Origin of the sequence: Anatilimnocola floriformis (genome assembly GCF_024256385.1) — a bacterium.
Classification (GTDB): domain Bacteria; phylum Planctomycetota; class Planctomycetia; order Pirellulales; family Pirellulaceae; genus Anatilimnocola; species Anatilimnocola floriformis.
Window position 1 is genome coordinate 3,168,341 of record NZ_JAMLFW010000001.1, and the last position, 922,746, is coordinate 4,091,086.

Annotated in this window: 682 protein-coding genes, 19 tRNA genes, 1 other RNA gene, 7 pseudogenes and 1 CRISPR repeat array (2 of these 710 only partly in view); of the genes and pseudogenes, 386 read left to right on the forward strand and 323 right to left on the reverse strand. The window is 57.9% G+C overall.

The annotated features are described in order from the left end of the window. Both M9Q49_RS12210 and M9Q49_RS12215 read left to right on the forward strand, forming a co-directional pair. On the forward strand, nucleotides 1–871 hold the 3' portion of the coding sequence (locus M9Q49_RS12210; RefSeq protein WP_254509025.1) for an NAD(P)H-binding protein. The gene continues 89 nt to the left of window position 1, outside the view; the window shows 871 of its 960 coding nt (coding positions 90–960); its start codon lies off the left edge, out of view; the stop codon is at nucleotides 869–871. Beyond that, nucleotides 868–1,089 carry a hypothetical protein gene (locus tag M9Q49_RS12215; RefSeq protein ID WP_254509026.1) on the forward strand — a complete coding sequence of 74 codons (222 nt, stop codon included), beginning with the start codon at nucleotides 868–870 and terminating at the stop codon, nucleotides 1,087–1,089. Before M9Q49_RS12210 ends, M9Q49_RS12215 begins: the two co-directional genes overlap by 4 nt. Nucleotides 1,090–1,314: 225 nt before the next feature. Here the strand turns inward: M9Q49_RS12215 and M9Q49_RS35995 are convergent, their stop codons facing one another. Further along, nucleotides 1,315–2,094, reverse strand: a complete 780-nt coding sequence (locus M9Q49_RS35995) for a helix-turn-helix domain-containing protein (RefSeq protein WP_390843883.1) — start codon at nucleotides 2,092–2,094, stop codon at nucleotides 1,315–1,317. 136 nt (nucleotides 2,095–2,230) lie between these two features. On the opposite strand from M9Q49_RS35995, the gene M9Q49_RS12225 reads away from it, so the two are divergent. The 6 genes from M9Q49_RS12225 (at nucleotide 2,231) to M9Q49_RS12260 (ending at nucleotide 15,221) form a co-directional block, all read left to right on the forward strand. Further along, the gene (locus M9Q49_RS12225) at nucleotides 2,231–4,459 is read left to right on the forward strand and encodes a hypothetical protein (RefSeq protein WP_254509028.1); all 2,229 of its coding nucleotides are present in this window, start codon (nucleotides 2,231–2,233) and stop codon (nucleotides 4,457–4,459) included. Nucleotide 4,460: 1 nt separating this feature from the next. Beyond that, a complete protein-coding gene (locus tag M9Q49_RS12230; protein ID WP_254509029.1) occupies nucleotides 4,461–5,921 on the forward strand; it encodes a sulfatase family protein in 1,461 nt (486 codons plus the stop codon). Between the two features lie 48 nt (nucleotides 5,922–5,969). Beyond that, the gene (locus M9Q49_RS35740; protein WP_315861171.1) at nucleotides 5,970–11,114 is read left to right on the forward strand and encodes a PVC-type heme-binding CxxCH protein; all 5,145 of its coding nucleotides are present in this window, start codon (nucleotides 5,970–5,972) and stop codon (nucleotides 11,112–11,114) included. 228 nt (nucleotides 11,115–11,342) lie between these two features. Beyond that, entirely contained in the window at nucleotides 11,343–12,392 is a 1,050-nt protein-coding gene (locus M9Q49_RS12250) for a glycoside hydrolase family protein (RefSeq protein ID WP_254509030.1), read from the forward strand. A gap of 236 nt (nucleotides 12,393–12,628) precedes the next feature. Next, entirely contained in the window at nucleotides 12,629–13,711 is a 1,083-nt protein-coding gene (locus tag M9Q49_RS12255; RefSeq protein ID WP_254509031.1) for a DUF1552 domain-containing protein, read from the forward strand. A gap of 13 nt (nucleotides 13,712–13,724) precedes the next feature. Further along, nucleotides 13,725–15,221: a DUF1501 domain-containing protein gene (locus tag M9Q49_RS12260; RefSeq protein ID WP_254509032.1), complete on the forward strand. Its 1,497-nt coding sequence runs from the start codon at nucleotides 13,725–13,727 to the stop codon at nucleotides 15,219–15,221. 125 nt (nucleotides 15,222–15,346) lie between these two features. On the opposite strand, the gene M9Q49_RS12265 is transcribed toward M9Q49_RS12260, so the two are convergent. The 4 genes from M9Q49_RS12265 to M9Q49_RS12280 all read right to left on the reverse strand — a co-directional run bounded on the left by M9Q49_RS12265 (nucleotide 15,347) and on the right by M9Q49_RS12280 (nucleotide 19,716). Beyond that, nucleotides 15,347–16,558, reverse strand: coding sequence for a hypothetical protein (locus tag M9Q49_RS12265; RefSeq protein WP_254509033.1), 1,212 nt, complete (start codon nucleotides 16,556–16,558; stop codon nucleotides 15,347–15,349). Nucleotides 16,559–16,996: 438 nt separating this feature from the next. After that, nucleotides 16,997–18,475, reverse strand: a complete 1,479-nt coding sequence (locus tag M9Q49_RS12270) for a hypothetical protein (protein ID WP_254509034.1) — start codon at nucleotides 18,473–18,475, stop codon at nucleotides 16,997–16,999. 49 nt (nucleotides 18,476–18,524) lie between these two features. After that, nucleotides 18,525–18,788 (reverse strand): helix-turn-helix domain-containing protein, encoded by a 264-nt coding sequence (locus tag M9Q49_RS12275; RefSeq protein WP_254509035.1) that lies wholly within the window; start codon nucleotides 18,786–18,788, stop codon nucleotides 18,525–18,527. A 163-nt stretch (nucleotides 18,789–18,951) separates the two neighbouring features. Next, complete coding sequence (locus M9Q49_RS12280; protein WP_254509036.1) at nucleotides 18,952–19,716, reverse strand: hypothetical protein; 765 nt, start codon at nucleotides 19,714–19,716, stop codon at nucleotides 18,952–18,954. A 347-nt stretch (nucleotides 19,717–20,063) separates the two neighbouring features. Here M9Q49_RS12280 and M9Q49_RS12285 point away from each other — a divergent pair, with 347 nt between their 5' ends. From M9Q49_RS12285 to M9Q49_RS12295, 3 genes are all read left to right on the forward strand, one after another. Then, nucleotides 20,064–20,522 (forward strand): hypothetical protein, encoded by a 459-nt coding sequence (locus M9Q49_RS12285; protein WP_254509037.1) that lies wholly within the window; start codon nucleotides 20,064–20,066, stop codon nucleotides 20,520–20,522. Between the two features lie 174 nt (nucleotides 20,523–20,696). Then, nucleotides 20,697–21,533 carry a DNA adenine methylase gene (locus M9Q49_RS12290; protein ID WP_261365050.1) on the forward strand — a complete coding sequence of 279 codons (837 nt, stop codon included), beginning with the start codon at nucleotides 20,697–20,699 and terminating at the stop codon, nucleotides 21,531–21,533. Between the two features lie 17 nt (nucleotides 21,534–21,550). Continuing rightward, entirely contained in the window at nucleotides 21,551–21,907 is a 357-nt protein-coding gene (locus tag M9Q49_RS12295; protein WP_254509039.1) for a hypothetical protein, read from the forward strand. Nucleotides 21,908–21,965: 58 nt separating this feature from the next. Here M9Q49_RS12295 and M9Q49_RS12300 read toward each other — a convergent pair whose 3' ends face one another. Continuing rightward, nucleotides 21,966–22,679, reverse strand: a complete 714-nt coding sequence (locus M9Q49_RS12300; protein WP_254509040.1) for a helix-turn-helix transcriptional regulator — start codon at nucleotides 22,677–22,679, stop codon at nucleotides 21,966–21,968. 21 nt (nucleotides 22,680–22,700) lie between these two features. Next, a complete protein-coding gene (locus M9Q49_RS36000) occupies nucleotides 22,701–23,120 on the reverse strand; it encodes a Holliday junction DNA helicase RuvB C-terminal domain-containing protein (RefSeq protein ID WP_390843890.1) in 420 nt (139 codons plus the stop codon). On the opposite strand from M9Q49_RS36000, the gene M9Q49_RS12305 reads away from it, so the two are divergent. Continuing rightward, nucleotides 23,113–23,490, forward strand: a complete 378-nt coding sequence (locus tag M9Q49_RS12305) for a hypothetical protein (protein WP_254509041.1) — start codon at nucleotides 23,113–23,115, stop codon at nucleotides 23,488–23,490. The genes M9Q49_RS36000 and M9Q49_RS12305 overlap by 8 nt on opposite strands. Before the next feature lie 351 nt (nucleotides 23,491–23,841). Here M9Q49_RS12305 and M9Q49_RS12310 read toward each other — a convergent pair whose 3' ends face one another. Next, entirely contained in the window at nucleotides 23,842–24,663 is an 822-nt protein-coding gene (locus tag M9Q49_RS12310) for a hypothetical protein (protein ID WP_254509042.1), read from the reverse strand. 142 nt (nucleotides 24,664–24,805) lie between these two features. Between M9Q49_RS12310 and M9Q49_RS12315 the strand changes: the two genes are divergently transcribed. From M9Q49_RS12315 to M9Q49_RS12330, 4 genes are all read left to right on the forward strand, one after another. Further along, nucleotides 24,806–25,087, forward strand: a complete 282-nt coding sequence (locus tag M9Q49_RS12315; protein ID WP_254509043.1) for a hypothetical protein — start codon at nucleotides 24,806–24,808, stop codon at nucleotides 25,085–25,087. A 79-nt stretch (nucleotides 25,088–25,166) separates the two neighbouring features. Next, complete coding sequence (locus M9Q49_RS12320) at nucleotides 25,167–25,538, forward strand: hypothetical protein (RefSeq protein ID WP_254509044.1); 372 nt, start codon at nucleotides 25,167–25,169, stop codon at nucleotides 25,536–25,538. A gap of 96 nt (nucleotides 25,539–25,634) precedes the next feature. Next, nucleotides 25,635–27,275, forward strand: a complete 1,641-nt coding sequence (locus M9Q49_RS12325) for a caspase family protein (protein ID WP_254509045.1) — start codon at nucleotides 25,635–25,637, stop codon at nucleotides 27,273–27,275. A gap of 36 nt (nucleotides 27,276–27,311) precedes the next feature. Further along, nucleotides 27,312–27,851, forward strand: a complete 540-nt coding sequence (locus M9Q49_RS12330; RefSeq protein WP_254509046.1) for a DUF6602 domain-containing protein — start codon at nucleotides 27,312–27,314, stop codon at nucleotides 27,849–27,851. Nucleotides 27,852–28,407: 556 nt separating this feature from the next. Here the strand turns inward: M9Q49_RS12330 and M9Q49_RS12335 are convergent. Further along, nucleotides 28,408–29,472 (reverse strand): integrase core domain-containing protein, encoded by a 1,065-nt coding sequence (locus M9Q49_RS12335; protein ID WP_254509047.1) that lies wholly within the window; start codon nucleotides 29,470–29,472, stop codon nucleotides 28,408–28,410. A gap of 721 nt (nucleotides 29,473–30,193) precedes the next feature. Between M9Q49_RS12335 and M9Q49_RS12340 the strand changes: the two genes are divergently transcribed. After that, complete coding sequence (locus M9Q49_RS12340) at nucleotides 30,194–31,369, forward strand: M14-type cytosolic carboxypeptidase (protein WP_254509048.1); 1,176 nt, start codon at nucleotides 30,194–30,196, stop codon at nucleotides 31,367–31,369. Between the two features lie 12 nt (nucleotides 31,370–31,381). Here the strand turns inward: M9Q49_RS12340 and M9Q49_RS12345 are convergent, their stop codons facing one another. Further along, nucleotides 31,382–31,927 carry a hypothetical protein gene (locus M9Q49_RS12345; RefSeq protein ID WP_254509049.1) on the reverse strand — a complete coding sequence of 182 codons (546 nt, stop codon included), beginning with the start codon at nucleotides 31,925–31,927 and terminating at the stop codon, nucleotides 31,382–31,384. Nucleotides 31,928–31,939: 12 nt separating this feature from the next. Here M9Q49_RS12345 and M9Q49_RS12350 point away from each other — a divergent pair, with 12 nt between their 5' ends. The 4 genes from M9Q49_RS12350 (at nucleotide 31,940) to M9Q49_RS12365 (ending at nucleotide 34,475) form a co-directional block, all read left to right on the forward strand. Continuing rightward, nucleotides 31,940–32,089: a hypothetical protein gene (locus M9Q49_RS12350; RefSeq protein ID WP_254509050.1), complete on the forward strand. Its 150-nt coding sequence runs from the start codon at nucleotides 31,940–31,942 to the stop codon at nucleotides 32,087–32,089. Between the two features lie 222 nt (nucleotides 32,090–32,311). Beyond that, entirely contained in the window at nucleotides 32,312–32,647 is a 336-nt protein-coding gene (locus tag M9Q49_RS12355; protein WP_254509051.1) for a hypothetical protein, read from the forward strand. Nucleotides 32,648–32,839: 192 nt separating this feature from the next. After that, nucleotides 32,840–33,226, forward strand: a complete 387-nt coding sequence (locus M9Q49_RS12360; protein WP_254509052.1) for a hypothetical protein — start codon at nucleotides 32,840–32,842, stop codon at nucleotides 33,224–33,226. 13 nt (nucleotides 33,227–33,239) lie between these two features. Next, nucleotides 33,240–34,475 carry a DUF6340 family protein gene (locus M9Q49_RS12365; RefSeq protein ID WP_254509053.1) on the forward strand — a complete coding sequence of 412 codons (1,236 nt, stop codon included), beginning with the start codon at nucleotides 33,240–33,242 and terminating at the stop codon, nucleotides 34,473–34,475. Here the strand turns inward: M9Q49_RS12365 and M9Q49_RS12370 are convergent, their stop codons facing one another. Together M9Q49_RS12370 and M9Q49_RS12375 are read right to left on the reverse strand one after the other, a co-directional pair. Beyond that, nucleotides 34,476–34,943 carry a nucleotidyl transferase AbiEii/AbiGii toxin family protein gene (locus M9Q49_RS12370; protein ID WP_254509054.1) on the reverse strand — a complete coding sequence of 156 codons (468 nt, stop codon included), beginning with the start codon at nucleotides 34,941–34,943 and terminating at the stop codon, nucleotides 34,476–34,478. Between the two features lie 203 nt (nucleotides 34,944–35,146). Continuing rightward, the gene (locus M9Q49_RS12375; RefSeq protein WP_254509055.1) at nucleotides 35,147–36,460 is read right to left on the reverse strand and encodes a replication-associated recombination protein A; all 1,314 of its coding nucleotides are present in this window, start codon (nucleotides 36,458–36,460) and stop codon (nucleotides 35,147–35,149) included. A 142-nt stretch (nucleotides 36,461–36,602) separates the two neighbouring features. On the opposite strand from M9Q49_RS12375, the gene M9Q49_RS12380 reads away from it, so the two are divergent. From M9Q49_RS12380 to M9Q49_RS12405, 5 genes are all read left to right on the forward strand, one after another. Then, the gene (locus tag M9Q49_RS12380) at nucleotides 36,603–37,322 is read left to right on the forward strand and encodes an ImuA family protein (protein WP_254509056.1); all 720 of its coding nucleotides are present in this window, start codon (nucleotides 36,603–36,605) and stop codon (nucleotides 37,320–37,322) included. Continuing rightward, nucleotides 37,282–38,685 carry a Y-family DNA polymerase gene (locus M9Q49_RS12385; protein WP_254509057.1) on the forward strand — a complete coding sequence of 468 codons (1,404 nt, stop codon included), beginning with the start codon at nucleotides 37,282–37,284 and terminating at the stop codon, nucleotides 38,683–38,685. The genes M9Q49_RS12380 and M9Q49_RS12385 overlap by 41 nt, the downstream gene beginning before the upstream one ends. Further along, nucleotides 38,685–41,786, forward strand: a complete 3,102-nt coding sequence (locus M9Q49_RS12390; protein WP_254509058.1) for an error-prone DNA polymerase — start codon at nucleotides 38,685–38,687, stop codon at nucleotides 41,784–41,786. Before M9Q49_RS12385 ends, M9Q49_RS12390 begins: the two co-directional genes overlap by 1 nt. Nucleotides 41,787–43,095: 1,309 nt before the next feature. Beyond that, nucleotides 43,096–52,185 (forward strand): choice-of-anchor Q domain-containing protein, encoded by a 9,090-nt coding sequence (locus M9Q49_RS12400; RefSeq protein ID WP_315861172.1) that lies wholly within the window; start codon nucleotides 43,096–43,098, stop codon nucleotides 52,183–52,185. Then, nucleotides 52,166–53,290 (forward strand): protein phosphatase 1 regulatory subunit 42, encoded by a 1,125-nt coding sequence (locus M9Q49_RS12405; RefSeq protein ID WP_254509059.1) that lies wholly within the window; start codon nucleotides 52,166–52,168, stop codon nucleotides 53,288–53,290. The genes M9Q49_RS12400 and M9Q49_RS12405 overlap by 20 nt, the downstream gene beginning before the upstream one ends. Before the next feature lie 485 nt (nucleotides 53,291–53,775). Here the strand turns inward: M9Q49_RS12405 and M9Q49_RS12410 are convergent, their stop codons facing one another. The 4 genes from M9Q49_RS12410 to M9Q49_RS12425 form a co-directional block, all read right to left on the reverse strand. Next, nucleotides 53,776–54,012: a hypothetical protein gene (locus M9Q49_RS12410; RefSeq protein WP_254509060.1), complete on the reverse strand. Its 237-nt coding sequence runs from the start codon at nucleotides 54,010–54,012 to the stop codon at nucleotides 53,776–53,778. Further along, a complete protein-coding gene (locus M9Q49_RS12415) occupies nucleotides 53,994–54,299 on the reverse strand; it encodes a hypothetical protein (RefSeq protein ID WP_254509061.1) in 306 nt (101 codons plus the stop codon). Before M9Q49_RS12415 ends, M9Q49_RS12410 begins: the two co-directional genes overlap by 19 nt. A gap of 1,366 nt (nucleotides 54,300–55,665) precedes the next feature. After that, nucleotides 55,666–56,154: a hypothetical protein gene (locus M9Q49_RS12420; protein ID WP_254509062.1), complete on the reverse strand. Its 489-nt coding sequence runs from the start codon at nucleotides 56,152–56,154 to the stop codon at nucleotides 55,666–55,668. Between the two features lie 504 nt (nucleotides 56,155–56,658). Continuing rightward, entirely contained in the window at nucleotides 56,659–58,884 is a 2,226-nt protein-coding gene (locus M9Q49_RS12425) for an RHS repeat domain-containing protein (protein WP_254509063.1), read from the reverse strand. Nucleotides 58,885–59,105: 221 nt separating this feature from the next. Here M9Q49_RS12425 and M9Q49_RS12430 point away from each other — a divergent pair, with 221 nt between their 5' ends. Further along, the gene (locus M9Q49_RS12430; RefSeq protein WP_254509064.1) at nucleotides 59,106–59,444 is read left to right on the forward strand and encodes a hypothetical protein; all 339 of its coding nucleotides are present in this window, start codon (nucleotides 59,106–59,108) and stop codon (nucleotides 59,442–59,444) included. Nucleotides 59,445–60,036: 592 nt separating this feature from the next. Here M9Q49_RS12430 and M9Q49_RS12435 read toward each other — a convergent pair. Both M9Q49_RS12435 and M9Q49_RS12440 read right to left on the reverse strand, forming a co-directional pair. Further along, on the reverse strand, nucleotides 60,037–60,762 hold the full coding sequence (locus tag M9Q49_RS12435; RefSeq protein ID WP_254509065.1) for a hypothetical protein: 726 nt from the start codon (nucleotides 60,760–60,762) through the stop codon (nucleotides 60,037–60,039). 47 nt (nucleotides 60,763–60,809) lie between these two features. Beyond that, complete coding sequence (locus tag M9Q49_RS12440) at nucleotides 60,810–61,421, reverse strand: hypothetical protein (protein WP_254509066.1); 612 nt, start codon at nucleotides 61,419–61,421, stop codon at nucleotides 60,810–60,812. A 227-nt stretch (nucleotides 61,422–61,648) separates the two neighbouring features. Between M9Q49_RS12440 and M9Q49_RS12445 the strand changes: the two genes are divergently transcribed. Then, nucleotides 61,649–61,900, forward strand: coding sequence for a hypothetical protein (locus M9Q49_RS12445; RefSeq protein WP_254509067.1), 252 nt, complete (start codon nucleotides 61,649–61,651; stop codon nucleotides 61,898–61,900). Nucleotides 61,901–62,499: 599 nt separating this feature from the next. Here the strand turns inward: M9Q49_RS12445 and M9Q49_RS12450 are convergent. Together M9Q49_RS12450 and M9Q49_RS12455 are read right to left on the reverse strand one after the other, a co-directional pair. Continuing rightward, nucleotides 62,500–63,384, reverse strand: a complete 885-nt coding sequence (locus M9Q49_RS12450) for a tyrosine-type recombinase/integrase (RefSeq protein ID WP_254509068.1) — start codon at nucleotides 63,382–63,384, stop codon at nucleotides 62,500–62,502. Between the two features lie 257 nt (nucleotides 63,385–63,641). After that, complete coding sequence (locus tag M9Q49_RS12455; protein ID WP_254509069.1) at nucleotides 63,642–64,823, reverse strand: tyrosine-type recombinase/integrase; 1,182 nt, start codon at nucleotides 64,821–64,823, stop codon at nucleotides 63,642–63,644. A 252-nt stretch (nucleotides 64,824–65,075) separates the two neighbouring features. On the opposite strand from M9Q49_RS12455, the gene M9Q49_RS12460 reads away from it, so the two are divergent. Then, nucleotides 65,076–66,440, forward strand: a complete 1,365-nt coding sequence (locus M9Q49_RS12460) for a sulfatase (RefSeq protein WP_254509070.1) — start codon at nucleotides 65,076–65,078, stop codon at nucleotides 66,438–66,440. A 182-nt stretch (nucleotides 66,441–66,622) separates the two neighbouring features. Next, nucleotides 66,623–67,771, forward strand: a complete 1,149-nt coding sequence (locus tag M9Q49_RS12465; protein ID WP_254509071.1) for a DUF1353 domain-containing protein — start codon at nucleotides 66,623–66,625, stop codon at nucleotides 67,769–67,771. Between the two features lie 255 nt (nucleotides 67,772–68,026). Here the strand turns inward: M9Q49_RS12465 and M9Q49_RS12470 are convergent, their stop codons facing one another. The 6 genes from M9Q49_RS12470 to M9Q49_RS12495 all read right to left on the reverse strand — a co-directional run bounded on the left by M9Q49_RS12470 (nucleotide 68,027) and on the right by M9Q49_RS12495 (nucleotide 75,025). Further along, on the reverse strand, nucleotides 68,027–68,956 hold the full coding sequence (locus M9Q49_RS12470; RefSeq protein WP_254509072.1) for a DUF1559 domain-containing protein: 930 nt from the start codon (nucleotides 68,954–68,956) through the stop codon (nucleotides 68,027–68,029). Nucleotides 68,957–69,021: 65 nt separating this feature from the next. Then, nucleotides 69,022–69,462 (reverse strand): carboxypeptidase-like regulatory domain-containing protein, encoded by a 441-nt coding sequence (locus M9Q49_RS12475; RefSeq protein ID WP_254509073.1) that lies wholly within the window; start codon nucleotides 69,460–69,462, stop codon nucleotides 69,022–69,024. Between the two features lie 5 nt (nucleotides 69,463–69,467). Next, entirely contained in the window at nucleotides 69,468–70,943 is a 1,476-nt protein-coding gene (locus M9Q49_RS12480) for a hypothetical protein (protein WP_254509074.1), read from the reverse strand. 171 nt (nucleotides 70,944–71,114) lie between these two features. Continuing rightward, nucleotides 71,115–73,862, reverse strand: coding sequence for a PA14 domain-containing protein (locus M9Q49_RS12485; protein ID WP_254509075.1), 2,748 nt, complete (start codon nucleotides 73,860–73,862; stop codon nucleotides 71,115–71,117). A gap of 156 nt (nucleotides 73,863–74,018) precedes the next feature. Then, entirely contained in the window at nucleotides 74,019–74,579 is a 561-nt protein-coding gene (locus M9Q49_RS12490; RefSeq protein WP_254509076.1) for a hypothetical protein, read from the reverse strand. 53 nt (nucleotides 74,580–74,632) lie between these two features. Beyond that, a complete protein-coding gene (locus M9Q49_RS12495; protein WP_254509077.1) occupies nucleotides 74,633–75,025 on the reverse strand; it encodes a hypothetical protein in 393 nt (130 codons plus the stop codon). A 533-nt stretch (nucleotides 75,026–75,558) separates the two neighbouring features. On the opposite strand from M9Q49_RS12495, the gene M9Q49_RS12500 reads away from it, so the two are divergent. The 3 genes from M9Q49_RS12500 (at nucleotide 75,559) to M9Q49_RS12510 (ending at nucleotide 78,438) form a co-directional block, all read left to right on the forward strand. Then, complete coding sequence (locus tag M9Q49_RS12500) at nucleotides 75,559–76,551, forward strand: dienelactone hydrolase family protein (protein WP_254509078.1); 993 nt, start codon at nucleotides 75,559–75,561, stop codon at nucleotides 76,549–76,551. A gap of 86 nt (nucleotides 76,552–76,637) precedes the next feature. Continuing rightward, a complete protein-coding gene (locus M9Q49_RS12505; RefSeq protein WP_254509079.1) occupies nucleotides 76,638–77,624 on the forward strand; it encodes a hypothetical protein in 987 nt (328 codons plus the stop codon). Between the two features lie 100 nt (nucleotides 77,625–77,724). Next, nucleotides 77,725–78,438 carry a YebC/PmpR family DNA-binding transcriptional regulator gene (locus M9Q49_RS12510; RefSeq protein WP_254509080.1) on the forward strand — a complete coding sequence of 238 codons (714 nt, stop codon included), beginning with the start codon at nucleotides 77,725–77,727 and terminating at the stop codon, nucleotides 78,436–78,438. Nucleotides 78,439–78,447: 9 nt separating this feature from the next. On the opposite strand, the gene purN is transcribed toward M9Q49_RS12510, so the two are convergent. Together purN and M9Q49_RS12520 are read right to left on the reverse strand one after the other, a co-directional pair. After that, on the reverse strand, nucleotides 78,448–79,080 hold the full coding sequence (gene purN, locus M9Q49_RS12515) for a phosphoribosylglycinamide formyltransferase (protein WP_254509081.1): 633 nt from the start codon (nucleotides 79,078–79,080) through the stop codon (nucleotides 78,448–78,450). A gap of 6 nt (nucleotides 79,081–79,086) precedes the next feature. Continuing rightward, complete coding sequence (locus M9Q49_RS12520) at nucleotides 79,087–79,644, reverse strand: inorganic diphosphatase (RefSeq protein ID WP_254509082.1); 558 nt, start codon at nucleotides 79,642–79,644, stop codon at nucleotides 79,087–79,089. 181 nt (nucleotides 79,645–79,825) lie between these two features. Here M9Q49_RS12520 and M9Q49_RS12525 point away from each other — a divergent pair, with 181 nt between their 5' ends. Further along, the gene (locus M9Q49_RS12525; protein ID WP_254509083.1) at nucleotides 79,826–81,139 is read left to right on the forward strand and encodes a nucleotide sugar dehydrogenase; all 1,314 of its coding nucleotides are present in this window, start codon (nucleotides 79,826–79,828) and stop codon (nucleotides 81,137–81,139) included. A gap of 28 nt (nucleotides 81,140–81,167) precedes the next feature. Here M9Q49_RS12525 and M9Q49_RS12530 read toward each other — a convergent pair whose 3' ends face one another. The 8 genes from M9Q49_RS12530 to M9Q49_RS12565 all read right to left on the reverse strand — a co-directional run bounded on the left by M9Q49_RS12530 (nucleotide 81,168) and on the right by M9Q49_RS12565 (nucleotide 94,418). Further along, a complete protein-coding gene (locus tag M9Q49_RS12530; RefSeq protein WP_254509084.1) occupies nucleotides 81,168–84,875 on the reverse strand; it encodes a beta strand repeat-containing protein in 3,708 nt (1,235 codons plus the stop codon). Then, the gene (locus M9Q49_RS12535; RefSeq protein WP_254509085.1) at nucleotides 84,866–87,112 is read right to left on the reverse strand and encodes a beta strand repeat-containing protein; all 2,247 of its coding nucleotides are present in this window, start codon (nucleotides 87,110–87,112) and stop codon (nucleotides 84,866–84,868) included. The genes M9Q49_RS12530 and M9Q49_RS12535 overlap by 10 nt, the downstream gene beginning before the upstream one ends. A gap of 392 nt (nucleotides 87,113–87,504) precedes the next feature. Next, complete coding sequence (locus M9Q49_RS12540) at nucleotides 87,505–87,990, reverse strand: hypothetical protein (RefSeq protein WP_254509086.1); 486 nt, start codon at nucleotides 87,988–87,990, stop codon at nucleotides 87,505–87,507. A 3-nt stretch (nucleotides 87,991–87,993) separates the two neighbouring features. Further along, nucleotides 87,994–89,010: a phosphatidate cytidylyltransferase gene (locus M9Q49_RS12545; RefSeq protein WP_254509087.1), complete on the reverse strand. Its 1,017-nt coding sequence runs from the start codon at nucleotides 89,008–89,010 to the stop codon at nucleotides 87,994–87,996. Next, nucleotides 89,007–89,678, reverse strand: a complete 672-nt coding sequence (locus M9Q49_RS12550; protein ID WP_254509088.1) for a CDP-alcohol phosphatidyltransferase family protein — start codon at nucleotides 89,676–89,678, stop codon at nucleotides 89,007–89,009. The genes M9Q49_RS12545 and M9Q49_RS12550 overlap by 4 nt, the downstream gene beginning before the upstream one ends. A gap of 107 nt (nucleotides 89,679–89,785) precedes the next feature. Continuing rightward, nucleotides 89,786–90,544: a PepSY-associated TM helix domain-containing protein gene (locus M9Q49_RS12555; protein WP_254509089.1), complete on the reverse strand. Its 759-nt coding sequence runs from the start codon at nucleotides 90,542–90,544 to the stop codon at nucleotides 89,786–89,788. Beyond that, nucleotides 90,483–92,039 carry a DUF2271 domain-containing protein gene (locus tag M9Q49_RS12560; protein WP_254509090.1) on the reverse strand — a complete coding sequence of 519 codons (1,557 nt, stop codon included), beginning with the start codon at nucleotides 92,037–92,039 and terminating at the stop codon, nucleotides 90,483–90,485. The genes M9Q49_RS12555 and M9Q49_RS12560 overlap by 62 nt, the downstream gene beginning before the upstream one ends. 42 nt (nucleotides 92,040–92,081) lie before the next feature. Further along, on the reverse strand, nucleotides 92,082–94,418 hold the full coding sequence (locus M9Q49_RS12565) for a Kelch repeat-containing protein (protein WP_254509091.1): 2,337 nt from the start codon (nucleotides 94,416–94,418) through the stop codon (nucleotides 92,082–92,084). Between the two features lie 556 nt (nucleotides 94,419–94,974). Here M9Q49_RS12565 and M9Q49_RS12570 point away from each other — a divergent pair. The 3 genes from M9Q49_RS12570 (at nucleotide 94,975) to M9Q49_RS12580 (ending at nucleotide 102,308) form a co-directional block, all read left to right on the forward strand. Beyond that, nucleotides 94,975–96,225 carry an SGNH/GDSL hydrolase family protein gene (locus M9Q49_RS12570; protein WP_254509092.1) on the forward strand — a complete coding sequence of 417 codons (1,251 nt, stop codon included), beginning with the start codon at nucleotides 94,975–94,977 and terminating at the stop codon, nucleotides 96,223–96,225. 134 nt (nucleotides 96,226–96,359) lie between these two features. Further along, entirely contained in the window at nucleotides 96,360–99,284 is a 2,925-nt protein-coding gene (locus M9Q49_RS12575) for an alpha/beta hydrolase (protein ID WP_254509093.1), read from the forward strand. An 816-nt stretch (nucleotides 99,285–100,100) separates the two neighbouring features. Beyond that, nucleotides 100,101–102,308, forward strand: a complete 2,208-nt coding sequence (locus M9Q49_RS12580; RefSeq protein WP_254509094.1) for a hypothetical protein — start codon at nucleotides 100,101–100,103, stop codon at nucleotides 102,306–102,308. A 128-nt stretch (nucleotides 102,309–102,436) separates the two neighbouring features. Here the strand turns inward: M9Q49_RS12580 and M9Q49_RS12585 are convergent, their stop codons facing one another. Further along, nucleotides 102,437–103,231, reverse strand: coding sequence for an SDR family NAD(P)-dependent oxidoreductase (locus M9Q49_RS12585; RefSeq protein ID WP_254509095.1), 795 nt, complete (start codon nucleotides 103,229–103,231; stop codon nucleotides 102,437–102,439). Between the two features lie 277 nt (nucleotides 103,232–103,508). Between M9Q49_RS12585 and M9Q49_RS12590 the strand changes: the two genes are divergently transcribed. Continuing rightward, complete coding sequence (locus M9Q49_RS12590; protein WP_254509096.1) at nucleotides 103,509–105,686, forward strand: Tex family protein; 2,178 nt, start codon at nucleotides 103,509–103,511, stop codon at nucleotides 105,684–105,686. A 47-nt stretch (nucleotides 105,687–105,733) separates the two neighbouring features. After that, on the forward strand, nucleotides 105,734–107,248 hold the full coding sequence (locus M9Q49_RS12595; protein ID WP_254509097.1) for an alpha/beta fold hydrolase: 1,515 nt from the start codon (nucleotides 105,734–105,736) through the stop codon (nucleotides 107,246–107,248). A 4-nt stretch (nucleotides 107,249–107,252) separates the two neighbouring features. Here M9Q49_RS12595 and M9Q49_RS12600 read toward each other — a convergent pair whose 3' ends face one another. Further along, a complete protein-coding gene (locus tag M9Q49_RS12600) occupies nucleotides 107,253–108,416 on the reverse strand; it encodes a serine hydrolase domain-containing protein (RefSeq protein WP_254509098.1) in 1,164 nt (387 codons plus the stop codon). A gap of 291 nt (nucleotides 108,417–108,707) precedes the next feature. Here M9Q49_RS12600 and M9Q49_RS12605 point away from each other — a divergent pair, with 291 nt between their 5' ends. From M9Q49_RS12605 to M9Q49_RS12615, 3 genes are all read left to right on the forward strand, one after another. Beyond that, nucleotides 108,708–109,832, forward strand: coding sequence for a hypothetical protein (locus tag M9Q49_RS12605; RefSeq protein WP_254509099.1), 1,125 nt, complete (start codon nucleotides 108,708–108,710; stop codon nucleotides 109,830–109,832). Nucleotides 109,833–109,912: 80 nt separating this feature from the next. After that, nucleotides 109,913–110,287: a YciI family protein gene (locus tag M9Q49_RS12610; protein ID WP_254509100.1), complete on the forward strand. Its 375-nt coding sequence runs from the start codon at nucleotides 109,913–109,915 to the stop codon at nucleotides 110,285–110,287. Nucleotides 110,288–110,342: 55 nt separating this feature from the next. Continuing rightward, nucleotides 110,343–110,804, forward strand: coding sequence for a GAF domain-containing protein (locus M9Q49_RS12615; protein ID WP_254509101.1), 462 nt, complete (start codon nucleotides 110,343–110,345; stop codon nucleotides 110,802–110,804). Here M9Q49_RS12615 and msrB read toward each other — a convergent pair. The 3 genes from msrB to M9Q49_RS12630 all read right to left on the reverse strand — a co-directional run bounded on the left by msrB (nucleotide 110,801) and on the right by M9Q49_RS12630 (nucleotide 114,947). Further along, on the reverse strand, nucleotides 110,801–111,286 hold the full coding sequence (gene msrB / locus M9Q49_RS12620; protein WP_254509102.1) for a peptide-methionine (R)-S-oxide reductase MsrB: 486 nt from the start codon (nucleotides 111,284–111,286) through the stop codon (nucleotides 110,801–110,803). The genes M9Q49_RS12615 and msrB overlap by 4 nt on opposite strands. A gap of 30 nt (nucleotides 111,287–111,316) precedes the next feature. After that, nucleotides 111,317–113,935, reverse strand: coding sequence for an alpha/beta hydrolase-fold protein (locus M9Q49_RS12625; protein WP_254509103.1), 2,619 nt, complete (start codon nucleotides 113,933–113,935; stop codon nucleotides 111,317–111,319). 139 nt (nucleotides 113,936–114,074) lie between these two features. Next, on the reverse strand, nucleotides 114,075–114,947 hold the full coding sequence (locus M9Q49_RS12630; RefSeq protein ID WP_254509104.1) for a ThuA domain-containing protein: 873 nt from the start codon (nucleotides 114,945–114,947) through the stop codon (nucleotides 114,075–114,077). 458 nt (nucleotides 114,948–115,405) lie between these two features. On the opposite strand from M9Q49_RS12630, the gene M9Q49_RS12635 reads away from it, so the two are divergent. Both M9Q49_RS12635 and M9Q49_RS12640 read left to right on the forward strand, forming a co-directional pair. Beyond that, on the forward strand, nucleotides 115,406–116,206 hold the full coding sequence (locus M9Q49_RS12635) for a PIG-L deacetylase family protein (protein ID WP_254509105.1): 801 nt from the start codon (nucleotides 115,406–115,408) through the stop codon (nucleotides 116,204–116,206). Continuing rightward, nucleotides 116,203–117,843, forward strand: coding sequence for an AAA family ATPase (locus M9Q49_RS12640; protein WP_254509106.1), 1,641 nt, complete (start codon nucleotides 116,203–116,205; stop codon nucleotides 117,841–117,843). Before M9Q49_RS12635 ends, M9Q49_RS12640 begins: the two co-directional genes overlap by 4 nt. Nucleotides 117,844–117,878: 35 nt before the next feature. On the opposite strand, the gene M9Q49_RS12645 is transcribed toward M9Q49_RS12640, so the two are convergent. Beyond that, the gene (locus M9Q49_RS12645) at nucleotides 117,879–118,142 is read right to left on the reverse strand and encodes a hypothetical protein (RefSeq protein WP_254509107.1); all 264 of its coding nucleotides are present in this window, start codon (nucleotides 118,140–118,142) and stop codon (nucleotides 117,879–117,881) included. A gap of 2 nt (nucleotides 118,143–118,144) precedes the next feature. Beyond that, nucleotides 118,145–119,863: a vWA domain-containing protein gene (locus M9Q49_RS12650; RefSeq protein ID WP_254509108.1), complete on the reverse strand. Its 1,719-nt coding sequence runs from the start codon at nucleotides 119,861–119,863 to the stop codon at nucleotides 118,145–118,147. A gap of 772 nt (nucleotides 119,864–120,635) precedes the next feature. Between M9Q49_RS12650 and flhA the strand changes: the two genes are divergently transcribed. The 5 genes from flhA (at nucleotide 120,636) to M9Q49_RS12675 (ending at nucleotide 126,281) form a co-directional block, all read left to right on the forward strand. Then, nucleotides 120,636–122,708, forward strand: a complete 2,073-nt coding sequence (gene flhA, locus M9Q49_RS12655) for a flagellar biosynthesis protein FlhA (RefSeq protein WP_254509109.1) — start codon at nucleotides 120,636–120,638, stop codon at nucleotides 122,706–122,708. Nucleotides 122,709–122,736: 28 nt separating this feature from the next. Beyond that, on the forward strand, nucleotides 122,737–123,933 hold the full coding sequence (gene flhF, locus M9Q49_RS12660; protein ID WP_254509110.1) for a flagellar biosynthesis protein FlhF: 1,197 nt from the start codon (nucleotides 122,737–122,739) through the stop codon (nucleotides 123,931–123,933). Between the two features lie 94 nt (nucleotides 123,934–124,027). Further along, on the forward strand, nucleotides 124,028–124,882 hold the full coding sequence (locus M9Q49_RS12665; protein WP_254509111.1) for a MinD/ParA family ATP-binding protein: 855 nt from the start codon (nucleotides 124,028–124,030) through the stop codon (nucleotides 124,880–124,882). A 175-nt stretch (nucleotides 124,883–125,057) separates the two neighbouring features. After that, nucleotides 125,058–125,303, forward strand: coding sequence for a hypothetical protein (locus M9Q49_RS12670; protein ID WP_254509112.1), 246 nt, complete (start codon nucleotides 125,058–125,060; stop codon nucleotides 125,301–125,303). 153 nt (nucleotides 125,304–125,456) lie between these two features. Continuing rightward, entirely contained in the window at nucleotides 125,457–126,281 is an 825-nt protein-coding gene (locus tag M9Q49_RS12675; RefSeq protein ID WP_254509113.1) for a FliA/WhiG family RNA polymerase sigma factor, read from the forward strand. 92 nt (nucleotides 126,282–126,373) lie between these two features. Here M9Q49_RS12675 and hisB read toward each other — a convergent pair whose 3' ends face one another. The 3 genes from hisB to hisD are packed head-to-tail and all read right to left on the reverse strand — an operon-like array spanning nucleotide 126,374 to nucleotide 129,472. Next, a complete protein-coding gene (gene hisB, locus M9Q49_RS12680) occupies nucleotides 126,374–126,961 on the reverse strand; it encodes an imidazoleglycerol-phosphate dehydratase HisB (protein WP_254509114.1) in 588 nt (195 codons plus the stop codon). A gap of 59 nt (nucleotides 126,962–127,020) precedes the next feature. After that, the gene (gene hisC / locus M9Q49_RS12685) at nucleotides 127,021–128,070 is read right to left on the reverse strand and encodes a histidinol-phosphate transaminase (RefSeq protein ID WP_254509115.1); all 1,050 of its coding nucleotides are present in this window, start codon (nucleotides 128,068–128,070) and stop codon (nucleotides 127,021–127,023) included. A 46-nt stretch (nucleotides 128,071–128,116) separates the two neighbouring features. Then, nucleotides 128,117–129,472, reverse strand: coding sequence for a histidinol dehydrogenase (gene hisD / locus M9Q49_RS12690; protein WP_254509116.1), 1,356 nt, complete (start codon nucleotides 129,470–129,472; stop codon nucleotides 128,117–128,119). Between the two features lie 199 nt (nucleotides 129,473–129,671). On the opposite strand from hisD, the gene tdh reads away from it, so the two are divergent. Then, nucleotides 129,672–130,778, forward strand: coding sequence for an L-threonine 3-dehydrogenase (gene tdh, locus M9Q49_RS12695; protein ID WP_254509117.1), 1,107 nt, complete (start codon nucleotides 129,672–129,674; stop codon nucleotides 130,776–130,778). Nucleotides 130,779–130,834: 56 nt separating this feature from the next. Next, complete coding sequence (locus tag M9Q49_RS12700; RefSeq protein WP_254509118.1) at nucleotides 130,835–131,902, forward strand: Gfo/Idh/MocA family protein; 1,068 nt, start codon at nucleotides 130,835–130,837, stop codon at nucleotides 131,900–131,902. Here M9Q49_RS12700 and M9Q49_RS12705 read toward each other — a convergent pair. The 5 genes from M9Q49_RS12705 to M9Q49_RS12725 form a co-directional block, all read right to left on the reverse strand. Then, nucleotides 131,899–133,479 (reverse strand): hypothetical protein, encoded by a 1,581-nt coding sequence (locus M9Q49_RS12705; protein ID WP_254509119.1) that lies wholly within the window; start codon nucleotides 133,477–133,479, stop codon nucleotides 131,899–131,901. The two genes, M9Q49_RS12700 and M9Q49_RS12705, sit on opposite strands and share 4 nt — an antisense overlap. Before the next feature lie 200 nt (nucleotides 133,480–133,679). Then, nucleotides 133,680–135,131, reverse strand: a complete 1,452-nt coding sequence (locus tag M9Q49_RS12710) for a sensor histidine kinase (protein WP_254509120.1) — start codon at nucleotides 135,129–135,131, stop codon at nucleotides 133,680–133,682. Beyond that, nucleotides 135,124–135,777: a response regulator transcription factor gene (locus tag M9Q49_RS12715; protein WP_254509121.1), complete on the reverse strand. Its 654-nt coding sequence runs from the start codon at nucleotides 135,775–135,777 to the stop codon at nucleotides 135,124–135,126. Before M9Q49_RS12715 ends, M9Q49_RS12710 begins: the two co-directional genes overlap by 8 nt. An 88-nt stretch (nucleotides 135,778–135,865) precedes the next feature. Beyond that, nucleotides 135,866–136,240, reverse strand: a complete 375-nt coding sequence (locus M9Q49_RS12720; RefSeq protein ID WP_254509122.1) for a DUF2237 family protein — start codon at nucleotides 136,238–136,240, stop codon at nucleotides 135,866–135,868. A gap of 96 nt (nucleotides 136,241–136,336) precedes the next feature. Further along, a complete protein-coding gene (locus tag M9Q49_RS12725; RefSeq protein WP_254509123.1) occupies nucleotides 136,337–137,707 on the reverse strand; it encodes a DUF1598 domain-containing protein in 1,371 nt (456 codons plus the stop codon). Between the two features lie 663 nt (nucleotides 137,708–138,370). Here M9Q49_RS12725 and M9Q49_RS12730 point away from each other — a divergent pair. The 4 genes from M9Q49_RS12730 to M9Q49_RS12745 all read left to right on the forward strand — a co-directional run bounded on the left by M9Q49_RS12730 (nucleotide 138,371) and on the right by M9Q49_RS12745 (nucleotide 142,297). After that, nucleotides 138,371–139,678: a DUF1552 domain-containing protein gene (locus M9Q49_RS12730; protein ID WP_254509124.1), complete on the forward strand. Its 1,308-nt coding sequence runs from the start codon at nucleotides 138,371–138,373 to the stop codon at nucleotides 139,676–139,678. 33 nt (nucleotides 139,679–139,711) lie between these two features. Further along, nucleotides 139,712–140,599 carry a hypothetical protein gene (locus tag M9Q49_RS12735; RefSeq protein ID WP_254509125.1) on the forward strand — a complete coding sequence of 296 codons (888 nt, stop codon included), beginning with the start codon at nucleotides 139,712–139,714 and terminating at the stop codon, nucleotides 140,597–140,599. Between the two features lie 535 nt (nucleotides 140,600–141,134). Then, nucleotides 141,135–141,566 carry an NUDIX hydrolase gene (locus tag M9Q49_RS12740; protein WP_254509126.1) on the forward strand — a complete coding sequence of 144 codons (432 nt, stop codon included), beginning with the start codon at nucleotides 141,135–141,137 and terminating at the stop codon, nucleotides 141,564–141,566. An 8-nt stretch (nucleotides 141,567–141,574) separates the two neighbouring features. Then, entirely contained in the window at nucleotides 141,575–142,297 is a 723-nt protein-coding gene (locus M9Q49_RS12745) for a 2-phosphosulfolactate phosphatase (RefSeq protein WP_254509127.1), read from the forward strand. A gap of 53 nt (nucleotides 142,298–142,350) precedes the next feature. Here M9Q49_RS12745 and M9Q49_RS12750 read toward each other — a convergent pair whose 3' ends face one another. The 3 genes from M9Q49_RS12750 to M9Q49_RS12760 form a co-directional block, all read right to left on the reverse strand. Then, nucleotides 142,351–142,575: a hypothetical protein gene (locus M9Q49_RS12750; RefSeq protein WP_254509128.1), complete on the reverse strand. Its 225-nt coding sequence runs from the start codon at nucleotides 142,573–142,575 to the stop codon at nucleotides 142,351–142,353. A gap of 143 nt (nucleotides 142,576–142,718) precedes the next feature. Then, complete coding sequence (locus tag M9Q49_RS12755; protein ID WP_254509129.1) at nucleotides 142,719–143,771, reverse strand: alpha/beta hydrolase; 1,053 nt, start codon at nucleotides 143,769–143,771, stop codon at nucleotides 142,719–142,721. A gap of 8 nt (nucleotides 143,772–143,779) precedes the next feature. After that, nucleotides 143,780–144,313, reverse strand: a complete 534-nt coding sequence (locus M9Q49_RS12760) for a MarR family winged helix-turn-helix transcriptional regulator (protein WP_254509130.1) — start codon at nucleotides 144,311–144,313, stop codon at nucleotides 143,780–143,782. Between the two features lie 173 nt (nucleotides 144,314–144,486). Between M9Q49_RS12760 and M9Q49_RS12765 the strand changes: the two genes are divergently transcribed. Then, nucleotides 144,487–145,533, forward strand: coding sequence for an ankyrin repeat domain-containing protein (locus tag M9Q49_RS12765; protein WP_254509131.1), 1,047 nt, complete (start codon nucleotides 144,487–144,489; stop codon nucleotides 145,531–145,533). 202 nt (nucleotides 145,534–145,735) lie between these two features. Here M9Q49_RS12765 and M9Q49_RS12770 read toward each other — a convergent pair whose 3' ends face one another. The 6 genes from M9Q49_RS12770 to M9Q49_RS12795 all read right to left on the reverse strand — a co-directional run bounded on the left by M9Q49_RS12770 (nucleotide 145,736) and on the right by M9Q49_RS12795 (nucleotide 165,763). Further along, entirely contained in the window at nucleotides 145,736–160,375 is a 14,640-nt protein-coding gene (locus M9Q49_RS12770; protein WP_254509132.1) for an autotransporter-associated beta strand repeat-containing protein, read from the reverse strand. A 261-nt stretch (nucleotides 160,376–160,636) separates the two neighbouring features. Continuing rightward, nucleotides 160,637–161,368: a UMP kinase gene (gene pyrH, locus M9Q49_RS12775; protein ID WP_254509133.1), complete on the reverse strand. Its 732-nt coding sequence runs from the start codon at nucleotides 161,366–161,368 to the stop codon at nucleotides 160,637–160,639. 109 nt (nucleotides 161,369–161,477) lie between these two features. Beyond that, nucleotides 161,478–161,870 (reverse strand): hypothetical protein, encoded by a 393-nt coding sequence (locus tag M9Q49_RS12780; protein WP_254509134.1) that lies wholly within the window; start codon nucleotides 161,868–161,870, stop codon nucleotides 161,478–161,480. Nucleotides 161,871–161,904: 34 nt separating this feature from the next. Continuing rightward, the gene (gene scpB / locus M9Q49_RS12785) at nucleotides 161,905–162,471 is read right to left on the reverse strand and encodes an SMC-Scp complex subunit ScpB (protein ID WP_254509135.1); all 567 of its coding nucleotides are present in this window, start codon (nucleotides 162,469–162,471) and stop codon (nucleotides 161,905–161,907) included. A 559-nt stretch (nucleotides 162,472–163,030) separates the two neighbouring features. After that, nucleotides 163,031–164,884 carry a hypothetical protein gene (locus tag M9Q49_RS12790; protein ID WP_254509136.1) on the reverse strand — a complete coding sequence of 618 codons (1,854 nt, stop codon included), beginning with the start codon at nucleotides 164,882–164,884 and terminating at the stop codon, nucleotides 163,031–163,033. Nucleotides 164,885–164,902: 18 nt separating this feature from the next. Continuing rightward, entirely contained in the window at nucleotides 164,903–165,763 is an 861-nt protein-coding gene (locus M9Q49_RS12795) for a sugar phosphate isomerase/epimerase family protein (protein ID WP_254509137.1), read from the reverse strand. 379 nt (nucleotides 165,764–166,142) lie between these two features. Here M9Q49_RS12795 and M9Q49_RS12800 point away from each other — a divergent pair, with 379 nt between their 5' ends. The 6 genes from M9Q49_RS12800 to M9Q49_RS12825 all read left to right on the forward strand — a co-directional run bounded on the left by M9Q49_RS12800 (nucleotide 166,143) and on the right by M9Q49_RS12825 (nucleotide 173,224). Continuing rightward, complete coding sequence (locus tag M9Q49_RS12800; protein WP_254509138.1) at nucleotides 166,143–167,426, forward strand: hypothetical protein; 1,284 nt, start codon at nucleotides 166,143–166,145, stop codon at nucleotides 167,424–167,426. 152 nt (nucleotides 167,427–167,578) lie between these two features. Then, nucleotides 167,579–168,745: a DNA polymerase IV gene (dinB, locus tag M9Q49_RS12805; RefSeq protein ID WP_254509139.1), complete on the forward strand. Its 1,167-nt coding sequence runs from the start codon at nucleotides 167,579–167,581 to the stop codon at nucleotides 168,743–168,745. Nucleotides 168,746–168,842: 97 nt separating this feature from the next. After that, a complete protein-coding gene (locus M9Q49_RS12810) occupies nucleotides 168,843–169,376 on the forward strand; it encodes a molybdopterin-dependent oxidoreductase (RefSeq protein WP_254509140.1) in 534 nt (177 codons plus the stop codon). 54 nt (nucleotides 169,377–169,430) lie between these two features. Next, entirely contained in the window at nucleotides 169,431–170,402 is a 972-nt protein-coding gene (locus M9Q49_RS12815; protein WP_254509141.1) for an aldo/keto reductase, read from the forward strand. Between the two features lie 63 nt (nucleotides 170,403–170,465). Further along, on the forward strand, nucleotides 170,466–171,938 hold the full coding sequence (locus M9Q49_RS12820) for a Gfo/Idh/MocA family protein (protein WP_254509142.1): 1,473 nt from the start codon (nucleotides 170,466–170,468) through the stop codon (nucleotides 171,936–171,938). A 23-nt stretch (nucleotides 171,939–171,961) separates the two neighbouring features. Continuing rightward, nucleotides 171,962–173,224, forward strand: a complete 1,263-nt coding sequence (locus M9Q49_RS12825) for an SMI1/KNR4 family protein (protein ID WP_254509143.1) — start codon at nucleotides 171,962–171,964, stop codon at nucleotides 173,222–173,224. A gap of 55 nt (nucleotides 173,225–173,279) precedes the next feature. Here the strand turns inward: M9Q49_RS12825 and M9Q49_RS12830 are convergent, their stop codons facing one another. Both M9Q49_RS12830 and M9Q49_RS12835 read right to left on the reverse strand, forming a co-directional pair. Further along, nucleotides 173,280–174,101, reverse strand: coding sequence for a ThuA domain-containing protein (locus M9Q49_RS12830; protein ID WP_254509144.1), 822 nt, complete (start codon nucleotides 174,099–174,101; stop codon nucleotides 173,280–173,282). 84 nt (nucleotides 174,102–174,185) lie between these two features. Beyond that, entirely contained in the window at nucleotides 174,186–174,986 is an 801-nt protein-coding gene (locus M9Q49_RS12835; RefSeq protein WP_254509145.1) for a BtpA/SgcQ family protein, read from the reverse strand. A gap of 250 nt (nucleotides 174,987–175,236) precedes the next feature. Here M9Q49_RS12835 and treY point away from each other — a divergent pair, with 250 nt between their 5' ends. From treY to treS, 3 genes are all read left to right on the forward strand, one after another. Continuing rightward, entirely contained in the window at nucleotides 175,237–178,365 is a 3,129-nt protein-coding gene (gene treY, locus M9Q49_RS12840) for a malto-oligosyltrehalose synthase (RefSeq protein WP_254509146.1), read from the forward strand. A gap of 25 nt (nucleotides 178,366–178,390) precedes the next feature. Beyond that, the gene (gene malQ / locus M9Q49_RS12845) at nucleotides 178,391–179,932 is read left to right on the forward strand and encodes a 4-alpha-glucanotransferase (protein ID WP_254509147.1); all 1,542 of its coding nucleotides are present in this window, start codon (nucleotides 178,391–178,393) and stop codon (nucleotides 179,930–179,932) included. A 181-nt stretch (nucleotides 179,933–180,113) separates the two neighbouring features. After that, on the forward strand, nucleotides 180,114–183,473 hold the full coding sequence (gene treS, locus M9Q49_RS12850) for a maltose alpha-D-glucosyltransferase (protein WP_254509148.1): 3,360 nt from the start codon (nucleotides 180,114–180,116) through the stop codon (nucleotides 183,471–183,473). 78 nt (nucleotides 183,474–183,551) lie between these two features. On the opposite strand, the gene M9Q49_RS12855 is transcribed toward treS, so the two are convergent. Continuing rightward, the gene (locus tag M9Q49_RS12855) at nucleotides 183,552–184,310 is read right to left on the reverse strand and encodes a hypothetical protein (protein ID WP_254509149.1); all 759 of its coding nucleotides are present in this window, start codon (nucleotides 184,308–184,310) and stop codon (nucleotides 183,552–183,554) included. Nucleotides 184,311–184,655: 345 nt separating this feature from the next. On the opposite strand from M9Q49_RS12855, the gene M9Q49_RS12860 reads away from it, so the two are divergent. Continuing rightward, nucleotides 184,656–186,194 carry an outer membrane protein assembly factor BamB family protein gene (locus tag M9Q49_RS12860; protein WP_254509150.1) on the forward strand — a complete coding sequence of 513 codons (1,539 nt, stop codon included), beginning with the start codon at nucleotides 184,656–184,658 and terminating at the stop codon, nucleotides 186,192–186,194. Between the two features lie 116 nt (nucleotides 186,195–186,310). On the opposite strand, the gene M9Q49_RS12865 is transcribed toward M9Q49_RS12860, so the two are convergent. Next, complete coding sequence (locus tag M9Q49_RS12865) at nucleotides 186,311–187,306, reverse strand: TIGR01212 family radical SAM protein (protein ID WP_254509151.1); 996 nt, start codon at nucleotides 187,304–187,306, stop codon at nucleotides 186,311–186,313. A 118-nt stretch (nucleotides 187,307–187,424) separates the two neighbouring features. Here M9Q49_RS12865 and M9Q49_RS12870 point away from each other — a divergent pair, with 118 nt between their 5' ends. The 5 genes from M9Q49_RS12870 (at nucleotide 187,425) to M9Q49_RS12890 (ending at nucleotide 194,046) form a co-directional block, all read left to right on the forward strand. Next, nucleotides 187,425–187,886 carry an FHA domain-containing protein gene (locus M9Q49_RS12870; RefSeq protein WP_254509152.1) on the forward strand — a complete coding sequence of 154 codons (462 nt, stop codon included), beginning with the start codon at nucleotides 187,425–187,427 and terminating at the stop codon, nucleotides 187,884–187,886. A gap of 224 nt (nucleotides 187,887–188,110) precedes the next feature. Then, complete coding sequence (locus M9Q49_RS12875; RefSeq protein WP_254509153.1) at nucleotides 188,111–189,133, forward strand: catalase family protein; 1,023 nt, start codon at nucleotides 188,111–188,113, stop codon at nucleotides 189,131–189,133. Between the two features lie 95 nt (nucleotides 189,134–189,228). Next, on the forward strand, nucleotides 189,229–190,239 hold the full coding sequence (locus tag M9Q49_RS12880) for a WD40 repeat domain-containing protein (protein WP_254509154.1): 1,011 nt from the start codon (nucleotides 189,229–189,231) through the stop codon (nucleotides 190,237–190,239). 132 nt (nucleotides 190,240–190,371) lie between these two features. Further along, nucleotides 190,372–192,555, forward strand: a complete 2,184-nt coding sequence (locus tag M9Q49_RS12885; RefSeq protein WP_254509155.1) for a PSD1 and planctomycete cytochrome C domain-containing protein — start codon at nucleotides 190,372–190,374, stop codon at nucleotides 192,553–192,555. 93 nt (nucleotides 192,556–192,648) lie between these two features. Next, complete coding sequence (locus M9Q49_RS12890; RefSeq protein ID WP_254509156.1) at nucleotides 192,649–194,046, forward strand: DUF1501 domain-containing protein; 1,398 nt, start codon at nucleotides 192,649–192,651, stop codon at nucleotides 194,044–194,046. A 36-nt stretch (nucleotides 194,047–194,082) separates the two neighbouring features. On the opposite strand, the gene M9Q49_RS12895 is transcribed toward M9Q49_RS12890, so the two are convergent. Beyond that, entirely contained in the window at nucleotides 194,083–195,624 is a 1,542-nt protein-coding gene (locus M9Q49_RS12895; RefSeq protein ID WP_254509157.1) for an MmgE/PrpD family protein, read from the reverse strand. A 110-nt stretch (nucleotides 195,625–195,734) separates the two neighbouring features. On the opposite strand from M9Q49_RS12895, the gene M9Q49_RS12900 reads away from it, so the two are divergent. The 3 genes from M9Q49_RS12900 (at nucleotide 195,735) to M9Q49_RS12910 (ending at nucleotide 200,821) form a co-directional block, all read left to right on the forward strand. Then, the gene (locus M9Q49_RS12900; RefSeq protein ID WP_254509158.1) at nucleotides 195,735–196,430 is read left to right on the forward strand and encodes an ABC transporter ATP-binding protein; all 696 of its coding nucleotides are present in this window, start codon (nucleotides 195,735–195,737) and stop codon (nucleotides 196,428–196,430) included. Then, a complete protein-coding gene (locus tag M9Q49_RS12905) occupies nucleotides 196,427–199,933 on the forward strand; it encodes an ABC transporter permease (RefSeq protein ID WP_254509159.1) in 3,507 nt (1,168 codons plus the stop codon). Before M9Q49_RS12900 ends, M9Q49_RS12905 begins: the two co-directional genes overlap by 4 nt. Nucleotides 199,934–200,170: 237 nt before the next feature. After that, nucleotides 200,171–200,821, forward strand: coding sequence for a Uma2 family endonuclease (locus tag M9Q49_RS12910; RefSeq protein ID WP_254509160.1), 651 nt, complete (start codon nucleotides 200,171–200,173; stop codon nucleotides 200,819–200,821). A 110-nt stretch (nucleotides 200,822–200,931) separates the two neighbouring features. On the opposite strand, the gene purD is transcribed toward M9Q49_RS12910, so the two are convergent. Continuing rightward, nucleotides 200,932–202,260 (reverse strand): phosphoribosylamine--glycine ligase, encoded by a 1,329-nt coding sequence (gene purD / locus M9Q49_RS12915; protein ID WP_254509161.1) that lies wholly within the window; start codon nucleotides 202,258–202,260, stop codon nucleotides 200,932–200,934. 192 nt (nucleotides 202,261–202,452) lie between these two features. Here purD and M9Q49_RS12920 point away from each other — a divergent pair, with 192 nt between their 5' ends. Both M9Q49_RS12920 and M9Q49_RS12925 read left to right on the forward strand, forming a co-directional pair. Beyond that, complete coding sequence (locus tag M9Q49_RS12920) at nucleotides 202,453–203,253, forward strand: PhzF family phenazine biosynthesis protein (protein ID WP_254509162.1); 801 nt, start codon at nucleotides 202,453–202,455, stop codon at nucleotides 203,251–203,253. Between the two features lie 98 nt (nucleotides 203,254–203,351). Next, complete coding sequence (locus tag M9Q49_RS12925) at nucleotides 203,352–204,440, forward strand: Gfo/Idh/MocA family protein (protein ID WP_254509163.1); 1,089 nt, start codon at nucleotides 203,352–203,354, stop codon at nucleotides 204,438–204,440. Here the strand turns inward: M9Q49_RS12925 and M9Q49_RS35745 are convergent, their stop codons facing one another. The 8 genes from M9Q49_RS35745 to deoC form a co-directional block, all read right to left on the reverse strand. After that, the gene (locus tag M9Q49_RS35745; protein WP_254509164.1) at nucleotides 204,441–206,636 is read right to left on the reverse strand and encodes an SMI1/KNR4 family protein; all 2,196 of its coding nucleotides are present in this window, start codon (nucleotides 206,634–206,636) and stop codon (nucleotides 204,441–204,443) included. It lies immediately after the preceding gene. A 198-nt stretch (nucleotides 206,637–206,834) separates the two neighbouring features. Beyond that, nucleotides 206,835–208,958 carry a HEAT repeat domain-containing protein gene (locus M9Q49_RS12935; protein ID WP_254509165.1) on the reverse strand — a complete coding sequence of 708 codons (2,124 nt, stop codon included), beginning with the start codon at nucleotides 208,956–208,958 and terminating at the stop codon, nucleotides 206,835–206,837. A 56-nt stretch (nucleotides 208,959–209,014) separates the two neighbouring features. Then, nucleotides 209,015–210,307, reverse strand: coding sequence for a Gfo/Idh/MocA family protein (locus M9Q49_RS12940; RefSeq protein WP_254509166.1), 1,293 nt, complete (start codon nucleotides 210,305–210,307; stop codon nucleotides 209,015–209,017). Between the two features lie 693 nt (nucleotides 210,308–211,000). Then, complete coding sequence (locus M9Q49_RS12945) at nucleotides 211,001–211,882, reverse strand: class I SAM-dependent methyltransferase (RefSeq protein ID WP_254509167.1); 882 nt, start codon at nucleotides 211,880–211,882, stop codon at nucleotides 211,001–211,003. Nucleotides 211,883–212,063: 181 nt separating this feature from the next. Further along, the gene (locus tag M9Q49_RS12950; protein ID WP_254509168.1) at nucleotides 212,064–213,029 is read right to left on the reverse strand and encodes an endonuclease/exonuclease/phosphatase family protein; all 966 of its coding nucleotides are present in this window, start codon (nucleotides 213,027–213,029) and stop codon (nucleotides 212,064–212,066) included. 12 nt (nucleotides 213,030–213,041) lie between these two features. Continuing rightward, a complete protein-coding gene (locus M9Q49_RS12955; RefSeq protein WP_254509169.1) occupies nucleotides 213,042–213,701 on the reverse strand; it encodes an HAD family hydrolase in 660 nt (219 codons plus the stop codon). Between the two features lie 26 nt (nucleotides 213,702–213,727). Next, on the reverse strand, nucleotides 213,728–214,210 hold the full coding sequence (locus M9Q49_RS12960) for a DinB family protein (protein WP_254509170.1): 483 nt from the start codon (nucleotides 214,208–214,210) through the stop codon (nucleotides 213,728–213,730). A 79-nt stretch (nucleotides 214,211–214,289) separates the two neighbouring features. After that, complete coding sequence (gene deoC / locus M9Q49_RS12965; RefSeq protein ID WP_254509171.1) at nucleotides 214,290–215,015, reverse strand: deoxyribose-phosphate aldolase; 726 nt, start codon at nucleotides 215,013–215,015, stop codon at nucleotides 214,290–214,292. A 107-nt stretch (nucleotides 215,016–215,122) separates the two neighbouring features. Here deoC and M9Q49_RS12970 point away from each other — a divergent pair, with 107 nt between their 5' ends. Next, nucleotides 215,123–215,638: an NUDIX hydrolase gene (locus M9Q49_RS12970; protein ID WP_254509172.1), complete on the forward strand. Its 516-nt coding sequence runs from the start codon at nucleotides 215,123–215,125 to the stop codon at nucleotides 215,636–215,638. Nucleotides 215,639–215,656: 18 nt separating this feature from the next. Here M9Q49_RS12970 and M9Q49_RS12975 read toward each other — a convergent pair whose 3' ends face one another. Next, the gene (locus M9Q49_RS12975) at nucleotides 215,657–216,835 is read right to left on the reverse strand and encodes a S1C family serine protease (protein WP_254509173.1); all 1,179 of its coding nucleotides are present in this window, start codon (nucleotides 216,833–216,835) and stop codon (nucleotides 215,657–215,659) included. Nucleotides 216,836–217,010: 175 nt separating this feature from the next. Then, complete coding sequence (locus M9Q49_RS12980; protein WP_254509174.1) at nucleotides 217,011–217,451, reverse strand: TraR/DksA family transcriptional regulator; 441 nt, start codon at nucleotides 217,449–217,451, stop codon at nucleotides 217,011–217,013. 713 nt (nucleotides 217,452–218,164) lie between these two features. On the opposite strand from M9Q49_RS12980, the gene M9Q49_RS12985 reads away from it, so the two are divergent. Next, entirely contained in the window at nucleotides 218,165–222,121 is a 3,957-nt protein-coding gene (locus M9Q49_RS12985; protein ID WP_254509175.1) for an FHA domain-containing protein, read from the forward strand. A gap of 103 nt (nucleotides 222,122–222,224) precedes the next feature. Beyond that, nucleotides 222,225–224,138, forward strand: coding sequence for a serine/threonine-protein kinase (locus M9Q49_RS12990; RefSeq protein ID WP_254509176.1), 1,914 nt, complete (start codon nucleotides 222,225–222,227; stop codon nucleotides 224,136–224,138). Nucleotides 224,139–224,151: 13 nt separating this feature from the next. Here M9Q49_RS12990 and M9Q49_RS12995 read toward each other — a convergent pair whose 3' ends face one another. The 4 genes from M9Q49_RS12995 to M9Q49_RS13010 form a co-directional block, all read right to left on the reverse strand. Continuing rightward, nucleotides 224,152–224,883, reverse strand: coding sequence for a sensor histidine kinase (locus M9Q49_RS12995; protein WP_254509177.1), 732 nt, complete (start codon nucleotides 224,881–224,883; stop codon nucleotides 224,152–224,154). Between the two features lie 137 nt (nucleotides 224,884–225,020). Further along, nucleotides 225,021–225,611: a putative molybdenum carrier protein gene (locus M9Q49_RS13000; protein ID WP_254509178.1), complete on the reverse strand. Its 591-nt coding sequence runs from the start codon at nucleotides 225,609–225,611 to the stop codon at nucleotides 225,021–225,023. A gap of 4 nt (nucleotides 225,612–225,615) precedes the next feature. Beyond that, entirely contained in the window at nucleotides 225,616–226,491 is an 876-nt protein-coding gene (gene rsmH / locus M9Q49_RS13005; RefSeq protein WP_254509179.1) for a 16S rRNA (cytosine(1402)-N(4))-methyltransferase RsmH, read from the reverse strand. A 521-nt stretch (nucleotides 226,492–227,012) separates the two neighbouring features. Next, on the reverse strand, nucleotides 227,013–228,137 hold the full coding sequence (locus M9Q49_RS13010) for a glycosyltransferase (RefSeq protein ID WP_254509180.1): 1,125 nt from the start codon (nucleotides 228,135–228,137) through the stop codon (nucleotides 227,013–227,015). A gap of 162 nt (nucleotides 228,138–228,299) precedes the next feature. Between M9Q49_RS13010 and queA the strand changes: the two genes are divergently transcribed. After that, nucleotides 228,300–229,346 carry a tRNA preQ1(34) S-adenosylmethionine ribosyltransferase-isomerase QueA gene (queA, locus tag M9Q49_RS13015; protein ID WP_254509181.1) on the forward strand — a complete coding sequence of 349 codons (1,047 nt, stop codon included), beginning with the start codon at nucleotides 228,300–228,302 and terminating at the stop codon, nucleotides 229,344–229,346. Here queA and M9Q49_RS13020 read toward each other — a convergent pair. From M9Q49_RS13020 to M9Q49_RS13030, 3 genes are all read right to left on the reverse strand, one after another. After that, the gene (locus M9Q49_RS13020) at nucleotides 229,343–230,458 is read right to left on the reverse strand and encodes a citrate/2-methylcitrate synthase (protein ID WP_254509182.1); all 1,116 of its coding nucleotides are present in this window, start codon (nucleotides 230,456–230,458) and stop codon (nucleotides 229,343–229,345) included. The genes queA and M9Q49_RS13020 overlap by 4 nt on opposite strands. 92 nt (nucleotides 230,459–230,550) lie before the next feature. Continuing rightward, nucleotides 230,551–231,495: a methylisocitrate lyase gene (prpB, locus tag M9Q49_RS13025; RefSeq protein WP_254509185.1), complete on the reverse strand. Its 945-nt coding sequence runs from the start codon at nucleotides 231,493–231,495 to the stop codon at nucleotides 230,551–230,553. A 62-nt stretch (nucleotides 231,496–231,557) separates the two neighbouring features. Continuing rightward, nucleotides 231,558–232,289 carry a 7-carboxy-7-deazaguanine synthase QueE gene (locus M9Q49_RS13030; RefSeq protein WP_254509186.1) on the reverse strand — a complete coding sequence of 244 codons (732 nt, stop codon included), beginning with the start codon at nucleotides 232,287–232,289 and terminating at the stop codon, nucleotides 231,558–231,560. A 285-nt stretch (nucleotides 232,290–232,574) separates the two neighbouring features. Here M9Q49_RS13030 and M9Q49_RS13035 point away from each other — a divergent pair, with 285 nt between their 5' ends. The 5 genes from M9Q49_RS13035 (at nucleotide 232,575) to M9Q49_RS13055 (ending at nucleotide 237,949) form a co-directional block, all read left to right on the forward strand. Beyond that, nucleotides 232,575–234,062, forward strand: coding sequence for a sensor histidine kinase (locus M9Q49_RS13035; RefSeq protein ID WP_254509187.1), 1,488 nt, complete (start codon nucleotides 232,575–232,577; stop codon nucleotides 234,060–234,062). Nucleotides 234,063–234,118: 56 nt separating this feature from the next. Then, complete coding sequence (locus M9Q49_RS13040) at nucleotides 234,119–234,559, forward strand: response regulator (RefSeq protein ID WP_254509188.1); 441 nt, start codon at nucleotides 234,119–234,121, stop codon at nucleotides 234,557–234,559. 66 nt (nucleotides 234,560–234,625) lie between these two features. Further along, nucleotides 234,626–234,955 (forward strand): STAS domain-containing protein, encoded by a 330-nt coding sequence (locus M9Q49_RS13045; protein WP_254509189.1) that lies wholly within the window; start codon nucleotides 234,626–234,628, stop codon nucleotides 234,953–234,955. A 20-nt stretch (nucleotides 234,956–234,975) separates the two neighbouring features. Further along, nucleotides 234,976–236,727, forward strand: coding sequence for a GspE/PulE family protein (locus tag M9Q49_RS13050; protein ID WP_254509190.1), 1,752 nt, complete (start codon nucleotides 234,976–234,978; stop codon nucleotides 236,725–236,727). Between the two features lie 13 nt (nucleotides 236,728–236,740). Then, entirely contained in the window at nucleotides 236,741–237,949 is a 1,209-nt protein-coding gene (locus tag M9Q49_RS13055; RefSeq protein ID WP_254509191.1) for a type II secretion system F family protein, read from the forward strand. A 4-nt stretch (nucleotides 237,950–237,953) separates the two neighbouring features. On the opposite strand, the gene M9Q49_RS13060 is transcribed toward M9Q49_RS13055, so the two are convergent. From M9Q49_RS13060 to M9Q49_RS13080, 5 genes are all read right to left on the reverse strand, one after another. Continuing rightward, on the reverse strand, nucleotides 237,954–238,352 hold the full coding sequence (locus tag M9Q49_RS13060; RefSeq protein ID WP_254509192.1) for a hypothetical protein: 399 nt from the start codon (nucleotides 238,350–238,352) through the stop codon (nucleotides 237,954–237,956). Nucleotides 238,353–238,463: 111 nt separating this feature from the next. Continuing rightward, on the reverse strand, nucleotides 238,464–239,510 hold the full coding sequence (locus tag M9Q49_RS13065) for a DUF1559 domain-containing protein (protein WP_315861173.1): 1,047 nt from the start codon (nucleotides 239,508–239,510) through the stop codon (nucleotides 238,464–238,466). A gap of 1,361 nt (nucleotides 239,511–240,871) precedes the next feature. After that, nucleotides 240,872–241,987 (reverse strand): hypothetical protein, encoded by a 1,116-nt coding sequence (locus M9Q49_RS13070; protein WP_254509194.1) that lies wholly within the window; start codon nucleotides 241,985–241,987, stop codon nucleotides 240,872–240,874. Between the two features lie 39 nt (nucleotides 241,988–242,026). After that, complete coding sequence (locus M9Q49_RS13075; RefSeq protein WP_254509195.1) at nucleotides 242,027–242,941, reverse strand: alpha-amylase family glycosyl hydrolase; 915 nt, start codon at nucleotides 242,939–242,941, stop codon at nucleotides 242,027–242,029. Nucleotides 242,942–243,011: 70 nt separating this feature from the next. Then, a complete protein-coding gene (locus M9Q49_RS13080; RefSeq protein WP_254509196.1) occupies nucleotides 243,012–244,265 on the reverse strand; it encodes a ThiF family adenylyltransferase in 1,254 nt (417 codons plus the stop codon). 61 nt (nucleotides 244,266–244,326) lie between these two features. On the opposite strand from M9Q49_RS13080, the gene M9Q49_RS13085 reads away from it, so the two are divergent. After that, entirely contained in the window at nucleotides 244,327–244,584 is a 258-nt protein-coding gene (locus M9Q49_RS13085) for a hypothetical protein (RefSeq protein WP_254509197.1), read from the forward strand. Between the two features lie 96 nt (nucleotides 244,585–244,680). Here the strand turns inward: M9Q49_RS13085 and M9Q49_RS13090 are convergent, their stop codons facing one another. Beyond that, nucleotides 244,681–246,402, reverse strand: coding sequence for an RNA polymerase sigma factor (locus M9Q49_RS13090; RefSeq protein ID WP_254509198.1), 1,722 nt, complete (start codon nucleotides 246,400–246,402; stop codon nucleotides 244,681–244,683). Between the two features lie 164 nt (nucleotides 246,403–246,566). On the opposite strand from M9Q49_RS13090, the gene M9Q49_RS13095 reads away from it, so the two are divergent. Next, nucleotides 246,567–253,553, forward strand: coding sequence for an NACHT domain-containing protein (locus M9Q49_RS13095; RefSeq protein WP_254509199.1), 6,987 nt, complete (start codon nucleotides 246,567–246,569; stop codon nucleotides 253,551–253,553). Between the two features lie 22 nt (nucleotides 253,554–253,575). Here M9Q49_RS13095 and M9Q49_RS13100 read toward each other — a convergent pair whose 3' ends face one another. The 3 genes from M9Q49_RS13100 to fae form a co-directional block, all read right to left on the reverse strand. Next, nucleotides 253,576–254,715 (reverse strand): type IV secretory system conjugative DNA transfer family protein, encoded by a 1,140-nt coding sequence (locus tag M9Q49_RS13100; RefSeq protein ID WP_254509200.1) that lies wholly within the window; start codon nucleotides 254,713–254,715, stop codon nucleotides 253,576–253,578. Nucleotides 254,716–254,917: 202 nt separating this feature from the next. Then, nucleotides 254,918–255,784, reverse strand: coding sequence for an NAD(P)-dependent methylenetetrahydromethanopterin dehydrogenase (locus tag M9Q49_RS13105; RefSeq protein WP_254509201.1), 867 nt, complete (start codon nucleotides 255,782–255,784; stop codon nucleotides 254,918–254,920). Nucleotides 255,785–255,885: 101 nt separating this feature from the next. Then, nucleotides 255,886–256,383 carry a formaldehyde-activating enzyme gene (gene fae, locus M9Q49_RS13110; RefSeq protein WP_254509202.1) on the reverse strand — a complete coding sequence of 166 codons (498 nt, stop codon included), beginning with the start codon at nucleotides 256,381–256,383 and terminating at the stop codon, nucleotides 255,886–255,888. A gap of 241 nt (nucleotides 256,384–256,624) precedes the next feature. Between fae and M9Q49_RS13115 the strand changes: the two genes are divergently transcribed. Beyond that, a tRNA-Pro gene (locus M9Q49_RS13115) sits at nucleotides 256,625–256,699 on the forward strand. On the opposite strand, the gene M9Q49_RS13120 is transcribed toward M9Q49_RS13115, so the two are convergent. Continuing rightward, nucleotides 256,681–258,771, reverse strand: coding sequence for a recombinase family protein (locus M9Q49_RS13120; protein WP_254509203.1), 2,091 nt, complete (start codon nucleotides 258,769–258,771; stop codon nucleotides 256,681–256,683). The two genes, M9Q49_RS13115 and M9Q49_RS13120, sit on opposite strands and share 19 nt — an antisense overlap. A 1,185-nt stretch (nucleotides 258,772–259,956) precedes the next feature. On the opposite strand from M9Q49_RS13120, the gene M9Q49_RS13125 reads away from it, so the two are divergent. Then, complete coding sequence (locus tag M9Q49_RS13125) at nucleotides 259,957–261,207, forward strand: hypothetical protein (RefSeq protein WP_254509204.1); 1,251 nt, start codon at nucleotides 259,957–259,959, stop codon at nucleotides 261,205–261,207. Between the two features lie 458 nt (nucleotides 261,208–261,665). On the opposite strand, the gene M9Q49_RS13130 is transcribed toward M9Q49_RS13125, so the two are convergent. The 3 genes from M9Q49_RS13130 to M9Q49_RS13140 form a co-directional block, all read right to left on the reverse strand. Next, nucleotides 261,666–262,247 (reverse strand): sensor histidine kinase, encoded by a 582-nt coding sequence (locus M9Q49_RS13130; protein ID WP_254509205.1) that lies wholly within the window; start codon nucleotides 262,245–262,247, stop codon nucleotides 261,666–261,668. Nucleotides 262,248–262,252: 5 nt separating this feature from the next. Next, nucleotides 262,253–262,849, reverse strand: a complete 597-nt coding sequence (locus M9Q49_RS13135; RefSeq protein ID WP_254509206.1) for an RsbRD N-terminal domain-containing protein — start codon at nucleotides 262,847–262,849, stop codon at nucleotides 262,253–262,255. Between the two features lie 512 nt (nucleotides 262,850–263,361). After that, the gene (locus M9Q49_RS13140) at nucleotides 263,362–264,603 is read right to left on the reverse strand and encodes an SDR family oxidoreductase (RefSeq protein ID WP_254509207.1); all 1,242 of its coding nucleotides are present in this window, start codon (nucleotides 264,601–264,603) and stop codon (nucleotides 263,362–263,364) included. Nucleotides 264,604–264,913: 310 nt separating this feature from the next. Between M9Q49_RS13140 and M9Q49_RS13145 the strand changes: the two genes are divergently transcribed. Next, nucleotides 264,914–265,489 (forward strand): PAS domain S-box protein, encoded by a 576-nt coding sequence (locus M9Q49_RS13145; RefSeq protein ID WP_254509208.1) that lies wholly within the window; start codon nucleotides 264,914–264,916, stop codon nucleotides 265,487–265,489. Between the two features lie 549 nt (nucleotides 265,490–266,038). On the opposite strand, the gene M9Q49_RS13150 is transcribed toward M9Q49_RS13145, so the two are convergent. The 3 genes from M9Q49_RS13150 to M9Q49_RS13160 all read right to left on the reverse strand — a co-directional run bounded on the left by M9Q49_RS13150 (nucleotide 266,039) and on the right by M9Q49_RS13160 (nucleotide 268,138). Further along, entirely contained in the window at nucleotides 266,039–266,428 is a 390-nt protein-coding gene (locus tag M9Q49_RS13150) for an Hsp20/alpha crystallin family protein (protein WP_254509209.1), read from the reverse strand. Between the two features lie 52 nt (nucleotides 266,429–266,480). Continuing rightward, entirely contained in the window at nucleotides 266,481–266,918 is a 438-nt protein-coding gene (locus M9Q49_RS13155; protein WP_254509210.1) for an Hsp20/alpha crystallin family protein, read from the reverse strand. A 311-nt stretch (nucleotides 266,919–267,229) separates the two neighbouring features. Next, nucleotides 267,230–268,138, reverse strand: a complete 909-nt coding sequence (locus M9Q49_RS13160; RefSeq protein ID WP_254509211.1) for a metallophosphoesterase — start codon at nucleotides 268,136–268,138, stop codon at nucleotides 267,230–267,232. 340 nt (nucleotides 268,139–268,478) lie between these two features. Between M9Q49_RS13160 and M9Q49_RS13165 the strand changes: the two genes are divergently transcribed. Beyond that, nucleotides 268,479–268,784, forward strand: a complete 306-nt coding sequence (locus tag M9Q49_RS13165) for a hypothetical protein (RefSeq protein ID WP_254509213.1) — start codon at nucleotides 268,479–268,481, stop codon at nucleotides 268,782–268,784. Between the two features lie 37 nt (nucleotides 268,785–268,821). Here the strand turns inward: M9Q49_RS13165 and M9Q49_RS13170 are convergent, their stop codons facing one another. After that, nucleotides 268,822–269,385, reverse strand: coding sequence for a flavodoxin family protein (locus M9Q49_RS13170; RefSeq protein WP_254509214.1), 564 nt, complete (start codon nucleotides 269,383–269,385; stop codon nucleotides 268,822–268,824). Between the two features lie 300 nt (nucleotides 269,386–269,685). On the opposite strand from M9Q49_RS13170, the gene M9Q49_RS13175 reads away from it, so the two are divergent. After that, nucleotides 269,686–270,228, forward strand: a complete 543-nt coding sequence (locus tag M9Q49_RS13175; protein WP_254509215.1) for a BLUF domain-containing protein — start codon at nucleotides 269,686–269,688, stop codon at nucleotides 270,226–270,228. Nucleotides 270,229–270,258: 30 nt separating this feature from the next. Here the strand turns inward: M9Q49_RS13175 and uvrA are convergent, their stop codons facing one another. The 8 genes from uvrA to M9Q49_RS13215 form a co-directional block, all read right to left on the reverse strand. Further along, nucleotides 270,259–272,430, reverse strand: coding sequence for an excinuclease ABC subunit UvrA (gene uvrA, locus M9Q49_RS13180; protein ID WP_254509216.1), 2,172 nt, complete (start codon nucleotides 272,428–272,430; stop codon nucleotides 270,259–270,261). Nucleotides 272,431–272,810: 380 nt separating this feature from the next. Further along, entirely contained in the window at nucleotides 272,811–273,986 is a 1,176-nt protein-coding gene (locus M9Q49_RS13185) for an NADH:flavin oxidoreductase/NADH oxidase (RefSeq protein ID WP_254509217.1), read from the reverse strand. Nucleotides 273,987–274,092: 106 nt separating this feature from the next. Continuing rightward, the gene (locus tag M9Q49_RS13190; RefSeq protein WP_254509218.1) at nucleotides 274,093–274,752 is read right to left on the reverse strand and encodes a TMEM175 family protein; all 660 of its coding nucleotides are present in this window, start codon (nucleotides 274,750–274,752) and stop codon (nucleotides 274,093–274,095) included. A gap of 112 nt (nucleotides 274,753–274,864) precedes the next feature. Continuing rightward, a complete protein-coding gene (locus tag M9Q49_RS13195; protein ID WP_254509219.1) occupies nucleotides 274,865–275,698 on the reverse strand; it encodes an aldo/keto reductase in 834 nt (277 codons plus the stop codon). A gap of 109 nt (nucleotides 275,699–275,807) precedes the next feature. Further along, nucleotides 275,808–277,154 (reverse strand): restriction endonuclease subunit S, encoded by a 1,347-nt coding sequence (locus M9Q49_RS13200; RefSeq protein WP_254509220.1) that lies wholly within the window; start codon nucleotides 277,152–277,154, stop codon nucleotides 275,808–275,810. Continuing rightward, nucleotides 277,105–277,671 (reverse strand): restriction endonuclease subunit S, encoded by a 567-nt coding sequence (locus M9Q49_RS13205; RefSeq protein ID WP_254509221.1) that lies wholly within the window; start codon nucleotides 277,669–277,671, stop codon nucleotides 277,105–277,107. Before M9Q49_RS13205 ends, M9Q49_RS13200 begins: the two co-directional genes overlap by 50 nt. Beyond that, a complete protein-coding gene (locus M9Q49_RS13210; RefSeq protein WP_390843960.1) occupies nucleotides 277,668–278,369 on the reverse strand; it encodes an HsdM family class I SAM-dependent methyltransferase in 702 nt (233 codons plus the stop codon). The genes M9Q49_RS13205 and M9Q49_RS13210 overlap by 4 nt, the downstream gene beginning before the upstream one ends. After that, complete coding sequence (locus M9Q49_RS13215) at nucleotides 278,366–279,175, reverse strand: N-6 DNA methylase (RefSeq protein WP_254509222.1); 810 nt, start codon at nucleotides 279,173–279,175, stop codon at nucleotides 278,366–278,368. The genes M9Q49_RS13210 and M9Q49_RS13215 overlap by 4 nt, the downstream gene beginning before the upstream one ends. 482 nt (nucleotides 279,176–279,657) lie before the next feature. On the opposite strand from M9Q49_RS13215, the gene M9Q49_RS13220 reads away from it, so the two are divergent. Beyond that, the gene (locus M9Q49_RS13220; RefSeq protein WP_254509223.1) at nucleotides 279,658–280,269 is read left to right on the forward strand and encodes a recombinase family protein; all 612 of its coding nucleotides are present in this window, start codon (nucleotides 279,658–279,660) and stop codon (nucleotides 280,267–280,269) included. Nucleotides 280,270–280,534: 265 nt separating this feature from the next. On the opposite strand, the gene M9Q49_RS13225 is transcribed toward M9Q49_RS13220, so the two are convergent. Continuing rightward, nucleotides 280,535–281,842: a PQQ-dependent sugar dehydrogenase gene (locus M9Q49_RS13225; protein ID WP_254509224.1), complete on the reverse strand. Its 1,308-nt coding sequence runs from the start codon at nucleotides 281,840–281,842 to the stop codon at nucleotides 280,535–280,537. 415 nt (nucleotides 281,843–282,257) lie between these two features. Here M9Q49_RS13225 and M9Q49_RS13230 point away from each other — a divergent pair, with 415 nt between their 5' ends. Beyond that, nucleotides 282,258–287,756: an Ig-like domain-containing protein gene (locus M9Q49_RS13230; protein ID WP_254509225.1), complete on the forward strand. Its 5,499-nt coding sequence runs from the start codon at nucleotides 282,258–282,260 to the stop codon at nucleotides 287,754–287,756. A 129-nt stretch (nucleotides 287,757–287,885) separates the two neighbouring features. Here the strand turns inward: M9Q49_RS13230 and M9Q49_RS13235 are convergent, their stop codons facing one another. After that, nucleotides 287,886–288,122, reverse strand: coding sequence for a hypothetical protein (locus M9Q49_RS13235; protein WP_254509226.1), 237 nt, complete (start codon nucleotides 288,120–288,122; stop codon nucleotides 287,886–287,888). 172 nt (nucleotides 288,123–288,294) lie between these two features. Here M9Q49_RS13235 and M9Q49_RS13240 point away from each other — a divergent pair, with 172 nt between their 5' ends. The 17 genes from M9Q49_RS13240 to M9Q49_RS13320 all read left to right on the forward strand — a co-directional run bounded on the left by M9Q49_RS13240 (nucleotide 288,295) and on the right by M9Q49_RS13320 (nucleotide 307,189). Beyond that, nucleotides 288,295–288,882, forward strand: coding sequence for a DUF1559 family PulG-like putative transporter (locus M9Q49_RS13240; RefSeq protein ID WP_315861174.1), 588 nt, complete (start codon nucleotides 288,295–288,297; stop codon nucleotides 288,880–288,882). A 207-nt stretch (nucleotides 288,883–289,089) separates the two neighbouring features. Continuing rightward, nucleotides 289,090–289,395, forward strand: coding sequence for a hypothetical protein (locus M9Q49_RS13245; protein WP_254509228.1), 306 nt, complete (start codon nucleotides 289,090–289,092; stop codon nucleotides 289,393–289,395). Between the two features lie 436 nt (nucleotides 289,396–289,831). After that, nucleotides 289,832–290,698: an SDR family oxidoreductase gene (locus M9Q49_RS13250; RefSeq protein WP_254509229.1), complete on the forward strand. Its 867-nt coding sequence runs from the start codon at nucleotides 289,832–289,834 to the stop codon at nucleotides 290,696–290,698. Between the two features lie 192 nt (nucleotides 290,699–290,890). Then, nucleotides 290,891–292,060 carry a zinc-dependent alcohol dehydrogenase gene (locus tag M9Q49_RS13255; protein ID WP_254509230.1) on the forward strand — a complete coding sequence of 390 codons (1,170 nt, stop codon included), beginning with the start codon at nucleotides 290,891–290,893 and terminating at the stop codon, nucleotides 292,058–292,060. 135 nt (nucleotides 292,061–292,195) lie between these two features. Further along, the gene (locus tag M9Q49_RS13260) at nucleotides 292,196–294,373 is read left to right on the forward strand and encodes a catalase (protein WP_254509231.1); all 2,178 of its coding nucleotides are present in this window, start codon (nucleotides 292,196–292,198) and stop codon (nucleotides 294,371–294,373) included. 438 nt (nucleotides 294,374–294,811) lie between these two features. Next, nucleotides 294,812–295,684 (forward strand): STAS domain-containing protein, encoded by an 873-nt coding sequence (locus M9Q49_RS13265; RefSeq protein WP_254509232.1) that lies wholly within the window; start codon nucleotides 294,812–294,814, stop codon nucleotides 295,682–295,684. A 1-nt stretch (nucleotide 295,685) separates the two neighbouring features. Then, on the forward strand, nucleotides 295,686–296,096 hold the full coding sequence (locus M9Q49_RS13270) for an STAS domain-containing protein (RefSeq protein WP_254509233.1): 411 nt from the start codon (nucleotides 295,686–295,688) through the stop codon (nucleotides 296,094–296,096). Further along, the gene (locus tag M9Q49_RS13275; protein ID WP_254509234.1) at nucleotides 296,077–296,481 is read left to right on the forward strand and encodes an anti-sigma regulatory factor; all 405 of its coding nucleotides are present in this window, start codon (nucleotides 296,077–296,079) and stop codon (nucleotides 296,479–296,481) included. Before M9Q49_RS13270 ends, M9Q49_RS13275 begins: the two co-directional genes overlap by 20 nt. Before the next feature lie 22 nt (nucleotides 296,482–296,503). Continuing rightward, nucleotides 296,504–297,535, forward strand: coding sequence for an ATP-binding SpoIIE family protein phosphatase (locus M9Q49_RS13280; protein ID WP_254509235.1), 1,032 nt, complete (start codon nucleotides 296,504–296,506; stop codon nucleotides 297,533–297,535). Next, entirely contained in the window at nucleotides 297,499–298,467 is a 969-nt protein-coding gene (locus M9Q49_RS13285) for a sensor histidine kinase (RefSeq protein ID WP_254509236.1), read from the forward strand. The genes M9Q49_RS13280 and M9Q49_RS13285 overlap by 37 nt, the downstream gene beginning before the upstream one ends. 2 nt (nucleotides 298,468–298,469) lie before the next feature. Next, nucleotides 298,470–300,065, forward strand: coding sequence for an ATP-binding response regulator (locus M9Q49_RS13290; protein WP_254509237.1), 1,596 nt, complete (start codon nucleotides 298,470–298,472; stop codon nucleotides 300,063–300,065). 264 nt (nucleotides 300,066–300,329) lie between these two features. Beyond that, entirely contained in the window at nucleotides 300,330–301,286 is a 957-nt protein-coding gene (locus tag M9Q49_RS13295; protein ID WP_254509238.1) for a 3-oxoacyl-ACP synthase III family protein, read from the forward strand. After that, nucleotides 301,280–303,190 (forward strand): NAD-dependent epimerase/dehydratase family protein, encoded by a 1,911-nt coding sequence (locus tag M9Q49_RS13300; RefSeq protein ID WP_254509239.1) that lies wholly within the window; start codon nucleotides 301,280–301,282, stop codon nucleotides 303,188–303,190. The genes M9Q49_RS13295 and M9Q49_RS13300 overlap by 7 nt, the downstream gene beginning before the upstream one ends. A gap of 146 nt (nucleotides 303,191–303,336) precedes the next feature. After that, on the forward strand, nucleotides 303,337–304,347 hold the full coding sequence (locus M9Q49_RS13305) for an ATP-grasp domain-containing protein (protein WP_254509240.1): 1,011 nt from the start codon (nucleotides 303,337–303,339) through the stop codon (nucleotides 304,345–304,347). Further along, nucleotides 304,347–305,489, forward strand: coding sequence for a GNAT family N-acetyltransferase (locus M9Q49_RS13310; RefSeq protein ID WP_254509241.1), 1,143 nt, complete (start codon nucleotides 304,347–304,349; stop codon nucleotides 305,487–305,489). The genes M9Q49_RS13305 and M9Q49_RS13310 overlap by 1 nt, the downstream gene beginning before the upstream one ends. Next, nucleotides 305,486–306,496 (forward strand): aromatic ring-hydroxylating oxygenase subunit alpha, encoded by a 1,011-nt coding sequence (locus M9Q49_RS13315; protein WP_254509242.1) that lies wholly within the window; start codon nucleotides 305,486–305,488, stop codon nucleotides 306,494–306,496. Before M9Q49_RS13310 ends, M9Q49_RS13315 begins: the two co-directional genes overlap by 4 nt. Nucleotides 306,497–306,550: 54 nt before the next feature. After that, on the forward strand, nucleotides 306,551–307,189 hold the full coding sequence (locus tag M9Q49_RS13320) for a YybH family protein (protein WP_254509243.1): 639 nt from the start codon (nucleotides 306,551–306,553) through the stop codon (nucleotides 307,187–307,189). A gap of 158 nt (nucleotides 307,190–307,347) precedes the next feature. Here the strand turns inward: M9Q49_RS13320 and M9Q49_RS13325 are convergent, their stop codons facing one another. From M9Q49_RS13325 to M9Q49_RS13345, 5 genes are all read right to left on the reverse strand, one after another. Further along, a complete protein-coding gene (locus tag M9Q49_RS13325; RefSeq protein ID WP_254509244.1) occupies nucleotides 307,348–312,786 on the reverse strand; it encodes a serine/threonine protein kinase in 5,439 nt (1,812 codons plus the stop codon). Beyond that, complete coding sequence (locus M9Q49_RS13330) at nucleotides 312,783–315,875, reverse strand: serine/threonine-protein kinase (protein ID WP_254509245.1); 3,093 nt, start codon at nucleotides 315,873–315,875, stop codon at nucleotides 312,783–312,785. The genes M9Q49_RS13325 and M9Q49_RS13330 overlap by 4 nt, the downstream gene beginning before the upstream one ends. Nucleotides 315,876–315,929: 54 nt before the next feature. After that, nucleotides 315,930–317,930: a protein kinase domain-containing protein gene (locus tag M9Q49_RS13335; RefSeq protein ID WP_254509246.1), complete on the reverse strand. Its 2,001-nt coding sequence runs from the start codon at nucleotides 317,928–317,930 to the stop codon at nucleotides 315,930–315,932. 9 nt (nucleotides 317,931–317,939) lie between these two features. After that, nucleotides 317,940–318,365, reverse strand: a complete 426-nt coding sequence (locus M9Q49_RS13340) for an FHA domain-containing protein (RefSeq protein WP_254509247.1) — start codon at nucleotides 318,363–318,365, stop codon at nucleotides 317,940–317,942. A gap of 163 nt (nucleotides 318,366–318,528) precedes the next feature. Further along, entirely contained in the window at nucleotides 318,529–319,131 is a 603-nt protein-coding gene (locus M9Q49_RS13345) for an ECF-type sigma factor (protein WP_254509248.1), read from the reverse strand. A 29-nt stretch (nucleotides 319,132–319,160) separates the two neighbouring features. Here M9Q49_RS13345 and M9Q49_RS13350 point away from each other — a divergent pair, with 29 nt between their 5' ends. Beyond that, the gene (locus tag M9Q49_RS13350; protein WP_254509250.1) at nucleotides 319,161–319,556 is read left to right on the forward strand and encodes a hypothetical protein; all 396 of its coding nucleotides are present in this window, start codon (nucleotides 319,161–319,163) and stop codon (nucleotides 319,554–319,556) included. 1 nt (nucleotide 319,557) lies between these two features. Here M9Q49_RS13350 and M9Q49_RS13355 read toward each other — a convergent pair whose 3' ends face one another. Genes M9Q49_RS13355 through M9Q49_RS13370 form a run of 4 tightly spaced genes read right to left on the reverse strand, consistent with a single transcriptional unit; the run spans nucleotide 319,558 to nucleotide 322,255 of the window. Beyond that, nucleotides 319,558–319,995, reverse strand: a complete 438-nt coding sequence (locus M9Q49_RS13355) for a hypothetical protein (protein WP_254509251.1) — start codon at nucleotides 319,993–319,995, stop codon at nucleotides 319,558–319,560. A gap of 3 nt (nucleotides 319,996–319,998) precedes the next feature. After that, nucleotides 319,999–320,577 carry a hypothetical protein gene (locus tag M9Q49_RS13360; protein ID WP_254509253.1) on the reverse strand — a complete coding sequence of 193 codons (579 nt, stop codon included), beginning with the start codon at nucleotides 320,575–320,577 and terminating at the stop codon, nucleotides 319,999–320,001. 5 nt (nucleotides 320,578–320,582) lie between these two features. Further along, nucleotides 320,583–321,233: an SOS response-associated peptidase gene (locus M9Q49_RS13365; RefSeq protein ID WP_254509254.1), complete on the reverse strand. Its 651-nt coding sequence runs from the start codon at nucleotides 321,231–321,233 to the stop codon at nucleotides 320,583–320,585. Nucleotides 321,234–321,268: 35 nt separating this feature from the next. Then, a complete protein-coding gene (locus tag M9Q49_RS13370) occupies nucleotides 321,269–322,255 on the reverse strand; it encodes an aldo/keto reductase family protein (RefSeq protein ID WP_254509255.1) in 987 nt (328 codons plus the stop codon). Between the two features lie 282 nt (nucleotides 322,256–322,537). On the opposite strand from M9Q49_RS13370, the gene M9Q49_RS13375 reads away from it, so the two are divergent. Continuing rightward, entirely contained in the window at nucleotides 322,538–325,519 is a 2,982-nt protein-coding gene (locus M9Q49_RS13375; RefSeq protein ID WP_254509256.1) for a right-handed parallel beta-helix repeat-containing protein, read from the forward strand. 161 nt (nucleotides 325,520–325,680) lie between these two features. On the opposite strand, the gene M9Q49_RS13380 is transcribed toward M9Q49_RS13375, so the two are convergent. Next, nucleotides 325,681–326,196 (reverse strand): hypothetical protein, encoded by a 516-nt coding sequence (locus tag M9Q49_RS13380; RefSeq protein WP_254509257.1) that lies wholly within the window; start codon nucleotides 326,194–326,196, stop codon nucleotides 325,681–325,683. Nucleotides 326,197–326,553: 357 nt separating this feature from the next. Between M9Q49_RS13380 and M9Q49_RS35440 the strand changes: the two genes are divergently transcribed. Beyond that, on the forward strand, nucleotides 326,554–326,682 hold the full coding sequence (locus M9Q49_RS35440) for a hypothetical protein (protein WP_261365056.1): 129 nt from the start codon (nucleotides 326,554–326,556) through the stop codon (nucleotides 326,680–326,682). A 72-nt stretch (nucleotides 326,683–326,754) separates the two neighbouring features. On the opposite strand, the gene M9Q49_RS13385 is transcribed toward M9Q49_RS35440, so the two are convergent. The 3 genes from M9Q49_RS13385 to M9Q49_RS13395 form a co-directional block, all read right to left on the reverse strand. Further along, nucleotides 326,755–327,813 (reverse strand): hypothetical protein, encoded by a 1,059-nt coding sequence (locus M9Q49_RS13385; RefSeq protein WP_254509258.1) that lies wholly within the window; start codon nucleotides 327,811–327,813, stop codon nucleotides 326,755–326,757. Between the two features lie 566 nt (nucleotides 327,814–328,379). After that, entirely contained in the window at nucleotides 328,380–329,087 is a 708-nt protein-coding gene (gene budA, locus M9Q49_RS13390) for an acetolactate decarboxylase (protein ID WP_254509259.1), read from the reverse strand. A 286-nt stretch (nucleotides 329,088–329,373) separates the two neighbouring features. Next, nucleotides 329,374–329,877 (reverse strand): hypothetical protein, encoded by a 504-nt coding sequence (locus M9Q49_RS13395; protein ID WP_254509260.1) that lies wholly within the window; start codon nucleotides 329,875–329,877, stop codon nucleotides 329,374–329,376. Nucleotides 329,878–330,130: 253 nt separating this feature from the next. On the opposite strand from M9Q49_RS13395, the gene M9Q49_RS13400 reads away from it, so the two are divergent. The 3 genes from M9Q49_RS13400 (at nucleotide 330,131) to M9Q49_RS13410 (ending at nucleotide 332,187) form a co-directional block, all read left to right on the forward strand. Further along, nucleotides 330,131–331,012 (forward strand): RNA polymerase sigma factor, encoded by an 882-nt coding sequence (locus M9Q49_RS13400; RefSeq protein ID WP_254509261.1) that lies wholly within the window; start codon nucleotides 330,131–330,133, stop codon nucleotides 331,010–331,012. 91 nt (nucleotides 331,013–331,103) lie between these two features. After that, nucleotides 331,104–331,859: an SDR family NAD(P)-dependent oxidoreductase gene (locus M9Q49_RS13405; protein ID WP_254509262.1), complete on the forward strand. Its 756-nt coding sequence runs from the start codon at nucleotides 331,104–331,106 to the stop codon at nucleotides 331,857–331,859. Nucleotides 331,860–331,899: 40 nt separating this feature from the next. Beyond that, nucleotides 331,900–332,187, forward strand: coding sequence for a DUF1330 domain-containing protein (locus M9Q49_RS13410; RefSeq protein WP_254509264.1), 288 nt, complete (start codon nucleotides 331,900–331,902; stop codon nucleotides 332,185–332,187). A gap of 215 nt (nucleotides 332,188–332,402) precedes the next feature. Here M9Q49_RS13410 and M9Q49_RS13415 read toward each other — a convergent pair whose 3' ends face one another. From M9Q49_RS13415 to M9Q49_RS13425, 3 genes are read right to left on the reverse strand one after another with little or no spacing between them, the layout of a single operon-like run. Further along, on the reverse strand, nucleotides 332,403–332,645 hold the full coding sequence (locus tag M9Q49_RS13415) for a hypothetical protein (protein ID WP_254509266.1): 243 nt from the start codon (nucleotides 332,643–332,645) through the stop codon (nucleotides 332,403–332,405). A gap of 14 nt (nucleotides 332,646–332,659) precedes the next feature. After that, nucleotides 332,660–333,202, reverse strand: coding sequence for a hypothetical protein (locus M9Q49_RS13420; protein WP_254509267.1), 543 nt, complete (start codon nucleotides 333,200–333,202; stop codon nucleotides 332,660–332,662). Then, nucleotides 333,192–333,566, reverse strand: a complete 375-nt coding sequence (locus M9Q49_RS13425) for a hypothetical protein (protein WP_254511890.1) — start codon at nucleotides 333,564–333,566, stop codon at nucleotides 333,192–333,194. Before M9Q49_RS13425 ends, M9Q49_RS13420 begins: the two co-directional genes overlap by 11 nt. Before the next feature lie 500 nt (nucleotides 333,567–334,066). On the opposite strand from M9Q49_RS13425, the gene M9Q49_RS13430 reads away from it, so the two are divergent. Both M9Q49_RS13430 and M9Q49_RS13435 read left to right on the forward strand, forming a co-directional pair. Next, a complete protein-coding gene (locus tag M9Q49_RS13430; RefSeq protein WP_254509268.1) occupies nucleotides 334,067–334,414 on the forward strand; it encodes a helix-turn-helix domain-containing protein in 348 nt (115 codons plus the stop codon). Continuing rightward, entirely contained in the window at nucleotides 334,375–335,007 is a 633-nt protein-coding gene (locus M9Q49_RS13435; protein WP_254509269.1) for an IS630 family transposase, read from the forward strand. Before M9Q49_RS13430 ends, M9Q49_RS13435 begins: the two co-directional genes overlap by 40 nt. 659 nt (nucleotides 335,008–335,666) lie before the next feature. Here M9Q49_RS13435 and M9Q49_RS13440 read toward each other — a convergent pair. Both M9Q49_RS13440 and M9Q49_RS13445 read right to left on the reverse strand, forming a co-directional pair. Next, the gene (locus M9Q49_RS13440; protein ID WP_254509270.1) at nucleotides 335,667–337,568 is read right to left on the reverse strand and encodes a TolC family protein; all 1,902 of its coding nucleotides are present in this window, start codon (nucleotides 337,566–337,568) and stop codon (nucleotides 335,667–335,669) included. A gap of 43 nt (nucleotides 337,569–337,611) precedes the next feature. Next, entirely contained in the window at nucleotides 337,612–338,370 is a 759-nt protein-coding gene (locus tag M9Q49_RS13445) for an ABC transporter ATP-binding protein (protein ID WP_254509271.1), read from the reverse strand. 105 nt (nucleotides 338,371–338,475) lie between these two features. Between M9Q49_RS13445 and M9Q49_RS13450 the strand changes: the two genes are divergently transcribed. Next, nucleotides 338,476–339,744 carry an efflux RND transporter periplasmic adaptor subunit gene (locus tag M9Q49_RS13450; RefSeq protein ID WP_254509272.1) on the forward strand — a complete coding sequence of 423 codons (1,269 nt, stop codon included), beginning with the start codon at nucleotides 338,476–338,478 and terminating at the stop codon, nucleotides 339,742–339,744. Then, nucleotides 339,745–340,992 (forward strand): ABC transporter permease, encoded by a 1,248-nt coding sequence (locus M9Q49_RS13455; RefSeq protein ID WP_254509273.1) that lies wholly within the window; start codon nucleotides 339,745–339,747, stop codon nucleotides 340,990–340,992. Nucleotides 340,993–341,313: 321 nt separating this feature from the next. Here the strand turns inward: M9Q49_RS13455 and M9Q49_RS13460 are convergent, their stop codons facing one another. After that, entirely contained in the window at nucleotides 341,314–342,408 is a 1,095-nt protein-coding gene (locus M9Q49_RS13460) for an alkene reductase (protein WP_254509274.1), read from the reverse strand. Between the two features lie 298 nt (nucleotides 342,409–342,706). Here M9Q49_RS13460 and M9Q49_RS13465 point away from each other — a divergent pair, with 298 nt between their 5' ends. The 4 genes from M9Q49_RS13465 (at nucleotide 342,707) to M9Q49_RS13480 (ending at nucleotide 345,958) form a co-directional block, all read left to right on the forward strand. Further along, nucleotides 342,707–343,720, forward strand: a complete 1,014-nt coding sequence (locus tag M9Q49_RS13465) for an aldo/keto reductase (protein ID WP_254509275.1) — start codon at nucleotides 342,707–342,709, stop codon at nucleotides 343,718–343,720. A 108-nt stretch (nucleotides 343,721–343,828) separates the two neighbouring features. Then, a complete protein-coding gene (locus M9Q49_RS13470) occupies nucleotides 343,829–344,263 on the forward strand; it encodes a GlcG/HbpS family heme-binding protein (protein WP_254509276.1) in 435 nt (144 codons plus the stop codon). 31 nt (nucleotides 344,264–344,294) lie between these two features. Beyond that, entirely contained in the window at nucleotides 344,295–344,714 is a 420-nt protein-coding gene (locus M9Q49_RS13475) for an SRPBCC family protein (RefSeq protein WP_254509277.1), read from the forward strand. A gap of 59 nt (nucleotides 344,715–344,773) precedes the next feature. Then, a complete protein-coding gene (locus tag M9Q49_RS13480) occupies nucleotides 344,774–345,958 on the forward strand; it encodes an NAD-dependent formate dehydrogenase (RefSeq protein WP_254509278.1) in 1,185 nt (394 codons plus the stop codon). Nucleotides 345,959–346,073: 115 nt separating this feature from the next. Here the strand turns inward: M9Q49_RS13480 and M9Q49_RS13485 are convergent, their stop codons facing one another. The 3 genes from M9Q49_RS13485 to M9Q49_RS13495 are packed head-to-tail and all read right to left on the reverse strand — an operon-like array spanning nucleotide 346,074 to nucleotide 350,896. Further along, entirely contained in the window at nucleotides 346,074–347,321 is a 1,248-nt protein-coding gene (locus M9Q49_RS13485) for a hypothetical protein (protein ID WP_254509279.1), read from the reverse strand. Nucleotides 347,322–347,331: 10 nt separating this feature from the next. After that, nucleotides 347,332–350,244 (reverse strand): serine/threonine-protein kinase, encoded by a 2,913-nt coding sequence (locus M9Q49_RS13490; protein WP_254509280.1) that lies wholly within the window; start codon nucleotides 350,242–350,244, stop codon nucleotides 347,332–347,334. 7 nt (nucleotides 350,245–350,251) lie between these two features. Continuing rightward, nucleotides 350,252–350,896 carry a sigma-70 family RNA polymerase sigma factor gene (locus M9Q49_RS13495; protein WP_254509281.1) on the reverse strand — a complete coding sequence of 215 codons (645 nt, stop codon included), beginning with the start codon at nucleotides 350,894–350,896 and terminating at the stop codon, nucleotides 350,252–350,254. A gap of 354 nt (nucleotides 350,897–351,250) precedes the next feature. Here M9Q49_RS13495 and M9Q49_RS13500 point away from each other — a divergent pair, with 354 nt between their 5' ends. After that, complete coding sequence (locus M9Q49_RS13500; protein ID WP_254509282.1) at nucleotides 351,251–352,618, forward strand: BBP7 family outer membrane beta-barrel protein; 1,368 nt, start codon at nucleotides 351,251–351,253, stop codon at nucleotides 352,616–352,618. A gap of 621 nt (nucleotides 352,619–353,239) precedes the next feature. Here the strand turns inward: M9Q49_RS13500 and M9Q49_RS13505 are convergent. Then, on the reverse strand, nucleotides 353,240–354,046 hold the full coding sequence (locus tag M9Q49_RS13505) for a cohesin domain-containing protein (protein ID WP_254509283.1): 807 nt from the start codon (nucleotides 354,044–354,046) through the stop codon (nucleotides 353,240–353,242). Nucleotides 354,047–354,185: 139 nt separating this feature from the next. Beyond that, a complete protein-coding gene (locus M9Q49_RS13510) occupies nucleotides 354,186–355,466 on the reverse strand; it encodes a cohesin domain-containing protein (RefSeq protein ID WP_254509284.1) in 1,281 nt (426 codons plus the stop codon). Between the two features lie 327 nt (nucleotides 355,467–355,793). On the opposite strand from M9Q49_RS13510, the gene M9Q49_RS13515 reads away from it, so the two are divergent. Next, a complete protein-coding gene (locus M9Q49_RS13515; RefSeq protein WP_254509285.1) occupies nucleotides 355,794–360,311 on the forward strand; it encodes a cadherin domain-containing protein in 4,518 nt (1,505 codons plus the stop codon). Between the two features lie 11 nt (nucleotides 360,312–360,322). After that, nucleotides 360,323–361,399 (forward strand): 2OG-Fe(II) oxygenase, encoded by a 1,077-nt coding sequence (locus M9Q49_RS13520; RefSeq protein ID WP_254509286.1) that lies wholly within the window; start codon nucleotides 360,323–360,325, stop codon nucleotides 361,397–361,399. 92 nt (nucleotides 361,400–361,491) lie between these two features. On the opposite strand, the gene M9Q49_RS13525 is transcribed toward M9Q49_RS13520, so the two are convergent. Continuing rightward, nucleotides 361,492–362,547: an NAD-dependent epimerase/dehydratase family protein gene (locus tag M9Q49_RS13525; RefSeq protein WP_254509287.1), complete on the reverse strand. Its 1,056-nt coding sequence runs from the start codon at nucleotides 362,545–362,547 to the stop codon at nucleotides 361,492–361,494. Between the two features lie 35 nt (nucleotides 362,548–362,582). Between M9Q49_RS13525 and M9Q49_RS13530 the strand changes: the two genes are divergently transcribed. After that, nucleotides 362,583–363,524 carry a prenyltransferase/squalene oxidase repeat-containing protein gene (locus M9Q49_RS13530; protein WP_254509288.1) on the forward strand — a complete coding sequence of 314 codons (942 nt, stop codon included), beginning with the start codon at nucleotides 362,583–362,585 and terminating at the stop codon, nucleotides 363,522–363,524. 46 nt (nucleotides 363,525–363,570) lie between these two features. Further along, nucleotides 363,571–364,764, forward strand: coding sequence for a leucine-rich repeat domain-containing protein (locus tag M9Q49_RS13535; protein ID WP_254509289.1), 1,194 nt, complete (start codon nucleotides 363,571–363,573; stop codon nucleotides 364,762–364,764). 136 nt (nucleotides 364,765–364,900) lie between these two features. Here the strand turns inward: M9Q49_RS13535 and M9Q49_RS35750 are convergent, their stop codons facing one another. Next, nucleotides 364,901–365,536 (reverse strand): BMC domain-containing protein, encoded by a 636-nt coding sequence (locus tag M9Q49_RS35750; protein WP_315861175.1) that lies wholly within the window; start codon nucleotides 365,534–365,536, stop codon nucleotides 364,901–364,903. A gap of 162 nt (nucleotides 365,537–365,698) precedes the next feature. Then, nucleotides 365,699–366,163, reverse strand: coding sequence for a hypothetical protein (locus tag M9Q49_RS13550; protein ID WP_254509290.1), 465 nt, complete (start codon nucleotides 366,161–366,163; stop codon nucleotides 365,699–365,701). Between the two features lie 129 nt (nucleotides 366,164–366,292). Here M9Q49_RS13550 and M9Q49_RS13555 point away from each other — a divergent pair, with 129 nt between their 5' ends. Beyond that, nucleotides 366,293–366,907, forward strand: coding sequence for a DUF502 domain-containing protein (locus tag M9Q49_RS13555; RefSeq protein ID WP_254509291.1), 615 nt, complete (start codon nucleotides 366,293–366,295; stop codon nucleotides 366,905–366,907). Here M9Q49_RS13555 and M9Q49_RS13560 read toward each other — a convergent pair. After that, on the reverse strand, nucleotides 366,890–368,851 hold the full coding sequence (locus M9Q49_RS13560) for an ABC transporter ATP-binding protein (RefSeq protein ID WP_254509292.1): 1,962 nt from the start codon (nucleotides 368,849–368,851) through the stop codon (nucleotides 366,890–366,892). The two genes, M9Q49_RS13555 and M9Q49_RS13560, sit on opposite strands and share 18 nt — an antisense overlap. A 311-nt stretch (nucleotides 368,852–369,162) precedes the next feature. Here M9Q49_RS13560 and M9Q49_RS13565 point away from each other — a divergent pair, with 311 nt between their 5' ends. From M9Q49_RS13565 to sigJ, 3 genes are all read left to right on the forward strand, one after another. Continuing rightward, nucleotides 369,163–369,414: a hypothetical protein gene (locus tag M9Q49_RS13565; protein ID WP_254509293.1), complete on the forward strand. Its 252-nt coding sequence runs from the start codon at nucleotides 369,163–369,165 to the stop codon at nucleotides 369,412–369,414. 506 nt (nucleotides 369,415–369,920) lie between these two features. After that, nucleotides 369,921–371,246 carry a phytoene desaturase family protein gene (locus M9Q49_RS13570; protein ID WP_254509294.1) on the forward strand — a complete coding sequence of 442 codons (1,326 nt, stop codon included), beginning with the start codon at nucleotides 369,921–369,923 and terminating at the stop codon, nucleotides 371,244–371,246. Continuing rightward, the gene (gene sigJ, locus M9Q49_RS13575) at nucleotides 371,239–372,114 is read left to right on the forward strand and encodes an RNA polymerase sigma factor SigJ (RefSeq protein ID WP_254509295.1); all 876 of its coding nucleotides are present in this window, start codon (nucleotides 371,239–371,241) and stop codon (nucleotides 372,112–372,114) included. The genes M9Q49_RS13570 and sigJ overlap by 8 nt, the downstream gene beginning before the upstream one ends. Nucleotides 372,115–372,380: 266 nt before the next feature. Here the strand turns inward: sigJ and guaA are convergent, their stop codons facing one another. Further along, on the reverse strand, nucleotides 372,381–373,967 hold the full coding sequence (gene guaA, locus M9Q49_RS13580; RefSeq protein WP_254509296.1) for a glutamine-hydrolyzing GMP synthase: 1,587 nt from the start codon (nucleotides 373,965–373,967) through the stop codon (nucleotides 372,381–372,383). Nucleotides 373,968–374,503: 536 nt separating this feature from the next. On the opposite strand from guaA, the gene M9Q49_RS13585 reads away from it, so the two are divergent. From M9Q49_RS13585 to M9Q49_RS13595, 3 genes are all read left to right on the forward strand, one after another. Next, a complete protein-coding gene (locus M9Q49_RS13585; RefSeq protein WP_254509297.1) occupies nucleotides 374,504–374,821 on the forward strand; it encodes a hypothetical protein in 318 nt (105 codons plus the stop codon). 108 nt (nucleotides 374,822–374,929) lie between these two features. Then, the gene (locus M9Q49_RS13590; protein ID WP_254509298.1) at nucleotides 374,930–375,370 is read left to right on the forward strand and encodes a RidA family protein; all 441 of its coding nucleotides are present in this window, start codon (nucleotides 374,930–374,932) and stop codon (nucleotides 375,368–375,370) included. A gap of 332 nt (nucleotides 375,371–375,702) precedes the next feature. Further along, entirely contained in the window at nucleotides 375,703–375,870 is a 168-nt protein-coding gene (locus M9Q49_RS13595; protein ID WP_254509299.1) for a hypothetical protein, read from the forward strand. A gap of 302 nt (nucleotides 375,871–376,172) precedes the next feature. On the opposite strand, the gene M9Q49_RS13600 is transcribed toward M9Q49_RS13595, so the two are convergent. Continuing rightward, nucleotides 376,173–376,820 carry a hypothetical protein gene (locus tag M9Q49_RS13600; protein WP_254509300.1) on the reverse strand — a complete coding sequence of 216 codons (648 nt, stop codon included), beginning with the start codon at nucleotides 376,818–376,820 and terminating at the stop codon, nucleotides 376,173–376,175. A 305-nt stretch (nucleotides 376,821–377,125) separates the two neighbouring features. Here M9Q49_RS13600 and M9Q49_RS13605 point away from each other — a divergent pair, with 305 nt between their 5' ends. Next, complete coding sequence (locus tag M9Q49_RS13605) at nucleotides 377,126–377,938, forward strand: protocatechuate 3,4-dioxygenase (protein WP_254509301.1); 813 nt, start codon at nucleotides 377,126–377,128, stop codon at nucleotides 377,936–377,938. Between the two features lie 183 nt (nucleotides 377,939–378,121). Further along, complete coding sequence (locus tag M9Q49_RS13610; RefSeq protein ID WP_254509302.1) at nucleotides 378,122–379,384, forward strand: beta-ketoacyl-[acyl-carrier-protein] synthase family protein; 1,263 nt, start codon at nucleotides 378,122–378,124, stop codon at nucleotides 379,382–379,384. A 6-nt stretch (nucleotides 379,385–379,390) separates the two neighbouring features. Here the strand turns inward: M9Q49_RS13610 and M9Q49_RS13615 are convergent, their stop codons facing one another. The 3 genes from M9Q49_RS13615 to M9Q49_RS13625 are packed head-to-tail and all read right to left on the reverse strand — an operon-like array spanning nucleotide 379,391 to nucleotide 382,125. Next, nucleotides 379,391–380,038 carry a response regulator gene (locus M9Q49_RS13615; RefSeq protein WP_254509303.1) on the reverse strand — a complete coding sequence of 216 codons (648 nt, stop codon included), beginning with the start codon at nucleotides 380,036–380,038 and terminating at the stop codon, nucleotides 379,391–379,393. 15 nt (nucleotides 380,039–380,053) lie between these two features. Next, complete coding sequence (locus M9Q49_RS35755; protein WP_254509304.1) at nucleotides 380,054–381,622, reverse strand: sensor histidine kinase; 1,569 nt, start codon at nucleotides 381,620–381,622, stop codon at nucleotides 380,054–380,056. Next, nucleotides 381,565–382,125 (reverse strand): hypothetical protein, encoded by a 561-nt coding sequence (locus M9Q49_RS13625; protein ID WP_254509305.1) that lies wholly within the window; start codon nucleotides 382,123–382,125, stop codon nucleotides 381,565–381,567. The genes M9Q49_RS35755 and M9Q49_RS13625 overlap by 58 nt, the downstream gene beginning before the upstream one ends. Before the next feature lie 222 nt (nucleotides 382,126–382,347). On the opposite strand from M9Q49_RS13625, the gene M9Q49_RS13630 reads away from it, so the two are divergent. Continuing rightward, nucleotides 382,348–383,235, forward strand: a complete 888-nt coding sequence (locus M9Q49_RS13630) for a DUF1559 domain-containing protein (RefSeq protein WP_254509306.1) — start codon at nucleotides 382,348–382,350, stop codon at nucleotides 383,233–383,235. A 34-nt stretch (nucleotides 383,236–383,269) separates the two neighbouring features. Then, a complete protein-coding gene (locus M9Q49_RS13635) occupies nucleotides 383,270–383,701 on the forward strand; it encodes a hypothetical protein (protein ID WP_254509307.1) in 432 nt (143 codons plus the stop codon). On the opposite strand, the gene M9Q49_RS13640 is transcribed toward M9Q49_RS13635, so the two are convergent. The 9 genes from M9Q49_RS13640 to M9Q49_RS13680 form a co-directional block, all read right to left on the reverse strand. After that, nucleotides 383,702–384,253 (reverse strand): endonuclease V, encoded by a 552-nt coding sequence (locus tag M9Q49_RS13640; protein WP_315861201.1) that lies wholly within the window; start codon nucleotides 384,251–384,253, stop codon nucleotides 383,702–383,704. After that, the gene (locus M9Q49_RS13645) at nucleotides 384,250–385,434 is read right to left on the reverse strand and encodes a M24 family metallopeptidase (protein WP_254509309.1); all 1,185 of its coding nucleotides are present in this window, start codon (nucleotides 385,432–385,434) and stop codon (nucleotides 384,250–384,252) included. The genes M9Q49_RS13640 and M9Q49_RS13645 overlap by 4 nt, the downstream gene beginning before the upstream one ends. Nucleotides 385,435–385,464: 30 nt before the next feature. Further along, nucleotides 385,465–387,189: a DUF4340 domain-containing protein gene (locus M9Q49_RS13650; protein ID WP_254509310.1), complete on the reverse strand. Its 1,725-nt coding sequence runs from the start codon at nucleotides 387,187–387,189 to the stop codon at nucleotides 385,465–385,467. A 60-nt stretch (nucleotides 387,190–387,249) separates the two neighbouring features. Continuing rightward, nucleotides 387,250–390,396: a DUF7088 domain-containing protein gene (locus tag M9Q49_RS13655; RefSeq protein WP_254509311.1), complete on the reverse strand. Its 3,147-nt coding sequence runs from the start codon at nucleotides 390,394–390,396 to the stop codon at nucleotides 387,250–387,252. An 89-nt stretch (nucleotides 390,397–390,485) separates the two neighbouring features. Beyond that, nucleotides 390,486–391,208: an ABC transporter ATP-binding protein gene (locus M9Q49_RS13660; RefSeq protein WP_390844814.1), complete on the reverse strand. Its 723-nt coding sequence runs from the start codon at nucleotides 391,206–391,208 to the stop codon at nucleotides 390,486–390,488. Nucleotides 391,209–391,565: 357 nt separating this feature from the next. Next, on the reverse strand, nucleotides 391,566–392,279 hold the full coding sequence (locus M9Q49_RS13665; protein WP_254509313.1) for a hypothetical protein: 714 nt from the start codon (nucleotides 392,277–392,279) through the stop codon (nucleotides 391,566–391,568). A gap of 38 nt (nucleotides 392,280–392,317) precedes the next feature. Continuing rightward, the gene (locus tag M9Q49_RS13670; RefSeq protein ID WP_254509314.1) at nucleotides 392,318–393,166 is read right to left on the reverse strand and encodes an LOG family protein; all 849 of its coding nucleotides are present in this window, start codon (nucleotides 393,164–393,166) and stop codon (nucleotides 392,318–392,320) included. Further along, nucleotides 393,163–394,374 carry a prepilin peptidase gene (locus M9Q49_RS13675; RefSeq protein ID WP_254509315.1) on the reverse strand — a complete coding sequence of 404 codons (1,212 nt, stop codon included), beginning with the start codon at nucleotides 394,372–394,374 and terminating at the stop codon, nucleotides 393,163–393,165. The genes M9Q49_RS13670 and M9Q49_RS13675 overlap by 4 nt, the downstream gene beginning before the upstream one ends. Nucleotides 394,375–394,545: 171 nt before the next feature. Continuing rightward, complete coding sequence (locus tag M9Q49_RS13680) at nucleotides 394,546–395,022, reverse strand: hypothetical protein (protein WP_254509316.1); 477 nt, start codon at nucleotides 395,020–395,022, stop codon at nucleotides 394,546–394,548. 168 nt (nucleotides 395,023–395,190) lie between these two features. On the opposite strand from M9Q49_RS13680, the gene bioD reads away from it, so the two are divergent. Next, complete coding sequence (gene bioD / locus M9Q49_RS13685) at nucleotides 395,191–395,979, forward strand: dethiobiotin synthase (protein WP_254509317.1); 789 nt, start codon at nucleotides 395,191–395,193, stop codon at nucleotides 395,977–395,979. 118 nt (nucleotides 395,980–396,097) lie between these two features. Then, entirely contained in the window at nucleotides 396,098–397,297 is a 1,200-nt protein-coding gene (locus M9Q49_RS13690; RefSeq protein ID WP_254509318.1) for a glycosyltransferase, read from the forward strand. Between the two features lie 92 nt (nucleotides 397,298–397,389). On the opposite strand, the gene M9Q49_RS13695 is transcribed toward M9Q49_RS13690, so the two are convergent. The 3 genes from M9Q49_RS13695 to M9Q49_RS13705 all read right to left on the reverse strand — a co-directional run bounded on the left by M9Q49_RS13695 (nucleotide 397,390) and on the right by M9Q49_RS13705 (nucleotide 402,122). Then, nucleotides 397,390–398,442 (reverse strand): glycosyltransferase family 9 protein, encoded by a 1,053-nt coding sequence (locus M9Q49_RS13695; RefSeq protein WP_254509319.1) that lies wholly within the window; start codon nucleotides 398,440–398,442, stop codon nucleotides 397,390–397,392. Between the two features lie 27 nt (nucleotides 398,443–398,469). After that, on the reverse strand, nucleotides 398,470–399,306 hold the full coding sequence (locus tag M9Q49_RS13700; RefSeq protein WP_254509320.1) for a DUF6655 family protein: 837 nt from the start codon (nucleotides 399,304–399,306) through the stop codon (nucleotides 398,470–398,472). A 200-nt stretch (nucleotides 399,307–399,506) separates the two neighbouring features. After that, nucleotides 399,507–402,122 carry a peptidase gene (locus tag M9Q49_RS13705; protein WP_254509321.1) on the reverse strand — a complete coding sequence of 872 codons (2,616 nt, stop codon included), beginning with the start codon at nucleotides 402,120–402,122 and terminating at the stop codon, nucleotides 399,507–399,509. Nucleotides 402,123–402,786: 664 nt separating this feature from the next. On the opposite strand from M9Q49_RS13705, the gene M9Q49_RS13710 reads away from it, so the two are divergent. The 8 genes from M9Q49_RS13710 (at nucleotide 402,787) to M9Q49_RS13745 (ending at nucleotide 411,842) form a co-directional block, all read left to right on the forward strand. Further along, nucleotides 402,787–403,209 (forward strand): archease, encoded by a 423-nt coding sequence (locus M9Q49_RS13710; protein WP_254509322.1) that lies wholly within the window; start codon nucleotides 402,787–402,789, stop codon nucleotides 403,207–403,209. A 123-nt stretch (nucleotides 403,210–403,332) separates the two neighbouring features. Then, nucleotides 403,333–404,796, forward strand: coding sequence for an RtcB family protein (locus M9Q49_RS13715; RefSeq protein WP_315861176.1), 1,464 nt, complete (start codon nucleotides 403,333–403,335; stop codon nucleotides 404,794–404,796). Nucleotides 404,797–404,864: 68 nt separating this feature from the next. Further along, nucleotides 404,865–405,812 (forward strand): hypothetical protein, encoded by a 948-nt coding sequence (locus M9Q49_RS13720; protein ID WP_254509323.1) that lies wholly within the window; start codon nucleotides 404,865–404,867, stop codon nucleotides 405,810–405,812. A 46-nt stretch (nucleotides 405,813–405,858) separates the two neighbouring features. Beyond that, complete coding sequence (locus M9Q49_RS13725; protein WP_254509324.1) at nucleotides 405,859–406,068, forward strand: hypothetical protein; 210 nt, start codon at nucleotides 405,859–405,861, stop codon at nucleotides 406,066–406,068. 532 nt (nucleotides 406,069–406,600) lie between these two features. Beyond that, complete coding sequence (locus M9Q49_RS13730; RefSeq protein WP_254509325.1) at nucleotides 406,601–408,649, forward strand: PrkA family serine protein kinase; 2,049 nt, start codon at nucleotides 406,601–406,603, stop codon at nucleotides 408,647–408,649. 23 nt (nucleotides 408,650–408,672) lie between these two features. Then, nucleotides 408,673–409,782 (forward strand): DUF444 family protein, encoded by a 1,110-nt coding sequence (locus tag M9Q49_RS13735; RefSeq protein WP_254509326.1) that lies wholly within the window; start codon nucleotides 408,673–408,675, stop codon nucleotides 409,780–409,782. A gap of 11 nt (nucleotides 409,783–409,793) precedes the next feature. Further along, the gene (locus M9Q49_RS13740; RefSeq protein ID WP_254509327.1) at nucleotides 409,794–411,326 is read left to right on the forward strand and encodes a SpoVR family protein; all 1,533 of its coding nucleotides are present in this window, start codon (nucleotides 409,794–409,796) and stop codon (nucleotides 411,324–411,326) included. Nucleotides 411,327–411,371: 45 nt separating this feature from the next. Beyond that, nucleotides 411,372–411,842 (forward strand): hypothetical protein, encoded by a 471-nt coding sequence (locus M9Q49_RS13745; protein ID WP_254509328.1) that lies wholly within the window; start codon nucleotides 411,372–411,374, stop codon nucleotides 411,840–411,842. Between the two features lie 6 nt (nucleotides 411,843–411,848). Here the strand turns inward: M9Q49_RS13745 and M9Q49_RS13750 are convergent, their stop codons facing one another. After that, nucleotides 411,849–412,604: a hypothetical protein gene (locus M9Q49_RS13750; protein WP_254509329.1), complete on the reverse strand. Its 756-nt coding sequence runs from the start codon at nucleotides 412,602–412,604 to the stop codon at nucleotides 411,849–411,851. A 117-nt stretch (nucleotides 412,605–412,721) separates the two neighbouring features. On the opposite strand from M9Q49_RS13750, the gene M9Q49_RS13755 reads away from it, so the two are divergent. From M9Q49_RS13755 to M9Q49_RS13765, 3 genes are all read left to right on the forward strand, one after another. Further along, nucleotides 412,722–414,140, forward strand: coding sequence for a DUF1501 domain-containing protein (locus M9Q49_RS13755; protein ID WP_254509330.1), 1,419 nt, complete (start codon nucleotides 412,722–412,724; stop codon nucleotides 414,138–414,140). A 94-nt stretch (nucleotides 414,141–414,234) separates the two neighbouring features. Continuing rightward, complete coding sequence (locus M9Q49_RS13760; protein ID WP_254509331.1) at nucleotides 414,235–414,435, forward strand: hypothetical protein; 201 nt, start codon at nucleotides 414,235–414,237, stop codon at nucleotides 414,433–414,435. After that, the gene (locus M9Q49_RS13765; RefSeq protein ID WP_254509332.1) at nucleotides 414,405–415,661 is read left to right on the forward strand and encodes a cation:proton antiporter; all 1,257 of its coding nucleotides are present in this window, start codon (nucleotides 414,405–414,407) and stop codon (nucleotides 415,659–415,661) included. Before M9Q49_RS13760 ends, M9Q49_RS13765 begins: the two co-directional genes overlap by 31 nt. Here M9Q49_RS13765 and M9Q49_RS13770 read toward each other — a convergent pair. Then, the gene (locus M9Q49_RS13770) at nucleotides 415,658–417,130 is read right to left on the reverse strand and encodes a UvrB/UvrC motif-containing protein (protein WP_254509333.1); all 1,473 of its coding nucleotides are present in this window, start codon (nucleotides 417,128–417,130) and stop codon (nucleotides 415,658–415,660) included. The genes M9Q49_RS13765 and M9Q49_RS13770 overlap by 4 nt on opposite strands. A gap of 218 nt (nucleotides 417,131–417,348) precedes the next feature. Between M9Q49_RS13770 and M9Q49_RS13775 the strand changes: the two genes are divergently transcribed. Together M9Q49_RS13775 and hpnH are read left to right on the forward strand one after the other, a co-directional pair. Next, on the forward strand, nucleotides 417,349–419,475 hold the full coding sequence (locus M9Q49_RS13775; protein ID WP_254509334.1) for a terpene cyclase/mutase family protein: 2,127 nt from the start codon (nucleotides 417,349–417,351) through the stop codon (nucleotides 419,473–419,475). A gap of 119 nt (nucleotides 419,476–419,594) precedes the next feature. Then, nucleotides 419,595–420,734 carry an adenosyl-hopene transferase HpnH gene (gene hpnH / locus M9Q49_RS13780; protein WP_254509335.1) on the forward strand — a complete coding sequence of 380 codons (1,140 nt, stop codon included), beginning with the start codon at nucleotides 419,595–419,597 and terminating at the stop codon, nucleotides 420,732–420,734. Between the two features lie 97 nt (nucleotides 420,735–420,831). Here the strand turns inward: hpnH and M9Q49_RS13785 are convergent, their stop codons facing one another. Then, nucleotides 420,832–422,436 (reverse strand): BBP7 family outer membrane beta-barrel protein, encoded by a 1,605-nt coding sequence (locus M9Q49_RS13785; RefSeq protein WP_254509336.1) that lies wholly within the window; start codon nucleotides 422,434–422,436, stop codon nucleotides 420,832–420,834. A gap of 320 nt (nucleotides 422,437–422,756) precedes the next feature. On the opposite strand from M9Q49_RS13785, the gene M9Q49_RS13790 reads away from it, so the two are divergent. Continuing rightward, a complete protein-coding gene (locus M9Q49_RS13790) occupies nucleotides 422,757–424,025 on the forward strand; it encodes a GGDEF domain-containing protein (protein ID WP_254509337.1) in 1,269 nt (422 codons plus the stop codon). Nucleotides 424,026–424,154: 129 nt separating this feature from the next. Here the strand turns inward: M9Q49_RS13790 and prmC are convergent, their stop codons facing one another. The 4 genes from prmC to M9Q49_RS13810 all read right to left on the reverse strand — a co-directional run bounded on the left by prmC (nucleotide 424,155) and on the right by M9Q49_RS13810 (nucleotide 428,236). Next, complete coding sequence (gene prmC / locus M9Q49_RS13795) at nucleotides 424,155–425,033, reverse strand: peptide chain release factor N(5)-glutamine methyltransferase (protein ID WP_254509338.1); 879 nt, start codon at nucleotides 425,031–425,033, stop codon at nucleotides 424,155–424,157. 110 nt (nucleotides 425,034–425,143) lie between these two features. Further along, nucleotides 425,144–426,217, reverse strand: a complete 1,074-nt coding sequence (prfA, locus tag M9Q49_RS13800) for a peptide chain release factor 1 (RefSeq protein WP_254509339.1) — start codon at nucleotides 426,215–426,217, stop codon at nucleotides 425,144–425,146. Between the two features lie 216 nt (nucleotides 426,218–426,433). Then, nucleotides 426,434–426,691: a 50S ribosomal protein L31 gene (rpmE, locus tag M9Q49_RS13805; protein WP_254509340.1), complete on the reverse strand. Its 258-nt coding sequence runs from the start codon at nucleotides 426,689–426,691 to the stop codon at nucleotides 426,434–426,436. Nucleotides 426,692–427,252: 561 nt separating this feature from the next. Next, nucleotides 427,253–428,236, reverse strand: a complete 984-nt coding sequence (locus M9Q49_RS13810; RefSeq protein WP_254509341.1) for an endonuclease/exonuclease/phosphatase family protein — start codon at nucleotides 428,234–428,236, stop codon at nucleotides 427,253–427,255. Between the two features lie 349 nt (nucleotides 428,237–428,585). On the opposite strand from M9Q49_RS13810, the gene M9Q49_RS13815 reads away from it, so the two are divergent. From M9Q49_RS13815 to M9Q49_RS13825, 3 genes are all read left to right on the forward strand, one after another. Beyond that, nucleotides 428,586–429,092, forward strand: a complete 507-nt coding sequence (locus M9Q49_RS13815; protein ID WP_254509342.1) for a hypothetical protein — start codon at nucleotides 428,586–428,588, stop codon at nucleotides 429,090–429,092. A 161-nt stretch (nucleotides 429,093–429,253) separates the two neighbouring features. Beyond that, the gene (locus tag M9Q49_RS13820; RefSeq protein ID WP_254509343.1) at nucleotides 429,254–430,375 is read left to right on the forward strand and encodes a GTP-binding protein; all 1,122 of its coding nucleotides are present in this window, start codon (nucleotides 429,254–429,256) and stop codon (nucleotides 430,373–430,375) included. A gap of 72 nt (nucleotides 430,376–430,447) precedes the next feature. Then, nucleotides 430,448–430,529: transfer RNA gene (locus M9Q49_RS13825), tRNA-Ser, on the forward strand. Nucleotides 430,530–430,640: 111 nt separating this feature from the next. Here the strand turns inward: M9Q49_RS13825 and M9Q49_RS13830 are convergent. From M9Q49_RS13830 to M9Q49_RS13840, 3 genes are all read right to left on the reverse strand, one after another. After that, nucleotides 430,641–431,897, reverse strand: coding sequence for a tyrosine-type recombinase/integrase (locus M9Q49_RS13830; RefSeq protein ID WP_254509344.1), 1,257 nt, complete (start codon nucleotides 431,895–431,897; stop codon nucleotides 430,641–430,643). After that, entirely contained in the window at nucleotides 431,897–432,196 is a 300-nt protein-coding gene (locus tag M9Q49_RS13835; protein ID WP_254509345.1) for a hypothetical protein, read from the reverse strand. Before M9Q49_RS13835 ends, M9Q49_RS13830 begins: the two co-directional genes overlap by 1 nt. A gap of 144 nt (nucleotides 432,197–432,340) precedes the next feature. Continuing rightward, nucleotides 432,341–433,558: a hypothetical protein gene (locus M9Q49_RS13840; RefSeq protein ID WP_254509346.1), complete on the reverse strand. Its 1,218-nt coding sequence runs from the start codon at nucleotides 433,556–433,558 to the stop codon at nucleotides 432,341–432,343. A 398-nt stretch (nucleotides 433,559–433,956) separates the two neighbouring features. On the opposite strand from M9Q49_RS13840, the gene M9Q49_RS13845 reads away from it, so the two are divergent. From M9Q49_RS13845 to cas1, 6 genes and pseudogenes are all read left to right on the forward strand, one after another. Beyond that, a complete protein-coding gene (locus M9Q49_RS13845; RefSeq protein WP_254509347.1) occupies nucleotides 433,957–436,260 on the forward strand; it encodes a CRISPR-associated endonuclease Cas3'' in 2,304 nt (767 codons plus the stop codon). A 99-nt stretch (nucleotides 436,261–436,359) separates the two neighbouring features. After that, nucleotides 436,360–437,067 carry a type I-C CRISPR-associated protein Cas5c gene (cas5c, locus tag M9Q49_RS13850; RefSeq protein WP_254509348.1) on the forward strand — a complete coding sequence of 236 codons (708 nt, stop codon included), beginning with the start codon at nucleotides 436,360–436,362 and terminating at the stop codon, nucleotides 437,065–437,067. Beyond that, nucleotides 437,064–438,845, forward strand: coding sequence for a type I-C CRISPR-associated protein Cas8c/Csd1 (gene cas8c, locus M9Q49_RS13855; RefSeq protein WP_254509349.1), 1,782 nt, complete (start codon nucleotides 437,064–437,066; stop codon nucleotides 438,843–438,845). Before cas5c ends, cas8c begins: the two co-directional genes overlap by 4 nt. Continuing rightward, on the forward strand, nucleotides 438,838–439,797 hold the full coding sequence (cas7c, locus tag M9Q49_RS13860) for a type I-C CRISPR-associated protein Cas7/Csd2 (RefSeq protein WP_254509350.1): 960 nt from the start codon (nucleotides 438,838–438,840) through the stop codon (nucleotides 439,795–439,797). Before cas8c ends, cas7c begins: the two co-directional genes overlap by 8 nt. A 21-nt stretch (nucleotides 439,798–439,818) precedes the next feature. Next, nucleotides 439,819–440,523: a CRISPR-associated protein Cas4 gene (gene cas4, locus M9Q49_RS36010; RefSeq protein WP_390844010.1), complete on the forward strand. Its 705-nt coding sequence runs from the start codon at nucleotides 439,819–439,821 to the stop codon at nucleotides 440,521–440,523. Nucleotides 440,524–440,538: 15 nt separating this feature from the next. Then, nucleotides 440,539–441,318, forward strand: a pseudogene (cas1, locus tag M9Q49_RS36015) (CRISPR-associated endonuclease Cas1); the annotation flags it as partial. A gap of 50 nt (nucleotides 441,319–441,368) precedes the next feature. After that, nucleotides 441,369–449,710: direct repeats of the CRISPR family, unit length 31 nt; unit sequence GTCGCCCGTTCACGCGGGCGCGGATTGAAAC. A gap of 42 nt (nucleotides 449,711–449,752) precedes the next feature. Here the strand turns inward: cas1 and M9Q49_RS36290 are convergent. Together M9Q49_RS36290 and M9Q49_RS13865 are read right to left on the reverse strand one after the other, a co-directional pair. Next, complete coding sequence (locus M9Q49_RS36290) at nucleotides 449,753–449,995, reverse strand: hypothetical protein (RefSeq protein ID WP_449224117.1); 243 nt, start codon at nucleotides 449,993–449,995, stop codon at nucleotides 449,753–449,755. Nucleotides 449,996–450,300: 305 nt separating this feature from the next. Continuing rightward, complete coding sequence (locus tag M9Q49_RS13865; RefSeq protein WP_254509351.1) at nucleotides 450,301–450,582, reverse strand: helix-turn-helix domain-containing protein; 282 nt, start codon at nucleotides 450,580–450,582, stop codon at nucleotides 450,301–450,303. Nucleotides 450,583–451,522: 940 nt separating this feature from the next. On the opposite strand from M9Q49_RS13865, the gene M9Q49_RS13870 reads away from it, so the two are divergent. From M9Q49_RS13870 to M9Q49_RS13880, 3 genes are all read left to right on the forward strand, one after another. Then, nucleotides 451,523–451,813: a DDE-type integrase/transposase/recombinase gene (locus tag M9Q49_RS13870; protein ID WP_254509352.1), complete on the forward strand. Its 291-nt coding sequence runs from the start codon at nucleotides 451,523–451,525 to the stop codon at nucleotides 451,811–451,813. A 120-nt stretch (nucleotides 451,814–451,933) separates the two neighbouring features. After that, nucleotides 451,934–452,119, forward strand: coding sequence for a hypothetical protein (locus tag M9Q49_RS13875; protein WP_254509353.1), 186 nt, complete (start codon nucleotides 451,934–451,936; stop codon nucleotides 452,117–452,119). A 66-nt stretch (nucleotides 452,120–452,185) separates the two neighbouring features. Further along, nucleotides 452,186–452,764, forward strand: coding sequence for a hypothetical protein (locus tag M9Q49_RS13880; protein ID WP_254509354.1), 579 nt, complete (start codon nucleotides 452,186–452,188; stop codon nucleotides 452,762–452,764). 42 nt (nucleotides 452,765–452,806) lie between these two features. Here the strand turns inward: M9Q49_RS13880 and M9Q49_RS13885 are convergent, their stop codons facing one another. The 4 genes from M9Q49_RS13885 to M9Q49_RS13900 all read right to left on the reverse strand — a co-directional run bounded on the left by M9Q49_RS13885 (nucleotide 452,807) and on the right by M9Q49_RS13900 (nucleotide 454,699). Further along, a complete protein-coding gene (locus tag M9Q49_RS13885) occupies nucleotides 452,807–453,337 on the reverse strand; it encodes a hypothetical protein (RefSeq protein WP_254509355.1) in 531 nt (176 codons plus the stop codon). 36 nt (nucleotides 453,338–453,373) lie between these two features. Continuing rightward, nucleotides 453,374–453,628, reverse strand: a complete 255-nt coding sequence (locus M9Q49_RS13890) for a hypothetical protein (protein ID WP_254509356.1) — start codon at nucleotides 453,626–453,628, stop codon at nucleotides 453,374–453,376. A 7-nt stretch (nucleotides 453,629–453,635) separates the two neighbouring features. After that, nucleotides 453,636–454,175: an OmpH family outer membrane protein gene (locus M9Q49_RS13895; RefSeq protein ID WP_254509357.1), complete on the reverse strand. Its 540-nt coding sequence runs from the start codon at nucleotides 454,173–454,175 to the stop codon at nucleotides 453,636–453,638. A 281-nt stretch (nucleotides 454,176–454,456) separates the two neighbouring features. After that, the gene (locus M9Q49_RS13900) at nucleotides 454,457–454,699 is read right to left on the reverse strand and encodes a hypothetical protein (protein ID WP_254509358.1); all 243 of its coding nucleotides are present in this window, start codon (nucleotides 454,697–454,699) and stop codon (nucleotides 454,457–454,459) included. Nucleotides 454,700–455,190: 491 nt separating this feature from the next. Between M9Q49_RS13900 and M9Q49_RS13905 the strand changes: the two genes are divergently transcribed. From M9Q49_RS13905 to M9Q49_RS13915, 3 genes are all read left to right on the forward strand, one after another. After that, on the forward strand, nucleotides 455,191–455,460 hold the full coding sequence (locus M9Q49_RS13905) for a hypothetical protein (RefSeq protein WP_254509359.1): 270 nt from the start codon (nucleotides 455,191–455,193) through the stop codon (nucleotides 455,458–455,460). 276 nt (nucleotides 455,461–455,736) lie between these two features. After that, a complete protein-coding gene (locus tag M9Q49_RS13910; protein WP_254509360.1) occupies nucleotides 455,737–455,997 on the forward strand; it encodes a hypothetical protein in 261 nt (86 codons plus the stop codon). Nucleotides 455,998–456,096: 99 nt separating this feature from the next. Beyond that, a complete protein-coding gene (locus M9Q49_RS13915) occupies nucleotides 456,097–456,249 on the forward strand; it encodes a hypothetical protein (protein WP_254509361.1) in 153 nt (50 codons plus the stop codon). Between the two features lie 240 nt (nucleotides 456,250–456,489). Here M9Q49_RS13915 and M9Q49_RS13920 read toward each other — a convergent pair whose 3' ends face one another. Both M9Q49_RS13920 and M9Q49_RS13925 read right to left on the reverse strand, forming a co-directional pair. Further along, nucleotides 456,490–457,011, reverse strand: a complete 522-nt coding sequence (locus M9Q49_RS13920) for a DUF1003 domain-containing protein (RefSeq protein ID WP_254509362.1) — start codon at nucleotides 457,009–457,011, stop codon at nucleotides 456,490–456,492. A gap of 220 nt (nucleotides 457,012–457,231) precedes the next feature. Then, a complete protein-coding gene (locus M9Q49_RS13925) occupies nucleotides 457,232–458,152 on the reverse strand; it encodes a DUF1559 family PulG-like putative transporter (protein ID WP_254509363.1) in 921 nt (306 codons plus the stop codon). A 295-nt stretch (nucleotides 458,153–458,447) separates the two neighbouring features. Between M9Q49_RS13925 and M9Q49_RS13930 the strand changes: the two are divergent. From M9Q49_RS13930 to M9Q49_RS13940, 3 genes and pseudogenes are all read left to right on the forward strand, one after another. After that, a pseudogene (locus tag M9Q49_RS13930) lies at nucleotides 458,448–459,103 on the forward strand (DUF1559 family PulG-like putative transporter); the annotation flags it as partial. Further along, nucleotides 459,077–459,253 (forward strand): H-X9-DG-CTERM domain-containing protein, encoded by a 177-nt coding sequence (locus M9Q49_RS35760; RefSeq protein ID WP_254511852.1) that lies wholly within the window; start codon nucleotides 459,077–459,079, stop codon nucleotides 459,251–459,253. The pseudogene M9Q49_RS13930 and the gene M9Q49_RS35760, both read left to right, overlap by 27 nt. A 32-nt stretch (nucleotides 459,254–459,285) precedes the next feature. Beyond that, a complete protein-coding gene (locus M9Q49_RS13940) occupies nucleotides 459,286–460,764 on the forward strand; it encodes a prenyltransferase/squalene oxidase repeat-containing protein (protein WP_254509364.1) in 1,479 nt (492 codons plus the stop codon). Between the two features lie 115 nt (nucleotides 460,765–460,879). Here the strand turns inward: M9Q49_RS13940 and M9Q49_RS13945 are convergent, their stop codons facing one another. From M9Q49_RS13945 to M9Q49_RS13960, 4 genes are all read right to left on the reverse strand, one after another. After that, nucleotides 460,880–461,821 carry an ankyrin repeat domain-containing protein gene (locus M9Q49_RS13945; RefSeq protein WP_254509365.1) on the reverse strand — a complete coding sequence of 314 codons (942 nt, stop codon included), beginning with the start codon at nucleotides 461,819–461,821 and terminating at the stop codon, nucleotides 460,880–460,882. Nucleotides 461,822–462,086: 265 nt separating this feature from the next. After that, nucleotides 462,087–462,704 (reverse strand): hypothetical protein, encoded by a 618-nt coding sequence (locus M9Q49_RS13950; RefSeq protein ID WP_254509366.1) that lies wholly within the window; start codon nucleotides 462,702–462,704, stop codon nucleotides 462,087–462,089. A gap of 63 nt (nucleotides 462,705–462,767) precedes the next feature. Next, entirely contained in the window at nucleotides 462,768–463,706 is a 939-nt protein-coding gene (locus M9Q49_RS13955; protein WP_254509367.1) for an ankyrin repeat domain-containing protein, read from the reverse strand. A 455-nt stretch (nucleotides 463,707–464,161) separates the two neighbouring features. Continuing rightward, nucleotides 464,162–464,314, reverse strand: a complete 153-nt coding sequence (locus tag M9Q49_RS13960) for a hypothetical protein (RefSeq protein ID WP_254509368.1) — start codon at nucleotides 464,312–464,314, stop codon at nucleotides 464,162–464,164. A gap of 361 nt (nucleotides 464,315–464,675) precedes the next feature. On the opposite strand from M9Q49_RS13960, the gene M9Q49_RS13965 reads away from it, so the two are divergent. The 3 genes from M9Q49_RS13965 to M9Q49_RS13975 all read left to right on the forward strand — a co-directional run bounded on the left by M9Q49_RS13965 (nucleotide 464,676) and on the right by M9Q49_RS13975 (nucleotide 471,395). Then, complete coding sequence (locus M9Q49_RS13965; RefSeq protein WP_254509369.1) at nucleotides 464,676–466,172, forward strand: sulfatase family protein; 1,497 nt, start codon at nucleotides 464,676–464,678, stop codon at nucleotides 466,170–466,172. 41 nt (nucleotides 466,173–466,213) lie between these two features. Further along, a complete protein-coding gene (locus M9Q49_RS13970; RefSeq protein WP_254509370.1) occupies nucleotides 466,214–469,147 on the forward strand; it encodes a carboxypeptidase regulatory-like domain-containing protein in 2,934 nt (977 codons plus the stop codon). A gap of 310 nt (nucleotides 469,148–469,457) precedes the next feature. Next, on the forward strand, nucleotides 469,458–471,395 hold the full coding sequence (locus M9Q49_RS13975; RefSeq protein ID WP_254509371.1) for an FAD/NAD(P)-binding protein: 1,938 nt from the start codon (nucleotides 469,458–469,460) through the stop codon (nucleotides 471,393–471,395). 23 nt (nucleotides 471,396–471,418) lie between these two features. Here the strand turns inward: M9Q49_RS13975 and M9Q49_RS13980 are convergent, their stop codons facing one another. Continuing rightward, nucleotides 471,419–471,553, reverse strand: a complete 135-nt coding sequence (locus M9Q49_RS13980; RefSeq protein WP_254509372.1) for a YezD family protein — start codon at nucleotides 471,551–471,553, stop codon at nucleotides 471,419–471,421. Nucleotides 471,554–472,044: 491 nt separating this feature from the next. Here M9Q49_RS13980 and M9Q49_RS13985 point away from each other — a divergent pair, with 491 nt between their 5' ends. Together M9Q49_RS13985 and M9Q49_RS13990 are read left to right on the forward strand one after the other, a co-directional pair. Further along, a complete protein-coding gene (locus M9Q49_RS13985) occupies nucleotides 472,045–472,977 on the forward strand; it encodes a DUF1559 domain-containing protein (protein ID WP_254509373.1) in 933 nt (310 codons plus the stop codon). Between the two features lie 740 nt (nucleotides 472,978–473,717). After that, on the forward strand, nucleotides 473,718–479,135 hold the full coding sequence (locus M9Q49_RS13990) for a tandem-95 repeat protein (RefSeq protein WP_254509374.1): 5,418 nt from the start codon (nucleotides 473,718–473,720) through the stop codon (nucleotides 479,133–479,135). A gap of 120 nt (nucleotides 479,136–479,255) precedes the next feature. Here the strand turns inward: M9Q49_RS13990 and M9Q49_RS13995 are convergent, their stop codons facing one another. Together M9Q49_RS13995 and M9Q49_RS14000 are read right to left on the reverse strand one after the other, a co-directional pair. Next, complete coding sequence (locus M9Q49_RS13995; protein WP_254509375.1) at nucleotides 479,256–479,438, reverse strand: hypothetical protein; 183 nt, start codon at nucleotides 479,436–479,438, stop codon at nucleotides 479,256–479,258. A 66-nt stretch (nucleotides 479,439–479,504) separates the two neighbouring features. Continuing rightward, nucleotides 479,505–479,960: a hypothetical protein gene (locus M9Q49_RS14000; RefSeq protein ID WP_254509376.1), complete on the reverse strand. Its 456-nt coding sequence runs from the start codon at nucleotides 479,958–479,960 to the stop codon at nucleotides 479,505–479,507. On the opposite strand from M9Q49_RS14000, the gene M9Q49_RS35765 reads away from it, so the two are divergent. Continuing rightward, on the forward strand, nucleotides 479,947–480,348 hold the full coding sequence (locus M9Q49_RS35765; protein WP_254509377.1) for a ribbon-helix-helix domain-containing protein: 402 nt from the start codon (nucleotides 479,947–479,949) through the stop codon (nucleotides 480,346–480,348). The two genes, M9Q49_RS14000 and M9Q49_RS35765, sit on opposite strands and share 14 nt — an antisense overlap. Nucleotides 480,349–480,508: 160 nt before the next feature. Here M9Q49_RS35765 and M9Q49_RS14010 read toward each other — a convergent pair whose 3' ends face one another. From M9Q49_RS14010 to M9Q49_RS14025, 4 genes are all read right to left on the reverse strand, one after another. Beyond that, nucleotides 480,509–481,279, reverse strand: a complete 771-nt coding sequence (locus M9Q49_RS14010; protein ID WP_254509378.1) for a DUF1828 domain-containing protein — start codon at nucleotides 481,277–481,279, stop codon at nucleotides 480,509–480,511. Beyond that, nucleotides 481,276–481,734: a DUF6978 family protein gene (locus M9Q49_RS14015; RefSeq protein ID WP_254509379.1), complete on the reverse strand. Its 459-nt coding sequence runs from the start codon at nucleotides 481,732–481,734 to the stop codon at nucleotides 481,276–481,278. Before M9Q49_RS14015 ends, M9Q49_RS14010 begins: the two co-directional genes overlap by 4 nt. Before the next feature lie 544 nt (nucleotides 481,735–482,278). Then, nucleotides 482,279–483,199 (reverse strand): DUF1559 domain-containing protein, encoded by a 921-nt coding sequence (locus M9Q49_RS14020; protein ID WP_254509380.1) that lies wholly within the window; start codon nucleotides 483,197–483,199, stop codon nucleotides 482,279–482,281. A 137-nt stretch (nucleotides 483,200–483,336) separates the two neighbouring features. After that, entirely contained in the window at nucleotides 483,337–484,455 is a 1,119-nt protein-coding gene (locus tag M9Q49_RS14025; RefSeq protein ID WP_254509381.1) for a sulfate ABC transporter substrate-binding protein, read from the reverse strand. Between the two features lie 727 nt (nucleotides 484,456–485,182). Between M9Q49_RS14025 and M9Q49_RS14030 the strand changes: the two genes are divergently transcribed. The 6 genes from M9Q49_RS14030 (at nucleotide 485,183) to M9Q49_RS14055 (ending at nucleotide 493,474) form a co-directional block, all read left to right on the forward strand. Continuing rightward, nucleotides 485,183–485,446, forward strand: a complete 264-nt coding sequence (locus M9Q49_RS14030; protein WP_254509382.1) for a hypothetical protein — start codon at nucleotides 485,183–485,185, stop codon at nucleotides 485,444–485,446. A 434-nt stretch (nucleotides 485,447–485,880) separates the two neighbouring features. After that, nucleotides 485,881–486,720 carry an acyl-CoA desaturase gene (locus M9Q49_RS14035; protein ID WP_254509383.1) on the forward strand — a complete coding sequence of 280 codons (840 nt, stop codon included), beginning with the start codon at nucleotides 485,881–485,883 and terminating at the stop codon, nucleotides 486,718–486,720. A 251-nt stretch (nucleotides 486,721–486,971) separates the two neighbouring features. Further along, nucleotides 486,972–487,529 (forward strand): ferritin-like domain-containing protein, encoded by a 558-nt coding sequence (locus M9Q49_RS14040; protein WP_254509384.1) that lies wholly within the window; start codon nucleotides 486,972–486,974, stop codon nucleotides 487,527–487,529. Nucleotides 487,530–487,860: 331 nt separating this feature from the next. Then, nucleotides 487,861–488,727: an SDR family oxidoreductase gene (locus M9Q49_RS14045; protein ID WP_254509385.1), complete on the forward strand. Its 867-nt coding sequence runs from the start codon at nucleotides 487,861–487,863 to the stop codon at nucleotides 488,725–488,727. 39 nt (nucleotides 488,728–488,766) lie between these two features. Further along, nucleotides 488,767–491,013 carry an efflux RND transporter permease subunit gene (locus M9Q49_RS14050; RefSeq protein WP_254509386.1) on the forward strand — a complete coding sequence of 749 codons (2,247 nt, stop codon included), beginning with the start codon at nucleotides 488,767–488,769 and terminating at the stop codon, nucleotides 491,011–491,013. A gap of 2,215 nt (nucleotides 491,014–493,228) precedes the next feature. Then, nucleotides 493,229–493,474, forward strand: coding sequence for a BON domain-containing protein (locus M9Q49_RS14055; RefSeq protein WP_254509387.1), 246 nt, complete (start codon nucleotides 493,229–493,231; stop codon nucleotides 493,472–493,474). Between the two features lie 44 nt (nucleotides 493,475–493,518). Here the strand turns inward: M9Q49_RS14055 and M9Q49_RS14060 are convergent, their stop codons facing one another. After that, nucleotides 493,519–494,166: a response regulator transcription factor gene (locus M9Q49_RS14060; protein ID WP_254509388.1), complete on the reverse strand. Its 648-nt coding sequence runs from the start codon at nucleotides 494,164–494,166 to the stop codon at nucleotides 493,519–493,521. 21 nt (nucleotides 494,167–494,187) lie between these two features. Then, nucleotides 494,188–497,976 (reverse strand): chemotaxis protein CheB, encoded by a 3,789-nt coding sequence (locus M9Q49_RS14065; protein WP_254509389.1) that lies wholly within the window; start codon nucleotides 497,974–497,976, stop codon nucleotides 494,188–494,190. Nucleotides 497,977–498,616: 640 nt separating this feature from the next. Between M9Q49_RS14065 and M9Q49_RS14070 the strand changes: the two genes are divergently transcribed. The 4 genes and pseudogenes from M9Q49_RS14070 (at nucleotide 498,617) to M9Q49_RS14085 (ending at nucleotide 504,012) form a co-directional block, all read left to right on the forward strand. Then, nucleotides 498,617–499,489 (forward strand): alpha/beta fold hydrolase, encoded by an 873-nt coding sequence (locus M9Q49_RS14070; RefSeq protein ID WP_254509390.1) that lies wholly within the window; start codon nucleotides 498,617–498,619, stop codon nucleotides 499,487–499,489. Between the two features lie 185 nt (nucleotides 499,490–499,674). Then, a pseudogene (locus M9Q49_RS14075) lies at nucleotides 499,675–500,908 on the forward strand (catalase). Between the two features lie 251 nt (nucleotides 500,909–501,159). Beyond that, nucleotides 501,160–501,753: a hypothetical protein gene (locus M9Q49_RS14080; RefSeq protein ID WP_254509391.1), complete on the forward strand. Its 594-nt coding sequence runs from the start codon at nucleotides 501,160–501,162 to the stop codon at nucleotides 501,751–501,753. A gap of 78 nt (nucleotides 501,754–501,831) precedes the next feature. After that, the gene (locus tag M9Q49_RS14085; protein WP_254509392.1) at nucleotides 501,832–504,012 is read left to right on the forward strand and encodes a hypothetical protein; all 2,181 of its coding nucleotides are present in this window, start codon (nucleotides 501,832–501,834) and stop codon (nucleotides 504,010–504,012) included. Between the two features lie 15 nt (nucleotides 504,013–504,027). Here M9Q49_RS14085 and xth read toward each other — a convergent pair whose 3' ends face one another. The 4 genes from xth to M9Q49_RS14105 all read right to left on the reverse strand — a co-directional run bounded on the left by xth (nucleotide 504,028) and on the right by M9Q49_RS14105 (nucleotide 507,286). Then, nucleotides 504,028–504,831, reverse strand: coding sequence for an exodeoxyribonuclease III (xth, locus tag M9Q49_RS14090; RefSeq protein ID WP_254509393.1), 804 nt, complete (start codon nucleotides 504,829–504,831; stop codon nucleotides 504,028–504,030). Nucleotides 504,832–504,866: 35 nt separating this feature from the next. Continuing rightward, the gene (locus M9Q49_RS14095; protein ID WP_254509394.1) at nucleotides 504,867–506,159 is read right to left on the reverse strand and encodes a flavin monoamine oxidase family protein; all 1,293 of its coding nucleotides are present in this window, start codon (nucleotides 506,157–506,159) and stop codon (nucleotides 504,867–504,869) included. Nucleotides 506,160–506,724: 565 nt separating this feature from the next. Continuing rightward, the gene (locus tag M9Q49_RS14100) at nucleotides 506,725–506,976 is read right to left on the reverse strand and encodes a hypothetical protein (protein WP_254509395.1); all 252 of its coding nucleotides are present in this window, start codon (nucleotides 506,974–506,976) and stop codon (nucleotides 506,725–506,727) included. A gap of 22 nt (nucleotides 506,977–506,998) precedes the next feature. Beyond that, nucleotides 506,999–507,286: a cold-shock protein gene (locus tag M9Q49_RS14105; protein WP_254509396.1), complete on the reverse strand. Its 288-nt coding sequence runs from the start codon at nucleotides 507,284–507,286 to the stop codon at nucleotides 506,999–507,001. A 1,166-nt stretch (nucleotides 507,287–508,452) separates the two neighbouring features. Between M9Q49_RS14105 and M9Q49_RS36020 the strand changes: the two genes are divergently transcribed. The 5 genes from M9Q49_RS36020 (at nucleotide 508,453) to trhA (ending at nucleotide 511,098) form a co-directional block, all read left to right on the forward strand. Beyond that, nucleotides 508,453–508,935 carry an FKBP-type peptidyl-prolyl cis-trans isomerase gene (locus M9Q49_RS36020; RefSeq protein WP_390844027.1) on the forward strand — a complete coding sequence of 161 codons (483 nt, stop codon included), beginning with the start codon at nucleotides 508,453–508,455 and terminating at the stop codon, nucleotides 508,933–508,935. Nucleotides 508,936–509,003: 68 nt separating this feature from the next. After that, a complete protein-coding gene (locus tag M9Q49_RS14110; RefSeq protein ID WP_254509397.1) occupies nucleotides 509,004–509,276 on the forward strand; it encodes a hypothetical protein in 273 nt (90 codons plus the stop codon). 67 nt (nucleotides 509,277–509,343) lie between these two features. Further along, nucleotides 509,344–510,051 carry a sensor histidine kinase gene (locus tag M9Q49_RS14115; RefSeq protein ID WP_254509398.1) on the forward strand — a complete coding sequence of 236 codons (708 nt, stop codon included), beginning with the start codon at nucleotides 509,344–509,346 and terminating at the stop codon, nucleotides 510,049–510,051. An 8-nt stretch (nucleotides 510,052–510,059) separates the two neighbouring features. After that, nucleotides 510,060–510,341: a hypothetical protein gene (locus tag M9Q49_RS14120; RefSeq protein ID WP_254509399.1), complete on the forward strand. Its 282-nt coding sequence runs from the start codon at nucleotides 510,060–510,062 to the stop codon at nucleotides 510,339–510,341. 112 nt (nucleotides 510,342–510,453) lie between these two features. Beyond that, on the forward strand, nucleotides 510,454–511,098 hold the full coding sequence (gene trhA / locus M9Q49_RS14125; RefSeq protein ID WP_254509400.1) for a PAQR family membrane homeostasis protein TrhA: 645 nt from the start codon (nucleotides 510,454–510,456) through the stop codon (nucleotides 511,096–511,098). Between the two features lie 212 nt (nucleotides 511,099–511,310). On the opposite strand, the gene M9Q49_RS36025 is transcribed toward trhA, so the two are convergent. From M9Q49_RS36025 to M9Q49_RS14140, 4 genes are all read right to left on the reverse strand, one after another. Further along, the gene (locus M9Q49_RS36025; RefSeq protein WP_390844030.1) at nucleotides 511,311–511,688 is read right to left on the reverse strand and encodes a ketopantoate reductase C-terminal domain-containing protein; all 378 of its coding nucleotides are present in this window, start codon (nucleotides 511,686–511,688) and stop codon (nucleotides 511,311–511,313) included. Then, nucleotides 511,685–512,422 carry a ketopantoate reductase family protein gene (locus M9Q49_RS14130; protein WP_254509401.1) on the reverse strand — a complete coding sequence of 246 codons (738 nt, stop codon included), beginning with the start codon at nucleotides 512,420–512,422 and terminating at the stop codon, nucleotides 511,685–511,687. The genes M9Q49_RS36025 and M9Q49_RS14130 overlap by 4 nt, the downstream gene beginning before the upstream one ends. Before the next feature lie 432 nt (nucleotides 512,423–512,854). Then, nucleotides 512,855–513,352: a hypothetical protein gene (locus M9Q49_RS14135; RefSeq protein ID WP_254509402.1), complete on the reverse strand. Its 498-nt coding sequence runs from the start codon at nucleotides 513,350–513,352 to the stop codon at nucleotides 512,855–512,857. Nucleotides 513,353–513,392: 40 nt separating this feature from the next. Then, the gene (locus M9Q49_RS14140; RefSeq protein ID WP_254509403.1) at nucleotides 513,393–514,106 is read right to left on the reverse strand and encodes a zinc ribbon domain-containing protein; all 714 of its coding nucleotides are present in this window, start codon (nucleotides 514,104–514,106) and stop codon (nucleotides 513,393–513,395) included. A gap of 276 nt (nucleotides 514,107–514,382) precedes the next feature. On the opposite strand from M9Q49_RS14140, the gene M9Q49_RS14145 reads away from it, so the two are divergent. Beyond that, nucleotides 514,383–514,487 carry a helix-turn-helix domain-containing protein gene (locus M9Q49_RS14145; protein ID WP_254509404.1) on the forward strand — a complete coding sequence of 35 codons (105 nt, stop codon included), beginning with the start codon at nucleotides 514,383–514,385 and terminating at the stop codon, nucleotides 514,485–514,487. A gap of 209 nt (nucleotides 514,488–514,696) precedes the next feature. Here M9Q49_RS14145 and M9Q49_RS14150 read toward each other — a convergent pair whose 3' ends face one another. From M9Q49_RS14150 to M9Q49_RS14190, 8 genes are all read right to left on the reverse strand, one after another. Beyond that, a complete protein-coding gene (locus M9Q49_RS14150) occupies nucleotides 514,697–514,888 on the reverse strand; it encodes a hypothetical protein (protein ID WP_254509405.1) in 192 nt (63 codons plus the stop codon). Nucleotides 514,889–515,244: 356 nt separating this feature from the next. Beyond that, complete coding sequence (locus M9Q49_RS14160) at nucleotides 515,245–516,804, reverse strand: AAA family ATPase (RefSeq protein ID WP_254509407.1); 1,560 nt, start codon at nucleotides 516,802–516,804, stop codon at nucleotides 515,245–515,247. Nucleotides 516,805–517,067: 263 nt separating this feature from the next. Continuing rightward, entirely contained in the window at nucleotides 517,068–517,265 is a 198-nt protein-coding gene (locus M9Q49_RS14165; protein ID WP_254509408.1) for a DUF2997 domain-containing protein, read from the reverse strand. After that, entirely contained in the window at nucleotides 517,262–517,546 is a 285-nt protein-coding gene (locus tag M9Q49_RS14170) for a DUF1257 domain-containing protein (protein WP_315861177.1), read from the reverse strand. Before M9Q49_RS14170 ends, M9Q49_RS14165 begins: the two co-directional genes overlap by 4 nt. Nucleotides 517,547–517,725: 179 nt before the next feature. After that, nucleotides 517,726–518,277, reverse strand: a complete 552-nt coding sequence (locus M9Q49_RS14175; protein ID WP_254509409.1) for a hypothetical protein — start codon at nucleotides 518,275–518,277, stop codon at nucleotides 517,726–517,728. A 213-nt stretch (nucleotides 518,278–518,490) separates the two neighbouring features. Further along, nucleotides 518,491–518,658: a hypothetical protein gene (locus tag M9Q49_RS14180; protein WP_254509410.1), complete on the reverse strand. Its 168-nt coding sequence runs from the start codon at nucleotides 518,656–518,658 to the stop codon at nucleotides 518,491–518,493. 95 nt (nucleotides 518,659–518,753) lie between these two features. Further along, the gene (locus M9Q49_RS14185) at nucleotides 518,754–520,694 is read right to left on the reverse strand and encodes a recombinase family protein (protein WP_254509411.1); all 1,941 of its coding nucleotides are present in this window, start codon (nucleotides 520,692–520,694) and stop codon (nucleotides 518,754–518,756) included. A gap of 403 nt (nucleotides 520,695–521,097) precedes the next feature. Continuing rightward, on the reverse strand, nucleotides 521,098–522,327 hold the full coding sequence (locus M9Q49_RS14190; RefSeq protein ID WP_254509412.1) for a hypothetical protein: 1,230 nt from the start codon (nucleotides 522,325–522,327) through the stop codon (nucleotides 521,098–521,100). Between the two features lie 103 nt (nucleotides 522,328–522,430). On the opposite strand from M9Q49_RS14190, the gene M9Q49_RS14195 reads away from it, so the two are divergent. Further along, nucleotides 522,431–523,123 carry a hypothetical protein gene (locus M9Q49_RS14195; RefSeq protein WP_254509413.1) on the forward strand — a complete coding sequence of 231 codons (693 nt, stop codon included), beginning with the start codon at nucleotides 522,431–522,433 and terminating at the stop codon, nucleotides 523,121–523,123. Between the two features lie 14 nt (nucleotides 523,124–523,137). On the opposite strand, the gene M9Q49_RS14200 is transcribed toward M9Q49_RS14195, so the two are convergent. Together M9Q49_RS14200 and M9Q49_RS14205 are read right to left on the reverse strand one after the other, a co-directional pair. Then, entirely contained in the window at nucleotides 523,138–528,375 is a 5,238-nt protein-coding gene (locus M9Q49_RS14200; RefSeq protein WP_254509414.1) for a hypothetical protein, read from the reverse strand. A 208-nt stretch (nucleotides 528,376–528,583) separates the two neighbouring features. Beyond that, the gene (locus tag M9Q49_RS14205; protein WP_254509415.1) at nucleotides 528,584–531,673 is read right to left on the reverse strand and encodes a tetratricopeptide repeat protein; all 3,090 of its coding nucleotides are present in this window, start codon (nucleotides 531,671–531,673) and stop codon (nucleotides 528,584–528,586) included. Nucleotides 531,674–531,982: 309 nt separating this feature from the next. Here M9Q49_RS14205 and M9Q49_RS14210 point away from each other — a divergent pair, with 309 nt between their 5' ends. Then, on the forward strand, nucleotides 531,983–532,969 hold the full coding sequence (locus tag M9Q49_RS14210; RefSeq protein ID WP_254509416.1) for an NAD-dependent epimerase/dehydratase family protein: 987 nt from the start codon (nucleotides 531,983–531,985) through the stop codon (nucleotides 532,967–532,969). Nucleotides 532,970–533,236: 267 nt separating this feature from the next. Continuing rightward, nucleotides 533,237–533,704 (forward strand): hypothetical protein, encoded by a 468-nt coding sequence (locus tag M9Q49_RS14215; RefSeq protein WP_254509417.1) that lies wholly within the window; start codon nucleotides 533,237–533,239, stop codon nucleotides 533,702–533,704. 247 nt (nucleotides 533,705–533,951) lie between these two features. Here M9Q49_RS14215 and M9Q49_RS14220 read toward each other — a convergent pair whose 3' ends face one another. Beyond that, on the reverse strand, nucleotides 533,952–536,354 hold the full coding sequence (locus M9Q49_RS14220; RefSeq protein ID WP_254509418.1) for a DEAD/DEAH box helicase: 2,403 nt from the start codon (nucleotides 536,352–536,354) through the stop codon (nucleotides 533,952–533,954). 164 nt (nucleotides 536,355–536,518) lie between these two features. Here M9Q49_RS14220 and M9Q49_RS14225 point away from each other — a divergent pair, with 164 nt between their 5' ends. Genes M9Q49_RS14225 through M9Q49_RS14235 form a run of 3 tightly spaced genes read left to right on the forward strand, consistent with a single transcriptional unit; the run spans nucleotide 536,519 to nucleotide 540,888 of the window. Then, nucleotides 536,519–537,928, forward strand: coding sequence for a hypothetical protein (locus tag M9Q49_RS14225; RefSeq protein WP_254509419.1), 1,410 nt, complete (start codon nucleotides 536,519–536,521; stop codon nucleotides 537,926–537,928). Nucleotides 537,929–537,984: 56 nt separating this feature from the next. After that, entirely contained in the window at nucleotides 537,985–538,740 is a 756-nt protein-coding gene (locus tag M9Q49_RS14230) for a response regulator transcription factor (RefSeq protein WP_254509420.1), read from the forward strand. 12 nt (nucleotides 538,741–538,752) lie between these two features. Then, the gene (locus M9Q49_RS14235; RefSeq protein ID WP_254509421.1) at nucleotides 538,753–540,888 is read left to right on the forward strand and encodes a sensor histidine kinase; all 2,136 of its coding nucleotides are present in this window, start codon (nucleotides 538,753–538,755) and stop codon (nucleotides 540,886–540,888) included. A gap of 10 nt (nucleotides 540,889–540,898) precedes the next feature. On the opposite strand, the gene M9Q49_RS14240 is transcribed toward M9Q49_RS14235, so the two are convergent. Beyond that, nucleotides 540,899–541,627, reverse strand: a complete 729-nt coding sequence (locus M9Q49_RS14240) for a hypothetical protein (RefSeq protein WP_254509422.1) — start codon at nucleotides 541,625–541,627, stop codon at nucleotides 540,899–540,901. Between the two features lie 1,033 nt (nucleotides 541,628–542,660). Between M9Q49_RS14240 and floA the strand changes: the two genes are divergently transcribed. From floA to M9Q49_RS14295, 11 genes are all read left to right on the forward strand, one after another. Further along, entirely contained in the window at nucleotides 542,661–543,671 is a 1,011-nt protein-coding gene (floA, locus tag M9Q49_RS14245; protein ID WP_390844040.1) for a flotillin-like protein FloA, read from the forward strand. An 81-nt stretch (nucleotides 543,672–543,752) separates the two neighbouring features. Next, nucleotides 543,753–545,447, forward strand: coding sequence for an SMP-30/gluconolactonase/LRE family protein (locus tag M9Q49_RS14250; protein ID WP_254509423.1), 1,695 nt, complete (start codon nucleotides 543,753–543,755; stop codon nucleotides 545,445–545,447). 51 nt (nucleotides 545,448–545,498) lie between these two features. Next, the gene (locus tag M9Q49_RS14255; RefSeq protein WP_254509424.1) at nucleotides 545,499–546,965 is read left to right on the forward strand and encodes a serine hydrolase domain-containing protein; all 1,467 of its coding nucleotides are present in this window, start codon (nucleotides 545,499–545,501) and stop codon (nucleotides 546,963–546,965) included. A gap of 127 nt (nucleotides 546,966–547,092) precedes the next feature. Next, nucleotides 547,093–549,372 carry a PPC domain-containing protein gene (locus M9Q49_RS14260; protein WP_254509425.1) on the forward strand — a complete coding sequence of 760 codons (2,280 nt, stop codon included), beginning with the start codon at nucleotides 547,093–547,095 and terminating at the stop codon, nucleotides 549,370–549,372. 12 nt (nucleotides 549,373–549,384) lie between these two features. Continuing rightward, a complete protein-coding gene (locus tag M9Q49_RS14265) occupies nucleotides 549,385–551,859 on the forward strand; it encodes a DUF1549 domain-containing protein (protein ID WP_254509426.1) in 2,475 nt (824 codons plus the stop codon). Between the two features lie 27 nt (nucleotides 551,860–551,886). Next, nucleotides 551,887–553,239, forward strand: coding sequence for a c-type cytochrome domain-containing protein (locus tag M9Q49_RS14270; protein WP_254509427.1), 1,353 nt, complete (start codon nucleotides 551,887–551,889; stop codon nucleotides 553,237–553,239). After that, nucleotides 553,240–556,575, forward strand: coding sequence for a DUF1592 domain-containing protein (locus tag M9Q49_RS14275; protein WP_254509428.1), 3,336 nt, complete (start codon nucleotides 553,240–553,242; stop codon nucleotides 556,573–556,575). It begins immediately after the preceding gene. After that, nucleotides 556,572–557,855, forward strand: a complete 1,284-nt coding sequence (locus M9Q49_RS14280) for a DUF1552 domain-containing protein (RefSeq protein ID WP_254509429.1) — start codon at nucleotides 556,572–556,574, stop codon at nucleotides 557,853–557,855. The genes M9Q49_RS14275 and M9Q49_RS14280 overlap by 4 nt, the downstream gene beginning before the upstream one ends. A gap of 56 nt (nucleotides 557,856–557,911) precedes the next feature. After that, complete coding sequence (locus M9Q49_RS14285; protein ID WP_254509430.1) at nucleotides 557,912–560,320, forward strand: DUF1592 domain-containing protein; 2,409 nt, start codon at nucleotides 557,912–557,914, stop codon at nucleotides 560,318–560,320. A gap of 19 nt (nucleotides 560,321–560,339) precedes the next feature. After that, nucleotides 560,340–561,608, forward strand: a complete 1,269-nt coding sequence (locus M9Q49_RS14290; protein ID WP_254509431.1) for a DUF1552 domain-containing protein — start codon at nucleotides 560,340–560,342, stop codon at nucleotides 561,606–561,608. Further along, nucleotides 561,608–562,921 carry an alpha/beta hydrolase gene (locus M9Q49_RS14295; RefSeq protein WP_254509432.1) on the forward strand — a complete coding sequence of 438 codons (1,314 nt, stop codon included), beginning with the start codon at nucleotides 561,608–561,610 and terminating at the stop codon, nucleotides 562,919–562,921. Before M9Q49_RS14290 ends, M9Q49_RS14295 begins: the two co-directional genes overlap by 1 nt. Nucleotide 562,922: 1 nt before the next feature. Here the strand turns inward: M9Q49_RS14295 and M9Q49_RS14300 are convergent, their stop codons facing one another. Next, nucleotides 562,923–564,626, reverse strand: coding sequence for a DNA methyltransferase (locus tag M9Q49_RS14300; protein ID WP_254509433.1), 1,704 nt, complete (start codon nucleotides 564,624–564,626; stop codon nucleotides 562,923–562,925). A gap of 264 nt (nucleotides 564,627–564,890) precedes the next feature. On the opposite strand from M9Q49_RS14300, the gene M9Q49_RS14305 reads away from it, so the two are divergent. The 13 genes from M9Q49_RS14305 to M9Q49_RS14365 all read left to right on the forward strand — a co-directional run bounded on the left by M9Q49_RS14305 (nucleotide 564,891) and on the right by M9Q49_RS14365 (nucleotide 577,604). Next, entirely contained in the window at nucleotides 564,891–565,580 is a 690-nt protein-coding gene (locus tag M9Q49_RS14305; RefSeq protein ID WP_254509434.1) for an NUDIX hydrolase, read from the forward strand. Nucleotides 565,581–565,591: 11 nt separating this feature from the next. Continuing rightward, nucleotides 565,592–566,050 (forward strand): nucleoside 2-deoxyribosyltransferase domain-containing protein, encoded by a 459-nt coding sequence (locus M9Q49_RS14310; RefSeq protein WP_254509435.1) that lies wholly within the window; start codon nucleotides 565,592–565,594, stop codon nucleotides 566,048–566,050. Continuing rightward, a complete protein-coding gene (pncA, locus tag M9Q49_RS14315; RefSeq protein WP_254509436.1) occupies nucleotides 566,047–566,643 on the forward strand; it encodes a bifunctional nicotinamidase/pyrazinamidase in 597 nt (198 codons plus the stop codon). Before M9Q49_RS14310 ends, pncA begins: the two co-directional genes overlap by 4 nt. Before the next feature lie 8 nt (nucleotides 566,644–566,651). Next, nucleotides 566,652–567,101 (forward strand): NADAR family protein, encoded by a 450-nt coding sequence (locus tag M9Q49_RS14320; protein ID WP_254509437.1) that lies wholly within the window; start codon nucleotides 566,652–566,654, stop codon nucleotides 567,099–567,101. A 4-nt stretch (nucleotides 567,102–567,105) separates the two neighbouring features. After that, nucleotides 567,106–567,954: a TIGR02452 family protein gene (locus M9Q49_RS14325; protein ID WP_254509438.1), complete on the forward strand. Its 849-nt coding sequence runs from the start codon at nucleotides 567,106–567,108 to the stop codon at nucleotides 567,952–567,954. A 95-nt stretch (nucleotides 567,955–568,049) separates the two neighbouring features. After that, nucleotides 568,050–568,580 (forward strand): NUDIX hydrolase, encoded by a 531-nt coding sequence (locus M9Q49_RS14330; RefSeq protein WP_254509439.1) that lies wholly within the window; start codon nucleotides 568,050–568,052, stop codon nucleotides 568,578–568,580. A 4-nt stretch (nucleotides 568,581–568,584) separates the two neighbouring features. Beyond that, nucleotides 568,585–569,136: an RNA 2'-phosphotransferase gene (locus tag M9Q49_RS14335; protein ID WP_254509440.1), complete on the forward strand. Its 552-nt coding sequence runs from the start codon at nucleotides 568,585–568,587 to the stop codon at nucleotides 569,134–569,136. Nucleotides 569,137–569,149: 13 nt separating this feature from the next. Then, nucleotides 569,150–570,937 (forward strand): sulfurtransferase, encoded by a 1,788-nt coding sequence (locus M9Q49_RS14340; protein WP_254509441.1) that lies wholly within the window; start codon nucleotides 569,150–569,152, stop codon nucleotides 570,935–570,937. A 135-nt stretch (nucleotides 570,938–571,072) separates the two neighbouring features. Then, entirely contained in the window at nucleotides 571,073–572,326 is a 1,254-nt protein-coding gene (gene glyA / locus M9Q49_RS14345) for a serine hydroxymethyltransferase (RefSeq protein ID WP_254509442.1), read from the forward strand. A 24-nt stretch (nucleotides 572,327–572,350) separates the two neighbouring features. Then, nucleotides 572,351–573,994, forward strand: a complete 1,644-nt coding sequence (locus M9Q49_RS14350; protein ID WP_254509443.1) for a phytoene desaturase family protein — start codon at nucleotides 572,351–572,353, stop codon at nucleotides 573,992–573,994. Nucleotides 573,995–574,009: 15 nt separating this feature from the next. After that, nucleotides 574,010–575,116 carry a M24 family metallopeptidase gene (locus tag M9Q49_RS14355; protein WP_254509444.1) on the forward strand — a complete coding sequence of 369 codons (1,107 nt, stop codon included), beginning with the start codon at nucleotides 574,010–574,012 and terminating at the stop codon, nucleotides 575,114–575,116. Between the two features lie 110 nt (nucleotides 575,117–575,226). After that, complete coding sequence (locus M9Q49_RS14360; protein ID WP_254509445.1) at nucleotides 575,227–575,616, forward strand: GxxExxY protein; 390 nt, start codon at nucleotides 575,227–575,229, stop codon at nucleotides 575,614–575,616. A gap of 5 nt (nucleotides 575,617–575,621) precedes the next feature. Beyond that, nucleotides 575,622–577,604: an ATP-dependent helicase gene (locus M9Q49_RS14365; protein WP_254509446.1), complete on the forward strand. Its 1,983-nt coding sequence runs from the start codon at nucleotides 575,622–575,624 to the stop codon at nucleotides 577,602–577,604. Here M9Q49_RS14365 and M9Q49_RS14370 read toward each other — a convergent pair. After that, nucleotides 577,601–578,527: an outer membrane protein assembly factor BamB family protein gene (locus tag M9Q49_RS14370; protein WP_254509447.1), complete on the reverse strand. Its 927-nt coding sequence runs from the start codon at nucleotides 578,525–578,527 to the stop codon at nucleotides 577,601–577,603. The genes M9Q49_RS14365 and M9Q49_RS14370 overlap by 4 nt on opposite strands. Before the next feature lie 132 nt (nucleotides 578,528–578,659). Between M9Q49_RS14370 and ricT the strand changes: the two genes are divergently transcribed. The 3 genes from ricT (at nucleotide 578,660) to M9Q49_RS14385 (ending at nucleotide 581,611) form a co-directional block, all read left to right on the forward strand. Then, entirely contained in the window at nucleotides 578,660–579,952 is a 1,293-nt protein-coding gene (gene ricT / locus M9Q49_RS14375; RefSeq protein WP_254509448.1) for a PSP1 domain-containing protein, read from the forward strand. A gap of 78 nt (nucleotides 579,953–580,030) precedes the next feature. Then, on the forward strand, nucleotides 580,031–580,468 hold the full coding sequence (locus tag M9Q49_RS14380; RefSeq protein ID WP_254509449.1) for a Minf_1886 family protein: 438 nt from the start codon (nucleotides 580,031–580,033) through the stop codon (nucleotides 580,466–580,468). Between the two features lie 102 nt (nucleotides 580,469–580,570). Continuing rightward, entirely contained in the window at nucleotides 580,571–581,611 is a 1,041-nt protein-coding gene (locus M9Q49_RS14385; RefSeq protein ID WP_254509450.1) for a transaldolase family protein, read from the forward strand. Nucleotides 581,612–581,617: 6 nt separating this feature from the next. On the opposite strand, the gene M9Q49_RS14390 is transcribed toward M9Q49_RS14385, so the two are convergent. Continuing rightward, nucleotides 581,618–582,193, reverse strand: a complete 576-nt coding sequence (locus M9Q49_RS14390) for a 2OG-Fe(II) oxygenase (protein WP_254509451.1) — start codon at nucleotides 582,191–582,193, stop codon at nucleotides 581,618–581,620. 383 nt (nucleotides 582,194–582,576) lie between these two features. Here M9Q49_RS14390 and M9Q49_RS14395 point away from each other — a divergent pair, with 383 nt between their 5' ends. Then, entirely contained in the window at nucleotides 582,577–590,580 is an 8,004-nt protein-coding gene (locus tag M9Q49_RS14395; protein ID WP_254509452.1) for a beta strand repeat-containing protein, read from the forward strand. 45 nt (nucleotides 590,581–590,625) lie between these two features. Here M9Q49_RS14395 and M9Q49_RS14400 read toward each other — a convergent pair whose 3' ends face one another. From M9Q49_RS14400 to M9Q49_RS14450, 11 genes are all read right to left on the reverse strand, one after another. After that, nucleotides 590,626–592,197: a response regulator gene (locus M9Q49_RS14400; protein ID WP_254509453.1), complete on the reverse strand. Its 1,572-nt coding sequence runs from the start codon at nucleotides 592,195–592,197 to the stop codon at nucleotides 590,626–590,628. Beyond that, entirely contained in the window at nucleotides 592,194–592,871 is a 678-nt protein-coding gene (locus M9Q49_RS14405) for a chemotaxis protein CheB (protein ID WP_254509454.1), read from the reverse strand. The genes M9Q49_RS14400 and M9Q49_RS14405 overlap by 4 nt, the downstream gene beginning before the upstream one ends. Beyond that, the gene (locus M9Q49_RS14410) at nucleotides 592,798–593,634 is read right to left on the reverse strand and encodes a CheR family methyltransferase (protein ID WP_254509455.1); all 837 of its coding nucleotides are present in this window, start codon (nucleotides 593,632–593,634) and stop codon (nucleotides 592,798–592,800) included. The genes M9Q49_RS14405 and M9Q49_RS14410 overlap by 74 nt, the downstream gene beginning before the upstream one ends. An 11-nt stretch (nucleotides 593,635–593,645) precedes the next feature. Continuing rightward, a complete protein-coding gene (locus M9Q49_RS14415) occupies nucleotides 593,646–597,095 on the reverse strand; it encodes a response regulator (protein WP_254509456.1) in 3,450 nt (1,149 codons plus the stop codon). 276 nt (nucleotides 597,096–597,371) lie between these two features. Continuing rightward, nucleotides 597,372–598,235: a transglutaminase family protein gene (locus M9Q49_RS14420; protein WP_254509457.1), complete on the reverse strand. Its 864-nt coding sequence runs from the start codon at nucleotides 598,233–598,235 to the stop codon at nucleotides 597,372–597,374. After that, complete coding sequence (locus M9Q49_RS14425) at nucleotides 598,216–599,088, reverse strand: transglutaminase-like domain-containing protein (protein ID WP_254509458.1); 873 nt, start codon at nucleotides 599,086–599,088, stop codon at nucleotides 598,216–598,218. Before M9Q49_RS14425 ends, M9Q49_RS14420 begins: the two co-directional genes overlap by 20 nt. 70 nt (nucleotides 599,089–599,158) lie before the next feature. Beyond that, complete coding sequence (locus M9Q49_RS14430) at nucleotides 599,159–600,268, reverse strand: zinc-binding metallopeptidase family protein (RefSeq protein WP_254509459.1); 1,110 nt, start codon at nucleotides 600,266–600,268, stop codon at nucleotides 599,159–599,161. Nucleotides 600,269–600,619: 351 nt separating this feature from the next. Next, entirely contained in the window at nucleotides 600,620–601,873 is a 1,254-nt protein-coding gene (locus M9Q49_RS14435; protein WP_254509460.1) for a hypothetical protein, read from the reverse strand. Beyond that, nucleotides 601,870–603,225 (reverse strand): DUF1552 domain-containing protein, encoded by a 1,356-nt coding sequence (locus M9Q49_RS14440; protein WP_254509461.1) that lies wholly within the window; start codon nucleotides 603,223–603,225, stop codon nucleotides 601,870–601,872. The genes M9Q49_RS14435 and M9Q49_RS14440 overlap by 4 nt, the downstream gene beginning before the upstream one ends. 108 nt (nucleotides 603,226–603,333) lie before the next feature. Continuing rightward, nucleotides 603,334–603,930: a hypothetical protein gene (locus M9Q49_RS14445; RefSeq protein WP_254509462.1), complete on the reverse strand. Its 597-nt coding sequence runs from the start codon at nucleotides 603,928–603,930 to the stop codon at nucleotides 603,334–603,336. Nucleotides 603,931–603,979: 49 nt separating this feature from the next. Next, nucleotides 603,980–606,493 carry a DUF1592 domain-containing protein gene (locus M9Q49_RS14450; RefSeq protein WP_254509463.1) on the reverse strand — a complete coding sequence of 838 codons (2,514 nt, stop codon included), beginning with the start codon at nucleotides 606,491–606,493 and terminating at the stop codon, nucleotides 603,980–603,982. 296 nt (nucleotides 606,494–606,789) lie between these two features. Here M9Q49_RS14450 and M9Q49_RS14455 point away from each other — a divergent pair, with 296 nt between their 5' ends. The 3 genes from M9Q49_RS14455 to M9Q49_RS14465 all read left to right on the forward strand — a co-directional run bounded on the left by M9Q49_RS14455 (nucleotide 606,790) and on the right by M9Q49_RS14465 (nucleotide 610,704). Then, nucleotides 606,790–608,316 (forward strand): sulfatase-like hydrolase/transferase, encoded by a 1,527-nt coding sequence (locus tag M9Q49_RS14455; RefSeq protein WP_254509464.1) that lies wholly within the window; start codon nucleotides 606,790–606,792, stop codon nucleotides 608,314–608,316. 98 nt (nucleotides 608,317–608,414) lie between these two features. After that, nucleotides 608,415–608,666, forward strand: coding sequence for a hypothetical protein (locus tag M9Q49_RS14460; protein WP_254509465.1), 252 nt, complete (start codon nucleotides 608,415–608,417; stop codon nucleotides 608,664–608,666). A 1,075-nt stretch (nucleotides 608,667–609,741) separates the two neighbouring features. Next, nucleotides 609,742–610,704 (forward strand): fatty acid desaturase family protein, encoded by a 963-nt coding sequence (locus M9Q49_RS14465; protein ID WP_254509466.1) that lies wholly within the window; start codon nucleotides 609,742–609,744, stop codon nucleotides 610,702–610,704. 157 nt (nucleotides 610,705–610,861) lie between these two features. Here M9Q49_RS14465 and M9Q49_RS14470 read toward each other — a convergent pair whose 3' ends face one another. The 3 genes from M9Q49_RS14470 to M9Q49_RS14480 all read right to left on the reverse strand — a co-directional run bounded on the left by M9Q49_RS14470 (nucleotide 610,862) and on the right by M9Q49_RS14480 (nucleotide 616,712). Then, nucleotides 610,862–611,434 carry a hypothetical protein gene (locus M9Q49_RS14470; RefSeq protein ID WP_254509467.1) on the reverse strand — a complete coding sequence of 191 codons (573 nt, stop codon included), beginning with the start codon at nucleotides 611,432–611,434 and terminating at the stop codon, nucleotides 610,862–610,864. 1,253 nt (nucleotides 611,435–612,687) lie between these two features. Next, nucleotides 612,688–614,241 carry a PAS domain-containing hybrid sensor histidine kinase/response regulator gene (locus tag M9Q49_RS14475; protein ID WP_254509468.1) on the reverse strand — a complete coding sequence of 518 codons (1,554 nt, stop codon included), beginning with the start codon at nucleotides 614,239–614,241 and terminating at the stop codon, nucleotides 612,688–612,690. A gap of 1,055 nt (nucleotides 614,242–615,296) precedes the next feature. Beyond that, complete coding sequence (locus tag M9Q49_RS14480) at nucleotides 615,297–616,712, reverse strand: right-handed parallel beta-helix repeat-containing protein (RefSeq protein ID WP_254509469.1); 1,416 nt, start codon at nucleotides 616,710–616,712, stop codon at nucleotides 615,297–615,299. A gap of 1,092 nt (nucleotides 616,713–617,804) precedes the next feature. On the opposite strand from M9Q49_RS14480, the gene M9Q49_RS14485 reads away from it, so the two are divergent. Together M9Q49_RS14485 and M9Q49_RS14490 are read left to right on the forward strand one after the other, a co-directional pair. Beyond that, on the forward strand, nucleotides 617,805–618,755 hold the full coding sequence (locus M9Q49_RS14485; RefSeq protein ID WP_254509470.1) for a YihY/virulence factor BrkB family protein: 951 nt from the start codon (nucleotides 617,805–617,807) through the stop codon (nucleotides 618,753–618,755). Nucleotides 618,756–618,850: 95 nt separating this feature from the next. Beyond that, the gene (locus M9Q49_RS14490; RefSeq protein WP_254509471.1) at nucleotides 618,851–620,203 is read left to right on the forward strand and encodes a putative sensor domain DACNV-containing protein; all 1,353 of its coding nucleotides are present in this window, start codon (nucleotides 618,851–618,853) and stop codon (nucleotides 620,201–620,203) included. A gap of 160 nt (nucleotides 620,204–620,363) precedes the next feature. Here M9Q49_RS14490 and M9Q49_RS14495 read toward each other — a convergent pair whose 3' ends face one another. Both M9Q49_RS14495 and katE read right to left on the reverse strand, forming a co-directional pair. Beyond that, entirely contained in the window at nucleotides 620,364–620,948 is a 585-nt protein-coding gene (locus M9Q49_RS14495; RefSeq protein ID WP_254509472.1) for an FAD/NAD(P)-binding protein, read from the reverse strand. Between the two features lie 88 nt (nucleotides 620,949–621,036). Next, nucleotides 621,037–622,233, reverse strand: a pseudogene (gene katE / locus M9Q49_RS14500) (catalase); the annotation flags it as partial. 553 nt (nucleotides 622,234–622,786) lie between these two features. On the opposite strand from katE, the gene M9Q49_RS14505 reads away from it, so the two are divergent. Both M9Q49_RS14505 and M9Q49_RS14510 read left to right on the forward strand, forming a co-directional pair. Next, nucleotides 622,787–623,107: a hypothetical protein gene (locus tag M9Q49_RS14505; protein WP_254509473.1), complete on the forward strand. Its 321-nt coding sequence runs from the start codon at nucleotides 622,787–622,789 to the stop codon at nucleotides 623,105–623,107. Nucleotides 623,108–624,176: 1,069 nt separating this feature from the next. Further along, nucleotides 624,177–625,205, forward strand: a complete 1,029-nt coding sequence (locus M9Q49_RS14510) for a hypothetical protein (RefSeq protein ID WP_254509474.1) — start codon at nucleotides 624,177–624,179, stop codon at nucleotides 625,203–625,205. A gap of 398 nt (nucleotides 625,206–625,603) precedes the next feature. Here the strand turns inward: M9Q49_RS14510 and M9Q49_RS14515 are convergent, their stop codons facing one another. The 3 genes from M9Q49_RS14515 to M9Q49_RS36030 all read right to left on the reverse strand — a co-directional run bounded on the left by M9Q49_RS14515 (nucleotide 625,604) and on the right by M9Q49_RS36030 (nucleotide 628,564). After that, nucleotides 625,604–625,837 carry a hypothetical protein gene (locus M9Q49_RS14515; protein WP_254509475.1) on the reverse strand — a complete coding sequence of 78 codons (234 nt, stop codon included), beginning with the start codon at nucleotides 625,835–625,837 and terminating at the stop codon, nucleotides 625,604–625,606. A 938-nt stretch (nucleotides 625,838–626,775) separates the two neighbouring features. After that, nucleotides 626,776–628,086 (reverse strand): sulfatase-like hydrolase/transferase, encoded by a 1,311-nt coding sequence (locus tag M9Q49_RS14520; protein ID WP_254509476.1) that lies wholly within the window; start codon nucleotides 628,084–628,086, stop codon nucleotides 626,776–626,778. 325 nt (nucleotides 628,087–628,411) lie between these two features. After that, a complete protein-coding gene (locus M9Q49_RS36030) occupies nucleotides 628,412–628,564 on the reverse strand; it encodes a hypothetical protein (protein WP_390844816.1) in 153 nt (50 codons plus the stop codon). Nucleotides 628,565–628,930: 366 nt separating this feature from the next. On the opposite strand from M9Q49_RS36030, the gene M9Q49_RS14525 reads away from it, so the two are divergent. After that, nucleotides 628,931–629,089: a hypothetical protein gene (locus tag M9Q49_RS14525; RefSeq protein ID WP_254509477.1), complete on the forward strand. Its 159-nt coding sequence runs from the start codon at nucleotides 628,931–628,933 to the stop codon at nucleotides 629,087–629,089. 395 nt (nucleotides 629,090–629,484) lie between these two features. Here the strand turns inward: M9Q49_RS14525 and M9Q49_RS14530 are convergent, their stop codons facing one another. From M9Q49_RS14530 to M9Q49_RS36035, 3 genes are all read right to left on the reverse strand, one after another. Next, complete coding sequence (locus tag M9Q49_RS14530) at nucleotides 629,485–629,832, reverse strand: hypothetical protein (RefSeq protein ID WP_254509478.1); 348 nt, start codon at nucleotides 629,830–629,832, stop codon at nucleotides 629,485–629,487. Nucleotides 629,833–629,889: 57 nt separating this feature from the next. Next, nucleotides 629,890–630,114, reverse strand: coding sequence for a hypothetical protein (locus M9Q49_RS14535; protein ID WP_254509479.1), 225 nt, complete (start codon nucleotides 630,112–630,114; stop codon nucleotides 629,890–629,892). A 117-nt stretch (nucleotides 630,115–630,231) separates the two neighbouring features. Beyond that, on the reverse strand, nucleotides 630,232–630,735 hold the full coding sequence (locus M9Q49_RS36035) for an FKBP-type peptidyl-prolyl cis-trans isomerase (RefSeq protein WP_390844818.1): 504 nt from the start codon (nucleotides 630,733–630,735) through the stop codon (nucleotides 630,232–630,234). Between M9Q49_RS36035 and M9Q49_RS36040 the strand changes: the two genes are divergently transcribed. Beyond that, the gene (locus M9Q49_RS36040; RefSeq protein ID WP_390844820.1) at nucleotides 630,672–631,292 is read left to right on the forward strand and encodes a class I SAM-dependent methyltransferase; all 621 of its coding nucleotides are present in this window, start codon (nucleotides 630,672–630,674) and stop codon (nucleotides 631,290–631,292) included. The two genes, M9Q49_RS36035 and M9Q49_RS36040, sit on opposite strands and share 64 nt — an antisense overlap. Nucleotides 631,293–631,297: 5 nt before the next feature. Here M9Q49_RS36040 and M9Q49_RS14540 read toward each other — a convergent pair whose 3' ends face one another. Continuing rightward, the gene (locus M9Q49_RS14540) at nucleotides 631,298–632,170 is read right to left on the reverse strand and encodes an SDR family oxidoreductase (protein WP_254509480.1); all 873 of its coding nucleotides are present in this window, start codon (nucleotides 632,168–632,170) and stop codon (nucleotides 631,298–631,300) included. A gap of 256 nt (nucleotides 632,171–632,426) precedes the next feature. Between M9Q49_RS14540 and M9Q49_RS14545 the strand changes: the two genes are divergently transcribed. The 3 genes from M9Q49_RS14545 to M9Q49_RS14555 all read left to right on the forward strand — a co-directional run bounded on the left by M9Q49_RS14545 (nucleotide 632,427) and on the right by M9Q49_RS14555 (nucleotide 633,218). Next, the gene (locus M9Q49_RS14545) at nucleotides 632,427–632,669 is read left to right on the forward strand and encodes a hypothetical protein (protein WP_254509481.1); all 243 of its coding nucleotides are present in this window, start codon (nucleotides 632,427–632,429) and stop codon (nucleotides 632,667–632,669) included. Beyond that, nucleotides 632,669–632,733: hammerhead ribozyme type II (locus M9Q49_RS14550), an RNA gene on the forward strand. Before M9Q49_RS14545 ends, M9Q49_RS14550 begins: the two co-directional genes overlap by 1 nt. A 23-nt stretch (nucleotides 632,734–632,756) precedes the next feature. Beyond that, entirely contained in the window at nucleotides 632,757–633,218 is a 462-nt protein-coding gene (locus M9Q49_RS14555; protein WP_254509482.1) for a winged helix-turn-helix domain-containing protein, read from the forward strand. A 1,106-nt stretch (nucleotides 633,219–634,324) separates the two neighbouring features. Here the strand turns inward: M9Q49_RS14555 and M9Q49_RS14560 are convergent. Continuing rightward, nucleotides 634,325–634,534: a PAS domain-containing protein gene (locus tag M9Q49_RS14560; protein WP_254509483.1), complete on the reverse strand. Its 210-nt coding sequence runs from the start codon at nucleotides 634,532–634,534 to the stop codon at nucleotides 634,325–634,327. Nucleotides 634,535–635,970: 1,436 nt separating this feature from the next. On the opposite strand from M9Q49_RS14560, the gene M9Q49_RS14565 reads away from it, so the two are divergent. Then, nucleotides 635,971–637,587 (forward strand): arylsulfatase, encoded by a 1,617-nt coding sequence (locus tag M9Q49_RS14565; protein ID WP_254509484.1) that lies wholly within the window; start codon nucleotides 635,971–635,973, stop codon nucleotides 637,585–637,587. 117 nt (nucleotides 637,588–637,704) lie between these two features. On the opposite strand, the gene M9Q49_RS14570 is transcribed toward M9Q49_RS14565, so the two are convergent. The 4 genes from M9Q49_RS14570 to M9Q49_RS14585 form a co-directional block, all read right to left on the reverse strand. Continuing rightward, entirely contained in the window at nucleotides 637,705–637,902 is a 198-nt protein-coding gene (locus M9Q49_RS14570) for a hypothetical protein (protein ID WP_254509485.1), read from the reverse strand. 176 nt (nucleotides 637,903–638,078) lie between these two features. Continuing rightward, nucleotides 638,079–638,561 carry an FKBP-type peptidyl-prolyl cis-trans isomerase gene (locus tag M9Q49_RS14575; RefSeq protein ID WP_254509486.1) on the reverse strand — a complete coding sequence of 161 codons (483 nt, stop codon included), beginning with the start codon at nucleotides 638,559–638,561 and terminating at the stop codon, nucleotides 638,079–638,081. 733 nt (nucleotides 638,562–639,294) lie between these two features. Next, nucleotides 639,295–640,374: a sialate O-acetylesterase gene (locus tag M9Q49_RS14580; protein ID WP_254509487.1), complete on the reverse strand. Its 1,080-nt coding sequence runs from the start codon at nucleotides 640,372–640,374 to the stop codon at nucleotides 639,295–639,297. Between the two features lie 1,441 nt (nucleotides 640,375–641,815). Continuing rightward, entirely contained in the window at nucleotides 641,816–642,685 is an 870-nt protein-coding gene (locus M9Q49_RS14585; RefSeq protein ID WP_254509488.1) for an alpha/beta fold hydrolase, read from the reverse strand. Nucleotides 642,686–643,142: 457 nt separating this feature from the next. Between M9Q49_RS14585 and M9Q49_RS14590 the strand changes: the two genes are divergently transcribed. Continuing rightward, nucleotides 643,143–643,292, forward strand: coding sequence for a hypothetical protein (locus M9Q49_RS14590; RefSeq protein ID WP_254509489.1), 150 nt, complete (start codon nucleotides 643,143–643,145; stop codon nucleotides 643,290–643,292). A gap of 114 nt (nucleotides 643,293–643,406) precedes the next feature. Here the strand turns inward: M9Q49_RS14590 and M9Q49_RS14595 are convergent, their stop codons facing one another. Further along, the gene (locus M9Q49_RS14595; protein ID WP_254509490.1) at nucleotides 643,407–643,853 is read right to left on the reverse strand and encodes a hypothetical protein; all 447 of its coding nucleotides are present in this window, start codon (nucleotides 643,851–643,853) and stop codon (nucleotides 643,407–643,409) included. A 242-nt stretch (nucleotides 643,854–644,095) separates the two neighbouring features. Here M9Q49_RS14595 and M9Q49_RS36045 point away from each other — a divergent pair, with 242 nt between their 5' ends. Beyond that, the gene (locus M9Q49_RS36045) at nucleotides 644,096–644,386 is read left to right on the forward strand and encodes a YgaP family membrane protein (protein WP_390844066.1); all 291 of its coding nucleotides are present in this window, start codon (nucleotides 644,096–644,098) and stop codon (nucleotides 644,384–644,386) included. On the opposite strand, the gene M9Q49_RS14600 is transcribed toward M9Q49_RS36045, so the two are convergent. Then, nucleotides 644,383–644,610 carry a hypothetical protein gene (locus M9Q49_RS14600; protein ID WP_254509491.1) on the reverse strand — a complete coding sequence of 76 codons (228 nt, stop codon included), beginning with the start codon at nucleotides 644,608–644,610 and terminating at the stop codon, nucleotides 644,383–644,385. The genes M9Q49_RS36045 and M9Q49_RS14600 overlap by 4 nt on opposite strands. Before the next feature lie 363 nt (nucleotides 644,611–644,973). Here M9Q49_RS14600 and M9Q49_RS14605 point away from each other — a divergent pair, with 363 nt between their 5' ends. After that, nucleotides 644,974–645,375, forward strand: a complete 402-nt coding sequence (locus M9Q49_RS14605; RefSeq protein WP_254509492.1) for a hypothetical protein — start codon at nucleotides 644,974–644,976, stop codon at nucleotides 645,373–645,375. A gap of 25 nt (nucleotides 645,376–645,400) precedes the next feature. Here M9Q49_RS14605 and M9Q49_RS36050 read toward each other — a convergent pair whose 3' ends face one another. From M9Q49_RS36050 to M9Q49_RS36055, 3 genes and pseudogenes are all read right to left on the reverse strand, one after another. Continuing rightward, nucleotides 645,401–645,709 (reverse strand): DUF899 family protein, encoded by a 309-nt coding sequence (locus M9Q49_RS36050; RefSeq protein WP_390844069.1) that lies wholly within the window; start codon nucleotides 645,707–645,709, stop codon nucleotides 645,401–645,403. Further along, complete coding sequence (locus M9Q49_RS35460; protein WP_261365058.1) at nucleotides 645,664–645,948, reverse strand: DUF899 domain-containing protein; 285 nt, start codon at nucleotides 645,946–645,948, stop codon at nucleotides 645,664–645,666. The genes M9Q49_RS36050 and M9Q49_RS35460 overlap by 46 nt, the downstream gene beginning before the upstream one ends. Beyond that, nucleotides 645,872–646,108 (reverse strand): annotated as a pseudogene (locus M9Q49_RS36055) (DUF899 family protein); the annotation flags it as partial. The gene M9Q49_RS35460 and the pseudogene M9Q49_RS36055, both read right to left, overlap by 77 nt. Before the next feature lie 310 nt (nucleotides 646,109–646,418). On the opposite strand from M9Q49_RS36055, the gene M9Q49_RS14615 reads away from it, so the two are divergent. Next, nucleotides 646,419–647,063 (forward strand): dihydrofolate reductase family protein, encoded by a 645-nt coding sequence (locus M9Q49_RS14615; RefSeq protein ID WP_254509494.1) that lies wholly within the window; start codon nucleotides 646,419–646,421, stop codon nucleotides 647,061–647,063. A gap of 31 nt (nucleotides 647,064–647,094) precedes the next feature. On the opposite strand, the gene M9Q49_RS14620 is transcribed toward M9Q49_RS14615, so the two are convergent. Further along, entirely contained in the window at nucleotides 647,095–647,787 is a 693-nt protein-coding gene (locus M9Q49_RS14620; protein WP_254509495.1) for a 1-acyl-sn-glycerol-3-phosphate acyltransferase, read from the reverse strand. A gap of 12 nt (nucleotides 647,788–647,799) precedes the next feature. Next, the gene (locus M9Q49_RS14625) at nucleotides 647,800–648,627 is read right to left on the reverse strand and encodes a hypothetical protein (RefSeq protein ID WP_254509496.1); all 828 of its coding nucleotides are present in this window, start codon (nucleotides 648,625–648,627) and stop codon (nucleotides 647,800–647,802) included. 655 nt (nucleotides 648,628–649,282) lie between these two features. On the opposite strand from M9Q49_RS14625, the gene M9Q49_RS14630 reads away from it, so the two are divergent. Then, on the forward strand, nucleotides 649,283–649,999 hold the full coding sequence (locus M9Q49_RS14630) for a hypothetical protein (protein WP_254509497.1): 717 nt from the start codon (nucleotides 649,283–649,285) through the stop codon (nucleotides 649,997–649,999). A gap of 242 nt (nucleotides 650,000–650,241) precedes the next feature. Here the strand turns inward: M9Q49_RS14630 and M9Q49_RS14635 are convergent, their stop codons facing one another. The 3 genes and pseudogenes from M9Q49_RS14635 to mads1 all read right to left on the reverse strand — a co-directional run bounded on the left by M9Q49_RS14635 (nucleotide 650,242) and on the right by mads1 (nucleotide 651,279). Then, nucleotides 650,242–650,736 (reverse strand): hypothetical protein, encoded by a 495-nt coding sequence (locus M9Q49_RS14635; RefSeq protein WP_254509498.1) that lies wholly within the window; start codon nucleotides 650,734–650,736, stop codon nucleotides 650,242–650,244. A gap of 77 nt (nucleotides 650,737–650,813) precedes the next feature. After that, nucleotides 650,814–651,032: pseudogene (locus tag M9Q49_RS36060) on the reverse strand (NERD domain-containing protein); the annotation flags it as partial. 34 nt (nucleotides 651,033–651,066) lie between these two features. After that, nucleotides 651,067–651,279, reverse strand: a complete 213-nt coding sequence (mads1, locus tag M9Q49_RS14640) for a methylation-associated defense system helix-turn-helix domain-containing protein MAD1 (RefSeq protein ID WP_254509499.1) — start codon at nucleotides 651,277–651,279, stop codon at nucleotides 651,067–651,069. Nucleotides 651,280–651,555: 276 nt separating this feature from the next. On the opposite strand from mads1, the gene M9Q49_RS14645 reads away from it, so the two are divergent. The 3 genes from M9Q49_RS14645 to M9Q49_RS14655 all read left to right on the forward strand — a co-directional run bounded on the left by M9Q49_RS14645 (nucleotide 651,556) and on the right by M9Q49_RS14655 (nucleotide 653,866). Then, entirely contained in the window at nucleotides 651,556–651,927 is a 372-nt protein-coding gene (locus M9Q49_RS14645; protein ID WP_254509500.1) for a DUF1257 domain-containing protein, read from the forward strand. Next, nucleotides 651,924–652,118 carry a DUF2997 domain-containing protein gene (locus M9Q49_RS14650; RefSeq protein WP_254509501.1) on the forward strand — a complete coding sequence of 65 codons (195 nt, stop codon included), beginning with the start codon at nucleotides 651,924–651,926 and terminating at the stop codon, nucleotides 652,116–652,118. The genes M9Q49_RS14645 and M9Q49_RS14650 overlap by 4 nt, the downstream gene beginning before the upstream one ends. A 257-nt stretch (nucleotides 652,119–652,375) precedes the next feature. Then, nucleotides 652,376–653,866: an AAA family ATPase gene (locus M9Q49_RS14655; protein ID WP_254509502.1), complete on the forward strand. Its 1,491-nt coding sequence runs from the start codon at nucleotides 652,376–652,378 to the stop codon at nucleotides 653,864–653,866. Here the strand turns inward: M9Q49_RS14655 and M9Q49_RS14660 are convergent. Next, nucleotides 653,863–654,036: a hypothetical protein gene (locus tag M9Q49_RS14660; RefSeq protein WP_254509503.1), complete on the reverse strand. Its 174-nt coding sequence runs from the start codon at nucleotides 654,034–654,036 to the stop codon at nucleotides 653,863–653,865. The genes M9Q49_RS14655 and M9Q49_RS14660 overlap by 4 nt on opposite strands. A gap of 256 nt (nucleotides 654,037–654,292) precedes the next feature. On the opposite strand from M9Q49_RS14660, the pseudogene M9Q49_RS14665 reads away from it, so the two are divergent. The 7 genes and pseudogenes from M9Q49_RS14665 to M9Q49_RS14695 all read left to right on the forward strand — a co-directional run bounded on the left by M9Q49_RS14665 (nucleotide 654,293) and on the right by M9Q49_RS14695 (nucleotide 658,836). Then, nucleotides 654,293–655,226: pseudogene (locus tag M9Q49_RS14665) on the forward strand (IS630 family transposase). A gap of 147 nt (nucleotides 655,227–655,373) precedes the next feature. Continuing rightward, entirely contained in the window at nucleotides 655,374–655,787 is a 414-nt protein-coding gene (locus M9Q49_RS14670) for a hypothetical protein (protein ID WP_315861178.1), read from the forward strand. A gap of 15 nt (nucleotides 655,788–655,802) precedes the next feature. Then, nucleotides 655,803–656,048: a hypothetical protein gene (locus tag M9Q49_RS14675; RefSeq protein ID WP_254509504.1), complete on the forward strand. Its 246-nt coding sequence runs from the start codon at nucleotides 655,803–655,805 to the stop codon at nucleotides 656,046–656,048. 93 nt (nucleotides 656,049–656,141) lie between these two features. Next, nucleotides 656,142–656,333: a hypothetical protein gene (locus tag M9Q49_RS14680; protein WP_254509505.1), complete on the forward strand. Its 192-nt coding sequence runs from the start codon at nucleotides 656,142–656,144 to the stop codon at nucleotides 656,331–656,333. 84 nt (nucleotides 656,334–656,417) lie between these two features. After that, on the forward strand, nucleotides 656,418–657,866 hold the full coding sequence (locus M9Q49_RS14685; RefSeq protein WP_254509506.1) for a hypothetical protein: 1,449 nt from the start codon (nucleotides 656,418–656,420) through the stop codon (nucleotides 657,864–657,866). 56 nt (nucleotides 657,867–657,922) lie between these two features. Next, complete coding sequence (locus M9Q49_RS14690; protein ID WP_254509507.1) at nucleotides 657,923–658,342, forward strand: hypothetical protein; 420 nt, start codon at nucleotides 657,923–657,925, stop codon at nucleotides 658,340–658,342. Nucleotides 658,343–658,653: 311 nt separating this feature from the next. Further along, entirely contained in the window at nucleotides 658,654–658,836 is a 183-nt protein-coding gene (locus M9Q49_RS14695) for a hypothetical protein (protein WP_254509508.1), read from the forward strand. Between the two features lie 933 nt (nucleotides 658,837–659,769). On the opposite strand, the gene M9Q49_RS14700 is transcribed toward M9Q49_RS14695, so the two are convergent. The 6 genes from M9Q49_RS14700 to M9Q49_RS14725 all read right to left on the reverse strand — a co-directional run bounded on the left by M9Q49_RS14700 (nucleotide 659,770) and on the right by M9Q49_RS14725 (nucleotide 667,129). Then, nucleotides 659,770–660,108 (reverse strand): helix-turn-helix domain-containing protein, encoded by a 339-nt coding sequence (locus M9Q49_RS14700; RefSeq protein ID WP_254509509.1) that lies wholly within the window; start codon nucleotides 660,106–660,108, stop codon nucleotides 659,770–659,772. Between the two features lie 274 nt (nucleotides 660,109–660,382). Further along, nucleotides 660,383–662,173: a hypothetical protein gene (locus M9Q49_RS14705; RefSeq protein ID WP_254509510.1), complete on the reverse strand. Its 1,791-nt coding sequence runs from the start codon at nucleotides 662,171–662,173 to the stop codon at nucleotides 660,383–660,385. A 26-nt stretch (nucleotides 662,174–662,199) separates the two neighbouring features. Continuing rightward, nucleotides 662,200–663,453, reverse strand: coding sequence for a tyrosine-type recombinase/integrase (locus tag M9Q49_RS14710; RefSeq protein ID WP_254509511.1), 1,254 nt, complete (start codon nucleotides 663,451–663,453; stop codon nucleotides 662,200–662,202). 485 nt (nucleotides 663,454–663,938) lie between these two features. Further along, nucleotides 663,939–664,916: a hypothetical protein gene (locus M9Q49_RS14715; RefSeq protein WP_254509512.1), complete on the reverse strand. Its 978-nt coding sequence runs from the start codon at nucleotides 664,914–664,916 to the stop codon at nucleotides 663,939–663,941. Next, nucleotides 664,909–665,709, reverse strand: coding sequence for a DUF4198 domain-containing protein (locus M9Q49_RS14720; protein ID WP_254509513.1), 801 nt, complete (start codon nucleotides 665,707–665,709; stop codon nucleotides 664,909–664,911). Before M9Q49_RS14720 ends, M9Q49_RS14715 begins: the two co-directional genes overlap by 8 nt. Nucleotides 665,710–665,785: 76 nt before the next feature. Beyond that, nucleotides 665,786–667,129, reverse strand: coding sequence for a hypothetical protein (locus M9Q49_RS14725; RefSeq protein ID WP_254509514.1), 1,344 nt, complete (start codon nucleotides 667,127–667,129; stop codon nucleotides 665,786–665,788). A gap of 1,553 nt (nucleotides 667,130–668,682) precedes the next feature. Between M9Q49_RS14725 and M9Q49_RS14730 the strand changes: the two genes are divergently transcribed. The 6 genes from M9Q49_RS14730 (at nucleotide 668,683) to M9Q49_RS14755 (ending at nucleotide 673,579) form a co-directional block, all read left to right on the forward strand. Further along, nucleotides 668,683–668,877 (forward strand): hypothetical protein, encoded by a 195-nt coding sequence (locus tag M9Q49_RS14730; protein ID WP_254509515.1) that lies wholly within the window; start codon nucleotides 668,683–668,685, stop codon nucleotides 668,875–668,877. 265 nt (nucleotides 668,878–669,142) lie between these two features. Continuing rightward, entirely contained in the window at nucleotides 669,143–670,231 is a 1,089-nt protein-coding gene (locus M9Q49_RS14735) for a DUF1559 domain-containing protein (RefSeq protein ID WP_254509516.1), read from the forward strand. Between the two features lie 290 nt (nucleotides 670,232–670,521). Continuing rightward, nucleotides 670,522–671,001, forward strand: coding sequence for a hypothetical protein (locus M9Q49_RS14740; protein ID WP_254509517.1), 480 nt, complete (start codon nucleotides 670,522–670,524; stop codon nucleotides 670,999–671,001). 30 nt (nucleotides 671,002–671,031) lie between these two features. Beyond that, on the forward strand, nucleotides 671,032–671,838 hold the full coding sequence (locus M9Q49_RS14745) for a redoxin domain-containing protein (protein ID WP_254509518.1): 807 nt from the start codon (nucleotides 671,032–671,034) through the stop codon (nucleotides 671,836–671,838). Next, nucleotides 671,831–673,072 carry an outer membrane protein assembly factor BamB family protein gene (locus tag M9Q49_RS14750; RefSeq protein ID WP_254509519.1) on the forward strand — a complete coding sequence of 414 codons (1,242 nt, stop codon included), beginning with the start codon at nucleotides 671,831–671,833 and terminating at the stop codon, nucleotides 673,070–673,072. The genes M9Q49_RS14745 and M9Q49_RS14750 overlap by 8 nt, the downstream gene beginning before the upstream one ends. Nucleotides 673,073–673,204: 132 nt before the next feature. Next, nucleotides 673,205–673,579 carry a hypothetical protein gene (locus M9Q49_RS14755; protein ID WP_254509520.1) on the forward strand — a complete coding sequence of 125 codons (375 nt, stop codon included), beginning with the start codon at nucleotides 673,205–673,207 and terminating at the stop codon, nucleotides 673,577–673,579. 101 nt (nucleotides 673,580–673,680) lie between these two features. On the opposite strand, the gene M9Q49_RS14760 is transcribed toward M9Q49_RS14755, so the two are convergent. Further along, nucleotides 673,681–674,724, reverse strand: coding sequence for a DUF3500 domain-containing protein (locus tag M9Q49_RS14760; RefSeq protein ID WP_254509521.1), 1,044 nt, complete (start codon nucleotides 674,722–674,724; stop codon nucleotides 673,681–673,683). 485 nt (nucleotides 674,725–675,209) lie between these two features. On the opposite strand from M9Q49_RS14760, the gene M9Q49_RS14765 reads away from it, so the two are divergent. Genes M9Q49_RS14765 through M9Q49_RS14775 form a run of 3 tightly spaced genes read left to right on the forward strand, consistent with a single transcriptional unit; the run spans nucleotide 675,210 to nucleotide 678,007 of the window. Next, the gene (locus M9Q49_RS14765) at nucleotides 675,210–677,084 is read left to right on the forward strand and encodes a TonB-dependent receptor (protein WP_315861202.1); all 1,875 of its coding nucleotides are present in this window, start codon (nucleotides 675,210–675,212) and stop codon (nucleotides 677,082–677,084) included. Between the two features lie 28 nt (nucleotides 677,085–677,112). Continuing rightward, nucleotides 677,113–677,400 (forward strand): hypothetical protein, encoded by a 288-nt coding sequence (locus tag M9Q49_RS14770; RefSeq protein ID WP_254509523.1) that lies wholly within the window; start codon nucleotides 677,113–677,115, stop codon nucleotides 677,398–677,400. 46 nt (nucleotides 677,401–677,446) lie between these two features. Next, nucleotides 677,447–678,007, forward strand: coding sequence for a HEPN domain-containing protein (locus tag M9Q49_RS14775; RefSeq protein WP_254509524.1), 561 nt, complete (start codon nucleotides 677,447–677,449; stop codon nucleotides 678,005–678,007). A 143-nt stretch (nucleotides 678,008–678,150) separates the two neighbouring features. Here the strand turns inward: M9Q49_RS14775 and M9Q49_RS14780 are convergent, their stop codons facing one another. Continuing rightward, nucleotides 678,151–679,071 (reverse strand): DUF1559 family PulG-like putative transporter, encoded by a 921-nt coding sequence (locus M9Q49_RS14780; RefSeq protein ID WP_254509525.1) that lies wholly within the window; start codon nucleotides 679,069–679,071, stop codon nucleotides 678,151–678,153. Nucleotides 679,072–679,083: 12 nt separating this feature from the next. Here M9Q49_RS14780 and M9Q49_RS14785 point away from each other — a divergent pair, with 12 nt between their 5' ends. Next, a complete protein-coding gene (locus M9Q49_RS14785) occupies nucleotides 679,084–679,302 on the forward strand; it encodes an H-X9-DG-CTERM domain-containing protein (protein ID WP_254509526.1) in 219 nt (72 codons plus the stop codon). Nucleotides 679,303–679,339: 37 nt separating this feature from the next. Next, the gene (locus M9Q49_RS14790) at nucleotides 679,340–680,818 is read left to right on the forward strand and encodes a prenyltransferase/squalene oxidase repeat-containing protein (RefSeq protein ID WP_254509527.1); all 1,479 of its coding nucleotides are present in this window, start codon (nucleotides 679,340–679,342) and stop codon (nucleotides 680,816–680,818) included. A 72-nt stretch (nucleotides 680,819–680,890) separates the two neighbouring features. On the opposite strand, the gene M9Q49_RS14795 is transcribed toward M9Q49_RS14790, so the two are convergent. From M9Q49_RS14795 to M9Q49_RS14840, 10 genes are all read right to left on the reverse strand, one after another. After that, nucleotides 680,891–681,184: a helix-turn-helix domain-containing protein gene (locus tag M9Q49_RS14795; RefSeq protein ID WP_254509528.1), complete on the reverse strand. Its 294-nt coding sequence runs from the start codon at nucleotides 681,182–681,184 to the stop codon at nucleotides 680,891–680,893. 210 nt (nucleotides 681,185–681,394) lie between these two features. Further along, entirely contained in the window at nucleotides 681,395–681,775 is a 381-nt protein-coding gene (locus tag M9Q49_RS14800; RefSeq protein ID WP_254509529.1) for a hypothetical protein, read from the reverse strand. A 10-nt stretch (nucleotides 681,776–681,785) separates the two neighbouring features. Beyond that, nucleotides 681,786–682,595, reverse strand: a complete 810-nt coding sequence (locus M9Q49_RS14805; RefSeq protein WP_254509530.1) for a ParB/RepB/Spo0J family partition protein — start codon at nucleotides 682,593–682,595, stop codon at nucleotides 681,786–681,788. Between the two features lie 40 nt (nucleotides 682,596–682,635). After that, nucleotides 682,636–682,926, reverse strand: a complete 291-nt coding sequence (locus tag M9Q49_RS14810; RefSeq protein ID WP_254509531.1) for a hypothetical protein — start codon at nucleotides 682,924–682,926, stop codon at nucleotides 682,636–682,638. A gap of 3 nt (nucleotides 682,927–682,929) precedes the next feature. Further along, nucleotides 682,930–684,777 carry a type IV secretory system conjugative DNA transfer family protein gene (locus tag M9Q49_RS14815; RefSeq protein WP_254509532.1) on the reverse strand — a complete coding sequence of 616 codons (1,848 nt, stop codon included), beginning with the start codon at nucleotides 684,775–684,777 and terminating at the stop codon, nucleotides 682,930–682,932. A 97-nt stretch (nucleotides 684,778–684,874) separates the two neighbouring features. Then, nucleotides 684,875–685,672, reverse strand: coding sequence for a hypothetical protein (locus tag M9Q49_RS14820; protein WP_254509533.1), 798 nt, complete (start codon nucleotides 685,670–685,672; stop codon nucleotides 684,875–684,877). Nucleotides 685,673–685,708: 36 nt separating this feature from the next. Beyond that, complete coding sequence (locus M9Q49_RS14825) at nucleotides 685,709–686,677, reverse strand: hypothetical protein (protein ID WP_254509534.1); 969 nt, start codon at nucleotides 686,675–686,677, stop codon at nucleotides 685,709–685,711. Between the two features lie 346 nt (nucleotides 686,678–687,023). Then, nucleotides 687,024–687,554, reverse strand: coding sequence for a hypothetical protein (locus tag M9Q49_RS14830; RefSeq protein WP_254509535.1), 531 nt, complete (start codon nucleotides 687,552–687,554; stop codon nucleotides 687,024–687,026). Between the two features lie 436 nt (nucleotides 687,555–687,990). Continuing rightward, entirely contained in the window at nucleotides 687,991–688,389 is a 399-nt protein-coding gene (locus M9Q49_RS14835) for a hypothetical protein (RefSeq protein ID WP_254509536.1), read from the reverse strand. Between the two features lie 46 nt (nucleotides 688,390–688,435). Next, nucleotides 688,436–688,987 (reverse strand): hypothetical protein, encoded by a 552-nt coding sequence (locus M9Q49_RS14840; RefSeq protein WP_254509537.1) that lies wholly within the window; start codon nucleotides 688,985–688,987, stop codon nucleotides 688,436–688,438. Nucleotides 688,988–689,103: 116 nt separating this feature from the next. On the opposite strand from M9Q49_RS14840, the gene M9Q49_RS14845 reads away from it, so the two are divergent. From M9Q49_RS14845 to M9Q49_RS14855, 3 genes are all read left to right on the forward strand, one after another. Then, nucleotides 689,104–689,985 carry a helix-turn-helix domain-containing protein gene (locus tag M9Q49_RS14845; RefSeq protein WP_254509538.1) on the forward strand — a complete coding sequence of 294 codons (882 nt, stop codon included), beginning with the start codon at nucleotides 689,104–689,106 and terminating at the stop codon, nucleotides 689,983–689,985. Nucleotides 689,986–690,094: 109 nt separating this feature from the next. After that, nucleotides 690,095–690,763 (forward strand): hypothetical protein, encoded by a 669-nt coding sequence (locus M9Q49_RS14850; protein ID WP_254509539.1) that lies wholly within the window; start codon nucleotides 690,095–690,097, stop codon nucleotides 690,761–690,763. Nucleotides 690,764–690,869: 106 nt separating this feature from the next. Beyond that, a complete protein-coding gene (locus tag M9Q49_RS14855; RefSeq protein ID WP_254509540.1) occupies nucleotides 690,870–691,832 on the forward strand; it encodes a tyrosine-type recombinase/integrase in 963 nt (320 codons plus the stop codon). On the opposite strand, the gene M9Q49_RS14860 is transcribed toward M9Q49_RS14855, so the two are convergent. From M9Q49_RS14860 to M9Q49_RS14870, 3 genes are all read right to left on the reverse strand, one after another. Further along, nucleotides 691,822–692,259 carry a hypothetical protein gene (locus M9Q49_RS14860; RefSeq protein ID WP_254509541.1) on the reverse strand — a complete coding sequence of 146 codons (438 nt, stop codon included), beginning with the start codon at nucleotides 692,257–692,259 and terminating at the stop codon, nucleotides 691,822–691,824. The two genes, M9Q49_RS14855 and M9Q49_RS14860, sit on opposite strands and share 11 nt — an antisense overlap. Then, a complete protein-coding gene (mobF, locus tag M9Q49_RS14865) occupies nucleotides 692,249–694,891 on the reverse strand; it encodes a MobF family relaxase (RefSeq protein WP_254509542.1) in 2,643 nt (880 codons plus the stop codon). The genes M9Q49_RS14860 and mobF overlap by 11 nt, the downstream gene beginning before the upstream one ends. Before the next feature lie 144 nt (nucleotides 694,892–695,035). Further along, nucleotides 695,036–695,911: a Shedu immune nuclease family protein gene (locus tag M9Q49_RS14870; RefSeq protein WP_254509543.1), complete on the reverse strand. Its 876-nt coding sequence runs from the start codon at nucleotides 695,909–695,911 to the stop codon at nucleotides 695,036–695,038. 540 nt (nucleotides 695,912–696,451) lie between these two features. On the opposite strand from M9Q49_RS14870, the gene M9Q49_RS14875 reads away from it, so the two are divergent. The 3 genes from M9Q49_RS14875 to M9Q49_RS14885 all read left to right on the forward strand — a co-directional run bounded on the left by M9Q49_RS14875 (nucleotide 696,452) and on the right by M9Q49_RS14885 (nucleotide 698,686). Further along, nucleotides 696,452–697,357 (forward strand): ArdC family protein, encoded by a 906-nt coding sequence (locus tag M9Q49_RS14875; RefSeq protein WP_254509544.1) that lies wholly within the window; start codon nucleotides 696,452–696,454, stop codon nucleotides 697,355–697,357. A 77-nt stretch (nucleotides 697,358–697,434) separates the two neighbouring features. Continuing rightward, nucleotides 697,435–697,794 carry a hypothetical protein gene (locus M9Q49_RS14880; RefSeq protein WP_254509545.1) on the forward strand — a complete coding sequence of 120 codons (360 nt, stop codon included), beginning with the start codon at nucleotides 697,435–697,437 and terminating at the stop codon, nucleotides 697,792–697,794. Nucleotides 697,795–697,999: 205 nt separating this feature from the next. Then, the gene (locus tag M9Q49_RS14885) at nucleotides 698,000–698,686 is read left to right on the forward strand and encodes an ankyrin repeat domain-containing protein (RefSeq protein WP_254509546.1); all 687 of its coding nucleotides are present in this window, start codon (nucleotides 698,000–698,002) and stop codon (nucleotides 698,684–698,686) included. 63 nt (nucleotides 698,687–698,749) lie between these two features. Here M9Q49_RS14885 and M9Q49_RS14890 read toward each other — a convergent pair whose 3' ends face one another. After that, nucleotides 698,750–699,034, reverse strand: a complete 285-nt coding sequence (locus M9Q49_RS14890) for a hypothetical protein (RefSeq protein ID WP_254509547.1) — start codon at nucleotides 699,032–699,034, stop codon at nucleotides 698,750–698,752. Between the two features lie 349 nt (nucleotides 699,035–699,383). Here M9Q49_RS14890 and M9Q49_RS14895 point away from each other — a divergent pair, with 349 nt between their 5' ends. The 6 genes from M9Q49_RS14895 (at nucleotide 699,384) to M9Q49_RS14920 (ending at nucleotide 702,100) form a co-directional block, all read left to right on the forward strand. Continuing rightward, nucleotides 699,384–699,590: a hypothetical protein gene (locus M9Q49_RS14895; RefSeq protein ID WP_254509548.1), complete on the forward strand. Its 207-nt coding sequence runs from the start codon at nucleotides 699,384–699,386 to the stop codon at nucleotides 699,588–699,590. 49 nt (nucleotides 699,591–699,639) lie between these two features. Further along, entirely contained in the window at nucleotides 699,640–699,903 is a 264-nt protein-coding gene (locus tag M9Q49_RS14900) for a hypothetical protein (protein ID WP_254509549.1), read from the forward strand. Nucleotides 699,904–699,981: 78 nt separating this feature from the next. Beyond that, on the forward strand, nucleotides 699,982–700,251 hold the full coding sequence (locus M9Q49_RS14905; protein ID WP_254509550.1) for a hypothetical protein: 270 nt from the start codon (nucleotides 699,982–699,984) through the stop codon (nucleotides 700,249–700,251). A 5-nt stretch (nucleotides 700,252–700,256) separates the two neighbouring features. After that, a complete protein-coding gene (locus tag M9Q49_RS14910) occupies nucleotides 700,257–700,676 on the forward strand; it encodes an HNH endonuclease (RefSeq protein WP_315861179.1) in 420 nt (139 codons plus the stop codon). Nucleotides 700,677–701,020: 344 nt separating this feature from the next. Further along, complete coding sequence (locus M9Q49_RS14915; protein WP_254509552.1) at nucleotides 701,021–701,779, forward strand: ParA family protein; 759 nt, start codon at nucleotides 701,021–701,023, stop codon at nucleotides 701,777–701,779. 12 nt (nucleotides 701,780–701,791) lie between these two features. Next, nucleotides 701,792–702,100, forward strand: a complete 309-nt coding sequence (locus tag M9Q49_RS14920) for a hypothetical protein (protein WP_254509553.1) — start codon at nucleotides 701,792–701,794, stop codon at nucleotides 702,098–702,100. A 16-nt stretch (nucleotides 702,101–702,116) separates the two neighbouring features. Here M9Q49_RS14920 and M9Q49_RS14925 read toward each other — a convergent pair whose 3' ends face one another. Beyond that, nucleotides 702,117–703,235, reverse strand: a complete 1,119-nt coding sequence (locus M9Q49_RS14925) for a replication initiator protein A (RefSeq protein WP_254509554.1) — start codon at nucleotides 703,233–703,235, stop codon at nucleotides 702,117–702,119. A 528-nt stretch (nucleotides 703,236–703,763) separates the two neighbouring features. Between M9Q49_RS14925 and M9Q49_RS14930 the strand changes: the two genes are divergently transcribed. The 4 genes from M9Q49_RS14930 to M9Q49_RS14945 all read left to right on the forward strand — a co-directional run bounded on the left by M9Q49_RS14930 (nucleotide 703,764) and on the right by M9Q49_RS14945 (nucleotide 709,024). Continuing rightward, nucleotides 703,764–704,954 carry a DNA cytosine methyltransferase gene (locus tag M9Q49_RS14930; protein WP_254509555.1) on the forward strand — a complete coding sequence of 397 codons (1,191 nt, stop codon included), beginning with the start codon at nucleotides 703,764–703,766 and terminating at the stop codon, nucleotides 704,952–704,954. Next, nucleotides 704,951–705,991, forward strand: coding sequence for a phosphoribosyltransferase-like protein (locus M9Q49_RS14935; RefSeq protein ID WP_254509557.1), 1,041 nt, complete (start codon nucleotides 704,951–704,953; stop codon nucleotides 705,989–705,991). Before M9Q49_RS14930 ends, M9Q49_RS14935 begins: the two co-directional genes overlap by 4 nt. After that, nucleotides 705,952–708,000 (forward strand): ORC-CDC6 family AAA ATPase, encoded by a 2,049-nt coding sequence (locus tag M9Q49_RS14940; RefSeq protein ID WP_254509559.1) that lies wholly within the window; start codon nucleotides 705,952–705,954, stop codon nucleotides 707,998–708,000. Before M9Q49_RS14935 ends, M9Q49_RS14940 begins: the two co-directional genes overlap by 40 nt. Nucleotides 708,001–708,169: 169 nt before the next feature. Further along, nucleotides 708,170–709,024: a hypothetical protein gene (locus tag M9Q49_RS14945; protein ID WP_254509560.1), complete on the forward strand. Its 855-nt coding sequence runs from the start codon at nucleotides 708,170–708,172 to the stop codon at nucleotides 709,022–709,024. A 4-nt stretch (nucleotides 709,025–709,028) separates the two neighbouring features. Here the strand turns inward: M9Q49_RS14945 and thyX are convergent, their stop codons facing one another. Continuing rightward, the gene (gene thyX, locus M9Q49_RS14950; protein ID WP_254509562.1) at nucleotides 709,029–709,931 is read right to left on the reverse strand and encodes an FAD-dependent thymidylate synthase; all 903 of its coding nucleotides are present in this window, start codon (nucleotides 709,929–709,931) and stop codon (nucleotides 709,029–709,031) included. A gap of 153 nt (nucleotides 709,932–710,084) precedes the next feature. Here thyX and M9Q49_RS14955 point away from each other — a divergent pair, with 153 nt between their 5' ends. Next, a complete protein-coding gene (locus M9Q49_RS14955; protein WP_254509563.1) occupies nucleotides 710,085–711,620 on the forward strand; it encodes a GNAT family N-acetyltransferase in 1,536 nt (511 codons plus the stop codon). A gap of 61 nt (nucleotides 711,621–711,681) precedes the next feature. On the opposite strand, the gene M9Q49_RS14960 is transcribed toward M9Q49_RS14955, so the two are convergent. Then, on the reverse strand, nucleotides 711,682–712,995 hold the full coding sequence (locus tag M9Q49_RS14960; RefSeq protein WP_254509564.1) for a tyrosine-type recombinase/integrase: 1,314 nt from the start codon (nucleotides 712,993–712,995) through the stop codon (nucleotides 711,682–711,684). A 163-nt stretch (nucleotides 712,996–713,158) separates the two neighbouring features. Further along, nucleotides 713,159–713,241, reverse strand: a tRNA-Leu gene (locus tag M9Q49_RS14965). Nucleotides 713,242–713,509: 268 nt separating this feature from the next. On the opposite strand from M9Q49_RS14965, the gene M9Q49_RS14970 reads away from it, so the two are divergent. Further along, nucleotides 713,510–715,210: a SpoIIE family protein phosphatase gene (locus M9Q49_RS14970; RefSeq protein ID WP_254509566.1), complete on the forward strand. Its 1,701-nt coding sequence runs from the start codon at nucleotides 713,510–713,512 to the stop codon at nucleotides 715,208–715,210. Between the two features lie 8 nt (nucleotides 715,211–715,218). Here M9Q49_RS14970 and M9Q49_RS14975 read toward each other — a convergent pair whose 3' ends face one another. The 4 genes from M9Q49_RS14975 to M9Q49_RS14990 all read right to left on the reverse strand — a co-directional run bounded on the left by M9Q49_RS14975 (nucleotide 715,219) and on the right by M9Q49_RS14990 (nucleotide 719,363). Continuing rightward, on the reverse strand, nucleotides 715,219–715,827 hold the full coding sequence (locus tag M9Q49_RS14975) for a hypothetical protein (protein WP_254509568.1): 609 nt from the start codon (nucleotides 715,825–715,827) through the stop codon (nucleotides 715,219–715,221). Then, nucleotides 715,824–716,846: a hydantoinase/oxoprolinase family protein gene (locus M9Q49_RS14980; protein ID WP_254509569.1), complete on the reverse strand. Its 1,023-nt coding sequence runs from the start codon at nucleotides 716,844–716,846 to the stop codon at nucleotides 715,824–715,826. Before M9Q49_RS14980 ends, M9Q49_RS14975 begins: the two co-directional genes overlap by 4 nt. A gap of 7 nt (nucleotides 716,847–716,853) precedes the next feature. Beyond that, nucleotides 716,854–717,888 carry an ATP-grasp domain-containing protein gene (locus tag M9Q49_RS14985; RefSeq protein ID WP_254509570.1) on the reverse strand — a complete coding sequence of 345 codons (1,035 nt, stop codon included), beginning with the start codon at nucleotides 717,886–717,888 and terminating at the stop codon, nucleotides 716,854–716,856. A 440-nt stretch (nucleotides 717,889–718,328) separates the two neighbouring features. Beyond that, entirely contained in the window at nucleotides 718,329–719,363 is a 1,035-nt protein-coding gene (locus M9Q49_RS14990) for a DUF459 domain-containing protein (protein ID WP_254509571.1), read from the reverse strand. Nucleotides 719,364–720,052: 689 nt separating this feature from the next. Between M9Q49_RS14990 and M9Q49_RS14995 the strand changes: the two genes are divergently transcribed. The 9 genes from M9Q49_RS14995 (at nucleotide 720,053) to M9Q49_RS15035 (ending at nucleotide 731,177) form a co-directional block, all read left to right on the forward strand. After that, nucleotides 720,053–720,388 carry a hypothetical protein gene (locus tag M9Q49_RS14995; protein WP_254509573.1) on the forward strand — a complete coding sequence of 112 codons (336 nt, stop codon included), beginning with the start codon at nucleotides 720,053–720,055 and terminating at the stop codon, nucleotides 720,386–720,388. Nucleotides 720,389–720,445: 57 nt separating this feature from the next. Further along, nucleotides 720,446–721,798, forward strand: a complete 1,353-nt coding sequence (locus M9Q49_RS15000; RefSeq protein ID WP_254509574.1) for a helix-turn-helix domain-containing protein — start codon at nucleotides 720,446–720,448, stop codon at nucleotides 721,796–721,798. Between the two features lie 40 nt (nucleotides 721,799–721,838). Beyond that, nucleotides 721,839–722,663, forward strand: a complete 825-nt coding sequence (locus tag M9Q49_RS15005; protein WP_254509576.1) for an OmpA family protein — start codon at nucleotides 721,839–721,841, stop codon at nucleotides 722,661–722,663. Between the two features lie 361 nt (nucleotides 722,664–723,024). Next, on the forward strand, nucleotides 723,025–723,597 hold the full coding sequence (locus tag M9Q49_RS15010) for a hypothetical protein (protein ID WP_254509577.1): 573 nt from the start codon (nucleotides 723,025–723,027) through the stop codon (nucleotides 723,595–723,597). Nucleotides 723,598–723,792: 195 nt separating this feature from the next. After that, nucleotides 723,793–724,419 carry a hypothetical protein gene (locus M9Q49_RS15015; protein ID WP_254509578.1) on the forward strand — a complete coding sequence of 209 codons (627 nt, stop codon included), beginning with the start codon at nucleotides 723,793–723,795 and terminating at the stop codon, nucleotides 724,417–724,419. 3 nt (nucleotides 724,420–724,422) lie between these two features. Further along, entirely contained in the window at nucleotides 724,423–725,133 is a 711-nt protein-coding gene (locus tag M9Q49_RS15020; protein WP_254509579.1) for a hypothetical protein, read from the forward strand. Nucleotides 725,134–725,324: 191 nt separating this feature from the next. Continuing rightward, entirely contained in the window at nucleotides 725,325–727,856 is a 2,532-nt protein-coding gene (locus M9Q49_RS15025; protein ID WP_254509580.1) for a PSD1 and planctomycete cytochrome C domain-containing protein, read from the forward strand. 9 nt (nucleotides 727,857–727,865) lie between these two features. Further along, nucleotides 727,866–729,329, forward strand: a complete 1,464-nt coding sequence (locus tag M9Q49_RS15030) for a DUF1501 domain-containing protein (RefSeq protein WP_254509581.1) — start codon at nucleotides 727,866–727,868, stop codon at nucleotides 729,327–729,329. 9 nt (nucleotides 729,330–729,338) lie between these two features. After that, a complete protein-coding gene (locus M9Q49_RS15035; protein ID WP_254509582.1) occupies nucleotides 729,339–731,177 on the forward strand; it encodes a glycerophosphodiester phosphodiesterase family protein in 1,839 nt (612 codons plus the stop codon). Between the two features lie 24 nt (nucleotides 731,178–731,201). Here the strand turns inward: M9Q49_RS15035 and smc are convergent, their stop codons facing one another. Beyond that, the gene (gene smc / locus M9Q49_RS15040) at nucleotides 731,202–734,915 is read right to left on the reverse strand and encodes a chromosome segregation protein SMC (protein WP_254509584.1); all 3,714 of its coding nucleotides are present in this window, start codon (nucleotides 734,913–734,915) and stop codon (nucleotides 731,202–731,204) included. Between the two features lie 36 nt (nucleotides 734,916–734,951). Then, nucleotides 734,952–736,838 carry a HEAT repeat domain-containing protein gene (locus M9Q49_RS15045; protein ID WP_254509586.1) on the reverse strand — a complete coding sequence of 629 codons (1,887 nt, stop codon included), beginning with the start codon at nucleotides 736,836–736,838 and terminating at the stop codon, nucleotides 734,952–734,954. 313 nt (nucleotides 736,839–737,151) lie between these two features. On the opposite strand from M9Q49_RS15045, the gene M9Q49_RS15050 reads away from it, so the two are divergent. Then, nucleotides 737,152–738,336 carry an LptF/LptG family permease gene (locus M9Q49_RS15050; protein ID WP_254509588.1) on the forward strand — a complete coding sequence of 395 codons (1,185 nt, stop codon included), beginning with the start codon at nucleotides 737,152–737,154 and terminating at the stop codon, nucleotides 738,334–738,336. Between the two features lie 3 nt (nucleotides 738,337–738,339). Here M9Q49_RS15050 and M9Q49_RS15055 read toward each other — a convergent pair whose 3' ends face one another. After that, on the reverse strand, nucleotides 738,340–746,193 hold the full coding sequence (locus M9Q49_RS15055; protein ID WP_254509590.1) for an autotransporter-associated beta strand repeat-containing protein: 7,854 nt from the start codon (nucleotides 746,191–746,193) through the stop codon (nucleotides 738,340–738,342). 430 nt (nucleotides 746,194–746,623) lie between these two features. Here M9Q49_RS15055 and M9Q49_RS15060 point away from each other — a divergent pair, with 430 nt between their 5' ends. The 9 genes from M9Q49_RS15060 (at nucleotide 746,624) to M9Q49_RS15100 (ending at nucleotide 757,240) form a co-directional block, all read left to right on the forward strand. Continuing rightward, nucleotides 746,624–747,646, forward strand: coding sequence for a L,D-transpeptidase family protein (locus M9Q49_RS15060; protein WP_254509591.1), 1,023 nt, complete (start codon nucleotides 746,624–746,626; stop codon nucleotides 747,644–747,646). 576 nt (nucleotides 747,647–748,222) lie between these two features. Beyond that, entirely contained in the window at nucleotides 748,223–748,672 is a 450-nt protein-coding gene (locus M9Q49_RS15065) for a hypothetical protein (RefSeq protein ID WP_254509593.1), read from the forward strand. 80 nt (nucleotides 748,673–748,752) lie between these two features. Then, nucleotides 748,753–749,058 (forward strand): Dabb family protein, encoded by a 306-nt coding sequence (locus M9Q49_RS15070; protein WP_254509595.1) that lies wholly within the window; start codon nucleotides 748,753–748,755, stop codon nucleotides 749,056–749,058. Between the two features lie 393 nt (nucleotides 749,059–749,451). After that, a complete protein-coding gene (gene rpe, locus M9Q49_RS15075; protein WP_254509596.1) occupies nucleotides 749,452–750,138 on the forward strand; it encodes a ribulose-phosphate 3-epimerase in 687 nt (228 codons plus the stop codon). A 20-nt stretch (nucleotides 750,139–750,158) separates the two neighbouring features. Next, a complete protein-coding gene (locus M9Q49_RS15080) occupies nucleotides 750,159–750,821 on the forward strand; it encodes a histidine phosphatase family protein (protein ID WP_254509597.1) in 663 nt (220 codons plus the stop codon). A 114-nt stretch (nucleotides 750,822–750,935) separates the two neighbouring features. Further along, nucleotides 750,936–751,826, forward strand: coding sequence for an acetyl-CoA carboxylase, carboxyltransferase subunit beta (gene accD / locus M9Q49_RS15085; protein ID WP_261365060.1), 891 nt, complete (start codon nucleotides 750,936–750,938; stop codon nucleotides 751,824–751,826). Between the two features lie 258 nt (nucleotides 751,827–752,084). After that, nucleotides 752,085–754,367, forward strand: coding sequence for an outer membrane protein assembly factor BamB family protein (locus M9Q49_RS15090; RefSeq protein WP_254509599.1), 2,283 nt, complete (start codon nucleotides 752,085–752,087; stop codon nucleotides 754,365–754,367). Between the two features lie 122 nt (nucleotides 754,368–754,489). Continuing rightward, nucleotides 754,490–756,838, forward strand: a complete 2,349-nt coding sequence (locus M9Q49_RS15095; protein ID WP_254509601.1) for an outer membrane protein assembly factor BamB family protein — start codon at nucleotides 754,490–754,492, stop codon at nucleotides 756,836–756,838. A 33-nt stretch (nucleotides 756,839–756,871) separates the two neighbouring features. Next, complete coding sequence (locus tag M9Q49_RS15100) at nucleotides 756,872–757,240, forward strand: response regulator (protein WP_254509603.1); 369 nt, start codon at nucleotides 756,872–756,874, stop codon at nucleotides 757,238–757,240. A 10-nt stretch (nucleotides 757,241–757,250) separates the two neighbouring features. Here the strand turns inward: M9Q49_RS15100 and M9Q49_RS15105 are convergent, their stop codons facing one another. Then, the gene (locus M9Q49_RS15105) at nucleotides 757,251–758,204 is read right to left on the reverse strand and encodes a transporter (protein WP_254509605.1); all 954 of its coding nucleotides are present in this window, start codon (nucleotides 758,202–758,204) and stop codon (nucleotides 757,251–757,253) included. A 174-nt stretch (nucleotides 758,205–758,378) separates the two neighbouring features. Between M9Q49_RS15105 and M9Q49_RS15110 the strand changes: the two genes are divergently transcribed. Together M9Q49_RS15110 and rsmA are read left to right on the forward strand one after the other, a co-directional pair. Next, nucleotides 758,379–758,975, forward strand: a complete 597-nt coding sequence (locus M9Q49_RS15110) for a riboflavin synthase (protein WP_254509607.1) — start codon at nucleotides 758,379–758,381, stop codon at nucleotides 758,973–758,975. Between the two features lie 63 nt (nucleotides 758,976–759,038). Continuing rightward, nucleotides 759,039–759,935, forward strand: coding sequence for a 16S rRNA (adenine(1518)-N(6)/adenine(1519)-N(6))-dimethyltransferase RsmA (rsmA, locus tag M9Q49_RS15115; protein WP_254509609.1), 897 nt, complete (start codon nucleotides 759,039–759,041; stop codon nucleotides 759,933–759,935). Here rsmA and M9Q49_RS15120 read toward each other — a convergent pair. From M9Q49_RS15120 to phoU, 3 genes are read right to left on the reverse strand one after another with little or no spacing between them, the layout of a single operon-like run. Beyond that, complete coding sequence (locus M9Q49_RS15120; RefSeq protein ID WP_254509611.1) at nucleotides 759,932–760,456, reverse strand: GNAT family N-acetyltransferase; 525 nt, start codon at nucleotides 760,454–760,456, stop codon at nucleotides 759,932–759,934. The genes rsmA and M9Q49_RS15120 overlap by 4 nt on opposite strands. Before the next feature lie 27 nt (nucleotides 760,457–760,483). Continuing rightward, the gene (locus tag M9Q49_RS15125) at nucleotides 760,484–761,209 is read right to left on the reverse strand and encodes a response regulator (protein ID WP_254509612.1); all 726 of its coding nucleotides are present in this window, start codon (nucleotides 761,207–761,209) and stop codon (nucleotides 760,484–760,486) included. A 42-nt stretch (nucleotides 761,210–761,251) separates the two neighbouring features. Beyond that, nucleotides 761,252–761,929 carry a phosphate signaling complex protein PhoU gene (phoU, locus tag M9Q49_RS15130; RefSeq protein WP_254509614.1) on the reverse strand — a complete coding sequence of 226 codons (678 nt, stop codon included), beginning with the start codon at nucleotides 761,927–761,929 and terminating at the stop codon, nucleotides 761,252–761,254. A gap of 224 nt (nucleotides 761,930–762,153) precedes the next feature. Between phoU and M9Q49_RS15135 the strand changes: the two genes are divergently transcribed. The 7 genes from M9Q49_RS15135 to M9Q49_RS15165 all read left to right on the forward strand — a co-directional run bounded on the left by M9Q49_RS15135 (nucleotide 762,154) and on the right by M9Q49_RS15165 (nucleotide 771,885). Further along, entirely contained in the window at nucleotides 762,154–762,675 is a 522-nt protein-coding gene (locus M9Q49_RS15135; RefSeq protein WP_254509616.1) for a hypothetical protein, read from the forward strand. A 105-nt stretch (nucleotides 762,676–762,780) separates the two neighbouring features. After that, on the forward strand, nucleotides 762,781–766,251 hold the full coding sequence (gene ileS / locus M9Q49_RS15140; protein WP_254509617.1) for an isoleucine--tRNA ligase: 3,471 nt from the start codon (nucleotides 762,781–762,783) through the stop codon (nucleotides 766,249–766,251). A gap of 7 nt (nucleotides 766,252–766,258) precedes the next feature. Beyond that, the gene (locus M9Q49_RS15145) at nucleotides 766,259–766,612 is read left to right on the forward strand and encodes a hypothetical protein (RefSeq protein WP_254509618.1); all 354 of its coding nucleotides are present in this window, start codon (nucleotides 766,259–766,261) and stop codon (nucleotides 766,610–766,612) included. A 115-nt stretch (nucleotides 766,613–766,727) separates the two neighbouring features. Beyond that, nucleotides 766,728–768,863, forward strand: a complete 2,136-nt coding sequence (locus M9Q49_RS15150) for a hypothetical protein (protein WP_254509619.1) — start codon at nucleotides 766,728–766,730, stop codon at nucleotides 768,861–768,863. Between the two features lie 62 nt (nucleotides 768,864–768,925). Further along, entirely contained in the window at nucleotides 768,926–769,585 is a 660-nt protein-coding gene (locus tag M9Q49_RS15155) for an HD domain-containing protein (protein ID WP_254509620.1), read from the forward strand. Nucleotides 769,586–769,677: 92 nt separating this feature from the next. Continuing rightward, nucleotides 769,678–770,805 (forward strand): ribosome small subunit-dependent GTPase A, encoded by a 1,128-nt coding sequence (gene rsgA, locus M9Q49_RS15160; RefSeq protein WP_254509621.1) that lies wholly within the window; start codon nucleotides 769,678–769,680, stop codon nucleotides 770,803–770,805. Between the two features lie 90 nt (nucleotides 770,806–770,895). Then, a complete protein-coding gene (locus M9Q49_RS15165; RefSeq protein ID WP_254509623.1) occupies nucleotides 770,896–771,885 on the forward strand; it encodes a hypothetical protein in 990 nt (329 codons plus the stop codon). Between the two features lie 15 nt (nucleotides 771,886–771,900). On the opposite strand, the gene M9Q49_RS15170 is transcribed toward M9Q49_RS15165, so the two are convergent. From M9Q49_RS15170 to M9Q49_RS15180, 3 genes are all read right to left on the reverse strand, one after another. Beyond that, nucleotides 771,901–785,433, reverse strand: a complete 13,533-nt coding sequence (locus tag M9Q49_RS15170) for a beta strand repeat-containing protein (protein WP_254509624.1) — start codon at nucleotides 785,431–785,433, stop codon at nucleotides 771,901–771,903. Between the two features lie 402 nt (nucleotides 785,434–785,835). Continuing rightward, nucleotides 785,836–787,173: a 6-phosphofructokinase gene (locus M9Q49_RS15175; RefSeq protein ID WP_254509625.1), complete on the reverse strand. Its 1,338-nt coding sequence runs from the start codon at nucleotides 787,171–787,173 to the stop codon at nucleotides 785,836–785,838. 289 nt (nucleotides 787,174–787,462) lie between these two features. Beyond that, on the reverse strand, nucleotides 787,463–789,541 hold the full coding sequence (locus M9Q49_RS15180) for a carboxy terminal-processing peptidase (RefSeq protein WP_254509626.1): 2,079 nt from the start codon (nucleotides 789,539–789,541) through the stop codon (nucleotides 787,463–787,465). Between the two features lie 203 nt (nucleotides 789,542–789,744). Between M9Q49_RS15180 and M9Q49_RS15185 the strand changes: the two genes are divergently transcribed. Beyond that, nucleotides 789,745–790,791 (forward strand): L-threonylcarbamoyladenylate synthase, encoded by a 1,047-nt coding sequence (locus M9Q49_RS15185; RefSeq protein ID WP_254509628.1) that lies wholly within the window; start codon nucleotides 789,745–789,747, stop codon nucleotides 790,789–790,791. Between the two features lie 133 nt (nucleotides 790,792–790,924). On the opposite strand, the gene M9Q49_RS15190 is transcribed toward M9Q49_RS15185, so the two are convergent. After that, nucleotides 790,925–791,818, reverse strand: a complete 894-nt coding sequence (locus M9Q49_RS15190) for a DUF58 domain-containing protein (RefSeq protein WP_254509630.1) — start codon at nucleotides 791,816–791,818, stop codon at nucleotides 790,925–790,927. 52 nt (nucleotides 791,819–791,870) lie between these two features. Between M9Q49_RS15190 and M9Q49_RS15195 the strand changes: the two genes are divergently transcribed. From M9Q49_RS15195 to M9Q49_RS15235, 9 genes are all read left to right on the forward strand, one after another. After that, nucleotides 791,871–792,365 (forward strand): hypothetical protein, encoded by a 495-nt coding sequence (locus M9Q49_RS15195; RefSeq protein ID WP_254509631.1) that lies wholly within the window; start codon nucleotides 791,871–791,873, stop codon nucleotides 792,363–792,365. Between the two features lie 468 nt (nucleotides 792,366–792,833). Next, a complete protein-coding gene (locus M9Q49_RS15200; RefSeq protein ID WP_254509632.1) occupies nucleotides 792,834–793,343 on the forward strand; it encodes a hypothetical protein in 510 nt (169 codons plus the stop codon). Nucleotides 793,344–793,371: 28 nt separating this feature from the next. Continuing rightward, nucleotides 793,372–793,776 carry a hypothetical protein gene (locus M9Q49_RS15205; protein WP_254509634.1) on the forward strand — a complete coding sequence of 135 codons (405 nt, stop codon included), beginning with the start codon at nucleotides 793,372–793,374 and terminating at the stop codon, nucleotides 793,774–793,776. Nucleotides 793,777–793,887: 111 nt separating this feature from the next. Further along, nucleotides 793,888–794,070, forward strand: a complete 183-nt coding sequence (locus M9Q49_RS15210; RefSeq protein ID WP_254509636.1) for a hypothetical protein — start codon at nucleotides 793,888–793,890, stop codon at nucleotides 794,068–794,070. Continuing rightward, a complete protein-coding gene (locus tag M9Q49_RS15215; protein WP_254509638.1) occupies nucleotides 794,067–794,411 on the forward strand; it encodes a hypothetical protein in 345 nt (114 codons plus the stop codon). Before M9Q49_RS15210 ends, M9Q49_RS15215 begins: the two co-directional genes overlap by 4 nt. A 70-nt stretch (nucleotides 794,412–794,481) precedes the next feature. Beyond that, entirely contained in the window at nucleotides 794,482–794,970 is a 489-nt protein-coding gene (locus M9Q49_RS15220; RefSeq protein WP_254509639.1) for a TspO/MBR family protein, read from the forward strand. A 7-nt stretch (nucleotides 794,971–794,977) separates the two neighbouring features. Further along, on the forward strand, nucleotides 794,978–795,367 hold the full coding sequence (locus tag M9Q49_RS15225; protein ID WP_254509640.1) for a hypothetical protein: 390 nt from the start codon (nucleotides 794,978–794,980) through the stop codon (nucleotides 795,365–795,367). A 50-nt stretch (nucleotides 795,368–795,417) separates the two neighbouring features. Then, the gene (locus tag M9Q49_RS15230) at nucleotides 795,418–795,921 is read left to right on the forward strand and encodes a hypothetical protein (RefSeq protein ID WP_254509642.1); all 504 of its coding nucleotides are present in this window, start codon (nucleotides 795,418–795,420) and stop codon (nucleotides 795,919–795,921) included. A gap of 142 nt (nucleotides 795,922–796,063) precedes the next feature. Next, nucleotides 796,064–797,146, forward strand: a complete 1,083-nt coding sequence (locus M9Q49_RS15235) for a peptidoglycan-binding domain-containing protein (protein WP_254509643.1) — start codon at nucleotides 796,064–796,066, stop codon at nucleotides 797,144–797,146. A gap of 562 nt (nucleotides 797,147–797,708) precedes the next feature. Here the strand turns inward: M9Q49_RS15235 and M9Q49_RS15240 are convergent. From M9Q49_RS15240 to M9Q49_RS15250, 3 genes are all read right to left on the reverse strand, one after another. Further along, nucleotides 797,709–798,698: an RluA family pseudouridine synthase gene (locus M9Q49_RS15240; protein ID WP_254509644.1), complete on the reverse strand. Its 990-nt coding sequence runs from the start codon at nucleotides 798,696–798,698 to the stop codon at nucleotides 797,709–797,711. Between the two features lie 90 nt (nucleotides 798,699–798,788). Continuing rightward, nucleotides 798,789–799,625 carry a hypothetical protein gene (locus M9Q49_RS15245; protein ID WP_254509645.1) on the reverse strand — a complete coding sequence of 279 codons (837 nt, stop codon included), beginning with the start codon at nucleotides 799,623–799,625 and terminating at the stop codon, nucleotides 798,789–798,791. Between the two features lie 121 nt (nucleotides 799,626–799,746). Further along, the gene (locus M9Q49_RS15250) at nucleotides 799,747–800,385 is read right to left on the reverse strand and encodes a hypothetical protein (protein ID WP_254509647.1); all 639 of its coding nucleotides are present in this window, start codon (nucleotides 800,383–800,385) and stop codon (nucleotides 799,747–799,749) included. 506 nt (nucleotides 800,386–800,891) lie between these two features. Here M9Q49_RS15250 and M9Q49_RS15255 point away from each other — a divergent pair. Next, nucleotides 800,892–802,436, forward strand: coding sequence for a 2-isopropylmalate synthase (locus M9Q49_RS15255; RefSeq protein WP_254509649.1), 1,545 nt, complete (start codon nucleotides 800,892–800,894; stop codon nucleotides 802,434–802,436). Nucleotides 802,437–802,561: 125 nt separating this feature from the next. After that, a complete protein-coding gene (locus M9Q49_RS15260) occupies nucleotides 802,562–803,545 on the forward strand; it encodes a 3-keto-disaccharide hydrolase (RefSeq protein WP_254509652.1) in 984 nt (327 codons plus the stop codon). 172 nt (nucleotides 803,546–803,717) lie between these two features. Here the strand turns inward: M9Q49_RS15260 and M9Q49_RS15265 are convergent, their stop codons facing one another. Continuing rightward, a complete protein-coding gene (locus tag M9Q49_RS15265; protein WP_254509654.1) occupies nucleotides 803,718–804,329 on the reverse strand; it encodes an NUDIX domain-containing protein in 612 nt (203 codons plus the stop codon). Between the two features lie 112 nt (nucleotides 804,330–804,441). Further along, complete coding sequence (locus M9Q49_RS15270) at nucleotides 804,442–804,603, reverse strand: hypothetical protein (protein ID WP_254509655.1); 162 nt, start codon at nucleotides 804,601–804,603, stop codon at nucleotides 804,442–804,444. A 351-nt stretch (nucleotides 804,604–804,954) separates the two neighbouring features. Between M9Q49_RS15270 and M9Q49_RS15275 the strand changes: the two genes are divergently transcribed. Then, complete coding sequence (locus M9Q49_RS15275; RefSeq protein WP_254509656.1) at nucleotides 804,955–805,689, forward strand: DUF4198 domain-containing protein; 735 nt, start codon at nucleotides 804,955–804,957, stop codon at nucleotides 805,687–805,689. A gap of 20 nt (nucleotides 805,690–805,709) precedes the next feature. Here the strand turns inward: M9Q49_RS15275 and M9Q49_RS15280 are convergent, their stop codons facing one another. The 4 genes from M9Q49_RS15280 to M9Q49_RS15295 form a co-directional block, all read right to left on the reverse strand. Beyond that, on the reverse strand, nucleotides 805,710–806,594 hold the full coding sequence (locus M9Q49_RS15280; RefSeq protein WP_254509657.1) for an ATP-grasp domain-containing protein: 885 nt from the start codon (nucleotides 806,592–806,594) through the stop codon (nucleotides 805,710–805,712). Nucleotides 806,595–806,627: 33 nt separating this feature from the next. Next, nucleotides 806,628–807,572: a methenyltetrahydromethanopterin cyclohydrolase gene (mch, locus tag M9Q49_RS15285; protein ID WP_254509658.1), complete on the reverse strand. Its 945-nt coding sequence runs from the start codon at nucleotides 807,570–807,572 to the stop codon at nucleotides 806,628–806,630. A gap of 84 nt (nucleotides 807,573–807,656) precedes the next feature. Further along, nucleotides 807,657–808,937 carry a DUF1501 domain-containing protein gene (locus M9Q49_RS15290; RefSeq protein ID WP_254509660.1) on the reverse strand — a complete coding sequence of 427 codons (1,281 nt, stop codon included), beginning with the start codon at nucleotides 808,935–808,937 and terminating at the stop codon, nucleotides 807,657–807,659. A gap of 114 nt (nucleotides 808,938–809,051) precedes the next feature. Further along, entirely contained in the window at nucleotides 809,052–810,716 is a 1,665-nt protein-coding gene (locus tag M9Q49_RS15295) for a DUF1549 domain-containing protein (RefSeq protein WP_254509661.1), read from the reverse strand. Nucleotides 810,717–811,911: 1,195 nt separating this feature from the next. On the opposite strand from M9Q49_RS15295, the gene M9Q49_RS15300 reads away from it, so the two are divergent. After that, complete coding sequence (locus tag M9Q49_RS15300) at nucleotides 811,912–814,209, forward strand: vWA domain-containing protein (RefSeq protein WP_254509663.1); 2,298 nt, start codon at nucleotides 811,912–811,914, stop codon at nucleotides 814,207–814,209. Between the two features lie 59 nt (nucleotides 814,210–814,268). Here M9Q49_RS15300 and csrA read toward each other — a convergent pair whose 3' ends face one another. Then, on the reverse strand, nucleotides 814,269–814,619 hold the full coding sequence (csrA, locus tag M9Q49_RS36065) for a carbon storage regulator CsrA (RefSeq protein ID WP_390844119.1): 351 nt from the start codon (nucleotides 814,617–814,619) through the stop codon (nucleotides 814,269–814,271). Between the two features lie 438 nt (nucleotides 814,620–815,057). Here csrA and M9Q49_RS15310 point away from each other — a divergent pair, with 438 nt between their 5' ends. The 5 genes from M9Q49_RS15310 (at nucleotide 815,058) to M9Q49_RS15330 (ending at nucleotide 822,105) form a co-directional block, all read left to right on the forward strand. Continuing rightward, nucleotides 815,058–816,515: an FAD-binding oxidoreductase gene (locus tag M9Q49_RS15310; RefSeq protein WP_254509665.1), complete on the forward strand. Its 1,458-nt coding sequence runs from the start codon at nucleotides 815,058–815,060 to the stop codon at nucleotides 816,513–816,515. A gap of 247 nt (nucleotides 816,516–816,762) precedes the next feature. Beyond that, a complete protein-coding gene (locus tag M9Q49_RS15315) occupies nucleotides 816,763–817,980 on the forward strand; it encodes an FAD-binding oxidoreductase (RefSeq protein ID WP_254509666.1) in 1,218 nt (405 codons plus the stop codon). A gap of 18 nt (nucleotides 817,981–817,998) precedes the next feature. Beyond that, nucleotides 817,999–819,396: a (Fe-S)-binding protein gene (locus M9Q49_RS15320; RefSeq protein ID WP_254509667.1), complete on the forward strand. Its 1,398-nt coding sequence runs from the start codon at nucleotides 817,999–818,001 to the stop codon at nucleotides 819,394–819,396. Between the two features lie 77 nt (nucleotides 819,397–819,473). Beyond that, nucleotides 819,474–820,364, forward strand: coding sequence for a hypothetical protein (locus M9Q49_RS15325; protein ID WP_254509669.1), 891 nt, complete (start codon nucleotides 819,474–819,476; stop codon nucleotides 820,362–820,364). Between the two features lie 238 nt (nucleotides 820,365–820,602). Beyond that, complete coding sequence (locus tag M9Q49_RS15330; protein ID WP_254509670.1) at nucleotides 820,603–822,105, forward strand: Mur ligase family protein; 1,503 nt, start codon at nucleotides 820,603–820,605, stop codon at nucleotides 822,103–822,105. A gap of 53 nt (nucleotides 822,106–822,158) precedes the next feature. Here M9Q49_RS15330 and epmA read toward each other — a convergent pair whose 3' ends face one another. Continuing rightward, on the reverse strand, nucleotides 822,159–823,151 hold the full coding sequence (epmA, locus tag M9Q49_RS15335) for an EF-P lysine aminoacylase EpmA (protein ID WP_254509671.1): 993 nt from the start codon (nucleotides 823,149–823,151) through the stop codon (nucleotides 822,159–822,161). Nucleotides 823,152–823,238: 87 nt separating this feature from the next. Between epmA and M9Q49_RS15340 the strand changes: the two genes are divergently transcribed. Further along, complete coding sequence (locus M9Q49_RS15340; protein ID WP_254509673.1) at nucleotides 823,239–823,859, forward strand: hypothetical protein; 621 nt, start codon at nucleotides 823,239–823,241, stop codon at nucleotides 823,857–823,859. 123 nt (nucleotides 823,860–823,982) lie between these two features. On the opposite strand, the gene efp is transcribed toward M9Q49_RS15340, so the two are convergent. Continuing rightward, nucleotides 823,983–824,552, reverse strand: a complete 570-nt coding sequence (gene efp, locus M9Q49_RS15345) for an elongation factor P (protein ID WP_254509674.1) — start codon at nucleotides 824,550–824,552, stop codon at nucleotides 823,983–823,985. 45 nt (nucleotides 824,553–824,597) lie between these two features. On the opposite strand from efp, the gene epmB reads away from it, so the two are divergent. Continuing rightward, nucleotides 824,598–825,650 (forward strand): EF-P beta-lysylation protein EpmB, encoded by a 1,053-nt coding sequence (epmB, locus tag M9Q49_RS15350; RefSeq protein WP_254509675.1) that lies wholly within the window; start codon nucleotides 824,598–824,600, stop codon nucleotides 825,648–825,650. Between the two features lie 24 nt (nucleotides 825,651–825,674). Here the strand turns inward: epmB and M9Q49_RS15355 are convergent, their stop codons facing one another. The 3 genes from M9Q49_RS15355 to M9Q49_RS15365 form a co-directional block, all read right to left on the reverse strand. After that, nucleotides 825,675–826,610, reverse strand: a complete 936-nt coding sequence (locus tag M9Q49_RS15355) for a tetratricopeptide repeat protein (protein ID WP_254509677.1) — start codon at nucleotides 826,608–826,610, stop codon at nucleotides 825,675–825,677. Between the two features lie 53 nt (nucleotides 826,611–826,663). Continuing rightward, entirely contained in the window at nucleotides 826,664–827,242 is a 579-nt protein-coding gene (locus tag M9Q49_RS15360) for a hypothetical protein (RefSeq protein WP_254509678.1), read from the reverse strand. A gap of 148 nt (nucleotides 827,243–827,390) precedes the next feature. Next, nucleotides 827,391–830,096, reverse strand: coding sequence for a type II and III secretion system protein family protein (locus M9Q49_RS15365; RefSeq protein WP_254509680.1), 2,706 nt, complete (start codon nucleotides 830,094–830,096; stop codon nucleotides 827,391–827,393). Nucleotides 830,097–830,747: 651 nt separating this feature from the next. On the opposite strand from M9Q49_RS15365, the gene M9Q49_RS15370 reads away from it, so the two are divergent. Together M9Q49_RS15370 and M9Q49_RS15375 are read left to right on the forward strand one after the other, a co-directional pair. Then, nucleotides 830,748–842,741, forward strand: a complete 11,994-nt coding sequence (locus tag M9Q49_RS15370) for a PA14 domain-containing protein (protein ID WP_254509681.1) — start codon at nucleotides 830,748–830,750, stop codon at nucleotides 842,739–842,741. 298 nt (nucleotides 842,742–843,039) lie between these two features. Next, nucleotides 843,040–843,267: a hypothetical protein gene (locus tag M9Q49_RS15375; RefSeq protein WP_254509682.1), complete on the forward strand. Its 228-nt coding sequence runs from the start codon at nucleotides 843,040–843,042 to the stop codon at nucleotides 843,265–843,267. Between the two features lie 382 nt (nucleotides 843,268–843,649). Here M9Q49_RS15375 and M9Q49_RS15380 read toward each other — a convergent pair whose 3' ends face one another. Beyond that, nucleotides 843,650–844,681 carry a hypothetical protein gene (locus M9Q49_RS15380; RefSeq protein ID WP_254509683.1) on the reverse strand — a complete coding sequence of 344 codons (1,032 nt, stop codon included), beginning with the start codon at nucleotides 844,679–844,681 and terminating at the stop codon, nucleotides 843,650–843,652. A 308-nt stretch (nucleotides 844,682–844,989) separates the two neighbouring features. On the opposite strand from M9Q49_RS15380, the gene M9Q49_RS15385 reads away from it, so the two are divergent. The 3 genes from M9Q49_RS15385 to M9Q49_RS15395 all read left to right on the forward strand — a co-directional run bounded on the left by M9Q49_RS15385 (nucleotide 844,990) and on the right by M9Q49_RS15395 (nucleotide 849,370). Next, nucleotides 844,990–845,328: a calmodulin-binding protein gene (locus M9Q49_RS15385; RefSeq protein ID WP_254509684.1), complete on the forward strand. Its 339-nt coding sequence runs from the start codon at nucleotides 844,990–844,992 to the stop codon at nucleotides 845,326–845,328. 308 nt (nucleotides 845,329–845,636) lie between these two features. Beyond that, nucleotides 845,637–847,919 carry a glutamine amidotransferase gene (locus M9Q49_RS15390; RefSeq protein ID WP_254509686.1) on the forward strand — a complete coding sequence of 761 codons (2,283 nt, stop codon included), beginning with the start codon at nucleotides 845,637–845,639 and terminating at the stop codon, nucleotides 847,917–847,919. Continuing rightward, the gene (locus M9Q49_RS15395; protein ID WP_254509688.1) at nucleotides 847,919–849,370 is read left to right on the forward strand and encodes an ArnT family glycosyltransferase; all 1,452 of its coding nucleotides are present in this window, start codon (nucleotides 847,919–847,921) and stop codon (nucleotides 849,368–849,370) included. The genes M9Q49_RS15390 and M9Q49_RS15395 overlap by 1 nt, the downstream gene beginning before the upstream one ends. On the opposite strand, the gene M9Q49_RS15400 is transcribed toward M9Q49_RS15395, so the two are convergent. The 3 genes from M9Q49_RS15400 to M9Q49_RS15410 are packed head-to-tail and all read right to left on the reverse strand — an operon-like array spanning nucleotide 849,305 to nucleotide 851,010. Next, complete coding sequence (locus M9Q49_RS15400) at nucleotides 849,305–849,925, reverse strand: hypothetical protein (RefSeq protein ID WP_254509690.1); 621 nt, start codon at nucleotides 849,923–849,925, stop codon at nucleotides 849,305–849,307. The two genes, M9Q49_RS15395 and M9Q49_RS15400, sit on opposite strands and share 66 nt — an antisense overlap. A 39-nt stretch (nucleotides 849,926–849,964) precedes the next feature. Then, on the reverse strand, nucleotides 849,965–850,339 hold the full coding sequence (locus M9Q49_RS15405) for a DUF2817 domain-containing protein (protein ID WP_254509692.1): 375 nt from the start codon (nucleotides 850,337–850,339) through the stop codon (nucleotides 849,965–849,967). Continuing rightward, entirely contained in the window at nucleotides 850,318–851,010 is a 693-nt protein-coding gene (locus M9Q49_RS15410; RefSeq protein ID WP_254509693.1) for a M14 family metallopeptidase, read from the reverse strand. Before M9Q49_RS15410 ends, M9Q49_RS15405 begins: the two co-directional genes overlap by 22 nt. 144 nt (nucleotides 851,011–851,154) lie before the next feature. On the opposite strand from M9Q49_RS15410, the gene M9Q49_RS15415 reads away from it, so the two are divergent. Further along, entirely contained in the window at nucleotides 851,155–852,099 is a 945-nt protein-coding gene (locus M9Q49_RS15415; RefSeq protein WP_254509695.1) for a hypothetical protein, read from the forward strand. Then, nucleotides 852,096–852,947: a hypothetical protein gene (locus M9Q49_RS15420; RefSeq protein ID WP_254509696.1), complete on the forward strand. Its 852-nt coding sequence runs from the start codon at nucleotides 852,096–852,098 to the stop codon at nucleotides 852,945–852,947. The genes M9Q49_RS15415 and M9Q49_RS15420 overlap by 4 nt, the downstream gene beginning before the upstream one ends. A gap of 83 nt (nucleotides 852,948–853,030) precedes the next feature. Here the strand turns inward: M9Q49_RS15420 and rplT are convergent, their stop codons facing one another. Next, a complete protein-coding gene (gene rplT / locus M9Q49_RS15425) occupies nucleotides 853,031–853,384 on the reverse strand; it encodes a 50S ribosomal protein L20 (RefSeq protein ID WP_254509698.1) in 354 nt (117 codons plus the stop codon). Between the two features lie 130 nt (nucleotides 853,385–853,514). Continuing rightward, nucleotides 853,515–853,718, reverse strand: coding sequence for a 50S ribosomal protein L35 (rpmI, locus tag M9Q49_RS15430; protein WP_254509699.1), 204 nt, complete (start codon nucleotides 853,716–853,718; stop codon nucleotides 853,515–853,517). 338 nt (nucleotides 853,719–854,056) lie between these two features. On the opposite strand from rpmI, the gene M9Q49_RS15435 reads away from it, so the two are divergent. Both M9Q49_RS15435 and M9Q49_RS15440 read left to right on the forward strand, forming a co-directional pair. Next, the gene (locus tag M9Q49_RS15435; RefSeq protein ID WP_254509701.1) at nucleotides 854,057–854,767 is read left to right on the forward strand and encodes a hypothetical protein; all 711 of its coding nucleotides are present in this window, start codon (nucleotides 854,057–854,059) and stop codon (nucleotides 854,765–854,767) included. A gap of 69 nt (nucleotides 854,768–854,836) precedes the next feature. Then, on the forward strand, nucleotides 854,837–855,949 hold the full coding sequence (locus M9Q49_RS15440; RefSeq protein WP_254509703.1) for a glycosyltransferase: 1,113 nt from the start codon (nucleotides 854,837–854,839) through the stop codon (nucleotides 855,947–855,949). Nucleotides 855,950–855,958: 9 nt separating this feature from the next. On the opposite strand, the gene M9Q49_RS15445 is transcribed toward M9Q49_RS15440, so the two are convergent. Together M9Q49_RS15445 and M9Q49_RS15450 are read right to left on the reverse strand one after the other, a co-directional pair. Further along, the gene (locus M9Q49_RS15445; RefSeq protein ID WP_254509704.1) at nucleotides 855,959–859,267 is read right to left on the reverse strand and encodes an AsmA-like C-terminal region-containing protein; all 3,309 of its coding nucleotides are present in this window, start codon (nucleotides 859,265–859,267) and stop codon (nucleotides 855,959–855,961) included. Next, a complete protein-coding gene (locus M9Q49_RS15450; RefSeq protein WP_254509706.1) occupies nucleotides 859,267–860,544 on the reverse strand; it encodes an ArnT family glycosyltransferase in 1,278 nt (425 codons plus the stop codon). Before M9Q49_RS15450 ends, M9Q49_RS15445 begins: the two co-directional genes overlap by 1 nt. A gap of 254 nt (nucleotides 860,545–860,798) precedes the next feature. Here M9Q49_RS15450 and M9Q49_RS15455 point away from each other — a divergent pair, with 254 nt between their 5' ends. From M9Q49_RS15455 to M9Q49_RS15470, 4 genes are all read left to right on the forward strand, one after another. Next, the gene (locus M9Q49_RS15455) at nucleotides 860,799–861,515 is read left to right on the forward strand and encodes a peptidylprolyl isomerase (RefSeq protein ID WP_254509707.1); all 717 of its coding nucleotides are present in this window, start codon (nucleotides 860,799–860,801) and stop codon (nucleotides 861,513–861,515) included. A 551-nt stretch (nucleotides 861,516–862,066) separates the two neighbouring features. Beyond that, on the forward strand, nucleotides 862,067–862,528 hold the full coding sequence (locus tag M9Q49_RS15460; protein WP_254509708.1) for a hypothetical protein: 462 nt from the start codon (nucleotides 862,067–862,069) through the stop codon (nucleotides 862,526–862,528). 24 nt (nucleotides 862,529–862,552) lie between these two features. Further along, nucleotides 862,553–863,185, forward strand: a complete 633-nt coding sequence (locus M9Q49_RS15465) for a hypothetical protein (RefSeq protein ID WP_254509709.1) — start codon at nucleotides 862,553–862,555, stop codon at nucleotides 863,183–863,185. 783 nt (nucleotides 863,186–863,968) lie between these two features. Beyond that, nucleotides 863,969–866,206 carry an APC family permease gene (locus tag M9Q49_RS15470; protein ID WP_254509710.1) on the forward strand — a complete coding sequence of 746 codons (2,238 nt, stop codon included), beginning with the start codon at nucleotides 863,969–863,971 and terminating at the stop codon, nucleotides 866,204–866,206. Nucleotides 866,207–866,228: 22 nt separating this feature from the next. Here the strand turns inward: M9Q49_RS15470 and M9Q49_RS15475 are convergent, their stop codons facing one another. Continuing rightward, the gene (locus M9Q49_RS15475; protein WP_254509711.1) at nucleotides 866,229–867,083 is read right to left on the reverse strand and encodes a hypothetical protein; all 855 of its coding nucleotides are present in this window, start codon (nucleotides 867,081–867,083) and stop codon (nucleotides 866,229–866,231) included. A 239-nt stretch (nucleotides 867,084–867,322) separates the two neighbouring features. Further along, nucleotides 867,323–867,721, reverse strand: a complete 399-nt coding sequence (locus tag M9Q49_RS15480; RefSeq protein ID WP_254509712.1) for a hypothetical protein — start codon at nucleotides 867,719–867,721, stop codon at nucleotides 867,323–867,325. A 143-nt stretch (nucleotides 867,722–867,864) separates the two neighbouring features. On the opposite strand from M9Q49_RS15480, the gene coaD reads away from it, so the two are divergent. The 20 genes from coaD to fhcD all read left to right on the forward strand — a co-directional run bounded on the left by coaD (nucleotide 867,865) and on the right by fhcD (nucleotide 877,637). Next, on the forward strand, nucleotides 867,865–868,362 hold the full coding sequence (gene coaD / locus M9Q49_RS15485; RefSeq protein ID WP_254509713.1) for a pantetheine-phosphate adenylyltransferase: 498 nt from the start codon (nucleotides 867,865–867,867) through the stop codon (nucleotides 868,360–868,362). A gap of 207 nt (nucleotides 868,363–868,569) precedes the next feature. Then, the gene (locus M9Q49_RS15490; RefSeq protein WP_254509714.1) at nucleotides 868,570–873,342 is read left to right on the forward strand and encodes a hypothetical protein; all 4,773 of its coding nucleotides are present in this window, start codon (nucleotides 868,570–868,572) and stop codon (nucleotides 873,340–873,342) included. Nucleotides 873,343–873,594: 252 nt separating this feature from the next. Further along, the gene (locus M9Q49_RS15495) at nucleotides 873,595–874,152 is read left to right on the forward strand and encodes a pyridoxamine 5'-phosphate oxidase family protein (protein ID WP_254509715.1); all 558 of its coding nucleotides are present in this window, start codon (nucleotides 873,595–873,597) and stop codon (nucleotides 874,150–874,152) included. A gap of 397 nt (nucleotides 874,153–874,549) precedes the next feature. Continuing rightward, nucleotides 874,550–874,621 (forward strand) — tRNA-Phe (locus tag M9Q49_RS15500). A gap of 18 nt (nucleotides 874,622–874,639) precedes the next feature. Further along, a tRNA-Glu gene (locus M9Q49_RS15505) sits at nucleotides 874,640–874,712 on the forward strand. 189 nt (nucleotides 874,713–874,901) lie between these two features. Beyond that, nucleotides 874,902–874,973, forward strand: a tRNA-Lys gene (locus M9Q49_RS15510). A 138-nt stretch (nucleotides 874,974–875,111) separates the two neighbouring features. Beyond that, nucleotides 875,112–875,184: transfer RNA gene (locus M9Q49_RS15515), tRNA-Ile, on the forward strand. Nucleotides 875,185–875,213: 29 nt separating this feature from the next. Continuing rightward, nucleotides 875,214–875,286 (forward strand) — tRNA-Lys (locus tag M9Q49_RS15520). A gap of 49 nt (nucleotides 875,287–875,335) precedes the next feature. Next, nucleotides 875,336–875,406, forward strand: a tRNA-Gly gene (locus tag M9Q49_RS15525). 18 nt (nucleotides 875,407–875,424) lie between these two features. Continuing rightward, nucleotides 875,425–875,498 (forward strand) — tRNA-Pro (locus M9Q49_RS15530). A gap of 17 nt (nucleotides 875,499–875,515) precedes the next feature. Further along, nucleotides 875,516–875,588: transfer RNA gene (locus tag M9Q49_RS15535), tRNA-Asn, on the forward strand. Between the two features lie 15 nt (nucleotides 875,589–875,603). After that, a tRNA-Gln gene (locus M9Q49_RS15540) sits at nucleotides 875,604–875,674 on the forward strand. A 13-nt stretch (nucleotides 875,675–875,687) separates the two neighbouring features. Next, a tRNA-Val gene (locus tag M9Q49_RS15545) sits at nucleotides 875,688–875,760 on the forward strand. A gap of 144 nt (nucleotides 875,761–875,904) precedes the next feature. Next, nucleotides 875,905–875,979, forward strand: a tRNA-Asp gene (locus tag M9Q49_RS15550). Between the two features lie 19 nt (nucleotides 875,980–875,998). Further along, a tRNA-Leu gene (locus tag M9Q49_RS15555) sits at nucleotides 875,999–876,074 on the forward strand. A 70-nt stretch (nucleotides 876,075–876,144) separates the two neighbouring features. After that, nucleotides 876,145–876,215 (forward strand) — tRNA-Glu (locus M9Q49_RS15560). A 78-nt stretch (nucleotides 876,216–876,293) separates the two neighbouring features. After that, nucleotides 876,294–876,376: transfer RNA gene (locus M9Q49_RS15565), tRNA-Leu, on the forward strand. Nucleotides 876,377–876,518: 142 nt separating this feature from the next. Beyond that, nucleotides 876,519–876,590: transfer RNA gene (locus tag M9Q49_RS15570), tRNA-Arg, on the forward strand. Nucleotides 876,591–876,615: 25 nt separating this feature from the next. Continuing rightward, a tRNA-His gene (locus M9Q49_RS15575) sits at nucleotides 876,616–876,691 on the forward strand. A gap of 58 nt (nucleotides 876,692–876,749) precedes the next feature. Then, entirely contained in the window at nucleotides 876,750–877,637 is an 888-nt protein-coding gene (fhcD, locus tag M9Q49_RS15580; RefSeq protein ID WP_254509716.1) for a formylmethanofuran--tetrahydromethanopterin N-formyltransferase, read from the forward strand. A gap of 11 nt (nucleotides 877,638–877,648) precedes the next feature. Here fhcD and M9Q49_RS15585 read toward each other — a convergent pair whose 3' ends face one another. Both M9Q49_RS15585 and rnc read right to left on the reverse strand, forming a co-directional pair. Next, entirely contained in the window at nucleotides 877,649–878,878 is a 1,230-nt protein-coding gene (locus tag M9Q49_RS15585; RefSeq protein WP_254509717.1) for a hypothetical protein, read from the reverse strand. 122 nt (nucleotides 878,879–879,000) lie between these two features. Then, entirely contained in the window at nucleotides 879,001–879,780 is a 780-nt protein-coding gene (gene rnc / locus M9Q49_RS15590) for a ribonuclease III (RefSeq protein WP_254509718.1), read from the reverse strand. Nucleotides 879,781–879,867: 87 nt separating this feature from the next. Between rnc and M9Q49_RS15595 the strand changes: the two genes are divergently transcribed. Beyond that, the gene (locus M9Q49_RS15595) at nucleotides 879,868–880,842 is read left to right on the forward strand and encodes a D-2-hydroxyacid dehydrogenase (RefSeq protein WP_254509719.1); all 975 of its coding nucleotides are present in this window, start codon (nucleotides 879,868–879,870) and stop codon (nucleotides 880,840–880,842) included. Nucleotides 880,843–880,860: 18 nt separating this feature from the next. Here M9Q49_RS15595 and nadB read toward each other — a convergent pair whose 3' ends face one another. Continuing rightward, nucleotides 880,861–882,504, reverse strand: a complete 1,644-nt coding sequence (gene nadB, locus M9Q49_RS15600) for an L-aspartate oxidase (protein WP_254509720.1) — start codon at nucleotides 882,502–882,504, stop codon at nucleotides 880,861–880,863. Between the two features lie 328 nt (nucleotides 882,505–882,832). Here nadB and M9Q49_RS15605 point away from each other — a divergent pair, with 328 nt between their 5' ends. Next, nucleotides 882,833–886,273, forward strand: coding sequence for a pyruvate carboxylase (locus tag M9Q49_RS15605; protein ID WP_254509722.1), 3,441 nt, complete (start codon nucleotides 882,833–882,835; stop codon nucleotides 886,271–886,273). 35 nt (nucleotides 886,274–886,308) lie between these two features. Then, on the forward strand, nucleotides 886,309–887,085 hold the full coding sequence (locus M9Q49_RS15610; RefSeq protein ID WP_254509723.1) for a biotin--[acetyl-CoA-carboxylase] ligase: 777 nt from the start codon (nucleotides 886,309–886,311) through the stop codon (nucleotides 887,083–887,085). A 290-nt stretch (nucleotides 887,086–887,375) separates the two neighbouring features. Here the strand turns inward: M9Q49_RS15610 and M9Q49_RS15615 are convergent, their stop codons facing one another. Continuing rightward, nucleotides 887,376–893,021 (reverse strand): serine/threonine-protein kinase, encoded by a 5,646-nt coding sequence (locus M9Q49_RS15615; protein WP_254509724.1) that lies wholly within the window; start codon nucleotides 893,019–893,021, stop codon nucleotides 887,376–887,378. Between the two features lie 411 nt (nucleotides 893,022–893,432). On the opposite strand from M9Q49_RS15615, the gene M9Q49_RS15620 reads away from it, so the two are divergent. The 4 genes from M9Q49_RS15620 (at nucleotide 893,433) to M9Q49_RS15635 (ending at nucleotide 902,616) form a co-directional block, all read left to right on the forward strand. Continuing rightward, nucleotides 893,433–899,171, forward strand: a complete 5,739-nt coding sequence (locus tag M9Q49_RS15620; protein ID WP_254509725.1) for a dockerin type I domain-containing protein — start codon at nucleotides 893,433–893,435, stop codon at nucleotides 899,169–899,171. Nucleotides 899,172–899,318: 147 nt separating this feature from the next. Further along, complete coding sequence (locus M9Q49_RS15625; protein WP_254509726.1) at nucleotides 899,319–899,906, forward strand: glutathione peroxidase; 588 nt, start codon at nucleotides 899,319–899,321, stop codon at nucleotides 899,904–899,906. 307 nt (nucleotides 899,907–900,213) lie between these two features. After that, nucleotides 900,214–901,458 (forward strand): hypothetical protein, encoded by a 1,245-nt coding sequence (locus M9Q49_RS15630; RefSeq protein WP_254509727.1) that lies wholly within the window; start codon nucleotides 900,214–900,216, stop codon nucleotides 901,456–901,458. A gap of 12 nt (nucleotides 901,459–901,470) precedes the next feature. Then, complete coding sequence (locus tag M9Q49_RS15635) at nucleotides 901,471–902,616, forward strand: DUF6268 family outer membrane beta-barrel protein (protein WP_254509728.1); 1,146 nt, start codon at nucleotides 901,471–901,473, stop codon at nucleotides 902,614–902,616. Between the two features lie 5 nt (nucleotides 902,617–902,621). On the opposite strand, the gene M9Q49_RS15640 is transcribed toward M9Q49_RS15635, so the two are convergent. From M9Q49_RS15640 to M9Q49_RS15655, 4 genes are all read right to left on the reverse strand, one after another. After that, the gene (locus M9Q49_RS15640; RefSeq protein WP_254509729.1) at nucleotides 902,622–903,650 is read right to left on the reverse strand and encodes a hypothetical protein; all 1,029 of its coding nucleotides are present in this window, start codon (nucleotides 903,648–903,650) and stop codon (nucleotides 902,622–902,624) included. 122 nt (nucleotides 903,651–903,772) lie between these two features. Next, nucleotides 903,773–904,366 carry a hypothetical protein gene (locus M9Q49_RS15645; protein ID WP_254509730.1) on the reverse strand — a complete coding sequence of 198 codons (594 nt, stop codon included), beginning with the start codon at nucleotides 904,364–904,366 and terminating at the stop codon, nucleotides 903,773–903,775. Between the two features lie 49 nt (nucleotides 904,367–904,415). Beyond that, the gene (locus tag M9Q49_RS15650; protein WP_254509732.1) at nucleotides 904,416–904,958 is read right to left on the reverse strand and encodes a hypothetical protein; all 543 of its coding nucleotides are present in this window, start codon (nucleotides 904,956–904,958) and stop codon (nucleotides 904,416–904,418) included. A gap of 89 nt (nucleotides 904,959–905,047) precedes the next feature. Then, entirely contained in the window at nucleotides 905,048–906,076 is a 1,029-nt protein-coding gene (locus tag M9Q49_RS15655) for a TlpA family protein disulfide reductase (protein ID WP_254509733.1), read from the reverse strand. 279 nt (nucleotides 906,077–906,355) lie between these two features. On the opposite strand from M9Q49_RS15655, the gene M9Q49_RS15660 reads away from it, so the two are divergent. Both M9Q49_RS15660 and M9Q49_RS15665 read left to right on the forward strand, forming a co-directional pair. Continuing rightward, nucleotides 906,356–906,727, forward strand: a complete 372-nt coding sequence (locus M9Q49_RS15660) for a hypothetical protein (RefSeq protein ID WP_254509734.1) — start codon at nucleotides 906,356–906,358, stop codon at nucleotides 906,725–906,727. 101 nt (nucleotides 906,728–906,828) lie between these two features. Continuing rightward, nucleotides 906,829–908,661: a phospho-sugar mutase gene (locus M9Q49_RS15665; RefSeq protein ID WP_254509735.1), complete on the forward strand. Its 1,833-nt coding sequence runs from the start codon at nucleotides 906,829–906,831 to the stop codon at nucleotides 908,659–908,661. Nucleotides 908,662–908,674: 13 nt separating this feature from the next. Here the strand turns inward: M9Q49_RS15665 and M9Q49_RS15670 are convergent, their stop codons facing one another. Continuing rightward, entirely contained in the window at nucleotides 908,675–908,854 is a 180-nt protein-coding gene (locus tag M9Q49_RS15670; RefSeq protein WP_254509736.1) for a hypothetical protein, read from the reverse strand. A 271-nt stretch (nucleotides 908,855–909,125) separates the two neighbouring features. On the opposite strand from M9Q49_RS15670, the gene drmD reads away from it, so the two are divergent. The 7 genes from drmD to drmB form a co-directional block, all read left to right on the forward strand. Beyond that, nucleotides 909,126–912,407: a DISARM system SNF2-like helicase DrmD gene (gene drmD / locus M9Q49_RS15675; RefSeq protein WP_254509737.1), complete on the forward strand. Its 3,282-nt coding sequence runs from the start codon at nucleotides 909,126–909,128 to the stop codon at nucleotides 912,405–912,407. Between the two features lie 35 nt (nucleotides 912,408–912,442). Beyond that, entirely contained in the window at nucleotides 912,443–914,773 is a 2,331-nt protein-coding gene (locus M9Q49_RS15680) for a type IIL restriction-modification enzyme MmeI (RefSeq protein WP_254509738.1), read from the forward strand. Then, entirely contained in the window at nucleotides 914,716–916,683 is a 1,968-nt protein-coding gene (locus M9Q49_RS15685) for a type IIL restriction-modification enzyme MmeI (protein ID WP_254509739.1), read from the forward strand. Before M9Q49_RS15680 ends, M9Q49_RS15685 begins: the two co-directional genes overlap by 58 nt. Further along, nucleotides 916,683–918,053, forward strand: a complete 1,371-nt coding sequence (locus M9Q49_RS15690; protein ID WP_254509740.1) for an HD domain-containing protein — start codon at nucleotides 916,683–916,685, stop codon at nucleotides 918,051–918,053. Before M9Q49_RS15685 ends, M9Q49_RS15690 begins: the two co-directional genes overlap by 1 nt. A 23-nt stretch (nucleotides 918,054–918,076) precedes the next feature. Continuing rightward, the gene (locus tag M9Q49_RS15695) at nucleotides 918,077–918,640 is read left to right on the forward strand and encodes a hypothetical protein (protein WP_254509741.1); all 564 of its coding nucleotides are present in this window, start codon (nucleotides 918,077–918,079) and stop codon (nucleotides 918,638–918,640) included. A gap of 102 nt (nucleotides 918,641–918,742) precedes the next feature. Then, a complete protein-coding gene (gene drmA, locus M9Q49_RS15700) occupies nucleotides 918,743–922,186 on the forward strand; it encodes a DISARM system helicase DrmA (RefSeq protein ID WP_254509742.1) in 3,444 nt (1,147 codons plus the stop codon). Continuing rightward, a protein-coding gene (gene drmB, locus M9Q49_RS15705; RefSeq protein WP_254509743.1) for a DUF1998 domain-containing protein crosses the window boundary here: on the forward strand, nucleotides 922,183–922,746 show its beginning. 1,257 nt of this gene lie beyond the right edge of the window; the window shows 564 of its 1,821 coding nt (coding positions 1–564); the start codon lies at nucleotides 922,183–922,185; the stop codon falls past the right edge of the window. Before drmA ends, drmB begins: the two co-directional genes overlap by 4 nt.

Sequence of the window (922,746 nt, forward strand, 5' to 3'; positions counted from 1 at the left end):
GATTCCTCTGATCGAACAACAGCAAGTGATCCTTCGGTGTTTGGCCCGCAACCCCGACAAACTGCGACCCCTCGTGAAGGAGGCGACACAGATCGTCCAGGGGGATGTGCTTGACCCACCCTCGCTGGATGTAGCGTTGCAGGGCGTCGAGACGGCCTATTACCTCGTGCATTTGATGTCTGGCTCGAAGAACTTCGAGAGAGAGGATCGGCAGGCGGCGGAGAACTTCGCCGAGGCTGCCAAGAAGGCTGGGGTGAAACGCATCATTTATCTCGGTGGCCTGGGAGACGATTCCGATCCAAAACTGTCGCCGCACCTGCGCAGCCGACATGAAGTGGGCGAAATTCTGCGGCAGTCGGGAGTGGAGACCATCGAGTTCCGAGCCGGGATGGTTATCGGAGCAGGCAGTCTTTCGTTTCAGCTAATGAAGTCGTTGACGGACCGACTGCCGGTGATGATCTGCCCTCGCTGGCTCTCGACACCGACACAGCCCATCGCCATCAACGATGTGCTGGCGTATCTCCTGGCGGCGAAAGACTTGCCTGTTGGCGTGAGCCGAACCTTCGAGATTGGCAGCCCGGATGTCGTGACCTACGGCGACTTGATTCGAGAATACGCTCGGCAGCGAGGGCTGCGGCGGTTGCTGATTTTCGTCCCTGTCTTGACGCCCTACCTTTCTGGATTGTGGCTGGCGCTCGTGACGCCCGCCACCTACGAGGTCGGTCGTCACTTGATCGAGGGCTTGAAGAATCCGACCGTCGTTCAAGACCACACGGCCAGCAAGGTGTTTGCAGTGCGACCGATGGGCGTGAAAGAGGCGATTCAGCAGGCTCTCGCAAAGCACGACTCCACGGTAAAGTTGACCCCATGAACATGACCCATCAACCAACGCTCCGCAAACCAGACGAGGGCCGCACCATCGCCGTCGTGGGTGACGTCTACCGTTTCCTCGCAACCGGCGAGGAGACGGACGGCAAGTACGCAATGTTCGAGGCCATCGTGCCTCCAGGCGGCAGCCCTCCTCCGCACGTTCACAGCCGGGAGGAAGAATCGTTTCTCACCCCGGCAATGTCTCGCGACGCGGGTTGAAAGCAAGCAACCTCCACTATTCAGTAAATGCCATTGATTTGCTTCCAGTCGCTGCCCAGTGCGCGGCCAGAATGCGGTCATCATTCGCGGATCCGAGTCGGCGTGTCGGACCGATGCAGCTGAGAATGCCAACGGCATTTGACAAAAAGTTGCCTGCCCGCTATTCGGTGTGTTCCAGTTAAGTGGCAGCAGCCAAACTCCGACGATGGCGATTAACTGGAATCCTCAGGATTTGGTCTGCGAGGACTGAGACCGAGTGCTGTTTTGCCGAGGATTTTGCCTTTCGCGAAATTCCGAAGGGGTCATGCTCATTGCCCGCTTAAAATACCGGGCGAAGTAGTTCTGGTCGTCGAAGCCGCACTGATACGCAATGTCGCCGATCGAGTCCGAGTTGGCCGATAACCTCAGGCACGCTTCGTGGAGTCGCAGGCGGAGAATGAACTGCAGCGGCGTCATCCGAAAGAGCTTCTCAAACTCACGTCGAAACGTGGCCTCGGTAAGCTGGCACGCGTCGGCGAGCGTCTGAACGCAGATTTGCTGCGAGAAGTTTTTCTGAATGTGGTCGAGGGCTGCAGATAGCAGTTCAAAATTTCCCATGCGATGGTCAGCGGATTCCAAGCGGCGGCTGATTCCCACGAGCCCAACGATCTTGCCGTGGCGATCACGGGCAGGCACCTTGGTGGTGCAGAACCAACTCAGCGCGCCGGCGGAAGTGATGTTCAGCTCGCACTGTTCCAGAATCGAGTCGCCATGCTGAATCACGCGTTGATCATCCTCCGCAAAGGAATTTGCAAGCGCGTTCGGGAAGAAATCGTGGTTCGCCTTTCCGTAGAGATCATCGGCGTTTCCATAGCGAAAGATCCCGCGACGGTGAACTTCGTTGCAATGGATCAGACGTCCGGCTTTGTCCTTGATGAAAAAACAGACGTCGGGAAGCAGTTCAAAGAGCTGGCGCGTCGACGCATCCAGGCGAATCTGATCTAAGGCCGGCGTAGCGATGGGCATGACGTGCCTGCAGAAATGCAAGGTTTGTGCTAACCACTGGTCGTTTTCGTGCGAGCAGGTTTAATAATGCAGCGATAAACTGCAGAAAATCGTAGCAGATCCTCGAAGCCCTTGCTGAAAACTGCCGAAGGCCAGCGTGAAAACAATGCTAGTAAGTGAATCCTCGCATCAACGATTCGTCGTGCTGTTGGTCCTCTGCATGGCCGGCGCGATCACAAGTTCATCTGCGGCGGAATTGCGACTGGAGAATCAGTTTCTGGCCAGAACCGTCATCGTCGAGAACGGACGGCTGAGATCCACGCGCCTGGCTAACAAGTTGGACCGCAAGGAATTGAAACCCACGGGCGCGGAGGAATTTCGACTGCGGCTCTCGGCAGACGTGAACGACACGCAGCCAGACGTCATGCTGACCGCGGCAGATTTTGAGGTTACCACCAGCGACGCAACGGCGGACGCAATTCGCATTGAGTTGCGCAACAAAACTCACGGCGTGAGCGTTGCGGTGTGTTACACGCTGCAACCCGGGAAGCGTTACGGCCACAAGCACCTGGAGATCGTCTCGGATGAGGCAAGAACACTGGAATTGGTCGACATCGAATCACTGGACATTGCAGACGCATTTTCGCCTTACAAAGCGAAAGAGTTGATGCGGGCCTATGGCCGCTTTCTGCCCGCACTGGGGCAGCCTCTCTATACGAACGAGACGGCGACGTTCTGGGGTGTCGAATTCCCTGCGGCATGGAATCGTCTGGAAGGTGAGACCCTGCGCTGCGGCGTTCAATACGGAGAGAGGTTGCAGCCGGGGCGGAAATTTACGACGCATCGCGCGGTCTTTGGTGTTGGCGATGATCCCGAGTTTGTCCAAGACGCCTTTCTGGAATACATCGACGAGATTCGCGCTTCGCCGGCAAAGTTAAGCGTGCAATACAACTCTTGGTTTGACTTTGGTGGTGGAATCACGCAGAAGAAACTGCAGCAGTCGCTGGACGCGCTGCATCAAGAGCTTGTGGAAAAACGCGGCTGCCGCCCGTTGGACGTGTATGTAATCGACGATGGCTGGCAAAACTCGCGGCCGCCGCGGTCCCCATTGGCGGATTGGAGCAAAGGTCTCTATCCGGTCAACGAAGTGAACTTTGACGCCGATCTGCGGTCGGCACGCGCGGCGATTGAAGCTAAAGGTTCGCACCTGGGACTGTGGGCCAGTCCGGCCTGCCTCTTTGGTGCGACCGCGAATCTTGAGGTCTTGGAGCAGAACGGATTCGAAGTTCTCGTCGGCGAGAAACATCCTAAGAGCGGGCGTGCCAAGAAAGCGATGTCGATGGCGGGGCCGAAGTATTTATCGTTACTCGAAAAGCGACTGCTGGAGATGGTGGACATGGGTTCGGTCTACTTCAAGCTGGATGGCATCTTTGGAGATATGCAAAGCCGGCTATTTGAAACCGTTCCTGATCGCGGCACTCCGGTTATGACGTCGCTGCTTCCTCCGGATGGCATGTCGGCGAACGATCCGCGGATCGACGATCCCAAGTTCGACGAAATGAAGCGCTATTACATCACCGTTGCGACGCAGCGTTTGGCCGCCATCTTTGACAAAATGCACGCGAAGAACCCGCACGTTCGCATTCTGTGCCACAACGGCGCGACGATCAGCCCTTGGTGGCTGATGCACCTCGACGTCTTGAGCCTGGTGAACTGCAATGACGGGGCCCCTGGCGACCGCACGCTGCAGATGTGCTACCGGGATGGCTTGTATTACCAATTGACGCGGCGCGATGGCAACCAGGTGCCGCTGAATAGCTTCTTCAATCACGAGCCTGCGAAGGACGGAAATCGTTTCGATGACGCAAGTCCCGAGGCGTTCAAGAACTACTTCTTTCTGGCCCTTTCCCGCGGCACGCTGACCGTCGAACTGTATTTCGTCGTGAATTCGCTCGATGCCAAGGATTTCGACGTTGTGGCCGACGGCCTCAAGTGGCTGCATCAAGCCGCGCCGGCCTTCAAGCGTGCGCGGATGCACGGCGGCAGTCCGGTCGGAGCGACTTCGGTCGACGAAGGGCAACTCAGCCTGAAGCGATTTCAACCGGCCGTCGACGCCAGCGTGTACGGCTACACCGGTTGGACCCAAACCCAGGGATATGTCTCGATCCACAATCCCAGTCAGACGGGAAAGCCCTACTCGTTCACGCTTGATCGCCGCTTTGGCCTGCTGCCGAACAGCGGCCCGTTTCAACTATCGGTCACCCATGGCGAGAGTGGGAAAGAATTGAAAAAGGAATGGAAGTTTGGCGAGACGGTAACGCTGAACGTGCAACCGCAGCAAGTCATCGTTCTGGATTTTCAGAGGAGTGAACCGCGTGAGAAATAATATGCGCATCAAGCTCGCCGTTCTGCACTTGGTGGTTGTTGCCCTGGCTGTTGCTCAAGCGACGACGACAGCTGCTGCGGAAGGGTCGTCGAAGAAACGTCCTAATATTCTGCTGATCCTCGCCGACAATTGGCGCTGGCCTAACGCTGGGATTCTTGGTGATCCGCTAGCGAAGACGCCAACGTTCGATCGCATTGCTCGCGAGGGAGTCCTGTTCACGCACACGTTCAATCCTGTCCCCTCGTGTTCGCCCACCCGAGCTTGCCTGCTGACAGGCAAATACGCGCATCAGCTGGGCGAACGAGCGAGTCTCTGGAGCGCGTTCCCCCAAGACACCCCCGTGGTCACGGACCTACTGCGACAGGCAGGCTACCAGACAGGTTTTGCTGGTAAAGGCTGGGGCCCTGGAAACTTTGAAGTCTCAGGTTGGAAGGAAAACCCCGTAGGAGCTAAGTTCGAGAACTTCGCCAACTTCGCGCAACAGCTCGACAAGTCCAAGCCCTTCTTCTTCTGGCTGGGCAACACAGATACGGCGACCCGTGGCGGGCGACATCCTTATCTTGAAACCGCACTGGCCAAGCTGGATGCCAACAAACTAGCCGTCCCCAAGGAATTGCCTGATTGCCCCGAAGTTCGCCGCGATTTGCTCAACTATTACGGCGGAATCATAAAACTTGACGAACAGGCAGCCGAGGCCGTTCATCTGCTGGAAAAAGCCGGTGAGTTGGACAACACCGTCGTGGTTTTTGCCAGTGACAATGGCTGGCAATTGCCGCGAGGATTGGCCAATTGCTACGACGCCGGTTCGCGAGTCCCGCTGGCGATTCGTTGGGGGCGCAATCTTCGCCCCGGCCACCGCGTCGATGACTTCATCAACGTCGCCGATCTAGGGCCGACATTCTTGCAAATCGCCGGCATCACGCCACCCAAGGAGATGAGCATGCGAGGCTTCCGCGAACTGCTCTTGGGAGAGAAAGACCCTTACTCGCGCGAATATGTCTTTCTCGAACGAGAACGCCACGCTGATGTTCGCCGCGAACATCAAAGCTACCCCATCAGGGCCGTGAGAACTCGCAACTTTCTTTACATCCGTAATTTACGCCCCGATCGTTGGCCCGCTGGTGATCCCGATGTGTACTTTTTGCACGACCGGCCGTATGGTGATGTCGACACGACTGCAGTAAAAGATGTCCTTCTCGCACATCAAAACGACCCGGCATTCCAGAAGTACGTCTCGCTGATTTTTGCGAAGCGTGCAGCGGAAGAACTCTATGACCTGCACAAGGATCCAGACCAACTTTCGAATGTCGCCGGAGATCCCAGCAATGCCGAGCGATTAGCAGTGCTCCGCTCCTTGGTCCAGGAGTGGATGAAGTCCACTGACGATCCTCGCATTGATCCTGATTTCGAGGGGTTCGATGCGTTCCGCTACTACGGCACTCCGCCAAAATCTCGCCCCTGATCACCCACCTGTCGCCCTTCCAATTCTCCTTGCTTCGAAAGTCCTCCTATGCAACGTCAATATACACGCTGTCTGAGCATTGCTTTGTCATTCACTTTGCTGTGCGCAGCGGGAGTAGCGATCGCTCAGAACTTGTCCGGCCAATCCGCAATGGCCGGTACGCTCGTGTTTGCAGGAACTGCGGGCCCGGGGCAAGGCAAGCACATTGTCTTTCTCGCCGGGGACCACGAGTATCGGTCCGAAGAATCGTTGCCGGCGCTCGCGCGGATTCTCGCCAAACATCACGGCTTCAAGTGCACGGTGCTGTTCAATATCGACAAGGACAGTGGCGAGATCGTGGCCGGCAACTCGAACATGCCGGGGATGGAGGCGCTCGACACTGCCGACCTCGCAGTCGTCTTTCTGCGGTTTCAGCACTTTCCGCCGGAGCAGATGAAGCACTTCGACGCCTACCTGAACCGGGGCGGACCCGTTGTCGGGTTGCGGACAGCGACACATGCCTTCCAAATCAAAGGCCAGGACCCGTTCGCGAAGTATTCGTCCAGTTACAAGGGGGCTGAATACGATCGGGGCTTCGGTCACCAGGTGCTCGGTCAAACCTGGATCGGACATTACGGGACGAATCATCGGCAAAGCACCCGAATCACGCTCGTTGCCGACAAGCAGACCCATCCGATATTGCGCGGAGTCAAGGATGTCTGGGTGCAGGCCGGCGGATATGTCGGCAAGCCGGTGGATGGCGAGATCCTGACCATGGCTCAGCCACTCAACGGAATGACTCCCGAATCGCCCGCCGACGAAACCAAGCCGCCAATGCCCTCCGAGTGGACGCGGAGTTACAAGTCCCCGTCGGGCAAGGTCGGTCGCGTCTTCACGTCGCTGTACGGCACCTCCGAAGACGTGCTCAATGCCGGTTATCGCCGGCTGCTCGTAAATGGCTGCTTCTGGGCCCTGGGGCTGGAAGACGCCATCAAGCCGGATGCCAAGATCGACTTCGTGGGTCCGTTTAAGCCAAACACGTTTGGCGGCGGCGCGTATGCCCGCGGCATCAAACCGGAAGCATACGCCGGTTTCGAGAGTCCGATTCCCGCCAACAATAACACGAAGAATCCACCTGCTCCACCAGCGGCCAAGGATGTCCCCGTTATCACCGCGCCGGCTGCGGCGCTCGTCACCGGCAAGCCGGCTCGATTCGTTCGCATTGAGTTGCCCGGCGACAAACGCATCCTGACGCTGGCCGAAGTGGAAGTGTTCAGCGCCGGCCGCAATATCGCTGCCGGCGGCAAGGCGACGCAGTCAAGCACGCATGGCGGCGCCGCCGCGTCGCGGGCTATCGACGGCAACAAGCATCCTGACTGGGGCAAAAACGGTCAGACGCACACTGCCAACTCAGGTGAGAAGAATCCTTGGTGGGAACTTGATCTGGGTGAAGCGAAAGACATCGACAAGGTCGGCGTGTGGAATCGCAGTGGGTTCGAGAACCGGCTCGAAGGCTTCACGCTCACCCTGCTCGATGTGGATCGCAAAGAAGTCTTTTCCGTGAAGGGTGTCGCGGCGCCGCAGGGACTCGAAGTTGACGTCAAGAAGGACGGCAAACTGCAGTATCTCGCGTACGATGGCAAGCCCGGCCAACCAGTCGGCGGAAAAGTTCAGCTGGCCGGTGGTGACCAAGGCGCGAAGCCGCATGAACCCGCGCTGGCCGAGGTGCCGGCCGACTATCGCGACCCAGCCCCCTTCAAGTTTCAGAAGGAGGACGTCGTTGCCATTTTGGGTAACGGTCTCGCCGATCGGATGCAGCACGACGGCTGGCTGGAAACGGTCCTGCAGAGTGAGTTGCCAGGCCAGCAAGTGCGGTTTCGCAATCTGAGCGCGAGTGGCGACCGGCCGAATTCGTATCCACGGAGCGGCGGCGCGACTTCGATGACCGAATATCTGCGGCACGTGAAAGCCGACGTCGTGCTGGCCTTTTTCGGTTACAACGAGTCGTTCGACGGCAAGCCGGAGGAGTACAAAGCTCAGCTGCTCGAATTCGTGAAGCGGACGCGCGGCGCGAAACCGAATGGCCAGAGCCTGCCGCGGATCGTGCTGTTCAGCCCCATCGCGCACGAAGACACCCGCAATCCGAATGTGCCGGACGGCAAAGCGCACAACGTGCAGCTGGAAGCCTACACAAAAGCAACGGAAGCAGCTGCGAGAGAAGCAGGGGTTGGCTACGTCGATCTGTTTAATCCCACCCGAAAACTGTTCGAGAGTGCGAACATGCCCCTCACGATCAACGGGGTGCATCTGTCGGACCAAGGCAACCGCCGCCTGGCGGAAATCATCTCGCAAGGCTTGCTAGGCAAGACGGTGAACGCCTCAGCGTCGCTGCAACCGCTGCGGCAGGCTGTGTTGGACAAGGATTTGATTTGGAACAATCGCTACCGAGCACGGGATGGCAACGATATCTGGGGCGGGCGCTCCAAGTTGGCCTTCACCAATGAGCAGACGAATGCCGCGGTGCTGCAGCATGAACTGTCGATGCTCGACGTGATGGCTGCCAATCGTGACGCTCGGGTGTGGGCCGTGGCCAGCGGCAAGGATGCGCCGGTCGACGACAGCAAGGTTCCGCAGCCCGTCGAAGTCATTTCGAACGTCGGCGGCAAGAGCAAGAGTTCGAGCGCCGTGAAGGAAGGGACGCTGAGCTATGTCGGCGGCGAAGAAGCCATCCAGTACATGGCCGTCGCCAAGGGTTTTGAGGTGCGCCTGTTCGCTGATGAGGCGATGTTCCCGCAGCTGGCGAATCCCGTGCAAATGCAGTTCGACACCAAGGGGCGGCTGTGGGTCGCGGTCTGGCCGACCTATCCGAACTGGGAGCCGCTCAAGCCGATGACCGATGCGCTGCTCATCGTGCACGATGACAATAGCGACGGTCGGGCTGATCGCGTGACGGAGTTTGCCAAGGTTCAGAATCCGTTGGGTTTCGAGTTCTGGAATGGCGGCGTCATTGTCACGAGCGCTCCGGAGATTTTGTTTCTCAAGGATACGAATGGCGACGATGTCGCCGACGTGCGCATCGTGATGTTGCAGGGCGTCGATTCATCCGACACGCACCACGGCGCCAACAACCTGGTCTATGGCCCGGATGGCGGTATCTATTGGCAGAGCGGCGTCTTCATGGTGCACAACCATGAGCATCCCTGGGGGCCCTCGTTGCAGTCGTCCGCCAGCGCCATGTATCGCTTCGATCCGCGGCGTTTCACCATTGCCTTACATGCAAACAACTCGCCGAATCCGCACGGCATTGCGTTCGATAACTGGGGATACCATTACGCTACCGACGGCACCGGTGGCCGGGCTTTTCAGGTCCGCCCGGACAAGAACGGCTTCAAAATGCAGGATCTCTTGAAGAAAGAAGTCCGCCCCGTAACGGCCAGCGAAGTCGTCAGCAGTGCGCATTTCCCTGAGTCGATGCAGGGGGATTTCCTGATCTGCAACGTGATTGGCTTCCTAGGGATTAAGCACTATCACCTGGAGCGCAATCCCGAGACCGGCAATGTCTGGGGCGAGCCGGCCGGTGATGAACTGGTCGCCGTCCGGTCGAATCCCGACGGTACGAAGTCGGAGGAAAAGTCGCGCGGTTTGCTGATGAGTGCTGACAAGAACTTTCGCCCCTCGGATGCGATCTTCGCGCCCGATGGATCGCTGTACATCAGCGACTGGCACAATATGATCATCGGCCACATGCAACACAACATCCGCGATCCCAATCGCGATCACACGCACGGCCGAATCTACCGGATGACCGCCAAGGGGCGTCCCTTTCAGCAACCGGTCGCCATTCATGGCCAGCCGATCCCGGCGTTGCTCGATAATCTGAAATCGCCCGTCGACGGAATCCGTCATCGCACGCGAGTCGAATTGAGTGGCCGCGACACCAAGGAGGTCATGGCGGAGACCAAGAAATGGATCAAGCAGTTTGACCCGACGAAGGCAGAGGACGCGCATCATCTGCTGGAAGCGCTTTGGCTGCACCAGCAGCACAATGTCAAGAATCAGGGATTGCTCAACCAGGTGCTGCTGCAATCGCCCGTGCCTCACGCGCGGATCGCGGCGGCCACCGTGAAGCACTTCTGGGAGAATGTAGACAAGACCATCCACGGCGGCGTGATTAACGAAACTCTGGCGACAACGGGGAAAAAGTCGGGCATCCTCAGCGACACCCCCGAGCTCACGACCATCCGCATCGGCACCATCCCCGAGAAGATGATGTATGACGTGAAAGAGCTGACCGTGAAGCCGGGCAAGAAAGTCCGGCTCACGTTTGCCAATGCCGATTTCATGCCGCACAACATCCTGCTCGTGAACCCGGGCAAGGCCGATGAAGTCGGGCTGCAGGCGATCGCACTGGGTGCCGGCGGCTTTGAGGTGGGTTTCGTGCCGAAGAGCAAGGACATTCTGTGGTCGATCAAGTTGGTGGACTACGGGCAGGAGGAGTCAATCGACTTCACGGCTCCGACTGCCGAAGGGGCGTACCCGTATATCTGCTCTTTCCCGGGGCACCACCAGTTGATGCGCGGGACCCTGTTTGTGACGAATAATCTCCAGGAGTTCCTGGCGAAGAACCCTCAGCAGGTGAAGAAAATCACGGAATGGAAGCTCGACGACCTGACAGCGGACCTGAAACGCGTGGGAGAGCAACGGAACCACGCCCAGGGCAAGATGCTGTTCAACACTCTGGCGTGCGTCCAGTGCCACAAATTGGGCGCGAAGGACTTTTCACTTACTGCAGGTCACTCCGGCGGTGATCATCTCGGTCACCACGGGATGGCGCCGACGCGGGCAATCGGTCCGAATCTCGAAGACGTCGTCAAAAAGTACAAGGGGGATGCGAAAGCCGTGCTGCACGAGATTCTGGAGCCCTCGCACAATATCGAGGAGAAGTATCGCACGATTTCGCTGGCCCTCGATGACGGGACAATAGTGACCGGCAACGTCGTTTCTGAGGACAAGAAAACGATTGTGCTGTATTCCCCGACGCCTGTCCCGAAGGAACATACGATTGCGAAAGAGTCGATTGATTCGCGCTTGCCGTCAGCCCTGTCGATCATGCCTGCTGGCCAGTTGAATACGCTGGACAAGGAACAAATCCTGGACTTGCTCGCATTTCTGCTGGCGACAGGAGATTCCGAGCACGCCGCGTTCAAAAAGTAGCTCAGTTTCCGCTCGACGAAGTTAATCGCCATGTTCAATTCCTTGACTCCCTCGCGCGCACTGATTTCGCTGTGCGACTTGTGTTTTCCAAGCCTGGCTACAGCGCAGCAAACCGAGCCCCTGACATTTTTGAAACAGCATGAACCTAGCCCATTGAAGTTCATCCGAATTTCGAGCCCGGTCCGGTTAGCGTCACGGCTCGCACTCCCAATGATCTTATGTAGTCTCGTGTTATTGCTCGTCGTTTCCGTTGCCGGTGCCGGCGAGCTTGATCTGGGCGCGATGGTGAAACCCGCGCCGGTGACGGCCAAGCTCTTCGATCCGGATTACAACATCTGGTGCGGTGCGCCGATCAAAGGGGTTGACGGCAAGTATCACGTGTTCTACTCGCGCTGGCCGCGAAAGCTGGGGCACCAGGCGTGGGTGACGAATTCCGAGATCGCTCACGCCGTGGGCGATTCGCCGCTGGGTCCGTGGAAACATCATGACGTGGCGCTGCCGGCCCGCGGGGCGAAATTCTGGGATGGTTCTTGCACGCACAACCCGAACATCGCGCAAATCGGCGGCAAGTATTGCCTATTCTACGTGGGCAATTATGGTGACGGTGAGATCGGCAAGGGATTGAACTGGACGCACCGCAATCACCAGCGCATCGGCGTGGCGATCGCCGACTCCCTCAACGGCCCATGGCAGCGGCTTGATCAGCCGATCGTGACCATTAGCGATGACAAGACCGCGTTCGATTCACTCTGCGTGACAAACCCGGCCGGCTGCGAGCGCGCCGATGGCGGGGTGCTGCTGGTCTACAAGGCCGTCGAGTACGTCGAGGGGAAGATTGGCGGCGGCAAGGTTCGCTACGGCGCCGCGATGGCCGACAAACCCGAAGGCCCATACACGAAGAAACCCGGGCGCATCTTCGAATCGGACGATGCCGACGCCGGCAAGCACTGGATGCTGGCAGAGGATCCGTACATCTGGTTCAGCAAACAGTATGGCAACCGGTACTACGCCGTGGCGCGGGACGTGGTGGGCAAGTTCACCGGCGCCTCCGGCGGCATCGTGCTGTTCCAGTCGGAGGATGGGTTGAACTGGAAGCCGGCGAGCCACCCGAAGGTCCTGGGCAACCGCTACCAATGGGCCGATGGCACGACGAGTTTCAGCACGATCGAGCGGCCGGCGCTGCTGTTCGACGGCGAGACGCCCATCGTCCTCTTCGGCGCCGCCAGCGACAACAAGAACCGCGACGGCACGTTCAACGTGCAGATCCTGCTGAAGTGAGCGGGAATTTGCACGAATCGAATGTTGTGGAAAGAAAAAAAGCCGCTGGCAGGCCCCAGCAAAAGCTAGGAGAAGCCATGGGCCAGACAGATGGTGGTTAACGCCGCATTCCGTCTGCTATTGGGATGTGTGTCATGCCCATTCTTGGCCTTGAAGGTTGCCAATCGCAAACTCATTCGCGCGATGTAGTCCGCCGCGGGTTGAATTGTGACCTTGGATCTGCGCGAGATCGAGTCGTGGAGCACATCAGCAATCTGCTCCACATTCAAGGCCGCATTAGCGGCCACGAGCACCCGTACAACTGGCTCACCGGCACGAACATCAAGCAAACGCCCGGCACGATCACCAATACGATCTCGATGGATCAGGTGACGGCCGCGCACGTCGGGCCAACGTACGTTTCCTCGCTCGCACTTTCGTTTGAAGATGGCGCCGGCACCCGCACGCTTTCGCGAAACGCCATGGGCGCGGACATTCCCGCGATCGGCAACTATCGGACAGTCTTCGAGCGATTGTTTCCGCCCGCGGATGCCGGCCAACTGAAGCAAGCGCAAGCTCGCCTCGACCTGGATAAGAGCATTCTCGATACCGCCCTCGAAGAGACGGGTGATCTCCGCCGACAACTCGGATCGGCTGACCGGCAGCGGCTGGATCAATACCTGGAATCCATTCGTGCAGTTGAATTGCGAATGAAAGACAACAAAGAAATCCTGGAACGCGGCCGGCCGAAGTTCGACGAAGCGGCGGTCCGCTTGCAGCCGCAGGGCAAGAACCGGATGCAGGAGCACATCGAACTGATGATGGACCTGATCGCGCTCGCGTTTCAAACCGATATGACGCGCGTCGTGACCCACAGTTTGGGCGGCGAAGGAGGCCCGAACTACGACGACTATCGCGACTGGGCTCAGGCCGCCGGCGCCCCCGTCCGCGGCGCCCACGATGTGCATCACAAGGGCTCCGGCAACCGCGGTGAGGACAATGCCGATGTGAAAGTGCTCGGCCTGCGTGATGAGATGTTCTGCGCTTGCCTAGCCCGATTGATGAACAAGCTGAAAGAAATCGAAGCCAACGACGGCACGCTACTTGATCACACCATGCTGCTCTTAGGCGGTTCGCAGATTAGCAGCCATTCGGGCGGCAACTTCCCCATGCTGCTTGCGGGTGGACGAAAGCTGGGCTTCAAGCATGGCCAACACGTCAAGTTTAAGGGGGGCACGAAACCGGCTTCGGATTTGTATCTAACGATCCTGCAGCAGATGCGCTGCCCAGTGAAGTCGTTTAAGGAAAGCACCGGCCCCATTTCGGAACTGTTGGCTTAAGAAAGAGACTCGGATGCTCAAGATTGATTGCGGTCCAAACTTGCGTATGTGCGATGGCCTTACCCGGCGATCGTTCATTCAGGCCGGCGCGCTCGGCGTGGGCGGGCTGTCGCTGGCGGATTTGTTCGCCGCTCCTCAGAGCAACAACTACGTCAAAGACAAAGCTGTCGTGCTGCTGTTTTTGGGCGGCGGGCCGAGTCAGCATGAGACTTGGGATCCCAAGCCGGATGGACCGGGAACATCCACCAGCATCGCGGGGCATATTCCCACGATTTTGCCGGGCGTGCGGTTCGCTTCTTATTTTCCGCAGATGGCTGAACTGGCGGACAGGCTGACCATCGTTCGCTCGTTCCACACACACCACGCGGAACACAACGGCGCTCACAAGCAGATTATGACCGCCGACATCACCATTCCCGATGGCAAGCCGATCAAGCATCCGGGAATGGGAGCCGTGTATGCCCGTGTCGCCGGCGCGGCCCATTCGCAAACGGGCATGCCCCGGCACGTGCTCATTCCGCCGACGCTCGATCATACGGGCGATCGCGCCGGCTTCGCGGGTTCGTTTGAATCGGTCGTCGAAGGCTGTCAGCCCGCTTACCTGGGCGCTTCATTCTCGCCTTTTGAGTTCCAGGTGCCGATGGCCGAAGGAATAGCGAAAGACGGCAAGAAGAAACGGAAGAACGACGAGGCGTCCGAAAATCCGCTCATCGGCGATCTGCAACCGCAGATCGCGGCGAGTCGTCTGAACTCGCGATTGGAGCTGCTCAAGCAGTTCGATCAGCTCAACCGGCGATTAGACAGCAGCGAAGCGATGCAGGCCGTCAATGCTAACACCGCTCGCGCCCTCGAAGTGCTGCGGGGCGGAGAAGTGCGCGACGCGTTGGATTTAGCCAAAGAGAATCCTCGCATCCTCGCCGCGTACGATACCGAACGCTTCCGCAATTATCGCTGCAACGATCAGTCGAAGTTCGAACGGAGCGGACCGTCGATCGGCATCTCGCTCGGCCGACAACTCCTGATGGCACGCCGGCTCTGCGAAGCGGGCTGTGGCTTTGTAACGGTGATTCATTCCAACTGGGATTTTCACGCCCGCAAAGGCATTCCAAACATACCGGAAGGTATGAGCATCCTCGCGCCGCCCCTCGATCATGCGGTAGGGGCGTTTTTGCGAGATGTTCACGATCGCGGTCTGGACGACAAGATCCTGCTCGTGATTACAGGCGAATTCGGCCGCACTCCGTCCCTGGACGAAAATCTCGGCCGCCATCACTGGCCGCGGTTATGCCCTTTGGTGTTCGCCGGCGGCGGGCTGAAGCATGGTCAGGTGGTCGGCGAATCGGACCGACGCGGTGGCGAACCCGCTGACAATCCCTATTCGATCGACGATTTGCATTCGACAATCATGCACGCGATGTTCGACGTTGGCAAACTTCGACTCGACACCGGACTGCCGAAGATTGTGATGGAACGCGCCAGCCGCGGTCGACAAATTGCTGAAATGTTCTGAAGAAGTTAATCTCGGGTCACTCGGTTATCGCAAATCCAGAGTGGCCTCCCACCGCGGTTGCAGTATTTCTCACCGGCGCGTTTGTCGGTGTGCCGTCCAGTGCGGCCGACTCAGCGTGGCCCGCGTCATTTTATCTCCGCGGCTGTAGAAACAACAATCGTATGCGGACGGGAGGATCGTGTCGCGTCAGTTCCGATGGCTTTGAAAATGATCGAGTGAATGCCCGGCGTTAGCGGACCGACTTCCACCTCCCACGGCTCTTCGGTAATCGTGGCCAGGTGGACGTCGCCATTCCAGACTTCGATCTTGGTCGGCTTGTCCCCGGCGATCTTGCCGACAAACTTTAGCCGCCGATCGGCTGGTTGGATCGCGAACTTCTGCCCGTCTCCCAGCCCGGCGGGCTCGGTAATCTGCACTTCGCGGCTGGCGGAGACGAACGCCTGCCAGACCGCGGCCGCGCGGCCCGAGGGGAGCCACACCGCCGAAGAACGGTCGCCCGTAAACCGGTCGTAAGGCGCAGCCGCTGGGGCCGTCGATACTGGCTTGTTCTTGACCCATTCGATGGGCCCGCTCAACCAGCCACTGACAAGGGGGAATGGTTTGAGCACGGCCCCTTCCCCCGGGTGCGCGTCGACCGGCAGACGGGTGCGGATCACGTCATCGAAGAACACGAACGACAAGTTGTTGGCCTGACCGAACTCGTGCCCGCGGCCCCACTGGACCGCGATCGCCCACCGTGCCTCTTCACTCCGCTCGCCTGGCAGTTTCTGCAACAGCTTCTCCAGCTGCGTGCCATCCTTGTCGCCAAACACAGTGAGCACGGGAATCTGCCGCGTCGCCGGCGATGTGGGCCCGACCTCCAGGCAAACAGGCGAGCTGGCAATCGTTCTGGCAGGCATCAATTCTGCCAGCTGCATGCTCATACCGCCACCGCGAGACATTCCCAGAAAACACAGCGGCATCGACGCGAGTTCACTGTGGCCTGTTTCAGTTGCAGCGTGCTTCAGTCCCTTTTCCAGCAGAAGGTACTCATCCTTCTTCACGGCGTCGAAATCGGCCTGCACGTAGGCGAAACCCCAGTGGCGGCAGGCCGCCTGCCAGTGCGGGCTGACCTCTTCCATCTTCGCGAACGGGTTACAGATGGCGCCGCGCACCGTTTTGACTCCAGCAGGAACCCAGACGGTAAACTCAGCCTTATCCTGCGGACCGCCCAGCACCGACACCCGCGATCGCGGCGTCTTAAGCGGCAGCTCTATCTTAATCTGCCGATCGTCGGCCTGAGCCGCCGGCAAGAGCGTGCCAATCAACAGCACCCATGAGCAAATCCGTTTCAGCATCGTGCGGTCCTCAGCCCCGGGACTTTCAGCGCTGCTCGTCTGCAGCGGACGCCCCATGATTGACTTGGCGAGATGCAATTGCAACTTATGCGAATCACCAGCGCATCAAAAATATGGAGCAATCGGCTCGCCGCACAGTGAACGCTTTTCATCAATTGAAATTCCAAACATAGGACCGTACGGAGGAATACGGACGAATCAGCTCGAATACTACTTTTCCTCGCAAATCTCGCTTCGCTTCGCAACGCCTTGCAAAACAGCAGATTCTCTCTAAGATCAAACTCAGCAAGGACGTGAGATCATTCGGCGGCTGGACTAGTCCCGTCTACGGAACCGAAGGTTGGAGGTTCGAGCCCTCCTGGGTGTACTTTTAAGTCCTGATATGCAAAGGACTTGCGATGCGTTTCTGAAAAGCAGTTCGGCGGGCGAATCCGGCGTTCAGATATTTTCAGAAACGCCGCCCTCTCCAGCAGCCTTCAAAGGCTTTTTTTCACCGTTTGTCGGCTGCAAAATCTGGCCCAGTTCTGCCGCCAGTTTGCCCACTAAGGACCAATCCTCTGCAACACTGGCTGCGGATAGCCGGCGCTTCAAGTCGTCCTCCGTGCTTTCGGGACGATAACCGTAACGAATGGCCACATTTTGCGGCAGACTTAGAACAATTCGGTGATACGCTCGGTTGCTCGCCTGACGTAACTGTTCTTCTTCCACCGATGTGTAATGAGCTGTCATGACCGCCTCGGTCAATTTTGCATCCTTCGCAACCAAGCGGCTTACGTCTTCACCTCGCAGTGCATGCTGGAGTGAGGTCTTTCGGAGCGCATGTGTGGTTGCTTCTTGGCGATTCGTCTCTTTCGCCCATTGAGTGATTCGTTCGTGGAACCAACTTGCGAACGCTGAGGGCGAGAACTCGCCATTAACTTGGGCAGCAATTCGTTTCTGGTCCGCTTGCAGGTAATACGAGCGCAACTGATCACTATACGAGGCGAAGACAAACGGGCTGGCAGTCCTTATCGCCTGAAGTTCTTCAATTAACCCAAGAGGCAACCTCGCCCACTTGACCATTCCCCATTTTCCCACAATCCGAAAATGCCATTCCTGTCCAATTGGCCGAGAATCATCCCAAGACAAATTGGTGAACTCGGAAAGCCGGGTCCAACTCCAAAGGCATGTTTTCACGGCTGCGGCGGCGACTGCTATCCCAGCCCATTCACCTTCGAGAAAATCAATAATCGAAAGCAGTTCTTCGTTGCTCAGGTGCCGTTTTGGCTTCTCCGCTGCGACAATCGGATTGTACTTCCGCCACGGATTGGATTGCAGTAGCTTTTCAGTCGGCACGACGCCTCTGACGCATTTCCTTCCGCCGTTGATGTTGGCTCTCTCAAACGCTGCAGCGAGTGCAGTTGACCACTTGGCCACGGTGTTCGAGCTGAGGTTGGCTACCCCATCCTTCTTCGCCTTCGGATAGGATAATCGCCAGCTTTTAGGCAACTTTAGTGCGGCCTTTTCAAACCGTGAGCAATCATCCGGGGTAGCGAGACTGACTGCCGGAAGTTTGGAGATACGCTTAAAGGCGTCGATTGCCTCTAGGCAACTCTTTAGTGACTTGGCAGATCGTAGTGCGCTACTCTTTGACTGTTTTAGGCTGAAATGATGACGCTGAATCTCTTGGAATTCTTCATCCGAAAGAATACCTTCCGCTGGCATTGGCCGCTCACCTCCATTTCGCAGCATTGTTTCAGCCACGGCCACCGCCGCCGTAAGTTCACGTTCGCCGGTACTTTTGCTGTTACCGAGTCCGGCCCAATAGACGTACCACGCCTTCATCCGCCCGCTGGGCGGATGAAGGGTTACTGAGATTGGCGACCCATCAATGACGACGGTGATTCGTTTCGGTTCGATCTTCGGCTTTCGTGGCATCGGTATTCCTCCTTTGGTTCGACAGCTAGACGCCCGTCGGACAAAAAAATCAGCGCTGTTCGATCCACCGGTCGATGCGATCACGAAAGAACTTCCACGGTTTGCCTGTCCCGGTGCCGGGAACAAGGCAGTGATGAGGAATTGCGCCTTCCCGAACCATGACAGCCACGTAGTCGGTCGTGCAGCCCAGACGCTCCGCAACGTAGGGAGTTCCGACCTTATCCGGCGGCGGCGGATCAAAATGATCGGCGATGCGAGCGAGATTCGCAGCGATGTCAGCAAAAACTGAACTTAGTTCGTCGGACTTCTTCATGGCTATCTGACCGCAAGGACTGGTGAAACAGTTGTCTCGCCCAATTCATAGCGATCAGTTCCGCACGATAGAAGTTGAAACAGGCATAGTTGTGCAATAGTGTGCAGAACTGTGCATCACAGGCCGTCGCTGAGTTCCAAGTGCGATCCGCAGAAGCTTTTCGTCACCTCTTGTGCAAACGATCTGACGGCACTTGGTAGAGGCTGCCCAGCTTTCTGTTCGGTATCTTCTGTTTCTTCAGATAATCTCGCATTGTATTCCGGTGAACGCCAATTCGATTGGCCAATTGTTCGACCGTCATGGCCTGACTCCATTCGATATCCGGCGATTCTGGGGTCATTTGACCACATGCCTCGAACGCTTTTGGCATTGGGCCACGCACCAGTTGGAATTGACCTCCTCTGTGCCTCACCCAAGACCAGCCTGACTCGCTAACAAACTCGGCGATGCGATCTGGAGACTGCGAGAGCGCAACGCAAATCAGCAAGTCGCCGTCGAGCGCACCCAGATACTCTCCAAGCAAGTTCAGTTGGTGAATCACATCAGGTGACTCGTCGATCCGCCTCGAAAACGTCCCCAGTTCTTGCCGAGGGTTGAAGAAAAAGTCCGCATCCTGAATCGATGCGACGAACTGACATCTCGATTGCACGCCACAGTAAGCCTCGACGGCATCTACAAAGTGCGCCGCTGAAACGGCTTCCACACCGAGGCGATCAGAGTAGATCGCCTCCGCCCTTTCTGAGACGAATTTTCCTGAATCGCCGAGTGCAACTGCATTTTTCCGGTCGAAAACGATGATTCTGGAATCGCTATCCTCTGCGAGCTTGGCCAGCAGTTTCAACACGTCACTCCGAAGGCCATCGAACGCTTGGCCGACGCCTTCCGGTTGGTACATCACTTCTGGCGCTGTAGTGACAAGGACGATCACGATCTACTCCGGTACGCATTGTTTGGGCTTGCCTTTCAGCAACGATTTCGTCGCTGCACAACGATGCACATTGTTGCACAACGAGTAGGAAATTGCGTAGTCGGCCACCCGTGAAACTCACACAATGCCAAGGCAAGATCGAGGCCGCTTCATCATGGCGGTACGCTCGCTTTTCCGACTTTCCGACTTTCCGCCGAAGGGGACTTGAAACCATGCCCAACGAAGCCATCCTCTAACAGATCGCCAGACGAACAGCGGTTGTCCGTGAAAGCGTGCGTGCCGTGTCGCAAGGGTATTGCCCAGCCTTCTTTCTTCACGGCCCAGCCGGACACGGAAAAAGCCATGCTGTGATCGCCCAACTTGACGATGATCCCGGCCCCAAGAAGTGGATTCACCACAACAGCCATGTCACAGCAGCGGCCCTTTGCGATGCGCTCTACTATGGCTCAGACCGAGTTCATCTATTTGAAGACTGCGAGCATCTGTACAAGGATAAGATCGCCGCCGGGTTGCTACGCAGTGCCTGCGCCGCAACATGTGGCAAGATTCGGCTTGTGACCTATGAAACGAAACGCAAACTTTACCGCTTCGCATTCGACGGCGGCATCATCATCGTAAGCAACGAGTCATTAGCAATCCAGGTCGAACGCAGGGACGAGCGACTCGACCGAGAGCGACTAATTGCAAGACAGTGCTTCGACAGCGGAAATGACACTATTGAACGACTCGCCAAATGGAACGCCGCAACCGGCAAAGGCAAACAGGCATTCTACGACCGCCTAAAAGAGATTAACGCCGATGCCTAACACCTCACTGGCAAAAGCGGAAAGCCGGAATTTCAATTTTTACTTGTAAAACATTTTATGCCATCGCACTACCGCACATGCTACTAGCAGTAATCGATATTTTGTATTGCGCCGCAATCTATTAGAACTACACTCGTCACGACGCAACATAACACACATTCGGGATTACCATAAATGACACCACAAACCTCACAAGTACGACAATTATTTCCGTGGGTAGGATCGAAATGGCGAATGATGCCACGACTCGTTCCGCTGATGCCGTATCATGTCCGGTACGTTTCACTTTTCGGCGGATCTGCAGCGGACGTCCTTCGCAAGCCTCGTTCAAAGGAAGAGGTCTACAATGACCTCGACAAGGATGTAGTAAACATTTTCTCCGTATTACAGGAACCGACGAAACGCAAGCAACTCTCTTGTCGCCTCGAATACACGCCCTATAGTCGGTTTCAGTTCGCCCAATGTATTGACATGGTTCACTCAAATGAGTCCGACCAGATCAAGCGAGCCTGGGCATTTATGGTGTGCGCCATATTCGGGTTCACCGGCAAGGCTCCGTCACTTGCGACGGCAGGTGGCTTCGCCGTCAACTTGCAGATGCCTTCCTCACACCGCTGGAGCCATATCTCCGCAAATGTAGCGGCCGTCGCCCGCCGGTTTCGTAGCATCCTGATCGAGAATCGACCTTGGGAGCAGGTGCTAAAGCGCCATGATGGCCCCGACACGTTCATCTACGCTGATCCGCCTTACGTAAGCAGCACCCGTGTTAACAAAAAGATGTATTCGTCAGAGTTCAGCGACAAAGATCATCAGGCGCTGCTGCAAGCCTTGAACCGGACAGAAGCAAAAGTGATGATTTCTGGTTATCCACACCCACTTTACGACGAACTGCTTGGCGGTTGGCGGCGGCATGACTTTGAAGTGCGCTGCACGATCTCCCCGAAACGAAAGAAGCCACGACGAACGGAAGTCGTGTGGCTCAATTATGACCAGCACGGACGCCGCCTTTAATCCCCGGAGCAATCAAAATGTTGATCAACGAAAGCGAAGTCCCTGCGGACAACTGGACACTCGACCAACTCGGAGCATACTGCGTCAGCCGCCAACCACCACGCCGTCGTCGCCCGCACTCGCAACCACGACGACGGAACAACAAGGTGATTGAACTGCCGAGGAGAAAGGCGATTGCATTTGCATTTATCATCCGTAGGATAATTTCCCCAAAGGTTTATGACAGATTTAAGAGGAAGACTTATTATCAGCAAAAGCCGTCACTCAATGCAGTTTACCGTGCAAAACCCGGCACTCGATTTGCAAAACCCGACACTCCCGCAATTGTGCGGATGACGACTTTGGAATCGTTGGTCGGCAATCGAACTTATTAATCGCAAGTCGACGCACCCATTACATTATTACCTGCAAAAGCCAGCACTCCCGCCTCGCTCACACGCAGGCGGTCATGGATTCGTAACCCGCCATTTGATCCGCCCAGCGCCGACTAGCCGCCTTCTTCTTGTTAACAACCTTTTGCAGGTTGCTTAGCAGCAGATGTCCCGAGTGCTTAACATGGGCAAATCTGCCCTCATTCCGGTTCCTCAAATGGTCTTCCTGAGCCGCCGAGAAATTCGCCAGGAAGATTGCAAAGGTCTCATCGACGCCAAGTTTGTCCGTAAGCCCCAGAACCCTTCCGATCATTTCGGACGGATAGCCGTGATTCGTCATCATCCGCTTCATGCGCTGACTATCGAAGCGGATGCCCGCCGGAAACAATTTGGCGACGACCACACCGACCTGTTGATCGGTGACGCCGACGAGGCCAAGACCTCTCATTGCATCGACGATGCCGGTATATTTGTTTTTCACTTTCTCTTGCGGCTTGGACTCCCGTCGTTTCGTCGGCATCGTGGGCGCTCCGCCTCGCCGGGAATAGAACAGGATCGGTTTGCCATCGACGCCGCAGTTTCGACGGCGCACTTCAAGACAGACCTTTTGCGCATCCTCAACATAAAATGGACGGTCGGTTTCAGGGTCACGATCCGGCGTTGGGAATGCCGACCCGATCAATTGGTAAAACCTCGCACGAGACAATCCGACCATGCGAGCCATCTCGGCAACGGTCACGATTGCCTTGGTTTGAGTTGAAATCTGGGCGCTCATTCGACATTCCTCCTGCAAAAGTTAGACGGATTGCTGACACGATTGAGACAGAAACTCACGGCCATCGGCGGTCAGTTCTCGAAGCCCGCTTTTTTCCTTCGTGACCAGTCCAGATCGAATCAAGAACGGCTCGATCACGGCACTGACGGTGCGAGTTGGAAGACTGAGAATCGATGCGACCACGTTCAGGCGTGTCGGCCCTGATGACAGGATTTGCAGATACTTTTGCTCGTTCGGCCCCAAGCCAAGGTCGTCGATTTCTTCAAGTTCACACGCACGATGAAGATGCGCCGCCGTGATTGTCGAGTCGCCGACAGACCGTGCAACACGGTGACACGATTGAAGCAATCGAAGTGCGAGCCGAGGGGTTCCACGAGACCGATATGCGATCCGGGCGGCGCTAAAGCCATTCACGGAGACCGACGATCCCGATGTGATCATCGAATCCCACAGCCACTGGGCTGTCGGCCACGTCAGCGGCTTCAGCGTGCGGGTGTTCAAGCGGGGTCGAGTTACCAAAGCGTTTCGGACTTACCACGAACTGGCCGAGCGCATGGCCGACTACCCGATTCTCGATGAGATGGATTACTCGAATCGGGAGTGCGAAGCCACGTTCGAGAACATCGAACACGCCGCTTGGCGACTGAAGCGGGAATATGACCTGCCAGAGAATTGGCAGGATGAGACGTACTCGTGGCTGTCTGACAATCGCCCCAACTCATTAGAGAACACGGACGATCAGGGCGGATGGCCGGATGACGATGACCTGACGGCGGCATTCGAGGCGCTGGGATATGAGCGGGTGGAGTGAGGTGGTGTAGATTCTGCGGGACGCCCAATACGTAGCGGACGACGGGCGTCACAAAAGCGTGGCCATCGAATGTGAACCCGTTGTTGGACGGCCGGCCGATGCCTGGGATGGGGCGAAGCGAAACGCAACTTTGCTTGGAGTGGTGAGGATGGAAAAAACGCTGCATCGGCGACGGGTGTCACAAAACAGAAGCAGCGGATGAGTCTGGCAGTCGCCCTCGTTCACCGTTTCATTTTTCGACTCCGATTAAATAATCCCGATTTCCCAATCGCTCAAATGTGACCGGGGACTCCTGGCTAGCCGCCTTCGGTCGCTTTCGCTTCTTAGCCGACGAGCGATTACCAGCAATCGTCAGTCGAAATACACTTGTTCTGCTGCGGTTCGTTCATGCAGCAAATTGGGAGTTGTCCAAATTGACTTGGTTGTTCTGTCTGAAACTGGATCACTTTCGTTGATCGAATGCACTCCGATGTGCGGTTGCAGAATCCAAAGTCGTTTCAATGTGAGTTTGCCAAGTCGATACTCCGTCTCTTCAATGATCGCTGCATCAGTGGGCTGATCGGTCAGATAATCGTCCCACTCCTTGTACTCCGAGTAGGAGTAGTTGCGCCGAAGTCCTCTTGCTTCGTAAGTCCATCTGTCTCCGGGCTTCGCTCCAATCTTAATCGGCCTGTACGTCTCACCATTCTCGTCGGTAATTATTACGTAGCCATCTTGTACCTTGCGTTTGATTTCGCCGAAAACGCCCGGCGTTGCCTTCTTCTGCAAGAACCAACTTTCACCGGTACGTTTCCGATATGCCTCAGTCCCTTCTTTCCATTCCTCGGGATTTCGTATTTGACAAGTGTTGCTATCCTTGAAGACATACGATGACCGGTATTGCGTATATTCCTCGCCAGACCACCGAACATCGACTTCAGCGCCCGGTTTGAAAGGGAGGAAATCAGCGGTCAAGGTGGGGCCGGGGGCGTATTTGCCCTTGGAGTTTGATCTTCTACCCGTATTGGCTCCGTTCCCGGTACCTCCTCCGCCATTGCCATCCCCATCAACAATTGCGGCCAACAGGCCGCACATACACGGCAGAAGTACAACGCAGATTGCAACTCCGCCAAGAATCAACGGCAACGAAGTGCCTTTCTTCGGTTGATCGCTCACCGTTTCAGAAATCGTCACCCATTAAATAATCCCGAATTCCCAAATAGGAAAAAACGCTCTGGGACTCCGAGCTAACCGCTCTCTGCCGCTTTCGCTTTCGTTCCGACGGGTGTCGCCAAACTGTTGGTTTCAACGGTCAACCCGCCTCGGAGAAAGTCGCATGTTCAGTCTTGGTCAAACCCTCGCAACGCCCGGCGCACTGGCTGCCTTGGAACAAGCCGGGCAAGGCCCGGCGCAGTTCCTGGCCCGTCACCAATCGAGGGACTGGGGAGAAGTTTGCGACGAAGACAAGTTGGCTAACGACGAATCCCTGAAAGACGGCAGCCGACTACTCTCGGCGTACCGGACGAAGCTCGGGACCAAGATTTGGATCATCACCGAGGCTGCCGATGATCAGGGCCGGCGAGAGGCGACGACGATTCTATTGCCGGAGGAGTACTAGGGTTTGGTTGTCGTATCAGGAGTCAGCAACTAGCATTAAGAATTGGTTTACCGGAAGCATCATTGGAGTTTTGCAGCACATGGCTAAGAAGAAATCCGCCAACAAAGTCAACAAGTCCGAACTCATTCGTGCGTATATCGCTGAGTTCCCCGACAAGTCACCGAAAGAGGTTGCGGACTTTATCACCGCTCAAGGCTATCCCGTCTCGCCGCAGTTCGTTTCCACCACGAAGTCGAACGCTAAGAAGAAGGCGGGGAAGAAACCGGGCAAGCGTGGTCCCAAGCCGAAATTGGCGAGCATCGCACCACTCGGCGGAAGCATCGTTGATAATGGTCTCGTGGCAATCGAATCAGCGGGATCGCTGTTAACGGCCTGTGGCTCGTTAGAAGCGGCCCGGAAGACGCTGGAAGCCATTGCGAAGATCATGGGGCAGCGGACGGGGAACGGGTAACAAAATCCATGCAAATGCGGTTGTTGTCGCTGGCGTCTTGAGACAGTAGATTGCGGTCATTGCGTTTCCAACTGTCGCTGCTGCCCAGGCAACTCGATGACCGAGCCTTCTCCCACGAACGTCGCAATCTTAATTTCGGTTAGCGACTACCAACATCAAAAGCCTCTCCCAGGATGCAAGAATGACCTCGCAGTAATGCGGCAGATCATCGAGCGCTCTGGGAAGTTTCATCAAACCGTGTTCATCGAATCGGATGCAACTGGTTCGAGCGTAAAGAACCGGCTGGCGAGCTTCATCTCATCGCTAAGCGGCGTTCCCATCGGCGAGTTGTTCTTCTATTACACAGGACATGGGATGACGGAAGGTGATGACTTTTACTTCCTGTTCGCTGACTACACTAACGCAAAGCTCAATCAAACAACGCTATCACACACCGACCTAGACTCGCAGTTGCGATCTCTGAAGCCAAAGCTCGCCGTCAAGGTCATAGATGCCTGTCATTCAGCAGTGTCGTACATCAAGAATGACGAAATTGTGAGCAAGTCATTTGAGGCGACGAAGCAGCGGTTTGAGCAACTGTATTTTATGTTTTCCTCACGTAGCGAGGAGTCTTCGTGGGCTGACCATCACATAAGTTACTTCACCCGCTCATTCGGCGAGGCTGTGGAAAAACATCCTCAGCAGTCAATCTTGTACAAGCATGTCGTCGACTACATCTCGGACGCATTCCGGGCGAGTTCACCAAAGCAGACCCCGATGTTCGTCAATCAGGCGAACTTCACGCATGTGTTCTGCGACATTTCTCCTGATCTGCGAATTACGATTGGGCAATTGCTGAATCCGCCCCCACTGACTTCTGCCGGAAATTCTGGCAAGATCGAAGCGGAGTCGTTGGTGGTCCCGATTAGGCCAACGCACAACGTAGCAGCCCCCCCAGACTGGACCGAAGATCAGAAGGCGGACTACATCGAGGCGCTTGTGAAAAAAGACTCTGAACGATACTGCAATCAGGAAGAGGCCGTTGCGGCGGTTAAGCAGTTTTGGTCGATGTTCAACAAGGGCCTGCTTGTTCCTGCGACTCAGAAGCTCTTCAATTTTAGCATGAGTCACCATGTAACATTTACTTACATACCGAATATGCAGGCAGTTGCGAAATGGCTCGACGAGTTCAATGACTTCCTTATCGACGTAAAGTACTCGAAGGAGGCATATCAGGAGACGGTTTGGGTTCCGAAGGAAGATGATGATGATGAGCCGGTCGGTCTTTTTACGGTTCATTCAAGAGTAATGAGAGCAGTTACGTCCGCTCTCCATCCTTCGAGTGAGACGCATGAGAAGAAGGTCGTAACCCGCCACAAGGATATTCCAATCGGCTATACGCTGACACTGGAGGACTTACAGTGCGGTGCCACGCTTAACCTGGAAAACAAGTACGAGAACATTCCTTGGTTTAGTTGCCACATTGCTATTGCCTTTACAAAATCCGATCTGCAAGTGTTTTATTCGACTGTCAGAATGAAAGAACGGACCTGGAACGAGCGTATACCGGATAGCACAACTCGCTGGAAAACATTTACTGTGGGACTAAAGGATCAGGAAGAGCAGGAAGATGCAATCGCTGATTTGATGCGTGAGTTCGAGAACGTCGCCCTGGCGGCAGTACATGAAATAGTCGGAGCAAGGGTTCAACTGCCGGAGCAAACGATCACTGTGGATGTCGAAGAACTCGAAGCCTGATCGAGGCAATCGTTCGCCGAAACGGAGTCCGCCGCAATGGCTAAAAGGAAGGCCACGAAGATCATAGACCCAGCAGAGGGAATCAGTGCTTTCTTCGATTCGCAAGCTCGGGTGATGTTGGCGCAATTTAACGACATCAATCACTTACTCGGCACCGATACCGATTGGACCCATCCCGGCACGCTCTGCGAAAACCTAATCAAGCAATCGCTGCGGAATCTCCTTCCGCAGCGATTTGCGATTGATAAGGGGTACGTGTTTGGTCATTCGCCACGCACGAAGTCGCACTGCCCGGAAATTGACTTGCTCATTCACGATTGCATTGACTACAGCCCGATCTATCGGATGCAAGACTTCGTGATTGAGCAGCCAACAATATCGATGCGCACCTCGGTATTGACTGGCTTTTTGCCGCCGTTGTTGCGATGGCCGGAACGCTTCCCAGGAAGTCGTTTCCGAATCGCATTCACAAGTACTTTCGGGAATACAGGAGCTACACGCCGAGCGGCGACCAAAATCACGGCTTATTCTCGATGCCGACGTTTGTTGGCTCGATCTCGGGGAACTTCGCATTGAGAAATGGCCGAAGTGTATTCGGCAAGTACGAAGAGACACCGCCGACAAGTACTGAGCAACGGGATTACATGGCGAACGAGATTGACGTGTGGCAGTCGCAGTCAAAAGGATCGCACAATGCTGCACTCGCTCACTTTCTTGCGACCGCAGTTGAGAGAGTCGAGCGGAAGAACCCAATGAGATTCTTTCGACCACACGGCGAGCCGCTTTACACTTTCAATTTTGAGACGGAACAAGTGAAGGCGTGAGTGAAGCCGTTGACTGGTTTCGGTGTGTCACGCTGCGATAGTGGCAAATAACGGAAGGCTCAAAAACGTCGCCGAAACACGATGCCTATCGGCAGCCATGTACCCCCGATGTCGGCGTCACATTAATTCCCGCCGACTCCTCACGGCCCACCGAACGAGGCTTGGAGCGAAGATTTGGATCATCACCGAGGCTGCTGACGATCTGGGCTGGCGAGAAGCGACGACGATTTTGCAGCCTGAGGAGTATTGAGTTGGCTGGCACTTTTTCAACCAGAACTCCATCGTCACAAATTGGAGCGGGCGGCGTTTCACGCCGCCTTTCGTTCAAACGACTTCACCAATCCGCCCACATACGATTTCACTTCCAGTTGTTCCATCGTTAACGTCTCAACTTCTGGTGGCTGCTCTCGAATTGGTGGCAGGTTTTCTCGTTCCGAGTGCGAGCGGTACTTGTTGTAGTACTCGCAGAATTCGCTCACGAGAAAATCCAAATGCCGTCTGCCGAAAATGATGAACTTGCGGAGACATTCCATTTTGATTGTGCCGATGAATCGCTCGCATCTGCCGTTCAGATTCGGGCTGGTTTTTGGCAAAGGGTTGGTCCGTACTCCTTTCTCCTTGAGCTTCGCAGTGAACTCCTTGGTGAATTTCGTATCCAGATCGTGCAGCACAATCGCCGGTTTCTCGTCACGATTGATCGTTTGATCGAGGAATGTCTCCGTCTGTTCAACGACCCACGCCGAGTTCGGGTTCGTGGTGGACTTCGAGAAGATCACTTCCCTTGACTTGATGCAGAGAAACACCAGCACGAACAGGGTTTCGATGCCACGGGCCGTGACGGACTTCACCGAAAAGAAGTCGCAGCCCCACAGCGTTGCGCCGTGGCGTTCGAGGAAGTTATTCCAGGTGTCCGAAGTGCGGTCAGGCCCCGGCTCAATCCCTTCTTCCTTCAAGATGTTGCGAATGGTTTGTCGGCTGATCTTCTTGATCCCCAGCTTTCTCAACTCACCGATGATGCGGGTGTACCCGAAGCCCGTGGTTCGGGCAATCTCTAGCACTAGTTCTCGAACTTCTCTCGGCTTGCGTTGCCCACCCTTCGGGTTCTTCTTTTCACCCTTCTTCTCTTCCTGGTGGAGCCAACGATAAAACGTCGAAGGCGACACGATGGTAATCAGTTCTTCGATGGCCTTGCCGATCATCTTGCCGAACTTTATCAGCCTTTGCCGCTCGTCCGGTCGAGTGTGAATTTGCCCAGGGATACGTGCCCGCAGAATCTTGTTTTCTTCCTTGAGATACTGGATGTACTTCGCCAATTCCCGATCCGTGGCCGAGGCGATTAAAGCGAGCAAGGGGTGGAAAATCTTGGCCGTCATGGTATTGTCGAAAGTCGTATAAAGGCAGGGAGTTGCACATCCGTTGTACACCGCTTGCTTGCCAATTTCGACGCATTTTTCTGCTCCTTTTTTTCGGCGTCTGACGGGATGGGATTCAGGGTGAAGTCGCCGCAGAAGCGAGGCGGCAACGAGCCAAAAACTCGTTTCTGAATTCAGATATTTCGGGTTCGTTCAGTCAGTTCCGCAACCCGATAACCGCCGATCTCCCCGAACTGAAATCGCTTGGAAATCGTTGCCACGTTGATAGTTATGAGCGCAAGTCATTGGCCTGATTGATCATCCGATTTTCCAAGTGAAAGACCTACGGAACCGAAGGCGATGCACCACTAGGCCGCCTTATCCAGGATTCGTTTGAAGCTGCTCTCCGACGGGAGTGCGGGCTCGCTCGTGGTTCGCGCGAGCACCGCGCGGAGCTTCGTCGCTCCCCACGTCGGATGCGCAACTTCACGATCTGGCACACCATGTCTTTACCCAACCTCTTTCACCGCCCGCAACGTAAACTCGCTCCGCTGATCCACAGCGCCACCCATGTCCTGAACCTGTAGCAGTCGATTTAGATTTTCGGGGCGCTGTGAAGCGAGTCGCTTTAAGCTACGTTGTGGCCGAACCGCAATCCGATGAGTCATCGGCACACTCACGTGGCATTCTCACCACGCGGAGCATGATGACTACACTGCGATCGGTGAATTGGTAGAACTCAATGTCGACTTACGCCGCACTTTGCATTTGCCTTTCTCTCACGAGCGCCGATCTCACGGTGAACACCGATTTCCCCGGTGGCTCGGGGACGGTCGTGTTGCTCGACCAGGCAACTCGGAGTCTGACCATCCAACCCACGCCACACAAAGACACCGGCTGGGAATGTTGGTGGTATTTTCAACTGAGCGGCGTAACTCCGGGCGAAGAGATCACGCTCACAGTGAAGAGCATGGTGTTTGGTTTGCCGCGGTGGGCGGGCGTGAGCTACGACAACAAGACCTGGAAGCAAACGCCACCTGGCAAAGCGGACAAGGGAACCGTCACGTACAAGCTGAAATTCGACCAGGAGAAAATCTGGCTGGCTTGGGGACCGCCGTTTCAAAAGAGTGATGCGGAGGAACTGATCGAGCGAACGGTGAAGAAGAACGTTGGCGCGACGAAGTTTGAGCTTGCACGAACGAAGTTCGATCGGCCTGTACCAGCGCTGCGATGGGATCCGCCGGCAAAGGAAGGCGTGAAGCGGCGCGGCATTTGGCTACAGTCGCGCCAACATGCGTGGGAGTCGGGGAGCAGTTGGGTTGGCGCGGGAATGGTCGACTGGATCGCTTCGGACGATCCCGAGGCAAAAGCCCTGCGCGAAACAACTCGCATCGTCTACGTGCCGATCATGGATATCGACAACGTCGAGATCGGCGCGGGTGGCAAGGATCAAAAGCCCCACGATCACAATCGCGACTGGAGCGCCGAGCCGGTCTTCACTGCCGTGGCTGCGGCGCAAAAGGGAATCAGTGAAATGAACGAGGCCGGCGAGTTCAACCTCTTCATCGATCTGCACAATCCCGCGCCTGATGATTCGAAGCCATTCTTCTACGCAGTGCCGGCGAACTTGCTTTCGCCGGAGCGCGCGAAGAAGCAAGGCGAATGGCTGGCGGCGGCGGAAAAATTCCTCGGCGCCGAGAAGCTGAGCCTGGCGAAAGATATCAAGGAGAGCGGCCCGGGCTATCACCCGCTATGGCGACAGATCAGCAAGACGTGGGTTGTGCACAACACGCGCGATCATGTCGTGGCTTGCACGCTCGAAACAAGTTGGAACACCCCGAACAGTACGCAGGAAGGTTATCAGGCCTACGGCCGCGCGCTCGGCAAGGCGATTCATCTCTACTTGCAACAGCCTTGAGCAAATCCAACTCTAAACCTCGACATCGAATGTCGACTGCGTGGGAGTCTTGGTCGTCACCGTGGCCGTTGCTTTACTGGTGTCGTCCTGTTTGGCGGCGTGCGTGATTTCGTACAGCAGCGCTTCCTGCGCCGAGACGGTGCCATCCTTATTCGTATCTCGTTTGTCGTAGTCGCCATCCGACTTCGAGCCGCCGCCGCCGCCTCCTCGCCCCGGGCCGCCTGCTTCTCCTGGTGGTGGTCCGCCCGCGCCTCGGCGTGGTGGTCCTTGGGCAATGGTCTTCTCAATATCCTCGTAGGCATCCTGTGCCGACTCGAGATCTCCTGAATCCAGCGCTTGGCCGAGGCTCTCGATCTTGTCGCTGAGCGGATTATTTTTGCCATTCGGCGCCGGCGCGTCTTTTTGAAGCTGCGCGAATGCCTCTTGTGCTTGCTCTAAATCTCCTGATTCCAGAGCACTACCCAGGGCTTCGAAGTCTTTTTTCACTTGAGCAAACGAATTGGCTCGGCCAGTGGATTGGACGTTGCCATAGCTCGACGGAGTTACGCTGATTTGCATCGGTTCTTTCCCATGAACGAATGGGCGACTAGAAAAATCATCGGCGTTTCTGCCACGGCAACCGGCTCCGCCGACCGCCGCAGGTTGCATTTGCGTCATGCCGTCGAATTGATGTTTGCGCAGGCGGCACGCCGCTGGCACGCGACTTCAGTCGGGCTGTGACCTTTCCGGATATGCCGGTCGCTCACACCATGCAGCCACAGCCAGCAATCCAGCGCTGGCAGCGATAGCTGGCCGATAGATAGCAGGTACTCGCCACGCGTCACACGTCGCTGCGATTTACCGGACTCTGTTCCGGCCCGTGGAGCGTGTGGCGGTTTGTGGCGGTTCCTCACTAGCCGTACCGGCGATTTACCGGTCGGCGAAGACAGCAGGATCAACACCATGGCTCTGAAAAACACCGTTCGGGTCGTTACTCGTGGCACCGACGGCACTTTGCGTATTCGCGACTATCCGAACGCTGATCAGCTGCTGCAAACGCACACTCAGATCGGCATCGACGACTGCAGCACCGACCTGGCCCTCCGCGGTTTGCCGGTGTTTCGCGGCTTGATTGGACCGATGCCCGACGGCAAGACGGTCATCCGCTACGAAACGCCTGAAGTGTTCGAATCGCTGACGAAAGAATGGTCGTCGGCCAAATCGAACCGCAAACCCCGCCGCCGCACTCAGCCGCCAGCCGATCGGCAAGAGATGCAACTGCCGAATGAGCTAGCGTAAGTGTTTACACAGACGCTTCCGACTTACTCGCAGCCAATTCACACGGCAAATTCTTCCCCGCCGGCAAAGTCTCTCTAAAGCGCACGGCCGGCGTGTGCCGAATGTGGAACACAGCGGATAGTGTTTTTACGCGCTATCCGCGGCCCTGGTTGAACCAGGTCAGCAATCGATAGCAGGTCAAGGATGACCCACATGCGACACGGCACGCTTTCTCGTCCGACATTATTCCGCGCCTCATTGTTGGCCGCGACTTTGTTCGCTAGCGCCAGCGGCTGCCGAATCTGCTGTGCGCCCTACGACTATCACTTTGGTTACACCGGCGGCGCGTGGGTTCGCGACAATCCGACTACGGGCCGCGTGGGCAGCGTTTTTGAACCGGCGGGCTACAAGCAGGCGAGCGACTCGGTCGATCCAGCCAACGGTCAACCGACGCAAGCCGATCAAGAACCAGCGATTCAAAACTTCGATCCAGACGCACCTGGACCTGATGCAGCCCCAGCTCCAATGCCGCAACCCGCGCCGGGCATGATCTCGACGCCGCGGATGCGGCCGGTACGCAACTATCTGCCGAATCAGTAAATCAGCAGCCCGGATGACCACGAATATGCTCTTTCGTGCCTGGCCGAACTCGGCTGTTTTCTTCGCCGTCGCGCTCTTGTGCGCGGCGTTTGCCGGATGCGCACCCCGTGCGCATTACATGGTCTGGCATCCGGCCGAACTCGACATCCAGGGCATCGAGCGTCTGGCCATCATGGATTTCGAAGGCGAGCAGCAAAGCGGCAAGATCGCTCGCAGCGCGCTGCAGAACCAGCTATTCGAAAACAAGTACTACCAACTAGTCGATCAGGCGGAGCTCGCCCGCGTGCGACCGGTGCTACGGCCCGATGGTTCGCCCGACATGACGGCAGCGCTCGAAGCGGCGCGCATGTTGAATGTCGATGTGCTCCTCTGCGGCCAAGTCGTCAGCTACAACGTTGCCGATGATTTGCAAACCGATCACCGCATCGACATCGGCGGCAGCAGTAGTACGACCGACAAAACCAAGAGCGGCTCTTTGGGCTTTGGTCTCGACAGCACGCAGACCCTCACGCGCGAAGCATCGGTATCGCTCGCGATCAAACTGATCGACGTTCGCACCGGACAACTCAAAGGTGCGCGGCAATTCTCCCATGCCTTCAATGGCAAACGTGTGAATGGCAACGGCGAACTTCCGGGACGCGAAGCGATTCTCACAAAGCTGCTCCGAGAGTGTGCTCAGGACACCGAACGGATGATCGCGCCGCATTATCGTCAGCAGGAAATCGCCCTAGCGCGAACGTATTACGGCAAGGGAATGGGGCAGATCCGTGAAGGCAACAAACTAGCCGCCAAAGGCAAATGGCAAGAAGCCGAACAGCAATGGCAAGCGGCTGTTCGCGAAAATCCGCAAAGCCATGTCGCTCACTACAACCTGGCCCTCGCCGCGGAAGTACGTCAGGACTACCCCGCCGCGCAAGAGCATCTCGACAAGGCGATCAAGCAATACTCTGCCGTCGACTATCAGAAATACAAGGCGAAGCTCGAAATCGATCAGCGGAAATTTCAAGCCGCGATGGCTCAGGCTCAATCACGACCAACGATGATTGCAGCACGTCAGCCAATACAGCCGCAACAACAAATCGCGCAACAGCCATTGGCGGGACCACCACCGCAGCAACAGTTCGCGCAACAACCAATGGTTGGGCCACCGCCACAACAGCAAATGCCGCCTCAGGTGATGATGCAGCAGCCGGGATATCCGCCGCCGCAACCGGTAATGCCGGCGGCACATACTCAACCGCAGCGGTAGTCAGTCTGCCTTACGGTTAGCCTCTTTGATTTTATTTTCCAACAGCATGACGTCGTAAACGTCTTTGGGGCGCCCTGCTGCCCGCTTGTTGGCGAGCAAGTCGACAAGGCCCATCACTGGAAAAAGCCGTTCTTCGATCATCGTGAATATCCGATTGTTCCACGCCGCGTCGAAATCAACGCCACTGATATCAGTCATCAGATCGATTCGCGATGGCTCGATGCCGAAGGTCAGTCCCCATCGGGGATAGCTGAGGTCTTGCTTTGTGATCTGGTTTAGCGGTGCTTTGAATTTCACCAGCGCTCGCCAGACACGTTCTGCATTTTCAGGAGTGCCGCGAAGGAACAGATCAAAGTCGCCGGTTGCGCGCGGGATACCGTGGAACGCCAACGCATAGGCGCCAACGATCATGAAGTCAGCATTCTCGTCGGCGAGCATAAAGAGCATGTCGCGGAAGTTCGAGTTCATGCGTTTGTCCTCGCATCGTCCAGGCGTTAACGGCCAATTGCCACATCATGGCAATCCGTTCTTCCGGCGTCGTCGTGGCACTTAGGTCTTCGGGGAATTGCTCCGCCCGCTGCTCTTCGAGCGTCATTTTCCTCACCGGCCAGTTAGAGCGGTCTGTGGTCATAGCTCTATTATACCTCACCGTTCGGACGACTTTGCAGTGATTACTGGCCGCGCAACTTCGCTCTGATCGCCGTCAGCCGTTCTTGCAACTCGGCTTCAAAGCCGCGATCCACCGGCCGGTAATATTCGCGCTCGACGCCCAGGTAATCCTGCGCTGCAACACCACCTTCAACGTCGTGCGAATAGACGTAGCCTTCGCCATGGCCGAGACGCTCGGCGCCATAGTAGTGCTTGTCGCGAAGCTGGACGGGGACCGGCAGGATGCGCTGCTCGCGCACATCAGTGCGGGCTTCGCCAATGGCGACCGTGGCTGCATTGGATTTAGGCGCACAAGCGAGATAGGCCACGCATTGCGCAAGGGGCAACTGAGCTTCCGGCAGGCCGATGAATTCGCAGGCCTGCATCGCCGCGACGGCCAGCGGCAGCGCGGCGGGATCAGCATTGCCAACGTCTTCGCTGGCGAGAATCACCAGGCGGCGACAAAGGAATCGAATGTCCTCGCCGGCTTCCAACATGCGCGCGAGCCAATATAAACCAGCATCGGGATCGCTACCGCGGATGCTCTTGATCAGCGCGCTGATCGAATCGTAATGTTCGTCGCCGGTCGCATCGTATTGAATCGCTTTTCGCTGCACCGATTCAGCGGCCAGCTCGCGCGTGAACTTCACCGGCCGATCATTGCTCGAGAGCACGCCGACCTCGAGCGCGTTCAGCGCGCGGCGGGCATCGCCGTCGCTCGTCTCGGCGAGAAACAGCAGCGCGTCGTCGTCGATGTCGACCGGAATATTGCCGAGGCCGCGACTCTTATCCGCCAAAGCCCGCTTCAACAAACCGGTAATGTCCTCGATCGACAACGGCTGAAATTGAAAGACCTGGCTTCGGCTGACGAGAGCGCCATTCACCGCGAAGAATGGATTGCTGGTTGTCGCGCCGACGAGTGTAACGACACCTTCCTCGACATCCGGCAGCAGCGCGTCTTGCTGAGATTTATTGAAGCGGTGGATTTCGTCGATGAAGAGGAGCGTGCGCAGACCGCCGCTGGTCAATTCGTCGCGGGCCGCTTCGAGAACTTCGCGCAGTTCTTTAACGCCGCTGGTGATCGCGCTCAGTTGCTTGAATTTCTTCCGACTCGCCGTGGCGAGTAGACGGGCGAGCGTTGTCTTGCCGGTGCCAGGCGGTCCATAAAAGATGACGGAGCTCAACCGATCGGCTTTCAGCAGCCGTCGGAGCAGTTTTCCCTCGCCGAGAAAATGCTGTTGCCCGGTAAATTCATCCAGTCGTTGCGGCCGCATGCGGGCAGCGAGCGGCTGGGCCTGGCGAAGGTTTTCGCCTTCTGCTTTTGCGAAGAGATTCATGGCTTGAGCATACCGCGCGAGTGCGCGCTTGGGGTGATCTCTCGTCAGTACTCGGAGGTTCTGCGTCAGGAAGCTCTTGCTTTTTTGCCCTTCCCGCAGTAACTATACGCACGTATAGTAATGCACGAAAGGCAGCTAGCACATGCGGTCGGCTCAAGTAAATCTCGCGAAAGCCATTCAAGCGCAATTGCCGGGGGAGACTACGTATCACGTCGACCGCCTGGCCACGGGCAGCGCTGCTCTGGATGCGATCTTGGCCGGCGGAATTCGCTGGGGCACTTTGGTGGAATGGCTAGGAGAAGACGGCTGCGGCGCCACTTCGCTCGCATTGGCAGTAGCCCAGCAAGCCTGCCAGGACGGCCAGTCGCTCGTGGTGATCGATCCACGGCGGCGATTTTATCCCCCCGCGGCTGAAAACATTCTGTCGAAGACCATCGTGACTTGGCCCGCCACGGATAGCGATCAGGAATGGACGGCGCTGCAAGCTCTTCGCTCGCCTGCCATCGGCGCGGTGTTGTGGTGGCCTGAGAAGCTGACCGAGCGTACGTTTCGGCGATTGCAATTGGCGGCCGAAAGTGGCCGGAGCCTGGGCCTGCTCGTGCGTAGCGCGGCTGTGATCGGCAAGCCATCGTGGGCTGAACTGCGACTCTTGGTGCGATCGTTGGCTGCCGAAACTGGCCGGCGGTTTCAGGTGGAAGTGGTCCGCTATCGCGGCGCGAGCGGTCGGTCGATGGAAGTGGAAATCAACAGCAAGGGCTTAATTCATGACGCGCATTCTGTGCATTCGATTTCCGAATTGGCCGCTACAGCGACTGCTGGCCATGCGTCCTCAACTCAAACGCCGCGCCGTCGTCGTGTATGAGGAACGCCAAGGCCGCCGCGTGGTGGCGTCGAACATGGCCAACATCGCGCCTGGCGTTTTGGTGGCCGAGATCAGCGGCGCAACGCTCGAGCCGTATGACTCCTACGCCGATCGCGTCACGCTCGAAAAACTCGCCGAATGGTGCGAACAGTTCTCACCAATCGTAGCCCTTGAGGAAGCGGAACGACCCGAGCGATTGCTGCTCGATATCACCGGCCTGCCGTCTTTTTTCGGTGGAGAATCGGCGCTAGCAGAACGAATGGGCCGAGCCTTGGCCCGTCGTGGCCTGATCACTCGATTTGCCATTGCTGATACGCTGGGAGCGGCCTGGGGACTAACGCTGCAAGATATCGCTCTCAACATCGCCGCCGCCGGCGATCAAGAAGCCGTGGCCAACTTACCCGTCGCAGCTTTGCGGCTGTCGTTGCCCACGTTGCAGATGTTTCGCGAGCTGGGTTTGCAGCTGGTGGGACAGCTGTTGATGTTGCCGCGCGAAAGTTTGCGCGCACGGTTCGGGCAGGAACTGCTCGATCGACTCTCGCAAATATTGGGAACCAAACGCGAGCTCATCACACCTTATCGGGCCGAGCCGGAGCTTGCCGCCGAACGCTCCTTGGAAGAACCGCTCGACAGCCTGAGCATTCTCGAAACCATCGTGGCCCAACTCGTCGACGAAGTTGCCTTTGCTTTGGCTACTCGTCATCAAGGCGCTTTGCGACTGGAATGCCGGCTGGTTGGCGAACGGGGCGAAGCGCTATTGTCGGTGGGATTATTCGAAGCCAGCGGCGACCCTCGGCACTTGTTGGAGTTATTGCGCATGCGTCTGGAGCACGCCGTTTGTCCGGGGCCCGTCAGCCTAGTTCGTTTGTCGGTGCTCGATTCGGCGAAGCTGGTCTATCGGCAGCGCGAGCTCTTCACCTCCAACCAAGACCGACCGCGAGAGCTCGCCCTATTGATCGATCGGCTGAGTGGCCGATTGGGCCGAGAGTCTGTGCTCCGCGCTCGGTTGGCTTCCGATGCGCAGCCGGAATACGCCTTCCGTTATGAGATGTTAGCCGGCGGTTCGCAGCGTCGTTTGCCTGCCGAACAGCGCACGCTGCCGGAGCGCCCACTGTTGCTCGAACCTCGGCCTATTCCCATCGAAGTTTTAGCCCTGGCACGCACGGGACCACCGGTGCAATTTCGATTTCAAGGTGAGCAACAGCGGACGCAACGGAGCTGGGGGCCGGAGCGGATTCAAACGGGCTGGTGGCGAGGCCGATACATCCGCCGCGATTACTACCGCGTAGAAAGCGACCGCGGGTGTCACTACTGGCTGTTTCGCAGCGCCGGCAAGTGGTTCCTGCATGGGATTTTTGACTGATGCCTGAGCAGCACGATCACAAACGAACGATTCAGCTCCCGGCAACCAAGCCCGCCGGTCGGCAGTATGCAGAGCTCCATTGCAAAACGAATTATTCGTTCTTGGAGGGAGCATCGCACCCCGACGAACTCGTGATTCGCGCCGCCGAGTTGGGTTACGCGGCGCTGGCCATCACCGACCGCAACAGCCTGGCGGGGGTCGTTCGTGCGCATGCGGCAGCCAAAGAAGTCGGACTTAAACTTTTGATTGGCGCGGAAATCACTCCCACCGACGCCGGTGCTGCAGTGTTGCTGGCCACCGATCGTCGCGCCTATGGCCGGCTATCGCGTCTGATCACCGTGGGCCGTCGAAAGGCGCCGAAGGGGGCATGCCAACTTACTTTCGACGATGTCGCTGCTCATGCCGAGGGACTATTGGTTGGTGTGATCAATCCGGATGCGAACCTCAACCAATATCGAGAAGCATTTGGCGAGCGCTGTCATCTGCTCGCCGAACTGCATTTGGGGAACCGTGATGAAAAGAAACTGGAACACGCCATTCGCCGCGCGAAAGCGGCCCGCGTGCCACTCGTCGCTGCCGGCGGCGTGCGTTTTCACGATCCAAGTCGTCGTCCGTTGGCTGATGTGCTGACGGCCACTCGCGCGGGCTGCACCGTCGCTGCGGCGGGCGACCTGCTGCTGCCCAACGCCGAGCGGCATTTGAAATCGTCGCAGGAGTTGGCCGAACTCTTTGCGCGCGTGCCGGACGCACTGCAGCGCACCGTCGAGATTGCCGATCGCTGCAACTTCTCGCTCAGTGAATTGCGGTACGAATATCCCGAAGAACTGGCTCCAGCCGGCGAGTCGCTTCCTGGCTATCTGGCTCGGTTGACCTGGGAAGGAGCAGGCCGGCGTTACTCAGCCGGCATTCCCGACAAAGTACGCGATCAGGTCGAACATGAGCTGCGGATTATCGGCCAGCTTCAATACGAAGCCTACTTTCTCACCGTGTGGGATCTGGTCCGCTTCGCGCGCTCGCGTGGCATCCTGTGCCAGGGACGCGGCTCGGCGGCGAACTCGGCTGTCTGCTATTGCCTGGGTGTGACTGAAGTTGATCCCGCGCGCATGAACACGCTGTTCGAGCGGTTCATCAGCGTCGAGCGCAACGAAGCGCCCGATATCGACATCGATTTCGAGCACGAGCGGCGCGAAGAAGTGCTGCAGTATCTGTATGAAAAATACGGTCGTGAGCGGGCCGGCATCGTGGCAGAAGTCATCACCTATCGGCCGAAGTCGGCTGTTCGCGACGTGGGCAAAGCGCTCGGCTTGTCGCTCGATACGGTCGATCGGCTGGCCCAATTGCTCGATAGTTACCACGCCGAAAAAACAGAAGAGCGACTGCAGCAAGGAGGGCTCGCGGCGGATTCACTCGTCGGCAGGCAAGTGCGCGAGCTAGCGGGACAGCTCATCGGATTTCCACGGCATCTCGGTCAGCATGTGGGCGGGATGGTGATGACGCAGGGGCCACTGTGCGAACTCGTGCCGATCGAGAACGCAGCAATGGCAGATCGCACGGTCATCGAGTGGGACAAGGACGATCTCGACGAGTTGGCGATTCTCAAGGTGGACTGCCTCTCACTCGGCATGTTGACCGCAATTCGCAAGTCATTCGAGTTGATCAAGCAGCACACGGGCAGCGAACTCACGCTCGCCGACATCCCTGAAGGGGATCAGCCCACTTACGACATGATCGCGCGGGCCGACACGATGGGCGTGTTTCAAATCGAGAGCCGCGCGCAGATGAGCATGCTGCCGCGGTTGAAGCCGAAGTGCTTTTATGACCTGGTGATTGAAGTCGCCATCGTTCGCCCTGGGCCGATCCAGGGAAATATGGTGCATCCGTATCTGCGCCGCCGCGAGACTAAAGAGGAGGTGACGTATCCCAATGCCGAGATCGGCGAGGTGCTGAAGAACACCCTAGGTGTGCCGCTATTTCAAGAGCAAGCGATGACGCTGGCCGTGGTTGCTGCGGGCTTCACGCCTGGCGAAGCCGATCAATTGCGACGGGCCATGGCCGGTTGGCGACGGCCTGGTGTGATTAGCGATTTTCGCAAAAAGCTGATCGACGGCATGCTCGAGAGAGGCCTGACCGCCGAGTTTGCCGAGTGCGTATTCAATCAGATCAAAGGTTTCGGCGAGTATGGTTTTCCTGAGTCGCACGCGGCCTCGTTCGCTCTGCTTGCCTATGCGTCGTCCTGGATTAAATGTCATCATCCTGCGGCCTTTTGCGCCGCACTGCTCAACAGTCAGCCGATGGGTTTTTACGCTCCGGCTCAACTGGTCCGCAATGCTCAGGAGCACGGCGTGGTGGTGCTTCCACAAGATGTAAATCACAGCGATTGGGACTGCACGCTCGAGTCGGGAGCAGTGCGATTGGGGCTCCGCTTGATCTCTGGCTTGTCGCACGCGCAGGGAACGCGCATCAAGGAAGCGCGGCCCTTCTGCTCGGTCGTCGACTTCGCGCACCGCACCGCACTCGGCAAGCCAGTCATCCAGCGGCTGGCAACTGCCGACGCCTTTCAAAGCCTCACGATGAGTCGCCGACAAGCCTTGTGGCAATCGTTGGCGCAGGACCAAAAGCAGATGCCACTGCTCGCGGGGATGGAAGATGACGACGCGCTCCCCGGCACGTTGCCGATGATGAGTGGATTGGAAGAAGTGCTGGCCGATTACCGCACCAAAGGGCTGTCGCTACGGGCTCATCCGCTGTCGTTTTTTCGCGAGCGTTTGGACGAGTTGCAAATCACGCCCTCCAGCCAATTAGCTCACACCCCCGACGGTCAATTCGTGCGCGTCGCCGGCCTGGTGCTGGTGCGTCAACGGCCGAGCACGGCCAAGGGAATCACCTTTGTCACGCTCGAAGACGAAACGGGGGTGGCCAATCTCATCGTGCGAGTCGACATCTGGGAGCAGTACTATCAAGTCGCTCGCACCGCCAAAGCCCTGATCGCCGCCGGGCGTTTGCAGAACCAAAAAGGGGTAATCCATGTGCTGGTCACGAACATGGAGAACCTGACCGGCAGGCTGGGCGGAATGAAATCGCAGTCGCGCGATTTTCATTAATGTTCGCCCGGAAGTTCGCGAGTAGAACGGGCTTCGCGCTTGGTTTCTCTGCTGAACCTCCCCCTGCCGAGCAGGTTGACCGCCAAAATCACTCGGCCGATACTGGCTGTCGTTCGCCGGTCTATTCATTCACGTTGGTGATCCATGCTGCTGCAACGAAACTTATCTTCTCTCGCCACACGAATCCTGTCCGCTTGTATCCTCTGCCTTTTCCTCGGCACGGCCCATGGCGAGCCAACTTCCCGGCGCCCCAACATCGTCTTCATCATGGCCGATGACAAGTAGCAATTCGAATTACTCAGTTGCGATTTTCAGCAGGATTCTGGGATGCGAACGCAAATTGCGATAGAATCGGCTAGCGATCGCAAATTCCGTTGTATCGCTGCCAATTTCGATCGATTGCTTGCAATTAACTACACTTTGCTACAGTTCGTGTGGCTCAAGATCCGGAACTTGCAGGTTCAAATCCTGTCACGCCGACTGACATTTCCTAACAAGCCATTCTTCTCGTTGCAAACAAACAAATGGTCCCCGCCGTAACACGATTCCGGCGGGGTGTTTTCTTTTCGTTTTAGGAATTCTCTGCCCGTAGGTCCGCCGTAGATTTCGATGGGGAGCGGCCAACTGCCCATCGTCAGTTCCCCGGCTATCGCGCGATTAACGAACTTCTGCCCCCACTTGGTCGTGAACTCTCGCTCGAATCGCAAACAGATTTAAGTTCACTGATTCTAGTCTTAATGAGCCGCTTCATTCAGCGAGAGAGCCGTGTGTCGGCAAGTGGATTCGGCTGCCGCGACACGTTGACGCACTGATGTGACATAGGTTGTCAGCCTTCACGGAGTGCTTAAGGTTGCTCGCAAGCTTTTGAGAAATAGCCTCTCCCAAATAGTTGACATTTACACTCGATGGTCGGTAGAACCTACGCCGCATCGAAGATGCACGGGGGCGATTTGAGGGATCAGGCTGTGTTGTGATGCAGCCAAGGGAGTGAACGCCATGGTTACTCGACGAGCAGGTAGTTGGGTATCGGACTGGTGGTAGCGCGGCGATTACTCTAACCGAGTCCACCATCTCCGGAAACACAGCTCCTTCCACAAACGTTAATCTCGGTGAAGGTGGTGGCATCTTCACGTATCAGCCGCTCAGTCTGGTCCGCTCGACACTTTCGGGCAACAGCGCCTATCGCAATGGTGGCGGTCTTTGGAACACGACTTCTGCGATCTCCTTCTCGAACTCCACGATCTCCGGAAACTCTGCCGCCACGGGAGGCGGCGTTTATCTCAGCAGCGGCAACACGACGTCTTCGTCTGTGAACAGCACGTTCGCCAACAATAGCGCGTCGGGCGCGGGTGGCGCCTTCTATGTGGGCGGCTTCTCATCGGTGGCGATGAAGAACACGATCATGGCGGGGAGTACCGCGGGCAGCGGCACCTCCGCGGACCTGGGAGGCTCGGGCGGCCACACCATCAACAGCGGTGGCTACAACCTCTTCAGCCTCTCTTCGATCAGTTCGTTCATCACGGGAACGACGACCGGCAATCAGTTGGGGGTGAATCCGCAATTGGGTTCGCTGGCCAACAATGGCGGTCCGACTTGGACGCACGCACTGGCCAGCAACAGTCCGGCCATTGACGCGGGCACCTCCTCGGGTGCGCCGGGCGTCGATCAGCGTAACGAATCGCGTCCGCAGGATGGCGATTCCAGCGGCACAGCGCAGTACGACATCGGCGCGTACGAGTACATCGTACCGCCTCCGCCCGAAGTCGAGGTGACGGGCTTCTACGCAGATGGCTCCAACTGGAAGGTTGATTACGTTGTGACCGTGAGCCAAACACCGGTCGCAATTCCCCTCAAGATCTATACGACTTCAGATGGCACGACTCCGGGTACACTGCTTGCTTCAACGACCACGCCGGGCAACGTGACGCTGGGAGCCACCCAAACAGCAACGGTCACTCCGACCGGAGTGAATAGCCTGTCAGACTACCGCTTGCTCGTCGTGCTCGACGATACAGCCGTGACGGGAGACACCACCACTGCCAACAATAAGCTGCTCTTCGAAGGTGGCATCTTCCAGACGAGCGCGTCGGGGACGACTTACATTCACGTTCATGGCAGCGATACCGCTGCCGACACCGTGACGATCACGAAGAGCGGGAGTAATACGCACGTCGAAACCAACTTCGACACGACGGGTATCACGGGGTTGACGTCGAGTGTGGAGTTCCGCATCGAGACGCACGGCGGTAATGACACAATCGCGACCGATAACGACGTGGCCGCGGTCATTCGCGTCTACGGTGGAACCGGGAACGACACGATCACGGGTGGTGCTGCCAACGACTTACTCTACGGCGGAGACGGCGATGACACGCTGACGGGTGGCGGGGGCAATGACACGTTAGAAGGCGGAGCTGGCAACGACAGCCTGTCGGGAGGCGACGGCGAAGACTCGCTGACTGGTGGCACGGGCAACGACACACTACGAGGCGGTGCTGCGGTCGATGCGTTTCCCGATTACGACAGCGGTACCGATACCGTGCTCGTCGATCCGCCGGAGGCAGTCAACGACAGCTATTCAACGAATGAGGACGCCGATCCTTTCAGCTCTTCGACCGGCTTTGAGTTGAATGCCAACGACATCACTGACCTCGGCCAAAGCAGAACCCCAGTTCCGGCCGTGTTGACCAGTGCGTTGGGAGCGAAGGTTGTCGTTCGATCGAATGGAACCTTCGATTACTATCCGCAGACTTCGCAGACGCTGCAGGCGCTGAACGGCTCACAGTCGGCGAACGACTCCTTTACTTACACGCTGCGCAATTCGCTGCTGGAGACCGACACAGCAACCGTGACGATCACGGTGTCGGGCATTGATGATGACCTGGATGCACAGGATCTGTTGTATATCGTGCAGGCACCGTTGGAACTGGGCCAAGTGTTGGGGACCGTCCCCGTCTTGGACGATGATGGCGATACCCATTCGTTCCAGTTCGTTTCGGAAGCTGTGGCGGGTGGCCTGGCGATCAGTTCCACGGGTGTGATTACGGTCATCGATCCCAACGTCTTCACGTTCCTGGGAACGACCAACTACGTGTTCGAGATCGAGACCAGCAATGGCTTAGACGTGGATACGTCGTACTTCGCAGTAGCGATTCCGGCTGCGTTCCAAGTGTCGGGAGCGGCCACAGCGACCCAAGGGCATTCGTATAACCTCACTTTGAGCTCGGACATCCCGTTCATCGATTACGTGATCGACTGGGGTGACTCGGTCGATCCGCTGAATCCGGATGACCCGACCTTGGTACCCGGTGAGGGCGGCGATCCGGTCGCAATCGATCATGGGTTTCAAGTGCCGGGCGATGTGACTCCCACGATCGGAATCTCGGTTGGTGGCACCAGCAGCTATACCTTCACGTTCACCACGGTGCACGTGACGCAGGTGAACGGCGTGAATCTGGTCGTCAACGGGAGCTTCGAGGAAGTTGGCAGCTTGGGATTCCGTGGTTACACCTGGAATATCTTCGATGCTCTACCCGGGTGGCGCAAAGTAGCGGGTCCCAGCATTGAAGTGCAGCAAACAGGAACAGTCTTGCTAACTTCTGCGAAGGATGGCAGTAACTACGTTGAGTTGGATGCCGATGAAGATGGGCCTGGAGGAGGTGGCGGCAGCGCAGACGGAGAAAATGGTTCATCGGAGATTAGTCAATCTATTTCGACGATTGTGGGCCAAACCTACCTCCTCACCTTTCATCTCGCTGCCCGTCCCGGCACTTCGCTGGCGGACAACGAGCTCCGCGTGCAAATCATTAGCGGCTCCACAACGAGCGAGCGATTTACTCCTGCCTCCACTGACTGGTCCAGCTACACGATGTCGTTTGAGGCAAAGAGCAATTCCACAGAAATCATATTCGAAGATGTGAGCGCATTGCCTGCAGAACCGGTGTCACCAGGTGATCCACCAGGTGATCCGCGTCCTGAGAACAACAACACGCTGGGCACGTTCCTGGACGATGTGACGATGTACGCGGCGGGCGGTCAAACCGGCACGAAGACAACGGTCACCGTCGAGATATCGAACCCGGTCTGTGCCTGCCTGGCAACGCCGGACGGCTCACAGAGCAGTGAAAATCTGCAAACTGGCAACAACGTGGTGACGCCACCAAGTCCATCGGCGATGGCCGCGATGTACATGCCGCGTTATTCGACGAATGAGTTCCGCCCGGCGGTCATGTCTTTGGACATGTCTTTCTTGGAAGGTGCGTTAGTTCCAGACACGGTGGAAGTGAATGGGCAGGTGTATTCCACTGCCGGTATCTCACCAGGCCAGGGATTTCGCGTCAGCGATTTGCTCGACATCACAGCGCTCGATACTGGGCTGGCCGAGTGGAGCATCCCGATCACCGAAAATTACGCCGGCGGCCACACGGTGTCCTACGACGTGACTGGAAATTCCTTGGTCTCGGGTCCTTCGAATGCGTTGCTCAGTGCTGGTTGGTCGATTGCCGCCATCGACCGACTGACCATCACCCCTGAAGGTGCGCTGTGGCAGCATATGGGCGATCGCCTCCTGTGGTTTAAGAAAGACGGAGCTAACTTCAAGCGTCCCCAGGGTGATCAGGATTTCTCGGAGTTGGTTGACAATTCCGATGGCACCTTCACGATCTCAGATCGCCGGGGAAATGAGTTGCTGTTTAACTCATTGGGCCTGGTAACGGAAAAGACTGATACGCAGGGACGAAAAACGACCTTCGTTTACACCAATGCGGATGGCGACTCGAAAGCAGATGACCTGTTGGAGGTCGAAGAATACGATGGCCGCACGCTCACCTACGACTATGTCGATCAACGACTAGCTGGCCTCACGGACTTCGACGGCCGCAGTGTCGCGTTTGGCTACGAAGATGATCAGCTGAAAACGATCACCTATCCTGATCCCGACGGTGGCGGCCCACTCAGCGCCTTAGTGACTAGCTTCACATACGAAGATGGCTACTTGAAAACGGTCGCCGATGGCAGCGACACGATGACGTTTACCTATGATTCCGCCGGCGCCTTGACCGCACGCGAAAATCAAGATGGTTCCACAGAAACATTTGTAAATTCACTGACGTCCACGCTGCCACGCGCCGGGTACGGAACATCCCTAAATCCCGAGAGCCTCAAGCCGGCCAGTGACGTCGTGGCTACTTCCGAGGATGAAAATGGCGAACTCACGACTTACGTGTTGGGCGCGCTGGGTCTGCCAGTGCAGATGACGGATGCTGAAGGAAACGTGACGCTCTACGAGCGGGATACTAACGGGCGGATCACGAAGCAAACAGATCCGGATCCAGATGGCGCTGGTCCCGAAACGATGATCACCCGCTATCAGTACGATACACAGGGGAATCTTCTGAAGATGACGTTGCCCAACTCGGGCGTGCGGACCTGGCAATACGATGCAACCTGGAATGTCGCCACATCCTATGTCAATGAGCGGGGGCTGACGACGCTCTATACGATTGATCCGCTCACAGGTTTCAATGCCGAAGTGCGCCAAGTGATTGGCGAAGTCGACGATCTCGTCAATCTCGAAACGGACGACATCGTCACGGGTTACACGTATACTGCAGCGCCCAGCGATCCAGCCGATCCACCGGCGGGGTTGGTCGAGACTATGACTGATCCGCTAGGGCGCGTGACGGCCTATACCTACAACGCTCGGGGCGATGTTACCTCGGTTACCTATGCCGAGGGTACGGCCGACGAAGCGACGGCCTACACGTACTACAACGCGGATGGGACCGTCGATTATGAACTCGACGAATTATCGCGGCGGACGGATTACGACTATGACTTGCTGGGGCGGCTGACCAAAACCACTCTGCCCGATCCGGATGGTGGTGACCCACTGGCTCGCCCCGAATGGAAGTATGAATACGACGCGCGCAATCGCCGCACCAAAGAAATCGATCCGCTTGATCGGGAGACGATCTACACGTACGACAAGCGGAGCCGCGTCACCAAAGTGGAACGTCCCGATCACGACGGTGATAGCGAACTGACCACCACGACCACCAACTACGATGACCGCGGGCGGGTTACCTCGACGATCGATCCGTTAGGTCGTGAGACGACCTACACCTATGACAAGCTGGGCCGCCAGACCAAAGTCACGATGCCCGAGGTGGCAGATCCAACGACAGCCGTCAATGAAATTCAGGTTATCGACTTCGACAGTGGTACGGTTGGCACCTTCAAGCTCAACGGCAACAGCAATTCCGCCGTCGTGGACCTGACCGATCTGAGTGGTCTGCAGGCAGCACTCGACAGCCTGTGGGGCGCTGGCAATACCAAAGTGACCCATACCAGCACGGCAGCGACCGTCACGTTCCGCGGCAATCTGGCTGGCACGAATGTGGCGCAGATGACCGTGTCGGACATCACCGGAACGTTCGGCGCGACTCCCTCCGTCAGCACCGATTCGGCCGGCGTAACCGCTGAGCTGGTGAATCCCACAGCGCAGACCGGCTACGATGCGTTGGGGCGCGCGATCTCCATGACCGATGCCCTGGGTAATGTCACAACGTACGAATACACGAACTTCGGGCAGAATCTCAAGATCACGCTGCCTGATCCCGATGGTGTGGGGCTGCAGACCTCACCGATCATGTACCAAGTGTTCGATGTGGCGGGGAATCTGATCAGCGAGACCGACGCCAATGGCGGTGTGACGACACGTGAATACGATCTGCTTGGCCGGTTGGTGAGAGTCACGCAGCCCGATCCCGATGGTGGTGGTTCGCTCACGGCGCCGGTGACCGAGTATGCGTATGACCTGGCCGGGCACCTGCTGGCGGTCACCGATCCGCTGGGCAACGTCACCAGCTACGAATACGACAACCGCGATCGTCAGGTGAAGATCACTACGGCTGATCCGGATGGCGCTGGCGGCTTGACTGCGCTCGTGACGGCATACGAGTTCGATGCTGCGGGTCAGTTGACGAAGATGACAGCACCGGGAAGCCGGGTAACTGAGTACGTCTACGATGACCTGGGTCGGTTGACGGTCACGAAACTTCCTGATCCGGATGGCGCTGGTGGCTTGGCTCGGCCGCAGTTGGAAGCGACCTACGATGTGGCGAGCCGGAAAGAGACGGACAAGGACGCGCTGGGCAACATCACGACGTATGACTACGACGATCTCGACAACTTGATCAAGGTCACGCAACCCGATCCGGATGGGGTGGGTGGTTTACCGGCGCCGGTCAGCGAATGGGAATATGATGCAGCAGGCCAGTTGCTCAACGCTACCGATGCTCTCGGCAATACCACAACCTATGAATACGACAATCTCGGTCGGACGCTCGCCGTTACGCAACCTGATCCGGATGCTGGTGGTGGTCAAACTGCTCCGGTGACCCAGTATCAATACTCGCTGACGGGGAACTTGGTGCAAGTCCTCGATCCGCTCTTGCATGCCACGAACTACGAGTACGACGCGCTGAATCGGCGCACTTCCAGCCAGGATGCGTTGCAGGGAGCGACGACCTACCAGTACGACAGCGCCGGGAACCTGAAGTTCCTGACCGATCCGGTGAACAATATTACGGAGTGGGATTACGACAAACTGAACCGTGTGGTCGAAGAGAAGAACCAACTCGGCGACAGCCGCTCCTTCGTGTACGACGCGGCTGGAAATCTGCGGCAGCGTACGGACCGCAACGAACGAGTCATGATCTACGAGTACGACCATCTCAACCGGCAGACAGCGGAAGAATGGTGGGGCGGAGCACGTCCCAGTGTCGGCATCTCGACCTCCGATGGCTCGACGACTAACGAGGTGCAGCGGGTGGGCTTCTCGGATTCGACGCCCTTCCAGTCGGGGACGTTCACGCTGACGTTCGGCGGCCAGACGACTTCCGCCATTCCTTACAGCGCGAATGCAGCCACGGTGCAGGCGGCGCTGGTGGCTCTCAGCAACATCGACAGCGGTGACGTGTCGGTAATGAAGGTCGCCAACAGCATCACGCACCAAGAGTGGCAGATCACCTTTACCGGCGCCCTGGCCGGAACCAACGTCTCTCAAATTAGCATTGACGCTGCCTCGGTCTATAATGGAATCGGTGCTCCGGGGACAGAGGTGGAAGCCACCGATACGACCGGCGCGAAGGTAGACGAGGTTCAGGTGGTCACGCTCAGCAATACAACCGGCGGTACGTTCACGCTCGGCTTCGGCGGAGCGAGCACGGCGGCGCTCGATTGGGATGCCACCACCGGCGAAGTCGATGCAGCGCTCGAGGCGTTGTCGGGCGCGGGCACCGTTTCGGTGTCTGGTTCGACCGGCGGACCTTGGACGATCACGTTCACCGGCGCTTACTCGGGTGCCAACCTCGCGCCGCTGCAGTCCCAGGCTGGCAATCTGACCAACAGTAACCTGGTGCGGACGATTGCTTCGACCTTCAACGATGATGGCGATCTGGAGGAGATCAGCGATCCTGATGCGACCTACGAGTACACGTACGACACCCTGGGACGCGTGACCGGCTACGTGCAGAACCTGGCCGGACTGACGCCAGAGATCGAGTTCGTCAGTCAGTACAACTCGGCCAGTCGGCGTGAACTCTTGCAAGCGATTCTCGATGGGGATGAAGACTTCCAGAACACGTATGCCTACGACGACCTGCAACGGCTCTCGACGCTAATTCAGCAGAGTGGTGCTGACAACGTGGTGGCTGCCAAGCGAATCGACTTCAATTACAACTCGCTGGGGCAATACACGCGGTTCGATCGTTACGCGTCGGCCGATCAGTCGGAGTTCGTGGCCAGTTCGCATTACAGCTACGACAATCTGAACCGCCTGGTGCACGCGGAAACAACCTCCACACCGACCGGCTGGGGAACCGATCCTCTCGCCGGTTATCAGTACGCCTACGATGCTGCCAACCGGATTCTTTCGATCGATTCGTATCTCGATGGCTTGAGCACGTATACCCACGACGACACGAACCAACTCACGGGCGCCGACCACAGCACGGCGACGGATGAGTCGTACGAGTACGACGAGAACGGCAACCGAATCATGTCCGGTTACCACGTCAATCCGAACAATCAGGTCGACACCGACGGAGTCTACAACTACACCTACGACGACGAAGGGAACCGCCTCACCCGGACGGCGATTAGCAACGGCTATGTCACCGAGTACGAATGGGACTTCCGCAACCGCCTGACGAAAGTGACCGAGAAGGACAACTCGAATAACATCCTGCAGGTCACCACCAACAGCTACGATGCGCTCAATCAATGGATCCGCCGCAGCTTCGACGCGGATGGCCCCGGTGGAACCGCCGCGGTCGACACCTTCTTCGCTTACGAGAACGGCCAAATCGCGTTGCAGTTCGACGGCAACGCAGCCGCCGACCTCTCCCACCGCTACCTCTGGGGCGAGCAAGTCGACCAGCTCTTCACCGACGAAGCCGTCACCAGCCTCGGCAGCGCAGGCGATGTCATCTGGCCTGTCGGCGACCACCTCGGCACGCAACGTGACCTGGTCACCTACAACAGCGGCACCGACGTCGCCACCGTCGCGAACCATCGCGAGTACGACTCGTTCGGCAACCTGACTAACGAATCCAACTCCGCCATCGATCTCCTCTTCGGTTACACCAGCAAACCCTTCGATGAGACCACCGGCCTCCAAAACAATCTCAACCGCTGGTACGATCCGGTGGCGGGAAAATGGATCAGCGAAGATCCCATCGGGTTCGCTGCAGAGGATGAGAACTTGAGTCGTTATGTTGACAATTCACCTGAACTCTACTCGGACACCAATGGGACGATCAAGAGAACACTAGTTAAAGACTATATCAGCACTGATACACCACTCAAGTTCAACATTCAGTGGACTTTCGAATTAAGCAAAGACCACGATGCGTTTTTGAAAAAGCATGGAACTTCCAAGATTGCGTTAGTGCAGACAATCCTCGTAAAGATGCGAGGATGCGGGCACCGTGGCGTAAACGTAAGTGTCAAATATAGTGAGTTAGTTGGAGTTATCGACACATCCGAAAGCAAAGCCAAGTTCCCAGACAAAGCCAAGTTCCCAGACAAAGACACTTGGGTGTATGAGAGCGCAGCGAAATGTAAGGACGGAACGCTTATCATGACAGGCGTCACTAGAGCTTATGCATTAACAAGAGAACTGCAAGCAGAACTCGACTCGTGGAAGAAAGATGAGTCTTATTTACTGAGCGATGACAAAACAACTTGGAGTGCGGGCCACTTTCCCTCCTCTAAATCGCCCCTGATTCAACGTCGTGATAGCCTCGAACTGGAGGGAGAACGTGAGGAGCAGAGCTTCACAATCACTTGGGATGGCAAAATCAACAAGGTGGATTATGATCCAAAACACTCGTGATCATCCGCAACGCAAATCGCGATGGCCACAATTTTCGCTACGGCAACTTGCCTGTACTTTGGTAATCTGCTCGATCGGCTTCGCAATCGCAGGTCGAATTGCTGCCGACGCCAAGCGAGTGGATCTGGCGATTCGAGCGCTTGAGGACAAGGGGGTTCATGTGGCCAGAAACGAGGCTCGAGTTTTCGGCTTTGCCGCCTCGGACGAATTTGTCTGCACTTGGCCACTGTCATTTTTCGGCAAGTCGACCTACAGGCCTGTTTCTTACTTGGTCGTTCCAAGGGGAGCTGACGAGTCATATGCCAAAGTCTTGCCTGATATCGGTTCAATCGATAGCATTGATATCTACACTCAAATACAAAGCCATCAGCTCGCTTTTCTTGCGCGGGCCAAGGGTGTCAAGCAAGGTACGATTGAATGCGATTTTCCGCAGGGCACAATGGATGCCTTAATAAGCTGGAAATCATTAACAGAGTTGATGATTGGGGATGTGCAAAGCGCCAATCTTGTTGGCATCGGCAAGCTTGGCTCATTGCAAGCCATTTATCTACGCGACATACAAGGTGACATGAGCGACTTGGTCTCCGAGTTGACGCAACTACCGAGCCTGCGCCAAATCGATATTGAATCTTGTGCGCTTGACTTATGTGATGCTAAGTCATTCGAGTCACTGAAAAATGTGCGTTCGGTGAGAATAAATGCGTGCACTGGGTCGTCGGTTGCCTGCAGAGGCATAGGCCATCTCCATTCGCTTAAGCACCTCGAGATCGAGGGAGTTGATATTGATGACTCGTGTCTTAGCGACCTGGGCTGCTTATGTCCGCAACTCGAACGGATTCGCATTGGAAGCTGCAAAGCCAGTCCAGTCCGTATTCTGCAGTTTCTATCCAAATGCTATGCTCTAAAAGAACTCTACCTTACGCAGGAAAGTATTTGCGCAGTCGAGTGTCATCAGGCGGTGCAATCAATTGGCTGCTGCGGCTCGCTAGAGACGCTGCGTATCGAAGCTCTTGACAAACCGAGTGCGAAGCGTCTAAGCCATATACTGCCTAGATGTGGAATTACCGTCACCTTGAAGGGGCGAGAGCTATATCGACTACCATAAAGACCAGTGCACTCAGCGTGCAACTATTACTCTAGGCGGCAAAGGTGCTGCGTCAGCTCGCTACCATCGTCTTGGCCGGAGTAGCTATCGGCAGCCACTTGCCGTGGAATTACCCGAGTTCTCAGAATTGGAGATCGAACGGTGGTGCCGCTTAGATAGAGCCCCCCGCCGGAACGCGTCATTGTCGCGAGTGATTTTGAGCGAACCACCGACGTTGCCGCGATATCGCTTCCGTTGTACCAGAGGATGCCCAAAGATATTCGGCACGGGAGTTGCGATGGATACTTACAGTATTATAGGGCAGTCAGAATGGCACAAAAGCGGGTGCCGAAATCGAGAGCGGCCGACGACTAGTCGGCTGCGGAGCGGCTGGTCAAGCCGTTGCGGAGGCTGCTAGAGCAGATTCACCCGGCGGGTGCCGAGCGCGATCGTGCGGGAAAGCGGCGGTTCTTTTGCGATCATTACTTATCAATGATGTTGTTGTTTTACGCCAATCCCTCATTCACTTCGTTACGATCCTTGCAGAATGCTTCAAACTGGGAGAAGGTGCGAAAGCGGCTGGGCATTCCACGGGTTTCGCTGGGCTCGATCAGCGAGTCGGCGCGGGTGTTTGATTCGTCGCTGGTGCGACCGATTTTGAAACTGGTGCATGCCACCACGCCGACCGGCGCGGGACCGATCCACTGGCCGGCTACCAGTGCACCTACGACGCGGCCAGCCATTCTGTCGATTGATTTGTATCTCGACGGGTTGAGCACCTACACGCCATCCTCGGCAACACCGCGAACACCGAACCGTCCACCGCCGTCAGATTCGCGAGCGCCTCGGCCTCGCGCCCTTTGAAATGCGGCCGTGCGAACTCGGCCAACTCTTTGAGTGGCCGGTTGAGATTGTCGTGGCTGTAACGCGAACTGGCCACGAACTCCGATTGATCGGTTGACGCGTAACGATCAAGATAGGTGCATCGCCCCAACGAGTCGTAGTTGAAGTTGATTCGCTTGGCGGCCACGACGTTGTCGGCGCCGCTCAGCTGAATCAGTGTCTAGAGCCGCAAGACGCGGGCGAACATAGCCACCGGCTACGTTACCACCCACTCCTGGGATCATCGCAACCGCTTGGTGAAGGTACCGAGTTCGATGATGAGGAAGACGAACTCAGCTCGGTTACAACCAGTTTCGATGTCTTCCAACCGGTGGTTCCGCCGCTCGGTCGATGCCGATGGACCCGGAGGCGCCGATCCAGCCGATACGTTCTTTGCCTAACAGGCGCGCCGACATCCGAATCATCGCAGCAGGTAATCCCGGACGCCGCTGTTGCAACCATCGCTGAATTGAAAGGAAGGCCACCCGCCTGATCGGCTGGAGGCGTTGCGGTCTGCTTGCCAGACGGCGATCTCATGACCCATCGCCGCGGCCGTCGCGAAGCGTCGTGAGCCGACACATTGGCGCTAGAGCAGGGCTCAGTTCCATTTCAGCCATGTTGAGCCAGCTGCCGTTTTTCGGCGTGTAGATCGGACGCACGCGGCGGGCTAGTCGTCGCGCGGTTTCGGCGTCGAAGATTGAAGTACAGGCTTGCTAGGTCGTTCGTGTTGAGATTGTCGTAGGCCAGCGACACCAAAGCGGCGTCGGGATAATCAATGTCCAGCAGTTGCTGCAATTCGAGAGCCCAATGGAGACAGAGCGTGACGCCGCAGAGAAGCCAAAGCGAGAATTTCGAGGCAAATGCGAGATAGTCGTATATGTGCCGAAAAAGTAGTCGCTGCACACTTCGAGCACTATGTGAGGATGGCTCGAGCGGGGGCGTCTTTAGCAGTGTTGACGACCCTCGTGGCCATCGGCATCAAAGTCACAGCAAATCGCACCCACACCGGCGAAAGAGTTTTTTCCCAGCTCACGACGATACGGGCTAGCGCGCCTTGCCACGCCATAGATGATCGGCGGCTGGCTTCAGGCCTTGGATCGAGCCGGTGGGTCCGTTCGCCTGGTGACAGCAGGGTGTCTTGGCCGCGGCTCACTGCGATCTGGCAAGCAAACACACATGCCGTCGAGCTGCCGTCACACTTCGATGCGATCCTTCGGCTGCACGCCGCGCGCGGCGGTTGCAGAGAGCCATTTTGCCAACGTACCGTCCAGTCATTTTGTGCAGCCACCTGCTGCTCCAGCACCATGCCCACGGCGGCAACGTGACCGAGTGGGAACTTTGGAACGCGGCGACGGATTGCTCAATCAACGAACGACTGCGAGCTGACAGCCAACCAATCAAACAAGAAGAGAGCCGAAGCCACGTGTGCAGGGGATACGCCGCTAACCTCGCGACTTGTCTCGGAGCATACAGGGTTTGCCGTATTTTCCAGCGACCTTCCAATTCCCACGGCATCAAAACCACTTGATACGAAATTGCCGTCGGCACGAAGGTTCCCTTTCGGCGAGGCTGCCCATGGCCGACATTTGTTTTCTTAAGCGTCTTGCGTACGGTCTCGGGCAGACCGATTTCACAACCTTCAGACGTTTCAGCTCTGTGCACAGCAGTTGCAAGGTCCAATGATCGCGGCCTCCGGCGGAGCGATACAGGCGATGGTGATGATTTGCGCCTCCGGCGCGGTCGTCGATTACCTTGGGAATGCGAGCATCCTCGCGCGTGACGCGCACCAGCGTCGAATGCACGCCCGACTTCACATACTTTTGGCGAACCCGCACGACCTGCCGTTCGCAGAGGCCGACGCCCTCAGGGATTTCCATGTCCGTGCAGCCATCGGCAGAATCTTGGGCCAGCGACGTTTCGCCGCCCCCACGCGTCTTCATGCATCGAGTCATGTGCTCGGCGACGACCGTAGGCACAAGTGCTCTGGAGGTCTTCGTCTTCATCGAGAATCGCCTGAAATAGCTCGCGGCGATTGGCTGAGTTGTACTGGCTGACGAACTCGATCTCCGGCGTTAGCCCGGCCAGGTTCTGCATTCCGCGGCTGCAAAACTAAATTCGAATCGGTCTATCCAATTTCTGTCATTGAACGGTAGCAGGACTTCGACCGACTAATTCCATGCATTGGGCCTGATCTCTCGATCAAGGTGCTCCAGCGGCCAATATATTTGATGCCCGATGTCGCCGATGATCAGATAATGTCGCATAGTACTAATGTCCATAAAGTATTCACCATCGATAAGAACCTCATCAACAATTCCGTCAGGTCGTACGAGTGCTAAATAACTAACCACATACAAGAGCGGAAGCATTAACAGCAGAACGGCCACACAAAATGGTGCGCGAGCATTCATCTGATTTGCCCAGCTCTAAAAACTGCGTTAAGGTGAATACAGACTCAGTCTACAAAAAACTGTTCTTCTTTTCTGCCCCGTTTGACCCCGACAATATTATTTCCCGGGAGGTATTGGCTCATATGTCTTTTTATCTGGATTATACCTTTCTTTAGGGGTATACACGTTCGTTCTCGGGTCATAAACCCCCTTGGTCAATGGGTTTTTAGGCATTTCCCCAACTACGGGCGACGTCATATCGACTTTCCCAAGACCTTTCTCATGCGCGGAATTTTTTTTCAACTCGTCTTCTATGAAAGCCTGAACCATAGCGCCATATTTCTTGCTTGCATCCACCGCCTCTACTTTTGTGTCAAAAATCTCGTCCTCGTGTGGCGACAGCTTTGCAACCGCCTCGTCCAGTGTTTTTAGGGCTATGTTTATATGTTTTTGTTCATGGGCGTACGCTGACTTGATGGTGAGGGCTGGGAGACTGTTTTTCTTTATCTGATCAATATCCAGAAGAACTTGTGCGTCATACTTGACCATGAAACTGATTCTAAACCCAATTACCTTGCCGCACATTACGAAAGGTTCCGGTTTAGCGTTTACCCGCATGTTATGGAGCGTTTTACCAACGTTGCCTGCTGGAAGTTTAGTTTCGTTCCATTCTACGGAGTCCTCCGTCTTGTTGCCTCCCTCAAGGACTATCGCTTTCTCTACAAGCCCACTTGGATCCATAATCGCTATTGGATTGTTACTGGCGTAACGCGTTAGGTTCTCATCCTCTGCAGCGAACCCGATGGGATCTTCGCTGATCCATTTTCCCGCCACCGGATCGTACCAGCGGTTGAGATTGTTTTGGAGGCCGGTGGTCTCATCGAAGGGTTTGCTGGTGTAACCGAAGAGGAGATCGATGGCGGAGTTGGATTCGTTAGTCAGGTTGCCGAACGAGTCGTACTCGCGATGGTTCGCGACGGTGGCGACGTCGGTGCCGCTGTTGTAGGTGACCAGGTCACGTTGCGTGCCGAGGTGGTCGCCGACAGGCCAGATGACATCGCCTGCGCTGCCGAGGCTGGTGACGGCTTCGTCGGTGAAGAGCTGGTCGACTTGCTCGCCCCAGAGGTAGCGGTGGGAGAGGTCGGCGGCTGCGTTGCCGTCGAACTGCAACGCGATTTGGCCGTTCTCGTAAGCGAAGAAGGTGTCGACCGCGGCGGTTCCACCGGGGCCATCCGCGTCGAAGCTGCGGCGGATCCATTGATTGAGCGCATCGTAGCTGTTGGTGGTGACCTGCAGGATGTTATTCGAGTTGTCCTTCTCGGTCACTTTCGTCAGGCGGTTGCGGAAGTCCCATTCGTACTCGGTGACATAGCCGTTGCTAATCGCCGTCCGGGTGAGGCGGTTCCCTTCGTCGTCGTAGGTGTAGTTGTAGACTCCGTCGGTGTCGACCTGATTGTTCGGATTGACGTGGTAACCGGACATGATTCGGTTGCCGTTCTCGTCGTACTCGTACGACTCATCCGTCGCCGTGCTGTGGTCGGCGCCCGTGAGTTGGTTCGTGTCGTCGTGGGTATACGTGCTCAAGCCATCGAGATACGAATCGATCGAAAGAATCCGGTTGGCAGCATCGTAGGCGTACTGATAACCGGCGAGAGGATCGGTTCCCCAGCCGGTCGGTGTGGAGGTTGTTTCCGCGTGCACCAGGCGGTTCAGATTGTCGTAGCTGTAATGCGAACTGGCCACGAACTCCGACTGATCGGCCGACGCGTAACGATCGAACCGCGTGTATTGCCCCAGCGAGTTGTAATTGAAGTCGATTCGCTTGGCAGCCACCACGTTGTCAGCACCACTCTGCTGAATTAGCGTCGAGAGCCGTTGCAGGTCGTCGTAGGCATACGTGTTCTGGAAGTCTTCATCCCCATCGAGAATCGCTTGCAAGAGTTCACGCCGACTGGCCGAGTTGTACTGACTGACGAACTCGATCTCTGGCGTCAGTCCGGCCAGGTTCTGCACGTAGCCGGTCACGCGTCCCAGGGTGTCGTACGTGTACTCGTAGGTCGCATCAGGATCGCTGATCTCCTCCAGATCGCCATCATCGTTGAAGGTCGAAGCAATCGTCCGCACCAGGTTACTGTTGGTCAGATTGCCAGCCTGGGACTGCAGCGGCGCGAGGTTGGCAATGGCGGCAATCGACCAACCAGCGCTGAGCAACGCATTCGAAGGGCCCGAGACCAAGGAATTTCCAGTCACGTCGTAGGACACCGTGTGGCCGCCGGCGTAATTTTCGGTGATCGGGATGCTCCACTCGGCCAGCCCAGTATCGAGCGCTGTGATGTCGAGCAAATCGCTGACGCGAAATCCCTGGCCTGGTGAGATAAAGCGTTGTCTGAAACTCTTGCTGGCAGAACAGCAGGAACAGCTGCACCACCTCCTCCAGCAGTGCCTCCCTCTGTTGCGGGTTCAGTTGGTGCAGAAGCATCGGGGGCAGTGTTTACTGAACCAGATGCCCGCGCAATGAGCTGCTTTGCGAGCGACTCAACCGGATCCTCGCGGTCGTCCGTGATTTGCTGGATCAGCTTCTCGACGTAGCCAAGATTGCTCTTGCCGAAGAAGATCGAGAATGTGCGGTCGTAGAGCTTGTGGAGCGTGTTCGTCGCCCAGATGTGTTCCTGTATCGCCTTGGCGAGCTCTTCTTGCAGACGCCGATGCTCACGGCGTATCCGGCGAGAGTCGGAAGATCGTTCGGCATCATCTTCGGGCCGAACATCGTCATCACGGTGCGATACGGTGGCTTGCTGCCGAAATACGCGACTACACCCGCGCAGAACTTCTCGTCATACAGCGTCGGCCGTCCAACCGCCGCGACGGTTCCAGCGACGAACGCTTTCCACTCTCCATCCTGATCCGCCGGCAGCTGCCTGTATCTTGCCTCGGCGGGCTTCGCCTGCCTCCTCGATTTTGAAGCGGCTTTTTTCTTTGTCATGCCCGCACATTAGCGCGGAGTTTTCCACATTTCCACATGCTCTAATAAACAAAGAGAAACAAAATTTATTAATACGTCGTAATAGAGTAGTTGACCGATGCTCGGATTATCCGTGCGATGCCACTTGGGAAATGCCTGAGTTCGCTGCAAGCCTCTGCCGAAAAGCCCGAGTTCGCACAGTTTGCGTGTTATCCACCTCTACAGCTTGGTCTGTGGACAACCTGTGGAAGTACGATGGAGTTGTCGGGAGTTCTCCACATCCCCTGTGGACAAAGTTATCCACAGTTATCCACATTTGGCGAAGAGTTATCCACATTTGGCGAAGAGTTATCCACATTTCGTCCACATCGCTTCCACAGACTTGCGGATCGGAAATGAGACGGTAATATCCCGAAGTCGGATTACCGACGGAAAACAATTTGGCGGCACCGAAGCCCCTGCACAGCACGATTGCTGGCAAGCGGTCCCCATGAGGGATCAGTGCGCACTGCAGACACGGCTTCTTTGCCGAATTACGACGATATTTTTCGTTTGACGGTTAAGTATCGCTTGATTGCTGGCTTAAACATCTTCTCCGTATATTCTTCGTCGAATTGATACTGCGCGATGCACTTACATCCAGTGTCGCACCGACGCTTACGAATTCGGACATTGATTCCACCCAGCGACATGGCGAATCGCAGAGCGCCATACGCCATGCTGAACAAATCGACTTTGTCGGAGCCCTTAAGCTTGGGGTCATCGAGCACGATTTCCTTGAGGCAACCGCCGAACGGCAACACGCCTGGCACATTTTTGAACACGATTGAATGATCGAAACGCCCCTTCCGAAATTTGTCCGTGAGGTCCTCAACATTCGTGAATTTACGATCCGAAAGCTCGTCGTCACCGCGCCAATGATACGGATTCTCTTTGGCGACCCAGATTTTCGTGTCAGGCGTCGTCAGCAGACCGAGATCGAATACGAAAAGCACGGGGCCGTAGACATTCCAAGCATGCGCTCTACGGTGATTATCGTCGGAATCGGTGAAGATGTCGTTCCAAACACCAAAGAGCTTGTCATGCACATCCGACTTCTGTGCTGTCTGCAGTCCGGAACCCTTGGAGAGGTTTTTGCGAGAGAGCAACGCGCCGGAGCGTAGGAACTCGCAGGCTGTTAGCACGCTGTTCGCGTGGTGCAACCGTGTTACGTTCTGGCTCGCAAGGACTTTCGAGATCGTCGTTTGCCTAAAGTTCATTGATCGGTCTCCTCAAGCGGATTATACCGCTTCCAAAGAGACGCAATCTATGGATTTACCGGATAGTCTTTCGGGGTGATCGTCGTGTAACCGCAGTCCACCTTCAGTCGTCGGATGTTGTCGCTCAGATCGTGCCCTCCCCCGAGAATGAGAACGACGGTTCCCTTTTTCTTCAAGAGGTTCTTCACGATCGCGTCTTCTCGTTCCTCCATGAGCTTTTCGTCGATCTCGACCTTTCCATCTTTCACGGGATTCGCCTTCCGGAAGTCGTCTGCCTCCGCTGGCCGGACTTTGATCTTCTTCTCGACCAGCAACTGGCCCGCGGCTCCGATGTTGAGAGCTGTTTGCTCATCGGGTGCTTTCCGCTGCACCCGAATCATCGCCTCGAAGATCGGCATGTCGCCTTTCGACAGTCGTTCGATGTAGACCGTCTTGTGATTCCTCAGAATCGCTTTCTGCGACTCCTGTACGGCCTTCACCTGGCCGAGAAACTCCGCGTAATCCTTATCCAGCTCGTCGCCTTCAAGGCCCGTGTCAGCGGCGTAGTTCTCTTTGCTGACGTAATGCCAGTCACGGACGTGGATGATGTGCGTCTTCCCGTCGGGAATGGCGACCTTCTCGGTTTCGATCTGTGCGAACAGCAGGAAAAGGATGATCATGGTGGGATATTGTGGTAAACGGGCCGTTCGAATGAAAGCGTTTTCCGGGAATGCTGGGGGCTTTGGAATTCGTTCAGTCCAGACATTTTCCACAGCCAATTCGCTTCCGTGACATGCGGTATTGACGCAAGTCGTTTGGTGGCATAGGGTTATCGATTGCTTCGAGCCGCGTCTATGGGTATTTGTTATAAAGAGAGCAGCGTGACACTTCTCAGGATAGGTGCATTATGGCCCGCGGCTACGGCGACATCGCTGCATTCCTTGACTCCTTCGGCCCCTGCAAGTCATCCACGGTCGTAAAGGCGCTCGCTGCAAAAGGCAGCAGTGTCGACGCCGCTAAGAAGCGGGTCAGCCGTGCGGTGTCACTGGGGGTAGTGTGGCGGGTGCAGGGTACCGCAGTACATGAAACCGTCATCTTTGAGTTCGACGGAGAGGGCATATCGGCACTGGCAGACGAGATCGAGCAGTTCGACGAGTGACTTGTAAATGCCGGTGGTGGGCGGCAGAGTGCGCATAGGAGAAAAATGAAATAGGAAAAACGGAAGCAAGCCGGGGCGCCGGTTTGTTTCCGCTTGGCGGTGCGCGGGGCATGAAGGATAAGGTAGGGGATAAAGATGCCACGAGGATCTCGCAGGCACAGCGTTTCCAGCCCGCCCGCAAGCCGCGTCAAGGAAGCGAGCCGTAGTCGGCGTGCAGGTTCGCAAGTCGCACTGATGCACTGGAGTGCAACACGAGGCAGGTTTCTTGTTGCACTGCGATACGACAGGCGACGCCGCGAACCTCTTGCCGCCGACAGGCAGAGCGACCTTGCACGCATAGGCTGAGGACGGGCTACGCTGTGCAGACCTGCGAGCAATAAGCGCTCAATACTTGGGAAAATGATGATCTTGGCCCGTGGCAAATCCGTGGCAACCGTGGCACACCTAACCCCCAGCGTATACAATCCAATCCAACGTTATTTCGGGTGACAGATCGCGGAATAACGCAGGAAATCGTGGGTGAAAGTGAGATCAGAGTCCTGCCTGCGAGAACGGTGCAATGGCGGACCAACCGGATTCAAAACCTAGTTAGTGTCGAATCAGCCCGCTCCAATTGCTGCCCAAAGCGGATCTTGGTAACTCTTGCCCCATTCCCGGCCATAGTGGGCAAAAGCCACTTGCGGGGTGTTGCCCATAAGTTCTGCCAACGTCTCAATCGTGCAGCCCTGCCCTCCGTTCCAAAACCCGGAAAGCAACCGATGGGCGAACGTGTGCCGGCACGTATAGCAAGTGAACTGTCGGCGAACTGGGTCGTCTTGCCACTCCAACGACTTACGGATCTGGCTGAACCGCGCGCGGGCGGTGACTCGCTTCCACGGATTGCCCTGAGGATTGGGAAATAGCGGTGCGCCCGACTCAGCGGACTTCAGTCGCTTTAGAACAAGCTTCGCCAACTCGGTGCGGACCGGCACAATTCTGACTTTCTTGGTCTTTGATGAATTCACGCGCCACAGCATCCCCTGTCGCTCGACGACCACGTCCGCATTGCGGAGCTTGGCCAGTTCGCAGAATGGCCGTAGCCCGGTGTGGATTGCTGCAAACAAAAAGTCTCGAAACGGTTTGTCGGTCGCGGTATAGATCGTCTCTTCATCTTCGGCGCTGAAGGACTGAAGCCGAGGCCGGTGTTCTGGCTTCTTGAATCCGCGGATTGGATTCCGTATTCCGTGCTGCTCTGCGGCGAAGTTCATCGCTGCGAGCAGGATAGTGATCGCGTTGCGGCGCGTGACTGGAGATTTCCAACTTGGATGGGCATTGAGCCAATGCTCGACATGCCCCTTTTGCACCTCAGTCACAGCCAAGGCGCCACAAAAACCGGTCCAATCGTTGAGCGTACGGCGAGTTTCTTCGAGGTATTCCGCGACGAGGTTTCCAGAGCGATGCTTCGCCTCGCAGTGCAGTAGGAATTCGGAGCACAATTGGGCCACAAGCAGAGGCTCGTTTTGCTGATTGACCGAACCGGAACTTGGTTTCCAAAGTTTCTGGGATTGAAGTCGGGCGAGCGCCAGATCGGCTGCCGCGCGATTGCCAGGACCTTTAATTCGACTTCCGGCTGAGTCTCGAAGTGCTATTCGGCGTTTTGTACCTGGCGGCGTGTAGTACCAACCATCGGTTTGTTTCCAGTGCCAAGCAGAGCCGTGCGAGCGGCGCCGCTTGCGTTGCTCAGTGCTAGACTTTTTCTCCGTCATCGTGGCTTCCTCTTTGGCTGCTTAGGCTTGTTCGCTGGCTTCTTGGGTGGGCTTACAGAGAGCGGCTCACCGATTGCCGCCCACAATGGCGCCTGATAATGCTGCCCCCATTCCCGGCCGTAGTGCTCGAACGCGACTTTGGGCGTATCCCCGATCAGTTCAGCGACGGTTTCAATTGAACACCCTTTGCCATCCGTCCAGTAGCCCGACAACATGCGATGGACGAAGGTGTGCCGGCAGGTGTAGCAGGTGTACTTGCTTCGCGTCGAATCCAAGTTCCATTTCAACTTCTTTCGCAGTCCAACAAAACGCACGACGCCGGTCATTCTTTTCCAGGGTCGGCCCTTGGTATTCCGAAAAATCGGGAGGTTCGACCCTGGTGGCGCCTCTTTGAGAAGTGTTTCCACCAGTTTCGCAACTTCCGGGCGCACCGGAATCTTTCGAGTCTTCTTCGTTTTAGTGGAGTAAACCCGCCACATCATGCCGCGCGGCGTGCGCTCGATGTGCTCGGCCTTAAGCAACGCCAGCTCACAAAACGGGCGCAGGCCGGTATGAATAGCGGCGAAGAGGAAATTGCGGAACTGAGGTTCCAGGTTGTCGAAGATCGTTTGCTCGTCCTCGGGAGATATAGATTGCAGCCGCGGTTTTGGCGCAGGCTTCTTCAGACCCTTCAGTGGGCTCGTCACGCCGAACATTTCTTCAGCCCGATTGAAAGCCGCAAGCACGACGCTGATCACGCTTCGATGCGTTTCGGTGCTCCGCCATGTCGAGTGCTTCTCGATCCAGCTCGTCACATGGCCCTTCTTGAGCTGCGCAACTGGCAGCGCACCGCAAAAAGCACAAAGGTCATTGAGCCACGCTTGAGCAGCTTTCCAGTGCGTCACGGATATGGTTCCTTTTTTTGCCCCTTGCTCGCAGTACTGGAGGTAATCGGAGCAGACACGGGCCACGATCCACTCGCCTGGAAACACCCCATCATCGGCTAATGTGACTTTGACCTTCGCCAGGGCCTGGAGCGCGGCTGCATGGTTATGCCTACCTCGAACTCTCTCGCCGTTTTCATCAAACAGCGGCATTCGTTTCTTTGTCCCAGGCAGCGTGTAGTACCAGGCGTCCGTCTGTTTCCAGTGCCACGCTGAACCGTGCTGCTGCCTGCGAAGGATTCGCTTTCTGCCCATGCCTTACTCCCTTGGATTCAACTTGTTGACCCGGCCCTACAGCGGATCGATACTGAGCCAGCCCCTAAGTCGCCCACACGCAAATCGTCTTGGTGCCAAATGCTTTCAAACTTGCCCGCGACTCAGTACGGATATCCTCGTCGATTACTACACTCATTAGCTACACTAATCTTTGCCAATGTTCTCCTCCTTTGGCCGTTTCAGCCGGCGTTTTCGAAGGAAAATGCCCCGAAGGGCCGTGTACCTAATATAGTGCTAATACTTGCCGATGACCTCGGGTATACCGATGTCGCGACCTTTGGCAGCAAGTACTATGAGACGCCGAATATCGATCGGCTGGCGACTCAAGGGATGAAGCTGACGAGCCATCATCATTGCCAGAACTGCACGCCGACGCGGGCTGCGCTGATGAGCGGACAATACGGGGCGCGGACAGGTGTTTACACCGTTGGCGGCATCGATCGCTTTGACTGGAGCAAACGGCCGTTGCGGCCCGTCGATAATGTGACCGAGTTGCCGCTCGACCGCAGCATCATCGCTCAGCAACTGAAGAACGCCGGTTACGCGACCGGCATGTTCGGCAAATGGCACATCGGCCAGAACGGCGAGCACCATCCCGGCAAACGCGGCTTCGACGAAGCCATTGTCAGCCAGGGACAACATTTCGATTTCAATACCAGCCCCAAGACCGAATATCCCAAGGGGCAGTATCTCGCCGATTTTCTCACCGATCGCGCGGTCGATTTCATTCGTCGCAAGAAGGACGGTCCGTTCTTTTTGTACCTGCCGCACTTCGGCGTTCACGCGCCACACGATGCCAAGCCAGAGTTGATCGCGAAGTTCAAAGACAAGCTCGGTGTCGGCGGTCATAACAATCCGACCTATGCTGCGATGATCGCCAGCGTCGATGAAAGCGTGGGCCGCGTGATGCAAACGCTCGATGAACTGAAACTCGCCGACAACACGGTGCTCATTTTCACCAGCGACAACGGCGGCGTGGGTGGCTACATCCGCGAAGGGATCAAGAAGGGGGCCGGCAACGACGTCACCGATAACGCGCCGCTCCGCAGCGGTAAGGGAAGCTTGTACGAAGGTGGCACGCGCGAGCCGTTCGTCGTGCGTTGGCCCGGCGTGACCAAGGCTGGTTCGACCTGCGAAGTGCCGACGATCCACGTCGACATTTATCCAACGTTTCTGGAACTCGCCAGTGCGTCGCCGCCGAAGCATGTGCTCGATGGCGAAAGCCTGGTGCCGCTGATTCGCGATCCTGCGGCCAAGCTCAAACGGACCGCGATTTTTCAGCACTTCCCCGGCTATCTCGGCGCTGGCGTCGATCAATGGCGCACGACACCGGTCAGCTTGATCCAGAGTGGCGATTGGAAGCTGATGGAGTTTCTCGAAGATGGCCATCTCGAGCTCTACAACCTTCGCGACGATCTGAGCGAGACCAAGAATCTCGCCAAGGAAATGCCGGATAAAGCAAAAGACCTGCACGCGCAACTTGTTGCCTGGCGAAAAGATGTGAACGCCCCGATGCCGACGAAAAACGACGGCAAAGCGATGCCAGAAAAAGCGAAAGGCAAAGGAAAGAAGAAAAAGCAGGACAACGACGATTAAGCTATCACTCCACGCAGACTGCCGTCGCTAGCTCGCAATGCTGGCGACAAATTCTGGCCAATTGCTCGTGCTAGAATCGGCCCCGTATGAAATGATCGTGGCCAGCCCAGGCGAGTGCGCGCTGGGTTGGCTGCCGATCGATGAGCGGCGACATGCCGCTCGATTGCTTCAAGGAGGAAGCGATGAAGAGTTTGCTGGGATGCATTGCCATCTTTGGTTGCGTGTTGGTTGGTTGCGAAACCTCAACGCCGACGGCCACTGCGCCGGCCAGCTTTGGCCGGTTCGAAGGGGCGGTCGTTGCCTCGTGGGATGACGACGGGCGGAACATGACGCTGCGTGAGTCATTTGGCTACGTGGATGCGCAGAATCGTTTTTGGCAGGCGCCGGCCGGCTCGGTGGTGAATGGCGCGTCGATTCCGTACGGCTTTTGGTCGATCATCGGCGGTCCCTTCGAAGGGCAATACCGCAACGCCTCGGTGGTTCACGACGTCGGCTGTCACGAAATGACTGCGACGTGGCAAGACGTGCATCGCATGTTCTATGAGGCCTGCCGCTGCGGTGGTGTGGAAGAATCGCGAGCGAAAATGCTCTACTACGCGGTCTATCACTTTGGCCCTCGGTGGGAAACGGTCCATGAAACGCAAGTCGAAACGACGACCAACCCCAATGGCCAGTTGGCTCAGCGCGAAGTGACCGTGCCAACGGTCGTTCGCATCGATCCGCCGCCACCCACCTCTCAAGAAGTGGAACAAGCGACCGCGCTGATCGCCGAAGAAAACCCGGCCCCAGCCGTGATCGAACAAACCAATCGCGATGTCTTGCGGCGACGGCCGCGCGGTGGCGGCTATGGAAACAAGCCAGGCGGCCCGAATGGATTCAACACTGCTCGCCCCGGTGAAGTGCAGCCAAACTGGCAACGACCGACCGGCGCACCGGCCTGGAATGGCGACCGCGGAAATGCCGAACGTCGCCCCAACGAAGGCCCAAACCAATTCGCGGCGGGCGGTGAACGCTCACGACCAGCGCCGCAAACATTCGCTCCGCCGGCGCGCAGTCTCCAGGGCCCCGCCTTTCAACCTGACATGCGTGGCGCCGCCCTCAGTCCTCAAGAATCAGCCTGGGCCCAAAACATGGTTCGCCAGCACCTGGAACGGCAAACCGGCGAGCAACGCCCGGCCGAATACAACGTAGCGAAAACCGAACGTGGTTACCGAGTGCAGGTTCAGTATCTGCAACTCGACAGCGAAGGCCGCCCCGCCGGCGTATCGGGCGAAAGCACGCTGCGTTTGGGAATGGATGGGCGCGTGATGGAAATGATTAATCGCTACTAAAGTCGTCGAACGCTCTGCGGTCGATGAATGGAGCGACCGCGCCAATTATCGCCGAAACAGCGTCAGCGACTTTCGGCGAGGGCCGTCACAGCGCGCTGGAAATCTATCCCTAAAGAAGCTCGGCTCGCGCGAGGACTAATTCAAACGTCCTCACACCGGCAATTCACTCGCCAAAATGCCGAAAATCGCAGGCGCTCTTTCGGTGGCACGCTGCAGTTTGGCCTCGATTCATCGACCGCGGAACGGTCGACGACTTTAGGGCAACGTTGCTGGTTTGCCGTCCGATTTGCCGCCGAGCGCTTGAAAATTGTTGTGGTCGATGCTCTGCGTGATGAACGTGACCGCGCCGTCGCCAATCAAGAAGCACGCGCCGCCCGGGTGGAGTGATTTGAAGCCAAGCTCGGTGGCCCAGTTGCACGGCTGACGGCAAAAGTCCGTCGATGACGGTTCGCAGGTATTCGTATTGATCGGGATCAGCGTTGAGGTCAGGCCGTTGCCGTTGTTCGAGCTGATCCAGCCGGTGCGAACGTGGTTCGAACAGTCGCGGCGATGCTCGCCGAAGAAAATCGTTTGCGACAATCCATCGGTGATCTCGGACAGGCGAACGGCGACACCGGTGCGATGAAAGGGGCCCGCGAAAAAATTCGGATCCGACGAGGTGTAAGGAGCCTGAGCATAAGCGTTCCAGCCGGCGCCGGCGCTGCAGGTGCAAGCCGAGTTGTCGGTGTGAGCGGTCGGGCCGCTGCTGGCTACGTAGTTGTGAATGGCTCGGCCGTTCAGCAGTGAAGAGGTCTTTTCGCTCGGGCAGGTGTAGCCTTTGATGATCGTCGAGCCGAGCAGCGTGGTGGTACCGGGAAAAACCTGCCCTTCCGGCGGTTGGCTGAAATCGAATTTTTCGTACAGGTTCTTCTGCTCGATGAACGGCAGAATGTGCAGCAGAATGCAGCCACGATAGTTCGCCGCAGTTCCGCTCCAGATCGAGCCCGGCGGCAGCACCTTGAAGGTGTCGTTATAGTTGTGCAGCGCCAAGCCGATCTGCTTCAAATTGTTGATGCACTGTGTCCGGCGAGCTGCTTCGCGCGCGGCCTGCACGGCGGGCAATAACAGCGCGACGAGCACGCCGATGATGGCGATCACAACCAGCAATTCAACGAGCGTGAACGCAGAACGAACGGGCTTCGACATAACGGCACCGGACCGTGAAGAGTTGGGAGAGGAGTAGCCGTAATGCGTTGATGATACCGCCTACGCTACTTCGTCGAAAGCTTCAATTCGATCGGCGGCATGCCTTTGGTCACGGTTTGCGTCAGGCCGGAATTGCCTGGTTGAGAGTACTTTTTCGGAACAAACCAGACTTCTTGCATTTTCGAAATATCGCCCGAAGTGCCGTCTGGGTTTGTCTCCACTCCCGTTCTGCGTACGCCGGTAACGATGACGTTGTATTTGCCTTCCTGGGCACCATCGTCGAGCTTCTCCGTAGTGAGCGTGAACTTGCCCGCCGCGTCGGTGCCCTTGTTTGAATTGGCGGGACGCCCTTCCGCAACAGGCATGAACATCACGTTGGCGTCAGCGACCGGCGCGCCATCAAGCGTGACCGTGCCGGTTACCTTCACCATGGTCGGGCCGCTCGAACCGCAACCGGCGATGAACAGAACGCAAGCGATGGCAGCAAACTGAAGAGAGGTACGCATCATATTTACGGAGCCGGAATGTAGTTCAGCGTGTAATAAGCCATGTTGTGCAACAGCGGTAAACCAGCGGCCGACTTCACGCCTGCCGATTGCAACTCGTGTACGTGGCCTTCTTGCAGCCCCGTCACAAACAGCCGGGCCTTGAGACCATCGGCAGAAACTTCGACCTTGGTAATCTCGGGCGTGGTTTGATCGACTTCCGGGCTGCCGTAGGCGGCTTGATAGATGTAGGTGTAGGTCGACAACTTGTACGACTTCGGATCGGCAGCCGTGGCGGCGTCGACCTTTTCGGTGAAGGTCAATTCAAAGCCATCGCTTTTGGCGTTCATCTGCAGAATTTCGAACGGCGTTTTGCCAGTCCAGACCACGCGGTCGAGAGAATGCGGCTGCGTGCCACGCGAACCCCAACCGCGATTGGTGCCACCGACAAACAGCGAGCCGTCTTTGTTGAATAGCAGCGAGAGCGAGCCGGAGCCAATCCCCGCGCGGAACGGGAAGCAAGCGCCCTGGTAATGGTCCTGCACTTTTTCGAGATAGACCCGCATCACGGTGCTGTGCGTCTGATCGCCAACGAAGAGTTGGTCTTTGAACGGCCCGAACTTGCCGCCCGAAACATCGCAGGCGATGCCCGATGCCGATTGGCCCATCTTGTTGTAGGGGAAATAAACGGCTGGCGGTTCGAGTTGCGGAATCCGCTTGGCTTCGACCATCATGCGGCTGCCGCTCTTCGGATCCTCGGGGCGTTCGCCCAGTTCGCCGTTCGTGTCTTTGTACCAGCCGTTGCCGCCGGGGTGACCGACGAACTTACCGGGCTTGAGATGCTTCAACCCGCACGCGCCGTTCCAGGGGCCTTGGTTATCGGTATAGAACATGTCGCCGGCGGCATTCATGCCGATGCCGCCCGGCGAACGCAGCCCGCTACAAGTGGGAATGACTTTTCCTTCGGGCGTGATCCGCAGGCACCAGCCGCGGAACTTGTTCTTGCTGTCGAAGGAACCAGTGAGACAGAGAACGACCCACATGTTCCCTTCTTTGTCGAACTTCGAGCCGAAGGCGTACTCGTGGTAATCGCCGTCGATGCCCCAGGCGTCGCTCACCGTTTGAAAAATATCGGCGCGGCCGTCGTTATTCTCATCCTTCAGTTTCGTCACTTCGCCGCGCTGCGTGGCGTACAGCCAGCCATCGCGCCACGACAGCCCGAGCACTTCATGCAGGCCGCCGGCGTACTTACTGAAAGAGGCTTCCTCGGTGTTTTCGACGAGCGGCTTGTCGAGCAGGAAGATGTCGCCACGGCGTGTCGAGACCGCGAGCTTGCCGTCCGGCATCCATTCGAGGCCGCCAGCTTCCAAGCTCATGTATTCAGGAATGGGGAAGCGGAGGATCTTGTAGTAGTCGTCTTCCTTGGGGGCTTGGCCGAAGGAAGTGGTTGAGACAACGGCCAGGCAGAGGCCGCAAAGAAAGCTGGGCAAAGATCGAAACATGATTTGTTCTCGTATTGTTAGCCACCGCCTTTAGGCGGTGGTTTCGTATCTCAAAATCTCTCGGCTTTAGCCATCCCGAACAAGCGTCGAATTGATGGCTGGCGTTTGCTGCGCATCAGCCCCTCACCCTAACCCTCTCCCCTGAGTACAGGGGCGAGGGAACATGATTGACTACCAATCGTACTCAATCGTCAAATTCGCCTTACCGCTGGTGAAGGTGAGCGGCACTAGCAACTCGCTCTTGCCGTTGCTTTGACGTACCACCGCTTGCTGGCCCGAGGTGATTCTCACGATCACGCCATCGTTGATTTTAAAACCGCCGGCGACTGGTTCGATCTTGTCGCCCACTCCCGCGCGGTAATTCAAATCAGAGGCGATCGCGTTCGCCGTCAGCGTAAATTTCCGTTGCAGCACAAACGCGCCCGCTTCGCCCTTTGGCGAGGGCTCGTCTTCGATCTGAATGCCGTTCATCGAATACAAGAATGTCGGCCGACGTTTCTCGCCCAAGCGATAGCCGCCAAACTGATAACCTAGTTCCTTGGCTTTTCCCTTCGGCCAGGCTTCGGCAGCGCTCGGCAACGAGGCGAATGGCACGCCGTCGGGAAGCTTTACGACGTTGTCGCCGAGCGGCGGTTCGTAGCCCTGGCCGCGGCCGTTCCAGTGTCGCGCGGCATCCATGAAGCCGTTGTGCCAGATCATGGCGAGCCGTAGCTCGTTGGCATCGAAGGCGAGGTTCAGCTTCTCAGGATAACCCACCCCGATCGCGCGCGAGCCGGCGCCTTCGATGAAGTTGCGATACATAATCGCCTCATCGAAAGCGATGAGCTCGATGCCGCCAGTCACGAGTCCCGAGGGGAGCGTCGCTTTGTTTCCATCCGACAGATACGCCCAGATCGAACGAATCTGCTTCGGTGTGCTGCCGTCGAGAATCATCGGCAACTGCGTCTCGCCGTTTGGCCAGCCGCCGGGCATGCGGGTGCCGGGGCGATAGGCCTGCGGGTTGATCAGGTAATGATAGAACCAATCGTCGCGGAGACGCTTGGTCATGGTCGTCAGGCTCAAGGCTTGAATACCCGTCGACTTTTTATCGGCGAACGTGTGGCACTTGATGCACGACATGCCTTGCGCGCCGACCAGGCGACGACCCACGGCTTTGAACTTTTTATCCTCGTCATCAATATCGATCTTCGGCGACGGCTTGATCAGCCCTTCGTCGCTCTTCTCAATCGCTGCGACCAGTGTGTTCACATTCGAGAGACCGAACTTCGGCATCCGCGTGAACATGTAAGGCCGATCCTTCGCTCCCTGTTCCATCACGGTCTTCAGCCATTCGCTCTTGAGCTTGGCGCCAGCGCCGGTGAGGGACGGTGGAATGCGGCCTTCGTCTCCCATTTCCGGCATGTCGGATTTGAAGTGCGGGTTGCGGGCTTCTTCAACGCCGCCGAGCTCACCACGCGTGTGACAGGCGATGCAATTGAAGCGAACCATGTTCAAACTGACTTGCTGCGGTTCGGTGAGGGGAGCGATTTGCTTTTTGGCCGTCGACAACGCAGCGCCGAGGGCGGCTTTTTGCCGATCGTCGAGTGCATAGCGAGGTGACTTCGGCGGCGATTCGCTCAAGCAACCGCCGACGCCCTTCAGATCGGCGAGTGCTGTCGCTGCATTCAACGGCTTGGCTTTGACCAGCTCTTTGTCGATCGTCAGCGAATGGCAACTCGCGCAGCCGAGCGAAATGAAATGCTCGCGCCCCTTGGCGACGAGCTCCTGCTTTACTTGGAATGGCTCTTCCGCCGGCTTCGTCGACTTTGGCGTTGGCGCGACGACCAGCGTCGCTAATTCTTGCGGCGGCTTGCCCTTGGCTTCGAACAGCACCGACAGCTCTTCGCCACCGCTGTTTTCGAAGTATTCGACCACCACGCTGTGGAGCCCTGCCGTTAGCTTGAGCGGCTTTCGCTTCTGGCTGAAGGGATGCACGCCGTCGTTGTCGATCACCACCTTGCCATCGATCGACAGCCGCGAACCGTCGTCGCTGCCGAGGAGAAAGAGCATGTCGGTGTCGGCATCGACCTTGATCGTGCCATCGAAACGGAGGGCAAAGCCGTCCTTTTTCTTGGCGGGTTTCAAATCGAACGATTCGGCGTCACCGACGGCCTTCGGCGTGAGCTTGGTGAAGTCGGGAAGGTTGTTCCAGTTTCCCTCGTAGTACGAATACTGCAGGCCAGCCGCGACATCGAGATCGTTCAGCAGAAACGAAGCAACATCTCGGGCTTCCGTCGGATTCAGATTGAGATGCGGCATGCGGCCGCTCGGACGAACAGCCAGTGGATTCTCGAGAAAGTCCGTCAGGCCGGAGAGCGTGTATTTGCGCGACGGAGTGCCGATGGGAATCGATGTTGGCAGCGCGGCCGGCGGATTCTCGGCAGGCCGCGGATCGTGACAGGCGAGACAGCCAATCGAGTGATAATAAGCTTCGCCGCGAATCACCCCGCCACGAAGAGGCGCGGTATCGATCGTCGTGCCGGTAGTCGCGAGGAAGTGAACGATCGCTTCGACAATGGGCGTTCGTTCCGCTTCGGGAATGCCTGCGAGAGCGTTCGGCATCGTCGTGCCGGGCTTGATCTTCTGCGGATCCATGAGGAATTTCAACAAGTATTGCGGCCGCACACGCGTACCCACGGTGTCGAGCACGGGGGCCTGCTTCTTCTGCAGATGGGCGGCGAGCGAAGTATCTGCAGTGTGGCAGCTCGTGCAGTTGAGTTCGCCCAGCAGCAGATTTCCCGCTGCGACTGCATCTTGTGCGGTGGCGTGATAGCGCTCGAAAGGAATGACGCGCGGCGGTACATCAGCAGCGCGAAGAACCGGATTCAGGCCGGCGATCAGGAGGGCCGAACCTAATAGTAAACCGAAGCGACAAACCATCGAGCAACTCCCAGCAGGCAGCGCAAATTGGCGGGCCACGGAGACGTGCCTAACTGGTGCGTCCGTGGTGGCCCCAATCATGCGTGCCGCGCCTGCTCGATGTCAACTATGGCGGCGGAAATTTAGCTGGGGAACATTTCGACAAAATCGAGACGACTATCGTGACGACAGATGCGCTTTGAGCGCTGCTTGAAGCGCCGCGATTCTGGAGTCTGTGTCATTCACTTTAGGGGCGTGTGGCAGCAGAGCGTCCTTACCACCCATTGGCGGCTTCGCCGGAACTGCCGGAGGCAGAACTGCCGGAGGCAGAACTGCGGGAGCTGGAGCGACGGGAGCTGGGGCGACAGGAGCTGGGGCAACGGGAGCCGGAGTTTCCGGAGTTGGAATCGTCTTGAGGTAATGGTTGATGACGACAACGTCGTCAATGCGATTGTCGAGAGCGTACTTGTCTTGAAGAGCTTTCAGTTCATACCACAGCCAAGCCTGATGCTCGCTGGCAGCTACCCTTAATCCTTCGTCGTAGCGCTTAATCGCCTCTTTTGCGTCAGCGGGCAACTTCGAGGTATCCGCAGCCAGTGCAGGCTTTTTCGCCGGCGCGGTTTGGCACGCTACCGGGTAATTCACCTGCACGCATCGCCGGTGACCGAACGGCAGAGCAACCGAAGTGGCCCAAACAAAAACGAGACACAGAAACAAACACGTTGCACGACGATTCATTGATAGCTCCATCTTGGTATGCAAAGACACTTCAATTCACAAACGGCAGGGAGTTATTCCTTTTTGAGATTCTCCTCCAAGGCCTTTTTCAATTCGGAGATTCGATCGTCCGTCGGCTTGATGTAATTGGCCACGGCTTCGGCAGCTGGTTTGTTGCCGGCCGCGTCGTATTTGGTTTTCAGTTCCTCAAGAGCTTTTTGCAGCTGCTCTTGACTGTTTTTGATGACTTCCTTCGCGGTTTCTGGCAGATCACCGTTAACAAGCTCACCTTTCAAGTCATCGTTCGACGGCATCGAAGGCATCGACAGAGCGTGCAATGTCGGCAGTGCGACCGCTCCAGTGATTTTGGATTTTTCGCCACCCTTAGCGCTGCCTCCGGCGTGACGACAACCAACATGGGTGAGCAATACCAAACAGACCACGCCCAACAGACTCCATCGCCACATACCTAAAGACTCCTACGCAAGTGGAAGAAGAACCCCACACAGCGGCGATTATTAGAACAACCTGCATGATCAATGGCAAGCTAACGACTAAGGCGACGCTAGTTTTTCAACGCGTCTTTGGTTGTTAAGGGTCCTTGCACCCTTGAAGTTTCCCTGACAAATCTTTGTGCGAGCGCTATTCAATCGCCAAGGGCCTAGAATGAACCCCGCAGTTTCAGCCCGTGCATCCCCAGCCAGACCACGCCGATGAAAAATAACGACCTCGACCGCCGCGCGTTCTTGCAATCTGCCGCCATGGGAACGAGTGCATTGTCCGGTTTGGTTGCGATAAATTCTGTTTGTGGGCAAGGCGGTAATGAGCAGGCTTCTCCGCCGTCCGACATTCCGCTCCAACCACCGCCACGACCAAACTGTGATTTAGGCTCGCTTTTCCCAGCAGTGGCTGCACTTGCAAGTGAGAGTACCTTTCCACTCTCGTTCACGCATCGCAAATTCTCGGCACTCGAAGAATTCAAACGGCTGGGCGGGCCAAAGTGCTGGAGTGCTTTGGCTATCGTCCTGATGCCGTGTTGCCGCGGGCAGAGGTGCTCGCGCGGCAGGAATTCCCCGAGTTCATTCGGGAAAAGATTCTCTTCAACACGACATCGCACTTTCGCGTGCCCGCTTACTTGCACATTCCCCGAGGTTTAACGGAGCCCACGCCGGCGATTGTCGATCTGCATTCGCACGGCGGCATGTTCATGTTCGGCAAGGAAAAGGTGATCGACTTTGGGAAGAATCATCCCACCATGAAGATCTACCATGAAAAGAATTATGGCGGCAGGCCGACGGCGACGGAGCTTGTTAAACGTGGTTATGTGGTGATCACGATCGACGCCTTTATGTTTGGCGAACGGCGCTATGACGCGGGAGTAGATCACTTTCATGGGGATCGTGCGAAGATGTCGCCCGAGGAAGTTACGGAGCTCAATCGCCAATGTCGTGGCAAGGAATCGACGCTCGCCAAGTCACTGATTTATGCCGGAACGTGTTGGCCGGGAATTATGGCCTGGGATGATATGCGCACGGTCGATTACTTGATAACACGGCCCGAAGTCGATCCTCGGAGGATTGGCTGTATGGGAGTTTCGCTCGGCGGTTGGCGAACAAACTTTCTTGCCGGCTTGGATGAACGGATCGCCGCGGCTTGCGTCGTGGGTTTCATGTCGACGGTGCATCCGATGTTGGAGCGGCATATCGACACACATTCATTTGCTCATTTCGTGCCTGGTCTGCATCAATGGCTCGACTTGCCCGACGTAGTGAGCATGCTCGCTCCAAAACCGCTCCTTGTGCAGCAATGCCGGCAGGATGGCTTGTTCCCGTTCGCAGGCATGGAAGCTGCCATCAAAAAAATATCGGCCGCCTATGAGAAGGCCGGCGTTAAGGAACGCTTTAGCGGTCGGTTTTATGACGTGCCGCATGAATTTAATGTCGCCATGCAGGATGAAGCCATTAAATGGTTTGACGAGCAGCTGAAAAAATAACATGCGGCCAGTTAGTTGTAGGCAGCCTAACGCCGGCATACACTCTGCTGGCCGAAGTGCCCCTGCCTTAACGATGAGATCATTATATGGCTCGCTTTGTGCGTCCTGACCAATGGTTTTTTCCGTTGTCCAAAGTCAGCAAGATTCTGCTGACGACTGGCGCCGCTCTCCTGATCGGCGCCGTCGGGCTGTATTGCTACGCTTACCTGGGGCAACCAGATGATAAGTTTAGTTCCATTACCGCCGCCGTATATTTGACGGCATGTGCGACTTTTGCGGTTGGATTTTTGGTTGGCTGTTTGTTTGGTGTGCCGCAAACGATCCAGGATGCAGTAGCCACTCCCGCTGCAACGGCTGCCGGCGCGGCTGGAGCAACGATTCTCTTTCGCCCCAGCAATCAGTTGCAGCAAGTATCCGATTGGTTGGTGAAGATCATTTTGGGCGCGAGCCTCACGCAGGTGAACAAGCTTTCGCTCCTGGGCGATTACTTAAAGGACTTCGTTGGTTCGCCCGTCGCCGGCGTGATGATTTCCGTCTACTTCACGATCGTCGGATTTTGGTGCGGTTATTTCATCATGGTCGGTTGGCTCGGACAATTGATCCGCGAAGCCAGCGATGACTTGATGAGCGATCTCCGCCGCGCCGATATCGATAACAAGCTGCAGCAATCGCTGTTTGGTTCGGCGCAGGCCCAAGATGCGGCAGTCGCCAACGCAGTCGCCTATCTGCGCGACGGCAAGCAAGGGACGGCCGACACCTATGGACACCTGGCCTGCGCGATTGGCCAGAAGTACGAGCGACTGTCCGCAGACACTGCCTTCGACAAAAACTCAGCGGACGCCGAGCAACTGCGCATGGAAGTCGTCTCCTATGCCCAAGAGGCGATTCGGCGCGATCCTGAATGGCGTGTCGTATTTCGAAATCTCAATGACGGTCCCGATTTGGAAAACGACCTCGCGATCTTCAAGCAAGCAGGACAAGATCCGAACGGGACGATCAAGAAGTTCTTGGACTCGCTCTATCCCGCCGGTCCGGCGCCGGCAGCACCCGCGCCTACAGCGCCCGCCGCCTGAGCTGCCCTGGCTCCCGAGTGCTATCTGGAAAAAAAAGCCCGAACGTGCTATACCGCAGGCACGGAACTTAACGGGCAGCAGGACCTCAAGCAGAACAGCCATGGGACGAGATTTCGAAAATCGCAAGCATTCGATCATGAAGACCGCGGGCCAAAAGTCCAAGGTCTACTCCAAGTATGGCAAGCAGCTGTATGTGGCCGCCAAAAACGGCGTCCCCGATCCCGATGCGAACCCCGTGCTGCGGGCTCTGGTCGAAAAAGCCAAGCGCGATCAAGTGCCGGCTCACGTCATCGAGAAGGCCATCGAAAAAGCGAAGGGGGTGGGTGGCGAAAACTTCGTCACAGCCCGCTACGAGGGCTTTGGCCCTGGCAACTCAATGGTCATCGTTGATTGCTTGACCGACAACAATAACCGCACCATCACCGACGTCCGCAACGCCTTCACGAAGACCGATTCGAAGATGGGTGGCTCGGTCACCATGTGGTTCGATCACCTGGCGATCTTTGCCTTCAAGGGTGAAGAAGAGCCGGTTCTCGAGACTCTCATCGCTGCTGACGTGAATGTGGAAGAAATCGAGAACAAAGACGGGAATCTGACGGTCTTTGTTCCGGCCGCGGAGTTCTATAAGGCGAAGACCGCTATTCTCGCCGCGTTTCCAGACACAAAGTTTGAAGCTCAGGAAATCTCCTACCTGCCGCAAACCAGCAAGACGCTCGAAGGAGACGATCTGGCGATGTTCGAGAAGTTTTTGAGCATGCTCAACGACTCGGACGACGTGCAGGACGTCTACCACAACATCGACCTGCCACGCTAACGAGCAGTTCTAACGCCGCCAACCGATGCGACGGCCCGAAACGCAAATTTCGCCCGTCGCCAGCGCTCGCAGCACAGCTGGATAGGCTTCGCACTCCGTCGCAAAGACGCGCGCCTGCAGCGACTCCGCTGTATCTTCGTCGCGCACGGGAACAGGCCATTGTCCAACAATCGGGCCGTGGTCGTAGTGATTGTCGACGAAGTGCACCGTGCAGCCGCTAATCTTCGCGCCGTAGTCGATCGCGGCCTGGTGCACTTTCAAGCCGTACATGCCCTGGCCGCAAAAGGCCGGGATCAGTGACGGATGAATGTTGATGACGCGGTTTTCAAAATCGGCGGGAATGGTCACGTGCTTGAGAAAGCCCGCCATCACCACGTACCGCACGCCGGCGGCCCGGCAGGGCTCGAACATCTGCTGTTCGTAATCGCTCGAAGCGATTCCCTTTTTCTTTTCGATCACCAGCGCCGGGATCTTTTCATCGGCTGCGTATTGCAAGCCTTTGGCGCTCGGGCTGCTGCTGATCACCAGCCGAATATCGATCGGCAGGTCTTCGCTTTTTTTTCGCTCGATCAGATTGCGCAGCGTGGTTCCGCCGCCGGAAATCCAAACAGCAATCGGCAGCGGCGTTGTTTCTGGAGACATGCCTTCTCAACCGCGGCGATAGACAGGAAAGCCCTTGCGCCGCTGATCGCTGTAGCGCTCGAGCGCTTCCAGAATGATCGGCTTGGCGAACTCGGCTGGCTGCAGGTCGTCGACCTCGACGGTCTTTCCTTCCAGCAGTTTGTAATCCTGAAAGAAACGGCGAATGAGATTCAGCCGATGGGCTGGCAGTTCGCTGGCTTCTTTGTAGCCGTTGTATTCCGGATCATCGAGCGCGACGGCGAGCAGCTTGTGATCCTTCTTGCCGCTGTCGATCATCGTCATGAGTCCGATCACGCGCGAATAGACGAGCGTCATCGGGCTGACCGGTTCTTGGCAAAGGACGAGCACGTCGAGCGGATCGTCGTCTTCGGCCAGCGTTTGCGGAATGAAACCGTAATTGGCCGGGTAATGCACCGACGAATACAGGATGCGGTCGAGCTTGAGCAGGCCGGTGGCCTTGTCGAGCTCATACTTCACATTGCTGCCGCGGGGGATCTCGATGACGGAGGTGAACTCGCTCGGGAGATGCGAACCGGGGACAATATCATGCCAAGGGTGGGTCATTCGTTGACTCGATAGGGGCGGGATAAAATCAGCCCTATAAAAAATGGCTACGGGCCGCGGAAAACTGAATCGCAGCAAACTTTGCTTCCGCCTGAGGCTCTATCATACTGACCAGGTACTGTACGACGTAGACGGCTTGACGTCTGACACTCTGAATTCTTTTGTGAAATTTCAGCGCCGCATGACCGATCGACATTCCTCGTTGCACTCCGCGATTGAGTCCCGCACCGCCCAGATAGGTGTGATTGGCCTCGGTTACGTCGGCTTGCCGCTCGTCCGCACCTTTGTGCAAGCTGGTTTTCGCTGCATCGGCTTCGATCTCGACAGCCGCAAGGTCGCGAAACTCGCCGCGGGCGAAAGCTACATCGGCCACTTGCCCGATTCTTGGATCAAGGAGATGGTCAGCGCCGGCAAGTTCGCCGCCACCAGCGACATGTCGCGTCTAGCCGAGGCCGACGCCATTCTGATTTGCGTGCCGACGCCGCTGACCGACAGCCGCGACCCCGACTTGAGTTACGTCGAAAACACCGCGCGGCAAATCGCCAAGTCGCTGCGGCCTGGGCAACTCATCGTTCTGGAAAGCACGACCTACCCCGGCACGACGCGGCAGATTGTGCTCCCCATTTTGGAAGCAGCTGGACTAAAACTCGGCAGCGACTTTTTTCTGGCCTACAGTCCCGAGCGCGAAGATCCCGGCAATCCAAATTTTTCGACACAGCGCATTCCAAAGGTTGTCGGCGGTGCTGACCCGCTCAGCGGCGAGCTTGCGAACTTGCTCTATTCCCAAGCCGTCGTGCAAACCGTTCCGGTCGAGAATTGCGAAATCGCCGAAGCCTGCAAGATTTTGGAAAACGTCTATCGCGCGGTGAATATCGCGATGGTCAACGAACTAAAAATTCTCTTCGATCGACTCAACATCGACATCTGGTCGGTGATCGCCGCGGCCAAGACCAAGCCATTCGGTTTTCAGCCGTTCTATCCGGGTCCCGGCCTCGGCGGACATTGCATTCCGATCGATCCGTTTTATTTAAGCTGGCTGGCCCGCAAACACGAAAGCCCCGCGCGCTTCATCGAACTCGCCGGCGAAATCAATTGGGAAATGCCGCGCTACGTTGTGCAAAAAGTCAGCGACGCGCTGAACGACGCCGCCAAGCCTCTCCGCGGCAGCCGTGTTGGCATCTTAGGCGTCGCCTACAAGAAAGATGTCGACGATCCGCGCGAAAGTCCCGCCTTCCGCATTATCGAAATGCTCGAAGACCGCGGCGTGGTCATCACCTACCACGATCCACACGTCCCAGTCCTCCCCAAGATGCGTCACTACCGCGTGCCTGATCTGCAAAGTTCCGCACTCACGCCGGAATGGCTCGCCGCGCAAGATGCAGTGCTGATCGTGACCGATCATACGGCCGTAGACTACTCGCTCGTCGTCAAACACTCGGCAGTTGTGATCGATACTCGCAATGCAGCGCGCGGCACCAATGTGCGGCGCGCTTAGTTTCGGGCGTCGTCAAAACATTCCATCGTTAAACGTTAGTGATTGCGATTTCCGCGCCTGGTTTGTTGAGGTCCGGGAGCTTGTCCTTAACCGTAGCGGTGCCCGAGAGGCTGGCGAAGAAGAAATCGAGAGCCCCAGCACCGCCGTTTAGCGTGTCCGACACGCCATCGGGATTGAGTGCGCCGTCGAGATCCATGGCCAGTTGCGATGTCCGGGCCGCATACGTTCCGGCTCCCGTCCAGTGAGCCAACAGGTTGGCTAGATCGGCGGCGATCGAGTCGAAGTCGGTCGAACTGTCGATGAGCAGATCCTGCCCCGCGCCGCCGGTGAGATTGTCGACGCCAGCGCCACCAATCAAGATCGCGTGGCCAGCGTTAGCGCCGCCTGGTGGAGTGCCGCCAACTTTCAGCGTGTCGTTGCCATTACCACCGACGAGAACGGCAGGGCCGCTGCCGGCGATCAACGTGTCGTTTCCGTCACCACCAAACAGAATCGCAGTGCCGGAGCCGCTGGTCAGCGTGTCGTTGCCACCCTTGCCGTCGATTTGCAGTTTGCCGGCGTAGGCCGAGGCGTTGATCACGTTGGCGCCGGCTCCTCCCGTCAGTTCCGCGGCTTCAAAACCGTTGAACGAGATCGCGCCGCGCCCAGCTCGCGTTAGAGTCGTGTTATTCAGCGTCATCGTGGTGGCGTTGTCCGTCACAGCCAATGTGTCGGTCCCCGCGCCAGCCGTCAGGGTCGCAGTTCCGGCCCAGTTATCGATCGTGAATTTGCTATCTACTGCTCCCGCAACGGAAGTCAGGATTGCATTTTCAATCGCATTGAGCTGCACCGTCGGCTTGGCAGGGCGCTGCAACTGCGTCGGGGTGAGCGTGTAGTTGTCGCTGCCGACATCTTCGATCGTGTCGGTGCCAGCGCCGCCGTTCACCGCCAGGGCCCGCGTCCAGCCACTCACCGTGAACTTGTTGTTCGCGGCGCCACCAGTCAGGGTCGCGCTGGCAATGCCGGTCATCGTCACCGTGGAGGTCGTCGAGCCCGAGGTGCGCGTGAGGAGCGAATCCGTCAGCACAAAGTTGCCGTCGCCCGTGTACGCCACGGCATCGCTGCCACCTGCACCATCGATCAGCACATTGACTGCCAGGTTGTTGAATACGAAATAGTCGAACCCCGAGGTGCCCGTGAGCTCGATCCGTTCGATCTGCGTGTAGGCATCGGCGGACGTACCGACCCGCACGGTAGTGCTCGAAATATTCGCGCCGCCCGGCTGTTCGACGATTCTGTCGAAGCCTGCTCCGCCGGAGATGGTGTCGTTCCCCGCGCCGCCGATGAAAATATCGTCGCCGGCGTTACCCGCCATTACGTCGGTACCATCGCCGCCGATGATCGTGTCTGGGCCGCTGCCGCCAGAGATCGTATCGTTGCCGGCATCACCATAGATGGTCGTCGGAGTATTGATCGGCTTAGCCGTGGTCGATTCCACGACGATCGAGTCGTTGCCCGACCGCCCCGCGATCACCATGCGGCTGATCGACGCCAGCGAGAAGGTGCCGATTGCGCCAATACCCGGATTCATGTAGACCGTGATCATGCCCGGCGACGTAACACGGACCACGATCGCATCGTTGACGTTATCGCGCCCCGTGATCACGAGCACATCGGGGTTGGTCGGGCCGGGATTGTCGGCATCGTCGATCAGCACCGCCGTCCCTTGGGCGAAATTCTGGATCGTGAGTTGATAGTCTTCCACCTCGCCATCGTTGGCTAGACCAGTCGGCAGCGTGGAACCATCGGTGCTGATGCGGAAGCGAGCGTAGGTCGTGCCCGTGACTGCATCATCGGGAATGGCCACAGTGAGTGTGTTCAACCCGGGCGTGACTGTCAAACCATTGGCGATCTTCTCGGCAACGTCGAACACGCCGTTGCGATTGAAGTCGATCCAAGCGTCGACAATGCCCGCCGCCGTCGCGTTGAGGGTGATGTTGGTCTTCACTCGCGGCTGCAGAGTGGTCGAGCTAAACGTCACGCCGTCTTCATCATCAGTGCCGTTGGCGTCATCACCGGTCGCGGTGGCATTCGGCTGGCTCGCGGTTTCGAAATCACGTGTTCCGAGCAGCGGTCCGCTGCCGTCGTCACCTTCATAGTGCTGCGCCACGCCATAAGTGGCGGGAGCATCGCCAAAGTCATAGTCTGCAACGTTCGTGAGGTTAATCGTCACCGTCCCGGTGTCGGTATTGAAGCCATCGCTGACTTCCACCGTCAGCGTGAACGTCGGGTTGGTAGTGAACACGAGTCCGCTCGCATCCGCAACCGTGATCTGGCCGGCATTGTTGATCGCAAAAGCACCGCCGGTGTTACCTGCCGTGATCGACCAGGTGAAGGTTGAATTCAGATCGGGATCTGTCGCCGTGACGGTGCCAACAGCAGCTGCAATCGCGCTGTATTCCGGAATCGAAAACGGGCCTGCCGGATCAACGACTGGGGGCTCGCCAATCGCCGATAGAGTCACGTCGGTGGTGTAGTAGTTGATCCGCAGCTTTTCGGCGTTCAGCAGGAACTCTTCATTGTCCTCCAGGTCGACGAAGGTTCCGATGCGATTCGTCGACGTTACGATCGCGAAGGTGTCGCCCACGGTTGGTACGTATGCGCCCGTAATCGTCAGGTCGGATGCCGACAGATCGACCGAATCGGCGATCACATCCACTGCGCTGTAGTCGTTAGCTGCGGTAAGCGTCAGTTCAAGCTCTCCACGCAAGATGACCGCGCCGTCGGCGGTGAGGGTTGCATCTCCGACGCCGACACTTAGCTTGCCATCGAGCCCAATGTTGACACCGGCCGTTAACGCGACAGTCGTACCGCTAATCAGCGTGCCGGAATCTTGCCCGACGTCTCCAGTTGTCGCCGTTAACGATACCGACGCCAACGCGCCACCACTGGCTGTTTGGATCGACTCTTTCACCGTAAGGTAACCGGCAGTCGTCACCGATACGGTCGTGGCAGCGACATCGGAGGTGATGCCGCTCAGCGTGCCGACTTCGCCAATGACGAGCGTCGCGCCAGAGTCATTCTTGAACTTGATGTCCCCGGCAGCATCGTTATCCATCGCAACTGTCAAGACATTGTTGGAGCTCGTGTCGAGCGTGATGTTCGCTTGCGCTTGCACGCTCAGCGCGTCAGCTTCGATTTTGCCTTGAATGCTGGGGTTGGAGTATGACTGCGAGATATCTCCATTGACGGAGGTCAACGCAACCGCGCCGAGTCGTCCGCCGCCAGTCTGTTGCATGGCATAGTTCAGGACGATACTGCCGGTGTTCGTAAGTTCGACGGTCGTATCCGCATCATCCGAAGTGATGCCGGTGACCGAGCCGACATTGCGAAGCGAGGCCGACGCGACCTGGAGCGATGACGAGTCGTTATTGAATTCAATCGCACCTTCCGCATCGGTGTGAGCTTGAAACACGGTCACGCTGTTCAACTGATCCAGTTGGATATTGGATTCAGCGATAATGGTGAGCGCAGTAGCGTGAATCGTGCCCGCGGCGGCTTGCGACACGCTGCCGTCGGTCGAAGCAAATCCAACATGAAACAGCGAAACGCTCGCGGACCCAATCGATTGGTTCACAGCGAGATCGTCGGCCGTATTGATCCCGACGATCGTACTGGTCGAAGTTGAGCTAATTCCGGAGATCCCGTTGACCGTGCCAATCGTCAACGTACCGCCCGAGTCGTTCTTCAGGTACACACCAAAGTTGGTCTGCGTCGTAGCGGCAAACGTCGAGACATTGTCGTCGCGCCATCGAGCTCGATGCTTCCGTTCGCAGAAATTCCCAGTGATGCTGCTTCGATTGTTCCGCCAGCCGTTTGAGTTAGGTCGCCCGTGTTGGTGAGCAGCAGCCTGTTGAGTTGTCCGCCACCGATTTTCTGGATCGGCGCAGTCACACTCAGACTACTGTTGGTCTGGACAGTGACGTTCGTGGTCGTAACGCTCGACGTGATACCAGTAATCCCGCCGGCCGTCCCGATCGTCAGCGTGGTACCGGGGTTGTTCTTAAACGACATGTCGCCGCTGCTGTTCTTCAGCGCCAACGTGCCGACGCGATTGTTGGCTGTGGTGAGATCGATCGCTGCCGTAGCGTCGACGCCGAGCGAGATGGCGGTGATCGGACCGCTCGCTGTCTGCGACACGTTGCCGCCGGTCAGGAGAACAACCGGGCCAGTGATGCCAGCCGCTCCAATGCCTCGGCCGCCAACATCCACTGAACCGACCGCCAGATCGCCGCTACTAGTAACTTCAAAACTTCCGCTCGCAGCCGAACCAGCGATCGTGCCGATGCTGTTGCTCGCGCCGGTGAGCGAAACCGAATCGGCCGCAGCATACAACCGCGACGCGGTGACGGATCCGCCTGAGCTCGTCGAGATCGTACCATTTGCTTGGAGCGCCACGACGTTGTTCGACTTCAGTATGAAACCATTCGCGAAATTCGTCGCTACGCCGGTAAAAGAGATATCGCCAGTGGTGAAGACGCGCAGCGTGCCGACGGTAGCCTCGTCGAGAGCGGCCAACTCATTGGCCGTGAAATCCATGCCACCCAAGTTGAACGAGTTATTGAACGCGACATCGGTGGTCGCCAAGATTTCCACAGCCGGCGCGGAGACCGACTGCGACATCGCCCCGTTGAGCGCCAGCGAATTGGTTTCAAAACGAAGCGTTCCCGTCGACGAGTTGCCAGCAATGCTGTTGGCGACATTCACGCTCGCGCCGCGCAGCGTAATTAACTGACTGACGTCATCGCCGAGCGCCATAGCGCCCGAGACAGTGACAGTGCCGCTGGCAGCTACGGTCAGATTGGTCGCGCTGACCGCATCAAGCTCGCTGTTCGTCAGCCCAGCGCCCCCCAGCGTCAGGTTCACGCCAGCGCCGACAGTCTGCAGCAGAACGCTTTGACCTGTGATGGCCTTAGAGGCATCGAGGTCGAAGGCGTCGGCAGACAAAGTGAGCAGTTTCCCCGTTCCGTTCGCGGTCACTGCTTGGTTGACAGTGATAGTTTTTGTCGCAGCCGACGACAGGGTGACGTTGCCATTGGTTGTCGTGACACCCGAAACGGGTGTGAACGGGAAGAAATTTGTGGGAACCGTCCCCACTGTCAGGTCATCCACTGACTTGAAACTAAAATCGCCGGGGTTAGCAGCCTGTGGATCGAAGAAACCGCCGTACGCAAAGACTTTGCCGGCGATCTGCGATACGTGATTGTCTGCATTCAGCGAAACGCCCCCTCCCGCTTCCGCATACACGGAATTGGCAGTGATCACACCAGCCGAGGTTTGCGATACGGTGAAAGTATTCGTTTGAATAACGCCAGAAGCCAACGACACCGTTTGTCCAGGAGCGTTGATGGGAGCGCGCAAAATGACATTGGCCGAGAGAGGGTGGAAATTCACCGCGCCGGTGGAGTTGATCGTTTGATCGATGTCGATCGTGATACCTAACCCTTGGCTGGAAAGCGTTAATCCATTGACGGTGAGAGGTCCACCCGTTACGTCAACAGTAACCCCAAAGGCGGTAACGTTCTGGTTGGCAAAAGCGGCGCTGCCGATGATGTTGACCGAGTCGAAGACCACATTGCTGGTTTGACCTGTGTTGACAAAAACCGAGTCGAAGTCGGCCATGTTGTACTGAGCCGTCGAGAAGCCCCCCGTAATCGGGTTGCCATCGATCGTGCGATCGGTGCTCGTCAGCGTCAGCGTGCCGTTGAAAGCAGATAATGTCAGGTTGCCATTGTCGTTGGTGTCGATGACCAGCGTGTTGCCCTGGTCTGTCGCTGTGATCGCCATCATCGATCGTTCTTCGAGCGATTCCAGTCGCAACGACTTCCGAGCTGCGCCACGCAGAGAGCGTTTTGCTCGAACCGTTGAAGCGGCCTTTCCCCCCAGCAAGGACTGCTTCAGCGATTGATACCAGCGTTGGACGGAAAAGTGCATGGCGATGCCACCGATGTAGTTCATGTAAGTGTTGACAGAACTCGGGAGGGCAGCATCCCGAACGCACCGGTTCAACATCGGCATCGCGCGATGTGCAGCGTGCGAGAAACTCAGCGTTTGAAAAAAGAGGCCGCTAGAGTTCAGTGAGTTCCAAAAATTTGCCGCGCGCCTTTGAATGCGAGACATTGACAGCGCCAAAACTGGAACGGAATGAGAGGGGTGTTTTACGTTGACGTCAGTGCGCGGAACTCAACGCAATCGCAGTAGGTATTTCCCACCCAGCAACAGGTGGAGCAGCCCCTCTGTCAGACTTTGGCCGAATGCAGCGGAAGAATGTGACGCAAGCCGATCTGAGCCAGCAGCAGAACACTAAACGCAGCTGAACTGGGCAATTACCGTGCGTTCGGCGCTGCTGCGATTTGCAAGGGAAGCGGTAGAGTGGAGCGCCAGACCAGAATCTGTTGCCCGATGTTGCCACCCTCAGGAATCTGGCCGACGAGAGTGAACGCGCCTTGCTGTAACGCTGAACTCAAGCGCTCGATCAATTCCGTGGCCAGCGTGAGTGTTTGCTCGACTTCGTTTGGCTGCAATTCGCGCGAATGAAGAACAACTGCGTCCGCAGTTCTTTCGCGCGTCATCCAGACGAGACGACCGCGATCGGCCTTCAGAAGTTTGCCATCGAAATAACCGCGGCGAAGTTGGCCTGCCGAGTTGAGTTGCACGACTCGTTCGCCGCCGAAGAACAGGCTGAAGCTGCCATCTCGACGAAAACCGGCGACGACTGGCTCAGGTTCGTCTGGCAATTGAAATTCCGCGCGCTGCACGAGCGCCGTTGCCTCGCGCAGCAGATCTTCGCGGTCTGACTCTTGTCGCGCCATCGCTTAACCGCCGGTGAAGATGCGAATCGGCTCGTCGCTGCCGAGCGGGCCGAGCACGAGTGACAAGTAGTGATAAACGGCAGGCGGCACGAAGACTAGACTGTCGAAGCGATCGAGAAAACCACCATGGCCGGGAATCGCCGCGCTGAAGTCCTTGATGCCGACGTCGCGTTTGATCGAGGACAAGGTCAGATCACCGAGTTGACCGAGACCGCTAATGATCACGCCAAGGGTGATCAGTTTCGACCAATGATCCACGGCCGTTCCGCGAAACAGATAGTGCATCAACACACCGACAAGAATCGTGGTCAGCACCATCGCGCCGACGCTGCCGCTGATCGTTTTGCCAGGGCTGGTCGTCGGCAGCAGCTTCGGCCCTTTGAATGTCTTGCCGCAGCAATAGGCAAAGACGTCGTTCATTTCCACCGCCAGAATGATCGTCAGCAGCAACGGCCGAAAGCGAGGGTCATTCGTCATCAGCCCGAGATAGCCCAGCGAATAGCCAAACAGCAGCCAACCAAAGAGACCGAGCGCGACGCGCTGATTAAAACCCTTCGGTTGATCTTGATGAATCGTGCCGACCACGATCAGGCCCGTGCCGAGCGCACCGCAGGCGAAGAACAAACGATCGTAGTGATCGAAGCAAGCAAAACCGGCCATCAACGTGCAAACGAAGACGATGAAGTTAATCACGAAGTGCCCGGAAATGCCGACAGCTCGCGCGTATTCGCGATAGCAGAGCAAACTAAGAATCACGACGGCAACGATGGTGTACGCAGCGCCGAGCAGAATGGGTCCGGCGATCGCAAACAGCAACACGCACCACGATTGCCAGCGCAATTTCAATTCCGTCGCAGTCGCGGCTTTTAGTTTTCCAGCGGCGGCAGCGCCGTAAATGGCTGCACCGGAAATCACGATGCCAGCCGCGATGAAAACGAAAATGCCGATCGTCACCGGATGGTCGAAAGCCAAGCGTGGATCGAAGAGCCGCGTGAAACTGCTGTCGGCTGCGAGCATCATGCTTTGTTCTTTCGCAAATAAGCGGACATGCGCGACAAGCGACGCAGCACGGTGAAAACGCAGCCGACGATAATAATAGCCAGCGCCAAACTAATCACACCCGCGGTTGGGAATTGCTCCCACTTCGGCAACCAAGTCGCTGGCAGGTACGCCGCAACCACCGCGCTGATCGTGATCACGGCCATGCGATGTTGCTTTGCCATCGGCCCGCAAAAGTCGTTCGGAGCACCGGCCGCTTTCCCTTGCGCCCGCACATAGGCAGTCAGCACGGCCATGGCTGCCGCCCACAAGCCGAGTTCCGGCATACCACCAATCGCGTAACCAGCGCCGACGAGCGTGCCGATGTCGGAGATGCGATCGGGAACTTCGTTGTAGAGCTCGCCGACCGGCGAACGCTGGCCTGTTTCGATGGCCACCATGCCATCGAACATATTCGCGGCCAGGCGGAGTTGCACGCAGAGAGCGCCGAGCAGAAAACCGGCGATGTGAAAGCCTTCGATCCGCGTGCAGGCAAAGCAAACACCGGCGAGAACGCCAGCAAACATTCCCGCGACGGAAATGCCGTTGGGCGTGCAACCGATACGGCCGAGAAAGGAACTAATCGCGCGAGCCCAAGCCGTTTCGCGCGAAGCGATCGGCCGGCGTTCGGCGTTGGCAGGGTCACTCATGAAAACGAAGAGAATTAAAAGTAGCTGAATTCGCCAGAATTCAGAGATTGCAGTGAGACGCAACCATCTGAATTCTGGCGAATCCAGCTACCGTCGGTTGAGTTGCTCTACGGTACAAAGAGAACGTAGAGCAATGCAAACAAAATCGTGCCGACGACGGCTGTGATAATTCCCGACCAGCGTTTGCGCTTGATGTAAAAAATCAGAATCGTGCCGGTGATCGAAACAAACACCGTGACCAGCGCACTGAGATCGATCACCCACGACCAGGCCGCGCCGGTGTCGCGGCCTTTGTGCAGATCGTTGATGATCGCGACCACGCCCAGGGTGGTTTCGGTCACCGTGTATTTGCCATCTTCGCGGTTAATGTAAGCATCGGCAGTGTAGCCGGGGCCTTTGAAGATGATGGTGCACTCGCGGTCGTCAACGCGGAATTCGCCGACGGCGCCTTTGAGCCTGTGCGTCGCTCGCAGGTGCTCGACCACTTCCAGCTTCGCCACTTGCTGGGCGAAGTCGATTTCGCCGGACTCGGTTTGCGGTGGCGCGGTCAGACCGGCTGGCAGCGGCAGATTGAGCCAGTCTTTTTTGAGCTCGCCTTTATGCTCGGTGGTATGCACAGCCCCATCGATGCCGAACCACGTAGGGTGGTTCAGCGTGATGCCGGTGACTGCAAAGAACATGAGCGCGGCGAAGCCGAGGAGCGACACATAGATGTGCAGCCAGCGGACCGCGGCAGCAAACTGAGTGTTCAGCGTTTTGCCGTTGCGAGCCGTCGGCGGAGTCGCTTCCACCGGGCGAACGATCTCAGTTGGCCGCTTTTTTGGCGGCGGCACGATACTCGAAACTGGCGGACTTAACTTCGACATTGCTCTTCATTTGGGTAGTCTCGATTGGCTTCGTGCCGAGCTCGAGTGGTTGGCGGATGATTTGATAGGTTCCGTGTTCGCGGGCCACTTCGACAAACAGCGTGTACTTGCCCGGCTTCAGCGCCTTGCCGCTGTCGTCCAATCCATCAAACACCGCCTTGTACTCACCCGGGCCGCGCGAAGCCGAGGCAATTGTGTCAATCAAATTAGTTTTGTCGTCGGCGAGCTTCCGGACGTTGTCTTGTTTGTACCAGCGAAGCAGATCGCGATGCCAGCGCGGGCCCGGCGCCTTCGTGGTCATGAACAACAGGCCTGTGCGGACCGGAAACTCATCGGCATCCTCAAGCCAAACGGCGACATAGGGCCGGCGATACTGAGCGCCGGGGGCCCGAGCCAACTCAACTTTCACTTCCAGTTCCAACAATTCCGGCGTGGCCTTCTTATCGTCGGCTTGGGCGACGAGGTTGTTTTCGTCAGCCACTGCAGCGGCAAAGCGATAGAGAATCGGTTGTTCGTATTGTTCCCAGCCGGCGCTCTTGTGCTGTTCGCCGTTGCGCTCGATGAGCAGGCAAGCCGCGTTGTGCGATTCGACGAGCGCGAGGCTCTCATGAACCGGCAACACATTGCAGATGGTGGCGAGCGCGTCGGCATCGGCTGATGATTTGGCGATGACGGTAGCACTGATCACGTGATCGACCGGTTGGCCGTTGCGCGGATCGAGAATGTGCGAGTACCACTTATCGCCGATCTTCCAACCGCGGCGGTAATTGCCACTGGTGGCGACGGCGGCGTTGTTCACAAAAATCTTGGCCACGGTCGGAGCGTTCTCGGCCGCGTTCAGCGGATCGGCAATCGCGATCTGATGAACTGCATCGCCGCAGATCCGCATGTCGCCGCCGCAATTGACAACGAGGCCGTGGATCTTCGCGCCACTCTTCAGAGCTGCCTGGCAGGCGGCTTCGACGATGTAGCCCTTGGCGATCGCGTTGAACGAGATGGGCGTGCTATTGAGTGGCGTCGCGGTTTTGGCGGCAGCGTCAAGCTTCCACTGCTTCGCGGCAGCGAGCTTCACAGCGGCAGCCAACTCAGCAGCGGCTGGTGCCTCGTTGCGCGAGGCAGCGCGGTTCCACACCTGCGTGATGACTTCCGCGGCTGGATTGAAGACGCCGCGACTTCGTTCACGCCAGGCATCGGAAGTTTGCATCATCGCGAGCAACTCGGGAGAAACCGTTTGCGATTTCCCCACGTTCTGTTGCCAAGTCTTCAGTTCGCTGGCTTCATACGTACTGAAGATCTGCCGTTGCCGTTCGATCTCGCGCAGGATTCGCGCTTCGGCAGCGTTCGCCGTGGCGGCATCATCTGCCGTCAGGCGGATTTCGAGCGAAGTGCCGAGGACGTGCTCGTGGTTGAAGACGAAGTCTTCAGCGCGAGCACTCGTAAAACCGGCGATCAACAGCAGAGCGAACGATAAGGAACCAACAAAACGCAACGACATTATTTACTCCCGAGTGGGACCACGATTCGATAAAAAAGCTGCTTACGGATTGGCCTGCGGACGTGCACCTTCGCGGCCCTCGCGTCCTGGACGTCCACCTTCACGCCCCATCGGTCGGCCGCCTTCACGTCCACCTTCACGCCCCATCGGTCGGCCGCCTTCACGTCCACCCTCGCGGCCCATGGGTCGGCCACCTTCGCGCCCAGCCGGAGCCGGTTGGCTCTTCTTCACGTATTCTTCGATCTCTTCCTTCGTCGCCACGCCATCTTGGTTGGCATCGGCCTTTTCGATGATGGGCAGGAACCGCGGGCCGACTTCGTCCTTCGTGACCTTGCCGTCCTTATTCTTGTCGAGCTTCAGCAAGCGAGCGAGCAAATCGCCCACGCCTTCGCCGTCGGTGCCACCAAAGTTCTGCAGGGCCGAGACGACCGTCGATTCCGGTGTGAGGTCGAGCAGGGCGAAGTGAGCCAGCCCCGACTTCTCTTGATCGAGACCATAGAACAATAGCCGGCCGTTGTATTCCATCACCTGCTTGCCTTGCAGCGGCAGGTTCGACTGCAGCGGTTCCCAAGCATTCGTGCTGGGATCATAAACTTCAACCGTCGTTGCCGGAGCGAAGTGACCGTCGACCTTGGCAAAACCACCGGCCAGATACAACTTGCCGTTGAGAGCCACAAGATTCGGGAAGACGCGAGCCGTCTTCGGCGAAGCGATATCGGTCCATTGGCTGGTCTTCAGATCGAAAGCCGCAGCCGTGCCGACGATGCCAACTTCTGCCCCCAAACCGCCGACGACGTACACCTTGTCGCCAATCGTGGCAGCGCCCAGCGAACGGCGCGATGTAGGAATATCAGCCCCCTTCACCACAGTGGCCGGATCGTCACCGTCTGGCCTCCAAGTCAGTGTTTCCGCCGTCAGTCCCTTACCGGTGTTCACTTCGGCGCCGCCAAAGATCCAGACGGTTCCGTTCTGCGAAGCCGTGCTGAACATCGACCGCGTGCCAGGCAAGTGCTGGACGTCATCCGTCCAATTCTTGCTGCGAATGCGATACTGATAAATCGTGTCGAGCGACTGATGCTTGTCGCCGACGAAGCCGATGCCGCCGATCACATAGATCGATTGATCATTGCGCGGACCAGCGAGAAACGCACCGCCGCTACTCAGCCCGGCTGGCAGGTTAGGCAATTGCTCGACGCTGCGAGCCGCGAGGTCAAAGCGATAGGCTTCGTTCACAAACGACTCTTTGGAAAAGTCGTGCGGGTTCTTGCTCTTGTTGCCGCCGAAAGCATACAGCGACGAACCTTGCAGGAACAAAATCTGACTTTGCTTGGCCTGACCGCCGAACTCCACCGACCATTCGGCCAGTTTCGGTTGCGGCTTGTCGTTGCCGAGATTAATCGTCTCGAGACTGGCGAGGTAGCCGCCGCCACGAGCCACGCCGGCGATGGCCACGAGCCCCTTGTCGCCGGTCGGAACCAGCCGATGGAAGCTGCGCGGGAAGACCAGCCGTTCGACCGATTCCCAACCACTGCCGTCCTTCTTCAAAACGTTGACGATCCCTTCCGAGCCGTTGTAATACAGTCGGCCGCCGGTCGCAAAAGCCGAGATCGCAAAGCCCGAAAGGCTGTCATTCCCCGGCAGTTCCGGTCCCTTGCTCCAGCTGTTCGAAGCCGGATCGTAAATGTGAACTTCTTTGGTAATGCCGTTGCTGCTCTTCATGCCCCCCATCACCCACAATTTTCCTTCGTGAGCAGCGGCAGCGAGGGCCCGCGTCTGAAACGGCGGCGTGGCGATCTTTTCCCACTTGCTATCTTCCTTGGTCAGGTCGAAGGCGAGAGCGTCTTCATGCCAAGGCGAGTCCGACGAGCTGGCCCCTTGCAGATTCCAACCGCCGACCACATACAACTTGTCGCCAACCACAGCAGCGTCGAGTGACGAGCGAGCTTCAGGGAGCGGCGCGAGTTCTTTCCAGGTGTTCGACTTGCTGTCGTACTTGGCAAAGATGGCCAGCGAGTTGAATGCGGTTTCCTCGCCGGTTTGATTCGTAAAGCTCAAACCGCCGACGCGATAAACATTCCCTTTCCAAGCCACCAGGCCGGGGCTTTGCGACGGGACGTGCATCGCGAGCGATTCCCACTTGGGTTCTTTGTCACTCAGCTTCAACCGGGTGAAGTGGGGCGACAGGCCGTTCGTCGAGTTGCCGGGAATGCGGCCGATGTGCCCGCTGAAAACATACAGTTCGTCGCCGCTGACCGTCGCGCCAAAGCTGCTGATCGCTTCGGGCAACGGCGGGTATGGCATGGGGTTCAAAAAGGCATCGGCAGCAAAGGTTGGGCTGATGCAAACGGCGAGAGCAAGGCAGAACCAGCGCGCAAACATGGCAAGTTCCCGGTGGGAGATAAAACGCGACAAAGAAGGGCAGAGCGAGGAGCATCCCGCATTGCACTAAGCCTGGCATCCGCCGAACTTCTGACAATCGACCAGGGAGGGGGAAGGACGCTGGCGGGGAGCTGGCGAGCAAGTTGAGAGTCAGTCTCAGTAGCGAGTCAGTTTATGATTTGCGGGGTGGATGTCAAGTGGCGAAAGCGCGGCTTAAAGTAGCCGCGGCAAATTGAAACTATGAAGCCAAACGCCGATCACGATCAACAAACAGCTGGATGCGAACAACCCGAGCACGACGCGACCGCCCGGCGCTGGGTCAACGTAATCCCAGAAAGCGGCCGGCGCTAGGAGCGCCACGGCAAATCCGAGCACACCGCAGAAGATCATTGCTGGACCGATTAGTTGAATGCGCATGCTTCGAGTGCGAGGCAAAATACGCGCCGCCATAGCCGATGTGTCGTCATCTTCGCGCGCTGCCGAGTGGCAACTGCAGCGCGCAGCGGATTACAATCCTCCGCATCTGCTTATTACCTACTCTCCTGAAAGGCCCGCCATGTTGTGTTGGTTTTCTTCCCGCTTGCGAACGCTCGCTGCGTTTGCGTTTTTCCTGACGCTCGCTATTTCAGCCGCATCCGCTGACGAGTTCTTTTTCAAGGACGGCGACCGCGTGATGTTTCTCGGCGACAGCATTACCGAGCAGCATCAATACACGGCTGAACTCGAATCGTATCTCACGACCCGCTTTCCCAAGTGGCGACTGTCGTTCTTGAACTCCGGCATCGGCGGCGACTCGGCTGGCGGCGGCGCGGGCCGCTTCAAGACCCACGTGCTCGACGAAAAGCCGACCGCGGTCACCATCAACTTCGGCATGAACGACGGCGGCTACGGCAAATTCAACCAAGGTAGCTGCGACAACTTCATCAAGAACACCGAAAAGATGCTCGATGCCGCGAAGGCCGCCGGCGTGCGCGTGGCGCTGATCTCGCCCAACGCTGTCGATCGCCGCTACAAGTCGAATGGCGCGGAATATCTCGAAACGCAGAAGGAGTTCTATGCTCCGCTGGCGAAGAGCGCCGAGAAGTACGGCATTGCCTTTGCCGATCAATACACCAAGACCCGCGCTGCTTTCGAAAAGATGGAAGCCGACAAAGCCGACAACGTTAAACCGTTCGGCGACGGCTTTCACACCTCACCGCCGGGCGGCCTGCAGATGGCCCATGCAATTTTGACCGGGCTGAAAGCCCCTGCCGTGGTGAGCGATGTGACCATCGACGTCCCCAGCAGCAAAATCAGCGAAACCTCCTGCAAAGTTACCGGCTTGGCCGCCGATCCGACCGGCGTTGAGTTCACTCGTCTCGACGAAGCGCTGCCGATGCCACTGGAGCCCGACTACGCTTCGTTGTTGCCGTACCTCAATAACCTCAAGGACCTCAATTGGTACGGCTTGAAAGTCACCGGCCTCACTTCGGGCAAGTACTCGGTCGTCATCGATGGCGTGGAAGTGGCTCAGCACACGGCTGAGGAACTCGCCCAGGGTGTGAACCTCGGCAATGTCACCAAGGGCCCGGTGTACGCGCAGGCCAAGAAGGTGCGCGATGCCATCGGCGCCAAGAACAAGATTGTTCACGATCGCTTCCGCAACGTGGTGATGTACAACGCACCGGAATGGCTGGCCGATGTCGCTGCCGAACGGAAGGCCGCCGTGCTCCAAAAGAAGTCGGAACAAATCGCTGCCGCCCAAGCTTCTATCTATGAAGCCGTGCAACCGGTGAAGCACCAGTTCGCCGTCAAGGCAGTGAAGTAGCGTAGCCCTCACGCTCCGCGTGGGGTCACGCCACACGGAGTGTGGCTACTACACTGAGTTTCGTTCGCAGAGATGAAATTGAAAAACGGGGAAGTGAAATGTTGTCGTTTGAGTTTCGCGCGACTTGCGCGTTGATGTTGGTTTTTGTTGGAAGCATTTCACTTCCCGCTCAGGAACTTCCGCCGCTCAAAAAGGATATCGAGTTCGCCAAGGTGGGCGATGTCAGTCTGAAGCTCGATGCCTTTGTACCCGCCGGCGACGGGCCGTTTCCCACGTGCATCCTGGTGCACGGTGGCGGCTTCATTAATGGCACGAAACAGCACTACATCACGCCCCTGTTTCAGCCACTTTCCAAGGCTGGTTTTACCTGGTTCACGATCGATTATCGGCTCGCGCCGGCTCATCGCTGGCCAGCGTGTGCCGATGATGTGACCACGGCTGTTCGCTGGGTTCGCGAGCACGCTGCCGAGTACAAGGTCGATCCCAAACGGATCGCCCTCATCGGCGAATCGGCCGGCGGCCACTTGGTTTCCTGGGTCGGCGCGCAGAATGAAAAAGACAAGCTCGGCCTGGCCGCGGTCGTGCCGATCTACGCGCCGCACGATCTCGAATTTCAAGTGAAGTCCAAAGACATGCTCGGCAAGAGCATGACCGCGCTGCTCGGCTTAGAAGAACTGAACGACGATGCCTGGAAGAAGCTCCGCGAGACTTCGGTCACGACAAACCTGCCCGGCAAATTGCCACCGTACCTGCTGATTCACGGCACCAAGGACGAACAGGTTCCCTACGAACAATCGACTCGCTTTCAAAAGCAAACCCAGGCCCTCGGCAACCGCTGCGACCTGATCACCATCGAAGGTGGCGGTCACGGCATGGGTGGCTGGGACAAGCTGAACAGCGACTATCGCGATCAACTGGTTGCCTGGCTGAACATGACTCTCGCCCCTGCCGCCACGTCAGCACCGGCCGCGCCTGCTGCACCCTTCCCCGGCAAACAATCGGAATGGAACGAGTTCAAGCGTTACGACTTTGAAATCGGCGGCAAGAATGTCCTCGTCGTCGCGCCCAAAGAAGCCGCCGCGGGCCAGCCCTGGGTCTGGCATGGCGAGTTCTTTGGCCACAAGCCAGCGCCGGACATCGCGTTGCTGAAACGCGGCTTTCATATTGTCTACCTCAGCGTGCCAAACATGCTCGGCTCGCCGAAGGCCGTCGCTCATTGGAACGACTGCTACGCCGAGATGACGGGCAAGCACGGCTTGTCGCCGAAGGTCTCGCTCGTCGGGCTCAGTCGCGGCGGACTCTATTGCTACAACTGGGCCATAGCGAACCCCGACAAGGTCGCCTGCATCTATGCCGACGCTGCGGTCTGCGACTTCCGCAGTTGGCCTGGCGGCAAGCAACTGGGCGACAACTGGAAAGGCAAAGGGAGCCCCGGCGATTGGAAGCTGGTGCTCGAGCAATGGGGCTTCAAAGACAACGCCGAAGCCATCGCCTACACCAAAAATCCTGTCGACAATCTGGAGCCGCTCGCCAAAGCCAAGGTGCCACTGCTGCACGTCTATGGCGATGCCGACGACGTCGTGCCGTGGGAAGAAAACACCGGCGTGATTGCCGAACGCTATAAAAAACTCGGCGGCGAAATCGTCCTCATTCCCAAAGCCGGTGTGGGCCATCATCCGCACGGTTTGACCGATTCAACTCCGATTGTCGAATTCATTGCCAAGCATGGCTCGATCGCCCAGCCCGCCGTCACTTCCCAGGGACGGCGAGTCAGTGTGCAGATTAATCCGACCGGCGTCGAAGGCGAACTCGCGATGTCGGTCGACTTCAACTTCTGGGTGCCGAAGTCGTTCGAACCCATCCGTGGCATCATCGTGCATCAGCATGGCTGCGGCGTGGGCGCCTGCGAAGGTGGCCGCACCGCCGCTGACGATCTCCATTGGCAAGCGCTCGCCGCCAAGTGGAACTGTGCCCTCGTCGGCCCGTCTTACCGCCAGCAAGAATCACAGAACTGCCGCCTCTGGTCCGATCCCCGCAACGGCAGCGAAGCCGCGTTTCTCTCGGCCATCGACCTTGCCGCGAAAGCCGTCAAACGCCCCGAACTGAAAACCGCCCCCTGGTGCCTGTGGGGACACTCCGGCGGCGGCAGCTGGGCCAGCATCATGCAGGCCCGCCATCCCGATCGCGTGGTCGCCGTTTGGTATCGCTCGGGCACTGCTTTTCCCGCCTGGGAAAAGGGCGACATCGCCAAACCAGAACTAACCGCCGCCGTCTATCGCACGCCGGCCATGCTCAATCCCGGCGCAAAAGAAAACGGCGATGCCCGCTTCAAGGGAGCCTGGGACGGCTCGATTGCCATGTTCAACGCCTATCGCGAAAAGGGAGCCCCGATCGGTTTCGCCCCTGATCCGCGCACCAGTCACGAGTGCGGCGATTCGCGCTACCTCGCCATTCCTTTTTTTGACACTTGCCTCTCACTCCGTCTGCCCGCCGCCGACAGCGATGACAACAGTCAGCTGCACGACATCGACTTGAAAGCGGGTTGGCTGGCCAAACTCAACACCGACACTGCAGTCGCCGCCGCCGATTTCCAAGGCGAAGAAAAGCAAGCCGTTTGGCTCCCCGGCAAAGAGTTCGCAGCGGCTTGGACCGAATATGTAAAAACCGGTGCGGTGAGCGACACGACGAAGCCCCCCGCCGCGACCAACGTAGTCGCTCAGGAACAATTCGACAGCACGTGGCGAGTCACCTGGGACGTCAGCGCCGACTTCGAGAGCGGCCTGCAAAAATTCATCATCCTGCGAAATGGCAAAGAGATCGCTCAGCTGCCCGAAAAACCGACGGGCAAGTTCGGCCGGCCCCTCTTCCAGCCCATGAGCTATCACGACACACCAACCCCCGACGCCCGCTACGGCGCCGGTCTATCGCTGCTCGAGTTCATTGACAAGGACCTGCCGATCGTCAGCGGTGACCGCTTACCCGAATATCGCATCGTCGTGGTCAACAGCGTCGGCCTGCAATCATCCCCCAGCGAAACAGCAACCATTCGCAACAACTAACCTGGGTGCGATCTAAAAAAGTGCTCAAATTGTTGCCGGCGAGTAGGTTCAGCATCCGCGCGATACTCCCTCCTATTTTGTGGTAAAAGTTCACACTGGCAATGCATGCATCGTGAGCGCTCGGTAGGCAGCAGCCTTTCCTGCTCCCCTCGCCCCGCTTCGGGGAGAGGGGCTGGGGGTGAGGGGTGAACCGAAGCGAGAGTGTGCTAATGAGCACGCACTATGGATTGCCGAACAGTTCGCCAGAAAATTGAGTCAAACTCGCGCATTATCCCCTCACCCCCGACCCCTCTCCCCGAACGGGGCGAGGGGAGAGAGAAAAGGCGGCGACAGCGTCGCTGGCGTGAATGGCTACATTTTGTGCACAACTCTGACCTAAGTTGTCACCACATTCGCATTTAATTAGCGAGTGATCTTTCTCATTCAGGTTGATGTTTTTGAAAATGATGGTCGTCGCTGCGCTACCGGTGCGCGCGGAGAGCAGCCAACCGATGTCGAAGGGAGCGCTGCCGCGGACGCCATCACTTCGCGTTCGAATGATCGGCGCTGGTTATAAAAAGGTTATGGACTTGGTCCGATTTCATCGCCTGTTTTTGACGCAAGACGTTGGCTGCCAGGACATTGCCGGAATCGCAGAAATTTTTATAACCTGTTATATATTCCACCTCGCGGATTCAAGACTGCTACGGTGGCGAAGAGCATGGGCCTCGCCGATCTGCCAGGCGAGCACCAACTAACCAACCACTTCGTCCACGGTGAGTCCGGTAACGGTATCCTTATGAGCCCCGCACTCTTCAATCTGCGAATGAGTTTGAAATGACTGCCAAGCCAGTGTGTTCTCTGCTGCTGAGTTTTTGCTGCTTCGTGACGCTGGCACTCGGTGCGCGTCTGGGTGTGTGCGACGATGAGCGGGCCACTTGGTTCGCGTTTAATCCGCCAGTCGATAAATTCGCGGCTGATTGTCCACTCGACCTGCGCAGTCTCAACGAGAAGTTTGCCGGCGAAGGTGGATTCATCGCGGCCAAGGACGGGCAATTCATTCACAGCGCGACTGGCAAGCCGGTCCGATTCTGGGCGGTGAATGGACCGCCTGATGATCTGCACGGCGAAGAACTGCGGCGCTGTGCTCGTTTGCTCGCCAAGTATGGAGTGAACCTGGTGCGAGTCCATTCCGCGATGTTCGATAAAGATGGCGAACCCGACCCGGCCAAGATCAAGCGCGCTCAGGAAATCGTTGCCGCGATGAAGGCCGAAGGGATCTACACGCATTTCTCGATCTACTTTCCGTTGTGGTTCTCACCGCGCGCCGATCTTCCCTGGCTCGCTGGCTACGACGGCAAACAGCACCCGTTTGCGGCCCTCATGTTCAATCGAAAGTTTCAAGAGAAGCATCAAGCGTGGCTCGCCGCATTGCTGACCACGCAGGATGAAACCACCAAGCAGCCGCTGCTCGCCGATCCCGCCGTGTTCGGCGTCGAGATTCAAAACGAAGACTCGTTTTTCTTTTGGACCTTCGCCGAGAAGAGTATTCCCGCAGCGCAACTGCAGCTCATCGAGCAGCAGTTCGGCGATTGGCTTATCAAGAAATATGGTTCGCTCGACAAGGCATCGGCAGCGTGGAACAAACTGAGTTTGCCGCGCGATGCCTTCGCCGAAGGCCGTGCGGGCATCCGGCCGTTGTGGAACATCTTCAACGAGCGAACGCCCCGCGACGTCGATACGGCGACATTCTTGTTGGAAACGCAAACTCGATTCTACGAAGAGACCCGTGACTATCTGCGTAAGCTCGGTTTCAAAGGGCTCGTCACGGCGAGCAACTGGCACACCGCCAGTCCCGAGCGCCTCGGCCCGCTGGAGAAACTCAGCTACCTCGCTGGCGACTTCATCGATCGGCATGGTTATTTCGAGTGCAACCATAAGGGAGACAATGCAGCCTGGTCGATTCGCCAGGATCACACCTACAGCGATCGGAGCGCTCTGCGGTTCGATGGCGGTGAACCAGGCCAGCCGAAGCAATTCGTGCATCCGATCATGGATCCGCAGTACGGCGACAAGCCGTCGATGATCTCTGAAGTAACCTTCACCCGCCCCAATCGTTTTCGCTCCGAGGCGCCGCTCTACTTCGCAGCCTATGGCGCGCTGCAAGACAGCGATTGCATCGTGCATTTCGCCTTCGACGGCGCGCGGTGGCAAGTCAAGCCGCGATTTTGGATGCAGCAATGGACGATCGCCACTCCGGCCATGCTCGGACAGTTTCCTGCGGCTGCGCTCCTTTATCGTCGCGGCCTAATTTCTGCTGGCGATGTCGTGGCGGATGCGACGCTCAACAAAGATGAGCTACTTCGCTTGCAAGGAACGCCGTTGCCGCAAGAGGCATCGTTTGACGAACTGCGGCTGAAAGACGTTCCTCAGGGTGTCGAAGTGAAACCGGGGCAACGGCTCGATCCGCTGCTGCACTACGTCGGCCGCACGCAAGTGAAGTTCGCCAACACGCCAGCGAATGTCAAAACCGTCGATGCTGCTCGCTACATCGACCGCAAATCGCAAACCGTAGCCAGCACCAACGGCGAACTAAAGCTCGACTACGGCAAAGGGCTACTGCTGATTAACTCGCCCAGCGCGCAAGGAGCCAGCGGCGCGATTGCATCGGCAGGTAAAATTGAATTGCCGGCGCTGACGATCGAGAGCGATCTCGACCTCGCGCACATCATCGCGGTGTCGCTCGACAACGAGCCGCTGGCGACCTCAAAACGAATTCTGTTGCAAGTCAACTCCGAAGAGCAAGCGACCGACTTCGCCTCGGAACCTGCCGGTTCGGGAATCAAACGCATCACCAACATCGGCCGCGATCCTTGGCAAGTCAAACGCCTGAGCGGTCGAGTTGCGTTGCGGCGCAGCGACGCAAATGAACTCAAGGTGACGCCACTCGATTTCAATGGCTATCCGGTGGATGCTGCGGCACCCGCCAATGCGACATCGATCCGTTTACTTCCGACCACCCTGTACTATTTGATCAGCCGCTAACTCCTGGAAGAGCGGGCTTCGGGAAAAGGCACCATTGCCTCGCGACCGCAGACGGCTGCTTTTATTTGCGAGAGCACAACGTGATCTTGTGCTACGACGTACGAACCCGTTGACTCACCTGCACCGTGTTACTTCTTTTTACGCGGCGGCGACATGCCGAGTCGCATGAGGAACATGGGCACGCAGGAAGCAAGTGTCATCGCAACGGACGTCAGCCAGCCGGGAATGACGCGTGCCCGATCGTGCAACACGGCCTTCAAGGCAGTTGCAACGACGAGTTGCGCGGAAACCTTGAGGATTGCGGGAGCAGGCGCGGCATCCGTGTTGCCGGCCCGCTGAGCCACGTCGAAGAACTCCGTCGTTACCGGTCCGGGGCAAAGCGCGGTGACAGAAACGCCCGTGCCGCGCAGTTCGGCGCGAAGGGCTTCGGAAAAGCTGGTCACATAGGCCTTGGTGGCCGCATAGACTCCCAGCGTTGGTAACGGCAATAGACTGGCGACACTGCTGACATTGAGGACCGCGCCGCGAGCAGCCATCAGTTCCGGCAGCAACGCTCGCGTCAAGCGAGTTAGCGCGACGACGTTCACCAAGAGCATCTGCTCCACCTTCGGCCAATCACAATCCTCAAACAGTCCGTGATCGCCGAGGCCCGCGTTGTTGATAAGCAGCGTCACCCGCTGATCTCCCCGCGCGAGCTCTTGCAGAAAGGCTGCCGTCGCAGCGGCGTCGGCCAGGTCGACCGTATAGAGCTGAATCGTGAGCCCGGGCCGAGCCAATTCATCGCGTAAGCTTTCCAATCGCTCCGTACGGCGAGCAGCAAGGATGAGTGTCTTCGCGACGGGCGCGAGTTGCCGCGCGAACTCCGCACCGAAACCCGAAGAAGCACCCGTGATCAATACGACCGAATCGGCAAAAGTTTTCATCCGCGGATTCTACAGTCCAGCTCAGCGGTTGGCTGCACCGCCGAAGCTTGTACACTTCACTCTGCGATCCATGAGCGAAAGATAGAGGTAGCCGAGTACCTGCCCGCAGTGATCGAGTGCAGAATCTGCGGCATTCGGTCGGTGTACTAACGGTCTCCAACGCTCGTAGGCCGATGGCAATCCGGTACAGGCGAACCGGCATGGTCTCGATTGCTCGCGTGCATTACTGTGGCAAGCTATCGGTGGTCCCCAGTTTGTCTCACGTGTGTGAAGTGTCATGGAAGAGAAGTCGTTCAACTGCTTTGATTTGGATCAGACGATTCGCGAAATTGGCGTGGCGCTCGGAGTTAGTCCGGCGCAAATTCAATCCGCGGTTCAATTGCTCGACGAGGGGAACACCATTCCCTTTATCGCCCGCTATCGCAAAGAGGCGACACGCGGTCTCGATGAAGTGGCGTTGCGGCAGATTGAAGATGCGCTGGCTAAGGCACGCGAACTGGCTCAGCGCAAGACAACGATTCTGAAGACCATTCACGAACAAGGGCAGCTCACGCCAGAGCTCCAAGCTCAGATTCAAACGTGTACCGACCGTCAAGTGCTCGAGTCTCTCTACCTGCCGTTCAAACCAGAACGGCGAACCAAGGCAACTGCCGCGCGTGAGCGCGGCTTGCAACCGCTGGCTGATCTGTTGTTGCGGCAGGAAAGGCTTAATCGGCCGAAGAGCACTGTGCTCAAGCCTTACGTGAATGCGGAAAAAGGTGTCGAAACTGAGGAGGCCGCGTTGCAAGGTGCTTGCGACATCCTGGCCGAACAGTGGTCGCAGCATCCACCGTTGCGTCAGTGGTTGCTGGAGCAAGCCGGCGGTTATGGGGTGATTGCTTCGACGGTCAAGCGCGGGAAGCAAGCCGAGGCTAGTAAGTTCGAGATGTACTTCGATCATCGCGAGCCCGTGAAGCGAGTTCCTTCGCATCGGCTGCTGGCCATGAATCGCGGTGAGGCCGAAGGCCTGCTTAAAGTGAGTTTGAAGCTCGACGACGAGTTCGTGTTGGCCAACATCAAGCCCGAATTGGCTCACAATCCGCAATTCGAGTTTTATCGCGAGTTGCAAACCGCAGTGGAAGATTGCTACCAGCGTTTGCTGCTGCCGGCTGTTGAATCGGCAGTGTTCGAAGATTTGAAGAACCGGGCCGATCAGGAAGCGATCGCCGTTTTTGCGAGTAATCTGCGCGAACTGCTCCTCGCTGCGCCGGCGGGACCGCAGATGACGATTGGCGTGGATCCGGGATTTCGCACCGGCTGCAAGCTCGCGGTTGTCGACGGCACGGGTAAGTTTTTGAGCCACACGACGATCTATCCCACGCCGCCGAAAAGCGACCTGGAGGGTGCTGCTCAAACGCTGAAAGCACTGATCACCAAGTACGACGCCAAGCTGATCGCCATCGGCAACGGCACGGCTTCGCGCGAAACGGAAGCCTTTGTGGCGGACGTCATCAAACGTAACGGGCTCCAGGTCACGCAAGTCAAAGTCAGCGAATCCGGCGCTTCGATCTATTCGGCCAGCGAACTCGCGGCGCGAGAGTATCCGGATCTCGATCTGACGATTCGCGGCGCGATCAGCATCGCCCATCGCTTGCAGGATCCGCTCGCGGAACTCGTGAAGATCGATCCCAAGTCGATCGGCGTGGGACAGTATCAGCACGACGTGAACCAATCACTGCTCCGCAAAAGTCTCGACCGCGAAGTGGAGTCGTGCGTAAATCTGGTGGGCGTCGACGTAAACCTGGCAAGCGCGCCGCTGCTGGCTCACGTCGCTGGCATCGGACCGAAGCTGGCGGAAAAGATCGTGGAATACCGTGATGCCAACGGCCGGTTTAAATCGCGCGAAGAACTTGAAAACGTTCCCAAGCTAGGACGCAAAGCCTTCGAACAAGCCGCGGGATTTTTACGGATTCGCGACGGTCAGCAGCCGCTCGATAATTCGGCAGTTCATCCCGAGAGCTATTACGTCGTAAAGAGGATGGCGGCCAAGCTGAATGTTTCTACTAAAGAGTTGGTAGGCAACGGCACGCTTGCCACACGGCTGCAAGCCGCCGATTTCGTTGATGAGAAGTTTGGCTTACCAACCGTGCAGGATATTCTCGCCGAGCTCGCCAAGCCCGGGCGCGATCCGCGGAGCGAATTCAAAGTCGCCCAGTTTGCGGAAGGAATCAACGAACTGTCGGATCTCAAAGTTGGCATGGTCTTGGAAGGTGTCATTACCAACGTCACCAAGTTCGGCGCCTTCGTGGATATCGGCGTTCATCAGGACGGGCTCATTCACGTCTCGCAACTGGCGAACAAGTTCATCCAAGATCCCAGCGAAGTTGTCGCCGTCGGCGATGTGGTTCGCGTGAAGGTGCTCGAAGTCGATCTCGACCGCAAACGAATTGCCGTTTCACGCAAGCAGGCGATGTAGTTTATCGGACTCCCTCTCTCACTATCCGGTTCATCAGGACATCTGGCATGACAATCTCCCTCCACGCCAAAGTGATGCGATTCGTGGGCATTCTACTAGCCATCATGATCTGGTCTGGAGCGACCCGCGCCGAAGACTCAACATTCACCGGCGAAAAGACGAGTTGGCATGGGTTCGATCGATATGACTTCCTGATGGACGAAGTCACATTCGAGATCAAGCCGCACAAGGCCGGCGCCGACGAAGGCAACTCGGTCAAAACTCCAGTGAAGGGGCAATTGCGCTGCGTCGTGGTAACGCCGAAAACTCCGGCGGCCGGGAAGCCTTGGTCATGGCAGGGATATTACTTCGACCACGAACCGCAGACGGAAATTGAATTGCTGAAGCGCGGCTTTCACATTGGGTTTGTTTATTGCGACGCGGGTAAGCCGTGGGACGCTTGGTACAAATTTCTGACGGAGACGCATGGGCTGTCGACGAAACCGGCGTTCGTTGGCATGAGCCGCGGCGGCCGCAACGCTTACACCTGGGCCACGGCCAATCCAGAGAAAGTATCGTGCCTGTACATGGACAATCCGGCCGTCAGCCGAGAGGCAATTGCCAGACTCGGCGACCTGGCCAAGGCCGATGTTCCGCTGCTGCACGTCTGTGGCAGCATCGATCCGATTATCAACCACACTCAAATGGTTGAAGCATCTTATGTCCAACTCGGCGGCCGCATCTCGCTGATGATCAAGGACGGGGCCGCTCACCACCCGCACAGCCTGCGCGACCCCAAGACATTGGCCGACTTCATCGAACAAAGTCAGCAGCCAGTCGTCGTAGAGCCGCCAAAATTCGTGGGAAAGTCAGCCACGAAGACGTCTTTCTATGCCTCGGCCAGCGACTACCGCGAGGCGCCCAGCGAGAAAACATTCGTCGCTTGTCGCGGGCCCTGGTTCGCACCGTCGTACGATCGCTACGAGTTCCGCATCGGTAACATCCGCATGCCAGTGACCGTCATCGTGCCGCGCACGTCCGCAGCGGGTAATCCCTGGGTGTTCCGCGCCGACGCGACTGGTCGTGATTCGTTGGTCGATCTGGCCCTGCTGGCTCAAGGGTTTCATATCGTCACTGGCCCGGTGCCAACCGATACCGATGGCCCTGTGCTCGATCAATGGAATACCGTTTACAAGCACCTCACCGACGCAGGTCTGTCGAAGACGCCGGTGCTGGAGGGAGCGGGCGGAGCGGCCGGCGAAGCATACGCCTGGGCGATCGAGAATCCGGAAAAGGTTTCTTGCGTTTACGCTGAGAACCCCCTGCTGCGGAGCCGAATGTCAAAGACGCAGCCGCTGGATCGGCTGGAGTCGTTAGCGAAGGCCAAGGTTCCGGTTCTGCACGTCTGTGGCAGCAGCGATCCATGGCTCGCAAGCCAGAGCCAAGTGTTGGAAAAACGATACAAGGATTTGGGCGGTTCGGTGACGGTCATCGTCGAAGAGGGCAAGGGGCACTTTCCGACGGCGCCGCGCGACGTGAAAGCAGTTGTCGACTTCATTCTCCGCTGCCAGCCGAACCCTTAAGAGGCTATTTGTTCGAGAAGGCCTTTGTCGCCGCTTTGAGAAACGCGTCGCGGGCCGCCCATTGGTCGCCGCTCGTGCATTGCACCATGAAGACCGTGACCATGCCGGTCTTGGGATCGACTGATAAGTCGGTACCGAGCGCCCCATCGTGGCCGAACATGCCGTTGCGAAGGTGGTAACCCAGGCTGTAGTTCACCTTGGTGCTACCGGTTTGCTCTTTTCGAAGTTCATCCATGGCCGCAGCGGACAAGTAGCGTTTGCCGTCGAGTTCGCCGTCATTGGCCAGCATCAGGCCGTAGCGAAAGATGTCGTGCGTGGTGGAGAAGAGGCCGCCCCCAGCCTCAGGATGGCGGTTAGTTCGATCGCTATAGGGCTTTGTCAGGAAGCCGATATTCCCCCGAGCGAATTCGGTTTTGCTCTTATTCGGGCCGTAAGCTCCGGCCAAGCGGGCGACCTGGGCCGCGCTCGGCCAGAATGTAGTCTCCGACATTCCCAGCGGATCAAAAAAACGCTTCTGCAGGAACTCTTCGTAAGGCATCTCGCTTACCAGCTCAACCACGCGGGCAGCTATGTTCATTCCCTGATTGCCGTAGGCATACTTTTCCCCGGGCTGCGATTGAAGCGGGCCGGTCACCGAACTTAGGGACCGAACTTTGAGCGGCGTGGTGTCTGCCCCAGTCACCTGCTGGACTTCTGCCGATCCGGTCAGGCCGCTGGTGTGGCTGAGGAGATGGCGAATCGTAACGGGCCGGACTAGCGGCTTTAGCAGCACGTGCGACGCGTCTTTTTCCTCCACGACCATCCATTTGCTCAACTGCGGAATGTACTTGGTCACGGGATCGTCGAGGCTCAGCTTGCCCTCGTCCACCAGCATCATGACGGATGCCCCGGCGAACATCTTCGACATGGACGCGACCCAGAAGACGTTGTTCTCATCGATTGGCTTCTGCGCCTCGACGTCGGCGTAGCCCATGAGGTTCTTGAAATGAACCTTTCCCGTTTTGTCGGCAACGATGCCGATGATGCCGGCAATCTTGTGCTGATCCAAATACGGCTGCACAACCGCCGCGACGTCAGGGCTGGCAGGAACGGCATCGGTGGCGTGAGCGGACACAACCAAGCCGAAGAAAAGGAAACACCACGTGCCAACGGCGAGCGGACTCGACATATCTCTGTCTTCCTCAAATGGGCGAGCAAGTTGCCTTGCGCAACTGTGAGAGGAATGCACTATACCGATTTCAAACAGCCGACGAAAACGCCGCCCACGCCGCCAGGCACTTGCAGGTACATTCCTCATAACCAATCCAGTTACCTCAGGCCGCCGTGGCCGATTCGGTGTAAGATTCGCCACTGGATTTCGACTTGTTGATTGCCGACTCAACCAGAGCGGAAGAACCTCACCCACTGGTCATCCTGGGGTTTCGCTGGATATTGCCCGGAAGTTGCACCAATTATTCCGATGTTAGAGATCAGCGAAGTGACGACGCCGGGCGAGTTGCGGGCCTTCGTCAAGTTTCCCTTTCAACTTTATCGGGACAACCGCTACTGGGTGCCGCCACTGATTCGTGACGAAATCATGACGCTGGATAAGAATCCGGCCTTCGAACATTGCCTGAAAAAATATTGGCTAGCCCGGCGCGACGGCCAAATCGTGGGGCGGATTGCCGGGATTATCAACCACGCGGAAAACAAGAAGTTCGGCGGCTCGACGGCCCGCTTCGGCTGGATCGATTTCATCGACGATCGTCAGGTATCGGCGCGGTTATTTCAAACGGTGGAGACTTGGGCTCGCGAACATGCCACGCAGCACATCCATGGCCCGCTCGGCTTTTCGGATTTCGACAAAGAGGGCCTACTGGTGGAAGGGTTCGAGGAAATGGGAACCTTCGCCACGATCTACAACCACGCCTATTATCCAGAGCACTTCGAGGCGTGCGGCTACCGCAAGAGCGCTGACTGGTTGGAGTATGAAATCTTCTCGCCTGGCAAAATTCCGCCGCGCTTCGCTGAGTTTTCGCGCAAGGTGCAGGAGCGCTACGGCTTGCGTCAGTTGGAGGTAAAGCGTGCCAGCGAACTGCGCCCTTATGCTCGCGAGATCTTTCAACTGGTCAACGATGCCTACAGTCATCTCTATGGTTTTGTGGAACTGACCGACAAGCAGATCGAGTTCTATACCGAGCAGTATTTCGGCTACGTCAATCCAGATTTCGTCTCCACCATTCTCAATCAGCAGAATGAAGTGGTCGCCTTCGGACTGACCATGCCGTCGTTATCGCTGGCGCTGCGAAAGGCGCAGGGCCGGCTGTTGCCGTTTGGCTTCTGGCACTTGTATCGAGCGCTGCAGAAAAACAACCGCGCCGATTTTTACATCATCGCGCTGCGCAAGGAGTTTCGCAGCAAGGGTGTGCACATCATGATCCTGGAAAAGATCCTGACCACCTGCTTGAAGTATGGGATTCCTACCGCCGAGACTAATCCGGAGCTCGAAACCAATCTGCAAGTGCAGCTGATCTGGAAGGGCTTTGAGCGTCGCCAGCACAAGCGTCGACGCTGTTATTCCAAAGAGCTAACCGGACTGGAATAAGTTCGAAATGGGTGTCGATTTGCTCTTCGGCCGAACGACTACAGATGTCGGACGCAAACACCTATCTTTGGAGAAATACCATGCAGTTCATGATGCTGATGATCCCGAACGTCTATCGCAACAATCCCAAGCTGGACGGCTTTGCCCCCAAGCTGACAGAAATGGAAGCGATGGGCCGATTCAACGAGGAACTGGGCAAAGCGGTGAAGATTCTGTCGCTCAACGGTTTGCATCCGCTCAGCAAGGGTGCGCGAGTGTCGTTTGGTGACGGCAAGCCGACCGTGACCGATGGTCCCTATGTCGAAACCAAAGAAGTGTTCGGCGGCTATTGGATGGTGGAAGCCGATTCAAAAGAACAACTGGTCGAATGGGCGCAGAAGTGCCCGGCGCTGGCTGGCGACATCATTGAGATCCGTCAGGTGTTTACCGCCGAGGACTTTGCGATCAAGCAATAGCTGGATCAGGTATCATGCGGAACATCGCGTTGGGTCCCGCAGTCAGGAGTTTATCGTGTCGTTGTCGCCTGCCTACTCACAGTTGCTGAGGGAGCTCGTCTCGGTCTTTGAAGGCGAGCGCGACTGGATTGCGAACACCGCGAACTGCGCTGCCCTGCTGTTTCAGACGTTGCCTGATTTGAATTGGGCCGGTTTTTATTTCCTGCGCGGCAATGACCTGGTGCTAGGGCCGTTTCAAGGTAAGCCGGCCTGCGTGCGCATTCCGCTGGGCAAAGGCGTGTGCGGTACCGCTGGAATTCGCCGGGAAACGATCGTTGTTCCCGACGTCCACCAGTTTCCTGGCCACATCGCCTGCGATTCGGCTTCACAATCAGAGATTGTGGTCCCTCTGATCGTCGGCACTCGACTAATCGGCGTCTTGGATCTCGATAGTCCGATCTTGAACCGATTCTCAGCCGACGATGCCGCCGGGCTGGCAGCAATTGCTCAGGCCCTGCTCGATTGCTCCGATGTCTAAGCGCCAGCCGCCGGCTCAGCGAGCGAATCTAACTGTTCGGCGGGCGTGAAATTGAGCGACTCCGAGTTCAAGCAGAACCGCAGTCCGGTCGGCCGCGGTCCATCGGGAAAGACGTGTCCCAGGTGACCATCGCAGCGAGCGCAATTGATCTCGATGCGAACCATGCCGTGGCTGTCGTCGCGTTTCTCCAGCACGTTTTCCTTCGCAACTGGCTGAAAGAAGCTCGGCCAGCCGGTGCCGGAGTTGAACTTGGCATCGGAAGAAAACAACGGCAGCCCACAGCCAGCGCAGGTATAGACGCCGGTCTTTTTGTTGTCGAGCAACGTGCCGCAGAATGCACGCTCGGTTCCCTGATTGCGCAACACGCGAAATTGCTCCGGCGTCAAGCGCGCTCGCCACTCGTCGTCCGACAAATTCCACTCGGCAGATTCCACGGGGCCGACCAATTTCCCGCTGCGGTCGAATACATGCACTGAAGTCATTTGATTTCTCCTGCGGTTCTGCCGCACCAACTAACGTTTGGGCTTTTCAACGGTAAGCTTGCGCTTGTAGATGCTCTTACCGTTGGCGACGTACAGGGTGCTGTGATCGCTGCCCGCGAGGATGCAACTGGTCAGAGGTTGGTCCGGGTCTTTTTTCGGCAGCACGCCGCAGGGTCGGCCCGTTGGGTCGAAGATCTGCACGCCCAGTTCGCTCGTCACGTAGTAGCGACCTGCCTTGTCGACGGCCAAGCCATCCCCCTTCGAGGCAGCCACGTAAGGCGGGGCCTCGCCGAACTTGAATTCGCCCTTGGGATCGATCGGCAGACGCATCGGCATGGTCGGCATCTTGGCATCGAGCACTCCGCCAGCGTTGACGCGGAACGTCCAGGTATGTTCGCCACCGTAGTCGGAAACAGCCAGCGTGCCGCCATCGTTCGATAGTCCGATGCCGTTTGGCTTGGCGATACCCGTGTCGACCGGCGACACCTCGCCGTTTTGCGGATTGATTCGCGTCACTTGCTTGGCGCCCGTTTCGGTGATCAAGATCATGCCGTCGCGCGTGACGGCCAGGTCATTGGGCTTTACCCCTTCGGCGATCGTTTTGACCTCGCCCGATTTTGCATTGATCGAAATCACGCGGTTCTTGGAACCCTGGCAAGCGTAGAGGAGCGAACCATCGGGGCTGAACTCGAGACCGCTGACCGATTCCTTGCAGAGTTCGGTCTTCGCGCCATCGGCAGCACTGATGCGAAATACGGCAGGGGCTTTCATATCGCAGAAATAGAAGTTCCCTTCCTTATCAGCGCACAAAGCATCGGCGAAACCGAGATCGCCAGCGACCAGTTCCCACGATTCGCCAGGGATGAGCAGATTGAGCAGCGTCAGATCGCCGCCAAGATCGCCGCGCGTGTCATAGACCGGCTTGTGAACTTCTTTGCGCCATAGCCATTTCATGGCTTCCGGAAACTTCGCGCCACCGAAGTCGGCGTTGTGAGCGTAACCCTCGGCCCAGTCGAAGCGGGTGTCGTAGCCCATGTACTTCAGCGCTGACGACATCTGCTGATTCGACCAGGGCCAGCTGCCGTACATATTGTCGACGTCGCCGCTGGTATCGGCCATGTAGACGCGAATCGGTTTCGGTTCGGTCTTACGAACCCACGCTGGATAGACATTGCCGCCGCGGAGATTCGTGAAGCTGCCGACGCTGGAATAAACCTTGCGGAACTGATCGGTCCGTTCCCAGGCCGCGGTGAACGAGCAAATCGCGCCCGAGCTCGAGCCGCCGATGGCGTGCATCTCCGGATCGTCGGAGATGTTGTATTTCTTCTTCACGGCCGGAATGATTTCTTCCAGCAGGAAGCGAACGTAGCGATCGCCGAGGCTGTCGTATTCAAAGCCGCGGTTCGAGTGCTTGTTGTTTTCGCGCGGCTTCGATTTGTCGTGGCCGGGATTCAGAAAAACAGCAATCGTCGGGGGCATGTCGCCGCGGGCAATCAGATTGTCGAAGACGATCGGCACCCGCCAGCGACCAGTGAGGTTGCGCATCCCTTCGCCGTCCTGAAACACCATCAGTGCAGCCGGCTGATCGGCTTTGTATTGAGCGGGGACATAGATGGCCCAGTCGCGCGTGGTGCCCGGGAAAACCTTCGACTCTTCCCAGGGCTCCATTTTTTCGACGGTCCCCTTCGGCACATCATCCTTTGCGACCGCGTCGGGATGAGGCTCCCACGCAGGCTTGGTATTCACGATCGGAATATTGGTCGATTCGGCTTTGTCGTCCCACAGCCACTTGAGCGCCTCGGGGAGCAATTCGCCGCCGAACTTGCCGCTGTGACCGCCGTCGGTCATCACCAGCTTGTACTGATAGCCGGCGAATTGCAGCGCTGCGGCCAGGTCCTGATTGCCGAGCGGCCAGTTGCCGTGCAGATTGTTCAGATCTTCGCGGCCATCCTGCAAGTAAACCTTGATGTCTTTTTTCTTGCCTTGCGTTTTACGAACGAGCCCCGGATAAGCCCAGCCGCCGCGAATGTTCGTGAAGCTGCCGATGTGGCTGATGACCTTGCCGAATTGATCGGGCTTTTCCCAAGCGACGGTAAAGGCACAAATGCCGCTCGATGAAATCCCGCATACGCCGCGCTTGGCGGGATCGGCCGAGACGTTCAGCCCCTTCAGCGCGACGGGCAGAAACTCATCAACCAGAAACCGCGCGTGAGCATCGCCCATCGAGTCGTATTCAAACGAACGATTGCTGCGACCAGCCGCTCCCGGCATCGTCCCCGGGATGTTGCCGGGATTCACAAAGACGGCGATCGTGACCGGCATCGCCTTTTGATGGATCAAATTGTCGAACACGATCGGCACGCGAAAGCCGCCATTCGCTCCCGAGTAACCGCCGCCATCCATGAACACCATCAACGCCGCCGGTTCATCGGCCTTGTACTGCGCCGGCACATACACGCTGTAGTCGCGCACAGTCCCCGGAAAGATTTTGCTCTCCTTGAATTGGCCCGCTGTCACCTTGCCCTGCGGAACATCTTTCTGGACCACACGGTCGGGATTTTCATCCGCCAGCGTGGCAACCTGCAGGGACGCAGCGAACAGCAAAGACAATGCGCACAACAACAGCAGAACTCGTCGGCAGCGATGCATAAGAGAACTCCCCAAGACGGCGATGTGTGAAGTAGGACGGACCAGTGGTCCGTCCAACGAGCGGGTACTCGCCCAACTACTCTCCTTAAACTTCCGGACGGACCAATGGTCCGTCCTACTTAAAGACGCGACGAGGGAACTACTTCGTCCCTTCGGTGTCAGCCTTGGCTTTCTCTTCTTGAGCGGCCGAGAGGTCCGGGTTCGGCGTGGCATCGCCTTCGACCAGATTCAGCTCCCACTTGATGCCCCCGAGGAGCGAATCCATGTAGCGCTGATCAGCCCACACGGCTTCGTTGTGGCCGAGGCTCATGTGCATGGCTTTCCCTTCGCCGTAGTTCTTCACCCAAGCGATTGGAACATGGTAGGGCTTCTTCAGTTTGGTCTTTTCCATGTTCAGACTCATCAGCACGTGCACTTTTTCTGGCTGCCAATTCTTGAACTGATAGATTTCGTCCTTGATGCTGAACTCTTCGCCCCACGGCTTGCTGACGGGGTGCTTGGTGTCGTGCACGGTGACGGTCACCGTTTCGCCCGAGCCCCACGGGTGGCCGTTGAACGTGCCGCCGATCATGTCCCAGTAGGGCTTGTAGTTGTGATAGGTATCAGCGGCCGAGTGCGTGCCGATGAAACCGTGCCCCTTTTTCGTCAACCATTCTTGAAAGAAGTAGTCGAGATCTTCCGGCTTAATCTTCAGGTCGCCGGTCGTGTAGAAGAGGACGATGTCGTAGTTCTTCAGGTTTTCCTTGGTGAAATCCTTGGCCACGTCCTGGCTGCAATCGGCGCGGAAGAGGTTGCTCTTCACGCCGAGCTCGGTGATGGCGATTTCGGCTGGGGAGAGTTTTTCATCTTTGCGCGTAACGCTGCCGTGGCGGAAGCCAGCCGACTGCGTGATCATCAGCAGGCGATAGCCCGTTTCCTTGGGAGCCGAATCCGATTTGGATTCCTTTTCCTGGGCGCTGACGCTGCCGACCAGCGCGAGCAAAAGAGCGAGGAGGGAGAGAGTTCGTTTCATCGTGAATACCTGAAGGTGGGAAATGAAAACTGCGCACTCGCTGCGAGAAACGGGTTCTGGCAGCGGAAATTTCGCGCATCGGAAGTATAGCTCAGAAAAGATCATCCTGTCGTGGTAGCGCCCTCCGCGGAAGGTTTTCAAGCTGGCCAAATATTTTCGCGAGCGAGTAGAATTAAGAATATGAAATACTCACTCCGCGCTCTGCTGCTCGTTGTGCTCCTCTTCGGCCCGCTGCTAGGGTTTTGCTACTCCAAGTACAGCAGGTGGCAAGTTCAGCGAGAATTGCAACGACAGCAGACGCTCTTGGAACTGAAAAGAATCAGCTCAGAGCTGAGAGCCGGTGAGCAACAGTTTCATGGCGTTTGTGATAAATATGTTGAACTTGTCGAATACGGTTCTCCAGCCACCGATCGAATACAATCTGGTCACTAAACTAAATCACGAGCCTTCTCGATCTAATGCCCACCGCCCTCGCCATCGCCGCCCATCCCGATGACATCGAATTCCTGATGGCAGGAACGCTGTTGCGGTTGCGTGCTGCCGGCTATGAAATCCATTACTGGAATCTCGCCAACGGTTGCTGTGGTACGACTCAGTACGATGTGCAGACAATCGCCAAGATGCGTCGCCAGGAAGGGATGAACGCTGCCGCCGCGATGGGGGCGACGTTTCATGAAAGCATTTGCGACGATCTGGGGATTTTTTACGATCGGCCGACGCTGGCCAAGGTAGCTGCGGTCATTCGCGAGGTCGCGCCGACCATCGTGCTGACGCATTCACCGTCGGATTACATGGAAGACCACACCAATGCCTGCCGGTTGGCAACGACGGCAGCGTTCACGCGCGGCATGCCGAACTTTTCGACCGATCCGCCGCGGCCGCACGTGGCAAACAAAGTGACCGTGTATCACGCGCAGCCGTATTCGCATCGCGATCCGCTGGGCAATCTCATCGAGCCGAAACTGATGGTCGATGTAACGAGCTTGCAAGCGCAGAAGCGCGAGCTGCTCGCGCTGCATGTCAGTCAGAAGCATTGGCTAGATGAAAGTCAGGGGCTCGATTCGTACTTGGATACGATGTCGGCCCTCGATGCCGAACTGGGCCGCATGTCGTGCGTGTTCGACTATGCGGAAGGTTGGCGGCGGCATTTGCATATGGGTTTTTGCGATCCTGCCGATGATCCGCTTCGCGCCGCACTCGGTTCGCACGTGCTGGTCGCTGGTTCACCTTCTCCGCAATCACCCGCAGCCGAAGTATGACGCAGGCCTCATTCGACGAACTAGCGAAAGCCTTCGCCCAGGCGCTGCACGCATGCCGCGAGCTGTATGTGAGCGGCGCGCATCAATGCGTGGAGCAATGTCCGCATCTGATTGCCGGCGAACCCGAGGCGTATGTCGAGTTGCTCGATAACCTGCACCGCGGCTTGCTGGTGAAGGTCTTTGCTGCCGTGGCGACGAGCGATCGCGTGTGCTCGGTCGAAGAACAACGTCTGGCCGCGACGTTGCTGACGCATGCCTACGGCGAACCGATTACGCCGCAGCGCGTCCGCGAAACACTGCCGGAAGTGCTCAAACATGCCTCGACGCTCAGTTGGTACAGCTTGCTGCGACCCTTCGATGTCATGCCGCCGCTGCAACTGCGTGTCGCCGAACTCGAGTCGGTCGTGATGCAGGTGGCGAATCTGACCGCGAAGATCGATGGCTATGTCTCGGTCGACGAAGAAGCGATTTTGCGGACGATTCAGGGTGAAATCGATCGCCACTTGAAGCTGCTGCCAATCGATGAACCGACGACGCAATACGCCACGGCTTCGATTCCCGAGCCGAAGGCGCGGGCGATCATCGAGAAAAAGGCGCCCGAGAAACCGATCATTGTTTCGGCCACGCCGGCCAATGCGAAGTCGCCGCAAGAGATGATTGCTGACGCGCTGAAAGAGCTCGAACAACTCACCGGTCTGCAATCGATCAAAGCCGAAGTTCGCACCTTGGTGAACGTGCTGCAACTGCAACGACAACGGCAAGAGTTGGGGCTGCCGCAAACGCCGCTCAGTTTGCACCTGGTCTTCCGCGGCAATCCCGGCACCGGGAAAACCACCGTCGCACGAATCATCGGCCGGATTTATGCGGCGCTGGGTTTGTTGCAAAAGGGGCATCTCGTCGAAGTCGACCGGAGCGCGCTCGTCGCCGAGTTTGCCGGTCAGACCGGACCAAAAACGAATAAGAAAATCGACGAAGCCCTCGGTGGGTTGCTCTTCGTCGACGAAGCCTACAGCCTGGTCGCCGACGGCCGCGAAGACCCCTACGGCAACGAAGCCGTGCAGGCGATTCTCAAGCGGATGGAAGACGATCGGCATCGCCTGGCCATCATCTTTGCCGGTTATCCCGAACCGCTCGATCAATTGCTAACGAGCAATCCCGGTTTGTCGTCGCGCTTCAACACGCAGCTGACCTTTGCCGATTACACACCGGGCGAACTCGGCCAGATTTTCAAGTCGCTGTGTGAGCAGAATCACTACCACGTCACCGGTGACGGCCAAGGACGCTTACTGTTGGTACTCGCCTGGTTGCACGAACAGCGCGACGAGCACTTCGGCAACGGCCGACTCGTGAGAAACATTTTCGAGCAGTCGATTCGCCGCCTGGCGAATCGCATCGCTGGCATCGCGCCGCTGACGAAGGAGCTCTTAACGACCTTCGAGGTTGACGACATCGCACTGCACGGCACGCCTGAAACTGCCGTGGCGATCGATCAAAAAAAGCCGGCGCGCGTCGTACAGAGTTGCCCGGAATGCAAATCCGCGGTAAAAGCGCCGCTCAACTTCCTCGGCAAACAAGTTCGTTGCCCGAAATGTCAGGCGACGTTTACCGCCGAGTGGGGCGAATTGGAAACGCCTTAAATCGCCGTCATTAAGTCGCCACGTTTCCAACCAACTCAGTGATTGACTCCAGGCGGCGGAGGCGCGCCCCAAAGCGTCCAATACCACCACAGCGCCAGATGCGCCCACCGACTGTAAGCGGTGATTTCATCGAGCGGTCGCATGTACCAGCGAAAGGTCGTAACGCTGATGTATTCGTTGGACTGCAGCCAATAGATCGGCCCCGTTCCCAGCAAGTAGACAACGGGCAGAACAATTAGAACGAGCACAATCGCGACCCGCCAAGTGCGAGTTGAACCCGGTTGCTCGCGTCGATCCACGATTAACTCTCACGCCATTCCCAGCCGAGTTGAACCTTAGTGTCCTTCTCAGCCATGTCGGCCCAAGGCGTGCCGGGGTGTTCCTTGACGACGCGATCGAGATACATGTGGGCTTTCTCAGCCATCTTTTGAATGGCGCTGCCGGTCTCGATCTTGTCTGATTGCTCGATGTGCCAGGTGCGGCTTGATTCCTTTTCGAAGTTCTTGCCGCGCTTGAGTGCGGCGAGCATCGCGTTGTAACCGTCGAGGCGAACCTTGGTGGCGAGCACTCGGCCCATGGCCAGGTCGAACTCGGCTTGCAGGCGAGCGCTCTTCAGCTTGTCGCGATCACCTTCGCCCGGGGCGAGCAGTGCATAGAACTGGTCAATTTCGGGTGAGTGAACCGCAGCGAACTGCTGCGCTGTGTTCAACTGGCGGCTGAATTCGGCTTCGTTCCGCTTGGTGAAGTTCGATTGCGGATTGCCAGAGACCGTGACCGGCGCCAACTTCGACGCGGCAATCAGGCCAGACCAGGCCTTATTGCTGCCGACGGCGGCGTCGTATTCCTTTTGCGACATGTACAACGGCGTGTATTTTTGGAGCGTATCGGGATCGAATTGAATCTCGCTGCCCGTGGGCCAAGACTGTGCTCCGCCGCCACCAGCTCGGGCGACGATAAACTCGCCACCACTCGCCCGGCATAGCCGTTCGAGATGGTACGGGCCGAAGCCGGAGTCGACGAGGCCGTCGCCGCTTCCGCTGCCACCCATTTCCTGGTAACCGCCGCCACCCTTGCCGCCGCCCCACGTTTGCACATTCACCCGTTCCGGGGCAACCGATTCGGGGCCGTACGTCGGAAACGCTTCGTCACCAACTTCGGCTTGCTTCCTGGCGGGCAGGTAAGGATTGGTTTGACCCCACGGGGCCGGCGAGCCCACGACATAGACAGGGATGGAGCTCTTCTTGACGACGTCGACAATGCCATCGACCTTTTCACGATCGTCGCCGGCTTCGTCGGTCACGACCACGACGACGATTTCGCGGCGGTCCTTCATTCGCATCGGCATGTATTGGTCGAGCGCGGTCTGGATGGCCGTGAAGGTCATCTCTTTGCCGCTGGTGCCGGTTTGGATTTTATCGAAAGCGCTGTTCACGGCCTGGGCATCGGACACTGGCGGATCGAGAACCATTTCGACCTTGTCGTCGAAGGCGAGGACCGCGGTCAGCAGTTTCTTTTCGTCGCCGCCGATGGCAGCGCGAATCTCAGGCTGGTTGTAAATCGAGCGGGCTCCAGTGCCAGCTTCCATCACCAGCTTTTTGGCGCTGGGCGTGCGATCCATGATCCAGACGACGAGTGTGGGACCAACTTCCAGCGAAGCGGCTACGACGGCTGACACTTTCTTGCCGACCACTTCGTCGACCCGGCCCGATTCGAAGTTGCGGCGCCGGCTGCTGGCTGTGTAGCCACCACCCATACTGCCACCTTCGGGGTTTTCATCCCAACGCGGATTAGTCACGCGGAAGTCTTTGGGGGTGCGCTGCTCGGCGTTCTTCGCCCATTGGGCGTGCGTTTTGACGGGCGGCGTCTTGGTCTTCGAATCTTTTGTCTTGGCGCCCGCCTTGGTGACTTTCGCTTTGGTCGTTTTCCCTGGCTTGGTAGCGACGGGTTCGTCGCAACCGATGATGGTCACTGCAAGAAATGCAATCGCCAACAGCCATACCGATCGTGAAATCGCTTGCACGGCAGTAGATCCCCTGAAATTCCGTTGCTTCTGTTCCGCTTCCTATTGTACCAGCCGCGAACTGGCTTGTCCCTTGCCGAAAACCCGCAGTTGTAGCTAGCCGCTTCGGGGTCAGCAGGAGTTTTTATTCCGCTCGCGATGGCAGCATGCAATCTAACATACCTTGGTGGTTCTTCGCGTGTTCGTCGTTAGCAGATGGTAGTCATTCAAGCTGGCGCTAATTTTGGGATGGCCAGACAGGCGATGCTCCCGCCGACCGCGCCGATCGAAGGCGGCCGCCAACGGCCTTCGCAATTCCAAAGCGGATCTACGTCAGACCAGAGATGTCAGCTCTGTCGAGTCAATGTGGAGCCGGATGGTCGGTCGGCATTCGCCTGAGTGGACGTAGGGGGCGATGAGCGAAGGATTCTCCCACTCGACACAAGCCAACAACAGACCACCCGAAATGGCTACAATAAAATGTGATATTTGGGACGCAATATTGCAGGCGTTTTTTGTATCTAATCCTTTCCACATAATGACTTATGGAAGAAATCACTTCGCGCATTGCCTGCAATATTCTGGGAGTACGAAAGGGGGGTGCGCGGGCTGGGCAGAGAGGACTCTTTCGCCAAGATCTGTCCTCCAACTCCACCGCATAGCTCTTCATATTTGACCTCGACAGCATGACGCACCGCGGGTAACTTCCCGCCCTCCTCACTAACGAAAACTTTAATGATTTTTCCAGCCAATCTTTCCCGATCGGCTGCCTAACAAGCGGGCAAAGGCACGGATGTCACTGCTGAAGCGCTGGCAAGATCTGATTCTGCCGATCTCGTTGATCGCGAGCTTGCTCGTGATCCTCGTGCCACTGCCGGCCGAAGTGATGGACGTGCTGCTAGCGGGGAACATCGCCCTGTCGGTGATCGTGCTCCTCACCACGATCTACGTAAAGACGCCGCTCGAATTCAACGTCTTCCCGTCGATGCTGCTGGCCACCACGCTGGCTCGCCTGGTGCTCAATGTCGCTTCGACGCGTTTGATTCTTACACACGCCGGCAGCGAAGGCCTGGATGCCGCGGGCGGCGTGATCAAGGGCTTTGGTAACTTCGTCGCCGGCGATCATATGGTCGTGGGCATCATCATCTTTGTGATCATCGTCGTGATTCAGTTCATGGTGATCACCAAGGGTGCTACGCGTATCTCGGAAGTGGCCGCTCGCTTTGCGTTGGACGGCATGCCCGGCAAGCAAATGGCGATCGATGCCGACTTGAATGCCGGCATTATCGACGAAAAAGAAGCCCAACGCCGTCGTGAAGAAGTGGCTCAAAACGCCGACTTCTACGGGGCCATGGACGGTGCCAGTAAGTTCGTCCGCGGGGATGCGATCGCCGGTATCATCATCACGCTGGTGAATATCGTCGGCGGGTTCGTCATCGGTGTGTTTCAGTACAACATGGAACTCGCCGAAGCGGCTGAGGTCTTTGCCAAGCTCTCGATCGGTGATGGTCTGGTCAGTCAGGTGCCGGCGTTTTTGATCTCTTTGGCTGCCGGTTTGCTCGTCACGCGTAGCACACAGAAGAGCGACCTGCCGGTGCAGTTCTTCTCGCAGATTTTGAATAATCCGCGCACGCTGGCCGTCGCTGGCGGCTTCCTTTGCATCCTGATCATGACCAGCCTGCCGAAGCTGCCGCTCCTGGCGATCGGCGCCGGCTGCATGGGTCTGTCGGTTGTGCTGTCGCGCAAGGTGAAAGAAGACGCAGCGAAGCAAGTCGAAAAGGAAAAGACCGATCAGGCCGCTGCAGCGAAGCCCGCCGAAGAGCGGATCGAAGACTTCCTCAACGTCGATCCGATGGAAATCGAAATCGGCGCCGCCCTCATTCGTCTCGCCAGTCCCAAGTTCGGCGGCGATCTGCTGCCCCGGATCACTGCCGTTCGCCAGCAAACCGCGGCCGAGATCGGCATCATTCTGCCGAAGGTTCGTATTCGCGACAACATTCGCCTCGGCGAGCATCAATACCGCATCAAGATCGGTGGCAACCCTGTCGCCGGCGGCGAGGCCTTTCCTGGCAAGCTGCTCGCCATCGATTCGGGCGTGACGACGGGAAAAATCCCCGGTATCGAAACCAAAGATCCGGCCTTTCAGCAGGCTGCTGTGTGGATCGAGCCTGGCCTGGAAGAGCGAGCCCGGATGCTCAATTACACGCCGGTCGAGCCGACGGCCGTGCTCGCTACCCATTTGCAGGAACTCGTCCGCCGTCATGCCGATGAATTGCTGACGCGCGATGCCTCGAAGCATCTCATCGACGAATTGAAAAAGATCAGCCCGGCCGTCGTCGATGAACTGATTCCCAGCTTGATGAAGCTGCACGACGTGCAACAAGTGCTGCAGATGCTGCTTCGCGAAGAAGTGCCGATCAAGCAGCTCAGCCTGATTCTCGAATCGCTGGGCGACACGGCGACGAAGACCAAGGACGTCGTTTACCTGACCGAGCATGTTCGTCATCGTCTGGCGCGCACGCTGTGCACGCGCTATCGCGATGCAGAAAGCAGATTGTTCGTCTTGACGCTCGACCCCGCTCTCGAAGATAAGATCGCCGCGGGAATCGACCACACCGAACGTGGTTTGTTCGTCCGCACGCCGGCGACCACGATCGACAAGATGTGCGACAAGATCTCCGCGGAATTGCCCAAGCTGACCCGATCCGGCCATAAGCCGATCCTCCTCGTCAGCCCGCAGATCCGCGCTGGTTTGAAGCAGATGACCAGCGGCAATCTGTCACGCTTGGTCGTCCTCAGCTTCAACGAAATCACTCGCGACACCCGCGTCGAAGTCCTCGGCGTGATTCCTGATTTGGACAAGTAAGCCTGCCCTGGAACAGAAAAACAGCTAAATGGATCTCCGAACCTACCGAGCCAAGAACCTCCGCGAAGCCATGCAGCTCGTGCGCGCCGAACTGGGCGACGATGCTGCCGTGCTCCACACTCGCGAAGTCAGCTCGGGCATGATGCGCTGGTTCGGTAAAACCGAAATCGAGGTCACGGCTTCCCGAGAAGTCGATGTTCCCAGTCGTTTGCCGGCCAATTCGCGTTTCACGCACGATGTGCATGAGACGATTCCGGAACCGGACGTCAGCTACGAATCTACTTTTGAATCAAATGCAGCACCTGCTGAGGCAACTGACTATCGGTTGCGTTTTCGCGAGTTGCTGCACCAAGAAAACGACGGCGGCGATTTCTCTGTCGTCGATCGCCTCTGCCGCGAACCAGCCGAAGCGGGTGCTGCGGGAATGAATGTCCGCGGTTTGTTGCAGCAGCAACTGCACGCGGCTGGCGTCGATGAATTTACGACGGCTGCCTGGCTCGCTCAGCTCGAAGACTACATCGCTCACAAGCCGGCCGCTGTACTTCGCGAAGTGCAAGAACAGCTTCTCCGCATCGTCGAAGCCGAAATTCCACTTAGCGGCGAACTGCAGCTCCCGGCCGGTGAGCGCCGCGTGGTCGCGCTCGTCGGACCAACCGGAGTTGGCAAAACCACGACTGTCGCCAAGCTTGCGGCGGCCTTTCGCTTGAATGAACAACGGCGCGTCGGCCTGATCACGATTGATACGTATCGTATTGCTGCCGTCGATCAGCTGAAGACCTACGCCGACATTATGAACTTGCCGCTGGAAGTCGCGGCCACTGCTCAAGAAATGCGGGCCGCGCTGGCTGCTCTGTCGGATTGTCAGTTGGTGATGATCGATACGACGGGTCGCAGCCCGCGCGACGCCATGCGAATCGCCGAACAGCGGTCGTTGCTGGCGGTGGCCGATCCCGATGAAGTTCATCTGGTGCTGAGTGCCGCATCAAGCAGTGCTTGCCAGCAATTGGCGACGCGAGCTTACGCCAGCACGAACCCGACTTCGCTCATCCTGACGAAGCTCGACGAACTGCCGCAAGCGGGAAATCTCGCGGCACTTTTGCGAGAGTCGTCGCTGCCCCTCAGTTACACCACCCACGGTCAAAACGTTCCCGATGACATTCGCCCCGCCCAGCGGCGATGGCTCGCACGTTACCTGACCGGTTTGCTGACGGCGGAGATGATTTAGCTTTTCGGTTTGTCTTGTCGATTGCCTCTTCTCGTTCCACTTTTCTCGTCACTCGTCGCCCGCCTGCCGGCGTCCCTTGTCAAAGTCAGTCCCCATGCCAGACCAGGCATCACCCTTACGAAATCTCGTGCTCCGCGAAGCCAACGGCGACAGCGCGCATGGTCGCTCACGCACCATCGTCGCGGCTGGTGGCAAAAACGGCGTCGGCGTGACGACACTCGCGGTCAACCTGGCCGTTTCGCTCGCTCGGCAGGGACTGCGCGCGGTTTTGATCGACGCCGATCTGCAACGCCCGGCAGCAGCGGTTTTTTGCGGCTGTTCGCTGTCTCCAGGTCTCGGCGAAGTGCTCGCCGCCAAGCGCGACATTCACGAAGTGTTGCAACGCGGCCCGGCGGGTCTGCAGCTTATCTCCGGTATTACCAATCCAACTCCGCAGTCCGAAGCGACGGCCAAATCGCAGCAGCGGCTCCTGCGGCAACTTCATTCCCTCAGCAAGCACGTTGATGTTGTCGTTATCGACGCCGGCAACGCGCCGACCGATCTCTCGCGGCAGCTGTGGGCAATGGCCGATGACGTGCTGCTCGTGACATCTCCGGATGTAGTCGCGGTGATGGACTCCTACGCGGCGATCAAAACCCAATTCACACCCGCGACGGTCGCCCCTAATCTGCGGCTCGTCGTCAATCAGGCCGAGAACGAAGCGCAAGCGACCGACGTCTTTCGCCGCATCGATCAATCGTGCCAGCGGTTTCTGGATATCGGATTGCACCTGGCAGCTGGTCTGCCGCACGACGATCACAGCCAGCAAGCCAACCGGCACGGCGTGCCAATCGCGGTCCTCGCGCCGCAATCGCCGCTCAGCCGAGCAATCGATCACCTCGCGCACGTTTTAGTGCCCGCTGAGGATGCGTTTGATTCGGACAGCGCAACACTGCGCCGCGCTGCCTGAGTTAAAAACGCTAACGCACAATCACCGATCATTTTTAAGAATCAGTTGGAGAAAATCACCTTTCGGAATCGCTAAAGTTTGGCGGCTCCGATTGCCGAATAACTGAGGGCGTTAAAGCGCCCGTACAGGTCAAACTGTATCGTTTGCGTCAACTAATTCGGCGTGGCAAGAAATCATGGGGCGATCCTACGCGGGAATCCTCGGACCACTAGCTGGCACTTTGGTGCTGGTTCGCGGCGCGATCTCCGGCAGCGGATTCGAAATGAGCCTCCTGGTTGCTTGTGGCGCCATGTTTGGATTTGCAGCCGTCGGGTTTATCGCGGGCACCCTCGCCGAATCGTTCATCGTCGAAGGGGTCCGGCAGAAATTCCTGACGGCCATGGAGCAGAAACGCCAGGCCACTGGCGCGACTGCGAAGTAAACGGATTCTGTGACGAGTCCTTGAGCAGAGAATCTCTGCTCGGCGATTCATGACAGGATTCACCCCCACGGAAAAACACTGCACATGATGTGCGGTGAGCTGTTGGTCGCTGTGGCTATCCCCGCAGCGGACAACGTCATCACGGAGGATCGAATGACGGCTTCTACGCTTGTACTTGTTCCTGCTCCTGCAGCGGCACCTGCCCCCGCCCCCCCGTCCGAAATTGACGAAGTCTGGAAGCGCTACAAGGCAGATCAAACTTCTCAGGAACTGCGCAACCGGCTGGTCGAAAACTACCTGCCGCTGGTGAAGTACAACGGCGAACGGATTTGGGCTCGCTTGCCGGAAGGCGTCGAACTCGACGACCTAATCTCTGCTGGCATCTTCGGTTTGATGGACGCCATCGACGCGTTCGACATGAACCGCGGTGTGAAGTTCGAAACCTATTGCGTGCCCCGTATTCGCGGCGCCATGCTCGACGAACTCCGCACCATGGATTGGGTGCCGCGCCTCGTTCGCAGTAAGGCCAGCAAGCTCGGCGAAGCGACCAAAACGCTCGAAGCCAAGCTCGGCCGTCATCCCACGGTCGCCGAACTCTCGGTGCACATGGAACTGCCCGTACCAGAACTCGAACGGATGATCAGCGAAGCCAGTGCGGTGAATCTGATCAGCCTCAATAAGAAGTGGTACGAAACCGACAGCTACAAAGACGTCCGCGAGATTGACATTCTCGAGGATAAGAAGGGCGAGGATCCGACCAAGCGGATTCAAAAGAATGACCTGATGCGGCTCGTCACCAAGGGCCTCAATCGCAACGAGCGATTGATCATCATTCTGTATTACTACGAAGAACTGACGATGAAGGAAATCGGCGCCACGCTCGACCTGAGCGAAAGCCGCGTCAGCCAGATGCACAGCAGCATCGTCGCTCGTCTGCAAAGCCAACTCGGCCGTCGTCGTCCTGAGTTCGGCCACTAAGCTCGGTTCGAAAACTGCCAGACCAAATTAAAAGCCCTGTCGCAAGACAGGGCTTTTTTCATTGTTTGTCGTTTCACGGAACCGATCGACGACTACAGCGATCCCTTGGTGCTCGGAATCCCGGGCTGCCGCGGATCGGTTTCCACTGCCATCCGCAGCGCGCGAGCGGCGCACTTGAAAATGGCTTCGCTGATGTGATGCGTGTTGCGGCCGTACTGAATGTTCACGTGCAGATTGCAGAGAGCGTTCGCCGCCACGGCCTGCCAGAAGTCTTCAACCAGTTCGCTATCGAAGTCGCCGATCTTCGGGCTCGGCATTGGCGCGTTGAACACCAGGTAATAACGGCCCGACAGATCGATGGCCGTATGGCACAGCGTCTCTTCCATCGGCAGTGAGAAATGGCCGTAGCGACGAATCCCCTTCTTATCGCCGAGCGCATTCCGAATCGCCTGGCCGAGACAAATTCCGACGTCTTCGACCGTGTGGTGCGCGTCGACGTGCAGATCACCCTTGGCCTGCACGGTCAGATCAAAACAGCCATGCCGCGCGAGCAGTTCCAGCATGTGATCGAAAAAACCAACGCCCGTGGCGAGATTGATCTGGCCACTGCCGTCGAGGTTGAGCTCGAGGTGGATCTGCGTTTCGCGCGTGCTGCGGTCAATGGTGGCGGTACGAGGCATCTTCTTCTTTCAGTAGGCCGGAACAAGCTGTGCTCAGCGCAGTTCCGGCAGATCCGCAGTTAAACGAGCGATCCGAGTAAAGACAGCAGCACATCGGTCTGCTCGTCGGTTCCCACGCTGATCCGCAGGCCGTCCTTCCAGCCCGGATAATTCATATATCGAATCAAAACCTTCTGCGCTTTGAGGGCTTCGTACAAAGGCCGAGCGGGGCGCGTGGGATGATCGCACCACACAAAGTTGGCTTGCGAAGGAATGACCACAAAGCCGAGCTTTTCGAGGCCTGCGACGAGTCGGCCGCGGGTCGCAACGATTTTGCGGCGGTTATCGGCCTGCCACGCTTCATCGTGAATGGCCGCCGTGGCCGCGGCGATCGCAAAGGCGTCGCAGTTGTAAGAATCCTTCACCTTGATCAGCTGCTCGATCATCTGCGGCTGCGCGAGCAGGAAGCCAAACCGTAAACCGGCCAGGCCATACGCCTTGCTCAGCGTGCGGCTGACCATGATCTTTTCATTCTGCTGAATCAGATCGATCGCGTTGAACTCCGCAAAATCGCCATAGGCTTCATCGACCAGCAGCGGGCACGGCAGCCGATCGGCAAGTTCCAGAATGGCCTCGCGCGAGACCATCGTTCCCGTCGGACTGTTGGGATTCGGCAGAAAGACAAGCTTCAGCCCTTCGGCTGGATCGCCGAACGCGGCCGGCAACGTCCAATCGTCGTTGAAACGAACTTCCTGCCACTTCGCGCCTTGAATCTGCGCCAGCGAACGATAGAGGATGTAACTCGGATACGGCAGGCGCAGCAATTCTCCCGCGCCGACAAAAGCCCGCGTGCAAATCGTCAGCAGATCATCGCTGCCGTTGCCGCACAGCACCCATTCTTTGCCCGGCAACTTGTAAAGTTCCGCGGCCCGTGCGCGAAATGCATTCCCCATCGGATCGGGATAGCGCTGCAAACCACGGTCGAGCACTTCCTCGATCGCGCGGCGAATACCAGCCGGCGGTGGGTACGGGTTTTCGTTCGTATTCAGCTTGATGAACTTCCCCGCCTGCGGCTGTTCGCCGGGCGTGTAACCATCCATCGCGAGAATTTCAGGGCGGAAGAAAGACATTGGGGGAATTGCAGATTGAGGATTTTAGATGGCAGATTGGGGGAGATTATCGAGTTCGCATCGCGACGCTTTTTTCGTGCGCCGTGAGGCCTTCGACTTGGGCCAGGTATTCGATGTCGGCGGAGATTTCTTTGAGGGCGGCGGCGCTGTATTGGATGACGCTGCTGCTGCGGAGGAAATGATTCGCCGAGAGGCCGGATGCCCAGCGTGCAGTGCCACCGGTTGGCAATACGTGCGATGGCCCGGCTGCGTAGTCGCCGAGGGCAACGGGGCTGTAGTTGCCCAGGAACGTCGCACCGCTATTGCGGATTTTCTTCAGCAGTTCAGCAGCATTGTCGGTGGCGATGTGCAGATGCTCCGGCGCGATGAGATCAGTCAGGCGACACGCCTCTTCGGCATCGCGGACGAGAATCAAACAGCCGAAGTCGCGGAGCGACTGCAGCGTCAGTTCACAGCGCGACAATTGTTGCACTTGCTTGTCGAGTTCGGCTGCTGTGGCGTTGAGCAATTCTTCGCTCCAGGTGATCAGAATGCTCGCGCCAGGAGCATGTTCGGCCTGCGCGAGGAGATCGGCTGCCGTGAAATCAGGTCGAGTCGTTTGATCGGCGATGACGACCACTTCGCTGGGGCCGGCGATCGAATCGATATCGACTTCGCCGTAGACATGGCGCTTGGCGAGGGCGACAAAGAGGTTGCCCGGCCCGACGATTTTGTCGACCTTCGGCAAACCTTCGATGCCGTAGGCGAGCGCGGCAATCCCCTGCGCGCCGCCGATGCGATAGACCTCGCGAATGCCGATTTCGTGGCAAGTGGCGAGCACGACAGGATTGTTAGCCCCAAACGCGGTGGGGGGCGAAACGACGGCCACTTCTTTCACGCCCGCTGCCTGCGCGGGAACGGCGGCCATCAGCACGGTCGATGGATAGGCAGCTGCGCCGCCAGGTACGCACACGCCAACGCGGTTGAGCGGCACGTAGCGCTGCGCGAGCATCACTCCCGGCCGCGTCACTTCAACGTCCTGATGCAGAATCGCCGTTTGGAACTCGAGCACGTTCTGTCGCACTCGACGAACGGCAGCCAGCAGCCGCGGATCCGCTTCGGCGTGAGCCTTTTCTAGTTCGGTGGCCGAAACGCGAATCGTGTCCGCCGTGAGTTCAGCGCGATCGAGTTTCCGCGAATAATCGAGGACAGCGGCCAAACCCGTTTTGCGAACGTCCGCACAGATCTTCTCGACGACTTGCACGGGCGACAGCGGCTCGCCGAAGACCTCGAGCGTTCGTCGCCGGCCTGCTTCGCTGACGACATTGCCGCTGGGGCTGAGCTTGGCCCGCAAGGCATCGAGCGCCGCGGTGACGTCGTCGCGGCGGGCATCGATTCGTTGAATCTGCAAAGGAATGGACATAAGTGCAGGCAAAAACCGGCGAAAGGCGGGCGGACGAAGGAAGGACACGGGAATCCCTCATTGTGTTCACGGTTGGCCGGTTGCGGAAGGGCCAAAGAACCCGCGGCGATTTCCCCTTACTACGTGCGGGGCTCTGTGTCCGCAGCGCCCCGGCCGTACAATAAGACATCCGTTCTTTGCCAAATCCGAGGGATCGCCGATGAATGCCCGTTTTCCCGCTCAGATGCCCGCCCTGCGAAAGCTGTACGACAAGCCCGGCTTGTGGCTGCAGGAAGACACGCCGCTGCCGCGGATCGGGCCGCGCGAGGTGTTGATTGCGGTAACGCACGCGGGGATTTGCGGGACCGACCGGCACATCTATGAATGGGACGCCTGGAGCAAGAGTCGCGTTGCCGTCGGCATCACGACCGGACATGAGTTCGTCGGCAAAGTTGTCCAGCTCGGCTCGGCCGTGACGCGAGCTCAGCTCGGTCAACGCGTGAGTGCCGAAGGGCACATCGGCTGCGGCGTTTGTCAGCCCTGCCGCACCGGCAACGGCCACATCTGCGAGCGGGTCGATATTCTCGGCATCGATTGCAACGGCTGTTTTGCCACCTACGTTGCCGTGCCGGAAGAAAACGTCTGGCCAGTCCATCCAAAAATTCCGAATCACATCGCCGCGGTTTTTGATCCGCTCGGCAATGCGGTTCACACCGTGATGGCAGCCGGCGTGAGTGGCCGTAGCGTGCTCATCACCGGCGTGGGCATTATCGGGTTGATGGCCGTCACGGTTGCTCGCGCGGCCGGCGCGGGCTTCATCATGGTGACCGACCGCGACGAACGTCGCCTGAAAGTCGCTCGCGATATCGGCGCCGATCACGCGTTCAATGCTTCCGACGACACCTGGCCCACAAAGGCCCGCGAACTGACGCACGACCAAGGGCCTGAAGTGCTGCTGGAAATGAGTGGCCATCCGAAGGCGATCCGTCAGGGCTTCACCGCGCTCCGCAACGGCGGCACTGCGGCGCTGCTCGGTTTGCCGGCCGAACCAGTGGCCTTCGATCTGGCCAACGACATCATTTTCAAAGGCGCGACTGTCCTCGGTATCAACGGTCGGCGGATGTTCGAAACCTGGTATCAGATGGAAAGCCTGCTCCTCAGCGGCCGACTGGAGCTCGATCAAATCGTGACGCACACGCTGCCGATGCGCGAGTTCGAACGCGGTTTTCAGTTGATGCAGAGCGGCGAAGGAATCAAGATCGTGCTGGAGATGCCGCAAGATAGTGGAGCGACTTCGCCCGCTGAGGAAGCGGTGGCGGCGAAGTAAATCGCCTATGATGTCGGCGTGGAATTCGCATCGCTTTACCGCAGTGGATCACGCCGATGAAAACCTCTCGCCGAACTTTCTTTGCCACTACTGCCGCCGTTGGTTTGACTCAACTCAACGGCGGCTCGACTTTCGCTCAAACCAAGCCCAAGATCAAAATCGGGCAGATCGGCACGGGCCATGCGCACGCGAGCAAGTTGAGCGTCTATCGCGCGTCGGACGACTATGAAGTGGTCGGCGTCGTCGAATCCGATGACAAGCAGCGGGCTCGAGCGGAGAAGGCTGCGGTTTACAAAGACTTGCCATGGATGACCCGCGAGCAGCTACTGAACACGCCCGGCCTGCAAGCTGTACTGATTGAGACGCAGGTGGCTGATTTGCTCGAGAACGCTGGCCACGCCATCGCGGCTGGCAAGCACGTTCATCTCGACAAACCGGCCGGTGCATCGTTGCCGCAGTACCGCGAGATTCTGAAGCAGGCCGAGGCGACGAAACTGCTCGTGCAGATGGGCTACATGTTTCGCTACAGCCCGGCCGTGCTGTTGATGCGGAAGTTTCTGAAGGAAGGCTGGCTGGGCGATTTGTTCGAAGTGCATACCGTGATGAGCAAGGTCGTGGGCGCCGGCGAGCGTGACAATCTTGCGCAGTTTCCTGGCGGCATTATGTTTGAACTCGGTTGCCACGTGATCGACCTGGTCGTGAGCACGCTCGGCAAACCCGATCGCGTGCAGGCCTTTGCGCGACACTCGTCCACGCGGGCCGATAAGCTCGCCGACAACATGCTGGCAGTTTTTGAATATCCAAAAGCAACGGCTTCGGTCAAATCATCGGCCATCGAAGTCGACGGTGGTTCGCGGCGGCATTTCGTCGTCTGCGGGACGCAAGGTTCGTTTCACATTCAACCGCTCGACGCGCCGAACGTCACTTACACGCTTGATCGCGACCAGGGTGAATACAAGAAGGGTCGCCACGAAATCAAATTTGGCAATTACCCGCGCTACGTCGGCGATGCAGCCGACATGGCCAAGATCATCCGCGGCGAGAAAGAATGCGATTACTCGTATGCCCACGACCTGGCGGTGCAGGAAACGCTGCTGCGAGCCTGCGACCAGAAAGTTGACTAGCCGCGGGTGCCGGTGGTTCGCAGACGTTCCACGGCGAGGCGATAGCGGCTGTAGAATTCCGCCGCAGTCCAGCCGAGATACAGGTTTGCACCGAACGAAACGAACAGCAGGAATGCGGTGAAGACCAGCCACCACCACGGTTTTTCCTGCGGCACGGGAACCGTGTTCAGTGTGTTCATGCCGCCGGCGCGAAGCTCATCGCGCAGACCAGGCCGCAGCGTGTTCGAGTTGCTCGGCAGCGAAGCCACGTGGTTGTCGCCATTGGTCGATCCGTAGCCGACGGCTTGCGGATTCATCGGGATGTTGCCGCTGTTGTTGTAACCCGTCTGATTCGGGTTGTTGTAGCCTGCGTTGTTCTGGGCAAAGTTCCCGTTCTGCTGATGGTTATTCGGCAGATTGCCGTTCTGCTGGTTATTGGGCAACTGATTGTCGTAGCCCACGCCAGGCCGATAAGGGGCATTACCGGCGGCGGGAAGTTGCGAGCCATTTGGCCGTAAATTGCCACTCTGGTTGTTGCCAAAATTGTTGGTGTAAAGATCGTTCGCCCCCGGCTGATTGCCGTAGGGTTGCGTGCTGCTGCCGTAGCCGGTTGTGTTCGGGGCGTTTAGATTCGGCCGCGGCAGATCGGTGCGAGTGGTGTCGAAGCCGCGGATGTTGTCGGTTGGCGATGGTTGAGCCGGGCCATAACCGGCGGCAGGATTCACGCGCGACGAATTGTAGTCGTTGGCGAGATCATCGGTGGCGCCAAAAGAACGGAGTGGCGTGTAGGGAGTTGGAGTGTACGGCGCTGGCGTCTTTTCGTTGCTGAGCGGCGGCGCGATGTGATTCGAATTGTAGCCCGCCGCGCCGAATGCCGGCGAAGCTGGCGGGCCGAACGAAGTGGATGTGGCGGCCGGCGGACTGGTGCTTGGCGAATTGAAGGTGCTGGGAGGGCTGAACGGCGCGGGTGCTGGTGAATACGGCGCTGGCACGGCCGCTGAATTCGTGCGGGGGAAGCTTCCCGCCAGGTTGCTGCCAGGAGCGCCGGGCAACGGCGCGGCGGCCGGCTTGCCAGGGACCTTCGGCAACTGCTTGGCATTCGAAAATACGACGAACGTATCGGTACGCCCGGCTTCAGCGGCCAGCGTCGTATAGATCTCATCGCCCGGCGCCAGTGTGCGCAAGAGCTTGGGATCGATCTGCACAAAGTATTCGAGCTGGCCTTCTTTCGTGGGTTGATAACCGTAGCGGACGAGCGTTGTTTCTTCTGGCTGGCCGAGAGCTTTCCAGAGAATGGTCACTGGTTCAGCGGCTCGCAGGCCGACACGTGAGCTGCGAAACGCTTCGCTCGGCAGCTTGCGGGCCTGCGATTGCGGCGTGATGCCCCCCTTGGCGGGCTGAGCGATGCGAATGCACAGCCGCTGCACGCTTTCGAGTTCGCTCGGCACGCTGCTGCGGATTTCGCTTCCCTCGCTGAGGGCCGGAATGAAGTCCGGTTCCACGATCAGTACGTACTCGATCTGACCATCGTCCGTGGTTTGCCAGTCGTACTCGACGCCCAGGGTGGCGGCTAATATTAGTAGCGCGATTCCATTCATCGCTTAATCACTCCCACTTCGGCGATCCTGCCGAAGCGTAAGGGGCAAAACAATCCCCACCTGACCAGCGGAAATCGCTGGCCTCGCCGCAATCATAGTGGAAGCTTGCCGTTTTGGTAAAGAGCGATGACCCGGCAGGATGCACTTGATTTGCCATCGGCGTGATAACGAAGAGAAAATAGCGAATCTAGGGGCCCGGCTTAACAAGTCGGCAGCTGTACCGTGAACTCGGTTTGCTGTCCGGGCGTGCTGGCAAAGCTGATCTTCCCTCCGTGTGCAGCGACCAGACTGCGACAAATCGACAGCCCCAAGCCGTTGCCGCCCGAGGCCCGGTTGCGCGAAGGATCGGCGCGGAAGAAGCGTTCGAAGACCTGACCTTGTTTTTCCAAGGGAATGCCGCAGCCATGATCGGCGACCGTGAGAACGGCGACTTCCTGGCCGGTTGCTTTGTCGATCTTGGTGCGGACAGAGATTTCGACCGACGAATCGCGAACCGAATGTTGCACCGCGTTCGCGAGCAAGTTGGCAGCCACGCGTGTGAGCAGCGAAACATCGCCGTGGGCGAAGACGGCTTCCTGCGGCAGGTCGCGAACGATCGCCACGCCCGCCTGCTCGCCCAGAGCGCGAACTTGCTCCACGGCTTCCTCGGCGACCAGATTCAAATTCAAGCGATGCTTGGTCAGTTCCAATCGCCCGGCATCGGCGCGGGCGAGCATCAGCAAGCCATCGACGAGTGAGCGCATCCGCTCGGTGGCTCGCAAGCACTTGGCCAACGTCGCTTGATATTCCTCCACGCTCCGCGGCCGAGCCGCGGCCAGTTCCAGTTGCGATTGCAACACCGCGAGCGGCGTGCGCAGTTCATGCGAAGCATCGGCCGTGAATTGCGTGAGCTGAGTAAAGCTTTGCTGCAAACGCTCGAGCGACTCATTGAGCACATTGCCGAGCGGTTGCAGTTCTGTGGCGAGATTTTTCGTCTCGATGCGTTCGCCGAGATTCTTGGCCGATAACCGGGCCGCTGTCGCCGAGATCGCCGCAATCGGTTTGACCATGCGCGACGAAACGAACCAGCCGCCGACGAGTGCGATCAGCAATATTCCGCTGCCGACAAAACCCATGTGCGCCGCAAAACCATGCAGCCGGGCAAATTCGTGGTTCACCGGTTTGCCGACCATGATCTGCGTGCCGAGCGGCCCGCGGAGCAAAGCAAAGGCTTCGCCGCGATGATGTTCGAAGCTGACGTGCTCACCGAACGGCGGCGGCTCATAATCTGAAAAACGCTGTTCCGTTTCGCTATCGCTGGCGACCAGCAGGCTGCCGTCGCGCCGCCAGACGACATAGAACGGCCGATCGCGCGGGTGCAATTCCAGTTCGCGCGACAAACTGCCGCGAAACTCCAAGCCGTGCAGCAAGTGATCGGGGGGCAGGCGATCGGATTCATTTTCCGTCTCCGCCGAAGCCCGCTCGAGCAGCGCCGGCGGAAAGGTTCTCAACACCGCGTCGAAATAAGTGACCGCGCCGGTCAATTGTTCCTCGACGCGAATCTGCATCTCACGATGTGCCCGGCCGTAGACGATGGCGGCAAAGGTGCAGAGGGCCGCGACAACAATCAGCGCGTACCACAATTGCAGGCGAACTCGCAGCGATTTAACCATTCAGCAGGTAACCTTGCCCGCGGCGGGTCACAATGGTTTCCTTGCCGAGTTTGCGACGCAAATTCGAAACATGCACATCGATCAGGTTCGACAGGCTGTCGTCATTTTCGTCGAACAGATGTTCGTAGATTTGTGTACGAGTCACGACCTGGCCGGGGTTCATCGCGAATAGCTCGAACAGGGCAAACTCCCGCGCCGTCAGCGGCACTAGTTCACTGCCGCGATGCACCGTGCGAGCCAAAGAATCGAACGTGAACTCGCCAATAACGATTTGCGAACTGGCCTGCCCCGCGCTGCGGCGAATCAAGGCCCGCAACCGTGCGAGCAGTTCCGCCAGCGAGAACGGCTTGATCAGATAATCGTCGGCGCCTTGATCGAGGCCGCGGATGCGATCGGGCACTCCATCGCGGGCGGTGAGAATCAGCACCGGCGTGCTGCGCGACTTCCGTAGCCGGGTAAGCACTTCCCAGCCATCGATCTTCGGCAACATGATGTCGAGAACAATGGCGTCGTAGTCCCAACTCTCGGCTTTAAAGAGTCCCATTTCGCCGTCGTCGGCTTCGTCGACAGCGTAGCCCTCTTCACGCAACGTTTGAGCGACGGCGGCGAGCAAATCGGGTTCGTCTTCGATGACCAGCAGCCGCATGCGAGGTTCACGCGCGTTAGAGGGTTGTGAGGAACCGCTCGATTATAAACTCGCGAACCTGAAGGGGAGATGAAGTTAATCGCCGCCGTTACTTGGGGGCATCGACCGCGTGCTTGATCAGGTCTTCCAGGTCGACAAATTCCAGCGCCGAGATGTGCGTCGCGGCGAGCACCACCGGCGGAGCCATGCCTGCTTCCAGGGCTTCTTTCCAGCGTTCGACGCAGAGGCACCAGCGATGTTCGGGCGTCAGGCCGGGAAAATCATAGTCGGGATTCGGCGTCGAAAGATCGTTGCCGGCGTCGAACGAAAACTCCAGGAAGTCCTCGGTCATTTGGGCACAGACCAAGTGCAGCCCGAAGTCATCGGGGCCCGTTTCGCACTTGCCGTTGCGGAAGAAGCCGGTGCGCGGCGACATGCAGCAAGGTTCCAAGGTGCCGCCGAGAACATTTTTTGCGCCCGCCATAGCGTGCACTCATCCTTGCTATTTCAGTTGACCAAAAACAAAGCCGGCTGAATCGCTCAGCCGGCTCGCTTGGTTGTTAAGGCTAGCAGCTGTAGCTTAATTCCACCACAGGCCTTCACCCGGTCCGCCAGCGACCGGTTTGGCCTTTTCACGCGTGGCTCCGGCACTGGGCGAAACTTCGCTCTTGTCGGCCGCTTCCCAGCTATTGATCGAAACGCCGCCCGAAGCGGTGATGATCCAATTGTTGCCCTTCTTCAGAGCACTGCTCTGCGTCGGTACCTTCTTCGGCGCGTTTGCCTCGCCGAGCAAAGCCTTGCCGGCCGAAGTGGTGAGTTCCGGCAGTTCGCACTTGGCCTTTGTAGTCAGGTGCTCTTTGTGAAAGAGAGCAGCGATGACGCACATGTCCATAATGTTCCGCAGATCGCCGAAGACCGGCTCCTTGAGAGCGAGTTCGTCGTACTTCGCGGTGAACTGTTCGCTCCATTTTTGGGCCGGACCGCTCGTCTTGCCGCTGCCGCGGACCGTGCCGGCGGCATTGTCAACGAGCTCGTCTTCAGTTTGCACCTTCACGCCCGTGCCACGCAGTTCCCAGGCCAAGCCATCGTCGCTGCGACCGAGAGGTTCGTAATTGCAGGCCATCCACCAGCGAGGCATCATGTTGTCGACTTTGGCCGGAGCCATATCGACGTAGCTGGACAAACCTTTCACTGGGGAAGGTTCTAGCTTCATGCCGATGCGCTTCATCTTGTAGTCGGCCGCGACGAGAACGCAGGCAAAGTGGCAGGTGGACGGCACGCCGCTGACCGTAATGGCCTGATCGCCAAAGGCTTCTTCAATGGCTGGAACGACTGCTTGGGTGAAGGTCTTCTGTGTCTTCATCAGCGCTTCGAATCGCTGCCTGCCTTCGGCAGTAGGATCGATCGAGCACGACAGCTGACCACGCCGGGCTGCTTCGACAGTCCGAAACGCCACGACCAGATCTTCGAGATTTAGCACCGGGCGGCCTGTCGTCACTCCGACCATGGCACCCTTGCCGTTCAGTTTCCAACCTTCACCGGGACCCGCGATCACAATGTCGTTGGTCTCGGGGTAGAGCAGCACATACTGAATGCGTTGAATGCCGGCGAGGTAACGCATTTCGTCGGGCAATGCGCCCAAGGTGTTCTTGCCATTCAGCTGCAGCGCTTCTTCAATCGCCTTCAGCGAAACCTTGCGCAGCTCGACGGGCTTCTTCAATGCGGCTGGCGGATTGTTGAACGCTTCCAACCGCTCCAAGTTCAACTTGGCGAGTTCGGCATCGGGCACCGAGGCGAGTTGGCCTTGTGGATTGACCCACACGCCACCCACCTGATTGCCGAAGCCATTGTTGTTGTTGAAACCACCACCAGCAAAGACAACGCCGTTGAGCGAGCCAATCATCAAGCCCACTGCCAGCGCGACCGACCAAGCACCAATTCGACGCAACACGTGATCTCTCCTGCTCTGTTCGATAAGCATTCACAACACCGCTGTGCTCCGGAAAAACCGGCCCGCTGGTGGTGAATGAGCAAGGCCGCGACAGAGAACCCCTGAGCCTGTCATAGCCCTGAACTGCGTGATGTTAGAAGCATCCGCTATCCCTATAAGATAGCCATCCTCGATTTCAGAAGCAAACAAAGTTGTAAACTTGCGACCCTTGACAAATGAAGTTCCAGCGCGCCAGTCGCCGCCTCCCGCGGGGGTGCAAATCCCGCTGAAAGTGCCGGAGATTCTGTGGAATAATATAACAGGGAATACGAAAATTGAATTTGCCGCAAGTGCTTTCTGAAGAAAGCATTACGGCATTTTTTCTGTCAAAAAAAGCCCGAGGCTATAACCTTTTATAACCTCTCGGAAAACGCCCAAACTGCCGTGCGACATTCTGTCGCGTCCCGCAGCCAAACTCGAAGTCCGGCCGCAACCGTCGCCAAGTAAAAAATCATCCGCTGCGAGCACTACGCCAGATCGGCAAAAGGCACGGCCGGCTCGACCTCCCGATGCATCTGCTATCGCGAATGACTATCAACCTTGCCGATGACTGTGATAGACTTGAAATTGCTTCTACTCCCCGCCTGCAGCCCGCCTTAAGCGTCACCCCAAAGGGAATGCACGATGTCGCATTATCGCACCCGCCGCGAATTCCTCCGCAGTCTTGGTTTGGGCGCCGCCGCCCTGCCGTTTGTCACGGGGCTGACCAGTCTCGCGCGAGCTGCTGAAACGCCGCGGAAGCAGCGGATCGTGATCATGTTCAGCCCCAACGGAGTGGTGCCGGATACCTTCTGGCCGAAGGAAGAAGGGGCCGATTTCAAACTGCCAGAAAGCTTGTCGCCGCTCGAAAAACTGCGCGAGCGCACGCTGGTGTTGCATGGCGTGAATGACAAGGTTCGTGGCGACGGCGACAACCACATGCGCGGCATTGGTTGCTTGCTCACCGGCGTTGAATTGTTCCCCGGCAACATCCAAGGTGGCTCGCACACGCCGGCCGGTTGGTCGAGCGGCATTTCGATCGATCAAGAAATCAAAAACTTCCTGCAAAAGAGCGACGCGACTCGTACCCGCTTCGGCTCGCTCGAATTCGGCGTGATGGTGCCCGATCGCGCCGACACTTGGACCCGCATGAGCTACGCCGCCGGCAACAAGCCGATCGCACCGATCGACGATCCTTACCAGATGTTCAACAAGCTCTATGGTCGGCAGAAAGATCAAGAGAGCCTGCGCAGCGTGCTCGACGAACTGCAAACCGATCTGAAGAAAATCAGCCAGCACATCAGCTCGGCTGATAAGAAGCTGCTCGACGAACAAACCACACTCGTCCGCGAGCTCGAGCAAGAGCTACAAACGGCTGGCCCGCTCACGCACGCTGTGCCGGTTCTCGAGCAAGGAATCAAGGAAGAGAACGACAACATTCCGCAGATCAGCAAGCTCAACATCGAGCTGATGATCAACAGTTTCCAAGCCGACTTTGCTCGCGTGGCCACCCTTCAATACACCAACAGTGTCGGCGGCGCTCGCCATCGCTGGCTGGGGATCGAAGAAGGGCATCACGAGATGTCGCACGAGCCCGACAGCAACGAAAAGGTTCAAGAGAAGCTGACCAAGATCAACAAGTGGTACTGCGAACAGCTCGCCTATCTCGCGCAGCGCCTCGCTGAAACGCCGGAACCAGACGGCCACGGCTCGATGCTCGACAACACCACGATCGTGTGGACCAACGAGCTCGGCAAGGGCAACTCGCACACGCTCGACAACACACCGTTCGTGCTCGTCGGCAACGGCCTTGATTTCCAAATGGGCCAGGCCAAAAAGCTCGGCAAGGTGGCTCACAACCGCCTGCTCCTCAGCTTCGCCCACGCCTTCGGCCACCGCATCGACAAGTTCGGCAACCCCGACTTCTGCAAAGACGGCCCGCTGTCGCTGTAATCGTCATTCCCTGCTGTTGCGAAGGATGATTCGATGAAGAGCCTCTTCCTCGTCCCACTCATCCTGTTGGCCGCACTCGGTCCGCGCTCCGCTGTGGCCGAAGGCGACGCAGTTGAGGGCGCCGAGGTCAGCAAGATCGAGCAGGAGTGCCTCACTTATCGCCGTGCGATCAAGAGCGGGCATGTCCTGCTCGACGTCGTACATCACTACCGCGACGAGGGCGGCGGGACCATCGACAGCCCGAGTTCCTTTGAGATCTTCTTCGAACCGGAGAAGTTGCGCTTCGATCAGCGCGTCGACGGCGATCTTCAAGGCGCCATACCGCATCAGTACCGTTGCATCATCACGCCCATTGAAGTGATATCTCGGCGTGTCTTTTTTTTCCAACCGGTCGCAAAAGTGGGCGTTACGATTCGCGATACACCTCTCAAGAATTCCGAGTTGAATGTATTCGATCCGCGGCTCCTTGGCTTGGCGCCGTGCAGCGTTCAATCGCTGGAGCGCCTCGATTTTGATAGTTGCATCGGCCAGAAGCAGCGCAAGGAGACCAAAGTTTCGCACGACAAACTGAAGGGGCAGGACTGCACGGTGGTGGAATACATCGTCGCGTATAGTCCACGGACGCGTATCTACTTTCGCGGTGCTGATGCTCGCTATGTGTTGCGAATCGAGTCCGGTGGCGAGAAGGGAATGCTCGATCGAATTGACTGCGAATACGCGGAGCCGCGCGAGGGCGAGATTGCCTTCCCGCGCAAGATCGAATTCGCTCGCCATTACGACGGCAACCCGGTCTACGAAGTTACGCACACCGTGAAGTCAGCCATGTCCCTGCCCCCCGGCACGAGCATTCACCGCCCCCAAGGCCCCATCACCGAATGGGACGGCAGCGAGGAAGTCACACTGAGGCAGAAAACGCCCTGAGCAACGCATTTGGTTCTCAGTTGACATTCGGAGCGTAACGCACTTAACTGGACGTCAGCTCGTTCCAATTTCTGTCATGGCGGCCGCGTTGGTTCGAACATTATTGGGGATTTGTCATGCTTACAGCAGGTATGCTCTACACGACAGCGGCGTTGATGGCACTGGTGGCTATCGCCTGCACCGTCCTGTGCCTCGCCTGGTCCTTCCCGGCTTGGCGTCGTCGGCTCGGCCCGGTCGCCCCTGGTGCCGGCGGACTAAGCGGCTGGCACGCCACCGTCGGCAGTGGGTTGATTTCAGCCGGGATCGCGGCTTGCGCCGTGCTCGCATGGTACGGCGTATACTGCACGCTGACCGGGGCCTGACCCCGTCTCCGAGATGGGCGAATGAAAGCCAGTTTGCCTGCCACCCGCGTAGGCCGGAACAAGCGGTACTCCACGCCGTTCCGGCATGACTTGCAGCCCCCCCATCCATTGCCGATCTATTGACGTTTCTTTTTGCGCATTGATTCGTGCGCATGGCAGGAGGGATGAAAGTCATGAAGTTCATCCGTGCCAAGGTCGTTTGCATTCTTCGCAACGCCGATCGATTGCTGCTGATTCGCGCGACGGATCCGCACGATGGCAGATCTTTTTTGATTCCGCCCGGCGGTGGCGTCGAGTTTGGAGAGACGCTCGAGCATGCCGTTCGAAGAGAGATTTTCGAGGAGGTCGGAATTGAACTCTCGCAGGTGACGCGACTGGCAATGTCTGAGAATATATTTCAGTTTGCGGGCCGTCCGGAGCACGAGCTCGTTTTTGTCTATGAGGCCCAATGCCACGATGCCGTGGTTTGCGCGCAAGACGAGATGGTCATTCGCGAGAGCAACGGCGAGACGCTTCCCGCGCGGTGGTACACGCTCACCGAGGTCATTGGCTCCGGCCTCCCCTTATTTCCCGACGGCCTCGCGGAGCTGCTGAGCGGCGAGTGAAAACGAAGATGGACGCAGATCAGGCAGACTTTCCGATTCGTTTCGAGTGGGGCGAGCACGGCGTTGATGTGCTGGGATCGCAGTGCGACGTCATTGTCCTGGTCGACGTCCTCTCCTTTTCAACATGCGTCGACATCGCTACTTCGCGAGCAGCCGTGGTGCTGCCGTACACTTGGAACGACGAGCGGGCGGAGCGATTCGCGCGTGAACAAAACGCGTTGTTGGCAACCAAGGACCGCCGGGCCGCAGAAGGCTATTCGTTGTCGCCGCAGTCGCTCGCGCAGATTCCCGCAGGAGCTCGCCTGGTCCTGCCTTCGCCCAATGGCGCGACATTAAGTTTGCGCGCTGCTAGGCACGCGATGACGATCGCTGCCTGTTTGCGCAACAGCAGCGCAGTGGCAGAGTTTGTCCAGCAGCACGGCCAAACCGTCGCCGTCATTGCCTGCGGAGAACGCTGGCCTGACGGCAATTTGCGTTTCGCCTGGGAGGATCTCGTGGGCGCCGGCGCTGTCATTTCCCAATTGAGCGGCAACCGCTCGCCCGAGGCGCAACTGGCAGCCGACGCCTACCAGCAGGCCGCAGGAGACTTGCAGCAACGGCTCGCGGCTTGCACTTCTGGCCGCGAGTTAATCCGCCGCGGATTCGCAGCCGACCTCGAATGGGCAGCCGCACTAAACGCGAGTTCATCCGTGCCACTGCTGCAAGACGGCTGCTACAGAGCTGCTCGCTGATCGCCCTATGTGTAGGCCGGAACTGCGTGAGTGCACTTGTGCCGTTCTACGTCTTACGTCGACGAAGCATGCTTCCCGTAGTGGTGCGTGCCCACTTGGCCTAACACGGCAGCCCTCGCATCTGGATCGGAGTTCTTGGCTTCTGCATTGGCGACTTGATTGCAGACTGGGCAGTACCATTCGCCGAAGTACCCGATGCTCCCCAGCATGAGACGCACCGGGTACGAAACCTGTCCGAACTTCACATAGTAGTGATCTTGTTGAATCGTTTTTGGCATCGGCGGATTGAAGTGTTGAATCTGACCGCCGGTCTACAAAGCAGTCTGAAATAACGTGTGGATCGCCAGGATGGCGTCCGCGCGCAAGTTGATGCTTGACCAATCAAAAGCGGTATCGCTGAGTCTAGTTTTGGAACAAGAATTCACGGCCCTGCCGGGGGCGCGCTCGACGGAGGGCCGACTTCTGCCTTCGGTGGAGCATCTTCTCGACGAGTTGGCGGAGTTTGCGCGGCCTTTGCGGCGTCGTCGTTGAATAGCAACTGAGCGAAGTGATAGAGGTTGTTTCGCCAGTGGGTTCCATCGTGTCCGTGGGCATCCACATTCCAGACGTGGGGAATGTCATTTTGCTTCAAGTGACGTTGCATGCGTTGGCTGATGCGGATCAAGCCATCCTTGTTTCCGCACGACAGCCACAGCAATTTGAGTTGCTCCTTGGCTTTTTTGGCATCGGGTATCAATTCTTCGGGTGCCTTGGTATTCGGGGCAGAAGAAAAACCTCCAATCCAGGCGAAGGTGTCGAGATGTGACAAACCAAAGTTCAGTGACTGGCCGCCACCCATCGACAGCCCAGCCAGTGCCCGATGTTCACGGCCTGCCTGTACGGAGAAGCGAGACTCAATTGCTGGGATAACATCGTCCAACAAGTCGCGTTCGAAAACTGCAAAGGCGGGAGCCGCCGCAAACGTGTTTCCTTCGGCGCGATCGTTTTTCTGAGCGCGGCCGTTAGGCATCACAACAATCATCGGCACCGCCTTGCCGTCTTTGATCAGGTTGTCGAACAGCCTGTCGGGAGTTGCGAAACGCTGCCACTCCGTCTCATCGCCGCCGATTCCATGCAGTAGATAGAGCACAGGATATTTCTTGTCCTGCGTGTAAGCCGGTGGCGTATAGACGTTCATCTTGCGCTTCGTACCAACGGTCTTCGAATCGTACTCGACCATTTCCAGCTTGCCCCGCGGAATGTCTTCGCGCTTAGCGATGATGCTGTTCGGCGGGTCGGCGTAGATTTGCTTGTCGTCGGTACCAAGTTCGATTGGGCCGCCAAAGCCGCCAGGCCGTTTGGGGCGATCGTTTTGTTGCGGCCTTGCGCGATTGTCAGGCTGCTGGGTTTGGGCGTCGCCTTTCTCCGGCTCTTGAGCTGGAAGTTTGGCGACGCTGCAAAGGATTAACCCGCAAATGAACATGCACTTTTGCATAATGAGCCTCAATTCTCGTTACCAATTGAAACGGCCGTCGATTGCATCGTGATGTCTGCGAGTGACTTCGAGACGCGTTCCAAAAGCTTCACGAGCAATTTCGTTTCTGCGGCACTCAAAGAGTCCACCATCTGATCGCGGATGGCTTGCCCCGCCTTCCACAGTTGCTGAAATTTATGCTGCCCCTCTTCGGTCAGAGCAACAGTTCGTGCGCGACTATCGGTCGGGTGAGCGATGCGTGTGACCAGGCCTCGCTTCTCCAGTAGGACGAGCATCGCTCGCACGGTGCTAGGATCGGATGACATACGCGCCGCTAAATCCCGCTGCGTCAGCGCATCACCTCGCGAGAGAGCCGCCATTAGCACGAACTGATCGGCTGTCACGCCGAGTTTTGCAAACTGCGCGTCCGAGCAACGATGCAAAGCCAGGTACGCTGCCCTGAGCTCAAGCGGCAATTGATCCTTCGCAGTCATCAAAAATTTCCAATTCGTCAGTGGGCTGACTGAAAACGTATGTATACGCACGATCTTGTTCGACTGCAAGATGTTCTGAACCATTTCTATTCGCCCGTAGGCCGGAACAAACGATACCCCGCGCCGTTCCGGCACAGACGCCGATTAGATTCGCGCTTTGGCAGCGGCTATATTCATCGCTGCTCGGGCGTGCAGTGTTATCGAACGGTAGATGCCCCGCGCGGAGTGTGAGGACGACGCTGATGGCCAAAGCCCGCAAGAAAAAGTTGCCGAAGGATTTCGAGAAGCTGCTCAAAACGGCCAAGCTGCCGAAGTTGCAGGCCGTGTTCGACGACTGCTTGATCGATGCCCGTGGCGGCTACAGCGAGCAGACCGCGCTGATGATGCGGGAGTGTTCCGATGAGTTGGCACGCTGGCTCGTCGCGCAAGGCGCCGATATCAATGCCAAATGTCGGTTTGGCAGAACCGCCCTGCATGAGCGCGCATTCTGGCCGCAGGCGAGTGTGAAAGTACTGATCGAACTCGGCTGCGACGTCAACGCGAAGTCGACAAACGGCACACCGCTGCATATCGCCGCCGAACGCGGCAACATCGACGCTGCGAAGCTCTTGCTCAAAGCCGGCGCCAAGATCGATGTGAAGAACGATTATGGCGACACACCACTCGAACATGCCTTGCAGCGCTGTCAGAACGTCAATATCGAAGAGATGGTTCCCATCGCTCAGCTGCTGCTCAAAGCGGGAGCGAAGAAGAGTAGCAAAACCAAGACGCGTGTCGAAGAGATCGGCAAAACCTTCGAAGCATACCGCAGCAACTTCAATCCGAAATCGCTGGCCGCCACCGATCAAGCGCTGCGAAAACTGTACAAGCTTTTCGAAGCAACGCCGGCGCCGACACGCGTTAAGTACGACGGTCGGTCGCCGATCGTGGCGAAAGCGAAGCTCTGGAACAAGGCTCACGAAGAGCTGTGGGAACTGCTGGTTCCTGCCAACGGCGCAGCGAGCACCGTGCAGGGCGAAGTGATCCGCATTTCGGGACGGATCTCGGGCGAACTCTATCGCAACGGCGGCGCGAATTGGGATCGCGAGTATCGCAAGATGGCAAACTACTTTTTGAAACTGATGGCTACTGGCAAGGCACTCAGTGACGAGCAGATCGAAGCTTGCCGCGCAGTCATCGCCGAGCTCCCCGGCCTCGACGATGCAAATCTACTCGCGGAAATGGCGGTCGCCTGGGTGAAGCTCAATCCCCAACCGGTTCGACTCGGCAAAGTGACCTACGCGCGGTGACCTCGCTGGAATCGAGTAGGCGTAGGCCAGCGAGCGGTACTCCGCGCAGTTCCGACATGACTCGCAGCGCGAGCATGCCTTTGGGGCCGAAAGCGATTTCCCGTTTTCTTCTTCTTACTCCCTCTCCTCGGTACTCCGGGGAGAGGGTTGGGGTGAGGGGCCGAAGTGCTAACAGCCTGCGCTTTTTAGAACGACCGATCGTTTAAAACAACTCATCGCTGCCCATGCCGTTGGCGTTGAAGTCTTGGGCTTCTCCTGCTGAGACGCTGAAGTCGTCGTTGCCGGTGTAGCCCCAGACCTGGTCGAAGATCGCGTCGCTGGTGATTGCAGCGAGGCTGCTGCGGTCGTTGGTCGATGACCACTGATTGAGCAGGATCAGCAGCGCGGCGTCGTTGTCGGTTGAACGGCTGTAGAGCGCGGCGCCGAAGGTTGCGTTCACGGCTTGGCTGGTCCAGCTGCTCGATTCATTCGCGAGACGGCCGCTGATCAAGAGGTCGTCGCCAGCGTTGCCGTTCATGTTGTCGGCGCCGCCGCCGCCGATCAGCACGTCGTTCCCGTCGCCGCCGAGCAGCAGGTCGTTCCCTTCGCCGCCGCTCAGCAAGTCGTTGCCGACCGCGCCGCTCAGTATGTCGTTGCCGCCACTGCCGTAGAGGCGGTCGTCGCCGGTGCTGCCGTCGACAGTGTCGTCACCCTCGCCGCCGTAGACATAATCGTTGCCGCCGCCGGCGCTCACCTGGTCGTTGCCGCCACCGCCATAGAAGACATCGTTGCCGCCGAGCGCGCTGAGAATGTCGTTGCCGCCGATCGCGGAGTCTTGCGCGAGAGGCAACGTGCCGGTGAGTTCTTCATCGCCGATGACGATGTTGTCGCCGCCGCTGGCGTTGATCTGATCGTTGCCGAGGCCGCCGACGATGAAGTCGTTCCCCATGCCGCCCGAGATGTAATCGTCGCCATTTTCGCCGTGGATCTCCATCGGGAACGTGACGTTCGAGTGCGTCACGTAATCGTTCGCGTCACCGGCGTACGTCAGCGTTTTGCCGTTCATCGGGAAGTCGACGAACGTCGTGTTCAAACGGACGCGCACGCCGTTCGGCTGCGTCGGCGACGGGTTCAGCGAGAAGATGATCGTGTCGGGCCCGCTCGAACCACGCACCAGCGTGTCGCCGAGTTGCAGATTGAGCAGCTGATGATTGGTGATGAAGTTGAGATCTTCGATCTGCGTGTAATTCAGCGGCTGGAGACCGGGGCTCGCGATCACGCCCGAGAGGGTTGCGAGCACGAACGACGAACCGAGCGGCACGCCGCTGAGATCGAGATTGAGCACGTCGCCGACGCTGTCGCCGATGGTGCCGATCGGCGCGGTCGGTTGACCGCCGTCGATCGTGATCGCCGTGCTCGCGCTCGGACGAATACCGCGCACGCTGTCGGCAACCGTGAGTCCCGCGTTGCCAGAGCCGGTGCCGACGATGCCCGGCGCGGTCGCGCCGAACACATCGTTGCCGTCGCCGGCGTTCGGATTCCCCGGCGCGTCGCCATAGAGCGCGATCGTCGAAACACTGCTCGCCGTCGCGGTCGGCGTCGGTCCGGTGCCACCTTGTTGATCGGAAGTGAACAGCAGGAACTGATCGGCGCCGAGCCAACCACTGAGCGAAACAATCGACAGATCGTGCGCCGGATTCGTGTTCACGAACTGCGCGTCGATCGTGTCGTTGCCGGTCGTACCCGTGTAATTCAGCGTGTCGATGTTGCGGAAGATCACGTCATCGCCCGTCGCGGCGTTCACACCTTCGACGCGATAATCGGCACTCGCGGTTGGGTTCACCGCGTTGATCAGCACCGTGTCGCCGGTGCTATCTGCAGTATCGATGATCGTCAGCGTGTCGTTGTTCGCGGCGAGCGAACCATCGGTGCCATCGACGATGACCGGCCCGACGATGTCGTCATCGGGACCGCCGGCGGCGCTCTGCAGCACGAACGAATCGTTGCCCGTGCCGCCGATCAGCGTCACCGTGCCCGTGTTGCCACTCGTGCTGAAGACGCGAATCGTGTCGTTGCCCGTGTTGCCGATGAGAGTCACGCTCGGGTTGTTCGTCTGACCGCTGCCGAAGCTCGCGAGGTCAATCGTGTCGGCATTCGCCAAGCCGTCGATCGCAATCGAACCGAAGTTATTGCCGCTGAACGTGAGCGGCGTGTAGCCGGTGGCGCTCACGATGGTGTTCGCGCCGCTGCCGTTGATGCCGATCACATTCGCGGCCGAATCGCCGATGATCTGCAGCGCGCCAGGAGTCGCGCCCGTGCCGGTTCGCTCGGCAGATTCCGTCCGCACGAAGTAGGCTTGCAGTGAAGCCGCGCCGGAAGCCACCAGCACTTCGCCTTCGTTGCCAGTCGCGCCAGTGCCGTTGCCGATCGCGTACGACAGCGCCGCACTCGCGCCGGTCAGATTGAAGAGCAACTTATCAGCACCGCCGTTGCCATCGAGCAACACCGAGCCCACGCCCGCGAGATTCGCATTGTCCGGAATGCTCGGCGCGCTGCCGGCGAACGTCGGCAAGCCGCCAACGTCGCTCACGGTCAGCGTGTCATCGTCGCTCGAACCGAGATAAGTAAACGACTGAATCTGCGCGCTGGCTCCTTGGAAGATCACACCAACGTCATCGTTGTCCGGCACTGCTGCTGAACCGGTCCGTTCGACCACCAGATTCGCACCGCTGCGCCGCAGCGTGATCAGATCGGGCACGCCGGTGTTGCCCCACGCTGCCAGGTTCGCATCGAGCGACAGATGGAACGGCGCGTTGGCGTTCATCTCTTCGATGCTCGTGTACGTCACACTCTTCAGCGGACTGTTGAGAGTCCACACGCCGCTGCCGATGCTGCCCAGCGTCAGCTGCCGGCTCGTCGTCGCCGACAGATCGAGATTCAGAATGTCACCGGTCAGCGTCATGTGCGGCGCGAGACCGTTCACCGTCACCGCAGCGTTCGCTTGCGGCGCGAGATTAAACGTATCGTTGTCGCCGTTGCCGTTGAGCACGGCTCCACTCGGCGCGGTGATCGTTCCCGTCAGCGCGAACACACCACCGACTCCGGCGTCCGCAACACCGACGTCGATGTTCACCGTCGTCGTGGTCGCGCTCACGAGATTGCCAGCGAGCGTCGCGTTATCACCGGCATTCAACACGATCGCGCCAGCCGAATTCACATTCACGGCTGCCGTCAGCACAATGTCTTGCCCCACACCCGCCGCATCGATGGTCGACAACGTCACATTGCCGCTTGTCGTAGTGCTCACCGTTTCGTTCACGGTCAGACTGCCGGTCGCACTCAGATTCACATCGCTGGCCGTCGCGCTCACACCCACCAGCGCGCTCACGCCACCGATGATCAAGTTGCCAGTGTTCGCCAAAAACACCCCACCGCTGCCGCCGGCGGCTTCGACATTCGCCAGCGTCGTCTCAATCGGATCCGCGCTCGTTCCCACACCGGTCGCGGCTTGCAGCACGATGCTCGTGCCCGTCACATTATTATCATCATCCGCATCCGTGATGCTCGTGCCGGCGACAATCGAACCACCACTCGTCGTCACATTGGCAATCGCCGCGCCAGCCGTCGTCGTCAGCGTGAACGCGCCAAGCGCCAACGTCGAATCATTCGTGCCGACGTTATCACCCGCACCGGCATAGCTCGACACCGTCTCATTCGCGAGCAGCTGCACCGTACCGCCAAGCCCGACATTCACCGCACCAGCAGTATCAAACACCGCCGCGCCACCGCTGAGTTGCAACACCCCCGCGTTAGCATTCGTCGCGCCCGTGTAAGTATTCACGCCCGAGAGCGTGAGATTCCCCGCGCCGATCTTCGTCAGCGCGCCCGCTCCACTCAGCACGCCGCTGAGCGCGACATTGAAGCCGTTCGTATCGATGATGGCCGGGCCTACCGCGTTCGTCAGATTGAAGTTGAGAATCGACGACCAACCTGCCGTGGCTCGCAGCGTACCGCCACCGAGGTTCGCCGTGTAAGGCCCACCGCCGCCGTCGGTCACGATGCCGCCGTTCCCCAGATTGAACACACCGCCGTTAAGCGTGAACGTGCCGTTGCCCGCGGTTGCGGCGCGGCTGTTCAAATCGATCTGCGTGGCATTCGCCGTGCCGCCGGTCTGCAAGAACGTCCCCGTGCCATCGGTCGCCGTCGACAACGCAAACCCACCGTTCACGTTCAGCGTGCCATTGCTCAAGTTGTAGAACGTCGTCGCCTGCGGATAGTGCCCCATCCGCACGCCGTTCCCTTCGCCGGCATCGCCGGTCGTCGTCACCGTGCCACCCGTCTGATTGATCGTGCCCGTCACCGTGCCGCCATCGGCATTCCCCATCAAGATGCCAGCCGCCGTCAGGCTCCCGGCGCTGACGTTCAGCACACCGCTCGCCGTGCTGCCCGTCGTCATCCCCGCAATCTCGTCCGAGCGATTCGAGCCCACCACCACCACGCCCGTCGAGGTGACGTTCGCGCCATTGATCGTTGCCGTACCACGGCCGACGCGTAGCGCGCCGAACGAGATCACGCCCGTCGAAGTAATCGTCAGATCGCCACCGATCGTCCCAGCAGTGCCGAGCGTTACCGCGCCGCTGACATTCACCGCGGCCGAACCGCCGATGCTCAGCGAGCTATTGACGAACTGCCCAATCGCAATGCTGCTCGCCGTGACGTTCGCCGTGCCAGCAATCGTCGACGTCGTCGAGTCGGCGATTCGCAAGCCACGAGCGCCGATCGTGCTCGTGCCGCCAGTGATGCTGAACGACGCATTGCCGGTCGCGTTACGATGATCGACCATGATGCCCGGCACATTCAAAATGCCGCCGGTCTGGCTGAACGTGCCATCGCCGTCGGTCGCAATCGCGATGTCGGCCGTGGGGTCGGTGAGCTGCAGCGTGCCGCCCGAAAGCGTGTAAGTGCTCGTCTCGTTACCCCAGTGACCGAGGCGAATGCCTGCGTTTTCGGTGGAGTTGCCGGTCACCGTCACGGTGCCGCCGCTTTGATTCAAAAAGTTCGTCTGCGCCGGCCCGCCGTTGTTCTCGCCGAGATGAATCGTGCCGGTCGAGATCGTCGCCGTCCCTTGAACATTCAGCGTGCCGCTGCCGCCGCCGAGAATGAACGACGGATTCGCGCCGACGCCGATCTGCCCCGCCGTCACCCCCGCGTTGCCGCGGATATTCGTCACACCGCCGGCAGCGTAGAGCGTGCCGATGGTCGTGGTCGAACCAGTATCGAACGACAGCGCACCCGCGCCGATCTTGCCGAGAATCTGTCCGCCGCCGGCAACAGTGCCGGTCAATTGCAAATCGCCGGCCGCATTGGTCACTTCAATTCGCGGCGAGCTCGCCCCCGCCGACGCCGTGAGATTAATCGTCCGGTTCATCGCATCGGCAGCGCCGCCCGTGAACTGCAGCACGCTGTTGCCGCTGATCGTCACGCTGTTGCCACTGCCCAGGTGACTCGCCGCGCCGCTATTCGCCACATCGGCCACGCTCAGCACACCGCCGTTGATGATCGCCGCGCTGGTGAACGTATTCGCGCCCGAGAGCGTGACCGTTCCCGTGCCATTCTTGATCACACTGCCGCTACCGCTGATGACCCCCGGGAACGAACCACTGGTGACAATCAGATTCGCATTCGCCGCATTCAGGAACCGCGTGACAATCTGATCGCCCGCGCTGCCGGTGAGCGCGCCGAGGATCACATCGACTTCACCCAGCGTCAGATCCTGCACGAGTCGCAGCGTCACATCGCCGCCACCGGCGAGCGCCGCCGGCGTGGCCGAGTAATCGCCACCATTCACAATGATCACACCGGCGTAACCGGGCAGCGCCGTAAACAACGCGGCCAACGACTGAAACGCCGTCGTCCCCATCGTCGCCGACTGCACCCCGGGAGTCTCCCGATCACCATCGACCACACCCGAAGCCGGAAAATCATCATCGACATACAGCGCCGCGATCGGCGCCAGCGCGACGAGCACCACATCATTGCCATCGCCCGCATGATATTGAATCTGCATCGGCTTGCCGTCGACGGTCACCGTGGTCCCTTCCGCGAGACCGTTGAACGTTCCCGTCGTGTCGGCTGCCGCCGAACCATCGTTATCAATAATCCGATAAATCGACCCGACCGTCGGATTGAATGTTCCAGGAGTGCCGGTGTAATTCACGGTCAACGTGCTCGTACCGCCGAGCGTCAAACTGCCGCTGCCCGTAATCCGCAGCTGATCAAAATCCGTCCCCGCCGTCGTGCCAGCAATCGAACTGATCTCGATCGTCAGCCCACCGTTCTGCACGTAGTTCCCCTGCACGTTGCCGAAACCAACAGCTGTGCCGACGCCCGGTTGATGCACGCCGCCCGCATTCACCGTCACCGGTCCCGTCGTGCCAGCGCCCGTGAGCGTCGCGCCAGTCTGTACCGTCGTCGCGCTCGGAATGTTCGACCCCGTCACACGCAGCGTGCCACCACTCACCGTCGTCGCGCCGGTGAACGTATTCACGCCGAGAAGATCCAAAACACCCGCCGTGGTCTTCGTCACGCTTCCCGCGCCTGAGATCACTCCGTTGAAGGTTCCTTGCGCCACAATCAAATTCGCATTCGCAGCGTTGTTAAACCGCGTCACAATCGCATCGCCGGCATCGCCCGAGAGATCATTAAACTGCACATTCAAATCCGCCCCGCCGGCCACCAGATCCTGCACCAACCGCAAAGTGACATTGCCACCGCCAGCCAGTAGCGCCGAAGCATACACACCACCATTCACCACGATCGTGCCCGCGAAACCCGGATACGCCGCGAGCGCCGCAGCGATCGAAGCAAAGGCGTTGACTCCCACCGTCGCCGTCTGCGTGCCGGCCGTTTCCAGATCGCCATCGACGTTGCCGGTGGTGAACTGATCATTCACATACAGCGTGGTGATGTTCGGCGCGACGAGTACCACATCGTTGCCATCGCCGCCGTGATAGTTGATCTGCAGGGCCTTGCCGTCGACGATCACGAACGAGCCATCGGCGATGCCCGTGAACGCGCCGGTCGTATCTGCCGCTGCCGTGCCGTCGTTATCGATGAGCACATACGTGGCGCCGACGGTCGGATTGAACGTTCCCGCTGCGCCGGTGTAGTTCACCGTCAGCGTACCGCCGAGAGCAACGCTCCCCGTGCCCGTCACGCGCACCTGATCGTAGTTCGTCCCCGCCGTGGTGCCGTTGATCGAGCTGATCTCGATCGTCAGCCCGCCGTTCTGCACGTAGTTGCCCTGCACGTTCGCAAAGCCCACCGCCGTGCCGACGCCAGGCTGATGCACGCCGCCCGCGTTCACCGTCACCGGCCCGGTCGTGCCAGCGCCAGTCAGCGTCGCGCCGGTCTGCACCGTGGTCGCGCTCGGAATATTCGAACCGGTCATTCGCAGCGTGCCACCGGTCACGGTCGTCGCGCCGGTGTACGTATTCACGCCCAGCAACTCGACCTGCGTCGCGTTGATCTTCGACAGCGTGCCGCTGCCGCTGATCACGCCGTTGAACGTTCCCTGTGTGACGATCAACCCCGCGTTCGCCACGTTGTTAAACCGCGTGATGATCGCATCGCCGGCAGCGCCCGAGAGATCGTTGAACTGCACATTCAGTTCGTTGTTGGTCAAATCCTGCACGAGTCGCAGCGTGACATTCCCGCCGCCGGCCAGCAGGGCCGAAGCATACACACCACCGTTGACAACGATCGTGCCGGCAAACGTCGGGTTCGCCGCCAGCAGCGCCACGATCGATTGAAACGCCGTCGTTCCCATCGTCGCCGTCTGCGTCCCCGCCGTTTCCAAATCGCCATCGACGGTCCCACTCGCCGGAAAATCATCGTCGACATACAGCACCGTCGGCGCCGGCACGGTCAGCACCACATCGTTGCCATCGCCACCGATGTACGACAGGATCAGCGCCCTGCCATCGACGGTCACGGTCGCCCCTTCGGCCAAACCGCTGAACGTGCCAACCGTATCCGCCGGCGACGTCCCATCGTTGTTGATCAGCACATACGAATTACCCGCCGTCGGATTAAACGTCCCCGCCGCGCCTGTGTAACTCACCACCAGCGTCGCCCCCGCGCCGATCGTCACACTGCCAGAACTGAGAATCCGCACCTGGTCATAATCGGTCCCCGCCGTCGCGCCGCTCACCGAACCAATCTGAATCTGCAGCGCGCCATTCTCGACATAGTTCCCATTAACCGTCGTCGTCCCCACATTCGTCCCCGGCGCGTGCGTGCCGCCCGCATCCACCGTCAGCAACCCCGTGGTCCCGGTCCCAGTCAACGTCGCCCCAGTCTGCACCGTCGGCGCACTCACCATCGTGCCGGTCACATTCAACGTCCCACCAACAACCGTCGTCGCCCCGGTGTAAGCATTCACCCCCGCAATCGTCGCCGTCCCAGCCCCCGTCTTCGAAACCACCGCCCCATCGTTGTACTGAGCCAAATTCTGCAACGTGCCACTGGCGAGTGTGAAATTCATCGGCAAGGCAGACGTACCGATGGAGTTGCCACTCAGATTGAGCGTGCCGCCGGCAACATTGACGAGCGGGTTGGCCACCAGCGCGCCGGTGCTCGTGCCCGCAAAGGCGCCACGAATGATGTTGCCAGCCAAGGTCGTCGTGCCGCCCGTGATGTTGAGCGTGGCGTTGGTCGTGAGCGCGGCGACATTGGTGGTGCCGGTGATATTGAGCGCTCCCATGGTGATCGACGTGCCGCTGGTCGCGCCGATGTTGACGTTGCCACCGCTGATGTTGAGCGTGGCGTTGACGGTGTGTGGCTGGGCGACCACCGTGTAGCCCGAGCCCGCAATCGAGCCGAGCGTAATGCCGTTCGCAATATTCACTGTGCCGCCACCGAGATTGACGGTGACGTCGGAAACACGCGGGATATTTGCCCCGTTGCCCGTTTCACTGCCGCGCGTGCCGATGGTCATGCTAGTGACGTCGAGCGTCCCGGTATCGAAGCTGAAGACGTTCGTCCAGGCGACGCCGCGCGACTGCGTGCCGATCGAAACTACGCCGAGCAGCAGATCGGCATTGTGGCCGGTCACGTTGAAGAGGTTATTGGCCGTCACGCCGGTGTTGACGGTACCGGTCCCCATGTTGAAGGTTGCGCGCCCGGTTCCGACTTGATTGCGGATGACCACGCTTCCCGTCGCTCCGGCGAAGTCAATTCGACCGCCATCACGGCTACCGGTCCCGATGTTGAGCGTGTTGGTGCGTAGCACATTCGTGCCATTGCCGAGCGTCAGGCGATTTTGAGCGCCGGTGGCGCTAGCGCCGATGGTGATGGTTGGGGCGATCAGTGTATTCGCGGTGTTGCTCAGTAGAAGCTCGGCCACCGCGGCAGGCCGGTTGTCGCCATCGCCCTGAATGGTGATGACTCCGGTCATCGTCAAATTCACAGCCGCTAGCGCCGAGAGGTCTACCCGAGCGGCAGTGCCCGAAGGAGCGGCGGCGGTGTTGTTGCCGATGATGAAGTTGGCCCCATTCACGGCCAGCGTGCCGCCGCCATTGATGGTCAGATTCGTCTGCGAGGTAGCCGTATTACTCCCGATGGTGACATTGCCGTTCACGGTGAACGTCCGACCAGCGCCAACGGTGATCGTATTCGCAGCCGCAGCGTTGTTCGTGCTGGCGAGCGAAGCCACCGTTTGATTGAACGTTCCCAAGTTGAGCGTGCCGGCGGTGGTTCCTGTACCGACGGTCAAGGCCGTCGTCGTCGGCAACGCGTTATCGACGCCCGTAGTGACCGTTCCTTCGGTAATCGTCGTTGAACCGAGATACTGATTGGCTGCATTCAGCGCGAGCGTGCCGGTGGTGTTCTTCGTGACATTGCCCGCGCCATAGATCGGGCCGTTGACCGTGCCGGCTCCGATGATGAGATTGCTGTTGGCCAGGCTGTAATTGCGCGTGATGATCACGTCGTTGGCGTCGCCAGTGAAGCTCGCGAGCGTCACGTCGAGTTCGTTCGGAACGGTATTGAGATCCTGCACCAATCGAATCGAAACGCCGTTGCCCCCCGAGACATTCGCCGCGGCATAAGTGCCGCCGTTGAGAATGATCTGCCCGGCGTACGTCGGATAAACGGCCAAGGCCGCTCCGAGACTGGTGAAGGCAGTCACACCCATCGTCGCCGATTGCATGCCGGGAGCTTCGGCATCGCCATCGACCGTGCCGCTGACAGGGAAATCGTCATCGACGTAAAGCATGGTCACGGCGGGCCCGGCCGTCGCGCGCAGCACCACGTCATTGCCGTCACCGCCGACATACGAGAGCGTCATCGATTTGCCATCGACAACGATCGTGGCCCCTTCGGGCAAGCCGGCAAAAGTCCCCGCCGTATCGGCAGGGGTCGAGCCGTCGTTGTCGATCAAAATATATTGCTGACCATTCACGCCATTAAATGTGCCGGGCGTGCCGGAATAAGTGACGCTCAGCGTGGCGGCTGGATCGATCGTGACGCTGCCCAGCAGCACCTTGATTTGATCTTGATCGACGCCAGGCGTGAGGCCGGCCGGCGTGGCGATTTGAATCTGCAACGCACCATTCACCACATAGTTGCCGACTACGGCGTGATAACCGGGAGTACTGAGTCCCGGCGCATGGATAGCGCCGGCGGCAATCGTCACCGGTCCGACAATCCCCGTGCCGCCCAGCGTAGTTCCTGTTTGCGCGGTGGTGGCACTGACCATTGAGGTCGAGTTTTCAAGCAACGTGCCGCCAGTCACGAGCGTCGGGCCGGGATAGGCATTCACACCGGAGATGGTTGCCGTTCCGACGCCGCTCTTGGTCAACGTGCCGCCGCCGTTGAGATCGGCCAGGCTGCGGAGTTCGCCGCCGGTGAAGGTCATGGTCACTTGATTCGCCGCAGCGCCGATCGTCTTTGCGCCCATATCGAGCAAGCCGCCGCTGACGTTGACATTGGCAGCCGCCGTCACGCCACCGGTGCTCGTTCCACCCAGCGTTCCCTTCACGATATTACCCGCCAGCGTGACCGAGCCGCCGGTGATGTTGACGTTGGCAGTCGAATTCAAGGCGGCGGTGTTCGTCGTGCCGGTCACGTTGAGCGTGGCCATCGTGATCGAATTACCGCTGGTCGCGCCGATGTTCACGGTACCGCCGCTGATGTTCAGATTGGCGGTGACGTTGCGCGGCTTGGTGGCATCGGTGAAGCCGGTTCCGCCGATGCTTCCCATCGACGTAATGCCGTTGGTGATTGTCACTGTGCCGCCGCCCAGATTCATAGTGGCGGTTTGCACGCGCGGGCCCGTGCCGTTGCCCGCTGTATCGCCCGACTCGGTGCCGAGCGTGAGACTGGTCATCGTCAACGTGCCAGTATCGAAGCTGAATATGTTCGTGAAGTTCGAGCTTCGTGGCTGCGTGGCGATCGAGGCCACACCAAACAGCAGATCCACGTTATGGCCGCGCATGTCGAACGTATTCGAGCCATCAATGCCCGTCGTCGCGGCTCCCTGGCCCATGTTGAACGTTGCCGCGCCAGTACCCGCTTGGTTGCGAACCGTTAGCGTGCCATTGGTCGGACTGGCAAACGTCACCGAACCAGAATCGCGGCCCCCCGTACCAACGCCGAAGGTATTCGCGTTGAAGACATTGGTCCCCGCGCCCAGGATCAAAAGGTTCACACCGGCGGTATTGCTGCCGCCGACGGTGAGCGTCGGCGTGGTAATCGTGTTGGCCGTATCGCTCAGTCGCAGCGAAGCCACATGAGTTGCGTCGTTATCACCCGATTGTTGCACGACAAGACTAGTCGACATGGTCGCCGTGAATGACGCCAGCGCAGACAAATCCAAACTAGCGCGACTTGAAATGTTCGTGCCGCCCGTATTCTGGCCCACAAAGAATGTCGCACCGGTTACTTCCAGCGAACCGCCGCCGTTCATCACCAGATTGGTCGAAGCATTGTCCGCGTTGTTCGAGATCACCACATTGCCGTTGACGGTCAGCGTGCGACCGGCGTTGACGGTGGCGATATTATTGGAGGTTGAGTTACTATTCGAACCAAAGCCGGCGAGCGTTTGATCGAACGTCGCCATATCGAACGTCCCCACCGTGGTGCCGCCACCGACGAGCAGCGTCGATGCCTGCGATACGCCGTTGCTCACGCCAAGTCGCAGTGTCCCCTCGAGGATGGTGCCGGTCCCGGTGTAATCGTTCGTATTGCTCAGCAACCGCAACGCTCCCGGCCCGGCCTTCGACAAACCGCCGACGCCCGTTCCCGTGCCGGTCAGCGAAAGAACCGTCGCCGCGGTGCTCACATCAAAGCCGCCCGTACCGGCGTTAACGGTGTAGTTGCGGTTGTACGTGAAGTCGCCGCCCGAATAGCGCAAGAACCCGCCGCCGAATTGCAAGTTGGCGGCCACATTCGTCGCCGCGCCGATCGACGACGGCACGCCGCTGCCGTTGACCAGCGTGGCAGCCAACAACGTGCCGCCGTTGATCTGCGTCGGCCCGGCGTAGGTGTTGGCATTGTTGGTGAACTGCAGAATGCCGGTTTGCGTCTTGATCACGTTGCTGCTGGCAGCGCCACTGATCAAGTGGTTGATATCAACCTGGCCAGGACCAGCCGTGTTGGGACCGACTTGAATCGTCAGATCGCCGGTCAGCGCGAGCGTGTTCGCCGCGTTGGTCATCCTGATCAAACCATCGGCGGTCGACTCGTTGTTGAAAATGATCGTGCCGGTCGTGGGCAACGTCACAGGTCCCGCCAGCACGAGCGAAAAGGCGCCGGTCGCGCGGCTGACAATCTTCGAACCGCTGGTCATCGTGATCGGATTGTTCACCGTCATCGTGGCCGAGTTCGACACCAGTCCAAACTGCCCCGCGTTGAGCAAACTGATCGGCGCGGTCGCGGCAACGCCGCCGACAGCCTCAACATTGGTGCTCGCACCGAAGAACATCCGCGTTCCATCGATGGTGAGTTGCGTGAATTGATTCACGCCAGCCGTGTTGCCGTTGATAATGACCGCGGGACCGATCAAGCCGTTCAGCAACAGCGGCGCAGCGCCGGAAATGCGGCCGCTCACCGTAATATTCTGCGTGCCCGCGTTGTTAATCGTGCCGCCAGCAGCGCCCAACGTAATGCCGCGATTGGCGGCCAAGTCGATCTGCGCAGCCGTCGCCGAATTGCGCAACGTGCCGCCGTTGAGCGTGATCAAATTGGCCGTGTGCGCCGTAGGTGTAATACCTAGTTGCCCGACCGCGGTGAGATTGAGCACCGATCCCGTCTCGACGGTCCAGCGCGCCGGAGTCGCGGCGACACCCAGATTCGCATTTTGTGTGAGGGTTACCACGCCCGGTCCGCTCACCGTGATGTTCGTGCCGTTGCCCCCCGTCAAATCGTTGGCCGCGTCGCTAAAGGTCAGCACGCTCGCCGCATCGGCAGTGGCGAACGTCACGCCGGCAGTGTTGGCAACCGTGACGATACCGTTCTCGCGCGCACCCGCGCCGCTGCCGCGAATCGTGCCGCCGTTGTTCAGCGTGATCGGCGCATTGTGAGTGACATTGTTAATGCCAAATGTCGCGCCAGTGTTGATGATGGTGTTGCCGGTTCCAGCCGCGTCGGCAGCGTCGATCTGCAGCATGCCGCCGTTGATCGTGTTCACGCCGGAGTAGCCCGTGCTCGCACCACTCAAAATCAGCGTGCCGGTTCCTTGTTTCGTCAAACCACCAGCGCCGAGCAGCAAACCAGAGAAGGTCGTGTTCGAGGCATTGCCGGCAGTCAGCGTTTGCCCGGTCGTGAGATTGACCGTGGGAGTCGTATCGGTCGAGGCCAGCGAAGCGATCTGCTCGTTGAAGCCATTCAGGCTGAACGCAACACTGCCGGTCAGGCTCAAGGCCGTGGCGTTGGGAATGATATCGGCTGCGCCCAGGTTGTAGTTGTTGGTCGCGCCCGTTCCTTGTAACGAAATCAACGGCGTATTGAACGCAGCATCGAAGCTGCCGATCGTCGTGACGTCGCCGCCGTTGGTAATCACCGTCAGCGATGTCGTGGGGGTCGTGAAATCGACGGACTCGCCCAGCGTGCTGTTGATGCGCGTCATCCCGTCGCCGCTGACGTTATCGCTGATCAAAACGGTTTCGGCGCCCCCCGTGAAAGTAAAACTACGAGTGCTCGCCGAGAGGTTATCGATGACAGGTTCCAGGCCCACGTACGTCAGCAGTCGGCCATCGACGGCGATCGAGCCGTCGTTGTCGTTGACAAACGAATAGTCCACGCTCTCGACGTCGCCGTTCTGCAGCACGATCTGATCGCCTGGATCGGTGCTATTCTGATCGCCGCCGTAGAAGAACATGCCTCCCGGCAGAATCGAATTGCCGTGCGAAAAATCCACCGTCAGCGTGTCGTCGCCAGCGCCGCCGAAGATGTGCAGTTGTTGCACGGGGATCGCGGATAGCGGAATGCTCAGCGTGTGCTGATCTGCAAGCAACACCGCGCCCGGGATCTGGTTGCTGGTGAAGGGAACGAGCGCATCGGTGACGAGCAGATTGCCCTCATCATCCTGGCGAACGAAGATCTGATTGTCGTGCTCGGAGCCGGTTGCCGAACGGACGACGAGTTTTCCCTGATGGTTGATAAACGCAACCGGATTCTCGAGCACCGGTGGTGAGTCTGGCGGCAGAATTTCTGGTCCGTCGTAGCCGTGCAGCACCAGCCGTGGTTCGAGCGATTCCAAAAATGCCCGGCGTTTTTTCGCCGTCGATTTCTGCCGTTCACACCGCTTTTTCTGCGATTCAGATACGAAACGGCCATACAGAGACCGGGAGAGGCTCAGCATTGGAGAGGTACCGAGATGGGAGAGGGCAAATCTGGAGGAGTACTACGGCCCCCGCCGCACAAACAGCTGTGGTTCCCCGTTCCTGAGACCAAGCCTGTCCTACCGCTGCGCTGGCGGAATCTGTAGTAATTGTGAGGAGTATAGCGACAGCCTAACGAGAAATCCAACATTCGACGGCATTTTTCGCTGCCGAACCGTCACTGGATCTGGCTATGCTTCGCGGACCGCCAGAAATGCGATCCTGAGATAAGAAGCGAGGCTCTACGAAGCCTTGTTGCTGATCAGCGTGCCGACTTTTTCGCCGCCGACAGCCCGGGCGATGTTACCCGCTTTGCGGTAATTGAAGACCAGAATCGGCATGTTGTGTTCCATGCAGTGAGCGATGGCCGTGCTGTCCATCACCCGCAGGTTCTGCTCGCGAACCGCGTTGTAAGTCAGCTCGCTGTAGAGCATCGCGTGCGGATTGCGTTCGGGATCGTCGCTGTACACCCCATCAACCTTCGTGGCCTTCATCAGAATCTGGGCTTCGAGCTCCATGGCGCGCTGCGCGGCAGCCGTGTCGGTAGTCACGAACGGACTTCCCGTACCAGCGGCGAGAATCACGATCCGACCTTTTTCCAGATGCCGTTTGGCGCGGCGGCGGATGTAAGGTTCGGCGACGCCATCCATGCGAATGGCCGTCATCGCGCGGGTCTGGCAACCGATGCTTTCGAGCGCATCTTGCAGGGCCAGAGCATTGATCACCGTGGCCAACATGCCCATGTAATGAGCGGTTGGCTCTTGAATGCCGGTGCGAGCCCCTTTGAACTGCGAGCCGCGCAGTATATTTCCTCCCCCCACCACCAGGCCGATCTGGCAACCCAGATCGTAGGCTTGCTTTACCTGGCCGGCGATATGCACGACCTCTTCGACACCAATCCCCCGCTCACCGGCATGGCTGAGGCTTTCGCCAGAGAGCTTGAGAATGATTCGTTTGAAGGCGGCAGTGGCCATAGGTAGAGATGAAGGTTTGAAGCGAGGAAGGAATGAAGAGAATCAGTAAACTGCACTGGCGATGAAGGCTCTTCGTCCCTTCATCGCTTTGTCTCTTCTTCCCTGCTAGTTAGGCCCAATCGCCCCCAGCTTCCTCTTCTTCCTCTTCATCTTCGTCGTCGTCCCAATCTTCATCGTCTTCTTCATCGTCCTCGTCGTCTTCCTCATCCTCATCATCGAAGTCTTCGTCGTCGACTTCTTCCCATTCGTCGTCGAAGTCTTCATCGGCGTCGTCGTCGTCGAGGTCGTCATCGTCCTCGTCGTCTTCTTCATCTTCTTCTAGTTCTTCGAGGTCGTCCTCTTCGTCGTCATCATCATCATCGACGTCTTCGTCCTCGAAATCCTCGTCTTCATCTTCCAGTCGCGGCGACACGGCGGTCTGCGACTGGACGATGGTCCGGGCCTTCCAGTCGGCGGCTTCTTCTTCGCCCAGCCAGAATCGATCCGGGGTCAAAACACTCACGGCGAACTCCTTCATGTGATGATACGAATGACTGCTACGTTGATTCGGTGTACGGTTCATCGGTTGCTGGTGAGAAAGAATCGACAGGCAAAGGCAGGTTTGGGTTCGCCGTCGCAAGGTGTTGCTGCGGCGACGTTTCCAAGCTGGCCGCCGCCCAGGCTCGCATTTCACGAGCCCGTGGGAGGTCGTCTAAATTCACCAGTCCGAATAATTGGAGGAACCGTTTGGTTGTGTTGTATAAGTAAGGTCGGCCTAGTTCTTCGCTGCGCGAGCCGATGCGAACGAGGTCTCGTTCCATCAGTTGGCGAATCACTTCGCCGCAGTTCACCCCGCGAATGGCCTCAATATCGGCCCGCGGAGTTGGTTGACGATAGGCAATTACCGCTAGCGTTTCCAGGGCGGGTGCCGACAATCTTAACTCCGGCGGCACGTGCCCCAGCCGACGCAGCCAGGAACTGAACAACCGGCGGGTCATCAGCTGAAAACCGCCAGCCACTTGTTCCACGCGAAAAGCCCTGCCGAGCCGATCGTAGTGTTCGTTCAAGTGGCGGATTAGTGTACGGGCTTCGCTGCCATCCGCCAAGTTGGCGTATTGGGCCAATTTTCGAGTATTTAAGGGCTCGCGGGCCAAAAATAAGACCGCCTCGAGCCGTTGCCTGGCGGCTTGCCGCAAGTCGCCTGTTTCTGCCGCCGCAATCTCAGTCAAAACGCCGTCAGCTAGGACAGGCCGGGCCGCGATAGGTTCACTCTTCCACGCCTGGGGAGCACGATACCGCGCAGCCATGCTCTGCAGTTGAATGGCTGGAATGGAAGAGGTCAGGCGCATCTCGATGTTCAGCTCCGCTGCGACTCTTTCAGCTCCGCTGTGTCTTACAGGCAAGATAAGCGGGAACAAACAACCCGGGCAAGACGGGGCAACCCGCCAATCTGCGGCCGAATGGGATGTGTCATTTTGTCGCGAGGCGGACGACTTTAAAGCAACCGATAACCCACCCGTTAGCAGGTGTTATAAAAGGTTATAGCCAAACCACAATAATTCGTCGCAACCTGTTGAACAGTATCGCGTTACGTAGAAATGAAAATGTAATAACCTGTTATAAAAACCGACGCCTGCGGCGCGCTGTGATGACGAGCGGGGTTGATCGCCGCTTCTTGGTCGGTCACGCCTTACGGATGAAATGTTCGGCGTAGCTGCGGACTTGTTTGCCGTTGAGAACGTGCACCATGCGGAGTTGCTGGATGGTGGCGTCGCTGAATTGGCCGAGGGGCAGATGTACAAATTTTTTCCCGTAGCGCTGACCAAGACGTCGCCAACCGGCGCCAGGTGGAGCAGCGGAAAGAAGTGCGATTTGCGGACAACTGCTATGGAGGCAGGCCGCGGCGAGGAGGCGTTCTTCGAGCGTTTCGGTAAAGTCGAGTTCGGGGTTCGTCCAAATGTCGGGAATGTGAATCGGCGGGAAGATCATCAGTGAGCCGCCGTAGGTGGCGAGCGCGATGCCAGGGCCGACCATTTCCTTGCTGAAGTCGGAGGCGAAAAAGGCTAACGTCGATTCCTCGTTGTGCTCTGCAAACCAAGTCGACCGCCAAGGATAATCGCGCGGATCGGCGGGAGCATCGAAGAGCATCACGCAGGTATCGAGTCGGCCACGAGCCGGAGGCAAGATCTTGACGAAGATCTTTTCCTCGTACCAATGCCGCAGCGTGTCGCGAATGTCGACGCCGTCCATGATGCTCGTGGTAAACGGTTCGGTGCGAGCCAGATCGGCCCCCATCACCGCGCGGGCGCGATCGAACAGATGCGCACGGAAGGTTTCGATCTGTTCGTCTTCCGGCGGCCAGCTGCACTGCGAGTACGGATTCCAGCGAAGTTGCCACTTGTCCTTTTCGGGCTTCTTCGGTTTGCGTTGCAATTGCAGCGTGTGCCAGGTCAGCGGCTGACCACCGAGGCGATTATCGAGCGCGACGATATCGCCGTTCGGCAGCCGCGCGTTTTCGATGCCGAAGGTGACTTGCGGATCGAGCGTGGGACTGGTGAAGTCATAATCGCGGGCCGTTTCGGCAACATGTACGGCAAAGGCATCACCGCAGGTTTGCTGCGCGCCGACTACGATGTCGTACAGGCTGGGAGTGAGACGACCGCCGATCAACGAGAGATTACGGAGATACTTCAAGCACTGCCGCAGCAAATTGGGCGTGATACGGCGGCTCCGTTTGCCGAAGTCGGCGCGATAGCGATCGCGGGCGACGAGGAGCAACTCTTTGATGCCGTCGATCGAGAGGTTTTCATCATCTTCGAGTTCGGCGCGCGCTCGTTCGTAAAGCGAGGTGATGAACGGCAGTTCGCCGAGCATAAAGAGGAGCGTCGGCGCATTGACCGAGTAGCTCTCGGCTTCGCTGACGTTTTCGTCCTCGGCGATGGGCTCGGTGCGTTCATTAAAAGCATCGCGGATCCAAGGCCAATCGGTAAGCGCGCACAGGGCCAGAATTCTTTTGTGCCTGCGAGTCAGTTCGTGCAAGCGGGCGGCCATATGCACGATGCGAGCCTGATGCTGTTCCGATTGGGGCGGCCGTGTGATCGGTAAGGTCGCGGCGGCGAATTGCTCGAGCGAGACTTTTTTCAGTGCATACGGATCAGGCAGAACCGCCGTCGGCGGCTCAAAGATATTCGTCTCGAGATCAATGAAGGCCCGCGGCAGATTTTTGGAGATGGCCGAACGGAGCGCGGAAATCACCGGCTGACAGGGATCGATCGGCACGAAGCTGCAGCGGTCTTCGTCTTCACCGGCGTCGTTGCTGAGAAAATTAGAGAGCGCCGGTTGAAAGATCGCCCCCGGAACCGGCAAGCGGTCGATCGCGGTTTCCACGCCGTCCTGGAACGACGGCGGGAGCGGAACCACGAGGCAATCGAACTTTTGTTCGAGCATCAGCCGACGGACGGCAATGGCGAAATCGCCACTGCCGTGCAAAACCGGAACGAGCGTGATGTGCGGGCCGAGTTGGAGCGCGGAAGTCATACGTTCCTATTTAGCATGTTACGCATTCGCTTTGGCGATCGCTTCCTTGGCGACATCCAGGCACTGCTTCATGTCGCTGATCGGATCTTTCGGATTGGCTTCGTATTCGAGGGCCAACGAACCATCGGCGGGGAATTTGATCTTCTTTAGCGCCTTGAACAGGCCGACCACATCGAGGTGCCCCTTGCCGATGACGACGTTGCTCGACTTCGGCGTGTTCGACTCTTTTTCGTCCTTGATGTGCACACCGAACACGCGATCGCCGAGCTCGAGAACGCACTTCACCGGATCTTCGCCGCTGCGAATGAAGTGGCCGCAGTCGACGCACGAGCCGAAGTTCTTGTGGCGACCTTCGACGGCTTTCTTGACGCTTTCGAGCTTGTCGAACAGCGCGCCCGGGCCGTGATTGTGAATGGCGATGCGGATATCGTACTCGGCGACGAGCTTGTCGAGGCTGTCGTACGAGTCGGGCGTGGGATTGGCCGTAATCACACGGACGCCGATCTTCTTGGCAAAGTCGAACAGCTTGCGGTTGGCTTCGTGATCCTTGCCAAAGCCATGCACGCCGTGGCCCGAGAGCTTGATGTCGGCATCTTTGAGGAGCTTTTGCGTCTCGGCGATTTTTTCGTCGGTGGCTTTGGCATCGAGATGCTTGTTGAAGAACTCGGCGTAGTGCAGACCCATGCCTTGCAAGTGCCGGACGGCGGCGACGACGTCGAAGTCACGCAGCGAGTAGCTCTGCGCACCGAGCGGAAAACCGCCCCACGGATCATCGGCCAGCAGATTGGCCTTGGCGAGGACTTGCGGGACGTCGAACCAGGTAGCTCCGGCCGCAGCAGCGGCAGAGATGGCGAGAAAGCGTCGGCGGGAGAGGGACATGGATGTTGGCCTTGTGACTGATTGGAAAGGGAATGAACCGCCGCATTATGGGTTGCACGGCGGTGGTTCTCAATCAGTGCTAGCGGGCCGCGGCGAGCGAGTAAGAGATTTTGGTGGTGCTGGCAAATTGCGGCGACGTTCTCTCTTTGGGGAAAAATGACGATTGTAGCGGAAGTTCTGGTTTTACGCGTTGTGCCGAACCGATAGGAGATTCCGAGCCGAGATTGCGCGGCATTGGCTGACGTTGCCGATGAGCGAAATCTGGGCGGAGCAAATGCAAGCACAAAAGACTCGACGACGCGTGACGCGCGGGCCATCGCCCGTGAGTCAGAACGTGGTCAGGCACTAGGAAAATCCTATGAGCCGCGGAGATTCGCCGATGAACTGTCGCTGGGCGTGGATGTTGCCCGTGCTATCGATTTTCACCATGTTGCTGAGCGACTCGAGCGCGCACGCCCAAGGTATGCCGCCTGGTCCAGGCGGTCCGCCGCCGGGCATGATGGGTCCGGGCGGACCCGGCATGGGTCCAGGCATGATGGGGCCTAGCCCCGGCATGTACGACCCCGACTCGATGGGCGGCATGGGCATGTCAGGTCCCGCCGACGGCGGGCCTGGTATGGACTGTGGTCCGGATGGCGGCCGCATGTGCAACGGCCTGCTCGGCGACATCCTGGGCATCCTCGCTCCCTACGGCGATGGCGGATGTGCCGCGCCACGGTGGTTCGACATCGATGTCGGCGTGATGGTGCTGAAGCGTGATAACACGGGCTTCAACATACCGTTTGCCTCGGAAAATCCCGGCGTGAACAACGTCGTGCTCGACACCGACGATCTCAATTTCAATTACTCGACCAGCTTCAAGCTGACCTCGATGATTCAATGGGGTCCCGGCAGCGACGTCGAGTTCACCTACTACGGCCTCTTCGGCTGGACGTCGTTTGCCCAGGTGCAAAGCAACGGCAACCTGTTCTCACCGTACAGCCAGTTCGGTACGAATCCAGCCGGTGGTTTTCCGGAAGTCGATGGAGCCGACTTGGCATCGATCCGCTACTTCAGCACGTTCAACAACTACGAAGTGAACTACCGCCAACGTTGGCAATCGCCCAACTGCCGGTACCAAGGCTCGTGGTTGTACGGCTTCCGCTACTTCCAGCTCGACGAAGACTTCAACTACCGCACGGCCGTCGATACCGACGCCAACGGCGTGGATGACACCTTCACCCGCTCGAACGTCAACGTCAACAACGCGATGCCCGGCATGCAAATCGGCGGCGACGTCTGGATCTGCTTGCTCCCTGGTTTGCGAATTGGTGGCGAAGGCAAGTTCGCCTTGCTCGGCCAACATTCCAATATCAACAACACCATCGCTGTGGTCGATCCCGGTGGCGTGACGCGGTTCAACGACAGCCTGAAGGTGGGCGATGTCGCCTTCCTCGGTGATCTGGCCGCTTATGCGACCTACCGCATCAACTACCACTGGACGTTCAAGGCCGGCATCCAAGCGTTGTACCTTGACGGTGCTGCACTCGCCGCCGAAAACTTCAACCCGAACCCGCCGAACATCTTCCTGCCAGGGCCGGCTCCGGTTCGCCAGAATGTCGCTCACGAAAACGGCGATGTCCTCTGGTACGGTTATACGGCCAGCCTCGAATACCTGTGGTAAGCTTGCCGCTGGTAAACACTGCTAACTGAATTGCGAATCTCAAACGCCCCGCGAATCAACTCGCGGGGTGTTTTTGTTTCTTGCCACTGATGCTCGCTGGCAACGTGTAAAATGCCGGTCGTGAACCTATCGTCAAACAGTGAGGCCGAGGCGTGATTCTGCACGTTGACATGGACGCTTTCTATGCGTCGGTTGAAGAACGTGAAGATCCGCGACTCGTCGGCCAGCCGGTGATCGTGGGCGGCGCTGCCGCGGGCCGCGGTGTGGTGGCGGCTGCCAACTACGAAGCTCGCAAGTACGGCGTGCACAGCGCCATGGCTTCGGCGCGAGCTTATCGGCTGTGTCCGCAAGCCGTCGTCATTCGGCCGCGGATTGATTTCTATGCGGCGGTGTCGCGGCAGATCCGCGAGATCTTTGCCCGCTATACGCCCATCATCGAGCCGTTGTCGCTCGACGAAGCTTTTCTCGATGTCCGCGGCAGCCTGTCGTTGTTCGGCTCGGCAGCAAAGATTGGCAAGATGATCAAGACGCAGATTCGCGACGAGCTGCGGCTGGTCGCCTCGATCGGCGTGGCGCCGAATAAGTTCCTCGCCAAGATCGCCAGCGATTTGCGAAAGCCCGACGCATTTGTCGTAGTTGAGCCAGACCAGGTCCAATCTTTTCTCGATCCGCTACCGGTGAGCCGCTTGTGGGGCGTCGGCAAAGTAACGCAGGGAACGTTTGCCCGCCTCGGCCTGCAAACCATCGACCAGTTGCGCAAGTTATCCGTCAAAGAACTGACCGCCATCATCGGCAGCGCGGGTGAGCACTACTGGCGTCTTGCGCAAGGCCTGGATGAGCGCGCCGTGGTGCCCGATCGCGAAGCGAAGTCGATCTCGAATGAGACGACTTTTGCGGAAGATATTCAGGACGACGAAGTGCTGCAGGATTGGCTGGCGGAGCTGGTCGATCAAGTGGCCCGCCGCCTGCGTAGCCATGATTTGAAGGGACGCACCATCGAAATCAAGATTCGCCATGCCGACTTTCAGACGCTCACTCGTTCGTTCACCCTGCGCGCGGCGACCAACATTACCAGCGAACTTTGGGACGCTGCGAAAACCTTGTTCGCCGACAAGATCGCCGGCCAGCATCCGCCGATCCGCCTGCTCGGCTTCGGCGTGCATGGCATCGGAGAAGCTGCAGCGCCCCGGCAGCAAGACTTATTCGGCGAAGACAACCGCGACAAGCAACGGCAACTCGATCAGGTGGCCGATCAAATCGTGGCTCGCTTCGGCAAGCAATCGTTGCGTCGCGGGCGAAATGCGAACCGGCCACAGTAGGCTGACGGCTCACTCCTTGGTCAGCCGTTGAAAAGTCACTATTCTGACTGGCGATGTCAGCATCGTGTCGCGTGAAAGTTTGCCGGAGAAAATCGCTATGACGTGGCTTTGTTTGCTGTGGGCCGTGGCGGTAAATCCCACGTTGCAGACACACTTCGTCGCCGACGAACCGGCGCTCGTCATTATCGACCAAGCCGGCAAAAAACAGTCCGTCACCGCTACGGAGTTCGGCAAGCTCGCGCGTCGGAAAGTCAAAGCCACCGACTACGCCAATGCCGAAACCGAGTTCGAGGGAGTCACACTCGCCGACCTGCTGCAATCGGCAGGCGTGGTGTTCGGCAAAGAGCTAAAGGGAAAGGGAGCGGCCACAGTGGTCGTGCTCGAGGCCAGCGATGGCTATCGCATTCCGATTACGCTGCTCGAGATCGACCCTGGCACCACGGAGCAAGTCGTGCTGGTCGCGGATCAGCGTGACGGCAAACCTTTGAGCGAGAAGGAAGGCCCTTTCCGTCTGGTGATTCCCGGTGATAAGCGGCAGATCCGCTGGATTCGGATGGTCCGCACCATTCGGCTGGTGAATCTGCAGGAACTGCCGCTGATCCCGACAGCACCTAAAGACGCCGCCAAGTAGCAAGCGATATAGTTCTCTCGCGCACACAGCACCTTTGAAATAGAAATGGCAATCATGAAGTTTCGTCGACTAGGTCGGACTAACTGGCAAGTGAGCGAAATCGGCTATGGCATGTGGGGGATGGCCGGCTGGACAGGTTCCGACCTGGACGAGGTGAATCGCGCGCTGCGTTACTCCGTGGAGCTCGGCTGCAATTTTTTCGACACAGCCTGGGGATATGGCGCCGGCAAGAGCGAAGCGATTCTCGGTCAGCTCGTGCGCGACTTTCCCGATCGCAAACTTTATACGGCGACCAAGATTCCGCCGAAGAACTGGAAATGGCCCAGCCGGCGCGAGTTTACGTTGGAGGATTGCTTCCCGCCTGAGCACATCGAAAAGTATGTCACCGATAGTTTGAAGAACGCCGGCCTGCCGTCGTTCGACTTGATGCAATTTCACACTTGGGAAGACAGCTGGTTGCAGGACGACCGTTGGTATCACAAGTTGTCCGACCTGAAATCGCAGGGGCTCTTTCACGCGATCGGCATTAGTCAGAACCGCTGGGAACCCTGGAATGGCGTGGCTGCGGTGAAGAGCGGGCTGATCGACTGCGTGCAGGTGATCTACAACATCTTCGATCAGAACCCCGTCGATGAACTCTTTCCTGCTTGTCGCGAGCACGACGTCGGTGTGATCGCACGCGTGCCGTTTGACGAAGGCACGCTGACGGGAACTTTGACGAAGCAATCGACCTGGCCAGCTGACGATTGGCGCAGCAGCTACTTCGTGCCGGAAAACCTGAACTCCAGTGTCGATCACGCCGAGGCGCTGCGTCCACTCGTTCCGGCAAACATGACGATGGCAGAGATGGCCCTCCGGTTCATTCTTTCCGAACCAACGGTCAGCACCATCATCCCTGGCATGCGATCGCTGAAGAACGTCGCAGCCAACATGGCCACTAGCGACGCCGGCGCGCTCGATGCGCAACTGCTCGGCCAACTCGCCGAGCATCGTTGGGACCGTCAGCCGACGGCGTGGTCGCAGTAGTTAGCGCCCGCAGGCGGCATTAAGATAGCGGCAACCATTCACCTCTCTCAGGAAGCTATTCCGATGAAACTTTCACGTCGTGACTTTGTTGAAAACGCCATCCTGGCCGCTACCGCTGCCCTGGCGACCGGCGCGGCCAAGAATGCCTTCGCTCAAGAAGAGTCTTCCGCCGCCAAGGTCGGTCCGAACGACAAACTGCGGGTCGCGGTCATCGGCGTGAACGGTCAGGGCGGCGGCCACATCGGCGAATGGGTCAAGAATCCCGATGTCGATCTGGTGGCGATTTGCGATGCTGATCCCGGCGCGTTCGGCCGGCGCGAAGGGCAATTCAAGGACCTGAAGAACCCGCCGAAGTATGTGCAGGACATTCGCAAGCTGCTCGAAGACAAGACCATCGATGCCGTTTCGATCGCTACGCCGAATCACTGGCACGCACTGATGGCCATTTGGGCGATGCAGGCCGGCAAGGATGTGTACGTTGAAAAGCCCTGCAGCCACAACGTGCAAGAAGGCCGCGTGATCACGCAGTGGGCTCGTAAGCTCGGCCGCATTTGCCAGATGGGCGTGCAGAGTCGCAGCATGACGGGCATGCGGCAGACGCTGGAGTTCGTCCACAGCGGCAAACTCGGCAAAGTGACTGCCGCTCACGCCATTTGTTATCGCCAGCGCGACAGCATCGGTCTGGTCGATACCGAAGCGCCGATTCCCAAGGGAATGGATTTCGATCTGTGGTGCGGCCCCGCGCCACATGTTGTGCCGAAGCGGAAGAAGCTGCACTACGACTGGCACTGGGTGCGTGCGACCGGCAACGGCGACCTCGGCAATCAAAACCCGCATGAACTCGACAAAGCCCGCTGGGGTCTCGGCAAACAAGAGTTGCCCAAACGTGTCGTCAGCCTCGGCGGCCGGCTCGGTTACATCGACAACGGCGACGTCGCCAACAGCCAGGTCACCATCTTTCAATGGGACGACGCGCTGCTGATCTCCGACGTCCGCGGCCTCCCGATCAAATCGCCAGTAACATTCGGCTTGCCCGGCGGCGGGCCGTTCAAAGGCGCCGCGAACATTTGGTACGGCACCGAGGGCTATGCGGTTGGTCCCAACTACACTTCGGGAGTCGCCTTCGATTACGACGGCAAAGAGCTCGGCAAATGGAGCGGCGGCAGCTACCAGGCCCACTTCGCCAACTTCGTGAAAGCGATCCGCAGCCGCAACCACAAGGACTTGCATCTCGACATCGAAGACGGCCACCTGTCGAGCGCTCTGGCCCACCTCGGCAACGTCTCATGGCAACTCGGCAAAGCAGTGCCCCTCGGCACTCGCCCCAGCATGCTCGCCGAAGACAAGCACGTGGTGAAAACACTCACCAGCTTCGAAGAGCACCTGAAGGAACACAACATCGACGTCACGAAGACACCGTTCGCGCTCGGCCAAGAGCTGGTCATCGATCCGAAGACGGAATTGTCGACCGACGACGCGGCGAACAAGTTGTTTACGCGCGAGTATCGGAAGGGATATGACTTGCCGCGGGTGTAGCTCGAAGTTGTGGCGAGTGCATCATGCTAGACTACGCGCGCTGGTTATCGGATTCCGCCTCCTTCCTCGACGCGATGCGCGGTTTGCCGGGCGATATTCAAATTGAGTTGAATATCGCCCCGCCAGTGGAACTGAGCGAACTTGCGTCGCTGCAGAACGCATCGCGGCTCCGCATCCCCACTTCGCTCAAGCAGTTTTGGATGCAAGGTTCGCGGCACGCGCGCGGCACTTACTCGTGGGATGCACCGGCAGCATTCCGCTCTCAGATCGAAGTGGCATTCTCGAATTGGTCATCGACGCACGTTTGGGGTGGTCCCGAGTTCACTCCTGCCGAGGATGTTTGCAGATTGACCCACGACCTAGTGAGTTGGTCAGAAGGATTTGGAGAGGAATACCCTCGCGACGCTCGCCTCTGGCTGCACTCCTTTCCGTTGATTCCTGCCGGCAACGGCGATCATGTCGGACTATACGTGCGCGACGACACCGACGACCCGCCGGTCGTATTCTTATGCCACGATGGTGGCAGCGCCATCATCGCGCCCAATTTGGATACGTTTCTGCGCCGCTGGGAAGATGTCGGTTACTTGGGGGTCGAATTCATTATGAATTTTTGCCGGCCCGAGCAGCAGTTTGCTCCTGCGGCATTTTCGATCGGCCGCGAGGCGGTCAGGTCTCTGCTCATGGGAGTAGCGAGAGCAGACCTCGTAAAGCCTGGGCACGCCATGACGCTCAAAGAGTGGCAGCAGTGCGTCGCCCCAGAACGGATGATCGATTGGCTTGAGGAGCGCGGCGCGCTGCACCAATCGCGACTGCGCGTCTATGCGTGCGCCTGCTGCCGGCGATTGTGGGATCGCTTGGGTACGTGGACTCAGCGAGCTTTGGAGGTGGCGGAACGCTACACGCGCGGCGAAGCGACGGAGAGCGAACTGCGCGAAGCCCAGAAATGGCTATCAGAAGGCGACTCAGGCAAGCAAATTCAGCAGCAGTTTCCGCCAGTGGAATTGATGCTTGGCAACGTCCTTAATTTCGTCGGCAATCCGAATGCAGAGAACCCCTTGGCAGATCCTGAATACGCTGCGGCCGTTGAACGCTTTACGGGGGCCATCCGCGACTCGGCTAACTTCAGCAAGACGCAGGGCCCGCTGCATGACATTGCGCACACAGCGATTATGGCCCACTCATGGATATCCCAGCGAATTACCTCGCACCTTGACGATCCTGAAATTGCCACCGAGCGCGCTGCGCATGCGGATCTGATCCGACAAGTATTTGCATTTCCATCCTGATTGATCGAAGTTGCTCACAAGCAGTCAGGCCAGGATCGACGCGATGCATTAACGTTTACTTTGTCGCTTTCACTGCCCCGTAACCCTCTTTGGGCTTGCCGTTTTCATCGAGCTTATCGCAAGCCCACAGCAAACCGCGGGCGACGAGGTCGAGATAAACAGGATCGCGCATCGTCGCGTTGCCGTGACCCAGCGTCGTGCCGAAGACTTTTCCCTTGCCGTAGGTGTTGGTCCAGATCACCACGTGATCTTTCTTCGTGTCTTCGCCATAGGACTTAGCAAGCGGAATCAGATTCGGCCAAAGCTTTTCGTTCTTGTAGAGTTCATCCATCGGGCTCACCCAGCCATCGGGAAAGCCCTTCATCACCGGATGGTCGGCGGCGAGGACTTTGATGGTCAGGTCGCGCGACTTCTCATGGCTCATCGAAGTCTGACCGATCGCTTGCCGCCATTCGTCGGTTTTCGCCGCGCGATAGCTGTGCGTCGAGCAATGCAGCATCACAGCGGGCACACCTTCGAAGTGCGGCTTGGCAATGCGTTCTACGTACTCGACGTCTTCGATGGCGCCATAGCACTCGTTGTGCAGAATTACATCAAAGCCTTTGGCCCAATCCGCATTGGCATAAATGCTAACCTTGTCGGTGCGATCCTTCCCCTCATGTACGATCTTCCACTCCACATTGGCCCGAGCAGTCAGTCCTTCGGAAAGAATCAACTTCTGCGCCTCATAGTCATGGCAGCAACCGCCGGTGACCATGAGCACGCGAATGGGCTTCGCGTCTTGCGCGCAAACCGGCGAACCGAATTGCCCTGCCAGAAAACTTGCCAGCGCCGCAGCAAGGCACAACGATCGAAGCAACGAAGAGGTGAATTTCATTTGCGCAGACTCGGATGAAGACAGAGAGCGAATTGCAATACGACGATTGCCGTAATGTACACTCGGCGAACGCGCAAGACAGGCCTAGCTCAGCGCCTGCATCAGTTCAGCCACGCGCCGCGGATCCACCGGACTCGTCGCGCGACCATCGACCTTGAGCGCCGAACCCACGATCGCGGCCGAAGCAATTCCGCGCATGGAAGAAATCGTCGCCGCGTTGACACCGCTGCCGAGAATAACGGGACAACCTTCGGCGGCGGACTTCACTTGCTCGAGATCCTCGCGTTCGATCGCTGCGCCGGTGCTACGGCCGGTGACGATCACTGCGTCGGAATGCGCGCGGTGGACAAGGTCGGCCACTTCGTCGGTGATCGGCCGCGGCGCGAGGGGCACCGAGTGTTTCACATCGACATCGGCCCAGATCTGTACCTGCCCGGCGTTCAAGCGGCGACGTTCGCGCAATACCTCATGCGCGCCGCCTTGAATGATTCCCTGATCGGTCACGCGGGCGCCGCTGAGAACGTTCACCCGAATAAATTCGCCACCAGCCGCGGCTGCAACGGCGAGCGCCGAAACGCCGTCGTTACGCAACACATTCACTCCGCAGGGAATCGCAGGCCCTGCGAGCTCTTTGATCTTGGCAAACAGCCAAGTCAACTGCGCGACTGTGGCCGGTGGATTCGGCCCGGGATAGAACGGCGTGTCGCCGAAATTCTCGATCATCAGCCCGGGAACGCCGCCTGTGAGTAGCGCTTCCGCATCCCTCAGCGCGAGGTCGAGAATCTTAGTGAGCGGCAATTCGTTGCGCGGCGCACCCGGAAGCGGCGGCAGATGAACCATGCCGATGACCGGCAGCGGCAGGTGTTTCCAAGCAGAGAGCGGCATTCATTTTCTCGCAAGTTCGTGTGCTCCCATTGTAATGCCAGCGGTCAGCGCGTGGTCGTCGTCGAGTCACTCACCGGCGGACGCTAATTTTTTCGGTCTGCTAAACAGCCGCGATCGCGGCAGTTACGACGACAGCGTCAAATTGACAGCTGTCGCGGCATACCGGTTGCAGATGCCCCGGGCCGCCCAGTTTGCGCGCTACGATGTTTTTGAATTTCAAATGGAACGAGTCGTTATGGAAGGTTTCGCAATGACCAACCTGCCCGTTGCGGAGTTGCCTTCTCCGTCCCCAGAGAATTCTGCTCCCCAGGTAACATCTGCCTCGAACGAACCTGAAGTGAGCGATGCGGCAGGTGCGCTCGTCACCGTCGTGCTCAGTGCGGCGCAGCAGCAGGTCAACCGCCAGCAGCAGCCTGCCGCGACCTATCGTTTGCAACTCCACCATAAATTCCGCTTCGCCGATGCCACGGCCATCGTGCCTTATCTCGCTCGACTCGGCATTAGTCATTGTTACGCCTCGCCTTATTTGAAAGCAGTCGCGGGAAGCGAGCATGGTTACGACGTCGTCGACCACAGCCAACTGAATCCCGAGGTCGGCAATCAGCAGGATTTCGAAAAGTTCGTAGGCACGCTGCGGCATCACGGCTTGGGACACATTCTCGATTTTGTGCCGAATCACATGGGGGTCGCCAGCAACGACAACGCCTGGTGGCAGGACGTGCTCGAGAACGGCCCGAGTTCGCAGTACTCAGGGCATTTCGATATCGATTGGTCGCCGCTGAAATCGGACCTCATCAACAAAGTGCTGCTGCCGGTGCTCGGCGGTCAGTTTGGCCGCGTGCTGGAAAATCAGGAATTGAAATTGGAGTTTGCCGACGGCGCGTTCACGTTGGCGTATTACGAGCGGAAGTTCCCCATCGCGCCGCGGTCCTATTCGCAAGTTCTCAGCCATCGCTTGGAGCAGCTTACGGCGGCGCTCGGTGCAGAGAGTCTCGACGTGCTCGAGTATCAGAGCATTCTCACCGCGCTGAAAAACCTGCCGCCGCTGGAAACGACCGATCTCGCGCAGCGGACGGAGCGCGATCGTGAGAAAGAAATCATCAAACGCCGCCTGCGAACTCTGTGCGAGCAATCGCCGGCGGTGTTGGAGTTTATCCAGCAGAACGTACAGCTGTTCAACGGTGTCGCCGGCGATCCACGCAGTTTCGATCTGCTCGAAAAGCTGCTGGACGATCAAGCCTATCGCTTGTCACATTGGCGGGTAGCATCGGACGAAATCAACTACCGGCGGTTCTTCGATGTGAACGGCCTGGCTGCGCTGTGCATGGAACAGCCTGCCGTCTTCGCGCAGTCACACGCGTTCGTGCTGCAGTTGCTCGAGGCCGGACAACTCGACGGCTTGCGGATCGATCACGCCGACGGTTTATACGACCCAGCAGGTTATCTACGGAATTTGCAGGTCGAGCGCTGGTTGCAATTCTGTCGCGCCGAATATCAGCGGCAGACAGCGGACACAGCCGATGCCCTGCCGTGGGAATCTTTCGTGCCGCGGTTGCGTTCGGAAATCACCAACAAATATCTCACGCGCAAGGCCAGTGAAGAAGCGAAGTCGCTGTATGTGGTCGTCGAGAAGATTCTCGAGCCTAAGGAAAAACTGCCGCTTGATTGGCCCGTGGCGGGAACCTCGGGTTACGACTTTCTCGCTGATGTGAACAGCCTGTTTGTCGACACGCGTCATGAGAAAGCCATCACCGCGATCTATGAGAAGTTCATCGGCGAAAAGGTTCACTACGAGGAAATGGTCTATCGCTGCAAACGGCTGATCATGCGGGTTTCGATGGCCAGCGAGTCGCACGCGCTGGGTCATCAGCTCGATCGCATCTCGGAGTGCCAGCGCTGGAGCCACGACTTCACGCTCAACGGCCTGACGCTCGCGCTACGTGAGATCGTGGCCTGTTTTCCGGTCTACCGCACCTACATCGCCGGCGAGCAAGTTCCCGACCGTGATCGCGGCTACATCGAGCAAGCGGTGGCTCGCGCGAAGCGAAGGAATCCCGCGGTCAGCCCCGAAGTTTACGATTTCATCCGCGATTTGCTGCTGATGAAGAATCTCGATCGCGCAAGTGAAAAGGAAAAACAACTTCGCTTGCAGTTCGTCGGCCGTTTTCAACAATTCACCGGCCCGATGATGGCGAAGGCCGTCGAGGACACGGCTTTCTATCGCTACGCGCGACTCGTTTCGCTCAACGAAGTCGGCGGCGATCCGAGTCGCTTCGGCATCACCCCTGCGGCCTTCCATCAACAGAATGTCGAACGGCAGAACCGTTATCCTCACTCGCTCATTTCGCTCTCGACGCACGATACCAAGCGGAGCGAAGACGTTCGCGCCCGCATCAATACACTTTCGGAAATTCCCGAGCAGTGGAAAGATTGCGGAGTACGTTGGACGCGCTGGAACAAGCGGAAGAAGACCAAGGTCGATGGCGAACTCGCCCCGACTCGCAACGACGAATACCTGCTGTATCAAACATTGCTCGGCACCTGGCCAACGACGCCTCCGACTGGCGCGGCACTCGAGGAGTACATCGGCCGTTTGTGCGAGTACATGACGAAAGCCTTGCGAGAAGGTAAGGAAAAGTCGAGTTGGATTTCTCCTAACGATGCCTACGAGCGGGCGACGCACGATTTTATTCGGGCGATCCTTTCGACCGAGCCAGCGAGCGCATTTCGCGTTGATTTCGAACCTTTTGCCGATCTGGCGATGCGTTGGGGTTGGTGGAACTCGCTGTCGCAGACGCTGTTGAAATTGACGTGCCCCGGTGCGCCTGATACTTATCCCGGCACGGAGGTGTGGAGCCTTCGTCTCGTCGATCCCGATAATCGCCGACCCGTGGATTTTGCGGCGCTCGATCAGCAATTGAAAACGCTGGAGCGACGCGCAGCGGATCCAGGCCGAACTGCCCTGCTGAAGAACCTTGTGGAACGTGCCATCGATGGCAACTGCAAGATGTTTTTGCATCAGCAAGCACTGCAGGTTCGGCGTGATTGCCCCGGACTCTTCACAGTCGGCAAATACCTGCCGCTGGAAGTGACCGGCTCGCAGGCCGAGCATGTGTTTGCCTTCGCGCGAATCCATGAGGGCCAACAAGCCATCGTCATTGTGCCTCGGCTCGTGGCGAGTTTGGTTCCCGGCGGTCAGCCTCCAGTAGGTGAAAGCGTGTGGTTGAATGCTGCTGTGCTGTTGCCTGAAGAACTGCGCGGCAGCGGTTGGACCGAAGTGCTGACGAATCAAACGCATGAATTGACTTCGGATCGGTTGCACGCCGGTCAGGCACTGGGGCATTTTCCGGTATCATTGTGGCTACGGGCGACGAGTTGACATCCATGATTCGTAAGGAGACACCATGACGCGTCCTGCCATTTCCGCCCGGCGAGTTGCCGGCGTGCTGTGCCACATCACTTCGCTCCCCGGCAAATTCGGGTGCGGCGACCTGGGGCCAGCCGCGGAAGATTTCATTCAGTTCCTCGCTCGCACCGGTCAAAGCCGCTGGCAAGTCTTGCCGCTCGGACCAACCGGCTACGGCGATTCGCCCTATCAGTGCTATTCGGCATTTGCTGGAAATCCGCTCCTCATCAGTCTGGAACGTCTCGTAGAGGTTGGCTTGCTCACGGCGGCCGAACTAAGTGGCTTTCCGAAATCGGCCGATGCGACACAAGTTGATTTCGACCCAGTCCGCGCGGCGCACGATGCATTGCTCCGAAAAGCATGCGCCCGATTCTCGTCGAGTTCTTCCACGCCGCTGCATGTCTCGTTCAAAAACTTCTGCAGCACCGAAGCCGAATGGCTCGATGAGTATGCACTCTTCATGGCGATCAAGGAGTCGCAAGGTGGCGGCGCGTGGACCGGTTGGGATCCGCCACTCGGTGCTCGCGAGCCACTCGCCATCGCTAATGCGAAGACCAAACTCGCAAAGCAGATTGAAGAACAGAAAATCATTCAATTTCTGTTCACTAGCCAATGGCAGGCGTTGCGCGAACGCTGTCACGCGGCAGGAATTCTCATTGTTGGCGATGCGCCGATTTTTGTATCGCACGATTCTGCCGACGTGTGGGCCAATCCCGAACTGTTCGATCTCGACTCGCTCGGACAACCTACGGTCGTGGCAGGCGTGCCGCCTGATTATTTCAGCGCGACCGGCCAGCGCTGGGGCAATCCGCTGTATCGCTGGGAGCGGATGCGCGCGACCGGCTATAAGTGGTGGCGGAAGCGGATGGCCAGCGCGCTCAAAATGTTCGACTTCGTGCGACTGGATCATTTCCGCGGTTTCGAAGCCTACTGGAAAATTCCCGCCTCCTCGCCGACGGCCGTTGGTGGCCGCTGGGCGCCGGGGCCTGGTCGGGACTTGTTCGACGCGCTGCGACAAGAGCTCGGCGGCTTGCCGATTTATGCCGAGGATCTCGGCTTGATTACGCCGCCGGTCGAAGCGCTGCGTGACGAACTCAATTTGCCCGGCATGCGCGTGCTGCAGTTTGCCTTTGGCGATGATGCCAAGTCGCTCGACTATCGGCCTCACAATTATCCGCGCGACTGCGTCTGCTATACCGGCACGCACGACAACGATACGACCGTCGGCTGGTTTCGCAGCGAAGCCGGCGAAGGAACCACGCGCGACGAAGATCAAGTGGCGCGCGAGCGCAACTTCGCACTCCGTTACCTGGGGAGCGGCGGCAAACAGATCCATTGGGACATGATTCGGGCAGCTCTGGGCTCAGTGGCCGATACCGCGATTATTCCGCTGCAAGACATTTTGGGACTACCGTCGTCGGCGCGGATGAATCAACCTGGCACCGGAACGGGCAACTGGCGGTGGCGCATGAAACCCGGCGCAATTACGCCAGAAATTGAGAAACAACTGGCAGATATGACGAAGATTTACGATCGATAGATTGTCGTCTTTCACTCCGTGAAAGTGCGCGTCTGCGGGCTGTGGAATGAGAATTTCGCGGCCCGCTGCGGACGCACTCTTTCGCGGAGCGAAAGACGACTGATATGGCGGCGAAAGACTCGCGCATGGCACCCGAGTTGCTCTCTCTGCACGGCAGTAGAGCAACCACCAGGAGACCATCATGAGTGACCCGCAATGGTTCAAAGATGCCGTTATTTACGAATTGCACGTTCGTGCGTTTCACGACAGCGTGGGTGATGGGACCGGCGATTTTCGCGGCCTGACCCAGAAGCTCGACTATCTGCAGGACCTCGGCATCACGGCGATTTGGCTGTTGCCGTTTTATCCTTCGCCGCTGCGCGATGATGGCTACGACATTGCCGATTACACGGCGATCCATCCGAAGTACGGCAACATGGATATGTTCCGGGAATTCCTGGCCGCTGCGCATGCGCGCGGACTGAAAGTCATCACCGAACTCGTCATCAATCACACTTCCGACCAGCATGCCTGGTTTCAGCGCGCTCGGCGTGCGCCGCCGGGAAGTGTCGAACGAGATTTTTATGTTTGGAGCGATTCGCCCGAAAAGTACAAAGACGCGCGCATCATCTTTCAGGATTTTGAAGTCTCGAATTGGACCTATGATCGTGTCGCGAAGTCGTATTTCTGGCACCGGTTCTATTCGCATCAGCCTGATTTGAACTTCGAGAACAAAGCCGTCTGGGATGCTCTCTATCCGATCGTCGACTTCTGGATGGACATGGGCGTTGATGGCATGCGGCTCGATGCCGTGCCGTATTTGTTTGAGCGGGAAGGAACGATCTGCGAGAACTTGCCGGAGACGCATCAATATCTAAAGGCGATTCGCGCGCACATCGATCGGAAGTATCCCGATCGCATGTTGATCGCCGAGGCGAATCAATGGCCAGAGGATGCAGTGGCCTACTTTGGCGACGGCGATGAGTGCCACATGTGCTTTCATTTCCCGCTCATGCCGCGGCTGTTTATGGCCATGCATACGCAGGATCGGTTCCCAATCGTCGATATTCTCGAGCAAACACCGGCAATTCCTGACTCGTGCCAATGGGCGCTCTTCTTGCGCAACCATGATGAGCTGACTCTGGAAATGGTGACCGATGAAGAACGTGACTCGATGTATCGTGCCTACGCGCACGATCGCGATGCGCGGATCAACCTCGGCATTCGTCGCCGACTCGCGCCGCTGCTGAGTAATAATCGTCGGCGAATTGAGCTAATGAATGGCTTGCTGTTTTCGTTGCCCGGCACTCCGGTGCTGTACTACGGCGACGAGATCGGTATGGGAGATAACATCTATCTCGGTGATCGCAACGGTGTTCGCACGCCGATGCAGTGGAGCGGCGATCGAAATGCCGGATTCTCGAAGGCGAACCCGCAGAAATTGTATCTGCCGATCATTATCGATCCGGAGTACCACTACGAAGCCATCAACGTCGAGGCGCAACAAGCGAACTCGCATTCGCTGCTGTGGTGGACGAAGCGGTTGCTCGGTTTGCGTCGGCAGTACAAAGCATTCAGCCGCGGCAGCATTGAGTTTCTCGATCCGCAAAACCGCAAGATTCTCGCGTTCGTGCGGAAGCACGAAGATGAAACATTGCTCGTCGTCGCGAACCTCTCGCGGTTCGTGCAGTTCGTCGAGCTCGATCTCAACGCCTTCGAAGGGATCACGCCGGTTGAGCTCTTCGGCCAAACGCCGTTTCCACAGATCGGCAAGCTGCCGTATCTGCTGACGCTGGGACCACACTCGTTCTACTGGTTCAATCTTTGTCCCAAGAGCGAAACGGTCTCGCAGGAACAGACGCAGCGGTTGCCGGAAGTATTTCTCCAGCCGCATGCCTCGCGGTGGGAACAGATTTTCGAGGGCACAGGCGATCTGATGCTTGCTGGAGCACTGCGGACCTACCTGCAGCGCACCATGCCGCCCGAAACTGGCTCGCGGCGAATTCGCGCGACGCATTTGCGCGACGTAATCCCTGTCGCCGAAGGCAAATTTTATCTGGCGATCATGGAACTCGAGTTCAACGAGGGTGACGCCGAATCGCATCTCCTGCCGCTCGCGTTCGAACCGCAGAGCAAGCTCGACAACTGGCCAGCCGGGCAGCATTTCCGCTTCATCGCTCGGCTACGCGGCAAGCAAGAATCCACGCACGGCGTGCTGTACTCGGCTGCCGAGGAGCCGGCATTCGCACACGCTCTGATGGAGCTGATGCAAGGTGGCAGCACGGTGCGTGGCGCGCTGGGTGGTGAGCTCAGCTCGAATCAGCGTCAGCCGTTGACGAATTCCGACCACGTGATGTTGATTCCAGATCCGGTGGCAACGGAGCACTTCAATCACTGCTATCGCTTCGGCAGCAATTGGCTGCTGAAAGTGTATCGTCGCATCGAAGCCGGCGCGCATCCGGAAGTGGAAATCGGCGAAGTGCTGAGCGCATCCGAGGCGCCGTCCCCCACTGCTCGACTCGCTGCGACGCTTGAGTATCGTCGTCGTCGTCAAGACCCGACGACGCTCGCCGTCGTGCATCAGTTCATCAATCATGAAAACGACGCCTGGCAGTACACGCTCGACAAAGTGAGCGATTTCTATGAACGTGTAGCCACGTTGCCCGAACCAGACGAAGGAGTCCGCTCGGCGACGATGGATCCACTCGCTACGCAGTTGCGCATGCCGGAACTCGCTGAAGAATTGATCGGCAGTTATCTGGACAACGTGCGGATGATGGGGCGACGGTTGGGTGAACTCCACCTCGGTCTCGCAGCGGTGAATGACCGCCCCGGCTTCACGCCGCTGGAGTTTTCGCCGCAGTACCAGCGGTCGTTGTATCAATCGATGCGGACGACGACCCTTGATGTGATGTATGCGTTGTCGCAAACGGAGAAATCACTGCCACCCGAGATTCAGTCGATGGCCAAAGCGGTTCTCGAGCGAGAAGAAGAGATTCTCGGTTGCTACCGAAAACTGATCGACATGAAGTTGCCGATCTTGCGGACGCGCGTGCATGGTGACTGCCACTTGGGGCAAATCCTGCACACCGGCCGTGACTTCGTCTTCATCGATTTCGAGGGACCACCAACGCAGTCGCTAGGCGAGCGGCGGATCAAGCGTACGCCGCTACGCGATGTGGTCGACATGCTGGCCTCGTTTGCAGGCGCGGCGATTTCGACGCTGTATGGCCTGAGCACCGGGCGAGGTCGGCCGCAGGGAACGATTCGCGCCGAAGACCGACAGCGCGTCGGACTGTGGGGACGACAGTGGTTCAACTGGGTCGCGGCCAGCTTCGTGCCGGCGTATTCGGCAACCGTCGCGGGCATGCCGTTCCTGCCGGCGAATCCGCGCGATCAGCGTTTCCTGATCACTAGCCTGCTACTCGATAAGTGGATGAACGAACTCGAAGGAGAGTTGCGTGAACGGCCCAATTGGAGCCGGATCCCGCTGCGGGGAATTCTGGCGACGCTGGAGTGGGCCGAGAGCCACGAGCGTGAGGAAGAGTTAATCGCTCGCTAAAGAAAGTCGGTCAACGAAAACGGGCCAGACTTTTGGTCTGGCCCGTTCATGATTGGAGTGAGCGGAGAGAACTAAGAATTACTCTTCCTTTTTCTCTTCAACGGGCTTCGATTCCGTTTCCTTCGAAACGGTGGCCGTAGCTGGTTCCTTCACGGCAGGAGCTTCGGCCGGTTGTTCCGGAGCCGGTTCGGGCTTCTTGGTGGCCGCTTCCACGGCGGTCTTCATTTCGGCCTGCAGGGATTCGCGGGCTTTTTGCATTTCGTCGGCGACGCTCTTCTGTGCCTTGCTGAGTTCATCGCTCACGCTCTTTTGCATCGCGACTTGCGATTGCTTCAGTTCGCTGGCGACCTTGGCGCTGTCTTCTTTCGCCTGGCTCATCACCGCGGCGATTTCCTTGGCGCATTCTTCGCGAGCCTTCACGAAGTCGGCCTTAATTTGATCCTTCAGCTTTTGCATTTCGGCGGCGACATCATTCTTGGCAGCATCACGCAAAGCCGCGACTTGGGTCTTGGTGCTTTCGGCGATCTTCTTCGCTTCGGCAGCCACCGCCTCTTGAGCTTCCTTCCGCAGGGCGGCAATTTCGAGCTTCACTTGTTCGCTCAGCTTGGCAGCTTCAGCTTCGACGAGCGAGGCCGAGTCCTTCGCCAGCTTCGACTCGACGGCGGCGATCTTGTCTTTCAGATCTTGATCCAACTTGGCAGACAGGCTGGCATTGAGCGAGCCGTACAATTCGGCCTGACGACGGGCAGCACGGCGGCCAAAGATGGCGGCGCTGGCGTCGGTCGACAGACTGGCGAAAATCGCGACGGCGATGAGCGCGGCGATAAACTTCTTCATCTCAAACACTCCGAGAGTAGGACTGGAAAGGCGGGTAGCGAGGCGACGGCGAACCGCAACGGTTCGAACCAGTCTTCCACTCGCGAAGCGCTCAGCCGTCGATGACGGCGAGGCGGGGCGTCCTGCAAAGATAACACGCGTTAGAGGTTAGCTTCGTAGGATTATTCCGTAAAGGAACATCGTACCGATTTTATAAGGTTTTTTGGCGGTTTTTCGCGGATGTCACGACTGGGAATTTTGCAGGATGTAATTTGGCGGGGTGGCAACTAGAATAAAAGCTGCTTTCCGCCGGCCCACAAAGGCGGACTTTTCAGCAGATCTCAGGGCGTGAACAGGATTCCGGGCATGACCAGCGGCGCAGCTTATCGCGGCAACACTTACGGCCTGGCAGCGGCTTTTGCCTTGCTGCTCGTTCCCGTCGCCTCGGCCCAGATCACGGCCCGCGGTTTGATCGGCCCCGAGACGTTGGCCCCTTATGGCTTGGAAATGGCCTGGTCGACGACGATTGCCGTGGATCGCGGCAGCGATCGCGTGGTCGATGTGACCCAGCACGTGAGCTACAACATCACGCAGACGATTTACGAATTCACCTTCGACAAACAGCAATACAATTTCTCGGAGCGCGATCTCGATCCGTTCGGCAAAGTGATGGGGCCCGACGGCGCCAAGAAGGCCGCCGAAAAGAAGTGGGATCAGATCAAGGCTGAATATGCCTATCAAGGTTTGCCGGAGCCGACGGCGCCGGAGATCATTGCTCGCGTGGTGCCCGAGATCACACTGCTCGCCACCACACAACGCGGCATGGTCCATTCGATCGACGGTAACAATGGCAAGACTCGCTGGTCGACTTCGGTCGGCAAGAATCGTTATCCCACCACCGCGGCCGGCGGCAGCGATAAGCTCGTTGCCGTGGTCAACGGCTCGACCTTGCATGTATTGAATGCCAACGATGGTTCGTTCGCCTGGTCGCGGCCGCTGAGCGGTTCGCCCGGTGCCGGACCGGCCGTTTCCGACAAGCTGATTTTCGCGCCGCGAATTAACGGCGCGGTCGAGCTCTTTAAAGTCGACGATCACAAACGCCCCGCCGCCATCTACAAAGCCTTTGGTCGGACGATGGTGCAACCGGTACTGTCGTTCAACAGCGTGGCTTGGCCGTCGGACGAAGGTCACTTGTACGTCGGCTTTGCCAATCAACAGTCGGTTCGCTTCCGCATCGAAGCCAAGCAAGGGATCATTTCGCAGCCGTTCTTTAGCCCGGCTGGCAAGCTGTTCGCGACTTCGCTCGATGGTTATGTCTATTGCATCGATGAAGTGCGCGGCGAAGTGCTGTGGCGATTCACAACAGGTGAGCCGATCGATATTTCGCCGGTGGCGATTGGCGACGTTGTGTATGCGATCACGCGCGAACACAACATGTATGCGATCAACATTGCCGACGCCAGTGAAAAATGGGTCATCTCGGGAGTCGGCGGATTTCTCTCGGGGACCGAAACTCGCCTGTATTGCACCGATGTGACGGGCAACATGCTGGTGCTGGAATCGCACTCCGGCGCGCAGCTCGGCCAGGTCGGAACGAGCACGATGACGCTCAAAATGCCGAACTTGCAAACGGACCGCATTTTCCTCGGCCAGAACACCGGGCTGCTGCAATGCATCCGGCAATCGAATCTCAAATTCCCGCTCGTGCATTACATGGCCGAAGGCAAACGGCCCGTAGTTCCCGGCGCTGCACCACCGGGACCTGGCGGCGTTCCCGCTCCTGGCCCTGGCGGAGTTCCGGCGCCGATGGTGCCGGCAGTTGATCCGTTCGGCGATCCAGGCGCCATGCCAGCGCCTGCCCCGGGACCGAAACCAGCAGCGCCTCCAGCTGATCCGTTTGGTTAAAAGTGTCGTCTTTCGCTCCCGCGAAAGAACGCGTCTTCTTGATTTTGCTTCTTAAGATCGAAGTTCCGTGAAAGGTCGCCGTTGCAAGATGCGTCCTTTCGTGGAGCGAAAGGCGACTATGGCGAGGTCCACAGCTTGCCTTGCCAGGTATCGCGCTGTTCGAACTCCTGCGCGAGAGCATTGAGCATCCCCGGCTTGTCGAGCGTCCAGTTCGGCCCCACCAAGTAATCGGGCGGAGCGTCGCCGCTGACGCGTTCGACGATCATCGTCGGCGGCAGCAGCTCGAGAAAATCAACCACCGTGCGAACATACTCAGCTCGCTCCATCAATTGCACTTCGCCGCGCGCAACTTGATCGGCGAGCGGCGTACCTTTCACGCAGTACAAGTTGTGGATCTTGATCGAGTCTGGATTCTGCCGCGCGAGCTCGCGGGCCGTGGCCAGCATGTCCTCATGCGTTTCGCCGGGCAGGCCGAGCATCACGTGCGCGCAGATCTCAAAGCCGCGGCCACGACTGCGAGTCATCGCGTCGGGGAAGCAGGCATAATCATGGCCGCGGTTCATCCAGGCTAGCGAACGATCGTGAATCGTCTGCACGCCGTACTCGACGGCCAGGTAGGTGCAGCCGGCGATTTCTTCGAGCAGATCGAGCACATCGTCGGGTACGCAGTCAGGCCGCGTGCCGATGGCCATGCCCACCACCTGTGGATGTTCGAGGGCCCGCTCATAGACCGCGCGCAGCCGCTCGAGTTTGCCGTAGGTATTCGTCGCGGGCTGAAAGTAGGCGATGAACGTATCGCAGTCGTAGCGAATCTGGAGACGCCGGATGCCGTCGTTCACTTGCTCGAGAATGTCGCGCCGCTTGATCCGTCGACTCGGACTGAAGCTGCGGTTATCGCAAAAGGTGCAGCCGCCGGTGGTTACACTTCCGTCAACATTCGGACAAGTGAAACCGGCATCGAGGCTGACTTTTTGCACGCGGCGGCCGAATTTATTGCGCAGAAAGCGGTTGTAGCTGAAGTATCGCAGGCCGGCGGCGCGCCAATCGAACGTCCCGGCGGCTGTTGCTGCTGCGTGTTCGCAGGCGGCCGGCCGGTTGTTGATTGACGTCATATTTCGCCTGCATTAAAGTGTTTTTTTGAGCGCTGTCAATTTGTCGGGGATCGTCTGCCCCCTTCCGACTTCAGCCAGATCACAGCACTCAAGTTAGCAGAGAACAGGAAACAGAGAAATGTACGGCGAGCTCATTCCCCTGGGCGGCGGTGATCCAATTCCCCTGCTCAAAGAAAGCCTGATCATCGGTCGGCGCGACGAAAAGTGCGACATCGTGCTGCGCTTCGGCAATGTTTCGGGCCAGCACTGCCAGCTGACACTCGAGCACGGCTACTGGTACGTGCAGGATTTGAACAGCAGCAACGGCGTGAAGGTGAACGGCACGAAGGTGACGCGCAAGCGCGTCGATCCCAACGATGAACTGACCGTCGCCAAGCACAAGTACAAGATGACGTACAACCCGACCGAGCTCGGCGCCAGCGGCCCGCCTCCGAGCGACGAAGCCGACTACGCCAACATCATGAGCCGCAGCTTGCTCGAAGCCGCCGGTTTGCAAAAACGGAAGCTCCCCGAAACTCGCCGCTTCGACGTCAACAGCGATGATCCCGATCAGCTGAAGCGCAAGAAGGGCCTCGAATAAAGCGGTAGGCCGGAACAAGTGTACTCACGCAGTTCCGGCAGGATTGGCAATGGGTCGTTGCGCTGCAAGTCTTGCCGGAACAGCGCGGAGTACCGCTCGTTCCGGCCTACGCCTACTTTCTTCGAGGAGTTTCAGATCGCGATTAATTGCAATGGGCCCGAGTCTTCGGACTCGTAAGGGACGGTTCGCCGAGACCTGCCGAGTTCATCCGTCATGTGATCACGATGAAAACTCCTCTTCCCTTTTCCGATTCCGTCGAAACGATTCCCGCTGATGAAGCGCAGCAGATCGCGCGGATTGTCGAAATCGTGCAGCAGACGCAGAAAATCCACTTCGATAAGACGGGCGAGTTGCACCGCGATGTTCACGCCAAAGCGAATGGCTGCGCGCGGGGAGAGTTACGCATTTCGGCCGGCCTGCCTGCGGAGCTTGCACAGGGGCTGTTTGTACAACCCGCCACTTACCACGCTGCGGTTCGCTTTTCGAACTCGGCCCCTTGGTTTCAAGCCGATCTGGTTCCCGATGGTCGCGGCCTGGCCATTCAGGTCGAAGATGTTCCCGGCGAGCACGTTGACGACGGGGTCACCACGCAAGATTTTGTAATGGTGAATCATCCTTGCTTCATCACCGCCGATGTGCGGGAGTTTTTGGAGATCGAAGAAGCTCGCCTCCGCGCAGCCGATGATCCGATCCAGCTGGCCGCAGTCCTCGCGAGCAAAGAATGGAATCCGCTGAAGTGGAACTGGCGTGAAAGTCTCGCGCTCGCGCAGTTGGTAGCGCAGCTGCCGTCGCATCCGGCTAGTTACACGTACTACAGCATGAGTCCGATTCGCTTCGGCAACTATGTTGCCAAGTATCGCCTCCAACCCGCGGTCGATTTGCCGAGTTCCACGCTGTGGTCCGCGGCACGGGTCGCCACCGAACGCGATGCCATGCGCCACATGCTCGCCGAGACACTGCAAAGCCAGGAGCTGACGTTTGAGTTCCAGGTGCAACTGCGCACTGCCGAGGAGTCGATGCCCATCGAAGACGCTTCCGTAACTTGGCCGGAAGCCGAGTCACCGTTTCGAACGGTGGCTCAGTTGGTCCTGCCTCGCCAGGACATTTCGGCGCCAGAAGTTTCCGCCGCCGGCGAACGTCGCGCCTTTAGCGTCTGGCATGCACTCGCGGCCCATCGACCGCTCGGCGGCATCAATCGCTTGCGACGCGCCGTGTATCCCGCGTCGGCGAAATTTCGCGGCGCGTAACGCCAGCGTCATCCGCTCATGGCGACTCGCTCGGCTGCAAGTTATCATACTGCGCAACATCCCGAGCGATTCTGATCTGTCTGCGGAGATCCTCCATGCGTTGCCGAACAAATTCTTTCTGCCTGTGCGTTGCTTTGTTTTTTGCATCGGCATTTTCGCTGAGCGCATTCGGCCAGGACATTGCCAAGCACAATCGCTGGACGACAGCTCTCACGTTTACGAACGGCGGCAAGCAACTCATCATCGTCGGCGGCGAAAGCCTGCAGTATCGGCCTGGCGATGTACGCATCTGGGACACCGCCAATGGCGCTCAGGTCGCAGCGTTCGAAGGTCATCCGACCAATGTCTGGGGCGTGGCCGCGTCGGCCGATGGCAAGACACTAATCACCACCGGTTACGACGGCAAGGTCATCGTCTGGGATATCGAGCAAAAGAAGCCGAAAGCGACGCTCGACAAGCATAAAGGCTGGGTTCGCGCGGTGGCACTGAGCAAAGATGAAAAGCGTTTCGCCACCGGCGGCGAGGATGGCACGGTCATCCTATGGGAAGTCGACGGCCCAAAGGAAGTGAAGTCGTTCAAAGCCCACGAGCAAGCCATTTATGCTCTCGCGTTTGCGCCCGATGGCACGCTGGCCAGCGGCTCGACCGATAAGTTTGCCAAGCTCTGGGATGCCGCCGAAGGAAAGGAAAAAGCCAAGCTCGAAGGACACGAAGACGCCGTCTGGGCCCTCTCCTGGTCGGCCGATGGCAATTGGCTGGCCACGGCGGGCGCCGATCGCAAGATCAAGGTGCGCGATAAGGAAGGGAAAGAACAGTTCGCCCTCGAAGGCCACAAAGATTGGGTCAGCGGCGTGGCGTTCTCGCCCGACGGCAACTGGCTGGCCAGCAGCAGTCACGACAAAACGGCCAAGCTGTGGGACGTGAAAGAAAAGAAAGAAGCCCATACCTTCGGCCCCGCTAAGAGCACGAACTGGTGCGTCGGCTTCAGCCCCGACGGCGCCCTGCTCGCCGTCGGCTGTCACAATGAAATCCATCTCTACAAAACGGCAGACAAGAGCGAGCCCTTCCCGCCCGCCAAGGAAGAAAAGCCGGCCGAGAAGAAGTAACCAGGAAATGGTTGAAAGCCGGGCGCGATGCACTCTAAACTAGGGAAGCCCACCTGACTCGTTTCCCACCATTCGCGCCCTGCGAACCTTGCAGAGGGTACACCCTGCATGCTGATTCGTTTCCCACGCAAGATGCGTTCTCTTTTCGCAATCATCGCAGCGTTGCTCTGCTGCGCGCCCGCCTTCGCCGACGACGCCGCCACGAAGGATGCTGAGTTTTTCGAGCAGCAGATTCGGCCGCTGCTGATTGCACACTGCACCGATTGCCATGGCGATCGCAAGCAGGAAGCGAAGCTGCGACTCGACAGCCGCGAGGCCCTACTCGCCGGCGGCGAATCGGGGCCGGCGCTCGTGCCGGGTGAGCCCGAAAAAAGTCTGCTGATCGCAGCCGTCCATTACAAGGCCGACGTCGCACAGATGCCGCCGAAGGGAAAAATGGATGATGAGAAAATCGCGAAGCTGACACGCTGGGTACAAAGTGGGGCAGTTTGGCCGGTCAGCGCAAAGCCGATGCGAACCGACGCCGCGAGCGGCGACAACAAATGGAAACTTCGGGCGCAGGATCGCGACTTCTGGTCATTCCGGCCGGTCGTGAAAACGACGCCCCCCGAATCGCCGTTGTCTGCCGAAGCACACGACGCGCTCGATCTCTTCATTCAGAAAAAACTAGCCGAGCAAAATCTCTCTCCTGCACAACCCGCCGACAAACGCCAACTCATCCGCCGCGTGACTTTCGATCTCACCGGCTTGCCGCCGACGATTGCCGATGTCGACGCATTCGTCGCCGATGAATCGCCGGATGCTTACGAGCGCGTCGTCGATCGTTTGCTCGCCTCGCCGCGATTCGGCGAACGGGCCGCGCGGTTGTGGCTCGATGTTGCTCGCTTCGGTGAAGATCAGGCCCACACGTTTGCCGCGCGGCGATATCCACAGGGATTTCGCTATCGCGATTGGCTCGTGCAGCAGATGAATGCCGACCTGCCCTACGATCAATTTATCAAGTTGCAAATCGCCGCCGATCTGCTCGCTGCTCCTGACGAGCGGCAACACTTGCCTGCTCTGGGCATGTTTGCCTGCGGCCCCGTTTATTACGGCGACAAGAACGATCTCGATCAATACGCCGATCGGGTCGATACGCTGACCCGCGGTTTTCTCGGCCTGACGGTCGCGTGTGCTCGTTGCCACGATCACAAGTTCGACCCGATTCCGACGGCCGACTATTACGCGCTCGTCGGAGTGTTTGCGAGTTCCGACTATGTCGAGTCCCCGCTGGTTTCGCCCGCTGAGGTCGAAGAATTTCAGAAGCAGCTGACCGAAAAAGAAAAGCAGATGAAAGAAAAGGAGCGTCCGAAGAAATATCCCTTCGCTCACGCTCTGACCGATCGCAGTCAGCCGAAGACGATGAAGGTGCATATTCGCGGCAACCCAGACACACTCGCCGAAGAAGCGCCGCGGCAATTCCTCGCCATCCTTTCGCCCGACAATCGCGAAAGGTTCGCCAAAGGAAGTGGCCGGCTCGAGCTGGCCGATGCGATCGCCGATCCGCAAAATCCGCTCACCGCTCGGGTGATGGTCAATCGTCTTTGGCAGCAGCACTTCGGCCTGGGACTTGTCCGCACGGCGGGAAATTTCGGCGCGTTGGGCGAACAGCCGACGCATCCCGAACTGCTCGATTACCTGGCCGCGACGTTTGTCGAACAAGGTTGGTCGCTGAAGGAGATGCATCGCCAGATGGTGCAATCGGCCACCTACCGGCAAGGGACAACCAATGCCGCCGCAGCCGAGGCCGATCCCGAGAACCGTAGTTGGTCGCGCTATGCCCGTCGCCGTCTCGATGTCGAATCGTGGCGAGATGCAATGCTCTCGGTCGGCGGTCAACTCGATTCGGCCATGCTCGGTCCTTCGCACGACTTGGCGAACAACAACAACCGCCGCCGCACAATCTACGGCATGGTCAGTCGCCATGAATTGAATCCGCTGCTGCGACTATTCGATTTTCCCGATCCAAACATCACCAGCGATCAACGGCTGACGACGACCGTGCCGTTGCAGCAACTGTTTGTGCTCAACAGCGAGTTCATGACCAACCTCGCCAAAGAAATCGCTCGCCAGGCGCAAGCCAACGGCGCTGACGACAGCGCGCGGATCAGCGAACTGTATGAACGTCTTTACAACCGCGAGCCAACATCGGGGGAACTCGAAATCGGTCGGCGGTTTGTGACCAGCACCGAAGCCACCCCCGGCACGCAATTGAATCGCTGGGAACGGTACGCCCAGGCGTTGCTGGCGGCGAATGAGTTTTTGTATTTGGATTGAGGTCGGGGACTGGGGGGCTAGGGGTTAGGGACTAGGGAAGAGCAATTCGGTTGCGTTCTGGCCGCTCAACTCTGTACTACAAGAAACACCATCATGGATATGAACCTTTCTCGCCGATCGCTCCTCAAAATTGGCGGCGGCTTTGGCGCGATCGGCCTCGCGGCAGCGCTCGCCGGTGAGCAATCGGCCTCGGCAGCACCGTCGCCAGCGATGGTCAATCCCCTCGCGCCGCGGCTTGGCCATTATCCCGCGAAGGTGAAACGTATTATTTTTCTGTTCATGAATGGCGGGCCGTCGCACGTTGATTCGTTCGACCCCAAGCCGGAACTCATCCGCCGGCATGGGCAGAAGCTTCCCGATTCGTTCGTCGGCAAGAATACCCGGCGGCGCGACGGCAAGCTGCTGCAGTCGCCGTTTCCCTGGGCACAGTATGGCGAATCGGGAATCGAGGTCAGCGATCTCTTTCCGCATATCGCGAAGCGCATCGACAAGCTTTGCGTGCTCCGCAGCATGTGGAGCGACAACCCGAATCACGAGCCCGGCCTGCTGCTGATGAACACCGGCAACATGCAACCGATCCGACCGAGCATGGGTTCGTGGCTGACATACGCTCTTGGCAGTGAGAATCAAAACCTGCCCGGTTACATCGTGCTCTGCCCGGGCAAACCGGTCGTCGGGCCGTATCTCTGGAGCAACGGCTTCTTGCCTGGCGTGCACCAGGGAACGCAGATCAATCCGAAGAATACCGATCCCAAGGCGATGATTCGCGACGTGCAGAATCGCTGGCAGTCGACGGCGGCCCAGCGCGAGCAACTCGATCTGCTGCAGTCGCTCAATCAATTGCATCTCGAACAGCGCGAGAAAGACGCTAATCTCGAATCGCGCATTGCTTCGCTCGAAATGGCTTATCGCATGCAGGGCGAAGCGCAAGAAGCGTTCGACCTCGGCCGCGAAACGGCGGAGACGCGTAAACGCTACGGCGAGGGATCATTCGCCAATTCCTGCTTACTCGCGCGGCGACTCAGCGAGCGCGGCGTGCGAGTGGTGCAGCTCTACTACGGCGACGGCCAGCCGTGGGACGATCACGGCGACATCAGCAATCATAAGAAACATGCGCTCGCCAGCGATCAACCGATTGCAGCGTTGCTCGACGATCTGCAGGCCCGCGGCTTGTGGGAAGAAACACTGGTGATCTGGGGCGGCGAGTTCGGTCGCACGCCGATGACCGAAGGCGAGAAAGGGCGCGACCATCATGCGTCCGGTTTCAGCATGTGGCTGGCCGGCGGTGGCGTTAAGCAAGGCTATGTTCATGGCGCGACCGACGAATTTGGTTTCTCAGCGATAGAGAAGCCGATGCATGTCTACGATCTGCATGCGACGATCCTGCACTTGCTCGGCTTGAATCACGAGAAGCTGACGTTCCGCTTCAGCGGCCGCGACATTCGCTTGACCGATGTGCATGGGCATGTGGTGCAGGATATTTTGACGTAGCGCGGTCTTTATCGCTCACGCTCGTCTACCCGGGCTTCACTGCCGAAACGCGAATTCATACAGCGAGCAAATCTCCGCCGCTGTTTTCGCTCCGATCGTGCTGAATCGCTGATACAGCGCGGCCACATCGGTCACTGCATTCTCTGTCAGCCGCTCAAACTTCGCCGCGAGCAACGTGGCCAGATGCGTGCGCTCACAGCGGGCATGCCCTTGCGGATACATCACCAGGCCGCTGCTCAGCGTTCCTGCCGTGGCATGTACCAGTTCGATCGTCGTCGGAATGCCATCGGGATATTTCTGATCATATTCCGGCCCGCCGTGGACAAACTCGATCCGCTGCATCAGCTCGCGCGTGATCGGATGCAGCAGCGCCGCATCGTCGTAATCGGCAGGGAGCAGCACCAGGTCCTGCCACAGCGTGATCTCGTCATTGGGTCGCGCCGGCGACGTGACTGTGGTCGCTCGTTCGATCGCCTTGCGCAGCAGCGTGGCAATGATATAGACCATCGAATGATCGGCGCTCTGCCGCGTACGCGGATCTCTTTTGTGTGGATCGCCGATGATGCTGAAGGCTGGTTCGTAAATAGTGATGCGGATCTTGTTGAGCTGCTGCCAATCAGCGGCGACCTCCGGATGCTGCGCGAGCAGCGCGAGCAACCCGCCAATCGCTCCTGCCGATTGATGCTCGTACAAGCCAAGCTTGAAGTGCATGCCCATGATCGCGAAATCATGGCCACCGGTTGCCAGTTCCAAATCGAACGGGCTCTCGTCTTTTTTCGTCGGTTTCTCGAATAAACAAAACACCGCCTGCGGATTGCGAAAAATATCGGCCGGTCCCACAAAACCGTTCATCGCCCGCCGCATTGCAGTAACAGCCATCTCCGCTGTGATAGCCGCCGACGCTCCCTTGCTATCCGACAATTGATGCCCATGTCGGATTGCGCGGAACGGCACGTAATGCGCCACGACCATTCCGATCGCCGATTCGATCTGCTCTGCCGTCGCACCCAGGATCGCGCCATACACGGCCGCTGAAGCAATCCCGCCGTGCAGCACGTGATCGATCTTGTAATCCTTCAAACCAAAGCACTCGGCCAGGCGGCCGCGAATTTCATCGAGACAAAGCATTGCGAGCAGCGTTTTTCTTCCATCCCAGCCAGCAATCTGCGCCGCGGCAATCGCGACTGGATAAAAATCGTTGTGGCCGAACTCGCCGCGGGTGTAACCGGTCCGCGGGTTATAGCCGAAGTTCGTGCCGTTCGAATCGAGTTCGCGCACCGCCGAGCTATTCGCGAGCACGGCCTTCTCGGGCTGAACTGCTTGCGACGAACCGAGCACCGTCGCCCCTGGGCCGTTGACCGGATAGCTCAACGCCTCGTCGCGCAGCAGTCGCGGAGCATTGGCTCCGCAGGCCAGCGCCGCCACGCCGCAAGCGATGCTATCGGCATGAAATTGCTCGACCCGCGCGAGCACTTCCTCGCTCGGCCCTGGATAGCGATCGTTCAAAAAGTCGATCGCATACTGGCCGATGCCGCGGGCCTGGTTGGTGTTCTTCGGCAAAACGAGAAAGGAATCCATGATTGACTTCGCACAACGAGTGACGCTGAGATGATCGATTCAGATGGCGTTAATCTATCGTCGCGGATGGGGAGTTGTCACCGGAGCCTCGGTTTGTGACGATCAAACGCATGACAGAATTAATCGTCGATCATGTTCGCAAGGAATTTCCCACGCGGGGCGAGCCACTCGTGGTGCTCCGCGATGCTGCCCTCAACCTCGCCGTGGGCGAGAACGCGGCCATCCTTGGCCCTAGCGGCAGCGGAAAAAGTACGCTGCTGCACATCATCGGGGCTCTCGATCAGCCGACGAGCGGCAGCGTCACGCTCGCGGGCCAAAATCCCGCGAAGCTCGACGAAACGCAGCTCGCCAAATTTCGCAATCGCCACATTGGGTTCGTTTTTCAAGATCACTACTTGCTGCCGCAACTCTCGGTACTCGAGAACGCCCTGATTCCCGCCCTCGCCGACGGCACGCCCTCGGCAGAAACCGTCGCGAGGGCGAAACAATTACTCGATCGCGTCGGCTTGTCGCAACGCCTCGATCACCGGCCTGCCGAGCTCTCCGGCGGTGAACGTCAACGCGTCGGCATTGCTCGAGCGCTCCTGCTCAAGCCGGTGCTCCTGCTCGCCGATGAGCCGACGGGAAATCTCGATCGCACCAACGCCACCAGCGTCGGCAAATTGCTGTTGGAACTGCAGCAGCACGAAAAAAACATGCTGCTCGTCGTGACGCACAGCCTCGAACTGGCTTCGATGATGAGCCGCCGTTACGAACTCGACGATGGCCGTTTGAAAACCAATTTAAAGGAGGAGTTTTCGTTATGAATTTCCTCCGCCTGGTTATTCGCAGTTGGCAGTTTCACGCAGCCAAACACTTCGCCGTGATTCTTGGTGTGCTCGCAGCCACAGCCGTGCTAACCGGCGCACTCGTAGTCGGCGATTCCGTTCGGCAGAGTTTGCGCGATTTGACGCTCGATCGTTTGGGGAAAATCGATCACCTGCTGCTCGCCGATCGTTTCTTCCGCACCGAACTTGCTGAGGAACTAAAGAAGACGCCGGTCTTTGAGCAAAACTACGCTGCCGCCGTTCCCGCCATCATTATTCCGACGGCCACGGCAGAGCTGCCGCGCGATAACTCGCGCTCGCTCGCTTCGGGCATCAATCTGATCGCAGCTGGCCAGGGCTTTTGGGATCTCGATAATGCAGCCAAGAAAATCACGGCGCCGAAAGACGGCGAAGTCATTCTGAACGCCGCGCTCGCCGAAGAGCTGCACGCGAAGCTCGGCGACACGCTCATCCTCCGCATGGCCAAGGCCACGCAGGTTTCCGCCGACAGCCCGCTGGGCAAAAAGACGGAACGGCTGACAAGCCTCGCAGAGTTGAAGATTCGCGAGATCATTCCCGCCGAAGGTCTCGGACGGTTCAGCTTGCATCCGATGCAAACCGCGCCGAAGAATGCTTACGTCGCTCTCGCGCCACTGCAGGATTCGCTCGAGCTAGACAGCAAAGTCAACTCGCTGCTGATCGCCGCCAAAGACGAAGCCCTCGGCCTATCGCCGGATCTAACCAAGGAACTGCAAACCGCCCTCAAGCCGACACTCGGCGACTATGGTCTGACGATCAAGCATGTCGAGTTGAAGTACGGCACCGAAGGTGAATCTCGCGACATCATCAATTATTTCAGCCTGACGACGAATCGGATGCTTCTCGACGAGGCGACCGAGAACACCGCCAAGTTCGCCTTCGCGAAGTACCAGGCCTATCCCGTTCTGACCTATCTCGCCAATTCGATCGATCACGTCGGCGCGCCCGCCGGAACGAAGGGTGTGCCGTATTCGACGATCGCGGCCATCGATCCCGGGCCGGATGGTCCGCTCGTCGATGCCGAGGGAAAAGAGTTGCCGCCGCTCGGCGAGCACGACATCGCCGTTACCGATTGGCTGGCCGAAGATCAGAAGCTGAAGATTGGCGATGAGCTGCGGGTGACTTATTTTGAACCGGAAACAACGCACGGCGATGAGAAGGAACTCTCTGCCGTGTTCACGATCAAGGGAATCGTGGCACTCACCGAGCCATCGGAGCCTTACTCGCGCCGCAAAGGGCCGCAGTTCAAACAGCCGCCGACGCGGGCCAACGATCCCGATCTGACGCCCGAAGTGAAGGGCGTGACCGACCAGGCTTCGATCTCCGATTGGGATGCGCCGTTTCCGTTCGAATACAAACGGATCCGCGCGCAGGATGACAAGTATTGGAACAACCACCGCACCACGCCCAAGGCTTACATCAGTCTCGCGGCGGGGCAAAAGCTGTGGGAGAGTCGCTTCGGAAAAATCACGTCGTATCACATTCCGGCAAAAACCGGGATGACCGAAGAAGTTCTCGCGGCGGAGTTTCTCGCGCAGCTGCGCACCGACAACGAATTGCTCGGTTTCGAAATCGCGCCGATCAAAGCCCGCGATCTGAAAGCGTCGTCCGGCACTACGCCGTTCGACGTACTGTTTTTGCTCCTCAGTATGTTCATCATCGGCGCCGCGCTGCTGCTCATTTGGCTGTTATTCCGCCTCGGCATCGAGCAACGGGCGAGCGAAATCGGCCTCGTCCAAGCGCTTGGTTGGCGACAACGACGAACGCAGGAATGGCTATCTGCCGAGGGATTGCTGATATCCGTTGTTGGTGCAGCGGCGGGTGTGGCTGCCGGGATCGGCTATGCGGCGCTCATGATTCACGGCCTGCGAACGTGGTGGGTCGGCGCGATTTCGTCGCCGTTTCTGACGCTCCACATTTCCTGGCTGAGCTTGGTGCTGGGGTTCGTCATTGGCCTCGTTGTGGCACAGCTAACGATCTACTTCAGCTTGCGACAACTCCGCAAAGTCTCGCCACGACAACTCCTCGCGGGTGAAACTTCACCGCCGTTCACCGCCGCTGCCGGTAAGGTTGCAGTATGGAAACGTTGGTTGCCGTACGGCTTCCTGTTTCTCGCGGTGCTCCTCGCAGGTTTGGCGAGCGTGCTGACCGCCGACGCGCAAGCCGGGACGTTTCTCGCTTGCGGTGCAAGTGTTTTGACCGGCCTGCTGATCCTGATTTCGCAACTGCTCGGCAGCCGCGATCGTGCTGCGACTGCGGTGCGACCTTTTCGTTACGTTCTTCCCGAACTGGCCGTCAATAACATCGGCCGCGCGCGTGGCCGCAGCATCGCCACCATCGCGCTCGTCGCGAGTGCCTGCTTTCTCGTCGTCGCCATTAGTTCGTTTCGCTTGGCTCCCACCGAGCAAGGGATCGGCGGGTTCAATCTGATTGCCGAAAGCTCCGAGCCGATCTTGCCGGACCTCAACGATGCAGCCGGACGAAAGGACGCACTCGGCAAAGATGCAGCCGTGCTCGATGGCTCCGAAGTGGTGCCGATGCGCATGCGCGGCGGCGACGATGCGAGCTGTCGGAATCTCTACCAGGCCCAGCAGCCGCGCGTGCTCGGCGTGACGCCCGCGATGATCAAGCATTTTGATCAAGCCGACGTGACGAAGTTTGCTTTCGCCTCTTCGGCTGCATCGTCGGCCAGCGAGAAGAACAATCCCTGGCAACTGTTAGCGAGCAGCAAGCCGGACGAACCGATTAGCACCGTGCTCGACATGAACACGGCGCTTTACAGCTTGAAGCTCTACGGCGGCATTGGCCAGGTTTTTGAAATCGATTACGGCGACGGCCCGCCTTTAAAATTCCGCGTGGTCGGCTTGCTGTCGAACAGCTTGCTGCAAGGAAGCCTGCTGATCGGTGAAGGAGATTTTAAGCGAGTCTTCCCGCGAGTCGCCGGTTATCGATCGTTTCTCATTCGTACGCCCGCCGACGAAGTCGCCGCCGTCGAAAACTCGCTTACCGACAAGTTCGGCGACGAGGGGCTCGATATCACCGAGTCGCGCAGCCGCTTGCGCGATCTGCTCGCCGTGCAGAACACCTACATCAGCACCTTCCAAGCCCTCGGCGCGCTCGGCTTGCTCCTCGGCACGTTCGGCCTCGCTGCGGTGCAACTGCGCAACGTCCTCGAACGCCGCAAGGAACTCGCCATGATGCGGGCCATCGGCTTCCCGCCGGCCCGAGTGGCTGCGATGGTGCTACTCGAAAACGGCCTGCTCCTCTGCGGCGGCATTTTCACCGGCGTGATCGCAGCCCTCCTTGCCGTGTTGCCGCATATGTTCCTCGGCGGCGCAACCCTGCCCTGGCGCGACCTCAGCGTGATGCTCGCGGCGATTCTCATCATCGGCACGTTGGTGGGACTCATCGCCGTAAGGGCGACATTGCGCGCGCCGATTTTGCAGGCACTGCGAGGAGAATGATTCAGATAGTCCGAGTTGCTTCAGCAACTTGGGCGGCGCAGCCGCAAGAGGCATCGCGATCACCGCCCGACGTTCGCGGCAGGTAACTATTGAGATGTTCGCTTCTCTCGCAGCGTGACTTCACTAAGGATGCCTCCGGGCCGCTGCGCGGCAACGATTGCTGGCGCAATCGCTGCTATCCGTGTAGCGGCGATGATATACTTCGAATATCGAATCCGTTTCTTGGAGTGTATGAAAATGAGCAGTGGTGCTATCTACACCGAGCCACCTGATCCAAGCCATGCGCCAGTCATCAATGAGCCAGCTTGGGATCTCGCGTTGCTTTACCCAATGCAGGGTCATTGGTCGCACGAGGATTATCTGCAACTGACTGATGGAACCAATCGGCTGATTGAGTTTACTCGCGGACAGATTGAGGTGCTTCCGGTGCCGACGATCGAACATCAGCTGATTATGAAGTATCTACTCAAAATTCTGGATCAGTTTGTCGATCAACGGCAACTGGGAATCGCTTTGTGCGCAGGTACGCGCGTCTACCTCGAACCGGACAAGTATCGTGAGCCTGATATCGTCTTCAACTTCGCCGCAAAACACGCTCGCAGCGGCAAGAGATACTACCGAAGCGCCGACCTGGTAATGGAAATCGTTAGCGACGATCCAAACTCCAAGACTCGCGACTGGGAAAAGAAGGTCGCGGATTATGCAGCCGGAGGAATTGCCGAATACCGGGTTGTCGATCCGCAAGCCCAGTTGATTGTTGTCCACACGCTTGAAGGACATTCCTACAAAGTACACGGAACATTTCGCGACGGAGAGTCTGTCACTTCAAAGCTTCTCGAAGGTTTTGCGGTCGAGGTTGGTGCAGTGTTTGCCGCGGGGCGGGTTTAACTCACTCTTCCAACAGTCGTCGCAGCAAAAACTCGCACAGGATGCCTCCGGGCCGCTGCGCGGCAACGATTGCTGAAGCAATCGTTGCTATCCGTTCGAACGTTGTGAAACTACCGGCGCGGTTTATCCCGCCGCACGTCTTCCTTCGGCGGCAGCAGCGCTTTGTCCGAAATGTCTTTGCGGCACCAGGCTCCCGGCCAGCGGATGCACTTCACTGCGGTGTAGGCCTGCAGCTTGGCAGCCGAGAGCGTGTTACCGAGAGCGGTCACGCCGAGGACGCGGCCGCCGGTGTTCACCACGTTGCCGTTGACGATGTCGGTGCCGGCGTGGAAGACCTTCACGTCGGGAATGGCAGCCGCTTCGTTCAAGCCGCGGATGATGCGACCTTTTTCGTAGCTGCCGGGGTAGCCTTCGCTGGCCATCACCACGCACACCGCGTGCCGCGGGTCCCACTGCAGTTGGCCGAGCTCTTCTAGACGGCCGTCGATGGTGGCTTCGATCAAATCGACGATGTCCGTCTTCAGCCGCATCAGCAGCGGTTGGCATTCGGGATCGCCGAGGCGGACGTTGTATTCCAGCACCTTCGGCCCTTGATTGGTCAGCATGATGCCGGCGTAGAGCACGCCCTTGAACGGCTGACGCGAACGCTTCATCGCGTGGACGGTCGGCACGAGGATGTGCTCTTCGATCCAACCCATCATGCGGTCGTCGACAACCGGCGCGGGGCAATAAGCACCCATGCCGCCGGTGTTCGGACCGGTGTCGCCGTCGTGAGCGCGCTTGTGATCCTGGGCGGGCGGCAACATGACAATAGTCCGCCCGTCGGTGAAGGCGAGGATGCTTGCTTCCTGGCCATCGAGGCGATCTTCGATGATGAACTGCTTGCCGGCGTCGCCGAACTCGCGTTTGCGGGCGATGCGATCGATGGCGTCGAGCGCATCGCGCCGGCGATTGCAAACGATCACGCCTTTGCCCGCGGCCAAGCCGTCGGCTTTGACGACGACGGGGACGGTTTCATCCTCGGAAGGATAGCGATCGAGGATGAACCTCTGCGCCGTCTCGGGATTTTTGAAGACATGAAAATCAGCCGACGGCACATCGGCATGGCGGAGCATTTCTTTACAGAAAATCTTGCTCCCCTCCAGCTGTGCGGCGGCGCGACTGGGGCCAAAGACCCGCAGCTTGGCAGCTTGAAAGGCATCGACCACGCCGTCGACCAGCGGGCCTTCGGGGCCGACAACGGTCAGACCGATCTGGTTGTTCTGGGCAAATTTGATCAGGCCAGCGATGTCGTTGGCCTGAATGTTGATGTTCTCGCCTTCCTCGGCAGTTCCCGCATTGCCGGGGGCGATGAAGACCTGACTGACGCGCGAGCTCTGCCGCAGCTTCCAAGCCAGCGCGTGCTCACGTCCGCCATTGCCGATCACTAGAACTTTCATCGCCATTCCCCCGTCGCGTGCCACACTGCCAACAAGCGTTCAATATAGAAAACCGAGGCCAAATTCGTCAGGGGATGAAATGGCCGCAGTTTACGCGAGAATAGCGGCACGGCAGCCGCAGAATTGACCAGCCTCGGCCGTTCCCTTCTATTGATTTCTCGCGTTGCTTCTCACCTTTTTCCTCACACTCGTATGACCAATCGCCCCAGGATTCGCTGTTGGCAAGTCGACGCCTTTACCAATCGGCCCTTCAGCGGCAATCCGGCCGCCGTCTGCTGGCTCGAGAAGGAAGACGACCCGCAGTGGATGCAATCGGTCGCCGCGGAAATGAACCTGGCCGAAACCGCTTTTGTTCGTCGCGTCGGTGGTGAGTACGAGCTGCGCTGGTTTACGCCGACGATCGAAGTCGATCTTTGCGGACATGCCACGCTCGCGTCGGCACATGCGATGTGGTTCGCTGGAATCGTGCCGGGCGATTCGGCAATCCACTTTCAAACTCGCAGCGGGGTACTGACGTGTGCGCGGAACGGGGATTTCATCGAACTCGATTTTCCCGCCACTCCGCCGACGCCAATTTCACCGCCGCTGGGCTTGGCTGCAGCCCTGGGCGCCGAGCCGCGCGAAGTGTTGCAGACCAAGTTCGACTACGTTGCGATTTTTGATTCAGCCGAAGTGGTTCGTTCGCTGCGGCCAGATTTTCGCGCGCTGGGGGCGTACCCCGTGCGCGGCATCGTGGTCAGCGCACTTGCAGATGACTCGCAATTCGATATTGTTGCTCGCTTTTTCGGGCCGGCGGCGGGTATCGACGAGGATCCGGTCACGGGTTCGGCCTACTGCGGTTTGCTCCCGTACTGGTCCTCGATCTTGAATCGCAACGAAATGACCGCCTACCAGGCATCGCGTCGCGGCGGCATGATTCGGCTGCGACAGAATGGCGACCGCGTGATTCTGGGCGGCCAAGCCGTCGTCATCTGGCAGGGCGAATTGCTCTGACCACCGGTGCCCCGGCCGCACGGCAATGTACAATCTGTTCGCGGCGATTAAGATTTCAACGCCTCATTCATCTTCGAACCTCCTCACTGAAAACAGCCATGGCATTTGGATTCGGCATTGTTGGTTGCGGCATGATCTCCCGCTTTCACGCCCGCGCGATTGCGGACATCAAGGGCGCCAAGGTCGTCGCCTGCTTCAGCAAAACGGCTGAATCGGCGACGAAGTTTGCCGCCGAAATCCCCGGCTGCACGGCGTACACCAACCTCGACGAAATGCTCGCCGATCCCAAGCTCGACGGCATTGCCATCTGCACGCCGAGCGGCGCGCACATGGAAGCCTGCGTCGCTGCTGCGAAGGCAGGCAAGCATGTGGTTGTCGAAAAGCCCCTTGATGTGACCCTGGCCCGCTGCGATGCCATGATCAACGCCTGCGAAAAAGCGGGCGTCGTGCTGGCCACGATTTTTCCCTCGCGGTTTCACGAATCGGCACAGCTGCTGAAGCAAGCCATCGATAAAGGTCGCTTCGGCCGGATGACGCTCGGCGATGCCTACGTGAAATGGTTTCGCACGCAGCAGTATTACGACAGCGGCGCCTGGCGGGGAACGTGGAAGCTCGACGGCGGCGGCGCGCTGATGAACCAGGCCATTCACAGTCTCGATCTGCTGCTGTGGTTCATGGGCCCGGTGGCCGAAGTGACTGCCGCGACAGCAACCCTGGCGCACGAACGGATCGAAGTGGAAGACGTCGTTGTCGCCACGATCAAATTCAAAAGCGGCGCGCTGGGCGTGATCGAAGCGAGCACGGCGACTTTTCCGGGTGAACTCAAGCGGATCGAAATCCACGGCAACGAAGGCTCGGCCTGCATGCGCGAGGAAGACATCATTCGCTGGGAGTTCGCCAAAAAGACGAAGGCCGATGAAGACCTGCTCGCCAAGATGGCCGGCAAGACACACACCGGCGGCGGCGCTGCCGATCCGAAAGCCATTGGCCACCACGGCCACACGAAGCTCTTTCAGGATTTTTTGAACGCCGTGAAAAAGGGGAAGCAGCCCCTCATCAACGGCCACGAAGGCCGCAAGAGCGTCGAGGTGATCCTCGCCATCTACAAGGCAGCCGAAACCGGCAAGGCCGTTCAGCTGCCGCTGGCAAAAGATCCGACCTGGACCAAGCGGACGCTGAAGAAGTAACTATCCCTTCTCCGTCATACGCTGGATGGCTGCCGCAAAGTTATCAGCAAACGGCTCGAACGATTCCGTCTCGTGATCGAAGTGGAACACGGGGTAGTCTTGCTCCGCGCCGCGCAGATCAAAACAGAACGCATCGCCGTTAATCGCCACGGCGAACAGCAGCCCGTCGGGCTGCGCTTCTTCGCCCTCTTCAGGCGGATCACGCCGATACTCGCGCGCGTCGAGGCTCTTGGGGCCGACTACACGCACGCTGTAGCCCTCTCGGCCAAATACATCGCCGAAAGAATGTCGGCCGGCAGTGGTGACGAAGTCGGCGTACGATTGCGGCAGCTGGATGCTGTTTTTCTTTTCCCAAGCAGCAATTCCGTCCGCAGTTGCGAGTGGCTTTTTCGAGGCCTTGGATGCGAGATAGTCCTGGAACCACTGCGTGGCATTGGCTGGCTTCTTCGGAGTCTGTTCAGCGGCCGGCGCCGCGCGCATCAGTTGCAGTTTCTCGGCAATCCAGGCTATATCGGCTGGAGTTGGTTTCTGATTTCCCAGAAAGTCGTTGTACGAGATGCCTTTGAATTTCAACTCGCGCGCGAGAAACAACAGTCGCATCGAGAACCAATACTCACGAGCCAGAAACAAGCGAATCCATTGATGCGACGGAATCTTGCCGCCTTGCGCTTTGTAATACTTCTTGGCCAAGCGGTCGTCGCTTTTGATCACGCCGTTATTTCGCCACTCTTGCGACTTGAAGACATCTGCCGTCGTCGCGATTTCGGCGAGCGGAGTCAGCTTGCTCACCTCTTTCAGTTCACCACACTTGGGACAGCGCGCGGAGCTCGACGTAACGGTGTACGCCGAAACGACCGTTTGCGGCACGGCCAATTGCCAATGGGTGGGCTCCTTCGTTTTCGCGTCGACGGTTGGATAAAACTTGACCTCGCCCGGAACCGCGGCTTCGAACATTTGCCTGGCTCGCGCACTGACGAGCAGGTTGCCAAAAGCGGCTCCCGTAAAGTCGCCGGCCGCTTCGTGTCCACGCACGAGCACATAAGGCTGAGGAACGGCATCGAGGTCAGGGAAGGAGCAGTGCTCGCACTTCGTGGGAAACTGATTCGCCGTCAATTGGCCGTGCTCGAGGACATCGAGTGCGGAGGTGCGGGTGTAAACCCGCACAGGTGGACGCGGCGCAACTGCCGCTGTCGCGATGGCTGCTTTCTCCTCATCGCTCGCCATCAATTCCCACGCGCCGTTGTGTTGTCGATACAAGACCAGACCGCCGGCCGGTGGCTTGCCGCGCGCGGCAAAGGCCAGGTAGTTGCCATCGGCCGACCAGGCCAAGCTGCCGCCGCAGGTGTCTTCGGTCGCATGCTCGATTGTCTGCACTGTCTTCCGCGTCGCGTAATCAAAAATGCGAATCACATGGTCGTTGCTGGTGATGGCGTATTGAGCTCCCGTCGGCGAAATCGCCAGACCAGACACGCCGCGCGAAATCCTCTGCTCGCCGACGAGTTCCAATTTCTGCAAATCCCAAAACAACAGGCACGAACGGCTTTTAAGCTCGGTGCCAAAGCAGGCCCATGTTCCGCGCGGCTCAACGCTCACCGTCCGCGGCTGGTGGTCGATGTTTGTCGACTTCACTACTTCTCGTTTAGTCCAATCAACAAGTTGCAACTTGCCTGAGGTCTGACCTTTGTCATTGATCACCCTCAGCCCCACGACGATGTGTTTGCCGTCCGGCAAAAAAGCGGCCGCTTCGGCGCTCGTGTAGTCGTGCGTCGTCAGCTCGATCTCGATGGCTACGTTCCCAGTGTCAGCGTCGTAGAGCTTGAGCGTTTTTCCGCTCGGCGAAACAAAGAACTTGCCGTCGGGAGAATAAACGAGTTCTCCGCTAAGGAAGTCGGTTTTGGATTGCCGCAGGAACTGACCACTCGACGAAAACACCAGCACGTCGCGCATCGCATGGGCGGCCACTTCGTTGCCGCCGGGTCGAACGACAACCGTGCCGATCAGATCATTGCCTTTCTCATGCACACTCCACAGCAGTTTGCCGTCGGGCAGACTCCAGGCCGCCAACTCGCGAAACTTTTCGTCGATCGGCCTTTTCGGATGTGGCATGCTCGCTCCGCCGCCAGCAATCAGCGTTTGCGACTTTTCGTCAAAGGCAACACAAGCGAAGCTGCCCGTCGTCGTTGCAGGGAGTTGCACGGAGCGAGTTCCTGGAGAATAGATTGAGACGTGCCTGTTGTTGCAGGAATGGTAACGATCACCGATTGGGGAATAAAGCTAGTAGGCCAAAAATTGACGGCTCCACTGACCTTCAGCAACAAAAAAACGACGCGTGCAAGCGGGAATCAACTTCCCACCTTCACGCGTCGCGATTGACGACAAGATTGTTGTCAGAAACTACTTGGTCGCGGGCAACAGAATGAGGGCGCCTTCGACGAAGGTGGCTTCGCCGGGTTTGCCGTTCAGTTTGTATTGCACCTTGAGTTTCTTATCGCTGCCGGGGGCGGGATCGCCGCCGAAGCTCTTGTTGTAGGTCGTTTCGGGCAAGGTGATCAGCGGCAGGTCGGTGGCCCGCTTTTGCAGGATGGCGGTCACGTCCTTCTTGCCGGAATCGCTGCCGTATTCGGCCTTCACGATTTCGACCTTCGTCTTTTCGATGCCGGCCTTCGACAGCTGATCCTTCACGTCGACGCCCTTGGCTTGCAAGCTTTGGGCGACCGAGAGGACCGTGGCGAGAGCGTCGTCCTTGATCTCCGGAACCTTCAGCGCGTTGAGCGCCATTTGGAACGTCGTGTTGTTGGGATAACGTTGCAGCACGACAAGGACGAGCTTCTTATCGGCTGAAGCTTTCGCCGTGTCCATCGCCTTCTGGGCCATGTCGTTTCGCACATCATCGGGCAGGATGAACTGGCGAGCGATGCGGATATAACCCTTGATCGCGCGGCCGTGATACTTATGGCCAGGAATCTTGGCCAGATCGAGCAGCACCGGCGCGGCGTCGTCGGTCGTCCATTCACCAAGGAGCTTGGTGCTGGCGTCTTGCAGTTCTGGGGTCGTGCTCTTGCCGGCAGCACCGACAGCGGCGAGGGCCTTCTTGCCGCCGACCGCGCCGACGACTTCGAGCAGCTTGATCTTGGTCTCGAGCGACTTGGCGCTGTCCATGGCAGTCACCAGTTCCGTGGCGCAAGCTTCACGATCGGGCATGCGAATGCTCGCAGCGAGGAGAGCCTTTTCGGCGGGGACCACATCTTCGGCCCGCTTGGGAGCCGTGACTTGCGTGATGAGAACGTTCAAGCCCTTCTCATCGACGGTCTCGCCGAGCGCGGCGAGGGCAGCCGTGCGCACGGCTACGTCGTTGCTATCGAGAGCCTTGAGCAAGGCGGGCGTGGCGCTGATTCGGCGTTGACCGACGAGGGCGAGGAGCAGCGACAGCTTCTTGCCGGTCGCGCCAGGAAGAGCGGCGGCGATTTGCGAGTTGACTTTTTCTCCTTGCAGATCGGCCAGCGTCGCTTTGGCGGCGTCGGCGAGTTCCGTGTCTTTATCGAGCGCGGTTTCGAGCAACGCAGTTACCGACGAATCGTCGCCGACGCGGCTCAGCGCGGTGATGGCGGCGATGCGGACTTCCTTGGGACCTTCGGCTGCCGCTTTAACGATGGCGGCAACTACGACCGTCTTCGGCCGATCGGCCATGGCGGTGATGACGAGCGCGCCGCGCTCGGCGTTCAACTTGCCAACTTCTTCGGCGAGCGCCTTATCGACTGCGCCACCCGAGATCTCGCGGGCGGTGGTCAAGGCGAGTTGGAACAGCGGCTTTTCGGGCGAACGGAGTTGCTCGAGGAGCAGCGGAATCCCTTCGTCCTTACGGGCGAGGATGGCGCCGCGAGTCGCTTCGAGGAAGCGCGTCTTCGGCACTTCGGCGCGGCGAACTTGATCGTAGATTTCGATCGCTTCGGCCGTCTTGTCATTCAGGCGTTGTTCGGCGCACAGGATCAAACCTTCGGCGATGGCCGAGTTCACCGGCTTCGGGCTGTCGGCGAGAGCGTCGCGCAGGGTCTTCGTGGCAACGTCGTTGCCGATCAGGCCGAGGGCGACGGCGGCGGCCGAAGCGACATCGGCGTCTTTGGCGGCGAGGTGCTTGGCTAGTTGTTCAACGGCTTTGGCATCGCGGCGATTGCCGAGCGAATTGACGACACCGATCAGGAGTTTGCCTTCGAGCGAGCCGGCAGCCGTGCGGAGCGCGGCGCTAGCCTCGTCGCCGGGAATGGCTTCGAGAGCGATACGAGCCCACGAGTGAAGTTGCGGATTGGTCAGGAGCTTGGCCAGTTCGGGCACGGCAGCGGCCGAGCCGTCGATGGTCAGCTTTTTGCAAGCGAGCGCCTTGTCAGCAGCCGGCGCGTCGGATTGCAAAACGGCGAGGGCTTCTTTTTCTTTTTCGGCCGAGACCTTGACCGGATCGGCAGCGAACAGCGCGGATGCGCAGAACAAAAACAGTGCAGAGTAAAGGAAATGTTGAATTCGCATGGAGAAACCTAAAGGTGTATGAGTGAGTTTTGGCAAACGGAACCAGACGGCGGCGCTTAGAGACGCCACGGTTCGCGGAGGGCTTCGGAGCGCATCCGGTTGGCTGGTTCGTCGTCAACGAACATGGTGGTCTTCAGGTCGTATTTCACCTGGCGACCGAGCGCGAGGGCGACGTTCGCGGCGTGGCAAGCGATGTGTGCATTGCAGGCCGCTTCGGCGTTCCCCTTCGGCTTGCCGCGGGTCTTCACGCAATCGAGGAAGTCGCGGACGTGGAAGGTGGCGGGATAACCGCCGATCTCTTCGACATTGCGACCAGCGAGGAGCGTCGGCGAGCTGAGGACCATCTTGCCGCTGTCGCCGGCCTCGACCCAACCGGTTTCGCCTTCGAAACGGACCGGGCACGAGCCGAGCGGAATCCAGCCGGTCTCGCGGAAGATCAGTTCGCAACCGTTCTCATACTTGCATACGAGCTCACCATTCTTCGGCGGATTGTATTCCACCGGCGGCGGACAATCGTTGACGGCCCATTGGCACAGATCGACGCAGTGCGAACCCCATTCGAGCACGCCGCCGCCGCCGAACGCGCCGACCAGGCCGCCACCTTTTTCAAAGTTGAAACCGTTGAGGAGCGCCTGGTTGTAAGGACGATAGGCGGCTGGTCCGAGGTAGATGTCCCAATCGACCACTTCTTTTTCCGGCACCGGTTGTTCTGGCAGCCAGGCGCTCATGATGGCCTTCATGCCGGCCGGGTGAGCGTAGACTTTTTGAACCTTGCCGAGCTTGCCAGTGCGAGCCAGTTCACACGCGAACGCAAAGTGCGGCAGGTTGCGGCGTTGCGTGCCCGCTTGAAAGACGCGGCCGGTGCGAGCCATCGTGTCGCGCAGAATCAGGCTCTCGACGATGTTCTTGGTGCACGGCTTTTCGCAGTAGATATCCTTGCCGGCTTTGGCGGCGTGCATGGCCATCAAACCGTGCCAATTGGGGCCGGTGGCGATCAGCACGGCGTCGATATCGGTGCGGTCGAGCACTTCGCGGAAGTCGCGATACATGTCGCAGCTGGCGTTGCCGTACTTCCCATCGACTTTTTTCTTCACTTCCTGGCGACGCGATTCCTTGATATCGCACACCGCAGTGAACTGCACATCCTTCTGCTCGAGAAAGCAACCGAGGTCGTAGTTGCCGCGATTGCCGATGCCGATGCCGCCGACCACGACGCGCTCGCTCGGAGGAGTCGCGCCGTCGCGACCCAGCGCGGAGCTCGGAATGATGGTGGGTGTCATCGAAGCCACGCCGGCCGCGATCGCGGTCTTTACAAAGCCACGGCGTGAGAGAGGAACTTTCTGAGACATCTTTCAACTCCTGGTTTCAATCTACGGTTCTGCAATCGATTGCGGTTGACTAGCCCGACCGTCAGCCGCCGCTCGCCTCAGCGGCAGGGACATGCGGGAAGCCGACAGCATACTCTTTCCAAAAGGGAGTTGCTGCTAGATAGGAGCGAATATGCATGCATCGTGAGCGCTCGGCAGGCAGCATCCTGTCCTGCTCCCCTCGCCCCGCTTCGGGGAGAGGGGCTGGGGGTGAGGGGTGAGCCGAAGCGAGAGTCTGCTAATGAGCACGCACTATGGATTGCCGACCAGTTCGCCAGAAAATTGAGTCAAACTCACGCATTATCCCCTCACCCCCGACCCCTCTCCCCGAAACGGGGCGAGGGGAGAGAGATAAGGCCGCGACGGCGTCGCTGGCGTGAATCGCTACCTGGCGGGTCTACGCCGGGCCGGAGTTGTCAGCTCTGCCGTGTCTTTGTGGAGCCGGATGGTCGGTCAGTGTGATCGACCGAGATGACGCAGAAGAGGGATGAGCGAGGGATCTCGTGTTCCCACAAGCCCATTTGAAGCCACCCGGATTAGCGAGAATAAAGTGTGATATTTGCGAGGCAATATCACTTGCGTTAATTGCCTTTAAGTCTTTCTTCGCAAGCACTTGCGCAAGAAACGACTACTCGCATTGCCTGTTATATTCTGGGGTATGAAAGGGGGGCTGCGTTATTTCTTCGGCTTGCCGGCGATCACGTAGCCGAGGTTGCCCCAGATCGAATGGATCTTCCAGTCGACGAGGGCGTCGGCGACGAGCGGCTCGATTTTGAGATCGGTGTTTTCCAGAATCACGTCCGACATCGGGCCGAGGAAAAACATCTTGGCCAGGATCCAGCGCTGCAATTTTCGCAGGCCCAGTTTGTGCGCGATCTGGCGGTTGGGCAGATCGGGAATTTCGTCGGCGACGACGACCATGCCGCCGGGCTTCACGACCCGGGCCATTTCCTTGAGAGCACGGCCCGGGTCGTTGACGTGGTTGAGCGCGCCGAGGCTGAACATGTTGTCGAAGGTCGCATCCGGAAACGGCAGTTGTTCGGCTTCGCCCACGACGAGCGTGGTGTCGTGCTGAGGGAAGTCGCGCTTGGTTTTTTCGAGCAGCACGCGCGAGATATCGACGCCCCACACCTGGCAGTCGAGCGGAATCTGCGGCATGTTGCGGCCGTCGCCCATGGCGACGTCGAGCAGCTTGGTGCCCGAGAGGCTGGGCAGGTGTCGCAACACTTCATTGCGGGCTTTGCGCTCGCCGCCGCGGGGCATGTGAGCAATCCATTCCCAAAAGCGGAACTTCGGCCAGAGCGAGCCGTTGTAGTAATCGGCGGCGATGGCGTTGTTGCCTTCAAACTTTTCGGTGACGTGCAGCACCTGATTTTTGATGGCGTAGGTGTGCGAGCAAGAGGTGCAGCCGAGCGCCTCAGCCGACTTGTATTGCAGGGGAGCGTGGCATTCGACGCACCGCAGCATCGACACTTGCGTGTCCCACTTCGTAACGTGGGCCGGCGCGGTTGAACTTGCTGACTTCGATCCGGTCCCGGGAATAGAAACGGTAATCATTGCATCTGCTCGGCAATAGAAAGTCGAGGTAAACCGCTCAAATATGCGGTAAAATCTATAGTGCCACACTAATCTCAATCGGCAGCGATGCAAGAAACCGCCTGAGCGAGGCACGGTGGGCGGCACAATCGCTACGTTCGGAGCGATCAGAAGAGTTTGGGTGCGCCGAGCGTTGAATTTTTCAGCGCAAGTCGACCGTAACGGGCCGATGATCCGACCCGAGCTTGGGTCCCACGCTCCGCCGGACCACTTCGATCTCGGGCGAGACGAGGCAGTGGTCGATCGGAACGCTGAAAAGAAGCGGGATTCGCGGCGACCAGCTGGCCTGCACGCCGATGCCCTGCCGGCTGTCGCGCAGATTGCCGCGTCGCAGCAGATCGTGGAAAAACGGGGAATAGCTGGTGATATTCAGATCGCCGGCGACGATGAGCGGGCCTTGGATGCGCTGGCAGTCCTGAGCGATCCGCTGCAATTGCTCATTGCGTAACTCTGCCGCCCGCCGGTTGACCGGCGGCAGCGGATGGGTCGCGATGATCGTGCAGGGCCGCGGCTGCGCGCCAAAGCGGGCGATGATCGAGGGGGCATTAGCGGTGCCGTAGTCGATTTGCTCGATCGATTCCCAGGGGACGCGACTGAGTAACGCAATGCCGCGACTGTTGCGCTGCGGCAGCACCAGCTGATGTGGGTAGGCGTCGCGCAACTGCGGCAACTGCTCGCCCCAGCCGTGGCTGACTTCATAGAGCAGTACGACATCGGCTTTCTTTTCCCGCAGCATGGCGAGGACATCGGCATATCGCTGGTTGCCGGCCCAGACGTTGAAGGAAACGATCCGCCAGGTCGGTTGCGTCGATTTCACAATCGGCGCCGGCCAGTAGATCGGCGCGACGAAGGCGAAGTTGATCACTGCGCCGATGATGGCGACAACGGCAAGGCTTCTCGTGCGAGTCAGCCAGAGAGCAACGGCCGCGAGCACCAGCAGCCAACCGTACTGCAACCGAAAATGGCAGAACTGCTCGGCCCGCCACCACTGCCGTGCGAAAAAACAGCCGAAGGTGAGGAGCAGTACGAACAGCATCGGCGTGGCGATGAGCAGAACCAATGCGCGGCGAGAAGAGAAAGTCGCGGCAGAGTTCATGGTTTCGGCCATCGCACGCTTGCTCTAGTGGATCCCTAGCAACTGATAGATCCGCCGATCGGCGAGCGTATCGGCGATGAGCTGCGCACCGGTGAAGTCATGACGGCGGCTGTGATCGCCGGGAACAGCCACGGCGTGTGCGCCGGAATCGATCGCGGCGCGGCAGCCATTGTGGCTGTCTTCGAGCACGAGCATCGCAGCCGGCTCGATGCCGTGCTGGGCGGCAGCTTTCAAGTAGATCTCAGGATTCGGTTTGCCGTGGAGGACATCGGCCGAGGTGAGAATGAATTTAAACCGCGGCCGCCAGCCGAAGTGGTCGAGCATGCGATAAACGACCGGCGCTCGGCTGCTGGTGGCGATGGCTTTGGGAATGTGGTTGGCTTCGAGCGCGTCTAGCAGTTCTACCAGTCCCGGCATGGGGGCGAGTTCGCGGTCGAGCAGGTCGAGAAAGATCGAATCGGAATCGGCGTAGATGTCTTCGACGGTTTCTTCCAAGCCGTGCCACTCGCGGAGAATGCCGAGGGCAATGATTCCGGGGCGCCCCATCATTTTATCGAGCAACTCTTGCTGAAACGGCTTGCACCGTTTTTCCAGCAGTTGGCGCATCACGCGCTCGTAGAGCATCTCGGTATTGAACATCAGGCCGTCGAGGTCAAACGTGACGGCGGAAATAGCTGATGGCATCGCGCGATCGATTTCGTGGAGGGAGATTAGAACAGCGGCGGTTTGCCTAATTGCCGGCGGACCACGGCCCATTGGCCACAATGCATCAGCCAGTGAGTTCCCTGCATGGCGAGTTGTTCACCTTGGGTCGGGCAGTAGGGAATGCCGGTTTGATTGTCGAGATCGGCGTCGCTGATGGCTTCGAGCGTCGCGAGAGTGACGGCCCGTTGCTCGGCGGCGACGCGGAGGAGTTCTTCCTTGGTGCAAAAGGCGGCGGGGTCGTCGTTGGCAGCCGCATCTTTGCCATATTTTTCGGCGAACCCAGCAGGGAGCGGCGGCATCTTTCCACCGGAGACCATGTTGCCGTAGTGATGCTCAGCAGCGATCAAATGGCCCAGTTGCCAGTTGATGTGATTCACCCCGGGAGCGGCCCGCAACATGAGGTCAGCATCGCTCAGATCGGCGAGGTAGCCGTTGCAAATGAAGTGACCCATGTTGATGGTGGCGCGGATGATGTCTTTGGCGTTCATGGTCCTGGCTTGTTGCTGGGAATGTAGATCGAAGAATTGCGATGGTACCCGCTTCGTCCTCGCTTACGCGTCGGGCTACCTAGTAACCGCTCACCGCGCCGGCTTGGATACCGGTGATGGGGGCAAGATTCAGGCGGCGGCGGACATCGTCGAGCATTTCCTTGGTACGACTAGCGCCGCAGCGAGTTGCGCCGGTCTCGCGCACTTTCAGCAGGGTATCGACATCACGCACGGCGCCGGCGGCTTTCACTTGCACATGCGCGGGGGAGTGCTTGCGCATCAGCATCAGATCTTCGATCGTCGCGCCCCCCGTGCCGTAGCCGGTCGAAGTCTTTACCCAATCGGCAGCGACTTCGCCGCAGATTTCGCAGAGCTTGATTTTGTGCTCATCCTTGAGGTAGCAGTTCTCGAAGATGACCTTCACCTTGGCGCCGGCTGCGTGGGCACAGTCGACAACACCCTTGATGTCGGCCTTCACATAATCCCACGCACCGCTCAGCACCTGGCTGATGTTGACGACCATATCGAGCTCGCGACCGCCGTCGGCGAGGGCTTGCTTGGCTTCGGCGATTTTCATCGCGGTGGTGTGGCCGCCGTGAGGAAAGCCGATGGTGGTGCTCGGCACGACCGTCGAACCGGCGAGGAGTTCGGCGCACCGCTTGAGGTAGTACGGCATGATGCAAACGCTGGCGCAGTCGTATGCCACGGCCAGTTTGCAGCCGGCTTCCAGATCGGCGACGGTCATCGTCGGCTGGAGGAGGCTGTGATCGATCATTTTGGCGAGATCGGCGTAGGTGTAGGTCATGGGATTGCAGATTTGAGATGTCAGATTGCAGATTGGGGAAGACGTACGCTAGGTTTCCTTTGTTGTCATGCAGTTCTGTGTTGTTGGCAAGTGGATGCAGGCGATTCATGCCCGATGAACTTTTGCTGAAGACCGAGCGCTTTTCCGTGGTCCGCGATTCGTTTGTGACCAGCAGCGGAAAAACGAAGAGTCGAGAGATTGTCCGTCATCCCGGCGCGGTGGTGATCGTGCCGCGATTGGCCGATGGAAGCGTTTGTCTGATTCGTAATTTTCGGCTTTCAGTGCGCCAAACACTGATCGAGCTGCCGGCAGGAACCCTCGAGGCGGGCATTTCGCCGCTGGAGCAAGCCCGGCGAGAACTGATCGAAGAAACCGGCTATCGTGCCGGCGCGATCAAGGAATTGCACTCGTTTTATCTCTCGCCCGGAATTCTCGACGAGCGAATGCATCTGTTCCTCGCGACGGATCTCGTGGCTGGTGATACCGCGCTCGAACTTGGCGAAGAAATCAGCAACCTCGTCGTGCCCTGGGAAGAGGCCATCGCGATGATCTTCCGTGGCGACATTCAGGATGCGAAGACCATCGCCTCGCTGCTGTATGTGCAGCATGCGGCGAAGGAGTAGCCCAGCTAAGCAACGCGATTACTCATGCCGTGAGGTTTCGGCAATCGGTTTGAGTTCGCTGCGGTTGCCGACGCGAACGCGGATCCGCATCGTTTGCATATCTCGGATCAGCGTGAGCTCTACTTCTTTGTTGACCGGCGTGAGACTGACGAGATTGATCAGGTGATCGTCGTCGTCCACGTGTAGATCGTTGTATTGCAGAATGACGTCGCCGAGCTGCAGCTTGGCTTTTTCGGCTGGCGAGCGCGGAGTAACGCCGGTGACACGAGCGCCTTCGGGTCGCGATAGTCCGGCCGCGGCGGCCTCTTCGCGAGTGAACGTCGCATCGAGTTGCACGCCGAGATAGGCTCGCACGACTTGACCGTGCTCGATCAGCTGATCGGCGACGACCATCACCATGTTCACGGGAATCGTAAAGCCGATCCCTTCGTTGCCGCCGCTGCTGCTGGCGATGGCAGTGTTAATGCCGATCACCTCGCCGCGGAGGTTCATGAGTGGGCCACCGCTGTTACCGGGATTGATGGCGGCATCGGTTTGCAGAAAGTCTTGATTCGTCACGCCGTCGTCGCCCAGCTGCAAATCGCGACGCCCCTTAGCCGAAATGATGCCGTAAGTCACCGAGTGACTCAAGCCAAACGGGCTGCCGACGGCGAGGACGAAGTCGCCGATCTCGAGCTTGTCGCTGTTGCCGATGATCGCGGGAACCAGGCTCTTGCCGTTGATCGCGAGAATCGCAATGTCGGTTTCGCGATCGGCCCACACCTGCGTGGGCGTGAGTTGCCGGCCGTCGGAGAGCTTGATTTTCACATTGCTAATCGACGAGTACTTGATGACGTGGCGGTTCGTCACGACATAAAACTTGCCGCCATGCTCGATGACAATTCCCGAGCCAGCTTCCTCGACCGATTTTTGCGAGATCCGCGAGTCATCGTCGCGTTTTGCTTCGATATGTACAACCGAGGGCGTGGCGAGCTTCACGGCTCGCTTCAGCAAATTATGTTGCTGCTCGAAGACATCGACATCGCGTGCCAACTCAGCGTGCAGTTGCGCGCGAGCATCGAGCGAAACCGGCTGTGGCTGCTGGTACGTAGGTTCTTCGGCGAAGGCGTGAGAAAACGTGCCGCATCCCAAGAGAGCCAGACCGGCTGTGTGAGTGCGGAAGATTCGCCAGAACGAAGCGCGACCGGATGCAGACATGGCCGGGATCCTTCCTTGGATTGACCAGTGTAGCGACCACACTCCGTGTGGATGATGCGCCGCGCAGCACGCGGCGACTACACTAATTTCGCAGCAAAAAAAGCCGGTGAAGAACATTCACCGGCTCCATTAATCTCGGCTCAGCCGCGCAGTGGCTGCGGGCTATTTTCGGTCATTACGAAATATCGATCTCGACGTCGCCGGTCGAGGCATCGCTATCAATACCGAAGTCGAACATTTGCTTTGAACCTGGGTTGATCACATCGCCGTTCTTTTCGGCTTCGCGTTGGCAGGTGATGCACATGGTGGCGTAGGGCAGAGCTTGGAGGCGGGCCAGCGGAATGCCGCAGCCGCAACCTTCGCACGTGCCGTAATCGCCATGACGCATCCGCTCGAGAGCGACGTCGATGTGAGCCAATTCGCGGCTTTCGACTTCGGCCAGCTGCGAGCTGATTTCGTCTTGGGCGCTGTCCATCGCGGCGTCCATCATGTCGCCGGAGGTTTGTTGGCGGAGTTCCTTGAGCGAGCTCAAGTCACCGGCCAGGGCCTTTCGCAGGGCATCGCGCCGGCGAATGAGGATTTGCTTGAGTTGGGTTACCGCTTCTTTGCGTGCCATGTTCTTCGTCTCCTGCCGTTTGACTTGTCCGCCTTGACGTTGCTCGCTTTTGTCCGCTTTTCGCATGGTCGGCCGCCTCAAACGTTGTGAATCGTCGTTGCCTCAGTGGATTCCTGGTAATGCTGTCCAGCTTGCAAGCAGTGTGCGTAAGTGCAGGCATCCGCCCTGCGTAACCCCGCAACAAAGACTCGTGCTGTTGCCCAATCCCGCAGCAATAACCGAAATATAGTACGCGTGCCGGCTACTGCTTTTAACAAAATCACGGACTTAGGAATCCTGGGCCGGAGCTGTGTAGTGGACGCAAGTCCTTGAGCCGGTTGCTTTTCAGGCGAGGTAACGCGTGTGTCACGCGGTGCCAGGTGTCCTGACGCAGACATTCGGTCAATTCAACAGCTGCCGCCGAGGTGGAGATTTGCCGGGCCGCGTGGCTGACGAACCGAAAGGCCCGCCGCTCACTCGTCCCGTCCATCACTATTCCCCGCCGCACTCCGATAATCGGCACAATTGGCCGCGCTTGCCGAATGAATCTCGTCAGAATCGGCAAAACGTGCCGAATCGTCCGACCTTTCCGATTAGGCGAGCGCCGAGGCTGTGTGGGCTTTTGACGACAGGTGGTTTGCAAGCTACATGCCCGTAGCGATTCATAGCGGGCAGCTTAGATCGGCAATCCCCGAATGTCCTTCCGCTGAAAGCACACAAGCATGCAGGCCACGATGAACCCCACCTTATCCGCCCCCACCGGATTGCTCGGCGCTCCGACCGGCGAGCTCGTGCTGAAAATCTGCGGCGGCGAACACGACGGCCGCGTTCTGCGACTCACGGCCGCCAAGTGCCTGATCGGTTCGGCCCCCGGCTGCACGCTCCGCTTGCGAGCCCGCGGCATTCGACCGGTTCATGCCCTCATCATGCGCGGCACGGCGGGAACTATCATCCGCTCGTGGTCGAACGACACCCAGCTCAACGAGCGGGCCTTTGCCGAAGCGCTGCTCGAAGCAGGCGACAAAATCCAAATCGGACCAATCACGCTGTCTGTCGACGAGCTCGCGCAGGGAACACCGTCGCCGCGCGTGCTGCCACCGAGTTCACCTGAACCGATTGAAGCTCCGCCCCGCCGCAGCACCCGCAACCGTCGCAAGCAACTCTTCGGCGCTCTCCGCCAGGAACGTCAACAGCACGTTGATCTGAAGACCACGATCAACAACCAGCGCGAGCAGCTCGCCTCGTTCGAACAGCAGATCGAGAAACTCCAATCGGCAGTCCAGAACGCCACGACCAACAGCGGCGAGTGGGCCGTTGCGCAGGCGATCGAAATTCCGGACGATGCCGATCGTTTGAACCAGCAGTTGGCCAAGACCATCGCTCAGCTCCGCAAGGAACTCGATGCTGCCGCCAAACGCCGCACGATGGAACAACAAACGGCCGCTCGCCAACGGGCGACAGCCGAAGAACAACTGCAACAGCGCCACCAGGCCGAACTGGCTGAGGTCCGCGAACAGCTGAAGTCTCAACAGCAGCTCGAACTGCAGGCCGCCACTGCGAACGCCAGCGAAAAACTTCAGCAGCAGCTGATCGCCGCCGAACAGCAACGCGCCAGCCTGGCTCGCGATCTGGAATCGCTGAAGGCCGCCCTTGATGCCAAAACAAAGAGCGAAGAACTAGGCCGGCAGGCGATTGCTTCACAACTGGAACAGCTGTCGCAAGCCTATGACCTCGTCAGCCAGGAGCGCGACGAACTCTTCGAGCGATTGCACGCCGAGCAGCAAACATTCGATGGCCAGTCGTTCGATCTGCAGTCGCAGCTCGCCGAAGTCCGCCGCGACGCGAGCGCCGAAATCGCCGAGGTGCAAACCGCGGCTCAAGTGCAGATTTCGCAACTGCGGTCGGAATTCGCCCGCCGCGAACAGCAGTTCGACGAAGAGCTGATTGCCCGCACCAGCAGCGAAGGGATGCGCAGCGCCGCCGATGCCGAGCGAATTCAAGCACTGACCGCCGAGCTTGAAACCATTCGTAGCGAAGCCAAAACCAACGCCAGCTCGCAATCGCAGCAGCAAGAAGGCTTCACTCAAGCCCGCAAACGGCTCGAAGCCGAAATCGCCGCGCTCAATCAGCGTCTGAAGCAGAGCGAAGAAGCCGTTCACGAAGCTCGCGCTAATTCCGGCCAGTTGCAATCGGCCGTTCTCGCCGAAGCGGAACAAGCCCGCGCTCAACGCGACGGCGTCCGCGAGCAGATGCTCCGCCAGCAGCAAGACTGGACCGAGTTCCGCAGCCGGCTCGAACTGGCCGCCAATGAAGAACGAGATCTGGCTCGCACCCGTTACGCTTCGCTCGAAAAAGAGTTCGAAGCCGCTCAGGAACAATGCCTCACGGCCAAGGCCGAGAGCGAATCGCTTCAAACTCGCCTCGGTCAGTTGCAGATCGAACTCGAGCAGAGCCAGGAGGCGCTCTTCGCCGCCGAGCATGGCGTGAATCAACGCCTGCAGCAGATGACGGTCAGCATGGAAAGCCTCCAGCTCGATCGAACCAGCGAACAATCGCAGCTCGATCAGGAGCGGGCCGAATTCGATCGTGAACGCAATGAGCTCGCCCAGTGCGTGACCGACTTGCAGCACGAAGTGACTCGCCTCACTGCCGAACTGCAGACCGTCGCTCAAGCTCAGGCCTCGCAAGCCGATGATCAGCTGCAAGTCGCGCAGGCTCAACTGGCCGAATGGCAAACGACGGCTGAACAAGCTCGTGAACAAGCGGCCGAGCTGTCGCAGGCCGTTACAAAGTTCCGCCAGCAGGAACAGATCTGGCAGCTCGAGCGCGAACAGCTCGACTTCCAGCAACAGTCGTCCAACGAACGTCTGCAACAGCTCGAAGCTTCGATCACGGAGTTGCAACAGCAGCTCGACGAAGCCCAGCGGGCCGTCGCCGTGACTTGTCCGCCACCTGCTATGGTTGCGCGTCAACCGCAGCCGCAGGATTTCGGCGGCACGATCAATATCAACAATCAAGACCTGGCCGCCCTTTGCGAGCAAGCCAACGAAGCCGCGCCCGCTCTCCTCGCGCCGCGACTGAGCGAGTCCCTCGATACGAACAAGTCGGCTGCGCTCCAGGCCCGCGAGGAAGCCCTGCACGCGCAAGCCCAAGAGCTCGCCGAACAGCAGACCAATCTTGAAGAAGAGCAAGCCATCGTCGCCCGCCAGCGGATCGAATTGGAATCGTTCCACGCGTCGCTGCTCGAACTCGAACGCTCGCTCACCGAACGGGCCGAACAGCTGTTGCATCCCGCTCCGCTGCCAGATCCGAACGCGAGCTACGTCAGCGCTGATTTCCACGATCACAGCTACGGCGCTGGTCCGGATCGGGAATCGAATCCCCTTTCCGAGAGCGAAGCCTTTGCCGCCATGGCCGATCAGGTCGCGGCGCTCTACAAGCCAGAAGTCGAAGCAGCTCCGGCGCTCCTGCATGGGCCCGAAGACGTCGTCGAAGAACACGCCGAAGAAGAGTTCTACGGAAACATCATTCCGTCGAGCCCGGTTGCCGAAGACTTTGCCGCCGAATCGCTGATCATCTCTTCGCCCACTGCAGAACAAGACGAAGCCTGCCAGCCGATTGCAGAACTGCCGACGGAAGCTCCGGCCATGTTTGAATCGGTGCAGCCAGAATCGGCTGCAGTCATCGCTCCGAGCGATGCCGATTTCGATCAGCAGCTCGAAGCTCGCATCGCCCGCGTGATGCGCCGCGAACGGACCGACTGGAGCACTCCCACCGCGGAAGCCACGCCCGAAATCAACGCCCCTGAATCGGCCGAAGAAACGCCGCCGCCAACCCAATCGCAAGCGGTCAACAGCGTGCTCGATCGGCTCAAGGAAGCCGGTCTGTGGAAGGGTGAAGGTACGGCCAAGGCTGATCAGCTTCCCAGTTCCAGCCCGCCGATCGATGAGGGTGGTCCAGGTCTCTGCCGCTTGAGCCAAGTGGGACCGATCGGCGCCGAATTGGCCGATCAGGTTCACAACGAAGCTGCCGATGAGGAAGAAGTACAAGAAGAGGAAGAGGCCGACAATCTTTCGCTGCTGTCGCGTCCGAGCCCGACTCGCGCGACGTTGGCCGAACCGCCAGCGAAGGAAGACGAATCCGACGACTCGATCGAGTCGTACATGTCGCGTTTGATGCAGCGTTTGAAGACGACCTCTGGCGAGGAAGAACCCGCACCGAAAAAGCAGAGCGGCGGCAACGCTTCGCGTCAGCCAGCCGCAGCCAAGCCGGCCGCAGCACCAACTCCGGCACCCAAGCCAACCGATTCGAAGCCCCTCACCAGCCTGTCGGAAATTGCTCCGCGCAGCCAGGCTCCAGAGCTGAATGCCAATCTCGCTGCGATGCGTGAACTGGCCAACTCTGCCGCTCGCGGCGCGATCGAAACGCACCGCACGAAGAACAAGCAACAGCGCGTGAACATGCGGACCATCAACACCCTAATGGCGTTGCTGGTCGCGGCTGGCTTCACGTTTATGTGGACACGCACCGGCTCCTTCCTGGCTTTGGGCGGCATTACTTTGAGCATGGTCTGGGCCGTCGGCAGCAGTGCGATGGCAGGCATGTCGACGCTGATGCTCCGCCAGGAAAAGCGCGATGCCGCCGCCGCCGAATCGGCCGACGAAGACAAAGCCGAAGAGCAAACTGCCTAGTATCTGCTACGGCGCGCAGTAGCCCGCGCCGGCCGTTTGAGCGACAATGGTTGCACTCGCATCTTCGCGGTGCAGCCTCATCTCTCGCTCTGGATCGGCACGTATGGCCTTGGAACGTTTGGGTCCCTATCGCCTCGAAAAAACACTCGGCCGAGGCGGCATGGGGGCAGTTTTTCTCGGCATTCATCAAGAGACCCTCGAGAAGGCCGCCGTCAAAGTTCTCGCCACGCACCTGGCCGACGATCAGGTTTTTCGCGAGCGTTTCAAGTCGGAAGTGCAAACGCTCAAGCAGCTGCTCCATCCCAACATCGTCAAGCTTCACGGCTATGGCGAAGAAGATGGCCATCTCTATTATGTGATGGAATACGTCCCCGGCCGCAACCTGCAGGATGAAATGGCTGCGGGCAGGCGTTTCACTTGGCGCGAAGTCACTCGCATCGGTGTGCAAGTCGCGCAGGCGCTGAAGCACGCCCACGACCGCGGCATTGTGCATCGCGACCTGAAGCCGGCGAACCTACTTCTCACTGACGACGAGCAAATCAAGCTCACCGACTTCGGCATCGCCAAGCTCTACGGCGGCACACACGTCACTGCCGATGGCAGCGTGATGGGGACGGCAGACTACATGAGCCCCGAACAGGCCCGCGGCAAACAGGTCACCAGCCGCTGCGATTTGTACAGCCTCGGCAGCGTGCTCTATGCGTTGCTCACCGGCAAGCCGCCGTTTGCTGGGAAGTCGCTGACTGAAGTCATTCACAACCTGATGCAGGAAAAGCCCATCGCGTTGCGACGGTTGGCTCCCGATACTCCGGCCGAACTCGAATCGATCGTGCTGCAGTTGCTGGAAAAAGAGCCGCAGAACCGCATTCCCACAGCGATCGCCGTGGCCAATCGTTTGAAGGCGATGGAGCATGCGCTGTCGCTCGAAACTCGGATTGAGGTGCCCGGCAAGGAAGGTACTTCGTCGCTCGACAACGACGACTTCGAACTTCAGCCACTCGATGATTCTCGTCCCGCGTCGCGGCTAACAGCTCGCAACTCGAAGGCGAATGCCACGGTCGATATTCTCGGCAGTGACGGGCTGAGCGCCCTCGAGAATCCATCACCACTCCACTCTGGCGAAATGCCGACGATCATTACCGGCCCGGCGCCGAGTCCGCTCGCCGGCAAACCAACGCAGGCCACCGGACTGAACGGCGTTAGTCCGTCGGCCGTCACCAATGTGGCGGATCCCGATGAATATATAGTCGCTCCGACGCCGCCGAAGTCGACGCATTTCACCACCATCAGCGATGCCGATCTGCGTGGCACGCGGGCCGGGCATGATCACAGCGAATCATCGCTGGCAGAATGGGCCAAGATCGGCGGCGTGATCGTTGCCGCCCTGGCCCTGATCGGCGCGATGGCGTTTTTTCTGACGCGTGCACCATCTGCGAACTCACTGGCAGCAACAATCCAAAAAGCAGTCGACACCAACGGTAACGACGGCCTGGTCGAAGTCGATAGCGAGTTGCAGCAGTTCCTCACTCGCTTTGCCGATGACCCGCGGGCGGAGCAGATGCGCGGCTACGCCCAAGAAGTCGAGCTGTATCGATTGCAGAAAACCTTCGAACGCCGAGCCCGCCGCGCCAGCGAGGAAAAAGGGCTGCTCCCCGTCGAACGACTCTATCTGCAGGCGCAGAAAAACATCACGGCCGATCCGGCGACGGCACTCGCACAGTTCAAAGCGATCGTGCAAATGCTCGCCGGAGACCGCGACCCAGCGGCTTCACCCACCGATCAACGGGCCGCTGAGCAATGCCTGCAACTCGCCGAGAAACAGATCTCGCAACTGGAAAAAGTGGTCGAAGTCACCGAGCGTCAACAGCGACTGCTCATTCGGCGGCAACTCGAGCGGGCCGCGAAACTGGCGACCGACAAACCGGATGAGGCCGAAGCCCTGAAGCAAAGTATCATCACACTTTTCGGCGACAAACCCTGGGCCGCCGATTTGGTGGAAGAAGCACGCAAGCCGTAGCTGCCATCTGCCGTTAGTCGCCCAATCGCAGCGGCGTGGGAAACTCGAGCGTGAACTGCGTGCCGCGGCCGGCTTCGCTGTGGACGTCGATGCGGCCGCCGTGAGCTTCGATGATCTTGCGAGCCGTCGGCAATCCCAAGCCGGAGCCGCCGTTCTTGGTCGTGTAGAAGGCATCGAACATTTTCATCGCGGTTTTGCCATCCATCCCGCAGCCGGTGTCGATCAGGTCGAGCGCGACGCCGCTGCGCGTGAGGCGTGTGCGAGCGACGAGTTGCCCGCCGTGCGGCATGGCTTCGAGGGCGTTCTTCACCAGGTTGACGAGCGCGGCTTGCACCGTTTCCGGTTCGATTTTCACGCTCGGCAGATCGGGATCGAGCAGGCGCAAAATTTCCACGCCCGTTTCCGCGGCCTGGGGCGCGAACAAGTCCAGCACGCGCTCGATCTGCTCGTTCAAACTGCCGAGTCGCAGTTCCAGATTCCGCAGCCGCGAGAAGCGAAGAAAGTCATTGAGCAAGTTCTCGAGCCGCGTGCATTGCCGCGTGACCATCTCGATTTTGGCCAGGGCCCGCCGTTCTTTGGGAGTTTGCGGATCGGCAAAATCCTCGGCGAGCAACTCCATGTTCATGCGAATCACGGAGAGCGGATTTTTGATCTCGTGCGCGAGCGACCCAAAGAGCTCCGCCAGTTCGGCGTACTGCGTCCGCAACTCATCAATGTCAGCCGTCAGCGGAATTTCGTCGGCCATCGCCGGCCCTTTTTTGCGTGTCACTGGCTCTGCCAGCTGACCGGCAAGTGACGCAGCACCTTGCAAACACGGCCGAAAGGCAGAGACTATTTTGACACAAGGAACCCAACCAGCAAAGAGCCACGCACCCGGTAAGCTTACTTCAACTTCGCCGGCGCGTTTTTCGACTTGGCTTTCTTGGCGACCGGCGCCGTGTGTTTCGGCCTGATGAAAAGCAGCCGCAAGAAAGCTTTGGTCTCGCTGCCAATCCCGGGCGAAGTGCTTTCGCGCGGGCCGGCAATGTTCAAAATCAGAATCTGCTGTTTGCACAGCCAGCTGCGAATATTTCTGAGCTGCGCCGTGCTGCCCGGTTTCAACTGCACGCAGCGATAAGTCTTGCGCAGCCGCTGCGCATACTTGCGCGTCAGCGATGAGCCTCGCGTGAGTTTTCCTCGATAGAGAATGAGCGTGCCGTCGGCATAGTCGACATTCTTCTCCGTGCGCACCCAATAATCAGCAGACGCCGTTTCTTGCAAACGAAAATGAGTCGCGATCGGACCATCTTCGGCGAGTCTTCCCTTCGGGCAAAAGCCGCCGTGGGGAATACCCAGTTCGATTGCAACTTCCAGCGCTGCGCGATCGACACCGGTTTGGCCGCCGGAGACAATCATTTTGACGTAATGCGGCAGCAGCGGCGCAGCTTCTGTTTCGATAGCGGCGGACGGCTTACTCTTCGCTGCCTTGGCCATCGCCTCATTTCCTTTCGGCAACGCGCAGCTTCGCACTGCGGCTGCGCGGATTGGCGGCAAGTTCTTCGGGCGTGGCGGTAAGCGGTTTTTTGGTCAGCACATTGAGGCGATCGTCGTTACGAAAAGCCTCCTTCACGCGGCGGTCTTCCAGCGAATGAAAGCTGATCACCGCAATTCGCCCACCCGGCGCGAGGAGCGCCGGCAACTTCTGTAGCGCCTTCTCGATTCCCTGCAATTCCTGATTCACGGCAATCCGCAGCGCTTGAAAGGTGCGCGTGGCCGGATCAATGCCGTCGCCCGAACGGGGCACGCACTTGCGAACCAGCGTAGCCAATTGCTCCGCCGTTTCGATCGGCTGGATCGTCCGCGCGGCCACAATTTGCTTGGCAATTCGTCGGCTGAGTCGTTCTTCGCCGAATTGATAAATGAGATCGGCGATTTCGTTCTCGCGCAACCGCATTAGCATTCGCGAAGCCGGTTCCCCTTCGGTCGGATTGAACCGCAAATCGAGCGCGCCGCTGCTGTTAAAACTAAAGCCGCGGTTTTCATCGGCCAATTGATCGCTCGATAGGCCCAGATCGAGCACGATGCCATGAACGGCGGTGACGCCCAATTCTTGCAACAAATCGGGCAACTCGAGATAGCTCGCCGTCGCCACTTTCACCGGCAGCCCGCGGAGGTTCTGTTCCGCCGCCGCTACGGCAGCCGGATCGCGATCGACGGCCAGTACATAGCCGGAGCCGTGCAATTTCTCGGCCAACAAGCGGGTGTGGCCGCCACCGCCGAGTGTGCCATCGAGAATGATCTGGCCGGGCTGCGGCCGCAGCCACTCGACGATTTCGGCCGGTAAAACGGGGATGTGCAGGGGCAATGATTCCATGCCGCAAGATACTGTCGTCGCCCGCTCCGCGAAAGGACGCGTGTGCAGCGGCAGTTCGGGGGTATTCGACCAAAGGAGATGCTTCCATGCACCTCCAACTGGGTCGAACCCGATCCGCTCTCGCGGACCGCTGCGGCAGAGGACTTCTTGCCCTCCTTGACTGGCGGCCGAGTTACGGGAATCTCGACGGCGAGTGCAATCGGTGGCCGCTCATTGCACTCCCTTTGCCAGTGCCGTTCACGAACAAACTACGCAAAAATTTCGTGACAAATCAACGAAAAATAATTCAATAGTAAGAAGCAAAACCTGACGAACAATTCGAATGTTTCTGTGATCTGTTTGAGATAAGCGGTCACCAACCGTCTTGTGCTCAACATACGAATTCAGTCGAACCCGTCAACTGAACGAATGGAGAGTTTGCCGGTCGTGCGGGCAGTTTGGCCGCCTCAGTCACGCCGCAAATCCAGGCCTGAAAAGGACAAGGGACTTCAGAATGCCCCAAAGAGAAATTTTGGGAAATCTTAAGAATGAATTATTTGGCTGTAAATCGTTTCATAAGCACTCGCTAGCAATGCTAGCGAGAATTGCTCGCGAACGCGCTGCTGATTGAGCTCGCCGAGGCGACTGGCAGCCGTCGGCTCGGAGGCCAGTGCTAGCGTCGCATTTTGAAAGGCAGCGGCGTCGTTTTGCTGCGTTAGTTGTTTCTCAGCGAGCGGGCCTAAGATCTCAGCTGCTCCTTCGACATTGGTGCTCACAACAGGCAGCCCCGCAGCCATGGCTTCCAGCAGCACGTTGGGCATACCCTCCCAGCGCGACGGGAGCAGCAGAACATCGGCGAGCTTCAGCAGACCGGCCACTTGCGGCTGCCAACCCAAAAAGTGAACGCGGTTGGCAATCCCGAGTTCGCCCGCCTGCTGCTGCAACGAAGTTCGCTCAGGACCATCGCCGACAATCAGCAAATCGTGACTTGGCCGCTCCGCGAAAATCCGCGGCAGGAGCGGCAGCAGCCAATCGAACCCCTTTTGCTTATCGAGCCGGCCGATGCAGATGAAAAATCGTTGCTGAGATGGCAGCCCGAGCGCCGCGGCATCGGCGGGTGCAGCATCGGCGAATTTTGCCACATCGACGCCGTTGGGAACCACACATAACTTTGCACGCGGCAGCCTTGCGGTGTTCGCCGAGAAATCGGCCACGCTCTGGCTGACGCAAACAAACTTTTGCACCAGCGGCTCGATCCACCAGCGTTCGGCCCGTTGCCGCGCACGACTGGGATCGGCCACGCGGATGCCAGCAACCACTTTTACCCCGGCCAGTTTCCCGGCGAGCGCAGTCACCACATTGGCATGAAACAAAAAGCTCTGCGCGATGGCTGGCCGAAGCGTTCGCAGCCGGCGCGAGAGTTTCCAAACTGCCGAAGCAAATTGCCATTTGCTACGGGCATTCAAAAATTCGACCGGCACATCGGCTGCCGCGAGTTGGTTCACCAAATCGCATTTTTCTTCGCGAGGCCGAGGCTGCAGCGAGAAGACGTGCGGCAGAAATTTCGCTCGATCAATCCGCAGGGCCAGTTGCGTGAACGCGCGTTCGGCGCCGCCGGGCTCCAACTCGGTGATCACAAGTGCCAGTGGTTGCGGGCCAGATTGCATGCGGTGGGGCGGGTGACGAGTGGCGATCGGCAGCGACCTCCTATGTCGCGGGCCGCAATTCCCCTATACTCGCCCGCGAGGCCAGCGTGGGCAAGTCGAACTGCCGCGGCTGTGCCGATTTCGCGACTCATTTTTGCCGGCCTGCTCGCATTTTCCGCACGCATGACGCAACTCTCCGATTACGACTATGAACTGCCGCGCGATTTGATCGCGCAGCAACCGCTGGCGGTTCGTAGCGACGCGCGCCTGATGATTGTCGATCGGGCCCGCAACACGATCGATCATTCCTACATCCGCGATCTTCCCGACTTGCTGCACGCGACCGATTTGCTCGTCGTGAACGACACTCGCGTGATTCCCGCGCGGCTGGTCGGACGTCGCGAGCGAACCGGCGCTCGCTGGAGCGGCTTGTACCTGCAGAGCGATGAACACGGGGCGTGGCAGATTCTGAGCAAGACTCGCGGCAAACTGGAACCCGGCGAAGCGATTCAGGTTCTCTCGTGGGACCTCCGCGAGCAGATCCGCCTGCGCCTTCTCTCTCAGCTCGAAGGTGGAGCCTGGGCCGTTCGTCCCGAACCAATGGGTGAACCGCTCGAGATTTTGAAACGCGTCGGCCGCGTGCCGTTGCCGCCGTACATTCGCGATGGCGAAATGACCGACGAGGACGAAGCCGCCTATCAGACTGTCTTCGCCAAATCAGCGGGCGCTGTTGCGGCGCCGACGGCTGGGCTGCACTTCACGCCCGAACTGCTCGCGAAGCTCGAACAGCGCGGCATCCAAAAAACGGCCGTCACGCTGCACGTCGGCATCGGCACCTTTCGCCCCGTGAGTGTCGAGAAGCTCGAAGATCACTTGATGCACTCCGAATGGGCAACCGTCAACCAAGCCACCGTCGATCAGATTGCCAAGACACGGGCTGCGGGAAATCGCGTCGTCGCCGTGGGAACGACGGTCGTCCGCACGCTGGAGTCAGCCGCCCAGAGTGGTACGCTGCAACCGTTCGCCGGCCAGACGAATCTGTTTATTCGCCCACCGTATCAGTTCCACACGATCGACGCGCTGCTGACGAATTTTCACTTGCCCAAGAGCACGCTGCTGGTGCTCGTGCGGACATTCGGTGGCGACGCGCTCATCAAGCGCGCCTATAAGCTTGCAATCGAGCAGCAGTATCGCTTCTTTAGCTACGGCGATGCGATGCTGATTGTCTAACGTTCACCGACCGGCTTCCACTTGCGCTCGGCCACGCCGTTGTAAATGGCGCGGGGGCGGATCAGGCGGTTGTTGTCGAGTTGCTCGATGGCATGAGCGCTCCAACCGACGACGCGGGCCACGACGAACAGCGGCGTGTAGAGATCAATCGGCAGGCCCAAGTAGTGATAGAGGCGGGCGCAGGGCCAGTCGACGTTCGGCGGCAGCTTCTTTTCGTTCCGAACGATCGTTTCGATAATCTCAGCCGTTTGCTCCATATCGTCGTGGCCGGTTTCTTTCGCCACTTCTTGCGTCAGTGTCTTGAGAAACACGGCCCGCGGATCACCGTCCTTATAAACGCGATGGCCGAAGCCCATGATGCGGCGTTTGTTGGCGAGAGCGTTGCGAATCCAGCCTTCGGCTTCGGCGGGCGAACTGACTTCCTGCAGCACTTCCATAGCCCGTTCGTTAGCCCCGCCGTGGAGCGGACCTTTCAACGCGCCGATGCCGGCGGTGATGGCAGAGTGCAAATCGGAAAGGGTCGAGACGACGCAACGAGCCGCGAAGGCCGAGGCGTTGAATTCATGTTCGGCATACAGGATGAGCGAAACATCGAGAGCTTTCACCTGGCGAGCGCTCGGTTTTTCGCCGCGAAGCATCCACAGAAAATTCGCCGGCAGGGGCAACTGCGGATCGGCGGCGACGGGTTCTTTGCCATCCTTCAAGCGTTGCCGGGCCGCAACGATGATCGGCATCTTGGCGATCAGTCGTTCGGTCTTGCGAACGTTGGCTGCGTGGCTGTTGTCGTTGACTTCCGGTTCCCAGTGCGCGAGCAAACTGGCCGCCGAACGCAGGACGTCCATCGTCGACGCGGAATGCGGAATCGAACGAAGTGTCGCGATGATTTCCGCAGGGACAGTCGCGGCAGCGCCGAGACGCTCACGAAATGCTTTCGCTTCGGCAGCCGTCGGCAGTTCGCCGTGCAGCACGAGGTAGGCAACTTCCTCGTAATTGGAGTTCGCGGCGAGATCTTCGATGGTGTAGCCGCGATAAGTGAGGCCCGTTTCGACGGTGCTGACAGCGGTTTCGCCGGCGACGACGCCTTCGAGGCCGGGAGAGTAGGTTTCGCTCATGTTACTAGTCACAGTTGAATGGAGAGGTTTGTTGCAGCTCGGCCCCTCACTCCAGCTCTCCCCGAAGTACCGAGGAGAAGGAGTGTGAGAGATTACTGACCGCCGAAGTGAGCGCGGTCGCGTTCTTCGAAGTCTTGATAGTCGAGCAGGTCGTACAGTTCTTCGCGCGTTTGCATGATGTCGAGCAGCGAGGCCTGCGAGCCTTCGTCGGCGATCACAGCGAGGGCGGCTTCGGCGGCTTTCATGGCCACGCGCAAGAGCGTGACGGGGTACACCACGGCAGAGTAACCCATCCCCGCGAGGTCGTCGAGCGTGAGGATCGGACTCTTACCAAACTCCGTCATATTGGCCATCAGTGGCACTTCGATCTCGCGCGCAAAGAGGTCGAATTCCTCCGCCGTGGCGAGTGCTTCCGGGAAAATCCAATCAGCGCCGGCAGCGATGTAGGCTCGCGCGCGGGCAATCGCATCTTCGATATTTGTCACGCCGCGGGCATCGGTTCGAGCGATGATCACGGTTTCTGGATCACTCCGGGCGCCGACGGCAGCGCGAATCTTCGCGCACATCGTTTCGGTATCGACGAGCGTCTTGCCCGAGAGATGACCACAGCGCTTCGGCAGGACCTGATCTTCGAGCTGAATCGCAGCAGCGCCGGCGGCTTCGAGCTCGACAATCGTCCGTTCGACGTTCAGCGCCCCACCGAAGCCGGTATCGGCATCGACAATCACAGGCAGCGTCATCGTACGAGTGAGCAACGTCGTCTGCTGCGCGAGTTCGGTAAGCGTAAACAGCCCGACGTCAGGCAAGCCGAAGACGCTCGCGGAAAAGGCAGCCCCCGACAGATAAACGGCGTCGTAGTGCATCCGTTCAATCAAACGGGCGAACAGCGCGTTCGGCGCGCCGGGAATTTGAATCGTCGATTCCTCGACGAGCAGCCGCAGTTGCTTGCCGGGCGAAGCATAGTCGAGCGGGCCAGACGAATCTTCGTGGTCATGGTCGTGGCCGTCGTGATCGTGGTCGCAGTTTTCGTGAGCCATGGGGAATGCAGAAGTGAGAATGCAGAAGTGAGAATGCAGAAGTGAAGAGGACAGTTTAACGATTAAGTTCCCCGCCCGGGGCCAAACCATTCAATATGTTTGCGCGGGCAGAAGTGAAAGCCCTGGCGCTCGCAGTACGGTATCAGCCAGGCCGAACGCTGGGCTAGTTCGCCGGGTTCGACACCTTGCGGCATGAGCCAGACGCGGTCGGGCGGGATAGGCGCGAACTCGCGCAGCCAGTTTTCCACGTCGGTGCAGTCGGTTTCGCTGTCGATGACGAATTTTAGTTGGTAGTCGTATTCTTCGAGCAGGCGGCGAATGACGGCGGGTTCGTTGCGGTCGCGTTCGTGGCGCGTGGTCCACGCACCGGCATTGATGGGTGTGGAGCTGGCGAGTTTTGGGCTGATCGACATCAAGTCGCAGATCACAGGCAGATATAAAGTGCCGGAGGTTTCGATCGTGATGTGCCAACCCCGCTGCCGGAATTGCTCGGTGAGCGGGATCAGCTCGGCGTGCAGCATCGGCTCGCCACCCGTGAGAATGACGTGCTGCAGCGTCGCACTTTCTCCGGCGGGCATCTTCGCCAGCCAAGGGCCGGGGGTGGTCTTCAGATTTTCCACGACCGACAGGATCTCAGAGACGTCTTGATCCTCTCCTTCCGGCCGCCAACTGGTGAAGGGGGTGTCGCAAAACCAGCAGCGCAGGTTGCAGCCGCTGGTGCGCACGAGTGCGCTCGGCACGCCGGTCAGGCGTCCCTCTCCCTGCAAAGAGGAGTAAATCTCAGCGATGCGCACGTGACTGCGGTTCGGGTCGTAGGAGGAATGCGAATTGTGTGAAACGTTGTCGCAAAATGCATTCTATCGAGACCAGCGTCTGTGCGGGGCTGGCGTAGCGAAGTCTATGACATTGTCCGGCCGAGCGCCGGTTGTAACGGTTCTCGCACTGCGGCAAGGCGCAAGGATTAAATTTCAACGCATCATCCCTGGCGGTTGTGACCTACTTTTTGGAAAGAACCAGGAAGACTGCGCCCGTACCCCGGGTGCGGCTACCATTTCCGTCCCCTCTCCGCCGATCAAGCCGTGAATCAATTGCCCCGCAACATTCCGACCATGCCCGTGCTGTTTCTCGCAGCCACGCTGACGGCGATCGGCTTGTATTGGTGCGTCGACATGTGGCTGGGATCGCCAGCGCCGATCCTGCGTGTTGCATTGCTCACCGGCGGTGCGGCTCTCGCGGTGTTGGTGAGCGGATTGAGCGCCGAACGCCACTTGGCCGCCAGCCAAACCGCACGGCGGTATATCGACATGCTCTGTCAGCTCGATGCCAGCGCCTGGTTGTCAGGCAGCGGCGGCAATATGCCCGATCTGCCGACCTCGAATGCCTTTCGACCGGTGCTCAGCAGCGTGCGCAAGTGTTTGCAGCAACTAGCCGAGCGCGTGGAAGAAGCCGAACATCAAAAGTCCGCCGCCGAAGCCCGTGTGCATCGCGTGGCGATTGAACGCGACCAACTGAAAGAGATTCTCAGCGGCCTGACCGATCCGGTCGTCGCTGTCGACTCTTACGGCAGCGTGATCCTGGCCAACTCGCCTGCCACCAAGTTGCTGCATTTGCCGGCGACCGCCGAACATCCGGCGCTCGAACAACTGGCCCGCTGCGAAGAATTGGTAAGCCTACTCACGGAAACTCGCAAACGGCGTTGCAACAACAGCCGCACGACCGAAGTGAAGCTCGATGACGATGCGGGCCGCCAACACTGGTTCCGCATCAGCTGCCGAACGTTTGCCGATGAAGCGGGTGCAAACTCAGCCTTGCCCGCCAGCCAAGGGGCCGTCGCCGTTCTCACCGATATTACGCACGAAAAGGCGATCCAAAAGCGGAACGCTGAATTCGTCTCAAGCGTCAGTCACGAAATGAAAACGCCGCTCGCCAGCGTGCGGGCTTATGTCGAACTGCTCGCCGATGGTGATGCAGAAGACGAAGCCACCCGCGAAGAATTTCTCGGCGTGATCCACAGCCAGACCGAACGCCTGCAACGGCTGATCGATAACCTGCTGAATTTGTCGCGGATCGAAGCCGGCGTGGTCGACGTCAACAAGGCGCCACGCTCGCTCAACGAACTGCTCGAAGAAACCGTCAACCTGTTGCAGCCCGCAGCCGCTCACAAGCGGATGGAACTGGTCACTGACCTCAGCCCGCTGTACCTCGGCGTCTTGGCCGATCGCGACACGTTGCTGCAAGCGGCAATCAACCTCGTTTCGAATGCCCTCAAATACACCCCCGAAGGTGGCCGCGTGACAGTTCGCAGCCGTCTGGCTGACGAGAGCGTGGTCTTTGAAGTGCAAGACACGGGCGTCGGTCTGAATGCCGAAGACAAGCAAAAGGTGTTCGAAAAGTTTTATCGCGTCAAGAAAGACCAGCAGATGGCCGCCGGCACGGGCCTCGGCCTGCCGTTGGTCAAACACATTGTTGAAGACGTGCACTCCGGCCGGATCGAAGTCGACAGCGAACCGGGCCAGGGGAGCATTTTCCGGATTGTTTTGCCGAGCATGAACGCTCGGGATGTTTGAGCGAGCAATCGCAACTCGCAGCGATTGAATCGCAGCGAAGACATTGAGGGAACAACATGACCAAGAAGATTTTGCTCTGCGATGACGAGCTGCACATCCTCAAAGCCGCTGAATTCAAGTTTTCTCGCGCTGGTTACCAGGTAACTTGCGCGAACAACGGCGAAGAAGGTTGGTCCAGCATCGAACGCGAATGCCCCGATGTCCTCGTTACCGATTGCCAGATGCCGCGGCTGAACGGCCTGGAATTGGCAAAGCGAGTGAAGGACCATCCCGCCACAAATCACCTGCCGGTCATCATGCTCAGTGCAAAGGGCTTTGAGCTGTCGCCCGAACAGCTGCGCGAAGAGTACGGCATTATCCGCCTGCTCTGCAAACCCTTCAGCCCGCGTGAATTGTTCGCCTTGGTCGAATCGCTGCTCGACGGCGGTGCTGAACCTTGCGCTGTCGGCATTTCGACCATCACTGCCGTCCCCTCCGCCGTGAGCCGCTGGTTGTAACGACCGCGCGCACGCCGACCGCTCCCTCCCACCCTGCGCACCCGCAGCAAAATCTCGCTCCCGCCCATGAAACTACCCACCGAAATCTTTGGCAACGTGATCGTGGTTCACACGCCCGAAGAACTGAGCGCGGAAACCGCCGGTCAGTTCGAGAATTTTTTGACCAGCCTCGATCGCTCGCAAGTCGTCATCGATCTCAACGGCAGCGAAACCATTGAAAGCGGCGGTCTCGAATCGGTGCTCGACGCTCAAGAAGCGCTGCGTGCCATTGGCGGCGACGTGAAGATCTCGACCAGCAATCACGTGAACCGCAAGATTCTCGAAATGACCCGCCTCGACGAACAGCTCGAAGTCTTCGAAACCGTGATCGACGCCGTCAAAAGCTTCGCCTCCTAACCCCGCCTAAAGCACGCATCATGTTCAATGGCAATCAACCGCCGCGGCTGGGAAATATTCTCGTCGAGAAGGGCGTGCTCACGCTCGAGCGATTGCAGGAAGCTCTCGATCTGCAGAAGCGTTCGAATGGGACGAAACTGCTCGGCGAAATCCTGATCGAGCGCGAATTCGCCACCGAAGACCAGGTGACGGAATGTCTCGCGCAGGTCTATGTCCTGCCCTATGCCAAGCTCGAACCGCGGCTGGCCGATCCGAAGATCGTCGAGGTATTGCCGCGCGAATACATCGAGAAAAATCTGGTTTTTCCGCTGTTTAAGATTCGCGGTGTGCTAACGGTTGCGCTCAGCGAACCGACCAACTTGTTCTTGCTCGATGAAATGAGCCGGGCCACGAACCTGCAAGTGCAGGTGGTCGTCGCTTCGCCTAAAGACATCCGGCGGATGATCACGACGCTGCCGGACAGCAAGACGTTTGTCATCGACGACATCATCGAAGATCACGATCAGAGCGAAGTGACGCTCATCGAAACGGCGATCGACGACATCGGCGATGCCACCGAAATCGCCGGCCAATCGCCGATCATTCGGCTGGTGAACTACGTCATCTACAACGCGGTGAAAGAAGGCGCCAGCGATATTCACATCGAGCCCGCCGAACGTTGCATGCGGGTCCGTTATCGCATCGACGGCCGACTTTATAAGTCGCTCGAAGTGCCGCTGAACCTGCTCAATGCAGTGACCAGCCGTATCAAGATCATGGCGTCGCTCGACATCAGCGAACGTCGCTTGCCGCAAGATGGTCGCGTGCACGTGATGCTTGATGGCCGCAAGGTCGATCTGCGTATCAGCACATTTCCAGGCAATCGCGGCGAAAAGACGGTAATTCGCGTGCTCGACACGCGCAGCGTTTCGCTGAATCTGCGCGACCTCGGTTTCGCCGAAGATGTGCTCGAACCACTGCAAGCCGGTATTCGTGCGCCGAACGGCATCATTCTCGTGACGGGCCCGACCGGTAGCGGTAAGAGCACCACGCTCTATGCCGCGCTGAACGAAATCGCCTGCATGGAGAACAACATCTGCACGGTCGAAGATCCGATCGAGTACCACTTACCGCTGATCAACCAGTTTCAAGTGCAAGAGCGCGTCGGCCTGACGTTCTCGAAGGCCCTGCGTACGCTGCTACGGCAAGATCCCGACGTGATCATGGTCGGCGAAGTTCGCGATGAAGAAACGGCCCGCACTGCCATCCAAGCCGCTCTCACCGGCCACCTGGTGCTCAGCACACTCCACACCAATGATTCGCCGTCGGCGATCACGCGACTCGTCAACATCGGCGTGGAACCATTTTTGATTTCCGCCGCGTTGAATCAAATTCTCGCGCAGCGACTGGTTCGCCGCGTTTGTCCGAAGTGCCGCACTGCGTATGAGCCGCCGAGGCCGCTGCGAAAATCGCTCGAGCGGATGGGCTACGGCATGGACACATTTTATAAGGGCGCCGGTTGCAAGCGCTGCCGCAACACCGGTTACAGCGGCCGTGTCGGTGTGCATGAATTGCTGATCATCGACGATCGCATTCGCGATGCCGTTGTCGCCGAAGCCTCGGTGACGGAGTTGAAGCGGATCGGCCTCGACAATGGCATGGTCACGTTGCGGAAAGATGGCTTTCGCAAAGTGCGCGAAGGTCTGACGACGGTGGAAGAAGTGATTCAGATCACTGGCGAATCGATGGGCAGCGATACCGAAATTCGGGAGGTCGCCGCTGCACTTGTGTAAGCGGTGAATGAACATGACGGCCACTCTCACTTTCGAATACACGGCTCGCGATCCACTCGGCGCAACGCAAGATGGCACCGTGGAAGCCGCGTCGCGCGAAGAAGCCATTCAAAAGCTGCGCCGCGACGGCTTGCAGATTGTCGAACTCGAAGAAGAGAGCGACGCCGGGCCGTTGCTGGCTCCGCGTGTCCGGAAGAACGACATTGTTTACATCACGGGTCAGCTCGCGGTAATGGCCGATACCGGCATTACGCTGTCGGTCGCGCTCGAAAGTATCGCCAAGCAAGAAACCAATCCCACGCTCAAAAAAGTCCTGCTCGACCTGAAAGCCAATGTGGAAGGGGGCGAGGATTTTTCGACAGCCCTTGCGCGGCATCCCAAATATTTTGATCGAACCTATCTCGCACTCATCCGCGCGAGCGAAAAGACCGGTACGCTCGCTGAGATGCTCGAGAACATTTCGCAGTACATGCGAAATCAACTCGAGACGATGCAGAAGGTCCGCGGCGCGCTGGCCTATCCCACGGTGATGCTTGTCCTCGCGACGGGTGTGACGATCTTCTTGCTCACCTACGTGCTGCCGAAGTTTCAGCCGTTATTCACCCGTAAGGGAATCAAGCTGCCGCCGATGACGGTAGTGCTGATGACCGTTTCGAGCGCGCTGCTCGATTACTGGTGGGCCTGGCTGATCGGCGTGGTCGTTTGCCTGGTGATTTTTCTCGTCGGCCGCAAAACTCCGACGGGCCGGTCGATTCTCGATTGGCTCGCCATTCACACGCCGATTATTGGACCGCTGTGCCGCAAGGTGATTTTGAGCCGCAGCGTGCGAACGCTCGGCACGATGGTCGAAAGCGGCGTGTCGATGCTCGACGCGCTGAAGCTGGCTGCCGATGTTTCGTCGAACGTCCATTACGAAAAAATCTGGCTGCACGCGCTCGACCTGGTTACCGAAGGCAAAAGCATCAGTGAATCCCTCTTCGGCAACCCGCTCTTTCCCGGCCCGCTCGTGCAAATGATCGCCGCCGGCGAAGACACCGGCAAACTCGATCACGTGCTCCGCAAAGTCAGCGGACATTACGACAAGGAAGTCGACATCGCCATCAAATCGGCGACGACAATGCTCGAGCCCCTCATGATTACCGTTATGGGTGTGGTCGTCGGCGGCATCGCGATGGGCCTGCTCTTACCAATTTTCTCGCTCAGTCGGGCTCCGGCAGGCTAACCGCCTAGCGGCGCGATGTGACTTCAAATTTCAGATCCTTCAACCCCGCGGCAGGCACATCCTGCTTGAAGGGCGAGTTGGGACCTGAGAACTTGGGATCGACGATGTTGACCTTCACCCGCTCGGTGGGATCCATCGGGTGAGGCGGGCCATCGACAGTGCTCAAAACGTCGATGCGATTGGCGCCGACAAAGACCTTGCCAGTGAAAGCGCCTCCGCTGACAGGCAACGTGATTGGGGGCTCGTTGCCGACATAGCAGCGAAGTTCGCCGGTCATCGGCATCCCATCCAGCGTCACCGTGCCGGCAATCTCGGCTTGTGAGGGAAGCTTATTTGACCCCGCGCCACAGCCGACAATCGCCACGATGGCCATTCCAATAACCAACGAGACAAACGACTTCATGAATGCGACTTTCGATCCTGAAAGAGAAATGCCGACTCTCGGCAAGAGATCGGGCGCTGCACTTCTCAGCGCCCGGTCAGAAACGTCCGTGCGATGCGGACAACAAAGCTACTAAGGATTGGTTTCGCCACCGTCGCGCGTGCAGAAGGCGTGGATGACGGTGGTGTCGGTCGAATCGGTGAAGACGCGGTTGCTTCCGTCAGCGAGCAGCACCACGGCGCCGCCCGGGTGGTAAGAGCTGATCGGGAAGTTGGCACCCACATCATCCGAAGTTCCGCTGGCGGCGTCGCCAGCGAACCCAACCTGGTTGATCCGATAACGGACTGCCGTGCAGTTGAAGTGTCGCTTGTCACTCCAAGTAGCTTGAGTCTCAGTTGCACCGACTGCCGAACCCATCGTCCAGCCATATCGGCCACCGCTGTTGCCAGTCTTCTGCCAGCTGTTAAACGGAGCAGTGACAGGTTTTTGGCTGGCGTCGAGCAGGTGGCGGCTCTGCTCACCAATCATCCACGTATTGCTCGAGCCATCGGTGATCGACGAAAAGCCGGTTTTGCTATTGGCATAGAAGACGCCGTTGTCCGACGCGAGCGATCCCGAGGCTGTCGCGGTGCAGCAGCCTTGCGGATAGACGCCAGTGCCTGATGTGTTAATCGCCGAGCCCGAGATGCCGGTATATGAAACGATCATCTTGCGGGCCGCCGCACCACCGGAGGTGAAAAACTCGGGCACCGCGCTCGATGGACAGCGGTAGACTTTGATCTTGAGATCATTGACTGCCGCAGCGTTATTGGCGTTCGTGTAGCCGCTGGACGACACGAACTGCCACTTGTTGTAGACATTCGCTTGCTCGACGTAAGGGAGCATGTACACCATCCACGAAGATCCCCAGCCAGTCGTAGCTGAGGTGCCGAACTCGTTCATGTCGTTGGCTGAACCAGGCATAAACCGGTTGCCATAGGTATCGTGGAAATTGTGAGCTGCCAAGCCGAGCTGCTTCATGTTGTTGCTGCAGCTGCTGCGGCGAGCCGCTTCGCGAGCAGCCTGCACAGCTGGTAATAGCAACGCGACCAGCACCCCGATGATGGCAATTACCACGAGTAGCTCGACCAGGGTAAATCCTTGGTTACTCCGTCTGCCCATCTTTAACCTTGCGACCATTGCGTTCCCTCGGCTCGGCTAGAAAATAAAAAAATCGAAATGGAGGTGCTGCATGCATAAGGGGCGTTGAACGTCCGCTATCCGGCTTTAAAGGTCGTCGCCGGCGCACACTCAGTCAAGACAAATGCAGCAAAATTATGCGGATTGTCGCATTATTAGTTTTCACTGCGTCAAAAGGGCGCAGTTGGCACGCGACTGTACGGGTGCGAACCATCTCAGATGGCCGTGGTGCGGGGTCGAAGCGGGGTCAGAAACGCGGCCTTAAAAGCTGGGGAATATGAGGATCATACCAGCAAGTTCTGCCTATCGTTTAGGCACGCGCCGCTAAATGCCGCGTCAGTCAGGAATATGCGCAAACCGCAGAGAAAAATATTGCGAGCAGTGAACCTGCTGCAACACTTTATTCAGAAATGACTTGTGCTTTGCGTCCAATTCTCGGCGTCGATTGCACTTCTCGATTGGCACAGCGCGTGCAATATGCTGGAAACGTCAGCGACGAAGACGAAAGAATGAAGAAGTCAAACCTTCACACTTTCTTCCGATGTGCTGAATACACATGAGACAAGATTTGCCCGTCAGCACAATTTCAGTGGAGTTGGAACTGCAGCCTGCCGGTTGAGATTCTCAGCCAGTGCTCCTGTGGTTGCCACACACCAACTGAAACGCACCGAATCGCCCGTTGCTGCCCGGCATCTGAATTTGGGGGAGGGAGAGGCCTTCAAGTTCAGATGCCTGGGCGCACACGGCCGCTGAATCAGCGAGTGCCACGAGCAATTCAACCATATCGCCCGTTGCTGTCCGGCATCTGAGTTCGAGGGAGGGAGAGGCCCGCGAATTCAGATGTCGGACGCACAGGCTATCAGCCGCGAACACGCTGGCTCCTACCGCACATCACCGAAATTTTGATATCGCCCGTTGCTGTCCGGCACCTGAATTTGAGGGAGGGAGAGGCCCGCAAATTCAGGTGCCCGGACGCACAGGCTCCTGCGAAACGCAGGACAACCGCACAAGCTTTGAGTTAGCTACCCGACATCGCCCGTTGCTGCCCGGCATCTGAATTTATGGGAGGGAGAGGCCCGTAAATTCAGGTGCCCGGGCGCACCGGCCCAAGACAAAGATTGAACATAGGCTCGAACGATTCGAGTCTACGGACTGATGAAATTGACAAGAAGTCGCCAGCTAATCGCTGGAAAGCAGCAGTCCTTTTTGTATCGCCCGTTGCTGCCCGGCATCTGAATTTGGGGGAGGGAGAGGCCTTCAAGTTCAGGTGCCCGGGCGCACACGGGGCGCTTTCTTAAAAAGTCGTCGAACTCTTCGCGACTCATGCTCCTTACAACACAGCATCGAACAATCGGCACTTACTACCCTGCAGGCGTTTTGAGTCCGAAAAGCATGACTACGGAACGGCCGACAACTCGGTAGCTCTTTCCTGCGTGCGCGGGAGCATCTTCCCAGCGACAAATATCGAGCGGTGAATCGAGCGACGTGTCGATCCAACGCCGCCAAGGTGTGCCTTTCAAATCGGGAAGTTCGAAGTCCAGCGACTCCCAGTATGAATTCAGCATGATATGGAAAACCAACCCGTCGGCTTTGAGCTCACCGCTCAGCGCCAAACTGCGGGAGTCATCACCCCAATCGGGTTGAGCGAGTTTCACTCCATGCCACGACTCGTTGGCCTCACGCAGCATGGCATTGATGCTGACCCGCTGCTGTTCATGATCGACCTGGCGCAGCGCTCGCCGACTGCAAAGGAGGCTGACAAATCGATGCACATCGGCGTGCTTCTCCAAGAGCGACCAATCGAGCCAACTCAGTTCGTTATCCTGGCAATAGGCGTTGTTGTTGCCGTGCTGCGTTTGGCGTAGCTCGTCACCCATGAGCAGCATAGGCACGCCTAACGCAAGTAAGTTAATCGTGAAAAAATTCTTCACCTGCCGATTGCGAACGCGTTCGATCGCCAAATCGTCAGCGGGCCCCTCCACGCCGCAGTTCCAGCTGCGATTGTCGTTTGCACCGTCCCGATTTTCTTCGCCGTTGGCCTCGTTGTGCTTCTCGTTGAAAGAGACCAGATCGTTCAACGTGAAGCCGTCGTGACAGGTCACAAAATTGACGCTCTGCTCGGCTTCACGCTCTTTGTGACCGTACATTTCCGGGCTGCCAACAAGTCGATCGGCCAGTTTACGAACCGCTCCCGGTTCGCCTCGCACAAAGTCGCGGATATCGTCGCGGAACCGACCGTTCCATTCTCGCCAAGCATCACCGACGAAGTTCCCCACCTGATACAGTCCCGCTGCATCCCAGGCCTCGGCCAGAAGCTTGGTACCTGCCAGCACCGGGTCGGATTCGATGTCCCACAGCACGGGTGGATTTGGGAGCGGAATACCAGCGGCATCGCGCGTGAGAATCGAGGCGAGATCGAAGCGAAAGCCGTCGACGTGCATCTCTTGCACCCAGTAGCGCAGGCTATCGATGATCATCCGCCGGACGATCGGATGATTGGCATTGAGGGTGTTGCCTCAACCGGTGTAGTTGGCGTAGCGCTCGCCGCCTTGCTCGAGCGTGTAGTAAGTCGTGTTATCGATGCCTTTGAAACTGAGCGTTGGCCCGCGCTCGTCTCCTTCCGCGGTGTGATTGAACACCACATCGAGAATCACTTCGATTCCCGCGCGATGCAGCGCTTTCACCATGTCACGAAACTCATTGATGGCCGCCAGCGGATCGGCCTTCGAGCTGTAGGCGGGATGCGGCGCGAAGAACGAAATCGGCGCGTATCCCCAGTAGTTCACCTTGCCGGGTGGGCAATCCTGCGAATCGAAATGAAACACCGGCAGCAGTTCAACAGCGGTGATCCCCAGCTTCTGCAGATACGGAATCTTCTGAATAAGCCCTGCATACGTGCCGCGTAAATCTTCGGCGACACCGGAATTCGGATTGCGAGTGAACCCGCGGACGTGCATTTCATAAATGATCGTTCGCGCGGCAGGACGTTGCAGCGGCTGATCACCTTCCCAGTCATACTGACTTGGATCGACGACCACATTCTTCATCGCTGGTGTTGCACACTCACCTGGCTGGCAGGCGTCCAGCCGCGAATAACCGCTCGGCACGACAACTCCGCGACCATACGGATCGAGCAACACTTTCGCCGCGTCGAACCGCAAGCCGCGCTGCGGCGTGATGGGACCGGTGACACGATAGGCATAGAGCTGCCCCGCTTTGAGCCCTGGCACGAACAGATGCCAGTAGTAGTACGATCGCTGTCGTACCGGATCAAACGCAATGACCTTGCTCGGCGAGACGTCATCCATGGCGTCGAATAGCAGCAGTTCAACCCCGGTCGCATGACGAGAAAACAGACTGAAATTCACTCCCTCGTCGTACACCGTAGCGCCCAAGGGAGAGCTGAAGCCCGAAGTGGAGTCGTTTGCCATTGGATGCCGAATCGCCTCGTTGCGCCGAAAGTAAAACGAGCAATATAAGAGCTGTCGCATGCTGCGGCGATTATTGTTCGCCCACTTTGCAAAAGGGGCACTCCTTGGCTGCATCGACGGCGGCTGAGTTCAGCCGTAGACCTTCGCCTGGAATCCAGTCCAACCGCTGCCAAAAACTGGTGCGGAGTGTGCCCGCCAGTAAATCGAGCCAACTACCGATGCCCGCCGATACTGTTGCGGCATTGATGGTGATCAGGCTGCCAGCTCGCTGCTCGGACCAGGCCGGCATGGTTCCTCGCTGCAGTGTGTTCGGGGGCGCAGCCAGACGATACAGAATGCTTTCACGTTCCTCCGGCGTCAGAGGAGGCGTGCAGGCACAGCAGCCATGACGCGGCAGAAACAATCGCGAGTCGCCGATGATCGCATGTGGTAATGTCGGACGATTGGAAACGCTCGTGGCAATGTCCAAATGTGCGACATTCATTTTCTTCGCAAGCAACCCCGCCGCAACCCGAGCGGCATCGTCGTCTACGCAGGTCACCACGAGATCACACGATTCGCCGAACAACGCTGCGGCTTCTGGACTGAGTACCGAGTAATTTCCGCACGTCACAGCGAGATCGTCGCGAGCACGCAGGATGGTATCGGCAACAGCTTCCGCCTTGGGACGACCGATCGATCCCCGGCTCACGCCTGGCATGCCATCGAGGTTCTCGGGCTGTAAAAGATCTCCATCGCACAAGCGCAGCCGAGCGATCCCAAGCGACGCAAGCATCTGCGCGCACAGAGCTCCATTTCTCGATGCGCCGATCTGAACGACAACCGCACGTCGCAATCTTTGATAAACGGTCTCACCCACGGCGCCGCGCAGCCGGCTGAAGAGTCCGGTTGAATCATGTTCCGCCAGCGGCGCTTGTTGAGAAACCTCCACTGGCCCGGGCCCGGTGATGCGAAAGCCACCAAGTGAATCGATCTTGCCTTCGAGAGAAACCGCGCCGTCCCAATGCCCCAGAGTCGTCGTTGAAAGAACAAGCGTAATCGCCGCCTGCGAACTCTGGGGGCGCACTCTGCGCATCAATTCGACCGCCGAGCTGGCGAGTCGTTCGCTATTCTCGACTCCGATGACGAGAAAGTCATCGAGTGGAGGCCGGTCGCCGCCGCGGGGGACCTCGGCCATGATGTGCGCCACGTCCACGAGCGCCTCAGAGCCCGACCTTGTTGCCCGCCAACGAATTTTCGCGACGAGAAAACGCTGGTGATCGTGGAGAAGTTTTTGCACGCCCCGCCAGGCATCGGCAGAAATCGTCAGTCGCACATCACGCATGATGGTAGTTCGTTCACGAAAACGAAAGTGTGGCGAGCCGCTCGCCGTGCGAGCGGCAGAAATGGCGTTTGCTCTGAGCTCAGTCGTATCGCGCGCGTTCGCGCTGCTGAGTCAGCTCTACTTGGCGATCCCGATCACGAACGATCTGCTCTTCCCGCTGAAGTCTCCTCAATTCAGCGGCGAGTTCCGCATCATGATTCGCTGGCAGATCGGCTGGCAGATCGGCTGGCAAGTTTGGCGGCGAAATAGTGCGTGTCGGCGACATAGAGATGCTCCTGAGAACGTAACTGCGGCTCAGCAACAATTGCGAGCCTGGTAGTTAGAGGGCACATCGCCGTTCTTTTTTCTCCGTATTCGCCTTTCGCCAAAATTCCCGCACAAAGATCATTGCGGGGAGACAAACGAGAGAGGTGAATTAGCGTTGCGCTCCCAACTGCTCATCGCCACCAAGGTGAGTCAGCAGCTTTCCCTTCGCTTGGTTCAGAAAGTTCCCCAGGGTTCCCATGGGAATGCCTGTTATTTCAGAAATCTCTTTCAGCTTGAGACCTTCGAAATAACGCAATTGGAGCACTTCTCGCTCCTTTTCGCTGAGTTGATTCAGAGCATCCCGCAAGTGCTCGACATCTTGCTGCCGTTGAACTTCCTCGCTGGCTGTCATGGTGCGGGAGTCAGGCCAGTTTTCGACGATCCCAACAGATTCGGTTTCATTCGAAGTGGCCTTCGAATCAGAATTCAACATCGCCAGGAACGGATGGCCGAATTTTGGCTTGGGTCCGGTTTCGGCGGCATTCGCAACTCCTCTCACTTTCCGATAGCCACTCATCCTGCGAGCGGCGCGCGTCATGATCACGTTGAACCAACCACCGAAAAACAATTTGATCTGCTCCATCGGCCTTTTATTCACAAGGCTGGTGAAGCCCGTGAAGGCATTCAGCGCAGCTTGCTGCAGGATGTCGTCAGCCGGAGCTGGCGGGGATGCCAGGTAGTTCGCGAATGAATGGGCGGCGGGGTAATGGGATTGAAAAAGTGCGTTGAATGCAATTTTCACCGCTCGGTCATCCGCCGAATGTCCGAGCGGCCCCGCCGACGCAGACTGCCCTTGGTCCGTGTAGCGTAAGAACATCGTCTGCGATGTTTGTGTCGCCAGTAAGGCGTCCAGGCGAACTGCGAATTTGCCTTCGCCCAGCAATTCGAGCGGTAAGGCTTCGTTGGACCCATGAGATAGGAGTTCGTTGACCGTATCGGTGTCGAGTCTGCTGAATTCCTCTGGCGTCAGTTCGCGCGCAGTAACCAGCTTGAAGCCGAATTTTGCTCCAGCGGGAAATGGAATGTCATACACGGCAACGAGCTTGCCCGGGTCTGCGGGCGCCGCACTGAGCACTAGGTTCTGTTGGTGAACCACCTTGGCGCCGTTGATGGTGAATTCGACCGCCAGCGAAACCGCTCGCGCAAGCTCACCCTCGGCTGCAGTGGCTTGCACTTCTACCGAATTCAGCTGGAGATGATTGAGCTTGAGGTCCGCAGGGGACCTGGTCCGATCTGACGATTGACACGCGAGGGAATCCACCATTTCCGCCAGATGGGCGGCCGGCTCGGTTCGGGTAGCTCGGAGAACTTTCTCCTCCAACGCTTCTTTCGGCCATTGCAACGGCAGTTCGGCTTGGACCAGTTCAGGAAAACGAGTCGGTGCGGAAACCGCAGCAAAGGTGAAGTTCAACGGCCGCAGCTTACCGGCCAGCCCGTGGAAAGTGACCTCACACACGCCGTTTGGCGCGGGAGAAAACTTGCAGTTGGCCTCTTCGAGGCCCGCGATCTCGACAGTGATCGACCGACCATCGTGCAGATCGCGGCGCTGTGAATCGCTCAACTCGAGGCGAGCAATTCGAGACGTTGATAGATCTGCCAGGAGCTGCTGCAGCCACGTTTGGATCTCTGACGGTGCCGCAGACGCGTCACTCCATTCCTCGTCGCTACCTAAGAGATTTGACCAAACGCTTGTCAACGAATCCTCATTAGATTGCCGCAAGAGCCAGCTTAGCTCGGTCGAATCCACGATTTCACCACGCTCCAAGCGGATCAAATCGCTGAGACTGACTCGTCGATTGTGCTGCGAATTTCCTGTCATTTCGTTCTCCATGAACAGATGGCTGATATGGGGGCCCAGATGTTAGAGGCCGCAAGTCGCTATTTTTTTTGTCATTGAGGAAAAATTTTCGGGGATCGAGCATTTGATATATTCGACTCCGGGGATAAGCCGCCCCGCTAATGACGTTTTAGCCCCTCATTTACGATATTGCTCGCATGTCGCAGCTTCCTGCTTCCTTATTGGCGGCCGCTGGGCTCATCCAGGCGCCAAACGCCGGTTGGAATTCGGACGTTTTTTTTCAGGCCTGGCTGCGTGGGCCGTGCTGGATCCTGACAGACGCTCGCAATCGAAAACTGAACGAGGGCGAGCAAAAAGCCCTGTCCAAACTTTTAGAAGTGGATATCAAACGTCAGCTCGCCCACGCCTGGACACAGTCCCGACTGGGGAGCGAGCCGGAGCTAGAGCAGTTTGCCGCCTATGTCCGCGCCCTGACGAACTCGACTTTAGCAGCTCATGAAGGACACGATTGGAGTCCGCAGCGGGCCGTCGCCCCGCCGGCAAAGATGTTGGAATATGGCGCAGCCGCACTAGATGCGTTTTCGCAATTCTGGGCGTTTTGTCGAACAGTGCTGATTGAATCGCGGCTGGGCCGGGATCCCGTCGGCGATCCTGCCGGGCATACGAAATCCTTTCACGCGGTCGACGCTATCTTCCAAGGCGTTCGAGGGCAGTTTCCCGTAACGCTGGGAAGTTGGCTCATGCTCCGCCGTACCCTGAACTATCTGTGGGAGCGTCAGGATATGCCCTCGGCGGGAAGTTCTCGATCGGTCTCGGCAACCGACTTGCCTAAGGAGATCTGCTTCTTAGGAGATACCAGGAATGGCGGGCAGGTCGGCAAGCTCAGGGCGGCTTGTACCCTGGAAACCGGCGGAGCCTATCTGGATCCAGTCGACAGCGGCTTCGTGGCCTTCGACGACGACATGACGAGCAGTTTGAATCTCGCTTGGCGCACGTGTCGTGGATCGATGGAAAGCCAACGGCCAAAAACGGAGGCCGACCGGCTGACGCTGCGTCTGACACTCGTCGACAAACGGGCGATCGCGCTGAAGGGCAAGTCGGCCGGCGGCATGTTTGCCTTGGGTATGATCGCTGCCGCGAAACGGGTTACACCCGACAAGGATTGCACCGGCACGTTTTCACTGCAGTTGACCAATTCGGGCGGCGACGATGGCGAGTCGCCGCTGACGATCAACGATATCGGTGTTGGCCCTGTCGACGGTGAGAGCTTGTTAGGCAAAACGCAAGCTGCCGTGAACGCCCAACTGACTAGGATCATGCACTTTGCTGGTCAGACGGATCCTTTCAGCGCCTTGAATGCAACTCACTACGAGCAGCCTCCAGTTTTTCTGCCGATAACTTCGCTCTACGACGCCTGGCAAAACATCACCACCGAGAATCGCAAACCGCCTCCGGCTAGCTTGTTGCCCTACCTGCGGTCGCTGATGCGAACTTATGGCCGCCTGAAATTAGAAGGTATTCGGGAAGCGGAATCGCTGGAAATCGATTTGGAAAGAGTCTACATCGCTCTCAAGGCAGACCCCGATACGAACTACGACATGCAGAATGAAGCGGAAGTTCACGCGGTAGAGGTCCAGGAACAGGCGGGGGTTTCGTCAGTCAGCGAAGTTGATCCTGGACTCTTGGATCAAATTGAGTCAGGAAATATCCGCCGCAAGATTCGCCCGAAAAAAGAAGCCGCCAAACGAGCTGCCGTCAAAGAGGTGCGAACCCTGGGAGACGTGTTCCGTCAATATCGACGCGTGGTCATGCTCGGCGGGCCCGGAAGTGGCAAATCGACCTTAGGTCACTGGCTGGCTCTCCAATTTGCCAGAAGCTTTCAAAAGCAAGTAAATCAGCGCAAGCCACAATTTGTGCAGGTTCCCTTAGCCAAGCTCGAGCCTGATCCCACCTTGGTGAAAGACTCCAACGCTACCGTCAATCTGGGGCCAGCGCGGCTCCCCATTTTTCTGCGAATTGCTCACTACGCCAAAGAGCTGGCACGGCGTGAAAAGCAGGAATTACCGGAGAAACAACTGATCGAGTATCTCGGGTACGACAAAGACTCCGAGGCCCTCAATGATAACTGCACCGCCGACGAGCGAAATGCGCTCTTCAAGACGTACATCAAGAGCAAACAGGCAGTCATCTTTCTGGATGGCTTGGACGAGCTTCCGGAAGGAAATCGCCATCTGGTGCTGCGCAAAGTTCAAGAGTTTATCCACGACCACGTGGATGAGAGTTCAAGCGACGAATCCCAGTTCCCCGCCAATGCGGGTGGCAACCAGGTGATCGTGACCAGCCGCTATGTCGGGTACAAAGCGCGGCCCTTGCGCGCATCGTGTGCTCACTTCAACATTCTCGATATGCAACGCCCTGCCGTCGAGCAATTCGCAAAACTGTGGACTGATGCAGTCAATCCCAGACTACTGGAGGGAGAAGGCCCTGGCATTGTGGCCGACGATTTGATTGCGGAAATTTACAACGATCAGCGACCCGCAGTGCGAGAATTGGCGACGACGCCGCTGCTGGTAACAATTCTAGCCATCGTCTTCTGGAAGGATCGTCACCTGCCAGATCAGCGTGCCGGTCTGTATGCCCGCGTTGTTGATAACCTGATCGAAATCTGGCGAAAGCGCCCACCGTGCCAGGAATATCAGCTGGAGTCTGACGAACTCTACGCCGCGCTCGAGCCGCTGGCCGCAAAAATGCAAGCCGATGTGACCAACAATGGCTTCGTCGGGCTGCAAGAGATCGGTGAAATCATCGACTTACCGTTGACCATGTTTCGCGGTGAACAGCGATCGCGGTCCGTCCGCAAAGGGATGCTCAGCACGATCGGAAACCACGTTGGCCTGCTCGTGGAAGCTGGTCCAGACAACTACAAGTTCTATCACCGCCAGTTTCAAGAATTTCTTGCTGCTCGCCATCTCCTGGCGAACAAGAAGACCGCGGCGGGCGAAGTCATTCAGCGGCTTGACGATCCAATCTGGCGCGAGCCTCTGTTACTGGCCTTGGGTTTCGTCATGCTCGATGAGTTGTGGGGGGCCAAGGAACGGTCGGCTTTGCTGCGCGCGATCTTGTCGGCCGATGGTCCGGATGCGCTCATCCCTCAAGCAGCGCTCCTCGTGGTTGCCGCATTCCCCGACATGCGAGATTTGCCCGCAGAAATTGTCCGGCAAACGGCAATTCAGTTGTTGACCTCCTATGCAAACAGCCTGAACCAGCAACACGCCGGCGCGGCATTGCGCGAACAAATCGAGCGAGCCTTCTCAGTTTTGCGAGCGGGCGCTCACGCTCAGACTGTCGCGCGAACCATTGCCGAATCGATCGGCGACAAGACGGCTCCTAAATCGTTAGCGCCAGCGGCTGCCACTCTCCTAATGCATTTCGGCTGGTTTACACCGGACCAGATCCGTTCTTTGCTGTCTGCTGTTCATGAAGATCGTCGCACCCACGATTTCCCTGTTCATCGCGCGCTGTTGATGGCGCTGTGCGATCGCCCCACGGCATTTCCTTGGCTGGAGCCTAGAGAAGCTATTTCGAGCGGCACTTTCGCCAGCGAGTTGCCGATGCGGAACTTTCTGGAAGGCCATCCCGATATTGTCGATCACATTCAAGGTGACAACGACTGGTTGTGGCTGATGATTGCGTTGTATGGAGGGTTGGGACATGTGCAGTTACTTGACCGACTCAAAGCCAGCCAGCAGCAAAAACTGCGAAATGCAATCGCTGATGAAACCATCCAATCTGGCGAACTCGCGGCGGTATCGGAAATTCCCGCGATAGAGATTCCTATCGGGCCCTGGCTCGCTTTTTCACCCCGCGACATCGTCCATGATCTCGCCGACAAGGAACTAAGTCACCAGATCCAGACATTGCTGTCGGCGAAGACAAAAAATGCTCGCGATTTAATTCCCATATTGAAGAAGAAGTGGGATGGAGCGCAGCCGCCGCTGAAGCTGGCGGAGTGCGCTGAAGCGCTGGTCGGACTAGCCGCGCTGGGAGAAGACGTTCTCCCGCGACTTTTAGACGCTGCCAAGCGGAGCGACAGTGATGCGATGGTGCGGAGCGCGCTGGACCGATTTGCCTGGCTCAATCGATTTTTGCAGGAGCCTCTGGTCCGTTCTGCAGAAACAATCCTGCGCACCATTCCGGAGCGCGCCGCGGAATCGCACCAACTCGATCTCTTGGCCGTCGCTCAAGAAATACTCCTGGCTAGCGGCTGCCCTCCACTCAAGATCAGCGATCGCTGCGCAGGGCAGCGGTTTGTAGCGGCAGCCTCCCCCGCGGCGCGGGCGACGCTCGATGCCGAACACTGGTCCTATCTGTTTTCGGGAGTCACCAGTGACGCCGATGTAGCCTGCCAGTGCGCTCAGATGAGCCAACCTGTCGAAGCCATGATTGAAGCCTTGTCGCAGATTGGGACTGCGCGAAACCATCTGGCGCAACATCGCATGGCATCATTCCAGACAATTCTCCAGCCGAGAGCCAGGAACCTCGTCGATCAATTCCTGGCGTTGCTCGATTCGGTGGCAGAAGCTCCCAAGGAACTCCAATTTCTGGCAGGAGCCGCACTTGGGCATTGCCGTAAGTTTGTCAAGAAAACCCCCGATCTCGCTTGGGAGACGCTACTAGTCATTGCCGGTCAAGGGCCTGATTTCCTGGCAGGCTACCGTTCGACATTTTCGCGCAGCAAAGCACGTAGCTGGGTCGAACAGCCCACAGCGTTTCTCAAAAAAAGGGGAAGACGCCTCTGGAAGCATATCGAGAATATCAAGAACCCGTTTCTTCGCTTTCGCGCCGAGTGGCGGTTCGAATATTTGTCGGATTCCCTGCCAGGGGAGGCAAAATTTCTCAACGCAATTCTGGGACGTGGCATACGCGACCGGGAAATTGACCTACTCAAAGACCAAATCGTCAGCTCCGTGACGATACGATTGGCGCGGATCACTAATCCCCACGAGAAGCTACTTGCTTTAGAGCGGGTATTGACGACATTTCCGTCTCTCTTCCCAAACTTCTGGAGCAATGTTCGGTCAGCGGCCGACAAAATTGATCCCGAAAATCGCGCTCGAACCCTCTGCCGCTTGGCCTTATGCGCTGGAGATCAGGAAGCCCTACTGCGAGATGCCATTGAAGCAATCTATTTGATACCCGAAGAAGATCGTCAGGCTGAGACTATTCGAGAGGTGAGGCTGTTATGGGGAAGCTTGCCCGGAATTCATGATGAATTGGATAAATTGTCTGCGGTCATTCCAGATGTCTGGCTAAAAAACAAGTCTCAGCTGCGCAACTCGCGCTTAGTGCAAACGTATCGACGTGCTTTCGACGAGGGAGCTCTGGTCTGGAGACTGCCCCACTCGGCGCCAGGAAGCAACGGTGTACTTCGTCACGCGTATCCAAACGGCTCGCTCCCGTGGGGCTTAATCTATTTGTCGGCCACAGCCAGGGAGATCGAATCCACTGTCACCGCCCAAGCTGGAGGTCACGGGGACTGGTCGGAACTTCTGGGAGACGAATGGCAAACGGCGCTGGCAGGCCTGGTCGCAGGCGGAATGGAACGCGGTATCCGGATCGGCGCACGTGAGGCCGGGGTGATTGACCAGCTTCACCGCAACGAGCGCGGTACCCGAATCGACAGTCTGTGGCAGCATCTTGATCAACCCGATTTGGTGCCAGCGATTGCTCGCTGGGAAGGACGTTCGGATCGTCCTGGCCAATGGTTGGCGCTCGTGCAAATGGAAGGAGGGCGGATTACGGCCAAGAATGTATCGCTCGTGGTCGACCTGCTTGAGACTTCGACGGATCGCTTGCAGTTGCGGGCGGCGATTGCGTTGCATGGCCAAACACCTTCTGTGCAAAACACGAATCGTCGCTGGTCAGTTCGCCGTGTCGGTGGTGATGCGATCGACGCCGCCGCGCGCGGTGCAACAACACGCGGTCTTCGGCCAGCCGCCAGTTCCGCGCTGGACTGGATCGCTCATGACATTCACCACGATGACTCGTCGGCATTAGCACGTTGGCTGGAAGTGGCCGCGACAGCCAGCCAGCCGGACACACCCGAGCTGTGGATCTTGAAGAAAATGGAATCGATCGAAAGCGACCTGGTTCCAACCTTGCTCACTGCTCTGCGCTCGGGAACAACGCCTTTCAAGCAAGCGTTGCTGCGTGGCCTGTGCAGGATCGCGCATTGTTCGCGCAAGTCTCTAACGCCCCATCGCGACCTTATTCGCAGCGTCATTCAGTCGGTGCCTGAGTACGAACGTTCTGCGATTTGCGATTTCCCCGGCGGCCCCCAGGCATTACTTGAAACCGCTCAAGCTGCTGTCCGAGCGAGCAAGGGACCGAGTCGTTTGCAGTTCGTGACTCGAATGTTCCAGAAGTCAACGGTTTCGCTGCGCAATGTCGATGACAACGTCGAACAAACCATGGTCCAGGTTGGCGGCGAACTACTCGTCGACGTCTTGAGCTACTGGAAGAACGCTCGTGAGAGTGCATCACTGGTTAATGATGTTGATGAGGTATTAGCATTGCTTTTGTCCTGGTTGCAGGCCGAACGCAGCAATCCTGGTCAAGTCGATTTTCTTCACCATCTGCTCACGGCCATCGACTCGCTGGCTCGTTTGCATCCACTGGCATTTGCAAAGTTTGCAGAGCCGCCCGAAACATGGGAACTGATTCTGGCGGAATATGCCGAGAGCGCGCCCCACTGGGCAGCTAGGACAGCGGCCATAAGTCTTTTGGGGAGACTAAGACGAGTGACTAGCCGAGTGGCTCGCGCACTGCATTCGACCATGAACGACGTGATCTATGTGCAGGACGCTGCCAATGAGGCTGTCCTGGAGTTTCGCTGTGCGGAAGGCAATTTTGTTCCGGATCTGTTGCAACTCTTGGGCGATCCCAGTGCCGGAGTGAAATCCGCGGCTGTCCGATTGCTGGTCAATATCGCCCGCGCGGAAGGATCGTTTGCAGACCGCAAACAGATTTTGAACGGCCTGAAATCTGCGGCCGTAGGGGTGGTAGTTCCCAATCCTGTCTATCGAATGTTCGAAACCAGTGCGGATGGAGCATTCAATATTCGTTATCTGGATCAACTTGATCGTTTGCTGATTGGTGGCATTTTCGAGCTCTATGGAATGTAGTTGGCGATCGGCCTGACAGAAATTAGTCGAGCGCCGCCAACTTTTGACAAACGCCCTTCTGGCAAACCATTTGCTCGTCGCGACCGAGCGCGCGAAACGTCTCGACCTTCTCCCCAAACAAAGCGGCAGCTTCGGCAACCGTAGAAAACTGCTCATTGATTCGGATCAGTTGTACCGCACTGTCGTTCAATACCGTTGGCCAACTTTGCGGGAACATATTGCGAAACTGGCTGATATCTTGGCAGAAGTTCCAGACTTGGACACCATATTCCCTGCTATGAGTGATCGCGGATTCGAGAGCCGGAAACATCGGAAAGTAGGCGCTCTCGTCGAGCAGGAAAAGAGTCCGTGACGCGGCAGGATTTCTGCGACGCATTTGGCAAGTGATAAGCGTTTGGAGCCAAAGCCGCAGTAAGTGCGAATAGCTGCGAAGTTTATCGTTCGGGATGATCAAGTACACGGTGAATGGCCGACCTGAAACAAGCTCATCCATTGGAATGGCAGGCTTACTGAGCGCCTTAACGATTTCCGTCGGCATGTAAGGTTTTAGTTTTGCGTTCACCGTAAATAAGATGCGACTGCGTTCCGCGTCGGGGAGGCGTAAAAAGTCAGCGATCTCCCTGTATGCGAGCTTTGGAATTCTTTTGCCGATTGTGTCCAGCACAACGGCCAGGTTATAGATCACGTCGTCGCTAGTAAAAGTTTCCGAGACGCTGCCGAACCCTTTTTTCTCTGGAACGGAAGCAAGATAACCCACAACGCCGCTGAGTAATCCAAACGCAGCGCATTCCTTCATGGAAGTTCGCGGGATGACAAAATCCGCCACCGTTTGACATTCAACGTCGGCGTCCGCCCCTTCCAGGAAAAGAAGGTCGAGCGGGTTGATCGCATCCGATTCCGGGCCGACAACGTGACATGGATCTAGGCGATAAACGGTCTGGCCCATCGCGCGTCTGGCATCGGCGGTGGCGTTATAGGCTTCACCAGTTGGATCAACGACTACCGCCGGACCCTCATAGTTCAACAAATTAGGAATGATGGCCGCTCTGAGTCTATCGACTCCACTAGGTGCAATCGTGAGGACGTGAGCATCGCCGGGAAGCGTTACGACTTCTCCGTTCGAGAGTTGCCGTCCTACCAAGATTGACTTTCGATAGCTCATGTTGCCCCGCTGGAAGGAATCTTGCCCGTTCGCCAAGCAGGTTGTAGTTCAGCACAACCGAAACCATTCGGCAAGTCGCCAAATCATCGTCCCTGGATCATCGAATCGATCACGTCAATGTCGACTGAAACGCAATGAAGTTGCCTAGAGCAAACCGCCGATGCGCGCAAAGAGCCGCGTAAGTTGGCGCGAACGGCTGCAACTATTGCAACTGCTGGCCGAGCGAAAAAATTTCCTCGGCGTCGAGCACGAGGCTATTCGCGGTAAAGAGTTGTTGGATGGCGGCGCGGTGGATTTTCATCTTCGTGCCGCCGACGCCGAAGGCGCCGTAGCAGATCACGCCTGCCCGATCTGCGGCCTTATCGCCAGCGTCGATTCCCGCAATGCCGACGGGAGGGACCGCGTTGAGGTCGATGGCAACTTTCAAGGAATTGGCCGCGTTGAGATTTTCGTGCGACATGAGTTCCACACCAGCAGCGCCGGCGGCGATCACCAGTTGCGAACCGGCAATTGCTGATTGAACTTCGGACGAATTGCTGGTTTGCAAGGCCGCGAGGTTCGCCTGTGGCAGCTTTTTGCGAATGGTTTCGCAAACGTCGGCAGCACGATCAACCGAACGTGAAGCAAGTTTTACTGACGCGCCTTGGCCCGCCAGCAGTCGCGCAACGCGCTGTCCCACAGGCCCCGTTGCAGCTAATACGGTCGCGGTTGTCTCGGCCAAATTCAGATGCCGCGCCGCAGCAATGACTGCAGCTGCAGCCGTTGTGTTCGCGCCGTTTGCATCCAGCAGCACCGAAACCCGCATCGGTCCGAAGAAGCAATCTTTCACCGCGGCGAGCAGTTCCTCGCCACGGGTCACATTACTGCCACCAATGAAGATGGCAGTTTGATGCAAATCCTGCGGCCCGCGCGTGAACATCGCGCCGTGCGTGAGATCGCGAACCTGCGTCAGTTCGATCCCGCCGTATTGCAGCAGCTGATCGACACCCGCGTCGATAGCGACCACCGCGTCAAAGACGCTGGCGTGAGTGTCGCTATCGAATTGCAGCAGGATTTTGGGTTTGGTCATCGGCACACGTAGGGTGGGTCGAAGGAACTCCTAAGACCCACCATTTGCGCAGCTTGGTGGGCCTCGCGGAGTGACCGCTCGACCCACCCTACGGCATTAACTTAGAAACCGCGGAACGGGTGAGCGGCAGCTTCCTTACCGGCGATCATTTCGTCGACGGTGGGCTTGCCGGTCATCGCGTTGGCGATTGAGAGCATCGTGGCGTCGTAGTTGTACTTGTAGATCTTCTTGTCGTCGTTGGCGGCCGGGTGAATGAACACACCGCAGACGATGACGAGATCTTCGGCCTTGCCCTTCGGAATCACGCCATTGGCGACCGAGTCGGCCACGGCCTTGGCCACGGCGGCTTGAGCTGGGCCGAACATCTGGACGGCTTGCTTCATACCCTTGATGGTGACCTTGGTAATCATCACGGTCGCTGGCTTGACGGCCAAGTTCGGCGTGAGAACGGCCAGCAGATTGTTGTGGCCGGCGCTTTGGGTGGCGAGAGCATTGGCGAACGCGTTACCCACCGGACCGTCTTTGCTGCCGATGAGCAAATCGATGTGCGCAATTTCATTCCCTTCTCCCGACAATCCTTCGCCAATGAACATCGACATGCGTTTTCTCCCAAGCAATGTGGTTGATAGATCAGTTCCGTTGCAATCGCGAAAGGGTACCAGACCAACGCTCAATTGCAACTGGTCTGGCCGGTGAGATGCATCGACGGGAGTGATCTCGTCCAACTCGCCGCACGCCATCCGAAACGGCCGCGAACCCGCATTGCAACGGCCGCCCACATATGGGATATTCCTGGCTTGGCGAGTGAACCTGAAACGAGTTTTCGGGTCCATTCTTCATCGGGGTGTAGCGTAACCTGGCTAGCGCGTCTGCATGGGGTGCAGAAGGTTGCAGGTTCAAATCCTGTCACCCCGACTCACCTTTGTGAACGAAACGCCCTCGTGGCGGCATAAAGGAACGTCAACTGAAGCCGTTGGTGGCGAAGTAATATCTTCACCACCAACGGCTTTTGTGCTTTTCGGTAGTTCGGCTGGAGAATCTTCCGCCGGGTTCCGTGATTCTTCGGAACTGGAACTGTGTTGGCAATTGTCTTTGCCATGAAGTGGTATTGGGTACGGTGTGGAACCGAAGTAGAGAGCGCCGCCAGCGAGCCGACGGACTTTCCGCTTCTTACCCTTGATTCCCTCTACGAAGTTGAGCCCGGCACGCATATTCATCAACTTGATAATGTCGATCAGTTGCTGGCGGGCGTTTGGGTCGGCCAGTACCTGTTTGAACTGATCGAGCAAGTGCATGGCTGCCTCCACTCCGCCGTCAACGTCGCGTTGATGTGGAACGGTCAGTGAAGACTCGCGGATGCACGCATCAACGTCCGCTAATTCGGTATTGATCGCCGCAATTTGCTGCGTGACCATTTGCCGAATCTGGTCGTCGGGGGCCAAGGCAAAATTCCGGCCGGCCATCTGCAGGTCGCGTTGCAATTGCGACTTGCGGATCTCCAGTCCGGCCAACTCATTTTGGGCAAGCAAAGCGGCTTGAGGCGGTCCGGCATCGACGAACTGCTCCAGTCTCTTGCGAATCTTTTCTCTGCCGCCAGCAACGTCGATCAATTGGCGCATATACCCAGTCGCCATGGCCAGCAAGGCTTCGCCGTCAACCTCGTTGTTGCTGCAATCGGAACCAGATGTTCGCATGTATCGGCTACAAACATAAACTCGTTTGCCGCCGTGTTCGCGACCGTACATGATCGCGCCGCAACCGTCCGTCAGGTCTACGACTCGTGTGGAAAGCGGATACTTTGTAAGGTCTTTGGCCCTAGGAATCCCGCGTTGGCTTTTACCTCGCTCTTCGGTTTGACGCTGAATCTCCTGCCACTTGGCAGGGTCGTACAGTGGCTCAATCTGGATGCTCCGCTTGATGAGTTTCTCGTCCGAGTTTTTCACTAGGCGAATCGCATTTTCGTCGAGGCGGTCTGACTCGTTGAGAATCCGGTGTTTGTCGCCGTCGAAGCGGCGAAATTTGCCCTCGCTTCGCTTGCCGTAATCTTGCATGCCGATGATGGCGGCATTGTCACAGAGATCAAGAACCGTCGTGTGGTTCCATTTCCCAGTGACGTAGTGCCTGACGCCCTGGTCCTTCCGCGTACGACCTGCGTTTGGACTAGGGATGCTAGCTTTGTTCAAGTGATTTGCAATGCGTTTGCCTCCCCATCCTTGGTGCTTAAGTTCAAGGATGAGTAACCATACCCGAATCTTTGCTTCGTCCTTGGGTTTAATCCGTACATGACAGCCGGGCTGGCGTACGACTTTCCCCTTCGGCAATTCCTCGAGTTCCTTGCCATTGCTGTCCACGAGCACACGAATAAAGCCGTATGGCGGAACGCCGCCAGTGCGAAAGCCATCCATCGCCCGATTGCGATGGCCGTCAAGCACGCGTTCAGCGAGCGCGATGAGAAACTCACCGCTTTGGTAGTATTCGACGTACATCTGCATATCGTCGGCAATGTCTGGACGGCCTCGTTCACGTGGCGGCGCAATTCGGTTGCTGAGGACGAGCGTCACGCCGGCCTCCCGGACGCGACGTTCGAGGCTCATCATTTCGCTGGCGTCTTCCGGGCGAGCAAGGCGGTCCCGACGATAGGCGAAGATGTGTGAAATGGATTTGTTCTTGGTCGCATCCGCCAACAAAGCACAGAATCCAGTTCGATTGAGGTCCGATCCGGTCACGGCATCGTCGATACGGAGAGACTTGTAGGAGTTCATGCCGCAGGCCAGCATGTGATGTAAGTCCTTGATCGAAGCGTCAACATGGACTTTCAAATCCGCCGCCTGCTGCAGAGCCCAGTTCAACTGGGTTTCCATGCTCGCTTCCTGGCGATTGCTACTGCGGCGAATGTAGATCAGGCCTTCGTTTTGATTGCGTACTGGCAATTTATCCCTCAGTTTCTGCAAGATGTCGGTTGTCCCAAAGTAGGCGGGCGAACGCATCGAACAGCAAGTCGACGTCAAGTTCGTCCGAGCGGATGGGTGTTCCGAGGATTCGGTGGGCATCCCACACCGACTCCTCAAACCACACCCGTGCAAGGTCCTGCTGCAGGGCCGTAGGCACCCAAGCGGGATTGGGATCGGATAATCGATCGAGTGCCTGGCAAAGCACTTGGTTCCACATTGGGTAATTTCGGAGCCGCTCCGGAACCGAGCCGGAGAGTTGCCAACTTCGCAGTTCGAGTGCCGCGCCAGCGTCCAGCAAATAGCTCGGCGGCCAATTTATTGACCGTTGAATACGCGCAAGACGGCTCGACTCTCGAAGGAATACCGCGGTCACGTCGGCCCAATACTCGGACCTGCGATGATACGCAACGATGACCGACCGAATTGTAGCGAGTTGATCAGCGGTCAAGTTGGAAACTTCCGTGCTCATACGATGTCAGTCGCTGGCTTCAAGAGTAAGGGGTCAGAAGTCGCTGCCTTAGCTCGAATGGCCCAAGTTGGTATACGGAGAGCGAGGCCGACGATTCCTTTCCGTCGTCCGCACTGAGGAGTAGGTTTTCGTGCCAGCCGGAAAGCGGAACTAGGGGCCGACACAGCCATCCGTAAAGCTATTTTTAGCTTTATCGGGCGGTTGTCAAGCGACGCGTACAGTCGCAGCGAGAGATGCCGCTGGTTATTGCGAGCGATAAGCGTAGTCAGGGCCGCCGCTACTTAATAACGGCTGTTTTCCTGGCATATCTTCCTGATGGTCGGTTAGGTCTTCGCGCACTTTCGTCGTGGCTGGCACGCTGCTCGCCTCAGCGCTCGGGCCGCCGTTCTTGGAGTCTACTTCAGCCGCGATACGCGTTTGCCTACTTCTCGATGCGGCCGCCTGCCGCGAAGCCTGACAGCTTCTTCGTTACCGTCGTCCGCCGCATGTTCGAGAAGCCAATGCCGTTGCTGATCACGTATAGGGGAAACCTAGTCAAACGCCGACGTCGAATCGGCGATCGCCTGCAACTTTCTTTCTTCGGTCCAGTTTCGGGCCAACGTGGCGATCGATTGTTGGTCACTCAAGAGCAGTGGCAGCAATTCGGTCGCGTTCAATTTGTCACGCCATCTGGGAAACCTGACGCCCGACGGATGTCAGTTTCCTAGCCCTATTACGTCTGTGTCGGATTTCCATTCAAGAGAGGAATGCACATGTCGAATGCCAATTCTGGTTGTCAACTGAGCTACAACACGCGCAAGTTGATTTCTCAATTCTATGCCCAGCAAATCCCCGAGGATCGCTGGGAGCCAATGGCTGATTGCGTGGGTCTTACTTTTCGACCGGGGGGATTCGCCAACAGCTTTTCAGCGCGAAGTATCCTTCCGGCTGGAACGGCTGTTATGGTTCAACTGCAATACGAGTTGGAGAATGACCGCACGGGAAGACGGCGGCTACGAATCCCTTTGAAGGGAATCCGGGGCCGAGACCTTCCCGACGGCGGAGTGTCCTATGATGGCCAGCCTCCCTGCGTGCAGGTCGATTTATCTTGGCGGCCGCGCGCTGGTGCACGCGGGCGAACCATTGATCCCGAGCGCAATCCGAGCCTGCTCGAGACATCGCTTCGCATCGACAAGGCCTGCCAACGCGCGGCTAACCAGCGCAGGAAACTGCCGGCGGTACCTTGTTATCCGCGCGTCCTTCTAAGCATTACTGAGAACCAGTTACCGCACTACCAGGACTCTCCGAGGCTGCGCGTTCTTGCGGCGCGGAAGTTAGGTGAACCGGTCCACACGCTCGGCAGAAATGGAGACGTTCTCCTGGAAAGGCTTCTGAAAGAGACATGGGACAACTCAATTCTTACGCCCGACAACCCAAGGAACTGGACGGGCACATACCTTGTCGAGGCTGCCTTGTGCCCCACGATGCGGAGCTTTGTTCGTATCTACGAGGATTTCAGCGACCTTTTGGGAGAACCCGTATTCAATCCTGCTCGATCGGTTGCATTCGAGCAGTACGCAAATCCGGCGAAGGGAGTCTTGAAGGAAATGGGACTTGGTGACAACCCTGACCTAAATCAACCTTTCAGTGACGAAACCGTCGCGCGAATGGTTGACTTGATGCGCACGCATCTGGCAGATCAATCGTTGCTCTTCACCGAGGGAGACTTGTTTGACGGATTGACCGAACATCACCTTCCTCTTATCGCGTGGAGTAGCTTACTGCCGAAGTTACGTGCGCAACTCAGCGTTCATTCCAATGAATGCTGCATGGACGACGACCTGAAACTGGCTGCACGGCGACCAGCAGAAGCGCTGTGGCTTCGGCATGCCTGCCGTGTTCAGGTCGTCAAGCGTCGGCCGATTGCGGCGCTAGATAGTGCGACTTCGTTGATCCGTGTCGAACCACAGTCCAACCGTAACGAGTCTGGGTGCGGTGAGGGGGTACCAGAAATAGCTTGCTGATAACTGGTCTTGCTCGATCAATCGGTCACAAGGCAAGACAGGGCCGTCCCATCAGGGGCGGCCCTGCGAGCCTTTTTTTTAGCTATTCCAACCTCGAAGCATTCTCTTTCCGCGTGCCGTCGCTAATCCTATTTATCTCGGCGTCGTCTCGTGGCGTTTGAGCAGAACTTCTTTGCAGCGTGGCCGGCTTGCAGGCATGCTAAGGACGATGTGACCGAAGCAGTTTGGAGCCGACATAACCGACGGACCAAATTCTTCCACTTGGTTGCCGCAGCTATCAGACCAAGCCCGAGTGACACACTACGCAACGCATGTGAATTTGACCCTCAGTTTTCAATCCCGCGTGAGCAACGCCATAGAACAGCAACTGCCATGCCTCTTCTAGCTTTAATCGATATTTCGTCGACTTCTGCGATCTGGTGCCTAACGCCGACAACGAATTGCCGTCTCAGACTCATTCACATCTTGTCGATATGAGCAGCATCGAGGATTGGCTGCCCGATTTTCATGGCGGACTGTCGGGGGAGGCGAATGGTAAACGACGTGCCGTTTTCCGCAGTTGAAGCCACGTCGATACGTCCGCCATGGGATTTGGCGACTTCTCGGGCAATATATAGCCCCATCCCGATGCTGCCCGGTCGATTGCTTCTTGGCCGTTCAGCACTGGAGCCGCGGATGAGCGGATCGAATATCTTGGGAAGCTCGCCTGAAGGAATCGGCTCGCCGCCGTTGTGAACGTCGATAACGACGAATGCCTCCTCGCCACGGAGCGAAAGTGTAATGGGAAAATCAGGTGAGCCATGCTGGAGGGCATTTCCTATCAAGTTTGAGACAGCCTGTCGGATGCGATCAGAATCCCATAGGCCATTCAGATTGCCCTCGGCTTGGAGGTCGATCCTTCGGTCAGGGTGGCCGGATTTGAACTCTGCAATCAGTTCTTGGGCCAGTGCGGCTAGGTCTAGCGGCGCAGGGTTAACGGGCATACCCGCGCCCAGCCGAGTACGCGTGTAGTCAAGCAGGTCGCTGATCATCCGTTCCATCACCGTCACACTTCGGGTGATCCGATGGCTGCATGCCAGGGCTTCGGCGGATCGTTCACCAAGAGCGGCACCATATGGGCTGTCACTCCGATGGAGTTAAGTGGATTACGCAAGTCGTGGCTGAGGATGGCGAGAAACATGTCGCGGGCTTGGTCGACTCGCTTGGTGTAGCTGGCTACCGCTTTAGAGAGGGACTGGTCGATCGATTCATTGAACCGGGTCAGATCATCTACATCACGCTCATCTGCGCCGGGAGCGCTATCGTGCCAAAGCTGAAGTACGCTGGCGCGCAAAGCGCGGTACTCGCTCATCACTTCCAGCATGTCAAATCCCAGGCTAAGACGATCGACCGCGTGGGCATCAGATGCGCCGTCGAGGGCATCGTTTTCACGCGGCTCTTCCTGCCCCTTCGATTTCTTTGCCCGCTCCGCCACGGTCTGGGGCAACTTCATGTCCCGCGCGGTAGCCTGCAGGATTTGCCCGGCATGGTCGCGCAGGGTGAGTTGGTCAAGATGCTCGCCAGCGCCGATGCTCCGTGCGAAGACTTCCCAGCCAGTCAGGATAGGCTCAACGTTCGACAGGATGAAATCAGCGAGCCGCATTCAATACTCCGGGACAGTTTTTCATTCTCACTTCCAGCGAGACGAACTGTCCACTTTATTGGACAACCTGTCCACTTTATTGGACAACGCAACGTATTGTACGCCCCACCGCCACTGCCTCACAGCGTGCCTTAAGCGGTTAATCTCAGGCCGGTTGTCGAAGCGCGGACCCAATCTGTTGATTGTCTTCTCGCGAGCTACAGTCGGCTCCCCGCGATGTACACCAAGACTCCGTACCAATGGCAGAGACTTCCGCCGATTACGGCGAGGTGCTAGAGGCCGTGACTGTGGTTTTCCCGATTATCCCAGCGATGAAAAATGGTTTCCGCGCTATAACAAACTCCACCGGCGAAAACCGTTCCCGAAGCGGCCAAGGGAAGAGAAGGAAGGAGGGCTGCCATCGGTATCAGAGCTAACCAGCCAAGCAGCAAGTACGACCAGAGGGTGGCTGAATCGATACGGTGGGCGAGCACCAACTTCGACACAGTGCCCACAGCAAGAACGTCCTGGCCCTATGGGATCAACTTCTCGCGGCGCAGCCGGTCGAATAGATCGGTAAAGCTGTCGAGAGTAGGCTGGTAATCCGTGAACCCGAGCCGGCGGCTGTGAGCCATGTCCGCCATTACCTCCATCGGACGACCGAGGTCGGCGTCGGTGTGCCACGCTGAGACTAGACGGCCCAAGTCAGGTTCGACCAGCCCGTGCTTCCGTACCAGTTCTACCCACGGTTCGGCATCCGACTTCATCTGTGCTTCCAGAGGCGTCGCACTGCCAGGGTAAGGTACGGCTTGCACCCCGAAGTACGAGGCCAGTCGCGGCCACAGCCACCGCCAGCGGAACAGGTCGCCATTAACGATGTTGAACGCCCGATTGGCGGCCGCGGGCGTCGTTGCAGCCCACGCGAGTTGGCTGGCCAACAATCGGGCATCGGTCACGTCGGTCAGCCCGTTCCACTGCTGCGGAGAGCCGGGAAACAGAAATGGGCGACCGAGGTGCTTGCATAGGGATGCGTAGACGGCCAGAGTCACGCCCATGTTCATCGCGTTCCCGATCGCGTACCCGATGATCGTATGCGGTCTGTGGACGGTCCACGCGAATCCGTCGCGGGCGCCGCCTGCGAACACCTCATCTTCTTGTGCGTAATAGAAGTTCTCGACCGCAAGCCGCTTCTCATCTTCTCGGAATGGCGTATCGGGCAGGTTTCCCTTCCCGTATGACTCAAACGGCCCAAGGTAGTGCTTTAGGCCGGTGACCAGGGCGACGTGCCGCACGCTGCCGGAAGTGCGGACAGCATCGAGGAGGTTGCGGACCATCGCCGAGTTGACCCGGATGTTCTCGGCTTCGGTGTCGTGCCGCATCCAGGTGCTGAAAAACACATGGGTGAACTCTTGGCCCGCCAGCGCTGCGGCGAGTGAGTCCGGCTTGAGCAGGTCGGCCGCGACCGGGCGTAGTCCTTGCGGGTGTGCAACTGCCTTCCGGGCGAGTCCAGCGACCGACCACCCGTCGGCGAGAAGGCGGTTAGCAAGGTTATTACCGACGATGCCGGTGGACCCGACGATGAGCGCGCGATGCGGTGTAGTCGCTGACATTTTCACCCGGTACCTGAGGAGGCCGTTTCGACCGGACCACATGGCCAGCACGGAAAACGATTTCTGGAATTGCATGTTCGCCTTCTCGAAGTAGGCGATGTTGCCCGTGAGAGCCGCTGCGACCGCTGGCTTTTCGCGCAACTCTGGTTGCTTATCAACCAGCACCTTGAATCGGTGTTCCCGGTACGGGCCGCCGGCAGATGCATCTTCCAGCGACCATCAAGAATTGCAACCCCTGCATTCTCGTTACTCGTCTTCCACAAGAGTGGCTTCTTGCGCTCGTGCGTCCGTTCACCCAGCCAGGCGGGCGCTGCCCGCAGACTTCTCTCACACCGTTTGCTGTGGTACCCTCGGCAGATCGAAAATCTGAACGCCTGCCTTGAAATGGAACTTTGGCATCCCAACTTGCATCGAGGTATCGTACTGGCATGCAAGTGCTTTACCGGATGTGACCTGACCCGACCGGAGGAGCGGTATGGAACATGCGTCCCGACATCCAATGGAATTGGAGTTGCAGGAGCGAGTTCAGGAACCCAGCCTCACTCAAGAGCGACTGCGTTCGGCCCTCAAGCATTCGAGTCACGCAATAGTCAGCACGGACTCTGATGGTGTCATCCGTGCTTTCAATCCGGCCGCCGAGAGGTTGTTCGGCTACGCCTATCAAGACGCCATTGGTCGCAACATCTCACTTGTATTGTCTGAACCGCTGCACGCGGGATTCGACACTTTTCCGACAAGTCACTTGATTGCCAGCCAAACTAGAGAAGTCGTCGGGCGCCGAAACGATGGCTCGACCTTCGCAGCGGAGTTGACAGTTGGCGTGTCGCTTTCTAGCAATCGACAAACTTTTACCGGTTCTGTCCGTGATATCACCCACGAGCAACAACAGGCGAAAGTCAGAGATGCGATGCTCTCTCGCCTTTATTCCGAGAAGGTGCCCCTCGCCTATGTCCTCTTCGGCCCCGACTTCCGCGTCGCAGACTGGAACCTCGCGAAATCTGGCAGATCGCCGTTTCTCTCCAGATCTGACCTTAGCTGCCGTATCTTTTGAAGCAAACGGGCGTGGTCAAGCCTCAGCTTTTCAACACGTGTGGGGACGGAACCTAGTGCAAGGTCTAGTTCCGCGAACAGTCCTCGTTCACCTTCGGCGGACGCGATGTGCCGTTGTAAGCTCTTCTCAACCTCGCTTAACTCGCTCGCTGCTCTATTCGCCCATACTCGCTCCCGACCCGGCGCCGGTGACGCCAGCGCGGCCTCAAGTCGATGAATGCATTCGATCAAGTCGTCGTGTTCCAGCCTTGTCCGTTCTGAGAGTTCTACTTGGTACGAGTGAATTACAGGCAATCGTTTTTCGTGGTTCGGCTTGAGTGACATGATGGTGCCTCCATAGCGACGGCGAGCGCAGAGTCGCGCTCGCCACGACTCGAATCTCTTTTGATCTACGTGCGGGATGATCCGTACCCCGCCAACGTGGAATCGATGAGGGTAAGGTTGGGAACGAACCACCGCCCGGAGAATGCTGGCCACACGATCATCAGCGGCACAGTACGGTGATAGAATTCCGGCCTTCGCCTCATCGATTCCAGCGGCGAAGCGCTTGTTACCCGCTCTTCACGGCAATCCGTCGCGGCAGCACGCTAGGATGCTTGGGCAATGTTAGCTCAAGCACGCCGTCCTTTAGGACTGCATCGATGCGGTCGCCGTCGATACCTTTATCCAGCGAAAAGCTGCGGTAGTAGTCGCCGATGCCGTACTCCTGCGCCCAATACTCAACCTCATCCTGCCGCGGCGGTGCCTTCCCCCAGATTTGCAGCTCGCCATCCTTGTATTGAATTTCGAGATGTTCGGAGGAGACGCCTGGCAGATCACCCGTCAGATGGAAGGCGGTTTCGTCTTCCCAGATGTCAAATCGCGGAGTGTAAGTCAGCGTCGAGCGCTCGTTGTTAGTGAAATCTTGGGTTTGTCGAACTTGTGTGGTTGTGTTGGACATGATTCTGTTCTCCTGTTTACAAACGATGTCTTGTCGAGGTCAGTTGGCTTACTTATCCCTTCGCGACCTCGATGCGGCGCGGCTGGCTCTTCGCCGCCTTGGGCAACGTGATGAGCAGCACGCCGTCCTTGAAGTTGGCCAAAACCTGGTCTTCCTGCACAGGCTCGGGAAGCATGATCTGCCGTTCGAACGAGCCGAAGCCGCGCTCGCGGCGGATCCATTTTCGTTGTTCGCGCTGCTCGTCGATGGTGCGTGAACCTTGAATCGTCAGGACCTGGCCATCCGTCAGGCTGATGTTCAGCGAGTCCGCAGCGAAGCCAGGGAGTTCCGCTTCGACATAGTAATTTGCCTCATCGTTCCAGCCATTCAGAGGCGGGAAATTCGAGTGCGAATACGATGGACGAGCCGCCCGGCTCAGCTCATCGATGAGACTGAAGGAACGCTGCATCTCGCCCAGCAATTCCAGCGGTGAAACACGATTCAGCAACATTGTACATTCCTCCTTTCGAGATCGATTTGAAACGAATGAAAACTGGCTGACCGTCGGTGAACAACCGGCTTCGGTAGATACCGCTCAAGCGGTGAAGCCGGTGACCGACGAGATTGTCAGCCGATGTCTGATTGACATTTTCATGCCTTTAATCGGCAAGAAAGCAACGGCCGTGCCAAACCAATGTGGGCAAGCGAAAGGCTTTGGGCCGAAATGATTTGCGCAAAATCAACGGCAGAAGAGCGCAGAGCCCACTGGCATGCACTGTCATTTTGACTCAGCGAGTTGGCTTACGACGCCGCAACTCAGCGTTACTCGGCCGCTTGCCGGCTAATCCGCTTTTCGAACTGGTAACGCCACTCCCACTGAACATCCTTGAGTAGAGCTGGATCACGCTTTACCTGATAAGCCAGACGCAGCCGATCGGCGGAAACCTCGACGACAAAGAAACCCTTCTCAGTTTGCCCTGTGTTCACCACGTCGAGAAATTTCTCCTCACCCTCTGACTTCCATTTGCGCACGCCGGTCCCCGTGTGACCGTGTAGATAAGTGATCACGTTGTAGGGCTTCACGGCGCGGTAAAACTCAGACCAGTCTTCGACCACCCACCAATCCGTATCGAACCCGCAGTGCGCCATGATGACTACCGGCCGGCCACTGTCGCCCACCGTTGCGGCCAAGTCTTCTTTGACGAAGGTCAACGCGTCCTGCGGATCGTGCCAGGGGAGCGAATAGCGCACCTTGGCATTTTGCTTGTCCGCGGGATAAAGATTGGCCTGAACGAAATGAACGTCATTCCAATCCCACGAGTAATGCAGGCCGTTCGGTGACACGCGGGAGATTAGCTTATTTTCCAGACGCAGCTGATTCCGCCGTTTGATCTCCGTCTGCACGCTCACGCGCTGCTTAATGTACTTTTCCGGCGGACCATCGTGATTGCCCCAGCCTTCAAAGACGGGGAACTTCAGCGCCCCGTCAGTCCCGTCCAATCCGAAGTGGTCGGCGAAGTGCTTCCACTCGATGTCGGTCTGGCCATTCTTGTCACCGTCATCGATCAGATCTCCCAGCGCCAGCACGCCGCGCGGCTTGCCGATCAGTCCGCCCCCTAGTTTGTCTGGCCAAGCCTCGCCGGGAAGCGTATTCATTCGTTCGATCGTGATCAGGTTGCGATCGTTTCGCTCGACGCGCTCGATGGCTTCGTAATGAGAATCCGAAGTCACGAAAAACGTCAGGGGCTCTGTCGGCTGCGCTGCCCCAACAGCAGCGAACCAGATGAAGCAGAGCGATAAGAGCCTGCGCGAAAGAACTGGGAACTGGGTCATATCCGAAGACTCTCGTGATGAGTTTCAAGTGACTACGAGGGGAAGGCTGGAGTGTGCGCCGAGCCCATCAGCGGCATTGTAAACAGAACGCAGATCCTAGTTCACGGCGACGGATTACTTTAAAAAGTCAGTGCTTCCGATTTAGGTGCGGCGAACCTATGTTCAAGTCGGAATGTGGCGCACAGCCAGACACTTTTCCAAAGACCTATTCACTGGCTCCCGAACAAGGGATCAAAACATGCCAAAAGTTTATTGGGGGTTGATTGCCGGCATTGTGTTTGGCGCGGTTTCGGTTGCGATGATGCTGCCAATGCCATTTCCCGACAAGACTGCCGCACTGCTGGGAGCTTTCCTCAACCGCTTCGGCATTGGGTTGGTAATTGGCTGCGTGAAACTCCCCTGGCCGGGCTGGGCAATCGGCCTCGCCTTCGGTCTGCTGCTGAGTCTGCCCGAGGCGATTATCACCAAGGCTTACGCGCCGATCTTGATTGTCGGGAGTATTGGCGGCCTGCTGATCGGCGGGCTGGTTCATGGGTGGCGGTAGGTCATTTCTCCTCGCCGCGAGTTTGCGATGCGCAGCGTCACTTTCCCAGGTCCCTGAATCGTTCGTAGGACTGATTCAGTGGGTGCGTTTCCTTTCTCCCTTCAATCATCGTCGCGCTCCACTCGGCCAGACGCAAACCAAGTCGGCGACAGGCATTCAGTTCCCGATCTTCCTTCGGTTGTCCAGCGACAATGGCGCCGTAATGAGCCGAGAACTTGACGCCGGTATAATCGGTCAAGCCAAAGACGAGGAAGCCGTAATTGATCAGAATGGACATCAGCGCCATACACGTCCACTCCTGACCGCCACCCCAAGCTCCAGCCGAACTGAACACGCAGCCAATCTTCCCATCGCGTTTTCCCCAATTCTCGATGGGTTGCTCATCCCACCACCGTTTCATCTGCCAGCTAACGCTGCCGTAGTTGGTGGGCGATCCCAGAGCGATCCCATCACACCATTCCAGGTCGCGGTGATCGGCCTCGGAAGTGTTCTTCAGACGAACCTCTGAGCAATCAACTTGCAGCGCGCCTTCCGCGACGAGTTCAGCCATCCGCCGGGTATTACCAGTGTTGGAGTGGTAGAGCACCAGGATCTTGGCCATTGCAGTTTGTCCTGCCGAATCGGAAAGAAATTGGTCGAAGTGTATCGAGTCATGACGGAAGCTTGGGCAAGCTCCTGGGATTCTTCAACAGAATAGCAGTCGCTAAGTGGCCCCCACCATGTGCCTAGACCGGTGGATAACCAAAGTCCGATTATGCCGACAATTCGGCCTTGTTTGTTTGCTCGCGGGTGAATGCAATTCGGCAACGTCACGTTTGGTTCGAGGTCTGGCCTATGCTTTCGGAGTACGATGAGTCGTCAGCGGCTCTCGGTAGTTTCCGGAGATCAAAGGGGCCAGCTTGTGATCAGTAATTCCATTCAAACAACCACACTTGGGCAAGGGAACTCAATCGGGGCGACGAATCCAGCAAAGCACGCCACGGCAAGACTTTGGCAGTTGATCTACCTGAGCGTCAGCAAATACGACTTTCCAGAACCCGAGCTGCGGTCGCTACTCGCCAAAGCTAGACAAAATAATCAGCGGCTCGACGTGACCGGGATGCTTTTGTATCGCGAGCGTTGCTTTATGCAGGTCCTGGAAGGCCAGTGCTCGGTTGTCGAATCGCTTTTTAAAAAGATTGGCCAGGATCCGCGTCACGAGGAAGTTTCGATACTAATGAGCGGACAAATTCCTGAACGGAGCTTTGGCGACTGGCGGATGGGTTTTGTCAATGTCCATCAGGCCCAGACGCTTCCCGGTTTTACCGACTTCTTCGGACCGGAGTTTTCGCTGAAGATGTTCGCTCACAATGGGACCTTCGCCAGGAACACACTGCTCACATTCCGCGACTACCGCTGGCGGCAGGACGGTGACGGTAGCCCGCTTGCAAAGCGTGGCTGTTAGCAGATTGTGGACATCAACTAACTCACCATCTCAGTTGCGCTTGAGATGAGCAGCGAGATACGCTGCCGTGCGGCTCCCTTTGGCCTGGGCAACGTCAGCTGGCGTACCTGTGGCGACGACCCGCCCACCTTCGTCGCCAGCGCCTGGTCCCATGTCGATCACCCAATCGCTGCTGGCGACAACGCGCATTTCATGCTCTACCACGATCACCGTATTGCCGGCATCGACCAACCCCTGCAACTGCATGACTAGCTTGTCGATATCGGCTGCATGCAGACCCGTGGTGGGTTCGTCCAGGATGTAAAGGCTGTTGCCCCGACTCGCACGCTGCAGTTCGGTCGCCAGCTTGATCCGTTGGGCCTCTCCGCCGGACAACTCTGTCGCCGGCTGCCCCAGCCTCAAGTATCCCAGGCCAACTTGCAGCAATGTCTGCAACGCGCGGAGGAGCAGAGGGTCTTCCGCAAAAAACTCCGCTGCTGCCGCGACGGTCATCTGTAAGACATCGGCAATCGTTTGACCGCGCAGCTTGATCTCCAGCGTCTTGGCGTTGTATCGCGCGCCATGACAGGTTGGACAAGGAGCGTAAACGCTCGGCAGGAACAAAAGTTCCACGAACACGAAGCCTTCACCTTGACAGGTCTCGCAACGTCCCTTCGCCACATTGAACGAAAACCGGCCCGCATCGTAATGGCGGTTGCGAGCTGCTTTGGTGGCAGCAAACTGTTTGCGGACCTGATCGAACAGTCCGGTATAGGTCGCCAGGTTGGAACGTGGCGTCCGGCCAATCGGCTTTTGATCAACCGTTACCAGGCGGGAGATCCGCTCCAGGCCCTCCGTGATTCGGCCTCCAATATCTTCGGCACGCAACTCCACCTCATCGTCTTGCTCCGCGCGGGCGACGTGATGCCCGAGATGTCGCGCCACTAGCTCCACGAGAACCTGGCTCACCAGGCTGGACTTGCCCGAGCCGGAGACCCCGGTAACCGAGGTCAGAACGCCGAGTGGGATCTGAAGGTCGAGGTTGCGCACATTGTTGTGCGTGACTCCTTGCAGTCGAAGATGTCCCGCCGCGCTCCGCACCGCTCGCGGCTGCATCTGAGCCCGGCGAAAAAGATAGCGCGCGGTATGCGACTCCGTGACCTTCGCCAAACCGGGCGGCGGACCGCTGTAGAGAATTCTTCCGCCGTGTTCCCCCGCCTCGGGTCCGACATCGACAATCCAATCCGCCCGCCCGATGACATCCAGGTCATGTTCGACGACAAACAGAGAATTGCCGGCCGTCTTCAAACCTTCTAGTGCGGTCAACAGCGCTTCCGTATCAGCTGGATGCAGTCCCGCCGACGGCTCGTCGAGCACATACACCACGCCGAACAGATTCGAGCGAACTTGCGTGGCGAGTCGCAGTCGCTGGAGTTCTCCGGGCGAGAGAGTGGGAGTGCTGCGATCAAGGGACAGATAACCGAGCCCCAGGTCCAGCATCACTGCTAACCGGCTTTGCAGATCGCGGGTAATGCGTTCGACAACCACCGCCTTCTCGGGATGCTCGGTCGCTAGTTGACGCCAACCGGAAGCGGTTCCCTCGCAATAGGGCTCAAGCATTTGCGCCAAACGCTTGAGCGGGAGTTGCGACAACTCGGCAATATCCAGGCCGGCAAACTTAACCCCGAGTGATTCCGGCTGCAGGCGTTTACCGTGACAAGTTGGGCATTCGCTGCTGACCAGGTATTGCGCCACTCGTTTTTTCATCGCCGCGCTTTCCGTGGTGGCAAACGTCTGCAGGACATAACGCCTTGCACTCGTGAAGGTCCCTTGATAACTGGGCTCCTCTTTGCGCTTGCGAGCCTGGCGAACCTCCTGCAAATTGAAGCCGGCGTACACCGGAACCGTCGGTTGCTCCTCGGTGAATAGCAACCAGTCGCGATCCTTGCGCGCGAGCTGTCGCCAAGGGACGTCGATGTCGAAGCCGAGCGTCGTGACGATGTCGCGCAGATTCTGGCCATGCCACGCCGGCGGCCAGGCCGCAATCGCTCGCTCTCGAATCGTCAAGCGATCATCCGGAACCATCGAAGCTTCGGTAGCGTCGTACACCCGGCCCAAGCCGTGACAGGTTTTGCAAGCCCCAGCGGGTGTGTTGGCCGAAAACGCTTCCGCATCGAGGTGTGGCTGATTTCGCGGATAGTCGCCCGCTCGCGAGTACAGCATACGGAGCAAATTCGAGAGGGTCGTGACACTCCCGACTGACGAACGCGTCGTGGGTGAACCTCTCTGCTGCTGAAGGGCCACAGCCGGGGGCAGGCCTTCGATTTCATCAAACTGCGGCACGCCCAGCTGATGAAACAGTCTCCGTGCATAAGGCGCGACTGACTCTAAGTAGCGACGTTGCGCCTCCGCGTACAACGTGCCAAAAGCCAAGGAAGACTTTCCCGATCCCGAGATGCCGGTGAAGACGACGAGCTGATGGCGAGGTATATCGACATCAACGTTCTTTAGATTGTGCTCGCGAGCTCCACGAACTCGGACGAATCCAGTAGGTGAGGCCTGCGGTGGCTGCTCATGCTTTGAATGCTTCACGACAGTTCGGACTACTTCGCCCGCCTTTTGACCGCGTATCCGTATGGGATCGGCCATGACGGCTCTTCCCCGAGTTCAGACTGAGCTTTCAGTGCCCAATACGGTTCCCGCAACAGTTCGCGGGCGATGAATACCAGATCGGCATCGCCACCCGTGATGATTTCGTTGGCGTAAGCGGCCTCGGTAATCAGCCCCACGGCTCCCGTCATGATCCCGGCTTCGTCCCGAATCTGTCGGGCCAGCGGCACTTGGTAGCCCGCGCCGACTGGAATACGCGCCTTCGGACTCAGCGCGCCGCTGGATACATCGATCAAATCGATTCCTAAACCTTTGAGGCCCGCCGCCAACACCACAGACTGCGCCGCATCCCAGCCACCCTCTATCCAGTCAGTCGCCGAGATTCGCACGAGTACCGGCAGATCAGCAGGCACAAGCGCCCGAACTCGACCGGCCACACGAAGCGTTAGTCGCATGCGGTTCTCCAGACTGCCGCCGTAGTCATCGGTGCGGTGGTTGCTCAACGGAGATAGGAACTCGTGCAGCAAGTAACCGTGTGCGGCATGCACTTCGATCACCTGGAAACCCGCGGCCAAAGCGCGTCGCGTTGCGTCCTCGAACGCACCCACAACGCCGCTAATGCCGGCTTCATCCAATTCAGACGGCGGTGGATCACCCTCATAGAACGGGATCGGGCTGGGTGCCACGGGGGTCCAGCCTCCGGCCGCAGGTTTCAATTGAGTTCCACCCAGCCACGGTGGTTCGCAACTCGCCTTTCGCCCCGCATGAGCCAATTGAATTCCTGCGATCGCGCCCTGCGACTGTACGAAGCGAGCTATGCGGGCGAGCGGCTCAACGTGCTGTTCGCTCCAGATGCCCATATCCTTGGGAGTGATGCGACCCTCAGCCGTAACGGCTGTCGCCTCCACCACGACGAGTCCGACCCCGCCCGCCGCTCGGCTGCCGAGGTGGACCAGGTGCCAATCGTTGGCTAACCCATCGTCAGCGCTGTACTGACACATCGGCGACATCACGATCCGATTCCGGAAGGACACGCCTCGGATCGTCAGCGGACTGAGCAGATCGATGTCGGGCACCTCCCGATCATGGTCCACGCCCGATGGGCAACCGTGCGCCGTTCCCAAACGATTCGTGACGGGGAAGTCGCCCGGGTGATTTTCAGTAGCCATGTGTCATTCCCCAGAATGTGCGAGTCAATTCGCGATGATTAGGATCCGCCGCCGTGCGCGTCGATTGCCCCGGCACGCATTGTTTTCTGTACGATTGCGGGGCTGCTCATTGCTTAGGTCCTTCGCCGAATCCGGGAATGTGGTGGGAGCCTACGATCAATCGTTCGGCAACCCGGGGAAGAGCGAAGAAGACATATAACATCAGGACGGGAATTAGACTTAGCCGTACGCTCCAAAATGCCACGAGCAGTGCCGAAAGATGCAAGAGCGGAGCCACAGCGTGCTCGATGCTGAGCGCCCTCAACAGTCGGGCGTCTAAGCAGTCCTCGATCAGGCCGCACCGGATGGCATAGTGCCAAACGGCATTGTAGCTCACCGAGGTGAGCAGCAGCACTCCGTAGAACACCATTGCCGCCGTACGCTCTCCATCTTTGCCAATGTGTTCGGCCAAGAGCGCGGTGGAAAAGGGCTGCAAGGCAATTCCCATCAGAAACATCAGATTGAGGATTAGCATCATGTGGTTCGTTCGGCGAACGTAGTTGAACATGTCGTGGTGGGCCGCCCAGGAAATGCCGATGAAGAGAAACGAGACCGCAAACGCAAGGTACGACGGCCACTGTTGGACAAGTGCTTCGAGCAACGTCGTGCCGCTTAGAACATCGGCGCGAGGCGCTTTTAAGTCGACCGAAAGCAACGTCGCAGCAATTGCGATTACCGCATCGCTAAAATACTCCAGGCGTTCAGTTTCTCTTTGGGGATTGACCATTGCGGTATCTCTCAGGCGTGCATTGCCGACCGAGCGATTTACTCCACGTCATTCTTTCTAGGGTTTATCTGCATCGGTGTTTCATTCCGTTGTTCGAGAATCGGACGGCGAATCAAAGCATTTCAAGCGGCCGAGGCCCTGTCGGCGGCGGGAACAGGCGATCCAACTCGGCAAGCTGCGGCGCCGTCAGCGGATGGTCGAGCGCGCCGAGATTCTCCTTCAATCGCTCACGGCGGCTTGTCTTCGGAATGACGATGACATCGTCCTTGGCAAGCAGCCAGGCGAGTGCGGCCTGCGCCGGCGTCATACCGTGCCGCGTCGCGAAATCGGCCAGTTTCGGGTTGTGGGAGAGTCTGGCCTGCTCGATGGGCGAATAGGCCATGACCGGAACGTGCTTTGCGCGGAGCCACGGCAGCAAGTCCCATTCGATGCCGCGGCGCGCAAGATTGTAGAGCAGTTGGTCAGTCGCCACGGCCGGGCCTCCGGGAACCGACCATAGCTCCTGCATGTCCGCAAGATCCAGGTTGCTGATGCCGTAATGCCGAATCTTGCCGGCCCTTTGCAGCGCCAGGAAGGCTTCCATCGTCTCGGCCAGAGGCGCTTCGCCACGCCAATGTAGGAGATAAAGGTCGAGCCGGTCGATATTCAGTCGATACAGGCTACGCTCGCAGGCGGCGACGGCTGCCTGGCGGGACGCATTCTGCGGATAGACCTTGCTCACCATGAAAACCTCATCACGTCTTCCGTTGATCGCCTCGGCAATGAGTTGCTCCGACTGACCCTCGCCATACATCTCGGCTGTGTCGATGAGGGTGAGGCCCAGGTCAAGACCGAGCCGCAGGGTGGCAATCTCTTCTGCTCGAGTTGCCGAATGCTCCCCCAGGTGCCACGTGCCCTGGCCGAGAGCCGGCACACGCTCACCCGATGGCAGTAGAACTGTCTTCATGCGCTGGTCCCCAAAGGTTTCTGCGGAAGTTATCCCGGAAGCTTAGCCGCGAGGACATCGACCTTCTCGATGGTGGGCGGCTGCGCAAACAGCTCGGAACCCTGCGCGTTCAAGGCAGCAGCAATCCATCAAGCAATAGATTATTCCATGCCGCGAACACGGTTGCCACAATTTCTGCCTGCTGCACGCTCATTGTTACCATCCATTGCAACAATCCCTCGACCGCTTCCAAATGGCTCCCTAATGCCGCACGAGTCTTTTCAATGTGACGATCGAACCCTGTCAGTTTGCTGACTTGATACTTGCCGCTGGACGTTCGCTTGAAATCAAAGAATTTGGCCATGCGGGCTCGATGCTCAACCTTCGTCAGGTGGTTGAAATCATTGGGGCCGGCGGCATCCTTCACGGGTGTGCGTCCCAGTTCGATCCCTAGCCGAGCCTCGATCATGTGGGCAATCTTCTCGGCCTTCACATGGGTGAACTCGCCGACCTTCCCGGCCACTTCATGAGATTTGCAGGACATCGCGAGAATGCCTGCGTGCAGATCGGTTGTGCTGATGCCCGCGATCTCGATTGGGAAAGTTGACAGCGGATTGGCTGCGACGACTACTCGCTCGTCCCGCATCAACTGCCCGTTGAACGCCTGATGCAGCAGCGACCTCTTCAACGCGTCGAGGGCGGCGAGCTTTTGCTCGTACACCACCCGTAGTCGTTCGACGCCCGATCGAGCGGCATCCAGTACTGACACGATCCGCTGTTGCTCCGCATTCGGTGGAAACGCCAATGGCAAGCTGCGAAGTTTAGAGCCCTTCATTCCGACTGCCGCTGCGCCGGTCGCGTTGAGTTTGACAAGGTTCTGGAACGGTCGCGACAAAATGAAGTATAGAAAGAACTTGGTGTTCAGTGGACAAATCGGCTGAAGCGTGATCGTACGTTGAGCCAACGCGAACCGATCACTTCGATCGTTTAACGCGGCGAAGCCCATCGTATGTCCTTCGGTTACAAAGAAGATGTCGCCGGGCATCGGATAGCCTCGGACCATCCATTTCTTGTAAGCCTCTTCAGACATGTACTCGACTGGCTCGTCGGACAGATAGCCACGCTTAATGTTTTTCGCTGTGATAAGTCGCTTGCCGCTAGTGGTCTTTTTCGGCGTCTTTCCGCGATAGTCGATGAGCCTAAAGATCTCGTCGATCGCGACGAGTTCCCATTTCTCGGGTACCATTGATCGCAAAGAATCCCGCCCTTTTGTCGGTTCGCTCTTGCGGTTTACTTTGTAGTCGATCGCTTTGATTTCCTGCTGCAGATTTCTGCAATCTTCCGCGGCGGCGTCGTGCGGCAGCGTTGACCGCATGTCCTTGGTGAGAAGGCCAAGAGCGGCTTGCTCGATGAGCTTTTCGAGAAACTCATCGGCGTTGCGGAGGTTTTTTTTCGGTGTTGGCCTTGGCGGTTGCAATGTCTACGAACGCTTCGTCAAGGATGCCGACGATCCGCTGTTGTTCGGGGAGGGGAGGAATCGGAACAGGAAATTGCTTCAAGTCATCAAACTTGAGGTTGTTAATGTTCGCTCCGTCCGAGAGCCCATCAATAAATTCTTTATACTCCCCTGAAGTCATCAGGTGGAATAGATAGCGAGGTAAGATTGACGCTCTCGGCGTGATCATTCCCATGAAGCCGCCGAACGCGTAACCGTAGTCCTGGTCGATGTACGCAATCTTTCCGAGATGACTCTTGCTGCCGCTCGCCGTGCAAACTATGAGCGAGCCAAGTTTTACTTTCTTGGCAGCCGGGACGTCGACCGTGTCGCTGATGTAACGCAGCTCAGCGAAGGTGAGCAAGTTAGTGTTTAAGTCAACGTTCGTCGCTCGTAGCACAACGTTGCCCGACAGGTTGACCTCATCGCCTTTCGCGTACGTCAAACCGCGCTGAAACTCGCAGACGTCACCGAGCGTTATGATTGGCCACGTGTTCACAGCCGCCCCCGAATTTCCGCCAGCACTTCTGCGCTCTCGGCGTCCAGCGCCGCGATCTCGTCTATGATTTCCAGCGGCGTGCGGTGGGTGATCGCTTCGCCGCCGTTGGGGTTTTTGACGGAGAGGTCGAAGGTGGCCAGGTCGAGGGACTTGGCGTCGATCGACCACGACTTGTCCGAGTCCTTCTGCTTCGGCTGGAGCTTGAGGAAGTCGGCAAGGTCGTCGTCGTTGAGCGGGTTGGTCTTCCCCATGTTGCGGCCGGGGTCGAGCTGGTAGCACCAGATCTTTTTCGTCGGCGCGCCCTTGTCGAAGAAGAGCACGACGGTTTTCACGCCGGCGCCTAGGAACGTTCCGCTGGGACAGTCGAGGATGGTGTGCAGCTCGCACGATTCGAGCAGCATCTTCCGCAGGCTGACGCTGGCGTTGTCGGTGTTGCTGAGGAACGTGTTCTTGATAACGATCGCCCCCCGGCCGCCGGCCTTTAGCATCTTGATGAAGTGCTGCAGGAACAGATACGCCGTCTCGCCGGTACGGATCGGGAAGTTCTGCTGCACCTCGGCCCGCTCTTTGCCGCCAAACGGCGGGTTGGCGAGGATGACGTCGAAGCGATGCTTTTCCTGGATGTCGCCCAGATTTTCGGTAAGCGTATTTGTGTGAATGATCTCTGGCGCCTCGATGCCGTGCAGGATCATGTTCATGATCGCGATGACGTAGGCCAGCGACTTCTTTTCTTTGCGACGAACGTCTTCTCTTGCAGCGTTTTGATGTCTTTGGTCGTCAACCCTTTCTTGCTCTGCAGATAAGCGAATGCTTCGCACAAGAATCCCGCGCTGCCGCACGCGCCGTCATAAATCCGTTCGCCGATGGTCGGTGCGACCACTTGCACCATCGCCCGAATGAGCGGCCGCGGCGTGTAATACTCGCCGCCGTTTCGGCCGGCGTTCCCCATGTTCTTGATCTTGGCTTCGTACAGGTGCGAAAGCTCGTGCTTCTCGGCATGTGATCCAAAACGCAGTTCATCAATATGGTCGATGATCTCGCGGAGGTTGTACCCGCTTTGAATGCGATTCTTGATCTCACCAAAAATCTCGCCGATCTTGTACTCGATCGTGTTCGGTCCGCTGGCCTTCTGCTTGAAGCCTTGCAGGTACGGAAACAGCTTGCGATTGACGAACTCCGTGAGGTCATCCCCGACGAGCGTTTTGTTGTGATCGATCTGGCCGCTCTTATCCTTCGGCGCAGCCCATGTTTCCCAGCGATAGGGCTTGTCAAGGATCGAGCTGTACTTCTTGCCCTCTAGCGCCGCCTCGTCCGCTTTTTCGCGTTCCAACGCGTCGAGGTACTTCAGGAACAACAGCCAAGAGGATTGCTCGGTGTAGTCGAGCTCGGTCGTGCAACCTGCTTCCTTGCGCAGAACGTCATCAATGTTGCGGAAGGCTTGTTCGAACATAAGCGAGAAACGATCGGAGTTGCCTGGCGGGCCGTGTGCGAGAGGGACAAGCATAACCGCTGCCGGTGCGACACAAAAGCGCACTGAGTGCCGGTCGTGCTAGCCCCTCGGATTTTGATCGAGCGCCGGAGCGAGGATAGGTGGTACCTGGAATTCGGAGGCCGGGGGAGGTCTGGTAAAAATTCCGGCGACCTCGAAAAAAACGTAGCGACTGTTTTCAGTCCCCGGGACTGCAAGAGGTGCCTCGACTTGGCTGCCGCGGATTGCCTTGGTGCAGGGTGACACGACGCTACGTAAACGATCCGCGATTGGCAACCGCCCGCTGCTCGCTTGGTTTCGATTTGTTCTGGAGGATGCTGCGTTCCCCAATCTGGTCGCTTCGATTGTGTAAACAGTGGATATTCCGCTCTCGACGATCGCGTTTTGCGGGAAAGTCGGTGGTGGCTTTACCTCACAATGCGCAACACGTGAGTTTTAAATGACAGCTGACACTTTCGCCGATCTTCGTAGAATCAGCCAACCAACAGGAGTTCTACGTGCCAACCGAAAAACATGTGGCGATCTACCTGCGAGTGAGCACCAAGCGGCAGGACACCAAGTCTCAGGAACCAGACCTGAAGCGATGGGCCGAAGCCAACAGCGATCAGACGGTTGCCTGGTACCGCGACAAGTTCACCGGGAAAACGATGGACAGGCCGGGCTGGAGCAAGCTGCAGGGGGCGATCGACCGCGGTGAAGTGTCGAAGGTTGTGTGCTGGCGATTGGACCGCCTGGGACGCACTGCCAAGGGGCTGACTGCCTTGTTCGCCGAGTTAATCGAACGAAAGGTGAATCTCGTCAGCTTGAAGGACGGCCTGGACCTCAGCACGCCTGCAGGACGATTGATGGCGAATGTGCTGGCCTCAGTCGCTCAATTCGAAACTGAGTTGCGGGCGGAGCGCGTCCTTGCTGGCCAAGCGGCCGCACGAGCGTCTGGGCGGACCTGGGGCGGATCCGAGAAGGGCAGACTAATCTCTGTGACGCCCGAGCAGATTGAAGTCGTTCACAGCATGGAGGCGCAACGTGCCAAGATCACCGCGATCGCACGTGCTACGGGATTAAGTAGACCGACAGTGTATCGGCTGCTTGCGGAACACGAACCGAAATGACTGCCTCTGTGTCATTTGTTCATGCACAGAGGGGGTCAAACAGCATTTTTGCTCAGGCAGCGGTTGGTGGCACGTACTTACTAAGTACTCCCTAAAAAATCTGAACTCGCGCGAAGAATCTAGCCCGGGGGAAGCTGCCTATTCCCCGCCCCAACACCTCGGTGGATTCGCCGCGAGGCGAATGTCAGTCGACTGGTCACGTTAGGCGTAGATAGTACACGCGTGACCTGAGCTTCAGTCGATGTGATTCATCAGCGAACTCCGCTTAGCGCGCATCGTCTGCGGACACTCGCCAAACAACATTTCCCGGCTCGTCACACACGAGTAAGCTGCCATCGCGGGCCACAGCAACTCCAACCGGTCGGCCGTAAACTTCGTCCTCGTTGGCAATGAACCCTGTGAGAAAGTCCTCTGCCATTCCTGCCGGTTTTCCATCTTTGAACGGCACGAAAGCGACCCGATAACCGACAAACTTCGAACGATTCCAAGACCCACGCTGACCAATGAAAGCGCCGTCGCGACACTTGGCCGGAAAGGCCTTATGGTCATAGAAAGTCAGCCCAAGCGAAGCCGTGTGCGATCCGAGATCGAAATCGGGAACGATTGCCTTCTTCACGAGATCTGGACGTTCCCCTTTCATTCGCGGATCGGCGTTACTGCCGAAGTAAGAGTAGGGCCAGCCGTAGAAACCGTTCTCTTGCACGCTCGTGAGGTAGTCAGGAACCAGGTCGTCACCCAACTCATCGCGCTCATTGACGACCGTCCATAAATGACTGGACATCGGATTCCAGGCCATTCCCACTGGATTTCGTAAGCCGCTCGCAAACACGCGCAACGCGGTGCCGTCTAGGTTGACTTCTAGGATGTTTGCCCGCAACATTTCTTCGGCGGTCCCGTGTTCGGCAACGTTGCTGGCCGAGCCGACGGAGATATAGAGCTTGTTACCATCGGGAGTGGCCAACAGATTGCGCGTCCAGTGATTGTTGTAGCCACCGGCCGGCAGATCGAGAATTTTCATTCCTTCGCTGCTGATGCTCGTCGCGCCGGTTTTGTAGGGAAACGCGTGAACTCCATCGGTCGTTGCGATAAACAGTTGATCTTTGACGAGCGCCATTCCAAACGGCTGCCGTAAATCTTTCAGGAAGGTCTCGATCTTTTCCGGTTTGCCATCTTGGTCAGCGTCGCGCAGCAGCGTGATTTTGTTAGGGGAGTCGCCGGTGACCGTTTTCGCTTGCTTGGCTCCTTCCTCTTGTTTCTTTTCCTTCGAGGATTTTTCGTTGTCATCCTTTTTCTTATCTACGGGCTTGGGCAGCGTCCGTGATTGCGCAATCAGTACATCACCATTGGGCAGGACATAAATCCAGCGCGGATTCTCCAGTTCGCGCGTGAAAGCTTGTACGCGAAAACCCGTCGGTGCCTGGGGTGTTTTGTCCTTCGGCCAGCCGATCACCTTGGGATGCTTGATCGTCGATTTGGTGGCGAAAGGCTCGGGAAGATCTCGGGAAGGTCGCTCCTGGGCACTTGAGATCGAGATAGCCAAGAAGACGAGCGCGATGACGCGAATGACGAGCATGAATAACTCCATGTGAACGCGATGAAACTTCTGGTTGTCGCGTGCAGCAAATCTTAGTCCCGCGTTCTTGCCATGTCGCGCGCGGCCCGTTCTCGCAGTGCAGAGCACGCCACTTCTGCGAATCAGCGACCGTTCGCTACTGCTTCGACTCGCAATTCCCTCTGGCCGTCAGGCTGTCACCCTGAACCGCCGCCGCGCGGTTCGATGATTTGCACGCTGCGCGGCCGCAACTTGCTGCGGCGGGAAACTCTATGAAATCTCTCGGTATTCGGGCTCATTTCAGCAGATTTGTTACGAAGCCTACCTTTTTCGCATATGTCGCGCAGATTGGTATGCAGCATGCGTTAGGACGCGCCCTTCCCTCCGCCTCTGCGGATCTCGGCTAGGCAAAACGACTCTCAAAGGATGGCTCTCCATGTCCCAGGCAAAACGTCACGCTTCCGGTACGCGCCGCTCGCAAATGGCTCGTCGTCAATTTCTGCAGGTCGAGCAACTGGAAGAACGTGCGCTCCTAGCGGGCAACGTGACCACCAGTAACAGCAGCGGTTATCTGTATCTCTACGGTGACAGCCAGTCGAACAATCTGTCCTTGACGCGCGTCGGCACGAGCGCCGTGCTAATCACGCCGCGCGACGGAACGACGATCAACGGATCGACGACTCCGCTCACGATCAACAATATGAGTGCCGGACTGTCGGCCTATCTGGGCGAGGGAGACAACGTGCTCGAGCTAAACGGCTCGACGACGACGAATCTGCGGGTATCGGGTTTAACCACGATTCTCACCGGTGGCGGGAACGACACGATTCGCTTTGTGAATTATTCCAGCGGTGGCGGGCTCATCCTGTTTACTGGCGACGGCGACGACACGGTGAGCAGCTCGCTAGATCCTGCGGCTCCGACCATTACGTCAGGCGGGCTGCGTGTGAATGGCTCAGCCGCCATCAACACGGGGAACGGCAACGACAATGTCTCGCTGCGGAACTCGGCGTTCAACAGCGCGTTCCGCCTGGACACCAGCCTGGGCAACGACACCGTTGATATTCGTAATTCGGAGATGCGATCGCGTTCCACCGCGATTTATGACGTTCTCGGGACCGACACGCTCAATAGCGCCGGCAACACCTTCTCTTATTCACCGCTTATTTACGGCTTTGAGACCCGCACGTCGACAAGCGGCCCGACTGCCAACAACGATACCGTGACGATTGCCGAAGGGGGGAATACGTCGATCAGCGTGCTGACGAACGACGTGGCTTCCGGCGGCGGCACGCTGAATACGGGCAGCGTGGCGATTATTGCGGGTCCCACGCGCGGTACCGCGGTGGTCAATTCGGATGGCACGATCACCTATACCAACGGCGGTGGCGAATTCGCCACCGACTCGTTCACCTACACCGTTCGTGATAGCCAAGGCAATATTTCGAATACGGCGACGGTGAACGTCGCGATCACCAACGTCAACGATCTGCCGGTGGCCGTCGCCGACACACTTACCGCGAATGCCGGAACGGCGACGACGCTGAACCTGGGCGCGAACGATACGGATGCGGAAGGGCGATTGAATCTGGGCTCGATCGTCATCGTGCAGCAGCCGACCAACGGCACTGTGACCGTCGGCACGAATGGCAACGTCATCTATACGAGCACTGTGGCTGGAGCGACCTCCGATTCGTTCACGTACACGATTGCTGATCTCGATGGGGGCACGTCGACGGCTGGGACGGTGAACCTGGTGATCAGCAACGCTCCCGCTGGCTCGCCTACGATTGCGCCAATTGCCAATCAATCGACGACCACCAATACCGCTACCACTGCGATCGCGGTGACGGTCAACGATTCGCAAACTCCGGCTGGTTCGCTGATTGTGACGGCGACATCGAGCAACACGACACTCGTGCCGACCTCTGGCATCGTACTCGGCGGATCGGGCAGCAATCGCACGCTCACGATCACTCCGGCAGCGAATCAAACCGGCACGTCAACAATTACGGTGTCAGCGAAGGATGGCGACAATAACACCACGACGACAACGTTCGTTCTGACGGTAAATGGGCAAGGTGGCCAGAACACGGCGCCCACGATTGGCACGATTAACAACGTGACAACCAATCAAAACACAACGACCGCTGCAATTGCTGTAACTGTGAACGATGCAGAAACAGCGGCCGGTTCGCTGAATGTCACCGCGACCTCCAGCAACACCACGCTGGTGCCAAACGCAAACATCATCCTTGGAGGATCGGGCAGCAATCGCACGCTCACGATCACTCCGGCCGCGAATCAAACTGGCGCTACGGCGATCACAGTCACTGCGACCGATGCAAACAATGTGTCGACGACGCAAACCTTCGTCGTAACTGTGAATAGCCTGAACACCGCACCCACGATCGGTGCTATCGGCAATGTATCGACCAATCAAAACACGGCGACCAGCGCGATTGCGGTGACAGTGAATGACGCTGAAACAACCGCTGGTTCGTTGACTGTCGCAGCGACATCCAGCAATACCACGCTGGTACCGAATTCGAGCATCGTCCTGGGCGGTTCTGGCAGCAACCGCACGCTGACGATCACTCCGGCGGCCAATCAAACAGGGACGTCTACCATCACGGTCACGGCTACCGATGCCAGCAACAGTACCACGACTACAACCTTTGTACTGACCGTCAATGCGCCAAACACCGCGCCGACGATCGGTACGATTTCGAATGTGACGACGAATCAGAACACAGCTACTAGCGCGATCCCAGTGACGGTGAACGATGCCGAAACTGCGGCTGGTTCGCTGACCGTGACCGCGACATCGAGCAATACGGAACTCGTGCCGAACTCCGGCATCGTGCTAGGCGGTTCGGGCAGCAACCGGACGCTCACCATCACTCCAGCGGCCAACCAGTCGGGTGCAACCGCGATCACGGTCACCGTGACCGATGCCAACAATGTGTCGACCACCAGAACGTTCGTCGTGATGGTGAATTCCCAGAATGCGGCTCCGACGATCGGCACGATTGCCAATCTTTCGACGAACGAAGACACGGCAACTGGCGCGATTGCTGTGACGGTGAACGATGCGGAGACTCCCGCAGGTTCGCTGCTCGTAACTGCCACGTCCAGCGATACGACGCTCGTGCCGAACGGGAGCATCGTTGTAGGTGGTAGTGGCAGCAACCGCACGCTCACCATCACTCCCGCTGCGAACCTGTCGGGCACTTCTACGATTACCGTGACGGCCACCGATGCGAACAACGTGTCGACGACTTCCACGTTTGTGTTGACGGTTACTCCGCAGAACGACCTGCCGACCATCGGCACGATCGCCAATCAATCGACCAACGAAGATACGGCGACGAGCACCATCTCAGTCAACGTCAACGATGTCGAGACTGCAGCAGGCTCTTTGACGGTGGCAGCCACTTCGAGTAATACGACGTTGATACCCAATGCCAACATCGTTGTCGGTGGCAGCGGTTCCAATCGCACTCTGATCATTACACCAGCCGCCAATCAGTCTGGTACGGCGACGATTACCGTTACCGCCACTGACGCCAACAGCGGGACGACGACTTCGACGTTCGTGCTGACTGTGAATGCCCAGAATGATGTGCCCACCATCGCAGCCGTAGCCGACATCTCGACCAACGAAGATACCGCGGCAACGCCGTTCACCATCACGATCGGCGACATCGAAACGCCTAATGGATTGACCGTCACTGCGACCTCCAGCAACACCAGTGTCGTTGCCAACTTGGGCGTGGGTATCACGGGTACGGGCGCGACGCGTACAGTGATCGTAACACCCGTCGCCAATGCATCGGGACAGTCGACAATCACGCTGAATGTGTCCGATGGCACCGCAACGGCAACCAGGACCTTTGTGGTGACGGTGATCGCGCAAAACGACACCCCCACCATCACTGCCGTCAACGACACCACAGTTGCGGCGGGCGCGGCGATCGCTCCGGTCAACTTCACGATCGGTGACGCCGAGACGGCCGTAACTGCTCTGACCGTGACTGCGACTTCCGACAATCAAGGCTTGGTTACCAATGGCGGTTTGCAAGTGACCGGAAGCGGTGCTAGTCGCGTTCTAACGATCACTCCCGTAGCGGGTGCGAGTGGGACGGCTAACATCACGATCCGTGTAGCCGACGCCAATGGCCTGTTTGCGAACGAAGTCTTTGCCGTCAACATCGACGCGCAGCCGACCATCAGTGCGATCGCTGATCGGACGATCAACGAGAACACCGCAGGCGCGTTCAACTTCACCATCAACGATGCAGAGACAGGCGGTGCTTCCTTGCTGCAATTTGACTTCAACGGAACGGGCACGACTGCCGCATCAACCGGGACCGGTTCCAACGATCAGTCCAGCTTGAACTTCATCGCTAATGGTGGAGCGGCTGCCAACTTGCGGGGAGCGGCCGGTTCGGGCGTGTCGGGACTGGCCGCCGATTTTGCGTTCGACAATTCGGCCAGCGACGGTCTGTTCGGCGCTAGCCGCGCTCAACAGTCCGCTGATTTCAACGCAATCGATGGCTTGGATTCCTTTACGCTGTCTGGGTTTTACAAAGTTCCAGCCGGATCGACCGAGAGCATTGGCCGGCAAGCTGCTCTGATCGAGAATGGTACGATCTCGACGAACGACCAGCCGGCCGGATTCCGGCTACGCGGCGGCGATGCTGCGAACTCGAGTACGCTTCAACTCACGGTGAATCGCGACTTCACGGTGGAGTCGTCGCCCGTCTTCACCGAGATTGGTCAGTATGTCTTCTTCGCGGTTACCTACGACGGAACTCAATCGACGAACAACGTCAAGTTTTACAAAGGAACGACCGCGAGCAACGTGCAATTGGTCGATACCAAATCGCTCGCCGCTGGAACGGTCAACGATGAGAGCATTCCGCTAACGCTGGGCACGACACAAACGAGCGGCCTAACGCTGAATAGCTTCAAGGGGTTGCTCGACGACATCCGCATTGATGATTCGGTTTCATCTTTGCAACAATTGGAGGCTTACCGCACGCAGGCTCTTACCAATACCTCGTCGCCGCCCGGTGCCGCTGCCAATCTGACGCTGGTCGCCACGTCGAGCAATCCCAGCTTGATCCCGGTTGGCAACATCATCTTCAGCGGCACGGGCAACAATCGAGTCGCGACTGTCACGCCGGTGGCAAACCAGACGGGTACCTCGACCATTCGAGTGACCGTGACCGATAATTTCGGGCAGTCCTCGTTCGAAGAGTTTGTGGTAACCGTCAACGACATCCCCACACTCTCTGCGAGCCCTGACATCAACGGCACTGAAGACACGCCGATAACGCCGTTCAATATCACCGCTGGTGACGGAGAAACGGCCGCCAATTCGCTCACCTTCACCGCAACCAGCGACAACCAAGCCACGGTGGCCAACAGCGGCATCGCCATCACCGGTACGGGTCCAACTCGAACGGTGACGATCACGCCGGTGGCCAATGCTTCCAGCACTGCGAACATCACCATCACAGTCAACGATGGCAGTGGCGGCACTGCTAGCGATACCTTTGCCGTGAATCTTACTGCCGTCAACGATGCGCCGGTGGCGGTCGATGACAACGGCGATCTCGATTTTCCCGCGGCATCTAACATCGCCCTCATGCTCTCGGGCAATGTGCTGACCAACGACACCGACGCTGATACCGGCACGACGCTGAGCGTTAGCAGCCTGGGATCGGGAACCGTGGGCCAGCCAATTCAGATGACCTATGGCGATCTGACCATTAACTCCAACGGCTCGTTCAGCTACACGATCGATCCCGACCTGGTCGATCAATTCATGGCTGGCCAAAATCTGCTGGAAACATTGGCTTACAACGTTTCGGATGGAGTCCTTTCGGACTCCGGCGAGCTGACGATTGATCTCCACATTACCTAACGAAGAATTGCGTCGCAGCCATCCATTGATGGCAACATCCCGGGCCAAGAGTCACTTGGCCCCAGTGGAAAATGGGGTAGTGCTGGATTAAGTGGACCCGCAAAATAAGGCTGGAACAACCGCCGCTAATTAGGTCCCGCCGTAGGTGGCGATAATGCAGGTTCCAATCGCCCAATACCAGAAGTAGATCGCGAACCCGACATTCAAACCCAGAAGCGGGCGACCGAACACCATGCCAACTGCAGCAGGAAGCAAAACAAAACGGACGCTACCAGACACGATGTAAACGAAGTCAGGAAATCCCCTGAACCAGAAGGCATCGATTTGCAACGGCTGGAGCTGTCTTAAGCCAAAGCCGATTGCCATCAGCAAGGCCTGGACGGTTGAGGAACTGCTAACCGCGATTGCAGCCTAGTTCGGTTGGCAGTTTGGCCCCGCGAAACCTAGCGGGGCTTTTTCGTGCGCGGTAGAACGGGTTAATGGACGAAAAGCCTAACCGCCCTTGGCAAATCTCTTTAGCAAATGTCGCGAGACAATAGTGCGGAGCTTCTTGTGTCCTGCCGATGGCTCCAATGGTCGGATCATGGGTTCACCGTTCGGCTGCACGAATTACGTTGCGAGTTCCGGCAGTGGCTTGATCGACGGTGGTAATCTCGCGACGGCCGATGGAGTGTTCCTGCTTGGCGTGCCTCAGGCAGATCGCGACATCACCGACGGATTGTCTCAGACGATTGCATTTAGCGAACGAACGCTTGGCTTAGGCCAAGTCGGCTCGACAACACTGGACATACAACGCTCCATGCGCGAGTTCCCCGGCGCCGCCTCACCCACTAGCAGTTTGTGTGATTCGACGAGTAGTAGAACCTGGAATAGCGAGCGAGGCGGCAAATGGATTTTGGGCAACTACGGCAACACGCTTTACAACCATTCGTACCCTCCGAATGCCGCGGCCTGGGATTGCCTTAACGCGACTCAACAAAAGGCTCTAATGTCGGCCCGTAGCCAACACGCGAATGGAGTTATTGTGCTGCACTGTGACGGCAGCACTCATTTCGTCATGGATTCGATTGAACTTTCGACCTGGCAGGCGCTGGCCACGCGGGCAGGCGGCGAAGTCGTGGAGTAAAACGATCCTTGAGCCGGTCTATCTGGAAGCCTTTCGAAGTGCTCGTGCGGTGGTCGTAGCTTTTCGATGCGGAAATCGCATGTCGCGAGAAGCACTACGTCAGTTGCTGACAACCGGCTCGACTTTCGGTGCCGAGATTGGCATTTACGCGCACGGTTTGCCGCATCTTGTGTGCGATGGCTTCTTAAATCGCAGCGACCTCGTAGGATGGCTGACACCACGTCATTCCTGCCAGAAGTCGTTTCTCGCAGGCCCACCATGAATGACCGCTACACTTGGCAGGCGAAGGTCGCCCCCTCTCGCCACGAACTAATTGATCGCGTCTCTTCTAAGGCAGTCGCGATCGTCGTTTTTGATGGCGAGTCGCAGATTTGGGAGTGGACGCGTTTCACGACCAAGTACCTACACGGCGCTCCGCCAGTTTGCGGTTCGACCAAATTCGGTCTGCGGGACGCGAAATCGCAGGTGCTTGATGGGCTAATTGATGGCGCCGCGCCAAGTGAGATCAAATAAAATCCGCAGCTACCTCTGATAAGTAGCTGTAAATGATCGGTCAATGCCGGTTGAGATAGTTCGCCAGGTATTTCGCCGCCCGACTCTCTTTCGCAACTGCAATCTCAGCTGATCGGCCGGCAACGACAACTTGCCCTCCTTCATCGCCCGCAACGGGTCACATGTCGATTACCCAGTCGCTGTTGGCGACGACTTGCATCTCGTGCTCAACCACAATAACCGTATTGCCCACAGCCACCAATCCTTGGAGTTGCGTTACTCAAAAGGTACAGCTGTTGGAAGTAACTCGGACTAGCGATTCACAGCACGCTGCGGACCGTTGTATGCCATTTGATTACCAACGTCGGCATGCAGCTTGCTGCCAGTCGCGACCGTACACCAATGCAATTGGTTGCTGGAGCGCGACGATTCGATCTATTTTTAAAGAGTTAATGCAATGCAAAGTCAGCCGAAGTCACCCCTTCCCGCGCAAATGCAAAGCAAGCCCGGCCTTGATTCGGAAATGACGCCCGAGCCGCGTTATCTAGCCCCACTCTACAAAGGGGCCGGCAAGCTGAACGACAAAGTAGCGCTCATTACGGGCGGCGACTCAGGAATCGGCCGGTCCGTTGCAGTGCTCTTCGCGCGTGAAGGGGCAGCTGTCGCGATTGTCTATCTTCCGGCGGAGCAATCAGATGCCGAGGTGACTGCTCAGGCGATCGAGAAAGAGGGAGCTAAATCTCTGCTGCTCCCAGGCGATGTGACGATCAGAGCGTTTTGCCAAAGTGCCGTCGAGCAAACGGTGCGGAAATTCGGCCGCCTCGATATCCTCGTAAACAACGCGGCATACCAGCAAACCAACCAGGACTTCGCTGACATTTCGGATGAGCAGTGGGATCTTACGTTTCGCACGAACATTTCGGGCTACTTCTACATGGCTCAGTCGGCCTTGCCACATCTGCGACCGGGCGCTGCGATCATCAATACCGGCTCCATTACCGGCTTTGAAGGGAGCAAAACACTCGTCGACTACGCGTCGACGAAGGGTGCCATTCATGCTTTCACAAAATCACTTGCGCAGAATCTGGCCGAGAAGCGAATTCGCGTAAACTGTGTCGCGCCAGGACCTATATGGACACCACTGCAGCCTGCCTCCAAGCCGGCCGAGCAAGTTGCTGAACACGGTGCCGACACTCCGCTAAAGCGCCCCGGTCAACCAGAAGAAGTCGCCCCCGCATTCGTGTTTTTCGCCTCGGAAGCTGATTCGAGTTACATCAGCGGCGAAGTCCTGACCGTGCTGGGCTGGGAGACAAGTGCAGCTTAGGTTCGATGCTGACCTTTGCTGCGATTCCTGCCAATGCGAACGATTTGCGATCCAATGCGCGCACTCAGGCCCAGTTGCTGCGTGCAGAAAAGCCTGACTCTCTAAGTCGGTATTGGCGGCATGACGATTGCCTACCCCGAACGTTCGCACGCCGCGGATTAGGAAATCGCTCACGTCTTGGGAAGTAAAACGATGAAGGCATTGTGCTGGCACGGAACTGGTAAAGTTCAAGTTGATAACGTCCCCGAACCAAAGATCCAGGACTCACGGGATGCAATCATTCGCATTACCGCCTCCGGGATTTGTGGCTCCGACCTGCATCTACTCGATGGCTTCATCCCAACGATGAAGTCGGGCGACATTTTGGGCCATGAACCGATGGGCATCGTCGAAGAAGTCGGCTCCGGTGTGACGAAGCTAAGGCGGGGCGATCGAGTTGTCGTTCCCTTTACCATTTCCTGCGGCAGTTGCTTCTTTTGTGAAAAGCAGCTGTTTTCCTGCTGCGATCGGTCAAATCCCAACGCCGAAATCGCTGCCAAACTCATGGGGCATTCACCGGCGGGATTGTTCGGCTACTCGCACATGCTCGGCGGATTCGCCGGAGGCCAGGCAGAATACCTGCGTGTTCCGTTTGCCGATATCGGCCCGATCAAGATCGAATCCAACTTGCCGGACGAAAAGGTTTTGTTCCTCTCCGATATCTTCCCAACGGGATACATGGCCGCGGAAAACTGCGACATCGAGCCTGGTGATACCGTCGCGATCTGGGGATGCGGTCCAGTCGGGCAATTTGCGATTCAAAGTTCCTGGATGTTCAAAGCAGGACGCGTCATCGCAATTGACCGAGTTCCCGAACGATTGCGCATGGCCGAGCAGCATGGCAAGGCGGAAACAATCGACTTCAGCCAGGATGATGTCTATACGCGGCTTCAAGAAATGACGGGAGGCCGTGGACCGGATCGAGTAATCGATGCCGTCGGCTGCGAAGCTCACGCGGCGAGCACCTGGGGAGTGGTCGTCGACAAGGTTTCGAGCACCGTGATGCCGTCCGACCAATTGCACGCCCTCAGTGAAGCCATCAAATGTTGCCGCAAGGGTGGGACCGTGTCTGTCCCCGGCGCATACGGCGGATTGGCAGACAAACTTCCACTCGGAGCTTTCATGAACAAAGGCCTGACGATGAAGACAGGCCAGACGCACATGCAGAAATACATGAAGCCGCTCCTCCAAAAAATCGAGGACGCGGAGATCGATCCTTCATTTGTGATTACGCATCGCGTGCAACTGAAAGATGCCGCCGACGCGTATTACACGTTTCGCGATAAGAAAGACGGCTGCATCAAGGTTGTCCTTGCTCCGTAGGGTGCCGCCTGCAAATTCGCGACTCGCTGAAATGAATATTGCTAGTCACTCGGCACAGGGCGTGCTGCCGTCTACCTCTGTTGCATACCCGCTCTACTCTGTCCGCTGCGCTCTCCCACTTCCTGGAGTCCCAACATGGCCAAACGTACCTCAGCTCGTGCTACGAAAAACAACAATCGCGATGATTCGCCAAAAGTTGCCGATCTCCAAATGGAAACTGAGGACGGTACAGGGCAATTGTTGACGAGCAACCAAGGCGTGCCGGTCAATGACGATCACAATTCCCTCAAGGCAGGTGATCGCGGACCATCGCTGCTGGAAGACTTTCTGCTGCGGGAAAAGATTACGCACTTCGATCATGAGAGAATTCCCGAGCGCGTGGTACACGCGCGAGGCAGTGGCGCACACGGCTACTTCGAGCTTGACCGCTCGCTGGCGAAGTTCACCCGCGCTGCATTCCTGCAAGAGGCTGGCAGCCGCACGCCAGTCTTTGTGCGGTTCTCCACCGTCGCGGGCTCACGCGGTTCGACTGATCTTGCGCGCGATGTGCGTGGTTTTGCAATCAAGTTTTATACGCAGGAAGGGAACTTCGATCTCGTCGGCAATAACATGCCTGTGTTCTTCATCCAGGACGCGATCAAGTTCCCGGATTTGATTCACGCCGTTAAGCCCGAGCCGCACAATGAAATTCCACAAGCCGCCAGCGCCCACGATACGTTCTGGGACTTCATCTCGCTGACGCCCGAGTCGGCCCACATGATCATGTGGCTCATGTCCGACCGCGCTATCCCTCGCAGTCTGCGCATGATTGAAGGCTTTGGCGTTCACACATTTCGTTTCGTGAACGCCAAAGGTGAATCGACGTTCCTGAAATGGCATTTGAAGCCGGCGCTCGGCATGAAATCTGTCTTGTGGGACGAGGCACAGCGAATCTCCGGATGCGATCCCGATTTCCATCGTCGTGATCTGTGGGAAGCAATCGACTCCGGCAACTTTCCCGAGTGGGAAGTCGGCGTACAGCTCATTCCCGAGGCTGACGAGCATAAGTTTGATTTCGATCTGCTCGACCCTACGAAAATCGTTCCGGAAGAGTTGGTGCCGGTGACACCGATTGGAAAACTCGTTTTGGATCGCAATCCATATAATTTTTTTGCCGAGGTGGAACAGGTAGCGTTTCACACGGGGCACGTGGTGTCTGGTATCGATTTCACGAACGATCCACTGCTGCAAGGGCGACTGTTTTCCTATACCGATACGCAGCTCATTCGCTTAGGCGGCCCCAACTTCCACGAGATTCCGATCAACAGGCCCATCAGCCCATTGCACAATAACCAGCGTGACGGGTTCATGCGTCAGATGATCAATCGAGGCGTGACCTCGTACGATCCGAATACACTTGCTGCTGGTAACCCTCGCCAGGCGAAGATCGCTGAAGGAGGGTTCGCGTCGTACCAGGAACGCATTGGAGCGGCAAAGATCCGGGCTCGCAGTCCGAGCTTCAACGACCATTTCTCTCAGGCGGCAATGTTCTTCCATAGCCAGACAACCGTGGAACAACGGCACATGATCAACGCGCTGCGCTTCGAGCTCGGTAAGTGCGCACACCAATCCGTTCGTGAGCGAGTTCTCTATCTGCTGTCTCAAATTGATGATGGCTTGGCCGCCGCGGTCGCTGAAGGGCTGGGAATCAAAGTGCCCAAGAGACTCGACGACCATCTGAATCAGAACTATGGCGCCAACGCGGATCCGAAATCAGTACAACCGAAGAAGTTCACTGGAAAACCGATCGACTCGCCAGCGTTGAGTATTCATCGAATGGTAAAGCCTGGAATGCAAACCGCCAAGATCGCGATTTTGCTGGCGGACGGTTTCGATGAAGCGGGCGTCAAGGCGATTTCTCAAGCTGTATCCGCGGCCGGTGGCTTGGCAAAGATCATCGCGCCGCACGGAGGAACAGTCGCCGGCGACAAAGGTACGGAAATGGCAGTCGACTTCAGTCTGCCAACAGTTTGCTCTGTATTGTTCGATGCGGTTTATGTTGCTGGCGGCGAAAAATGCGTGAGAACCATCGAGAGCAATCCGCGTGTGCAGGAGTTCATCGAAGAGGCCCACAAGCACTGCAAGGCCATCGCGGCCGACGATGCCGCCCATGAGTTCTTGAAGTCAACGCGTGTGCGCCTTTCGATTGAAGCTGGTGACCCAGCTGTCATCGTTGAAGCCGGTTCACCGAAGCAAGTTGCAAACGCTTTCATTGATGCGATCAGCAAGTATCGAAACTGGAAACGCGAAGAGTTGACACTCACACACGGGTAGTCGTAGTGGCTATCTAGCAAATACAGCGGCTCATCCCGCCGTTGTAAACCATAGGAGCACATAATCGACGGCGTCGCTCAAGAGCATCAACGCGTGGGCCTTGCGTGATGCACCAGCTCAACTGGCCCTGAGACAAGTTGCGCAAACTTGGCGGCTTGATGTTAGCTTGGAATGAACTGATCCAACTGGCCTGTTTCCGACAAGCGCATCTAGCCACGTTTGGCGATTACATCGCGAGGTATCTTGGCACAAACTGCTTGCTATCGCCAACTGGCGTTGGGGCTTGACCTTACTCTACAATACAGGTCCTACAGACGTCTGTCGCCCTGCTGGCGATCTGGCTCTCAGCAGCTTCCTCGCTGTCATCCCCCGCTCCCTTCTGCGCAAGCTACCAGTGGCATTTTCGAATGTCCTGACCACCTTCCAGGCAAGAAATCCATGGCCAAAAGTCAATCCAAACTCGCTACTATCCTGCAAAAGTACGAAGATGATCTGCTGAAAGAGTGGATCAAAGAAATGAAGTCCGGCGGCTCTGCAAAGGAAGCCCGCATCAGTGAAACGGAGGTCAGTTCGCAAGCTAAGGAGTTTATCAGCCTACTGCAGCAGGCGGCTCAAAACGGCAACCTGACCGACACCAACAAACCCGAATGGGCTGCCTTGGGGCAGTTTATCGACAGCATTTCGCGATCGCGCGTGCTGCAGGGATTTGCTGCCGACGAAACGGCAACTTTTGTCTACTCATTCAAAAAGCCGTTTTTCAGCCGCTTGCGAGCGGAACTCGGCCGCGACGCCGATGTGCTGGGCGAAGAAGTCTGGAATGCCACACTTTTGCTCGACCAATTGGGCCTAATGTGCGTGCGGTCGTTCCAAAAGAGCCGCGAGGAAGTGATCAACCGCCAACAAGAGGAAATGTTGGAACTCTCCACACCCGTCGTGAAACTGTGGGACGGCGTGCTGGCCCTGCCGATGATTGGCACCCTCGACAGCGCCCGCACGCAGATTGTGATGGAATCACTGCTGCAGCGGATCGTCGACACGGGATCGGAGATCGCCATCATCGATATCACGGGCGTGCCGACGGTCGACACATTGGTCGCCCAACACCTGCTGAAGACCGTGACGGCCATTCGCCTGATGGGTGCCGATTGCATCATCAGCGGCGTACGACCACAAATCGCTCAGACGATTGTGCATTTGGGCGTGGATCTGGCAGGCGTGACGACGAAGGCTTCGCTGGCCGATGCACTGCGCGTCGCGCTCCGGCAATCTGGCTTCGTTGTTACCAAGCTGGTCGCCGAGAAGCGGAGCTAAGATGGAACGCATTCCAATTTTGAAGCTGGGCAACGTGCTGCTCGTGACCATCCAAGTTGATCTACACGATCAAATTGCGATGGCTTTGCAAGACGATTTGACCTCGCGGATTGAGAAAACGGACGCAAAGGGTGTGCTCATCGACATCTCGGCGCTCGAGATGGTCGACTCGTTCATCGGCCGCATGATTGCCAACATCTCGAACATGTCGAGGATTCTTGATGCGCAAACGGTTGTGGTCGGTATGCAACCTGCCGTGGCGATCACGCTGGTCGAATTGGGACTGTCGCTGCGAGGCGTGAAGACCGCGTTGAATGTGGACAAAGGGATGGCCTATTTACGCAGCAAGCTCTCCACCGATGATGTCGTGACCGACAGCGAGGAGAGTGGCGATGCCAGTGATCAAGACTGAGACGTTGCCCGTCCAGACTGACCAAGACATCGTCTTGGTTCGCCAAACCGTACGAAAACTGTCGCAACAAGCGGCCTTTAGCCTGGTCGATCAGACGAAGTTTGTCACCGCAGCCAGCGAGCTCGCTCGCAACACCGTCATTTATGGCGGCGGCGGGACGATGCAATGGGAAACATTTACCGAGGGGGTTCGTAATTGCGTTCGCCTGACGTTTGTCGATCAAGGACCGGGCATTGCGAATCTGGAACTCGCGTTGACGGATGGCTGGACATCGGGCCGGGGTATGGGCATGGGCTTGTCTGGTTCCAAACGGCTGGTGAATGAATTCGACATTCAAAGCGCGCCGGGCAAGGGAACGCGCGTGATGATTGCGCGCTGGAAATAATGGCAGAAGGTTCGAATACATTATGTACTGCCACGCTGTATTCCCGGTGATCGAAATCACGCAAGTCGGCGAAGCTCGTCGCCAAGCCGCGCGCTTGGCGGAAGCCGCGGGCCTCAATGAATCGCTGATCGGCAAGATCTCGGTCGTGGTGTCGGAACTCGCTACAAATCTGGTGCGTTACGCCAAGAAAGGTGAGATTCTGCTTCGTCCTTTGAACGATGCCGCGGGGCCGGGGTTGGAAGTGATTGCGGTCGATCATGGGCCGGGCATCGTGAACACGGGCCGCAGTTTGGAAGATGGCTACTCCACGGGCGGCACTGCGGGCAACGGCCTCGGCGCAGTCAAACGTTTGTCGACCGAGTTCGATATTTTTGGTTCGCTCGCCAGCGCGACTCAGCCAGGCGGCACGGTGGTTTTCAGCCGCATGCGGGCCATTCCAGCGCACAAAAGATCAATGTTCGAATGGGGCACGATCGAAAGGCCCGCACCCCACGAAATCGAATGCGGCGACACGTGGAGAATTGTTGAGCGCGGCCATGAACTCAGCATTCTGATGGTCGACGGCTTGGGACATGGTCCGCAGGCGGCGGAGTCTGCTGCCGTCGCCGCGGAGGTCTTCAGCGTGAATCCCTTCGCTGCCCCGACCGAGTTGCTGCCGATCGCCGATCGCCGCCTGCGTGGAATGCGCGGCGCGACGATCGCCATCACTCAGATCAACGCGTGCGACAACAAACTGACCTACGCGGGCGTCGGCAACATTGCCGGGCACTTGCGCTCGCGTACCGGCGAATGGCGCAAAGGCCTGATGTCGCACAATGGCACGGTTGGTGCGGAGATGCGAAAGGTGCAGCAGATTGAGTACGATTATCCCGAGCAGCCTTTGTTGATCCTGCATTCCGACGGCTTGCAGACCCGCTGGCTGTTGGAAAATTATCCAGGTTTGATCAATTGCCATCCCGCCGTGATTGCTGCCGTGCTGGCGCGCGATTTCACCCGCGGCCGCGACGATTTAACCGTATGCGTCGTTCGCTCGACTTCACCTTTCGCAATCTGATTTGGAATATGTCACTGGAAAAAGAGATCGCCGAAGCGCGCGAAGAGAACCAACAACTGCATGGCGATGTACAAAATTACGCGCGGCAGATTGAAGCACTGCGCGAAGAGTTGGCAGAGACCAACCAAGGCGTGGTCGCACTCTACGCGGAACTTGACAACCAGGCCAATGCGTTGCGGGAAGCCACCGCGCTGAAGAGCAGATTTTTGTCGTACATGAGTCACGAGTTCCGCACACCTCTCGGTTCGATTCGCAGCATAGCGAGGTTATTGCTCGATCGCCTTGATGGCGAATTGACCCCAGAGCAAGAAAAGCAGATCCGCTTCATCGACAACTCGGCGATCGAGTTGACGGACATGGTCAACGACTTGCTCGATCTCGCTCGCATTGAAGCTGGCCGCGTGGCGATTTCCGCCGAGTGGTTCGAAATGGTAGATCTCTTTGCCGCTCTACGCGGCATGTTCCGTCCACTCCTCGCCAACTCCGAAGTGAAGTTGATACTCGAAGAGCCGATTGATCTGCCGCGAATTTACACGGACAACAAAAAACTCTCGATCATTCTGCGCAACTACATTTCGAACTCGATCAAGTTCACGCCGACCGGCGAAATCCGAGTTTCCGTCGGACGTATCGACGACGAGCAAGTGCAGTTCAGCGTCAGCGACACCGGCATTGGCATTGCACCCGAATTTCAGCACATGATCTTCGAGGACTTCACGCAAGTCGATTCGCCTTTGCAAAAGAAGTGGCGTGGCAGCGGCCTCGGCCTTTCGCTCAGCAAGAAACTGGCGACACTGCTGGGCGGCTCGGTTAGCATGACGAGCGAACCAAATGTCGGCTCTATATTTTCCGTGGTAATTCCCATTCAATTTGCCGAGGAAGCTCCTGAGGGGACAAACTCCGCAGCCCTGCCGACTCGTAACGAGACTTAGTCATGTCGCTTGCCAATTCGCGCATTCTCGTCGTCGACGACAATCCCGCGACACGGTATTCCACCACGCGCGTGCTGAAAAGCGCGGGCTTTCACTTGCAAGAAGCAGGCACCGGGACGGAAGCTCTAGCTATCGTCGCGCAAGGTGTGGACCTGGTCGTTCTCGATATCAATCTGCCGGACATCGACGGCTTTGAAGTTTGTCGCCAGATTCGCGCTAGTGAGCGTATGAGCCGGTTGCCTGTGGTTCATCTTTCGGCGACGTTCGTCAAAGACGTCGACAAAGCTCACGGCCTTGACGTGGGCGCCAACGGCTATCTGACGCATCCCGTAGAGCCGCCAGTGTTGATCGCCACCGTTTCGGCGTTTCTGCGCGCGTGGCGGGCCGAACAAGAACGCGAAGCGCTGCTCATCAGCGAACGCGCCGCTCGCGAAGAAGCCGAAAGCGCGAATCGCTTCAAAGACGAATTCTTAGCGACACTCTCGCATGAACTTCGCACGCCGCTACAAGCAATTATCGGCTGGACGCAACTGCTGAAGACCGGCAGTCTCGACCCTCAAGATCTGGCCGAAGGCATTCGCGTGATCGAGCGCAATGCGCAGCTGCAAACGCAGTTGATCTCGGACTTGCTTGATGTGGCCCGTATTACTTCCGGAAAACTGCGCCTAGATGTTCAGCCTGTCGATCCCGCGACGATCATCGAATCGGCGCTCATCGCTGTACTGCCCGCCGCACAAGCCCGCGGAATGCGCATTCAAAAAATGCTCGATACGTCGACTGGAACCATCAACGGCGATCCCGCCCGGCTGCAACAGGTGGTTTGGAATCTGGTCAACAATGCCGTTAAGTTCACGCAGAAAGGTGGCAAGGTCGAAGTCACGTTGAGGCGCATCAATTCGCATGTCGAGATCGTCGTCGCCGATAACGGACCAGGGATAGCCCCAGAATTGCTGCCGAGTATCTTCGATCGTTTTCGGCAGGGCGATTCGACCATCACGCGTTCGCACGGCGGCTTGGGTCTAGGTCTAGCCATCGCCAAGCAATTGGTTGAACTGCATGGCGGGCAAATCAGCGCGCACAGTGATGGCCTCGGGATGGGTGCCAAGTTCAGCGTTGTGCTCCCGTTGGCGGTCACCAAGTCATCCGCTGTCGAAAATTTTGCTGCCGCGACGGCGGGGCGGACGGACGATTCTGCTGCGGACACCGTCAAGCTCGATGGAGTGCGAGTGCTCATAGTCGACGACGACAACGACAGTCGGAACATGCTCGTGCGGTTACTCAAAAACTGTGGTGCCGAAACGCGCGACCTGAATGGTGCGACCCAAGTCGTCGCTGCGGTGAACGAGTTTCAGCCGCATCTGTTGATCAGCGACCTGGGAATGCCAAGTGTGGATGGATTTGAATTAATCCGCTCGATCCGCTCAGGTGGATATGCAGTTCAGACGCTGCCGGCAATTGCTCTGACCGGCTTTGCAAGCTCTGAAGACCGACGGAAAGCGTTGCTTGCGGGATTTCAAGCGCATATGGCTAAACCCGTTGACCCTCGCGAACTCACCGGTGCAATCGCTACGCTTTTAGGTCGAACGGGACAGCCTTGAGTTACACGCTCAAAAATTGCAAGTAGCAATTGTTATTTGCAGGTCTCTCCTTTCACGTCGGATGACGATGTGACCGAAGCGAGCAGTTCGAACTAAGATCGCGAAACCTCTGGCACTCTTGGCCGTGTAGGTCGGCGAGTCTCGATAGGCGATACTGCATTCCGCAGTCCATCACGATGCCGCCGAACGTTTACCTGGGTAGAATCCTTGGTGGAGTTGCAAGACTGATCGTCATGAGGCCGACGGAGGATTCGTCCATTGGGAATGCGCATTGTTTCCGTCGCAATGGCCGCACCTTCGAGCATTCAGACGGCCGATGACTTGGCTCCGCTCATCGGCCGTAGTGCCGAGTGGATCCGAGAAAGCACCGGCGTGTCGTGCCGGCGGATTGCTGCCGATGACGTTTCGCCTTCTCAACTCGCAGCCGAAGCGGCGCGGAAAGCTTTGGCTTCGACGGGGCCCCCGGACCTGATCCTGTATGCAGGCGCCCTCGCACAACAAATCGTGCCCGACACGGCTGCGTTCGTGCAGCGCGAGTTAGGCCTCGAACGCGTCCCCTGCTTTACCGTCAATCAAACTTGCTTGTCGTTTGTCGTTGCCCTGCAAGTTGCCAATGGACTGCTGCGAGCGGGGACTTACCGACGAATTCTCATTTGCACAGGCGAATTGGCCTCGCGCGGCAGGAGCTTCGAAGAAGCCGAAGCGGCAGCGCTGCTGGGAGATGGCGGTGCTGCCGCCGTTGTCGAGTTGTGCGGCGATTCGAGCAGCGATTTGATTTACTCACAGCTGGAAACCTGGTCCGACGGACTCGACCTTTGTGCTGTTCGAGCGGGGAATCATCCGCGGCCGCGGCTCGAGACTAATTACGACGACCTGTTCTCCTTTCACATGTCAGGCCCGCGGTTGTATCGCTTCGTCCGTCCCCGGTTGAAGAGCTTTCTCACGACATTCCTTGAGAGCGCGGGTTCGAGCATCGAAGAAGTGAAAGTAGTCGTTCCGCACCAGGCATCAGGACCGGGTTTGCGATTGCTGGAGCAATTTGGCTTTTCAACCGATCGCATTGTGAACATTGTCGCGGACTACGGAAATTGTGCTGCCGCCTCCATCCCGATGGCTTTGGCTTTGGCCACTGAGGCTGGCCGAATCGATCGCGGCGACGTGGTGCTATTGGTCGGAACCGCCGCCGGCGTTTCGATCGGAGCCGCATTGCTCCGATGGTAGATCCCAGAGTCGTTGAAGCGGTTCGCGAGCTACTGCGCGATCGCCCGCTACGCATTTTGATCACTGGCGGCACGGGCTTCGTTGGCTCGCGTGTGGCCAGTGTTCTCGCCGAAGCCGGTCAGCAAGTGACGGTGACTGGTCGCAACTTTTATCGCCAGGGACGGGCTCGTCATCCCAAAACCACTTTTGTTGCGTCAGATCTATGCGATCAACCCGCCATCGAACGGCTTTGCCTCGACCATGACGTCGTGATTCATGCGGCAGCGCTGGCGGCGATTTGGGGCGATGCTAAAGCGTTTGAAGCGATCAACGTCAGAGGCACGCAGATCGTCGCCGACGCCTGCAGGCAACGGCCTGGAACTCGCCTGGTGCATGTTTCTTCCACGGCGATTCATTTTGATTTCATCGACAAGTTACTTGTGGAAGAAGACGCCGCGCTACCGATGCGTTTTGCCAACGAGTATGCCAAAAGCAAAGCCGATGCTGAGGAAGTCATTCGCCGCGCGGTCGCGGCTGGGGTGAATGCTGTTACCATCCGAGCTCGTGCGGTTTTCGGCCCTGGAGACAACAGTCTGCTGCCACGCTTGCTCTTGGCAGCAAGTAAAGGGCGGCTGCCGCAGATCGGCGACGGCAGCAATTTGGTCGACCTGACTTATGTCGACAATCTCGCCTATGCTCTCTGTCTTGCGATCGTTCGGGGGGAGCCTGGCGATGTTTGCACCGTTACCAACGAGTCGCCGGTTCTACTCTGGCCGACACTCCAACACATTTTTCAACACTTGAAAATGCCGGCTACACGCCGCAAAGTCTCGTATAAAACGGCATTAGCGATCGCCAATCTCGCGACCTTCTGGCATCGCATTCGCCGCCGCCGTGGCGAACCAGTGCTGACAACCTACAGCGTGGGGCTGCTGGCGAAGACTCAGACATTTTCCCCCGCCGCCGCCCAGAAGATGTTGGGTTATCGCGCGATCGTGTCGATGGAGGAAGGGCAACAGCGTACGCTGGAATCATTGACCGCTCGAGACGAGTCCGCGGGCACTTGTGCGGTTGACGTGAAGCTATTCACGACCGGCTACACGCCCCAGCCGTACTATCTGGCGGAACGCGGCCAGGGAAGAAACATCATCCCTTTTCACGCTACCTGCGCGCTGATTACGCATCCGCAGTTTGGACACTTTCTGTTCGATACGGGATACGCGCCGCGATTCCGCACTGCGACCGCGCGATTTCCTTACAGCATCTACGGTCGGCTGAGCCCTGTTGTGTGCAGCGAATCGCTCACGATTCGAGCACAACTGCAAGAGCTGGGGATCGACTCCCGCGACATCCGCGGAATCATCCTCTCGCACTATCACGCCGATCACGTGGCCGGGCTGCGTGATTTTCCCAGCAGCGATTTTATTTCGTCGCAGGCCGCTTGGAGCGATGTCGCCGGTCGCAGTGGTTTCGCCGCACTGCGAAGAGGCTTTTTGCCGGCGCTACTATCCGATGACTTCGCGAAGCGACTGCATACGATCGAATCCTTTCATGATCCAGGGTTTGGGCCATTCTCTCAAACGCACGATTTGTTCGGCGACGGCAGTGTCAGGCTCATCCAACTTCCGGGACACGCGCGCGGGCAAATCGGAGCCATCGTGCAGCAAGGTCCGGCAAAACGAACGCTGCTGGCAGCCGATGCCATTTGGACCCTCGGCTCGCTGCGCGCGAATGCCTTGCCACACTGGAAGACTTTCAGCTTCGTTGATTCCGTCGCCGACATGCGGACGTCGCTAAATCAATTGCATGAATTGTCGCAGCAGCATCCTGCCATCGAAATCGTCCCGACTCACTGCCCAGAAATCGCCGATCGGTATTCATTCGGCAGCATCGTGAAAGCGCGCCTGCCTGGGAGCGCCGACTAATGCGAATTCTTCTTACGGGAGCTCGAGCACCGGTAACGCTGGATCTCGTCCGGCACTTCCATCAGGCCGGGCATGAAGTCTTTCTGGCTGACAGCATCCGCCTGCCGCTCGCACGGTTCAGCCGATTTGCGCAGCGTACGTTTGTCGTGGCGAAGCCGGCTTTAGCGCCCACCAGGTTTGTCGAGGACCTGGCCGATATCGCAAACCGACACCAAATTGACATGGTGATTCCAACGTGCGAAGAGATTTTTTATATCGCTGCGAAGTTGCACCTCTTCCCGCCTACGGTGACCGTTTTTTCCGAACCCCTGTCTCGGCTTGAGCAACTGCACAACAAGTGGACGTTCGCTAGTTTGGTGAAGAGCAGTTCGTCTGCGATTCAATCACCCGAAACACATCTCGCAGCAAGTCCAGCCGACTTGCAAGCTTGGATTGCTCGACAAGACTTGGTCGACTGGGTCTTCAAGCCGGTCTATTCTCGGTTCGCCGCGCGTACGCTCGTTGGGCCGAAGCCTGAAATCGTTTCGACGCTTCGGCCGAGTGCCGCCGATCCCTGGGTCATGCAGAGGCGGATTCGCGGCCGGGAGTTTTCGACTTATAGTGTGGCCCACAATGGCGTTTTGCGCGCGCATGCTTGCTACTATTCCAAATACCAGGTGGGGATTGGTTCCGGGATTTACTTCATGGCGGTCGACGATGAACGCATCCGCTCGTTCGTCCAAGAGCTTGTTGCGCGACTGCATTTTACTGGGCAACTCGGCTTCGACCTGATCCAGTCCGATGACGGCAAACTCTACGTGCTGGAATGCAATCCGCGGGCAACCAGCGGCCTGCACTTGCTCAAGTCGCTACCACTTGCCGAAGCGTTCCTGCATCAGAGCGGGGCACTGTTGGAACCTCAATCGCCGCCGCCCTCGATGCTCGCAGCCATCGTGCTTCTCTTTTCACTTCCCCAAGCGATCGCCAAAAGAAAGTTGGCAACGCTGGTCGCGGACATGCGAGAAGCCAGGGATGTGATGTTTGCTTGGAATGATCTCGGCCCGAGTCTTCTTTCCCCGATCTCTCTGCTGGAGGTGATGGCGACCGCACTTCGCCGCAGAAAGCCACTCACGAGGGCTGCCACCTTCGATATCGAATGGAATGGGGAACCAATCTGATGGCCGGTGCCGTCACTTTGATCGACGAGCCTTTGCAGGTCGCCCCCGAGGAATTGCTGGCAAGCGGCTGCGATGCCGACTGGATTGAGCTGCTAACGTCTCGTCCGGCTAACTCATTGGTTCGCAACTTGGAAACTCGTTGGGCCGTGTTGCGCGTTGACGATGCTCTGATGCCGGTCACGATCAACGAACTGGAGTACGACAATTCCTACGTCTGTTCTCCGTATGGTGGGTGTGTGCTCTATCCGCAGTCCGAGGTGAAGAAGGTTGACAACTTCTTCGTGCGGGGGCTCGTGCGCGGCTTGACATTTTCGCTCGCACCCCTGCTGCGAGCCACACAGATCAACCGAATTGTGTGTGTCAACAATTGGCTGCTGTCGACAAATCTTTACCCGCCGTTTGACTGTGGACATGTTTCTGACCTGACGCAGATGCTTTCAGAGCGTTTTCCGAGCCACGCGATCACCTGGCGATCACTGAACGACGTCACCAATCCCGACCTGCTGCAAAGGCTCGTAGCCGAGGGCTATCTCCTCGTTCCCAGCCGCCAGGTCTATTTCTTCGACGGCGAGGATGGAGCTTTTCTGCGGAAATCAAACAATGTTTGGGATCGCGAACAGCTGCGCAATTCTGGCTTGCAAATCGTGACACACGACGAGTTGCAGGCCAGTGATGCGCCGAGGATTGAGCAGTTGTATCGCTGGCTGTACGTCGATAAGTACTCTCCACAGAACCCTCAGTTCACAGCAGAGCTCATCAACGAGTTTCGCGCACGTCAGTTGCTCACGATGTGGGGACTGCGAGATTCGTCGGGTGAGTTGGTCGGAGTGGCTGGAGCATTCGAACGTAACGGCGTGATGACGGTTCCGCTGGTCGGGTACGATACGTCCCTGCCGCAAAACCTGGGGCTCTATCGCAGTTTGATGTCCATCGTTCTCCACGAAGCCGTTCGGCGAAAGGTGAAATTGAATTTAAGCAGCGGAGCGGCGCACTTCAAACGCTTGCGTGGCGGCGAGCCGTGCATCGAATACACGGCCGTGTACTGCCGGCATCTGTCCTTTGCCAGCCGCTTAGCGTGGAGATCGCTAGCCGCCCTGATGCAGAAGGTGGGAGTTCCGATTCTGCGAAAGTACCAACTATGACCACATTGGCCGACCGCCTTGGCCAGCATTGGCTCGTCTGCTGCGAAGCAGCGCAGCTCGGCAGAAAGCCCTTGTCTGTGAACGTGTTGGGCACGCCGCTGGTTGTCTTTCGTTCGTCGACGGGGATCATCGTCGCCGAAGATCGCTGTCCACATCGCAACGCTCCGTTGTCACTCGGCCAGATCGAGCGTGGCGAACTCACCTGCCCGTATCATGGCTGGCGTTTCGGAGAAGCGGGACGATGCGTGGCAGCGCCAGGAATTTGTGCGGATCCACCCAACGTCACTCTCCGTTGTTGGCAGGCTGACGAGTTCGATGGCTGGGTCTGGGTCGCGGCACCTACGTTGACTTCTGCCCGAAGAATGTATCGTTCGAAGCTGGCGGAGAACGCCGATTATGAGAACTTCAACATGACGGCAGCGCTTGATTCGACGCTGCCAGACGCCATCGAAAACCTGCTCGACGCGACTCACACTCCCTTCGTGCATGCGGGGCTCATTCGCAGTGCCAAAGCGAAGCAATCATTCACCGCCGTCGTGCGCCGATCGAACGATCTGGTCGAAGCAGAGTACCGCGGAGAGAAGCGGCAACATGGTTTGATCTCGCGTCTCTTCGAGCCCGAACGTGAGGTTAGCTTCGGCAGGTTTATACCTCCATTCACGGCCGAGCTTGAGTATCGATCACCAGCGCGAACCGAATTGCTCGTCGTTTCCCATTTCACTCCGGCTGACACGGGCAAAACGAATGTGTTCGTGAAGGTCTACTTACCGAAGGGCCGGCTTCCATCCTGGCTGCGATTGGCAATTGCGAGGTTATTCTTCTGCCGAGTGCTAAAGCAAGACAGCGAAATACTCGCCAGCCAAAGTCGGAACATCGCGCGATTCGGAAAACAGGCGTATACTTTTTGGCAGGCCGACCTGCTAAGACCATGGATCGACGCCTGGCTGCGAGATGGTGAATTCCCCGCGCAGGCCGCTGGTCCCGAGACCGTATGCTTTGAGCTGTAGGTCGAATGCTGGCAGTCTTTTAAGGAGTTGCAGATGCCGATGGTGACCACTTTGATGCGAACTATTGTAGTGCTGATTGCCCTGGCGGCTTCGTTGGCGAGTGCGGGGCAGAATGAGCCGGCCAAAGAGCCGGAAAAGGTCGCGACGGGCGGTGCGCGGGCGGAAGCAATTCACGATCAACTGCGAGCCGTTCGCGAAGAGTTTCTCACGGCGTTTGGTAAGCAAGATTTCGATGCTCTCGTGGCGTTGCTCGACGAGAATGTTGTGTTGACAGCGCAGGATGGCAAGGAGTTGAAATCCATCCGCAGCAAGCAAGGTGTGCGCGAATATCTCGATCGCATGTTGGTCGGGCCCAAACGTGGCATCGAAAGCATGACGATCAAGCCGACCGTCGACGAACTGTCTGCCCTGCACAACGGCGACACGGCAGTCGCGACGGGAAGTTCGCTCGACCACTACAAACTGAGCGATGGCAACGAATTCGACCTGAAGACGCGCTGGAGCGTGACGCTGATCGACAAGAATGGCAAATGGCTTATCGCCAATCTGCACGTTTCGACCAGCTTGTTCGACAATCCCGTGATTTCGGCAGTATCGCGTGCTGCCACTTGGGCCGCCATTGGAATTGGCGCAGTCGCACTGCTGGTGGGCTTTGGCGGCGGAATGCTCATGTGCCGGAATCGTTCGCTATAACGGAATATGGGTGCGCATCCGCTGCGGACATGAATGCGAGCGCTGTCGTGCGTCATCGGAATTCAAGACAGACCGAATAGAATGCTTCGGTTTGACACGCCGAAGGCGTCTCGTCGATTCGCAAGGCCCCGCGACCCAATGAGTCTTTAGTTTGCCATTTACGGCACTTGCTCGGCAGACATCGCCACGAGGCAGCAGCCGCTGGCTGAACTCGGTATGTTTGCGAATTCAACAGATTGAATCTGCTTGTTCGGATAGGGATTGACCCAAGTAAACCGATTAAGGACGAGCTTACAGCCTGAGGCGTCGGCCTGCGGATTAGTGCCTTCCCATGCAGTTTCGGCATAAGGAAGCGGATGACGAGTATTTGTTTTGTGCACCCACCAATCCGAAATATTGAGTCCGTAGACGATGGGTACGATCAACTCTGATTCGTCGGTGTATCGCACCAAGTAACGACCGACGACCAGGCCTTCGTGACTTCCCGCCCAAGTGGAATGCAGGAAATGAATTCGGTGGGCATGCAGGTCGAGAGGGATCGCCTTCGTCGATTTGTTCACTTTGACATCCCAGCCGCCGGCCAGATGGACATAGCGGCTGCCGATAATGAACTGGCAACCGTTGCAGCTAAAGGATCCTTGAGGAACTGCTTCGAGGTGATTTTCGCCGGTGCCGATGCGGGTCTTCAGCAATTCGTTGGCGAACGGTGAAAGATCGATTGGAATGAATTCGCCTTCACCGGGGCCTGCTGCAGATTGTTGCTGATACATGCCGCTGACCGTAGCCAGAGCTAGATGATACTTCCAGGGCGGATTCCGTACTTGCAATGACCGCAGCGATTCGGCTGCAACCAGTTGTCGTACTTCGGCAAACTCGAGTGTGTTATTCCAGCCAGGATCGATCAGGCTCAGAGACTGAGAGACAATTCTGGTCAGGTGTTCGTCGCTGGTGAGACCGCGAACCAACTCTGGGATCGCTTCTCGGGCGGTAGGGCCAATACGTCCTAGGGTCTGCGCGAGAGTGTAACGCTCGTCTGCTCTGCCGCGGAATGATTCGAGCAAAATGGGAACGGCGGGCTGCGCTTTTGCCCGCAAATGCCCGAGAACCCGGAAGGCGCGCTGCATGGCTTCTCTTTCTGCCTGCGTCATTTTTTGCGATTTGCCAGTCAAGCGGCCGAACGCTTCGGAAACCATGCCAGGGGGTGGCGGAATCTCCTTGAGGCATTGCGCCAGAATTTGTTCGGCGACTGCGTTTTGCTCTTCCAATGCCTTGCCAACCTGCGCGGAGGGCGCTCCCCACGGATCCAACTTATTGACCGTGTTCCAAAGCAACTCGCGGTCGGTCGCACTCAAATCGTTGCCGACGACGCGCGAGAGCAACGTGGGAAGCGCATCTGCGCCGTCGGGGCCGAAGTTGCCCAGGATCGGCGCAGCCGTTCGCCAGCGACTGCGCTCGGCGAGGCATGTGCGCAGTGCCGGCAAGACGCTGGCGGGCGTTATTCCGAAGGCTGGCAAATTGCTGAAGTAATGCAATCCGAAAATTGCCGGCGACTCGGTTGGCCGTTCGGCGAGATCGCGGCACCATTGTTCGACTTGTTTCTGCACCGTTGGATTCGCCATCAATTTCGCGTCTTCGCGAATCGCGGCATGAAAGTACCGCGTGCGCAGCTTTTCGTCCGCAGTGGCCAATCGTTCCAACGTGGCAGGGAGCGCGGCGACGCCGATTTTGGCGAGCGCGTCTTCGGCGGAAGAAGCAACGTAATCGTCGTAATTCGCCGATCCTTGGGAGATGTAAGAATCGAGTAGCGCTTTCAAGACCGCGGGAGTGGCGAGTTCCATTTCGCCGATGAGATGAGCGGCCGAGCGTCGCTGTTCGCGCATGGCTTCTCGCTTATCACCTACCGAGTTGGTCCCCTGAAAACGGTCTATCAAGACTTGTTGTGCGTTCTGCGAAAGCTCGTCGCACAAGTGCAGCGCGCTTGCCGCGCGAGCCCATTCTGCGGAAGCTACGCCCTGCTCAAGCTCGGCCTGCCATTGCTTGCACGCGGCGGAGGTTGCGCTGGCTTCACGCCAGGCACGGTCTTGATGATCGAGTAGTTGCACCAGATCCTTGCGGGCTGGGGAGCGCGGCAAGGTAAGCAATGGCAACAGATTTTCGAGGTCGAGCGCATCACCAACTTCTGCGCGCAATTCAACTACCGACAGCGGGGATTGGTGCGCACTGAACAATACGCTTTGCATGGTCGCTCGTGAGAGTTCGCCCAATGCACCGGGCTCGCGGGCTGCTTTCGTCAGCACTGGCAAGAATCGAGCACCTCGCCAACCGAGCGCGGCTATGATTTTGTGAGAGGCACTGCGGGCATACAAATTGTCTGCATCTATCCCCGTCGACAGGTCGTCGAACAGCTCCGTTTCGTTGTCGAGAATGAGCGGCAAGTTGCACACTGATACCAAAATTGTGTTGTAGTTGCCGTTGTAGTAGCTATCGCTGCGACTGAGGGCGTGCAGAAATGCGGTAATAGCACTGCTGAGGTGTGCGCGAATCGATGGATCCTCACGCCACAGGGGATTCAGCGAGTCCAGCGACTTGCAGGCCACTTCACCAACGCTCACAGGGCCCGCGGTGGGTTGGCCTCGCACCAGTTCATAGATTGGCCTTTGCGCCAAGACGCTCTCAACGGAATTGATCCGCTTGAGCAGCTCAACCTGTGCCGCACGGTTCTCAGTGCCAATTTTGCCGAGCAGCCAACATAGATTTGCGACGCGAAGCGGCGGCTGATCCTGTTGAAGAGCGATGAGCACCGACGGAACAAGTTCGCGAACGAACGGGGATAGCTGCCATTCTTTTTCCAATTGAACTAGGGCTTCCAACGCTCGTTCGTCGGGAAGGACTTGGATCAGGCCGACAATTGCCGCCTCACGGTCTGCGTCAGACAAGCTCTTAAGGGCGAGGGCAAAATCGTGTGCGCCGATTGGCTTTCCGGTTGGCCTTTGCGACTGTTCACGGGCCTTTAATTGGGCGTCGTTCATCACGCCAAACTCAACGGGATAGCTCGCGATGACCTCGCTCAGCAATCGCTTCGCTTCCGCCGTTTGTAGCCAGTTTAGATCAATCGCGGCCAGACCGGCGGCCCCAACCATCCGTGGTAAATCACCTTCTGCCAACATCTTTTCTAAAGCGGGCCGAGCTTGTTTCGCGCGCGGGCCAAGCAATTTCAAGATGTCATATGCGGCCCATAACGGCTCGTATCTTTGATTTGGTGACTGACGCCCCTGCAATCGCATACCGGCCAATAACTGGGACTGCTGTTCGAGATGTGACGCCAGGAGCGGCACGGCAGCTTCCGCTTCCTTAGCTGACAACCACTGGGGATCGATGCTGAGCAGCAGATCATCTACTGATTTAGCACGGGCCTGCAGACCTTCACGTGTTTCCGTGAACGTTATGCCTTTGAGAGCAAACACAGGTCCGATTGCCTCGCGCGCTTCCGGCGAACTTCGCCATTTCGGATCGATGGAGTTCAATATCTGGAGAAGCCGCTCTCCATTGTTCGGCCCGGCCTCTGCGTAAGCCACAATCAATTTAGGAATCGCTCGTCTTGCGCCCGGTGACTGCGACAGCTTTGGCTGAAGTTTCGCCAGCGTTAGACGTACGTTATCAACTGCCGAGTAGGACTGCCGCGGAAAATACTCATCCGCATGAGGTTCGCCATCGCGATTGTGGATTGTACGATCTATCGCGGTGCCTTCGATTTCCAGTAGCGCTCGAATGAGGTCATTGCTAGGATCGATTTTGGCTGCAGCGAAGATGGCTTTTTCATCGTGACGCCGAACGCTCACGGCTAAGAGGTCCGCATCGTTCATCAAGACAGCGTTTTCCAGACTCAACACCAAATCGGCTGGATGACGTGGCAGCTGCTCAGTTTTTCCCAACAGAGCGGTTGCCACATGGTAATAACCCAGTCGCAAGGCAATCTGGCATTGAATGCGAGTGAGCGTTGAATTCCAGGCTTTGTTCTGGGCTTGGCGAAACGCGAAGTGCGGCCGGCGCGACTCGGGGAGGCAAACTTCCTTCAGGGCAACCTCGGGGCCCCGCGCGCGCAACGTTGCAAGTGCTCTCCCCACCGCGAACTCTTCGTAGTGAGGCTGAAAGTAATCTCGGCGGGCAAAGAACGCGCGGCTAGACTCGGCATCTGCTACGGTGACTTGTTCCGTGAGGATTCGGCTCCAAGCCTGCTGAGCTCGCCAGCGTTCCCAGCCGATGGCTAACACCAACAGCAAGAGTGCTGCCACCGCTGTGACGAATGGTCGGCGGTTGCGCCTCGCCCACAACAACGGCTTACGCCAGAAGGCGTCTGGCCGAGCCTCGACCGCGTGGCCGCTCAAAAAGCGTCGCAGATCGGCGATCAACGTTTGTGTTGGTAATCGCCCGCGATAACGATTATAGGGATCGGGCGCGAGGGCCCTTTGGCAGATCGCTTCGAGGTCGCGATCGATGCGGCGATTCCATTCGCGCGGCGGTCGAAACTTTCCTTTGGCGATCAACCCCCAGAGCGCGAAGTCGTTGTCAGCTTGATAGAGCGGTTGGCCGGTCAACATCACGTAGAGCAGGACACCGATGCCGTAAACGTCGATTCGATGGTCGATCGCCGAGCTAAAGCCAGGCCTTCGTTCGGGCGCTGTGAAGGAGGTGAGATTTCGCGGCAAGATGTCGGCCGCCTGAAATCCGGTCAATCGCAAACGGCCATCGCGACCGATAAAAATGTCTTCGGGCCGAAGGTTTCCATGCCGAACGCCAGCTTGATGGACCGCGAAAAGGGTCTCTGCGAGCTGGCGTGCATATTCCGCGGCGAGTCGATTATCGAGCGGCCCGCGCACAAGCTTGTCAGCGAGTGTTTCGCCATCGACACTGCCCAGCGCAAGATACGGCACGCCTTCCCATTCGCCGCTGCCGACCACCGGCAAGATGCCCGGATGATCGAGCTTGGCCGCTGTCTCGGCTTCTTGATGTAAGGCGGCCGCCAGTGCCTCCATTTTGGCAGGATCGGTTTCCAGCTTTGGCGACTTCAAGATCACCATGCGATTGAGTTGCGTCTGCCGGGCCTTTCGCAGCAACCATGGACCGTCGTAGCCGATCTCGCTCAAGATTTCGAACTCACCGAACAACTCACGGGCCGTAGTCGGTGCCTTATCGACAATCGGCAAAGTCGCGGGCAATTCGACAAGTCCGAGCGTGGTTGCCGATTCCTTGCGAATTTTCACCAAGCGTTCGATGACGGATTGATACTCAGGAAAGCGATCGATGTATTCGGTCGCAGCAAACTCCTTGCCGTGTCGAGCTCGCTCTTCCCACTCAATGGCGAGCAATTCTTGAAACGCAGCGAGGCGTTCTGGCGGGGAACATTTCGCTAACCAAGATTCCAAGCGGCAATTAAGATCGCGTCGCAGCTCTTGCTCGAATTCCGCGCACAGCCGATCGATGTGCAATGCCGTTTCGAGTCCCAACTGCGAAATGCGTTCGGCATCGACGGGAAGCGTCTTCTCATCACCGTGACTGCCCGGCTGCTCGAACGGCAATGTTGGTTCGTTGGAGGTCATTTCGCTACCCTCTCGCGCAAGAGCCAAGAGACGATGGCCGTCACTAGTAACATAGGCAGGGAGAGCAGGAAAAACTTGCTAAAGAAAATGATCGTCCACGTCGGCAACACCGGCAACCCCGTGAAATCTCTAAAGACTTGCTCGGCGTGCGTGAGGAGCGGCCCAGGACCGCAGTAGCCAGTGAGATCGAGCGCGATTCGAGTCTCGCTGAACGGAATGAGTGCAGCCACCAGCAGTGTGGAGCAACCGGCGCAGGCGACCGCCGTGGGAACGAATAATCGCGCCCACTTGCCGCTCGCGCCGCGAAGTCGCGTGATGCGAGCTTGCATCCGCTGCAGCAACGCGCCAACAGAAATGGCTAATGGCACGACGATGAGTAGCGCCGGCACGAAGCCACCATCGCGATTGAACCACGTCCAAAACATGTTTGTTTTGTCGAAATTCGAAGAATGACGAGCCGTGGTTGTCATTACATAGACTACGATAAAGCCAGCAATGGCAAGCAGCAGTGTGCCTCGCCAATACCAGCGCAGCGATTCCGATTTGCCTGCCACGGCTTCGCCGCCAAATGCGAACAGCATTCCCACCGGAGCGCCAACAAGAGCACTGAGCAGCGTGCAAATATTCACGGCTGGCTCATTGAAATTGATAAGCAGTTCATCGGTTGGCACATCCCAGGTAGCGTGTTTGAACATACTCACGATGGGGCCCACGATGCTGATCACGCCCCAGATCATTCCAGAAGCCAGAATCTGCGGCCAGTTGGGCCCAGGCGAAACGGTTCTCATCATCGCGATCACGATTGTGACGAAGATTGCTTCTTGCAAATTTCCCAACAGGAAAGCGACGCCGCCCGTCGCTAACGCCAGGACCTCGGGATACGCCACATCAAACCGCCGCAACTGCTCTAGCCAGGTCAGCCGCGCAGCGCGGGGCGTGTGTCCCTGCAACCAACGATCTAAATCGGCGGCAAGTTCGGTTGCTGACGCATAGCGATCGGCCTCCTTTTTCTGAAGGCAGCGAATACAGATCGCTTCCAGATCGAAGTCGACTGCTGGATTGAGCGAGCGCGGCGTAGGAGGGTCGGCTTCGATCAGTAGCGTCAGGGTCTCCATCGCATTTTCGGAATGAAACGGAGGACGCCCCGTCAAACAGACGAACAAAACTGCGCCGAGTGCCCAAACATCCGCTGGCGGGCCGGCGCGCTTGGCGTCCAAGGCTTGCTCCGGCGCCATGTACGCCGGCGTGCCCATGACTGCGCCGGTTTGAGTAAGGCGGCAAACCGTTTCGTAAGTGTTGAGGAACGGAAAATCGAGCGGTGCTTCGCTGTCGGCCTCGAGTACATCGAGCCGCCGCGCGAGTCCAAAGTCGGTCACTTTCACGCTGCCATCCCGGTCGAGCAAGATGTTGCCCGGCTTGAGATCGCGATGCACCACGCCGCGTTCGTGCGCAAAGGCTGCCGCAATAGCGGCCTGTTGCACAAAGTAGGCTGCTTGCCGGGCCTCGATTGGTCCCGTCGCAAGTCGCTGAGCTAGGCTCTGGCCTTCGATATAGGCCATCGTGAAATACAGCTCTCCTTTTGCACTGCCGAACTCATACACGGGAACGATCGTAGGATGATCGAGGCCTGCCGCGGACTCGGCTTCTTCCTGAAACCGTCGCATCGCGCCACCGTGCGAACTCGCGCCGGTAAGAATAGTTTTCAGAGCTACCACGCGACCGAGTCGTTTGTGACGCGCTTTGTAAACGCGTCCCATGCCGCCGCGACCGATGACATCCAGGATTTCGTACTGGCCGAAATCAATCTCGGCAAAACTAGTGGACGGCTTGCTGCCTTCCGTGGAATCGATCGTTGCCGGCAACTCTACCTGCTGTCGGACTTCGACTTCATTGTTTGTTTCTGCCAAGCTTTCCGAGACCGTCGGATCGGCCGCATTCCAACGGTCGACTGCATGTTCCAGTGTGCTTTCGTATTTCATCACCCCACGCCAGAACCACACACTGAAGATCCGGATGCCTACGCCCAGCGGTGCCGCCACAGCAAAGGCGAGGAGCCACATCCCGCCCCGCACTAATGCGTCGCGCGGACCAACATCGGCGAGCAAAGAAAGCACGAACAACACTCGTTGGTCGAGGGGCAACGCGCGATAGGCAATATTGTTACCGGACCCCAGCGCGAACAGACCGGGTCGAACCATGCGCGTGATCGGCGGCCACTCGCCGGAAAAAGCGGCAAAGCAGCCCCACAACACAATCCCAGCCACTAGCACGCATCGCCAACGCTGCTTCAGCACGTACTCGCGCAGCTCTGTACTCAAGCCAATCATGAGCAGCAGCAACAGCACCGTGCTCTGCGGAGCAATGATGAATCCAAACACCAGGAGCGGCAGACCTAGCCAATTCCACGAGCTGAGGCGCGTGCCTTCTTCGGCTTCCAATTCGTTGGGCCGCAGAATGTCGTAGGCAGTTACCGAAAGCAACTGCAACAGCGATCCCAAGGGAAGCGCCATCAGCAGCAACCAGAGGTGTCGACAGATGGCGATTCGAATCGACGCAACATCTTCGGATTGATCCATCGAGGTGAAGGCGACCAGCAGACGCGTCAACCCAGCATCTTCGGTGGCATCGCCACTCTCAAAGAAGTTGAAGCTGCCAGGAACGAACGAGATACCCGTCAGTAGCTGGTCGAATCCAGGAAACGGCGAGCCCCGTTTGGCGAGCAATTGAGTCAAACTAATGAAGGTTGCGAGCACGACTGTTGGCCACCAACCACCCCAGAGAAAGCCGAAGTCTTGGTCGTAGTCGTACAACGAGCGGCCAAACATGAAGGCAAGCACCAGGCACACGCCGATGCCAAATATGCTGTTGAGCATCTGCAAGTCGGATGACTCGGTAAACAAGATCAGCATCACACTGCCGATCAGGAGCGGCACGACAAACCGCGCGTCTGAATCAATTCGCGCCGCAAACCTCACCGGCAGCAAAGTGCCGCAACCGACTACCAGCCAATACGAGCAAGCCGCGAACTGCCCCATGAGAAACAAGACCAGCGACAGCGAGAAAGCAGCGATGGCAACCGGATAAAACATCATTAGGTCTGCTACTGATCCTGCTGAAGGACACCGCAAGGAAGTGACGAATAACTAGCCGGTCAATGACCACAACGGCGGCAACACAATCGCCGCGATCAAGATCGCGCCAAAAGTAAAACCGACCAGCAGCCAGCCTTCGTTGTCTGCCCAAGACTTCGTCTGCTGCGATTCATTTTCGGAACGCAGTGCGAGTCGCCATCGTGGCGGCAGACGATTGACAATCAGGTGCGCCACGACGCCTACGCCTGCAATGACAACCAGCATTGGCAGCAGACGATACGACCAGAGCAGATCCTGCTCGATGCGTGTCGCAATCAGATACGCCACTGCCGTTCCCAATGCACCGCCCAGCAGCACAATCGCCAATGTCGGAGCACGCAGGCAAACTGCGAGCAACAGCGAGCCAAACGTCGCGCCAGCAATCAGCAGGATTGTGGGCACTGGGCTCGATGTAAGCGATCCAGCAAGCCAACCCCCAGCTGGATCGAACGCTTGACGTGGAGTGAGCGTGGTGAACACAAAAAAACTGCTGCTGGTAGGAATCGCGGCAACGGGCATAGTTCGCCAGAGCAACGTTACAGCTAGTACGCTCAATAAGACCATTAGCTGCGCGTGTCCGGGAGCTTTTCGTTTCATTCCGCTCATCGATTGCGCTGCGTCGCTCAAAAAACTTCCGAGCGGCGGCGTGCATGCGGCGCCAGCGAAGAACATGGTAACTCTGCGGCACCAAAGAAGCGGTGTTCTGAGGTCTGGGAAGTCTTGCACAAACAGAAAGAGCCAATACGAGAGGAGGTAGCACACAACGGCGGCGGCAAACCACCATCGCCATTGGCTACGCCAACGCGCATCGCGAGTAGACAGCGACGACCAGCCGATGCCCAACAGTCCTCCGATCAGTGGCATCCCGATCAAGGAAATCCACAGCGGCGGAAGGAAAGCAGCCAGGCTTTGCAGTGCGGCTCCCCACGACGTCTGTAACTTGCCGGCCGAAGTGCTTGCCACTACCGGCAAGAGCAGGCCCGTAAGCAATCCATATCCGCAGCCCACGCACGCGCCGATGAGCGTGGGGAACTTTTGAATTTGGAGTTTGATGAACGCGCCGAGGATGAGGCCGGTCAGCGCGCCCGCCGGTGCGATGGCTTCGAAGTGCCAGCGGCGCGAGTTCAATGGAAAATTGTGGAACGCGATTTCCGGGCTCAGTAACAGCAGCACAACTGCTACAGCAGCCAACGTCACAAACGCATACGGCGCATCGGCAAACACCGTCGCCGCTGCTCCCAGTGGTCCCAAGGTGCGCGAACGGATTGTCTCCGCACGCTCGCAGCGATCTAAATCTTCACCCACCTCCGCGACAGTTGCGTATCGCTCGGAAAGCGATGTCGCCAAGCAGCCTCGACAGATTTCGGCCAGATCGCGAGGCAGGTCCGGCCGCAGTAAAGCAATATCAACGATCGAATGCGGCGATTTTCTCACCGGCGCCGGAGCTTGCCCCGTGAGCGACGCGTAGAGGATGCCGCCAAGGCGATAAATGTCTGCTTGAGTTGCGTCGTCATTGACGGGAGGAGCATAGGGATCGTCAATGCGCTCGGCAGATCGCGGCCAACCGGCATCCAGGATGTAAACCGTATTGTCTTTGGACAGAAGAACGTCGCTCGGCTTCAAGCTACCGTGCGTGCGACGTTGCTCGTGCAATGCAGTGAGCGTAGCCGCAACTTTTCGAACGATTTCAATCGCCTGTTGATTCGACCTTGGGCCCGAACTGCGCAGGGTCGCCGCCAGGCTGGTAGCTTCAATCCAAGGGCTGACGAGTAAAATCTTCTCAGCTACTTGATGCACTGCGATTAAGCGAACGTAGCCAGCGACATCAGTCGGTAACGGCGGATCATGCGGGTTTGGTTTTTGATTCAAAACCTTGATCGCCACCGGTTCGTTGGTCGCCTGGCAACGTCCGCGATAAACCGGGCCAGTTTCTCCCAATCCAGCCAGTTCGGCGAAGGAGTAGCCCAGGCTTTTCAGCTCAGTTTGCAACTGCTGCTCGATAGTTCCTGCCATAGAAGTTAGCTACTGTGCCTCCGCCTGTTCCCAGCCCCAGCCGAAGGAAAACTGGGTCCAAGACAATCGCCACCAGCAACGAAACCAATAGTTGCGCTGCTCTCGGTACCACGTCGAGTTGTCGGCAGGCTCGGCATCAAGGCGAGGTTTCATTTCAACCTCGATCTTTTCATCACCAATCTCGAGCACGTGTTGACCAAGCAGCGGCAGGCTGCAGGAAACGCGCCGGCCGTCACAACGCGTGCCGTTTTGCGAATTCAGATCTTCGACGAAGTATTGACCAGCCACCGCAAACAGCCGTGCGTGCCAACGACTGGCGCCGCGACCAAGCAGAGCGATTGCGTGGCGAGATGATCGGCCGATGACCACTTCCTGCCCAACGAGCGCCAGGGAACGGCAACCTTCGCGGTCTCGCCAATTAATGGTGCCCAGCATCAGATTCTCACTCTTCGACAGGCCTTGAGTTGTGCGACGCCGCACATGTCCTGATCTAAGATGTGGAAAACTCCACCGGCCCCGCCAGGCAATTAGCAAATTACGCGCGCAATTCGGTTTATGCTACGCATCCGCAAAGACGCGGAGTTTTCTAACGAAATCGTCACTGATTAGCAGGATACTCTTGCCAGCAACGGCGAATGAGGCCGAGGCGTCGCTCCAACGTTCGCAAGCTGCAACCCAACCGATCGCTTAACTCCGAGTTCGACAGCCCTTCTAGCTTTCCACGCGCAACAGGTTGCAGTTCTGGACTGAGCAAGCCCAGCAAATAATTGCACTGCTCTTCCATCTCCACCACAAATTCGGGCGAAGGTTCGTTACCGATGGCTTGCGCCAGGAGGTTAGCTTCTTCATTCTCCCCAAAGTCGGCCTCTCCAACGACTTTCCCAGCGCCGCGTTTCTGCGCCGCTTGTTTGGCGGCGTGCTTGGTCACTTTGCGAAAGGTCAAAACCATGAGAAGCGGCCACAAACTATCGTGACCATTCAACTCGGGAAACTTGCCATTCTGGATGCCACGGCAGAACGTATCGAAGACGCTCAGCGCGACATCTTCTTCGTCCACAACTTTTCGCAGTCGCGAATTCAATCGTGACTGTGCCAGCTGGGCGAGCCGCGCATAATAACGGTTCCAAAGTGCCTCGGGAGCGTCCTTGTCACCTCGTCTGAGCAGGCTTATCAGATTTTCAATCGTGGATTGCGAGTCCATTTCTCCCTCGTCACTTTAACTTTCGGCGGATGCAGGATCACGGGCATGTTGCTGCTACGCTCCTCCCCGCCCGCGACTTTTGTACTTGGACATATCTTCGAAAGGCCGAACCTGCCGGAGAAATTCCAGATTTACAAGAACTCGGAGCTAAGTTCGGGAATAAGCGACCCCAGGAGGGTCAACAAGTAGGCGTTCCGGACGGGCACCTTGAACCGGAAGGGACGAGCCAAGTACTGACGCTCGACACGTTCCTCGACGGTGCGATCGCTCGTCAGCCACTCGGGCCGATCGCCCAGGATCCAAACCTTGCCCAGGCCCTCGACAAAACGTTCCGCGCTCCGCAGGGTATACCGCAACTCTTCATCGCCATGCTGGGAGTGGCGGAAGAGAACAAGGACATCGGTCATATCACCTTGGTAAACTAATTCATTTTCGCAGCCACACATCGACCACGCCAGGAGGGCCGTTGAACGTAAACTTGTACTTCGTCATGGGGATCGGCTTATAGTCCGATTTGTCCAAGACTGGGACTTTGCTTCCGTCCTCAGGAGGGCTGCTACCTCCGGTCCACTCCACGAACTCGAGCTTCATCCGGTCCGATCCCTTCCCCTCCAGAAACACGCCTGTGTTGTCTCCGAAATCGGCAAGGCCGGCAAACAGAAATTTGCTGGAAACTCGCCGGGATGTCGGCAGTGTTTGTGGCACGCCATCGATGAGCACCATCGCGCGCGGATCCGACGAGCGAATTCTGAGCAGCACCGTCGTCCGCATATACCACCACTTCATCGCGACCACGGAGACCGCGATGAGTGTGATCGCGATGAAGACAAACTTCAAACTGAATGCGAATCTGGGGAAGTACATGCGTTACCTTACTACGGGCCAGGCGGCACGCCCTGCTTGAACCACACATACGTCCCTCCACGGGACGGCCACTGCCAGTGCCGCTGCCCGAATCTCCACCACCGCCACTACCGGAACCTGATCCACTGCTGCCATCGGAACCAGAGCCGCTGCTACCACCACCAGAGCCGGACCCGCTGCACCCAACCTCAACAAACCTCGTTCGTGATCAGGATCATCTACCCCGTCGCGCCACAGCAGGATGTGATAAGGAGCTAGTGACTTTATTTCCGCCGCAACGACTGTCTGGTTGCGGTCCGTTAGTCCTTCCTGAAATACTTCCGGCACATCCCGAAGGATCTGCAACTTCGATTTGTGAACGGCCGCGGCCTGAGCCAAGACATTGGCGTGCGCAGCATCAAGCTCTGCACCTTTGAGTCCTTCGACTCTGCCCAATTCTTCCTTACTGACGTAATGCCAATCGAGCACGTGAATGATCAGATTGCCGCCGGGAAGTACTCTCTCGACTTTGGCAACGCCAGGATTCTTGGCCAGCGCGTCGAGGTCAACGCTAACGAGAAGCAAAAGCAAGATGGCAGGCATCGTATCTACGGCGCAGCTATGCACTCGGCTCCTTCGTTCCGAGAATTATTGACAACCTTACTTACCCGTCGTGCAGACATGCCGGTGGTCTCGTAGGGAACCAGCGGAATCTCGTCCCCCGCCAACCAGGCTTGCCGATCCTCGGCATGGACTATTACGGGCATGCGGTCGTGGACCTCTGCGGCCAACTCATTGGCCTCGGTCGTGATCAGTGTAAATGTCTGAAGCGGCAGTGCACCGGCGACGGCCGGATCGGTCCAGGTCTCCCATAGACCAGCGAGCGAAAACAACTTGCCGCCACCGAACTCGTACAAGTACGGCAGCTTTTCTTTGCCCTCGCGCAGCCATTCGTAGTATCCGTCCGCGGGCACCAAGCACCGGCGCGACTTGTACGCTGACCGAAAGGCAGGCTTGGTTTTCACGGTGTCGGCCCGAGCGTTGAGACAAGAGAACGCGATCTTCGCGTCCTTCGACCAACTCGGGATGAGGCCCCATTTCAGCTGCACAATTTCACGCTGGTCGGCCCCGCGAATGGCAAGGACAAACTGGCCGGGTGAGACGTTGTAGCGTGGGACGGTCTCAAGTCCCGGGAGCGGAGCCTGGAGCTCGTTGGCGATGGTGTGAATGTTCGTCCGTAGCGTGATGCGTCCGCACATGCTGTTATTTCACTGGAAAGGGGGCTGCCTGCAATTTACCCCAGCTGCTCCACGGCGGCGACTTCAGCGGCCGTGAGGCAGAACTGGTGAACGGACAAGTCGGCCTGCATATGGGACTGGTCCGCCGTGCCCGTTAAGGGGAGCATTCCGACATCGATTGCAAACCGGAAGATGACTTGCGAAGGACTACAGCCATGCTTGCGCGATAACGCAACAATCTCGGGATGACCAAGGACGTGGCGATTGGCCGTAAGCAGCGAGAAGCCTTGATACTTGATGTTGTTCGCCACGCAAAACTGTCGCACTTCCCGATCCCAGCCCCGTGCGGCGTAGCAGCGATTCTGCACGAAGGTCACCGGTGACTCAGCTTGGCTCACCAACAATTGCAGCTGATCGAGTGCCACATTGCTGATTCCCAGGAACCGTATCTCGCCGCGCGACTGTGCCGCTTCCATGGTGCGCCAAGCAGCCCAATCGTCCGCACCCAATCCCACCCGCTGGCTAGGGCCGTGTAGGACGTAAGAGTCAATTCGGGTGGTGTGAAGATGCTTCAGAGAACTAGCCAAGGACTGCTCGACTTGCTTAGCAATCGGAGCGTGTGGATCGTAGGGCAACCGCTGATCCTGACCGCCAATGAATGTGTACTTCGTCTGCAGGAACAGTTCGTCGCGAGTTACCAAGCCTTGCTCAATCGCAGCCGTGATCGCCTGGCCAACCGCTGCTTCGTGATAGTGCTTCCGCTGGTTTGCAGTGTCGATGCCACGGAAGCCTTGCTGCAGCGCCATCAAGGTGAGCTGCTGCGTCGCATCTTCCTTCCAGGCCGTGCCGTAGAGAAATGAAAGTTCGTCTATGTTGACCATTGGCTGTACCCCGCTATCCCCGCCCACCTTCGCAACACGTTTCGCAGATGCGATGGCAACGCGAGCATTGGAACTTGGCTCGGATTTCGATGAGCTGGCCGCCACAGACCGGGCAAGCAGGCTTGCTATCTGAGGGTGATTTAGAATCCGATTGTACTTCATTCTCTTCGTCCGCCATGTCGATCCTCGTTGGTTCAATAAGTCAGCGCGATCACTTGAAGCGGATACTCAACCTCGGCAATGAATTGCATCGTCACCGTATCGAACAACCAGTACTTGTACGGTTCTTCCTTATCATCATTGACTGGCACCCTTCGGTAACCGGCTGCATAGCACATCTGATCGAAATGTTTGCTAGGATCGTGCGGGGTTCACGAGGATGTCAAGGGACGAAGTTCCGTCGCGCCAGCATTCAAGTTTAGCCCCAGAAATGAGCAAGATAGGATGACGCAACGACGATTTCAGAGTCCCTTCGCTCTATTGGTAATACTACTGACCCCGTGCGCAGAACTGACTGCTCAACCTGCAGCCGACAAACTATCTGCCACAGGCACGGCAGCGGAAGGTGCCAAGGCAGTCATCCCCGCAAACCTCTTTGTCGACGATGACAATACTGGTGCTCAAGACGGCAGTGCCCTGCGGCCGTATCGGACTGTGCAGCAGGCCATCGATGCTGCGAAGGACAACTCCGTTATCGCCGTGGCGGGAGGGATCTATTCTGCGAACATCCGCGTGCAAGAAAAAACGGTCCGACTCTATGGCGGTTACATCGGCGGCACTAAAGCCGATTACGCTGGTGGAACCGGGGGCAACTTCAAAGCGCGCGACCCTGCCGCCCATTCATCCCACCTCAAAGGGAACGGCAAGGACTCTGTAGTGACGCTGTACGAGGCCGGTGCGAGCGTCGTCGATGGTTTCTTGATCACTGGCGGTGGGCCCAGTTCGGTGGCTGCACCCTCAAGGCTCGGCGGCGGGTTTTACGTCTACCAAGGGACGCCCACAATCTCGCACAACGTGATTGAGAAAAACCAGACATGCCCACCCACCAAGCCAGACGAAGAGGCTCGCGGCGGCGGCATTTACGCGAGCGGCTCGGGCGTCAGCCTCACGATCTTGAACAACACCATCCGCAACAACGTCTCGGGCCGTGGGGCCGGCATATTTTCGGATGGACCGAAGCTGGTCATTCGCGGCAACAAGATTCTGAACAACATTGGCGTCGGAGACCATGGTGGCGGGGCGTTCCTCAACTCGCCGAATGCAGAGATATCCAACAATCGAATTGAAGGGAACGAGATTGCTCGGCTGTTAGGCTATGGCTGGGGCGGTGGGATGATCGTGGTTAACACTGGGAGCCATTACAAACTCTCACGGAATGTTTTCGCCGGCAACTACGCCCCGTCGCTGGGCGCTGGCTTCTTCGCCGATGAGGGGGCCACGGCCTCGATGGAGCACGATCTCGTCTACGGCAACAAAACCAAACCGGACGGCGAAGGCGCGGCAGTCTACGTCGATGGTAATGAGGACGGCACCTCTTCGACCCTTACTCTGAACCACGTCACGATCGCCGACCACACTTCCACACCGATGGCGAAAGGTAACGCCGTCAAGGCGACTTGGAACTCCAAGCTGGTCGTCAAGAACTCCATCCTGTGGAATAACGGTGGCGATGACGTCGAAGCGGATGAGAAGAGTAAGGCCGCTGTCACGTACACACTTTCCCAAGAGACGATCAAAGGGACCGGCAATCTGTCGAAGGATCCGCTGTTCGTGAATGCTGCCGGGCAGGATTACCGACTGCGGCCAGGCAGCCCCGCCATTAACGCCGCCGAAGCAGCCGCGAACGGCGCTCGGGCCAATTTGGGGGCCGATGAAAAATCGACTCCGGCAAGCGAGGACAACGGCGTTAAACAGACAACTCCCGTCGTACAGCCGAAGCAGGCCGAAAAGCCACAGGCGGAAACGGACAAGAAAACGTCGAACACTTATCTCCTACGCGGGACCGAAGGCGAACTCCCGTCAGAGGTAGGAGACGACACCACCAAGCTAACCAAGGTCGAATCGCCGGAACTCGGCGGCGCGGCGGTGCAGATCGACGTGATCGATACCTTCGGCCAAAAGGTCTCGCGGGTTGCGGATTGGACACCCTTCGAGACGCTCCGTTTGGACATCATCAACAAGAGCGCGAAGGAATTTTCGATCGAGTTCAACCTTTTCCATTCCGAGACAAAGGCCTTCGCAACTCGCGTCGTCGCTCCGTTCGTCTTGAAGCCGGGCAAGAACGAAGTCCGCATCTCCGTCCCAGGGCTCAAGAACACTAACGGATCGCCCGCAAAGCTGTCCGAAGTGCGACGTTGGTATGTTGCGAGCGAAACTCCGGTCAGGCTGCTTGTCGGCGATATCTACCTCGAAGGCGAAGGTGGCGGTACATCCGCTTACACGATCAAGACCGACCCCGCTCGCCTGGAGCGGATCAAGTCGACCAAGATGCCGGCGATTGCCAAGCCGATTCCTTATAACACCCCAGAAGCGGACGCCATCATGTCGGCAGCGGAGATATTTCCTGCCAACAATCCTTGGAATACGCTCGTTGAAGATTGGCCAGTGCACCGTAACTCCGCGGCGATGATCGCTTCGGTCGGTGCCGCAAAGCCCCTGCGCTATAACCAGGACATGGCGTTCGTCATCGTGCCGCTGGCCCAGAAGAAGGTAGATGTGAAACTCATCTTGGGGCCCGACGAATCGGACGCAGGCCCCTATCCCGTCGCCGACAATACGCCGATCGAAGGTTGGCCCGCTTCCTTCCAGCAGGATCCGCTGCTGAAGAACTTAACCCTGAATGATGTGCAGCGCGGCAAGCCCGACCTGGAGCAAGATCGCCACGGCATCGTTTTCGATCCAGTAGGCCGCAAGGTCTACGAGTTCTATCGACTGACCAAGACGGACGCCGGTTGGCACGCTGATGGAGCAGCCATTTTCGATCTCGCTTCGAACAAGCTCAGACCCGACGGTTGGACTTCATCGGATGCCGCAGGCCTGCCAATCTTGCCCGCCATCGTGCGCTACGATGAGATTCAGCGCGGCGTGATCGATCACGCGCTCCGTTTCACCGTCACGCGTTCGCGCCGCGCCTACGTTTACCCTGCGACGCACTTTGCCAGCAAGCTGACCGACGAGAACTTACCGCGTATGGGCGAACGGTTTCGTCTGCGGAAGGACTTCGACACCTCAAAGTTCTCGCCCGAAGCGCGGGTGATCCTCGAAGCCCTCAAACGGTACGGCATGTTCATGGCAGACAACGGAATGGACTGGGGCTTGTCCGTCTCCGGGGACGAACGACTCCCGGTCTTCCACGAAGAGCTGCGAAGGGTCAAAGGCTCGGACTTCGAAGTCGTGACCCCGCCGCCGGGCTATACGGCGCCTTGACCTTCATCTCAAAGCCCAGTGGCACACTAGAAAACTCCGTATCCATGGCCGCTGCGAATGTTCGAGGGAAAGGTACGAAACGCGAATAGGGGACGCAGTTGTCTGCATCCCCCTTCGCGATTCATTTGCGAGTTAAAGGTTGGCGAGCGCGACTCCACCTATTACCGCATGGTCATGCGGAGGAAGCCGGCGAGCTTGGCTCCGTAGCCATAGGTTTTCTTGGTATTGAAGCTCGCCACGGTTTTGCCGTCCTCCCTTTTCAGCAATTGAGGCGGATGGGTGACCATGACCTGGGTTTGACCCGATTGGGCGCCGGACAGGTACCGCACCATGTGCAGTGAATCGTCGTCGAGCTGTCGAACAAACACTTTGTCAACTTGTCCTGTCGATTCGATCGTAACGGTGCCATCGAAGATGAAATCGGGCCCAGGCCGCCGGGTGAGTTGGATCCGAGCGTCAAAGCCGCACCAATTGCTGCGGAAGGTGCCGTTCCGCAGGTCGATATCACCGGCCTGGCTGGCCCGCGGTGTCAGTGACAGACCCAGCCCCACAGCGGCCAGGAGGGCGAAGTTGATCAGGCACCGACGAGCGAAAGGCCGGGTTGAGCCTTCGCCAGCTGGAGCGGAATTCGATTGGCTGGTGGCCACATTCAGCTGGTATTTTGGGTAAGCGGTCATGACTATTTTTCCTGAGTAGAAGGTTGGTGAAAGGAGCGATGCTTCGTTGAGCGAAGTTCGCCGCGATTTGTTACGGTGTAAACGAGAAAAAAGTGCATGCCTGGGTTTGCTGCTGTTTCCTGGGTGGCACGGGTTCATCCCGTGTCCGCTAGCCACTCGTGCGAGGGAGCGCGGCAGCGTCGGGTGGAGAACAGGCGCTCCTGAGGTAACGCCACGCTGGCGGCTGAGGCGAACTTGAGTTGGTATTCCTACTGGCTTGGCGAGTAGGCTTACCTCAGCCAAGTAGTAGCGCATCCCCGGCGCGCTGAGAAGATCCGCGAAGCGTACTACAACGCGATCGGCGGACTCCGCACCCTAATGACCGCGCTGGAAGTGGCTGACTCCGAATGCTCGACGCCGGAGATCGATCAGTTGCTTACCGAACACCTACTGGCCGCTCAGGCGCTGCAGATCATGAACAAGAGCCAGCTCGGACTGGTGTTGTAACCGCGAGCTCTACACGCCTACGTCGACCCGATAGGTCTGTCGACGGAACCCGCAGCGGCAAGATGCCAACGTTCATGTGCGCACTCCTTGGCAACGGTAGCTAGGAAAAAAATTGGGTTGCGCGGGTCGCGAATTCAAGCGATTCCGTTCCGAAACTAAGCGCCGGTAGAGTTGCGGCATGAAGGGAATGTGCCAAGTCAAATAGGGATGCGTGACGCGAGAAAAGCCGGACTTGAATTGAAATAGCGAATCGCGCTGCCCTCCCATGCCGCCACCCAAATGCAAACAATGATTGCCTCGTTGTTGAAAATGCAGCGCGGCCTGGTAAACCAGCAACTTCGTTGCCGCACATTCGAGCCCGCAGCGAGACGTGGCCTGCCAGTGGTGCTGCACCGTGCCGTGATACTCCAGAAATGCGCCGGCAGAGACGATCGTTCCCTGCCCGGTTTCCACGGTAGCCAGTTTCCAGCCGCCGACTTCTTCCCAGCGCGCTACATCGGCCGGCGTAAGAAAGCAGCACTCGTCGGCCCCTACTCGTTGCATCGTCTCTCGGTACAACCGCACAAAGTCTGACCAGGGAAGTGCTTCTTCATGCAGACGAAACCGCAATCCGGCTGCCGTCGCAGCTTGAATGTCGCTGCGATATTGACGGCGCACTTGCGGCCATAAGTGATTCGCAGGGTCTCCTAGCGCAAGCGAAATCGTTGTCCCGCGATGGCAGAAATAGCCTACGTCGGCAGATTCCAGCCCGAAATTCTCACTCAAGGGGTCTAAGCGAATGAAGCCAGATACGACGTTGCGTTCCTGCATCCTTCTCGACCACAGCTGCAACGCGCTGTGAAGAAAGGGTTCGTTACGGGAGTGTAATAACGGTCCACCATAACCACTTGGTGATTGCAGGTCCCACATGGCCTGCCCGCGATCGCTGCTGGGCAAATCTTCCACGCGTCGCAAGACGTAAGGAATGAACAAGAAATCGTCGCCATCCGACAACAACACCGCTTCAGCATGCCCGCCTGAGATCGCGGCCTCCACGGCCAGAAATCGCGGAGTGTGATAAATCTGATGAGGCACGCGTGTGAGGGCCGCGGCCCAGCACGGATTAACTGTTCGCCAGAAAGCGATTTTCATGAGAGTTTCGCTTGCTGCGACATGATTTCGCCGATCGAGAGGTTGCGCGCTGACTCGTCGATGAAATGATGTCGGTCGCGGCTGAACCCGAGCTTAAACGCCCCGCCAACTGCCAAGAATGAAACTGGAGAAATTCCCCACGAAGTGGCGCACCCATGCCATGCCGCTGACACTAAAAAAAATCCGCTCTCGGAAAATTGCCCATTGCAAATGTTCTGGCGGCGGACATTGAAGTCACATGAAACGATTCTGGACGATCAACACCGCTGGTATGAATCGATTCTGCCGCAGTGACTCTGGCAAGCTCACGAAAATGATCAATGTCGCTGCGTTACGAAAATTAAACCTCGTGCGAGTTGAACGACGACAGAGAGCACTCAATACTCAAACACAAACACAAACAGCCCACGGCTGAACTCGAAGTGCCTCGATGCGCCTCCCAGCCCCATGATCAGCGCAAAAATGCCATTGATCCGTTCTCGACTTTTCTTCTTCGACGGTTTCCAGTTGTCCGCCGCGTCCGTTTCGAGTGAGACATACGCCGCCATCCATGCTACCGACTCAAGTCATTCCGTCGGCCTTCGTTGACGTTCGACTTGGTCGATGTCCTCCTTCTTGATTGTGCCCGCATCGTACTTATCGAATTCACCTGGCTCAGGTAAGTGGATGACGAGTGAAGTGCACTCATCGAAGCGGAGCAACCCGCCTTCGAACTCGCAGGCGAGTACGTGTCCACCGATCGTTTTTTCATCGTTCAAGAAATGCCAATGATATCCCGCGACGTTGAGCGTCCCGATCCAGGGAGGGCAGCGAAGACCGACAAGCGTGCCGCGCACTTTGTGGTGTTGCCAAGTTACTTGGTGTTTGACGACGTTGACCAACGGCTGATAAGGCGGTGACTGGGCAGGCACGCTGCGGAGAGTGAGTTCTGCGAAGTCCCCGTCAATTCGGATCGCATAAGGCGCGTTGCGGCGAGGCAACTTGCGATCGAGTTGTGAGTCCAAGTCATCGAGTGTGGCCGCAGCAAAGTTATCAATGCGGCCATCTTCATCAAAGAACGTTACTGCAGCAAACGGTGTCGTGCCATCAAGGTCTGCGGCGCGGATGGTGCCATCTGCGAGCGCTTGGTACACCTTGCCCTCCAGCACGATCATTTCGCCATCGAGTCGGCTGAACGTACCTATGCCAAAATCGCCGCCAGCAAGCACTTCGCGGAGTGGTGGCCCGCCTACGTAGTCGCCCGATGCGAGGGCGGCAACCAAGGAGAATCGCACTAGCGCGTCGTCCACTTTCAGCTGAGGGGCACGCGCATGTTTTACTGCCGGCTCAGGCGAGGACGAGCAACCTACACCGAGCACCGTCATGATTACGATCCAACTCGCCATCGAGCCAAACATTGGTGAAAGGCACGTGATTTCTCGATCAATTGTGGGTGTAGAGGTAGCTTCGTGCATGAGACATTTCCAGTCTTCGAAAATCTGCGGTGGTTCAGGCGACTGTGAAAGCTAGCCGAAGCTCGCACTTGCCGAATGGACATTTCTACCGTCGCCCGAGAGCACACTAAGTTACTGTTTTTTTGTGAACTCGCTCCAGAACGATCACTTTGCGCGTTTGGCAAACTGCCAACCAACCGCCGAAGCTCAACGTCAAAAAGAACGAGGCGTATCCAAGCATTGCAACTGGCGTTGCTCCCGGAATGTTCTTGGTGGCCAGTCCATAAGCCTCGAACATCAGATAAACAGAGAGAACCAACGCCACTGGAGCAGCCAGGAGCATGCCAATTACCGCGGAAGCGAATGCTGGGCGTCGCTGCTGGATGTAATTATCCGCCCCCATGAGAACGCAAAAAATGGCGGCGACTCCGACCGAAACAGCGGTTGGCACTGCGATCGAGCGCGCACCGATCTCTGCGAAGAAAGTGACGGTCGCAAAGAACATCGCTCCGCCGAGGGCTGCGGATGACGGAATGACGAAGGTGGACGCTATGGCCGGAACAGGGTTGGGCTCTCGAACACGATAGTCATCTGCAATTCCGCGGGGCGATTCATACGGATTCGGTAACATTCCAAAATTGTAGCAGGCCTGAAGTCAATGCAGCTTCCCAAAACCCCAAGGATGTCTTCTCCGGATAGTAGCGCACCTAGGCGGTTCAGGTGGGTCTCGGTGTGCCTTCGTGGTGTTTTTGAATTTCGACGACCGGTAGTAAAGAACGCGGGAAGATAAATCAATGAGGCTCTGTCACACTGATGACTCTCAAGTGTCCAAGGAGGACGCAGGCATCTCGTTGCCATTCGAACCGTGAGTCAAGGAGTCAGTCATGTTCAATCCCTTCACAGAGATCACAGACGGATCGGACGATGCCGATTTGGTGAAGAAGGCCAAGGATGGAGGACGTGACGCGTTAGAAGCACTCATTCTTCGGCACCAGGCATGGATCTATAACATCGCGGTGCGAATGGTCTTCCTACCTCAGGATGCTGAGGAGGTGACGCAGGAAGTGCTCATCAAGGCCATTACCCGTCTCAGCACGTTTCAGGGCGACAGCCAGTTCCGCACCTGGCTGTATCGCATCACGACGAACCACGTGCTGAACATGAAGCGTCGTGGCGCGGAAGCTCAGCCGCAGACATTCGCCTCATACGCCGCCGCCATCAACAGCACTCCCGATCTGGATTTGCCCGATCCGAAAAGCATGCCTGTGGATGTGCCTCTGCTCGTTGAAGAAGCCAAGATCAGCTGCACGACGGGCATGCTGCTGTGTCTGGATCGCAAGCAGCGGTTGATATTCACGCTGGGCGAAATCTTGGGTGTTAGCGATACCATCGGGAGTGAGATATTAGAGATGACGGCTGACAACTTTCGGCAGAGCCTCGCTCGTGCACGCCGCGACCTTTACCAGTTCATGAACAGTCAGTGCGGACTGGTGAATGCGAATAACCCCTGCCGATGCTCAAAGAAGACGAATGGGTTCATCAACGCTGGTCACGTTGATCCTAACCACTTGTTGTTCGTTCCATTGCGCGTGCAGCGGGTCAAGGAAGCCGCTGCCGACACAGTGCGCAAGATCGACAGTATCGTTGACGGTGACTACGCAGCTATCTATCGCGATCACCCATTTCTTCAGCCTTCGGACCAAGTCCAATCACTCCGGCGAATTCTGGATCGACCGGATGTCCGCACGGCGCTGCACCTCGCCTAAGAATTTTCATATCGATCTGTCACAGTCCGCCTTCCGACGTGTCTACGGGATTGTGTGAGTAATCTTCGTAACTCGTGTGGAGGTAGAAATGATGTCGAACCTGGCAGGCAAAGTCGCACTGGTTACCGGTGCGTCAAAAGGAATCGGTGCTGGAATCGCAAAGGGGCTGGCATCGGCGGGGGCGTCGGTCGTGGTGAATTATGCGACCGATCGGAAAGGGGCAGAAGCCGTTGTTGACGCGATCAAAAAGTCCAACGGACGGGCTGTTGCGATTCAAGGTGATGTTGCCAATTCAACCGACGTGGCGCGGATGTTTGCCGAGGTCAGTGCGGCCTACGGAGTGATCGACATCCTGGTGAACAATGCGGGGGTCTACAGGTCCATGCCTCTTGAGTCGATGACTGAGGAGGAATTCCATCGTGAGATGAACATCAACTTACTCGGCCCACTACTAACGATCCGGGAGTCGCTCAAGCATTTCGGCGCGAAGGGCGGAAGCGTCATCAACATTGGTTCCGCAGCATCATCAATGCACCCACCGAACTACTCGGTGTATTGCGCGAGCAAGAGCGCGTTGGACGCGGTCACGGGCGTACTAGCGAAAGAGCTGGCAGCGAGGAAGATTCGCGTGAACTCAATCAATCCCGGGGCCACGCTCAGTGAAGGAACTCAGGCAGCAGGAATGTTCGGAGTCGGAAGTGACTTCGAGAAACAGTTGGTCGCCATGACGCCGCTGGGACGTGTCGGCACGCCTGCCGACATCGCCAAGATCGCCGCCTTTCTCGCCTCGGACGACTCCTGCTGGGTGACTGGTGAGATCATTATTGCATCCGGCGGGCTTCGCTGATTCGCGTTCCATCTGACTTCGAAGAAAACAGGAGATGCCAATGCCTGCATATATCGTGTTCACGCGTGAAAAGACAATCGACCAGTCAGAGCTAGAAGCCTATTGGTCCCAAGCCCCTGCTGCGCTGGAGGGCTGGCCAATCAAGGTCCTCGCCGCCTACGGGCGACACGTGACGCTCGAAGGTCCGGAGGTTGAAGGTGTGGTCGTCGCCGAGTTCCCATCGGTCGAGGAGGCTCGCGCTTGGTATTACAGCCCGGCTTATCAAGACGTCGTCCAATACCGCTTCCGGGGAGCGGTATACCGTGGCCTAATCGTCGAGGGCGTTTGATCGTACGCATTCTCGAGAACGCGGAATACGGTTCGAGCCTGACTTGAATAGATGCTGTGGCAAATAATCAGCCGCATGACTGCTGCACATTAACCGCTTCGGTCCGACACACGTCCGACACACCGAGGTAGAAGATTAGGTCAGTGTGGCTACCCCGACTTGGTAGTGCTGGATTAAGTGGACCTAGGCGGGGAAGGCGGAATTAAGGGGAATGACTAGCGCGAACCGAGCCGCAGAAGGTTAGTCGCAGGATCGTTCCACGACTCAGGTCTCAGTTTCCGGTCGATCTGCTCCAGCGGCCAGAAAATTCGCTCTGCGTAGTCGTAGCCCATTCGGTAGTTATTGAACTGGCCCGGGATGTGATACCCTGGCACCACCAGCGCCAGATAACTCCCCACGTACAGCACCGGCAAGAGCAGCAGAACAGTGGCGATGATGGGAGCGGCGTGTTTCCTCATGAACCCACGCCTTGCTATTTTTTCGTGAGGAAGGCGGCGATTTCCTGCGAGTCCTTTTTCAGCTCCTCAATCGTTTGCAGGAGGGCGGTCGGGTTCTGCGTTCTACCGATATCCAGTTCCGGCCCGACCGTTTTCGCTTTCGTGAAGACACGCTTCAGCTTGCCGTCTGTGCCTACCAGAAAAACGGGAGGCGTTTCGGTCGCATACTCCTCGCCGTTGATCGTCAACTTTTCCGAGGTCAATTCCAACGTGTTCTTGTCAGACTTGTAAGCGTAAGCCATGTCGATCACAAAATTCCCCATTTCGTATTTCCAGGCAATATTCGCGTGATCGGGGGCTTCTGTGATAACGTTCCCTTTCCCAAAGCCAAAAATCTCGGCTTTCGGAGCGTCGGGGGCAAACAGAAGGATGTACGTGTAATGTGTCTCGCCACTCGGTCTCTTCTGAGCTCCAAAGCAAATCGTCGGACGCTCATCCAGGAACACCATCATGCAGCCGATGAACCCGCGCGACGTGTCGTTCTTGGGACGCCCGGCCATTCCAACGCTATGCGTCATTTTGGGGCTCTGGGCGAGAGCGAGGGCTGCCGAACAAAAGAGCCACAGACAGCAAGCCAGACAAGTTCGCATGTTCATGACGTGCTCCGCGAACGAAAGGAGAAACCATTTGCGGCTGATTTTCTGCCATGCGCGATAACGATGCAACTAGAACCAGCAGCACGACGGCGACGATCAGGGGTGCGCGGGATTCGCGTTTCATGGCGCGGTTTGGCCGGTGAGGAATTGGGGGTTCATTCTGTCGAACCTTGGACCATACTGCTTCAGCAAAAAGTGGGCGAACCACGAATTCGCGCTGGCTCTGCACTTCGCGCACTTCAATTTCTGCCGCGCTCACAAGACGCTGAGCAAGGGAAAGAATCAACCGCACACGCCAGCGATGGCCAGCGGATTGGCCAGCACGGCCTGGACGGTTGAGGAACTGCTAACCGCAATCGCCGCCTAGTTCGACTGGCAGTTCGGCCCCGCGAAACCTAGCGGGGCTTTTCGTGCGCGGGTAGAATGGAACCTAACCCATACGAATCCCCGTCCGACGCGCCGGCTCCAAAAAGGCACTGGCATCCAGCAATGGGAATGGTGTGGCTGTTACTTCTGGTACTCGGATTCTTTATTGCGATTGCCGTTTTGCACGCGATCTATGTCCAGCTTGTCTTCGGACCATTTGAAAAATAGCGGCGTCGATTCACGCACTAAAAAGCGGGGCCACTTAATCCAGCACTACCCCCGAGTTCAGGACGGATTACTGCCGCCGAGTGCCAACTCGGTGCGCACCTTTCGATGCCGAAGGCTAGTGCGTTTCACAATCCATCTAGCGCCAGCTAGGTAAGGTCGGTAATTTAGAGACCATCTCCAGGAGGTGGTCTGATGGAACCAATTGCGGTGGAAATTCGCGCGGAGATTCTTGCCGCGTGTGATGCGGGTGAGGGGACGCGTGTCGTGGCGGTTCGCTTCGGCGTGTCGGAATCATGGGTGCGACGCGTGAAGCAACAGCGTCGCGAATCGAATCAACTCGCGCCAAAGACGGCAGCGTCACGACAACCCGAGTGGAAGGAATGGGCCGACTGGTTGGTGGCGAAGGTCACTGCTCGGCCCGACATTTACTTGCGTGAGCTGCAGGCGGAACTCCAAGCCGAGCGTGGCGAAGAAGTTTGCTTGACGACGATCTGCAACGCATGCCGTGCGCTAGAGCTCACGCGAAAAAAAAGACGCTGATTGCGAGCGAGCAAGATCGCCCCGATGTTGCGGAGAAGCGTGAGCGATGGCGCGCCGAGCAGCCAAGCATTCCGCCGGAGAAAGCCGTTTTCATCGATGAAACGTGGGCCAAAACGTGCATGACGCGGACTTATGGTCGTTCGCTCATCGGCACACGACTGATCGAAAAAATCCCCAGCGGCCGCTGGCAAACGACGACGTTTCTGGGCGCGATGCGAGCCGCAGGATTCATCGCCCCGCTGACAGTGGATGGTGCCATCAACGGCGAGTTGTTTCTCGCTTGGGTCCGCAAAGACTTGGCTCCTGCACTACGGCCTGGCGACATCGTCGTGATGGATAATCTCTCGAGTCACAAAGTCGCCGGCGTGCGCGAAGCGATCGAAGCCGTCGGCGCTGAGGTGCGTTACTTGCCACCGTACTCACCCGACCTGAACCCGATCGAACTTGCCTTCGCGAAGTTCAAAAAGCTCTTGCGCGACGGAGCACGACGTACCGTAGACAAACTCTGGGATCTGTGCGGCGCACTCCTCGAACTCTTCAACGAGGAGGAGTGCCGCAACTACTTCAAACACTGCGGCTACCGCTACACCTAAGATGGAAACGCACTAAACATGGCCGTTGCGAGCACTTCCCACAACGGTAATGCTCAAACTTGCCGGCCCAGAATTTGACGTTGACGGTGTGTGCCGTCGCGCTAAAAGCCAAGTAGACAGCGTACTGCCGCCGCCCAAGGCGTGCTGCTCGTATCGAGCCATCGAGGCGACGCGAATAGTTCTCTGAAGCCCACGTACACGTGATACCATTCTGATACCAAGACTGCTTGAATCGCAGTGTTTGGCTGGTAAAGTGAGGTAACAAGCATGCGATTTTCTCGTGGAAAATCGCATTTCAGGAATTGCAGCGTATCATGGGGTGCAGAAGGTTGCAGGTTCAAATCCTGTCACCCCGACTCCGACCTGCAAACGGCTCTTCGGTATTTGATACCCGAAGAGCCGTTTCTGTTTTGGTGCCAATACTTTGTGACTGAACAGAGAAGTTGACCTCCAGGTTCAAGTAGGCCGTTGAATTTGGCATGCTGTCCCAGGCTCCTGATGCAAGTCTTGATTGGGCATCGAGTTATTGAGTTCAAATCCGGTCACTACTCACCACTCGATACTTCCGCAGCGTGCTGATTTTGAACTTCCACGCCACGCCTCCTCGCGACTGGCGAAAGGCTGCTGAACCGTACATAAACCGAATTTCGGTTTGGCAGTTACCGTTGCGGCGCCGGCGGCGGTAATTCCTCGCGGCGAAGTTCGGGCAGACGGACCGGCGGGGTCATTTGAAAGAAATCTTCTGCCGGTCGCTCGCCGCTAGGGTAGCGCTCCGCGTTGGGTAGCGGGCCATTGCGCGCAGGATACTGCACTGGCCGCGCGAGTCGGCCCAGTGGTCCGATCGATCCATACCGCTCCTCATAAAACCAGACGCCGTGGCTTTCGAGGATGGTGCCAGTTTGACGTTCCAACTCGGCGAGGAGTGTGTTGTACTGCGTCAGCGCCGTGGCTTCATTGCGGACGGCATTGCCCCAGTCGGTGATTGCGAGCAGCACATTCAAATAGCTGAACGTTGCGTCGAACTCGCCGCGGAAGATGCCTTCTTGAATCTTCAGATTCTCCGCCGCCGCAGCGCGGGCCTCGCGATAGGCCAGGTACTGTTCATAGGCTCGTTCTAAACTGCGCAGCGTGGTGGCCAGTTCATGCGAAGCCGCGTGAAGCCCTTGTTGCAGATTGGCCTGATCGCGGGCGAGGATCAACTCTCGCTGCCGCAGTTGCGATCGCTCGCGGCGTAGGCCGAGCGGCATCGAGAAGTTCACACCCAGGGTGTAATCGGTGAATTGCCCTGGACCTGAAGAGACTCTCATTCCTGCGGGCGTTTCTCCCTCGAGACCATTCCAGCGATAAAGGGCCACGGCATCGAGGCGTGGACGAGCGGTGTTGTTGGCGATGATCAGCTGCTGCTCATCGGCCTCCAAAATCAGCTTGAGTTCAATCAAGTCGGGCCGTTGCTGAGCGGCCAATTCGACAATTTGCAGCCAATCGGGCTCAAAGCGTTCGCTGGCCGGCTCCGTCGTTGGCGTTAGCTGTACTTCGTCCCACGGCGGCAAACCGAGCAGGTTCCGTAGCACCGCTTCGCGCTGCAGCACTGCATTGCGCGCATTGATCAGATTGGCTTGAAAGTTCGCCAGCGAAGTTCGCGCCTGGGCCTGATCGGAACCGTTGCGAATGCCCACTTTGAATCGCTGTTGGGCAAACTGATGCGCGAACTTCGCTTGCGCCACCTGCTGTTCTGTGGCCCAAACATCGATGCGCGCGGCAATCAAGCTCCAGTAGGCTTCGATCACGCTCCGCACTTGCGTTTGCACTGCGTCTTTCAGCTGAAAGTACGACCGCTCGGTATCGATCCGCGCGAGCACCACCGGCGCGAGATTCGCGGGCCGGCCGAAGCCTTGCAACAGCGGTTGCGTATACGCGATGCTGGCCGAAGACGTGTTCTGGGGATTGAGCGGAAACACGCCAGGCTGAAACCGCTGACTGACTGTGTTCACGCCCGCGTCGAACTGCCCGCCCAAGGGATTGATTTTGGAAACACCCACATCCAACCGATGCTGATCGGTGCGAAAGCCGCCGATCAACGTATTCGTCGGATCGCCCGGATCGGGAAACGCCGTGGGCAGTTCAAGGCGATCCCAGTTGTTGTTCACGGTGAGGAACGGATTGAAGCGGGCCGTGCGCTGATCGATGACCGTGTTGGCAATCGCGACGTCGTAAATCGTCTTCCCACTATTCACCGCCGTTTCGCCAGCGAGTACCCGCACGACGCGATCGTTTTCGAGCGCAATGCGAATGGCATCGTCGAGCGAGATTCGCTGCGGTGTGAAGCGATCCGGTCCTGGTTTGGCGACCGTCGGCGGTGGGGCCGAGGGTGGCAGTGGTGCGGAGCGAAAGTCGGCAGGCTGCCGGATCACGGTTGACCGCTGCTCGAGATGATAAGAGCGATAAGACAGCGGCTGCGCTGTGGCATCCGATTGCGATAACGCAACAAACAGCATCGCTAGCACGCCGGCGCAGCAGCGACAGCGACTGAACCGTTTGTAATGAAAAGACACGAAGTGCATAGTGTTCGACTTCGGCCGATTGTGCCGTGTAGTGCGCACAATCTCATTCGTCCGGTTGAGCCTCGCTAAGCGGTTCACCTTCTCCTTCCGAATGTAGGGCTTGTAGCGCCTGGTCAAAATCGACCGTGTCGCAAACCACTTGCCCATCGCGCAGCACCACGACTCGCCGGGCATGGCGGGCCACATGCTGGTCATGCGTTACCAGAATCACGGTGATCCCCTGCTGTTCATTCAGCTCCCGAAATAAGGCAATGACCTCGCGACTCGTCCGGCTATCGAGGTTCCCCGTCGGTTCATCCCCCATGATGATGGCTGGTTCGTTGACCAGAGCCCGGGCAATGGCCACGCGCTGCTGTTGACCACCGGAGAGTTGACTCGGGTGATGATCGAGTCGCTCGCCCAACCCAACCAGCTTCAGCTTCTCGATCGCTCGGCGTCGGCGTTCTCTGGCGGAAATGCCGCGACAATAGAGGAGTGGCAATTCGACGTTCTCCACTGCTGTCGTCCGGGCGAGGAGATTGAAGTTCTGAAACACAAACCCGATTCGCCGATTGCGGATCACCGCCCGCTCATCGCGCGACATCGTGGCGATCTCTTCTCCCGCGAGTTGATAGCTGCCACTCGTCGGACGATCGAGACAGCCGAGCGTGTTCATCAGCGTCGATTTGCCACTCCCCGAAGGCCCCATCAAAGCCAGGTATTCGCCCGGTTCAATCGTCAGATTCGTATGCTGTAGTGCCTTTACCTGCACTTCGCCCAAGTCGTAGGTTTTGCAAATATCGCGCAGTTCAATCAGGGCCAAGTGATGAGTTCCCGTATTCAAATAGTCGCTAGCGCGGAGCGAAAGATGATGATGGCTTGCTACAATCAAAGCTCATCAACTTCCGCCTCAATCAGCCAGTAGCCCATGCGCAGGTTTGTCACGATTGCGGTCATTATTCTAGTCCTGGGTGGTGCAGCCGTCGCCTGGCAGCCGCTGAGCAACTACATGCAGTTGCGTAGCGTCCCCAAATGGAAGACCGCGAAGGTCACCGAGGGAAATATCTCTGCCGTCGTCAACGCCACCGGCACGGTCAAGCCCGTGCTCCAGATTACCGTGGGAGCGTTTGTCTCGGGACCGATCGCCAAACTGCACGTCGAGTTCAACGAGGAAGTGAAAGAAGGCCAACTGATGGCCGAGATCGACCCGCGCATCTATGTCGCTGGTGTGGCCCGCGACGAAGCGGCGCTGGCCAATCGCCGGGCGGACGTCGAGCGGGCCAAAGCGCAGTTGCAGCAAGCGATTCGCGACGAAAACCGCGCGAACACGCTCCGCGAGGACGATACTGCTTTCATCGCTCAAGCCGAAATCGATCGCGTTCACTTTGCTCGCCTGTCATTGCAAGCGATGGTCAAGGTGGCCGAAACGGCGGTCGACCAGGCCCAGGCTCAACTCGACAATTCCAAACTGAGCCTCGAATACACCAAGATCAAAGCTCCCTGCGACGGCATCGTGATCAACCGCAAAATTGATCCGGGGCAAACGCTGGCGGCCCAGTTTCAAACGCCTGAGCTGTTTATCGTCGCCCCCGACATGCGGAAGAAGATGTATGTGCATGCCGCCGTCGATGAAGCCGACATCGGGCTAATCAAAGTAGCTCAGGAGAAGAAAATGCCGGTGACATTCACCGTCGATGCCTACACCGACCTGTTCACGGGCACCGTCGAAGAAATTCGCCTGAGCGCCACGACCACGCAAAACGTTGTCACCTATCCGGTGCTCGTCGGCGCTGCGAACGAGCAACTCAAACTCCTCCCCGGCATGACGGCGAACCTGTCCTTCGAAGTGGCCCGGCGTGAAAAAGTACTGAAGATTCCCAACTCGGCTTTGCGGTTCTTTCCCGCGAAGCAGCACGTTCGCACGGAGGATCTTCAGCTGCTGGAAGGGCAAGTGAAGGAAAACAACATCGACCCCGGCGACGTGCAAGAAACGGGTCTTTCGGCAGAAGAACGGGCGGAAATTCGCAAGTCGCGCAAAGTTCGGCACGTCTGGGTTTCGGATGGCCTCAAGCTGCGCGCGGTGGAAGTAGTCGCTGGTCTTTCGGAGAGCCGCTACACCGAACTGATCTCGGGCGATCTGAAAGTTGGTGATGTCCTCGTCACAGGCATCGAGCCACCGAAGCCGTGGGGAGGCTGAATGATCAGCGGATTTTTCATTACGCTGCGAATCGCCACGCGGGCGTTGGCCAAGAACAAATTGCGGGCCGGCCTCACTGTCCTGGGGGTGGTGATTGGCATTGCCGCCGTCACGGCAATGGTCTCGCTCGGGCAGAGCGCTAGCCAGCTTGTGCAAGGTCAGTTGCAAGGCTTAGGGACCAATGTCGTCATCGTCTTTCCCGGCAATCAAAAGCAAGGGGGCGGTGTACATGGCGCCGTGTCTTCGCTGACGGCAGCTGATTCCGAGGCCATCGTCGAGCATTGCCACACGATCATTGCCAGTTCCCCGATCGTCATTACTCAGGCCCAGGTCGTGTACGGCAACGCCAACTACCAGCCGCGGGAACTGGTCGGCGTGGGGGAGCAATTCCTGACGGTCCGGAATTGGCCAGTGCGGCGGGGCGGCTTTTTCACCGATGGCGACATCAATTCTGCCTCGCAGGTCTGCGTCATTGGCCACACGGTCGTCAGCAAGCTGTTTCAAACGTCCGACCCGATCGGCGAGAAAATTCGCGTTAAGGGCGTGCCGTTCGAAGTTGTCGGCGTGTTGCAAACCAAGGGGGCCAACATGGTGGGAGAGGATCAGGACGATGTGATGCTGTTCCCCTACACTTCCATGCGCCGCCGACTGCAGGGAAGCGAGTTCGACAACGTCAATGCCATCATGTGTTCCGCCCGCTCGCTGACCGACATGGCTGAAGCCGAAAGCGAAATCAATCAACTGCTGGCCGAACGGCACAAAATCAACCCCGGCGAACCTTTCGATTTCGACGTGGGCACGACGGTTGAAATCGCCAATCTGTTGGGCGTGATCATTGGTACGTTGACAATGATGATCTCGTCGATCGCCGGCATCTCCCTGGTGGTCGGCGGCGTGGGCATTATGAATATCATGCTCGTCAGCGTCACCGAACGAACCCGCGAAATCGGCATCCGCATGGCCGTCGGAGCCCGCGGCCGAGACATCCTCGCGCAGTTCCTGATGGAAGCCATCCTACTCGCCTGCCTCGGCGGTATCGTCGGTTTTGCCCTCGGTTGCGCCGCTTCCGTCGGTGTAACCATGCTCATCAACTCGCTCACCTCTGGCACTCGGTGGCCGATCGTGATCAGTTTCAACGCAGCGATCCTCGCCTTCTTCTTCGCCGCCGCCGTGGGAGTTTTTTTTGGCTACTACCCAGCACGCAGGGCGAGTCAGTTAGACCCGATTGAAGCCTTAAGGTATGAGTGAATTGGTTTCAACAATGCGATGTCAGTAATTCGCAGCACGATGGTGACAGAAGGCGGGCGCTCTAGGGAAAAGGAAAATACCATCAATCCTGCGTCTCGCGTGGGCTCGTCGGAAACCGAACTGCCCCCACCACGTCGGTGGGGGCTTTTGGATCGCAACCCGCTCCGTTTTGCCGTGATAATTCTCGATTGGCGCGGTGGCGTTCCCAGAAGTAAGCACACCCGCGACGGCTTTCCGCACTGTGCGTTTACTTCCCGAAAGAGCTCACGATAACCGGTCACGCTGCTTCAAGCGTAAGCAAAACGCCGTTAAATGGCTGGCTCACGCTACCACAATTGGCTTCTTTTGCAGTTCCGCAGTCGGTTGATCCAATGACGGATAATCCGTGTAGCCTTCGGGGCCCGAGCCGTAGAACGTTTTGGGGTTCGGTGCGTTGAGCGGCGCATTAAGCGCGAAGCGATGGGGGAGATCGGGATTGGCGATGAAGAGTTTGCCGAATGCCACAGCGTCGGCTTCGCCTGACTCGATGGCCTGATTGGCGCTTGCGAATGAGAAGCTTTCATTCGCAATGTAGATGCCGCCGAACTTTCGTTTCAGTTCGGGGCCGATTCGGTTTGGGCCGATTGATTCACGCGCCATGATGAATGCGATGCGCCGCTGGCCCAGTTGCTCGGCTACGTAGCCGAACGTGGCGGCTGGGTTGGAGTCGCCCATCGAATACATGTCGCCGCGCGGCGAAAGATGCACGCCGACGCGGTTCACGCCCCACACCCCGATGACTGCGTCGGTCACTTCTAACAACAGTCTCGCGCGGTTCTCGATCGATCCGCCGTACTCGTCGGTGCGCTCGTTCGAACTGTCTTGCAGGAACTGATCGAGCAGATAGCCATTCGCGCCGTGCACTTCCACGCCGTCGAAACCGGCTTCTTGCGCATTCACCGCGCCTTGTTTGTAAGCGGCAACGATGCCAGGCATTTCGGCGAGTTGCAGCGGACGCGGCAAGACGAACGGTCGTTCGGGCCGCAACAGATGAACGTGCCCAGCCGGTGCGCGAGCGCTAGGAGCGACGGGCAATTCGCCGCCGAGGTACGACGGATCGGAAATGCGTCCGACATGCCACAGCTGCAACAAGATTCTTCCGCCCGCTTCATGCACCGCGCGAGTTACCAGTTTCCAACCTTCGATTTGCTCGCGAGACCAAACGCCCGGCGTGTTGGGATATCCCACTCCCATCGGCGTGACGCTGGTGGCCTCAGTGAGCATCAGCCCCGCGCCGGCGCGCTGACGATAGTATTCGGCCATCATTGCGTTGGGAACACGGCCGGAACTCGCCCGAGTTCGCGTCAGCGGCGATAACACGACGCGGTTAGGGAGTTTCCAATCACCGATAACCAGCGGATCGAGCAGCGCAGTCATTTGAGCTTCCTTTTTTAGTCACTAAGAGGGCCACGATTTTCCACCACGCCTAGGGCCGAGTCGGCTTCCCGCCGGCACTTCGCAGAGATAAAGCGTGAACGATGGACATCTCCAATTCAGCGAACGGAATGCGGCGCAATTGCGTGCTGATGATGACGAATCTTTTCCTGCGAACCAAAATCGGTGTCCAGGCCTGACGCTTCTTTACGTGTGACAGAGATGGAATGCAACGCCGACCGCGGCTACACCATTTCTAAGATTCTTGTCCAGACATGAAGGCTTAGCGCGGAGAATTAGCATGAGCGTGCGAGGAAGTCTGCTGAAGGGACCGCTGGGTTTTGGGGCGGCGCCGCTGGGAAACATGTTTCGTAACATTCCCGATGCCGAGGCCGAAGCTACGGTCGACGCGGCCTGGCAACAAGGCGGCCGCTACTTCGACACGGCCCCCTTCTACGGAGCCGGTTTATCCGAGATTCGTCTTGGCCGAGCGCTCGCCAAGCATAACCGCAATGACTACGTTCTCAGCACGAAGGTCGGTCGGTTGATCCTCGATGAAGTCGAAACCGGCAAGCGCGACTTCGGTGAAAAATCGGGCCTGTTCGAATTCGGTCGGCCCAATCGAGTCGTCTACGACTATTCCGCCGATGGCACCCTGCGCTCGATCGACGACAGCTTGAAACGTCTCGGTGTGGAGCGCATCGACTTCGTGTGGATTCACGATGTCTCGCGCGACTTTCACGGCGACCAATGGCTTCACTTTTTTGAAATCGCCCGCACCGGTGCTTTTCGGGCACTCACCAAGCTGCGTGAGCAAGGCGTGATCAAAGGTTGGGGCCTCGGCGTGAACAGCGTCGAGCCGTGCGAGCTGACGCTCGATATGACCGAAACCCAACCGGATGGATTTCTCCTTGCGGGCCGCTACACGCTGCTCGATCACGAGCGGGCGCTGCAACGGCTGATGCCAGCTGCGGCCGCGAAGAAAGTCGATATCGTCATCGGCGGCCCTTACAGTTCCGGCGTGCTGGTCGGCGGTGCGCACTTCGAATATCAAAAGGCGCCGCCCGAAATTCTCGCGAAGGTTGAACGCATCCGCGCTGTTGCCCAGCGCTACAGTGTTCCGATCAAAGCGGCGGCGCTGCAATTCTCGCTGGCTCATCCGGCCGCGGCTGCGGTGATTCCAGGCGCAAGTCGTCCAGAGCGTATCGCCGAGGACCATGCTGCTTTGGCCTTCGTTATTCCAGGCGACTTCTGGCGGGAGCTACGCGAGCAAAAGCTCGTCGCCGCGCAAGCGCCGCTGCCGATCGATCGGTAATTCTTCGGCCCCCTTCCATCAGAAAAACAAGAAGAGAGCCGGCTGCGCAACCGCGCAGTCGAAGTTGGAACGCTGCTGCGCAGTCATAAAAATCTTGAGGAGCAGAAAATGCAGGTCAGCCTATCGGAAGCCCAGCAAGCAATCGCCGCGGCGATCAGCGAAGCCGAACGAATTGGAACGCGGATGTGTATCGCGATTCTCGATTCGGGCGCCAATCTGAAAGCTTTCGTCCGCATGGAGGATGCGCACCTCGGCTGCATCGATGTGGCGACCAAGAAGGCGAAGTCTGCCTGCCTCTTCGGCATGCCGAGCGGAGAGATCGGCAAACTTTCGCAGCCAAGCGGACCGCTGTTTGGCATCGAGCATTCCAACGCGGGGCTCATCACGTTTCCAGGCGGACTGCCGATTGTGAATCGCGACGGTGAGCTCATTGGCGCAATCGGCGTCAGCGGCAGCACGGTGGACAACGATTTGCGCGTTGCCACGGTCGGCGCTATGGCAATTGGTTCGACCGAAGTTCCCGAACATCCTTGGCGAAGTTAATTGCGTTCGTTTTCCAATTAGGTGACAGCTCATGGCAACCGCATCTGCCTCGATCGAAATCTCAGCGCCACCCGAACAGGTCTGGCAACTCATTGGCGGCTTTGGTTCGCTCCCCGATTGGCTCCCGTACATCCCTCAAAGCGAGCTGAGCGAAGGGGGCCGTGTGCGGCGACTCACCAATCCCAATGGCGACACCATCGTCGAGCGCTTGATTGCTTTCGATCAAGCCGCCCGCAGCTACACCTATGCCATCGTTCGCGCTCCATTTCCCGTGACGAATTACCTTTCCACGATCCGCGTGAGTGAGACCGGCGGCGGTCGGTCGCGCGTGGAGTGGTCGGGCGAATTCACTCCCAGCGGCGTGACCGAGCAATTCGTCACGCAGTTGTTTCAGCGGATCTACACCGACGGCGTGAACGCGCTTGCCGCTCGATACGCAGCGAAACACTAGCCGTTTTCTCGAATCTCTCTGCCGATCGTTTCCCGTCACTATTTGTTTGGAGAATTCCGATGTCGAAGATTCTGTGTGTGCTTTATCCCGATCCTGTGGGCGGCTTGCCAACTTCTTACGCTCGCGATGGCTTGCCCCAACTGACTCACTATCCTGATGGCCAAACCCTGCCCTCGCCGGAAGCCATTGATTTCACGCCGGGCGAACTGCTGGGCTCGGTGTCGGGCGAACTCGGGCTGCGCAAGTTCCTCGAGGCCGCGGGGCACGAGCTCGTCGTTGTTTCTGATAAAGACCGCGCGAATAGCGCGTTCGATCGCGAATTGGTCGATGCAGAAGTCGTCATTTCACAACCCTTTTGGCCGGCGTATTTGACCGCCGAACGAATCGCGAAAGCACCGAAACTAAAACTCGCACTCACGGCGGGCATCGGCTCGGACCACGTCGATCTGGAAGCCGCGAGCCAGGCCGAAATCACCGTTGCAGAGGTTACGTACTGCAACAGCATCAGCGTGGCCGAACATGCGGTGATGCAGATTCTCGCCCTGGTGCGAAACTACCTGCCGTCGCACGAATGGATCGTGAAGGGCGGCTGGAACATCGCCGATTGTGCCGAGCGTGCGTACGATCTCGAGGGCATGCACGTCGGCGTGGTGGCCGCCGGCCGGATCGGTCTGGCGGTGCTGCAGCGACTGAAACCATTCGGCGTCAAGCTGCACTATACGCAGCGCCACCGTTTGCCCGCCGCGCTCGAACAAGAGCTTGGCCTGACTTTTCATACGACACTCGAATCGCTTACCAAGGCCTGCGATGTCGTCTCGCTGCACTGCCCGCTACACCCCGGCACTATGCATATGGTGAATGAGCAGATCCTGCGAGGGATGCGGCGCGGCTCGTACATCGTCAACACCGCGCGGGCCGAACTTTGCGATCAGGCCGCGATCGTGCGGGCGCTCGAGGGAGGACAACTCGCGGGCTACGCTGGCGATGTCTGGTTTCCTCAACCGCCGCCGGCCAACCACCCCTGGCGAACCATGCCGCATCAAGCCATGACGCCGCACGTGTCTGGAACCACGCTCTCAGCGCAAGCCCGTTACGCTGCCGGTACGCGAGAAATCCTCGAATGCTGGTTCGCCGGCCGGCCGATCCGCGACGAATACTTGATCGTGGCCGGCGGCAAGTTAGCCGGCACCGGCGCTCGCTCGTACACGGTGAATGCCCCCAGCAAGGTACTGGCACACACTTGAACAGCGGCCGCGTCATCCTTTCATCAGTGCGACACGCCGATGCTAAATTGGCTGTCGCAGGCTTCGCCACTGACCCGTTGCAGCGCGACTCCACCCGAGACGCGAGTGCTGTACGTTACGGCACATCAAACCTGGAGCCAATCGTTTGAGTTGATTGGAAATCAGATTCTTCCAGCTTGCGGCGTTGGTCGAAGAGCTGAAATGCTGCGATCAGAACGACGGGAAAAATGGCTGCGTGGCTGGGATCGACGGCAACTTCAATGGCTTGGAACAAACCTACTTCGGCATCGATCACGCGGCGAGTTGGTTGAAAATCGGTCGTCGTTCTCGCGATGGCCGCGGACTGGACTGTTCTTGCCGTTACTAATTCGACGAGTCCACCTTCATCAAATTCCGATACGAACTCTGGTGCAAACGTTACCTCACTGATGTCGGGTGAGTGCAGAACACTGGGGCTGGGGCCCGGTCGGTCTGCAATGTTCAAGCGGCGACTCGCATTCACAATCGCGCTGTGTCGGTCCTGATGAGCAGAGATGTTGGTTGCTTGCGTGCGTGCGATGGGCAACTCGAGCAGTTCAGTTGCTGAGTCGCCGTTTGTCGGTTGGCGATCATCAGACAACCCCATCTCATCACTGTCCGACTCGACTCCGTTCAAGCCCGCTGTCGATGTGGCCCGACCTTCGTGACGACTCACTTCGGAGTGATGAGACGAATGTCGCAGGGCCGTGGTGATCACACTCGGCGAATCATGCAAATCAAGCCAAGGGAGACGTCGGTCGTCTGAACTTTTCGAGGTGTCCGGCGCTGGTTGATCGGGAGGCGTCGATTCCGGCGCCGAGTCGAGCGGCTGACCGATCGGATCGCTGCTGACGGCATCGCCAGGCCCGTTGTCGCTAACGGAATCGGGAGGACCATCGATGGTTCCCCAACCGGGCTCGGTGTGGGTCTGATCCGAATCGAGATTGATATCTTGCAAACGCGTGAGCCAGGGCGCACGAATGAGGGGCATATTATCGGTCGAGCGGAAATCGATTTGGCGCAGGTCGAGCTTGGTGAAGTCGGCGATCTGAATCGAAATCGGCCGGACCGCTTCGCCGGGTGTGCTTTGAACTACTTCAATGCGATTCACGTTCGTGCCGAAGTGCCCAGAGGTCGGACCCACGATCTGATAATTGTCTTGTCGGTGCTCGCCGAACGAAGCGATTGAGGATTCCGTGCGTGGTTCGACTTCGAGATTGTCCGGCATCCCGATCATGGCCGCGAGCACGGAGCGGCCTTCCAGCTTTTCAACTTTCAATCGTCGTGGCTGAGAATTGTTCATGTCGGATGTCGGAGAGAGGAGTGACTTGGGTTCTTGATTCATGTTTCGATTCTCACCGCGATGTGAGTTGGGCGAACGTTTGCGCTGCCTTCACGGCGGCAAACGGCTTTCGCTGGTACCAATGCTCCGGCGGTTGAAAGCCGGTTTGCAGCAGTTCTTGAATCAGCAGAAGTGCGTCATCGCAGTTCTGCCTCGCTAGGTTTTGATCGGCGGCCGGTGTTGCTTCGGCGGCGGCGGCGAGCACGACGAGTTCTTCGGCGACCGAAAACAATCGCTGCTGATCGCCGGCCCACAACTCTTTGCGAGCCAGCACGATTTGGCGAGCGTCAGCAAACTTTCCCGTCTGTCGCAGGATGCGGGCGAGGTTGTAGTAATGCTTGCTCAGCAGCGTGCGATAGCGAGCAACATCTTCCGCTCGTTCGCAGGCGATTTTTTGATGCTCGATCGCCGAGCGGAACGCGACTGCGGCATCTTCACCGCGGCCTTCGTCCTCCAGGATGATTCCCTGGTTGTTGTACACACCGCCAATGCTGCTGCGCAGTTCCAGATTGTCGGGCGATTGAGCGATGAGTTCGAGGTGATACTGCAACGACAGCGCGAACGAGCGCTCGGCCGCCGGGAGTTGCTTGAGACGCGTTTGGGCCAGGCCCAGGTTGTTGCAACTGACGGCCAAGTTATGTCGGTACGACCTTTGTTCTGGCGCTTGATTTACGAGTTGCGTTTGAATAGCAATCGCTTGTTCATAGGCCTCGATCGATTCCACCGATTGATTGAGGCGGGCGCGGGCGGCGCCGAGGTTATTCAGAGTTAAGGCTAGTTCGCTTTGCAGACGCAGGTCGCGAGGCCGATTGTCGACGGCCGTTTTCAGCTGGTTGCGGGCCGCGAGGTGATATTCCACGGCACGGTCGGCGTGAGTATCAAGCAGGGAAGCGCCGAAGTTGTTATAGACCGCGCTCAACTTGCACAATGCGTTTTGATCTTCAGGCTGCTCGCGGAGTTGCTCTTCATACAGGCGAATAGCTTCGCGATACGCGCTGCGATCGGCATCGACTTGATTCGTCTTCGCCTGCAACAAGCCGAGATTGGAAAAGCTGGCGGCCAACTCCGGCAGAACGTTGGGATGCTTACGTGCGATCAGCTGTTGTTGCAGCTTGATCGCCTGTTCGAAGCAGCGCTGCGCATCGGGCGATTTGCCAGCGCGAGTCAGGGATAAGCCGAAGTTGTTGAAGCACACCGCGAGACGCTGTTGATAATCCAAGCGTGCGGGATGAGCGGCTACCAGTTCTCGCGCCAGCACCAATCCGCGTTCATGCGCTGCGAGCGCTTCCTCGGGCGTGCCGATCTCATCGTTCAGGACGCCGATCTTGCTGTAGGTCAGCGCGAGGTCGTCTTGCAGAGTGGAATCACCCACGGCGTCGCGGGCGAACTCATGAAAATAATCAAGCGTGTCCTGCAGCAACTCGCGGCGGACATCGGCAGTGCCGGGGATTCCTTCCAGACGTTCGGCCAGTTGCGTACCAAAGCGATCGACGACTTCCATGGCGCGCGCGAGATGCTTTTCGGCGCGTTCTTCGTTCTGAACGGCTTTGCTCTTCTCTTGCGCAATTCTGAAATTTCCGATCGCCAGGCCCACGCCGAGGAGAAGTGTGATTGCGGTGGCGACAATCGCAATCCGCTGATGCTTCACACTCCAGCGAGCGAGGCGTTCCCACAGCGAAACGGGCTGCGCGAGAACCGCCTGCCCTTCTACCACACGCCGCAAGTCATCTGCAAAATCCTGCGCTGTCGCGTACCGATCGTCGCGGCTGCTGCGCAGCGCTTTGAGAATGACCGTTTCGAGCGCAATTGGAATATCAGGCCGATGGCGCCGCAGCGGCGTCGGTTCAAAGGAGTCGAGCGGGCGGCTGGCATGTGCGTCGTCGTGACTGACGACGGGTTCCAGGGTCAGCAGTTCATACAGCGTGGCCGCGAGCGAGTAGATATCGGTGCGATGATCGACGAGCGCCGATTTGCCGGTCGCTTGTTCGGGGCTCATGTAACGAAACGTGCCGATCACGTCGCCAGTTTGCGTGAGCGTTTTATTGTGCCGGCAGCGCGCTAGTCCGAAGTCGGTGATCCAAACCTTGCCTTGCTGATCGACCATCAAGTTCGAAGGCTTGATGTCGCGATGGACCACGCCATATTCGTGCGCGGCGTGCAGTGCTTCAGCGGCGGCGATGCCCAGGCGCGTGATGGTCTCGTAGTATCGCCGCTGATGCCGCGCTGAATCAGTCAGAAACGAGCGACATGTGGTCGAGCAAATTTCATCGAGAGCGCGGTCGACGGAGTTTTCGCCGGGCTGCTCTTCGAGTTCTTCCACGGTCAGCCGAGCCTGCCGGCGGAGATCGCGAATCGCGCGATCGAGCGGCAAGCCGTCGATGAACTGCATGGCGTAATAGTGCACGCCGCGCTCCGCGCCGATGGCGAACACCGGCACGATGTGCGGATGCTGAATCTGCGCGGCCGCTTGGGCTTCGTTCTTAAAGCGGGCAATCTGTCGCGCATCGAGCACGGCAGCAAACGGCAGGACTTTGATCGCCACGCGCCGGCCGAGTGAGATCTGCCGTGCTTCGTACACCACGCCCATGCCGCCGCGGCCAATTTCGCAGCCGAGCACAAAATCGCCGAGACGCCGTTCGTTGTCGTGCGCTTCACTCTTCGGCTCGACCGTTGCGGTCGTATCTTGGAAGCCGGCCGACATGCCCTGCAGATTGGTGAGGCTGGCGAGATAAAGTTGCAGGGCTTCGGCGAGGTCGGGATGCTCGCTCAGGATCGCGTGCGGATTGGCGGGCACGCCCTGCTCGAGCTGCGACAGATAATCGTCGAGGATCCGCGTCAAACGTTCGCGCTGCTCTTCGGTGAGCGCGCGCAACGCCGGCGATTCACCATGGCGAGTATTCAGCTCTAGCGTCGAAACATCGGTCACGCGCGATTTACTCCCAAGGTTCAAAGACTTGTTTGAAATGATCGATCGCCCGCAGCCAAAGCATCCGCACCGCACTCGGCTTGCGGTTCATCCGCTCGGCTACTTCCTCAAACGGCAACCCTTGCAGGTTGCGAAGCACAATCACGTCTCGATAGTCGGGCTTGAGCTTGGCCAACTGATTGGCGAGCAACACACTTCGTTCCCGCTGCCGAATCTGAGCACTGGGCGAAGGACCGGGGGCAGCGAGCACATTGGCAAAGTTCATGACCGACTGATCGAGCGCGGCGCTCACTTGCTCGATCGAAATCTCTCGTCGCATGTCACGCTTTTTCGCCTGCAAATGCATTTCGAGGGCATCGTGCAGCGAATTGATCAAAATCTGCCGCAGCCAGCCGAGCAATTCGCGTTCAGAGCCCCCCTGAAATTGCACGAAGTTCGCCTGCGCCGCGAGCATGGTTTCCTGCACCAGATCGGAGGGCGCCATTCGCCTGCGAAGCATCGGGCTGATCTGCGTGGTCGCCAAGACTGTCAGATAGTTGCGATACAGCTGCAGCAAATTGCCCAACGAATCGCCCCCTCCCTCGCGGGCTTTCGCCAGAAGGTTAGTGACCGAATCATCGGCGTTCTGCGGTGCTGAAAGATCGACGACCATGCAATTAACGCGTCACCGGGCTTTGATGCGAATCGTAGGGGAAACAGAACACCGCTTAGAGGAGAAAATGCCAGCAACAGTTCCCTCCAGACAAGAATACGCTGGTTCCGTCTGGCTGGCAGTCGCTCCTTTCTTTCTAACCACCGAAATGCGCCAGAGAAGCGGTGCGGATCTTGGAATGCGCGGATCGCACCAGTGATTTGCCTTCATTGCTGGCGCCGCAGTGCGACAAAGTGACGTCCACCAGTGGCGGAATCCCGCGTCGACCTTAACGATCGGGGGAAAATTAACGATTGTGCCGATTGTGCCCGATAAAGACGTTAGCTCCGATCAGAACGTCCTTCAGCAAATCCCATGGCACGTTGCTTCCTCATCATCGCTGTGCTGGTCACCACGCTGGGAAGCGCGGTCTGCGCCCAAGATGCGGGCTCCCGCCAACCCGGGGTCTGGTATGAGGGTCGACAGCTGGGATACGTTCCCGGCCACCTGCGGCAAGCCACCGCCCCGACCCCTGCCAACCGGCAGATGGTCGCGGCTCCACAACAACTCGAAGCCGTTCAGCCTGCCAGTTATTACGAGCAGGAAGCATTCGATTCGTATCCCGAGCCAGCGATCAACAGCAGTTGGGATCCGCCCAACTGCGGTTATCCCGCCTGCTGTGGGCCGCCGCCGTTCTGGGTGCGGGCCGAATTGCTCAGTTGGTGGATCGACGACATGAATCTCCCCGCGCTGGTCACCACCAGCCCGCTCGGCACTGCTGCCAACCAGGCCGGCGTCCTGGGTCAGCCCGGCACCCGCGTGCTGTTTGGCAATGACGATGTCAACGAATCGCCGCATCTCGGCGGGCGGTTTACCTTCGGTCGTTGGCTTGATCCGTGCGAAAGCGTGGGCATCGAGCTGAGCTACTTTTTCGTCGGCCAAAACAACAGCAACTACTCGGCTGATAACTTCGATCATTCGATCCTCGCTCGTCCCGTCTTCAGCACACAGACGATGGACCAGGCTTCAATGCTCGTGGCCTATCCCAACTTGCTGAATGGTTCGATCGACATCAGTGCTTCCAGCCGCATGCAGGGCTTCGATGCTCTCACTCGCTGGCAGATGTGCAACAATCCTTGCTCAAACTGGAACTTCCTGGCCGGTTATCGCTATCTGAGTTTGAATGAGCAACTGCTCATCAGCCAGAACTCGCGGTTCATCGCCGCGCAAGGCAACATTGTGGTCGGCACCGAACAACGGCTGTTCGATTCCTTCGCCACCGATAGCCAGTTCAACGGGGCTCAGATCGGCGTGAGCCACAGCATGCAACGCTGCTGGTGGACGATCGACACCCAAGTGAAGCTGGCCCTCGGCAACACGCACTCGCAGGTCGATATCGATGGCCGCACGCGGACCACCGTCCCCGGTGGCGGCTCGGCAACCTTCAACGGCGGCTTGCTCGCTCAGCAAACCAACATCGGCCGGCATACGCACGACGAACTGGGCTTCGTTCCTGAGTTCACGCTCACCGCCCGCCGCGACCTCGGTTGCAACATGCAATTCCTCATCGGCTACAACCTGATCTACTGGACCGGCGCCGCTCGCCTCGGCAATCAGATCGACACCGCCGTCTCGCAGTTTCCGCCCGAGCCTGCCGGTGGCGCTGGCCGGCCGCGGTTCAACTCCGACACCAGCGGCGTACTGCTGCAAGGCTTGCAGTTGGGGCTCGAAGCCCGCTTCTAAACCGCCGCTCGCGTCGCGGAATACCCCTCTCCGCAAGACCCTACCCCTCCGCTTACAACACTCGTGCGAGTTTTTTGCGCCGACTTCGTAAGCCCAGCAACCCCAAAGACTTGGCCTGCAAAAAGACCGTTGTGAAGCCGTTGTTTTTGCCCTCGGCCACAACGACCACTTCAGGGGGTTTTGTTGTGAAGATACGACAATCTTGTTTCGATTGTCCTGATATATTCCAGGAGAAATCAGGCGCACTTTCTACCACACTGTAAAAGATCTTTGGCGATCTTATTGTACAGTGAGCGACGGACAACTTTGGTCAAGTTGATCGTCGCCGAGCAGCCAATCACGCCAGCGACGCTGTCGCGGCGAGCGACGGGAGGGCGAGGCTCCCGCCGAGCCGCCGAGGTGGAATTGCGAAGGCCGTTGGCGACTGCTTTCGACCGGCGCGGCTCGGCGGGAGCCTCGCCCTCCCGAAATTAGCGCCAGCGTGAACGGTTACGTCGCCGAATATTCCATATTCGGTGGTGGCGGCGAAAGGCAGTGGCCTGCTGGAATGAGCGCTAGCGATATTCCAGCATTCTGCGCGTAGACGCTCAAGCGGTTGTGTCGCGATTCGGAATAGTTCCGCTATGCTGCGCGCCGGCGTACGCGTTGTTCCTCGGGGCTGAAGATCAGCGTCCAGGGAGAGGCAACCGCTTGTGAGGTTGCTGGTTCGACGGTCGCGACGGTGGCAACGTCGCTGGGGGCTTTGATTACCGGCAGCAATCTGCGAGGCAATAGCGACAGCGGGCCCATTGGCGTGTTGGGGTCACGCGTCAGGCGGAATTGTTCGTTATCGCGCTGGTGGTCGTGCGACATGCGCATGACGGTCGAATCTTTGCTCGGCAGGGCGACGGTTGCTGGTGGCGATGTTTGGGCTAGCATGGCGCGGACGCGCGGATTGATGTAGTCTTCTTCGTCACCGAGATCAGCTACTTCGCCAGAATCGTCTGCCCCGCACAGATCGGCCGGGATCGAGCCTTCGTTGAGGCGGACCGATTTCAACTCCACGGTGGGGCTGTTGGTGGCCGCGTCGTCAACCGTGGGGTCGTGCGGCGAGAACTCCAGATCGACCAGGCTCCCTTGATTGGCTGGCAGGTCTTCGGCCGCGAAGACAAAGACCGTGATCTCGCCGGCGGCGGGATCGACCTTGGTCATTGCTGCGCCTCCCTGTGACCAAGCGCTCCCCGACTTGATGGCGGCGGGGTCGACGTGCCAGGCGGCGGGATCGTAGCGGAGGTGGATTTCCGCGGCGCGAACGCCCGAGGCATCGTCGATCGTCACGGGAACGACGCGGCGGTTCTCAACCAAGGTTTCGGCATCTGCACCGATACCGACAACCGCGTAGAGGTCGCGCGAATCGAGACGTTCGAAGTCCAACCGGCGCTCGTGCATGGGCAATCCTTTGCCTGCGAAATGGCGTTGAAGAGTCGGCACCATCCTCGCGAGAGAGCGCCAGCCTGCGCCGCCGTTGTAGCTCGATCGGCGCGCCAAGCCAAGGTCAAAGGAGACGGATATCGCCCGCTTTCATGCGTCAAACCGCCACTTCGCCGTCACCACTCCCCTCTTCGTCGGAGCCATCGGCTGCCAGCAGAGCGAGCAGCACATCATCCTGATCTGCAGGAGGCACCGTCGCATCGGCGTCGACGAATGCTGCGTCGTTCGCAGCCGAATCGTTCAAGCTGTCGACGGTTGCGAGCAACGCGGCATCGGCGGAATCAGCGGTGGCCTCGCCAGCTGACAGCGGCGCGTTGTTGGCCATCACCGTTTCGACAGATTCCCCGGCCGACGATGACGAATCGGCATTAGCATCGACATCGTTTGTAGTGGTGGTCGTCGTCAAGCTCGTCGAGGTATCGCTCGTGCTGCTGGCCGCGGAACTTGCCGGTGGCGTGACGCGGAGAGCGCGGACGATGCCAGCTTCGGCTTCGGCCACGATGGTGGTGACCGTATCGGTCCACGCCGTGGAACCCACGGGCATGACGAGCGACGTGAAGAGGCGGTTGTAAACATACTCGGGCTTCAAGCCGAGCTCGCGGAAGTTCTGGTCGGTAAGGGACTGGGCTGCCGTGATCGTCACCGAGAGTTCATTCACGCCGCCGTTGATGAACGCAGCGGGCTGTTTCTGCTGAATGCGGTATGATCCCGCCGCGAGATTGGTGAATTGAAATTCACCGGTCGCGGATGTGACGACCTGCGTTTGTTCGTTGGTCGCGGTATTGATGAGCGTGATCGTGACGCCCGGAATACCTTCGGTCGTGTCGGCCAGATTGTTCAGATTGACGTCGGCATAGACTCGGCCAGAGATATTGCCGCTGCCACCCGACGAACCGCCAATCGTGATCACGCCATCGGTCGCATCGGCGCCGGCCTGCGGTGCAGGATTGACGACGATGGCCCCTTCGTTGAGTCGGACGGTGGTCAAGTCGAGCGTGGTCGTGCTGCCCACCGTGGCGCCGGCCTTCACAGTGAAGTTGAAGTTCACCAGGCTGCCGCTGCCGCTCGGCAAGCCATCGGCGCCGGAGATAAAGACCGCAATCACGCCATTCACCGCGTCAATGTTGGCGACCACCTGTACGTTGGCGTCGCTCCCCCACACCGAACCTTTGACAATCTGCGAATCGCTGATGTCGAGCACCGTGGGATCGTATTTCAGCCGGATCTCGGCAGCGCGAATGCCGGCGGCATTGTCGATGTTGACGGGGCTAGCAACCTGCTGTTGCGGCACGCCTTGCAGGTCGTCCGGAATGTCGACGACGGCGAGCAAGCAGCGTGTTTCAAACGATTCAAACGATAAACGTCGGAGCAGGCGCATGCGAAATCTCGTACGAGCGTAATAAGTGGACCATTGGCCGCGGCAGAGGGCGGCGTATTCCTGGTGAGTCGGGAAATGCTGGCAAAATGCCACGCAAAAACAGGAGCGGGGTGAATTTCGGAAAACAATTGGAAAAGACTTCGTTGCCGAGTGGCAACGTGTGGCAGAAATCCGACTGGCAAATCAGCGAGAGGGGTGGTGTCGTTTTTTGACCCCGCCAGTTCGCTCCTGGCGATGGATTGCCTGGTGGTGGCGCAGGGAAGTGCGGTTGATTGAGTTTGCCTAGAAAAATCTCTTCCACGCGCTTTCGCAACCAGGTACCGAAGCATGAGCCGACTGATTCGCAATTCTGCCTTTTCGAAAAAGCCCTCTCGTCGCCCTTCGGATACTCGCGCACTGCGGCCCGAACGTGATCTCCGCCGCCGACTGTTCTTGGAATCGCTCGAAGAACGGCAGGTGATGACGACGTTTGTCGAAGCCTTTACGCCGACGACGAGCGGTTTTGTCGTCGACTTTTCGGCGCCGATTCAAACGAGCAATCTCAATCTCTATGACGCGCAGAACGGCTTGCTCGGTGCTGCCGACGTGGTCGTGCAGGGTGCGACTTCCGGCGTGGTGCATGGTTCGCTGGTCGTCGTCGGCGACAAACTGACGTTTGTGAAAACCGGCGGCCCGCTCGCCGCTGATACCTACACCGTGACGCTTCGCAGCGCCGCCAACGGCTTTGTCGATCAAGCCCTCGGCGAGCTGCTCGACGGCGAATACAACGGCACGTTCCCCTCGGGCAACGGCACGGCTGGTGGCGATTTTGTGTTCACCTTTACGGTGGCTGCGCCGCAGAATCTGGTTGTCAGCCTGCCTGACTTCGCTCGCGGTCCAACGCAGGCATTGCAATCGCCGGCGACTGGCAGCGGCGTGGCACTGACGGCTGGTTTGCCGATCAAGTTCAGCCAGGCCGCTGGTGTGACGTCGTTCACCATGACGATTAACTACGACCCGGCGCTGCTCACAATTACTGGCGCGGAACTCGGCAAAGATGCGCCCAGCAACGCTCAAGTCATCGCCAACACCAACACTCCCGGTCAGGTGACGCTGGCCTTTTTTGCCATCGATCCGCTGGCCAGCGGCGCAGCCGAACTCGTCAAGTTGATCGGCACGGTGCCGGAAGATGCCACTTACGGCGCGACGCAAGTGCTGACGATCTCGGCTTTGGAAGTGAACTCCGGAGCGATTCAAGCGACGGGCGATGCTGGTTTGCATGTCGTCGCGTTTCCCGGCGATGCGAACGGTAATCGGCGTTACGATGCCGAAGATGCCCGCTTGATCGCACGGGCCGGCCTCGGTCTCGATTCCGGCTTTGTCTCGTCGCAGCCGACGGGCACGACCATCGTGAGTGGCGAGCGCCTTTATCCCACGGTCGATCCGTTGATCATCGGCGATGTGACTGGCGTCGATGGTTTGAGCCCGCTCGATGCCAGCGATGTGCTGCGACGCGTGGTCGGCCTGACGACTGCGAATATTCCCGCGCTGCCGGTGGCGCAGAGCCCAACGGGCTTGTCGCTGTCGGCGGTCACGGTCGGCGAAGGCTTGCCCGTCGGTACCACGGTGGGAACATTTGCCACGACCGATCCGGACTTGAACGATACGTTCACCTACTCGCTGGTGACCGGCGACGGCAGCACCGACAACAGCTCATTCACGATCGAAGGTGGCGTGCTGAAGACGGCTGGCGTTTTTGACGAGAGCGTGAAGAACAGCTACCAGATCCGCGTTCGGACGACTGATTCGACGGGCCGCACGCTGGAAAAGACGTTCACCATCAGCGTGACCAACGTGAATGTGGCGCCGACGGCGGTGGCCCTTTCGAACGGTACCGTTGCCGAAAATTCTGCAACAGGGACCGCTGTCGGCAATCTGTCGACGACCGATGCCAACTCCGGCGACACGTTTGCCTACACGCTGGTGAGTGGCACGGGAGATACCGACAACAGCGCGTTCACGATTAATGGCAATCAGTTAGTGGTGAATAGCACCATCAATTACGAAACGAAGACCACGTATACCGTGCGAATTCGTACGACCGATCAAGGCGGTTTGTTTACCGAGCAATCGTTCGTCATCGGAGTGATCGATGTCAATGAAGCCCCCACGGCGCTCGCGCTCAGCAACAACCACGTGCCAGAAGGGATGCCAACGAGCACTGCCGTCGGCACGCTGTCGACGACCGATCCCGATGCCGGCGATACGCACACCTACGAACTCGTGGCTGGCGACGGCGACACCGGCAACGCGTCGTTCACGTTGAACAACGGTCAGTTGTTGACGAACCAGATCTTCAGCCGCGCAACGCAAGAGACCTACAGCATTCGCGTCCGCACGACCGACGCCGATGGTTTGAGCTTTGAGCAGACGTTTGTCATCACCATCACGGCGGCCAATACCGCTCCGACTGCCATTCAGCTCGACGACAGCACGATCGACGAAAATTCGCCAGCCGGCACCACGGTCGGCGGGCTGACGACGACTGATCCCGATGCCACCGATTCGCATACTTACACCCTGGTTGCCGGCGACGGCGACACCGGCAACGCGGCCTTTGCGATTGTCGGCAATCAGTTGCAGACGACGGGGAGCTTGAACTTCGAATCGCAGTCGAGCTACAGCGTGCGGGTTCGCAGCACCGATCCGTTTGGGCTGTTTGTGGAGCAGGTCTTCACCATCACGGTCAACGACCTGAACGAAGCACCGACCAGCATTCTGCTGAGCAACAGCACGATTGCCGAGAACAGCGCGGTCGACACTGCCATCGGTCAACTGACGGCTGAGGATCCCGACGCGACCAACACGCACACCTTCTTGTTGGTTTCCGGCGATGGCAGCACCGACAACGGACTCTTCACGATTGTGGGGAACGAATTGCGAAGTGCGGCATCGCTGAATTTCGAAAATCAGGCGACCTACAGCATTCGGGTACAAGTCACCGATCAAGGTGGCCAATCGTTCGAGCAAGTGCTGACGATCACCGCGACCGATGTGAACGAACAACCGACGGCTTTGACGATTTCGGGGACGACCATTGCTGAGAACGAATCGACGGGCACCGCGGTGGGGACGTTCACCACGACCGATCCCGACACCGGCGACACGTTTGTCTACACGCTGGTTTCCGGCGACGGCGACACCGACAACGCTTCATTCACCATCGACGGCAATCAACTCCGCTCGGCTGAGATCTTCGATCAATCGACGAAGAGCAGCTATTCGATCCGTGTTCGCACGACCGATCAGGATGGTCTGTTTGTCGAGCAGACGCTGACGATCACCGTCACCGAAGCCAACGTCGCCCCGACGGCGATTGGTTTGAGCAGCAACACAATCGATGAAAACGTTGCGGCCGACACCGTCGTCGGCAACTTGAGCACGACCGATGCGAACGCGGCAGATACGCACGTCTATTCGCTCGTTGCTGGTAGCGGCGACACCGACAACGGCGCCTTCACCATTGTCGGCGGCACGCTTCGCGTGAACGGCAATGTCGACTTCGAAACGCAGTCGAGCTATAGCGTGCGAGTTCGCAGCACCGATCCGTTTGGGCTCTTCACCGAGCAGACCTTCACCATCACGGTGAGCAATCTCAACGAAGCCCCGACCGCACTGCAGCTGAGCAATGCCACGGTCGCCGAAGATGCCGCAATCGGCACGGCCATCGGCACGCTGACGTCGACCGATCCCGACAGCGGCAATACGCACATCTACACGCTGGTGTCGGGCGACGGCGATACGGGCAATGCCTCGTTCCAGCTGGTCGGCAATGAATTGCAGTTGGCGACGTCGTTGGATTTCGACACGCAATCGAGCTACAGCATTCGCGTGCGGACCGAGGACCAAGCCGGATTGTCGTTCGAGCAAGTTCTGACGATCACCGTGACGAACGTCAACGAACAACCGACGGCGGTGCTGCTCTCGACGAACAGCGTCGCCGAGAATCAACCGGCCGACACGCTCGTCGGCCTGTTGTCGACGACGGATCCCGACAGCGGCGACACTCACACGTATGCACTCATCGCCGGCACAGGCGATGACGACAACGGTTCGTTCACGATTGTCGGCAACGAACTGCGGACCGCGGCGAGCTTCGACGCCGAAGCCAAGAGTTCGTACACGGTTCGTGTTTCCAGCACCGATCAGGGTGGCCTGGTGACTGAGCAAGTGCTGACGATCACCGTGACCGACGTCAACGAAGAGCCGACGCTGGTATCGCTCTCGAGCAATACCGTCGCCGAGAACCAGCCGACGGGTACTGCGGTGGGCACGCTGTCGACGACCGATCCGGACAGCGGCGATACTCATCTCTACACGCTCGTTTCGGGCGACGGCGATGCTGACAACGCCTCGTTTGCGATCGTAGGAAATGAGCTGCAAACGGCAGCGAGCTTCAACTTCGAATCGCAAAGCAGCTACAGCGTGCGAGTCCGCAGCACCGATGCGGCAGGCCTGTTCTGCGAACAAGTGCTGACCATCAGCGTGACCGATGTCAACGAAGCGCCGACCGCGATCAACCTCACCAGCAACAGCGTGGCCGAAGACGCCACCGTTGGCACGGTGATTGGTCTGCTGTCTGCCATCGATCCAGACGCCGCGAACACGCACACCTTCACCTTGGTGAGCGGCGATGGCGACACGGGCAACGGCACGTTCCAAATCGTGGGCGATGAACTGCAACTGGCGACTGCCGTCGACTTCGAAACGCAAACGACGTATTCGATTCGCGTGCGAGCCACGGACCAAGGAGGTCAGTCCTTTGACTTTGTGTTCGAGATCACCGTGACCGACATCGCCGACTAAGTAGGTAAACGATGACCACGCTGTTGCCTGGCGACCCCGCCCCTTGGTTCGTCGCCCGGTCAAACGTCAATCCCCGCTTCCAGTTCGATTCGGCAGCGGGGCGGTATCTGGTGCTGACGTTTTTCCACTCCGCCGAAGATCCGGCTGGTTGCGACTTTCTGGACGAGGTCGACAAACACGCCGGACGGTTCGATGTCGAGAACGTGTTCTTCATGGGAGTCAGCACGACTCCCGGCGACGAAGATGTTTCGCGACTTCGATCGCATCGGCCGGGGATGGTTTACTTCTTCGATTTCGATCTGGCGATCAGTCGCTTGTACGGAGTCGAGGCGGGAACTGCTCCACGGCGACTGACCTTGCTGCTTGATCCAGCCCTGCGAGTGTTGCGCGTCATTCCCTGGAACGGCCGCGCGGCCGAACACATGGCCGAGATTCTGGCCGTGCTGCAGCAATATCCGCCGATGAGCACGTTGCAAGGTTGCGCGCCAGTGCTGGTGGTGCCGAATGTTTTCGAGCGAGATTTCTGCCGCACGCTGATTCGGCAATACCAAGCGCACGGCGGTTCGGAGTCGGGCTTTATGCGCGATATCAACGGCAAGACCGTGTTGCTCATCGACCATGCGCACAAACGGCGGACCGATTTTGAATTGACCGACGTCGCGACGATTCAGAAAGCGCAACTAACACTGCGCCGGCGATTGCTGCCCGAGATTGCCAAAGCCTTTCAGTTCTCGGTGACGCGCATCGAACGCAACCTGATCGCTTGTTACGACTCGGCCACGAACGGACATTTTCGCGCTCATCGCGACAATACCACCAAAGGAACTGCCCATCGCCGTTTTGCGGTCACGATCAATTTGAACTCGGAGGAATTCGAAGGAGGCCAACTTTGGTTCCCTGAATTTGGCCGTCGCGCTTACAAGGCTCCCACCGGTGGCGCCGTCATCTTCTCGTGCTCGTTGCTGCACGAAGCCCGTCCCGTGACCAAGGGCGTGCGCTATGCTTTCCTGCCGTTTCTCTATGACGAAGCCGCAGCTCACATTCGCGCCGAAAACCGCCATTTGGTCGATCTCACGAATAGATCGTAGGTTCAAAGGCTGCTCAGCAGGCCGTGGCCAACTTGCCGGCGGGGTTGTTGGCTTCTCCAACGCGTTCATCAGAAGCAAGAGATGCCGAACGACTAAAACTTTCCATCGGTCGTTTGAAAATGCGTTGGCTTGCCGAGGCTTTCGCCGCCGCGGCGAATCCAGTCGGCCGTCCATGCGATCATTTGGGTGGCGGGGACTTGAGGTTGGCCGAGAATCAAATGCCCCGCGCGGCCGTCGTTGAGCAAAGCGTTTGTTCCTTCAGTTCCGCGGATGGTTATTTCGCGTTGCAGCAGCGTGCCAAACTGCTCGGCGGTCTTGCGCAGACTGAGAATCTCTTCGCCGGCGAGGTTGATGACTCTTGCTGGTGAATTGCAATGCGTAAACGCGCGCAGCGCCAGGCGGTTGGCGTCGGCGAGCCAGATGACGTTGACGCGCGACATGCTCACGTCGATCGGTCGACCGGCGGCGACGTCGTGGGCCAGATCGACCAGCACGCCGTAGCGCAGCTCGGTTGCATAGTTCAGTCGCAGCAGTACCAGCGGAATGTTCAGCGTGCGGCTGAAGTGTTCGTACATTCGCTCGCGGCCGACGGCGGTCATGGCGTATTCGCCGTCAGGCTGCAGATGATCGGTTTCGGTGCTGCCGTGATTGACGTTTCCGTCCTGATCGATGATCGGCACTCGGCCGTACACGTTGCCGGTGGAAAAAGCGACGATGCGGCTCGCTCGATATCGTTTGCAAATGATGGCCGGCACGTGGCAGTTCATTGCCCAGCTGTAGCTCGGATTTTGCGTCGCGCCGAACTTGAAACCGCTCATCGAAACGATCAAGGGAGCGTCCGGAAGTTGCGCGACGGCATCTTCGTCGAGCAGATCGCAAGCATGCGTTTCAATTCCCCAGCTATTCAACTTCGCTCGCAACTCAATGCTGCCGAAGCGAGATACACCGATGACTTTTCGTTTGCTGCCGGCTGCATCGAGTGCGCGACGAGCCATGCGGGCCATCGTCGGCCCCATCTTGCCGCCGACGCCGAGGAACATGATGTCGCCGTCGAGAGCAGCCAGCGATTCGATCAACGCGGCGTCGGGCTCGCTGAGATTCGCTTCGAGTTCGTCAACCGATTGCGGGGCAGGAGGATATTGGCTCATCACAGAATTCTGTCGAATTCGATTACGATAGCAACATGCCCAGCGAACCCACTTACCTCGAACAACTCACGATCCGTGTCGCCGAAGGTGTCGGACTGCTCAGCGACGCCGAGCGGCAACTGCACACGCGTTATTTTCTCGCGGCCCAAAAACCGGATGGCGGCTTCGCTGGCCGCGAAGGTGGCAGCGATTTGTATTACACCGGTTTCGCCCTCCGCGGTCTGGCCGTGCTCGGCGAACTGTATGGGGATGTGGCGAATCGCGCCGCCACCTTTTTGCAATCGCGACTCGGTGGCCAGGAATCAGTGGTCGATTTCTTCTCGCTGATTTACGGCGCGATGCTGCTGAAGTCGACAGCCGGCGTTGATGTCTTTGCCGCGAGCTCGCCGAACTGGCGCGAGCAAGTCGCTAGCTGGCTCGAAACCCTCCGTCGCGCGGACGGCGGTTATGCCAAAGGAATGGAGGGGCAAGCCAGCAGCACGTATCACAGTTTTCTGGTGGTGATCTGTTTGCAACTGCTCGAGAAGTTGCCGCCAGCGCCTGAGAAGTTGCTCGCGTTTCTTCGGTCGCAAATCGCCGAAGAAGGTGGCTTTCGCGAGATCAAAGTCGGCAAGCGAGCGGGGACGAATCCAACGGCAGCGGCGATTGCGACCTTGAAGATCCTCGGCGCGCTCGATGAAAATACGCGCCTCGATACGATCGACTTCCTGCTCGACATGCAAACCGACGAAGGTGGCTTGCGGGCCAACACGCGGATTCCGATCGCCGATCTGCTGAGCACGTTTACCGGGCTGACAACGCTCGAAGATCTCGGCGGGATTGGTGAAATCGATCTCGCCGCGGCAGAACGTTTCGTCCGCTCATTAGCCCGCGAAGAGGGCGGCTTTCATGCTGCCGCGTGGGATCCAGCCCATGATGTGGAGTACAGTTTTTATGGACTGGGCGCGCTGAGTTTTTTCGCGCGCAGGAAAGCGTAAGTTTTTCCTTCGGCTTGTTAGAGCTGTCCCACTACAATTGGTCCTCATGTTGAGCCATTGGTCAGCTTTGACAGCATTTTGCGAGAAGCACAATTTAGGGTTTGGCGCCTTACCGCGCGCCTTCTTTCGATTTCGGCTGCGTACGTTGCTAATCGTGACAACACTGCTGGCGGTCATTTTGGGGATTGTTGGTAATTACTTGATTCATATCAGGACGCAATCGGCAATTGCGGCCCAGATCAAGGCTGTCGATGGCTGGTATTCGTTTGAAAATCGATACACCGGCATTTCCGGTACCGAGTTGGAATGGGATCGGTGGAACCGCGAACATTTTGGTGAGCATACCTTCCGGCACATTCGCGATGTCCATCTGTCGTCTGCAGAGGCGGACAACAAGGTGCTGCCGTTGCTCCATAGGTTGTCTCGGTTGGAAGCATTGGAGTTATCGCCAAAGGAGCTGATGGCGGAAAACTTGCGTCACGTTGCCCGCTGCCGGTCGCTGCGAACCTTGGTCATCTATCAAGAAGGCGAGTGCGCGAGTTTGCTCGAACTACGCCAACTTGCAAATTTGCGTCAGCTTTGGCTGCGAAACTCTGACGAAGGTCGGCTGCTCGAAATTAGCATGCTGCCACATCTGGAAGAATTATCGCTGAGATCGCCGCACACATCGCTCGCGGTGATCGCCGAGCTGAAACGACTACCAAAGCTGAAAACACTCGAGATCAGCAGTGCTGTCGATGTAGCCCAACCCGAAATCTGCACCATGCTTGTGGGGCTCGATCAGCTGGAAACGCTCGTCTTGGATAAGGTTGCGCTAAACTCGCATGATTTAAAAAAACTGACCGAACTTCCCCAGCTCCGGAAGCTCTTCTTATGCGAAATCCCCGAAGTAAATCATGAGTCCACGACCGTATTGCGACAGCTAGACAAATTGCAGTACCTGAGGCTGCCCAAGCATCTCACCGACGAAAGCTTAGCAGCCTTGGCCGGTATGCCTCAGCTCGAATTCCTGAATCTGAACGAGTCTGACATCACTGACGCGAGCATTCCGATGCTGCATCAGTTTCCGAAGCTGCGCGAGTTACACATCGTTAAGTCAAAGTTATCAGCCGACGGAATTATGAAACTCGCCGAGGGAAGTCTCATCCGCGAACTATGGGTGACTCGAAACATACTTTCGCAGCAGCAAGAAGATAAATTGCGCAGCCGCAAACCGCATATTTCCTTGAACGAGCAATAGAGAACTCGCAATCGGGGCGCAGATGATAGCGCGCGAAGAACGGATTGCGAGAGCGCTTACCGCGCATGCGGAACTGGCTGAACGCCAGTTCCGGGAATCTCAGAGACTGAGATTTCGACGAAGGGGTGCGACCACGTTACTTCGGCAACAGTGCCAGGACCGCAGCGCTCGGCCGGGCGATGACGTGGCCGGCGATCAGTTTGCCGAGGGCGCCAACTTTCGCGGTGCCAGCTTCGACGGCGGCCTTCACGGCGGCGACGTCACCCTTGACGATGACGGTGATGTAGCCACCACCGAGCTTTTCCTTGCCGAGCACTTCGACGTTGGCGGCCTTGCAGGCGCTGTCGATGGCTTCAAACACGGCCGTAAAGCCTTGCGTTTCGATAAAGCCCAGAGCAAAGGTATCGGCCATGGTTCTCTCCTGCGCGGTGATCACACCGAGCGCTTCATAGTTGGGATTTTTGACGGTGGGCTGCTGCAGCAGCGGACTGGATTCGATCGGGCTTTCGAGGGCCTTGAGGGCTCGCTCATCGGGCCGCGGCAGGACGGTGCCAACCGGCTTGCCGTTCATTCGCAGGGCCACTTCCTTGCCCGCTTCGATGGCCGAGGCGACCGCCGAAACGTCCCCCTTCACCTTCAGCACCATGCCCAGCCAGTCGTTCGACTCGGCTTGAACCAGCCGCACGCCGGCGGCTTTTTCCATGGCGTCGAGTGCAGCCATCGCCGGGGTGAATCCGGTGACTTCCAAAATGCCAAGAGCTTCGGCAGCCATAGGGAGGGTAGTGGTTGTAGGGAAAGTGGCGAACGGGCCGGCGGCGCTGCGACGAACGCAAAGCCGCCAGCAAACAGGCTCAGCCAGTATAGCTTGCGCAGTTTAACAGCGAAGGGCGGGAACGGCTTTTTGGCGGCAGAATTCGCCAGATTTGGCGGCTGATTACTGATTTTGCGACTGGTGCTGCTGAATCACGGCATGGACGAGCAGCATGACCTGCCCGGGAGAGGTGCCGGAATTGAGGGCCGTGGTTTCGCACAGCTGCTGCAGATTTTCGCCCTGGTTGAGACGCTCGAAGAGAGCATTTAAATGTGGCATGATCCGCTGAATGACGTCGTCGGTCAGCTGCGGCGGTGCGGCGCCGGGTGGAACGGCGGGCATGGTGAGACAGAAGGCATAGCGGCCGATGTTATTGAGCAGCAGAAACGGTGTGATGATCAGCGAGATGGTGCCCCACCAACCGAGGACTGCCGTCGTGCCGGTCATGCTCCAAAAATTGCTGTGGATGCACGACTTGCAGAGGTTGCCTTCGATCGATTTGGAAAATCGCATGACAAGCGCGCCGATGTTCTGATGAAACGACACGTACTTCGTGGGCGCTTCGACACCGCAAGCCTGGCAGATCATGACAACCTCTTTAGAGCGATAGATGCATCCGTTGCGGGTGAGTATATACTCCCCGGCAACTAGCTCAACGAAAATTTTTCGTTAAGGTGAAACGGAGTTCGCGGCTTCACTTACGGATCAAGGACCGGCATGTACATCATTCGCTCGCGCTCGCTTCGGCGAGTGATCAATTTTGTCAAATCGACGGTCGTCGGCGGCATCTTTGTCCTAGTGCCGTTGGTCCTGCTGTGCGTGGTGCTCGGCCAAGCCGCGACGTTCGCTTACGAGATCATCCACCCGGTCATTCTGCTGATGCCAGTGCACAACGCGAGCACGGTTTCGCTGGCGTTTGCGATCGCCATCTTGGTGGTCGTGCTGGTTTGTTTTCTCGCCGGGCTGCTCGCGCGAACGGCCGTTTCGCAGTGGTTCGTTGGTTCGCTCGAACAGGTGATCCTGACTTTTGTGCCGGGCTATGGCCTGATGAAGAGCATGGGCCAAGGTTGGGTCGGCATCCGCGGCGAAGAGCCCCATCAGCCGGTGCTGGTCCAGTTCGACGACTCTGCGCAAATCGGCTTTCTGATGGACACGCTGGCCGACGGCCGGCAGGTGATTTTCGTGCCCGATGTTCCCACGCCTTGGTCGGGCACGCTGGTGCTGATGGCTGCCGAACGCATCAGCCCGTTGCCGTTCAGCACCAAACAAGCGATCGACTGCCTGCGGCAACTTGGCGCCAATTCGAGCAAGCTTCTAAGCAAAATGCGGTGAGGGATTCACCGGCAGAGGAACCGCCGTCGAGTGACTCGGCGCATCGGGCGTGAGTTGCGATTCGACCATTTGCCGGTAACGACCGCTGCGAGCCATCAGTTCGGCGTGAGTGCCCGTTTCGGCGATCCGGCCCCCATCGAGCACGACAATCTTGTCGGCGCGAGCGATGGTGCTCAGTCGGTGGGCAATGACCAGCGAAGTGCGGCCGCGCATCAGGCGTTCCAGGCTTTGATGGATCAGCCGTTCGCTTTCGGTGTCGAGATTGCTGGTGGCTTCGTCGAGAATGAGGAGCCGCGGATTGGCCAGCAGTGCGCGAGCAATGGCCAGCCGTTGGCGCTGCCCGCCGCTCAGTCGCACGCCGCGCTCGCCGATCAGCGTGTCGTAGCCTTTCTCAAGATCGCGAATGAACTCATCGGCATTGGCAGCCACGGCGGCAGCGTGGATTTCTTCCGGCGAAGCACTCCGCGCGGCATAGCCGATGTTATCGCCAATCGTGCCGTCGAACAAAAACACATCCTGCTCAACGATGCCCAGCAGGCCGCGATAGTCCTCGACCGGCAGTTCGCGCAGATCGACGCCGTCGAGCAAGATGCAGCCGCGCGTCGGATCGTAGAACCGCGCGACGAGGTTGCACATCGTCGTCTTTCCCGCGCCGCTACGGCCGACGAGCGCGACCACGGTTCCTGGTTCGATCTGCAGATTTACTTCTTCCAATGCTGCGTGCGGCGCCGTTGGATACTGAAAGGTCACGTCGCGAAACTCAATCGCACCGCGAACTGCTTCTGCTTTGAGCGAAGTTGTCGGCGGCGTGTGTTCCGTTTCGAGCGGTTCCTTCAAAAGGTCAAGCACGCGATCGAGTCCGGCGAGATTGTTTTGAAATGTCGTAGCGCTATTGGCGAGCACCTCGAGCGGCCCAAGGAGCATCGTGAGATAGACGAGGAACATCGTCACATCGCCGATCGTCAGCCGACCTTGCAGGACTTGCGAGCCGCCATAGATGAGGAGCGAAATGGAAGCCAGCGGAATGATCAGATCCCAGATCAGTTCGATGACTCGCGTCCACCACCAAACGAAGAGTTGCTGCCGCGCCATCAGGTGGTTGTTCGTGACGTAGCGCTGCGTTTCGCTCCGCTCACGGCCATAAGTGCGGACAATGCGAATGCCGCCAAAGGCTTCCGTCGTCGAACCATCGATTCCTTGCCGCAGGTTGCGAATGTCTCGATAGAGTGGCCGAATGCGGCTGATCCAAGTGCGATGCGTGAGATAAACGGCGGGAAGGAGCGCCAGGCCACCGAGCGTCATTCGCCAATCGACCCACGTGAGCACGAGCAGACTGCCGATGAGTTGAATCACCGCGCGCCAGGGGTTGTAGAGCATGCTGAAGACGAGTTCGGAAATGCCGCCGGCATCGTCGCGCAACAGACTCGCCGCGCCACCGGATTTTAATTGATAGACGCGATGCAACGGCAAACGAACCGCGTGCGCAAAGACCTGCCGACGAATCGAAGCGTGCAATCGCTGGACAGTTTTGGTTGCCAGGTAACGGCCACTCAACGAAATGGCGGTCGCCACGAGCGACACGCCGACGACGAAAGCGCCAACGAGATACAGCAGCTGATAGCGATCGGCCGGCAGTCCCCACTGACTGCTCCACGCGGGCAGTGGTTTCTGCGTGAGAATGTTGTCGATCACGAGCTTCGTCGCCAGCGGCGGCACCAAACCGAGCAACGTCGCGATCGTCAGCGTGCCGAGAGCAAACACAATGGCGCTGCGATGTCCGGCGAGCAGATTGAGAAACTCGCGAAAGAGCTGATTGAAGTTTCGCGACCGCGGCTTTTTATCTTTCTTGTCATCATCCTCATCGGCGGGGGAATCGCCCCGATTGCGGGCCTGCACCTTGCGCCGATACTCGACAAACCGCTGACTGCTGCTGGTGCTCGACATTTACTGATCCGTAGCTTTGCTGAAATCTCTGACAGATTTCATCATACGCACACGGGCTTGCGAGCGTCCGGGAGTAGCATCATTGCTGCAGCAACATCGCTGGCGACACCTTGACGCATTCGCGCACGGTTTTGCCGCGGTGACACTATTACGAATCTTGAATCTTCGCTGAAATTGCTTGATTGCGGGTTCTACAATCTCTAAAATCACGAGCCTTGTCTTTGGTCAGGATCGGCAGAGGCGTGCGATAGGATTTCACGCTGATTTGATTGACCACCTCTCTGGTAAGAAGTGCGTGACGGAGCCCGCAAATGGCAATGAAGAACTTTTTCTATCAAGAATGCCCCGTGTGTGGTCGGCATTTGCGCGTCCGCATCGAGCACCTCGGCCGTCAGCTCGCCTGCACCCACTGCCAAGGGAGCTTCGTCGCCCGCGATCCCGAAATTCCTGCTGCTCCCGCGCCCGAAGCTCCCCCAGCGCTCGCTGCAGGTACACAGTCCGACTCGCTTTCGTTTCCAGAGCTTGAGTTGCGCTCCGAGATTCAAATCGGCCTGCCTCGCTGATTGTCGCAGTCTCGGCTTTTGCCGGTCTTAACCGCTCTGAACTCGCTCGCTAGCTGCTGCTGGCAAATTCGCCACTGTTAAACCTTGCCGGTGCGCGACACTCTGGCGCTTGCGACGCGCCTGCCGCTTGTACCGCTGGTTCCGGCTGTGCCGGGCGTAGGGGCCGCTCTCAAAATCATGGTTGTGCGGCCGGCACCCGGCCGATTCCTATGTGTACCGGCGAACTGGTTGCCCGCTTGCTTCGCCGGCCCCACCAACACATAGCCCACCCCTCGCTCGGCAACCGGTCATCGGCCGGTGTATCGACTATCCCCGTGTCGATCATTGCTTGAGCACCTGTGAAGGCTCGGTCGTTCCCCGCGACCGAGCCTTTTTCTTTTCTTGCCTAACGATTTCTTTGGCAGCGATTTCTTTGGCAGCGATTTCTTTGGCAGCCCGTGTCACAAATGGCGCGCGGGGTTCGTCTTCATTTCCGGAAGCACAACTTTTGGAAAGGGAGACCAGACATGTTCAATTCTCAACAGGAAACCAAGCGAACCGACGTCGCCGTCGTCGGCGGCGGTTTGGCCGGAATGATGGCCGCCACGAAACTGGCCCGCGCAGGAAAGTCGGTCGTCTTACTCGAGCAGAGTAAGCACCTCGGCGGCCGTGCGGCGACCAATGATGTGTCGAGCGTTCAATTCAATCTCGGGCCTCACGCGCTGTATTGTCATGGCCATGCGTTTCGCTTGCTCCGCGAAATGGAGGTGCCATTTAGTGGACACTTTCCCAATCCGGGGACGGGGCTCGCTGTCTATCGAGAACGCAACTATCGCCTGCCGCGCGGCTTCAAAGACTTGCTGCTGACGGGATTGCTCAGCTGGCGCGATAAATGGCGGCTGTCGTCGTTCTTCAGCGAGTTGCCGAAAATCGATACGAGCTCACTGCAATCCACCAGCGTGCGCGAGTGGGTCAACGACCGCTTCGGCCGCGGCACGTTGGCGGAATTCCTCTGCACGATGTTTCGTCTGACGAGTTATGCCGCCGACATGGAGCATTACTCGGCCGGCGCCGCGCTCGATCAGTTCATCATGGGCCTGGGCAACGTGTGGTACATCGATCACGGTTGGCAGACGCTGATCGACAACTTGCGAGCCGTTGCCGTAACCGCTGGTGCGAAGGTTCGCTCGGCCGCGCACGTGGTTGCTGTTCGGCCCGATGCGAATGGCGTGAGCCTGCAACTGACGAATGGCGAAATGCTTTCCTCCGGCGCTGCGGTGCTCGCCGTTGGTCCGCAGAAAGTCGCCGAGCTGCTCGCGCTGCCGAAGGAACATTCGCTCTCACAGTGGACGGCGAATGCCCGGCCCGTTCGCGCGGCCTGTCTCGATATCGCACTCACGAAACTACCACGGCCGCAGCATCGATTCGCGCTGGGCGTTGATCATGCGTATTACTTCTCGGTCCACTCGGCGGTTGCCGAACTTGGCCCGGAAGGTTTGGCAGTGATTCACGTCGCGAAGTATCTATCGGCGGGTGAATCGGGTCCCGTGATCGAACAGGAACTGGAGAAGTTTCTCGACCAGGTGCAGCCGGGTTGGCGAAGCCTGGTTCACACGCGGCGCTACTTGCCGTCGATGCTCGTCGCGCCGGATGTGCCGCAGGCAGCAGTGGGCGGACTGAAGGGCCGGCCTGCCGTCGATGTGCTGGGAACTCCCGGCGTGTTTGTCGCCGGCGATTGGGTTGGCCCGCGCGGCCAACTCGCCGATGCCTCGGCTGCGAGCGCCGAAGAAGCCGCCGACCGCGTGTTACAATTTCAACCGAAGCCCGCTCCAGCGAAGTTGCAATATGCCTGAACTCCTGACTGATTTCGAAGAGCAGCGCGACCATTTGTCGCGCCTCGCCTATCGCATTCTCGGCACGCGCGCCGATGCCGACGATGTGCTGCAGGAAGCGTTTCTCCGCTGGAACCGCACGGAGCGCGACGACGTTCGTTCGCCGCGGGCATTTCTCTCGACGATGGTCACGCGGCTGTGCATCGACCGTCGGCGCGAGATCGAGGCCCGCAAGGAAACGTATGTCGGGCCGTGGTTGCCGGAGCCGATTGTGGAATTCGACCTTGGCCATCCGGAGCCTGTGGAAATGGCCGAAACCGTCTCGCTTGCGCTGCTGCACGTGCTGGAATCACTCTCGGCGGCCGAGCGGGCCGCGTACTTGCTGCGCGTGATGTTCGATTACGACTACAGCGAGATCGCGCGGATTCTCGAGAAGTCGGAACCGACTTGCCGGCAACTGGTCAGCCGAGCCCAAGCGCACGTGCAAGCCGAACGGCCGCGCTTCGAAGCCTCGGCCGACGATGTGCAGCGGATCACCGATCAATTCCTCTCGGCTTGCTCGACGGGCAATCTCGATGGCCTCGTGCAATTGCTGCACGACGACGCCGTGATGCTCAGCGATGGCGGCGGCAAAGCCACAGCGGCCCTGGCGCCGATTCTTGGCGGCGATCGCATCGGCCGGTTCTTCCTCGGCATCTTCCGCAAAATGCCGGCGAACGCACGCGTGGCCCTCTGTCGCGTCAACGGCATGCCCGGCTATGCGATGTATGCCGATGACAAGCTGGCCACGATCATGGCAACCGACATTCGCGACGGCCGAATCCAGCGCATCTTCATGATCCGCAACCCGGATAAGCTCGCCCGGGTCAGCTCAAATGCTCCGGCGTAAACCAGGAAGCTTGGCGAGAATACGCCGACGCTGCGAACTGGGCAAGGAATCTGAAGAACCTTGCAACCCACCCATTAGTGGGTGTTATAAAAGGTTATACGAGAATCGCAGTTATTCGGCGTAACCTATTCAACAATAGATCGTTACATCGCAAATGAAAAGCAATAACCTGTTATAATATAACCCAGGGCTCCGTTGCCTGGAGATGACGAACGGAGCCTGTCGCCGCTGCTTGGCCGGACCAATGGTCTGACCTACGAAGAAAGCTATTCCCACTCAATCGTCGCTGGTGGTTTGCTGCTGATGTCGTAGCACACGCGGTTCACGCCCTTCACCTCGTTGATGATCCGCGTGCTGATGCGGGCCAGCACTTCGTACGGCAGGTGAGTCCAGTCGGCGGTCATGAAGTCATCGGTGTTCACGCAGCGGAGGGCGACCGTGTTTTCGTAGGTGCGGGCATCACCCATCACGCCCACGCTTTGCACCGGCAGCAGCACCGCGAAAGCCTGCGAGGTGGTTCGATACAGCCCCGCCGCCTTGATCTCTTCGATCATGATGGCGTCGGCTTCTCGAAGCACATCGAGCTTGGGCCGCGTCACTTCGCCGAGGCAACGAACCGCCAGGCCAGGGCCCGGGAAAGGATGCCGCCAGACAAGATCTTCCGGCAAACCGAGTTCGAGCCCGAGGCGGCGAACTTCATCCTTGAACAAATCACGCAGCGGTTCGACCAGCTTAAAACCTAGCTCGGCTGGCAAGCCACCGACGTTGTGATGCAGCTTGATCGTCGCGGCGGGACCATCGACGGCGGCGCCGCTTTCGATCACGTCAGGATAGAGTGTTCCTTGAGCAAGGAACTCGACATCTTTGATCTTCGACGCTTCGCGCTTGAAGCAATCGATAAACGAATGGCCGATGCGGCGACGTTTTTCTTGCGGTTCGGTGATGCCCGCCAGCGTCTGCAAAAACTCCGCTTCTGCTTCCACGACATGCAAGTCGGTTTTGAAGTGCCCGCTGAACTCAGCGATCACGGCGGCCTGTTCGTCTTTGCGCAGCAAACCATTGTCGACCAGGATGCACGACAGCTGCGAGCCAATCGCTTGATAGAGCAGCGCTGCTGTAACGGCCGAATCGACACCGCCACTCAAGCCGCAGATCACTCGGCCATTGCCGATTTGATCGCGCATCTTTTGGATGGTTTCGCGAGCAAAGTCACCGAGCTTCCACGCGCCGCTGCAGCCGCAGACGTTCATCAGGAAGTTGTGCAGGATGTGACTCCCCATCGGAGTGTGCGTCACTTCCGGGTGGAACTGCATCGCATACACCGGCAGCGAACGATGCCGCACGGCAGCGATGGGGCAAGTGCTTGTCTTCGCCAGCGGAATGAAATCGTCCGAGACGCGGCTGACTTGATCGCCGTGGCTCATCCAGACATCGAGCGAAGCCGGCACGCCGGCAAACAGATCGCCATGCTCGGTGATCTGCACGCGAGCCCGGCCATATTCGCGGGCTGGCGCTGAGTCGACCTTGCCCCCGAGGGTATCGCACGCGAGCTGCATGCCATAGCAAATGCCGAGGACCGGAATGCCCAGCTTGAAGAGTTCCGGGTCGCACTTGGGCGCGCCGGGCTCGTACACGCTGTTTGGTCCGCCCGAAAAAATCAGCCCTTTCGGATTGTGCTTTCGCACCTGCTCCGCGGTGATATTGTGGCGAACGATTTCGCAGTAGACATGATTCTCACGAACCCGCCGGGCGATCAATTGGGCATATTGCGACCCAAAATCCAGCACCAGCACCCGTTCGGCCGCAATACCCGGAACGCCGGGCAAACCCGCGGCGGAAGAAGTGGTAGACATCGGCACCCATCAAAATCGAGGAATGGCGAGCAATTCGGTATTGTAGCAACGCAGCGGCGGGCGCTTAGGGGGCATCGAACGGGCCGCGGCAGAAGGAGATCCAGGCGTTGCCAACGAATCTCAGATTCGCGGTCCGGGAGTTTTTGGCGAAGGCAGGCTCCGCGTTCGTCGCTGCGATGGGGGGCTTGTCGGCATGACGGGCAACCGCAATTTTCTCGGCGGTGAATTTTGACGACTCCGTTGCAAGATGACAAAGGTTGTCTTGCATCCTCTGCGCCAAAACCGCACAGCGAACAAAATTCTGCTCATTTGATTATTAGAGGATCAAAATTACAGGCGGAATGTAAAGGTATTTGAATGATCAAACGGTTCTAACCCAATTGCTCCTCGCGTTCCGTTTGAAGGGACTTGTGTGCAGCTCCCTCGCCACAGCTGATTGCTCTTATATGCCTACCACCCGATTGACCAATAGACCGAGTCGCTGCTTGCTAACTACTGTGGATTAATTACCCGTATCACGTTGGAGTATTAATCAAATGGTCCGCAAAGCTAACTCTGGTAACAAATCCGCCGCCATCCGCGACTACAAAGCTGCGAATCCAACCGCCAGCCCGAAAGAGATCGCCGAAGCATTGGGCAAATCCGGTTTTGAAATCTCTGCTCAATTCGTCAGCACCGTGTTGTCTAACGCCAAGAAGAAAGGCGGCAATATCGGCAAACGAGGTCGCAAGCCAATGGCAGTTCCCGTCGACAGTCTGCAGCAACTTATCCAGGTGAAGAAGTTCGTGGATCAGATCGGCGGGTTGGAAAGGGCGCGGGCCGCGGTGGATGCGCTGTCGCAGATCTTGGGCTAGTACGAATGTCGTGGCAAAGGTCAGGGACGGAGTGCCGTACCTGACCTGCGTGGACTTGCTTTACAATGCGTTGCGCATTGGTCCCGATTCATTCATAGAAAGTCCGCCATGACTCCCACCGAAAAAGCTCAGTCGCTCGGCATCACGTTTACCGAGCAGGCACCTGGTTACCTCAACATGTGCATCAAGACCGGCAACCAGCTGATGACCTCGGGTCACGTGAGCGATACCAAGGGCGTGCTCGGGACCGGCTTGACCGTGGATGAGGGCTACAAGGCGGCCCGCGAGTGCGCGGTGAAGATTCTCCGTTCGGTGCATCAAGCCCACGGCACGCTGAACGGCTTGCGTGTGCTCAAGGTGCTCGGCTGCGTCTATTCGGCGCCGAGCTTCACCGACCAACACCTGGTAATCAACGGCGCATCGGACCTCTTCCACGAAATCTTCGGCAAGACCACCGACGGCTATCACGCCCGCTCGGCGCTTGGATTCGCCGCACTGCCGACTGGTGCGGCTGTTGAAGTGGAAGCGATTTTTGAGATCAAGAGCTGATCGTTCTCCCGGCGACTCTTCCATGATTCCGCTACGTAGAGCGGAATTATGAGACAGCCGAAGAGCGTGTACACGCCGAACCAGATCAAGTGGCAATAGCGAAGGTGCATCCCGCTGGTTGTGTGCGTGAGCCCGTTTTGGATGCAGTATTCTAGGTTGTAGGCCAAAACGCTCGTTGTAAACGCGTAGCCGAGCGCGAGGGCCAGCAGCGTGTGCCAGGGATTCAGCTTTTGCGGCTGCGGCGGTTTTCGCGGAGTGAGAAGTTGGTAGTACTGCTCCGCCCATTTTGGTCCGAATTCAGCTTGCTGCTCCGCCGTTAGAAACTGGCTGCAATGCTCGACGATGGCTGCGCGCTCAGATCCTCGCCGCGAGAACCAGCCCAAGCGAATCGTGGCCGTCTGAGCTCCGGCGCGCAATTTGATTTGATTTCGAAACTCATCAATGCAACCGCCTACGATCTCGGGTTCGATGAGCAAGATATTCCGCCGCCAGGTTTTTAATCGCACAGCTCCAGGGAGCAGGTGCAACTCGAAAGCAAGCCTGGAGCGTAAGAGCAATTCCATTCCAACGGTGCCAACGACCCACATTCCGCTGAGCCACAGCAAAGCGCGCAGGCGTTCTACGGGCGTCTGTGCCTGAGTGCCAAAGGCGACGCTGGCCGCGATTAGAGCGACATAAGCACTAAAGATAAGTTGCGCATTCCAGCGCATCCCCGGATGCTGCCTGAGAAGTTCGTCGAAACGAAGTTGGCGGCCGTGAGACATGCGAGGTTGTGGTTGAATGCGGAACTTGCTGTTCGAGGTTAATCGTTAACGAGCTTCTTCGCTGGTCCCGGCAAGCAAAAATGGCATCGTGTCAAACCGCCGAAGAAGAGGCAGGCCACGAGCCAGCCCGCGTAGGCCCAACGCAAATGATGTCCCTGCGGACCAGTCGTAGCACCCTGGGCGACGACATATTCGATGTAGCTCATCAAAACGACCGAGCCGATCGCAAACACGATCGTATAGAAGACAAGCAGGTGATAAGGATTCGTCGGTTTTCGGCAAGTTAGCAACCTGTGATAGCGAGTTGACCAATCCCTGCCGAATTCAGCTTGTTGTTCGTTCGTCAGAAATTGGCTGCAGTGCTCGACGATCGCGGCCCTTATTCTTCGATCGGTAAACCAACCGAGACAGATCGTCGCTCGCTTCTTCCCCTCGCGGAGCGTGATTTCGTCAGTTAGCCGAATTCGACCACCGACAACTTCAGGTTCGATGAGCAATTCGTCGCGCCACCAGGATTTGAGGCGGACTCCGCCCGGCAGAAGTTGCAGCTCGAAGCTCTGCGAGAACCTCATCGACAGTTCGGTAGCCACGCCTACGAGCACCCACAGGCCGCCAATCAGCACGAGCAACGGCTCTTTGGGGGCTTCTCTTCCGGGGGCGGCCTCGCAAAAGAGGATGACCGCCATCAAAGCACCGCACATGCAGTGAAAGAAGAGAGGCACCTGCCAGCGAGAGGCAGGATCTCGTCGCAGGGCGTGATCTAGCCGGATTTTTCGACCAAATGACATGCAGTTGGATTCGCTCCGCACTGCCGATTCTTGTAACATCCGCGTCACGAATTCGTCCCAGAAGAGAATCAGCCCCTAGAATGTGGCTGTCCCACACGGCTTGCCGTAATTCGCCAGCGAAGTGCAATTTTGCGATACTTGCCGGCGTTGGGATGGTTCACTCCGTTGCTGGATCGTATTGTCTCCCCACTCACGAGGCCCTTATGAATCTCGATCTCTTTTCCTCGCGGCGGCGTTTTTTGGCTCAGTCGGCGTTTGCGGCGGCGATGTTTGCCACGCCCGGGGCGTTTGCTGCCGAGTTGCAACCCACGGCAGGAATGATGGAAGGGCCCTTCTATCCCGATAAGCTGCCCCTCGACACCGACAACGATCTGCTGATTATCAACGATGCCATCACCCCGGCCGTCGGTGAGATCACGCACCTGCAGGGGACGATTGTCGATTCGTCGGGCGAGCCGATTCGCAACGCGTTCATTGAAATCTGGCAGGTCGACAACAGCGGCGCTTATCTCCACTCCGGCACCGATAACTCCGCCAAACGCGATAAGAACTTTCAGGGTTACGGCCGCTTTCTGACCGACAGCAAAGGTGGCTACTACTTCCGCACGATCAAGCCGGTCGCCTATCCAGGCCGCACCCCGCACATTCACGTCGGCGTGAGCCGCGGCGGCAAACGGGTCTTTACCTCGCAGCTCTTTATCGACGGTCATGCCGGAAACGCCCGCGATGGTTTGTATCGCAGTCTGGATGCTGCCGGCCAGAAGTCGGTGACTACGGCGTTTACGCCGATCAAGGGTTCGAAATTCGGTGAACTGCTGGCCAATTTCGATATCGTGCTTGGTCGCACCGCGACCGAACCGGAAGCAGCCGACGCGCTGAAGGGCGTGGGCAAATCGGATCGCGACAGCGGCGGTGGTCGTCGCGGTCCTGGACCGGGTGGCCCCGGCGGACAAGGCCCAGGTGGACCTGGTGGTCCTGGCCCTGGCGGCCCCGGTGGTCCGCCGCGCCGGCAGTAAGAAATGCAAAATGCAGATCGCAGAATGCAGAATGTGTCGAAAATAACGGCATTCTGCGTTCTGCATTCTCACTTCTGCATTCAGTTCTGCCTTTCGCGCATTCGCCCCCTCGGTTATGCTAGGTGGTTTGAACGAAGTAACACGTACCTAGCGGGTCTGCACCGCACAACACGACGTTAGGCGATGAAACGCGAAGCGGTGATCACGGGCATCGGGATGGTGAGCCCGATTGGCATTGGTCGGGATGCGTTCTGGGCTGCGCTCGAAGCAGGTCAGAGCGGCATTCAACTCGTTCCGGCGCTCGCCGATGCTCGCGAGGTTCCGCTCCGCCTCGCTGGTCTCTTTACCGACTTCGACGCCAAGCAATACGTGCAGCCGCGGAAGACCATCAAGGTGATGTGCCGCGAGATTCAAGCGGCTTATGCGGCGGCCATCATCGCCATGCAGGATGCCGCGCTCATCAAGGATCAGTTCGATCCGCAGCGGATGGGCGTCGTTCTCGGCAGCGAAATGTTCTACGGCGACATGGATGAGCTGCTCGACACCTATCGGCACTCGATGCACGACGGCGTGTTCGACGCGGGCGATTGGACGCCGAACGCGATGAAGGACTTGTTTCCCCTCTGGATGCTCAAGTACCTGCCGAACATGCCGGCCTGCCACATCGGCATCGTCAACGACGCCCGCGGTCCGAACAATACAATCGTGCAGGGCGGCACGTCGAGCCTGCTGGCCATTCAAGAAGCGGCGATGGTCATCGAACGCGGCCATGCCGACGTGATGCTCACCGGTGGCAGTGGCGCCCGTGTTACCTTCAGTGGCGCACTGTTCCGCGGCTGGAAACATCTCAGCACATGGCAGGGACCACCAGCGGAAGCCCTCAAGCCGTTCGACCGCCGTCGTGACGGCAGCTTGTACGGCGAAGGAGCCGGCCTGCTTGTGGTCGAGAGTCGCGAGCACGCCGAGCGCCGCGGTGCAAAGATTCTGGCCCGCATTGCCGGCTTTGCGAGTCGCAACGAACCAGGCACCTGCGGTCGAGTGGTGACAGGCGCTGCCATTCGTTCGTCAATCAATGCCTCGCTGAAATCGGCTGGCTTGTCGAAGAGTGATATCGGCCATGTGAATGCAAACGCCGGCGGCCTGATCGATGGCGACCAGATCGAAGCCCAGGCAATTCACGCGGAACTGGGCAATATTCCCGTTACCGCGCCGAAGAGTTACTTCGGCGATCTCGGCGGCAGCAGCGGCGCGGTGGAATTGATCGCCAGCGTTCTCGCCCTGCAGCATGGCCGGGTGCCGCGAACGCTCAATTATCAAGAGGCCGATCCCGCTTGCCCGGTGAACGTCGTGCGCGATCAATCGCTGGCGGTGGAGAAGAAGTCTGCCCTGATTCTCAGCCAGAATGAATTCGGCGGCGCAGCGGCCATGGTCCTCGCCGGCGAATAAGGCGAATCACACCAAGCCATCGCGCATGGCCGCCGCCACCGCGGCCGAACGGTTGTTGACGTGCAACTTCTGATAGATGTTGCGCAAGTGCGAATCGACGGTATGCGTGCTCAGGTCGAGCTTGCCCGCGATTCCCTTCTTGGTTAACCCTTCCACGACGAGCCGCAGCACTTCTTGCTCGCGTTCGCTGAGCTCTTCGTCGGCAGGCTTCTTGCGCTGATTCGTCAGGGCATCGAGCACTTTGCGGGCGATGTCGGGGTTCATCGATGCGCCGCCGGCCGCTACTTCGCGAACCGCTTCTTCCACCCGGTTGATCGAAGAGGTTTTCAGCAAATAACCGTCGGCGCCAGCACAGACGGCTTGAAAGACGCGCTCGTGATCGTCGAATACGGTGAGGATCACTACTTTCGCCGCCGGCGCAAGCTGCTTCAGCTTCGGCAAACCAGCGATGCCACTCACGCCGGGCAGACCGATGTCGAGCAAGATGACGTCGGGCTTGGCTGGTTGCTCCAGCTGCGCGAAGGCCGCTTCCAGGCTCGGGAAATCGGCCGAGCAATCGATGCCGGCCAGAGTTTCCATCGAACGCCGGAGGGTGCGGCGAAATCGCTCGTTGTCTTCGACGAGCCAAACGCGAACTGGTTTGTCATTGCTCATGCTTTGCTCCCGCAATCACTTTAGCGGCACGCGCAATTGAAAGGCCGCGCTGTCGCCAGCGGCCGAAGTCACCTCCAGCGCGCCACCGAGTTCCTCGAGTCGTCGCCGCACGCTTTGCAGCCCCAGCCCGCCGCCGCGATTCGGCGACTCACCAAAGCCGCGTCCATCGTCGCTGAGATCGATGACGAGCGTCTTTCGCTCAACCCCGATTGCCATCTTCACTTCCTGAGCACCAGCATGCTTGGCGATATTGTGCAGCAATTCCTTGAGCGACAAAAAGACATTTCGCCGCCAGACGAGCGACACACGCTGCGCCGGCAAGTTGTCGGCACATTGCAATTCGAACTCTTGCTGCGGCAGCAACCGCGGCGCGATTTGCCGCAACCGCACGATGAAGTCCTGCAGACTCGTTTCGCGTGGCCCCATGATCCAAATGATGTCGCGCATCGCATCGCCGGTTTCCACGGCAATTTCGCGAATCTCCCGCACCGTTTCAACTTGCTCAGAAGACAGCGGCTGACTGGCGAGCGACTCGCACAGGAGTGCGATCGTTCCCAGATTGCTGCCGATGTCGTCATGCAGGTCGCTCGCGATCTGCGTGCGCAGCCGAGCGGTTTGTTGGCGGTGGGCGAGTCGCAAGCGAAAGTGATAAGCGCCCGCCGTACCCACGACCACCGCGAGCAACGAACCACTGCCGAGCAGAAAACGTTGCCAGATCATTTCCGCAAGTTTTGCGACTTCGCTTTGAATGTCGCGCGAGCGCAATTCCAGGGTGCGACGTTCTTCGATTAGCGACAGCCATTCCGGTAGCTCGATCAATTCCCGCCGACTGTCGAAGCCATCGGTTGCATAGGCCAATCCCCACCGCTTGCCGTGGTCACGATCGACGCTGCTCGCCGTCACCGGTTTCCCCGCCGCAACGTTCTTGCCGCCCGCATACACTTCCACCTCGGCTAGCGCGAGCACATAAGGCTGGCTACGGGTATCGTGACGCACCACACGCAGCCGAACATAGCGAGCCGATATCGGGTCCACCGGCAACTCGGTGCGAGGATCTGTGGCATGCAGGCTGGGCGGACTCGGCGAAAAATAAGCCCGTGATCCAACCGGCACCACGAGCGCGCTGTGCAACCAATGTCGCAACTCGCCGCGCGAAAAATCATAGATCGGCTGCGGTTCGGGATCGTCCTTTCCTCGCAGCAGTTCCAGCACAAAGCTCGACGGAAATCCCCAGCCCGGTGCATCGGGCTGATCCTGCGGCCGGGCGGGATACATTCGCACTTCATCGATCGGCAACACTTCGCCCAGGTCGATCTCCAGCCAGGCCGGTTCATCCACCTTTTCGTGCGGCGCCGACAAATAACCATCGGTCGGGCTGACCGTCAAACCGCTGGGACTCGGCAGCGCGGAAATTGCATCGACAAGATAGGTCGCACTCCACCGCAGATCGGTTTCGATCGCACCTGATGAAGCGACCGGCCGCCAACAGGCCAGGTTGCGATTCTGCCCGATCACCATCAGCTCGCTCAGTGCGAAAAACCAATTGCCGTCGTACGAGGCGAGCTTGGAGCATGTGACACGCACGTAGCGCGCGGAAACCTGCGTGGTAGAAATGAGTAGCGGATAACCGGCGCGCTCTTCCACGACATCATTGCGCGAATCAAACAGCACTGAGATTCGCGGCAATCAAAATCCTGCGCCGCTTCGACGCGAAACTCGGCGGGAAAACCGAACGCCGGCATGCGTTGGTCTTCGACCTGCACGCAGGCCGGAATCAGCGCGATTTGTTCGATCGGCATGTTAGCGCCCAGGTCGACTTGCACCCACTGCACTTCAGCGGGCGACTTGGCATAACGGCTGTGAAATCCCGCGCGCAGATTGTATTGCAGATCGAGTTTCGGCAACCGCGACAGCCGTTGCTGGATCTGGTCATTGTCGCCGAGCAAGTTCCGCACAGTCGGACTGAACGTTCGCGAGAATCGCTGCGCGATATTGGTCGAATTGGACTGAGCGAACGCGACATTGCCCCCACAACAGAGCAGCAACGTAGCGCCGAGTGTTACGAAATCTAGCTGCGGCCTGGTCATGAGAGAGATCGCTACCGCGGAGAGAGGAGCCGCGAAAAGCTGCAAACGCAGCGTTTTTCGCTGGGTTTCATCATACGGGACGCGCGAGTGATTTGCAGATCAGCCCTTTGGGAAAAAATATTGGCGGCAGTCACGCAAACGCGTGATTGGTCATTTCTGGGGGAGTTCTACATTTAAAAGCATCAGATCGAACTTTGTACTTTCTCTTCCTCGGAGTTTGCCATGCATCGGTCCTCTCCCTGCCGTCGCGGTTTTACACTCGTCGAGTTGCTGGTCGTGATCGCCATTATCGGTGTGCTCGTCGCGTTGCTTCTGCCAGCGGTGCAAGCCGCTCGCGAAGCGGCCCGTCGTGCTCAATGCTCCAACAATATCAAGCAGATGGGCCTGGCTCTGCACAATCATCACGACACCCGCGGCGCACTCCCCGGCAATGGTTTCTTTGCAGGCACGGCTGGCCTTGCGTTTCACGTGCACATTTTGCCATACATCGAGCAGACCTCGCTGTATGAGAAGTTCGCGATTCAAGAGAGCTATAACAGCGCGACGAACCAAGCGAACAAGAACGGGATGCCGAAGTTTTATCGCTGCCCCAGCCAGATCATGTTGAAAGCGACCGGCGCCGATGCGGGTTGGGACTGCGTGGGCTACGTCGGCAACATGGGGCCGCACGGCAATATTCCGGGCACGACTTCGCCCTATGAGTGGACTTCGAATGCCTCCACGGGTGGTTACTCGAAACAAGGCGTGCTCGGGCCGGGCGCGGGTGTGTCGTTCCGTGAAATTACCGATGGCACGAGCAATACGATCATGGTCGGCGAACTGTCGTGGGGGAAAGCTGCCAACGCTACGTTCTATCGTGGTTGGAATCGCGGCTGCGGAAACGACTCCAGCACGTATGGCTGCACCAGTTGCAAGAACATCGCCAACAGCATCAACAATCAGGCCACGGTGAATGCCGGCACCGATGTCGCCATGGGAAGCCATCACCCGGGCGGCGCTCAGTTCGGCATCGTCGATGGCAGCACGCGGTTCATCACCGAGAGCGTTGACCTCACCGTGCTCTACAGCAGCTCGAGCCGCGACGGCGGTGAAGTGCGGGTCTTCGAATAATCTTCAAATCCATCAGCAGACGGAGAATAAACAAATGAAAACGGCTTCTTCTTTTTCCTGGCTCATTGCTCTTGCGTTGCCGTTGCTCCTGACGGGCTGCGGTCAGAGCGGTCCGAAAACGTATCAGGTCAGCGGCCTGGCGACGTTCGCCGGCAATCCAATTCCGGATGGTTGGGTGATCTTCACGCCGAACAGCGCCGAGCAAAACTCCGGCCCGCAGGGACGGGCTCGCATTCAAAGCGGCAAGTTCGACACGCGCGTCGAAGGTGGCAAAGGAGTCACCGGCGGACCGACCATCGTGCGAATCGAAGCCTACGACGGAAACGGCAACGACGCAGCGCTCAATGGCGCGCCGATCATGGCTCCCTATGAAATGAGCGTCGATCTGCCGAAGCAAAAGACCGCGCAGGACTTTGAAGTTCCCGCGACCTGGGCTCGTCAGCGGTTTACGATGCCCCCTCCGTAGTTACTGGGGAGTTGGATTTGGTTGCCGCGCGAGTTGATCGACGCGGCGCAGCAGATCAGGAATGCGATAGGGACCGGCCATCTGCCGAATGTATGCAGCCGCCAGAGCAGCTTCGATGCCGACAGTCGTGATGAACAGCGGCGACTGACTTTCGCCGCGGAGAATCGAAACCGGCGCGGCGCCATGGAAGGCCGTTTTTGCCACGCCGATGATTGGTGTCTGGTTGGCAAGTGCATCCCACAGATGCCGGCCCAATCCAGGGCGGTCGCCCAGATCGACGAAGCCGTCAATCAGGATGGCTTCCAGCGGCGATTGAGTTTCTTTCAGCACCGCGAGCAAGCAAGGCAACTCGCGGCGGAAAAATTCGCCAGGAACGTACGGCTGCACGTGCTCGCAAAGAATGGTGTGTTCTGCGATCGACGAAGCTGCGGACCATTCGCGAAAGACCACGGCAGCAGCCGTGGCTTGCTGTTTTTCATCCGCGTACTGAACGTCAAGGGCAGCGATCATGCTGGTAACGACGCGCGATTGACGCAGTGGGTTCGCTGTTATCGCAGAATTGGCACCACGCTGGTTTGCAGCTCACCGCCGGTGACGTGCACCTGGTAGTTGGCGTCGACAAAGACATCGACTTCGCTGCGGACGCCGAACTCGGGCAGGTAAATGCCGGGTTCAATCGAGAAGCAACAGCGCGGCAGGACCAGGCGGTCCTCGCGCGTTTCCAGGCCGTCCATATTCGCGCCGTTGCCGTGAACTTCCTGGCCGATACTGTGGCCGAGGCGGTGAACGAAATAGTCACCATAGCCGGCGGCAGTGATAACTTCGCGGGCGGCAGCATCGACCTGCCAACCAGCGAGAGGGTCGCGGCGACCGACGTGATCGTGAACCTTGGCGATCGCAGCATCGCGAGCAGCGGCGACGATTTGAAAAATCTTCTCGTACTTCTCGGGCACCGTGGTTCCGACAAAACCAACTCGCGTAAGATCGCTATACACAGCCCGTGGCTGATTCAGCTTCGCCCAGAGATCGATCAAGACGAAATCACCCTCGCGAATCGCAACATCGGTGGCCGCGCACGTTTCGAAGTGAGGATCGCCGCTGTGAGCGTTCGCGCCGACGATCGGCGGATGATAGGTCGTCAACCCGTGCTCGGCGAAGTGATCCATGATGAGCTGTTGGACGGCAGTCTCACGCACGCTGCCGTGCGAGCGCACTTCACTGGCGATGAATTGCCACGCGCGGTCGTAGGCGCTGTTGGTATGCTTTGCCGCTTCGAGATGCATGCGCCATTGATCGTCGTCCCAGGTGGCTTCGAAGAGCTGGATGAGATTGCCGGAGGAAACGACTTCGGCGCCGGCAGCACGGACTACTTCGAGCGTGCCGGCATCGACTCGCGATATGTACGGATTGCAATTGCGAGGCGAATACTCCATCGCAATCCGTTTGCCCTGCGACGCGAGCTGCGTGACACCGGCGTCCCACTCCTGCCATTTCAGATAGATGGTTTTATCGCCCGGCAGATGATCGAGCATCGCCGATTCGATGCGATGCACGAGCTTGCGAGGTTCACCGCTGGCCGGGATGAGATAATGCCAGCGGCGAGAGCCCATCGTGTCATCGGGAATGCCCAGGATCCGCCGCGCGAGAATGTTGCTGCCGCGAAAATCGCCGAGCAACCAAGCGTCGAAACCAAACTCGCGAAGTGCGGCTTGGATTGCGGGAATATTGGGCATGGGTGAGCCGAAAACTTGGGTAACCGGCAACTAAGGAGCAAAGCCCCGCATGCCAGCTGGATTGAAACCGCCGGGACCGCCCATGCCAGGGGCACCAGGACCGCCGCCGGGGTTGCTCGGAATGATCTGCTTAATGCCGTCGGTCTCGAGCTTGCGGAAGGCGTCGATGCCGTAGCCTTCGTCCTTCGCACCGCTGGCTTCCTTGATGATGTCGGCCCGGCTGAGGTGGACCTTCTTGTACACATCTTCCGAGATGACGTAATACCAATCGGCGAAACGAGCATTGAGTTCGTTAACGCGGCCGGTCGCCTTCTTCTTGCGATCTTCCCACTCTTCCATCTTGCGGCGGTTTTCCTTGCGGATCTTGTCGATGGCGGCTTGAGCCGGATCGACCATCGGCGGCGGGCCCGGCTTGGGAGTATCCGTCTTCGGCGGATCTTGCACCGTCGTTGCGGGCGGCGGATCTTTCGGGCCGTCAACTTTGGGCTCTTCGGCCTGGTCTGCACCGCCACCACCCGACTTGTTTTCGGCTGGCTTGGGTGCTTCTGGTCCGGCAGGTTCGGGTTGCAGCGTCGGTGTGGTGAGAACGTCCGGGGCCAGCTGAGCACTGACGAACAAATAACGGTTGAGTTGCCCCTTCACCACGCTGGCTTCATCGCTGGAGACATTGCCGAAGCGGAGGACGTATTGCACGCCGTCCTTCATGTCGATGATGACTTCGCCATTGGCGGACGCGATCTCCAGCTTGCCGTCTTTTTCGCCGGTCGGGAAAAAGCCGAGCTCTTGCAGAGAGACCAAGCCGTCGCGGTTGTTCATCAGCTCCTGACTGATCGTCAGGGTGCTGTCGATGCCGGCGGGCTTGCGCTTGACGTTGACGATTTTCAGATCGTCGAGGGCGGTCTTTAGTTCATCGAGCTTCGTCTTGTTGAGCTCTTCTTGCTCTGTCACACCATCGGGAACGGCTTTGCCTTGGGCGTAGCGCTGAAGTTGTTCGAGCTTCCAGATGCCGAGCTCGGGGTTCCAGGCAACGGCAGCTTCCATGCGTGGGAAGATGCCGTAGCGGCCGTCACCTTGCGGCGAAAGGACGTTGTAGTCCTTGAGCGTCACCTTGCTGACGTCGAGAGCGTTGAGCTGCAGCAGATCCTTTTCGATCCACTGATCGAACTCTACGGGGAGCTTCGTCATGTCGATATCGGCCACCCAGACCACGTCTTCGCCTGGCTTGCGGACAAACCGCTGAACCGAAGTTCCCGTGTCACCTTCGGCGGCGGCCTTTTTGCCGACGATCAGCTTGAAGATGTCGTCACCCTTCTTATCACGCACCAGAACCAGCTCACCAACGCCTTGGTCACCAGCCTTGGTCTGTCCCTTCACCGGCTCCACCACGCCGTACAGTTGATGGTCTTCAGCAACTTCGCTCGCCACGCCGATCGACTTGAGATCGATGAGAGTGGAAGCGACATCTCGGAGCCGATCTTTCGCATCGGCGGGGTAGTTCGATTGCGAGGGGATTGCCCAGCGGCCTTTAACTTCAGCCACTTCGAATTCTTGCATTTGGCCGAGCTTCTCATCGAACTTCACGATCTTCAGGCTTTGGGCTGCAAGGGGATCTTTGAAGTCGGGGAAAAGAGTCGCGCCAACCTTTGGCCCCGGTGTGTCGGTGCCGCCAAGGTTGCTTCCCACCTCATAGGCCACCAACAGGCCGACCACTGCGGCAATGGCAACATGAATGATCGTGCGATTTTGTTCGTTCATGGGAGTAGGAGGGAGCTGGGAACTAAGAGCTGAGATCTGGGGAATTGCCGGAACGAAACGTTAGTAACGGAGTCGCGATTTCGACACGCCTTCGCGTTCGCGTACGCGGCGCTGGGCGTAAACCGACAAGCCGATGAGGAGCGGGAAAATCAGCGGCAACACGGTCGCAGCGATCTTCACCGAGTTCTGTGTCGATTCGATGTCGCGATCGCCTTTACGACGGAGTTCGTCGGCCGAACGCTCAAGCTCTTGCTCGAGCTGCTTCTTCCGCACGCTGATCCGCTGATCGATGATCGTTTCCTTGACATTCGCCTGACGTTCTTTTTCGCGGAAATCAGCAACTTGGGCGGCATCGAGCGTGCCTTCGGTTTGCTTCTTCCGCATCACTTCGAGTTCCTTCTTGAACTCGGCGATTTCCTTTTCCTTCTCGGCTTCGAGATCTTTCACGCTCTTGTCGAACTGCTCTTGGAATTTCTTGAGCGTGTTCGTTTCCTCATCGCGGGTGCGTGAAACCTTTTCCTCGATCATCCGCAGCGTGCTGTGCTGCGGCTTGCGGATGCGAATGCGAAGGAAGCGGTCGTCGCCGGCCGCCTGATCGATGGCGTTGAGGGCGAAGACCACATTATCAAAGCGGAAGTTGAACAAAGCGTTCGGCATGTTGCGGTTCTGCAGAAAGAAGCCGTCAAGCATGTCGACGTCGCACACATACACGCAGTGAATGTGTCGAGGCTTTTTCTTCTCTTCGGTGGACTTTTCGTCCTTCTTCTTGTCGTCGTCACCCTTGGCCGAGGTGGATTTCACTTCAGGAGTCGCGGCCGGCGGATCGATATCGGGACCGATGATTTCAGCGGCCAACGTGTAGCGTTTGTCGGACTGGGTTTCTTCGAACTTATTCTCCAGCGCGCGACGCCCTTGTTGTTGCAAGCGGCGGAGCTCTGCTGAATCGAGCATGCCGGTATTGCGACTGGCCGTCGAGACGAGCGGCGTGAGCTTCGTCTTAGCGCCGATCTGTTCTTCGATGGCGCCTGGAATCAGAAGCAACAGTTCTTCCATACCGGCGACCATCGTCGCGTCTTTGTTGAATACGTTGTTGGCTCCCGGCGCTTCCTCGCGAATGAAGACCAGCTCAGGGCCGAGCCCAGTCCGCGTAAACCGCGGATAAGGGTTATAGGCCTGCCAGACAATGTTGCCCGGCGGCTTGGCGGCGGGATTGCCAGCGTCACCAATGGGCTTGATGCCGAGAACTTCCCACAGGGCGCGAATGTCGCCCTTGGGCGGCGGCGGACCACCACCCATGCCCATGAAGCCACCTTGCGGCGGCTTGTCGACGTTGGTGCCGACCAGCGTGCCGCCAGCAAAGATGCTGGGCATCGGATCTTCGAAAATCGCACAGGGCTGCCCCTGGCGAACTGCATCGACGACGTTTGAAAGTTCTTGCGGGCCGAGGCTGGATGGTTGGACAATCAGCAGGGCGTCGTACTTGCCCACTTCGATCGGCGAGGTCGGATCGACTTGCTCAACGCGATACTGCTTTTCCAATTCGTCGATAATCGGCTGCTTGGGAATTTGCCGCGGCTGCATCCCTTGCATCGAGAAGCCGCCGTACATCTGAGCGTCGGTCGTTACCACGCCCAGTTTCTTCCGATCGCCCTTGGCCACCGTGGCAATCGAACGGACCAGTTCATATTCCACCGGCAAGCCATGGCCGAAGAACGGCACGACGACTTTTTCCAGACCGCACGTGAAAGCAGCCCCCAGGATCAGTTCTTCCTGGCTCATTTTTTCGCGGCTTTGCAGCTGCACGGTCTGCTTCTTGATGCCGAAGCGACTTTCGGCGCGGGCGGCTTCTTCCGAGAACATTTCCAGGTTGTCGTGCATGCGGACTTTGATTTTGCCGCCGCTGTAACTGGCTAGTTCCTTCAGGCTTGAAATTAGGTTGTACCGAGTGCGGATAAAATCCTTCGGCATGTCGGCGCTGATGAAGGCGTCGATGGTGACTTGTTTCTTGGGATCCAAATCACGAATCAATTTGATCGTATCGGGCGACAGCGAACTGACGCTGCCGTGCGTCATGTCCTGACGAAGAATTTCGTGCCGCGAGAGATAAAAGCACAGGCCGAGGCCGGCGATGATCAAGCATTCGACCCGCAGCATGAAGTGCCCGAGCATGCCGCCTTGCATGGCATTGATGATCGCGCTGGCGTTGATGGTGAGCACCGACAGGATAAGGAGAGCAGCCCCCGACCACTGAAGCGCGAGCAAGAACCGCGGATGATTCACGAGCGTAGTACCCAGGAAGCACAGCAATCCCAGTAACACGAGGCCGAGCGAAACGCCGATCGTCAACGTAGTCAACTCGGATTGGGTTTGATCGCGGCCACGGCCCGACCAGTGTCGTCGGCCGATCAGGATCACACTCACGTAAATGCCGATGGCGAGGATCGACGTGAAATACAAAATCGAGGCCAGGCTGATAACGCCGCGGCCAAAGTCATCGAACTGCGACCACAGGCTCCACCGCATCGCGCCGTTGGCAACGGCGGGGGCGGCAATCGCGTGATCCAGCCAGGCAATGGCGACCAACAGCGAATTGAGCAGCATGCCGAGCACAAAGCTCACGGTCATGTTGTTGGTGAGGAACGAGCCAATCATGCCCAGTGCGATCATCGCCAGGCCCATCAGCCAGTAGCCAACGTAAGTGGTAAAAATCAAACCGATATCGAGTGAGCCCAGCGACAACATCGCCAGCACCATGAAGCTGGAAACTTGTGCGAATAGCAGCGAAAACGTAAAGATCGCAGCCGCGGCCAGGTATTTGCCCCAGACGATTTCGGCGTCGGTGGCTGGCAGCGTGAGGAGCAATTCATCGGTGCCGGAGCGGCGTTCCTCGGACCAAATACTCATCGTGATGGCCGGCACGAACAGCAGCAGAATCAGCGGCATGTAGCTGCTGAGAACATCGAGGTTGGCCAGATTGGCCGTGAAAAATTTATCGGGCCAAAACGAGCAAGCCGACGTAAGCAATACGAACAAGCAGAGGAACACATAGCCCGTCGGATTGCTGAAGTAACCGAAGACGTTGCGTTTGACCAGCGCAAACGAAGCCTTGTTGAAAGAGGCCAGTGGCACGAGGAGCAAGGCCAGCAGGCCGATAAACGCCACATCAATGATGAGGAGGATGATCAGTTGCAACAGGATGGTGCCCATGAATATCTATCCGTTCTGCCAATCAATTCGCTGAGAGTTGCTTGTATTTGGTGCGTCGGCCGGACCCTATTGTTGATCCGGCGGACCAACTAGCCTTCCGTTGCCGCGGTGCGCGTCAGCCGATGGAAAGCGGCATCGAGTCCTTGACCATCGCGATCGAGATCCTTCACGCTGCCGTCGTAAACCAGGCGGCCTTCGTTGATCATCACCACGCGACTGGCGATCGCTTCGACTTCTTGCAAGATGTGCGTCGAGAGGAGAATTGTCTTCGTCTCGCTGATTCGTCGTAGCGTCCGACGCACTTCCAAAATTTGATTCGGATCGAGACCTGCCGTCGGTTCGTCCATGATCAGCACATCGGGTTCGTGCAGCAGGGCCTGAGCCATGCCGACGCGTTGGCGGAAACCCTTCGATAATTTGCTGATCGGCTTGTGTACGACGCTCGACAAAATGCAGAGATCGATCACCGCATCGATGCGATCGGCCTTTCGTTTGCCGGCAATGCCGCGAGCATCGGCGAAGAACTCAAGCAGCGAAAACGGAGTCATGTCGGGATAGAGCGGGCCATTTTCCGGCAGGTAGCCGAGCTTTTCAGCGCCGGCGAGGCGATCGGTCGCCATGTCGTGCCCAGCGATGCGGCCCACGCCTTCGGAGGGCGAAAGGTAGCCGGTGAGGAGCTTCATCGTGGTGCTTTTGCCGGCGCCGTTTGGCCCGAGAAAGGCAACCAGTTCCCCCTTCGCCACGCGAAAGGAAACGTTGTTCACGGCGGCGAACGCACCATAGAACTTGCTGAGACCAACGGCCTCGATCATCGCAGGCTCGCTGGCTCGGCTCTTCGTTTGTGGGTCAGTCATCGACCTGTTACCTGACAACCGGGGGGAGGAAACGAACCGTTGCGGTCAGCTGGCTGGTGGATTTCCAGTGCCAGCTTCCAGCTGTGAATACACAGTTGCCGCGACGATTGGCGGGAGTTGCGTCCCTGCTTAAAGTGCCACAGTATAACGGCTTGCTGCCGCCGCTCAACCGGCTTAGTAGACAAAGCCGGCCGGCATTGCCCAGCTTAACGCGTGCACCGCTATGCTTGGATTACGACGCTGGCAGCCCGTTGGTTCGCTCCGAACCTGCTACCGAGGCCGCAGTTGTCTCTTTTCGCTGCGCTTCGTGAGCGATCAACCCACCCAATCGCCGGCCACGCGCTGATCGACAATTTGCAGCCGTTGTTCCAACGTTCGCTCCAGATAGAGGGCATCGGCTGGCTCTGAAATGCTCGAAAGCAGGCTCATCCGCTCGCCGCTGTTGAGCAGGACGTTGAGGTTATAGCTGTACGCGTAGCCGTGGTCGCGATGGTGGCACTGCTCAGTAACGAACAGCTGACTGATCTCGAAGACCGAAATTCGCTTGTTGCCCCAGGTCGGCAATGGCCCTTGATACACGCTTAATTCGCCGCTCGCGATTCTTACTTCCGTGCGGTTGATGAACGTGACCAGGATCCAATAAATCATGCCGATGCCGGCAAGGAGATGCAGCATTGGAAAGACGATTGGGATCACCGCGAACCAGCCTCCTCCTTTTAGGAACGCGCCGATCGCGAACGTGTACCACGCGAGCAAAAAGCCGTTCCAAAAAATTGCGAAGAAGACGAGGAACCAAATGGCGTGTGTGTACCACCGCCAGCCGATTGACAGGTCGGGGCCAAAATCATCAACCCGCCAATGCCGCGGCGCCGCGATGGGGAGACTGCTCCGCAAGTTGATGATCGGCCGGCCCGCTTGATCGACGAGGCTGAAAACCGAATTGCACGACAGGCACTTTCCCACGCCGAGCTGAATGTTGACATCGGCAGCAGGAACCGGCTTCAGGCAATCGGGGCAGGTGAGTTTCATGCTGACTATTCGTTCCTCGCTCGCAAAGATTGCTGCCGCTAGTCCATGCGACCTTCTTCACGCAACCGATGAAAGTCGTGAATCTGTTCCCAGGCTTCCAGCGGCGTCTCGGCGTATTGAATGAGCTTCAAGTGATGATCGGCGATCACCCCTTCGTCAGCGAGCGCTTGGAAATTGATGATCCGATCCCAGAACTTCCGGCCGAAGAGAATGACGGGAATGTTCTGCATGCGGCCGGTTTGCTTGAGCGTGAGAACTTCGAACAACTCATCGAGCGTGCCGAAGCCGCCGGGAAAAGCGACGAGGGCTTTGGCGCGCAGCAGGAAGTGAAACTTCCGCATCGCGAAGTAGCGAAACTGAAAACAGAGTTCCGGCGTGATGTATGGGTTTGGAGCTTGTTCCTGCGGGAGGGTGATATTGAGGCCGATGCTTTTGCAGCCGATGTCGTGTGCGCCGCGGTTGGCGGCTTCCATCACTCCTGGCCCGCCACCGGTAACCACGACATAGTTGCAAATGCCGCCGAGCTGGCAGGTGGAAGAGACAATCCGCGAAAATTCGCGCGCGAGCTCGTAATACTTCGCCTTCTCCACGACTGCTTTTGCCCGTTCAACATCGCGCTGCCGCTGCGGATCACCGGGCTGTTCGGCGAGCGCGTTCTCAGCCGTTTGCAAACGCAGATCGGCCGCGGCCTGTTCGACGATGGCCGTGCCGCCGAAGACGACGATCGTCGACTCGATCTGATTTTCCGTCAACAGCATCTCTGGCTTGAGCAGCTCGAGCTGCATCCGCACCGGCCGAAGCTCGGGGCGTTCGAGAAACGGAATGTCTTCATTCGCCAGCTTGTAACTGGGGCTGCTGAGAATCGCATCGAGCGGAGAATCGGTCATGAGAGGGTAGGCTCGTCGGGGGAGGGAGCAGATACTTCGATTGTAGTTGCGTCGTCCGGCAGCGGCGCAGGCGGCGTGGGTTGAAACGCTTCATCGATAATCGGCAGGGGAAATGCGTATTCGCGGGGCAAGCGAAACGTTGCAACGGAAAGAAGTGCGATGGCGAGCAACGTCACTAGGCCATACGCACTCAGTTGACCAATCAGCGACGGATTGATGACTTGCGGATAAACGGCGATCCACCGCCACGTGAGCATTGCCAATAGCGTGACAAGGGCCAGGTCACGGATGGGATGAATCGACAACTTTTCAGCATCACCCGAGATGCTGATTTGCAGGATCGACCAAGCGGCGAGCAGCAGCGGAATGAGTTGCCAGCCGAAAACAACGCCGATGGCAATCCACAGCAGCGCGATAATGCTGCCGTAGCGCGACCACAGCCATTGTCGCGAACCAATCGTGAACTTGATCAGCCCAGCCGCGAGCAAGCCAGCCATTCCGCCGAGAGCGATATCGATTAACGGCGACTGCAGGATCCAGCGGCTGGGATTGGGCAAATCCACGAAATGCAATCTGTGGGTCGCGTTGAGCAAGTCGAGCGCAGCGATCGGATGAAGCGCGGGCCAGGTTAGCGAAGCAGCAATCGCGAACAAGATCGTTGGCAAGGCGAGTCGTTTGGGAATCAGTTGGCGGTCGAACTCGATCAGTGCGCCGCAAACCAGCGTGGCAATGAGCACGAGATGCATCGCCGCGGCGGCGCCGAGCGGTTTCGATTCGAGCGTGGTTAGCACATTTCGCGCAGTGCCCGGCGTGGGCCGCGGAAAATTCAACCCGTTGCTGAGCACTTCCATTCCACCGACGATCAGAAAGATCACGCCCAGTAGAAATTCCACGCGCGGGTAGCGCGGCGAAATGGGCAGTTGGCAATCGGCGCAGCGGCCACGGAGCATCAGCCAGCCGAGAATCGGCAAATTGTGTTGCAACCGGATCGGATGCAAACAGCGCGGGCAGCGCGAGCCGGGATTGCTCAGGCTGAGACCGAGCGGCAGGCGATAGACAACGACGTTGAGGAAACTGCCGACCGATGCGCCGATCGCAAAGAACCACAAAGCCAGCAGGGCTCCGCCGATGGCCCAGATTTGTTCGGCGGACGGAAACGGTTCTTCAATGACCGGCTTGATTCCCGCCAGCAGCGACACGATGAGCATGCGTTCCCTGCACTACGCGGCAATTAGAATCGGCGATGAGAAAGCTCAGCTCACATCGAGCAGGCAACCAGCGAATTTTCGCAGGTTGCCTGCAGAGCGTATAGGCCGTCTGTCGGCTTTCGGCTCTCGCTCCCGCGAAAGCGTGCGTCTTTCACCGAGTGAAAGGCGACCTTAGCGAGCAGCGACTTCGCGGCGGATCACATACGGATTGATGATCATCTGCGGCTGCACGGAAGAGTTGTCGCCAGCGGCCGGGCCAACGCGCGGGGGCGGCAGTTGCCCACCACCATTCGGCTGGGCATAAGGATTGATGAACACCGTTGGATCAGACGCAGCCGACGAGCGGCTTTCGATCATCTGTTGACCGAACTGCGGATAAGTCGGCGGATAGGCGTAGGGGCTGTAGCCGTACGGACGGCGAATGATCTGAGCGCTGTAGTACACCGGCGGATGAATCGCGTAGTAGGGAGGCTGCGGCACGAAACCGACGCGCGTGCCAAGGTAACCCCAACCACCACCCCCGCCGTAACCGCCCCAACCATTCCAAGCAGCGACATCGCCACCGTAGGGAAACTGGGCCTGAGCGACATTGGCAGAAACGAGGGCGAGCAGCAGTACGCTGCAGAGCAAAGCGAAGCGGCGAATCATGGGAGTATTCTCAAAGCGGGGAGCGAAACAGGGTCTAACTCCACACTAGTTACGCGGGCACCTGGTTACAAACTGCGCCGTCGATTCTAAAGCGCCGTCAACCCCCCAGCCAATACAACCGGCACAACCCTTCTTTTGCACTCGCGCCTGAATTGCTACGGTGGCAGCATGGGACGAGTTACTACAGGACGACGCACGGTTGCTGCCCGCAAGTCTGCCGCCGCGCCCTCGCTGAATCCGCATGCGGCCCGCGTGCGTGGTTTGTTCATCGCCGGAACCGACACCGGCGTGGGAAAGACTTACGTAGCCGCGTCGATTGCTCGCGAACTCGCGCAAGTCGGTTGGCGAGTCGGTGTATACAAGCCCGCCGCCAGCGGTTGTCATCGCGATGGCAAGCGAACACTCGTCTCCGACGATGCCGTGGCGCTCTGGAATGCAGCCGGTCGACCTGGAAAGTTATCCGCCGTTTGTCCGCAGCGTTTCGAAGCGCCCCTCGCGCCGCATCTCGCGGCCAAAGAGGAACGGAAGGAAATCGACGCCGCGCAACTTCGTCGCGGCTTGCAGTATTGGCTCAAGCGGAGCGATGTCGTTATCGTCGAAGGAGCCGGCGGCCTGATGTCGCCGGTCGGCGAAGAAGACTACGTCGCCGATCTTGCTCGCGACTTCGGCTTCCCGCTCGTTATCGTCGCCGCCAATCGGATTGGCACGATCAATCACACACTACAAACGCTGATCGCAGCCCAAGCCTTCGGCTCGGGATTGCCAGTTGCCGGCATCGTCTTGAACGACGTCTTGCCGCCGGACGGATCCGACCCCAGCGTCCGGTTCAATCGCTGTGAACTCGAACTGCGCTGCGTGCCGCCGGTGCTCGCCCAGCTTGGCCACTCGCAAGAGCACTTCGACCGCACGGTCGATTGGCTGCAACTCGCGCAGCCGGCGCGAGTGATTAGGAAATAGCCATTCCAATGGCTGCTAGCGGCTGCAATTCTCTCTAGCCCGCTGCGATTCACCTTGCTAAAGTCCCGCCGCTTGTAATTCCGTACCGCCAGGGATGGCTGTGTCAGAGGGCTGGGTCATGAAGAAATCGAATCAACCGCGCGGGCTGTGCGTGGCCATCATTGCGCGCGACGCGGCGATGCTTATTCATCAAACGCTCGAGAGCATTCGCGATCTTGCTGCCGAGGTCGTGGTGCTCAACACGGGTTCGCACGATACGACGTCTGAAACGGCGGCGCTCGCCGGGGCACGGGTCATCAACTACCTATGGGATGACAACTTTGCCGGCGCTCGCAACGCGCTGCTGCCGCACATTCGCTCACCCTGGATTTTGTGGCTGGATGCGGGTGAAACGCTGCTGCCCGGCGATGCAGCGCTCCTCAAGCAGTTTGTCGAAGACTATGCCGACGACGGCCGAGCTTACTTTTTGCGAGTTGCGACGCCGCCGGCCGCGGGTCAGATCGGTGGCGAGCAAGTGGCTCGGTTGCGGCTGCATGCGAATCGGCCGGGCCTGATTTTTCATGGCCGAGTGCGGGAATCGCTGCAGCGGTCGCTGACGGCGTTCAACATGGAAGCCGAACATTTGCCGCTGACGATTCAGCGGAGCAACCGCGAGCACAATCCACAAATCAAAGCCGATCGGGCTCGGCGAAATATCCGCCTCGCCGATCTGCAAATCGCTCAAAAAGGCCCCACGGCCGACATGCTCAATTGCCTTGGCGAAGCGCATCAGGCTCTGCAAGAACATCCGCAGGCGACTCAGCATTTCCGCCGGGCCCAGGAATTGGCCGCGGCGAATTCGACCGAAATGCTCGAAGCGTACTACGGCTTGCTGACCAGCATTCCCGGCCCGAATGCGGTGATCGAACAGATGCAGCTTTGCCTCACGGCGATCGAGCAGTTTCCCCTCGATGCCCAGCTGTTGTGCGCACTTGGCGGCTACCTGCAGAGTACGCAACGCATGGAGCTTGCCATTCGTTCGTTCGCTGTCGCTGCCGAGCACGGCCAAGTGAACTCGCAGTTGTGGCATCTGCCCGACATTCGCGAGATCGCCATCTCTTGCCACACGCAACTGTTGCAGCAGCAGGGGCAAATCGAAGCGGCAGCGCGAACTCTCGAACAAGGCATCGCGCGCTATCCGCAATCGCAGCGGTTGCTCACCCAGCGGAAGAAAATGCATAGCTCGCAAGAATCGGCAATCCGTGTCGATGTGCTCGAGAATGGCATGCAGCAACGGCCGCACGCGGCAACGGTTGGCCAGCTGAGCAGCAAGCGGTAGAACGGTCTGCGAGTGATGTTCAAATTGGCTGTTCCGAGTTTTTCGGAACAGCTTTTTTGTGCGCTCACATTCTCGTTAAGAACGGCCTATCACTAAGCAGCGATCGGTTGCAGTTGCCGGCGAGTTGCTCGCAGGACTTCGTGGCAAGCGGCAGTCACTTGTTCCACGGTGACGGCCCGCATCGCGATGTTCTCGGCCTCGCGACGTTCACGCGAAGAGCCCGTCTGCAGAAAGGCTTGCACGGTTCGATGGTGCGGGCCAAAAGGTCCGCAATCGGCAGGATCGGTCGGGCCATAGATGCCGACGCAGGGAACTCCGACGGCGGCGGCCATGTGCAGCGGCCCCGTGTCGGAGCCGACGAACATTGTCGCGTGACGAGCGAGTTCAGCGAGATCCGGCAGCGAGGTGCTGGGGGCGAGAATCGCGGCGCCGTTCGACTGCGCGACGATTTGCTTGGCCCATACCCGCTCCAGTTCACCGGCCCAAACAACAACGGTCCGCAGGTCTTGTTGGCTTTCCAGGTAGCGCGCCACCGCGGCGAAACGATCGGCGGGCCAAAGCTTTGAATCCCAACCCGCGCCGGGATTGATCAACGCCATGGGCTTGTCAGCCAGATTTTGCGAATACAACCAAGCCGCAATCGACCGTTGATTTTGCACCGGCCGCGGCAGATCGAAACGAACGGGCGGCAGGTCCACATCGAGTCTGGTCAGCAGTTGCCGGTAGCGACCAACGACGTGGCGCTCAGTGGACTGGATCAAATCGTTGTTGAACCAATGCGAGCGTTCGCGACCAACCGGCGGACGAAAGCCGATTCGCCGTTTTGCTCCACTCAGCCAGCCGAGGACCGAGCTTTTGAGCAGGCCTTGTGGATCTAGCGTAATATCGGGCCGCAGGGCTTGTAGCTCTTTGCGCAGCGTCCAGAGTTTGCGAGGCGACTTGAGCACGCCTTTTGGCGCGATGATGACCTGATCGATCGCAGCATGTCCTTGCAGCAGCGAACCGCCGGCTTTCTCGGCAACCCAGCCAATCCAAGCGTGGGGGAAGGCATCGCGCAGGGCACAGGCGAGCGGCATGGTCAGCACGCAGTCGCCGATCGCGCTAAGGCGGGTAATTAGAAAGCGGGGTTGGGATTCAGCGGTCATGTGCATTCCTTTGCAACGTCTGACGCATCAATTTCGACTGCCGGCCACTGCTGCAGCGGGATTAGCTACAGGAGAGGAGTTTTGCGGTGTCAAAATTCGAGCAGGTATTTGTTCATCGCGAGCTAGCGCTCGCTGAAAAGTTTGCGGTTGAGAAAAACTGGTCAGGCCGCGCGGCATGGGATTGGGCGTCCGCATACCAGGAGCGGGAGACGAGGTTTGCACCTGGTCGTAGATGCGCCCTTTTTGAAACGGCCCGATACCGAGCACCCACAAATCTTTTGCCGTGCTGTTGCCCGTGGCGATGCCCGCCTGCCACACAGGCTCACGAGTCGCGCGGTCATATGCCACGACACCGATGCGCGCGGCGCCGAGTTGATGATTTCGCCGGCCCAGCGATAGATCGGGCAGTTGCGGCAACGAACTGCCGCCGGGAGTTACCGCCGCGGCTGCCGTGTGCAACATCACGCCGGTCGGTACACCATAAGTCTGTTCGTCGCTATCGGCGCTCATCGCGCCGAGTCGGGCTTCGACGATGATGTCGGCGTCGTCGGCTTTGTCCTGCAGCAGGCAGTTGTAGGCCAGCATCTGCTGCCGCAGCGAGCCGATGACGTATCCCACGTTGCCGTTGATGATGGCCGGTTTGTCCGGAGCACTCGCCGTAGGCAGCATGCTTTTATCGAGATACACCCGACGGCCCGACAGCGGGCTGAAGTCGATCTGGCTGACCGCGTGATCCACCGCATCAGAAATCACCAGCTGCTCGGTCGCCAGGCGCGACTTCGTCACATTGCAGCCGCAGGCTGCAATCAGCAGCGCCGGCAACAGCAGGCAAGTCATCAGCGTCGGTGGAGAGTTCCGCAACATGGGGAGCAGTTTAGCCCTGCTGCCCATTCTGCCAAAGATGAGTTTTCTTCTCGCGTGCTAGCAAGCGGCGTTGATGCAGTATGATTCGATACTTCGAAAGGTGTGGTCGAGGCCCCCGGAAGTAATCCCGTACCAGCAGAACTCAACCAGCACCGCTGGCAGGGCCAATTAAAATCTCTGGCGGCACCGAAAAATCACCATCAGTTCGTTACCTTTGCCCAAAACGGATGCTGCCGGTCGCCGCGCGTCCGCACATCTTCCAGTAGCACCGGCAAGTCAGGTTGCGGGTTCAGCACCCGTTTGCCTTTTTTCAAGACGACGAACGGCTTGTTGTCGAAATCGATCATTTCGGGCGACAGCCAAACGGTGATCTTGCCCGCCGAGGTATCGGCCGAGATGCCGTTGTTCGGCAAGATCGCCCCTTCGATCTTCGTCGGCAGCGTGCCGCGCGGTGGCGGCCATTGCACCGGATCGACCACGCTCTTGTCCGACATCTGGTCGACTTCGACAAACCAGAAGTAACGATCCCAACTTCGCAGCACGTTGGCTTCAAACTTCTTGGGGAAGAAGTTGCGGCGATGGAGATTCATCCATTCAAAAATGTTCTGAATCTCGTCATGAAAGTGTTCGTGGCCGCGGCCTTGAAACTGAACGACCATCGAATCGTAGCCGACGTACTTCAGATACTTTTCCCAGTCGGCAGCGTTCACAAACCATTTGTCGCCGTCCTTCTCGCCGCAGACAAAATACATCGGCAGATTGCGACCGTTCTCTTGGTAGCGGGTGATGTACTTATCGGCGCGGGCCACGATCGGAATCACGCCGGCCCAGTGATCGGGATGGGCCAGGCCGATATCCCAAGCGGCATCGGCGCCCATTGAGTGGCCGCTCAAAAAGACCTTGTCGGTATCGATCGAAAAACGGCGAATAGCATCGCGCACCGAATACAACACAGCGGCATGTTCGCGGGCCGTGAACTCGTACTCGCGCTGATGATCGCGCGTCCAAACCGGCGCAATCACGATATAGCCATGCCGAGTCGCCTGGCCGTAACGCATACCAGCCTTTGCTGAATGCGGGCCGGCCCACCAATCGACTTGCTGCAACGCGTTGGTCCCAGCGCCGTTGAGCGTGACGATGCAGGGATAACGCCGATAAGGATCGTATTCGGGCGGCAACTGCACGTAATAGTTGATGATCGGATCTTCGCTGATGCCGGGCGTCTGCAACTGCAGCAAGCCATTGATGCCTGCATAGGCGGGCAAGTCGCCGATCGGCGAACCGTCCTTATCGACGGGCGGCGGCAACACCACTTTGTTGGCCTTGATCACTTCGGCCGGCGGCGGCGCGGCGGGCAACTTGTCATCGAGCAAACCGCCCGGACCCTTCTTTCCCGGCGCGATTGGAGCTGGCGGCGCAACCACCGGAGCTCGAACAGCCGGCGGCGCAACGGCGGGGCCAGCAACCGGCTCGGCTTTCTTCTCCGGGATGGCCGGATCCGGTTCTGGCCCTTTGATGACCGCAAAAGTGGCCATCGGCGGCTTCATGTGAGCGATGAGCTTGGCCACCGATTCCGGCGTGCTACCTTCCAAGCTGTTGAGCGCGGTCAGGGCTGCATCCCGTTCCGGCTTGCGCTTGGCAAGGAGATAGTCGCGCACGCGGTCCCGAACTTGCGCGAGCGCCAGTGCCACGGCCAAGTTGTCCGTGCCGTTGCCGCTCCCCATCAACCAACCGCTGATCGCCAGCGACAGCTTTTGGTCCGGCGTCATTTTGGGATCGTTCTGCAGCCGCAGATAGTCGGCCATGCGATTGAGCGTGTGGATGTTCATCTCGGCCGCGATTTCCTGGCACAGCGGCAAGGCTTTTTGGCGAGGTCCATCCAGTTCGATTTTGGAATGATGTTCTTTCATCAATTCCAAGACGAGGTCCCCCTTGGCCTTGATGTCTTCATATTCCTTGAGCGTATCGGTGGCTTGCAGCTTCATTTCGCCGCCGACGCCTTCGCTGGGAAAATTCGTGAGCATGTCGATGGCCAGGCGATGCTGCCCGGCTTCGCGACGGAGTTCGATTTCCTTAAAGAGCATGTTGCTGCCGGTGGCTCGCAAGCGGCCGACGAGTTCTTGCAGATTGCCGAGATTCGGAAAGTCGCGAATGACTCCTTCGAGCTCCGCGCGAGCGTCTTGAACGCGCTGCGCCTGCAAATACAACCGCACGATGCTCAGCCGTTGTTCCGCGTTCTTCGGATCGATCCGATGCATCAGGATTTCGCTGAGCGTCTCGCGCGGGATCGAGCTCGTGGCGATCCGCATCGACCAGACGTATTGATAACTGCCGCGCGTGAGGGCTTCGACCTTCGTAAACTTCGGCGTGATCTCGGTGATCCCCTGAATGACGTCGATGTTTCCCTTGTTTCCCGCCATCGTGAAAGTGCGACGGCCATACTTATCAAACGGTTCGACCTTTACGATCGGGCCCACCGAGGCGATGCCAGGCCCTGCCGAAGCGACGGCTTGCTGCAACTTGATTCGCTCGAAGGCGCTCATCTGCGAATCGCCAAACGTCTGCACGCTCTTCTGGCCGACAAACACGCGGCGCAAATCGTCGTCGATGATCACGATCTCTTTGACCGCGACATCGCCACCGCCGGCTGCTCCCGCCGCAACGGCCCCATCGAGGCTGCCGATCTTGCCGACGCTCCCCTCAATCCGCATGCCATTCTTCAGCGTGATGACTTCAGCGAAGGCGGGCTGAGTGATCAAGAAAACGGAGAGAACCAGCCAGCGCAGGTAGTTCTGCGCGCAGAGATGTCGATACATTCCAGCCTCCTGTTCCGACCGCCGAGAGTTCGGCGTTGAAAAGCCCGCACCGTTTCATTGTGACGGAGTGCGGGCACAAGTCAACAAACTCCGATTTCTGTTCGCTCCGGTCAACTGCTACCAGCCGAACGACCAGTGTAAATATGCGAATTCCGCGACAGAATTATAACCATTATAACCGTTATGACGATTTTTAAATACATGCAAAGCTTTACTGCAAAAAGCTTTGCGCGAAATGGTCCCGAGATGTCTATAACCCCTCGCCCTTGATTTCGACTCTTCGAAAACCCGCGACAACTCTTTGCCTGGCAATGACTTCGGAACAACATTCTGACAAGTGTCCAATAACGGGTTATAACCTCGGTATAACCATTCCTATAACACCTCCATAACCGCCTGTTAGATCTTGGCAACGTTTTCATAACCATTCCCAGCTGACCGATACCTTCAACCGAACCGCCCGATTTTGGCGCCGCGCAGCAGTGACTAGCTTCGGCCTCGCACAGCTCACGAGTGAATTGAGGTAATCTCATTCCGGCGTCACCGGTGTTACTCGATTAGACAGCGACCGGCGACAACTTAGGTCTGCGCCGTTTCGGGAGCTCTCCCTCCCGAATGCGCGAACCATTTCGTACCCACTTTGCTCCTTTCCCTTCGAGCAACCATGTTTGAAGTTTTCGAACACACAGCAGACTTAGGGATTCGCGCGCGAGCAAGGTCGCTGGAGGAGCTGTTCGCGGAAGCAGCGCGCGGGTTGATTGCACAACTGGCAAATCTCGACGCGGTGCAGCGAGTCTCTGAGAAATCGATTGAGCTAGCGAGCGATTCGCTGGAATATCTGCTGTTCGATTGGCTCAGCGAGTTGCTGTATGCATTTGAGGAATCGCGATTGCTGCTGAGTGAGTTCGACGTGCAGATCAAACAAACTGGCGAGGAGTTCAAACTCCGCGCTGTAGCCCGCGGCGAAGTGGCCGATGCGGCGCGACACGAATTGGATCACGAAGTGAAAGCGATTACGTATCACGGCTTGCTTGTTGAGCAGCAACCGGGCGGCGATTGGCTCGCCGAAGTGATTGTCGATATTTAGGAAGCCCGTAGCGTCAGCGAGGGAGTCCACCGGAGGCCAATGTGCCACGCGATCCAAACATGAAAATGCCAAAGAAGAACCACACGCCCTCGCTCACGCTACGGGCTACCTAAGGACAAGACGATGCCTAAGGGCGGATTTCACGGACCGATTGAGAAGGTCAACGATTATCTCTGGCGGATTCCAAAGTCGTATCGCGAGGGAATGCGCGTCGATGGGCTGATCTTCGCCGACGAAGAGTTGATGAAGCTGATTCGCGCCGACCAGGCCGCGGAGCAAGTGGCCAACGTGGCGTTCTTGCCCGGCATTCAGCACGCCAGTCTGGCCATGCCCGACATTCATTGGGGCTACGGCTTTTGCATTGGTGGCGTGTGTGCGACCGATCCGAACGAGGGTGGCGTCATTTCGCCGGGCGGTGTTGGCTACGACATCAACTGCGGCGTGCGACTCGTGCGGTCGAATCTTTTCTATCAAGACGTGAAGCCGCATCTGCGTCGACTGATGGACACACTTTACACGCACGTTCCCGCTGGACTCGGTCAGGATGGTAAGTATCGCTTCAATCCGCGCGAGTTGAAGCAGCTGATGGGCGATGGTGCCGCTTACCTCAAGCGACGTGGCCTGGTGACGGCGAGTGATCTCGAAAATACCGAAGCGGGCGGCTGCCTGGAAACGGCGGATCCAGAGAACGTGACCGATCGCGCGCTGGAGCGCGGCGGCAAACAGTGCGGCACGCTCGGCTCGGGAAATCATTTTCTCGAAGTGCAGGTCGTCGATGCCATCTTCGATGCCGAAGCCGCCGAGGTGATGGGGCTCGAGAAGGACATGGTCTGCGTGATGATCCATTCCGGCAGTCGCGGCTTGGGCTATCAAGTTTGCGACGATGCCCTGCGCGATCTCCGCAAAGCGCCGACGAAGTACGGCATTGATCTGCCTGACAAGCAACTCGTCTGCGCACCGGTTCACAGCGAAGAGGGCGAGCATTATCTGGGCGCGATGTCGGCTGCGGCGAACTACGGCTTTTGCAATCGTCAGCTGCTGATGTGGCAGGCTCGCGAGTCGTTCGAGCTGACCTTCGGCAAAGGCTGGGAAGCGTTGCAGATGGGGCTCATCTATGACGTGGCGCACAACATTGCGAAGCTCGAAGAACACACGGTCGCTGGCGTGAAGAAGAAAGTCTGGGTCCATCGCAAGGGCGCCACGCGGGCGTTTCCGGCGGGCCATCCGGAGATTCCCGCGCAGTATTCAGCCATCGGTCAGCCGGTGATTATTCCCGGCGATATGGGCCGCGCAAGTTGGGTGCTCGTCGGTCAACCTGGCAGCATGGAGCAATCATTCGGCACGGCCTGTCACGGCGCGGGGCGCGTGATGAGTCGCACAGCAGCCGTCGCGCATGCAGCCGGTCGGCGGATCGATCAAGAGCTACTCGCCAAGGGAATCGAAGCCCGCGCGCGAAGTTGGCGCGGCTTGGCTGAGGAACAGCCCGATGCCTACAAGGATGTCGACCTCGTGGTGAATGTTGTGCATCAAGCCAACCTGGCGAAGAAGGTCGCGCGCATGCGGCCGATTGGGGTCGTGAAGGGATAATTTGTTTGACGCAACAGCGCCGCAAAAAACTGGCTTTGGCGTGCTTAAGTTGCCTACAATCATCGACCATGACCATCAAAGTAACCTGCCGTTGCGGACAATCGTTTGCGGCCCGCCCTGAATATGCTGGGCAGACGCTGGCCTGTCCGGTTTGCCGTCAACCTCTCACGGTGCCACAGCCCGATGATTTTGGCTTGGAACCACTGCCCGACTTTTCGACTCCGGTTTCCAAATCGCTCGCGCCCGCGCCCATCAGATCGCAGAGCGGTAGTGGATTGAACATGCCGATGCTCCTCATGCTGGGTGGCGGCGGCTTGGTTGCGTTGATCGTGCTGGGAGTGATTGGCAGCTATGCGTACTACGCGTTTTCCCTGGTTCGATCGGCATCGTCGCTCCCAGACAGCGTCGCCGAAATTCGGGAGATTACCGGGCAACCTGCCGGTGATCTGACGCGCGAAACGGAGAAGGTTTTTGGTGGCAAGAACACACCGGTCACCGGTGCCGCTCCGCCGGGCGGCGGCTTGCAGAGCTTTTTGCCGCCAGCCACGCCAGCAGGCATGGTGACGCACACCATCGCCGGAGAGTATTCGATTGCCGCGCTGCCGGAATTCGAGTGGGTAGACATTCCCAAGAAGGTGTTCGGGGATACGATGGCCGTCAACAGCACCGGCAAGAAGCCGGGGGAAAAGGTCGGCGACATCATCATGGTGCATCTCGAAGAGAGACCCAACGCCTCACACAACCACCGCCGCGCCTACCTGCAAATGCAACACTCGTTCATCCATCTCTTCGGCCAACTGCGGCCGGTGAGCAACATCAAAGGTTTTGAACTCCCGGATGAAATTCCCAACGTGGTGAATTTCTCCTACGACTTTGACAATGCCGGCACCGTTGGCAAAGGCGCGGGCAAGATCATCTTCAGCACCAAACGTGTTTGCATCTTGAGCCTCCGCGTCATGGATTCCAAAGACGCGCCGCTGATGCACGCCTCGCTGAACAGTTTTCGCGAGTTCTAATCTTGCTCGGTAATGTCAGCCCAGGGTCGGGTCTATTTTCGGGCCATTGAAATTCCCGTTCTCGCGCGCCGTTGCGATCAAGGGGCCGGGAGAATTTTCCGGCCAACGTGAACTTGCCGAAATTGTCGCGCTGCCGGAAAACACTCCCGACCCCGGATGGCAGACGCTGCAAATTCCCGCAATTGAGGCATTTTTTGAACAGAGTGTGACAAATTCGTGCGCACCTGCTATTGCCGAAATTGAAATGTGGAAATAACCTTAACTTAGGAGAGGTAGGAGAATTGATTGGCAGGGATCAGCCTGGCTCCGGCATTTGTACGCTGGCGTGCCGCCCTACCACTCTGCTCGCCTCTGACGGAATGCTCTTTTGCATCTTCTTGGGACGCAGCGACTCGCGGTCGCAATTTAGCGTCGGCATTCTTGCCCGGCATCTTCTCCCCAGCCGGTTGCAACCTACCGACGTTTCGTGCTGATCGCTCCCGGTCGCTAGGCGCTTTAGCCAACTCTCGGTGACAGCCAGAGTCGACTGCTGCGCACTCGGCAAGGCATCGCTACGAAGTGATGCGTGCTGGCGAACCCAACGGCCGCAAAATTGTCACAACTTCAGACGCGCGGGCCATGTTGAATTCGGAACAACCTGCGTAGTCGCAGCATCCAAGTTGCGTACTCGCAGCAAACACATCGCGGCCGCTCACAGGGCCCGCGACCCTCGTGGTAAGCGAGGGCCATGGGCACCGAATGTGCAGCCACCGCGCACGCCAAGCGTGCGATTTGAGGAGGACGGTGCAATGACGGCAGGCAAAAGCATCATCGCCATGATCGGCGGTCGGCAAGATCTCGACCAGTTCCGCAAGAAGAGCTGGGTCGGCACGTTCGAGGAATATCTCGATCTGGTGCGCGAAACGCCAGCGGTGACCCGTAACGCGTTCGAGCGCGTCTACGACATGGTCATCTCGTACGGCACGAACGTGTACGAAGAGTCGCGCGGCGTGAAGCGGACTCATTTCAAATTCTTCGACGACCCCGACAACGGCGGTCGCGACGCGGTCTTTGGACTCGACGAAACGCTCGAGAGCTTCGTCAACGCGCTCATGTCAGCCGCCAAGGGTTACGGCATTGAGAAACGCGTGCTGCTGTTGCACGGCCCGGTCGGCAGCAGCAAAAGCACGATTGCGCGGATGATGAAGCGCGGCCTTGAACGTTATTCGACGACCGATGCCGGCGCGGTTTACACGCTCGGTTGGGTTGTCGAAGGGAACGAAGACGTGCTGTGGTGCCCGATGCACGAAGAGCCGATGCACCTTGTGCCGGAACGCTTTCGCGATGATGTGCTCGCCGATTTGAATGCCGGCAAGGACGATCAAGATTACAAAGTGCGGATCGTGGGCGAACTGTGCCCTTACTGCCGGTTCATGTATTCCGAGCGGTTGAAGAAGCACGGCGGTGACTGGACGAAGGTCATTGAAGACGTGCGTGTGAAGCGGATCACGCTCAGCGAGCAGGACCGTTGCGGCATTGGTACGTTCCAACCCAAGGACGAAAAGAACCAGGACAGCACCGAGCTGACCGGCGATATCAACTATCGCAAGATCGCCGAGTACGGCAGCGATAGCGATCCACGAGCGTTCAATTTCGACGGCGAATTCAATGTCGCCAACCGCGGCATCATCGAGTTCATCGAAGTGCTGAAGCTCGACGTCGCGTTCCTCTACGACTTGCTGGGCGCGAGTCAGGAACACAAGGTCAAGCCGAAGAAGTTCGCGCAAACTGACATCGACGAAGTGATTCTCGGTCATACGAATGAGCCGGAATATCGTCGCCTCCAGAACAACGAGTTCATGGAAGCTCTCCGCGATCGCACGGTAAAGATCGACGTGCCGTACGTCACTAAGCTGAGCGACGAAATCAAGATTTACGAAAAGGACTACAACAGCGGCAAGGTAAAGGGGAAGCACATTGCCCCGCACACCATCGAGATGGCCGCCATGTGGGCGATTCTCACGCGACTTGAGCCGCCGAACAACGCCAGCCTCACGCTGCTGCAAAAGCTGAAGCTGTACAACGGCCGCACGCTGCCGGGTTTCACGGAAGAAAACATTAAGGAGATGAAAGAGGAAGCCGTCGGCGAAGGCTTGCACGGCATCAGCCCGCGGTATGTGCAGGACAAAATCAGCAATGCTCTGGTCGCCCACCTCGATGCGAAGTCGATCAATCCCTTCATGGTGATGAACGAACTCGAAGCGGGGCTGAAGCATCACAGCTTGATCACCAGCGAAGAACTGCGCGCGAAATATCGCGAACTGCTCGGCGTGGTGAAGGAAGAGTACGAGAACATCGTGAAGAACGAAGTTCAACGGGCAATTGCTGCCGATGAAGATGCCCTCAAGCGATTGTGCGGCAACTACATCGACAACATCAAGGCCTATACACAACGCGAAAAGGTACGCAACAAATTCACCGGACAAACCGAAGATCCGGATGAACGGATGATGCGGTCGATCGAGGAAAAGATCGACATTCCCGAAAGTCGCAAGGACGATTTCCGCCGCGAAATCATGAACTACATCGGCGCGCTGATGATCGACGGCAAGACGTTCGACTACAAAGCGAACGAACGGCTGTACCGAGCGCTGCAATTGAAACTGTTCGAAGACCAAAAGGACACCATCAAGCTCACGAGCCTGGTGTCGCAAGTGGTCGACAAGGATACGCAAGCCAAGATCGACGTCGTGAAGAGCCGGCTGATCCGCGACTTCGGCTACGACGACGAAAGCGCGAACGACGTGCTGCATTACGTGGCCAGCATCTTTGCCCGTGGGGATGTGAAGCGCAAGTAGCGCGGAAGGAAACAGGTGCTGTCATGTCGATGAAAATCGATCGCGATAACAACCGCTTCAAAGAAATCGTGAAGGGGAAGATTCGCCAGAATCTGCGGAAGTACGTGACGCACGGCGAGATGATTGGCCGTAAGGGAAAAGACCTCGTGTCGATTCCGCTGCCGCAGCTCGACGTGCCCCACTTCCGCTACGGACAAAACGGCCGCGGCGGCGTTGGTCAGGGAGAAGGCGAAGTCGGCCAAGCCCTCGCGCCCGGTGAAGACGGCGAACCAGGGCAAGGCAAAGCCGGCAGCGATGCCGGCGAGCATGTCATGCAAGTGGATGTTTCGCTCGACGAACTCGCGGCGATTCTCGGCCAGGAACTCCAATTGCCGCGGATCGAACCGAAAGGAAAAGCGAACATCGAGCAGGACAAAGTTCGCTACACCAGCGTTCGCAAAGTCGGACCGGAGTCGCTCCGCCATTTCCGTCGCACCTACGTACAGGCCCTGAAGCGGCAACTTTCGGAAGGGAGTTATCGTCCCGCCGATCCCAAGATCGTGCCGTACAAAGACGACCGCCGCTATCGCTCGTGGGAAACGGTTTCCGAGCCGGTCGCAAACGCGGTGATCCTCTACATCATGGACGTCAGCGGCTCGATGACCGATGAGCAGAAAGAGATCGTGCGGACCGAAGCGTTTTGGATCGATACTTGGCTGCGGAGTCAGTACACGGGCCTCGAGCGCCGCTACATCATTCACGATGCAGCCGCGAAAGAGGTTGACGAGGAGACTTTTTATCACACCCGCGAAAGCGGCGGCACGCGGATCAGCACGGCGTACAAAGTGGCGCTGCAGCTAATCAAAGAAAAGTTCGATCCGTCGCAGTGGAACATCTACGCCTTCCAGTTTTCCGACGGCGACAACTGGGGCGAAGACAACCGCCAATCACTAGCGATGTTGAAGGAAGAGATCCTGCCGATCTGCAATTTGTTCTGCTACGGCCAGGTTGAGAGCCCCTACGGCAGCGGCGAATACATCCGCGTGCTGGAAGAAGCTTTTGGGACGGAGCACGAACAACTTGTATTGTCGGAGATCGCCAGCAAGGAAGCGATTTACGAATCGATCAAGACGTTTTTGGGGAAAGGCAAATAGGGAAATCGAACATGCCAGCCCTCCATCGTTTTCGCAATTTGACCGAAGAGCTCACCGAGATTCAGCGGCAGATTGAAGCTCATGCCCGCAACTACGGCTTGGATTTCTTTCCGACGATTTTCGAGGTCGTCGACGCCGAGCAGTTGAACGCGGTCGCGGCGTACGGCGGCTTTCCGACTCGCTACCCGCACTGGCGGTTCGGCATGGAGTACGAACAGCTCGCGAAGGGCTATTCGTACGGCTTGCAGAAAATTTACGAGCTCGTGATCAACAACAACCCGTGCTACGCCTACTTGCTCGGCAGCAACGGCGTGACCGACCAGAAGCTGGTGATGGCCCACGTCTATGGCCATTGCGACTTCTTCAAAAACAACGCCTGGTTCAATAAAACCGACCGGCGCATGATCGATACGATGGCCAACCACGGCAATCGGATTCGGAACTACATGGATCGCTTTGGCGTCGAAGAAGTCGAGAATTTCATCGACTGCTGCCTCAGCCTGGAGGACTTGATCGATATCTATTCGCCGCACATCAAGCGACGTGATGATGCGCCGCCCCCTGTGCGTCACGATGAAGACGACGACGATGACTATGTCGACCCGACTGCGCCGACTCGGTTTCAATCGAAGGATTATCTCGATCGGTACGTGAACCCGCGGAAGTCGATGGACGCTGAGCGGGCTCAACTGAAACAAGACATGGAGAAAAAAGGGAACTTCCCGCCCGAGCCGATGCGCGACGTGATGCTCTTCCTTTCGGAGAATGCGCCGCTGAAGAACTGGCAAGCCGATGTGCTCGGCATCGTCCGCGAAGAGGCCTATTACTTTGCGCCGCAGGGGCAAACCAAAATCATGAACGAAGGCTGGGCCACTTACTGGCACAGCACGATCATGACCAAGCATGCGATGGAGGCGAAGGACCTCGTTTGCTACGCCGATCACTGCGCGGGCACGTTGGCCGGTTCGCGGACGCGATTGAACCCATACAAGCTAGGTGTCGAGCTCTATCGCGATATCGAAGATCGCTGGAATCGCGGCGCCTACGGCGAAGATTACGACAACTGCGAAGACTGGCAGGAGAAGATTCACTGGAACAAGCCGACGATGAAAGGGCGCGAAAAGATCTTCGAAGTCCGCAAGATCCACAACGATCTGACGTTCATCGACGAATTTCTGACGCTCGACTTTTGCCGCCGGCACAAGCTGTTTTCGTTCGGTTATCAGCAGGAGTCGGGGTTCTACGAGATCGAGAGTCGCGAATTTCCCAACGTAAAACAGCGACTTCTCTATAATTTAACGAACATGGGTCGGCCGATCATTTATGTAAAGGACGGCAACTACAAGAACCGCGGCGAGCTGTTGCTGGAGCACCGCTTCAGTGGGGCCGAGCTGCAACAGAACTTCGCGCAGGACACGCTGACGTCGCTCTACAAGCTGTGGCGGCGGCCGGTGCATATCGAAACGAAGCTGGAAGGGGCCACCGTGCTGTGGTCCTTTGACGGAACGTCGCACACGAGTTCGGAAGACAAAAAGAAAGGGTGATTGGCAAGCGATTTGCTCCCAAGATGGGACAGGCGGACAATGATGATGAACATCAAACAAGACATCGCGCTCGAACTGCAACGGCTCTTCCCATTGGGAGGCGAGCTGGAGGTTCGTACTTCCACTGGCCGGGTGATAGGTCAGTTGGAATCGGTCGATAATATCGGCGCGTCGTTTACGCGTTTCGATTACCAGTCGACCAACCTGGCCGCCGCCACGGTCGATGGCCTGAAAGCCCTCAGCACCAAAATTCAGCAACGGCTCACGTATTTGCTTGAGCCGATCTCGCTCCTCGAAGTCGACTCCGAGAGCGTGTCGATTCAAATGCGATCAAGCCCGCCGCAGGTTGGAGACGATGGCCGTAGCTACTACGAGCTGCTCGTCCGCCGCGGCGGCGAAGTCACCCTCCGCCGCTATCACAAAGCGGCTGGCCAGCCCCGGCAGATCGTTCCCGCCAATGTCACCCGCGAGGTTCTCGCGCGGCTGGCGGACGACTTTGTGGCGGTGATTGGGTAGCGGTCATTAAAACTCTCGGGAGTCCCATTGTTCTGCTGGGATCAACTCGTAAAGCCATTGAAGCTCATTAGGCGACTTGGCCTGCACCATCAAAGTGTACGCACCTGCCAAGTCATGGACGGTCGCATATACGCCTCGGCCAACGAAGAAGCCGATGGCAAATTTGTAAGCAGGATCCCACGCCGGCCAGGGTGAAATCGGCAGCCGGGGGACGTTGGCGGTGAAGGCCGCCAATTGCGATTCTTCAATGTCCGCTAACCCCCAATATTCGCTCTGTGCTTCAAACACACACAGCTGCATTAACAATTCGAGCAAGGACATTCCTTCGCACTTCCACTCACCGTCGTCTCCCCCGTTCCAGTCACTCTGATAAATCAATGGATCTTCGCCAACCGCCGAAACGGTACGGTGAAAGACTCCTTGGTTCTCTGACCAAATCCAGAGTCGACCAAATTCATCGGCCGAGAGGAGATGCTCTACGGAGGCGAACACTCCATCACCTGAAACGACTTCTGTGCGTTTGCCCGCCCACGAATACCACCACCGCAATGCGCGAGGTAGTTGTAGTTCTGCTAATTCCGCGTCGGCGTATCCATCGGCTGGAGTGATCTCGCCGTGCCAGTACTTCACCAACGCTTGAAGAGCGTTGATCTTCGTTTCGAACGAGGAATCTTGGGCCAGCTTCTGCAATGCGAGGTCAAGTTGCGCAGCGTTCATTTTCAACACGTCCCTGGTCGATTTGCAGAACGGCCACAAATTCATGACGATTAGGGTAGCGTCGGCAATTTAAGCCGGCACTACGCATCAAACAACTTTGATTTTTTTCAATTGAAATCCACCTCGGGCTCCGGGATACTGCGCCCAAACCAGGAGGTGACTATGAACGAGTTCGAGACGAACCAGTTCGCGATGAATCGGCGGCAGGCCCTGATGGTGGGTGGGCTCGGCGCGTTGTCGCTGGGCATGCCAGGGTTGGTGCTCGGTAAGGATAAGACCGACGCCAGCGGCCAAGCGGTGCGGGCCGAGAAGTCTTGCATCTTTGTGCTCCTCTGCGGCGGACCGAGCCATGTCGATACCTGGGACATGAAGCCGGACGCGCCCGACACCATTCGCGGGCCGTACCGGCCGATCTCGACCAAGGTGCCGGGGATGCGGCTGAACGAGATGCATACCGAGCTGGCGAAGCTGGCCGGTGAGTTCACGCTGATCAACTCGATGACGCATCCGGGGAGCATCAGTAACCACTTCGACGCGATGCACAACCTGCTGAGCGGCCAATCGGCGAAGCGGGTGCAAGAAGGCGTGATGGACGATCAGCCGTACCTTGGTTCGTTCGTCGCGAAGCATCGGCCGAGCAAGCGGAACATTGTCTCGAACGCCTGGCTGATCAAGTGCGTCGGGGCGCCGGTCTTTTGCGCGCCGAATATCGGCATCGGCGGTTATCTCGGTTCTGCACACGCGCCGGTTTTTGTTGGTTCCGAAAAGAATCATCCGGCCATGGAGAAATTCACGCCACCGGAGATCTACGATTTGGGAGATCCGGCGCGACTGGATGATCGGCGGCAATTGCTGGCCAGTTTGGAAAGTCGCGCAGTGAAGAAAGATGCGCGCGGCGCGGATTGGGATGATCTGCGGGCCAAGGGTTATGAAGCGATGACGCGGCCTGAGGGGCGCGATGCTTTCAATCTCGATCAAGAAACGCCGAAGATGCGCGAGCGCTACGGCAAGCATCCGCTGGGACAGAATTTGCTCCTCGCGCGGCGCATGGTCGAAGCCGGCGTGCGGTTTGTCACGGTCAACGGTTGGTGCGGCCAGGCCCCGCACGATACGGCTGGCCCGCCGAGCAGCAGTTGGGATATGCACGGCGGCAACATGGGGATGGGGAACGCGTTTGGCGAAGGTTCGTATGGTATGAACTTCTGCTTGCCGCGACTCGATCAAGCGGTATCGGCGCTACTCAGCGATCTGAAAGAGCGCGGCATGCTCGAGAACACGCTCGTGGTCGTCACCGGCGAATTTGGTCGCACGCCGACCATCCTCACGCAGATTCCGCCCGGCCGGCAGCATTGGCCTGCGTGCTTTTCTTCGATCCTCGCGGGCTGCGGCATCGCCCGTGGCCAGGTGTATGGCAAGAGCAACAAGCACGGCGAATATCCGACGCAAAATCCGGTTCGGCCTGAAGAACTCGCCGCGACGATTTATCACGCGCTCGATATTCCGCTGAATGAACCGCAGAACAACACCGGCATCTCGCGCCCGATCACGACGGGCAAGCCGATCATGGAACTGTTTGGTTAGCGCGGCTGCGAAAGGTTGCAGCATCGGGTAAACTGACAACATCCAGGATCCATTTGCCCGATGAAATTATTCGACAATCATCCGACGACCGAGCATGAGATTTATCTCCGGCTCTTCATTACTTGCGGCGGCGGCCTATAACGCGGTTCTTGCGCCATTCTGGCGATTATTGTGCGGTTACCGCGAAACCGCCTCGCATTTTGCGCGCTTCGAACTTGCGCAGCTTTCCTACCCGTCGCAACGAAATAACTCTGGAAATATCTCGTGGATCATCATCACTTATTGCATTATTTGAGCCTGCTCGTCGTGATGCTCGCCGGGGCAAAAATCGGCGGCGCGCTCCTGCAGCGCATTGGTCAGCCGGCCGTGCTGGGTGAACTGTTGGTCGGCGTCATCCTGGGCGCGTCGCTCCTCGGCTGGGTCCAGGCCGACGATGAGATCGTCACGCTATTCAAAGAACTCGGCGTGATCATTCTGCTGTTTGAAATCGGTCTGGAGACCGATCTGAAGAAGCTGCTGCAAGTAGGCGGCGTTTCGACCGCGGTGGCACTTGCTGGTGTGGCGTTTCCATTTGCCTTGGGATACGGCGTGACTCGGGCGTTAGGTCATTCCGATATCGTTTCGATCTTCACGGGCGCCGCGCTCACGGCAACCAGCGTGGGAATCACAGCCCGGGTGCTGTCCGATCTCGGCCGTTTGCAGGATCCTGAGGGACAAGTGATTCTCGGCGCGGCGATTATCGACGATGTGATCGGCCTTGTGATTCTTGCCGTGGTTTCTGGAGTGGCATCGGGGCCCGGTTTCTCGCCGCTGCTGGCCGCGAAAACGGCGGGCATTGCTTTTGGGTTCCTAGCGGTCACGCTGCTCGTCGGTCGCTGGCTCGTGCCGCTCGTGGCTAAACTGCTCGCCAAAGTTACTTTGCCGGGAACTCCGACAATCCTGGCGATCATCATTGCGCTCGGTCTCGCGTGGCTGGCCGATCGCGCCGGCTCGGCGCTCATCATCGGCGCATTCGCGGCCGGATTGCTGCTACGAGAGTTGCCGCAGCACGAGCAGATTGAAAAAGGAGTGGCCAGCCTCGGCCACTTTTTCGTACCGATCTTTTTTGTTGCCGTGGGCGCTGCCGTCGATGTGCGCGCGTTCAATCCGCTCGATCCCGCGGCGAGGCCGACCTTGCTGCTCGGCGGTTTGCTCGTCGTGGTCGCGATCATCGGCAAATTCGCGGCTGGCTTTGTTCCGTTTTGGTTTCGCGGCAACAAGTACGTCGTCGGCGTCGGCATGGTGCCGCGCGGCGAGGTCGGTTTGATCTTTGCTCAAAAGGGACTCGACTTCGGCGCATTCACGGCCCCCATGTTCAGCGCCGTTGCACTGATGGTGATGGTGACCACCTTCATCGCGCCGCCGCTGTTGAAGCTGCTCCTCAGGCCACTCCCCAAGCAAAAATCGGATACGCAAGGAATCGAGGATTTGGTCGTCGGTCCAGAACAGAAGGCGTCAACCGCAGCGAAAGGCGAAGCTTAATCCCCCAACTGCGATTTGCGCCGCAGCTGATGGTGATAGTGCTGGGCGAATCGGTGGGCTTCGTCGCGGACGTACTGCAGCAGTCGCAGCGCGAAGGAATGCTTCGAAAGGCGAATCGATTCGGATTGGCCCGGTAGAAAGATTTCTTCTTCCTGCTTCGCGAGCGAAAGGATGGCCGGCGGCGTGATCTCTTGATCGCGAAACGCGGCGAGGGCGGCACTGAGTTGGCCTTTGCCGCCGTCGATCAGCAGCAGATCGGGAAAGACTTCGTTTTCGTCGCTCAGCCGTCGATACCGCCGCGATACGAGTTCGTGCAAGCTGCGAAAATCGTCAACGCCGTCGACGCTGTTGATCTTGTAGCGGCGGTAACCAGGCTTGAAAGGCAAGCCGTCGAGGAACTGCACGACGCTGGCCACCGTTTCGCCGCCGGCGAGATGGGCGATGTCCATTCCTTCGATGGTCCGCGGCGTATCAGCGAGCTTTAATGCCCTTTTAAGCCCGGCCAAACCCTTTTTCGGATCGATGTAGAAAACTTCAGGCTGGGCGTGAACATCGATATCGCCGCGGCGATCGAGCGATTCGAGCATCTTGATTTCGTCGCGCAACCGGGCCGCTTGCTCGTAAAGCTTCTCCGCCGCCGCGGCTTGCATTTCCTCGCGCATCTCTTTGAGGAGCTTTTTTTTGTTCCCCTCGAGAAACATGACGAGTCGTTGAATGTCGTGCTTGTACTCATCCTTGCTGATCCGCAGGTTGCACGGCGCGGTGCATTGCTGAATGCTCGCGAGCAGGCACGGCCGAAACCACCGCCAGCGTTCGTCGTTTTCCTCGATATCGAGGCTGCAGGTCCGAAACTTAAAGATCCTCTGCAGTACCTGCATCGCGCCGCGCAGGGCACCGGCGCTGGCGAAGGGCCCAAACAGTCGCACGCCCCGATCGGGCGGTTGGCGAGTGACTTCCACGCGGGGAAAGTCTTCCCCCTTGGTGATCATCAAGTAAGGGAAGGTCTTATCGTCCTTCAATTCCTTGTTGTGCTTTGGCTGAATGTCTTTAATCAGCCGGGCTTCCATCAGCAGGGCGTCGACATCGCTCTCGCACTCGATGTAATCGGCATCGGAAATGTCGAGCACCCAATCCGCCGTTCGCCATTCGCGTTGCGCGCCAATCAGAAAGTAACTGCCGGCCCGGCTGCGGAGATTCTTCGCCTTGCCGACGTAGATCGTGACGCCGGCGGTGTCTTTGAAGAGGTAGACACCCGGCGTGCGGGGGAACTCGCGCACCTTAGCCGCCGCCCGGCGAAAGGCGAACTCATAGCGGGGAATGTTCGCATCGGCGGCGGGTTCATCGGCGACTGCATTCAGCGCGGCATCGACCTCTTCATCGGATGGCAGCGGCAGCTCTTCGGCTTCCGCCGTTTGCGGATCGTCGGCCGGCATTTCCGGCGTATCAAAATCGTCCCAGTCGTCGGCCATTTATTTTTCTTGCTAATCGCCCCCGCCCTGCCGGCGGAGTTTACGGACTTTTACACTACTCCCTCGTTAATTCATTGTAGCGCAACGCGATTGATCTTGTAGGTCACTGGCTGATTCCTTATACGTCAAGTTGTCTGGCCAGGGCATTGCTAGCGTGTGGTTCGGAAACCGCCTGCCACGAGCGATGTCGTCACGCCCAGCAAGGAGGATTCGAGGGAATGTCAGCCCCAGAGCCTATTCGCGTACCACGTCCGCACTTTATCTCAAAGACAACATCGCCCCAGCCGCAGGCTGAGAATGCCCAACCAGCAGGGCTGACCGAGGCGATTCAGCAGACGAGACAGTGGCTGCTCGATCAGCAGCAGCCGGCCGGTTTCTGGTGCGCAGAGCTCGAAGGGGACAGCATCCTGCAGAGCGAGTACATCCTGTTACTCGCGTGGCTGCGACGTGAAACCAAGCCGATCGCGAAAAAGTGTGCTCAGCGACTGATCGACACACAACTGCCGACCGGCGGCTGGGCGATGTATCCCGGTGGTGCGCTCGAAATCAGCGGCAGTGTGAAGGCTTACTTTGCGCTCAAGCTCACCGGGCACGACAAGGACGCCGAATACATGGTGCGGGCCCGCGCGGCGATTCGCGCAGCCGGTGGCGCCGATGCGGTGAATAGCTTCACGCGGTTTTATCTCGCGCTGTTGGGCCAAATTTCGTACGACCAATGCCCAGCCGTGCCGCCAGAACTGGTGCTGCTGCCAAACTGGTCGCCGATCAATCTTTACAAAATGAGCGCCTGGTCGCGGACGATCGTCGTGCCGCTGTCGATCATGTGGGCACACCGCCCCGCGCGCCAATTGCCGCCCGATCGCTGCATGAACGAACTGTTCATCAAACCGCCGCACGAATGGGCCGAGCTGCAGTGCCCCGGTTTGCAGGAAGAAAAAGGTTGGTTCCGCTGGAGCAACTTTTTCCGCCGCGCCGATCAAGCGATCAAATGGCTCGAACGCCGCCGCATCAAACCGCTGCGCCGGATGGCGCTGAAATCGGCCACGCAGTGGATGACCACACGTTTTGCGCACAGCGACGGCCTGGGCGCGATTTTTCCGCCGATCGTTTGGAGCGTGATTGCTCTGAAATGCCTCGGCTATGACGACGATTCGGCCGAAGTTCGCTACAACTACGAGCAACTCGCCGGGCTCACTATCGAGGAAGAAAACTCTGCGCATCTGCAGCCCTGCTTGTCGCCCGTTTGGGACACCGCAATCACGGTGCGAGCGCTCGCCGCGAGCGGCCTGACCATCGGCGATGAACCGCTGACGGCTGCTGTCGATTGGCTACTCGAAAAGGAAGTGACGCGCACGGGTGACTGGGCGAACAACGTCAAAGCCTCGCCGGCTGGCTGGTTCTTTGAGCATCACAACGATTTTTATCCCGATGTCGACGACACCGTGATGGTGATGATCGCGATCAAGGAACTGCTGAAGCATTCCGACAAAGCCGCGTTCGTCGCCAAGCGAAAATCGTCATCGCAGAATCCTCGGCCCAGCAGCGATATGCACGTCGACGAAACCGAAACGCGCAAGCGTTCGGCGCTCGCCGCTGGCGAACGCGCTCGTCGCTGGGTGCAGGCGATGCAGAACAAGGACGGCGGCTGGGGAGCCTTTGACAAGGACAACGACAGCGAGTTTCTCTGCCGCGTACCGTTTGCCGATCACAATGCGATGATCGACCCGAGCACGCCCGATCTCACCGGCCGCGTGCTCGAAGCACTCGCGCTGTGGGGTGCGAAGCCAGGGCAACCGACAGTCGATCGCGCACTGCACTATCTGCGAAAAACGCAGGAGTCCGACGGCAGTTGGTTCGGCCGTTGGGGCGTGAATTACATCTATGGCACGTGGCAAGTCCTCGTCGGTTTGCAAGGCATCGGCATCGCAGCCGATGATCCGATGCTGCAGCGCGGCGCCAACTGGCTGTTGACTTACCAACAAGCCAGCGGCGGTTGGGGTGAGTCGGCCGATACCTACGAAAAACCTGAGCTCCGCGGCCAAGGGCCGGCGACTCCGTCGCAAACCGCGTGGGCGCTGCTTGGTTTGATCGCGGCGGGGCTAGCTCATCATCCTGCCGTAGAACGGGGCGTGGAGTGGCTCGTCGCGCAACAGCGCGAGGATGGCACTTGGGCCGAAGAGGAATTCACGGGAACCGGTTTCCCGCGCGTGTTCTATCTGAAGTACCACGCCTATCCGATCTACTTCCCGCTGCTAGCGCTCGCCACATACGCTCGGGCCATTGGCAAATCGCCGCCGAATGTGGAACATGCAGCCAATCAAGCGCGGCTGCGCGTCGTGGGATAAAGTCGCCTTTCACTCTGTGAAAGGACGCGTCTTGTTCCAAGAGAGTGCCACCGCGGGGTTGCCGTCCGAGTCATGAAGACGCGTGCTTTCGCGGAGCGAAAGCCGACAATGGAGTGAACATGCCCGTACCGATCAGTCAAATGTGGACCGTGGCCAGCTATGTGCTGCGGAAAAAACTCACCGGCGTGAAGCGCTATCCGCTCGTGTTGATGCTGGAACCGCTCTTTCGCTGCAACCTGGCCTGCGCCGGCTGCGGCAAGATTCAATTCCCCGCCGATATTCTCCGCCGCGATCTCTCGCCGGAAAAATGTTTTCAGGCCGCCGATGAGTGTGGTGCGCCGATCGTTTCGATCCCCGGCGGCGAACCGCTGATGCATCCGCAGATCGACAAGATCGTGGAAGGGCTCGTCGCGCGAAAGAAGTACGTTTATCTCTGCACGAATGCATTGAAACTCGTCGCCGCGCTGCCCAAGTTCAAGCCGAGCAAGTACCTGGCATTCTCGGTGCACATGGATGGCCCGCGCGAAGAACACGATCACGCCGTTTGCCGCGAAGGCGTTTACGACATCGCCGTCGAGGCAATCCGCGCCGCGCGAGCCAAGGGCTTTCGCGTGACGACCAACAGCACGCTCTTTGCCGGCACCGATCCAGAACGGATGCGTGGCTTCTTCGACGAGATGATGAAGCTCGGCGTCGAAGGAATGATGGTTTCGCCCGGCTACAGCTATGAGAAGGCGCCGGATCAATCGCACTTTCTCGCCCGCGAACAAACATTTCGTTTGTTCCGCCAGATGCTGAACAACTCACCGCGGCGGTGGCAGTTCAATCAAACGCCCCTGTTCCTCGAGTTCCTGCAAGGGAAGTTCGACCTCGAATGCACTCCCTGGGGCAGCCCGACCTACAACATCTTTGGTTGGCAAAAGCCCTGCTACTTGCTCAACGACGGCTACGTGCAGTCGTTCAAGGAGCTGATGGAAACAACCGATTGGGACGCCTTCGGTCGCGCGAGCGGCAACAGCCGTTGCCAGGACTGCCTGGTCCATTGCGGTCATGAACCAAGTGCCGTCGCCGCCACCTTCGGCACGCTACGCGGCTTTTTGCGAACGGCCAAGGTTAGCTTGTTCGGCTCTTCACGCAACGCCGAAGAAGTCATCGAACCGACCGAACCAAGCCGTCCCTCCAAGATCCCCGCGCCGCACATCGGTCGACCGGCAGCGAAACCACTGCTGCAGATCGAGCGAAAAACGGTCGCTCGGTAACGCTCTTCCACGCGACGCCATCAAGAAACAAAAACTCCCTCGCACCAAAAGGTCGAGGGAGCTTTGGGTTCTCTCAAGCGGTCCTAAGCAATCATTCTTAGAACTGATATTCCGCACCGAAGCTCAAGCCTTGCAGCCAGTGGTCGGTGTTGCGGAACTGGAAGGCCGGCAGCGGAGCACCAACCAGCGGGTTGCTTTGGTTGACGCGGGGGTCGATTTGATCGCCGGCCCAGGCCACGTCCTTCCAGTACATGAACGAGTAGCCGAGCGAGAAGTTCCAGTTTTTGTGCTGGTAACCGAGCGTGAAGTTGGCTTCGGGAATGATGGTGAAGACGTCGCGGGAAAACACACCGCTGTTCGTGGCCCGAGCGAGCAACCCTTGCGGATCGTTCGTCGCAGGCCCCACAAGCGGAGTGAACGTCGTGTTGCCGTTGATGGTGGCCGTCTGGTGTTGGTTACCGAAGCCGACCTTGCCGAGCATTTCGAGGCGGAAGTTGCCACGATAGACATCAGTAGCCAGACCGATCACACCACCGTGGAATTCGTTGCGAGTCTTGAACGAGTCGCGAATCGAAACCGCGGTGCCCGGGGCAATGATGCCGTTCGGATCGAGCACGACCGTTTCCGAGTTGCGAATGTCCAAGCTGTCGTCGAGCCGGCTGAATTGATAACCGCCGACCAGGTCGACTGTCAGGTCTTCTTCGCCGAGCACCATGTGCCGGACAAGAGCGTCGACGCCGAGCATCGTGCTCCGCGAGCGGACGTCGATCACGCCGTTTTCGACGAAGCCCGGGTAAGCGACGAGCAAAGCATCGTTCTGCAGCAACACGGCATTGAAAAAGGGCCGGGCCAGGATGGGATCACCAGCGGCCGACTCGGCATGGAAGCTGTCGCTGCTGTCGCCGAGTCCGTAGAACCGTCCAACAGCCATCCATTCGCCTTCTTTGTCGAGCACGCGGCCGACCGTCAAGCGAGCACCGCTCCGCCAATCGGTACCGATATCGTTACCACCATACAACACGGTGGTGTTGGGTTGACCGAGCACGCCGGCATCGGCGACGGGCGTTCCTGCAAAGGCCGAGGTGACGAGCGGCGGCGTCGAACGACCGCGGCCCCACCACATCAAGTATTCGATGCGGGCAAAGTTCCGCGTCGGCATGCATGGGCAGGCATCGCCATAACCTGTGTCATTGCAGCTGTCGCAGTTGCAGTTGCCGCCGCCGCCACCCATCGCACCGGAGTAAGCCGGGCCAGGTTCATCGACAAAGGGCGGAGGCGTGACGCGATCTGAGGGCGACGAGCCGTTTTGCAGCAAGCCGGGAGCCGGTGGCGGCTGTTCGTTTTGATCGTAGTAAGAGGCGAACTTTTCTTTCTTCGAACTATCGACCGTCGAATTGCTGACGGCGGTCGCTTCGGTCTTGGCCGCTTTGGCTTGAGCGGTCTTACGCGAAGACGTTTGTTCGGTGGACGAATCGACTTCGGTTGCCGAGGCCGGCGTTACGGCTTTGCTGTCGACCCACTCGTCGATCGAAGCAGGCAGTTCCGTGGTCGGCGCCTCGTATTCGGGCTTGATGGCAGGCGTTGGTGCGGCGCCCGGCAGGTGCGATTTCCAGCTGCGCGGGCCGTAGCCTTCGGCCACAGCCTGGTTCGCCAGCAAGGCGGTGAGCATGAGCGTTGTCGAGACTTGCCAAAAGCGTTTCATTGCCGCCTTCTCCCTGCCAGTGTTGTTGCATTGCTGCGAGTGCGCAGTTTTTGCCAGCGTGTCGTTTCGCGGTTAGAACTTCCGCCCGTAACGACTTTGCTGCCCCTACCGATTCTCCGGTGTCTAACACAAGATTCGGCTGTACCGGCTGTGACGGATAATCCTCTTGTAGGGATTCCGGTCATAGAAGATGCGCAAACTTTTCCAGCTAGCGAGCGACCGCTGCGTCGCGATTGCTGGCAACCGCCGCGAGCAGCCGCAATCGGGCAGAAAGCCTATTCGCATGACGTAGATTGTTGAGGCGTAAGGAATTAGTCGGAGTGCAGCGCTTGATCCTGTTCGTGCTCAGCATCGCAATCATGAACTTCGGCCTGGGCTATGCGCTCGCCGTGATGCTGTCTGATGCGCCGTTGCTACCAGCCGATTTCCTGCAACGGCTGAAATCTGCCGCCCTCGGCGGGGAGCAAGCCGAGCCGCCGCCGCCTACCACGGCCAACCTGGAAGACATTCCCAATGCGTGGATCGAGCAGCTCACTGCGGCCCATTTGCCGCCGGGCAGTTTTTGGGAAGCGCTGCTGCTGAAACTCTGGATCGAAATTACGCCGCTGCGCGAGGAACTCCTTTCGGAGGAGGTTCGCGCCCGAATGGCAGTCAGCTCATTGGAAGCCACGCCATCGGGGCAACTGCTGGATGACGTCAAGCATGCCCTGTCGCGCTGGCAGTTGCTGCTCGACGAAGTCTATCTGTTGCTGTTGCCCCGCCTCGATTCGCTCGGCAGCGACCAGGCCGATGCAGATCGGCTCGATCAGCAGTTGGAAATGCAACTGGGGCATCTGACTCAACATCTGGCCGTGCTCGCCGACATCGATCTCGAGAAAGAGCGCGAACTCGGGCTGCGCGAATTATTGACAGTGCTGCGCGAATCGATCGAGCAGCTGCATGACCATCGCGACGGCGTGCAGGCGTTGCTCGGCAAGCGGCTGCGCGGCAGCGAGTTGATCGGCTCCGGTCAGCCGTTGTATCTCGATCCCCTCACCGGACAGGTCAGCCGGATGGGGCTCGAGAATCTGTTCGAACTCTGGTTCCGCGAAGATCCGCAGCGGCTGCGACTCGTCAGCTGTGCGCTGGTCGATATCGATCGCTTCGGCCGCCTGAACGATCGCCTGGGCCTTCGCGCGGGAGATCGCTTCCTCTCCACGATCGCCAACCTCGTTGGCGCCGGCATTCGCACCGACCGCGGCTTCGACCGCATGGCGCGCTATTCAGGCGAACAATTCCTGCTGTTCTTCGGCGATACCGGGCCGCGGAACGCAGCGAGCGCGATGGAGCGGATCCGTCAATCGCTCGAAGCCGTGACGCTCGACTACGAAGGGAACGAGCACGACGTGACGATCAGCGCCGGCATCGTTTCCATCCAGCGCGGCGATACCATCGAAAAGCTCTACGCCCGTTTGGAAGTCGCACTGCAGCGAGCCAAGACCGACGGCCGCAACCGCACTGCCGTGGATGAAGGCGAAGGCCCCGAGACGCTGTTCGAACCGCAGCGTTATCCCGTTCGGGCAAAGCATGTGCGGATCGAGACGCAATAGTCGCCATTCGCTCCGCGAAAGAGTGCGTCTTTAAGTAGGCCGGACCATTGGTCCGGCCAGAACTGCACTTCGCCTGATTTCGCTGGTACCCGCCTCTTAGACGGACCACTGGTCCGTCCTACGGCGACATTACTTCCGCTTTGCCGTGACGATGCGTTTGTGACCGGCCAAGTCCTTGATAATCGCAGCGGGCTCGTAGTTGCCATTGGCATTGAGCAAGGCACCGACTTTGTCGGCGATCATGGGGCTGACTTCGAGCGCGAGCAGCCCGCCGGCGTGAAGATGTGCTGCCGCTTGCGGAATGAGTTTGGCGATCAACTCTGTTCCATGTGGCCCAGAGACGAGGGCCGATTTTGGTTCGAAGTCCTTGACGGTCTTGTCGAGTTGCTCAAATTCAGCATCGCTGACGTACGGCAAGTTCGCTGCCACGGCGTGGAACTTTTGCTGTGGATCCACGCCGCTCAGCAGATCACCGAGGACAACCTTCACGCGGTCGGCGACGCCCAATTCAGTCGCGTTTTTACGAGCGACCTCAGCGGCTCCCTTACTCGCGTCGATGGCGGTTACCTGAGAAGTCTTCGCTTGCTTCGCCACCGTGATCGCAATCGCGCCGCTGCCAGTGCCGACGTCGGCGACTTGCAAGGCAGAGTTCGCAGGCCAGGTCTTCAGCGAATCGAGAATGGCGATGACGAGGTGTTCGGTCTCAGGACGCGGAATGAGCGTGTCGCGCGTGACATTGAAGTTGAGCGAGTAAAACTCTTTCTTCCCCACGATGTACGCGACGGGCATGCCGGCTACGCGGTTCTTCACGAACTCGCGAAACTTCGCTCGATTTTCGTCGTTAACGATCTCTTCGAAGCGCGTATAGAGCGCGATTCGCGGGCAACCCAGCGCATAGCCGAGCAGTACTTCCGCTTCCAGTCGCGGCGATTCCATCTGCTGCTTCTTGAAATAGTCAGCCGTCCAAGTCAGCAGGCGATTGATCGTCCAAGTTTCCGCAGTGCTCATCCGTGCCTCGCATCCCGTAGGGTGGGTCGAACGTACTCGTGAGGCCCACCACGATCAGCAGGTTTCGGTGGGCCTCACGAGTACGTTCGACCCACCCAACAATCTGCGAATTAGTCGAGGCCACCCATCGCACTGCGGAGTGCGTTGCGATCGTGCTCGATCAGCGCGTCGGTGACGGGTTGCAGTTCGCCCGCGATGATTTGATCGAGCTTGTAAAGCGTCAAGCCGATGCGGTGATCGGTCAGGCGGTTTTCGGGGAAGTTGTAGGTCCGAATCCGTTCGCTGCGGTCACCGCTGCCGATGAGCGACTTGCGTTCGGCAGCCCGAGCAGCACGGTCGCGCTGCTGATAGATGTCATACACGCGGCTCTTCAGAATCCGCATCGCCTTGGCCAGGTTTTTGTGCTGGCTCTTTTCTTCTTGCATGAAGACGACCACGCCCGTTTCGAAGTGCGTGAGCCGCACAGCGGACTCGGTCTTATTCACGTGCTGACCACCAGGGCCGCTCGCGCAAGTCTTGTCGATGCGGTAGTCTTCCGGCTTCAGGTTGACTTCGACGTCTTCCACTTCCGGCAGCACAGCAACGGTGGCCGCCGAGGTATGCACGCGCCCCTTCGCTTCGGTTTCGGGGACGCGCTGCACGCGATGGCCACCCGATTCGTATTGCAGCTCGCGGTAGCTTCCTTCGCCTTCGATCGTCAGGATGATTTCTTTGAAGCCGCCCATTTCGGTTGGGTAGGCTTCCATGATTTCGACTTTCCAGCCGCGCTTGTCCGCGTGCCGCTTGTACATCTGGAACAAGTCGTGGGCAAAGAGCGCACCTTCGTCGCCGCCCACACCCGCGCGAATTTCCATCACGCAGCGCAACCGGTTGGCGTCTTCGCCGCCGACGGTCATGTCGAGGAGTTCGCCCCAGAGTTGTTCGCGATGTTCACGAATCGAGGGGAGTTCTGCTTCGGCCAGTTCGCGCTCTTCCTCGCTGGGACTGGTCAGCATCTTCCGCAGCTCTTCGATTTCGGCGACAAGCTGTTTGAAGCGGCGATACTTGGTCGCCACTTTGGCGAGTGTGCCGTGCTCGCGTGCGATTGCGGCTAGCTTCGCACCCTGGGCCAGCACCTCCGGGTCAGACATCTGCTTTTCGAGGTCTTCGAACCGGACCAGCTGTTTTTCTAGATCGTCACGCATGATGCACCTGTTTCAGCGAGAAAGCAGGGGCAGAAAATACCGCGGCGGAATGTCAATAAATGCCGCGTTGCCGGCCGCCCAAATCTGGCGCCGGCATTTCCGCTTGCCCCAACCCACGGACTGCAAAAAGAGGTGCAGTCCAATCCCTTATACGACTCTGCGTGCTCGCGGCAAAACCAGCGTGCACGCAGCAACAATCCGGGTGGGGGCTGGCCGCTACTCGTCGGCGGCGGGAACGACCTTCTTCTTCGGCTTGCTCGTGAGGCTGGCGTATTGGCCGGCCTGGAACTTGTTCTGGAACTTCTCGATACGGCCGGCGGTGTCGATGTACTTCAGCTTGCCCGTATAGAACGGATGGCAGGCCGAACAGATATCGATCTTCAGCTCTTTCTTCGTCGCCCGCGTCTTGAACGCATTGCCGCAGCTGCACGTAACCGCGCACTCGACATAATTTGGGTGAATTTCGTCTTGCATGGCTCTCAAAATCCTATTTTTTTGGCGGCACGCACTACCCTGGCGGCCCATAGCTCCGCTGGATGCTTGCAGCGGAAACATGTAATGATACAGGGCTTAGAAAAAGGCGACAAGGGCTGCTTCCACTCGACCAAGCCTGTCTGGCGTTGAGCTCGGGAGGGCGAGGCTCCCGCCGAGCTGCGCCGGTCGAAAGCTGTCGCCGGCGGCCTTCACAATTCCACCTCGGCGGCTCGGCAGGAGCCTCGCCCTCCCCACGATAGCGTGGCGGATTTACGCCGGACCAGAGATGTCAGTTCTGCCGCGTCGATGTGCTGCCGGATGGTCGATTTTCGCCTTCAACAGGCCAATCTAAAGCCACCCAAATTAGCTACGATAAAGTGCAATATTCGAGATGCGATATCGCAGGCAATTTTTGCCATTAACCATTCCTTAGCAACGACTTGCGAAAGAAACGGCAGTTTTCATCACCTGTTATATTCCAGGGGTACGAAAGGGGGGGCGATTAGCGGAGAGCTAGAGCATGTCGTCGGACGAGCCGGCCGAATTTTTAGCCCCAAGAGTTCAATACTGAACCGGATTGCCATTTCCCTTGGCGATGCTCCCCGGCCGGCCACCTTCGTAGATGCTGAACTCGGCCCACACCGGCAGGTGATCGGAAACTTGCAGCGCTTGCTCGAGCGACAAGTTGTATTGCCGTAAAAAGTCAAACACGCCGCCGCGGCCGCTGAACTCGGTCGTCGAGACGCGGCTGAAAAGGATGTTGTCGTACTGCTTGTCGCCGCGCGTGTTGGTGTGCGTGTTATTCACGACGCACACCAGGTTCGGCAGTTGGCCGAGCTGACCCAGTCGCGTGTTGTGAGCGTTGAAGTCGCCGAGCATGATCACGTCGTCTTCATGGCGCTGGTCGTCGCGCACGGCGAGAAACACATCGTCGAGCCATTCGAGCTCGCGATCGACTTCGTCCGGATCGGTGTGGACATTGACCAGCGAAAAAGTGAACGCATCTTGCGGCTGTGGTCCGCGAGTGCGAAACCAACCGACGAGCGGCGGCCGATGCAGATAGCGATTCGGATCGTCGACGGTGTAAAGCTGATTCGGATCGACCTCGACACTCGCCATGTCGAAGATGTACGCGTATTGCTCCTTGCTCACCGTGCGGCCGAGTCGCGGGCCGACGACATAGCTGTAGCGATACTTGCCGTCGGCGTTCAACATTTGCACCAGTTCGGCGCACACATCGCGCTGCGCGCGAATCTCTTGAATGGCAATCACGTCGAAGTTCTTGAGGATGTCGACGATGATCGGCATAACCTCGGGGTTGTTGATTTTGCTTTCGCCGAAGACCTGAATGTTGAACGACGCGATCCGAATCGTGCCGGTCGAGTTAATCCGCGGCGGCGGCGGTTGGGTCCAAGTGGTGTTCGTCGTCGGCAGCCCATTCGCAGCCGGCAGATTCTTCAGCAGGGCTTGCAGCGGTTCCTTGAAAAAGTAACCACCGCCGAGCAAAGCGATGATGACGAACAGCAGCGAGGTGTTCTTTTTCATGGGAGGGGGCTGAGGTCTAGGAACTAGGAGCTAGGGAAATTCGCGCGCGGGAGTGTAGAAGGATCCCGCCAATGCGCGAAGTTCAATCCGCCCCTGCTAGCTGCACGCCCCATCACCCATCACCCATCACCCATCACCCATCACCCATCACCCATCACCCCATCACCCAACCTCCTGTCCTCGCCTCCCGCCTCTCGCCTCCCTCCCCCCGCCTTACATCGAAGTAATTTGTCTATTTCGCCCCAACCGCAAGAATGATGGGTGTAAGTGTCCGCTTCGCTTCGCCCATCCCAGCCCGCGAGGCCGGTTGGGATGGCGACTTCTTTTGGCTCGCTGAGGAGCAGGGATCATGGACGCCAACAATCAAGGTTTTGGCGGGAGTATGCAAGGGTTTGCTGGCAGTGCCCAGAGTTTTGCTGGGAGCAACCAGGTTGCGTCGGAGATTCGCGCGGTCGATGAAATCGTCCACGCACTCAAAGTCACGATGAGCGAAACGGCATGCCAGCCGTCGCTCGATTCGCTCAACTGCGTGAAGCATGGCGCGGAGTTTCTCGAAGATCATCTACGGCGACTCTTCCGTCTGGAAGAAGATCACGGGCTGCTCGAGATACTGCTCTACATTCACCCGGAGTTCGCCCACGAAGTGGTGAGGCTGCAGCAGGAACACGAAGTCATTCGCTCGGAGGCCCACCGCCTGGTGTTGCAACTCGAAAACGCTTGCCGGCCGAGCGACGCCGAACTGCACGACATTCTCGAGCACCTGCGCCTGCTGATCATCAAGATCGTGAACCACGAACATCACGAAACGGCAGTGCTCGTCGAATCGGTGAACCGCGACGAAGGTGGCGAAGGCTAGGCGGCGGCGGTCACAAGCCTGAAACGCAAGCGAAGGGTTCACTCGGGCCCCTTCGCTTGCGCTTCAGGCTTGTGGTCGATGATCTCGCAGTCGCGGCTTGGTGCATTTAGAATCAACGCACCGCCGAGTTGCCCGATCCTCTCCCGCTTTCCGTATCGCCCATGACCGCCACTCCCTCGTCCGCCATCCGTTTCATCATGCTCGGCGGCTTCCTCGGCGCCGGCAAAACGACCACGATCGGCCGACTCGCCCGGCATTATCAAGATCAAGGCTTGAAGGTCGGCATCGTCACGAACGACCAGGCCACCGACTTGGTCGATACCCAAAGCTTGCGAGCCCAAGGCTTCGATGTCGGCGAAGTCCCCGGCTCGTGCTTCTGCTGCAATTTCAATGCGCTGACAAAGACCGTTGGCGAACTGAGCGCTGACCAACGGCCCGATGTGATCCTCGCCGAACCGGTCGGCAGCTGCACCGATCTGGTCGCGACCGTTGTTCGTCCACTGCAACAACTCTTCGCCACGCAGTTCGATGTCGCGCCGTATGGCGTGCTCCTCAAGCCGAGCCACGGCGGACGGATTCTGCGGAATGACCCGCGGGCCGGCTTCTCGCCACAGGCCGCGTACATCTTTCGGAAGCAACTCGAGGAAGCCGATTTCATCGTCATCAACCGCGTCGATCAACTCTCGCCGGCAGAAATCAGCGAACTGACGGATCTGCTCGAACGCGATTTCCCCGGCACGCCCGTCCTGCGACTCTCGGCGAAAACCGGCAACGGCTTTGTCCCGTTTCTAGAAATGATCGACCAGCGTGGGCGCTTCGGCAGTCGCCGCATGGAAGTTGATTACGACGTCTACGCCGCCGGCGAAGCCGAACTCGGTTGGCTCAACAGCAGCTTGAAAATCACCGCCGCCGAGCCCTTCTCGCTCGACGATCTACTGCTCGACCTGGTGAAAACCCTCGCGCAATCGCTCGCCAGGCAAGGAAGCGAAACCGCCCATCTCAAAACCATCGGCTTGGCCGACGGGGTTTATGCGGTGGCCAATCTCGTCAGCAGTTTCTCACCCCCGGAGCTTTCGCTGCCGTCGCGAGCCCAGGTGAAATCGGCCCAAGTCATCGTCAACGCCCGCGTGGCCATGCTCCCCGCCGACCTGACGCAGCAGGTTCACGCCGCTCTTGAGCAAATCTGTCAGAAATACCACGCCCGGCTCGAAATCCAGCAGACCCAATCCTTCCAACCGGGCCGACCGGTCCCGACCCACCGCCTGCTGGAATCCACGCCGTGAAGCAACCGATGTAAACACCTTGCCGAAGCTGCCGCCGTGTTGTAGATATACATGTTCGCGGCAGTAATGCCCGGAGGGTATCCGAATGGCTAGGAGACTGATTCGAAATCAGTTGCCCCGCAAGGGGTTGAGGGTTCGAGTCCCTTGCCCTCCGCTTCGCTGTTTGCAGTCGTCTTAACTTGTTTGCTGGACTTCTTTTGCGGCGACATGTTTGATTGCCCCAGTCGATTGGGGCAATCAGTGGGTCAATCACGACTTCGCCACACTACTCTTCAACGGTCGGCTGGTTGGCTTTTGGTTTTGGTGCAACCCCGATTAAATCACCAGGAGGTTGCTGACTGGTGTCTCCGAGAAGGACCAACTTCGCCATCTGCTGCCGCGACTCAGCGTCGTGCAGATGGTAATAATGCCGAACCATCTCACTGTCTGCATGACCGAGCCACTCCATTGCAACGCGCTCGGGCGTTCTTTGATTTGCGCACATTGAGGCAAAGTAATGCCGAAAGCTATGGAGCCGACCATCGGCGAATGACTTCTTACCGGCTGTGCTCGGGAAATGTTTCACAAGCGGTGTGAGGACGTCCCGAATTAGGATGTTGCGGACCGTGTCGGGCTTCAGCTTTCCGCCGCGCGGACCGTAGAAGACAAGGGTTCCGCGTCGCGTCAATTTCTGCAGGTCGATACTTAAATCGGTGTGTAGGGGTAGAGATCGGCTGCGACCGCTCTTGAGTTGGCGATTGCTTTTGGCGCTCCCCCTGCCGCTTTCGTCGGTTAGCGTGAGCATTCCACGTGTAAGATCGATATCGGACCACCGCAACGCGGCAAGTTCTGAGATCCGCAGGCCGGTGCAAGCTAATCCGGTAATCACACTTGCCATCCAGTCGAGGTCGCTTCGCTCCCGGCAGTGGGCGACCATTGCAGAGACCTCGGCGGGTTCGTAGCAATAAGCTCGCTCACTCTCGACTTTTTTCAGTTTTAGTTTCGGCGGCTCGTATCCGGTAAGGTGTTCTTCTTCAACCAGCCATCGAATCGCCTGTCCTAGCGTCGTTAGTTCGTTGCGAAGCGTCTTTGTCTTGTAGTCGCGGCTCTCCAGATGAGCCGCGTAGCGGTTGAGAATCCGTTTATCGACGTCATTCCACGCGGTTACGTTGTTGGTTTGCGCAAACTCCAAGAACTTGTCAAAAACTGTCTTGTAGCGCTTCTTCGTCGATGGTTTTACACCACCGCTGATTCGAGGTCGGCCCAGGTATTCCTCGTAAAGCTGTCGACCGGCAAGGAGAGTGAGCGTCGTCTTAACCGAGTGAGTTGGGGCCGGTTTTGCGAGTCCAAGGTCGATTGCACGAGTAGTGTCGAGGGCGGCAACGTTTTGCTCAGCCTCGGCGCGGATACGTGTCCCCAATGAATGGCGACCAGGATTAATCTCGTTCGTTCGGCCGTCGGCGTACCACACGCCTCCTCGCTGAAAAAGCGTCCAGGTAAAGTTCTGACAACGTATCAGATCGTACTTTCGATCTTTTGGCATTATTGCTCCTCTGTTTTGGATGGATTCTTCATCCAGCGCGGGGCTTTGCCGCTGCGCACTGGCTGAACTATGTTTTGGTTGGCTTTTGAGGCGGTGACCGCTGCCTGTTGATCACGCGTTTGCGAGCAGAGCGCGCTTAACGGAATCAAGACACGGCAGCGTTTTCCGCCATATTGCTTTTTGGGAAGGGTTCCATCGGCAAGGCGGCGATGGACCGTCGCCAGAGAAAGGCCGGATAGCTCCGAGAACTTTGCGGGCGACACATGCCCCACACCGTTGATGTTGATGTCCACCGACATTTTCGCCCCCCGTCGCAGATGAACGCGAGATTGCGGTAGACGACCGCAACTGCTTGGGGGTTAGTGTTGCAATTCCGAATAATTCGGTAAGGGAAAACGCGTGGAAGCGTTTTCCCCGCCGGCTAGATACATGCCTACGGATGCCTAGTTGGAGCCGAGCTTTGGCCAGGACCTGCTAAGCTTATTACGCAGAAATTGTAGATCCTTTTTGATACTGTCGTCGGTCGTGCCTAGGAAGTCGGCGATTGCTTCCCGTAGTCGGGTAATCTCCCCTTTCACGTGAGCTTCGTGTCTTTCGAAGAGCAGTTCCCAGTAATGCTGAACTTCAAGCAATCGTGCAAATCTGGCAATTGGAGCCTTCGTGAGATTGTTGGATTGAGTAATTTTCATCCACTCACTCAAATACTCCGGTTTTGAATCGCGAACCGCCTCTTCCAGCATCGAACGAAGAGCGTCTCGACTTGGAATAGGATAGATATCGGGTAGGTTGAACACCCCGCCAGCTGCAATGAGTTGGCGAAGAATAGACGTCGGAAAATCACCGCTCAACATTGGCCGCATGGGAATGGGAAGCCGGATACCTGCCATTCCCAAAAGGCGCCATCGAACTAAAAACTCTTGGGCAACTTTCGGCAACGAATCGCCTGATGACTCGGAGTTGGCGTCAGGCATAAGACTCACAACTCTCGGGCCGGATGCGAATACTTCATCCCGCTCGCGCCGGAATTCCGCGTTGGTATTCAGCCACCCGGCATACCCACGCGCGATCGTATTTATCCACGTCGACCGCTCATCGAGTGTTCGGTTGACTTGGCCGATCTGTGCCACATTAAGTTCGTTCCAGCCCAGATTGCGGGCGAGTTCAGCCGTCAAGCCGAAAGGTTTTGAGGGACGCAACAACGAAAAATGAAGCGGTTGAGTCTGCTTGAAACCCACCTGATGTGAATGATCATTGCAAACTGCGGCCAGGCTCTTTTCCAGCGGCCACAAATTGTTCTCTCTGGTTACTTGCGTTGCGTGTCGTTCGATCGACTGCAGTAGTCCCGGCGGAAGCGTGTAGAAGGACTCTCCCTTAATCAACGGATGGCTCGTAAACTCATCTGGCACCATTCCGCTGTGCGTGCCGAGGGGTGGTAACAGCGGCAGTCTGCCAAGCATTCGAAAATGGTCAGGTAGCGGTTGCAGCGTCAGTTTGTTCTCTTCGGATTGAGCGAGTTGCTGCAAATGCTGCTTCACAAAATCCGGAAGGCGGTCTGTCTCGTTTACTTCGCTGGGCGTGGCAGCCGCTGAAAATTGCTTCTCCGTTGAATTCGATCGATTGCTCTTCGCTGAACGCTTCGAGTTACTCGCCCTCTTCGCCATTATGACACGCAATCTTGGAATTTTAAGGAACCCATTTATCGTCACCTGATTATGACACGATTTAGACAAGAATTTAGGCGATCGCTTGAAGCAGGGCGATTCAGAGCAACTGGACGCACATCGGCAATAGCTATATTGCCCTCATCTGATTATGACGCGTTTTCGCCGATAATTTAGCTGCTCGGACGCCGCGCCGGCTATAAATTGCATTCGAATCAGCTGGCTCAATCACTCAGCAGGTGACAAAAGCAGCGAGCAGCACATTGGCCCCCTGGAACCAGCTGCGCATCAATTCCGACGCCCACTCTTAGCCTGGAATGGTTGCTGCCGTATCCTCGTGGAGGCCGCTACCGTGCCGGGCACACGCAGCCATGCGATAACACGAAGGGATGTATTCGATGGACCTGTCGCCAGGCCGGAAGTTCTTTGCTCACACGTTACCTTGTCGGCCACCCGAGGAATGGGAGTCGCTGCACGTTCATTTGCGAGAAGTTGCCGAATTAGCAGAGAGATTTGCGAGCAACTTGAATGCATCCGAATGGGGCCGGCTGGCGGGTCTATGGCACGATCTGGGCAAGTTCAATCCTGCGTTTCAAGCGTACCTTCAATACACAAACAGTTCTGACGATGGCCATAAAGAAGAGCTCAAGGGCCGGATCGACCACTCCACCTTCGGCGCTCAATTCGCAGTGCGGCAAACGCCGCAGCTAGGCCGTCTTCTCGCCTATTGCATCGCAGGTCATCACGCCGGTTTGCCGGACAACGTGCGTGATGACTCTGGGCTCGAGCACCGCTTGAAAAAAGTGTTCGACTTTGACTTCGCTGACAAAGATTTTGCGAGCCAACTGCCGGCTCCCGAACTGAAAGGAGGCGGTGGAAGACAGCACCCAGGTTTCACCATCGCCTTCTTTGTGCGGATGATTTTTTCTTGCCTCGTCGATGCCGATTTTCTCTGCACCGAACGGTTTATGAGTCCCGAACGATCGGCATTTCGTCCTGATTGCCTCCCTGCGCCCGCCGAGTTGTTGATGCGACTCAATGATTTCTTAGCGAAGAAGGAAAAGACGGCAGATCCCACACCTGTCAACGAAATCCGCCGGCAGGTTCTTACTGCTTGTCGCCAAAAAGCTGCGTTCGCCCCGGGGTTCTTTTCGCTCAACGTTCCGACCGGCGGTGGCAAGACTCTGTCGTCGCTGGCATTTGCCCTCACTCACGCTGCAGCTCACAATCTGCCGCGCGTCATCTATGCGATTCCCTTCACGAGCATTATCGAGCAAACGGCTGATATCTTCCGTAGCGCCCTCGCCGATGAGAGTAGCGACAATTCGTCAACCTGTGCAGTGTTGGAACACCATAGCAGCATTCCCATCGACGATCCCGAGCGCCAATCGCAGCAGACACGCCTCGCGGCTGAAAACTTCGAAGCTTCGCTGGTGGTGACAACCAACGTTCAACTATTTGAATCGCTCTTTGCCAATCGCACCTCGCGCTGTCGCAAGCTGCACCGACTTGCTCGAAGCGTGATCATTCTCGACGAAGCCCAAACACTACCCGTTAATCTGCTCCATCCGACGCTTGCTGCGCTCGATGAGTTGGTGCGTAACTACGGCAGCACTGTCGTTCTATGCACAGCCACGCAACCCGCGATTACTGCTCGTGAGGATTTTCCCATTGGCATCGAGGCCGCCGGAGTTCGTCCAATCATCGACGCACCACAGCAACTCCATGACAGCCTTCGCCGCGTCCAGGTTCAATCCGCAGGCCGACTCGATGATTCGACACTAATCGCTCAGCTCCTGGCCCGACCGAAGGTTCTCTGCATCGTCAACTCAAAGAAGCACGCGGCAGAACTCTATCGACTCCTCTCCGTGCATGATGAGGAGGCGATTCACCTCAGCGCTCAACAATGCGCCGCGCATCGCAGTGAAATAATCAAGCAAGTCCGCGCCCGAGTCAAGGATTCACGCACCCTGACCTGCCGCGTAATCAGCACTTCTGTAATCGAAGCCGGCGTCGACGTCGATTTCCCCTCGGTGTTTCGTGCAGCAGCAGGCCTCGATTCGATTGCCCAAGCCGCCGGCCGGTGCAATCGCGAAGGAAATTTAAAGAACGGCGGCGAGCGGTGCCTGGGCGAACTCGTGGTGTTCGACTACGACGAAAAACTCCATCGGCCGCCAGCATTCACCGCGCAGGCCACCGGCAGTTATCGCGAAACTCTGCCCGATCATCGCCAGGATCTGCTTTCGCCAGCAGCGATTGAGCAATTCTTCAGCCTGCACTACTGGAAGAAAGGAGGTGACCAAGGCGAAGGCTGGGATCGCGGCAAAGATAAGCAGCGAATCATGGACTGCTTCGGCGGTCGTGAAGGTCGCAGCCTGCTGCATTATCAATTTCGCACAGCTGCCGAAGCCTACCAAATAATCGATGAGGCCCAGACTCCAGTTCTTGTTCCGTATGGCCAGGGGAAGCAGCTAATCGAGCAACTGCGCCGCCTGCCCGAACCGCCCTTCGGCGGCTTCGATCGCGCCGCGCAGCGATATGTTGTGAACGTTCGCGAACGCGACCTTCGCACGCTGCTGAATAACAGCGTGCTCTTACAAAATCACGATCGCTATTACCTGGCGAATGACAGTTGTTATCACCCATCACTAGGCTTGGTTTTTGAAGGTGTGGGCTTGGATCCGGAAATATTAATCGGCTGACAAAATACTAGTTGACATTTCGCGATTTAGTGATATTTTGTCCACATTTATACAATTGCTTGGTTTGGTTATGAATTGCTCAATCTGAGGTTCACTAAAATGGCCAAAGGAATTCGTTTACACGTGTGGGCCGAATACGCCCTATTTTCGCGACCTGAAATGAAGGTAGAGAGGGTCTCATACGACGTAATAACACCATCGGCTGCGCGCGGCGTCATCGAGGCAATCCATTGGAAGCCCGCGATCCGTTGGCGAATCAACCGAATCCATGTGTTGAACGAAATTCGCTTCACTTCCTTGCGGAGGAATGAAGTGGCGTCAAAGATACCTCGGGCCAATGTCGCCAAGGCGATGAAGGCGGGACGGGGCGCGCTGGCTCAGTTTATTGAGGAGGATCGTCAGCAGCGGGCCGCGACCATCCTCCGCGATGTGGCTTATGTGATTGAAGCCTCGTTCGACATCGTCGATCCCCAGGACCATCCGGGAAAACATCTCGATCAATTTAACCGTCGGGCCCGTGCCGGGAATTGTTTTCATCGCCCGTATCTCGGCACGCGCGAATTTCCCTGCCATTTCGCGCTGATCGAACCCGACGAGGAGCTTCCGACCAGCTTTTATACAAAAGAGTCCTCCCGCGACCTGGGCTGGATGCTGCACGACATCGATTTTGTCGCTGACGAAAAGGGCGGAGTCATCGCCTCGCACAACGACCAGCGATTCCGAGCCGAGCCGCGATTCTTTCGCGCCACGCTCAAGCACGGCGTGATCGACGTCCCCGCTCTCACTCCCGAGGAGGTCGTCGCATGAGCACTACCACTGCCTCCGGCGGCGGTCCGCTCGCCGCGCTCATTCGTTACTACGACAGGCTCCGCGAAGATTCGAAAAGCGGAATCGCCGAGTACGGCTTCAGCCAGGAGAAGGTCCACTTTGCCATTGTGCTGGAGACCGATGGAAGTTTTGTTGCCCTCGAGGACGTTCGCGAAACGAACGAAAAGGGAAAGCCGATTTTTCGCCCATTGATCGTTCCGGACGGTGGGGGACGGTCGGGAACTTCCGTTCAACCTAATTTCTGCTGGGATAACACCGGCTACGCGCTTGGCCGGGATAACAAAGGCAAGCCTGCTCGTTCCAAAGAGCTATTCGAAGCCTTTCGCGATTTGCATCTCTCTTTTCGCGATGAGTTGGAGGGAGACAAAGGCTTCGCCGCAGTGTGCAGTTTCCTGGAAGCTTGGAAACCAGCGCAGGCCGAGAAGCTTCCCAATTGGGAGGACGCGGCGGGAATGAACGTCGTGTTCAAGCTCCGCGGCAAGCCCGGTTATGTCCACCAAAGCGCTGTCGTGCGCAAGGCCTGGCTAAAGCGAGCCACGACGAGTAAAGCTGACGCCGTCGAGGAAAAGGACAATGAGCCACCGCAGCGCGGTTTTTCGCTGATCTCAGGTCAGGTTGACGAGCTCGCGCGGCTTCACCCGCTGATTGGCGGTGTCGCCGGCGCGAACACGATGGGTGCTGCCATCGTGTCGTTCAATCTCGACGCCTTCGAAAGCTATGGCAAATCGCAAAGCTACAACGCGCCTGTCAGCGTGCAGGAAGCCTTTCGCTATACCACCGCGCTTAACCGGCTCCTCAGCGATGATTCTCACCGCGAGCGCATCGGCGATGCGACTGTCGTTTTCTGGACCGATTCACCGGCTGCGGAGGAGACCTGCTTATGGTTCAAGAGCCTACTCGCCGGTGCTCCGCAAGCGACCGAGGATGCGCAAACCGTCGACCAACTCCGTAACTTCCTGCAGGCGACCCGTGATGGTCGACTGAGTGACGTCAGCGATCCTCAGGCGCCGTTCTACATCCTCGGCCTCTCGCCCAACGCCAGCCGGCTCAACGTACGGTTCTGGCTAGTCGCAACGGTTCAGCAGTTCGTCGATCGGCTCCTGCGTCATGATCGAGAGCTCGAAATTGTCGGACGCGAAGGTGAGCCGCCTCTCAGCATTCGCAGAATCCTGTGGGAAACCGCCCGCGAACCTAAGGACATTCCACCGCAATTAGCCGGTGAAGTTGCCCGTAGCATTTTCGGCGGCTGGCCTTACCCACAGTTTTTGTTCAATGCCATCGTCCGCCGCATCCGTGCCGACAGCGAGCTCAATCCGCGGCGAGCGGCTGTGATCAAAGCCTTCCTTATTCGCAATTCCCAACTGGAGGTTCCCGTGTCCCTCGATCCTCAACATACCGACCAAGCCTATCAATTGGGCCGGCTATTTGCGGCGCTCGAAAAGACGCAAGAAGACAGTACTGACGGCAAGCTCAATGCCACGATCAAAGACCGCTACTTCTCCGCTGCGGGAGCGACGCCGGCCAGTGTTTTTCCGCTCCTGCTAAAGCTTCATCGTCATCACTTGGCAAAACTTGATCCGCCAGGCCGCCGAATCAACCGCGAAAAGCTGATGACCGAAATCATGAGTAACATTCGCCACTTTCCTGCCTTTATGTCGTTGGAAAAACAGGGGCTGTTCTACATCGCCTACTACCACCAACGACAAGAATTTTTCACGAAGAAAGAAACCACCTCTCAGGAGACCAACAATGAGTAATGAAGCCAACGGAAACGCGCTGAAGAACCGCTACGACCTCGTCTATTTCTTCGACATTACCGATGGCAACCCCAACGGCGATCCTGATGCCGGCAACTTGCCGCGGCTAGATGCCGAAACCGGCCAGGGCTTGGTGACCGATGTCTGCCTCAAGCGCAAAGTCCGCAACTTCATCGGGCTCGTCAAATCAGAGGCGGAGAACTACGACATCTACGTCAAGGAAAAAGCCATCCTCAATCAGCAACACGAGCGGGCCTATGCCGCACTGAAGATCGATCCCAAGAAGCGAACCGCCAAGGGAAAGGACAAAGCCGAAGAAGATCGCAAGCTGACGCAGTGGATGTGCAACAACTTCTTCGATGTTCGCACCTTTGGCGCCGTCATGACAACCGAAGTGAACACCGGCCAAGTTCGCGGGCCCGTGCAATTTGGCATTGCTCGCTCGTTGCATCGCATCGTGAGTCAGGAGCACTCGGTCACGCGCTGTGCGGTGACCACCGAGCGCGAAGCCGAGAAACAGGATGGCGGCAACCGCACGATGGGCCGCAAATTCTCGGTCCCTTACGCGCTTTACCGTGTGCATGCCTTCATCAGTGCCAATCTTGCTAGTGGGAAAAACGGCACGGGATTTTCAGGTGAGGATTTGGAGCTCTTCAAACGCTCACTCAATGAAATGTTCGAGCACGACAAATCGGCCGCGCGGGCCAACATGCGGCCGGTGGCCTGCATCGCCTTCAAGCACAATGACGCTTGTGGCAACGGCCGAGCCGATCAATTGTTTTCGCGCGTTAGTTGTTTGCCGAAACCAGGCGTCCAGCCCCTTCCCGATCAGACGCCCAACGGTGACGGCGAAGGTCGTCCGCCTCGCTCCTTTGCCGACTATGAGTTGACCATCGAAGAGTCCGGCATGCCCGCGGGCGTGTCGGTCGAACGTTGGATTGATTGGAAGTAGCTGCCGTCAGTCGAGGACACCATGCCCGAATTGCTCCCGCTATCAGCATTGCAACACCTGCTGTTCTGTGAACGGCAAGCAATGCTGATCCATGCGGAGCAATTGTGGGCTGAGAATCGCCTAACGGTCGAAGGTCAACACCTGCACCAGAAGGCCCACTCATCGACCAGTGGATGGCGGAACGGAGTCTATATTGCTCGCGGCTTGCACCTGGCATCCGAGCGGTTGGGCTTGGTGGGAGCGGCCGATGTCGTTGAGCTAACTCCTCCGCTTGGCGACTCGCAGGTATCGCAGCCACTTCGTTTGACTTGCGCCGAGCTATCTCGATGGTCAATCTTGCTAGTTGAATACAAGCGTGGTCGTGCTAAGAAAGACCACAGCGACCGAGTACAACTGTGCGCGCAAGCGATATGCCTGGAAGAAATGCTGCAAGTTTCGATCGGCCGAGGATCGCTGTTCTATGGTGAAAAACGCCGGCGTGTCGAAGTGTTGTTCGATGTCGAGTTACGAACTCGGACTGCGGATGCCGCAAATCGCCTGCACCAATTATTCGCGGCGGGAGTGACTCCACGTGCTCGACGCGAGTCCAAGTGTGACTCTTGTTCTTTGTTGCATCTTTGCCTTCCCGCTGCCGCCGCCCGCGGAAACTCCACCTCGTCATTTGTCCGCGAGTCATTTCGCAAACATCTGGCTGCGGAAGCGCCTGCCACCGACCCTCAGCTGTAGCAAAGCATCCCTCACATGAAACAACACTTAAACACGCTCTTCGTGACGACGGAAGGAGCCTACCTTGCCAAGGATGGGCAGGCTGCCGTTGTCCGCCACCAAAAGCAGGACCTGCTCCGGGTTCCTCTGCATAACCTCGATGGGATTGTCTGCCTGGCGCGAGTGGGGAGGAGTCCCTATTTGATGGCCGCGTGCGCGGCCGGCGGGGTTCGTATCTCTTTTTGCAACACGCATGGCCGCTTTCAAGCAGCCGTAATCGGATTCCAGCCTGGCAATGTGCTGCTGCGTCGCCAGCAGTTTCGCGTTGCCGACGATGAACCAGCCGCGTTGGCAATTGCAGCGCCGATGATTGCCGCCAAAATCGCCAACTGCCGCAGCGTCTTGCTTCGGGCGATCCGCGACAGCCCAAGTGTGAATGATGTGTTGGAACCGATTACGAAACGCTTAGCCTTTCAGATCGACTTTGCTCGCGGCAGCAGTTCGCTGGATCAGCTCCGCGGTATTGAAGGTGATTCGGCTGCTTCCTATTTTGGCGTGTTCTCACATTTGATGACCGCCAAGGACGTAGGTTTCTCGTTTGGCAATCGTTCGCGTCGGCCTCCTCTCGACCCCGTAAATTCACTGCTTTCCTTTTTGTATGCCATGCTGGCTCACGATGCACGATCGGCCTGCGAAGCGGCTGGCCTCGATGCTGCCGTCGGCTTTTTGCACCGGGACCGACCAGGCCGTCCGGGGCTCGCACTCGATCTAATGGAGGAGTTTCGACCGTTTCTTGTAGATCGGCTGGTGCTGTCACTTATCAATCGCCGGCAGTTGTCGCTCAGTGATTTTGTCACCACGGCTTCAAGCGCTGTTCACGCGGGCGCGGATTGAAACGCGCGCAAAGCCGCGATCCCGATGCGGCGCCGCTGTCGCCCGTTCACGCGGGCGCGGATTGAAACAAATCAAAGCGCAACTCAATGATGAAAAAGGGCGGTCGCCCGTTCACGCGGGCGCGGATTGAAACAACATCAAGCACCCCAAGGCAACGGAGTAGAGCACGTCGCCCGTTCACGCGGGCGCGGATTGAAACTTCGCCGTCACTGGAATGCGTCTTGGCGGCCTGCCGTCGCCCGTTCACGCGGGCGCGGATTGAAACATCTGAGCACGATTCGCCTGCTGAGTTGGAATACGGTCGCCCGTTCACGCGGGCGCGGATTGAAACATAGAGCAACTGAGCTGCTGTGCCCGTTTGTCCGGGTCGCCCGTTCACGCGGGCGCGGATTGAAACGCTATGGTCTGTGATTTTTCTGTTCGCCATCTCACCGGTCGCCCGTTCACGCGGGCGCGGATTGAAACTTCGTCGTCTTCTCGATCAGCTTTCGATTGCGGGGTCGCCCGTTCACGCGGGCGCGGATTGAAACTGCTTCATCGCATACATCCCGGTCAGTGTCCTTGGGGCGTCGCCCGTTCACGCGGGCGCGGATTGAAACTAAAAATCGACACTCTGTCGCGGCAGCATTGCGGGTCGCCCGTTCACGCGGGCGCGGATTGAAACATTTCGGCGGCTTGCATTAATACAACGTGAGCCACGTCGCCCGTTCACGCGGGCGCGGATTGAAACGCTCTGGCAATGATTCGAAGGCCCGCATCACGGCGTCGCCCGTTCACGCGGGCGCGGATTGAAACATCAAAACGTCAGTCGCTTCCACGGGTGTGCCAGTGTCGCCCGTTCACGCGGGCGCGGATTGAAACTTCTCTAAGAGGAACCAGGCGTAGAAGTCACCCGCTGTCGCCCGTTCACGCGGGCGCGGATTGAAACTATGAATGCTTGAGCCAGCTACCGCAGCAAACGACTACTGTCGCCCGTTCACGCGGGCGCGGATTGAAACTATGAAGGGCTAACGGTCGAGAATCTGAGCGACGTCGCCCGTTCACGCGGGCGCGGATTGAAACACAGTCAACCCCGTGGCGCCGAGCTCTCGGCACGCAGTCGCCCGTTCACGCGGGCGCGGATTGAAACACCTTGTCTTTGTACTTGCTGTACTTGAGTCCGATGGTCGCCCGTTCACGCGGGCGCGGATTGAAACCGCGTAGATTGCGTACATCTTGTTCGCAGTCTGTTGTCGCCCGTTCACGCGGGCGCGGATTGAAACCACCAAAACGGCGATGTACGAATCGGGATTTTGGTCGCCCGTTCACGCGGGCGCGGACTGAAACATATTAGCCCGAAACTTTTGAGAATAACCAGCAGGTCGCCCGTTCACGCGGGCGCGGATTGAAACTTCTCTGCCGCTTCGGCTGCCGCCGCCTCTCGCGTCGCCCGTTCACGCGGGCGCGGATTGAAACTTCATGTACCTGTGGATCCGCTCGTTCTTGCAGGTCGCCCGTTCACGCGGGCGCGGATTGAAACAGCAATTCGCGTTTTCTTCGGACGACGACGAAGAGGGTCGCCCGTTCACGCGGGCGCGGATTGAAACACTTGCTTGAACACCTTGGCCAATTCATCGCCGTTGTCGCCCGTTCACGCGGGCGCGGATTGAAACAGCAATTCGCGTTTTCTTCGGACGACGACGAAGAGGGTCGCCCGTTCACGCGGGCGCGGATTGAAACAAGTTGCTCGTGCGCCTTGAGATAGCCAGCTTTGAGTCGCCCGTTCACGCGGGCGCGGATTGAAACGTTTTGCGTGTTGGTGGCATGCCCTGGTGGTCCACCAGTCGCCCGTTCACGCGGGCGCGGATTAAAACATTTTCGGCGGCCGTCAATGAAGTGGTGCAGACACGGTCGCCCGTTCACGCGGGCGCGGATTGAAACTTCGGTGGCGTGCCGTAGATCAACCGAAATCGCCACTGTCGGGCCGCGTGCGAGCTGTCGCCCGTTCACGCGGGCGCGGATTGAAACCTCGTCATCTCCTTCGACAGCCCGAAAGCCGGGGGCGGTCGCCCGTTCACGCGGGCGCGGATTGAAACACCCCATCGACTAGTTACAGCTCGATGAACGACGTGGTCGCCCGTTCACGCGGGCGCGGATTGAAACCAGCTGTTCGTGACGCTGAATCGCCAGCCGTGTTGTCGCCCGTTCACGCGGGCGCGGATTGAAACTGCCCCTGGAGCTTTGCAAGAGCCTCGGCAACCCAGTCGCCCGTTCACGCGGGCGCGGATTGAAACCGGTCATCGAACCGCTGCTGGACGCCAACAGCACAACGTCGCCCGTTCACGCGGGCGCGGATTGAAACATTTAGGGCTTGAGCACGATCGAATTGACGGCCCATGTCGCCCGTTCACGCGGGCGCGGATTGAAACCAATAACGCCCCGCTAGAATGACCTGAGCATCACGTCGCCCGTTCACGCGGGCGCGGATTGAAACTGCCGCCGCGTCGTTTGTGAGCGATGAACATCTCGTCGCCCGTTCACGCGGGCGCGGATTGAAACTCTCACTCTGGCAACCAATGGCTCGCCGTTCAGCGGTCGCCCGTTCACGCGGGCGCGGATTGAAACTCCTGCTGATCTTGCTCACCAGCAAAACGCAGACGTCGCCCGTTCACGCGGGCGCGGATTGAAACAACCCGGCCTGGAACTATTTGTTTGAAGTGATCTAGTCGCCCGTTCACGCGGGCGCGGATTGAAACACACTGTCGGATGGTACGCGCTGCGAGCTGTATCACGTCGCCCGTTCACGCGGGCGAGGATTGAAACTTCAACGACACCGAGCACGCGCCCGAGGAAATTCCGTCGCCCGTTCACGCGGGCGCGGATTGAAACTTTCGTCGTCGCCGCTGCTAAATCTCTAGCGAGTGTCGCCCGTTCACGCGGGCGCGGATTGAAACCACTGATCGTTCGTCGCGTCGTAGTTTGCGGCGAGTCGCCCGTTCACGCGGGCGCGGATTGAAACAACAAAGGCTACGAGAATCAACGCGAGGTCGAAGTCGCCCGTTCACGCGGGCGCGGATTGAAACCAGTTGATCGCGATACCAACCTGCGTCGGCGTCCGTCGCCCGTTCACGCGGGCGCGGATTGAAACTTAGTGAAAGGGTTTTGTAAAATGGCAGTCGAAAAGTCGCCCGTTCACGCGGGCGCGGATTGAAACTTCGATGCTTCTGGAATGACGATGGATCAATGTCAGGTCGCCCGTTCACGCGGGCGCGGATTGAAACATCAGCAGCCATTCGTAACGATGGGTAGTCGGTGGTCGCCCGTTCACGCGGGCGCGGATTGAAACATCCCGCGATCATTGCGGAGCGCGTCGAGGCCGTCGTCGCCCGTTCACGCGGGCGCGGATTGAAACTTCCGCCCCTGCAGTCGATGTCTCGGCACTGGCGGTCGCCCGTTCACGCGGGCGCGGATTGAAACCGTTGCCAGATCGGCAATCGGCAAAACGAAGAAGCCGTCGCCCGTTCACGCGGGCGCGGATTGAAACGCAACTTGCGGCCGCTGTAACTGCGCCGGAAACCCTGTCGCCCGTTCACGCGGGCGCGGATTGAAACATCTGGTTTCGGAAGCGATCGGCACTGAATGACGAGTCGCCCGTTCACGCGGGCGCGGATTGAAACATTGCCACGACGAAGACCATTGCCCAAAGATTGTGTTGTCGCCCGTTCACGCGGGCGCGGATTGAAACTTACAGAACTTCGCGAGTCCGCAGTTAAGCTTTCTGGTCGCCCGTTCACGCGGGCGCGGATTGAAACCTGAAAGCATACGCATCGTTGGCGATGTCTGGTGTCGCCCGTTCACGCGGGCGCGGATTGAAACGCTTTCGCGTGCTCTGCGGTGCTGCTGGTCGGCTCGTCGCCCGTTCACGCGGGCGCGGATTGAAACACCTTCTGCGGATCGAAGGCAATGGCGCCGGTGGCTGTCGCCCGTTCACGCGGGCGCGGATTGAAACTCTTGCATTGGGCTGCCTCGGCTTTGGACCGTTTGGTCGCCCGTTCACGCGGGCGCGGATTGAAACGCTTGACTTACGCAGCTCGCACGGACCTGTCTGACGTCGCCCGTTCACGCGGGCGCGGATTGAAACAGCAACATCGGCGAGCGAAAAGGCGAATCTGACCGTCGCCCGTTCACGCGGGCGCGGATTGAAACTGTGCATAAATCTCGGACAGCCTCAACTTCTTGCGGTCGCCCGTTCACGCGGGCGCGGATTGAAACATCCTCAGCGCTGAGGCCGTTAGGGTCATGGTCCCGTCGCCCGTTCACGCGGGCGCGGATTGAAACTGTCTGCCACTTCTTTAAACGCGTCCGACGAGTGTCGCCCGTTCACGCGGGCGCGGATTGAAACATAAAGTGGCCGAGGCGGGAGTCGAACCCGCTATCGTCGCCCGTTCACGCGGGCGCGGATTGAAACATTAACGAACCGGCCGCCGACTATCACGCCAAGCGGTCGCCCGTTCACGCGGGCGCGGATTGAAACTCGTCATCGATGGCCGCGACGAAACGAACATCAAGTGTGCCCGTTCACGCGGGCGCGGATTGAAACGCAGCGACGTCGAGGCGCTCGACCGAAAATCCCCGTCGCCCGTTCACGCGGGCGCGGATTGAAACTCAATGACTGCCTTGCCCTTTTTCCGCCTGTAGGGTCGCCCGTTCACGCGGGCGCGGATTGAAACACTTCCTCCGTCGCGGCGCGCTCGACGTCTGCCTGGTCGCCCGTTCACGCGGGCGCGGATTGAAACAGATTGATGATCTGCGTATTGCGTTGCGACAGTTGTCGCCCGTTCACGCGGGCGCGGATTGAAACTTCATCGGGAGCGGAATTATCATTGGCTTCGACGTCGCCCGTTCACGCGGGCGCGGATTGAAACACCCCGCAGAACTCGAATTAGGTCGGAAAGGTCGGTCGCCCGTTCACGCGGGCGCGGATTGAAACCTCGAATACGTCGAGGGAGACGGCTTCCTTGAGCGTCGCCCGTTCACGCGGGCGCGGATTGAAACCAAATGCTGCTGTCAGCCCCGCTCTGCCAACTCCGTCGCCCGTTCACGCGGGCGCGGATTGAAACATCCAGAAGATGTTGAGCGATATTTGGCCGAGCCGGTCGCCCGTTCACGCGGGCGCGGATTGAAACCTGTTCGACGAGCTGGTTGTTGAGGAGGATCTGTGGGGTCGCCCGTTCACGCGGGCGCGGATTGAAACTGAATTTGCGGGCGCGGCAAGTCTTCACGGGCAGCGTCGCCCGTTCACGCGGGCGCGGATTGAAACATTTCGGGCGGCTTTGCTATTGGCGGCCCGGATGGTCGCCCGTTCACGCGGGCGCGGATTGAAACTTACAACACAGGAGGCTAATTCGGTGAAATCAAAGTCGCCCGTTCACGCGGGCGCGGATTGAAACATCTCGTAACCAGCCGGCACTTTGAAGACTTGCGTCGCCCGTTCACGCGGGCGCGGATTGAAACATATTCAGCAGTTGCTGGCCTACAAAAATCAGCAGTCGCCCGTTCACGCGGGCGCGGATTGAAACTTCCGCGGGATGTGGATGAACGCGAGAGCCGCTTGTCGCCCGTTCACGCGGGCGCGGATTGAAACGATGAATTGACAATTGAGGAGGACCTGTGGGGGCGTCGCCCGTTCACGCGGGCGCGGATTGAAACAGCGATAGCGGGACTACTGCCTGTCGCTGCAAGGTCGCCCGTTCACGCGGGCGCGGATTGAAACAAATTGCAGCGTCAACAACAACACACTAACGGTGGTCGCCCGTTCACGCGGGCGCGGATTGAAACTGCGTAGTAGGTCAGTTTGAGCCGATCCAGGCCAGTCGCCCGTTCACGCGGGCGCGGATTGAAACATACAACACAGCAGGAGAGTTCGACGCATGAAAGTCGTCCGTTCACGCGGGCGCGGATTGAAACCTTGTCGGGACCGAACTTCAACTCGGACTCTCCCGTCGCCCGTTCACGCGGGCGCGGATTGAAACATCCCTGGCGGCGGCGGAATGCTCGATACAACCGGTCGCCCGTTCACGCGGGCGCGGATTGAAACACCCGTATGCTTGGCCGTTCTTTCCCTCTGACCAAATCGTCGCCCGTTCACGCGGGCGCGGATTGAAACTCAGTAGACAGCAGTCTTGGCGACGCCCGAAACCTGGTCGCCCGTTCACGCGGGCGCGGATTGAAACCTCAAGACGCTCACCGCAGAGACGCCGGCCCGCGGTCGCCCGTTCACGCGGGCGCGGATTGAAACGGTCTTGTACGCAGCCTTGCCGCTGAAGTCGTACGGTCGCCCGTTCACGCGGGCGCGGATTGAAACAACAACTATGTGCAGATCGTGCCCGTCACGAAGTGTCGCCCGTTCACGCGGGCGCGGATTGAAACATGATCCAAGCGGCTGGATGGGATATGCAATTATGTCGCCCGTTCACGCGGGCGCGGATTGAAACTCTTGGCGAACGCCTTTGCTCGCTCGGGGTCGGGTCGCCCGTTCACGCGGGCGCGGATTGAAACACGATCTTGTGACAGATGAACAGCGGCAGCAGCTTGTCGCCCGTTCACGCGGGCGCGGATTGAAACATCCAGTACAGCGGCCACGGTACGCAGGTGCCGAATGTCGCCCGTTCACGCGGGCGCGGATTGAAACATTTTCTCCCCGCTAAATGTGTCCGCCCCAAGCGGCGTCGCCCGTTCACGCGGGCGCGGATTGAAACCAGATATCGCTGTGCTTGTCGAGCCAAACTTGAGTCGCCCGTTCACGCGGGCGCGGATTGAAACTGTTCGACCAAAGCCCAAGGCGTGCTGGCGGGGATTGTCGCCCGTTCACGCGGGCGCGGATTGAAACAAGAAGCCAGCGATCGCCGCTGCGGCGCCAGTCGCCGTCGCCCGTTCACGCGGGCGCGGATTGAAACATGTCAGCCATCGCCTTGTCGTCCTCGTCATAGAGTCGCCCGTTCACGCGGGCGCGGATTGAAACATGTCAGCCATCGCCTTGTCGTCCTCGTCATAGAGTCGCCCGTTCACGCGGGCGCGGATTGAAACACCGAATACACAACCCGATATTTGTCGCCATCGTGTCGCCCGTTCACGCGGGCGCGGATTGAAACACCTGCAAAAGCGGCCAAGTGATCAACGCCCCCGAGAGTCGCCCGTTCACGCGGGCGCGGATTGAAACCGCTATGTGTTGACGTCGATCACATCGACCTGCAGGTCGCCCGTTCACGCGGGCGCGGATTGAAACTATTCGGTCTGCAGTTGATAACGCGTGCCTACCTGTCGCCCGTTCACGCGGGCGCGGATTGAAACATTTCATCTGCCCCACAGAAGCATGAACCAAGCCCGTCGCCCGTTCACGCGGGCGCGGATTGAAACTCTGTATTCGTCGCCGTAGGCATTCTCTGCCCACGTCGCCCGTTCACGCGGGCGCGGATTGAAACCTCGCTTGGGCCTGTTCGACCCGGCGAGGGTGTGGCGGTCGCCCGTTCACGCGGGCGCGGATTGAAACACTTGGCCGTGAGTCCTTTGACTCGTCACCTTCGGTCGCCCGTTCACGCGGGCGCGGATTGAAACACCTTTGACGATGACCAGCAGAACCGCGACACGTTGTCGCCCGTTCACGCGGGCGCGGATTGAAACCATCACATGGCCGATCAGAGCATGGCCCCTTACCGTCGCCCGTTCACGCGGGCTCGGATTGAAACTCCTGGTCAGCACCAGTGAGAATCCAGATACCAATGGTCGCCCGTTCACGCGGGCGCGGATTGAAACTAAATATCGACACTCTGTCGCGGCAGTATTGCGGGCGTCGCCCGTTCACGCGGGCGCGGATTGAAACACCTTCTTGAAGTGAACTTTGCCGGTCGAGTAGTCGTCGCCCGTTCACGCGGGCGCGGATTGAAACTACACAGACATGGTTTACGGCCCAATTCCCAGCCGTCGCCCGTTCACGCGGGCGCGGATTGAAACCCCTTCTCGGCCTGCTCGCTGGTAGTTCGCATGGGTCGCCCGTTCACGCGGGCGCGGATTGAAACTCGAAGTTGTCGTCCCAATTAACGATCCGCCACGTCGCCGTTCACGCGGGCGCGGATTGAAACAGTTTGGGGTCGGTGTACTTATAAGAAACGCTCGGTCGCCCGTTCACGCAGGCGCGGATTGAAACACGGAATGGGCAAGGCTGGTCACTTGGAGGTAACGTCGCCCGTTTACGCGGGCGTGGATTGAAACATCGACATGCTGAGAAGAATGAACACACTACCAGTCGTCGCCCGTTCACGCGGGCGCGGATTGAAACAAGAATGTCGCGCCCTCGGGAAGTGAGGCGAGCGTCGCCCGTTCACGCGTGGGCGCGGATTGGAACTTTCAAAAGAAACATCATCAAAACAAAAGACCGTGGCCGTCGCCAGTTCTTCACGCGGGCGCGGATTGAAACGCCGCGCGACGCCGCTAGAGCTTGGTCGCCGCCGTGTCGCCCGTTCAAGCGCGCGGATTGAAACGCGGTATCGATACAGCAGGCCAAATCGAGGTAATCGGTCGCCCGTTCACGCGGGCGCGGATTGAAACTTACTTCTTTGGCCATGCAGTTCTTGCGGCACGTGGCGCCCGTTCACGTGGGCGCGGATTGAGACTTTTTTTGCCGGCGATTTCGCCGCACAAAAACTTGAGCCCGTGGGAACTCGCCCGACTATGTGGACTGAAAAGGCGTCAGGGTAGAGTATTTTTCGAATTCTCATCTCGCGAACACTTACGCTTGTTGGCGCAAGCCATTGTAAGGCCATCACTTGGATTGAAAACTTTGCGAACGAATGATAATTGCTCTCTTCAGAGAGCGTTTACGATACCTTGGCCGCGTTTTCACGCGAAAAATCTGATTGCTGCGTGCATCTAGCGCTGATCTCTCGCGTTCTTTGGCGTTTCGCTCAATTCTTTTTCCAGTCGAAGAACGAACTGGACTAGGTCGGATCCTAGTGCTTGGCACACGGTCCGTAGCTCTAGAACGTCCAAACGTCGCTCGCCGGATTCATATTTGCTCACGAACGATTGTGGGCGCCCCAGGAGATCGGCCACGTCCTCCTGCCGAAGATTGGCGGCCGCACGGAGACCCTGCAGTACTCTGCAAAGCACTTTTTGTTGCGCACCGTGAATCGTCTTGCTGAGCCGCTTCATGCAGCGAAGAGACTAAATCCTGATTGCGAATATCCCAATTTCGGATATTCTTTATGCAGTTCAGTGTGCACTGGTTGTCGATTCGTCCCAGGAGGAGACCGCGATGGGAGCACGAGACTTTCTGAGTTTTGGGATTCTGGTACTTTCTGCCGCGTTGTGTGGCTGCGGAATCGGTATCAAAAGCGGAAATTGCCCGAATTGTTCAGGAACCGGGCGTATTACGGGTGCCTGTGCCGTTTGCAATGGAACCGGCTCCCGTGTGTCGAGCCCAAGTCAACCGATTACATGCCAATCGTGTGGCGGCGCTGGCTCCGCATCGATTATCTGCGCTCGATGCGGCGGCTCCGGGTCTGTCAGTGATGAATTCCCAAAAACAGACGGCAACCAAAGGGCTTCAAACTTGTCGCCTTGATTTTTGGAATGACTAACAACGATTCACGAACTGGATCAACCGCAACTGTGCGACCATCTCGATGCTGGCTTGAGAGCGATTATTCAACACCAACGCCTGCTAGTGCGTCCGACGGGGGCGCCTACAAGCTGGCTCTAGGCGAGTGGGAGCGATTCCGAAGTAACCAGGTAGTCTCAGGCCGATGCCCGTAGTCGCCGAACATGACGTTCGCGGTCGTTCGATTCGCACGACACTACCTGAATGAAGAGAATTTAAACCGTCGAGCCAGCGTCAGCACCGTGCCAGAAGCTTACCAGCAGTTGAGCTGGCGGAACAATTCGGCAGTTGGGGCACGTTGAAGGGATGAGCGTTCGTGCTTGCTCACGGTTGGCTCAAGTCGATCTGAAAACCATTCTGGAACTGCTGTCGGTTGTCGGCCCGCGCTGTTAGTCGTTACTTGAAAACGTGATTCGCGGCGTGGAAGTGAAGGATGCACAGTGCGACTAAATTTGGCAATTCGTTTACTGCAAGCGCCGCACGGCTGCACGCTTGGAACCGGAAACCGGCCACGGTGGCCCCTGCGGTGATTCGTGGTGCTGGACGGTTGTTGAACGCCACACCAACCTAGTTCTCGCTTGGCATATGGGCCGTCGCGGTGAAGCCGATGCCGACGTATTCTGCGCCAAGGTTCGCACGGCAACCGCCCCCAAGAAGTTTCAAATTTCAACTGACGGCCTGCGGAGCTACATCTACGCCATCGCCCACAACCTCGGCGAACGCGTTGATTACGGCATGTTGGTCAAGATATACAAGGGTGGCGACAACAACGGCGGCCGCTAAAGCCCGGCACAGATAGTCGGTGCGAAGCGGGAAGCCATCCACTGCAGCCCGGACAGCGACAAGATTTGCACGAGCCACACCGAACGCAACAACGGCTCGATTCGCTGCTTCACCAAGCGTATGGGTCGCCTGACATACTGCTTCTCGAAGAAGTGGCAGAACCACGAATGGGCGCTGGCGTTTCACTTCGCCCACTTCAATTTCTGCCGCAAGCACAAGACGTTGAAAGCGACTCCCGCGATGGCCAGCGGATTGGCCCACGACGTTTGGACGGTTGAGAAGTTGCTGCACGCGATTGCAGCCTAGATCGTTTGGCAGATTCGGCCCCGCGAACTCTTGCTGGGCTTTTTCGTGCGCGGGTAGCATGAGCGTATGAAAATCAACCTGCGTGATTTTTTCTGGTTGGTTCTGGTCTGTGCCCTGGCGCTTGGTTGGTGGATCGAGCGCAGCTCAGCTCGGACGCGGCGAAGTACCGCAATCTGGACAAAGCGAGTAAGGACCTGGCTGATCATTTTGCGAGACTCAAATGCTGATTGCCTCGTCAGTCACTGGCGGGGCTTTTTTTCGTGCATAGTGGCTTGCGGGGCGGATAGGATTTCCGGCATGAGAAAGATAATTGCCGCCACTCCGGTTGTCGCGTTATTGCTAGTCCTGTCTGTTACCGCTTACGTGGGGATATATTTCGCGTTGGTGGTTCCGGGTGGCATTCCCGAAAAGGCGGTCTTGAATTTTGAAGCCTATGGCGTTTCACCACCAATGCGCCAGGTCACGGTCAGCAGTGACAAGTTTTACAGGTTCGGATCAAAGACACGCATCATTTCTGTCTTTTGGCCCTTAGAGTGTCTTGACCGAAGAATCAGGCCAGAAGCGTGGGTTCCCATCATCGACACTCTTGACATCATTCCGGGAACTCCCGTCCACGATTTGCCCACTAAAGCCAAATCCGATTGACGCGAATCTTCGCGGCAGACGACGCTCAACAGTCGCCTCGATTCAAGCCACATCGGGTTGGTCCTTCTTTGCTGCTTCATTTCGCGCGTAGACCCTGGACCCAACGACGCCACCCAGCAGCGCGAATAGCAAACTGAACCACGACTGGCCTACCTGCATGAATTCGATTTCAGTTGGAAAGCGGGATTTGTTGGTGCGCTTACCTTGCGTATCGAACTCTGGCTCCGCATGAACGAGCGGCAGCACATTGAAGTATGCGACTTGCAAAAGGCGCGTCGTGGCAAACGGTGGCCCACTGCCTTCCACGCGCCATGATCGGTGCTGCATGTTGTCGGTGTCTAAAATGGGTGAGCACATCAGAAGCCAGTATCCCCATCCCATCACCACGACTCCAAGCCACATGGCTCGCCGTTGGCCATGCGTCACGATTGCGAAGAGAACGGCCAGCATAAACAGCATCACGCTGCACGAGAACACTACGCAGCCCCAGAATGGAGTTGCGTAGACCAGTGTGAAGCAGGCGACCGCCGCGAATGTGGTAGCGAGCAAAAGTTGCTTGATGGAAAATTGCATGGCCGCTTCGCGCGGGACTCGCGTCGGTCTGACTTTCTACTTATTGACTGCTGGCATGTCTGGGTACCAGGAATTCGTGCTCTTGGACTTATCCATGTACCATGTTTGACCAGTTTGCGTATCGAGCAGCAACGAGCTTCCTTGCGCTTGCTGATAAAGAGAATACCGCCCCACGCTGTGTGAACGAGAAAAATAAAACGCGAGAATCACCGCAATGATTGCGATGATTTCAAGTAAGGAGCGAAGGCTAAGTTGTGGTTTCATCGGTTTGTCGCCGGTCAATGTGTCCATCGAATTTTCATTTCTCGGCTTTCGCTGCTTTTGCCACCGCTGCTTCGACTTCCGCAATGACGAGATTCGTGATGTCTATACTCTGATTGAAATACAGCGGTCCTTCACCGCCGCGAGGTTGGGATGGCAGAGCCAAATCAATTCCTTCCCGGTCGCACACTGCCTTAACAGCCTGACGTATTTCGGAAAAAGAATCGTAGCGCGGAGGGCGAGGTTGACCTTTGCTAATGAATTGATTTCGTGCTGACGAGAGCTTTGAAAGTTCTAGCTTCAGCTTCTTAGCTTCGTCAGAGGTGGGTTCTAGAGCCTTCCACTTTTTAGCAAGCTCTTCGATTTCGTCGTCTCGTTGCTTGATGCCTTCCTTCCACTCTGCTGTCTGCTTTTTCTCCACAGCGGCTCTGTCCTTGCGAAGTGGGTGTGCTTGTTCCACATCGTCTTCGTTTACGATCCCGATAACAGCAGGCTTGTGCGTCTTTGCTTCCTGAGCGTGCAGTGCTGGGACGACGACAAGTAGACTCAGGCAAGCAAACGATAGGCGAAAGACCATTTGTTAGCTCCGACGATGATTGGGTGCAGGTGCTCGGCATAAGGTATCGCGCGCGAAACGGCGCGGCTAGTCTCGGTGCATGCCACTACAGAACTACGGCCCCACCAACGATAGCTGTCAGTGGGCAACCTGCCGATCTTCATCGGCCAATGTGCCCAGCGCAGCCCGTTTGCCCCGCGCTGGGCTTTTTCATGCGCTGACGCTACGGCGTTTGCCGATGAATCAATAGACGCCATTCAGTGACGCTGGGGGCAGGCGCGTCACGGGTGGCGTTTTCTTTGTCACCGCTTAGCCCGCTTGAACACGCTCTGCACCGCGTCGCGGTGGACATATGAGTTCACCAATTCCCAACCCTCATCGCCGATAGCATTCAATCCATTGACGCTCTGATCGCGCACGACTCGATATTCCCATTTCTGTGCGGCAGCCTTCTCCCCTTGAGCGCCAGCGAATTGCCAAACGCTGCCAACTAGCAGCGCCGCCGCAACAGACAACAACACCACAAATTTCTGTGCAGCAGACACTGGGGATCTCCGTAAGACGAACGGAATTAAGACTGGAAGGCCATTCAGGACGGGGGGTGCCTGTACCCTGACACTGTTGGCAGCGGAAAGCAACTCCTAGAATAGCTCAGATGAAACTCATTTGCGCGATTTGTTCTGGTCGTTGCCGTCTGTGCAGGATGGTTCGCAGATCGTCGCAGGCAACAAAGGGAACTTGACGATGCTGCTTCCCGATACGCAAAGCTGGATAACAGCTTTGAAGGCCTTCGCAACGCATACAGAACAGTGCGGAAGCAGAACGCTGCGATGGAAGCACGAATTGAGGCTGGCACGAAAGAAGATTAGAGAATTACACCGCGTGCCGAGGTTTTCTTCTCTTTGCCCAGATGCAGACCGATGCCAACCCAGCGTAAAATGCCCGAAGTGCGGCGCAGACGAAGGCAGACGCGCCGCCGTACTGCCATCGTGTTCGCTTCGCTTGAGTCGATAATACCTAAAGCAGGGCAGTTAGAATGAAACGTGAGTCCCGCGCGCCGGTGATCGTCGCCATCCTGCTGCTGCTCCTGCCGGTGCTGTACGTGGGGAGCTATGCCGTGCTTGTGACTCCAGGCCGGCAGGTCCATCGGCAGGTCTCGCCGAATCGAACGGAAACGATCGGCTACACCTACCGAATCAACAGTTGGTGGCCAAGTAACATTTACTGGCCGCTGGAACTGATCGACCGGCAACTGAGGCCAGGACTTTGGGGATTGGCCGAACAAAGTGAAAATCACCACCCGTAAATCACCGAATTTGAGTAGGTCCACTTAATCCAGCACCCGAATTTCAAACTGTCCCACTACCAACCAGAGCCCTGGAGTGAGCCCGAGCCAGTTTCCCCTTAATTCCACCTTCCCCCGGCTTTGACCTAAGTTGTCATTCAAAACCGGACACTACCAACGGGTAGTTGCCTATCGCGCCAGCTAGTGGGATACTGCAGCCACACGGGTTTTCTTCCGACAGTCCCAAGGTCTAGTCACTTAACACAATCTAATTCGCTGCGGGCCGCTGATTCGTATTTGGCCCCTCGCTCCGAATTCCCTTGCGGAGTCGAGCCATGCAGCGCTATCAGTGGCGTAAGCCATCTACATTGCCGGATCCGAGTTGAGCTAATCGACGGCATCACCAAACAGGTCATCGCTGCCATCGTCAGCGTCGGTCGAAATTGGCAATGGAACCGCAACACGACCAAGTTGCTGCACGGCGCGCCGCCAGCGCAAGGTGTGTCACCTGGACTCACGCAAGCCAAGGTAAGCGTGCTCGACGGTTTGCCCGCATAGCATCCGTGTCCGCCGCTTGAGCCCCAGCGACTCTGGAATGACCGTCTCGCCACCAGTCGTTCGGCGGACGCCTTGTATTCAAATCAAGGAGGAAAGTTCATGGACCGACAAACCGAGTTGTTTGAAATCATTCAGCAGGCGCTGTCGCTCGGTGGCTCTGACCTTTCGCCAGACGACTACCGAGAGCTACTGGAAGATTGCGCCCGCGCGATTGACTTGCGCATCCACGCCCTGCTTCAGCTTGCCGAATAAACTGCCGAATGGATGCAACCACGGACCATCAGAAAGCGCCACGCTGCCCGAAATGTGCATCCACCGATGTGTGCGTCTTCCCCGTAGAGATTGAGAGCCATCAGCTAGTCGGCGTTGCGCAATGTATTCCATGCGGCGCACTGTTTACGTTTCTCTTGCGCGACAGCCACGGCGAAAGCTCTCACGGCGAAAGCTCTGAAGAATAGGTCGGTCAGAAGCCAAATCGGTGATCGTTAGCCGCTATGCGGCGGGTTGGCCGTGCTTACGGTCTAACTCACCCAGTATCTGCTCTGTCGAGACATCGCTCTCAAGTTCTTCCAGGTCTTCCTGCGGCGGCAGATCGACTTTCAGATGCTTCGCCATCGCATCGACCACCTGCAAGATACGGGTGATTTCGCGCTCCGAAAGCAGGTCGATGTGCAAGTCTAAGTCGGCGCGTCGATCTGACAACGCTGCCTGTCGGTTTTGGCTGACCAGCACGAACGTGGATAGAAAAATTGCTTCGAGCGACACGATGGTAGTAAGCATCCCAAACGGGAACGGGTCAAACTGTGTGAGGCCGAACCACGTCACGTTGGCTGCAATCCACACAGCGAAGAACACGACGTGTAAGTAGACGAACGCCATGCTGCCCGACCACTTCGTAATGGCGTCGGCAACGCGGTCTGTCGTCGTCTTGTGCTTCTCATACCGCTCACTGGCTTCGAGTAGGGCGTCGATGTTCTTCTGAACGACGCCCGTTAGCTGCTGTTCTTCAGGCATGGCTTCCCCTTTTTGGGGTTCACCGTGGGCAAGCCACGCGCCGTGAGCCGGATTACATCCCATTTATCTATGGACCATGCCTTCGCGCTGCTCTCGCTCGACCGAGTGATTTTCGGTTCACGTCATTCTCATCCGCGAAGTGAGAGAAAGCCGTGTTCCTGCTTAAAATCGCATTGGGCATCTGAGCGTTGTTCGACAATTTCGTGCATCTCGATACTAGTCAAAAGGCCCCGCCTGGAATGATCTCGCCGCCACTCTTGGTCACGATCGAAGCGAAGATTTCTCGATCAAGGCCAACGGCCAGCAGGTGAACGGAGCCATCCACGAATAACACGTTAGCGCCGCTCGGATGAAACGAATAAATGCCCCAGGAGTTGTTGCAGTTCACTGTGCACGCGCCGCCGTTCACGGTCAAACCATCAGCGCTCCATGTTCGATAGATCGACGATTGATACGATGCCCACGGTCCCCACCAGTTGGGCCATTGCAGTGCCGCGTTACTGTCGGCTCTGCGTCCTTTGATCCAATTGTCGGGCCGGCCCGCCATCTCGGCGACCAGCAACGTCGAAGATGTTCCATCGGTGATTTCCGCTAGGCGCCGGCGAGCGTTATCTGCCAAGGCAGGGCACTCAGCGGTATCGGCAGCCGCTGCTTTTTGGCCCGCGGGCCACCAAACGGCATCAACGCTGTTAGCAGCGAAATAGTCACCTGCTGCACCGATCGCACCCGTGGGATTGTTCATCTGGTCGATGACGGTAATTTCGCGATTCTGCGATGGCGCGCTGGTGCAGACGAAGACTGGCAACTTCACTCGAATTAGCGGCGCGTTGGCGGCGTCGTAAAAGTTCTTGTCCAAATCGTATTTGTTCGAGATGGCCGTCTGTTCCAAGTAAGGCAGAATGAAAGTGCCCCAACCTTGAAACGGAGTAACGGCCTGTCGCCGAGGCGGCAAACCGACGCGGGCATTCTCGAAGTTCAGCGTCGCGATGCCCACTTGCCGCAGATTGTTCTGACATTGAATGCGGCGGGCCGATTCACGAGCAGCTTGAACCGCCGGTAACAGCAAGCCGACGAGCAAGCCAATGATGGCAATGACAACCAGCAGCTCTACCAACGTAAATGCTAGGCGGTTTGACTTCATGGCAAATCCCCTTTGTCCGCAGGTGACCGTGCATGGCTGTTACGTTGGCTAGCGCGCGATAAGATACCTGCAATTCCTGGTTAGACCAGCGCACTATCGTCGCAGCAAGGCGTCATGGATGTGGCTCCAGCACAGAAGATGAATGGGAGTTCCTCAGATGAGTAGACGCGGATTCTCGATCACCGATCTGCTTGTCGTAGTGTTGCTCGGCGCCCTAGCTCTTGCGCTCGGTCTCCCAGCGCTGCAGCAGGCCGTAGAAGTTTCAGACCGCACGGTCTGTGAAGACAACTTGCGAATGCTCGGCGAAGCCTTCCACTTGCATGCTCGTGATCAGGGCGGTTTCCCGGGCCGGCGAAACGGTTACGACATCACCTTTAAAACCTACGGCGGGTGGGGCTCTAACCTGCTCCCTTATATCAACCTGGAATTGGAGGAGAAGTTCGATCGCGACTACGACTTTTTCGATCCGGTCAATCAGAAAGTCTCCGCGACCACGATTCCGACATTCGTTTGTCCCGCAGCTCCGCGCGACCGCAAGACAACCGTCGTGTCGAATGCGTCAGGCAATTCCAAGAATCCTGACAAGGATACGATTCATACGGTGCATTGCGGGCCGAATGACTACCTTGCTTCGAACGGTCTGTTTCTGCCGACAGCCGGCTACGGCGCCATCATTTCCGAAGGCATGCGCGCTCGCACGCATCAGGTGATGACCGACAACGAGAACATGCGCCTCACCGAGATTGTCGATGGGCTTTCTTGCACGCTACTGATTATCGAGCGGGCCGGTTCCACAAACCTCAGCAGTTTGCCCTGGCGCACAACACTCGCGGCACATGGGCCGGTTGGGGTTCGTTGTTTTTTGGCGTCTATAACTCCGATGATCCCACGGCCCCCGGCCGAGGTGATGGCCGCGATTGCGCCGTGAATTGCAATAACTTCTACGGCATCTACGGCTTCCACGAGAAGGGCGCGAATGTCCTGATGTGCGACGGCTCGGTCCGTTTCATCGGCTTGAAATTGAATGGTCTCACGCTCGCCCGCTTAACCAATCGCGATGACGGGCAACTGCTGGCCGATGACGACATCGTCGGCGAATGACAGAAAGTTTTCTGAAAGGGCCTGAGAGAGACATGATAACTGCTGCATTGTTGATCCTCGCTGTTTGCCAAGTTCACGCGGAGGCAGCGGCATCGTTTCTGCGAACCACACAGCAGCCAAACGGCGGATTCATTTCCGACCAGCCCAAGCCCGGCGAAACCGCCAAGCCGAACCTACGCACCACTCGCACCGCGGTGCGAGTGTTTCGCTTGCTCGACAAGGACATTCCCAATCGTGAGAAAGTCACCGAGTTTCTGTGGGCCTGCTACGACGAAAAGTCGGGCGGGTTTGCAGCCGAACCGGGCGGCAAGCCCGATCCGATCAGCACTTCCGTGGGCTTGATGATAGCGCAAGAATTGAAACTCCCGACCGAGAAATACCTGCAGCGCGGCCTGAAGTTCATGGATGAGCAAACGGAGGGGTTTGAACAGATTCGCATGGTAGCTTCCTCGCTGGAGGAGTTTGAGGCGACGGTTCCCAGCGCTGCCAAATGGGTACGCGAGATGGAAGCCAAGAAACTCGCCAATGGCTCGTTTGGAGAAGGCTCCGGCGCGGCGCGTCAAACGGCTCTGTTCGGAGTCGCCATTCAGCGGCTGGGGGGCAAGATTGATCGAGATTCCACGTTGCGGATCTTACGTGCTGGCCAGCGCGCCGACGGCGGCTTTGGTAGCGATGCGCCTGATGTTTCCGACCTAGAATCCTGTTATCGAATCGTGCGGTTGTTTCATCGTCTGGAGGCAACGCCGGAACGGGTTCACGACTTGCGCGGTTTTATCGCACGCTGCAAAAAAAGCGATGGTGGCTACGGACGAACAACGAGCGAAACGTCGTCACTGCATGGCACTTACTACGCCACGATCATTACCTCGTGGCTCGATGAACTGGAACAAGCCGACGTAAATGCAACTCGCCGCCGCTGGCAGTTTGAAGACGTACCGCTGGATGAGTTGCCGAAGGATTGGACTATTGCCAATGCGTTGCCGGCGCTCTCAGCCAAGTGGGAAGTAGTGGAGCGCGACGGCGTGAGAGGCCTCGCGCAAAGCTCCAGCGCTGGGGCATACAAGCAGTTCCATCTTTGCTTGTCCGATTATCGCTGCGTCAATGTCGATATTCGCGTTCGGCTCAAGGCCATTGCTGGCGAACTGGATCAAGGAGGTGGCGTCGTTTGGAGATACACCGATCCCAAGAATTACTACATCGCCCGCTGGAATCCGCTGGAAGACAATTTTCGAGTTTACAAAGTTGTCGACGGAGTTCGCTCGCAATTGGATTCGGCCAAAGTGCCCCATCGCGCCGACTGGCAGACACTCCGCATCGTCACCTACGGCCGCAACATCCGCGGCTACCTGGACGGCAAACTCTTGCTCGAAGCCGAAGACGATCAATTCACTCAGCCAGGCTTTATCGGCTTGTGGACAAAGTCAGATGCCGTAACTCAGTTTGCCGACCTGCAGGTTGTCGCAGCATTCAAGGGAGACGTCGAAGAATTGGCAGCACCGTCGACTAAGTGACCAGTTTCGTATATCTAAAGTTGTGCTGCTTTAAGATGTAAACGCAGCCCTATGTTACGTTTCTGTGCCTGCATTCGCGGGCCAGTATTCTGTTGAAAACACGAGTGACCGATGCTTAGTCACTATTTCGCCTACCCTGCGTAACGGCTTCTTGGGCATGACGTTCGGCGCGTTCGGCATTCAGCTTTCGAAGACCTTCGCCGCTCGGCCAGTCCCAACTTCGCCAGCGTAACTTGTCAGCCCTCGCCTCTTCCAGCGATTCGCCTATTTTCGTCAATCGCTGTTCTAGATCGTACAGATCTGACTTAGCTTGGTCGGTAATAACATGCTCGTCCATGCGATATCTGACAACGATGTAAGATAGCTTTTTATTTTGATCGTCCCAATATGCCCTAGGATCCGCGCCTAAGTCGAGCAGCCGGTTCGCGACATTGAACTGTGCGAAGAACTTCGCTGCTTCCATGACTGCGGGGCAGCCGTCTGAGCTTTTTTGGTTTACGTCGCCCCCCTTGTCTGCGAATAGCTGCGTGCGTTCCACACAATCTGGCACTCCGGCGTGAATCATCACAATCAGCAGTCCGTGCTTGGAGACCGGATTAACAAGTTTCGGGTTGCCACCATGGTTCATCACACAACTGAAGTATCCGGGAAAACGAGTAGCGGCCGCTAGTTCCGTTACCGACTGTCCCGGCATGAATCCATTTCCCTTCGTGTTGAAGTCGCTTTCAAAAAAGACATTTGGGTCCGCCCCGAGTTCGAGCAGCCGCCGAAATCGGTCCAGCTTATTGCCGGGGAACGACCACATTAGTGGAGTCATTCCTCCTTTTCCTAAGGAATTGACATCCGCGCCTTCGGCGACAAGACGCTCAATTTGGGCGATATCGTTCGATTCAATCGCGCGGCACAAGCGGATGACTTTGCGATCAGTGAAAGAGTCCTCCGCGGTCCAACAATACTTTTGGTGAATTGGCTCGCGGGTCGCGGGCTCCTGAATTTCGTTTCTTGGCGCACATGCTGCCAACATGAATAGAATCATCACGATGGAAATACGATTCATGATGGCAGCCCTGTAACGCCGCTGTAGATGCCAAACGCGGTACGTGATCATTCGCGAATCGGTGTCGAAGCAGTCATTTCGCTGCAATCGGCAATGCATAATCGCCTTTCGGACCTTAGTACCTCCGACGCCATCCTGACACGCACAGCGGACCTGGAATTTGGCATAGAACCAATCATCTGACGAAATGTGCGTCCCGCCTCAGTATTCTCGGTTCGCCTTAATCTGATTAGCGCGCTGCTAAAACAAACAAAGACGCAAAGGCTCACTTCGAAAACCCGGAGAATTGAAAATCTTCGCCGCCATGGCCTTCGACTGCAATCACGGAATGGGTTCGACTGGAGTCAGGATTGTCTTTTGCGCTTACAATTTCGACCTTCTCCTCAATTTTCAACGTGTAGTCCACCTTTCGCTCCGTATCCCGCAGAACAAGTTTTATTTTGCGGTTCGGTCCACGTTCACCAGTGTAAATGTAGAGAAGATTGAATCTGCGATTGGGCTTGTCGCTAACTACTAGCGATCCATTTTTGTCAATCACCACGTATTTGCCATCCGCCGATAGCGGACCAGCCAAGTTCCACTCGCACTTGTAACCAAAGCCAATCGATGTCTCCTTGTCGATAGGACGCTGTTCGACGAAACGGATGGTCCCGTCTTGTGCCATTGCCAGGCAACCTTCCGTTCCGTCGCCCAGGCGACTCTTAATTAGGACGAATTCGAGGTCTAACAACGGTGGCCGACGTTCGGGCATAGCACCCTCGGAAGCGGCTGGGCGTGACCAAGCGCCGTCGAGTACCACGAACAACGTGATAACAGCGAGAAGAAATCTCAACCGCATGCCGAAATCGCAACCAACAGAACACACAGCCGACAACTTATTCATTTAGCGAAGTCGGAAAACCATGGCGTAGGAGTTCTTGAAAAAACACGAGTGACCGATGCGGGATCACTCTTTCGCCTTAGCTTGCGCAGCAGCTTCGCGCGAGTGACGTTCTGCTACTTCCGCCGCCATCAGTTTTCGCCCCACGCCGCTCGGCCAATCCCAACTACGCCAGCGTTTCTTATCGGCGGCGGCCTCGTCTAGCGACTCGCCAACGTTCGTAAGTCGTCGTTCCAATTCAGTAAGATCAGACTTTGCCTCTTCGCTCAGAGAATCCGCCTCGTTGCGAAATGTGACGACCATGTGTGCTAGCTTTTTGTTCTCGTCTTCCCAGTATGCCTTGGGATTAGCTCCTAGATCCATAAGTCGCAAAACAGCGCGAAACTGGCCAAAATACTTAGCAGCTTCCATGATCGCTGGGCAACCATCTGACGACTTCTGATTGAGATCCCCACCTTTGCCCGCATACAGCTGAATGCGGTCTACCACATCAGGGACGCCGGAACGCAGCATGGCAATTAAAAGCCCGTTCTTAGTAACAGGATTAATGAGTTTGGGATTACCCCCATGATTCATTACAAAATCAAAATATCTAGGAAAATGACTGGACGCTGCCAGCTCTGTCACCGATTCTCCCGCAAGGAAGCCGTGCCCCTTCGTATTGAAGTCGCTCTCAAAAAACACGTTGGGATTTGCCCCGAGTTCGAGGAGCCGGCAGAATCGGCCGAGCTTCCGCCCAGGAAACGACCACATTAACGGCGTCATCCTGCCCTTACCCTGCGCATTGATATCAGCACCATCTGCAACTAAACGCTCTATCATCGCGATGTCGTCGGCTTCGATCGCATGACAGAGCCTAATGACTTTCGGATCGGTGAAATAATCTTCAGCGTTCCACTGGTACTTTTCATGAAACGCCTCGCGCGGAGTGGTTGCTTGTTGGTTTTCCATGCGAGCACATGCGGAAGTCGTCACCAAAATAGTGCAGATTAAGAGCTTATCCATTGGTAATATCCGATAAACTATAGCCCAATGCGTCGTCACCGAAATTCTCCTCGTACATTTCAAAAAGGCCGTCAAACACGGCATTTATCTTGTGCGAGTTGACCATGTCCTGAATCTTGGGGAGGGCTTTTGTGAAAGTGCTCCAGAGTGCTGGGCGTGGCGTGGCCGTGCCCTAAGTCGCAAACTGAGTGATATTTGCTGCGGAAGAAGCGATGCTTATGGACCGTACAGGAGCTTTCTAGTGCCATAAGCTTCGGGCAAACGAGTGTTGTCCTGAACTGCATTCAAAATGTCGATTGTAACAAAGTAAGCGGAGACCTGTGTCATGCGTGCGGGGATCGCGGTGCTTGTTTCGTCAAGCAGCTCAAGCAATCCAGCGTATAGTGACTTAGGGTTGCTATGTTCAACTAGTTCGACTTTGCCGTTGGCATCATGAATTGCGAATGTGTCGCGATTTAACCCGGCTGCGTTGAACGTGTACGCATCTCGGTTACCTTCTGGCACGACCAGCGCGAAGTAACTCCCAGGTACAGCACCGGCAGGAGCAGCAGCACGATTGCGACGTCGAGGGCGCGGGATTCGTGTTTCGTAATATTAGGTCGATTCATCGCGGTTCCATCGTCTTCCGAAAGGTTCAGTCAGGTTGCTTTCGCGTTCGCCTCACATAGGCAACCGGGCGTTTTTCCCAGAGGCCGGGGCGCAATCGACGGTCCATCTTGTGGATTGCTATCGTGATTTTTGTTTTCCCGATCGAGCGATTCGTGCGCAAATGAAACGGCAGCTCGAACTCGCGCAAAAACTGTGAAGTGTCACGGCTGCCCGCGCAATTTCACGGTCCAGTGACTCAATTTACGGTTGCGATGAAATTCCTCAGGCAAGGCCGCTACGAAGCCGTTGCAAAATCATCGCTGACTCGTAATCATCCTCGGAAGATTGAACTGCTCTTCCACCAACTCAGAAAAACTCGCCATGAAAGTCTTTGCCTTAGTTCTGGCAATCATCACCCTAATCACATCTTCATCGGTACGGGCGGCCGATAGTACGACCGGCGCTAAGCAGTTGCCGAATATCGTGCTGCTGCTGAGTGACGATCACAGCTATCCGTACTTGAGCACTTACGGCAGTCCGAACGTCAAGACTCCGGTCCTCGACAAGCTCGCCGCTGAAGGGATGAAGTTTCATCGCTTTTTCACGGGCGCGCCGCAGTGTGTGCCATCGCGGGCCACTCTGATGACAGGTCGTTCGCCGGTGGCTGCACGAATGACGCGTTTTTCCTCGCCGTTGCCGCGCGATGAAGTGACACTACCGGAGTTGCTGCGGGAGAAAGGAAACTATTACACGGGTGTGTGTGGTCGGAACTTTCATCTCGATGGAGCAGCCCGAGCTGGCGCCGCCATTTCAGAGGTGTTCAAAGACCACAACCTGCAAACTTTCAAAGATCGCGTTGATTACTTGAATACGGGTAGCGATGTTCAAGTTTCCGGTCAGGTCGAGGAGTTCCTTGCCAAGCGTCCTGCCGGCAAACCATTCTTTTTGTGGGCCAGTTTCAGTGACCCGCATCACGTGTGGAACGCCCCCGCTGAATTTCGTCCCGATCCGAAGACGCTTGTCTTGCCCGCCCACTGGCCTGATTTGCCAGCATTGCGCGAACAATTGGCTGATTACTTTGCCGAGATCAATCGCCTCGATCAGACGATCGCCGGTGTGCTGGCGACGCTAAAGAAAAGCGGTGGCCTCGAAAATACGATTCTCGTTTTCTGTGGCGATAACGGCGCCGCCCTACCGCACGGCAAAGGTTCGCTCTACGACCCGGGCTCGAATGTCCCGTTCTTCATTCATTGGCCTAGTGTCATCAAGGCCGGTGGCGACTCGCGTACTCTGTTGAGCGGCGAAGACCTCGCACCGACGCTCTTGGCCGCAGCGGGAATCGAGCCAGGCAACAAGATGAGTGGCCGGAGCTTTCTGCCGTTGCTGAAGGGTGAGAAGTACCAAGCGCGCGAGCATGTGTTCGTGGAACGCGGTCCGCACGGATCCGCGCCAGTCACCGTCAACATGACGAACGCCGGCTATGATCTCGGTCGAGCGGTTCGCAGCGATCGTTACAAGTTTATTTACAACTGCACTCCGTGGATTCCGTATTCGCCGGTCGACTCGGCAGGTGGGGCGGGTTGGAAAGCCATACAGGAAGCGAACGCAGCAGACCAACTTGCGGCTGGACTCCGTGCCACTTACTTCACGACGCCTCGCCCTGTTTACGAACTGTACGACCTTAATGCCGATCCGTCGGAGTTAAGCAATCTGAGCGGCAAGCCGGAAGTTGCCGAAGTCGAACGAGATCTGCGCTCGGCCCTCGCCAAGAAGATGATCCTCGATTTCGACTATTTGCCGCTCCCGGCGTTGCTGGGCGACGATGGCCTGCCTGCGAATAACAAAAAGAAGGGTGGCGGCAAGAAGCAGGGCAAATAGTTTTTCGTTTCGTTCTATTGGGTTGACTGGAGTCTGAAATCATGGCCGACAAAAAGTCAGGGATGATCGCAGTTCTGCTGCTGTTGGTTCTTATTCTTCCGGCATTCGGTCAAAAAGCCGCGGAAATTAAGTTGTCCGGTCAAGTTGTGGGCGAAGATGGAAAGCCGGTTGCCGGCGTCAACGTTCGCTCGACAACTTGGCCGATTACACGCACTTCAATCGAAGCCGATCGAGAAGGACGTTTTAAGATTCCAGCCGAGATCGGCCAGACAGGTATTCACGCCTTAATTTGTTTGGCCGAGTCGACGGACGGTCGTTTGGCATACGTCGCGGTCCGCCAATTGAACCCCAAGCCAATTCGCCTAGTTCTCAAGCAACCGAAGCACCTCGCAGTCGAAGTACAAGATTCCGAAGGAACGCCTCTGTCCAGCGCACCGGTGGAGTTCCTCGCGGATCTGTACACGCTCGCTGTTGGTCGAACGGATGCCAAGGGCCGAACGCTGCTTAAGGTTCCCGAAGACGCGAACGATTGGTCCGTGATTTCTTACCGGGCTGGTCTCGGGTTCGATTACGCAACTGCGAACGGCAAAGAACGAACCAACAAGCCACTGCCCGATCAAGTCACGCTCAGGTTAGATGGCGCACGCACGGTTCGCGTTCGCGCAATCGATCGAAATGACAAACCCCTAGCAGGCATCCACGTTTTTCCTTGGTACTTTCGCAAAAAAGGATATGACTCAGACATCAACTTAAGCGGTCGCACGTCAATCGACGTCCAGACGAATGAGCAAGGGATAGCCGTGCTTGGCTGGCTGCCGCAGAGCTTCGAGGAAGTTTTGCCGATCGTGGCACAGAGCGACGAATATCATGTCTTCGGCGATTTTGTTTCTCTGTCAGCTGCGAATCCCGCGGAGGAAGTGACGCTCAAGCTGCTTCCGCTGGAAGAACTCTCGGGACGAGTCCAGTTCGCCGATGGTCAACCCGCAGCACAGGCCAAAGTAAGGATTGTCGGTCATGCGGAACATTCATACTTCGATCGCACGATTCTGACCGATGCGGACGGACGCTATCGCCTGAAGGTCTATGCCGAAACGCCCTACGTTTTGGAGGCGAGAAAAGGTAGCGCCGTTTCATCGACTCGCAGCGACGTAGTGATACGCGCCGACAAGCCAGCGAAGGGCGTTGACCTCGAATTGGCGCCGGGCGTGAGGCTGCAAGGAAAAATTATGTCTGGAAAATCGCAGCAACCAGTACCTGACCACTATATCTCGGTCAACTCGACACACGCGATCGCCCCCGAACTGATGGCGGAACGTGCTGAAAAATCACTCAATTCGACAACCTTCTCGCGCGTACTTCAAACGTCGGCCGACGGAACTTACGAAGTCTTGCTCGCTCCGGGTGAGTACCAGCTGCATGGCCCTGGGCCAAACAGGATTGCCAAATTGGAGATTCCCAAAATCGGAGCGGCTGCGGAAATCGTGAAGGACTTCCAAATCGCAAAGCCTGGTAAGGGACCACTAGCGGGCAAAGTGGTCGATCAGGATGGCAAGCCGGTTCCTGCTGCGCTGGTGCAAGGTCGCTATGCATCGCGGGACGTCACGGCAACGCTCGACAAGTTTAACTGTGATTCTAACGGAGAGTTTCTACAAACACGTCGCTTCGCCCCACTCGTCATCTTTTCACATTCGGCCGACGGAAAATTAGCGGGTGTTGTGCGGAGCGAAGAGGAAGAGGCCGAAGTGAAACTGACGTTGCGCCCGGTCACGACGGCGTTAGGAGTGCTAAAGGACGAGGAGGGCCAAACGCTCGCAGGAAAAACCGTCCAATACGGGATTCGCGTTTATTTTGGTGAGCCGCGGCGCAGCGGATTCAGCGATAGTTTCGGCGGCGAATCAAAGACTGACGAGAATGGCCGATTTAAACTTGAGGGGCTTGTTCCGGGCGAAGAGTATCGCGTCAGTTTGCAGCTCAATCCTAGCACTTGGCTTGAACTTACCGCGCTGACCGCCAAGGATTCGGCGCCAGTCGAAATGGGCGTTTTTTCGGTGGACCCTGAAGCAGACGACGAGCGAGATCTACTTGCGCCAAGACATTGGTCGATCCAAGCATTTGCGAATCAGAAAAACCTTGCGCCGGAAAAACGAGTTGATGTGTTAGTGGAAGAGGCCAAACGCGAACACACACGTTCGCTGTTACTATTTGGCGATCCGCTGGATCCGGCCTGCATTAACCTTTATGCGCTGTGGGTTCGTGGTGCAGCGCAACTTGACAAGTCAAGTGCGGGCACAGCGGACTACACACATCCTAGTGAACTACGCTGGGAGTTTGAAGTCGCAGCGTTGAATACGGACCGCGTCGAAGTTCGTGATTTGGCCAAGCGACTGAAGGCCGATGCGGGCGCAAAGCAACCGTGGCTGGCTGCTCTAGATGAGGAAGGCCGATTGACTGCGAGCTATTCACTAATTCAGCAGGACGACAAGCTTGACCCACGTAGTCTCAGTGCGTGGCTTGAAAAACAGAAATTGCCGCAGCGCGACGCTCAGAAAATGCTTGATACGGCGCTGGTTCAAGCGAAAGCAGACGACAAGAAGGTTTTCCTCATTTTCTCGGCATCCTGGTGCGGTCCATGCCGGCTGCTGTCACGATTTCTCGCGACTCACAAAGTCGAACTCAGCAAACATTTCGTCTTTGTGAAGCTCGATGTCAGCCGTGATGAAAACGCCGAAGCATTGCAAGAGCGTTTCCCCGAAAGCAAGACAGGCGGGATTCCGTGGTTCTGCGTTCTGGATCACGACGGCAAAGAGATCGTGAACTCTAACTTACCGAAGACGACAGCCGACAGCGAGAACGCCAACATCGGCTTCCCTACCAAGGCAGAGGAAACGTCACACTTTGCCGAAATGCTGAAGACCTCAGCGCCACGATTGTCTGAAAATCAACTGAAGTCAATTGTTGGTGCGCTGAAACAATAGCTCTCGTGGTATGTGTCGCGAGGATTGCTCTCAGCTTCAATCGTTACGCGAGAAGGCCCGCGCGCTATTCTATAGGCTAAATTAATTAAGTCACTGCCGAAGGACGCCTTCTTGACACGTAGCGAAGGTCGCGGCTAGTTTCCTGGAATAACTAATTTGCCGACCGGAACACCGGAAGCCAACTCTTCGCCTTCGCGAGCAGTTGGCTTTTTTTGTCTATCCGCGTTGGTTCCTAGCGCTACCCCCAAAGACCGACGTTCGCAGCTACTCGCTCGATGGCAGATGGAAATCAATTCCGTTGGAGGACCACATGCTGGAGTTGAATGATCCACTGGGGCGACTGGTGCGCAAACTAGATGATTTGCGCCCTGATCCCTCGCTTATCAACCTCGCCGCAGCGCTAAAATCGGCAAAGCTCACAGCAGCCGACGTCGCCGCTTTCGCGCAGACGTCTCCGAAGAGCTATCACCGATCTTTGGTGGTTCGCCGCGACCACTACGAGCTGCTGGTTCTCACGTGGTTGCCTGGACAAGGAAGTGTGCCGCACGACCATGCTGGCTCGGTTTCAGCGATGCTCGTTTTGCAGGGAGTCGCAGCCGAGGGCTGCTGGCGGACTGCTGCCGATGGTTACGTCGATCTGGAATACGAAGCGCAAGTGTTGCCGGGTGAAATTACAGCCTGGCAGGACGCGGGATTGCATACGGTTCGCAACGCTTCGCCCAACGGTGAGCCACTTGTGACAGTTCACGTTTATGCGCCGCCGCTGCGTGATTTTCGCAGATTTGTGCCTCGGCCCACACGGGTCGCGGTGTCCCAAGATCAACAGCGACCTGTCCAAGATATTGTAGTCATCGGTGGCGGCTTTAGCGGTTCGATGACTGCAGCGCAGATCTTGCGGCAGGCCAGCCATCAAGCGACACCGGTTCGTGTCCATCTCATCGAGCGGCAAGGCGCCATTGGTGAAGGGCTCGCTTACAGTACGCGCGACCTCGCGCATTTGCTGAACGTACCTGCTGGCCGCATGAGCGCCTGGCCGGATCTTCCTGATGACTTTCGCCAATGGGCCGACCGGAATTACGGCCCTGTCCAAGCAGGAGATTTTCTGCCGCGTCGGTATTACGGCGAGTATGTCCGGGAGACACTACTCGCGGCCTCACAAAAAGCGAGTCCGCATGTACAGCTGCTGGTTCACTTCGACGAAGTGCGACGACTGGCTCGCCACCCGGCCGGTGGCTGGATGGTGAACTTCGCCCGTGGCACTTCTCTGCCTGCGGCTGCCGTGGTACTCGCAATTGGGCATCGCCCGCCACCAGATCCGATCGGCAAATTGTGGAGCGGTCCGCGCGAGCGATTCATCGCCGATCCCTGGCGCCCCTTCGCAACCAACCCAATTGCGCCGTCGGATCCTGTTGTCGTTCTGGGCAGTGGACTAACTGCCGTCGATGCCGCGCTGTCGCTTTCGACACAGCCGCGCAGCGCTTCGATCACTTTGGTATCACGTCGCGGTCTACTGCCTCAAGCCCACGCCGCCGCGCATGGCGCTCCACCTGATTTGACCGAGGTCGTGAACGAGCACCTGCAATCGCCAGCAGGGGTGCAGGTGAAGTCCCTTTTCCGACAACTGCGCGAGATTGTTGATCGAGTGACGCAACAAGGTCAAACCTGGCGAGTAGCAATCGACGCACTTCGGCCGCACACCGCCGATCTCTGGCGAGCCGCAAATCCACAGCAACGCCAGCTTTTTTTGCGCCACGTCAGGCCTTTTTGGGAAGTTCATCGGCATCGTATGGCTACTGGTGTGGCGGAGCGTTTCCACGGATTGATGAAGCAAGGCATGGTGAAAGTTATTGCTGGGCGGGTCTCAGCTGCGCAGGCCAGTGAGGAATCTGTTCGACTCTACGTTCGCGACAAGGGAGAGGAGCGGCTGCGCGAAGTGACGGCTCAGTGGGTGATTAACTGCACCGGCCCTTCGGCCTCGAACAGCGCGGAATCGAATCCGGTAATTGGCTCGCTGTTGATCCACGGCTGGGTTCAGCCTGATCCTCTAGCGCTTGGTCTGGAAACGACGGTTGACGGCGAAATCGTGGATTCGCAAGGAACCACTGCCAGCAATCTCTTCGTCGTCGGCACGCTTCGCAAACCAATTTCTTGGGAAAGCACTGCAGTTCCTGAATTGCGCGCGCAGGCGGCAACAGTTGCGCACAAGGCGATGCTGGCGGCACTGGGTACCAGTAACTGCAGAACTTAGCATTCCCGAAAAATGAACCCGCTCTAACTATTCTTTTTTTTGCGAGCTGGAGTCATCCGCTCGCTGCGCTGGAGTTGCACAACGACACCGTCTTGAACAACGATCTCGATATTGCCCGACTCCAATCCCTGCAATGCGTTCCGCAGTTGCTCAATCATTGCTTGCTCTTGAACGCTTGGGCTGGCCACAAAGGACTTAAGTGGAGGTTGGGCACTACTGCCGGAATAACTTGGTCGATGTCGCATAGCAGGTTCGCAAGCGGTGAAGTTTTCTATCTGGCCGTAATATCTTCTGGCTAACCCGCCAGCTGTCACGGGCGAGAGCTAACTCGCCGATCACGGCAAACTCTTTACTTTGCCCTGCTTCGTCAGTGCTGGACTTTTTGAGCTGGAACGAGAGTTCGTTAGCACGCGAGTTGTTCTGGCACGCAAATCGCAAGCCAGAGCGATGCCACGACGGATCGCAAGTGGCTGCCGAACAGTTTGAACATCGGATGGTTCGGCAAATGACGGAGGCTTACCAGACTCTCTGGAGGCCAACCCAAACGGTCTGAGTTGAAACCATCAGGGCCGTCCGCTAACGAAGCCACTCGAAAGCGGCTTCGCAATTGTGGCAATTTCCCTGTTGTAAATGTTTTTGGGGATTTGAAATGAAACGGTTCACTTGCTCCGCTGCCTGCCAGCGTCGCTTTGGTTTCACACTTGTCGAGCTATTGGTGGTGATTGCGATCATCGGTGTGCTTGTGGCGCTCCTATTGCCGGCTGTCCAGGCAGCCCGCGAAGCGGCGCGACGCATGCAATGCAGTAACAATCTCAAGCAGATTGCGCTCGCGTCGCATAATTTTCACGACACTAATCTGTTCCTGCCGCCAGCCTTTTTGGGAGACAACTCCGATACGCCCAATGGTTGGGCTACCTGGGGTGCCATCGTGCTCCCCTTCGCTGAAGGAAACAATCAATACAACCTGTGGAACATCAAATACCGCGTCGCCGATCAAACGCCACAGGCCTATCAAAGTAAGATCAAGATGTACTACTGCCCTTCGCGGCTGCCGCATGTTCCTAGTGTCAGCGACTTTGCGAATCCGGGTGGTTCATTGACCGACTATGCCTGCAGCTTTGGCACGGCGGCCGACTACACCGCTTCCAATGGCGCGATGATTCCGAACATGCCCGACGTCGGCGTCGAGGCTTCCACGGGCCGAGACTATCTCGTCTCGTGGCGGGGGCAGCTCAACCTTGCCAGCATCACTGATGGCACGTCGAACACCAGCTTCTATGGCGAAAAGCACATCCGCCCGGCTTCGCTCCGTGGCAAAAACGAAGATCGCAGCGTTTTCAGCGGCGTGCGCAATACGCATCGACGAATGATGGGGACGGCTGCCAACGGCGATGTGCGCCCGCTGCTACCGCCGACCGCCAACACCGCGGTGGCCAACAGCAGCTTCGGCAGCTCGCATCCAGGCATCTGCTTGTTCGCGTTCTGCGATGGCAGCGTTCGCGCTCTGCAATTGCAAACCGACCTGACGACACTCTCGCGTGTGGTGCAGCGAGCCGATGGCGAAGTCATCAGCGGCCTGTAGTCATCAATTACCAGATTCGCTCACGGAATATTCCAGCACGTTTGCTGGAATCACCCGTGGGCAGTTACGGGTTCGGCGTGTTCTGTCGCAGAACTCGATCGATTGTCTTGAAAACAACTGCAAAGCACGCCGAGTTCTTTCCAAAGATCATTGAATTATTCAGCTTGGCACAGCACTCGCATTGGGCCGCGACCATCGGCGGTCACGCACTGCTGAGTTGAAACATCGCCTGTCCATGTTTGCCCTACGAATCAGATCCATGTACCAGCTCAACTCCCGCCCCCTAATTGCAGCTATCGCGCCGCCGGACACCCACATCGCCGCTCTCCGCAAAGCTTTGCAGCAAGCCATGCGAATGGAACTACGTTGGCGGCAGTCTCAGGCAGCCCGCGTCTTTCGCTGTAACTAGCTCCTTCAAAACACGGAAGTTTCCTCACCAATCGTCATTCACTCACTGCGGTTGCCTACTGAATTCATCAGAGGCTTCTGCTGACCTGAAAGCTTGGCTTCCGATTGCCGTGGTGGGCGGTCGGTGCAGCGGACCCTACACCGTTGTTATCCATGCATTCAGGTAGAGGCCCTGCGGTAAGCGGCCGGCGGAGAGGCCTGCCGCTTACCCAGGGCGGTTTTATCTCGAACTCCCGCCCAAATTTTTTAAAGCCGAGCAGTCGATCTGCAGGTGGTCCGCGCTCACCTACTTGGCGTCTGCGCGCAGTCGCCCACTGCTCGAAGGTATTCCCATGTCTGTCGTTTTGAAAGCTCGTCGTCCTCGGCCCTCTGCCTCTCTTCGCCGTCGCAAGCTCCTCTTAGAATCGCTCGAAGATCGTTCGCTGATGGCCGCCTTCACGCCTGGCAATCTGGCTGTGCTGCGGATAAGCGATGGCGTGTCCACGTTGACTCGCTTTGGCAACGCGGTGTTCATTGATGAGCTCACTCCTGCGGGTGCGCTGGTGCAATCCATTGCGTTGCCCACCACGGCAAATGGACTGCAGAAGCAATTGATCATGCAGGGCGGAAGCGGCCAACTCGAAGGAACGATGTCCCTCTCGGTCGATGGTCGTTATCTGGTGATGGCCGGCTATGGCGCCGATCTCGGCGGCACTACGAACTTGAACGCCACCTCGAGCGCGGTGGTGCCGCGCGTCGTCGGCAGGGTTGGGACTGCGGGCGATATCGATACGTCGACGGCTATCGCCAATTACGACACTACGGCTGGCAGCGGGCAGATTGTACGGACCGCGACATCGATCGACGGGAGTGCGTTTTGGTTGGCCGGTGCGGGCGGAGTTCGTTATGCAGCGCTCGGGGCAACTACGAAGACGACGATCGTCGGCAACCACGATGTTCGTAACGTTTCAATCTTTGATGGTCAGCTCTATCTCGATAACGAAAACAACACGACGGGCGCCCCGAGCGGCTTGAAAACCGTAGGGACAGGGACGCCGACGACAAGTGGCCAGACAGCGACGTTTGTTCCTGGACTTCCCACGGGCGATGGCACTACGACAAACGTGTTCGGCCCCAATGGTTTCTTCTTTGCCGACTTGGATCCGAGCGTTCCCGGCGTTGACACTCTTTACGTCGCCGAACAATCGACGACCACTGCTGGTATTCAAAAGTACTCAAAGGTGGGCAGCAGCTGGGTGCTCAACGGCACGATCAATTCGGGGAATGCTAACAACCGCGCCATCACCGGCGTCGTGACTGGCAATACGGTCACGCTCTACTCGGCCCGTGGTTTTTTGAATGTGGTGAAGTTCACCGACACGGCTGGCTACAACGCCGCTCCGACTTCGACATCGTCGGTATTGCGCAGCATTGCCGGAGAAGTGCTGTATCGTGGCATTACCTTCACTCCCGATGACGGCATTGGCGCGATTGGAGCATTGGCCGGGACGACGAATTATTCACCGGGCGCTCCTGCGACGACTTTTGCTAACGCTGCAACGTTTAACGACGCTTCGAATCTGGCTGGTGGATCCTTGAGGATCACCTACGCGTCCGGCGGATTGGCTGGAGACAACCTGGGGCTGATCGATGGGAATGGCATCGTCGCTGGCGCGGGGGTTGTGACTTTCAATGGAACGCAGATTGGCACCTATCCGACGAGTGGCGCAGGGAGTGGTTTGAATAACACAAGCCTGGTGGTCACGTTTAATGCCAATGGCTCGGCGAATCCAGTGCTGAGTGCGGGGGTGCAGGCGTTGCTGCGGCAGGTGACGTTTGCGACCAGTGCGGCGGCGGGGAATCGCGTGCTCAATGTGGCCATCGCGCAGAATGGTGGATTGACCGCGACGACGACGCAGACCGTGGCGGTGACTGCCGGTGGGCCGCAGGCGCCGGTGAATAGTGCGCCGGTGGGGCCGATTCTTTCGACCGAGGATGTGGTCGTGAGTTTTGTCGGCGGGAATGCGATTAGTGTGAGCGATGGCGATGCCGGGGCTTCGCCGATTTCGACGATTATTTCGGTGCCGGTTGGCGTTGGTACGTTTGCGGCGACGAACGGTGGCGGCACGGCGACGATCAGCGGTGGGGGCAGCAATTCGATCACGATCGCTGGGCCGCAGGTACAGATCAATCTCGCGCTGGCCACGTTGCAGTTCACACCGGCGCTGAATCGGAATACTCCAAGCGATGGCGCGACGACGGTGACGATCGTCACCAGCGATGGCACGCTGACGGACACCGATTCATTCAACATCACCCTTGTCGATGTGAATGATGCGCCGGTCGCTACGGCGGATTCGCTCGGTGTATTAGCCACCGAAAACGGCCCGGCCTTTACGATTGCAGCCGCCACGTTGCTCGCGAATGACAACGCTGGTGCGCCGAACGAGAGCGGGCAGACGTTTGCGATCACGTCGGTTGGTTCGCCGGTGGGCGGCACCGTTTCGCTCGCGGGAACGACGATCACGTTCACGCCAGCTGCGGGCTTTAGTGGCACGGCGTCGTTTCAATACACGATCACCGACAATGGTTTGAGCGGTGGGATTTCATCGCCACAGTCCGGCACGGGAACCGTTACGTTCACGATTGCCGATATCAACGATCCACCAACGGCGACGGCGGACGTGCTGTCGAACATTGCCGAAGACAGCGGCGTGCGGACGATCGCGTTCAGTGCGCTGACGGGCAACGATTCGGCTGGGCCTGGCGAAAGCACGCAGACGTTGACGATCATCAGCGTGAGTTCGCCGTTGGGCGGCACGGTGGCGATCAGCGGCACGAATGTTCTTTTCACGCCAACGCTCAACTACAACGGTCCGGCGTCGTTCACCTATGTCGTGCAAGACAGCGGTTTGCCGCCGCTGACGGCGACGGGGAATGTATCGTTCACCATCACGCCCGTGAATGACGATCCGACGATCAGCGACATCGTGAATCAGAACATCGGCGTGAACAGCAGCACCGGCGCGCTGAGCTTTACGATCGGCGATGTCGAAACGGCGGCGGCGAGCTTGATCGTCACTGCCACGAGCAACAACGCGACACTTGTGCCGAATAATGCGGCGAATCTGGTGCTCGGCGGCAGCGGCGCGAGCCGGACGATCAACGTCATTCCTGCCGCTGGCCAGACCGGTTCGGCCATCATCACAGTGACGGTAAGCGATGGCACGACGACGACTAGCGATACGTTTACCGTCAACGTCGCAGCCAACACAGCGCCGACGATCAGCGATGTGCCGAATCAAACGATTGCCGAAGACGGCGCGCTTTCGGCCGTGGCGTTCACGGTCGGCGATCTCGAAACGGCAGCGGCTTCGTTGTCGGTTGTCGGCAGTTCTTCGAATCAAGCCATCATTCCCGATGCCGCGATTATTGTCGCGAGCACTGGCGGTGGTGGCCGAACCGTTTCGATCACACCGGCTGCCAACATCAACGGCAGCGTGACGATCACGCTCACCGTGACCGACGGCGCTGGCTTGACCTCGGTTGATACCTTCACGCTGAATATCACCGAAGTGAACGACGCGCCGACGGCGAACAACGATTCGCTTACAAGCGTGAACGAAGACAGCGGCGTGCGGACGATTCCGTTCAGCGCGCTTCTCGCCAACGACTCAACCGGCCCAACGAACGAAAGCGCACAGACGCTGACGGTCACCAGTGTGACTGCGATCGCGGGCGGCACAGTAACGATCAGCGGCACGAATGTGATCTTTACGCCAACGGCAAACTTCAACGGCGCTGCTTCCTTCAGCTACATCGCGCAGGACAACGGCACGACGAACGGCGCTGCCGCGCCGCTTTCGACCGGCAGCGCGACCGTTGGCTTCAACATCGTGGCCGTCAACGACGCGCCGTCATTCACCAAGGGGGCCGACATCAGCGTGCATCTCAGCGAACCGGCGCAAACGTTTGCTGCTTGGGCTACGGCGATTTTGGCCGGTCCTGCCAATGAAAACGGCCAAACGGTGACGTTCAACGTTTCCAACAACAACACGTCGCTCTTCGCCGTGCAACCGGCGATTACTGCGAATGGCACGTTGACGTTCACGCCGCAAACCGGCGCGAGTGGCACTACGACGGTCACAGTTTTCGCGCAAGATAACGGCGGTGTGGCGAACGGCGGCGTTGATGCCAGCGCATCGCAGACGTTCACAATCACGATTCTGCCGACTCCGCTGAACGCGCTGCCGACGATCAACTCAATCGCCAATGTCACACAAATGGTCGGCGTCGCCGGGCCGATCGTGCAGCTCAGCGGCATCACGGCAGGTCTTGGCGAAACGCAAGCCTTGCAAGTGACGGCGACGAGCAACAATCCGTCGATCGTGGCCAATCCGACGATCGGTTACACCTCGCCGAATGCCACCGGCACGCTGACGCTCGCATCGGCGACTCAGACCAGCGCGGCGACGATCACGGTGACGGTGCGTGACGCCGGGCCTGATGGTTCGTTCCTCACGAGTGACGATGGTGTGGTAACGACGCAGTTCAGCGTGATTGTTGTTCCTTACAACGCACCGCCGGATGCCAACGATGCGACCCGCTCGACTGTCGCCGGCACGCCGATCAGTGGTGTGTTGTCGGCGACCGATGTTGACAGCCCGACGCTGACTTATTCGATCATCACGCCGCCGGTGCTTGGCACGCTGACGGCATTTAACGCAACAACCGGCGCGTTCACTTACACGCCGACTCCCGGCGCATCGGGCCTCGACCTGTTTCAGTTCCGCGTGACCGATGGAATCAGCAGCGATACGGCGACAGTGCGGATCGTGGTGCAAGGAGCAGCACCAACGATCACGCAGAGCGGCGGCGATTTGATCGTTGTCGGCACGCCGAGTCCCGATCAGCTCATCGTGTCGAACCTGACGGCGACGACGGTGCGCGTACGCACGCAATTCGGTTTTGGTGATTTCGCGGTGACGAATCAGCTTGTTATCAACGGCGCCGATTCGAACGATTACATCGTGGTCGCCGGCGTGCTGACGCCAACGACGATCGATGGCGGCGCGGGAGATGATTACATCTCGAGCGGCGTGCAGAACGACACGATCATCGGCGGCCTCGGCAATGACCGGGTCAATGCCAGCGGCGGCAACAACGTGGTGTGGGGCGACAATCTCAACGAACAGGATTCGCCGATCGGCGGCGACGACGTCCTGAGCTCGCTCGGCGGTCTTGACCTGCTGTTTGGCGGCGGCGGTAACGACCAACTCTTTCCCGGCGACGGCGACGACTATGTCTATGGCGGCGCGGGAGACGATGTGATCGACGCCGGCAGCGGCAACGATCGCATCTATGGCGGCGAAGGACTCGATCAACTTTACGGCAGCGACGGCGACGATGTGATCTCCGGTGGCGCGGGCAGCGACGCACTCTACGGCGGCATCGGCAACGACCTGCTGATCGGCGGCGCGGGCGCCGATTCGCTCGAAGGCCAAGACGGCAGTGACCTGCTGGTAGGCCGCGAACTCACCATCGGCAGCAGCACCTCGATCAGCGACGCGGCCGACAATGCGTTGCTTTCGCTGCTGAACAATTGGTCGAGCTTCCACACACCCAACCTGCTCGGCGCGCTCCTCGCCGGCAGCGACAATGCCCCAGACCAACTCTCCGGCGGCACTGGTGATGACGACTTCTATGCGGAAGCGAATGACTTCACCAACGACTTTAATTCGCCGTTCTATGGCAACGACCGGCGGTACTAGACTATCTTCGGTGCGCCCCAGATTGTGATCGCGCCCCAGGGCGTCGGGAGAAGGAATGATACCAGGCGTCGGTAGTGCTGGATTAAGTGGACCCGAAAAATAAGGCGGGAACAACTGCCGCTATTTTTGGTTTTGTCCCGTTGCCTTGAGTCTCGCAAAATGGTCAGCAAGGTCCCTGCTGGCTTTACCCAGATCGCGATACTTCGTCGCATCCGAACTGAGCTGCGCTCGGTCAATCCACCAGCCAAGCGTCACAGCACAGACCAGCACCAGCCAGAACAAATCTCGCAGCGTAAATTTCATCTCCCCATTCTACCCGCGCACGAAAAAGCCCCGCTATGTTTCGCGGGGCCGAATCTGCCAACTGAACTAGGCTGCAATCGCGTGCAGCAACTTCTCTACCGTCCAAACGTCGTGGGCCAATCCACTGGCCATCGCTGGAGTCGCCTTGAGGGTTTTGTGCGTGCGGCAGAAATTGAAGTGAGCGAAGTGGAGAGCCAGCGCCCATTCGTGGTTCGCCCACTTCTTCCTGAAGCAGTAAGTCAGCCGGCCCATACGCTTCGTGAAGCAGCGGATTGAACCGTTGTTGCGTTTGGTGTGAGAAGTGCAGATTTTGTCGCTGTCTGGGTTGCCGTGGATGGCTTCGCGCTTCGCACCGACTATCTGGGCAGGGCTGTAGCGTCCACCGTTGTCGTTGCCCTTGTATATCTTGATCAACATGCCGAAATCGACCCGCTCGCCGAGGTTGTGGGCAATCGCGTAGATGTAATTCCGCAGGCCATCGGTGCTGATCTGAAACTTCTTGGGAGCCGTGGCGACGCTCACCTTGCGGCAGGAACGCCTTGCAGCGTGGACCGACAACGGCGAGCAATTCGAGAATGGTTTTCTGATCGACGTTGCAGAATCGCGAAGTGGCCCGCAAGCTCATCCCTTCGGCGAGCAGCGTGACGATTTGCACGGCCTTATCCATGCCGATCCGCATGCCGCCCAGCGTGTTCGTGCTGTGCGTGAACCGCTTGCCGCATTCCAGGCACTTGTAAAACGTGACGGCGCAGGCCGGAAAGCCGGGGCCGAAGGGAAGGCGGTTTTAGTGACCGCCAGCGTGCCGAGCGAAGTGGCGGAGCAGTTTGACAAGCTGCGAGAAGCGAAGGGCTGGACGCGTTCCTATGCGGTTAGTGAAGCCATTCGCGGGCTGCTAGGCAAAGAGTCCTAGCGGAGAGAAGGGGAATCGAACCCAGCCGATACCGGCACCCTAGCGCGGGTTATAAATCCGCTGCGCGGCCAATGCGCGGGCTGCTCTCCAAAAAAGGAAAGCAGCGTTGTTGATCAAAAGGTATTCGCATACCAGAAGGACGCGAAACTTAATGGCTGGTTCACGCCACAATCGCGCTTAGAAACTCGTCTGGGCGCGACCAAAAGCAAACGTCGGAAATTGACTCAACAAATTTGAAGTCCTCTTCTTTCCAAACGTCAGCCGTATCGTCAAACAGCGAAATGAAACGAGTGCCATTTCCCGTTGAGGCGCGCAGGTGGCTGAGGTCATGAAAGAGACTTACAACATGCTCTGTCATGCGATTGCTGGCATCTTTTGTCCCGCTCGTCAGAACTTGCACAAGGGAATTTTTGTTTGGCGACTTGGTATGAAAGTCAATCGTCCAAACACGACCAGACCGCCCGGGGCGTTTCTCGCCCTGCTGAAACTCGACCTTGTTTTCCGTAAGAAATTGCGCCACCTCTTCGGTCACAGTCTCTCCAGCGCGTGAACGCATCGTGAACCATACGTCGGACACACGCACACACCCCTGCCCGAGTCGCGTGAGAGCTTCCGCGATGTCGTTTACGTTATCAACCCGAATATTCAGCGCACCCTTAAAAAACTCGATTCCAAGGGTTGAAACGATGTCAAAAATCAAACTAGTCTGCCTGGACGTGCGCTTTGACACGTTTGTCTGCATGCGCAGCCAGCGTGTTGTTTCACCCAGATCGGTAAGCGTGTGAAAGTTGCCATCGTCGCGAAGGAACAGATCGATCACATCGCCATCTGGAAGAAGATAAGGCGTGTGAATTTTCGTGTACCGGCCAAATGATTCGCACGTAAAAAGCTCGCCATTTCGCTGATTGATAATTTCACAAGGGTTGATCATTCGAAAAATCCTGGCTGTGGAACTGGCGAAGGAAAGTCTCCTTCGTGCTTTAATCCAGCCTCCACACAAAACTGCTTCCAAACCGCCGGCGGATCAGTTGCAGGTTCAGTAATGTCTTTCGGGACGTAGGCTTCTTTGTCCCGATTTTCTTCGCTCCATCTATGTTTGTGCTTCTCTCCGACTAGTTGTCCTGTTGATGGATTGCGGTGGTCCTTACCTAAGTCCAGAGCGTAAACGCGCCCTGTTCCCTTCAAAATCATGACATAGGAGAGGGCTTTCGCTTCGTGGTTGTAACTGCCGCGAACGAACAATGGATGGCCTTTCGAAGTAGCCACATCCAGCGTGAATTCCTTTGCTGGAGAGTGATCTTCGTCATCGCACCACTTAACATCGCCAGCTACAATTTTGTCTGGATCAGACAGCAGTTCTTCAAATTCTTCATTCGTAAACGGCATTTTCGTCACCCTTTGCAGTCGGCAATTGTGCCTGCGCGTGGTGACACTTTCAATCCAATTATCTGACTTCACTGGCGAGAAAAGTAGTACCCGTGAGGGGGGCTCTAGCCCCCTCATTGCAATCGTAACCACCGCTTTGACAACTTAGGTCCGCGACGGCAAATGAACCCCCAATTCCTCACCGGCCAAACCTCGCCATGAAACGAGAATCCCGCGCACCCCTGATTGTCGCCATCGTGCTGCTGCTCCTGCCGGTGCTGTACGTGGGGAGCTATTTGGCGCTGGTTGTGCCAGGGGGCGTAAAACGGCCAATCCCTACGGGGGTGACCGCCAGACTTAGCTGGGACCGTTACCGAATTGGTGGCAATTGGTCAGTCATCATTTTCTGGCCCCTGGAGCAGATCGACCGGAAGTTGAGGCCAGGGGCGTGGGAGTCATTTGAAGACCGGTTGAAGTCCCGCCGCCTTTCCCCTTAATTCCACCTTCCCCGGCTAGGTCCACTTAATCCAGCACTACCCAGGCGTCTGTGGGCTTAACATCGCGTTCATTCGATGAGTTCGCCACAGCCGCATGTGATCATGGCGGCGAAAGTTCGCACGCTGATGGTGTCGGACAAAAATCGGACGCTGCTGTCCCCCAGCACGATGCTGATGCCGCCAGGATGAAAGGAGTAGGCCTCGTTGTTGTTTGTGCAATTCATCACGCATGGTCCGGGGCAAGTCAGACCGTTGACCGCAAAGCTGTGGGGCGGGATATCGCTGGCGGGATCAGCCCACCCGGCGCCTTTTACTCGGCCATCCACGACATCGGCGTTACCACAGCCATCATTAGTCGAAGCCGGACCGCGCTTACCACGCAACCAGAACTCAGGCCGGCCGGCATCTTCCAAAAGCAGGATGGTGTTGGAAAGTCCATCGGTAACTTCAGCCATTCGCGTGCCGGCATTCCCCGAGATGATCCCTCTGGTGTCGCCAGCCGCTGGCAAGCCATTGCCCGTATAAAGTGCAGGGGCGACGTTGCCTGGAATCGCATAGTCGGAAACTGCTGCGAATTTGTTGGTCACCACCGTGTCACGGCGATTGGCGCCAGGCGCGGATGGGCAAACGGCGATCTTGATCTTAGTGGTAACCGCCGGCTGATTGTCGACGTGCTGCCAGTTGACATTGAACTTGTAAATCGCGTGCAGATTTCCTTGTTCGATTTGTGGCAGCATCATCGACATCCAACCGTGGTTCGGCTCTTCTAGTCGCTGAGGCGGAAAGACTCCGTGCGTGTCGTGATAGTTGTGCAGCGCAATGCCAAACTGGCGCAGATTGTTCTGACACGACATTCGCCGAGCCGCTTCTCGCGCCGCCTGCACTGCGGGGAGCAACAGCGCAACAATGACGCCGATGATAGCGATGACGACCAGCAGTTCGACCAGCGTAAACGCACGAAAAGCGGGCCGTTGTGCCTGGAGAAACATTGAATTGATCCTTCACAACCAGTTGATCCATCATCGATAACGGCTCGCCAGTAAATAACCGGGACAACGAGGCGCTAATCCGCTGGAGGGGAGGCAATCGCCGCGGTTCGCGGCAGCAATGCAATAACAATGCCTAACTATTTCTTCTCCGCATAGATCTGGTCGTAGACGCCGCCATCGTCGAAGTGCAGCGCTTGCGCAGTGTCCCAGCCGCCAAAGACTTCGGCGATGCTGAAGAACTTGATCGGAGCGAATTGTTTATTCTGCTCGCCTTCGATTAATTCCGGAAACGCGGGGCGATAGAAGTGCTTCGCCACCAGTTGCTGCCCCGGCGCTGAGTAGAGGTACTCCAAGTAGGCCTGAGCAATTTCGCGAGTCTTTCGCTTGTCCACGACTTTATCAACCACCGCCACTGCCGGCTCGGCCAGAATGCTGATGCTGGGGGCAATCATTTCGTACTCGGCACCCGGCTGTTTCAGCATCAAAAACGCTTCGTTCTCCCAGGTGAGCAAGGCATCGCCGATGCCGTTTTTGAATGTCTGGGCCGAGCCGCGCGAACCGGAATCCAGCACGACCACTCGCCGGTAGAGGTCGCCCACGAACTGCCGAGCCTTTTCGTCGGCTTGCTTCACCTCGGCAGCGCGGGCCGGATCTTGGAGTGCTTTCCAATCTCCCAGTTCACGATGCAGGGCAAATCCCCAAGCCGCGAGATAGCACCAGCGCGACGCGCCGCCGGTCTTCGGATTGGGAGTAACCAGTTCCACGCCCGGCTTGGTCAGATCACTCCAGTCGCGCAGGCCCTTGGGGTTTCCCTTCCTGACCAGGAACACAATCGTGGAAGTGTACGGGCAGGAATTATTCGGCAGGCGCGCCTGCCAGTCTTCGCTCATTAAGCCTTTCCGCGACATGGCATTCAGGTCGTAACCGACCGAGAGCGTAACTACATCGGCTTCCAGACCGTCGATCACCGAGCGAGCCTGTTTGCCGGAACCGGCGTGCGATTGGTTGACGGTCACCTCCTGGCCCGACTTTTGTTTCCAGTCGTCTGCAAAGGTTTGGTTGAACTCGGAATAGAACTCGCGAGTGGGATCGTAAGAGGCATTCAGAATTGTCACCGCGGCTGGCGCTGGCTTCATCGGCGTAGCGGCGGGCGCGCTATCTTTCGGCGAAACTTCGCTGGGGGCAGTCGAGCAGCCCACGATCGCGAGAATGGAGCAGGTAAAGATGCGCAGGCTCCAGGAGGTGTGCAGGCTCATAGGTAGAAGACATTCGTTGGGGTGAGGTCTGACAATTCGCTTGGGCGATTATCCACATGGTTTACTTAAGCAGAAGACGTGCCCAGCAATCTTCGAGTTGCCAGGGCGTTGATTCAGCATCCTTCACGGCTTAGCCGTTAGATCTGCTCGCATGCTGGACCCGTGTGCCGTGAAATAATATCGCAGGACCTGAAAAAAGCCTGATTTGCGAGCGTTTTACTTCAGTTTTGAGGTTGGCACACGGCTAGCCATGAGTTCTGGCCACCTCTCAGTCCATTCGATCGTTGCGCCATCGCAGGCAGATTCTAACTGAGGGGTTCGATTCGCTCTGTGGGAGATTTCGCCACAAAATCGAATGGCACATTTGGAGCGACAAGACTTGTTTCGCATCGACTGTCTCATCGGACCGACAGCGCGCTCGCTCCGTTTCGTGCAGGCAGAGTGGCAGCGCTGCTTCGTCGCCCGCTTACTGGGCTGCCAGAGCTATGCAAAGCGGAGTAACCGGCGTCGTTCGAAAGGAAATCGACGGCTGCGCTGCCGCACCAATGATGAATACGTACGTCGGAGTACGCCCCGCACAGCAGTAACCCCGGGAAAACGGCACGTAGCGTTTTTGCCGATAGACAGCACCTCAGTGGGTGCGTCATGCTGCGTTGATAAAATCTATTCGCTGCGGGCCGCGGAACTTTTTGGCTCCTTGCCCCGGATTCTTTGCGGGAGTTGAGCCATGCGGACGACGAAGCGGGTGACGTTGACCGAGACCAGACTACGCTACCACTGGACAAAGCCGTCCGATCTACCAGAACGGTTGGAGCTTATCGACCGAATCACCGGCCACAGTGTCGCGGTCATTCAAACCGTGTCGCGTCAGTATGAATGGAAACGCAGTACCAGCGCGATCATCCACGGCGCGCCGCCAGCGGAAGGCGAGTGTGAGACACTTTCAGATGCAAAGATCCAAGTCGAAGCGGGTTTGCCTAACGAAATGTAACGCGAAGCCCCACCACACGGGCCGTACAAAAGCTGCCAAATTCACGAGCAAATGCCACCCAGCGACGCGTCTGCCCCACTCGTCTAAATAATCATCCCGTTCTTGGTGTTCTCTTACATTGATGCGTCTGACGCTGGCCGTCCTTCTGGCTACAGGACTCGCTACGTCATTACACACATCTAAAAAGGGCTAAGGACCAGAGACGCTGTAGCGTCAAAGTTAAGTAATAGCTTCCGCTCGTTGCTCTTATTGCCGGATGGGGCGCGACGATTGCTCTCTGCTCTCTGCCAGCGACTTCACGAAAAGCGAAAATAGACATGAGCAATATACCCAACTGCGACTACTTTCAGCGATCGATTCCACTCACGGCTCCCGCATCGACCGGTGTGCAGCAGCCCGTTTCGTTGTGGGCACGCTTAGTTCTACTGGTTGCTGTGATCGTTCCGTTCCTGGGCTTGGTTGCAGCCGTCGTCTCGCTCTGGGGGTGGGGCTTTCGTTGGACGGACTTCGCGCTCTTGTTCTCCATGTACCTGCTTACCGTTTTGGGCATTACCGTCGGGTTTCATCGCTTGTTCACTCACCGTTCGTTCAATACGAGCAAAACGGTGCAAGTCATCCTGGCGATACTCGGCTCTATGGCAGTTCAGGGCCCCTTGCTGCAGTGGGTCGCCCTCCATCGTCGCCATCATCAGCACAGCGATGGGCCAGAAGACCCGCATTCGCCGCATCACCAAGGCCAGGGTATCAGCGGATTGCTTCGCGGCCTGTGGCATGCGCACATGGGCTGGATGTTTGGATCCAGGCCGAATGACCTGCAGAATTACGTGAAAGACTTGAGTCAGAACAAGACACTTCAGGCGGTTAGTCGGCTGTTTCCCTTGTGGGTTGCGCTGGGCCTGATTCTGCCGGCCGCGATCGGCTGGCTACTGGTGGGATCGGTCAGTGGCGCGTGGACAGGTTTTATCTGGGGCGGTCTAGTGCGGATTTTATTTGTGCACCATGTTACTTGGAGCATCAACTCGGTGTGCCACGTCTGGGGACAGAGGCCTTTCAAGAGCAGTGATGAGAGTCGAAACAATGCTTGGTTCGGCATCCTCGGACTCGGCGAAGGTTGGCACAACACTCATCATGCGTTTCCCACCTCTGCCCGCCACGGACTGTGGTGGTGGCAAATCGACGTGAGCTATATCGTTATCCGTTCGTTGGAAGCATTTCGGCTGGCTTGGAATGTGAAAATACCTTCGCAGGCTGCCATCGCGCGTGGAAGTAGCTAACTAACTGCCAGATGGGCAGACGACTGCTCACGCGCAAGATGCGTGGCAGGTCAAAGTTCTGTAATCGCTGACGGTGTTTTTTGCGCGCTACTCCTCCCATGTATCGGCAAGCACGGCGCGCTTGCCGCTTTCAAGGCAATATCCGCTGTCGGAACAGGGTTTGCTCCTTGGCCACATAAATTTGAATTGCATCGGATGCCGACTACTTCAGTTTGGACCGGTTCGATCGATGCTGCACTCGGAAAAATACGATGGATACGCTCCTAGAATTGCTCGAAGATCAGATCAAGGATCTCTACAGCGCAGAGAACCAGTTGACGAAAGCTCTACCCAAATTGGCCAAGAAGGCGGCTTCGGAATCACTCGCGGACGCATTCACTTCGCACCTCAAAGAAACGAACGGACAGATCGAACGGCTGCAAAAGGTTGGCGAGTTGCTGAAAATCAAACTCACCGGCAAGAAATGCAAGGCCATGGAAGGGCTAATCGAGGAAGGTAAGGAAGTGCTGGAAGAGGAAGGTAAGTCGGCAGTCATCGACTCTGCGTTGATCGGCGCCGCACAACGCGTCGAACACTACGAGATCGCAGCTTACGGCACCGCCAAAGCGATGGCTGAACACCTGGGGTTTGCGAAGGTCGTGAAGCTGCTTGAGCAAACGCTTGCCGAAGAATCCGAGTGCGACGAAAAGCTTTCGAGTATTTCACTCGATGAAATCCTGCCTGCAACGGATGTGACCGAAGAGGATTCAGCTGTGGAGGAAGTCGACCCGCCGAAGCCTACTCGCAAAAAAGCCTCGGCGCGCAAATAGATCCTTTGGGAACCCAAGCGTTGCCGCGTGCTGATGCCGCGCGGCGACTCAGCAAAAGCCATCAATTGCTACAACCACGAAATAGCATGACAGCCGCAATTGATGCGATTACCGATACGACAATCGATCCTAGGCAGCCGAGGCGACTTGAATAGAAAGCAAGCATACAAGCCTTTCGGTGTTCTGAAAAACATCTCCTCGCTTGCAACTCTCGAACCGCCGTTGCCAGTGTAGTGGAAAAGTTCTTGACCGAGAGAACCGAGTTTGCCGTCACTCTGCGCTGCGAAAGTCGATGCGTGCGAGAGTCGCACTAAAAATCTGAAGGACAACTATGAAAACTGAACCGAAGTCTCCGCTCCCCGCGCAATCCCAAGTCAAACCTGGCCTGGATTCGGCAATGTCTCCACGGCCGAAATATTTAGCACCCGATTATGCTGGCGCCAGCAAGTTGAAGGGGAAGGTCGCCCTAATCACTGGCGGTGATTCGGGGATCGGGCGATCGGTCGCCGTTCTTTACGCTCGTGAAGGAGCAGACGTCGCGATCATCTACTTGTCAGCCGAACAGTCCGATGCCGACGAAGTCGCCGAAGCCGTCTCGAAGGAAGGGCAGCGAGCATTGCTCATTCCCGGAGATGTTACCGACAAAACTTTCTGCCAACGGGCAGTGCAGCTGACGATCGACGAGTTTGGTCAGTTGGACATCCTGGTCAATAATGCAGCCTATCAGCAAACGCAGGAAAACTTCGAGGATATTACGGTCGAGCAATGGGAGAAAACCTTCCAGACCAATATCACTGGCTACTTTTTCATGGTCAAAGCCGCGCTAGGTCACTTGAAGGCCGGGAGCGCAATCATCAACACCGGCTCGATTACTGGCATGGAGGGAAGCAAAGCCCTTGTCGATTACGCATCGACCAAAGGTGCGATCCACGCGTTCACTAAATCGCTGGCGCAGAATCTCGCGGAGCGACGAATTCGCGTGAATTGCATCGCTCCGGGTCCAATTTGGACTCCCTTGCAACCAGTTTCCAAGCCACCCACCAAGGTTGCAGAACACGGTGCAGACACGCCGCTCAAGCGTCCTGGCCAACCAGAGGAAGTAGCACCAGCATTCGTATTCTTTGCATCGAACGCTGACTCCAGCTACATCAGCGGCGAGATTCTCACGATCCTCGGCTGGGAAACGCGCGCCGCGTAAAGGTACGGACTTCCTATCGAGGACAAAAGACATGGGGCCATGATCGACCGCCGCACCAAACAGTACGCAGCCTGGCTGATTCTCGCAATCACTGGTTTGCTCACGCCGCTTATCGCCTGGAAAGTTCAAGTCGCCCTCAACAGCAACAGCAATGACGTTCGCGATTGGCTTCCGGCTCAATACCCTGAGACTGCCGAATACAAGGAATTCTTTCGGCGGTTTGGCAGCGAGGATTTCGTGGCTGCCAGTTGGCCCGGCTGCACGCTCGACGATCCGCTCTTAGATCGATTTGCCGAGCGTTTGCGGACACCCGCCCGCCAGCGACTGATTCGCCATGTTTCTACTGGCACTGAGTTAGCGCGAGCGCTGCAAGAAGCACCGCTCAGTTTGAGCCATGACGCTGCCATCGGTCGCCTAAAAGGATCGATCGTCGGTTCCGATGAGCGAGCAACTTGCGCAGTTATCACGCTCACGGATGAAGGTCATCATTACCTGGCAGCTCCGCTCGCTGAAATTCGCGAGGCGGCAAAAGAAGCAGGGCTTCCCGCAGGCTCACTGAAGCTTGGAGGTCCACCGGTCGTCAATGCGGCGATCAATCAGGAGAGCTCGCAGTCACTTGTTCGTCTCGCCATGCTCGCGATGGGCATCGGCCTCGTCATCGCTTGGTGGTGTTTCAGAGACATGCAATTGACGTTAATGGTGCTCGCCGTGGGCCTCTTCAGCGCAACCGCCAGTCTGGCGGTGGTGACCCTCTGCGGAGTGCCGCTCAATGCGATCTTGATTACGATGGCGCCGCTGGTCTACGTGTCTGGCATGTCGGGCGGTATTCACCTGCTGAATTATTATCTCGATGCGGTGAAGGAGGGTACGCTCGACCCAGTGCAACATGCCGTCAAGCACGCCATGCTCCCCCTGGCGCTCGCAGCAGGAACAACGGCGATCGGTTTGATGTCGCTCGAATTCGCCGATTTGCTACCGATTCGCGAGTTCGGCCGGTTTTCAGCCATCGGAATTGTCATCAGCGTGATCGTGCAATTCACGTTGCTGCCTGCCTATCTGACTCTGTGGCCGCCGCGGCTCAAACACGGCAGCAGTCGCGAAGGGGACAAATCGAACTCATTGGACCGCTCGGTCGACTCTGCGATTCGCCAATTCGCAACGTGGGTCATCTTCCGTCGGAACTGGTTCACGGCTTTGTTCGTGCTGCTCATGGTTGTTGGCAGTTATGGCCTGGCACGCGTACAAACTTCCATCGAGATCATCCGTCTTTTTTCTCCTCGCACGCCAGTGCTTGCCGACTACGCTTTTCTCGAACAGCAGTTGGGCGGCCTGGTGCCCATGGAAGTCATCCTGCGGTTCGACAACAGCAGTCCTCACAGTATCGGTTCGCGTCTCGCATTGATGAGTGCGATTCAAAGTGATCTGCACACATTACCCTCGGTAAGTGGCAGCCTGTCAGCCGCCACTTTCGCTCCTCCGGTGAGCGGGCGGATTCGCTCGCTGACTGGCATCACCTTGCATCGTCGTTTGGCAAAAAGCGGTTATTTGATGGTCGAGGATAAGGCGGAATATTGGCGCATCAGCGTGCGCGTGCGAGCGGAAGACATCGACTACGATTTGTTTCACGAGCAGCTGGCTCAAAAGATTGCACCCGAAATCGCCGCGGCGGGCATGGCGCAGGAAGTGACTACCTCCTACACGGGAACCGTGCCGATTATTTACAAAGCCCGCCGCTCGCTGCTGCAAGGGATGATTCTGGGTTTTGGCACCGATGTGCTTTTGTTGGTCGTCGCTGCGGTCTTTGCCACGCGACATTGGTCCAACGGAGTGCTGCTGTTATTGGGGAGCATGTTTCCAATGGTCATTGTCTTCGGCTGGATGGGGCTGGCGGGAATCGTCGTTGATGTTGGCTCTGTCATGACGCCGTGTGTAGCCTTGGGGGTGACAGTCGACGATGTGATCCATTTCATACTTTGGTTCCGACGGGGCATTTCCAGCGGTCACCGCGTCGATGATGCCGTTCTGCTCGCTTATGACGGCTGTGCGCGTGCCATGTATCAAAGTTGGGGCGTGATCGGCTTAGGCCTGTCGGCCTTCGCCCTGAGCAGTTTTGTTCCCACTTTTCGCTTCGGCGCATTGATGATCGCGTTGCTCACAGTCGGACTCGCGGGCAACTTGATTTTTTTGCCGGCGCTGTTGAGTGGGCCACTTGGTCAATGGATCGCCCGAGCAGTTCGTCGGCAGCACCCAACTGTCGATGTCCCCGAACACAAGAGCTTGAATTGAGGTTGCTAGCGGGCGACAAAACGCAACAACCCATCCTTGCTTATCTTTGATTGCAAACGATTCCTCGTGCGACTTACCTGCGCCAATAATTGCCGCAAAAAGCGCGCGGTGAAATTAATTCTGGGAACCATTTCCCGCGCGTTTCAACAGCTAAGAATGTGAGTCTCTCTTGCTGCTTAGTAACATTTGCCACCGGCACACGCCCTGCAAATATGGTTACATCTGCCGTTTAGCTGCCACGTCCTACGCAAGACTCTTGGCTTGCGTCTCGCCTGTGGGACGATCTTAACCCCATCAAATCTCTATCGCGGCAATACCGTGGTCATGCACCGCGCTGGTTATGAACCTTCAGCCTTATAAAACTCCACCGCAGTGGTGGTCCCCGTGCCTCAATTCGTCTCGGATTGCCTTTTGGCGACCATTCCGCCGCATTCGAGCCCGGCACGAACATGGCTTTGTCGGAGCGGAGATTCAAGGTGCAGAAGTCATTCAGCAAGCCATTTTGGCAGGTCATGGAATCTTGATCGCGCCCAATCATCCGTCACATGCAGATCCGTTCGCATTGATGGAGGCGTCCGACGAACTTCATTTGCCCTTTCACTTTATGACCGCTTGGCAGGTGTTTGCGTCTACGCATCGGCTAGCGGCCCGCAGCGAATTAGTTGTGTGCCTACAACATGACGCATGCGGCGCTATCTGTCTGTCGTGAAGAAAGCTACAAACGAAGATTTTCGGTTTGTTGCTTGTCGCGGCGGTGCGGGACTCGCGGAGTTTTGTCCGGGAGGTTTTTATTCGGCCGGTGCGTCTGGCAGTCCATTCAGCGTCGCACGTTTTGCGTCCGCCATAGTGGGCGACGAACCGCTGATCGGTGGCGCTGCGTGCCGAGCTACGCTCGTGTAACGGCTCCAGTGCCACCGCCCGTTCAAGTCACTGATGACAACGGCAATTGGCGCAAGTACAAAGTCGTCGATTAACTCGACACGGACGGGTGAGCCTGTCGGCTCCGTCCAGTGGTATCGGATCATTGTTGCTTGCGCGATGGCTGGCTACAGAAAGTTGCTTCCGTTGGCTGGCAGGGCCTCATGCTCTATCGGCAAAAAGACGTAGCGACTTCCACTACATTATCTTTGCGACATTCGGCGACTCATCAGAGTTTGGCTTGCTCGATTCATGCGACTGGTACAGCGTGAACACCGCGCCGTTACGTTAAAAAGGCTTCGAGCTCTCATCCAAGAGAATTAGGCGGGCAGCGCTGGGGCCGTCGATGGGAATTCAGCAAGCCGTTGAAAAAGTTTCAAAAGCGCTAGTGTTAGTCCAAGTGCTCTGGAATTACGCAGCTAGCCTCACTTCGGACACGAGTTTTTCAACAGGCTTTCGCGACAAAGAATGGCAGAGCAAACATTTGCGCTTATAGCTATCCATGCAACTGCGCACCTAGATTCTGCTCATGCTAGGTGGATGTTTCATCAAATTCAACGATTGCATACCCGCCAGCACGTCTTCGAACTTACAAAATCTGCCAGAATGACTACGACAGCCGCGTTATTCCGTCAGGCCAGCCAGTACGCGAACTTTGCTGCATGTGTTACTGACTATCTGCGCCGGTGGCATGGCGTTCAGCAGAAGTGCTCTCTCGCGTCGGCAGGTCTACACGCGGTAACGATTGCTGACCATGATCGCACTTTTTGAAATAGCACCCTCGTCGGCGAGTTCGGCCGGAACCCAGCCGACGAGGGGCGTTGGGATATCGCCAACGCGTGGGCGCGCTTGCGATGGGAGCAATCATAGAAAAGTCAGACCCTGGCTGTATGTCGTTGAAAATGCTACGTAACCAAAAGTCGCGCGATCGAATTGGATTCACCGTGCTCGCCTTTGACTCTCGTGTTGCAGGTAAGAATTCCTGCGCTGCGCGCAAATGAAATGACATCGAGTGCCCACTTCGTGGATTCGACTAAACTACTCGAACGAGCTCGCTATATACCTGCAAGTCGGTACACGCCTTGCGAGGGATGGTTCGTTCACTTTTCAAATGGTTGGGCGCGTGTTGTTCGCAGGAGTTCAAGATGGAGTTGCTGGTGACGGCATTGCTGACGGGAGCGGTAACCGCGTGTGTGTGGGCCGCAACTAATCGTTTTCCGCCAAGGTTTACATCATGAGTCCGTGCTCAACGGCCCCAGGTGTAGCAATTTCAGATGTAGTTCAAAGGAGTGGATTTGTGAAGAATCGCGAAGTGAGTTCAAAGCCGCCTATCGCGGGCGACCTGGAAACAATGGCACATCAGGCGCTTCAAAGCTCACCATATCGCGACATCCGCCGCGTGCATTGCGAGGTCCGTGAAGGCGTCCTAACCCTTCAAGGACAAGTGAGCAGCTTCTACCACAAGCAAATCGCGCAAGAACACTTGCAGAGCAAGTTCGCCGGATGCGCGCTCGACAATCGATTAGTGGTTTCCGACGATTGAGAACTTGTCTTCGCCAGTAATAGTTGGCGTAATCGGTGTGGCCCTTAAGAATGTTGCATAAACCAGAGAATCGCACGATGGGTGAGTTCGGACCCATTTGCGAGATTCAGTTTTGCCTTGATCCGCTCTCGATACGTTTCGATTGTCGAGGGAGAGAGTTCGAGTTTTTGGGCTATCTTTTGAGTGTTGTCGCCTTGCCCAATCAAGGTGAAAATCTCAAGTTCACGTGCGGATAGTTGTGATTCCTCGTTCTGTGATTCGACGACGCTGGATTTGCGATTTGCAGGGTATTCCCGTGAGCGTTTCGCCATCCGCAGTGCTTCGAGAATCTCTTGGTTGGTAGACTGCTTGCACACATAGCCCGCCGCACCGGCGGCCAGCGCCCGGTTGGCGTAAACTGCGGCGTCGTACATCGACAGCACGAGAATAGCGGTTTTCGGCTCGATTACTCTGATCTGCTCCACCAAATGCAAGCCGTTTTCCTTCGAGAGAGAAATGTCGATCGTCACCAAGTTGGGACGCAACGACTGGAAACTTGCTAGGCCAGTGGCAACATCAGCTGCTTCACCGCACACTTCGAGATCTGGCTCAGCGGAGAGAAGTTCGCGCAAGCCGTTTCGAAATAGCTGATGATCGTCGACGATCAGAACTCGCCAGGTTGAGGGCTCGGATGCAGTTGTCGAAGTTGTCACCAGTCACTCCTGACAATTGGACTAGGAATTCAAGGTACAAGTTAGGACCGTCCCACGCTCTGCTCCGGCTTCAATCGAAAGCCGGGCACCGATCAGGCCGGCTCGATGCCGCATAATCCGCAGACCATCACCGTGTGTCTCCACGGCGGATTTGTCGCCGAAGCCCACACCGTCATCGCGTACGATTAGCTCTTCGCGCAGCGACTGACGAAGTTGAATCCAGATATGCTTCGGTTGGGCATGCTTTACTGCGTTATGCACGGCTTCGCTGGCGATTCTGTACAAATGTGTCGCCACAAAGCTGTTGGAAACAGGGACTGGAGAAACACACTCAAAAATACAGGCAATTCCATACGTCTGTTGCGTTCGTTCCGCCAGATCCTGCAAGGCATGCATGAGCCCATCGGGGGCGACTTCGACTGGCATTAGCCCTTTTGTCAGAATGCGAGACTGACGTTTGGCGTCCTGAGCTGCTTCGCGCAATGTAGTCGCCTTCTCGTGCAACGACGTGTCGACATTGCGTAAGTTCTCAGCCAGGCCGCCAGCTAACATGGCGATGCCAGCAATTTGTTGGCTGAGTCCGTCATGCATTTCCTGGCCCATCCGCTGCTGTTCCTGGTCGGCGATCATGGCCACTTCACGTTCGAGTCTCTTTCGCTCAAATACGTGTCCCAGTTGAACTGCGATGCTGGGAGCGATTTCAAGGAAACGCTCATCTTTCTTAGCGTGGCTTTCAGAATAAAATTCCAGCACGCCAACGATGTTGTTGTCCATGGAGATCGGTAGTGCGACGGCTGACTGAAAGCCGTAACGATGCGGATGCGAACGTGTCCAGCGCGGGACGCGCTCGACATCTTCGCACCAGATTATCTCGCCAGTTCGCGCAACTCGTCCGACGAAATCGTCCTGAATATTAAGTCGAAGTGTTTCGCTGGATTGACGAAAATCGGCTAACGAAAGTTCTGCGCCGGAGACCTCGTTCGTCGAAATACGCCAAATGCCACTGGAAGTCAAACACTGAGTTTCTTCCACGACTAGCCAGGCATGACCGACGATCCATTTACGAACCTCGCAGATGCGATCGATGGCCGCTTGCAAAGCCACATCAATCGACATCGCCTGATTGGCGGCGGTCGCGATATCGCGCAGCACAACCATGGCCTGTGACCGCGCTTGAACCTGAAGCTCCAATGATTCACTCAGTTCGCGAAGGCGTTGTTCGTTCAGGCGTAACAGCTCCTCGGCCTGTTTGCGGTCACTGATATTGACGAAAGTGATCACGACGCCATCAATCCGATTGTCGGCAGTGCGGTAGGGCAGAATGCGGCGCAAGTACCAGCGCCCGTTGCCACCGTCGATCTCCCGCTCAATGGGAATCAAAGTTTGCAGTACCGTCTCTGCTTGCGTTAGCAGTTCCGGATCGTGGAACTTCCGCGAAAGATCGTTCAGTGGCCGACCAATATCAGTGGCAATGAGTTCGACGAGGTCCTTGGCAGTGGGGGTGAAGCGGCGAATTCGGAACCTGGCGTCCAAGAACAAAACAGCGATATCTGTGCTGGTAAGCAAAGATGCGAGATCATTTCGAGCCGCCTCATGTTCCTCAATCTTGGTCTGCAATTGAGCGTTGACGGTCGTGAGTTCTTCATTCAGTGACTGCATTTCCTCGCGGCCGGTCTCCAGTTCTTCGTTGGTGCTTTGCAACTCTTCGTTGACGCTTACCACTTCCTCGTGCGAGGCACGCAGCTCTTCGTTGCTAGTTTGCAATTCCTCGATCGTGCTCTGCAACTCGTCGCGAATGCGGCGCAATTGGCCGGCTGTAACGTCTTCTTCAGTCTCCGCAGAGGCGGTTGGCTCCGCCTGGCTGAGAGCTATTTCGCCGCGATCCTGAAAACTCAGCACGAACAAACCACTGGCGGTCGCGGTCTCCAGCGGAGAGGCGGTGACAGCTATCCGATGCCGCTTGCCGTGGACATCGGCCCAGCCATCCGGCTCTAGGACCGTGACGTTCTGCGCTACCGAACGTTGCAACGCAACTCTGGCGGCAATGCGCACTCCGTCCCGCAGCAACGCCATCAGATCGCGGGTGGCTTCGCCGCGAGGATGGGTGAGAAACAGTTCTGTTTGTCCATGGAAATACACGATCCGAAACTCTCGATCGACAGTGACCGCCGCCGGCAGGTGATGCGTTAGTAGCGCGTGCCCGGTTAGCTGAGCTAACGAGGTCTTATTTGTAGTACGAGATTCGATGCGCGCAAACTCACGGTCGAACGTGGAAGCAGGACCGGGAATATCCACAGTCCCATGTCGCGTGGGACCGAGCCGGCGGAACAAGCGAGCGCGCCTGTCGATGGGCTCAAAAGCAGCACTGTCGGTGACGGTCTCGCTCGCGCCGAGGAAGAGTGTTCCCCCTTCGCGCAAGCCAAAGTGCAACAGACTCAAAACCCGCACTTGGATTTCGGGTTCCAAATAGATGAGCAGATTACGGCAAGAAATGATGTCGAGCCGCGAGAACGGCGGATCTTGCAACAGGTTGTGCGGCGCGAACACAACCCGCTCCCGTAGATCCTGTCGAATTCGATACAGCGCATCCTCCTGTTGGAAAAATCTCGCTAACCTATCAGGCGTGATCTCCGCTTCGATCCCACCCGGATATAACCCCTGCCTGGCGTTCTGCAACGTTCGTTCAGCCATGTCCGTGGCAAACACTTTGATATCGAAATGTTTGCCGGCGCGATCTGCTTCCTCCACCAGCAACATTGCCAGCGTGTAGGCCTCCTCGCCGCTAGAACACGCGGTGACCCAACAGCGAAGGGCGGTGTCCGACTCGCGACCAGCGATCAACGGCACGATGACGCGTTGCCGCAGCACTTCCCAAGCATCAGGGTCGCGAAAAAAACCGGTAACGTGAATTAACAGGTCGTCGGACAGGCCCGTGACTTCCGTGGGATTTTGCCGCAGATGCCTGGCGTATTCACCCAGCGTGGCAATCCGGCACAATCCCATGCGGCGCTGAATGCGGCGGAGCACGGTCGGTTGCTTATAGCCGCTGAAGTCCTTCTTGGAACGTGTCCGAAGGATTGCCAGGACCTCGCGCAACTGGTGCTGTTCCCGGGTCGCCAATTCCTGAGGAGACTCGCCGTCACCGCGCGCGTAGGGATGTGCGGCATAAGCGATCAGCGTGCTCGGCATTGTGTCAGCCGTCAGAACATAGTCCGCGTAGCCCGCATCGATCAGGTGCCGCGGCATCGACGGATACTGCGCCGCTTCTGGATCCTGCGCGATGCACAGACCGCCGACGGCTTTTACGGCTTGCGCTCCGGCAGTGCCGTTGCTGCCCATGCCGGACATGATGATGCAGATGGCTCGCTCTCGTTGCTCTTCAGCGAGCGACTTGAAGAAATCGTCTACGGGGCGCGTATGCATCGGGCGTTGCAACCGCTCGCCAAGGTGTAGGAGACCTTTGCAAATTGTGAGCGTATGGCCGGGCTTGATCGCATAGACAGAATTCGGCTCGACTCGCATGCCATCGCGAACTTCATGCACGACCATCGTCGTATGCCGCGCCAGGATGTCGACCAAAAGGCTCTCGCGTTCGGGCGGCAGATGCTGCACGAGGACAAACGCGAGCCCACTGTCTGGAGGCATCGCCTTAAAGAAGTCAATGAAGGATTCCAAACCGCCAGCCGAAGCACCAATTCCTACCACAGGAAACGGCAAATGCGGCGGCTCGTCATTGTCCACGTAGTGTGTCGCTCGATCATTGTCGGCTGAGTGTTGAGCAATTTCTTCGTCGCTTGGATTTTCGTTCATCGTGTTCGGCAGCTCAGGAAGTCCAGCAAACTCTTCAGCGGCATTAGAGCATTGGAAACCGAGTGCACCAAGTTGCGACGTCGTTCCGGATGGATGGTATCAGGCTAGCGGCAGAAGAAACATCGCTAACACTCCCGCCTTGATCGGCAATTTGCTTTAGAAGCACCCTCGCCGACAACTTTTGAGAGTCGCCGACGAGGGGCAAACGTCACGGGAGACTCCGCCTCCTGATTTCCTGCAACGCCCTTTTGGGGCAGCCGATGCGTGGCAGGTTCGTGTGACGTTCCAGCATCGTAGGGCAGAGTGAAAACTTCGTCTGTCGCGAAATTCGCTACAGCGGGCGAGAGCTGTGTCGGCGTGGCGTTTTTCCCGACAGACACTTTGCAAGCTCTCAACTACGATTTACTCCATCGATTCTCACATTTATTCTCGCGCCGACCGCATGGCTTGGCAGTGAGTTCGTTTCCTCGTTGCCCCCTGCGAGTCTCGCGGCGCTTCCCACCGGCTCGCAGGGGGTTATTTCATCGACGATGATGGCGCGGAACGCTAGTCGCTTAGGCACGAGGCTAGTCGAACCTTCGAGCGGCGCACGAAGGTTGTCGGGTGCTCACGAGGTGATAGCTCAGGAATAAGAAACGCTGTGGAAGCAGATCAGGTTTCAGCGACGATTGACTTTCGCCGGGTGAATGGAGTGCAACTGGAATGTGCAATTGCGGGCGACGTTGGCAATCCGCTCGTAATCCTGCTTCACGGCTTTCCCGATTTGTGGCATGGATGGCGGTTTCAAATCCCGCAGCTCGTCGCGGCCGGTTTTCGTGTCATATCGCCGAATCAGCGTGGCTATGGCAAGAGCGACAAGCCGCGACCTCTTTCGGCGTATGATATTGAAGAATTGGCCAAGGATGTCGTCGAATTAGCCGAGTCGGAGGGAAACTCGGCATTTCATCTAGTCGGTCATGATTGGGGCGGGATCGTCGCTTGGTGGGTGGCCGCTCGTTTTGCTCAGTGTGTTTCTCGCGTAGCAATTTTAAATGCTCCGCATCCTGGCATCTTTGCCAGCTACGTCTGTGGCCATCCCAGTCAAGTGCTGAAGAGTTGGTACACCGCGTTCTTTCAACTTCCGTGGCTTCCCGAAGCGATGCTGTCGGCGCGAAACTACGAGCTCCTCTTTCGCACTGTCAAAGGGACCAGCCGAAAGGGAGTCTTCGGCCCGCAGGATCGAGCCGCTTTTGTGGACGGTTGGTCGGAACCGGGTGCGCTCACCGCCATGTTGAACTATTACCGAGCAATGAGACGCCGCTCTAGCAAGTCGCTGCAACTCAAAATCGTCTCGCCAACGCTGATCCTGATGAGCGACCGCGATCCCACGGAAGAGGCCGGCTTGGCGACCGCCAGCAGCCAGTTATGCGACTCAGCCCGCATCGAGTGGATCACAGGCGCCGCGCATTGGATCCAGCGCGAAGAACCCGAACGTGTGACAGCCGAACTCATCAAGTTCTTAACTGCAAAGTAACGCCGGTTGATGCTGCAGTGAACTGACCGCAGGGCAAGCAAGTTGCTTCTCGATCGCTCAGAGGCACGCCATTCTGCAACGGTTGCGGAAGGAAATGCCCGCCAACACACTTGGCACAGCGTGTGCTTGAGCCGCATCTTCCTTGATCGAACGATGTGCTGATTAATCTTGCTGGAGAATGCCAAATGGCCAAACGTGTCCCTGCCCGCTCTACAAAACCTAGTCAGGCCGAATCGGCAAAAATTACCGACCTGCAAGCGGATATTGAGGAGAGCACGGGGCAGTTGTTGACGAGCAATCAAGGCGTTCCGGTCAACGACGATCACAACTCCCTCAAAGCCGGTGAGCGTGGGCCTTCGCTGCTGGAAGACTTTTTGCTGCGCGAAAAAATCACGCATTTCGATCACGAACGAATTCCCGAGCGCGTCGTGCACGCGCGAGGCAGTGGCGCATGGATACTTTGAGTTGAATAGCTCACTAGCGAAGTATTCTCGGGCAGCGTTCCTCCAGGAGGCTGGCAGCCGAACGCCCGTCTTTGTGCGGTTCTCCACAGTCGCGGGTTCACGCGGCTCGAGCGATTTAGCTCGCGATGTGCGCGGTTTTGCAATCAAGTTCTACACGCAGGAGGGGAACTTCGACATGGTTGGCAACAACATGCCGGTGTTCTTCATTCAAGACGCGATCAAATTTCCCGACCTGATTCATGCGGTGAAACCCGAGCCGCATAACGAGATTCCGCAAGCTGCGAGTGCGCACGATACTTTCTGGGACTTCATCTCGCTGACGCCCGAAGCGGCCCACATGATCATGTGGGTCATGTCCGACCGAGCCATTCCACGCAGCCTCCGCATGATGGAAGGCTTTGGCGTGCACACATTTCGCTTCGTGAATGCCAAAGGCGAATCGACATTTTTCAAATGGCACCTGAAGCCAGTGCTCGGTATGAAGTCGGTGCTGTGGGATGAAGCCCAACGAATCTCCGGCGCCGATCCCGATTTTCACCGCCGCGATCTGTGGGAAGCGATAGACTCGGGGAACTTTCCCGAATGGCAAGTTGGCGTGCAACTTATTCCCGAAGCCGACGAACATAAGTTTGATTTTGATCTGCTCGATCCAACGAAACTCGTCCCGGAAGAATTAGTCCCGGTGACGCCGATCGGCAGGCTAGTGCTCGATCGGAATCCAGACAACTTCTTCGCAGAAGTGGAACAATCTGCCTTTCATACCGGGCATGTCGTACCGGGGATCGACTTCACGAATGATCCGCTGTTGCAAGGTAGACTCTTCTCTTACACCGACACGCAACTCATTCGCCTTGGCGGGCCGAATTTTCACGAGATTCCGATCAACCGCCCCATCAGCCCGATGCATAACAATCAGCGTGATGGATTCCTACGGCAGATGACGATGATGAACTAGAAACCGCGACTGCTGCGATCGCCGGCCGTATTGCTGAGGGGCTAGATCGAATCTCGCGGCTCGTCAAAGTTGATCAGAAGCCGATCGGTCGCACGCCGCGCTCGAACTTGGCGACCTATACCGGGCTGTTTGACGACGTTCGAAAACTCTTTGCTGATACGAAGGCAGCCCGCAGTCGACACTACGATGCGGGCCGGTTTTCGTTCAATGTGGCAAAGGGTCGTTGTGAAACCTGCCAAGGCGAAGGGTTCGTGTTCGTAGAGCTCTTGTTCTTGCCAAGCGTTTACGCTCCTTGCCCCACTTGCCAAGGTGCGCGGTATAACGCCAAGACACTCGAGATCAAACTCCGCGGGCAGTCGATTGCAGATGTGCTGGGCATGACCGTCACCGCGGCAGCCGAGTTTTTCGTGGATAACCCGCCGCTGTGTCGCGCGCTGCAGACGCTTTTGCAGGTTGGCCTGGGCTATTTGCGACTCGGACAGCCTGCGACCGAACTTTCCGGAGGGGAAGCTCAGCGGATTAAGCTGGCGACCGAACTGCAGCGGGCTAGCAAAGGGAAAACACTCTACGTATTGGATGAACCTACGACTGGACTACATCCGGCTGACGTCGAGATGTTAGTTACGCAACTCCAGGGATTGGTGGATGCGGGCAACACGGTCGTTGTGGTCGAACATGAAATGCAAGTTGTAGCCAGCAGCGATTGGGTCATAGATATGGGGCCCGGTGCTGGAGATGAAGGTGGACAAGTGGTCGCCACCGGCAAGCCCGCCGATGTTACTACTGTTAAAGCGAGCCGAACAGCAACTTACCTTGGCAAACATATCAAGCACGAGAAGCTCTAAAGTGAGCGGACTGGCCGCCGGGGCTGTTGCGAGAGGCAAGACAATTGCGTCACTATCAGTTTCCTAGAGATTCCATCCATGAATGTCAAACTAAGGCTCGTCTTCCGGACTTTTTTACCAGCAATAATCCTATGCGGCCTTTGTTCTGCGGCACTGTCACAGCCAACGAATGAGCAGCGCGATACCGATCACGAATACGTTCAGTGGCTTGAAGAACGCTCGATGCTGTTCCAGGCCAAGGAGCAGGCTGAATCAATCTCGGGCCAGGGCGTGCAGTGGCGACATCCTTACGGCGAACCACAGCCGCGGGAGGCGGTCCGATTAGCCTCGGTGTGGTTGCTTGATTATCCGGGCTCGGTCATTCCTCGCCCGGGAGAATCCGTCATCGCCACTTGGGGCGATGCTGAGTTGTGGCAAGCACTGGAGCAAATCGGAATCGACCTACTGCACACGGGACCCGTAAAACGAGCCGGAAGCGTGGAAGAACGCCGGTTCAATCCCACCAGCGACGGCTGGTTCGATCCTATTTCGCTCCAGCTTGATCCAGCGCTCGGCACGGACGACGAGTACCGAGCCATGGTCCGCACTGCGAAGAAACACGGCGGTTCGATCGCTGGCGATCTCGTGCCTCTGCACACGGGGATCGGCGCCGACTTTCGCTTGGCTGAGCGGGCCTACAAGAATTACCCCGGACTTTACACGATGGTTGAAATACGAAAGGAAGACTGGGATCTGCTGCCTGGCGTTGATAGTCCCTGGACAACTGAGCTTGTTTCTAAAGATGCCGCCAAAAAACTGCGCGACAAAGGCTACATTCCGGGCCTGATCAACTCAAATGACGCTGCTCCCCAGGCACGGGAGTGGAGTGGTTGGAGTGCGACGGCCAAAGTAACGGGAGTGGATGGCAAACAACGGCGTTGGGTCTTCTTGCATTATTTCAAGAAAGAGCAACCGGCCCTAAATTGGCTGGATCCCTCGTTTGCTGCGCAGCGAGCCGTGTGTGGCGACCTTACCAAAACCATGCACTCGCTCGGAGCCCGGGTAATGCGGCTCGACGCTGTGCCATTTTTGGGAATTGAACCCCAGCCAGGCGACAACCTAACGTTGCACTTCAAGCATCCACTCTCGGTCCAAGGAACTAACTCGATTGCATTTATGACTCGGAAGCTCGGCGGTTTTAGCTTCCATGAGCTCAATGTTCCGCTTCGAGAGTTGAAGACGTACACCGAACACGGTCCCGACCTTTCGTACGATTTCTTCACCCGAGCCCAGTGCCTGCATGCCTTGCTGATGGAAGACGCGACGCTGTTGCGGCAGTCCTTCCAATTCTTGCTTGATGCCGATGTGCAGCCGATCGGTCTGGTGCATGATCTCCAGAACCACGACGAGATCACTTACCAGCTTGTGGAGCTCGATGCACGTGGTGACGAGATGTTTAAGCTGGAGGGGAAAGAGATTTCTGGCCGGCAGTTGCGTGAACGAATGCTTCGCGAGATGCGACAGAAGGCCGCTGGCGACCGAGCACCACACAACAGACTCTATCGGCCTGAGAAGGATGGATTAGCCACTACCTTTGCTGGCTTTATTGCAGCTGCGCTCGAAATCCGTGATCCGTACCACGCCTCACGAGAAGAGCTGCGGCAGATCCAGCAGGCGCATCTGCTCCTTGCCGCCGCCAACGCAATGCAGCCTGGAGTTTTCAGTCTTTCGAGCTGGGATCTCGTCGGCGCCCTGCCGATTCCTGAGAAGTCAGTTGCCGAACGGATGAAAGATGGCGATTACCGCTGGATCAATCGTGGTGGCGTCGACTTGATGGGAGCGAATCCCAGCCAAGGCACTTCCCATTTTGGCGTGGAACGAGCCACGTCACTGTATGGTTCACTTCCTGAGCAGTTAGAGAATCCTGAATCGTTCGCGCGGCAGCTTGCTAAGATGCTCAAGGCTCGCAAAAAATACCGACTCGCCGAAAGTGAACTCCTCGCCACGCTTCAGGTTTCAAATCCAGCGGTCTGTGTCCTCGTGATGCGACCACCAAGAACTCCGGCGCTGATCCTCACTGCGCTAAACTTCTCCCAGCAGACGGCAAAGGAAGAACTCGACCTCAGCGCAAGCGGGGTGAGAGGCAAAATGAAAGTGAACGGGCAAATGCTAGAAATCATCACCAACGAGCAGATGGGCGAGCTGCCGGAAAATCGTCGTTTGAAGATCGAATTGCCCCCGTTAGCGTACAAGACGATTCGAATCGGGAACGCAAACTAGCGACATCGTTGCCGGCTACGGTCTCTTCTTGCCAAACGCTGTAGCCTTCGATTTCAACGTGATCCAGGTCGGTGCGTGATCACTCGTTTTCTCCCAGCCGCGCACGTCGCGATCAACGCCCGCAGCGCCGAGCATCCGAGCGGCCTGGGCATTAAGCAGGAAGTGGTCGATGCGAATCCCTGCATTACGAGCGAATGAATTGCGAAAGTAATCCCAAAAGGTGTAGATCGCCTCAGAAGCGAAACAGATTCGCAGCGCATCGGTCCAGCCTTGGTCCAGCAACTCTTGGTACGCAGCCCGGGATTCCGGAAAGAACAACGCATCGCCGACCCAACGCTCGGGCTTGTATGCGTCGAGATACGTGGGGATGACGTTGTAGTCGCCAGCGAGGATGACCGGCCGATCCGAACGGTACAGCGTCTCGGCGTATCGATTCAGCCGACTGAACCACTTCATTTTGTAGTCGAACTTGGGCCCTGGCGCGGGATTTCCGTTGGGCAAGTAGAGGCAGCCGATCAGGAGCTCGCCGATAACGGCTTCGATATACCTGCTGTGAACATCCTCCGGATCGCCCGGAAGTCCTCGGCGAGACTCCACCGGCTGTTGGCTCCGGGCCAGAATCGCGACTCCGTTCCAACTCTTCTGCCCGTGCCAGATGGCGCCATACCCAGCTTTCTCGATCGAGGCAGCCGGAAACTTTTCGTCAGGTGCTTTCAGCTCTTGAAGACAAACTACATCGGGACCGGACTCGTCAAGCCAACGCAAGAGAACAGGAAGCCTGCCGTTGACGCCGTTTACGTTGAAGGTTGCGATCTTCACGGTCTTCACACTCCAATGTTCAGAGGACTTGGCGCTCAAGTTCTCAACGCGGAGACGACCTCTTTCGCTGCCCGCACGCCACTCGCGATCGCGCCTTGTACCGTGCCCATCAGTTGCCGGTGCGTTGCTTCGCCGGCAAAGAACAACGTGTTTTCAACGGGCTCGCCAGATTGTCTGGGCAAGGCCATGCCGCCGCAAGGAACATACGCATAAGCACCGCGAGCGAATTGGTCGGCCTGCCAGTTGTGCACGAGATGTGCAGCCAATTTCAGTTCGAGCTTGCGATGGTCCACACGGAAACTGGTCGCCAACTGCTCAAGCCCCGCTTTCAAAATTGTCTCGTCGGTAAGTCGCGAAAGTTCGGCAGCACGCGGCCCACCCGACCAACCTGTGAGGATCGGCGAGCGGCACGGCAAGCTGCTCCACCAAGCCTGAAAGGGGCCCTCTGCTGTATGCAAAAAGGTGAAGTCGGGACCCGCAATCTCTTCCCAAAACGGCTCCCGAAAAAGCAAATGGACCTTGACCACGTTTCCCATTCTCAGCAGTTTCCATTGAAGTCGCTTTTGAGGAAGATCAGGTGAGAAATGAATTGCTCCCATTTCAGTTGAGGGAATCTGCAGCACACCGAGCGGCACCGCAACGATGACGGCCTGCGCCGAAAAGGTTTCGTTGTTCGAAGTAGAGACCTCCACAAAGCCACGCGACCACCGGATCGAAGAAACCGGTCTGTTCAAGTGGATATCAAGACCATCATCGTGCCCGGTGAAATAGTCAAGCACTCTCGCATAGCCTGCACAAATTTTTCTGGCTCCTTCGGCCTGGCCGGTTTCCTGATCGGACTCGCGAATCCATTGAGCACTAACCGCCCGCATATCGGCAGCATTAAAACCTTCGACGTAAGCGGTCGCTTGAGCTTTTTCATCGGCCGACAAGTCGCCGCAATATCTGCCGAGGAAGTCGGCGAAGGTAAGATCGTCGGAGCCAATCGTTCGTAACCGTTCCGCTATTCTCGTCCAACCCAGTTCCAAGTCCGCAGGCTCGACGCCAGTGCTACCCGGTCGAAAGTGTTCCTCAGGCATTGCCTCCGTTTTCAAATTCAGAGCATCGACAGCGACTCGCGTTTCGTCAGCTGAACCGTGAAGAAACTCCGCCCCAGTTTCGACGGAGATTGGCCAGTTGGTGGGGTTTAGCGTATGGATGCGTCCACCAATGCGCTCGCGGGCTTCGAGAATCGTGACAACAAGTCCTTCGTTGCGCAGATGATGCGCAGCCGCCAAGCCAGCTGCTCCGGCGCCAATCAACAGCACCTCTGTGTGAAAATGTGACATCCAAATTATTCCATGGACGTGAGCGAACTTCTGCCACCTGGCGCTTCGGCAGGAAGTGCAATCTACATGCCTTTAAGATTTTCCAAACACGGATCCCATTCCCAGGTTCCCAAGTCTTCGGCCGTAATCGCTAAACTCAGTCCCTCAACCAGCCGTTCTCGCTCTGCCAGATTCTCGATCACCGATGCACTCGTCAATATCATGTCGATTGAGGAACTGGGGTATCTTCCGTTTCAATAATCCGGCTAAACAAGACGTGTCGCAACTGGCCCAGCAAAGCATATCTGAACGTGATCCAGAGGTGTAATCAGTGACACCGCGTTTCCAGTTAGGTATCGGGACCGGCAGAAGTAGAAACGAAATTGTCGGTTGCTTCGACAATCAATTCTGATAACCAGGAATGCGTTAGTCACATAGATCTGGGCGTGTCGGACCCAAGCAAAGGACCGGTTGTTTTGACGAGACCAGACATTTCGGAAAGGAACTTGCGAATGACAACGAAGCCTGCCTGCCGTCCGAACTAAAGAGAGCAATTGGTTAAGTGCGGTTGTTAACGGCCGACTTTCTAGTCGAGAAAAGCTGGCCCGTTGAGTTTCTGTTTCTCGAACACTGCCAGGAGCTGCGCGACGTTGGTGATATTTTCAGCAACGAGTTCATCTTGGGGCGGATCACACTTACGACGATCGCTAACAAACACCGCCCCATCTTTCAGTCGCAGCCGGACGCCCGGGCCACGGTGGCATTCCCATCCACCGTCCTCGGCCTGATGGAAATTATTTGCCTGAAACCAGCCTGCGGTCAGGGGTATTCTGTTCATTTGCGTATGCCCATAAACACATTCAGGCGACGCGCAATAACATATCCGCAGCGAGCGAGGGCGATATGCGGACGGATGCTGCCCGCAGGTATGGCGCGTTCTCCAGAGTAAAGTCAAGCTGTTGGCCTACTCGTAGATCATTGAATCCACAGCGGGCAAGGACCACTTCGTAATGAAAGTACACGTCGCGGCCCGCACCATCTTGAATGATGCCATAGCCAATATCGTTGTTCTCCGGGATCAGCCTGGAGTTCAGCGCGGGTGATTGCTGCGAGAGATGCACAAGCTTTGTTAGTGTTCCAGTGGGCATGATGGGAACGATCTCTGTTAGTGGCTGCATTTGCGAAATTGTGTGAAACACGAGGCTGAAGCTCGATCGAGGAAGATCTTCAGGACTCCGTGCGCAGTGCATAGCTTCGATAAAGGAACAGAAACCCCAAGCAGACGGCGATTGCCAACAGCAACGCTCGGAAATCCACTCCCGCGGATGCAGGACCGAGCAGCGCTCCGATGCCGCCACCGATAATCGCCCCTAGAATGCCCAGCGGAATTGCAACCGCCAAGCCTCCAGCGTTAGGGCCAGGCATGACAAATCGCGATACGCTGCCTGCCAAAATGCCAAACGCTATCCACAAAACTAGTCCGAGCATCGTATCCACCATCGATTCAGCTCACAGACGTCGATTGACGAAGATCGGTTCGGCGTCTGCGATACCGCCTGCAGACAGGCGATCCAAGCGAGCCGTTCCTTCGCGAACCAAGCATTCCAGCGCTAGAGCGAGCGGCTGAAATCCTGCCATAACAATCGTTAGGCAGCGAGCAAACCTTGCGGTGCAAACGCACTGAGGCGAATCAGGTGCGTTTTCAGAAGAGTCTTTATCGCCAAAGGGATCATAGGCGGCGGGCGCAGGAAAGCAATCGCGGACGCACCGCTCTTCTCTGCTCCGTCATTAGGGACTGTGTTGTGAAATACGGAGAAGTACAGTGGAGTCACGACCACTTTGAAATCAACCCGCAAACGCACATTTAGCTGCCGGTTTAGGCCGATTCGAATGGACTGGTGCCTGAGGAGCAGCGGGGATTCGGTTTGTCGTGCGAGAACCAAACCGAGGTCGCTAGATCACACAAACTGGAGTGCCAAATCCGCCGCAATGTTAACTTCCCATCCAACGTGTCCATCTCGGCCCGATGAATTTTGCTTTCTGCAAACAGAAGGCCCTGGGCTGTGAATCGTCACCAATGCTAGTGATTTCACGCCAACTTGCAGCTTTGACAAGTTTCTGCTGCCGAAGAGCCGTACAATACAGATGCGAACAGGCCGAATGGCCTCTCTTATCAGCCCTCGGCAATGCTCGCCGATTCCGGGCTCTTAACTTTTGCCCGTCCGCTGTTGGCGGTGCTTCTTGCGCATCGCAGTTTCGGGGCGCTTCTAACGCCTGGAAAGTCGCATGGCACGCAAGTCCGATGGAGTGGTATATGATCGCGCAATCTGGTGACAGGGTTCGAGTCCGATATACGCACATGCAAGATGCCCGAGAACATGATCCCCAATCGACCAAGCCAAGAGTGCTTGAGTTCACCGTTGGCAGCGAGCATCTCCTCCCTGGCTTGAGTCGATACGTGCTCGGCATGCACCCGGGGGAACAGAAATGCGTGACCCTGTGCCCGGTTGAAGCTTATGGGGATCTCCAAACTCGATTGATTAGCAGGATTTCGCGGCACTGTCTGCATACTAAGGGTCCGCCAGAAATGGGAATGTTGCTCACGCCGCGGGGTTCAGGGTCCGTATCTGGCCATCGCGTCCGCATCGTAAAACTAAACACCCATTCGGTCGTTGTTGACGGCAATCACCCGCGCGCTGGGCGTCCCGCGAATCTGGCGGTCTACCTAGTGTCCGTCGATTCCTCATCCGAGGCAAATTCGTCGAAGCCGCAGTTTGAAACTGGTGGCGAAGGGTAAAAGCCCAGGTCTCTGGGAAGGGCAATTCCGCCGACTTCCGGACGGCAGTTTTTGAAAAGGATTCTGATGTGTTTCAAAACCTCTTGCAAGGCAGCCGGAATTCCGGCGTGGCACGGATGGACGATTTCGAATCCGAAGCAAGCTGGGATCTCAGTGGCAGCGAGTCATTGGTGCTGAAATTCGACGGCGCCGAGCTTTCGTCCGAGAAGCGCGACCATCTGAGTCGCTTTCGGGCCGGCAATCCTCCCGTCATTTTGCAGCTTGCCGCAGGTTTGAAGCGGAAGGCAACAATCGTTGGCTACGGCGCTCGCGACAATTCCTTTTATCTGACCTGGGTGTAGTCGTCAGCAGCAACATTCCCGCGGGCCCAGCAGTTTTTCAGCTCCTAAGAGATCGAGCAACTTGTCTATGACGCAGTTCCTTACCAGCCAGAATCGTTTGAACCTGCTTTCGGCCTACGTGACCGACCTGGAACTGGAGGTCGACCGTCTGCGAAAACAGTTGCAGCATGTCTGTCAAGCAGGTCGGGAAGTGTGCAATCGAGAATCTGCCGCATCAAAAGAGAACCGTAGCAACGATGACTTTCGGCAGATGATCGACGACATCCGTGATGACGTACACGCTCCTCTGGCCCTCGATCGAATCGAGCCCATCGCGATTCGGGAATTCATCGAAAGCATTTATCGCTGGCAGCAACGCTTGGAAAACCGGCCAGCAAATCGATTGGTGTTAACGCTGGATTGTGAGCAAGTGGCATGGTTTCCCGTTCGGCTGCGTCATATCCTGCAGAACCTGCTTGGAAACGCAATCAGGTACGGTGATCCCGAAAAAGGGGAGAACCGTGTCAACGTAACCTTCAAAACACTTCCTGGAGGTTACGAACTGCGAGTGACGGACAAAGGTGTGGGAATGCCCGAGACTCAATGGGCCCAACTGCTCCAGCCGACGCATCGCACATCCGGCAAACAGGGCTCTGACCTCGGTGTCGGCATCGCGATTGTGAAGCATCTCGTTGAACAAAGCGGTGGGGAACTGAATATCGATTCCGGTGAAGGCATGGGCAGTTGCTTTGTCGTTACGTTGCCGAGTTTCGCTTCGGGCGACTTCTTAGAGTGAGGCTTGCCATGATGGACGATCGCCGCATGCTGAACGTTGCTAGTCGGCTGCTGGCCGACGTTGTCTGGCGGTTGGTGCAATCAACAGATTACGTGCCTGTCGTTGCGGATGTTCCCAACAGTTTCTCCCTAAGAGCCCAAAACGACGTCTGGAGTCATGAGGACGAGAGCGGTGGCCCTGAGTTGACCATCGCCCAGCGAAGTACCCTATGGCAGGCCATCCGCCTGACACAGCTGGCGATTCCGCACAATGCAGAATTGGCGCTGCTGCGATTGTTTCTGCGTTGGTAGTGCAGAAAACATTCCTGTCATAGAAGACAAGTTGACTGCTTGCGTCACCCAGCGGTTATGGTCATGTGATCCACTTATAAGATGGTTAGCACTTTCTCTGATGTTAACTGGAATGCTCCAAACACTACCCGCCGGAGAGCGTGTGAATACGCTCACTCACGCCGCCGGATGCGTTCTGAGCATCGTGGGCTCGGGCGTGCTCATGGCTCGCGCCGTCGAGACGGAGGAACCTTGGCGAATTGCAGGATGCGCCATCTTTTCGGCAGCCCTGGTGGCTGTTTACGCCGTCTCCACTCTTTCGCACGCCATTGCTCAGCCGCAGCGTAGGCGGCTCTTTAGAATTCTCGATCAGGGCTTGATCTACCTGCTAATTGTGGCGAGCTACACCCCGTGGTCGTTTACTTACCTGCGCACGCCTTTCTGGTGGGTATTCTTGGCAGTCATGTGGACGCTGGCGATTTTGGGCACTGTGTCGAAGTTGGTGCTCGTCCACCGTATCGATTCAGCCACCGTTTGGTCGTACTTGCTGCTTGGCTGGTTAGCTTTGATACCGATGGCAGCCCTCCTTCGTTCTCTTCCCTTGGCCGCTGCGGGAACGGTTTTCGCCGGTGGAGTTTGTTATAGCGCGGGAACCATTTTTCATCGCTGGGATAATCGTGAATACCACAGTCACGGCATCTGGCACGTGGCCGTAATCGGCGGAAGTCTCTGCCATTGGTACGGTGTCTTGGTGTACATCGCGGGGAGCCGACCATAGCTCGCGAGAAGACAATCAGCCGCTTCGGTCACATCGACCTCGGCGTGTCGGACCGGAGCAAGCTAATGGTTTGTTGAGTCGGCAAGTCTCGCTTTTTGAGCCGTTGCTCGCCAGTGACTGCACTGAAATCCGTAAAGGAATCGGCGCCGGAGCCGGAGAGTTTTGCGAAAAACAAGTCGAGGGAAGTCGCACCGGTCAGTACGTCCGACGAGCTATCGTGTACTACATTCGCTCCGCCGGGGTGAGTGCTGCCGTTCAAACCTCCTGCGGTTCCTGTCAGATGCAATACGCGATCGTAGTACGAACGGGACGACGACCATTTGAGCAGGAGTAATGCCAGCCGCGCGGTTAAGCGTATCTATCTCCGTGGGGGTTGGCTTCGATAGCAGCGAGGATTTAGTGGTCTCTTGCGCGGCGGAAGCCAGATAATGCTCAGATCGCGTCCGGACAGATTCGAGGATGTCCGCCGGCAACTGGATCTTGGCGGCGCGTGCGACATTGACAGCCTCGGCCACGCAGCGATCGTAGACGCCTTGCGTGATTGGATCGCGGAGCACGCTTCCAATCGCAGAGCGACTGAGAACGGTCATTCACTCCATCGCAGGCAACAATCAGCACGAACTTTGTCCAAAATGACACGGAGGATGTCATCTGAGGCCGTCGCATCGACGCCGGCTTTTCGGAAGGCCTGAGCAATCTGCTGCAGTCGCTCGTTACTCGGGGTGGATGGGTCGTTAAACAAGAACTTCCTCGGCCCGCCGGTCTGCTCGATCCTGCCCGGTGCTGCGCGGCGCGTTACGATCAGCGCATTTCCCCGGAATATCTGTCCGCCGCCGATCGCGGCGCGGGCGCGCTCGTCGTTGTCGATGCCGTTTTGAACCGTGATCACGACGGTCTTGGGTCCTACGACGGAACACAATTGGCATCCAGCCTCTTCAGTCGAATACGTCTTTACCGCGAGCAACACGACATCGGCCGCGGCGCGTCCCGAGGATTTTCGAAGACATTGACGTTCGCCAGTTGAAAGCTGTTGGCGACACCCTGCACATGCAGGCCGCGCTCGCGCATGCTTGGAAGTGCGCTCCCGCGCGACAAACGCCACGGGCACTCCGCCGTGCGCTAGCGTCGCCCCAAACCACCGACACGGCCCACCCCGATCACCATGCAGTTCATTTCTCGAGCTCCATTTCCGACTGAACTCCCGTTGGCTTACTGGCTTCTGCCTTTGTATCCTGTCCCTGCGGGGATCAACGCGTGGTTTGGCGGCAACGCAACCTATCCCGCCGACATTTTTAAGTGACGTCGGCTGAGTGGGATGGCACATGTCGGCGACTCGAGTCGGTTCAAAACCTGAGTCAATTGCGCCCTGCGCACACCGAGAAGTCACTAGCCATCGGTAAAGCAACGTGAACCGACGACAACATGGATCGTGAAATGCAGATGATGCGCAAGATATCCTTACCGTTTTTGTACCGTTTTAGCTCGCTGGTACCGCCGAAAACCGCGTAAAAATGAGGGGGAATGAAAGGGATTGAAATGCTGTGTTTTTGGGGCTAAATTGCCTGCAATTCCCGGGAAATCTCGCGAAAACGCAAGCTCCTTTTCCTTGGCTGAAAATCCATATGTCGACGGTTCAACTCGTGCGGATCGCCTGATAGCTAAAAAATTGGATACACCCCGGTCGCCCGAAGGCGACCGGGTGCAAACGACGAATTGTGCTGATGCGGGAGCAGCGTACTTCCCCGCTGGGTCTGCATTAGCGAGTGGTGCGGAGATTCGCTCCAAGAATTCCAACCTTGATCCCTGCTTTTTGCAACACCGACGTAGCACGATTTGTCAACACGTACATTACGGCCAAATTGATGCACGGGAAGAACAGTCCCACGGCAAAGAACGCGATGGTCGGCACGGACATTTCCAGCGCACGACCCAGCCTAAAAAAGCACCAAACTCCGAACGCCGCGTTGCAGAGAAATCCTAGAATTCCCAACGGCCAAAGCCAACTCGTTTGAAGGAAATACCAGATTGGCAGTTGGCTTAAGATGTTGATTAGCAACGCGTACAGCAACAGTTTCTGTCTGTAAGCGACCTCTTGAAGCGGTGAGAGTTTAGATCCAAGGGAAACCTGAGTGGCCACAGGTGGAGGCGTGATGGTCTGCGGCGAGCGAACGACCAACGGAAAGCCGCATTGTGGGCAGGCTGGGGCTTGGTCGCTTACCTGACGCTGACATTCTGGGCAGGCAATTAATGGCATATCCATCTTTCTTCGAGTGGTGAGCGGTATCGCGGTTCAGCTAGTTGCTGCTCCGTGGCGGGAACTGGATCCTCGCTGTGATGTCGAGTAGTTCCTCTTGACGAATCTTAAAATTCTCCGCCGTCGTGAACGCGCGGATTTGATAGTAGGTGCGCGATGTTTCCACTACTGTGTGTAGAAAGGTGACACGCGTGCCGTCGTGACCGGCTTCGATGCGGCTCTGGACTGCTAAATGTCCGCCTACCTTCAGTGACACCGGGGCCGTCTGGGTTCCGTCCTGAAGTTCATTCAGTAGCAATTCACGTAACGCGCTTCCGTAGGCATCGAGCTTGTGAAATGCGGTCGTCAGGGCAGCTTTTTCTTCCGCAAAGACCACAATTCCTACGTCATGCTTTGGGTTCTGAATAAACAGAACGCTCTCGGGAAAGACCGCAGGATCGCTTGACCAATCCGAAGTGGCGATTACTTGTATCCGCCCGTCCGCATCGGCAAAGGTCTTGGAGACCGGCGCGGAAGTCGACTGAATCCTCGGTGTCGACTGTCGCTCAGATGGTGCGGGAAGTGCGAGAACAACCACATTCAGCAACAGCAAGCAAATTACGATGCTGTTGAGTAACCACCAGATGACCGACGGAGTGCTGAAAAGGGCTTGAGAAGCAGTGAAGTGTTCTGACCGCTGACTCGAACAGAAAGGACAATTGTCGTTTCCAGGCGGGATGTAGCGGCTGCAGAATTGGCAGGTTCGTGATGACATTAACTACCTCCATTTCGTGGTTTGTTTTTTTGAGTAGTGGGAACAGCCATTGCGTTGAATTCGGCAGAGACTGGCACTTCGGCAGCGTATCCCGAGCGCGGCGCAAAAGATACTTATAGCCCGTCGACCGATAGACATCTCCCTAACATGATCGAGAGATGGCAGAGTCGGCCGACATCTTGGAAAGCTTTGGCCAGCGCGTGAGGTCACTACGCATGGCAAAAGGGCTGGTCGCAAGAGGACTTTGCCCACGAATGCCAGCTCGACCGAACGTACATGGGCGGAATTGAGCGCGGCGAACGGAATGTCGCCCTGAGGAATATCGAGCGTATCGCAAAAGCCCTGGGGATCTCGATTGCAGAGTTAACCAGCGGCCTCTGATTTAGAATTCCCTATCTGGGAAAACACACCGCAACAACTGATGCACAAGCTTGTGTTGACTTACCAGTCGATGGTCACACAAGTCATGTACATGCCTCGCTTCGAATCCTAACTCGATAGCGGGTCGATGCGTAATGGAGCCAAGTGACTGCAGGAAAACTGGGCGACAACACTACGCGGCCGCCCGTAAGAACGAAAGCAACTGATGCTTACGCAACATACCGGCGCTGTTCGAGTTCGAGCGCATCCCAATCTACCACGTTAGGCAAACTGTGCTCGTCGGCCTCGTCAGCTGGGAATTTTGTGGACGGCGCAACGATGCTGAAGCCGCGCCGGCGGATAGTTTTGACCGATTCACCTGTCGCATCGGCGACGGATTGATCAAGTTCGGATTGGGTCATCAGTATTTCTCCTAATTGGGACGAAAAAGAACGGCCCGCACTACGCATGCGCGCAGTACGGGCCGAAGAATTGCTAAAGAGATCGAATGAGGGGCTCAACCGTTTTTCGTGAGCCAGTTGTCGGAAAGCCAAGCGGCTTCCGCAGTCAGCGCAAGACTACGAGCAGCAAACGGACCAAGTCGAGGTCCAGAAACCGGCGACAGATCGCAGAACCATTGGCCCGAAGAATCTGGTTCCACATATGAACCACGGCGAATGGTCAATTCGCCCAATTGAGCCAGGTCAATTTCCTCACCGTAGAGACAGTGAGTCTGACCGCGAGGAGTGATAACGAGTTGCATATTTGACGTCAGCCCTCACTTCCCGCGCCGCAGAATATTTCGCCGCGGCCGATCGACGAGCATGCCATCGAGCACGGACTGAACACTCGAAAGCTGGACAGCTACTTGTTGGCGCAGGTTCTGGTTATCCCGTAGCTGCTGAGGTTCAACGCCGCGAACCACACGCTGGGCCTGGGCCACGAGTTCATCGAGCTGCGCACACGAGCGGATGTTCAAGTGACGGAATCGCTCGAAAAAATCGCGAAGATTCTCGACTGCAGAATCCCGGAAGATCTTCGGCTTGCCAGCCAAACGACAGCAGGCTTTGATTTCTGCTCCAGTCCAGCCCTCGTGCGTTGGTAATTCCTGACCTGCATCAAGCTCATACTTGGCGATATAGACCTGCCAGATCGCTTGCCGTTGTTTTGCATCGGGGAGGTCGAGAAAGAAAACTCCGTCGAAGCGTTCGGCACGTGAGAACTCGGGCGGCAGCTTCGAAATATCGTTTGCAGTCGCAACCACGAACACGTCCGACTCGTGATCGTTGAGCCAGGAGAGAAAGCTTCCGAAGAGCCGCGTCGAAACGCCACTATCGCCCTGCCCGGAGACACCGCTGAACGCCTTCTCGCATTCATCTAAAAAGAGCACCGCCGGGGCCATAGCGTCGATGATCCGAAGAGCTTGGCGAATATTCGCTTCCGATTGCCCAACGAGCGAACCGAGCAGACTGGCGATGTCCAGCACAAGCGTTGGACGGCCGGTTTCATTTCCTAGGGCTTTGCAGAATTGCGATTTGCCACATCCTGGCGGCGATAGTAATAGGATCCCTCTCGGTCTGACTTCCGACTTGCGATTCGCCTGGAGGCGGAGGGAGCGCTGGCAAAAAGCCTTTACCGCTTCCAGTCCACCCAGATCTGCGAAGGTTTCGCCTCCCCTGTGTAGAGACAGCAGCCCGCTCTTCTTGAGCATCTGCGTCTTCACCTCCCAGAGCACATCCGCGCGCAACCTGCCGTGGCGAACAAGGGAGAGGCTGAAGGCTCCTTCGGCTTCGTACCGGGTCAGTCCTGCACTGGCGTCGAGAACGCGCTCGAACTCGATGCCATTCGGCAATTCTTCACGTTCGGTCGCAATGCTGCGAGCAATTTCCGCAAGCTGTTCGCGCACTGGCAATGTGTGCTCGACTACCACAAACTGTTTGTCGAGTTCAGCCGGCACTTGTACCACCGGCGATAGGACTACAATGAATGTTCGATTTTGTTTTCCTTGCGTAAGCTGTTTGGCCAGGGCTTGCACGACTTCGGTGCTGTGCAGGAACCGGTGAAAGTTGGTCAGTACCAGAATCGCCGGGTTGTCCGACGTGGGAAACGACCCAAGAGCACGAACCGCAGCGAGCGGATCAGTGGCGCCGGAATCGACGGTTGCTTCATGTCCGCGGATCTTGAGTCCTTCCTCAATATTCCAGGTTGCAAGCCGCCATTCTTCCCGGCGACAAAGCTCCGCAATCTCGGCGTGAGCATCGTCATGTTCATGTGACTCAATCCAAAGTCCGGTGAAGCAGGCGCGGACCAACTCTGACAATCGCTCGGTGAGCGACATAAAAACCTCCTTAAGGCAAGTCGAGAAGGGCCGGCGCCGCAGAATCGCAGCACCGGCCAGGACAGAATGGATGATCACTCGTTTAGTGGCCCGGCAGTTTTCGAGACGTACGGGCGTGCTATCGATAATTCGTTTCGTCGTCCGCAAGGGAAGACTACCGGTCGCGAGTTGTTAACGCTGCGAGACGAGTTGACGCGGTAGACGGTGCAAATGAATGTCTGGGTACCCTTCCGGTGCTGCTAGAAATAACCGGCATACCCAGCTCATACTTGCCCTTCCGTGACCGACTGTAGCGGGGACACCTGCTGATAGAACTCCGTTGCGAGCTTTTCGCTGACTCGAACGCCGAGCGCCTCTTCCATGAAGCGACTAGCCTGCCGACATTCGCTCCCGGCAAAGCCCTTCGTTTCGATCTTGGTTTCCCCCTTGGGCGATATGGTGACTTCGATGGTTTTCGTCATGCAGCACCTGCGGCAACGAGGATGGTGAGTTTGATCGAACCATCGGCGAGTGTTTGCTCGCTGATCGTATGTCCCTTCTTTCGGGCCTCGATCTTCGCCTTCTCGCAGGCATATCGCTGAAGAAAATGATCGAGTACTTGCTGTTGTCCCCAACGGCCGTTGTAGTTATCAAAGTGCAACTGGCCCGAACTCAGATCGCAGACAACCGGGTAGCTCCAACCAGGTAACGTGATGCCCCAACCGGATGCCACCGAGGTGAACAACTTGTGTTGACCATTCACTGGGGCGGAGAGGCCGAGACGCTTACAGGCTGCTAGAATTGCAGCAACATCTCGGACTTGGGTAGTAATGGAAACGATGTGCGAAATGATCAGCTCCTTTCGAGAAATATTGAGGTCTTAGGAGTGCCTGCTGTCGAATCAAAAAGCAGACATCGGGGTTTGATGGACTTGGTAATGCGTTAGCTGTGAGAATCCGCTGCCTGGATTCGTGGTTCGCCAGAATTGTGTTGCAATCGTGGGAGCCGAGCCGGCTGATCAGAGATGAGTTCCCGAGTCAGCTCATCAATCAGCACATTTCCCTCTTCTTCCCTCGTTGGTTCTCGCCACAAGCCAACCAGGGAAATCCCTGCCAGCACAAGCGGAGCGACAGCGGCAAACAACACTCCAACGGCGATAATGGAGTTTGCCGTCTGAGAATCGGTAAGCCGATCCTCGGCGACTTCCGCTCGCGCAACTTCGAGAGCGTCGCGCTGCTTGGCAAGCTCCGCCTGGTCTTGTCGCAGTGCATTTTGCATTTCAATGAGTTCACGGCGCGCTTTGGCGTCTGCCTCAACTAATTGCTGGCTGCCCTGCGCGATGCGCTGGGTAGAATCGGCCACGCGTTGATTTTGCACTGCTTGTTCATGTGTGACTTGTTGGGCGAGATCTCCGAGCCGCGAATCGCTACTGCATCCCACCATCAGGGTGAGTAAGCTCGCGGTCAGGATGCCCATCGCCATGTGTTGCTTCATTGGATTTAACTCTCTTGGTAAAAAGGACCTTGCGTAGCAACTCGCGGGTGGCGCGAAGCAACCGCATCTGCCACACGAGCGCCACCGCTAAAACAGTCACCGCTACAGAAAAACAGCCGATTAAGATGTTGATTTGCTTTTTACTCCTCTCTTGAAAATTGGATTTGTTCGATCAAAGCGACGCGTCCGCGCTGATAAGCTGTGACGCGATCACTATCGATTCCGTTCTTCAACTCGCTTCGCCTTGTTATGCGGCTGCGATTGAGCAATCTGCTTCACGACCTTTTGAGCCGTCAGGCGAATCAGTTCCCGCAATGCAGCGTTGATCCGCCGACTGTCCGTGGCCGCGTTTGAGAACGCTGGGCCGGCGTTTTCGGGCACTCAATTTCTCCTGGTTGTGCAAGAAATAGAAAAAGCCTGATCTGGCCGCAGGTGACCTAATCAGGCTTCCGAATTCATTCAGCTAACATTCTCCACTAGTCGTTCAAAGGTGGCTTTGGCGAAAAGTGATACCGGGGGTGTTTGTGCCGTCGGAACCGATTGTTGTCGTCTGGTGGCTCCGTAACGAGCACATACGGATCTAAAGTAGCCATCTTCTGCATGAGAGCGTCGAGCTTGAGCGCGTTCTGCACGGCGGGCTGAGTGATCCCCAGTTCTTTACCTACATCTCGCTGAAACATCTTCCGGCCAATCAACGTTACCACACGCTCGCGATAGGCAATCCGTTGCGGCGGTTCAAACAAATCGACAACAATCTCCTGGCTACGAAACAGCTGTGACTCGCTTGCCAAGCACTTTAGCTCAGGCACTAACGGTAGCAACGTGAGCGTGAATCTCGCGCGGAGCACGACGTCGCCGCCGTCGATCGGCCGGAAAGGGTCTACTACGATTGTCGTGATCAGTTTTTTCATCAGACGCGCGAAGTCTGGCGAATCATGGGCCAGCGACTGGAACGCTTGCTTGGCTAATTGCTTTAGCTCCTCCATCGATGGCAGACTGACTGCTTCACTTGGTTCCTTTTCAAGATCTCGTAGCTTGTCCTGCCAGTCAGACTTTTCGGCCTCAAGTTGTCGAAGTCGATCGTATAGACCTGAATTGCCACCGGACTCGCTAACGGCATCAATGATGTTGCCAAGCTTTCGCTCGGTGCCCGCAAGCTTTGCGGAAAACTCGGCATGGCGCACTTGCTTAGTGCTCGACTTACGCTCGAGTTCGGCACGTACCTCAGCTTCGTACGTTGCGTCATAGCCAGGCAGGCTACTTATCGCGTCCAGCACGGCTGCGGCGATCTTCGCAGATGCCTCCGGGCCATTGAACGTGGCGCCGTTCCAGCATGCATATTCACGAGCGCCGTTACACATCAGATTCTGCTTCTTTCCATGGCCTCCATAAACATAGGGATATCCGCATACTCCACAGGTGACATGCTGACCGGGCCAGACTGTACGTTTCTTGGGACGCCCCAAACGGGGATCCGCCTTACCCATTTTGCCCACAGAGTACATGGCATTCTTCAACTCCAACTTGCGAATCAATCGGTCGTAGCGTTCCGCAGCAACGAATGCCAAGTGTGGGCAGAGTCGCGTCTGCAGCTCTGCTTCAGGTGCTTTAACGGATTTGCGACGGCCCGTCTTATTGACCCGTTTACTGATCCGGCGATTGCGAACTCGCACACCTTTCAGAATTGGATTGAAAACTATCCGCCGGACCATCACTCCGGTCCAAGTTTTCCGCCGGCACCATTGACCAGTCGGAACGCCCTGAGCGTTCAGCCAGTCGGCAACTTCAGAGTACGATTGGTCGTCTTCAAGTCGTCGAAAGATCTCCTCGATGACGGGCTCCATCTCGGGGCGTTTTTTCAACTGCTCGTCTTTTTCACACTCCTTCGATTTTTCGTAGCAAAATATTACAGTCTGAACCACACCACCGTTGTTGAAGCGATTTCGGAGTGAACGCCGAATTCGCTTCGCTGTGTCTCGGTTGTATTGCTCGTGACGAAACGAGGCAAAGAACGAGTTCATCCGCCAATCTTCTTGGGCTGTGTCGATGTTGTCGTTTAACGCAATCAGCCGGACGCCGTGGTCCTCGCAGAGTTCGCAAAATTCAGAAGCCTGAAGTCGACGCGCGATCCGACCGAGGTCCTCGGAAATCACCAGATCGATTTTGCGGCTCTTGATAAATTTTTTCAGTCGACGCAGCTCTTTCCGATCAAGGCGTTCGCCGCTTCCTTGCGTTGCCAGAACCTTGACGCCGAACCGTCCTGCGTAATGATCCGTAAGCCACTCGCGCACCAGCGCCTCTTGGTCTGCCAGGCTCTTTTCATCTTGCTTATCCGTGCTGATGCGAGCGACGACGACAACACGGAGCTGGCGTCCATTGCGGGCGACGAGCGGCGGATTCAAATACGATCGCGACATAGCCAAACTCCCTTTGGGCTTGAACCATGCCAGCCGTTTTCTGATTGACACAGTGTGTCAGAACAGGTGAGAAACCCTGAGAGTACGTGACAATTCGTGACTACCGACCGACCGCAACTAAAGATCAAGGCAGCAGGAGGTTACGACTGCAAGTGACTGGTGATAGCCACATTACGGTGAGCAAGGAAGTCGAGTCCCTTGCCCTCCGCTTACGTAAGATGGCGAATTGTCGCGACTTACGCCAATCACTTAGAGGCCTCGCAGCTATCCGGCTGCGGGGCTTTTTTCGTGGGTTTAGACGAAAGTGTAGACTTTTCAACCGCGGCCGCTCCGCCGTCTACTCGGCATTCTGGCCAACGTAGTACGCCATCGTGGTGCTGATCTCGCGGGTCTGCTCGCTTGCTTACTTCGCTGCGCGAATTGCCGGCCAGTCGATTTCATAAAAGCGGCATTCGGTGGCCACTTTGCCTGGTTCGGCGATGGCTGCCCGCAGACGACCGGCGTGCGGCCAGCTGACGACGCTGATCAGCGTGGAATCTTGTCGAGCTGCGTGCAGCAGACTCTTGGCCGCGGCGAAGTCGATCGGCTGGCCGCTGGCGAGGCACTTTTCGCATTCGCTCTTGAGAATGCCGCAGCGCCCCTTGGCCAGATCGGCGGCGTTCTTCACATGATGATTGGCGACAAACAGAGCGCTCGCGCGTGCCTCTGGTTTGCGAACGACAGCGGTCGGTGAAGTGGCCGAGGGAGTGAATTCGAGAATGATGGGCGTTTGCTGGCCAAGCTCTGTTTTTGCCGGAACCACGTGCAGCAGGATCGGCAGCGCGAAGTGAGCTTTCACTTGCGAAGTCAATTCTTCCACGGCGGCTTCGGGCCGAGCGGTTTCCAGATAGCTCCGCATCACCAGGCCCGCGGTGATCGGTTCTTTCGGCAAGACTTCGCGCGGGCTTGGTCCGCCAGTGTCCGGCGCGATGTACATTCCCACGTCGTTGATCGCCGAGATGCCGCAGCCGATGAAGCCGAAGAACAACGCGTCGATGGTCGGTCGCAGGCCGCTTTCGGCTGGCTCGATCGACAGCACGCAAAAGTTCTCGCGCGGCAGCAGCGCTGGATAATCGAAGTTGCGACCGACAATCAGTTCGCCGCCTGCGGCAGCCGAACCCCACGCAGAAAACTGGCTGCAGCGAAAAAGTTCGAAGACATCGGCTGTGTTAAGCAGTACCAGATCGTCGAGATTGAGCGGTCGCTTGATGGCCGTAATGATTCTCTCTTCGGCGGTGGTGCTCTGTTCGATGCCGGCGAGCATTCCTTGCAATTCGTCTCGAAATCGCTCCGGCAACTGAAACTGCTTCGATAAGACGATCGACGCCGACCAACCGCCGGGGAGCCGCTTGTTCAAGATGCTGGCGAGTTGATTGCAGCTTTGGACGATTTCCTTGCCCGCCAATTTGCCGTGGGCTTCGCCGCGTTCGCGATGCGTGCCGCGCAGTTGCAGCACCGGCAGGCCATCCATCTTGCCGCGCCAGCTCTGACCGTGGCGAGCTGTGATTTCCACCGTGGGCTGAGCGGCAAGCGCCGGATGCAACAACACGCAGGCGACGATCAACGCGGGGAGAGTTTTCCAAAAGGGAAGCATTCGTCGATCCTTGGTTGGCCGCGGCCGCAAAACTCTTGAGTCCAGTGGCAGAATACCGATACAATTCAGACATCGCCACCACCATCCTTCTGCAGGCAATACCATGCGTCGCCTCAACTGGTTTTATGCTGCCGGAGGAATTTCGTTGCTCTTTGCCGGCAACGTGGCGTTTGGTCAGGCGGTGCAGCTGCCGACGTTCCAGGTTTTTTCGGTCGATACGACCGTCTCGGTTCCTGACGGCGGGGGAATGTTGCTCGGAGGCATGAATCGCGCCGCCGATAGCAGCGTGACGCGCGGCTTGCCGCTGGGAAGCAAGCTGCCCGGCCTTGGACGACTCGGAACCAACAGCGGCATCAGCAGCACGCGCAGTGCATCGAACATGAGCGTGCACGCCTCGATCATCGACAACCACGAACTCGATGAAGCCGTGCTCGCCACTGCGGCGGCTCGCCGTGGCAGTTCGCTCACCGACAAGCAGGCCCTCGCCACCCAGCAGCGAGCCGACTTTCTGACTCGCAATCTGGCGACGACGGACCGGCCTGTTGTCGAAACGAAATCAGCCGCGCCGAGCGTGGAAGAGATCCGCCGCAAGAACGAACTGGCAGCCGCCAATCGCGACGCCGAAGCCCTGAGCTATTTCACCAAGGCTCAAGCGGCCGAAGCCGAGCAAAAGCCGGGCGTAGCCAAGGTCTATTACCAGATGGTCGCCCGCCGCGCGACTGGCGAACTCAAATTGCTCGCCGAAACTCGCCTCGCCGCGCTCGACCCGCGAGCGAAGTCGCTCGCGGTGAAGTAGCAGCCGCTGCAGATTTACTTCTTCGGCTTGCTTTTTTGTGGAGGAGGCGCCGTGTTCTCGTAGAGAACCAAGCGACGGTAATGAACTTCCAAGGAAAGGAGGTTCATCGTGGTGACGTACAGCCGGCCGGCATGGGCCGACCAACGGTCCGGCACCGGGCCGCGAGGTTGCCAGCTGCCAGCAAGCGGGCCCGTCTTAATCTGCGAATTGACCAGCAACGGATTGAGCTTGGCGTTCCAGGCTTCCCAGTGGTCCCCGCCCATCGCAAACATCACCTGCGTGCCGTAGTACCAATAGTAAGTGTCACGCAGCGGCTCGCGCGGCGTGCCGATCGCAGGCAGGTTTTTCTTGAGGTAGTCGGCCCCGTTACGCATGATGTCGCTGTCGAGTTTTGTATCGCGATGCATTCGCATCGTCAAACCGACAGCCGTCATGGTCTTGGTCGCACTCAAACCGTGCCGCTGCTCCGGCGTGTCGGGAGCATACGGGTTGTAACGGAACTCATGCGGAGCGGCGCTCGACTTCTCGGCAGAGTTGAGCCAGGCATCGATCTTGGCATAGGTCTCTTTGGGCACTGTGAGGTTGGCTAGCTCGCCGCTCTTCAACGCCATCAGCATCCAACCGCTGACGGAAGTATCGGAACCAACACCGGGAGCATACCGCCAGCCGCCGCGTTCTTTGTGCTGCGCTTCAACGATGAAGTCGATTGCTTTCTGCGCGGGAACACGGAGTTCGGGATCCTGAGTCATGCCATAGGCTTCGCAGAGGGCGATCGCGCCCAGGGCATGGCTGTAAAGCCAGGTGCTTTGATTGGCGTTGTCGTCGGTCGCAACAAACAGGTCGCCGTTCTCGCGCTGATGAGCGAGCAGGAACTCGAGACCGGCGCGGACAACGGATTTGTATTCGTGCTCGCGGTGTGTATGGCCGTGCCCCTGGAACGCCAGCAGCGCGAGCGCCGTGGCTGCTGTGTCGGAAGACAGTTGCGTTTCCTCTCCATAGCCCTGCAGCGTCCAACGACCATCCGTCAGTTGATTACGAGCTAAGAATCGCAATCCCAGCTCGATCGTGTTGTCGGTGGCTGGCGGAGGAGCGCCGCGACCGCGGCCACCACCAACACCATTGCCGCGCATTGAACGATTGGCGTAAGGATCAGTCGCAATCACCACCGATGTGCTAGTAGCGGGAAGACCGCCGGCCTGCTGACGAAGGAAGCGCGCCGCTTGAACTTGAATATTGACGCTGTCCTCGCGGGCCTGCCGCGAATTTAAACCGACGCGCGGTGTGTGCTCGGCGCCGAGACCACCCACGCCATCGGGAGCTTCGATGTTGACCGTCACGCTCTCGCTGGTGTTGCGGGTCATCGGGCCGGTCCCCATGTTGCCCATGCCGTGATCGAGTTCGGCTTGAACGACCGCTTCGGTCGGGCCCATCGTGGGCATTTCGGCTGCGGTCGAACCGACGCCAGCCACCTGGGTGGTCGCGGCCCGCGCGCCCGGTCCGCCAGCCGTCTTGCCCGGACCGCCGACTTCGGGGCCTTCGTTGGCTGTGCCCGGGCCTGCGTTTCGTCGGCCGTTGCCTGTGCCCGGCCCGCCGGCGACGGCGGTATCGACGATCTGCGCACCGGCGAGCGCGCCAGTTGGTCCGCTGCCGATAACGCCGGGGGCTCCACCAGCGAGACGCTGTGGATCGGTCCCTTGCGCGGCGAGAGCCTGGCCGTTCGGTACGCCGCCCGACGCTGGGGCGCCGGCGACTTCGACAGTTTCGGCGCGCGTATCGGATCCCAGCGTCATACCCTTCGCGGTGCGCGAACCCTTGCCCGTGCCGCCGCCAAACTGTGTAGCGCCAACCGCGCCGCCGAGTTCTGGAATGTCAGCGCCGCCGCCACCTGTTCCCGCCCGGGCCACGGCGGTGCTGCCGACCTTGCCGGAACCACCGCGACCTTCGCCACCCAGCGCGTTACCGCCGCCTGGCTCTCCGTCGAGCAAAGGCGAGCCACCACGGGGTGCGCCGCCGTTACGATTTTGCCGTCCCGTTGCCGTCGAAGCAGCGGCCACCTGGGGCGAAGCATTGGGAAAGCCTCCGTCCCCTCCAGCGCCCTGCGGCGATTGCACGCCTTCGGCAATGATCGGTCCACCGATTGCCAGCTGCGGCCCACCACCCGCGGCCTGACGAGCGAGCCGCTTCGCTTTTTCTTCTTCGTCTTCCAGACCGGCGAGCCCCGCCGCGCCGGAGCCGTTGCCAGTCCCTTCGCCTGCGCGAGCAACCGCAGAACCGCCCAGCGCACCGGCCGCATTCGCTTCGGCGAGCGGACCTTGTTCAGCAGCTCGCGAAGGGCCACCCGAAGCAGCACCGGTGCCGGCCACCTCAGTGCGCGCCGCACTGCCGCCTGCGGGTCCAGGTTCCAAGCCGCTTCCTTGACCTCCGCCCGTGCCGGCAGGAGCGGCGACATCGTCACCCACGCGGGCCGAGGCGAGCGACATATTCGGACTGCCGCCCATGCCGGCGCGGGAAAGTTGCGGGCCGATCGACTCCAAACCTGGTTCGCCCTGGCCACCACCACCGGCGCGACCGCTGCCAGTTCCGCCACCGCCGGGACCACCGTTGCCGCCTCGTCCGCCTGCTTCGGCGACGAGTTGCGGCGGGCCAAAGTCGACTTCGCCAGTGCCGCGAACGCCGGTGACTTCACCGCGGCGAGCATTTGAATCGGCGCGAGTCAGAGTGGCGCTGCTGTTGGCAGTAATTTCGCCGGCGACATCCGTCGAGCCGGGAGAGCTTGCTTGTTCGCCACCAACCGCGCGAAGCGATGCTGTAGGCATGTCGACACCGCCGCGACCACGGGCGAGTTGTCCCGGTGCGGTCGGAACCGCCGCATTGCCGGCGGGACCGGTTTGTGTTGTATCTGCGCGACGCGCGGTGGAGGAACCAGCGAGTCCGGTGCCGGTGCCGCCCGCGCCGGGCGCGCCACCAGCGGGACCGCCGGGAGTGGAGCGATCCATGTTCGGACTGCCACCGACGCCAGCCAAGCTGCCGGTCGCTCGTTCAGCGCCAGTCGCTGCGGCCTGCAAGGAGTCTCCTGCGCCGCTGCCGTTTCCTGCCGCGGCCACGGCTCGAGTGGGACTATCGACGCCGGTCGGCGAAGTCGCCTGCGCTGCTCTGGCGATGGCCCGATTGGGCGAAGGCCCCGGCGTGCCGCCTGGATCGAGCGTCGCTGTTCCGGAACCACCGCCAGCGCGGGCCGCGCCGCCACCTTGCGTGAATTGCGCGGTCGGGCCGGTTACGTTGCCGGGGGCTGACGGCTGAGTGCGCGTAGCGCCGGCTGCTCCGGGGCCTGTTTGTCGTGAAGCCACTGCGGTCGAAGGGCCGATCGAGGCGTTGCCGTCCGTTTGCGTTCCGCCACTGCCGGGCACGTTGGCGACGGTCGTCGAGCCGTTGCCAGGGCCAGCCTTCGTCGAACGTGAAGCAACTTGGGCTGGTCCGCTCCCGGCTGCGGGCGCCGCGTTATTTCCGCTGCCGCTGGATGAGCGACGAGGGGCCGTCGAACTGTTGGTTGGATTCGGATTGTTCGAAGCAACGGACGACGGCCGCGGTTGGCCGGTGGTCGGCGCTTGTTGTTCGGCGGCTTTGGTCGCGCGTTGCGTTGCTGTGCTGCTGGGCGAAAGATCACCGCTGGTGGCGACCTGCGTGCGTCCTGTTGCTGCTTCGGCAACTTTCGTCGCGCCAGGAATGCTCGGTGCTCCGGTGCCGCTGTTGCGCGAGAAGGTGGGGGCCTGCGTGGGATTATTCGTGGCGAGCGGGCCGGGCTGACCGGCGGTGCGCGTGACTCGCGACGAAGGCTGATTGGTTTGGGTATTCGTGGGCTCCGCCGAAGGCATGTCGGCGGGGCGAGTCGTGGTGACGGCTGCCGTCGAGCGAGCGCTGGCGCTGTTGCGGGGCGTGAGCGATGCTTCGGCGCCGGCTGATTCGCCGGGTGAGCCGCTGAGGAGCGAAGTATCGGCTTGGGTGCGGGTATTCGATTTGCCGGTGCTGCGCGGCTGACGATTCGGAATCGGCGAGGGAGCCTGCGCGATCGCCGGTGCTGGCGGCAGTTCGACTTGCCGTCGCTGCGGTTGCGGCGTGGCAGGGTCCGAGCTGGCTTCGAGCAGCGGCTCGTTGCGATTGCGGTTGCGTGCCGGGCTCGCCGTGATGGTCTTGGTCGACTGCGTGTTCGCGGGCGCGAGATCCTGCTTCGACGTTTGCTTCGTCGCGCCGGGAGTATCGACAGCGGCGACTTGCGAGCGAGGCGTCTGCTCTGGGCGAGCGATCTGACGGGGCAGCGTCGGCTGACCTGCTGTTTCGACCGTGGGAGAATTCTGCTCCGATCGCCGCGCGGGGCCGGCTACGGGAGCTGGCGTGGGAGCGGTTGGCGCTGTCACGTTTTTCGCCGTGGAAGTCGGCGCCGCGGCGGGGCGTTCGGCTGGCGATGCAGCGGGACGAACTTCGGCGGGCGCAGTTTTCGGCTGCTGCACTTGCGGCACGGCGACGGGCGGCGGAATCAACGAACTGATTTTTGATTCCGAAGGTTTGACTTGCCGCGACAATCGCGACGTAGTGGTCTCGAACTTCGGCGCCGCTTCGTTCGGCTGGGCTTTCTTGGTTAGGTTCGGCTCGGTCGTGGGAATCGAGGCAGGCACCGGAACCGGCACGGCAATGGGTGGTTGGCGGGTTGGTGCAGCCGGCGGCCTGTTTTGCGGGGTTTCGATTCGCGCTGTTTCCGCGGCGGGTGTGCTGAGTTCCGGCGCGGCGGTTTCGACGGGGCGTTCGTGGTCCTGCTGGGGCCGTTCTTCCGTCGCCTGAATCGGCGTGCGATGGATCGAAACCGGTTTGTGGGGGCGGCGCTCGATGACGCGGGCATCGGGAGAAGTGGGTGGCGACTGTGCCACGAACAGGCCCGTTTGATACATCTGCACGACGAGCGCGAGGTGAATGATTGCCCCGATGACCGCCGAAAACTGAATGCTCCGCCGCCACATGCGGTTGTCGAGCAGCGTAAAGCCCAGCATCAAACCGCCGACGATCACCGGCACGCCAACGACATAGGTCCAGGCGTTCGACTCCCAATTGGGCGACGAAAAGCTGGCGTAGGCCAGGCTCACGCCGATGGAGAATGCACCCAGTACGATTAGCGCGATGTAGGTTGGCCAGAGCTGCTCTTCAAAGACATCGCCCTGCTGCTCGATGGGTGGCTTGCGGACCACGCGTCGGATTTTCGACATCGCTCTCTCCCAAAACCGGCTGCCGCCGTCGACTTCCTGGGCAATCTGGCGATTGCGAATCGTTGCCAACCGCGGTGCTTTGGTCGTGTAACCTGGCTTTTAAACACGCGTTGGCAGCAGCCTTCTCAATTCAATTGTACTTGACGCCGCGCTCGCATGAGAACGCGCTGATTGGTTCGTAATGTCGGGCTGATTCCGGCGAAATCGCCTACAACTTGTTCAAAACGTCCAGCCGCTTCTTTGCATCGGCGGCCAACTCGTGCTGAGCGTGCTTTTCGACGACGAACGAATAAAACCGCTTGGCGTCGGCAATCAGTTTCGCCTTGGCCGCGGGATCTTTGGCATCGGAGATTTGCACTTCGGCACAGCGGCCGGCTTCGAAGCCCGACTTCGCTTGCCAGTTCTTGGTTTCCGGCGTGGCGTTGTCGCCGCCAAAGCCGAACATCGAGCGTTGGAACTCGCGGATGGCCGTGTCGAACGCCTTCTTGCCGAAGTGGACTTCACCCATCATGAAGCGAGCCCGCGCACCGATGTGGTCGCGCGACTTCGTGGCGGCTGCTTCGTAATCCTTCAGCGCGTCATCGGTTTGGCCGAGCTTTTCTTTGGCGTAGCCTGATTCGTAGAGAGCTTCGGGAATGCTGGTTGAATCGGGATACTTCGTCGCGATTTGCGAGAGGAAATCGAGGCTCTCCTTCCACTGTTTCAGTTGCGACGCGCTCTGCCCGGCATGCAGCAACAACAGTTGGTCCATCTTGGGCGACGAGAGCTTCTCCTTGCTGGCCGCCTGGAAGGCCGCCAAAGCCTCTTTGAACGTCCCTTGCTTGAACAGACTCTCGGCTTTCATAAACGAAGCATCGCCGGCAAACGGCCCGGTCGGCGAATCTTTGATCTGAGCGCCAAACGCGGCCGCGGCAGCGTCGTATTGCTTCAGTTGGTAGTTGGCCCAACCGAGCTTGTGATTGGCTTTTTCTAGCAACACGCTGGCCGGCTTGCCGGCGACGGCGGCGGTGTAACTCTTCACCGCGTCGGCGTATTCCTTCTTGTCGTACAGCTCTTCGCCGATCTGAAAATTGGCTTCCGGGGCAAAGGCGCTGGTCGGATGTTCTTTGGCTAGTTGGGCAAAAAGAGCACTCGCTTCGGCGTCTTTCTTTTGCAGCTTCATAGCCCACGCCAGTTCATTCACGGCGCTGTCGCTGCGGACATACTTCGGGAAGTCCTTCAGCAAGCCGGCGAAGGTTTTCTCCGCGGCGGCATTGTCCTTGAGGGCCACTTCGGCCAGGCCCCGCTCATACAAAGCGTCGGCTTTCGCGTTGCCTTCCGGATTGGTCTTTAGGTAGGCGTCAATGTCTTCAATCGCGCCCTTCGAATCATCCGACAATCGACGAGCCATACCGCGGGCGTATTGCGCGTCGGCGACTAACGCATGATCTTTGTGCTGCGCGATCAGGCCGGTCATCGTCTTGGCAGCTGCGGCGTATTCCTTGGCATTCAGCTGCGACCAGCCTTTGCCGTAGATCGCGTAGGGAACAAAGCTCGAATCAGGCCACTTGGTGATGACCGTGTCGTAGAGCGAAGCCGATGTTTTGTAGTCTTCTTCCTCGAACGAAATCTCGCCGAGGCGGAAATTGGCCTGGTCGAGCTTGGCGCTCTCGGGGAAGTCCTTCAGCAGTTGATTGAGGGTCTTCTTGGCTTCGGCGACTTTCTTTTCTTTCCGCTGAGCCCGCGCGAGAGTCAGTAGCGACTCTTCGGCGAACTGCGATTTGGGGCTGGCCGAGAGACTGTCCGCCAGGGCCTTTTCGGCCTCGGGAAACTTGTCGAGCGAGGCCTGGCTCACACCGATGTAGTAGTTGGCTTCGGCTTTGGCTTCGGGCGATTTCAGGTCCTTCAGCGCGGCTTGCAGCGCGGTGACGGTCTCGGCGTATTTCTTCTGCAGATAAAGCGTCACACCCCAGCGCAACCGCCAAACATCGATTTCGCCGTGCGTCGGATGATCCTTCACGAGCTGAGCAAACTTGGTTTCCGCCGCAGGATAATCCTTGAGCTGCAAGGCACACTCGGCGGCCACGTATTGCGTGTCGGGCAGCAACTTGTCCTTGGCATAAGCCTTCGCAAAGTCGGCAGCGAGCGTTTTGCCCTGTTCGTAGTCTTTCAACTCTAGCGCGGTGAAGGCGGCGTCATAAAGTGCCTTGGGCGCGATGTCGTGATCGGGATGATCCTTGACGAGCTTGGCATAAGCGGCGAGGGCTTCCTTATTTTTGCCAGCGGCGAGGAGGGCGTCTCCTTCGTCGTCTTTCAGGTTCACCAGGAAGGGGCTGTCCTTGGCCGCGGCGGCGATTTGCTTGCTGGCGACTTCGACGGCTTTGTCGTTTTGTTTTTGGCGGAGATAAATAGTGCACAGCCAGTGAGCCGCTTCGGTGGCTTGGTTGCCGCCGGCTTCGAGGGCTTTTTGCAGAGACTTGGCCGATTCGTCGTACTTTTCGGCCCGCAGAAAATAGCGGCCGGCCTGCAGCGCGGCATCGGCGGCGAGCGGACTCTTGCCGTAATCGGCGGCGACCACTGCATAGGCAGCGCCCGCTTCGGCCAGCTTGTTGTTGCGCCCCAGGATGGCCGCTTTGCGAACCGCGACTTCGGCGGCGTTGGCGTTGTCGGCAAATTCCTTCAAAAACGCATCGGCAGCCGTCACGGCATCGGGATACTTATCGGCTTCTTCCAAAGTGGCTGCCGCCGCGTACATCGCATCGGCCCGACGGGCGGATTTTGGATAGTCCTTATTCAGCTTGTCGTAAGCGGCAACGGCCTCGACCTTTTTACCCGCCGCGTACAGAGCTTCTCCTTGATAATAGAGCGCCTCTTCGGCGTACTTGCTCTTGGGGAACTGCTTCACCAGGTCGGCGAAGTTGGCGGCGGCCTTTTCGTTCAATCCCTCTTTGCCGGCGCCGGCCTGCGAAAACTGCGACGAGGCCAGGTTGTACAGCGTCTCTTCCAGCAGGTCGAACTTCGGGTGATTTTTGACAACCGCTTCGAACGCTTCCGACGCCTTATCAAATTGCTTCAGCTGCAGACGACAAACGCCCAGGTAGTGCTGTGCCTTGGCCGCGAGCGGATCCTTGGCGTAATCCTTGAGAAACTTTTCCCATTCCTCGGCAGCGCCGTCGAACGCGCCGTTGTTTTGAAAATTGGCTGCGTCCGAAAAGGCTGCCTTGGCCGCCTCGGACGATTCTGCCTTGTCTTGGCCCCAGGCCGTGACTGTCGACAGAACCAGCACGATGCCAATGACTGGCATGAAAAACTGCCGCATGATTGCTCTTCCGCTGTTGATTGATCTGGCAAATCCGCCGGCCAGGCAAGCACCACGAAAAACCTGGCCGGATGGGAGCCGATCTTGTGCCTGATCGATCGGTTCGCTTCGAGTCGCGCCCAGGAAAGGCTCCCAAACCCAGTGTATAACCGTCTTCCGAGGTGGTAAAGTCACGGGATTGAGCCTACGCAAGCTGTTGGCCGCTCAGGCGGTTACCGTTACGCGCAACGGCGTGAAATTGCCACAAAGAATGAAACGTCGCTCCCCAGCCGAGCGACAAGCGACGCGCATGAGAACTGAGCAACGCGCATGAAAACTCTCGTCACCGGCGGAGCCGGGTTCATTGGTTCCCATCTGGTCGAAGCTTTGCTCGCCTCGGGCCGGCATGTAACGGTCGTCGACGATGAATCGACCGGACGATTTGCCAATCTCGACCGCCCGCAGTTGGTCGCCGCCCAAAAAGCAGAAAAACTTACGCTGATCCGCGGCAGCATCGGCGATTTCCAACTGGTGAAGTCGCTGCTCGATGGCGTGGCCGAGGTCTATCACTTGGCCGCGGCCGTCGGCGTCGCTTTGATTGCCAAAGAGCCGCGCCAAACGATCGAACGGAACATCTATCCCACGCAATTGCTGCTAGACGAGCTTTGCAACCGCCATCAGCAAGGACAAGCGGTGAAGTTCTTTCTGGCCAGCACCAGCGAAGTCTACGGCAAGAACCCGAAGCCGGTTTGGAATGAAGAAGACGACTTGGTCTTCGGTTCCACCACCAAGCCTCGCTGGTCCTACGGGGCCAGCAAAGCCATCGATGAGTTTCTGACGCTGGCCTGCAGCCGGCAGTTCGGCCTGCCGGTGGTGATCGCTCGCTTCTTCAATGTCGTCGGCCCGCGGCAGACCGGCGCTTATGGCATGGTGTTGCCCCGCTTTGTCGCCGCTGCTCGGGCGGGCAAGCCGCTCGTTGTGCACGACGATGGTCAGCAGACTCGCTGCTTCGCCCACGTGGCCGATGTCATCCGCGCGATCATCGGCTTGATGAAATCCCCCGCCACCATCGGCCGCGTGTTCAACATCGGCAGCGACCAGCCGATCTCGATCTTGCAGCTCGCCGAACGAGTGATCGAGCTGACGAAGTCGTCCTCGAAGGTCGAATTCCAAAGTTACCACGACGCCTACGACGCCGATTTCGAAGACATCCGCCGCCGCGTGCCGGATCTCTCCCGCATTCAGGCGACGATCGGCTGGCAAACGCGTTTGACGCTCGACGACATCATCCAAGATTGCCTGCAAGGCAGTCCGTAGCGGCGGCGATCCCGCTTGCAATCGTTGCCAGCAGTTCAGGCCGCAAGCATGTTAAAGTTCGCCGGTTCCGCAGGAGCCGCGCTCTTGCCAATTCGGGCGAACCTTGGAACACAGGGGCCGCCGATAAGCCAAATACACCAGCCCGCCGGCGCGCCAATTCCCACCTCGCGCCACGACTGACCCCACCTCAACTCCCCCACCAGATTGTTGCTGTGAGTTCGCAGCTTAACGCTGCAAACGCACATGCTCCCCCGCTGGAGAATCATCATGCGCGCGTATTTGACGTTGGCCGTCGCCTTCGCGGCGGCTGTCTGCTCGGTTGGCATCGCTTCCGCGCAGTGCAACAGCTGCGGCAATGGCAACGGCGCTGGCGGCTGCGGCCCGCACGGCTGCCGGCTGCATCACCACCAGAAGTACATCGAAGGCAAAGACCGCGGGTTCAACTGCAGCTGCCAAGGTAGCTACAACTACCCAGTGCCGCCGCTCTACACCTATCATTGGCCCGGCATGTACAAAGCCGAGCGGATGACGGATTACCACAGCCCGTTCCGCTTCCCGCCGATCAAGCCGTTCCAGGATGAAGTTGTCGCGCCCGCGTTGCCGGCGCCGGTGAGCGAAGAACTGCCGAGCGAACTGCAACCCATCTCGCACGCTCGCCCGATCCTCGGCGAAGTCTCGACGCTCGGTCAGCCGGAGTCGATGAGCAACAAACTGCTGCAGAGCTTTGTGCGCTAAGCCCATTGTCATCGTTTTCTCCGCAAACGATGAATGGAAGCAACCTGATCGCGGGCGCAGGAACGAGCCCGCGATGTTCCGGGTTTGGTAGATCGAGGTTGGAGCGCGCTCTTACTACAACCGCAGACTCCGCTGCAAACTCCACTCGCCAAAGTGCCAAAATCGCGGAGCTCTTTCGGCGGCGCGCGGTTGGTTCACTTCAACCCATCGTTCGCGGAGCGAACGACGACAATGTAGTCGTCAATAACTACAACCCCGCTTTCTCCGCATCTTCAAGCGTCTTATCCGTACTCTCCGGATCGACCTGCCGGCAAGCCTCGGTAAGGATCGTCGCGATGTCGGTCAGCTCCGCCTGCCAATCAGCGAGCGGCACCTCGGGCGGATGCAGCGAAGATAGCTCCTTCAGCAGCAGAATCATCCGCAGAAAATGGCGGAAGAAAATTCCTTCCTGCTTCTGCAGGCCGTGCGCGGTGATGTACTTGTTGAATTGCCCTTGGAAGGCTAACAGCTCGCCGACGGCCCAGACCGGTGTGGTGTAGAGCGTGTGAACGTCGGGGAACTGCGCATCGAAGAGCATCCGCAACTTCTCGGCCAGCGTGAAGATTTTGAGCCGCTGTTCGTAAGGCAGCCGCCGCTGCTCTTCTTTTTCTTCGTCACTCATCGGCGCGCCCAGTTGCACCGCCGTGGCGAGACCCAGCGTGAGTAATTCCTGATCGAGTCGCAGTGTGGCGAGCGGGCCGGCCGGCATATCTTCGTACCAGGGAACGCGCGCGAGTCGAGCCGCCGTGGTCGGGATTTCTAGAACGCTTTCGAACGCTTGGATCCGCTCATTCCGATCGGCAATGCCCAATTGGTTGACGAGATAAACCGCGTAGAGGGGATTGATGCTGCGAATGCCGAGGAGCCGTTTCATCTCCGGCGTGGGCACGGCGCGATGAGGCTGATACGCCGCAACCGCCGGTTCAACGGGCTTGGCGGGTTCTTTGCGAGCAGCTTCCGCGGTCGGCCCGCTCGCTTTGTCTTTGGCCAGTTGCGAAAGCGCAGCCGACATCAGTCGTTCGGTTTCGGTCGGCTTCTTCGGCTGGGCCTTTTCCTTTTCGGCGACCACTTCGGCCGGGGTTGGTTTCGGCGGCGGCGGTGGCTCGAGCGTCACATAGCCGGCGGCCCACATCGTCATCAGCATCCGATCGAGTTGCTTCTGCCCTTGCACTTGCTTCGCCGAGTCGAGCAATCGCTTGCCGACGAGTTTGCGGAGCGGATCGACTTCCGGCGATGCATCGAGCAGATACGCCAGCAATCGCCACGGAAGATTGCCGCGGCTGGTGAGTTTGCCAGGCGGCGCAATTTGCAACTGCGTGAACTGCGACTCCTGCCAGTACTGTTGTGTCTGGCTGCGCGTCGGCTGTTTTCGCTTCAGCTCTTTTTTCGCTCGCAGCAGATTGGGATCTTTCGTGTCTTCGGGAATCTGATCGTATTTCGCCCGCCAGCGGAGAATTTTGACGTCGTCTTCGTGTGCCATCGCGAAGACATAACCCTGATTATCAAATTGCGGCCGACCGGCTCGACCGAAGATCTGATGCGCGCTGCTGGGTTCGATCAGCTTCATTTCGCCCGGCGGTCCTTTGAGCAATGTGGGCAACACCACGCTCCGCGCCGGCAAGTTGATGCCCGCCGAGAGCGTCTCCGTGCAGACGCACACGCTGAGGAGCTTCTTTTGAAATAGCATTTCGACGATGCGACGATATTTGGGCAGCACGCCCGCATGATGCACACCCACGCCGCGAAACAGCAGTTGCTTTAGCTTCGGCCCGACCCCTTCGCGAAAGTCGAAGCGGTCGAGTTCCGCGGCCAACCTCTTCTGTTGGCCATCGGCGAGGAGCGTCTTCCCCTTCAGCTGCTCGGCGATGTTCCAGCAGGTATCGCGATTGAAAGCAAAGATCAACGCCGGCGTGTACCGCAGCGTCTCATCCCCTTCGGCCATCTTTTCGATTTGCTCATTGAGCAGTTCATCGCCGACCCAGCGATACGACAGCGGCACCTTGCGCTCGGTTCCTTGCACCAGTTCGATGTTTCGCTGATGGCTGTGCCGCAACCATTGCGTGAACTCGAACGCATTGCCAACCGTCGCCGACAGCAACAGCAATCGCACATGGGGCGGCAACAAGCCGAGCGAGAGTTCCCAGACCATGCCTCGCTCGGGATCGGCGAAATTGTGGAACTCGTCCATCACCACGGCCGAGACGCAGCTGAAATCAAAGGCTTCGGTATGCAGCAGGCGGTTGAGGAGAATTTCGGCGACGACGACGAGGATTGTGGCTTCGGGATTCACTCGCCGGTTGCCGGTCACCAGGCCGACGTCATCGCGCGAAAAGCCCCACCGCTCAGCGGCATCCTGCATCTCGGCAAACTTCTGCTCGGTCAGCGCGATCAGCGGCGTGGTGTAGTAGGCGACCGTGTTCGTATGCAGGGCCTCAAACAGCGCGGCCTCAGCGATCAGCGTTTTGCCGGTGCCCGTCGGCGCGCAGACCAGCACGCCTTGCTCGGCCGTGAAGTACTGCAGCAGCGCCTCTTCCTGCACCGGATAGGGCGGATAAGGCAGCTGTTCGAGATAGCGAGTGGCAAGCTCATCGCGCGTTGGTAGGTTCGACATGCGTGCTTTATAGCGGATTTGCTGGAGAGACGTCTTTCTCAATGAGGCGTCAAAGGCGTCTTTTCGCCGATGGTTGCCTGTTACAAACGAGTTACCCCCCAGATTGACAGGCGACACTAGAATCCGTCGATGAGTCGAGAAGACGCCATTTACGGAGAACAATCATGTCGCGGTTCCTTGCTTCGCTCGTCGTGCTCGGATTGCTGGGCCTGCAATCCGCTCAAGCCGGCTTTCGTGTCGACACGCCCGAACTGATGCAGCAGGTCGTTTCGAGCGATCCTGCGGTGCGAACCAAGGTGATCGAGGAGTTGCGGGCCGCCGGTCCCGATGCCATGCGTCCGCTGTTCGAGTTGCGCGACCATTTACAAATGCTCCGCGATGCGGCTCGCCAGGCCGGCAAGGACGATTCTTTGGCCGTCGAGCAACTGGCTCGGGCCGAAGGGGTGATCGATGAAGTCGCCGCCCAGCGTTATGCCTGCCACAGCCGGTTGTATTGGTTCACCGACCTCGAAGCCGCGAAGGCCGTGGCCGTCAAAGAGAAGAAGCCGATCCTCAGCCTGCGAATGCTCGGCAAATTGAACGAAGACTTCAGCTGTGCCAACAGCCGCTTCTTCCGCACGACACTCTACGCCAACGAGGACATTTCGAAACTCCTCCGCGAGCGGTTTGTGCTTCACTGGAAGTCGGTTCGCCCCGTGCCGAAAGTGACGATCGATTTCGGCGACGGCCGCAAACTCGAACGAACGCTGACCGGCAACAGCATTCACTATGTCCTCACGCCCGAAGGTGACATCGTCGATGCCTTGCCGGGCTTGTATGGTCCGGCCGCATTTTTGCAGCACTTGCAAGACGTGCTTCCCGTCTGCGCCACCGTGCAACAACTCGAGGGCCAGGCGCGAGTGAACAACTTGACTGCCTATCATCAGAGCGCAATCTCGAAACTCGATCAGCGCTGGGCCGATGACTACCAGTCGGCCGCGCAAGCGCTGGGGCTGCCAGTTTCACGAGCCGTCGGGCCAGATGAGCTCAAGAACACTCTGACTGCTGCACAACCGGCCCAACAAGTCCAACTGCCGCCCGCAGCGGAGCCGCCGGCCGGCAAGGCAGTCCGAGTTGCGGTTCCAAAAATGCGCATCGAACGCCGATTGGTGAATGCCGCCGTACCGAGCGATCCGGTGGCTGTGACGGATGAGCGGTTGTGGGAAGCGATTGCTCAATTGCACGCCAAGGAAGCTCAGCTGGATGCCGCGAGCCTGTCGTTGATCCGCAGCCAGAACCCCACCGCCATTCGCGCCGGCGGTGTGACTCGCGGCAAACGCGATGTCGAAGATCCGCTCCTCCGGATGGTTCGTTCGCTGCAGGGCTCGATCGCCATCGATACCGTGCGCAACGAATACCAACTCCACCGCCAGATTCACCAATGGCTGGCCGCAGCCGACCATGCTGAAGTGGAGCAGTTCAACGAGCAGGTTTACGCCCAGCTGTTTCTCACGCCGAGCTCCGATCCTTGGCTCGGGCTCGCGCCGGCCGATGCTTATTCCGCGTTGCCAAACGGCGGCGTGGCGACAAAGTAAGTTATGATAAATCTGCCTCCTCACCACTGAATTCTGACCTCCGACTTTGGTCGACCATGTCCACACGCACCATCTTGACCGTCGAAGACGATGCCGCCATTCGCCGCGGCATTGTCGATGCATTGCGGTTCGTCGGCTTTCAAGTGTTGCAGGCCGGGCATGGCGACGTCGGTCGCGAGATGGCCGTGCAGCAGTCGTACGATCTGCTGCTGCTCGATCTCGTTTTGCCGGGCTGTTCGGGGCTCGATATTCTGCGCGCAGTCCGATCCACTCGGCCCACGCAGCCCGTGATCATTCTCACCGCTCGCGGCGAAGAGCAAGATCGCGTCGAAGGGCTTCGCGCGGGGGCTGACGACTACGTCGTGAAGCCTTTCAGCGTAAAAGAACTGCTGGCCCGCGTCGAAGCCGTGCTCCGTCGTTCGCCGGCGCGGCCCAGCGATATCGAACAAATCGCCATTCCCAGCGGCGCAGCTGATTTGTCGCGCCGCGAAGTTCGTTACGACGATGGCGAACGTTGTGAACTCTCGGAACGCGAAGTGGAACTGCTCCGCTATCTGGCCAGCAATCCGCAGCGAGCGATTTCGCGCGAAGAGCTGCTCGCCAACGTCTGGCGAATCAATCCCGATGGCTTGCCGACGCGGACCATCGATATGCACATCGTTCGTCTGCGCGAAAAACTGCGCGACGATCCGACGCAGCCGAAAGTGTTGCTGACTGTTCGCGGCAAGGGATATATGTTCGCTTTGGAAGCGAGCGAACCGGCGAAAGTATTGGCGGAGCCAGCGGCCAAAGTTACGTCTGCACGCAAGTAAGAAGCAAAGCCAATGCGACATCCCTGGCAATATTGGGCGACGTTCGGCGTGGGCCTGGCCCTCGTGCTGCCGGCCATGCTTTGGCTCACCATCAAAGCGATGGAGCTCGACCACGCCACCGCCATCGCGCGGCGACAAGCCGCGCTCGAGCAAGACATCGGCCTCGCGCTGTGGCGAATGGATGCGCTCCTCACCCCGCTCCTCGCCAAGGAAGCCGCTCGGCCTGATTTTGTCTATCGCACGCGCTACGCGACGCTTTGCGAAGATGAACCGGTCGGCAAAGGCAAGGCCGCGGCAGGCAAACCGCAAGCGGTGCAAACCCTCTCGCCGCTCGTCGCCGAACCGCCGGAATACGTGCTACTCCATTTCGAAATCCTGCCCGATGGCACGGTCGTTTCGCCGCAATCGCCTTCGGCCAAAGATGCCGCCTGGGCGCTCGATAATGGAGCGGTCGAACAGACGCTCACACAGGCCGGAGCGCGACTGACCGAACTGCAACAAGTCCTCGCCGACATGTCGCTCGCCGAACAATTGCCGCAAGAAACGCTGCCGCAAATGGGCTTTGCCTTGGAGAGCGGCAACTCGCTGAACAATACGCTGGCTCAGAACAACTCGGGCAATCCCTCGATCGTCAACAAAGCGTATCAGCGCGGCAATTACGCGCAGAACTTCAACGGCAACGCCTACGACAATGCACCGCCGTCGAGTTACCCGCCGAATGGTTACCCCGGCCAGCAAGGCGTCCCGCCGCCGGTCCCGCAGCAAGCGTCGCCACAAGCGCCGCCGCAACAACAGGGTCAAGGTGGCGGTCGCATGGGCCCTCCCCCGCAACCCTTGCCACAGCAACCAACTGCCTATCCGCAACAGCCAGTTTCGCCGCGACAGCAATCCGATTTCACCGATCCGCTCTTCTCGCAACAAAAAGAAGACGGCCAGCAATTGGCCCTCGCGCCGAACGCCAATGAACGCAACATTCGGCAGCAAACTCGCGGCGGCAACGACATCGAAAATCGTGACGCGGCCCTGCAAGCCTTCACACGCACGGCCTTCAACGAACAACGCCTCAATCAAAAATTGGTGCTCGACACGACGCCCGCCGTCGAAGGTGTCAGTCAGCCATTGTGGCTCGGCGGCCGTTTGCTTCTCGCACGCCGTGTGCAAGCCGGCAATCAGGTTCGCGTGCAAGGTTGCTGGCTCGACTGGGATCGGCTGCAGCAACGCTTGAAAGATGAAGTCGCCGATCTGTTGCCCAATGTCGAACTCAATCCGGTGACAAGCACCGACCCGGTAAAAGTCAGCCGCTTGCTCGCGAGCTTGCCCGTGCAACTTTCGGTGCCGATGCCTGCCGTGCTGGTCGCGCAGTTTTCGCCGATTCGCGTTTCGCTCATCGCGGCCTGGTGCTGTTTGTTGCTGGTGGCGATCGCCGCGGCCATCACGCTGCAAAGTGTCGTCGCCCTCAGTGAACGCCGCGCCGCGTTTGTTTCGGCCGTCACACACGAGCTGCGCACGCCGCTCACCACGTTCCGCATGTATGCCGAGATGCTCGCCGGCGGCATGGTGCCCGAAGCCGAGCAGCGGCAGAACTATCTAGAGACGCTCCGCGTCGAAGCCGATCGGCTGGCCCATCTTGTCGACAACGTGCTGCAATACGCGCGACTCGAACGAACCAATCCGAACCGCCGTCGCCAGCAGGTTGACGTGCAACAACTCTTCGACCGGATGCAGGTCCGCCTTGCCGATCGCGCTCGCCAGGCCGAAATGGAACTCACGGTGCAAATCGAAACATGTGCCGATCAGCCGCTCGTCACTGATCCACAGGCCGTTGAGCAGATCCTGTTCAACCTGGTCGACAACGCCTGCAAGTACGCGGCCCACTCGGCCAAGAAGCAGCTCGATCTAATCGTCACTTGCACGGGCGAAAAACTGACGATCGGCGTTCGCGACTACGGCCCCGGCATTTCCGCCGCCGGCCAAAAAAAGCTCTTTCGACCCTTCTCCAAATCGGTTCACGATGCTGCGAACTCGGCGCCTGGTGTCGGCCTTGGCCTGGCTTTGTGTGAGCGTCTCGCCCGCGAACTTGGTGGCCGTTTGCAATTTGCTTCGGCCGATCCTGGCTGTAAATTCTCGCTAAGTTTGCCGCTGCAGTAACAACCGTCGCTTAGAACCGGCCATCCAGACGGCGTGGTTGTTCTTGAGCACTGTAGCGTGATTGCATCCGGGGCGAAGGAGCGTAGTGCGACGGCTGACGATTGATTTCCGGCGACGAGGGGAGCACGTCTTCGGCGATCATCTCGCGATCGTTGCGATAGGCAGACCGCGGCTGCTGAGCCTGCTGTTGATAGTACTGCGAGGGCTGCTGCTGATATTGCGACTGCGGTTGGTAACGATCCGTCTGCTGCGGCTGATACGACTGAGGTTGTTGCGGCGGTTGTTGATACTGCCGAACCGGCTCGCCAGCGTATTGGTTGTTGGTCGGCGTTTCGCGGCGGACGCGAAGTTCAGCCGGCAGCAGGCGATCGCCTTGGTTCCACAACCGTGCCGCGGCATCCATGGCTCGTTGGCTGTTATGGTCGAGCATGTTCTCGACAAAGCGCTGCTGAGCCACCGGCGGCGTGGGAGCATAGTCGTTTTGCCAGGCGGCGGGAGGAGTCGGCCGCTGCTGCGGTTGATCCATCACGCGGTTCGAATCGGCGCTGAAGTAGACCTGATTCGGAATGACCTCAGCCTGCGCGGCGAGGCGATCGCTGGGCAGGTTACCGTTGCTGGCGTGGCCGAAGTTCAGCAGGTTGCTGCCGCCGAGGCCGGGCAGAATTGCCAGTGCTGCAATCACAGCACCCACTTCCAGCACAAAGCCCCCGACAAACTTGAATGGGTTCATGGTCGTCATGTGCAGGCCCTCCCTGTTCGCTCCGAGGATGGTTCCACCTTCCAGCGTGAGACAAAGCAACCGCCGCGCCAAAGTTTAACTTCGGCTGCACGTTTCTGCCGCTGCTCGTTGCCGAGCAAGGCTTTACGTCGCGGGACTCGATTGCCTCTCCTCTGGAATTACTGCCGGGTGCGTGTCGTTCTTACAACGAATTTCCCAAAAAGGTAAAAGTTTCGTCGCAAGGCATTCACTGGCCCGGTACTCTCTTTATCGCAAGGTGGCTGACAACTCAGGTCCGCCGCGGTTCGATTTTGTAACCATTCACGCTGTCACGTGGAGCAAAGGGAGGGCGAGGATCCCGCCGAGCCGCCGAGGTGGAATTGCGAAGGCAGCCCCCCCTTTCATACCCCCGGATTATAACAGGTTATGCAAACACGATTTCGTCCGCAAGTCCTTACCAGCATAGACTTAGCGACGAAAAAAGCCTGCAATATCGCGCCCCAAATATCACACTTTATTGCCACCAATACGGGTGGCTGCAAGTGAGTCGACAAGACGCGGCAGAGCTGAGTTACCTCGCGTACGAACCGATCGTATCCGCAACACTGCATCGGCCAGCTGCTCAGCGCGCACCGGTAGCGCCGAGACGATGTCGTTTTCAAAAAACATCAACCTAAGTGAAAAAGATCACTCGCCCATTATTTGCAAATATGGTGACAACCTAGGTCATATCTTTGCACAACGTGCAAAAGAAAGCCCGACGCGTGAGCGGAAGGGGGAAGTGCGAGTGCTGCGTGCCCTCGGCAACGTGCGACAGCACCATAAAAGGTGAACTCAGCGAACAGTAGAAACCCGAAATCAAAGCCGCCCCTGCTTGGTGCTGCCGCACGTTCGTTTATCTGGTGTCCTCGCGCCCAAACCATCGCCTCACGGCTCGGGCTCCCTGGATGCAGGCCGATTCGGCCTTCGCTGCTTTCGCCAGCACGCGGCGGAGGATATTCTGTGGGCTCAGGCGAATACAACTGGAGTTGGCTGATCGGCCGAGGAGCTTGTGATGAATTGGGCCTTGTTGGCAGCGGATGGAGTTTTGCCCCCGGACGGAGCGGACGGCGGCATGGGCCGGACGGCGTTTGTCCTGCTGGTGATGGCCGGGCTCGCCGGTTTGATTTTGATCCTCGTCGCCATTTCGTTTGCGGCGTTTGGCAAGGTCTGGTTTCAGGCCTACATGTCGAGTGCTGACGTCAGCATGCTCGCTTTGGTCGGCATGTGGTTTCGCCAGGTCAACATGCGGATCATCGTGCAAGCCAAGATCATGGCCGCCCAGGCCGGCCTCGATATCGGCCGGCGAAACGGCATTAGCACGGCCCGCGTCGAAGCCCACTACCTGGCGGGCGGCAACGTGATGAACGTGATTCATGCGATCATCGCGGCCCACCGCGCCGGCATTGAGCTCGATTTCGATCAAGCCGCGGCGATCGATCTCGCCGGTCGCGACGTGCTCGATGCAGTGCGCACCAGCGTCCATCCCAAGGTCATCGATTGCCCCGATCCGCGCCGTAGCAGCAACGATACGCTTAGCGCGGTCGCCAAGAACGGCATCGAGCTGCGGGTGAAAGCCCGCGTGACGGTTCGCACCAATCTGGCTCGCCTCATCGGCGGCGCTACCGAAGACACCGTCATCGCCCGCGTCGGCGAAGGGATCATCACGTCGATCGGATCGTCGGCTACGCACAACGAAGTGCTCGCCAATCCCAACCGCATCAGCAAAGCCGTGCTCGAGCGCGGCCTCGACAATCAAACGGCGTTTGAAATCGTTTCGATCGACATTGCTCACGTCGTCGTGGGTCAAAACGTCGGCGCTCGCCTGCAAGCCGACGCTGCCGAAGCCGACACGCGCGTCGCTCGCGCCATGGCCGAACAACGCCGCAGCGAAGCCGTCGCGCACGAACAAGAAATGAAAGCCAAGGTTGCCGAAAACCGCGCCGCCCTCGTCGAAGCCGAAGCAGCCGTGCCGAAAGCCATGGCCACGGCGTTCTTGCGCGGCAACTTGGATGTAGCGAGTTAGGAGAGAGGAAGAGACGAAGAGATTGTCTTCATCCCTAATCTCTAACCTCTTCATCCCTTCCTCCCTTCCCCCGAGGTTCTCATGATCGCTTGGCTCCTGCTGGCTGTTGCGCTTGGCGCTGAACCGAGTAAACCGGCGAATGGCGCCGAGCTCGCGCTGCTGAAGACCTTTCGCGACGAGTTTGTGCTGATTACTCCCGGCGCGGGAAAGTTTCCCGCCGATGCCAGATTGAAAACCCCTTTCGCTGTCGCGCGGTATGAAGTGCCGCAGAATCTGTGGCAGGCCGTGAAAGGCGTTAATCCCAGCGAATGGCAAGGAGAACGCAATTCCGTCGAACGCATGAACTTTGCCGAGGCGGAAAAGTTTTGCGAGGAAGTGACGGCGGCCCTGCAGAACTCACAGCTGATCACAGCCGATCAAACCGTGCGGCTGCCGACCGGCCATGAATGGGGATACTTCGCCGCGGCTGGCACGACGACGACGTATTCGTTCGGTGACGATCCGGACAAGTTAAGCGACTACGCCTGGTTCAAGGGAAACGCAGCCGGCAACGATCCGGTTGTCGGCGCGAAGAAGCCCAACTCGTGGGGCCTGTACGATGTGCATGGCTATCTGTGGGAATGGTGCACCAGTGACGCTGGCCCCGTGTTGCGCGGCGGCAGTTGGACCGACACGGCCGATCTCTTGGCCACGGCAACGGTGAAAAAGGTTGCGCCAGAGACGCGCGGCCCGCACATTGGTTTGCGCTGTGTCCTCGTCGGCAAAGGTCTGACGGAAGCGAAGTTCGCGCCGGCCGAACCGGTGCAAGGTGTCTTCACGCCGGTCAAACAACGGGCCCTCGTACCGGAAACCGCGAAAGTCGAACTACTCTGGGGCGAAGGCGAATTCACCGAAGGTCCCGCGCTCGCGCCCGATGGTTCGATTCTCTTCTCCGATATCGGCACGAAGATTTTTCGCTTCGATCCGAAGACAAACGAAACGAGACTCTTTCGCGAACCAAGCGGTCGCAGCAACGGCTTGATCTTCGACAGCGAAGGACGTTTGATTGCTGCCGAAGGAGCGAACACGGGCGGTGGTCGGCGCATTTCGATTACGACCGGCATTCAAGGGGGCAAAGACGGCAAGACAGAAACGCTGGCCGGCAGCGTGCAAGGAAAACGTTTCAACAGCCCAAATGATCTCGCCCTCGATGGCCAGAATCGCGTGTACTTCACCGACCCGCGTTATGTGGGCGATGATCCGCGCGATCTTGATTTTGAAGGGATCTTTCTCGTCGATGCGCCCGTCGCCGGCAAAGAGAGTTCGGTGAGCGCCGCAACCTTGGACGTGCAAAAGCCGAACGGCATTCTGGTTTCTGCCGATGGTTCGACAGTGTTTGTCTCCGACCACAATCCGAAGGGCAATATCCAACTGGTCGCCTTTACGGTGCAAAAAGGTGGCCGACTGACCGACAAGAAAGTCCTCTTCGATTTCGTCAGCGGCCGCGGCATCGACGGCATGACACTCGACGCCAACGGCAACATCTACGCCACGGCCGGCACTGGCGAGAAGGCGGGAGTGTATGTTTTCTCATCCAAGGGAGAGCATCTGGCGTTCATTCCCACGCCTGGCGATCCGACGAATTGCGAATTTGGTTTCGACATCTCGCCGCGGATTTCTTACCTCTACATCACCGCCGCCACCGGCCCGAAGAAAGACGGCGTGGATCCAAAGTTCGGCCTGTTTCGTATCAAGTTGCCCGTGACAGGGCACTACGCCGTGAAACCGGCCAAATGATCTTCTGGCGTGCGAATGCTTCCCTACCTCCCTTAAACCGGATTCACTTTCATGAAACTTGCTGGCGTTATCGTGACCTGGGTCGCACTCTTATTGGGCACAGCCGTTGCCGCCGATCTGCCGCGCAGTTCGCCTGAGGAGCAAGGGCTTTCGTCTGGCGTCATCAGCGAGTTTGTCGCCGCGGCCGACAAGTTCGATTCGATGAACAGCCTGATGATCGTCCGCCACGGTCACGTCATCGTTGAAGGTTGGTGGACGCCCTACGACCGGGAGTCGCGGCATTCGCTTTATTCGCTGAGCAAGAGCTTCACCTCGACCGCCGTCGGCATCGCGATTGCTGAAGGGAAGTTGAAACTCGACGACGAAGTGCTGAAGGCCTTTCCCGATGCGGCGCCGGCCGAAGTGAGCGGCCAGCTGAAGTCGATGCGGCTCAGCGATCTGCTGCGAATGAACACCGGCCATCAAACGGAACCGCCGCGTACCGGCGACAGCTGGATCAAAACATTCCTCGCTCATCCAGTGCCGTTTAAACCGGGGACGCATTTTCTCTACAACACTTCGGCCACTTACATGCAGTCGGCGATGGTGCAAAAAGCGACCGGGCAGACCGTGCTCGACTATCTCAAGCCGCGGCTGTTTGAACCGCTGGGCATCGAGAACCCAACCTGGGAAATGAGCCCCGAAGGCATCGCCACCGGCGGTTATGGCTTGAGCGTTCGCACCGAGGACATCGCCAAGTTCGGCCAACTCTATCTGCAGCGCGGCAAGTGGAACGGCAAGCAACTCGTGCAATCGGAATGGGTCGACGCAGCCACCGCGCGGCAAACTTCGAACGGCAGCAACCCGGCCAGCGACTGGGATCAAGGCTACGGCTATCAGTTCTGGCGCTGCCGCAACGGCGCGTATCGCGGCGACGGCGCGTTCGGGCAATATTGCATCGTGATGCCCGAGCAGGACACCGTGATCGCCATCACCAGCGGCCTGCGCGACATGCAAGCCGTGCTCAATCTCATCTGGGATAAGCTGCTCCCTGCCATGCAATCGGCGCCGGTTACCGCGAACAAAGAAGCCCAGGCCGAACTGAAAAAACAACTCACGAAACTCACCGTGCGAATGCCGGTGAGCATCGACAAGCCGAGCAAGTCCTTCGGCAAGAAGTACGTCTTCAAGGCGAACGACCTGAAGATCGACTCGGTCGTGCTGCGAGCCGGCGACGACGACAAGACCACAGTGCTCGATCTCAAGATTGACGGCGCTGACGAAAAGATCGTCTGCGGCAACGGCCGTTGGGAAAAAGGCAAATTGGCGTTCGGTCCGCTCACCGCCCAACCCGCCGCGGCGGCTGGCGCTTGGACCGCCGAAGATACTTTCACGGCCAAGCTGTGCTTTTACGAGACGCCGTTTTTGGTCACGGTGCAACTCAAGGTTAACGGTGATGAGCTCGAGTTGTCGTCGCAAGCCAACGTCGGGTTCGGCCCGCAGAAGGCAGTGAAGATCGCAGGCACGGCGGCGCCGTAGCTAAGGCTCGGAAGATTCATCAGCGCCGCGGTCATTTAGTTGACCGGCGCGCGGCCGGTGGTCAGAATGGCAGCCAGCGCCCCGCGCTGCCCGCCTCCTTTCCCCTCCCCCCACGAGCGCCGCTGTGATGAAGCCCGTATTCCTGCGCCGCGCAATCCTCTTTGGCTGGCTCTTGATTGCGCTGCTTTGCGCAGCGCCTGCCTTCGCTCAACCGGCCGTCACCAGCGTTTCGCCTAGCGTACTCAAGCCAGGCACTGCGACACAAATCACCATTGCTGGCTCGAAGCTCGAGGGAGCGGCCCGCCTCTGGACATCGTTCCCCGCCCGCTGCGAATGGATCGGTCACGATCCCGCCGCGAAAGACGTGAAGCAACTCGTCTGCAAGCTGCACATCCCAGCCGGTACGTGCGTCGGTATCGGCGGCATGGTGTTCGCCACGGCGAACGGCTTGAGCGATTTGATACCGGTGATGATCGACGAGCTACCGCTGGTCGCCGACAACGGCAACAACCGCCAGCCCGGCACGCCGCAAGAAGTGACGCTGCCGGCCGCGATCGCCGGCGCTAGCGACGGCGCGACGTCGGACTTTTATTCGTTCACCGCGAAGGCCAATGAAAAGATTTCGCTCGATCTCGTCGCCGCTCGAATGGGCGCCGATTTCGACGGTGTGTTGCGCGTGCTCGATGCCAGCGGCAAAGAACTGCTGATGCTCGACGACGACGTCGCCGCCGGAGCGGATTGTCGCGGTGTATTCGTCGCGCCGGCCGATGGTAAGTATATCCTCGAGTTGCGCGACAACCGCTTCAAAGCCAACGGCAAGTACCTGCTGCGGGTTGGCTCGTTTACGCTGGTCACGACGAGCATGCCCATCGGCGTACAGCGCGGCGTGCTGACGGCGCTCGGCTTTGTCGGACCGAGTGTGGATGGACTTGCTCCTGTTCAACTGATCTCGAACGACTCCACTCCCCGCTTGCCGTTTAGCGTAGGGGCAGCGTGGACGACAATTATTTCGAACGACTTGCCGGGTGCAGCCGAAGGAAGCCCTGCTCCGCTGGCTCTTCCCGTCGCTCTCCATGGTGTGCTCGCTGCCGCGAAGGAGAAAGATGAGTTTCCGCTCACGATCGGCAAGGGTCAGCGCGTCACGTTCAAACCGATTTCGCGCAGCGCCGGTTCGCCGGCGAGTGTGTCGTTGAAACTGCTGAATGCCACGGGCGGAATCGTGGGGGAAGCCGCGACGACCGAGAATGAAGAAGAGCCGCTATCGGTCGTCGTTCCCGACGACGGCGTGTATCGTCTGCAAGTGAGCGATCTTATCGGCCGTGGCGGCAGTGACTACTCGTATCGCATCGAAGCCGTGACCGGGCCGACGTTTGCCTTGTCGCTGAAGAGCGATCCCAAGGTGAACAAGATTCGTTTCGCCGTCGGCCCTGGCGGCGGCTTCACGCTCGATGTCGTCGCGGTTCGCAACGGCTACGATGGGCCGATTCGGCTGAGCGTCGATTCGGAGCGCAGCGGCTGGCAGCTCGTGAATAATGTCATCGCCGCCAAAGCTGCCGAAACGAAGCTCTACGTGCTGCCCCCCGCCGATTGGTCGGCTGCCGATGTCGCGGCCCTCCGCATCGTCGGCACGGCGACCGAATTGCCTGAAGCGCCAACCGCGACGATGTCGACCCTCGCGCAACTCCGTCTCGCTCGCCCCGCGATGATCTATCCGCCCGGCTGGCTCGACGGCCTAATTCTCGTCTCCGGCCTCGGCAACGCGAACGAGTTCTACACCCTCTCGCAAACCAAATCCGAGATCACTTTCCTTCGCCAGATCGGCGAAACGAAATTGACGCTGGCGATGCAGAGGACGAATGCGGCCTTCAAAGATGTGCCGTTGACCGTGCTCCTTACAAAGCTCCCGCCAGGCCTCACCGCCGAAGTCAAACGCAACGGCAACGGCCCAGCCGAAACGTATGACATCATTCTGAAAGGCGCGAAAGACCTCGCCGCCGCGCGACAATCGCTGCGGTACTTTGCGTATGCGGAATTGACGGGCGCGGGCCTCGCGGTTGCTTCGAATGACGTCGTCGTGAGCATCGTCGATCCTCTCGCCGTCACGATAACTCCCGCCGGCCCCATCACCGCCGGACAAACGCAAAAAGTAAAGCTGGCCGTTTCGCGCCGAGCAGAAGATCGCGCTGCCGTCGAGTTGAAGTTCAAAGCGTTACCGCCCGGCGTCACTGCGCCGGAGAAGATCACGCTCGCCGCCGACGCGAATGAAATCGAAATCGAACTGACCGCCTCCACCGATGCCACGCCGGTCATGTTCAAGGAACTCGTCGCAACGGCGACCAGCACCGCAGCCGGCCAGAGCGTGACGGGCGAAAGCGCGGCAGCAACACTGGAAGTGAAGAAACCCTAGCGGAGGATGGAAATGCAAAAAGCACCGCTTGCTGTTTTACGAGCACTCCTCTGCGCGGTCCTCTGCACAATTGCGCCCGCGCTCTTTGCCGCAGACCTCCCTCTCGAAAAGATCGAGGTCGGTCAGCCAGCAAAAATCGAAGTCCAGCCGACCGCGGTGAAGCTCCGCGGTGCGAAGACCACCGCGCAACTCGTCGTCACGGCTCACTACGCTGATGGCCGCGTGCAAGACATCACCCGCGCCGCGTCGTTTGCATCAACCAACGCAGCTCTCGCCACCGCGGAGAACGGCGTCGTCCGCGGATTGCAGGACGGCACAGCCGAAATCACGGTTACGGCCGGCGATCAGTCGACGAAAGTTACAGTCGAAGTTGCCGACGCAGCGAAACCGCAGCGTATGTCGTTCGAATTCGACGCCCTGGTGGCCCTTTCAAAAAACGGTTGCAACAGCGGCGCGTGTCACGGTTCGCCGAGCGGCAAGGGTGGCTTTCGGCTGTCGCTGCGGGCCTTCGATCCCGTGCTCGATGGTTTGACGCTCGTTCGCGAAGATCTTGGCCGTCGTGCCAATCCCATGTCGCCCGATGAGAGCCTGCTGCTGCTCAAGCCGATGATGAAAGTGCCGCATGGCGGTGGCCAGAAGTTGAAGAAGTCCGATCCCGCCTTCGCGACACTTCGCTCCTGGATCGAGCAAGGCTGCCAGGCCGATCCCGCCGATCAGGCCCGCTGCGTGAAGATCGAAGTCACGCCGCCAACTGGCCGGTTGCTCAAGTTTCCCGCCCACACGCAGCAGCTGGCCGTGCGTGCCCATTTTTCGGACGGCACGAGCCGCGACGTTACGCCGCTGGCCTGCTATTCGTCAAGCGATTCCGAAATCGCCGAAGTAACCGAAGGGGGCCTCGTCATCGGCAAGAACCGCGGCGAAGCAGCGATCATTATTCGCTATCTCGAGCACATCGAGTCCTGCTTCCTCACGTTCGTCAAAGACATTCCCGGCTATCAGTGGCCCGCGCCGACGACGAACAACTACGTCGATGAACTCGTCTATTCGAAATTGCAGCAGTTGCAGTATCTGCCGTCCGGTCTCTGCAGCGACGAAGAGTTTCTCCGCCGCGCCTACTGCGATGTGATCGGCACGCCGCCGACGGTTGATGAGGTTCGCGCGTTCGCCGCTGATGCCTCTCCCGACAAGCGGGCCAAGGCGATCAACTCGCTGCTCGATCGATCGGAGTACGCTCGCTTTTGGGCCCTCAAGTGGGGCGATCTTCTCCGCCTGACGAATCAACAGATCGGCAACAGTGGCACGTTCAAATACCACCGCTGGATCGAGCGAGCTCTGGCCAGCAACATGCCCTACGATCAATTCGCCAAGGAACTGCTCGTCGCCAGCGGCAGCACGCTGCAAAATCCCGCCGCCAACTTTTATCGCACCGCCGCCGACACCAACGATTGCGTGGAAACCATTTCGCAAGTCTTTCTCGGCGCTCGCCTGCAATGTGCCAAGTGCCACAACCATCCGTTCGAACGCTGGACGCAGGACAACTACTACGGCATGGCCGCGTTCTTCAACCGCGTGCAGCGCAAGAAATCGGCCCGCGCCGACGAACTAGTCGTCTACATGGCAAATGCTGGCGAAGTGACGCAGCCGCGGACCAGCAAGCAGATGAAGCCCTGGCTGCCGCAGCGTGGTGATGTCGATCCACCCGCCGACAGCGACCGCCGCGCGACCTTTGCCAATTGGCTTGTCGAAAAAGAGAATCCCTACTTCGCCAAGATCGAAGTCAACCGCATCTGGAGCCATCTGCTCGGCCGCGGCATTGTCGAACCGGCCGATGATTTCCGCGAATCGAATCCGCCGTCGAATGCAGCCTTGCTCGATCGCCTCGCGAAGGACTTTGTCGAGCATGGTTACGATCGCAAGCACGTACTGCGCACGATTCTGAACAGCCGGACTTACCAGGCCGATTTTCGTCCGAACGAAATGAACAAAGATGATGTGAAATATTTCTCTCATTATCAGCCGCGGTTGCTGTCGGCAGAACAATTGCTCGATTCGATCTGTGCCGTCACTGACTTGCCGGAAGCGTTCGCTGGTCTGCCCGCTGGCACCAAGGCCACGCAACTTCCCGCGCCCGATCTCGCCAAGCACGACTTCTTAAAAATCTTCGGTCAACCCGAACGCCAAACGGTGTGCGCCTGCGAACGGACCAGCGATTCCAACCTTGGCATGGCTATCCAGTTTTTCAACGGCCCGCTGATCTACGGCAAGCTCCGCGACGCCAACAACCGTTTTCGCAAAGCGCTCGCGGCTGGCAAGAAGAATGAAGAGATCATCGAAGAGCTTTACCTCGCCGCGGTGTCTCGCAAACCCACGCCCAAAGAACTCGAAGCCAGCCTGGCCCACATTGTCGCCAAGGGCGATCAAGCCGTTGGTCTCGAAGACGTTTGTTGGGCGCTATTGAATACGAATGAGTTTTTGTTTCAGCATTAGTTCGCTCTGCTAGTTCGAAATCCCGCCATGAAATATTCCCTCCTCACGGCCGCGTTCATCCTCTCGATTTGCGCCGCCGCCCATGCCGATCCCGTCAGCTTCAAAGCCGAGATCGCGCCGCTCCTCGTCAACAATTGCCTTGCCTGCCACGGTCCGAAGAAGGCCGAGGGTGGCTATCGGATCGACACCTTTGAAAAAGTGATCGCGGCCGGCGATTCGTCGTCGCCCGGTTTTCATGCCAAGGACGTCGACGGCAGCGAAGGCTTTCGGCGGCTCATTTCCACCGACGTGAAAGAACGCATGCCGCTCGATGGCGATCCGATGACGGCCGAGCAAGTCGCACTCTTCAAAAAATGGATCGAAGAGGGAGCGAACTTCGACGGGCCCGACCCGAAGGCGCCACTCGCCTCGTACATTCCACCGCCGAAACATCCCGCCGCGCCGGAAAAGTACAACGCCACCATGCCGATCACCGCCGTGGCCTTCACGCCCGATGGTTCGCAGTTGCTCGTCGCCGGCTATCACGAAGTGACGGCCTGGAATCCGACCGACGGCCAACTCATTCGCCGCATCAGCAATGTGGGGCAACGGACGTACGGCATTTCGATCAGCCCTGATGGCCAGTTGCTCGCGGTTGCTTGCGGAGCGCCGGGCCGGCTCGGTGAGTGCCGCATCTATAAGCTCGACAATGGCGAACTCGTTCGCGTGATCAGCACGACCAGCGACGTCGTTTACGACTGCCAGTTCAATCACGCCGGCGATCGCATTGCGACCGCGGCTGCCGACGGCGCGATTCGCGTGTTCGAAGTCGCGACCGGCAAAGAACAGCTGACAATCACCAGTCACAGCGACTGGGTTTTCGCCGTGGCCTGGAGCCCGGATGGCAACAAGCTGGCCTCGGCCAGTCGCGATAAGACGGCGAAGGTCTACGACGCAAAGACGGGCGATTTGCTCATCACTTATTCGAATCACAACAAGGAAGTTCGCGGCGTGCTGTTTCATCCCGAGGGGAACGAAGTCTTCTCCAGCGGCAGCGACAACAAGGTGCAGCGCTGGACGATCAGCGAAGCCAAGCGCACCGCCGAGGTCGGCTTCGGCGGCGAAGTCTACAAGCTCGGCAACTTCGGCGAGTTCTTCCTCGCCAGCTCAGCCGATAACAAGGTCCGCCAGTTCGCGGCGAAAGATCAAAAGCAGATTCGCGAATACCCCGGCGCGAAAGACTGGGTCCTCACCGCCGCCTATCACGACGGCACGAAGCGAATCGCCGGCGGCACGTTCGACGGTCAGGTGATTATTTGGAATGCGGAAGACGGCAAGCAAGTAACGTCGTTCTACGCAGCGCCTGGTTTCACACCGCCGCCAGCGCCGGAGAAGAAGTAGATGAAGTCGCTACGGATCATCGCTTCTTTGTGCTTCACCTTGGTGGCACTTGGCGCTGCGCGTTCGGAAGATTCATTCACGGCCCAAATCGCCCCGTTCCTCAAAACCTATTGCTTCGAGTGCCATAACGAGAAGAAGCCGTCGGCTGAACTCAATCTCACGAAGTACAAATCAGCTGCACAGCTCGCCGATGACTTCCGGCAATGGGAGCACGTCATCACGTTCGTTCGCAGCACCGAGATGCCGCCGGATGAAGCCAAACAACCTTCCGCCGCCGATCGTGCGACGTTTTTGAAAACGCTGGAAGAACTCCTCCGCAGCGAAGCGAACAAACTCGTCGGCGATCCAGGCCTCGTCCTGCCGCGGCGACTCAGCAATGCGGAGTACAACTACACGATTCGCGATTTGACAGGCGTCGACATTCGCCCCGCCGATGCGTTCCCTGTCGATCCCGCTTCGGGTGAAGGCTTTAGCAACACCGGCGAAGCCCTGCAGATGTCGCCGGGCCTCTTCAAAAAGTATTACGCGGCCGCGCAGCAAGTGGCCGATCACATCGACTTCACCCCCAGCGGCTGGAAGTTCGCGCCGTACGCGGCCAGCACCTACGCCGATCAGAAAAAGCTGCACGAGCAAGCGCTGCTTGATTTCTACGAGCAGCATGCGGTGAACTATGAAAAGTATCTCACGGCCGTCTGGCAGTTCCGGCAGCAGCCCGAGAAACAATCGCTCGCAGATTTTGCCCAAGAGAAAAAGCTAAGCCCGAAGTATCTCACAGCGCTGCACGAGTTGCTGAGCGGCGAACCAGCGCAATCAACGCAATATGTCCGCCATCTGCGAGAACGTTGGCAAGCGATTCCTGGCGCCGATCAGACAAACGCGGCCCAACAACAAATCAGAGATTTGGCAGCCGAAATCAAGAAGCTCAGTCAGCAACTTTGCGCCGTCGAAACGCAGGCGATTGTCGGCAACGCTGGCAATGCGCCGATTGACCACATTGATCGCCGCAACAAGACGGCAGCAACTCGCGACACTTTCAACGCGAGTCTGCTGAGCGATAATCGACGCTTCAAAGTTGAGTATCGCGATCTGCAGAAGAAAGAAAAAATCCGTCTCGTACTGCAAATCGCCGCGCTGACTGAATCCGACAAAGCGTTTGTCATTTTCAAAAACGCAAACGTCAGCACGGCGAACAGCGAGCGCGACTATCGGCCAGATGACTCGAAGCGCAATACGTCGCTCTTCGAAATTCTCAAAGAATCAAATCCCGAGCAACTCGCCAAACTCCAACTTGGCAGACATCCGCTCGGCCTTGAGATCGACGCAAAATCGTTCGCGATCTCGGCGGGCACCACACTCGATTTTGAAATCGATACCGACGACTTGCCGGAAGGTAATCAGCTCGCGTTCTTTATCGACGCGCAGCTCGATCGCGAGCATTCGCCCGCCGGCGCGGCCCGAGTCACACTTTCCGAACAAGCTACGACTGGCAAGTCGCTGGCTGAGTTCTCCTTTCCGCTCGTTAATCCCGATCACAAGATTGCTGATGAACTGCGGGCCTCTTGTGAAGCCTTTTGCCGCGTCTTCCCCAACCGCTTTTATTACGTCGATGACACGCGTGGGCTCTCGGCTGGCTACCACTTGATCGAGGGCTTCTTCCGCGACGATCAACCGCTCTGTAAATACGTGCTGAGCGATGATGAGCGGCGTGAGCTTGATCGTCTCTGGCTGGAGCTCGATTTCGGCACGCAGATCGCCGAGCGAATGCTGCGGGGCTTTGTGTTCTTTGAACGTTCCGAGCGAAATTTCATGAAGCATCCGGACTTCGACTCGTTCAAGGAAGAAGATCCTGACCTGGCGAAGATCGAAACAGTGCAACGCTTGGAAGATGCTTACTTCGTGCGTTCGGGTGTGAAGAATCTTTCTGCCGCCGAGATCGCCGCGCATCCGATTCACACATTCTTTGCAGACATTCGGCATGGATTGAAGCAGCGCGGCGAACTGCTTGTGAAGGCGAAAGCTAACTATTTGGCGCAAATCGAATCGTTCGCCACGACAGCGTTTCGCCGCCCCCCGACTGCCGCGGAAGTTGCCAACCTGCGTTCGTTCTTCGAAAAGTTGAGCAGCAATCCTGAGCACGGCATCGAGCAAGCCGTTCGCGCGTCGGTCATTCGATTGCTTGTCTCGCCGCACTTCTGCTATCACCTCGACCCGCCAGCTGCAGGCAACACGGTCGAGCCATTGTCCGATCTCGCCCTCGCTTCGCGACTCAGCTATTTTCTCTGGTCATCGCAGCCGGATGAAGAACTGATGCGAGTTGCCCGCGCGGGAAAGCTGCATGATAAAGACGAACTCCTGCGGCAAACGCGGAGGATGCTGAAGGATCCCAAGGTCAGTGGCTTGGCCCTGGAATTCTTCGGCCCTTGGCTACGCTATCGCGATTTTCTCGAACAGGAATCGGTCAGCCGCGAAGTCTTCACCAATTTCGACGACGCGCTGAGGCAAGCCATGTTCGAAGAGCCGACGCGCTTCACCACCAAGTTGTTACAAACCAATGCACCTCTTCTTGAGCTTCTCGACAGCGACAAGACGCTCGTCAATAAGCGACTCGCACAGCACTACGGCCTGCCGTTCAATGGCAACAAAGAAGAATGGCTTGAAGTGAGCGGTCTGCATGCTCAAGGCCGCAGCGGCATCCTCGGCATGGCAGTGTTCCTCACGAAGAATTCGCAGCCGCAGCGAACTAGCCCGGTGAAGCGCGGTTTCTGGGTGATCCATCATCTGCTCGGCGAACACATTCCGCCGCCGCCGCCCGATGTTGTCGCACTGCCCGCTAAGGAAACCGACACCGGCGGCAAGACGATTCGTCAGCTTCTCGCACTGCATACCGAGGACGCCAAGTGCGCTCGCTGCCACGTCCGCTTCGATGGCGTGGGCCTGGCCATGGAAGGGTTCGATGCTATCGGCCGCGCGCGGAAGCAAGACCTTGCCGGTCGTGCCATCGATAACGTCGTGCCGCTCCCCTCGGGCAAAGAAGCCCGCGGCGTGCCTGAGTTTGCCGCGTATCTCGCCGCCGAACGGGCCGATGATTTCGGCAAGACGCTGAGTCACAAGTTGCTCGGTTATGCCCTCGGCCGATCGCTGCAACTTTCCGATCAACCGCTGCTCGACCAGTTGCAGGAAAATCTGCGGAAAAACGGCTATCGATCTGATACGCTGATGGAAACGATTGTCACCAGCCCGCAGTTTCGCACCCAGCGATGCCGCGATTTTTCCCTCGCCGCCTTCCGCGATCGCAACGCCCCCCGCCCCAATCCTGCCTCCGGAGCCAAGCCATGATCAACAAGAACGGAATCTCGCGCCGATTGCTGCTCCAAGGTTTAGGCGCCGCGATCGCGCTCCCCTGGCTCGAGTCAGGCCGCCATCTGCTCGGCGCCGAATCGCCGAAGAAGCCGACGCAGCGTTTCGCTTGCATGTTCATCGGCGACGGCATTTCGCCGCCGCACTGGTGGGCCAAGGGTTCCGGCGCGAACATGGAGCTCGGTTCCAGTCTCGCCTCACTCGAAAAGCACAAGTCGCAGCTCAACGTCATCAACGGTTTGTTCAACAAGCACGCCGGCGGCGGTCACGCGCGCTGCGCGGGCAACATTCTTTCTGGCGAAGCGCTGCTGCGTGGCCGCCTCATTCGCGGCGCGGTGAGCATGGATCAGCGACTCGCGAAAAAGTGGGAAGACGAAACAGCCCTCTCGAGCCTCGTGCTCGGCTGCGAACAGCCGGTCGCCGGGTTTCACGAGAGCGAATACTCGATGGTGTACGCCTCGCACATTTCCTGGAGCAACCCCGACTCGCCGATTCCGATCGAGCTCCATCCTTCGCTCGCATTCGACAGCCTGTTCGGCGGCCAATCGAGCACGCTGCAAACCAGCATTCTCGACGATGTGCTCGAGCAAGCGACCAGCCTCCGCAATCAGGTTAGCCGATCGGATCAGGTGAAGCTCGACGAATACCTCAGCAGCGTCCGCGAAACCGAGCAACGGCTGCAACGCCTCAACAAATTTGCCGCGGAAGAAAACAACCAGCCAACCTCCGCGCAGCGCCCACCGGCTGGTCAGCCGAAGGACTTTCGCGAGTACTCGCGATTGATGTGCGACATCATCGCGCTCGCGTTTCAAACCGACCGTACCCGCATTGCCACGCTGCTCCTCTCGCGCGATTTGTCGGGTCAGGTTTATCCTTATCTCAACATCAAGGACGACCACCACAGCTATTCGCACAGCAACGAAGCCAAGGAATATCAGGGCATCGTCAAGACGCACGTCGAGCAGTACGCCTATCTCGTCGATCGTCTTGCGAATATGCATGAGGGTGACGGCACGGTGCTAGACAATAGCTGCCTGATGTTTGTCTCCGAGCATTGGAATGCCCACAATTCCAATCAGGTGCCGTTGCTCCTCGCGGGCGGCCTGGGAGGCACGTTGCAGACCGGCCGCACGCACGATTTCCTCAATGCGGGAAATGAAAAGCGGAAACTCTGCAGCCTGTATCTATCGCTGATGGACCGCATGGGTCTCGAGCTGAAGGAATTCGGTGACGCGAAAGAACGTCTGGCGGGGATCTAGGAAGGCAGAAGTAAGAAGGCAGAACGCAGAAGTGAATCGCTGGGCGGAGCGGCACGATGGCACGTCTTTTTTATGCGGCGGTGATCGTTCTGCTGATAGGTTGCACTTCGCTAGCCGCTGCGGATGACGCGCAACGTTTTCACGCAGAATTTCAGCCGTTCCTCTCGAAGCACTGCGTCGCTTGCCATCGGGGCGACAAGCCCAAGGGGAATCTGGATCTCGAAAAGCTGTCGCTTGATCTCGCCGATGACAAGGCTCGCGGCCAATGGACGGCCGTAGTCGAACGACTTGACGCCGGCGACATGCCGCCCGCAGACAAGCCTCGGCCTGATGCGCAGGAAGTGAAGAAACTAACGGCATGGTTGTCGCCGCGAATCGCCACGGCAGAGACTGCGGCCCGGGCCGCCCAAGGACGCGTGGTCGTTCGCCGTTTGAACCGGAGCGAGTATGAGAACACGGTGCGCGATCTGCTCGGGGTGCAGGTGAACCTCAAGGATCAGCTGCCGCTCGATTCCGCTGCCGATGGGTTTGATAACGCCGGCGCGGCCCATCACACGTCGTCGTTTCTAATGGAAAAGTACCTGGAAGCCGCCGATGTCGCGCTCAACATGGCGATCAGCAACCGCCCCAAACCGCCAGCGCTGATCAGCAAACGCTACAGCATCAAGGACGGCCATCCGGTGAAGAACACGACGGAGGACGTCTATCGCTTTCTGGACGATGGCGAGGTCGTCTGCTTCTGCTCATCGGATTGGCACAACGTCAGCGCGTCGACCTTTTATCCACAGGACGGCGGCAACTACCTCTTTCGCATTTCCGCCTCGGCGATTCAGAGCAACGACAAACCCGTCACCTTCCGCGTTACCGCTAGCGGCACGCGCCTAACCGGCCTGAGTGGTCTGGTGAGTTATTTTGATGCTCCACCGGGCGCGCCGAAAGTGTTTGAATTCACGCGGCACATGGAGCCGCGGACGACGATCTCGCTGTTGCCCTATGGTCTCGCCGGCGCAAACACTGTCAAGCAAACGGGCAGCGCGAAGTGGGAAGGGCCCGGTTTGGCGGTTCAATATATCGAGATCGAAGGACCGTTGAATGAAAGCTGGCCGCCGCTGAGCCATAAGGATTTGCTCGGCCAACTCGCGCAAAAGACGTTTAAAATTTACAACTTCAGCGATCGAGTCGAAGTCGTTTCCGAACAGCCGCTAGTCGATGCCGAACGGATTCTGAAGAAATTCACTCGCCGTGCCTTTCGCCGCACAGTTACGACAGAGGACATCGCACCGTACCTGACGATCGTGCAGACGAAGCTCGACGGAGGTTACACGTTCGAACAAGCCCTGCGAGCCGCACTCAAAGGAGTGCTGATTGCGCCAAACTTTTTGTTCTTGCGCGAGAAGCCAGGCCGGCTCGATGACTTCGCGCTGGCTAGCCGGTTGTCGTATTTTCTCTGGAGCACGATGCCGGATGAGGAACTGTTCGCGCTCGCGGAACAGCAGAAACTGCATCAGCCCGAGGTACTGCGCGAACAAGTCGAGCGGCTGCTCGCCAGTCCGAAAGCCCAAGCGTTCACTGCAAACTTTGTCGGCCAATGGCTGGGCCTGCGCGAAATCGACGCGACCGAACCAAGCCACATCCTTTATCCGGAGTTCGATCATCTGCTGAAAGTTTCGATGATTCGCGAAACGGAGTTGTTCTTCGACGAGTTGCTGAAGAACGATTTGAGCATCACGAATTTCGTGGCCAGCGATTTCACCATGCTCAACGGCCGCCTGGCGAAGCACTACGGCATTCCCGATGTCGTCGGCTGGGAATTCAAAAAGACCACGCTGCCGCCGGAGAGTCATCGCGGCGGGGTGCTGACCATGGCTAGCGTACTAAAAGTCACCGCCAACGGCACGACGACGTCGCCGGTGCTGCGCGGCGCTTGGGTGCTCGATCGCATCCTCGGCCAGCCGTCTCCGCCGCCGCCCGACAACGTCTCTGCCATCGATCCCGACATCCGTGGCGCGACGACCATTCGCGAGCAACTCGCCAAGCATCGCTCGACCGAGTCTTGCGGCGTCTGTCACCGCCAGATTGATCCACCGGGCTTTGCGCTCGAAAGTTTCGACTGCATCGGCGGCTGGCGTGACTGGTATCGAGTCACCGGCAACGGCGCCCCGGTCACGGTCGACGGTCGGCGCATGGCTTATCACAAGGGCAAATCCGTCGATCCCAGCGATGTGATGCCGGGCGGCGAGAAGTTTGACAATGTCGATCAGTTCAAACAGTTGCTTTTAAAGGATAAATCGCAACTCGCGCGAGCGCTCACGAACAAATTGGTGACGTATGCCACGGGCCGCGCGCCGCAACCGACTGATCGACCTGCCGTGGATGCGATTGTGCAGAAGATTGCTGCAAAGGACTACGGCTTGCGCTCGCTGGTGAATGAAATTGTGCAGAGCGAGATTTTTCAGGTGAAGTGAGATAAACGAGAACCCTGCCATGAAACTCCATCGCCGAACTCTCCTCCGCGCCGCCGGCGTTGCTGTTGCGTTGCCGCTGTTTGATGCGATCGTGCCGAAGCGAGCGAGGGGTGAGGATAAGAAGAACACGCCGCGGCGGATGGTTTGCATCAATACGCCGCTGGGCGTGCATCCAGCTTATTTTTTCCCGAAGGATACCGGGCGCGATTACGAGTTGTCGCCGTATCTGGAAGTTTTCAAGGAGTTTCGCGAGCAGTTCACGGTCATTTCTGGATTGTCGCATCCTGATGTGGGGCCGAGTCACGATTCGAACCAGAGTTTTTTGACGTCGGCGCCTCACCCCGAACGGCGGGCCGGTTTCAAAAACAGCATTTCGCTCGATCAGTTTGCTGCCGCGCATTTGTATGGGCAAACGCGGTTCGCCACGTTGCCTTTGTCTTGCGAAGGATCGGGGCTCGCCTGGACGAAGAGCGGTGCCCCGGTGCCAACCGAAGATCGGCCGTCGGGCGTGTTCGCCAAGTTATTTCTCGAAGGGCGGCCCGATGAAGTGCAGGCTCAGGCGCGACGACTCGCCGATGGCCAAAGCGTACTTGATGCGGTGCGCGACCAGGCGAAGAAGTTGGAGAGAAACATCGGCGCCGGCGACCGCGAAAAGCTCGATGAGTATTTCACCAGCGTTCGCGAACTCGAGCAGCGTCTCGCGCAGGCTGAGATGTGGTCGAAGCGACCGAAGCCCAAGGTCAATGCCAAGCAGCCGACCGATGTACGCAACAGCGCCGACTTGATCGGCAAGTCGCGGGTTTGGTTCGATCTGATTCATCTCGCGCTGCAGACAGATTCTTCACGCCTCGTCACGCTGCAACTGCTCGGCACCAGCAGCGTGCCGCCGATTCAAGGTGTGAGCCAGGGACATCACGACCTGTCGCATCATGGCCAGGATCCGCAGAAGATCGCGCAGCTGAAAGTGCTGGAGCTGGAAAAGATGCGGACGCTGCTGACGTTCTTTCAGCAACTGCGCGATACGAAGGAAGACGGCGAAAGCTTGCTCGACCGCACGGTCGTTTTCTTCAGCAGCAACCTGGCCGATGCCAGCAAACACAGCGTAAAGAATATGCCGGTGCTGCTCGCCGGCGGCAATTTCAACCACGGCCAGCATTTGGCCTTTGATGAAAACAAAGATCCGCCGCTCTCCAATTTGTTCGTCAGTATGCTGCAGCAAGTGGGAATTCCCGCCGACAAGTTCGGCAGCAGCACCGGCACGCTGACCGGGTTGGAGATTCGCGGCTAATGTGGTTCGTCGTGTTGCTTTTGATTTGCGGGCAGGATGCGAGTTCCGCAGCCGCGCCGGACAAGCGAATCGCCGCTGCCACAGAACTGACGGCCAATCTCACGGCCGGCAAGTTCGACGAAGTCACGTCGCAGTTCAATCTCACCATGCGACTGCTCCTCCCCGCCGTGCAGATCCGCGCGGTCTGGGAAGGGACCGCCAATGCGTATGGCAAATTTCAGAAAATCGGCGGCACGCGCGCGACAGAGGCCGACGGTTATTTCATTGTGTTCGTGACGCTGGAGTTCGCCCGCGGCAAGCTCGATGCGAAAGTTGTCTACGACAAGAACGACCGCGTAAGTGGTTTGTTCTTCGTGCCGCATGGCAAGTATCAACGGCCCGAGTATGTTCGCGCGGATTCATTTGACGAAATGGAAGTCAAAGTCGGGCAGAGCCTGTTCACGCTTCCCGGCACGCTGTCGCTGCCCAAAGGCGAAGGGCCGTTTCCCGCGGTAGTCTTGGTGCATGGCTCCGGCCCCAATGATCGCGATGAATCGTTCGGCCCGAACAAGCCGTTCAAAGACATTGCGCAGGGCCTCGCTTCGCGCGGCATCGCGGTGCTGCGTTACGAGAAGCGAACGCGGCAGCATCCGCTGAATATGCTGTTGCTCGGCAACAAGTTGACCGTCAAAGAAGAAACGATCGACGATGCCGCCGCAGCCGTCGATTTGCTAAGAGCGCACGACAAGCTCCACAAGAAGCGGATATTCGTTCTCGGGCACAGCCTCGGCGGCATGCTCCTGCCGCGCATCGCCGAGGCGAATAAGAACATCGCGGGCTTCATCAGCCTGGCCGGCGCAACTCGTCCGCTCGAAGACATCATTCTCGAACAGACGAATTATCTGTTGTCGCTCGATGGACCGCCGACAGCGGAAATGAAAAAAGAGATCGAAAAGATCGAACGGCAAATCGCCACGGCGAAATCCGCCGACCTCACGCTGCAAACGCCGAGCAGCGACTTGCCGCTCGGTATTCCGGCCGGATATTGGCTCGACCTACGCAACTACGATCCGGCGGCTGCGGCGAAAAAGATCGATAAGCCGTTTCTCATCTTGCAAGGCGAACGGGATTATCAGGTAACAATGTCCGACTTCGCGCGCTGGCGCGATGCGCTCGCTGACCGAGCAGATGCAGAATTCATCAGCTATCAGGCGCTCAACCATCTCTTTCTCGCCGGCGAAGGCAAAAGCAGCGCGGTTGAGTATCTCACGCCCGGAAACGTCGCGCCACAGGTCGTCGCAGATATTGCAAAGTGGATCGACGAGACCAGGTAGCTTAGGTCCGGAACAACTCGAAGTTATATCGCGGCTTAAGCTTTTCGATGAACTTACTTTGATAGCCGAGTAAGTCGCGTTTGTCGCCGCCTGTCTGGCAGTAGCTGAAACTAAGGGTTTGCTTCTTTTTGCTGTCGAGCAGGGTTTCCCAAACCGACATCGAGTTCTTTTGAAAGCTGGCTTGCACTCGCCCTTGCAGGTTCAACGCTTCACCGACGTAGAGCGATTCGCGGTCGGTCTGCACGACAAAAATCCCGCCCGCGTCCGGCAGCGAGATTTTGCGAACTTCATTGAGCGCCATTGCTTTGCTGAGGCGGCCGATCTTCAGCAACTGAGCTCGCGTACGAGCGTTTTTTGCCTCTTTACGGAGCTTGAGGGCGGCGAGACGATAGTTCACCGTCTGAGCGTCCGGCGCAAAGCGAACTGCGATCGCATCGAACTGCGCGGCTAGTTGCGGGTCGCACAGGATTTCATCAAGGCTCTCGGCGCCGGCATCCATCATCTGCTTCAGCGCAATCTCGCTCGCAAAGCTAACGCGATCGAAATCTTCCCAGGACAGTTCCGAACGTTTTGCCGTTTTGATCTCCGCGAGCTTGCCGGCCTTCCGCAAGTTGAACAGGTAATGATTCCAGTCGCGTTCGCTCCCCGGCAAAGCAATGGCTCGGCAACGAGCGGCGAAAGCTGCATTCAATTCTGGATCGGCGACAACTCGATCAGCCGAATAACCGTCGCAGGCCGCTGCAAAAGCTTCGATCAAACCACGTTCGGCAATTGCGAGCGAGCGCGTTTCCGCATTGGCTTCCGCCTCGGCAAAGACCGCCGGCACACCGTTCTTTTTCTTCTTCGGACTCGAGCGCTGCGATTTTGAAACCGTCGAGGGCGCACTCATCAGCGGCTCGGCGTCGCCATCGAGCCGATCGCCGACGCGAATGCCGGCGAGTCGCGATTCGCCGCGCTCTACGTATTCCGGCGAGAGATCAAAGCCGAGGTAACGACGCCCCAACTTCTTTGCGACGGCGAGCGTAGTCGCGCTGCCGCTGAAGGGGTCGACGACGAGTTCGCCAGAATTCGAGCAGACGCGAATGATCCGGCCGAGCAGTTGCTCCGGCATCTGGCAGCCATGGAATCCGGCCCGCTCTTTAAACGTGCCGGCCACGCGCGGAATGTACCAGGTATCTTCGCCGGCCGTGAAACCAGCCGAGTCTTGCGGTCGCAAAATCCAAGTGTCGTCTGGCAAACGGCCGTTGGGATTGCCGCGGCTGTCGTTGTAAACGAGTTGCCGCGCAGAAGGGATGCGATTCTCGAGTTCGTCGGCGCGGAAGGTGAACTTCGCGCGATCCTTGACGAAGTAAAACAGGTGAGCGTGCGAGCGGGTGAACTTCTGTTTGCAATTCACGCCAAAGGTGTAGTACCAGATGACCCAGCTGCGCGTGTGAAAGCCAATCTCCTGGCTGATGATCTTGAGCTCGGCGGCATATTCATCGCCGATCGCCAACCAGAACGAGCCGTCGGGCTTGAGTGCGCGATGGACCGCGCCGATCCACTGCTTCGACCAGGCGAGATAGGCCTCGTGCTCCTGGCGGTCGTGATAAACGTCGTAGTCGTAGCCGATGTTGAACGGCGGATCGGCAAAAACCAGGTCGACCGAGCCAGCCGCCAGCGCCCGCATTCCGGCGACGCAATCACCCAACACGACCGAATTCATGCTTCCATTCCCGCATCTTGCTAGCACCCTAGTCGAAAGATGGATTTTAGCGGGTAAAGCGGGTCTGCGCGAGGGGTTTGCGCGGAATTTCTTCGGCTGATCGGCAGTAGCCGCGGTCGCCAGACCGAGGGGCGTTTGTGGAATCCCCACGCCGTGGCGAGCGTGGCTACGAAAGGAGCGCGAACCTCGGGATAATTTTCGCGTCTTGACTTAGTGTCGCCATAACACCATAATGGTGTAAGACAGACACCAAGGAGTTTTGCCGTGGCCTTCAGTTACAACTTCGCACGGCCGGCATTGACGGTCGACATCGTAGTTTTCGCCCTCGACGACGAGGATCTGCAAGTCATGCTCATCGAGCGCGACCTCGAGCCGTTTGCCGGCCAGTGGGCGTTGCCTGGTGGGTTTGTGCGGGTCGAGGAAACGCTCGATCAAGCGGCCAGCCGAGAGTTGCGCGAGGAAACCGGTCTGCACGATCTTTTTCTCGAGCAGTTGTTTACGTTCGGCGACGTGCAGCGCGATCCGCGCGATCGAGTTGTGACCGTGGCTTATTACGCGCTCGTCAATCTGGCCGGCCATAACGTGCAGGCTAGTACCGACGCGCGCAACGCGGCGTGGTTTCCCGTCACCGAGTTGCCGACGCTAGCCTTTGATCATGCAAGGATCATCGAGACAGCACTCGACCGGCTGCGCGGCAAGGTCCGTTATCAGCCGCTCGGTTTCGAACTGTTGCCGGAACGTTTCACGCTCAGGCAATTGCAGCACCTTTACGAAATCATTCTCGGCCGGGAACTCGACAAGCGAAACTTTCGCAAGAAGGTGCTCAGCATGGGGATCATCAAGGAAACCAATGAAATCGAGAAAGACGTAGCCCATCGCGCGGCGCGGCTGTTCCGGTTTGATGAGCGGGCCTACCAAAAGCTGACGCGGCAGGGATTTAACTTTGAGATTTGAGATCGACTGACATGAGACAGGTGCAAGCGCCGGAGGAATGTGCCGAACAAGGAACAACCGTTTTTCTCGCCGGTGGTATTAGTGATACGGAAAACTGGCAGGCGGTTGTGATCGCTCAGTTGCGTAACACGCCCGGTGTGATTGCGAATCCGCGGCGCGAGGAGTATGAGCCGAGCGATGCTGTGGGGCGCGAACAGATTGCTTGGGAATATCGCCATTTGCAGCGGGCCGGGTTGGTGGCGTTTTGGTTTCCGCCGGAGACGCTTTGTCCGATTGCCCTCTTCGAACTTGGCGCGTGCTGCAGTTCGAGAGTGCCGCTGATTGTCGGAGCACATCCCGGTTATCGGCGGCGGTTTGATTTGGTGGAGCAACTCTCGCTGCGGCGGCCTGAGGTGCAGTTGATCGATTCACTGGACGAATTCGTTTGCCAAATTCACGCTTACCAGGTTCTGCAAGGAGAAATGCGATGAGGGCGTTGATCCTCGTTGACATTCAAAACGACTTTCTTCCTGGTGGAACTCTCGCAGTGCCGCAGGGAGATGAAGTGGTCGCCGTGGCGAACGAGCTGATGCCGCAATACGACCTGGTCGTTGCGACACAGGATTGGCATCCTGCCGATCATCAGTCGTTTGCTCGGCACCATCCGGGGAGTCAGGTCGGCGACGTGATTGAGTTGCATGGCCTGCCGCAGGTGCTGTGGCCTGTTCATTGTGTTCAAGGAACTAGCGGCGCCGATTTTTCGCCGAGACTGAACCTCGCGGGCATTCAGCATGTCGTGCAGAAGGGAACGGATCGCGAGGTCGATAGCTACAGCGGATTTTTTGACAACGCACGTCGGCGCGCGACCGGGCTAGAGAAGTTGCTCCGAGAAAATCGCGTCGAGGACGTTCACGTGCTCGGGCTCGCGACTGATTACTGCGTGCGAGCGACGGCGATTGATGCGGTGGACTTGGGCTTTCGAGTGACGCTCATCGAGCGCGGTTGCCGAGGCGTGGAATTGAAGCGTGGTGATTGCCAACAGGCGATCGATGAAATGCGGCAGGCGGGAGTAACGATCCAATAGGTGAAGTCATGGCCATCGAGTTTTATTCGAAGACAACGGCGTACAACGAGTTCTCAAACTTCTCGCCGCATGGCATTGAGATGGAGGCGAAGTGGTATCCGACCATCGAGCACTACTTCCAAGCGATGAAGTTTCCGGGGGACGAGCAAGCGGAGAAAATCCGCCTCGCAAAGACTCCGGCAATCGCCAAGAAACTGGGCCGCACGAGAGACGTGACGCTCCGCAGCGATTGGGAAGAGGTAAAGATCGACATCATGCGACAGGCCGTGCGGAAGAAGTTTCGCACGCATCGGCAACTGACGGAGTTGCTGCTGGAAACCGGCGAAGAACCGCTCGTCGAAGCCGCGCCCATGGATTACTTCTGGGGCCGCGGCAGATCAGGAAGCGGGAAGAATTGGTTAGGAAAGATTTTAATGGAAGTGCGCGAAGAGTTACGCACGCAAGTAGTATCGGAATGAAATCATGAGTCGTGGAAATAGAGCTAAACAAGGACAAGAGACAGTTGGGATCGTGGACCGCGGTTGGTATGAATCGGCGGGAGAGCGAGTCGACATTCGTACGCAAGTCGACCGATGTGTTAAGAGCACAGCGTTGCACCGGCCCACGGATTTGCAACGGCAGGTCGAGCAACTTCCGCCCGCACCGCGACAGACGCCCACGGTGTTACGAGTCTCGAACGAGACGACGCTGTCGGCTGCGCGGCGGATGGTTTGCGAAGAGGGAAAGTCAAAGACACTCGCGCTGAACTTCGCTTCGGCCAAGAACCCCGGCGGTGGCTTTCTCGGCGGCAGCCAGGCGCAAGAAGAGAGCCTCGCGCGCTCGTCGGCGCTATATGCATCGTTGCTTTCGCAGCCGGGATACTACGACGCCAATCGGCTCTTCAGGTCGGCACTCTACACCGATCACATGATCCTGAGTCCCGCTGTGCCGGTCTTCCGAGATGACGACGGGGAATTTTTGCGGCAGCCGTACTTGCTGAGCATATTGACCGCGCCCGCTCCCAACGCTGGAGCCATCACGGTGAACTCGCCGCATCTGAACGAGCAAGTGATGCCGACGATCAAAACTCGCCTGCACAAATTGCTCGCGCTGGCAGCGGTAAATGGCTATGAGCATTTGCTACTTGGTGCTTGGGGTTGTGGCGTGTTTCGGAATGACCCCTCGGCCGTCGCAGGATTGTTCGCACAAGCCCTGCTGAATGACGAACAATTCCGCAATCGGTTCGTCAGTGTGGAGTTCGCGGTGCTCGATACACAGCCTGGCGAGCAGATCATCGGACCGTTTCGCGAAGCTTTTGGAGGCGGAACATGAGCAGATTTGAAGCGGCAGGTTCAGTTGGCGAGGCGAAACGGTATTCTGGCGTTGTGCGATCAATTGCAAATGGCCATGAAAATAAAGTCTGAAATATGAGCGAACCCGAACTGAAAAAGCTGTTTCCCGGCAAGCACATCTCGCTCGTGGCCCGTGGCAAATGGGAGTTTGTCACCCGTAATACGAACAGGCCGGCCGTCGGCATTGTGGCGATCACGGACGACGAAAAAGTGGTGCTCGTCGAACAAGCACGGCCTGCGACGAATGCGACGTTGATCGAACTGCCGGCAGGATTGGCGGGAGACGTTGCCGGAGCAGAACAAGAGCCGCTGGTGGAAGCGGCGAAGCGGGAATTGCTGGAAGAGACGGGATACACGGCCGAGCGCTGGACAGAGTTAGTCAGCGGTTACTCATCGCCGGGACTAACAGATGAATTGATCGTGCTGTTCCTGGCTGAAGGCTTGAAGAAGGTGAACGCTGGCGGCGGCGATGGGAGTGAGAACATCGTGGTGCATGAAGTGCCGGTGAATGCGGTGTTGGCTTGGCTTGCGCAACGCGGCAGCAAGGCAGATATGAAATTGCTCGCGGGGTTGTACGTGGCAATGCAGATGAGAAGTAGTGAGTAGATTTATGAATGCAGAAAAAAGAAAGAAAATCAGTAAGAGCTTGAGCTACGTTTTGCGACATCAGCCCGATTCTGTCGGTCTGGAACTTGGCGAAAACGGCTGGGTCGAAGTTACGGAGTTGATCGCAGCGTTTCGCAAGCATGGCAAAGAATTGTCGCTCGACAGCCTGCGGGAAGTTGTGGCCGAGAACGACAAGCAGCGGTTTGAGTTCAGCGAGGATAAAACTCGCATCCGGGCCCGGCAAGGGCACTCGGTGGACGTCGATCTGGGTTACGAAGCGGCCACGCCACCGGAGTTGCTGTTTCACGGCACAGCTGTGCACAACCTCGATTCGATCATGGCTACGGGTCTGAATAAGGGGAATCGGCACCACGTACATTTGTCGACGAACAAGCAAACCATGCTGCAAGTCGCTCAGCGGCACGGCAAGCCGGTTGTGCTCGCGGTCGCGGCAGGGAAAATGGTGAGTGACGGGCATTTGTTTTTTGTGACGGGCAACCAGGTGTGGCTGACCGAGCAGGTGCCGCCGCAGTATCTCTCCGTCAATTCTGATTAGTCGCCTGTTTCGCATGTCTTCGATCGTCAATATCGCCGCGTACAAATTCGCCCCGCTCGAAAACCTCAAGCCGCTGCGCGAAGAGCTGCTGAAAAAGTGCAAGGAGTGGCAGCTGAAGGGGACGATCCTGCTAAGCACCGAAGGGATCAACCTCTTTTGTGCGGGTCCGCGCGAGTCGATTGATCTGCTGCTCGTGGAACTGCGCAGCATTCCCGGCTTGGCGGAGTTGCCGGTGAAATTCAGCGACAGCGACAGACAGCCGTTCACGCGAATGCTCGTGCGGATCAAAAAAGAGATCATTGCGTTCGGCGTCGAAGGGATCGATCCCGCCCGCCGGCCGTCGCCGAAACTTTCGCCGCGTGAGTTAAAGGAATGGCTCGATGCAGGCCGGCCGGTCACGCTGCTCGACACTCGCAACGAATACGAGATCAAGCTCGGCACATTTCGTAATGCAGTGAACATCGGCATCGATCACTTTCGCGACTTTCCCGCCGCGGTGGCGAAGTTGCCCGGCGAAATGAAGCAGCAGCCGATTGTCATGTTTTGCACCGGCGGCATTCGCTGCGAGAAAGCCGGGCCGTTCATGGAGCGCGAAGGCTTCCAGCATATCTATCAACTCGATGGCGGCATCTTGAAGTATTTCGAAGACGTCGGCGGCGCTCACTACAACGGCGAATGCTTTGTGTTCGATCAGCGCGTCGGTCTCGATCCGAGCCTGAGCGAAACAACCAGCGATCAATGCTATGCCTGCCTCACGCCGCTCACGACAGATGATCTGACTGACCCGCGGTTTCTCAAAGGAATCAGTTGTCCCTACTGCCATGCGACGGATGACCAACAGCGAGTAAGAGCACTCGAGAAGCGACATGAGCAACTGCGCAAAGCAACGAGCCCATTGCCCGGGAGCGCGCCGTACGACAATCAGCGGCCGTTGATCGTGCCGGCAACCTGCGATGGCCTGACATTGCTCGATTTTCTCAGCACCATTCTCAAACATGTACCGCGCGAAGAATGGGCTGCGTTGATTGCGGCGGAAAGGATGCTTACGCGTCTGGAAGAGCCGGTGACGGCAGATCACATCGTGCGCGCGGGCGAACGCTACCTCCATCTGATTCCCGCCACGAGCGAGCCGGATGTCAATGTCGATATCCAGATCGTGTACGAAGACGAAGCGCTGATTGTCGTGAACAAGCCGGCGCCGTTGCCGTTGCATCCGAGTGGTCGGTTCAATCGCAACACGCTGCAGTCGATTCTGCAAACTGTCTATGCGCCGCAATTGCCGCGGCCCGCGCATCGGCTGGATGCGAACACCAGCGGTCTGGTTGTCTTCGCGCGCACGCGGCATTTTGCCAGTTTCATCCAGCCGCAGTTCCAGCGGGGCGAAGTCGAGAAGGTTTATCTCGCGCGCGTTCAGGGCCACCCGCCGGAAGATTCGTTTCGTTGCGAGCTGCCGATCAGCGATGTCGCTGGCGATCTCGGTTCCCGCACCGTCGATGAAGACAACGGCCTGGCCGCGACTACCGAGTTTCAGGTGCTAACGCGTTGCAGCGACGGCACGGCGTTGCTCGAAGTGCGCCCCCTCACCGGCCGAACCAATCAGATCCGCGTCCACCTGTGGCAACTCGGCTGGCCGATCTGCGGAGAGCAGGCCTATTTGCCGAATCGGCAATTGGGCGATACGCAGACCCACGCGATCAGCGATCCGCCTCTTTGCCTGCAGGCCGCTCGGCTCGGCTTTCGTCATCCTTTGACTCAGCAGCCGGCGGAGTTTGTGGCAAATCGGCCGGAATGGGCGGAATAACCGTCCTTTTCCAACGAATTCGGCGTTTCCCGCTGGGAACAGGCTTTCGTTCGTTGTCCACCCCAATTGACGACCTGACCACCTGCTTTGAGAATTTATAGTTTCCACCAGAAACTGCCAAACCGAGAATCCGTCATGAACTTGCTTGCTCAACAAGACCCCGACGTGTGGGCCGCGATCGAAGCCGAGGCCGTGCGCCAGCAGGACGGCTTGGAAATGATCGCGAGCGAGAACTACACAAGTCCCGCCGTGATGCAGGCAGTCGGCAGTGTGTTGACGAACAAGTATGCCGAAGGTTATCCCGGCCGGCGGTACTACGGCGGCTGTGAACACGTCGACGTGGTTGAAAATCTCGCCCGCGACCGGGCCAAGCAACTCTTCGGCGCCGAGCACGCCAATGTGCAGCCTCACAGCGGTTCGCAGGCCAACCAAGCGGTCTACCTGTCGCTGCTCGAAGCGGGCGATACCGTTCTCGGTCTCGACCTGGCCCACGGCGGTCACTTGACGCACGGCATGAAGCTGAACATCTCGGGCCGGCTCTATAAGTTTCTCAGCTATGGCGTGCGGCAGAGCGACTCGCGCCTCGACTTCGACCAGGTGGCAAAGCTGGCCCGCGAACACAAGCCGCGGCTGATCGTCGCCGGGGCCAGCGCTTATCCGCGAGAAATTCCGCACGAGAAGTTCGCTGAAATCGCCAAGGAAGTCGGCGCCAAGCTGTTTGTTGATATGGCCCACTACGCAGGTCTGGTCGCGGCTGGTTTGCACAACAGCCCGGTGCCTGTCGCCGATGTTGTTACCACGACCACGCACAAGACTCTGCGTGGTCCGCGCGCCGGCTTGATCATGTGCCGCAGCGAACTCGCCAAGGACATCGATCGCAATGTGTTCCCTGGCATCCAAGGTGGGCCGCTGATGCACGTCGTCGCTGGCAAGGCCGTGTGCTTTAAAGAAGCGCTCGCGCCGGAGTTCAAAGCCTACGCGAAGCAGATCATCGACAACGCCAAGACGCTGGCCGAAACGTTGCTGAGCGGCGGTTTGAAGCTCGTGAGCGGCGGCACCGACAATCACTTGATGCTGGTCGATGTCACGACCCTTGGCATCGGCGGCAAGCTGGCCACCGAAGTGCTCGAGAAGTGCGGCGTGACGGTCAACATGAACATGATTCCGTTCGACACTCGCAAGCCGATGGATCCCTCGGGCGTCCGCATCGGCACTCCGGCCCTCACCACACGCGGCATGGGTTGCGATGAGATGAAGAAGGTCGGCGGTTGGATTCTGCAGGCCTTGAAGAACACGAGCGACGCGAAGGTTCATGAAAAGGTGCGCGGCGAAGTAAGCAGCCTCTGCACGCAGTTCCCCGTTCCTGCCCACGCGATGGCAACTGCCTAACCTGCGTACTCGCAGCCGAAACTCATGCATGCTCCCGCTGCCAAACCGACACGCCGGAAGTACGACTGCCTGATCATCGGCGGCGGACACAACGGCTTGGTCGCGGCTGCCTATCTGGCCCGCGCGGGGAAGAGCGTGTGCGTGCTCGAGCGCCGGCACGTGCTGGGCGGCTGCTCGACGACGGAAGAACTCTGGCCGGGCTTCAAAATCAGCACGGCCTCCTATGTCGTCAGCTTGCTGCTGCCGGAGATCATGCGCGATCTGCGGCTCAAGCAATATGGCCTGCATATTCTGCCGCGAAATCCTTCGTCGTTCACGCCGATGCTCGACGGCCGGTCGCTGCTCATGGGGCCCGATGAACGGGCCACTTGTCGAGAAATTGCCAAGTTCAGCGAACGCGATGCGGCCGCCTATCCCAAGTACAACCGGTTATTGGAACGAGTCGCTGCGGTGCTCGAACCGCTACTGATGCAAAGCGCGCCGGATCCACTGCCGCTATCGGCCGAGACTCGCAAAATCGGCGTTGGCAAGCGACTGCGCGATGCCGGCAAAATGTTCGAGATGTACGGCGCGATGAGTTCGCTTGGCGACGACACTCCCGCCGCGATCGAGCTGCTGGTCGGCGCGGCGCGGCCTGTTCTCGAACGCTGGTTTGAAAGCGAAGTCCTCCGCGCGACACTCGCCACCGATGCCGTCATCGGCGCATTCGCCTCGCCATCGTACCCCGGCACTGCCTATGTGCTGCTACATCACGTGATGGGCCAAGCTGGCGGCGCGCGAGGTGTGTGGGGATATGTACAAGGCGGTATGGGCGGCCTGGCGAATTCGCTGGAGCAGGCCTGTCAGGATCTGCACGTCGACATTCGCCGCGAGACGGCAGTGCAAAAGATTCTGGTGCAGAACGGCAAGGTCGTTGGCGTCTCGCTCGCTGACGACGCGATCCTCGAGGCGCCGGTGGTGGCATCGAGCATTGATGCCAACCACACGTTCTTGCGAATGCTCGATGCCGATGATTTGCCGGCTGAATTTCGGACTGCTGTTTCGCACATCGACTACGCCTCGGCATCGCTGAAGATCAACGTCGCGCTGTCGGAGCTGCCGGACTTCACTTGCTTGCCGGGAAAGACTGCGTCGGCGCATCATCACGGCACGATCCACATTTGCGAAACGCTCGACACGATGGAGCTCGGCTTCGACGACGCCAAGTATGGCCGTCCGAGCGCCGAACCGATTTTGGAAATTACGCTTCCTTCCGCAGTCGATCCGACGGTCGCTCCGGCAGGTCAGCACGTAATGAACATGTTCGTCCAGTACGCGCCCTACAAATTGGCCGGCGGCAAAAGCTGGGACGATATCAAGGAAGACTTTGGCGATCGCTGCATCGATTTGCTCGCTCGCTATGCCCCGAACGTGAAGAACGCGATCCTGCACCGGCAGGTTTTGAGCCCGCTCGATCTGGAGCGAATCTACGGTCTGACCGGCGGCAACATCATGCAGGGATCGATGATCCCGACGCAGTTGTTTTCGTTGCGGCCGGTGGCGGGCTGGTCCGATCATCGCACGCCGATTGCCGGTTTGTATCTGTGCGGCGCGGCGAGCCATCCGGGCGGTGGAGTGATGGGTGCTTGCGGCCGGAACGCTGCCGTTGAAATCTTGCGAGACTACTAAACAAGGAATACTCCGATGAACCCTGGCGATACCGATCTCAATGCTTGTCGCACCCGGCAGCGCCGTTTGCTCGACGAGATGCAAAAACAGAAACTCGATCTCGTCGTGGTGACGCAGATCGAGCACGTGCAATATCTGGTCGGCCCGCGCTTCGGCCCGGTCTTTTCGCCCGCCGCCGCTCTGCGCGCAGATGGGCACATGACGCTGTGCCAACCGAAGAAACCGACCGTCGAGGCGGCGGCCGATGAAATCGTGACCTACGACGCTCAATTGCACTCGACGCTGCGGAACGATCAACGCCAGGCATCGTCCGAAGTCCTCATCAAGGCGCTCGCTGGTTCGGTGAACCCAAAGCGGATCGGCGTGGAGTTTTCTTCATTCGGTTTGCATCTCGCGCCGTTGGCTGGGGAGCGGATCGACATCGAGCCAACGCTCTATCGCTTTCGCCGCAAAAAAGATCCGGACGAACTCGAGCGGCTGAAGATCGCCATCGCCGGCACCGGCAAGATGTACGAAGCAGCCCGCGCGATGATTCGTCCTGGCGTGACCGAGATCGACGTTTTCAATCATCTGCAAGGCGTGGCCGTTGCCTCCTACGGCGAAATGCTGACCGGGACTGGCAACGACTATCAATGCGGCGCCCGTGGCGGTCCGCCGCGCAACAATCGCCCAGCCGAGGATGGTGAACTCTACATTCTCGATCTCGGCCCCGCCTACCGTGGTTACTTCGCCGACAACAGCCGGGCCATCGCGGTGAACGGCAAGCCGACCGACGAGCAGCACACGGCGTGGACCTACGTCATGAAGGTCTTCGAACACGTCGAGAAATCGGTCAAGCCGGGGAAGAACTGCCAGGAGTTGTTTCACGAAGTTCAAGCGATTCTCAACGAAGCACCGCTGGGTGTGTTCAATCATCACCTGGGCCACGGCATCGGGCTGTTCCCGCATGAGGCGCCGCATCTCAATCCGAACTGGAACGATACGTTCGAGGTTGGGGATGTGTTTACGAGCGAGCCGGGATTGTATGACGCAATTCTGCGAGAAGGGATGCGGATTGAGAACGATTATTTGGTGACGGAAACGGGGATCATTAATCTTTCTCCTTTCCCGATGGGGTTGTAGGAATACACCACAGAGGCACAGAGGACACAGAGAGGAAGGAATTTGACTTTCCCTTCCTCTCCGTGTTCTCTGTGTCTCTGTGGTTCATCCTTCCCCTGCCGGAGAGAGTAATGCGACCCATCAATGACATCACCGGAGACATCATCGGCGCGGCCATCGAAGTTCACCGCCACCTAGGACCGGGGCTGCTCGAATCAACCTATCAAGCATGTCTCTGCCAAGAACTCACGATCCGCAATATTCCGTTTGAGAAACAACTCGCATTGCCCGTTATTTACAAAGGCATGCACCTCGACGCCGGCTATCGAATCGATCTCCTCGTCGAGAACCAAGTCATTCTCGAACTCAAATCCATCGAAGCCCTCGCTCCCATCCATTTCGCTCAACTCCTCACCTATCTTCGCCTCACTGAGCGCCGCGTCGGCTTACTCATCAACTTCAACATGGTCGTGCTCAAGGATGGCGTGAAGCGGCTCATTAACGATCCAGTCGCAGCCTGATTTCAATGTCGAACGGACTCAATCCCTCTCAGCAAGATGCAGTGAACACCCTCAAGGGCCCCATGCTGGTCCTCGCAGGCGCCGGCAGCGGCAAGACGCGCGTCGTCACGTTTCGCATCGCCAATATCATCCGGCATCGCATCAAGCCGAGCCGGATTCTCGCGGTGACATTCACCAACAAAGCCGCGGCTGAAATGCAGGAGCGGATCAAGACGCTTCTCGGCAAGCAGGAAGACAAGCCGGTCATCTCGACGTTCCACTCGCAGTGCGTCAAGATCCTCCGCCGCAATATCACGAAGCTCGGATATCCACCGCGGTTCACCATCTACGACCGCGGTGATCAAGAGAGTCTCGCCCGCCAGGTGCTGCGCGAGATCCGCGTCTCCGACGAAATGATGCGCCCTGGCGATCTCATCAATCAGATCAGCCGTTGGAAAACGATTTCGCTCTTCCCGCCCGCGGCTGCTCAGGTGGCGCAGACCGACAAAGAGCATCTGGCCTCGATGGGTTATCGCAAGTATCAGCGAGCGATGAAAAACGCCGGCGCGGTCGATTTCGACGATCTGCTGCTCCTGACAGAGGATCTCTTCGAGAAGCACAACGACGTCCGCCTGGTTGAAGCCGGCATGTTCGATCACGTGCTGGTCGACGAATATCAAGACACTAACGGCAGTCAGTATCGCATCATCAAAGCCCTCGCCCGCGATCATCGCAATCTGTGCGTCGTGGGTGACGACGACCAATCGATCTACGGCTGGCGCGGCGCTGAGGTGAAGCACATCCTGCAATTTGCCAAGGACTGGCCCGACGCGAAAACGGTACGACTCGAATACAACTACCGCAGCACGGCGGCGATTCTCGACGCGGCCAACAAGTTGATCGCTTACAACAAACATCGCCACGATAAGATTCTTCGGCCGGCGCGAATGGGTGGCGAAAAGCCGCGGATTTTGCAATTCAACAGCGAAACCGACGAAGCTCGCGAGATCATCGCCGACCTGACGCGCACGATGAAGAGCGAGAAACGCGAAGCCCGCGACTTTGCCATTCTGTTTCGCACTAACGAACAACCTCGCGCCTTCGAAACCGAACTCCGCCGAGTGAAACTTCCCTACGTCGTTCTCGGCAGCCAGTCGTTTTTCGATCGCAAAGAAGTGAAGGATCTGCTCGCGCTGCTGCGAACGATCGAATCGCCGAAGGACGAGCAAGCCCTGCTACGGATCATCAACACGCCGCCACGCGGCATCGGCGCGACGACGGTCGAGAAGCTGATTGCAGCCGCTGTAAAAGATGGCAAGCCCGTCGGCGAACTCATGATGGGGCCGAAGATGGCGGAAATCTGCACTGGGGCCGCGGCTGGCCACGTGCAAAAGTTCGTCGATCTACTCAATCGCTATCGCGCGCGGGCCGACATGATTGCCAAGGCGGGCAACGAACGCCGCGCGGGGGCTCTCGCCGATCTGCTCAAGCAGTTGATCAGCGAAATCGGCTACGAAGCCGAGCTCAATCGACTCTATCCGAATCCCGAAGAACGCCAGAACCGGATGGCATCGGTTGAGGAAGTCATCAATGCGATTGCGCAGTACGAGCAAGGCAAAGGCAAGATCTCGCTTGGCGATTTTCTCGACGAAGTCACCCTCGGCGAACGCGAGTTCGGTGACAGCAAAGACAAGCAGCTCTCGCGCAACGCCATCGCGCTCTTAACGATGCACGCCTCGAAGGGCCTCGAGTATCCGCACGTTTACATCGTCGGTATGGAAGAAGGGATCCTGCCGCATCATCGCACACTGAAAGCAGAAGCCGAAGATGACATCGATGAAGAACGTCGGCTCTGTTACGTCGCAATCACGCGAGCGCAGGAAAAGCTGACTATGTCGCTTGCACTCACACGCATGAAGTGGGGCAAACCGCGCGATACAAAGCCCAGCCGATTCTTGTATGAAATTATCGGCCAGGCAGATAAGCCGCACGGGAAGGGAAAGAGTTAATCCAAGGCCTTGGTGTTCGAAACATCGTTCCCAAACGTATCGAATTGATCGAAGGTCCAAACGACCTTCTTCGTCTTCGGCTCGAGTTCGATCAACAGCGGCTGACCTTTGCCGGCGTGGCAATTGCCGATCAGGTAGTTGCCGTTCTTTAGCACTTCCAGCGTGGTAACCCAGGCCAGCGTGATGTTCGGCAGTTCTTTCTGTTCGACCTTCCACACCACTTCTTTTTCCGGCGTCACTTCCAGCACGCTGTGGCCGTTGCCGGTTGCGATCAGTGTGTTGCCGCTGGGCAGACGCACCGCGGAGAAGCATTTGTCGCCCCACGATTCGGGGCCGTGGCCACCCTTTGGTTCCTTGCCGAATAGTGGAACGTCGTATTCCCACACGATCTTGCCGGTGGCATCGTACTCGCGCAGAAAACCATCTCCTTCGTGGCAGACCAGGTAGTTGCCGTTGTCGAGCTTGCGGGCCAAGCGAGTGTCGGTGTGAGCGTTCGGATGTTCGACTTTCATTTTGATTTCGCGGAGCAGCTTGCCGCTCCGATCGATTTCGATGATCCGCTGCGCGCCACTCTCGGCAATCATCATTCCGCCATCGGCCAGCGGTTGAAACGCGTGGACTTCAATCCGCTTCCCTTCATTGCCGTTTGATTTGGCGGAATCGTAGGACCAGACGACTTCCTTTTTCTTCACATCGATCTCGGCAACCTTGGCAGCACCTTGTTGCACCAGGAAGTTGCCATTCGGCAGCACATGCAGGTCGTGAATGCCGCCCCACTTCATTTCCCATTCGATCTTGCCGTCGCGATCGACGATGGCCAGCTTGCCATTGCCTTGCAGGGCCAGGCGGTGCTGAGCCGACGCGAGTGAAGCGCCGCACAATAGAAGACCAAACGCAAAAATAACTGCCGGAGAGAAACGCATGTTGATCGCCCGATGAAGAATGAAATCAGCTAATAGGTGGTGGCCTCACGCGGCTACCACCGCGCCGTGGCTCGCGATATACTAACCGAGCGATACCCTTCATCCAACTACTTGCTGTTCACAAGGCCTTGCATGGCGACTCCCGAAGAACCGCGCCGCCCCGGCTCACGCTACGTGCTGCGGTATGGTTCCACGCGAGCGCTCGGCATCTTCAGCGCCCGTGGCAACGATCGTTACGGCCGCGGCATGAAAGTGGTCGCCCGCACGCAGCGCGGTCTGGAAGCCGGCGATGTTCTCTGTGAAGCCACGGAAGAGGTCGCCCGCAGTTTGAGCAATGCTCCCGGCGGCGCTATTTTGCGCGAGTTGAGCGCTGACGATGCCAACGAACTCGTTCACATTCACAGCAAAGAGCGAAACGAATTTGAGATCTGCCAGCAGCATGTGTTGCGGCTCAAGCTGCCGATGGAATTGGTGGATGTCGAACATTTGTTCGGCGGCGAGCGGGTCGTTGTCTACTACTTGTCGGAAGATCGCGTTGACTTTCGCGACTTGGTGAAGCAACTGGCTTCGGAATTTCAAACTCGCATCGAAATGCGCCAGATCGGCGTGCGCGACGAAGCGAAGCTGCTCGCCGACTACGGCGATTGCGGCAAGCCGGTTTGCTGCAACACACACTTGCACGAAATGCCGCCGGTCTCGATGAAGATGGCCAAGCTACAAAAGGCCACGCTCGATCCTACGAAGATCTCCGGGCGCTGCGGCCGATTGAAATGCTGTCTCCGCTACGAATACGACACTTACGAAGAGCTGCAGCGCACGCTGCCGCCCGCCGGCTCGGAAATTGTCACTTCTACCGGCCGTGCGCGCGTGCTGAATCAGGAAATCCTCACGCAGCAGTTGCTCGTGCAGATGGAAGATGGTCGGCGAGTGCTGATCAGTGTCCAGGATGTCCTCACCGTCTTGAAAGTCGGCACTGGCAATGTTCGTCGTGGCCGAGGCCGCGATGCCGAAGAAGAAGGCGGTGAAGAAGGGGCTGCCGCCAACGAACCCGCCGCCAACGAGCAAAGTGGCGACCGCGGCCCGAATGATCGTGGTCCCAACGATCGTGGCCGCAATCGTTCTTCCGGGGCGGGAAATCAACGGCGTGATTCACGTCCACCGCAGCGCAACGATCGGCGCGATCAACCGCGCCGGCCCGACAATCGCAATCAGCCGCGTACTGAACAATCCTCTGGCGGCCAACCGCAAACCGAAGCTTCGCGCGACGAAAAAGGTCTCGACGACATGCACCGCGGCACGCTCCCCAGCAACGCGCCGCCTCCCGATCCGCAAACCAGCCTCCCACCCGATTTGCCCCCTACTCAGGTCGAGCAACATCCGCTCGACGCTCCCGATCAGCCGCCGAATACGGATTCTCCTGCCTGATCTCTTGCCGAACGTGCTTGCCCAGCAAATCATATAACGTTCATTGGTTGTTCATTTCGAATCCTGTGGAATCCTGCCGTGTCGAAAAGCATGACTCCCGAAGTCCATCCGTTGATCAAGCTCTTGTGCGAAGACCGCCGCTACAAGCTCGACGGTTATCAGTTCGTCCGCAGCGGCCTTGAATACGCGCAAGAAGTGCTGGAACTCGGCCGGGCAGAGGACACCACGCTCGCCGAGGGCGAAGTTCGCCGCGTCCGCCACGTCACCGGCCAGGATCTGTCGCAAGCCCTCAAGCAATACGCGCACAACCAATACGGTTTCATGGCAAAGCTGGTGCTGGCCGACTGGGGCATTCGCACGACGAGCGACTTTGGCGAGATCGTTTACAACCTGATCAAAATCGGCGAGATGACCAAATCACCCGAAGACCGCCGCGAAGATTTCGACGACGTGTTCGAATTCGAACAAGCTTTGGTTCGCGAGTTCGAGATCACTGCCGCCGAGGACGCGGCGTAGGAATTGCAGATTTTCGATTGCAGATTGCAGAATGAATCAGCAACTGCCTTTTCAATCTGCGATCTGACATTTGCAATCTGCAATCGCCTTCAAGGAAGCCCCATGACTCCTCTCCAGTCCCTCGTCGCCTCTGGCACCAAACTCTGGCTCGATTCGATCGATCCCGATCTCGTGAAGCGCGACCGGCAAGAAGGCGCGACGGGCGCTACTTCGAATCCGATCATCATTGCCGACCTGATCAAGACGGGTCGGTTTGACGCGGAAATCGCCAGCCTCGCCAAGGAAGGTCTGCCAGCCGAAGATGTCACCTGGAAGCTGACCGATCACCTGGTGAAGGGCGCTCAGAAAGTCTTCGAGCCCGTATGGCAGGAGACGAAAGGAAACGACGGCTACGTCAGCTTTGAGCTTGATCCGCTGATCGAAGACCCAACGGCTAACATGCCGCATGCGGAGCGCGTGCAACGTTACATCGAGCTCGGCAAGAAGTGGGCAGCCGGTCAAACGAACCGCATGATCAAGGTTCCCGCTACGCCAGCGGGATTGGGTTCGCTCGAAGAATTGTGCGCAGCCGGCGTGACGCTGAATGTGACGCTGATCTTCTCACCCCGCCAATACCAGGCGGCTCGCGATGCCATTTGGCGCGGCGCGCAGCGTCGTACTTCGCGCGATCAGTTCAAGTCGGTCTATAGCATCTTCGTCTCGCGCGTCGATGTGTACACCGAGCAACACCTGCCGCAACTTTCAGCCGCCGCGCAAGGCCAGGTCGGCATCGTCAACGCGAAACAAATCTGGGCCGACAATCTGAAATTCTGGAGCGACAAGAAACTGCCGCTGCAGCAAGAGATGATCTTCGCCAGCACGGGCACGAAGAAAAAAGAAGACGCACCGTGGAAGTATGTCGACGCTTTTGCCGGCAGTGACATTCAAACCAATCCGCCCGCGACCAATGCTGCCGTGGCCGCCAGCGGCCGCACCTTCACCCGGCAAGTCGATAAGCTGCCGCCGCCCGAGGTGCTCGCGGAAATCGCCAAGACCGTGAAAATGGAGCATCTGGAACAGACGCTCATGAGCGAGGGCATTCAAAAATTTGCCGACCCGCAAAAAGCGTTGCTCAAGCTGGTCGCGCAGAAATTGGCCGGCTAAGTCGCGCTATTTCGAGCGAAAAAACACGTCGGAGCGAAGGACGTACTTCCGCCCCGACGCAAGCTGGCGTCCTTCGTGCCACCATTCGTGGCGAAAGAATAGAGCTGAACCTTTCCGCGGTACCACGCGCACTATCTCGGGCCTGTCGCCGTTGATCTTGTCGTCGGCGTAGAAGGCAGTTTCGCCGCCGGTGAAATCATCGTTGAGATAAAACAAGCAAGTCAAACGACTCCGGACCTGAGGTGATTCCTCGACGAATCCATCAATGTGCCGTCTGAATCGCTGGCCGACGTCATAGCGATAGAACCTGAAATTCGGATCGAGCCCGACAGGCGTGCCCCACGCAAGCTGCTCAGACACATGCGGCAAACAACGCTGCCACAGATCGTCGGCCAAACTGAGATCGTTGAAATTGGCCCGAGAGTTATCGCGAATATTGGTGCGCAGCTGCGGGCCGGAATGCGTTCGCACCGAAGCCAATTCAAAGCCGATCTCTTCGCCACGAGCGATGAGCGAATCGCATTCGACGGCCGAAAGTAGATCGGCGACGGTGAACAGGTTCTCGGCGAGTTCCGTTTTCATCATTTAGCCCTGACCTTACCATAGACCTGCGAATCGCCTCTCAGCAACCCCGTTCGCTGCTTGAAAGCTGACTGAGAAAATGGGCCCGGTTGCGGAAGTTGCGGCCGGCCGCTGCTCAATAAAATCTAAAAATCGCGATTTCGAACGCACCAATCCCTTCGATTTTTGGAATTTGCAGATACACTAGGCGGATTGGCGTGAACTGCCTCACGCTTCCTGCCGTTGCACAACTCTCCCTTGGCGCAGCGGGTGACGATCGCGGTGATGTACCGCGAAGCACCCATCTTTTTCCGCCTATTTTGCCTTTGTGCTAACCCATTTTGCCGTTCGCGGCGATGCTGCGCACCTGGTCATGCGCGCAGCGATTTCGTAAGGATTTGCTGATGCTCGAGTTCTTCGCTTCGTCGCTGTGCCGTGCTCCTCGCCAGACTATCGCTACCAATTCACAGACTGCTGCAGCTCGCCGCCGACATTTTTTGAATCAGTTTCGCAAGTCGCAAATCGAAGGATTAGAGCCGCGCGACCTGATGGCAGTGGATTCGATCACTGCGCTGAACACACCGTTTGTGGAGAATTTTGATGGGATGGGATCCGCGGGAACAGCAGCGCTGCCATCTGGATTTCGCGGCGGCGCCGATTACGCGACGGGCGCTACCACCGCCACGTTTGCCTATGGTTCAACGGGCACTGGCGTAGTAACTGGTACTTCCAGCGGCGGCATCATTAACTGGGCGAATGGAGTTACGGCAAGTTCAACCGACCGAGCTTTAGGATTTCTTAATACAGGTTCTTACACGTCGCCGAAGTCGTTCTTTGTGGCAGTGACCAACAATTCGGGCTCCACTATTACTTCGCTGAACATTGAGTGGGATTACGAAAAATATCGGAGCGGTTCGCGGCAGTATGACTGGACGTTTTTCCACGGGAGCACCTCGGCAGCCACTATCGCCGAAACAGGAGGCAACCAGTCGTACGCAGCCGACGCGGGCAATGCTACGGTGAGCAACCCGCCGTTGACGACCGCCAAAAGCGTGTCGCTAACCGGCTTGAGCATTCCAGCCGGCACGGTCTATTACTTGCGGTGGACCTATACGGGCCTAGGTGGGAGCACCAATGGCCAAGGGATCGGCATCGACAATCTCAAAGTCACGGCTGCCGGATCTGCTGCCGCGCCGAATGTTAGTCCCACCAATACCGTGCCTGCGGCTCAAACGACCAACGAAGATACGCCCCTGGTGTTTTCGACCGCGAACAGCAACGTCATCTCGATTGCCGATCCCGATGCGGCCACAGGAACGATGCTGCTGCAGTTGTCGGTTACCAATGGCACTTTGACACTGGGTAGCACGACCAATCTGGCGGGAACCGGCAACGGCACGGACACGCTTTCTTACACCGGCACGTTGGCAGATCTCAACGCCGCGCTGCAAGGGCTGAGTTTTGCTCCCACCGCGAATTTTAGCGGCAACGCGACCCTCACGATCACGAGCAATGATCAGGGAAACACCGGTAGCGGCGGCGCGCTGAGCGACACCGATACTGTGGCGATCACGGTGACACCGGTAAACGATGCCCCGACGTTGCAGAATAATTTGGGATTAACCGTTGCCGAGGGAGCACCAGCCACGGTCATCACCGGCGCGATGCTGCAGGTGAACGACGTCGATAATACCGCAGCGCAACTGATTTACACCGTCACTGCCTTGCCGACGAACGGCATTTTGACGAACGGTGTCACGCCGCTGGCATTGAACGGCACGTTTACGCAGGCCGACATTGCGGCGGGCCTGATTAGCTATGCCCACAACGGCAGCGAGACGACCACCGATTCGTTCACGTTCACGGTGAGTGATGGCACGGCGGGAATTCCAGCCACCGTTTTCCCGATCACGATCACACCTGTCAACGACATCCCGACGCTCACGACTAATGCTGGCCTGACGGTTGCCGAAGGGGCCCCAGCCACGGTAATCACTAATGCTCGGTTGCTCGTAAGCGATAACGACAATCTGGCCACTGCGCTGCTATACACCGTAACTCTGCTACCGACGGGCGGCACGCTCGCGAAGAACGGCACTCCGCTGGCCGCGAACGACACGTTCACGCAGGCCGATATCGATGGCGGTTTGATTACCTACGCACACGCCGGTGGCGAAGCGATCGGCGATTCGTTCACGTTCACGGTGACCGATGGCGCGGGTGGAAATATTCCGGCCACGACCTTTGCTATCTCGATCACGCCCGTCAACGACGCGCCGACGCTCACGACCAACGCCGGCCTGACGGTCGCCGAAGGAGCCGCGGCGACTACCATCACGAACACACAACTGCTGGTCAGCGATGTCGACAACACTCCGCTCCAATTAACTTATACACTCGGCACCGCTCCGACGTTCGGCACGCTTTCTCTCAGCGGCGTGCCGTTAGCCGCCGCCGGCACTTTCACGCAGGCAGATATCAACAGCGGTCTGGTGAAGTACGCCCACAACGGTAGCGAGACGACCGCCGATTCGTTCACGTTCACCGTGAGCGACGGCACCGCGACTATTCCGAGTACGACCTTCAACATCACGATCACGCCCGTCAACGACCTGCCGGTGCTGGCCACCAATTCGCCACTCACCGTTGCCGAGGGGGCTCCGGCCACGACGATTGCCAATACGAACTTGCTGACGACCGACGCCGACGCGACGGCCGCTCAACTTGTTTACACGGTGACGTTGCTTCCGACGAATGGCGTGCTGTCGTTGAGCGGCAGTCCGCTGTTGGTCAATCAAACGTTCACGCAGGCGGACATCAACAACAGCCTGCTGAAGTACGCCCACAACGGCAGCGAGACGACCAGCGATTCGTTCACATTTACGGTGAGCGATGGCACGGCCACGCTTCCAGTCAGCACGTTCAACATCACGATTACACCGGTGAATGATGCGCCAACGTTGACGAACAACGTTCTACTGATCGTGGCCGAAGGGGCGACGAATATCGCGATCACTAGCACCAACTTGCTGGCCAGCGACGCCGAATCGCCAGCGACCAATCTCACCTACACCCTCTCCTCCGTTCCAGCCAACGGCACGCTCGCGCTGAGCGGCACGCCGCTGGCATTGAACGGCACTTTCACACAGGCGAACATCAACTCGGGATTGTTGACCTACAGCCATAGCGGCAGCGAGACGACCAGCGATTCGTTCATGTTCACCGTGAGCGATGGCACGGCCACGCTTCCAGTCAGCACGTTCAACATCACGATTACACCCGTAAATGATGCACCGGTGCTGGCCACCAATTCTCCACTCACGGTAGCTGAAGGAGCCGCGGCCACGACAATTACGAGCGCCAACCTGGTCGTGACCGATGCCGACAACACGGCAGCGCAGTTGATATATACCGTGACCTCGATTCCCGCCAACGGCGTGTTGTCGTTGAGCGGCAGCGCCCTCGCGGTAAACCAAACGTTTACTCAGGCAGACATCAACAACAGCCTGCTGAAGTACGCCCACAATGGCAGCGAGACAACGAGCGACTCGTTCACGTTCACGGTGACCGATGGCGCCGTCACTCTGCCGGGGAGCACGTTCAGCATAATGATCACGGCGGTGAACGATCCGCCGACGCTGACGAACAACACCTCGCTGACTGTTGCTGAAGGCGCTACAAATGCCGCGATTACCAGCACAAATTTGTTGGTGAGCGACGGCGATACAGGCGCGGCTGGTCTCACCTACACCCTCACCGCCGTTCCAGCCAACGGCACGCTCGCGCTCAGCGGCGCGCCGCTCGGCATTGGCGGTACGTTTACGCAAGCCAATATCAATGCGGGGCTGCTCACTTACAGCCACAACGGCAGCGAAACGACCAGCGATTCGTTCACGTTCACCGTCAGCGACGGCAATAGCAGCATCGCTGCCACGACCTTCTCGATCACGGTCACGCCGGTCAACGACACGCCGACGCTAACGACGAACATAGGTTTGACCGTCGCCGAAGGCGCAGCGGCCACCACGATTGCCAGTAGCCAATTGGCGGTGACCGATCCGGATGCGACGCCGGTGCAGGTGGTGTACACAGTGACGGTGCTGCCAACCAATGGCGTGCTCTCGCTCGGCGGTGCAGCCGTCGGCATCAACGGAACGTTCACACAGGCTGATATCAATGCTGGCCTGGTAAAGTATGCCCACAACGGTAGCGAAACGACCAGCGATTCGTTCACGTTCACCGTCAGCGATAGTTCGACCGGTTCGATCCCGACGACGATCTTTGCGATCACGGTCACTCCGGTCAACGACGCTCCCGTTGTGGCGACTAATGCGGGACTGACGGTGAGCGAAGGCGCGCCCGCAACTGTTATCGGCTCGGCGCTGCTCAACGCCACCGATGTCGATAGCAACAATCTCACGCTGACCTACGCCATCGTTACCTTGCCGACGAATGGAACGTTGTCTGTGAACGGCGCGCCACTGACGGCAGCCGGCACGTTCACGCAAGCTCAGGTGAATGGCGGGCAACTCGCCTACGCTCACAATGGCAGCGAAACGACGAGCGATAGCTTTAGTTTCACTGTGAGCGACGGCGCTGGCGGCAGCACGTTGCCAACGATTTTTGCCATCGCGATCACTGCCGTGAATGATCCGCCGGTGCTCGCGACAAACAGTGGCTTGACCAACGTACCGCTCAACACGAGCGTCACGCTGACGGGCAGCAACCTGCTGACGACCGATGCCGACAACACGGCGACCCAACTGGTCTACACCGTGGGAACCGCTCCGGCGGGAACGCTTACGCTCACTGGCACCGGCGTTTTGACTGCCGGCGGCACCTTCACTCAAGATGACATCAACACCGGCAAGGTTTCGTACGCCGCGCCAGCCGCCGGCGTCGCCGATAGCTTCACCTTCACCGTCAGCGACGGCACGGCTACGCTGCCGACAGCGACCTTTACCATTGGACTGATCGCTGCAAATACTTCGCCGACGATCGTCAACAACGTTGGCTTGACGCTCGCCGAAGGTGCGACATCACCGATATCCAATACGCTGCTGCAAGTGACAGATGCTCAGCAATCGGCTGCGAATCTCACCTACACGATCACCGCAATTCCAGCCAACGGCGTACTGTTGCTAAATAGCACGCCGCTGACGCTGAACGGCACGTTCACACAAGCTGATATCAATGCTGGGCTGTTGTCGTACACGCACAACGGCAGCGAAACGACGGGCGACTCGTTTACCTTCACGGTTGCCGACGGCGCGGGTGGAACGATCCCCGCAACAACGTTCACGATTACCATCACGGCGGTGAACGACGCGCCGGTGCTCGCCGTCAATACGGGCCTAACTGTCTTCGAGGGAGATGCAGCAACGACCATCACCAGCGCGCAGTTGGCAGTAACCGATGTCGATAACGGCGCAGCACAGATCGTTTTCACCGTGCTATCGATACCCGCTAACGGCACCTTGGCACTCAGCGGCACGGCGCTCGGAATCAACGCCACGTTCACACAGGCCGACATCAACAATGGCTTGGTCACGTATGCCCACAACGGAAGCGAAACCACCAGCGACACATTCAGTTTCTCGGTGACTGATGGCAACACGACGATCGCTTCCACCCCGTTCGCCATTACGGTCACGCCGGTGAACGATGCGCCGGTGCTCAGTGTGAACGCGGGACTCACGGTAGCCGAAGGTGCTGCCGCCACGGTCATCACCAGCGCTCGCTTGGCGGTGACCGATGCCGATACGCCGGCTGCCTCAATCACCTTTACGGTTACCGCCACTCCCGCGAATGGCACGCTGTTGCGGAATGGCACGCCGCTCGCGATCAGCAGCACCTTCACCCAAGCCGACATCAACAACGGGCTGTTGAGCTACACACACAACGGCAGCGAAACGACCAGCGATGCGTTCAGCTTCACGGTGAGCGACGGCGCTGGCGGCACGATCGCCGCAACAACGTTTGCGATTACCGTCACGGCGGTGAACGACGCGCCGGTGCTCGCGGTCAACACGGGCCTGACGGTCGCCGAAGGCGCGACTGCCACCACCATCACTACCGCTCGCCTGCAAGTGACCGACGTTGATACGCCGGCCGCGCAAATCACCTACACCGTCACCGCGCTCCCCGCCAACGGCACATTGCTGCTCAACAGCACGCAGCTCGCATTGAACGGCACGTTTACACAAGCCGATATCAACAATGGTTTGCTGAAGTACACCCACAACGGCAGCGAGACGACCAGCGATTCGTTCTCGTTCACGGTTTCGGATGGCGCCGGCGGTTCGATCTCGGCGACGACCCTTGCGATCACCGTGACGCCCGTCAACGATGCACCGACCATTGCGCCGCAAACCTTCGCGATTGCTGAAAACAGTGCCAATGGCACGAGTGTGGGGACGGTTGTCGTGGTCGATCCCGACCTTGGCGATACCAAGTCGTTCTCGATCACTGCCGGCAATGGCAGCGGCGCGTTCGCCATTAATCCAACGACCGGCCAAATTACCGTGGCCAACTCGCAACTGCTGAACTTCGAAACGACGCCGACATTTTCGCTGACGGTGCAAGTCACCGATTCCGGCAATCAATCGGCCAGCAATACGATCACCATTAACCTTACTGATGTGGTCGAAACGGTCGGCGTATCGGTGACGCCCACCTCGGGGCTGACCACCACCGAAGCCGGCGGCGTGGCGATCTTCAACATCGTGCTCACCTCGCAACCGACCGCTGACGTCACAATTTCCCTTGGTACGAGCGATGCCACCGAAGGAACTCCCTCCACGAATAGCGTCACCTTCACGCCGCTCAATTGGAATGTTCCGCAGGTCATCACGATCACCGGCGTCGACGATGCCCTGGTTGACGGCGACATCGCTTACTCGATCATCACTGGCGCTGCGGTCAGCACCGATTCGGCCTATTCAGGCGTCGCCGTGCCCGATGTCTCGGTTACAAATCTCGACAACGACACTGCGTCGCTGCCGACGATCAGCGATATCGCCAATCAAACGACCCTCGAAGATACGCCGCTGCTCAACGTGCCGTTCACCGTAGGTGATGCGGAAACAGCCGCGGCATCGCTGACCGTAACTACGAGTTCGAGCGATACCACGCTGTTCCCCACCGGAAGCATCACACTCGGAGGGAGTGGGGCGAATCGCACCATCAGTCTGTCGCCCGCCGCAAATCTTAGCGGCGTCGCAACGATCACGGTGACGGTGGACGACGGGAGTGGTGGCCTGACTTCGGACACATTCACGATTACCGTCACCGCGGTGAACGACGCACCGACTCTCAGCGCGATTGCCAGCATCCCCTCGCTGCCGAATGGCTCGGGTTTGCAAACCATCAATTTGACTGGCATCACGGCTGGTGGCGGCGAGTCGCAGACACTCACCGTGACTGCCGTCTCGAGCAATCCGGCGCTAATCCCGAACCCGACCATTACTTACACATCGCCGAACAGCACGGGATCGCTCAGCTTTACGCCTGTAGCAGGCCAATCGGGCACAGCCACCATCACGGTGACGGTTACCGACAACGGCGGCACGGCGAATGGTGGCGTGAACACAATTACGCGCACCTTCACCGTGACGATTGCTCCCAGCAACACCACGCCCAACCTGGTAGCCGTCATTCCTGATGTGGAAAATCCAGGCAAGAACGTGCTGGTGATCAACGGCAGTCAATCGATTGATTTGATCAGCGTGGTACGGAGCGGCAATCGTACGCTGGTAGTCGTGCCGCTGAGTCGCGTGATCAGCTACTTCGACAACAGCACCTTCGATCGCATTCTGATCAACGGATTGGCCGGCCACGACCGGATCATTCTCGACCCGTTGATCACCAAACCGGCGACGATCAACGGCGATGACGGCAACGACATCATCATGTCTGGCGGTGGCAACGACGTGCTGCATGGCGGCGCTGGCAACGATTTCATCTTTGCTCGCGGCGGCAATGACTTCGTCTACGGCGACGCCGGCGTCGATTATCTCTATGGCGAAGCCGGAAACGATGTCATCCTCGGCGGCGCCGGCAACGACTGGATCTCCGGCGGCGAAGGGGCCGACATTCTAAACGGCGGCGAAGGACTGGACACCATCTTCGGCGACGGCGGCGACGATTTGATTATCAGCGGTAACTTCAGCCTGGCAACGAACACGAGCGAACTGCTCGCGATCCAAGCCATCTGGACTTCCAGCCAGCCGTTCAACACTCGCATTACCAACCTGGCCAGTAAGGTGAATAGCACCACAGTGACCAGCGACGGCAAGTTCGACTGGGTCTACACGGGAGCAGGTCGTGACTGGGTGGTCGACTACGCACTGATGGATTTGCTGTTCGACTTCAACTACAGCACGACGAGCGGTGACAAACGGAACTAACCGTTATTCATCTCGACGCGCAGCAGACTCGGCTTTGCTGCGCGCTCACTCGGCAGCTTGTTGGATCAGCATCCTCAGCGTTTCAAATTCGACGGGCTTCGTCAGGTGATGGTTGAAGCCGGCATGCTTCGATTGAAGTCGATCGGACTCTTGCCCCCAGCCGGTGAGCGCAACGAGGATCGTGCTCGCACCAAGATCGCTGCGAATTTGCCGGGCAGCTTCATAGCCATTGAGAATTGGCAGTCCTATGTCCATGAAAATTACCGTCGGCCTCCAATGGTTCGCCGTGTTAACGGCCTGCGCTCCATCAAATGCCACCTGCACCTCGTAGCCGAGGACCTGCAAAAGCTTTACCAGCGACTCGGCGGAGTCACGATTGTCATCGACCACGAGCACCCGAGCCCGAGCGATAGCTGCGGATTCAGGCGTGGGGCGCACTGTCGTTTGAGGCGAGGAAATCGTCGGTTTTTCGCGTGGAATCGAGATTGCGAATTCACTTCCCTTGCTGTGTCCCTCGCTACGAGCCACAACCGTACCCTGGTGAAGTTCAACTAACCTTTTCACCAGCGTGAGGCCGATTCCGAGGCCTCCTTCGGTGCGTTCCAGCGTGCGATCGACCTGAGTGAACAGATCAAACACCTTCGGCAGCATTTCGGCCGAGATGCCAATGCCGTTGTCGCGAACGCTGACGCTGAATTGCTGCTGATCGCAGGTTGCAGTCAGCCAAATTGTTCCCTCATCGTCGGTGTACTTGGCTGCGTTGTTCAGCAAGTTCATCACAACCTGGGTGAGCCTCGCCCCATCACCCTGAACCAGGCAATCCTCGTCCGCGACGTTGACGATCAGTCGATGCTTGTGCCGATTGATGAGAGGGCGACTGGCTTCGACGGCATTCGCAACGATCATCGCCAGCGGCAGCGTTTCTTTGCGCAGCTCGATCTTACCGCGACTAACCCGGGAGACGTCCAAGAGGTCGTCGACCAGACGACTCAATTGCTGTGCCTGCCGATCCAGGATGTTGATTACTTTCTCGGTTTCCGTTGGCAATCCTACGTAACGCAAGATTTCGATGGCGTTGCGAATCGGCGCCAAAGGATTGCGCAGTTCATGCGCCAGCATGGCCAGAAATTCATCCTTGCGGCGATCGGCTTCCTTCAGTGCTTCGGTATTCTTCCGAGCCTCTTCCAATAACCTGGAGATTTCATCCCGCTGCCGAATGGCCTCATGCCGCTGCAAATAGAGTTCAGCAAAGACGTCCGCCTTGCTTCGCAAGATTTCAGAATCAATCGGCTTCTGCAGAAAATCTACGGCTCCTGCCTCATAGCCCTGGAATCGGCGCTGCTTATCAGAGACACCCGCCGTGAGAAAAATGATTGGCACCCGTCGCGTACGTTCCGTGCCACGCATTAGCTCGGCCAATTCGAAGCCATTCATTCCCGGCATTTGCACGTCGACCAGAGCTAGAGCAACTTCATGTTGCAAGAGCAACTCCAGCGCATCGGCGCCAGAGCGTGCGCGGAGTAGCACTCGCCCTTCGCGCCGCAGGAGCGCTTCCAAGGCGACGAGGTTTTCCTCAAGATCGTCGACCAGCAAAAAGTACACAGGCGCAGTTGTCATGCTTGTTCTCCCACCTGACACTGGGCCAGAAAAGTTCCGATTTGTTCGAGCTGCAGAACCAATGCACTGGGACAGACTAGCAGCGCCGCTTCCGGCATCGCGGACGATCGCGCGGATTCCGGCAACTGCACGACGGCGACACCGCCGTTCTGAACAATGGCTTGCAACCCCTTCGCGCCGTCACTGTTCGCACCGGAAAGGATGACGCCGCATAAGCCTGTGCCAAACGCGTCACTGGCCGTTTCAAAGAGTACATCAATCGAAGGGCGCGAGAACATGACTTGCTCCTCGCTCGAGAGCGACAGATGGAAATCCTTCTCAACCAGCAAGTGATAGTCAGGGGGCGCGAAGTATACCGTGCCCGCTTGAATGGGCTCTTTGTCGGCGGCTTCGAGTAGTTTCACCTGGCATCGTTTTTGAAAAAGGTCGACCAACGAAAATCTGGATTCCGCCGGAATATGTACCACAACCATCACCGGAATCGGGAACTGCGCGGGCAATTTCGGCAAGATTGCGCCCAGCGCTTCGACGGCGCCAGCCGACGCGCCAATCACAATTGCGCGAAAGCGCTGCCTTGGAACAACTGAATCTGGTTTGTGCTCAGCCATTTCCAGGGCCTCCATGCTTCTGGTAAAGGCGGGCCTCGCGCGAGAACTCCGCAAAAGCATTGGCATGCGCTGAAAACCGCAGGCTCTCTTTCGAACCGATGCCGAGAAATCCACGTCGCACCAGCGAATCCTTGAACAGGCCCACCGCGCGGTCCTGCAGCGCTCGCTCGAAATAAATCAGCACATTACGGCAAGAGATCAGGTGCATTTCGGCGAAGACGGCATCGCTCACCAGGCTGTGATCGGAGAATACCGCCCGCGCACGCAGTGACTTATCAAAAACAGCCGCGCCATACGCGGCCGTGTAATAGTCCGACAACGATGATTTGCCGCCGGATAACTGATGGTTCTTCGTGAACAAGGCGATCCGATCCAGGCTGTATACCCCTGCTTCGGCCTTTCGATATGCCTCCGGATTGATATCCGTGCCGTAGAAAATTGTCCGTTCTTCCAGCCCTTCCTCGCGAAACAAGATGATCAGCGAATAGAGTTCTTCGCCGGCGCTGCAGCCCGCAACCCAAACTTTCAAAGAAGGGTAGGTGCGGAGATGAGGAACGACGTGTTCACGGATGGCAGCGAAGTACGACGGGTCGCGGAACATCTCGCTGACCTGGACCGTCAAGTACGAAAGCATCTTCGGCAGTACCGTCGGGTCATGCAGCACTCGGTCCTGCAGCTGCGAAAAGCTTTCGCACTGAAAATGCTCGCGAGCCTGCACCAGGCGTCGCTTCAGCGAAGCCATTGCATAGCCACGAAAATCGTAGTGATAACGGTGAAACAGGGCATCCAGCAGCAGCCGAATCTCGATATCGTCCGTCTTACTCTGCACCAGCGATTTCCTTAGCGGGGCATCCAGACGCGAACGAGTGACAGCAACTTCTCGACATCGAGAGGCTTCGGAATGTAATCATTGGCTCCCGCCGAGAGACATTGCTCCTGGTCGTCTTTCATCGCCTTCGCCGTCAACGCGATGATCGGCATCTCGCGCCAGGCCGGATTCTTGCGGATCTCCCGCATGCACGTAATGCCATCCATCTCTGGCATCATGATGTCCATCAGCACCAGATCGATTGGCTTGTCCGTTTTCGCTTTCTCGAGAGCCGTCAATGCCTCTCGGCCGTTGCGGGCAATCTGCACGATGGCGCCACGAGGTTCAAGAATGCTCGTCAGCGCAAAAACATTGCGCACATCATCTTCGACCACTAGAATCCGGCGCCCCTCCAAATCGGCTTCGCGACTGCGCGCGGTTTCCAGCATGCGCCGCTGTTCGGCTGGCAGCGTGGCAACCATTTGATGCAGGAACAAAGTGACTTCGTCCAGCAATCGTTCCGGGGACTTGGCTCCCTTGATGATGATCGACTTCGAATACCGACGCAGCCGTTGCTCCTCATCGACCGACAACTCGCGGCCGGTGTAAACGATCACCGGCGGGAAAGAGTACGACTGTTCTTTGCTCAATGTTTCCAGCAGTGCATAGCCGGAGGTATCCGGCAAAGTCAGATCCAGCACCATGCAATCAAACGTCGCATCCTTCAGCAGCGACAGACACTCTGCGGCTGTTCTCGCGCCGGTCGTCGAGACTTCGTGAGAGCCCAAAAGCTTCTGCAAGCTGTCGAGTTGACGAGGGTCATCTTCCACGACCAAAACTCGCCGCATCTTCTGCAAGAGCCTGCTCTCGATCCGATGCAATACGTCCACGAGCTCTTCGCGTTTCACCGGTTTCAGCATGTACCCGACGGCGCCGAGCGATAGCGCTGTTTGCGCATAGTCGCTGGCCGAGATCACGTGCACCGGCAAGTGTCGCGTTCGCGCGTCGCGCTTCAAGCGGTCCAGCACGGTCAGACCCGATTGATCGGGTAGCCCCACATCCAAAATGATGGCGCTCGGCAAGTGTTGCGTCGCCAGCTGAAGCCCTTCTTCGGCCGTGGTCGCAATCAAGGCATCAAAGTTCAGTTCATGGGCCAGATCGTAAAGAATCCTGGCGAACGACAGGTCGTCCTCAACCAACAGAATAAGGCGCCTCCCTGCCGACAAGCGTTCGCGGTCATCTTCGATCAGGCGCTGAACGGCAGCACGGCCCTCGCCAATCGGACCTACAACCACAGGTTGGGGAGTGTGCGACACGATATTGAAGTCAGTTTGCTCTGGCGGGGCATTCGGCTTCCGTTGCACGACTTCACGATTGATCGAGAGGGGCAAGGTGATCGTGAAAGTGCTGCCGCCACCGGGCGTGCTTTCCAGTTCGATTCTCCCGCCGAGCAGGCGCGTCAGCTCGCGTGAAATTGAGAGTCCTAGACCTGTTCCACCGTATTTGCGATTCGTGGTGCCATCGGCCTGACGAAAGGCTTCGAAAATGATCTGCTGCTGATGTGCCGGGATGCCGATTCCTGTATCCGAAACGGCAAAGCGCAATTCCTGGTTCGCCGTTTGACTGACCTTCAGTTGAACGCTGCCGCGCTCTGTAAACTTGAATGCGTTGGAGAGGAGATTGCGAAGAATCTGCTCCAGACGTTGACCATCCGTCTCGAAGATCTTCGGACAGTCAGCAGCCAGTCCAGTCTTGAATTCGAGCCCCTTTTGCGTTGCGACCGGCAAAAAGGTCCGAGCCACATCTTCGATCAACTGCGACAGGCGAACGCTCTCCGGGCGAACCTCCATGTGGCCAGCTTCGATTTTGGACAGGTCCAAGATGTCGTTGATCAAATTGAGCAGGTCATTGCCGGCTGATTCGATATTTCGGGCGAACTGAACCTGTTCGGGAGTGAGGTTGCGGTTCGGATTGTCCCCCAGCAACTTGGCGAGAATCAATGATGAATTGAGCGGCGTCCGCAACTCGTGCGACATATTCGCGAGGAAGTCGGACTTATACTGGCTCGCTTGCTCCAGTTCTCGCGCCTGTCGCTCGAGCGATGCCTGAGTCCGCGCCAAATCGTCGCGCTGCGTTTCAAGCGTCTGGGCGTGCTCTTCGAGTTGCGAATTGGTTTGCTCGAGTTCAACTTGCTGTTGCTCCAACCGCGTCTGCGACTCTTTGAGCGCGCTGCTTTGTTCTTCCAATTCTTCGTTACCCACCCGCAGTTCTTCACTCTGCGCTTGCAACTCTTCGGCTTGCCGCTGAGTCTCTTCCAAGAGGTTGTGCAAGTGGGCCCGGTAGTGCGCCGACTTGACGGCTACGCCGATCGATTCGGAGATGTTCTGCAGAAACTCGGTCGTCTTGGAATCAGGTGGTTCCAGAAAACCAAGCTCGACCACTGCATTGGTTTCGGAATCTGGCGAGAAGGGAGCGATGGCGAGGTGTCTTGGCTTGCTGCGACCGAGGCCAGAGCCGAAGACTAGATAGCCTTCAGGAATGTCATTCAGGATCGAAGGCTTACCGTCATCGGCAGCCTTCCCGAGCAATCCTTCGCCGGACGAGAATTCTTGGAGCACTCCACTGTCGGCGGGGACCGCAAACGTGGACAAGAGTTTGAATTGGCCTTCATCCCTGGCAAAGAAGATTCCCGCCTGCGCATTCAAATACTCGGCTAGAAATTTCAACACGCGATTGCTGAGTTGGTCGATGGTGGGATCGCCCACCATTTCGCGGCTCAAGCCGCTTTGACCATTCAAAAGCCATTCTTGCCTGGCGCGAGTCAGCATCGCGCGGCGAACGAGATAGGCCACCACGGAGGAGAGCACAATACCGAGTAATCCCGTCAGCACGCCGCTGGCAACTGCCGTGAGGTATGCCTGGTCCATCTCGCGCAGCCGGTCTGCACGGCGAACCATTTCGGTCGTTTGCATGGCTTCGACGTGCGTGCGAATCGCATCCATCGATTGTTTGCCGCGATCGGTAACAACCACCTCCAAGGCCTCGTCGAATCCTCGCTTTTGGCGAATGTCGATCGTTTCCGCAAGTTCGCTCAGTTTGTTTGCGACCTCCTCCCTGATCTGGCGGAGCTTGGCCGCCTGCACCACCTCGGTTCCGACGAGTCGCTCCATCCCTTGCAGTCGCTGTTCAACTCGATTGATCGCGACATTGTAGGGGGCGAGGTACTTCGTATCGCCCGTCAGCAAATAGCCGCGCTGCCCGGTTTCAGCGTCCTTAATGATCGAAATCACGTTCTCCAAGGCCACGATCGTCTCATGCGTCTTGGCCACTGAATCGGCGTTTCGCCGCAAGATGCGAGTGTTGACATAGGCCACTCCACCGGCGGACAGGAAGAAGAGAAAGACGGCGACGAAACCCAGCCAAACGGATGAGTCGATTCTCACGCGGTCGCGTTTTTCTGAGCTAACAATGGTGGGCGACATGGGGGTATGCGGTGGGTCTGCCCAGCACGGCTCAACCAATTTCATGAATCGTGACGCAGTGGTGCCAGGTGGTTTTGAAAAATAACTTCACCATCGTTCTTTGCCAAGTAACTCCGCTCTGAAACTGGCCACGAACTTCGGTCTATCAGCAATCCGTTGAGCATTACGGCGAAAAGTGATCGCTGCGGGTCCAGGCTGGCTGATTGGCGACCAGTGTGTTTGCTCAAACTTTGACCAGCCACGCGATTGAGGATTCAGAGTCCTTTTGATGTGATTTCACTCGGTTAGCCGCACGACTTTCACCGGTGCCCTCATATCGAGGTAATCGCCTGAGTCGCCGTGAAACTGCCCGGTGATGGGCATCACGCCGCGCGGGTGCTGACTGACGCCGACGGTGATGTGCTTCAACGACGCCCCTTCGCCGATCGTGGGATCGTAGCCACGCCAACCGAGAACGGGCAGATAGATCTCGGCCCAAGCGTGCATCGCCGCGCGACCAGCTTCTGCGGCGGGACAATCCAAATAGCCACTAACAAATCGAGCAGACAGCCCCATCAGTCGAGCAGCATCCATCATCAGCAGCGCCATGTCGCGGCAGGAGCCGCTCTGCAGGCGGAGTGTTTCGCCCGGACTTTGCACCCCTTTGACGTAGCGCCGCTGATAGCCGATTTTTGCGTGGATGTGATGGCAGAGATTCATGAGCAGCGTCTCGGCATCGTCGGTCGCTGTTACCGTCGCGTACTCGGCCAGCCACTGTTTCACTATCTGCGCATCGTCCGCATACGAGAGCGTTTGATACGCCGCCGTGATCGGCGCCTCGCGCTCGTCGTAGTTGACCGGCCAGGGAATCCTCCAAGGCACGTATGGATCTTGGGACGGAAACGGCAACGAGCGTTCGACGGTAACCTCGCTGCGAACTTCTAACCGATCCGCTTCGGCAGTAAAGTCGACAATCGCGACGGAGTTGCTGAATACGTCGCGCGCCCAGGCCAATCGATGCGCAGGGAAGATCTCAAGCGACATATCCACAACACGAATATCATGCCCCTCCCGTGGACGGAGCACGAGGCGATGACGGCCAAACGCTACTGGTCGACGATATGAGTAAATCGTGGCATGTTCAATGCGTTGACGTAGCATGCTTTGCGTCCAGCGAAATCCCTTTTCGGCCCAACTGCTTCCGCTCCAGCGGCGTGAATTTCTGCCCTGGCGCGAGTTGGCAATCGACCTGCATCAAGGTGCTTTGCACCCGGCCGAAGATACTAGAGACAGCGGCGTCGGCGGCATCCCGCCCAGTGCCAATGCGAATGAGTCCGTTGAGCGGCACCAAGCGAGTGGCATCGAAGACCAGCCAACGACCTCCCAGGTAACACTCAAAGCAGGCGTGAAAATCGGGTGGCTCGAGTTGAAAGGCGTACCCCGAAAAATAACGCGCTGGAATATTGAGCGCGCGGCAGAGCGCGATCCCCAGATGAGCGAAGTCACGACAAACGCCGGTCCGCTGAGTCACCGTGTCGTAGGCCGACGTTTCTGAATTGGTGCTGCCCCGCAGGTACTCGACGTTCTCATGAATCCAGTCAACGACAGCGATCACTTTCTCGTACGGGTTGGCCACCTTGCCAAACAAATCCCACGCCAGGCGGCCCAGGCGATCGGACTGGCAATATCGACTCGGAAATAAGTACGGGATGGCCCTACGATCCATATCCGCCACGGGCGTGTAGTCCAACTTATTCGCAGGCACCACCTCGCAGGAAGTTTCCACGGTCGCTTCGTACGAGAGCTGCAGCATCTTCTTTTTCCCCGTCTCCAGCCGGACAAATCGACTGCCACCGGAGTCGATTACAAATTCTTCGAAATGCAGGTCGGGCTCGACGGTAAACCGTTCGTGAAGAATCGTCTGCCCAGGCGACCGCTGCGCATGCACATTGAAGATCATGGTAGACGGGAAGCGGACGTTGTATTCGAGCCGCCCGGAGACATGAAAACGCATTCGCAGGAGCTCACTAGTAGGAAGTCATTCGCTGAAAAAGCCTCCAAGGCGTAATGCAAAAGTGAGGCCGTTACGCCATTGCAGCGACCGCTTGATTTGGATCAGCGCCGCCAACGATTGCCGCGTTTTCATTTCGGCCCCGCTGCACCAGACCGTGGATGTAACGCATTTTTGCGATCACGGGCTGAACAAAGACTTGCGGCACGGCATCCAAAATACCCATGTTGCGATTCAACTCGTTGTTGGCGATGCCAATTTGCTGATAGCGCGCAATCATGGCATCGAAATCGGCATGCACCGGATCAGACTCGCCGCCGAAGCCGACATTTTCTGCGGTGTCGAGCGAGCCGCACATGTCGAGATACGCAGCCCAGGTCTCCGCAAAATCTTCCCAGGGATGCATCGTCGAATAGGCGCTGATGAAATTCTCCGGCCAGTTGAGCGGTGCGCCATTCTGATAATAGATGGCCAGCGCCTGATCGTAGGTGGGATTATCGTGGTCACCGAACACCGCCTTCGAAGCTGCTTCGTCGCGGCCCAGCACCAAAACATCCCAGTAGTAGTGCCCAATCTCGTGTCGAAAGTGGCCGATGAGAGAACGATGCGTCTCTTTCATTTCGACGCGCAAGCTTTCGCGAGCCACCGAATCGGCTTCACGAATGTTGATGGTGATCCGGCCATGATCGTGGCTGGTGAAAACTTTTTCTCCCTGGTTGCCACCTCGCCAAATATCATTCGGCGGAATCACGTCTGCTTTGAAATCGAAGCTCAGCGGCGGCGCGATGCCGTCTTGCGCAGTGCCGTACGGCAGGCCCAGCTTACGCAGGTCGTAGAACAACCTCCGCTTGGCGGCCTCCAGCCGATACCACTTTTCTAAATTGCCAACGACGGAAAGGTCCGGAATCGTATCGTTGAAGCGGCAGCAATCGCAGAAGCCAGCGTGCGTGGTATCGCCGGCCATAACGCAACGATTGCAGACGTTGTAAGTGGCGTAGTTGACGCACTTTTGCAGCTGAACTCCGCACGCGGCGTTGCCACACTGCAAGCCGCCCTGATCCAGCGGAAGCAGCGCAACCAAATTGTCGCAGGCCGGACAAAATCCCGCTTCGCGGCCGCATGCCAGGCACTGCGAGTTGTCGAAATACAAGATGTTGTTACAAGCACACTGAAACGTACGCATCAAAAGTTTCCAGGATGTTTTTTTTGAGAGAAAATGAACGCGCTGATTGCTGCCGCGCAGCAACAGTTCCGTTCTGCATTGAGCGACGAGAGAGAGTCGCTCACGATGGATATGTGATCCACGCGCGCCTAGCGATTCGTAGGCGGCAATCGGACAAGCAAACGATGTGCCCGAGTTGTCTGCCGCGACTCGCGAGTGCGCCGTATCGAGCGCGGTTCCGTGTAGCTGCGACAGCTAACCGCAAAATGCTGATGGATTACGCCGAAGCGCGCGCCGTAACAGGGCGAGCGATTCGCTGCTACTTTGGTCGAAAGCGAGTCAACTGAGCTGAACCCAACCAACTACTCTGGTTCAGTACTTGGGGAAGATGGCCGGCGTCGGAAAGCGATCTTCCAGGGAGTTCCCATCGTTCAGATATTCGTCCCGAGGCACAGTCACTTCGGGCCAACTCGCCGGGCGAACTCGGACGACTCGCCCGGGGCGAATCCCTTCGATGATGAGGTCCGTCTCAAAGCGAATTTGGATGCCGCTGCTCCCCAGCGGGACCTCGCCGGTCGCTTTCGTCACCTCGAGGATCGGACCCTGCGAAGCCATATGAGCGGGCCCATAAGCGCCCCCCGCATGCTTCAACGTATTCTCCGCGGCATTCATCACTCCGCGGCTTCCCTTCTTGAAATCGGCGTACAGCGAATCGTCCATGCCGCCGAACAAAGTCGCGGTAACAGTCGCGCGACCGAATTTGCCGTACTCGACAGCATCGACATAGGCGGGCATCCAACGGCTGCGGATCAACGCCTTGTGCGTTTCGGTCTGCTGTTGGCCGGCGCGCTGCATCGCGGTGTCATCCAGCCAGATATCTGAGATGTGAAACCGCAGAAAAACGCCGCCGGGAGTGGGCTGCCAGGTGAGTCCAAGTTGCACTGCTTGGCCACCGAGAGACTTCTTTCCTTCAGCGGGCCAAACTCCTTCGGCGATTAAATCGGCGAGACTGAGGCACTCGCGGCCGCGCCAGATGCGCGTAGCGGCGCCGATGGTCATCTTCTCTTCGCTGGCGCTGCTGTCTGCGCCTTCCTTCGGTTCACGGCTGGCGATGATCATCCCCTGAGTTTTCTGCAGGTCGATCTCTTTCAACTTCCAAACTTTGCCTTCGCGCAGGCAGAAGCTCGGTTCATCTTCCAATAGCAGAACATGATTCTCGGCGGGGCGATCGGGATTGCCTTTGCCGCTTACCGGCACGGCAGAGTTTTTCGGATCGGGCGGTAGAAAGCCGCGCACATGCAAGGCCGTGCCGAGCGGGATGTCGCGCAGATCGGCCGGTGCGCCGTTACGGCGAACGATGCCGTACGGGAGCATGGCGAAGGGATGCGGCGGATTGCGAAAGAACTCGCCGGTGGTGGGCACGCGGAAGCTGCCACGGCGATTCGCATGGTCTACGAACGCGAGCACGCCGCGGTATTCTCGCGACTTGTCCAGCGGCGGAAACTGCCCAGCTTCGGGCCGAAACGGTTCTTCCGGCCTCTTGTTGTCCTGACCGCTGGCCGCGGCAATGACCATCAACGAGCAACACAATAAGAACGAAGAACCACGAACAATTACCGTTTTCATAGTTCGATCGCCTTGTTGCTGTCGCCGAATTTGTCGGTTTCCACGCCCATGCGTTGGGCCATCAAGAGCAACAGGCTGCTCATGTAGGCATTCGGGTTGGCGGGGCGGCTGCAAAGGTTGTAGTGCTCACCGGGCTTATCGAGTTGATAGCCCTTGAAGTGACCTTGGTTGAAGTCGAGGTGCGTGCCGTGCTTCAAGCCGAGGTCGGAACCTCCGGCGAGCACCAGCGGCAGGTTGGCATTGCCGTGGCTGTGTCCATAAGACATGCCGCTGCCGAAGAGGGACATCGTCGTGCCCAGGAGCGGCTTGCCGTTCAGATCTTTCGTCTCGGCAAGGCGCGTGAGGAAGTAGCTGTACTGCTCGATGGCGAAGGTGTCGTAGTTCGTGAGCTTCTCCATGTAACCGAGATCGCCGCCGTGGTGGCTGAGCTGATGACGGGATTCGGTAATGCCGATCTCGGGAATCGAAATGGCATCGCCTTCGCCGCCGAGGCTGAAGGTGGCGACGCGCGTCAGATCGGTCTGGAAGGCGAGCACAATCAGATCATAAACCGTGCGAAAATAATCGCCGGCCATCGTGTGCGCGATGTCGCGATTAGTCTTTTGCCGATCGGCGGGCGAAATCGTCGGCAGCGGCGTGTCGAGCCAGGCGTCGGCGCGGCGCGTGCGGATTTCAGCTTCGCGAACAGAGGTCAGATACTGCTCCATGCGGCCCTTATCAGCCGATCCCATCTTTTGCTCGAGCTGGCGAACCTCGGCGAGGTTCGCATCGAGCACACTTCCCTTACGGCGCAACGCGCGCCGCTGAGCTCCCTTGCCACCCTTGGGTTCTTCAAACAGCGAGGCAAAAATCTCGCTGCAACGACGCATCGCCGGCAGCCGAATGCCGTCGGCAGTCCAGGCCAGCGAATCCTGCGTGATGGCGATCTCCATCGACGAATAGCGAGTATGCTTCGCGGTGACCTCGGCCATCTTCTGGTCGACAGAAATGGTGTTCCGATCCGAAGGACCAAGCTTGCCGCCGGTCAGCCAGACCGAAATGCAGTTGTGGTGATGGCTCAACGCTCCCGGGTGATGAAGACCGCTGATCGGCGTGATCGAATCGCGGTGTTTTTCCAGCGGCTTGAGCGACCGAGAGAACTGGTAATCCTTGCCGGGCGTGGTGATCTGATAATTCAGCGAATGCACGCCGTTGGCGAGATAGATGAACGCACTGCGTTTCGGCGTCTCCGTTTTTTCTTCGGCTGCGCGAAGCGGCACCATGCATTCGAGGAACGGCAGCGCAATGCAGGATCCGAGAGCGCGCAGGGCATGTCGGCGGTCGAGCAGCCAGGATTGCGAAAGAAAATTCATGGTTGTTGGTTCCTATTTCTTTGTTCTTTGTTCGTAGTTTTTTTGTTGATGAGACCTTGGAACTGAAAAACTCGCCGCCCACCCTGGTTGACCATCTTGTTTGCTGCCTCAGACGGGATAGGTACGGTCGAATGCCTGCTCAACAAACCTTTCGATCTCTTTGCGAGATGGCATATGCGATGAATCTGACATATCACGGCTAGCGAGAAACGACTGACGCAATTCGGCCATTTGTTTTGAACGGTCTTTGTTCGACAATAGGCGTCCACTTTCAAAAATCAATTCTCGAACTCGTTTATATTTCCACGCAGGATGAAACCCCATGTGGACGTAGAGGTCCCGAATGAATTCATCAGCGACAAGGATGCCGCCAGAATACTCAAGGTAATAGTTGATGTTTTCGTAATGGTTGTTGAACCAGTCGTGTTCACCTTTTTCGCCGGTTGGCGTGACGCCGTTGATTGGAGGGCCGGCAATTCGCAAATATGACTTGGTGTCTCTCATCAGATTCGCATGAAGCGTTTTCAGGACTAGGCGTTCGTCGGCAATTCCAAATACGGCCTGATAGCCACGATAGCAAGCAGTGCAAGTTCCCACTGGCTCGATTCCCAACAGGGTAGGGTCAAAGAGATCGCCCTCACTGATTCCGGCCAGCGAATAGTCAACGCTGTCGAGGTGGAACGCATCATTGATTTGAGCGGTCATAGTTTGCTCAACTGTTAGCGAACAAAAACATAGAACTAAGAACCTCTTCTCAGCGTTTGCGAAGCAGGTCGGAAAGCGCCACGGCTCGGATTATGTCTTTGACGCGATAATCGTTCTTCTTAGCTTCGGCTTCAATAGACTTCAGATCATCCTGATCGTCCACTGTGAGCACTCGCCGCAGGGCGTAAGTAGACAAATGCTCGATAAACGCTCGCGCGATCGCGCCGCGATCTTGAAGCAACAGCTGTTTGAATTGTACTGAATCCTTGAAAGGCCGGCCGTCAGGCATCACGCCCGAGGCATCGATGGGTGGATCCTCGCCGGTCCCCTTCGCTACCTTCTCGCGTGTCCGCCATTGTCCGATGGCATCGTAGTTGTCCCAGGCGATGCCGAAATGGTCGATCTTCGCATGGCAGGCGGCGCAGCTCGCGTTGCTGCGGTGGGCTTCGATCTTTTGCCGGATGGTGGCCTTGGGGCTTTCCGGCGGATTCGGTTCGATCGCGCTGACGTTAGCTGGCGGTGGTGGCGGTGTCTTGGCAAAGATTGCTTCGCTGACCCATACTCCGCGATGCACGGGGCGATGACGGGTGCCGTCGGAAGTGAGTCCCAGAACCGCGCCCATCGTGAGCAAGCCGCCGCGATGATCCTCGGGCTTGAGCGCTACGCGTTGAAAGTCTCCCGACTTCGGTTCCGGCAGACCGTAGAAATCGCACAGTCGGGCGTTGGCCATCGTCCAATCGGAATCGACCAGACTGTCGATGGGCAAGTTCTGCGCAAACATCTCGCGGAAAAACTCCACCGGCTCGGCCCGCAGACTGGTTTCGAGCCAGGGATCATAGTTCGGATAGAGCTTCTTATCCGGTGGGAACATGCCCACGCGGTGCAGCTGCAGCCATTGCCGCGCGAAGTCGTCGATCAAGCGGCTGGTTTTGCTGTCGGCGAGCAGACGGTCCACTTCCTGCTTTAGATTTTCGCCGCTGAGCTTGCCACCTCGGGCCGCGGCAAACAGGGCATCGTCGGGCATCGAACTCCACAGGAAATACGATAGCCGCGTGGCGAGTTCCGAGTCGTTCAAACGTTCGCGAGGAACTGCGTCCCCTTCGACGATATAAATGAAGTGTCGTGAAGTGAGCACGCCCGCCATCGCTACGCGATAGGCAACGTCGGTCTTTTCTCCCGCTTCGCGTTCGGAGCGGTAAGCGTTTAGATATTCGGCCAGCTCTTCCCTTTTGACTGGTCGACGCCAGGCCCGTTCGGCAAAGCGTTGCAGATGCTCAGCGACCAATTCCGGTGTGGCGTCATCCGGCGGCACGAGACCGTTGCGGCGGGATTTTTCGGCGTCCGTTACCAGCGGCCCTTCCCATTCGATCCAATCGACGAGCACCGTCGAGAACAGACCGTTCCCCTTGTCGTCGAACATCTGCGGCGCGTTCGGATTCAGCAGCAGCGTTTCACTGCTGTGCGTGAACATATAGTTCGGACTGGTGAGCGAATTGCGGAAGGCTGCACCGGCTCGCCTGTCCACAACGTCCGCAGCGACGACGGCGAAGTGCAGCTGCGCTGGCATCTCGAGGAAAACTTCAAACTCATGAACCGCCGGTTTGTCTTCTGGAGCAGTGATGTCGAATTCGATGATCCCGGCGACGGTTTCCTCGCCTGTCTCCTTGCCGATGCTCAAGTGGGCCGGCTGACCGCCGAGCGGGCGAACGCCACTGGCCTGGATGCGGAATTTATACAGACCACTCTGTTCCGGACCGATTTTGCCGAACCAATTGGGCGAGAGTGCGTTCTCAACTCGACCAGGAAAAAGGAGATAACGCAACGGCCGTTTGATGCCGAAGCGGTCGAGCGTTTCTTGCTGAGCCTTACCACCGTTGTAGCGCAGCTCGGCAGCAGTTTTGCGAATTTTGCGAGCTTCGCTGGTGGTGGCGGGATAGGCGCGGTCGAGCACGATCTCGGCAGCACGGTAATAGCGATCGACGTGCGATGGTGAGAGCGATAGCTGCGAGCCGATGCGCTCGAATCCATGCCACAACGTATCTTCGTTCAACTCGCCCGGCTTGGCGGGATCGTAGCGCACGCCGAGAAGGTCGTAAACCGTGTTCTGATACTCTTTCCGGCTGAGCCGATAATGCGACACGGCGGAGCGGGCCGCCATCCGAGCCGCACGCCCCTCCTTGAGCCGCGAGTCGAGATTCGTCACAAAGGTCGCGATCTCATCCTGCATCGGCTTGGGTTCGCCCTTAGGCGGCATCTGGCCGGAGTTGATCCGATCGAGAACCTCTCCCCAGTGGTGCGTGTCTACACCCGACTTGAAGTCGCGCGAGAACTTGTCGATTCGTACGTCCCCCTCGCTCTTCTCGGCGCCATGGCAGCGGATGCAGTGCTTCGTCAAAAATCCCTCAATGGGATCGGCTCCCAGTCCAGCACTAACCCAACTCAAGCCGACGGCGATGGTCAGCGAGGCCAGGCGCAGGGGAGCGAAGCAGGGAAGAGTCAGGCCCTGCGAGTAGATCTGTGGCTGCGAGTGCATTTGTTCCTGCGAGTACGCAGTATCGTTCATTGGTTTTTCCTGTTGAAGCAGCTTCATTCTACTTAGAGCCCAGGCGGCGCACTGCTTTGTCGGCGGAATTACGGCCATTCGGCCTGGCTACGCGGAAGCCAGTCGAGAATGGTAAAGAAGCTGGGGAGGTATCGAAATGTGAGGGAGGGTTTCAATCGGGGTGGGCTCCTCATTATATCGCACCAACCTGCTTCCGATACAATCAGCCAACTCCCCTCACGGCAAAGATAACTGGCGGACTGCGTCTAGTGACTGGACAAGTTCGCCTCTGTGAATTCGCAGGAAAGCGATCCATTATGAAATTGCTCTTCGCGTGCCTGTTGCTGACGTTTTCCTGCGCCGCCAACTTGCCCGGCGCTGAGGCCAAGCGGCCCAATTTTCTGTTCATTCTGGTCGACGACCAATCGCCGTTCGATTTCAAGTTTTACAATCCGCGCTCGGAACTACGATCGCCGAATATCGATCGGCTGGCGGCGGAAGGAATCGTCTTCGACGGCGCCTATCACATGGGCTCGTTTATGGGGGCTGTCTGCACTCCGTCGCGGCACATGATGATGACAGGCCGCACGCTGTGGCACTTGCCGATCGGCCCAAAGCATCGGGAGCATTGTCCTCCCGACATCGAGCAGCAGAGCATTCCTGCCGTGTTCAATCGCGCCGGCTATGCCACGATGCGGACCTGCAAACAGGGAAATAGCTACGAAGCGGCCAACAAACTTTTCACCGTTCGGCATGACGCAGCCAAGCGCGGTGGCGATGACGAATCGGGAAGCGCCTGGCACGCCGAGCAAGTGCTGAACTACTTGAACGACCGCCAAAAGCAAAAGGACACCAAGCCGTTCTTTATCCACTTTGGCTTTTCACACCCGCACGATACCCGCGACGGCAAACCAGAGTTGCTGGCAGGGTACGGCGCGGTGAATCACACCGATAAAGCAACCATCCCCGCAGCCAATGCCAAACAACCCAAGCTTCCCGTCAATTGGCTGCCAGCCAAACCCTTTGCCGATGGTCACCCCGGCTTGCGCGACGAAACCACCGTCAGCGGCGTGTGGGAACGGCGCGATGAGCAGACGATTCGCAATGAACTGGGCCGAGAATTTGCCTGTGCCGAAAACATCGATATCCAAATCGGCCGCGTGCTCGCTAGGCTCCAAGAAATCGGCGAGCTCGACAACACTTACATCATCTATACCGCCGATCACGGCATCGCGATCGGCGGTCACGGCTTTCAGGGAAAGCAGAACTTGTATGAACACACCTGGCGAGTTCCCTTTGTCGTGAAAGGGCCTGGCATCAAACCAGGGACTCGCGCGCAGGGCAACATCTATCTGCTCGACTCGCTGGCCACGCTCTGCGATCTGGCGAGCATCCCCACGCCGGCCACAAATGACGGAATCAGCTTCCGACCGGTGCTCGAAGGAAAACAGTCCGTCGTGCGCGATGTCCTTTACGGCGTGTATGCCGGCGGCACGAAGCCCGGCATGCGCTCGGTGCGAAAGGGAGATTGGAAACTGATCGAGTACGACGTGCTTGATGGCAAGGTGCGCGAAACTCAACTCTTCAATCTCAAGCAAAACCCGGCAGAGTTACTGCAAGAGCACGCTGCCGCCGATGTCGTGTCGCGCACGGGCAATACGCCCACCGAACAGCAGATCAACCTGGCCAAGGACGACAAGTATCAGGACAAGCTCAAGGAAATGCGGGCCTTGTTGCTGGCCGAAATGCGGCGAAACCATGATCCCTATCGACTGTGGAATCAGCCTGATGACGGCTTGCAACCGCCGGTGGACGCAGGCACGAATAAGGGCAACAAGAATTAGAAATAAGCACTGACTGGCATCGTTGCTGAATTAATTGCAACCAGCTCACGTCACCGTCACAATGCGGCGAGTCTCTACCTCGTCTATTGAGCCCATCGATGCAAACTCAGCTGTTCGCGTTTGTCAGCCTTTCGTTAATCTGTTGCCACGGACCTGCCGCGCTCGCTCAGCAGCCAAAGCCGATCAAGGAACTCGCCAATATTCCGGTCGCTGGCGGAGTCGCCGGGCCGGCGTTCGTGATGTCGCCGGATGGCAAGTGGTTTGGCGTGGGAATCAGGGATCAGATAAACATTCAGAGCTTGCCCGAGGGTAGCCGCGGCATCGTGATCAAGATCGCAGGCACGCATTGAAGGGGCACGAGGCCCGTTAACGTTAAACGTGTTTCGCGAAAGCGCCACCAATCGATGACAAGACCGATGCCGAGCGCGCAGCGACGTTTCTTTCCCAGCTGCGGCGATTCCAGTAAGCGAAGCTGTCAATTAGTTACGAGAATAAGCCGAACTGCATACTGTTTGATGCGGCAGGTCGATTATGCATCTCGATAGAACGTGCACGCCTTTATGCGGCGCGCGTTTCCCAGCCGAGAATCGTCAGAATTTCGCCGCTAACGTAGCTGGAGTCAGCATTCGATGCAAAGAATATGAAGGCTGGTGCCACTTCCTCTGGTTGGACAGGACGTTTGAGCGGCGTGTCTGCGCCGTGTTCTGCAACCTTGGTTGGTGGTTTGGAAACGGTTGCAAGGGAGTCCAAATTGGACCCGGAGCAATTCAATTCACGCGTATTCGTCGCTCCGCGAGATTTTGCGCCAGCGATCTGGTAAATGCATGGAAGGCCCGACGGCAGAAAGTGTCGTCGGTAACATCTCTAGTAGAGCTAAGCGCGCCCGCGGTGGAACAGATCGCTAAGGTTTACCCGTAGATCCAAGCGATGGGGTCGGGGCAATGATCGATGTACATTGCCGCCGTTGATAGTCTTTTTCATATCTCTCCTCGTTTGCGTGATTTGCTATTGTCAAAGTAGACAGCAATCGTCGCGCCAGCGCAGTCAAAAGAGCGGTGCGTGACAGCCATTACTTAAGTTTGACGATTCATTTGTCTGGTTCTAACGAGATCAGCGCTGTTGTCTCGCCAACGGCGACGGTCTTGGGCTGAGCTGTGGGCCAAGAGGGAGATTGCGGACTTCCGTAGTCCTTTGACAAATTTACGCGCAGTAGCGGATTACTCGACAGACAGGTGGGGCCCGGTCCGCTAGAGTAAATGAATTGCCGTGCAAAAGCAGCGAATTGTCTTAGGGATCAGCGTTCGCGCATAGTTGCATTTTCGGCTCCACCGAAATTGCAGGACACAGCGGGCCAGCGTGGGATGTCGAGTTCGCGCAGTTCATTCCCAGGGACATTATTGATCGAGGTCTTCTTTGTTTCCACGCATGGCGGCAGACTATCGCCCACTTCTATGGTTAGCGATGGGGTTGGGGGTTCTGATTCTTGAATACACCTTCTCATGGTTCATATTCTTCCTCTTTCCACTCAATATTTACTTCGCCATTTGTGCGGGCATCATCGCGCACAATCACAATCACTGCCCCGTGTTTACGAACAAACGAATGAACGCTCTGCTGGGACATGCGCTGACGTTCTTCTACGGCTATCCGACTTTTGTTTGGGTGCCGACCCATAACCTCAACCATCATAAACATGTGAATCGCGCCGGCGACGCCAGCATCACTTGGCGTCATACCGAACAGCACAACCTATGGATAGCGTGGAGCTACTTCTTCGTTTCAACTTACTATCAAGCCGAACCGACAAAGATTTTCCTAGCAAAAGCCAAAGCGACGCACCCGCGGCTGTTTCGACGCATTTGGCGGCAGTACACCGTGTGGCTTAGTGTCTGGTTCAGCGTGTGGCTGACGGGAGTTCTGTTGCACGGGTTGCGGCGGGGAACCGTGCTGTGGGTTCTCGCTGTTGGATGGCCAGCGCTCGCATCGGTTTGGACGATCATGTTCTTCAACTATGAACAGCATGTGCATACGGATCCGTGGTCAGAGCACAATCACTCTCGCAACTTCGTCGGGCCAGTAATCAATTTCTTGCTGTTCAATAACGGTTATCACACCGTTCACCACGATCAACCTGCCTTGCACTGGAGTAAATTGCCGCTAGCACACGCCATTCTCGAAGCGAAGATCGACCCCGCTTTACAGCAGGCGAATGTTTTGCGATACCTGTTCAACAGCCTCGTTCTTGCGGCGATTTGGCCCGCCCAGGGCACAAAGCAAATCGGTCGCGCTGCGAGCGATCCACCTAACGGAATTGCGCTCGATCTTCACTCTGACGACGTAGAGTTGGGCGACGCCGGCACGAATGCGGCAATTTACCGTGCAGAGTAGATAAAGCGAGACGAAAAGAACAATTTCTTTATAGGGCGAAAGCGAGCGCTCGGTTCTGTTGAAAAGGATAAGCCGCCATCGGTCGAAAGATTAGCGCGTTGATCAGGCACAGTTAGCAAACCTCGCTGGCCGAAAGCCCTTTTCGAAATAACTCCTGTCAGGTTTTAGTCTTTTCAAGCTTGACCATGAGGTCCTCCAGGATCGCAATATGCTTTTGAGTGATAGCCACCCCCGCTTCAAGCAGTGGTCGAACGTCAGAGGTAGCGTGCGTCTTGAACACCTGAGCCTTATCCAGCAGCATGTAGTGTGTATTCAGCTGGTCGCCAATGAATCGCTTGTCTAATTGGAGTCCTTCTTTCCACTGAATCTTGAATTTGAACGAGCCGACGCACTGCTCGGCTACTTCGTGTAGGATTTCGATGAGTTGCGCGGCGCCAGGCATCAGCACGCCCCTAGCTTGCGAAAACTGTTCGCCAGCGCCTGGCCGAGCTGACTTGCCACCGCCGCTCCGATCTGACATTTCTGCATAAATAAAGCCACTCTTCTTCAACTGTTTGGCAATTTGTTCGTGCTCTTCAGTTTCAACTCTTGCAAAAGTGCGAGCTTCTTCGGACTTCAGAAGCTTGCTAACCAATTCACACTTCCGAATCTGCTTAAATGCATCAATCAACATGCACGCTGCGAGCGGCGCATCATTCGAAGCATTCGCATCACTGGTCTGTGGCTTCATTACTGCGGGCGGTGGCGCTCGCTGAGCCCGCGCTAGACTGGTCAAGGACGCCGATAGCGGGAGTCCAAACAACCCGAAGAAGAAAACCTGACGGCGAGACGAATTCATCTAAATGCTCCGAAAGAGTTTCACAGAATAGAAATTGTCGGTGCATCTTGAGGGCCAATAGCGGTGAGAAGCGGCGGAAAATTGAGCGAATTTCTAGATCGAAAGCATCGTAAGATAGCATTCGACCGATAAGGTGGGCTGAACCCTCACGCAATATGACCACGCTACGAATCGGCAGTCTGCATCGCTGCACCTTCGTGTTGCCAAGTTTGATGAAGCAGATCAGCTGCTCCGCCGCACATCAAAGTGATCTTGTGACTCGCAGAAAATGCACTGGATCAGATGGGGGCGGCGGGATCATTCGGGAATTCGGCCGCGATCCACTCGAGATTTCCGACCATCAGTACACTAGAGACGCTCTCTTGTTGTAGTTCGCTCACGTGATCCCACACGCCCGAGCAGCGTTCCTCAGCTCGTTTTGCGAGCTCGGCATCTCATTGTCGATTGTTGCAGCCTCTTAGGAGCCGGGCTTAGCACTTCGACACTTCGCAACCGTGGACGTTATGACAACGCTTGATTAGTCTGCGCTAATAGTCCATTGTTCTCGTTGAATCTGTGTGTCGGAGGAAATTCACGCAAGCATGCTTGTGCGACTTGCTTCGGACACATCAACGTTTGTGGGACCGAAGCATTCTTTCGCGATTGGATACCGGCCATAGCCATAAGTCTGTGACCTTGCCTTCATTGGGAAAAGTGCAGACCGGATGCTTAGTTAACGGTTTCGTTCGAAGCTTTACCCGTGACGTCGCGGCCCAGTACGAATCCTGACGACCGGAGCCGACGAGACAGTCTATGGCAGTGTCGTTGGACACGGTGCTGTCGACAGTCAAGCCGCGCAAGTCGGACGCGACCAAGCCGAGGGCCTGCGATCTGGATCTTCGGATAAGGCAACAACTGCTTTGTAGCAAGAACGCTCATAGTTTTAGTACTTGCCGGAGGAATTCGCCCCCTTGAGGGTTTCGAAATAGCGTTCTCCGGGAATCGCCTTCTCAATTTCCGCCTGCTTCAGAAGCCCGGCTTCGCCTCATTAGCATCGCGGAGCAAATGGAGTAGTTATTGCCAAAAACTCTCTTGTTGGCTCTTCCAAAAACTGCCGACCTCAAGAGCCCCGCTCCATCCACCTCGACAAGTCACTTAGTCGATCGTCACTTCACTGGCGACATGGCCGTGAACAGGCCGAGCAGAGTGTCGACGCTCAGGGGTTTGATGTAGTAGTGATTGAAGCCGGTCGCTCCCTGTCGCTGCTGATCGGCATCGCTCGGCGTAAAGCCTGTTAGGGCACAGATCATGACCTCCGCATAGTACGGCAACTCCCGAAGACGTTTGGCCACTTGGTAACCATCCATTTGTGGCAGGCCGATATCGAGCAACACCACATCATGCCGCGATGTCGCGGCCACCTCCAAGGCTGCAGCACCCGTGCGCGCAACATCCACTTCGTGACCGTGCAGCCGCAACAAAAGGCTGAGACTATCCGCGGCATCGACATTGTCTTCGACAACCAGCACGCGAAACGACTTTCCCATTCCATGCCCAAGTTCCAATCCGGTTTTGGTCTCCGGCGGTTTATGATTCTGGAGCAGCGGTAGTTTGACGGTGAATTCGCAGCCGGCGCCGAGCCCCGCGCTGTGCGCGTGCAGCCGGCCGTCATGCATCTCGACGAGGTTGCGCGCTAGGGCCAGGCCAATTCCCAGGCCGCCATACGCCCTGCCGAGCGAGCCGTCGACTTGCGTGAACAACTCGAAAATGTGCGGCAGCATTTCCATCGCGATCCCAACGCCGTTGTCACGGACACGAATTACTGCGTCTTCACCTTCTTGCACAACGGACAAGTGAATCAAGCCGCCAGTGTTTGTGTACTTGGCGGCGTTGTTGAGCAGATTGACGATGACCTGTTCCATGCGCGCGGGGTCGGCGTCGACCCAGATCGGAACAGTGGGCAGGGACACGGAGAACTCGTGTCTGCGAGCGTCGATAAAGGTCCGCGCACTTTCCGCGGCATGATTGACGACAACTCGCAGTTCGACCGGTTCCTTAGTCAACCCAAGTTTGCCCTTGGTGATGCGGCTGATATCGAGCAGATCGTCGACTAGCTTGACCATCACGCCGACCTGACGATCGATAATGTTGCCAGCTTGCTCGATGAGCGGATCGTTCGTCCGCATTTGCCGCAGGATGCTCAAAGCATTGCGAATCGGTGAGAGAGGACTTCGCAGTTCGTGCGAAAGCAGCGCCATGAACTCTTCCTTGCTGCGATTGGCGGCCGCTAGGCCGTCGGCCCGTTCGCGCTGCGACACCGTGGCATCACTTTCAGTCAGATCGTGCATCACTCGCGCGAACGACCGCGTGCGCTTATACTCGTCCAGCAATGGAGTGACGGTGGAATGGCACCAGAACTTGGTGCCATCCTTCCGCAGCTGCCAGCGATTGCTGACAGTGGTGCCTACCGACAAAGCCGTGTGCAGTTCAGACTCGGGCTGACCAGTCAGCACATCATCGGGAGTAAAGAATCTGGAAAAGTGCTGACCGATGATCTCCGGCGACTGATACCCGAAGAAGTGCTCGGCGCCAATGTTCCAGCAGAGGATTCGTCCGTCGACCCCAATGAGAATCAGTGCGTATTCGCGGGCATCGGTAGCTAACAGGTCGAATCGCTGATCGAGTTCCCGCAACGATAGGCACCCATTTTCCGGATTCATGACTACACCCCTCCTCATCCATAAATGACCACAGACAAATGCGTCTGCGGTACGGATGGCAGTTGGTTAGGTGGTCGTGGCCCAGCAGGGGCCGACAATCAGATACGAAAGAGGGCCATCCGGCCGACTTGCAGCGCGTGATTGTACCATTGCAGTGAAAAATGCAAGGTAAGTTTGTGTGGTGACGTGGTTAAAGATTAGTAGCCTAACCCCGCACCTTGTACGTAAAAACGCTACATCGTTTTCCCGCCAGGCATCTTCCACTGCAAATTTTTCAGTTGTAGCAACGGCCACGACATACAGACCATCGCGCGTCCTTTAGAATCGAAACATGCAACCCTGTACGCAAATCGCCGCTGATCGAGTTGAACCTCGCTCCGAATTTCTTATGGAGTCGAGTCAATAAACGACGCTAGTGGCGGAACCCCTCCAATCTCGCAGAGTGGATTGATTGACCCCGCGCTACTTATCACGTTACCGCTGAAATGGCAGCGCAAAACCAGCGAGCTGCTATACGAAACGCTGCCAGCGGAAGGTCGTTAACGGTTGCCCGCTTAACCCGCCACAATCGCCCCGGCGACTCTGAACGGAGTCTCTCGCCTCCAGCCTTGTGGCGGGTTGTTTTTGAGCAATTGTTGTGTGGAAGTTCCGGCAGGGGTTTCACGTGCAAGAGCCCTGGGCTTTCGAAAAATTGTGCGGGATTTTTCACGACCGAATTTCGGGCTTCGCCTGCAGGTAGGTGGGGTAGTCGATTGGCAAACGGTTGCGATTGGCGAACTACCTGCAATTTCGTTCATTTAATAAACTAAAGTGTAAGCAAGAATCGAATTGGTGAGGTCAATCGACTGGCGGAACTCCTACTTCAGGAGCGCACTGCTGGCAAGGTGGCGGGTCAGGCATCCGCCTTCTCACATTGCTGAGTAAAGCGGCGAGTGCTTCTCCGTCGCGAAAAACTATTGCAGTGTTTTCAAAAATTGCGGGCGGGGCGGCGGGCTCCAAACCGAGCACTCGCCATCCCCTCCCGCAATTAGATCTTCCAGCTTGGAGTCGTAAATCTAGGCGAAGAAACGAATGAGCCCCGGACGGTTTTGCGTACGGCCGGTGTTGTTGGTGTAAGTGTTGGCCGTCAAGAGCGGATTCAACACACCCACCGAATTGTCGTGATAGTCATGCTCGCCGTTGAACAAGGCCGAGTTATTTCGAATCGTATTGCCAGTCGAGGCCAGATCAGCGAAGAAGCCGTCCGCATCGTTGTAGTACGAAACATTCGATTCGACGATGTTGTTAATCGCGCCTTCCAATGTTATGCCGGAGCCAAAGCCATCGTTCGACGTACCAAAGCCGTTGTACTGAACCACGTTGGCACGCACGATGTTGTTCAACGCGCCTTCGCGGAGACGAATGCCACCGTCGCCAAAGTTCTGCACTACGTTGCCTTGGATCAAAAGGTTTGTGTTGTTAGTGGTCACTGGATACGAATCGGGACGGTAGATCACGTTGATGCCCGTGAATGCGCCGTTCACCAGGTTGTTGCTCAGGATCTGCACATTGCTGTTGCCGCCCACCAGCGCGATGCCAGTGCCATTATTGTAGATGTTTCGCATCACATTGCCGACAATCGACGAGTTCTGCAAATTGGCTAGAATGATCGCCGAATCTGCTTCGTTCGTCACATCGCTGCCAATCAAGTTTGAACTGACCGTTACTTGAGAGTTGAAGAGTGCCGAGTTTGAGCGAATGAGCAGAATGGAGGCATTGAGATGCCCCGTAATTCGATTACCCGTAATGTACGTGTTCGCAACACCCGCGTCCGAGTAGATCGCATTGCCCGAAGCCGCGCCCGGAGCGTTATTGTTCCGCAGGGTGTTGCTGTTGATGAAAGTGGCCTTATCGGCAGTCGTGTTGGTTCCGCCAACCTCCGTCGTGAGCGAGATGCCGATGGTATTGCCGACGATCACGTTCGAAATGACTTTGTTGCTGTTCCCCGATGCTAGGACGATGCCCTGAGTGTTCGGTCCGTTATCACGATTGGCAATTGTGAAACCTTGAATCGTGACACCGCTGGCCGCGACCGTGAAACCGCCACCAACCGTTGGATCGACGATCGCGGCATAGGTGGGATTCAGGGACAGGTCGTTAGGGTTTGGGTTAGCGCCAACGTACGGTATTGCTGGAATGCCTGGTCCAAGGATCGTCAGCTTCTTCGTCACGCTCACCGATTCGTTATAGGTGCCAGCCCTCACAAGGATGAAGTCGTTCGCCGGAGCAGCGGCGTTGACCGCGGCTTGAATGGTTGTGTATTGGCCGGCCGCAGGATTATTCGCCGCGAAGCTGTCATCTACCGTGAAGACAGCAAGCAGGCGCCGCTCTTCGAGCGCATCGACCTGCGGGCGGTAACTTTTGCGGCGGCGTGGCAGCTTGGCGCTTGGGGTTACAAAGAGGCGCTTGACGATCGACAGAGGACTTGACATCGAAATTCCTTGGATCAAACACAGAGGGAGAAAGTGGGAGGGGACGGACGCGGAGTTTGGCCTTGAACTCGTTCAAGCAGGAACGAGATCCCTGAGCGGCTCAGAGGAACACACAGAATGGCCCAGGATGGACAATTGCCTGCGGGGAGCTATCAGCTGTTGAAAAACTGATGTCGCGAATCCGGCTGCATTAAGCGCGCCGACGATTTCGATTGGGTTAGGGAACGCAAGGTAAAGATCCGCTAATCCGGTCAATCAGTGGGAATGTGATCTCGCGAGAGACCATTAGCGCTCCGTGCGTGCCTAGCGCACGACTGCGAACTTCTGATCGGCATTCGATCAAGCTGGTCGATCGCGTTCCCGAATTGAGTGCACTTCGATTAAGATCTTGCCGGCGACTGTGTAGCAAGTGCCTGACACGTCGTAGCGTTTCTCGTGACCTGGAACTGCGCGTGCTCGTGAGTCACATTGCCAAACCTGCCGATCGGCACCGGCAAGCGATTAGAGTTCCCAGCAAGTTCCTAGATCCAGAGGACTTCAAAATTCCAAGCCCCATGATCGCAAGCAGCTGTCGCACCCTAACAGCTGGATGACCTGACGTGAACCTGCGCGGTCTAAGATATGATTCCAGGGTACACGAAATGATTTCAAAATTCTGCAATCGAGTATTAGCGTCGCTAAACGGATGCGAACTTCGGAACGGCAAAGTTCCAGCAGATTCACCCCTGAATACGACCGATTACTGCGACGGCTGCTCGCTAATTTGATCGCTACGACAGTCGCGGCATAACCGTTGCATCCATTGTTCCGCCTCACGCACTTTGAGCGTTTCAGTTGCATGCGTTGATCGGACTCAGCGTGTAGCCACAAATCTACCCAGAGCTGAACCGGTTGGATTTATCTCGTGATCCAGCGGTTTCTCACGAACGATGCCACAAATGTAGCGATGCAAATTAGAGCTGATAGCTACTTCAGAGTGTCCGCAACCCCAAAAGCGGTCGTCAAGATGAAATGGATTTCGACCTACTACTGCTGATCGTCGTCGTGTCAACCACGAGCTCTGCTGACCTTCCGATACTCGATTCACAGACTATGAAGCACTTTGTCGTGATGGGTTTGTTGCTCCAGGAGGCAGCCCGTGGATGGGTAGAGCATCGAGCTCAGAGATTGGGAGCATCTTTGGCTTTCTACACCACTCTGGCCCTTGCGCCACTGTCGCTGATTACGATTGCAGTTGCGGGGTATTTCTACGGCGAAGAAGCGGCTCGGGGCGGGATCGTGCACCAGATCGAGCATTTGGTTGGCAAGGATGGCGCGATTGCGATCGAGGCCCTGATTCGGAGAGCGAGCGAGCCTCACCAGAGCCGCCTGGCCACGGTGATCAGTATCGGACTGCTATTGATCGGGGCCACCAGTGTATTTGCCGAACTAAAAGATTCGCTCGATACCATTTGGGAAGTAAAGCGCAAACCTGGCCTGGGCATTTGGCTGATTGTGAAGACTCAGTTGTTGGCCTTTGCAGTCGTTGTGGGGACTGGCTTCTTGCTGCTGGTCTCGTTGCTCCTAACCGCGACTTTGACAGCCTTAACCAATTGGCTGGCCCAATGGCTGCCTGTGCCAGTCTGGATGGCATACATCCTGGATCTGCCGGTCTCATTTTTGGTAATCACTTTTCTGTTCGCATTGATTTTCAAATTGCTGCCTGATGTGACAGTCGGCTGGCAAGACGTGTGGATCGGCGCGATCTTCACCGCGATCCTGTTTATGATCGGAAAGTCGCTAATTGGCATGTACATTGGCAGCGCGAGTGTTGGTTCAGTTTATGGGGCGGCGGGATCGTTCGTTGTCGTGCTGGTGTGGACCTACTACTCTTCTCAAATCCTCTTCTTCGGCGCGGAGCTAATTCGGGCGTATGCCAGACGCTTCGATGTCCAAGCGATCGTTCCTACCGAATTGGCCGTGCCGATCTCCGCCCCAGAGCTTTCGAAGCAAGGGATTTCCCGCAACGCTCCGGCTGCATTGGAAAATCAAGCTTTGGCTTAGAGGCATTTTATTGACAACATGCTCTGAGTTAGAGGACGCATTCAAGTTAACCCTTTCTCGCTGTACTTCTCATTGAGGAATTTTAGGATTCAACTATGGCCAGCAAGGAAAGTGAGCTTCCAGGATGCGGCCGTAACTCCGGCAGTTGCTCTTATCCACATGAACTTGCGCAATTCGTGCGAGACCGATGGGACAGCGCTACTGCATCGATAAGTGACGGTAGTTTGTTGCCCGACACCGCCATACTGGAGAATTTCTTTTCAGGCTGTTACCACGCCAGCATGTTGCGCGAAGAGGAACGTCCAGTCACGTTCCGTGCCATCCTTGCGTCACCAACATTATTTTTCGCAGATGACCAGCCGCCAGAAGGCCTATTGCGGCTCGACTTTTCCCGCTCCTATCGCTTTCATCCAAGTGAGTTGAGGCGTCTCTCCGTAGCTGCCGACTCCCACCGCACACTGATCGGCGTGCAACCAGACAAATCCGAAGGGGGCGGATTGCGCATTTGGGGGTTGATCAATTCGGGGACCCGTTGGCTACGCGACGTGGAGGGCGGCAGACTCGCCGGGCCATCATTGCCACCTGTGCCAGTGGTTCGCGTTGAGGCGCCGGGTAGCATCGAGGTTTACAAGGTCCACGAGCTAGTAGGCAAACTCCTTGGAGGAAAACTTTCAGGAGCGCGACGCGATCTGTTCGACTCAGCTTGGCTACCGGTCCAGTTTGTTCAATTCCGCGAGAGACTTCTCGAGCAACACGAGGTAGCGAGGAAATGCGCGCGGGCTGCCGGAAGTGAATGGGCGCCGCTTCAGCCCTCTCTTCCTCGCCAGATTTCGGAACGCATGATGAAGCGCGTAATCTCGATGCTGCGTGAAGCTCGTCACGGCGGTACGATCGTCTTTGTCCCCACGGAGAAAGCAAACGATCTTGCGATTCCAGACTCGTACGTTGACGTAAAGTATAGCTTTGCGAACGGTCCAGGCCGACTGTCGTTTCCTGATCTGATTGTCACAATCTTGAATCGACTTGCGCAAGTACAAGGGTCCTCAGATCAGAACCCGCATGAACCTGTCGGATGGCAACACTTTGAAGCTACTACCGACACCAAGCTGGCATTGCTGGATGAAGCGCTCTTCGAAACGGCTCATCTGATCGCCAACATGGCAGCCGCCGACGGTGCGGTGGTTCTGACGAAGCAGCATGAACTCCTGGGTTTCGGCGGCATGATTTCTGGAAAACTTCCATCCGTTAAGACTGTGGTGAAAGCGCTCGACCTTGAGGGGGAGATAGTGGTCGAAGAGGAAATCGGGAACGTGGGCGCTCGTCACCTGTCGGCGTATCGGCTTACTAGCGGTATGCCTGGTGCTGTAGCGATGGTAATTTCCCAGGATGGCGGCGTCCGATTCGTATGTCAAAAGCAAGGACGCGTTACTTACTGGGAGCAAGAGTGAAGCGAATTAGCCCGGCAGTCAGGCGTAGTCACACTTGGCAATCGCTTCGGTCACATCGAGGTCGATGTGACCGAAGCGGCTGATTGTCTTCTCGCGAGCTACGGTCGGCTCCCCGCGATGTACACCAAGACTCCGTACCAATGGCAGAGACTTCCGCCGATTACGGCGACGTGCCAGATGGCGGATATGGCGAATCGAAATAGCCGGGATGTTCACCTTCGTGGCTGCGAAGCCAAACATGGCCCGTACACAAAATCACACAGTCAAATTTTCGTTCTTCGCGATCCAGAATGTGAAGAATTACGCCTAGAGCGTGCGGAGAATCCTCGACGTCGATCACCCGAGTGTTAAGGTGGCAGCTTACCGACATACCTCTTTCGTTAGCACGTGCGAATAAGCAATCAAACTGGGCCTGAAGATATTTGCCAAATAGGAGGCGAGGGACCACCTTGAATTCACTTAGCCGATCCGGGTCAACGCCATGCATTCGTAATGTATCGCCCGACAGGGTGCGTAACCAATCGAGCAGCGAAGTCGGCAGTGACGGCAACTCGTTGCCTGAAACATTAGTGACGTGTTCATTGTTGGCACCCGCACGGCTGTAAGGCATTCCTGCGCCGATCTGATCGCCCGCCTCAAAAATCTCGAATTCATATCGCGACGACGCATCCTGAATCGCGGCTTGCAGTAAAAACAATGCACTCGGCCCGCCGCCCACGATTGCAACTCGAAAGTTTTTATCCATCACGGTCCCAAAATACTCATTCGACGTAGCGACTGCAGCAGGCCTGACGATTCGCTTACTTTCGCTGCCAGAATCGCAGCTGCCTGCAGCGGGTTGCCATGTGTCCATCTTGCTGAAAGTTCCGCACGGGAACCTTCGGCGCGTTGATCGGAATATGCGTAAAGTTGGGCCCGCCGAGCCGTTTAACCTGCGTATCGAGATAGGAAAAGTTTCGCCCCTGAAGTAGTGGGTCATCACTGAAATCGATTCCGGGAACCAAGTTCTGCGTGCAGAACGCGACTTGCTCTGTCTCGGCGAAGAAGTTGTCGACGACGCGGTCGAGCACCAGTCGTCCGACGATTTTAACGGGAACATCTTCTTCAGGGATTAGCTTCGTTGGGTCGAGAACATCGAACTGAAATTTGTCGGCAAATGCGTCGTCAAACAGTTGCACGCCGAGTTCCCATTCGGCTGTTTGCCCTATCTGGATGGCATCCCAGAGATCACGGCGGTGGAAGTCGGGATCGGCACCATTGATCTTTACGGCTTCGTTCCACACTACCGACTGTAGGCCCAACTTCGGCTTCCAATGAAACTTGACGAACGTGCTCTTGCCGTCGGCGGTTACGAGCCGGAAGGTGTGAACGCCAAAACCCTCCATAAACCGGAACGAACGCGGCAGGCCCCGGTCGGACATCACCCACATAACCATGTGCATTGATTCGGGCGTCAGAGTGATAAAGTCCCACGCGTTATCGTGGGCCGTCGCCGCTTGAGGAAAACCACGATCCGGCTCCTCCTTGAACGCGTGGACCATGTCCGGAAACTTGATCGGGTCCTGAATGAAGAAGACCGGCATGTTGTTGCCGACGAGATCCCAGTTACCCTCTTTCGTGTAGAACTTAGTGGCGAACCCCCGTACATCGCGGGCCAAGTCAGCAGAACCTTTGCTGCCGGCGACCGTGGAGAACCGGACGAACACCGGCGTTTTCTCACCGCTGGCAAAAACAGACGCTCGACTGTACCGAGCCAACGCCCCATTACTTTCGAAGTGACCATGCACGCCGAAGCCGCGGGCGTGGACCGCCCGCTCGGGAATCCGCTCGTGATCGAAGTGAAACATCTTCTCACGGAAGTGGAAGTCTTCCATGAGCGCAGGACCGCGCGCGTTCACCCGCAGCGTGTTCTGGTCATCGGCGACCGGCACACCTTGTTGAGTTGTCAGTACTGATGTATCACCGTTTGTCTGGTGCGTCTCGCCGGCATCGCCGGCAGTGGTCTTAATCGGACCTGGTTTGAGATCGATCTGATGGCCGGTCGGTTGAGCGTCGACATTTACTGCAGTCAGTCCTGCGCCCAGCGCGCCAGCGGCGGCAATGAATTGACGGCGGGAGGGTTCAAGCGGTGGTCGATTTGCCATGGAATTTTCCTTAACGTGAATGCCCCAATGCGAAGGGGGCGCGTGGTATAGGCAATGCCTGTGCCGCCGCGGTTGGCTCGCCGTTGGATTGCGACCGGATCGTAAAAGCACCTGCTGAAGGCCCAGCGAGTCACCGGTACGTCTGGGGATCGCTTCGGCCCAAAGTGTAGCTATGCGCGATAAACACTCAGTTAGAGCGATGTGCGATCAGAAAAAAGGCCGCAAACATTGGATGGGAGCTTATTACTCTGATGCTCTCAAGTGATGTCCGACTTCTGTGGATACACCACCGCAAGCCTAACTGCGACTATTTATTGGTTGGATCTGCCGCTTTGATGCCTGATTCGCTGGTACGTCGTGCGGCTTCCGCATCTCTCTTCGCTTCTTCCAGCCTAAAACATACTCCGTACACGTCCGCGGAGTGCCAGAAGAACTGAGAATGAACAGCGCCGTCTATCGTCGCGAGCACGCTGTTTTCAGCGTCCAGCAATTCATACCGAGGCGGGAACTGCTTCGTTTGCTTCCAAGTAGGGCTGCTCATTTCAAAAGCTCAGTACTTTTGCGTCGTGACTTTAACTTCAGTTACCCACGTAGCCGCGTGCTGTTCAAGAATCTTTTGGAGCGCATCCATCGTCAGTTTTGCCGTTGGCAATTCGATCAGGCGAAACAAATCGACGATATGGCTCGGCAGTGGGCTGAATATTCAGCGGTTACGGTGCCGTCCAAACAGGTAAACTTGAATGGCGTTGGCATGCGTTGAATTTACGATAATTGTTGCGACAGTTCACTGCGGCGACTGATTATCTCTTGCGGGATTTGATTCCTTCAGCACGGTCATCGCCACGATTGCCCCGCACTCGCACTTCAGAACATAACTGACGCCAGCTCTCGCCTGAAATGTGTTGGGCTCAATCACCGTGACGTTTCGCGACGCGCAAAGTGGGCAGGCGCGAATGAAGTTCGCTGTCATTTGGCGGAGTGTCGGTCAAGATGCTCGGCAAGCATGCAAGAAATGCCCCAACGCCTGCCGGAATGGAGGGCTGGTGTTTCGATAGCAGAATCAGTGCCAAGCCTAACTGTTTCGCCGATCGGGGTGGGTAAGGGACTCAAGGGGAAATACCGCAGGACGAAGCCCAATGCCCGCTGGTGCGCATTGAGTTGATCGACACCATCAGTCGGAAGGCCATCGCTGTCATGGCCGAATGGAGGCGGCCAATTTATTCCAACTCGTAATCCCGACTCAAGCTCGGCAAGTCAAAGGGAGCACATCAGCTTAACCACGCCATGAATTTCAACGCGCCGTGACGAGGCAGGTTTCGCTGGCGAGGACTGGGTGGAGTTTTTCACATCGACGGTTCATTGAACCGCGGATTGCCAAGGGGCGCAGTTGATTCGCACACGCTATACTCGGGGGTATGAATCCGCCCAACGTAATGTGCCCGAATTGCAAGTCGGAAGAAGTTCGTATCCATTCCGATGCCGAAAGATCGTTCGCTTCGGTACTGCGTGGGCCGGTGCGTACCATGTGGGGCGATATTCACGATCAGCCCAGATCAACAAGGTTCCGGCCGCCTTGTGCGTGCTCCACCCCGCCCCCGCGAACTAATCCACCGCGTAATGCCTCAACCCCCAGGCCTAATCTTCCGGTCAATTTGCTCCACGGGCCGGAAGAACCGCTCCGAAGTTATGCCGACCCAGCGGTAACACTCAATCGGTACACGTAAAACACATTTCGTTGACGTGAGCGATCGTGCTTGCCGAGCCGCTGCCAGCAGCTAGATTACGGCTTCACTCGGGCTGCGTTGTTTCCTCTCCAGGTGAGTCCATCCATGGTTCGGCAATTTCTCTCGTTGTTGTGCATGTCAATGATCGCCTGTTCTGCTGAGCCCGAATTAATGGGTGCGGAAAGTGAGTGGCTTGCCAAGCATGTACCTCCGGCGTTTAACGGTGGCACGCCGTTCACTCTCAAAGCGGTGAATGTCAGCCGCAACCACGTCGACCAGGAGATTATCCAGGCGAATTACGAACGAACACCAGAGATCATCCGCACCTTGGCCAAGGAAATCAAGTTGGTAATTCTGCCGGTTGGCGGCGGCCACTTTGAAGCAGGGGCGAATGCGGGGATAGCGGCGTCGCCTGCACAGAGTGGCACGATCAACGGGATCACCGATTCGCTTCTCGACTATCGCGGCAAGATCCCCGGGGGTGCCCGCGCATATGTCGAAATGACGGTCGCGAATGCCGTCAAGGCACAGCCGCCTGTTCGCATTTCGAACATCTTCTGGATCGGGTCTGCCGCGGAGTTGCAGGCGGCTCAAAAGAAGGAACTGGTCGATCCCCGTAACTCCGAATTGCGAGCGGTAGTTACCAAGACAGTCGCCGAGAATGCCAACGTAGCCGCTGGAACGCCTGTGCGTTTCTCAGGTGGTACTCACTGGTTCAAGGGGACGGTCGCTGAGAAGAGCAATGAGGGTGAGCCACTGAAGTTGATCGTCTACTTCGCTAGGCCCGGTGGACTATATCTACCTTGGTATGTGACGGCGGATCGCAGCGACGTGAAAGTCGAAAATGCGGCGCTTGATGCGGCGAAAACTGACGCAACTTGGTTTGCTGATCATCTTCGGGAGGTAAAAGGCAGGATAGGACAAGGAAACGCTCCCCATACCCTCAAATCAGCCGGGGAGAAAGTTTCGAAAGGGGATCGCGTCGTCTGGTTTGGCTTTCATGGCTTGATGGGAGGTGAGGCACTCGAAGACCCTCAGAACGGCAAGGTGAAAGTTCGCGATACTCGCTTCATGCAGGAGGCGGAACTCGAGACCAAGCAGCTTTTTGTTGATCCAGAACCTTCGCCCAAGTAGATTCCAATTGATACGACCTAAGGAGGGTGAGAGAATCCATTCAAGGTCACCGCGCATTTGTGGCGGAGCACAAGCGTAGAATCTTGCCGGGTTAGAATCGTCTAGCCGTACACTAATTTCGCCTTCGCCGGCTAGGTCCAATTAATCCAGCATTTCCTGCAGGCGATTCTTCGTCGCGATCAACGTACCAAGATATTTTTAAGTTGCCCTCGCCGGCTACGGCTACGTCGGCGATCCGCCAGCCTTTTTGTAGGCCTGCCTGTAGCGCGCGCTCAAGCTTGTCGCGGCTGACTTCTTCAAATTCGCTTCGTGAAAACATGCCCGAATAATGGCAGGTAAAGCGATATTCGACTATCGGGAAAAACGCTACAAACCCACCACAAGGCTGACAGCAGGTTTTAATCTGGCAGTCCCTTCACAACGGCAATCTTCGCTCGCAGCAGTGTCGACTCTTCGCCGGATGCCGGTGGCGCACCATGGAGCAACTGGCTGGTTTTACGGGTCCACTGGTAATAGTGCCCTTCGCCGGTAATCACGGCGATTTGGCGGCCCATGGTGGTGTCGAACAGCTCCAGGCCAGATTTACCTGCTGCGCGCCACACGAATCGCTTGGCATTGATTGCTTCGTTCATCTCTCGACTCCCGCAAAAGAATTCGGGCGAGGGGCCAATGGCGGTTAGCGGCCCGCAGCGAATAAGTTGTGTAGGAACAGCATGATGTATTCAGTGCTATGCTGTCTGTCGCTGAAAACGCTACCCTGAAATTTTCTGATACTAAAAAACGCTAAACGAACGGGGCAACATCCTCTAGGGGCCTGTGCGAGCGCAGTGACCAACGATGTACCCGATTGCTTATTGGCAGTCCAGGTGTAGCGATTCATTCGATGCGGCGCAGGCAGCGAGATTATTTTGGTGGCCCCATTACGTGGATCTGAGCTGGGAACGTGGAATCAGGGGGAAGTCGTGTTACTCACGTCGCGAGGCTCTTCTTCGCCAACAATTTCCCATGCCCCAGGCCTCACCTACCGGTCGATCTGCTCCAGGGGCCAGAAGAACCTCGACTCCCACTCACCGCCAGCGCGGTAATACGAGTGGTAGTCTCTTAAAGTAATGTTCGGCAACTCCGGGTGGGCGACTCGTTGAGTCTTGTTGTGGCCATTCGTTAGGTAAGCCATTTACCACTTGGTTCTTAGCCTGCTGAAGCGTACTGCAGACACCTTCAGCCGAGGGTACGCCGTGAATGAGCCAACTGGTACTTCGCTGCCAGCACCATTCCGGGCTGACAAAGGCAATCACAGCCACACTACGATTCACCATTTTCGCGTCGATCAATTCGATTCGGTCGGGCAGGCCAGACGGTTTGATCCAATGATATCGCTGCATTTCTCACTCCGTGAAAACGACCACCGTCGGTGCGGGATATTGCCAATTCTCACCAATCCTCGTCTCGAGAGCTGGGTCAGCTGGCCGCGCTCTTGGGGCACTGGCAAGTGTTGTGCCCGATACAGGTCGTTGTCGAGCAATCAGGCAACAAAGCACATACTGGATTGCACCGCCTCCACTCTGTCTCCTTAGTCGTCCTCTGCCTTTCGTTTTGACTTGCTCGCGATCGGCATTTGGGAATTCCATTGATCCCACAGATCTTTGAGTGTTTTGACCTTCTCCGGCTGTTTCGTGGCGAGATTGTTTTTCTCTCCGATATCAGTGGCCAGGTCGTACAGTTCGGGCGGATCGTTGTTGGCTTCGCCATGGACCAGCTTCATGTCGCCATGCCTAACGGCCCACATGCCATCAATGCGCCAGTGAAGCGTCTGGTGCGGGCGCTCCTCGTTCTTGCCGGAGAGGTAAGGCAACAGATTGACACCATCAAGTTTCCACATCGGATCGACGGCACCGCCCGCTGCCGCCACGCAGGTAGGCATCACGTCAAGTTGAACGACAGGCCGATCGTCAACCTTGCCAGCAGGAAGTTTCCCTTTCCACTGGACCATCCACGGCAGGCGCGTTCCTCCTTCCCAACAGGTGTGCTTACCCCCTCGGAGCACTCCATTCCCTTCGCGATTGGCGGGCGCCCCGTTGTCGCTGATGAAAAAGATGAGCGTATTCTCTTCCAACTTCAATTCGCGCAACTTGCCGAGCACGACTCCGACGGCGTCATCCATTGCGGAAAGCATTGCATCAAACCGCTGACGACGCGGATTTTTGATTTGCTTGAAGCGTTCCAAATACTTCTCGGAAGCCTCGTGTGGGGCGTGAACCGCGTTGAACGGAAGGAAGAGAAACCACGGACCATCTTTGTGTTGCTCAATCCAGTTTCCTGCACGCACGGCAAAGGCATCTGTCGTGTAGAAATCCTTATCGGCTACCGGTATTGATTTTGAGGATTCGCGGGAGTCAATGAAGCCCTTCGGCGTAAAATAAGAGCCCGGGTTGCCAAACACGCCAAAGTATTCATCGAAACCACGTTTCATCGGCAAATGCTCGTCGCCTTTGCCGAGGTGCCACTTCCCAACGATTGTCGTGGCGTAACCGAGCGCCTTCATTCGCTGGCCCAAGGTCGTCTCGGCCAGCGGCATTCCGCCTTCAGAAGTCATTAGGTTGTTCTCATGACCGAAACGTTGCTGGTAGCGTCCTGCCATCAATCCGGCCCGCGAGGGTGAGCAGAGTGGAGCCGAAACGTATCCGCTGGTGAATCGAATTCCATTGGCCGCGATGGAGTTTATGTTCGGCGTCGACACTTCCTTCATGCCATAGCAACCCAGTTCTCCATATCCGAGGTCATCCGCGCAAAAGATCAGGATGTTGGGCTTGGCTGTCGCAGCGCCTGCTGCATGGAGTGCGAACGTAAGTACCAGCATCCAGAAGGCAATGATGAGTTTCATCGTCAGTCGATTCCTTTTGTCATCGGTTGGTTAACGGACTGGCTCGCAGAGGTCTGCACGAGGTCAACTTGACTCTATTCTCGCCCGCTTCGCTTAAAACGAAGGTTGTCATTACTGCACTAACCGGCTACGGTCAGGCAGATGATCGGAGAGCTCTCGTGAGGCAACTTTCAATCACCATTTAGTCTAACTGGTTGCCCCCGGTGGCGCTGACCGCCATGCTCGAAGCCTCGCCGCTGAATTGAGGGTAAGAGTAAAGTTGCGGGCCGCTGCGTTGCCGGGTAAACCTGTTAACAACAGGTGGACAAGCCACTGCGACACTCAATCAAGTCGCGTTGCACGGTCGGCGAAATCCTGGAGCGGCTTGATCGATTTTGGGGAGCGTCCGCAAACTTTTTGTCACTTCGTAGCCGTTCATCCCGGGCATTCCGATGTCCAGCAGGACGATTTGCGGCTTGAACGCCTTCGCTATTTCAATCGCAGTCGGTCCATAGAGTCGCTATGTTGGGACGGCCTGAACTTCGTCCGTGGCTTCACTAGAGGAAGTACGGATAATCATCGCGATACGACGAACGAAAGCACCCCGAAGCGAACGCGGCAACATCCGCTTGGGGCCGCGCAAATTTGTCCGCCGACCAATTCACAGCAGGCGGATTCTACATACAGACAGCAAATTGCCTTGTCAGGGAAAGTGCCACAATCACTCTGAGTTCATCGTGGTAGCTTTTCCGCGACATTGCTTTTCGCTGCAACCGTCGCCACATTGACTTTACTTAACCGATTCGCTGCTGGCCGCTGAATGCCATTGGCCCCTCGCCCCAAATTTCTTTGCGGGAGACGTGGAATGCTGCGTTACCAATGGCTTAAGTTTTCCACGTTGATTGAAAGCGTGGAAGTGGTCGGCAGCATAAATAAGGCCGCGATTGCTGAAATCGTGAGCGTGGCACGAGACTTTCGGCGAAATTCCGGGCTACTGCACAATGTAACCCAGCAGGAGGCATAACCAAACGGCTGGCGCAGGAGGAGAGAAAACTCTTGAAGAATTGCGAGGTTAGCCTGTCGCTCCGGTGACTTTGGACGGACTCTCTCACCGTCAGCCGCGTGACTTGGTTTGCTGTCGAAGCTAAAGCGCGTTATTGGCCGAGTCATCAACCTTTGATGTGGATGTAGCAAAGTCCCTTCGATCCGTAATCGCACGAATCATTTCATCTTCTGATTCGTTTTCCGATTGCGCTGGATCGCCATGCAAGTGCATGACATTCCGATACTCGCGAATCAAGGAATTGCGATCACTAGTCCGTACTGACCAGAAGTCTTCTAGGCGTTTCGTATGAGTCATAGAGTCCTCAATTAATCGTTGAAAAGTTTGGCATACACTCGCCAAGACAAATGTATTCATTAAATCCAAGTGATGTGGATTGTATTTTCGCGTGCACCGAATCCGACAATCTTCGCCATTCGCTCCGAGCAGCCAGGGAATTGCATTCTGACCGGCTCACGATGGACGCGGAGGGATTTCAGTTGTTCAATGCGCTCAGGAGTCAACTCCTCACCGTTGAATTTAATCACTATTGACGAACTACCGCCTCCATCCCAAGTAGCGAGTCCTTCGAAGTTGTCGATTCGAACTAACCCAGTGTGAGCGAGGATTCCGGATACGTGGTCTGACATAGTCTTTTCCAATCCAATTTTACGCCGCTCGTTGCCAACGCAGAAAAGGAACTGCGCCGCAGAAATGTTGTTCAAAATCTTAGGAGTTGAGCACCGCTACACCCGCGGGCTTTTCGTTGTCGATGCCGACCACTACACCCAGGTCAGATAGAAAGAATTGTCGCGACCGCCGTAGCCAATGATCGTCGCTTTCCGTTTCCCGCCTGCCGCAAGCTGCAAAATGACGGGGGAGTTGCCAGCCCGAAATCGATTCAGCTGGTCGCGCTTCTCAGATGATAACCTGGTGCCGTCGAACTTCAGCACCAACAAATCGCTGCCACTTAGATCCCAGCTTGCTTGAGACTCGAAATCGTTCATTCGCGCCAAGCCCGAATTCCGGCTGCCTTGTAGGATGCTTTGAAACACATCGAGATCCTTTTCAAAAAAGCTGGATTCCGAAAGCGGCGGAGTTGCCCCTATCCAGCGAACTGGGGTTTACGCTTCGCCACCGGTATCAAACTGCGGTTTCGACAAATTCGCCTCTGATGACGAATCGACGGACACTAGGTAGACATCCAGCTTCGCAGGGCGTCCAGCACGCGGATGGTTGCCATCTAAAACAACCGAATGCGTGTTGAGTTGGACGATACGGGCCCGAGGGCAATGGGTGGGATCGGAAGTTCGGCGAGTTAGTAGCATTCCCATTTTTGGTGAGCACTTGATGTGTAGGCAACTTCGCGAGACTCTTCTTATCAGCTGATTCTGGACATGTCCGTAGGCTTCGGCGGGTGATAGCGTCATACATTTCTGCTCGCCAGAATGCATACCCAACACGTAACGGCTCAAGCCAGGCAGGAGATGGTCGCTACCGACAATGAATTCCAACACCCGAGGTTTTGTCGACCGGGAATCGAGTTCCGTTGCATCGTGCATGTGTGTGTATCTCAGAGTCTTGGTTGCGTGAAGCTGAGCAATCGGTAAAGGATGCTGGAGCGGCAGAAGTAAACGTGGAGCAAGGCAACGCTACCCGGCTGTCTTACGAAGACGATTCGTTTGACATCGTCTGGTGTGCACAAAGTCTGTATAGCCTGCCGAGAATGTTCGATTGCTTGACTGAAATGCGACGAGTTCTGAGACCCGGCGGTTATCTGTGCATTTTGGAAAATGATTCGATGCATCATGTGCTGCTCCCATGGCCGCCGTCACTGGAAGTGCGAATTATCGCGGCGGAGCTCAAAGAAGCTCGCGAGACGGCTCGTCAGCCAGAAAAGTACTACTCAGGGCGCTGGCTATCGCGGCTCATGCGAAGGGCTGGTTTGCGGCGAACGCAGGAACGAAGTTTCGCCAGCACGCGGCAACAACCCTTGAGCGCCGCTGCGACGGAGTATTTCGCTGCATACTTGGAATCGCTGCGAAAGCGTGTTCGGAAGCACTTGTCTCCCGCTGCAAGCCATCGGCTAGATCAATTACTTGACCCTGATAGCCGCCGCTGTCTTTGGAAGCAACGCGACTTCGTTGCAGTGAGCCTCGACCGCCTCGTCTGGGCCCAGAAGTAAGGAATTCAGCCGTTCACAATCTCCCCACCATTCGGATGCAGCACCTGGCCCGTTAGGTACGATGAAGCCTCTGTAGCGAAAAACACAAAACAACTCGCGACTTCCGCCGGTTCACCGGCTCGTGCCATCGGCACGTCAGATCCAAATTTCTGCACCTTGTCTCTCGGGAAAGTCGAAGGAATCAGCGGTGTCCAGATCGGCCCCGGCGCCACGCCGTTTACCCGAATGCCCTTATCGACCAACTGCATCGCCAGCGAACGCGTAAACGTAACTATGGCACCTTTTGTCGATGAATAGTCTAACAACTCTGGGCTGCCGCGATACGCTGTGACTGAAGTGGTGTTAATAATCCGCGCCCCCTCCTGTAGATGCGGCAACGCGGCCTTCGTCAAAAAGAACATACCGAAGATGTTCGTGCGGAACGTTCGCTCGAGTTGTTCCGCTGTGATGTCAGCGATCGATTTTTGCGGGTGCTGCTCGGCAGCGTTGTTCACGATGATATCGATCCGCCCAAACTTTTTGATTGTCGCATTCACCGCCCGCTGACAAATACTCTCCTTTCCGATGTCGCCGGCGATCAACAGGCAGTCGCGACCAAGGTCGTTAATCAGTCGCTCAGTCTCTTGTGCATCTTCGTGCTCATCGAGATACATCACGACCACTTTCGCGCCTTCTCGCGCAAACGCGATCGCCACCGCACGACCGATGCCACTGTCGCCGCCGGTAATGATTGCAACCTGATCATGTAGCTTTCCCGTTCCAGCGTTCGCGGGCCGATCGGCTTGCGGCAACGGTTTCATCTTCGCTTCGATGCCCGGTCGACGATTCTGATGTTGAGCGGGATGAATGGCCTGCTTCTGCTGTGTTTTCGCGGGCATTGCTGCTTGTCTCCAATGCAAGTAGGGGGCGAAGTCACAGGTGTAGCGGCAAAATGCGTGCCGCTATCCGTTCGTCAAATTGGAGAAACCTCTTCGTTCAACGGAGCTACTAGCGCGCTCAACTGCCGCCCACCCAGCAACGTTAATTCTGAACAATTCTTTCCCTGATTCTCAAAACAGCGATTGATGTTCTTCCGAACTCATTGCTCATGTGTGTATGTCCGCAGGACGGATTACCAAACACGGAGCACGAACCATGAGCAGCGAACGAAAGAGCGGGGCGGTCAATCAGAAGGCATTTGACAAGGTCATTCGCGACAATCTTTCGCCGGAGGGCACAGCCGCATTGGTGATGGCGTTGCAACCAGCCGGATCGGTTCCGACTACGACGCGTGAAGGTGAACGGGCGATCGATGAGGTTCTTTGGTTCCGCGACACGCTGCTCGACATGATCGGCGTGGAGACCTTCAACCGAACCATGGATGAACTCGGGTTCTAAGCCGAAACGCCCACGTGGGCGTCGCTCGGCGGTGGTTCGCCGGGCCTGATGATGGCAGCCGATCCATCCCGAACCAAGGAACGAACGATGTCCAAGAAAACCAGCTCGAAGACCGCTACCAAGAAGAGCACGAAGAAGGCCGCGCCGAAGAAGACCGCGCCGCCTGTGGCAACGCCCAAGCCCGGCGAATGCCCCAAGGGTGGCTCGCACGAATGGACTGAGGAAGGCACCGAGACTTACTGCTCGAAGTGCAAGGAACCAAAGGTGGCGAAGTCCAAGCGAGCCGCCAAGGAAAGGTCCGCGAAGCCGGCGAAGAAGGTAAAGCTATCCGCCCTCGACGCCGCGGCCCAGGTTCTCGAATCCAGCGAGCAGCCCATGAACGCGAAGGCGATGATCGAAGCCTTGGCGACGAAGGGCCTCTGGTCGAGTCCCCGCGGCAAGACGCCCCACGCTACGCTTTACAGCGCGATTATTCGCGAGATCTCGGTGAAGGGGAAGGAATCCCGGTTCAAGAAGAAGGACCGGGGGAGCTTCGCATTCAACGGGTAAAACGTTGGCCACACGACGCCGCACGTTTGCCGCGTGCGGACGTTTTGTCGTTGGTGGGCCGAGTTCCCGCGCTCCGGGGTCGTCGCAATCGCGGGCCACTAGCGCAAAGACACGGGCGGCGCTGGTGTTTGCCCGAGAGAATGTGCAGCGATCCGCTGACTTACTTTCCCAAGTCTCTGAAGCGTTCATACGACTGATTCAGTGGGTGCGTTTCCTTCCTACCTTCGATCATTGTCGCGCACCACTCTGCTAAGCGCAAACCGAGTCTGCGAGATGCATTCAGCTCCCGATCCTCATTCGGTTGCCCGTCGACAACTGCGGTGTAATGAGCGGAGAACTTAACGCCCGTGTAGTCGGTCGGGTGCGCGGGATTCGCGGGTCATAGCCCGATTATATCAGGCCCGCTTGTGCGTCGCATTGTGCTGGGCGATTGCCGCCAAAACCCCAACCCGCGCGGTGTGCTCGTCGGAGTGCGGAATGGAATTGCGAAATGCTTCGCAGACTGGACACCACCACTCGCCCCAGAAGCCTGGCCGGCCAACCATCAAACGAACAACGTATGCCAGATCGCCTACCTCTGCCGTGTAGGTGTCCTTCCTGTGCTCGAGAGTCATCGCGCCAACCCGTTCAAGTTATAGAACTGCCGCAATTCAGCGGCGTATCGGGATGGAACGGATCGTAGATCGCCGGAAGGTTTCGATCAGTACGATTACAGACAATACCGACAAAAAATATGCCGGTGCCAAAACATGACCCATACTTCGGCGTGGAAAGACATCTGCCCCTGCTCTCCGCCCCCAGCATTTGCCCTGCTGGGGTTTTCTATGCGCAACCCGCATGTGTCAGGCAATTACCTTGCGTTCCCGTCGTTTCGTGGGACGATGCAGCCACAACCTATTCGCTGCGGGCCGCTGATTCGTGTTTGGCCCCTCGCCCCGAATTCTTTGCCGGGGATCGAGTAATGCAGGATGCGCCAGTTTGCCCGAAGTGCGGCTCCCACGAAATCGCTGTGTTTGAGCGGGACAGGCTCAAAGCCGAAGCTGCTGGCGAAAAGCTGCCGGAAGGGGCTTCTAGTGTTTGCCAGTGCATTCCCTGCGGTGCGATGTTCACTCGCCGCGCCGCCGAAGATTAGCGGTTTGGCCGGTGAGGAATTTGGGGGCATGCTGCGAAAAGACAAACTCGACATACGGTTGGGCGAAGAATTCAGACTTGCGGTAGCCCAGAACGCGGGTGAAGCTGGGGTTCACTTGCTTAAAACACCCATCAAGGCCGGCCAAGCTGTGTAGATCTCGTGAAACTTCGAAGAAGGTTGGCATTAGTCACTTCCGTGAGACGTCGCAATGAATTCAGATCCTACCCAATCCGCCGAGGTAACTATTGCAACGAGGAGATAATCGTCTTTCGAATGACTCGGAATGGCGGACCGAGTGCTGGCATAGCCGCCGTTTTCGATTAGACGTTCAATCCCGTGGCGTCTCTGCCGGCAAATACTGCGTGAACACCGCACCGCATTTTTTTGCACTGCTGCAAGGTGTTGACTTTCGTAGTCCGAAACGGTTCTCCTTCCGGCTGTAGCCAAGGGACGGTAGCGATTTGGCTCAGGTTAATGTCGCAACAGACAGGACATTGGAGAATGTCGGATATTGGCATACGTTCAGCTTAATGGTTTAACAACTCGCGGCGGCGATAAATGCCCGAAGTGCGTTGCGAATACGCTGATTCACCAGAATTTTTGTAGCTAGCGCTGGCAGACTATGGTGACGATAGAGCATTGACGAGTGTGCAACACTCTTCGGTATGCAAACACGCTCCGTCAGCGCTCACTCGCATCGATTTGCTTGCGCGTGCTCCACAGCTAGTGCATTGGCGCATTTCAGGTCGCTTCGATAATGCGCAGCACTTCCCACACCGCCCCCAGATATTCGGCCAAGCCAAGTAACGAATGGCCACGCAAAGTAACGGCCTAGCGAGAAATACGTGGGTGGACCCGGTACCATTGCTAGATTGTACTCCGGCTTGAACTTGCATTGCGCCGCGTATGTACTAAATCGCTCGGCGCAAACTTTCATCTCCTTGTGGCCTCCGCCGAGCTACATTTCGTTCTTCAGGCCGGTCAAGATACCGGCTTTGGCGTCCGTTAGTGAATCCGCAATACCCTCTGGCGGTGATGTGATGTGCATCATCGCAGTTTTTTCGCGTCTCCAGAGAAAGCGATGGTTGAGGGTGAGAATGACTGCAGCGCGCCGCGACGTAACTCGATCGATCAACTCCACTCGCTCGGGAAGATCGGAAGGCGTTATCCAGATAAAACGAACCTCAGGGTCACAAATTCTCGGTTCTATTTTGTTTCGCCGCATGAATTGAAGCCCCGTAGAAAATTCGGAGCGAGGGGCCAAAGAGTTCAGCGGCCCGCGGCGAATAGATAATCCCCGAACATGGAAGCAGGGGGTGTACCTGGAAGTTTAGCAGATGCTGTGCCGTTTTTCGTGACCGGCTTCGCCAGCGTATGATCTCGCTTCGGCGCAACAGCGGGCGGCGGAAAACTTCCAAGGACCATAACTCACAACGCAGCTCTTCGCCCGCGGCTTTTTCATTCGCTGAACCAGCCGGTTTGTGCCATGATCGCGCCTGAGCTAGACTGCCGAGGCATCCAGCTTCTCTCTGCAACGGTCAGGTTCCGCTTCTCTCTTCGGCGCTTACTTTTCGCGTCGATCCATTGACCGCAGTGACGACAACTCAGAAAGGTCACCGTATGTCTCGCTCGTTGCCATTTGTGCTTCTGCTGCTCACTTCGATGGCTGGCTATGCGAGCGCGCAGAACCAACTGACCGCCAAAAAGCCCAACATCGTCGTCATCATGGCGGACGACGTCGGTATCTGGAATCTCAGCGCCTATCACCGGGGGATGATGGGCGGACGAACTCCCAACATCGATCGAATCGCGAAAGAAGGCGCACTGTTCACTGACTATTACGGGCAACAATCCTGCACGGCGGGACGGGCTGCTTTCATCCTTGGTCAGACACCATTCCGCACCGGACTTCTCAACGTCGGAATGCCTGCCGCCAAGCAGGGGCTGCAGGACAAAGACCCGACGATTGCTGATCTGCTGAAACCGCTGGGATATGCCACGGCGCAAATTGGCAAGAATCATCTTGGTGACCGCAACGAATACTTGCCGACCGTCCACGGGTTCGACGAGTTCTACGGCATCCTCTATCACCTAAACGCGATGGAAGAGCCGTACCAGGAGGACTACCCGAAGAGTGCCGGGTTCCGCGAACGCTTTGGGCCGCGCAACATTGTCGATACCAAAGCCATGGATGTTGACGACGCTACGACAGACCCGCGTTGGGGGAAGGTCGGCAAGCAAAAGATCACTGACGGCGGGCCGCTACCGCCACATCCGAACCTGGATCCAGCTGCAAAAGTAAACATGGAAGAGATTGAACCCGAATTGGTTCGCCGTTCGCTCGATTTCATTGATCGCTCAGTAAAGGCAAACAAGCCATTCTTTCTCTGGCACAACGCAACGCGGTGCCATGTGTGGACCCACCTATCGAAGAAGTGGAAGGACAAGAGCGGCTTCGGACTTTTTGCCGATGCGATGCTGGAGTTAGATTGGGAAGTCGGAGAGCTTCTCAAGAAGCTGGACGATCTCGGAATTGCCGATAACACCATCGTGCTGTTCACAAGCGACAACGGCGCGGAAATTTTCAGTTGGCCAGACGGCGGCAATCACCCGTTCCGTGGTGAGAAGGGCACGACCTTTGAAGGCGGCTTCCGCGTGCCAATGCTGGCGAAGTGGCCCGGCACGATCAAGCCGGGCACGATTGTCAACGACATCATGTCAGCGGAAGACTGGATGCCCACGCTAGTGGCCGCAGCGGGCGAACCAGATGTGAAGAGCAAGCTGCTGAAGGGTTACAAGGCTGGCGAGAAGACGTTCAAGAATCATCTGGACGGTTACAACTTCATGCCGTTCTTCAAAGGCGACGTAGCAGAAGGGCCACGCAAAGAGTTCTTCTACTTTAGCGACAATGCCGACCTGATGGCCGTGCGCTACGAGGCGTGGAAGCTGAGTTTCAAAACCATCAAAGGCAACCTGTTCACCGGCAAAGAGGATTCCACGAACGTGCCGCTAGTAACTAACCTTCGGCAAGACCCGTGGGAGCGGTATCAAGACGAAGGCATGTTGTACGGTCGCTGGTGGGGCGAGAAGCTGTGGACGATGGTGCCCGCAGTGCAAATCGTGGGCGGGTATCTCAAGACGTTTGAAGAGTATCCACCCAGCCAAAAATCTGGCTCACTAAGCGTGACGCGTTTTCTGGAAGCCATACAGTCCGGAACCGCTGGCGGCGGAAAATAGAATTAGGGAATCAGAGCCTTACTGACGATAGTTGTCAGTGGGCACCCTGCCGGTCTTAATCGGCCAATGTGCCCAGCCCAACGCACTGCCCCGCGTTGGGCTTTTTTATGCACTTAACTATCTCAAAATCACACCGGCGGAGGTTCCGGCTTTAACCTGATCCGCGATCGCTCGTAGCATTTCCTCCCGAGATTCGTTTTCAGAATCAGCTGGGTCACCGTGAAGGTGCAATGCAGCGCGATAATCGTGAATCAACGCATTGCGGTCATAAAGCAGCGATAGCTGCACGTCATGCTCGCGTTCTGTTCTGGTCATAGAGACCTCTCTTTCATTTATCTAAACCTTACGCACCGAGTGAGCGAAAGGACGGAACCTAGCCAAGATCGCGGCAAGTACCACTGTCCCACCAGCCCAACGGCCAGAGGGTTTCCCCAATTTTGGAGCGTCAGGGGGTGGGACAGTCAGTCACTTGGCGGCACACCGGCACTACGTCAGGCTTCCCCACCTAAATCGAATTGCGGCTTCGACGAATTTGTCTCAGAGGATGAATCGACGGAGACAATGTATACCGCAAGATTCGCCTGACGGCCGGCACGTGGATGGTTACCATCCACGAGAACGGACCGTGCATTTAGTTTGACGATGCGGACCTTATGGCCGCGCATGAAGTCAGAACTCTTCGGAGTCAGCAACATTCCCATTCTTGGTGATCGCTTCGTGTGGAGGCTGCGTCGAGATATTTTTCGAATTAGCCGAGACTGCACCTCGCCGTATGCTTGAGCGGGCGGCAGGGCCACGCATTTTTGCTCGCCTGGTTGCATACCGATGACAAACTGACTTAGTCCAGGCAGGACATGATCGCTGCCGATGATGAATTCCAGTACTCGAGGCTGCGACGATCGTGGATCGTGTTCACGGGCATCGTGCATGTGTGTGTATCGAATACGGACTCGGTCACCAATCTGCGCACTCATGTTTCCACTCCCTTAGATTGCATCTAACCCGAGGTATCACGCCTCAAAAGGGCTTGGTGACTCGAGATGCACAAAAAGCACCGCCGACAGCGGACCGGCTGAAAAATAAGAGCCCTCGGAAAAGCGATGATTCCGATGGCAGATAAGAGAGGCCATTCGGCCTGTTCGCATGTGAATTGTACCGCGTTGTGGTGCAAGAAGTGGTTTAAACTTGCGAGTTGGTGTGAAATGACCTTTTCTGAATAGCGTGCCCCATTTCTGCTAACTTGCTGCTCGCTTCAGCGAAGCAATCACAATAGAGATCCTTCCGGCGAAATCCTCGTGTTGCGACAACCCCAGCAGAATGATCAGCGCCACGATCCCGTCGTTTCGCTCCCGGTTCGACTTTACCCATCTGGCCACTGTTCGTTTCCATACTCAAACACGAACAGCCCCCCAGTGCATTCGACGTGCTGCTACAGTGCGATCATCCGCGAGATCTCGGTGAAGGAGAAAGAATCTCGTTTCAAAATGACCGAACGAGGCAACTTCGCGTTCAACGGATAGACCGGAGGCAACCGGTTTGCCCACGAACGCCCCACGTTTGCCGCGTGTGGGCGTTTTGTCGTTGGTGGGCCACCTTCCCGCGTTCCGGGTTCGTCGCGGACCTGGGCCACTGGCGCAAAGCCCTGTGCTAACTGCCAGAAGACTTGTCGCGGAAAATTCTTCCGCACGATATGTTGGCGGCGCAGTGCTACTTCGCTCGATTCAATAGCTCCGCCATCGACTGGCCCATCGCTTCGCCGACATCCATGTAAACCTGGGCCTTGCCTCCGTAGTGGCCATTGCCGCTACCGCCCTGCGCCATCTGGTTGGTATAGATCGTCGCGACGTTCCCCTTGAACTCCGGATATTTGCCAGTCGCTCCATCCACTGCCAAATGCCCCTGAAGTACCTGAGCACCGAGCCCAGTGCTGCCTTTAACTGATTCACCCATCGTGGCTAGGACGAACTTCGCATTCGGAGTGTCAAACTCCTTCCGCACTGCCCTGATGAAACGCACGAGGTTTTCTTCATATTTGGCAGCAAGTGCAGGGTCACCGGCGTCCTTTTCCCCTTGCCAGAAAAAGAAGCCGGCGACTTCGTAGCCGTTCGCTCCCGGATAGTGATTTTCGAGATCCGCCAAGGCTTTCTTCGCGTCGCCGATGTCGGAATCCCACTGTTTGCCGGCATACCAATCGATCGGCTTATCATTCTTGTCCAGCCATGGGGCTGGTTCGGTTTTAAGACCCTTGGTCGGATCCATCTCCCACGAGTTGGGTTTATCTTTGTAGCCGGCGTAGACCATTTTCTTTTCGACGCCTGCTTTGTCCTTGATGGCAAACTCAAAGCGCTCGCTACCTGGAGGTGCGAGATCCCAGCCAAGGCTGCGGTTCCCGATGCAGCACTTGAGAAGCAGCACGGGTGCGTCAATCGCATTGCCCAGCTGGTGCCCGATTCCCAGCTCGGGGCCGAGGGTGCCACCGCTGACGGTCAACCATTCATTATTCAGCGGCCCCTTGCCGGACATGTATCGCACAAAGCGGACGTCCTTCCGAACCGTCCAACTCCCTGCTTCATCCACAAGATACGGGTACTTCTTCTGCTCCTTTACCGCGTGCTCTAGGGAAATGTCTCCCCCTTTGATTTTGCCGAGGCCGACCATGTTGGACTGGCCGAGCAGTATGAAGACTTGGACCGGCTTGGTCATGTCTGCGGGTTTGCCGTCGGGCTGCGGAAGTGTCTTCGTGCTATCCTGCGCCAAGCCAGGAATTGCCACCGAAGCGAGCGCCACAGCGACTACGACTGCAAATCGACTGAAAAGCGACTTCATGGTTTCTCCTGCGGTTTTTAGTCTGCCGGTGCTAGGCGAGGTAGCCCCACCCGGTCAAGTCCACATCGGCCGGCGCTCACTCATACGCACACCGCGATTAGCCGTTCGGTGAAATCTTGCAGCCAGCAAGGAGGGCAGTTACCATTTTAGTGCATGACCGGCAAGCCAACATGGACAGAGACGAAAGACCCGCTTCGGCGTGAGCTACGTGATGCGGAAGGGAATGTGCTTGCGACAATTAATCGTGACGGGCACCGCCACCAGTTTTTCTGGGAGTCTGGTGGCACGTGCGGAACATGCTTCAGGCTGATCGAAGCGATGCGCGATGCGGAAGCGGCGCTAAGCCAGTCTGAAAATTGAAAAAAACCGGCACATGCTTCGACATATACTGGGGCTGTCCGTGTGAGCAAACCCTGCCGGAATGCCCACAACGGCCAATCGAAAACACCCACCACAAGCGGACAGCAAGAGAATCCGTTCAAAGTCGCCGGGCGCTTCCAGCGGGTTTAATCTGGCACCTGCGGCAACTCGATTCCCAGCGCCCGCATGGTTTACCTTCCCAGTTTCCTTTCAAGCGCAAGTACCTATTTTTCAAGTTTGTCGATTTTGCGAAGTCCGAACAGGGGCGTCGTCGCTCGTCATTGAATCAATTCGGCGGCGCAACGCCTGCTTCTGGAAGGTATTTAACGGCAGCATTTTTGCGAACCTTTCCCGCGCATCGCGCGACGTTGTTATTGGCTACTGCTGGCCGAACCCGTGTGAGCGGACGCTGAGCAAGGCTGGCAGCGCGATCAATTGCATAGCCGGACAAATCAACACGCCAATCGCCGAGAAGACGCCAAACAGGCGGATCGGCGCGAGGTCGCTATACCAGAGTGATACAAGGCGATCGCCGTGGTTGTTGTCGCCAATCCCAGCGGGAGCACCGCGTGCCGCACGGCATTCCTTATTGCGTGCGCGTCAGGCCGAAGCAATTGGAGGTTAACTCGTCCAGCATTTCGCTACCGATGATCACGCGGCTAAACAGCCGTGGGTTTCCATGTGATTGAGTTTCCAAGGATTGGTTTGTCAACGAAGTAGACAGTTGTGCGAGCCGAGGATCATCTAGATCGCAACCGGGCCAGCTAATGACGACGAGCTCCTCGCCGCCTAACTTATCGCGAAACCAGCGGTACTGCCAAGTCTCCGTGAAATGCGCAGGGAGCCAATCGTGGACATCGCTGACGTTGCTACGAATCGCGGCACGAGCGCCACTCCCATTAGCGGGAAGAGGCAAGCCAAAAGGCAAAGCACGAAGAGCGCCCAGCGTGGAGGCGAATTTGTGGTAAGATTCTATGGAAGCGGTCCGGCTGGGGGGGCGATGCGGCGAGTTTCATTGCTTCCGAGCGGACGAGCCTGAGAACTAACCACCTTGCAACCCGATTTGCAGAGAATCCGCCGTCGAGCGTTTTGGGGCGATAGGCTCGGCGAGGTTCAAAAACTCGCTGACCAGGCGATTGATCAACCGCGAACATTCGAGCTGCGGCGCGTGGCCGCAATTGGGAATCATCAAGAACCGATGATTCGGAATCTCTTTGACCGCTTCTTTCACCGCCAGCGGATCGACGATCCGGTCTTCACGGCCGCAAACCACCAGCGTCGGTCGCTCAATCAGCTTCAATTTGTCGCGCACCGAATGACTCTTGGTGCCCCGCACCGTTTCAAAAAAGGCCTTACGCCAACGTTTGCAGGCAAACTTCTTCGCGTAGTATTGAACAATTCGCGGACTGGCAAAACGTCGGTCGTGAAAGGTGCTTTCCACTAGGCCTTGATAGTTCTTGTGCCGGGCTCCTTCCGTGATCGGCAAGCGTTCTTCGGTACCTAAGCCAGAAGGGCACAGCAAAACAATCTTGCCGACCTTATCTGGATATCGCGCCGCATATTCAACGGAGATTTGTCCGCCCAGACTGCTCGCCACCAAATGGTAGGGGGGAGACTGAACGTACTGATCCAGATAATCCGCCAGGCGGTCGGTCAAGAACGCAATGTTGATTGGCTTGCGGGCGGCCAACCGCTCCTGCATGACGTCGCCGCCGTACACAATCACGCCCGGAGTGTGCACGTCAAATTGCTGCTGCCATACGCGGCGATTGGGGTACCAACTTTCGCCCTGTTCCGCCAAGCCGTTGACGAGAACCAACGACTTGGTGGGACGGTACGCGTCAGGTTTGGACCAACCCAGGTAGCTGAGGAGCTGTTGATACATAGTGAAGTACAGGACGCGAGGCGCCATTTTCGTCAAAGGTTGTGGCTCTGCATCCTACTCCGTGTACAGGATGAGCAACGTAATTGTTGCGCACTGGATCGCGGCGTCAAATCACCGCTGCGCCGGTTGGCGCGAACCAGCCCATCAGTTGCAAGAAGCGGACCAGGGCGGAAATAATACCGCATCTTAAATGTTCTGAGAGGAGAGCTGCGGCCGCAGAGAGCCGCTCGCGGTTAATGGTGGCGAATCTGCGGTTGCAATAGCGATAGGGATTTCGGCAACTCTTGAGGCGGCGCGCACAGTTCGAAGACCGGGCGTTTAACGAAGATTTCGGCTTAAAAAAAATTCAGCCGGTAACACTCTTGCTTGACTTGCGCTTGCGAAATAACCTGCTGACGTTATTCGTCTTCCCTGCCATCGATTAGTCCCGAGCGTACCGTGAATCCTCCCCACATGTTCTCACTGACGTCGATACTCCGCTCTGATGGCCGACCCTAACACTCGTGAATATGCCCGGCAGTATCTTTCGATTTACAACAGCACCGAGCCCTATGTGCATGGATGCAATTATCCCGCAGCCGACGTTCGGCAGCAGCAAGAGTTAGACAAATCACCCGGCCACATGAACTCGTGAGTAGCACCTTGTGCCAGAAGCGCGGCGTGATCGAGGCGACAAGCACGCTGGAGAAGTTCGAACGAGTATTCATATTGCTCGCGATCAATGATCCGCTCGGACTCGCCGATGTTGTCACCGCGCGTGGGAATGGAAGGAGCCACGGCCGATTGGCAAACGACCTTCGCTTTGCGCAACGGCCTCGCTGCCGTACTTGCGGTCGAGGCAGCGATCAATAAACGCCAACTCGCGGATCCGCACGGCAGGTTCACTGCCGCTGACGTTGTGAAAGCAGATCGCCTTCAGATCTAGTTGCTTCTTCGCAGCCAGCGTTTCATCAGCCACGCGACAAACTGCATCGAGTGACGCCTTGTTATCACCCAGTTCGTTGTAGGCGAGGGCCAATCGAATCGAGTCGTCGGCGCTCAGATCACCAACGTCGCGTCGAGACAATTCAACCACTACACGTTCCGCAGCACGCTTGGCCAAGTACTCTTTGCGAGCAAGTTCGTCTGGGCCTACTTGAGCGAAGGCGACCTGTGACATCAGGCAGGCGTAAACAGCGATCAGCAGCACGCGCATCTTAAACTCCTAGGAAATTAGCTCAGAAGTAAGACGGAGGGGCGTGAGAATCGTTTCGCCAGCCCAAAGACATCGCCAAACAGCCTGGCACAAGTTCATGCAAAGTGACTGCTCGAGCGACAAAGTTATCGCGGGCAGATTTCAAACATCCGTGGAATCCGCCGCACCAAACGAGCGGCATCCCTAGGCATGAGCTTTGCCCCAGCCTTGGTAGTTCAATTTACCCAAGGAGACTCGAGACAATGTCAACGACTCATTCGATCAATCAAGCTGTGGCAGAGCAGAGGCACGCTAGCGAGTTATCGCAGTCATCCGAACGAGAGGGAGGCGAGCAGCTGTTCGAAGTGAATGTAGGTCCGTCGGAACGGACGCTTTCGCTCGTTGGTGGCACAGTTTTACTCGGCTTGGGACTCAGCCGTGGTAGCATGAGTGGCTTAGCCATGCTCGCCATGGGCGGAGCTCTGGCGTTCCGGGGTGCCACAGGCCATTGCTCGGTATACCAATCCCTCGGTAAATCTACTGCGGAGACCTAGCTCAAGATCTGTGCCAGCGCACTCACGGCTGCTTTCGCCTTCTCCAACCCGCCGATCTGATCCACGAACTTCTTCACTTGGATCAGTTGCTGTATGTTGTCCATGGGAACTGCCATCGGCTTGCGACCACGCTTCCCAACCTTGCCGCCCTTCTTCTTGGCGTGCAGCAATTCGCGTAAGGGCGAGCCTTGGTTTGTGATGACACTAACCGGCAGCGAGGACACCAGAAAGCTTTCTGGAGCCCTAAGAGAAAACTAAATAAGAGGCTGCTAGCGGTCACGCCGTGAGCTGCACAACGCCTTCTCTACCAATCCAGTCGCGAACCGCCGACAGAACCGGGCGGACAATCTGAAAATTTGTTTCAGCACCAGCTCAGAGAACTCAGTGCGCGACCCGTAACGATTTGCTGCCACTGAACTGCGTGCCCGCCTAGCGCTCAGCTCGCTGCACAGCAAGCCCACAATCTGTAAGGCATGCTGTTTGCATTCGCTGGCCGGTTTTCAGGCACTTGCGAGAACTACTTTGTCACCTGATCCACCGATCGTTGTGGCCGGAGCGAATGGCGACCTAGGGCGCCGGATCAGCCCATGGACTTCACCACGAAAGATGACACGGCTGCTTTCACCGCCGCCGCGGCGCTCGATTCTTCAGCGCCGCGCTTCCTCCGCATTTCCGGTCAGCGGTTGAGCGCCCGTGAGCTCGCTGAGGCCGCAAGTCGAGCAACGGGGCGAAAGTACGGACTTCTCTGGGGTGGAACCTTGGGAATGCTTTCTGCCATGGCAACAATCGCCCGCTTGTTGCGGCCCGCCAGCCAAGAGGTTTATCCCGCGTGGCAAGGGATGCAATACATGCGCGCCATGCTCGACGGACTCGGCTTGCTAGAGCCGCTCGATAATAAACGCTATCCGGAACTTGGCTGGACCAGCATCGAGTCGTTGCTGGCGAAGTTGAAAGAGAACGTGGAGCCAGCTACTAGCTCGCGACCGTAAAGTTAGGCCGATACTGCGCAATCATTTACTCGCTGGCGTACACCGGCTTGTCCGTTTGTGTCCACTGTGCGACTGGACGGCCTGCGCTCCGCCACCATGATCCGGCTTGGTCGAGTTGGATGAGGCCAGGCGAGTCCTCCCACGTCTCCTGCCGGCCGTACGGCGTGAGATCCAACATTTGCAGTGTTGGGAGCATGGTCTCGATTCCGCGCCACTTGGTTTCATAGGTCTGAAACACCTGTTCTTGCGTCCGCAGATAACAGCGGAGGTCGCCGCCGTCGCGAGTGGCTAGCGCTGGGCGGAGTCTGCAGTCGAGAACCAGGGTGCGGTCCAACCCATAAAATTCCGATAGGCTAGAATCTCTTCTAGCGGTCCGCTGCTAAACACGGCGTAGGTCACATCGCGCGCGGCGAGGTACGCACCTACGGCAGCGGTCATGGCCGCTTGGCTGTGTGTGCAACCTTCGCAATGCTGGTGGTGAGGAGCCCCCCGGCTTCCACATGAAATGGTAGACGAGCAGCATGCGGCGGCCTTCGAACACGTCCTGCAACGTGACCGGACCGTTTGCGCCAAGGACCTTGAGCGGTGCCATCAGTGTCATCGGCAACCGGCGGCGGGCCGCGGACAATGCGTCGCCGGCATGCGTATGCTCTTTCTCGCGTACGAGCAATTCAGCCCGTGCTTGCTCCCACTGCGGGCGGCTGACAATACTCGGTGTCGAGGCTTCTTTCATGATTCGTCCTCAGGGTAAGGTTTCACGCAACCAGATATGAGCGATCACGCTCGCGCCGCAATTGGCTCGGACGAAGCTCGCTGCTATGTCTGAATATGGTCGAACGGTGCTGTCTCTATTCGACATTCCGCCAAAAGCTTCTCGGCAGCCGTGTCGGCAACTTGTGCGAGTTTGGAACGTGGAGGAATTTTTGACGAGTATGTCGATTCGCAAGACGGGCGTTCGACCAGATAATAGCATGTAGGCCCGAAAGTTAACTCTGACTGCGGTGCAGGCTCGTAGCAGTCGAATTCTCTTAGGACAGCGCAAGATGACACGTCTCCTCGTTCGCGGCTTTACGATTTCCCTGGACGGATATGGCGCTGGTCCCGAACAGTCGCGTGAGAATCCGCTCGGTGTGGGCGGCGAAGAACTACACAACTGGTTGGTAAGTAGTCGCACGTTCCAGCAAATACTGGGCAAGGAGGGTGGTGACAGTGGCATCGACAATGACTTCGCGGCGAGAAGTATGTCAGGGATTGGAGCGTGGATCCTGGGCCGCAATATGTTCGGTCCTATTCGAGGCGAGTGGCCCGACGAGTCGTGGCGTGGCTGGTGGGGAAACAATCCGCCCTATCACGCGCCGGTTTTTGTGCTGACGCATCACCAGAGGCCTCCACTAGAAATGGAAGGCGGGACAGTCTTTCACTTCGTGACGGAGGGAATCGAGGCCGCACTGGAGCAGGCGCGGGCTGCGGCAGGCGCTCAGGACATTCGGCTCTTGGGCGGTGCCGCCACCATTCGGCAGTATCTGCAGGCTCGTTTCGTCGATGAAATGCACTTGGCGGTTTCGCCGCGGCTTCTGGGCTCAGGAGAACATCTGCTTACAGGACTCGACTTACCCGCCCTGGGATACAAAATCGCAGAGTGTATTCCAAGTGATAAGGCTGTGCATTACACGTTGATCAAGAGCTAACGCGTTGGCGCAGAAATCTATCGACGCTCGTTTAAAGCAGGCGGCATATTTCGGCGGTCATTGTCGGATAAGCGAGGCTGGACGCAGCACCGCGGGCGACGTCCACCGGCACGACGTGCGTGAAGCGCCTCAGCAGGCGAAACAGCGGCCCAAACGCCACTCCCGTGAAAGCCGCCCAGTAGCTGTGCTTCATCACCCGAAACGGCAGCACCGCTCCCAACACGAGTGCATCCAGGTAACTCGTGTGGTGCGGCGCGAGCACAAATTGTGAGTTCTCGGGGAGGTTCTCCAAGCCTTGGACACGAATGCGAAACAAGAGCCGCATCAGCGCCCAATTGAGAGCGAAGAGACACCACCCTGCGGCAAGTTCCACCGGCCCTAGCGGCAACAGCCAATACCGGCGATCCTCGCCGAGTGCGATTTCGGGCGAGTCAAGCGACAGCTGCAGCGTGACGTGCTGGGGATCGAAAGGCCCTGCCTCGCGCGCGAGCTGCAGCAGATCGCCAATCGTTTCGGTCCGATACAGTGCATCGTCGGGCAACTCGATGCCGCAGTGCCGGCCGATCTCCAGCGTCACTTCCATCCAGCCGAGTGAATCGATTTGCAAATCGGCCTGCAGCTGGGTTTGCAAGGTTAGCGTTTGATCGGGAAATCGTGACCGCAACCATTGCCAGACCTGTTGGCTGCGCGCGTCCTCGGGTACCGCCGAATCCTGTTGCAACATAACGCCGATCGCTTAGCGAAATACCGCCGCATATTGACGGTACCATTCGCTTTGAAAACGCTCGCTCGGATCGTATTTCCGCTTGAGCCGGAAGAAGTCACGAATATTGGGATAGCAAGCGCTGACCTGCTCAGGCGTAGCCCAGCGGTGGTAGGTCAGAAAGAACGAACCCTTGAACTCAATGACGCGATCCAGGATTTTGCGGAAGTCGGCTTTCGCCTTGGCGATTCCTTCTTCGGTGTGCCGCACATGCAAGTTACAGACGACGCACACCGACTTCTGTCGGGCCCAGGGTAAAAACGTCTCCTCATCCGCCTCAATGAAGCGAATCGTGCCGTAAGTGATGTCGGCCTTGCGGTCGGCCAGGTCCTGGCGAATGGCGGTGAAAAACGGCATCAGCGCGTCGTGCTTGAGATACACTTCCGTGATCATCTCCGTCCCCTTTTCAGCCTCGACCGCCGTGCGGTGCACGACGAAGTCGCCCGCCAATTGGTGCGTGTCGGACCAGTACACCTGACCATCGGTCTTACCGTAGTGCGCGGCGTAGACCTCGAAAGCTTTTTGTTTGTCTATCCGCATCAGGCGATACAGTTCCGCCCAATCGTCGGCGGAAAGTTTGGCTGGCTTTTCGCTGACCGGCACATCAGCCGCCACCGGTTCGTAGCATGGAAACACACCAGGATGTTTTTCGGCAGCACCCGAAAGTTCAGCCGAGTACTGACAGTCGCCGAGGACGAACCCTTGGTCTACCCGCCGCTGATATCCGTCGAGCAGATCTTTGACGGCGATTACTTCGACCCGGCGGCGGACCTTAAAGCGTCGCGTCAGCCTTAGCTGCACTTGCGTGATGATGCCGAACAGGCCGTAGCCGCCGATCGCCAGTGAGAACAGCTCCGAATTCTCCTTGCGACTGCATTGGTGCTGTTCTCCGGCCTCGTCCAGCAGTTGAAACGACTCAATATCGTGAACCCGACTTCAGAAATGTAGGGCCAGAGCGCCTCGATCGACGCAAACTCCTTGCCCTCCAACAAGAGAACGTCAGTGTCATAAACTCGATCCTGAAGTTGATTCGTGTGGGCGTCGTCCATCCCCTCGCCCCGCGATTTAAAGAAAAACGCTGCCAGCTTTATATTCGGCCAATCCCGTTACACAGGTCTCGGATTTTTCTAAAGTCCTTCCTGAATCGTGATGAAATTGCTTCCAGCGCTTCGCCAATAACGTGCCATCAGCGTGCGGTGCGTGGCACCAATCAGTGAGATTGTGATGTCGCGACGAAGGCACGAAGCGCGGTCGATAATTAGAAATCGCCAAACCGATTTTGATTGCTCACAATTGACATCGCATGGGACCACGTTAAAATGCCGACATCGCAAGAGGACAACTCAGCACCGTGGCGGTTGTCTCTTCCTTCTATACACGTTGCCTTTGCAACGTACTTCTGGACGACAAACCACTACTTCCTTCGTCCCGATCGTCACTTCTGCTTGGCCTTAACTTGTTCCTGTTGGCATTCGCGGTACTTTTGCCGCGCCAACCTTCGACAAGCTCAAACTGCATGCCCAGCTGCATTTGCAGTCTCGACCGCCCCGGTCACGAAAGTGCAACGGCGGCGGCTACAGGATTCGTGAAGAAGGTTAGAAGAATTATGAGGCACGATAACCGCAAGCAGCTGAGCAAGCTGGAAAACCTCTATAACGCGGGAATGGAGATGCGTAAACTCGGCCGCAACCGCAAGCGGTGGGTCGAACTGGCGAAGCGGGTTGGGATTCGTCACACGCAGCTGCGGGTGGCCGAGGAGTTTGCCATTCAATACTCGCCCGAGGAGTTCGCCGAACTCACCAGGCAGCGACGGTTTGACGGCACGCCGCTCGACATTGAGTACGTTCCATTATTACTTACGTTGCCGTGGCTGAAGGAACACCAGCGTTTGCTTCGCAGTTTGTTTCAACAGGAAATCGTGATCCAAGGCTGGAGCGTGAATGAGGTTCGGTCTGAGATCGAACGCCGCGGTCTGAACGTAAATCCGAACAAGGTCGTATGGGAGATTCTGATCGAGTTGTATGGTTTACTTGACCGCGCGGAAGAGGCTGGGATGTACTCTCCCTATTCCGCCGAGGTCTTGGTCGCCGCGAACCACCTGGTCAACTGTTTGCGTCAAGACATGGCTCGGATCCATAGTCCGCGGCTTGTTGGCGCAAACTGGCGCAAATAAAGTCCCCGCCGATGTGGTGGGGATTGCCCTCGCGTTGCTGAAAAATCCGCAATCGACGGCTGCTTAGACGTCATTCCACCACGAACGTCACTGCGGGCAGTCACCCGACTGCCCGCCACGTCAGATTGTTCTCGATGAAATGCTGGGGCGAAGAGTCGAATCCGATCACCTGGCAATTCGACAATTAGAAATCCACGGTACGGACAGCGCTTCGCGGTATGGTCCGGGCCCATCAAATCTTGCTAATCGACGGTTACGACAATCCTCAAACGCGCTATCAGCGACTCGCGGAGCGCGTCTTGATCTTGAAGGCGAGCTTCCAGCATTTGTTGGGCTAGGGCAACGGGCAGGCATTCTGAAAACTTCAGACCGTCGATTGCCTTTTCATCCACCCCTGGCCTCAACGTCTCAAGGGCTCTGGCTCGAAGTTCAGTAATGGCAATTTGCAACTCCGCAGGTCGGCTGTTTGCAAACATCAGCGAAAGGCTGTCGTGTTCAACAGTGGTGCCAAGCAACTGCCCAAGTTCATTGGTGATCGCAGCATTGGCTCGAACGCCGCCAAACGTCCACCAAGTCGACTGGCCGGCGGCGCCGCTCAGCAGCACCGTGCTGTCCCGGTCGCAGGGATAGTCTTTTCGCAGCGAGTTGATCTGATCCTGGGCGCGACGTGACCAGCATGCACGCACGCTATCGCTTGCCAAAACTCGTTTGATCGCCTGGGCCAGGCGGAAACCCAAACCGTCCGGTGCGCCTTTCCAGCGGCTTCGGCCCTTGTCGTCGGTCGCCTCGACATAGGCAATACGCCGCTGAGCCGACCCGGCTTGCTCTTGATCTCGATGAGGAAGAAGCCCTGAGGCGTGAAGACCAACAGGTCGACTTCGTTGACGCTGCCATCGTCGGCGATGAACTCGAAGTTACTCCAGGCCCGGTATGGTTCGTGCGTCGGGAACTGTGCGCGCACGAAATCAAGTGCTTCTCGTTCCCACGGGAAGCTGGATTCTGCGACGCTTGTCCAGTTCTTCGTGACTGCCATCTGAAGGTATCTGGTCCTGGTTTGGGAGACTGCTTTATCGGGGTTTTTGCATTTGACCTGGCTCGGCGGCGTCACCGGCACGAACCCAGGCGTCGACCTCGTCACGCTTGAATTTCCACAGACTTCCGAACTTGTGTGCGGGCATCTTCTTGCGTTCGATCCACTTGTAAACCGTGTCCTTTTTGATTCCCAAATAGGTCGCGATCTCTTCGACAGACAACCAGCGGTCAGCAGCTACATCGCTCATCTTTGACCTCAAGACACGCTACCTGAACGGCGGTCTTGAATCCCTACGAGCTGGGATGTCTTGTCCAGACCATCCGGTAACAGGCGGGAGCATCATAACGGATGTGCTAGCGGACCGAAACCATCGAAATTCAAAGGCAGTTTTGAAGTGTTGCATTTGGGGTGAGGTGAGGAGAGTTGTACCCGCTTAATAAGTACGCGATTTCGGGCATATCAGATTGAGCTGGCTGGCTAACTGTTGGCCACACGAACTCAGTCAATTCAACGGAGGTGAGACTTGTCACACATTGTTCAAATTCAAACCCAGGTGCGCGATGCGACCGCCGTCGATGCGGCGTGTAGCCGGCTTGGATTGCCGCCGCCCGTGCAACGGACGGCGAAGTTGTTTTCGAGCACGGCGACGGGATTGACCGTGCAGCTGCCGGAGTGGACCTACCCCGTGGTGTTCGATGTCGCCACCGGCGACGTGAAGTTTGACAACTACAACGGCCGGTGGGGGCAGCAGCAGGAACTGGATCGGTTCCTGCAGGCGTATGCTTGCGAGAAGGCTAAGATCGAGGCCCGGAAGAAGGGGCACACGGTCAGCGAGCAAACGCTTGCCGATGGTTCGATCAAGCTCACCATCCAGGTCGCTGGAGGTGCTGCATGAAGATCATCGAAGTTACCGTCTCGCCCAAGGGCGAAACCAGGATCGAAACGAAGGGCTTTGCGGGCGGCGAGTGCCGGCGGGCGAGCCGGTCAATGGAAGCGGCCCTCGGCGTTCGAGCAAGCGAGCAGCTCACCACTGAGTTCTACCAGCAGTCGTCTGTGAGGCAGTCGCTAAAGGAGGGCCAGGCATGAACCAGGTTCGTCGTCGTGTGCTTCGCCCCGCACCGGAAGTGTCTCCGGATCCGGCCTTAGCTCGGCGTTACGATCGGCAGCGGCAACAACTCGCGGACCGATCGCCTATCCCTTCGCCGCTGGATAACCAGGCTCAAACGAGCCTTTAATACCGTTGACCGGTTGCATGCTCGGCTGGAGCGACAACTGGCGGGCTAAGCCCCTGGGCACTGCGGTTTCGCAGTCATCTTTTCCCTACATTCTCCAAGGAGATTTCTATGTCGCTCACTGAGCGATTGTCGGAGATGGTCCGCGCTTGTTTCACCGGGCTGTGGATCGAATCACATGAACATGACGATGCACTCGCCGAGATTGCGCAACTATGCCGGCGCGAAGAGTGGCGGTTGGCGACATGGAATATCGAAGAGGGGCTCAAAATTCTCGGTCACGAAGCCGCCGTCGATACCGGCACCAATGACCCACTGACTGCCATTCGAGCCCTCGCGGCATTCCCGGCATCCGAACAGCCAGCGATTCTGGTGCTGACCAATTTCCACCGATTCCTGCAGAGCGTCGAGATCGTTCAGGCCCTCGCGAAGCAGCTCACGCAAGGCAAGCAAAACCGCACGTTCGTCGTAATCCTATCGCCGGTGGTGCAGGTGCCGACTGAACTCGACAAGCAATTCATAGTGATCGAGCACGCGTTGCCAGGTCGCGAACAACTGGCGGAGATCGCGAGAGGGATCGCTACCGAGCGCGAAGAGCTGCCTACCGGTGTCGAGTTCGAGCGTATGTTAGACGCCAGCGCTGGTCTGACCCGGTATGAGGCCGAAGGAGCCTTCAGCCTTTCCCTAGTTCGCCACGGCAGATTGCGAGCGGACGTGCTCTGGGAACAGAAGACTCAGATGCTCAAGAAAAGCGGTCTGCTGTCGCTTCACCGCGGCGGCGAGACCTTTTCCGATCTGGGCGGACTGGAGGCAGTGAAGGCTTTCTGCCAGCGGTCGCTGCGGCACCGGGCGAATCGTGCGTCAGCAGTCAGGCCACGAGGGATCCTGCTGCTGTCGCCACCAGGCTGTGGCAAGTCGCAATTCTGCAAGGCCCTCGGGAATGAGACCGGCCGCCCCACACTCGTCTTGGACATTGGCAACTTGCTCGGCTCACTGGTCGGGCAATCGGAGGCGAACATTCGGCAAGCACTCCGCATCATCGACGCCATGGCGCCGGCAGTGCTGTTTCTCGATGAGTGCGAGAAGGCATTTAGCGGTGTGTCCGGGCAGGGCGACAGTGGCGTATCCGCTCGGCTCTTCGGGTCGTTTCTCTCTTGGCTCAACGACCACGATTCGGATGTGTTCGTCGTCGCGACCGCCAATGACATTTCAAAACTGCCGCCGGAGTTTTCCCGGGCGGAGAGGTTCGACGGTGTCTTCTTTCTCGACTTGCCAGATGCAAGTCAGCGGCAACAGATCTGGCAAATTTACATAGCCAAGTACGCACTCGATGCAGCTCAGGCCTTACCCAAGGACGAAGGCTGGACCGGGGCGGAGGTCAAAGCCTGTTGCCGTCTGGCAGCATTGCTCGATGTGCCGCTCGTCGCAGCGGCGCAGAACATCGTGCCGGTTTCGAGAACTTCGGCAGAGTCGGTGGAGAAACTGCGAACCTGGGCCAGTGGGCGGTGCCTGAGCGCTGACAGACCGGGGATCTACCAAGGGGCAACCGTCACGACGACTGGCGCCCGGCGCAAAGTGACTCGCGATCCGTCGCAGAATTAGATTTCGCCAGGCTTCTTCAAAAGCTCAACTAACTCGGTTGCATGCGATTCAAACCAGGACTGGAATCGCGTGGCTTCGTCGATCCATCGGTCAATCATCTGGATTGTCGCCGTGGCACCAACGTCACTCGCATCGATGATAGCGCGCAGGCCGGTGATTTCAAGGTCCAAGCTCTTTCCATTGCTCGTTGTGGAAAGACGCACACCTGGTTCGAGTCTGGAAATCCACCAGTCCTTCAGTACCGGTACCCAGGAAACCCAGTGGTGAAACCGGATCCGCTGGACTCCGGCCGCCAATAGCCAATTGAAGTCGATCTCGAAGCTACCTGGGCCACTAGAGCGTTTTCCTGATTTTTAGTTGCCAGTATATTCTGCTGGCAGCAGTGGATTTGGTAGAGGTATAGGCAGTCACTGTCAGGAGACTGTCATGAAACCTTACTCGATGGATTTGCGGACGCGCGTGTTAGCCGATTACGACTCGGGCCTGGCGACGCAAGCGATTGCAGAGAAGTATCGAATCTCGACGAAGTGCGTGCGAGATTTGCGGCAACTGCGCGAGGAGACGGGGCAACTCACTCCACGCCAGAGCAAGACTGGGCCAAAGCCGAAACTCGCTGAACACACCGAGCAGTTGGCGACGTTAGTTCAAGAACAGCCGGACGCGACACTGGAGGAATTGCAGCAGCGACTGCCGGTGCGTGTTGGTTTGTCGACGATCTGGCGGGCGTTGGTTGCGCTCGGCGTCACGCTTAAAAAAAGTCCTGCATGCAGCTGAGCAGCAGCGGCCCGATGTCGTCGATCGCCGAACGTGTTGGTACTTCTGGCGAGCCTCGCTCGATTACCGGCGGCTGGTGTTTCTCGATGAAACGGGAGCCGACACCAAGATGACGCGACGCTACGGGCGTGCGTGGCGCGGCGTACGCCTGGTCGATCACGTGCCTCATGGTCATTGGAAGACGACGACGTTCGTCGCTGGCCTGCGTGCGACGGGCCTCACTGCTCCGCTGGTGGTCGACGGCCCGATGAACGGACAACTCTTCCTCGCGTATGTGCAGCAGCAACTCTCGCCGGCACTCAAGCCTGGCGACATTCTGATTCTCGACAACCTGCCCGCTCACAAAGTCGCTGGCATCCGCGAAGCCATCGAAGCTGTCGGCGCTCAACTCCAATAACTGCCGCCCTACAGCCCCGATCTGAATCCGATCGAAATGGCATTCTCCAAATTGAAGAGCTTGCTGCGTAAAGCAGCCGCTCGCACCATCAACCAACTGGAAGCCACCATCGCCTCACTGCTCAACTGCTTCACCCCAAACGAATGTTGCCATTATCTGGAACACGCCGGTTACCTACTACGAACTTGAAAAACGCTCTAGATTCTCCTGATGAACGTGCTGCCTCACGTAACTTCGGTTTGCTCGGAAGATCAAAACCGGGACCATAGCTGTTGGCACCGCGTACGCCTCGGCGTTTGACAAACAGGACAGTACCGCACCGTAACGATGCAAGTCGTGGCAAACTTTTTCGAGCAAGTGGATTCTGTGTTGGATGCGCCGGTTGAGTTCGCCGCTCGTCGATTGGCTGAGCAGGCATTCACCGACGAACTGTCGAAGCTCGTTTCGCATCTCACCGAGCGGCTCAGCGGCGCAGAGGATGGCAAGCCGAAGATCTTCCGGGATTCCGCTGTCGAGAATCTGCGTGAGTTCTTCGATCGCTTCCGCCATTTGAACATCCGGTCCTGTGAGCAGCTCGACGAGCTCGTGACCCAGGCCCAGCGCGTTGTGCGCGGCGTCGAACCGCAGCAACTGCGGGAGAATCAGAATCTGCGCCAGCAAGTGGCTGCCCAGCTTTCGAGCGTTCAGTCGGTGCTCGATGGCATGCTCGTGGATCGGCCACGGCGAAACATCCTGCGCCGCGGGAAATGAGGGCTGACATTATATATGCAGCTCATCATCACCCCTGGCGGCGAGGCCCGTTGCATCTACGGCGAGGAAATTGACCTGGCCCAACTGGGCGAGCTGACCATTCGCCGCGGTTCGCATGTGGAACCGGATCCCGCGGGCAGTTGGTTCTGTGATTTGTCGCCGGTTTCTGGGCCCCAGCTTGGCCCCTATCCCTCTCGCAGCTTGGCGCTGGCCGCCGAAGTTGCCTGGCTCGCTGACAACTGGCTCACACCCGACTGCTGAGCCGTTTCGTTTCGATTCCAACGCCATTGTCCGGCCCGAGCTGCGCGCGTGCGCAGGCGGGCCGTTTTCATTTTCCCATCAGGAGTAAGACCGATGACTCAATCCGAACTCAATCAAGCCGTTGCCGATGCTACCGGCGAATCCGTGAGCACCATTCGCCGGCGAGGCTTCAGCGTCGTCACCCCGCTCACCGTGTTTCAGCCGGACGATGCCGAGGACTATGCGCTGCCGAGCGTCGTTGATTGGGATGCGCTGGAGCGGCAGCAGCGTCGCAGCGCTGCTTAGCGATGCCGACCAGTGAAAAGCACGGGCGGTAGTGTCACTGCCGCCCATTTTGGATTTTCAACCATTCACCGATTGGAGGCTCCCTTGATTCAAATCACTCGTCAACTTGCCAAAGCGCTGCGCTTGGTCATCAGGCGGACATTTAGTCGCCAAGTGAACTCGCTCAATGTCCGCACCAGCGACCAGGGCCTATTCGTGGAAGTGCTGGGCCCAAACCACGCTGTGCGCTACCACGATCCATTTCCACAGGATTCCGAACAGCTCGTGTTGCCAATGCAGGTACTGGATGATGTCCAGGGCGCAAAGGCAGAGCCGGTATTCCTAAACACTCGCCGCGATGGCGTCGTCGGCGCCAGTTGGCAGGAAAACGACGTTTTCCGAGATCTCGAATACGATGCGCCGGATCTCGCTTCACCAGGAGCGACATTTCCCGACCTCCCGGCGAAATTCACCGACAATCCGCCCGAGCTGCTCACTGCGATTCGAGACGCCTACAACACAACGGACATGGAAAGCAAGCGGTACGCGCTGGGCTGCATTCAGCTCCGGCGCACCGGCGTCATCGCCGCGACCGACGGCCGGCAGATGCTCAAGCAAACAGGCTTCACGTTTGGACTCGATGAAGATGTGCTGGTTCAGGCCACCAGGTTTTTCGCGAGTAAGGAATTGCCGGGCGGCGAGCGATTCCGCATTGGCGAGTTGCGCGATGACAAGGGAATCTCGCGAGTTGTGTTCGAGGTCGGTCCCTGGACATACTGGATCGCCACCGAACGTGAAGGCCGGTTCCCTGACATCGACCATGTCATTCCGTCGACGGACCACTGCAAAGCAACTCTGCAGTTATCGCTGGCCGACAGCAAGTTCATGCTCGACAACTTGCACCGGCTTCCCAACGGCGACACGCACCGTGAAGTGACGCTTGACTTGAACGGCAGCGTGGTCTTGCGCGCCAGCGCCGCCGGCGTACCGCGGCCGGCAGAAATGATTCTGCGGAACTCAGCCAAGCAGGGTACAGACATCAGGCTCTGCACCGACCGCGTGTTCTTAACGCGGGCCGCTCGGCTCGGCTTTAGCGAGATCCACTTCCCCGATAGCCAATCGCCGGCGATCGCCCGCGATGCGTCCCGCACGTTTGTCTGGATGCTCCTCGATCCAAAAGAAGCGATCAAACCAACCGAATCGTGCGTGCGAATCGAATCACCGCTCGACATCGGTCACCGTAACAGTTCCATCCCGATACGCCGACAGGAGATTCCCGTGAATCGAATCACCAGTGCTTCTACACCTGGCGATACCTCCCGCCAGCCCGATGCGGTAACAACCCCGGCAGCGGCCGAGGCCGCGCCGCGTCGCAAACGAACCGGAAGCAAACCCGCCAGCTCGCTCGACCAGGCCGTCGCTCTTCGCGAACAATTGCGCACGGCGCTCGGAAACAGCAAGGAACTGATCCGCTGCCTGAAAGCTGAGAAGCGAGGCCAGAAGTCATTGAAGCTCGCGCTCGCGTCGCTCAAGCAACTGCAAACCGTCGCGTAGCTGGCAGTGCCCAGCCGAGTCATCGAACACCATTCCATCACCAACCGGAGCGTTACATGCCACTCAAAGTAAACGTCGGCCTCAGCAAAAAGATCGGGCTGCCCGACTACGGCAGCCTCGGTGCATCCTGCCACGTCGAGTACGAGGCCGATGCGTCGCTGCTGAACACCGACATCGAAGGCTTCCATCGGCAGGTCAAAAACGCGTTCATCGCCTGTAAGCAGGCTGTCCAGGACGAACTGCACCGCCACCAAGTCGCAGACCAAGCACCGAAACCGACCGGCGAGGTTACCAATTGCAATGGCAATCCCGCCGGGGCAAATGACAGTGGCCACAATCGCGGCAACGGCAGCGCCACTAATCCCGCCGCCAATGGTCACTCTTCGAACGGCCGCAACAACGGCCATCGCCGTACTAGCGGCCGCAAGGCGACCGCCAGCCAGGTGCGGGCGCTCGAAGCATTCGGTAAACCGTAGCAGGTCTGCAGAAGCAGTCGGTCCAAGGCCACCGAGAGAGGGGAGTTGATGGCCGTCGCGATGATGTGATCCGCCGCGCCGGGCAAGCAGATCTGCCGAAACTCGTCGCGGCCGGGCTTGGGGATTCGCACGAGACGTGGCAGTTGGGGTATGTACCGGCCGTAACGAACCCGGTCAGCGAGTCCGCGCGTGATCTCGCCAACTTCGGATCTGCCGAGCGAGCGTAAGCGAACGCCGTCACGCCCCGGAGCCGGGTCCCGAGTGCTCTGCATTCCCAAGCACACGCGATAGAGTGACTCAGCACCCATTCGATGGTCAAACGAGATCATCTCGAATCGAGAATTGAGACGATCAAGTCGAAAGTCGCCAGGCTCACGTTGCTGGCGCCGCAGCCAGTTACGGTACGTGAAATCGAACCGGAATTTCACGGGACGACGGTACTGAAATCGCCCGCTGCTTACATTAAGTCGCATATCTCGTCCCTGGCCGAGTAGCCAAAAACTGACGCAAAGCTCGGCCGATGTCAGCGATCGATGGCGAAGAGTTAGCACCGATCTGGCTGTGTTTGGTTAGCGTAAGGCGAGCACCTCCAAACAGAGCAAATAGCCAATCGCGCTCCCACGGGGAGAACCAATCATCCTGGCGGCAGATGCCAATCAAGCGTGCATTGGGAGCGTGCTCGATGAGAAGGCGTCCTCGGTCGCTAAACCCATGGCGGGCGTCGGTGAAGATGACGAAGTCGCGTTGCTCAATGTCCTGGGACGCGTGCCCCGACGCGCAGGTGCCGACTACACGTTGAAGTACATCCGGCAAGAGTCCGCCGCGGAGGTAGCAAGACGCGTATGCTTGCTTGCGGAGTGAGCTATCGATCGCCGAACATTCCGCCTGATTCTCGGACACTATGGCGATGCTCGACTTCGGAAACGACCGAACCACCCATTCGACGATCTGGCAAGGTGATGGGGCACCGGGGCCGCGGTTCAGCATGAACTGCCAGTTCCCCTGAATGCACTTGATTACTCCTGGAAGCCAGGTTGGCGCTCGATTCGTCGGAACCTGGACAGGTTGAGGCAGCGGTGGAAGCCGAATGAGCGAACGGCAAACCGTAGCTGGAACACGTGCGTTGGCCAGTAGCACCACCGCAGCCGCGATTAGTGCTCTCGGGATGGCGCAAACCTGGAGTGCTCCGTCTTTCTCCGAGTCGAAAGACAGCAATTGCCTTTCTGTTCGGATTGTCGTTGCAGAACCTTCATTGCCGCTAAGTGAGCGTCGAAGGGTACGGAGTGGATCAAGCTCCCGGGGCCAAGGGCGTACGAAGAACGCTCGAAGCTCTGTGCGGTTTGTAAATAATTCGACCGGTGGCGACTTACGTCGTCGAGAGGGATTGGGCATTTTCGATTTCTAATTATTCGAGGATGGACGGTCTGCTACAGGTTCGCGCCGCGACCAGCACCGATTAGTCGGTGCAGTTCCTCACGATGGATCAGCAACCGGCCACGTTCGCCGGTGTCGACTATGCGTGATGCTTTGAGTCGTCCGTCGCTGATCCAACGACGAACGGTATACGCCGACCGACCGGTCATTTCGGCCACTTCGGCAACAGTGAGGTGCTCTTTGCTATGGCCTGTGACGAGTTCATGGATTTCGTCGAGGCGCGTGGCCAACTTCGTCATGTTGGTTTGAAAATGTGCGAACAACTGCTCGATGGTTAGGTTGCTAGGGGCTGCTGTCGTGGCTGGCGAGCGAAATGGGGAACTACGGGACATTGGGGCGAATACTCCAGAGTTGGGAATGAATACGCAACTCGAAGCGACCGAAGCGGTCGAGAACAGCAGGCCGGTTGCTAAGCGCAGAACCGTTGCGGGCGACGTAGAGTCGCTCCGATGAAGATGAGGCCAATTGCGATTTAGATATGGCGAGTAGGCAGTAATTAGAAATGCCAAAGTGCCAGAGATCAAGCTGCGACCATTAGCCTCCGCGGTCACCGTTCTCAACGAGCGGCTCCAACTTGAACTGCCGGCATCTTACAAACGTGTCGTGCTATGTCAAGCACTTATGTTGGTAGTTCGTGATGCTTACCAGGACCGGAGTGCAAAGGAGTTCCTCAATCGCTCGTTGCGCGATTTCTTGTACTTCTTCCTCACCGGCACACGCAGGGGGCAATGCAATTAGCGACTGGCTTGGCGACGCGGCTAATAGCTCAATGCCATTGAGGCCCAGTTTGGTCCAGACAGCTTTGCGGACATCATCCGCAAGGTCCAAATGACCGACGGTTTCTGGCGACCAGAATGCAGTAGCTCGCTTCCGAAGATTCGAAGCGACCGATCGTGACTGCGCTTGTTTGAGCTCCGGAGCGACCTCGCAGACAATTTGAATCAGTTCTGTAACCTTTTGTGCGTTAAGTCCGTTGATCCCCAACGTGTTGCAGCGCCGAATGATGTCGGGCTCCTTTACTCCGAGAGTCAGACAATCCAGCAACGCCTCGGAAAATCGATTCAGATCTGTTCCTTGACGCAAACGAGCGGGAAAGCGGCATCCTGATGTTTCGATCGCTTCACTGATTACATCCGTAGGCTGGCGACCATTCAGGTACCAATCTCGAAGTCGGCTCTGCCCATGCTGTAAGAACCGGCATTCAGCGAAGCAACGCCACGCCAATTCAGGAAATTCGAGAATAAATGCTGTTCGTTCAGGAATACGAAGCAGTCCTCGCGAGATCAATTCGTCCCACACGAGCCAGTTTCGGAGCGGATTGACCCGCGGCAACTGTGTCGCGGAAAAGTGCGTTCCGGAATTGCGACTTGATGAGTTGTTCCTTTCGTCCTTTCTCGCGAGACGTAGTAATTCGGCGACAGTCTCCAGTTCGATCCAGGCGGCTACGTCATCGTCGTACGGTTTCAAGTCAAGCCAAAATCTGCAGTCATCAGGAACCTGGCGGTGGTCGTCGCTCAAAGTCTCGATCTTCCAGCCACCCCTACCGGCGAAATTGCGTTTCCTCATCAACTTTGAGAACTGGTCCTGGTTCACCTTCACATATCCGTTAGAGTTGAGCGCGACTCGGTTATCATCGATGGTAAAGGCCGATGAAAAGCTCTTCGCGGACGCCAGCCGGCAGCGTAATCCTTCGAGCTCGAATTCCCAGCGCTCTGTATGCTGGGCAATCCGTTCCTGATCCAGCGACAGGGCGCGCGAACAGCAATTTACCGCCAGACAGCTCCCCACCTGAAGCGAAATGCCCAACATCGCGGCGTGGCGTTTTATGCTTCGGCCGGGCCACGTTGGAACTGATTCTGCCCGGACTTCCAAAGCAGCAAATTGGCTGAGCATACTCTCCAGCACATCGCGAGCGTCATTTACAGCCGTGCCAATGGGACACGAGCTTTCGGCGGCGGCTACGATGCAATCGTTGATTTGCTGAAGTGAATCGAAGCCGAGAATTTTATCGGCCGTTGGCGGTTCATGTTGAAAGGATACTTCGGTCGCCAATTGCACAAGTGTGTTCAAAAGCCTGAGGTCGATGAGCCGGCATTCCGCGGCGATCTGAAAGAAATTCTGGCGAATGGCGTGCTGCAGCAATTCCCCGGCCGTCGCTGCCGTAACGAGACTGCAGAGTTGGGCTGCATCGGTTGATACAATCCTTCGCGATCCTAAGGAGTGAAAAAAATGAAAAACATTCGCCGCATCAACAAAGCAGAAGGCCTGTTGACTCGCCACCGCCAATAACTTCAACGACAACTTGTGCTCGGCGGTTTCTGACGTGATCGGCAACACGGCGATCGTTTCGCCGCGCAATTGGCAATTAGGCCAAAACAGGCTGCTGTTATCCATCATCGTCGAATGCCTTTTAGTAGAATTGCTCAGCTCTCAGGGGAGATAGCATACGAAATCGCGCGAATCGCCTCCGCCTTGCGGGACGGGAAAAGGTGGCGATACCGCTTCCGCATTTCTTCCGTCGTGTGACCCATGAACTCGTCGATGATACGCTGGTCTACGCCAAGCGAAGCCAGGTTGGACGCGAAGCTATGACGATACGAGTGAAATCCAATCTTGAACCAGCTCTTCTTAACGTCGAGGCACCATTCGGTGCGACGCATGGGTTGCCAAAAGCGGTTGTTGGCTTTGTCCGAAGAGAGTGGCTCTGTCGTGCCCTCTGTGCACAGCACATATTGCCCAAGCGGGTGAGCGGCGCGCCAGTTCTCCAAAAGTTCCTTCAACTCTGGGTGAATGTCGATCCGTCGCGTCACTTCCCGCCGGGACCGGCTTTGTTTGCGACTATGAGCAGTCAGGACGCCTGCCTCCAGGTCGACATCAACCCACTTCAGACGCAAGATTTCGCCGCGGCGGATGCCGGTGTAGGCGGGAATCGCGTGCAGCATTAATGAGGTCTCGAACTCTGCGCGCCGGCGCACAAGATCCAGCAAGCCTGCGATTTCAGTTGGATTGAGATAGAGGCACTCCCAGAGGTCCAATTTGCCCGCTTCGTCGAGGCCGCCGCGGGTGAGAATGCCTTCGATCTCGGCCTTGGTGCGGAAGGGGAATCGGTCGTAGCCGAAGGAAATCTTGTCGATGTTCAACATCGGCGAAAGTAGCAAGAGTTTCCGCTTCTTCACGACGTACTTGTAGAACTGGACGAGGGTGATTCGCTGCTTATTGACCGTATTCGGGTCGAGATTTGCCAGTTGTCGGTTAATGAACCTCTGGATGTCCTGGTCGGCGATCGAGGTGATCGGTTCTTTCGCCCGAGACTTCAGGAACTCCGAGAAGTGCTTTAGATGGGTTCGCTGCGAACCGGAGTAGGACGGAGCTGCGACGTGCTCGATGTGGGCTAGGTAGTCGTCCTTCAGTTCAGTAAACGAAGGAACCGCCAGCTGCTCGGCGGCCGCGGGCGCCCGCGGCAACAGAGTGCCGCCGCTAACGATGAAGTCGCCCAGGTCGACGTCGGGGCGAATCGGCAGCTGGCCGGTCCGGATCCGGTAGATCGTCTGCTCGACAATCGCCCGTGCACAGTCGGCATCGGACTGATTCTGCGTCTTGAGCGTACGCTTGAACTCGAAGCCCTGGAATCGAAAGCGGATATGAATGGAATCTGCGCGGCGAAACAAACTGGCCATGGTCGCGGTCCGTGTGGCAATGACACTTGGTTGATGCGACTCACCAGGAACCATTCCTGGCGAGTGCCACACGATGCGATACGTTTGCCCGGTGCGCCCATATTGCGCCCACCAGACTATCGGCGACATATTATAGAAGGCTTTGGTCAGTCAAGCCGTCGCCGCAAGTCATTGTCGAGAAAGAAGTACCAGAGGCCGGACTTGAACCGGCACGCCCTTGCGGGCACAGGATTTTGAATCCAGCTGCTCTGACACTTCAAATACCAGTCATTTTCCCAAAAATACCCTGTTTTTGCAGCGATTTCGGCTGTTTCTGTCCGATGTGACGTTGTGCTCACATTGTACTAGAATTGGGCTTGCAGGGCCAATATTGCCCCCGATTTGCCCCCGATTTTGCTCCGGGTCTGCTGACCACCAATGCCCAATCGATCATGCCTCGGCCGATGTGACCGAGGCAGATTCAGTTGTTAAACGCTGCCGTCAGTTCATTTGCTGCGAAGGCGGGACAAAAAATGCGCCTTGGTGACGGTGGCTGTCGTTCTGATAATCGCATCGCTGGCGCTAAGGTCAATGGGAACGTACAAAGTTGCTTCTTCGCGGCGCACGAGAATGTCTCCTACGGCGACTGCACGTAAAAGCCAGACGGCGGTCTCTTCGTCGCTGCAGTTCATGCCAACCCAACCGGGCGATTCGGCAATCCGAGTTACCATTCCGGTTGATTCTTCGATACACCGTTGAAGCGAGGCCGCTGCTTGCTGGTATTGCTCGCATTTGGCTAAGATCTCGTGCGGAAGCGGTGGGCCGACGAGCGCTGGTGCCGCACCCATCGGCTGTTGCTCGGGCTCTAAGTGATCGAAAAGATAGTGGCAGGTCTTGGCGACGGAAACTACAACGTTCTTGATTTCCTTTTCGACGCGGAAATTCGGCCCGGCGGGCACGTACAGGATTGCACCGTCGTGCCTCGCAATGACATTCTCCGCGACGATAGCGCGCACCAACCAAGCCGCTGTCGCTTCCAACTTGCATTGCAGCGTGATCCAGCCTGGCTGCTTCGCCGGAATCAGCGGCAGGTTGACACACAGTTTGAGGGCTCGGCTAAGTTCAGCAACGACTTGCTCATATTGCTGCGGAGAAGCCTCTATTTCCTCAGCAGTGACTGGCCCCAGCAATCGACCTCGGTGTGGCGGGCCACCGGCGAGCGCCAGGTGGCAAAACGTCGTCCAGATTTCGCCCCATACGACCTTTCCGTCATTATCGTACCGCAGCGTTGCTGACCCCATCGAAGTTGGAGACACATCCTCAAAGCAACCGCTGTACCGCGGCGGCAAGAGGGCGTTGATGCGATCTTCGAGGCTTCTGAGTTCATCGGCGGGAGAAATGTTGTCCATTGGAAAGAGCAAGCCATTCTGCAGCAAAAAGATCCACTGGACTGACACGAACGATGAGTGAAAGGAATCATTCATCGCAACAGGGGCAGATCTGCGGCACGCGAATGGTCAGCGTTGCCGTGTACTTCGTTCCCTCATAGCCAGCCCCTTTCTCGTCATCCGTGACTTGGTGCGAGACGATCAGATAGGTGTTGCCTTCCTTGGGCGTGAACGAGGTCTTGCCTTCTTTATCAGTCCGGCGTTCGTAGGTTGGATCGAACTCAGCGCTCAACTCGACGCCGCGTGGAATGAAGCTGACCACTTGATCGGCCGCAGGTTTGCCAGAGCGAACCAATTGCACGTCGATTGCTTTGCCTGGCCCGGCGAACAACACCGGGTCCGAGAGCAGCACTAACTCGAAGGGCAGATTCAGCGGCTTGCGATTGGCATCCCACTTTGCCCCTGGCTTGTCGAGCGACTTGTCTGCCAGCCACCAGACCTTTGCCGAACGAATACTCCGCAGCGGCTTGCCATGATTCACAATTTTGTCACTGGTGGAAAGTGCCAGGTAATGCCCCGGCTCCGCGGTGATGAACGGCGCAGACCAATAGCCCTCTTTGGGCGTGTAACCGAGATCCGTCAGCGAAGGACGGAGGTCATACTTCTTGCCCGCCGGGCTGATGACTTCCAGCGCGAGTCCATCCGGCGCAGTTTTGCTCGCCAACTTGAAATCGCGATGTTCGTTGCCGTGATTGCCGAGCTTGAAGTCGATGTCGACTCTGTCACCCACACGAACCAGCTCAGTGTTTGTTTCTAGCCAAATATCGTGGGCCGAAGCAGCGTTCAGACCGCAAACGGTTAGAACTGCAGCGAAGAGCAATTGACGCATGGGATTCACCTTTCCAAAAGTTGCACGGCAGCAGTGTGCTGCGAACGATTAACGACGAGAGACGTTGGGACTTCCATTATTGAACCGGACCATTTGCCGGCGACTGCGGCAACCGTTTGACAACGACCGCGCGTTCCTGATCGCTGGCTTGGTTCCAGGCGACAAAAATGCCGCCCTTTCCGTTACTTGCCAGCACGGGATGCGTTTGATTTCCGTGTGTAGCATCGTCTACGTGCACGGCTGGGGAAAACCCTCTGTCGCCAACCTTGCGCGTCGAATACTTGATTGCATGCCCCGCTTTTTCAGAGTGATCGTGGCCGCCAACAGTGATGAATTGTTCTGCGGGTGAAGCCTCTTCCCAAACGGCATGCAGAACGCCGCCGGCAATCAGCAACTTGCAATTGCTTTCGGCGTTTCCCGATCGAGGATTTATCGCCTCGGATTCAAACGCCAAGTTAGCAAGTTTCGCGGTGGCGCATTGCACACGCGGCGCGCCTTCGCTCGCATCAGTCCAGCTGATGCAGATACGTTCGGCGTCAACCGCCAACGATGGGCAATCATGGCCGCAATTGTGCCCCGGCGAAACCACCTTCGCAACTTCTATGACCGATTCAAATCCTGACGAGCGGCTCTTACTTCGCGCCAACAAAATCTGGTCTGCCTCACGAAATGCGACAAAGAGTTGGCCCTCTGGTGAGAATGCTACTGCGGTTGGGCAACACTTACAGGCCCGATCGCTTGGAGCGGTCTTGAAAACTGGGTGCTCCGAAGGCGTGGCTGATTCACCGGCTAGAGCGGTGAACACCTGGCGTTGTTGATCGCGGAGGTCAAGCCAGCAATAGACCTGGCGATCGGCGTGGGCGGCCAGCGACGTGAAGTTTGGGTGCGCCTTCAAAGACTGGTTCACACTGATCGGACTCGAAAACGACTGACCGCCATCGGTTGATTCAATCGAAACCAGGCAGACGGTGGAGTTTTCGGCCACCGACTGAATCCATGCCGCGGTGATTTTTTCGCCGTCGGCGGCAAGGCGAGGTGACATCCCCATTTCGTGATGCGATTCGCCGGCAGCATGTAACTCTGTTTCATGTATCGCGGTACGGCTGACAACGCGAGGCTCCGAGAACGACTCGCCGCCATCACTGGATACCGAGAGGAACATTGTTTTTTGCGCCTCTTTCTCACGCGATGCCCAAACTAGGTAGATTCGGCCCAGTGAGTCGACGGCAATGTCTGGGGATTCCAACTCATGTTCCAGATTAGCCGGCGCAAGCTCGAATGCGTGTTTGTGCATGAGCGTTGGCTGCTCTGCATTGCTGGCAAGCGGAGCTGGGCCTGGTGGCAAACGGAGCCAGACACCGATTCCGACCACAATCAACACCGAGCAAATCGTGGCAGCGATGCAGGTGCGTCGAAGCATTTGCATTATCCTTCTGGATTCGTTTTCGACTACAGATAATTGGGAGTAACCGTGAGCGCCATTGCAGCAGACGAAATGGCAGTTTTAAAAAAAGAGTTCCGAGTCACTCGTGGACCAAGTGACTCTCAAGGCATCCGCTTGACTTAGCAACGCCGATGCGAGCGCGCACAAGCAAGAAATGCTGTTCGAGCGCACGAACGGCCGCGTTGGTGATAAAGAAAGCGAAATTCGAGCGAGGACATCCCGCGAATTAGGCAGGCCGCAGCAAATGCCCAGAAGTGGGCGACTGATAAAAAGGAACGACGGATTCCGAGAGGGGAACCTGCGGTATCGAGATGACGAGCAGGACGGGCATTGGGGGAGCAGCAACGAATCCGGCCTGGATCCACTCGACTCCGGTTCCCGTACATTTCTGGGCGTTGATCGCCAGAACAATTGTCAGACGTCCTGGTTGTTCGCCTTCGCTGCAGCACGCTGGCTTAGCTGACTTGGAGCAACAGCAACTCTTCGCTGAAGCCTTTGTGGAGCAGAGGTTCACCGACTTCACTGACCTGGAACGCAGAGAATATTGCAGCTTTTCGCCTGCCGTCAGCACGGCAACGCGATCCGGATCAATCCCTCGCTCCATGGCCCAAGCGATTTTTTCCTGCTTACTATGGCAGCAACAACTCGTGCGACACTGTTCCAACGTGCGGCAGCCGCAACGACCAAATTGGCACGGGAAAGCCTCGCCGCTTGTCGAGGTCGCCGGCTCCCAAACGGGGTAGCCAACGTGTGCCAGGGCCAGGCTCGCGATCATAAGCACGCCCATGACCGGCCGCATTCCGTGGCGGCAAGCAGAGCAGATATTTTTAGGGGACGCGCCGAGCATGGTTCACCTTGCAAGCCATTCGCAGCTGTTACTCTACACTCGGCGTTGTTTTTAACAATGGTCTGCGACGGTATCACCAGGCGAGCAGGGGCTTGAGAGATTCGCTCTGAGGTCGATTCGTATCTCGGCGCGAAGCGATTTTTTTCTCGTGAACGCTCCCCTTCCAACAGGTCGCGGAAAAGCTATAGTTGGAAGCGTGAGGAGCGAGCCCAACCTTCCGCCATGCGCAGGTCAGGGTTCTATCTTGTTCTTTTCGCGACAATTGCGACGCTTCAGCCGCCTGTGGATTCGATCCATCCTGGTAGGTTGTTCTCTGTGCGCGATCGCGATTTCCTCCGTTGGGATTCCTGTTCCCCCACTCTCTGACAAAGACCGTTCGCAGCCGTTTCCGTGTCAGAACCGTCCGTGCGGTTGTCGAGACGCGGCCAGTTGCTGGCGTAGCTGTTGCTGCCATAACAACCAGCAAAAGCTGGAATGGGCTCGGAAGATGGGAGTAACACCTCCTGACTTCGTTGTGCAGGCCGCGCACAACGAAGAAGCGGCGCGATCGAGCTGTTGCAAAGTGGAATCGAAATCGAGTTGCTCCTCGTCTGCCAGTTGTTGCACGAAACCACAAAAGTCGTGCTGCTCGAAACCCAAGCCGCGACAGCCAGAAGCTACCGAGAACGCCGGCGAGGGCAGCATGTTCGGCATTGTGTTGATGCAGGACTATCGTAAATGCCGCGGTATGGTGGAGCAGTTCCTTGATCTACTCTCCGCGGTCGCAATTGCGCCGCGAGTGACGTTTGAGATCGGGATCATTGTCAGCCAAGTGGAGTTGTCTACACCTTCCTTGGAATCTACTGAGGCCGTCGAGCCAGCTGTGCCGCCGCCGTGATATTGGCTGCTGCCTTCTATTGAAACGCTGCGCTCTGATTCACTTTGCGCGGCTACGTGCGCTTCATCCGCATGGCCTGGGCCTCGTTCCGGTCAGCGGCAGTTCACGCTTCCCCATGCCCCTGCGCTGCGGCAGCGCTCGCTCCTCACATGGTGAGTTTGCCCACGTGGGGGCTCCCGGGAAGGTGTGTTTTCAATCGCACTCAGCCGTTCCGCGCCCACGTTGCGCGCCCACCCTTAATCTCACCTTACGAGTTTCCAATTCAATGTTCTCATATCCCCGCAGATCCGCGTTTACACTCGTCGAACTCCTCGTTGTGATTGCCATTATCGGCGTTCTGGTTGCGCTGCTGCTCCCTGCCGTGCAAGCGGCTCGCGAGGCGGCACGACGAGCGCAATGTAGCAACCACATCAAACAGTGGGCACTTGCGGCCCACAACTATCACGACGCTTTTCTCGCGTTCCCTATGACGAACGCGCAGAACTACCTCCCGAACGTGCAAGGCTTTTCGCCGCAAGCCCGGATATTGCCCTTCATCGAGCAGTCCAACCTGCAGGCTCAGTTCGATTTTTCGCAGCCAGCATTCACCGGCCCCTTCAATGCGTTGGTGGCCAATCCCCAGTTTGCGGCAGCGTTCGCGACTCCAATCAAAGTAGCCCTCTGTCCCAGTGATCCTGCCAAAGTGCTGAATGTGGGAGCCGGCGGAACGAACTATTCCGGCATCAATTACATGGTCAGTTTTGGGAGCGGCACCAAGCAGAATTACGATCTGCGTTGGAAAACCGATGGTTTTGTGTACGAAAACTCCGGCATTCGTTTCAGTGATATTACGGATGGGACCTCCAACACCGTCTTTATGAGCGAAGCAGTTCGCAGCGTAGGGCCCGATTTCACGTTGCCCGCAGGTACTCTGCCGAAGGCTCCCTATCAGGCCACGCTCAATGGCTCGACAGGGGTTAATTCGACATTGCAGTCCACCCAAGGAATGCCCGGAACCGGCAGCGGCTGGACGAACGGGGCCAACGGCATGATTGATGCCCCGGATCTCGCTGCCATCTGGCCCAATATGACCAGTTGGCGTGGGTCGGCTAGTGCTGCGCTGCGGGGGCGAGGGACTTCATGGGCTCATTCCGGAGCCATGAGCACGCTAACGAACGGGTACACGACGCCAAACAGCAAAATTCCCGATGTCGTGACGCACTTCACCGGCTATTTCGCGCCGCGCAGTTATCATCCCGGCGGAGCAATGGCGGCAATGGGCGACGGTTCCGTCCGCCTGTTGCCGGATAGCATTGATCAAACCGTGCATCGCGGTTTGCACAGTCGCGACGGCGGCGAGGCTACGCAGTTCTAAACAACTTCGTTGCTGAGTTCGCAATGCCACTTCCACGCGTCCTTCCTGAACCAGCGGACGGACATCGCACTCGCTGCACATTGACGTGGGTGCTGATATGACTACCAGCGCTAATGATGAACACCTGGCTACCAAGAATGAGTGACATTTGCATGAGTGATCCTGATCGCTTTTCCTCAGAACCGACGCCGACGAACCAACCAGTCGCCAGGAAGTCCTGGCCTGATTACCGTGCTGTTTGGCGGTGGCATTGTTATGCGAGCTTGTTCTGCATTCCGATTGCGATTGTCATGTCCATCACCGGCGGCATCCACCGTCGGATTCGCCCCATTCGCGACTGGCTAGGTCTGCAGCAGCCGCGAGTACACATGACGGGAACTGCCACCGGCCTGCTGCTCATCGCATTATTTCTTAGCGCTGGCTGCGGTGGACCAAGACCGATCACCGGAGGCACACCCGGCGTATTGCGCGCGGGCGGCGATCTGCTCGCGGACATGCAGATCACGGTGCATCAGGCAGACGGCGGTTCGTTCCGGCCTCTCGGATTCGCCGTGACGGGCGCGGACGGTTCGTTTCAACTTGTGACGAACGAAGCTCGCGGGGCCTTGGTGCTGCAACCTGGTCTCTACCACTGCACTCTCGAATCGGCTGGCTCACCAGCAAGGATTCCGCCGGTATTGACAAAGCCCGAGACAACGCCGCTCCGCGCAACTTGGGCGGCAAGCGACAGTATTTTGCTTCTGGAGGTGCCGTACCGCTTGCTGCCGTAGTTCTGCACCTTTGCCGCTTGGAAATTCAAAATGAAACAAACTCCGACAACGTCTTGCCCTAGAGCAGTCCGTCCAGATTCGCATCGTCAGTTCCTCTCACCGAAGCGAATCTTTCTCGTGCTGCTTGTCAGTGTGGGAGCAACGCTGGCACTCGCCCTCGCGTTGAAACCATATTGGACGGGCATGTTGCAGAGGAATGTCGCAGCAGAAGCTCGCGCATTTCTGCAAGAGAAGAAAGTGCGACCGATTTCTAACGATCTTCAAGCGATCCTCACGAACTCCTCGCAGGACTCACTGCCCAGCCAAGAGCATCCGTTGCTAGGAACGATTGCTCCCGACTTCAATCTGAGAGATGACCGTGGTGAATCAACGACGTTGGCGAACTGTCTGCAAAATGGTCCCGTGGTTTTGGTTTTTTACTACGGTTACCACTGCAATCACTGTGTCGGGCAACTTTTTGCTGTGAACGATGATCTCGCGAAGTTTCGGGAGTTAGATGCCACGGTGATTGCAATCAGCGCTGATCCGATCACAGAAACCCAGGCTCGTTATGCCGAATACGGCCGGTTTGGCTTCTCCGTGCTTTCGGACCCGGGTAACCAGATTGCAGCACGCTACGGCGTCTTCACGCCGGCCGCCGGAAACAAGCCCGAAGAACTCATTCATGGCACATTTGTCATCGCGGCCAACGGCGAAATTACCTGGTGCAATTTTGGCGATGAGCCGTTTACGGATAATCGCTCGCTTCTGATCGAAATCGCGAAAACATCAGGACGCGCGCTAGCGCACGATGTCAGATTTCAAACGCCTTTGAGACAGGATCGCGTCCATGAATAGTGCTCTTCTGATTGTCGCGGCCTTGGTAGTAGCCGGTCCCGCCGAAGTGTGGCCGGGCTTCAATGGCGTTGGCTGCGATACCGCCAAAATCAGGTCACTGCCACTTCATTGGTCGGAAGCGAGCGGCATCGCTTGGCGATCGTCGCAGGCGGGAGCGGGAACGTCTTCCCCTGTGATTTGGAAGGAAGCGATCTATGCCTCCGGTGTTGATGTTTCTGGCCGCTGGCAAGTGACTGCGTTGAGGCTGGGCGATGGACAACGGCTATGGGCGAAGTATGGAGCCGATCACTCAACCAAAAATCAACTCGGGAAGTGGGCTGCGGTCTCCAGCCCGGTTGTGGACACCAGTGGAGTCTATGCGCTCGGAGGACACCATGAGATCCTGGCATTGAAGCACGGCGGTGAAGTCCGTTGGCGACGCGGCTTGACCAGGAGCGAAGGGACATCGGGAGCAACGGCATCGTTGGCGCAAGACGAAGCCCATGTCTTCGCTTTGTTCAAGCACCAGGCTGGCTCCAGCTTGGTGGCGCTGAACAAGCTCTCTGGAGAGACGACTTGGAGTGCCGCACGCGATTCGTCGGCGAGTGGCACGTCACCGATTTTGGCCTGTATCGACGGCACCCCTCAGGTAATCGTTAGCTCGGCTGGAATGGTCGAATCCTACGACTCGGAGACAGGCCGCCGACTCTGGTGGATTGGTAATCTGGCCGGCAATACTGCGCCCGTGCCATTCGTATCGGGCAATATGGTGCTCATCGGTGCTATGCCTCCGTCGTCGCCCCATGAGCTTTTTCAATCGCTGCAATCGAATCTCGCACTTCAAGTCGAACTGCGCGACCGTAACTGGCGGTTGCAAGTCGCATGGGGCAGCAATGGTCGGCTTAGTGGGTTGGCCTCACCAGTTGCTCACGCGAGCTATGCCTATTGGACAGATCGTCACGCGCAGCTTTCCTGTCTCGCGATGCGCGATGGCGAAGAAGCGTTCAGTGTTGAACTTGATGAACCATGCGAAATTGCGCCGTTAGCGGCTGCCGGGCGGATCTACTTGTTCGGCAAGCACGGAACCACCACGGTTATCGAACCTGGGCCGAAGTTCGCCGTGCTGGCCAAGAACAAGCTCGATTTTCTGCCAGAAGGCGCGGAACAGCAAACCATGCAACAAGCGGTCGCTGCAGTCGAAAATCACCTCGTGATTCGGACCGGTCGAGAAATCATTTGCATTCGCCAGCCATGAAGTGACTCTATAAAACTTCAGACCAGGGGAAAGTTTCCACTTTTGCGTTCGACTGTAGCGTCGCATAGAATCTCAGCGGCCGTTGTTGCCGCAGGTAGCCATGTTTAGCCCCCTTTGTATGCGGAGATGAAGATGAAAAGGTCTGTATTGCCGGTCGGTGTCTCGATGTTGGCTGGCGCGTTATTGTTCGGCGGATTGCTTCTTTGTGAAAGACAAGAGGCAAGCGGTCGCCCCCAGTACAACAAAGCCTTCTTTGAAGGCTATCCCGACAATAAGGAAGCCGCCGCCCTAGCCGCAAACGCCAAGTGCACGGTGTGCCACGGCGCAACCGATAAGAAAGTCCGTAATGACTACGCGGCCGCACTCGGCAAGTTGGTCGGGGCCAAAAACGAAAAAGATGAGACCAAGATCAAAGAGGCCCTGAAGAAAGTCGAAGGCGAAAAGAGCGGTACTGAGGGCAAGACCTTCGGCGACCTACTGAAGGACGGCAAACTGCCGGGCAAATAGTCTGAACAGTGTTAACCAAGCCGCGCACTCCTCTGAGCGGAGTGCGCGGTCGTTGTTGTCACTTCTTTTTCAAAGGCCTCACGAAGCAACCGTCGTACACGTTATTTGTTGCTTGCGATTGGAATCGCAAAATCACCTTTCAAGCTGCGCCAAACCGAGTGGATGTGGTTGGCTTTGCTACCCCCCACGCCATCTTGGTGGTTCACAAACTCAAGCACAAACGACGGGCCTTGCACGCGATAGTAGTGGCCCACTTCCGGCTTGGTTGCGCCCCACCAGCCGAAATAGATGCGATCGAGATTATCGGCTTTGATCTCGTCAAGATTGGCGGCCGCCACATCTTCGGTGAGATGGCTGTTATAGGTTTCGATCAATGACCAGAGAATCTTCTTCTGGGCATCGGTCAGTTTGCTGACAGCAATTCCTTCCGGCGCTCCTTGCGGCGGCTGAGGTTTTCCAGCCGCGCGATATTCGGTCGGAGCTTTGTCCGAGAGGATCGCAACTTTTTTCTGCTCGTCGTCAAGTGCGTTGATGAGATCAAAGCCCAGTTGCTCTTCGCCAGCCAACGTGCGCGTGCCGACTGCCGGTCCGCCGCTGATGAAGTCCTTGACGATCGAAGGGTTTGCACCCCAAAAGCTGGGCGTATCAGCAACGACAGCGCCGTCTTTCACCACGAAGTTCAGCGACAAGTGATGCCCTTCGAAGCTGTAACCCCAAGTGCCGGTGGCGGCGGGAGTGCCGAAGATGCTGAGAAAGTAGCGCTGTGGATCGCGCAGAGGCGCCGTCTTTGCCTTCTTCTCATCTTCGAACAGGTTGTTTTCGAGCGACATGATGCGCGTGGCTTTTTCGTAGCCCGAGGAACTCAAGCTCGCCTTGAGCAACTCGTGCGTCAAGTCCTTTAGTTCACTCTTCATGTCGCGCAGCGGCAGTCCTTTGCGTTCCGGCTTCGGAATGTTGTGCCAATCGGTGCGGCGCGGATCGTCGTACTTGAGCATGATCTTGGCGGCATCGGCTTCCGACAGCGAAGTGGCCAGCGTAGCCGCCGCTTTCGTCATGGCAGCGCCGGTTTTCGTTTGCTCTGTCTCGGCGGCGGGGAGCGCGAAACAGGAGATCAATAGGAGAGCAAGGGTGAGAAGTCGATTCATAGTGGAACTCGAATGCGGAGGGAGAGGAATACAGCGGGTTTCATACGCGGCTCATTCTAGCGAGCATCAGAATGAGCAGCTAGTTTGGGCAAGCTCAGCAAAAAGGAATGCGATCGAGTGCGGTCGCTTTAGTTCCCTCCACCTGGGAGTTGACAGCAACATATTCAGACTTTGATCGAAATGACCGATATCATCGTTACAAGTGGCTCAGTTTACTTTCGGAACGCTAGCGATGCAGGCAGGACAAGGTGCGGCGCTCTTACTATTTATCCCATCTCTTGAGCTGCGCTTTGAGCCTGAGTGCTTTTGTTGCCACGTTGGCGCAAGAAGCGAACGAGCCTCCTCTGCTGCCTGAGACAACCGTTGAGGGGGGCGCGCCCCGAGCTCCTGAACCATTTCCAGAGTCACCAATTCCTGCGGAGTTCCCGTTCGAGCAAACACTGCAGACCTTTGAAGCGCAGCGCAGTGACAACCTCTTGGGCGAAGTGCGCTCGGCGTCAGAGGGAATCATCGGGCAGCCCGATCTGGAGTTTCGCCCCTTGCTCCGTCCTGCGGCAGTTCTAGAACTGATCCCCGGCATGATTGCTACGCAGCACAGCGGCTCAGGCAAAGCCAACCAATACTTTCTCCGCGGTTTCAATCTCGACCACGGCACCGACTTCAACGTGCGCGTGAACGATGTGCCGATCAACTTGCCGACTAACGGCCACGGTCAGGGCTATCTCGATCTCAACTGGTTAATTCCCGAACTGATCGACACGATTCAGTTCAAGAAGGGGCCGTATTACGCCGAGGTCGGCGATTTCTCCTCGGCTGGCGCAGCAGACATTCGTTATGCGCGAACATTGCCCTATGGAATCGCCACGGCCACCGCGGGTGGCTTTGACTACTATCGGGCGCTCGTGGCCAAGTCAGTGCGAGTTGGTCCCGGTGATCTGACGTTCGCCTATGAGCAGGTTTTCAACAACGGACCTTGGGAAGTACCCGAGGGGTTCAACAAGTTCAACGGCGTGCTGAGCTATTCGATTGGGGATAACGATCATGGCGCTTCAGTGACCGCGATGGGTTACCGCAGCTATTGGACGGCAACCAACCAGATTCCAATCATGGCCATTCAGGCTGGCCAGGTCGGCCGCTTCGGTTCTCTTGATCCCACAGACGGCGGCGAAACCGATCGAGTTACGCTGAATGGTCAGTATTGGCTGCGGACCGACGAGGGGGTGACGCGGGCCAACATTTACAGCAGCTACTACGATTTGAACCTGTTCTCGAATTTCACGTTCTTCCTGAACGACCAGGTCAACGGCGACCAGATTCAGCAGATCGACAACCGCGTGTACAGCGGCGCCAACGTCTCTCATCAGTGGTTGAATGAGATCGGCTCCAACACAGTGGGTTTTCAGTTCCGCAACGACCACATTGCGAATGTGCAGATCAACCACACCGACGGTCGGCAACTGATCGACGTCACCAGCAAGGACAAGGTCGATCAGCAGTCGTATTCCCTCTATGTGAATAACGAAACGCAGATCACACAGCAACTGCGCTCGGTGATTGGGCTGCGTGGCGATTGGTATTCGTTCACTGCGGAGGATCGCTTAACTCCAGCGGACTCAGGTTCAGTGCAAGCCGCCATCTTCAGTCCGAAAATCGGCCTGGCCTGGGCCGCGTTAGAGAACAGCGAACTCTTCATCAACTGGGGCCTCGGCTTCCATAGCAACGATGCCCGCGGCGTCACGACACAAGTCAATCCGGCTAACCCATTGGTGCGGTCAAACGGCTTTGAGGTGGGTGGACGGAGCTACGTGAACGAGCGGTGGCAAACCACGCTGACAGGCTGGTACTTGGAGCTCGATTCTGAACTCGTCTTCGTAGGCGATGAAGGCACGACAGAGCCAGCCGGAGCCAGCCATCGCGGCGGCATTGAATGGACGAATCTTTACAAGCTGAATGACTACATGGTGCTCGATTTCGATTATGCCTATGTTCGTCCGAGGCTGGAAGGCGGTCAGTTCATCCCTAATGCAGTCGAAAACGTCCTGAGCACCGGCTTCACGATTCACGATCCCGAAGGTGGCGCGTTCCTGTCGCTTCGAGTACAGAGTTACGGTCCGGCAGCGCTCATTGAAGACAACAGCGCACGATCGAGCGTTACCACGGTCGTGAATCTGCAAACTGGTTACGTTTGGGAAGACTGGCGGCTCACCGTCGATATTTTCAACCTGCTGAATTCGAAGGCCAACGACATCACGTACTTCTATGAATCTCGCCGTCTGCCTGGTCTACCTGCCGTCGAGGATTACCACATTCATCCAGTAGCTCCCGCGATGGGACGGGTCACGTTGACTCGTTCGTTCTAATCGCAGTGCTCGGCATCACGGAGGCACGATGGTAAGCATCAAGTCACTGGATGGCGAAGATGAACTCTTCGAGTTCTGCATGCCTGAACTTACGGAGGCCGCCGATCTGCAGGATTACGTGCAACGCACAATCGCCTGGCACGGCCAAGCAAATTTCCGCCGGCTCTACGTTGAGGGTCAAGGTGGCGATCCAAGCCTGGGCGAAGAAGTCGTTTCACTGCGGACAAAATATCCGTTCTGGCAAGGCCGATGGGTCGTGTTTGACTTCGGCGGTCGTTACCTGCGACGCGAAATCGTACGCACGGAAGTCGGTTGACATATTGACCTTTGCTTGATCGAAAGTCCTTTCTGAAAGATTCCCGATGGCGACTTACGAAGGGCGAAAACTGCATCCGAACTACTGGTTCAACAAGTCCTCGGACCTGCATGGTGCAGCTGCCGTCTTGTGGACAGCGATGAACAACGACGACACGACACTACGCGCCGAGTGTGCCCTGGACCCCAGTTATCGGTTCAAGGTTGCACTTCCATTGCCGTTTCGAATGCTGTGCGGGATGTCGATCGAGCTTTTGCTCAAGGCAATCATTGTCGCGCACAGTCAAGAGCCAGGCATGACGCATGGGCTTTCATCGTTGGCAAGGGCAGCCGGCGTTAAGTTTGCGGATTCACAACTTCCTTTACTTGAAATCCTGTCCCAGACAATCGTTTGGGACGGCCGCTATCCAGTTCCAACGCCCAAGAACCAGCAGTCGTTCGAAAAACTGAGCACACTCAAATCGAAGTATCTGCGTGACCGGAAAACCATCGGAAAAATGCAGTTCCTAGTCGCCAATGCAGCACTTGATTGGACCTCCTATAACCAGATCCGATCAGTTGCTTTGCAAAAGTTTTACTCAACTGCTCCGGTCGCCGAAGCGAGTTAGCTTTAGCGCTGCTGAATTCATGTTGTCTAACCGAGTGGCAGAAGTGTGTTGATGCGAACTTTAAGTCACTTGGGAAGTCAGCCGCACAGAAACGCGATAGGCATCGGAGTGTTGTTCGGCAGTCCCGTGAGTCTCGATCCTAATTAGAAGGCCCCGCCCGGAATGATCTCGCCGCCACTCTCGGTCACGATCGAAGCGAAGATTTCTCGATCAAGTCCAATTGCCAGCATATGAACGGAGCCGTCTACGAAGAGCACGTTTGCTCCGCTCGGATGAAACGAATAAATACCCCAGGAGTTGTTGCAGTTAACTGTGCAGGCGCCGCCGTTCACCGTCAAACCGTCGGCGCTCCAGGTTCGATAGATCGACGACTGATACGATGCCCACGGTCCCCACCAGTTGGGCCACTGCAGTGCCGCATTGCTGTCGGCTCTGCGTCCCTTGATCCAATTGTCTGGTCGGCCTGCCATCTCGGCGACCAGCAACGTCGACGACGTGCCATCGGTGATTTCTGCCAAGCGCCGGCGAGCGTTATCAGCCAAGGCAGGACATTCAGCCGTGTCGGCAGCCGCTGCTTTTTGCGCAGCGGGCCACCACACAGCATCAACGCTGTTAGCAGCGAAGTAATCGCCCGCGGCACCGATCGCGCCCGTAGAGTTGTTCATTTGGTCGATGACAGTAATCTCGCGGTTCGTGGATGGCGCGCTGGTGCAGACAAAGACAGGCAATTTCACGCGAATCAGTGGAGCGTTGGCGGCGTCGTAAAAGTTCTTGTTCAGATCGTACATATTCGAGATGGAGGTCTGTTCCAAGTAAGGCAGGATGAAAGTGCCCCAGCCTTGAAAAGGAGTGACCGTTTGTCGCCGCGGCGGTAAGCCGACGCGGGCATTCTCGAAGTTTAGCGTCGCAATCCCGACTTGCCTCAGATTGTTCTGACACTGGATGCGACGAGCCGATTCACGGGCAGCTTGAACCGCTGGTAATAGCAAACCGACGAGCAAGCCGATAATGGCGATAACGACCAGCAACTCCACCAACGTAAACGCCAGGCGGTTTGACTTCATGGCAATCCCCTAATGTCCACAGGCCATGGACGTGGCGATGGCCGCGATTGCGCTGTGAATTGCAACAACTTCTACGGCATCTACGGCTTCCACGAGAAGGGTGCCAACGTGCTGATGTGCGACGGCTCCGTCCGTTTCATCGGTTTGAAACTGAACGGTCTCACGCTTGCCCGGTTAACGAATCGCGATGACGGGCAACTGCTGGCTGATGATGACATTGCCGGCGAGTGACGGACCGTTTGTGGAAACCTATACGCTTGGGATAGACATGATTACTGCCGTACTGTTGATCCTCACTGTTGGCCAAGTCCACTCGGAAGCAGCGGCATCGTTTCTGCGAACTACGCAGCAGCCAAACGGCGGTTTCATTTCCGACCAGCTGAAGGCCGGCGAAACCGCCAAACCCAACCTTCGCACCACCCGTACCGCTGTGCGAGCATTTCGCTTGCTCGGTAAGGAAATACCCCATCGCGAGAAAGTCGGCGCCTTTCTGCTGGCCTGTTATGACGAAAAGTCGGGCGGTTTTGCCTCCGAACCGGGCGGCAAGCCGGATCCAATCAGCACCTCTGTTGGCCTGATGATCGCGCAAGAGTTGAAGCTTCCAACCGAGAAATACTTGCAGCGCGGGCTGAAGTTCATGGATGAGCAAACGCAAGGATTTGAACAGATTCGCATGGTCGCTTCGTCGTTGGAGGAGTTTCAGGTCACAGTTCCCAGCGCGACCAAATGGGTACGCGAGATGGAAGCCAAGAAACGCGCCAATGGCTCGTTTGGAGAAGGCCCGGCCGCGGCGCGACAAACCGCTCTATTCGGAGTCGCCATTCAGCGGCTGGGAGGCAATGTCGAGCGAGAAGCCACCTTGCGGATCCTACGTTCTGGTCAGCGCGCCGACGGCGGTTTCGGCAACGATTCGCCAGATCCTTCTGACCTGGAATCCTGTTATCGAATATTGCGGTTGTTCCATCGTTTGGAAGCACTGCCGGAACGCATCCACGATCTGCGCGGTTTTATCGCACGCTGCAAAAAAAACGATGGTGGCTATGGACGGACGACGAGTGAACCTTCGTCCCTGCACGGCACTTATTACGCCACGATAATCACCTCGTGGCTCGATGAACTGGAACAAGCCGACGCAAATTCAACCCGCCGCCGCTGGCAATTTGAAGATGTACCACTTGGTGAGCTGCCGAAACATTGGACTTGCGCCAATTCGTTGCCGGCCCTGTCAGCCAGGTGGGAAGTATTTGAGCGCGAGGGCGTGACAGGCCTCGTGCAGAGCTCTAGTTCCGGAGCCTACAAGCAATTCCATGTATGCTTGTCCGATTATCGCTGCATCAATGTCGATGTCCGCGTTCGGCTCAAGTCGATTTCTGGCGAACTTGATCAAGGAGGCGGCGTCGTCTGGAGATATGCCGATCCAAAGAATTACTACATCGCCCGCTGGAACCCACTGGAAGACAATTTTCGAGTTTACAAAGTGGTCGACGGAGTCCGCTCGCAATTGGATTCCGCCAAAGTGCCCCATCGCGTGGACTGGCAGACCCTCCGCATCGTAACCTACGGCCGTAATATCCGCGGCTACCTGGATGACAAGCTCTTGCTCGAAGCCGAAGATGATCAATTCGCTCAGGCTGGCTTGATCGGCTTGTGGACAAAATCAGATGCCGTCACCCAGTTTGACGACCTGCAGGTAGTCGCAGCATTCAAGGGAAACGTCGAAGAGTTGGCGACGCCGTCAACAAAGTGAACAGTTTCACAAAGAGCTTCGGTCCGACACGCCGAAGGCGTTTGTTTCCGGTTATTCGGCCAGGTTGCGCCGTTAAGCACGATGTCGATATTGGAAACGATCGACTAACAGGCCCTCGTTGCGAATTCGCTGCAACTCGTCGTGCGAGATAATCCATTCCTTTGCAGTTCCTCGGCCGCCACGTCGCTTCGCTGCATTGACTCGGCCAAGTCGGCACCATTCCCGGACTGTAAATTCTGCTTTCTGAAGTAGTTCCGCCACTTCCGCTGTCGTGTACCACTCCTTTGGAGCCTGGCGGAGAAGTAAGTTTAGCGCCTGCTCAATTCTGGCCAAACGCTCGACTACTTCGTCATGGGTGCTATTCATGGTCACTTACCCCCGTCTGATCATTTGCGGGAAGTGCTGTTCGAGATGTTGTGTTCGTCGTGCCGTTTTCGGCTCTTGTGCGCAGCCAAGGCACTTGGCTGCGCACTTCCGATTTGATTCTTCGACCACAGCGTGGTCAACGTGCGGAGTTTCGGTCGGAGAACCACTTCGCGTTGCAGCTACATACGAAATACCATCGCAGAGTGGTGTTCATGGCTGTGCGGTCGGCCGTGGCAGAGGCAACAACCGCAGTCCCACTGAAAGCTTATCCAGCCGGTTCAGGGACACTTCTTCGGCGAATAGCTCGCCACCGGTCGTGAATTCCGCGAATATTTGCAAGCGGGCGAAAGTCAAACGCAACATCATCAGCGTTGCGCCGTCGCCCCGGAATGCGATCCCGCTCGTTCCGAGCCAAGTGAGAATCCGCGAGGGCAGCGACTGGCAGGTAAACCTTGCCTCTAGAGTTAGCAGATCGACCTGGTTACTCTTCGCGGAAGCACAGCGCTCCTTTACAAGGCGCTGCGTCAGCGTCGCGCGCAGCTCCTGCTCCTCTTCGGCGCTAATCGTTTTGTCAATATCTGCAGTCGACATATCCAATTCCTTACGAGTGTGAAGCGAGTGCAGCAGGCTTAGCGCTATCGCGCAGCACCCGCATTGCGGTTGAAATATCCCAGCCCTGCGACCGTGCCTTGCGGCATCTGCGAATTAGGTCATCGAGCGTGTCGATCAGAGACGACAAGTCGAGGCCCGATTCTGCCGAGACCGTCACGACGGCGTTCGGCAAGGCGCAATTCACCCGACGCAGTCCTGCGACTGACGAACCAGGCTTCTTGCGCTTTGCCTTCGCTTGGACCTCGTCGCGCGTGAGCTCCCCATTCGCGACTTTTTGAAGGCAGGCGTCGCGTTCCGATTCGGGCAGGCGTGCTGCCGCGTACGCTGTTGATAACGGAATCTTTCCGGAGCGCACCAGCTCGCGTTGCTCGGGGCTCAGCTTGCCTAATGCCAAGATGCCCGTCACCTTTGCAGCTTGCACGCCGAGCGACGCAGCCAGTTCTGTCGGCGACATTCCGTCGGCAACCAACTCGGAATAGCTCTGATAAAGATCAACGGCATTGACCTCTTGCCGCCTGCAATTGACGTTCAGCTGAGCGATCTTGAGCTGCCGTGGCGTCGGTTCGGCGTCCAATATGCAAACATGCATCCGCTCCCAGCCAAGTTGCTTGGCAGCTTCCAGACGACAATGGCCATCAATGACGATCAGCCATTCACCATGCCGGTAGCAGATAATCGCCACCTGCTGCCCGTGCTGCTTGAGTGAGGCAGCGAGTTCCGCGATCGCGAGCGCGGAGATGCTTTTTCTCACATTGCCTTTGGTCGTGATTACTTGCAATTGCGAGTGCTCGTACTTCATTCGGTCTCTCCAAATCTATTTGGGGGTGAGGGGTGGTGAGTTATCGTTCGATACCGCCTCGCTCCTGTTCGAGCGAGTGCTGGGGCTCCGAATGCTCCTGGTGCTGGCTCTGCTGCTGGTCGGGCGTGTATTGGCCAGGACCGTAAGGCACGAATGCTTGGCCATTGAAAAGGACGTTGGCAATTTCCATCGAGCCCTGCGTCCCCAGCCGAGACACTTCCGCGCCGACATCGGCTCCCAAGTCTTTCAGACCTGGTGCAATCGCCAAGGCTGCCTCCTTAACTGCCCCAAGCCCCTTAAAAAGTTGCTTCGCCGTTTCCTGCATCGACATGATCTATCTCCTTTGCCAGGTTGGTTGAACTCCGCCGCCCGGACCTCCCGGCCAGCGTTGCACGGGTTGATGCTGAACCGGCACCTGTGCCGGTTGTTGCGATTGCTGTGAATTGGCCGCCTCGCAAAGCATGAGCGCCACGACTACCATCAGCGAAAGCCAGGCAGCGCTCGCAAATAAGGTCGTCGAAGCGTTCCACTTGGTCTGCAGCCAAGATGTGCGTTTGCCGAGCGAGGGCTCTTCGAAGTATCGAATGAGCGTTGAGATGATTGGCGGAACGCCGGGCGTGAAGGTAATGGCTGCACGTTGAGGCAGCGCCATAACCTCTTCCGGCTTTAGTAGCTTCCGAGCCGTTTGCGACCAGTTGTGGCTAGTATTTCGAGAACCACTACTGCTCTCTGAAGCCTGGGATCCCGAGGAAGACTGCCAAGATGTGCCGCTGCTCGTACCGCCGGATTCCACAATGATGGTTTGTTCGCCGAGGCGAGTGCTCACATATTCTGCTGTCTGATTGTCGTTGACTCCGAAGTAGACTTGCGAACAGTTGCTCAACAGCGTCTGTGATTGGCCTGCTGGAAAGCACTTTTGCAGCTGCCCCATGCTCTGATAGAAGAGGTGCAGTCGAACGCCGTAGCCTCTCAATTTGTCGATGGCATCTTCGACGCATTCGAGGGCACCGAGTGAAGCGGCTTCGTCGAGGACAAAGTGAACCTTGCGATGCTCACCGAGACCATCGCGAATAACCGCGCGGAACAATGAACTGATCCACATCCGCAAGAGCGCGGATTGAGCCCGCATATGGTCCGGCGGAAGGATCAGATACACGGTCGCCTTTCCGCGGCTCAACTCGCGCGGGTCGAAGGTGCTGGTGCCCGTGCTGACCGCTATTGTCTGCGTATCCAAAAACCGCAAATGCCGCGAGACGGTCGTCAGGGTCGACGATCTTTCTCGGGCTTCGAAGTGCGCAAGCTGACCGCCCATGCGCGCCAACATTCCGCTCCACACGTCTGACTCTCGCATTAGCTTCAGAGCGAGTTGCATCCGGTCCGGATCGCATAACATTTCGCGAACTGTCTGCAGAGATCGCGTCCGGTCACGGTCGCCAAAGTAGACTACGACCGCGATAAAGGCGGCGATCCACAATTCCGCGCTGTCGTTCCAGTGCGGTTCTTTCTCTTCGCCTGTCCGGACAACAAGCGCTTTCGCGAGCGCGTTGCACTCATCGAGTGCGTAAGGACTTTGCGGATCGATGAAGTCCAACTGATTGAATGTGTCGGATTCTTTGGTTGCCACCTGAAAGGGATCAAGCACCACAATCTTGTGGCCAAACTCGCGAGCTCGATGCGCGGCCGTCAGCAGTGCGTTTTCCCCTTTGAAGTCGATGACCACACAAGAGTCGGGCGACGTCATCAGGAATGGAACAACACAGCTAACGCCTTTTCCGACACCGCTAGGCGCGAAATAAACGGTGTGTACTGCCCGCGGCAGACGCAAGATCGGAGCAGGTTTTCGTCGCAATGCGATCCAGAGATCGTCAAAAGCGGTTTCTGAATCGCAGTGTGCTGACAGAAAGCGATTGATGACACTCCCGAATGGCAGCGGGTCGACACGACCGAGCACTGGACCCGAGCTGGCCTTCAACATCCCGGCTGCTTCGAGGTGCTCCCGCGTTGCCCATTGCGCAGAGCCAAGTGTTGTGAGCCGCCCCCACTGGCTCTTTGCCAATATCAGCGCCACCGATGCTGCGACGAGGAGCAAAGCGCAGGGTCCCATCAGGATGCAAAGGACAGCCACGTTGAATGCCAACGTCGCCAAGCTCAAGACAAACAGCAATCGAGCAAGCCGGTACATGAGGGCATCTCGCAAAAAAATGTGATTCAGCAGTTCCAGCGAAGCCTGCCGCTACGTCGCGAGCAGGCTTCTACCGGACACGTTTCATCGCTCAGCCTTACTTGGTCCAGGAACTCCAGACGTCCGCGGCGAATCGCCACAACTGCCAGTGCCATACGGCCCATGCTCCGGCGGCAAACATTGCCGCTCCGACCAATCCAAAAACGGGCAGGAGAGAGGCGAGGCCGGTGACCAATACCGGCCCCATTGCCCGTGTTGTGACTGCCATCTCGGTGACCGTACGTTCGATGAGGGGTCTGGCGACGTCTTTGGTTGCCGATTTCACAATCGTGCTGGTGACCTCGCCACCTTGCGCGAGGAACGGATCGGGATTGGCTAAGAACGCTACGGCCACCGTTCCAACCGCGAGCGATCCCTTGTTGCGCCAGATCCACTCGGCGGCAACATCGCCCTTCGCGGACAGGACTTTCATGAACTCCGCGCCCTTTCCAGTCGCCGCAAGCTCATCCGTCAGCATGGCCATCCGGCGAGCATTCCCTGGCGAGAGTTTGGCTAGAGCTTTCGCACCATCGTCTCCAAAGCTCCTAACTAACGGTGCCACCACCGCATCGGCATGCCGTGCCGCCGCACGCGCCGCGTCGTCGCCTAAGCTCCCAATAGACTTCTGTGCGATCGTTGTCGTGGACTCGGCAATTGATTTGCGAGCCAGGGACTGCAGGCTTCCCTTGGCGGCGGCTTCCGCAGACTCCTGCGCTGCTTCCGCAGCACCCTTGCGAAAGACTTGTTTGCCGGCGGCTTCAGCGCCCTCGCGCAGCACTTTTCCAAGCTGCGCGTGTGCCACGGTGCTGATCAACATCACCGCACCGGCGGCAAATAAAAGGATAGGTCGATTCATAGTTCACCTCGAAATAAAAGGGGGAAGGGGAAATGCTTACTTACTGAAATGCGCACCGAGTACAGCGCGGCGACTAGCCGTCCGTTCAGCGGACAGCTGCCGCAATGCGCGAAACAGACCAGGCCTTTGAACAGTCCCGTCGAGAATTGCTGCTTCAGCGGCGGCCAGACGATCGGACAGCTGCGAGACGATCTTGTCCGTCGGATTGGTGGCATGATCGAGCGCTGCGCCGATCACGAGATCCAGAACAAGGCCGATGGCTTGGCTTTCCAAAGAATTGTCGTCTTCGGGGACGACGCCGAATCCTTTGCCGACCTCTTTCGTAACACGAGTCAGGACATCGGAAAGCACCATGTTGGCGACGAATCGTCCGACGTCGGCTTGGGCCGCTTCGACGCTTGTGTTCACAGCCGCGGCCACTTCACGCCGAAAGCCGGCAACATCCAAGTTGCTCTTCGTAAATTCCTTCGCCGGAATCGAGCCGTCGACTTTCAAGGCGACCAAGATTCCCGCGTCTTGATCCGCCAGGAACTTACTGAACGAGTCAGCAAATGACGACGCAATCTTGATGAATTGCTCGTCGTCGAGGATGCGTTCTCGCATGAGCGTGCGAATACGCTTTTGGCTTGCTTCGTTGTTCACCACATCCTTGCCGATGCGGAACTTCTCCATAATGTCGATCAGGTCACTCACGAACGGCCGCAAGCGCTGTGCAGAGCGACGTTCCGCGAAAAACGCCCGGTAGCGTTTTTCGATCTCGTTGAGCACTTTTTGCGCATCCGCGTCGGCCTCGGCGACCATTCGCTCAACATGAGCCGGCAACTTCGCCTGGCGTGTGGCAGGAGGATTGCGTTCCTGCGCCAGCGACGGCGGTATCGCGACATTCCACGCGACAGCAATCGCCACACACCAAGTGATCGCCCACTGAATCAATGTTTCCCGACGCACTTTCTTCACAGACTTCATGACTAAGATCCTTTTGCAGAAAACGAAAAACGAAAGCACACAAAAATCAGCAGCATGAAGCGCGTAGTTGCGCGCTTCGAATACGACGGCCGCGTTCGAGCTTGCTGCTCGGCGGCGGTTACGCTTTGTCGCGAGTCACACCGGATTTCGGCGTTTGCGATCCCGCAGAATCAGGTCCAGGACCGTGACAATCAGCACGGCACTCTCAAGTCCACATCCCTTGCTTCCCATCTCAATGACTCCCAAAAAACAATTGCAGGCGAATCGTAAATGGCCGGCTCCGCCGCCTGCGTGCGAAAACGGTCAACTTGTTTGCGGCTTTCACGGTTTGTGCGCGCACCTTCGGCTCTACTCACTCGGTGATCATTAAGAAAACGGAGAATTGCTACCGGTCCGCTTCTTGCGGACCAGAGGACGCCGATTCCTCTAAGTGAAAGCGCGAATTACAGCGCAGACACAACGCTTGGAATTCAGCGATCGCTACCCGCACATTGACGGGAGGAGAACAATCGCAGATCCATTTCTTCAGTTTCGAATTGCCTTTCGGGCGAACCTGAGTGCCTGTCGGCGCTCTCAACCCATCGCTGTAGACATCGATTCGGCCGGCGGTGGCCTGCCATTCCAAGGCGATCCCGCAACTCGTCACCAGTAGTGCGAACGGTCCGCCGCGCTGAACGCCAGTTGTTCCATTTTCCGCAACGACCAAGCCGATTTCGGCTGCCTTGGCGCGATATTCTTTGTTGTGCCAATCAGCCTTCTCGGGAGGTCGGCCGTGCTCATGTTGCCAGGCATGTAGTACAGCGTGAGCGAGCCAGGGAAGGATGGCTCCCAACGGCAAGCGAGCTAGCTGCCGGGAATTGATCGTGATCTCTCCCCGCAAGCCGAACTCGTTGTGTCCAGGACGGAAGAGAGTCACGATATGAATTGGGAGGTTGCCGATTTTGAGCGCTACCTCGGTTAGCTGGAGTTTAAACTCCTGCCTCAGCCGTTTAGTCCATGCCAGTAGTACGGCCGCATGATTGCGACCTTCCCAGTCCTCGCTGCGCTGGTGTTGGGCCAAGCAATCGTAGATGCTCGGCGTCTGCGTCGAAGTACCTGTCTCATTCACGTTGGGGCTCGCTGCTGGATCTACTCAAACCTCGATCAAGGTCACAAGCAGTCGCGGTTCCAACCTTCGTTGCCACCGCTTTGCGTCGTGACATGTTCAACCCATGCGAGAAGTTTATGTCTGCGGCCGAACGCGCCAAGAACTGCGTTCACGGATGGCGCGCCGCTGCGCCACAGGCGCACACTGGCTTCAGAAAAGATCACAGTTCACACAGTGTCTGTGCTTCGCGACGGAGATGGTTCGCTTAGCGACCCTTCGCTTGCGAAAGCCGTGCTGCCTGCGATTCGAGATCGCGGACAAGTTCTTCTGCTTCGAGAATTCCGGACGAGAGCTTTAGCCGGACATACTTCTCTTTCAGCAGCTCGCGCATGTCGATGAATTCGCAGTCGGGTGGTGCAATTCCTTCGGCGCGCGCATAAGCCACGGCCACCGCGCAACGTTCCAAGAAGAGCAGATCGCCCAAGGTGTCCATTGACTGTCCGGACTTCAAGGGCTCAAGAAAGAACACCGGCTGGATATTATCCACGCCGTCAAAGCCATGGTCGAACGCGTAGGGCCGCAGTTTCCGCAGGTCGGCAATCGTTACTTTGTCACTCGGAAAGATAATCGAGGACATGTCTAGATCTGCAAGGCGTCGGTCCATTTCCACCATTCGAGTTCGCAGTTGCCCCGAGACCTTGCTGCGGACCTTAATACTTGTCAAGAGGTTCGTGAATCATTCCGGCCTTCAAGAGATAGTCGCGAACGAGTCGCCACGCGTTCCATCCATCCTCCGTTAAATCATGAAATCCATGCCCGATTCCCTCGGTCGCAAACAAGTCGACTAAATCCAGCTTCGTTTCGAAGTATTCCTCGACTGCAATTCTCATTCGCCGAAGCGCCGAAATGCTGGCGTTCATGCCCCGCAGCTTGCCGGCAACGTCTAACGTTTCCAACGCCCGAGCGATCGAACGAAATGATTTCACGCCTGCTCGAAATTGACAGCCAACTTCATGGAAAAGTCGAAAATGTCTCAGCATCCCATTGGGGTCATCTCCATCCAGCCGAAGCTCAACTGCGCCCGGTGGCTTCAATGCGCCTGGCGTCGACTTCTTTCGATCGCCGGAGCCGTTTCGCGAGTTCGCTATTTCACCTGGCGAGTCACAACTAAGTCCGATTCCAACCAAGAACTGAAATTGAAACGGAGAATCTTGCGTCCGCTGACGTACTTTGCGTCGAGGTTTCTTCCGAGCCTTCTGCATAGGGGTCATCCTTGCTAGGACACTTCACGTTGCAGTCAAGCCAATTCAACCAATGCATTTTCGCAACCTTGTTACAATGCGAGGCGCACGAAAAGCGCACATTTCCAGGAGCAACCGTGACCGTTCTCAATGGCAAATTGATCCAGGCCCTACGCGACGCCGAAGGCATCAAGCAGAAAGAACTAGCGCAGCGCGCACAAATCAGCTTGCGCAGCCTTCAAAAGGCGGAAGCAGGCATGTCCGTGGGAGCCGACACGCACAATGCAATTGCCACTGCCTTACGCGTCCGATCAGCGAGCGCATTGGCCGATCCCAAGCTGACGATCAATAATCTGCGTCGGCTCAGGAATGGCGGTTACGTCATGGCTGACGACGCGGGCACGATTTCCCTCAAAGCGATCCCGCCGATGCCGGCCGCGGGGCCGGCACTCTTTGCGCAATTGCTTGCTGATGACGAGGACCTCGGACCCCAATATGCCACGTTCCATACTCAAGCTTATCGTCAGTACCGTGTCTTTCAGCGAGGATCGAGCGGCCCCCAGGACTTGTTGGAGTTACTGAACCGCGCTGGAATGCCGCTCAATGTGGCGCAAGGAACCGTAGAACTGATTGATTGGCCAACCGAACATGTATCCCAGCTGACTGCGCCACAAAAAACACTCTGGAAATTCGTCACGGGGATCTATCCCGCTCGAAAGCCTTACCTGGACGGACAGGTATGGGATTACAGCTCGATTAAGCCAGCAAAAGACGCCGAGGCGTTTCATTGGGCTCGGCGAAAGATTGCAAAGCATTGGGATAAATGGTTTCCCATCGTCGGCTGGAGTGTGATCGGTGAGCGATTCATGACGCACCGCGACGAAGTGCTATTGATCACATGGCTAGAGCTAGCATTGGTCCAATGGACGCGCGAACCGGGAATGCACAAACAAGGACTCTTCACCTTGGCACAAGCGTACGCTGATACGCTGTCGCCGGTGCGCAAGAAAAAAAAATAGTTGTCGCTGCGGGCATTCGGTCATGAATTGCTCGGCGATTGGTATTCTTCCAGATGGCAGCGGGGCGGTATCATCCCCCGGATTAGTCGAGCTGTCCTGGAGTCTTCCGATGTCAGATCAACTAGGCAAGACCAAACTCAACTGGAGCAAGCTTTCGGAGTTTGCCAAGCAGATCGCTCCGTTTTTTGTGATTACGGCGACTTCGACAACAATTTACCACAACCTTCTCCAACCTGTTCTGGCTCGCACTACAGCGGCGACTGTCGTCTATGCGATTAGCGCAGGAATTGCCTTCGCGCCCATTCCGATTTACATCGCCTTCATCCTGTTTCGGCGGTGGGACTTGATCGGCAGTCGGCACGTCATTCCGATCATGCTCGGCCTGGCGATGTGCAACTACCATGTCGCCCAAGAAACCAATTCGATGATTGCCTTCCGGCGCAACGTTGCCGCCCTCGCTACTGCAATGCATGAGGTTGCGCCTACCGCACCAGAGACGGAGCATTTTGTAGCTGCCGTCCAACGGTCACTTCAAGGGCCCAATGCGCCCACTCCAGGACGCCAGGTGAATCTATTGATACTCGCCAATATCTTCTTAGTGGGTTCCGGCTTTTGCGCCACACTCGCCGGATTGGCTTACGTCTGCGGTGATGAGCTTCGTGCGCTTTACGCACTGCGCCTTGTGGAAGCTTCGCCCCCTTCAGCGAATCCTGGACAAGCTACCGAGCACGCGGATGTCGTCCACAGCAATCCCGGCCTTGTCTCGCCAACGGTGTGACCAAGTCGCAACACCATTGGCTGAACCGTCACTGCGTATCAAAATGTCCTTTTTGATACCGAGAACTGTGGCATAGTCATCCGGGTAACCAGATCGGATGACCGGCATGACCGAGTTATTGAATGTTAAGAACGGGAAACCTTCGGCGAACTTGGCGATTCCGCCGCTGATCGCGACCGCCGGCGACGCCGCGGCCATTCGATTCCTGGAATTTTTCGCCGCCAGCATCCGCAATCGCGGCACGCGTAAGGTGTACGCCCAGGCCATCGGTCGTTTCTTCAGCTGGTGCGAGTCCCAGTCGATTTCTCTTACGTCGGTCAAGCCGCTCGTCGTGGCGACCTACATCGAGCAGCTTGCGTTTCACCTGCAGTCGCCGACGGTGAAGCTTCACCTAGCCGCCATTCGATCGCTTTTCGATTACCTCGTTACCGGACAAATCGTTCCTTTTAATCCGGCGGCTTCGGTCCGCGGTCCGAAGCACGTCGTACGCAAGGGAAAAACACCGGTACTGATTGCGGCCGATGCCCGCATCCTTCTCGATTCGATCGAAACTGACACCCTCATTGGCCTTCGCGACCGAGCTCTCATCGGGACGATGGTTTATAGTTTTGCCAGAGTCTCGGCAACGGTCGGAATGGATGTGGAAGACTATTTTTCGCAGGGGCGGCGAATGTGGTTTCGCCTGCACGAGAAAGGTGGCAAGCATCACGAAGTTCCTGCGCATCACAAGGCCGAAGAATACTTGGACGCCTATCTCGCGGCAGCAATGCTAGAACCCAACTCGCCGCTCTTCCGCACGGTCAGCAAATCGGGCGCGCTCACGTCTCGCCGGATGCATCGCACCGATTCCCTGCGAATGGTGAAGCGACGTGCATTGGCCGCCGGTTTGGCGTCCAACACGTGCAATCACACGTTTCGAGCAACAGGTATCACTGCATATCTGACCAATGGCGGTTTGCTAGAGCATGCTCAGCAGATTGCCGCCCACGAATCGCCGCGATCCACCAAGCTCTACGATCGTACGAGCGACGCGATCAGCCTGGATGAGATCGAACGAATCATCCTTTGAGCGGCGACGTGCGGGCCGGCAGTTCGATCGATGTCACGATCGGGTAGAACTTCGCTGTCTCCAACGCTTGGGCTCGCGTCGCTTCGACAATCTCGGCAGCCCGGTGCCGGCAAACAGTCTCGAACAGAATTGCCAAATTCTGTCCCCGAACGACGACCGTTTTGGCCGCCGAATAGGTCACGGTGAAGCCTTCGTTCGGATTGTCCGATTCAACGCTAAACAGATGCGTGTAACTGTAGGCGTGGGCCGCGCCGCTGGCCTTGCGAAAGACCAGGCTCAGCTGAGCACGATTACCAATCCGGCCGTTGGCCAAAGCCGCATATTCTTCAGGCTCCACGGCCTCAGCGTCGACGACTTCGGCTGAGTCTGACTTATTGGGTTTACGTTCCAGCAGATCCCGAATCGCAGTGGAAACGTTATCGACCATAGACCATCTCCCATCGTCTTTCAGGTACGCGCGCCGCTGTCTCCTGACGGCGAATCAGCTCTTGTCGCGCCGCATGTAGCCGCCTCAATTCTCCGTTTTGAGTTCCACCTTCAAGTAAGCTGGAAGCGCTTACGCGGTCGCTGCTGCGATGCACTGCGACCTTGAACGCTTCTTTGTCGTCGACGTAGATACGCATACCTTTGCGGCCTCGCGACGCGGAAACGTAAAGTTGCTCCGCACTCGCCGCGCCAAAGGCCGCCGAAGGTTCTGCGATCAAGACGCGATCGACTGTCTTCCCCTGGCTACTATGACTCGTCGATACATAGCCAGGTGCCCACATCCCAAAGTCCCTGCTCACTGTCCATCCATTGTCCAACTTCACGTCGCCCTCAGCCGTGATACCGGCCACTCGATAGTGCGACCCATTGTTGAGACGATGCCCGTCTTTAGTCGTGCCGTTCGCGGTGATCCGAAGCAATTCATGAGTTGCGACGGGCATTTCCGTCGCATGGTAAACCTGAAAATGGGAAGCCTGCCGAAGCAACGCTTCGCTTGGTTGCTCGGTCAACGTCAGGCGAGTTCCCTTCGGGTAACCGGTTGCGTTTTGATGGAAGACAATGACGTCGCCGGCTGAATAGGACGCTGAATCGCGGCGCTCGGCTTCCGTGAGATGCAGAGGGATGAGCCGCAAGAGCGATTCATCCTTGCAGCCAAGCTGACCTTGCTCCTTCAACTCGGAGCGGATCGCGCGGCTGACTCGCTCTCCTTCGCTATGCGTTGGACAGACGACCAAGACCGATTCGCCACCCCGTACGGCCGCGACGTAGTCGTGAGCGATGACCATATTGCGGTGGCCATCATCAAGCTCCCTCACCCAGCCGAGTTGATCGGCCCGGTCGATTGCAGGAGCAATCTGCCCTTCGGCGATCATGTCCACAATGGCCCGGTATTCGAGAGGCTCTTGTCGCAAATTTTGCCGGACCGACGCGGGCCGAAGGCCTGCCTCTTGTTCCAAAAGACGCAACGCAGCACCGCGTTCGACGCTGCCGTGCTGTGTCCAATCGCCGGACAGCACCACGCGGCAATCAAGTTGCTGCGCCAGGTCGAAAACTTTTTTCAGCGTGCGGGTTCCCAACAAGCCGGCTTCATCGATCCACACGACGTGGCCGGCCGAGTCCCGTTGGAGTTGTTGATTGACCAGCAATTCTGAAACCGTGGTTGCCCCCGCGAAGCCTTCTCGACTGAGAACGCCGCGGCTAGCTTCCGCAGACGGAGCGAATGTGAACACTCGATGGCCGCCCGCTTCAATGCCGGCAACCGCTTCCTGCATCAGACTGGTTTTGCCGGTGCCGGCGCGGCCCCGCACGATTTGAACGGCGTCGGTACTGGTAAGTACCCTTCGCACCGCATCTTGCTGATCCTGGTTCAGCCACTGCCGTTGGATCTTCCAATTGCCATTAAGCGCGGCGGCCGTGCCCCGGCCAGCCTTAGCATAGCGAATGAGGGACTTTTCCTCTGACAAAACCTCTCGCGTGGTCGCCAGTTTGCGGCCGCGATAATCCCCTTCAATCAGGTCCCTAGCGGCCATGGCGCGTTTGACGCCATTTACATTCACCTGGCCGACGCCGCGGCGAAACGCTTCCTGCAAGAGGTCTTTCACGGCGACGACGGAATTTCGCTCAAAACAATGGGCGACTGCGTGGTCCGCCCATTGGCCATCGTTCGACTGGCCCTGGCTCCACGCTACCGCAGAGGGAACTGTCGCGATCGCTTTTTGCTCATCGGCCGAAAGCCGCTCCTTCCAAAGCTCGCGGAGTTCCGGCAGTGTGTGTTCTTCGGATTTGCTCTGGCGTGATTTCGCGCCGAGTTGACTCTTGGCAGCGGGGTTCGAGATTCCCTTCTCTTCCGCCATTTTTTCAATCAACTGCGTCCGCCGCGAGTAGCGCGCGGTGACTTCGGGCTTCACGTGGGACAGGTCCCAGTCCTTGCCACGGCGTTCTACGCCGTAGCCGAGGTTTTGCAGACGTTCAGCGAAGCGCGCATGAAATGCCGCTTCAAAATATCGCGCGTCGCGCTTCAAATCGCGGAACTGGCCCGCTTTCCAACGCTCTTCGTCCGCATCAAAAGTAGCGTTGAACGTGAAGCAGTGAGCGTGCAAATGCGGATCGGGAACCCCGTCGACAGGTCGCGCGGTGAAGTGCACGAACTCCGCCCAGCAAAGATTGCCCGTAGTGCGCTCTTCGTCGCGGCCTTTGCCCCTCACCCGTGTTTTCGCTTCCTCTTCTAACTCGCTCATCGTCTCTTCAATGCTCGTGCGGAACGCATCGAGAATTCGCTCATCGCGAGTGAGCGAGTAGGCTAACGATACGCCCTTGGGCGCGTTGAACACAAAGTCGTAACCAACCGTCCGATCGGTGTCCTGGCGAGCGGTCAGCCGACGCAAGGTGCCGGGATGCAAATTATCGCACAGGGCGTCGAATTCTCGCTTGCCCACTTCGCCCGACAAGCCGAGCGCAGCAGCCCCCTTCCCGCCCCATTGGCCGACCAGTTCTTGGCCTTCCGAATAGTAGTCGGCTTTCGAGTAGTAACTCTGGGCGCCGGCCGCGCTGCGATTTTGCACGATGCGAAGCATGTGCAACCAATAGCGCAATCGCGAAATTCAGCAACTCAATTTACTGGCTGCCCGATGCAACACATGATTTGCATCGCCTTCACATGGCATTTGCACTGTTACCCGACGGGGTCCGTATTAGACACTTGGCGATAATCGGAGACTTCATTCGACGAACTCGTTTCCAGTAACGCCGATCTTCCCGGCCTTGCACCAGTCGCACCAATAGCCGATGCGCTCGCGTAGGAACGCAGCCCGTTCCTGCGAAATGTTGGGATTAGCATCGATCGCTTCCTCCAGACCGGTATAGGACGACAGGTGCTTCGCGTTGGCCGGACGCAAGCCGAAGGTCTCCGGCACTGCAATGACCTTGAACTTTCCAGAACCGGTGGCCTTCACGGTCACCGCCAACTTTCGGCTTTCGTCAGGACACAAGCGATCAAACGACATCAGATCTTCATCATCGCCCAGCAAGTTGCTGCGAAGCTTAGTCAGCTCCTGATCAGTCTCGAATTCCGCTCGTCGGCCGTATACGAGCAAAAAATGGTAGCCCATTTGGTAGAAGCCGGCCGCCGACGGCGCGACGCCGTAATCCGCGACAAATTTCAATTGATTGGTGGGTTCCTTGAGCCAAGTCTTCCACTCTGCCAATTGATTCCTCGCCTGCGTGAAATCGGCGGTGGGCCGCTTCGCCGCTGTGAATAGCCGCTTCGCTGGTCGTTCAATCTCGACCATCGCGGGATACCAGTTATCGCTGTGCTTCGAGAGCCACATGAAATCCGGAATGTGACCGTTGAAGCCATGCAACGGCGGCTGGGAAATGACCGCCATGTGAAGCGGCCAGTGTCCGGAGGTTCCGCAAGGCGTGCGCGACCCGGGAACCATTGAGGGATTCTGTTCGAGAAACTTCTGCAGTTCCGATTCCTGCGGGTCCTGGGCGAGCAAGGCGGCATATTCAGCCGAAATGCGGTCGGCGTAGTCCGAAAAGGAGGGAACTTCTGGACCACGTTTCTGTTGATAAGTTCTGGCGAGCGGCGACATGGTTCGATCCGTGGGGTGAGTCCCTGTGCAGGGCGCGTGACACGCAAAGTGATATCGTCTCGCGAAGGAAACATACGCAAGGCGAGGGAGCGTGTCGTCCACTCGTGGCGATCAGGCAAGCTGTATGAGCGGGGAGTGCGGTTCGTAAGGGAGTCGGCAAACGTAACTGCACCCGGCGTGTCCGCCGCCGCGTGCTACCGGACTCCGCGTTCGCTGCGGTCGCAGCAGCGACAGGCTATCGCCTTCCGTCCGCCCGCTGGTGCTTCCGGCGCTGCCGGTAATTGCCGCCGAAGGCGCAGTGAAACTTGAGTGGGGAGCATCCCCCAGGCCGTCAAGGACAAGACAAGCGGCCTGCACGGCACCTCCCCAATCTTCCGCACTCGCGAGTACGCGTGCTTCGCAACGTTTGTGCAGACCGGGTGCCCCTCCCCTCCGGCCGTCCTTGACTGCCTGTCCCCTCGATTCGTGGTCTTTCGACCCCCGCCGCTCAAGGAAAGAGCGCGGGGCTCTTTTCATTTCATTCAAAGGAGACAGAAGACCATGAGCACTTCCACCACCACCAAGCGAGCCGACGTCTACACTCGCGTCACTGATCGAATTGTTGCCGAGCTTGAGGCGGGCGTCCGGCCCTGGCTCAAGCCTTGGAACGCCGAACATGCTGCCGGCAGAATCACCCGGCCGTTGCGGTTTAATGGACAACGCTATCAGGGAATCAACATTCTGATGCTATGGGCCGAGGCAGAAACCCGCGGTTATAGCTGCCCAATCTGGATGACCTATCAGCAGGCGACGGAATTTGGCGGGCACGTCCGCAAAGGCGAACGCGGAGCACCGGTCGTTTATGCTTCCAAATTCAGCAAGACGGAAGCGGGCGATAACGGCCAGGACGTTGAACGCGAAATTCCCTTCCTCAAGGAATACACCGTCTTCAATGTCGAGCAATGCGAGAACCTGCCCGACTGGTATTACCAGCTCAAGGAACCGCCGAAGGAGCAGCTGCAGCGGATCGAGCGGGCAGACCAATTCTTCGCCAACACCAAGGCGGAGATTCGCACGGGGGGCAATCAGGCTTATTACGCGATCGGCAGCGATCACATTCAGATGCCGCCTTTTCAAAGTTTTCGGGATGCTGAATCGCACGCGACGACGCTGGCTCACGAACTGACGCACTGGACGCGGCACGGCTCGCGGCTGAATCGCGAGTTTGGCCGCAAACGCTTTGGCGATGAGGGCTATGCGATGGAGGAACTCGTCGCCGAGCTAGGAGCGGCGTTTCTGTCCGCTGATCTTCGTCTTACGCCGGAAGTGCGGGAGGATCACGCCGATTACGTTGCCAACTGGTTGAAGGTACTGAAGGACGACAAGCGGGCGATCTTTACGGCCGCCTCGCACGCCAGCCGGGCGGCCGAGTATCTGCACTTCTTTCAGCCGCAGCCTGCTGCCTGATGGCAGCTTCAATCACTCGCCTGGCCGCATCGCGGCCGGGCTTTCTTTCTCCGACGCCATCATTTCAGGATACACGTATGGACCCGACCCAAGCCTATCTCGATTTATGTGATGCACTAAATGCCGGAGACCTGGTCGCAGCACGCGAACTTGCCCAAGTATTGAAAGAGTGGTTTGCCCGCGGCGGCTTCTATCCGACGCTGCATGAAAGGGCAGACATTGACGCAGCTGTTGCCAACGCACTGGCCCGGACGGACGAGCCGACGCCCAACACCGCGGCCTTCAGCCTGATATGCGAGCGCTGCGACGCCGGCATGGAGATCGGCAGCGAGGCTGAAGCACTGGGGCAAGGCTGGACAGGGATTGTGTACGCCCCTGACCTGCCATCGGCAAACTATGTCGGCATCTGCCCCGACTGCCAGGAGCAAGACGAATAGGCCAACCCTTCGCCTTCATTTGAAGCGACGCCCCGGCTGACCGCCGGGGCGTTTTTGTTTCCAAACGCGAAGGCATCCTGCCCGTGTTTCGCCCGGCATCGTGCCGGGCGTTTCTGTGCCGGTGTCATTGAATTGTCACATTTCTTTGGTTGCGCTTGGTCGGTGTGCAGCGAATAATTCTTACAAAGTTATCAGGAGAGGAGTTATGGCACCGGATGATCAACTGCTACAGGCCGCCACGCACGGCGACATCCTTCGGGCCCAGGAGGCTATCAAGCGAGGCGCGAATGTAAATGCGAAGGATTCTTGCGGAAGTACTCCCCTACACACCGCCGCCGAATTTGGAAGTATCGACGTCGCCAAGCTCCTCATCGAGAAAGGAGCGAGTGTGAATTCGAAGGACTCGTTCGGGTTTACTCCCCTACACACCGCCGCCGAATCTGGAAGCGTCGATATCGCCACTCTGCTCGTTACAAAGGGCGCGGACATAAATGCGAAGGATAGGTTCGGATGCACGCCGCTTCACCTCGGAATCAGCAACAACCGTCCGGGATTACTTGCGCAACTCCTCGTTTACGGCGCAGATGCCAATATGAATGATTCTTTCGGAAGTACTCCGCTTCATTGGGCCGCCTGTTATAAAAATCCTGGCATTGCCAGACTCCTCCTCGACAATGGAGCGGACATAAAGGCGAAGGACGGCACGGGACGGACTCCGCTAGCCCTGGCGGTGGAATATAACCGTCCAGAGGTTGCCGGTACCCTGCGCAAAGAGACTGACCACCAGCGCAAGCAAGGGGTAACTTTTGCATTGCAGGTTCCAAGACCCAAAGCTACCCACAGTGAAGATGCCGCGCATCGAAAAGCAAATGCCGGCCTGCCCGACCACTAACTCTCTCGGCGCGTTCGTCGCCAATCTTGCTCGTGCCGAATGGCTGCTCAGCAGCACCTCGAATCACCGATCGAGAATGCCCTTTTGCGTCACTCGCGAAAGATTCGCCACGTTTACGCGAGCGGGCAATTCATCGTTCTGCCAATCAATTTCCGCAAGCATGATTGATCCGAGCGGCACGAGTGCCGTGACGATCCCGCGTGCGAAGGGAACGTCGCCAGTGTACTGGCCGGTGCTTTGCAGGAATCGCTGGCTGTAGCAAACCCGGTCGCCGACCTGAATTTCGGCTTGCCGCTTAGCCCAGGGCTGCCCCTGCCCTGCAACTTCCTGTGAATTCTCGTCCGCCATGCCCCGGCCACATTTGTTGTTGCTGCCCCTGCATGGGGCCAATTCTCCTTAGAACAACCCATCCCAGGCGGTCAACATATTTCGACGCTTACGGTGCCTGCATGGCCGCGATGACGGCGATTCATCGCAATTTGACTTGGTTTTGCGGACACACCCCGGCCTTTATTTCCAGCACGCTAAAGCCGCCACCGGGCTTGGCAAGCAGAAAATCGGCTCCCCCTGAAGGTCGCCCCCAATTTTCAGCTTGCCCAGGTCACTCGCCAAGGCTCGCCCCGGCTCACAGCGGCTTTGGTCGTCGTGCTGTAAAGGCCGCGATGGGCGTGGCCCCAAACCAAGAAAGGAATTGCAAATGACTGAATCAACAGAAAACTCCGGCGGCAAGGCACCCTCCTTAATTGCCTACCAAGTGCGTGACCGCGAAGGCAAGAAAGGCTTCTTCACCAGAATCGGGGCGGCCTGGCCCCACGGCGATGGGCAGGGATTCAATATCCAACTGGACTCGATCCCGCTCGACGGCCGAATCACGCTTCGCAACGCGAGCGAAACGAAGGAATAGATCACCAGGGCGGGCTTCGGCCCGCCCCCAACACGAAAGGAGCTCACCAATGCCTGCAATAGAAGAAGACTGGCTACACGAACTCGATGAATTTGCGGTTCCGTTTGAACAACTTGGTTGCTTTGCTGCAATCTCGACTGACCGGACCACATTATTCTGGTGCCCGATGCTCCTCGACGGTACGCCCGAAGTCGACGACACCTCCAGTCATTCCAATTGGGGCGAAGTCACTGCACCTACGGCCCAGTTTCTCCGGGCGGCCAACAAGGCATTCGGCACGAAGTTCAGGATGAGAGAATTCGCGGGACGCTAACGCCCGCCGTAGCCGCAGACTTTTCTTTACAAGTCGCGGCTATTGTGGCACGCTCAAAGATGACAGAGGTAGGCTGATATGATTCCCCCGAGCAATGAAAACGCAATCTGGTCCCGTGTGATCCATCCGGAACGCGGCGATGTTGTCCCTGAAGCTGCTCGTTACCTGCTCAACCTGCAATTCGAGCAAATCGACCTTGATCGTATGCAGGATCTGCTTGATCGCAATCAAGCAGCATCACTCACTCCGGCCGAAGCAGAGGAGCTACGGCACTTCCGGCACGTGGGAATGCAGCTCGACCTGCTGCATTCAAAAGCCCGCCTGGCCCTGCAGCAAACCCGTTCGTAGCGTTCGTGCGCAATCCTCTTGCTGACCTTGTCCGTGACCGAGCTGGGAACCATTGCGAGTACTGCCTTCTCGCTCAGATGCATTCAAGTATCCCCTTCCAGGTTGATCACATCATCGCTTTGAAACATCATGGGGAAAATGGGCTCGAAAATCTCGCCCTCGCCTGCGTCTATTGCAATAGCTCCAAAGGCCCGAACATCGCGGGAATCGATCCGCTGACGCGCGCCATCGCTCCCCTCTTCCATCCCCGCCGTGACTCTTGGCAGTCACATTTTCAATGGAACGGGGCCGAACTCATCGGATTGACACCGAGCGGTCGCGCCACGGTGGATGTGCTGGCCATCAACGATCCGAATCTCTTGACTCTTCGCCAAGCACTTTTGGCGGAAGGCGTTTTTCCGTCTCTGCCGCAGGTTTTCAGTTAGCAATCGCGTCGCTTCAAGCGTATAAAAACGATGCGCTTGAGCTCGCTCTTCCGCGGCCTCCTCATTCTGAGTCGACTAACTGACTGAAAGGCCAGTCAAAATTTCTTTAAGCAACAGACGTCTTCCCTTAGCGTTGCTAAGGAGGAGTTTTACGGTAAAAGTGATTTCTGTCTGGCTGGAATGAAGGAATGAAAGCGTTCAAGAATGCCAGATTTCAAGATCGACAGATTGATGGCTTGCTTCGTTGCCAGCAAACTTGCCTGATTGAATGATGGAACGCTTGATTTCTGGATCTCTGGCTTTCTGTCTGACTGCCTTGCTGGACTGCCAGCTCCCCAGCAATCTTGAAGAACATAAATCAAGAGAACCAGTCTGCCAGCAAACTTGCCTGCCTGAAATATTGCTTGCCAGAGAGCAAGATTGCATGTAGCGTCCGCCGCATGATTATCGTCGTCGCGAATAGCAAAGGTGGAGTCGGCAAGTCGACGGTTGCCGTTCACTTAGCGGCCTGGCTTAGCGATCAGGGCTTCCGGGTGATCCTGGCCGACTGTGATATGCAGCATTCCTCGGCGCAATGGGTCAAAGAGGCAGCTCCTGAAGTAAAGGCTGTTTGCTTCGATGATCCGAATGCCATTCTCAATGAACTGCCAGGACTCGATGCCGAATGCGATTTTGTTGTGGCAGACGGACCCGGTAGCCAATCGGAAACGAGCCGCGCACTATTACTGCGTGCCCATCGGGCAATCGTTCCCTGCAAAGCGAGCATTTTAGAGGTGAGGGCGCTCGCCAAGGCCACCGAAGCGCTCCGGCAAGCCCAGGACATACGAGCTGGCAAGCCCGACGCGATGATCGTGCTCAGCATGGTCGGCAAAAACTATCGCCTGACCCAGGACATGAAAGCCGCCGCAAAGTCGCTCGGCCTGCCGATGGCTCACACGGCACTGATTTTGCGTCAGATCTACGCCGACGCGCCGGGGCAGGGCGCTGTCGTCGCAAAGCTCGGGTCGCGCGCGAGGGAAGCAGCTGATGAGATCGAAGCTTTATTCCGCGAGTTAGTTCCCGAAGCCCGCGATACAGCTGGCTGCAAACTCAAAATTGGTTAAGGGGGAGGGGCCATGGTTACGCGCCGGAACTTGATCGATGGGCTCAAAGACACTCCCGCAATCGATCCAAACATTGAGAAGCAATTCGTTTACAGCCAGCCGACCAGACCCGCGGTCGAAAAGGAAACTGCCCCCAAGTTGGCATCGGGGACGACAATCTCACGCCAGGCGATCAGCACCAGAATGCGCACCGACCTTGCCGAGGCACTGAAACGCGCCTCGCTGCAGCGACAACTCGAAAAAGTGTCGCCGAATACATTGACGGAGATTCTCGAAGCAGCGATCGAACCATGGCTCAAGGAGCATGGGTACTTGGACTAAGCCACGAGGACGAATGTTACTTGGGGGGCCCGCGTCGCTCGTACCACTTCTTACAAAAACCCAGAAAGGCGGCATCCGCATTTCGCGGCGCTTCCGTGATCCAATCAAGCCATTCGCCTTCGAGATAGTACACATCCCAACCTGGTGCGAGCACGCGAGCGTCCAGATAGGTTTCGGCGTTGAGGCTCATCCGCAGCCTTGGCGTTTCGAGACTCTTTACCATGAGTGCGCCTCGATTGCGGAACAGGACCATATCTGAATCGTCAAGCGTCACCGAATAGTCGGGGATATGGCCGTGTTTGGCGTCTTGCTCAACGATTTCGTGGACCATGCGACGGAACTCCTTGAGCGTCGAAGTGGAGCCGCACTTCTTTTGCATCAGTTCAAGCGAGATCTTCCATTCGCTCTGCCGGCCGCAATGTTTGCGCCCCAGCTCGTACATTCGCCGCTCCAGCGGGCGACGCAAGCGAAAGTAGTCGCGATGAAGCGTTAGGACTTCGCTTCGCTCAATCGCGTTGAAAACCCAGTCCGACAGCTTGACTTCCACTTCCTGCATCCGGCCGTCGCGCGTTTCGCGGACGATCCGGGCGGACTCGATCAAGCCAAATGTTTCAAAGACCTCCTTGCCACCGGTGACGATGTTTGTGCTGATTCGCGTACCTGCGAGACGCTCCATCGCAGCCTTCAGGGCATCGTAGCCCTGGCCATTCGTCATACGATTTGTCGCGGTCAGGAGCTCATGCGCCTTAAACCGGACAATCTGCGAAGCGGGACGCTGTTCCTTGAGGCCCGCCATGAGCTGGCTGATGCAAAAAATCAGCACGTCGCGGTCATGAACTGTTGCCAAGCCATCGGAGGAAGGCTTGATTTTGACGAAGATATCGCCGTGCTCGTAAACACGGACGTTGTGATCCGGCTTTGTCGAAAGGCTGAAAATCGGATGTTCTAGAGAGGCAATATCCGACTTGATGGCAGCGTCGAAAATATCGCAGACGAAGAAGTCACGCTTGGGACGCCGGTCCGGCAGCAGAGGAGACCGAGTAGCTACTGTGGGCGTCGCAGGAACCCGTTCGGCATCCGCTGACGGCTCTAATGGGCTTGGCTGATAGGTGATGAGAGGAAGAAGCTCATTCATGAGCCCGACCATTCGACATTTCGCCCACCAAGTCAAGCGAATTTCGATAGTTCACCCACCTGAGCCCTGTGGGTAAGTGGTTTTCGATACTTCACCCACCGAAACGACGTTTCGATGGTTCACCCACCGTACTTCGATGGTTTACACACGCTTCTTCGATACTTCACCCACCGCGTGTTCCAAATCTGGCGGTTGATTCAGCATGTTGCGACCGCAATCCACAGCGTAACTCTCTTTTAACAGAATTATTTAACACTCAGTCTTGAAATGCCCTGTTTATAAACATTTGTTTTGATATATTTCATTCATTAGTTACTCGGCAAGTCGCGAGCGCGTGCATCGCAGGCGGCACGAGCTGAATTGCAATGTTCGAATGGCAAATCTCCCTACTAGCCAGCTAGCAGCGACATCGCGATACTAAAGCGTTTTGGATACGACCAGGGGATTCAGCACTGAATCTCAGGCGCGACCGTAGTTTCCCTCATTAATCGCACTGCGATTAACCTTGGCTATCCAGGTAACGCGAAAATGGCCGTCCGAAGTCCCACGTTTTTAAGTTTGTTTTGTGGTTGCGGGGGCTTCGATCAGGGGTTTCACAACGCCGGGTTTCGTTCGCTCGGCGCATTCGATATCGACGAAGCAGCACTCGCGGTTTACCGAAAAAATCTTCCTTACGAAGCGACCGCCTGCGACCTCGCAACGGTCACTTTCAGCCGCATTTCCGGTTGCGATGTCGTCGTCGCCGGTCCTCCGTGCCAAGGCTTCTCGACAATCGGAAAGCGGCGAGTGAAAGATCCTCGCAACAATCTCCTAGTGACCGCGGCCGAGCAAGCTGTGCGAATCTCTCCTAGAGCTATTATTCTCGAAAACGTCGCCGGAGCAATCGCGGGGACGCATGCTCGATACTGGAGAAAAGCAAGTTTGATCTTGCGCTCTGGCGGCTATCAAGTTCAGGAATTGCTTTGCCGCGCCGATGAGATGGGCTTGGCACAGATCCGAAAACGCGTATTACTCGTCGCATGGAAGACGCGATTCCGCGGCGACATTGAGCTCCCCCAATGCAAGGGAGGGACCCTTCGCGACGCAATTTTTCCCCTCACTGCTTCACTCCCGAACCACTTTCCAAAGTACCTAGATGCTGCGACACATTCGGGACGAATCGCAAAGCGGATTCAACCGGGGCAAAAGCTTTCAAACGTACGAGTCTCGGAACGAAGTGTCCACACGTGGGAAATACCAGAAGTTTTCGGAACGACAAATGCCGAAGAACGGCGAGTACTGACGGCACTCATTCACCGTCGCAGGCAGAAACGCGTTCGCGATTTCGGCGACGGTGATCCAGTCAGCGCTCGCTCCCTGGCATATTATCTAGGTCGCCCAGTGGCCCGCGTGTTGAAGGCGCTTGTCCTCAAAGGTTATTTACGTTGCGACGAACGCGGATACGAACTCACACACACTTTCAACGGTAAATACCGACGTTTGACATGGGATGCTCCAGCGCCGACAGTCGATACAAAGTATGGGGACCCACGGTACTTTCTTCATCCTGATGAAGACAGAGCCTTTTCTGTTCGCGAAGCAGCCCGCATCCAAGGGTTTTCCGATGCGTTTGAATTCTCTGGAAATGAAAAACATCAGTATCTAATGATTGCCAACGCGGTTCCCCCGCCGCTAGCTGATACAATCGCGTCCTACCTCTCAAGGACCATCCTGCAATGATCTCGCCTTCGATTGCCGATCGCGTTCAAAAATGGGATCTTTCCCCGACTGCTCCGCTGACGCCGTTGACGACTTTTGGAGAGATCCACAAGCGAATTGTCTTCTATTACTCAACCCACTATTTTCAATACTTGCCGACGCTTAGCGTTCTGTATCCAGATTTTGAAACACGTTTAGCAAATTGGCTCTCCAATGTCCCGGATGACCAAAACCAACGGCTGCTTTTCGAGCTACTTCCTCGACTAGCGTTCTTCTCGCGCGAGGATTTTGAGAAACTGCACCAAGCCGCCTTCGACGGCCCCGTCGCTCGATGGATCTTTGAGAGTTCGCGTTTAAGCGTAAGCGACCCTGAGCTGGACAAGAAACTAAGTGAGCAGGCTCACCGACACACTTGGTATTGCCCACTTTCAGATAGCTTGCGCATCAACGACTTTCACAACGTCAATGGGATCGGTGGGGTTGACTATCGCCCTGACTGGCGATCGCTGGCAAGGTTTGGCAGTGAAGCAGCGATCCTCGACTTCATGAAAAACCATCAAGACATTCAAGGGCCAGCGCCATTGACACGTTTGGTAATTCTTGAAGACTTTATTGGTTCGGGCTCGCAATCGAGCGATACAGTGCGGTTTATCCAGCGGATTTCCAAGAAAATCCCCACCTTGATAGTCCCACTAATCGTTTGCCCAACAGGCGCGCAGGTTTGGAGGGCAATCGAGTCATTTCCTGAGCTTACATTCAGCCCTGTTATTGAACTGAAAGAGAGTGACATGATCACTGCAGGAACCGCTCGCGACGGTTCGTTTGCAGGGCGAATCGCCGATCTGGCCGAGTCGACCTATGCGGCAGTTGAAGGTGATCGTGCGGCATCGCCTCGGCCCTACAGTGCCTTCGGATTTCCTGGCCATGTAAACATTTCACTCGGCACGGGATCGCTTGTAACTCTCTATTCGAACACTCCTGCTAACACACTCCCCCTCGTTCAGCACAGCTCCAACTCGTGGAACGCTATCTTCCCTCGATCAGCGAGGATTCGATGAATCCATACGAGATCAATCCGTTTCAAGTCTTGTACGTTACGGACAGCCCGGATCCCCGCGCGTTCGTGGAGCTTTTCAGCGACATTCCGGTAATACATGCTTCTGCATTGTTCGAGCCAGGTAATGTCGTACTGAAGGGAACTCAAGGCTCCGGCAAAAGCATGTTGCTCAACTTGCTGCATCCAGCAATTCGCCTGGAATATGCCAAAGCCTCGCTAAAATTCCCAGCGCCCGAGTCCGTGCCGCAATTCGTTGGCGCTGGAATTAATTTAACGCTCAGCGGCGCGCTGAACATCGGCCAGCGCCCCATTCACTCTACAGAAAATGAAGACGAATTATTCCCGTTGTATTTCGCAGATTTCCTGAACTGCTACATCGCTGCTGATTTATTGCAGTCTCTGGAATTGATGGGAGCAAACCCAGGATTTTTTGATCGGTGCGTGGATTCTTCGCGACTGAATGGCTTTGCCGCAGCGGTCAGCCGTGACAGTTGTTGGTTTGGATATCTCGACGGTGTCGATTCGTTTGAGAAACTCGCTTCTCGCATGCTTCATCGATTAACGGCGTATCGAAAGTTCCACCAATATAATGGCGAACTTCCGGATGACATTTCAGGAACAAAGACCGGCATTGGCGAACCACTTTCGCGTATCGTTGACATCCTTCGCGCCACTGGAGTGATCGCCGAAACAACTCCAGTGTTCGTGCGAATTGATCAAATTGAACGACTTTACCGAAGCGATATGCTCCGCCCGCAACTTGGGCAGGAATATCGTCGGGTTATCAATAAAGCGATTAGCGGCCGAGATACGAGGGTTTCCTATCGCGTTGGTGCCAGAACCTACGCATGGGATGACGACCTGACTATTTTCCGCACCGGTGACCAATTAGAGGCACTGCGAGATTATCGTCAAATTGATCTCGACGAGGTACTTCGCAGAAAGGAGGCAAGAAGCACTTGGCTGTTCCCGTCCTTTGCGGCCGACGCGTTCGCGAGGCGAATGCGGTTGGCAGGGTGCAGCGATGAAGATTTAGAAGCAAAAAAGCCCAAGCAATCGAAGGTTGATTTGCTGGGTAAAGTATTCGGTTCGACGCCCGCAGCAAAGGCAGTTGCCAGCGAAATATGCCAGAACACGACAGCTGAAAGAGCACTCCGGCTAACAAAGGAGTTTTCCATTGAGTGGAAAGAGTTTCTTACCAGCCTGTTCGAATCGGATCCGCTTGACGCCGTTCTCGCAGCTGCCTGGGCCAGGCAGCGGGGGCAAAGCGGCCCTTCTGGAGTTCGACTAAAAAAGCCTCCGCCTGCAACCAGCCGTCCATGGGAGAAGGCTACTTGGCGAGATGAACGTATCCGAATTGCTATGCTGCAGCTTGCCGCGCGGTGTGCACAACGCTTGAAGTGGTCTGGAAAGGACGCGATCATCGCATTGAGTTCAGGAAATATTAGTATCTTTCTAAATCTGTGCTACGAAATCTGGGATTCATTCCTTCGCGCCGAGCGACTTAAGCCCACACCGTCGCGCATTGATCCTCTCAAAGACGGCATCCCTGGTGGCGTACAGGCGGTCGGAATTCAGACAGCAAGCACCCATTGGTATAACAAAATCACAGAACGCCCAAAGGGTAGCGATCGACAGCGTTTTATTGATATAATCGGGCGTCGTTTTCGCGATTGGCTTGCAGATGATGACGCAATGTCCTATCCCGGCCAGAATGGATTTTCACTGACACTCGACGAGCTGGAACGGGATCCATTTGTAAAGTGCTTCTTGAATGAGGCTGTTGACTATGGCGATCTGTTTGATGCCATCCATACGACTAAGGAGCAAGGCCGCAAGTCTAGAAGAAAATGGTATGTCGCTCCGATTCTGTCTGTGTTTTTTCAAATTCCCGAGGCTCACAAAAAGGAGCCACATTATGCGACGCTTTCGGAAGTGCGCGAATGGCTTTCGGAAGCCGGCGTTGTCTCGACACAGCAGCTAATGTTTGATTTTGTCCCGACTAAGTGACGGAGAGCTGCGAATGAAGCGGTTTCGCCCGTGGGGGAGTCTTAGATGGCTTATGCCCCAGTTTCCTAGCGTTAGCCACTGGAGTCTGCTCGGTTGCCTCGGAACGGAGGAACGGTCACTTGCCACGTGGCAGGAACTAGTACGACTAAAGCAGCTCGGGAAATACGCTTTGCTGAAAATCGCCGATAAGGCGTCTCGCTTCACGGCGGACTGCGTTAAGCGGCTAGATGAACGAAACAAGGTATTTCAGGCAGAGGGCGGTGCGGATACTTCGATATCGGAGTTTGCATTAACAGCAGAGCATTCCAAGATCGTTGGCGCGGTCGACTCATTTAAAGCAATCGCATCCGACAGTATTATTATTGATATATCCTCCTTGCCTAAGCGTTTTTTCTTCCCAATTATTCGGCAGTTACTCAAGGAGCCCAGCTCAGTTTTCAAAAATATCGTCGCAACCTATACTATTCCCGATAGATATACAGACCAGAAACTAGCTGAGAACTTCGGCGACTGGGCGCAACTACCGCTGTTTGCAGGAGCAATTGCCAAAGAGAAGCCAACGCAACTAATTATTGGCGTTGGCTTCGAGGCACTGGGACTGCTCGAGAGAGTCGAAACGTCTGAGTCTGGAAGAAAGATCTCGTTTTTGCTGCCATTTCCAGCACCGATCAAGGCGTTTCAGCGAAGTTGGGAGTTGTTGCGAAGGCTACAAGAGCATCAGCCTCCGCAGTCGTTCGGCATTTTCCGAGTGGACGTTCGAGATCCGTCAGATGCATTTGATAGATTATTCTCGATAACGAACGGGGGAAGAATCGCAGCCGACCTTGCTCCGTTTGGACCGAAGCCGATGTCATTGGCAATGTGTCTATTCGCGTCGTTAGTCGATTACCCCGTGTTTTATACCCAGCCTACCGTCTACCATCCGGATTACTCTCTCGGCGTATCGATAAAAGGTGGAACGCCGGAAATCTACGCATATTCGATAAGAATTGACGGCAAAGACCTCTATGCGATAAGTCCATGAACAGTCAGGAATCGACCTGTCCTAGTTGCGTCTTTTTTGCCGCCCACTCGCTCAATTCCCGTTGATTCTTAGTCGCTAACGGCTGACCTGTTCGAAGCGCGTCGATTTCAAGGCGAGACAATCGCATCGAATGCAGGTTGTAGTCTAGGAACGCTTCGGCGGCGATCGGCACAATCGGTTGAATCAGGGCGAACATAGCGTTCGCGTAGTCGCGAATCTCCTTCTGGGCATGCGGATCCATTCGGAGCGACAGAAAATGAAGCAGATTGTGCAGATCGATCTTCCAGTACCATTCCGTGTAGACATTGAGCGGTAGCCCTATTCGAGCTAGTTCACGTGCTACGCCCTTATTTAGGAGCGCCTCGTAATCCTTGTAATGGGCCTCGACGGAATCGAGATATCTGTAAAACTCTTCTGTGGTCAATGAATCGAGTTGCTGATCGCCCCCCTGACGATTCGTGGTGCTTTGCTGTCTCAGCGAGTCTTCGGATGGTCTAAAGAATCGGTCTTTGACCACTGAGTACCTAGCCGAATATTCATTCACATTTGCGGTACGATGCCGAATCCATTGGCGCGCAACGAAGATTGGCATGATGTGATGAAACTTGAATTCCACCATCTCAAATGGCGTTGTATGTCGATGGCGTGCGAGGTAACGGATTAGCCCACGGTCTTCCTCAACACGTTTCGTGCCATCACCGTAAGAGACGCGTGCCGCCTGTACAATTGCAAAATCGGCCGTCATGCCGATAGGCACCAGTCGTGGCATGACGTCAACCAACGCAACCATCCCGTGCTCATGCACTTTGATGTCCCACCGGCTGCTGCCGCCCATCACATCGAAAGTTTCGAATTCGCGGCTAACCTTTTCGATCTGAAAATCCGCCGCCTGCTCTTGCTTGTTCATTCGTCATTCTTCCGATAGCGGGGGTGAAACTGAGATCGCGTGCGGCTATGATTGTACCAGTGTTCGCGGCGCGTGGCCCCTCAGCTCGCACTACTGCAGCTACTTCACCAAGATCCAGCTGCGTTGATTCGTTGTGGCGGACGTTAGATCGGTATGAAATTTGACTACGGATGGTTGCCGGGGAATCTAGTCACCGAAGCAATTTGCAACGAATTGTCGGTGTTATTTTCCGCGCAGTATGGCGTTTGGAGCATGTCGGATCCAGGGGGGCGAGGGGGCGAGCCGATACGATTCTCGCCCAGCCGTATCCGCAATCTTCTCAGGTCAACTGATAGCAAGGTGGCGATGGCACGACTGCAGGGGCAGCTCGTCGGTTACGCAATTGCAGTGCAGACGAATGTCAAGGACTACGGCGTAGTCTCGTGGGTAACTCAGCTCGTAGTGCACTCTGAACATCGCCACGCAGGCATCGGAAAAACTTTGCTCTTCTGCATTTGGGGATTCTCGGACCACTACGCCTGGGGGCTCACTAGTGCGAATCCTTATGCAGTCCGTGCGCTTGAACGGGCGACGCGAAGGCGCTGCCTCCCTGTTCGTATTCGGAAAAATGTCAGGAAGCTACTGAGCGTTGGAGCTCAACATGTGCCGTACATCAAACCCGAGACTGAAAAACGCGTGACCCGGAATGAATCCAGCATCGACACCGACTTTTTTGTTGATCGAACAAACTTACCGGCGATGGTAGAAAACGCGAGCAAAACTGACCGATGGGAACTAGGTACGCTTCAGGAGGGATGGGAATGGCTGGCATTTACCTTCCACGATCAAAAACAGATAAGCCTTACTCCAAACGAGATTCGCACGATGCTCGATGCAAGCGATGACATTACTCGCCAGGCGTACAGCCGGATGACGAATACGGGAAGCCAGCTCTGGGCTCGACATACTAACGCAGAAGTCGATTTTATTGTAGAAGCGTGCAAACTACAGCAGGGCGAAACCGTGCTCGATTTGGGCTGCGGTCGAGGACGTCACGTGCACGCGTTGTCCAGCAAAGGATATGTGGTAACTGGTGTCGACTACGTTGACACATTCGTCGAAGAGGCCAGAGCGGCTGTTACCGAGGATTGCAAAGGGAGGTCGGAATTTGTTATTGGTGAGTGCCGTGATATCCGCCTGGAAAGACGTTTTGACGCCGTTGTCTGCTTATATGATGTCATCGGGACGTATGTTGACGACTTTGACAACGCGAAGATCCTGGCAACCATCGTTTCGCACCTCAAGCCGGGCGGAATCGCTCTGCTGTCGGTGATGAATCTTGGGCTCACGAAGCGGCGTGCACAGAACCATTTTTCGCTAGAGTCACAGCCCGACCGGTTACTAAGTCTGCAACCGAGCAAAGTTATGGAAGCCACGGGCGATGTGTTCGATCCGCGGTTTTTCATGATTGATACGGACACTGGCGTAGTCTATCGAAAAGAGCAGTTCGCTCAAGGCAGCGAGCTCCCTGTAGAACTAATCGTCCGCGATCGCAGGTTCGAACAGGAGGAAATCGAGAAACTTTGCACGGACGCTGGTCTAGAAGTAATCTGGTCTCGTTTTGTCCGAGCAGGCGCGTGGCAATTTGGATTGGATCGATCAGACGATCACGCGAAGGAAATTCTCGTACTTTGTCGACGGCCGGCGTAGTATTGGCGCTACTCGAAGATTGTGGATTCCGCTCGAATCTAAAGCACAATTGAGAACACATTCAGCCGAAGACTGAAGCGATCGCCTGCTGCGTTACGCTTGGATACAGATGCCTATAGCGTCTTCTCTGCTGCTCCGTTTGGTGTCCTGAAAACTCGTCGATTATTCGTTGATCAACTCCCTTGCAAGCCAAAGCCGAAATAAAGCTGTGCCGAAGGGCATGAGCGCCCTTCAGTTTCTCCCACTTTGTTCCGGCGAGAGCGGCCTTGAAATGGTCGTGGAACTCGTCTTTGGTCAAAGGTCCAACCGCTGGCATCACTCGCTCGCGTACGGTCGCCAGGCGCGCGGCGGCCGTCTTGGGCCGAATCTTCGATACATGTCCGGTTGTCCTGCTCCGCTTCTTGCTTCGAGTGACTTCGGATTGATGGCAGAACAGGGCATCGCCTCCTGGATGCTTGCTGAGCCATTCAGCTAGGACTGACTTGAGAGACGCCGAAATTGGCAGCCGGCGCGTCGTCTTCCGGTCATGGGCCTTTTTTCTCTCGTGGATCGTTATCCAGCCATTCTTCAGGTCAACATCCGCTTTCCGGGCACGAACGATCTCCGATCGCCTGGCACCAGTGTGCGCGGCAAAGCAGATCATCGGATACACGAACGGCGTAGGGTGGTTCTTGACGTGCTTCAGCAGAGACTCAATCTCCTCGACGGGAAGATAAACGGCCTCCCAATACTTGTCTGCTTCCGGTCCTTTCATCTCCTCGGTCAATGCTTCGACTTCTGCGAAGGACATGAAGCACGGCTTGTCTTCAGCCTTCGGATATTTCAGGCCGCGGCTAGGGAAGGGGCCGTCAACAATCTTGGCTGCGAGCCCCCAGTTCCAGACTGTCCGAAGGGTGACGATCTCCTTTTTGATCGTTGCGGGACTGAGGTTGCCATTCTTACCTTTTGCGGTTGCGCGTTTCGTGACGTAACCCTGCAGATGCTCTAGCGACGTTGTCTTCAGGAGGAAGGACGAACGAAGGATCTTCTCCAGGTGCTTCCGATGGATTTTCATCCCGCTGATCGTCGACTCCTCCATGCTACCCGGCGTGATGGCGTTGAAGTACGCGTCGAAGAGCCCCTTCAGCGTCGCCTGAGCAGAAACGGCGAGCGGTTCGGAGACTCGGCCATCCGAAAGCAGAAACGTGACCAGATCGGCGTTTTCGGGAACCACGAGCCGGCCACGTTCGATGTCCTGAATGTTCTCTTCCAGGCGCGCAGTGAGGCTATCCGCAGTCTTCTGATTGTCGGTTTTGAGCGACCGCTTGAATCGCTGCTGGCCAACACGAAATGAGACGAAGTAAATCCCCGATGGAGCGCGTTCGTTCCAAGCCATGACTGAATCTCCGTAGGAAAAAATCTACGGACGAAACAGCCGAATTTTTAGCGACGCAAACTAAGTGCAAAATCAGTGTTGCCCCCGATTTGCCCCCGATTCACCGAGCGTGGCACACGGGGCCAAAAGCTCGGCAGGCGAGAAAATGCCTGAAAATAAGAAGTACCAGAGGCCGGACTTGAACCGGCACGCCCTTGCGGGCACAGGATTTTGAATCCAGCGTGTCTGCCATTCCACCACTCTGGCTCAGCGGGCGAACGCCCGGCTGAAGCTTGCGCTGATTTGGCTTGTTGGCCAAGTTGTAGCGCGAAGGGGCAAGTTTAATCGAAGCGGGCGACGGTTGCCAGACTAGTGATCGTTTTCGTGTTGATTCATTTTGTTTTGAGCGGCCAACAGGCGGCGGACTGTTGACGCTTTAGCGCGGGGAATTCTAAAATCGGCGGCAAGCGTCGATCTGCGCGTCGACTCCTCCTTCCTACCTACCTCAGCCGCTGCCCGTCGAGATTTTTACATCATGTTTCATTTGTCGGCGAACAATGGACCGGCGGCCGGCAAGAAATATGATCTGCGCGTCGAGCGGACCGTGATGGGCCGTCATCCCGAATGCCAGATCGTGATCGACGTCGGCGCCGTCAGCCGGCAGCATGCCGTGGTGGTTCGCGAGGGGAATGACTATTACCTCGAGGATCTGAAAAGCCGCAACGGCACGTTTATCAACGAAGAGCAGAACAAGGTCGAAGGCCGACGGCTGCTCAAGCCGGGCGATGTCGTGCGCGTGTGCGAAGTGTCGTTCACTTTTCACGACGACAAACCGCCACCGCCGATGCCGTTCACGCCCGGGGGCAAGCTGAAGTCGCCCACCGAGGGTCAGGGCCTCGGCACGATGATGGTCGACGACGAAGGGGGGCAGTCGAACTCGACGATCATGTCGAAGCTCGACGTCAGCACTTCCAGCCGCGGCTCGATGCACATCGCCGCGAGTGCCGAAGTGAAGTTGGCGGCGTTCGTTGAAATTTCGCAGAGCCTGGGCAAAGCGCTCGCGCTCGACGACGTGTTACCGCAGCTGCTCAAGAGCTTGTTCAAGATTTTCGTGCAAGCCGATCGCGGGTTCATCGTGCTCGAGCAGGGTGGCCAGCTCATTCCACGCTGGGTGCGATTGCGGCGTGAGGAAGCCAACGATTCGCTGCGCATCAGTCGCACGATCGTGCGGCATGTGATGGAATCGAAGCAAGCCATTCTGTCGGCCGATGCGGCTTCGGATGAGCGGTTTGAGCTCAGCCAGAGCATCGCCGATTTTCGCATTCGCAGCATGATGTGTGCGCCGCTCGTCGATAGCGACGGCAAGGCCTTTGGCGTGCTGCAGATCGATACGCTCGATCAGCGGCAGCGATTTCAAGCTGAAGATCTCGAGTTGCTGGCGAGCATTACTTCGCAAGCAGCCGTGGCGATCAATAACGCTCAGTTGCACGAACGAGCGCTGGTACAGATTGAGCTCGAGCGCGATATGAAAGTCGCGCGCGATGTGCAACTCGCGTTTTTGCCGGAGAAAAAGCCGGATTTGCCGGGTTATTCGTTCTTCGATTATTACAACGCGATGGAGCAGATCGGCGGCGACTACTTCGACTACATCAAGCTGCAGGACGGCCGAGTCGCCATCGTGGTGGCCGATGTCGTCGGGCACGGCGTGGCTGCGGCGCTGCTGATGGCGAAGCTTTCGGCGGAAACCAATTCCAGCCTGCTCACGGAGAGCGATCCCGCGGCAGCGATGGGTCGGCTAAACAACCGCCTGAGCTCGCTGAATATTCAACGCTTCGTGACGATGGTGATGATCGTCATCGATCCCAAGACCAACAAAGTGGTGATGGTCAGTGCCGGCCACATGTGGCCCATCTATCGCCGCGCCGATGGCAGTGTGTACGAACCGGCGACGGAAATGGGTGGGTTGGCCCTCGGCATCATCGACGACGTCGAATACCAGAAAGCCGAAATCACGCTCGGGCCGGGCGAGTCGCTGACACTCTATACCGACGGCATCAACGAGAGCCAGGATATCGACGGCAAGCTCTACTCGATCGAGCGGATCCGCGAACTCGTCACGGCGAACAAGCCGACCATTCCTGAGCTGGGCCAAACCATCATCGACGACGTCCGCCGCTTTGTCGGCCGGGCGAAGCAGATTGATGATATGTGTTTGGTTTGCTTGGGCCGGGTGTAGTCGATCGATTAGTTGGGTGGCAGTTGCCAAAACATGAGTTTGCGAATGCGTCCGGCGAATTTCGGAAAGTATTCGTCCACAAAATTGTCTTTCCTCAGTGAATTAAAATCGCTGATTGAAATTTCGCTCGGATCCGGACACGGCCACGATTTCAGAATCACGAGTTCGTCGGCATCCAGCACTTCCACTAGTCGCGCTGCAATCGAATCGGTTCTTACCTCCCAAGTATGCGGCAGCGATTCCGGCGGCAGTTGGGGCTCGACTTCGCGCAGGAACTGCTGCACATCGAACACAAACACGGCCGGCGAAACTGCGGCGGCAGCTCGTTCGCGCAGTTCGTGAAAACTCCGCACGAGCGAGAACTCCGGCAAGATTTGCTGTAGCACTTGTGCGGAGATGCTCAGCGTTTCAATGCAGAGCCAGTGGCAGGTTGATTCGCCGAGCTGAAATCGGCTGTCCCAATTGAGAATCGCGTCTGCCAGTTCACCACTTCCCGACAGCAGGATGTGGACCGCCGGATGCTGCGACGCGAGCCAGGCTCGCAGTTGTTCGGGCAGTTTTGGGCGTTCAAGCAGGCTGGCGCCGATCTTGACGACGCGGATTGGCAACCGGCTCATTGGGCGGCGGATTCGCGGGCGAGCACGGCGAGAGCATAAGCCGGCGCGCAGCGGGAATTGAGCGGGCCGATTTCTTTGGTGAGGGAAACGCTCGGCAACGATTCGAGTGAGGTCCCCTCGAGCGCTGCGGCGATCAGAAATTCGCCGTGACCGGAGAGAATCAACTTCGTGGGCTTTTCGGCCATTTGCAGCACGACGCGTTCGATGTTCGAACGCAACAGTTTCGCTTGTGCGGCCGCGGCTTCGGTGGCGAGGGCCACGGCGTCGCGGTGGTTGAATTCTTCTTGATCGGCGGCGATCATCCGCGCGAGTCGCAAGCGAGCATGCGGCTTGGTCGCGGGTCGACGATCGGCTGTGTCGTTGCTTGATGGATCTTCGGGAAGCTTTTCCTGAATCAGATAGGCATCGCGCATCGTGGCGAAGAACTCTTGCACGATCTGGCAAGGCTTGCCGCGGAAACTAGTCGATTGCAGAACCGCGCAAACCGGACTGCGCTCGACTCCGGTGTAAACGAGTTCGCCGGCGAGGAGCCGTTCGGTGTCGGTCTTGCCGAACGCGGCTGGCTTGCCGCCGATGAGGGGAATCACATCGGTCGTCGTCGAGCCAACGTCAATGAGGAGCGCTGGCGACTGACCGGCGAAGCGGGCAGCGAAACTCGCGAGAGCGTGCCAGTTGGCCGCGGCGACCAGCAGCGGCGCGTTGGCGGCGACGACGGGCGTGACCTGTTTGCCGTCGACGCGATAGACGCGGGTGTGACGATTGTCGGAGCCGATGGCCACAGCCTTTAAGATGAACTTGACCCCTTCCGCCTTCGTGGCAAAGCAATCGGCGAGTTCACCGGTCATGGTAACGACGAGGTGATCGCAGGTCGGCGAGTCGCTGATGATCGAGCGAATCTGCTGCGCGAGGGCGTGCGGCTCTCTCCAGAGTTGAAACGGATACGACTCGGCGTAGTCGCTGCCGTTGGCGGCTTTGATGTTCGCGCCGCCGATGTCGAGGGCCAGATAATTTGCGGGCATGTTCGGTTTAAGTACTGGGGACGAGATATTCGAATCGTTGCGGCCGCCACGTGAGCGTGACCGGTTCGCCCAGGGCCCACTGCAGCATCGCCTCCGCCAGGTTTTGCTCGCAAGCCTGCCGCAACACCAGATACGATGTAGTCAGTCGCGGATTTATTTCGATGACCACATCCTGGCTCCCATCTTCGGCTGAACCAAGGACCATGTCGATGCCTAAATAGCCGCGACAGGGAAGAAGCGTTTCGGCGGCTGCTTGGGCGAGTTTTTTGGCGCGCTCGGCGAGTTGTTCGGGAATCGGCGTAGCGCCGCCGAGATAAGTAAAGCGACCGTCATCGCTCAAGCGTTGCGTGCAAGGTTGTAATGGCAAGACGCCGAGCGGGCCGGTGAGGACGGAGGTGCTGACGTGGGTGCCGGGGTGGTATTTTTCCAGTCGCCATGTTGTTGCGGAACTGAGATCTACGGCGGCGAGTTCTTCTAGCGATTCGATCATTTGCACTCCCTGCGAACCGCAGCCGTCGTTAGGCTTCAGCACGGCGGGCAAAAGGCTGGCATCAAGTTCATTCGGCCGAGCTTCGCTCAACCAAGAAGTCCCATTCGGTACACAAAAACCATGCGCTTCCAAATGGTCGCAAGAACGCTGTTTATCGCCGCAAGACTCAATAACGTGTTGTTCCGGCGAGAGCAGTAGACCACGGAAGCACTGATAGAGTCCGGCGATTGTGTGCAGGTTTTCATCAAACTCAGGCGCGATCAAAACGGCAGGGAGATTCTCGCAGGCTAAACGGACAAACGCGTTGAGTTTTTCCGCGCCGTCGTTGATCAAGTGCAATTGCTGTTTCGGAATCTGCGGCGGCGGCAAGCGAATATCGTGAAACAGATGAACGCAATCGACGCTGGAAATCGCTGCGATATCGGCCGCGAGCGCGTCGCGCATCGCTTTCCCTTCTGCCAGCAGCGATCCGCTTGGCGGGTCGCTGCTTACAAACCAACTACCACCGCCGGTGAGAAATTCGTAAAGAAAGATGTTACGCAACAGTTGCATTTCACCGCAACGCGGTGAGACTCCACAGCCCAGGGTCGCTGCTTTAGCAGCGCACCCTGGGGCTAAGTGAACTTGCAAGCCTGCACCCTGAAAGGGTGCAACAACGTTGATTAGCGGGTATTGTTGCACCCTTACAGGGTGCGAGTTAATTCGATGTCGGTTCCCAGGGTGCGCCGCTGAAGCGGCGACCCTGGGCTGTAGAGTTTCACCGCGTTGCGGTGGAAGCGATTGGTACGTCGACTGTGCAATCCAAGTATGGTTTCAATGTCGGCCGGCTGTTGCGGTTTGCAATCAAACGCAATGCCTCTTTTCGCTGGCGCGACATCGGTTGCTAAAGCAACCGATGCTATCCAAGTGATGGGGGTGAATCCGCGATCACTTTTGTTGGTCGCTCGAACGAACCTAGGGGTTCGTTCTACGCGACCTATTTTTTGGCCGAATTAGTTCGTCCAGTAGTCGAAGACGAGGACCTTTTCGATGCGGGGGCCGACGAGTTTGCCGAACTCTTTGTGGGCTGGATGCGGCAGGTAAATCTCGCGGCCTTTTTCGCTGGCGAAGGTCACCACAAAGCCGTGGGTGAAACCGTCGGCGCGATTTTCCACACCGACATCGGTGCCGGCTTCGTAGCCCTTGATCTGCTTGATCTTGTTCTTCAAGTTGCCGAAGGCGTCGACCACTTCTTGGATCTGTTCCTTCGAAACGTCCGACTTGAACTTGAACAGAACGATGTGCCGCAGTTGGCCGCGGTCGGGACCGAGTTGTTCCACGCCGAGGGCGGCGAGCATTTGGTTCGCCACAAAGCGGTTGCCGGCGTTGTTCAAGTGAACGCGGTCGCCAGTGAGGATGCCGGCTTCCTTGTTGTCCTTGTTGTTTTCCTTGAGGTGATCGCGAAATGCTTTGCGGAGGTCGAGCAGTTGCACCTTGGTATCTTTGGCAACGCTGCGGCTGATTTCGCAATATTCGTCGAGCATCTTATCGAGCTTGTTGCTGCCATCATTCTTTTCGCCGATGACCGACGCGGTGCAGAGAATCACTTTGCCGCCCACGCCTTCGATCTTGCCGATGATTTCCTTCAAGCCCTTTTCGTAGTCGTCCTTCGACGTTCCCTTGCCGCTCTCGCTGTGCCAGACGTCGTTGATGCCGATGTAGATGAAGACGATCGACGGCTTCTTGCTGAGCACGTCGCGCTCGAGGCGGTTTTGCAGGTCAGGAACCTTGTTGCCGCTGATGCCGGCGCCGATCACTTCGACGGGCGGATCGAGCGGCAGATTTTCGAGTTGTTGCTTGATCAGCGTGACGTAGCCGTTCGGGCTCACGCCACCTTGGGTGATCGAGTCACCGAGGAAGACGACCCGATCGCCGGCTTTCAGTTCCGTCTTGGGACCATCGGCAGCCGCTGCCGATTGCCAACCAGTCACCGCCAGAGCTCCGAGCAACAAAGCACAACCGAGCGAACCAAAACCAAACGAGCGCATGAGAACCTCGACACAATAGGGACGAACAAGTAGCTGGCGAGAAGTGTAGTGGGTCGCTGGGCGGTTCTCAATCGGCGGGAAACGGCTCGGCCACCCAGTTCGCTGCCTCGCTCTCCGCGTGAGGGTTCGCGAGGAAAATACAAGCACCCGATCCCCAAGAACCAAAATCAGGTGGACGAAATTTGGCACCGAAATTATTCGACGCCGATCGCCAACGTGGCGCTTACCTAGGCTGATTTGCGCCAGACCTGAGTTCGCCAAGTCGGAGTCTCCAAGCCAAATGAGTGCAACTCCGCCCCGCAATACACCACCCGATATAGTTACAATAAGCTGCGATATTCGGTGGGCATTATTGCCTCCATTTTTTACCACAAGATGTTTCCCATAAACAACTTAGCACTGAAAAATCGAATTTGATTGCATGTGATATTCGCGGGGTACGAAAGAGGGGGTGGCTAATTAGCCGTCGCCTGAGGCTGTCCGCCGGTTCCGCCGTCAGATCAAAGCTGGCTTCCCCTGTGTGGCGCCTCTCAGTACACTTCGCGCGGATTATTCCGCCAAGGCGCCGCCAAAACGGTTGTTCCGGAAAGAACGGCAAATCAACGTAAGTCAAAAGCTTGAAACAGAATTTAGGGCTTTTAGAATAGGTAGATCGGCCCTGTCTACCGCAGCTTGCAAAGGAAGCAGCAATGCGTGGTGCGTGGATGGGGTTCGGGCTTGTCGGTTTGGTGCTTTTGATCGGTGCGGCAGTTTATCCGGAGGCTCAGGCTCAGCGACCCGTAACGGGCGCCGAGCGTGGTCAGCCGGGCGAGTTGCTGGCGTTGTCGATGGATGTTGAGGGGCGGCAGCAAGTTACCGTGGTGGATCCACGGCGACAGGTGATTGCCGTTTATCACATCGACAGGAATACTGGCGGCATCAACCTGCGAAGTGTACGTAACGTGCAGTGGGACTTGGTCATGGAGGACTTTAATAGCGGCAGCCCCACGCCGCGCGAAATTCGATCGATCGCAGATCAGCGCTGACCGGCCGCCACGCCGGTCCCGAATTGGCTTGGCGACTCTTACAGAGTTGCCTGGAGAATGAACGAAATGGCCGGCAAGATTTTGAACAGTTCCGAAGCCGCTGCAATGTTGGGCATCAGCGAGGATCAACTCGTCGAGATGCGGCAGCGGAACGAAATCTTCGGCCGGCGTGATGGCGCGAACTGGACTTACAAGACCGAAGAAGTGGAACGAGTGATCGCCGAACGCGGCGGTTCGGGTGTGCTCGGCGACGAAGCCTTCGATGGCTTGCTCGCGGGATTGTCTTCGCCCACGCAAGCTGGCGGCCCGATTCTGGTCAGCGAAGAAGAGCTCGGCCGTTCGCCCGAAGGAACCAGCAGCACGATCATCGGCAAAAAAGACAGCGTCAAATCGGCTGGCGACAGCGATCTGCAACTCGCCCCCGAAGGTGACATCGGCTTGTCGGGCATCGGCGGCAAACAAGCCTCAGGCATTCTCGGTGGATCCGATCTGAAGCTCGGCGGCAGCGGCACGGGCACGGGTTCAGGCCTCAAGGGTGGCAGCGATGTCGACCTCGGCGGCGGCTTGGAACTGGGCGACGACGAATTGAGCTTGGCCGCGGAATCGAACAAATTTACGTCCCCGCCCAAGCCGGCTGACGACGATGACTCGGACGAGATCGATCTCGATTCCGATAGCGTCGGGATGGCCAGCGGCAGCGTGATTGGCAGCGGCATCGGCAGCGACATTACGCTGCGTGGCGGCGACTCAGGCATCAATCTCAAGCCCACCGACAGCGGTCTGTCGCTCGAAGAAGAGCCCCTCGATCTCGGCGGCTCGGCGGTCGATTCGCTCGAACTGCCCGAAGACGACGATGTGATTTCGCTCGACGAAGACGCCGGCGATCCCGACATGGCGACGCAGTTGAAGCAGGACGATCAGTTCCTGCTGTCGCCATCGGATGCGCTGAGCGATGACGAATCGGACAGCGGTTCGCAAGTGATCGCGCTTGAAGACAGCGAATCGTTCGACGCCGACGCGGCCACGATGTTGCGTTCGGGCTCGACACCGCTCAGCGAAGATGCGTTTGGCGCTGCTCCGATGGATGCCTTCGGTGCGGCACCGATGGACGCTTTTGGCGCGGCCCCGATGGATGCCTTCGGCGGAGTTTCGCCGATGGGTTCGGCGGCGCCAATCACGGCGATGGCCGGTGCGCCGGCTGCTCAAGCGGTGTATATCCAAGTGCCGGTTGTCGAAGCACCGTACTCGGTGTGGAACGTGCTCGGCTTGTTCTTTGTCGCGGTCATGATGCTGTGCTGCGGCATGCTGACGGTCGACATTCTGCTCAACATGTGGGTCTTTGATGGCCAGTCGTCGATGTCGATGGCCCTCATGGATCTGGCGATCGATACTTTCCAACTCAACAAATAATTGGCGCGCGACTGTCGCTTGATTCGAAGGGAGTCGAATCATGAAAAACCTCATCATCTGTGTTGCTCTGCTGACTGCCGTTCTGGGCTGCGCTAGCCCGAATGCGCAGGTGCGCCGCGTCGAAGACGAAAAAGAGCAACTCAAAGCCACCATCCGCATGCAGCGCGATCAGAATCGGACGCTGCAAACTCAGGTTGCGGGTCTCGAAACTCGCCTCGACGAAGCCGAGACCCAACTGGCCGGCGGCAAACGGCGAACCTTGACGCAAGATTCGGCCTCTGGAACGGTGACGTCGCCACTCGCTGGGAATACTCGTGCGCGGCCGAAGCCGCAACCTGCCGAAGAATCGTTGTCGTGGCGGCCGCATCGCGGCGCAACGTCGGCAAACACGGTGCTCCCAGCCGTAGCTCAACTCGCTCGGCAGGACGAGCGGATTGCGGTCGATCCCGAAACCGGCGCCGGCGTGTGGTCGCCCGGCGTGACGTTTGAACCGAACAAGGCCGCACTCACACCCCAAGGCCGTCAGCAATTGCAGGAGCTGGCGCGTGTGCTGCAAAAGCAACCGGCGAACAAATTTCGCGTGCTGGTGGCCACGTCGGCCGAGCGCACTGGCTCGCGCAGCCGCGATGCTGCCGCAACGAGTGGTCGCAAACTGGCTGCATCGCGAGCCCAGAGCGTGGCCGACTATCTCGACGGCCACGGCATCGCCGAAGACCGCCTGGCGATCGCCAGCACCGGCGTCCGCAAGAACACTCGCGAGCAGCACGGCTTGCCCGCCGACGGCGTGGAAGATGTGCGGATTTATCTGGTCGATCCAGAACAACCGGTTCTCGGTTGGCTGCAAAACGACACCGTTCGCCGGTAGTGATTTTCGCTGGAGTTTCGCCATTCGCCGGCGCTGCAAATCAGCCAGCGAAAGTCGGAGTTGCAACCGCGCGGATGTTCAAAATCTCAAGCACCAAACATGTAAAGATGTACGGATTGCGAAACACTTTTCGGCTGCAAAATCTTTAGCGCCATCGACTTGCATGCTCATAACGATCTTGCCGAGAACCTTGTGAAATATTCGTGAGTTGGCTTGCTTTTTTTCGCAAGTTTGCGTTGGAGACCGCTCGCACTCTGGCTAAAGTCGAAAGCACTCCCGTTCTCCACTGCACTCCCCTTATGCAGTTCGCCGCGAACCAGCGGCGTGAAAACGGGTCCCCTGATTGCGAGGATTACGCATCATGTCTCCCCAAAGCCGCATGGAAGAAGTCGACCTATTGATCCTCAACGCCCGGCTCCGCGACGAGCTCGAGCCGTTCCTGGATGAATCGGTCGACGTACTTTCCTGCAAACAGCTCCCCACCTCTGACGAGAACGACTTTCTGGCCTCGATGCTGGCTTGGGAACGAGCCCCCGCGCTGCCGATCAGCCAGTGGTTCGATCCGCCGCTGCAGTTGCCCCCGCCAGAACGGCTGAACGATGCCGAACTGCACGCCGTACTTGGTGCTGCGGTCGAACAACTCGCCAGCCGCCGGATTTATCTGGAACTGACCGATCACTTATCGGACCGTCAGCTGTATTGCCTGATCGCCCGCGATATCCTGCCGTCGCATGAGAAGAAGCTCGATCTGCCAGGCAACTATCTCAACTGGCGTTGCCTCGACGTCGAACTCGATCCCGAAACCTGGCTCGCCTATTACGCGACCGACGACGAACGGGACGCCTGGACGCAAGAAACGTCGCAGCCGTTGCCGGACATGCTGCCGCCGCCGCATGCTCGCGATTTGCCGCGGCGCAAAGATCTGCCGCGCTAGTTTTTCTGAGGGCTTCCTGATAGCCCGTAGCGTTGGTGAGGAAGTTCCGCGGGGCAGTGGACGACTTCGCTAACGCTACGGGCTATCTCGCTGCTAGCACGCAGAAAACTTCATCTAGGAGGTTTTCTCCATCCCCGGTAAAATCCCGGATGCGGCAAAGGAAGGCCGTTCAAATTCCAGCAAAGGATGGCTGACATGCAGTGGGTTCCTTCTCCAAGTTTGCGATCGCTGGTTATCATCGCCTTCCTCATTGGCTTGCCGATCCTGGCCTTGCCTTGGGTCTCGAAGCAGATCGATGTCGCTCTCTACGGCGGCTCGAAAAGCAACGTGCCCGATCTGGTGATCAGCACCGATCAAAACACCGCGCCGCAGCGAGCTCATCAGCCGTTGCAGATTGACGGCGTCTCGCCCGCGCGGTTTGATGAATCGCTGGTCGAACGCGAACCGCAACGGCCCCGCGAAGGAGCCGGCCTCGATGCAGTCGCCTCGGCCCCGCCGCTGAGCATGCCGCCGTCGTTCGCCAGTCGGATGCCGGCTCAGCAAAACAACCTCGCTCGCGATCCGCAGCTGGAACCCTTTGCCTATGTGCAGCAAGTGCGGCAAAAGCTCGAACAGCTCGGCGCGCAATATGTCGTGCTCGAGGAACTCGACGCCGGTCAGCGCTATCGCTTCTCGGTGCAGATGCAAGTCTCGCCCCGCATGCCACAGGTCCGGCCGTTCGAAGCCGTCGCGGCAGATCCGGCCGCGGCTGCTCGCACCGTGCTCTCCGATGTCGAAACCTGGCGCACGGCAGCTCTCCCCGCAGCAACGTTGCAACGGTGAGGCATGAAGCGAATTCGACGGCGTCTGCTCCTTGTCGTCTTCGCGGCGCTCGCCTTGCTCGCAGCCGCAGTCGGTTTCTTTTCTTACCAGGTGCGGCAAGTTCCTGAGTTTTACCAACAGGCCATCGCAGCGCCCGTCGTCGAACAGCAGCAGGCCGCTGAGCAGTTCGAACACTCGGCTTTGGAACTGCAGAACTCGATTCGCCGCGATGAAGACTGGCAGGTGGAAATCGCCGCCGATGAAGTAAACGGTTGGCTGGCAACCGCACTGCCGCAGAAATTCCCCGGCGTGTTGCCTCCGGAAGTAAGCGAACCGCGCGTGGCCATCGCGCCCGATCGGTTGCATATCGCCACGAAGTACCACACCAGCGGCATTACCACCGTGGTGTCGATCCAGCTCTCGGCGTTTCTCACGCCCGAACCCAATGTCGTCGCAGTTCGCATTCACCGCGTCGCTGCCGGCAACATTCCGCTCCCCCTCGGCAAGTACCTGGAACAGATCACCGCCGAAGCCGCCCGGCACGGCATATACATTCGCTGGCAAGAAATCGAAGGGGACCCGCAAGCGATCGTCACGCTCCCCATCGCCGAGCCGGGTGATAAACGGGCGATCGTGATCCGCTCGCTACAACTCCTGGCCGGCAAATTAGTAGCCGCGGGCACGGCGACTCCTGTCGAACCGGCCCCCAAGCAGCCCGCTCGCCTGACCGAGTAACCATTTTCGGCGAGCTTGCTCATTGTCGCCGAAACGCTCCGCGTTCGGTGAATGGAGCAGGCCTTGCCGCGTGCCTCGGGAAAATAGGGGCGGTTTTCGCCTGCGTGTGTCATAATGCGGTTGCTGATTGCTGCCTCTCTGCCATGCCATTCCCACCTCTCCCAGCCCGCCTGCTGATCGCGGAATCTGTCATGCCTTACTCATTCACTTTGTCAGGTTGGTTGCTGCTCGCGCTGCCGCTGGCCGTTGCGGCAGAACCGCTGCAATTCAACCGCGACATCCGGCCGATCCTCGCCGACAAGTGCTTTTACTGCCACGGCCAGGATGCCAACCAGCGGCAAGGTGATTTGCGACTGGACGATCGTGACGCGGCCATCAAAGCCAAGGCTTTCGTCCCGCGCGATCTGAAGGCGAGCACACTGATCGAGCGAATCAACTCGACCGATGCCGAAACGCTCATGCCGCCGCCGAAGTCGAACCGCACGCTGACCGCCGATCAGAAAAAACTATTGGAGCGTTGGATCGCCGAAGGGGCCGAGTACGAAACGCATTGGGCCTATGTCGCGCCGCAGCGTCCTGCTCCGCCGACAGTTGCCAACGACAATTGGACGAAGAATCCCATCGATCGCTTTGTGCTGCAAAAGTTGCAAGCTGCCGGAATGCAGCCCTCGCCCGAGGCTGAAAAAAGCACACTCATCAAACGCCTGTCGATCGATCTCATCGGTCTGCCGCCCACACCTGAAGAAGTCGCCGCGTTCGTCGCCGACAACGATCCGCGGTCTTACGAACGGCTCGTCGATCGCCTGCTCGCCAGTCGCCACTACGGCGAACGAATGGCCCTGCCGTGGCTCGATGCTGCTCGCTACGCCGACAGTAACGGCTTTCAGCAGGATGGCGACACTTGGCAATGGATCTGGCGCGATTGGTTAGTACAGGCGCTCAACGACGATCTGCCATTTGACCAGTTCACCATCTGGCAACTCGCCGGCGACCTGCTGCCGAAGGCGACGACCGAGCAAAAGATCGCCAGCGGTTTCAATCGCAATCACCTCCTGAACGGCGAAGGTGGCGCGATCGCCGAGGAGCAAAGATTCGTCAATCTCTTCGACCGCATCGACACCACGGCAACCACTTGGCTCGGCCTGACGATGGCCTGCGCGCAATGTCACGACCACAAGTACGATCCGATCACGCGTCGCGATTACTACAGCCTGATGGATGCATTCAACCGCGTCCCTGAGACCGGCACGCCGCAGCGGCAGTCGTCGCGCATCCGCGTTGCTGCTCCGTTCCTCGAACTGCCGAGCGAAGAAAACAAAGCCAAGCTCGCGGAACTCGAAGCCGCGATGAAAGGCCTGGAAAACGAAGCCAAACCGGTGATCGACGCCACGTTCCTCGCCTGGCGAACGGGCCTCTTTGCCGATGGTGAACCGGCCGATGGCAAGGACCTGCCGCGCAATCTCACGCCGCTGCTGCGCAAGCCCGTGGCCGAACGAACTGCCGAGGACAACAAGTCGATCGAGTCGCAACTTCGTAGCTTCTTCGACAACAGTGTCAAAGCCGGTGTTGTTGCCAAGCTGCCCCAAGTCGTAAAGTACGAAGCGGCCCGTAAAGCTTTTGATGAATACAAAGGAGACAAAATCCCGCGAGTGATGGTGATGAGTGACGAACGCCAGCGCGAAACCAGCATTCTCGACCGTGGCGAATATCTCAGGCCGCTGGAAAAGGTCTCCTTCACCACGCCGCAGTTTCTGCCGCCGCTGGCAAAGGACTCGCCGACAAATCGACTGGGCCTCGCCCAATGGCTTGTAGCGCCCGAGCATCCCCTCACCGCTCGCGTGCAAGTCAACCGCATGTGGCAGCACTTCTTCGGTGTCGGCTTGCTGAAAACCGCCGAAGACTTCGGCGTGCAGAGCGAATTTCCGCTCCATAAAGATCTGCTCGATTGGCTGGCCGTTGAGTTCCGCGAAAACGGCTGGAGCCCAAAGAAAATGCATCGCCTGATCGTTACGAGCGCGACCTATCGCCAGGCCAGTCGCGTGACGGAACAACATCGTCAGCAAGATGCTGATAACCGCCTTCTCGCGCGGGCCAGTCGCTTTCGCATGCCTTCGCTGCTGCTGCGTGATTGGGCTCTCGCCACCTCCGGCTTGATCGAAACCCGCCTCGGCGGTGCGCCCGTTTATCCCTATCAGCCCGATGCAGTCTGGGAAGCGCTCGCGATCACCAAAGAACGCGACTTTACTTATCCGACCTCCAGCGGCAAGGATTTGTACCGCCGCAGCCTTTACACGTTTTGGCGACGAACGGTCGGCCCCGCCAATATGTTCGACGCCTCGAACCGTCAGACCTGCCGCGTACGCGCTTCGGCGACGAGCACACCGCTGCACGCACTTACGACGCTCAACGATCCCACTTGGGTCGAAGCCGCGCGAGTCCTGGCAGCTCGCACGCTGAAAGATGGTGGCGAGCTCGATGCGCAACTGGCTGGCGTCTTCCGGCGAGTGCTCTGCCGCGAGGCGAAGTCGAGCGAAATCAATCGGCTGAAAGCAGCCTACGAAAAACAACTCGTGATTTACCGGGCCGATGCTGAAGCTGCCAAATCGCTGCTCTCCGTGGGTGCGGCGCCGCGTGAAGAGACGCTGGATGCTGCCCAGCACGCGGCAATGACGGCTGTTTGCCTCGGAATTCTGAACTTGGACGAAGCGCTGACGCGCGAGTAGGGATCAATCATGTTTCACGAATTGCAGCGAGAAAACATCGCCCGCGTCACACGACGGCAATTCTTCGGCTCCGCTGCCAGCGGCATCGGCGTGGCCGCGCTCGCTTCGCTGCTCCAGAAAAATAGCAGCGGTACAGAAACAAAAGCCAAAGGTACGCCGGCTCTACCAGGCTTACCGCATCACGTGGCTAAGGCCAAACGCGTCGTCGTCTTCTGGCAAGGTGGCGGGCCATCGCATGTCGACTTGTTCGACGACAAGCCAATGCTCCGCGAGCGCGCCGGCCAGGACATTCCCGATTCGGTTCGCGGCACCACTAGGCTTTCGACCATGTCGGCGGGCTACGGCAAATGGCCCTGTGTGCCTGCGATCAAACCGCACAAATCATATGGCAACTGCGGCACGAAACTCAGCGAGATGCTGCCGAACATTGGTGCGCTCGCCGACGACATTTGCGTTGTCCGCAGCCTCCACACCGAAGCCGTCAATCACGCGCCGGGCGTGACGCTCTTCATGACCGGCGCGCAAGTCCCCGGCCGGCCGAGCATGGGTGCCTGGCTGAGCTACGGCCTCGGGAGCGAGACCGACAACCTGCCGACGTTCGTCGTGCTCACGTCGAGCGATAAGGGAAAGACCTGCGGCCAGCTGTTCTTCGACTACTACTGGGGCAACGGTTTTCTGCCGAGTCGTTTTCAGGGCGTGCGGTTTCGCAACACCGGCGACCTCGTTCCGTATCTGGCCAATCCGCCGGGCGTGAGTGCGGCCGGTCGCCGCGCGCTGCTTGATGATCTCTCCGCCCTCAACGCCGAGCATCTGGCCGATTATGGCGATCCCGAAATCGATACGCGTATCTCGCAATACGAGATGGCGTATCGCATGCAAACCAGCGTGCCCGACCTCGTGGATTTTTCGAACGAAACCGAAGCGACCATCAAGCGCTACGGCCCCGATGCACTCAACAAGGGAACGTACGCCAACAACTGCCTGATCGCGCGACGGCTGCTCGAGCGCGACGTGCGGTTTGTGCAGTTGATGCACTCGGGCTGGGATCAACACGGCAACCTGTTTACGCAACTCGAGCAGCAATGCACCGACACCGACGCGCCGTCGGCCGCACTCGTGCAGGATCTGAAAGAGCGCGGCCTGCTCGAAGACACGCTCGTCGTCTGGGGCGGCGAATTCGGCCGCACGCCGTTCGGCCAGGGGGATCCGGCCAATCCCAAGGGGCGCGACCACTTCGGCAAAGCGTACAGCTGGTGGATGGCCGGCGGCGGCGTGAAACCTGGTATCGTTCACGGCGCGACCGACGACTTCGGCTGGAACATCACCGAGAAGCCCGTCCATGTGCACGATATGCAAGCCACGATGCTGCATCTCTGCGGCATCGATCACACCCGGCTGACGTTTCGCTATCAGGGTCGCGAGTATCGGCTGACCGATGTGCACGGCAACGTCGTGAAGGACATTTTGGTCTAAGGAAACGTAATGGTCCGCAGCCTGCCGCCAACTTTTTTCTGGGCTCTCGCCCGAGTGCGCCGCCGTTGGCTGCAAGCGCTGTTGTTTGTGTTTGCGTTCGCGATCCTGCGTTTTACGATCTTCACGCCGCTCGCAGCCGGCGCGCTACGACTTTGTCTCTCACGATGGGGGCGAGCGTCGATCGGCAATTTCGAAATCGCTTCGTTTCTGATGAATCCTAGCGGCATCGTCGCCTTGCTCGCCGTGGGAACGCTGCTGCTAACGACGCACTACTTCGAGCTCTCCGGGCTGATTCGCATTCTGGCCAGCGACCGTCTTCATTGGTGGTCGTCGCTGCGCAGCTCGAGCGGCTTGTTGCCGCGACTTCTGGAGGTGGGATTGCGGCAACTGGTTGTCTATTTGTTGCTGGCGCTCCCCTTCGTCGCCGCGATTGGATTGACCTGGTGGTGCCTGTGGAGCACTAGCGATATCAACGGTCTGGTGATTCTGCGGCCGCCGCGGTTCTGGTGGGGAGCGGGCATCGCGGCTGCTCTCTTGATTCTCTATTTTCTGTTCGCCGCGCAGTGGTTTCTGCGCTGGTTGCTCGCTGTGCCGATCTTGTGCGTCGAGCCAGGCCGCAGAAGCTTGGAGTCGCTCCAGGAAAGCCATCAACGTTCGCGCGGCCGCCTGATTCGCTTTGCTTTCGCAGTCGGAGTGTGGGGGGCAGTCCAGTTCACACTGAGCCTGCTCGTGCTCGGTTTTCTTCACTGGCTGTTTCAAATCACGCTCGATCGCGAAGTCCGTTCCCTGCAAACCGCTTCGCTTGTCGGTGGCGCGGTGGTTCTCATCAACGCAGCGGTCACGGGACTGCTCGGCGCGATCAGCAGTTTGATGCTGGCTGCCGTGGTTCTATCGCTATATCACGATGTCACACCCATTGATGCCGGCGAAGCCGATCGCGTCGATGCCGATGCCGGCGAACAACCCGATCCTTGGTGGCTCGCGCGGAGCGCGGTTTGGACTGTTGCCTTCGGCCTGCTGACGGTGCTCTCTATACTTTCTGCGCGTTCACTTGTGGCCGATGTGCGATTGAGCGAAAAAGTCGAAATTACGGCCCATCGCGCCGGCGGCTCGCGCGGGCCGGAGAACACCATCGCCGCCCTCAAGCAAGCGATCAGCGACCTGGCCGATTGGTGCGAGATCGATGTGCAGTTGACTGCCGATAACGCGATCGTGGTGATGCACGACACCGACCTGGCCCGAGTCGGTGGCGGTCGCAAACAAGTGGGACAGACAACTCTCGCCGAAATTCAAAAGCTCGACGTCGGTAGTTCGTTCGCGCCGCGCTACAAGGGCGAAAAGATTCCCACGCTGCCGCAGTTTCTCGCCGTGGCGCGCAACAGGATGAAGCTCAATATCGAACTGAAACCCCACAACAAGAGCGACGACGAACAACTCACGCGGCGAGTCATCGAAGCGATCCAGGCCGCAAACATGACCGATCAATGCCGCATCTGTTCGCAATCCTATGCGGCGATTCAGCACGCTCGCAAACTGGAACCGATGGTCCCGATCGGCTTCATCGTGGCAACCGCCATCGGCGATCCCACTAGGCTCAACGTCGACTTTCTGATGGTCAAGCAAAACCTGGCCACGCGCGATTTCGTCGACAAAGCCCACGCTCGCGGCATTCAGATTCACGCCTGGACGGTGAACAATCCAGCCGACGTCGCGCCGCTCCTCGATTCCGGCGCCGACAATCTGATCACCGACGATCCGGTCATGATCTGGGAAAAAATCGAAGAGCTACGAAAACTCGATTCGGTAGAACGCGTGCTGCTGCGAGTGAGGCACGCGGTGGGACAATAGGATCAAGCTAGGCGGCAGGCAGGCTTACGCCGCGTCTTCTTCCGCCTGAACCTCTTCAATCTCCAGCTCTTCACCCGCTGCTTCCGCTTCGATCGCCGCACGGGCGGCGCGCTCTTGGGCGGCAGATCGTTCGATGGCTTCGCGGCGGATTTCGCCGTCTTCGCTGACGTCTTCGAAGCGAACCGAGACTCGTTTTGATACGCCCGATTCTTGCATCGTCACACCGTAGAGTGTGTTGCCGGCGGTCATCGTCTTTTTGCTGTGCGTGACGACGACGAATCGCGTCCAGCCAAGGAAATCCTTGAGCACGTCGATAAAGCGGCCGATGTTTGCTTCATCGAAGGGCGCGTCGACTTCGTCGAGAATGCAGAACGGGCTGGGGCGGAACTGGAAGATCGCGAGCAGGAGCGAAACGGCGGTGAGAGCCTTTTCGCCACCAGAAAGAAGGCTGTTGTTGAACGATGGTTTGCCGGGGGGCGTGGCGATGATCTCGACACCACACTCCAGCACGTCGACACCTTCCTCAAGAATGATGTCGGCCTTGCCGCCGCCGAAAGCTTTGCGATACAAGGCTTGGAAATTGACGCGGATCGCTTCGAGCGTATCGAGAAACAACCGCCGGCTGTCGGCATTGATCTTTACGATGATCCGCTCGAGAGCCTGCTTGGCGTCGGTCAGATCTTTGTGCTGACCGCTGAGCGTAGTGAACCGCGAATCGAGATCATCGAGTTCATCCAGTGCATCGAGATTGACCGCGCCGATCTGATTGATCTTCCGCCGAAGCGACTCGATCTCGGATTCGACTTCGACGCGAGCTAGTTCCTCTTCCGCTGTAGCCGCCGCTTGCTCAGCGGCGGCGAGATCGATGCTGTAATCCTCGCGCATCCGGTCGGCGAGCGTGGTTCGCTCTTGACCCACGGTGGTTGCCGAGAGCTCTGCCTGGTGCAGTTGTTCCTCGGCTTTGCGGATTTCACGGCGGAGCGACTGCAGTGTCTCGGCCTGCTGCTGACGAGTTTGATTGGCTGCGTCTTGCACAGCGCGAAGTTCCGACGCGGCTTCGTCAAGAAAGTGCTTTTGTGCGAAGAGCTCCGCAACGGAATCGGTAACGCTGGCGACCGTGTGCTCAGCACTCTGCTTACGATCCACGCACGACTGTAGTTGCTGCTGAACTTGCGCGACCGCCCGATCGCGCTCGGCCTGATCGTCGGCGAACTGTGTCAACCGATGGCGGAGCGACTCGAGCCGTTGTTCGCTGCGAGCAAGAGCGACACGCGCTGCCGTGGCTTGTCGGGCTGCTTCCTGGCGATCGTGTTCCAGGCGTTGCAGCTCTTTTTGTTGTGCCTCGCCCGAGTGCTGATAGTCGTCGATGGCCGCACGATGTTCGGCGAGTTGCTCTTCAAACGCGGCGATGTCGGCTTGCAACTCCGTTTGCCGCTGTTGCAAATTGGCCTGTTGTTTTTCACCAGCCGTTTGAGCGCGGGCGTTTTGATCGAGTCGTTCCTGCAGCTGGCCTTGTTTCTGCCGTTGCTCGGCGAGGCCTTCGTTGGCTTGCGAACGGGCGAGCACGAGTTTGCGAACGTCTTCGTCCTGCAACTCAACGAGGTTGCGAAAGTGATCGGTCTCGCGCTGAGCGTTGGTGATTTGTTCGTGAATCACTTCCAAATCGTCGCGAAGTTCGCGCAGCTGACTCTTGCGAGAAACCAGGCTCGCCGCGGCGTGCCGAGCGCCGGCGATGACTTCGCCGCTGGCTGTCGCAATTTCGCCATCGGCGGTGACAAACCGGCAATCGGGCTGCGCGAGCCCGGTCAGTCGCTGCGCATCGGCGAGCGATTTCACCAGCCAGGTGCGGCCCAGCAATCGCAGCGACAATTGTTTCGCAACGGCTGGACAAGAGACGAGCCGATCAAGACGAGCGACGATAGCCGGGTCGCTTTCCCATGGCTGCGTGGGAAGTGATGCGAACTTTTGTTCTGCGCTCACGAATTGCAGCGTAACTCGGCTGGATGCGTGTTGCGTTTTTCTGATGATGGCCGCGGCGTCGGCGAACGAGCCTTCAATGACGACATGCTGCGAAGCTTCTGCGAGGGCGGCATCAATCGCAGTCGCATGTTGCAGTTCGGTCTGCAGTAGATCAGCGACGATCCCTTTGACGAGCGACCACGGCGGCGATGTCGCGTCGCTGGCTGCGTCGAGAATCTCGCGCACGCCGGCGCCGAAACCTTCGAAGTTGCGTTCGAGTTCCTCGAGCACGGCAATGCGATCTTCCGTCGCATGATGCCGGCCGACGAGTTGGGCCACGTCGTGCGTGCGCGAAGTATGCAGTCGGCGATTATCGGCGAGTTCGAGCTGCGCTGTTTCGAGCTGTTTATGCTGTGCGTCGAGCTCTTCCTGAAATTGTGCTTCGCGAGTACGAACCTGTTCAAGTTCCACTTCTAACAACTGCGCCGCCGACTGATATTCTTCGGCTTGCCTGGCGAGCGTTTCGAGCTGGGCAACCGCTTGTTGCCAGGCGGTTTGCCGGCCGCTTAATTCGGTTTGCACCGAAGCAGCCGATTGCACATGTGCCAGGTAAGCCCGCCGAGCGGCTTCGGTTTGTTCCTGCAATTCGCGATGAGCGGCCGTTAGCGTGGCCGCGTTTGTTTCGTGCGTGGTCACCTGCTCGCTGACCACCGCATGGCTGAGGTCTGCGGCCGCAAGTTCGGCTTCGGTTTGTTGCAGCTTGCCCAGCAAATCGCCATGGCGTTCCTGCATCGCCTGCAAATTGCGCTGGTGCTGTTCGGCTTCCTCGGCAAGTTCCGCGGCCCGTTGTCGTTGATCGCGGATGGTCGCTTCTTGCAGCGAGATTTGCTCGCGATTGGCGGCCAAACGTTGGTCCGCGGCGCGCAGATCTTCCGTGCGAGTGAGCACGGCCGTTTCTGCTTCCAGAATGTCCGCTTCCAGCTTTTCAGCCGTCGCACTGGCAGTCTGGACTTGGTCGCGACGGTCGAAAATCTCTTGTTCGATCGCGCGGAGCTTTTCGGTCAGTCGTCGCCAGTCGGTCAGGGCGACTTGCGTTCGCAGTTCTTGCAGCCGCTGCGTGTGCTCGCGATAGCGCCGCGCTTTCACCGCTTGATTGCGAACGGTCTTCAGCCGGTTTTCGACTTCATCGACAATGTCGGTCAGCCGCAGCAGATTTTGATCGACTCGTTCGAGACGCCGCTGCGCTTCGAGCTTCTTTGCTTTGAAGCGGCTGATGCCGGCGGCTTCTTCGAAAATCGCGCGGCGGTCTTTGGATGAGGCGTTGAGGAGTTTATCGACGCGGCCTTGCTCGATAATGCTGTAAGCATCGGCGCCAACGCCGGTGCCGCGGAACATGTCTTTAATGTCTTTCAGCCGCGCGGGTTGACGGTTGATAAGATACTCACCTTCGCCGCCGCGAAAGACCCGCCGCGTGATGTGAACTTCCGGTGCATCGATTGGCAATCGGCGCTCGGAATTGTCGAAGATGAGGGTCGCTTCGGCGGTGTTCAGCGGCCGCCGTCCCGTCGCGCCGCCCGAGCCCTTGAAGATCACGTCGGCCATGTCTTTGCCGCGCAGGCTCTTCGCCGATTGCTCGCCGAGGACCCATTTTACCGCGTCAACGACGTTGCTCTTGCCCGAGCCGTTCGGCCCGACGACGACCGTGATGCCCTGGGGGAACTCAAAGCGCGTACGATCGGCGAAACTTTTAAAGCCGAAAACTTCCAGCGCTTTGAGCATGGGTGGAACAACACGATATTTGCAAACAACGGCCGGTTACTTGTCAGGCGACTCAGACGTCTTCTTTTCGGACCAGGGGTTCAGTTTACCTAAAATCCCCCTGTCTTTCTTGAGATATTCAGGGTCGATGTAGGATTCCGTCTCTTTCTCTTCGTCTTCTTCGCGAGCCTGATCGAGGCGGTCGATGAAGAGTTCCGAGTCCGGCGTCGCTGCCGACATGTGCGACTGCGGCAGACCACCGGCATCGACCACGTCCGCTGGCTGTTGGTCGCCACCTTCACCGCTGCGATCGTACTTGCGGCCTGGCCGCGGCAGAGCATCGATCACAAACTTGGCGTTGAGCAAGCCCTGTTTTTGGGCGTTGGTCAGCATCGCGATGACGTCGGAGTAGCTGCCACCCAAACGCACGACGGTGCGAATGACTTGATCGAGCGACGTCGAGCAATACTCAGCGGCATCTTCTTCTTGCGGCTTGAAACGCGAGACTTTGATTTGGCCATCGGGCTGCGCAGTCAGCAGCAGATACTTGCCAGCGTAAAGAAACGACGGCGGCTTGATCGTTTGCTCGTGGCCAAACAGCACAATCTCGGGCTGCCGACTGCGAGCGACGTGAACGAGAGGTTCGGCGTTGGTAGGAATCGTATGGTAGAAGAACTTTCCGGCCAGCGTCTCACCCTTGGTGATCGGGTCGGCTGGATTGTGCTGCCGCAGAGCACGGAACGCACCGTAACGAGTTTCGGCGCTCACCACGTGCAATAGATTACTCAGCGCGGAATAGGCTGAGGTGTGGTTCATTGAGGCCAGCGCGGTCAACGCGTGCCAACGAAATGCCGACGAATCGCGGGCGGCTGTTTCGAGTACCGGCGCCGCTTCGGCCGTATCCATATAGGCCAGCGCTTCGGCCGCATAAAAACGAACCTCGGCATCTTTGTTGGACAGGCCCGCTTTGAGTGACTCCACACCGTCGCGGCCGATGCCTTCGAGCTGCAGGGCAGCCAGCGGAGCAGCCGATGGTTCTTGAAGTTTGCGCGCCAGGACCTGCAGTCGCTCGACGCGAGCCTGCGGCGTTTCTTGAATCGTCATGTTGCGAACGACGCGCAAGTACCGGCCAAGATTCCACTGATATCGCGACGACACGGCCAATTCCAAAAAGTTGTCGCGCATCGGCTTGGCGACACCGCGCTTCTCGCCTTTTTCCAGCGTGTGAAAACGAGTGTTGATCGCCTTGCCGATCAGGTTGCTGATGCGGACGGATGCGTCTTCGCGTCGCAACATCAGGCCCAGTTTGCGTTCTTCGATTACTCGGCCGCCGCTCAAAATTCGGCCGCGAACCTGGCTCGTTTTGTCACTACTGCTATCGAGGATGGCGTTGATAACGAGATCGCCCTTGCCGGTGGCATCGACATCGCCGCTGCGAATCATGCCGCCCAACACCACGCGCTGCCGCAAGCGAGTCGGCATCAAAATGCCGCCAGACAGACTCGATGTTTCGCTATTTTTCGGAACCTGCACCATCAGGTCGAAGCGTTCATCCTTCTGCGCAGCGGGCCGCAAGTAGCCCGTGACCAGCACCATCGAATACTTGCCCGTGGCCAGCACTTTCGACGGCTGATGCACGCCGTGTGTCTGCATTTCGGCGATCAACAGTTGTCGCTGCTCGCCAGGCGGTGGATCGCTGCCCGTGTTTTCCAGGCCACTGACCAGGGCGATCGATTCCACTTTTACCCAGTTCAAACCCGAGGGTCTGGTGTAATCGCCGATCAGCGTCCGTTCCTTTTCCTCTTCGACCGGAATCGCATCGGGCGTCTGGCCGCGGAAGAGTGGATTGGCGCAGCCGCCGAGCGCGCCCAGTCCGAGCGAACCGAGCCCGGCCAGAAACGTGCGGCGAGTTAACGATATTTCGCGGGCAGTGTGCGGCGTCATGCCGACCCTCTCCAGCTGTTGAGTATGCAGCGCTTCGTGCGCGCAGATTGAACGAGGTTTCCCCATTGGGGCGGCGGAGAGTACCGCGGTGCAAATCAGCCGTCAAGAGCGACTGCATTGATAGAGCGTAGGACGGAACAAGTGTACTCAGCGCAGTTCCGGCAGGAAGGCAGAATCAAGTTGAACTACAGCTCCAACTGCAGCCTGTTCCGCCCCTGCCTTCCCAAGAACACGAATGACATTTGGCCAAATCCCCAGTTCTGCTAGATTGCCACCGCAGCATCCGCTCCCGTCGTTACGCTAGCAGTTTCCGATGAACATCATCAGCCGATCCATCTTGCTCGACCTGATGAAGCTCTTCAGCTTCTGGCTGATCATTATGTCGATGATCATGATGCTCATCACCATCGGCCAGGAAGCGGTGCGGATGAACCTGGGCGTGGGCCCCACGCTCAAGCTGATTCCGTTTGCCCTGCCGGCCGCGCTCTCGTTCGCGGTGCCGGCCACCATCTTGTTTGCCACCTGCTTTGTCTACGGCCGCATGTCGGCCGAGAACGAAGTCGTGGCGGTCAAATCGCTCGGCATTTCTCCGCTGGTGCTACTAGCTCCGGTGCTGGCACTATCCTTTCTGCTTAGCCTGGTGGGTGTCTGGCTCTTTGACGTGTCGTATTCCTGGGGCCATGCCGGCACGCAGCGAGTCGTCATTCAGTCGATCGAAGAAATCGTCTACGGCATGCTCCGTACGCAGCGTTCGTTTGCGAACCCGCGGTTCTCGATCATTGTCAAATCCGTCGATGGTCGCCGACTCATTCGGCCGATCATCAATTTTCAACCCAACAACGACATGCCGGCCTTCACGCTCACCGCGGCCGAAGCCGAGTTGCAATCGAACCTCGACGAAAACACTCTCAGCCTCATCCTGATCGATTGCAAGATGGATACCGACGAGGGGCTGACGTTCGATTGGCCGGGGCGGACGGTGCAAGATATCCCGCTCACGTTTGCCGCTGCCAAGGACGTGGGAGAAAGCAACCCCGCGCATCTACCGCTGCGCAAAATGACTGCCGCGATCGAAACGCAGAAACTCACAATTGCCGAGCTTGAACAATCGGTCGCAGCTGAAACCGGCTTGGCCTTGATGACCGGCGACTTCGATTTGCTGTCGCAAGCCGCCTGGCAGAAGCGTCAGAACAGTGTCGAAACGGCGCGGCTGCGGCTGTATCGCTTGCAAAGCGAACCCTGGCGTCGTTGGGCCAGCGGCTTTTGCGCGATGGCCTTCGTGCTCATCGGCGCGCCGCTCGCCATCATGTGGCGAAACTCCGATTACCTCACCACGTTCATGGTCGCGTTCTTGCCGGTAATTCCCTACTGGATCTTTCTCAGCCAGTGCCTGAGCCTGGTGAAATCGGGCGACGCACCGCCTGCCATCGTCTGGACAGCCAACATCGTCTATATGGGCGCCGGCGTCATCATGATCCGGCGCATGTTACGCAACTAACACTTACGTATTCGGCGGGATTCGTTGATCTGCTCCCATGCCCACCGCATTGAAGTCGGTCGGGGCGAGGCCTGAGTCGACGACGTCGGCGGCTTCCCAGCAGAAGTCGTCGTCGCCGAGGCCGCCGAAGAGATCGTCGTTGGCGCCGTCGTGGGTGATCGGCGCCAGGCCGGTGCTGTTGCTGCCCGTGCTGCCCCACAGGGCCAGCAGTGTGAGCAACGCATCGTCGTTGTCGCTGCCGTTGGTGTAGGTCGCGGGGCTGAATGTCGTCGTGTTCGCGACGCTCGTCCAAGTGCTGGACTCGTTCAGCACGCTGCCGCTGATCAGCAGGTCGTTGCCCACGCCGCCATCGAGCAGATCGGCTCCCGTGCCGCCAAAGATCACATCGTTGCCGGCTTCGCCGTAGAGTCTGTCGTTGCCAGTGCCGCCGCTGAGCAAGTCGTTGCCGCCAGCGCCGCTCAGCGTGTCATTGCCATCGCCGCCGTACAGACGATCGTCGCCGTCGCTACCGTCGAGAATGTCATTTCCCGCGCCGCCGTTGGCGTAATCATTGCCGCCGCCAGCCGAGATCTGGTCGTTGCCGCCGCCGCCATAGAAGACATCGTTGCCACCGAGACCGCTGAGAATGTCGTCGCCGCCGGTCGCGCTATTTTGCGGCGTGGGATCGCCGCTGGTCGGGCTGTTGTCGCCCCAGATCACGTTGTCGCCGCCGCTGCCGTTGATGCGGTCGTTGCCGTCGCCGCCCACCAGCCAGTCGTTGTTCATCGCGCCGCTGAGCACATCATCGCCACCCTCGCCGTAGAACTCGGCGGGGATCGTGAGATTGCTTTGCGTGATATTATCATTCTGCGCGCCACCATAAATAATAGTCTTATTACTGGCGCTATAATTGCCGCTTCCCGCCGTGATCCGCAACCGAACCTGGTTCGGATTGAGAGTCGTGGAGTTCTTCGTCAACTGCACGATGTCGGAACCGGGAGTTGTGCGGGCAAACAGGTCACCCATCTGCACGTTGGTCAGCTTCCCTTGGTCGACGACATTGATATCTTCAATCTGCGTCCATGTCAAAGGTTGAATGCCAGTCGCTACTACGGTTCCAGGTGAGAAGGTTGAGACAATCACCGAGTTGGAATTCGGCAGCGCGCTGATATCAATATTATTACGATCGCCCGTCTCATCGCCGAGCGGCGCGGCGAGTCCTGTCGGCTGACCACCGTCGATGGCAATCGCTGTGCTGGTGCTCGGACGAATCGAACGCACGGTGCTCGCCACGGCGAGGCCGACGTTCGTCGCGCCAGTGCCGCTGATGCCCGGCGGTTGTTCGCCGAAGGTATCGTTGCCGTCGCCGACGTGCGGATTTCCCGGCGAATCGCCGTACAAATTGATGTTCGTCACGCCGCTGGCCGTCGCATTCGGCGTGAACAGTCCGGTTCCGCCGAGCTGATCCGAAGTGAACAGCAGGAACTGATCGCTGCCGGTCCAGCCGCTGAGATTGACGGTATTGAGATCGTGCGCCGGCATCGTGTTCACAAACCGGCCGTCGATTGAATCATTAAAGGTCGTGCCGGTGTAATCCAACACATCGATGTTACGGAAGACGACGTCACTACTAACCGTGCTGGTAATGCCATCGATGAAATAGTCGGCCGAGACGCCCGCATTCACGGCACCGATCACTACCGTATCACCATTGAGAGTATCGCCCGTATCAATGATCGTCAGTGTATCGGTGTTTCCTAGCAGATTACCATCGCTGCCATCAACAACGACCGGCGCTTGAATATTATCAACGGTGTTCGTGCCATCATACAATTGAAACGAATCGCTGCCGGCATTGCCTTGTAAGAGTGCGCTCACGCCGGTGGGCAACGAGCGCAGACGAATGGTATCGGCCGAGCTGTCGCCGCCAGGAAGTGTTAGTAGATCATTGGTATTGCCGGCCACCACTTGCAGGTTGGTCAGCGTGGCATTGTCGACGCTCACGACATCGATCAGTTCCGCCCCACCGCCGCCGACAACTACTGCGCTGGCAAAACCGCCGAAGGTCGTGGTCGCCACGCCGCCGTCGGCGACAAGTTGCGTCGTCGGGCCGATGTCGGTCAGCGTGAGGTTGCTCGTCGCGGCCGTGCCGGTCGCGTCGACGAGCAGCGTGCCGCCAGCACCGTTGAGATTGAGCGGCTCGATGTTCGCGACCGAAATCAACAACGTCGGTGCACCGATCGTGGGAAAAGTTCCCGGCGCGGCGAGCACATTGCCGCTGTTGCCGGCATCGCTCGCATCGCTGAAGTAACCCGTGTTCTGCGCGGTGAGATAGTTGATGGTGAGCGAATCGGTGCCGCCCACGCCACCATCGAAGTGAATCGAGACATCGTTGGCATCCCAAGGCGTTTGCGCACCGCGGAGCGTTTCGAGCGCGAGATCGGCACTGCTATTCAGATGCGAACCCGCGCTCACGCCACCGCCGATGCCGCTGTTGTTGACTGCAGGTGCGCCACTGTTGAACCGCGGCAAGCCACCAGCCGTTTCGGTGATCGTCAGAGCATCGTTGTCGGTCGAACCGATGATCGTCAACGACTCGATGTTGGCGTCAGCACCGCTGAAAACCGGCAAGCTGTTGACGAGCAACTGCAGTGTGTCGCCGGCGTTGTTGAGCCGAGCATCGATCGTATCGGCGACGCCGTTTTGATAGCCCGAGAACTTCATATCGAGCACTAGATGAAACGCCGAGCCCGGCGGATCGCTGCTGACATCTTCGATATCGTTGTAGGTGAGCGACGCGGCTTGCGTGCCGAAGCTGAACGAGCCGTTGCGATCGCCCGGGCCGAGCGTGAGCGTCGGCACGCCGAGGCCGGCCGTATCGACAATCAATTGATCGCCGGCAGGGAACACACCACTCGTCGGCGCGAAACCAAAGATCCGAATCGGCGTGAGCACATCACCGACATCTTGATCGGGCCGCACGTTGAACGAGTTGCCGGGCGAACCCGCACCGACATCGGCCGAGCCGTTGAACACCGCCAGCGGCGCATCGACATCGGCATCCCACACCAGCGAACCACCAACACCCGGATCCGCATCGCCCGCATCAATATTGATCGTCACGGTCCCCGCGGCCACTAGCACCGCCGTCGCCGGCACCGTCGCATTATCACCGGCCGACAACGTGATCACGCCGCCTGCATTCAGCGTCACCCCCGCGCTCACCGCGATGTTCTGCCCCGTGGTCGCCGCATCGGTCGCCGTCAGCAACACATCGCTGCCCACGCCACTCGCCGTCGCATTCTCCGTCACGCTGATGCCACCGGCAGTCGTGATCACCAGGTCATTGCCGCCCGACAAACCCACGACCGCCGACAACCCTCCAATCGTGAGATTGCCGGTGTTATTCACAAACACGCCGCCGGTCCCGCCCACCGCTTCAAGCACCGAAATCGTCGCTTCGAGCGGATCAGCACTCGTCCCCGCGCCCGTCGCCGACGACAGCACGATGCCCGTGCCGGTGATATTCATCGCCGCCGCATTGTTATCGCTAATCGCGCCAGCGACTGCATTAATCCGGCCATTCGCCGTCGTCACATTGCCGACCAGGACATTACCGGTATTCACCGTCAACGCATTCCCACCTAGCGCGAGCGTACTCGTCGCCGCCCCCGTGAACGCCGACACCGTCTCATCACTGAGCAACTGCAACGTCGCCCCATTCGCCACACTCACCGCCCCAGCCCCATCGGCAATCGCATTCCCCCCCTGCACCTGCAACGTGCCAGCACTGACCGCCGTCGTGCCGGTGTACGTATTCACGCCCGAGAGGGTCATTGTGCCCGTGCCGGCCTTGATGAAGCTGCCGGTGAAACCCGCGCCTTGCGAGATGACGCCCGAGAACGTCGTCGACAAGTTATTCGAGCCTGCCGTGAACGGCGTGGCCGCGGTGGCTTCCAGAATGACGCTTCCTGCACCACTGAGCGAGCCAACGGATGGCGTGGTGTTGGCCGTGAACCGCGCGGTTCCACCGGCTGCGACATCCAAATCGGAATTGATCAGAGCGCCAGTTCCCGAAATGAAAGTTGCACCCGAAGCAACATTGGTCTTGCCGGTACCAGCACCCACCGTGTAACTCGCGACACCTCCGCCATGCTGCAGCGTTCCCGCCGAAACGGTGACGGTGGTTAGATTCAAACCAATCGTAGCGCCACCCGTAAAATTGAGCAGGCCCGGCCCGGCTTTCACGAGCGAGCCATTCGTCACATTCAAATTGTTGAGATCGAAGTCAACGCCAGCCAATGCGTTGTCAATCGTGAATGTGCGAGTCCCGCCGCCGAGATTCAAGTTGCCGGAAATGAGTCCGGCCGCTGTTGCCGAGGCCGACGTGTACGTGAGATTGCCATTCAGCGTGAGCACGCCAGTGCCAGTGGTGATCGAGGCTACGCTGGCAACTGCTGTGTTACGACCGAACGAAATACCAGCCGTGGTTTGATTGAAATTATTCAGATCCAGCGTGGTCGCGCTGTTATCGTTTTGGCCCATGATGATCTGGCCAGCAGCGGGCAACACATTGGCGGTTCCCATCCGCAGCGTTCCCACCGAAGTTTGCGTATTGACCCAGCTGTAGGTCTTGCCGGCGGTGCCGATGATCCACAGACCGCCATCGGTCTTGATCAGGCTGCCGCCCGTGAGATTGACGCTACCTTGCAAATGATTGGCGGTGCTGGTCGAGCCACCACGCAGCACGAACTGCGGCGAAGCCCCGGTGAGCGTGCCGGTGATATCGCTCGTGACCGTCAAAGAACCGGCGTTCGAAGTGAATTGCACGAAGGTTCCCGTGCTCGAAACGTCGATGGCGCCCGAGAGCGTATTGGCCTGCGCGCTGTTGAGCAGAGTCACGCGACCGGCAGCATTCGCATTCAAATTCAAAGCTTCGGGAACGTTGATCCCTGCGGCAGGATTCAGTTGCAAGGTCGTGCTGGTCGTACCGTCGGCACCCACGACAACGGTATTGTTTCCGGCCCCCGTCGCGCCCAACGCATTGGCACTGGTCAACACAGTCGTGCCGCGATTGAGCGTCGTCACACCGGTGTAGGTGTTGTTGCCACCCAGTGTCAGCGTGCCGGTGTTGTTTTTGGTCAAACCGCCGCTACCAGTGATCACGCCGGCCAGGGTCACCGATTGGCCGTTGGTATCGATGACTGCCGTCGCCGTGATGTTCACGCCGCGCGTGGCGGGTGAGGCGATGGTAGACGCGGCCACCAAGGTGCCGCCGCCAAACACCAGCGTATTTGTCGCCGAACCATCACCGATGGCCGAACTGCTGTTGGCATTCAAAGTACCGGCAGTAATCGTCGTCGGACCGGAATACGTATTCAACTGCGACAACGTCAGCGTGCCAGTTCCCAGTTTCGTCACGCCGCCGGCGCCGGCGATCACGCCGGTCTGCGTAACGGGGTCGTCGCTGTTGATCGTCAGATTCGAAGTCACCGTCGCGCCGGTCAACACCAGGCCGGTATTGTCATCGCGCAGGCTCACGCTACCGCCAGCGGCGACATTAACCGTGTTGAAGTTGTTGGCGGCGTTGGTCAGCGCAAACGTGCCCGTGCCGTTGAGCGTGGTCAGGTTGGTGACGGTCACGCCTTGCGTTTGAGCGACGTTTTCGGTCGTCAGCGACAGGTTATTCGTGATCGCAAGTCCCGCAGCGTTGAGATTCACCGTGTCGGTGCCAGCTCCGCCGTCGATCACCAGGCTGGTATTGGCATTGAGGACCAGTGAATTAACGGTCAACGTTTGATCGTTGTTCCCCATGTTGATCGTCAGCGAACCGCCGGCCGTTGGCACGGCGAAGTCGGTCAGTTCAAACGTAGGAACTGTACTCTGCAGCCGGGCCATGCCAGCGCCGAGATCGCTCAGCGCGATGGTGCTATCGGCCGTGCCGGGCAAATTGAAAGTAACGTTCGCCGCAGTGCCGCTGTTGCTGATCGGCTCGAGACCCGTGTAATTGATCGTGCCAAAGTTTTGCATCACCACGCTGCCGTCGGAGGCATTGGTGTAGTTGTAAGTCACATTGCCTTGATTGCCGCCGACGATCGCCAGCTTGTCGCCCGGGCCCGTCGTGGGACCACCGCCGTTGAAGGTCAAGCCGCCCGTCGGGATCGGATTGCCGCCGGTCAGATCGACCGTCAGCGTGTCATTGCCAGCCGAGCCGTTAATGACCAGCGGAGATGTGGAAGAGACCGTCACCGGCAGGCCGCCGTTGACTGTGTATTGGCTGATGCCGTTGACCAGCTTCAAGACAATGTTGTCCGACCCGGAAGTTCCCGCAGTGCGGGGCCGAACCAGAACGTAGAGGTTCTTCGTGGCGTAGGTGTTCGAGTTTGTGCTGAAGGTCCAGTCTGGCTGGTAATTCGCGCGTGCCGTATTCGGATCCACTCCAATGCCTAGCGCTTCAGCGCCAGCACCGTTCCAGCCGTTGTAGCCAAACAGAGTTTTGCCTACCGCAGCAGCAGCCGACGAATTGTGGATCTGCATCGAACCATGCGAGCCGCCGGCTGAGCGACTATCGCCAAAATCGAGGGTGGATCCACTGGCTCCAGGAATGTTGAGTGTATTGCCGGCCCCGTAGTCGTTCGGCCAGAATTCGACGTTCCCCATCACATTCGTCGCAGGCAGGCCGCTGACGTTGGAGAAGACATTCATGCCGGTCACGTATTGCTGAAAGACTGCAGTCGAGGCCGCGTTGGGAATGCCGAGGAGCGACGGATTGGTGGAATAGCCATCGGCGTTGAAGGAAGCCGAAACCCACTGCGTGGGACTCGGACCAGCGCCGTCGGTATCGAGTTCCAAGTAGTAGGCGATGCGATCAAACGAATTGGCCGGAATCAGCGCGGCATTGTTGACGTCGTAGGCCACCGCGCCGCTGCTGTAGTTGGCGTCGTTCGGCAGCGCCTTTTGATACAGCAGTTGATAGTCGGCCAGTTCTGGGGCATTGGACGAGAGTGCAGCCGGTGCGGCGGTTGCGGTCGGTGTAGGAATGGGAGTGTTGCTGGTTTGGCGCACCAGAACCGCGATGTTCTTGATCTGGTAGGTGCCGACGTTGGCTGCAAAGGTCCAGTCAGAGCCGTGCGCCGGATTCGGGTCGTTGCCGATGCCAAGCGCTGCGGCGTTCAGCGTGCTGTCGTTCCAGTTGTTGAACGCAAACAGCGTTTGCCCGGTTATTCCCGGACCAGCGCCATCGGTGTCGTAGTTGTGAATCTGCATCGAGCCGTGGCCGCCCGCACTGATGGTATCGCCGAAGTCATAGGTCGACCCGTTGGCATTCGGCACGCCGACACCGTTCGCCGTGTTGTAGTTCGAGGGCCAAAACTCGATGTTGCCGGTGGTGATGCCCGTTCCGGTGACGATGCCTGCCTTATTCGAAAAGACATTCATGCTGGTCAGGTTCTGTTGAAACACAGCACCTGATGACAAATTAGGAACACCGATCTTGGCAAGATTGTTCGTCAGCGCATTGGCCGACACATAGACCCACTCGGTTGGCGCAGGACCGGCGCCGTCGGTGTCTAGTTCCAGATAGTAAGCAACTCGATCGAACGGATTAGCGATTGCCCCGGAGTTGTTGACGGAGTAAGGAACATTACCGGCAGAGAAGTTGTTCGTCCCCGTGATGTTCAGCTCGTACACCAGCGAATAATTGGCCGCTTCGGGCACGTTGGCGAAGACGCCCGTCGCCATCATGCTGCGGTCTTCGAGCGCCTCCAGAAACGCTTGCCGCCGTCCATTTTTTGCGGTGTCGCGAGCAGGCCGGGCCTTGCCGCTGGCGAAAGGCGCACGAACACGAGACCACCACGACCGGCGGATGCGGTTTGACATGGGAGAGGTTTTAGCTGGGGAGGTAGTTACAAATCAGGCGTCGCGCAGGATGTGACAAAACCCGGCAGGGTGCGCAAGATATGCCCGTGGATCTGAGTATATCGAGGGAATCGCAAATATCCACTTTCTCACATGGGTATTGAAAGATTAAACCCCAGAAGTCAACTGCGGATTGCCGCAGCCGAGCGACAGATCGTTACTTTTTGTTGTTTTCACGCTTACGACCGGCCACTTCCGCAGAATCCGATTCAGCGCGTTACGGTGACCGCCCGGGGCAGCACTGCGACAGGCTGTCACTTTTCTCCGCCGTCATCGCTCAACAGAGGAGGCATTCAGCGTGCTCAACGCCGGATGCTTCTTATCAGTCAGCTTTTCAACCCCGCATTCGCGGGCCTCTCCAGGAGCACTGCGCACTTGCAGTGACACGATCATGGCCGTTTTTGAAAAATCCAAGGGGCAAGACCTCACCGGTTGGGACAAAATCACGCACACGCAAACCATCAAGGAAGGCAAAGACACGCGCATGACGCTGGCCGGTTACGACATGACCGGCTTCTATGTCATCTCGACCGATACCTCGGTTTGCACGATTCACGAAACGACCTCCCCCACCGTTAAACAGCCCGTCGCCGAGCGGCAGTTTGTGGTCACCGGCGTGCGCGATGGGTCGTGCGAGATCCAGGCGTTGTATTCCGAAAAGAACCGGACGGTCCTGGCGTCGTTCAAGGTGATCGTCACCAACGTAAAGATGGCTGCGAAGCTCGTCTTCTTTCCCGGCGAACGAACCGTCGGTGAATGCACGATGGGAACCATCTTCGTCGTCGGGGGCAACGGCGAACACTACGACGCAGCCGGTGGCGCGCCGGCCGCATACAAGGGCGAAGGTGGCCACACCTCGGATCCCACGCCGCCGGGAGTGTATGTTCTCGGTCCGCAGCACAAAGCGACGACCGGCACTTGGCCGAACTCGGCGATTCCGTGGGGCGCGCAACTCCGTCTCGGCAAAGAGCCCGGCCGTGTCGAATATCTGCAGGGTGGCAACAGCTGGGCCGCGGCCAATGGCCCGACCGGGATCATCGTGAAATACATGAAGCAATTTGCCGCTCGCGACGGCAAGACGCGCACGACGGAAGAATGCGACAATGAACTCGCCGGCCTCTTCTTCACCGACCGCGAACGCAAGGTGCTCCGTACCACGTCGTGGGACCAGAACGACTTCGGCCAATGGTCGTGGAACCTCACCCTCAACGGCAAGATCACGCCCTTCTACATTCACACCACGCCGCTGAACGAATTGCAAACCGTGAAAGGCTGGACCGTGAAACTCGACAACTCACACGGCTGCGTGCACCTCGCGCCAAAGACACGCGACAAAATGATGGCCGATGGCTATCTGAAGAAAGGCGTGATCTTCGAAGTGCGGAAATACAGCGACGTCGCGCCGCGTAATTGATCCGCCTCCTGGGAGAATTCACTTCGCCACCGTAGCAGCCTTGAATTCGCGCGGTGGAATATATAACAGGTTATTAGATTTTACGTATTTCGGGCAACATCTTGTCCGTAAACGCCTTGCGGCGAAATCGTGCGGTTATATCGAGCCCGGGCTATAACCTTTTTATAACCATCGCCGATCCTTCGCACACAAACCGATCGCTTCCGTGGTAATGCTCCGTTCGACATCGATTGGCTGCCCTCCGCGCGCACCGGTAGCGCAGCGACGACTGCCGCTTTCAAAAACATCAACCGAATTGAGAAAGATCACTCGCCAATTAAATGCGAATGTAGTGACAACTTTGGTCAGCGATTTCCATTCGGCAGTCGGCCAAATCTGGCACTCAGCCAAGGTGCGTAGCTGGCGAACGAACACCTCTTAATCGACCCCAGGGAGGGCGAGGCTCCCGCCGAGCCGCGCCGGTCGAAAGCAATCGGCACCTGCCATTGCCGGTCACCTTCGGCGGCTCGGCAGGAGCCTCGCCCTCCCGAACGTCGTCTTGCAGTTTTTTCGAACAGAGTTCGAACAGAGGATGTTGTGACTGTCATTGCTTGCCGCGAGTGTCATCAGCCCGTCTCGACCGAGGCGCCGGCGTGTCCGCATTGTGGCTGTCCGACCGATCCCAAGCCGGTTCACAAGTCGAGCCGAGGACCGCAGAGCTCGCTCGGCAAGGATCCGCGCTGTTACCTCTGCGGCGGTTCGGCGAATCGCGCCTGTTCGCGATGCGGACAATTCTGCTGTGGCGCTCACATCGGCGCGCCGAGCAATTATTCTTCCGCACTCTGCACTGGCTGCGATCGCACTCGTCAGAAATTCCTGTTTTGGACACTGGCTTTCGTGGCGGTGATCATTGGCAGCTTCTGCGCTTTGAAAGCCTACGAATCATTCAATCCCGTAGCGAAGTTGAAGGCGTCCGATGTATTGCCGATCAGGCGGGAGATTGAGAAACAGCAGCGGGAGATGTGGGAGAATAAACGTCGACCGTAAGCTTTCCCCGGGACTCGCCAGTTTTGTTATCCTGGGCGGTTTCCACCCACTGAAACTGCCGCTCGAATCGAGGAACTGCAATGCTCGCTCACATGGTTTACTTCACGCTCAAGGACAGCTCCGATGCCGCCATCGATCACATGGTGGGGGCCTGCCAGAAATACCTCAGCGGCCATCCGGGAACGAAGTTTTTTGCGGCCGGCAAACTCGTGCCCGATCTCACTCGCCCCGTGAATCAGATCGACTTCCACGTCGCGCTGCATGTGGTCTTCGATACTCGCCAAGCCCACGACGATTACCAGACGCACCCACGGCACATCCAATTCATCGAAGAAAACAAAGCTAGCTGGGACCGCGTGCGGGTCTTCGATTCGTACGTCGACTAGGGAATACACGACCTTCGTGAGAACGAAACTACCCGCCAAGTTCATTGCGGGTTGCCGCAAAGCGGTTGCGGAGCATTTCATCGCAACCGCTTGTCGAGATTGTGGATAGTGGCGAATTAGACCACGTGCCATTCTGCCGCACCCACCCAATTGGGCGGTCTCGCAGGAGTAGATGTTGCTGACGGCGGTTTAGCCACTAGGTAAGATGGCTCCTTCGGCTGAGCTCGTCCTTCCAGATAGGGCGAGCTCGCCAACATGCTCAGGACGCTGTGGGATGGATTGCCCAGCGGATGATGAGCGTGATTCAGCAACGTTGGCCGGATGGCCGAAGTGGCGACGCCAGTTACTGCGAGTTCGCAGGCCTGCTAGCAGCCACGTGGCAATCCGCAGTATATGTCCGCAAGCATCGCCATTGACTCTCTCCCAACGGTCCAGCCCATCGTGCTGCCGTCGTTGTTGCAGTGCGACTTCGCCAATCTCGAGCGCGAAGTGCGAACGCTGGAAGAAGCCGGTGTGCAGGCGCTGCATCTCGATGTGATGGACGGCTCTTTCGTTCCGAACTTGTCGTACGGCATGCCCATTGTGGCAGCCCTGCGAAAGGTCACACGCCTGCCGCTCGACGTTCATCTGATGATCGAACAGCCGCAGCGGTATTTGCGGCAATTCGCTGAAGCGGGTGCCGATCTCCTTACATTTCACATCGAAGCGGCTCCGGAAGCGGGTCCGCTGATCGATGAAATTCACTCGTTGGGTGTGAAAGCAGGGCTCGCCCTGAACCCAGCCACTCCCCTTGGCACGCTGGATGCATTTCTGGGGGATATCGATCTGGCGCTCGTCATGAGCGTGCCTGCCGGTTTCGGCGGGCAGAAGTTTCATGAGAACGCGTTAGAGAAACTGCAATCGCTTCGTAGTCGGGTTCGGCCCGAAGTGATTTTGGAGGTGGATGGCGGCGTGAATGCGTCGACCATCGCCCGTTGTGCACAGGCTGGCGCTCGCTGGTTTGTGGTGGGTTCGGCAATTTTCGGACAGCCCAGTTACGGCGATGCTGTTCGCAACCTGACCCACTTGGCAAGTCTTTAGGAGGCTCATACCGATCCTGTATGGTTCGAATCCTGTTGATCCGTTCCGCTGCGACCGACTTTGATGAACAAGGTCGCATCAAGGGAACTCTCGATCTTCCTCTCTCCGACGTGGGCACGGCTCAAGCCGCTCGTTTGATTAACGAAGTCCAAGCGGTTGAGTTCGATTACCTGTATTCGTCGACGTGTCGTTGTGCGGTCGAAACCGCCAACCAACTGGGCACTAGCCGCAAAATGAAGGTGCGGCAGCTTGCCGATTTTCAGAACGTCGATCATGGTCTGTGGCATGGCAAGCTCGTCGACGAGCTGAAGCAAACCCAGCCGCGGATTTATCGCCAGTTGCAAGAACACCCCGAAACCGTTTGCCCGCCCGAAGGCGAACCCCTGGGCATGGCCCAAGCGCGAGCCAAAGTTGCCGTCGATCGCCTGGTGCGAAAGCATCGCCGCGGCACCATCGCCCTCGTGTTGCCCGAACCGTTTTACAGCCTCGTCAAACAGATTCTGGCCCCGGCTGCCGAGCTCGGCGACCTGTGGAAGGCCGAGTGCCAATGCGGCGGTTGGCAGCTGATTGATCTCGAACAAGAAGAGTTACAACGCGTCGTGCTGGCACCGGCTGCTGCCATTTCGGCTGCTGTCAGTGGCGGAGCAGCCGTGATGACCGGCCTGCTGTTTGGCCGATATTGATTAACCTGCGCTTGATGTGCGACATTTCGGATAGAAACAAACTTTTTGCTTGCCATGCTGCCACGGCAAGCGCATAGTCGGCCTTGATCGGCGGACCTGATTTTGGAGCAACACATGGCTTCTTCCGCACCGACCTCCACCACTGCCCCGGCAGCCTCCTCTCCTGTCCCCTCGCAAACTTCCGAAAGCACCATGAAGCAGCGGACCAAGCGCGGCGTTCCCGAAGGTCTGTGGCAGCGCTGCCCAGGCTGCGGCGCGTCGATCTATAAGAAGGAAGCGGAGAAGAACCACAACGTCTGCCCGCAGTGCGAATACCACTTCTACGTTTCGGCGCCGGAGCGCGTCCAGCAGCTGTGCGACGAAGGGACGTTTGAAGAGTGGGACGCCCACTTGATGCCGACCGATCCGCTGCAATTCGCCGACTCGAAGCCGTACAAAGAACGCCTACTCGCCGAACAAAAACGAACCGGCATGACCGACGCTGCCGTAACCGGCGGCGGCATGATTCGCGCCCGCCGCGTAGCCGTGGGCGTGACCGACTCGGCGTTCATCATGGGAAGCATGGGTTCGGTCGTTGGCGAACGGCTGGCCCGTCTCGTCGAACGTGCGACCGCGGAAAAGTTGCCGCTAATCATCGTCAGTGGTTCCGGCGGTGGAGCTCGTATGCACGAAGGCATCCTGTCGCTCATGCAAATGGCGAAGGTCTCGGCAGCGCTCGCGCGCTACGATCGCGCCGGCGGTTTGTTCATCTCGGTCCTCACCAATCCCACGATGGGCGGTGTCGCCGCGAGCTTTGCTTCGCTCGGCGATCTTGTGTTCGCCGAACCGAAAGCCCTCATCGGTTTTGCTGGTCCGCGCACGATCAAAGCCACCATCCGCTTGGAACTGCCGAAGGGTTTTCAAACCAGCGAGTTCCTGCTGCAGCACGGCTTCGTCGATCGCATCGTGCCGCGCACTCGACTGAAGAGTGAAATCGCCCGCGCGATTGATTACTGCGGCAAGTAGACCGCGCTCGAAATCATCGTTCTTCAACACTCTGGCCTGACGCGAAGCGCGCACGTTCGCCTTCATTCTTACGCTTGCCAGAGTGTCGCTCGCTGCAAAATCGTAACGTCGCGCGAGTGCTTTGCCGGTTGCTCTTCTTGCCCGGCTCGCTATCCTGAAAGGTGTTGAAACAACTGTTGATCGCCTTCAGCCGTCTGTCGTTCTAAATCGACGTCGGCCGGAGCCCGCCTTTCCAACTCTCCGACTCGCTGGTGCATCATGAAACGTTCTGGCTTCGTTGGCCTTTTCGTCGGCTGGCTGTTGATTGCTTCACTCGCTGCAACTTTTGCTGCCGCTCAGGAAGCGAAGACTGACGCCACGGCGAAAGCCGATCCGCTCGACTGGCCGTATTGGCGTGGACCAGAGTGGAACAGCATTTCGCGCGAGACCGGTTTGCCAGACACGATCAATCCTGGCGGCGGCGCGGGAAGCAACCTGGCTTGGAAGCGCGAAGACCTCGGCGGTCGCAGTACGCCGGTCGTGCTGCGCGGCAAACTCTATTACCTCACGCGTCACAATCCAGGCACGAACAAAGAGTGCGAAAAGATCGTCTGCCTCGACGCAGCGACTGGCGAAACGAAGTGGGAGAGCATTCACAACGTGTGGTCGAGCGATGTGCCCGACACGCGCGTCGGCTGGTCGAATGTCGTCGGCGATCCAGAGACCGGTTTTGTCTATGCTCTCGGCGCCAACGGTTTGTTCAAGTGTCTCGATGGCGAGAACGGCAAAATTCAGTGGCAGATTCCGCTGCATGAACAGTACGGCGTGCTCACAACCTATGGTGGTCGCACCAACAGCCCGATCATTTGCGAAGACATGGTGATCTTCGGCAGCGTGATTATCGGTTGGGGTGAAATGGCTCAGCCGGCGCATCGCATTCTGGCCTTCGACAAACGCAACGGCCAGGTTCGCTGGTTCATCAGCACGCGGCTGCGGCCCGAAGACACGATCTATAACAACCCGACCATCGCCGTGATCAAGGGCCAGAAGCTGATGATCACCGGCGCTGGCGACGGCTGGGTGTATGGTATTCAGCCGCGCACCGGCAAAAAGGTGTGGGAATATCAGTTCTCGAAGCGCGGTTTGAATCTCGCTCCGACTGTCGACGGCGATGTCATTTACATGGCCCACAGCGAAGAGAATCCGCCGCCAGATGTGACCAAGGTCGGCGCGGTTGCAGCCCTCGATGGCACGCAAGAAGGCAACGTTTCGAAGACGGCTGAAATTTGGAAGACGCTCGAAATCGCCGACGGCAAGAGCTCGATCCTGAAAGTGAAAGACCGCCTTTACTGCCCCGATGACGGCGGCAAACTCTTCGTGCTCGATGCCAAAGATGGCGAAGAAGTTTGTAAGAAGATCGGCCTCGGCACGATCAACTTCGGCGCACCGGTATACGCCGATGGCAAGATCTTCTACAGCGAGAAAAATGGTCGCTGGTACATCCTCACGCCGGACGAAACCAAAGGCGCGACTGGCTGGGAACGAACTGGCAAAGGCAAGACGAACGGCACCTTCAATCAGGGTGACGAATGCTGGGCTTCGCCCGTCGTTTCGCACGGCCGTCTGTATATTTTGACGACTGGAGCGCTCTACTGCTTCGAAGACAAAGCGAAGAAGAAGGGTGCCGATCCGCAGCCGCCGCAACCGCAAGAGTCGCCGGTTTCGGAAGACCAAACTCCAGCGCAACTGCAAATCGTGCCGGCCGAGTTGTTGCTCAAGCCGGGCGAAAAGCAAACGTACACGGCCCGCCTTTACAACGCCCGTGGTCAGTTCCTGAAGACCACCGAAGCCAAATTCGCCGTTGATGCCAATGGTACGATCACCGAGGGTGGTGAGTTCACGGCAGCCACCGATGCCAAGCACGTCGCAGCCATCGTCACAGCGAGCGTCGGTGAGTTGAAAGCGCGGGCTCGCGTTCGCATCATTCCGCCGCTGCCATGGAAGTTCGACATGGAAGGGCTGACCGATGCTCCAATCACTTGGATCGGTGCTCGCTATCGTCATCAGCTCCGCAAGGGTCCCGATGGCAACAGCTTCCTCGCGAAGATCACGACTATTCCCAAGGGAACACGCAGCCGTGCATCGCTCGGTCCATCGGATCTGCACGACTACACCATCCAAGCCGATATGCTGCCGCACGAACTCGACAAGAAACAGCCTGACATGGGCCTCATCGCTCAAGGCTATACCTTCGAGATCTCGGGCGAGCGAAACCTGCTGCAGATCGGCAGTTGGATCTCACACGACAAGCGTTACTTCGCGACCAAGAAGTTTGAGTTGGAACCCGGCAACTGGTACACGCTCAAACTGCAAGCCGCGAATGTCGATGGCCAAGCCGTGGTAAAAGCGAAGGTTTGGAAGCGGGCTGATAAGGAGCCGACCGAATGGTCGCTCGAGTTGACCGATCCGCAACCGAACAAGGTCGGCGCCCCCGGCCTCTTCGGCAACGCCACGAATGCGGAAGTGTTCATCGACAATGTGACCGTGACACCGAATAATTAAGGTCATTCGCGATGGTGCTACTCAAGAGCAGCACTTGTTTCTGAGCTCACTAATTTGAATTTCAAACCCGCCCGCGGCGGCGCGCCGGGTAATGATGAAAAGTGCTTTGTAGGGAGAGCGCGATGCAACGAACCAATGCCATGGTGGCGATTTTCAGCAGCCTATTTCTGGGCGCGGTGGCGGCAACCTTCATTCCAGGCTGCCAGCCGAACAAGCCAGGCCCGGCGCTGACCACCGACTCCGGTAGCACCACCACCGAAGGCGATCGCAAGCCGGCTGAGAAACCCAAGCCGACCGAAAAACCGCTCGACCCGGTCGATATGCCGCCGCCGAAGCCGACTCTCGGCGAACCAATGCCGCCGCAAGAAGGGCTGAAGAAGGAAGAAGAAAAGAAGGCCGAAGAAAAGGCTGTTGAAGCAGTCAAGCCGGCCGAAGTCAAACCGGCCGAAGTGAAGCCCGCCGAAGAGGCTAAACCTGCTGAGGCTCCAAAGCCTGCTGAAGAAGCCAAGCCGGCGGAAACGCCGAAGCCGGATCAAGTCGTGGCGCTCGCTCCTAACCCGCCCGCCGGCGATCCTAAAGTTCTCACCGACAATCCCGTGATGAAAAAGGGAGACTGGGGTCAGTGGGGCGGCAACTCGATGCGCAACAACGTGCCGATCACCGATGTGGCGCCCATGGAGTTTGCTCCCGGCAAGTTCGATCGCAAGACCGGCGCTTGGGACAGCAAGAAGGCAAAGAACATCAAGTGGGTCGCCACGCTCGGTAGCCAGTCGTATGGCAACACCATCGTCGGTCACGGCAAAGTGGTGCTTGGGACGAACAACAGCAACGGTTATTTGAAGCGTTATCCCGCCGATGTCGATCTCGGCTGCTTGGTGGCCTTTGATGAAAAGACCGGCAAGTTTCTCTGGCAACACAGCAGCGAAAAGCTGCACACCGGCCGCGTTCACGATTGGCCGCTGATGGGTATTTGCTGCTCACCCATGATCGAAGGGAACCGCCTGTGGTTCGTAACGAGCCGCGGCGAAGTGAAGTGCCTCGATACCGAAGGGATGCTCGACGGTAAGGACGACGGCCCGGTCACTCGCGAACCGGCCCGTATTTTTGACGTCGTCCGCGCCGACGAAGCCGCCGATGACAAGCTCGGCGGCATCTTGAAAGAACTCGAAGGTGGCAAGCTCTCGGCCGACTTGCGAGCTCGCTTTGCGACGGCAGGTGCGGAACTCGACGCTGCCGATCCCGAGCTGAAGCTCGACGAAAAAGTGAAAGCTCCCGCCAAGAAGTGGAACTTCAAAGCCAAGTCGAACGGCATTGAACGAGAGTTCTACCTGATGCTCGCTGGTCCGCGCTTGAGCGCGTTCCGCATCACGACGGCTGACGACAAAGACGAAGCCGACGTGATCTGGTCTTACGACATGATGAAGAATCTCGGCACGAGCCAGCACAACATGTGCAGCTGCTCGGTCACGACTTGGGGCGATTTGCTCTTCGTGAACAGCAGCAACGGCGTGGATGAATCGCACCTCGTCGTGCCTGCTCCCGATGCCCCCAGCTTCATCTGCATGGACAAGAACACGGGCGAGGTTTATTGGACCGACAACAGCCCGCGCGATCTGATCCTGCACGGTCAATGGTCATCGCCCACGGTGGCAATTCTCGGCGGCGAAGCTCAAGTTCTGTTCGGCGGCGGCGACGCCTGGCTGTACAGCTTCAAAGCCAACAAGGGAAAAGACGGCAAGCCGGAGCTCCTCTGGAAGTTTGACTGCAATCCCAAGGACAGCATTCTGGAACTTGGTGGCCGCGGCACGCGAAACGACATCATTTGCACGCCGGTGGTTTACGACAACAAAGTCTATTTCGCCACCGGCCAGGATCCGGAGCACGGCGAAGGGTTGGGTATTTTCTGGTGCATCGATCCGCTGAAGCGCGGCGACATCAGCGAGAAAATCGTAAAGAATCGCGACCCCGCCAAGAACCCTGTCGCTCGCAAGCGGATCCAAGCCGCGGTGGAGGAAGAAGGGGATGTCATCGAAGATAACCCCAACAGCGGCGTGGTCTGGAAGTTCACCGAGTACGACTGGGACGGCAACGGTGAGATCGACGACTTCCTCGAGAAGTTTCACCGCGCGATCAGCACGCCAGTGATTAAAGATGGCTTGATCTTCATTCCTGATTTCAGCGGTTTGTTCCACTGCATCGATGCCAAGACCGGCAAGGTTTATTGGGCGTACGACATGCTCGCCGCGGCTTGGGGTTCTCCCATGATTGCTGGCGATAAGGTCTACGTCGGCGACGAGGACGGCGACATCACGGTCTTCGAAGTAAAGAAGGAACCACACGATCCAGTTGCCGAAATCAACATGCTAAACAGCGTCTACAGCACGCCGATCATTGCGAACGGCGTGATGTATATCGCCAACAAGGACCACGTCTTCGCGATCCAAGAACCAGTTGGCGGCGAAGAAAAGTAAGCGGTCCTATTCCCTTAGAACCAAGATAGTCTCATGAAGCGCATTCTCGATATCGGCAACTGCTCTCACGACTTTGGTCTCATCAGCGGCATGCTGCGAAAGCAGTTTGCCGCCGAGGTCGTGCAGTGCCATGGGCCGGATGATTCGCTCGATGCGCTCCGCCATGGCCAGTTCGATTTGGTCCTGGTCAATCGTCAGCTCGATCAGGATTACAGCAGCGGCCTCGATATCATTCAGACGATCAAGGCCGATCCACAGTTGTCTTCGATTCCCGTGATGATGGTAACCAACTACGCCGAGCATCAGGCTCAAGCAGTCGCTTCCGGCGCACTTCCCGGCTTCGGAAAGCGCGAACTGTATACCGATCAAACGCAACAGCGACTTGGCGCGGTTCTCTCGTAAGAGTTCGTTTTTAGAATCGCGATACGAGCCCGGCCCCCGCGAAGAGATCCACCGCGGCGGCGCTCACTCCCTTGCCGATCCGCACATCGAGTTGCAAATTGTTCGACACGCTATAGGTCAGCCCGGCATCGAGATAATGTTCGGTGCGGGCCGTGTCGGCGCCGGCGGGTGAGAAGACAAACCACTCGGTATACATGCCGAGTTTCTCGGCCAGCGAATAGCCGATCGTCCACGACTGGGCAAACTCGGTGTACTCGTTGCCGGTCGTTGGATCCACCGACAAATTCAGCTGCGTGCTACCGGCCGTCGTCAGGAAGTCGTTGATCTCCCAGCCGTAGAGCCAGTTCACGCCGGGCAACACGCGGTTCGCGCTGAACGCGCTTCCCAGCGGCACGCTCATTTGCGGCATGAGTGCCATCTCGGGCAGAATGCCTTGCTGTGGCGTGAGTCCGAGCTTGAGGCCGACGTACAGATCGTCGAAGCCCGACGTTTGTATTCCCACGCCGCCGGTTCGCAATTGTTCACGACCGAAGTTCCAAGCAATCCGCAGTTCCAACCAATCGGCAAGCACGCCGATTCGCAGCAGCATCTCGGGCAACGAATGGCCATCGAAACTCGTCGCGCCATCGTTGTCGTGAAAGTACGTGTAACCCATTTCGAGCTGACACACGCCGCGGCCCACCGTGCACGAAGCCTCGGTGAAGTCGGGCCGATCGCTGGCCAGCGGTTCGTCCCAACCGGGCGGCCCGCCAATCTGCTCGGCGCTAGAATTCCAGAGCATCAGCGTCTTGCGCTCGTTCGCCTCTTCGGCGTCTTGAATGAAACGCACCGCGCTGAGGTCGATCGACGACTCGGCTGCTTCTTCGAGCGAAATCACTCGTCCGCGCGATCGCGCGATTGCTGGCAGTGACAACGTGAGCACGCAAAGCAGGGATAGACTCGCGGCGGGCAGGATTCTCAACATGGGAACAGACCTCAGGTTCGCAACGTTAGTTTCATTGCCTTACTTCGGAGCAATGTGGAACGCCAAACTATTAATTTCAGGCCTGCGAATCTGTTTTTTTGACGACTCTAAAAAGCTAGCGCCAGCTGCTATCGGCACCCCGACACTCGGGGCGATCTTTGCTACGATGGACTCATGTTTACTGGCCTCGTGGAAGAATTGGGAACCATCACCGCCGTCGTGCCGCAGGGGGCCGCCGTGGAGCTTTCGCTCCGCGCGCCGCTCGTGGCCAGCGATGCCGCGCTGGGCGACAGCATCGCGGTCAACGGTTGTTGCCTGACAGTGGTTCGCCGTGACAACGATCTGCTGACGTTCGAAGCCGGCAGCGAAACGCTCTCGCGCACCAACCTCGGCAAGTTGCAGCCCGGCAGCCGCGTGAACCTCGAGCGCTCGCTGAAAGTCGGCGATCGCCTCGGTGGCCACTACGTCAGCGGACACATCGACGGCCTCGGCGCACTCGATGTTCGCCGTGAAGAAGGCCCGTGGGCTTTCCTCTGGTTTCGTTTGCCGCGCGAACTTTCGCGGCAACTAGCGGCCAAGGCTTCGATCGCCGTCGACGGCGTGAGCCTGACGCTGGTCGAAGTCACCAACGACAGCTTCAGCGTCGCCCTAATCCCTCACACGCTCGCGGTCACCACGCTCGGCGCACTCAAGCCGGGCGATGCCGTGAATCTCGAAACCGATCTCCTCGCCAAATACGTGCAACGACAGCTGGAATTCCTGAAATCCTAAATTCCTGATTCCAAATCCCTGTCTCCCTTCTGCGTTCTGCCTTTTCACTTCTGCATTTCCCCCATGCCTTCCACTCGTCAAACCGTTACTTATCTGCAGCGCCGCTTTCAAGAAGCGGGGATCCGGCCCGAGGTGCGGCATGGCCAGAACTTTTTGATCGATCTCAACCTGCTCGACCTGCTGCTCGAAACAGCCGCTCCGACCGAGAACGACGTGATGCTCGAGATCGGCACCGGCATGGGTTCGCTCACGTCGATGCTCGCCGATCATGCGGCCCACGTGGTGACCGTCGAGATCGATGCCCGCATGCATCAACTGGCCTCGGAAGAGCTCGAAAACTACGGCAACATCACGCTGCTGCAGCAAGACGCGCTGCGAAACAAAAACCATCTCGCTGACAGCGTGCTCGATGAAGTTCGCAAGCACATCACGCCCGGCCGGCAATTCAAACTGGCGGCGAACTTGCCTTACAACGTAGCCACGCCGATTCTTTCGAACTTGCTCATGGTCGAGCCGACGCCGGTGTCGTTGACTGCGACGATTCAAAAAGAACTCGCCGATCGCATGGTTGCGCCGCCGGGTGTGAAAGACTACAGCGCGCTGAGCGTGTGGATGCAATCGCTCTGCGATCTGCAGATCACCCGCATCCTGCCGCCGCAAGTCTTCTGGCCGCGGCCCAAGGTTCACTCGGCCATCGTGCACATCGTGCCGAACGCCGCCAAGCGCGCGCTCATTCCCGACCTCGAGTTCTTCCACACGTTTGTCCGCGGCTTGTTCCTGCATCGCCGCAAGTTTCTCCGCAGCGGGCTGGTCGCCGCGCAGCAGGAACATCTCGACAAGCCTGCCGTCGACGAAGTCCTCGCGCCGTTTGCGTTCCCGGTCGATGTCCGTGCGGAACAGTTGCCGCTCGAAACCATCCAGCAACTGAGCGAAGCCTTCCGCCAACGCAGGGCTTCTTAACTCGCAGATTCTGCCGAGCGACGAAGGCTGTAGATGCTGACCGCGACTTCCTTGAACGTCGCATCTTTCTCGAAGCGTAGGCCTGTTTTTTCCGCGACTCGAATCGAAGCCACGTTACGCGGGTCGATGATTGCAATCAGCCGCGACAAGCCGAGCGAATTGAAGGCATACTCGCGCACGGCGGCCGCCGCTTCGGTCGCATAGCCGCATCCCCACTTGTCCCTTGCCAGGCGAAAACCAATTTCGGTCTCGGGCTGTCCCGCGATATCGTCGAAGCGACTCAAGCCGCAGTAGCCGATCGTCTGCTGCGACTCACGCTCGACCACGGCCCATAAACCAAAGCCCCACTTGGCGTGGTAATTTTCCAGGCAGCCGCGCAGCCAGGTGCGGACCCATTCCGGCGTCTGCGGACCACGGCCGTAGCGCATCACTTCGGCATCGCCAAACACGCGGTCCATCGCCTCGCCATCGACGATGTGAAATTGCCGCAGCCGAAGACGTTCTGTTTCCGCAATGATCATGCGCCAGATTGTACCACTCGGTCCAACCTACGCGTCTTCGTCGCTCACGGCACCTTCGGCAGGCAGATCGGTATCGCGAAAGCGATAGCCCACGCCGCGGACGGTTTCGATAACGTCAGCATGGTCGCCCAGTTTGCGGCGGAGGGCGCGGATATGGACGTCGATGGTCCGTTCCATCACCATCGTGTCTTCGCCGAGGGCGGCGTCGATCAATTCGGTCCGGTCAAAGACCCGGCCGGGCTGACGGATGAGGGTATCGAGCAGCCGAAATTCGCTGCGGGTCAGCGGCAACGGCTGATCGTCGATCGAGGCTTGATGGCGACGGCGATTCACCGTCACGCCTTGGCGCTTGGTGATTTCGTCTGGCACTCCTTCGCCGGAACGACGACGGCGAAGCGCCTTGATCCGCTCGAGCAACACCTTCACGCTGAAGGGTTTCGTCACGTAATCGTCGGCCCCGAGCGAGAAGCCGATCAATTCGTCCGACTCTTCGGCTTTCGCCGTGAGCATGACGATCAGCATTTCGCGAGTTGCGGCGTCGGCTCGCAGACGGCGGCAAACATCCAAGCCGTCGATCACCGGCAACATCAAATCGAGCAGCACGATGTCGGGCGTTTTTAGCTGGGCCTGCAACAATCCATCCTGGCCGTCGCTGGCGGCGAGCACTTCATAGCCCGCTTGTTTAAGGTTGTAGCAAACGACTTCGCTGAGGGAGCGGTCGTCTTCAATGACGAGGATCTTCGTTTTGGCCATACGTGCGCGTTACTCGTTGCGTGTAATCCGTCGACTAATTCGTCAGGACGGAGAATCATCCAGATTGAGGTGCCGGTGGCGGACGATTTCACCTTCGACGAGGTAAATCACGTCCTCGGCAATATTGGTTGCGTGATCGGCAATTCGCTCGATGTGGCGAACGCCGGAAAAACAATGCAGAGCGGCCGGCACGAGGTCGGCCTGCTTTTGCATGCGGGTTTGCAGCTCGTCGATGATTTCGGAGTTGTACTGATCGACTTGCTGATCCATGGCCAGAATGCGGCGGGCAGCGGCAGCGTCGAGATTCACAAACGAATCCATCGCGCCGCGCACCATTTGCGTGGCCAGCACAATCATCTTGCCGAGGCGATCGGGCACAACGAAGGCCGGATGCTCGGAAATGGCCCGAGCGCGGTTGGCGATACTCACGGCCAGGTCAGCCATGCGTTCGAGATCGGCATTCACCTTCAGCACGGTGGCAATCCGTCGCAAGTCGACGGCCACAGGCTGGTGCAGCGCGAGCATCTTGAGGCATTCCTCTTCCAGATGCACTTCGCTCGAATCGACGATGTCGTCGGAGCTGATTACCTTCTCGGCCAGGTCGTAGCGACGTTCGCTGAGGGCTTGGGTGGCCCGGTCGATCATTTCCTCAACCATCGACGAAATGGTGAGGAGCCGATTGATGAGACCGTCGATATCGCGCTGCAGATGTTTGCTCATTGTTCATCCCGGCTCAACTGTGAGCCGTAAGAGAGTCTGACGTACGGCGAGAGGTAATCTGTGAAGATAGAATGAAGATCTGATGAAGCACAGCCCCCCGCGAAAGTGGCTATTTGCATCCTTTAAGCGGCCCCAAGACAAGGCAAAAGTTGGTACAATTGTCCGTTTGGTTTTCTCTGCCAGCACGACGCAAGCATTTTCGACTTTATCTTCAGCACTCTCCTATGCGCATCGATCACTCTGCCAGCACCATCGACCGGCCTCACTTTGCGGTGGTCGAAGACCTGACGAATTCCGGCACGATTGTGTGTGAGCCGGCCTGTCCGCCACCACCCGCCGACGACGTCGCGAACTGGGAAGCCGAAATCGGTGTCCTGAACGACGACCTGGTGATGGCCGACGAAGAAGAATCGGTCGACGACTTCGATGAGGAAGATTTCGACGATGAGTTTGATGACGACTTCGAAGAAGAGCTCGAAGACGAATACGACCTCGCCGACCTCGAGGAAGTGAGCGACGACGACCTCGCCGCCGACGATGCCGAGCTGCCGATTGGTGGCGATTTCGTCGACGAAGACGAAGAAGCCGAGGAACCGGCGTTGCCCGAAGATCCTGACGCTCCAGCCGCGGAAGAAGAAGAAAAGCCCAAAAAGGGAAAAGGCAAAGCCGCCAAGGGCAAGGGGAAGAAATCGAAGGACGAAGATGATGAAGATGACGATGAAGATCTCGATTTCGATGATGAGTAAGTTGTAGGACGGACGATTGGTCCGTCTCCGTTGCACATCCAAATTGGCACATCGCAGGACGGAGTTTACTCCGTCCTCCTTTTTATTCCGGAGTTGCTTTCAGCAATGTTTCAGCCAGTGCCGGCCAGCGCGCCGTTTCCGCGGATGGAAGAAGAAGTCCTCGCGTTCTGGAAGGAACACACCATCTATGAGCAGTCGCTCAACCGGCGGCGCGGCGGTAAGAAGTTCGTCTTCTTCGAAGGCCCGCCCACGGCCAACGGCCTGCCTCATCCCGGGCACTGCTTGACCCGCGCGATCAAGGATCTATTCCCGCGCTATCGCACCATGCGCGGTTACTTCTGCGAACGCAAAGCCGGCTGGGACACGCACGGTCTGCCAGTCGAAGTCGAGGTCTGCAAGGAACTCGGCATCCACTCGAAAGAGGAAATCGAAAACTACGGCATCGAGCCGTTCATCCATCGCTGCCAGGAAAGCGTCTGGCGGTACATGCAAGAATGGGAACGCCTGACCGAACGCCTCGGCTTTTGGGTGAATCTCAAAGAAGCGTACGTCACCTATCACCAATCGTTCGTCGAAAGCGTGTGGTGGTCGCTGAAGAATCTGTTCGATCGCGGATTGCTTTACCAAGGCCACAAGATTGTGTGGTGGTGGGCTCAGGGTGGCACGGCGCTGTCGAGCGGTGAAGTTGGACAGGGTTATCGCGAAGTTGCTGATCCCAGCGTGTATGTGCTGTTTCCGTTGCTCGATGATGCGGGCAAAAAAACCGATACGTCGCTGCTCGTCTGGACGACGACGCCTTGGACGTTACCCAGCAATCAGTTTGCGGCCGTTCATCCGGAGCTGGATTACGCGACCGTGCTCGATGCCCAAACCGGCACGCGCTTCATCATGGCTCAAGCGCTCATGGAAACGATCGCTGGGAAACTCAAACGCGAACTGACCGTTGAAAAAACTTGCAAGGGAAGCGAACTCCTCGGCAAGCGATATCTGCCGCCGTATGACTGCTATTACAAGACACAAGGGAACCAAACCGGCACGCTGAAGAGCGGTCCAAAGGAAGCCATCTCTTGGCGCGTCGTGGCCGCCGATTTCGTGACTACCGACAGCGGCTCGGGAGTTGTGCATCAAGCGCCAGCCTTCGGTGAAGTCGACTTTGATGTTCTCGTTGCCGAGAAAGCACGCTTTGTCGACGAAGAAGGCCCCCATCTCATCTGCGCGGTTGGCCCGGATGGCAAATTCACCAAGGAGTGTCCAGAGTACGAAGGCCGCTGGGTCAAAGATTGCGATAAGGACATCCAGCGCGAATTGAAGGCCAAGGGTGTGCTCTTTCACCAAGAGCAATACATCCACGACTATCCGTTCTGCTGGCGAGCGTCCGAAGATCCGCTCATCCAGTATCCACGCAAGAGCTGGTTCGTGCGGACGACCCAGTTCAAGGATGAGATGCTGGCCAACAATTCGAAAATCAACTGGCTCCCCGAGCACATCAAGGATGGCCGGTTTGGCAATTTTCTTGAATCGAACGTCGACTGGGCGCTGTCACGCGAGCGCTACTGGGGCACGCCGCTGCCGATCTGGGTTTGTCAGCAAACCGGCCAGATGGAAGCCGTCGGCAGTTACGAAGAACTGCTGAAAAAGCCCGGCGTGAAGGGAACCGACGTTTGGGACAAAGCGAAAGCGGCGAACCCGAAATTGCCGGACGATCTGAAGGTCCACAAACCCTACATCGACGAGATCACCTACGACTCGCCATACGCCAAGGGCGCGCACATGCGCCGCGTCGGCGAAGTGATCGACTGCTGGTACGACAGCGGCGCCATGCCGTTTGCGCAGTGGGGCTATCCGCACCAGAACGCCGACAAGTTCTCCGATCAGTTCCCAGCTGACTTTATCAGCGAGGCGCTCGATCAAACGCGTGGTTGGTTTTATTCGCAGCTCGCCATCAGCACGCTGATGTTTGGGAAGGGTGCGGGAGGCGAGGGACGAGAGACGGGAGAAAAACCTTATCCGCATCCGTTCAAGAATTGCATCGTGCTCGGTCTGATGTTGTCGGAGTGGTGGGAAAGTCCCGACAACAGCAAAGAGATCTATTTGGTCGAAGCCGAAGGGCGGGCGAAGTACGGCGAGAAGCTCATCCGCAAAGTCGGCAAGATGTCGAAGTCGCTGCGCAACTATCGCAGCCCGCAGTACATCTTCGATACCTTCGGTGCCGATGCGCTGCGTTGGTACTTCTTTGCCAATCAGGCTCCTTGGAGCTCGATCCTTTACAGCGAACGCGCGATCAAAGACACGATCCCGGAGTTCCTGCTGCGACTTTGGAACTGCTACAGCTTCTTCGTCATCTATTCCAACATTGATGGATTCGACCCGGGCGAGCGCGTTGCTGGCGGTCAGGAATTGCAACTCAACGCAGCCGATCTCGCCAAGGGGAAGGGCTATCGCCCCATCGCTGAGCGCGGCGAACTCGACCGCTGGGTGATCAGCGAACTCAATCGCACGCTGACAACCGTCGTCGAGCGGATGGATGCTTACGACAACTTCGAAGCCTGCAAGCAGATCAACGCGTTTGTCGACGGCTTGTCAAATTGGTACGTTCGTCGCAGCCGCGATCGCTTCTGGGCGAGCGACAAGCAATCGCAAGAGAAGCTCGACGCTTACTGGACCCTCTACGAATGCCTCGTGACGACGGCGAAGATCATCGCCCCATTCACGCCGTTCCTCGCCGAGACGCTGTGGCAAAATCTGGCCGGCGTATTCGGCGATCGCGCGCTGAAGAGCGTGCATCTCACCGACTATCCGCAGGCCAACGAAAAAGTCGTCGATGAAACGCTCTCCGCGCGGATGCAACTCCTCCGCGAGATCGCCTCACTCGGCCGCAGCGCGCGAATGGACAACAAACTGAAAGTCCGTCAACCGCTGGCCAAGGTCGAAGTGATTCTCTCGGCGAAAACGCATCAAGCCTGGCTGCAACAGCACGATGCGTTGCTACGCGACGAGCTGAACGTGAAGCAAGTCGACTACGCCGAAGATGCGACGAAGTACATCACGTACCAGATCCAGCCGAACTTCAAACGCCTCGGCCCGCGCATCGGCAAGCTGTTGCCGGAATGCAAAAAGGTCCTCGGCGCTGCGGACGGTGGGCAGTTGCTCGCGCAGATGCAAGCGCAGGGAACCGTCGACCTTGCCATCGGCGGCGAAACGATCAAGCTTGACGGCGAAGACTTGCAAGTTCGCTTGCAAGCCAAACCAGGTTGGGCAGCTGCTCAAGGTCGTGGCGTGGTCGTGGTGCTTTCGACCGAAATCACTCCGGAACTCGTCCGCGAAGGTTTTGCCAACGACCTGGTGCGGGCGATTCAAGATCAGCGGAAGGATTTGCAACTCGATTACACCGACCGCATTGTGATTGGAATCGTGGCGGAGGATGCTGATGTTGCCGGCGCAATCAAGGAACATCAAGCGTTCATCGCGGGCGAGACCTTGGCTGACTCCATTTCATTTGAACCGTTTGCAGGCGCGACCGAAATCGTCATCGACCTCGGCAGTGGTAAAGTCCGGTTGTGGGTACGAAAGAATTAGAGGACTTATGAATCGGTTCTTCATTTCGTCGTTATGGCTCGCATCGGCCGTGGCGCTGCTGGTCGGCTGCGGAAATGGCGAAGCGAAACGTATCAACGATCTGAAACAGACCGGGCTCGCCTGGCACATCTATCACGAACAGCACAATATCGGTCCTAATAATTGGACCGAGCTCATTGCCTCGGCCAAAGACCATAACATGGACCCCGTGCACATCGAACGCGTGCGCGATGCCGGTTATGAACTGACGTGGGGCCTGAAATTCTCGGAAGCCAAAGCGGGCGCTTCCAATACAGTCCTTGGCAAGCCGCCCGGCAATTCCGGGCCGAAGTTGATGCTCGACGGCAGCGTACGCAAGTAGCTACTGACCACGTTGTGCGCTCCGTCGCTCTTTTCGCAAAACGATTTCCCGGCCAAATCCGTCATAACGTACAGTTACAGCAGGCGGGCGATCTATTCTTTGGGCGGAGCGTTTTATGCGGCTATCTCGCAATTTCTTAAGTACTGCCCTGGCAATCACTTGCGGCGTTTCGGCCGTGTTCTCGAGTGGCTTGGCTTATGGGCAGGAAAAAGACAAAGATGCCAAGGACGGGCAAATTCCCGTCAAGCGGATCGTCATGTTCAGCTCGGGTGTGGCCTTCTACGAGCGCAACGGCGACGTGCAGGGCGACACGGCGATCGACCTCAAGTTCAACACGCGCGACATCAACGACTTGCTGAAAAGCATGGTCCTGCAGGATGATGGCGGCGGCCGGATCTCGACGATTTCTTACGGCTCGAAGGATCCGATCACTCGCGCACTGCGGACATTTTCGATCGACCTCACGAGCAATCCCACGCTCGCCGATCTGCTGGTGCAGGTCCGCGGCGAAAAAATCGAAATCGATTCCCCCTCGGCGCTGACCGGCACCATTGTCGGCATTGAGAAACGAACCAAACCCGTCGGCGAAAATAAATCGGTCGAGGTCACCTACCTCAACCTGCTCACCGATGATGGTCTGCGCAGCGTGGCCCTCGATAGCGTCGGCCGCATCAAGCTGAGCAATCCCAAGCTCGATGCCGAACTGCGACAAGCTTTGATGGTGCTCGCGATGGGGAACACCAAGGACAAGAAGAGCGTCACGCTCAACTTCACCGGCGCCGGCAAACGGCCCGTGAAGGTCGGCTACATCCAAGAGTCGCCGATCTGGAAGACCAGCTATCGGCTCGTCCTCAGCGATGAAAAGCCGCTGCTGCAAGGCTGGGCCATCGTCGAAAACACGACCGAGGAAGATTGGCAGAACGTCAATCTGACGCTCATCAGCGGCCGGCCGATTTCGTTCGTGATGGATCTCTATCAGCCGCTGTATGTCGATCGTCCGGAAGTAAAGCCTGAGTTGTATTCGTCGCTCCGGCCGCGTACTTACGATCAAGATCTCGCCTCGGCCGATCGTGACTTTGGTCGGGCCGCGGATGAAGCCACGAATTTGAAGCGACTCGCCGATGGGCGTGGCGAAGGTGAACGACTCAGCCGAGCAAACGCGCCGGCCGGTCCAGGGGGCTTTGCCGCGAACGGCGCTCGTATGCGAGGTACGGCGGAACAAGCGGGCAGCGAACGGCAGATGGATATGAAGCGAGTTGCCGCCAGCGTTGAGTCAGCCGCGCAGGCCAGCGATGTCGGCGAAATGTTTCAATACAAGATCGCCACCCCGGTGACCGTCGCCCGGCAGAAGAGCGCGATGCTGCCGATCGTCAATGAATCGGTCGCTGCCGACAAGATTTCAATCTACAACCCAGGCGTGCATGCCAAGCATCCGCTCAACGGATTGAAGTTCACCAACAGCACCGACCTGCACCTGATGCAGGGGCCGATCACGGTCTTCGACGACGGCTCGTATGCGGGCGACGCCCAGATTCAGGACCTGCCGCCGAAATCGGAACGGATCATCAGCTATGCGATGGATCTCGATACCGAAGTCGCGCCGACCTCGTCGGGCGATCCCGAGCAACTCGTCAGCGTAAAGATCGTCAAAGGGACGATACACGCCACGCGCAAGTACGGCCGCAAACAAAGCTACGTGGTGAAGAACAGCGGCAAGAAAGAAAAGAACGTTCTGATTGAATACGCGCTCGATACCAACTGGACATTGATCGAGCCGAAAGAAGCCACGGAAAAGACCCGCGATCAATACCGGTTCGCCGTGAAAGCGCAGCCGGGCAAGCCTGCGAATCTCGACGTCAAGGAAGAGCGAACCGCGACGCAGCAGTTCTATGTCAACAACCTCGACGACGGCTCGATCCAGTACTACATCAATGCCAAGGTCGTGAGCGACAAGGTCAAGCAGGGCCTGGCCGAAGTGATCAAAAAGAAAGCCGCTCTTGGTCAACTGACCGTCAAGCGGGCCGAACTCGAGCGCCAGGTGCAGGTGATTTTCGAAGAGCAAAATCGCGTCCGCCAGAACATGACGCAGCTGCCGAAGGACTCCGACCTCTTCCGCCGTTACGTCACGAAGTTCAACGAGCAAGAAGACAAAGTCGAACAACTCCGCGAGCAAATCAAGACTGCCCTCGCTGATGAACAAGCTGGTCGGCAGGCGCTCGATAAGTTCATCCAGGAGTTGGATCTGAGCTAGTCATCGCGCACTCCGCGCTGTCATCGACATAAGCCCCCGCAAGTTTCTGCTAAACTGCGGGGATGAATTGCACCCAGGAAGACATTCTCGAATCGACTGCCGATCACATTCGCAATCTGCTGGCCGGCGATAGCTCCGGCCATGACTGGCATCACATCGAGCGGGTTTGGAAAACGGCTGTCACCATCGGTCGCGGTGAATCGGCCGATCTGTTCGTCGTGCAACTCGCCGCGCTGCTACATGACATCGCCGATTGGAAGTTTCACGGCGGCGACGAAGAAGCCGGGCCGCGAGCGGCTCGCGCTTGGATGGACCGCTTCGGCATCGATGAGCCGACGATCGAACACGTGTGCGACATCATCGCTTCGCTCTCCTTCAAGGGCGCTGGCGTCGCCACACCGATGTGCACCATCGAAGGCCAATGCGTACAAGACGCCGATCGGCTCGATGCCATCGGCGCAGTCGGCATCGGCCGAGCCTTTGCCTACGGCGGCCACAAAGGCCGCGCGATGTACGACCCCGCGGTGCCACCCACGCCGCACGATTCGTTCGGCGCTTACAAAAAAAATGCCGGGCCGACCCTGAACCATTTCTATGAAAAGCTGCTCTTGCTCAAGGACCGCATGAACACGTCGGTCGGCCGGCAGTTGGCCGCGGAGCGTCATCGGTTCATGGAGCAATTCTTGGAACAGTTCCTCGCGGAGTGGAATGGCCAGCGCTGAAAACGATGTAGCTGAATTCGCCAGAATTCAGATAGTCACCGCCCAACTGATGGCTCTGAATTCTGGCGAATTCAGCTACTTTGCAAATACATATGAGCCAACGGAAACGAAAAATACGCACGGAGTTTCGCAAGAACCATCAAGGCCGAGTCCGCCGCGGCGACTTGACGCGCGACTTTCAGCAGGAAAATCTTTCCGAAGATCACATCAAGGATGAGCGAGTCAGCGGCAAGGGTGAACTTTCGCGCAGACGCACCGTTGTCGGGCAGGACGCCGATGCTGCCACGGGCGGCTTTGCCGTGCAGCCCGATGCCGATCACGCAGCGCGTCTGGGCCGAGTGCTGAGCGTGCACGGCCTGGTGAGTATCGTGCAAGCACCAGACGGCCGGCTGTTTCAATGTTCGACGCGCGGCGTGCTGAAGAGCCTGAGCACCGACCTGCGTCACGTAGTCATCGCCGGCGATCAGGTGATCTTCACGCCCGGCAGTGGCGACGAAGGGGTGATCGAACGGATCGAGGCGAGGCGAAGCATCGTCAGCCGCACCAGCCGCAATCGTCAGCATGCAATCGTCGCCAATGTTGATCAGCTGCTGATCGTCTCGAGTGCTGCCGAACCCGGCCTCAAGCCGAACCTGATCGACCGCCTGCTGGTCGAAGCCGAGCGAATGCAAATTCAGCCAGTCATTTGCATCAACAAGGTCGACCTCATCGACCCTGCCGACCTGCAGCCGCTGGCCGGCGTCTTCGGCCAAATGGGTTACGAAGTCTTGTTGATTTCCGCCAAGCTGGGCATCGGCATCGATCGCTTGCGGCGACTCGTCAAAGGCAAGGAAAGCGTCGTCGCCGGTCAAAGCGGCGTCGGCAAAAGTTCGATTCTCAATGCCATCGAGCCTGGCCTCGAACTTAAAGTCGGCCGCGTGAGTGCCGAGAACGAAAAGGGGCGTCACACGACCACCGTCGCCAAACTCATCCCGCTCGAAGCCGGCGGCTACGTGGTCGATACGCCTGGCATTCGGCAGTTTCAACTTTGGGACGTCGTCCCTGAAGAGGTCGCCGGTTTTTATCGCGACATTCGCCCCTACGTCAGCCACTGCCGCTTTGCCAATTGCACCCATCAACACGAAGCCGACTGCGCCGTGAAAGACGCCGTCGCCGATGGCAAGCTCGACGTGCGTCGGTATGAGAGCTACTGTCATTTGTTCGCAGGCGATGAGGCGTAGGCGGCAAACATCCCCAGTTTAACTTGACGCTCTTCTTTCCAATCGCCATAAACCCGCGTTGGTTTCTCATCGACCTGGGGCCGATTGCTCGTGTTGAATCTTGTCTTCCGCTTTCGCTGCGATTTGCTGGCCGCACTGTGCTGCGCACTTTTCTGCTGTGCCGCGGCGCCGCTGGCAGTTGCGCAGTTGCCGCCGCCCGCTAGCGAAGCAGAGCTATTGCCGCCGGTCGCCGAACCGCTGACGAGCGAAGAATTGCCCGGCACGATTCCGCTCGATGTGGTTGAGGATCCGATCGTCCCTTCGCTGTCGGAAGCACAACTGCTCGCCATGCAGCCTGCGCCGTTCGGTTACAACCTGCGCGACAACGACACCAGCTGGCTGATGGGCGGCCGCGATAAATTCGGCATGTTCAGCTTGGAGAATCATCCGATCCTGCCGCAGGACAAAACCTCGGGTCTGGTCGCCGGCGTCAACATTCACTGGCTGAGCGGCCCGGTGCAAACCGATATGCCGCCGCGATTGTTCGATTTTCAAATCGGCTGGCAAAAGCGCAAATGGGTCACCGATTCCTTTGGCTACGATGTTGCCGCGCGAGTCGGCGCGTTCAGCGATTTCGAAGGAAGTGCCCGCGAGGGGGTGCGGTTTCCAAGTCATGCGGTTGGTTATTATCGCTGGGACTCGCAAATCGACTTCGTCTTCGGCGTCGACTATCTCAATCGCGACGACATTCAGATTCTGCCTGTCGCCGGTGTGATTCTCACGCCGCGCGACGATCTGCGACTGGAGCTTGTCTTTCCACACCCGCGCGTCGAACTGCGCGTGAGTCCGCAGCGCGCGATCTACCTGGCCGGTGAACTCGGCGGCGGCACGTGGGCCATCGAGCGCGCAAACAACGCCGCCGATGTCGTCACCTATCGCGATTTGCGGCTGCTCTTCGGCATTTCGGAACGTACGGAAAAGGGTGGCGAAACCGGCATCGAGATTGGCTACGTCTTCGATCGCGATCTGAGTTACCGCTCCGGCAACGGCGACTATGCTCCAGGGAGCACGTTGCTGATTCGTTTGACGGAGCGGTATTAGACGACGCTTGGTTCATCAGCTGAGATTGCTCAGCGTTTCGCTCGCAGCAGTCCGATCGATCAGGATGTCTTCGAGAATATTGGCAAAGAACCAATCAATTCCGGCCTGGCCGCGGAGATTGTCTATCGCGTGATCATCGAAGACCGTCGGTGATCCTGGCCCCGCGTCGCCAGCCACTCGCAACACCACGCTGCCGTTCAAGCCCGTACCGTTACGCAGGTTGCTGACGCGAACTGCGTAACTATTGGCACTGGTCCACTCGGCCATGATCGCCGCGAGGGCCACCTGATTGGCATCGTAAGTAGTTGTCCCGGCAATCAGCAGATCATCGCCGCCGCCACCATCGACGCCAACCGGCACGAGATCGGCTTCGCCGTTGTCGGCGCCCGAGCCACCGATGAGCAAGTCGCGCCCCGCGCCTCCCGCGAGCGTATCGTTGCCGCCGTTGCCGACGAGCACGTCGTTGTCGTTGCCGCCGTTCAGCACATCGTTTCCCGAGCCGCCGAAGAGGAAGTCGTTTCCACCCAGACCGCTGAGCACGGCAGTACCCGAAAAACCTGCGGCATTGATGATGTTATTCCCCGCGCCACCCGTGAGTTCGGCGACGGTGATGCCGGCTAGCTCGAACGAAGTGCCGTCAGAAATCGTGAGGAGCGAATTGGTCAACGTAAAGTTCGCATCGCGCGTCACGGTGACATTGGCATAGATTCCACTCGAGGTGAGTCGGCCAGTGCCGGTCCAACCGGTCACATCAAACGTCGCGTTCGCGGGCCCTGCGTCGAGTTCCGCTCGACCGATGCCGGCCAGCGTGAGGAGCATGCCGTCATCGGTTTCGAGCCGAGTATTGGCCAACTCGTAATTGGCGGCTTTGATCGACCGCACCGTGTCGTTGCCGCCACCGCCCGTCAGCGTACCGCGGCCGGTCCAACTCAGGATGTTAAAACGGTTGGCGCCCGCGTCCCCCGTGAGATTGGCAATTTCAATCGACGACAACAGCATTCCCATTCCATCGCTCGTACCAGTTTGAAAATCGTCGATCATGAAATCGCCCGACTTCGTCATCGCCAGAATGTCATTGCCACCACCACCATCAAGCGAACCACCACCAGTCCAGCCGCTCAAGTTGAACGTGTTGGCACTCGTACCGCCGGTCAGCAAGGCACGAGTCACATTCGAGAGTGTGAGCGTGAATCCACCACTGGCCGCGATCGACGCATTCGCCAGCGTGAAGTTGGCATTACGACTGGCGACAACCGTGTTCGTGCCGCCACCACCGGTGAGCGCACCCGTGCCATTCCAACCGCCGACATCGAACGAATTGTCGCCCACGCCACCGTTTAGGTAGGCAACTTCCATGGTGGCCAGCACCAGATTCAAACCATCGCTGGCCGTCAGGCTCGTCGCCGACAGCACGAAGTTGGCATCCTTAGCAACGACGATGGTATCGGTGCCGCCAGCGCCCGTCAGTTTGCCGCCACCGGTCCAGCCGCTCACTTCGAAAAGGTTGTTGCCCGCAGCACCGCTCAAGTTGGCTAGTTCAACACTATCGAGATCCATGGTTAGACCGTCGGAAGTAGCCAGACTGGTCGACGCCAGCGTGAAGTCAGCATTCCGCGTCGCGACCACGGTGTCGTTCCCACCGCTGCCGGCAATCCGGCCTGTGCCAGTCCAACCGCTCACCGTGAACGTGTTGTCGCTCGCGCCGCCAATCAAATGCGCCGACTCCAAACCCGAGATCGCCCAGGTCGGCAAACCCGAGATGGCCAGCGATGTGTTGGTCAGCGTGAAATTGGCATCTTGCTGCGAAATGAGCGTATCGAAACCGCCATCGCCCACCACCGTGAGATTGCCAGTCCAGCCCGCGACCGTGAACAAGTTTGATCCCGCACCGCCGGTCAGATCGGCTCGGCCGATGTTGCTCAACGATAGGAACATACCGGCAGCAGTGAAGTAAGTGTCGCTCAGAATGATGATCGAGGTGTCGCTCGTGTAATACAAACGATCGGCGCCACTCACGCCGTTGAGCGAACCCGTGCCCGTCCAGTTGCCAATGGTGAATGAATTATTCCCGGCCCCGCCGGTTAAATTCGCAACCTCCACGCCGCCCAGGGTGATGGTCTTCGTCCCGATGACGAGCGCTGAGTTGCCGAGGGTGAAATTGACATTGGCAATTGCGTTGACTGTGTCGTTGCCATTGCCGCCGAGGATGCTCCCCCCGCCCGCCCAGCCGTTAATGGTGAAGGTATTGTTCCCATCGCCACCGACCAGATTGGCGTTCTCCACTGCAATCAGCGTGTCGACGGCGCCGTCGGAACCGCTCAGTGTGGTTGCAGTCAAAGTGAAATCAGCATCGCGCTGCACATTCACCCAATCCGTGCCAGCGCCACCATTGATGGTGTTCGATCCCAAGCCGCCGAACAGTGAATCATCGCCGTTGCCACCCAACAGCACGTTGTCGGCGGCGTTACCGATGATCACATCGTTCCCAGCGCCACCGGTGACATTCTCCAGATTGGCCGCCTGACCAGCAGCGCCGACGTGCAAAACGCGATTGGTGTGCGAACCGATCACCGTGTCCAAACTGCCGAGGTTGATCACCAGCGCATCGCTCGCCGTCAGCGTGCTGAAGTTCAGTAGATCGGTCCCTTCGCCCGGTAATTCCACGATGGTGTCGATCTGAGCCGCGGTAGCCGTGGCGAAGTTGTAGGTATCATCACCCAAGCCGCCAGTGAACGTGTTTGACAACTCATTGCCAGTGAAATTGTCGTTCTGCGCCGAGCCGATCACATTCTCGATCGTCGTGGCAGAACCCAGATTGAGTGTCAGGTTGCTATTCACCACTTGGTTGCCAGTGGTGCCGAGACGAATCGTTATGCCGATCGTCGTCGTGCTCGAGAAATCGAGCGTATCGATGCCGCCAGCCTCCACGATGGTATCGACATTCAGCGCCGAGTCGGTATCGAAGACATAGCGGTCGTCACCCAAACCGCCGTTGAGCGTATCGTTTCCTGCGCCGCCGATCAGCACATCGGCGCCGTCATTGCCGATCAGCACGTCGTTGCCGCCGTTACCCGTCAGGATGTTGTCGCCATTGTTGCCAGTGAGCGTGTCGTTGCCCGCACCACCGGTCAGATTCTCGATGCCAGCGATTCCACCCACACCGGGAGCAACTCCCGTGAGCAAATTAGCGACCACGGCAGTCGTGAACGCGCCGTAACTGAGGGTATCGCTGCCACTGCCGCCATCCACGCTGCTGATGGAGCTTCCCATTCCGATGGCAAAGGTATCGTTGCCGCTGCCAGAGGCGACGGCAGAGATGTTCGAGAATTGCACGGCAGCGCTCAGGCCCTGAATGTTGCCCGCGCTGGCTGCCGTCAGATTCCACTGCGTATCGGCCGTGCCGGTGTACATCAACATATCGAAGCCGCCATTGCCGAATACTTGCAAACTGCTGAAGCTGGCAGTCCCCGCGATCTGAAACACATTCGCCGACGAGCTGCCGTTCAGCCGCAGTGGACTCCCCACTGCGAGCCCAGCCAGCACAATGCTGCCGGCTTGGCTCAAGGACAGATTCACAGCGCCAGACGATTGCAAACGCCCCAGCGGAGCGAGTTCCAAGTAGTTCAGCGCAACGGCAGCGATTTGACTGTCCGAATAAACGTAGGCTCCGATCCGGACTGTCCCTGCAGAAATAGTCACCGGTCCCAGCGGGGCCGTGATGCTCGCCACAACGTCGAGGCTCGCGGCCGCCGACAAAATCACTTGACCGCTGATCGAACTCGCGCCGACGACTCCATCGACCACACCCACCACGAGCGAGCCGCTGTCCCCATAGGTGGCGACGCCGCTCATGTTGGTCAGCGCGACCTTGTCCACATGATTGAACGTCGAAGTCGACAGGAAGATCGCCGATTCCGCCCTTACTGCCATCTCTGCCGCGTGAATGCCGGCGGGCGTTTGTGTAACGCTGCCCCCCGATTGCACCGCAAACAAATTCGTGACGTGCACTTCGCCGAGTTGCAAATTATTCACATCGCGAATCCGCGCGTGCGCGGCGGTGAGGCTGACTGCTCCTTGAAATTCGTTCGCCTCCGTTAACACAATCGTGTTCGCCGTGATCGCCGAATTTCCATAGGTATAAATGGTTCCCGCTTGAGAAATGGCCCCGGCGGCAACCAGCGTGAGCGTACCTGCGGTCTGCGATCCTAGCAGCAGATCGTTGGCATCGCGTAGCGACACCACGGCAGTCGTCCCGATCGACACAGGCCCTTGAAAATCGTTGTATGGGCTATCGAGAATGATGTCGCCAAACATCGAACCTACGTTGAACGCCCCGGTAACGTTGATCGCAGTGTTCGCCGCCTGCTGCACCGAGCCAGCGCCAAACAGTGATACATTGCCACTCGCCGTGAAGTTTCCAATCGTGTAGGGAACCGAATTGCTGAAGCTGACGTCGGTCAGCTGATAGCCATCGATACGCCCCGAGAGTTCGTTCATCGGATTGGCGAGCATGAGAATTCTACCGGTCAGCGAAACCTGGCTGGTGGAGTTCAAAGCACCGCCCTGAGCAATGATCTCCGCAGTGACATTCAAGTTACCGGTGAATGTTTGCGGGCCATCATTCGCCAGAATAATGACATCCGTTCCGTCGCCGCCGTTGATATTCAACGTGGTGTTGGCGTTTAACGCCAACGAATTGAACTCCAACCGCTGATCTTCCGTTCCCAGCGAGAGCGACAGCGAACCACCCGCCGTGGGCAACGCAAATTCTGCCGTGGAATAAGCGCCGTTATTCGTCAGCTGGGCCACGCCGCCACCGAGGTCATTTACCCGGAGTGCGTTGTCTGCCAAGCCGTAAAGTGAGATCGACACATTCGAAGTGGGGCTCTCACTCCGTACAACAGCGGTCTCGCCGAAGGCGACAACGCCATAACCGCCCAACACAAGAGTTCCCGCACCCGGGCCATACAGCAGGAGATTCGTAAACGTCGTGGCGCCGCCGACAACCAGCAACTTGTCGCCAGACCCACTGGTTGCGCCGCCCGCTTGGTACGAGACTCCATACAGCGGCAATGGATTACCACCGGCCAGATCAAACGTAAGCGTATCGCTGCCGTCGCGCAAATCAGCGTTCAGCATGCCCAGCACGCTGCTGAACAGCACATCGACCGTGTGCGTATCGATCTGAATCCCGCCGGCCACTGCCACCAGCGGATTGTCAGGATCAGTTACGCGGATGTAATCACCCACGCGGCTGATCGTCAAATGGTTAGCAACGTCTCCCGCGACATCGAGAATCTTCAGATCGTCACCCACCATGCCGACCGTCGTCGACGCCGTTTGCGTAACGGTGATCACAAACGAACGATGGCTCGCCAAGCCTTCATCGTCTGTGACGGTGACGATTGCGGTGAAACTTCCTCCTGCAGCGTAGCTATGAGTTCCAGCAGCCGTGCCGATGCCGTTCAACTCATTGATGGTCGCCGTCGCCAGTGGACTGCCGTCACCCCAATCGATGGTCGCAGTGTGCGTATCCAGAATACCCGCATCCGTAAAGTGCGCGGTCAGCGTATAGGGACTGCCGGCGGTGGCGTTTAAATCAGGAGCAACATCACCCAGAAAATGCACGACAACCAAATCGGCAGTCGGACTGCTGTCTGTTGTGCCGCTTACGACAAAACCGCCCGTGGGATCGACTGCGATCGATCTGCCGAGATCGGTGTACGAACCGACGTCGCGGAAATAGATACCACCATTGCCAAAGCCTGCATCCAACTGACCAGCTGCCGTCAATCGCGCCACGGCAAAGTCGAGTCCCGTCATACCGGCCCGGTCGGCAAAACCCGCAATCAGGATCTTGCCATCGGCTTGCAAGGCAAGGCTGAACAGTTCGGCAACCGAATGGAAGTCGACGTCGGCCAGACCATGCTCGCCGAACGTTTCATCGGCCGAGCCGTCGGCATTCAGACGAACGACGATTCCATCGCCGGAATTGGTTGTCCCCAAAGCGACAATTTTCCCATCCGAGGTGATCTTCAGATCTTCTACGGTGGGAGAGTCCATGAACGGCAACACGACTCCGTCAGTGCCAAACGACGGATCGAGGTTGCCCGCACTGTCATACCGCAACACAATCATGCCGTCGAACGTGCCATACCCGGCGCCAACGACGATCTTGCCATCGTCTTGAATCGCCACGGCTTTGCCGCGGTTCTGATACAGAATTGGCGTCAGCACCACACCGTTGTTGCCAAACGTCTGATCGAGCGTGCCATCTGTGTTGAATCGCAGCACCAAGATCGAATAAGTGCCGACGTTCAGATAGCCCGTCGCAACTAGCTTGCCGTCGGCCTGAATTGCAACATCGGCAATCTGCGTATCGACCACGCCAAAATCCACCAGGGAAATCCCACCGCTGCCAAAACTCGCATCGAGTGTGCCATCACTGTTAAAACGCACCAATGTCAGCCGCGGTCCCTGCTGCGTGTAGGCATGTCCGGCGATCACGATCTTGCCGTCAGGTTGGAGCACGATATCACCAACGTCAGCAGCCCCCGCTCCCGGAATGGTTGTCCCAGCAAAGCCGTCGCCACCAAAAGTCGAATCCAGCGAGCCATCGGCGTTATAGCGGACAAGGGTCCAAGAAGTTTCTCCCGCGATATCGTTCGTAGCACCCACGGCCAGCGTCTTGCCGTCGGGCTGCACCACCACCTTTGTCGGCGCGAGGCTCACCGTTGAATCCACCAGGTCAGTAACGGCGATGCCCGCCGTACCAAACGTAGAGTCGACAACTCCGCTAACGCTGAAACGAGTCATTCCCACGTCGTACTTCGTAATCAGGTTTGTCGTGGCATAGGCCATCGCAATCACGATCTGCCCATCAGCGCGCAGCGAACCCGTTGTTACTTGCAGGCCAACGCCAGGCACGTGCAGTTCAGCCAAGCCCGCGGTCCCAAACGAAGTGTCGATCGTTCCATTACTTTGGTAACGTGCCAGGGAAACAACAGCATCTCCCTCCGTAGAAACACCATTCCGCACGACCACAATCCGGCCGTCCGCCGGCAACAGAATCGTCCCGCCGGTCGTATCCATTTGCACGATTCCGCCAGTGCCGAAAGTGGAATCGAGTGTGCCCGCAGCGTCGTAACGCAGCAGCGGATAGGTGCGCGGGAAGCCCTGCGAATAACCAGAGAGCAACACCTTGCCATCGGCTTGCACGGCCAGGTCATTGACTCCGCCCCCTTCGGTACCAATCGTTGTAACGACAGAACCGCCGCTGCCAAACGACAGATCGAGTTGCCCGCTCGGTGTGACCTTCATCACAAACGGCTCGCTCACTCCAGCGACCGTTTGCGTTCCACCCACCGCGATCGAACCATCGGCGAACAAAGCCGCTGCTTCTGGCGACTCGAACCCAGGGCCAATGTCGATCGTGTTACTGCCGCCGCTCCCAAAGGCCGTGTCGAACAAACCATTGGCTTGCAACCGATACACTCCAACCAAGCCGCTGTTTTTCAGCGCCACGAGCACGATCTTGTCATGGTCCAACATCGCATCGCGTAGATCTTCATTCCCGCCGCCATTGATGATCACGAGTCCCGTCGATGCAAACGTGAAGTCGTAGTCGCCGCTCGCAGTTAGTCGGAACAACGCCAGGTCGTAGTTCAGGCCGTTGAAGTTGTTGCCGGCTAACACGATGCTGCCATCGGATTGAACCAACAGCCGCTTCAAGGTACCCGTAGAGCCTATCGGCACGTACAGATCGCCATTCACGCCGAACGAATCATCGAGGCTGCCGTTCGGTAGATAACGCAGTACGTGGAACTTCGGTCCGCTGAACGTGTACGACTGCACGAGCGTCAGAACCTTGCCGTCCGGCAGCGCGACCGTATCGAGCGGTTCATCAATGCTGCCGCCGGGAATGTCGGTCGTGACGACACCGAAATCCGGATCCAGGCTGATCGGGTTCGGTCCCGGCAAAATCACCGGCGCGACACTGTCGACGGTCAATTCATGCTCGAAGTAAGTCAAGCCGTAATCCTCTTCACCGACCGCGGCGCGGACTACATACACGCCATCGTTGACATAGTGATGGCGCGCGATGAGTCGGTAATCGTTGTCTCCAATCTGCTGAATGTTGACTGGCTCCCACGTGCCGTCACCCCAGTCGACAGAGGCGCTGTAAGTATCGAATTGCCCAGCGGGATCGGTGAAGCGGAAGTCGAACGTGAAGGACTGCCCTTCTTGAATTGCCGAGAACGGGCTCGCATCGCCCCGCAATCGTACCAGGGCAAAGTCGGGAGTCGTCGATCCGTGCATGAAGTCGAAGTTCGTGCCACCCACCAGAATGCCCCCATCAGGAGCGACACCAACGGCCCAGCTCGCATCCATGCCGTTGTTGATGTCCACAAACTGCACGCCGTCGTCACCAAAGCCGTAGTCTGCCAGACCGTCGGTCGTAAACCGCGCAATCAGCATGTCGGGGCCAGACCCGCCAAAGCGATATCCCGTGCCGCTGACGAGGATCTTGTTATCGCCCTGCAAGGCCACGCTCGTCCCTTCGCCTGACGACTGCCCCAAATCGGCGATGGCAATCCCGTTGTCGCCGAACCATTGATCGGGCGTGCCGTCAGCCAAGAATCGCATTACCGCCGGAGCGTTACCGGTTGGCGTTTGTACGGTCAACGAAGCGATCAACTTGCCGTCGCTCTGCCGGGCAAGCGAAAGTAGCCCCTGCCAAGCGTTCGACAAATTACCGCGCGCAATGCCGTTGAGTCCAAACGTTGGATCGAGTGCGCCAGTCGCGGTGTACTTCACCAGTGAGTACGCGTTGCTCTTCGGTTGCCCGGCAATCACGATCGAGCCATCCGCCAGCAATTGCATGCCGCCAAGACTATCGTTCGAGCCCACATCGGTTCGCACCACACCTGCATCGCCAAAGCTCGAATCCAAAGCGCCGCTCGCCAGCAATCGCGCCACGTAATAATCCTGGCCGCTCGTGGCTTGTAATGTGCCGCCCACAACGATCGTTCCATCGGCGGCCGCGGCAATCGCACGAGGCTGATCGAAATTGCTCAGTGAAAAGGTGGTGACACCGTCCGTGCCGAACGTAGCATCCAACGAGCCATCGGCATTCAGCCGCACAACTCCTGTTTGCAACGGACCCGCCACAGAATAGACGGTTCCGGTCACGAGAATCTTGCCGTCTCCTTGAACCGTGACCGCGCCGATTCGCATGATCGCTTTGCCCGACATAACGTCGATCGTCCCCTGATCGCCAAACGTCGAATCGAGCGAACCATCGGCATTGAACCGTGCCAGGCCCCAGAACTGTCCGGCGCCCATCGCCATTTCCACGCCTGCCACGATCGTCTTGCCATCGAGCTGCACCGCCATTATCGAACGATCGAAGACACTGGCACGCCCTTTCAGCGCTGTCATGGCTACGCCTTCGTTGCCGAATGTTGCATCGAGCGCACCGTTGCTCGAGAAGCGCGCGACGCCCATGTTGATATCTAAGAAGATCTCACCAACCATCACGACACCGGCCACCACGATCTCGCCACTGCTCGTCAAAATTGCCGAGTTGGTGCCGGCAATCCGAGCATTGAGATTGCTCAGCACCTTACCCGCAGTGCCGAATGTCGCATCGAGCGCACCAGTGCTTCCATTGAGTCGCGCGAGCGCCGCGAACTGGCCAGCCGTCGTCTGTGCGGTTCCCGTAACCACAACGTTGCCGTCGCTCTGCACGAGCAGGCCACTCACGTTATCGTTTCCATCCGCAAACTCGAGCGAGATCACGCCGGCGTTGCCGAAGGTTGAAACGAGAGCCCCTGTGAAATCGTATTTCGACACGATGATGTCTTGCGTGGTCGCGTTGGTCGTGCCAGTGACCAGAATCCCATCCGAGGCAATCGCAACTGCGTTGCTGTACTCGCTATTCGATCCCCAGTCGGCCGTCGTCAATCCGCCGCTGCCAAAACTGTTATCGAGAGAGCCATCCGCCAACAGTCGCACGATGAGAATATCGTTGTTACCTGAGTTGTAGCGCGAACCGACCAGCACGATACGCCCATCGGACTGCACGGCGACGGCAGACACCGTGTCCCACACCGTCAGGTTGGTGAGCACGCCGCCAGAATTACCAAACGTGGTATCCACGGTGCCATCGCTGTTAAACCGCGTGAGCGCAATTCGCCGCGCATCGGGCAGATCGCTCAATCCGACAAGCAGGAGCTTGCCATCGGGCTGCACGACGACATTCGTCAACAGCTCTTGCGATTCAGGCTGAAATTCAAACGTCGCCGTGCCATCCACGCCGAACGACAGATCGCGCACACCAGCCGCGCTGTACCGCCGCATGGCCAACCGGTTTGTACCGCTACTCTGTTGCCCGCCGACGAGAATGCTGCCGTCGGCGGCAACCACGAGCGTCGTCGGGCCGAAGTTGACTCCCGCCGAAGAAATCGGTTGCAGCACAATACCACCATCACCAAAGGTGGTATCGAGTGAACCATCGACGTTGTAGCGCGAGATCAAAAAGTCGGCGCTGCCGAAGCTCATCTTGCTGCCCAGTACCACTGTCTTGCCGTCAGCCTGCGCAACTACCTTCAGGGCAGTGTCCATCGTCGGCCCTGGCACGCTCACAGTTGCCACGCCGTCGTCGCCGCCGAAATTCGGATCGAGCGTCGCCGGGTTCGGACCGTAATAAACTACCGGCGCGATATTCTGGACGTAGACGATGTTCGTCCACAGCGACGACTCTCCGCCGCTGTCGCTCACCGTGACGTTGATGGCATACTGGCCACTATCTGCATAGCGATGCGTGGCCCGCAGCGTTCCCAGGCCGCCACCTTCATTGATCGAACCACTTTCGATCGTGCCATCACCCCAATCGATTGTCGCCGTGTGAGTGTCGTTCACGTCGACATCATTCAAGCCAAGCTCCAGCGTGTATTTCGCGCCTTCCCACGTAGTTGCCGTCGGTGTGGCAAATTGGCCGCGCAGCTTCGCGGTTGCAAAGTCATACGTCACATTGCTGTAGTTGACCGAGACTCCGCCGAGCAGGATGCCGTCGTCCGAGGCCGACGACATTGCGTACAGCCGGTCGTCACTCGAATAGACATCCAGCAACTGTACGCCGCCGATGCCGAAACGCCGATCGAGCGCGCCGCTGGAATTGAAGCGAGCCACGGCAAAGTCATTGCCGGACGAAGCAACGGAATACGCCGTGCCGCCGGCCACAATAACGCCGTCACCTTGTACGAGGAGCGCACTCACATCAATGCCGTAAGAAAACTCCGCCGTCGCTAAACCGCCCGTCCCAAATGAGGTGTCCAGCGCGCCGTTGCTGAGAAATCGCAGTACTCCAAGGTTTCCTTCTAGCGTGTTGATCAAGCCCAGCAGCGAGCCATCGATCTGCCACGCCAGTGCTTTGATCCCGTGCTCACTGGTCCCTGCCGGGCCCGAAATCACCCCCGCGGTACCGAAGCTCGCATCCAACACGCCGTTGTTGTTGTACTGGGCAACAAAGTAATCGCCGTTCCCCGCGTCGCTAATCTGGCCAGCAACGGCCACTTTGCCGTTCGGCAAAAGTTGCATATCCCGCGGTTCTTCCTGACCGCCGAGATCGGTGATCACTAGGCCGCCCGTGCCGAATGTATCGTCGACCGAGCCATCAGAATAAAGACGAAGTAAGAACACATCGAACGAATTCGAAGTGGTGGTCATCGCGCTACCGAGAACCACGATGTTTCCATCACCTTGCACTTCGACCGAACGCACGGTCACGCTGCTTGCCAGAGCCAGCTGCACACCGCCGTTGTCGCCAAACGTGGCGTCGACCGTACCATCGGCTTCATACCGGCTGATGAAGACATAATGATTGCCCTCACTATCGAGCGAAACGCCGGCCAGCAGAAACCTCCCATTCTGGTCCAGGGCAATCCCACCGATCTCATCGAATAGAGTGCCGAGGTGCGTGTTGAGCTTGCCACCCGTGCCGAAGGTGGCATCGAGCGAGCCATCGACGTTGTAACGCGCGACGCCCCAGCGAACGCCACCAGCAAGTCCCATCACCGCGCCGGCGACCAAAGTTTTCCCGTCGGGCTGCGTCACCATCACCGTTTGACCGACTTGCCCTGTCGGTCCCGTATGGCCCGTCGTGACGATCCCGTCCTCGCCATAACTGGTATCGACCGCGCCGTTGCTGTCGAAGCGCGCGAGTCCGGCTTCGAGGCCTGCTGAGGATGTTTGCACGGATCCGGCCATTACGAATCCTGCCCCCTGCGCTACGAGCGCGCGCCCCACCGCGCGAGCGCCCTCGATTGTCGCAGTCGCCAACCCAGCCGTTCCAAACGTTGAATCGAGCGAACCATTGGCGTTGAGTCGCGCGAGGGCAAAACGACTGTCGCCGTTCAGATCGGCGCGACCGCCGAGCACAATCTTGCCATCGGCTTGCAGCACGAGATCGGTCGCGCCGTCGGTATCGTTGTCGTAGTCGATAACTACCGTGCCAGCCGTACCGAACGACGGATCGAGCATGCCGTTGGAGTCGAAACGAGCCGCAACCATGTCGTCGTCGCTGCCGCTACTATTGCCATAACCTGCGACGACAAGACCGCCGCCTGGTTGAGCCGCCACGGCCGACACATAGCCGTTCGTGCCTCCGAAATCGGTAAGATTTCCGCCGCCGTAGCCGAACGACGTGTCGGCCTGACCGCTGGGTGTGAACCGAGCGATCGCGGCTTCATTGTTCAAGCCGAACTGATCGTAGACGTAGCCGACCACCACAATTCCGCCGTCTGCCTGCTGGACCGCGCCCGTCACGTATTCGCTGACATAGCTGCCGAAATCGAAAATCCCCAAGCCACCATTGCCGAACGTGCTATCGAACGAACCATCGGCTAGAAACCGCATCGTCACGAAGACGCGGCCTTGTGGCATTTGCGCTGCTCCCGCCACGATCAGCTTGCCGTCGGGTTGCACCAGTGTTTGCGCCGCTTCTGCCGGGCCGCTATCAAAGGTGAAAGTCGAAACGCCGCCGCCAAAAAACGAGTTGTCGGTATGGCCATCCGCTGTCAGCCGAGTCAATCCGATCGAAGAATTGCTCCGGCCCGTCACAATGATCTTGCCATCGGGCTGCAGCGCTAGCGCATTCCCCGCCAACGTTGCGGCGCTGTACTTGTAAATGCCGTCGTCGCCGAACGACGTATCCAAACTGCCATCGGTGTTGTAGCGGGTCACGAACTGATTCGTTCCGTCGAACCCTGAGCTATTCGACAGCACAATTGTTTTGCCATCCGCCTGTGTGACGGCATCGACGGCGTTATCGAGATTGGCGCCAGGGACATCGGTCAGCGCGCGTCCCCCATCGGCGAAGTTGCTGTCAAATTCAGCCGGGTTCGGCCCCCAGTACAGTGCCGGCGCAAAGCCCGTGAGCACCTGCCGCGGCTCGCATGTTTCAAACAGCAAGGCCCGCTTCTTTTGGCTCACTTTGCGGGATTTGCGGAGCCGTGCAGGACGACGATTGGCGCGCACCAGGGACATTGAATCGCTCCAGATTGAAAGTGCTAAACTTGCACAACGATTCCCGTTGAGAGTCCAATCCGCCGGCGAGTGCGGTTGGCGCTACGGGCCATCAAGGAAACATCGCAAACACGGCTCAGGGGAGGCGGCGCACACGTGCGCACGCGCGAAACATCCAGAATCGCTGCCGGTTTCGGAAGGGGAATATAATGGCGAAGCGGGGCTTGTCTACTCCTGAAAGGTGATCAGGAGAGCCCCGCTGCCAAGATTAAATTTAGAAGGCTGGATGTTCGTTTCCGATCCACAACCCAGCATCGAGTTTGCGCGTCGAACGCGACCTCTGCGAGAATTATTTTCACGCAGAATAATTTCCAACTATTTTCTGCTGAGCGCAACCGCGCTCGCGATGAATCACTGCAGAGACTATTCGTCGACGTATGTCTCGAGGAACCGAGCCAGGCGATGGAAGTCGCTGCTGGTTTCGATGTAGCGCACCACCGTGACCAGCGTTTCGGCATCGATCAGGTTTTCGAACGGCACGTAGTGCAACTGCAATTGGCCGATGACCGAGACCATCACGCCGTTGAGCTTTTCTTCCACGAGTGCGCGATAGGAGCCGACGCCCAGTTGGCTGCCGAGCATGACGTCGAAGGCGTGCGGTCGGGCACAACGCGACTCGTAGCCGAGTTGCAAACCGGTCACCTTGCGACCGCGGCCTGTTTGCTTCTTGAAGAGCTCGGTCACGAGCTTCGAGAACATCCGGCCGAGATTGACGTGCGAGATCGAGATGTGGCCGTGATCGTCGCGCGGAATACCTTCGAGATACTTCTGCGGCAGCAATTCCGCGAGCCCTTCGGCCATCACGATCACGCCGAACTGTTTCCCTTCTTCTTCGCGGGCGACCATCGTCTTCACGATGCGGGCCACGACGCGATCGACATCCATGATCTCGCGAACTTCGCTTTCACCCGTCTTCGGATTGGTGACAGTCTCTTTCAAGCGGTAGCTGCCGATGATGTCTTCGACGCTGATCACCAGGCTGGCTTCGCCGGCGATCGCGGCGCCATAGCTGAGCCAACCAGCGCTGCGGCCCATCGTCTCGGTGAGGAAGTACGACTTCGAAGCTTCTGCATCGGCCAGCAGGTTGCGGATTTCCGAGGCGAGCGTTTCGACGGCGGTGAAATAGCCGAACGTAAAGTCGATGCCCTTGTAATCGTTGTCGATCGTTTTCGGCAGGTGGACGATCGGAATCTTCTTGGCGCCGGCTGGCAGGCGATCCTGCAGCATCTTGAACTTGTTGGCGGTCTTGAGCGTGTCGTCGCCACCGATCGAGATCAGCGCGTCGATGCCGAGCGAGCACAGACCTTCGTACACGCGACGCAGTGGAGCGCTGAGCTGCGGATCGTCGAGATGCGCTGGCGCGCTAATCAGCTTGCCTGGGTTGGCACGAGCCGTGCCGATCAAAATCCCTTGCGAGTTCCGGCTCCGCTTCAGGTTTTGCGAAGTGAGCTTGCGGTAGTGCTTCTCTTCTTCGAGCGGCTTTTCCGGAGTGTAATCGATCAGCCCTGAGTAGCCGTACAGAATGCCGTAAACCTCGATGCCGGCCCGCAGGAAGGAATTGGCCGCCGTCGAAATCACCGCGTTGGCGGCAGGAGCAGGGCCGCCAGCGAACAAAATCCCAACCCGCTTGATGTGCGAATCGCGCTTCGCCGGCGGAGAAAAAGCCGAAGTGCTGGTGGGGGGATTTTTGGAGTCTGCCATGAATCGTTCTTCCGTAAAAGCCGCCTGAGAATCGCCCGCTGCTCAAGTGCAGCTCAATCCCGCATTTTAAGATTCGGCAGGAGTTTGGCCAAGGAGCGGTCTGCGCTATGCACACCGTAGTTGGACCGCGACTGGCAACTACGATTAAGGTAAATCCATCTGCCCCAGCAGCCAGTTAATGCTGCCGATTCAAACGAAAATGCCCCGGCGAGAATGCGTTGGGCCCGCCGGGGCAATGTTGTAGCTGACAGAGCAACAACAGGACTGCATCCGCAGTCAGTTAAGCAAACTACTTGATCGCGACCTTATCCTTGCCGAGCGAACGGAGGTAATCGATCGTGATGCCGATGCATTCGTTGAAGTAGAAGTCGCGGTCGACGACCTTGCTGGAGTCGTTCAGCCGTTCGTCGATCTTCTGCTCTTCGTTGTCGGCGTCGAGTTCGGCGCGACGAGCCAGGTACTTGGCTTCGTTGAGCGGAATCTCTTTCTTGGTCTTCTGTTCCTTGTACTTCTCGATGCTGCCGGCCAGCTTCTTGAAGTCGTCCGAAGTCTTGCGACGCGCATCAGATGCCTCCCGCAGGCGATTCACCAAGCCGGTGTTGACCTGATCCAGCTTGTCGAACTTGGCCGAGGGAATCTTGTCGAAAGCCAGCGCGTGATCGAGATCGGCTTCGCTCACGTCCATATGATCGGTGATCGACGGCAACACGATATCGGCGAGCACACCGCGACGCTGCGTGCTTTCGCCGTTCGGGCGATAGAACTGCTGCATCGTCAGTTTCAGCGCGCCTAGGTTCGGCGGGTTGCCGACCTTGAACATCGTTTCGCCCAGGTCGAGCAGGCTTTGCACCGTGCCCTTACCGTGCGAGGTCGAATCGCCAATGATCAAACCGCGACCGTAATCCTGAATGGCGCCGGCGAGAATTTCGCTGGCCGAAGCGCTGAACTTGCTTTCCAGCACCACGAGCGGGCCCTTCCAGTAGATGCCCGATTCCATATCGTCGTACTGCGTCACGCGGCCGTTCGGATCTTTCACTTGCACGACCGGGCCTTCGTCGATGAACAGGCCAGTCAGGCTGATCGCTTCGGTCAAGCTGCCGCCACCGTTACGGCGGAGGTCGAGCATCACCACATCGACGCCCTTGGCCTTGAAGCCGTCGAGCAGCTTCTTCACATCGCGGGTCGAGCTCTTGAAATCGGCCTGGCCTTCGCGGGCGGCTTCCATATCCATGTAGAAGCTGGGGAGATCAATCACGCCGATTTTGAACGGCGAGCCGTCTTGCTTCTTGCCTTCTTCGAAGATCACGCCGCGAGCTTCGCTGTCCTTGAGTTCGATCTTGGCGCGGACGATGCGAACAATCTTGGTTTCGCCACCAGCACCAGGCAACACGCCGAGGCGCACCACGGTGCCGGCCTTGCCGCGGATCTTCGAAACCACGTCGTTGAGCTTCATTTCGACAACGTCGACCATTTCGCCGTTTTCGCCTTGTCCGACGCTCACGATGCGGTCTTCGGCCTTCAGTTGACCGCTCTTTTCAGCAGCACCACCCGGAATCAACTTGTTTAGCACTGTGTAACCGTCGCGATCTTCCAGCTGAGCGCCGATACCGTCGAGGTTCAGCGTCATCATGATGCGGAAGTTTTCCAGCGAGCTGGGCGACATGAACGTGGTGTGCGGATCGTACGACGTCGTGACCGAGGTCAGGTACATTTCCAACAGTTCGTCGCTGTCGGTCTGATGCATCCGGCGGGCGAAATTGGCATACCGCCGCTTGAGTCGAACCTTGGGATCTTCGCCCTTCAACGTTTTGTCGTTTTTCAGGGTCAGCAAGTCAAACTTGATCCGCTTCCGCCAGCGATCCTTGGCTTCGGCAGGCGTCTTGGCATAAGCCAGTTTGGCCGGATCAGTGATGATCGATTCATCGACGGTGAAGTCGAGGTTTTCTTTGAGCAATTCATCGACCGTCACCAGCCGTTCGTCGATCCGCTTCAAAAACGTGTTGAACACCGTGTAAGCGAACGTGATGTCGCCAGCGCCGAGCTGATTGTCGAGCTCGTTGCGTTGCTTGGCAAATTCATCGATGTCCGACTGATAGAAGTAGAACTTCATCCCGTCGAGCTTCTTTTCGAACTGATCCAGCGCCCGATTCGAGATTTCGTCGTCGAGCTTGTGCTTCGACAGGTGCTGCCGGGCAATCAACTCGTTGACTAACATGGTAATACGACGGTCAGCTGCCCGCGGCGCATTGAGCGTCGCCGGCGCCGGCTGTTGACCCATGGCTGCGGGCAGCAGCATCATGCTCAGCACCGCGGTCGCCAGTAGGTTGGAAAGGTGCCGACGACACGTCGTGTGAGAAAGCAGTCGCATTCGAGAATCCTCGCCCCTAAAACCCGCTGCTTGCCGCCGCATCGCACGTGGATGGGTGAAAAAATGCGGGTCAGGTAATCCAGATAAATGGTAGGACCAGTCGCGCGAATTCTATCGCGCGCGGTGACCTCAGACAACACGAATCAACGTTACGATTTGCACGAAACCCAATTCCTGACACAACTTGAGATTGACTTACTCGCGTGAACTCCTCTTCTGATTTGCCCACTTCCGACAGCCCGCCGCCACAAACTGCAGCAGCGCAGCAACAAATGCCTGCCTACTCGCAGCAAATAACTCAGGCTGCGGAGATTCTGCGTGCTGGCGGACTGGTCGCGATTCCAACCGAGACCGTCTACGGCCTCGGCGCCGATGCCGAAAATGAATCCGCTGTTCGCAAGATTTTTGCTGCCAAAGGTCGGCCTGCCGACCATCCGGTAATTGTCCACCTCGCCGAAGCGCAGGATATGCATCAGTGGTCGTTTGATATACCCAAGTGCGCGCTGCGGCTGGCCGATTGCTATTGGCCGGGCCCGCTGACGATGATTCTCAAGCGGAGCCCCAAGGCCCTCGATGTCGTCACCGGCGGTCAGGAAACCGTCGGCCTGCGCGTTCCCAATCACCCCGTGGCCCTCGCGCTGCTGAAAGAGTTTGGCCGCGGCGTGGCAGCCCCCTCGGCCAACCGCTTCGGCCGGATCAGCCCGACGCTGGCAACCCACGTCCGCCAGGAACTGGGTGATAGCGTCGACCTGATTCTGGACGGCGGGGCATCGCAGGTCGGCCTGGAGTCGACGATCGTCGACCTCACCGGCGAACAGGCGGTGCTGTTGCGGCCGGGCGCAATTTCGGTCGAACAACTGCAAGCCGTCATTGGCGAATACCTGGGCGATCCAGCTGAAAACCAGACCCGAGCTTCAGGCCGTTTGCAAAGCCACTACGCGCCGCGGGCGCAGGTGATCGTCGTCGAACCGATCGAGCTCCGCAGCACCATCCGCCGCTGCGAAGATGCCGGCCAGCGATACGCCGTTCTCTGCGATGCCCCCATCGCCAAAGCGGCCAACGTCCACACGGCGCACTTCTACAAGCTCCCTGCCGATCCGGTTGTTCGCGCTCAGCGCCTTTATATTGCCCTCCGCGCCGCCGATGACGCGGGCTATCCGATCCTGATCATTGCCCACGAACGCGATCCCGCGAACAAAGACGCGGCCATCTGGGATCGCCTGCAAAAAGCAGCAGCGCCGCGAGATTAGCCCACAGTCGTCGAACGCTCCGCGGTCGATGAATGGAAGTTCCTCGCCAAAATCCGCCGAAAGAGCGTCAGCGACTTTCGGCATTTCGGCGCGCATCGCTTCCGTCTCCAACGATTTCAGCAATCGCCGAGCATCACCCGCGCCCGCCCCGACTTTGCAGATATTCCAGCAACGCCCGATCAAACTGCATGCTCGTATCGAGCGGCACGTAATCGATGCCTGTTTGAAAGCACTCTTGTTTGTACATCGCGCGGAAAGCCGAGATTTCGTCCTGATACTCTTTCCGATAGCCGGAAGCGTCGACTGTCACCTTTTCGTTCGTCTCGGGATCTTCGAACTCGATCATCCCTTCGAACGGAAACGCCACTTCGGCTTCGTCGAGGATGTGAAACAAGATCACGTCGTTGCCGCGATGCCGCAACCGTCGCAGCGATTGAAACACCGGCCCGGGATCGGTCAGCAAATCGCTAAAGATCATCACCAGACTTTTGTGCCGCAGCATCGCCGCGACCTGCGTCAAACTCTTGGCAATGTCCGTCGCGCCGGTCGGCTTCAGCTTCGCGAGCAACGCCAGCACAATGCCCAACTGCGTTCGCTTGCTCTTCGGCGCGACGGAGTCACGAATCTTTTCGTCGAACGTAATCAGCCCGCAGGGATCCTGCTGCATCAGCATCAGGTAACAGAGCGACGCCGCCAGGCAGATCGCGTAGTCGAACTTCGTCAAATCCTGCCGCAGCGTGTAGCCCATCGACTGGCTCAGGTCCATCACCAGATAGCCCGTGATGTTCGTCTCGGCTTCGAACTTTTTAACGTAGTACTTGTCTGTCTTGGCATAGACCAGCCAATCGATATCCTTCGGATCGTCGCCCGTCGAATACCGCCGATGCTCGCTGAACTCGACCGAAAACCCATGAAACGGGCTGGCATGCAACCCCTGCAAAAAGCCCTTCACGACAAACTGAGCGCGCAGATCAAGCCGCTTGATCTGATTGATGACTTCGGGTTTGAGATATTTTTCAACGGCCATGTCTGTCATCTTACTGGCAAGCGAACAATCAAATCAGGTGGAGGACTCGGCAATGCAAACGATTCTGGAAGGACGCTGCAAGATGAGTTACTTCACCGACCTACGGATGGTATTCCAGGCCATCAACAACAGCCAACGGCATTTCAACTGGCTCATCACAGACTTGCAGTGTCTCCGGCTGAGTCTCGATGAAGGCCTCTCCGATCCGCTGGTTGCCCCCGGCCCGCACTGGCTGACTGGCGACGAGTTGACCGAGCTGGTTGCTACGTCCGAGCTGCAGTTTATTTGGGCGGTCCTGTCGGGATTTTCGCCGAGCATCTCGCTTGATTTGGGGCGGTTGGAAATTGAGCCGTACGCGGATGGCAACCCAAACTTTTGGGTAGAAGAGCCGCGAATTCAGCATCCGCTCGCTGAACTTGAAATTGTGTGTTGGGACGCAACGAGCACGCTGCTGCTCAGCCGCGATCCGTCGATTAGCGAACAGTTTCGGCAGTATTTTCCGGAAGCGATCGATCTCGCGGATCGTAACAAGGCTCGCTCACTCTGACTTGCCAGAAGCATCATCGTGTGAACCGGAGAACCACATGGCCGACGCAGAGCCCGCAGGCGGAGATATGCAACAGGAACTTCCCGTACCAATCCAAGATCTGATATTTAAGGCCGATCGACCGTGTCGTTCCGAGATAGATAGAATAGCGGGATGAGCACTCAGTTTAACCCACAAGCATCAAACCCAATCGGACCAGGAATATTTTATGAATGTCGGAGCTGCGGTGATCGATTAGATTCCGGGGCAAGTCATGCTGTCGCTTGCAGATGCCGCAATCTTGTTCTTGATATCGATGCGGGAAGAATTTCGGTAAAAAATCCGAGTGTGGTTTTTGTTATTCAGCCGACAGTGTCCAAATAGTGGACGCTGAATTCTCGGGCGGTGATACTTAGCGAGAGACCGTGAACGCAGCGACATTGGTGATTCCACCGCAAATCGTCAGGGCGGAGTACCGACCTGACCTACTTGGCTGCAGCGATTCGCGCAGCCTCCCCTGTCGACCTCCTGAAAAACATGGCCCATCGAAAGCTAATTGTGATGCTGACCTGCGTCGCCTTTTTGGTGGCGTGTCTTTTAGCTGGCTGTGACTCGCCATTTCACACAGGTCTGCAGCAGAGCGGAACTGCGTTCTCAGCCGGTGACCATGTAGTGGTCACGACCTATGGATACTTTGGCAATGGGGACAAGTTGGCATTTGCCATCGTCCAAACTTGGCCCATCGACACCCCACCAGAAGTCAAGCTCGCCGACAAACGAGTTGATTTCGATTCAAAGACAACTCCACTCATTCGGCAGAATGACGGTATCTACCGCGAGCCCGATATTTCGGGAACGGTGTACATGTACTTCGGCGATGAGTTACGCACCATGAGTGTGGATATGGATGAACACACCGACACCGCCGGCATGATGCAATTGAAGGATATCGATGCCGTCTGGGCGCATTTCGAAAAATTCAAGAAGCAGCAGAAGTAGCCGCGGACCTTTGGTCGGACATCTCACTATGTGGCTTTTCTCTCAAACACCTAAGCTCAACCCGAAGATTACTTTCGAGGGTATTGAGTTCACATTCCATCGCGAAGACGAATGGTGGGAGTTCACCTACCGTGGTACTGCGTTCAGTTCGTTCGAGCCGGTGTTGATCATGCCTATGAAGACGCAGCTTGATTCCATCCTGTCCACGCTAGAAACGTTGATGCCAGAATTGAGGACCAAGCTGAGGAGCGGGTTGAGTGAGTGGAGTGATGCGACACTGGATAGTGGCGAGACCTACTCGATCGACGTGAAGGATTTTGCCAACGACGGAGCTTTTTCAGTTTCGTGGTCAAACTGCGCGTCGTGGGGAGATATTGGCGTGGAATACACCATCAAAGATCATGCCATTATTGATGAAAGCTGGAGTGACTGAGCCACTCCAGCTATTTCAACATGTCGCAAAAACAACAACATCTCCAGGTAATGGCAGTCCTGCGACGCTGGGATCCGATCGGCGTCATTGGTGACAGGAACGATGATGAATATGATTCGTACGCTATTCGTTTCGTCCAACGGTCTGAATCGTGGCGCGACAGTTGATGACCTGGTCAAGTACATGCGCGAGCTTGCCACTCTCTCGATGGGGCTGAGTCACTTTGACGAAGCTCACAGCCGTAACTGCGCTGCAGAACTGGTAAACTACTGGGTGGCTTCGAAGAGCAGATGAACGTCGTCTATTACGACAATCTCGAACCCTCGCTCACCGATGAGGCTACAGCCATCATCGAAGTTGAGCGAATCTACTGCCTTGATTGGGACAGCTTCAGTGAACCCTATTGGCAGGAACTCACACGCATCTACGACAATCTTCCCGGCACCGTGCGATTTCCCGAGCCCGAAATTCCCTGGTGGTTTGGCCAAGATGAGGATACGCCACCATTTCTCTGGGCATCGGTCGAGCCGCCTGGCTTACAGGTGTACGGAGTTCTGCCGTTGGTAGATTGGCTGGCCTGGGACAATCGATTTCAATCCCTGGCTGCTAAATTACCGATGCGGGTGCTGAAGTAGGAATGCGGTGCGTCGAGCTCTCAAGTCCGGTTGGTGAATATTGCAGCCGCAGCAGGAGTCAATCGTGGCTATGTCAAAGAGTAAGCAGGTTGTGGGGTTAGTTGCCTGGCTAATCGTCAGCTTCATCGCAGCTGCGATCGGTGCTACGGCGTCCGTCAACGCGGGGCCGTTTTACCTGCAGTTGCAACGACCTACTTGGGCGCCACCGGCGAATGTGTTCGGACCGGTTTGGACGATCCTTTACACACTGATGGCGATCGCGGCCTGGTTGATTTGGCGGGTCGATGGTCTTCGCGGGGCGCGCTTGGCGCTCACGTTGTTCTTCCTTCAATTAGCCGTGAACGCGATTTGGAGTTGGCTCTTTTTTGCTTGGCATTTGGGCGCGATTTCCTTCGCCGATATTTTGCTGCTTTGGACTCTGATTGTCGTCACGCTGATCATGTTCTGGCGTATCAAGCCGCTGGCCGGCGCGCTGCTCATTCCGTACCTGCTGTGGGTCAGCTTCGCTACGGTCCTCAACTACGCGATGTGGCAACTCAATCCGCAGGTTTTGGGGTAGTGAGCTGATGCAACCAACCGATTCCAAGGTGCAAATCTCAACGAGTGATCTTCAAGAAGCACGTGCACCTCTTGCGTCGCTAATCAGCAAGTCGGAGAAAGCCCAGCTGAAACTGAAATCAGGAAGCTGGCAACACAATATGCTGCGCGACAACCTGCGAGCCCTGCACATCGCCGCGGCACTTTTGCAGCAAGACCGAAATAGCACAGCTGACTTCACAGCGAGTGATCTGGAAGAGTCGCTTGCCACGTTGGCCAGGATAATCGAAAAGGTCGAGGTGACCGAGGGAAAGTTCACGCCCGGGACTTCCCAACATACATTGCAACGCAACAGGCTGATGGCGTTGCGTGTCGCGGAAAGTCTGCTGAAAGCCGAGTTTGAAAAACACTCGGCCTGACGGCGCTCACATTGAGCGCGCTGAAGAGCGATTCATGAGGTGGTTCACGAATGCCGGATGCAATACGAGGATTGTTGTTCTTCGGAGTAGCTGCTGTCGGCTGGGTGTTTGCGCATCACTCGAGCGAACTCGCTCGCAAGATGGCGAGGATTCTGCCAATCGTCGCTGGCGCTGGTGTCTGTTGGCTGCTGCTGACGGGCCTCGTTCGCAACTTGGTTCCTCATGTCGATCTTCATCGCTGGTCGGGGCATGCGATCGTCATTTTTCTCTGGCTGGCAGTCCCATTTGCGGCTGGCGTCGTTTTGGAAAGAAATTGGCGGCGTCCGTCTTCAATGGTGATTCTTCATTTCCTGGCACTACTGGCTGTGCTCGCCATCGGCCTGATTACAGCGATTAGTGGCTACCTTGGTCCATCCAATTCCGCCGCTGACGGCGTCGCTGCGATGGCTGAAGAAACTGCCAAACGTTTCGATACTCTGCACAAGTGCGTGCTCCCCGGCGTGTTCAGCGTGCTGCTGGTGCAATGGTGGCGAATCTTTCGGCCCTATGACTAACGAACGAAACGAACGTGTTGGGTTACATATCCGCCGCAATCGGCGTGAGGATGTACTCACCCGCGTTCTTGTGACATATTCGACGAACAGAGTTCACCTGTCGGCGTCGAAGGAATGCGATTACGGAAGTTGAGGAGCCCACATGCTTAAGTCGCAGCTTTTCCGGGGAGACACCAGGCTCCAAGCGGCAGCCGATTCCAATCCCGGTCACATCGTGCCAGGCGATCGGGGCGAGCATGTGAAAAAGATTCAGCTCGCGCTCAATCAGCTCGACAATGCCGGCCTCAATCCCGACGGCATCTATGGGCAAAAAACGGCGAATGCCGTGCTCGCCTACAAACAGAAACGCGGGATCATCAACCACACTTATCAGAATGAAGCCGACAACATCGTCGGCATTATGACGATGAAGGCGCTCGACGAGGAGTTGCCACCAGCGGGTGACGATGGAGGAGGTGAAGTCGCGTTTGTGGGAATGTCGGCCAGCGGAGTGTGCGAAGTCGAAGGAGCGAAAAAGGGGAGTGGCCCGCAGCAAACTCAACAACCCAGCGCGAAGACGCTGATCGCGATCCCCTTGCTAGAGCCCAAGGTGCGGATCGTGATTGCAGCCGCGACGTTCAAGCTCAACTCGGCTGATCAATTCGTCAAAAGCAACGAAAAGCTCGTCATCCCCACGGGCCCTTTCCAGGCCAATGCCCGCAGCGCCGTGAAGTTGCTCATCGACGTCTTTAGCCTCGACAAGCACAAGAATCCGCGGCCCGGATTCGAGAACATCCGCCGCGTCTTCTTTAACATGAATGTCGCTCTCAATCGTAGCTTCGAGACCGATCCGTTGATTGCCCCGCTACTGTTCGTGCCGAACACGCTGGTCTCGCAGGAAAAGGTGGCCTTTGCCTATACCTCGGCGGGCGGCGCCTTTCTCAAGTCGTCGAAGACGAAACTCAAAGGCCTCGGCGTTCCGGCCGATCGCATCTACATCTGCGATGCGTTGATGAAGGAGAATGAGCTGTTTCAAATTTCCACGATGGTGCACGAGCTGGCTCACTTCGTCAGCGGTCAACCGATCTTGATCTCTCACGATCATGGCGTGCCCAAGGGCGGACAGTTTCTCAAAGGAGCCAAGGACAAGTTGGACAAAATCACTCCCGAAGCCAAGCTGCGCAGCCCCGAACACTACGCCTTCTTTGCGATGATCGCGGGATTTAAACGGCTGGATACAGATTGAGTTTTGGGCTGCCTTCCAAGTCAACTTTCGGTAGGCGGAATGGCGAACCTACGCCGGACCTAAGCTGTCCGCGCTCGCGTGTCTTTGGTCAACCGGATGGTCGTTTCGCAAGCCGACCTTGATGGTCGCGGACGTGAATGAGCTGGAGAATCTGGGTCTGATTACGTTCGCCACCGACCACCTGAATTGGCGGCAATAAAGTGGAATATCTGGAGTGCGATATTGCCGCAATATTTGCTATTAAGTCTTTTCTCAGCACCAGGTTGCATCGCAATTTTATTTTCGTATCACCTGTTACATTCTGGGGGTATGAAAGGGGGGTGGGAGGGCGAGGCTGCCGCCGAGGTGGAATTGCGAAGGCCGCCAGCGACTGCTTTCGACCGGCGCGGCTCGGCAGGAGCCTCGCCCTCCCGGAATCAGCGCCAGGACCTAAGTTGTCCGTGCGCAATTGTCTAAGAAGAAGTACCGAGATCATTGACAGTGTGGTAGGTATTGCGCGAAAAGATGTCGCCAGTGTAGACGCCATGCTCCGCGTGGCGCACTACGCGATGACGACACTGGATTAGCGCTTTCGCAACTCGCGCAGCACATCAATCGTCCCCTGCATGTCGGCGGGAATCGGCGCGACGAATTCCATCAGCTCTTTGCTGATCGGGTGTCTGATCTGAATTCGATGAGCGTGCAACGCTTGCCGGCCGAGGACGATTTCCTGGTCGGTCAGGTCGCCGCTGAATTCGCCCCGTTTGATATCGGCGCGGCCGCCGTAAAGGCGGTCGCAGAGGACTGGGTGGCCGATGTGGGAGAGGTGGACGCGGATCTGGTGCGTGCGGCCGGTTTTCGGCAGCATCTTGACGATGGCGAATCCGCGGAAGCGCTCCTGCACTTCGTAGAAGGTTTGCGCTTCGCGGCTCGTTTCATGGCCGCTGCGGATGGCCATTTTTTCGCGCTGATAAGGATGAATGCCGATCGGCTTGTCGATCATGTCGCGATCGCGGTCGGGAGCGCCGACGGTGATGGCGATGTATTCCTTGGCCGTGGTGCGATCGGCGAACTGTTCGGCGAGGGCGAAGTGGCAGGTGTCGTTTTTCGCCACCACCATCACGCCGCTCGTGTCGCGGTCGAGCCGATGGACGATGCCGGGCCGGTGGGCGCCGCCGGCCGTGCTGAGCTGATCGAAATGAAAGGCCAGCGCGCTCGTCAGCGTGCCGGACCAATGGCCGCGCGAGGGATGCACGACCATGGCTGGCGGCTTGTTGATGGCCAGCAGTTGATCGTCCTCGAAGAGGATGTGCAGCGGAATGTTCTCGGGGTTCGGTCCCGCGGTGGGCATCTGCGGCAGAAAGATCGAGACGCGATTGCCCGTATGCAGCCGATGCGAAACCTTTGTCCCGGCATTGTTCACGCGCACACCGCCGGCGCCGATAATTCGCCGCAGTTGCATGCGGCTGTATTTCGGAAACACCTTGGCTAGATAAGCATCGAGCCGCGCCCCGCTGTCCACTTCGTCGACGACAAGTTCTTGCGGCGTTTCATTCAGCTCGTCTGCGGACATGGTTGGACAATTCAACTCGTAGGACGGACAAGTGATCCGTCCAAATGCGACACAAAATCCAACCATTCAAAGACTGACCAGTGGTCCGCCTTACGGTTTGGCTTCTTCCTTCGGCGTGGCCGGTGCATCGGCCGGCTTCGGGAACTCGATTCCACCTGGAGCAGTCGCTGGAGGTGGCGCAACGGAGTCCAGATTCAAGCCACCCGGAATGCTGAAGTCGGGCCGTTCCGGCAAATCGGTCGGCACGTTCAGCGGCGGCAAACCAGGGATGCCATGGCCACCGGTCGGGGCTGGCTTCTTCGGCTGTTGCGTGGCAAACCAGGCAATCAGCTCGACCTGATCCTTACGGGCCAAGCGTTTGGCTTCGCGATCGGCGGCCTTGCCGAGGGCAGTCAGGTTGCCAGAGGAATCCTTTTCACTCTTCACAACCATCTCGTAATACTCGCGAGCCCGTTCGGGCCGGCAGAGCGATTCCTGCGTGCGGGCCATGCCGAACTGAGCGCGGGTCACCAGGAACGGATCGCGAGCTTTCGCGAGGATTTCCTTGTAGGCTTCTTCGGCTTCCTTGAGTTTCGTTTCGCCGTCGGCGCGCTCGACGAACATCAGGTTAGCGCCCTTCGAGCGGGTCATGTCGGCATAGCTTTGCTTCGCCCACAGAGCGGCCAGCGAGTTGGGCTCGTTGGTGACGACATCTTTCAAAGCCGGTTCGCGTTCACGCTCGCTGAATGCCTGGTAGTACTTATCCCAAGCGGCAGCCGAGGCGGAGTCGCGATTGCTCAGATACCAGGCGATGCCGATGGCGGCTGCAAAGGCGACGATGATGCCGCCGGCGACTGGCCAAAAGTAATCTCCCGCGGATCCGGCATTGCTGCCAATCCAGTCGGCGAGCTCATTCTTCTGCAGTTCGTGTCGTTTTTCAGACTTCATCGCGAAATTCCGTCTATCGCCCGTGGGTCAATCCGAGTCGTAACCAAACCGCAAGTATAGAACTGGCCTGCAAATAGCGTCAATGCCGTTCACTGTCACGATTCGCCCCGGGCAGGCCGATTTAGGGCTTTTCAGGTAGCGCGACTCCCTCGACAGATTCGGTGTGCACCGCCGGGCCAAACATGGTGGCCGAGAGGGTCTGGGCTAAGCCGCGGAGTTCCTCCGGCATGGTGATCCGCCAGTCGGCGGCGGCGATTCGACGGAGCGAGACCACTTCCATGCGCGTGATCTTCAGCGTCATCATCGTTTTCTCGACGCGGACCACTGCGTGGGCCTGGTCGGCCGATTCGTTGACGATGCCGATGATTTTGTACTTCAAACCGGAGTAATTCATGCCGATGGGCGTGTTCGCTGTAGTGCCCCGCATGAAGCGGGCAAAGAACTCCTGCGGCTGCCAACCGGCGATGGTTTTCAGATCTTTGCCGCCATCGAACAAATCGAGCAAGCCGTTGCCGGGCGCGGTTGGATTCATCGGCGCTGCCTGCAGCACCGGCCGCAGCTTCATTTTGAAATCGGCGAGGTCCCGCGGATCGATCAGCTTGGCGTAGGCATCCCATTTCCCCTCGCGGCAGGCCTCGAACGATGCCGTGACGACCGCTTTCAGCTCGGCTTCGCTGGCCGCCTGCTCCGGGTCTGCCGCCACTGCCGCAGAAACGGCCAAGAGTAATCCCGCGATGCCCAACCATGCTTTGCAAATCATCGGCCGATCCTTTATGACAGGGAATATCGAGCGAAATCGCTCGCCAGTCTCAGACCGCAGCCCGCATCGGCCGATAACAGAACGGAGTGAGAAAACCGCGTCGACCTTGACCATTTGGCAGGGCGATAGTAGAGTCAAATCATGCAACCAACCGCCCTACTTCTAGACAACCTTCTCGCGCTTGCCACGGGCAAGTGTATCGGGGTGCGGTAGCGCAGCTAAACGAAGCGCAACGCGAATATCAGTGGCAACTTCACCCCGCAGCCTGAACCTGCGGGGTTTTTTGTTGTCTTGGTCTGTGACTTTGTCGGCGAGTTGGCAGTGGTGATCTAGTGAGCAATTCCTTAACAAACAGTGAAACGTGCGAGCCCAGCGGTTGCCGCGGGCGGCTCCTCCTTGTCGGGCCGGCGTGAGGCCGGCAGCAGTCCACGACTGCTCTGCAAGGAGTATGCTGAACGTATCAACATTGTTTGTGATTGTGAGCTTTGTCTCACCAGAGGAATGCTATGTCTCTCCGGACCATCAAAATCTTTGACACGACGCTGCGCGACGGCGAGCAATCGCCGGGCTGCAGCATGAACCTGCAAGAAAAACTGGAACTGGCCGCCGCCCTCGTCGAACTCGGCGTCGACATTATCGAAGCCGGTTTTCCCATTGCTTCGCCCGGCGACTTCGAGTCGGTGCGCGAAATCGCGAAGTCGATCAGCGGCGCCACGATCTGCGGCCTCGCTCGTTGCAACGATCAGGATATCGATCGCGCTTGGGAAGCCGTGAAGGGCGCCGCCGACAAGCGGATTCATATCTTCCTGGCCACCAGCGCCATTCATCGCGAGTTCAAACTCAAGATGACGCGGGAAGAGATCATTCAGCGCGCGATCAACGGTGTGACGCGTGGCAAAAAAGTGTGCGACGACATCGAGTTCTCACCTGAAGACGCGGCGCGTACCGAACGCGATTTTCTCTGCCAGGTGGTCGAAGCCGCCATCAATGCCGGCGCGACGACGGTCAATATTCCTGACACGGTTGGCTATGCCACACCGCAGGAATATGGCAGCGTCATCGCCATGCTGAAGAACCGCGTGCCGAACATCGACAAGGCAGTGATCAGCACGCACTGCCACAACGATCTTGGCCTGGCCGTGGCGAATAGCCTGGCTGCGGTCGAGAACGGCGCTGGCCAGATCGAATGCACCATCAACGGCATCGGCGAGCGGGCGGGCAATTGCTCGCTCGAGGAAGTCGTCATGGCGTTGAAGACGCGCGAGGACTACTACCAAGCCACGACGCGCATCATCACGCCGCGACTGGTGCCGACCAGTCGGCAGTTGTCGTCGATCACTGGCCTGCAAGTGCAACGCAATAAAGCCATCGTCGGTCGCAATGCGTTTGCTCACGAAGCGGGCATCCATCAAGACGGCATGCTGAAAGAACGGACCACCTATGAAATCATGCGGCCCGAAGATGTCGGCTTTCAAAAGACCGATCTCGTGCTGGGCAAACATAGCGGCCGGGCTGCCTTGTCGGATCGCGCGAAGTCGCTGGGTTATGTGTTGACGCCCGATCAGCTGCAGCCCGTGTTTGACGAGTTCAAGAAACTCGCCGACAAGAAAAAGGAAGTCTACGACGGCGACATTATTGCGCTGATCGAGCATCAGTTGCACGGCGCTACGTCACAAGAAGAATGGCACCTGGTGACCTTTGAAGTTGCCTGCGGCACCGGCCGCAAACCGCAAGTTTCGCTCACACTCAGCCGCGGCGGTAAGGAAACATCGGCCACAATGACCGATGGCGACGGCCCGATCGACGCGGCGTTTCTCGCCACGGAACGAATCACTGGCGTGAAAGTGAAATGCGTCGAGTATCAGGTTCGCAGCGCCACGCTCGGCCACGATGCGCTCGGCGAAGTCACACTGACCGTAGAGCACCAGGGCCAAAAGTTCCGTGGCCGCGGCGTCTCGACCGACACCGTCGAAGCGACGGTGCAGGCAATTCTCGCCGCCGTGAACCGCATCGTGCAGGGCCAAGGGAGCACGACGCGGCGCGTGGATTAAGCCGACGTCACTATTGACTGAACTTCAAGCCGCGGCGGATTTCGCCGTGGCTGCTTGTTCCTCGCATATCTCCCGTCCAAAATGGGCACGTCTTTGACTACTCATTCAACGGGAGATTTCTGCGTATGTCTCGCTTCTTTACTTTTGCCGCACTTCTCGGCGGTTTGTTGCTGGCGACTGTCGCCGTAGCCGGGCCGACCTATACCGATCCGGAAAAGACCGACAAAGATTTTGCCATTCAAGGTGAATATGCCGGCAAGATCAAGGACGACTCGGGCAACGAGGTGGAAGTCGGCGTGCAAGTGATCGCCCTCGGCGGCGGCAAGTTCAAAGCAGTCGGCTATCCCGGCGGCTTGCCTGGCGACGGCTGGAATAAGCAAGAGAAAGTCGAAGCCGAAGGCGAACTCAAGGACGGCGCGGTCACGTTTGAAAAGGACGGCGGCAAAGGCGTCATCAAGGATGGCGTGCTGAAGATCGTCGCAGCCGAGCAAGAGCTGGGCAAACTCAGCAAGGTGAATCGCAGCAGCCCAACCCTCGGCGCCAAGCCGCCAGAAGGGGCCGTGGTCCTGTTCGACGGCAAGAGCGCCGCTGCTTTTGAAGGTGGGAAGGTCAGTGACGACGGCTTGTTGCTCGAAGGTTCGACGAGCAAGCAAAAGTTCGGTAGCTACAAACTGCACATCGAATTCCGCACGCCTTATCAGCCCGAAGATCGCGGCCAAGGTCGCGGCAACAGCGGCGTGTATATGCAAGGCCGTTACGAAGTGCAGATGCTCGATTCATTCGGCCTCGAAGGCAAAATGAACGAATGCGGCGGCTTGTACACGGTGAAGGATTGCGATATCAACATGTGCTTCCCGCCGCTGGCCTGGCAGACCTACGACATCGATTACACCGCGGCCAAGTATGACGAATCGGGCAAAGCTATCTCGCCGCCGAAAATCACCGTCGAGCACAACGGCGTGGTGATTCACAAGGACGTGGCCCTGCCGACCGATCGCAACACCACGGCAGCCCCCGTGAAGCCCGGTCCAGAACCGGGCCCGGTTTATCTGCAGAACCACGGCAACCCAGTACGCTATAAGAACATCTGGGTGGTTGAGAAGAAGTAGTCCGTCGTGCCGGACAGCAAAATCACTCGCTGCGTATCAGGTAGCCCCAGGCGTAAGCCGACGGCGAGCAGCGAGTGAACTCTTGGTGCTTGTCGTGCGGCAGTACAACTAGAAGCGGCGAAGACGCGAATTCTGATCACCCTCGCCGCACTGCCACATTGAATCGCAGCGATTAAGTAAACAGCGCCTTCAAACAAATCTGCGACCACGTTTCGAACCGCGCCGGGTCGGCCAGCAGTTCTTTCACCGGCACGAAGCCCGTTTCGCAAATGTCGTCTTCGCGCGGCTGCACGTTTGGTTCGGCGACATCGAAGATGTGAACCAAGCCGAGGTGGACTTTGCCCACTTCGCTTTCGTCGTCGTTGATCAGGCCGACCAGATGGCCGTCGTACTGCGTGTCGATGTGTACTTCTTCGAGCAGTTCGCGGCGCATGCCTTCTTCGTACGGATTCTGGCAGTTCGAATCATCCGACGAGATGTGCCCGCCGATGCCGATGCTCCGCTTGGCGTGCAGCCGGCTTTCGCCTTGGCCTTTGCCGCGCGTGTAGCAGAAGACAGTGACCGTGCCGTCGGCTCGCTGATGGCGGAAGATGACGTACGGAATCAGCTGTTTGAAGCTGGGATCCTTTTCCATCTCAGGCCGCGGCCGGTAGCTGACGTTGGCCGGCTCGAGCAACTGCGGCAAGTACCGCGCGATGTCGGACGAAAAGCCCTGAAAATGCCCCAAGCGATGAAATTCAGCGGTCGGCACCACCAGGACATGTTCCACGGCCACCATCGACATCGGACTGCTCCTTGCAAATTGCTAGCGGAAGTCTCCGCGGCAAATCATCGTCGATGAAGGAGCACAGGAAAAGGGGCCTTGAGAGTCGTCTTTCGCGCCTGCGAAAGCTGAACTACTTCTTGCCCTTGGCTTTCTTGGCCGGAGCGGCTTTCTTTGGAGCCGCCTTCTTACCAGCCGGCGCGTCATCTTTCTTCGCGGTGGTCTTCTTGCCGGAGAAAGCAGCGTCCCAACCAGAGGCCAACTTGGGGTTCGATCCGAGGCGCGTAATGGTCACAATCACAATCCTTAGCGACGGGCGAACGATGTGTTCGAAATGAAATCCGCGGCGGCAGTTCGCCCAACTCCCTGCCAGCAGCGGTTGCTATCCATTAACTATCGGAAAGATCGCTGGTGGTCAAGCGCTACCGCTTTGTTTGAATCAAATCAGTCATTGGCCGCATCAATCGACAATGCGTCGACAACGCAGTACTTAGGGCGTGGCTCTTTTCGCCGGCGCGATCGTCCGTTAACTTGATCACTTGAGAATCGTTCTCAACTCTTTTGCCTCGCCAGCAATCCTGCCAGCTTTGGTTCCGAGAGCATGCTTCTTTCCGTTCAATTGCGCATCCCCGCGCACGAGGCTTGTATGAAGAAATCCGCGTTCCTGGCTCTCACGATTTTCAGCCTGCTGGCAGCACCGGCCTGGGCCCACTTTGTATGGATCGCAACGGCTCCCAACGCCGCCGGCAAACCTGCCGTGCACATCCTTTTTGGCGAAGACGCCATCGCCTGCGAAGCCAATCTGCTAGATAACGTGAAGCACACCAAAGTTTGGGCACACGAGCCGGGCAAGGCTCCGGTTGAAGTGACGCTCGAAAAAGAAATCAAAGGCGAAAACGGCACGTGGACTGCCGCCGCTGAGGGCCCGAAGAAGGCTTACACTGCGACCTGCGAATACGGCATTTCCTCGCGCGGCAAGGATCACTACTTGCTCGTCTATCACGCCAAGCACATTGATGCGACCGAGCCGGAATTGCTGAAGAATTACGCTCGCGTCGAATCGATGAAGCTCGACATCGTGCCGACCATCAACGGTGAAGAAGGCGAACTGCAGGTTCTCTTCAACGGTAAGCCGGCCGCCAAGGCCCAAGTGATGATCTGGACGCCGGACAAATACGAGAAGGAAACCGAACAGTTCACCGACGACAACGGCAAGGTGAAGTTCAAGGCCAATCAAAAGGGGCTTTGGCAGATCCGCGCTCGTCACCAGAACGACGTGGCCGGCAAGCGTGGCGAGAAGGAGTTTCCCTTCGAACGCCACTACACCACGCTGGTGCTGAAGAACGGCGAAGTGAAGGCCGAAACTGCTGCCACGAAGTAAGCGGCACGTGAGCGACTCGACTACGAACGGCTGCGAACCGTGGCCGTTGTGAAATCGATTACCTGGCGCGCGATGTCCACATCCAGAGTCCGCGCCAGCGCTTTCCAGCCGGGAACCGCATTGACCTCAATCACGTAGAGATTGCCATCGCGGCCTGGCAACAAATCAACTCCCGCAAACGGTGCATGAACCGCTGCTGCCGCGCGGTGCGCAAGTTCTCTTAGTTCAGTAGTAACCATCAGCGGTGCCGTCGTCGCGCCTCGGCTGACATTCGTCCGCCAGTCGTGCGGATTCTGCCGCCGCATGCCGTGGACTTGCTCGCCGAGAACGAGCAGCCGCCAATCCTCGCCCTCGTGCGGAATGAATTCCTGCAGATACAGAATCGCACCGAGTTGCGTGAGCATCTTGAAGGCCCGTACAGCGAGGTTTTCATCTTGCAGCCGAATCAAGCCGCGGCCCTCGCTGCCGAAGAGCGGCTTGAGCACCACATCGCCGCCGAGTTCCGCAAAGGCTGCCATCGCGGCTTCCCACGTCTGGCAGGCGATTGTTCGCGGCGTGAGCAGACCGGCGGCGGAAAGTTTGGCGCTGGTCAGAAATTTGTCGACGGCAGCTTCCACTGCGCGAGCTGGATTAATCGCCACGCCGCCGGCCGCTTCGTAACGGGCGAGGCAATCCATGCGAAAGACAACTTGCTCGAGACTCCCCGGCGGCATGGTGCGAACGAGGATGGCTTCGCAGGCTGAGAGATTGAGTTCACCGCTGGTGACCCGCAGTTCGCCGTCGCGCTCGATCGTCGCGGCGATTTCGCTGAATGCGGCGATCGTTAGTTCATGCCGACTCCCGGCCGCCCGCTGCAAGTCGCGGGCATACCAACTGTCGGGAGCGGCGAGAACGGCGAAGTGCATTTAGGTAGCTCGTAGCGTGTGCGAGGGAGTTTCTCAACCACGCAGCCATTGCTGTAGCACGCCCGGCTGCAGCGTACCGAAACGGTGAGTGCGGCCGCTATTCAAATTGACAAACGTTACCACCGCCGGACTGAACAGCAGCGGATCGATCTTGTAAAAATCACCGCTGTAACGATGAAAGATTTGCGCAAAAGGCTCGCCGAAATCGGCCGAGGAGTTACTCGGAACTTTGGGACCAATCGCGTGAAGTTCATCGTCGTCAGCATGCACCCACAGCGTTACTTCGCCGCCGTAGAGCACCGCGTCATTCGTCCAGCCGATAGCAGTCAGGTCATCCCTGGCAATTGGCGGCAACGGCGCCACGCCGTAGCCACTGACGACTTTCTTCAAGTCGAATTTCAACTCGTGCAACTTGTGCAGCGCCGTTTCGACCGAGCGCGCGACGACTTGCATCGTTCCAGCCAGGCTCGCCGTGCGAGCGCAGAGGAGCAGCACATGCTTCGGTTCAACGTGGCAATCGGCGGCGATCTTCTCCAGGATCTCGTGCGGCGGCAGTTTGCTCGTTTCCAAAACGCCGATCACGCGCGTGGGTTGCTCCGCACAGCCAATGTCGGCAAAGATCGCCTCGCGATGCGCCGCGGCCCGCATGGGTCCGGATCCCATCGCAAAAAACTTCTCTCCCTTCAGTTGCCAACCAGCGTACTGCGATGCCATGCAAGCCGAGATGGGGTGGTCAGTTTGAACTTGCACTGCGGGGCCATGCCAAAGACTTCGCTCCGCAGGAACCAACGAAACCGAAGCCAGTCCCGCCAGGCAGATTTCGGCGACAAGCCGACCGGCTTCCAGGCCTCCGGTCGATTGCACGCCGCAATCGAGCAATCCCGGTCTTGGTTGGCTGACGCGATATTGATCGGGATCGTTCAGCAAACGCTCGGCGATTTTCCAAGCGCGATCGTTCAGTGTGGGGAGGTTTGACATGCCCATAGAGTAACAAAAAAAGCCGGCCGGAAATCGTGAAGACTTCCGGCCGGCGATTGAAATCAAACTGAAGGACCAACTCGACTAGACGAACAGTTCCTTGATGACCTTGCCGCTGTTGGCAATCTTCATCGGACGACCGCTCTTGCTGGTGAAGGTGGTCTCGAGCGAGATGCCGAGAGCCTTGCACACCGAAGCCATCACGTCTTGCGAGGTGTAGGGCTCGGTATCGACGCTAGTGCCATCGGCGTTGGTCTTACCAACCGCGATACCACCCTTCATGCCGGCACCACCGACGACCACGCTCCACGAGCGAGCCCAGTGATCGCGACCCGTCGTGCCGTTGATGCGCGGCGTGCGGCTGAATTCACCCATCCACATGATGGCGGTGTTTTCGATCATGCCCCGCTGGGTCAAGTCTTCGACCAGAGCGCTCATGGCGCGGTCGAGAACGGCCAGCTTGGGATTCATGCCCGTGCCGAGGGTCGCGAAGATGTTCTGGTGATTGTCCCAGCCACCCAGGTCGACTTCGACGAACGGCACGCCGGCTTCCACCAAGCGGCGAGCCATCAAGCAGCCACGGCCGAAACCGTCGTTGCCGTAACGTTCTTGGACTTCCTTCGGTTCCTTATTGACCTTGAAGGCTTCCATCTGTTCGCTGGTCATCAGGTTCAGCGTCTTCTTCAAGATCTTTTCGTGATCCGAAGCAGCCGAACCGCGGCTTTGACCAATGAAGTTCTTTTCGATCATATCGAGGGCGGCCATCCGCTGCATCAAGCGGTTTTCTTCGATGCCCATGTCCAGGTTACGGACTTGGCCATTGCTGCCGACCACGAAGGGAGCCCACGCCATGCCCAGGAAGCCCGGACCGACGCTACCGCCACCGACTGAAACGAACGGCGGAATTTCGAGACCGCTCGAACGCGAGTCGATCAGCTCGTGCGAGAGAACGGCTCCGTAGCTGGGGTGCTCGATATTCGGGTTCGGAACGTAACCGGTGTGCATGTAGTAGCGACCACGCATGTGATCGGCTTCGCGAGTGCTCATCGAGCGGATGATCGCGAGCTTGTCCATGACCTTGGCGGTCTGGGGCATGTGTTCGCAAATTTGCACATCGCCAGCGGTGCTGATCGGCTTGAATGGACCGCCGGTCGAGGCACCTGGCTTGAGATCCCAAATATCCATCGTGCTGGGACCACCGCTCATCCACAACAAGATAGCGGCTTTGCCGTTTTTCTTCAGATCAGCCGCGTGAGTGCGGATGCTTTGGCCCATGGTGAGGGCAGGAATTGTCATCGCTGAAGCGCCAGCGACGTGCGACATAAAGTGTCGGCGGCTCATGCCCGAAGGAACAGAAGTCTGCATGCCAAATCTCCACAAAAAACGGTCAGGAATTATTTCGTAATGAGCTAACTTATGGTATCGCAGGTCAGATAAACTAATCAGCCTGCGGGTTGTTTGCGAACGTTGCTGAAACTCTTAGTGCTGCAGGATGAACTCGTTGGCGTTCAGAGCGGCCCAGAAGATGTCTTGCAGGGCTGCTGCCGAGTTGCCACCGCGGAGCTGCATCAGCTGGTTGGCCGCAGTAACTTCGTTGCCGTTGGGCGAACGACCCAGAGCGGCGTGGAACAGGTAGTCGATCTTATCGGCAGGCCGCATGTTGCTGGTTGCTACCTTTTGCAGGAAGCTTCCCTGTTCGGTGCTGACGGCTTTCTTCACCAGATCGCCATTCATCATCATCAGGGCTTGCGGGATCGTGCCGTTGAAGGTGGTTTGCTCGTCACCTTCGTCATTGCCGAAGGTCGTGTTGAACTGCTGCAGCCAGCTGCTCTTCAGCTTTTCCTGCTCCGCATAGTCACCCTTCGTCTTCTCAGCTTCCGTGGCGGTGATCAGCGATTCGTACAGTTCTTCTGCCCGCATGTTGCGGAGATAGAAGTGCGTGAACTTCGGCGTTTCACCCAGCAGCGGATCGTCGGCTTTGTTGCCGGGAGTGATGCGGCTCGACAGCGAGTAAGCTTCGCTGAGGGTGATCCACTTCATCAGTTCCTTTAGATCGAAATTCGCCTTGCGAACTTCCTTGCCCAAGTAGTCGAGCAATTCTGGATGCGTAGCCGTGTTGTGCGGCCCCATATCATCGATCGGCTTGGTGAAGCCATAACCGAGGAAGTGATGCCACATCCGGTTAGCGATCGTCTTTTCCATGTATTCCGAACCGACAATCATCTTTGCCAGTTCGCCGCGGCGATTGGCGTAGTTGGCATTGCCGCTGCGAGAACCTTCTTTGCCGTCGACAAACACCGGGAAGGCGCTCGAGAGCAAACCGTTGCGGAGTTCGTAGAAGATGATGGCTTCGTCTTGGGCACCGCCCTTGCCTTCACCTTTGAAATCGACATTCACGAGGTCAACAGACTGCACCATCCGCATACCAGGCATCTGCTTGCGATTGGCCTTGGTTTGGCGGAAGAAGGCGTTGAATTCCCAGAACTTCTGTTGCTTCCAGTCATTGAACGGGTGGTTGTGGCACTGAGTGCATTGCACCTGCAAACCGAGGAAGATCTTGGCCGTCATGGCCGTCGCTTGGGCGGCGTTTTCGTCGAGCTTCATCACATAGAAATTCGTGGCGCCGTTGAAGTTCATTTCGCCAGGCGTGGTCGAGCCGGTCGCTGAGACGATCTCGGTGACCATGCGATCGTAGGGCTTGTTGCTGGCAAAGGTATCGCGGAGATACTTTTGCATCCCTTCGCGATTGATGAGCGTGTTTTGCTCGGTGCCGCCGGTGCGACCGATCAGGATGTTGGTCCAGATGGTCGTCCAGTTGCGAGCATATTCTTCCAGGTAGGCTTCGTCGTGCAGCAGCTTGTTGACGAGCTTGGCTTTGCGATCGGAATCCTTGATGGCGGCGAACGAACGCAACTCGGCAACCGAGGGAACGCGACCGAGCAGGTCGAGATAAACGCGTCGGCACCACTCGCTATCGGTAGCGGGTGGCGAAGGAATCATGTTGTTGTCGGTCCAGACTTGGCGGATGCCTTTGTTGATCTCGGCAACCTGAGGAATGCCGTAATCACTGGCTCCCTTTGCCGCAACCTTCGGCGTTTGGCCGAAAGCTTGCGTGGCACATGCCAACGTGAGGGCGACTGTCATCCATCCGCCAACTGTTCGCACCATAAAATCCCTTGCCTTCATGTCCGTGTCCCGTTGAGCAATCCGAAGAGATCTGCGCTGAGTGGAAAGAAGAGTCATATTACCCCCCGGCGTCGATTGCACTGAGCAAAGTTGGCTTGGTCGAAAACCACCGCTGGTTATCTTCCAAACCCTTGCTCTGAAACAACAAACGCAGGGACTAGCGGCGTGTACTCACTGCCGCTGTCATTTTCCCCTCATTTATCCAATTCCGCTGATTGTACCGGTCTGCCAGCAAGTTGCAACGAAATTCGCAGGTGAAAAGAGCTCGCTCAGCGAGACCTTGAAATGCCTCTGCCGATTTGACGTAAGTCTTCGAACGACTGACCCCGAATGCGACCAAACAAAAGCGAAAAGCGTCACCAAACCCGCAAACGAAGCACAGTGAGGCCGATTTGAGTTCCACGCACTTACGTCGCGACTGCGGCTTCTGAAAACACTCCTTTGCGTCCTCACTTGCTGACGCGGATGTCATGTTCTCATGCGAAGCATGTTTGTCGCATGGAAGAGGTCGCCGTGCGGCATTCCGCAATCCTGCGATTCGATCGACTAGCAAGAACGAGCGGCAGATGCAAGTGTTTAATTTTGCGGCACTATGTTGCAAAATTGCTCTATCAAAATGCAGCAGGCGGGTTGACTCGAATGAACGAATCAACCCGCCTGTTGTGCATTGCTGAAGAGGCTCTCAGGTTCCTCAGCTGCCTCAATCTCGCTTCCTGATGCCTCGTTCTCTGTCCTTTTTGCCTCTATTCCTCGCATTTCTGCGAGAAACAGCCTCTTATTGCCGGCCCCTGACATCTGCGTATGAACGCCTGACGCCACTTCTCTGTTCCGGCCCACATCAGGAATCGCTTTGCTGGAGAGTTCCGGTCCCCAGCTCGGCCGATCCCCTTAATGCAAGGTGCGTGCCAGAATCTGACTCTCCAATTTTCAGCCCGCGCTCTCCGCAATAAAAATTAGGCCGACCGCATCAATGAATAAATCGAAGCCACTCACGCGAAGCTAATCCTGCCAGAGCAGGCGATAGTCCTTTAGGGCTCCATGGGTCCCTCGATCGCCGCCGAAAACTTGCCGGAAAAACGTTGCAATCCTGCGGCCAGGATTCATAGAATCAAAAATCCACCAATCTCTCTGCCAGTGCACAGGCGCATTGCCCATGTCAACCGCACCGGATGGTCTAGCCTCCCCCCTGAGTGATGAGGCGCTGGACATCGATAACTTCGAAGAGTTTGAAGACGTCGATTCGTATGAAGAGATCGTGGACGCGCCTGCTCCTCCCGCTCCTGCGAAAGCTGCAGCACCGCCTATCGCTCCCACGCCCCCCGCCGTTCCTGCGAAGTCGCCGCCTCCCGCTGTAAAACCGCCCGCCGCGGTTGTAGCTCCGCCGCCAAAGGTAGCTGCCGCGGTGGCGAAGGTGGCCGCTCCGCCCGTTACGTTGCCCGCACCGGATGACGAGTTTGAACCGATCGAAAAGCGCTCGCGCCTCGGCATGAACTGGGGCGTCGATGGCGCGGCCTTCCTCGGCTCCGTGACGATTCACTTGATCGGCATGCTGATTCTCGCCGTGGTGCTGACGATGTTCGGCGCCGTCCCTGCGGTGATCGAATCGACGGCTCCGCTGTTTGCCTCGTCGGTGATTCCGGAACCGGAGAAACGCGAGATCCTCACGTTTGAACTCGATCCGCAAATGGCGCTCATTACCGAGCAATCGAAGTCGACCACAACCAACACGGCGCACGCGATGGCGGCAGCCACGACCGTCGGCGACGGCCGCGGCGGAACTGGCTTTGGCAGTGGTGGCATGGGCGGCGCCGGCGGCGGTTCCGAAGGAGATGGCCCGGGAACTGGCGGCACTGGTGGAGGCATGGGTGGTTTCGATCGCGGCGTAGCCGATGTGCTCGCCGGCATCGGCGGCGGGCCAGCCGAAGAGATGTTTATCGACGTTCCTTCAAGTCGGAAGTTGATCAGCGGTGTGCCCGATGGTCAGGTAGGTGAAGCCCGCGCCGTTGTCGAGAACTACGATCAGGCTCTCGATCGGGTCACGCAAGAAATCCTCTGGATGCTCGACAAAGGGCCGGTCCTCGTGATCTGGGCTTTCGATCAATCGGAAAGCATGAAGGACGACCAGGTCGAAATTCGCGATCGCATCGATCACGTCTACAAGCAGTTAGGCCTCGTGAGCAAGCACAATCGCGACGCGCTGCAGACCGCCGTCGTCAGCTACGGCGAAGGTTACGTGCAGCACACCAAGCAGCCAACGTCCGACTGGTACGAGATCAAGGCTTGCATTGATGAAGTTCCCACCGATCCCTCGGGCAAAGAAATGATGTGCTCTGCCGTGACGCAAGCGATCGGCACGCATCGCGGCTATGCTCAAAAACAGAATCGCCGGATTGCTCTCATTCTCTGCACCGATGAAAGCGGCGAACCAGCCGACAACCAAACCCAGCTCGAGCGGACCGTCGCCGAACTGAAGTCAGCCAATGCCAAGCTCTTTGTGCTCGGCCGCGAAGCCACCTTTGGCTATCCCTACGCTCACCTTGGTTGGACTCATCCGCAAACGGGCCATCATCACTGGATCCGCATTGATCGCGGTCCGGAAACCGCCTTTGTCGAACAGTTGCAAACCGACGGTTTTCATCGTCGTTACGACGCGCACCTCAGCGGCTTTGGTCCGTACGAACAAACTCGCATGAGCCACGAAACCGGCGGCATTTTCTTTGTGCTGCCGAGCAAAGAAATCAACCTGGTCCGCGCGGACAATAAGAAATACGAATTCGAAGCCATGCGGCGCTACATGCCCGACATTCGCTCGCGATTGGAGGTCGGCGCTGAGACGGAGAAATCCGAGCTGCGCAAGGCCCTGACGAAAGTCATCTACGATTTGAATCCATACAACCCGGAGATCTCGAAAATCATCGAGATGCGAGTTCATTTCTCGCCCGATGTGCCGAACTTGCTGAAGCAGATCGAAATCGAGTGTGCAAAATCGACGATTTACGGCGAGTATCTCTCGCGCGTCGAACGCGACATGCAGAAGCTCGAGTCCTATCGCGCGAACGAAGCGTCACCGCGCTGGCAAGCCAATTATGACTTGATCTATGCTCAGATCATTGCCTATCAGGCACGGATGTTCGAATATCGCGCCTACCTGATGCAGTTCGGCCGCAATCCGCGGGTCGTGCCGGAATTCAAGCCACCAAATCTGCGGCACACAGGCTGGGACATCGCCACGCGAAAAGAAACCATCACGGGCGCTGTTGTGCAACCTTACATCGATCGCGCCACGACGCGCTTTCACGCGGTGATCGCCGAGCATCCCGGCACGCCCTGGGCAGCACGTGCCGAATACGAACTCAAGCGAGGCTTTGGTGTGCACCTGATCGAGGAATATCATCGGCCTGATCGAGGTCTCTCCACCGGAGAGACGTTGATGCCAGTGCCGAAGATGTAACGTTTTGCTGGGCCGGAACTGCGTGGGTCCCGCTTGCTCCGGCCTACTTCTATTTTCCGTTACTTAGCCAGTGCATTTTCCAGCACGGTGCGAACAAAGCTCTGCATGGCGGCCGGTTTGCCGCGGCCGACCAGGACTGCGCTGTTTTCATCAGCATCAGCCGTTTCGGTTTCTTCGACCAGCGTGCCTTCGATTTCAAACCGAACCGTGCCGGCATTTTCGCGATCCGACGATTCCGGCAATTCATCGCGAGTGGTGGTCATCGGCGGCAGTTCACCGCGAATGACGCGGACATCGCGAGGGGCTTCGATGCCGATGCGGACTTGCTGTCCTTTCACCCGCAGAATCGTGACCGTGATGTCGTTACCGATACAAATCTTTTCCTGCAGCTTGCGAGTAAGAACCAACATTGTGACACTCCTTTGTGCGTACGTCCGTGACGAGAGTTAAACATTGCGGGGGAAGACAAGCGAGACGGCCGCAATGCTTTGGATATAAAGCATGTGCCGTGCCAAAACGAAATCGAAAGCAATTGCTCTTGACGCAACTCCTTGCCAGCATTCGCCTTTTGTCGGATCCACAGGGCTCATCGCACCCGCTCCGTTACTGTACAAATTTACAATTGGCGTGAAAGTTTGGCAAGAGGGTTGGTAAGATTTGCAGCCTCTTTCGTTCTCCGGGCTGCTGAATCAACGGCAGCCCGGCGACTTAGCACTCGCGAACAGTCGCGGGTGATACTCTCTTTATCTCCAGGGCGTGGACAACTTAGGTCCGTCACGCAAAAAATTTCCGCGGGTAGAATTCTGCGGCATCTATAATCGGTGCTTCTCCATTTTGACGGCGGCTGCATGCAATCGATCCCCTCCCCCAGCGCTTCCACGCTCACTCGCCTGGCCGATGCTCTGCGCCGCGCGATCGGCGCCGAGAACGTCCTCACCGCGCGCTCAGACCTGATGGTGTATGAGTGCGACGGTTTCGTCATCGAAAAGAACAGCCCCGACGTAGTCGTCTTTCCCCGTAGCACGGCTGACGTGGTGAAGATCGTCAAGCTCTGCAACGAGATGCAGGTGCCGTTCGTGCCGCGCGGCGCGGGGACCAGCCTGGCAGGCGGTTGCTTGCCGATTGGCGGCGGCGTGATGATCGTGCTGATGCGACTCAACCGCATCGTGGAAATCAACTACCGCGATCGCTATGCCGTGGTCGAGCCGGGCGTGGTGAATGTGCATCTGACCAACGCGCTGAAGGGCTCCGGCTATCACTACGCTCCCGATCCCTCGAGCCAAGGCGCTTGCACGATCGGCGGCAATGTGGCGACGAACTCCGGCGGCCCACACACGCTGAAATATGGCGTGACGGTCAATCATGTTCTCGGCGTAGAAATGGTGATGGCCGATGGTGCGGTCGTGCAGTTAGGCGGACCGGCCGAAGATCCCTTGGGGTTGGATCTGGTCGGCGCCTTTGTCGGCAGCGAAGGAACTCTCGGCGTGGTGACGAAGGTTTGGGTGCGGCTGACACGCAATCCGCAAGGTTGGCGAACGATGCTCGCCATCTTCGAAAGTTGCGACGACGCCACGCAGGCCATCAGCGAGATCATCGGCGCGGGCATCGTGCCAGCAGCGCTCGAGATGATGGATCAAGGCATTCTCGTCGCCATCGAAGCGGCGTTCAGCTTCGGCTTTCCGCTCGACGCGCAGGCAATCCTGCTAATCGAAGTCGACGGCCTCGACGCGGGGCTCGATCAACAGCGCGATCAGATTGTGGAACTGTGCAAAAAATCAAAAGCCCGCGAAGTGCGCCTAGCCAAGGATGAAAAAGAACGACTCAAGCTCTGGAAATGCCGCAAGCAAGCCTTCGGCGCGATCGGGCGGTTGAGTCCGAGTTATTGCACGCAGGATGGCGTGGTGCCACGTACGCAGTTGCCGCTGATTCAACGTAAGATCACCGAGATCAGCGCGAAGTACGACATCAAGATCGTCAACGTCTTCCACGCCGGCGACGGCAACATTCATCCGATCCTGCTCTTCGATGAACGAGACGCCGCGCAGGTCGAGCGCGTGCTGCACGCCAGCAACGAAATCCTCGAGGCTTGCCTGGACTGCGGCGGCAGTGTGACCGGCGAACACGGCATCGGCGTGGAGAAGATTCACTTCATGCAAAAGATGTTTTCGCCGGACGACTTAGTCGCAATGGACAATCTGCGCCAAGCGTTTAACCCAGTCGGCAATTTGAGTCCGATGAAAATGCTGCCGACTGCAGGTGGTTGTGGCATGGAACAGAAACACCCGGGCAGGCGCGCGGCGCTGTAATTCATCGCGTTAGCTCCACCGAAGACAGTCAAGGCAATTCAAGTCAGTCAATTCAACAAAGATCAAACGTCCCCTTAGCCACCAGCTTTAGCTGGTGGTCATGAATGCAAGAGTCACCGGCTTTAGCCATTTCACCGCGTGCGGATTTCATGGCTAAAGCCGGTCTAACGAGAGACCGCAACCACCGGCTAAAGCCGGTGGCTAAGAAATCGAATGGCGGCAACGCCAGATGGTTAGAAAGCCAAGCATGGGTTCGCCGGCAACATCACCAACTTCTTCCACCGACGTCGTCGCCGCCGTCCAGCGCGCACGCGCGAGCAAAACGCCCTTGCAACCCGTTGGCGGCGGCACGAGTTTGCACTTCGGCCTGCAATCGGCGGCGACGGTCGAACAACTCTCGCTCGCGCAGCTCAACCGCGTCGTCGATTATCCCGCCCGCGATATGACGATCACGGTTGAAGCGGGCATCACGATGGCGCAATTGGCCGAAACATTGGTCAAGGAACATCAGCGTTTGCCCGTCGATGTCCCGCAGGCCGATCGGGCGACGATCGGCGGTGTGATCGCTACGAACTGGAATGGCCATCGCCGTTACGGCCAGGGTTCGCTGCGTGATTTTGTGATCGGCATCGAAGCCGTGGATGGCAACGGCCTGCTGTTTCACGGTGGCGGTCGCGTGGTGAAGAATGTTGCTGGCTACGACTTCTGCAAGCTCCTCTGCGGTTCGTTCGGGACGCTCGGGATCATCACGCAGGTAACGTTGAAAGTTCGGCCACTCCCCGAGCGTTCGGCCTGGCTCGCCTGCAGTGTGAATGACGCGAAGAAAGCCGAAACGATGCTCGCCGCACTGCAGCAATCGGCGGTGACTCCGGCGGCGGTGGAATTAGTATCGGGAAGTGTTTGGCAGAAAGAAGCCGCGCTCGCCGAGACAAATCTCACCAAAGACAACTTCGGACTGCTGGTGTTGCTCGAAGGCACAACCACCGAGGTGCTGTGGATGAAGGATCATCTTCGCCGCGAATGGCGTGAAGCCGGGATTGTGAATCCGCTGATGCAGGATGGTTGTGCGGAACCTTGGCCGGCCGTGCAGGAGTTTTCGGCCCACATCGATAGCCCGCTCACCGTGCAAGCCAGCGTCACGCCCAGCGGCGTGTTGCCGTTTGTCGCGGCCTGTCGCAAGCGCGATCCCGATTGTTCGGTGCTGGCCCACGCCGGCAACGGTGCTGTTTTTGTGCGGTTTGCGAAGTTTCCCGACAAGGGACTGAGCGAACTGATGATGGGAGATTTGCAACCCGCCGCCGCCGCTCATCACGGGCATGTAGTAATATTGAATGCGCCACCGGGCGCCGCGATCACGCATCGCAGCGTGTGGGGCGGCGAAGCGCCGCTGGCAGTGATGACCGCGGTGAAGAAGAAGTTTGATCCGCTCGATTTGCTCAATCGCGGCCGTTTTGTCTATATCTAACCGCCGCTGACTATATCCATGACGACTGCTCCCGCGAATCCACCACCGACCGTCACCGATCAAGCCGTCGCGCGCACTCCGCCGCTGCTGCAGTTGGGCGGCGATGCGCCGCTGCAACCGAATGCTCGGCCCGGCTCGAATATCGATTACGAACTGTTTCTCGATTGCGTCCACTGCGGTTTGTGCACGGCTTCGTGTCCGACGTTTGTCGAAACCGGCAACGAGAACGACAGCCCGCGCGGCCGCATCTATTTGATGCGCGCCGTGACCGATGGTCGGCTTGAACTGAACAATCACGTGCGGCGGCATCTGGAGCTCTGCCTCGATTGCCGCGGCTGCGAATCGGCGTGCCCGAGCGGCGTGCAGTACGGCAAGTTGATCGAGCCATTCCGCGTGAGCATGGAACAAGCGGGCGCAGCTCAGACCGGCAACGCGAAACTCAACGACTGGTTTCATCGCTACATCTTGTTCGGCATGTTTCCATATCCGGAACGTCTCCGCGCGAGCCTCCGTCCAGCGCGCATCGCGCAGATGCTTTATTTGGATAAGTTCCTGATCGCGACCGGCCTGTGGCGATTGTTGCCGTCGCGGTTGGGGCGCCTCTTCACGATGCTGCCGCCGCTGGAAAAAGAGCAGCCACAGTTGCCGACGTTTTTTCCGGCAACGGGGCGTCGTCGTGCTCGGGTTGCCCTCTTTACCGGCTGCGTCGGCGATGTGATGTTCCGCCAGACGAACTGGGCGACCGCTCGCGTGTTGCAAGCCAACGGCTGCGATGTTGTCGTGCCCCGCGAACAAGCTTGTTGCGGCGCGATCCACCTGCACGCCGGCAGCAGCGAACCGGCCCGCGAATTTGCCGATACGAACATCGCGGCGTTCGATCCCAGCAGCGTCGATGCCATCATCGTGAACGTCGCCGGCTGCGGCTCGATGCTCAAAGACTACGGCCATCACTGGCAAGACGACAAGCAGCACGACCGCGAAGCCTTTGCCGCCAAGGTCCGCGACTGCAGCGAGTTCCTCGATAACCTCGGCCTCGTTACGCCGCCGGGCGAACTCCGCGTGACGGCCACTTATCACGACGCGTGTCACCTCGCGCATGCGCAAAAAGTGCGTGAGCAGCCGCGCAACCTGATGAAGAAGATTCGCGGGTTGAAACTCGTCGAACTCCCGGAAGCCGATCTCTGCTGCGGCGCGGCTGGCACTTACAACCTGACCGAGCCCGCGATGGCCGAAAAACTCGGCCGGCGAAAGCTCGAGAACATCCGCAAAACAGGTGCGCGAGTCGTGATCACTTCCAACGCCGGCTGCTTGCTACAGATTGCTCGCGAAGCCCGCATGCAGGGCGAAGTGCTGAAAATCATGCACCCGATGGATCTGCTGGACCTCAGCTATCGGAAGGAAAAGCTGACGTTTTGAGCGGCGATTCGCTCTAGCTCTCGCAGGATAGGCTCGGAGATAATGGGCTTCGAACCGACCCTACCGAGGAGTTACGGATGACTCGCAAATCCTGCTCACTGGCACTCTCTTTTTGCTGGCTCGTGTTGTTTGTCGCACAGGTGCAGGCACAGTTCCCCTGGCAGGCAATCCGAGTCGCACCACAAGACAACAAGCAGCCTGAATGGCTCCCGCTCAATGACCGGGAGCAAGAGTGGTGTGACAATGTGCTCCGGTATTGGGACGAGCGACGAGCAAAGACAAGGGCTCTGGAGGGGAAAATCGAAATGTGGGAGTACGACCCTGCCGTCACTCCCACTCATTTTGCGGAATTGAAAAAACAAGAGAAGCCGAATGAATTACCGTTTACCAGCTATTCGGCGGGCGTGTTTGCTTTTGGCAATCCGAATCAGGGGCTGTTGGAATTTCAGCAATCCCAAGTGATTGACACATTCGCTGCGGACGGCCAGCCGAAATATCGCGACGAGCCCAAGAATCGAAATGGCAAATGGATCACCAACGGCGAACGCTTGTGGGTCTTCGAAGCCCAGGATTGGCGAGTGCGGGAGTTAATCCTTCCCCGCGAGGGCGAGGCAGCATTCAATTATCTGCCTATCCCGATCCTCTTTGGAGTGAATTCAAAGACGCTGAAAGACAAATACTGGGTGCGCCCGTTGCGTGCCGAAGCGGGTGAGTACTGCCTGGAGTTTGTTCCGAAGAAATTCAACGGTTGGTATGACTTTCAAGCGGTCCGAGTCTTCATTGACGAAAAGCAATACCTTCCCTGCCGAATTGTGATGTACCACAGCGATTGGAGCCCAACATATCCCCATCGTACGAACTTTGCTTTTGACGACCGACACGAGAACAACCCGTGGTTCAACGCAGCTCGGTTCAGTGATGTGAAGATTCCTCCTGGCTGGCGTCACTCAGTCCATGACTTGAGGTAGCTGAATTCGCCAGAATTCAGATGGTCACCGATAGCTGCCACCTCTGAATTCTGGCGAATTCAGCTACTTTTTCATGCCGCTGCTGGCCACGGACTTTTCGGGTTGACCCAAATGCCGTTTTGCCAACAATGATTGAACCTTCGCCCGCCAGGGTTGCGAGTCAGGATGACCGCGCAACCCGTATCCGCTAGCGACGAAGGGATTTACGAACGTTCATTCCAAGGCAAGGAGGCCTGGCATGAGTACGATCCAGCAGCGCGCGAGCGTTTCGCTCGGCCATCTGTTCCCCGCCGCCCGTTTGACTCAGGGCGCGATTGTCGCTCACTCGGTTTGCACGCAAGCCGATAAAGTTCAACCCGGCGATCTGTTCGTCGGCGTGCTCACAGCCGATGGCGATTCGCATGAAGACGCCGTCGAAGCCGTCAAGCGTGGCGCGGTGGCCGTGCTCACCGAACGACTCCTGCCCGTGAAAGTGCCGCAGTGCATCGTGCCGGACACACGCGAAGCTCTCGGCCGCGTTTGCCAGGCTCTCGCCGGTAACCCTTGCGATCAACTCCGCACCATCGCGGTCGTCGGCACCCGCGGCAAGACGGTGGTCAGCTTGCTTGTCGCCGCGATGCTCGAAGCGGCCGGTGAAGCGGTGGGCGTGATCAGCAGCATCGGCTTGAGCGATTCGCGCGAACAAGTAGTTACTCCTTGCTCGACGCCTCGCGCTCCGAAAATGGCCAATTGGTTGCAACGAATGACGACGGCTGGCTGCGAATCGGCCGTGGTCGAGCTTTCCTCCCGCGCCTTGGCCGAACGCCGCGCGGCGGGGATGGAATTTGATGCGGTCATTGTGACCAATCTCAAACGCAGCGAAGATCAGTGGCACGGCACGGAAGAAAATGTCCGCCGCGCAAACCTGCGAGCGCTCGAAATGCTCAAGCCGGGCGGCTTCGCGGTGTTCAACGCCGACGATGTCGATAGCGAAGAAGCTCTGCAAAACGTCGATCTGCCGGTTCTCACCTTCGGCATGATCGGCGAAGCCCAAGTCACCGCCAGCGTCATCGAACGCTGCAGCAGCGAGCAAACCTTTTTGCTGCAAGCCGGTAACGAATCGATTCCGGTACGAACCGCCATCATCGGCGATCAGCATGTGATGAACTGCCTCGCCGCGACGGCTGCGGGTCTGGCGATGGGCATGGATCTGTCGACAATCGTCCGCGGCCTCGAAGCCGTGAAGTTTATTCCGGGCCGTTTGCAGCGGCTTGAATGCGGTCAGCAATTCAACGTCTTTGTCGACAACGCCCGCTCGCCCGAAGCTCTCGCCGCCAGCCTGCGATCGCTGCGGCAAGCCGGTACCGGCCGCATTATTTGCGTGATGGGTTGCCAAGGTGGCAAGAATAAAGAACAACGCCCCCGCATCGGCCACGTGCTCGATCGGATGACGCAACTGTCGATCATCACCAGCGACGACCCGCGCCACGAACAGCCGTTGCAAATCGCTCACGACATTCTCGATGGCCACGAACGGCCACATTTGACGCACACGTTGCCGAACCGAACTCGCGCGATTGAGTATGCGTTGTCGCAAGCACGTCCGGGCGACACCGTGCTGATCGCCGGCAAGGGTGATCGCCGCACGCAACGCGTGGGCAGCGGCGTGCAAAAGCACGACGATTGCGAAGTGGCGCGGAACTGGCTCTATTCGCAAGCAGAGCCAGTGCAAACCGGGCCGCAGCTGCGGATTTTCCGATAGTCTGCTTTGCAGAACCTGCTCGGCAAACAGCGAAGTCGCACACGATTGAACGCCTAAGCGCGTACAATCGGAAACGTCAGCACTTCTTGAATCGACTTCGCGCCGCTGGCCACCATTAGCAAGCGATCGACGCCTAGCGCACAACCGGAGCAAGCAGGCAAGCCTTGCTCCATCGCCGTTAGCAATCGACTATCTTCCGGCAGTCGGTACTTTCCCGCCGCGGCCCGCTTCTGATTGTTCGTCCGGTTGCGCTCGCGCAGCACCTGCGGATCGAGCAATTCGTGATAACCGTTGGCCAGTTCTACGCCGCGGCTGTAGAGTTCAAAACGTTCGGCAACCGCTGGATTGTCGGCAGTGGCCGGACGAACTTGCGCAAGGGCCGATTGATCGGCAGGATAGTCGTAGAGAATCGTCGGCCGTTGCTGACCAAGGCGCGGTTCGACGCGTTCGACCAAGACCCGATCGAGCCAGAAGGAACGCTCCTGCTCGCTGACTGGCTGTGACTGCTCCGGTAGGGCAGCAGCGATCGTGGCAGCAGCGATCGTGGCAGCATCGGCAGTGAAAGGATCAAGCTGTGCGTAACGCAAAAATGCCTCGCGATACGTGAGTTGCTCGGGCACTTCGCAACCGAGCGCCGCAACAGCAAGATCGGCGAGCAGCTGCCGACCGGCGGTGTAGTCGTCGCCGACGCGATACCACTCGAGCATCGTGAACTCGGGATTATGCAACTGGCCCGCTTCGCCGCCGCCACGATAAGCCCGCGTGATTTGATAAATGGCCTGCGCGCCCGCGGCCAGCAACCGCTTCATGCCGAACTCGGGTGAGGTCTGCAGAAAGAGCGTGCGGCCGGTGAAGCGTTGCGTAGCATCGTCGAAGATTACGACCGGAATGGGATCGAGATGTTCGTCGATCACACTGTCGTGCGAAAGTGTCGGCGTTTCGACTTCGAGAAAGCCGCGGCTGTCGAAGAACTGCCGCAGTTTCTTCAGCAGTTCGGCCCGCTGGCGCAACATATCGAGCGAGCAGGTAGGAAAATGATCGGACATGAATCTTTGTGCCTTAGCGTGGCGATCGGTCTGGCGGACAGCGATTACCATATTCTAAGAAACAACATTGCTGACAAGTGAGCATCGATGAATTCTGACGCCGATCGACCTTCGATTCCCTTCCTCGCTACGTTGGGCCTGCGCCTGCTCGTTGCGTGCATCGGTGCGCTCGTGGTTGGCAACTTCGTGGTCCGCCTGGCTTTTCCTCAGCTCTTAGGGAAAGGACTGACGCCCACCGCGCTGATGATCCTGATCCCGATTTGGACAGTCGGAGTCACCGGTCTGGCATTCCTGCTGCTGGCCTGGATCTACGACCCATATCCGAACTTGCCGCCCGGCTACCTCGGTTTGATGCCGGACTTCGAGCTTTCGCTGCTTGTGCGTGTGCTCATCGCGGTGGTGCTGGCGATTTTTTCGCTCGCGAGCTTGCTGCTGGTCACCAGCACCGAGGAGAAAACATCGACGGCCTTTCGGCTGGGGTTTGCCTATCTCGTGTTGACGATCGTGCCGTTCATTTTCTTTCTGATGTTTCGCTACGACGGCGCTCGGCACCCGGCGATGCAAACGTATTTGGTCTACTTAGGGCCCCTGCTGGGGATCGGCATGATACCGATCGCCTGGCCGTTGCACTTCATTCTTCACTGGCTGGTGCGCAACGAGATCGCGCGGAGAGAATCGCGGCAGAGATTTGGTCCGTACGATCGCTAGGATGTGCGATCGCCGGGCTATGGCGAAGAGCGCCAAAGCCGCTGCACTACTACCACGATTAACGGAGTAGTGCACAAGCCGGTAAACCCCTGCCGCAGGGGCAGGGGCGTAAGCGAGCAGGAACTACGTCGAGACGCGTTCGATGTATTCACCGGTCCGCGTGTCAATCTTCAGCACGTTGCCGATCTTGATGAACAGCGGGGCGCGGATTTCGGCGCCGGTTTCCAGCTTCACTGGCTTGGTCACATTGGTGGCCGTATCGCCGCGAGCGCCGTCTTCGCAATACTCGACCTTGAGTTCAACGTGGGCGGGCGGAGTGACGCTCACCGGGCGAGCGTTGAACAGCAGCATCTGGCAAGGCATCCCTTCCTTCAGAAACATGAAGGATTCTTCGACGCTCGCCTTTTCGAGCTCATATTGCTCGAACGATTCGTTGTGCATGAACACAAACGTATCGGCCTGGCGGTAAAGATATTGCACGGGAATTTCTTCGACGTCGGCTGCTTCCAGAGTGTCGCCACCCTTGAAGACGCGCTGCAGCGTGGTGCCGCGGAGCAAGTTCTTCAGCTTGCATTCATACAGGGCGTTGCCTTTACCCGGCTTGCGGAAGTTCATTTCCGCCATGAGGTAAGGTTCGCCGTCGATTTGAACCTTGATACCTTTGGTGAAGTCGCTGGTTTTATACGTCGCCACGTGCTGACCCTGCTAACAAACGAAGAAACTGGTATGGTTGTGGGAATGAGAATTGTAGCGGCCGATAGCGACATTGCCTGCGCCACTTCGGCTGCCGCGCCTTCGGAGGCGGCTGTGTCGTCGGTGGATTGGCGAACCGAGCTCAAACGGGCCGTTCGTGATCCCGCGCAACTACTTACAGCCCTTGATCTTCCGCAAGAACTGCTGCCTGCTGCTCGGGTTGCTGCCGAAGACTTTCCATTGTTCGCGCCCTGGAGCTACATCCGGCGAATGACACCTGGGAAGTTGACTGATCCACTTCTCTGCCAAGTGCTGCCGCTCGGTGAAGAACGGGAGCCTGCTCCCGGTTTCCAACGCGATGCTGTTGGCGATGGTGCGGCGACGAAATCGGCTGGCTTGCTGCAGAAGTACCAAGGCCGAGCGCTGCTGATTACGACCGGCGCCTGCGCGGTTCATTGTCGTTATTGTTTTCGTCGGCACTTTCCGTATTCGACGGCGCCGCGCTCGGTGGATGATTGGGAGCCCGCGCTCGAACTGCTGCGCGCCGACGACTCAATCGACGAGGTACTGCTGTCGGGTGGCGATCCGCTGACGCTCATCGATCGCACGCTGGCAGAACTCGCCGAGCGACTCGCTGAGATTCCACATTTGAAACGGCTGCGCATTCACACGCGACTGCCGATTGTCATTCCGCAGCGAGTGACATCTGAACTGCTCGCCTGGCTGCGCGGCACGCGGCTCACGCCGATCATGATCGTGCATGCCAATCATGCGCAAGAGATTGATGACGAAGTAGCGGCCGCGCTCGCGCGGTTGAGCGATGCTGGAGTGCCGCTGCTGAATCAAGCCGTGTTGCTGCGCGGTGTGAATGACTCGGCTGATTCGCTCGTCGAGCTTTCGCGCCGGCTCGTTGACCTGCGTGTGATGCCTTACTATTTGCATCAACTCGATCGAGTCGCCGGTGCGGCGCACTTCGAAGTGCCGGTCGCGCGAGGCTTGCAGCTGATCGCTGAAATGCGCGAACGGCTGCCCGGCTATGCGGTGCCGCGATATGTGCAAGAGATTGCAGGCGAGCCGCATAAGTGCGTGCTCGCGTAGATCCATCAGGCCGTGAATGCCTAACTACTGGGCTGCCGAGTTCTGCGATTGCACGGCTTTCGCTTGCATTTGCAAGGCGCGAGTGGCCTTACCGGCATCGCGGCCTTGCGGCAGAGGTGCGGTGGCCGAGGCTTGTTGCACGCTGCCGCCTTCTTGATACGGCACCCAGCGGCCGCCATTTTCGGCGAGATCCATTTCTTGATCACGCAGCGCGGCGGGCTTGTTTTCGTATTCTTCGAACGACGCCAAAGCTTCGCGAGCACGACGGTGAGTCGGATCGATGGCGAGGGCATAGCGGAAGCAAGCCTTCGAATCGTCCGTTCGGTCTTGCGAAGCATAGATGAACGCCATGTTGAACATGGCATCGGCTTCGTTGCCGGCAGCGCGGAATTCAACCAGGGCTTCTTTGACGTTGCCCATGTGACCGAGGACCAAACCGAGGTTATTGCGGAACCGCGAGTTGGCTGGTTGCAAAGCGACTGCCCGCCGGGCATAGGGCTCGGCTTGCGTCAGCTTTCCTTGCAGGTAGTAGCAGTAGCCGAGATCGTTGATGATCTGAGCGTCGTTTGGCTGACGTTCGAGAGCAAACATGAACAGCTGCTCGGCTTCGCCGTGGCGGCGTTCCGAATCGGCGACAACGCCCAAGCGATGGGCAATGACGTAGTTTTCCGGATGCTTCTTCCGCAGGTCTTCATACACCTTGCGGGCCTTGTCGAGTTGACCACCCTTTTCAAAGTTGCGGCCGCGGGCGATTTCCATCGCGACCGTATTTTCTTCGACCTTGGCATCTTTGGCCTTGGCGATCTTCTCTTCCTTAGCAACGGTTGCGCCGGGCGAAGGCAAGCTAGGCTTCCAACTGGTGAACCAATCGCGGCCTGGCATGCCGGCACAGCCGGTGCTGGTCGCTGCCACGGCGAGAACGATCAGCCACTTCAGGTCGTGAAGGAATTTGCGTTGCATATGAAGAATCCGTTCTTTGGTTTGAGCAGAACCGCAAAACCGCTTCCGTTTGACTACCGATAGACGCCGCCGGTGCCGCCGAAGCGGCGGCCAGCGCCGCCGCCGCTGTTGCCGAGGATGCCGTTGTAGTAGGCGCGTTCTCCCTCGATCGCCGTGAAGCCTTCCGCGAAGGCGCCCGCGACCACCACTCGCTCGTCGGCGTTCGTCACGCCCATGCGGTTCAGGTGCATCACGATCGTTTGCCGGCGGGCGGCGTCGAGTTGCGGCTTGGCGTTGTATTGGCTTTGTTCGATCACGATCGGGAACGGCGCGTGTTCCAGTCGCATCGCCACCATCTCGAGGTGTCGCTTGGCGCCCGGGCCGAGTTCAGCCGTGTCGCCGCGGAACTCGTGGTCGTAGAACGTGAAGTCGGCCGCTTCGGCGTTCGTTTGCTGGGTTTCCCAGAACGAATCGCTCACCTGGCCGATCGGGAACGGCCGGTCGTGCGGCGCACCGTACTTGCGTGCCCACTTCTGCGACTGGTGATTGCCGTGCATCACTCGCTGGTTGCCACCACACTGATCAAAGTCGTTCCAGGCACAGCCGGAGAGCGAAGCTGCGATCAAGCTGAGGATGAGTATCGTGTGTTTCATGGGAATCACTCGGCGGGTTGGAGTGAGGTAGTTCTGAGTTTTAAATTTGGAGTTCTGAGACAGGAGTAAGTGTCTTTCTGAGTGATGGCTGAGTTCTGAGAACTTTTTTGTCTCAGAACTCAGAACTCAAAACTCAGAACTTCCTGTCTTACTGTCCGTGACCGAAAGGTCCGCTCGTCATCGCCGGGCCGCCGGCTCCGTAGCGTTTCTTCAGACGCGGCCAGACCGTGCTGCGGTAATCCTGGGTCGGATTCCCTTCCAACCGGCCGTGCAGGAAGAACTGGGCACTCGTCGGTTCGGTTACATCGAAGCCAGGCAGCGGCGGAACCTCTTCGGCTTCCATCGCATGCACCAGTTCCGGAGCAACCAGGATGAGCAGTTCCGTTTCGTTGCGGCTCATGTCGCGGCGGCCGAAGACTCGCGACAGGAACGGCAGGTCACCGACGTTCGTGCCGTTCATATTGTCTTCCAGCAAACCGGCGATCGCCAGCGTTTGACCTTCTCGCATTTCGACAGTCGTCGTCGCGGCTCGCACCTTCAGGCCAGGCGTGCCGCCGACCGTGAGAGCCGAGTTGATCTGGCTGAATTCAGGCGACACTTGCAGGCGGATGCGATCCTTATCGATCACCGTCGGCATGAAGCTGATGATCGCACCGAAGGCGCGGAAGTCGGTTGTGACCGCATTTAGGCCTGCAGAACCGACGATTGTCGGCACCGCGAACTCACCACCGGCGATGAATGTGGCCGGCGTACCGCTCATCGTCACCAGCGTCGGCTCGCTGAGCAGACGGATGATGCCATGCGATTGCAGGTAACGCACACCGAGTTGAATATCGTCGCCGTCGACTTGCGTGAGCAGGGCAGGACCAGCACCGGCAGCGACGTTGAGCATCGACTGCAGGAACATCTGGCTGCCATCGGTGTTGTCCGTGAAGTTGATGTGACCCTTCACGTCGACGCCGAAGCCGCGAGCGGCCGAGCGATTCATTTCCGCGATCTTCACCCGCAGCGCGACTTGTTGCACGCCCGGCACGCGAATCATGTTGATGACTTGCAACCGCGAGCGTTGAGAAGAACCAGTCGCCGAGTCGCTCAGCACTTGAGCGGCAGCACCTTCGCTGAGGCCGCCACCCATGCCGCCCGCATTCGCTCCTTGCGACAAACCACCGGTCTGGCTGCGAACGAGCGCGACGATCTGAGCAGCTTCTTCGCTGTCCTTGGCCTGGCCGCGGAGGATCAGTTTATCGGCCACAATCATCAATTGTATCTTGCTATCAGGAAACATCTCATTGATGACATCCTGCAGCATTTTGTAAGTATTCTCTTGCTGTACGACCGCAGCCACGTCCGGAACAACCTGAATCACATACGTGATCGGCTGCATCGCCGGATCGTCGAACCAGAAGGTGACGTGCGTCGAACCCTGGCTCTTGCCGATGATCGAAACTTCACGCGGCGTGAACTGCACGATCTCGCAGATCGAGTCGTCGACGACTGCCGTGCGGTAGATGTCGACCTTAGTGCGAAGCAGCTTGCTGCGACGAACCATGACCTGCACCGCGCCGGTTTCATCGATCACTTCGAACGGGCTGCCAGCGCGGGCCATCGCATCGACCCGCGGATCAACAGGCTGTTGACCAGGCGTGGTCGCCGGCGGTGGCTGCAACGCACCCGGCTGTTGCACCAGGTTGACCGGATGACCTTGCAGCCGCTGCTGAGCCGGCGCGACCGGTTCATACGAGGGCGCGGGAGTCAGCTGCGAATCGTTGAACTGCCCCGGCGGCGACAGCGGCGGCAACGCGTTCTCGGCTCGCACTTGAGCGATGCCGCGAGCCTGAGCTGCCGCTTCGTACTGCGGATTCATCGGCGCCAAATGCTGCAGCTTCTTCGGCTTGGCAGCAACTGCGGGAGCAGCTGGTTGCGCGCTCGGCTGGGAAATCGGCTGCGAAGTTGCAAGCACAGCCTGCTGCGGAGCAGGAGCCGGTGCCAACTGCTGAACCGGCAGCGCGATCGGCCGCACTTCCGGCGCAGGAGCCGGAGGCGTGAACGAAGGCGGACTAAACGCCGGCTGGCTATAAGCCGCAGGCGGCGTCATCGCCTGAATCTCGGCAGGCAACGGCGGCAACGGAGTCGACGCAGCCGGAGCCGGCGGCACGGCTGCAATCGGCGCGAAGGCCGACTGAGCGCCACCGATCGGCGTGGCAATCAATTCCTTGGGCGGTCCGGCAGGCATCGCAGGCTGTTCGTACTGAACCTGCTTCGCGACATTCTTATTCAGCGAAGCAGCATTGTTCGCAGCTGGCTGAACCGCATTCCGCGCCCCATTGGGCGACGGCGTGCTGCGGATCATCTCCCGAATATCCTGCATCCAAGGCCCCGTGCTCGCCGGAGCACCCGGCGGCAAACCTGTGGTCGCAGCAGGCCGAACTGGTTCGACCTTTTTGTTCTCTACCGACCGGGCGAGAATGGCTTCGAGAGCCAAGCCGTCATTTTGGATTGTGTCGCTGGCAGGCATCGCAGCCTGGTTCACTGCCGGTGACTGCGCGGGAGCGGCGGCCGGCTTGTTGCGCGACGGCCGGGGCACGTTGGCCGAAGATACGATCGGCGCGAGCCCATCGTTCTTCTGTTCCGCCGGCTTGGCTTCCACACCCGGCTTCGCGGCCAGCGGAGCGGCATCGATCTCTACCCGCTGCAGCTGCGGCCTAGCGCCACTCAGCTGTTGCCGCGGATAGGCAGGTTGTTGCCCGAAGAGCAAATCGCCGGTGAGAAAACTGGCCGCACAAAGAGTAGCCGTGGCCAGCCGTTGCCAGCGCCGAGCAACCCGCGCACGCCGACCATGTGACGACTCAAGCATCGTCTCCCCCCTCCTAAGTTGTTCGCCTGCTGAATGTCAGTCCAAGGACCAACATTCCCAGTGGCAGGCGGCTGATTCCTCAAAATCGGACAGGTGCAGATGTCTCGCTGAGATACCAGCGGAACAGCTGCGGGTTGCAAGGAGTTCATCAGTCAACCGCATCGCACCAATCCTGCGACGACGGCCATGTAAGCCAATCACGAGTTGCCAGGCAGCTGCGTCAGTACATTTCATGCCCCAACGCGGGCAGCCTACTCCCTGCCCAATTCCTATCGAATCGGCGGCACTTGGCAGTTGAGAAAATGTGCCGGTAATTCCTTCGGTAACGAAAACGCGGGTAGCTACGGTCGTACCGCCTGTGCGGATTTTGAGACCGACCACACACCCCTCCAATAGGGCAGCGACAGTATGTCGGCGGCGGAAACTAGGCTATCGCGAGCGACCTAGGCAACTACTTGTGGGGGGGCGGCAGTTCCTGGCACCGGTTAGTGAAAATCTCGGACTTTTTTACAAAAAACTCGCATAAATACACGTGATGCTGTAGCAATTACACTAGTGACAGCTACAATCAGCCCCGACTACGGCATTTTGTAGCGATTTTGCCGGGCCTCGATCTCTCCCCCAATCCATTGCTCTCTCCAGGATTTGTCGATGCGTATTTCCCTGCGCGATCGTTTGGCTCTCTCCTCGAAAAAGTCCGTTCAGCAAAGCCAAAAAGCGAATCGCGATCGCCGTCGCCGCGTCTTCTTCGAATCGCTCGAAGAGCGAAATCTAATGGCAGCCGATGCCATTAATGACGCGGGCACGACCAATGAAAACACGATCCTGACGACGGTTTCGCCAGCGACGACCAGTTTGCTGACGAATGACACGGGAACCAACTTGACCGTTGTCGCATTCACGTCAACCAGCGTTCAAGGAGCAGCGGTGAGCGTGGCTCCGGGGGGGACATTTTCCTACAACCCCACGACGAGCACCTCGCTGCAAGCGCTGGGGAACTCGCAAAACCAGTCCGACACATTTGCCTATGCCGTGAGCGAAGGGCCGGTGACCGAAGGCTTCCTTGTTAAGACTTACTTGCAAGGCACTGGCAATCTCGGCGCGGTTGATTCGTTCCTGGCTGGCAATCCAGCACCAATGAACACCGCGACGAGGCCGGTGGTCAATTTCTTCCAGACCGATGTGGGGCAATCGCACTTCATTGGTGCAGGCGGCGCTTCGCCCCTCGATGACGAAACCACCGTGCCCGGTTTGCCTGCCGGCGATCAAGACAACTACGTAGTCGAAGCCACGACTTCAATTTGGATTCCGGCCGCTGGCCGCTACACCTTCGCCGTGAACAGCGACGATGGCTTTGGTTTGTCGATCACGGGCGCGAACTTGCTGAATACCTTTGGCGCCCTCGATGGCGCGAGCACGCTCGGCGTGAGTGGACGCCAGATTTTCTTCAATGGCCGTGGCGCGACCGACACGTTTGGCGTGTGGGATTTTCCGACGGCCGGCTTGTATCCGCTCCGCCTGGTGAACTGGGAAGGTGGCGGTGGTTCGTCGGTAGAAATGTTCGCAGCCCGCGGCGACTTTACGACGGCTGGCACGTTTGCCGCAGCGCAAACGGCAGGTGCTCAGTGGCGGTTAGTAGGCGATACGTTCGATGCAAATGGCATCCGTGCAATTTCGCCGGCGACATCGACCGACTCGGCGATTGTGAATATCAACGTCACCGGTGTGAACGGCGCGCCAGTGGCAAATCCGGATACTTACGCCACCAACGAAGATACAGCGATCTCGGTGCCGGTGTTGCTCGAAGTGCCGGGGATGAACGTTGCCGTTTATAACCAGCAAGGCGCTGAAACGGGCTATGGAACCATGGCGGGCGCCGATGCTGTTCGCAACACTGTGGGCCGATTGCCGAATCAAACGGGCACGGTGCTGCAAGCCGACTTCCTGGGCAACGGTGGTAGCCCGCACTTTGCCGGCGGCAGTACGTTTGCAGGGACTGGCGGCGACAACTATGCGGTGTATCTGACTGGCACACTGCGGGTCGCGACCAGCGGCACTTATACCTTTGGCGTGAATTCGGATGACAATTCCCGAATTCGCATCAACATGGGCGCCGGGCTAACCACGGTGGCGCAGCACACCGGTTGCTGCTCCGACCAATTCGGCACGCCAGTCTCGTTGGCCGCGGGCGACTATCCGTTCGAAGCGATGTACACCGAAGGTGGTGGCGGCGACTACGGCGAGTTCTTCTACGCGCCCGGTTCGTTCGCAGCCTTTGATCCAGCGTTCAAACTGCTCGGCGATTCTTCGGGCGGCATCTCGTCATTCTCCAGCATCACGCGACCTGGCGTGCTCGGGAACGACACCGATGAAGAAGCCAGCAATGGCAACGCCACGCAAAGTCTCACGGTCACTCAAGTCAGCGGCACCGGCGGCCTGACGGGCTTCAGCTCGATGGGCGCCAAGGTGACCATGAATGCCAATGGAAGCTTCTCGTACGATCCCAATCAGCCGGGATCGGCAGTGCAAGGTCTCGCGGCTGGCCAAGTGGCGGTCGACACGTTTACCTACACGGTTTCGGACAACGCTCCCGGCGGCGCGCTGACGACTACGGGCACGGCAAGCGTTACGGTCACCGGTCGGAATGATTTGCCGACGACCAAGACCGATTCGTATGTGACCGACGAAAACACCAAGCTGAATCTGACCGACTACGACAAGGCTTCGCCGCGCAACAACATCGGCGACCTGACGCCGGCGACCACCGACGACGGCGTGCTGGTGAATGACACCGACGTTGACGTGAACGATACGCTGCAGGTTTACACCGCCAACGGCGCCAAGTTGTCGGGCAACGTTGGTACGCTGGGCGATGGCTTTACGACGTTCACCACGGCCAAGGGCGCCACGGTCAAGATCAACGACGACGGCACGTTCTCCTACGATCCAACGACCTCCAAGACACTGCAAGCGCTGAGCACCGGTGACTCGACCACCGATACGTTTAACTACACGGTGACCGACGGCAGCCTGGCCCCGGGCCTGACCGTGAAGGTTTATCAACCGTCTGGCGCGGGTGACCTGGCGGGCACCGATGCGTTTCTCGCCGGCGCGCGACCGAACGAAAAATTCAACGGCCCGCGCTCGACCGTGAACTTTTTGAACACCGGCGCTGCCGGGCAGTTCAATGGCGCTGGCACCGCCTCGCCGATGGATGACGAAACCAATGTGCCGGGCCTGGGCGCTGGTGATCAAGACAACTTCGTCATCGAAGTGACGGGCAAGATCTTCATTCCGTCGGCTGGTGACTACACCTTCTCGGTCAACAGCGATGACGGATTCGGTTTGACGTTCTCGGGCGGTCCGGGGACCGTCAACTTGACGACCGTCGCTGGCGACAACGATGGCACGAGCACCACGGGCACTGCCGCTCCTCGCCTGCGTCGATCGACGGGCCGTGGCTCGGTCGATACCTTCGGCGTGTTTAATTTCTCGGCGCCAGGTTATTACGATTTGAATCTGGTGAACTGGGAAGGGAACGGCGGTGCAAATCTCGAGTTCTACGGAGCTCCCGGCGCGTTCACTTCATTCGCCGCGACGAACACCTGGCACCTCGTCGGTGATACCGACAATGGCGGCCTGGCCACCACACAAACCGCTCCTAACGAAATCAGCGGCACGGTGAACTTCACGATTAACGGCGTGAATACAGCGCCGGTTGCAAACACCGACACGTACACGACCAACGAAGACACGGCGCTGAATATTCCGGTCATCACACCCGTGCCGGGTATGAATGTCGCGGTGTTTCAAGGGACCAACGCCGGGATCGCCAGTATCGACGCGGCGCGGACTGGCGTGCCGTCGAATACGGGCACGGTGCTGGTTGCCGACTTCATCGGCAACGGTGGTAGCCCTCACTTCGTGGGCGGCAGTGCTTTCCCTGGCACTGGCGGCGACAACTATGGTGTGCTGATCACGGGCACGTTGCGCGTGAACACGGCTGGCACCTACACCTTTGGTGTGAACAGCGACGACGCCTCGCGGATTCGCATCGATCTCAACAAGAACGGCACGATTGCCACCGACGGCACCGAAGACGTTGCATTTTTGCCCAACTGCTGCACCGATAACATCGGCGCACCGGTCACGCTGGCCGTCGGCGACTATCCGTTTGAAGCCATGTACACCGAAGGTGGTGGTGGTGACTACGGCGAGTTCTTCTATGCCCCAGGCTCAAAGACTGCCTTCGATAGCTCATTCAAACTGATCGGCGACGCTTCCGGCGGTATTGCCTCGATCTCTGCCTTCGTGCCGACCGGTCTGCTGGGGAATGACACCGACGAAGAAATTGCCAACGGCAATGCTGCGCAGAATCTGACCGTCACGCAATTGAATGGCGGCGGCCTCACCGGCTTCAGCACGCTGGGCGCGAAAGTGACGCTCAATGCCGATGGCAGCTTCACCTACGATCCGAACCAAGCGGGTTCGAAGGTGCAGGCGTTGCAGAACGGTCAGGTCGCAACGGATACGTTCACCTACACGGTGACGGACAATGCCGCGACGAACAAACTCAGCACGGTCGGCAACGTGAATATCACGGTCACCGGCAAGAACGATCTGACGATCGTGCAGAACAACAGCTACGCGACCAACGAAGACACAAACATCGTCACGACCGATCGTGATGTGCTCGTGCCGCGCGACAACATCGGCGATCTGACTCCCGCCAATACTGCCGATGACGGCGTGTTGGTGAATGACACCGACATCGACAACCTCGATGTGCTGGAAGTTCGCACACTGCAAGGCAACTTGCTGAGTGGCACGATTGGCACGCTGGGGAATGGTTCGGCCACCGCGCTGACCACGCTCGGCGCGTCGATCACCATGAACGACGATGGCACGTTCACTTACAACCCGAGCGGCTCGAGCAAGCTGCAGAATCTGGGCGCTGGTCAAACGTTGATTGATTCGTTCACCTACACGGCGACCGACAATCAGCTGGTCTTTGACCCGAATCTGAATGTGCAGGTTTACAACCAGCAGTCGGGCGAAACGATCAATGGCGGAGAGGCGAATGCCGACCTCGTGCGCGGCAGCCGCGCACCGAATTACTCAGGCACGATTCAACAAGCCGATGTCATCGGTCAGCCGGGCGGCAACTTCGCCGTCAACAACACGCTGCCCGGTACCGCGAACAACACCGAAAACTACGCGGTCTTCATCAACGGCGTGCTGCGAGTAACGGTTGCCGGCGTTTATACCTTCGGCATTCAGAGCGACGACTTCTCGCGCATTCGTATCGACTTGAATGGCAACGGCAATCCTCTGGATGACCCGAGCATCGTGACGTCGGGTTGCTGTGCGAATTCGTTTGGTCAGGTCACTCTGGCGGTGGGCGACTATCCGTTCGAGGCCATGTACACCGAAGGTGGCGGCGGCGATTACGGCGAGTTCTTCTATGCCCCCGGCTCGAAGACTGCCTTCGATAGTTCATTCAAGCTGATCGGCGACCAAACGGGGACGATCCTCGGCGGCCGCATGGCGATTACCGACTTCCCCGCTACGGTGAATATCACGGTCACGGGCGTGAACGACGCGCCAGTGGCCGTCAATGATCCCGGCTATGCCGTGAATCCGTACGTGACAAGTGAGAACTCGTCGCTGGTAGTGACGGCCAACTTGGTGCCCGGCGTAAACGTCTTCGTCTACAACCAACAAGCGGGCGAAGGCTATGGAACGTTTGCGGGAGCAGACGCGGTTCGCGGCACTCGCGCGCCGAATTACACCGGCACGATCGCGCAAGCTGACATCATTGGCCAGCCCGGTGGCCACTTCAACGTCGACAACACCCTGCCAGGCATTGCTAACAACACCGAACAATATGCGGTGTATGTGACCGGCATTTTGCGAGTGACGACGGGCGGGGTTTACACCTTCGGCACGTTCAGCGACGACAACTCACGCATTCGCATCGATCTCAATCACAACGGTGACCCCAATGACGATGCCAACGTCGTCACGCAGGGTGGTTGCTGCGGCGACGTCTTCGGCCAAGCCACGCTCGCTCCTGGCGACTATAAGTTCGAAGCGATGTACACCGAAGGCGGCGGCGGCGACTACGGCGAGTTCTTCTACGCTCCGGGCACGAAGACTGCGTTTGACAGCAGCTTCAAGCTGATCGGCGATGCGTCAGGCGGTATCGCTTCGTATAGCTCTATTAACGGCTTGATGACCAACGATAGCGACCGTGACATCGGCGATACGATCTCGGTCGATACGGCGACCATCATTTCGACCAATGGCGCCACGATCACACCGCTGGCCAACGGTTCGTTCACCTACAACCCAGCCACATCGCAGGCCGCGCAGGTTCTGAAAGACGGTCAGACGCTGGTCGACACGTTCAATTACATTCTGCGCGATTCGCAAGGTGGGACCTCGACGGCCACGGTGACCGTCACCGTCACCGGCGTATCCGATCCCGCCTTTGATCGCTACACCGCGACGGAAGACATCAACCTGACGGTGCCGGCCGGAACGGGCGTGCTGGCCAATGATGCGTTGCCAGGCAACCCGGCCTTTGAAGTGGTTCGCGCCAACAACACGAACCTCAGTGGCGTGATCGGGACTTCGGGAGACGGCACCGCAACCATCACGACGACCGCGGGGGGCCAGGTCGTGATCAACGACAACGGCAGCTTCACGTACAACCAGCAGGGCGTGTTCAACAGCTTGCCGGTCGGGCAGACCGCTCAAGACACCTTCACCTATGTGGTTGGTGGCGCAACAGCGCCGGGAGTGCTGACCAATCAGTCCGGCGCTTCGGCATTCACCGTTCTGGACAACGATTTGCTCACCGGCATCACACCGGTGATCACCGGCAATACGCTGCAAGGCCAGGAAGGAACGTCGAGCAATCCAGCCACCCTGACCAACGGCACGTACGGGCCGGCGGGAGCAGCCGGCAATCTGGCGACGTTCGCTTCGCAGGCGGTATCGATCAGCAACGGCACGACGCTGACTTACAACCTCGACACCGCGACGTATCCGCTGGGCTACGACATCTCGTCGATCGCGGTCTATGCGGGTTGGCAAGACAATGGCCGCGACAACCAAGACTACACGGTGCAGTATTCGCTCGTGGGCTCTCCTGGAACCTTCACGGACTTCATCCCGACGGTTTCGTTCGCGCCGGGCAATCCGCCGAACGGACAAACGGCGATCAACTCGCCGACAGGATTCTTGCAAACCGGCGTCGCGGCAATTCGCTTCGTCTTCGGCAATCAAGAGAACGGCTACGTCGGTTATCGCGAACTGGATGTCACTGGTAACCCGCGGATGACAACCACTGTCAACATCACCGTCAACGGTGTGAACGATGCGCCAACCGCGGAAGCCAATGGGCCGTATTCGATTGGCGCTGGTCAATCCTTGAACGTCAGCGCGGTCGGTTCGGGCGACGTTGATACGGGCACGGTCTTGAGCTATCGCTGGGATCTCGACAACGACGGCATCACCGATTTCACGACCGCCAGTCAAACGGCCACGATTCCGTGGAGCGTGCTGCAAGGTGTAGCCACTCCGCTGGGACCAGGCGCGCACACCATTCGTCTGGTCGTCAGCGATGGTTTGCTAACCGCGACCGACACGGCGATTCTCAACATCAGCGATACGTTCACCTACTCACCAGTTCAAGACGGCGTGGCCGATGGTTACTTGCTGATTTTGAACGCGGCGCAGACGACCATCGAAATTCGCGACATCGCGACCAACGCGCTGCTGAGCAGCGTGCCGAAGGCTGGCACCAATGGCGTGGCGTTTGTCGGTACGACCGACAACGACACGCTGATCATCGACTACGCCAACACGACGCCGATTCCGGCGCTCAATGGTGTGAGTTTCAACAGCGGTGGCGGCACCGATACGTTCAGCGTGCGGAACGGAACGGCTACGAATGTGACGCAGACCTACACAACCGATCTCGACGGCTCGATGAATATCGATGGCCGGATTGTGAATTACACGGGCAACGAATCGATCACCGATTTGTTGACCGCGGCGACTCGCGTCTTTACTTATAACGGCGCCGCCGAAACCATCGCGCTCGCCAACCTGGTGGCCGGCACTTCGCTGCAGATCGATTCGTCGATTGGTGCGAATACCAACTTCAACAAGCCGACCGATGCACTCGTCGTGAACCTGAGCACCGGCAGCGCCGACACGCTCAACATTGGGGCCGCTACGCTCACGGGCAACTTCACCGTGAACGGCAGCGACGGCAACGATGCAGTGAACTTCAATGGTGCAGTAGCTGTAACCGCCGGTGCGACCTTGCCGGGTCTGGTGACGATCAGCGGCGGCAACATGGCGTTTGCGAACACGGGTTCGATCACCACGCCGAACAACGTGGTGCTGACCTCCGGCGGCGCGATCAGCACGGCTGGTACGAATGTCGATGTGTCGGCAGCCACGCTCACCGCGTCGGCCGTTACCGGCATCGATCTCGATACCACGGTCGCCACGCTGAATGGTACGACGAGCGGCGCGGGAGCGATTCGCTTCGACGAAACCAATGCGGTGACCGTGCAAAACGTCGTGGCAGCCAATGGCGCAGTGACCATCACCACCGCCACGGCTGGCGATGTGACGGTTGAAAATCTGAGCTCGGGCACCGCCGCTACGAACATCACCGTGAACAACGGCAACCTCGTGAGTGGCGCTGCCGATGCTGGCGTTGCCGACATTGTCGCAGGCACGCTGACCATCTCGCTCAGCACGGGCGCTCACACCATCGGCACGAGCGCTGCCAACCGACTCGAAATCAACGCCGTGCAGTTGCAAGCAAATATCGCGGGCGGCACGAACAACTCGGCCTGGATTCTTGATACCGCTGGCGGCCTACAGATGAACGATTCATCGATGGGCGCGACCGGCACTACGGTCTTCGACCTGCGTGTTCTCAACGGCAGCTTGACGAGTGTCGCTGGTGGCAACGCCGACGTGCGAGCCATTCAAGTGATTCTCGAAGTGACCGGTGCGACGAGCACCATCGGCACCTCGGAAGCCTTGCCGCTGGAAATCAACGCCGCGACGCTCGCAGCCACGGCGATCTTGAATGTGCTCACGCCGGGCGCAGTGACCAATCCGGTTTACATCCGCGATGTTTCCGATGACCTGCCGATCGGCACGATCAGCGCCGGCCTGGCCGATGTCTTCTTGACCTCGACGGCTGGTTCGATCATCGATACCGCCAACGATGCGGTGCTCGACATCACAGCAGGCCGATTGGTCCTCGCGACGACCGCCGCTGGCGGTGGCATTGGTGTGACCAATGGCGACTTGGAATTGCAAGTTGGTGCGCTCGAAGCCACGGCCGGCACGGGCGGCATTTTCCTGAACAACACAGGCAATGTCACGATCGGTGGCATTAGCACCGCAGTTGGCATGAGTGCCACGGGTGGCGACATTGTGCTCACCGGCACTGGCTCGATCGCCGTGACGGAGAACATTACCGCGACTGGCGCTGGAACCGATGTGTTCCTCACCACGACCGACGCAGCCTCGGCGGGGCAAGACATCACCTCGATTGCCGGCGCGACGATTTCGAGCGCCGCAGGGTTGATCTTGATCAACGCCGGCGACAACGGCGTCTTCAACGGCGACCTGTCGTCTTCGAGCACGGTGACGATCAACGTCGACGTCGGCCCCGCGGCCACCGACGCAGCCGGCGCTGCGGCCACGGCTGGCGGCGTGACCACTGCTCCGGGCGGTGCGTTCCTCAACGGCAACGTCAACAACGACACGTTTACCGTCAAACCTTCCAGCACTGCGGCCTTCACGGTGAACGGCAACTTGCCGACGACGTTCCCCGGCGACACCCTGAGCCTGGACCTGACCGGAACCACCAATCCAGTGCTGACGATCGGCAGCCCGGGCTCCGGCTCTTGGAGCTTTGGTGCTCCGAATCGTCCGGTGACTTACACGAGCATCGAAAATGTGAACGTGGTCGGGGCAACGCTCTACGACCTTGTGCTCGACGCCAACACCTCGTCGTTCGGCAATACCAACGTCGACGACCTAATTTCGATTCGCAAGTCGGGCACGACGCTCATCGTCGAACGGACTGGATCGAATGCCGTGCCGGATGACGATGACGTCGGCCTGATCTTCCAAGGAGATATGGCCAGCATTTTGTCGTTCACCTACATCGGCAGCAACGACAACGACACCGTCACGGTGAGCGATTCGGGCGGCATGCTCGACTTCCAAGGGAGCGTGCCCGGTGTGCCAAACAATCCGAACATCCCTGGCGCTGCGGACTTCTTCTTCGACGGCCGAGCTGGCAGCGACAAGCTTGTTTACAACCTGACCGGCGCGAACGCAGCCTTCACCTATGCGATTGGCGATGGCAGCGGCACACCGATGGCGAGCGGCGAAGTGCAAAGCACTTCGGGCGCGAGCGGAACACTGCTCACCTACTTTGCCAACACGGAACTGGTTCAATCGGTTGCCGCGGGCAATGCGACGTTGCTCGGCGATGCAAATGCCAACCTGATGAGCATCGCCCCCTTCGGCAACAACACCCGGGCCACGGTCGCGGGCTTCACGCCGCTGGAACTCACCGGCAACAACGTCGGTGCGGGCATCGGTGTGAGTGGTGCTGCGGGCGCTGACACGCTCGAGCTCATTGGCATCGGCAGCAATCAAAGCAATCCGCTGGCCATCACGCTTAGTGGCGATGCGGACGCGGATATCATTCGCGTTCATTCGACCAGCGGTAACACGGGCACCGTCACGCTGATCGGCGGCACCGGCAACGATCAATTCCAGCTCTACAACGTCCTGAACACGGTCGATTCGATCGCTGGACAAGTTGTGGTTGACGGTACGGATGGAAACATCGCGGCCAACAACGACACGCTGACGATCATCGACAGCGGCGACACGACTGCCGACAACGTGCTGATCTCAGCCGTCAATCCGGCAACGAGCGGCGACTATCAAATCGACGGCATTAACAGCGTCGCGGGGAGCGATGTTGTCTTCCGCAATGTCGATACGCTGGTCTACACGGCCACGCAAGGCAACGACACCATCGATACGCAGTTGACTCGCACCACACCAGTCAGCGATCTGTCGTTTGTCACCGTCAACGGCTGGCTGGGCGCAGATCAGTTCCTGCTGTTCACCTCCGATCAGGCTGGCGGCACGGGCCCGACGCCCACCGGCATGTCGAGTGGTGTGGCGATCGTCAATCTCAACGGCGACGCGCCGGGGAATCCGAACGGCGCGGACGGCAACGATGTCTTTGGTCAAACGGGACCGGGCATCATCGGCACTGGCGCTAGCAACACGGGTTTGACCGTGGCCGACAGCGTTCGCGGCATTCGGCCGAGCACCTCGACGGCGATCAACATCAACGGCGGTCAACCGACCGGCCCGGCGGTTCCGACGGGTGATACCGTCGGCGACGTTTTGAATCTCGATCTGTCCGGCCTGCCGGGTTCATCGGCGATCATTCTGCCGACGGTCTCTGGAATTGTCGGAGCCACCGGCTTGCAGCCGTTGTCGTACGCTCAGATCGAAGATCTCAACCTGATCGTCAACAACCAGCTGATCAACGTGCAGATGGGCGATACCTTCGTCCGCGGCACGGCTGGCTCGGACACGATCATCTTCTCGAAGAATGTTACGACCGGCAGCGATCCCAACGCCGTGCGGGTGCGAGTTAACAACCTGGTGGTGGACTTGATTCTGTCCGGCAAGACGTTGACGTATGCTGGTGCTTCAAACGACTTCGTGAACCAGGCCAACGTCGATCGCCCAGCTGAAATCTACGGCGAGGCGGGTGACGACTACATCTCGGGCGCGGGCGCCAACGACTTCCTCGTCGGTGGCACCGGAGCTGACCAGATCAATGGCGGTGGCGGCGACAATGTGATCTGGGGCGACAACTCACCGACGCTGCCGGGCGACCCCAATCCGCAAGATGGGGCCATCGGTGGCAACGACATTCTTAGTGGCCTCGACGGCAACGACGTCTTCTACGGCGGCGCCGGCGATGATCAGATCAGTGCAGGTGGCGGCAACGACTACGTTAGCGGCGGACAAGGAAACGACATCATCGCTGGTGCAGCCGGCGACGATCGCCTCTACGGCGGCGCCGGAAATGATGTTCTCGGCGGCGGCGAAGGGAACGACCTGCTGAGCGGCGGTGAGGGGAACGATCAGTTGCTCGGCAACTCGGGCAACGACGTGCTAATCGGCGGCGGTGGAGCCGATCAGATCGATGCCGGTAGCGGCAACGATTTGATCATTGGTGGCCGAGTGGCGAATGAGAACTCCAGCTTCACTTCGGTGGCCAGCACCAGCACCTTCGGTGCTGCCACCTATAGCAACCCCACCGATAACGATGCCGCGTTGCTGACCCTGCTCACGCAATGGGCCGCAACCAAGGATCTGTCGAGCTTGGGAATCATCACCCACGACGGAGCCACCGACAGACTGATCGGCAGTGTCGGCGACGACACGTTCAACTGGGAGTCGATCGACCTGGCAGGCTCTTCGAACTTGGTTGCCCCCTCGGACTTCAACGCTTTTGGAATGGGAACCGATGTCCGTATCGGACCAAATTCGTAGAGCATTCGCCTGAACTTCATCAGAACTTCAAGGCGTATTCGTCAAAACGCTAGCAGTTCCAGATCGAAACTGGGCTGCTAGCGACAGGTTGTTGGCTCTTTTGGGCTGCTGTTTCCCGCCAAATCCATCGCAGTAAGTCATTGCGTAGCAGAAACTTGCCGCAAATGCACAATTCACCTACTTTCCTCGGCGCGTAGCGGCCGGTTACAATTTCACCGTGTTGGCGACGCGAATGCGTCACGCATGCTTGGCAGCGAAAGTCGGGCGACCAGGAAGCTGCTAGAAAAGGAAATAAACCATGCCGTCCACCCTCGAACCAAAAAACAGCTTTGTGAACTCGAACCTCTCCACACCGGAAATCGCCACTCACTACGTCGATGCTGCCGAGTTTCGTCGGCTCATCGTTTCGAACCGCCGCATGGAGCGGGCCGATAACTTTGCTCCCAAGATGCGCGGCCTCCGCGATTTGAAAACCGGCGAGTTGTTCCTCACCGACGAACGTTGGTTGATCGACGGCAAGCGCTAAACGCGTTCGCCATCCTTTATGCCTGGCCAAGAAACATCAACGGCCGGCTGACCATCAGGTCAGCCGGCCGTTTTTATTGGCTCCGGCCTGTTGCCGGGTAAGTGAGTCGGTAAATGCCAGGACCCTGGCTATTCGAAAGCGGCGTCGGGCCGCGAGTTCTCTCTGAGCTGTAGTTGGCTCAACATGAGAAGTAAAAAGCAGTTGATGTGCCAAACTTCCTGGCGATCAATCAACAAAATCGCAAATGAAGATGCGATTTGGCTTTAGAGCAATTTCGGCCGCGCATTGAATTTTGCAGCGCTCGCACGGCCGAGAAAAACCGTCTCAAAACGATGGCGCTTTGGCTCGATTTGATACTTGCTGATCGCCGGCGTGGCGCGAGTTACTGTTTCAGCGTCGTGATCCAGAGGAACGGCCGATCGGCTTCGTCGACGCGCAGCTCGCACTTCAGCTTCGCCTGGAATAACAGTTTCTCCAGGATGCTTTTGTAGTATGTGTTCATTCTCGGCAGCGAGACCTTCGTCGTGGCCATATCAATCTGCTGCTTGGCCAGGTTGTTCTGATCGATGATCATCGGCACGTTCAACCGGCCGCGGATGGCTTCGAGCGGTTCAGCGATCGGCCTGTCGACCACTTCGACGTTGAGGAACTTGAAAAAGTCGGGCAGGGTCTCTTTGGGATTGGATTTGCTCGGCCAGCCAACGGGCCAGACTTGCTTGGCGGCTTGCGAATCGACGACCCGCAGTTGCACGTCGTTGCCGACCTTGATCGGTGTCATGACGAGGCCCAGTGGGCGAATCGCCGCGGCGAGCGCGGTGCCAGCCGACATGCCGATGAGTTCGTCGGCGACTTTTTCATCGCCGAATTGGCCGCGGACGGCGGGATCGACCGTTAGTTTCAAATCGACGACGGCGGCGATTCCTTGCACCACTTCCTTGGTCGTTTTGCCAGCCGTGGTGAAATTGAGTTTCTTGGCCAGGTCCTCATGCACGGCAACCAGTTCCTTCGGCACGAGGCCGAAGGCGCCGGACTTGGCATTTAAACCTTCTTCACCGCCGGCTTGGAGTTTCTCGAGCCACTTCTTGATATTGGCCGAGCTGCCGGGGCCGAAGTTGCCGTTCGGCAGCCGCAGGCGGTTGTCGCTGGTTAGCACGCCGGTCACTTCGTAGCTCAGATTGGCGCCGGTCCCATTCGCCTTCAGTCCAGCGCCGTCACTCGCCTGACCGCCGCGAACTCGCACGCCGCTAAAGCCGACCTTCTCGAGCATCGGCAACCATTCGCGGATCACTTCCTGCGGCAGGCCGGGCTCCGTGACCACTTCGAGGCTCACGCGCGGCCCTTGCGCAAAGGCCGAGCCAGCCGCAAAAACGGCGACGATCGCAATCAGCTGCGGAACAAACTGCTTCGCCGTCATAAACAAGTCTCCCGAGATAGCGGCCCCAGCGCACGCAATTATATGGCACGACGGAGCCGCGCTGCCCAGTAAATCTTCTCTCGCTAGCAAATCTCCCCTCGTTGCGAAGCTGCGTAAGCTGCTCAAGATGCCGGTCGTAGCGGATATTCGTTCAATGCCGATCGAACCGCCTGCCGATGGAAACATCATTGGCAGCTCGACCCAGTCGCGGCACATCTGGCAGCCGGCTCCCGCACAGCCGGCCCACAGTGTCGCGATCCTAGCGCAGCGGCCAATCAATCAGCGAATTGCTCACAGGGGGGATATACATGATCCGTCGTTTGCTTCTGGCCCTCGCTTGCGCCTGCGTGATGGGCGTCGTGACCTCGGCGACCGAAGCCCAGGCCCAATACCCGACGTCTCGCGCCTACGGCCGAACTTGGGGCGGACAATACAGCCGCATGGACTGGGAACGGTTCTACCACTACCCCTACGTCTATTACCCGCAGAACTTCTACGGCAACGAGTACTATCGCAGCAGCGAAGACTTGTACTACCGCTATCCGCAAGAAATGCGGATCCCCACCTACAACCGCCAGTGGCAAAACGAATACCCGCAAGAACGCCGGTACCACTCGGGCCACCAGTTCATTCTGGATGTGTTCTAAGCAGGGGCGAGGGACGAGAGGCGAGAGACGAGGGGAAAGACCTGCTCCCTCGCCTCGGTACTCCGGGGAGAGGGTTGGGGTGAGGGGCTGTAGCTCTTTTGACCCAACCATTCTTTAAGCCGGTTTTCACAAATCATCGAGTGCACTCGCCGAGATTCATTCGTAGCGAGCAACGCACTCTCCAAGCAACTACAACCCCGCGGCTACGCACCCTGAGCAAGTGCATGGCAGCGGGGTTGTGGCTTTTGATCACGCAGGACAAACGATTGGTCCGTCTTACCCAGTGAACGACGATATACTGAAAGACGATGTCGCCAGACTCCACGCCCGCCGAACTCTCCACCGACCCCATTCTCGGGAGTTACTGGGCCGTTGCGCTCATCGCGTTGGGGCTCATCGCGCTGCTCGCACTCGGGCCGCGCTACGGTCGACTGAGTTGGCCACGCAAAGCAGTCCTCACTGTCTTGCGATTGCTCATCATCGGTCTGGTGGTGATCGCGCTGCTGCGGCCGACGAAATTGACCACGGTCAAAACGCCGCGGTCCAGCGTAGTGATTGTTATGGTCGACACCAGTCGCAGCATGCTCTTGCCGAATGGCAAAGATGAAATGACTCGCTGGCAGGCCCTGCAAAAGACCATCGACAAAGTCAAATCGCAGCTCGTCAACCCTGGTCCGGATCTCGAGCTACGCACCTATACCTACGACTCGCGCTTGCATCCCTGGCAGATCGTCAATGGTCAGCTGCAACTCCCCGAGAAGCCGACCGGCGAACAGACCGACGTCGGCACCTCGCTCTATCAAGCGTTGCTCCCCGAGCAAGGCAAACGGCTGGCCGCTGTCGTGTTGCTCGGCGATGGAGCGCAAACGGCTTTTGATCCGCAAATCGAAGTTCAAGAAGCGGGTCGCAAAATTCGCGACGATTTCGCAGCGCCGCTGTTTACCGTCACCTTCGGCCCTTCGGGCGATGCGGCCCAATCGCGCGATGTTGCCGTGGAGCGGCTCGATGAACAATTCACCGTCTTCGTAAAAAACGAAGTCGTCGTCAAAGGGCAGATCCGCGTGCGTGGTTACGCGCAAAAGAAAATTCCCGTCGAACTCTTTTTGGAAGACGCATCCGGCAACCGCCAAAGCCTCGGCAAGAAGGACATCGTCGCCACCGATGACATCAAGCCGATTGAAGTCGACTTCCCCATCACGCCCGAAAAGGTCGGCCATTTTCGCCTCACGATGCAAGCCGCGCTGCAGGACGGCGAGCTCGTGGCCAAGAACAATGCGTTGAGCGCTTATCTGACGGTGCTCGAAGGTGGCCTGCGGATTTTGTTTCTCGATGGCGAAAAAAGGTTCGAGCAGAAGTTTCTGCGCCGCGCGATCAATGCCTCGCCCGATATCGATCTCGACGATCGGATCCTCGATATCCGCGGCAAAAAAAATTGGCCCATCAACCTGAGCGAAGACTTGAAGCGCGACAAGTACGATGCCTACATCCTCGGCGAAGTCGACGCTGCCGCGCTCGGGCCGCAGCAGATGCAGCAGTTGGCGAGCAACGTCGCCGCTGGCAAAGGCCTGCTGATGATCGGTGGCCGCGGCAGCTTCGGCTGGGGCCATTATCGCGGCACGCCTATCGAGCAGCTGTTGCCGATCAGATTCAATGCAATCGAAGGAAGCGACGGCTTGAATGAATCGCAGCTGTCGCGTTTCTTTCTCGAAGGGCCGGTGACGATGGTGCCACAGCAGCATCCCATCACGCGGCTGGCCGGTGACACGCAAAATGCTGCCCTCTGGAAAAAGATCCCGCCGCTCGCCTGGGCGCATAAGTTTAATGGCTTGAAGAACGGGCCGGGCATTCGCGTGCTGATCGAATCTCCCGCCGGTGATCCGCTGCTGGTCAGCGGTGAATATGGCCGCGGTCGCGTGCTGGCCTTTGCCGGCGAATCGACCTACCGCTGGCCCATGCATGGCTTCGAGCAAGAGCACAAGCGGTTCTGGCGGCAGATTGTTCTGTGGTTGGTTCGCCGCGACGATCTCGATCGCGATGACGTGTGGATCAAGCTCGATCAACGTCGTTTCAATCCCGGCAGCCGCGTGCAGATCACGGCTGGCGCGCGGAGCAGCACCGGCGATGCAATCACCACGGCAACGCTCGATACGCAACTCGTCTTGCCCGGCGGCCAAAAGCAACCGATCCGGTTGTCGCTCGACGGCGAACAATACGTCGGCAGCGTCGAAGTAAAAACGCCCGGCGATTATGCGGTCGAACTGACGGCTACGCGGGAGAACCGCAAGCTCGGCAACGCCCGCGCGGAGTTTCTGGTTTTTGATCGCGACATCGAATTGAGCAATCCTGCCGCCGATCCCGCTCAGATGGCCGCCCTCGCCGATTGGACCAAAGACGACGGCGGTGGAGCGCTCGCGCCGGAACAACTCTCAGCGCAGATCGACGCCATTCGCAACCGCAAGAAGGAATATGAAATTCGTCAGACAAAATGGCAACTTGCCAGCACGTCGGGCGACGCTTGGCTCTTCTTCTGCTTGCTCGTCGGTCTGCTCGGAACGGACTGGTTCCTGCGCAAGAAGTGGGGGCTGGTTTAATGCACCGGCTCGCGACAGCGCTGCAGAAGCATCGCGGCATTCTGTTGCTGCTGCTATTCACACTCATCGTTCGCGGCAGCGTGCTGATTGCCCGCTTCGATGAACTGCGGGCCGATCCTGATGCGTATCATTTGATCGCGCACAACATGGTTCGCTTTGCCTGCTTCAGCATCGACGATCCCGCCGATGTGGCTGGTCGCAGTGGCGATCCTGCGCCTTCCGCCTATCGCCCGCCGCTATATCCAGTGATCCTCAGCAATCTGGCCATCGGCAAAGATCAGATCATTCACTACGAAAGAATCGCGCTGCTGCACCTTGGTCTGGGACTCGCGACTGTCTGGGTCACTTGGTTCATCGCTCACGCATTGCAACTCGGCTGGGCCAGCTACCTGGCAGGCGTGCTGGTGGCCTGCGATCCACTGCTGCTGAATCAGCAAACGCTGATCATGACCGAAACGCTCGCGGCGTTTTGCACGGTCGTGGCTTGGGGCCTGCTCGTTCGATTTGATTTCGATCGCAATTGGTGGAACGCGGCGCTCGCTGGCGGCGCGATCGGCCTCGCAGCACTCTGCCGACCGACCTACTTGCCTTGGATGGGCATTTCGGCCGTGGTTGCTTTTTGTTTGCAGCCTGGAGTGGTGTCGCGGCAGAAAAGAACGTCGCGCACAACGATAGCGAGCGCGCAGTGGGGCCTACGATTGCTCAATGCTGCCGCTTTGCTGGTCTTTGGTCTCGGCGTGATGTTCCCGTGGGCCTGGCGGAATTATCGGGAGTTTAAGAAGCCGATTCTGACAACCACTCACGGCGGTTACACGATTTATCTGGCGAACAATCGGCACTTCTACAAGTACTTGCGCGAGGACAAAACAGGTTTGCCCTGGGATCCGCGGCAGCGAACTAGCTGGGGACCGTATCGCGTTTCATTCCGCGATGAACGACGCGGTTTGATCAGTCCCACTACCGGACAGATGGTGAATCCGCCCGCGATTGACGGCGAGATTGGCTTGGACATCCAGCAACGGGAGTTGGCGCGGCAGGCGATGCTCGATGATCCCGCCGGCTTCTTGCTTGCTGCGACCTATCGAGTGCGTCAGTTCTGGTCGCCGCTCCCGTATCGCTTGACGGCCGATGAATCGCGCAGTCGAACGCTGCTCCGCTACGCGACTGCGGTTTGGTACCTCGCGGTTTATGCGCTCGCGCTCGTTGGCGTATGGCAGTTGCGCGGGAAGTTGCTCCGCTCGCCCTGGCTATTCGGTATTTTTCTGGTTGCCATCTTTAGCGGCGTGCATGTTTTCTACTGGAGCAATCTGCGGATGCGGGCGCCGATCATGCCAATCATTGCGGTCATTGCCGCGGTTGGTGCGTTACGGTTGCGTGAGTTGCGCTCACACGTACCACAAGTTCCAAACCAGGATCGCGCCGAAGTTGCCGGCGATCACGGCAAAGACTAGCCCCGCGGCCCAAACATCGAGAGCCGTGTGATACTGCTTCTGTAGCCGATCGACTACTTCGACGAGCAACAGCAGGCCGACTGCGACGAGCAAAGTCAGCAGCCAGTCGATCCAGAGTTCCGATAAGTCGCCACGCAGCCACAAGATCGAACCGGCCAACAGCCAAAATCCGCAGCCTGAGATCAAGCGATAACCAATTTGGCCGGCGGGAGCCACTCCGGCGATCGTGCCGATGAGTGCAGCGATCGTGAGCCAATACACGACTTGGATCTGATCGAGCCGATACGACGAGAGCATGCTGCAAAGGATGAGCGCATAGCAGACCACGGCCCAAGTGAGCGTGGACGCCAGTCGCCCCGAAATCCAACCGACAGCGATCCCAATCACCAACGTCGCAAAAAATCCCGTCGTCGCCGCGATCATCGCCCAGTCACCAAACAGCCGCACGTAGGCCAGCACCATGCTCGCGGTGAACATGGTAACGAGTAGCGAACGAAGGCTGTACTGACTGGCCGCCTTGAGCGGCGCGGTTTTGGCTGCGTGTGGTGTATCCATCGGTCGCTCCTGCTAGCTCCATTCTAGTTACGGCTGCAGTCAGTTGCCGCGCAACGCCGAAAGTGTGCGATCGACCCAATTGGTAAAGATCGAGTGCGCGGATTCGCCCGGATCGAATAGCGTACGCAGACGTTCTTTCGCCTGCACGTAACTCGCCGAGCCGGGCGTTCCCCAATGGTGCTCACGATTCTCCGCGCGTAACCCGGCGAGAACTTGCAGCGGCGGATAGGTGCCGAACTCGGCGCAGGCAAAAAGGTAGTCGTCTACGCCGCCGTGCGCCAAACACCACGGACCAAGGCCACCGCGCGCCAGATAGGCCACGCCTTGCGAATGGCTGGCTTCGTGCGAATCGGCACCCAGATGTTGATCGAGCCACGTTTGCTGAGCAACGGTCAGCGGCGAATCGATGAGCAACTTCGCCGTGCCCGCCGACCGAGGCCGCTGTGCAAATCGAAATGAACCACCCGCGGCGCACCGGCAACCCAGTCCGGCAGATGGGCGAGTAACAACTGCTGCGTTTCGCCCGGCTGCTTGCCGCCGAAGAACAATCCCTGCGGAAACTCGTACTGACCAGCAGCAATCGCCTGCTTCAAGCGCGGCATGCCGTGGCGCAACACTGCATAGGCAGCGCGCAGTTGAAACCAATCCCAGCGAGATTGAGGCGAACGCGGATTCAGCAGCGCGTCGAGCTCGGCATATCCATCCGGCGCTCCGGCGAACGGTTCACCCGGCAGCAGGAAGTTGCGATTCGGATCGATGTTGTCAGCATCGAACCGGCGCACATGGGCAAAGCCATAAGGATTCAGGGCATGAATCAGCACGAGCCTGACGCCGCGTAAATCCGCGTTGGCATGCAGCAGCGCGATTTGCAACGCCGCGCCAAAGAAGCCTTCCACACCATGCAAGCCGCTGGAGATGATCAGCGTAGGCAAGTCGCGCTGGTCGGTCGACCAGGCAACGTCGATCGTCAGCTCTTCATTCGCGGGTCCACGACTGCTAATCGGCAGCGCAGACCACTGCCACGATCGTGAATCGGCGGCAGTACGAAAATCTTCGCGGGCAACGAAGTAAGAACTGGGAAGCATTCCCACAGTTTAACCGGCGGCCGGAACAAATTTCTGATGGCTTATCCCGGCAGTGATTTGTTTGGTTCCGAAACGCAATTCAGGTACGATAATCGAGCATCTCGTCGGGTTGGCTTTCGCTGCTTCTTCTCTCGGAACATCGCCATGCCTGCTCAGGTTAGGGTTGCATGCAACCTCGTCCTCGGCCTTTCCCTGGCCCTGATTCTTCCTCCTCTCGGTCACGCCGCCGACCCTTTTGCCCCGGCGAATCCTACTCAGCAGGTCGCCGAGGAGCGAGCACGACAGCAACAGGCTCGCGAGGCCATGACTTTGCTCACGTTTGAGCAAGCCCTGCGCATGCCGATCAAGGGAGAACTCGATGGCGTCGAACTGCGAGATCTGATTTTGTGGTTGGCGGACGTTACGGAAATTCAGATTCAGATCGATTCGCCGGCACTACAGGAATTGAAGGTCGAGCCTTCGCAGGAAATCAAGTTGACGATTGGCGACAAACCGCTGCCGGCTTGGAAGGTCTTGGTCCTGGCGCTGCAGAAGGTGAATCCAAAACTTGTCGCGGTGCCGAGAAATGAGATGCTCGTTGTTACGTCCGAAGCCCGTTCGCATGTGACGAACGTTTACGACGTACGCGATATCCTGGATGCGAGCACGAAGGGCAAGTTGAGTCGTGACGAAGCCGGCGCCGCGCTCGTCAAGCACATCTTGGGCACCATCGCGGCCGATTCCTGGAAAGAAAAGGGAGGCAATGGACAGGCGACGATTTATCGAGATCTTCTGGTCGTCGAACAGTCGGCCCGCGTTCATTGGCTGATCCGCGAAGACTTGCTTGCCGTGCGAAACCGACAAGGGGCGGAAGACCCACTTACCAAAGAAACGGTCATGATCGCGGGACCATCGGAACGGGCCCAGGACCTCGTCCGCAGAAACGACCGTAATGGAGATGGCTTTCTGCAGTACGAGGAGTGCCCGGCAGCCGCTCAGCCCGACTTTGAGAAGTTCGATCAGGACCAGGACCGAAAATTGTCCGCCGCCGAAATCGACCGACTGATTCGAGCGAAGATTCGGCAACGCGTTCAGGAGCAAGCGCCATGAACTTCAAATTCCTCTCCGCAATCGTCGTGCTCATTACCATCTGCATCGGCAGTTTCACGGCGACGAAGGCCTGCGCGCAAGCCGACAAAGTAGCAGCGCTCGAAGCGGCACTGGGAGAAACGACCGTCGCGGAATTTGTCGAAACGCCGCTCGTGGACGTTTGCGATTTTTTTCGGGACATGCATGGACTGCAGCCGATCGAGATCGATAAGCCCGCTCTGAAGGAGCTCGGGCTGGCCGACAATCCAGCCATTACGGTCTGCATTCAACAATCGCTTCCCTTATACGCCGGGATGCGGCTGATTTTGGAAGGGCTTTCCGCTGATCTGGTGGCGGTTCCCAAAGACGATCGCCTCGTCATTACTTCCGCACCGAAGTCGTGGTGTACCGTGCGCTACGACGTTCACGATCTGGTCGCCGCGGCCGCCAAGGGGCGCGCGGCTGCAAGTAAACCCGAAGCCGAAGTGCTGCGCGATCTGATTGCGAATACCGTGTCGTCCAGCTCCTGGAAAGACGGCGGAGGCAAAGGGACGATCGCAGTCGACAAAGATGTGCTCGTGGTCCAGAACTTCGCGCGTCAGCAATGGGAAGTGCGTGACCTGTTGTCGTTGTTGCGCAAAGAACTGACTGCAGAAAAAGAGCCAAACCTGAAAACCGTCGGCGACAAGGTTCGGTCAGCGGCGCAGCGAATTTTCTCGCGTGGCGATACGAACGTCGACGGGTTGATCAGCGGCCCAGAACTCGAAGGATACAAGGGCTTCGATCGTGACCAGAACCAGCAGGTAACCCTGGAAGAGTGCATCCAATACGTGCGGGATATGAAAATCGCGCACGATCGCCGCAAGTAGCTGAACACAGCTCATCGGCCAGAGAGCTACTCTGGCCGTTTGCAGAACTCGTAGCGGTCAAGTCGTCGCCCAACCGCGGGAGACTAGGCGAGGGCCGCCTTGACTTCCTTGAAGACCGCATCGAAGGCCGGTGGATCGGCAATGGCGATTTCCGACAAGCTCTTGCGATCGAGAATGATGTTGGCCTTCTTCAAGCCATTGATGAACTGGCTGTAGCGGAGGCCACGTTCGGCGACGGCAGCGCTGAGGCGAATGATCCACAGCTTGCGGAACTCGCGCTTTTTGACGCGGCGATCGCGCCGTGCAAAATCTCCGGCGCGGGCGAGCGTTTCCTTGACGGTGCGGAACAGCTTGCGCCGGCCACCCCAATAACCCTTGGCCCGTTTGAAAATCCGCTTCTTGGCTTTGTTACGAGCGTGACCTTTGGTCGTACGCATTTCTAAGAAATCCTAACTTACTGGCCGCGTAGAAGGCCCTTGGGACGAAAATCCAAGCGTTGATTGCCCGTACACTGACCGATCGACTTTGCTCGGGGTAGGTCAGGCACTTAAGTGCCTGACCTACAGCTTACAGGCTGTATTTGCCCAGGGCCCGCGCGATCTGGTGATTGACGGAATCGTGCAGCACCCGAGTGCCGCGCAAATTGCGACGGCGCTTCTTCGACATACGAGAGGCCAAGTGGCTCGTCCCGGCTGCGCGGTGCTTGAACTTACCCGTCGCGGTAATTCGGAAACGTTTTTTCGTTCCCTTGTGCGTCTTCATCTTGGGCATGCAACACCCACCATCCTAGTTTTGATCCAATAGTCATTAACCAACGGCCCCGCTGGGCTTAGGTCAATTTTCGGAAGTCCCGTATCGTAACAGCACTAACAACCAGCGAAAAGGGGGAATCGCTTGCAAATTGTCCGTCCGCCAGTAGCAGCAGTCTCCACCAGAAACTGACTTTCTCGCAAGTAATCGCCTAGCGAGAGTGATTTTTGTGGAATTGCGGTGGTCCGTGGAGAAAAACCTCTCAAGCTTCGCAATTTTTTCTTGGCAGCTCCGTTCGAGACAGCACTACCCAAGACTCGGGTACCTTTTCGCACTCGTCTTATCTAGGAGCAGGCAGAATGAGTGACTTCTCGCGCGGATTTTCTCGGCAACGGCGTTTTGAGCGGCGGTTGGGGATCGAAGGCTTGGAAGATCGAGCGCTGCTCGCGGGCAATGTTAATTGTCCGCCGCTGCCTCCTGTGGCAGGTGGAAGTGTTGCCGCGACGGTTGGCAGACCAACGGCCGGCGCTACGGCAACTGCCGCCGCCACCAGTGGATCGACCGCGACCACGGGCGCAACAGCGACGAGCGGCGCTACGGCGACCGGCGGCACTGCCGCCGCACCACCGCCGCGCGGCGGCAATTGCCCCACGGGTGCGACAGGCGCCACGGGCACCACCGGTTCCACGGCCACGGGTTCCACGGGCAGCACGGCCACGACGGGAGCCGCTCGGCCAACCGGTGCTGCGGGAGCGACCGGAGCTACGGGCGCGAGTGGCCCTTCGGGAAATTGTCCGACGGGCGCGACAGGAACCACCGGCGCTACTGGTGCGACGGGTAGCACGGCTACTGGTGCAGCTCGACCAACGGGGACCACCGGCGCTACTGGTGCGACGGGCAGCACCGCGACCGGCGCGCCTCGGCCTGCAGGTCCCGCCGGCGCTGCGGGGGCGACCGGAGCCACTGGCGCAACGGGAGCAACTGGGCCAGGCAACTGCCCCACCGGCGCGACTGCCACCTCGGGCACCACCGGCGCGACGTCAACCACTGTCGCTTCGAGCCGCAAGTAATTGCGAGCTGCAACGGAGCGGTTTACGGGCTTGATGTTTTCGTGAGAATTGCGCTCGGAGTCGGCGCCCATGATTGTTGCCACGATTCTGTCGGGAAATAGCAGCGCCATCGTCGCCGAGGCAGTGCACAGTGTGCTGCAGCATGTTGACTTGGTGCTGCTCATCGACACGGGAATCACCGACGACACGCTGGAGGTCGCCGAGCGCATCGCGGGGGAGAAATTTCGCTGCGAAGTCTTTCCCTGGCAAAATGATTTTGCAGCGGCGCGAAATTTTTCGCTCGCTGCCGCTGCGAAACATGGCGGCACTTGGGCCCTGACCGTCGATACCGATGAGCGCGTCCATTTTCCCGGCTATCTCGATTGCGAATCACTCAGGCAAGAATTGGATTCGCGGCCCGAAGTGTTAGTCTGGCTCGTTCCAGCCGAAGCGGGCGATTACACAAAAGAACGACTCATTCGCGTTCCTGCCACGCTCGAATGGCACGGGCCGACGCATGAAGCGTTTGTCGGCGTCGAAGAGCAACAGCGGCAAGTGCTCACGGGTTGCTCATTTTGGGAATTGGCAAAGTCAGCAGAGGATTTTGAACGCAAACTGCTGCGCGATCGGAGCATTCTCGAGCGGCAGTGCGAACTCCAACCAGACGACGGCCGCTGGTGGTATTACCTCGGTCAGACGCACGAGGGCCTCCATGATTTGCCGGCCGCGATTGCCGCCTTTCGTCGTTGTGGTGAGGTCGATGCGTGGCAGGAAGAAGCGGCCTGGGCCTACTTCAAAGCAGCGTCGTGTCTCAGCCAATTGGAACGGCATCGAGAAGCAATCGAATGTTGCGCGCTCGGTATGACGCACGACAACAGCCTGGCCGAGTTGCCTTGGCTGGCGGCTTTCAGTTGCCAACGACTGGGCGAGAATCGCAAAGCCGAGTGGTGGGCGGAAATGGCGATCCTGCTCGGCAACTACGAAGGGCTGGAAGCCGGCGCATCGCGCGTCGGCTTTCGTCATTTGCCCGCCTGGTACGAAGGTCCCTTCGACGTGCTGCGCGTTGCACTCGCAGAATTGGGAGACGAGCGCGGAGCGGCCTCGGCTGAGCTCAATCACAATCGCGCACTGCAACGGCGACTCGATTACACGGCGGCTTTGAAAAACGCCGTTTCGGCCAACGCCGAATTGCAAATCTCGTAACCGCGCGAGTTACGGCGTACCGCGCTTCCACGGCATGAGCACATCCTTGGTCACGTTGCGCAGGTTCGTGCCGACGTCTTTAGGCCGAACCACTTCGGGGCCGTTGGCCAATTCGGGGAAGATCTCTTGCAGCCGTTCGTTCAGGTTCGGGAAAACCTGGCGGTTGATGACGGGGTGATCGAGCGACCCGCTGATATCGAAGAGTAGGAACTGCCGGCTGGCTTCACCCAGCAGCGGTCGAAAGATCGGTAGATAAGCATCGTCGCGGCCGACTTGCGTGTAAAGCTGCATGGCCACTTCGCGAGCGTTACTGATGCGGCCGCGGCCTTTAAGGGTGATCGCGTCGCCAACGAGTTCGATGCGATCGAGTTCAAAATCATCGCCGACGATGCGGAAGTCGACGCTGCTGGAATTGAACGCATTGCGATCGGCGGACGTGAGCTTGAGGAGTGCGATGATCGTTGGCAGTTCATAAATGTCCGCATCCCGCAGACGGATCTGGCCATTGCCGCGATAGGTATGCACTCCTTCGCCAGTCCCCACGAGATTGACCACGGCAAAGACCTTGCCGCCGATGCGTTGTTTTCGCGGCGCGAGTTCGCGAGCAATTGCCGAGAGGTCACCTTGCTCCAGCCAGGCTTGGATTTGAAAGGGAAGCTGCTGACCAAATTTCAGCTGACCGTCGATCGCCAGGACGCCGCCGAAAATGTTCGCCGTGAGTGGCCGCAGTTTGCGGTTCGGCAACTCGCGCTCGGCCCAGGTGCCAAAGCGGAGCTGTTCGGCATCGAAGGCTAGCGGGCCGCGAATCTGAGTGAGCTGCACATCGCGAACGATGGCCGAGTCGATATTCAATTCGCCCCGGTTCTCAAAACCGGTCGGCCCATTGAAGCCGCGTAGTTGCACCGAGCCATGGATATGTTCGATGGGCGTGCCAGCGACAAGTCGACCATTTTCCATGTCGAGACTCAGGTCCCAGCCCACCTGCGGCTGCTGATCGGTCGCGGCGGGTGCGATGAGCTCGAGAGCGCCTTGCATATTCAGCGGCCCGGAGATTTCCAAGCGAGCCAGCGAAGCGGCCAGGCCGACGGGCAACGCCGAGAGCAAATCGTGATCGAGCTGAATGCGTTCGGCACTGACGCGATTGAAAACCACGCGGCAACCGCCTCCTTCGACTGTCTGACTCGAGCCTTCGGCTTGCAGCGTGAGCTGACCGTGACGGGCCGTGAGATTGCGCAGCGTCGTCTGTCCATTCTCGTAATGAAAATTGCCGGTCACGTTATCGAGGCCGTAGCGAATCCACGTAGGCTCGATCGAGATGGTGCCGCCTTCGGTCTGTTTGTTGGCGGGCCATTTTTCTGCATCGACAACGATGCTCGTGTCCTTGCGATCAGCGTTGTATTTCATCTGCACTTGCAAGTGATCGAGATTGCCGCGCGGCCGCAGATTGACCCACAGCTTTTGCATCGCCGCAGGCAACGCCCGGCGGAGTTCATCTTCCAATTGCAAGTCGGTCGCCGTGAAGTTGAGCTTCAACTGATTGCCGTCCGCGGGATACTTCTGCCACGTGCCATACGCCGAGATATGGCCGCTGTCGTTGCGGCCGGTCAGATGATGAAAGGTCCAATCGTCGTCGTTCATCTGCAACGTGCCGTTCACGCGATCGATGGGATAGCGAAACGAGTCGTGCTGAATCGTCAGATCGTGCAGCGAAACCGTGAGAGCGCGATGGATGTCTTTGCTGCCGACCGGCCGCGTGATTTTTGCCTGAAACGAAACCGCTCCCTTCGGTTGAAACTTCCGCACGATGAGTTCGGCTTGCGGAGTGAGGGCCTGCAGCAGCCGATCATCGATGGAGAGCGGGCCACCTTGTGAACTGATTTCGGCCCAGCCGCTGAAATCGGCGCCGGGGTGTGCGATGTCGGCCTGGCAGTTGATGATCTTGCCGCCGCCCACCATATCGAGCCGGACCTTCAACTGATCGTTGGCCATTTGCAACGTGCCGGTGCCATCGGTCAGTCGCAGCGGAAATTTCACATACTGCACCGAAAGGTTGTGGCAACGCACGCCGAACGTCGGTGTCCAGCGTCGGCCGTCGGAAACCACGCGGGTCTGAATATCGACAATGCCGCGCGGCGTGAATTCTTGCCAGACTTTTTGCAGCGCGGCAGGCAACTGCGAGACCGTGAGGCGATCGAGATTTAAACGTTCGGCCGTCAGATCGATCTGACCGGGGGAGTTGAGCGAATAACCTTTCAGCTCGGCAGAGAGCTTGAGATTGGCAGGGCCGCAGCGGCCGGTGAGATCGTCGATCCACACGCCGCGGGGATCGAGACGAATCGTCGCTTCGACATCGGTCAGCGGATCGGGCAAACGAGCGTCGTCGATCCGGCCTTCATCGATGCGACCGTGGACGACGAAGTTAATCGCGGCTTGCTGTTTCTGGCGCTGTTCGTTGGTGGGATTAGCAACATGAAAGCTGAAGTAAGTGCGGCCGCGAACGCTCGACAACGGCTTGAGCATTTCGCCGGCTTCGCGCGGTAAGGCGGCTCGCAGGCGCGGACTGAATTCCAGGCCTTCGACCGCGCCGCGCAGTTCCCAACTGCCGGCGAATGGCTGCCAGGTTCCTTCGAGATCGACACGTTCGAAGTGATCGCCGGCGATCGAACCAGTGATCTTCAGCGACATCTTCTCTTTGGGAATCGGCTCGGCTGGGACGTTGCCAGGAAGCGGATTCTGCGGAGCATTGGCCGAACCGATCACGAGCTCGATGTTGCGGAACGTGAGGGGCGTGGTGTTGACCTGCGAAGGATCGATCACTTCGACCGTGCCGTCGCTAATGACCGCGGCCGGCGCCTGACCGCCGACGGAGGGAAGCGGAAACAAGTGGCTCACGTTCCACACGCCGCTCGGTTTGCGTTCGGCGCGAAGCTTAACGCGGCGAACATCAATCCGCTGAATCTTCGGCATCGCGGTGAGTAATTCCGGCAGGCTGGTATCGCAGTGGATGATGGCTTCTTCGATGACGGCGATCATCGGCGCGTGCGCGCCCCCCGCTTCTTGGATCGAGATACCGCGGACTTCGATGCCGCGGTCATCCAAGCGTCGCGCCGAACGAACGTTGACTTGCAAACCTTGATAATGGTCGCGCAGTTTTTGCTCGACGCGGTTGCGAATTTCGCGGTCGAGCTTGTTCACGCCGTAGTAACGCAAGGCCACGAGAATCGCGAACACAAGCGACGTGCCAATGACAACCCGCCAGGTGTGCCGAGTCAGGCTCGCACCCCAGGTGGCTTTCGGATTGTCAGCGGCGGACGACATCAGGCGGTTTGCGATTTCGGGGAAGGAGTGAACGAGATCAGCCAGGCCGCGGCAACAGCAGCGAGAACCAAGAGAGGAATGAGCGCCGGTTGGCGATAACGAATCGAGCTGACAAAAATCATGTGCAGCAGCGTGAAGTACACCGCGGGCAACCACAGCAGCAGAATGATCCAGCCGTGCTGACGACTGCGATAAGTGCCGATCGCCATGAGGATCATGGCCGGCACGAAGCTGACCAACAGCATCAGGCGTAGTTTGTTGCTGCGAAACTCTGCCGCATTCGGCCACGGCGACCAGATGCGCACGAACTTAATCACGGCGAGTTCGACGACGCGCTGTGGATTTTCACGAGCCCATTTCAGACTGGCTTGTTTCATGGTTTCGTCGAGTCGATCTTCGAAGAGTTGCCCGGCCGGCGGAGTTTTTTCGGCATCGGTTTTGCGCTGTTGTGCTTCGAATTCAGCGACGTACCGCATGTCACTCGCGCCGGTCGCGATCGGGCTCAACCCGTCGTACAGACTCGCGCCGACTTGCAACGACGTCGGCACAAAGCGGCCAGCGATCGACCAGGTGTAAATCCACCACGGCGACATCGTCACGCAGAGGCTGGCGAACATCAGGCCGATGATTTGCAATTGCTTGAGACGTTGTGAATCGATCGTCAACGCAATCACGCCAGCGAACGGCAGGAACAACAACCAACTCGGCCGCATGAGCGTGGCGAGTCCCGCACAGGCTCCGGCGATGATCGCCCAAATGATCGAAGCACGCAGCGACGAACTTTGCCAGGCCGCGATCCAGCCGATGAGTTGCAACAGCATGAGCGGCGTGAAGGGTGCTTCGCTGAGCACGAACACACTTTGAGCAATCGCTTCGGGATAGATGGCCACCGCGAGCGCGCTCAGCAAACCAACGCGTTCACCGAACAATCGCCAACCGAGTGCGGCGGTCAAGCCGCAAGTGACGGTGCCGAGGATCGTCGACAAAAATCGGCCGGCCATTACCGGCGCGTCTTGTCCACCGCAAACAAACACCACGCTGAGGAGCAACGGATAGCCAGGCGTGCGAAAGATCCGATAGCGCGACGGCCCAAATTCGTACGGCTGACTGGCGGCGATCTTCTGGCCGAGTTGCCAATAGCTTTCGCTATCGGGAAAACCAAATCGTTGTCCCACCGGCACGCGCGCTTGCCACCAGAAGGCAGCTCCGATGCGCACTCCCAGCGCGAGAGCCAGGACGGCAATCAGCAGCCAGCGGGAGTGGGACGAAGGTCGCATCAAACTCGTTACAATTTTTGAAAGTTTCAACCGCGCAGGGGCTCGCGCAGAATTGCGGCGGATCGTAGAAAAAACGGCCTGTTCGAGCAAGAGAAACGGGCGGTTCTTTCCTTATATTCCCGCGAGTGCTGGCAGCAGAATCGACATTGCCCCAATCGGCGGAAACTGGCATGATTCCAGATCGTCGCCAGCAGCTCAGGAATTTTTTGCTGGCGAACATTTGTGTGTGCGTGCGTGCTGGCAGGAGGCCGATCATGGTTGCAAAGAGTCTGGCTGGGTTTGCGTTGACGGCTGTGGTTTGTCTGGGCTTTGCCCTGCTCGCCAGCGGTTGCGGCGGCAGCAAAACTCCGGCGCCGGCCGCGAGCATCGAAACCACGCCCACTTCGCACGGCACACCCGTCGCCGATTCGATCGTCAGCGATTCGTTCGCCACCAAGCCGGTCGTGAAGAAACCCGCCGTCGATCCGATCCTGCTGATCAACACGTCGGCCGGCAGCGTGAAGGTGCAATTGTTCCAGCAAAAGGCGCCGCAAACGGTCGACAACTTCTTGCGGAACTACGTCAACCGCGGCTATTACGAGCAAACGATCTTTCATCACGTCGACAAGAACTCGATGATCGCCGCCGGCGGCTTCACGCCCGATCTACAAGCCAAGCCGAACCGTGCGGCGGTTTACAACGAGGCTGCCAACGGTCTGAAGAACACTCGCGGCACACTGGCCATGGCCCGCGATCCAGCGATTGCTCACAGCGCCACGTCGCAGTTCTTCTTCAACATCGTCGACAACACCGGGCTCGATTTCGTATCGGACGCGAGCGACGCCGAATACGGCTACTGCGTCTTTGGCCAGGTTTTGGAAGGGCTCGATGTGCTCGACAAAATCGCCGCTCAGCCTGTCACGGCGCAAGGTGATTTTCCCTCAGTGCCTACCGAAGCGGTGGTTATTCAGAACATTCAGCAGGTGCAGTAGACGGTCAGCGAGGCGTGGCTGAAAACTGCGATTGACCAAAAGTGTTCATTTGTATACGACTGTCTTTGCGAGCGTTCTCCTGCTCATTGGAAAGCTGGTTGCTTCTTTTGCGCCATCACATGCCGGTCCAGCGCTGAGCGATCCGCGTTGAGAATTGCATTCTCCTTCTTAGCTCCCAACTTCAGCTGGGGGGATTCGCGAGAACTGCGTCCGGCTTTAGCCATTGGCTATTGAAACGGATCGCAGCTTGCCGCGGTCACGTGTAGCCCGCGACCACCGGGCTTGCCCCGGTTGGGGCGCTCACTGGCCGCTACCCGCAGTGACCAATCAATGCGGCGACCATCGGCCTTGTGCCGATGGGGCCCTCACTGGCGGGCTGGGGAAGCGGAAAGTGTTCGCTCCACGGGGAATAAACCCCGTGGTCGCGAAGGTATTTTTCGCGCGCGTGAATTAGTAGCTGACAAGTGATCGCCCCAACCGGCACAAGGCCGGTGGTCGCGGAAAGCGAGTTCGAAGGCGCGGGGGTAACTATGACGCAGTACAATTGAGCCATGAAACGCGAATCCCGCGCACCCCTGATCTTCGCCATTGTGCTGCTGCTTCTGCCGGCGCTGTACGTGGGGAGCTATTTGGCGCTGGTTTTGCCCGAGGGGGTTGTGCATGATACGGCAGACCCCGCTGTGCGAGTTCACGGTTACTACCGCCTTGGCGGGCCAACGGATCTTCTATACGCGCCCCTGGAGTCAGTCGATCGCAAACTGCGACCAAACGCTTGGATAGATCCCATCCCTGGAGTGTCGCGGTACTATCATCGATCATGGGGCAAATGGGTATCTAGCTTGGAGCAAGGGCAAGAATCTCCCCGTAAATCCGGCGGTGGAAACGAGCTTCGGACCAAACGTCAGCCGCAAATCGGCCGGAACTTCGCGGACTCGTTCCTCGACCACGCGCCTTCCACCTTCACTCACACCGGATTCAGAGAATCCGGCGACAATGGCTTGGCCCGCTGTTAGTATTCACCCGACCGGGAGTGCCAAATGCAGAAGATGAGCCAAGCCAATCCATTGTTTTACGCCATCGCGCTTGCAGTCGCGCTCGCGATGGGTGCGACTTCGTCAAATGTGCATGCTCAAGCAAGTAGTTCGGGAGGTTCGAGCGGCACGTTTCCGTTCAGCACCGGCGGGACTGGCGCAACGGCCACGCAGGCGGTTGAGTTGCAGTTCATTCGCAAGAGCACTGAAACGACGGTTTGGCTTGCCTTTACAGCCGACGACAAGCAAGAGGCTGCCTGCGTACTGGTCTTTTTGCACGACGCCGGGCGAGCGGCAATTCCGACGATCGACTATCGCATCCGCGCGGACGAAGGAGAGGACAGGCTGGTTACCGCAAAGCTCGACTTCCTCGGCTCCACGCTCGTCGTCAAAAGGGAAGTCCCGAAGAGCAAAAAGGTGGGCGTCGACGTCGCACAGTGGAAGGGAAAAGATTTCAATCTCGCCGACGGCAGGGTATTGCTAATCGACCTCACCGCCGACAAGCCGAAGCTAGAGCAAGTGATCGACACGCCTCTAACCATCACGGGAAAGGCAGGTGAAGTTGCCGAGTCGCTGCCAGCAGCTCTCAAGAAGATGAAGCAGGACGTGAAGCTGAAAGCGCGATCACTATCTGAGTAACCCTGCGACACGACTCGGTTTGCCTAAGCGAGGGGCACGCTGCTAGCGACGCTTTTCAAATTGGACGCCGCAAAGTATGATACGATACCTAATCATTTTCGATGTAAACCGTTACAGTATAATATCTTACATGCATCTAAAATCTCGCATCACCTGTTATATTGCCATCGCTCGAAATAGGGGCTTCTCAAGGGCCGGAGGGAAATTCCCGCGGCGAATTTTGCATTGGTAGCTGACCAGTGATCGCCCCACCGGCACGAGGCCGGCGGTCGCGGGAATCGGCTGATGCTGGTAGGAATAAAGTGTTATACGATTCCAGGCTATTTTCTCATTAAACCCTTACTGCCAAAGTCCTTCCGGCATTTCAAATCTGGCATCACCTGTTATAAAGCCCTTGCCTGAAATGGGGGCAATGGCAAGAGTGCTACGCGGCGATCGTTACGGGCGAAATTCCCGGCAAAATCCCCCGGCCTTGCTATGGCTGGCGGCAATGTATAATAGCTGCCAACGAATTCTCACTGCAGACTCGCAGAGAGACACTGAGTTTTAACTCACCTCGCCAGACACAAAACTATCGCAGCAGGCCACGGCGGACGCACTTCGTTAGCCGGGCAACTTTCTCGCTTACCACGCTGGGCTCTATTTGCCGGATCCTGCTGATTCGGCGTATGCTCATCCCTCCTGAACGTGAGTTGCGTTCCCTCGCGCGGCGATCCGCGCTGGAACTCAAGGAGTTCGGGCTGCTCGGATGGAGTGTCCCCAGCCAAGGCACGGACTTGTTACATGACCCAGAAACCAGACGACTCGACGGAAACACACCTGACCGAACCGGTCAAGGAAGTCGACGCCGATAAAGCCATCGAGCCGGCCGACGAACCCGGTTTTAATGAGACAGTCAAAACGCTGCTCGTCGGCAAACCGCTCGACCTCGCCGATCATTCGATCCACAACCATATTTCGCTCATCGCGTTTCTGGCCTGGGTCGGTCTCGGCGCCGACGGTTTGTCTTCGTCGTGCTACGGCCCGAGCGAAGCCTTCGAACATTTGCGGGGACACACTTACCTCGCGCTGTTCCTGGCGCTGGCGACGGTCTTTACCGTTGTCATCATTTCGGCCTGCTACAGCTACATCATCGAAGCGTTCCCCAGCGGCGGCGGCGGCTATCTCGTGGCCAGCAAAATGCTCGGCAGTCGAGTCGGCGCGCTCAGCGGTTGTGCGCTCGTTGTCGACTACATTCTGACGGTCACGGTCTCGATCGCGGCGGCCGGCGATGCGCTGTTTGGCTTGCTCGGAACGACACTCACGCAGTTTGCGCCACTCTTTGGTGGTTCGACGAACATGAAGGTGGCGTTCGAGATTGGCGCTATTCTGTTTCTCGTGATTTTGAATCTGCGCGGCGTGAAAGAATCGGTGACGGTGCTCGCGCCGATCTTTGTCGTCTTCCTCGTCACTCACGCGGTGCTGATCTTCGGCGTGCTGGGCATGCACGTCGGCGACATCGGCGGCCTGGCGAGCGATGTCTCGACCAGCATTTCGAATGATGCCAAGAACCCGGCCTACGGCTGGCTGTTTTTGCTCAGCATGTTGCTCAAAGCCTATTCACTCGGTGCCGGTACTTACACCGGTATCGAAGCCGTTTCGAACAGTATGGCGGTGATGCGCGAACCGCGCGTGGCGACTGCCCAGCGCACGATGATCTACATGGGCGCTTCGCTGGCCATCACGGCTGGTGGCTTGATGGTGGCGTATCTGCTATTTGAACTCGACTTGAAGAAGAACCATGTCGTGGGTCCGACGGCGGAAGTGGTCGCCACGAATGCCAGTCATGCGGGCGAATTGCCCATGACGCGCTCGGAAGGTTTGATTGCTCTGAAAGAACTGCGCAAAGCCGATGATAAAGATCAGACGATGAACGACCTGCTCGTGCAGTGGTTCGTCGGCGGCGCCGAACGGGTGATCAAGGACGAAAAAGTTCCTTGGTGGGGCAGCTTGTTCCGCTACATCACGATTCTGTCGGAAGCCGTGCTGCTGCTTGTGGCTGCTCAGGCGGGGTTCATCGGCGGGCCGAAGTGCCTTGCCAATATGGCCCATGACAGTTGGGTGCCGCACTGGTTCGGCAGCCTGTCGGAACGCTTGTCTTCGCACTACGGCATTTTGCTGATCGGGCTTAGCTCGATGGCAGCGCTGATGGTGACGAGCGGCAACGTTTCGAAGCTGCTCATCATGTACTCGATCAACGTGTTCGTCACGTTCACGCTGTCGATGGTCGGCATGTGTTTGTACTACTACCCGATGAAGGGCAAGATTCCGAACTGGAACATGCGGATGACGCTGTTCACGTTTGGCGCCGTGCTGTGCGCTTCGATCCTGGTTGTGACCATCATTTTCAAGTTTCTCGAGGGTGGTTACATCACGGTGCTCGTCACCGGCGCTTTGACCGGCCTGGCCCTGCTCATTCGTCGTTACTACGTGGGCGTGTCGAAGCGGCTGCGCGGTCTCGACGAAACGCTGGGCACGATCGAAGTGCAAGGCAAACCCAATCTCACACCGCCGAATCCTGATCTGCCGACGGCAGTGATCCTGGTCGGCGGTTACAGCGGCCTCGGTGTGCACACGCTTTTGAACTCGCTGCGGTTTGTGCCGAATCACTTCAAGAATGTGATCTTCATTTCGGTCGGCGTGGTCGACAGCGGAAACTTTAAAGGCATCGAGGCCATGGAAGACCTCCGCATGCACACCGAAGACTCGCTGGAGAAGTACGTCGACCTTGCTCGCCGCCTCGGCTTGCCGTCGCGGGCGTATATGTCGATCGGCACCGATGTGGTCGATGAACTCGAGCAGCTTAGCCGCGTCGTCCATCGCGACTTCCCGGGCGCGGTCGTCTTCGCCGGTCAGCTCGTCTTCCAGCGCGAAACCTGGTACGGCAAGCTGCTGCACAACCAAACGGCCTACTCGCTGCAACGCCGCCTGCAATGGGACGGCGTGCCGATGGTGATTCTGCCGACGCGAGTGCGCGACTAAAGCCGCTCGTGAAAACGGTTGTCTAGAACGGCGCTTCTTCGGTCGAAGGCGCCGTGCACAACACCTTCAACGCTTCGAGTGCATAGAGCACATCGTTCGAAGCGACTTGACGCCAGCCGTCGGTCTTGTGATGCAGGATCGCCAGCTTGAACTGCTCCAGCGCATCGCCCAGGTCATCGGGGAGCGCTGGCAGATTGGCAAACGGCCGAACCAGATCGATCGGTTCGCTCGTCGGTTTGCCGGTGGTGTAGTCGCGATCGGCGAACGAGTCGGTGGTCGCGCTACTGTTGCTGGGGGGACCTTCGCCGAAGTCGGAACCTTCGTGCCGCGGGCCGGATGGCACGTCGCCGTTCACATCTTCGTACTTCGCGGCCAGATCAGGCGATTGATTGCGAGCCGGTTCGAAATCTTCGTCCTTATCGGCGACGATCACATCATCCTGGCGCGGCTTGTCCGTGGCGATGGCACCCAGCGTTTCCCAACGCTTCTCGCGCATGTTCGAAACGGACCAGTCTTGTTGCACGGCCCCTTCGAGCCACATTTCGGCGTCGTTCCAATCGAGGGCCGCTTGAAAGTGGCTCCAGAAGAGCCCGGCGTATTGCTTTTGCGTGCCGCCGAACCGCTGAAAGACGCGCCGCAACCGGCCGACGTGCTGACCTGTCACGCCGCCGACCAATCGGCCCCACGCTTCATCGGAGTATTCCGTGACGCGGGCGTCTTGAGCCACGAGGGCCAGTCGCCACTCGTTGATGATCTGCCCCTTGTCCCAATTGGTGGTGCTGACCAGGCGATTCCACTGGCCGACAAACGGCTGCGATGCCTCGATCAATTCCGGCGTCAGCAGTTCGGTTTCTTCAGCCGCTACAGTTCCATCCAAATTGGCATCCACCACGCCGGCCGTCCTCTCGCTGGGTTCAGGAAGAAATTCTGCTGCCGTGTATTGGCAGTAGTCGCAGCTTTGCGAGGGGTCAACTTATCAAACGTCAGCAGCGCGCGAAGGGTCGCCGGCGCCTTTTCGATTACCAGCAAGGGAAATAAGCACTTCGGCGTTCCGGTGGTGCTGACTGGGAAGGGGATAAGGTGTCGATGGACTCATGAATGGCGTAGGTCAGGCACTTAAGTGCCTGACCTACTCGGCCACGCATCGTATAGATAGAGCGAGAACGGCAGCCACCAAATCAGATCGTTCGTCAGACAGAGCACGATCGTCGCCGGCGGCCACACGCCGCTGTAGATCAACTGAAACAACCCGATCGGTCCCAGCACTTTGCCGAGCAATCCCACGGCCGCGAGCAACCAGCCGCGCTCGGGCACGCGGGCCACTTCGAAATACAGAATGCCATACAGGCCGATCACCATACCGAGGCAGGCGAAAATCTCGGGATGGTTCAGCCGCGGCATCTCGGCAAATTCAAACAGCCAATTGGGCCGCAGCGACGAGAAGATGCCCCAGGCGATGTTGTAAATGCCCGCAGCGACGAAGACAGTCTGATGCAGTTTGCGGCGGCGGATCATCGGTTCACTCGGCAGGAAGTCTCTTGAAGCTACGAGTAGAACCGCATTCCCCCGCTCGCCGCAACATCGCTTTAAGTTTGTGCGAATCGCGGCACAATCTGCTAAAGTTGAGGCTCGCTCTCCGCCATTCCCTGAGACCTGCTATGACCCGCTCCGATTCCCGCCTGGCCGTTTATACCGGTTCGTTCGACCCACTCACACTGGGCCATATGAACGTCATCCGCCGCGCGGCCCGCCTGGTCGACACGCTCGTCGTCGGCATCGGCGTGAACGCAGAGAAGCGAACCCTCTTCACCCCCGAAGAGCGGGTCGATCTCGTCGAGCGCGTAACGCGGCCCCTCGGCAATGTCGAAGTAAAAGCCTTCTCGAACCTCGCCGTCGAATTCGTCCGCCAGTGCGGCTCACGCGTGATGGTCCGCGGCGTGCGGCCCCTCACCGACCTGGCCGGCGAGTTCACCATGATGATGGCCAACAAGCATCTCGATCCCGCGATCGAAACGGTCTTTCTGATGGCCGACGAAGAATTTGCCCACGTCAGCAGCAGCCTGATTAAACAGATCACGCCGCTGGCGAACGATGAGATGCTGAGTCGGTTTGTGCCGGCCGAGATTATTCCGGCGCTGCGGGCGAAGTTGGCATAACAGTTTGTAGGGTGGGTCGAGCGGTACTCCGCGAGGCCCACCAAATTGCGGTGTCGTGCTGGTGGGCCTCGCGGAGTACCGCTCGACCCACCCTACGGTTTGCACACCGTAGCATTTCTGGCCCGTCTCACGCTAAAAGTGGTATGCTTTCGAGCAGTGTTTGGCGGTCTGCCATTCACGAACAGCGGATTTGGAGAAATCGCGGCCATGGCGAACACGGCAGGAGCTTCCGGCAAACGTTCCTGGCAGAAACCTCAGCGTCCCGTGTTCGACGAGCACGCCCGCAAAGTCTGGCGGTTGCTGATTTCGATTGTTGCGCTCGTGATGATCGCGGTGGCCATCTTCGCTTGGTGGATGTCGTTCAAGACGCCGCCCCGCACGCTGCTGGTCTCGATCACCGACGACCGCAAAGAACTCGCCACCGTGCCGCCAGTGCCGATGCTCGAACAGGACGAAGCCGCGCTGCAAAACTGGGCCCAGGCAGCGAAAGTGCCAACCCTCTCGCGCAAGTTGCCAGCGCTGCTGCAAACCACCACATTCTTGAACACACTCTTCTCGCCGACCGACGGTTTTGAGTTCACTACCTTCGACACCGCCGGCAAACCATCGGCCAGCCGGCAGTCGATTCGCAAGGGGGACACGCTCCTCCTCTACATTCGCGCGCATGGCATCGCTGTGTTGCCGACCAAAGGAACCGAGCCGCTGCCGTACCTAGTCACTTCGTTCGCCGGCTTGGCCGAAACGACTACCGAAAACGCCATTCTCGTCAGCGAGCTCTTTCGCCAACTCGCAGCCAATCGCGACGTGAAAACGGTCCTCGTGCTCGATGCCGTTCACTTCAACTACGACCCGCGCCTCGGCCAACTCATCAACCAGTTTCCTTCCGCCGTGGCGAAGGCTTTGCCCGAAGATGCAACGAACCTCTGCGTCATCCTGCCGTCGAGCAACGGTGAACTAACCGTCATTTCGCCGCAGCAGGAACGGACCGTCTTCAGCCTGGCCCTGATGGAAAGTTGGCAAGCCGAGAAAGCGAATGGCGCGCTGCGAGTCGCCTTGCCGAAGCTGCTCGAGCTTGTCCGCGATCGCTATCAGCTGTTGCGCGAGGATGAAGACGACAGCGCGTTCTGGCAATCGGTGCAACTCCTGCCGCGCTCTGACGCGGCCAGCAATGCGAAGGTCGCCGCCAACGATGTCTTCCTACCGACGCTGCCCACGCCGAAGAAATCAAAAGACGAAGCCGCGGAAAAACCGGCAGAAAAACCAACCGAAAAGAAATCGGCGTTCCTCAGCGCGACTTCAAACTTCGGCCTCGCCTTGCAAGCCCCAACGGCTGAACCAGCGCCGCCGAAAGCTGCGGAAACACCGAAAGATCCTGCCGCCGCCGCGCCACCAATGCCCATGCCACCAGCAGCTGCCCCGGCCGTTGCTCCGCCGGCAGCAGCGGTTCCCGCACCGAAGGCCGAAGACGCACCGCCGCGGCATCGGGCCTTTCTCGTCGAATATTCGAAGCAACTCGAACAAGCCTGGCGGTTGCGCGATGAACTCGAAAATTGGCAACAAACATCGGGACTCACCGGTTGGTCGCCGGTGCATTTTGCGCCGCATGCATGGCGGAAGCTAAATGCTTATCTCGTCGCCTACGAAGAGCGTTGCCGAGCCGGCACCGCTCGCGACAACGAACAGCTGAAGACCGATCTGCAAATCGTGATCGACGAACTCGAACGGCTGAAAGCGTTGCTTCGCGCCGGCGACACGCAGAGCGAATCGCGCCGCAACGATCAGTTCGATCTCGCCGGCAGCTGGCGACGCTTCCGCTTCGGCGGCAACGAAGGTCCGTCGTTCGGCTGGCAGTCGTTTCAAGCCTCCGATAAAAACGCCCTGCACGATGCCAACCGCGCGCTGAAGATCTACGCCGACGCGGCTTATCGCTTGCCGGAATACGTTCGGCTGCAAGGCGTGCTCCTTAGTTCGCCTGATGCGCGACTGACCTGGAAAACCGACTTGTTGCGTTTGCAACCGGCGCTGCAATCGCTGCGCGACTTGCTGCAGCCGAAAACCGCCGATGAACGGATCCAGCCGCAACAAGCCAGCGAACTGCTCGCCGCGGCCAAGGAAGTGCAGAACGCTCGCGATGCCCTCGATCGCAAGCTGGTGAAATTCTCGCAGACGCTGGCGAGCTCTCCCGCTGTCGCGCTCCCTGGCCGTGGCCTCGCGATCAGTTTGTTGCTCGAATCTTCGCTCCTCCCCGCAGGCGAGCGGACGGAGCTACTCGATCGTTTGCTGCCGCCGCTGACCACCACTCCGCAACCGCACGAAATTCATCGCGTCATCGGCGGTCGCGCGGGAAGTGGCTCGCTCATCATTGAATCGCTCCCCGATCAGGTCGCCGCCGAAATGCAGGTGATCAAACTCCTCAGCGGTGATACGCGCGACCGCGGTGTGACCAAATCCGACGGCACGCTCGGCGGTTCGGCCCGCTATTGTTTGAGTCAGCTCAACGAACTCCTCGGCCGCGGCTTCGACACCAACCCGCAAGCCGCGCTGCAAATCGGCGCGCAGTTCCGCACCTTCCTCGGTCAGTTGCCGAGCCAAGTGGAGAAGCAGCAAGAAGGGCTCAAACGTTTGACCGATCGCAATCGGGCTCGCGAGCAATTCAACCTGTATCACTGGCTGCTGCTGGTCGACGGCCGCGATGCATCGCAGATCACCGATTCGCCCGTCTTCCTCACGCAGCCGTTTCTCCCCGAGCCCGCCGTCGATACGGTGCGCGTCACGCTCGAGCCGAAGCAGATTTTTCTCAGCGACAAGCCGCAGCGCGTGCAAGTTTACATTCAGGTCACGTCCGACCGCATCGCCGCAGCCGATCTGAAGGTGAAACTCTCGCTCGATCACGATTCCAAGCTGCTGGAAGTGGTCGACGCCGAAGCCCGCTCGGCTGCCGTGAAGAACCGCGAAGTCTACATCGGCGGCAGTAAGGAATGGCGGCGGACGTTTGAAGTAAAGGGCGTGGAATCGACAGGCCAAGGAAGCGTGCTCCTCACCGCAAACGTCGACTTCGGCGGCATCAAGGCGACCGACGATGCTGAATGCCGGCTGAAGCTGCCGAACGAAATCGATCTCAAGATCGTCCCCGTTCACCGCTGGAACGAATCTGAGCCCATCGCCGGCGCGGAAACCGACAACAAGCAAGGTGCCGAGCTGCGTCTCTATCCCAATCGCAACACGGCTTTGAAATTCCTGCTGCGAAATCTTTCCAGCGACGACAAGAAGGTTCGCGTGCAACTCGTCCGCGCTCCGCGCACGCTCCGCGATCGCGTCTTCAACGACGCCCGCGAACTTTTGCCTGAGCTACAAGCACTCGAACGACAAATCCGCTCGATGCGCGACGGCCTGCCGCCGCAAATCGCGGCCGGTGTCGTGGCCGAAACGAATGCGAAAACGCCGCTGGTGCTGCCGCACAAAGATTCGCCGGCGATCGCCGTGAATCTCGATATGAAGAACGCTCCGTCGCCGAGCCCCGATGGCACGACGCCTGCCGCGAGTGTGGATGTGACCGGCGGACTGATTTGCGTAATCACGAACGTCGATAATCCCAACGAGCGGTTTGTCCGCTGGCTCGACTTGCGGCCTTATGCTCCGCACGAGCTCTACAAGGTCGGCCAGTTCAAATACGACGGCAGTTCGCTCGGGTTTCAGGTCCGTTTGATTTCGCATGACCTCGCCACGGGCATGCAGATCGAAGCCAATCCGCTGAAGGTGATCTGGGATCGTTCCGATCGCCGTCTCGGTCCGCCAACAAGCTTCGAAGCCGAGTTGCCGCCGGGAAAACTCGTCGCTCAGTTTCAAGGCGACGTTCCAAGCGCCGTGAAGTCGGTGCTGCTGCCGCTGCACATCGACGGCTATCCGCGGGCGATCGTCTATCGCCTGCAACTGAACGACAGCGGCGTGACTTCGGCAATCGACGTGAAGCAAGACACCCTCGCCGGCGTGCACATCGGCCAGCTGACGCACGACAAGCAGATGTTTCTGGTCCCCAAGCCCGGCTCGCACTTCACGCTGGTCACCGCGCCGGAAAATCCACCGGACTTGGTCGTGCAAACGCTCCTTCGCGGCAGCGATCATCCATTTGCTGCCATCAAGCTCGACAGTCGGCCGGCCAAACAGCGAGTAACGTTCGACCTGCAAGCCGACATCACGGCCGCGGCATTCGCCAAGGGAGCTGCCATCGAAATCGGGCTTGAGGGACAAGAGCCGATTCGGCGGATCTATCACGACCGCGACATTCAAGTGCAACTAAAGAGCACGGCCAGCGGCGGCGTGCTGACGTTCTTCACCAACGTCGATGATTTTCACAACGTGCCGCTCGTCGTCGATACTGATCCCGAAGACGACACTCGCGCAAACTTGCTCGCCGTCGTCCGCGGCAACAGCGATCTATCATCACCTGATGCGCTCCATTCGCTGCCGATCATTTTTGATCGCAAGCCGCCGCAAATCGTGAAAGCCAGTTTGCAAACGAAGCGGATCGTCGTGAATGCCAAGAAGGAACTCACACCGCCGATCATGATCGACGGTCAGGTGAGCGACGGCAACGGCGTGGGCGTGGCGAGCATCAGCGTTTCGATGGCCGCTCGGCCTGGCGCGAAGCCAATCGGTGACGGCAAGCCGGTAGTCCTCGCCATTCTCGACAACCCCGGCGAAACCTTCCGCGTGACGCAATCGATCCCCGAAGGGTTGCCGGAGGGAATCTACGATCTCGAAATCCAAATCCAACCGCGAGACCTGGTCGGCCGCCTCGGCGAACCTTTTGTCCTACCGCTCGTCATCGAAGCACCGAAGCCGAAGGTCGCCAAGAACCTGCAACTCGGGCCGTTGTTCTCCGAAGAAGCCAAGAAGCGGAGCGACGAGGCCAAGGACAAGAAGAAGCTGGAAGACGAAATCAAGAAAATGAAGGCGATGCAGCCAGCCAGCGGCAGCTGAGCGATTGCTGCGGCAGGGTTATAGCAGGAGTTATAAAAGGTTATAGCCCATCGGCAGAAAATCTTTGCAAGTCATTGCTCAGGAATGACTTAACGACAAAACAAAAACCTCATAACCTGTTATATATTCCCCTGGTCCGGAGGTAGCGGTTAGCAGCGGCAGCCGTTGATGCATGCGGCCAGATCTCGCCTGGGCATGAGCGTTGCAGTTCTGAGGGTAACCGAATTTCCTCAAACTTCAGCGAGGCCCGAAATGACCACTCTCCATGCTCCAGCCACCAACGACAACGCCCGCGGCACCTTCGCCGGCGAGGAAGACACCGAACACGACATCGCGAAACTAGCGGAGTTGATCCGCGATATCCGGGTGGCGATGCTCACTACGTTTCCGAGCGGTGGCAAACCGCACGCCCGCCCGATGTACACGCAGGAACTCGACGCGAAGCATTTCGACGGCTCGCTCTGGTTTATGACTGATGCCGAGTCGCTCAAGGTGGCCGAACTCGAAACGAATCCTAGCGTGCTGATGACCTACGCGGCACCAAACAAAAACCGCTACGTCGTCGTGACCGGCGAAGCTCACGCCGAACACAATCCCGAAAAAGCCCGCGAGCTGTGGAACATTCACGCGAAGGGATGGTATCCCAACGGCCCGGATGATCCGAACCTGGCGCTGATCCGCGTGCAGGTTACTTCGGCAGAATACTGGGACGGCCCGTCGAACACGTCGTACCTGCTGAACCTGCTCACCGCCGTGGTCAGCGGCAGCCGCGTGCAAACAACCGGCAAACACGGCACGTTGAGCAAATAATTGCTTCACACAATTTCTAAGATGCGCAGGAATAACCTATGACTCCTGCGCATCATTCTTTTGGCCGGCAAATAAAATTTCAAATCGGCCGCGAACCTCTCTGCGAGTCGTTCGTCTTACTTACAGACAGTCAGATACGCTGACAGTCGCCAACAAAAATACAAAGCAGTCTTCGGGTCAGGAATTCGTTCGATGTCGATCATGCGGCTAGGTGTGATTCATTTGCAAGAACGTCGCGATACGTTCGGCGGTTTTTCGATTGAAAAACCACTGAACTTTATCGGTCGTCCCCTGCACTTGTGACACCTGGTCTCGAGACCAGCACGAGCTTTCTAAAGCCCGGTGTCGCAAGACAACGGGCTTTTTTCGTGGACTTTTTGAACGTTTTGATTGCTTTGGGTTGGTAGCTGAGACGGTGTAGCGGCTGGCTGAAGACCAGCAGACGAGGATTCGAGCGCCTCCCGACCCACTGATGAGATTTCTGCTTGGCCCGTTCTTCTATCGGTTCAGGATGCTGCTTTTTCAAAGCGGCGAGGTGGGTTCAATTCCCACACGGGCTGCTGACAACGTGACGAGTTTGAGTTTGGTAGTTGCGGGCTGGTGTGCCTGACCGCGGCTGATAACCGCGGATCGCTGAGTTCGATTCTCAGAACTACCACTGATATTCATTGGCGTGAGCCAGGATTCGAAAACAGGAAGACAAACGATGCATCGCGACGCTTACTACAAACGCCACGTCCTGATACCTCAGGGTCGTGGTGTAACGGCAGCATGACGGACTTTTAATCCGTCCGGTGTGGGTTCGAGTCCCTCCGGCCCTATGTAGGCGAGTCACTCCGTGACTCGCAACACATGTTTGGCAATGGCAGGTCGAGGTGCGATCGAAAGACAACGCGGTGAGCATTGCGAAGCACGCGCCAAATGGCTGTTGCGAGTCACGGAGTGACACGCCCACGAAATGGCGCGTAGCTCAGCGGTGAGAGCAGCGTCCTTATAAGACGACGGTGGTGGGTTCAATTCCCGCCGCGCCAACTGGAGATGCAAAACGAGTTGAAAATTACGGGATTAAGGTGTTAGCGGCAGCATACCTGGCTCTTAACCAGGTTGGTGAGGGTTCAAGTCCCTCTGGTCCCACTCGGTGAAAGATAGAGTTCGTTGACAATTTGGTTGATCCTTAGTAAACGCGCCCATGATGTAACGGCAACCTACTGCCTTGCCATGGCGGAGATGTGGGTTCAATTCCCACTGGGCGCTTTTCGAAACGAAGTTTTTCAGGATGTAGGAAAGTGGACTACTCCGCGTGCCTCGGGTGCACGAGATCGCTGGTTCGAATCCAGCCATCCTGATTGTGCAATCGGAGTTTTGTGGTGTGCCGTGCTGGTACGGCAGTGTGCCTGTTAAGCACGCGCTCGCAGGTTCGATTCCTGCCGCCACAGCTTGTTGAAAAATATTCGGGGGTCGGCTAACGGCAGGCTGCCTGGCCTTGAACCAGGAGATGGAGGTTCAATTCCTTCCCCCCGAGCTGAGTTGGATATGGTCCCGTGGCCCAGCGGCAACGGCAGCACTCTTACAAAGTGACGATCGGTGGTTCGAGTCCACCCGGGACTACTTGTAGGCGAGTCACTCCGTGACTCGCAACACATGTTTGGCAAACGAACGTAGGCGCGTAAGTCGTGAATTGGTGGATTTCGCTGACGCGGTCCATTGCCAAACGACTGTTGCGAGTCACGGAGTGGACTCGCCTACGGAATTGTCCTCATGGAGCAGCCAGGAGTGCTCGCCACCCTGTCACGGTGGAGGTCGCGGGTTCAAGTCCCGCTGGGGACGCTGTTTGGTTTTGTTGGATGGCGCGGTACGCAATCTGGGAAAGCGGCGAAGCTCAGAACTTCGTGACTCTGTGGGTTCGACTCCCACCCGTGCTATTGAGCGAGAGGCGAGAGATGGGAGGTGGGAGGCGGGGGAAGGCAGAAAGAAGAATGCAGAAGTAAGAACGGCCCGTTCGTTTAGTGGTAGGACGCTGGGTTCTCAGTCCGGCAATATGGGTTCGATTCCCATACGGGCCACTGGAGGCGGGGCGAGAGACGGGGGAAGACTATGCATTTCCCTCGTCTCCCGCCTCTCGCCCCTCGCCTCCCGCGCAAGGCCAAGTGGTGTAACTGGTAAACACACGGCACTCAAAACGCCGAGCTCGTAGAGCGTGGGAGTTCGAGTCTCCCCTTGGCTACTGATTGGTGAGTGAACGAAAAACTTATGCGGATGGGCCAGTGTCCTGCGGAGTCTCATAAGCTCTGCCAGTCGGGTGCGACCCCCGAATCCGCGACTCGGTGCGTGTGGTTGTGAGTTAAAGCTCAGTGCATGCATCGCATAGCTCGATGGTGAAAAGGAAATCATGCCTCGCTTCGAACGAGGTGGTCCGGGTTCGAGTCCTGGTCGAGCTACTCGATTCGGCAAAGCTGCCAATATGGTGCCGGTGGTGTAGAGGTCTCTGCATGCCTGGCTGTGAACCAGGAGGTAAGGGTTCGACTCCCTTCCAGCACCCTGCGAGATACGTTAGGTTCAACCGACCTATCACTTCCCTCTCTCGCGCTGTTTTCGCCGTGCAACTCGGTTCGACTTGGATCGACGATACCTTTGCTGAAGCCTTCGGCATGCGCTACTGCCGTTTGATCGTAACGGCTGCCGATGCGTACTGGCTCGATGCTGCGCTGCGCGAGTTCTGCGGCTATAGCGCGAGCGTCATCGCTTGCGACGCCGAGATCGGCATTGAGCGGCAGCTGACGACTGCAGAAACGCCGGACGGCCGGGTCGGGGCGAGCGTGTTGCTATTCGGTTTCTCGACCGATGCGCTGGCGAAGGCCATTCCGAACCGCGCCGGCCAATGCTTGATGACAGCGCCATCGACGGCGGTCTTCGATGGCTTGCCTAACAGCGAAACAAAAATTCCGCTTGGCAAACACATTCGCTTTTTTGGCGATGGTTTTCAAAAGAGCAAAAAGCTCGGCAAGCGTCGTTACTGGCGGATTCCGGTAATGGACGGCGAGTTTGTGATCGATGATGTGATGGGCATCGAACGTGGCGTCGCCGGCGGCAACATTATTCTGCAAGGGATCAATCAGACGACCGCATTGGCTGCTGCCCGGCGCGCAGCCGAAGCGGTTGCAGCACTACCGGGCGTGATCGCTCCTTTTCCGGGAGGAGTCGCGCGGTCGGGAAGCAAAGTTGGCTCGCGCTACAAAGCATTAAAGGCTTCGACGGCCGATGCTTATTGCCCGACGCTCCGCGGCCGGGTTGTAAGCAAGCTGCATCCCGACGCCAACTGCGCTTACGAAGTAGTCGTTGACGGTGAGAGTGAAGCCGCCGTCGGCCTGGCGATGGCAGCCGCAATGCGGGCTGCAGCCGGTGACGGCGTGGTGTCGATTTCGGCAGGCAACTACGGCGGCAAGCTCGGCAAGTTTCACTTTCACTTGCACAAGCTGCTGGGCTGATGATCCGGCGCTCAGCCGCTGATACTGGCGATCAGATCTTTCGCAAAAACGGCGAGGGCGATGAAAATCACCACGCCGAAGGTGCTGTAGGCCGCGATGTAGATTCCCCTGACGAATTCTGCGCTCGGTGGCTCGCGCAGCTCATACACCGACCAGGGATTGGCCAGCGGCGCGTTTTGATTCGACCTCACCAGTTCCGGGCCGAGCGTCGCTCCCCAACTGCTGCGCCGCGTTTTGGTGCAAATGCCGGTGATCTTTTTCTGCGCGACGAACTGCCGCAGCATGGCATCGTTGTTGATGACCTTCGAGGAAAAGACCAGTTCGATCTTGTCCTGCGGTGCACCATCGGGATACATCGCGACCCAAACTTCCCGCCACTTATCGTTCTCGGTTTCAACCACATAGCCGCCGGGCTCGAAGTCGGTGATGGAGACGTGGCGGTTGTCGCCAGGGCCATTCTCGATGAGGTCGGCTGCGGAGATCTCTTGCGGTGGCCGCTGCAGCACTTCGAATTCATCCTTGGTAACCGCGCCCATAAACGCGAGGATTGGTCCCAGGAAAAGGCCGGCGAGAATGGCGATTACGACAAGCGCGGTTAGCGGAGTTCTCTGCCGTAGATCGGCCGGCGGTTCGGCCTTCCAATAAATAGTGCGAACGAGCGGGCCGCTGATGGTCTGCACGATCTCCGGCTCGAGTTCATCGATCTGCGACATGCGATAGAGAATGCCCTGCAACAGCTGTTGAGCATTCGTCATGGCAGGATCGGAGCGGAGAATCTGCAACGGCGTTTTGCCGTCGCGAAAGCGGACCTCCATGCCTTTGATCCGCCCCAGCAGCGTTTGGATCGCGGCCCCTTCGACCGTGCCGCCGTGATAGACGATGCTGGTCATTCGCTCGATCTCTTGCACGCGGCGTTTGACCACGCGGCCGGTGTAGAGATGGGTCGCGCGAATCTCATCGCCCTCGAGTTCGATCTGGCCGTAGTCTCCCTTCGTCATCATGTAGGCGAAGACGCCAAAGCCAGCGACCGCGGCCACGCAACCGAGGTAACTCAACGGCGGCTCGGCAAGCCAGAGCAGAAAGCCGATTGTCGCGATACCAAAAGCGATTACCAGCGCCGTGCCGATGTATTGGCCAATGATGCGGCCACGCGAGAAGTAACCACGGATCACTCCCGCCGGTGGCTGCAGGTTTTCGGGAAGGATGCCGAAATCGCGAAAGGACTGCGGTTGCTGAGGCATGGCGATGGGAGAGGGCAAGCGTTGGCTGGTCGAGTTTCGCCCGATTGTGCCGGACGCAAAGTCCGGCGTCAAATTTCGCGGCGACCAGTTTCGCTGCGACCAGCACCTACCCCGCCAATCGATCAGTCGGATGGATACGTCGCCGGCTCGCCCTTGATTTCCATCAAGGCATTGCAAGCGGCCCGTTGTTCGGCTTCCTTCTTGTTGCGGCCCCAAGCGCCTTGATAGCGCGTGCCGCCGATTTGAGCGACGATCTTGAAGCACTTGCTATGGTCGGGGCCCTTCTCATCCATCAAGTGATAGGTGGGCGTGGTGCCAACTTCGCGCTGGGCCAGTTGTTGCAGCAGCGATTTGTAGTTGCCGCCGAGTTCGCCAGCCGCGGCGAGTTCCACTTCCGGTCCGATATAGGCCAGTACAAACTGTCGGGCCGCCGGCTCACCGCCATCCATATAGATCGCGGCGATCAGCGACTCAAATACATCGGCGAGCAGCGACGGCGGCACGCTGGGGTGCGTCGACATCCCTTTGCCGAGCACGAGAAATTCTTGCAGGCCGAGGGCTTCGCTCACTTTGGCGCAAGTCTGCCGGCTGACGACTACCGACTTGATCTTCGTCAGATCTCCCTCGAGATAATCGGGGAACTGCTGAAACAGCACGTCGCATACGACAAAGCCAAGAATCGCGTCGCCCAGGAACTCCAGCCGTTCGTTCGAAGCCAGCCGATGTTCGGCGCCGGAGGCGTGCGTGAGCGCAGCGCGCAGCAGGGCCTGATTGCGAAATTGATAGCCGATGCGATGTTCGCAGCGCTCTAGCAAGGTGAGCGAATCGAGAGGCGCGGCCGTGGCGGTGTCCGTGGCAGTGGGCTGCGGATCACCGTCGAGCACGGGAGTTTCGTCAGTCATAGAAATAATACCCCTACTGTCGCAAACCTATATCTGGAAATATGTTTTGTCAATATTCAGATCTAGTTTTGAGCCCCGAGGTCGGTCATGCGCATTGTGGTTTGCTATCCCGTCGAAAACCGCCACTTACAACAAATTCAAGCCGCAGCCCCCGATTGCGAGGTTTGTAACGCCGGCCAGGAAGGGATCGCCCGCGAATTGTTGACGGCCGATATTTTTTGCGGTCACGCCAAAGTTCCCGTGCCTTGGCCTGAAGTCGTCAAGCAAGGCCGACTCCGTTGGATCCAGTCTTCGGCTGCCGGTCTCGATCACTGCCTGACACCGGAAGTGATCGCCAGCGAGATCGTCGTAACCAGCGCATCCGGACTATTTGCCGATCAGGTTGCTGAGCAAACTTTCGCGCTGATGCTCGGTTTGCTCCGCTCGCTGCCGACGTTCTTTCGCGCTCAGCAAAAGCTCGAGTTCATTCGCCGGCCGACTGGCGACTTGCATCACAAGACCGTTGGCATCGTCGGCTTGGGCGGCAACGGCACACGCATCGCCGAAGTGCTCCGGCCGTGGAAAACTCGGATCATCGCCACCGATACTTTCGCCGATGACAAACCCGACTGCGTCGATGAACTCTGGCCCGCCGATCAATTGCCGAAGTTGCTGCAGGCCAGCGACATCGTGATTCTCGCCGCGCCGCTCAATGAAGAAACCGAGCACATGATCGGCGCTGCCGAGTTTGCGCAGATGCGTAAGGGAACGATGCTGATCAATGTCGCCCGCGGACCGATCGTCGACGAAGCAGCCTTGGTCGCTGCACTGCAATCTGGGCACCTTGCTGGAGCGGGATTGGATGTGACCGAAGTTGAGCCACTTGCTCCAGAAAGCCCGCTGTGGGCGATGCCGAATGTGATCATCACGCCGCACGTCGGAGCGCAAGCTGCCCGGCGTGTCGATGACTCGACCGATTTGATCTGCGAGAACCTGCGCCGTTACTTCGCTGGTAAAAAGCTGCTCAACGTCGTCGACAAGCGGTTGGGCTATCCCACGCCTGCAGCCCGCCGCGGCGAATAGCCGTTTCCAAACTGCGAGTTAAGTTGCAGTGCCGCTGGTATCACTGGTTCCGTCGCTGCGGAACCAGATGTGCCGATTCCACTCGGCGTCGTTCATGTCGGGGAAGTCGGTGCGCAAATGCACGCCGCGTGATTCCTTTCGCGCACGAGCGGCTTGCGCCATTACCCGGGCGATGATGAGCAGATTCTGCAGCTCCCAGCCTTCCACGTCGTTGAATTGCCGCACGAGCACGTACCTGCGCCATTGATCGATGGTCGCAATCGCTTCGACCAGCAGTTCGTCCGACCGTCGCACGCCGCAGGCTCGCCACATGAGCGCTTGCAGCGAATTGCGAATGTCGGTGACATCGAGCGGCTCGTGAGAATCGATCGAGTCTTCCGGCGGCGCGCTGGAAATAGGAAAAACGCGAAAGTCACTCGGCATGGCGAGGGCCGCCTGCGATGCGCCGTGGCCCGCATGCGCGCCATAAACCAAGCCTTCGAGCAGGCTGTTCGAGGCGAGGCGATTCGCGCCGTGCAAGCCAGACGAGGTTGCTTCGCCCGCAGCCCATAGGCCGGAAACGGTGGTTCGCCCAGCAAGATCGACTGTCACGCCGCCGATCATGTAGTGCGCGCCGGGCCGAACGGGAATGCGATCTCGCGTAATATCGAGGCCGAATTGCTTGCAGGCCGCGGCGATGCCGGGAAAACGCTGCCGAATGAACGTGGGATCGAGATGCGTCACGTCGAGATAAACGCAGGGGTGCCGCGTTTTTTCCATCTGTGTGACGATCGACTTCGAAACGACATCGCGTGGCGCGAGCTCCAAACGCGGATCGTACTGCGCCATGAACCGCACGCCGTCGCGATCGATCAGCCGAGCCCCTTCACCACGAATGGCTTCGGTGATCAAGCTGCGGCTGCCACCGGCGATGTAGAGCACCGTCGGATGAAACTGCATGAACTCCATATCGCGCAATTCGGCGCCGGCCCGATACGCCATGGCATGACCATCGGCGGTAGCAATGGCCGGGTTTGTTGTCTCACGATAAATCTGTCCCGCGCCGCCGGTTGTGAGAATCGTCTGCTTGGCCCAGACCAGCATTTGCTCGCCGTGCTTCGTGGCGACCACAGCGCCGTGGCAGGAGTTTTCGTGCGTCAGCAGATCGATGGTGAATGTGTTTTCCCAGATCCGTACATGCGGCAGCGCTGCCGTGTGTTCGGCCACAGCCCGCATCACTTCGCGGCCGGTCATATCACCGAGGGCGTGAACAATTCGGTTGTGGCTGTGGCCACCTTCGCGGCCGAGCAGAATTTGCCCGGCTTTTTCGTCAAACCGCGTACCCCATTGAATGAGTTCGGTGATTCGTTCCGGTGCTTCACGCACGACCATTTCGACCACCCGCTGATCGCAAAGCGAGCCGCCGGCGATCAACGTGTCGCTCACGTGGTCTTCAAAACGATCGACCGGGTCGAGAACACCGGCGATGCCACCTTGGGCGTAGTTGCTGTTGGATTGCAGCAGTGCGTCTTTCGTCACCACCATGACCGACAGCCGCGGATCGATGGCATTGGCCGCCCGCAACCCGGCCAACCCGCCGCCGATAATCAGCACATCGGTGAAAAAGTGCGGGAGCTGCCGCGGGGTGAACGAGACGAGATAGCGGGGCGTTGCCAAAGGCATGGAGTGCTCACCAAGGGGTGTTTTGCGTGCCTTGCACTCTAAGCCGGTCACCTATTGAAAGAAAGTGCTCATCCCCTCCAACGGCCCGTCCGCACGCAGCCTAACAAACTCGCAAGGAACGATTTTTCCGCTTGCGCAGGCGGTAGGATCACGCCGCGCCCACCATGGCAAACGCGCCCCTGGGGCGGGTACACTACACCCTTCCTTTTTCGGCCCGATGGAGTTGTCGGCGATTGGCTGCCGATAGCACTTCTCTTGCCAGGAATCCCGCGCCTCTCCCGGTCGCTGTCTGCCTGATCGCAACAACACCGCGCAGCAACAACACCTCATGAACAAAATCACCAAGCTTCTCGTCGCCAACCGCAGCGAAATTGCCATCCGCGTCTTCCGCAGTGCTCACGAGTTGGGCATTCGCACCGTGGCCATCTATGCCCACGAAGATCGCTACGCCCTGCACCGCTTCAAAGCCGACGAGGCCTACCTGATCGGCAAGCCGGGCGAACCGATTCGTTCCTATCTCAACATTCCCGAGATCATCGCGGTTGCCAAGCAGCACGGCGTCGACGGCATTCATCCGGGCTACGGTTTTCTTTCCGAAAATCCGGAATTGGCCAAGGCCTGCAAAGCCGCGGGAATTACCTTCGTCGGTCCGCACGAAGAAGCGCTCAAAAAGCTGGGCGATAAAACGTTCGCCCGCAGCATCGCCGAGCAAACGCAAGTGCCGATTCTCAGCGGCAGCGACGCGATTCCGAATGCTCAAGATGGTTTGAAAAAAGCGACGAAGCTCGGCTTTCCGATCATCCTCAAAGCAGCTCACGGCGGTGGCGGCCGCGGAATGCGTGTGGTGCTGAAGGAAGCCGATTTCGTCACATCGTTTGAATCGGCGCAGCGCGAATCGATGTCGGCATTTGGCAGCCCTGATGTCTTTATCGAAAAGTACATTACCAGCGCCAGCCACATCGAAGTGCAGCTCCTCGGCGACAAGCACGGCAACTTGTTCCACCTGTGGGAACGCGATTGCTCGGTGCAACGCCGGCATCAAAAGGTCGTCGAAATCGCGCCAGCCCCGCATCTCGATCCCGCCGTTCGCCAGGCTCTGTGCGATGCTGCGGTGAAGATCGGCCGGGCGGTGAAATATGAAAACGCCGGCACGGTCGAGTTTCTCGTCGATCGCGAGACTAACCAGTTTTACTTCATCGAAGTGAATCCGCGCATCCAAGTCGAACACACCGTGACCGAAGAAGTCACCGGCATCGACATTGTGAAATCGCAGATCCTCATCGCCCAGGGCGTGCCACTCGCCGATCCGGAGATCGGCCTGCCGTCGCAGGACCTGGTGAAGACCAACGGCTTTGCGATTCAGTGCCGCGTCACGACCGAAGACCCCGCCAATAATTTCATGCCCGATTACGGCCGTATTGCGCATTATCGCTCGGCGAGCGGCATGGGCATTCGCCTGGATGCGGGCAGTGCTTATTCGGGCGCCACGGTCAATCCGTTCTACGATTCGCTGCTAGTGAAAGTTAGCGCTCGCGGTCGGCGGTTCGTCGATGCTGCTCGGCGCATGGAACGCTGCTTGCAGGAATTCCGCATCCGCGGCGTGAAGACGAACATTCCATTCCTCATTCAGCTGATCACACATCCCACGTTCCTGGCCGGAGATTGCACGACACGCTTCATCGATCAAACGCCCGACCTGTTTCACATGGCGAAGCGGCGGAATCGCGCGACCAAGCTCCTCACCTACCTGGGCGAAGTCATCGTCAACGGCAACCCGCTCGTCAAAGGCATGCCCAAAGCGACGCGCCGATTGCCAGCACCGGTGCCGCGCATCGAAAAGGGAACGACGCCGCCACCGGGCTCGCGCGACAAGTGGAAGGAACTCGGCCCCGCGAAGTTCGGCGAGTGGGTCAACAAGCAGAAGGGGCTGCTCTTGACCGACACCACGTTCCGCGACGCCCATCAGTCGCTCTTGGCAACGCGGATGCGGACCAAGGATCTGACGAACATTGCCGAAGTTTATTCGCATCACCTCAGCGAACTCTTTTCGCTCGAGATGTGGGGCGGCGCGACGTTCGACACCAGCATGCGGTTCCTCAAGGAATGCCCCTGGCAACGTCTGGCCGATATGCGGGCCAAGGTTCCGAACATTCTGTTTCAGATGCTGTTCCGCGCCAGCAACGCCGTTGGTTACGCGAGCTATCCCGACAACGTCGTGCGCGACTTCTGCAAAGAAGCAGCCGAAGCGGGAATGGACATCTTCCGCATTTTCGATTCGCTCAATTGGGTCCCCAACATGAAGGTCGCGATGGAAGCGGTCCTCAAGGCGGGCGGCCTGTGCGAGCCGGCAATCTGCTACACGGGCGACATCCTCAATCCAAGTCGCACTAAGTACAACCTGCAGTATTACGTCGATCTTGCCAAGGAACTCGAATCGCTCGGCGCGCACATCCTCTGCATCAAGGATATGGCCGGTCTCTGCAAGCCATACGCAGCCGAGCTGCTGGTGAAAACGCTGAAGCAAGAGATCGGCATTCCGATCCACTTCCACACGCACGATACGGCCGGCATGCAAGCCGCTTCGATCTTCAAAGCGGCCGAAGCGAAGCTCAATATCTCCGACGCCGCGATGGCGCCGATGAGCGGCGGCACGAGCCAGCCGAATCTCAATGCGATTGTCGAAGGCCTCCGCTTCACCAAGCGCGACACCGGTCTCGATGCTGAAAAACTGAACCGCGTCGCCGATTACTGGCAAGCCGTCCGCGAGTTCTATCTGCCGTTCGACAGCGTGATGCTGCCAGCCACGGCGGAACTGTACGAACACGAAATGCCCGGCGGTCAGTACACCAATCTCTATCAGCAAGCCCGTGCGATTGGCCTGGCCGATCGCTGGACGCAGGTTTGCAAGATGTACGCCGAGACCAATCAACTCCTCGGCGATATCGTGAAAGTCACACCGTCGTCGAAGGCAGTCGGCGATCTCGCGCTGTTTCTCGTCGCCAACGACCTGCAGCCGAAAGACATCGTCGAAGGAACTCGCGATTTTGCGTTTCCCGAGTCGGTCATCGATCTGCTTAGCGGCATGATGGGTCAGCCACCGGGCGGTTTCCCTAAGGCCGTGCAAAAGCGGATTCTGCGCGATCGCAAAGCGGTGAAGGGCCGACCCGGCGCAAGCTTGCCACCAGCCGACATGGAAGCTGCGACGACCAAGGTTAAAGGCTTGTTGCTGCGTGATCCATCGCGCCGCGAAGTTCTCTCGCACATTCTCTATCCCAAGGTGTTCGAGGAATTCGCCGAGCACCAACGCAAGTATTCCGACACCAGCATCTTCCCCACGCCGGTCTTTTTCTTCGGCCAGGAACCAGGCGAAGAAATGGCCATCGATATCGAAGAAGGCAAGACGCTGATCGTCAAGTTCCTCAACGTCGGCGAGAGCAACGCCGACGGCAAACGGACGGTCTTCTTCGAATTGAACGGGCAGCCCCGCGAAGTGACCATCGACGACAAGTCGGCTGAGGCTTCCGCGACCAAGCGAATGAAGGCCGATTCAAGCAACAAGCAGCAGGTCGGAGCGAGCATGCCGGGCATGGTCGTGTCGGTCGCGGTGAAGGCCGGCGATTCCGTTGCCAAGGGCCAGAAGCTGCTGTCGCTCGAAGCCATGAAGATGGAAACCACCGTGGTCGCCGAGCAGGACGGTAAGATCGCCGAACTGTTTGTGAAGCCCGGCACGCGCGTCGAGACGGGCGATTTGATGCTGACGTACGCGTAAGAGGGGCGAGGGACGGGAGGCGAGAGGCGAGGGAAATGCGGAAGAATGAACTCGCGAGTTTGGCGGCCCATCCTTGGATCCAGCGATTGGAATTTACCCAGTCGCTGGGTAGTACGAATGACCAGGCAACTCAGTTAGCTGCGGAAGAGTTCCTCGCTTGTCCCGCGCTCGTCTGGGCTGAGGAACAAACGGCTGGTCGCGGTCGCGGCGGGAACCGCTGGTGGTCGAGTCGCGGTGGCTTGATGTTTTCGGTCATCCTCTCGGGCGAAGGTTCCGCGCCGGCCAACTGGTCCGGCTATTCGCTCACGGCCGGCCTGGCCATTTGCGAAGCGTTGGCTGCCGAAATCCCTGCTGTGGATTTCGCGGTGAAGTGGCCCAATGATGTGTATGCGGATGGCCGAAAAATCTGCGGCATCTTGATCGAGTCGCCGGCCCAGGCCCGCGGCCGGCTGATCGTGGGGATCGGCGTGAACGTGAACAATTCGTTTGCCGACGCGCCGGAAGAGCTGAGTTCCACGGCGACTGCCTTGTGCGATCTCGATGGTCAGCAGCGATCGCTCAGCGCGGTGCTCTTCGAGATTCTCTCGCGCCTCGAGCACTGTTGGCAGCGGCTCGCGGCAGAAGGTTTCGCCGCGCTTCGCGAGCATTGGCAGGAACGGGCCTCCCTCACCGGCCGCACGGTGACATTGCAAGTCGGTCGCACGCAGCACGTCGGTCGTTGCCTGGGAATCGATGCCGACGGCAGCCTGTTGCTCCACACCGAGCGGGGCCGAGAAGCCTTCGCGGCGGGCAGCGTCGTCTCGTTCGAGTAGCGATCGCTCAAGTTGCTGCGCTTTGAGCGTTCAGCAACCAGCATTGATGTCGCAGCAGCCACGACGTGTGGAAAACGCGGCGAATTCGAGTGTTTCTAGCTCTGGCATGACCTTTGCAAAGTGCTGAATCGCCATCAACGGGCAATTCAAATTACGTAGTAACTACTTTGAGGATTCAGTCATGGGCAACCGAGCGTTTTGGGCCATCTTGTGGGTTATCGGCATTCCACTTCCGGTCGTGGTCGTGCTCTACATGATTTTCGGCGGCGGTTGCAGCGGCGGCTAAGCGACTACTTTTTGTCGAACTTATCGCCGGTGACTTTCAGTTGGCCTTCGAACTTTTCGAGGCCAACTTGATGCTTGTCCTTGAGTTCGCGCAGGCCGTTGAAAATCAATTCGTTATCGGCGAAGAGATAAAACGGCTTGAGCGCGTCGTGGCCGATGCGGGCAAGTTCGTTCTTTCGCGCGGTTGCCTTGGCATCGGCTGGCTGAGTGAGCAACGACAAATTGCACAGTTGAAACAATCGCTTGCGCGTGTCGATGTCGGGCGACTTCATTAGCGCTTCGTGAACCTTCTTTTTCTCGGCGACTGTCAGCTCGCGCGCCAGATTCTTGAGCTGCGTTAGCGAAGTCGCGTTGATGCGATCGAGCAACGCCTTCGGCTCCGTTTCCATGATCTGGTCGTGGTGCTTCTTGGCCGCAATCAGCAACGTCAGCGGCTTGTCGACTTCTTCACGCAGTTCTTGCTGCGTCAGGTCCTTTTGCTTGCTGGCGACATCTTCGAACGCTCGATAGGCGATGGTCGCTTCAAAGTCGAGGATCCGCGACTCGGCCAGATCCTTCTGCCGCTGATCCTTCATTGTGGCGAGGATTTCGCGGGCCTTGCGGATCTCGTCTTTACCTTCCGGCAGTTGGGCGAAGTTGAGCCGCAGCGTGATCGCTTCCGACTTCCAATTATCGTTGGCATTCCACTGAGCCTTGATGGCGGGCGAGCCTTCCAGCCAGCGAATCCGCTTCGGCGCCTCGCCCCGCCAGATCACGGCGCCGTTGCTGGCGATAGTCTTGAGCTGGCTCGGGTTCGCGGCGGACGGTTTCTTCAGGAAAATCTGATAGGCCTGCTCGTCGATCGCCTGCGCTTGCTTGAACACCTTCGGCTGGCGGATCGGGTCCTTGGCCACGGTATACATGCTGTACAAATCGATGGCCGCTTCCGATTCTTCGGCCAGCGTGAGGAGTTGCATGTCGGGCAACTGATGCTTGGTGGCCGCTTCGGCTGCCTGGTGAAAATGATTGAGTGCCTCTTCGCTGAGAGTCAGCTTCGCAGCCCGGTCGGCGAGTTTGCCGATCGCCCGCTTGTCGACGGCGAGCCAGAACGACGCTTCAACTTCGTCGCTGGGTCGGAGCTTGTCGGACTCGACGGCTTCGTTGAGCTGTGCGACGGCGATCTTGAGAATTTCAATTCGCTCGTCGTTCTTGGCGAAGCCGGCGAAGGGATCGGTCGCGTAGCGATACAGACAGCGGCCGTAGTTCATCTGAGCCTTCGCCACCGGCAAGCCGCGGTCGCGAGCCGAGCTGATCGCAAAACCGAAGGCGTCTTTCGACTTGGCGTAATACTCGGTCAGGCCGAGATAGTAGGCGTAGTCTTCGTAGGCATTGGCGAGCGCGGTGTAAGCGTTTTCCTTTTGATTCCGCCCGCTACTTTGCGTGGCCTCAAGAGCGTGTTTTACGGCGAGTTGCAGGTGGTAAGCCTTGGTGTTGACCGCCGGTGTGCCGCCGCCGAGGAGCGTGCGGACTTCGCCAGGCGTAACTTGCGGAGTTAAAAACGCGAGTCGCAAATGAATGTCGCTGAGTCCTTCGCGGCAGAGCGAATTCAGTTCATACGGATCATCGGCGGGAAGTTCCTTGAGCACCGCTTCGTAGCGCGTGCCGGCGAGGCGGATGTTGGGGATGTCGCTCTTGTCGTACGAACGAAAGCGGAGCACATAGGCCGAGAGAAAACGCATGCCGATGTTTGTTGACTTGCCATCGGGATCGTGCTTGTCGACTAGTTCGTACAACCGCTGCATGCGATCGTCGCGCTGCGTCGACTCGGCAGGAACGGCAGCGAGCGTGCGACCGTAGCCGACTAGGTAGTTGATGTTGGTATCGAGCGCGCGAGCCCGGTCGAACGCCTGATTCGACAGCGAAATGGCCACCGTGCTGGAGTCGCGCACGTCGGATTGCTTGGCAGGATCGATATTCACGATCAGCGGACTGCGTTGCAGCAAACGCCCCTTCGCGCCCCAGAGAAAAGCGAGTTCCTTTGGCGGCTCCTTGGCATCCTTCATGGCAGGATGCAGGACTACGGGATTGATAATGTTCTGCAGCACACCTTCGTCGTTATCGCGCGAGCCTTCCGCAAAGCTGAAGTAGAGAAACTGCTTATCCTTCTGAGCGATCAGCAATTTGTGAAAGGCTTGCACGATCTTGGGATCGAGCGGCGAGTTCTCGGGAGCCGCCCGCAGATCAGCGAGGGCAGCGACGTATTCGAGCAGGCGGACCGCGTGAAATTGATCGAACATCGCCGCGGTGCGCGAGTCATTCCGGCCACTGGCAATCCACTGCTGGACCTTTTTCCAGTCGGGCTTTTCCTGGCGGGCCTCAACGATGGCCGAAACCACTTGCAACGCCGGCGCTTGCACCTGGGCATCGTTGGCGACGGCCTGCAAACCGGCCAGCTGCGAACCAGCGGCTGGCGACAAGTCGGCAAAGCGGAGAATGTCTTCGTCATCGAGCTTGAGAGCTTTGATCGCTGAAATGGCAAACACGTCGCCAGCGCCCTGACGGCGAGACGCGGTAAACCAGCCGGGCAGCGGTCGATGCTTGAGCAGGTCACCGATGTTGCGGGCGGCGTCTTCTTGTTGAAAGACATTGCCGCTATTCGCGAGCAAGCGCGAGCGAACGAAGTTTCCATAGGACTTCAAATCGGCGTCGCTGTTGCCGATGGCATTCAAGGCGCGATCGATCTTGGTGCTCCACTCCTGCGTTTTTTCCGGCGTGGGCGTAGGAGTGGTGAGTATTTCGCATTCGATGCGAAGTAGCGACGGAATCGGTCCCTTCCCATCACCGGCATCGCGGCTGAGCGTGGCGAGGATCGCTTGAATCACCTTGTCGCTGGCGGGATCGGTATGAAGCACGTCGCGCAGCACGAGAGCTTCGACCTTGGCCTGCCATTCGGAAAACTGACGATGGCTGGCGAGATCGTCGGTCGGGCTGCGGAGCAATGTTTGCAGCGGAATGGCCGCCGCGGCACTCCAGGGTGGACCTTGTTGAGCGCGGCCCAGTAATTTTTGAAACCACTTCACGCCATCGCCCGATTTGATGACGCGGTTCACGAATTCCACGAGAGCAACGTTCGGATCCGCTTTGGGATCGGCAAAGGAAACTTCCAGGCTGAGGTCGGCTTCGGTTTGCGCCATTCCGGCCAGATCGCTCTCGCTGCCAGACGACTTGCGAAACTGTTCGTACGCCTTGCTGAAGTCGCCCCAGGCAAACTGCACGGCAGGGAGCTGGTTTTCTTTCAGCTCGGTGCTAGTCAAATGCCCGCGCAACCGTTCGGCGAGCAACTGCATGGCGGCCCGCTGCGGCAGCAGATGCGTCAGCGACTCGAGCGCCTTCTCGGGAAGTTCGACGGCCGATTGCCGGATCTCGGCGAGAAACTCGTCGCGCAGTTGGACGACCGTTTTTACTTCCTCGGCGCCGAAGTGGAGTGATTCCAAGCGAGATTCGCCGAACAACTCGGGCTTGAGATCGATGACCGCAGCGGCGACTTCGTCGTTGGCGAGATAGAAGTTGTCACCCATGCTGGCTTTGAGCGTGAGGAGTTCGAGCAACTGCACGCGGTCGACGAGGTTCTGCTCGAGAGCCAATTCCTGTTCGAGATAGCTTTTGATGGCGAGCAAGTTTTCGGCGGGCGGCGGATTAGCAGTTGCGTAATGCAGATGCAACTCTTCAACGTCGATCTGATGCCGCAGCGAAACCGACAGCTCGAGAGCGGCTGCCGACTTCTCACGCAACTCGGTCAAGGTTTGCTCGGCGAGTTGCAACGATTCGCTGGTCCCTTCCAGACGTTTGGTCTGAGCCAGATCGAGCAGGCGTTTGAGCTCGGGGGCTTCGTGGCGAAGGAGAGCATCCTTCCACAACTGGCGTTCCCAGACAGCGAGGGCTTCCTTGGCGATTTGACTTTCGGGGCCGACTTCGCGACTGCCTTCTTTGCCCGCCGCGATTACTTGCAGGTAATGATTCCACAGCCCTTGCTTCCCCGGCAGCGCCGCAGCCGTCGACAGCGGCTCGATGAGCTGAGCAATGGCGGTCCGTTTTTCACTATCGTTCAGCGCGCCAGTAGCGCCGGCCTGTGCGCGGGCCAGACCGAAAATGATCTCGTTACGGAGATCGATTTCCTTGGGGGGCAGGGATTCAATTTCCTGATGCAGCAGTGTGTATGCCTGCAGCGCTTCGGCTCGTTTGTTGTCGAGCAGCAGTTGTTCGACCGACTGCAAGCGGCTGCGATACGCGGCGACATCGAACTCTTTTTCTCCTTGGCCGGTTAGCAGTGGTTGCGTGAGAGCCGGCGGCAGAAATGGTTTGATGCGAGCCCAGACCGCGGGATGCGTCGCCGACGCGGCAAGGAGCACGGCAACGATGGCGAAGGTCGCGAGAACGGCCTGCGCGGTTGCGAAGAAGTTGAAGCGGGTTGCTTCGGCCTTGGCGAGTTGCTTGACAAATTCGCCGCAAGAGGGATATCGATCCTCAGGCTTTTTCGACAGCGCCTTTTTGAGAACCGCGCGGACGTTGCGATTCGGCACGAACTTGAGATGGTGAACGCCGGTGTCTTTGGCTGCGTAGACGGCGGTCGAAGTGTTGCTGACGAAAGGCCAGCGGCCGGTGCGCAGCTCGACGTATGTGACCGCGAGCGAGTATTGATCGCTGGCCGGCGACGGCTGGTTTTTGTTGATCGCTTCCGGCGCGGCGTAGGGCAACGTGAAGGCGTTGGTCGTCGCGCGAATGTCGCCCAATTCGCTGGCCAGGCCGTAGTCGCAGACTTTGGCGACATCGCCGACGAGCATGATGTTCTGCGGCTTGATGTCGCGATGGACGATTTCGCAACGATGCAAATAGTCGAGGCCGCGGGCCGCCTGTTCCATGTATGGCAGAACTTCATCAGCTGGCAGGGCGGCGAGCACGTCTTCTTCGGCTTCGGCCTGCGTTTGCGATCGACGGTCGGCGACGGTGTGCGAACCGGCGCTCGTGGCCCCCTTCACCTGCGTGGCTCCCTTGCGGGCACTTTTGGACAGGGACTTCTGGCTGATTTCGTGCGAGTATTCTTTCTGCCGATCGTGCAGCGTTTTGTGGCCGAGCTCCATCGCGACGACGAGCCAAATGGCCTGGCTGTGATCGTCCTCCCGCGTGCTGGCGGGCTGCGGTTGCTGGAATGTCTCACGAATGTTGAAGGAGTCGGTTTCAGGCGATTGGCTGGGAATCATCGTCCCTTGAATCGCAGGCCGCGGCTGATTCTGTTGTCCTTCGCCCACCGTGGTCGCGGCGAGGCCGCTGCCCGGCGTCACTTTCGGCTGCACGACGTGTGTATCGACAGCGACACTGTTCGGCGCTGCGATGATCGTGCCATCGCGATCGAGCAGCCAGTAGTCGATGAGCGTGAGCAGGTTGCCGTGCAGGATCTTGCGATCCTTAATTAGCCGCAGCGCTCGGAACTCTTTTTTGCCACCCTTTTGTTCCAGGTTGACGACCTTCAGCGCGCGCTCGAATCCGTTCTCGGTCACTGCCAGCCAAACGATGCCAAAAGTACCTCGCCCCAGCTCGCGCGCCAGGCGATAGCCGGGGACCGGCGTATCGCCGACTTTGAAGGCAACGGAGTGCCGCGAATGAGGATGTGGCATGAGCTCTGGTTCGCGCAAACACCGCGCGATGGCGATGGCTGCTCAGGCAAGAAACGAGTGAATTTTTCGGCTGGCGGGGCCTGCGTGCAACATACGGCAAACCGCCCAGAAAGGCAACGAATAACGGGCCGTTTGCAGAATGGCGCGAGCGCTGGTTCTTACCTCGGTAAGCGTGAACCGCGAGCCGTTGTTTCGATGTATGCAGCGGGTAATTTTTGGGCCAAATCTCGGGATTGTAAGGGCGAGCCCCGCAAAACGGTTGACCCTGCTGACGGGGAAAGAGATAACGCTTCTTGTACCCACCTAGGGGGCGATTACGATGGAACGGACCTGCCAGCCCACCTCCCCTTGAAGCAGGGCTTTGTGCACGCGCCACCGCCGGTAATTCGCCGCGTCTGAGAAAGCACCGAGATGTCTGCAGCAAGCCGAAAGTCGACTCGTTTTCTTGCCCCCAAAAAAGCTCGGCCAACTGCTCGCAAGCCTCAGGTTCGCAAGGCTTTCTTCGAATCGCTCGAAGGTCGTGCGATGATGGCGTTCACGCCGGGGGATGTGTTTGTTGGCAGCATACTTAGTCCGCCCGCTTTGTACGAAATCACTGGTGGCGGAGATTTTTCGGCTGCAAGCCCCGTGGCTAATCTTGGCAGCCAGACGTTCGGACAAATCGCCTGGTCACGCGACTTGAACACGGCGTATATCGCATTGTTCGACAATAGTTCCGTTGTCGCCGTAAACTCTGCCGGCGTTGTCACCCCCTTTGCCACTGGTTTGTCAGGTCCCACGGGACTGATTCTGACCAATGACGACCGTCTACTCGTGTCCGAACTTACCTCGGGAGAGGTCACCGACATCACCGTGGGTGGCGACTTTACGAGCGCGACACCCTATGCATCAGGCCTGAATAATCCCCGAAACATGGTGCAGGTGCCTGGTGGGCAAATACTGGTTGGTGAAGACGGCAGCGGCGAGGTCACCGACTTGGCGACGGGCGGAGACTTGTCAGGTGCAACTCCATTTGCCGCTGGTCTCGGTAGCGTTACGGACATCGCGCAATCCAGCAGCGGCGCGCTTTACGTAAGCGACCGTTTGGGTTTAAGAGTCTTGAACATCAGCTCCGGCGGAAATTTCACGGGCTCCACTCCATTCGCTACCGGTCTTTTCTTCGGCGGTCTGACATTTGACGGCGCAGGCCGGTTGCTGGCGGCGGCCATCAACACTCCGCGAATTTACGACATTTCTGCAGGCGGGGATTTTTCTGGTGCGACTCCATTTGCAAACTTGCCAAGTGGCGTAAACCTGGATTCGCTACTGGATACCGTGCCTGCTAATACCCCTGGTACGTTGACCCCAGCGCTGAGCGGTGGCAACTTGGTGATCACCGATACGGACGCGACCGGTAAGAACAACGCCTTCTCAGTTTCCAATAACGGCGCGGGGAGCATCGTTATCACGGATGCGGTGGAGAAGTTCGCCAGCACCGGCGGCATCGCCGGCGCTGTGCTCAGCGATGGCAATAAAACGCTGACCGTGCCTGTTGCTTCGATCGCGGGAACGCAGATCATCATCAACGGCATGGCCGGCAACGACACGCTCACGGCCAATGTCGCCACCGCACTTGGCAAGATTCTGACGTTCAACGGCGGCACACCGACAGTCGGTCCTGGCGATAAGTTGATTGTCACCGGAGGTTCGTTTGCCACCGGCACGCTGAATCACACCAATGCCAGCGACGGCAGTGTGGTGCTGGGCCCGAACACGATCAATTACACCGGCCTGGAACCGGTCGATGTTACTGGCTCGACGTTCACCGCCCTGATCATCAATTTGCCGGACAACGCGGCGACCGGCGACGATACGGAGCTGAGCTTCGATGGTGCGAACCTCGCCGTGACGAGCCTGAATGCCACGCACGAATCCGATCTGATCGCGGTCGCGGGCTTGGCGTCCGTCACCGTGAACGCGCGGGCCGGTGACGACACGATCCGCCTCGATGCGACGATGGCGACCTTCAACAAAGCGCTCGTGCTCAATGGCGATGCGGGCGCCGACAAGTTTGTCTTCGAGAGTGGCATCGCGGCCCCGGGAACGATCACAGTCAATGGCGGCGCGGGCGGCGCTACGCTCGATTACAGCGGCTTCAAAGTCGCTGCTGTCGATACGGCCGTCGACATCAATCTGACGGCGACCGCCGCCAATGGTTTCACCGGAACGGTCAAGGTCGGCGCGACCACGGTTGCCTCGTTCACGGCGATCAGCGGAGCGACCGGCAATAGCGCCACGACCACCGACTCACTCACCGGTTTGAATGCGACGTCTGCGTGGACCATCGACGAACCGGCCAATAGCAAATACGTGTCGACCGGGACGTTCAATTTCACGAAGTTCGAAAAGCTGAACGGCGGCAGCGGCAGCGATGGTTTTGTGGTTACCAATCCCTCCGCCACGGCAATGACGCTGGCCGGCGGCGGTGGCACGAATAGCTTGAATTTGTCAGCCGTGGCGAATGCCAACGTGACGCTGACAAATGTCGATGCCGCGGGCGCCGATGGGATCGAGACAACCAAGAGCATCACTTTCAGCGACATCAAGACTCTGACGGGCGATGGAGCCAGTTCACTGACGGGTACGAACTCAGCGAGCACCTGGGTTATCGATGACGGCGCTGCAAATACCTACGCAACCGATCTGACTTTCTCCGGCTTCAAAACTCTGACCGGCGGCAATGGCATTGATACCTTCAACGTACGCAACAACAGCGGGGCAATTGCGTATTCACTCAATGGCGGCGCTGGCGTTGATGCATTCAACTTCGGAAATGCAAATTCGCTGGCCGCGATCAGCAAGAACATTTCCGTTGACGGCGGCGCTGATGGCGCAACGCTGACGTTGAACGATCAAGCTCTCGCGACAAACATCAACTACAGCGCTGGCGCGAATACGATCGGTCGCGATGGTAGTGGCATTGTTTCTTACTCGAACGTCACCAACCTCACGCTCAACGCGACCAACGGCACGAACACAATCAAGCTGACGGCCGTGCCGGCAGCGACCGGCACGAAGACTTTCAACGGCGGAACGGGCGATGACACGCTCGATACGGCGGGCATCGCCAATAACGTGATCGTCACCGCTCCAAATGCGACCAAGGGTTTTGACGGCACGATCAACGGCGCGGGGTCGTTCACTGGCATCGAGTTCTTCAAGGGAAACAACGCCAGCACCTTTGTGGGTGACGACGAAATTGCTACCTGGACGGTGAACGACAGCGGGACGAACACCTACATCTCGCAATCGCGCACGGCGAATATCAGCGGCTTTAGCACGTTGCAAGGCGGCTCGAAGGTCGACACGTTCAACGTGCTCGATAATAGCGGCACGCTCGCCTACACGCTCAAGGGCGGTGCTAGTCTCGATGCCTTCAACTTCGGCAATGCCAATTCGCTGGCCGCGATCAGCAAGAACATTACCGTCGATGGCGAAACCGATAGCGCGACGCTCACACTGAATGACCAGGCCGTTGCGACGAACATCAATTACACGCTCGGCGCGAACACGATCGGCCGCGATACCGGCGGCGCTGTGACTTACTCGGCGGTCAGCAATCTGACCTTGAATGCGAGTAATGGCTCGAACAACATCAAGATCACCGCCGCGCCGACGGCGACTGGCACGAAGTTGATCAACGGCGGCACCGGAAACGACGTGCTCGATCTGTCGGCGCTGGCCGCATCGAAGGTAACGCTCACTGGCTTGACTGTTGCGCCGGCTTCGACGGGTTTCGATGGCAACGTCGATAGCGTCGCGAGCTTCACTGGCGTGGAAGAAATAAAGGGAAGCACTGCAGGCGCCACCGACGAATTGATCGGCCTGAATGCTGCTGCGACGTGGACCATCAACGATGCGACCGGCAATTCTTACGCGACGACGCGCACACTGAAGTGGTCGGCCTTTGAAAACCTGACCGGCAACGCCGGCATCGATACCTACAAGGTGCAGAACAACGCCACGAGCAACACGCTGACGCTAGACGGGAAAGCCGGGGGCGACAAGTTCCTGATTGGTGACACGGTCAATAAGCTCGCGGGCCTCAAGAATCTCAATGTCATCGGCGGCGCCGATGCTGGTGATGAACTAACTCTCAACGACCAAGCCGAGGCGGGCGCGAGTAACTACAACTTCACCGCGACCGACGTGACCAAGGTCGGCGGCGTTGCGGTTTCGCACAATACGGTGGAGAAGATCACGCTCAATGCGAGTGCCGGCGCGAATGCGATTACGGTGTTCGACGGTGCTTACAACCCTGCCACCACGATCAAGCTCGTCGATACCACCGGCGCGAGCACACTGGCTGTCGACGATACTGCTGACGTAGCGAACAACACTTGGACCATGTCCGCAGCGCAAGTCGTGCGTACCGCGCCGACACCTACGCTGACGATTGATTACAGCAGCCAGGCGACGATCACCAATTTGAGTCTGGCCGGTGGTTCCGCCGTCGATAACGTCACGGTAAGCGGGACTAAAATCGCGACCAGCGTCAGCGGCAACGACGGCAACGATGTCTTCACCGTCGGCGGTGGCGATCTCGATAATTTCCTTGGTCAACTGACGATCAATGGCGGCACGCACAACCTGGCCGACACCCGCACGGTCTTCAAAGGTGGAGCTACTCCGGGGCCCGCCGACATCGTCTTCAATGCGAGTTCTTCGTCCGTCGCCAAGGGCGATACGCTGACGGTTAACGATGCGGTGCAAACCGGCGTGACGAAATATGCAGTCAACAATACGACGGTCAGCCGAACTGGCGCGGCGAAGTCGGTGACTTATTCGAGTATCGAACTTCTCAATGTCCTGGCTGGCTCCGGCGATAGCGACGTCGTCATCAATCTGCCGACGGCTGCGCCCGATCTGCCGTTTGTGGTGTCGGTCGATGGCGGCAACGCGGCGGCTGACAATCGCGTGCAAATCAAGGGAACCGACGCGGCCGATGCTATCACGATCGGCAACGGCACGGCGGTCGAGACCAATCGTTCGCAGTTCGAAGTGACGAGCGTCACGCGGCTGTGGGTCGAAGGTGGCAAGAACGCCGACGTCATTCACAATCGCAGCACCGTGCCGGGCTTGCTCGACGGCGGTTATGCGAAGTCTTCGGCGGCCATCGATCCTGGTAACCAGGACGACGTGATTGCCTCCGATGCTCCGAGCACGACGGCCTTCAGCCCGGTGCTGCTCGGCGGCGATGGCCTCGACTTCCTCTACACGACAAACGGCAGTGCGGCTGGCACGACTTATCTCGTCGGCGATTACTTCGTCAACAACAACGTTCCGCTGACTTCTGGCAGTGCGACGAAGACCTCGCGGCTGCAAATTGTCGGGGGCACAGGCCAAGCTGGCGATCGATACGTGACGAATCACACGCCGGCCGTGAACTTGCGCAACCGTGTTCTCGCTCGACTCGATACGGCGGCCAATAGCTACAGCGGCCGGTTTGCCAATCTCACGGCCGATACGATCGGCAGTACGCTGGGGGTGATCGAATGGCTCCGCGGCCGGTTGCCGCTGACGGTCACAGCGGCTGGTATGGCAGGTGAACTGAGCAAGATCAATCAGCAGATTCGGTTATTCACGCGCGAACCAGGTTCAGCCGCAGCGCCAGCGTTCCCGAATGCTTCATACAACCCTGGTGGTGTTTCGAGCGGCGGCTCGGCCAGTGGTGGTGAATATATCGAGGAAGAAGAGGCAGTCGAGCCGACGACTCTGGTGCAGAATCCGTTCGATGCCGGCGACGTGAACGGCGACGGCCGGATCACGGCCTTCGATGCGATCATCATCATCAACGACCTGAACCTGCACGGCGCGCGGAAGCTCGATAACGGTGGCAGTACAAATGAGCCGCTCGACTTCCTCGACGTTAACGGCGACTCATCGGTCTCGGCCTTCGATGCGATCATCGTGATCAACCGTCTCAACTCGGAAGGCAGCTCGACCTATGCGTTGCCGAACCCGCTCGACTGGTTCATCGCCGCCGACGCTGCGGAACAAGCGGCAGCCGATTTCGCCGCGAGCCTGCCGGCTGACTTACCGAATAGTTTGAGCGACGATGCGCTCCTCGCGCTGCTGGCTACATATGGTGATGCTGACGATTCGGAGTAGCGGCAAACAGCAGAACCGCAGCGCTATCTAGCTTCCCACAACTGGCGCTGTTACCGTGAAGCGACGTGGCTGAGAGGTTTTCCGGCCACAGCGGGCGATTGTTTCCGCAATGCGCCCGCTCCCGCCGTTTATCCTCTGGAGAATCCCATGTCGAATTGGAAGGCATTGTTGCTCACAGGTGTCGTGGCCGCCTGCGTCAGCTCGGTTTACGCCGCGGATAAGGCCCCTGCTTTGAATTACAAAGTCAAGAACATCGCCGGCAAAGAAGTCGACCTGTCGCAATACAAGGGCAAGGTGCTGCTGGTGGTGAATGTCGCCAGCCGCTGCGGCCTGACCGGTCAATACAAAGAGCTCGAAGCCTTGCACGAAAAGTACGGCGACAAGGGCCTAGCCGTGATGGGCTTCCCCTGCAATCAGTTCGGCAAGCAAGAACCCGGCAGCGAAGCCGACATCGCCGAGTTTTGCAGCAAGACCTACGCCGTGAAGTTCGACATGTTCTCGAAGCTGAACGTCAACACGGTCGAGAAGGACGGCGCGGTCATCGAAGAAGCCGATCCCTTCTACAAGTATCTGACCTCGGTCGCCACCGAACCGGCCAAGCCGGGCAAGATCACTTGGAACTTTGAGAAGTTCGTGATCGGCAAGAACGGCGAAGTCGTCGCCCGCTTTGCCCCGCGCACCGCTCCCGATGCTCCGGAAGTGATCAAGGTACTCGAAGCGGAATTGGCCAAGTGATTTGAAGGCAGAAGTTAGAAGGCAGAATGCAGAAGTAAAATACAGGCCCCGCGTGGTGAAACACGCGGGGCTTTTTTGTTGCTGTAGGTAGCCCGACGCGTGAGCGAGGGATTGGGCGCGAGAACTCTGGATTCGGCAACGTGCGACAGCACAACTTGCCGACGATGCTAGCAAGCTGCTCTCGGCAAGACGGCTGGAGAACTTGAGCGAATCTGCGACTGATCTTGCTCTTTCCTGGCGCGGTTGTTATTCCCCGGTTCACGAATTTTCGTTCCCGGGTTTTTAACAAGGTGGTCTGTTGCCGGTGATGCGTCTTGGCGTCATGGTCGTCGCGGGTTTAGCAGTGCTTGTCGCTGCGGCGCAAGCGATTGCGCAGCCAGCGATCTCGTTTCCGCCGAGCCGCAACTTCCCCATGGGAACTTCACCGGCTGCCGCGCCGCCGCCGAGCTTCGGTGCGGTCCCCAGCTTCACCGCGCCGCTGCAACCTGCGCCGGGAACGGCGGGCCCGGCGATCAATACCATCAATCCCGGCGCGCTCGGCAGTCCGTTGCCCTTTGATCCCTATTCGCCGAACGGCCCAGCCAGCGCGCAGTTCTGGTCGTCTCCTTCGCCGCCTCCCGCGTTACCAAACAGCGTCCTGCCGCCGAATCCCAATGCCCCGGCGTATGGCTCGCAATGGGCGCCCTCGGTAACCGGCCAGCCGAACTCGCTTTATCCGAATGGTTTCGGCGGACCGAACAGCGGCTACTACGATCCTTACAACGCGCTGCGGCTGATCAATGACGTCCGCTTTCGCGATACCTATGTCACCTCTGGCAACAACCCCGATGACCTGGGGATCAACGATGCGGAAGTGAGCGTGACGTTTACTTTTCCAAATTTCCTAACACTCGGTCAGCCTTTGTTCATCACGCCAGCGTTTGCCATTCATAACTGGGATGGGCCCTCGGACGGCATTCACAATTTGCCCGGCTCGGCCTACAGCGCTTATCTCGATCTGCAATTTGCAACCGATCCAAATCTGACGATCGGCGGCGAGTTTGGCTTTCGAGTCGGTGTGTACTCCGGCTTCGATACGTTCACCAAGGACAGTGTTCGTTTTCAAGGACTCGCGCTGGGCGTGACGCGCATCACGCCGACGCTCACCGCCAAGCTCGGCGTGATGTATATCGACCGCAACGACATCAAGATTTTGCCGGCCGGTGGGTTGCTCTGGCAGCCGAATCCGCAGCTTCGCGTGGATATATTCTTCCCGCAGCCGCGCATTTCCCAGTATGTGACGACCGTCGGCACTTATGAACTGTGGTGGTATCTCGCCGGTGAATATGGCGGCGGCGCGTGGACGGTGAAACCGACCGATGCCGATCCCACGCAGGGAATCGACATCAACGACTTTCGCGCGTCGCTCGGCCTCGAGTGGAGCAGCCCCGCTGGTTTGAACGGCTTCATCGAAGGTGGCTACGTCTTCAAACGCAAGCTGGTCTATACCGCGCCGTACGAGGAGTTCAGTTTGAACGACGCCTGGATGGTCCGGGCCGGCGTTTCGTACTAAGAGGTACTCTGCATGCGGTACCTCCGAATCCTTTCCTTCGCGGGGATTGCCGCGGCCATTGTCTGGGCAAATTTCTGGATAAGCGAACTGCACGCTCAGCAGGAAATCGTGCGTCGGCCGCCACCGGGACTCGCTGGCGTGCAACTCGGCACCGAGGCTCGAAAGTTTCAGCAATCGAGCCAATTGCAGCCCTATGCGGTGCCGGGAGAAATTCAGCTCGCCACGCAAATGGAACAGCCTGAGCTGCTGCCACCGCCCGATGGCGTCGTGATGCCCGGTCAGCCGTTCTTGTATGACGCGCTGAATCAGCCAGCCGAAGTCATCGGCCCTGGACAGGAATTCAACAGCGATGGCACGGTCAAGTTGAGTCCGTACAAGAAGGGCTTTTTCCAAAAGCTCTGCCTCTCTGCCGATTGGCTCGGTGGCGGCAGTGATCCCAAAGACCTGGGCATCACCGAAATTGAGTCGTCACTCACCGTCGCCTTGCCCGCGCCAATTCGCGAATGGCCGCTGTTCATCATGCCGGGCTACAACTTGTACTTGATGCAGGATCCCGGCGGCCTGCGCGACATGCCGTCGCAGTTGCACACAGTTTATCTCGACTTCACCTGGGCGCCGCAGTTCTTTGATCGTCATCGGTTGCTTCTCACCGTAGCGCCGAGCTTGTACACCGATTTTCAAGTTTCCACTTCGGACGCCTTTCGCCTTACCGGCAAGGCGCTCTACGTCTGGGATGCTCAGCCAGACCGACTGCAGTTCGTAGCCGGCGTGCTATATCTCAATCGCGACAACATTCGTTTGCTCCCTGCCGGCGGCGCTATTTGGAAGCCGACGCCGGACTACAACTTTGAGTTGATTTTCCCCAAGCCGAAGCTCGGCATGCGCGTGAATGTCGACAACGGCTACGAAGACTGGCTCTACATCGCCGGAGAGTTCGGCGGCAATACTTGGGCAATCGAGCGAGATAGCGGAGCTGATGACAAAGTCACCTGGTCCGACTGGCGATTGCTCGGTGGATACGAGCGCCGCCTCGATGGCGGCGCTGGTTATCGTTTAGAAGCCGGTTACGTGTTTAACCGGAAGGTTGAATACGCGTCGGCCGTCGGGGACTATAACCCGCGACCGACGTTTATTGTGCGTGGTGGGATCTCGTTCTAGTTGGTTTACAGTCCCGACAACTTGAGTAGCGCACCAGCTTTGCCGGTTTCGCCTTCCTTGTTGGTGCCGATGATCGTGATGTAGACGCTGCCGTCGTCGGCAAACGTCAACGCGGTCGGCTTGTCGAGCTTGGCGACCTTGGCCACCTTCACCGATTGCTTGCCACCCTTGTTCTCTTGGTCAAGGCGATACAAGCCACCTTCCGACGGTTCCATCCAGGCGAAGTCGGTCGCGTACAGCAAGCCGGTCTTCGGGGCGTAAGCGAGGCCGGTGATGTCGAACAGTCCGGTCTCGAGGTTCAGCAGCTTCTTGCCGGTCTTGGCCGAGTAGAACGTCAGCAGGCCGTCCTTCGGCTTGTTGATTTCGCCCATCTGGCCGACGACAATCTGCCCTTCCGCATTGATCGTGATCGCCACCGGAGCGTCGACTTCGGTTTCTTCCTTGGTCGCAATCGAGCGCGTCAGCTTGCCGAACTTCGTGCCGTTTCGTTCGATCTTGGCGACCCAACCCTTGGTGTCGTCGCCGTTGCAGGTCACGTAGATCGCGGTCGAGGTCACAGCCACGCCGTACAGGTTTCCTTCCGGCTTGATGTCGCCCTCAGTAGCCAACGGGCCGATCTTTTCCTTGGCATCTTTGTCGAAATCAATGGCTGGCTTGCCGGCTTCGGGCACGGTGAAGATGCGAACGTATTCGTCGCCGTCCTTATAACCGCCGTCGCCGACGACAAGGGTGTTCTTGTCCAAGAACGCAATGCCGAGTGGTCCGATGTCATACATCGGGCCCTTGCCGTAAATATCCTTGCCCGAGCCAACGATCACGTCTTCGGCTTTGCCGTTGACGACGCGAATGATCTTGCCGGCGCCGCTGTCGGAAACGAACACATGTCCCGTCTCGGGCTGAATCGCCACGCCGCAGGGATTGTTCAAGCCGCTGACGATCGTTTCGGTTTTCACTTCAGCCGAAGCGATGTTCGCCGCCAGTGTGATGGATAACAGGGCGACGCAACCGCAGGCCCAGGCCAGATACTTCTTCATGTGCTGCTCCGTTTCGCGGAAATTCGGGGAGATGGTTGGAGTGACGGTGGGAAAGGTAATAGAACGCCGGTGTCACGCGCGAGCAAGTGTAGCCACACGCCCAGTGACGCGTGATGACGACACTACTTCGCCGGCGCAGGTGCACGCGGTGCAACAGGGGCAGGCGGCGGCGCTGCCGGCAGAGGAGCCACAGGAGCTGGCGGCACGGCGCCGGGTGGAAGTGGAGGGCCCGGCGGAAAGAACTGCTCTTCGATGCTGGCCAAAAACGCATCGAGCGGAAAGACCGCGACGATGGCATCGGCTTTGATGACTTTCAGGTACGCGGCGGGAATCGGCTTTTCATCGCCCGAGACAACAATCGTGTCCCCCTTCTTCAAAAATGAGACCACGCTGTCGGTCTTCAGTTTCTCACCCTTCGTGTTGTAGAACTTGATCTCAGCTTCGGCCACGCCGTTGGCCATGACCACTGGCTTCCAAGTTTGCTCGCCGGTCTTTTCGTCGATCTCGGGCATCGAGTCGATGAAGGCCAAGTTGAATTTTTTCTCCTTCGCATCGTAGCCCTGAAAAAAACCGAGCATCGGCGAGGTCGCTTCCGGCAACCCCATCGACTTCGGCGATGGTGGTTCCTTAGGAACCACGGGCGCCAAAGGAACTGGTTGAGCCTGAGCGACAACCGCGAGCAGTAACAACAGCAAAAAAGAAATAGCCAGGCGCATGGGCAGGCTCCGGAAAAAGTCTGAGGCAAAAAGCAGATTCAGCCCACGATTATCGAGGCTGCTGCGAAGTCTGACCAGCGGGCAAAACCAGCTGCGCAGCCGCTGCCGGCACTTCGGCTTTAACCTTCGGCTTGCGATCGGCAAACTTCAACCAGCCCCCGATAAAGACCAGAATCACGGCCAGCAGCAGGTTGATGTTCATAAACATCGCCGCGTTGGCTTGCACCTTCTTGGCCAGATTGGTTTTGCCCATCAACAACGCGGCGATCGTAAAAATCGGCAGCGCCAGAACGAGCTTGATGCCGCCCAGCATGCTGTAGTTCAATCCACCCGGAACGGCAAAGGTGTACTTCGACGCGAGCCCGAGATTCGCGATGCCGCTGAGGAGCAACATGCCCGTAGCGATGCCCACGACCATCGCCCAGCGCGAGCGAACGCCTTGATGGACCTCGGCTCGTTTTTCCGCATCCATGCCGAGCAATGTCGGCAACAGCGCGAACCGCATGAAGATGGTGCCACCCATCAGCGTGATGGCGCCCAGGATGTGCGTGTAACGCAGGAGCAAATTGACAAAAAACAGCGGGTCTTCCATTGCGGGCCAATCAGGTGGAATGTTTGAAGTTGACTGGCCCCCAGTGTAGCCATCACCTGCCGCGCAGTGTATTGGTTCACCGCCGCTGATTACTGGGCGAGCAGCTTTTCGACCTCTTCCGCCAGCTCTTGCTCACGGTTAAAGATTTTGACCATCCCCTTTTTGTCGACCAGCCAAACTTCGGGAATCGCGTTCACACCGTACTTTTGCGCAAAGCTGTTTTCCCAACCTTTGCCTTCAAAGCAATTTGGCCAACTCATCTCTTTGTCGGCAATGACTTCCTTCAGCTTGTCTTTGTCGCTGTCGAGCGAGATGCCAACCACTTCAAAGCCCTTGTCCTTCAACTTCTTGTAGGTCGCCACGACCTTCGGCATTTCGCGCATGCAGGGTGGACACCAAGTGGCCCAGAAATCAACCAGCACCACTTTGCCGCGCAGCTTGGCGAGATCAACCTCGCGTCCATCAACGGCTTGGAAAGAAAGCTCCAGCGGCTTGCTGATGAGTTCCTGGCGAACGCGAACCCATTTGAGCTTGGCAGTAGCTCGCTCCGCGATATCCGAGCGCTTGCTCTCGCTGAGAGCGACAAGATTCCTTTCGGCGTCTTCGCTCTCGGCAGCCGAATCGACCAGAATATTCAACAATGCATTTTCATGCTTGCCGTCGGGGTAATGCGTCACGTGCTTTTCGAACGCCTCAGTGACGCTCGCCAGTTTGCTTTTCCCGGCAACCAAGTCACGAGCTTGCACTTGCACGTTGAGCGCACTCACATCCTCCTTCAAATCATCCGGGATGTCTTTCGCACTGTTGATCTGCTGAAGAATCTCTTTCGATGTCAGGCCACCACCGCCGAGTTTTTCGCCCGTCTGTTGCAGAATGCGAACCTGCAGCAGCTTCAAATGCCAACGCCCCGGGTCGGTGGCGAATTTTTTGTAAAAGGCCGTTTGCTGCTTTTCGAAAACGTCGATCCCGCCCACGCCGTTCTTGAATAGTTCGCGTTGGATGGCGTTCGCGACGCTCTCGGCTGAATCGCCTGCCGGCAGATCAGAATCATCGGCCCAAGCCGTCATGCCGAGAAGGCAGATGCCAGTCAATGACCATAAGAATGACGTTCGCACCATGATCGGACTCCAGCAATCGGAGGATTGAATGAATAGTAGAGATCACGTCAATGTAATGGGTAATTACTAGTGTGACCATTGCTGACAGTTGCGGTGATTACATGTAGTTTTTAACGGTTTTCGTGCGGCAATCCGCTGCGGATTGTCGCCAATTGTTCAGATGCATACCGCAGCCCTTGACGCATTTATGCCACCTTTCGTAAGTTGCAAACCGGTTGGTTTCACCACCCGTTTTTCCTACTAGGTTCCCGCCAGTTCCAAGGCAGAATAGAACGCTTCGTGAACGGATTTGCTGATTTCACCATCGTCGAGGGACGCGGCTTTTACCGCCCCGTGCTAGAGACCACACTCGATGAAGCCGTCGCGCTAATCGCGGGCGCGATTCAACACGCGCGCGAACAAGGATTGAAGCAACTATTGGTCGATCAGCGCGGCCTCACTGGTTTCGAACCGCCGAATACTTTTCAGCGATATTACTTGATGAACCGCTGGGTCGAAGCAGCCGACAGCCGGGTGCAAGTGGCGATGATTCTCCGTCCTGAAATGGTGGACCCCGATAACTTCGGCCTGCGAGTGGCCGAGAATCGTGGCTTTCTCACGAACCGCTTCGAGACGGAAGAAGCCGCGATTGCCTGGTTCGACGGCAAGTAGCAGCCGTGACTGGCAGCGCGACTTTTCCGCCCCTCGCCAGTGGCGTGGCAGGTCTCTAAACTACGGGCAATTCTTCGCCCAACTTCGTTTTCGAGACTCCCATGCCCTCGTTCGACGCTACCGCCGTGCTGGCCCAACTCGATGCTGCTGCTACCGCGGGAAAAATCACCCCCGCCGCCGCGGCCAACGTTCGCATCTGGCTCACGGAGCCGCGCTACAGCGACTATGCCGAGGAAACCGCCCGCCACGTAACCGAGGGCAAATGGAAGGAACTGGACGACGCCTTCTGGACCATCATTCCCTTCGGCACCGGCGGCCGACGCGGCAAGATGTACCCCATCGGCTGCAATGCCATCAACGATCGGACGATCGGCGAAAGCGCGCAGGGCTTGGCCACGTATGTGCTCGAACAAAAGTTGCCCGCCGATCAACTGAGTTGCGGCATCGCCTATGACACACGCCACAACAGCCGGCGGTTTGCGGAACTGTGCGCGAGCATCATGGTCGCGAACGGTTTCAAGGTTTTTTTCCTCGACGACTATCGCAGCACGCCTGAGTTGTCGTTTCTCGTCCGCAATAAAAAGTGCGCCTGTGGCATCATGGTCACCGCGAGTCACAACCCGCCCAGCGACAACGCGGTGAAGGTCTACTGGTCGAGCGGTGCGCAGGTCATCCCGCCGCACGACAAAGCCATTGTCGATCGCGTAATGAACACCGACGTGATCAAGAAGACCGATTTCAACGCTGCCGTCGCAGAAGGCAAAGTCATCTTCTGCAAGGAAGAGGTCGACGAAGCCTTTTATCAAAACGTTTACGGCCAGAGCTTCTTCGGCCCGCGAAATATCAAGATCATTTATTCGCCCTTGCATGGCGTGGGCGAATCAGCCGTCATTCCCGTTTTGAAGCGCGACAATTTCCAAGACATCGAAATCTATGCTCCGCATCGCGAGCAGAGCGGCGATTTTCCAAACGTGCCCGGCCACGTTTCGAACCCGGAAAACGTCGAAGTGTTTGACGCAATCATTTCGCGAGCCTATACATCCGGCGCAGACGTGATTTTGGCGACTGATCCCGATTGCGACCGCATGGGCTGTGCAGCGCCGGTGAAGATTCCGCTGTCGAAAGATATGAAGCAAACGCCCTGGGCCACCTTTAACGGCAACCAGTTGGGCGTGCTCCTGGCCGACTATGTGTGTGAGCAGCGGAAGAAAAACGGGGGACTAACGAAGGATCACTTCCTGGTGACGACCCTCGTCACAACCCAAATGATTCGCCGCCTGGGAGAATCCTATGGAGTGAAGACCTACAACAACCTGCATGTCGGCTTTAAGTGGATTGCGAAGCAAATCGATGAAGGTGGGCCCGATTTATTCCTCTTCGGCACCGAGGAATCGCACGGCTTTCTCATCGGTCAATACGTGCGTGACAAGGACGGCGCTGCGGCCTGCATGCTGATGGCCGAGCTCGCTGCGGTTTGCAAGGACCAGAAGAAGACGATCCACGAACGGCTCGACTCACTCTATTGGCAACACGGCTACCACGGCGAACGGGTGCTGAACGTGACGATGCCCGGCTCGGCTGGCATGGCGCGGATGCAGTCGCTCATGGGCAACTTCCGCTCGAACCCGCCGACATCGCTCGCCGGCATCAAGGTGACGCAAGTTCGCGATTACAAGAACCTCACCACCACGCCCACCGGCGGCAAACCGACAAAGCTCGATGCCCCGCCCGCCGACATGGTCATTCTCGACCTCGAAGCCGAAGGCAACTACGTCGCCGTCCGCCCCAGCGGCACCGAGCCGAAGGTGAAGTTCTACATGTTCACCTACGTCCCCGCCGAACAACTCGCCGACCTCGATCGAACCAAGGAAGAAATGAACGAGCGAATGAAGGCGTATGAAACGGATCTGAAAGCCTTCGCAGATAAGGCCTAGTATTGGGCTGCGGCTAGAGCCCTGACTCGCTATAGCGGCGTGCCAATTCAGCAGGCAATTGGCCTGGCGCCAAATTACGGACATGCTCGCGCATTGCCAGTTTGTCGGCGGCGGTTGCTGCAAACCCTTGAACGGTGAAGCGGCCGCGAAAGATGCCGTCGTTCATCATTCCCAGCAGCACAGCCCGGGACATGGCGGACGTACTCCCACGATCAGGTCGAAGAAGCAGCAACTCAGCTCTTGCTCTACGGCGACCTGGCCCGCACTTCGCTCCCGGCAAACAGGTGCGGCTGCAATTTGGCGTTCTGACTAAACCCAAGGTGCCATGATTCCGTCCAATTCTATAAACTCGGCCGTTCATACTATCTTGGAAGACACCAAACAGTGATATTGTCACTCCACACAGTTTCTCTGGGCAGCATCGAAGATCGCATTTGCGGTGTGATCCCCAATCCAGGAACGCCATGGCCGTAATTAAACCTGCCCCCGGACGCATTGCGCGCATCCGGCAACGACTCTATTTGATTGAGGATGCCACCCGCGCCTCGGCGCAGGACGATAGCTCGCTAGTGAAACTCTCCTGCGTCGATGACGATGCTCAGGGACAAGAGCTGCAAGTCCTGTGGGAGCACGAAGTCGACGCCGAGATCATGACGGGCGAGGCCTGGGATGCAATCGCCCAGCGCGGCTTCGATCCACCTCGAATCTTCGCTGCCTACCTCAACACGCTTCGTTGGAATTGCGTGACTGCGACCAACCCCCGCTTGTTCCAGTCGCCGTTCCGAGCCGGCATCAAGCTCGACGCATACCAGCTCGAACCGCTGCGCAAAGCACTCCTCCTACCGCGGGTGAATCTGTTCATCGCCGACGACGTTGGCCTCGGCAAAACCATCGAAGCCGGGCTGATCGCTCGTGAGCTGCTGCTGCGCAAGAAGGTGCGCGACATCGTCATCTGCTGCCCGCCGTCGATGCTGCTGCAGTGGAAGGACGAGATGGCCAATCGTTTCGGCCTGGCTTTCGAGATTCTCGACAAAGTATACGTCACGCGCATCCGTCGAGAACGTGGCTACGGAGTCAATCCGTGGGAAACCCACACACGCTTCCTAGTTTCGCAGCGACTGTTGATCGATGAGGGATACACCAACCCGATGCGAGATTGGCTCCGGGAGTTCCGTCCAGGGTCGCTGCTCATTCTGGATGAAGCTCACCACGCGGCTCCGTCCAGCGGGCAAAAGTACGCCATCGATTCGCAGATCACCAAGACGGTCCGCGAACTTGCTCCGTGCTTCGAGCACCGGCTGTTTCTTTCCGCGACGCCGCACAACGGTCACTCGAATAGCTTCTCAGCGCTGCTAGAGATCCTCGATCCGCAGCGGTTCCTCCGCGGCACGCCGGTGCAGCAAAAGATGCTCGACGACGTGATGGTTCGCCGGCTGAAGGAGGACATCCGCGAGATCGATGGCGGCTTTCCGGAGCGGAAGGTCGTCCAAGTCACCATTCGCGATCTGCCGGCGGACGCGCCAGAACTCCAGCTTTCCAGCCTGCTTGATCAGTACCGCCAGCTGCGCGAAGAACGCCTCAGCGGCGAGACCAAACGCAAACAAGCCGCAGCAGGCCTGCTCATTACGGGCTTGCAACAGCGTCTACTTTCATCGATCGAGGCCTTTGCTCGTACTTTGCGAGTGCACCGCAAGACGATCGCCCGGCAATGGGAAGAAGTGAAATCCCTGGCAGCCGCCGCCAGCGCCAAGCCTGAACAACTTGAATTGCTGGCCGAGCCGGTTTCCAGCGACGATGACCGGGCCAACCTAACCGAACTGGAGTTGCAGGACGAAGAAGATGCTCAGATCGAAGCCGCGACGGCTGCCGGTATGGAGCCCGGCGGCAATACCAAACTAATCGCCAAGGAACAGCAACTCCTCGACCAGATGACCGAAATCGCCGACGCTGCTCGCCACCAGCCGGACGCCCGCACTCGCGAGCTCATCGCCTGGATTCGCAAAAGCATGCTCGCCGGTCGCAGCTGGAACGATCTCCGCATCATACTCTTCACCGAATACGACGACACGAAGCGTTATCTGCACCAGCAGCTCCAATCCGCGCTCGCCGGAACTGACGCGGTCGACGATCGCATCGCCATCTTTCATGGCCCCACGCCGCCGGAAGAACGCGACCGAATCAAACGTGCGTTCAACGCTCCGCCCGCTCAGCACCCCGTGCGGATTCTCATCGCGACCGACGCCGCTCGCGAAGGTCTCAACCTGCAGGCCCATTGCTGGAACCTGTTCCATTTCGACGTGCCGTGGAACCCGGCCCGCATGGAACAACGCAACGGCCGCATTGACCGCAAACTGCAGCCGAACGCCACTGTTTTTTGCCATTACTTTGTCTACGAGCAGCGACCCGAAGACCGCATTCTGCAGGCGCTCGTACGGAAAACGGAGACCATCAAAAAGGAGCTAGGCAGCTTATCGCAAGTGATCGACGCGAAACTAGCTAAGTCGCTCCAACATGGCATCCGTCGCAGCACGATCGACGAACTCGAATCCGACATCAGTGGGGCAGATCTCGACGCCAGCACGCGGCAGACGGTCGAGCATGAACTCGAAGCCGCCCGGCTTCCGCTCAACGAGGCCGGTGAACGCATCGATCCCAGCGACGCTCGCCGCCGTCAGGGCATTCGCCTGCAGATCGACAAGCTTCGTGACATCGTCAACGAATCCAAGGCTAGCATCGGCCTCGACGAAGATCATTTCCGCTCTGCCATCACCAGTGCGCTCGAATTGCTGAAAGTGCCCGGGCTTACCCCGACAAAAGCCGACGGCAATGGCCCGCCCCGCGCGGTCTTTCCCGCCATCGATCAACTTCCCGGTGCTGATCCCACATGGGTCGAAACCATGGATAGTCTCCGCAAGCCGCGCGAACGAGATGAAAAGTTCTGGGACTGGCGACGCAACTCTCCAATCCGGCCGATCGTCTTTGAAGACACTGGCAAACTCGCAGACGATGTCGTCCACCTGCACCTCGAGCATCGCGTTGTGCAGCGGCTCCTGGGCCGGTTCACGGCCCAAGGCTTTGTGCACCACGACTTGTCCCGTGCCTGCCTGGGCCAGACGACGGATGGCATTCCCCGCGTCATCCTCCTCGGCCGCCTCTGCCTCTATGGTCCGGGCGCTGCTCGTTTGCATGAGGAGCTGATCCCGATCACCGCCCGTTGGATCGATCCTCGCGATCGCAAAGCTCCGCTCGCTCCGTATGCACGCGACGCCGAACAGAAGACGATCCAGCTCCTCCAGCAAAGCCTCCTTCCCAAGCCAGACCAGCAGGTAACGTCGAAGGTTGAAGGCAATCTGCAGGGCTCAGCCACCAGCGACATTCAGCAGCTGCTTCCCCACCTCGAAACTCGTGGGCAGGAACTGGCCACCGAAGCCAGGCAGAAGCTCAAGGAACGTGGCCAGGCCGAAGCCAAGGCCATGAAGCAGATCCTGGAGACACAGCACAAGCACCTCAAGAAGTTGCTCGCCGAGCGGGCCAAGGAAGACGATCGGCAACTCCGGCTCCGTTTCGGCGAGGTCGAGGAGGAAATCCGTCAACTCAAAGCAGATGAAAAGTTCTGGGAAGCCCGCCTCCCCAAGCTGGAAGCGGAACTCGATTCTGAGCCCGCCCGCATTCAAGAGGTATACGACGTGAAGGCGCAACGCATCGAGCCAGTCGGCCTGGTCTATCTCTGGCCCGTCACTGGTTAAGTTCACCCTGCTGATCACCGGCTCCATCTTCTCCCATGTCTAATCCTCCCGAATATCGCGCCCACCAGGAATGGCTTGGCTACGTCCAGCCCGTGGGCCTTGTCGTGTCCATCCCCGCGCTGCTGAATGCCGAAGCCTATGTTCAGCGCAACGTCGCCGCAGATCATCAGCGGTTTCTGGCTTTGTTGCCGCGCGACGGCGATGGGCAAATCGTTTCTCAGATCCCGGACTTCCGCGTCTTTGCGCAAGAGGTCCTCGGCTGGGAATCGTCCGACATCGTCTCGCCGCCTGATTCTCTCAGCGTGCCGCTCCCCGCTTACGGCGAAACACTGTCCCCAAGTTTCTCGGTGCCCGATAGCAAAGCCAAGGACGAAACAAAGCCGTGGCTGATGCTCGTGCAGTCTGTGCCGGCGGACACCGATCTCGATGCGAACGGCACCGATCCCCAGCAGTGGGCGGCGAGTCCTCATTCCAAGTTGGAACTGCTGCTGCTGAAAACCGGCGTGCCGATCGGCATTCTTTTCAACCATCGCCAGCTGCGGTTGATTTACAAACCGGCGGGCGAGAGCAGCGGGCACATCACATTCAGCGTTGCCAACATGGCCGAGGTCTCCGGCCGGCCGATCTTTGCCGCGCTGCAGATGCTCCTTTCCGCCAGTCGACTCTTCTACGGAGAAGAAAAGAAACGGCTGCCGGCGATCCTGGCCGAGAGTCGCAAGTATCAAAATGTCGTCAGTACGCAGCTCGCCGAGCAGGTGCTCGCTGCCTTGTATGAACTCGTTCATGGTCTGCAGGCGGCCGATGCCCAAAGGAACGGCGAACTGCTCAAGGATGTTCTCGCCGCCGATCCCAACCAGGTCTATGCCGGGCTCCTCACGGTGTTGCTGCGGCTGGTGTTCATTCTGTATGCCGAAGATCGCGATTTACTTGCTCGCGATGATGTTTACAACCGCTTTTATTCGCTCACGGGTCTGTTCGCTCGGCTGCGCGAAGATGCGGGGCGCTATCACGATACGATGGAGCAACGCTACGGCGCTTGGGCTCAGCTGCTCGTGCTCTTTCGCCTGGTGTACGACGGCGCGCGGCATGGCAAGTTTCAGCTGCCAGCCCGCGAAGGGTATTTGTTCGATCCCGACCGCTACCCGTTTCTGGAAGGCCGGCCGCTCCACTCAAGGCGCGAAAATTTCGACCGCCTGACGGTGCCGCACGTCAGCGATGGCGTGGTCTATCGCGTGTTGCAGAACCTGCTGATCCTCGACGGCGAGCGACTGAGCTATCGCTCGCTCGACGTGGAGCACATCGGCGGCGTGTACGAAACGATGATGGGCTTCAGCCTGCAAGTCGCTCAGGGACGCAGCATCGCCATCAAACCCACCAAGAGCCACGGCGCGCCAACGACGATCAATCTCGATGAGCTGCTGAAGCAGAAAACTGCTGACCGCGTGAAGTGGCTCAAGGAGCAGACCGATCAGAACTTTACTGGTCAGGCGGCGGACGCCATTAAAGTCGCCCAGACCATCGAAGACCTGCTCGTCGGCCTCGACAAGAAGATCGCCCGTTCTGCGACGGCGAACATTGTTCCTCCCGGCGCGATGGTCCTGCAACCGAGTGACGAACGTCGTAAGAGCGGTTCGCACTACACGCCGCGGTCGCTCACGGAACCGATCGTCCGCACCACGCTCCGGCCGATTTTGGAACGGCTGGGAGTGCGAGAGAGGGCGAGTGGGAGAGAGGGCGACATTGCTTCTTCCTCCCTCGCCTCGGTACTCCGGGGAGAGGGCCGGGGTGAGGGGCAGGCCTCTAGTACCATCGCGGCCAGCGCCTCCGGTCCCACTCCCGACGAAATTCTCGATCTCAAAATCTGCGACCCCGCCATGGGCAGCGGCGCCTTCCTCGTCGAAGCCTGCCGCCAACTGGGCGATCAACTTGTCGAGGCCTGGCATCGGCATCGGTGCGTCCCCGCCTTGCCGCCCGATGAAGACGAGATTCTGCATGCCCGCCGGCTGGTAGCGCAGCGCTGTTTGTACGGCGTCGATAAGAACCCGCTGGCCGTCGATCTGTCAAAGCTCTCCCTCTGGCTCGCGACGCTCGCCAAAGACCATCCCTTCACGTTCCTCGATCATTCGCTCCGCGCGGGAGATTCGCTCGTGGGTCTGACGCGCCGGCAGATCGAGAACTTTACCTGGGATGCGGAAGGGGACGAGGGGCGAGGGATGAGGGGAAAACCAAGACGAAAACAAAGAAGGGCAAATCAGCCAACGAGAATCTGTATCTATTTGCCGATCCGCTCAAGGCGAAGCTCCGGCGGGTGCTCGATCTGCGGCAGAAGTTGCTCGCCGCGCCGGAGAACGAATCGTACCGGCTGATGAAGCAACGGCTGGCGGGGATCGAAGAGGCGATGGAAACGATCCGCCTCACCGGCGACCTGGTGATCGCGGCCTTCTTCAGCAGCGACAAGGACAAGCAGCGCAAAGAAGCCCTCGACACCGCCGGCCGCAAACTTACCCTCTACTTCGGCAGCGACAAGGACAAGATTCCGCCAAAACCGGAGCTCATTCTCGAACTCCAAGCCCTCGCGCGCGAACTCCGCATCGGCACGCACCCGATCGAACCTTTTCACTGGCAGATTGAGTCTCCGGAAGTGTTTGAAAGGGAGAATGGTGGGTTTGATGCGATCGTGGGCAATCCGCCGTTTGCAGGTAAGAATACGCTAATCAATAGTAACCGCGAAGGTTTCCTCGACTGGCTTCAACTACTGCATACTGACTCTCATGGCAATGCAGACTTGGTCGCACATTTCTTTCGGCGGGTCTTTACGAACCTTCGTGACACTGGAACATTCGGGTTGATTGCGACGAACACTATTGCGCAAGGCGATACGAGGGGAACGGGCTTACGGTGGATTTGCAACAACGGAGGTGACGTATTTTATGCACATCGAAGACGCATGTGGCCTGGTCAAGCGGCTGTGATTGTGAGCGTCGTAAACGCGATGAAGAAAGGATGCGTCAGGATTCGAGAGCTGGATGGGAAACCGGTCCAGAAGATTACCGCGTATCTGTTTTCCTCCGGTGGCAACGACAATCCATCTACACTTCTTGCGAACGCGAACCGGAGTTTTAACGGGTGCTACGTTCTCGGAATGGGATTCACATTTGACGATACCGATCGCGCTGGCGTCGCAAGTTCGCTTGAAGCGATGAACACGTTGATTTCCAATGACCCTAGAAACCAAACAAGAATTTTTCCCTTCGTTAGCGGGGAAGATGTAAATGACAATCCGACGCACCAAGCGCACCGGTACGTGATTGACTTTGGCGAGATGAACCTAAAGGAAGCGAGCGATTGGCCCGATCTGATCAGTATCGTCGAATCAAGAGTGAAGCCAGAGCGAGATAAAATCAAAGACAAGCGAGGGAAGGATCTGTGGTGGCAATACATGCGACCACGTCCTGAGCTACGAGCTGCGATTCGAGGCCGTTCACAAGTGCTGATCAATGCCCTATACGGCCCGTATCTGTCGTTGACCTTCGTCAGCGCGAACGTAGTGTTTAGCAACAAAGTAAACATCATGACTATGGAAAGATTTAGTTCTTTCGCGGTCATGCAATGCCGGGTGCATGAAATCTGGGCACGAACCTTCAGTGCAACATTGAAAGACGATCTTGCATACGCCCCTTCGGACTGCTTCGAGACCTTCCCTTTTCCAGAGCAGGTGCTCGAAAACTCTTCGATCAATTCGCCGCTTGAGCGCAACGCAAGACTGCGTTCACTCGAAACCATCGGCCAAGAATACTACGACTTCCGTGCCGCCCTGATGGTTAAGCAAAACGAGGGGCTGACGAAGACCTACAACCGGTTTCATGATCGGGATCATGACGAGACCGAGGCCGATCCGGAGATTGTCGCCGGCATCCGCCGCCTCCGCGAGCTGCACGCCGCCATGGACCGCGCCGTCCTCGAAGCCTACGGCTGGCACGACCTGGCCAAGCGCGCCACCTGCGAGTTCCTGCTCGACTACGAAGAAGAGGAAGACGACGACGAAGCCGAAGCCCGCCCGGGCCGTCGTCAAAAGAAAAAGCCCTGGCGCTACCGTTGGCCCGACGACTTCCGCGACGAAGTCCTCGCCCGCCTGCTCGAACTCAACAAAGAGCGCGCCGAACAAGAACGCCTCAGCGGCGAAGCAGCCGCGGCCATGGAGAAAGGCGCCAAACCCAAGGTGACACGTGGCCGCAAAGCAAAGGACGACCTTCCCACCCTGCCAGGGATCGACTAATGCCCGAGCAACCTTCGCGCGAAAGTCTGTTTCGCCAGCCGCAGTATTTGGCAGGCGACCCACACGTGCCGAAACACCGGCTGCGCTGTCCTATCCACGGTTTCATTCGATTCTCGAATGCAGAACGGGATGTAATTGATCATTGGATCTTTCGGCGGCTGCGATACATCCGGCAGTTGGCGCTCACGGAACTGATTTACCCCGGCGCTACCCACACGAGATTCGAGCACTCACTGGGAGTCATGGAGACCTCGACGCGGATCTTCGATCGGCTGCTGGCAGAGAGCGGCGCGGTCATGGAAGAAACCTTCAAGCAGGTCGCTGACCTGAAGGAGGACACGCTCGCCCGTGCGCGCCAGATCTGTCGCATGGCGGCATTGCTCCATGACACAGGGCACTGTTGCTTTTCTCACGCAGCGGAGTCCGTGATCCATAAGGACTCGGACCATGAAGCGCTCACGGTCTTTCTGCTTCGTTCGCCAGACCATTTGAAGAACTTGTTGGACGAACGCTTCTTTCCTGGCTGCGCGGGGTTGACGGCAAATTTGATCAAACCGGGTCCGAATGCGGCACCGCAGTTGCGATTGCTTCGCGACATTGTATCCGGGCAAATTGACGCGGATCGCACGGATTACCTGCTTCGCGATTCTCATCATTGCGGTGTCGACTACGGCAAGTTTGATCATCGCCGTCTCATCGAGTGCCTAACCGTCTGGCAGAACGAAGAAACCGGCGAACTAGAAATGGGGATTCATCGGGACGGGATCCACAACTTCGAGTCACTGATCCTTGCCCGTTACCAGATGAACACTCAGGTTTACTATCACCGGCTGCGGCGAATCTACGACCTCTATCTAGAGGAGTATTTCAAGTGCCTCGACAAATCTGAGTTCGACACGCCAGACAAGGTTCTGGCCTGGAATGACGTGCGGGCGATGCACCAGCTGATGGCGGCAGCGGATGACGATTCCAAGGCAGGGCACAAGTGGGCGGATCGCATCATCCACCGTCGGCACCATCGTGACGTGTTCGCGCTTGAAGAAAGTGACGGGGTTGCAGGGATTCAAAAGGCCAGGAGGGTGCTTCAAGCAATCCAGCAGGAGTACAATGACGTTGACTTCCTGGGCGATTTCCCCGAAAAGCCGCTGGCGATCCATAAACTGGCCAGGGACGACGACCAATCAACGAGCGGAAAGATCGATTTTCCCCTGATTGAAGGAGGCAGGAAGTCATCGCTCGGGGAGCGCAGCCACATCCTGAAGACGCTATCACGAGAGTTTCGGGTCGGATTCATCTTCGCCGATGCACCCGAGCGAACGAAGCGAGATCAAATCCGGGAGCGTTGTCGCGTGCTCCGGAATAGTCAATAATCTCGGGCATGCACGGAGGTACCATGAAACTCGTCTTCAATCACCGCTGGGAACATGCCCTGCTGGCCGCGGTCATTTCTGAGGCCAAGGAGAAGTGCCCTGGATGTTTTCTCGGGCGGACTGCAATCCAAAAGATTCTGTACTTCCTGAACGTGCTCGGCGTCCCGATGCGGTACGACTTCGACATCTACCACTACGGGCCGTTCTGCAGCAGCATCATGGCTGACGTCGATTGGCTGATTGCCGATAACGTCATCACTGACGGTTCATCCCAAGGCAAGTACTCCGATTATCGGCCGGGGCCGGCAAGCGAGGAGTTGCTCGACAAGTTTGACTCCAAGATCAGCGAACACCTGCCTACAATTCAGAATGTGGTTGAGGCTCTGGGTGAGATGTCGCCCGGAGATTTGGAGTTGATTGCCACGCTCGACTTTTGCTACCGCTGGGTCAGCGCTCGCGGTGGTAAGGGGCCGTGGAAAGCAGAGACGGTCAAGAAATTCAAGAGTATTAAGAAGGACAAGTTCACCAATGAAGAAATCGATCATTGGTATGGTCAGCTTGTGAACGCGGAACTCATCAAACCTTAAGTTCCTATATTTCTCTGATTGAAAAGTAGTATTCGGCGCAATCGTTTGGCACAATAGCTCGCACTCTGGCTATTCACCCCGCCTGTGTAGAACGTCCTTCCAATGCCTGCCGCCGCTGTCCGCGCTCAACTGGTCGATGCCCTGCAGCTTGACCTGATTGGTCCCAATCGAAAAATGGGCGATGCCAGCGAAGTGCTGCCGCAGGATCCTTCGCGCTGGTATCTGACGGGATACATCGCGCCGTTTGACACCGATCCCAAGGAACGCGCCGACGAAGATGTTCGCGAACAGGTCGACAATGGCGGCGAGGCGGGCACTGGTGACGATGAAGCCGTTCCCGACACGGCCGCCGCGAGGCAGTCATTCTTTCCGTCGTCGATTGGCATGAGCCTGCTCGTGGCGCCCGAAACCAAGCGTTTGACGGTGGTGGCTCGCTGGGGCGATTATCTCTGGAATGGTGAGGAGAAATTCGAGCTTTCGAGCCGGCGTGGCGATGGGACGTGGCGACGCACAGGGCATGAACAGACCGTCGTGCTGGAGCTGCCAGCATCGACAAACGGGCCGCGGCAGAAGGATGTCCCCAAAAGCCAGGGCCTGAAGATCGAATACCTGGTTCGGCCGGTGCCTACGGACGACAACGAGACTTCATTGCCGAAGGGAACGAGGTCCGTCTCCGTCTTTCTCGTCAACCGTCGCGAACCTGCCCCCAGCGAATTGCGCGATCAGGCCTTTGCTTTTCAAACCTCGCTGGAGGTGAGCAGCGAGAACCCGTTTGTGCCACGACCGAACGTGCGGGGCATGAAGAGCGACGACCGCGACGAGCAAATGGCGGATTTGCAGTACCGCGATGTGTGTGAGCACGCCGTGGGGCACAACGTGGCGACAGAGGCAGACCTTGACGAAAATCGTCAATGCCAGGTTGCTCGCACCTGTTGGATCCCGACAGCGGAAGTTGAATATGTCGCGCCACCTAACGAGATCAAGGGCGTGACAATCAGCATGGATGAGCTAAGCATGCTCGCCAATCAGGCTGACGCACAGGCGAAGCTTGGCGAGTTGGTTATCAAATATCGAGCGTGGCTTGACGAGCAGGCAAAGGTAATCGACACGTTGCCCCCGGCTCGGGCAGTTATTGCGGAAGACATGATCGGACGGGCTCGCCACGCCGCGCGACGGATTCAGGAAGGGATCGACCTGCTGGCCGATCCGAAATGCCTGGAAGCATTTTGCCTGGCGAATCGTGTGATGGCGAAATCGGCGCGTCAGCGCCAGGGTGTGCATGCAACCGCCGATGCCAAAGCCTGGCCGGGTGCCTCGGCAGCGATCACGCCGAAGTGGCGGCCATTTCAGCTGGCGTTTGTGCTGATGAATCTCCGCGGCATCGCCGAGCCGACGCATGCCGACCGGAGTGCGGTCGATTTGCTGTTCTTTCCCACCGGCGGCGGTAAAACCGAAGCCTATTTGGGGCTGGCAGCATTCACGCTCGTACTGCGACGGCTGCGCAATCCGGGCATTGCCTCGGCGGGGCTTTCCGTTTTGATGCGTTACACGCTGCGGCTGTTAACGCTCGATCAATTGGGTCGTGCCGCGACGCTGATCTGCGCGCTGGAGCTCGAGCGCGAAAACGATGTCGACAAGCTCGGCAGCTGGCCGTTTGAGATTGGTCTGTGGGTTGGCAAAGCGGCTACGCCGAACGTGATGGGCAAGAAGGGGGATAATAACGACGATGCGGCGAGGGCGAAAACGATTGCGTATGCGAACAACGACAGCAAGCCGCGGCCGATTCCGATTGAGGAGTGCCCGTGGTGCGGATCAAAGTTGGAGCCCGATCGCGGAGCCAAGGTTAGTCCCTTCACGCTGTATCCCAATCGAGATGAGCCGCTGGAACTGCGTACCCGCTGCTTAAAACGCGGCTGCGACTTCAGCAGCGAACGGCATCTTCCGCTCGTTGCCGTGGATGAATCGATTTACCAACGGCTGCCCTGCTTCATGATTGCCACGGTCGACAAGTTTGCAGCCATGCCCTGGACCGGCGAGGTCGGCAAGTTCTTCGGCCGCGCGGAGCGCTATGACCCCAAGATCGGCTTCTTTGGTCCTTGCGATGGTGGCGGCGGCAGGCCCTTGCCTGGCGGCCGATTGTTGCCTCCGGAACTGATCATTCAAGACGAACTGCATTTGATCTCGGGGCCACTAGGCACGATCGCCGGCTTGTACGAAGCGGCCCTCGATGAGCTTTGTTGCCATGAGGTGAACGGACAAAAGGTCAGGCCCAAGATTGTCGCTTCGACGGCGACGGTGCGGCGAGCGGAAAGCCAGATTCGGGCGTTATTCGATCGCCGCACGGTCGACATTTTCCCACCACCGGGCCCAGATCGACGAAATTCGTTCTTTGCCGAAACGCATTCGCGCGAGCAAAGCAACCCACGGCTTTATGTCGGCATTGCTGCCGCCGGCCGCAGCCCGAAGGTGACGATGCTCAGAGCATACTTGACGCTACTCGCAGGTGCAGAACGGGCCTTTGCAGACAACGGTGGCGAGAAAAATGCTGCCAATCCCGCCGATGCTTACATGACGTTGCTCGGCTACTTCAACAGTTTGCGCGAGCTGGGTGGTGCGCGGCGGATTGTCGAGGACGAAGTCGGCACGAAGCTCACCGGCTACAGCCTGCGCAAGCGTGTCGGTGAAGCGGCAGGTTTGTTTACGAATCGAACGATTGCCTATGAAGTGGTGGAGCTGACGTCACGCGTCAGCACGACCAAAGTCTCCGAAGCCAAACGCTTGCTCAGCCAATCTTTCGCTAAGAAGGAGCACGTTGACGTCGCCCTCGCGACGAACATGATCTCAGTCGGCCTCGATATCGTGCGGCTCGGACTGATGGTCGTATTCGGCCAGCCAAAAACCAGCGCCGAGTACATCCAGGCCAGCAGTCGCGTGGGTCGCGACGTGAATCGGCCCGGCTTGGTGGTCACCATTCTCAACGTGAATCGGCCGCGCGACCGCTCGCACTATGAGCGGTTTGCAACCTATCACGAGACGTTCTACCGGAGCGTGGAAGCTACCAGCGTGACGCCGTTCTCGCCGCGGGCCCTGGATCGAGCGCTCGCGGGAACGGTCATTGCGCTGGCCCGACAGAAGCATAAGGAAATGACTCCACCGAAAGGCGCCGAGGCAGCGTTGCGGATTCGCGAGAAGCTGAGCGAGATCGTCAACTACCTAGGTGATCGAGCGTATCAGCACGCGGCTGGTAGCAATAGTGAGTTGAGGGAACGATTTAGAACTCAGTTGCGAGAACGGGCGACGAAGTTGCTGGATGAGTGGGTGAATCTCGTGGTCGACTATCAGCGCGACGACGTTTCCTTGCAATACAACACAGGCGAGGCCGGTGGGGCGAAGCCGCTCTTGCGAACGTTTCTCGATCCAGAGCTTAAGTCATTGCCTCGGCGGCATCGGTTGTTTCGCGCTAACCGCTCGATGCGTGACGTGGAGCCGAGCGTAAATCTCCGGCTCAAGACACTGGACGGATTCGACGTAACGGAGGAAGAATGAACAAGCCCGCAGGACGCCCGCGACCGGCCGGACAAATTCGACAAAGCCAAGTCGTCACGACGTTTGGTCCCGGAGCGATGGTCGATTTGCCGGAGCACTCGGTTCTGATCAGCGGCTTGGACTCGTGGACAACCGGCGGCGAAGAGATTCTAGAACCGCGGCTCGTCGAGAAGCTCAAAAAGCTCCTCGATCTAAAAGTGCTGAGTTTGCGTGAGCCGCCGCCAGAACGGGAAGATCCCAATCTTCCGCCAACAAACATTACGGCTTGGCAGTTCCCGGAGTGGTTCATCACGCAGGATGTCGATCGCAGTGAAGCGCGCACGACGCGTTCGCGGATGCTAGTTCATCGCAAGGCATTAACGAAGTCATTATTCATTGATCAGGACAAAAAACGACATCCGGTGGTTCCGGTGCGTTTTGTCAGAGCCTGCGTCGCTGGGCATATCGGCGACATTGAATGGCGCGCGTTCGTTCACAATGCTCCCACGGAATGCCGCAGGCAACTTTGGATCGATGAACGAGGTACAACCGGCGATTTGTCCGAAGTGTGGGTTCGATGT

Excerpts from the sequence above, each read along its gene's own strand:
- M9Q49_RS12595 (WP_254509097.1), top strand. The coding sequence starts at position 105,734 with ATGACAATCTCCCTCCACGCCAAAGTGATGCGATTCGTGGGCATTCTA.
- M9Q49_RS12795 (WP_254509137.1), bottom strand. The coding sequence starts at position 165,763 with ATGTCCCTCTCCCGCCGACGCTTTCTCGCCATCTCTGCCGCTGCTGCG.
- M9Q49_RS14930 (WP_254509555.1), top strand. The coding sequence starts at position 703,764 with ATGGCCGTCCGAAGTCCCACGTTTTTAAGTTTGTTTTGTGGTTGCGGG.
- M9Q49_RS15665 (WP_254509735.1), top strand. The coding sequence starts at position 906,829 with ATGCCCTCGTTCGACGCTACCGCCGTGCTGGCCCAACTCGATGCTGCT.
- M9Q49_RS13215 (WP_254509222.1), bottom strand. The coding sequence starts at position 279,175 with ATGCTTGTCCCTCTCGCACACGGCCCGCCAGGCAACTCCGATCGTTTC.
- M9Q49_RS12945 (WP_254509167.1), bottom strand. The coding sequence starts at position 211,882 with ATGATTACCGTTTCTATTCCCGGGACCGGATCGAAGTCAGCAAGTTCA.
- M9Q49_RS14615 (WP_254509494.1), top strand. The coding sequence starts at position 646,419 with ATGACACGTCTCCTCGTTCGCGGCTTTACGATTTCCCTGGACGGATAT.
- M9Q49_RS13290 (WP_254509237.1), top strand. The coding sequence starts at position 298,470 with ATGTCGCTTGCCAATTCGCGCATTCTCGTCGTCGACGACAATCCCGCG.
- M9Q49_RS12990 (WP_254509176.1), top strand. The coding sequence starts at position 222,225 with ATGGCCTTGGAACGTTTGGGTCCCTATCGCCTCGAAAAAACACTCGGC.
- M9Q49_RS14595 (WP_254509490.1), bottom strand. The coding sequence starts at position 643,853 with ATGCGCGTGCTGCTGATCGCTGTTTACGCCTGCCTGATGTCACAGGTC.
- M9Q49_RS13190 (WP_254509218.1), bottom strand. The coding sequence starts at position 274,752 with ATGGTCAATCCCCAAAGAGAAACTGAACGCCTGGAGTATTTTAGCGAT.
- M9Q49_RS12505 (WP_254509079.1), top strand. The coding sequence starts at position 76,638 with ATGGCTCGCTTTGTGCGTCCTGACCAATGGTTTTTTCCGTTGTCCAAA.
- M9Q49_RS14065 (WP_254509389.1), bottom strand. The coding sequence starts at position 497,976 with ATGAACGAAAATCCAAGCGACGAAGAAATTGCTCAACACTCAGCCGAC.
- M9Q49_RS14990 (WP_254509571.1), bottom strand. The coding sequence starts at position 719,363 with ATGCGCTCGTTTGGTTTTGGTTCGCTCGGTTGTGCTTTGTTGCTCGGA.
- M9Q49_RS15225 (WP_254509640.1), top strand. The coding sequence starts at position 794,978 with ATGCAACCAACCGATTCCAAGGTGCAAATCTCAACGAGTGATCTTCAA.
- M9Q49_RS13740 (WP_254509327.1), top strand. The coding sequence starts at position 409,794 with ATGCCAGCCCTCCATCGTTTTCGCAATTTGACCGAAGAGCTCACCGAG.
- M9Q49_RS14680 (WP_254509505.1), top strand. The coding sequence starts at position 656,142 with ATGACTCAATCCGAACTCAATCAAGCCGTTGCCGATGCTACCGGCGAA.
- M9Q49_RS14960 (WP_254509564.1), bottom strand. The coding sequence starts at position 712,995 with ATGGCTTGGAACGAACGCGCTCCATCGGGGATTTACTTCGTCTCATTT.
- M9Q49_RS14585 (WP_254509488.1), bottom strand. The coding sequence starts at position 642,685 with ATGGCGCCTCGCGTCCTGTACTTCACTATGTATCAACAGCTCCTCAGC.
- M9Q49_RS13610 (WP_254509302.1), top strand. The coding sequence starts at position 378,122 with ATGAAACGCGAAGCGGTGATCACGGGCATCGGGATGGTGAGCCCGATT.
- M9Q49_RS14220 (WP_254509418.1), bottom strand. The coding sequence starts at position 536,354 with ATGTCGAACCTACCAACGCGCGATGAGCTTGCCACTCGCTATCTCGAA.
- M9Q49_RS13075 (WP_254509195.1), bottom strand. The coding sequence starts at position 242,941 with ATGGCAAACGACTCCACTTCGGGCTTCAGCTCTCCCTTGGGCGCTACG.
- M9Q49_RS12710 (WP_254509120.1), bottom strand. The coding sequence starts at position 135,131 with ATGGTTAAATCGCTGCGAGTTCGCCTGCAATTGTGGTACGCGCTGATT.
- M9Q49_RS14525 (WP_254509477.1), top strand. The coding sequence starts at position 628,931 with ATGCTGCGTTACCAATGGCTTAAGTTTTCCACGTTGATTGAAAGCGTG.
- M9Q49_RS15015 (WP_254509578.1), top strand. The coding sequence starts at position 723,793 with ATGCAGTGGGTTCCTTCTCCAAGTTTGCGATCGCTGGTTATCATCGCC.
- M9Q49_RS15175 (WP_254509625.1), bottom strand. The coding sequence starts at position 787,173 with ATGGCAGACTCCAAAAATCCCCCCACCAGCACTTCGGCTTTTTCTCCG.
- M9Q49_RS14475 (WP_254509468.1), bottom strand. The coding sequence starts at position 614,241 with ATGAATCCGGAAAATGGGTGCCTATCGTTGCGGGAACTCGATCAGCGA.
- flhF (WP_254509110.1), top strand. The coding sequence starts at position 122,737 with ATGGATCTCCGAACCTACCGAGCCAAGAACCTCCGCGAAGCCATGCAG.
- M9Q49_RS14540 (WP_254509480.1), bottom strand. The coding sequence starts at position 632,170 with ATGCCCGCGAAAACACAGCAGAAGCAGGCCATTCATCCCGCTCAACAT.
- M9Q49_RS13965 (WP_254509369.1), top strand. The coding sequence starts at position 464,676 with ATGAAAGTCTTTGCCTTAGTTCTGGCAATCATCACCCTAATCACATCT.
- M9Q49_RS12740 (WP_254509126.1), top strand. The coding sequence starts at position 141,135 with ATGAAGTTCATCCGTGCCAAGGTCGTTTGCATTCTTCGCAACGCCGAT.
- M9Q49_RS12630 (WP_254509104.1), bottom strand. The coding sequence starts at position 114,947 with ATGAAACGAACTCTCTCCCTCCTCGCTCTTTTGCTCGCGCTGGTCGGC.
- M9Q49_RS14895 (WP_254509548.1), top strand. The coding sequence starts at position 699,384 with ATGACTGAATCAACAGAAAACTCCGGCGGCAAGGCACCCTCCTTAATT.
- M9Q49_RS14020 (WP_254509380.1), bottom strand. The coding sequence starts at position 483,199 with ATGTTTCTCCAGGCACAACGGCCCGCTTTTCGTGCGTTTACGCTGGTC.
- malQ (WP_254509147.1), top strand. The coding sequence starts at position 178,391 with ATGACGCGTCCTGCCATTTCCGCCCGGCGAGTTGCCGGCGTGCTGTGC.
- M9Q49_RS13080 (WP_254509196.1), bottom strand. The coding sequence starts at position 244,265 with ATGCGTGATGTGCGACTGACGATTTCTGCCGATGCCTGGCGGGGCGTG.
- M9Q49_RS14555 (WP_254509482.1), top strand. The coding sequence starts at position 632,757 with ATGTCCAAGAAAACCAGCTCGAAGACCGCTACCAAGAAGAGCACGAAG.
- M9Q49_RS13625 (WP_254509305.1), bottom strand. The coding sequence starts at position 382,125 with ATGACCAGGCCGCAGCTAGATTTCGTAACACTCGGCGCTACGTTGCTG.
- hisD (WP_254509116.1), bottom strand. The coding sequence starts at position 129,472 with ATGTCCATTCCTTTGCAGATTCAACGAATCGATGCCCGCCGCGACGAC.
- M9Q49_RS14140 (WP_254509403.1), bottom strand. The coding sequence starts at position 514,106 with ATGTCATCACGAACCTGCCAATTCTGCAGCCGCTACATCCCGCCTGGA.
- M9Q49_RS14970 (WP_254509566.1), top strand. The coding sequence starts at position 713,510 with ATGTTTCATTTGTCGGCGAACAATGGACCGGCGGCCGGCAAGAAATAT.
- M9Q49_RS13670 (WP_254509314.1), bottom strand. The coding sequence starts at position 393,166 with ATGACCGATTCTCCGCTCGATGCGATTCTCAGCAGCCCCAGTTACAAG.
- M9Q49_RS14210 (WP_254509416.1), top strand. The coding sequence starts at position 531,983 with ATGAAAACTCTCGTCACCGGCGGAGCCGGGTTCATTGGTTCCCATCTG.
- thyX (WP_254509562.1), bottom strand. The coding sequence starts at position 709,931 with ATGAACAAGCAAGAGCAGGCGGCGGATTTTCAGATCGAAAAGGTTAGC.
- rsgA (WP_254509621.1), top strand. The coding sequence starts at position 769,678 with ATGAGCCAACGGAAACGAAAAATACGCACGGAGTTTCGCAAGAACCAT.
- M9Q49_RS14310 (WP_254509435.1), top strand. The coding sequence starts at position 565,592 with ATGAGACAGGTGCAAGCGCCGGAGGAATGTGCCGAACAAGGAACAACC.
- M9Q49_RS15155 (WP_254509620.1), top strand. The coding sequence starts at position 768,926 with ATGAATTGCACCCAGGAAGACATTCTCGAATCGACTGCCGATCACATT.
- M9Q49_RS14195 (WP_254509413.1), top strand. The coding sequence starts at position 522,431 with ATGCGTCGCCTCAACTGGTTTTATGCTGCCGGAGGAATTTCGTTGCTC.
- M9Q49_RS13380 (WP_254509257.1), bottom strand. The coding sequence starts at position 326,196 with ATGACCGCTTACCCAAAATACCAGCTGAATGTGGCCACCAGCCAATCG.
- M9Q49_RS14370 (WP_254509447.1), bottom strand. The coding sequence starts at position 578,527 with ATGCGTTTCTCTCCGGCAGTTATTTTTGCGTTTGGTCTTCTATTGTGC.
- cas5c (WP_254509348.1), top strand. The coding sequence starts at position 436,360 with ATGGCCAAAGGAATTCGTTTACACGTGTGGGCCGAATACGCCCTATTT.
- M9Q49_RS15235 (WP_254509643.1), top strand. The coding sequence starts at position 796,064 with ATGCTTAAGTCGCAGCTTTTCCGGGGAGACACCAGGCTCCAAGCGGCA.
- M9Q49_RS13570 (WP_254509294.1), top strand. The coding sequence starts at position 369,921 with ATGTTCAATTCTCAACAGGAAACCAAGCGAACCGACGTCGCCGTCGTC.
- M9Q49_RS14985 (WP_254509570.1), bottom strand. The coding sequence starts at position 717,888 with ATGCAACTGTTGCGTAACATCTTTCTTTACGAATTTCTCACCGGCGGT.
- M9Q49_RS15215 (WP_254509638.1), top strand. The coding sequence starts at position 794,067 with ATGAACGTCGTCTATTACGACAATCTCGAACCCTCGCTCACCGATGAG.
- M9Q49_RS12835 (WP_254509145.1), bottom strand. The coding sequence starts at position 174,986 with ATGCCGCTCTCTGCTTGGAAACACCTGCCGCTGCCGGTCATCGGCATG.
- M9Q49_RS36290 (WP_449224117.1), bottom strand. The coding sequence starts at position 449,995 with ATGGCCAAAGAAGTAAGTTTCAATCCGCGCCCGCGTGAACGGGCGACC.
- M9Q49_RS13885 (WP_254509355.1), bottom strand. The coding sequence starts at position 453,337 with ATGCAATTTTCCATCAAGCAACTTTTGCTCGCTACCACATTCGCGGCG.
- M9Q49_RS13555 (WP_254509291.1), top strand. The coding sequence starts at position 366,293 with ATGTACATCATTCGCTCGCGCTCGCTTCGGCGAGTGATCAATTTTGTC.
- M9Q49_RS12980 (WP_254509174.1), bottom strand. The coding sequence starts at position 217,451 with ATGGCACGCAAAGAAGCGGTAACCCAACTCAAGCAAATCCTCATTCGC.
- M9Q49_RS14570 (WP_254509485.1), bottom strand. The coding sequence starts at position 637,902 with ATGACCAGAACAGAACGCGAGCATGACGTGCAGCTATCGCTGCTTTAT.
- M9Q49_RS13090 (WP_254509198.1), bottom strand. The coding sequence starts at position 246,402 with ATGGAGAACGAAATGACAGGAAATTCGCAGCACAATCGACGAGTCAGT.
- M9Q49_RS13315 (WP_254509242.1), top strand. The coding sequence starts at position 305,486 with ATGACCACATTGGCCGACCGCCTTGGCCAGCATTGGCTCGTCTGCTGC.
- M9Q49_RS13145 (WP_254509208.1), top strand. The coding sequence starts at position 264,914 with ATGGAACATGCGTCCCGACATCCAATGGAATTGGAGTTGCAGGAGCGA.
- cas8c (WP_254509349.1), top strand. The coding sequence starts at position 437,064 with ATGAGCACTACCACTGCCTCCGGCGGCGGTCCGCTCGCCGCGCTCATT.
- M9Q49_RS13745 (WP_254509328.1), top strand. The coding sequence starts at position 411,372 with ATGAACATCAAACAAGACATCGCGCTCGAACTGCAACGGCTCTTCCCA.
- M9Q49_RS12470 (WP_254509072.1), bottom strand. The coding sequence starts at position 68,956 with ATGTCGAAGCCCGTTCGTTCTGCGTTCACGCTCGTTGAATTGCTGGTT.
- M9Q49_RS13155 (WP_254509210.1), bottom strand. The coding sequence starts at position 266,918 with ATGTTGCTGAATCGTGTTTCACCGCTGGAATTGCTGGGCGAGATGCAG.
- M9Q49_RS12735 (WP_254509125.1), top strand. The coding sequence starts at position 139,712 with ATGAAGAGCCTCTTCCTCGTCCCACTCATCCTGTTGGCCGCACTCGGT.
- M9Q49_RS12920 (WP_254509162.1), top strand. The coding sequence starts at position 202,453 with ATGACCAATCGCCCCAGGATTCGCTGTTGGCAAGTCGACGCCTTTACC.
- M9Q49_RS13150 (WP_254509209.1), bottom strand. The coding sequence starts at position 266,428 with ATGTCCAACACAACCACACAAGTTCGACAAACCCAAGATTTCACTAAC.
- M9Q49_RS13095 (WP_254509199.1), top strand. The coding sequence starts at position 246,567 with ATGTCGCAGCTTCCTGCTTCCTTATTGGCGGCCGCTGGGCTCATCCAG.
- M9Q49_RS14010 (WP_254509378.1), bottom strand. The coding sequence starts at position 481,279 with ATGATCAACCCTTGTGAAATTATCAATCAGCGAAATGGCGAGCTTTTT.
- M9Q49_RS13615 (WP_254509303.1), bottom strand. The coding sequence starts at position 380,038 with ATGAGCAATGACAAACCAGTTCGCGTTTGGCTCGTCGAAGACAACGAG.
- M9Q49_RS15615 (WP_254509724.1), bottom strand. The coding sequence starts at position 893,021 with ATGCCACATCCTCATTCGCGGCACTCCGTTGCCTTCAAAGTCGGCGAT.
- epmB (WP_254509675.1), top strand. The coding sequence starts at position 824,598 with ATGAGAATTGTAGCGGCCGATAGCGACATTGCCTGCGCCACTTCGGCT.
- M9Q49_RS13330 (WP_254509245.1), bottom strand. The coding sequence starts at position 315,875 with ATGTTTTATCCGGTTGCCATCGCTGCTTTCTCGCTGTCGCTGGTCTTG.
- M9Q49_RS15680 (WP_254509738.1), top strand. The coding sequence starts at position 912,443 with ATGTCTAATCCTCCCGAATATCGCGCCCACCAGGAATGGCTTGGCTAC.
- mads1 (WP_254509499.1), bottom strand. The coding sequence starts at position 651,279 with ATGAGCGATGTAGCTGCTGACCGCTGGTTGTCTGTCGAAGAGATCGCG.
- M9Q49_RS14430 (WP_254509459.1), bottom strand. The coding sequence starts at position 600,268 with ATGCGTACGTTTCAGTGTGCTTGTAACAACATCTTGTATTTCGACAAC.
- M9Q49_RS14715 (WP_254509512.1), bottom strand. The coding sequence starts at position 664,916 with ATGAATGATTCCTTTCACTCATCGTTCGTGTCAGTCCAGTGGATCTTT.
- M9Q49_RS13260 (WP_254509231.1), top strand. The coding sequence starts at position 292,196 with ATGGCCAAACGTACCTCAGCTCGTGCTACGAAAAACAACAATCGCGAT.
- M9Q49_RS13600 (WP_254509300.1), bottom strand. The coding sequence starts at position 376,820 with ATGGCGGTCATCCTCTTTTGCGAGGCCGCCCCCGGAAGAGAAGCCCCC.
- M9Q49_RS15375 (WP_254509682.1), top strand. The coding sequence starts at position 843,040 with ATGCCGTCCACCCTCGAACCAAAAAACAGCTTTGTGAACTCGAACCTC.
- M9Q49_RS12755 (WP_254509129.1), bottom strand. The coding sequence starts at position 143,771 with ATGCAAAAGTGCATGTTCATTTGCGGGTTAATCCTTTGCAGCGTCGCC.
- M9Q49_RS13105 (WP_254509201.1), bottom strand. The coding sequence starts at position 255,784 with ATGACCAAACCCAAAATCCTGCTGCAATTCGATAGCGACACTCACGCC.
- M9Q49_RS14470 (WP_254509467.1), bottom strand. The coding sequence starts at position 611,434 with ATGAAGCCACAGACCAGTGATGCGAATGCTTCGAATGATGCGCCGCTC.
- M9Q49_RS12445 (WP_254509067.1), top strand. The coding sequence starts at position 61,649 with ATGGCCCGCGGCTACGGCGACATCGCTGCATTCCTTGACTCCTTCGGC.
- prmC (WP_254509338.1), bottom strand. The coding sequence starts at position 425,033 with ATGAGCACTGCGGAAACTTGGACGATCAATCGCCTGCTGACTTGGACG.
- M9Q49_RS15460 (WP_254509708.1), top strand. The coding sequence starts at position 862,067 with ATGAAACGCGAATCCCGCGCACCCCTGATCTTCGCCATTGTGCTGCTG.
- M9Q49_RS15060 (WP_254509591.1), top strand. The coding sequence starts at position 746,624 with ATGGCCGTTTTTGAAAAATCCAAGGGGCAAGACCTCACCGGTTGGGAC.
- M9Q49_RS13335 (WP_254509246.1), bottom strand. The coding sequence starts at position 317,930 with ATGGCAGGAACTATCGAGCAGCAGTTGCAAACTGAGCTGAAAAGCCTG.
- M9Q49_RS13750 (WP_254509329.1), bottom strand. The coding sequence starts at position 412,604 with ATGAATTTGTGGCCGTTCTGCAAATCGACCAGGGACGTGTTGAAAATG.
- M9Q49_RS12925 (WP_254509163.1), top strand. The coding sequence starts at position 203,352 with ATGGCATTTGGATTCGGCATTGTTGGTTGCGGCATGATCTCCCGCTTT.
- hisB (WP_254509114.1), bottom strand. The coding sequence starts at position 126,961 with ATGCCTCGTACCGCCACCATTGACCGCAGCACGCGCGAAACGCAGATC.
- M9Q49_RS15005 (WP_254509576.1), top strand. The coding sequence starts at position 721,839 with ATGAAAAACCTCATCATCTGTGTTGCTCTGCTGACTGCCGTTCTGGGC.
- M9Q49_RS13280 (WP_254509235.1), top strand. The coding sequence starts at position 296,504 with ATGTACTGCCACGCTGTATTCCCGGTGATCGAAATCACGCAAGTCGGC.
- M9Q49_RS15455 (WP_254509707.1), top strand. The coding sequence starts at position 860,799 with ATGGTTGCAAAGAGTCTGGCTGGGTTTGCGTTGACGGCTGTGGTTTGT.
- M9Q49_RS15135 (WP_254509616.1), top strand. The coding sequence starts at position 762,154 with ATGCGCATCGATCACTCTGCCAGCACCATCGACCGGCCTCACTTTGCG.
- M9Q49_RS15655 (WP_254509733.1), bottom strand. The coding sequence starts at position 906,076 with ATGGTGCGAACGTCATTCTTATGGTCATTGACTGGCATCTGCCTTCTC.
- guaA (WP_254509296.1), bottom strand. The coding sequence starts at position 373,967 with ATGTCTACCACTTCTTCCGCCGCGGGTTTGCCCGGCGTTCCGGGTATT.
- M9Q49_RS14355 (WP_254509444.1), top strand. The coding sequence starts at position 574,010 with ATGAACCCTGGCGATACCGATCTCAATGCTTGTCGCACCCGGCAGCGC.
- M9Q49_RS12540 (WP_254509086.1), bottom strand. The coding sequence starts at position 87,990 with ATGGCGCGACAAGAGTCAGACCGCGAAGATCTGCTGCGCGAGGCAACG.
- M9Q49_RS14240 (WP_254509422.1), bottom strand. The coding sequence starts at position 541,627 with ATGACGACCATGAACCCATTCAAGTTTGTCGGGGGCTTTGTGCTGGAA.
- M9Q49_RS12525 (WP_254509083.1), top strand. The coding sequence starts at position 79,826 with ATGACCGATCGACATTCCTCGTTGCACTCCGCGATTGAGTCCCGCACC.
- M9Q49_RS12265 (WP_254509033.1), bottom strand. The coding sequence starts at position 16,558 with ATGCTGAAACGGATTTGCTCATGGGTGCTGTTGATTGGCACGCTCTTG.
- M9Q49_RS14565 (WP_254509484.1), top strand. The coding sequence starts at position 635,971 with ATGTCTCGCTCGTTGCCATTTGTGCTTCTGCTGCTCACTTCGATGGCT.
- M9Q49_RS15315 (WP_254509666.1), top strand. The coding sequence starts at position 816,763 with ATGGGTTCGCCGGCAACATCACCAACTTCTTCCACCGACGTCGTCGCC.
- M9Q49_RS12260 (WP_254509032.1), top strand. The coding sequence starts at position 13,725 with ATGCTCAAGATTGATTGCGGTCCAAACTTGCGTATGTGCGATGGCCTT.
- M9Q49_RS14190 (WP_254509412.1), bottom strand. The coding sequence starts at position 522,327 with ATGCTTCCCTTTTGGAAAACTCTCCCCGCGTTGATCGTCGCCTGCGTG.
- M9Q49_RS13375 (WP_254509256.1), top strand. The coding sequence starts at position 322,538 with ATGACGCAACGACGATTTCAGAGTCCCTTCGCTCTATTGGTAATACTA.
- M9Q49_RS14425 (WP_254509458.1), bottom strand. The coding sequence starts at position 599,088 with ATGCGTTTTCATGTCTCCGGGCGGCTCGAATACAACGTCCGCTTCCCG.
- M9Q49_RS14200 (WP_254509414.1), bottom strand. The coding sequence starts at position 528,375 with ATGTCGAAAATCCGACGCGTGGTCCGCAAGCCACCCATCGAGCAGCAG.
- M9Q49_RS14820 (WP_254509533.1), bottom strand. The coding sequence starts at position 685,672 with ATGAATCGACCTATCCTTTTATTTGCCGCCGGTGCGGTGATGTTGATC.
- M9Q49_RS14590 (WP_254509489.1), top strand. The coding sequence starts at position 643,143 with ATGGCCGACCCTAACACTCGTGAATATGCCCGGCAGTATCTTTCGATT.
- M9Q49_RS15440 (WP_254509703.1), top strand. The coding sequence starts at position 854,837 with ATGATTGTTGCCACGATTCTGTCGGGAAATAGCAGCGCCATCGTCGCC.
- M9Q49_RS15000 (WP_254509574.1), top strand. The coding sequence starts at position 720,446 with ATGAACGAAATGGCCGGCAAGATTTTGAACAGTTCCGAAGCCGCTGCA.
- M9Q49_RS13230 (WP_254509225.1), top strand. The coding sequence starts at position 282,258 with ATGTCCCAGGCAAAACGTCACGCTTCCGGTACGCGCCGCTCGCAAATG.
- M9Q49_RS14900 (WP_254509549.1), top strand. The coding sequence starts at position 699,640 with ATGCCTGCAATAGAAGAAGACTGGCTACACGAACTCGATGAATTTGCG.
- M9Q49_RS13635 (WP_254509307.1), top strand. The coding sequence starts at position 383,270 with ATGAAAACGGCTTCTTCTTTTTCCTGGCTCATTGCTCTTGCGTTGCCG.
- M9Q49_RS13770 (WP_254509333.1), bottom strand. The coding sequence starts at position 417,130 with ATGGCCGACGACTGGGACGATTTTGATACGCCGGAAATGCCGGCCGAC.
- M9Q49_RS14150 (WP_254509405.1), bottom strand. The coding sequence starts at position 514,888 with ATGACCCAATCCGAACTTGATCAATCCGTCGCCGATGCGACAGGTGAA.
- M9Q49_RS12730 (WP_254509124.1), top strand. The coding sequence starts at position 138,371 with ATGTCGCATTATCGCACCCGCCGCGAATTCCTCCGCAGTCTTGGTTTG.
- M9Q49_RS12300 (WP_254509040.1), bottom strand. The coding sequence starts at position 22,679 with ATGAGCGCCCAGATTTCAACTCAAACCAAGGCAATCGTGACCGTTGCC.
- M9Q49_RS12570 (WP_254509092.1), top strand. The coding sequence starts at position 94,975 with ATGTTGTGTTGGTTTTCTTCCCGCTTGCGAACGCTCGCTGCGTTTGCG.
- M9Q49_RS13270 (WP_254509233.1), top strand. The coding sequence starts at position 295,686 with ATGGAACGCATTCCAATTTTGAAGCTGGGCAACGTGCTGCTCGTGACC.
- treS (WP_254509148.1), top strand. The coding sequence starts at position 180,114 with ATGAGTGACCCGCAATGGTTCAAAGATGCCGTTATTTACGAATTGCAC.
- phoU (WP_254509614.1), bottom strand. The coding sequence starts at position 761,929 with ATGAGCAAACATCTGCAGCGCGATATCGACGGTCTCATCAATCGGCTC.
- M9Q49_RS13695 (WP_254509319.1), bottom strand. The coding sequence starts at position 398,442 with ATGACCGCTGAATCCCAACCCCGCTTTCTAATTACCCGCCTTAGCGCG.
- M9Q49_RS14460 (WP_254509465.1), top strand. The coding sequence starts at position 608,415 with ATGCAAACTCAGCTGTTCGCGTTTGTCAGCCTTTCGTTAATCTGTTGC.
- M9Q49_RS12870 (WP_254509152.1), top strand. The coding sequence starts at position 187,425 with ATGTACGGCGAGCTCATTCCCCTGGGCGGCGGTGATCCAATTCCCCTG.
- M9Q49_RS14360 (WP_254509445.1), top strand. The coding sequence starts at position 575,227 with ATGCGACCCATCAATGACATCACCGGAGACATCATCGGCGCGGCCATC.
- M9Q49_RS12520 (WP_254509082.1), bottom strand. The coding sequence starts at position 79,644 with ATGACCCACCCTTGGCATGATATTGTCCCCGGTTCGCATCTCCCGAGC.
- M9Q49_RS14030 (WP_254509382.1), top strand. The coding sequence starts at position 485,183 with ATGCGGACGACGAAGCGGGTGACGTTGACCGAGACCAGACTACGCTAC.
- M9Q49_RS14650 (WP_254509501.1), top strand. The coding sequence starts at position 651,924 with ATGAAGATCATCGAAGTTACCGTCTCGCCCAAGGGCGAAACCAGGATC.
- M9Q49_RS13895 (WP_254509357.1), bottom strand. The coding sequence starts at position 454,175 with ATGGTCTTTCGCCTATCGTTTGCTTGCCTGAGTCTACTTGTCGTCGTC.
- M9Q49_RS13705 (WP_254509321.1), bottom strand. The coding sequence starts at position 402,122 with ATGTATCGACATCTCTGCGCGCAGAACTACCTGCGCTGGCTGGTTCTC.
- treY (WP_254509146.1), top strand. The coding sequence starts at position 175,237 with ATGACCAACCTGCCCGTTGCGGAGTTGCCTTCTCCGTCCCCAGAGAAT.
- M9Q49_RS14875 (WP_254509544.1), top strand. The coding sequence starts at position 696,452 with ATGAGCACTTCCACCACCACCAAGCGAGCCGACGTCTACACTCGCGTC.
- M9Q49_RS36025 (WP_390844030.1), bottom strand. The coding sequence starts at position 511,688 with ATGACCGTTCTCAGTCGCTCTGCGATTGGAAGCGTGCTCCGCGATCCA.
- M9Q49_RS13070 (WP_254509194.1), bottom strand. The coding sequence starts at position 241,987 with ATGATCATCGATAGCCTGCGCTACTGGGTGCAAGAGATGCACGTCGAC.
- M9Q49_RS12545 (WP_254509087.1), bottom strand. The coding sequence starts at position 89,010 with ATGATGCTCGCAGCCGACAGCAGTTTCACGCGGCTCTTCGATCCACGC.
- M9Q49_RS12435 (WP_254509065.1), bottom strand. The coding sequence starts at position 60,762 with ATGAACTTTAGGCAAACGACGATCTCGAAAGTCCTTGCGAGCCAGAAC.
- M9Q49_RS15630 (WP_254509727.1), top strand. The coding sequence starts at position 900,214 with ATGCGTCTTGGCGTCATGGTCGTCGCGGGTTTAGCAGTGCTTGTCGCT.
- M9Q49_RS13355 (WP_254509251.1), bottom strand. The coding sequence starts at position 319,995 with ATGTACTTCCCCAGATTCGCATTCAGTTTGAAGTTTGTCTTCATCGCG.
- M9Q49_RS13865 (WP_254509351.1), bottom strand. The coding sequence starts at position 450,582 with ATGAAGCGGCTCAGCAAGACGATTCACGGTGCGCAACAAAAAGTGCTT.
- M9Q49_RS12230 (WP_254509029.1), top strand. The coding sequence starts at position 4,461 with ATGCGCATCAAGCTCGCCGTTCTGCACTTGGTGGTTGTTGCCCTGGCT.
- M9Q49_RS14775 (WP_254509524.1), top strand. The coding sequence starts at position 677,447 with ATGGCGACTTACGAAGGGCGAAAACTGCATCCGAACTACTGGTTCAAC.
- drmA (WP_254509742.1), top strand. The coding sequence starts at position 918,743 with ATGCCTGCCGCCGCTGTCCGCGCTCAACTGGTCGATGCCCTGCAGCTT.
- M9Q49_RS14050 (WP_254509386.1), top strand. The coding sequence starts at position 488,767 with ATGATCGACCGCCGCACCAAACAGTACGCAGCCTGGCTGATTCTCGCA.
- M9Q49_RS14250 (WP_254509423.1), top strand. The coding sequence starts at position 543,753 with ATGATCGCTTGGCTCCTGCTGGCTGTTGCGCTTGGCGCTGAACCGAGT.
- M9Q49_RS14575 (WP_254509486.1), bottom strand. The coding sequence starts at position 638,561 with ATGAGTGCGCAGATTGGTGACCGAGTCCGTATTCGATACACACACATG.
- M9Q49_RS14100 (WP_254509395.1), bottom strand. The coding sequence starts at position 506,976 with ATGAACAGAATACCCCTGACCGCAGGCTGGTTTCAGGCAAATAATTTC.
- M9Q49_RS14440 (WP_254509461.1), bottom strand. The coding sequence starts at position 603,225 with ATGAATTTTCTTTCGCAATCCTGGCTGCTCGACCGCCGACATGCCCTG.
- M9Q49_RS14490 (WP_254509471.1), top strand. The coding sequence starts at position 618,851 with ATGGCCAGCAAGGAAAGTGAGCTTCCAGGATGCGGCCGTAACTCCGGC.
- M9Q49_RS13360 (WP_254509253.1), bottom strand. The coding sequence starts at position 320,577 with ATGCCTGCCATCTTGCTTTTGCTTCTCGTTAGCGTTGACCTCGACGCG.
- M9Q49_RS13120 (WP_254509203.1), bottom strand. The coding sequence starts at position 258,771 with ATGCGTTCGCCCGCCTACTTTGGGACAACCGACATCTTGCAGAAACTG.
- M9Q49_RS15605 (WP_254509722.1), top strand. The coding sequence starts at position 882,833 with ATGAACAAAATCACCAAGCTTCTCGTCGCCAACCGCAGCGAAATTGCC.
- M9Q49_RS13980 (WP_254509372.1), bottom strand. The coding sequence starts at position 471,553 with ATGATTGAGCAACTGCGGAACGCATTGCAGGGATTGGAGTCGGGCAAT.
- M9Q49_RS14340 (WP_254509441.1), top strand. The coding sequence starts at position 569,150 with ATGTCTTCGATCGTCAATATCGCCGCGTACAAATTCGCCCCGCTCGAA.
- M9Q49_RS14365 (WP_254509446.1), top strand. The coding sequence starts at position 575,622 with ATGTCGAACGGACTCAATCCCTCTCAGCAAGATGCAGTGAACACCCTC.
- rnc (WP_254509718.1), bottom strand. The coding sequence starts at position 879,780 with ATGACTGACGAAACTCCCGTGCTCGACGGTGATCCGCAGCCCACTGCC.
- M9Q49_RS13265 (WP_254509232.1), top strand. The coding sequence starts at position 294,812 with ATGGCCAAAAGTCAATCCAAACTCGCTACTATCCTGCAAAAGTACGAA.
- coaD (WP_254509713.1), top strand. The coding sequence starts at position 867,865 with ATGACCCGCTCCGATTCCCGCCTGGCCGTTTATACCGGTTCGTTCGAC.
- glyA (WP_254509442.1), top strand. The coding sequence starts at position 571,073 with ATGAACTTGCTTGCTCAACAAGACCCCGACGTGTGGGCCGCGATCGAA.
- M9Q49_RS12480 (WP_254509074.1), bottom strand. The coding sequence starts at position 70,943 with ATGTTTCGATCTTTGCCCAGCTTTCTTTGCGGCCTCTGCCTGGCCGTT.
- M9Q49_RS36045 (WP_390844066.1), top strand. The coding sequence starts at position 644,096 with ATGTCAACGACTCATTCGATCAATCAAGCTGTGGCAGAGCAGAGGCAC.
- M9Q49_RS14810 (WP_254509531.1), bottom strand. The coding sequence starts at position 682,926 with ATGTCGATGCAGGAAACGGCGAAGCAACTTTTTAAGGGGCTTGGGGCA.
- M9Q49_RS13835 (WP_254509345.1), bottom strand. The coding sequence starts at position 432,196 with ATGTCGGTGGACATCAACATCAACGGTGTGGGGCATGTGTCGCCCGCA.
- M9Q49_RS14300 (WP_254509433.1), bottom strand. The coding sequence starts at position 564,626 with ATGAATTCGGTCGTGTTGGGTGATTGCGTCGCCGGAATGCGGGCGCTG.
- M9Q49_RS13565 (WP_254509293.1), top strand. The coding sequence starts at position 369,163 with ATGGCAATGAAGAACTTTTTCTATCAAGAATGCCCCGTGTGTGGTCGG.
- M9Q49_RS14320 (WP_254509437.1), top strand. The coding sequence starts at position 566,652 with ATGGCCATCGAGTTTTATTCGAAGACAACGGCGTACAACGAGTTCTCA.
- M9Q49_RS15245 (WP_254509645.1), bottom strand. The coding sequence starts at position 799,625 with ATGAAGTCTGAAAAACGACACGAACTGCAGAAGAATGAGCTCGCCGAC.
- M9Q49_RS14750 (WP_254509519.1), top strand. The coding sequence starts at position 671,831 with ATGAATAGTGCTCTTCTGATTGTCGCGGCCTTGGTAGTAGCCGGTCCC.
- M9Q49_RS12490 (WP_254509076.1), bottom strand. The coding sequence starts at position 74,579 with ATGAATCGTCGTGCAACGTGTTTGTTTCTGTGTCTCGTTTTTGTTTGG.
- M9Q49_RS13905 (WP_254509359.1), top strand. The coding sequence starts at position 455,191 with ATGAAACGTGAGTCCCGCGCGCCGGTGATCGTCGCCATCCTGCTGCTG.
- M9Q49_RS14290 (WP_254509431.1), top strand. The coding sequence starts at position 560,340 with ATGAAACTCCATCGCCGAACTCTCCTCCGCGCCGCCGGCGTTGCTGTT.
- M9Q49_RS13990 (WP_254509374.1), top strand. The coding sequence starts at position 473,718 with ATGTCTGTCGTTTTGAAAGCTCGTCGTCCTCGGCCCTCTGCCTCTCTT.
- M9Q49_RS13665 (WP_254509313.1), bottom strand. The coding sequence starts at position 392,279 with ATGAAACTCACCTGCCCCGATTGCCTGAAGCCGGTTCCTGCTGCCGAT.
- M9Q49_RS14920 (WP_254509553.1), top strand. The coding sequence starts at position 701,792 with ATGGTTACGCGCCGGAACTTGATCGATGGGCTCAAAGACACTCCCGCA.
- M9Q49_RS13915 (WP_254509361.1), top strand. The coding sequence starts at position 456,097 with ATGGACCGACAAACCGAGTTGTTTGAAATCATTCAGCAGGCGCTGTCG.
- M9Q49_RS14655 (WP_254509502.1), top strand. The coding sequence starts at position 652,376 with ATGTCGCTCACTGAGCGATTGTCGGAGATGGTCCGCGCTTGTTTCACC.
- M9Q49_RS13680 (WP_254509316.1), bottom strand. The coding sequence starts at position 395,022 with ATGATTCGCCGCTTCGCTTTGCTCTGCAGCGTACTGCTGCTCGCCCTC.
- M9Q49_RS14980 (WP_254509569.1), bottom strand. The coding sequence starts at position 716,846 with ATGCCCGCAAATTATCTGGCCCTCGACATCGGCGGCGCGAACATCAAA.
- queA (WP_254509181.1), top strand. The coding sequence starts at position 228,300 with ATGACGCAACTCTCCGATTACGACTATGAACTGCCGCGCGATTTGATC.
- M9Q49_RS12405 (WP_254509059.1), top strand. The coding sequence starts at position 52,166 with ATGATCCAAAACACTCGTGATCATCCGCAACGCAAATCGCGATGGCCA.
- M9Q49_RS14335 (WP_254509440.1), top strand. The coding sequence starts at position 568,585 with ATGAATGCAGAAAAAAGAAAGAAAATCAGTAAGAGCTTGAGCTACGTT.
- M9Q49_RS12380 (WP_254509056.1), top strand. The coding sequence starts at position 36,603 with ATGCGGTCGGCTCAAGTAAATCTCGCGAAAGCCATTCAAGCGCAATTG.
- M9Q49_RS13285 (WP_254509236.1), top strand. The coding sequence starts at position 297,499 with ATGCGTCGTTCGCTCGACTTCACCTTTCGCAATCTGATTTGGAATATG.
- rsmA (WP_254509609.1), top strand. The coding sequence starts at position 759,039 with ATGCCTTCCACTCGTCAAACCGTTACTTATCTGCAGCGCCGCTTTCAA.
- M9Q49_RS15240 (WP_254509644.1), bottom strand. The coding sequence starts at position 798,698 with ATGTCCGCAGACGAGCTGAATGAAACGCCGCAAGAACTTGTCGTCGAC.
- M9Q49_RS15180 (WP_254509626.1), bottom strand. The coding sequence starts at position 789,541 with ATGCGACTGCTTTCTCACACGACGTGTCGTCGGCACCTTTCCAACCTA.
- M9Q49_RS15190 (WP_254509630.1), bottom strand. The coding sequence starts at position 791,818 with ATGGCCGTTGAAAAATATCTCAAACCCGAAGTCATCAATCAGATCAAG.
- M9Q49_RS13085 (WP_254509197.1), top strand. The coding sequence starts at position 244,327 with ATGGCGTTTGCTCTGAGCTCAGTCGTATCGCGCGCGTTCGCGCTGCTG.
- M9Q49_RS35995 (WP_390843883.1), bottom strand. The coding sequence starts at position 2,094 with ATGCCCATCGCTACGCCGGCCTTAGATCAGATTCGCCTGGATGCGTCG.
- M9Q49_RS12635 (WP_254509105.1), top strand. The coding sequence starts at position 115,406 with ATGCCCACCGCCCTCGCCATCGCCGCCCATCCCGATGACATCGAATTC.
- M9Q49_RS13925 (WP_254509363.1), bottom strand. The coding sequence starts at position 458,152 with ATGAAGTCAAACCGCCTAGCATTTACGTTGGTAGAGCTGCTGGTTGTC.
- M9Q49_RS12700 (WP_254509118.1), top strand. The coding sequence starts at position 130,835 with ATGAAAACCTCTCGCCGAACTTTCTTTGCCACTACTGCCGCCGTTGGT.
- M9Q49_RS13505 (WP_254509283.1), bottom strand. The coding sequence starts at position 354,046 with ATGCACGAGCGCCGGTTGGACTTCGAACGTCTCGATTCGCGCGACCTC.
- M9Q49_RS13130 (WP_254509205.1), bottom strand. The coding sequence starts at position 262,247 with ATGGAACGGATGATCAGCGACCTGCTTGACTACACGCGTACTCGGCTG.
- M9Q49_RS12325 (WP_254509045.1), top strand. The coding sequence starts at position 25,635 with ATGACCGAGCCTTCTCCCACGAACGTCGCAATCTTAATTTCGGTTAGC.
- M9Q49_RS12410 (WP_254509060.1), bottom strand. The coding sequence starts at position 54,012 with ATGGCTGGCCGCGTCGTAGGTGCACTGGTAGCCGGCCAGTGGATCGGT.
- M9Q49_RS15400 (WP_254509690.1), bottom strand. The coding sequence starts at position 849,925 with ATGGATACACCACACGCAGCCAAAACCGCGCCGCTCAAGGCGGCCAGT.
- M9Q49_RS15670 (WP_254509736.1), bottom strand. The coding sequence starts at position 908,854 with ATGTCCCGGGCTGTGCTGCTGGGAATGATGAACGACGGCATCTTTCGC.
- M9Q49_RS13720 (WP_254509323.1), top strand. The coding sequence starts at position 404,865 with ATGACCATCAAAGTAACCTGCCGTTGCGGACAATCGTTTGCGGCCCGC.
- M9Q49_RS13690 (WP_254509318.1), top strand. The coding sequence starts at position 396,098 with ATGAAGAAATCGAATCAACCGCGCGGGCTGTGCGTGGCCATCATTGCG.
- M9Q49_RS15030 (WP_254509581.1), top strand. The coding sequence starts at position 727,866 with ATGTTTCACGAATTGCAGCGAGAAAACATCGCCCGCGTCACACGACGG.
- sigJ (WP_254509295.1), top strand. The coding sequence starts at position 371,239 with ATGCCTGAACTCCTGACTGATTTCGAAGAGCAGCGCGACCATTTGTCG.
- csrA (WP_390844119.1), bottom strand. The coding sequence starts at position 814,619 with ATGTTGGTTCTTACTCGCAAGCTGCAGGAAAAGATTTGTATCGGTAAC.
- M9Q49_RS14225 (WP_254509419.1), top strand. The coding sequence starts at position 536,519 with ATGTCGCGGTTCCTTGCTTCGCTCGTCGTGCTCGGATTGCTGGGCCTG.
- M9Q49_RS15045 (WP_254509586.1), bottom strand. The coding sequence starts at position 736,838 with ATGACGCCGCACACTGCCCGCGAAATATCGTTAACTCGCCGCACGTTT.
- M9Q49_RS14805 (WP_254509530.1), bottom strand. The coding sequence starts at position 682,595 with ATGAAGTACGAGCACTCGCAATTGCAAGTAATCACGACCAAAGGCAAT.
- M9Q49_RS12985 (WP_254509175.1), top strand. The coding sequence starts at position 218,165 with ATGAACCCCACCTTATCCGCCCCCACCGGATTGCTCGGCGCTCCGACC.
- M9Q49_RS15205 (WP_254509634.1), top strand. The coding sequence starts at position 793,372 with ATGTGGCTTTTCTCTCAAACACCTAAGCTCAACCCGAAGATTACTTTC.
- M9Q49_RS14745 (WP_254509518.1), top strand. The coding sequence starts at position 671,032 with ATGAAACAAACTCCGACAACGTCTTGCCCTAGAGCAGTCCGTCCAGAT.
- M9Q49_RS12865 (WP_254509151.1), bottom strand. The coding sequence starts at position 187,306 with ATGACGTCAATCAACAACCGGCCGGCCGCCTGCGAACACGCAGCAGCA.
- M9Q49_RS13245 (WP_254509228.1), top strand. The coding sequence starts at position 289,090 with ATGGCTGACACCACGTCATTCCTGCCAGAAGTCGTTTCTCGCAGGCCC.
- M9Q49_RS14435 (WP_254509460.1), bottom strand. The coding sequence starts at position 601,873 with ATGAAAACGGTAATTGTTCGTGGTTCTTCGTTCTTATTGTGTTGCTCG.
- M9Q49_RS12640 (WP_254509106.1), top strand. The coding sequence starts at position 116,203 with ATGACGCAGGCCTCATTCGACGAACTAGCGAAAGCCTTCGCCCAGGCG.
- M9Q49_RS13210 (WP_390843960.1), bottom strand. The coding sequence starts at position 278,369 with ATGAACATGATCCTGCACGGCATCGAGGCGCCAGAGATCATTCACACA.
- M9Q49_RS14935 (WP_254509557.1), top strand. The coding sequence starts at position 704,951 with ATGATCTCGCCTTCGATTGCCGATCGCGTTCAAAAATGGGATCTTTCC.
- M9Q49_RS15100 (WP_254509603.1), top strand. The coding sequence starts at position 756,872 with ATGAAGCGCATTCTCGATATCGGCAACTGCTCTCACGACTTTGGTCTC.
- M9Q49_RS15470 (WP_254509710.1), top strand. The coding sequence starts at position 863,969 with ATGACCCAGAAACCAGACGACTCGACGGAAACACACCTGACCGAACCG.
- M9Q49_RS13785 (WP_254509336.1), bottom strand. The coding sequence starts at position 422,436 with ATGAAACGCTTTTGGCAAGTCTCGACAACGCTCATGCTCACCGCCTTG.
- M9Q49_RS14045 (WP_254509385.1), top strand. The coding sequence starts at position 487,861 with ATGAAAACTGAACCGAAGTCTCCGCTCCCCGCGCAATCCCAAGTCAAA.
- M9Q49_RS14185 (WP_254509411.1), bottom strand. The coding sequence starts at position 520,694 with ATGTCGCGATCGTATTTGAATCCGCCGCTCGTCGCCCGCAATGGACGC.
- M9Q49_RS12745 (WP_254509127.1), top strand. The coding sequence starts at position 141,575 with ATGGACGCAGATCAGGCAGACTTTCCGATTCGTTTCGAGTGGGGCGAG.
- M9Q49_RS14735 (WP_254509516.1), top strand. The coding sequence starts at position 669,143 with ATGTTCTCATATCCCCGCAGATCCGCGTTTACACTCGTCGAACTCCTC.
- M9Q49_RS15640 (WP_254509729.1), bottom strand. The coding sequence starts at position 903,650 with ATGAAGAAGTATCTGGCCTGGGCCTGCGGTTGCGTCGCCCTGTTATCC.
- M9Q49_RS35750 (WP_315861175.1), bottom strand. The coding sequence starts at position 365,536 with ATGGCTGCCGAAGCTCTTGGCATTTTGGAAGTCACCGGATTCACCCCG.
- M9Q49_RS14235 (WP_254509421.1), top strand. The coding sequence starts at position 538,753 with ATGCGACATCCCTGGCAATATTGGGCGACGTTCGGCGTGGGCCTGGCC.
- M9Q49_RS14485 (WP_254509470.1), top strand. The coding sequence starts at position 617,805 with ATGAAGCACTTTGTCGTGATGGGTTTGTTGCTCCAGGAGGCAGCCCGT.
- M9Q49_RS14785 (WP_254509526.1), top strand. The coding sequence starts at position 679,084 with ATGTCCACAGGCCATGGACGTGGCGATGGCCGCGATTGCGCTGTGAAT.
- cas7c (WP_254509350.1), top strand. The coding sequence starts at position 438,838 with ATGAGTAATGAAGCCAACGGAAACGCGCTGAAGAACCGCTACGACCTC.
- M9Q49_RS13320 (WP_254509243.1), top strand. The coding sequence starts at position 306,551 with ATGCGAACTATTGTAGTGCTGATTGCCCTGGCGGCTTCGTTGGCGAGT.
- M9Q49_RS15095 (WP_254509601.1), top strand. The coding sequence starts at position 754,490 with ATGCAACGAACCAATGCCATGGTGGCGATTTTCAGCAGCCTATTTCTG.
- M9Q49_RS13410 (WP_254509264.1), top strand. The coding sequence starts at position 331,900 with ATGCCTGCATATATCGTGTTCACGCGTGAAAAGACAATCGACCAGTCA.
- M9Q49_RS13515 (WP_254509285.1), top strand. The coding sequence starts at position 355,794 with ATGAGCCGACTGATTCGCAATTCTGCCTTTTCGAAAAAGCCCTCTCGT.
- M9Q49_RS15610 (WP_254509723.1), top strand. The coding sequence starts at position 886,309 with ATGCGGAAGAATGAACTCGCGAGTTTGGCGGCCCATCCTTGGATCCAG.
- M9Q49_RS15035 (WP_254509582.1), top strand. The coding sequence starts at position 729,339 with ATGGTCCGCAGCCTGCCGCCAACTTTTTTCTGGGCTCTCGCCCGAGTG.
- M9Q49_RS14120 (WP_254509399.1), top strand. The coding sequence starts at position 510,060 with ATGATGGACGATCGCCGCATGCTGAACGTTGCTAGTCGGCTGCTGGCC.
- M9Q49_RS13385 (WP_254509258.1), bottom strand. The coding sequence starts at position 327,813 with ATGAAAATCGCTTTCTGGCGAACAGTTAATCCGTGCTGGGCCGCGGCC.
- M9Q49_RS12320 (WP_254509044.1), top strand. The coding sequence starts at position 25,167 with ATGGCTAAGAAGAAATCCGCCAACAAAGTCAACAAGTCCGAACTCATT.
- M9Q49_RS13400 (WP_254509261.1), top strand. The coding sequence starts at position 330,131 with ATGTTCAATCCCTTCACAGAGATCACAGACGGATCGGACGATGCCGAT.
- M9Q49_RS13590 (WP_254509298.1), top strand. The coding sequence starts at position 374,930 with ATGACTCCCACCGAAAAAGCTCAGTCGCTCGGCATCACGTTTACCGAG.
- M9Q49_RS12350 (WP_254509050.1), top strand. The coding sequence starts at position 31,940 with ATGAACGAATGGGCGACTAGAAAAATCATCGGCGTTTCTGCCACGGCA.
- M9Q49_RS12365 (WP_254509053.1), top strand. The coding sequence starts at position 33,240 with ATGACCACGAATATGCTCTTTCGTGCCTGGCCGAACTCGGCTGTTTTC.
- M9Q49_RS12715 (WP_254509121.1), bottom strand. The coding sequence starts at position 135,777 with ATGCGGCTGCTGGTCATCGAAGACGAACCCGATTTGCTCGCCGCCGTC.
- M9Q49_RS13185 (WP_254509217.1), bottom strand. The coding sequence starts at position 273,986 with ATGGCTACTGAAAATCACCCGGGCGACTTCCCCGTCACGAATCGTTTG.
- M9Q49_RS15650 (WP_254509732.1), bottom strand. The coding sequence starts at position 904,958 with ATGGAAGACCCGCTGTTTTTTGTCAATTTGCTCCTGCGTTACACGCAC.
- M9Q49_RS14905 (WP_254509550.1), top strand. The coding sequence starts at position 699,982 with ATGATTCCCCCGAGCAATGAAAACGCAATCTGGTCCCGTGTGATCCAT.
- M9Q49_RS12585 (WP_254509095.1), bottom strand. The coding sequence starts at position 103,231 with ATGAAAACTTTTGCCGATTCGGTCGTATTGATCACGGGTGCTTCTTCG.
- M9Q49_RS14275 (WP_254509428.1), top strand. The coding sequence starts at position 553,240 with ATGAAGTCGCTACGGATCATCGCTTCTTTGTGCTTCACCTTGGTGGCA.
- M9Q49_RS12535 (WP_254509085.1), bottom strand. The coding sequence starts at position 87,112 with ATGCACTTTTCCGTCCAACGCTGGTATCAATCGCTGAAGCAGTCCTTG.
- M9Q49_RS13960 (WP_254509368.1), bottom strand. The coding sequence starts at position 464,314 with ATGAATCGACCTAATATTACGAAACACGAATCCCGCGCCCTCGACGTC.
- mch (WP_254509658.1), bottom strand. The coding sequence starts at position 807,572 with ATGTCAAACCTCCCCACACTGAACGATCGCGCTTGGAAAATCGCCGAG.
- M9Q49_RS13295 (WP_254509238.1), top strand. The coding sequence starts at position 300,330 with ATGCGCATTGTTTCCGTCGCAATGGCCGCACCTTCGAGCATTCAGACG.
- M9Q49_RS13060 (WP_254509192.1), bottom strand. The coding sequence starts at position 238,352 with ATGAAGTCGTTTGTCTCGTTGGTTATTGGAATGGCCATCGTGGCGATT.
- M9Q49_RS12440 (WP_254509066.1), bottom strand. The coding sequence starts at position 61,421 with ATGATCATCCTTTTCCTGCTGTTCGCACAGATCGAAACCGAGAAGGTC.
- M9Q49_RS12555 (WP_254509089.1), bottom strand. The coding sequence starts at position 90,544 with ATGTCGAAGTTAAGTCCGCCAGTTTCGAGTATCGTGCCGCCGCCAAAA.
- M9Q49_RS12675 (WP_254509113.1), top strand. The coding sequence starts at position 125,457 with ATGACGGCTTCTACGCTTGTACTTGTTCCTGCTCCTGCAGCGGCACCT.
- M9Q49_RS35740 (WP_315861171.1), top strand. The coding sequence starts at position 5,970 with ATGCAACGTCAATATACACGCTGTCTGAGCATTGCTTTGTCATTCACT.
- M9Q49_RS13530 (WP_254509288.1), top strand. The coding sequence starts at position 362,583 with ATGCCCAGCGAACCCACTTACCTCGAACAACTCACGATCCGTGTCGCC.
- M9Q49_RS13165 (WP_254509213.1), top strand. The coding sequence starts at position 268,479 with ATGCCAAAAGTTTATTGGGGGTTGATTGCCGGCATTGTGTTTGGCGCG.
- M9Q49_RS14130 (WP_254509401.1), bottom strand. The coding sequence starts at position 512,422 with ATGTGCCATCCCACTCAGCCGACGTCACTTAAAAATGTCGGCGGGATA.
- M9Q49_RS13985 (WP_254509373.1), top strand. The coding sequence starts at position 472,045 with ATGAAACGGTTCACTTGCTCCGCTGCCTGCCAGCGTCGCTTTGGTTTC.
- M9Q49_RS12935 (WP_254509165.1), bottom strand. The coding sequence starts at position 208,958 with ATGCGAATTCAACATTTCCTTTACTCTGCACTGTTTTTGTTCTGCGCA.
- M9Q49_RS14560 (WP_254509483.1), bottom strand. The coding sequence starts at position 634,534 with ATGCCAACCTTCTTCGAAGTTTCACGAGATCTACACAGCTTGGCCGGC.
- M9Q49_RS13010 (WP_254509180.1), bottom strand. The coding sequence starts at position 228,137 with ATGCAATCTGGCCCGCAACCACTGGCACTTGTGATCACCGAGTTGGAG.
- M9Q49_RS13460 (WP_254509274.1), bottom strand. The coding sequence starts at position 342,408 with ATGACTGCGCTGCTCGATCCGCTGGTTATCGGTGATTGGAAACTCCCT.
- M9Q49_RS13730 (WP_254509325.1), top strand. The coding sequence starts at position 406,601 with ATGACGGCAGGCAAAAGCATCATCGCCATGATCGGCGGTCGGCAAGAT.
- M9Q49_RS15090 (WP_254509599.1), top strand. The coding sequence starts at position 752,085 with ATGAAACGTTCTGGCTTCGTTGGCCTTTTCGTCGGCTGGCTGTTGATT.
- M9Q49_RS12340 (WP_254509048.1), top strand. The coding sequence starts at position 30,194 with ATGTCGACTTACGCCGCACTTTGCATTTGCCTTTCTCTCACGAGCGCC.
- M9Q49_RS15365 (WP_254509680.1), bottom strand. The coding sequence starts at position 830,096 with ATGCTTGAGTCGTCACATGGTCGGCGTGCGCGGGTTGCTCGGCGCTGG.
- M9Q49_RS12215 (WP_254509026.1), top strand. The coding sequence starts at position 868 with ATGAACATGACCCATCAACCAACGCTCCGCAAACCAGACGAGGGCCGC.
- M9Q49_RS15495 (WP_254509715.1), top strand. The coding sequence starts at position 873,595 with ATGACCACTCTCCATGCTCCAGCCACCAACGACAACGCCCGCGGCACC.
- M9Q49_RS12495 (WP_254509077.1), bottom strand. The coding sequence starts at position 75,025 with ATGTGGCGATGGAGTCTGTTGGGCGTGGTCTGTTTGGTATTGCTCACC.
- M9Q49_RS13845 (WP_254509347.1), top strand. The coding sequence starts at position 433,957 with ATGGACCTGTCGCCAGGCCGGAAGTTCTTTGCTCACACGTTACCTTGT.
- M9Q49_RS13415 (WP_254509266.1), bottom strand. The coding sequence starts at position 332,645 with ATGAGGAAACACGCCGCTCCCATCATCGCCACTGTTCTGCTGCTCTTG.
- M9Q49_RS14295 (WP_254509432.1), top strand. The coding sequence starts at position 561,608 with ATGTGGTTCGTCGTGTTGCTTTTGATTTGCGGGCAGGATGCGAGTTCC.
- M9Q49_RS13235 (WP_254509226.1), bottom strand. The coding sequence starts at position 288,122 with ATGGCAATCGGCTTTGGCTTAAGACAGCTCCAGCCGTTGCAAATCGAT.
- M9Q49_RS14880 (WP_254509545.1), top strand. The coding sequence starts at position 697,435 with ATGGACCCGACCCAAGCCTATCTCGATTTATGTGATGCACTAAATGCC.
- M9Q49_RS15210 (WP_254509636.1), top strand. The coding sequence starts at position 793,888 with ATGATTCGTACGCTATTCGTTTCGTCCAACGGTCTGAATCGTGGCGCG.
- M9Q49_RS15260 (WP_254509652.1), top strand. The coding sequence starts at position 802,562 with ATGTCTCGCTTCTTTACTTTTGCCGCACTTCTCGGCGGTTTGTTGCTG.
- M9Q49_RS13550 (WP_254509290.1), bottom strand. The coding sequence starts at position 366,163 with ATGATCTGCCAGGCTTGCGGTGTCGAAGCGCCCACGAAGTACGTGTCG.
- M9Q49_RS12550 (WP_254509088.1), bottom strand. The coding sequence starts at position 89,678 with ATGAGTGACCCTGCCAACGCCGAACGCCGGCCGATCGCTTCGCGCGAA.
- M9Q49_RS14725 (WP_254509514.1), bottom strand. The coding sequence starts at position 667,129 with ATGCTTCGACGCACCTGCATCGCTGCCACGATTTGCTCGGTGTTGATT.
- M9Q49_RS13715 (WP_315861176.1), top strand. The coding sequence starts at position 403,333 with ATGCCTAAGGGCGGATTTCACGGACCGATTGAGAAGGTCAACGATTAT.
- M9Q49_RS15255 (WP_254509649.1), top strand. The coding sequence starts at position 800,892 with ATGTCTCTCCGGACCATCAAAATCTTTGACACGACGCTGCGCGACGGC.
- M9Q49_RS14025 (WP_254509381.1), bottom strand. The coding sequence starts at position 484,455 with ATGAGCCTGCACACCTCCTGGAGCCTGCGCATCTTTACCTGCTCCATT.
- M9Q49_RS13810 (WP_254509341.1), bottom strand. The coding sequence starts at position 428,236 with ATGAAAAAGAACACCTCGCTGCTGTTCGTCATCATCGCTTTGCTCGGC.
- M9Q49_RS13440 (WP_254509270.1), bottom strand. The coding sequence starts at position 337,568 with ATGCACTTCGTGTCTTTTCATTACAAACGGTTCAGTCGCTGTCGCTGC.
- M9Q49_RS13560 (WP_254509292.1), bottom strand. The coding sequence starts at position 368,851 with ATGTCGAGCACCAGCAGCAGTCAGCGGTTTGTCGAGTATCGGCGCAAG.
- M9Q49_RS14255 (WP_254509424.1), top strand. The coding sequence starts at position 545,499 with ATGAAACTTGCTGGCGTTATCGTGACCTGGGTCGCACTCTTATTGGGC.
- M9Q49_RS13955 (WP_254509367.1), bottom strand. The coding sequence starts at position 463,706 with ATGGATAAGCTCTTAATCTGCACTATTTTGGTGACGACTTCCGCATGT.
- M9Q49_RS15585 (WP_254509717.1), bottom strand. The coding sequence starts at position 878,878 with ATGCCTCAGCAACCGCAGTCCTTTCGCGATTTCGGCATCCTTCCCGAA.
- M9Q49_RS14465 (WP_254509466.1), top strand. The coding sequence starts at position 609,742 with ATGGCGGCAGACTATCGCCCACTTCTATGGTTAGCGATGGGGTTGGGG.
- M9Q49_RS15105 (WP_254509605.1), bottom strand. The coding sequence starts at position 758,204 with ATGTTGAGAATCCTGCCCGCCGCGAGTCTATCCCTGCTTTGCGTGCTC.
- M9Q49_RS13875 (WP_254509353.1), top strand. The coding sequence starts at position 451,934 with ATGGGTCGCCTGACATACTGCTTCTCGAAGAAGTGGCAGAACCACGAA.
- M9Q49_RS14855 (WP_254509540.1), top strand. The coding sequence starts at position 690,870 with ATGACCGAGTTATTGAATGTTAAGAACGGGAAACCTTCGGCGAACTTG.
- M9Q49_RS12910 (WP_254509160.1), top strand. The coding sequence starts at position 200,171 with ATGAGCAGTGGTGCTATCTACACCGAGCCACCTGATCCAAGCCATGCG.
- M9Q49_RS13475 (WP_254509277.1), top strand. The coding sequence starts at position 344,295 with ATGGCAACCGCATCTGCCTCGATCGAAATCTCAGCGCCACCCGAACAG.
- M9Q49_RS14350 (WP_254509443.1), top strand. The coding sequence starts at position 572,351 with ATGCATGCTCCCGCTGCCAAACCGACACGCCGGAAGTACGACTGCCTG.
- M9Q49_RS12590 (WP_254509096.1), top strand. The coding sequence starts at position 103,509 with ATGGAAGAGAAGTCGTTCAACTGCTTTGATTTGGATCAGACGATTCGC.
- pncA (WP_254509436.1), top strand. The coding sequence starts at position 566,047 with ATGAGGGCGTTGATCCTCGTTGACATTCAAAACGACTTTCTTCCTGGT.
- M9Q49_RS15145 (WP_254509618.1), top strand. The coding sequence starts at position 766,259 with ATGAATCGGTTCTTCATTTCGTCGTTATGGCTCGCATCGGCCGTGGCG.
- M9Q49_RS13135 (WP_254509206.1), bottom strand. The coding sequence starts at position 262,849 with ATGCGGCTCGCTGATTTCATCCTGTCGAACGTTGAGCCTATCCTGACT.
- M9Q49_RS12510 (WP_254509080.1), top strand. The coding sequence starts at position 77,725 with ATGGGACGAGATTTCGAAAATCGCAAGCATTCGATCATGAAGACCGCG.
- M9Q49_RS14870 (WP_254509543.1), bottom strand. The coding sequence starts at position 695,911 with ATGTCGCCGCTCGCCAGAACTTATCAACAGAAACGTGGTCCAGAAGTT.
- M9Q49_RS14790 (WP_254509527.1), top strand. The coding sequence starts at position 679,340 with ATGATTACTGCCGTACTGTTGATCCTCACTGTTGGCCAAGTCCACTCG.
- trhA (WP_254509400.1), top strand. The coding sequence starts at position 510,454 with ATGCTCCAAACACTACCCGCCGGAGAGCGTGTGAATACGCTCACTCAC.
- M9Q49_RS14795 (WP_254509528.1), bottom strand. The coding sequence starts at position 681,184 with ATGAATAGCACCCATGACGAAGTAGTCGAGCGTTTGGCCAGAATTGAG.
- M9Q49_RS15445 (WP_254509704.1), bottom strand. The coding sequence starts at position 859,267 with ATGTCGTCCGCCGCTGACAATCCGAAAGCCACCTGGGGTGCGAGCCTG.
- M9Q49_RS14115 (WP_254509398.1), top strand. The coding sequence starts at position 509,344 with ATGACGCAGTTCCTTACCAGCCAGAATCGTTTGAACCTGCTTTCGGCC.
- M9Q49_RS12900 (WP_254509158.1), top strand. The coding sequence starts at position 195,735 with ATGACAGAATTAATCGTCGATCATGTTCGCAAGGAATTTCCCACGCGG.
- M9Q49_RS12705 (WP_254509119.1), bottom strand. The coding sequence starts at position 133,479 with ATGAATGGAATCGCGCTACTAATATTAGCCGCCACCCTGGGCGTCGAG.
- M9Q49_RS15370 (WP_254509681.1), top strand. The coding sequence starts at position 830,748 with ATGCGTATTTCCCTGCGCGATCGTTTGGCTCTCTCCTCGAAAAAGTCC.
- M9Q49_RS13435 (WP_254509269.1), top strand. The coding sequence starts at position 334,375 with ATGCCGTGCGCTAGAGCTCACGCGAAAAAAAAGACGCTGATTGCGAGC.
- M9Q49_RS14605 (WP_254509492.1), top strand. The coding sequence starts at position 644,974 with ATGGACTTCACCACGAAAGATGACACGGCTGCTTTCACCGCCGCCGCG.
- M9Q49_RS15390 (WP_254509686.1), top strand. The coding sequence starts at position 845,637 with ATGTCGCCAGACTCCACGCCCGCCGAACTCTCCACCGACCCCATTCTC.
- M9Q49_RS13045 (WP_254509189.1), top strand. The coding sequence starts at position 234,626 with ATGAAACTACCCACCGAAATCTTTGGCAACGTGATCGTGGTTCACACG.
- M9Q49_RS13195 (WP_254509219.1), bottom strand. The coding sequence starts at position 275,698 with ATGAAGACAGTTCTACTGCCATCGGGTGAGCGTGTGCCGGCTCTCGGC.
- M9Q49_RS14860 (WP_254509541.1), bottom strand. The coding sequence starts at position 692,259 with ATGGTCGATAACGTTTCCACTGCGATTCGGGATCTGCTGGAACGTAAA.
- M9Q49_RS12955 (WP_254509169.1), bottom strand. The coding sequence starts at position 213,701 with ATGCCATCAGCTATTTCCGCCGTCACGTTTGACCTCGACGGCCTGATG.
- M9Q49_RS15170 (WP_254509624.1), bottom strand. The coding sequence starts at position 785,433 with ATGTCCCTGGTGCGCGCCAATCGTCGTCCTGCACGGCTCCGCAAATCC.
- M9Q49_RS12270 (WP_254509034.1), bottom strand. The coding sequence starts at position 18,475 with ATGCCACGAAAGCCGAAGATCGAACCGAAACGAATCACCGTCGTCATT.
- M9Q49_RS15435 (WP_254509701.1), top strand. The coding sequence starts at position 854,057 with ATGAGTGACTTCTCGCGCGGATTTTCTCGGCAACGGCGTTTTGAGCGG.
- M9Q49_RS14285 (WP_254509430.1), top strand. The coding sequence starts at position 557,912 with ATGGCACGTCTTTTTTATGCGGCGGTGATCGTTCTGCTGATAGGTTGC.
- M9Q49_RS15150 (WP_254509619.1), top strand. The coding sequence starts at position 766,728 with ATGCGGCTATCTCGCAATTTCTTAAGTACTGCCCTGGCAATCACTTGC.
- M9Q49_RS15310 (WP_254509665.1), top strand. The coding sequence starts at position 815,058 with ATGCAATCGATCCCCTCCCCCAGCGCTTCCACGCTCACTCGCCTGGCC.
- M9Q49_RS14040 (WP_254509384.1), top strand. The coding sequence starts at position 486,972 with ATGGATACGCTCCTAGAATTGCTCGAAGATCAGATCAAGGATCTCTAC.
- M9Q49_RS12465 (WP_254509071.1), top strand. The coding sequence starts at position 66,623 with ATGAAGAGTTTGCTGGGATGCATTGCCATCTTTGGTTGCGTGTTGGTT.
- M9Q49_RS13300 (WP_254509239.1), top strand. The coding sequence starts at position 301,280 with ATGGTAGATCCCAGAGTCGTTGAAGCGGTTCGCGAGCTACTGCGCGAT.
- M9Q49_RS13255 (WP_254509230.1), top strand. The coding sequence starts at position 290,891 with ATGAAGGCATTGTGCTGGCACGGAACTGGTAAAGTTCAAGTTGATAAC.
- M9Q49_RS13275 (WP_254509234.1), top strand. The coding sequence starts at position 296,077 with ATGCCAGTGATCAAGACTGAGACGTTGCCCGTCCAGACTGACCAAGAC.
- M9Q49_RS12580 (WP_254509094.1), top strand. The coding sequence starts at position 100,101 with ATGACTGCCAAGCCAGTGTGTTCTCTGCTGCTGAGTTTTTGCTGCTTC.
- M9Q49_RS14705 (WP_254509510.1), bottom strand. The coding sequence starts at position 662,173 with ATGATGGATAACAGCAGCCTGTTTTGGCCTAATTGCCAATTGCGCGGC.
- M9Q49_RS15385 (WP_254509684.1), top strand. The coding sequence starts at position 844,990 with ATGATCCGTCGTTTGCTTCTGGCCCTCGCTTGCGCCTGCGTGATGGGC.
- M9Q49_RS14330 (WP_254509439.1), top strand. The coding sequence starts at position 568,050 with ATGAGCGAACCCGAACTGAAAAAGCTGTTTCCCGGCAAGCACATCTCG.
- M9Q49_RS13700 (WP_254509320.1), bottom strand. The coding sequence starts at position 399,306 with ATGTTGCGGAACTCTCCACCGACGCTGATGACTTGCCTGCTGTTGCCG.
- M9Q49_RS15020 (WP_254509579.1), top strand. The coding sequence starts at position 724,423 with ATGAAGCGAATTCGACGGCGTCTGCTCCTTGTCGTCTTCGCGGCGCTC.
- M9Q49_RS15355 (WP_254509677.1), bottom strand. The coding sequence starts at position 826,610 with ATGCAACGCAAATTCCTTCACGACCTGAAGTGGCTGATCGTTCTCGCC.
- M9Q49_RS12810 (WP_254509140.1), top strand. The coding sequence starts at position 168,843 with ATGACGTGGCTTTGTTTGCTGTGGGCCGTGGCGGTAAATCCCACGTTG.
- pyrH (WP_254509133.1), bottom strand. The coding sequence starts at position 161,368 with ATGGCCACTGCCGCCTTCAAACGAATCATTCTCAAGCTCTCTGGCGAA.
- M9Q49_RS13125 (WP_254509204.1), top strand. The coding sequence starts at position 259,957 with ATGTCGAATGCCAATTCTGGTTGTCAACTGAGCTACAACACGCGCAAG.
- M9Q49_RS13040 (WP_254509188.1), top strand. The coding sequence starts at position 234,119 with ATGACCAAGAAGATTTTGCTCTGCGATGACGAGCTGCACATCCTCAAA.
- M9Q49_RS13395 (WP_254509260.1), bottom strand. The coding sequence starts at position 329,877 with ATGTTACCGAATCCGTATGAATCGCCCCGCGGAATTGCAGATGACTAT.
- M9Q49_RS15050 (WP_254509588.1), top strand. The coding sequence starts at position 737,152 with ATGAACATCATCAGCCGATCCATCTTGCTCGACCTGATGAAGCTCTTC.
- fae (WP_254509202.1), bottom strand. The coding sequence starts at position 256,383 with ATGTCGATGTTCATTGGCGAAGGATTGTCGGGAGAAGGGAATGAAATT.
- M9Q49_RS14700 (WP_254509509.1), bottom strand. The coding sequence starts at position 660,108 with ATGTCCCGTAGTTCCCCATTTCGCTCGCCAGCCACGACAGCAGCCCCT.
- M9Q49_RS15300 (WP_254509663.1), top strand. The coding sequence starts at position 811,912 with ATGTCAACCGCACCGGATGGTCTAGCCTCCCCCCTGAGTGATGAGGCG.
- M9Q49_RS14205 (WP_254509415.1), bottom strand. The coding sequence starts at position 531,673 with ATGCGGCAGTTTTTCATGCCAGTCATTGGCATCGTGCTGGTTCTGTCG.
- M9Q49_RS12355 (WP_254509051.1), top strand. The coding sequence starts at position 32,312 with ATGGCTCTGAAAAACACCGTTCGGGTCGTTACTCGTGGCACCGACGGC.
- M9Q49_RS14515 (WP_254509475.1), bottom strand. The coding sequence starts at position 625,837 with ATGAACGAAGCAATCAATGCCAAGCGATTCGTGTGGCGCGCAGCAGGT.
- M9Q49_RS14405 (WP_254509454.1), bottom strand. The coding sequence starts at position 592,871 with ATGCCAATGCTTTTGCGGAGTTCTCGCGCGAGGCCCGCCTTTACCAGA.
- M9Q49_RS14455 (WP_254509464.1), top strand. The coding sequence starts at position 606,790 with ATGAAATTGCTCTTCGCGTGCCTGTTGCTGACGTTTTCCTGCGCCGCC.
- M9Q49_RS15195 (WP_254509631.1), top strand. The coding sequence starts at position 791,871 with ATGCAAACGATTCTGGAAGGACGCTGCAAGATGAGTTACTTCACCGAC.
- M9Q49_RS12765 (WP_254509131.1), top strand. The coding sequence starts at position 144,487 with ATGGCCAAAGCCCGCAAGAAAAAGTTGCCGAAGGATTTCGAGAAGCTG.
- M9Q49_RS12610 (WP_254509100.1), top strand. The coding sequence starts at position 109,913 with ATGCAGTTCATGATGCTGATGATCCCGAACGTCTATCGCAACAATCCC.
- M9Q49_RS13480 (WP_254509278.1), top strand. The coding sequence starts at position 344,774 with ATGTCGAAGATTCTGTGTGTGCTTTATCCCGATCCTGTGGGCGGCTTG.
- M9Q49_RS15480 (WP_254509712.1), bottom strand. The coding sequence starts at position 867,721 with ATGATCCGCCGCCGCAAACTGCATCAGACTGTCTTCGTCGCTGCGGGC.
- M9Q49_RS12750 (WP_254509128.1), bottom strand. The coding sequence starts at position 142,575 with ATGCCAAAAACGATTCAACAAGATCACTACTATGTGAAGTTCGGACAG.
- M9Q49_RS12720 (WP_254509122.1), bottom strand. The coding sequence starts at position 136,240 with ATGGCGGGCGCAAAAAATGTTCTCGGCGGCACCTTGGAACCTTGCTGC.
- M9Q49_RS12625 (WP_254509103.1), bottom strand. The coding sequence starts at position 113,935 with ATGCATCGCTGCCGACGAGTTCTGCTGTTGTTGTGCGCATTGTCTTTG.
- M9Q49_RS13495 (WP_254509281.1), bottom strand. The coding sequence starts at position 350,896 with ATGGTCGTCGATCTTTCAGCACCGCAGAACGCCGATGATTCGGTCACT.
- M9Q49_RS13510 (WP_254509284.1), bottom strand. The coding sequence starts at position 355,466 with ATGCGCCTGCTCCGACGTTTATCGTTTGAATCGTTTGAAACACGCTGC.
- nadB (WP_254509720.1), bottom strand. The coding sequence starts at position 882,504 with ATGCCTTTGGCAACGCCCCGCTATCTCGTCTCGTTCACCCCGCGGCAG.
- M9Q49_RS15415 (WP_254509695.1), top strand. The coding sequence starts at position 851,155 with ATGCCTGCTCAGGTTAGGGTTGCATGCAACCTCGTCCTCGGCCTTTCC.
- M9Q49_RS14675 (WP_254509504.1), top strand. The coding sequence starts at position 655,803 with ATGCAGCTCATCATCACCCCTGGCGGCGAGGCCCGTTGCATCTACGGC.
- M9Q49_RS14770 (WP_254509523.1), top strand. The coding sequence starts at position 677,113 with ATGGTAAGCATCAAGTCACTGGATGGCGAAGATGAACTCTTCGAGTTC.
- M9Q49_RS12295 (WP_254509039.1), top strand. The coding sequence starts at position 21,551 with ATGTTGATCAACGAAAGCGAAGTCCCTGCGGACAACTGGACACTCGAC.
- M9Q49_RS14545 (WP_254509481.1), top strand. The coding sequence starts at position 632,427 with ATGAGCAGCGAACGAAAGAGCGGGGCGGTCAATCAGAAGGCATTTGAC.
- M9Q49_RS15340 (WP_254509673.1), top strand. The coding sequence starts at position 823,239 with ATGAATTCTGACGCCGATCGACCTTCGATTCCCTTCCTCGCTACGTTG.
- M9Q49_RS13660 (WP_390844814.1), bottom strand. The coding sequence starts at position 391,208 with ATGATCGAGGCCGTTGGTCTCAGCAAGTTCTATGGTGCGTTCGCCGCC.
- M9Q49_RS13170 (WP_254509214.1), bottom strand. The coding sequence starts at position 269,385 with ATGGCCAAGATCCTGGTGCTCTACCACTCCAACACTGGTAATACCCGG.
- M9Q49_RS14995 (WP_254509573.1), top strand. The coding sequence starts at position 720,053 with ATGCGTGGTGCGTGGATGGGGTTCGGGCTTGTCGGTTTGGTGCTTTTG.
- M9Q49_RS13470 (WP_254509276.1), top strand. The coding sequence starts at position 343,829 with ATGCAGGTCAGCCTATCGGAAGCCCAGCAAGCAATCGCCGCGGCGATC.
- M9Q49_RS13775 (WP_254509334.1), top strand. The coding sequence starts at position 417,349 with ATGTCAGCCCCAGAGCCTATTCGCGTACCACGTCCGCACTTTATCTCA.
- M9Q49_RS14695 (WP_254509508.1), top strand. The coding sequence starts at position 658,654 with ATGGTCAAACGAGATCATCTCGAATCGAGAATTGAGACGATCAAGTCG.
- M9Q49_RS14160 (WP_254509407.1), bottom strand. The coding sequence starts at position 516,804 with ATGTCGCTCACCGAGCGATTGTCAGAGTTGGTCCGCGCCTGCTTCACC.
- M9Q49_RS12940 (WP_254509166.1), bottom strand. The coding sequence starts at position 210,307 with ATGTCTCAGAAAGTTCCTCTCTCACGCCGTGGCTTTGTAAAGACCGCG.
- M9Q49_RS12605 (WP_254509099.1), top strand. The coding sequence starts at position 108,708 with ATGTTAGAGATCAGCGAAGTGACGACGCCGGGCGAGTTGCGGGCCTTC.
- M9Q49_RS14390 (WP_254509451.1), bottom strand. The coding sequence starts at position 582,193 with ATGAAAACGGAACTCGCCGAGAACCTGTTCACCGTCGCCGATCTACTT.
- prfA (WP_254509339.1), bottom strand. The coding sequence starts at position 426,217 with ATGCGTGACGATCTAGAAAAACAGCTGGTCCGGTTCGAAGACCTCGAA.
- ricT (WP_254509448.1), top strand. The coding sequence starts at position 578,660 with ATGGCGACTCCCGAAGAACCGCGCCGCCCCGGCTCACGCTACGTGCTG.
- M9Q49_RS14415 (WP_254509456.1), bottom strand. The coding sequence starts at position 597,095 with ATGTCGCCCACCATTGTTAGCTCAGAAAAACGCGACCGCGTGAGAATC.
- M9Q49_RS15625 (WP_254509726.1), top strand. The coding sequence starts at position 899,319 with ATGTCGAATTGGAAGGCATTGTTGCTCACAGGTGTCGTGGCCGCCTGC.
- M9Q49_RS13100 (WP_254509200.1), bottom strand. The coding sequence starts at position 254,715 with ATGAGCTATCGAAAGTCAATCTTGGTAGGACGGCAACTCTCGAACGGA.
- M9Q49_RS12370 (WP_254509054.1), bottom strand. The coding sequence starts at position 34,943 with ATGAACTCGAACTTCCGCGACATGCTCTTTATGCTCGCCGACGAGAAT.
- M9Q49_RS14270 (WP_254509427.1), top strand. The coding sequence starts at position 551,887 with ATGAAATATTCCCTCCTCACGGCCGCGTTCATCCTCTCGATTTGCGCC.
- M9Q49_RS14505 (WP_254509473.1), top strand. The coding sequence starts at position 622,787 with ATGAACAGCGCCGTCTATCGTCGCGAGCACGCTGTTTTCAGCGTCCAG.
- M9Q49_RS13535 (WP_254509289.1), top strand. The coding sequence starts at position 363,571 with ATGTTGAGCCATTGGTCAGCTTTGACAGCATTTTGCGAGAAGCACAAT.
- M9Q49_RS14480 (WP_254509469.1), bottom strand. The coding sequence starts at position 616,712 with ATGTCAAGTCCTCTGTCGATCGTCAAGCGCCTCTTTGTAACCCCAAGC.
- M9Q49_RS13830 (WP_254509344.1), bottom strand. The coding sequence starts at position 431,897 with ATGCCAAAAGATCGAAAGTACGATCTGATACGTTGTCAGAACTTTACC.
- M9Q49_RS14215 (WP_254509417.1), top strand. The coding sequence starts at position 533,237 with ATGCGCGCGTATTTGACGTTGGCCGTCGCCTTCGCGGCGGCTGTCTGC.
- M9Q49_RS12360 (WP_254509052.1), top strand. The coding sequence starts at position 32,840 with ATGCGACACGGCACGCTTTCTCGTCCGACATTATTCCGCGCCTCATTG.
- M9Q49_RS14520 (WP_254509476.1), bottom strand. The coding sequence starts at position 628,086 with ATGAAACTCATCATTGCCTTCTGGATGCTGGTACTTACGTTCGCACTC.
- M9Q49_RS13585 (WP_254509297.1), top strand. The coding sequence starts at position 374,504 with ATGGTCCGCAAAGCTAACTCTGGTAACAAATCCGCCGCCATCCGCGAC.
- M9Q49_RS13250 (WP_254509229.1), top strand. The coding sequence starts at position 289,832 with ATGCAAAGTCAGCCGAAGTCACCCCTTCCCGCGCAAATGCAAAGCAAG.
- M9Q49_RS12860 (WP_254509150.1), top strand. The coding sequence starts at position 184,656 with ATGACCAGCGGCGCAGCTTATCGCGGCAACACTTACGGCCTGGCAGCG.
- deoC (WP_254509171.1), bottom strand. The coding sequence starts at position 215,015 with ATGACCTACACCTACGCCGATCTCGCCAAAATGATCGATCACAGCCTC.
- M9Q49_RS13430 (WP_254509268.1), top strand. The coding sequence starts at position 334,067 with ATGGAACCAATTGCGGTGGAAATTCGCGCGGAGATTCTTGCCGCGTGT.
- M9Q49_RS13920 (WP_254509362.1), bottom strand. The coding sequence starts at position 457,011 with ATGCCTGAAGAACAGCAGCTAACGGGCGTCGTTCAGAAGAACATCGAC.
- M9Q49_RS12575 (WP_254509093.1), top strand. The coding sequence starts at position 96,360 with ATGTTGGTTTTTGTTGGAAGCATTTCACTTCCCGCTCAGGAACTTCCG.
- M9Q49_RS13450 (WP_254509272.1), top strand. The coding sequence starts at position 338,476 with ATGCGCAGGTTTGTCACGATTGCGGTCATTATTCTAGTCCTGGGTGGT.
- M9Q49_RS15645 (WP_254509730.1), bottom strand. The coding sequence starts at position 904,366 with ATGCGCCTGGCTATTTCTTTTTTGCTGTTGTTACTGCTCGCGGTTGTC.
- M9Q49_RS12455 (WP_254509069.1), bottom strand. The coding sequence starts at position 64,823 with ATGGGCAGAAAGCGAATCCTTCGCAGGCAGCAGCACGGTTCAGCGTGG.
- M9Q49_RS14925 (WP_254509554.1), bottom strand. The coding sequence starts at position 703,235 with ATGAATGAGCTTCTTCCTCTCATCACCTATCAGCCAAGCCCATTAGAG.
- M9Q49_RS12770 (WP_254509132.1), bottom strand. The coding sequence starts at position 160,375 with ATGCTGAGCCTCTCCCGGTCTCTGTATGGCCGTTTCGTATCTGAATCG.
- M9Q49_RS13945 (WP_254509365.1), bottom strand. The coding sequence starts at position 461,821 with ATGAATCGTATTTCCATCGTGATGATTCTATTCATGTTGGCAGCATGT.
- M9Q49_RS13065 (WP_315861173.1), bottom strand. The coding sequence starts at position 239,510 with ATGGTCGCAAGGTTAAAGATGGGCAGACGGAGTAACCAAGGATTTACC.
- M9Q49_RS35440 (WP_261365056.1), top strand. The coding sequence starts at position 326,554 with ATGACCGCGCTGGAAGTGGCTGACTCCGAATGCTCGACGCCGGAGATC.
- M9Q49_RS14495 (WP_254509472.1), bottom strand. The coding sequence starts at position 620,948 with ATGGATAAAAACTTTCGAGTTGCAATCGTGGGCGGCGGGCCGAGTGCA.
- M9Q49_RS14760 (WP_254509521.1), bottom strand. The coding sequence starts at position 674,724 with ATGAATCGACTTCTCACCCTTGCTCTCCTATTGATCTCCTGTTTCGCG.
- M9Q49_RS12335 (WP_254509047.1), bottom strand. The coding sequence starts at position 29,472 with ATGACGGCCAAGATTTTCCACCCCTTGCTCGCTTTAATCGCCTCGGCC.
- M9Q49_RS15010 (WP_254509577.1), top strand. The coding sequence starts at position 723,025 with ATGTCTCCCCAAAGCCGCATGGAAGAAGTCGACCTATTGATCCTCAAC.
- M9Q49_RS13655 (WP_254509311.1), bottom strand. The coding sequence starts at position 390,396 with ATGGGCACCATCCTGTTGCAACTGATCATCCTCCTCATCATTGATGTG.
- M9Q49_RS13975 (WP_254509371.1), top strand. The coding sequence starts at position 469,458 with ATGCTGGAGTTGAATGATCCACTGGGGCGACTGGTGCGCAAACTAGAT.
- M9Q49_RS12820 (WP_254509142.1), top strand. The coding sequence starts at position 170,466 with ATGAAACTTTCACGTCGTGACTTTGTTGAAAACGCCATCCTGGCCGCT.
- bioD (WP_254509317.1), top strand. The coding sequence starts at position 395,191 with ATGGGACGAGTTACTACAGGACGACGCACGGTTGCTGCCCGCAAGTCT.
- M9Q49_RS14720 (WP_254509513.1), bottom strand. The coding sequence starts at position 665,709 with ATGCGTCAATTGCTCTTCGCTGCAGTTCTAACCGTTTGCGGTCTGAAC.
- M9Q49_RS13630 (WP_254509306.1), top strand. The coding sequence starts at position 382,348 with ATGCATCGGTCCTCTCCCTGCCGTCGCGGTTTTACACTCGTCGAGTTG.
- M9Q49_RS12420 (WP_254509062.1), bottom strand. The coding sequence starts at position 56,154 with ATGAAGACGAAGACCTCCAGAGCACTTGTGCCTACGGTCGTCGCCGAG.
- M9Q49_RS14815 (WP_254509532.1), bottom strand. The coding sequence starts at position 684,777 with ATGTACCGGCTTGCTCGATTGCTGTTTGTCTTGAGCTTGGCGACGTTG.
- M9Q49_RS13000 (WP_254509178.1), bottom strand. The coding sequence starts at position 225,611 with ATGGCCAAGGCAGCGAAGAGTAAGCCGTCCGCCGCTATCGAAACAGAA.
- M9Q49_RS15230 (WP_254509642.1), top strand. The coding sequence starts at position 795,418 with ATGCCGGATGCAATACGAGGATTGTTGTTCTTCGGAGTAGCTGCTGTC.
- M9Q49_RS15420 (WP_254509696.1), top strand. The coding sequence starts at position 852,096 with ATGAACTTCAAATTCCTCTCCGCAATCGTCGTGCTCATTACCATCTGC.
- M9Q49_RS13710 (WP_254509322.1), top strand. The coding sequence starts at position 402,787 with ATGTTTGAAGTTTTCGAACACACAGCAGACTTAGGGATTCGCGCGCGA.
- drmD (WP_254509737.1), top strand. The coding sequence starts at position 909,126 with ATGGCCGTAATTAAACCTGCCCCCGGACGCATTGCGCGCATCCGGCAA.
- M9Q49_RS14835 (WP_254509536.1), bottom strand. The coding sequence starts at position 688,389 with ATGGACCGACGCCTTGCAGATCTAGACATGTCCTCGATTATCTTTCCG.
- M9Q49_RS15295 (WP_254509661.1), bottom strand. The coding sequence starts at position 810,716 with ATGACAGTCGCCCTCACGTTGGCATGTGCCACGCAAGCTTTCGGCCAA.
- M9Q49_RS13365 (WP_254509254.1), bottom strand. The coding sequence starts at position 321,233 with ATGTGCGGACGCATCACGCTACGGACGAACATTCACACCATCGCCAAC.
- M9Q49_RS13890 (WP_254509356.1), bottom strand. The coding sequence starts at position 453,628 with ATGGACACATTGACCGGCGACAAACCGATGAAACCACAACTTAGCCTT.
- M9Q49_RS13950 (WP_254509366.1), bottom strand. The coding sequence starts at position 462,704 with ATGAATAAGTTGTCGGCTGTGTGTTCTGTTGGTTGCGATTTCGGCATG.
- purN (WP_254509081.1), bottom strand. The coding sequence starts at position 79,080 with ATGTCTCCAGAAACAACGCCGCTGCCGATTGCTGTTTGGATTTCCGGC.
- M9Q49_RS12790 (WP_254509136.1), bottom strand. The coding sequence starts at position 164,884 with ATGACTTCCGCGCTCCAACTCGGCCCGCACATCACGCTCGTTCCGGTT.
- M9Q49_RS15330 (WP_254509670.1), top strand. The coding sequence starts at position 820,603 with ATGAGTACGATCCAGCAGCGCGCGAGCGTTTCGCTCGGCCATCTGTTC.
- M9Q49_RS15635 (WP_254509728.1), top strand. The coding sequence starts at position 901,471 with ATGCGGTACCTCCGAATCCTTTCCTTCGCGGGGATTGCCGCGGCCATT.
- M9Q49_RS12390 (WP_254509058.1), top strand. The coding sequence starts at position 38,685 with ATGCCTGAGCAGCACGATCACAAACGAACGATTCAGCTCCCGGCAACC.
- M9Q49_RS12330 (WP_254509046.1), top strand. The coding sequence starts at position 27,312 with ATGGCTAAAAGGAAGGCCACGAAGATCATAGACCCAGCAGAGGGAATC.
- M9Q49_RS13815 (WP_254509342.1), top strand. The coding sequence starts at position 428,586 with ATGGACGCCAACAATCAAGGTTTTGGCGGGAGTATGCAAGGGTTTGCT.
- M9Q49_RS14260 (WP_254509425.1), top strand. The coding sequence starts at position 547,093 with ATGAAGCCCGTATTCCTGCGCCGCGCAATCCTCTTTGGCTGGCTCTTG.
- rplT (WP_254509698.1), bottom strand. The coding sequence starts at position 853,384 with ATGCGTACGACCAAAGGTCACGCTCGTAACAAAGCCAAGAAGCGGATT.
- M9Q49_RS15595 (WP_254509719.1), top strand. The coding sequence starts at position 879,868 with ATGCGCATTGTGGTTTGCTATCCCGTCGAAAACCGCCACTTACAACAA.
- M9Q49_RS14175 (WP_254509409.1), bottom strand. The coding sequence starts at position 518,277 with ATGAAGCAACACATGGCGATGGGCATCCTGACCGCGAGCTTACTCACC.
- msrB (WP_254509102.1), bottom strand. The coding sequence starts at position 111,286 with ATGACTTCAGTGCATGTATTCGACCGCAGCGGGAAATTGGTCGGCCCC.
- M9Q49_RS14265 (WP_254509426.1), top strand. The coding sequence starts at position 549,385 with ATGCAAAAAGCACCGCTTGCTGTTTTACGAGCACTCCTCTGCGCGGTC.
- M9Q49_RS12670 (WP_254509112.1), top strand. The coding sequence starts at position 125,058 with ATGGGGCGATCCTACGCGGGAATCCTCGGACCACTAGCTGGCACTTTG.
- M9Q49_RS14975 (WP_254509568.1), bottom strand. The coding sequence starts at position 715,827 with ATGAGCCGGTTGCCAATCCGCGTCGTCAAGATCGGCGCCAGCCTGCTT.
- M9Q49_RS13345 (WP_254509248.1), bottom strand. The coding sequence starts at position 319,131 with ATGGACTCGCAATCCACGATTGAAAATCTGATAAGCCTGCTCAGACGA.
- M9Q49_RS15490 (WP_254509714.1), top strand. The coding sequence starts at position 868,570 with ATGGCGAACACGGCAGGAGCTTCCGGCAAACGTTCCTGGCAGAAACCT.
- M9Q49_RS15275 (WP_254509656.1), top strand. The coding sequence starts at position 804,955 with ATGAAGAAATCCGCGTTCCTGGCTCTCACGATTTTCAGCCTGCTGGCA.
- M9Q49_RS12485 (WP_254509075.1), bottom strand. The coding sequence starts at position 73,862 with ATGGTTTGTCGCTTCGGTTTACTATTAGGTTCGGCCCTCCTGATCGCC.
- M9Q49_RS13675 (WP_254509315.1), bottom strand. The coding sequence starts at position 394,374 with ATGCTCATCGTGTCGCTGCTGGCGGGAATCAAGCCGGTCATTGAAGAA.
- M9Q49_RS12385 (WP_254509057.1), top strand. The coding sequence starts at position 37,282 with ATGCGTCCTCAACTCAAACGCCGCGCCGTCGTCGTGTATGAGGAACGC.
- M9Q49_RS15055 (WP_254509590.1), bottom strand. The coding sequence starts at position 746,193 with ATGTCAAACCGCATCCGCCGGTCGTGGTGGTCTCGTGTTCGTGCGCCT.
- hisC (WP_254509115.1), bottom strand. The coding sequence starts at position 128,070 with ATGTCTTTCTTCCGCCCTGAAATTCTCGCGATGGATGGTTACACGCCC.
- M9Q49_RS13525 (WP_254509287.1), bottom strand. The coding sequence starts at position 362,547 with ATGAGCCAATATCCTCCTGCCCCGCAATCGGTTGACGAACTCGAAGCG.
- M9Q49_RS13650 (WP_254509310.1), bottom strand. The coding sequence starts at position 387,189 with ATGAACGAACAAAATCGCACGATCATTCATGTTGCCATTGCCGCAGTG.
- M9Q49_RS14015 (WP_254509379.1), bottom strand. The coding sequence starts at position 481,734 with ATGCCGTTTACGAATGAAGAATTTGAAGAACTGCTGTCTGATCCAGAC.
- M9Q49_RS12345 (WP_254509049.1), bottom strand. The coding sequence starts at position 31,927 with ATGCAAATCAGCGTAACTCCGTCGAGCTATGGCAACGTCCAATCCACT.
- M9Q49_RS13595 (WP_254509299.1), top strand. The coding sequence starts at position 375,703 with ATGCTCGACGATGGCTGCGCGCTCAGATCCTCGCCGCGAGAACCAGCC.
- M9Q49_RS13055 (WP_254509191.1), top strand. The coding sequence starts at position 236,741 with ATGACGGCCACTCTCACTTTCGAATACACGGCTCGCGATCCACTCGGC.
- M9Q49_RS14510 (WP_254509474.1), top strand. The coding sequence starts at position 624,177 with ATGGTTCGGCAATTTCTCTCGTTGTTGTGCATGTCAATGATCGCCTGT.
- M9Q49_RS12885 (WP_254509155.1), top strand. The coding sequence starts at position 190,372 with ATGCGTTCTCTTTTCGCAATCATCGCAGCGTTGCTCTGCTGCGCGCCC.
- M9Q49_RS13225 (WP_254509224.1), bottom strand. The coding sequence starts at position 281,842 with ATGCTCGTCATTCGCGTCATCGCGCTCGTCTTCTTGGCTATCTCGATC.
- M9Q49_RS15070 (WP_254509595.1), top strand. The coding sequence starts at position 748,753 with ATGCTCGCTCACATGGTTTACTTCACGCTCAAGGACAGCTCCGATGCC.
- M9Q49_RS12880 (WP_254509154.1), top strand. The coding sequence starts at position 189,229 with ATGCGTTGCCGAACAAATTCTTTCTGCCTGTGCGTTGCTTTGTTTTTT.
- M9Q49_RS12830 (WP_254509144.1), bottom strand. The coding sequence starts at position 174,101 with ATGAAATTCACCTCTTCGTTGCTTCGATCGTTGTGCCTTGCTGCGGCG.
- M9Q49_RS13880 (WP_254509354.1), top strand. The coding sequence starts at position 452,186 with ATGAAAATCAACCTGCGTGATTTTTTCTGGTTGGTTCTGGTCTGTGCC.
- M9Q49_RS15110 (WP_254509607.1), top strand. The coding sequence starts at position 758,379 with ATGTTTACTGGCCTCGTGGAAGAATTGGGAACCATCACCGCCGTCGTG.
- M9Q49_RS14690 (WP_254509507.1), top strand. The coding sequence starts at position 657,923 with ATGCCACTCAAAGTAAACGTCGGCCTCAGCAAAAAGATCGGGCTGCCC.
- rpe (WP_254509596.1), top strand. The coding sequence starts at position 749,452 with ATGTCCGCAAGCATCGCCATTGACTCTCTCCCAACGGTCCAGCCCATC.
- M9Q49_RS13940 (WP_254509364.1), top strand. The coding sequence starts at position 459,286 with ATGATAACTGCTGCATTGTTGATCCTCGCTGTTTGCCAAGTTCACGCG.
- M9Q49_RS13605 (WP_254509301.1), top strand. The coding sequence starts at position 377,126 with ATGAATCTCGATCTCTTTTCCTCGCGGCGGCGTTTTTTGGCTCAGTCG.
- M9Q49_RS14165 (WP_254509408.1), bottom strand. The coding sequence starts at position 517,265 with ATGACGAAAACCATCGAAGTCACCATATCGCCCAAGGGGGAAACCAAG.
- M9Q49_RS13420 (WP_254509267.1), bottom strand. The coding sequence starts at position 333,202 with ATGACGCATAGCGTTGGAATGGCCGGGCGTCCCAAGAACGACACGTCG.
- M9Q49_RS36020 (WP_390844027.1), top strand. The coding sequence starts at position 508,453 with ATGATCGCGCAATCTGGTGACAGGGTTCGAGTCCGATATACGCACATG.
- M9Q49_RS14450 (WP_254509463.1), bottom strand. The coding sequence starts at position 606,493 with ATGAACGATACTGCGTACTCGCAGGAACAAATGCACTCGCAGCCACAG.
- M9Q49_RS15690 (WP_254509740.1), top strand. The coding sequence starts at position 916,683 with ATGCCCGAGCAACCTTCGCGCGAAAGTCTGTTTCGCCAGCCGCAGTAT.
- M9Q49_RS12315 (WP_254509043.1), top strand. The coding sequence starts at position 24,806 with ATGTTCAGTCTTGGTCAAACCCTCGCAACGCCCGGCGCACTGGCTGCC.
- M9Q49_RS14135 (WP_254509402.1), bottom strand. The coding sequence starts at position 513,352 with ATGCCATTAATTGCCTGCCCAGAATGTCAGCGTCAGGTAAGCGACCAA.
- M9Q49_RS13970 (WP_254509370.1), top strand. The coding sequence starts at position 466,214 with ATGGCCGACAAAAAGTCAGGGATGATCGCAGTTCTGCTGCTGTTGGTT.
- M9Q49_RS14395 (WP_254509452.1), top strand. The coding sequence starts at position 582,577 with ATGCTCGAGTTCTTCGCTTCGTCGCTGTGCCGTGCTCCTCGCCAGACT.
- M9Q49_RS13020 (WP_254509182.1), bottom strand. The coding sequence starts at position 230,458 with ATGAGCGAAACCTACTCTCCCGGCCTCGAAGGCGTCGTCGCCGGCGAA.
- M9Q49_RS12815 (WP_254509141.1), top strand. The coding sequence starts at position 169,431 with ATGAAGTTTCGTCGACTAGGTCGGACTAACTGGCAAGTGAGCGAAATC.
- M9Q49_RS12475 (WP_254509073.1), bottom strand. The coding sequence starts at position 69,462 with ATGCGTACCTCTCTTCAGTTTGCTGCCATCGCTTGCGTTCTGTTCATC.
- rsmH (WP_254509179.1), bottom strand. The coding sequence starts at position 226,491 with ATGGAATCATTGCCCCTGCACATCCCCGTTTTACCGGCCGAAATCGTC.
- M9Q49_RS36000 (WP_390843890.1), bottom strand. The coding sequence starts at position 23,120 with ATGATCACATCGGGATCGTCGGTCTCCGTGAATGGCTTTAGCGCCGCC.
- M9Q49_RS14445 (WP_254509462.1), bottom strand. The coding sequence starts at position 603,930 with ATGACCGCTCAAATCAATGATGCGTTCCACCTCGACAGCGTTGACTAT.
- smc (WP_254509584.1), bottom strand. The coding sequence starts at position 734,915 with ATGCTCAAAGCGCTGGAAGTTTTCGGCTTTAAAAGTTTCGCCGATCGT.
- M9Q49_RS13485 (WP_254509279.1), bottom strand. The coding sequence starts at position 347,321 with ATGAATCAAGAACCCAAGTCACTCCTCTCTCCGACATCCGACATGAAC.
- floA (WP_390844040.1), top strand. The coding sequence starts at position 542,661 with ATGAATTGGGCCTTGTTGGCAGCGGATGGAGTTTTGCCCCCGGACGGA.
- cas4 (WP_390844010.1), top strand. The coding sequence starts at position 439,819 with ATGCCCGAATTGCTCCCGCTATCAGCATTGCAACACCTGCTGTTCTGT.
- M9Q49_RS13050 (WP_254509190.1), top strand. The coding sequence starts at position 234,976 with ATGTTCAATGGCAATCAACCGCCGCGGCTGGGAAATATTCTCGTCGAG.
- M9Q49_RS15290 (WP_254509660.1), bottom strand. The coding sequence starts at position 808,937 with ATGCAGACTTCTGTTCCTTCGGGCATGAGCCGCCGACACTTTATGTCG.
- flhA (WP_254509109.1), top strand. The coding sequence starts at position 120,636 with ATGTCACTGCTGAAGCGCTGGCAAGATCTGATTCTGCCGATCTCGTTG.
- M9Q49_RS14325 (WP_254509438.1), top strand. The coding sequence starts at position 567,106 with ATGAGTCGTGGAAATAGAGCTAAACAAGGACAAGAGACAGTTGGGATC.
- M9Q49_RS14710 (WP_254509511.1), bottom strand. The coding sequence starts at position 663,453 with ATGGCCAGTTTGTTTCGCCGCGCAGATTCCATTCATATCCGCTTTCGA.
- M9Q49_RS14850 (WP_254509539.1), top strand. The coding sequence starts at position 690,095 with ATGTCAGATCAACTAGGCAAGACCAAACTCAACTGGAGCAAGCTTTCG.
- M9Q49_RS13840 (WP_254509346.1), bottom strand. The coding sequence starts at position 433,558 with ATGGCGAAGAGGGCGAGTAACTCGAAGCGTTCAGCGAAGAGCAATCGA.
- M9Q49_RS15120 (WP_254509611.1), bottom strand. The coding sequence starts at position 760,456 with ATGATCATTGCGGAAACAGAACGTCTTCGGCTGCGGCAATTTCACATC.
- M9Q49_RS14385 (WP_254509450.1), top strand. The coding sequence starts at position 580,571 with ATGACTCCTCTCCAGTCCCTCGTCGCCTCTGGCACCAAACTCTGGCTC.
- M9Q49_RS14620 (WP_254509495.1), bottom strand. The coding sequence starts at position 647,787 with ATGTTGCAACAGGATTCGGCGGTACCCGAGGACGCGCGCAGCCAACAG.
- M9Q49_RS12565 (WP_254509091.1), bottom strand. The coding sequence starts at position 94,418 with ATGTTTGCGCGCTGGTTCTGCCTTGCTCTCGCCGTTTGCATCAGCCCA.
- M9Q49_RS14085 (WP_254509392.1), top strand. The coding sequence starts at position 501,832 with ATGAATGTCAAACTAAGGCTCGTCTTCCGGACTTTTTTACCAGCAATA.
- M9Q49_RS13310 (WP_254509241.1), top strand. The coding sequence starts at position 304,347 with ATGGCCGGTGCCGTCACTTTGATCGACGAGCCTTTGCAGGTCGCCCCC.
- rpmI (WP_254509699.1), bottom strand. The coding sequence starts at position 853,718 with ATGCCCAAGATGAAGACGCACAAGGGAACGAAAAAACGTTTCCGAATT.
- M9Q49_RS15465 (WP_254509709.1), top strand. The coding sequence starts at position 862,553 with ATGCAGAAGATGAGCCAAGCCAATCCATTGTTTTACGCCATCGCGCTT.
- M9Q49_RS13455 (WP_254509273.1), top strand. The coding sequence starts at position 339,745 with ATGATCAGCGGATTTTTCATTACGCTGCGAATCGCCACGCGGGCGTTG.
- tdh (WP_254509117.1), top strand. The coding sequence starts at position 129,672 with ATGAATGCCCGTTTTCCCGCTCAGATGCCCGCCCTGCGAAAGCTGTAC.
- prpB (WP_254509185.1), bottom strand. The coding sequence starts at position 231,495 with ATGGCTCACGAAAACTGCGACCACGATCACGACGGCCACGACCATGAC.
- M9Q49_RS12995 (WP_254509177.1), bottom strand. The coding sequence starts at position 224,883 with ATGGCCGACGAAATTCCGCTGACGGCTGACATTGATGAGTTGCGGACG.
- M9Q49_RS12960 (WP_254509170.1), bottom strand. The coding sequence starts at position 214,210 with ATGAACGCCAAAGACATCATCCGCGCCACCATCAACATGGGTCACTTC.
- M9Q49_RS12375 (WP_254509055.1), bottom strand. The coding sequence starts at position 36,460 with ATGAATCTCTTCGCAAAAGCAGAAGGCGAAAACCTTCGCCAGGCCCAG.
- M9Q49_RS14955 (WP_254509563.1), top strand. The coding sequence starts at position 710,085 with ATGAAATTTGACTACGGATGGTTGCCGGGGAATCTAGTCACCGAAGCA.
- M9Q49_RS12290 (WP_261365050.1), top strand. The coding sequence starts at position 20,697 with ATGACACCACAAACCTCACAAGTACGACAATTATTTCCGTGGGTAGGA.
- M9Q49_RS15410 (WP_254509693.1), bottom strand. The coding sequence starts at position 851,010 with ATGCTTCCCAGTTCTTACTTCGTTGCCCGCGAAGATTTTCGTACTGCC.
- M9Q49_RS15080 (WP_254509597.1), top strand. The coding sequence starts at position 750,159 with ATGGTTCGAATCCTGTTGATCCGTTCCGCTGCGACCGACTTTGATGAA.
- M9Q49_RS14230 (WP_254509420.1), top strand. The coding sequence starts at position 537,985 with ATGTCCACACGCACCATCTTGACCGTCGAAGACGATGCCGCCATTCGC.
- M9Q49_RS14400 (WP_254509453.1), bottom strand. The coding sequence starts at position 592,197 with ATGACAACTGCGCCTGTGTACTTTTTGCTGGTCGACGATCTTGAGGAA.
- M9Q49_RS14890 (WP_254509547.1), bottom strand. The coding sequence starts at position 699,034 with ATGGCGGACGAGAATTCACAGGAAGTTGCAGGGCAGGGGCAGCCCTGG.
- M9Q49_RS12855 (WP_254509149.1), bottom strand. The coding sequence starts at position 184,310 with ATGAAGAAGTTTATCGCCGCGCTCATCGCCGTCGCGATTTTCGCCAGT.
- M9Q49_RS13465 (WP_254509275.1), top strand. The coding sequence starts at position 342,707 with ATGAGCGTGCGAGGAAGTCTGCTGAAGGGACCGCTGGGTTTTGGGGCG.
- M9Q49_RS13645 (WP_254509309.1), bottom strand. The coding sequence starts at position 385,434 with ATGCCCAATATTCCCGCAATCCAAGCCGCACTTCGCGAGTTTGGTTTC.
- M9Q49_RS15380 (WP_254509683.1), bottom strand. The coding sequence starts at position 844,681 with ATGACGGCGAAGCAGTTTGTTCCGCAGCTGATTGCGATCGTCGCCGTT.
- M9Q49_RS15620 (WP_254509725.1), top strand. The coding sequence starts at position 893,433 with ATGTCTGCAGCAAGCCGAAAGTCGACTCGTTTTCTTGCCCCCAAAAAA.
- rpmE (WP_254509340.1), bottom strand. The coding sequence starts at position 426,691 with ATGCAAGACGAAATTCACCCAAATTATGTCGAGTGCGCGGTTACGTGC.
- M9Q49_RS15025 (WP_254509580.1), top strand. The coding sequence starts at position 725,325 with ATGCCTTACTCATTCACTTTGTCAGGTTGGTTGCTGCTCGCGCTGCCG.
- M9Q49_RS14280 (WP_254509429.1), top strand. The coding sequence starts at position 556,572 with ATGATCAACAAGAACGGAATCTCGCGCCGATTGCTGCTCCAAGGTTTA.
- M9Q49_RS14730 (WP_254509515.1), top strand. The coding sequence starts at position 668,683 with ATGTTCGGCATTGTGTTGATGCAGGACTATCGTAAATGCCGCGGTATG.
- M9Q49_RS12890 (WP_254509156.1), top strand. The coding sequence starts at position 192,649 with ATGGATATGAACCTTTCTCGCCGATCGCTCCTCAAAATTGGCGGCGGC.
- M9Q49_RS15265 (WP_254509654.1), bottom strand. The coding sequence starts at position 804,329 with ATGTCGATGGTGGCCGTGGAACATGTCCTGGTGGTGCCGACCGCTGAA.
- hpnH (WP_254509335.1), top strand. The coding sequence starts at position 419,595 with ATGCCCGTACCGATCAGTCAAATGTGGACCGTGGCCAGCTATGTGCTG.
- M9Q49_RS13820 (WP_254509343.1), top strand. The coding sequence starts at position 429,254 with ATGACCGCCACTCCCTCGTCCGCCATCCGTTTCATCATGCTCGGCGGC.
- M9Q49_RS13735 (WP_254509326.1), top strand. The coding sequence starts at position 408,673 with ATGTCGATGAAAATCGATCGCGATAACAACCGCTTCAAAGAAATCGTG.
- M9Q49_RS13340 (WP_254509247.1), bottom strand. The coding sequence starts at position 318,365 with ATGCTGGGCACCATTAATTGGCGAGACCGCGAAGGTTGCCGTTCCCTG.
- M9Q49_RS13350 (WP_254509250.1), top strand. The coding sequence starts at position 319,161 with ATGCAGGATCACGGGCATGTTGCTGCTACGCTCCTCCCCGCCCGCGAC.
- M9Q49_RS15450 (WP_254509706.1), bottom strand. The coding sequence starts at position 860,544 with ATGCGACCTTCGTCCCACTCCCGCTGGCTGCTGATTGCCGTCCTGGCT.
- mobF (WP_254509542.1), bottom strand. The coding sequence starts at position 694,891 with ATGCTTCGCATCGTGCAAAATCGCAGCGCGGCCGGCGCCCAGAGTTAC.
- M9Q49_RS14885 (WP_254509546.1), top strand. The coding sequence starts at position 698,000 with ATGGCACCGGATGATCAACTGCTACAGGCCGCCACGCACGGCGACATC.
- M9Q49_RS15325 (WP_254509669.1), top strand. The coding sequence starts at position 819,474 with ATGACTCGCAAATCCTGCTCACTGGCACTCTCTTTTTGCTGGCTCGTG.
- M9Q49_RS12970 (WP_254509172.1), top strand. The coding sequence starts at position 215,123 with ATGCCCGATGAACTTTTGCTGAAGACCGAGCGCTTTTCCGTGGTCCGC.
- epmA (WP_254509671.1), bottom strand. The coding sequence starts at position 823,151 with ATGTCCGATCATTTTCCTACCTGCTCGCTCGATATGTTGCGCCAGCGG.
- M9Q49_RS12975 (WP_254509173.1), bottom strand. The coding sequence starts at position 216,835 with ATGTCTGCATCCGGTCGCGCTTCGTTCTGGCGAATCTTCCGCACTCAC.
- M9Q49_RS13760 (WP_254509331.1), top strand. The coding sequence starts at position 414,235 with ATGAGATTTATCTCCGGCTCTTCATTACTTGCGGCGGCGGCCTATAAC.
- M9Q49_RS14095 (WP_254509394.1), bottom strand. The coding sequence starts at position 506,159 with ATGTCACATTTTCACACAGAGGTGCTGTTGATTGGCGCCGGAGCAGCT.
- M9Q49_RS12800 (WP_254509138.1), top strand. The coding sequence starts at position 166,143 with ATGAACTGTCGCTGGGCGTGGATGTTGCCCGTGCTATCGATTTTCACC.
- M9Q49_RS14145 (WP_254509404.1), top strand. The coding sequence starts at position 514,383 with ATGGGCGGAATTGAGCGCGGCGAACGGAATGTCGCCCTGAGGAATATC.
- M9Q49_RS15395 (WP_254509688.1), top strand. The coding sequence starts at position 847,919 with ATGCACCGGCTCGCGACAGCGCTGCAGAAGCATCGCGGCATTCTGTTG.
- M9Q49_RS12665 (WP_254509111.1), top strand. The coding sequence starts at position 124,028 with ATGCCAGACCAGGCATCACCCTTACGAAATCTCGTGCTCCGCGAAGCC.
- M9Q49_RS12905 (WP_254509159.1), top strand. The coding sequence starts at position 196,427 with ATGAATTTCCTCCGCCTGGTTATTCGCAGTTGGCAGTTTCACGCAGCC.
- M9Q49_RS12560 (WP_254509090.1), bottom strand. The coding sequence starts at position 92,039 with ATGTCGTTGCGTTTTGTTGGTTCCTTATCGTTCGCTCTGCTGTTGATC.
- M9Q49_RS13500 (WP_254509282.1), top strand. The coding sequence starts at position 351,251 with ATGGCACGTTGCTTCCTCATCATCGCTGTGCTGGTCACCACGCTGGGA.
- M9Q49_RS12895 (WP_254509157.1), bottom strand. The coding sequence starts at position 195,624 with ATGGATTCCTTTCTCGTTTTGCCGAAGAACACCAACCAGGCCCGCGGC.
- ileS (WP_254509617.1), top strand. The coding sequence starts at position 762,781 with ATGTTTCAGCCAGTGCCGGCCAGCGCGCCGTTTCCGCGGATGGAAGAA.
- M9Q49_RS12875 (WP_254509153.1), top strand. The coding sequence starts at position 188,111 with ATGAAAACTCCTCTTCCCTTTTCCGATTCCGTCGAAACGATTCCCGCT.
- M9Q49_RS13520 (WP_254509286.1), top strand. The coding sequence starts at position 360,323 with ATGACCACGCTGTTGCCTGGCGACCCCGCCCCTTGGTTCGTCGCCCGG.
- M9Q49_RS12275 (WP_254509035.1), bottom strand. The coding sequence starts at position 18,788 with ATGAAGAAGTCCGACGAACTAAGTTCAGTTTTTGCTGACATCGCTGCG.
- M9Q49_RS12825 (WP_254509143.1), top strand. The coding sequence starts at position 171,962 with ATGCTAGACTACGCGCGCTGGTTATCGGATTCCGCCTCCTTCCTCGAC.
- M9Q49_RS14800 (WP_254509529.1), bottom strand. The coding sequence starts at position 681,775 with ATGTCGACTGCAGATATTGACAAAACGATTAGCGCCGAAGAGGAGCAG.
- M9Q49_RS15125 (WP_254509612.1), bottom strand. The coding sequence starts at position 761,209 with ATGGCCAAAACGAAGATCCTCGTCATTGAAGACGACCGCTCCCTCAGC.
- M9Q49_RS15220 (WP_254509639.1), top strand. The coding sequence starts at position 794,482 with ATGTCAAAGAGTAAGCAGGTTGTGGGGTTAGTTGCCTGGCTAATCGTC.
- M9Q49_RS15280 (WP_254509657.1), bottom strand. The coding sequence starts at position 806,594 with ATGCACTTCGCCGTTCTCGCCGCTCCCGACAGTTGGTATGCCCGCGAC.
- M9Q49_RS14755 (WP_254509520.1), top strand. The coding sequence starts at position 673,205 with ATGAAAAGGTCTGTATTGCCGGTCGGTGTCTCGATGTTGGCTGGCGCG.
- M9Q49_RS15360 (WP_254509678.1), bottom strand. The coding sequence starts at position 827,242 with ATGAAACACACGATACTCATCCTCAGCTTGATCGCAGCTTCGCTCTCC.
- M9Q49_RS12600 (WP_254509098.1), bottom strand. The coding sequence starts at position 108,416 with ATGTCGAGTCCGCTCGCCGTTGGCACGTGGTGTTTCCTTTTCTTCGGC.
- M9Q49_RS13370 (WP_254509255.1), bottom strand. The coding sequence starts at position 322,255 with ATGAAGTACAATCGGATTCTAAATCACCCTCAGATAGCAAGCCTGCTT.
- uvrA (WP_254509216.1), bottom strand. The coding sequence starts at position 272,430 with ATGCTGTACTCGCGAGCGGGCGACTATCCGCGAAATCAGCCACACCTC.
- M9Q49_RS13995 (WP_254509375.1), bottom strand. The coding sequence starts at position 479,438 with ATGAAATTTACGCTGCGAGATTTGTTCTGGCTGGTGCTGGTCTGTGCT.
- M9Q49_RS14105 (WP_254509396.1), bottom strand. The coding sequence starts at position 507,286 with ATGCCCACTGGAACACTAACAAAGCTTGTGCATCTCTCGCAGCAATCA.
- M9Q49_RS14420 (WP_254509457.1), bottom strand. The coding sequence starts at position 598,235 with ATGCTACGTCAACGCATTGAACATGCCACGATTTACTCATATCGTCGA.
- M9Q49_RS12950 (WP_254509168.1), bottom strand. The coding sequence starts at position 213,029 with ATGGCCGAAACCATGAACTCTGCCGCGACTTTCTCTTCTCGCCGCGCA.
- M9Q49_RS14535 (WP_254509479.1), bottom strand. The coding sequence starts at position 630,114 with ATGAACGATTTCGAGTCTCAAGCAAGCTGGGATCTAAGTGGCAGCGAT.
- M9Q49_RS15695 (WP_254509741.1), top strand. The coding sequence starts at position 918,077 with ATGAAACTCGTCTTCAATCACCGCTGGGAACATGCCCTGCTGGCCGCG.
- purD (WP_254509161.1), bottom strand. The coding sequence starts at position 202,260 with ATGAAAGTTCTAGTGATCGGCAATGGCGGACGTGAGCACGCGCTGGCT.
- M9Q49_RS14740 (WP_254509517.1), top strand. The coding sequence starts at position 670,522 with ATGTCCATCACCGGCGGCATCCACCGTCGGATTCGCCCCATTCGCGAC.
- M9Q49_RS15320 (WP_254509667.1), top strand. The coding sequence starts at position 817,999 with ATGACGACTGCTCCCGCGAATCCACCACCGACCGTCACCGATCAAGCC.
- M9Q49_RS13755 (WP_254509330.1), top strand. The coding sequence starts at position 412,722 with ATGAACGAGTTCGAGACGAACCAGTTCGCGATGAATCGGCGGCAGGCC.
- M9Q49_RS13405 (WP_254509262.1), top strand. The coding sequence starts at position 331,104 with ATGTCGAACCTGGCAGGCAAAGTCGCACTGGTTACCGGTGCGTCAAAA.
- M9Q49_RS13325 (WP_254509244.1), bottom strand. The coding sequence starts at position 312,786 with ATGACCTCCAACGAACCAACATTGCCGTTCGAGCAGCCGGGCAGTCAC.
- M9Q49_RS15250 (WP_254509647.1), bottom strand. The coding sequence starts at position 800,385 with ATGATTTGCAAAGCATGGTTGGGCATCGCGGGATTACTCTTGGCCGTT.
- accD (WP_261365060.1), top strand. The coding sequence starts at position 750,936 with ATGGCTTCTTCCGCACCGACCTCCACCACTGCCCCGGCAGCCTCCTCT.
- M9Q49_RS14780 (WP_254509525.1), bottom strand. The coding sequence starts at position 679,071 with ATGAAGTCAAACCGCCTGGCGTTTACGTTGGTGGAGTTGCTGGTCGTT.
- M9Q49_RS14840 (WP_254509537.1), bottom strand. The coding sequence starts at position 688,987 with ATGCAGAAGGCTCGGAAGAAACCTCGACGCAAAGTACGTCAGCGGACG.